Consider the following 884604-nt stretch of genomic DNA (forward strand, 5'->3'; position numbering starts at 1 on the left):
GAGGACAGCGTCCCGGCTGGGGAGCCGGAGTCGGTGACACCTGCCTGGACCCGGCAGTTGCCCCTTGGGACGATGTCACGCATCGCCGGTGCGGTGGTGGCCGCCCTGGTGATCGCTCTTGTGGTTCAGGCCCTGATGCGACAGCGAACCAGCAGTCCCAGGTCGGAACCCACGCCCATTCCTGTGATGCCGGCGGAACCTCAGGCTGAGCCCTCCGCACCGCAGGCGACCCTGAAGCCTGAGAAGGGAACCGTCTCCGCACTTCAGCCGCTGACGGCTGATCAACCGACGGACGATCAACTTCAGGCCCTGGTGCAGGCCTGGCTGGATGGCAAGGCCAGCGCCCTTGCCGGCAGCGGAGATCCTGCTCGCGATCTGGCGTCCATCGCTCGCGAACGTCTGGTGGAGCGGGTGCGGGCTGAACAGGCGGCTGATGCCGCGGCCGGCCGCAGCAAGCTGATCGAGGCCTCCGTGACCGCTGTGGGTCCGGTGAACCGTGCACCTCAGCGGATCGCCGTTGGGGCCCAGGTTGCCTACGCCGACAAGACCCTGGGTGGAGACGGGCAGGTGCTGGAGCAGACGGAGCCCAGAACTCTCTCCCTCACCTATGTCTTCGGAAGGGACGGCAAGGAGTGGAAACTGCACGATTACATCCCCGGTCGCTGAACCGGGGAGCATCGCTTTTTACGATCACTGCACTGAGCCTGATGGCTGCCCACGATGTTTGACGAGCTATCGGCCCGTTTTGAGGATGCGGTCAAGGGGCTGAAAGGCCAGGACAAGATCAGCGAAACCAACGTCGAGGGGGCGTTGAAGGACGTGCGTCGCGCCCTGCTCGAGGCGGATGTGAGCCTGCCGGTGGTGAAGGATTTCGTCGCTGAGGTGCGTGAGAGGGCTGTCGGCGCCGAGGTGGTGCGCGGCGTCAGCCCGGATCAGAAGTTCATCCAGGTGGTGCACGAACAGCTGGTGGAGGTGATGGGCGGCGATAACGCTCCGCTGGCGAAGGCGACTGAGGCACCGACGGTCGTGCTGATGGCAGGCCTGCAGGGGGCCGGCAAGACGACCGCCACCGCGAAGTTGGGCCTTCATCTCAAGGATCAGGGCCGTCGGGCCTTGATGGTGGGGGCTGATGTCTATCGACCTGCTGCCATCGACCAGCTGAAGACGCTGGGCGCACAGATCGATGTCGAGGTGTTCAGCCTCGGTTCAGATGCCAAGCCGGAAGACATTGCTGCTGCCGGTCTGGAGAAAGCGAGGCAGGAGGGCTTCGACACGTTGCTGGTCGATACCGCAGGTCGCCTGCAGATCGACACCGACATGATGGAAGAGATGGTGCGGATCCGCACCGCGGTGCAGCCGGATGAGGTGCTGCTCGTGGTCGACTCGATGATCGGCCAGGAGGCGGCCGAACTCACCCGATCGTTCCACGAGCAGGTGGGCATCACGGGTGCCGTGCTCACCAAGCTCGATGGTGATTCCCGCGGTGGAGCGGCGCTGTCGATCCGCAAGGTGAGCGGTCAGCCGATCAAGTTCATTGGCACCGGCGAGAAGGTGGAGGCTCTTCAGCCGTTTCATCCGGAACGGATGGCCAGCCGCATCCTCGGCATGGGCGATGTGCTCACGCTGGTGGAGAAGGCCCAGAAGGAGGTTGAGCTCGCTGATGTCGAGCAGATGCAGAAGAAGCTGCAGGAGGCGACGTTTGACTTCTCGGATTTTGTGAAGCAGATGCGCTTGATCAAGCGCATGGGATCGCTGGGTGGCCTGATGAAAATGATCCCGGGCATGAACAAGATCGATGACGGCATGCTCAAGCAGGGTGAGCAGCAGCTGAAGCGGATCGAGTCGATGATCGGTTCGATGACCCAGCAGGAGCGGGAAAATCCCGATCTGTTGGCTAGTCAGCCCTCAAGACGACGACGGATCGCCAGCGGCAGCGGTCATCAGTCCGCTGATGTGGACAAGGTGCTGGCGGATTTTCAGAAGATGCGCGGCTTCATGCAGCAGATGAGCCAGGGCAACATGCCCGGCATGGGTGGAATGCCCGGAATGGGCGGCATGCCCGGTATGGGGGGGATGCCCGGCGGCAGGCGCGCTGCCTCTCCGAAGCGTCAGAAGCCCGCCAAGAAGAGAAAAGGCTTCGGGGCTCTCTGATCGGCCACCCGGTATGTTGGTTGTTTGGCAGGAATTGCAGCGCTGCCTGAATCCACACCACTCCTCAACACCAGGGCCACGATGATCAAGCTCCGCCTGAAGCGGTTCGGCAAGAAGCGGGAAGCGAGCTTCCGCCTCGTGGCCTGCAACAGCACGTCTCGCCGTGATGGCCGCCCGCTCGAGGAGCTCGGTTTCTACAACCCCCGCACCAAGGAAACACGCCTCGATACGGAAGCCATCCGTGAGCGTCTTGGCCAGGGAGCTCAGCCCACCGATGTGGTCCGCACCCTGCTGGAGCGCGGTGGTCTGATTGAGAAGTCCATTCGTCCGGCCGAGACCGTCGGCAAGGCCAAGCAGGCAGCTGCACGGGATGCAGCTGTGAAGCAGGCCGCCAAGGAGGCTGCCGAGGCCAAGGCTGCTGCTGAGGCAGAGGCTGCCGCCGCTGCGTCCTCCGAGGGTGAATCCAGCGAAGGCGAGCCCACCGAAAGCTGATTCTCCGGTGACCGTCAGCGGCGAGCGCAGCCGTTTCATTCTGGATCTTCCCGATCCTGAAGCAGCCCTTGCCCTGGCGGGGGAGGCGGAATCAACCCTGCATCGCCTGGAGTCCCTCACTGGCGCATCCCTCGTTCTGCGTGGGTTGCAGCTGGTGATCACAGGACGCTCTGCGCAACTGGAGCGTGCCGCTGCCGTTGTCGAGCTGGTGCGGCCGATCTGGCAGCAAGGCCAGGCGGTTTCCTCGGTGGACCTGCAGGCGGCGCTCGGGGCCCTGGAGGCCGGCCGCGGCGATGACCATGCCGCCATGGGTGAGCAGGTACTGGCCCGCAGTCAGACCGGTGGACTGCTGAGGCCTCGCACGCTTCGCCAGAAGCAGTACGTGGATGCGATGGAGCGCCACGATCTCACCTTTGCCCTTGGGCCCGCCGGCACCGGCAAGACCTTTCTGGCCGCGGTGCTCGCGGTGCGGATGCTCACGGAGCGCAGGGTGGAGCGCTTGGTGCTGACACGCCCAGCGGTGGAGGCGGGGGAACGCCTGGGATTTCTGCCAGGTGACCTGCAGCAGAAGGTGGATCCTTACCTGCGCCCGCTGTACGACGCTCTGCATTCCCTGCTTGGCCCCGAAAAGACAGCCACGCTTCTGGAGAAGGGAGTGATCGAGGTGGCCCCTCTGGCCTACATGCGAGGACGCACCCTCAGCGATGCCTTCGTCATTCTCGATGAGGCCCAGAACACGACACCGGCCCAGATGCGCATGGTGCTCACCCGGCTCGGTGAACGGTCCCGCATGGTGGTGACCGGGGACATCACCCAGGTCGATCTGCCGTCCGGTCAGCTCAGCGGATTGCTGGAGGCCTCCGAGGTTCTGGAAGGCGTCGATGGGGTTGCCGTCTGCCGGCTCACGTCATCGGATGTGGTGCGCCACCCCCTGGTGCAGCGGGTTGTGGAGGCTTATGCCCGTCGTGATGTCGCCCCTGCGTCACGGCACGTGCATCGATAGGGGGATCCGCACCTCAGACCATTGCCAGCACTGTCAAAGTGATGGGAGTGATTGGTGTCCGGTCGACATGCCAGCCAGCAGCAATTTCCAGCAGGCCATCCGCGAGGCGCAGTCCAGCGCCCTGGTCGGCCCCAATGTCGTGAACAAGGCCCTCCCCTACGTCGGCGGCGGCATGGTGCTGACCTCCGTCGGAGTGATCGGCGGGTTATCGATGATGTCTTCGCCGATGTTCATGCCCCTCTTCTGGGTGGCGATCATCGGCAATCTGATCCTGTTCTTCGTCGCCCAGAACGTGGCGATGAAGGGCAACAACGCCACAGCGTTACCGCTGCTATCGGTTTACAGCCTGATCACCGGTTTCACCCTCAGTGGACTGGTGGCGCTTGCGGGAGCCGTCGCTGGTGTCGGTGCCGTCGGAACTGCGGCACTGGCCACCGGTATCACGTTCGTGATCGCGTCGATCGTTGGACGTCGCATGAGTGACAGCGTCGGTCAGGCGCTCTCCGGGGTGGTCGGCCTTGGATTGATCGGTCTGATCCTGGCGATGGTGGTGCAGTTCATCGGAGGGATTTTTGCCCCTGAGATGTTCCATGGCACCAGCTTCGAACTGATGATCGCCGGCTTCGGCACGGTGCTGTTCGTCGGAGCCGCTTTCGTCGACTTCTACACGATGCCGCGCACCTACCGGGATGACCAATATCTGGCCGGTGCCCTCAGCATGTATCTGACTTACATCAATCTGTTCATCTTCATCCTGCGCCTGATCATCGTTCTCAACGGCGGCAGCCGTCGCGACTGACCATCCCCCGAAGCACAGGTTGTGAATCTCAGAAACCCCGGTTGATCCGGGGTTTTTCATGGGTCGGCGACGTCGTACACGCTGGTGCTGATCGCGTGCCTCTGTTCGGCGTCGTAGCCCCACCTCTCCAGGAAGCTGACGTCATCGCCCCGGTTGTCGAGCGCGGCCTCAAGCAGCTGTTCGAGCCGTTCCTTCACGTCTGCCGGCTCCAGCTGCCGTAGCAGTTCGGTGCAGCGAGCTGTCACCCGCTCAGAACCCGCCTGCTGCGCTGCATCTCCCTGGCGTCGGTGATGCAGTGCCATGGCGCTGCTCATCGCCAGGTTGCGAACGGTCAGATCCACCACGCCGGCACCGCCGGCCCGCAGCTGCCCCACCACCGGATCGGGCAGCCGATCCATCAGGGCGCTGTCGCCGGCCAGGCTCACCACGAAAAATCCCCTGGCACCATCGCGGCTCGCGATGATCTCGCCGACGCGGTCCGCCAGCACTTCATCGCTGATTTCCTCGTTCTCCCACTGCTGCAGCCAGGTGGCGGTGATCTCCATCGCCTGCTGGAAGGTGGGTGCGCTGCTTGCCATGACCAGGTGACACTCCAGGGAGCAGGCTATGGGGTTCATCCCCGGCACCCGACCGCATGACCCTCGCCACCCCGGAGGATTTCCGTTCAGGGTTCGTTGCACTCATCGGACGCCCCAACGTGGGCAAATCCACCTTGGTGAACAGGATGGTGGGGGAGAAGGTGGCGATCACCTCCCCCGTGGCGCAGACCACACGCAACCGCCTGCGGGCGATCGTCACCACGGATGCCGCGCAGTTGGTGCTGGTGGACACCCCGGGCATTCACAAGCCGCATCATCTGCTCGGGGAGCGGCTGGTGCAGAGCGCCCGCAGTGCCATCGGTGAGGTGGACCTTGTGCTGCTGTTGCTGGAGGGGTGCGAACGGCCCGGCCGCGGCGACGCGTTCATCGTCAATCTGCTGCGTGAGCAGCGCTTGCCGGTGCTGGTGGCCCTCAACAAATGGGATCGGGTTCCCGATGGTCAGGAGGACTCAGCCGAGCAGACGTACCGGGATCTGCTCACGGGCACCGACTGGCCGCTGCATCGCTGCAGCGCACTGGAGGGTGATGGCTGCGGGGATCTCGCGACGGCGATGGCGGGTTGTTTGCCGAAGGGTCCGCTGCTGTACCCGCCTGAGATGGTCTGTGATCAGCCGGAGCGGGTGCTGCTGGCGGAACTGATCCGCGAGCAGGTGTTGCTGCAGACCCGAGAGGAGGTGCCCCACAGTGTCGCCGTCATGATCGATCGGGTCGAGGAGATGCCTGCTCAGGCCAAGGGGCAGGGCCGAACGGCGGTGCTGGCCACGGTCCTGGTGGAGCGCAAGAGTCAGAAAGGCATCCTCATCGGTAAGGGGGGCTCCATGCTGAAGACCATCGGTCAGGGAGCCCGTCTGCAGATGCAGACGCTCATCGATGGTCCGGTGTATCTGGAGCTGTTCGTGAAGGTGGTGCCTGATTGGCGCAGCAAACCGCAACGGCTCAATGAGCTTGGCTACGGCGATCAGGGCAGCTGATCAGTCCTGGCGTCGACCTAGTCTCCGGCCATGCTCACCTTGCTGACACGCACCAAGAGCTTTCGGGATCCTTGGGTGGGCAGTCCGGCTCTGAACAGGCACTGGCAGCTGCATCGCCGCCGGGTTCAGCTGGCGGAGTCCCTGTGCCGCTGGAGACGACTGTTGCGACCGGTTGAGGTCAGCGACCTGCAGCGCGATGGTGTGATCGCGATCCGGAACTGGCTGCCCGTCGACCGTTTCGAGGCACTTCGTGAGGAGGTGGAGCAGGCGGTCGCCGATGCGGAACGGCGGCACCCCATCACTCCTGGAGAGCAGGTCGGCTTCCAGCCCAAGCAGCCCTTCCCCGGAGGATTTGATCGGTTTGACGGCGGCACCCTCAACCGCTTTCTGCATATCGATGCCGCAGCGCTGCCGCATGCAGCGGACTTCTCCGGCGATCCCCGCCTCTCGCGTTGCTCACGTCAGGTGATCGGTCTGCCGCAGCAGGCCCGCAAGCTCGATGTCTATCTCACGGTTCATGGTGAGGAGTCACGCACTCCGGATCTGCAGAAGGAGCTGCATCGCGACACCTTTTTTCGTGCTTTGAAGTTCTGGTATTTCCTCTGGCCGGTTGAGCAGCAGGACGGCCCCTTTGAATATGTCCCCGGCAGTCACCGTCTTGGCGCTCGGCGGCTGCAGTGGGAGCAGCGCACAGCGGATGCTGCCATCCGTCATCAGCGTCAGCCGGATGTGTCCGGCTCCTTCCGGATTCACGAGGACGCTCTGGCCGAATTGGATCTGCCGGCGCCGAAGGCCTTCACCTGTCCGGCCAACACTCTGGTGCTGGCTGATGTCTTCGGTTTTCATCGCCGTGGATCGGCGCTGCCGGGGCGGCGACGCCTGTCTCTCTACGGCTGGAACCGGCCCTACCCCTTCCTGCCGATCACCTGGTGAGACCGACTGAGAAGATGGCGTGATGAGCGATCAAGCCTTCCCTCCCGCAGATCCTGCGTCGTTTCTGGCCCTCTGCGCTGGCGAGTGGATGAGTCTGCGCAGCAGCTTCGCCCTCTCCAACGGGGATGACGACTGGCACACCAGCGAACGCGGAGAGCTGACGGTTCGCTTCGAATCCGGCAGTGGAGAGCTGCTGGGTCGATTGCTGGTGGAGCCTCCCGGTGGAAGCGGGCGCTCGCTCGGCTTCGTGGATGGTGGTGAGCTCACGGTCGATGAGGAGAGCCGCGGTGAATGGCGCTTCTGGCCGGATGGAAGTGTCGAACTCGATCTCCCGCAGCCCGATGGTTCGCTGGTGCAGGAACGCATCTGGTTCACCCGAGCCAACCTGCGACTGCGCAGCACCACCGCGGTGGATGCCGGGGGAAGTCCGCTTGAGGGAAGTTTCTGCACCGACATCCGTCGGGTCTCCAAACCAGCCGCCTGAGTGGCGATGTCGCCCTATCGCCTCGATGTGGTGAGCCTGGCGCCCCAGGCCTTCGCAACGCTGCTGGAGCTTGGGGTGATCGGTCGCGCCTTTGCCGCCGGCATCGCGGCAATGCATCTGCATAATCCGCGCGACTTCGCCACCGATCGCTACCGGAAGGTGGACGATGAGCCCTACGGCGGCGGTGCCGGCATGGTGCTCAAGCCGGAACCGGTGCACGCGGCGATGGAGTCCATTCCCCGTGCCAGCCGCTCTCGTGTGCTGCTGATGACGCCCCAGGGCCGGCCGCTGCAGCAGGCCGATCTGCAGCGCTGGTCCAGCGCGTACGACCAGCTGGTGCTGCTCTGCGGCCACTACGAAGGATTTGATGAGCGCATCCGGTCCCTGGCGGATGAGGAGGTGTCCGTCGGGGATTTCGTGCTCACTGGAGGGGAGTTGCCTGCGATGACCGTGATCAACGGTGTTGTGCGCCTGCTTCCCGGCACCGTCGGAACGGCGGCTTCCCTGGTGGAGGAGAGTCACAGTGCCGTGCTGCTGGAGCATCCCCACTACACCCGTCCGGCGGAGTTTCGTGGTCAGCGGGTTCCGGATGTGCTGCGCAGCGGTGATCACGCTGCCATCGAGGCCTGGCGACAGCAGCAGCGAGAGCAGCGCACGCGGGAGCGCCGCCCCGATCTCCACGCCCGTTGGCTGGCCGAGAGAATGGATCCCGCCTGTGAGGACGCGATGCAGCTGCGGATCGGCAACGGTTACGACATCCACCGTCTCGTGCCGGGACGGGCGCTGATTCTCGGGGGAATCAGCCTGGAGCATCCGGAGGGGCTGGGGCTGGATGGTCACAGTGACGCCGATGTCCTGGTGCACGCTGTGATGGATGCTCTGCTGGGAGCCCTTTCACTCGGTGATATCGGCAAGTATTTCCCTCCCACGGATCCCCGCTGGAAGGGGGCTGACAGCCTGCAGCTGCTCGAGCAGGTGGTGGCCCTGGTGAGCGAGCGGGGCTGGCAGGTGGTGAACGTGGATGCGGTGGTGATCGCCGAGCGCCCCAAGCTCAAACCCCATATCGAGGCGATGCGCTGCAACATCGCCGATCGCATCGGACTCGCCCCCGAGGCTGTGGGCGTCAAGGCCACCACCAATGAAAAGCTGGGCCCCGAGGGACGCGAGGAAGGCATCAGCTGTCAGGCGGTGACCCTGCTGCAAAAGCTGTGAGGCGCATCACGGCGCTGATGCTGGCGATGCTGGTGACACTGTTTACCCCTGCCGCTGACGCCATGACCGCAGACCCTGCCGTCGAGCTGCTCCGACTTGCGGTGCCGGCGCCGCAGCGGCAGCTGTGGCTGGAGGCGGAAGCCCGCACCTGGCAGCCCTGGCTGGAGCAGCAGACGGGGTTCCTCGGCCGTGATCTCTACTGGGACCCGGTCGGTGAACAGGGGGTGCTGTTGATCCGCTGGGCGAGCCGTGATCAGTGGAAAGCGATCCCTGCTGAGTCGGTCGAACGGGTGCAGGCTGACTTCGAGGCTTTCACCAACACGGCCCTGGGACGACCGCCCACGGCGACAGCAGTCTTTCCTCTCGTGGAGGAGCGCGAACTGCGACAACAGACCCTGCCGACCCCATGACCGATGCCCGTCTCGACCTGCAGCGGCGCGACCGTCTCGGCATGGTCGAAGCCGTCTGGGGGGAGCACAAGACCGTTGATCAGATCGCAGCGATCCTGCCCCGCTTCGCGGCGGCTGGGGAGCTTGCCCTGGTCACGCGTGTGAGCCCCGACAAGGCCGCGGCGGTGCTGGAGAGGATTCCTGAGGTCACGGTGCACGAGCAGGCCGCCGCGCTCACCCTCGGAACTCTTCCGTCCACGCCACAGGGCGCGGCCGAGGTGGCGGTGCTCAGTGGCGGCAGCAGCGACCGTCGGGTCGTGGCGGAAGCCTGCCTGGCTCTGCGTTGCCATGGCGTCGGGGTGGACCCGGTCATGGACGTGGGGGTGGCCGGCCTGCATCGATTGCTGAACGCGCTGCCACGCCTGAACAGTGCCCGTGTGTTGATCGCGTGTGCCGGCATGGAAGGGGCCCTGCCGACCGTCCTGGCAGGACTGGTTCCCCAGCCGGTCATCGCTGTTCCTGTGTCCGTCGGCTACGGCGTCAGTGCCGGAGGTCGCGCCGCTCTCGACGGCATGCTCGCCAGCTGTGCCCCCGGGCTTGTTGTCGTCAACATCGACAACGGCTACGGAGCCGCCATGGCGGCTTTGAGAATGCTTCGATCCGCTCAGGCCGTGAGGCCACGGTCCAGCTGACCGAGCCGCCCCAGTTCTTCGCTGGCATGGTCACCTTCCACCTGCTGGAGGGCGTTCACCAAGGCATGCAGATCGGTTCTGGCCAGTTCCCCATCCTCTTGCCATTCCATTGCGCGGGGATCAGGAGCCAAGGACCGAACCGAAGATGTAAGTGATTCAAAACTAGGTGTTGATCCTGGTAAAAAATGCCTAGATGAACGGCGTCAGGCGGAAGACTTTCTGAAGAAGGTCAGAGATGCTGGAGGTTCGGGTAAGCGGTGATCAGTTCCTCGGCGCTGAGAACGTCACCGCGACCTTCCGGTTGCCAGATCACCTCCAGCGCCAGCAGTTCGCTGGAGGCCGTTGAACCCAGAATCCGCAGGGTCTGGCGGAGGTCCTCACCGGTGTTGGCACCCTGCAACCTTGCGTTGGCCGTGGACGCCACCAGCAGGGTGACCACGATGAATTCGTTGGTCGCATCGGCTTCGCCGACGGCTGAGTCATCAAGACGACGACCACCGACGTTGCTGGTCAGCTCGGCGTCCAGCTTGCTGCGCTCGCTCATCGAGAGGCGATTGAAGGTGGATTCGGCTGAGCTGAAGGGGACCGTTCCTGTCTCGGCATTGGCGTAGACCCAGAGATCGGGCTGACGCAGCAGCGCAAGGGTTGTTTCCTGCAGCAGTCTCTGCAGGCCGCTGGAGCTGGAGGTGTCCGATGAGGTAGCCAGGGAGCGCAGATCGTCTTGAAGGGCCTTGGCACTCGCCAGCAGCCCCACCTGCACCTGGATCATGTTCACCTTGCTCGGCACGACCGGTGCCATGGCGCCGCCGCCACCGCCACCGATCGCCGGGGCGCCGCCCCCGAGACCGCGCAGGGCATTGACCAGAACGCCAGCCACGGCCATCAGGATCAGCAGGCCGAACAGACCACCACCTCCAAAGCCGAAGATTGGGATCAGGAAGGGAAATCCGATTCCGCCGCCGCGATATCCACCGCGGTATCCACCGCCGTAGCCACCACCGCCGTAGGAACGACCGCTGGAGCGGGGCATGGATGGGGCGCGGAAACTGCCACCCCCCATGCGTCCGCCGCGGGCCGCGTCAGCCGGTTGAACCTGGATCAGAGCCATCCCCATCAGCACCACGGGGAGCAGCAATCCAGCCAGCAGGCGACGTGTCCAGTTGGACGGAGGAAGGGCCACGTTGAAGCGAGCGTCGAATCGATCGAACGACTCTAGGAACCCCCTCCCACGATGGTGACAATCTCCAGATTGTCGCCGTTGAGAATGGTGCTGTCGGGCCATCGACGACGCGGAACGATCGTTCCGTTGTGCTCGACCACCACGAGGGCCGGGTTGTGCCCCAGGGCCTCGATCACCTGTAGGAGTCCGGGAGGGTCCGGTTGCGGATCAAGAGTGCGGGTTTCGCCGTTCACGGTGAGTTGCAGCGCCATCGCTTCAGGCCACGGGTTGGGAGAGGCTGTCGAGCAGGTCCCGGACGGCCTGCCCCGGATCGGCTGCCTCCATGATCGCTCCGATCACGGCCACATGCCGGCAGCCGCTCGCCGTCAGCGGGCCCAGATTGGAGACGTGGATGCCTCCGATGGCGAACACCGGTTTTGAACTGAGCGTCAACGCCTCCTCAACCAACTCGATGCCGATCGGTGAACGCTCCGGTTTCACGGCGGTGTCGTGCACCGGTCCAAGACCCAGATAGTCGCAGTCTTCGCTGTTGGCTGCGCGAACTTGCTCGAGGCTGTGGGTGCTGCGGCCCAGCAGCCGCTCAGGCCCGAGCAGACGCCTGGCGATCGTGGTTGGGAGATCGTCCTGTCCCAGGTGCACGCCGTCGGCGTCCACCGCGAGGGCCAGATCGATCCTGTCGTTGACGATGAACAGGGCGCCGTGCTGGTTGCAGAGCTGCCGCAGGGCCGTGGCCTGGGTCAGTCGGTCGTGATCGCTTCCGTCCTTGTGGCGGAACTGCACCATGGCGACGCCGTGGCGCAGAGCAATGGCAACGCGATCGAGCAGGTCCTCGCAGGGCGTGGTGATCAGGCACAGACGGCAGTCCTTGAGGCGACTGCGTCGCTGGCCTCCTTGCGTGGCCTCCAGGCAGCTCACTTCCAGGTCGTAGAGCCCGTAGCGGATCGTCGCTGCTTCGCCTGCCAACTCCGGGTCGACACTGCGCCCGAATTCCTCCAGCACCCGCAACGCCTCCTGCACCCGGGCGCAGTTCGCGGCCACCACCTGCCGGGGGCTGTGCCGATCCAGCTGTGCCGGATGCTCCAGGCCGGCTCCGCTGTCGGTGGCGGTGGAGCGGCTCTGTTTGTAGAGGTCGTGATGACGCCGCCCCAGGCGCTGGCGCCAGTCCTTGAGGGTCACCACCAGGTCCTCCCGCTCCAGCCCGAAGCGACACCAGTCCTCCACGACCCGCAGTCCCTCTCGGGCGCGGTCGAGGTTGGCATCGATCAGCCGCGCCACACGCGGATCTGAACACGACGGGCAGTCCATCATTTTCGTGGCACCCTGTGAAGGCTCGCATTCCCACCGACCATGGAGAACGCAGGATCCGAGAGCACCATGCACGTGCTGGTCTGGGGCATCGTGCTCCTGGGCGGAATCGGAGTGTTCATCGTCTGGGGGCTCGCCAATGCCTATCCCACGGTCGCCTGAGACGAGGCGTACAGCAGGGTGCGGGCACGATCGGCATCGCGGCCGATCTGGGCACTGAGGGCATCGAGCCCATCAAATTTCACCTGTCCCCGCAGCCGCTCCACGGGCTCCACGAGCAGCTGCCGCCCCTCCAGTTCGATGCTGCGATCGAGCAGATGTACTTCCACCGCGGAGGGTGAGGTGGGATCCACTGTGGGCTGCGGCCCGAGGTTCATCACAGCCGCCAGGCGCTCCCCCTCACCGTTTAGCTGGGCCCACGCTGCGTAGACCCCCAGGCCAGGCAGGAACTTGCGGCCATCCACCTGCAGATTGGCGGTCGGCCAGCCCAGCTCGCGGCCGAGACCGCGCCCCCGCACCACCCGACCCTGGAACCGGTAGGGACGCCCCAGCAGGCCCCTGGCGCTGTCGAGATCGCCGCTGTCGAGCGCTGCCCGGATCCTGCTGCTGCTCATCCGGCCGTTGCCGTCTTCCACGATCTCCACCACTTGCACGTGCACGCCGCGGGCGCCGGCCACCTTGTGCAGCAGGGCGGCGTCACCGGCCCGCTTGTGACCGAAGCGGAAATTGGCTCCAACGGCGATCCGTTTGGCCTGCAGGGTGTCCAGCAGGACGGATTCCACAAAGGCTTCCGGACTGAGAGCTGCCAGCTCCGTCGTGAAGGGCACCAGCACCAGCTGCCGGATGCCGAGCGGCTCCAGCAGGCTGAGTTTTTCGTTGGGCAGATCCAGTCGCAGCCTTGGTTCTCCGTAGAGAACCTCGCGTGGGTGCGGCCAGAAGCTCACCACGCTGGGCACAGCCCGGGTGTCGGCGATGGCCTGGCGGATCACCTGGCGATGGCCGACGTGAAGGCCGTCGAAGCTGCCCAGTGCCAGGGCGGTTGGCCGTTGTGCCTCCTGGGGTGAGCAGAGCGGAATCAACGCGGGATGCAGGAGGAGGGCTTTGGTGGCAAGTTTGGACGACTGACGGACTTGGCATGGCGGATCGCCTCGACTTCCAGCAGTTGTCCTTCGGACTGCGCCGTATGGGCTGGATCCGCTTCTGGATCCAGACGGTGCTCGGCATTGTGGTGGTCGGGGTGCTGCTGTTCAACAACGTGGGCAGCAGCCTGGCGCGCAATTCCGAGCGCGCTCTCGGGCTCGGGCCTGGTCTTTCGCTCACCAGTCTGGCGTTCCTGGTGCTGTTGTTCAGTCTCTGGCAGGGCTGGCTGATCGTGCGTACCGGTCGCGCCATCGACAGTGCGGCCCGACCCAGTCGCGGTGAAACGGCTCGACTGCTCAAGCGAGGGCTGCTGGCGGACCTGCTCGGTCTCACCTTCGCGGCCATCGGTTATCAGGCTCTGGCGGGCAGTCTGTTCGTACAAGCTTCAATGCAGACCCCTGGCATCGCCATCGGTGGTCGGGGGATGTCAGACAACCTGGCGATCACGTCGCTGGAGATGCTCTCCGTGCTCAGCAACACCCAGGTGCTGTTTGCACATCTGATCGGGCTGCTGTTCTCACTCTGGCTGTTGCAACGGATCTATCGCACCAGCTGACCGGCCAGACGCAGCTCCGGCAGACCGGACAGGGGGCCACGCCAGAACAGATCCGGTTGTATCGGGGTGAGGGACGGACTGTTGGCGTGGATCTGGGCCACATCGCTGGGCCAGTCCCGTGGACCTTCCCCTGCTGATTCGAGATCGTTCACCACCTCTCCGGCCAGCCAGTAATAGGCACGGCCGCGGGGGTCGACGCGCGGGCTGAACTGTTCGTCGTAACGGCGGATCGACAGACGGGTCCAGCGCAGGGGACCCATGGCCTCTCGCTCACAGGGGGGAATGTTGAGGTTGAGCAACAGGTTCTCCGGCCACTGGTCAGCCAGAGCGTTTTCGGCCACGTCCACCGCCAGCTCCGCAGCGGCCTGAAACTGGCGCCACTGGAAGCAGGCGCTGCTGACAGCCAGGGAGGGAATTCCTTCGAGCGTGCCTTCCATGGCCGCGGCGACGGTTCCGGAGCAGAAGACGTCAGTACCCAGATTGGGACCGTGGTTGATGCCGGACAGCACGAGATCCGGCTTCTCCTTCACCAACTCGAACAGGGCCAGTTTCATGCAGTCCGCAGGCGTGCCGCTGCAAGCCCAGGCGGTCACCCCCGGCACGAACAGCTCATCAGCCCGCTCGGCCCGGATGGGGGTCTGCAGGGTGAGACCGTGACCCGTGGCTGAGCGTTCCTGGTCAGGACAGACCACGGTCACCGCGTGGCCGCGGGCCACGGCTGCCGAGGCGAGAGTGCGGATGCCGTCTGCAAACACCCCGTCGTCGTTGCTGATCAGGATCCGCAGCGGGGTCATGGGAGCAGGATTCGGTGGGGGGAACCTAAGCGGCTTGGCTGCTTACAGTCAGCTGCCTTTTGATGCAGGCCGGTGAGCGCCCCCGTCACACTGCAGGACCTCACGGATCAGCTGGACGCTCTGGAGCAGCAGGCGGCCGCTGAGATCGCTGAGGCGCCGGATGCCGCTGCGCTCGAACAGCTGCGCGTGGGCCTGCTTGGCAAGAAGGGACGTCTTTCGGGTGTGCTGGGGGCGATGGGCAAGCTTCCCGGCAAGGAACGCCCTGTGGTGGGTCAGCGGGCGAATGTGCTCAAGACTCAGCTGCAGGCACTGCTGAGCGAGCGTCTTCAGGCGGTGAAGCAGGCGGCGATGGCGGAGCGGATCTCCAGGGAAAGCCTTGATGTCACCGCACCGCCCTCGGGAACGCCGATGGGTCATCGCCATCCGTTGATCAGCACCACCGAGGAGATCGTCGATCTGTTTCTCGGTCTCGGATACAACGTCACCGAAGGCCCTGAGGTGGAGCAGGACCACTACAACTTCACGGCCCTGAACATCCCCGAGGATCATCCGGCCCGGGACATGCAGGACACGTATTACCTGCAGAATGATCTGCTGCTGCGCACCCACACCTCACCGGTTCAGATCCGTTTTCTGGAGCAGACGCCGCCTCCGGTGCGCATCATTGCTCCGGGGCGTGTCTACCGCCGTGATGCTGCGGATGCCACCCATTCGGCGGTGTTTCATCAGGTGGAGGTGCTGGCCATCGACGAAGGCCTCGATTTCAGTCACCTGCGCGGCACGGTGATGGCTTTCCTCAAGGCTTTCTTCGGGGATGTTCCGGTGCGCTTCAGAGCCAGCTATTTCCCCTTCACCGAGCCGTCGGCTGAAGTGGATGTGCAGTGGCGTGGTCGCTGGCTTGAGGTGATGGGCTGCGGGATGGTGGATCCAGCCGTTCTGGAGGGTCTGGGGCTCGACCCGGAACGCTGGAGTGGTTTTGCGGCCGGTTTGGGAGTGGAGCGGTTCTGTATGGTTCGGCACGGCATCGACGACATTCGTCGTCTATACACGAGTGACCTTCGTTTCTTGGAACAGTTCTGACGCCAATCAGCTCGTCAAGCTTGCGTGTTGTTTCTTTGGGTTGCGAACTGTTGTAACTGCGTTCTTCGAGGTTTGACTCGCTAAATCAGGGGTTGAGCAGGTCTCTCTCCGTTTTCATGAAGCTGCGTCAAATCGCAATCAGTAGTGGTGTTGTCATCCTTGCTGCGATGACCACGTCGTGTTCGAGTTCAATTAAGAGCCAGTCGTCGAAGGCTGAATTCGATCGGACGGTACTTCCGATCGCGGAGCCGAAGCCTGAAAAGGTCACCAAGGTTCTTCCCTCAGAAGTGCCGTTGCCGCCACAGTGGGAAGTGAAAGCACCCGCTGATGCACCCAATGTGGTGATCATCCTGCTGGACGATGTGGGCTATGCGGCACCATCTGCCTTTGGCGGTGCGGTGAACATGCCGACGGCTGAGAAACTAGCCAAAAACGGACTTCGCTACAACAAATTCCACACCACAGCCCTCTGTGCGCCGACGCGGGCGGCTCTGAAATCCGGCCGCAATCACCACAAGGTGAATATGGGCTCGATTCCGGAGATCGCCACGGGTTATGCGGGCAACTCCACTGTGGTTCCTGACTATGCACAGCCGGTTGCAGAAATTCTGCGTCTGAATGGTTACAACACGGCGGCCTTTGGTAAATGGCATGAAACGCCGGGTCGTGAGACCACGGCAGCCGGCCCTCAGACCCGTTGGCCAACGCGTCAGGGATTTGAGAAGTTCTACGGCTTCGTCGGCGCCGAAGACAACATGTGGGAACCCACCATCCACGATGGTGTGACCGTTGTGGATGCTCCGAAGAAAGAGGGATATCACTTCACCGAAGACATGACCGATCAGGCGATCGGTTGGATGCGGCAGCAAAAAGCGATCAAACCCGATAAGCCGTTTTTCATCTATTATTCATCCGCCGGTTCCCACTCCCCTCACCATGTGAGCAAGGAATGGATTGCCAAATACAAAGGCAAGTTTGATGAGGGCTGGGATGTTCTCAGGGAACGAAATCTTCAGAACCAGATCAAGGCGGGAATTGTTCCTGAAGGTACTCAGATGGCCAAGGCGCCAGACAGTATCCCCAAATGGGACGGCCTCACGCCACAACAGCAGAAAATCTATGCGCGTCAGGCAGAAGTTTTTGCTGCCTTCACGGAGTATTCAGATTATGAAGCCGGTCGTTTGATCCAGGCGATCGAAGATCTCGGTGAGCTCGATAATACTTTGGTGATCTACATCACTGGTGATAATGGCGCCAGTGTTGAGGGGGATAGGACTGGTCAGTGGAATTGGAACCACTATCTCAATGGCGTTGAAGAAACGCCTGATGAGCAGGAGGCCAAGCTTGATGAGTGGGGAGGGCCTACCACCTATCCCATGTATCATATGGGCTGGGCGATCGCTTTCAATTCACCCTTTGCTCTCTCCAAGCAAGTGGCTGGTGATTTCGGTGGAACACGGAATGGCACCGTGGTTCATTGGCCGAAGCGCATCACAAAAGGTGGTGGTGTGCGGACTCAGTTCTCGCACGTGAATGATGTGGCTCCCACAATCCTTGAGGCGGCCAATCTACCGATGCCAAATACCATTCACGGCATTGATCAGATCCCGATGCAGGGAATCAGCCTGCTGTATACCTTTGACAATCCAGAAGCCAAAGAGAAGCACAATACTCAGTATTTTGAGATCATTGGCAACCGGGGCATCTATCACGATGGCTGGATGGCGCGGACGACAGTGATGTATCCCTGGATGGCGCCGGAACGAATGAATCCGGTTGCGGACGATACTGGTTGGCAGCTGTACGACACCACCAAGGATTTCAGTCTCTCGACTGATCTCGCCGAGCAGGAGCCGGAACGCCTGAAGAAGATGAAGGAGAAGTTCCTGGAACAGGCGATTGAAAATCAGGTGTTGCCACTGGATGATCGACTTCTCGAGCGTCTGGTGCCGTCCGTTGCTGGACGTCCGACCCTGTTGGGTGATCGCACGTCCATGGATCTCTATCCCTATGCCTGGAACTTGGTCGAAGACTCGATCCTCAATGTGAAGAACACGTCAAACAGCGTGACGGCCTTTGTTGATAAGAAAGGCGATGATGAGGACGGCGTGATCTTCTCCCAGGGCGGTCGATTTGGAGGTTGGTCGCTGTACGTCCAAAACAACAAGCCCTCCTACACCTACAACTACATGGGAGAGCTGTTCACGTTCACGAGCAACAAGCCATTACCGACTGGTAAGTCCGAGATTCGTTTCGAGCTCGACTACGACGGCGGTGGTGTTGGAAAAGGCGCAGATGTCCGGATGAAACTCAACGGCGAGGTGGTCGCTGAGGGTCGCCTGGAGAAGACGATTGCATCGCGCTTCTCTATCGACGAAGGTGCGGACGTCGGACTTGATCGTGGCTCAGCGGTCACGATCAAGACGATTGGTCCCCGCCGTTACAGCGCCTATGGCGGCCAGATTGACAAGGTGACGCTTCAGATCTATCCCAAGGACTCAGATCAGAAAAAAGGTTGAGCGTGTCGCCATCGATTAGCTGGGATGACATGGCCGTCATCCCGGCCGGCCAATATCAACTTGGCTCGACAGATTTCTATCCTGAGGAATCTCCGATCCGAAAGGTGACGTTGCCGTCCTTCCGGATCGACGTTGCTCCTGTGACCAACGCGCAATTTGAGCGGTTCGTCAACGCCACGGGATATGTCACGGTGTCGGAGCAACCTCCCGACCCCGAGCTTTATCCAGATCTGGCTCCTGAGCAGCAGATCCCCGAGTCAGCTGTGTTTCTGCCTCCTCCGGCCAGTGTGGATCGCAGCCAGCCTCTGGCTTGGTGGGCGTTGATCGCTGGTGCTGACTGGAGGCATCCCCAGGGGCCTGAGACGAACATCGAGGGATTGATGGAGCATCCGGTCGTTCACGTTGCGTATGACGATGCGATCGCCTACGCGCATTGGGCCGGCAAACGGCTCCCGACCGCAGACGAGTGGGAGGTGGCCGCGCGAGGTGGACTGGAGGCGGAGGACTATGCCTGGGGTGCAGAGATGACGCCGGAGGGCCGTTGGCTGGCGAATGTCTGGCAGGGCCCGTTCCCCTGGATCAACGAGCAGACGGACGGCTGGTTCTGGACATCTCCAGTGGGTCACTTCCCCGCGAATGGCTACGGGCTGGTCGACGTCTGCGGCAATGTCTGGGAGTGGACGTCAACGGTGTACCCCGTTCCTGCTGAAGAGCAGAAACGGCGCGTGATCAAAGGAGGATCGTTCCTCTGCGCAGAGAATTACTGCCATCGTTTCCGGCCTGCGGCCCTGATGGGGCAAACGCTGGACACAGCAACCTGTCACATGGGCTTTCGCTGTGCTGCCGACCTGGACTGATCCAGCAACATCAACAGCCCCAGGACGAGATGCAGCATGCCAGCAGGGCCAGCCATCAGGCCTTGCGCTGCGCCAGTGACGGCAAAGCCGATCAGAAACAGAGCGGCTGTGAGGTTGTAAAGCATCAATCCCAGCCGTGCGCTGGATGGCCGGGCATCCGGGGCACTGGCTGACCAGCAGGAGATGCCCAGGCCGATGAGCGCCGCTCCGAACAGCTGAGCCAGCTGGTCACCACCATCAGGCAGTGGTGATCCGAACAGAAGAGTCATCACGACGCCAGGAACCAGCACCAAGGGGACACCGGTGCTGAGTTCAACCAGGCAGGAAATCCGTGTGGAATGGCGCGTGAGGTTCGTCATGTTGTAAATCAATCAAAGAACAGTCTCAGTCCAAGATTGACACCGTGCTGAGTCACGTCGTAGTGATCATCAGATCCGTAACCGGCAAAATCAAGGCTCCAATATTTGTATCCAAGTGACAACTGGGTTGAATTCCCGATCGTGTAGGAAATGCCTGCCTGTGCTGTCCCCGAGAGATCACGGCGACCGCTGACACCGAAACCAGCAGCATCGAGGTAAAGGAAGGCCTGCCACTGATCATTGAAGGCATAGGTGGTCTGCATCCCGATCAGCGGACTCACCCAGGTGTTGGACCAGGACTCATCCCAGTCGCTTTCGAGCTTTTCCTTGGCCTCTTTGGGAATCAGCTCACCAGGGCGGTTGCTGGTGGATTTGTATTCGATGTCGCTCTCAAGCTCCACATCGACATCCATGGTCGCGTCCACGATGCGGGCACCGACCAGTCCGACGAATGTGACGTCGCCTGCTTCCATTCGAGGTTTGGCGATGGCCCCTGCGCGGAAACGCGCCGCCAGATCGACGATCGTCTGGTTGAAGGTGAAATCAAGATCAATTTTGCCTTTTGCTGTGATCCGTCGGTCCTTGACGATCCCGGGAAGGCCATTGTCGGCTTGATCACGCAGAGCGTTATCTCCGCTCCAGCTGCCAACGGTCTCGGACATCCAGGAGGAACCGTGATTCACATGAGCCTGGAATCCGTAACGCCCGTATTCCACTCCAACACGCCCGGTGAAAGCGCCTGTGACCGGTGTGAGAACTTCCTCAAGGTTTTGGCTCAAGCTGTTGGTGTTCTCCATCACCCTGATCTCGGTTGTTGTCTCCAGGGGGAGGAAACCATAAAGATCGATGTACGTCCGCCAGTTCTTTTCGTCATCCTCTGTTTTTTCCGCAGGTTCATCCTCCACTGCCTGCGCGACCAGTACCGTTTGACTCCCTTCAGCTGCAGATTCACTCAGTTCGGCCAGTGCTGCTGATGGCAGGCCAAAGGTTGCCATCAGTGAAAACGGAATGACCAAGGAGCGGAACATGAACATGCGTTCTAACGACTCATAAGCACTCGGTTCGAACCCTACGGGATTTTTCGATTGCGGGACAGTCCAGAAGACAATTGATTGGAAGGTAGCCGAGTCTCTAGAGGACTTGTCAGAATTGGTCCAGTAAGACACGTGCAATCTGTACCTTTTGCCCACGGTTTTTCGGCATGCTGGGCCAAACAAATCCCGAACTCTGTGAAGCTTCACGCAGCCGCCTCACTCTTGGCGCTTTCCCTGGCTCCTTTCACTTCCGGGCAGGCGTGTGCACAAGATGTTGATCGTTCAGCAGGAGAGGACTTCGATTATTCCGCGCTGACGTTTGATCAGGACTTAGCTCAAGCGTTGGAGCCATCGCCTGAGACAACGCTGGCACAGGCTTCGGATGCCTCTCAAGCTCCCGGTGTTGCCGCTGCTGAGGCTGCAGGCCCGAGCCAGGAAGCTCTGGCCAAAGCCGCCCAGAACCCGATCGCGAGCATGATCAGCATTCCGTTCCAGTGGAATGCGACTCCAAATACCCAATGGGCTCCCAACGCCATTGATCCCGACGCCCACCACGACAAGGTTCTGAACGTTGTCAATGTCCAGCCGGTCTTGCCCTTCCAACTGAGTGATGACTGGACGGTCGTCACCCGCACCATCGTTCCATTTTTGGCTGTTCCCTGGGCTGATCCGAAAATTGGTGTGACGGAGGCTGGTGATCCTTACCTCAAGCGTTGGGATCAGGAGCAGCGTGTTGGCATCGGTGATATCAATCCATCGGCCTTCTTTGTGCCCACCATGGAAGGAGATTTCACGTTTGGTTTCGGTCCAACCGTCGGCATTCCCGTTTCGGATGGCCCTCTCGGGTCTGGCAAGTGGACAGCCGGTCCTGCCGTTGTCGGTGTGTATACCAAGGGGCCTTGGGTTGTCGGTGGATTGGTGAACAACATGTGGTCGTTCGCTGGTGATGAAGACCGGGCCGATGTGAACAAGATGTTGGTACAGCCTTTCGTGAACTACAACCTGCCGAAAGGCTGGTACATCTCGTTTTCACCGATCATCACGGCGGATTGGGAAAATGAAGACAATGGTTGGACGGTGCCTGTTGGAGCAGGTGTTGGACGTGTTTTCAAGGTTGGGAAGCAGCCGATCAACATGTCACTCCATGGTTATTACAACGTCGTCAAGCCTGAGATTGGTGGCGAAGAACTTCTTGGCGACTGGACCATCCGCACACAGATTCAGTTCCTGATTCCGGCTGGCTGATCGATCTCTGTTTGTTTCTGAGGGATGTTTGATTGGCCTGATTCAGTCCCTCAGAGATTGCTTTGTGCTTCAAATTTGACTTGACGCTGTACTGACCATTCTTTGTGTTTGTACAAATTGAGCATTCATTTCGGCCAAGGTCGCAATTGTGGCATTTATATGTATGGTGTGCGAGTGTATCAATGGGTGTTTTTTGTGAAATTGCAGGGTGTTCGCCGTTCTTTGTTCGCAACGCTTCCCTTCGCTGCAACCCTGGGTCTTTTGACCGCAACCTTCGGATCATCATTCAATCCATCGGCTGCAAAAACCCTCCCGCAGGCAGCTGGTCTCACTGCGTCCGGTTCCAAGGATTGCCCGTCTCCAGCTGTGGTCATGAAAAACAACGAGGTAATACCGGTCACCAAGGCCAACTATGCCGTGGCGGAAACGGAAGTGATTCTCGCGGTCTATGTGCGCAAAATCGCCAAAGGCACCTGCGCAAATGGCATGGGTATGTTCCTGCATCAGAAGGGTGCAATGGATCCGAAGGAACGCACCATTTTGCGACCGAATTTCGATACCCTCTATTCCTTTGCTGTTCTTGATCTCAATAGCCCCGCCACGGTTGTGCTTCCTGAGACCGATCGTTATCAGATCCTCGAAGTGGTGAATGAGGAGCATTGGATTCCGTTGGAGACTTCTAAGCCCGGTGGATATCAACTCACCAAAGAGTCGATGGGTAGTCGTTATGTTTTAGCTCTTGTGCGCACTCGGGTAAACATGCAGGATCCTGAAGATCTCAAAAAAGCCGGTGCAGTCCAAGATCGGATTGACTTGGAGCAATCAGCGAAGGGTGAATTTGTCTCGACCAATAAATACGACATGGATGAGATCCTTGCCATGCGTGCTGATTACAACAAACGGTTGGCGCCTGAGGGTGTGACCTCGGAGATGGCTTTTGGCAAGAAAGGCGAGATCAGCGAGGAGATGCGTAATTTTGGTGTTGGCGTTGGCTGGGGTGGGCTTACCAAGAAGGGAGCGGTGTATCCCATCCCCAAAGTTGTGGATTCCACTGACCCTCAAACCCTTACGTTGAAAGATGTTCCCAGCGACCCACGAGCTTTCTGGTCGGTCACTGTCTATGACAAGCAAGGTTTTTCAGTGGGTGAAAAGTACAATGTGAATAGCGTTTTCGCGAAGAAAAATGAAAAAGGTGAGTATGTAATTCACTTTGGAGGTGATAAGAGCAAAGACAACTATCTCGATATCTACCCTGGCTGGAATGTTGTGCTGCGAATTTACTCCCCGACTGAGGCTTATTTCAACGGTGGCTGGACGCTTCCGCAGTTTGTTCCTGCTAAATGAGTTGAATCATTTTTCGCCTTCTCTTTTTTAGTTTTGTCCAAGTATTGCTTTCAATTATGTTTTTTCAAAAGAAAGCCATCACTGCTGCTTTCGCTCTTGTCTTAGGTGTTTTAACCGTTGCATGTGGCCAGCCCAAAAATGCTTCAGCTCAGGCCTCGTCTACTGCTAATACTGAGCAGGCTGCTGCTTCAGTAGACACAGCCAATGAGGATTGCCCTAAGCCTGCTGTTTTGGTTCAGAGCAGCACGGTGGTTCCCGTCACCAAGGCCAACTATTCCGAGGCCGAAACGCAGACGGTCTTTGCTAAGTACATCACCGACGTTGCAACTGCTACCTGTACCGGAGGTTTGGGAACGATCTTAAATCTCCAGAAGGCTGCGGACCCTAAGGATCGCACGGTGATTCGGATTAACTTCGACACCTTGTATTCCTGGTTGATTCTTGATCTGACCACTCCGGCGACTTTTACGCTCCCGCAAACCAATGGCCGCTACCAGAGCGCCATGGTGGTGAATGGACAGGGGTATGTGTATGTGGAAAAAGAGCCTGGTGACTACACCCTTACAGAGGACAAGGTGGGGAGCCGCTATGCCTTGGTGGCATTCCGCACCGGTGTAAACATTCAGGATCCTGAGGATGTTTCGCAGGCCCAGGCTCTGCAGGCCAAGTTGTCGGTAACTCAGTCTAAAACAGGCGAGTATGTACTACCCAACCAATGGGATCTTGAGCAGATGATGGCTCTCCGTGCCGCTTACAACGAAGAGCGGAACGAGAAAGGCGTGAAGTCGGAATCGCTCTTTGGTCGTCCCGGCGAAGTCACCCCGGAGCAGAACAACATGGGTGTAGCTGTGGGGATTGGCGGATTACCCAAGGAAGGTGCTGTTTATCTTTTCTACACGCCATCATCAGCTGAGCCTCAAATGCTGACGCTCAAAGATGTTCCGAATGGCGACAATGCTTTTTGGTCTCTTACGGTGTACGACAAGGATGGATTTCCGGTTGGTGAGAATTTCAATGTGAACAGTGCATTTGCCAAGTCAGATGCCCAGGGTGAAGTGACGCTTAATTTTGGTAGTGATAAGACGCAACCCAACTATTTGGAGATTTATCCGGGCTGGAATGCAACCTTCAGGATTTACAACCCGAAGCCTGCCTATTTTGATGGCAGCTGGGTGCGCCCCGAGTTGCAACCTGCGAAGGATTGAATCATCTCTGATGTGCTGGGTGCTCTTTGAACGCCACTACGCCTCTGCCCCCAGCACAACGCAGATCAACGGATTGTTTTAATTTTTTGGAATGCGTACAAATTGGACCATCCGCGTTGCCTTCTTGACGCTCAACTCGCGGCGGTATCTCTAATTTGCAATGGAATGAATCCTGTCTTCGGATGACCAAGACGCGTCGGTTCGGTCCGGTCTTCAAAGGGCTCTCCACTGTCACGCTTGCCGCGATGCTTGCCGTTGGCTGCTCGAGCAAGCCTGATGCCGGAACGCAGGCCATGAACAAGGGCAGCGGTGATGTGCCTGAGGGGTACACCACGGCAATTCCGGACGAGCTGATGACGCCGGATTCGGTGGAGACCAGTGCGGGCACGTTCAACTTCTTTGACGGCATGCCTGATGCGGCCACCGCCGAGGCCAGCTTCGACAACCTCAAGTTCATCCGTGGCTACGAGACCTTCCTGACACTGATGCCGGCAGCCAGCATTGAGATGCTGCGCCACGGTCATGCCGAGATGGGTGTGGATGGGCACACCAAGCTCATGTTGATGTCGCCGCTGAACTCCAAGCCGCTGTTTCTCACGGGGAACACCGACACGGTTTACGGCTCCACCTTCTTCAATCTGGAAGAGACCGGTCCGCTGGTGATCGAAGTGCCGGCTGGTCTAGGACCAGGAACGATCAACGATGCCTACTTCCGCTTTGTGGCCGATACCGGAGCTCCCGGGCCGGACAAGGGCAAAGGCGGCAAGTATCTGATCCTCGGCCCTGACGATAAGGAGCCCGAGAACACCGATGGCTATTTCGTTTTCCGCTCTCCTACCTATTCCAACTGGCTGATTATGCGGGCCTTCCTCGATGAAGAGGGCAAGCCGGATAAGGCTGTGGCGAACTACAAACAAGGCGTCCGCCTCTACCCCCTGGCTCAGAAGGACAATCCTCCCGAGATGACTTTCGTCGAGGGCGGTGATGCAGTTTACAACACCGTTCATGCCAACAATTTCGAGTTCTTCAATGAGCTCAACCGCGTGATACAGCGCGAACCGATTGATTTTCTTGACCCAGAGATCCGCGGTCTGGCGTCTGCCATCGGCATGGAAAAGGGTAAGCCGTTCAACCCCTCAGAGGCCGACAAGAAGCTCCTCGAGGAAGCGGTTCAGGTGGGTGTTGCCTACGTTCGCTCCGACATGGTGACGCCTCGGGGCGAAGACGCACTGATCTACGAAGGCAACCCGCAGTGGTTCTCAGCTTTTGCCGGTGGCAGTTACGAATGGCTGAAGGATGAAGGCAAAGGTGGGCGCAACCTTGATGCGCGCAACAACTTCTTCTGGGCCTATACGGTGAACACCCCGGCCATGGTGCTGGAGATGGTGGGAGTCGGTTCTCAGTACGCCATCGCCGGCACTGACAGTGAGGGCAACTACCTCGACGGCAGCAAAACCTACAAGCTGACCATCGATAAGAATCCACCGGCGAAGGATTTCTGGTCGATCGTTGTCTACGACCCTCAGACCCGCTCTCAGCTGCAGACTGGCCAGCCGTTCCCAGCCAAGAACAGCCAGCGCAACAAAGACATGGTTGCGAATGACGATGGATCCGTCGACGTCTACTTCGGTCCGAAGGCTCCGGCCGGTCAGGAGGCCAATTGGATCGAGACGGTTCCTGGCAAGGGCTGGTTCATGGCCTTCCGCCTGTATGGCCCTCTGAAGCCCTGGTTCGACCAGAGCTGGAAGCTCAACAACATCGAGCAGGTCAAGTGAGTCCTGTCATGCCTGAAGTCTCTCCTACCTTTCGCTCTCTTATGAAACGCTTCACCCGCCTTCAGCTTGTTTTCGCGTCAGCTCTGCTCGTGGCCGGAAGTGGGCTTGTCCTCAGAGCCGACAACCACATTCCCAAGGGCTACAACACGCCGATTCCTGAGGATGTTCTCACTGAAGACACCGTCGTCACGCGTATCGGTACCTTCAATTATTTCGATGGCCTTCCGGACGATCAAACGAAGGTCTTGGCCCGCCGTCAGGTGGATCTCGGTCGCGGCGTTCAGACCTTCCTGAATTTCATGCCTGCTGCATCGTTGGAGATGCTCTATGTGGGCCATCGCGATGGTTACGGCATGCAGCCGAATCGCGACATTGGCTTGTTTGAGGAGCTGATGAGCTCCACGTCGCTCTGGCTCACCGGTAACACCGATACGGTGTATGCCTCCGCATTTTTGGATCTCAGCAATGGCCCCGTCGTGGTGGAAGTTCCTCCGGGCACGGGGCCTGGCACTGTCAACGATGCCTTTTTCCGCTTTGTGGTCGACATGGGTGGCCCCGGCCCAGATAAAGGCAAAGGCGGTAAGTATCTGATTTTGGGTCCGGGTCAGACAGCGCCTGCCAATACGGATGGCTACTTCGTTGCATCAACGCCTAGCAAGATCAACTGGCTGATCCTGCGAGGCTTCCTCGACGACCAAGGCAAGCCCGATACGGCCAAGGCAGCATTCAAAACTGGTCTCAAGGTGTATCCCCTTTCTGAAAAAGACAATCCACCTGCCAACAGGTTCACCAACCTCACAGGTTCAGATGTGAACACCATCCATGCCAACGACTTCAAGTTCTACGAGGAACTGGATGAGGTGATCCAGCGCGAGCCCTCCGAGATGTTTTCGCCTGAGCTCTTGGGGATGGCCTCGGCGATCGGCATTCAAAAGGGCAAGGCTTTCAATCCGTCGCCCGAACAAAAAGCCCTGCTCACCGATGCGGTTGCTATTGGCAATGCTACGGCGCGTTCGATTCTGTTTGCCCCGCAAGATCCCAAGGCCTACATCTACCCCGGTAAGGCCGGTTATTGGCAAACCGGTTTCCCTGGAGGTAATCATGAGTATGTCGTCAATGGCGGCAAGGGTGGGCGTGACATGGACGGTCGCACCCTGTTCTTCTACCTCGCCACGGTGAACACACCGGCGATGGTGCTGGAACTTCCTGGCGTGGGTTCGCAGTACACCTTCAGCTCTAGGGACAGTAGTGGTGCCTACTTGGATGGCTCCAAAACCTACAAGGTCAATATCCCTGCCAATCCCCCGGCTCAGCGCTTCTGGTCGTTCGTGGTCTATGACCCGCAAACCCGCTCGATGTTGCAGAGCAAGCAAATGCCTTACCCCAGTAAAAACAACAAGCGCAACCCTGAGATGGCAAAAAATGCTGACGGCAGCATTGATCTCTACTTCGGCCCTGAAGCTCCTGCCGGCAAAGAAGCCAATTGGGTGAAGACGGTTCCAGGCAAGGGTTGGTTCGGCATCTTCCGTCTCTACGGACCAGGGCAGGAATGGTTTGACCGCACCTGGAAACTCGGCGCGATCGAACAGCTCTGATCGTTGATTTCTGAGTCCCGTCAGTGGGTGGGGAGCACCCACTGATGGGACTCTTTTGGTTTTTTGTCATCGTTTACTCCTCTCTCCATGTCTCGCACTGTTGATGTTGTTGTGGTCGGCGGAGGATTCGCCGGCATCACGGCTGCTCGGGATCTTCAAAAGCGTGGACTCACCACCCTTGTTCTGGAAGCTCGCGATCGCCTGGGCGGTCGGACCTGGCACAAGGAGGTGAACGGTTTTGCGGTGGAACTCGGTGGAACCTGGATTCATTGGACCCAGCCATTCGTCTGGGCGGAAAAAGAACGCTATGGCCTTGAGATTCAGGAAACACCCGGCTGTTCTGCAGAGCGGATTGCGATCAAGATCGGCGAGCAGGTGCATGACCTGCGCGAAGACCAGCTGGCTGAATTTGTTGATGGATTTCATCAGTTTTTTGCAGCATCCAAGGCGGTGTGGGAGCTCCCTTACGACTCCCGTCACACGCGTGAGGCGATTGTCGAATGTGATGCTCTGACGGTGGCTGATCGGATGAATGCTCTGGAGCTCACTCCCCTTCAGCGGACTGCTGTCGGTGGCATGCTCGAGATCCTTTCGATGAACCAACCTGCGAATGCCTCCTATGTGGAGATGATGCGTTGCTGGTCGCTGACTGGCTGGAATTATGAGCTGTTCAATGACACCGCCGCCCGTTACAAGTTCACAGACGGGACAGGAGCTCTTGTCTCTGCGATCGCAGAGGATGGTGCTTTTGAAGTTGCACTGAGCACGTCTGTGTCGTCTGTTCAGCACTCAGCGACCGGTGTGTCAGTGACCACCGCTGATGGTGAGATTGTGAACGCCAAGCGTGCTGTGGTGACTGTGCCGCTCAATGTGTTGAACAGCGTTTCGTTTGATCCGCCGCTGTCGACGGTGAAGCAGGAGGCTTCGCAGCTGAAGCATGTCGGGGGTGGATACAAGGTGTTTTTCGAAGTGGAGGGTGATGCTGGCGCGGTGATGACCCTTTCCCGTTCCAGCGATTCACCGCTGATCGGCAGCTTCACCTACAAACGCGGTGAACAGCATTCGGTGCTGGCCGGATTCAGTCTCGAGCCCGGTGCTCTGGAGAAACCTGTCTCTGAGTGGCAGACCGTTCTCGAAGAATTCATGCCTGGTGTCCGTCTGCTGTCCACGTTCGGTCACGACTGGGGTGATGACGCGCTCTCTAACGGCAGCTGGTGCACCTACCGCCCCGGATGCTTCGGACGCTTCGCCGACGAGCTTCCGCGTCATGAAGGTCATCTGTATTTCGCTTCCGGAGATACCACCGAGGGGTGGCGGGGTTTCATTGAAGGTGCGATCTCCAGTGGATCCAAGGCCGCTGTGGCCGTGGCTCACAGCTTGGCGTCCTGATCAGATCATTCGAACAGGATGCGCAGTCCGACGTTCACACCATGCTGTTTCGCGTCGTATCCGTTGTCGCTGCCGCCGGCGAGGTAATTGAGCCCGAAATATTTGTAGGAGAGAGATAGCTGGGTTGAATTCCCGATTGTGTAGGCGACACCGGCTTGGGCGATTCCGCTGAGGTCCTCTCGACCGGAGAGACCAAATCCAGCCGCGTCCAGGTAGAGGAAAGCTTGCCAGTCGTCACTCAACGTGTAGTTGGCATGCATGCCGATCAACGGCTGCACCCAGGTGTGCGACCAGGCTGAATCGAAGTTCTGTGTTTTGGACCGTTCGGAGTCGAGAATTGGCCCCTCATAGCTGGAGGCAAGCTTCACATCCACATCACCGCTGATGGTTCCTCCCACAATCCGTGCACCCGCAAAACCGACAAACGTTGCGTCTCCAGGTTCCATGCGGGGCCTTTGCACAGCTCCGGCTCTGTAACGAAGGGCGACGTCGACCATCGCCTGCTCCAGTTGAAAGTCGCCGTCGACATCCCCTCGCAGGGTGAGCTCTCGGCTCACCTCATTTCCGGTGAGCTGACGGTTGCGTGAGCGATCCAAGGATCTCCAGGAGGAACCACCGAAATCACCCGCAAAACTGCTGTAATTCAGAGCCGTCTGCAGTCCCCAGCGTCCCTTCTCGAGTCCCGCCCGAACGGTCATCAGACCGGTCAGATGATCGAGAACATTGCCCAGGTCCCAGGAGAGGGTGTCGCTGTTTCCGTTCAGCGTCACATCGGTGTCAGACGACAGCGGTGCGAAGCCGTAAAGATCGAGGTTCAGTCGCCAGTTGTTGTCTTCTTCTGGATCGGTCGTTTCTGTCGGAACTGCACTTTGCTGAGCAATACTCAGAGGTGGAGCAGGGGCTGCGAAACTTGCCGGACTGACAAAACTCGCAAGCCCGATGATCATTGGAGCGATGAAATGATGTCGAATCATCTGATCAACAGCGGTGGCTTCTGGTTGATGTTGAGACAGCGTCAACTTTGCTTGCGCACAGGACCCATCAGGGGGTTTTGGACCGGGCCGGCAACGCCATAGGTCACAACAAATCCCTGGCCCCCTCCAAATGTGGAGGTGCGGCCCCTGTAGGTGGGGTTGATGACGACTTCACCATCGAACCAGTTGTTGGCGCTCCAGAGGTTTCCAGCGTCATCAACGATCACATCGGTGGTCATTTGAATGACGCCGCTTTGGTAGTTGTGAATCACATCCCCAGTGGTTTTTCCTGCGGGGCAATTGGCGGGATTGACGCCGCAGATGTGAGTCAAGCTTTGACCATATAAATTGCCAACCCAGACGTTGTCATTGCCGTCGATTGACACACCCCAGGGAATATAAGCGGTGCCTTTGGCGATGTCTGTCTTGACGACTTCCATGTCGGGCGAGATCAAGCCAACCATGCCAGTCTGTGTGATGGTGGGGTTGGTCAAAAGGTATTCGGCACCGGCCTCAAACTCCTCCATGATGGTTTTGGGTTGTGGCGCATTGGCGGGGATGTTGGGCGGCATTTTCGCGCCTGGAGGTAGTGCTCCCTGAGGGGAATTGGATTGCTGGGCAATCCATATGTGCCCTGTTGAGTCAACAGCAACTCCACGTCCACCAAGGTTCACTTCGATCGTTTTGGCTTGATCAGGAGCATCTCCTGGAAATACGGTGAGTTTGTTGTTGTAACTGCTGCTCACCCACACTCTGTTCCGCGCGTCAACAGCGACGCCGAAGGGGGCTTGGAGACCATCAATGGTGTGGCGCTTCCCCTTGGTGTAATCACCACCGGGGAAATGAATCATGTGGTTTGCAGTGTTATCAGCAATCCATACATCTCCGTTGGCGGCAGTGGCGACGCCCTGAAGCTGACCAACTTCCCCATCAATCGTGGCTGGCCCGAGGGCTTCCCCGTCTTTGAGGTCTAACACCCCGACCATATTGTTGAATGCACCAACCCAGGCATATTTTTCTGAGACGCCGGTCCCCCAGCCCACACCATTAATGCCTTGGCCGTTGTAACCGCTAATCGCTGGTGAGAGGGGTATGCCACCTGGGCCAAAGTGGGTGACGCCTCCGCCGATGTTGTTGACCACGCCGGATTGAGAGCCCGGCATCCAGTTGGTTCCACTCCACATGCTTCCTTTTCCGTCAAACATCAATTTCCCGAGCCCTAAAGCACCGCCACCGTTGAAAACCAGGGAAAGTGAAAAGCTTTTGGGTTCGAACAGCAGGTAGGGCAGGGTTGCCGTGGAGCGCAGCTCAGTGGTCTTGTCAATCGGATAGCTCTGATCGAAGAGCTTGTAGAGCTGACTGACGTTCTTCCAGGGCTGACGTGCAATGGAGGTGAGCGCTGAGAGGGTGTTCTCGCTGCCCGTCAGGCTGAGCAGTTCATCGCAGGCCTGCGTGTTCTCGGCACCTGCACAGAGGCCCAGCAGGTTGGAGAGCACGTTCATGCGAACCGTGGTCTCGGAATTGAGCAGGTTCGAACTGCGCAGCAGCGTCTCGCCGTAGCTGCCGCTGCCGGGATTCACCAGATTGCGAACCTGGCCTGAACCGATCGCCAGGGCGCTGGCACTGCCTCTGAGTGCGTCGTCTTCAAGCAGTTGGGCATTCGGCCAGATCGATCCCACCGTGGTCAGTTCGTTCACCACGACCGATTCCGCCACCTTGTCGTCCAGCACGCTGAGCATCGACAGCCGTTTCGCCTCCTCACCGTCCACACGGCCGCCTGTCACCACCAGGTAATGGACGGCGCCCTCCTTCGGGCTCAAGGAGATCGAGAAGGCACCGTCCTTGCCGGAGCTGAGCGTCTTCAGTTGCTTCGGCTCCTTGCCGCCACTGACCTGCCAGAGGGTGATGGCGGCACCGTTCACGGGCTTGCCCATCAGCGAGACGCTGCCTTTGAGGCTCGAGGCGTGAACACCAGCTGAATTGGCAACTCCAGTGCAGTCGGCGATCCCCAAAGAAAGCGCCGAGAGCAACAGCGATTTGACAACCACGCGTGAACGGTTCATCAGAGCCCAAAAAACCTTCTGGCGTCCTAGCTGTGCCGCGGTCTTTAGGCAGGGGCTTCTCTCCGATCCCGTACGCACCGGCTCCGGAGGGGTCTCATAAACTGATCAGGTTGTCTGCTGTCGCGATCGGTGCCCCGCATCGGACTGATCGTCAATGATGGCAAGGCCCTGGCGGTCGAAACCGCTGACACGGTTCAGACCAGGCTGGAGCGCGCTGGTCATTCTGTCCTCCGGGCCAGCAGCTCCGGTGGGATGGTTGGATTTGCCAATCCCGATCAGCATCTGAGGCTGCTGGGTTACAGCGCTTGTGTGCCTGAGGGATTCGACAGCGGCATGGCGTTGGCGATTGTGCTGGGGGGCGATGGAACGGTGTTGTCGGCGGCGCGCCAGACGGCCCCTGTCGGGGTTCCGATCCTCACCATCAACACCGGTCACCTCGGTTTTCTGGCCGAGGCATACCTCAGCGACCTCGACCGGGCTCTGGAGGTGGTGTTCACGCAGCAATGGACGATTGAAGAGCGCAGCAATCTGGTGGTGAGCGTGATGCGCGGTGATCAGCGGCGCTGGGAGGCCTTGTCTCTCAATGAGATGGCCTTGCACCGGGAACCGCTCACCAGCATGTGCCATTTCGAGATCGCCATCGGACGTCATGCCCCGGTGGACATCGCTGCGGACGGCGTGATCCTGTCGACTCCCACCGGATCGACGGCCTACGCCCTCAGTGCCGGTGGCCCGGTGATTTCGCCGGACTGCCCGGTGCTGCAGCTCACGCCGATCGCCCCCCATTCACTCGCGTCGCGGGCTCTTGTGTTCAGTGACCGGGAACCGGTGACTGTGTTCCCGGCCACACCGGAACGTTTGATGATGGTGGTGGACGGCAGTGCCGGTTGCTATGTCTGGCCGGAGGATCGCGTGCTGATCCGGCGCAGTGATCATCCGGTGCGTTTCGTTCGGCTCGTGGACCATGAATTTTTCCAGGTGCTGCGTAACAAACTCGGTTGGGGGTTGCCCCACATCGCCAAGCCTGACAAGGCATGAGCGCTGATCCATTGCTGCTGCTGGCAGGACAGGCAGCGGTGGACCTGGCCCCGCGGCTCACGGCATCCGGTTACACGACGGTGGATTGGCTGAGTGCCGGGGTGGCCTCCAGTCGCGCCCAGGCAGGACAGGAGCCTGTGGCTGCAGTGCTGGCGGCCGATCAGCGACCGCTGATCTCCGATCTGCGTTTGCGCTTCGGGGGCATGCCGATTCTGCTTGACCTGGAGCAGGAAAGTGTCGAGGCTCGTGCTGCCTGTCTCTGTTCCGGGGCGGACGACTTCTGGCTGTCCAGTGTCGGTCCCAGCGACCTGCTGCTGCGACTGCGTCTGCATCGCACGATCCAGTCCCGTGACGAGCAGCGACCGTCGTTGCTGCAGGTGGGCGATCTCAGTGTCGACACCAGCCAGAGGCAGGTGCGGCGCGGTGGGCGACCGGTGGCGTTGACCGCCAGGGAGTATGCGCTGCTGCTGGCTCTGTTGAGGCATCCCGGTCGCGCCTTCAGTCGCGAGGAACTTCTGGAGCAGGTGTGGCAGGACGAGCGGGCCGGCAGCAGCAACGTCGTTGAGGTGTACATCCGCTACCTGCGACAGAAACTGGAGGAAAAGGGAGAGCCCAGGCTGGTGCACACCGTGCGCGGCCGTGGGTACCGTGTTGGCCCTTCCGCCGACGGTGCCTGAACCGCGTGGATCATCCGTCCCCGCCGCAGCAGTTACCGATCGCAGCCCGATGGTGCCTGACGTCGCAGCGCTGCATCGATCTGGAGGTGGCGCGCACTCCCGAACAGCAGCGCATCGGCCTGATGCAGCGGTCCCGGCTGCCGACCCTGCGTGGGATGTGGTTTCCCTTTGACCAGCCCAGGCCTCTCAGTTTCTGGATGTTCAACACCATCGCCCCCCTTGACATGCTGTTTCTGCGGGGCGGCACAGTGATCGCCATCGCCAAGGACGTACCGGTCTGTCCAGCGTTGCCCTGCCCCAGCTACGGGCCGGATCAGCCGTCGGATGGGGTGGTGGAACTGGCGGCGGGAGAAGCCGACCGACTGGGCATCAAGCCCGGCGATTCGGCGAAGATTGAGACGATAAAGTAACGATATCGTGTATTTATTGATGTGATTTCGTGCCTTTAAGGATCAGTGTCGGGTTCATCGGCGCCAGCCGGGTGCCGTCTCCGAGCGGCAGGCCTCTCCAGGCCTGAAGCTGGCTGATCCTGGTGATCAGTCCGGCCTTGTCCAGGACTGGCCGCAGGTCTGAGAGTGCCTCCAGCGTGGCGAGCGGGATCACCACGATCCCCCCGTCATTCAGTCGTGGAAGCAGCATTTGCAGCAGAGCGACCCGGTCGCGGCCTCCTCCCCCGAGCAGAACCCGGTCGGGGCAGGCCAGTGCCGGCGGCAGATCTGTGCTCAGTGCCGTCAGGGCATCCGTCTCCAGGACCGCAGCCGGTTGCACCCCCAGCCGCTCGGCGTTGGCTTCAATCAGGGCGGCTCCGCCTCCGCGGCGTTCGATGGCCAGCAGCTGCAGCCTGGGCCTCAGCCTCAGCGCCTCCAGTCCGACACTCCCGGTGCCGGCTCCGAGATCCCAGAGCACCCCGTCGGCGGGCAGCTCCAGGTCTGCCAGCAATTGCAGGCGCACCTCCCGCTTGGTCATCAGTCCAGGACGGTCTGGGTGCTGCAGAAACACGCCATCCTCGAGGCCGAACAGGGGCAGTCGCTCCGGCAGCGGCGGATCCTCGGCGATCAGCAGCACCAGAAGCAGGGGCTGCAGATCCGGCGGCAGCGGGGCATTGCTCGCGAGCCGCATCACCCGTTCATCGCGGTGGCCGAGGTTTTCGCACACCCACACGGCATAGGACGCTTCCAGTCCGCTGCTGCGCAGGATCTCCCGCACCGGTGCGGCACCACCCTGTCCGGGGTCGGTGAGCACAGCCACAGCTGCCGGTCTGTTCTGCAGGGCGCTGGCCAGTGCTTCCGGGCTGCGTCCATGCAGGCTCACCCAGGTGGCGTCCTGCCAGGGACGGCCGATCCGTGCGAACGCCAGCTGCATCGAGCATGGCGCCGGGTGAAAGTGCAGCGTCTCCGCCGGAAAGGCCTGCAGCAGGCGGCGGCCGATGCCGAACCAGAGCGGATCGCCGCTGGCCAGGATCACCACCGGTGCGTTCTTAGAGCGCAGCCAGCTGATCAGTGCATCCGGGCGGTCACTGGCTTGCAGCTGCGGCAGGGGGCGATCGCCCTGCTGCTGGTCGCTCCACCACTGAGGCAGGCTGTCCAGCAGGCGCTGTGGCGCTGCGACCGCTTCCGCGTTGCACAGCAGTCGCACTGCCGCAGGGGGCAGGCTCGCCAGGCCGCCGGCATCGGTTCCGATGACCTGAAAAGGGTGGGGAAGACCGGGCATGACTGTGATCATGGCCGCATGGGTGGTTAAAACGGTTTTGTCCGCTTGTGCACTGCTTGCTGCCCCGCTCGTTCGCGACCGTCTCTGATTTCATCGTTGCCGGGGCGTTTCCCAGGCCATCGGTGCTGATTAGTGGTCTTCAGCACGGTCGTCCCTCGCTGTCGCAGCTGCACAAGCTCCTGGCGCTCACATGCACCGGCCTGGCCGCCGAACCGCTGAGCTGGCTTCAGCAGCTGATCTACAGCCAACGGCTGCAGCAGCAGCAGCTTCCTGATGATCCGGTGGTAGTGATCGGTCACTGGCGCAGCGGCACCACGTATCTGCACCAGCTCATGGGATGCGACCCCTGCGCAGCCACGGCATCCAACAGCCTCACCGTGGCTCCCCAGGTGGCCCTGCTGCTCAAGCCCCTGCTGCAGCCCCTGCTGCACAGGACGATGACGCCGATCCGTCCGATCGATGCCGTGCCCTGGGGCGCGGATGATCCGCAGGAGGACGAAGTGGGCCTCTCCCGTCTGACCATGGACAGCCACATGGCGGGAATCGCCTTTCCCCGCGACTATCTCCATCACCTGAGGCGCACGGTTCTGCGCGCAACTCCCGCCTACGAACGAGCTCTGGTGATGTTCAGCCGTCTCACCTGGCTGCATGCGGGCCCCGGCAAGCATCACCTGTTGATCAAGAATCCAGCCCATTCGGCTCGGGTGCCGCTGCTGCTTCGCTTGTTTCCCCGCTGCCGCTTCATTCTTCTCAAGCGCCGACCGATCGATGCGGTGCGTTCTCTGGTGCTGGTCAAGCAACGACTGGCCTCCCTGCTGGGTCTGCAGGACCCCCCCGACCAGATCACCCAGGTGGAGGAGACGGTGGAAGCCCATCGCCTGCTGATGGCGGCTTTTGAGTCATCCCGTCAGCTGATCCCGGCCGGCCAGCTCAAGGAGGTGGCGTTTGACGATCTGCGGGACGCCCCCGTGGCAACGGTTGAGCGCATCTACACCGATCTCGCCATCGACAGCTGGGCTCAGGCTCAGGCGCCGATCGCGCGTCGTGCCGCACAGTCCAGCCGCTACCGGCCGTTGCCGGTGACGCTGGAGCCGGCGGCTGAGCAACGTCTGATCACCTTGCTCGGTCACGGATGAACTCTGAGCGGCGCCAACGCCTGCATGACCTGCTGCTGGCCCTGATCGCCCGGGAGGAGGGGTTGCCGTTGATGGATCAGACCTTGCCGGAGGAGGGAAGCGCGGCGGAACCGGCTCGTTGGTTGGATCAGAACCGGCGCACGCTGCAGCGCTACCAGGCGTTGGTGCGCACGGCCGTCACGCTCGACGCCCTGATGGATGCCGAGGAGAACGCTGGCTGAACCGTTCAGGTCTGGCAGTCTGGGGCGACTGTCAGCCGACCCATGGCTCCTCTGGGACTGTCCGCTCTGAGCAGCATGCTGCGCCGCAGACCCCGCCCCGAGTCCTGGTCGACTCCGCAGGCGAGCTGGAGCCGTGCCTTCGGTCTGGGCTGGCGGGACCCCTACAGCGTCCGCTACGCCAGCAACCTCGACGATGGTCCCTGGCATGGCATGCCCCTCGGTGGGTTCGGTGCGGGCTGCATCGGTCGCAGCTCTCGTGGAGACTTCAATCTCTGGCATCTCGATGGCGGCGAGCACTGGTACGGCACGATCCCCGATTGCCAGTTCGCCATGTGGGAGAGCGACGGCGACAGCACCAGGGCCCATGCCCTGGCAACGGCTCCGGATCGAGACGACAGCCGAGTGGATGGCGAGGATCCCCTCGCGGCCTGGCAGTGGTATCCAGCCAGCACCAACGACAGCACCACTGGAACCTATGCCGCCCGCTACCCCCTGAGCTGGACCCGCTACAGCGGAGTGTTCGCGGCCGAGGTGAGCTGTGAGGCCTTCAGTCCGATTCTCCCCGGCGACTATCAGCGCAGCAGCTACCCCGTGGCTGTCTTCCGCTGGACCCTGCGCAATCCCACCAACCGGCCGCTGCAGCTCTCCCTGCTGCTGAGCTGGCGCAACACCGTCGGGTGGTTCACCAACACCGATCCATCCGCCGAAGTGCATTTCCGCGACGACGGCAGCCCTGAGCACAACTACGCCCCTGCGATCGGTGCCGGGGAGGGCCAGAGCAACCGCTGGGTGGATCAGCCGGGCCTCAAGGGTGTGCTGCTGGATGGGCGTCGGTCCCAGCCGCTTGCGGAGGGCGAGGGGCAGTGGTGTCTGGCATTGCCGGACAACCTCGAGGATGTGGAGGTGATGCGCTGCAGTCGCTGGGATCCCACCGGCGATGGGGCGGAACTGTGGCAGTCCTTCGCCGCTGAAGGACGCATTCCCAACAGCAACAACGACCGGGCCAGTCGCGCCGGGGAACAGGCCAGCGCTGCGCTGGCGGTGAAGGTCAGCCTCGATCCAGGGCAATGCCTCGAGATTCCGGTCGTGATCAGCTGGGATCTGCCGGTGACCGCCTTCGCCACCGGAGTCAGCGACTGGCGCCGCTACACGGACTTCCATGGCCGGCAGGGCACGGCGGCGGCGGCGATCGCTGCCGAGGCGCTGAGGGATTGGCGCAGCTGGCGTGACCAGATCGATCGCTGGCAGGAGCCTGTTCTGGCTCGAACCGAGCTGCCGGAGCCGTTGCGCATGGCCCTGTTCAACGAGCTCTACGACCTCGCCAGCGGTGGAAGCCTCTGGACGGCCGCCAGAGCTGGCGATCCCGTGGGCCGCTTCGGCGTTCTGGAGTGCCTCGACTACGCCTGGTACGAAAGTCTTGATGTGAGGCTGTACGGGTCCCTGGCGCTGGTTCAGCTGTGGCCTGAGCTGGACAAGGCTGTGTTGCGCAGCTTCGCCCGGGCCATCCCGGCGATGGATGCCAGCCAGCGGCCGATCGGCTGGTATTTCACCCAGGGCAGGGGACGGGTGGAAGCCGACCGCAAGGTGGAGGGAGCGACCCCCCACGATCTGGGTGCTCCCAACGAGGCGCCGTTCGATGCCACCAATTACACGGCGTATCAGGACTGCAATCTCTGGAAGGATCTGGCCAGCGACTTCGTGCTGCAGGTCTGGCGCACATTCCGGTTCGCACCGACCGGCGAAGACCTGACCTTCCTCGCCGAGTGCTGGCCTGCAGCGGTTCAGGCACTTCGTTATCTCAAACGCTTCGACGTCAATGAGGACGGCTTGCCGGACAACGGCGGAGCACCGGACCAGACCTTTGATGACTGGCCGTTGCAGGGAGTGAGCGCCTATTGCGGTGCTCTATGGATCGCAGCCCTCGAGGCGGCTCTGGCCATGGCCCAGCGGCTTCAGCTGGATCTGGGCCTGGAGACGAGCTCGGAGCAGCGGGAATTCGGGGAGTGGTTGGAGCAATCACGCGCCAACTTCGACCGACTGTTGTGGAACGGCGAGTTCTATCGCATCGACGCCGAGAGCGGTACGCCGGTGGTGATGGCGGATCAGCTCTGCGGTGATTTCTACGCGCGGCTGCTGGGCCTGCCGCCGGTGGTGAGCGATGCCAACAGCCACAGCACGCTCAAGGCCGTGCGCGAGGCCTGTTTTGAGCGGTTTGACGGCGGACGTCTCGGCGTGGCGAATGGTCTGCGGCGGGATGGCACCCCTCTCGACCCGGATGGCACCCATCCGCTGGAGGTCTGGACAGGGATCAATTTCGGTCTGGCCTCCTACTACCGGCTCATGGGAGACAAGACGACAGCCGAAGCGATTTGCACGGCGGTGGTCGACCAGGTGTACCGGGGAGGTCTTCAGTTCCGAACGCCGGAAGCGATCACCGCCGTGAACACCTTTCGGGCTTGCCATTACCTGAGGGCCATGGCGATCTGGGGGCTTTGGGCCACCGAGACCGACTGGGCGCTGATTCCTGGCGCTGACCGCTCCTAGGCCGCGCTGCGGGCCAGCGTCTGTCGGGGAGCTTCTCCGAACAGATTGCGGTAATCACGGGCGAAATGATTACGGCTGTGAAACCCGAAGTGGTTGGCAACCTCCTGGACGGTGTCGCAGGCCAGGAGTTGCCGTTTCTCCCGATGACGCAGAGCGTGGTGCACCTGTTGCAGACGGATCTGCTTGAGCAAGGCCATCGGTCCGATCCCGACCTGTTCACGACAGCTCTGACTGATGCTTGATCGGGAGGAGAAGATCGTCCGACCAAGATCATCCAATGAAATGGGTTGGCGGTTATTTTCGGCGCCCCAACGCACCAGATCTCTCACGATCCCGCAGCGATTGGTCAATGACGGAAGAGCCGAGATGTGTTCGAGGCCAGTGGGCTCGAACACTCTCCAGCAGCAAGGCATTCATTTGATCCGTATCGATGCCGCCGGAGCTGTGATCGTTGAGCACTCCATCCACCAGCTGGATCCAGCTCTGGAACATCTCTGGACTGAGTTGGATGTTGTTGGTGATGTTGATGGATTCCATCAGAACTCCGTTCGGATCGAGCGCTCCAAGCTGTTGGATGCGGTTTCGCGGAATCAGAATGATGCTGAAATTAGCTCCGGCTTCGGTCTGAAAGAAGACATCACTGAGATTGAGGTGAAATCCATAGAGGCCGAAGGGAATGACGGGTTCTCCTCGAACGCGATGCTGGAAAACAGCATTCATCTCCAGACAGAATGGAACGTAGTCGGAGTTGCGTCCTCCATGAAACAACATGCAGCGATTGCACTGAACGGAGAGACAAACAATGTCAATCGATCGTCTGATCTTCAGTACCCCGTCCAGAGCCCCCGCCGACAGCTGGATGATCTCCCAGGTGAACCCAAGTGTGCGGAATAATTCAGCCGCTTCAATGGCGCTGTGAAACCGGTGGGTCTTGAGTTGAGACGAGTATGGCCCCATTTTGGACCGTTCAGGCGTTCAGAGAGTCTTAGATGAGAAGACAGGTGGATCGTTCGTAATTGGCGTGTTTTGTTGCATACCCTGAGTTCTGAAGTCCTCGGATCCGGCACATGCGTCGCTTGCTCTGCAGTGTTTTGGCTGCACTGCTGCTTGTTCTGCTCACTCCTGGGCTCGCCTGGGCGCAGGTGCATCAGCACGAGAACGAAAACGGCGTCGCCATGGTTCGCAGTCTGGAAAGTCTGCGGGACCTTGATTACGTCAGCTGGCAGGCCGTGGCCTACAGGGAAGGAGCCGCCGGCGGGCCGGTGGTGTTGCGCATCGTCGGCTACCCCGGAAAACTCAGGCTTGACCATCCCATCGATCTGCAGGTGTTCGCAGGCCGGCGTGAGTGGTCTCTGTCGGACATCACTCTGAAGAATCCAGCCCTCGCTCAGGACGGACGGGATGCTGCTGCTGAATTCGCGCTGGATCCCCTGCTGGCTGATCTGAGCAACAATCGCCCTTTGCGGCTCGTGCTGCCGGGAGTGTTCACGGAGTTGCCGGTGCCCCCTTACGTGGTGGGTGAGTGGCGATCGCTGCAGGCGTTGCCCCTGAGCTGATGTGGGAACCGTTGATGCATCGGGCTCTCGCCCTGGCGGCTTTGGCACAGGGGTGTACCAGTCCGAATCCCCTGGTTGGGGCGCTGGTTCTTGATGCCCGTGGCCGATTGATCGGAGAGGGGTACCACGCTCGTGCCGGACGTCCTCATGCCGAGGTGGGTGCCCTGGCCCAGGCCGGGGAGGCCGCACGAGGCGGCACCCTGATCGTCACCCTTGAGCCCTGCTGCCATCAGGGCCGCACGCCCCCTTGCACGGATGCGGTGATCGCAGCGGGAATTAGGCGGGTGGTGGTGGCCCTTGAGGATCCCGATCCCAGGGTTGCTGGCGGGGGGATCCGCCGCCTGAGATCGGCCGGCCTGGAGGTGATCACCGGGGTGCTGAGGGAGCAGGCGGCGCATCAGAACAGGGCTTTTGTGCATCGGGTGCGCACCGGACGTCCCTGGGGAGTGCTCAAGTGGGCCATGAGTCTCGATGGCCGAACCGCCCTGCCCAATGGCGAGAGCCAGTGGATCAGCGGTTCGCAGGCTCGGAGCTGGGTGCATCAGTTGCGGGCGTGCTGCGATGCGGTGATCGTTGGTGGAGGCACGTTGCGCGCGGATGATCCTTTGCTCACCAGCCGTGGCCGGCGCGACCCCGAACCGCTGCGGGTGGTGCTCAGTCGCAGCATGCAGATTCCTGCTCGGGCACAGCTCTGGAACACTGACGTGGCTCCAACCCTGCTGGCTCACGGCCCGCAGGTCCGTGATGTTCCGGTTCCCAGCGGACCTGAGCTGCTGTCCTTGCCGGTCTGTGATCCTGAGCATTTGATGCGTGCGCTTGCATCTCGCGGCTGCAATCAGGTGCTCTGGGAATGTGGTCCTGAGCTCGCTGCTGCCGCGGTTCAGCAGCACTGCGTTCAGGAGCTAGCGGTGGTGGTGGCACCCAAGCTTTTGGGTGGTGATGCATCGCGAACACCGCTGGGTGATCTGGGTCTGATCAACCTGGATCAGGCCAAGCAGCTGTCAAGGGAGCAGACCATCAGCCTTGGCGATGATCTGCTCCTGGTCAGCTTGTTGAATTGATCGGGAGGATCAGAGGAAGTCGAATCCGTTGCTGGCAATGACGCTTGTGATGTCAGAACTGTCGTCGTCATTGCTGGATCCATTCGTGGTTGCATCCAGGAAACGGACACGAATCTTGCCGATGCGTTGATCTTCTTCTTCGATGGCGGTCTTGTTGTAGGTTTCACCGTCGATCACCAGCTTGTCTTTTTGACCAAAGCTCTTGATCACAAGTTTTTTGGTGATCAGATCAAGTGAATCGACAAAAACTTTGTCTTTCTGATTGTCATCGCCTAGATCAATCTGTGCTTTCTTGACCTGGCCTTCAATGGTCAGCTTGTCCTTGCCGCTTCCAAGATCCACCATGGTCTTGTTGGTCAGCGTCGCATCCTCACCAATCAAGATGTCATCTTTGCCGCCTCCGGCTTCGATGGTTGATTTCTTGATCACGCCGGAGTTGAACGTGGCCTTGTCTTTGCCCTCAGTCATCAGGAAAGAGGTTTTTTCGACCAACTCAGCTGTGCTGACCAAGTCGGCTGTCAAACCTTCCTCAAAACGCACTGTGGAGGATTTGAGTTTACGTCCTCCAAAAACAACATTGGAGGAGCGCGATGTGAGGTCGAGGTCAATGAGAGTATCGGTCAGCTCAATTTCAATTCCATCATCAGCTGATTCGAGAACCTTCAGTTTTTCTGTTTGGGAGGAGGGGATGGAGACGTCTCCACGCGGGGCCTTCGCGAGGATCCTGTCCCCACTTTGTGACTTCTCGAAGCCAGCAGATGTCTCGAGAGTGATGGCTTCAAACGAAGGTGCTGACTCGTTAGCAGCACCACCTGAGGAAGGGCTTGAGGCAGGTTGCGAAGGTGTGGCTGCAAAAGTAGGTGTTTGATCAGTGCTCTGTGGAGCAGATTGGCCCAGATCATCTCTGGTCAGTGCAATCAGCTGCTCATCTGCATTGCCGGCGGCGTCGGTTGCCACGACCGTGACGGCATAGTCAGTCTTAACTTCGATCGCTTGTTGGGAATTCTGACGGATGTCGCCAGAGTCGGGATTGATCGTGAAGGCGGCAGCATCGTCGTCGTTGTCAGGTTTCAAGCTGAACTTCAACGGCAACGGCGATGCGTCGTTAGCGACTGTTTTGTAGATGATCGATTGGCTACCGGGGGTGTCATCGCCTCCTGTTGGAGTCGCTCCTGATGTGATCACCGGAGACGTTGTGTCCACCGTGATGGTGAGAGGATCCGAAGTGGCAGTTTCACCATCGATCGTGGATGTTGCCGTGACGGTGTAGGTTCCATCCGTGAGGGCGACGTCATCGCCGAGGGTCAGATTCCAGACGCCAAGAGAATTGGCAACCCCTACCAGACTGAAGGTGCTTGTCGAGGTGTTCGGATTGCCGCTGGTGGTGATCCGGACTTCGACATCCGCACCTGAATCAGCAGATCCGCTGAAACTGGGGTTGGTGGCATTGGTGATGTTGTCTGTTGATGAACGTCCGCTGTCGTTTGTGAGATCTGGAGTGGAGACGGGGTCTATCACCCCTCCAATTGTGATGGAGATGTCCTGATCCGTCGTGCCTCCTTGGTCATCGGTGACGCTGACGGTGAAGGAATCTGTGCCACTGAAGTCGGCCTTGGGGCTGTAGCTCCAGGTTCCAGTTGAAGCATCGATGGACGCATCCCCGTTGCTGGCCGCACGGCTGATCGAGTAGATGTTGTCGCTCGTCAGACCTTCGACATCCAGGGCAGTCAGTGTTCCTGTGATCGGGGTTGTGGAGTCCTCCTCACCTTGTCCACTGATATCACCTCCGATCGCAGCAGACTCGTTCGTCGCAGGGTCATCAACACTGATCAGAATTGTCTGCTCAGTTGTGCTTCCGGTTGCATCCGTGATCTGGACAGCGAAAGTATCCGGGCCTCGATAGTCTTTTTGAGGGAAATAACTCCAGTAACCCGTCTCCTCGCTAATGGCTGCAGCCCCGCCGGTCGAGGTCGGTGAGCTTCCCTCTACGAGCTTAAAGCTGGACGAAGTCCCGATCCGATTATCAGGATCCGTGACTTCGATTGTGCCTCGGATCGGCTGATCTTTTTCTGGATCGCCGATGAAGGGGAGACCAGTACCAGACAGGTCACCGCTGATTACTGGAGCATCGGGTGTGGGATTAATGCTGATGGAGATCAGTTGTGATGTCGTGCCTCCGCCATCATCGGTGACTGTTACTGTGAAATCGTCCGAACCGTGAAAGTTGGCTGAGGGTGAATAAACCCAAGCACCACTTTCACGATTGATGGATGCTGTTCCGTTATCAGGAGAATTATTTGTTGCAATGGAGAAGTAGCTGCCGTCACTGAGTCCTTCTGGATCTGTTGCTGAAATCTTCCCTGTGACGGAGGTATCTTCATCGGTGGAGGCGGTGAGATTGCCAGTGATGGCTGCAGCCTCATCAACGTTATTGATCGTGAGGGCAACTGCCTGTTCGCTGTTGCCCTCCTCTCCATTCAGCGTAACAGTGAAGTTGTAGGAATTTTTGGTTTCATAATCAGGAAACTCAGTTGGCTTAAGGGAAACGATGCCAGTGGATACGTCAATCGTGAATCTCTCGCTGTCATTAACATCCTTCAATCCGTACATCATTGGATATGGATAATCTTCTATTTGTGTGGTGTAAATTGGCTGAGGGGCTCCTGTATTCTCATTGATGCTCACTCGGCTTGGAGATGTTGCGATAGGAGCCAATTGAATATCTTGAACTTCCAGCGAAACTTGCTTTTCTGCTGTGTTGCCCGCTGGATCAGTCGCAACGACAATGAATCCGTAGATGTTATCTGCAATATCTGGATTGCTGCCTGCATCTCTCGGGTTTTCGAAGTCTGGATCAAAAGGCAGCGTGACGTCACCCGTTAGTTCATCAATGCTGAATAGCTCGCTGTCATTTTGGGAATTAAAATTCTCTTCTTTCAGGGAAAATGTTACGTTTGCCGACGAAGGAGTCAAGATCTGGTCGGTTGTATCTGTCGCTGTCGCGCTGTAGATAATCTCGTTGTGATGAGAATTCTCTTGGATGAAGCCGTCTGCGCCAGCTTTGTCCCCTGAAGTGATCACGGGGGCAATGGTATCTGGATCATCTGTTGTCAGGGTGACATCGATGCTGGATTGCTCTGCTGGAATTTCAGAAGTCGAACCGTTTGTTGTTGATGCTTCTGACAGCGTCAAGCGAAAGATCTCGTTGGCTTCATATATTTTGTCCTGGGAAATATTAACGGTGATCGTCTGATCTGTTTGGTTTTCTGCGAAGTTAACAACTCCTCCGGGAAGTTGTGTTGCTTCAGGTGAGAAGTCCGACGCATCCGCCAGAGCCACTGTTGTTGAAACGCTGTTATCTGCAATGACATTCCAGTTAACGGAGCCGGCTGCTCTGGTATCGCCTGATCGGCTGACCTTGAATGTAATTGGCTTCGCAGAATCTTCAGTTCCTTCTGCCAGAGTTATGGCGTCAGATGTCCCTTCGGAATTGCTCAGGGAGTAGATTGTTTTTGTGATAACACTAACCGGAGATAATGCATCCCTGTTTTCCCATCCTACACCTGAAACTGTTCTGACAGAGTTGAAAGCAATGTAGACATTGCCGCTTGCAATTAGGTTTTCGGTTGGAGTGAATTTCGCAGTGTATATGGTTGGATCGGTTTCGTTCTGCTGAAGGTCGGAGAAGTTACCTAAGCTGATGCCATCCTCAGTTTTTGCCGAAATGTCTGAGCTTGTAAACGCACTTGTTTCGTTTAATACAAGTTCCTCGCTGAAGTTAAAGGTGAAGGTCGCGGTTTCACCGTTCAGCAATTCGCTAGCGCTGCTTGTGATTTCGAGGGTGAGGGCCATGACCTGATGGGCACTAATTTGGAAGCTAGCCGCGAGGCTGGGCGATTGCTTCCATGACAATAAAATCTTAGAGTTTGGTGAGCTTCAGTCAACACAGGAAGCAGTCTTTGCATAAAAGTTTGCTGCGTTTGTCATTCCTCACACAGCCATCGGCCCAAGCTTCTGACAGCCGCTTTGAGTGTGCCGGCCTGTCGATTGTCACAGGCTTTGCTCTGTTTGGGCCGGATCGACCTCAATAGAGATGTCTATGACAGCTTTTTCCCTAGACTGATCAAAGATTCATTGACCAAATGGGCCGCCCTGGCATTGCCAAAGGCTTTGGTAGGTCTGAAAAACAGGACTTTCTCGCGCACGCAGGTAACCCTAATGGCATCGATGCCGATAAAGCGTCTGCTTCCCGTTCGCATCAGTCTCTTTATCTGCAGCATGTTCTTCCTTGTATTGCTCGAGGAAATCTGAGTCAGGCAGAGCCCATCCTCAAGCTCCTGGCTCAATCGAAAACTGATGTAGCCGAGGTCTATCGAGATCTGGCCAATCTCTATGAGTCTCAGCAGAGATTGGAAGAGGCCCTCGTCTACCGCGAGCTCTGGCTCGACCACCCATCGGAAGACGAAACAGAACTGCTCAGGCAGGCAGAGACAGCCGATCAGCTTGGGCGTAAGCAGACGGCAGCATCACTGCTTGAGATGTTGCTCAAGCGTGGGCCGAAGTCGCAGTCTTCCCGCATCGCTGTCCTCCGACATCTGATGCTTCAGGAGTGCTTTCTGGAAGCTCGTTCACGCATTGAATCCTGGTTCGGCCAGACCTGTGATTCGGTAGTCCTTGAGTTGCTGTCCACCTGTGCCGTCGAGCTGAAGGAGTCTGAGCTCGCCTGCTGCTTGGCTCAATCCTGTCTTCAGGAGCGCTCTTCAGCCATTGCCCACGCCGTTCTTGCTGCTGCTATGCAACGCCAGTTTCGGGAACGTGAGGCCTATGACCATCTGAAAACCTCGATCGCACTCAGCTCTGATCCGCAGGCCTTGCCTTGGCCTGTGGCCCGATTGCTGGCAGGAGTCTGCCTCGATCAGAATCGTCTTGACATGGCTGACGAGCTGCTGCAGAAGGCTCGATTGGATCAGCCCGCATCGCGCCAACTTCTCGCGCAGTGGGGTGAGCTGCAGTTGTTGTGCGGGAACTGGACCAGTGGGTTTCGGTTCTGCTCAGCGAGCCGCAGGGCAGATCTGTCGCTGCCATCCGCGGATGCTTATGAGCTCCGTGGGGTCTCTGATACTGCCTCAGAGGTGCCTCCACTGATCTTGGCGTCGGATGGAACTCTGGGCGACTCACTGTTGTTCAGCCGTTATGCACCTTGGATTGCGACGGCACTCAGTCGACCTGTGCATTTGTATGTTCAGCCTCCGGTGCTGCGCCTTCTCAGAGATAGCTTCCAGGCACCGATCGAAGTTCATCCGATCGGGGAGCTCACCTCTCAGCCTTCCGAGTGGATTCTTCCGATGCAGGATGCCCCTGCTGTTTTTGGCGCCTGTGACCAACAGCCTGTTCTTGCTTCCCCCTGTTTAAAGGCTGATCCTGCTCTGGTTGAGGCCTGGCGGCAGAAGCTTGATCTCGGGAGTGGTGAACGCTTGATCGCTATCAACTGGAATGGTTCCGCGTTACAAGCCTCTCGCGAAAGAGTTTCGTCAGACATTCCACTCAATGCGTTTGCCGCCATTGCACATCGACCTGGTGTGCGTCTCCTATCCCTGCAAAAGGGATTCGGTGCTGAACAACTTCGTCACTGCCGTTTTGCTGACCGCTTTGTCTCGTGCCAAAACGAGGTGTCCCATGAAGTGCGTCTGGAGCACATGGCAGCCTTGATCACCCTCTGTGACTGGGTGATCTGCGATGACAGTGGCCCAGCACATCTGGCTGGAAGCTTGAGCAGTCCAACTATTCTTTTGCTTCCCGAACGTGCTGGCTGGAGATGGGGAGGTTTTTGCAGTCGATCTCCCTGGTACCCAACGCTTCATCTGCTCAGGAGATCCGAGTCAAAGGGTTGGAATGACCTGATGTCTGAAGCGTGTGAGCTACTGAATTGATCAGACCAAGGCGGCCTAAAAGCGAAGAAAACCTTGAGATTCAATGTCAATAAAGCTTGATCTGCGTACGCATTCACGATGTTCCGGTTAGCGTGCGGCTGATCTTCCGGAGAGCATCGATGGCGATCTTTAGCAGCCGCTTTTGCAGTGGTGCATCCCTGATTTGCGCTGCTTCTGCATTCCTTGCGAACCCATCCCCTGTCGGTGCACAGTGCGGTCCAACTGGATGTACAACTGCTGCGCCACAGGTTGGCTTGCCTGCCATCACTCGTCCAACCGCTGCACAATCTGTGGCAATGGCATCGCGGATTGCAGCACTCGAAGCCCGAATGAATCAAATGACTGCTGTCAGTTCTCCGAGTGGCAGTCCATCATCTCGCGACGATTCTTTAACTAAGTCTGCTTCGAAGGCGTTTCTTGCGGCAATGAATACAAGAACCTGGATAAATGGTGAAGGTCTCTGGCAGATGTCACCCAGCGGTGCCACATGCCAACTATCCTCCGGTGTGTCGAAGCTGAATAGCTCTCCCTGCTCTAGTTCCTTTTGAACTGGTTATAGGTAATGAGAGCTTTCGAATCTCTCCAATCGCATTTGAGACTTAGGACGATGTTTGCAATCTCAGGCCTCAAAATTTCTGGTGTGGTTGCAACTTCTGTTGCCTCAGCACTCTTCGCTTCAGCTCTCTCGCCTGCTCAGGCTCAGATCACCCAGGCAGGCATCACAGTGACTGCTCCCGAGAAGGGCACGACACAAAATCTTTCCGTTACGAACGGAAGTAGAACATCACTGGCAGTCGGCAACACAACCAGTTTTGGTGCTGCTTCCAATCTCACTCTTTCGAAGGGACTGACGGGCGTCAGTCGCACAGTGTTAATCCCATCGTCTGTCGGGATCAATAGCGACATTGGCGATAATGCTCTTGGTCAAACCACCATCAACATCAGTAATCTGGCCGCCAATGGTGATGATGGAAGCATTACACCTGATGGCGATTCTGGTGTCAGTGGCGGTACCATCGAGTTGCAGGAAGGAACTCAGTACGCTTCAGGCAACGCCGATATCATTGGTATGGGCGCAGCGGTGCTCTTGAACATTGATCCAGGCAGCGCAACTGCCCCTGGGGAAGCCAGCTTCTTTGCCACAGTCTTCCCGAACATCAATGGTCTTGAAGCTTGTGCGCCGACTCATGACAAGGCTTGTCCTTACGTGACCAATGATGATCTGGTGAGTGGTAACACAGGTGCTAACGCAAGCCTTTCTACCACCACCAACATTGATATCAACGCGAATTCCTTCGTTAACACGTTTGCTCAAAGCTTCTGAGTTTTCATGTTGGTTAGAAGAATCATGCTTCGCCTCACTTTTGTCCTAGCTGTTTCTATTTTAGGAGCTACGGCGTCACAAGCTCAGATTCTTGAGAGGACGTCGACTAATTCAGGTACAAATCGCGTTTTTCAGTATGCGATTCAATCCACATACGGAACTCAGACATCTGCTGATGCAACCTCGAACTTAAGGGTTGAGACAGAAGCAGTTCTGAATCTGAAGGAAGACAGCTTCTTAACCAACACAGCTGGTGATGTAGGTGGTAACACAAGTGCTGTGTTCACCACGACGCCTACAGGCTCCAATGTCGCTCTGAGTGGAATTACTGCCAACAACCAGTTTCTTCTGGATACTGGCACAAGTTTCCGTTCTGCACTGACTACAACCGAGCCCGACGGTCAACCAAGTATTGGTACAGCGTCTGCGACAGCGACCCATACCATGACCATCACGGTGAGTGACGGTACCAGTTCTTTCCTCAACACCCTGCGGGAAAATTTCGAATCTCCAGAACCTGAGTGATTCAATCTGACTGATTCAAGAATCTCATTGCGAGCTAGCACGAGAACTGCTGTATTGTAATGCTCTCATCGTCTGTCATTGGTGACGGTGATACATTCCATGAACTCTTTGCCATGCAAGAACTGTTTTCCCTTCTATAATAAAAACTATTGGACACCCTGTCTGTCATGACCAGCGACCGGCGAGTCGGCAAACTAACAGCAGTCTCTGCCACACTGGCTATTCTGGCACCACTATTTTTTCAACCAGTTTTTGCCCAGCAGACCAACAACAGTTCATCGCTGACCAACTCTGCGGCACCTTCAGCATCGTCAACAACGACTGGTGGTACTAATATCAATTATCAAACTAATAACGCTTACCAGAATGAGGTAGGTTTCGGTCCTGGTATTTTTTGCCGAACCCCCGACTCTTTTCCTAGGTGGAAATTATGGCGAAAATGAGCTTGATTCCTTTGATGCCATCACAACCAGTGGTAATGAAGCCAATAACTACTCAGTCAATGCTGGCTTGGTCTTTCCGTTCGGTTCGCCTGCCCAACGCTCTTGCAATCGCTTGGCATCCTTGATTGTCCAAGATCGCGAGATTTCTACCCAGCTTTCCATGATTCGTGCTTGTGCTTCCTTGCAGCGTGATGGAATTAAAGTAGACCCTGATTTGTATCCACTTCTTGAAAAGTGTGCCACCAATGTGCTGGGTCCCAAGCCTCCTTCCTCTAGAGCGGCAGCACTACCACCACGTCGTGTGGCTCCACAGCGTCCACAGCAGCAGAGTCTTCCTCCAAAGGTTCCACAAACTACACGTAGCTGAGGACGATGACAATTCATCAAACTATTCCACTGTCAGGATTGCTCTGCTTGGCAGTCATTTTTGATTTCAGTGGTCCTGTGGCTCGTTCACAGTCACTCTTTGATGGATTTAACGCTTATTGCACAAGCAACAAAGATTACACTGGTTCGTGCACAAATGTTGAGACAAGTAAAGACTATTCCTGCACTCTCATTCCTGGCAGCTTGATCGATTGTTTGAGTGATTCTGGATATGAATTCCAATGTTTATTTGCAAGTCAGCATACCCAAGGCCAAGCTACATTTTATTGCGATGCACAAACCGAAGAGTTGCTTTACCAAGAAGAACAGGCAGGTGCCACATTCAAAAATGTACTGCAGAATTCTCTTTAATGAAACATCTTAATTCTCTCGGCCTTTTTTCTATAGTCCTCTTGTTCCCTCTTCTTTGCTGTCAGGTTCAAGCCAGACCCTGTAAGTTAACTGATCCTGAGGGGAATAATCCAGATAATCTTTGTCCACAATATACGTTCTCTCCTGGTGTTCACTCGAATGCCTTTCGACCTGGAGAAGGACGACCAGTCCGTGGCTTGTCAACAGCTTCCAGCCCGCTTGGTCCCATCCAGATTGATCCAGGAAAGGAATTCTGGACTGAAATCAAGACTCAGGGAGGTACACGTCAGCTGAAGACAAGCGGAAACAAATCGTACAGCGTCTCTAAATAAATTCTTAAGAAATGGCTTGATGATTTTTTAATCCCCGATGTATACCAGCGTTGTGTCGGGTTTTGTTTCTCTGGCTAGATTTTCTCTGGGTCAGTACATCTGTCCCTGCATGTTCAATCCCTGAATCATGAAATCACCTCTTCTTCTTGCAGCTCTGCTGCTCGTGGCTCCGGCCGCGGCCAACGCAAACAGCGTCGCTGGATCAGATGACCCCAACATGTCTGGTACCACCCAGCGCATGTTCATCATCAACGCCACCACGCCTGGTGGACTGACCTTCTCCGGCGCCGGTACTGCCACCTTCAACAACGCAGTCGGCACCTCCAACCAGTTCAACGTCGGCTCCAACACCAGCATCGGTGTGAACGCCAGCGTGTCTGCGACTCAGGAATTTGACGGTCTGTCCCTGGGTGTGATGCAGATGGGTGCAGGCAGCAGCATGATGCAAACCAACGGCACCTCCTCCTCCGCCGCTGCGACCCAGGCTGCTTCTGCTGCCGCCAACTCGGTTGCAACGGAGACTGCACAGCGTGAGTCCCATTCCACTGGTTGGGAAGAAGCCACGACGGCAACGAGCCTGTCCTCTACCGAAACCGGTAACTACGGCAGCTACGACCGGAATGGTGATTGGCAGTGGTCTGCTGATTACGACAGCGCTTGGACCGATCTGGATGCCACCGCTCAGGCTTCCTACGGCGAGGGTGGTCAGACTGCTTATGAGACCGAGCAGAGCAACTTCAAGCAGTTCAAAAACGCTTATACACAATCTTATAACCAGAATTATAACGCCAGCTATAGTTCTGCTTACAACAACGTCATCACCAACAGTTCCTCCACGGCTACCGAGTCGTCAGCGACCGGAATCATCAGAGGTGACTTCCAGTCCACTGAGGATTCTGTGACCGCCATCGGTCAGGAAGGTCAGTTGGGTGCCATCGTGAATTCCGCTTTGGAAGCCGCGAACAGCACCAACGACACCACGGGTGGTGCATCCTGGACCGCTGCTTTCAACGCAGCGTATGAGGCTGGCTATCAGCAGTCCGTCGGTCAGACCAGCACTGTCAGTGACAGTCAGGTTGCCATCGAAGGCCTGGGTGCAATCGCCAGCGTGAACGCCGATGAGGCCTCCAGTTTCACCGTGAACCTGGATCGTCTGGAAGCGTTCAAGTCCACTGGCACGCAGGATAATTCTTCTGCGACCGCCAACGGTTCTGCCACAGCGACGTTGTCCACCAACTCCTTCGCGACTCAGAACAACCAGCGCACCGCATCCGCCTTCATGCAGGCCTTCGCAGCTGCTGACTGATCTGATCGCTTGATCTGATCAGGAGGGGAGGGGCTTCGGCTCCTCCCTTTTTTAATGTTTGCTTCCGGTTTTCGCCGCGTTTGATTGCATTTCAGGCAAGTCTTGAGCCTTTTCGGTGTTTTTCGTCGAACACAATTTTGATGGCTAGCTTTCGCTGGGGAGGTCTTGTACTTCCCTCCATGTTCAATCCCTGAACGATGAAATCACCTCTTCTTCTTGCAGCTCTGCTGCTCGTGGCTCCGGCCGCGGCCAATGCAAACAGCGTCGCTGGATCAGATGACCCCAACATGTCTGGTACCACCCAGCGCATGTTCATCATCAACGCCACCACTCCTGGTGGACTGACCTTCTCCGGCGCTGGTACTGCCACCTTCAACAACGCAGTTGGCACCTCCAACCAGTTCAACGTTGGCTCCAACACCAGCATCGGTGTGAACGCAAGCGTTTCTGCGACTCAGGAATTTGACGGTCTGTCCCTGGGTGTGATGCAGATGGGTGCAGGCAGCAGCATGATGCAAACCAACGGCACCTCCTCCTCCGCCGCTGCGACCCAGGCTGCTTCTGCTGCCGCCAACTCGGTTGCAACGGAGACTGCACAGCGTGAGTCCCATTCCACTGGTTGGGAAGAAGCCACGACGGCAACGAGCCTGTCCTCTACCGAAACCGGTAACTACGGCAGCTACGACCGGAATGGTGATTGGCAGTGGTCTGCTGATTACGACAGCGCTTGGGGCGATCTGGATGCCTCCGCTCAGGCTTCCTATGGTGCTGAAGGCCAGACTGCTTATGAGACCGAGCAGAGCAACTTCAAGCAGTTCAAAAACGCTTATACACAATCTTATAACCAGAACTATAACTCCAGCTATAGTTCTGCGTACAACAACGTCATCACCAACAGTTCCTCCACGGCGAACGAGTCTTCAGCAACCGGAATCATCAAAGGTGACTTCCAGTCCACTGAGGATTCTGTAACCGCCATCGGTCAGGAAGGTCAGTTGGGTGCCATCGTATCTTCCGCTCTGGCAGCCGCGAACAGCACCAACGACACCACTGGTGGTGCTTCCTGGACCGCTGCTTTCAACGCAGCGTATGAGGCTGGCTATCAGCAGTCCGTCGGTCAGACCAGCACTGTCAGTGACAGTTCTGTCGCCATCGAAGGCCTGGGTGCAATCGCCAGCGTGAACGCCGATGAGGCCTCCAGCTTCACCGTGAACCTGGATCGTCTGGAAGCGTTCAAGTCCACTGGCACGCAGGATAATTCTTCTGCGACCGCCAACGGTTCTGCCACAGCGACGTTGTCCACCAACTCGTTCGCGACTCAGAACAACCAGCGCACCGCGTCCGCCTTCATGCAGGCCTTCGCAGCTGCTGACTGATCTGATCGCTTGATCTGATCAGGAGGGGAGGGGCTTCGGCTCCTCCCTTTTTTTATGCAGATTTTTAATAGCACAATTTAATCTTTGCCCAAGAAATTTCCAGTAAAATTCGTTGGTGCTGGGTTAAGTTTCGGGCCCCATGAGCGTTGCGTCATCCGGACAAAACCAGAGTGGAAATGCGGGAAGTTCGGATACGCAGAATCAGCCTGCTTTGCAATCTAATATTGCTTCCAATTTACAAGTTGTTGCTGATCGTTCAAGTCCTCTTTCCGGTCAGCTCACGGAGCTGACGGCTTATGTTTGGTCTTGGTTGCGTCAGCGCTCGGCAGAAAGTGATTTTGAGCGGCTGATTGGCAAGATTTTCTTTTCTTTGGATGCTGATCAGTCATTCACTGTTGATCAGCAAGCCTCAGTTGATCAGCTCAAGCTTGATCTTGCCACTGGCACTGGGCTGAGCCCCCTGGATTTCGTGCTGATCCCCCGGGCTTCGATGCCGGGTCTTGTTGGTGCCTATGCCAGTCAGCATCCTTCAGGAACCTCCACAGTTCTGATTAATGAAACCTGGTTTGATCAGGCTACGGATCAAGAACGTGTGATCACGTTGCTTCAGGAAATTGGTCATGCTGTTGATGATCAGCTTCATCCCAGCAGTTGGGATACGGTTGGCGACGAAGGTGCTTACTTCGCGCGTGTTATCTTGGCTTCTCAGTCAGAGGATGTAGTTAAAGAGTGGTTTAACTATGACGATCATTACATCCTTAATATAGATGGTCAAGCTGTTGCTGTTGAGGCGTCAAATTCAAATAATGCGCCCACTGCAACTTATACAACCAATCACACAGTCGACGAAGGTGGCTCCGTTCTGGTTGGCGTTTTAACCGCGATCGACCCTGATCTTGGTGCTTCCATAACATATTCGTTGGTGGGAGAGGCTGTTCCAGGGTTTGAAATCACTAATGGCAGCGGCAACAGTAGCAGTGTTTCTAATGCCCGGTTGCCATTGAGGTCAACACTTCAGAGCGGCGAGCTATTTCTTGGCGGTGACTTTATTGAACTTGGCATTAGCAATGTCGGCTCCTTTGGTACCAGTGGATCGAAGCCTTCCGACTTTTATGGGACCATCGATTCCAGAGACCGGATTGGACTCAGCAATGATGCCGATGGTTTCGGTACTGGTGATGACTTGCGTATCGACTTTTTCTTGCCAGGAACTCCAGAAGAGCGCTGGAGTATTGGATGGGGCGGCAACGCCAAAGGTAGCTTTAGCGCCTTAGTTGATAACTATAATATTGGAAATCTGTCCAATACAAGTCTAGTTAATACCAGCACTTCTGCCCAGCTTTCTGGCTCCTTTACTGGTACTGTTGACAATACTGCAGCGGTCAGTCAGACCCATAGCTTTGATCCAACAAAGCAATTTTTCAAAACATCAGTCACAATCACAAATGTCGCTTCTGGCGCTCTCACTGATGTTCTTTTTATGCGTTCGTTTGATCCTGACAATACTGTTTATAAAGGCGGCGAGTATATTACTACAAATAAGATTGAAAAAACATTCGCTGCTGGTGATGGTGCGGCGATGGTTTCCGCGACGTCTAGTGATGATAGTTATTCAGATGCGAATGGGTCGAACTCAACTGTCTTTTTCTTCTCCAGCGATTCCAGGGCAAGGGTTTATACGGGTGGATTCTCAAATAGCAATCCCTACGATTATCGCTCTGGCGATGACAAGAATAAGACGGAAACGGCTGATAAGGCGATTGGCATCGTTTTTGATATTGGCGGCTTAGATGCAGGTGAGTCCAAAACTTTTGATTACTTTACGAGCCTTACAACAATCGATGAAAGTTCATCGATATTGAATGAGATTAGTAACGGTAGCTGGAGCTTTGATCCTGCGCATTCGGCCTATGACTATTTGTCCGATGATAATGATAAGATTGTTCCGATCACTTATAGGGTGACTGATGAGCACGGTCTATACGATGACGAAACGTTTAATATAACTGTTTCTGGCGTTAATGATGCCCCTACAACCAGCGGTGTAATAACTAATACTCAGGCAAATGAAGCAGGAATCAACAGTGATGGCTCTGCTCAAGCCGGAGTTAATGCCAGCGGCTCTGCGGCCGCACTGATGGCGACTATCACGGATGTTGACGGCAACTCTCTCACCATCAGTCAGGGGAAAAAAGCAACATCCGGTAGTTATGCGAATGTGCCGACTTCTTCGACATCGACAAACGGGTTAGCCATCGCTGGTACCTATGGATCGTTGAACGTTGGTGCTGATGGTTCCTACCTCTATACCGTTGATCAAGGCAATGCGGCTGTTGATGCTCTGCGAGAAGATCAGTCATTGACTGATTCTTTTACGCTGCTTGTCTCTGATGGGGCAGGTGGTTCCGTTGAGCAAAGTTTAGCTTTGACGATTGACGGTACAAATGATGCTCCATATTTCAAATCTGGTGAATCTGGCTTGTCTCCAACGCCCATCGAATATGGAACAATCTCAGATCTACTTCATGATTGGAAGACCATTACGTTGTCCTCTTCCTTCGTTGATCCAGTCGTCATCGCTGGTGATATGTCACTTAGAGGTGGAGATGAAGCTGTCACCAGGGTACGTGCTCATCCAGATGATGCTGGCAAGATTACCAATCGTTTCCAGATTAAACTTGTCGAATCAAGCGACCACGATGGTCCACACACAACTGAAATTATCAGTTATCTGGTTGTCGAGTCGGGCTCCTGGGAGCTTGAGGATGGAACTAAATTCTCAGCTGGCAAAACACCTTTATCAGCCTACGAGAGTTTTGTCTCGGTTCCCATTCCTGATGGACAGCAGAGTCCAACCGTCTTGACGCAGCTGCAGACGAACGCCAATGAGCAATATCTTCTGACCAGAACTGACTTGATTACTGGATCATCTTTCTCCGTGATGATGGAAGCAGAGGAAGGTGGTATGTCATCCACTCCTGCTAGTGAACTTGTTGGTTGGCTTGCGATTGAATCGGGCACATCGTCTTTCGGTGAGTCCAACAAATTAGATGCCAATATTTCAAGCTCTAATGTTTCCAGTACCGGTACGGATATTGCTTATAGTTCCAATTTCTCTACTCCTAATGCTTTGTTTGCCAAAATTGCCACTCATAATGATCCCGATACAGGAGCTGCGCGTATTGTTTCCCAAAGCGATACAGGTTTTCGTGTCCTAGTTGATGAGGAGCAGGCTGGCGATTCTGAGACGACACATGGAAACGAAAATGTTGCGTATATCGTGATTGATGAATCAAGTGGACAGATCCCTGTTTATCAAGATGTTTCTGAGCTCGTCATTACAACTGCGAATGAGCAGGGATTTAATAATGATGGATCTGTGCAGTCAGGAGTGAACCCGAGCGGTGTGTCCTTGTCTTTGATGGAGAATATTTCAGATGTTGAGGATGACAACCTAACCATTCTGCGAGCAAAGGAGGCAACAGCTGGCAACTTCAAGTCGATGAATTCAGATTCCATAGCCAAGTCTGTCAAGCCATCTTCCTATGACATGATCAATGGATCGTCTGGCTCATACAATTATTGGGACGAAAGTTATGACGGTAGTGGTAATCCACTTCAAGATAGTTCTTCTTTGTCGGGCGGATTGGGTGATTTAACAGATGGCGTTGTTCCTACTGATAATTGGCAGGTTGTAGAGCAATCTACTGGCGCAGGCCCCTACGTTGGCTGGCAATCGAATCCATCTATTGAATTTAATTTTGATCGTGCGATTCATCTCGATGCGTTCAAAATCTATGTTGATGATTCCAATGGTCATGGTGGAGTTAGTGTGCCAGCATCTATTACCTTAACAACGTCATCTGGCTCGTTCTCATCTGGCACCTTGTCGGATCCGAGTTCTAGTCAGCCAACGTCGTATCTTTTTTCAGGCCTGGATCTGCAGGGAAGTAAATTTACTTTGAACATCAATAGATCATCTCAGTGGGTCTTCGTGAGCGAAGTCGAATTTTTTGAGGCGACATTACCGGTTGACGGTCTCTATGGAGACTTGGTGGTTGGAGAAGATGGCTCCTACGATTATGTTGTTGATAATGATAATTCAACGGTTAATGCGTTGTCTGAGAGTGATTCGCTTGACGATATTTTTCTCGTTCAGATTACAGATGGCAATGGTGGAATCATTGATCAAGCAGTTGAATTTTCTATTGATGGTACTGACGATAAGCCAATACTTTCACTCAGTTCCACAACTAGTTTTACGGAAGATGCATCTTCCAATCAGGTCGGTTCTTTAGTGGCTTCATTTACTGCATCGGATCCGGAAGGTGCTTCACTGACGATTGCTTTATCCGATACGAGCAACTATGCACTCTCCACCAACTCAAATCGTGTCCTCTTGTCGTCTGAAGGACTTTCAAAAGTCAACAAAGGTGCACCTTTGCCCGCCTTTACTCTTCAGGCATCAGACGGATCGCTCACAAGCTCTGCAGTCACCGTCTCACCATCGGTCACTGCTGTGGATGATCCTGCCATCATTACAGGTGACAACTCTGGCTCTGGAGCAGAAGACACCACGATCACGGGCACTCTTACCGCTACTGACGAAGAAGGTCTCACTGATAACACCTACTTCTCGATTGCATCAAACCACGCTCCAGCGAAGGGAACGGCGTCGATTAATCCCAAATCAGGTGCTTGGTCCTACGAGCCCGCTGCCAATTATTACGGCACTGATTCCTTCATGGTGACAGTGACAGATGATCTGGGTGGTACGACGACCCAGTCTGTCTCCCTTACCATCACCGCCGTTGATGACCCTGCTGTTATCTCTGGCGACACGAGTGCAGCAGGTGAAGAAGATACGACGATTACTGGAACTCTTTCAGCTACCGATGTTGAGGGGCTTACCGACAACACCTACTACTCGATTGCATCCGACGATGCTCCAGCGCATGGGACGGCGTCCATCAACGCTCAATCAGGCGCTTGGTCTTATGAGCCCGCTGCTAACTATTACGGCACTGATTCCTTCACGGTGACAGTGACAGATGATCTTGGTGGTACTACCACTCAGGACGTTTCACTGTCGATTACACCTGTCCAGGATGCACCGCTTGGTCTGAATGGCTCGATTTCCCTTGATGAGGATACTATTTATTCGTTTTCCCTTAGTGATTTCCCTCTTAATGATCCTGATCAGGGCGATACCTTGAGCAGTATTAAGCTCACCGGTTTACCAGAACGTGGTCAGTTGACTCTGAATGATCAGCCTTTGGAATCTATCTCGATTATTGATTTTGAGACTGCTTCTCTCAGTGGGTGGGAAACCTTAGGGAATGTTTCTATCGCTCCTACTGGATCAGACTTTACTATTCCTGATGTCAGCCTTGATCAGTCTACTGCTGGCGATTATTATGCTTTACTATCGACAGATATTCTTTCTGGTAAGAAGGCGTCTACAACCCCTGGCAATGTTGAATGGTGTGTGATTTACGATTATGACAACTCCAGGCAAGGCTATCGAATTGGTATAGATAAGAGACAGTTCCCTGTCGATTATGATTATTCTGGCTTGACCCATCTTTCATTGCTTGATTTATGGGATGGACAGATTAATTATTATTCTGACGATTTATATTGGGCAGAGTATTGGATTCTTACCGATACACCTCTAGATTTTTCTGGTTCACAATATTCAGACAAAATCAGATCTTCTAGTGGCTCTTATGGTATTCAAGTTGAGTTTTCATTTGTCGATAGCACAAGTTCTGCCAGCGACCTTGAATCCTTTCTCGGCTTATCACCTGGCCTTCTCAGTTCCCTTTCCTCTGATCAAGATTCATCGTCACTGTTCCTGGATTCTTCTGGATTGAAGCGTACGGTTACAGTCGAAGCTGGTCAACAATTGGAGTTTGATTGGAAATTTACAGCTAATGATGAGCTGCCTTACAATGATACCTTTATTACTGTTGCTGGCGCTGATATTTATTCCGTCGCAAGTGTTTACTCGGTTGGCGACTATGAGCAGGAGGAAGGGACCTTTACCTATGTATTTTCTGAGGCTGGTCAATATGTTGTTGGCGTTGCAGTCATGGATGAGCAAGACTCCAATCGTGATAGTTATCTTGCTGTTGATAATTTTAGATTGAGTAGTGTTGGCCAGACATCTGAGATTGATCAGTCTGGATTTAGCTTAACTTCGCTTGAAGTGGATGCTTCACAACTGTCTGCACTTAAGTTTCATCCTGGTCTCAACGCCTCCGACGATCCCTTTGCGGAGATCCAGTATCAAGTTCAAGACCAAGTTGGAGCCTACTCTCAACCTGTTACTTTGAACATTGATGTTCAACCTGTCAATGATTTCCCTGTTGCTTCACCCGACTACTTTGAAGCTATAATTGATGAGCAGAATGGTGTGATTTCGACATCAGCATCTATCGTTGTAAGTGATGTTGATGTTGTTGACGATCTTTCAATTGCTGTGGCAAGTGTTGATGTTATTGGAAACGATCTTTCTTTCCAGATACCGGCGTCTTTGACGGATGATAATAATAAAGCATTGTTTGAGATGATGAGCCTTTCAGCGAATCTTCCTTCCCATAATCTTGATTCACTTCCCTCTGAGGGTGCATTAGTCCACTGGACATTCGAGTCTGGTTCCAGTGGTGACGAAGCGTTTGAATTCCTAGCTAAGGGCGAATCTCTTCAGCTGAATTATGTCCTTGATATTCTTGATAACGGCGTCCCCCCCCTCTCTACTTCTCCTGAGATTGATATTATTATTATTGGTACTAATGATACTCCTTATGTTGTTTCCGGTGATTTTCGTGTCGACCTTTTTGAGGATGATATTGCTCCCACTGATCACGCTGATTCGTATTACCAGGGCGTTGTAAGTTCATCTGATGCTGAGGGTCACCATGGTTCTCCTGATAGCGTTTATCCGAATGATTCCATTCAGGAGTTGGATCCTTCTGAATATGTGATTACTGATCTTTATGCAACTGGGGAGATTGAATTTTCCGACTTTGACATCACTGACGATCATACCGTGGGTATTGTTTCTGTAGATATCGATAGTAATTCGACACAGTCTCCATCCTTGACTCTGATGGATACTTTGCGTGACTTTGATAATACCTTTTCGGTTGATGACACACTACAAGATGGTCAAATCAACTGGTCATTTACACTTCCCAATCTATTGATTGATTATCTGGGTGATGACGAGAGCCTTGATGCAGTTTATACCATTGCCATTACTGATAGCAGTCTAATCACCAAGGTGGCTGGTTCATCAGAGGTTGATACTACGTTCTTTGATGTTTCAATTTCTATTTATGGGCATGATGATCAGCTTCAACTTGCACAGATTTCACCTGTTGTCATCTCTGAGGTTGACCAATCCTCTGAGAGGGTTGAGCAGGGTCTCACTGGCTTATTGGATGTCATTGATCCTGATAGCAATCCTTTGATTTTTGGTATCTACGGCTTCGACCAGGTTGATGATGAACTGTTGGTCCAGACAGGTCTCTATGGAGACCTCCATCTGGAGACTGATACCGGCGCTTATCGTTATGAATATAACTTTGATTCTGTTGAGTCTCTAGACACTGACGATCACTTGTATGAGGAGTTCCATCTGACTGTCTCGAACGGTAATAACCAAGTCCAAACTGAATTACTGACCATTGATATCTTTGGTGCTGACGATGCTCCTGAGCTTGGTGTGATTGAGAGTGGTTTGATTGCAGAAATGATTGAGTCCTCGGAAGTGACAGAAAGTGCTTTGTCTGGACAGTTACATGCTTCTGATATTGATGATGACGACAACTTGATTTTTGGAATTCTTGATGGTGTTATTGATCATTCGTCCTCTGTCTCTACCAAGCACGGTGACTATGGTTTGATGTCTGTTGATATATCCACTGGCGAGTATTCGTATTCTGGTGATTCACTTTTGATAGAAGCTTTAGGTGCGAATGAGATTGTATCGGATGAATTCACAATCCTAGTTAATGATGGTGATGGCGTTGATGTTACCGAAACTTTCTTTGTGCATCTTGTAGGCGCTGCCGATGCTCCTACGATTTCAGCTCCTGACCATCTTGTTACTGATGAGGATATTTCGATGTTGTTCTCTAATGAGTACAATCTTTTTGTTGATGATGTAGATGAAAATCTTTCTTCTGTCTCTCTTGAGGTTTCTTTTGGTCGTTTCCTTCTTGAGACCACTGCTGACATTGATGCCCAGCTTTCAGACGATGGGTCCTTCATTCAGCTGTCTGGTGATCAATCCCAATTGAACTCGGCCCTTAGCGATCTTGAATATAAACCTGATCAAGATTTTAACGGTGACGATGACTTAATAGTGACTGCGTATGATGCCAGCCCATCACCTTTGTCAACCGCATTAACAGTTCCATTGACGGTGAACCCTGTTAATGATTCGCCTTTCAGCCTGTCTGCTTCAGTTTCACTGAATGAAGATCAACCCTATGGTTTTGACCTCTTTGATTTTTATTTTGAGGACATTGATGTCGGTGATTACCTCAACGGTATTGAGATTACTTCACTTCCTCATACGGGTACCTTGCTTTTAGACAATGTACCGCTGACATCTGCCGATGCTCCTGATCCTTTGATCATTTCGGCTGCTGATATTGCTAGTTTGTCCTTTATGCCTCAGCCTGATGAGGCTTATATGAATTATGATTCTCTATCTTTTAAGGTTCTTGATCAGGGGAATTTGGCTTCACCAGAAGAGTCCATCACTCTGAATGTTAACCCTGTTGCCGATCTTATTGATATTGTTGCCACCGATAATGTTATTAATCAATCAGAGAAAGCAGTCGGCATCACACTCTCGGGCACCGCTGAAGGTGCAGATTTTGTTTTTGTTGAGTGGGGCGGTGTTGAAAAGGTTGCAACGGTTCAGGATGGTGTTTGGTCTGTTTTATACCCAACGATTGTAAATGTGGTCTTTGATCTTGGTGATTTTCAAACCGCAGCCTTCTCTGAGGTTTCTCTTGCCGATGTCTTTGCACAAATACCTCAATTAACCTTTGAGGATGTAATGAGTTTCAACGTTATATCTACAGAAGTACCAGATGATGAAATTGATTCTGTTATCTCAACCGTTGCCATGTCTTCTGATGGTGAGTTTATTGGCAGTCAAGACCGTTCCGTTACTGTCGATACCACCCCACCTCCTACGCCAAAGGTTGCATCTTTTGCTGGTAATAGTGAAATTAACTATATTGAATCCCGTGATCGAATCTTTGTTGAGGGTTACTCCGAACCGCTCAATACTGTGCAATTGAAGTGGGATCGTACTAAACATACGACGACTAGTGACGAGGATGGATATTGGTCTGCAAGTATTCGTTCGAGACTATTTGAAGAAGGTTTGCACCAGATTATGTTTACGACTTCGACTGATCCTGCCGGTAACGAATCAGGACCGTCTGTTGATCTCTATGGTGTTGATACTGTAAGACCTACTTGGCCTACGATTAATGACATAACCTCCGATGATGTTATCAATATCTCTGAAGTTGATTCGGGGGTCTATTTGAATGGCGAAGCTGAGGGCGATAGCCGAATAGTTCTTGATTGGAATGGTACTAGCTTTACTACTTATGCTGACGTGCTTGACCGCTGGGAAATATTTATTCCCTCGGATGATTTTTATCCACCATATGATGATTCTGGTTTTTCACCAATCTTAGCCACATATAACACCCAGAACACAACTCAGGCTCTCGCCCTTTCGGCCGATGGAAACACCCTCTTCTTGGCTGAAGACGCCATCGGCCTTCAAATGATTGATATTAGTAATCCTGCCAGCCCTTCTTCCCTTGGCACCATCCACTCCTCTGGTGATGCAGTGGATATTGTTCTCTCACCGGATGGAAATACCGCCTTCCTGGCAGATCTCAACAGTGGCTTGCAGATTATTGATATCAGCAATCTTTCAAGTCCTGATCTTATATCTACCCTTAGTACTTCTGGCGAAGCTTGGGGTGTTACTTTGTCTGCTGATGGAAATACTGCCTTCGTTGCTGATAGTGAAAGTGGAATACAAATCGTTGATGTTACCAACCTTTCTAGTCCGTCTCTTATTGCTACATTCAATACACCAGGTATTGCGTCAGACGTTCGTCTTTCTGCTGATGCAAATACTGCTTATGTCGCTGACGGAGATAGCGGGGTGCAGATTATTGATATTTCTGAACTCTCTAGTCCGTCTCTAATCTCTAGCCTAGATACTGAGGGATTTGCCAATCGTGTAGTCCTTTCAGCTGATGGGAATACTGCATTTGTCGCTGATTGGGATAACGGTCTTCAGATCATTGATGTTACCGAGTACTCTAGGCCAGCTCTCCTTTCTACCATTGATACTTCGGGGTTCGCTTACGACGTCACCCTTTCGGACGATAGCAATACTGCTTACGTTGCCGATGATGATAATGGTTTACAGATTATTGATGTTAGTAATCTTACTAGGCCAAGTCTTATGCACTCCTTGAATACTCAAGGTTATGCGGTGGATGTGACACTCTCTCCAGACAGCGATATCGCTTATGTGGCTGACAACACTAGCGGTTTGCAAATAATTAGTTTGCCAGATAGGAACGTACAGCTTATCGGTGACCTTTCCATCACTTCCATCGACCTCTTTGACAACATATCCAGTACGCGAACGATCACGCCAGTTTTTGATCTTTCAACTCCTGATACACCTGTCTTGTCTACAGAGTATTCTGATTTGATTATACTCAATCAGACCTCTAGATCTTCCGGTTTTTCACTAGACGGTACTGCCGAACCACTTGGTACCGTCTTTATTCGCCTTGGTTTTAGTACATGGACCGTTGATGTTGATCAGGATGGTTCCTGGTATTTTGATTTGCCGACCTCCTCGATACCTCTAGATTCAAGTGATTACCAGTTTGAATTCACGGCTATTGACTCAACAGGTAATCGTTCTAATACATTGACAGTGCCTGTCATTGTCGATTCAAAGTCTCCAAGATTCCTGTCTATTGATGGAATACTTTTTGATGACAATGCTATTTCGCCTGTAGACCTTGTTGATCCCCTTGTTATTAACGGTAGCTCTGATTTAGATGCCAGTCTTATCGAGTTGACTTTCTTCGACGATGTTTACTCTACGGTGCCTGACGATGATGGGTTCTGGAGTTTTGTCTTGGATCCATCTATGGTTCCCTTCGAAAGTTTGGACGCTTCGCTAATCATCTCAGCTACTGATGAATACCAAAATACCTTATCTCAATCCTTCGACTTTGTTGTTGCCCTTGATCAACCTGAACCTCCTGTTGTCAACCCTATTTCCGAAGACGGTTATCTGAATGATTCTGATAGTCGTTCTGATGTAACAGTAGATGGTACTGCTCCACTTAATCACCATGTCAGGGTTGATTATCGTGATCGTACATATGATATTGATGTCGACGATAAGGGCCATTGGACACTGTCCTTGCCATTCCCTAGTAATGATACTTATCCAGTATCTGCCACGACTTACTTTCATCCTTCACATGAATCTCAATCTGTTTTGACTGATTTCGTTGTAGATACTAAGCCACCGCGTGCTACAGCTGGTGAGCTTTTCCTCCTTGATGATGCATTTATACAGCTTCGGTTTGATGAGGAATTGGCCTCCGGGAATATCACTCATAGTAGTTTAAAGGTATTGGTAGATCAAAAGGCTGTTGATGTTAATTCGGCTTTTATTTCATCTGATGATCCTGAGCTTCTCAATATTTATTTGAAAGAGCTTTCCACTTCAGCTCAGGAGATTTCCATTACTTACAGGCCTCGTTCATCTGATTCATTTGTCGTCCAGGATATTTCAGGTAATACCGCCGAACATTTCTTCAATTTCTCTGTCAATCATCTTGTCACCCAGAGTGATGTGCCTTCCCTGGCTAGTGATTTTAAATCAGTTCTTTTTCATGGAGATAACCCTATAAATGTAACTGCTAATCACTCCAACAACGTTATTGTAGCTAATTCTGCAGACAATATTATTGAAGGTCTTCCAGGTGCCGATGTTTTGACTGGTGGAAGTGGTTCTGATCGTTTTGTTTATCGTAAAGCCTTAGATTCTTTCCTAGGCGATTCAAGGCCTTATTATGACCACATCACCGACTTCAATCCTTCTGTTGATGTTCTCCAATTGCCATTCGGTTCTTCAGCGCATATTGGGGAATTGACCTCCATCTCTGAACTTACCTCAAGTTCTCTTTCTGATGCTTTTGTCTCTTCAGATGTCCAAGCCTTTGATATCCTTGTTTTCGACGTTGACGGCCGTTCGTTTATTCTTGCTAATGATCAAGATCCAGCCTATTCACCGTATGATGATATTCTTATCGAGGTCACTGGTATGACTTCTGCTAATTACGATGTAACTAGTATAGAAGTATTGGGTTGATATGAAGGTGTGTTGTTTTGAAATTAATATTATATCCTTGTGATTTTGGGTTAGTTACACTGAGCTGCTATCCATTGTCTTGCATCTTGCTGGCCTAGGATTGCTGCTGATCTCCAATCCATACATGCACCACGAAGATCTCCTATGGTTTCTTTGACGATTCCACGATTTCTCCAAGCTGCTGAGTAGCTGGGGCTGATCTGGATTGCTTTATCAAAGTCTTTGATCGCACCTTTCCAGTCCTGCATCGCACCCTTCGTTACACCACGATTGACATATGCGTTCTCAAAGTTTGGATTTAACGAAATTGCTGTGTCGAAATCTTTGAGTGCAAGTTTTATCTTTTGAAGGCTCCCGTAGATTAAACCTCTATTTGAATAAGCTTTGGCGTTTTTCGGGTCTAATTCGATTGATTTTGTATAGCTCTCAAGAGATTCTTCATTCTCTCCCAATTCTTGGAGAGTGCGAGCTCTTCCATAGTGAACTTCAGCCGTGTTTACACCTTGCTCAAGCAGAGCATCGTATATCTCGAAGGCTTTATTGTAATCGCCTTGTTCAATTATGCTGGCAGCGCTTTCTGTCGATATTTCCTCGTTTGCTTTGGCAAAGGATTTGAGTTCAATGGCACTTACCATCAATGAAATACCTAATATGGCGAGAAGTCTCTTGCCAGTTGCTTTCATGTTGGTATTGCTCAGTTTGTGCACTGTTGATTGTGCCATTGCTTGGCATAGTCTATCCCAAGCTCTCCTGCTTTTCTCCAGTCAGAACATGCATTCAACATGTTGCCACTGTACTCATAAGCAATTCCTCTATTTGCATATGCAGTTCCGTAATTTGGATTTGTTTTAATGGCCGTGATGAAATCTTGGATTGCTTCATCGTATTGTTTTTGTTGAATGTAAAGACTGCCTCTGTTGTTGTACGCTTCTGACATTTTTGGGAGTAATCGAATGGCTTCGTTGTAGTCACTCACTGCAGCCTTTGTGTTCCCTAGTGAGGCAAGTAGCAAGCCTCGGTTGTTGTAGATATTTGCTTGTTTGTTATTGATTTTCAGCGATGTCGTGTAGTCTTCTAGCGCTCCTGATTTGTTTCCGAGATCTTCTCTTATTTTTCCTCGATTGGCGTGTGCAGTTGCATGTTCAGGGTTGCGTTTGATGATCTGCGTGTAATCACCTTCTGCTTGAGTTTTTAGTCCAGACTCCTCATTTAATTTTGCTCGGCTGTAAAGAGTTGCCGTGTTGGAAGGATTGATTTTCAGAGCAATTGTAAGGTCGGTAATTGCTTTTTGATTGTCGCCGATTTCGGTGAAAAGGTCTGCCCGCTTAATCCTGCTCCATTCGTTTTTGGGGTCTATTTTGATTGCTTTGTTGAAGTCGTACATCGCCATCTCTTTGTTGCCTTTATTGGCTAGTGCGATTCCTCGAGCGATGTAGGCCCTGTGATCCTTTGGATTCAATTCAATGGCTTTATTATAGTCAAGAACGGCGCTATTGATGTCTCCTGATTTTTCTTTGGCAAACCCACGATTGATGTAGATGCCTGAATCTTTCGGGGTTGTGGATAATGCAATCGTGTAGGAGTTGATTGCTTTGTTGAACTCTCCTCGATTGCTCAGTGTTTCGCCTTTGAGGATTAAATCATTGGTTTGTGTCTTGAATTTGATGGGCTGTGTGCCTGTCTGAGCTCCGATGATTAAGGAGGATGATGTTGCACTCAGAGCGATGGCGTTCGGTCCAAGTTCCACCGTTCTCTGTCCAGCGCTGGCATCGGCTGCGTCTTTCTGAGCGGAGGCGTTCGCAGCGGCCAGTTCCGCGGCTTCCCGCTCAAGTCGCTCGGCCTCTTGTTGTGCAGCGGCCAGTTCCGCGGCTTCCCGCTCAAGTCGCTCGGCCTCTTGTTGTGCAGCGGCCAGTTCCGCGGCTTCCCGCTCAAGTCGCTCGGCCTCTTGTTGTGCAGCGGCCAGTTCCGCGGCTTCCCGCTCAAGTCGCTCGGCCTCTTGTTGTGCAGCGGCCAGTTCCGCGGTTTCCCGCTCAAGTCGCTCGGCCTCTTGTTGTGCAGCGGCCAGTTCCGCGGCTTCCCGCTCCAGGCGCTCCGCCTCCTGTTGTGCAGTGGCCAGTTCCGCGGCTTCCTGCTCCAGGCGCTCAGTCTCTTGTTGTGCAGCGGCCAGTTCCGCGGCTTCCCGCTCCAGGCGCTCAGCCTCTTGTTGTGCAGCGGCCAGCTCAGCGGCTTGCTGCTGGCGGAGTTCCACTTCCTGTTGTGCAGTGGCTAGCTCAGCGGCTTGCTGCTCGCGGCGTTCTGCTTCCTGTTGTGCAGCAGCCAGTTCCGCGGCTTGCTGCTCCAGGCGCTCGGCCTCTTGTTGTGCAGCGGCCAGTTCCGCGGCTTCCCGCTCCAGGTGCTCGGCCTCTTGTTGTGCAGCGGCCAGTTCAGCGGCTTGCTGCTCGCGGCGCTCGGCGTCCTGTTGTGCAGCAGCCAGTTCAGCGGCTTCCTGCTCCAGGCGTTCTGCCTCTTGTTGTGAAGCGGTCAGCTCAGCGGCTTCTCTCTCAACGCGCTCAGCCTCCTGTTGTGCGGCGGCCAGTTCAGTGGCTTCCTGCTCAAGTCGATCGGCCTCTTGTTGTGCAGCGGCCAGTTCAGCAGCTTCCCGCTCAAGGCGATCGGCTTCCTGTTGTGCGGCGGCCAGTTCCGCGGCTTCCTGCTGCAGGCGCTCAGCCTCCTGTTGTGCGGCGGCCAGTTCCGCGGCTTCCCGCTGCAGGCGCTCAGCCTCTTGTTGTGCGGCGGCCAGTTCGGCGGCTTCCTGCTCGCGGCGCTCAGCCTCCTGTTGTGCGGCGGCCAGTTCGGCGGCTTGCTGCTCGCGGCGCTCAGCCTCCTGTTGTGCAGTGGCCAGCTCAGCGGCTTCCCGCTCCAGGCGCTCGGCCTCCTGTTGTGCAGCGGCCAGTTCAGCGGCTTGCTGCTCGCGGCGCTCGGCGTCCTGTTGTGCGGCAGCCAGTTCAGCGGCTTCGCGCTCCAGGCGCTCAGCCTCCTGTTGTGCGGCAGCCAGTTCAGCGGCTTCCCGCTCCAGGCGCTCAGTCTCCTGTTGTGCAGCGGCCAGTTCGGCGGCTTCCCGCTCCAGGCGCTCGGCCTCTTGTTGTGCAGCGGCCAGTTCAGCGGCTTCCCGCTTCAGGCGCTCAGCCTCCTGTTGTGCAGCGGCCAGTTCTGCGGCTTCGCGTTCGGGGCGTTCGTCTTCCTGTTGCGTAGCAGCGACTTTTAATTCGTCGTTCTCAGGGATGGTTGCGGAAACAGCTGCTGCTTCACGGCCGCGATCTTCGGAAGCGAGGACCTGAAGGGATGAACCCTGTCTTGATGGGATATCAGCAACGAACCCGTCGGATTGACGATCTTTTTCTGCCGCGATTGGTCGTTTAGCTACGTCTTGATGACGTTCGGATAGGGCTGTGTCTTCGTTCAATCTCTGAATCTGAGATTGCGAAGTTGAAGAAATCTGTTGATTTGCTTCTTTCTTGCTGATTACGCCGCTATCTGTGCTGCAGCCGGCAAGAAGCGCAAAGCTGAGTGCTGCAAGAATTTGCGATTTGAGCAGGCGAATTCCCATCAGATTTACCTCCGATAGACGAAGGTGCTGAGACAGAGAGCCGACTAACGCTAGGGAGTCTGAACAGGTCTGTCCCTGTCAATCACCCAGTTACTGCTTTGTCACCTTGCTGCCCTAAGCAGGCTTGTCTCCTTTCGGAGACTTTGTTTGGAGTTGTTCGTCTTGAAACTTGTTTGGACGATCGTTGCTAAATTTTGATTGTAATTGGGTTGAACTTCCTGAGGAAAGTTGTCACGACCCGTTGGTGACTCGTCGTCGATCCGGCTCTCTCGTTCCATGCCATGAGTTCCGTGTCATCACTCCGCGTGGTCGGGCATGTGCTCGAAGCCAGGCTTGATGCGTCGCTGGCGCTTCCTTCCCTGAGCCCTGCACCCCTTCTCTCGGGATTCAATCTTCAACGTCTCACCAATCGCGCCGACGACCTCGCCGGCTCGCCAGCCCTTGACTCTCCAGGCCTTGAGAACCTCGATCGCCTTTACGACACAGCCCTTGAGCTGTTGAGCGCTGGTTCTGCACCGTCGGATATCAATGAGGACTCCTGGGTGCTGGAGCTGCGCTTCCGCGGCAGCCGTTCGTCTCTCTTTGATGCCGACGGATCCTGGCTGGGTGATCTCCGTCTGATCGGCTCGGATCAAACGGATCTCTCAGGCTTGATGGTGGCCGCTCTTGCCGAGCCGCAGTCGTTCCTGGATCCGTCGCTCGAGGAGGAGGTCCTGATCCTCCTGCTCAGTCAGTCGATTTCGGATGGGTCCCGTCTGAGTCTGGATTTTGAGGGCGATGGTGAGTTCGATGAGTGGATTGAACCGTTGCGTCTTTCCGAGGCGTTTCAGCCGCTTGACGAACGAAGGGTTGTGCTGGATCCAGCTGTCCTGAACGATTGCGTCGTTGAGGTTCGTGATCCAGATGCCACAGGAGCAGAGCTTTGGAGCGACTGGACGTCTGTGGAACTCACTCAGGCGACAGCCGGCCCCAGCTCTGTGGAGTGGCGCCTTGATTCATCTGAAAACCACGGTCTTTCCGTCATCCCTGCGGACTGGCTCGTTCGTCTGTCCTACGACGACCTTCTCAGCGAGACCATTCGTTCTGCCGATCTTCGCAGCGAAGCCGGTGTTCTTCTCCAGCTCGACATCGTTCTGATCCGTCAGCTTCAAGACGCCCTCCTCAGGGGCGATCTGCAGGCGGCCACGCTGACGCTCGGTCCGGCAGACCGTGTTGATCAGATCTACAGCTTCGATCTGGATGACTATCCCAGCAGTGATGCGCTTGTGACGGCGGTCGGCAGTGCCGACTGGGTCGGAGGACTGGTGGATCGAGAGCTCGGTGTGCTGGCCCTGCAGGACGGAGAGGCGCGTCAGGGTCTTGAGAATTTCCAGGTGGAGCTCCAGTTGCTTCACCCTGGCTCCACCCGAGCTGAGCCCGTCTACAACGTGGCTCGCCTCATGAAGGAGGTGGACGGAATCTGGGAATCCCTGGATGCCGACGGACGCAGTCTGTGGAATGACTGGAGCGGTGGTGCGCTTGAACTCGACCGCTTCGGAGATCAGCGCGACAGGCTCGGATTCTCCGTTGTCGATTCGATTGCGCCGGCCTGGCGCGACTTCCATCCCTGGTTCGGCATTCATGTGCCGATGGACCAGCCCTGGCATGAGCAGCGCACCTCAGAGCGCACTATCGAGATTGACGGCCTTGGCTTTGATGCAGGCGATGACCTGATCGTTCATCTCGTTCTGGACCGTCCGGACGATCCGTTCACGCCGCAGTGGGAGGGCAGCAGTGAAACCTATGTGCTTCTGTTTGACCTCCACACCCTCGATGCTGATGACAACCCGGTCGGGTTGTTGACGACGGATCAGCGGGAGGGTCTGTTTGCGGAGGAACTTGGATCAGGGGCTGATTTGGTTTCCCCTGATCCACGCTTCACCGTGCCGGTGCTGATTCCCTCCGGCGATGCCCTCAACCCGGAACAACTGCTCGCCGAGTTCGCCATCGGCTTGAGCGATTTCATGGCAGCAAAGAATCTGGCGGATTTCGCAACCCCAGGCTTCACACTTTCTCGGGCAACGACCACAACCCGGAACGGCCGCGAGGTCCTCCAGTCCACTCTTGACTTTCCAGCGCCCATTGGCGGTCTCAAACCGTCGGTCAGCCTGCGCACCAGGGTGCTGCCGGACCCCACCAACACAACGGCCTACGAGGCTGCGCGCTCAGGTCATGAGGAGCAGACGTCAGCGGCTCTCCAGGAGCGGGTCAGCAACTACGGCCCGCGCCAGCCCAGATTCCGTATGGCCTGGATCGATCCGGCGTCCGATCTTGAGGCGGCTGACCGCACCATCTCGTTGGTGTTAACGGGACCGGATCCGCTGGCTGCGATCGGCTCCGGTGGAAGCCGCTACCAGGCCGGCGATCTTCTGGTGTTGTTGGATCACCAGGTTGTTGGTCCTGACCACTACGACGTTGTTGTGCGCGATGGCGGTGAGCTCTCCATTGTTCTCAGAGCAGACCAGCCGCAGCGGTTTGCCTCGGGCAGTGTTGTTCAGGTGAGCCTGAGGGATGGCCATGGTTTCATCGACAGCGCTGGCCATCCGGTTCAGGTCGTCGACCGATTGGCGGTGGACAACTGGGGGGCCTGGCAGGGCTATGGCGTCAACCCGACCACGCAGTTGTTCCTGGATCCAGCGGCGAGTCATGTGGATGACGACACCATCCGGCTGTCTTTTCTCTCAGCGGAGCAGCTGAGCCTGGATCCCTCTCGGGCGGTGGTGCCTGAACTGGATGATTTCCGTTTCCAGGCCAGCCGGCCTGGCCGTGACCAGCCCTGGGAGCTTGCGGTCGATCCGACCGCAGGTCTGCGGCTGGAAGGCTCGGATCTGATCTTCTCCCTGGTGGATCCCCTTGCTTCCGATGTCTCCGTAGTGGTCAGCTATGACCCGTTGCTCTCTCGCGACGATGGGGATGATCCGTTCACCAGCACCGCCGGAGTGCCGGTTCAGCCATTCCAGGGCCAGCCGATAGCGAATCGTTCACCGGATCGAGAGGGGCCCTCCCTTCTCCGTGGCGTGGCTTCCGCCAATCGCCTCAGCCTCACGTTCGATGACCCCTCAGGGGTCCAGGTCGGTGATGCACCGCTCGGTGACGACAACCTCCCGTATCCAGGTGATGTGCTGATCGAGGCTCAGCGCTCAGACGGTTCGATGCGGGTGTTGTCGGTCGCATCAATCGCGCTGTCCCACGCGCGTCCGAATCAGCTGGATCTGCAGCTGGAGGAGCGCGTGGAGCCCGGTGATCGGCTGATGCTCAGTTACGAGGGCCGGGATCTCCAGGACGGCGCTGGTCATGTCGCCGTCCTCCGTGACATCCCCATCGTTAACACCACCGTCGATTATCAGAGCGACAACCGTGAAAGCTGGTTTCAGAGCATTGACCTGACTCCCGTCGTCTTCGATGAGATCCCTGGCTCCGGAGGCATGTATCTGCAGGAGAGCGGCAGCCTTTCCACACTGCCCGGAGATGTTCAGATTCAGGACGACTATCTCTTCTCCCTTGATGAGCTGTCGCTGTTGAGGGTGGACCTCACGGATCAGGGCGGTTCAAGCCTGGATGACCCAGGGGACTTCAATCTGGATTTCAGCCTGCAGGACCTGACAACGCAACGGTTGATCGGTGGTGCCTGGAGTGCGGTGGATCATGCCTGGGTGGCGCAGCCCAGCAATGACGAACGACAGGTTGCGTTTGCTCTGCCGGCTGGCGATTACCGGCTGAGCGTTCATCACGCCGAGCTGCAGCGTCAGGGCGAGCAGCCCTATCAACTGGAGCTCACCCACGCCCCCACCAGTCTCAATGCCACTCAGCTAGACACCACCGCTGATGAGCTGACGGTGGCCACAACGGCACCGATGGAGCAGGGGGTGGGCCGGCAGACCGTGTTTGTGGAACTGATGGATTCCGGGCGGTTCACAGCGACGGCTCCGGGTGGTTCGGATGACCTGTTGCTGGAGCTCCATGACCTCAGAGGGTCCTGGCTGACGACGACCTCGGCAGCCCCACTGCAACGTGATCTGCTGCCCGGTTTGTATCGGCTCGAGATCAGCGGCATGGATCCCGCCATGTCGGGCGAGGGACTCAGCCTGACGCTGGATAGCTCATCGCCGATGGTGCTGGATGGCGACAGCCGGGCGCTGCCGAGCGGCTCGATCGCCGTCGACGGCCTGCCGGTGAGCGGAGAGCTGAATCCGCTGGATGCCGACGACTTCTGGACCGTCAACGTGACGGGTGGGGAGATCTACAGCCTGCGGGCCAGCGGCTTTCAGAACGATGTGAATCTGATTGTTGAGGATGCGGAGGGTCACTGGCTGGCCCAGAGCTGGAACTGGGGAGAGCTGCTGGCGGACGGCAGCTTCAGGCCATCCGATGAAACCCTGGTGCTGGATCTGCGCGGCGATGCATTAACCCCCGGTCTCGCCACCCAGCTCACGGTGCGGCCCCAGTTCTGGGGTGACTCCTCCTCCAGTTACAGCCTGCATCTGATCTCTCACGCCACCCTGGAGGAGGCTCAGGCAGAAGCGGCCCGAGGCGTGCGGAAGGATGCCCGCCTGATCGCTGATGCCCAGCTTGATCAGCTGCAGCTGCAACAGCTGACAGCCCTGCAGACGGTGCATTCCGACACCCTGGAGCAGTTGCGGGCTGAATGGAACAGGCAAGGACTGGATCCTTCCGGCAGTGTTCTGGCTGCGGCGACCACCCTGCATCCGCTGTCGGATCCCCAGCCGCTGATGATCAGCACCGCGCTGCCTGAGAGCTTGCCCGAGGAGTTGCGTGCCGAACTGCGACGCAGTGATCCGGCGGTGCTGCGCGAGCAGCAGTCGCAGTGGCAGTTCAACGTCAACCAGGTGGCAGAGCTGATGGTTCAGACCGCTGATCAGGTGGTGGATCTGGTGCCGATCAGCAAACCGCTGGGGGTGAAGGTGGCCTCGCCACAACCTGTCGTGGAGGAGGGGGCAGCGCTCCTCTCGTCATCCAACCGGCTGATGGCTGCAGATGCCGATCTTCCGGCCCTCGAGCAGGCGGATCTCGGCCTGCAGCGCATCGTGATGCCTCTCGATGAAACCAGTCGTCGGGCCTTGCTCGACAATGCTGAGCGATATCGCTCCCTTGTCTGGTACAAAACGCCGGCTCAGGGCGATGCCTGGATCTTCAGCTACGACGATGCCACCGGCACCGGCGCGCGCCTCGAGGACACCGATCCCAACCAGGACGGACCGGATGTGATGGCGATCTACGTGCGTGATGGCGGCCGCGGGGACGACGATGGCCTGGTGAACGGCTCGATCCTCGTTCCTGGGGGACTTGCCTTTGCGCAGCTGGTGGGGGCGGTGCAGGAGCCATTCGATCCGCTGCGTGATGGCCTGGCACTGGCTCGGAACTGGAGCGGAATCAACAGCGGTATGGATCCTGTGATCAGCCCTGCGGCGGCTGAGCTGGATCTGGATGGAAGCGGCGGGATGGAGCCTGTGGATCTTGCCCTGGCTCTGCGGCACGGGTTCGGTACATTCCCAGGCGCCGCATTGACGGAGGACCTTTCCCTCCAGGCCGACATCAGCCTTGAGCAGATCCAGGCTCAGCTGCTGGAGCTGCGGACGGTGGAGTCGATTTAGAAACTCTGCAACTCCAGCAGTTGCTGCCAGATCACGGCCTCCGGACGCTCCACCGGCAGGTCCTGGGTCAGGGCCGAATTCGGGAAGGTGCCGAAACTGAAGCGCAGCAGGATCTCCGCATCCACCTCTCCCACAACGGCATCGCCATCCAGATCGAGGCGTTGCGTATCGATTCCCCCGCCGATCAAGGGATCCGGTGCCGGCCGTTGATCGAGGGCAGCGGCAAGCACCAGATGGTCTGACAAGGGGTTCACAACGGTGTCGCCATCGAAATCCAGGACGCCAGGATCAGGCAGCAGTTGGAGCACGTCGTCATGGAAGGGATCGGCGAATCCGACAACGTCCGCTTGCAGCTGATCGACCACTGAGGAGCTGTCACCACCGGCAACGGCATCGCCCCAGCTGATCACGGAGCCATCGGCGAGCCGGGCAGCGAAGGCTCGATCGTTGGCGATCACCTCGTTCACAGGGGCAGCCAGCGGCTCCATCAGGGTCGGGGAGACACCACCGGATTCGGCGTCTCCCCAGCTCACCACTGAGCCGTCGGTCTTCAGGGCTGTAAAGGCGGCATCAGACGCAGCAAGACTCAGAACATCGCTCTGCAGCTGGCCGCTGACAGTGGAGCTGTCACCCCCGCCGGAGGCATTTCCCCAGCTCACCACCGAGCCATCACGCTTGAGGGCCGCAAAGGCTGTCTCGTTCGCCGTGAGGCTCACCACATCCGCCGCGAGCTGCTCGGTCACGGCATTGCTGTTGCCTCCGGTGTCGGGATGGCCCCAGGTGGCGACGGAACCGTCGTTGCCCAGGGCTGCAAAAGCCTGCGAGCTTGCGGTGATCGTGCTGGCACCAGTCGTGAGGGCCTCGTTGAGCGAAGAGGGCAGGCGTCCTCCGGAGAAGCGATTTCCCCAACTGGTGATGCTGCCGTCCTGCAGCAGAGCGGCGAAGGCGCTGTTGTTGGCGGTGATGGAGGCAACACCGGACGAGAGCTGCTCGGCCACAGGGTTGCTGTTGCCGCCGGCGGCCGGGTTCCCCCAGCTCACCACGGAGCCATCGTCTTTCAGGGCAGCGAAGGCACTGTCGGTGGAGACGATCTCCACCACACCGCTGCTGAGCTCATCGCTGACGGCGCTGCTGTCTCCGCCGGCGCTGTCCCGCCCCCAGGTCACCACGGAACCGTCCTGCTTCAAGGCGGCGAAAGCCGACTGGCTGGCAAAGACCTCGACCACGCCACGCGACAACTGATCTTCGAAGGCGCGGCTGTAGCCGCCGTTGCTGGCATCGCCCCAGCTGACGACGGCACCTGTTTCGGTCACGGCAGCGAAGGCGAAGTCGTTGGAGGCCAGACGCACGACGGCTTCATCCAGATCCGCCAGCAGACTCGGCGGAATCAAGCCACCGCTGCCGCTGTCTCCCCAGCTCACGATGCTGCCATCGGCCTTCAAGGCCGTGAAGGCGCCAGCGCTGGAGAAGATCTGCGCCACATCGCCATGGAGGCGTTCCGCCACCCTGCTGATGTCTCCGCCGCTGTCCGGATCTCCCCAGGCCACCACGGAACCATCCGATTTCAGAGCCGCGAAGGCGGCGCGGTTGCGCTGCTCCTGATCCGTTCTGCCGGGTGAGGCCACCGGCAGAGGCTGTCGCTGAACCAGGGAAGCCTGCTCCACCGGCACCATCTGATCGTCAGCCCACCACAAGCCTTGATCTCGCACGCGGGAGATGGGAACGCTCGATTCATCGACGGCATGCAGAGCTGTCGCGAAACGGATCCCTTCATCACCGGGGGAGTCGTCCGGCTGCAACAGGGCGTCGAGATGATGGCCGAGCTCATGGCTGAGATGCTCCTGCACATCCTCTGCGGAGGCCTGGTTCAACCAGTCGGCACGGAGCAGGATCTGACCCGAGGGATGCTCGCTGTCTGCTGCTGATGCGTAGGCGGCGACAGCCCCGGGCAGGGAGCTGGGGCGGACAACGGAAATGGATGGCAGTGAGGACCACCGTCCCTGGCTCAACGCATCCAGCAGGTGTTGCAGGGAAACCTGATGATCCAACGCCTCCCATGTGCCATCGACGACCTGCAGCAGCCAAGGCTGCGAGTGACTTTGGCTGGCAGAAGCCCAACCTTGAAGCTGCTCCATCCAGCTGGCCAGCATAAGCCGAAACCATTGGCGGCGTTCTGCCGTCAGCAGGGTGTCGTTTAGTTTCACCCAGTCAATCTAATTGCTTTGACTCAAATGAGCATGACGAGGGCAAATCTTTGCGATTGATTGATCCGCTGTCTGTGTGATGGTTTCCAGACTGGTTGCAAACCGGCCGCAGATTGCACGCGTTACAGAATCAATAAAAAGCATGCTTCCAAATATGAGCAAAATATGACCTCCTCCTTTTTATTTTCTTCAGAAGTGTTGAGCATTTCGGTATGAGAGGCTGCTGGCCTGGATCGTTCTGATATCAGGGAGAATGCCTGCGCTGCAGCGGTTCTGGAAGTTGCAATATTCCTGGCAAAATTGCACAGGAAAACTATGCTGAGGTGAGATTCGGGTTACCGACCTTCGGCCTTTGTCGGGGGTCCATGCCTGTCATGCCTCGGTTGTCATGAGTCGCGACTCCCACATCAAGCCATGGCTTCTGGGCTGGACGCAGCAGTTGCGTGGCTGGGCAGAGGATGGCTCGCTGCTGGCGGCGGCACAGCAGGCGCTGCTACTGGAAGAGGAGCCCCAGCAGCTGGTTGAGCTGCTGGATCAGTGGGGTGCGTCTGATTTTTCAGCGCTTCCGGCAGTCGAGACGTTGTCCAGCAAGGACATCGCTGGGGCGCGTGGTGCCTATGTGGAAGACCTGTCTCAGATCTTCCTGAACCAGGAGTGGTTGGCGGAAGCGTCTGATCAGGAGATTTCTGCGGTTCTGACCGAAGAACTTGGTCATCATCTTGATGCCGTTCTCAATGATTTCGATACACCGGGTGATGAAGGTGAGCTGTTCTCTGCAATTCTTCGCAGCACTGATGAAAGTCGGCCTCAGCAGTGGACTAACGATGATCAGTTCATCATCAATATCGATGGTCTTGAGTTTGAGGCTGAAGCGTCTTCACCAGCTTCTTTATCGAATCCAATAATTATAGCATCACTGACGGATAATCAGGGTGGATTTGATTATTTGAAATATCCTAGAGATATGACTACAGCATTCATTGACAATATTCCTTACGCAATTATTGCAACGCCAGGTGATATGTCGATCCAGGTTTTGAGTCTGGAAGATCCCAGTCAACCTGCAAATACTTCTGTAATTTATGAAAATATGGGTGACTTCACAGCCTTTGCTAATCCGCATGGTGTGAGAACGATTGAAATTGGCGGTGTGACCTATGCCGTTGTGACCGCCTGGGGAGAAGATGCTGTTTCAATTGTCAATTTATCAGACCCCTCTAGTCCTACCCTTGCAAGTTTTGTAAGGGATGGCCAAGGCGGTTTTAATGAGCTTGATGGGGCCCATGGAGTTGCCGTTGCAAAAATTGGGGTTAAATATTATGCAATGATTGCTTCCATTGATGACGATGGCGTACAGATAATCGACATTACTGATCCGACGTCACCGACTGCTGCAGCATCAATCAGTCATGGTGGAAGCAGTTCTGGTGGCAATTATGTCCTGGATGGAGCGAGAAGGCTCACTGTCGCTGATGTTGGTGAAAAGACACTGATGTTGGTGGCATCCGGTTCCGGTTCCGAAGCCATACAAATTATTGATGTTACTGATCCAACAAGTCCATCTGTTTTGTCGACGATCACTTCAATTGATAAACCATCGGAAATCAGTACCGCTGAAATTGGCGGTCGACACTATGCATTTTCTGTCTCAAGTCCAAATAATTCTGTACAAATCATTGAATTTACTGATTATTCGAACCCTGTAAAGGGCTATAAATTTGTAGACGGTCAAGATGGTTTTAATCAGCTGCAAGGAGTTATTAGCGTCGAGTTGGTCAAGCAGGGAGATTCGACGTTTGCATTGTTTGCTTCTCAAGCTGATGATGCCGTTGTAATCGCGGATGTGACAAATACATCTTCTCCTGTTTATGTCTCGTCCGAAGGGCTGAATAATTCTCGTCATATTGATAGCATTGAAATTAATAATAACCTTTATGGTGTTGTCGCGTGGAATGATCCTGGTGGTTTTTACGTTCTTGACTTGGGTTATACGCCTTCTGCTCCTTCGTCGCCTGATCTGCATAGCGATTCAGACACTGGTAGTTCCAATACTGACAATGTCACTGCTGATACTACTCCAACCTTAACGGGAACATCAGAAGCGAACGCAATAGTTGAGTTGTTTGATGATGGCAACTTGTTAGGACAAATAACGGCAGATTCCAGTGGAGTCTGGAGTTTCACTGTTGATTCGAGTGGTGCATTTTCGGATGGCAGTCATGCAATTACAGCCAAAGCCAAAACAAGTTCTGCTGGCAATCTGTCCAGTGCGTCCGGCGCTCTAACGATCACCATTGATGCCTCGGTTCCAACGGCCCCATCAACACCTGATCTTGATTCCAGTTCTGATACAGGAAGCTCCAACACTGATAATGTCACCAGTGATTCGACGCCTACTTTTACGGGAACAGCAGAGGCGAGCAGCACAGTTGAGCTGTTTGCTGGAGTTAGTTCATTAGGGACAACGTCAACAAATGGCTCGGGTAATTGGTCATTGACTTCTACTAGCAATGAACTTATCGATAATGAACCCCTTTCGCTATTTGATAGTGGCCACTCTACATATAACAATCAGAATACTGGTGGATCTAATGCGTGGGATGATAATGAAGGCACATTTGTTGACTTTGTTGGTTCAGGCCCGTATTACACCGGGGCTGATCTTGGTTCAGAGATATTGATCAAGAGAATTGCTTACTATCCACGAGGGGGCCATTCTTCTCGGATGGTAGGTGGAAAGTTCCAGGCTAGTAATAATCAAGAAGATTGGACAGATTTGCATGTAATTAGCTCATCTCCTCAGCAAAGTCAGTACACAAACGTTGATCTTGAGCATAGCTCTACTTATAGGTATTACCGTTACTTTATAAATGGAGGTAATGCCAACATTGCCGAGGTACAGCTTTATTCGGGCTGGGGGGGGGCATCGGATGGAGGCTATTCCATCACCGCGAAGGCGACCGATGCCGCTGGAAACGTGTCCGATGCCTCCAGTGCTCTGTCGATCACCATTGTGGCCATCCCAACGCTGAGTTCAGCAACTTATGATGTTTCAAGCGGTGAGTTGACGGTAACGGGTACGAACTTTATCAAAAAGAATGGATCGAGTAACGATATTGATGTGTCGAAGTTGTCGATCACTGGTGAGGGTGGGAGCAGCTATATGTTGACATCAAGTGATGTAGAGGTGAGCTCCAGTACGCAATTTACTGTGACATTGAATTCGCCTGACCAGCTGAATGTGGGCGGATTGTTGAATAAGAATGGAACCAGCTCTGATGGCGGGACGACGTACAACTTAGCTGCGGCGGACAATTGGGTGGCAGGTGCAGCAGCATTGACTGACATCAGTGATACGAGCGGTAATGGGATTACAGTGTCAAACGTTGCCAACCCAACGCTGAGTTCAGCAACTTATGATGTTTCCAGCGGTGAGTTAACGGTAACGGGCACAAATTTCGTGAGCAAGAATGGTTCAAGTAACGATATTGATGCGTCCAAATTGTCAATTACTGGCGATGGCGGCAGTAGTTATACGTTGACTACTGCGGATGAGGATATAATTTCAGGGACGCAATTCATTTTGACACTAAATGCTACAGATAGGCTGAATCTAGGTGGATTATTGAATAAGAATGGAACCAGCTCTGATAGTGGTGCAACGTATAATTTAGCGGCGTCAGATAATTGGCTGTCTGGTGCTGCGGCATCGGTTGATATCAGTGATGCGAGCAGCAATGGGATCACGGTGTCGAATGTGGCCAATCCAACGCTGAGTTCAGCGGCTTACAACGCAGCGAGCGGTGTGTTGACGGTAACGGGTACGAATTTTGTGAAGGAGAATGGTTCGAATAATGATATTGATATATCGAAGCTGTCGATCACTGGTGAGGGCGGCAGCAGCTATACGTTGACATCAACTGATGTGGAGGTGAGTTCAAGCACGTCATTTAGTGTGACCTTGAATGCAGCCGATCAGCTGAATGTAGGTGGGTTGTTGAATAAGAATGGAACCAGCTCTGATAGTGGGGCGACGTACAACTTAGCTGCCGCGGACAATTGGGTGGCAGGTGCAGCAGCATCGGTTGACATCAGTGATGCGAGCAGTAATGGGATCACGGTGTCGAATGTGGCCAATCCAACGCTGAGTTCAGCGGTTTATGACGCCGCAAGCGGTGAGTTAACGGTAACGGGTACGAATTTTGTGAAGGAGAATGGATCGAATAATGATATTGATATATCGAAGCTGTCGATCACTGGTGAGGGCGGCAGCAGCTATGCATTGACATCAACTGATGTGGAGGTGAGTTCAAGCACGTCATTTAGTGTGACCTTGAATGCAGCCGATCAGCTGAATGTAGGTGGGTTGTTGAATAAGAATGGAACCAGCTCTGATAGTGGGGCGACGTACAACTTAGCTGCGGCGGACAATTGGGTTGCAGGTGCAGCAGCATCGGTTGATATCAGTGATGCGAGCAGCAATGGGATCACGGTGTCGAATGTGGCCAATCCAACGCTGAGTTCAGCGGCTTTTAACGCGTCGAGCGGGGTGTTGACGGTAACGGGTACGAATTTTGTGAAGGAGAATGGATCGAATAATGACGTTGAAGTATCCAAGTTGTCGATCATTGGGGAGGGTGGAACGAGTTACACTCTGACTTCAACTGATGTGGAGATAACGTCTGATGTGCAATTTATCGTGAAACTCAATCTGGCTGATTGGGTCAATGTAAATAGCATCGCTACCAAGAACGGAACTAGCTCAGATGGCGGCACTAACTATAATCTGTCAGCTGTAGATAATTGGATGCCAGGGGCGGCAGCATCGGCTGATATCAGTGACACGAGTGGAAATAGTATTACAATCTCACACGCCAACACAGTCGTTACTTGGAAACAAGTCGGTGCAGATATTGATGGTGAAGCTGCTGACGATCACTCTGGTAATGTTTCGATTTCAGCAGACGGATTAACACTCGCGATTGGTGCCGGAGGCAATGATGGAAATGGTAATAACTCTGGTCATGTTCGTATTTATGAATGGAATAGTAGTAATAATCAATGGGATCAAAAAGGGCTAGATATTAATGGAGAGGCTGCTGACGATTACTCTGGTAATGTTTCGATTTCAGCAGACGGATTAACACTCGCGATTGGTGCCGCACACAATGATGGAAATGGTGATAGATCTGGTCACGTTCGTATTTACGAATGGGATAGTAGTGGTAATCAATGGGACCAAAAGGGTCAAGATATTAATGGTGAAAATAGCAATGACAATTGGGGCGGACATGCCGTTCAATTGTCGGCTGACGGTAAGATCATGGCAGCAGGTGCCAATAGTAATTCCGGCAATGGATATGCGTCTGGACATGTACGTATTTATGAATGGAATAGTAGTAATAATCAATGGGATCAAAAAGGGCAGGATATTGACAGCGAAAATGCTGCCGACCGAGCGGCTTATGTTCGACTCTCTGATGATGGTCTAATCGCAGCGATTGGCGCTCCTTATAATAGTGGTAGTGGACATCGAGCTGGTCATGTTCGTGTTTATGAATGGAATGGTAGTGATAATCGATGGGATCAAAAAGGGCAAGATCTTGATGGCGAGGCTGCCGGCGACTTATCTGGACAAGGTACTTTAAGTCTTTCAGGGGATGGACGAACGCTGGCTATAGGTGGCATAAATAATGATGGTAATGGTGAGGACGCGGGTCATGTACGTATTTACGAGTGGAATCAGACTGATACGAAGTGGGATCAAATCGGCTCTGATATAGATGGTGAAGCTGCAGGAGATCTATCAGGTGGGGACACGGCTCTTTCTTCAGATGCCAGTACAGTTGCAATTGGTGCCTTTTTTAATGATGGCAATGGTGATGATTCCGGCCATGTGAGGATCTTTCAGAGAAATGGGAGTGATCAATGGCTTCAGGTTGGCTCAGACATTGATGGAGAAGCTGCCGGTGACCTGTCTGGTCGAAGTTTGTCAATTTCGACTGATGGACGAACAGTTGCTATTGGCGCTCCAGTTGCGGACGGGACTAGTGGTACTAATAGTGGTCATGTTCGCGTTTATGAGGCCACTGGTGTAAGTGTACAACTTCAATCTGCTACTTACGATGCAGCGAACGGAACGCTAACGGTATCAGGTCAGAATTTTTTAACAAAAGATGGTGCCTCTAATGATATTGATGTTTCAAAACTGTCGATCACTGGTGAGGGTGGCAGCAGCTATACGTTGACATCAAGTGATGTGGAGGTGGCTTCCCAAACAACATTTAGTGTGACTTTGAATGAAGCCGATCAACTGAATGTAGGCGGGTTGTTGAATAAGAATGGAACCAGCTCTGATGGTGGGTCGACGTACAACTTGGCTGCCGCGGATAACTGGTTAGCTGGTGCAGCAGCATCGGTTAATATCAGTGATGTGAGCGGGAATTTGATTAGCGTGTTTAATACTCCTCCAGCTACTCCTGATCTTGAGCAAAACTCTGATACGGGTATCTCGAATACAGATAACATTACCAACGATGCAACGCCGACCTTTACTGGAGAAGTTGAATCAAGCAGTACGATTCAACTCTTTGCCGGTGAAAGTTCATTGGGTACAGCTACCCCAGCTGGTAGTGGTGAGTGGAGTTTTACGGTTGCTTCTGCACTGGCTGATGGTATTTATTCCATAACGGCGAAGGCGACCGATGCCGCTGACAATCTGTCCGGTGCGTCCAGTGCTCTGACGATCACCGTCGACACAGGTATTACAACACCATCAACACCTGATCTTGATTCCAGTTCTGATACAGGAAGCTCCAACACTGATAATGTCACTAGTGATTCGACGCCTACTTTTACGGGAACAGCAGAGGCGAGCAGCACAGTTGAGTTGTTCGATAGTGGAAGTTCATTAGGGACTACTACTGCCGATAACAGTGGGAACTGGAGTTTCACGGTTGGCTCGAGCAGTGCTCTTCCGAATGGCAGTCATGCCATCACAGCGAAGGCGACCGATGCCGCTGGCAATCTGTCCAGTGCGTCCAGTGCTCTAACGATCACCGTCGATACGGCATCTCCAGCAATCACCAGCGGAACAACTGCAACAGCGATCAATGAGAACACTGGTAGTGCCCAGGTTGTTTATACAGCAACAGCAACAGATGCTTCCAATGTGAGTTTTGGGCTGCTGCAGGGCAATGGTTTAAAAGTTGAGCTTTATGAGGGTAAAACTTTCAATACACTCAGGGCGACTAATTATGAGTCGACCATCAACATCAATGATCAGTATGACAAGGATAAGGGAGGTGATGAAAATACATTCTCAGTTCGTGCTACGGGACAGATCCAAGCCTATGCCCAGGGAAGCAATACCTGGAAAGTGAGGAGTGATGATGGCGTGCGCATCTGGATTGATGATGTTCAAGTGTTGAATCGATGGAATGATCATCCCCCGACTTGGGATACCTTCACAGTCAGCGGTCTTGAGAAAGATTCCTGGCACGATATTAAAATTGAATTTTATGAAAATGGCGGCGGAGCGGTTCTTGATCTCTATCACTCCGATCAGTCAACATTGGTGAGTGAACTCCGGAGTGATCAGGTCGGTACATCAGCGGGTTCATTCACGATCAACAGCTCTACCGGGGCGGTTACGCTGACTAATGATCCTGATTATGAAACGAAGAGCAGTTATACATTCACATTGGTTGCGACCGATGCTGTGAATTATTCGTCCCGTAAGGATGTTTCCCTTGCCATTAATGATGTCGCTGCGGCATCGACTCCAGATCTGAGTGCAGCGTCAGACTCTGGAATTTCGAATTCCGACAACATCACATCTGACAATACCCCCACTATCACAGGGACTGCATCTGCCAACGACAGTATTGTTGTTTCATCCGGTGGAACGTCACTTGGTAACACTGTTGCTGATGGCAGCGGTGCCTGGTCTTTCACTGTTTCCAACTCTTCGCCTTTGGCCGATGGCTCTTATGCCATCAACGTCACAACGACTTCGTCGGGCGGATCGCCGGTGACCAGCGATCCATCACCGGCCCTCAATCTCTCTGTTGACACGGTGATCACAACACCGTCAACACCTGATCTGGATTCAAGTTCTGATACTGGAAAATCCAGCAGCGACAACATCACGAGTGACTCAACGCCAACGCTGATCGGCACTGCAGAAGCCGGTAGCACGGTTGAATTGTTCGACAGTGGCAATTCACTAGGAACAACGACTGCTGACGGAAGTGGTAACTGGAGTTTAACTGTTGATGCTTTTTCGGATGGGATCCATTCTATTACTGCGACATCATCGGATGCTGCTGGAAATCAGTCGTCTGAATCGGGCGAGTTAAGCATCACGGTTGATACATCTGCGCCTTCTCCGCCAACAACTCCAGATCTTGCTGCAGCTTCAGACACGGGGCCATCGAACAGTGACAACATCACGAGCGACACCACTCCGACCCTCACAGGTACAGCAGAAGCCAACAGCAAGGTTGAGTTGTTTGCAGGAAATACCTCCGTAGGAACGACTCAAGCTGACAGCAGTGGGAATTGGACCTTCACATTTGGTTCCGAAGCTTCTGATGGCACTTATTCGGTAACGGCGAAAGCGTTTGATGCCGCAGGGAACGCCGATGCGGCATCCCCCAATATGTCGATCACCATTGATACATCTGCACCGGCGGCACCATCGGTACCTGATCTAGCCGAAAATTCTGATACAGGAACATCCAATAGTGACAATCTGACAAACGATACAACTCCTACGTTTACAGGTACATCAGAAGCGAGTAGCACTGTTGAGTTGTTTCTCGGAAGTAGTTCGTTAGGGACCACCACTGCAGACAGCAGCGGGAATTGGAGTTTTACGGTTGATTCAAGTGATGCTTTCAGCGATGGTAGTCATGCCGTCACAGCGAAGGCGACGGATGCTGCTGGAAATGAGTCCGATGCGTCAGCTGCCCTGACGATCACCACCGATACGTCGGCACCACCAGCACCATCGGTACCTGATCTAGCCGAAAATTCTGATACAGGAACATCCAAGAGTGACAATCTGACAAACGATACAACTCCTACGTTTACAGGAACAGCAGAAGCGAGTAGCACTGTTGAGCTGTTTCTCGGAAGTAGTTCGTTAGGGACCACCACTGCAGACAGCAGCGGGAACTGGAGTTTCACGGTTGGCTCGAGCAGTGCTCTTCCTAATGGCAGTCATGCCATCACAGCGAAGGCGACCGATGTCGCTGGCAATCTGTCCAGTACGTCCTCTGTTTTACGACTCGACGGAAGTGGTGATTTTGCACAAACAGCAAATGATATTTCGGCACTTGATATCAGGGGGAGCATTACACTAGAGGCCACCGTTCGCATTGACCAATATAGTAATGACTGGGTCCGATTGGTTGGCAGAAATGCACCCGGAAAAGTCGAAATCAATCGATCCTATGGTCTCTGGCTTGCTAATGATGGCAGATTATTTTTCCAGCAATATGGATATGATGCATCGGATGTCAGGCGAACGGTCGGTCTGACCACGAGTTACAAGGTTCCTGTTGATCAATATGTTCATATTAGTGTTACTCGTAATTCGTCGACTGGATTGACGCGAATCTACGCTGACGGTGTGCTTCAAGCTGAGCAAACGATATTTCCTGATTTTGTAGCCGATTCAAGCAATGGCCCTCTGATGATTGGCTATGGAGATAAACATGATTACTTGGATGGCGACATCTCTAATGTCAGGGTCTGGAATATTCCTCGTAGTCAATCGGATATTCAGGCCAAACATATTTCCGGCAATGAAAGCGGTCTTGTTGCTTTTTACCCTGGGTTGTCGACCAATGGAAATACTCTTGTAAATGCATCATCCATTTCTGGGTTGGATGCTGCACTGACTGGAGATGCTAAAAAGGTTTTGGCATCCGATGCTCTAACGATAACCATCGACAAGACGGCACCATCAAAGCCGGCTTTTTTGCTTGTTTCTGACACCGGCAGATCCAACACGGACAACATCACGAATGACACAACTCCTACCTTTACGGGTACAGCAGAAGCCGGCAGCACAATTGAGCTGCTTGCAGGATCAAGTTCGTTAGTGACTACTACTGCCGATAATAGTGGGAACTGGAGTTTCACGGTTGATACAAGTGATGCTTTTTCTGATGGCAGTCATGACATCACAGCGACAGCTACAGATGTCGCTGGGAATGAGTCGGATGTTTCCCTTCTGAAGCTGAGCGTTGATAGCACCGTTCCATCACTAACAATCAATCTTGATCCCAGTTCTGATACGGGTGTCTCGAATCGTGATCAGATCACCAGTGACACCACACCAATGCTTACAGGTACTACAGAACCTGATGCCTTGGTAGAGCTTTCCACAGAGACTCTTTCGCTTGGAAGCGCTACGGCAGATGCCAGTGGCAATTGGATCTTTGTCGTTGATTCTCCTCTTGGAGAAGGTTCTCACCATATCAATGTATCGGCTACGGATGTAGCTGGAAATATCTCTGCAGCGGCTGCTGACAATGTTTTTGTCCCAACAAGCATTTCAACCACAACAGACAACTGGTCAAAAGTTTATTTGAATGGTGATTCCTTGGGAAGCACCAATTCATGGGGAACGAAGTATGTCTTTGATAATTTCACTCTTCTTGATGGTGATAATGTTCTGGCAATTGAATCCTATGATTCCGGTGGTGTTGCTGCGATGACAGCTCAACTTGCAGATGCCTCCGGTAATACTGTTGGCACATCGCAAGTTGATGATTGGAAAGTCTTCATCGCCGATAACAATCCAAATGCTGGTGGTTACAACAGTAATTCTCTGATATTCCCTGATGGTTGGAACACAGCTGAATATGATTCCTCAGATTCTGATTTGTGGAAGGTGCCACAGAACGTGAGTAGTTATACCAATCCCTGGGGTAACCGTAGTGGTGATCCCGTGTGGATTTGGTCTGGCGATGATGACTCGGATGCGAATAATCACGATGCCGTTCTTTTCCGTTATGAATTTTCAACGTCATCCAACAGTCTCAACCTCACCATCGATCTACTTCCATTGATTACAGGTCTATCGGGTCTTGCAGGTGCTGCAGCTTCCCAGACGTCGATCAATGAAAAGAACACCCTATTGGTTCATGGCATGGCTGCGAATGAGCCTGTTGTTTGGTCTTTGACGGGCGGTGAGGATCAAAGCCTATTTTCTATCGACTCCTCAACAGGTGAGCTTATGTTTATAAGTGCACCTGATTTCGAAGATCCTGAAGATCAGAATGGTGACAATGTTTACGATGTTATTGTTGCCGCCACAGATTCAAATAGTAATCTGGCTTCGCAGCAATTAAGCATTCGTGTGTTGGATATCCCGGATGAAATATCCCCCAGATTCTTGTCAGGTTCTAGAGGCATACCTGTTCGTGCTAACAGTGCATCTGGTTTTAGCATCTATACCTCTAATGTTGATGATCAATCACCTGTTACCTATCAACTCCTTCAGAGTTCTGCCGATGACAGTTCCGAGTTCACGATTGACACTGATACAGGAAATGTTGTTTTAGCCGGCACTCCAGATTTTCATTCAGCAAATACTTATTCGTTCACAATTCTTGCCACTGATGTCTATGGTAACAGCTCTGAAAATCAGATTCACGGCTATCAGGTTGGCGAGAATAAGCTTCTCACCAATGCTGATCTCAGCGGGTTTGATCTCTCTGATGTTGATTTCTCCCATTCGCAACTGTCAGGTGCTGATCTTTCAGGCTCTAATTTAAACCGTGCTGAGTTTATAGATATAGATCTGACTGGCGTCGATTTTTCGCAGGCTGATCTTGCTGATGCAAGCTTTCAGGATTCTGATCTCACAAATTCACCTTTAATCGCAGCGGCAGATAATTTAAACAAAGCCCTCTTTGATGATGTCAATTTAAGTGGCTTAGTCTTTTCTGGGCTTGATTTGTCGACGATTACTTTTGAGTCTTCAGATCTCTCAAATGTTGATTTTACAGGCGCTGACCTTTCGTCAGCAGTTTTCACAAATTCTGATCTTACTAATGTCGAATTTACAAGTTCTGATCTCACTACAGCAAGTTTCTCTGGCAACACATTAAGGAATGTCGACTTTGCAAATGCAGATCTTACGGACACAGACTTTACAGGCTCTGATCTATCGGCTGCGCCAACGATTACCTCGGCACTCAATTTAAACCTTGCCATATTGGATGGTGCTGATTTAAGTGGTCTTGATTTCTCCAATCTTGATCTAGCCGGCTTGGTTATTGATTCTGCTGATCTATCCAGGGGCGATTTTACGAATGTGGATCTTGCAGATGCTGTTTTTGCACACACTGATCTTTCAGTCACACCTTCAATTACAGCGGCACGTAATTTAGATCAAGTTTCGTTCCAGGGTGCTGATTTAAGCGGGCTTGATTTTTCTGGTCTCAATCTGGCAAATATTATTTTCAACGACGTCGACCTTTCTCATGTCGATTTCACGAATTCTGACCTTACAGCTGCAGATTTGACTGATGCGCTTAAGTCTGATACTGGATCTAGAACATATTCCATTTTGGGTGATCTCACCTTCGGTAATCAGCTGCAGCTGATTCAAAATACGTTTGATCCTGATGGCTACACCACACGTGATGAATCCATCTATATTCAATGGCAATCTCGCCTTGATCAGACGCTCGATTGGGAGTCTTTGGCAACTGCCACTGGTGAAACATTTACGATTTCACATGATGTGGCTGCTCATCAGCTTCGTGCTTTGATCACCTATGCAGATGGATTGTTATTCGAGCAGACGGTTGTCTCCACTGTTGTAACAGCACCATCTGACATCACGCCCCCGAATGCTCCCTCTACACCTCAATTAAATGGTGGATCTGATACCGGTCGCTCCGATTCAGATCATGTCTCCAGTGACCGTACACCAGTGTTGGAAGGGTTTGCTGAGATTGGTTCTACTGTAGAAATCTTTGCAGATGGCTTATCGGTTGGTTCTGTTCTTTCGGATTCCAGTGGTGAATGGAGCTTTGAGCTTCCTGCCACCCACGCATTGAATTCTGGTACCACTGCCATCACTGTTCAGGCAACAGATCAGGCCGGTAATTCCTCTGAGACATCACTCGAACTTGAGCTGACTATCGATAATCAAGCCCCCAAAATTATCCGCAGTACGAATACTTATTTTATCGATGAAAATAGTGGTGCTAACCAGTTGATTTACACCGCTGATTCGATTGATGATACCAGCACCCTTTATAGTATTCAGCAGGATTCCTTCGATGATGCAGGCGTTTTCTCGATTGATGCTGATAATGGGGAGCTTCGACTCAATCTCAATCCCGACTTTGAAGATCAGCCTTCTTTTTCTGTAACCGTTCTTGCAACAGATCTGGCTGGTAATAGTTCGGAAAAAACAATTAGTCTGATCGTTAACGATTTAGATGATCAGGCATCATCTGCCCCGGATGCTCTGGACCTTACCAATCTATTTGATTCGGGATTTTCTAATTTTGATAATTTAACCTCGATTACTTCGCCGCGAATTACTGGACATGCTGAGCCCCTCTCATCCGTCGAAATCTTGGTTGATGGCCTCACAGTAGGCTCTACATCAGCCAATACCACTGGTGCTTGGTCATTTGTAATTCCTTCATCAGCTTCACTCTCAGATGGTGAACGTATCATCTCTGCGGTCGCAACAGACGACAGTGGAAACCGATCGGAGCTGTCTGAAGACCTGACCATGATCATCGACACCACATCGCCCGTTTTCACGTCGACCAGTCACTTAGATGTCATCGAAAATGTCGGGTCCGACCAAATTATTGCCACTGCTTCGGCGACCGACCAGTCAGATATTTTCTACTACCTCAAGCAGAGTCTAAATGATGATGCCGGCGAATTCTTAATTGATCCAATCCTTGGTGATATTCGTTTGATACATAATCCTGATTTTGAAAGTCAAAATATGTATGAATTCACTGTTGTTGCGATTGATAATGCTGGTAATAGTGCTGATCTTGAGATTCAGCTCGATGTTCTCGATGTTGACGATACCCCTCCTCCAGTTCCGTCTGTCCCAGATTTGCTTGCTATCAGTGATACCGGTCCATCTGACGAAGATGATTTAACGTCGCTGACCACACCTACATTTACAGGTACGTCTGAAGAAGAAACTTTTGTAGAACTGTTTGCTGACGGTATTAGCCTCGGGCACACCATTGCCGATTCTGATGGTCATTGGACATTTCGAGTCCCTTCCTCGTCAGCCCTCTCCGATGGTCTTCACTCCATCACCGCCAGATCATCGTACGCAGCAGCTTATCCTTCCGACCATTCGGAGGAACTCCTTGTTGTTATTGATGCCTCGGCCCCATCATTCATCTCAGGTTCGGTTGCTAATTCCATTGCTGAACATACTGGTGCCAATCAACGTGTATACAATGCAATCACACCTGACGATTCGAACGTTAGTTATGCATTGAAATCAAATAATAATAATGATGATGCTGCCCTCTTTTCTCTGAATCAAATGTCTGGTCAGGTTAGGTTGATATCTGATCCTGATTTTGATCTTCAATCAACTTATCAATTTACTGTTGTAGCAACTGACTTCTCAGGCAACAGTAGTGAGCAACCTGTCACGCTTGAGATTATCGATCCGGATGCTCCGGTTTTCATCCCTGCTTATGCCTGGACTGATCTTTTTGGAAGTCAGTCCTACGAAGCCGGACATGCCATTCATCTCGATAATGCTGGTTCTGCTTTGATCGCAGGTAACACTTACGTTGTTGACGCGGAAACACAAGAACGGTCTTTTGATTACTTCATTGTTAAATATCTACCTGATGGTACCCAGGATTGGTTTATAAGAGGCGGTGATGTTGGCAATGAGCTGGCCTACGGTATTACATCAGGTATTGTTAATGAAGTTTATATTACTGGTGTAACCGCTTCTGCTGAGCTTCACGGTGAGGTCAATGCTGGCTATAAGGACTTCTTTTTATCGAAATATACGTCTGACGGTATTCGCCTATGGACTCGCCTCGGTGGATCCTTTGGCGAAGAGATTGCCTATGCCACAACAACAAGTTCAGATGGATTTGTGTATGTAGCAGGATCGACGACGAGTGATGGTGACGAACAATTGAATCAAGGTGGAAAGGATATTTTCATCGCTAAATACAGTTCAGCTGGTGAACTGGTTTGGGTCAATCTCTTTGGTACTGATCAAGATGATGTGGCTCTTGATATTGTTTCAGGTCAAAATTCTGATCTCTATCTTGCTGGTTTTACAAATGGCGATCTCAATGGTGAGCGCAATTTGGGTTCTTCGGATGGATTTGTTGCCCGTATAGACAGTGATGGACACCTCGACTGGGTCCGTATGATTGGTAGTCGTGGTGATGATCGTGCGACAACACTTGTGCCTGACGGAATAGGAAATGTTTTCGTTGCGGGTAATATTGGCCCAGAGTTTGTTGATTCAGAGCAGGATTCTGACGAATCAGGCTCAGATCTATTTATAAGTTCTTTCACAATTGATGGTGATCAGTCTTGGATACGTACGTTTGGATCAACCCAAGACGATTCCGCTTCTTCTCTTACCTTGGCTGATCATGGCGATCTTTACCTTGCTGCAACCACTCAAGGTGAGCTCAGTGGTGAGTCGAACAACGGCTATACCGATTTCACAATTCATGCTTTGTCCAATGACGGCGGCAGCTTATGGAACTTCCAGACGGGAACTGCTCAAGCAGATTTTGTTGCAGATCTCGTTGCAACATCCAATGGACGTCTGATCCTCACTGGTTCGACGAACGGTGACTTTAATAACCAACCGAACCATGGTGTGCGTGACCTGCTTGTCCACAGTGTTTCGGTTGTAGATGCTCATCGTATTATTTCTCTGTCTGACGACACAATTACGGAAAATTTCAACGTCAGCTCTACGCCATCTGTCGTTAATTCTGTAGACCCGTTTGCTTCAGATAGTCACTTTAGCGAAGTCAACCTAATCACATATTCCTTTGTTTCTGGCCCCGGTGACGAAGATAATGAGGCTTTTAGCCTCGACGGTAACCAGCTTAAATTCTTGAATTCACCCGATTATGAGCTTCAATCTCAGTATAACTTGCGAGTTCGCGTTGAGGAATCCTCGGGTGTTTATAGTGAACAATCACTGGTTCTGAATATTGTTGACCAGAATGAAGCGCCTACAGGCATATCGCTTTCCACGACTAACTTTGATGAAGACACGAGGCTCCTGAGGAAAATTGCCTTTCTTACTGCCGTTGATCAAGATTTCGTTGATGAGCATTCTTTTGCTTTGGTTAGCGGTGACGGAGACGATGATAATGATGCGTTCGAAGTCTTTGGCAGCCAGTTGCGCTTAAAGGCCTCTGTTGATTATGAAGAGCAGGACTCCTATTCGATCCGTATATCCGTGACCGATTTGGATGGCCTCTCCTTTGAACGCTCCATCACCCTTTCGGTGAATGATGTTAATGAGACTCCAACAGATATTCAGCTGTCTGAATCGATATTTGATGATACAACTCCCTTAAGCTCTGTAATTGCCGAGCTTTCGACGATTGACCAGGATGAGGATGATCGCTTCCGTTATCAACTTACTTCTGGTGCAGGCTCCGATGATAATCTGGTATTCAGAATTTCTGGCAATAAATTAAGACTCAAGAAATCACTTCGTGAGAAACAGGACTCCTATCATATTCGTGTTCGCAGTACTGACAAGTATGGTGAGTCTGTTGAAAAAACTTTTGAGCTTGCCCTTAGTCAATCACCTGAGGAGATTTTACTCTCGTCTGTTTCTTTTGATGAGAATTTAGTCGAGTACACTTCAGTAGCGACACTTTCGACACACGATGGCAATCAGGATGACTCGCATTCATATCAACTTGTCACTGGTGTTGGTGATGTCGACAATCATTCTTTCGAGATTTCTGATAATCGTTTGCTCATCAACCATCTTGCTGATTATGAGATCAAGGATTCTTACACGATTCGCCTTCAAACCACTGATCTTCGCGGATTAATTCACCAGCAGGTGGTTACCCTCTCAGTCAATGACCTGGAGGAGCCTACGGTCATTCAGTCAACCACCACTTCAATTTCTGAAAATGTAGAGGACGGAGCTGTCGTTTCATTTCTCTCCGCAAGCAACCCAGATCCAGAGCTTAAGTACTCCATTACGCTTGCGAATGGAACTGGTGATAACGACAATGATAAATTTAAGATCAGCAATGGTCTTTTGCGGGTTCTTACATCGCCTAATTATGAAGAGCAGTCAGAATATTCGCTCCGCTTTCGTTCCGCTGATCAAAACGGCCTACTTTCTGAGCAAGTATTGATTTTCCCAGTTATTGATGTTAACGAGCCGCCCACAAATATTTTAACTTCGTCTACAAGTGTCAATTCAAGTTCTCTTGTCGGTGATTCCATCGCTTCCTTCTCATCTGTCGACCCTGATATCACTGACTCTTTCGCATACAGTTTTGTTGCTGGAGCAGGTTCTACCCATAATGCTTTCTTTTCTATTGAAGATGATCAGCTGATCCTTGTACAATCTCTCGCTTCTTATGACGACATACCTGAATATTCAATACGTCTGCAATCCATTGATGCAGCCGGTGGCTTCGTCTACAAAACCTTTGCTTTCTCTGTCAATCATTTCCCTACCGATATTCTTTTGTCAGATGATGTCTTTAGTGAGTCTATTCCCGGCCAAACTCCCATTGGGTCTTTGGTTGCTCTAGATCCTGATGACTGGGATTCGCATGTATTCACCCTTGTTGAAGGCGATGGTGATTCCGATAACGACCACTTCGAAATTGTTGATGATCAGATTGTCATCAACCACTCCCCTGATTTCGAAGAGCAATCCCAATATACCGTCCGTATTTCTGCGACAGACTCCAACGGCCTGTCCGTGGATAAGACTTTTGCTTTGAATGTGATGAACGAGTTGGAGGACTCTGTGTTGCTGTCCTCAACAGACATTTTTAATCTTCCAGAGGACGTTGATGATTCTCTTCTAGAGTTCTCCATTAGTGATCTCTTGGTTGATCAACCACAGACTTTTGAATTGGTTGAAGGGGAAGGCGACGATGATAATGCTCTCTTCATTCTTGATGGCTCCTATCTGAAATTTGTACCTTTAAACCTTCCTGATTCTTCCAGTGATGATATCAGCAATTACAATGCCTATGCTCACTCATTAACCCCACTGGGAGTTGGTTTCGAGGCTAGTGATATCGAAACGATTGTCCGCGATGATGATCATATCTTTTATATTGTATCCGACGATCCGCAGCCTGAGTCTCTGCTGCGCCTTGATTCCTCTGGTAATCGAACCTACATTCCACTTCCCTCTGATATTGAGGCAGAAGGTGTTTTCTTTAATCCATTAACACAATCACTTTTTATCCTTGATGAGGGTCGTTTCGCCTCAAGCGTACCTTCCAAGTTATTTGAATTTGCTGTTAATGAAGAAGGTGATGTTATTCTGGTTGATGATCAGGCTCAGCTTCTGAGCGTGCAGGATTTACCCTTCGGACTGGAGATTCTATCTGAGCATGGTTATGAGTCTGTTGTACTTGCTCGTGATTATCAATCTATTTATTTAGCAGAGGAAGACTCTGGTTTTATTCATCAGTACGACTTTAGTGACGGCTCGCTTGGGGAACTGATCAGAGTCATTGATAGTGGTGTTAATGACCTTTCCGGTCTCCTATCGATTGACTTACCTGATGGCTCTCCAGCTCTCATTGCTTTGCATGGTAAGGATTCCGAGCCTGACGGTTTCAGACTCGGTGGTGGGCAAGCTTTTCTTCAGTTAATTGATGTTCAATCCGGCCTTCGGATCACTGATCAGATCGTGGTTGGTGATTTCAATAATCTTGAAGGTCTAACCCCTAACCCTAGGTCTACAGCCAGTAGTCCCTTTGATCTTTTCTTGGTGAACGATGAAGGTTCTGATGATGATGGTTGGCTTATGGGATTACGTTTACCAGGCTTAAATGGGCTTCAAGACCATCAATTCCAGGCTCGCCCAGGCGGATCTATTGGTAACTCATTCACGATTAATCCTAATGATATTCAGCTGGATGCCCATACATCTTTAAATCTTGGTTCTGGCTTTGAGGCTAGCGATATCGTTTCTGTCCCCACTGAGTATGGAGATTACCTCTACGTGATCTCTGATGATCCTCAGCCTGAATATCTCTTACAAATATCCCCAACTTTCGAACTTGAATACTTTTCATTGACTGATGAGCTTCACGATCCTCAAGCTCTTATTTATCATCCCAGCCGGCAGTCACTCTTTGTTCTTGATGAGGGAAACTTCAATGCTGATGAACACCCCCATTTGTTTGAATTTGCTCTCGATCGTCTTGGCAATCCAATCAATGATGACGGTGAGGTTTTGCTTCTCAGCACGCAATCTTTACCATTTATCAACTCGCTAGATTCTGATAACGGCTACGAGTCACTTTCTTTGTCTCCCGACCTTTCACGTCTTTACGTTGGAGAAGAAGATAGTGGTGAGATACATGTTTTTGACTTTTTCAATGGTGTGGCAGGTTCGTTGATTTATACGATTGAAACTGGTGTCAATGACCTCCGCGGACTTGCTTCACTGACCTATGAGGATAACGACTTTGTGCTTGCCTCTCTCCATGGTAGGAGTGCATATGTCGATGGTGTGCGTAATGGCGATGGGTGGTCGTATCTTCAAATTTTAGATCCGTTCTCCGGTCATAGGATTGCGGAGCAATTTGTTGAAGGTGATTTCCATACATTAGAGGGTCTCGTTATCAATGAAGACCGTTCTGATCTCAAGTCTTTTGATCTTTATTTTGTACAGGATGGTGGTTCCTCTGATGACGGCTTACTGATTGGTGCTGATGGTCATGATCCTTATGTTTCCTTGTTTGATCCTTTCTCGACTGAGCGAGACTCTTTCTCGGTTCGTTTGAAAGGTGCTATTGATGGCAATGAAATCACGAAGAAGTTTGACTTCACGTTGAATCAACCGCCTACGGATATCTTTGTTAGTCATGCTGCTTTCTCCGATGTCACATCCCCCAACACGCCTGTTGCATCCTTCACGTTTTTGGATCCTAATCGTAATGATGAGATCGATTTCGAACTTGTTTCCGATTCGTCGACTACTGGAAACGATTATTCTTTTGCCGAAGTTGATTTGCTGCATAATCATCTCTTCAGTCTTGATGGTAATGAGTTAACTCTGTTAGAAAGTCCGTCGACGTTTGGTCTGGATGAGTATGTCGTTCGCGTTAAGGCAACCGACCAAGGTGGTCTCTCGATCATCCGAGACTTTACGTTTGACGTTATTCCCTCGCCTGGTAACCTTTTCATTTCCAATGACACGATTCGTGAAAGTGATTTAGATCAAACCTTTGTAGCAATCATTTTGACCGATTCAGTTCGAACTGGTAATACTGTTGACTATTCCTTGGTCGCTGGAGTTGGATCCGAGGACAACGGTTTATTTGTGATTAATGGCAACCAGTTAATTCTGAATTCACCGGTTGATTTTGAAAGTCAGTCTTCCTATAACGTTCGAATCCAATCTGCCTTTTCCGATGGTGTAGTTCTTGAGCAATTCTTTGATGTTGTTGTTCAAGATATTAATGAGAAGCCTGGATCCATTGTTTCTTCTGTTCTTTCAATGGATGAGGCTATAGACCCAGGCACTGTTGTGGCTCAACTCATTTCCACCGATCCTGATGCTGATGACAAAGTTCATTTAAGTCTTCCATTCTTCCGCTCGCGTTCTAATGATAATTCCCTGTTTTCTATTGTAGAGAATCAGTTGATCATCAATACTGTTCCTGACTTTGAGGCTCAACCACAATATGAGCTTCTCGTCAGGGCTACCGATCGTTCTGGATTATTTGTTGATCAGCCTGTTGTACTGACAGTGAATGATCTAAATGAGCCACCCACAGATATTATTGTTACGTCATTTGATTTTGAAGAGGGGTTGCCTTCTGGTTCCACAGTGGCACATCTTTCCAGTGACGACCCTGATCTCTCAGACTCCATCACTTTCAGCCTGATCTCTGACTCAGATCAGGACCAGATGAACTTCAATATTGATGATGATCGTCTAAATATTTTATTCTCCCCCGATTTCGAGACTCAGTCTGCTTATCAGGTTCTTCTGCGAGCTACTGATCAACAGGGTTTATTTGTCGACTCTATGATTAATCTTCAGGTTAATGATATTAACGAGCCCCCATCTTCCCTTATCAGTTCTTCGACTGAGATTGTTTATGATGCTGAATCACAGTCAACAGTAGCTGTGCTTTCTACTGTTGATCCTGACCAACACAGTATTTTTAAGTATCGTTTTTCTCCCGACCCCAGCTCTTCAGATGTTGATTACTTCCGTTTACAAGGTGATAAATTAATTCTGACTGCTGATGCTGCTTCTCTCTCTCAATCAGAGTTTGTTCTCCCTATACAGGTCAGTGACCAAGACGGCTTGGTTTATAACCAAGATCTTGTTTTTACTCTTCAATCAGCCCCTACTTATTTACAAATCTCAAACAATACTATTTCAGAGGCTGCCCAAGTCAATGCCACCATTGCTTCTCTTTCCCTCGTTGGGCCTGAGTCTTATCGTGATGTGACTTTCAGTCTGGTGGGCTCTGATGATCAGGCCGATACGCCTGTGTTTGCAATCGATGGTTCTTCCCTTCTGTTGCTTGAGTCTTTGGACTTTGAGACGTCAGCGATCCAATCGGTCACAATCTTAGCTGAAGATAGTGATGGCTTTTCCTTGGAGACTACATTTAATGTTGATGTTCTGAATAGTAATGAGGCACCTACTGATTTCATTGCTTCTACATCTGTTTTCCCCGAGGATCTTCCTAGTCGTTCTATTGTCGCTACCTTCTCTTCGTCAGATCCCGATCACGATGATAATCTCTCTTATTCATTGTTATATGGAGCTCAGGGCACTGATAATGACCACTTCTATTTTGTTGGTAACCAATTGAGATCTCGCCGCTCATTTGATTTTGAGCAGCAGTCTACTTATGTGATTCGCGCACAAGTAACTGATCGTGGTGGTCTTTCCTTGGTTGAGGATTTTACATTCACTGTTTCGGATATGAATGATGCCCCATATGCTATATCAATTTCTCCTACCGAATTTTCTGAATCTCACCCCGCATCTACTCCGGTTGCATTGATTGGAGCAAAGGATCATGATGTTGACGACCAATTTAGCTTTTCTTTTGCACAGGGTTTTGGTGATAAGGATAATGACTTGTTCTCGATTGACGACAATCAACTGATTGTTGATGTTGATGCTGACTTTGAGTTGAAGGATAGCTATCGCCTTCGTTTGCAGGTTGCCGATTCTGGAGGCCTTACATTTGAGGATCATTTTACACTTTCAGTAATTGATTCAAATGATCCTCCTTATGCGATTCAAGCTTCTTCTTCTGTTATTTCTAGGGATACGAATTCAGGAGACTCCATTGCCTGGTTACATGTCTTGGATCCCGATAATTTGGACCAGTTTACTTTTTCGTTGGCAGTTGGTGATGGTGACATAGATAATGACAAATTTGAAATATTTGACAACCAGTTGGTTCTGGCAACTAACCCAGCCTTTGCTGATCAAACACAATACTCAGTGCGTCTTCGTGTTACTGACCTTGCTGGTTCGTTCCATGAGGAGAATGTTGTCTTTACTTTGCCGAACTCTATTCTTAGTACATCAGTTGGATTCAATGAGTCTACGCCGGTTGGATCAACAGTGGCGGAGCTTTCCATTACCGGCTTAGATGATTCTACGGGAGTCGAGTTCTCCTTACTAAATCCATCAAATAGTATTTTCTCCATCAGTGGCAATCGATTGATTCTTGACACTGAGGTTGATTTTGAAGATTTTGCTATCCATCGCGTAACCGTTATCGCCAAATTGGATACCGGTGAGGTTGTGCAGAAGCAGTTCTCTTACGATGTATTCGATCAGAATGATGCCCCCTATCATCTTGAGGCTTCCACAACAGTTGTTGAAGAGAATGCTAAACGAGGTTCTTTTGTTGCATCTCTGATTGGCTTTGATCAGGATACTGCTGATATCCTCAATTTCGCCTTGAACTCTGTTGAGTCGGATGGAGTTTTGTATGAGGGTTTATTTGTACTTAATGGTAATCAGATCCTTCTAGCTTCCGACGCTGTTAATTTTGAGCATGATGTTTACAACCTTAGTTTTCAGGTTACCGATCAATTCGGCCTGGCTTATGAGCGTGAATTGGCTTTCTCCTTGGTTCCCACGATTACGTTGAGCAATGATCTTCTGTCGGAAGGTTTGACGCCATTCAGCAGTGTTGCAACGATTTCATCCAGCTCCGATGATCTTGTACTGAGTGAGCTTTCACTTACTTCCGGTGCTGGCTCCTCTGACAATCATCGATTCACCATTGATCAGGATCAGCTCCGGATTAATTTCTTTCCTGATCATGAGCTCAAATCCACTTATAACATCCGCCTCCAGGGATTTGGTTCTAATGGTCAGATGCTTGAACGTGCATTTGAGCTGTCTGTTCCCAATCTTAACGAAGCACCATTCGACTTGTCTATAGAACCATTTGCTTTAATTGAGAACAATGCACCAATGTCTTTGGTTGCATTGTTAAATGCCGATGATTTTGACATTGACGATTCTCTTGTCTTCTCCCTAGTTGCTGGTGATGGAGATGATGATAATCATTTGTTTATTGTTGAAGACGATCAACTGCTGATGATTGGTAGCTCTGATTTTGAAAGTCAATCCAGTTTCAGCGTTCGATTGCAGGCTGAAGATCGCGATGGTTTATATGTTGTTGATTCTTTCGAACTTAACGTTGAGGATACTAATGATTCTCCGTCTTCGATCATTGCCTCAACCTTATTCATTAATGCAAATGCCCCTGCACGTTCATCCGTTGCCGACATTACTACGAATGACCAGGATGCCAATGATCGACATGTTCTAACTCTTATTGATGGTTCTATGGATAACCATCTTTTCTCTTTGTCGGGTCGTCGTTTGAAACTAATGCCTAATGTTAATATTTCAGATCAGGATTCTTATTCAGTTCACCTTCGGTCTTTTGATCGTTCTGGGGCAACAGTAGATCAGATTCTTGATTTTGTTGTGAATCATGCCCCTACAGATATTCTTGCTTCCCAACTTGAGCTTCTTGAGAATCTTGAAGTCGGTAATCGCGTGCTGTCATTTTCAACTCTTGATTCTGATCTTGATGATCAGTTTGTTTATTCATTCGCTCCGGGGCTTGGTGCGAGAGATAATGACATGTTCACCATTGAAGGCAACGATCTGCTGACGCGAGTTCCGGCTGATTTTGAGGAAGACGATATTCTTCAGATTAGAGTTCGCGCTACTGATCAGAACGGCCTTTCCGTTGTTAGCCGCTTTGAACTTTCCGTGCAAGATGTTGTGGAGGCACCGGTTGTTATCAATGATCCTCCTTATCAGATCAGCTCTTCCGGCTCAGTCATTCCCAGATCAAAGAATGCTGGTGATTTTGTTGCCTGGTTGCATGTCCTGGACCCCGACCATGATGACTCCGTAAGTATCGAATTGGTCAATGGCCTGGGTGATTCCGATAACAATCTCTTCACTGTGTCTGGTTCTAAGCTCCTGCTTTCGGCTCCTGTTGACTCTCTTGATCGTTCTTCTTTATCAATTCGTCTGAAGGCTACAGACTCCTATAGCGAGACCTTTGAGCAGACTCTTACTTTTCAGTTGCCCACAACGATTCTTTCTTCATCAGAGCAATTTTCTGAAGCCCTTCCGATTGGAGCCTCTGTTGCTGAGTTATCGATCTCTGGTGGCGAATCGACATCAGATATTACCTTCGACATTACATCATCCTCCAGTTCTGCTTTTGAGGTTGATGGCAATCGTCTGGTTTTACGTGAGTTGCTTGACTTTGAGCAGCAGCAACTTCACAGAGTTCAACTTTCAGCAGAGGATTCAACAGGTTCCCTCGTTGACCGTGAATTTGAGTTTTCTGTTTCGGATAGCAATGATCCGCCGACTGCTATTTTTGCTTCAACATCTGATATCCCGCAGGATGCTCTTGCCGATCAGCTTGTTGCCTCTTTGACAGGCATTGATCAAGACACAAATGATTCTCTTTCGTTCTCTCTGCTGTCAGTGACAGCCGCTGGCGAACCTATTGATGGCGTTTTCACTTTGGTTGAGGATCGTCTTTTCCTCGATACGGATGCACGTACTCTGATTGATTCTCCGTATATTTTCTCCCTAGAGGCGATTGATTCCCTCGGAGTTAGTTTTGTCCAAGATATTTCCCTTTCGATCGTTCCAACGGTATCTCTCTCTTCGACCCATATTCCAGAAGGATTGTATCCCCTAAGCTCTATCGCTACTCTCTCTACAACCAATGACGTCGCTGGCGACGTTTCCTATTCATTGGTTTCTGGCGATGGATCGAATGACAATCAATTGTTCTTGGTATCCGATGATCAATTGTTGATTAATTTTTACTCCAACCATGAGCAGAGGAATGACTATACAGTACGTCTCCAGTCTCTTGACTCCTACGGCACTAAGCTTGAACGTTCATTCGATCTTTTTGTTCCTGATCTCAATGAAGCTCCCTTTGATTTGTCCGTTTCAGTTGAAACTATAGATGAAAATGTTCCTGCCAAGGTAAGTGTTGCGACCATCGATGCTTTTGATCCAGATTTCAGTGATTCCCTTTCCTTCTCCTTGATTTCTGGTGAAGGTGATGATGACAACCACTTGTTCAATGTTACAGGCGATCAACTTCTTATACAACAGAGTCCTGACTTTGAATCTCAATCACTCTTTAATATTCGCTTGCGTGCTGCTGACCGTCGTCTCTCAAGTGTTGAGAAATCGTTTGAAATTTCCGTTGTTGATCTCAACGACGCTCCGTATCTGATCACTTCTTCCACGCAATTCCTCAGCAGTACTGCTGAATCCAGATCCACTGTGGCTGAATTTTCGACCTTCGATGATGATATTCGTGATTTCCATCGCTATTCTCTGCCTGATGGTGCTCACGACAATGATTCCTTCTTCCTTCTGGGCAATAAGCTTAAGCTTCAGCCTTCGGTTGATCTTGCTGAACAGTCCTCTTATACAGTCAGTGTGATATCGTCTGATTTCGATGGGGCATCTGTACAGCAGGATATTGAATTTACTTTGAATCATCCCCCGGAGTCTATTTCCTTAAGTGCTTCTGAGCTCAAGGAGAATCTTCCTGCTGGCACTCCTGTATTAACCTTCTCAACTTCAGATCCCGACGTTGATGACCAGTTTACTTATACTTTGGATGATGGCTTTGGTGCACAGGATAATGATCTGTTTGCAATTTCCGGGGATTCCTTGATCACCAGTGCCCCTATTGATTTTGAAACTGATTCTAGTTTGAATCTCAGGATTCGTTCTACCGACCAGTATGGCCATTCAATTATTGAACGATTTGAGCTTGGAGTCATCGATATCAATGAGCCTCCATCATTACCTGTGCTCACATCCTCTTCAGTCGATGAGAATGTTCCCCCTGGCTCATTCGTGGGCACCATACGTTCTTCCGATCCAGAAAATCTTGCTGATGTTTCTTTTGAAATATTGATGCCTCGGGTTGTTGTTGCCGATGTCGGCGGTGTCGTTGATGCAGATGCAGATGCAGATGCAGATGCAGATGCAGATGCAGATTCCGATAATGTTGTTGATGCTTCTCTATTCTCCCTGTCTGATGATCAGCTTCTGCTTGATATCTCGCCCGATTTCGAATCGCAACCTTCTTATTCCTTTTTGGTTCGAGCTACTGATGCCAGCGGTTTGATCTCTGAAAGTGAGATTGTGGTTCATGTCAACGATCTGCTTGAGCCGATTACATCCTCGCAATCGATCGTTCTGCCTGATTCGCTTGATACACTTTATCTTTCGGGCATTGAGCCCGTGAATGGTTTTGGTAATGCTGCTGATAATCACTTGTATGGAACCAGCTCTGACAACGTACTTGCTGGTAGAGGAGGCTCTGATGTTTTAACAGGTCTTCCTGGCATTGATACCTTCCTTTATGAACGTTACGTCGATTCACGTCTTTCTGCCTATGATACGATTACAGATTTTGATATGTCAGTTGACCGCATTGATGCTCCTTATCCTGTAGCTCCCGATCAAATCTTTGTCACTGGCATTGCTCCTGGCCTTGATTCTGCTTCCTTGCGTCAGCATCTTGATTCAGCTCGCTTCCCATCTGGCAGTGCTGCTTTCTTCACAGTCATCGATGGCTATGTCGGCATGCGAACCTTCCTCGCCTTGAACAACAGCGTTTCTGGCTTCTCCTCAGATACCGATGCGATCATTGATGTCACTGGTTATGTCGGAGAGTTGTCTGATCTTCTTGTCATTTAGGTGTCTAGGAGTTGTCTTCCTCTCTGAGGCAATTTGAATAGCGCCCAATTAATATTCCCATGACGGCTGCTATGTACAAGGGGCCAACGACACTCGTCGCCACACTTAGCATTCTTGAGAGTGGCAGGGCCGGGCTGATGTCTCCGAAGCCAACGGTTGTCAGACATGAGAACGCAAAGTAGTTCACCTCTGAGAATGAACTGGCTGCGTTCTGAACACTCTCGGGTGTGATGGCGAGATGTTCGGATGTTGTGAAGCTCCCTGGTTGGATTGTTTCCACGGCGCTCATTACCAGCGCAGCCGTCAGGCCAATGTGCAGATATCCAGCTGTTGCTCCCATCAACACGTTTCCATCCACGTGTGGCTCTCTGGCCAGCCGACGGATGAGCCGGACGGTGCTCCATCCAACCACCACGCTCCAGCTCATGGCGATCGGTACACCGCTGTAGATCCTTGTCGCTGGTGTGAGCAACCAGATCCAGAGGCTGATCACGGCTAGCCCTCCCAGCACTCTGTAGATCAGCTCCGTCAATCGGGGTGCCTGCTCATTCCTCAGCATCACCTGCGTGAGCAGAACCGCGACCACTGAATAGCTGATGTGTGTCATGTCGATCGGCTCCGGCACTGCCATGCCAGTCATCACCATGATTGTGCTCAGCAGCAGCCACTTGTACTGATGCCTCCCCTGACTGCTTCTCAGGTCTCTGCTGTTCACCTGGTCCTTCAATCTCTTCTGACATGCTGCGTATTGCACTGACTCAGAACAAGGGCAGCTGCCTCTCGCCATCCCTTTTCCAGTTCGTTCCGTCCCAGGGTGTCAACATTGGTTCAAGGGCCTTCCGGTGATTCTGATCACCGGCTTCAAGCCAAACCTCTTCCAATCCATCAGGGATCACCACCGGCATCCTGTCGTGGAGTGTCTTCAGCAACTGATTTGGTTGTGTGGTGATCACGCAGCAGCTGTCCAGTTCACTCCCATCAGGCCCCATCCAGCGATCCCAGAGGCCTGCCAGCCAGAACGAACGACCGTCGTTGCGCTCCACTCGTTCGCCCTTCTCCAGAAATGCACTGGCTGGCAGCAGACAACGGTGGTGACGCCATGGACCGCGGAAGGAGGCCTTCTCTGACAGCGTTTCAGCCCGGGCGTTGAAGGGTCGCGGACCCTGTGAGGGATCCTTTACCCAGCTGGGAAGCAGCCCCCACAACATGTGCCCCAGCCGCTCCTGGCCATGCTCCTGATACAGCACGAGCACTGGTTCCCCGGGCTGAATCTGCGCGCGTGGTGAGTAGCGCCCCAACCAGCCGTCGTCGCGCGGAGTGAGCCATGGCTCCAGGCGATGGCTCAGCTCTTCAAGCTGTGTATTGAGACTGAATCGCCCGCACATCAGCTCACGTTACGCATCGTTCGGTCTTCCCCCCCGTAAGGCGCCGCTTACCCCTCGTAGCGTGTCAGGAGTCTGGGCTTGCGCCATGCCGATCCGACAGGACGACAACCGACCGAACCGTCGATTCGGCATCATCAATCTGGTGCTCATCGGTTTCGGGATCCTGCTGTTGTTCAGCAGCTTCATCCCCAGCAACGGCATTCAGCAGGTTCCACGGGTGCCCTATTCCCTGTTCATTGACCAGGTGAATGACGGGGCTGTGAAACGTGCCTACATCACCCAGGACCAGATCCGCTACGAATTGTCCGACCCTGAGGAAGGCGCGCCCCCCGTGCTGGCGACAACGCCGATCTTCGATATGGATCTGCCCCAGCGTCTGGAGTCGAAAGGGGTTGAATTTGCGGCTGCGCCGCCCAAGAAACCCAATATCTTCACCACGATTCTCAGCTGGGTGGTGCCTCCGCTGATTTTCATCCTTGTGCTTCAGTTCTTCGCGCGCCGTTCGATGGGAGGCGGTGCCCAGGGTGCTCTCAGTTTCACCAAAAGCAAGGCGAAGGTTTATGTTCCCGATGAGGAATCAAGGATCACGTTCGCGGACGTGGCCGGTGTTGACGAAGCCAAACAGGAGCTGACTGAGATCGTTGATTTTTTGAAAACTCCCGAGCGATATGCAGAGATTGGTGCTCGTATTCCTAAAGGTGTTCTGCTCGTCGGCCCCCCAGGCACTGGCAAGACGCTCCTCTCCAAGGCTGTAGCAGGCGAAGCTGGTGTGCCGTTCTTCATCATCTCCGGCTCTGAGTTTGTTGAATTGTTCGTTGGTGCGGGTGCCGCTCGTGTTCGCGATCTTTTCGAGGAAGCCAAGAAAAAAGCTCCCTGCATCATCTTCATCGATGAACTGGATGCCATCGGTAAAAGTCGATCTGGCTCCATGGGTGTGGTTGGAGGTAACGACGAGCGCGAGCAGACCCTCAATCAGCTGCTCACCGAAATGGATGGCTTCACCGCGCAGGACAAGCCGGTGATTGTGCTGGCGGCCACCAACCAGCCTGAAGTGCTGGATGCTGCGCTGTTGCGACCCGGTCGCTTTGACCGACAGGTGTTGGTGGATCGTCCCGATCTGTCTGGCCGCAAGACCATTCTCGAGATCTATGCCAAGAAGGTGAAGCTTGCGGATGCTGTCGACCTCGACAGCGTGGCTCAGGCCACCAGTGGCTTTGCCGGTGCCGATCTCGCCAATCTCGTGAACGAAGCTGCCCTTCTCGCCGCCCGCAACTACCGCACGAAGGTTGAACAACAGGATCTCGGAGAGGCGATCGAGCGCGTTGTGGCCGGTCTTGAAAAGAAGAGCCGTGTGCTGCAAGACGATGAGAAAAGGGTCGTGGCCTACCACGAAGTCGGGCATGCGATCGTTGGCCATCTGATGCCCGGTGGCAGCAAGGTCGCCAAGATCTCGATCGTGCCCCGCGGCATGAGTGCACTCGGATACACGCTGCAGTTGCCCACGGAGGAGCGCTTCCTCAATTCCAAGGAGGAACTTCAGGGACAGATCGCCACCCTCCTCGGCGGTCGATCCGCCGAGGAGATTGTTTTCGGCAAGATCACCACCGGTGCTGCCAACGACCTTCAGCGGGCGACCGACCTGGCCGAGCAGATGGTGGGTACTTACGGCATGAGCGACACGCTCGGCCCCCTGGCTTACGACAAGCAGGGTGGTGGCCGCTTCCTCGGTGGAAACAACAATCCGCGTCGTTCCGTCAGCGATGCCACGGCTCAGGCGATCGACAAGGAGGTGCGCGGCCTGGTCGACAAGGCTCACGACGATGCCCTGGCGATCCTGCGCCAGAACATGGCCCTGCTGGAGACCATTGCCCAGAAGATCCTTGAGAAAGAGGTCATTGAGGGCGACGATCTCAAGCAGATGCTTGAGGCCAGTGAGTTGCCCGAAGCTGTCCGTGCTTGACGGGCAGGCCGTTCATCTCCGATAAAACACCTTTGAAGCGCTCTTATGGCTTCCGGCGTCGCCGCTGTTCTCACATCGCTGACTCAGCGGGATTACCTCTCATCAGCGGACTGTTCCGCTGATGAGACCCAGGGTCTCCTAGATCTTTCTCGCCAGCTGAAGAGCGGTGCTCGCCGCATCGATCTGGGAAACAGGGTTCTCGGGTTGATCTTCAGCAAGGCTTCCACTCGCACCAGGGTGAGCTTCCAGGTGGCGATGGCGCGTCTCGGCGGTCAGACCGTTGATCTGAACTCGACTGTGACCCAGTTGGGGCGCGGGGAACCTCTGCAGGACACCGCAAGGGTGCTCAGCCGTTACTGCGATGTGCTGGCAGTGCGTACCTTCTCCCAGCAGGAGATTGTCGATTACGCGCACTGGGCCACGGTTCCGGTTCTCAATGCCCTCACCGACCTCGAACATCCCTGCCAGGCCCTTGCTGACTTCCTCACCATGCAAGAGGAGCACGGTGATCTCGTTGGTCAGACCCTCGCGTACATCGGCGATGGCAACAACGTGGCTCACTCTCTGATGCTCTGCGGTGCCCTGCTCGGGGTGAACGTCAGAATCGGTTGTCCTGATGGCTTCGAGCCGTTGCCTGGCGTGCTGGATCAGGCGCGTAATCTGGCTCAGCACGGCGCCAAGATCGATGTCTTGACCGATCCAGTCAAGGCCGTGTCTGGAGCTCAGGCCGTCTACACCGATGTGTGGGCCTCCATGGGGCAGGAACAGGAGCAGGCTGAGCGGGAGCAGGCTTTCTCCGGCTTCAGTGTTGATCAGGCTCTGATGGATCAGGCCGCCCCGGGGGCGATCGTTCTGCATTGCCTCCCTGCGCACCGTGGCGAAGAGATCAGTGGTGAGGTGATGGAAGGGGCCGCCAGCCGCATCTTTGATCAGGCTGAAAACCGTCTGCACGTTCAGCAGGCCCTGCTGGCCGCTGTGATGGGAGGTCTTTGACCAGCTGGATTGCAACCGACGGGGTTCACCGGTACAAATGTATTGACACGCCTCTTCCCTCTGGTGGCCAGCGCGACTCCCGAGCCTCTAACTTCTGCCCAGCAGGAGCTCTACGACTGGCTGGCGGACTACATCACCACCCATCGCCATAGTCCGTCCATCCGACAGATGATGCAGGCCATGGGGCTGCGTTCTCCGGCTCCTGTTCAGAGCAGGCTGCGCCATCTGCAGCAGAAGGGATGGATCACGTGGCAGGAGGGTCAGGCGCGCACCCTTCAGTTGCTCGGGGATCTGGCGACTCAGGCCGGCATCCCGGTGCTCGGTGCCGTTGCGGCCGGTGGGCTTGTCACCGCGTTCGATGACGTGCAGGACAGCCTGGACCTTGCTCCTGTGCTTGAGACTCGCGGCCTGTTTGCTCTGACGGTGAATGGTGATTCGATGGTGGATGCCCATATCGCCGACGGAGATGTGGTGCTGATGGAGCCCGTGGTCGATCCTTCGCGCCTGCGTAACGGAACCGTGGTGAGTGCTCTGGTGGCTGGCAGCGGTACCACGCTGAAGCATTTCCATCGGCAGGGCGGCACCGTGATGTTGGAGGCGGCCAATCCTGCCTACGAGCCGATCGAGCTGCCAGCCGATCAAGTCCAGGTGCAGGGGCGCCTGGTGGCCGTGTGGCGTCAGGTCTGAGGCTGGCTGCGGTGTAAGCTTGGCTACGTCAACCGGTTAAGCCCTCAGGCTCGGATGACATTCACGGGGCCATAGCTCAGCTGGTAGAGCACCTGCATGGCATGCAGGGGGTCAGGAGTTCGAGTCTCCTTGGCTCCATTCTTCAAAAAGCCAGTCCAGTACTGGCAACTGAGCGTTCCGCATGGGCCGCTTTTTGATGCCAAACGGCTAGATATCATTTTTCGTGCGCCAAGCGCTTACAAGGACCCAGGCAAGTGGGGTTTTCCGCAGTGTTTGGAGCTACAGCTCCTATCTCTCGGCAGTCAGGGTACGTGGAATGGAAAGCAAGTTTCGCCAGACCTACAGACCGCGTGGCCACAGATGGCTGGTGAATGTTGACCAGCACAAGGTCGTTGAGTTCAAGCCTGAAGAGCCAACAGCAGATGGTCAGTGGGTGACACTGCGTACTTTTCACTGGCGCCCGCCTGATTACCCGATTCCTGAGACGCGTCGACGGATGGCTAGACACAAGGCCATTGAGGCTTGGGAGACAATGGTCAGGACGGGATGGCGGCGATGTTCACCACCAGTGAGATGAGGCTGGTGTTGTTGCAATGACTGAGTTTCTGGGTCCCCGGCGCTGCAAGGTTGTTCGTACTGGCCGGTTTTGAAGTACTTTTTCGACGAGATCGACTGCAATGCAATCGATCTGAGCCTGCCGGTTGTAGTGGCAGGTGTTGCATGCAGGTTATGAGCTGCCTTTCGCTGAGAACGACTGCAGCACAAATGATTTGAGCCTGTCGGTCTTGCTTGCCGGTTTTCACTCCATTCAGGCTTGTAACGGCAGCTACAGATGCTGATTATTTGTCTTAGACCAAGGTTATAAGCAACGAGGAACAGATGTTCCACGAAATTATTCTCACCACCACCCTCTGCGTGGCCATTGTTGGGGCCATGAGCCTCTTCTATGGAGAGCTTCAGCTGATGCAACACGACCATTAGTTAGTCAGCTCCTGATCATTCACAGCAGCCCTGCGCCAGTGAAGGCTTCGATCACCTCTGCTTCAGCAGCAGGATTGAGGTCCATGTCAGCGACACCCGCATTACACTGTTGCTGCTGGGTGAACTGGTGGTAGCACTACGTGCCAATGACCCTGACACCCTCAAGCAGTGGCTGTATGGCGGCATCCAAGGCCTAGGAGAGCCAGCCGTGACGGAGCTGCTGCTGGATTGGATTGACCCCTTCCAGATGATGGATAAGATCAGTTTGGAAAATACTTCAGACGAGGGAGTCGATTCCCAGTTGGAACGGAGATGTTCGAGCAGTTCGACGTAAGAGGCTCCATCAGCATTGATCATTGGTCATGGACTCGATGGGAAAAAGGTAAATTTGTCGAAGATGAAAGCTATGAATGGAGCGAAGCAGAGAATGAGCGTAGGTTGGGGGTAAGAGTTCGCGAAACGAAATACTTCATCTTCTTCAGAGAGATTCGATACAAACAAAGAGAGCATAATTATTGGATTGAAAAGGCTGGTGGCTGGAGAATTAAAATACCTTTTTGCAAAACATACGAGCAGACAAGGACTGCCAACTGGATTGTGGTTGATTTTCCCTTTGTTATATTATATTTTTGGATTGTCTTTTCGCAGTCCTGATCCCTGAACCCCCTCTAACCAGATGGGGGATACGAAACCCTGAAATCGGTCCAGGCTGCTGTCGTCGGCATGTTGTCCATCTCAGGTGCCTGATCGCGCTGGATCAGAAGAACCCGCAGAACGTCGACTGGAATGACATCGAGGCCGCAGGCTGGCTGCTGTAAAGCCCTGAGCAGGCGAAAGGGCAGAAGCGAGCTTCCGTCACCCAAACGGGTGATAGGTGATAGCAGGCTTTGCATAAATCCCCCGAATGGGTGATGCGGTCACCTAATCGCTCAGGGGATGCTGAGTGCAGTTACAGAGAACTTATGGCCCGCTTAGCTCAAGGGCATTTCTCGATCCATCCGGATGATCTCGATGGGCGCGAGATGGTCACGACAGTCCGAACTGCCACCGACGGCGAACTCAACGTTGAGTTCAAGGCAACTATGCATATGGAGATGTCTGCGTTCCAGCGGCTGGCTGAAAAGAAATTCAAGGGCATTTACTGGCTGAGCGAGGAGCCATTGGATGTGATGGGCGGAAAGAACAAGATTCCCTTCACTGTCTATGTCTTGAACGATTTAGTGAACACGATGGGGCATGTCAGCAAGACGCTGGAAAAAGTCTGCTCTCTACCTGCTCCCGAAGCACAGGCAGCAATGCTTTCGGTTCCCCACCAAGGGAAGGGAATCGTCTTTGAGTCAAGAACTGAAGCCGACGCTGTGCAGGTTCAAAAGCAGCTTCAGCAGGCCGGTCTCACAACTGAACTCAAGTGCGTCGAGGTCTGACCGATGAGAGATTTTTTAAGGGTTTGGGCAGTGTTGTTCTCGGAGGTTTGGTTGGCTCTTGTTTGGGTGTAGCGACGTTTCTCACTGTCGAGGCCCTGATACCGAACCCTTCAACCGCGGATCCCGGGATTTGCCAACTTCTGGGTGGAGCTAATGGATGCTCGCCCGAAACTGAGCACCCACCAGCCGCAGCGGGAGATCTCCCGTAAGCACGGCTCAGTGAAAGCCCAGTCGCATCCGGTGTCATCGCGCCGGTTCGGTACATGCAGACGGCGGCAAGTGACACAACAAGCGCCACACAAGGCTGGCTACACCGGTCGTATTAGTAGCTATTCCATGCAAATCCACACCGCAAACGCTCAACCAATCGGATGCCTCATCTTTGATGGTGAGCACAAGCCGTTTCACGCTTTGGCATGTCCGTTGCGGCGAAGAGCAACCTCGGAGCCCAGCAGGAAAGATTGATTTCAGAACTTGGTGCTCACCACCACGGCCATGCAGCACCGGATGGAGTCTGGTGAGAGTGGAACTCTTCAGACAGGAAATAAATCCCTACCCGTAATACTGCCGTCACGGACCAACTGGGTAGATCATTTGTGCGGCAGTTGATCTCAGTAAAAAAGAAGCTCAGACCCAGCAGGCAGACGTAAGGGAATCTTTGCTTTTGCTTGAATAATCAAGCTGAGGTCGAAGCCTGAATGAGTCTTTTGGCGGATGGGCTGTTTCGCCTCGTTGGTTTAACAAGGGATGAGTCGCTTATGAGTCATGGACACAATGTTCTTCGTTGGCATCAACGCTGGACTTCTGGTGCTGCTTGCCTACGGCCTAATTACAGGCAGGGAAAAAATCAAGGCCGGGCGCAAAGAGATAATCTGATCAAACGTCGAACACGTCGGGCGTTACACCCTCAAGAGCAGTGATCTGAGCCTTGATCACTTTGAGTGGATCTCATCGTTGCTGATCCACCACACCCCGTCGCAAGGCGGGGTTTTTTATTGCTTGAGTAGAGCGGGGAACACTTCAGGCAGTCAGGTCTGACCAATGCAGCAAGACACCCGCATTGCCCTGCTCCTGCTGGGAGAACTGGTGGCAGCACAACGCGCTAACGACCCTGACATCTTTATACGCTAGCTGTATAGCTGGATGTAAGACCTGGCACGTCAGGCCGTTGAGGAGCTGCTGATGGATTGGCCTGAGCCGTTCCTGGTCGACGAAGAAAGAGACAGATTGCTGTGTCGATACCGTGCCCATGCTCCCAAATTGCTTGCATTAGCGATTAAAAAGTGTCTCATTGTGTTGCCAATAGAGGACGCGCTTGTTCACATGTGAATAGGAACCGAGGATTGAGATCAATGTCGACCGCTCGCAATCGTTCGCAATCTCAGGACACATTTCGCACACTGACGCTTGATCTGCAGGATGAAATGGATATGTTGATTGCCTTTGATGGGTTTGAGTCACAAGCCCCAGTTATTCAGCCATTGGTTCTCCAGCGACCGTCAGAGCGAAAGGGGCTGTCTTTGCTGGAGCGTTTGATTGTTCAGTTTCGTGGTTGGCTTAAAACTTTCCGTCGGCTGGCGAAGGGCTAAAAGAATCTGAAATGTGTCACCCCTTAAGCCATTGCAACAGCTTTTGGGGCTTATACAACCCCCAAAGCAAGGAATTTGATCGCACAGAAATGGATCAGGTTATGGGCAGTCGTCTTGTAGCATCGCATCCCTTTCGCTTGGTAGCCGTCTAGTGGAGAAGTGCCAAACCTTCGCATAGGGTCTTGCTAATAATCAGGCAATGACAGATTCGGAAGAATCATCCTGAATCAATGCCTGCATCTCTTCGATCAACTGAATCCCATCGGTAAGGGGAGATATCACTCCATCTGCATCAAGATCGAAATGGGAGTTTTGAAAATAACTAGTCATTTCTTGTTGAACCTGAACAAGACTCTTAGATGACTCATTGTTCAATACATTGCTGGTCAGGGCATCACCAGGGAAAGTCCCAAACATTGACCGGAGTCCAATGACAGCATCCTCTTCAATAGTCACGGAGTCGTCTCCGTTGAAGTCATAATCAATTTCATTGAGGTCACTTGATCTATTGTCTATGAACTTAATAATAAAGGCATCATCTTTTCCTCTATTAGTTTGCCCATCGAGATCTCCTCCGGTAAAACCTGTGATGTAAATAGATCCATCGTCAGCAGTGGTGATGGAACTTCCATAGTCATCCTCTGATGAACCTAGGAGTTGTGTCCATTGCTTGGATCCATCACTGTTGAATTTACTAATAAGCAAATCATCTTCTCCGCTATTAGTTTGCCCATCGAGATCTCCTCTGGCAGAACCCGTGATGTAGATGGATCCATCATCGGTAGTGCTGATGGAATTTCCAATTTCATAGTCTGATGAACCTAGGAGTTGGGTCCATTGCTTGGATCCATCACTGTTGAATTTACTAATAAAGACATCACCGTTTCCACTATTGGTTTGCCCATCGAGATCTCCTAGGGCTTCACCCGTGATGTAAATAGATCCATCATCAGCAGTGGTGATGGAATTTCCTCTTTCCCAATCCGATGAACCAAGGAGTTGTGTCCATTGCTTGGATCCATCACTGTTGAACTTACTAATAAAGATATCACTACCTCCACTATTGGTTTGCCCATCGAGATCTCCGGAGGTATCACCCATGATGTAGATGGATCCATCATCGGCAATGCTGATGGATTTTCCAGTTTCATAGTCTGATGAACCTAGGAGTTGAGTCCATTGCTTGGATCCATCACTGTTGAACTTACTAATAAAGACATCACCTCTTCCACCATTGGTTTGCCCATCGAGATCTCCTCTGGTAACACCCGTGATGTAGATGGATCCATCATCAGCAGTGCTGATGGAATTTCCACTGTCATAGTCTGCTGTACCTAGGAGTTGTGTCCATTGCTTGGATCCATCACTGTTGAATTTACTAATAAAGATATCACTACTTCCACTATTGGTTTGCCCATCGAGATCTCCGTAGGTATCACCCATGATGTAAATAGATCCATCGTCAGCAGTGGTGATGGAATTTCCATATTCATCCTCTAATGAACCTAGGAGTTGTGTCCATTGCTTGGATCCATCACTGTTGAACTTACTAATCAAGACATCATACCATCCACCATTGGTTTGCCCATCGAGATCTCCCATGGTTTCACCCGTGATGTAAATAGATCCATCATCAGCAGTGGTGATGGAATATCCATTATCCCAATCCGATGAACCTAGGAGTTGAGTCCACTCTCTAGTTAGATGTTCCATATTGATTTCTTGCAGATCATTCACGGTCAATGTGAACGACTTCTCAAAGGTCAGACCACCAGAATCCTTTTCTTGCACTCGGATTGAGTAAGAGGACTTCGTTTCAAAGTCTGGTGAGTCAACAATCTTGAGTTGATCACCATCGATTGTGAAAGCACTATTATCGGCGTCTCCATCACCAGTTACGAGTGAGTAGGCATGGGTATCTCCAGAGTCTGGATCAGTAGTTATCAGGGTTGCGACTGCTGAACCTGGTGTAAGATTTTCATCAAAAGTAGATACTGAAAGGACTACAAAAGAATCATTTAATCCAAACTTACTAATAAAGACATCACTGTTTCCACTGTTGGTTTGCCCATCGAGATCTCCTGCGGTAAAACCCGTGATGTAAATAGATCCATCGTCAGCAGTGCTGATGGAATATCCAATGTCATCCTCTGATGAACCTACGAGTTGTGTCCATTGCTTGGATCCATCACTGTTGAACTTACTAATAAAGACATCATCTTCTCCGCTATTAGTTTGCCCATCGAGATCGCCGAAGGTAAAACCCGTGATGTAAATAGATCCATCGTCAGCAGTGGTGATGGAATTTCCATATTCATCCTCTGATGAACCTAGGAGTTGTGTCCATTGCTTGGATCCATCACTGTTGAACTTACTAATAAAGACATCATACGATCCACCATTGGTTTGCCCATCGAGATCGCCGAAGGTAAAACCCGTGATGTAGATGGATCCATCATCAGCAGTGCTGATGGAATTTCCAGATTCATAGACTGCTGAACCTAGGAGTTGTGTCCATTGCTTGGATCCGTCACTGTTGAACTTACTAATAAAGACATCATATACTCCACTATTGGTTTGCCCATCGAGATCTCCGGAGGTATTACCCATGATGTAGATGGATCCATCATCGGCAATGCTGATGGATTTTCCAGTTTCAAAGTCTGATGAACCTAGGACTTGTGTCCATTGCTTGGATCCATCACTGTTGAACTTACTAATAAAGACATCACCGCTTCCACCATTGGTTTGCCCATCGAAATCTCCATAGGTAGTACCCGTGATGTAGATGGATCCATCATCAGCAGTGGTGATGGAATATCCACTATCCCAATCCGATGAACCTAGGAGTTGAGTCCATTGCTTGGATCCATCACTGTTGAATTTACTAATAAAGACATCATCTTCTCCGCTATTAGTTTGCCCATCGAGATCTCCTCTGACAGAACCCGTGATGTAGATGGATCCATCATCAGCAGTGCTGATGGAATATCCACGGTCATAGTCTGATGAACCTAAGAGTTGAGTCCACTCTCTAGTTAAAAGTTCCATAATATATAGACTTCAGTGCTTTCCCTGGAAAGAGAATATTCTTCTACCTTCGGAAAAGATGCAATTATCCGCTGTATCAACTACTACCGAATGCCCCTGTTAAGGCGACTTGCGTATCAGGAACAAGTGTTCGAAATTTCTCTAGCAAGAGAGCTCATTTTTCGTATAAAATCGCAGATCTTGCGCCTCTGATTTCAATGCACCTATGACTCGATATTACCTCGAACTGCCATTGTGGTTGCCGCACTTCAAAAATCTTCTGCATTTGATGAGCCCCCCCCCCTTTCATCTCATCAATGTGAGCAGTCGTCTCCATCCTGCCTCACGCAGGGTGCAAAGCACGGCAAAGCGACACCGACTCCTTCGTTCTGAGTGAGGTTTGCTGGACCTTGTAGAACCATAGAGGTGCAAAAAACACACCGTCTATTGGAAAGACACCCAACATTTGCAAAGGGGTATTGCTGCTGGTGCTTCGCCTTATTGCAGGGATGATGCAACTCCTGACCTACCCAATTAAGAGGCGCCCTACTACCGGTTCTACACCGACTCAGGAGGCAGCCAGGAACTCAGTGACCTGAGCCTCGACACCAGCAAGAGCTATACCTTCCGGCGCCTGAACGAGGCGACCTCACACCCCTTCTACCTCTCGGACACCGCTTACAAGAAAAACTCCTCTGATGCACTGCTGATCACGGGCTACGGAAGTCCATCGCAAGGCATCACGGGCAACGAATCCTTCGAGGTTGAGTTTGGGGACTCAGCAGAAGGCTGGTGTCGCCGGCCTGACCCGCGAGAAGCTCTGGGCCAAGCGTGATGCATACCTTGCGCGCCTAGAGGCTGGTGAAGAGCCTCATATCAGCCCCTACAGGACTGAGTGGATCTCCGCTAACTGAGGTCGTGGCATGAAAACTGAACCCTGGCTGGCCTCCAAGCCAGCGTAGGAACATCTTTCTATCTCGACAGACACTCTCAAGCGAAGGCGTCAGGTTTGCGGAGGGTTTTTGGAGGTTGGGGTGCATCACTTTACCGGCTCCACGTTGAACTCACCCATCCCCTGGCGCGTTGATCGTTTTGTTATCGGGGGCTACCTGCTTGCCTCTTACTGAGATCAGGGAGATTGCCTGCGCTGAACTAGTTCTGAAATCTGCAATATTAAATACAAAAAAATTGAGCAGAAGAAGTCATGGCCGAGGAGAAACCCGGTGGCGAGGGTTGGCTGGTGAGCGATCAGCAGCAGCTGGATTATCCGTTTAAGCCAGACCCATGCAGTCCTTAGTCGCCGATCAAAACGCTTTTGCTTTCTTGCTATTGGCGACTACGTGGTTTGCCTCGTCTTTCACGATGGCCTCCACGACGTCACGCATTGAGCCAGGCATATTGTCTCCTCTCACTCGCCACATGCTGTTGGGCTTCTCCCAGTAGTGAGTTGCCGTTGGTGTTGCTGGTTGAGCCAACCATTCCTCTGGTTGTTCCTTGAGCATCCGTCGATAGGTTTTCACTGCCTCAACCTCAACTGCCTCACCCAGCAAAGCAGCCATCTCATGGTCAATCAGGGTTGTGATGGCGAACACCCAATAGATGATCACGGCGATGTGTCGGGCTAAGAAGCGGTCACCCCAGTTTTTCAACCCATCTAGATCCCTAGCGAAGATGTCCTCGTGAGTCTGTTCATTGGTGTCCTGATAACGAGCTAGTTCCAATGTCTCCCTGATCGTGCCTTCTCGATCAAGGCCAATCGTTTCTAGGTAGTGGCAGGCACTCTCCTCTGCTGTGTAAGCCGTGCGAGCAATGATCTCAAGTGAAGCTGCTCTCCTTGCATCGGCTTTACCCCAGACCAAATTCAGGACACCTTCTCCGGTCTCGATGATCTTGTGAGCTGTGGTTGCTTTGCGGCTCTTGGTTTCCATGGTTGTTGATCCTCATTGTTGGTTTGAGCATCCTTTCTTTTCAGGCTTGCCCTGATGACGGCCTCGACCCTTCTCATCTCTGGCTGCTGGCTGGTCCTCGATCCTCTAGAGCAGCTCCCTTGACCTCTCATCTACCTATAGCTTTGTCGCTAGTTCGAAGTTGTCCACCACACAGTTGCCAACTGTTGGAATTTCAAGTTGGTAGCTGCGTCTGTCGTCAGGAACGGAGCTGGTGGCGGTTAACCAGGTGCAAGCAACCCAAACTTGGGCGGTCTAACTCCGTGGGTGCCACCCAGGCCACCGGAACCGATGACCCGTAGGCGGATGCTGCGGCACAACGCCATCGAGGCATGGGAGACGATTCTCAGGCGGGCTGGGGGCGATACATCCCACCGGTGCGGTGAAAACGGCCCTGGCTCCTCTGGAATGAAGAAGAACCAGATAGATGCGCCGATGCCCAATGGCCCGCATGGCAGAGGTCATTTGATGGAGGTGTCAACTCCAAGGACACCATCCACGGCTTCCTCAAAGACGCCGTCTATCTGTCCGGCTCCGATCAGCACAGCAATCAACGATTAGCTGCCGCATTGGAGCTAGCCCACCCAGACAGTCGATCAGGTCCGTGACGACCTCCGGTTTGAGGCAGGGGAGAACGACTGATGCACCTGCTGCTGAGGCCAGGACGATTTGTCATCGCTTTAGCAACACCGTGCTCAGCAAAAAAATGCGATTGATCAACAAGGCCACCACCAATATTCGTCGAGCTGTTGCCTTCGTAGCTCCGATTGCAAGCACAGCCTGCCTGATCAAGCTTGGTCGAGATTCTTGAATCAATTGAGTGCTCATTCTGACGCAGCAGACCTCTCTTCCCGGAGCAATTGATACAAGAACGCCGTGGCTGACGATCAAAATATCTTAGGTGCTAACAATCATGGTTGACGCTAAAGCTACTTTCTTTCAGCGTAGTATTGGGCAAGTGCTAATCGCTCAGATTTCCTCCAAGCTGCTACTCAATCTGATTTTTCTCCTCACGTGGACCTGGGGAGTTTTCTGGCTCCTCAATGCTGGGCAATCCGATTCGAGTGTGTTCTTGGCGGGTCTGCCAACGATGCTTGTTGCTGTTGGCGCTTGGTTGGTGTTTATAAACAGGGGGTTTAACCAAAAATGAACATCTCACAGCAAGCCCCGTTTGAGTTGCCCAGATTCTTTCGTGTCTATGGTTTTTTGTTCTTTTTGGCAGGCGCTTTCTTTCACTGCATGGATTTTCTAGGTATTGAATACACCGTGATATGGGGGATGGGGCTGACCTTTCTAGGTGCCCTTTTGGTTTCGTTGCTTTTATGGACTCGCTATGCCATTAACAGAAAAATCTGGAAGTATCTGGTCTAGTTACGTCCAGTACTGGGCTTGGTTGCAGCGTTCAACTCACAGACAGGCGGCAACAACCTGGACCAAGCTTCCGTCATCCGGCACAGCGGGGAACACTCAAGGCAGTTACGCCTGTCCCATGACCTCCTTCTCCGCCAGCAGGTGGACAATCCTCTGAAATGCCTGCTGTGACTACGGTTGCTGTGGGCCTTTCTGCTTTTTAGAGCAATCCTTAGAGCGTCAGATTCGGCAGTTCCCATGTCGGATGCCGTAGCCCTGTCTGCTTCGGTTGCCATGCATCATGTCCAGCTCTCTTCTCAGTACCGCTGGTAGATCAGATTCATCCCGGCAACAGCAGCAACGTACGCACCAGCTGCTTCTGCTTTCTGAACGATGGTCTGAGTTCTATGGCAGAACCATGTCAACAGCTCTTTAACTTCTGCCGAACTCAGTTCTCCTACCAGTCTGTTTCGCGCCCAAGTCAAGTCCCGTTGAGCAGTTCTTTCAAATACCCCGTACTTTCCCGACACAAGCGCCGCAACCGTTCTGAAGCTGTTGCCATCAGCTAGCAATGCCAACGCATGTTCCCTACGGGCTAGACGTTCTTTCGCGGTGGTCCTTGCCATGTTGATCAGCGGCGATTTACTGGATCAGCTGCCTTGCTGAGATGACACGCGTTCTTCGTGACCAGTGGTTGTCGATAGCGATTGGAGGAGCATCACTGGTGTCGTTGGTGTGGCTTGAGGCTTTTGTTTGGTGATGGCCTTGGGCGCTGAGAAAAATCCCTCAGTTGGGGGACGCGTTGATTGGTGCGTTCCAGTGACGGTTGGTGGAGTCACTGCAAACCCATGGCTCGATGTGCTCCAGGACATTTCTCCATGTGCTGGCCCGACGAGATCGTCAAAACCACCACCTTGGTGGTTTTGCTCTAAAAACTGCTCTAAAAATCTAATACTTTTGCGCTAATCTTGTTGTAAGAGTTTGAGGCATAGTGCACCTGCATGGCATGCAGGGGGGGGCAAGAGTTTGAGTCTCCGTGGCTCTACTGGGTTTTCACCCAGTGGGTTCCTTCGAATAGTGGACCAAGTGCAAATGCCACCAGGTCAGGCGATTTGCGCTACTTCTTTCACTAACTCCAGCCGTCCGGACTCTTGGATCCGTCGCCAGAATTGGCGCCATTCCAAGCAAGCACCTCGCCAACCATGAATCCCTGGAGGAACCAGGCGGCGAATGCCGGCTCTTGAGCCTCTCAACCTGCTTGGAGCTCTGAGGTTTAGCCTTAAAAAGCCACAGCAGACTGGACCACAGCTGTCCATAAGGAGCCAATCGCAGTGTTGCCTCCAACGCAAATCGCTGCCATCATCATCCCTAAATAAAGGAGCTTGATGTACTCGAGACGTGTCTCGGGTACCAAAACATCGATTTCCTCCTTGGGCATCAGGCGATTCCGATCTGTGAAAGGATTCCTTGACCTGTGAGTAGCTCAGTGCCCAGCCCAATGATGAATCCCATCATTGCGAGGCGGCCATTCCAGGTTTCAGCGAAAGACGAGAAGCCGAACTTTTGGTCCATGGGTTTATTAAGAATCTTTACAACCATACCGATGTCCCGTTGCCGCTGATGTGCCTAATGTTACGTGCGGTCTGGTCTTCCCCGTCCTTGAGCTGCTTTCGCTTTGGCGACGATGAAGCCCTGTGTTGGCTTGGGGCGCTGATGAAGGCAATCACTTTCGTAACGACAGACGGATGCAGTCGTAGCTGGCATGTCGGTGCTGTCTCGTAGGCAAAGAAACGCTCCAGTGCGGCGACATCGGATCTGGCTCCTGCTCCATGGAAAGGAGCCAGACGTGTCTCCGATGCCCAATGACCCTCACGGCAGAGGCCACTGGATGGAGCCTGAACTCCACGGATATCATCAACGTTGGCAAGGGTGCAGTGCTGTTCCGATGAGGTGTTGGCAGTGGCCAATTGATTCGTAGCGATGTTGCGGTGCAGTTGCTAAACACAACGCCTCTGAAACATCGGATGAAGTCTGGAGAACGGGGAACAGTCAAGGCAGTCGCACTTAATCCATGCCTCAAGACACGTGCTGTCACACGATGAGGTGTCACTTCAGGAATATGCCGCTCCAGCACGGGCAGCACCTGAAGAAGCGGTGCAAGCTCTCAGCGCCGACGTGGTGAAGCAGATGGGCTGGGCAGCTGAAGCTTGGTAACAGCGCTGCGTGACGACTGACAAAATCAACGGCATCCTTCACACCGTGTTGCTCGGATGACGATGAGGGTTGTGTTTGGTTCCCTGCTTGCGGCCACTGCTTTTTTGGGGAGTGCGCCTGTTATGGCACTTCCGTCTCTTGATGACCTTGAGATCAAACTACAAGGAGAGGCTCAGGGGTGGCTGAACGCGACCTGCACGTATTACGACATTGGTTGGTTGAGTGAAGAGCAGGCCAGCCGGGCAATACGGCGACTGGTGGTGCGCATCAAGGGTGACTATCTGGGCGAAGACCTCACGAGACAGGCAAAGAAAATCGCCTTAGAGCGAAGCCCTAGTTGCCAAACCATTTGGCCTGGGTCTGGAAATTGATGTGTGAGGCTTTCGCCCCGTGAACGCACCATCGCCGTTCTCACTTAGAACCACATCACCCATCCGGGGGATTTATGCAAAGCCTGCTATCCCCCGTTTAGGGGTATCAGCGCGTCCACGGGCACTGGCTGGCATGACGCCAGAAGATCTCGGCGTGGCCGCTGGCGACCATTGCCTGCTGGACGTTCGCCCCGTTGATGAACAGCTCGGCCACGGTCCTGCCGTATCGGTCAGTCGTAATGCGTCGAATGCCCACCTTCTGGCTCATGAGCATCCCGTTGAGGTGATATTTCGCCGCCATGGCTGGAGCTGGCCTGGCGCTCTTCCCCTGCAGCTCGGGGGTGTCGATGCAGGCCAGACGAACTTTTTCGCCCATGGTCGTGGTGCAGGTGCCGCCGTCATAGCAGCTCTTGATGGTGACGGTGGGCAGTGCCGCAGCGTGGGCTGAAGCCCCCAGCAGCATCACGGCTGTAAGTCCGATCGCAGTGGATCGAAGGCGCATCAGAACAGCTCCCTGCCGTTCTCGAACAGAGCCATGCTGGCCCGATCCTTGGTCGGAATTGGATCGTATCGATCAGGAAGGATCAGCCATCAACTCGGAGATGTTTGGCATTGGATCCGGTTTCCCATCGGCAATTGCACGAGCGCGAAGGTAAAACCAGCTCTCGGTTTGCCCTTTGGACTCCATACTTTCAGCGATGGATTTCCAGTTATCGTGTTCGATTTGATCCATGGGACTAACCAGATACTTGAATTCTGGCTGACAGCCGAAGCTTCTGTGACTCGCCTGGGTCGTGATCACCGCCAATCGGGTACGACCTGACGAGAACACAATCGGCACAACGATATGGAGGGGGCTGCAACCAGCGCTCCGATCAGCAGCAGGGCAATATGGGTTTTTCAGGGAGGGTCAGGCGTGACTGCCTTGACTGTTCCCCGCTCGCCAGACTCCATTTGATGTTGCAAGGCCGTTGTGGTGAGTCGGCAACGCGGCAACGTTTTGCGGTCCTGGTGGACCAACACTGCCGATGGAGTTGGAGGGGGTTGTGCGTTGACCCATCAGCAGTGTCAGTCCTCTAGACGACTCTTGCGTCGATACCGATCAGGGCTGATGAATCAAAGGATTAGCCGCGTGGAGAGCCAGGCAAGCAGGACGCCCAGAGTTATCGAGACAAGTGCCTACACAACAGATCTTCGAAGAACATCAGCCGAAGCTGGATGTCCTCAACAGGCCGTGCTGATCAAGGGCTGAAGAGCGACCGTCAACGATCAGTCGCGTGCTGGCTTGTCCTTGTCGATGGGTGCTTCGACGTGTGCCTGAGGCTTGGCTTCTGGCTTTGAAGCCAGGGAAGCCTCAAGACGCTGCAGCTGCGCTTCACGCAGTGCGGCTGAAATATCCAGAGTGCGTTCAGTCATCGATTGGCGTTTCCAACTGCGGGAGGCGCTTGGCCTGGCGCTGTCGGAAGGGGGCCTACTGATCTGAGGACTGTCGAAACATAAGGAGCTGTAGGCGGCAGGTCAGTGAGCAGAAATACTCAGAGTCAGGAGCAGCGCATCGCTGCGAATCATTTGGTCTTTGCCATGGGGGGCATTGGGCAGCGGCTTCTCTAATCGCGCCACGTCACGGGACTGCACTGCAGGACGTCCAAGTGCTGGCCCATCAGATGCTGTCGAGGTTGCGATAATGCTTTCAGCCTGCGTCACATCCGACGCCAAACGCGTGACCTTCTTCACTCCTTACTTGCTATCTGGACTTGTCCTGCTGATGAACAGTGGACCTGCGTTAGCACAGATATTTTTCCGCAGACCACCAACAAAGGTGAGTATCCATAATCCCTCCTCAACAGAAGGTCAAAGAAATCGAACCACCATCAGTGTTCTGGTTCCCAAGGATGCCGGGGCAGAACTGGAGCGTGTGGTTCTCTCACAACTGACCAATATTGACAGCTGGGATTGGGGTCGTAGAGATCCCGAGATCTATCTCGGTGATTACGGCCTTCGACGTCGAGGCGAGCCTGGCCTTGCCGAGGCCACAATCTCCGAGAGCGGGGATGAGCTAAGCATTCACTTTGATCCAGTAATTGAGCCCGGTCAACGGGTCAATGTTGCGTTCCGCAGTTTTAATCCCGCCGCAAACATTTACCAATGGACCACGACTTTTATTCCTGCCGGGAGTGATCCAATATGCAGCGATGGACCAACATTGAGACTGCCTATTTATCTCAACGAACAGTATCGATAAAACAATGCAGTGATTGTCACTGTCATCTCACTGCCGCCCATCACCGCACCGGCGGATGGCAACGCCGCCACCCCGTCTGCCGTCGTGTCATCGGTTCCGGTGGCCTGGGCGGCACCCATCTGTAGGTGCGCACCGCGAGCCATTGGGCGTGAACCGTTGCAGAGTCGTGCTTGAACTGAACGATCTTCTGGCTGATCAAGATTCGCCAGCCAACCCTCGCCGCCGGGTTTCTCCTGGGATTCGTACGTGGTGCTGTCGTTGCTGTGGATCAGTTGATCCAGGAATCAGGCGAGGAGTTGGAGGCATGACGACAAGCCACGGTTGTGGAGAGTGATCGAATGCTGCAGCAATTGCTGAATCGCAATCAGCGACTTGAAAGTCGCTGCCACAGGGCGTGTTGGTGACGTCAGTTGCTGAAGGGCTGCGACAGGCACTGGTTCATCCATCGAGAACGTCCCTGGGATGCACCTACGCAGCAGGTTTCGGGACCTACAGACGAAACAGACCGCGAACATTGATGGGTATTATTACTTAGTGATGAATACAACGCCAATTGCGATTGTTTATCACTTTCAACAAGAGACGCTTGGGCGATGATTGCAATGTCGTCCTTGGACGGGATCGACGGGTCAAATGCACTCCCCTCTCTCGCCCGACGAGCGATTGAGGGGATGACCCTTCATGTCACTTCATCAAGTATCTTATGTTCTCAGCGTTCGCATTAACGCTCTGAGCAGATCTAAAATCAATTGACCGTCCAAGGTCAGCAAAGACCCCGGCATTGCCGGGGTCTTTGTTTGTTCAGCAGTTTTTTTATATCTTGCACAAATCATCTGTTCAACGCTGCTGAGCTTGGGATGGGTGTACGTGAAGGGTCGTGATCAGAAGCCTGCATCGCTGTGGTGACGCTGTCATGGGGGCTGACCTTTGACGTACTGGTCGCAATCATCCCGACCGACTGTGTACTGAGCAGCTGGTGCTTATCAGACAGCGGCCTGCCCGGTTGTGTCCTGAAGCGCTTTCTCCTGAGCTGTCGACCTGCCGGAGGGCCGTGGTGGCGAGCACTACACCGCAACAATGATGCGACTCATTTGGTCACTGTCATCGCCTCATCGGAACGGCACTGCCCCCATGACAAGGCTGATGGTGTAGATGGAGCTTCATCTCCCTCCTTTCAATGGCTTCCAGCATGGCCATTGGGCGCTGTATTTAAGGCTGGCTGCTCTTTTGAACGGGGGAGTCAGTTCAGCGTGACCCACGGAACGACCCGAACTCTCTATTTCGGGGTAAGTGACAGTTCAGCGTAAAGACCCTCTACAAAGACTCTTTTTGATGATGACAACTCCACAAGAACTACAGCGCTTTCAGCTCTTGAATTACACGAAAGCCAATGGTGAGGAGCTCGTTGGACTAGCCGTTGAATTAACTGAAGACCCCAATAGTGGCATTCAAGTACAGATACTGATGGATTCAAATGTAATCAGCAGCATTACAGTTGTCCCCTTGCAACAAGGTGGCTGCTGCGAATAATCAGCAGCAGTCGCAGCTAGAGCAGCATTGTTCATCCCCAGCATGACCATCAGCACAGGGTTGAGAGCAGTAAGTCTTTCCGTCTTTCTCGACGGATCGCTCTTGAGCAACACTGCAGCCACAGGGCTCACATGCACATTCCTGGTTTGCGATTGGCATTGATACTCCGGTCGACTCCGGTTGTTCTAGATCGAAAAAGCAATCAGCGCATCCCCCATCGCAGGGATAGACTTACTAAGACCGAAAAGTATGCTAGCTATTAGAGCGGAAGGAAGATGAGTTCTGAAGCAAAAACCTGAAGGACAGGCTCCTAGGCCACTTGATTGAATTTAGCGCAAGGACGGTATGCTTTGCCGGCCATGCAGGCGACTTAAGCGGCAGACACAAAGAGCACAAATCGGGCAATCATGCGTTACCGCCACGCATGGTCTCACTGGCCAATATGCCAAAAGGAATTGGCGTTTTACATGGTGCAGAATTCTGTCTCCTTGCGATCTGTCTGGCACCGGTACGGTCCCAATAGTAGTGAATGGACGCTGAAAGGAATTGATTTAGACATCGCTCATGGAGAACTTCTGGGGTTGCTTGGTCCATCCGGTTGTGGCAAGACAACTCTGCTGCGATTGATTGCTGGATTCGAGCGGCCCAATCAAGGCGCTCTCGAATTGCAGGGACGACAGGTTGCTGGCAATGGTTGTTGGATTCCTCCCGAAAGAAGAGGCGTTGGAATGGTTTTTCAGGACTATGCACTGTTTCCACATCTGACCGCTTGGCAGAACGCTTGTTTTGGCCTGCATCGCAGGGAAAAGTCGAGCAAGGTGACATGGCTGTTTAATCTCCTTGGTCTGGAGGGTCTTGAACAGCGTTTCCCTCACCAGCTCTCTGGCGGACAGCGACAACGATTGGCTCTCGCTCGTGCATTGGCACCATCGCCAAAGTTGGTGTTATTGGATGAGCCTTTTTCCAGTCTCGACGTCGAGGTTCGTCTGCGTCTTCGTGCCGAGTTGGCAGGCGTGCTTGAGGCGTGTGATGCAAGCGGTGTGATCGTGACTCATGACCCCGGAGAGGCTCTCGCCGTGTGCGATCGCGTGGCAGTCATGAGGGATGGAGCTTTGCATCAATGCGCAACCCCACAAGAGATTGTTAGCAATCCTGCAACCCCATTTGTCGGTTCATTCGTACTGCAGAACAATGTGATTCCGGTATGGCCGTCCAGCGAGGGGGAACTTTCATGCCCTCTGGGGAGATTCAAAAATCGTATTGGTTCCAGTGCACATGAACAGAGTTGGCCCAGTGAGGCATGTGTTCTGGTTGAGCCTGATGCCATTGGTATTGTCTCCGACCCTAGAGCAGAGGCTAGTGTGCTCGGTCGCGAATTTTTAGGTGATCTCTGGGAGTATAGGATTGAGTTTTCAGGCATGATTTTGCGAGTGAGGTGTCCGATTGAACAAGATTTGATGGCCAATGAGCGATGTCGCATTGCTTTGAAAAGGGGGGCATCAGTGACACTCCTTCCCCAACGCATCAACCTGATTCACTCGTTTGTATGACATCCTAATCATTGAAAAAACTGTACATTTAAAGTAACTGCACTCCCAATGAAAGACCTTACGCGTGCGATTAACGACCACCTAGCCTCGGAATTTCAGGCGAGTCACACTTATTTGGCAATGTCAATCTGGCTCAGAGAGAATGATCTTGTCGGCTTCTCAACATATATGTTGAACAAAAGCAATGAGGAACGAGGTCATGCTTATCGCATGATTGCTTATCTTGTCGATAGCGAACAACAGGTAGAATTGCCAACTGTTAATGCGCCTGAAAGAAGTTGGCCATCGGTCAAGGAACTCTTCGATATCGTGGCCAAGATGGAAAAGGGTGTAACGGCATCAATTGATCATCTGTACACACTTGCCGAGCAACTCAATGAGAGAAGTGCCACTGCCATGCTCGATTGGTTTGTCGAAGAACAAGTCCAAGAAGAGGCTGAGGCAAGATTTGTTTGTAAGCGACTCCGCTTGGCAGGCGAAAATTCGGCAGCATTGCTGCTGATCGATCAACAATTTCTGGATGGTACGGCTCTAGCCTCAGTGAAGGGAGGTTCGGGATTTGCTTCCGTCGCTGCGAATTAAATTGATAACCATGGTGTCACAGAAATTATTCGATCATTGACCCACTCGCAGAGCCAAGTCACCCAACTACCGGTAAAAATCTTCTCTTTTCAGTGGAGTCTTTCGATCATTGTTCCTTACATAAAAAAAGGTTGTCGCAGCAACTGCTGCCAGTGGCACCGCAGTGAGCAAAAGAAGAGCAATTGCAGTGAAATCTTGATACATGAGATTTGCTTTTCAGAAATCTTACACCGAAGGATGATAAACTTGTTTCAAATTTAACCACATAAGCGAAAAAGTTTTCCCCGGGCAAGCAACAATGTAGCCCACGAGTTGTTCGGATTGATATGCCTTAGCAAGGAAGCTGTCAATATAATGACACTTATATCTTGGAAGTTACAAGAAGATGATTCAACAGCTTTTGTTTTGGTTAAATGTATATTCTTTTGTGATCTGTGCTGGGCTCGCAACAGGTGCAATTATGGCATGGTTCATAAATTCAGATGTTGGCATATGATTTGCATCATAGATTTTCCCTCTTTTGCCTAATTCGCTGGCCTTCTTGAAATGCCTCAATATCGTTACGTGCTTGCCACCACTTAATTAAACGTTCACGGCTTTGACATTCCATCCAGTTGGCTTCAGATGCCACAACCTTGGCATGGAGTGCCCTTTCAGTCTTTGTTTTAAAGCGTATTACGCCTTGGTCTAAGGGCGCGTGAATGAAGTAATCCCAATTTGGTTCAATCATGTTGCTCTTTAGGCCATTTGCAAAATAAGTCTTAGCTTTTTAGAGCGCCAATCAGATTTAACACTATCAAGCAAGTAAGAGCATTAAATCCAGTCAAATAAGCACATAAGAAATGATGGCGGCGATGGAAAATTTTCACAGCCCAGGTTGGCTTATGATCCATTAGAGGTGTACATAAATAGACGTAAGTCAAGTCAAACCATCTAAATTATACATTTGATGGTTCCAAGTGGATTTACGAGTCGTTGTTGTCATCATCCCAATACTTCTAGCACTCTCATGGGCTGGCTACAATATTGGACGTGCTGCTTTGGGACAGTTTCAGTTGGCCCTGCGTAACTTTAAGCAAAACACCCAAAGCCTATGAATATCACCCTCAAGTCCATACTTTTTATAATCAGTTACCTCCTTATTTGCTTCGGAGTTTTAGTGCTAGTAGAGCACCAATCGACGGAACAACCAATAGGCTTGCTTTTGGTTGCAATGGTGACGTGTCCACTTATTATATCAATATGTGGCGGCTTACCAATTGATTGCCTTCGATTTGAAAGATTAGCAAATCAGAATAACGACTTTTTCGAATGAATGTCGTTATTCATTGTCGCTCCTTTTGTGATGGCTAAATCATATCCCCTCTAATCCTTACAAAGATCTCGAACCGCCCCATTTGAATCCTTCATCCCAGCGATCATCTGCGCTATCTGCATTCAAATAGTGATTTTATAATCAACTAATTGCCATTCGTGCGTAGCATTGAAAAGGATTTTGTCTAGGTTTTTGATCTAAAATATAGTTGATTAATAGTAAAATGAAGGAAGCAACCTTGTCGTAGATGCTGCATCTATTCCCCATCAGATTTGGAGCATACGCTTTCTTCCTTTAGTCCAAGAATCCAGTCCAGAAAGGCACTATATCCGTTCATTTGACTACCGAAACCACTCAAAGCAAGTGCAAAATTAAAATGGTCTCTTCTGGTGTTTGCAGCGGGACCTTCTTCGTTAACTAGTAGACAATTCCGATGTCAACGCATCGGCAGTTGTCTCGCTACCAGCTTGTCTTGAACATCATCTCCCAGGGCTCGATCGTTTTGCGCCTGAGTATCGGCCGCCTGATTGGTGGATTGGGTCGTCGGATCAATGCCACTCTGGTAAAGGGTGCCAGTCGGAGGCGAAGGCAATCAACCAAGTTACTGAGTGCTATATCCATCTTTTGAATTGCCGTTTTGTGGCGTGCATGTAGCCAAGGGTCACTTACGATTGCAATTTCAGCTTCTAGTCATCCTCAAACTTTTCGATCGCAGAATCGATTATTCCTTGCGTATCAGTATTGATAGACGCCACGATGAAAAATCCGATCGATACCAATCCTGTTGCCACAATTCCTGCGGCAGTTAAATTGCTCATCTCAAGATTTCCATAGCTGAACGCGAGGGAAACCATTTGCTTCATAGTCAAAACAACAATCATACATTAACAACCCTTTTCATTTGTTCTTGCGGCAAATGAGACTTCATGTTGTGACGCGACTTCATTTCTCTACTTCTAACAACGATTTCGGGCTGACGTTATATTGATTCATATGAGATGCGCTGCTGATTCATTGGCACTGCGCAAGTCGAGTCGTATGACCATGATGTTTATAGAGGGGTCCATATGGGCGTGCTCCCTCTATTCGATGGTTGTAGGCCCATCGAGCATCGGCACGACAACTCTGGCTCCTCCATCCCACATTCCCGGAGGAGCCAGATCCGATGTCAACGCTCCGGAGCTTGTCTCGCAGTCTGCCCGTCATTGGCGGAGCATTTGCTTGTGCGTTTGCGGCACTGGTGAACGATGCTGAAACCAGCGGTAGCTGCGGATGGCCACCTACTGTGAATGAGCTGTCGCGTTATCGGGCTTGGACTGACAAAGCAGTTGCTTTTCAGGATTCACAATCCAACCCACACCGCCAGATTTCTCCGGCGGCGGATAGTGGCGCGGTCCTTATTCGGTATTGCGCTGAGTCTGGCCAGCACGGCTACCAGTGGTGGGCCTCAGACGGCGGTGTCTTCCACATCGGCGCCTGAGCCAACACCATCCGCCTGCGGCGCCATCCCTGGCCGCCAGCCACTGGCCCAGATCTCTCGGGTCTTGTCGTTCAGTTCATCCCGGCTCAGCTTCCAAAGCGTCAGGCACTTCTGTAGATCGTCCTTGATGTCCTCCGCTCCTGGAAAGTCGGCATATCTGGAAAACAAGGCGGCGATGGTGGTCAGTTGCTGCGGCCCCGGCTCGCCATGATGCCCCAGGCAGGCGTCGACCTGATCACGATCGATCGCGTGCAGGGGGTGGCTCTGTTTGTTGTCGCTCATTCGGTGATCTTGCCCGAAACAACCTGGAAAGTCGTTCCTTCCTGCGAAGCAACTCCTGCTCCTGCACTGACAATACCGGCCATCGCTGCAGCAAAAGATCTTTTCGGCCCAGGCTCAGTGCTCACCCATCAACTCGGCGTCGTTTTGAATTCGACGTTGAGTTCTCCGTCAGCGGCAGTGTGGACTGTCGTGACCCTCTCGCGCCCATCGAGATCATCCGGCTTGATCATGAAATGTCCTGGAGTGCATCGGGCCATCGGTTTGTAGTGACTCCACTCACGGTCACCGGAACACCCCAATCAACGCATCTGCCAACTGAGAGATTTTTCTCAGAGATCATGCCTCAAGCAAGATGAGCGGCTAGTTGGATGAAACTCAGTTATTGCAGTGCTTTGCAGGCGACAAATATTCCAATATTGTCGTTGCGGTCAGATGTGAAGCCTGAATTGATCAACATGGCCTTCACCAGGCAGACGCCTCAAGCCACACCACCGTCACCATCGAGGCTTTCTTACTTGGCCTTCTTCGGATTGAGATTAGTGACGTGAAGCTTGTAAACCTTGCCGTTGCAAAATGCGACTTGGTTTGATCGTGTCCACGGGCGCTGTACTTGCTCATCATCTTTCTTGGTCCAATATGTAATTCGTTCCTCAACGCAGTAATTGAAACTGCGAGCCGACTCGGCAATTGGTCGTAATGACAAAGCAATCGAACCCAGTGCGATGGCGCACATGCCCGTGGAGAGAGCTACGAGGCTGCCCATAAACGTGAGCCGATTCTATGAAGTCAAACTACTATGCTCCGTGACCGGAGTAAGTGTAAATAGCTTGATTGGTTTTGAACACATTTTCGTAAAGATGCTATGTTTGTTGCATGTTTATTTGATACGAATTATTTTGCTCGCTTCGTGGCCTTCGTTATCAGTATTGCTTTGATCATGCGTATGCATATGTTGCAAGCCACACCAACGACACCAATTATGCTTTTCTAATCGCTATCGACAGCCACTGGTCACGAAGTACTCGTGTCATTTGCGCAATGCAGCTGATCCAATAAATCGCCGCTGATCACCATGGCAAGGTTCGCTTAGGCAGCTAGCTTCATCGGTAAGCTGTCGTCACACTGTGATGACGAATAGCTTTAAGCTGTAATATTAATATTCAAAACTAATGTTCTATGACAATCCTCATCTCTTAGTTTGGCTCGGTACTGAAAAAGCCGTAAAATAAAAATAATCATTTTTATCCGGGTGTTATTCCCTGGCCCAAAGGTTGGTCTCCTATTGTAACGGCCTACAAGCTTCTCTTGGGTCATGGGCATCTTGAATAATCTATTTTCAATTTTTCAAGACCAGCGTGAGACACTTGATCTCACAAGTTTTGGCGATGAACTCGCTCTGAGAATATCATGGGAACCACTAGTGGGCGGTGGTACTAATTTTTGCACACACAGATTGCGGGCAAAACCGGTAGTGAGTAATGATCTGATTGAGTTTGAAATAACTTTAGCTGCTATCTTGTTTAGTGTCGCGTTTCTAGCCGCAGGTTTGGTGGGCTTGATTGGTGCAGCTTCATCAGGATCTAACCTATCGATCTTAGCTGCTATTGCCATGATGGGATTCGGTATATGGAACGCATATCAACTGGCGGGGCAGAAAACAATATTTGACCGTTCATTATGCATTTTTGTTAGAAAAGGAAGAACCGCTAGCCTGGAAAATATTCGCGCGATTCAGTTGGTCCGTGAATATATTCGAGGCAATAGAAACAGCTATTACAGCTATGAGCTTAATCTTGTATGCTCTAGTGGTGATCGAATAAACATTGTTGATCATGGTTCACTGCGTGCAATACGTGAAGACGCTGAGATGCTTGCAAATTTTTTGTCTATTCCTGTTTGGGATGCTATCGACTATCGTGTTCCCGAGCAGGCGGCTGACTGGAATAGTAAGTTCGAGATCTTGAGGAATAATATTGGCTAACTAACTTGTAAGAGCAGTGAATGTCGATGAATGATAAATTATTGATTGCAATCGGAGTTCGTGCGCATTGTCAAGGGAAGCGCAGCGAGTCCCTGAGGCTGATTTCTGATGGTGTTCCACCAACTGATTCTGCGTCTCAGCTGACTGTGTAGTGGGAGTGCAGCAGGAGAGCGAGTTTGAGCGACAAATAAATCGCTCAGAGTGAGCTGGCGAAGGCGCTGGATTCATCAAAGATCGAGCAGATGACGACAAGAGCTAGAGGGCAATGTCGATCAGCAGCTTCGTCAACGCAGGCTTTCCAAGGTCTTGGATGCCACTCAACAGCTACCACTTCAAGCAGAAGCAAGTTGTCCAGGCGCCAGAAGCCGGTTAATTCACAAAAGTGTTGGCCTTGTTACGACTTGGCTCCGACGACCAGACCCATGATTTGTGAGCTTTCTCAATATGCTTCATGGTTTCAGATGGCCTGGTAACTCAGACACCGCGAGGCTTAACCATCCAAAGGATCGAAGACGGCAAATTCGTGGTGTGCGACGAGAACGTGTGCTTCAGCGCTGATAGTCTTTACCTGGCTGAAGAGCAATTGGAGTTGATGGAGCATGGATACTGCTTTCCTTACTCAACTAGCTTTCGCAAAGTCCAAGCCTGACTAGCTCAGCGACGTGGGCTGTCGTCAAACGACTAGTAGTCAACTAACCGAGGTACGGCAGGCTCGCCTCCAAATGAAAATCCACCAGCCTCTCCTTCTCTGTTTCATTCAGGAATGGGCAAACAATTTCGATATCGGCTTAATGGTGCGTTCGATTCTTCTGCGCTCTTCTCGGTCGTATGTCGCAGCTTTGACATGGCCGGTGCCGATGCGACTGGCCTCATAGCGCTTGTCGACCTTCCCAGTCGGTTCCCCTGAGCCGCGTCTAGGCTCAGCCCCAGGCCAGCCATTCGGCGACTCAGCTCACCGATCACAAGCAGCAGCTCAGTGCTGCTGCTTGAAGCAAATCAGATTTTTGTGCGGATGGTGGGTCGTTTCTTCAGGACCGAGCTAGGTCCGTTGGTGCGTTTAACCATGCCATGCCCCGTAGGCGCTTGAGCTAGCGAGCAGCTCTATGGAGCTTTCGTTGATAGGTAGGAATCACTACAACAGCCGCTGTTACGACTTTTTACAATTCGCATAGTTGCCAGTCTCTTGGATGGAAATTCCTCTCCACCAGCAGTTCGAGAAGCAGCGTCTTCAGGGAGTCGTGCACAGGGCCACTGATCTGGCCGAGTTGAAAGGTCTCACTCAGCAGTTGATCGATCTCTATTTCAAGCAGAAGGCAGCTACCGCCTGGATTATCGCCGATAAATCCTGATTATTAGATGACATGGATGACACGACTGACTTTGCGGCAACGATCCACATGGATCTCCACGGTCTCCGGCTTGCCTACAAAACCACTTCAGATGCTTTGACCAACTGGAGTGGTGGCGATCCAGAGGAACAGGAGTTTCTCTTTCACATGAAGGATCAGTTGTTTCGTTGCCTTCTGGAAAATTCGTTCTGCATCGATTGATTGAGCAAGCTCCGGGGGCTTTCCTGGTTCCGATCCAAGGCTCCCCTCAACAGTTCTGAGCGCGTCGATGACGACGATTGAGATGCCAGCATCACCCCAGCTGCTGCGGCTGCTCCGACAGCAGCAGCCATGGCGACCCTTCCAAAGTCCCCGAGCAAACTGTTGATGACCATCATCAGGGCTGAGCGTCTTCTTTCACCATCCCTGAATCGTTGGCCCGAAATCATCCCCCGAATGGGTGATTGTGTTCTTCAATCGTGCTTGCCCCGAAGCACGCCTTCCGTGCCCGTTTCAGTTGGCGGCTGCTTTTTCCAGGTCCCGGCGGATCAAGGCAAGCAGATAGGACGGGGACTTGTAACGGGTCGGCAGACAACGGTTCAGGGTCTCGAGATGCCCCCAGCAGACCGTTCTTTCAATGTCCTTCGGTGATTTCCCCTGCTGCAGCAGCCTTCTGAGTGCCTTGCAATACATCGGATATCCCGCCTCAAGCTCCCCGATCGTCAGCTTCGCCTGAGGCATGGGATCCGAATCGGCTGTCTTATCAACCTATGTGGTCACGGGTCAGCTGTTCGATCTGATCAATCGGCCCCTGCAGGCAGCGGGCCACCTGCAGCATTTTGCTGAGCCTGAAGGACTCCGCTGTTCCTCAAGCCACTGACGAAGCGGCACGCTCAGTTGCCGGTTGCAGGCTTCGATCCACAGATCCCAGTCCTCAACGTCGTCGGTGAGCGGGATCTGAAGGCTGATCTGCAAGTTTTCACTGGGGTCCAGCTGCGTGACGCTGGCACGCAGTGGCGTCAGCCCCGTGTAGAGCAGACGCCAGTCGTTCCATCGAACGGCTGGCCAGATTCTCCGGAGCTGCAAAGGCGGGGGTTGAGAGGGTGACCACATCTGCCTCAATTGCCGCCGGTTCTCTTAAGGGATTTCGCCGCGGAAACCGGTCAGCTCGATCACAGGGGCTGTGAATCCCCACCAAGCCAGGCGATGCAGTCGATTTCAACCCGGGCTCCCTTCGGGAGCGCCGCCACCTGCACGCAGGCTCTGGCCGGGCTGATCCCTTCGCCGAATACATCTGCGTAAAGGGCGTTGACAGTCTGGAAATCAGCCAGATCCGCGAGAAACACGGTGGTGCGCACCACCTGGGCCGGTGTGGCTCCGGCTGCCGCCAGCACAGCATTCAGGTTGCGAAGCACCTGACGGGTTTCAGCCGCCACATCCCCATCCCCCACCATGGCCCCCGTGTCGGGATCGAGAGGGATCTGTCCGGAGCAGTAGAGCCATCCTCCGGCCAGGACGGCCTGGTTGTAGGGCCCGACCGGAGCAGGGGCCGCTGCGGTGGTGATGGCTTGGGCGGTCATGGCCGGATCGCAGAATGAAGGCTGATCATCGCGTTCTGCTGTTGTCGCCTGCTTCGAGTCCCGTTGAATTGCGCGGTCTCTGGCATCGCTACGGCGATTCGGAGGAGTCCTGGACGTTGAGAGGGGTGGATCTGCAGCTCGCCGAAGGAGAGCTGATCGGCCTGCTGGGCCCCTCTGGATGTGGCAAGACCACCCTGCTGCGGCTGATCGCCGGTTTCGAGACACCGTCCAGAGGCAGCGTGCATCTGCAGAATCGGCCCGTTTCCGCAGAGGGGCGCTGGCTTCCCCCCGAGCGCAGGGGTGTGGGCATGGTCTTTCAGGACTACGCCCTCTTCCCCCATCTCACCGCCTGGCAGAACGCCTGTTTCGGTCTTCGCCCCGGTCAGGACGACAGCAGGGCCAGCTGGCTTCTGGATCTTCTCGGTCTGGAGGGTCTGCAGCAGCGTTACCCCCATCAGTTGTCCGGAGGACAGCGTCAGCGCCTTGCCCTGGCGAGGGCCCTGGCCCCGGCTCCGCAGGTGGTGCTTCTCGACGAACCGTTCTCCAATCTCGATGTGGAGGTGCGTCTGCGGCTTCGCAGTGAGCTCTCCACCGTGCTGCGCCTCTGCGGTGCCAGCGGCCTGCTGGTCACCCACGATCCCGGCGAAGCGCTGGCGATCTGCGACCGGGTCGCCGTGATGCGGGATGGCGTTCTGCATCAGTGCGCCAGTCCACGATCCCTGGTGCAGGACCCGGCGACGCCTTTTGTTGGTCGCTTCGTGCTGCAGGGCAATCTGCTGCCGGTGGCTCAGGAGACGGATGGCCGGCTTCGCTGCGATCTCGGCCTGCTCGAGCCGGTCGACGACATGCCGATCGACCCTCTTCCGGACCGCTCAACGGTGCTGGTGGATCCTGGTGCGATCGCGCTGGAGGTGGACCCGGAGGCCGAACCCTGTGTGATGGGGCGTGAGTTTCTGGGTCAGGCCTGGCAGTACCGCATTCAGGCCGGTGACCTGCATCTGCGGCTGAGTGTTCCCCTGGATCAGGATGTTCCCCGTGGAACCCGATGCCGACTGACGTTCCTGCCGGAGGCCACAGCCATCCTCTTTCCCCATCGGATCAGGGTGCGCGCCAGTGATCCTTGTGATGACGCAACTCTGCGAGCTGTTCCGCGGACTCGGCCTGCAGAAAAAGGTTGATTCGCAGCTCGGCCCCGATCGAGCTGGGCAGGCTCAGTTCTCCCCTCCGGCGCAGCGCCACCACGTCCCGATAGCGGCTGGCGATCGCTTCATTGTCGGGCCGTTGGTGCACAGCCCAGCGCAGATTCGATTCCGTGTATTCATGGGCGCAGCAGACCTGGGTGCGCTCCGGCAGGCCAGCCAGCCGCTGCATCGCCCGGTGCATGTCCGCCGGCGTTCCTTCAAACAGGCGTCCGCAACCTGCTGAGAACAGGGTGTCCCCGCAGAACAGGACGGGGCCGAGATCCGGGTCCTCCTCTTCAGGCAGCAGGAAGGCGATGTGATTGGCGGTGTGGGCCGCTACATCGAGCACCTGCAGCTGGCGCCCGAGCAATGGCACCGCATCCCCGTCCGCAACGGAGATGGTCTGGAAGGGGATCCGTGTTCTGTCAGACGCTGCGGCGATCACCGCTGCCGTCGGCCACCGCTCCAGCAGCGCAGGAGTTCCGCCGATGTGGTCGGCATGGTGATGGGTCTGCAACACCGCCACCAGCGTCAGATTCCTCTGCTCCAGCCAGACCTGAACGGGTTCGGCCACCGCTGGATCCACCACCACGGCGTTCCCGTCGCGCTCCCAGATCCAGATGATGTTGTCCTGCAGTACCGGCAGGGCATGAAGCGCGGAACGCATCGTTAAAGTCCAACCTTGTATCCCGGCCCCCATGATCACCGTCGCACTGGCCAAGGGGGCGCTGCTCAAGGATTCGGTGACCCGATTTGCGGCGGCCGGGCTCGATTTCTCCGCTGTTCTCGATAAGAACAATCGCCAGTTGATGTTGCCCACCCCCTGCGGTCGGGCCCGCGCCCTGCTGGTGCGCAATGGAGACGTTCCCACCTACGTGGCCTATGGCCAGGCCCAGCTCGGCGTGGTGGGGTACGACGTTCTTCGGGAGCACCAGCTCCCTGTTGCCCAGCTGGTGGATCTCGGTTTCGGCGGCTGTCGCATGGCAGTGGCGGTCAAGGCCAGCAGTGGTTACACCCGTGCTGCCGACCTGCCCCCCCACTGCCGTGTCGCCAGCAAGTTCACCCACTGTGCCCGGGCGTTCTTTGATGCTCTCGACCTGCCTGTGGAGCTGGTGCATCTGAACGGTTCCGTCGAACTCGGCCCGATCACCGGCATGTCGGAGGCGATCGTTGATCTGGTGGCCACCGGCCGCACCCTGCGGGACAACGGGCTTGTGGCGATCGAGGATCTGTTCCAGTCCACCGCCCGCCTGGTGGGCCATCCCCTGTCCCTGCGCCTCGACACAGGGGAACTGGGAGCCATTGTTGACGCCATGCGCCTTGCGCAACCGGTCGGAGCCATGGCCTGATGAATGTCATCGGGGACTGGCAGCGGGTTCGCCGCCTCGGGCGATACCTGGCCCATGACCGGCGCCGACTGGTGCTCACCGTGCTGCTGCTGCTGCCCGTCGCACTGGCGGGGTCGATCCAGCCTCTGCTGGTCGGTCAGGCGATCAGTGTGCTTCGCGGCGAGGCGAGCCTGCCGTGGCTCGCGGATCGCTCCACCCAGGAGGCGATGCGGATCATCGTCGGGCTGCTGCTCTGTGCTGTGCTGCTGCGTCTGGGGCTGCTGGGTCTGCAGACCTTCAACATCCAGGCGGTTGGGCAGCGTCTCACCGCCCGCATCCGAGACGATCTGTTCAAGCACGCGCTGTCGCTGTCGCTGCGGTTTCACGACACCATGCAGGTGGGCAAGTTGCTCACCCGACTCACCAGTGATGTGGATGCCCTCGCCGAGGTGTTCGGCAGCGGTGCCGTCGGCGTGCTCGGCGATCTGGTCAGTCTTGTGGTCATCGCCGTCTCGATGCTGCTGATCGAATGGCGCATCGGTCTGCTGTTGCTGGTCACCCAGATTCCTGTGACCATGGTGGTTCTCTGGCTGCAGGGCCGCTACCGCGTGGCCAACTACAGCGAGAGGGAAGAGCTTTCCAAACTCAATGCCGACTTCCAGGAGAACCTGCAGGGTCTGGAGGTGGTGCAGATGTTCCGCCGCGAGGATGTCAACAGCCGGCGCTTCCTGAAAACGGGTCTTGCCTACCGCCGGGCCGTCAACGGCACCATCTTCTTCGACAGCAGCATCTCCGCCTTCCTGGAATGGGTGGCGCTCGGAGCGGTGGCCCTCGTCCTGGCGCTCGGCGGCTGGATGGTCACCGACGGAGCGATGGGTCTGGGCATCCTCACCACCTTCATCCTCTACTCCCAGCGACTGTTCGATCCCCTGCGGCAGCTGGCGGAACGATTCACGCAGATCCAGCGCGGCCTGACGGCCGTGGAGCGCATCGGTGAACTGATGGAGGAGCCCCTCGAGATCCTGGAGGCCAGAGACGCGCGCCCGCTCAACGGCAGCGGCATCGGAGAGGTGATCTTCGAGGACGTCTGCTTCGGTTACAGGCCGGATGAGCCGATCCTTCACCATCTCTCCTTTCGGATCGCTCCAGGCGAACACGTGGCCCTGGTGGGCCCCACCGGCTCCGGCAAGACCACCGTGATCCGTCTGCTCTGCCGTCTCTATGAGCCGCAGCGGGGACGCATCCTTCTCGATGGTCGCGACATCCGCAGCATCCCGATCGCCGATCTGCGGCGGCAGCTGGGGGTGGTGCTGCAGGACACCTTTCTGTTCAGCGGCAACGTCGCCGACAATCTGAGGCTCAATGCCGACATCAGCGACGGGGAGCTGCAGGGGATCTGCCGCGACCTCGGGCTAGATCCCCTCTTCGCCCGTCTGCCTCAGGGTCTGCAGACTCCGCTGCGGGAACGGGGCGGCAATCTCTCCTCCGGAGAGCGCCAGCTGCTGGCGGTCGCCCGGGTGGCGATCCGCAACCCCACCGTGCTGGTGATGGATGAAGCCACCGCTTTCATGGATCCAGCGACGGAAGCCACGTTGCAGCGGGATCTCGACCGCCTGCTGCAGAGACGCACCGCCGTTGTGATCGCTCACCGGCTGGCGACAGTGGAGGCTTCCGACCGCATCCTGGTGTTGCGCCGGGGTGAGCTGATCGAGCAGGGCACCCACCTTGAGCTGCGCGCTCGCGGGGGCCTCTACGCCCAGCTGGCGGAACTGCAGGAGCGGGGGCTGGCCAGACTGTGATGATGCAGTCCCTACCGATGCCGACGGAAGAGCTGCTGCAGCAGTACGGCGCCGATGCCCGCCTCTGCCCGTGCGCCAACGACCAGCTCACCCTGGTGTTCAGTCAGACGCATTCCTTCGACCTGGTCGAACTGGAGCAGCTGCTCGAGGCGGTCGGCTGGAGTCGCCGTCCGGTGCGGCGGGTCCGCAAGGCACTGGCCAACAGCCTCCTGAAGGTGGGGCTCTGGCGTCATGACCCGCGCATTCCACGCCTGGTGGGTTTTGCCCGCTGCACCGGCGATGGTGTGTTCGAAGCCACCGTCTGGGACGTGGCCGTGCATCCGCTGTATCAGGGAAGCGGCCTTGGCCGTCAGATGATGGCCTATGTGCTGGAGGCGCTTGAGCAGATGGGCACCGAGCGGGTCAGTCTGTTCGCGGATCCCGGTGTGGTGTCCTTCTATCAGCGTCAGGGCTGGGAACTGGAACCCCAGCAGCATCGCTGTGCCTTCTGGTACGCCAGCTGAGACAGGCTCAGCGTCTGTAATCCCGAGCCAGTCCGTCTGCTGATGCGCCCCGGGCCCAGCGACGCCTCAGCAGGGCGTTTCGCCAGGCCAGGTGCAGAACCCCCTGTCGTTGCCAGCGACGGCCGCTCGTGATCAGGGGGTGACCGATCCGCCGGAGCCGGGTTTGAGCGCCGAGGCGCTGGACAAGGTCAAGATCCTCCATCAGAGGAATCGGCCGATATCCCCCCACAGCGGAGTAGAGCCTGCGGTGGATCAGGAGCCCCTGATCGCCGTAGGGGCGTTGCCGCCAGCGACTGCGCCAGGCCACGGCCGCCTCCAGCAGACGCAGCATCGGGCGCTGTTCCGAGATCCTGAAATCGAAGTACCAGGCCTGTCTCTCCGCGTCAGGACGTTCCAGCACCGCTGTGACGGCGTCAACCCAGCCCATTGGCAGACGGCTGTCGGCGTGCAGCACCAGCAGCCAGGGCCCGTGCGCCTGGGCGGCCCCCCAGCGCAGCTGCTGCCCGCGGCCAGCGACAGGGCTTCGCAGCAGGCCGGCCCCGCCGATGCGGGTCACCGCAGCCGTGGCATCGCCACTGCCCCCATCCACCACAAGAATCTCCAGATCCCCCGGCCATGTGGCCAGATCCGCCAGCAGCAGTGGGAGGGTGCCGGCTTCGTTGAGGGCCGGAATCACCACGCTCAGCCCAGCCAAGGCCGCAGATCCGCCAGCTGATCGAGGTCGTTGCGTTCCCTCAGCAGCATCGTGCTGACTCCGCGATCGGCCGCCTGCGCCAGCGTGCTGGCGAGCACCCGTTCCCCGCCCCAGGGGATGCCGCTCAGCGGCCAGAGCGCCGGTTGCCTCAGCAGCTCCCGGGACAGCCCGATCAGCCAGTAACCGCCGTCCTCCGCCGGCCCCAGCACCAGGTCGCTGCGTTGGAGCATCTCGATGGCCGCCAGCAGGTCACGGCGGTTCAGCCAGGGCAGATCCGTTCCGATCACGAGGGTCGGACCGTCGGTTCGGCGGGACAGCAGCAGCTGCCGTCGCAGCCGCGTGCCCAGCCCTCCGCCTCCCTGAAGCCGGACGGAGCCGACGCCGAGGCTGCCAGCCCAACGCCTTGCTGCGCCGGGCCCTGTTCCACTCACCGCCAGCACAACATCCAGTTGCCCGTCCTGTTGCAGCCGTTTCGCCACGGTCAGGGTGTGTCCGGTCAGCCGTCGCTGAATGTGCGCTGCCCGTTCGGCGGCAACGGGGTGCTGCAGCACCCGGCTGAGATCGTGCGCCAGGCGACGTTTGCAGCGTCCTGCCGCGGGCCAACGGGCCATCACCACAAGTGCGGCTCCTGGCGGCATCTCAGCTCTTGCGCGGCAGTTCCTTGGGACGCACCTCAACGGTGAGTGGCTGCCCCTTCCGCTCCAGCATCAGCTGCATCGGCTCGCCGACCTGACCGCGATCCACGGCCAGCTGCACCTCCGAGGGGTTGCTGACCTCGGCACCGTCAACCTTCTGAATCAGGTCGCACTGCTGGATGCCGGCTTCGGCCGCCGGGGTGCCGGGCACCACTTCCACCACCAGAACACCGTTGACCTCCGGAACTTCGCAGGTGTTGCCCGTGGCGTTGATCTCGCGGGCCAGCTGCGGGGTGAGGCTGCGCAGCTGCACGCCGATGAAAGGATGGGAGGCCTGTCCGGTGCTGACGATCTGCTGGGCGATGCGCTTGGCCAGGTTGATCGGCACTGCGAAGCTGAGGCCGGCACCCGGGGCCTGCCGGATCGCCGTGTTCATTCCGATCACCTGACCGGAGGCATTGATCAGCGGGCCGCCGCTGTTGCCGGGATTCACGGCTGCATCCGTCTGGATGTAAGGGACCCTCTGGCCGGCTCCGATGGCGTTGGTGCGGCCCACGGCACTGATGATGCCGGCGGTGACGGTGTTGTTGAGGCCGAAGGGATTGCCGATGGCGATCGCCCATTCCCCCGGTCGCAGCGTGTTGGAGTCCCCGAGGCTGGCCACGGGCAGGTTTTCGGCCACCACCTTCACCACCGCCACGTCGGTGAGTGGATCGCCACCGAGCACCTTCCCATTGAAGCTGCGGCCATCCGGAAGGGTCACGGCCACGGTGTCCGCTCCCCGCACCACATGTTCGTTGGTGAAGATCAGACCGTTGGTGCGGGTGATGAACCCGGAGCCCTGCCCCTGCTGGCGCTGGGTCGACGGCCCAAATCCGAACATGCTGCCCAGCGGGTTGTTCACCTCCTTGACCGTGTCGATCCGGACCACCGCAGGGCCCACGCGATCGACCGCTTTGACGATCACGTTCTCGCCCGGTTGAAGCGGTGCCGTCCGGGGTTCGTCGTTCACCACCGGCGGCAGTGTCACGGGTGTCTCCTGCTCCAGCCCCAGCTGCTGCCGCAACTGGGCGCAGGAGCTGAGGCTGGTGCCGATCAGGGCGATCCCGATCCAGGCGATTGATCGCTGCATCCCGACTTGGTGTCTCCTGCTTCATTTAAGGCGGGTTTGCCGGGGCATCCTGCGTAGATTCGGCGCTGAGGGAGATGGCAGTGGCGGTGCTGACGGGCGAGGAGCTCTGGAACCAGGTGCAGCAGGGGCTGCAGACCAAGCTCAGCAAGCCCACCTTCGAAACATTCATCCGGCCCACGGGCTGCAGCAGCTTCGCCAACGGAGAACTGAAGCTGCTCGCTCCCAACCCGTTCGCCAGCATCCGGCTGAGGGAGCAGCTGCTCCCCACCATCGCCGAGCTGGCCAGCTCAGTGTGCGGTCAGGCGGTGCAGGTCACGGTTCTGGCGGACACCGCTCTGGCGCCACCCGACAACGCCCCGTCCGACCCGGTGGAAGCGCCTGCACCTGCTCCCTCAGGAGGATCCGGGCCTCCACCACGGCGCTATCTGCCAGGACTGAACCCCCGCTACGTGTTCAGTCGCTTCGTGGTGGGTCCCAACAGCCGCATGGCCCATGCCGCTGCCCTGGCCGTGGCGGAAGCTCCCGGTCGTGAGTTCAATCCACTGTTTCTCTGCGGCGGCGTCGGTCTGGGCAAGACCCATCTCATGCAGGCCATCGGTCACTACCGGCTTGAGATCGACCCCGATGCCCATGTGGCCTACGTCTCCACCGAGACCTTCACCAATGACCTGATCGACAGCATCAGCAAGAAGAGCACCAAGGCCTTCCGCGACCGCTATCGCGCCGCAGATCTGCTGCTGGTGGATGACATCCAGTTCATCGAAGGCAAGGAGTACACCCAGGAGGAGTTCTTTCACACCTTCAATGCCCTGCATGAGGCGGGAAAGCAGGTGGTGATCGCCAGCGATAGGCCCCCCAGTCAGATTCCCCGACTGCAGCAGCGTCTGATCTCACGGTTCCAGATGGGGCTGATCGCCGACATCCAGGCCCCGGATCTGGAGACCCGCATGGCGATTCTTCAGAAGAAGGCGGAGCAGGAGCGCATGGCGTTGCCCCGCGATCTGATTCATTACATCGCCGGACGCTTCACCTCCAACATCCGCGAGCTGGAGGGGGCTTTCACAAGGGCTGTGGCCTTCGCCTCGATTACGGGCCTGCCGATGACGGTGGAGTCGGTGGCACCGATGCTCGATCCCACGGGGCAGGGGGTGAAGGTGACGCCGCAGCAGGTGATCGAGAAGGTGTCGGAGGTCTTCGATGTCACGGCCGATGAGATGCGCAGCAGCACCCGTCGCCGTGCGGTCAGTCAGGCCAGGCAGGTGGGCATGTACCTGATGCGCCAGGGAACGGATCTCAGTCTTCCCCGCATCGGCGACACCTTCGGCGGCAAGGATCACACCACCGTGATGTATGCGATCGAGCAGGTGGAGAAGAAGCTTTCTGCGGACCCTCAGCTGGCCGGTCAGGTGCAGAAGGTGCGGGATCTGCTCCAGATCGATTCACGTCGGCGCCGCTGATCAGCGGCAGGCCTTTTTGTCTCCGCGCCAACCGGCCATGTCGGAAGCGGCAGGGGAGCAGACCAGGCGACGGGCTGGTGCCAGGGCTGGTTCCAGGCTCCGCGAACTGAAAGGAGGCAGAGGCCGGCGCCGCAACCAGGCCCCCCAGCGGAATTCGTGATACGGGATCTGGGGCTGCGGTTTGATGAATCCCTCCTTCTTCAGCTTCCAGACCAGGCTGCGGTAAGGATCATCGTCAAGATCCAGCAGCGAACCCGGCAGTTCCGCTGCCATCCGGGGTCCGTTGCCCCGTCCATCCACCAGGTACAGCCAACCCTTCGCTTCCAGAAAGGCCAGCACCTCCTGCGGATCGCTCACGGCTGGTTCTGCAATCACGTAACCCCATGCCGAGGCGTGGGGATCCAGTCCGAGCAGGCCGCGCAGCCGGTGATGTCGATCCACCATCCAGAGATCACCGGCCGCGCTGCGCACCAGAGGAACCGGCTTCTGCCGGAGAGCGCTGAGGCGTTCCTCCCGGCTTTCCTGGGCGAAGTCATGCTGCCGGGCCCAGACCTCTGCCAGACCGACGCACCACTGGGTCGGGCGAAGCCTGGCGACGGGAACCTCCAGCAGCTGTGTGCCTTTGCCCGCTTCTGGAATCGGTTCGAAGGCCGGGAGCTGCAGGGGCACGCGTCTGTGCAGGCGCACCGTCACTATGGCGGAGCAGGCCTGGGTCAGGGCTATCTCAGAAAGGCCTGGGGATCCTGGTCGTATCGATCCCGGACCGGCAGCGGTCGGGGAGCGGCCGGGCCATCCAGTGCTGCCGTCGCCTCGAGACACTGCCGCAGCAGCCGCGCCGCCGGCAGCGGCATGTCTCTCGGAACGGAGATTCGATCCCGGAGATACCGCAGTCCGGCTGCACTTCCGGAGGTCGGTCGGCAGGGGCGTCCGGTGATCAGCTGGGTCAGTGCGGCGCGCAGGGGCTGATCGAACCGCTCGCTCCCGAGGGGGTTCAGCGCCAGCAGCTGGTCGCGGTGTCGCATCACCCGTCCAAGGGCAAGAGCTGTTGTCCGTTTCGGATCGTCGTCGGTCCAGCTGGTTTCGTCCTGTCCGAGCCCGTCGCCGCGATCAATGGCTTCCGCCAGTGACTGCTGGCTCTCGGAAACGTCCGGCCAGCAGCCGCCCATCTGCGGCGGAAGATCATGGGCATGGGTGTGCATGTCGCTCTGGGTGCCCCGGTAGGTCTCCAGCTGTTCAAGAGCCGTAAACCAGCGATCGATCGCCGGATGTTCGCGACGGAGGCGATAGCCCTTGTAGAAAGCCAGGGAGGCGTTCATCCGCTCCACGTAGGGCACGAACACCAGGTCCACGCCGCCCGGTCCCTGGTCATCCAGCCACGGACCAGGGGTCTGCTCCAGGGCCTGTTCCATCCGTTGCGCCGTGCGCTGGAACTGGTCGCGGGCCTGCTGCTGCTGTCTCGGCCTCAGGCCCGGGGAGCAGAGCCAGAGACACCAGGCCCGGAAGAGCAGACGTTCCAGCTGCCGCAGCTCCAGAGCCCGTGGATCCATCAGCGGCAGGCCGAGCGGTCCGAAGGCCTGTTCCAGGCTCAGAAGGATCACGTCGCTTTCGGTGATCAGCTGCCCGTCCAGCTCAAGGGCGGGCAGCATTCCCGATGGCACCAGCTGCAGAAACCAGGGTTCCTTGCTGCCGTAGCAGCGCATCGTCACCTTGCGGATGCGGTACGGGATGCGCTGGAACTCAAGCCATAGCCACACTTTCTGGCAGTAAGGGCACCAGGCGTGATGGTCGCGGTAGAGGGTGACCCTGACGTCGGATTCGGAGTGCCCGAACAGACGCAGAACGGCCTGGGAGCTGGTGGGACCGTTGATGCGGTCCGGTTCCTGGCTGATGTGTTGACTTAACTGCTCCCAGCTCTGAGCTTCAGGAGTTGCCGGTGTAGGGGGCATGCAGGATCGGCGCGACGTTCCCTCTGCCATAGGACTGCCAGTCGCCGAGTTCCTTCATCAGGGCCAGACAGTCCTGCTGGCGGCCTTCACGTGCCAGCTGGTTGAGACGATGTTGTAGATCGTCCATGGTCAGCAACATCACAATTTCGCGGTGCTGAGAGCTGGGGGCGTGAGGCAGGTCAGAGGACGGCTGAGGGGGAGGTTTGGATTGTTTCATCGGTGAGGAAGTCCAAACAGTTGAGGGACGGTGGTTGATCTGTCCATCAGGACATCGTTCCTGGACCATAACTCTGCCTTTACCTGAAGGCCGGTGTTCCCGCGCAACCCGCTCTGCTGCCCGGGGGTCAAGACAATGGGATCACCTGAGGTGTTGCGGATGGATTCCGAGTTTGATCTGATCGTTCTGGGAGCGGGTTCCGGTGGCCTGGCTGCCGCCAAGCGGGCGGCCCGCCATGGGGCTCGGGTGGCGATCGCGGAGGGAGATCGGGTCGGAGGAACCTGCGTGATCCGTGGCTGTGTTCCGAAAAAGCTGTTGGTCTACGGCGCCCAGGCTCGGCATCAGCTGCAGGACGCTCCTGCCTATGGCCTGCACATCCAGTCCGTTTGTTCCGATGTGCCCGACCTCTTGCGTCGAGTGCGCGCCGAGGTGGATCGGCTCAATGCACTCCACCTTGGATTTCTTGACAAGGCCGGCGTTCAGTTGATTTCTGGCTGGGGTCGCTTCACAGCAGCAGACCGCATCGGCATTTCCGATCAACGCGGCGGGAGCGTTCAAATGGAGCTTTCAGCTCCGCGGTTTCTGGTGGCCGTGGGTGGTCGTCCGGCTCGGCCGGAGATCCCAGGCTTAGAAAAAACCTGGGTCAGTGACGACATGTTCCTGCTGGAGGATGTCCCTGACGCGGTGGTGGTGGTGGGGGCAGGCTTTATTGCCTGTGAGTTCGCCTGCATCCTGCGAGGCCTCGGTGTTGCGGTCACTCAGGTGGTGCGTGGTCCTCGGCTGCTGCGCGGCTTTGATGCCGAGTTGGCCGATGCCGTGCTGGATGGCATGCGTGAGCAGGGCATCGAGGTGTTGCTGGAGCAGACGGTGGTGGCCGTGGAGGGGGATCCCGGAGCGCTGACCGCTTGGCTGGGGAATGGTCAGTCCCTGGCCTGCGGGGGTGTGCTGATGGCTACCGGACGACAGCCCTGGCTGGCGGATCTGGGTCTGGAGGCGGCCGGTGTCGCGGTCGACAACGGCCGCATCAGGGTCGACGCCAACTCCTGCACTTCAGTTCCCCACATTCATGCCGTTGGTGATGTCACCGACCGGGTCAATCTCACGCCTGTAGCCATTGATGAAGGCCGTGCATACGCCGACAGTGTGTTCGGATCACGTCAGCGGCAGGTGAACCACGACCTGGTGTCCAGTGCCGTGTTCAGCGATCCAGAGCTGGCGACCGTTGGCTTATCGGAGGAGCAGGCTGTTGAACGCCATGGTGCGGAAGGCATCGTTGTTCACCGCGCCCGCTTCCGTTCGATGGCACGGGCGTTGCCAGCCTCCGGCCACCGCTGTCTGCTCAAGTTGGTGGTGGAGAAGCCAACCGATCGAGTGCTCGGATGCCACATGGTGGGAGAGCACGCCGCCGAGATCATTCAAATGGCGGCCATTGCCGTCGGTATGGGAGCCACCAAGGCTGATTTCGATCGCACCATGGCGCTGCATCCCTCTGTGTCGGAGGAGTTCGTGACGATGTAGGCCACCGTTGCCTCGGTCAAGCCAGGTGATCGGCAAGTGGAAAGACAACTGGCCTGGTTGTCTGACTCACCTGAGGGAGTGATCGGCGCTACGGCGACTCGTGCGCCAGTAGATGACCGCCTGCGTGATGATCAGAATCATCACGATCGGCATCACCAGACAGAGAATCGTCAGTCGGTATTCATCAGACCATTCCGACAAATGGGTTCTGGGAAGAACGTTGTCGGTGATGTACAGCACATAGAGGCCGAGCAGCAGCCCCCCCTCCAGTCGGCTGATCCGACCGCGGGTCCAGAAGATCGGCAGGCAGGCCAGGCTGGTGAGCAGCATCACCGGAAGGTCTTCGCTGATCAGCTCCGGGCTCACGTCCAGGCCGCGGCCTGCGGCCATCAGGGCTCCGCCGCCCAGCACCATCATCAGATTGAGCAGGCAGCTGCCCACCACGTTGCCGATCGCCAGATCGGTGCGCCCCCGCAATGCCGCCACCAGGGAGGTGATCAGCTCCGGCATCGAGGTGCCCGCCGAGACAATCGTGAGTCCGATCACGGCTTCACTGACGCCGAGCAGTGTGGCCGCTGTGGTGGCTCCGCCCACCAGCACCTTCGATCCAATCGTCAGCACGACGATGCCGGCGAGCAGCTTGAGAACCGCCACCTGCCAGCCACCACTGGCCGCATCCGCATCGATCTCCGGTTCCGCCCCTTCGGTGGCAGCCGGTTCCTCCCTGGCCGTGCGGATCTCCCAGATGGTGTTGATCACAAGGCCCAGCAGCAGGGCGATGCCGGCCTGCCAGGTCAACCGTCCTGCAGAGGCCATGCCCCAGACCGCTGCAGAGATGGCGATCATCAGCGGAACATCCCGACGCACCAGTCGGCTTTCAACGTGCAGCGGCAACACCACGGCGCTGCTGCCCAGCACCACCATCACGTTGAAGATGTTGCTGCCCACCGCGTTGCTCACCGCCAGGGCATCAGCGCCCTGCAGCACTGAATTGATGCTCACGAACAGCTCGGGGGCGCTGGTGCCCAGGGCCACCACGGTCAGGCCGATCACCAGCTGTGGGATGCCGAAGATCACCGCCAGGGCGACGGCCCCCTGCACGAACAGTTCGCCGCCACCGAACAGCAGGGCGATACCGATCAGCACTTCCAGTGACGCCTGCAGGAATTCCGGCATAGAACCGTCAATCGTGGGGGGATTGTGCTCTGCCGGGAACCGGCTTAGGGTTCGGCCTCTCTAGACACAGCTCAGGGTGTGCTGAATCGCTTCAACACCAACAATCTCCGTGGAGATGCTTTCGGAGGTCTCACGGCGGCTGTGATCGCACTGCCGATGGCCCTGGCCTTCGGTATCGCGGTCGGCAATGCGTCCGGGGTTCCGGAGGTTGGTGCTGCCGCCGGTCTGTGGGGCGCCGTGATCATCGGCCTGGTGGCGTCCCTGTTCGGAGGGACGCCCACGCTGATCTCGGAACCCACGGGTCCGATGACGGTGGTGTTCACCTCGGTGGTGATCAGCTTCGCCAGTACAGCGGAGAGTCCCGAGAAGGCCCTGGCGATGGCCTTCACGGTCGGTGTGCTGGCCGGCGTCTTTCAGATTCTGTTCGGCCTGTTCCGGCTGGGCAGATACATCACGATGATGCCCTACACGGTGATCTCGGGCTTCATGTCCGGTATCGGCATCATTCTGGTGCTGCTGCAGCTGGCGCCTTTCCTCGGCCAGGATCCGAAGGGTGGCGTGATGGGAACCCTCAGTCAGCTGCCTGCCCTGATCCAGGGAACGCAGCCGATGGAGCTTTCGCTGGCCGTGATCACTCTGGCCATCCTCTGGTTCACCCCATCGGCTCTGAAGAAGGTCTGCCCGCCACAGCTGCTGGCACTGGTGGTCGGCACCTTGCTGGCGGTTTCCGTGTTCAGCGGGGCAGGTCTGCGGACGATTCCGTCGTTCTCAGCCGAATTCCCCTCCCTCAGCATGCCGGACTTCTCCGGAGGTCAGATCCGGATGATGGTGGTGAATGCCGCCGTGCTGGGGATGCTCGGCTGCATCGATGCTCTGCTCACGTCGGTGGTGGCCGACAGCCTCACCCGCACCGAGCACGATTCCAACAAGGAACTGATCGGCCAGGGCCTGGCCAACGTCGCGTCCGGTCTGTTCGGGGCTCTGCCGGGTGCGGGAGCCACGATGGGCACCGTGGTCAATATTCAGGCCGGTGGCCGCACGGCACTCTCCGGTGTGATCCGAGCCGTTGTGCTGATGCTCGTGGTGCTGCTGGCAGCCCCCCTGGCATCGATGATCCCTCTGGCGGTGCTGGCCGGCATCGCTCTGAAGGTCGGCATCGACATCATTGACTGGGAATTTCTGAAGCGGGCGCATCACCTTTCTCCCAAGGCGGCTGTGATCACCTACGGCGTGATAGTGCTCACCGTTCTGGTGGATCTGATCACAGCGGTCGGCATCGGGGTGTTCGTGGCCAACGTGCTCACCATTGATCGGATGAGTGCGCTGCAGTCAAAGAAGGTGAAGACGATCAGCACAACGGACGACGACGTCGAGCTCAGCGAGGAGGAGCAGTCCCTGCTGGATCAGGCAGCTGGCAAGGTGCTTCTGTTCCAGTTGGCCGGTCCGATGATCTTCGGTGTCGCGAAGGCCATCTCGAGAGAACACAACGCCATCGGAAATTGTCAGGCCGTTGTGTTTGATCTTTCGGAGGTCTCCCATCTCGGCGTGACCGCCGCGATCGCGCTGGAGAATGCGGTGAAGGAGGCCATGGAAGTGGGGCGTCAGGTGTTCATGGTGGGAGCGACCGGCAGTACAGCGAACCGCCTCCGCAAGCTGAAGCTTCTCGAGCGTCTGCCGGAGCGCCACATCACCAGTGACCGTCTGCAGGCTCTCCAGCTTGCCGTGGCGGAACTGACGCCCAATGCCTGATCAGATCACACTCGCCGCACCCGATGACTGGCATGTCCATCTTCGGGATGGCGAGATGCTGGAACGGGTGGTGGGCCACACGGCCAGGGCCTTCCAGCGCGCCATCGTGATGCCGAATCTGCGGCCGCCGGTGACGACCGTGGCTGCTGCTGCTGCCTACCGCGACAGAATTCTGGCGGCCTGTCCTGACAGCGCAGGGTTCAGGCCACTGATGACGGCTTATCTCACCGATGATTGCGACCCTGTGGAGCTGGAGCGGGGGTTTGCATCCGGGGTGTTCACCGCTGTGAAGCTCTATCCCGCCAATGCGACCACCAATTCCGCCGCCGGTGTGACCGATCTGGAACGCATTGCGGCTGTGTTGAGCTGCATGCAGCGCATCGGCATGCCCCTGCTCATTCATGGGGAAGTCACCGATTCGGATGTGGATGTCTTTGATCGCGAGGCGGTGTTCATCGAACGCCATCTGAAGCCGCTGCGGCAGCGCTATCCGGAGCTGCGCATTGTGCTGGAGCACATCACGACCGAGCAGGCCGTTGATTTCGTCGGATCAGCCGACCGTCACCTCGCGGCAACGATCACCCCTCACCACCTGCACATCAACCGCAACGCGATGTTCGCCGGTGGCCTGCGCAGCGATTTCTTCTGTCTTCCCGTCGCCAAGCGTGAACCCCATCGTCTGGCGCTGAGACAGGCCGCTGTCAGCGGAGATCCCCGCTTCTTCCTCGGCACGGATTCAGCTCCGCACCCACGCTCCGGGAAGGAGACCGCCTGTGGATGCGCCGGCATCTTCAATGCCCCCCATGCCCTGGAGAGTTACGCCGAGGTGTTTGATCAGGAGCAGGCGATGGATCGCCTGGAGGGGTTCGCCAGCCTGTATGGGCCTGCCTTCTACGGACTTCCCGTTAACCAGCAGCGGGTGACGCTGGTGCGGCGTGATCAGCTGGTGCCTTCCAGCGTGGATGGGCTTGTGCCGTTTCACGCCGGAGATGTGTTGTCCTGGCGCCTGGCCGGACCTGCCTCTGCAGAACAGGCAGAAGCGTCTGGCTAGCGTCGGTCCATCTGGGAGTGATGTCATGCATCTGCTCAAGTTCAGCTCCGAGGACTGCGGCACCTGTCATCGGATGAGTCATTACGACGCCAAGGTGAGCGAGGAGCTCGGCTGCAGCTTCGTCACGGTGATGCTCCAGGACACAGAGACTTACCGGAAATATCGCAAGGTTCTGCTGGCTCAGTACCCCAACAAGGAGGGCATGGGCTGGCCGACCTATCTGCTGGTCTCCGATCCGGAGGGTGCGTTCACCATCCACGGTGAAATCAAAGGCGGCATGCAGAAGGGTGAGTTCCGCGAGAAGCTCACGGCTCTGTTGCCGAATCCTTAGCGGCTGCGATCCAGTCGGTGCGACGGTCTGAATCCTGAAGACCCCAGCACTGGACAGTCACTGGATGGGGGCAGGGGGACTTGAACCCCCACAGGCCTTACGGCCCAAGCGATTTTAAGTCGCGTGCGTCTACCGATTCCGCCATGCCCCCATGCAGAACATCCTAGATTTCGGTGAACTAACGGATGGCCTTGGACCTCCTGTCGCTGCCTGGCAGCCTCTCTCAGGACACGCTGCTCGTGCTCGGAGCCTACGGAGCTCTGGCCGGGCTCTACCTTCTGGTGGTCCCGCTTGCTCTGTTCTTCTGGATGAACAAGCGCTGGCACCAGATGGGAAAGATCGAACGATTGGTCGTCTACGGGATGGTGTTTCTCTTCTTCCCGGGAATGATTGTCTTTGCTCCATTCCTGAATCTGCGCATGAGCGGACAGGGAGAGGTCTGAGGTGACCAGAGGCAGGGTTCTGCTGATCGGCCTGGCCGTGCTGGCTCTCGGTGGGGTGGGATTACTTGGATTCCGCGCCGCTGGGTTGGAAGGTTTTTCCGCAGGCATCGCGGCTCAGGCTCTGCTCGTGATGATCGTGATCATCTGGACAGGCTCCTATCTGTTCCGAGTGGTGACAGGAAACATGACATTCATGGAGCAGCGTCGTCGTTATCGGGCGGTGTACGACGAGCAGACGACCCAGGATCTGGAAGCCCGTTTTGATGCGCTGCCTGAGGCGGAACAGCAGGAGCTGCTCCGCAGGATCGGGGCGGATGAGGACAAGTCGACGGCCGACTCATAGGCTCGTTGGGTTTCATCCCGGTCGTCCAGATGGAGAGTCTCAGCCAGCAGACATCCCGCATCGCTCAGCGTTTCGCGCAGCTTCAGAGCGAGGGACGCATGGCTGTGATGCCTTTTCTGATGGCAGGCGATCCTGATCTGGCGACCACCAGCTCGGTGCTCATGCAGCTGCAGAGGGAGGGGGCCGACATCGTTGAACTGGGCATCCCCTACAGCGATCCACTTGCCGATGGCCCGGTGATTCAGGCGGCTGCAGCCCGTGCACTCTCCGGTGGCACATCACCGGCCGGTGTTCTTGAAATGTTGAGCTCCCTGAAGGGGGAACTCACCATCCCTGTGATTCTGTTCACCTACAGCAATCCACTCCTGAACATGGGCATGGAGCGCTTCTGTGAGCAGTCGGCGCAGGCAGGAGCTGCGGGTCTTGTGGTTCCGGATCTCCCTCTCGAGGAGGCCGAGAAGCTGTCACCGTTGGCAGCCGGTTTCGGTCTGGATCTTGTGCTGCTCGTGGCACCGACGACGCCGGAGGAGCGCATGATGCGCATCGCTCAGCGCAGTCGCGGTTTCACTTACCTCGTCAGTGTCACAGGTGTCACCGGCGAGCGCAGCCGGATGGAAACCAGAGTCGAGGGGCTCGTCAAGAAGCTGAAGGAATCCTCCCCTGTTCCTGTCGCTGTGGGATTCGGGATCTCAGGGGCTGCACAGGTTCGACAGGTGCGTAGTTGGGGTGCTGATGGTGCCATCGTCGGCAGTGCACTTGTGAAGCGTATGGCAGCTGCTGCTGAGACCGAGGTGGCTCAGCAGGCTGGAGAATTCTGCCGGGAGTTGAGGCAGGCAGCCGATTGATCGAGCACCCACCACCTTCCTTCGCTTCTCTCGGAGAAAAGAAAAAGCCCCGGTTTTCACCGGGGCAGTTGGGGTCTGGCCTTTTCCCCTGAGGAGCTTTGGATCACTCTTCCTCTTCGTCACCGCCACCGACTGGGACGAGTCGGATCTGCTTGCGACCAAGCTTGATTTCAAATTCGTCGCCGGGCTTGAGTTCGAGCAGAGCGGTGTAGGCCTTGCCGATCAGCAGGTTGCCGTTGCCCTGAACTGTGGCGACGTAGCTCAGTTTGCGGCCACCTTTGCCGATACCACCGATGCCGGTGGTTCCAAGGCTGACTCCCTTTGCTTCAAGAAGTGCTTCGTAGAAGGCTGTGAAGTTCAGACGGTCGCCACCATCCTTTTTGTTGGTGACATAGCCACAGGCGCGAACCAGATCTGACTTGCTGACATCACCCAGCTCCTTGACTTTGTTGAGAAGGTCGCTTCCGGTGAGCATTGGTTTCTGTAGGTATCAACATTCTCAACATAGCGTTTGGTGACGCCGCCGTGCCATCCTTTTCGAGGGAAAGTTCTTTCCGATCCTTATTTCGTCATGGCGCGTTTTGTTCTGTGGGGTACTTACTGCTCTGATGCTCTCGAAAAGCGCACTCCATTTCGGGAAGAGCATCTCTCGAGACTGCAGTCTCTCAAGCAGCAAGGCACTCTGATCACTCTCGGACCCACAGAAGGCAGCACCCATGTGTTCGGAATCTTCGAGGCAGAGAACCTTGCCACCGTGCAAGAGCTCGTGACGCAGGACATCTATTGGACGCAGGGAATCTGGACGTCTGTCGAGGTCTATCCCTGGATCCAGGCGTTCTGAGCCTGCTCCCAGATCCAGTCCGCCACGGCAACATCTCCGCCTGTTCCGAGCACCTGCTCATATCCACTCATCTGCCCGATCCCCTCGCGTGCAATCGCGGCGATCGCTTCCGGTGAGGCGATCCCTCGTTTCTCCAGAGCGTTCATCCGCAGAGTTTTGCCCCGCCGGATGATGTTGCCTCCATGGATGTGGCAGGCGGCGCAGTGCTGCTCAAACAGAACAGCGCCCCTGCCGCTGATGTCTTCGGCAAGGGCGCTGTTGGGGCTGAGGCTGATGACCAGGATCGCCACCAGCAGACAGGTAAGGGTCCTTCTCAGGCTGCTGGCGATGGGATGAATCCTGGGTTGAATGTTCAACCGTCGATCAGCTGTTCGATCGTTCAGTTTGCAGCAGGGCTGATCTGAGAGCGTCTGTAGCGCTGAACCAGCTCTTCGGGAGAGCGGTAGCTCTGAGGCAGGGATGTGTGCAGTCGCTGCAGATAGTCCCAGCAGATGGTGCGACGGATGGAGTTCAGTTCGCGTCCGTCGGCGACAAGCCGTCTCAGGGCCTGGCAGTAGGTGGAGAATCCTGCTTCCAGATCTCCGATGGTGAGCACCTTGGTGGCTGTCGGCATGAGCAGGAAGATCAGCAGGTCCTGACTTTCGGACTCTGCCTGTCCTTCCGTCTGTTGCCAGGATCACTGATGCAAAGGGGAAGGTCCTTGGTCATGGCCGAACAGGATCTGCTTCTTTTCCTTGACAAAGTCGCCCAGCTTCAGAAGCTAGTTAATTGTTTGGAAACGGATCAGGAGCGTCGTCAGTCCCTGGCCGGGTGCTCTGATCACAATCAGGTGGTGGCCTTGGCCAGCTCCTGGGGATTCGAGATCGGACGGCGCTGGGGAGAACCCTCCACAGCCGGCGACACGCTCTGTGCGGACAACATCTTGCGCGGGCCTCTGCCGGCTCCCGGCCATGACCATGCGGACACGCTGGCTGAAGGGGCTGCCTGGCGGCTGATGCTGATCAGATCAAACGCCAGCTGTGCTTCTGAGGGTGAGTGGATCGATTCAACCGAAAGCCTCTGGATGCTTCTGTTGCGGGGTAGCGCCCGTTTGCAGCTGAGGGATCCGGAGGATGTGGCTGATCTCAGCGCCGGAGATCATCTGATGATTCCAACCCGTCGTCGCTACCGTCTACTGCGGACGGATCCACCGCCCGGAACGCTCCGGCTTGAGTTGCATTGGCGCGCTTGATCAGCCAGTAAGCCGCCGACAACGACACCACGGCGATCCCGAGACCGACCAGCAGCTGCGGTTTGTTCTCGGCTCCGGAAGGAAGCACGATCACCTTGCGGGCCACGGCAGTCAGCGCGGTGACCAGCACCAGTTCAATCTGGACCACGTGCCGGCGCAGGTAGCTGGTGATGTTCTGCAGAACCTCCAGGGCGATCAGCACGGTGAGCAGGTCACCGAGCACCTTGATCAGGTCGTTGCCCAGCCAGGTGGCCTGGGCTCCCATCAGCAGCTTGGCGCCGAGCGAGAGAATCAGCTGGACGATGGCCGCCAGAATGACGACGGCTGTGATCACCGCGAGAATCCTGGCGACCCGGCGCTCGCCGGCGTCGACCAGTGCCAGAAAGTTCAGTCCCTTGGGAAGGGAGGGTTTCACAGGGCTGCTCAGTCGTTGAAGGGGGTGTAATACGGACGGGCCGGCGTGTTGCTGGCTGGGTTGACGATCTCCGTGTCACAGGTGATCGAGCCGTCCGGGTCGGTGACACAGTTCTTGGGCACCACGGTGCTCTGCTTGCCAGCCTTGCTGCCTGGGCTCAGCACCCAGCCTTCGCTCTGGGCATGGGCACTCATCGGAAGCATCAGCAGGAGACCGATGCCGGCCATCCGTTTCAGCAGAGTCATCACTCCATGGTTCAGAGCCACCACTCTGCCGCCCATGGCGTCAGCTGGGGCAGTCCTGTCGGATTTCCTGCAGAAGCAGATCCAGCTGTCCGAATGGATCAGTCTCCGTTGCAGGGTCAGCATCGGCGCTCACCTCACCGTGCCATTCGGCTTCCACCCGGCAGAGACGGGAAGCCAGACCGGCCAGTCCGTTCAGTCGATGTTCCCGCTCGAGCACCTCCAGGATGGACGGCATGCGGGTCGACAGAGCGCGAAGACTGCGGCGCAGATCGGCCTGGGTTCTGCCCTGCTGCTTGAGCCAGTCCTTGAGCAGTTGGGTCAGCTCTGTTTCGAAGGAAGGTGTCCAGGCAGACATCGGGCGGCGGATCAGCGTGTGAGGGGGAACCAGCGATCCAGTCTGCGCTGAGCTCGACGGCTGATGTCCGGTGTGATGTGATTCCGCCAGATTCCCACCATCGCGGTCAGGGCGACGAGATCGTCACTGAATCCGGCCACCGGCAGCAGGTCGGGAATCAGATCTGCCGGCATCAGGAGATAACTGAGGGCCGCCAGCATCGTGAAACGCACCGGTGAGGGGGTGGCGTCATCCAGGAGAAGTTCAAGAGCTTCCAGGGCCGGTGTCGCGACGGTTCGACCTGTTCGTCGCAGCAGAGAGCGCAGCAGGCCTTCATCGATCACCTCGCTGTCGACAACATCCGCTTCCACCGTCGCGTCTGCCGCCTTGTCCACGAACCCTCCTTCCTGTCAATAACACCGTTGCGCGCCGCGACGTCTTTGGCGATGGGGTCGCCCTCACCCTCAGAGTGCGGATTCCACGAGACCGCTCTGAATGCCTGTCTTGCGGAGCTTGCGCAGGGCGCGCTGCACGACCTGCCGGCAGTACTCCCGAGAGCAGTTCATGTGACGGGCCACCTCGGCCAGGGTGCGCCACTCGTTGGAGCCGTCGAGGCCGAAACGCAGGGTCACCACCGTCCGTTCCTTTGGAGTGAGGTTGGCTTTGTTCAGCAGAGTCCAGACCGATGCGGAGCGTTCGGCGATTTCCGCGCGTTCCATCGGGGGAAGTTCATCGCTGGGCAACACGTCGACCAGCTCCGAGGGGTCTGATTTCGACTTGACCACTCCCTGCAGGCTCACGGTGACGCTGCGCAGTTCGCAGGCGAGCAGATCCTCGACTTCGGCCACAGGGATCGCCATGAATTCAGACAGTTGTTCGGTCGTTGGGGTGAGACCGTTGCGCTGCATCAGGCGTGCTTTGGCGGCACGCAGTTTGGTCAGTTTTTCGTTGACGTTGACCGGGATCCTGATCGTTCTGCTCTGCGTCGACAGCGCTCGGTTCAGGCCCTGGCGAATCCACCAGTAGGCATAGGTGGAGAAGCGATGTCCCCGGGTTGGATCGTATTTCTCAACGGCGCGGGTGAGCCCGAGGGTGCCTTCCTGGATCAGATCAAGTAGATCAAGGCCCTTGCCCTGGTAGCGCTTGGCCAGATTGACAACAAGGCGCAGATTGGAGGTGATCATTTGATTTTTCGCACGCTCGCCGCGGCGAATCACCACTTTTTCTTCATCGTTGTAGTCGCATGCTGGCCCGGATCCGCCTGCAAGATGACAGCGTTCAGTGATGGCAACCATCGCCTGAACTTTTCTCCCCATCATCAGTTCCTGTTCCGGGGTCAGCAGCTGGTGGCGGCCGATTTCTCCAAGAAAAGCACTTAGTGAGCTCACCATCATGACGCGATCACTCAATTGAACTTAGAACCAAAGTGTTTTCATTTGGTGGGTGTAATAAAGACTGCGGAATTCACTTTTTATCCATGATTAAAGTGTTTCTTCTTCTTGCTGAAGATAATCAGCAGTTGTGAGGCTGTATGCCCGCTAGGGTCGCGCCGTTGTCGTCCCTGTTTTCATGACACTGGCGGTCGCGCTCACAACGGATGTCGCCAAAAATGCTGGCGTCGCCTACGTCCATTACCTCAGCTTCATGATCTGCTTCGGCGCTCTCGTGCTGGAGAGGCGTCTGATCAAGGCGAATCCCGACCGTGGCGAGGCCACGGCCATGGTGATCACAGACATCGTCTACGGCATTGCAGCGCTGGCTCTCCTGGTGAGCGGCATCCTGCGGGTGATCCACTTCGGACAGGGTTCAGCCTTCTACACGGAGAATCCGCTGTTCTGGTGGAAGGTGGGCATCTACCTCTCCGTCGGTGCGCTGTCGCTGTATCCGACCATCACCTACATCCTCTGGGCGATCCCACTGCGTAAGGGTGAACTTCCCAAGGTGAGCGAGGCCCTGGCCGGACGCCTGAGCTGGATCATCAACATTGAGTTGCTCGGCTTCGCCTCGATTCCGATGCTGGCCACGCTGATGGCCCGAGGGGTTGGCCTGCCGGTGTCCTGATGCATGCTGAGCCCTGTCCTCCCGCTGCTGAGATCCGCTTTCTGAAGCAGCCTCTGCAGGCTCAGTCACTGGAGGGTGAGGCGCCTGGTTACGCCAAGCGCCTTGCCACCACGGTCTTTGGCCTGCCGAGTCTCTCCCGCTGGTGCCTCTGGATCGAACCGGTCCCTGACCCCGCGGACCGCTGGAGTGTGCGCTGGCGTCACGCTGTCGACACCGCACTCTCCCGTTGGCGTGAGCAGGTTCCTGTGGTGCTGGTGGATCAGCCGGAGCGTGCCCAGATCCGCATCCTTCGCAAGCGCCCTCCACGGCGTCGCACCGACACCGGATGGAGAGCCAGCAACGGACGCAGTGTGCTGCGGTTGGCGGAACTCAACCGTGCCGGCCAGCGCCGCCGGGAACCGCTGGTTGAGCTGCTCATTTCCCCGGAGCTTCGTGCCAAGGCGCTGGAGGCCACGGCTCTGCATGAGCTCGGCCATGCCTTCGGGCTCTGGGGCCACAGCGATGATTCCCGTGATGCCCTGGCTGTGCATCAAGGAGCCGATCCGGTGCTCACGCCCAGCGATCGCGATCGTCAGACCCTGTCTTGGGTGCGGACTCAGCCCAACCGCTTCGGCCCGGTCACCGGCCAGTGATCAAGGGCGGCGGGGAGCTCCACGCCTCGCCGCCAGCACCTCCTGCACCTCCCGCCAGCTGACGCCGTGGTGAGCCAGGGCCACCTGGATATGAAAGATCAGATCAGCGGCCTCACCAGCGATCTCCTCCCGCACATCGTCCTTGCAGGCCATGACGAACTCAGCGCTTTCCTCGCCGATCTTCTTGAGGATCCGGTTGTCACCGCCACTCAGAAGCTTGTTCGTGTAGCTGCCCTCCTCCGGTTGGCTCTGCCGGCCACGGATCACCCGGTACAGCTCCGTGCAGGCATCCGCTGGAGGCGGCAGGGCGTCGCTGCCACCGTCGCTGCGGGTGTCGCCGGCCTCGTAGAAACAGCTTCGGGCCCCGGTGTGACAGGCCACATCTCCAGTCTGTTCAATGCTCAGCAGCAGGACGTCGGCATCGCAGTCGTACCGAAGGCTCCGCAGGATCTGGGTGTGGCCGCTGGTGGCTCCCTTATGCCAGAGCTCGGCGCGGGACCGGCTCCAGTAGTGCACCTCTCCGCTGCGCAGGGTGTGCTCGATCGACTCCCGGTTCATCCAGGCCACCATGAGAACGGCTCCGTCAAGCCAGTCCTGCGCAACAGCTGGCAGCAGGCCGGCGTCGTTAAAACGGAGTTGGTTAATGAAGGCGGGGCTGGAGGGCTGCATCAGGCCTCATGCTTCATGCACTGTTCCGATCTTCCTGCAGCGTCCTCCCTCATTTGATTTGTGCTGACCCCTCCCTCCCGTCACGTCTGCAGCAAACGGTTCGAGGGGTACCCCTGCTGCCATCGGCAATGGCGTCATCAGGGCCATTGCCGCTTCGTTCACGGTTACAGCCGCAGTTTCACGCTCTGGTTCGCGGCCCTTCAGCTCGATGTCTGCGGTTTTGTGGTGGATTTCTCGGGCCTGAAAGGTTTTGAGCAGCGCCTGCGTGATCACTTTGACCACACCTTCCTCGTCAACGAAGACGATCCGCTGCTGGAGGAATGGCAGCGACTGCACGAGCTCGGCGCTCTTGATCTGCGTGTGATGACGAACGTTGGGATGGAAACCACGGCGGAACTGGTCTGGAGCTGGGCCAATCAGCTGCTTCAGGAGCGTGATCTGGGCCGCACCTGCTGCTGGGCGGTGGAGGCGCGTGAGAACGAACGCAATGCCGCCACCTACAGCTCTGTTCCGGAATGGTTTGTGAATGAATCCACTCAGCTATAAAGAAGTGCTCGGTTCCAGCAGAGATCAGCTGTTGGAGGAAACGGGGAAAGACCGGTGAAAATCCGTCGCTGTCCCGCAGCTGTGAAGCGACTCCATCGGTCAGTCCGGCCGATCCGTCGTCAGTCAGAACGCCCGCCGACTTCTTCATCGACGAGGATCGAACACGATGCATTCCAACCAGATGATCCGCACGGCATGGCCCTGTCTGGGGCTGTCGCTGCTGTCTCTGCTCGCCGCGACTCCCGCCCTCGCCCATCACCCCTTCGGCATGCCGGAGGGATCCGGAATCACCGCCTGGCAGGGCGTGATCAGCGGGATCGGTCACCCTCTGCTGGGGCCAGACCATCTGTTGTTTCTGTTGGCCATCGCTCTTGTGGGTCTGCGTCAGCCCCGTCGCTGGGTGCTCCCGCTGCTGGCTCTGGGCCTGGGCGGCAGTCTCGTCTCCCAGTTGGTTCCTCTGCCGTCAACGCTTGAGACCGCCGCGGAGGCCTGCGTCTCCCTCACTCTCGTGCTCGAGGGTCTGGTGATCCTCGGGCGCCTGCCGGTGTGGCTTCTGCTGCCGGCCATCAGCCTGCACGGATACCTGCTGGGTGGAGCTGTGATCGGCGCTGAGCCGGCTCCCCTGCTCGCCTATGGCCTCGGGCTGCTGATCGGTCAGGGTGTGCTGCTGCTGGCCGTCACCAGTGTCTCCAGCCGCCTGCTGGAGGGGTTCGGCAGCAACGGGCGCCAGATCGCCGCCGGCATCTGGATCGGCATCGGCGCCGCCTTCACCTGGTCGCTGCTCGTTCCCTGAGCGCAGATCAGCTGAGCACCAATCGCTCGGCTTCGACCCCGGCCGCCTCGACCTCCACGGAGATCCGTTGGCCTTCGCTGAAGCGTCCCCCGAGGATGGCTTTGGCGATCGGGGTCTCCAGTTCCCGCTGAATCGCCCGCTTCAGGGGTCTCGCCCCGTACACCGGGTCGTAACCGACATTGGCGAGCCAGTCCGAGGCGCTTTCGCTTAGCTGCAGTTCCAGCTTGCGCTCCTCCAGGCGCTGTCGCAGCCGTTCCACCTGGAGGCTCACGATCTGGCGGAGTTCCTGCCGGTCGAGGCTGCGGAAGATGATCTGATCGTCCAGACGGTTGAGGAACTCAGGCCGGAAGTGGCCGCGCAGGGCCTCATTCACCCGTCGTTCCATCTCTCCGTGCTGATCCGGGTTCCCGGCCAGCTCCAGGATCGACTGGCTGCCGATGTTGCTGGTGAGGATCAGCACCGTGTTGGTGAAGTCCACCGTGCGTCCCTGCCCGTCGGTGACCCGCCCGTCATCGAGGATCTGCAGCATCACGTTGAACACGTCGGGGTGGGCCTTCTCCACCTCGTCGAAGAGGATCACCGCGTAGGGCCTGCGGCGAACCGCTTCCGTGAGCTGACCACCCGCCTCGTAGCCCACGTAGCCCGGAGGTGCGCCGATCAGACGGCTCACGGTGTGCTTCTCCATGTACTCCGACATGTCGATGCGCACCATCGCGTCGTCACTGTCGAAGAGACGGTTGGCCAGGGCTTTCGACAGTTCCGTCTTGCCGACTCCGGTGGGACCGAGGAACAGGAAGCTGGCGATCGGACGGTTGGGGTCGCTGAGGCCTGCCCGGGACCGCTGGATCGCATCAGCGACGGCGGTCACAGCCTCGTCCTGCCCGATGACGCGCTGATGCAGGTCGTCCTCGAGCTGGAGCAGCTTCTCCATCTCGCTCTGCACCAGGCGTGCCACGGGAATGCCGGTCCACTTGGCGATCACTTCAGCGATGTCGTCCTCGCTCACCTCTTCACGCAGCAGGGTCTTCTCACCCGCCTCGTCTCCGGAGAGCTGAAGTTCCTTCTCCTGCAGCTGTTTCTGGAGACCGGCCAGGGTGCCGTACTCGAGTTCCGCGGCCTTGTTGAGGTCGTAGCTGCGTTTGGCCTGCTCCACCTGCAGTTGCACCCGTTCGATCTCCTCCTTCAGGGCAGAGAGGTCGTCGATGGCGCCTTTCTCCTGCTGCCATTGCGCATTGAGCGTGCTCTGCTGCTCGCTCAGTTCCGCCAGCTCACGCTCGAGGCGCTGCAGACGTTCCTGGCTGGCACTGTCGGATTCCCGACCGAGGGAGAGCTTCTCCATCTCCAGCTGCAGGATCTTCCGGTCGATTTCATCGATCTCCTCCGGTTTGGAGGTGATCTCCATCTTGAGGCGGGCGGCGGACTCGTCCACCAGATCAATGGCCTTGTCCGGTAGGAAGCGGTCCGCGATGTAGCGGCTGCTCAGCACTGCGGCGGCCACCAGGGCGCTGTCGGCGATGCGCACGCCATGGTGCACCTCGTAGCGCTCCTTGAGTCCCCTGAGGATCGAGATGGTGTCCTCCACCGTGGGCTGATCCACGAGCACCTGCTGGAAGCGACGCTCGAGGGCTGGATCCTTCTCGATGTGCTGGCGGTGTTCATCGAGGGTCGTCGCTCCGATGCAGCGCAGTTCTCCGCGGGCCAGCATCGGCTTCAGCAGGTTGCTGGCATCCATGGCACCGCCGCTGGCTCCGGCTCCCACCACGGTGTGGATCTCATCGATGAACAGCACGATCTGGCCCTCGGAGGCGGTGACCTCCTTGAGCACAGCCTTGAGCCGCTCCTCGAATTCACCGCGGTATTTCGCACCGGCGATCAGGGATCCCATGTCGAGGGCGATGAGCTGCCGGTTCTGCAGGGCTGAGGGCACATCGCCGTTGACGATGCGCTGGGCCAGTCCCTCGACGATCGCCGTCTTGCCGACACCGGGTTCCCCGATCAGCACGGGGTTGTTCTTGGTGCGTCGGCTGAGGATCTGAATGGTGCGCCGGATTTCGTCATCACGACCGATCACCGGGTCGAGCTTGCCGTCTCGGGCCGCTGCCGTGAGGTCACGGCCGTATTTCTCGAGGGATTCGTAGGTCCCCTCCGGATTCTGGTCGGTCACCGACTGATTGCCCCGCACGGCTGTGATGGCTTCTTTCAGCTTGGCTGCGTCCACCCCCGCCTGGTTGAGCAGCTGGCGGCCGCAGCGCTCGTCCTCGGTGAGAGCGAGCAGCAGATGCTCGATCGAGATGTAGCTGTCACCGAAGCTGTTGCGCTGCGATTCCGCCCGATCCAGCACTCCGTTCACCCCGCGGCCGAGAAAGACCGACTCCGGTCGGGAGTTCATGCTCGGCTGCCGCTTGAGGTAGGCCTGCACGGATGTTTCGAAGCCGCTGGGGTCGACACCGGCTTTTTGAAGGATGCGACCGGCCAGGCCGTTCTGCTGCAGCAGGGCCAGCAGCAGGTGCTCGCTCTCCAGCTGTTGATGGCGAGCGGACTGGGCCAGTTGCTGGGCAGCGACAACGGCGGCCCAGGCTTTTTCCGTGAACTGTTCCGCCGTGGGTTGCATAGGGGAGTGATCCCGAACTGAGCAAACCGTATGGCGATCCCGCTGTGATCTGGGGCGGCAAACCGAAGGCTCCGGTGGGGCCCTTTCGCCAGCGGGCGGTGAACCGGAATCGGTTTTTAGAGTTCGCCGAACCTTTCAGCGTCGGAATGGTCGATCAGCAGCTTGTGGAGACCCTCGTGCAGAGGGGGCTGGAGCTCGCCGCCAGTGCCGGCGGCGAGCTGGAACGCAGCTGCTGGATGGTGGTCCATGAACACCATCACGGCGTCAAGCCGACGGAATACGACATCCGCGAGATCGATGAGCAGCTGTATCTGGAGGTGCTGAAGGGAGCCAGGCAGGCCTGAGCCGTTCAGGGGCGGGTGCGCTGGGCCAGTGCCGCCGCTTCGGCGGCACAGTCACGGCTGGGGGGCAGACCCTTGGCTTTGGCGGCATTCACTTCGGCCTTCGCAGCGATGAAATCAGACTCGAATTCAGCATTGGTATGCAGAAGGGCCACAGCGGCGGCGCCCATCACCTGCCCGTTCATCACATCACTGGCCCAGTGCACGTTGCAGAGGTGGCGACTCTCCCCGTAAGCCAGGCCTCGAGCCAGGATTTCATTGCGGCGCTCCGGCACCATCTCGCTGAGGATCAGGGCCCAGGCCCAGCCGACAGCGGTGTGACCGGATGGATAGGACGGATCCGTCGTCAGCACGACCTGGTCTTGAGGAGAACAGATCGGTTTCCCGTTCACAAGGAATGGGCGCTTCCTGCCGTAGTGGTTTTTGGCTTTGTAGGTGGAGAGACCTGCATCGGTGAGCGTTCGGCGCAGCAGCATCACCAGCGTTGGTGTGGCCTCTTCGCTGATGGGGGCGCCGATGGCACAGGAGAAGGTGCTGGCAGCCTGAGGGAATCCAAGGTCTGCATCGGCAGCTGCGAGGTTCCATCGCGGTGTGCCAGGCAGAGGGAAGCTTCTGAGGGAGACCGTGTCATCAAGGGCATGCTCCGGCTGGCCGAGTTGCGGCGGAGGCGGAAGCAGCTGCAGGCTGTCCGGCACAGCGTTATCCGGCAGGTATCCCTTGAGGAGTCCCTTGTGGATTTCGGGGACATCTGCACTGGCGATCAGGCAGTCAGAGCCGGAGGGGGCGGCCAGAGCACTCCGGGATGGCTGCCCCACGACCACCAGAAGAAGGGAGACCGGAAAACCAGCCAGGAGGTTGAGCTTGTGCATGCTGAACGAGACTTCCACGTGCCTTAGCAACGGAAGCACGATCCGGATCAGCTGGGGATGTGGAAACGCCGTTTCACGGCACTGCGATCGAACCAGTCGCTGATTCGGGTGTCCTCGGCATCGTGCAGGAGATCGAGCTTCCGCACCTGAAAGCCGTTGCTGGTGGCCAGCGCGATCAGGTCTTCATCGCTGCCACAGGATTGAACGGCTTGGCGCAGTCGCGGGCTGCGTTCAACCGCATGCAGAAAGTCCTTCAGGGCTTCGCGACTCACCAGCCCAGCTCGGCCTGCTGCTCCACATAGGTGGCAACAGCAATGATGTCGTCCTCGCTCAACTCGCCGGCGTAGGCCGGCATCGCGTTCTTCCCGTCTTCGATGGAGTGTTCGATCGCTTCCAGTGGATCCTGTTGGTAGGCCTCGAGATGGGAATTGAGATCGCGCATCTTGAGAGTGCGACTGGCGCGGATCACATTGCCCCCGCCCATGTGACATGCAGCGCAGTTGCTGGAGAAGATCTGCTCACCGCGTTCGAGGTCTGTGCCGATCGCGAAGGCCGGCCCGTGAGGGGCCATGACCACGATCAGAGCGAGCAGCAAGGTGAGCGGGCCTGCGATGCGAGCCATTCAATCTCAATGGTTCATCCCAAACTATCCAGCGGAGCGATCAAATGAAAGAACCCCGACCCCTCCGTTCTGGAGAGATTCGGGGTTTTCGAGTTGGTTTGGTGTCAGCGAGTTGTGATCGCTGGATCGATCACTCGACGATCACCTTGCCGACCATGCCGGCTCCGCGGTGGGGCTCGCAGTAGTAGTTGAAGGTGCCGGCCTCGCTGAAGGTCTCTTCCCAGGATTCACCGGGTGCGAAAGCCAGGTCGGAGTGGCTGTACTCGTCGTGGCCATCGAAGACGGCGTTGTGAGGAGCCAGTTTGTTGTTGATGAACTTGACGGTGTCACCGGACTTGATGGTCACGGTGGCGGGCTCAAAGGCGAGCATGCCGGCATCGGTACCCAGCTTGACCTCGACGGTGGAGGCCTGGGCGCTGCCGACGTTCAGGCCGATCAGCATCAGGAAGGCACAGCAAGCAGCTGCGAAGGTGCGAATGACAGACCGCATTGGCTGAAGAAGCAATATTCAGACTTTACGCGTGGCTCTCGGTTTGCCGCGGTTTGGGAGGCCTGAATCGCTAAGAACTGTTTCCAGGGTGACGGCATGACTGGTCCTGCCGAAGCGCTCGGGAGCGCTCACGGGGTCGTGAATGAAATGGCGCTGACGAATGCTGAAGCGATCCCAGGCATTCACTTCGATCGGCAGCACACGGATGAGCGCTTCGATCAGCCATGGCCAGAGCGGAATGCCCGGCGTCCGGCCCACCCCACGCCAGCGGCACATCGTGGCCACAGCATCGTCCACGGAGATGGCCCGCTGCCCCATCACAATCCGGCGCAGAGCGCCCTGTCCGGGCTCACGGTTCGCTTCATGGGCTCGTGTGGCGAACTGGCCGCAGATCCGGGCAATGTCCTCGGCATGGATGAAGTGGAAGCTGGCGTCAGCCCGCAACCAGCGGGCCAGCCAGAGCCAGCGACTGGCCTCCGCCAGTCCTTCGGTGAGGTAGCTGGTGGGGAAGGGGCTGGTGCCATCCACCCGTCCACCGAAGACCAGGGTGGGAAAGACGGCGATGATCCGTGACGCCAGGGGGTGCTCCTCGAGGTCCTGGAGACAGCGGGCTTTGGTCTGGATGTATTCGGTGCCGTAGGCAAGAGCTTCAGGCAGCGGTCGCAGATGGCGATCGAGGATGCTGGCGGTGGAGAAGTAGATGACCTGCTCGAGCACCGTCGGGTCGAGCAGCTGCAGCATCCGCTTCACAGCCACGACATTCACTTGTTCGGCCCGCTCCGGATCGCCCCAGGCGGTGGCGGTGTGAATCACCCGGTTCACCGTCGACAACTCCGCCGCGAAGCGATCGGTCTCACGCAGATCTCCCACCAGCAGACGGATCCTTGGATGATCGGCCGCAACAGCAGTGAGCTTGGAAGGATCCCTCAGCCAGAGGAGCAGCTCCGCTTCGGAGTGCTCCAGAAGCCAGCGCGAGACGTATTGACCAACGCAGCCGCTGGCTCCGGTGACCAGGATCCGGGTCAAGCGGCTGCCCCGATGCGCTCCATCACGGATTTGCCGGCCTCGAAGAAGGCACGGCCGTTCTCCTCAGGCGTCCCCGGCAGGATGCCGTGGCCAAGGTTGAGGATGTGGCGGCGACCGCGGGCCTTGCTCACGCAGTCATCGATGCGGGCCTGGATCGCCTCCGGTGTCCCGAACAGCAGGCCGGGATCGACGTTGCCCTGAACCCCGATGTGCTCCGGCAAACGCGCAAGGGCTTCGCCCATGTCCACCGTCCAGTCGAGGGAAATGATGTCCACACCGGTGGTGGCCATCCGCTCGATCACGCCGGCACTGCCGGAGATGTAGAGGATGAACGGTGTATCGGGGTGGGTCTGCTTGACCAGATCCACAACTTTCTTCTGGTACGGCGCGGCGAACGTGTCGTAATCGGCGGGGCTGAGCTGACCGGCCCAGGAGTCGAACATCTGCACCACCTGGGCGCCGGAATCGATCTGATAGCGGAGATAGTTGGCGATCGACTCGGCGAAGTGGTCCAGCAGTCTGTGGAGCAGCGCGGGTTCCTGGAACGCCATCGCCTTGATCACGGCGTAGTTCTTGCTGCTCTTGCCTTCCACCACGTAGGCGGCCAGGGTCCAGGGGGCGCCCACGAAGCCGAGCACGGCAGCCCGGTTGCCGACGCTCTCCCGCAGCCGACCGAGCACCTCTCCCACGAAGGGCATGCTCTCGCCGGGGATCAGGGGCTTCAGGGCCTCCACCTGGGACAGGTTGCGGATCGGGTCGTTGATCTGCGGCCCCTTGCTCTCCACGATGTCGAAGTCGATCCCCATGCCCGGCAGCGGCGTGAGGATGTCGGAGAACAGAATCACGCCATCGGGCTGGAAGGCCTCGAATGGCTGCATGGAGATCTCGTAGGAGAGATCGGGGTTCTCCGAGCGTTCCCGGAAGCTGGGATGACGGTCGCGAAGGTCCCTGTAGACCTTCATGTAGCGGCCTGCCTGACGCATCATCCAGACCGGAGGACGCTCCACTGATTCACCGCGCGCGGCACGCAGCAGCAGGGGCAGGGAGTCACTCATCCGGGTCTGGGGATCAAGCCGGCAACCTACCTGAGCTGGTGCGTCAACTTCACATGGCGTTGTTCTTCTCAGCGAGCAGGCTGCGTTTGGGGTCATGGCGGAAGACCATGACGCTCAGCGGCGGCAGGCAGAGATCCAGAGCATTCTCATAGCTGTGAATGTTGCATGCCTCGGTGAATTTGCCGCCCATGTTCCCGAGATTGCTGCCTCCGTAACGCGCCGCATCACTGTTGAAGATCTCTTCGTAGAAGCCATCCACCGGCACACCGACGCGGTAGTTGGAGTGACTCGACGGCGTGAAGTTCGCCACCACCACGACCCAGCTTCCGCCCGTGCTTTCGCGTCGCATGAAACTGATCACGGAGTGGCGGTTGTCGTTGCAGTCGATCCACTGGAATCCGTACTGGTCGAAGTCGTCTCTCCAGAGAGAAGGTTCTGATTTGTAGAGGACATTCAGATCTTCGACGAGACGCTGGATGCCCTGGTGGGCGTCGTAGTTGAGCAGGTCCCACTGCAGATCCCCCCAGACATTCCATTCAGCGCGCTGGCCGAATTCCATCCCCATGAAGATGGTTTTCTTGCCTGGGTGCGTCCACATGTACGCGAGAAGAGCTCTGGTGTTGGCATATTTCTGCCAGTCATCTCCAGGCATCTTGTGCAGGAGATGGCTCTTTCCATGCACCACTTCATCATGGCTGAGCGCCAGCATGAAGTTCTCCGTGTAGGTGTACCAGATGGAGAAGGTGATGTTGTTCTGGTGGAACTGGCGGAACCAGGGATCCAGCTCGAAGTAATCGAGCATGTCGTGCATCCAGCCCATGTTCCACTTCAGGTTGAATCCCAGCCCGCCGATGTCGGTGGGTTGCGTCACCATCGGCCAGGTGGTGGATTCCTCGGCGATGGAGAGTGCCCCGGGGAAATGCTGGAACAGGACATGGTTGGCCTGTTGCAGGAAGCGCACGGCTTCGGTGTTCTCACGGCCGCCATGTTCGTTGGCAAGCCATTCACCGTCTGGACGCAGATAGTCGCGATAGAGCATCGAGGCGACAGCGTCGACGCGGATGCCGTCGATATGGAACTGCTCGAACCAGAACACCAGGTTGGCAACCAGGAAGTTGCGCACCTCGTTGCGGCTGTAGTTGAAGATCAGCGTTCCCCATTCCTTGTGTTCGCCGATGCGCGGATCGCCGTGTTCATAGAGATGGGTGCCATCGAAGAAAGCCAGTCCATGGCTGTCCTTGGGGAAATGCCCCGGTACCCAGTCGATGATCACGCCGATGCCTTCCGCGTGACAGCGATCCACGAAGGCCCGGAACTCGTCCGGGGTGCCGTAGCGGCTGGTGGGTGCATACCAGCCGGTCACCTGGTAACCCCAGGAACCATCGAAGGGATGCTCGGTGATCGGCATCAGTTCGATATGGGTGAAACCGCGGGCCTTGACGTACGGAATCAGGCGATCGGCGAGTTCGGCGTAGGTGAGCAGGCGTGCGCCTGGCTTCATGTCGGCGGCAGGCACCGGAGCGCGCGGTGTGCCGTCCGGCTGGATCCAGGGCTCGTCGGCTGAAGCGTGGATCCAGCTGCCGAGATGCATCTCGTAGACGGAGATCGGCTGGTCCAGGGCATTGCTGCTGTCGCGCTGGCGCATCCATTCGCCATCCGCCCAGCTGTAGCCGCTCAGGTGGGCCACAACGGAACTGTTCTCCGGGCGGACCTGGTGCTGGAAGCCGTAGGGATCGGCCTTCTGGTAGCAGTGCCCCTCCTGCGTCCGGATCTCGTATTTGTAGAGGGAGCCCTCGGGCAGCCCGGGGATGAACAGTTCCCAGATGCCGCCGAGGCGTTGCTGCATGGGATGGTGACGCCCGTCCCAGGAGTTGAGATCCCCGAGGATCGACACGCTCATGGCGTGAGGAGCCCAGAGGCAGAACATCACGCCGCTGACGCCATCCCGTTCGGTGACATGAGCACCCATCCGTTCCCAGATGTGGTGATGGTTGCCCTGGGCAAAGAGATGGCGGTCCATCTCACCCATCCATTCACCCCGGAAGGCCCAGGGGTCGTGCTGTTCATGGGTGATGCCGCCGCGAAGCACCCGAACCCTGTAGGCGCTGCCGGGGTTCTCGCTCAGCTTGGCCTCGAACACCCAGGGGTGATGGGGCGACTGCATCGGAAGCTGCTGATCGCCTAGCAGCAGGGTCACGGTCTCGGCTTCCGGCATCCAGACCCGGACGATCCAGTCACCCTCCAGGGGTTGGGGGCCGAGCACCGCGAGGGGATGATCGTGGCGGCAGTTCGCCAGTCGTTCGCCGTCCTGAACCATCCAGTCGAGGACTGCCGCGCCACCCATGAGAGACCTGAGAAGTGGGCGCGATGTTAAGCGGATTTCATCAGCAGGGATCGCGGTCGGATCAGACGAATTCCTCGGAGATGTCGACGTTGATGATCCGTCCACTGCCATCAAAGATGACGAACAGATTGGACGTTGTGTTCACGAACTCGACCGCCACGAGCACGAGCTGCTGCTCTCCACCCTGATTGGCGATCACCGCGTCCTTCACCTGGCGGAATCCGCCGGACACTTTTTGGAGTTTTGTCCACTTGCGCTCCAGGTCACCCGGTGCCAGCTCGCTCTGCATGTCGAGCGAGAGCTTCGAGCGGGCAACGACCCAGCGACCGGCTGCCAGGTCCTTCACGAAATCCAGAGCCGTCGCTTCGAGACCCTCGATCTGGCCTGCCCATTTCCAGGCCAGCAGTTTGCCGTCGTCATCCAGCATTAGCAGGATGGGTTTTTCACCGTCAGCCGTGCTTACAACGGCATCCACCGTGGTGGTGCGGTAACCGGGGGTCACCCCGATCACCTTGGTCGAGAGGATCGCCCTGCGACTGTCCAGTCGCTTCTGGATGGTCGCCACGTCGATGCTGCTGCGGACGCTCTCGGCCAAGTTGCTGTGAATCACGGCAGCCTGACGCTCTTTCAGGGCCTGGAGAAGCAGTTCTGTTGCGGCCGTCGACTGAGCAGGCGTCAAGTCCGTCTTATTGGTCTGCTGGGCGGCAACGGGAGCAGCGGCGACGATCGTGGCCAGCAGGCCGGCTAGCAGGTTCACATCGTTGATATCAGTCGGTGTTCACTTTGCCGGAGTCGAACGGAATCAGCGACAGGTGTGAGCCGGCAAGCTCGAGTGTCATGGTCACGACCCGATGTCGGCTGCCGGGGGGGCCACTGGCGACCTCGGGTGTTCCCGGATTGACCCCCACGGCTGGCCAGGCTGCGCCGGCGATCGAGAGCCGCAGTCGGTCGCCGGGATGCAGGGTCGCCAGCATCGGTTGCAGCGAAATCCGGCGCTGTGAGCAGAGCCGGGCCGGTTCGCCGGACACCCTCAGAACTCCGGTGCTGAGCTGTTGCACCTGGGAGCTCCCCCGGGGAAGCCTGGACAGGGCGACACAGAGATCAAACCCGGGTTGATCCGCAGAAGCATCCAGCGTCAGAACCGGTTGCCCCTGCAGCTGAACAGGCTGCCCGACCTCGCCGCCGGTGAAGGTGGCCACATCCGCGCGTTGATCAATCGCACTTCGCTCGGCCGGACCTGGATCCGGACTCAGGTGCCCTCCGATGGCCGGCACGGGCCGCCACGGGTCATGAACGATGGTCACGGTGCCCTGGCCTGGTTCCTGTGCTTTCAGAGTGCCGCTCTCCGGATCGATGCTGGTCAGTCCATCTCCCTGCAACCGCCAGGAGTGCTGTGTGGCACAGAGGGACTCCTGCCATTCGTGACGGGTCAGATCCCAGAACCGTGGCGAGGCCGCTGACGTCGGGGTGTCGGTTGAGAGCTTGAGGTGGCGATCGAAGAAGTGCAGCATCAGCCTCTGAGACTGAGGCCACCACTGCAGGTGACTGGCGGGACCGATGTGCAGCTCGGGAGCGCCGCCAGCAGCCGTGCTGCGCTGCCAGAGATCGAGGATTCCCAGAAGATGCGGGTCCCACCAGCCCCCCAGCAGCAGCATCGGTCGCTGCAGCCAAGTCAGCGGGGCGGTGTGAACCGTCCAGGCGTCGGGACGGAGCGGATCCTGCTGGAACCAGCGGCAGGCCATCCCGGCCGGATCGTGACGCTCGAGCAGGATGCGGCCCTCCCGCAGGTAGCTGCCCTCCTCAAGGCTGCGTCGGAGTGTCAGCCACGCCTCTTCATCGCCCTTCCGGCGTGCCTGAAGGGCGGCCAGCTGCAGGCCCCAACCCAGCCCGAGATGCCACCAGTGGGCGCCACCCTCGCTGCACCAGTGCTGCCGTTCATCCAGACCGGCCATGGCAGGTGCCAGGCACTCCGGCGGCGGCGCATCGTCCGGTGCCAGCAGCTGGGTCACTCCCTGATACGAGAAGCCGTAGCAGCCGAGGAGCCCGTTGCACTCGGGCAGCGCGCGCACCCAGGCGTGGGTTTCGGCCGTGTCTGAGGCCTCTTGCCCGAATCCTCCGAAACGTCCCTCGGAATCCCCCTGGCCGCGCACGTCCTGAACGACCACCAGATAGCCCTGCTCAGCCCACCAGCGGGGGTGGGCGTAGGTCACGGTCGAGGCGATCGCTCGTCCGTAGGGCTGGCGCATCAACAGTGCCGGCCAGGGTCCGCCATGGCGGGGATACCAGAGGTGTGCGCGCAGTCGCACCCTGTCGCTGAGCGTCAGCTCGGCCTCACGTTCGCCGACGGGGATCAGCTCAGCGCCCTCAGCGGACATCCGGACAGGTCATCCCCACGACATAGGTGATCAGCACTTCGGCATCCGTCGTGGAAAGGTTTCTCTGGCTCGCGATCAGCCGGGTGGTTTCACTGGAGTAGGCGGATTGGCCGTTGCCGTTCAGTCCGCGGAAGGAACTGCAGAGTGCACTGGCTTCTGAGGGGTTGCGCTTGACGCTGTTGAGCAGTTCCGATTCGGCGGCAACAGGAGAAGCTCCCACCACGGCCAGGACGATCCAGCGCATCAAACCGCTCATCAGCAGGTTCGTGTTTGATCCTTCATACGCATTGGATCGATGGGCCGGGTGAGCGGAGCGGTCAGTTCCTGAGTTGCCTGGCCTGCTGAATCCACGCTTTTGCCATCGGGAGATCCACCGATCCCGGCCGGGCGATGCCAAGGCTGCGCTGCAGTCGACCTGTCTGACGCACGAGCTGTTCCGGCGTGCAGTCGGCGAGTGCTCTGCGGCTGGCGATGCCGGCGTGCATCAGCAGGGCCGCATCCTGGGGCGCCAGATCCATTTCGCAGACCAGGGTCGCGATGCCCCGCAGCCGGTTCAGGTTGCGGGGGGAGGAGCGGCCGTTGCGCACAAGCCGGCTCAGTTGCAGGTCATCGAGGTCCCGCAGGGCTTCCCAGCTGCGGATTCCCGCTTTTTCCAGATCGGTGCGCTCCTGCCGGAAGGACTGAGGCAGATCGTTCCATTCCCGTGGATGGCTTTGATCACCGCCGCTCATCGGGGCGGGGCCTGACGGAAATCACGAACGATCTCTCCCAGGATCACCGGCCGGCTGCGTCCGTCCCCATCCGGTTGCACCGCTCGAAGCCGCACCTGGACCGTGCGGCTGCTGCGGCCTGCGCCGCGCAGGTTGCCCGCCAGCTGCTCGAGCGTCGGCGTCACTGCGGACATCGGCATCTCCGCTGGTGCCTGGGCGACCACCAGGGCTTCACCGTTGTCGAACACAATCGGCACCCGCACCGCTCCTTCGATCCGGACCGGTGGGGAGTAGCTCACCGCGAAGGCCCAGCAGCTCACCGACAGCAGCAGCGTGAAGCTGCTCACGCCCACCAGGCGAAAGCGCAGTCCCCAGCCGGCAACGAAGGCCACCACCGTCAGCAGCCCCAGAGCCAGGCCTGACCAGCCCAGCCAGGGCGCTGCGGTGAGCAAGAGCTGATCGATGGCCATGGGATCTGGTCTACCGCAGGGGACCTCCTTATATTGCGCGGGCTTCGGGGGACGACGTCGCGGTCGATGGGTGAAACGCGGCGGATCCCATGGTCAGGACGACGACTCTCCGCTGGTCTGTTGATCACCGGAGGCGTGGTGGCGGGCTGCTGGGGCCTCGATCGGGTTGCTGCGGATCTGGTGGCCCGGCTGATCCCGTCACTGGAAACTTCGATCAGTCGCCCTCTCGGGCACCCGATCGACCTTGGTGAGTACCGAGGGCTGCTGCCCTGGGGAGTGGCCATCGGTCGTTCGCGGATTCTCCCGGCGGAGCAGGACCGCTCCCAGGTGTCCGTCAGCGGCCTCACCATCCGCTTCGACCCGATCGCCAGTCTGCGTCACTGGAAGCCTGTGCTGAGGCTGCACCTGCAGGGGGCGGTGGCACGCCTGTCGCGCAATGCGGCAGGTGGGTACTGGATTCCGGGTCGCGGTCTGCCCGGATCGCAACCGCCACGTCTCGACCTGCGTTACAGCCTCGGTCCAGCGGCAAGGATCGAACTGGCTCCATCGGGGCAGACGCTGCTCGTGGGCGGTCGCTTCTCCCAGAACCTCGATGCGCGGACGTTCAGTACGGCGTTACGACTGGGCTGGAGCGATCAGAAGGGCGGCCTCCGGCTCGAAGGGCGCGGCCGCTGGGATCGTTCTCGGCTCGATCTGCATGGCCGGATGGACGGGTTGGCTCTGGACCGACTGGCGGCGTTGGTGTCCCCACGGGACGATCTCCGCATCAGCGGTCGTCTGGACGGCGATCTGCGCCTTCAATGGCGTCAGGGGCGTCCGGCGTGTCGCGGCAGCCTGTGGATGCGTGGGCTGGAGGTGCGCAGCGCATCCCTTCCCGACCCCCTCACCACCCCCCAGTTGGCACTGGGCTGCAGGGATCGCACCGTGTCCATCGCGCGGAGTCGCATCAGCTCCGGGGACTGGACCCTGGATGCCGTCGGGGATGTGATCCTGCAGCGCTCCCTGGATCTGCGTCTGCGGGCGCAGCGGAAGGGGCACGACGATGACCTCGCCATTCGGATGGATGGTCCCTGGGCCGCCCCGCGCTGGCGCTTGGCGGGGCAGCTGGACCTCCCTGAACAGATGGATCTCGAGGGGCCTCTGCAGATCAAGGCGCAGCTGCGCATGCCCTGGACGGATCCTGCCGCTCCACGGGTCGAGGTGGAGGACCTGCAGCTGCAGGCGCCCGGTGCTCGGTTGCGCCTGGCGGGTTCCGCTTATCCCAGGCTGGATCTGACCAGTCGAGAGCTGGCGCTGACTCCCGAGCTCTGGAAGGACAATGCTTCGCTCGTGAAGACTCTGGGGCCCGAGAGTGCTGTCAACGGAGGGTTCCGGCTCTCAGGCACCCTGCAGAAGCCAGAGCTCGCCGTCGATCTGCGGATGCGGGCCGGTGCCTCCAGGCTCCATCTCGTGGGCGATGCCTACCCCCGTCTGAACCTGATCAGCCAGGACCTGAGCCTGGCTCCGCCGCTGTGGAGCGCTGTCCCGGCGCTGCGGACGTCCCTCGGGCAAACAGGGACGATCTCGGGGAAGCTGATGGCGACCGGTCCACTGGCTGCCCCAGCTTTCACGCTGGAGCTGCAGCAAGGCGGCAATCCGTTCCTGGAGCGCTGGAATCTGAAGGCGGGCTGGTCTGCGGCCTCGTCGCTGCTGGTGCTCGACCGCTTCAACAGCCCGCTGCTTGATGGTTCCGGCCAACTGCCCCTTGCGCTGGGGGCCAACGGGCTGGAGACCGGCGCGCTTCAGGCCGCTCTGAACCTGAAGCCTCTGGCTCTGGATCGGTTCAGCGACCTGGCACGTGTGTCCCTGGGAGGGACGATCGCCGCCAGGGGGCGGCTTCAGGGGCCGCTGGACGCGCTGCGGCCTGATCTGGCGCTGGAACTGACGAACCCGCGGGTCGGTGCTCTGCAGCTGGCGGAGCGCTGGAAGGGTCGGATGCAAGGCGCCCTGGGCAAGGACCTGACTCTGGCCCTGGAGTCCCGTGATCATTCCGGCAGCCTCCGCGCCACCCTCGGCTCCGATGGCTGGCCCCGACGCGTCCAGGTGCAACGGGAGAACGGTGCCCTTGAACTCCAGGCTCAGGGCGGAGAGCGTCGCTATCGCTGGAATGCCGAGGGGTTCCCCCTCGATGGTCTGCAGGTGATCCTGGCGGCCCAGTCCCGGTCCGAGGGCGTCTCCGGCCGCCTTGACGGCAGTGGGGAACTGAGGGTCAGTCCGTTTCTCATCAGCGGCAGCCTCAGCCTCGATCAGCCCACGGCCTTCGGCGTCAACTTCATCGCTGCCAACTTGAGCGGACGACTATCAGAAGGGGCATTCCAGCTTCAGGGTGACCTGCAGCCTCCGGAAGGTCAGGTCGGCTTCACTGCAACCGGACGACTGGGTGGAGCCCTCAGCAGCCGGGCCGACGCGGAGGGATTGAGCGTGCCGTGGCTCGTCAATCTGGCCCGTCAGCTCCGCAACAAGGACCCCCTCGATGAGCTCGAGCGTGGCCGGGCCGAGGATCTCGGTCGCCTGGTGATCAACACCTTCGGCGGCAGCCTGGACGGTCAGCTGAAGGCACTGGCCCTCTCGCGGCAGGCGCTGCTGGACTACGAGCGGGATCATCCGCAGAAGGGCATCGATCCCTCTGACCTGCGTGGGCGTGTGGATGGCACCGCCATCCTCAACGGCCCGGATCTGGCCGGCCTGAACCTGGATCTCCAGGCCCGTGGTCACCTCTGGCTCGACTCTGCGGACCGGGATCTGGCCTTGCAGCTCGAACCGTTCGTGGCATCAATCCAGGGGCCTCTGCGTGCAGGAGAAGGACGCTTTCAGCTGCTGCATCTGCCCTTTTCACTGCTGGCCCTGTTCGGTCCACTGCCCTCGACGCTGCGGGGTGGACTGGGTGTTACGGGCCGCTATCGCCTGGATGAGCGCGGCGGTCCGCTTATCGATGCCGAGCTGGCACTCGAGCAGGCAGCGCTCGGGGACAGTGCGTTGCGGTTGGAGCGCCGCAGCATCGTTCTCAACGGCGACGCTCTCAACCTGGATCTGGCCTTGCGCGCCAGCAAGGCTGGGGAGTCGATCACGATCGTGGGTGCGTTGCCGCTGCAGCCCTCTTCGCCGCTCGATGTGCAGATCGAGAGCCATGGGGATGCCCTGAATTTTCTCACCGCCCTGTCCGGCGACTCCGTGGAGTTGAAGCGTGGCGCCATGGATCTGCGGCTGATGCTGCGCGGAACCCTTGAGCAGCCCCAGGCCAACGGCTTCCTGGTGATGGACAACCTGGATCTGAGGATCCGCGATCAGCAGCTGCGTCGCCTGCGGGCTTCGGTCCTGTTTGATTTCAACCGGCTCGAGATTCAGTCCCTGGAGGCGCAGCTGGCCTCGGGAGGTGAGCTGAGCGGCAGTGGTTCGATCGGTCTGTTCGCCCCGGTGGACGAACCGGATCCGCTCATGCTGGAACTCGTCAAGGCACGCATCGAGCAGGAGTCTCTGCAGGTGGTGGCCGACGCCAAGGTGACGCTCAGCGGTGTGATCAGCCGACCGGTGATCAGCGGCGAGATCAGCCTGGATCAGGGAGGGATCCGTCCCCGTGGAGGTCTGCTGTCGCGGCTGCGCCCGAGCAGGGCTCTCCCATCCACGCTTTCACCGGGAATTCAGGATGCCAACAGTGCTGTGGCGCCTGTTCAGCTCAACACGCTGATGCAGGAGAAGTGGGATTTCCAGGAGCCGCTTGTGTTGTTCGGCCCCGGCGTGCCCGTGGCGGCCCCTGATCAACTCAACGCTCTGCTGCCGAATCTGCCGGCGATTCAGTTCCGCAATCTGCGGCTGCGTCTGGGACCGAATCTGTCCGTGGACATGCCTCCCCTGGTCAGCTTCCGCGGCGGCGGACAGCTGCTGCTGAACGGTCCACTCGATCCCTCTCTGAAGCTGCGTGGTCTGATCCGCCTCAACAGCGGGCGCATCAGCCTCTTCTCCTCCACCTTCCGGCTGGATCACCGTGCCTCGAACGTCGCGGTGTTCACCCCGGCCCTGGGACTGGTTCCCTTCGTGGACATCGCCATGAAGTCGCGCATTTCTGAGTCGGTTGGTCTGAGCACCATCGGGAGTACTGGGTCGGGCAGCATCTTTGATGAACCTCAGCTCGGGGCTTTAGATGCCGTCAGCAGCGTCAGCGGAGGCAATTTCCAGCTGATACGGGTCACGGTCGAGGCCATCGGACCGGCGAATCGCCTCAGGGAAAATCTCGTCCTGCGCAGTTCGCCACGCCTGTCTCAGTCTCAGCTGCTGGCGCTGATCGGCGGCAACTCCCTGACCATGCTCTCCGGTGGGGGCGCCAGTGCTGCCCTGGCCACCGTGCTCGGCCAGTCCCTGCTGTCTCCGGTGCTGGGCACCCTCACCGACGCCATGGGACAGCGGTTGCAGGTGGCGCTTTACCCCACGTACGTCACGCCGGAGGTGAAAACGGAGGACGACCGCACCTCCGGTCGCGTTCCTCCCACCTTCGCGCTGATGACGGAGTTCGGCGTCGACATCACGGATCGCTTCGATGTCTCCGTGCTGGCGGCTCCCAACAACACCGATGTGCCACCGAAGGCCAGCGTCAGCTACCAGATCTCACCGAGCACCAGCATCTCCGGCGCGGTGGATGTCAACGGCACCTGGCAGAGCCAGCTGCAGGTGTTCTTCCGGTTCTGAACGATGAGCAGCGACGCTTCCGGACACAACAGCTCCCAGGTGATCGGCATCGATCTCGGTGGGACGGCGATCAAGTTGGCCCGCTTCAGCCGCAGCGGCGATCTGCTGGCGGAAGCCCAGTTGCCCACACCCCAGCCAGCGATGCCGGGGGCCGTCACCATGGCCTTGTGCGAGGCGGTGGAGGAGCTCGATCCACAGCGGCTCGCCGCTGTGGTGGGCATCGGTCTGCCGGGGCCGATGGATGCCACGGCCCGGGTGGCCCGGGTGTGCATCAATCTCCCCGGCTGGGAGGAGGTGCCTCTGTCGGACTGGCTGGAGCCGCGACTGGAGCGCCGGGTGACCCTTGCCAACGACGGCAATTGCGCCGTGGTGGGGGAGGCCTGGCTCGGTGCGGCGCAAGGCTATGCAGATGTCGTTCTCCTCACGCTGGGGACGGGGGTTGGGGGCGGAGTTCTGCTCAATGGATCCCTGTTCACCGGTCACAACGGTGCGGCTGCCGAGCCGGGCTTGATCGGGGTGGATCCGGAGGGTCCCGCCTGCAACAGCGGCAACCGCGGATCCCTCGAGCAGTTCGCCAGCATCGGGGCTCTGCGACGGCTTAGTGAACGGGAGCCCCGCGAACTGGGTCGTGCGGCGGCGGCGGGGGATCCGGAAGCCCTCGCGGTCTGGGACCGCTACGGCTCCAGCCTCGGTGTCGGGATCACATCACTGGTGTACATGTTCACGCCTCAGCTGGTGCTCCTGGGGGGCGGTCTGGCCGGAGCCGCACCGCATTTCCTGCCCGCGCTGAGACGCGAGGTGGAATCCAGGGTTCAGGCCGTGTCCCGCGAGGGGCTGAGGATCGAGGCCTGTGCCCTCGGCAATGGTGCCGGACGCCTCGGTGCGGCACGACTCGCCCTGCAGCGGCTGGGCGGGATGATGAGCGACAGCTGACTCTGATCCGCCATGACCACCGTCCCCGAGCCTTCTGCGGAGTTGTTGCAGCGGGCGGCTGCCGTGCGTCTGGCGGCCGTGGACCTGGGACAGACCGATGACGGTCAGCGGGCCGCGGCACTCCAGGCCATGGCGGATGCCCTGGACGAGCGGGCCGCGGCGATCGTGGCGGCCAACCGCGAGGATCTGGAGCGCTCGGCCGCTGAGGGACTGGCGCCGGCCCTGATGGCGCGCCTCAAGCTCGATGCCACCAAGCTGGCCGGGGCGATCGAAGGAGTGCGCAAGGTGGCGGCCCTGGAGGACCCGCTCGGCCGCAGGCAGCTTCATCGCGAGTTGGATCAGGGTCTTGTGCTGGAGCGGATCACCGTTCCGCTGGGGGTGGTGGGCGTCATCTTCGAGGCCAGGCCGGATGCCGTCATGCAGATCGCCTCACTGGCGATCCGCTCGGGAAACGGTGCCATCCTCAAAGGCGGCAGCGAGGCGCGCTGCACCAACGAGGCCGTGATGGAGGCCCTGAAGCACGGGCTGAGCAGCAGTGCCGTGTCGGCTGATGCCCTGACGCTGCTCACCACCCGCCAGGAGAGCCTGGCGCTGCTGCGCCTCGATGGATTGGTGGATCTGATCATTCCGCGCGGCAGCAATGAGCTGGTCCGTTTCATCCAGGACAACACCCGGATTCCAGTGCTGGGTCATGCCGATGGCATCTGCCATCTCTACGTCGATGCAGCGGCCGATGTGGCCCAGGCGCTGCGGGTGGCCATCGACAGCAAGACGCAGTATCCGGCCGCCTGCAACGCCATCGAGACCCTGCTGGTTCACGAGGCGATCGCGCCGGCGTTTCTGGCCGAAGCGGTTCCGGCCTTTCGGGATGCCGGTGTGACCCTGCGTGGAGATGCTGCCAGTCAGGCTCTCGGCGTGGAGGCGGCCGCCAGTGAGGAGGACTGGCGCACGGAATATCTCGATCTGGTGCTCGCGGTGCGGGTGGTTCCCGACATGGACTCCGCCATGGAGCACATCCGTCGCTTCGGCTCGCGCCACACCGAGGCGATCGTCACCGGTGATGCGGCGGTCGCCGACCGGTTCCTGGCGGCAGTGGACAGTTCCGGTGTGTATCACAACTGCTCCACGCGCTTCGCCGATGGTTTCCGTTACGGCTTCGGAGCCGAGGTGGGCATCAGCACCCAGACGCTTCCTCCTCGCGGCCCCGTCGGTCTTGAGGGTCTGGTGACCTATCGCTACCGCCTGCGGGGAGACGGTCACATCGCCGCGGACTTCTCCTCCGGTGCCCGTCAGTTCAGCCACAGCGACCTGCCGCTTTGACTGATCTCGATGCCCTTCACATCCGTGAGCTGAGGCTCTGGGCCCACGTCGGGGTGCTGGAGCACGAGCGTCGCGATGGGCAGTGGTTCCGCCTCGACATCACGCTGTCTCTCGATCTGAGTCGCCCCGCAGCCGATGACGATCTCAGCGGCAGCGTGGATTACAGCCGCACGATCGCTGCACTGCAGGAGCTGGCCGCAGGTCTGCGCTGCCTGACGATCGAGCACTTCAGTGAGCAGGTGCTGGATCGGCTGGAGAGCCTTCACGGCCCGCTGCCCGTCTGGCTGCGGCTCTGCAAGTGCGCTCCTCCCGTCTCCGGTTTCGATGGCTGGGTTGCCGTGGAGCGCGTCCGTCACGGGGCATCCCGACCGACGGCATGAGTGCGTCTCCGCCGCTGGTGCTGATGCATGGTCTCTGGGACACCCCGCGGTTGTTCCGGCGGTTGATTCAGGCCCTCGATCAACCGGAGCGGCCGCTGCTGGCCCCCCATCTTCCCCACGGTCTGGGTCACGTCCCGTTGCGCGCGCTGGCTGGCCGTCTGGACCGGCAGATCCGGGAACGGTTCGGGGATGACACGCCGATCGATCTGCTCGGTTTCTCGATGGGGGGCGTGATCAGTCGCATCTGGCTGCAGGAACTCGCCGGCGCCCAGCGAACGCGCCGCTTCTTCAGTGTCGGCAGCCCCCAGAACGGCACCCTGGCAGCGATGGCGGTGCCGCGGCCGCTGCTGGCGGGTGCGGCAGACATGAAGATCGGCAGTGACCTGCTGCGGGATCTGAACCGTGATCCCCAGGCCCTGGCGGCGGTTTCCTGTCGCAGCTACACCTGCCGCTGGGATCTGATGGTGTGTCCCGGATGGTGGGCCGTGCTTCCGCAGGGGAGCAGTTGTGAACTGCCGGTCTGGACCCACCAGCAGATGATCTCCCATCCCGATGCCCTGCGCATCCTGCGGAGGGATCTGCGCCTGCCCTGAGGTTCAGGCGGCCTGGAGGCCGGAGTGACGGATCAGGGCGGCGGTGCTGGCGGAACGCCCCCGGAAGGCTTGGAACACCTCGGCAGGTGCACGGCTGCCACCGAGGCTCAGCACGGTGTCGCGGAAGCGAGCACCTGTGGCCCGCACCTGCTGCTCCTGATCGAGACCGACTTCCTCGAAGGCGGCGAAGGCATCAGCGCTGAGCACCTCGGCCCACTTGTAGGAGTAGTACCCGGCGGCGTAGCCACCGGCGAAGATGTGGCCGAAGGCACAGAGGAACTGATCCTCCGGAATCGGCGCGATCACGGAGGTGGTCTCGGCGATCGAACGGCGCAGCTGGTCGGGGCTTGTGCCCGAGGCTGGGGTCCAGCTGCTGTGCAGGCGCAGATCGGTTAGGGCGAAATGCACCTGGCGCAGGGTTGCGAGCCCGGCGTTGAACGTGCGGCTGAGCAGCAGTTTTCTGTATTCCTCTTCAGGCAGTGGTTCGCCGGTCTGCCAGTGCCGGGCCATGCCCATCAGGGTGGCGTGATCCAGGCACCAGTTCTCCATGAACTGGCTTGGAAGTTCAACGGCATCCCACTCGACGTTGTTGATGCCCGCTGCCTCCGGCTCCTCCACGGTGGTGAGCATGTGCTGGAGTCCGTGGCCGAATTCGTGGAAGAGGGTCTCGACCTCCTCGAAACTCATCAGGCTTGGGGCATCACCCACCGGGGGGGTCTGGTTGCAGATGAGGTAAGCCACCGGCAGCACCGGTTCGCCGCTCGCTGACCGGCTGCGTCCGAGACACTCATCCATCCAGGCTCCGCCGCGTTTGCTGGCGGGACGGCTGAAGGGGTCGAGATAGAAGGCCGCAACCGGTTCTCCGTCACGACCGTGCACGCGGAAGTAGCGCACGTCCGGATGCCAGATGGGTGCGTCTCCATCGGCGGCCCGGATCTCCACATCGAACAGGCGGTTGCAGAGTCCGAACAGACCCTCGAGCACCTGAGGCAGGGGGAACCAGGGGCGAAGCGCCTCCTGGTCGAGATCGAAGCGTTCACGACGCATTTGTTCGGACCAGTAGGGCACGTCCCAGGCGGCGAGCGTGTCAGCTTCGGCAGCTCCCTGGCGTGCTGCGCAGGCCTTCAGTTCCGCCAGCTCCCGTTCCGCTGCAGGGAAGGCTGCCGCGCGTAGCTCTTCCAGCAGCGCTTCCACGGCGTCGACGTCGTCCGCCATCTTCGCGGCCAGGCTGACGTCGGCCCAGTGGCGATAGCCGAGGCGCCCAGCCTGTTCCGTCCGGAGGCTGAGGATCTCCTCGATCAGAGCGCGGTTGTCGAGTTCTCCATCGCTGGCCCGGCTGACGTGGGCGCGATAGACGGTTTCGCGCAGATCACGGTTCTCAGCGTGGGTCAGAAACGGCAGATAGCGGGGCATGTCAAGTCCCAGCAACCAGGGGCCGGAGGAGGCCGTGGCGTCGGTTTCCCCAGCGTCCCTGGCCGCGGCCGCCAGGGCCTCCAGGGCCCGTGGCGGCAAGCCGGCCACCTGCTCGGGATCCCTGAGCATCAGGGTCCACTGCTGGGTTGCATCCAGCACGTGATTGCTGAACTGAGTGGATAACGCTGCCAGGCGCTCACTGGACGTGTTGAAGGCGGACTGCACATCCGGCGCAAGGCCGACACCGCGGTGGCGCATCGAGAGCAGTTCCGCCGCGAGGATCCGTTGCCTTGTCTCGCTCAGGGGCTCCGCCGGTAGGTCGCGAAGCCGTTGCAGCGCTCGATGCAGCACCTGACTCTGGCCGAGTCGGTTGCCGAGACGAACGACTTCGGGCTGTTGAGCAGCGTGAGCTTCCCGCAGATCCTTGGAATTGCAGACCCCGTTGAGGTGGGACACAACGCCCCAGCTCCAGCGCAGCCGTTCACCGATCCGTTGCATCGGGATCATGACGGCATCCCAGGGCAGGGGGGCATCGCTGCTCAGGGCTTGATCCAGCGACTGTTCCAGGGCGCTGAACTCGTCGTTGAGCGCTTTCAGCAGAGCCGGAACATCGCGGCTCACCGTCTCAGGGTTGATGGCGCTGTACTGAGGAAGGCCTTCCCCGCGCAGCAGAGGAGAGAGTGTCGCGGTCATATCAGCCGAGGGGGAGACGGTTAATCAGGGCCATCAGGCTGAGACTGCTCAGCTGGTTGGCCAGAGCATCGGTGGAGGCTTCGTAGAGATCCATGGCCACCCGTGGCCAGATGCCGATCACAAGTGTGGGCACCAGCAGGCTGAGACCGATCACCAGCTCGCGGGGATGCATATCCTCCACACTCGCCAGTGCCGGGATCCTCGGACCGAAGAAGACCCGCCGGCACATCGAGAGCAGGTAGATGGGCGTCAGCACCAGCCCGATGGCCGCCATCAGCACGGTGATGGCTCGGAACAGGGACGTGAAGTTCTCCTGGCTGGTGATGCCGAGAAACACGGTGATTTCGCTGATGAACCCGCTCATGCCTGGCAGGGCGAGCGACGCCAGCGAGCTGGCCAGGAAGAAGGCGAAGGTGATCGGCAGTGCCTTGGCAAGGCCTCCCATGTTGGGAATGGACAGCGTCTTGGTTCGTTCGTAGAAGACGCCGGTCACGAAGAACATCGCTGCGGCGATCAGACCGTGACTCACCATCTGGAGCATCGCTCCGCTGACACCGAGAGCATTGACGGCCCCGATGCCGAGGAGAACAAAGCCCATGTGGCTCACCGAGCTGCAGGCGATCCGCCGTTTGACGTTGTCCTGGGCGAAGGCGTTCAGGGCTCCGTAAATGATGTTGACGATGCCGATGATCACCAGCGCGGGGGCGAGGGTGAGGTGGGCGTCTGGAAGCATCTGGACGTTGAAACGCAGCAGCGCGTAGCCACCCATCTTCAACAGCACTCCTGCCAGCAGCATCGAAACCGGTGCATTCGCCTCGCCATGGGCATCGGGTAGCCAGGTGTGCAGAGGGAACATCGGCAGTTTCACGCCGAAACCGACCAGGAAGCCGATGTAGCAGAGCAATCCGAAGCTGCCGCCGGGGGAGCGGGCCGCCAGCTCGGTGAGATTCAGAGTGAACTCGTCTCCGGAGAGGGCTAGTGCCAGGCCGCTGATCAGGATCAGCAGCGATGCAAGCGCTGTGTAGAGGATGAATTTCGTGGCCGCGTACTGCCGGTTCTGCCCTCCCCAGATGGCGATCAGGAGGTAAACCGGGACCAGCTCGAGTTCCCAGGCCAGGAAGAACAGCAGGAAATCCTGGGACAGAAAGACAATGCCCTGGGCTGATGCCTGCACCAGCAGCAGGGCGAAATACAGGCGCGATTTCTGCTCCACAGACCAGCTGGCCGCTACTGACAGCAGGGTGACGAGACCGCTGAGCACCACGAGGGGGGCTGACAGACCATCGGCACCGAGGGACCATTCCAGGCCGATCACGGGCAACCAGTTGACCCTCTCCACCAGTTGAAGGCCGTCGATGGAGGGATCGAAACGGGTGGCGAAAACCACCAGCATCAGCAGCAGATCCACCAGAAGCACCGCCAGGGCCAGGTTTCGCGGCCATGGAGACGGTTGATCGTCATCCCCGGGAAGCAGGGGCATGAACAGGGCACCGGCGGCCGGTAACAGGACGATCAGGGAGAGCCAGGGAAACGTCGCTTCGGATGTGGCGGCTTGCACTAGCCCAACGTCCATCCCGTGTCCGCAATCTTTAACAAACCTAACAGGGCTGGATCAGTGATTTGGGTACAACTACCCATCTTCTGCCGGCTGCCAGTGGCTGCCGGCGGTCTGGAGGTTCAGCACCGGAGCGCGGCTGGCAACGCCTGCCGCCTCCCAGGCTTTCACCATGGCCCGGCTGACGGCGTTGCCGCAGTCCTCGGAGCAGAGCGCCAGAACGCTGGGGCCGGCGCCGCTGATGGCGCACCCCCAGGCGCCTGCCTCGAGCGCCGCGGCCTTCACCTGGTCGCCACCCTTGATCAGCCGCCAGCGGTAGGGCTCGTGCAGCCGGTCGTGCATGCCATCGGCGATCAGATCGCCGTTGCCGGTGCGCAGTCCCTGCAGCAACAGGGTGAGTGCCCCCAGGTTCACAACGGCATCGCTCACGGGGATCGCTTTCGGCATGGCGCGTCGCGCCTCGCTGGTGCTCAGGCGGATCGAGGGGATCGCGACCACCGCTTTCACCGTGCTGATCCATTCGCAGCGCACCACCCGCCAACGCTGAGAGGCCGCTTTCGCGGTCATGCAGAGCCCCCCCAGCAGGGAAGGAACCACATTGTCCGGATGTCCCTCGATGTCGATGGCCAGCTCCAGCAGTTTCTCCTTGCTCAGCGGTTCACCCACCAGGGCATTCGCGCCCATCAGCCCGGCCACGATCGCCGTGGCACTGCTTCCCAGCCCCCGTGCCGGCGGCACCGCGAGACGCACCCGGGCTTCCAGGGCGACCGGTTCCATGTCAGCGGCCTTCCAGACGCGCTGGGCGGCTCGGTACACGAGGTTGTCGGGCCCACCGCGCAGATGGCTGCCCTCCGTGCCCTCGATGATCAGCTCGAAGCGTTCCCCATTGCCCTCGATGCGTCGCATCGCGAAGCGGTTGTTCAGATCAAGGGCCGCGCCGAGGCAGTCGAATCCCGGACCGAGGTTGGCGGTGGTCGCCGGGACGTCCACCACCACTTTCTGACCGATGCGCGGCTGCGCCATCCCAGCTGAACTGCTCAGGACAGTGTCCCACTCGACTCAGCGAGCATCCGGGCCCGACAGGCAGAGCTGAACAATCCGGCATCCGGATCGACCACGGCGGTCACCTGCAGACCGTCGATGAACTCCCGGAAGCGGCCCTTGTCCCGCATCGCCTCGAGGAAGGTGGCTGACCTCAGACCCGCCAGCTGCTTCGCTGCGGTGCCGCCTCCCACCCAAAGGCCTCCGGTGCAGAGCTCCTGCAGAGCAAGGTCGCCGGCGGCGGCGCCATAGGCGGAGAGCCAAAGCTGCTCGGCATGGATCATCAGCGGATCCCCGGCGGCTGCAGCATGGCTGGCCTGTGCTGGAAGATCGCTGGCCATGTTGCGGCGCCAGGCCTCACCGATCGCTCGCAGCGGATGGTTGGCAGCCTCCGGTTTCTGCAGCAACCAGTGGGCGATATGTCCAAGGCCGGTGCCGCTGACGATCCGCTCCACCGACAGCCGATCCAGGTTGAGGTCCTGCTTGAGCCAGCAGGCGAGCTGCCATTCCTCATCCGTGCGGGGAGCGAACTCGCGATGGCCTCCCTCACTGGCCAGAGCCATCAGCCCATGGCTCCCGTGCACCCCCCTGGCCATGCCGAGGCCTGTTCCCGCTCCGAGAATCGCCACCGGTCCGGAGTCGCGGGTGCCCTCCTGCAGCACCACCTGCTGCTCGGCATCGAAATGGGGCAGGCCGTAGATCAGAACGGCGAAATCGTTCACCAGTTCCAGCTGGTTCATGGCCGCGGCCTTGGACAGGGCCCTCTCCTCCAGTTGCCAGGGGAGGTTGGTGATCCTGGCGCTGTGGTTGCGCACAGGCCCTGCGACGGCGATGCAGCCATGCGTGGGTGCTGCGATGTCCTCCGGCCGGTTGTTGAGGAAGGCCTGGAGCATCGGTTCCAGCGATGGCCATTCGCTGGATGCGAAACGGTGCTGATGCAGAACCTGGAGGCCTGAGCCATCGAGGCCGTACAGGGCAAGAAGGGTCTTCGTTCCTCCCATGTCCCCCGCCAGAAGAGTGGTGGCGGCCATGTGACGCTCCGACGCTGTCTGCCTCAGGCTGCATGTGATGTCGTCAGCCGTAAAGGCCGGAGACCGGCGGGGTTCAGAAAAAGTCGAGCGGCAGTGGTCCCCAGGTGGTGCTGGGCTGAGTCTCATCGTCGCCGTGGCCACTGATCAGGACCCCTTCCCCGAGGCCGTGTTCGATGCGGATCCGGATCGTGCCCACTTTCTGGTTGGCCTTCAGATAAGCCGGCCCGCTCTCCTCGGTTGTTTCGACAAGGTCGAGAGGATCCCAGCCCTGGCTGCTCTCCAGGGTGCGCAGCGTCTTGAGCGCCATTTCGGCGGAGGGCGCCATCACGCCAACGGTGAACCAGCTGGACTGACTAAGGGCGTTGGCGAGTTCGGCCCGGAGCCGATCGGCTGACGCGGGGCTCAGCTCCGGTGCCCCCCGCAACCGGGCCAGGTCACTCAGCTGGGTGATGCCGCGATCGCTCATGGCTTCAGCTCCAGGCCTGCCAGCCGCTGGGCATTCGCCACCTGTGCAGCGGTGAGCAGATCGGCCACTGGCTTCTCACCGAGATCCCCGTCGCGGCGACTTCGAAGGCTGACGGCACTCCGTTCGGCCTCTTTGGCACCAATCACGGCCAGAACAGGGATCTTCATCTGTTCGCCGCTGCGGATCAGCTTGCCGAGGCGGTCGCCGCTGCGATCGACAGTGGCGCGCACTCCGGCCTGGGTCAGCTGCTCCAGCAGCTGTTCGGCATAGGGCTGCACCTCGTCGGTGACCGGCAACAGCCGCACCTGCTCGGGAGCCAGCCAGAAGGGGTAATCACCGGCGTAGTTCTCGGTCATGATCCCGAAGAACCGTTCCAGCGAGCCGAAGATGGCGCGGTGGATCATGATCGGGCGCTTCTTGCTGCCATCCGCAGCGATGTAGTCGAGCTTGAACCGTTCCGGCAGGTTGAAATCCAGCTGGATGGTGGAGCACTGCCACATCCGGCCGATGGCGTCTTCGATCTTCAGGTCGATCTTGGGGCCGTAGAAGGCGCCGCCCCCTTCATCGATCTTGTAAGCCCAGCCCTTGCGTTCGAGGGCTTCGATCAAGCCCTTGGTGGCCAGATCCCAGACGGCTTCATCGCCGATCGATTTCTCCGGACGGGTGGAGAGATTGATCTCGTAATTGCTGAAGTCGAAGGTGGAGAGGATCCGTTCGGTGAGGTCCAGGATGCGCAGGATTTCATCGCTGATCTGCTCTGGCAGGCAGAACACGTGGGCGTCGTCCTGGGTGAAGCCCCGCACACGCATCAGGCCGTGCATCACCCCAGGCCGTTCGTAGCGGTACACGGTTCCCAGCTCGGCCCAGCGGATCGGCAGTTCCCGGTAGCTGCGCAGTTTGCTGGCGTAGGTGAGCACGTGGAAGGGGCAGTTCATCGGCTTGAGCTGGTACTCCCGCTCATCCACCTGCATCGGGCCGAACATGCTTTCGGCGTAGAAGTCGAGGTGGCCGGAGGTCTTCCAGAGGCTGATGTCGGCCACATGGGGCGTGTAGAGCAGCTCGTAGCCGCCTTCGAAATGAGCCTGGCGCCAGAATTCCTCGATCAGCAGACGCATGCGGGCGCCGCGGGGGTGCCAGAACACCAGACCGGCTCCGGCTTCATCCTCGATCGAGAACAGATCGAGATCCTTGCCGATGCGCCGGTGGTCGCGGCGCAGGGCTTCTTCCTTGCGACGTTTGTGTTCCGTCAGCTGCTCAGGTGTTTCCCAGGCGGTTCCGTAGATCCGCTGCAGCTGGGCTCTGGTTTCGTCGCCTCGCCAGTAGGCGCCGGCAACACTTTCGAGCTCGAAGGCCTTGGGGTTGAGCTGTCCTGTGTGCTCCACATGGGGCCCTGCGCAGAGATCCCACCACTCCTCCCCGAGGGTGTAGAGGGTGATCGGCTCCTGCAGCCCTTCGAGGATTTCGAGCTTGTAAGGCTCGTTCTGAGTCTTGATCTTGGCTTCAGCGTCTGACCTGCTCACCTCGAGGCGCTCAAGGGGGAGCTTCTTGTTGATGATCTTGATCATCCCTTTCTTGATCGCCTTCAGATCGGCCTCCGTGAAGGGATCCGGGTTGTCGAAGTCGTAGTAGAAGCCTGTTTCGGTCCAGGGGCCGATGGTCACGCGGGCCTGGGGAAAGAGCTGCTGCACCGCCATGGCCATCACATGGCTCATCGAGTGGCGGATCTTCAGCAGCTGCACGTTCTCGCTGGTCTTGGGCAGAACCACCGGAGCTGAGGGGGCTGGGGTGGTTGCTGCAGCGCTGCTCACCGGTTCCTGGTCAGGGCCCGCCATCCTATGAGCGAGTTGCGGTTCAGTTTGTGATCGACAGCGATGCATCCGGCCAACCATCGGAGGCCGGAACCCTGATGACATCGCTGCTGGAGTCCTTGCTGGCGGACTTCGATCACTGGTTCAGCCGCGGAGATGAGCTGCTCAGCCGATGTCCGGATTTGGTGATGTCGGCCGCTGAGCGGCAGCAGCTGGCGGAGCGACTGGAGGACGGCAGACGCCGTCTTGTCGCCACCCGGGCTCTGATGACCGCCACCGATCAACCGGTGGCGGTTTCTCTGGACGCCATGACCTCCTGGCACGGACTCGTCACCGAGGTCTGGAGTCTTTCGGCCCGGATCAGGCGCCGAGGTGACGTTTCAGGTCCCTGAGGTTGCTGCTGTAGAAGCGGGCCAGTTCCTGATGGCTCTTCACAGGTTGTCCGTAGGCGCTGCGGCCGGCCCTGGTGGGGAACGAGGCCCACTCCGGTGCGAGCTGCTCCATGGCCTTGGGGGTCAGACCGCTTCGATCGATCTCCTGGAGAGCGCCGCGGCGTTTGACCAGGTGAAGTGCTGCCTGATCCTGATGCTTCGGTTCAAAGCTGTTCAACTTCAGCTCCTTGGCCACCCCTTTCCATGTGGTCGGCAGGAACTGGTAGGCACCGGCGGCTGCGCTGGAGTAGCGCTTCTTCACCACCGTCTCGGGATGACGGGAGAGATCCTTGAACTTCCCACCGCCGTACATGATCTGGTAGCCCTGGTCTTCACCGTCCTTCCAGGTGCCCTCGGCGAAGCGGATCGTGTTCAGCAGGGCCCGGCGCTGCGGAGTGAGTTCGTAGGGACCGCTTTCCCTCACGTTGGCCAGGAGCGATCGGTTGGATGCGGCAGATGCGGATGATGGCTGCAGGGAAGCTGGCGAGAACGAGACCTTGGAGAGGGGTGCTCCGGAGCAGACCAGAAGAGACAGGCAGGCGACACTTGCCAGCAACGGACGACTGTTCTGTTGCAGATCTTCGAAGCGAAAAGTCCGCTGCACGCAGTGAAATCAAGTGGACAAACACCTTGTTGGACACGAGGCGGTTGCGCGAGATCGGCACTGGAGGGGTTGACGCTGACCTTGAAATATGTGTAGGCGAGTGGACGACGGCTCCGGGACTCGCGAGACTCGCCTGAGGGCGGCAGGTCCGGGGCTGTTGCGGGCGATATTCCGCGCAGTGTCGTCTTGGGCAGCTCTGATCAGGCCGGCTTATCAATGCTGCGGATCCCGATCAGCCCGGAGTCGCGAAGCCAAGGGCATCGCGCACCCTGGAGAGGGTTGCGTTGGCCACGCTTTCAGCCTTGTGCCGACCGTTCTTGAGCACCTGCTCAAGCTCCTTCCGGTCCTCCATCAGCAGGTGATAACGCGCTTGGATCGGCTCCAGCGCAGCCACGGTGGCCTCCGCCAGGAGTGGTTTGAACTGACCCCATCCCATGTCGGCGCATTCCGCCGCGGCCTGCTCCCGACCCTTGCCGCTGAGGATGGCGTAGAGGCTGAGGAGATTGTCTGTTTCCGGTCTCTCCGGGTTGCCGAATTCCAGGCCTCTCTCCGGGTCGGTCTTCGCCCGCTTGATCTTCTTGGTGATCAGCTCCGGTGAATCCAGCAGGGTGATGCGGCTGCCCTCGTTGGGGTCGCTCTTGCTCATCTTGCTGCGCCCGTCGGTAAGGCTCATCACCCGGGCCCCCTCCTTGAGGATCATCGGCTGGGGAACCTTGAGGACCGGATGGTCCTCACTGCCGAAGCGGGCATTGATGCGTTGCTGGGCGATGTCACGGGCCAGTTCCAGATGCTGCTTCTGGTCTTCACCAACCGGCACCAGATCGGCGTCGTAGAGAAGGATGTCCGCTGCCATCAGCACCGGATAGTCGAGCAGGCCGACGGAGACGTTGTCGCCCTGTTTTACCGCCTTCTCCTTGAACTGGATCATCCGTTCCAGCCAGTTCAGAGGGGTGACGCAATTGAGCAGCCAGCAGAGCTCGCTGTGGGCCGCCACCTGGCTCTGGATGAAGATGGCGCAGCGCTCCGGATCCATCCCGCAGGCCAGATACAGGGCAGCGGTGCCGAGGGAGTGCTCCGCGAGCTTCGCCGGGTCATGGGGGACGGTGATCGCGTGCAGATCAACCACACACACATAGGTGTCGTGGGTGTTCTGCAGATCGACCCAGTTACGGATCGCCCCCAGCCAGTTGCCCAGATGCAGGGCACCGGTTGGCTGGACACCGGAGAGAACCCGGGGGCGTGGCATCGATCAGGCCTCGGCTTCGGCGGTCTTGCTGGTCTCCTGGTCAGTGGACTCCTGGTCAGTGGACTCCTGGTCGGAGGACTCAACGGCCACCTCGCTCCCAGTCTCGGCCAGGGGCTCAGCCTCGGCATCCTGTGCGGTCTCCGTCTCCGTCTCTGGCTCCGGTGCAGGCTCCGGTTCCGGCTCTGGAGGCTGGGGCTTGGAGGGGCGGGCGAAGGGATCGGGACGGGACCCACGTCCACCGCCGCCGGAGCGCTCATCGTCGAAGCGACGACCGCGACCGCCGCCATCCTTCCCGCCGCCATCGCGCCGGCCACCCCGTGCTCCCTGGGAGCGTTGCTGCTCCACCAGTTCACCGAGCTGGCCGTCCTCGAGCATCTGGCCGAGGGTGCGCACTGCGAAGCCGAGCACCGCAACGGTGGAGCGCAGATTGAAGGCTTCCTGGAGCGCCCGCGCGGAGCGCATCTCGTTGTCGCTCAGGCGGATGCGGAAACCACCACCTTCGCGGTTCCCGCCGGATGGGCGGCCGCCCCGGTTGCCTCCACGGCCGCCTTCACCCCGGAAGACCTCACGGCCTCCGTCACCCTGACCTCCCTGCTGCTGGGGATCGCTGCCGTACGAATCGCTCATGGCCTGCGGCCTGGAATCAGGCGCAAGTGTGCCGCATCGTCGGTGTGCTGTCAGAAACCCAGCACAGCTTGTGTCGCTCGCGACTGCCTGCGCGCGCCAGCACCAGCATCGGCACCGCGGTGTCCCCGGCTTCGAACATCTCCCTGTAGCGACTCAGCAGATCCAGGTATCGCGTGGTGGTCCAGCCATGTCGGCAGGTGTCCTGACTGACCCAGAAGCCCTTGAGGGCGCGCTGGCAGTCTTCCGTCCCGAATTCGAGCCAGCAGCGCTGCTGGGCCTCAAGCGGGGAATCTCCCGTGCTCAGGAGCTCCCTGTACCGGATCAGTTCCGGGGCGTCGCCGCCGCCATCGGGTGGGAGCCAGCGTTGCAGCTGATCCAGTCGGATGCGCGACAGCCGCAGCCAGCAGCGGTCGTGCAGCAGAACCGGCAGTCTCCAGCTCCAGGAGCGCGCCTGGCGCACTTCCTCCAGCACCCCGGAGAGGGCCAGACGCTGGCGTGCGGTGAGGCTGCCCAGGCGATCGACGCTGATCGGCCCGTCAGCCATGGGTGCCGGTGTAGGTGATGCCCTCTTCCACGTAGTCCTTCGGTTCGAGATGAATCGTGCACCGCACAGGGCCGAAGCTCCGATCGAGGCGTTCCTCCACCCGCTCGGTGATGCTGTGCGCCGTGGCCAGGTCATCGGCCTCAACCACCATGTGCATGTCGATGAACACCTGCTGCCCAAGCACGCCGCGGCTGGCGATGTCGTGGCAGTTGATCACACCGGGCACCCCCATCGCCTCGGCGTGGATCGCCTCCGGGGCGATGGCGATGTGATCCACAAGCCAGGGCAGGGTGCGGCGCAGGACCTGCCAGCAGACCCGGATCAGTAGCAGCGCCATCGGGATCGCCAGTGCGATGTCCAGCCAGCTCACCTTCAGCCAGAGGGTTCCGGCCATGCCCACCAGCACGACCACGGTGGTCCACACGTCACTGGCGGCGTGCTGGGCATCCGCTTTGAGAAGGGCGCTGTCGAGCCGCCGCCCTTCGTTGTGCTCGTAACCGGCCAGAAGCAGATTGAGTCCGAGCACCAGCAGCAGCAGCAGCAGCTCCTGGCCCGTCACGCGGATGGCGGGCAGACCCTCCAGAACCCGTTCGCCAGACCTCAGCAGGATCTCCAGGGCCGTGAACAGGATGAATCCCGCGATGCCGAGGGCGCCGATCGCTTCGTACTTGTGATGTCCGTACGGGTGATCACGGTCGGGTCTGGGGTCGGAGAGGTTGTTCGTGATCAGACCGGTCAGGCTCGAGAGAGCGTCGGTGGCGCTGTGCATGGCATCGGCGATCACGGCGAGGGAGCCGCTGACCAGGCCGATGGTCAGCTTCAGCAGCGACATCGAGATGTTGAGGGCCAGGGCAACGGTGAGCACGCGCCGGACACTGTTGCGACGGTCGCCTCCGCGTCCCGTCACGATCCGTCCGTTACTGGTGGCCATGCATCAGCGCGTTCCGTCCCTTCACGGTATGGAGAACTCAGCGGTCTGACCGGTGTTCCTGGTCGCATGCTGGAGGTTGAGCTAAGACGACGATTGCCCCTGAGGTCTGCTGCGTGAATCCCCCGGTCCCGCTGGCGAAGCTTCTCCCGGTGCCCAAGGACCTCACCGGCAGGCTCGCTCTTGCTGGCGGTGGACTGTTTCTGGGGCAGTGGCTGCTCGGTGATCTGCTGCACGTCCCCGGTGGTGGCCTCGGCGTGTTGCTCACCGGCGCCGGGGTCTGGTGGCTCAGCCGCGGGTCGACGCCTCCCCGCTTTCAGGAACCTGCATCCCTTCAGGGCTGGATCGCCCGCTGCAGGGAGGTTCTGGATCAGTTCGAAACGCTGGAGCCCGACGGTGATGTCCGACGCCAGCAGCTCGATGCGGTGGTCCAGCGTTCGGGTCCGCAACGGCTGGCGCTGGTGTGCGTCGATCCGGCGACCTGCCCGCAGCAGGGGGAGCTCGAGCAGGCCCTGGCCGGTGCGGCCCCGCTGACGTTGTCCGTGGCGCGTCCCCTGGCCAGTGCGGAGGGGTCCAGAACCTGGCCGACGGTGCTTCAAGAACAGGAGCTGATCCTGTTCAGCCTTGCGGCACCGCTGCTTGCGGAGGACCTTCTCTGGATCCAGCAGTTGCCGGAGGATCAGCCGACGTGGCTGCTGGTGCGGAGCACGGCCGGGGAGAGTGATCGGCGCTGCAGCGAGTCCCTGCTGGCTCAGCTTCCCGCCCGCTGGGTGGATCGCGTGCTGGTCCAGCGGCCGGATGGCTTGCTACGGGATGTGCTTCAGCCCTTGCGCCGTCAGCTGGGAGCACCGATCCGCAACCTTCAGGACACCCGTCAGCGCCTGCTGAGGGACCTGCATCAGCAGTGGCAGGCTGACCTTGAGCGGGTCCGTCGCCGTCGCTTCCAGGCGCTGCAGCAGCGGACCCAGTGGATCGTGGCGGCTTCCGTGCTGGCATCCCCTCTGCCCAGCCTTGATCTGCTGGCGGTGGCGGTGGCCAACGGTCTGATGCTGCGTGAGATGGGCACGTTGTGGGGCACGGATCTGCAGCCTGATGTGTTGCGGGAGGCTGCCGGTCAGCTCGCCCGAGCCGCCCTTGCTCAGGGGGTGGTGGAGTGGAGCAGCCAGATGCTGCTGGGGCTGGCGAAGCTGGATGGCGGCAGCTGGCTGGTGGCGGGCACGATGCAGGCGATCAGCGCTGCCTACCTCACCCGCGTCGTGGGGCGTTCCATGGCGGACTGGCTGGCGTTGAATGCAGGGGTGGATGAACTGGATCTGGAGCGGCTCAAGCGGGAGGCGCCGGTTCTTGTGGCGAAGGCTGCCGAACAGGAACGATTGGACTGGGGAGGCTTCATGAAGCAATCCCAGCAGTGGCTGCTTCATACAACTTAATGACGTCTTCATAAAGTGCTTCATGAAGTTGAATTGAGACCTGCGTCGGAATATTTAATCGACGTGTAATAAGTGCGGTACTCCATAGGCTTTTCACAACCTTCCCTTCTTTCAGGGGGGTTGTTTCCGTCTTCATTTCTCTCTCATGTCCACCGCCATCCGCAGCGGACGCCAGAGCAACTGGGAAGCCTTCTGTCAGTGGGTGACCGACACCAACAACCGCGTTTACGTGGGTTGGTTCGGCGTGCTGATGATTCCCTGTCTTCTGGCAGCCACCATCTGCTTCATCATCGCCTTCATCGCCGCTCCCCCGGTTGATATCGACGGCATCCGCGAGCCTGTCGCCGGCTCCTTCCTCTATGGCAACAACATCATCTCCGGTGCTGTTGTTCCCTCTTCCAACGCCATCGGCCTGCACTTCTATCCCATCTGGGAAGCTGCATCCCTCGACGAGTGGCTGTACAACGGCGGCCCTTATCAGCTGGTCTGTTTCCACTTCCTGATCGGCATCTCCGCCTACATGGGTCGCCAGTGGGAACTTTCCTACCGCCTGGGCATGCGCCCCTGGATCTGCGTCGCCTACAGCGCTCCGCTGTCAGCTGCCTTCGCTGTGTTCCTGGTCTACCCCTTCGGTCAGGGTTCCTTCTCCGACGGCATGCCCCTGGGCATCTCCGGCACCTTCAACTTCATGCTGGTGTTCCAGGCCGAGCACAACATCCTGATGCACCCCTTCCACATGCTGGGCGTCGCAGGTGTGTTCGGTGGATCCCTGTTCTCCGCCATGCACGGCTCCCTGGTGACCTCCTCCCTGGTGCGTGAAACCACCGAGACCGAGTCCCAGAACTACGGCTACAAGTTCGGCCAAGAGGAAGAGACCTACAACATCGTGGCTGCCCACGGTTACTTCGGTCGCCTGATCTTCCAATACGCCTCCTTCAACAACAGCCGTAGCCTTCACTTCTTCCTGGCTGCCTGGCCTGTTGTCGGCATCTGGTTCACGTCCATGGGCGTGTCAACCATGGCCTTCAACCTGAACGGCTTCAACTTCAACCAGTCCATCCTTGATGGGCAGGGCCGCGTTGTGAACACCTGGGCCGACATGATCAACCGTGCCGGTCTCGGCATGGAAGTGATGCACGAGCGCAACGCTCATAACTTCCCCCTCGACCTGGCTGCTGTTGAGTCCACTCCTGTGGCTCTGCAGGCACCTGCCATCGGTTGATCTGGAATCAACCTGTTCCTTCTGGAACAGCCAAAACGATTCAGATCAACTGAATCGGAAAGCCCTCACCGCAAGGTGGGGGCTTTTTGTGTGCTGAAGCGCTTCTCCGTGGACCTCGATCTGGTGAGGGCATTTCTGGTTCCCGCCCTCATCAGACAGCTCTGAATCGGTCGATCCCCCCTCCTCTGGTGTCCCTGTTCAGGCGGCTTCGGGGCACCAGCCGATCTTCAGTTCCAGACGGGGCAGCCACTGATGGCAGCGGTGGTTGAGATGGTGGCCCTGAGGAATCGTGGAGGCGTGCAGCTCGCAGGCGGGGTGTGTGGTGCCGTCATCGTCTGTCTGATGCCGGAAGCACTGGCAGGTGATGCAGGTCATCAGTGACCGGCTGGGTCGCAGAACAGACCTCTCCATGGGGGGCGCCATGCTCGGCTCGAGTCAGTACATCTGTACTATAACGAGTCCGGTGCAGGTGTCGAGCTGCTGTTCAGCCTGTGATCGGTTCGGCCATGTCAGGGCCGACGAGTTCCGGGTCGAACAGTGTGGCGACGGTGATGTCCTGATCTCCGAAGAGCTGGGTGGATTGCCCCGGCACGAAGCCGATGTCGGTCCACGAGCAGGTGCTGCACTGGATGTCGCTGGCGCCGTTGTATCCCGGGATGCCGCTGTCGGGTTTTGTGGTGAACTCCGGCAGCTGGTTGGTCGAAGTAATCTCCGCTTCGGTGGACATCGCTTCGCCGGGGAAGTCTTCTGGCCTGCACTCGGTGAATGCATCACTCCAGAAGCCTTTCTTCTTGTCCATGGCGCGTTGCTGGAGCCTTTCCAGCTTCTTGAGTCTGGATGGGCTGATGTCTTCAAGGCGAGCCAGGTTCACCTGTGCATAGCCTCGCTTGATCAATTTCCTGGCGATATCTCCCTGGAAGATGACCTCCGATGTCGCATTGCCCTGATCATCCAGATCCTTGAGGTTGAGTTCAACGTCTGAGCCCTTCGGCAGCAGGCCGGTGAGGATGTCGCGAAAGCGCTCATCGCAGTTCCCGTTGGCACTGATGGCCGACGTGATGCCGGCGATCTGCACCTTTACCTTTCCGATAGTCTTGTCTTTGATGACGAATGTGTCACCGCTGATCACTCGTCTGACGGTGAATGTGTCCATGCTTATTGATGATTAATCGGAAGTGATGTCATCTCTTTGCTGACTGTAAACGATCAATTCTTGCCCTGACCAGCAGTTGAGTCGCAGCTGAGTAAGGCAGGAGACTTCAGGATGGGGGTCGGAGAATCGACCGATGACCGACCAGCCCCCCACGCTTCAGTTCGATCTGGATATCGCGGCCATTCGCCTGCTTCACCGCTCGGTGGAGTTCTATCTGCAGAAATGGCCTGGCGGACCCGATCCCGTGGAGCAGCAGGATCTGCAGCGTCTGCGGACCCTGTTGTATGCCGCATTGCTGGAGTTCTCCCTGGATCAGGAGGGTGAGCGCTGATCGGCGGCATGCCGTTTCTCAAGGCTTGTGACTGGTGGATGCTCTCCTGTCGCCGGAGGGCTTACAACGGTTTCAAGGCGCTGGGTTGTGATGGCGAACGAACAGGACGGCCCCGGAACAACCAGGACCTGGGATGCCGTGGATGCCTGGTTTGAGTGCATCACCCAATGTCCTGTGGATGGAGACGATGACTGCATCAGCAGCTGCATGCGCCACCATCTGGGGGATGAGCAGGAGCTGTGGCGCAGCAGTCTCTGCCTGTGACCGTCGGGCTGCTGCTGGTTGTGCTGGTTGTGCTGGTCTCCCTTCTGGGCTGGCGCTGGAATCAGCTGGAGGTGGCTCGGTCCAGCCGTGCCGGTCGCCGGATGGTGAAACGGATGCGCGGCAGGTCCGGCGGCCGGCGTCGGTTGCATCAGCGGGCGCTCTGAGCTGATCTCTTCTGTTGAAGATGCTGCAGCTCAGCGGGCGTTGAGCTGCGCTTCAGGGCTGTGTTTCTGTGCGGGAACCGCCCGAAGCTTCGGATGATTTCCCTGTGCCGCAAGGCCACGGCATGGGTTCGTGGATCTGTCCATCGTTCGAACAGGCTCAGCGCCTGGGTCTGCACCTCGAGGTCCTCGCTGTGAAGCCTCGGCATCAACCAGAACTGACGTCGGGCTCGCTGCTCTTCCTGCTGAAGCCAGCCATGCCTTTCGGCAAGCAGGCTGAGTTGGAGAGCCTGGCTGTCTCCGGCATAGGCCGCCGCCTTGCCGCGCCAGATGTGCCTTGGGAACTGATCGAGCAGGAGCACGAGGGCCAGGGCTGTCTTTGGTCCCCGATGCCAGTCCTGGCAGTCTCCGTCGATCGCCTGCTGCACCGCGGTACCGAACCGGCTGCGGATGACGCTGTCCATCCCCGGATCTGCTTGGAACCACTGGATCGGACGACACTCCTGAAACCAGAAGTTCAGGATCGCGTCGGCCTGAACCGGGGCGTCGGAGGCCAATCCGAGCTCAGGCGGAGGGCAGCCGGCACCCCAGCTGAATGCTGCCCTCGTCCATCAGTCGCCCGAGCCGCTGGGCCACCGCCTCCTCCGTGCGGTTGAAGTCATCCTGATGACACGTCACCCAGGCCACCTCCCCTTTGGTGATCACGCCGGAGGCCATGGCTTCCAGGAACAGTTCGCCGAGGCTCATCAACCTGTTGCAGGTGCATGCAGGTTCGACATGGCGGTGCATGACTGCAGCGTCTGCTCACCTTTCTTCATGCCTGGGGCCAGTAGCCCCAGGCCAGTTTCCTGGAACAGACAATTCCGAAGAATTCCGTTGGGTAGGCATCAATGATTTCCCTGCAATCCTCGCGTCGGAAAATCATCAGACTTTCCAGGTTGTTGTGTGCTCCCCAGGAGCAGTTGTAGGTGCCAACGATCAGGCTCAGTTCCCCGTTCTGGTTGTGACGGAAGGGACGACCGCGACCGATGAAGAATTTGTGGTGCAACAGCCCCAGATCGCTTCCTGACTGCTTGCAGTCGCGGAACTCCAGTTCGATGTCCCGCGCCCTTGTGATGCCCCGGTTGATGATGCGGCTCTCCTCCAGGGTCCGTGACGAGGTCACTTCCCCGTCCTTTGTGCTTTCCACCTCCCGGATGTCGATCCGCACGGTGGTCTCGATCTCGGTGTTCTTCCCTTTGCCCTCGAACTTCCGTGGTCGTCCCATGGAGGCTTCGCGTTCTGTTCCGGTTCTATTTCTGAGAACGGGAACGGGTGGTGCTGACGCATTCTTCAGCGGGTTCCAAGACAACGCTCAGCTGCTGTGAGCCGGTTCTGGAGAGAGTGAGTCGGTTCCCTGTGGATGGGGCGTGAGCCGCCGCCAGCCCAGAGCCGAATCCCTGCTTCGCCTGCGCGATGCCGGCATCTGGATTCTCTATCCGTGGCTGCTGTTGAGAGTTCTGATCTATCTGCCCTGCTGGTTGATCGGACTCTGGCTGGCCTTTGCGCTGATGCTTCTGTGTTGGTCTCTGTTTCTCATCAAGCTTCAGTCGTCGCGTCATCTGTTCCAGTTCGTGATCACGCCTTGGCTGTTCCCTGATTGAGAGCTGTTCCCTGATTGAGAGCTGTTCCCTGATTGAGAGCTGTTCCCTTGATGGCCTGGCGGATCTGATCCTGCAGGCCCCCGCGGCTGGGATCCAGTGGATGCAGGGCTTCAAAGCCTTCCGACAGCGTCGGACAGGCCTGCGGGTCTGAAAGTGGGGCGGCGAACCGACGGATAACCTCCTCCGGCACCTGGCGGGTTCGGCGTCGATTCCAGACCAGACAGATGCTGAGCGGCGTCTGCATCCACCAACCCACCCAGCGCACCTCGGCAGGCAGGCCGGATGCGTGGATCAACCGCCGCCTCCAGCGGCGGCGGGCGTGGGTGGCATCGATCAAAACGGGTCGCCCGGCTTCGACGGACTCCCGGATCCTGCAGTGCAGCACGCGTTCGAGGACGGGCCAGGGACCCTGAATCGACGCATCTCCCCACAGCTCCTCACGCAGCACATCCGTTGACAGAACCAGGGCCTGCAGCTGTGCTGCCAGCTCTTGAGCGGTGGTGGATTTGCCGCTGGCCGGAGGGCCGATCAGCATGTGGCAATGCAGGGGCTTCAGTCCGGAAGAAGGTCGGATGAAAGAACAGCTGCGAGGTAGGCAGCCATTTCGGATTCCGGTTTCAGATTGAAGCGTTCAGCAGCCTGTTCATTGAGCCACTGCTCGGCTTCAGCATCGCGATCGTCGATCCATGCGATGACTTTGTCGAGTTCGTGGTCCATCAGAACAAGCGGAGTTAAATCATCATGCCTTGATTTTCACTTTGATGCGGTCACTGTCAAGACACGAATCGTTTGTAGATCCAGCGCACGAATGGCCCCAGAACAGGGACAGGGCCGAAGGTCGGACCCACGAAATCGAAGTAATCCCTGTGATTGGTGATGCGTCCATCGCTCCCGAAAACGAGCCTTGTTGCACCCGGGTAGATGAATTCGATCCCTTTGATCTTCAGGCCCATGCGCCATTCCACGAAAGCCACTTCATCGTTGAGAGCCACGCTTTCTGTTTCCAGGAACACATCGTCGCACCGCTTCATCAGACCATCCTGGGCGCGGATGTATGCATCGATACCTTTTTGTTCCTGAGTTGGGTCGATGAACAGAACGTCTTCGGCGTAGACCGCTTTCCATTGCTCCGGGGTGGGGCCGGGAGTTCCGTAAGGCTTGCTGAACAGTCGACGCAGGTCGTCACTGTTGAGGGGAGGCATCAGCATGATTCAGAACTCGATTCCGACTTGACCGTTGACGGTGTTGTCGATCTCCGGCTTGGCGATGCTGTTGTAAGTGGAGAGGAATTGCAAGGAAGTGAACATGCCGCTGGTGATGGACGGGAAATATTTGATGGTGGCGCCGAAGCTGTTGGTGGGTTTCAACTCTGAGGCTGCAAGGGCTGAGAAGTTGTTGTCGAGACTGATGCGGAAGGATGGATTCGGTGTCCAGTCCAGCTCTGTGGTGAAGCTGGCTCCGGGGTAGGTCCGGCCACAGGCTGAGTCGGTGTCACAGTCGCTCCCTCCGTTACCCCATTGAAAGGAGGGGCCGAGAGAAAGCGTCAGCTGGGTGGATGGGGTGTTGATCAGTGGAACTCCGAGCCCGATGGCCCCTTTCACCGTGTTGACGCTGGCCTCGTTCGTGCCGTTGTAGACGTAGTCGGCCAATGTGACCAGCGAGAGGCCTCGGCTGAGTCTTCGGTCGTAGCGAACGGTCGCGGAGCCCTTGTTCGTCTGCACCTTGAAGGGCTCATTCCCGTCCCGGGTGGTGTTGTAGTTGTATCCCCCTTTCAGGCTGAGTTTGTCGCCGTCTTTTTTGTAAGTCGATGTTGCTGCGAATGTGGCCGTGACGTCGTCATCCCCATCCTTTTTGTTCCCGATGACTCCTGCGGAGATCGAGGATTTCCAGGCAGGGGGTGTCGGCTCGGGTCGGATGGCATCCCGGCTCACTTCCAGTCGGCCGAGCTGAGGATGTATCACCACCTTCCGCTCTTCCGAGCTCTCATCCGGCACCAATTCAGCGTTGATGGTGTCGCCGTTCTTCAGGGTGAGTCGAATGGTTTCAGCCTTGACGGCCCCTCCTTCGGGCAGCGTCAGAAACAGCGCCAGAAACAGTGGGGCTGCAAGGGCGTGATGAATGGCCATCAACTGAAGAATCCCTTGGACTGGAGCCATAGCCCGATGGCGATCACTGGTCCAAAACCAGCGACCAAAAGGGTGATCTTCAGTCGTAGCGGAGAGACTTGATTCTTGTTCTGCCGCAACGGCATGGCGACCGATCGAATGAGTCGGTCGATTATCTCCCCGGCGGGCCGAAAACCTGAGCTGGCGTGTGCGGGCGGAGAGGTGAAACCTGTGCTCTCTTGAACATCACACGCGTTGGCCATTGCTCTATAACGGTTCTGTAGCAACCGCTACACAACGTTCACTCCGCTACACAGCGGAGCGCAGTTCGACCGGCGCCATGGAACGGGGACGCCGGCCAATCTCGGACGCGACCCATGACCACGCTTCTTTATCGCGGCCAGGCTTACGAGCAGGCCGTATCAGTTCAATCCCAGCAGCTCCGTTACGACCGCGGCGTGTACGGCGCCCGTCAGGACGAGGCTCGCTCCTCCCTCACGCTCACCTACCGAGGGTGTGGATACAGCGCCAGCAACGGCCCTGCCGATCAGAAGTCAGGCAACTTCCGCTACCGCGGGGTCTCCTACAGCCTCTGATCTCGGTCTCAGAGCTCGAACTCCTCTTCAAATTCCACAATCAGGCCCTTGTAAAGCGCGAGGAGGCCTTCGGTCTCCTCGCAGAACCCGTCTGTGGTGTATTTGGCCACGAGGTTCACAACGGCTGAACGAATCTGCCCGAAGGCTTCCAGATATTCACCCTGGATGTCGTCGTCCCGGATGTCATGGATCAGAGCCATGATCAGTTCGATCTTGCGCTTAGCGGCGGCCATCTCGGCCTCCATCTCCTTGCTGAGCTTGCGGCGCTTCCTCGGCATCCCCACTCCCTGTCCGGGCTGAGACTACGGGAGGCACTGCGTTTCAGGGGGCATCGTCGCCAAGGAGGTAATCGAACTTTCCGATCGGCACGCCGTTGTGGCGAAGGATGGCGAAGGCGGTGGTCACATGGAAATAGGCATTGGGAAGCACGAAGGAGCGCAGGAAGTCCTCCCCCTCGAACACCCGCTCGCCTCCCCCCATGCTTCCTGGGATGGGCAGTCGGATCTCGCGTTCTTCGGCCCCATCCAATTCCGCCGGTGTGATGCTCTCCATGAAGTCGATGCTTCGTGCGATCCGTTCCAGCAATTGGCTCAGCTCCGTCTCGTTGTCGTCCATCACGGGAGCCTCCCGTCTGGAGAGACGGGCCACGCCCCGGCGGGAGATGTCCGTGCTGATCTGCACCTGACGGGTGAGATCGAACATGTCGGGGTAAAGCCGGCTGGAGAGAAGCACGGCCATCGGGAACCCCGAGGCCTCCGCGTGACGTCCGGCCCTCCTCAGCAGGTGGCTCAGATTGTTCAGATTGCGCACCAGCGGAGGAACCAGAGCGGAGTGAAAGGAGCGAGACACGGATGTCTGGAGCTGGTGCTGCTTCTTTAGCCTTTCGCCAGTCGCTTCGGCCAGCGTGAACCCCACCTTTCGCGGTATTGCCTATGTCTCGGTCTGGGTGGTGATCTGGGGCACGGTTGCGTCACTGATGGACTGGATGCTGCTCACAGGCGAGGTCTACGAAACCGGTACGGCCGGTCAGGCCACCACCTTCATCGCCTACGGGGCAGCCACCGTGGTGCTGGCGACCCGTTTTGCCGGACGTTTTCTGGCGACAGACGACCCCTCAGAGACTCCGGATCAAAAGTGAAACGCCCATCAGCAGGGCCAGCAGCTCGAAGGCACGTTTCACCATGCTGCTGCCCCGCTTCAGGGACAGGTGCGCTCCGAGGTATCCACCGGTCAACGACCCCGCGATCAGTGCCGGCAGCCAGTCCCAGCGGATCTCCCCGCTGATTCCCAGCACGAGGGCTCCGGTGCCGTTCCAGCCAAGGCCCACCAGGATCAGCGTGTGGGCCACCGCCCGGGTGTAACTCAGTCCGAACCAGCGCACCAGCCAGATGGTCACGAACAGTCCGGTGCCGGAGGTCAGTGATCCATTCAGGATTCCGATTCCGAAGAGCACCGCGGCCCCGACGGCGATCGTTGAACAGGTCCAAGTCGTCGGTCGGTCCTCACGGCCCAGCTCAGGTCGGCGGGCCGAATAGAACCCCAGTCCCAGGGTGAGAAGTGCGAGGGCAGCCGAGGCCAAACGATCCGGCAAGGCCAGGACGGTACTGGCCCCGATCCACACCCCGGGAAGTCCTGCCAGCAACACGAGGCCTGACAGCTGCGGATCGAGACTGCTGGCCCGCCAGTGACGCCCGGCGGCACCGATTCCCAAGGCCACGCTGGCCAGTTTGTGTGTCGCCAGGGCTGTGGCGAAAGGCAGGCCGAGCAAGATCAGGGCCGGCAGCTGCACCAGTCCGGCTCCGCCGCCGGCAAACGCCGACATCGCGTTGGCGATCACGGCGATCAGGCCGAGCCCCAGGAACAGCAGCAGGGATTCCAGGCTCATCGGGATGCGGCGGTGGTCATCCGCTCGTGAGGAAGGCGATCGGTACCGAGAAGGTGACGATGGCGTGAGGTTCTCCGGGAAGAATTGCCACACAGGCCACTTCTCGATCGCTGAGCGCCTCCCGCGAGGTCATCACGAAATCTGTGGCGTCTTCGATGCTCCACATCGGTGCTTCGCCGCGGCGGCGTTCGTCCTTGTAGGCCTGCCAGACCTCTCCGAAGGCTTCGGATTCCGGCCCTGAGTTGGATTCGTTCAGGGCCTGATCCACACCGACGGCCTCCATGCGCTCGAAGAAGCGCCGCATCAGCGGATGGCCGATGGTGGCGGATGCCCGCACCACCGAGTTGATCGTTCCGATGGCGGTGACGGTCAGTTTCGGGGTGCTTCGCCGGGCATCGATCACACCCACCGGCACGTTGAGATCCCAGCTGGTGAGGGCACTGACATGGCAGGCCAGGTCGAAGAGACCGAGGCCGCACTCCTTGATGAGGCTCTGAATCCGCTGGGGGTGCATACCGCTTCCGTCCGTGTCGAAGGACGCCTCCGTTTCCCAACCACTGTTGCCAGGATTGTGCCCTGTTGACGTCGGAACGATGTCCTTGGTTCAGATCTATCTGGATGCCGTCACCCATCAGGTGATCACCAGTGAGGAGCTGGCCTACGTCGCCGGAAACCATGACGGCTTCGATCGCACGGAGCAGAAGCTCACCGCCAGGCTCGAACAGCTGATCAGTGCCGGCAACATCAGTGTCGGTTCACGCTGACGATCCCCATGGATCCGATGACTGATGTGATCAAGCCGATCCGACCGCAGGACTCCCGTTTCTCGGCGTGTGGAACCCTGCTTCTGCCTCAGGACGACCCAGCCAGATTCGGTCCGGAGGATGCCGATCTTCATTTCGCCTCCGACGGCCAACCGCGCTTCTATTTGATGCGTCTGAGGCGTCGCCCTCCCGTGGTGGCGGCGATGACCTGCCATTTCCGCGTCAGTCAGTGCCTCGGATCCGCTGATGCCGAGCCCTGGTGGCTCGCGGTCGCTCCGCATGAAGCCGGCTCTGCCGGGCTCTGCTCCGACTCTGTTCTGCTGCTGAAACTGCTCCCTGGTGAGGGCATCAAGCTGCATCCGGGAACCTGGCATGCGGGGCCTTATGTGTCGAAGCCGTCGGCCCTGTTCTTCAACCTTGAATTAAGGACCACCAACGACGACGACCACAACTGCCTATCCCTGGAGCATCCCCTTCCGCTTGCCTTGATCTGAAGGCTGTTCTCACCTGCTGAACGGCGGCTCAGCAGGTGGGGGAGCTGAAGATCCTCACGATGCGGTTGGGGTGGTCCTTGATGTAGTTGTTGAATTCGATGGCGAGCAACCGAGCCTGAAAGGCATCAGAGGCGTAGAAACAGTTTTCGAGGGTGCTGTTGTCAGACGTCCTGTAAAGGACGGTGTAAGGCCTGCGATCGGTCACGGACGCGACGCGAAGGACACGCCCAACATGGCCCACCACAGGCTCGCGGCGCCGCATCATTTGCTGAAGCACTGACCTCAGCTGTGCATCAGCCGAAAATCAATTGGCGCATGCTGGCGAGAAAGCGATGCAATCCTGATTTCCGTCTGCGAAAGATGATGCGCTCCGCGTTGCTGTTCATGATCTTGAAGCCGCCTTGGGAGTGTTGATAGGCGGTTCAGGATCGTTCGTCAATATCAGGGCAGTGCCACCACACCTGACCAGCTCTGCAGCACGTCAGGAGCCCCCTGGGTGAGTGCCGATACGGCGGTCGCCGAGCCGATGGCGATACCGACGATGAGCCCGATCCCGAACAGGATCGTGCCGGTCAGCAGCGATCGTTCCGTGAAATGCATGAACGCTTTTCTTTGTCAATCAGACGATCGCCCCTGATGCCTCTTCTGACCACCAATGCGTCACATGACTTTGATCAGAGAGGGTTGCGAATGCTGATGTGTTGTTTTTCCAATAAAGGTAGAAATACCCGCTGATCCGGTCGGCCTTCGCTCGCTAACAAGCGGAGGAGAGGTTTCGACCGGAAGCATGAAAACCATCGACGACCACATCCAGAAGGATCAGGAGGAATTCCTGAAGGCCCTCGCCGATCACAACGACGGCAAGGTGCGCCACCTGACCGAAGAGCTGCAGTGGCTGCTCGATCACAAGCGTGCTTTCCCCGAGGACAAGCACGATCCTTCTCCGCTCGAGCTGTTCTGCGAGCAGAACCCTGACGAGCCCGAATGCCTCGTGTATGACGACTGACCTGATTGACAGGTTCGGCCGTCTGGCCTTGGCGGCGATGTTCATCAACGCCGTTCCAGGGAAACTGACTGACTTCGGCGGCACGGTGAGCCGCATCGCCGCCAAGGGAATCCCCGCTCCAGTGGCGGGTGCCCTGCTGGCAGCGGCGATCGTACTCCTGATCCTCGGTTCGTTCTTTCTGGGGCTGGGGAGGACACCCGTTTCGGTGCCTCACTTCTGCTGATTTTTCTGGTGCCGACCACGCTGATCTTCCATGCGGCACCGATCGATGCTGGATTCATCCGCAATCTCTCCCTGATCGGAGCCCTGCTGCTGGCGATCACCCGACCTGTACCCAAGGCGGGCCGTCGTTAGGGTCTGACGAGCAACAGCAGCAGCATGCTCGGCACGGTGGCCGTGAGTGGAGCTTCCGGGCGGACTGGTTTCCGCGTGGCCGAAGAGGTGGTGCGTGCCGGAGGCCAGGCCAGGCTGCTGCTGCGACCAGCATCGACGCTGCCTGAATCCCTGGAGGCCTGTGAGCAGTACCGCCTCGATCTGACGGATGACGCGTCACTTGATCAGGCCCTGCGGGATGTGGATTCCCTGGTGATCGCCACAGGTGCTCGCCCCTCGATCGATCTGAGTGGTCCGATGCGTGTGGATGCCTGGGGCGTGAAGCGCCAGGTGGAGAGTTGCCGTCGTGTCGGAGTCTCCCGTGTGGTGCTGGTCAGTTCCCTCTGTGCCGGCCGCTGGCGGCATCCCCTCAACCTGTTCGGTCTGATCCTGGTCTGGAAGCGTGTCGGCGAAGGTTCGCTCGAAACCAGTGGTCTGGACTGGACTGTGATCCGACCCGGCGGTCTCTCGGAGCGTGAGCAGGATCTGGAGCGCGAGGCCATTCGCTGGAGCGGGCCGGATCAGCAGGAGAGTGATTCCATCCCCCGGCGGCTGGTGGCCCGTTGCTGTGTGGAGGCTCTCCAGACTCCGGCGTCGATCGGTCGCATCGTCGAGATCACCAGCAGTGAGGAACTCGACCCGGTGGCCATGGCCGATGCTCTCGCCTGATCGTGTCTCAGGGGGCACCGCCCTTCGGATGAGGTTGCCACTAGAAGAACAGCGTCCTCAGGAGCTCCCGTGCAGTTTTTCGTTTGCGAAGCGCAGATTCCCTCTGAAACCCAGGACGAGGCCTACACCGCCTTCATCGAATACATGGAAGGTGGTGCTTCCGAAGACAGATTCGACGGCTTCGAGCTCGTGGCCAGGCTCCACATGCCGGAATCAGGTCGTGTGTGCATCATCTGCAAGGCGGCTGACGCCAAAACGCTGTTCCGGCATTTCATGTTCTGGAGATCGATGTTCGGCATCGACATCGAGTACACACCGGCGCTGAGCTGTGGCGAGATGGTGGAGATGCAGAAAGAGCACAACGCCAAGCTTGACGAGGTCGACTGACCACGCCCCCAGTCACCGGCAGGGCTGAGTAGAAATGCTCAATTAAGGAGTTGAGCCACACTGCTTCACATAGGTTTTTTAACCTATGTGAAGTACAAGCAGTCCCATGATCCGCGCCGTCCTTACGCGCCCTTTCCTTGCAGATCTGGGTCTGCTTCTTCTGCGGGTGTTCACAGGCTCCCTTCTGATTCATCACGGCTACGAGAAGCTCGCCAATATCGAGAATTTCGCCGACGCCTTCGTGCGTCCCCTGCATCTCCCCTTCCCGATCCTGCTGTCGTACGTGGCTGCATTTTCCGAAGTGATCGGCAGCTGGCTGCTGATCACGGGACTGCTCACCCGCTTCGGGGCTCTGGCCGTCGCCGGAACGATCAGCGTTGCCATCTACCACGCCATCATCACGGCGGGATTCAATATCTACTTGCTCGAGCTTCTCGGTCTGTATTTGGCAGCCGCCGTCGCCGTTCTTGCCTGTGGGCCGGGAATGCTTTCTATCGATGAGCTGATCGCCCGCCGGCTGGAGCCTGATTACACCGCCACTGCTGAATCCCTGGATGACCTGGTCTCCCGTACGCCCGGCCTGAGCGAAGTTCCCGTCAATCGTTGAAACAGGCTTCACGTCCTGTAACATTGCTTCACGCGAAGGGCCTGTCATGTCCAACTCAGTCACCCAGTCCAGCGATGCCTGGTATCAGGACGCTGCCAAGGCACAGATCGAGTCGGAGCGCATGGGACGAGCCGAATTGCTCAATGGCCGTGTCGCCATGCTGGGTTTCCTGATCGGTCTGACCACGGAATTTCTTACCGGCCATGGCATTGCCAGCCAGATCACGTTCGGCTTGTTTGGCCAGAGCTGAATCCACCGAACTGTCACTGTGACAGTCGGCGTTCTTTCACCTGCGTTCTTCCGGTCGGACTTCCTGTCAGCCACCTTGCGACTGTGAGGAGTTGATCAGGGTGGAAACAAGGTCACACGCCTGATCGGCAAAGACCCTGCCTTCGGCGGGGTCTTTTTTTTTTGGATCACTGCCGGTTCATCGCGCTGAGCACCCACCAGATGATCAGCGCCAGGATCATCCAGGGAAGCAGAGTGCGCAGCAGCACCAGTCCGAAAAGCACCACCGCGGCGGATATGCCGAACCTGCGGGTGAGAGCTTTCGCTTCCGGGGTCATGTAGCGCCAGCGAGGCAGGAGCGGCATGGGATTCAGCGTGGACGCTTGAAGGTGTAGCAACCACCGTGGTAGCCGGTGAAGGGCTGGGCATAGGACACCAGCTCCCAGCCTTGCTCCCCCAGCTCATTCATCAGCCCCACCAGTGTGATCTCCCTCTGGGGATGGCTTCGGGAGATGAGTTGCTGTTCATCAAGCCACAGCTCCTCGATCTCCCCGGTCCAGCTCTTGCCGCGCGGCACGAACCTCAACTGGGTGTATTCCCACTTCATCGGTGTGCCCAGCAGCCGAGATCATAGGGGCCCTGCCGCAGCCAGAATCGGTGCATCACCACGATGTTCCGATGAAAGAGGTCAGCCTTCTGGAGATGATCGGCCGCTCGCTGGCCAAGGTGGCGGCTGGGGCGGGTGTGGCAGCGCTGCTGCTGTGGCTGACCTACGTGATGCTCGACGTCGGGCACATGCAGTCAGGGTTCACCCTTCCGGAGTCCAGCTACTGATGCTGGCGTTGCTGCTCACAGGGGGGCTGTTCGCCGCGCTTCAACTGTGGTGGATCGGGTCGCTTCTGCAGCGCAACAGGCGCCGGCGCGGTGGAGAACCACTGAGCAGTCAGTCCTTCCGCCGGGAGTTGGAGCGGATCTTCCACGAGAGCGCCTGAACGCTGTGATGGTCCAGAAGCCCTCAGCGCGGCTCTGAACTCACCAGAAGTCCGTCCTTCGGCGAAGGGCTGGGGATCAGCTGAAGATCGAGATCCTGTCCGGGAACAAGGCTGAAGCGGACCCGCTTGAGCAGACCCACCGTCATCAGACGGAGCTCCAGCTCCGCCAGGGCCTTGCCCAGGCACACCCGTTCACCACCACCGAAGGGAAGCAGCATCTGCTGAGAGGACCCATCCAGGTGACGCTGCGGCCGGAACGCCTCCAGGTCTCCGGCACCCTCACGGTTGGAGGCGGCCAGGGCGACCTGAATCACCCGTCCAGCAGGAATCTCCACATCCGCCAGGCCGATCGGTTCGACGGTCTGCCGGAAGAAACCACCCACCGGAGGGGTCATCCGCATCACTTCACTGCTGAGGGCCTGCAGCCGTGGCGCCCGGTTGGGATCGAAGGCTGAGGTGGGATCGCCCTGCGGTGGCCAGGTGAGTTGATCGAGTTCCTCATCCAGCCAGGGCATCAGCTCCTGATCCAGCAGCAGGGCCCGCATCAGGCAGCTCAGCGATGAGGCGGTGGTTTCATATCCTGCAAACAGCAGCAGCAGCAGCTGTTCAACGAGGTCCTCATCCGTGAGTGGCAGACCGGCTTCATCCAGGCCTCCGCTCAGCAGATCCAGGCCTCCCCTCCCGCCATTCGCCTCCTGAAGCACCGTCTGCAGGCGTTTCAGCAACCTGCTGCGTGCCGCCAGAGCCCTGGCGAAAGGACTGCCGGGTACGGCCAGTGGAACGGAGAACAGCGCTTTCGTCCAGATCTCGAAGTCCGCGAACAGAGCATCGCGGTCGTCTTCGTCGAGACCGAGCACCGTGGTGGCGATCACCGCAAAGGCGAAGCGGCGCATGCGTTCAGCCAGAGGAACGGGCGTTTCCGACTGCAGCAGTTCGTCGGCCAGCCCGTCGACCATCGTCACGATCGATGGGCTGTAGCGCCGCAGGGCGGCGGTGGCGAACAGCTGACCCACCACGCGACGGCGCGCTTTGTGGGCGGCACCGTTGCGGTTGGCCAGGGAACGGCTCCCAAGCAGCGTCTGGACGCTCTTCGGCCACCAGCCCTGCACGGAGTCGGATTGATCGAACAGATCGCGGATCGCCTGCTCTCCCCGGATGAAAACCAGTCGCTGACCGATCAGTGTCGTCTCAAAGACATCGCCGTATTCATGGAATCGTCGCGATGCGAAGTCCGGATCCCGGAAGAAGCCAAGCGCTTCATGGATGCCGGTGACGGCGCCGGTTGTCGGGAGCGGACGAAGGGTTCCGGTCACAGAGCCATCAGGTTCGGAACAGCTCTTCCACCATGCCTCGGTAGCCTTTGAGGGAGGCACCGGGGCGGCGTTTCCGTCTGACCAGCGTCTGACCGGGGAGCAGATGGTCCGGAGCGAAGGTGACCAGATCGGGTGTTGAGGCACTCTCCTGTTCCTCAGCCAGTGACCGGGCGATCTCCTCGGCGGTGGTCGGCGTGACATCACGCTCCTCGACCATCGCCACCGCAGCGGGTTCAGGTTCGCGGATCGGGCTGGGAGCCATCGGACGTGCCACTGTTCGCCCTGCTGACGGCCAGAGGAAAAGCACACTGAAGGCGAGGGCCGCCAGAGACGTGATGGTGCCGGTCAGTCCAAGCGCCAGACCCTGAAAGTTCCAGAGCAGGCCTGATGCTGCGAGCCCCAGCGTGCCGAACGTCGCCAGCAGGGATCCGAGCAGGGATGCTTCAGGGCGCTTCAGGCGGATCGGTTCAGACAGGGGTGGCTGGGTCTGCGGTTCGATCACCAGCACCGGCTCCGGGGGCAGGGGGCGCAGCAGCACAAGACCGATGGCGACGAGCACCAGGGAGGCGACGGTGCCGCCCAGTCCGTAGAAACGGCCCAGAAAATTCCAGACGATGCCGGATCCGGCGATGCCAAGAACTCCGGCGGCGGAAAGAGCGATGCCCGCAAGCAGGCCGAGACGGGTCTTCACGGGTTCAGTTGCTGTTGGATCGGGTAGCGGCGTAAGCCACGGCACCTCCGGCGATCACCGTGAGCAACCCGCTGGTCAGCAGGAATCCCACGAGCATGGCGAATCCGAGCACGCTTCCCAGCAGCGACATCTTGAGGCGAAGCAGTTTCGACTTCATCAGAAGCACGAGCAACATCACCACCGTGGCCTTGAGACCGGCGATCTTGGCGGCACTGATCGGGCAGAAGGGATTGGGAAGCAGCATCGATGGATCCCGGAGGGCCGTGAGTCTGGCGAAGGGGGACCATCAGCTGTGATGTTGAAGACGATCAGCTGCGTCCTGATCTGGAACAGTGAGTGCGATCTCCAGCAACGAAGCCGTGACCAGCTACCTGAACAGCGTTCGTGTGATCGTCAAGCAGGGCTGCGAAGAGCAGTACCTCGACAAGGTGCGTGCGTGGGTGCGTCCCGAGGGGATGACCTCAAACCACATGGCACGGATCGGTGAACGGCGGTATTGCTTCGTCGGCCTCTGGGACAGCGAGGACGCTCTGATGGCCGGTCGTTCGAACATGATTGAACATCTGAACAGCGTCCGGGATTTCCTCGAGGAGATTTCCCCGGAGCTGGGGGTGACAGACCCGGTCTCAGGTCCTGTCGTGATCAGCATGGGCTGAGTCTCAGCTCTGCAGACCCGCCACGGTGTTCTTCAGGTCAGAGATGTCCAGCAGACCGTTGACATCGAACCAGGGTGCCGTGGCCCAGTCGAATCCCTCCCCGAAGGTGCTGTCCGGAGCTGTCACATACCAGTGGCAATCGACGTCCGGTACGTCAACGGCGCACTGGGACCAGTCGTCCTGCCACTGAGGCACCTGAACCCAGAGAAGGGCGACGGCGACGATCGAGAGCAGGCTGCGAATCATGGGTCCCAGTCATGTGCGCAGAACCTATCAGTGTTCTGCGCATCTCCGCGAGGCGGGATGGCGGTGGTATGAGCGGGTGTCCTTTTTCAAGAACCGATGACCTTCTTGATGCATTGGCAATTCAAGACCGGCTACCACGAACAGGCAGCCCGTCGTTTCATGAGCACCGGCGCTCCGATGCCGGAAGGGTGCAGCTCCTGGACGCGCTACCACGCCCCCGGATCCGTCGAAGGCTGATTCAGCGTTGATGCTGAGCTCTCCTGCAGGGCTCAGCGCCGGCGGTTGCGGGAGCGCTGCTTCAGCTTGCGCTTGTACTTCTCAACCGGAGTCTCGTGGTGCCGGATGCGGCGCAGATCGGAGAAGATTCCAGCCTTAGCGACCGACCGCTTGAAGCGGCGCAATGCTGATTCGATGCCTTCGTTCTCGCCGACAGTGACCTGACTCATCCGTTCTCCGAGGAAGAGGAGCAAAAAACGACTTTACCAGCAGCACCATTGCCAAGGCTCTGAGGCTGACCGAGCATCCGGGCAACGCTTCTTCGATGGTCATGGCCAAACTCGGTCAGGTGTCCCTGAAACGGGTTCATCAGTTCAGCACCGAGGGTGATCCTGCACTGATCCGATGGCACAAGAACGCACTCAACGCCCTGATGCGCCGGTTTCAGCTGGGCACTTATCCATTGTTATGGATCTCCTTCGCGAAGGGGGTGGCGGTGACTCTCGCCGTTCAGCGTCTTCTGGGTTGAGGCCAGGCCTCCGATCATCAAGAATTCCGTCGTTCGGTTCCCATCCCTCAGCGCAGACGAGATGCTGCAGCAATGGGATTGACTCACTGCCCCCTCTGCATCGGTCTGGCGTTGCTCTGTGCCGTCCGGTTCACGGCTCACGGCCTGATGGCTTTTCAGTTCAGCAGCCTGCGATCCAGCCCTGCGCTCGACTGAATCTGGGTTGAGTATTTGCACTCATACCGCCGAAACGGTCGCGACGGCCACGGAATGTGAACTAATATTAAATACTGTTAGGGCATTGAGTGCCGAAGTAATGGAACTTCTAATAGCAGCTGCTGTGTTCATTCCTTTCTCAGCATTGGTGATGAATGCATTTGCCGGTGATTCCGAAGACGATTACGACTTTCTGTGATGGAAACCAAACTTCTCGCTCTGCTCACGTTCGGTGCTTCCGTGATGACCCTCTGGGCCTGGATGACGGCGAATGTCGGTCGATCCGAGCGTTGATCACAGGCTTCCATCACAAGCGCCTTTTCATTCCGCTGACGGAATCTGACCAGCACATGCCATGCATCCACCGTTGATTCTGTAGGGCGCAAGATGTCCTCGAAGACAACGAGTTCCGCGGAAGAATTTCACCGCTCCCAGTTCACGGGCGTGAGCATCTGTCAGCGGCAGTTTGAGCCAGGCGTCCGGAATACTTCCCTTCAGATCCAGACGGTTCTGCTGTGCTGCACGGCGTCGTTCCAGTTCTTCTCGATCATTCTTGGCGCATACTCCTTCCACCTGCCTCTCGCGGGAACAGCTCTCGCAGGCTGTGACGGTGGCTTTGCGGCGGGTTGTGTTGTGGGACAACTTGTCGCTCGGTACCTCCCGTTCACAGCCGCAGCTGCAGCGACACCACCAGTAGGCGTTTCCTCCGCGGGAGCGGCGTTCGGATGGGCGGACGACCGTGAGCTGTCCGTAGACCTCACCGATGCGATTGCGTGGGCGCGATGGCATATGGCGTGAACCCTATGGATTCAAGGAATCACCCAGATCATGCCGAATCCCTGTCGTCTCGGTTACAGGAACCATGCGGTTGACTGACCGAGAATCGCCTATCCCCGATGGCCTCGACCTTCTTTCATGTGCAGCACGAATTTCGTGCCGGTAAAGCTCAGCAGTGGTGGGAAACCGCCCAGAAAGCACAGGCTCCCGGTGGTGGCTGGGATGAGGCTGTGACGACCAACCTTGAGGCCGGCTTCTACAACCACAGCTTCAATCCGATCGCTCCGGAGGGTCCCTGTTTCTGCATCTGGGAAGTTCGCGAGGGGATCTCTTCAGAACAGTTCCAGGCGTTCATCGATGGCCCCAACGGTCCGGACTTCGGTCTCGGCGCGATGATGAACATCTGCCGTGAAATCAATCTCGAGCTCGCCGGCGACACGCCCTACCCGCGTAAGTTCGCCTGATCAACCCTCTTCCGTTGATCCGCGGAGCTCGGCGAATTTGGCTGCCATGGTCGGGTTGCGCCGGGTCAGCTTCTTGATCGATACATCCTGCGCTTTGTCATTGGCAAGGCGCAGATTGTTGTCGGCGCCGATCAGCGCGTCCTTGGTTTTCTGCAGGTGGAGAATTGATTTGTCGATCTCGTCGATTGCGGTCTGGAACCGTCGGCGTGCCAGATCCGTGTTGCGTGAGAAGTTGTTCCGGAACGAGTCCAGTTCATTTTCGAAGTTGGTGATGTCGATGTTCTGCGCTTTCACCAGTGCCAGCTCGGCCTTCACCTCCAGAGACTTCATGGCGGCATTGCGCAGCAGGGTGATGAACGGGATGAAGAACTGGGGCCGGATCACATAGGTCTTGCCGTACCGGTGTGAGACATCGACGATGCCGGAGTTGTACAACTCACTCTCCGGCTCCAGCAGTGAGACCAGCACGGCGTACTCGCAGTTCTTCTCGGTGCGGTCTTTGTCGAGTTCCTTGAGGAAGTCTTCGTTCTTCTTCTTGGTGGCTGTGGTGTCGGCTTCGTTCTTCATCTCGAACATGATCGAGATGATCTCATTGTTGGCCTCATCCTGATCGCGGAAGATGTAATCCCCCTTGCTGCCGCTGCGGGCATCGTTGTCTTTCTCGAAATACGCCCTGGGGAAGGCGGCAGCGCGGATGCGATTGAATTCCGTTTCGCAATGCTGCTCGAGCGTTTCGCCGACCATCTTGGTGGACAGCCGCGCTTTCATATCGCGCAGGCGTTCAATCGCCTGATCGCGATCCTTGATCTGCCGTTCGTAACTGTCCTTGAGAGATTGTTCTTCCAGCTGATGTTTCAGCTGGGTCTGGTCGAGAACGTTCCGCAGGGCATCACGCTCCTTCTCAACGCCGCTTACCGCTTCGTTGATTGCCAGCTTCCGGGCGACCCCACTGGAATCAAGCTGTGCCCTGAGGTCTCGCAGCTCACCCTCCTTCTGGAGTGTGATCGCCTGAAGGTCCTTGGCAAACTTCGTCTCCGCCAGTCGTGCTGCGGTGGCATGACTGTCCTTGAGTTGCTGCAGTTCCCCTGCAATCATGTCCCGCTGCCTCTCCGATGTGGTGACGGCTTCTGAGATCGCCAGTTGTTGAGCGAGATCTCTGGTATCCAGGGACGCTTTCAGGTTCTGGATTTGAGCATCCTTTGATGCGGCGATCTTCTGCATCTCTGTGGTTACTTTCTGGGCTGTGATCTCCACAGCAGCCTGTTTCTCACGCTCCGCCAGCGTGAGCCGCTCCTGCAGCTGTTGTTCGAAATCCCGATCTCTAACTTGCTTGAGGATGTCGGCATACCCTGCCTCGTCGATCTTGAATGCCGTTCGGCAATGGGGGCAGATGATTTCATGCATTTGTGTATTTTCCTGTAATCAGGTTTCTGTCTGTGAAGGCATTTTATCGAGGCTTTGCTAGCTGTTCATCAATCGCCCTTTCCTGCCGTGTGTGTGCTCACCTCCTCCTGGTCCGCACTGATGGCCGATCCCAGAGCGCTGATGGAAACGCTGATCATCGTTGGCTTCGTGGCTTTCGCGACGGTGGGCTTTCTGGCTGGCCTCCGGGAGATGGCCAGCGATCTGCGTCGTTTTCGGCGGGCCAAGGTCTGAGTCCGCAGGGGTGCTCAACCCTCGAGCGCAGCGTCCAGCTCCATCAGCCGGCGGGCGTTGACGCCCAGGTCGGAATCCCCGAGTCGTGAGATCGAACGGGCCTGCACTCCCTGCCCCTCCTTGAGGCGCAGGAGTTCCAGATCGTCGACAAAACCGAACAGGGCACTGCTCACCTGAGCATGCAGGTAACCGTCATCCCTCTCCACCACGACGCTGCGGGGCAGGTCTGCGACAGCCTCCGCCAGTGTCTCGAAGCCGGCCTGAGGGTCCGCTGGGTTCCATGAACGGCTGGCGCAGTGGGCGGGACTGGGGCATGGGCTGAGCTGGCCGTTGTGGACACCCAGATCTCCGGGCACCGGACCCACGAGATGGAACAGCATCAGGAGCGGCAGAAACATGCCTGCGATCAGCTGCATGGACTCGTTCCGCTGTCAGGGCGTCCATCATGGAGCTGAATCTGGTGGTTGATCTTGAGCCCTGCCTGGATCCTGGTGGCCTGGACGGTTGTGGCGACAGCCTCGTTCTGGAAGTTCTGGCGCATCACAGGTGCTTACCGCCGCAAGCTGGGTGCGGCGGCTCCGCCATCGGTTTCCGACCGGGAACGGTTGGAGCGCAGCTGGCGCAGGAGCGAGCCCTGACCCCGATCGGAACATTCTGTGAGCTCGAAACGGGCTTGGAATGTGCGCTTCTAAAATGAATTTTTGAAATTTTAATTCTTGCGTTCGACAGAGAATCAGCGGGCTCCATTCCCATCGTGTGCATCGTGAAGGGGGGGCAACATTTCTTCGACGAGTCCGATGAAACCCCTCATCGTTGTCGCTGCATTTCATCGCTTGTTTGTTCTGCCGGGGGCTTCAGCTCGTTCAGCTCCTCTCACCCCGTAGCAGGTCGCCATGGATCGCCAGTGCCGCTCTGCGAACACGCAACGGCCGGAGGAGTTCGCTCACCGATTGTGTGGATGCGCCGTGCAGGCCGATGAAGCCGGACTGGACGGCCCAGTGGCGATGAAGCAGTGCACCGCGTTCGCATCTGGCAACTGACATCAGGGGGTGATGTGCCTGAATGGAACGATGGGAGCTTTCATCGATGCCAGAGCATCGGTTCCGGGGTGTTGATCTGAATTCCGAGGGACACGTCCGTCTCTGCGAGGCACTCGCCGCTGCTGAAGTTCTGTTCTGCTTCGAGGTGCGAACTTGCATTCCCGGTGGCGATCCCACCATCTGTCGTCGGCTGGATCTGCTGGTGATCGGCCCGCATTCGCTTCTGAATGTGGAGGTGGATGGAGCCCGTCACAACCGCAGCAAGAAACGGGAATCCGATTACGAGCGTGATCGTCTGCTCAGTCGGCACATGCGCACGCTCCGGTTCACCCATGAAGCGGTTCTTGCGTCTCCGGAGCAGGTGGTGGACTTCATCCAGCGGGAACTGGAGCAGGATGCCCGATCGCTGACTCTGCAGCTCAGCAGGCTCCAGGACACGCAAGGCGGCTGACTCAGCGATCCATCGAACGCGTTGCCTGGTGCGTGGAATCGGTCAACTGCGCTTCACCGCGTTGATGAATGGTCCGGGCGTAGTCGGTCCAGGTGCCCTGGCCCCAGTAACGGAAGCAGCTGGTCTCGAGCAGCAGAAGGTGCAGCAAGGCCTCCTGGTAGGCCGGCGTGCCGGTGACGGCCGGGTCTGTGGACACCTGTTGATCGAATGTCTGATGGAACCGCGCGCTCAGCTGGTTCATTGGCTCCAGAACATTGTCGTAGCCCTGCACCCAGCTGAGGTTGTTGGTCCAGGACGCACCTTCCATCGAAAAACCATCGCCGGCTGCCTGGAGTGAGGCGATGGCGGTTTGGACGGCTTCCGGTGTGGGGGTCTCACCGACCGCTGCCCAGAGACGCTGCTGCTGCACCGCCTGGATCATCGGAAACCGGTCGCTGCCGACACCGGCGGCGTCGAGCAGTTCCAGGTATTCGCTGCCGTTGATGGCCACGCAGTCGTTGCCGTCGTCCCGGATCCGTTGATTGGCCTGCTGGAAGGCGGAGGGGAACTCATTCATCATCACGCCGCCGTTCTCGCCGTCAGCGATCTGGCTCACCAGCGATGGGATGGAGATGTCTCCCAGCTGTTGGCGTTGCAGTCCCAGTGCCTCGTAGCAGGGCTGCATCTGGCCGACGAGCTTGGTGTCGGAGCCCTGGGTTTTGATTAGGGCCGTGATGCTCACGGTGTCGCCGCTGCTGTTGCGGGCGGTCAGCTGATTCGGCAGATACTTCTGGCTTTTGCTGAGAGGTTCGCCGCTGAGGGTCTCCACGCTGTGTTCCTGCACCAGCAGCCAGCGGTAACCGCAGTCCTTCAGGGCGCTGATGAATTCGTAGAGGGTGTCCGGGTGATTGGGCAGATGCATCTCCGGTGGCGAGAAGCCCCTCACCCGTTGCAGCGCCTCGGTGCCGAACAGAGCCGCGAACTGATGCTGCCAGGCGCTGATCTGCAGCTTCAGATCAGGGATCGGCGTGGAGGGCGCGACGGCATGGCTCCAGAACGTGCCCAGCCACTCCACATGGCGCTGCATCCCCGGATCGCAGGCCAGGTGGCGTAGGGCGGCTGTGATGTCGTCCCGGCCCATCTGCTCCACTCCCCAGAGCAGATTTCCGGAGTAATCGAGCATGATCCGCGGGTTGCAGCCGTCGCTGATCAGCTGAGGAATCAGATCGGCGAGCCGTCTGTAGCACTGGGCGAAGGGCTCGGCGTTGTGGTTATCCCCCTCCCCCTGGTGCTCGAACATGTACTGAAGGTGGGAGATCAGCGCTCCGTTTCCGCCGGCTGGAATGGTGGGCTGATGCATGTGCAGCGCACAGGCGAAGCCGGATCGGATCCGATCGAGCGCCAGGTTGCTGTTGGCTCGCCAGATCGGGGCGTCCTGCCGCATCAGGGTCTGCAGTTCAGCCTCACGACCGGCGATGGGAGGCCGGGCCGTCATGAGCGCACCCGCTTCACGGCAAGACCGGCTTCCGCTGCCGTGATCCCTGCGAGCACCAGCAGGCCGAGCAGGCCGACGAGCTGGTTCATCGCCTCCGCATCGGCATCGGCACCGCGACCCAGCAGGGCACCGGCCACAAACCAGGCGGTGGCTGCCAGCGAGGTGATCCAGTACTCGCGCCAGCGGCGCTGATACAGATAGCCGGCTCCAAGGCCTGGCACCACATTCAGCAACACCGCCACCCATCCGGCTGATGCGGCGAGAACCTGTTCGCGGCTGGCCTGGTTCATCGGTGCTCGCATCGGTTCCTGCACTCTGTCGGATCGTCTGGTTCTGCGTGGTTGTCTGGAGGCTGCTGTCGTGCACGCCCCCTGGACCCTGTTCTGATCTGTGGTGTGCTTCTGCTTCTGATGGCCGCCGCGGCGTGCATCGGCCTGCTGATCCTGCAGCTGGGTCTGCAGCAGGTGTTCGCTGTGGCGCCCAAGCTGCAGACGCCGCCAGACGCCGCGCTGCCATCCACCTCCCTGAGTGTGGTGATTCCGGCCTACAACGAAGCCGCCAACATCGGCGCCTGCCTGTCGGCTGTGCTGAGCAGTGAGAGTCCCTGCAGCAGCTGGGAGGTGCTGGTGGTGGACGACGATTCCAGCGATGCCACAACGGAGCTGGCGCTGCGCACGGCCGATGAGCAGGGCGCGAGCGCAGCCGAGGTTCATCTGGTGCAGGCCGGACCGCGACCGGACGGGGAGCGCTGGGTGGGCAAGAACTGGGCCTGCACCCGGGCCATGGAGCAGGTGAGCAGCAGCTGGGTGCTGTTCATCGATGCCGATGTGCGCCTGAAGCCGGATGCCCTGAGACGGGCCCTCGCCCAGGCGATCGATGAGGAGGCGGATCTGCTCAGCCTCGCGCCGAGGCTGGTCTGCGGCTGCCTGGCGGAGTGGATGGTGCAGCCGATCATGGCCAGCCTGCTGGGCCTCGGCTTTCCGATCGTTGCCGCCAATGATCCGGCGTCGTCGGTCGCTTTCGCGGCGGGGCCGTTCATGTTGTTCCGGCGCCGCACCTATGTCGCGATCGGCGGACACCGCGCTCTGGCCGCCGAGGTGGTGGAGGACCTGGCCCTGGCGCGACGGATCAAAGCGGAGGGCTACCGGTTGCGGTATCTGCTCGGTGTTGATGCCGTGGACCTGCGCATGTATGCCGACCTGCCCTCGCTCTGGGAGGGCTGGACCAAGAACTGGTTCCTCGGTCTCGACCGCGATCCACTCCGGGCTCTCGGTGCGGCGGCGGTTGTTGTGCTGATGTTCAGCACCCCCTGGCTGCTCGCACCGGCTGCCGTGGTGCTGCGGTTGGTGCTGCCTGAGCCGGCAGGGCTCTGGTCTGCCCTGCTGGCGCTGGCTCTGCTGGCCATCGTTCAGCAGCTGGTTCTGCGTCTGTGGAACCGCCACCGTTTCGCTGTGCCACTCACCCACTGGTGGCTGATGGGGGCAGGAGGGCTGCTGGTGGGTGCCATCGGTCCGGTATCGGTATGGCGGACCCTCACCGGACGCGGCTGGACCTGGAAGGGGCGTCAGCTTGCCTGAACAGCCTCGCGCTCACGCGAAAAGCCATGAAAAAGGGAGGGTTCCCAGGCCCTCCCGGTAGTCGACGCATACCCCTCACCGGGGTGCATTCATGATTCCGCTCAAAGCCGGGAGAGGGTGTAGGTATCGCTACTCATTGCTGTGCCGGTTCGCTGACGGTGTCGCTGGGGGGCTGCTTGGCGGTAGGACGGAATCGGACTGAGGGATGCGTACGGATGGCGACTTATCTGGTGACCGGTGCGAACCGTGGCATCGGGCTCGAGTACTGCCGCCAGCTACAGGCCCGCGGCAACCAGGTGATTGCCGTCTGCCGCCAGAGCTCTCCTGAGCTGGGGGATCTGAAGGTGCGCATCGAAGACGGCATTGAACTGAGCAGCGAGCCTGCGATCGCTGATCTGGTGCAGCGTCTCGATGAGCAGCCGCTGGATGGAGTGATCCTCAATGCCGGGATCCTCCAGTCCATGGGACTGGCTGATCTCGATGCGGAGGGCATCCGCCGCCAGTTCGAGGTGAATGCCCTGGCGCCGCTGCTGCTGGCAAGGGAGCTTGTGCCGCAGATGCCCCGCGGCTCCAGGCTGGCGCTGATGACCAGCCGCATGGGCTCGATCGACGACAACAGCTCCGGAGGGTCCTATGGATATCGGATGTCGAAGGTGGCACTCAACATCGCGGGCAAATCGCTGGCGATCGATCTGGAGCCGCGCGGCATTGCCGTGGCGATCCTGCACCCCGGGCTGGTGCGCACGCGGATGATTCAGTTCCATCCCAGCGGCATCAGCCCGGAGGAGTCTGTGGCGGGATTGCTGGCACGGATTGATGCGCTGACCATGGAGACCAGCGGCAGCTTCTGGCATGCCAACGGCCAACGGCTGCCGTGGTGATTGATCCCGTGATGATCGGAACCTGCCGTGGGCTTTGATCCACGCGACTGGTCGCGCGCGTCACGGCCTCGTCAGGAGCGGGTCACCAGCAACGTGGAGGCGTTGCTGGCGGAGAACGACGCGCTGCGGCGCGAGGTGATGCGGCTCACCCGTGAGCTGGACCTGCTGCGTCGGCCCCAACACCAACCGCCGGTCGCTGATCCCGCGCGGATCAGTCGTGAGCAGGCGTTGCAGTGGGGTGAGGCTCTGGCCGGTCAACCGGGTTGGAGCAGCCTGCGTCAAGGTGCGCTCGAGGCGTTGATCGTGCGCCTCAACCGCCTCGGTTTTCCTGGGCATCTGACGCTGCAGCAACGGCTCGATCGGTTGGTGAGCGGTCTGGGCACGGATCTGCTGTCGGCGGTCGGCGGGAAGGCGACCAAGAAGTCGACGGCTGTTCTGGCGGCCTTTGCTCTGTACGGCGTGCGTGCCAGTGAATGGCTGGATGAGGATCCGAAGCGGGTGGTGCTGGATCTGCAGCAGCAACTGCAGCAGAGCGAGGCCCGCCGTCGTGGGCGCCGTACGCGCACGGATCAGCGCAAGACGGATCAGCGCAAGACGGATCAGCGCACGCCTGATGAACCGTGGGGGAGCAGGGTGGCTGCCCTGGCGGTGCTCGGCCTGGAGGCGGGGGCCTCTGCCGAAGCGATCAAGCAGGCCCATCGTCGCCTGGTGAAACGGCATCATCCGGACATGGGGGGATCTGCGGAGGCGTTCCGACGTGTGAACGAGGCCTATCAGCGGTTGATGGCCTGAGCCTTGATCGGGCAGGTGAAGGATGATCAGGGCAACGGATGGTTCGAGATGCCGATCGAATTCGGATTTGTGTTCATCGGGGCCGGCATCGCCGTCGGTATCTCTTTTGCGGTTGCGGTTTGGTTTGAGCGCTCGAAGCAGAAGCAGCCTGATCCTTGAGGCCCCAGCTCAGGTGGATTCATAATTGCCAGAGATCCTGATCCGTTTTTGACCCCTGCAGACCGACCTGATGCCAGGCGCAGGACACTGATCTCATCGCTGCAGCTGCGCTACAGCGAGGCACAGAAACGCGGAGATGCCAAAGCCAAGCTGGTGCTGTTCCGAGAAGCTGTCTACCTCGGCATACAACCCCAGCTGTTTACCGACGACCACTGAATCGGTGCAACTGTTCCAATCACTCTGGGGCTGGGATGATTCTCTGGAAGCCGCCTTGGATCGTGCCGCGAGCCAGGGATTCGATGGCCTGGAATGCAACATCGACCATGCCTGCATGGAACCACTGCCGCCTGATGAGGTGCGGCAGCTGTTCATCGCTTGTGGGAACCCGCTGATCCTGGAAATCACCACCGGGGGCGGGTACACACCCGATCTCGCGGATGGCCCCCAGCAGCACCTTGATCAGCTTGTGCGGGCCTTGGATCGTGCCAGGAGGATGGACCCACTCAAGATCAATCTGATCACGGGCAGCGACAGTTGGCCTGAGCCCGAGCAGCATCGGTTCCTGGAAGCAGTTCTTGATCTCACCGAGGCTGAGCCCTGTCCGGTGATGGTGGAGACCCATCGCAGCCGCAGTCTGTTCAACCCCTGGCAGATGCCGGTCTGGCTCGAGCGTCATCCGCGGTTGCGGCTCACGGCAGACCTGAGCCATTGGTGTTGCGTCGCCGAACGATTGATGACGCCCGATCTGATTCCGATCCAGGTGATGGCTGAACGGGTCGATCACATCCATGCCCGGATCGGCCATGCCCAAGGGCCTTCGGTGAGCCATCCCTTCGCGCCGGAGTGGGCCGATGCGTTGGAGGCCCATCGTCGTTGCTGGCAGCTGTTCGTGGATGCCGTCGGCACATCGGCTCAACCCATCACGATCACCCCCGAGTTCGGACCGGACGGCTACATGCCCTTGCAGCCCTTCAGCGCAGAACCGGTGGCTGATATCGCGGCGATCAATTCGGCGATGGCGGATTGGCTTCGCACCGCCCTCCATACGCCCAGCAGCTGAGGGATTGGGTCAGCTCATCCGGCAGGTCCCGGCGGTAGACCTCCTGCCAATGCAGGATCCGCTGTTCGAGGGCATGCACCGGACCGGGCACGAGTCCACTGCGGTAGCCCCGCTGGGCGGATTCCACCAGGGCCTGGTCCTCGTCGAGGAACGCCAGTAGCTCCTTCAACCAGACGGTGTTGGCCGCATCCGCTGGCAGTCCAAGTCCGTCGCTGTCTGCCCCTGGAGCGAACAGCCGCAACTGCATGCAGCAGCTGTCGAGGCTGAGGGGAAGAAACTCCAGCAGCGCCAGCCGGCCGTCCGGCCAGGTGATCAGGTGCAGCCACGGGGGCAGGCCGAAGGTGTGAAAGCAACCGCCATCGGCGTGGGGCGTCACCAGCAGGTTCACCAGGGCCGTGGTGTGGTGGACGTAATCGCGCACCGGCCCCTGTTCGCGATGCAGCGTCGTCGGATGGGCCACGGCGACGTGGTAGTCGTCGAGGGTGTTGTCGTGGGCGATCTTCCAGTTGCAGCGCAGGGTGCGCTGCAAGATCCGCACCTGATGGAGGGGCTGTCTCCAGTGGTCAGCCACCCGTTGATGCACCAGGTCGAGCTGCTGCTCCAGGGGCGTCACCGCCGGGGTGAGTGCGACCCAGATCAAGGGTCCATCCTCTCGGCAGGGCAGGGATGGGAGCGGCCAGTCCTGGCGTTGGAAGGGGGGATCGAAGCCCTGTTCGCGGGCAGCGGCCAGCAGCTCCCCCTGCAGGGAGTAGGTCCAGCCGTGGTACGGGCAGATCAGGCGACGGCAGGCGGTTGCTCCGTCGCGTTCGTGCTGGAGGGCCACGCCGCGGTGGGGGCAGCGGTTGTGAAAGGCGCGGGGGGTTCCGTCATCGGCTCGGGTGAGCAGAAGCGGCTGATTCAGCAGGGTGAGCGCCAGGCTGTGGCCGGCCGGCAGGGCCGATCCAGCGGTCAGTGGATGCCAGTAGCGCTGGGCGTAACCGCTGCAGTCCCAGTGATGCACCTGCGGATCGGTGTAGGCCTGGGCCGGCAGAAACCGCTGCGGGGACGCCATCACCCGATGGTTGGCTCCAGCTGACGCAGGCTTGTGGCCAGGCTGCGGCGTAGCTGCAGGAAATCACTGCTGAGGCGCAGCTGATCCAGATCGCTTTTATCCAGGATCACGTCGAGCGAGCGGATGATCCGGCCGGGGTTCGGTGCCAGCACATGCACGCGCTGGGCCAGCACCAGAGCTTCCTCCACGTCGTGGGTGATCAGCAGCACGGTCAGTCCGGTGCGTTGCCAGAGTTTGAGCAGGAAGTCCTGCATCGTTTCACGGATTTGCAGATCCAGAGCCCCGAAGGGTTCATCGAGCAGCAGCACGCTGGGATTGGTGGCCAGGGCGCGGGCGATGGCCACCCGTTGCTGCATGCCACCGGAGAGTTCCCGCGGCAGTTTGGTGGCGGCATCCTGCAGACCCACCACCTCGAGGAAATAGGCGGTGCGATCGCGCACGTCGTGAGACGTCATGCCTTGCAGCCGCATGCCGAAGGAGACGTTGTCGGCTGCATTCAGCCAGGGGTAGAGGCTGTATTTCTGAAACACCATGCCCCGGTCGGGGCCGGGCCCTTGAACGGTGGATCCATCCACGTGGACCGTGCCGCTGCTGGGGTGATCCAGGCCGGCGATCAGCCGCAGCAAGGTGCTTTTGCCGCAGCCGGAACTGCCGACGAAGGTGACGAACTCACCGGATTGCATCGAGAAGTTGATGTCCTCGAGGACTGTTTTGTCGCCGAACTGTTTGGAGAGGTTCTTGACCAGCAGTTCCATGGCTCAGATCGCCCAGCGGCAGCTGAGGCGCAGCAGCAGTCGGAAGCCCATGTCGATGGCGAAGCCGATCAACCCCAGCACGACCAGTTCGGCGAAGATCTGATCGGTGCGGAAGAAGCGCTGGGCCAGCTGGATGCGTTTGCCCAGCCCCACTTCCGCCGCCACTAGCTCGGCCACCACCACCAAATTCCAGGAGGTGGCGATGTTGATGCGCAGGGTGTCGATGATGCTGGGCAGGCTGTAACGAGCCACCACTTGCACCAGAACTTGGCGGCTGCGGCCGCCGAGGGTGAGGGTTGTTTCGATCAGTTCCTTGGGAACGAACTTCACCGCATCCATCACCATCAGGATGTTGAAATAGATCGTGCCGAGGAAGATCAGGGCGATCTTGGGTTCCTCGCCGATGCCGAGGTAGATGATCAGCAGGGGGATGAACGCTGCTGCCGGCATGTAGCGGAGCATGGCGATCAGGGGTTCGCACAGGGCGCAGACCGCCGGATACACCCCCATGCAGATGCCGATCGGAACCGCCAGAACGGTCGCGAGGAGGAATCCAGCGAACACCCGCCCGGTGCTGGCGACGATGTCCTGAAACAGGATGCCGCTCTCGGCCATGGAGGCCAGGGAGCGGAACACTGCCCCCGGTGATGGCAGGAACTTCTCGTCCACCATGCCCAGAGAGGCGATGGCCGCCCAGACCAGCAGTGGGATGAGCAGGGAGGCGACCTGCAGGCCGCCGCGCACTGGCCCCGACGGGGTGGCCCCCAGGGTGAACATGGAGAGGAGCCCTGAGCCCCTCCCCTTGGTTGAAGTGGCGGCCGTGGCAGTCATCAGGAGTCTGCGACCTTCTTCACGAAGCTGGAATCAAACAGGTTGCTCATGTCCGGCTTCTCGGGAATGAAGCCGACGGAGACCATGAAGTCCGCCATGGATTCCGAGGCGAAAGGCATGTACTGCATGCCTTCGCCCTCGCTGAAGGCTTCCAGGTTCTCTTCGATCGAGAAGAAACGGGTGCCGTCCTTGTACTGCTCGTATTCCTCGGTGGGAATGCCGGCCCGCTTGGCCATGATCTCCTCGGACTTCTCGGGGTTCTTCTCCATGAAGTCGCGCACGTCCCACCAGGTCTTGACGATCTTCTGAACGTCGTCGGGCCGTTCCTTGATCAGGTTGGCGCTGACGGTGAGCAGATCGGGGATGGCGCCGGGGTACTCCTTGGAGCTGGCGATCACCCGAGCACCTTCGCGCTGCATGGCGGTGCCGGTGTAAGGCGGGAAGGCGCCGACGGCATCCACCTGCCCGGCGGCGAAGGCGGTGGCGGCCTGGTCGGTGGGCATGCCTTTGATCACCACATCCTCACGGCTGAGGCCCACATCCTTGAGGGCCAGGCTGAGCAGGTAATCGTCCACGACGCCTTCTTCCACCGCCACCGTCTTGCCCTTGAGCTCGGCGACGGAGGTGATCGAGGCGTCAGCAATGATCTGGTCGTTCCCTGAGGAGTTGTCGTTCACCAGCACCACCACTTCACCACCGTTCTCACCCGGCAGGAAGGAGATGGTGTCGTTCAGGGTCTGGGAATTGCCGTCGATCTTGCCGGCGGCGAAGGTTTCCATCGACTGCACGTAGCCGTCGAACCACTTCATCTCAACATTCACGCCGTTCTTTTCGAACAGCTTCTCCTCCACGGCGATGGCCCAGGGCCACCAGCCGGCCCAGTTGCTGTAGCCGAGCACGATCGGCGTACCGCTGACGGCGGTGGGTGTGGGGGACTTGGCGCAGGCGACAGCCAGAACGATCGCCAGGCCGGCGATCAGGAGATTGCGGAGTTGCTTGGTCATGGCATCGGCGTGATGGGTTGGACGACGGAATCTGGGCTCAGGCGGTGGCCAGAGCAGGGGACTGGTCTGGCGCGTTGGCTGTGGAGGCTCCGGCGGTGCGATCGGCAAGGGCCTGCCGCACCCACTGGTGCCATGCATCGAGGCCTTCGCCGCTGAGGGCGGAGACCTCGATCACCGTGGCGTTGGGATTGATGCTGTGGATGTTGCGGCGGATCGTCGCCAGCTCCACCGGCAGGTGGGGCAGCAGATCCACCTTGGTGATCAGCACCACATCCGCCTGGCGGAACATCAGCGGATACTTCAGCGGTTTGTCGTCGCCTTCGGTGACGCTGAGCAGGGCCACCTTGTGGTGTTCCCCCACCTCGAATTCCGCAGGGCAGACGAGGTTGCCCACGTTCTCCACCAGCAGCAGATCGAGCTGGGCTGGATCCAGACGTTGCTTCAGCAGCTGGAGGCCACCGCTCACCATGGCGGCATCGAGATGGCAAGCCCGACCGGTGGTGATCGGCACCACGGGAATTCCGACGGCTTCCAGGCGCTCGGCATCGAGCTGGGTGGTCATGTCGCCCTCCAGTACGGCCATGCCCCAATCGGCGGCCAGTGCTGGCAGGGAGCGTTCGAGCAGAGCGGTCTTGCCGGCACCGGGGCTGCTCATCAGGTTGAGGCAGAGCACGTTCCAGGCCTGGAAATGCTCGTGGTTGTGTTCCGCCTGGTGCTGGTTGGCGGCGAGGAGGTTGAGACCGAGGGTGTCCTCGAGGGGCATGTGCATGGCTAAAGGGGGGTAGGTGTCAGCGCATGCGCTGGATGGAGCTGGACTCAAGGGCAGCGCCGGCCGCACTGCGGTAATCGATGCTGCGGATCCGCAGTTCGCGGCCGCTGACGATCTCCTCCAGTGGGTGATCGCAGCAGGGGGAGCGGTAGGCGCTCTCCGGCACCGGGTCGTAGGTGCTGTTGCAGACCAGGCAGCGACCGACGAACGGAATGTCGGTGATGGTGAGCCGGGAACCATCCAGCCAGCTGCCCTGCACCACGGCGTTGTAGGTGGTCACCAGCTGATCGGGCTCAACGCAGGTGAAGCGGCCCACATCGAGGTGGACGGTCTCCACCATCGCGCTGGGGTCGTCCCGACGCTGCCGCCATTCATTGAGGGAGATCAGCAGGCACTTGGTCATGTCGACTTCGTGCATGGCTTACCTCCACTTCTGATCGACGTTCATGTTGCAGACATCGCTGATCCAGGCCGGCTTGCCCTTGCGGGGCAGCTGGCCGCTGACCACCAGGTGGGCCATGGCATCGCAGATCACGCGGGTGGCCATCAGCGAGGTCATGTCGCTGATGTCGTACGGCGGCGACACCTCCACGATCTCGAGACCGCACACCGGCACGTTGCGCACGATCAGCTCGAGCAGCTTGAGAGCCTCGCGCGGAAGCAGACCGCCGGGTTCGGGCCAGCCGGTGCCGGGTACGAAGCCAGCATCGATGCAGTCGATGTCAAAGGAGATGTAAACGCAGTCGGTGCCGTCGGTGGCCCGTTCGATCGCGTACTGGGCTGCCGCCTCCAGACCCATCTCGGTGATGTCCGTGACGGTGAGCACGTTGGTGCTGCGTTCGCGGCAGACCTTCACGCCCTCGCGCGGCACCTGCCAGCCGCCGATGCCGAGCTGCACCAGGTTCTCGGCCGGAGCATTGGCCATGTTGGTGGCATGGAACCAGGGGCAGGTGTGCATCCGCTCGTCCAGGTCGATCTCCTGGGTGTCGACGTGGCGGTCGAAGTGGATGATGCCGACTTTCTTATCGCCGAGGTGGCGGCAGACGCCGCGCACGGTGGGGAATCCGATCGAGTGGTCGCCGCCGAGAATGATCGGGAAGGCGCCGCTGGCGAACACGTGGGCGATGCCCTTGGAGATCTGATCGAAGCTCTTTTCGTTGTTGGCCGGAATCGTGAAGATGTCGCCGACATCGCAGAGGGTGATCTGTTCGCGCAGATCCACCCCCATTTCGTAGTTGTAAGGGGTGTACAACGCTGAAATACGGCGGATGCCCTGAGGCCCGAAACGGGTGCCGGGGCGGTAGGTGGTTCCGCAGTCGTGGGGGACCCCGACGATGGCCACGTCGTAGTTGCCAACCTGGTTCACATCCTCCAGGTAGGGCGCCTTCATGAAGGTGTTGATGCCGGCGAAGTGGGGCAGCTCGCCGCGGGAGAACGTGGAGATGTTGCGGTCCACGATGCTTTCGGCCGCTTCAAGACCCAGGCGCTTGGCCTGATCAACTTCCTGTTGCCAGCCTGTGAGAGGCAGCTTGCGTTCCTTCTCGAGCGCCTGCATGCCTTCGCTGGGATGCGAACGCTGAAAGGCCCCGCTGGGGTCCGTTGGGGATGACATCGGAGGGGGAGTTGGGGTTGGGGCGGTCTCCCGGGCTTTTGTCCCTCCGTGCAGCCGGCTGTGCCGACCGAAACCTCTCGGACCAGACATCCCAAATGGGATCGGAACCCTAGATTTCTCCGCCTTTCCACTCTCTGCGGCGCTGGCGGCACGCGTGGTGTGATCAGCTACGGAACTGATGCTTCAAACCGATACAGCTCTTGTCTGAAAGCCCTGCTCTTCTCGATTTTTAGATCCTTAGGTCGAATCAGGCTTGATCCGTTTGTTGGTTTCTTCATCTGGTGATGAGAACGCGAAGCTTCCCCGGCGACGCGCTTGATTGGTTCAACAGTCGAACCGGTCAGAGGATCACGATCTCAACAAGGGTGATCCCGAACAGGGTCTGTTGTTTTCTGGGGGATCTACTGGCTATGGCTTTGATGTGACCATCCAAGTTGAGTGAGATGTACTGCATCGAGCGTCTTGAGTCTGGTGGTGAGTGGGTTCGGGAGCTCTGCTTCAAGACCGAGTTCAAGGCTTTTGTGCATGCGCGCACGAAGTCGCGGATCATGCCCTGCACCTATCGGGTGATTCAGCCCACCTGGAATGACGTGCTGGTGGTTCTGGAGGGCAAGTCGGCCTCTCAGGATGCCTCCAACTGAGTGTTGAGCGGAATCTGAGCGCCATGATTCACACGCGCTACCTCAGCAGTGAAGGCTGGGTGGAGGAGTGTTCGCATCGCTCCGTTTTTGATGCCTACATGGATGCGCGCCGCCGCTGCGTGCTGAGGGGCTGTCCCTATGTCCTCTTCGATGGGGAGAGCGGTGCAACCCTCTCGGTGCTCACGGTGAAGCAGTGTCTGAGGCAGTACGGCATCGATGGCGAATTCTCACGGGCCGGATGAGCAACGGCGACTGTTTGCGTGTCCGCTGATGCTTACTGAATGTGACGCTGCTTGCGCATCACTGAGCCCTCCTTACGTTGAAGACGATTGGTTGCATGGTGAAATGAATTCCGCTCAGAACAAAGACGATTTGGTCCGCTCGCTTGAGCGCAGGGCCTACAAGCCGATCGCGGTGGACAGCCTGATCTGGCTGAGAAAGCGTCTGCTTCAGCTGGAAACAGAGATGCGCTGGGAGGATCGTCTCAGCCTGTTCGAAGAGTTTTTCCCGAACGACGCCATGGTGGGCAGGACATGACGCCATCGCTCGCGTTCATGCTGGGCGAACTGGAGATCGGAAACCTCACGGCAGGCTTCCTGGTTGTGGTGGCCCTGGTGTTCGTCGGCAGCTTCGCGGTGGTGTCGTTGCAGACCGGTGAGCTGATCAAACCGGAGAAAAAGGACTAACGGCGACCGGCTGCATCAGGGTCGGGTCAGAAGGCGGCGAGCAGCTGGGTCATGGCGGCGGCTGAACCGATGCCACCGAAGAACAGAACCAGGGGCAGCAGCACGGGCCAGCTGGATGTGGAATCGGAGTTCATCAGGCGTCTGTGCTGGTGGTCTGCTGCTGACTGCGAGGACAGGTGTTGGTTTCCGCTGCGGCCATGTTGGCGAAGGCGGCGAGCACCATCACGGCGATGACAACGGTGCCGCCTGCAAAGGCGATGAGTGGACTTCGGTTCACTGGCCTGAGCTGGTGGGATGGTGAAACTAACCAGCTGAACCGATGTGTGGCGGTTGCCACCAAGGGCTCATGACGAACAGCTGTAGTGGGAAATCCCTCCGGCGCTGAAGAACTGACGTGGTCTGAGCTGGTCGTATCCGGCGGCCAGATCGGCGGTTGGGGTGTCGTACGGGGTTCTGAACAGGGTCTGCAGTTCCTGGATCAGGCCGTTGTCACCCTGTTCTGCCTGTTGATAGGCGGGGGCGATCAGCCATTCCCGCCAGGTGATGGCGGGGTTGACCCGTTGCATGGCTGCCGATGTCGCCTCGAACGTGCCGTTGGTTGTGATCAGGGCACGCCAGCGTTGCAGCCAGAGCAACCACTGGGCGTCCAGCTCCTCGGAACAGGGCAGATAGAAGCCTGCGTGAAGATCCGACGGATGCTCGGGGATGGCGCAGAGCAGGCGGAAGACCCGGGTGTAATCAGCTCTGGAGGCCACCAGCAGCTGCAGCAGTTCGCTGATCAGGGCTTCGTCGTAGGCGGCCAGCCCGAGCTTGCGGGCCCACATGTCCTCGAGCTGCTTCTGCATTGCCGCGGCGAAGCCTCCCTGCAGTTGATCCAACTGCTCCTGGGCGTCGCTGTCGTCCTCCATCAGGGTGCGCAGGGATTTCCAGAACATGCGGTAGTTGGCTTCCGCCGCCATCGGCTGGTTGAAGAAGGAGAAGTGGGCTCCTCCGCCTGTCCATGGCTGGAAGCGGGGATCGAACAGTTCGCAGAAGCCGAAGGGGCCGTAGTCGAGGGTGTAGCCGCCGGCGGCACAGTTATCGCTGTTGAAATTTCCCTGGCAGTAACCGACACGCATCCAGTCGGCGACGAGTGCCGTCAGCCGGCCGCGGAACAGGCGGGCCAGCTCCAGCACCTGCTCACGGAAGGACAGGTCGGGGTCGATCTCCGGACGGTAGTTGCGGTCGATCAGGTGCTGCACGATCAGCTGCAGCTCATGGCGCGCTTCAGGGTGGGCGTTCTCGCGGGCGCGGCGGGCGAACAGTTCGATCTGCCCGACGCGCAGGAAGGAGGGGGCGACGCGGGTGCTGATCGCCGCCGGGTTGTCCACCATCACGTCCGGATCAAGGGAGCGTGAGTGCTCTGAATACCAGGGCCGCCGCACTGTCTCATCGCGTGACATGTACAGCGTCAGCGAGCGGGAGCTGGGAATGCCGAGGGCATGCATGAACTCCTGGGCGAGGAATTCGCGCACGCTGGAACGCAGCACGGCGCGGCCATCAGCCCCGCGGCAGTAGGGGGTCGGACCGCCGCCCTTGAGCTGCATCTCCCAGCGTCTGCCTTCAAAGACGCCTTCGACGATCGACATCGCCCGTCCATCGCCGTAGCCGTTGCCGGTGCCGAAAGGGCACTGCTGGATGTATTCGGTGCCGTAGATCGACAGGGCATAGCCGGTGGCCCAGCCCCAGGGATGCATCGGGGGGGTGGCCACCGATGCATCACCGGAGAAGAGGCGGGTGAAATCGGGGTCGTGGGCGAGCGCATCGTCCAGGCCCAGCTCGGCGAACAGGGTGCTGCTGTGGGCGACGTAGTCCGGATTGGGAATCGGTGTGGGCGTCACCGGCACGTAATGGCCGGACATCACCGGCCGTGGCCGGTGATCGTTGCCATCAACCGTGGCGTCCGGATCCGGCCGGAGAGCCTCCAGCAGCGAATAGTCGACCCGCGCGGCGAACTCCTGGAAGCTGTTCGCTGTGGTGGGCATGGGGTCGGATCAGGTCTCTGCCGATGCTATGGAGCCGCTCCTGCGCGGATCAGAGATCCGGCACCGAGGTTTCCGCCCGCAACGTGCACCAGGGTTCCAGATCCGTCGCCTTCCTACAGCGGGGGCAACTCCGTCCCCTGGCCTGCACCTTGGCGAAGGGGATCCAACGGGAGTTGTCGCGGCCCTCGTAACCGCAGTGCCTGCAGTGGATTCGATATTCAGCCATCGTTCAGTCCGATGAGCCTTCCAGGCGCTTCACGGCCTCATGGGCCCGTCGCCATCCCTTCACCTTGAAACAGCTGGAGTCATGGCAGACCAGGTACTGACCGTTGCCGACGGCATCGATGGTGGAACCGCGCGAGTTGGCAAAGATGCGGCTTCTGAAGTCCATGGGGTCTCCCCTGCCCTGGATTCACTGTTGTGGGGCGGCTTCCCATCGGCAACCCGTGTAAAGGCGCATTGCCCAGAAGACGACAGACAACGAAGATGGAAACGGCGTGCTCAGTCTGATCTCAGCTATCGCTGCACATGAGGTGCAAACTGAGTATTTAAGCCTGAGAATTTCCTCCTAAGTAATTTACTCTGCGCAATAGTTTTCTTGACCTGAACTGAATGCTGCTTGTAAGTGTGTTGAACTTGCGAGGGTCACATGTATTCGCTCAGACGAGAACACAACCATGAATCCATCACTGAACGATGGCAAGCCCTGGATGAGTACTTCGTTTGCATCACTGAATGCGACATCAATGATCAGGTCTGTGTCACCACCTGCCTGACAAAGCATCTCAAGATCGACGACGGGTCCGATCTCTCGATGGCCACCTGAGCCGATTCACTCCGATGCACCGGCGATGCAGGCGATCTTCAGCGGCACCGTGATGGCTGAAAGCGACGACATCGTGATGGTTGATGGCCATCCCTGCTTCCCGCTTGCCTCGATGCGGAATGATTTTTACAGTGCATCGGCTCACACCAGCGTCTGCGGCTGGAAGGGCACGGCCCGTTACTGGGGTGTGGTGGTGAGCTGAGCGGTCGATCCAGCCCCTAGAGCTGGTCTCCGTTGTTGCGCAGAGCGCACTGCGGCTGCTTGCTGCCGTACTGCCATGGTCGGCGCATGGCCCAGTACTCATCCACCAGGCCGAGCAGGTAGGTGCCGATGCGCTGGAGCCAGGAGTGTTGCTTCATCCCTTCAACATGCCAAGGGATCGTCTCAACGGCCATGGTTCTCCAGCGGCCTGACCTTGTTCAGGAGCCCAGCAGAGCGGTGCATTCCAGCCGTTCCTGGCTGGCGTCCCGCCGTTTCAGCCTCAGGCTGATCAGCCGTGCGAGATACAGAGCATCGTCTTTCACGCCGCAGAACCGTCCGGACCCCCAGGTGTGCAGCCAAGGCAGGCCGAGGAAATACAGGCCGTTGCTCTGGGTGACGCCACGATCGTGGGCGGGTTGTCCGGAACCATCGAACACCGGTACATCGATCCAGCTGAAATCACTGCGGTAGCCCGTGCACCAGATCACTGCCGCCAGCGGTTCACCGGTGAGATCAAGACCCGGATCCTGCCCATCCGGTGGCTGCCAGCAGGGTGAGTAAGGAGCCTCCGAGGGGGCCTCGATGGCCTGCTTCTCGATCCAGCTGTCGATGCTGCTGCGGATCCGGCAGTACACCGCATCGGCCTGATCAAGATTGCGGCTGAGGTCGTCGGCGAACCGGATCCGGTCGCTGCTGATCATCGCGAGGCGACCGTGCAGATGCAGTCCTTCGATCGCACGCCTCCGCAGATCGATTTCCCTGCCGCCATCCCGGCCCGTGAGGTAGTGGTTGGTTTTGGCACGCACGCTGCGTGGATCGTCGTGCTCGCTGATCGGCATGGCGTAGTAACCCATGCGATCCAGCCAGTCCACCACGTCCCGTCCCCGGTACATCCGTGGCGAGCGGGGGGCGCTGCCCACGCTCAGGTGCACCGTCCGACCGGATAGAAACAGGTCTTCGGCAATCTGACTGCCGGACTGGCCGCTGCCGACCACCAGCACAGGGCCTTCCGGCAGGGATCCGGCATTGCGGTAATCGCGGGCATCGAGCTGCAGCACGGAGGTCGGTAGCCGTTCCGCCAGTGGATGCCTGCGTGGTGTGTGATAGCCACCGGTGGCCACCACCACCTGCTGCGCTCTCACCTCGCCTTCGCTGGTGAGCAGGCGGTAGCCGCTGCCGGTCTGCGAAAGCCGCTGCACGGCCACACCCTCGTGCACATCAGCCCCGACGTGCTGGGCGAAACGGCGCAGGAAGGTCACGATCTCCGCCTTGGCCATGAATCCCTGAGGCTGATCGCCGTCGTAGGGGAAATCAGGCAGCTGGCACTGCCAGTTGGGAGTCACCAGGCAGAAGGAATCCCAGCGTTGTTGATCCCAGGCGTGTCCGATCCGGTTCTTCTCAAGCACCAGAGGACGGATTCCGTGCTGCTGAAGTGCCTGGCTCACGGAAAGGCCGGCCTGTCCGGCCCCGATCACCACAACCTGATGGTTGTCGGAGTGATGCGCGCTGTTGAGCATGCTTCAGCACACAACTTGGCATTGCAATGATTCAGGAAAATCATTTTCATTTGTGTATTGAAAGACACAATTAGTTGAAGCGATTTCTCGCGCATTGGTGCTGTATTTGGTTGCAAATGGAACACTTTTCGTTGATGCCAGGGTGCAGGCTTCTGTTCGTCAACGTTTCTTCACATGCCTGCAGTCGACCGCCCCGCCAATCAGCCGGGGGATTTTCTCGTTGACTACGAGGAAAAAGTTTTTCCTGACGTCAAGGCTGAGCCGGGTGAAAAGGCTCTGGTCACATTCCATACCGTTGCCTTCGAAGGATCCATCGGTCTGGTGAACCTTCTGCAGGCCAGTCGTCTGATCAACAAAGGCTTCGAAACCTCAGTGCTGCTCTACGGTCCTGGCGTCACTCTCGGGGTGATGCGGGGTTTCCCGAAGCTTGGTGATGCCGCCTTTGACGGCCATCTCAACTTCAATGCACGCCTTCAGAAATTCATGGATCAGGGCGGAAAGGTCTACGCCTGCCGCTTCGCACTTCAGGCGCTTTACGGCCATGGTGAGAAGGCCCTGATGCCAGGGATCACGCCGGTCAATCCTCTCGATGTGCTCGACATCGTGCTGATGCACCGCAAGGAAGGCGCCTTCATCCTCGACACCTGGACGCTCTGAGCCGGAGCTGATTCCTGTCATGGTGACCACTGTCAAAGTTGCCGCCGCTCAGATCCGTCCAGTGCTGTTCAGCCTCGACGGATCTCTGCAGAACGTGCTCAAGGCCATGGCCGATGCGGCGGCCGAGGGTGTGGAGCTGATCGTCTTTCCGGAGACATTTCTTCCCTACTACCCCTATTTCTCCTTCGTCGAACCACCGGTTCGCATGGGTCGCCCCCACCTGGCTCTGTACGACCAGGCGGTCGTCGTGCCGGGTCCTGTCACCGATGCAGTCGCGGCCGCTGCCCGTCAGCACGGCATGCAGGTGCTTCTCGGAGTGAACGAACGCGATGGAGGCACGCTCTACAACACGCAGCTGCTGTTCAACAGCTGCGGCGAGATCGTTCTCAAGCGACGCAAGATCACACCCACGTATCACGAACGGATGGTCTGGGGGCAGGGCGACGGTGCCGGGTTGAAGGTGGTGCCCACCCCCCTCGGCCGCATCGGTGCGCTGGCCTGCTGGGAGCACTACAACCCCCTGGCCCGTTACGCCCTGATGGCTCAGGGCGAGGAGATTCACTGCGCCCAGTTCCCCGGTTCACTCGTCGGTCCGATCTTCACCGAACAGACCGCGGTGACGATGCGACACCACGCCCTGGAGGCCGGCTGCTTCGTGATCTGCTCCACCGGGTGGCTGGACCCTGAGGATTTCGCGTCGATCACGCCGGATACGTCGCTGCACAAGGCCTTTCAGGGGGGCTGTCATACCGCGGTGATCAGTCCGGAGGGCCGTTACCTGGCCGGACCACTGCCCGATGGCGAGGGCCTTGCCATCGCAGAGCTGGATCTGGCTCTGATCACCAAGCGCAAACGGATGATGGACAGCGTCGGCCACTACAGCCGGCCGGAACTGCTCTCGCTGCGCATCAACCGCACTCCGGCCCTGACCATGGACGACATGCCGGTCGAGCCGACCGCCTTCAGCGAGGAGCTCGACCATGTCTGATCTGGGTCGCCTCGTCACGGAACTGCAGGTGAAGGGTCTGCGGGCAGAGCCGTTGAACGGCAATCAGGGCCGTCGGGGTGGAGCCGGCCCCTCTGATCACCGCGCTCTCGAGATCGGTGGCCGCACGGTGATGGTGCCTGTGTACAACAACGCCTCCGAGGCGTCGCCGTATCATCTCGACGTTTCCCCGGACGGCGTCGCCCTCAGCGGTCCGGGCGATGCCTCCCTGGCCCAGGTCGCCGCCACCGATGAACCGGCGTTCTACGGGCTCAGCACCGCGGATGGCATCCCCTACCGCTCGATCGCCCTGCTGCACAGCCGGGATGTGCTCGCCACAACGCTGCTGCAGACCTGCATCCGCTTCCGCGATCGCTCGCAGTCCTGCCAGTTCTGCGCGATTGAGCAGTCGTTGGAGGACGACGCGACGCTGGTCCGCAAGACCCCCGAGCAGGTGGCCGAAGTGGCCGAGGCGGCGGTGCGTCTCGATGGCGTCAGTCAGCTGGTGATGACCACCGGCACGCCCAACGCCGATGACCGTGGTGCCCGGCTGATGGCGGAGACGGCGGCCGCGGTGAAGCGCCGGGTCGATCTGCCCATTCAGGGTCAGTGCGAGCCCCCCGATGATCCGATCTGGTATCAACGGATGAAGCAGGCCGGCATCGACAGCCTCGGCATGCATCTGGAGGTTGTGGAGGCGGACGTGCGTCGCCGCATCCTGCCCGGCAAGTCCGAGATCAGCCTGGAGCGTTACTACAAGGCGTTCGCCGATGCCGTTGCCGTCTTCGGTCGCGGTCAGGTGTCCACGTACCTGCTGGCGGGTCTCGGTGACAGCCGGGACGCCTTGATCGACTGCAGCCGTCGCTTGATCGAACTGGGGGTGTACCCCTTCGTGGTGCCCTTCGTGCCGATCAGCGGAACACCCCTGGAGCATCACCCTTCGCCAGACACCAGCTTCATGGTGGATGTCTACCGAGACGTCGCAGACCTTCTGCGGCAGGGCGACCTGCGTTCCGAGCAGATGGCTGCTGGATGCGCTAAGTGCGGCGCCTGCTCGGCCCTGTCGATGTTCGAGCAGGAGGGCTGAGCGGCATGTTCTGTCTTGATCCCAGCAGTGGTGGCATCGGCAGGAGCGTGAGCTCGGCCCCGCGACTGTTCACGCCATCGGTGCGTGCCGGAATCGGCGTTGATGCCGACGATTTCCAGTTGTCTCCGACGGCTTGCTCGGATCGGTTCTCGTTCCATCTGCTGCGGCCCGACTCCAACCTGATACGGGGCTACTGGCGTCTGCGGCGCAGTATTTTCTGCCGTGAGCAGAACGTGTTCGAACGCTCCGATCGCGATGAACTCGATGCTGTGGCCTGGCCGATCGCGGCCCTGCAGCACGGTCCTCCCTCCCCGGATGCGGATGACGATGTTGATGTGGTGGGTGTGGTCCGGATCGTCGAGACCGAACCGCGCCTCTGGTACGGCGGCAGGCTTGGTGTGCACAGTTCCTTCCGCCGCCACAATCAGATCGGCAAGGGCCTGATCTGGAAAGCGGTCACCACGGCGAACGGCTGGGGATGCGACCGGTTTCTGGCCACGGTGCAGCTGCAGAACGTGCGCTTCTTCAAGCGATTGCACTGGACGTCGATCGAGGAGCTGGAGATCCGTGGCATCCGCCATCACCTGATGCAGGCGGACCTCAGCTACTACGTTCCGGCCAAACAGCAGCGACCGTCCCTGCAGCTGGCCGCATGAGCCTGCTGTCGCTGGCGGAAGAGCTGCGCCGTCAGAGCGGTCTGCTCGCCAAGCGGGACATCCGCCCGGCGGCTTCGATGTTCAATCACGTGCCGTTTCCCCATCTCGGCAAGCCGGGCCGGTTGGGCGACGATGCCGCCCTGTTGCCTGCTCAGAGCGGGCAGCTGTTGATGGCCTGCGAGGGCATGCATCCCGCTCTGGTGGTCGAGGATCCCTGGTTCGCGGGCTGGAGCGGCGTGCTGGTGAACCTCAGCGACATCGCTGCGATGGGAGGGCGACCGCTGGCTGTGGTGAACAGCGTCTGGACCGAGGGGCCCGATTCGCTGCAGCGTCTGCTGGAGGGGATGAGCAGCGCCTGTGACCGCTTCGCGGTGCCGATGGTCGGTGGCCATTCCAATCAGCAGAGCCCCTACGAAGCGCTGTCGGTCGCGGTGCTCGGTGTGGCGGAGGGGCCTGTGCTGTCGGCCCGGTCGGCGTCAGCCGGGGATGAACTCTGGCTGCTGGTGAACCGGAGCGGTCGCTTCTATCGGCACTACCCCTTCTGGGATGCCGCCACGGCGGCGAGCCCCGGTCTGTTGCGCTCTCATCTCAGCCTGCTTCCGGCGCTCGCGGCCGATGGCATCGTTCATGCCGCCAAGGACATCAGCATGGGCGGACTCTGCGGCACGGCGGTGATGTTCGCGGAATCCTGCGGTTCTCCCATCACCCTGGAGCTCGATGCGATCGAGCGACCTGATCAGGTGGATGAACAGGCCTGGCTCCGCTGCTTTCCCAGTTTCGGATATCTGCTGGCGGTGCGTCCGTCGATGACCGGCAGGTTGCAACGGATGCTGCAGGGGGATCCGCACCTGATCTGCTGCCGGATCGGATCCTTCGGCAGCGGCCCCTGTGGGGTTGCGTTACAGCGTGAAGGTGATCAGGAACTTCTGTGGGATGGCAGCGAAGGGCTGACTGGCTTCGGCTGTGACTGATGAGACAGCAGCGGCGGATTTGCGTGATGCAGGATCCTTCCGGTCAGGCCTGATGAATGCCCGAAGTCCGTTTTGAGCTGGAATGGCCTGATGGTCAATCCAGCACGTTGTATTCACCTTCCACGGTGATCCTGCAGTACCTGAAAGCCGGTGATTCCTTCCGGGTTTCTGAATTCGAATCGCTGGGCGTCAAGGCCCTGCGGGCCGCATCCGAGCGGGTTCGAGCCCGTTATGGATTCGCCTGTACACGAACGGATGAGGAGGAATCTCAGCTGCTTCAGTGGGTTGCCCGCTACAGCCCTGATGCCAGCGTGCGTGTGATCAGCCAGCTGCCCTGACTTTTATTTAATCCCATGACTGGAAAACCACCGTTTCCACCTTTCACGCTGGAAACCGCTCAGCAGAAAGCCAGGATGGCGGAAAATGCCTGGAACACCAAAGATCCAGAGAAAGTTTCGCTGGCCTACACCGAAGACAGTTTCTGGCGCAATCGCAGCGAATTCATCCACGGCCGGGATCAGATCCTTGCTTTTCTGAAGCGCAAATGGTCTCAGGAACTTGATTACAAGTTGATCAAGGAGGTGTGGGCCTACGCCGGCAACAGAATCGCTGTTCGATTCCAATACGAATGGCATGACGATTCCGGACATTTCTTCCGGTCCCATGGCAACGAAAACTGGGAGTTTTCGGAGACCGGTCTGATGCGTCGCCGTGAGGCAAGCATCAATGATGTGTCGATCAAACCGGAGGATCGCCGATTCACCTGGGGTGATGGACCCCGGCCGGATGACTTCCCCGGTCTGACCGAACTGGGCCTCTGAGTGTGAATTTTCAGCGTCACCCGCTGCCCCAGGCGATTGATTCCATCGCTCACCTGCGGCTGTTCGTTGAACATCACGTTTTCGCGGTGTGGGATTTCATGCTGCTGCTCAAGGCTCTGCAGCAGCATCTCGCTCCATCCGGTGCGCCTTGGGCTCCTCCGCCGCACCCCAGGATTGCCGGGCTGATCAACAGCCTCGTGGCCGAGGAGGAGTGCGATTGCCTGCCGGATCATCTCGGTGGCCCTCTGCATCTCAGCCACTTCGCCATCTACCGGCGGGCGATGGAGGAAATCGACGCCGACACCAGCGTGATCGATGCCGTTCTCGTTCAGGCGATGGCCGGAGATCTGCACGGTTCCGTGTGTCACCCCTCGATTCCGGATGCGGCACGCCGATTTCTGCGCACCACCCAGGACCTGATCCGTGCGGGCGAGGTGGATGCCCTTGCTGCGGCCTTCACCTACGGCCGGGAGCTGATCGTGCCTGATCTGTTCCTTTCGCTGCTGGCGCGTCTGCGTCTGATCAATCTGCCCTGCCCAACCCTGTGCTGGTACCTCGAGCGCCACATCGAGCTGGATGGCGACATCCATGGCCCCCTGGCCGAGCAGATGGTTGAGGTACTCATCGGTTGCGATCCCATGGCACGCGATCGGGTGGAGCGGGTGCGATCACGGGTGATCGGCGATCGGCACTGTTTCTGGGACGCTGTGCAGGCTCAGCTGGCGAATCCCGTCGCCGTCTGATCTGATTCAGGCCCGGCCACCGCGGGGCGTCTGGCGCAGCATCCTTTCCCAGTGGCGTTGCCAGCTCTGTTCATCACCGATGCCGGCGAGCAGCTCCACCTCACCGGGGGAGTGCTGCAGGCGGAGTTTCCACGCACTGATGTCGTCGGCCTGATTGATCCAGAGCCGCAGCACATCCTGATGAATTCTGTCTGCATCCCATTGGTGCTGGAGTGCCACCTCCTGTGACCAGATCACCAGATCATCCAGATTGAGTGGTCGGAAGCCCATCAGATTGAGCCCGGTGAGCTGCTCAAGCTCAAACCGGCGCAGAACATCTCCCAGCCCGAAGAAGTGAAGCAGGATCATGCATCTTGTCACTCGTTGCGATCGAACGTACGGGTTTTTTCTCTGGGAAAAGGTTCGTGTTGATGATCTTTACTCACTCTTGATTGCGTCCTCTCGTCATCACTTCCAACTAGCACTCTCATCCTCAGAGTGCTAACTGATCTCTGCTTGTTCCGGTCAGGGGATGGCCAGGGCGGTTCCCTCGCGGCGTGGGTCGGCAGCCCCCTGCCAGCGGCCGTCGATCCACTGCAGCAGGGCGGTGCCGCTGCCGAGGCGTTGCCGTCGCATCGGTTGATCGTTCAGCACCAGTTGATCGGTGGCGACCGGCCAGGGCAGGGGCGGATCCTTCTCCACCGCCAACCCCGAGCTGCGCATCGAGAGATGCGGCAGTCCCACGGCCCGCGCCGGTGGCTCCTGCCACACCAGTGAGGCCAGCAGCACCCGGCTGAGCACGTGGGGGATGCTGCGTCCTCCCGGGCTGCCGACCGACAGCACCGGTTTGCCGTGGCGGAACACGATTATCGGGGCCATCGACGACACCGGTCGGCGACCGGGCCGGCGGCGGTTCGCCACCGGGCGGCCGTTGATCGCGGGTTGAAAGGAGAAGTCGGTGAGCTGGTTGTTCAGCACCATCCCCGCCACCAGATGGCGGCTGCCGAACACGGTCTCCACCGAGCTGGTGTAGGAGGCGAGGTTTCCCCGGGCATCCACGATCGCCAGGTGGGTGGTTCCCTGTTCGCGGCCCTGATCCGGCAGTGCGAAGGGATAACGCGCCATGCCCGGCGGCAGTCCCGGGGCCGGACGCTGGGCTGGGGAGGCCTGCATCGCTGCGCTGCGGGACTGGATGTAGCGCCGATCCAGCAGCGCCCCGGTGGGGATGGCGCCATCGATCGGATCGTGCACCCAGTAGAGGCGATCGGCATCGGCCCAGGCCTGCGCTCGCGCCAGCTGCCGCCAGGTGTGGGGATCGGATGCATCGGTCAGCCCTTTGCCCAGCTCCAGCAGCGCCAGGGTCTGCAGCACCGCCAGCCCACCACTGCTGGGTGGCGGCATCGTGCACAGCCGGTGGTTCCACTGCTGCCTGCAGAGGGGTTGGCGGCGGACCACCGCATAGGAGCTGAGGTCGGCAGCAGTCCAGACGCGGAAGCCGGGCTGCAGGGTCTGCAGGGCAGCCATCCCCGCCAGGATCCGCTCCGCCAGAGCCCCGTCGTAAAACGAGGGGCCACCGTCGTTGGCCAGCAGCTCCAGGCTGCGCGCCAGGGCCGGGTTGCGGAACAGCTGGTCGGAGGGAGGGGGCTGGCCGCCGGGCAGGTAGAGCGCCTGGAAGGCGGGGCTGTGGTCCACGCCGATGCGTTGGGCGATGCCGAGCGAGCGGCGCAGGCGCGGGCTGGGGCGGAAGCCATCGCGGGCCAGGCGGATGGCCGGTTTCAGCGTGGTGGCCCAGGGCAGGCGGCCGTGCTGCTGATGGGCCTCCCAGAGCAGAGCCACGGTGCCGGGCACGCCGATGGCCTCAAAACGGCTGGTGGCTTGCCGCCAGGGCAGCGGTTCGCCGGAGGGCTGCAGCAGATCGCCCGGTCGGCTGCGCTGCGGGGCGATCTCGCGGCCATCGAGCACTTCCAGCTGCTGCTGCCGGGCATCCCAGTGCAGCAGAAAACCACCGCCCGCCAGACCGGAGCTCTGGGGTTCCACCACCGCCAGCACCGCCTGGGCGGTGACCAGGGCATCCACCGCGGAACCGCCGGCATTGAGAATTGCCAGGGCGGCCCGGCTGGCGAGGGGATTGGCGGTGACCACCACGGCCGAGCCGACGGCGGTGGAGATGGCGGCACCACCGGGATCGGATGATTCCGGATCGTCGCGGCTCACCGGTGCTGCGCCAACGGCGGTGCTGCCGATGCAGAGGCTGAGGATCAGCAGCAGGGCGCGGAGCATCGGGGTGGTGCCGGATCAACCCTGCCTAGCTTGTGCGCCTCGACCGGCGGCAGGGCTGAATGATGGCGGTGCAACACCGATCAACGGCCGGCCCTTCGCATGTGGTGGTGATCGGAGCCGGCTGGGGTGGCTGGGGTGCGGCCAAGGCCCTCTGCCAGGCCGGTGTGCGGGTCACGCTCGTGGATGGGCTGGCGGATCCCACCGGCAGCACGCCGCTGACCACCACCAGCGGCAAACCGTTTGAAGCCGGCACCCGCGGCTTCTGGCGGGATTACCCCAACATCAATGCGCTCACCGATGAACTCGGACTGAGCAACGTGTTCACCGACTTCACCAGCAGTGCCTTCTGGTCGCCCCAGGGGCTGGAGGCCACAGCACCGGTGTTCGGTGCTGGGCTGCAGCTGCCCAGTCCGCTGGGGCAGGCGTTCGCCACGATCAGCAACTTCAAGCGGCTGCCGGTTGCCGATCGGCTCAGCATCGCCGGGCTGCTGGTGGCGATGCTCGATCTGAACCGCAGCGCCGCGGTGTTCGAGCGCTACGACGCTCTCGATGCGCTCAGCCTGTTCCGGCAGCTGCAGATCAGCGAGCGGATGATCGATGAGTTCCTGCGGCCGATCCTGCTGGTGGGGCTGTTCAAGCCACCGGAGGAGCTGTCGGCGGCGGTGACGATGGAGCTCCTCTACTACTACGCGCTGGCGCACCAGGATTCCTTTGATGTGCGCTGGATCAGGAGCCGGAGCATCGGCGAGCAACTGCTCGCGCCGTTGAGCCAGCGGCTGGGCCGCGAGCATCAGCTGCAGGTGCTGGGGGGAACCCTGGCGGCTCGCCTGAACGTGTCGGCAGGCAACGGGGCGATCGAATCGGTGCAGACGCGATCGCTGGCCACGGGCGAGACGGGGTTGATCGACGGCGTGGATGCGGTGGTGCTGGCGGTGGGGGCCAGAGGGCTGGGATCGCTGATGGCGGCATCACCGCAGTGCGCCGCTCTGGCACCGGAACTGCTGCGGGCCGGCGAGCTCGGCGCGATCGATGTGGTGTCGGTGCGCTTGTGGCTGGATCGCACGGTTGCCGTCGCCGATCCCGCCAATGTGTTCTCGCGGTTCGAGGCTCTGCGCGGCGCCGGGGGCACCTTCTTCATGCTGGATCAGCTGCAGGGCGAAACGCTGCAGGAGCTCTGGGGCGATCAACCGGTGCAGGGGTCGGTGATCGCCAGCGACTTCTACAACGCCAGCGCCATTGCGGAGTTGAGCGATCAGGCAATCGTCGACTGCCTGATGCAGGAACTGCTGCCCCTGGCGCAGCCGGCCTTCCGGGAGGCGCAGGTTGTGGATCAGGAGGTGCGGCGTTATCCGGGATCGGTGTCGTTGTTTTCGCCGGGCAGCTTTCAGCAACGCCCGCCGCTGGAGACCTCCATGGCGACGGTGGTGTGCGCCGGCGACTGGGTGCGCATGGGGCAGCGGGAGCACGGCGCTAAGGGCCTCTGCCAGGAACGGGCCTATGTGTGCGGCCTGGAGGCGGCCAATTCGCTGCTGCGGCGTGAGGTTGTGCGCGGAATGGACTCCGGCGAACACCGGGTGATTCCAATCCGCCCTGATGAACCCCAGGTGGTGCTCGGCCGGGCCCTCAACAAGCTGGTGATGGATCCTCTCGAGGCGGCGGGTCTGCGCTGGCCCTGGCTGGCGGGGTCCGGATGAGCCGGCGAGTACCGGTTGTCGGTTTCAGGCGTTTTTGCTGAGTGCCATTCATGCATCTTTCGCTAGTGTCCATTCAGTGAAGGGTTGTGAATGATGCAGATATTGGAGATGGTCACGCTTGTTCTGGTGGACCTCGCGCTGATGGTTTATCTGGTTGAAAAGGGATCGGGTTTTGTGCGGGAGCGCCGCAAGATCACGCGTCTTGTCAATCGCCATCCCGAGATGAGAGGTGTCCATCCGGAACAAGACGATCTGTTCGTGTTTGAAAGCGACGATTGCCTGAAGGATTTTGTTCTGCAGAACAATGAGCCTGGAATGGATGAACCGTTCTACGTTCCAGACGACGAGCTGGATCAAGACTGAGTTAGCGTTCGCCCCCAAGTGCCACGGCAGTACCCCCAGCCGATGAGTCGCCAACGTTTCAGAGGTTTGTACCTTCAGAACACGGGCCATCCTCTGTGCTTTTCGTTCGTCACGTATACGCCGCAGACCAGAGATCAGATGGTGTCCTGCGGTGATCTGAGGGCGGACGATGAGTATTTCAGCCCGGTGCTGTTTGATTTTCTGCTGTTCGTTTCCGAGGGCATTCTTGGTTGCCCGCCTGATGCGTCTTTCCCGTTTGGTTACGACGATGTGGCCATTGCCGCGTCACGAATCCGGGGAACCGGCGTGCAGCATGAGTATCTGATCGCTGTGAATCAGGTTGCGTGGAATGACGACAAGCAATCCGTGCTTGATCGGCTGAGAGAGATCCTGTCGAGAGCGTCGTGGGATGGGGCTCGCCTGAGCCGGCGTGATGATCATCAATGACATCGTGGATTCACCCCTGCGTGATCCCCTTGGCCAGCCCAGCTGATCCTGATGCCAACCTCAAGCGTGCTCTGCAGAAGTTGGGCCAGAACGAAGCGGCGGTGGCTGAGGCGATCAACGAAGCCCGGGCTGAACACTCCCGCACCGAGCCGCCGGTCACAGGAGCTGAGTTGCTCGAACGCATCGACGCGCTGGCTGCGCAGCACTCACTCGACAGCCAGGACGCCGCACTCCTGTGCCATTGGCCCGATGCCGCATCGATCGGCCAGGCCTGGTTCGCGCTCAAGCACCCCGGCCAGAGCGTGCCCAGCCCGATGCTGGTGCTCGATGCCTATCTGGTGGGGGCGCCGCCGTTTCTGAGCAAGGCCCAGCGTGATCAGGTGAGCGACTGGTACCGCAGCAAGGTGTCGGCCAATGCCGAGTACACCGATGCGGTGACCGGTGCGGCCAAGGCCTTTGTGCTGATCGGTGATCTCAACGCCAGTGCCGCCGGCATGGCCTGGCAGACGATCATTCCCGATCTGCTCGCGCAGGGCCACGATCTGGGGTTCAACGTCACCAAGGAACAGGTGACGGCGGCGGCAGCCCGTTGGATCGTGGCGGTGGCTGACACCTTCACGCCGCCATCGCTGGACTGAGGATGCCGAGTCGATGCTTCACGACGCGCCTGCTCTGGCCCAGGGGTTGATCAGCGGCAGGCCAATGGCTTCGAAATCAGTGGTGTTGCGTGTGGCCAGCTGTCCGTCATGGGCGAGAGCTGTGGCGGCGATCACGGCGTCGGCGGAGCTGATCGGGCGTGCCATGCGTTCGCGATGGCTCACCAAGGCTGCATACCAGTGCGCTGCTGCGCTGTTGAACGGAAGCACTGGGTGCATGAGTACGTCAGCAACAAGGGTGCTCCAGCTCTGCTGGAGTTGCTGCTTGCGCTGGGAGTCGGGCAGGCGGGCGATGCCGTGCAGGATTTCGGCTTCATTCATGGCTGTGATGGCGACGGCTCCGGCACTGAGCTGATCGGCCCAAGCCATCACGGCGGTTGCCGGCTGTGGCTTCATCAGTTCCGAAAGCACGTTGGTGTCGAGAACGATCACAGCTGAAGGCTCGGCGCTGATGGGCTGTCGTTTCGTGAGGGCAGATCCAGCTCGAGGCTCCCAAGGCCTGCGAAGTGGTTGTGGATGCGTGAACCCAACCCCTCAGTGGTTGCAGCTGGTTTCGCGGGTTCGACCGCCTGGCGAAGAATCTGGCGCACCTCTTCCTCCATTGAGTGGCCGTGCTCGGCGGCGCGGCGCCGGAGTTGATCGCGCACGGCGTCGTCGAGGTTGCGGATCGTCAGGGTGGCCATGGGGCGAGGATTGCCTGCAGTGCTGTCATTGCTGTCAATGCTAGCGATGGCCATGGGGTTTGATCGGTTGCTGCCTGCCATGCCTTCATGCCCTGGCTGTCTCACTCCACCTGGTTTGCCGGCACCCAGATGGCAGCGGTGGCATCACCAAGGCCAGCGGTTCGGCCTTCGAGGTGTTCGATGCCGATCCAGGCGCAGATCAGGGCATCAAGCATGTCTTCCACTGGCTTGAGTGATGCCAGTGTTGTCACCGCGGATGGCTGGGGGATGAGCTCGGGGATGCCGCTGATGTGGGCCTCTAGCCCGGCTTTGATCGCCTGGAATTGATCGAGTAGCCGTTCGATCCGATCGGCGCGTGTCAGCTGCTCCGCTTTCCAGTACTGAGCCGATCGACTCACCTTGTAGGGAACGCGATAGTCGCGATTGAGCAGCGCCAGCAGGGCCACATGGGGGTAGCACTCGATCAGGGCCGGCCCTTGGCGATGGAGCGTAGTGGTGTGCAGGGCAACGCCGAGCTCGGCGAAGCGTTCGCGCAGTTGATCGGCGATGGCACCGGGGCGTTCGGCTGATGGGCTGTGCACAGCGCAACCTCTGGGTCCGAAGCGGCTGGCGATGGCGGTGTCGGCGGCCCTGCGGCTGGTGATCGGTGTCGTGGCCAGGGGCATGTCGACCGACACGCAGTCCACGGTGTGTTCTGCCAGCTGACGGCAGGCCTTCAGCAGAGCGGCGGGATCGGGTTCACTGCCCTGCGCTTTCCGGCTCCCATCCAGGGGTTGGCCGGCGGAGAGGGCGAGAAAGGCGTCGTAACTCGGGGCCAGCGCCAGGCATTGCCAACCTTCAGCGGCCCGTTGCACCAGGGCCACACCGCTGGGATTGTGCGCTGTCCAGGCGGCGTCGATGCCGAGAACGCAGTGGACGATGTCTGGATCAGGTTGGTTGGCCATCCAGGACCCAGGGATTGATCAGTGGTCAGTCGATGGCCTCTGCTTCAACAGTTTGCAGCGCCCGAGGTGGCCAGGCGTTATCACGCCTTCCTCCATGTGAAGGAATGCATGAAGTACCTATTGATTTTCGAGCACAGAGGAGTAGAGATAAATCAGCGATACGGAGAGAGATGGTCACGATCTGTTCAGGTTTTTTCGATCTATGCGTCCCACTCAATGCATTTGACAAGGCTCAGCCCAATCAGGCTGATGAACCCAGGCAAGCCATGAAGCCTCAGCACGATCTGTACTGGGAGGAGCGTTGCGACAAATCTCCTACTGCACCTGGATGCAAGATCTACGACGACTGAGCGCAGGACTGATATCCGCGTTGAGTCGATCGGGGTCATGCAACGAATTGCCCTCACGCAACACAACAACTCCAGGCTGATCTGCCTGGGGTTGTTGTTGGGATGCCGTCGAGAATCTGTTTCCTGACTGGCTCGTAACCGAGCTGGAAGCCTGGAAGCTCGCCTTTGCCAGGGCGAAGCAAAATGGTGCAAGGATTTTTTCTTATCAGCGCATTGATTGGCGTCGTAACGCGTTAAGTCTTCAAGCCTAAAATCCCATGAAAAACAAAATTGTCGTCCTCGACACGAATGTGCTGCTCCATGACCCTGAGGCCCCACATCGCTTTGGAGATCTGAGGGTTGTGATCCCCATGCAGGTGGTGGAAGAAATCGATCGCTTCAAAAAAGATCACTCTGAAAAAGGCAGGAATGCCCGGCGGATTTCAAGGCTCCTGGATTCCTATCGAGCCCGCGGAAGCCTTGCTGATGGTGTTCCAATCCAGGGATCGGATCAAGGAATGCTGCAAGTGATTTTCTGCCAGACCCAAGCCCTCAATGAATTACCGGCAGAGTTGCAGGGTGGTGGGGGTGACAACAACATTCTCGCGGTGGCCCTGGAGCAGATGCGATGCAGCGGCCTGAAACAGGCGCCTGAGGTCGTCTTGATCAGCAAAGACATCAATCTGAGAATCAAGGCCGATGCGGTGGGTCTGCAAGCCGAGGACTACATCAATGACAATGTCTCGATTGATGATTTGTACACCGGATTCCGTGAACTCAGCGTCGATGCGGAGACGATCAAGACGCTGCATGATGAGGATCAACTTTCACTGCCAGCAGTCACAGCTGCCGAGGGGCAGCATCTGCAGGCCAATGAAGGCGTCGTGATGGTGGATCAGCACAACGACAGCCACAGCTTGCTTGCCCGGCATCAAGGCAACAGCAACACCATCAAACCGCTGCACTGGCTGAATCGCGCCCATTTGGGCCGCATCAAGGCGAGAAACCGGGAACAGAGCTTCGCGCTTGATCTGCTGCTGGATCCATCCATCGCCCTGGTGACTCTGGTGGGCAAGGCAGGAACAGGCAAAACGCTGCTTGCCCTGGCTGCCGGCTTGCACCAGGTGGCTGATACCCATCAATACGCCCGCTTACTGGTGACGCGTCCGCCGATCTCCCTCGGAAAAGACATTGGTTATCTGCCCGGCACGCTTGAGGAGAAGCTTGGTCCCTGGATGAAGCCGATCATCGACAACATCGACTTCATCACCGGTGCTTCCCCTGGTGAGGATGCTGACCAGACGAAAAAACAGCGGCACCGGGAACCACGCAACGCCTGGGCTGATCTCCAAGGCATGGGCTTGTTGGAGGTTGAAGCGATCAACACCATTCGTGGTCGATCGATTCCCAATCAGTTTCTGGTGGTGGATGAGGCACAGAATCTGACGCCCCTGGAAGTGAAGACGATCGTCACGCGGGTGGGTGAAGGGACAAAGGTTGTCTTCACCGGTGATCCCTATCAAATCGACAACCCCTATGTGGATGCAGAAAGCAATGGGCTCACCTGGCTGGTGGAAAAGCTCAAGGGTCAGCCTCTGGTGGGACACATGACCCTCACAAAGGGAGAGCGGAGTGAACTGGCTGAACTGGCTGCCAACATCCTCTGATTGAAGACGAACAATTGATTTTTTCAACACATGCCTGGATTCAATGATCAATCCAATGGCGAGCAAGCCAATCTGGATGCCATTCTGAAATCATCGACCTACCGAATTGCCCATGAAGATCCTGATTTGTTGAACAACAATGCCATGCGCGGTGTGCGCATGCTGCTTGAAATCACCAAGCCGGATCTGGATCTGGAAACAGCCGGTGTTGAATCAACCATCATTGTTTTTGGCGGCGCCAGAATTGTCGATCGAGAGACTGCACTCAAGGGATTGGAGGAAGCAGAGCGATGCCTGAGCGAAAACCCAGGCTCATCAACGTTGAAGCGACAAGTCGCCCACGCTGAACACCGCGTCGTGTTGTCTCGTTTTTATGATTCTGCCCGAGAATTTGCCCGCCTGGCCTCCCAGCATGGTCAGGCGAATCACAAACAATGCCATGGATGCGCATCGCATGTGATCGTGACCGGCGGTGGGCCGGGAATCATGGAAGCAGCCAACCGTGGCGCCTTTGAAGCCGGTTGCCGTTCCATCGGGCTCAATATCACTCTCCCGTTTGAACAGCACCCCAATCCCTACATCACGCCTGATCTTTGTTTCAGGTTCAATTACTTTTCACTTCGCAAATTTCACTTTGTGATGCGTTCCATCGCGGCCATCCTGTTTCCAGGGGGCTTTGGCACGCTTGATGAGCTCTTTGAACTCCTCACCTTGCGGCAGGTCGGTACCAAGGGGAGCATGCCAATCGTGCTTTTCGGCACAGAGTTCTGGACCAAACTTGTGAATTTTGACTACCTCGCTGAGATGGGGTTGATTTCAGATGATGATCTCGATCTGATTCATTTTTCAGACACTGCAGAGGAGGCCTGGAATTTCATTCGCAGCCAGACACTGGCAGAGCCTGAGGAAAGCTGAACAAGACTCAGATGGAACCCGATTCGAGCAGGTGGTCCATCAAGGCTGTATAGAGCTGGGTCTTCATGTTCCACAAACAGGCCTGTTCGTTGGCGTCACCGCCGGGCCAGTTGATGTAGGCCTCCGCGACAACCCTGTGCAGAACGCGCAGAGCGTCCGTTTCCATCGAGATGGTGGTGATTATTTGATTGTCTTCCATGGGGCACTCGGGTGGAGAGGAACTGAATTCAGAGGCCCTGGGACTGGCGGATGATCCAGGCTGATGCGGCTTGCTGTTGTTTCCATGCCACCAACAGTTCTTTGGCGATGCTGCGCAGGGCTGGCACATCATCCGAGTTTTCGATCTCGCGTGAGAATTTCTCGATTTCAAATTTCTGGCCCAGAGTCAACGCGATCGGTTCCATTGGCTTGTGGCGTCGTGAGCGGAACGTACCCCAGAACTTCTGCTGCAACAAATCAAAAACGTAGTGCTTGCAACCGATTGGAAGGAAGAATGATCAGCCCAATACATTGCATCCATTACAGAACATTTCTGAATGCCGCTGATCGCTCGGATCGCCAAGGCTTATGGCTTTAGAAAACCTTTGTAGGCCTGGCTCTGATGCATTTCTCCTGGGAAAAACATCGAGAATTATCTCGGAATGTAGCTGTTGCGTCAGACAGCAATCAGGGGATGGCCCTCGCTCTTATGGGTATTGCATTGACCATGCTGGCCACGGATCTTCTGGTCCACGAGCTGCAAACCTCAGCCTTGCCGACCTCGAGATCCTGATGCTTCTGCAGGTCTGAGCTCAGATTGATCTGTTCGATCTTGGTCCGTGATTGTGTCGATCAGCCCAGGCTGATCAAGGTGAAACCTGCAACAAACAGCAGGACGGACAGCACAAACAAACCTCCAGTCATCGGTCGCTGCTCCTTTTGATTGATTGCATCCCCTGGCGTGCAGCCCGGCGCCCAAGATCCCAGGCTGTCTGGGCGGTGTTTTTGATCACATCCTTGGCGGAGCGGCGTACCCGGCGTGGGCTGCGCTGCATGGCATCGGGCCAGGATCCTTCAGGCCAGCGCGGCATCCGGCCAGTGACTCGGTCACCAAGTTGAATCAGGGATCGTCGCAGCCGGCTGGCCACAGCTCTCAAGCAACGGAATCAATGTGGTTGCCCGATTGTCACTGTGTTGTGCCAAATGACACGAAGGAGGTCTGACGCCTTCATCGCGCTCAATGGTTTTGTACGTCAACTTGCTGCGGCACCCAGATCGCGGCGGTGTCATCCCCATGTCCGGCTTTGATGGCACGGAGTGGCTTCATCACTCTTTGGTTGCTGGTTTCAGCGTTCCCCATTCAGGGGAAGGGTGTCTGAGTGGTCGATCCGTTCAAAGTTCAGACAGTGCTGCATCCAGGCCCTCAATCACAGAGGCAAAGAATTCCAGATCCAGGGTTTCGACTGTGTCGCTCATCTGGTGGTAGTGCGGGTTCCGCATGAAGGAGGTGTCGGTCACCATCAGGGCGTCGTAGCCGTGATCCCAGAACGGGCTGTGGTCGCTACGCCGCACCGCGGGAACGTCATGGCCGGCACGCAGAACCGGAAGCGGCTTGGTGGTCACGTGTTGACCCATGGCATGGGTGAGACGAGGGAGCATCAATCCCGCGCCTGCGTTGGCCACCAGTGCAATGAAATCCCCTCGATCGCCGTAGATGTGCCGCATCGCGGGATGGGGGTAATCCTGCTTGTCGCTGGTGAACGCCAACATCTCCAGGCTCACCATCAGCTTCAGGGGCTGTTGGTCTGTGCTGAGTTTCTCGGCCAGTGCTGCACTGCCGAGCATCCCCCATTCCTCCAGATCGAAGGCGACCAGCCAGACAGGCCGCCGCGGTGGATTGGACGACCAGCGGCGTGCGAGTTCAAGCAAAGCGGCCACAGCGCTGGCGTTGTCGTCGGCACCGATGGAATGCAGTGGCCCGTCGTAGTGCGCTCCAACCAGCAGAGGCTTCAGCGTCGGCTGTCGACCGGGCAGCTTGAGGATGAAATTGACACCGTCCTCGCTGTTGGTGATGAATCGATGCTCCTCAACAGGCCCGATGGAGGCAAGCGATTCACGAACATGGCTGCGCACCGTCATCAGACCCAGCGGATCCCAGCGCGCGTGACGCGGGATCGCGATTGCTTTGAGGTCTTTAAGGCTGGTTGGTGTCAGCGCTGCCATGCCTTCAGTCTGCGAGCCGATTCTCCTCTTGCCTAGGAGCCGGCAACTCCCCCTCGCGCACTCGCCTCAGCACCTCGCGCGCTACCGCGAGGTTGATGGGGGCGGTGGCAACCCCCTTGGTTTCTGCTGCCAAGCGCTTGCGAATCGGAGGAGTGTTGTCAGCAGGCATGGCTCCACTGTCTTGAGGAGAGCGGAATTGCACATCCCTCAGTTGAGGGTGTTGGTGGAATAAATCCCTCCATCGTTGGCCAAACCTCCTGTTGCGTCTTCCCCCAAAAGGGGGAGCAACGGCTGAGGGTTGGCTGAGTGCACCACGCTCCCCTCGCGGCAGATCCATCACCGATCAGGCAGCCCTGAACCGTTCCAGTCGCTTCCGCTGAGTTGTTCGTTTGAGCTCCGCTCCGTTGGATTGTTCTTCCCAACCCGCGCCTCGATTGGAGTGAATCAGCGGTGTGTCTTTGCTGATATCAACCGGACCGTTTGCACCGTTGTTTCTACCTTTCGCAAAAAACAATGTTCCTCACCGTTTTCGGGCAGAAAGGGGGCGTTGCCAAAACCTGCACCAGCATTCACCTGGCCAGCGTGTGGGCCCACCAGGGCTTCGCGGTGTGTGTGGTGGATGCCGATCGCAACCGCTCAGCCACTGCCTATGCCGCCCGCGGCATGCTCCCCTTTGATGTGGTGCCGGTGGAGGCCGCCGCCAAAGCCACCCGTACCGCGCAGGTGATCATCACCGACGGTCAGGCCAGCAGCAACGACGATGAATTGCGCAACCTCTCCGCCGGTGCCGATCTGGTGTTGCTGCCCACCACACCCCAGGCCCGTTCGGTGGAGCTCACGATTGAACTCTCCGCCACCCTGCGCAGCGCCGGCATCGCCCATGCCGCCCTGCTGGTGAAGGTCGACAGCCGCAAGCAGCGCCTCGCTCTGGACGCCCGCCAGACGATGGAGGGTTTCGATGTTGCCGTGCTCGCTGCGGAGATCCCCTTGCTGGCGGCCTTTGACAAGGCGGAAGTGGAGGGCGTCTGCGTGTCGGATGCTGTGGACCATCGCGGCCGCGCTGATCTGCGCCGCATGGCCGGATGGACCGCCTACTGCACTGCTGCGCAACAGATCAGTGCCCTTCTGGCAGCTGCACCACCGGACGCCCTCAGTGCCTGAGATACCCGCTAAAGAACGGGCACTGACCTCCAGGCCATGGAGCTCCGGCTCGAATCCCGCTCGATCCAGGACGTGCTGGCGCAGGCCAGCCAGTTGCTGAAGGATCGCCGTCTGGTTGTCGTCTTCGGGGATCGTCTCTCCCTCACGTCGTTTGCTCTGGCGGAACCGATTCGCTCCTCCCTGGTGGGGGCGGCCACCACGGAGGATGAAGGCGTTGAGCTGGTGCTGCGCACCAGGCCGGATCTGCTGATCTGCAGCTCGGATCTGGAGATCGGCTACGGCGTCAACCTGCTCAGGCGTGTGAAGGAGGAGTTGCCCACCTGTCAGCTGCTGATCGTGCTGGTGCGCGAAACCAGGGAGGTGGTGCAGGAGGCGATGCTGGCTTCCGCTGATGGTGTGATCTTCAAATCAAGCCTCGGCACCGGTCATGGTGATCTGATCGGTGCCCTGCAGACCATCGCCACGGGCGGTGTGTATTACCCCGCCGAGATCCGCAGCATCGCTGCAGCCGCTCCACGGCCGCAACTGCCGCCGCTGGTGGAGGAGCTCACACCACGCGAGCTGGAAGTGGCTGCCGCAGTGGCCCGCGGCTTCACCAACAACGCCGTCGGGGATCTGCTGGGCGTCTCCGTGGAAACGGTGAAAACCCATGTGGGCAATGCCATGGACAAGCTCGGTGCCCGCGATCGCACCCAGATGGCCGTCACGGCGATGCTCTACGGCCTGATTGATCCGTTGCCCTGATCGGCTCAGGTCACGGACTGTCCCCGGATTGGGGTGGTCGACGCGCCAGGGGCGAGGCATGGTGAGTGTGTTGCAGGCACTGGATCCTGCGGCACGTCAATCCAATGAAAATTGAACTCGCCCACGCCTACCCGATCGGCACGATGATCCTGGAAGGCAATCATCAGCCGTTTCACGCCCTGGCTTGTCCGCTGAGGCCTGTGATCATCAAACGCGGTCGTCGTTGAGTTCGGCCGATCAACGGGGCCTAAACGGCGACCTTTTTCGTGAGATCCGTCTGAATCATCAACATCAGCCGCTCCGGCGATTTGTACTGCCGCGGCAGTGAACGGTGAAGCAAGCGCAGCCGGTCCCAGCAGACGGTGCGTTGAAGTTCCCTGCCTGTTTTGCCTTGCCGGATCAGGATCTTCATTGCCTTGCAGTACAGCGGGTAGCTGGCCTCGAGCTCACCGATGCTCAGGCTTGATGTTGTCATGCAGCACCTTCATTTTTGATTCGTCATTGTGCGCTGCCATGCAGGTTCGCATCGCCTCCCATGTGGGGACATTCGTTCTGTCCCCACATGGGGGTAGTGAGCACAGCCCGCATCGAGGTTGTATGACATCGAGTTGCAGAACCACGGGTGGACACGATCGAAACCCATATCGCCAAGGACCGTGAGGAACTGGCCAGAGCCCAGGCCAGCGGTGACGAGGCCAAGGCACGGCATTACGCCACGGAGCTGGAGGGGCTTGAGACCTACCGCAGCCATCACCCCGATGATCACAAGGATCCCACCTCGCTTGAGGTGCATTGCGATCTCAACCCAGACGCCCCTGAATGTCGCGTCTATGACGACTGACAACGTCGATTCCGGAATGATTCCTCTGCCTGGCAAGGATGGGCAGAGGGAGCAGCCCTTGGATGGATCTGACGCCGTATCTCCAGCACCAGCCGAGGTCGGTTGACGATGAGCCGCTGTTGTCTGTGGCGATCACAGGCAGGATTGCGCTGGCGATGAAGGGGCGGTTTTTCCTGCGTTGCTTCTGTGAAAGTCTCACGGAACGGGCCCAGATCGGCTGCGCGGTGACCGATGAAGAGTCCTGCTTGACGTATCTCGATCAGGATCAGTTTGAATTGCTTCTGTGCACGGATCTGCTGGAACGTGGCAATGGTTTTGAGTTGGTTCGCAAAGCACGGGACAAGCAGCCGGATCTGAGGGTTGTTGTTCTGGCTCTGAGCGATGCCATTCCGGTGGAGTACGACGCTGCCCCCTGGCTTGAGGCTGTTGTCGCTGAAGCTGACATCATCGAAGATCGCAAACCCCTGGAAGCTGCCGTGCTGGCCGTGATGGGACATCACTCCTATCGCAGCCCTTCGCTGCGCTCCGACGAGCTTCCTTACCTGAGCTGCCCGAGGCTGACCCCCCGGGAATATGAAGTGCTGGATCGTCTTGCCCGCGGCATGTCCGATCGGGAGATCGCTGAGGATCTTGTGGTTACCGAAGAAACCGCGCGCACCTACACCAAGCGCCTGCTGCGGACGCTTGAGGTGAATAACAGAGTGCAGGCAGTGCTGAAGGGAATGCGTTGCGGAATGGTTCAGATCTGAGCCATTGATTCACCCCAGATGGGAGTAGATCCCGTTGGAACGGAGACGCGTTGATGCATCACCGGCGGCGTCAGGCTGTTCAACCCAGCTCCAGGCATGCCAGACCGTAGATGTTCTGATCATGGCCGTTGTCCAGGCTGCCCTTGTACATACGATGGGTTGCTCCCATCCGCCGGAACCCTTTGGCGCCCGCCATGGTTCGAGCGGATCGGTTGTGGCCTGGGGTGTCGATGAGGATGATTCCCTTGTGCCGGTCCATGGCATTGCTCAACAGCAGGGATGCGATGCCCGGTTCTTCCGCCAGCAGTGGGCCGATGCGCCAGCCCTGCCCGATGGGCAGCAGGCATGGGCGGATGCGCACATAGCCATGGCATTGCTGCGTTTCATCCATGGCCACGAACACATCCCCTGCCCGGTGATTCAGCCACTGTTCCAGGAAGTGAGGTCTCGGGCTGATCTCATGGCGTTCGTCATAGGCCTGAACGGCATCGATCGAGATGTTCCCGAGTGGAACAACCGTGATGTCGTTGCGATGCAGCAACCGGCTGCTCGGATGGGTCGATGACTCCTCCAGGCACAGGTGTTGCCACCGCGTGGTGATTGAATCGTTTCGGAACCCTTCACGTTGGTAGAACTCCACCATCGCCGGTGCGGCTTCCAGCCCGATGCACGTCACATCAGCGAGAGACGTCAGTGCGTGTTCCCACAATCTCTTGCCGACACCACGGCCGCGATGGTCCGGTTGAACCACGAAGAGACCGATGAAGCCGTAATCAGGGTTGTATTTCACGGCGGCGATGCAGCCCACAGGTTCGTCGTTCTGCCATGCCAGCCACACACCCTGGTTTCCCGTGTTGGCGTAGATCGCGATGTCGCCAACACCGGGCGCGAAATCTTCCTGACGCGCCAGTTGGGTGATGAAGTTCAGGTCCGTGTCCTGAAAGGCTCGGATCTCCAGGGACGACTTCACGGCAGCACTCACACCAAGCGTTGGCCGTTGTAGTTCACTTCTCGCTTCTCGGCCGTGCGATCCGGATCGTGCTTGGCCGCAGTGCACAGGCCAGAGCATGGAAGGGGCGGTGGGTTCCCTCAACAATCAGGCTTCCCATCGGTTGTGCCTGGGCCAAGTCGAGTTTCATGGCGTTACCTCGCACTGGTTCTGTCTACTCCGGCTGAGTCCTGAGGCCCAATCCCCATCTGGGGACAACCTTGCTTGCTGGATGTTTGTTGGCTTACACAGGCAAGTTGTGTCGCTTCCGCTTCTGATGTTCTGACGGATTGATGACAGACAGGCCCTCAATGACTTAGCAATCAAAAAGGAGTAACAGGATCGACATGGTCATGACACCGATGTCTGTCAAGCCGACCGAGGAAACCCTGATTGATGCACTGCGGGGTTGCCAGGGGTGGCAGGAACTGAAGCAGCTCGAACAACGACTCGCCGCGGTGGAGGATGCACCTCCCCTGTTCGACTGGATCTGCGACCTGCTGGTCAAGCGACGTCTTTCCAGAATTCTGGCGGCGAAGCTGCTCTTGCAGCTCCATAAGACCTGATTCGCGTTCGGCTCGATCTGTTATTTGATGCCGTATGTCTCGATGGGATTTTCTTCCCCCATGGCCTGACGCCGTCTCAGCTCGAACTCCAGCTGCCGGAGTTTTTCGGCGTTTTTGATGTTTTCTCCTTCCGTCCAGTGATGCGGGTGAGCTAACCGCGACTGCAGCTCTGCGATGTGACTGATGAGTTGTCTCGCGGGGGCCTCGGAGCCTTGGGATAACATCACTATGGTCGGCCCGCCGCAAAGGTCACTCAGCGGATCTACTCATGCGGCCCGAACGACGTCGCTCATCCTGGAATCGCCGTTTCAGTGCCGCATGGCGGAACGCCGTTTCCAGCCGGGTGAGTCTCGGTTGTTTGTCCTTCACGGCCGCTTCCCCGCGGGCGCGGGCGGCGTTGATGAAATCGTCAGCCTTGGTTCCACTCAATCCGCTCATGTTTCGTGTTCATCTCTCTTCACGATGCCCGCAAGGTCGTGTGAACAGTTGCAATCAACAGCCCTTCTTTCGAATTGAAGTCTGAAGTGCACAAAAAAACCGGGCCGATGTCGGCCCGGTTTGCAAGGTCTGGGTCTGGGCAATCAGCACCAGTTGGCAGCCATCTCCTCGTAGGACACTCCACGGACGTAGGTGTTGCCGCGGTAGGTGAGAGGGGTGGCTGGGTTGCCAGCGGCAGCTCTGTTGCTCAGATAGCTGCTGCGGCGATAGGTGAGTTGAACCGGTGCGGAGGCACCAGCAGAAACCTGCTGGTTGTACTCGGCACCGCGATAAAGCAGAGCGGACATGATGAGTTCCTCGAAGCAAGCTCAGGTCCCCGTTCCATGGCCTGAGTCGAACTGCGCTTCGCAGCGATTGCGAAGTGAACGTGTGTAGCTGTCGCTACGTCCCTTTTATAAGACTTTGGGCGGTTGAATGGTCGTTCAGGTTGATACCGACTTTCAAGATCGTTCCCAAGGGGAAGGCCGCCCCTCCCGGATGGGAAGGACGGCCTATCTCGCTCGTTTGTGCATAGCAATCGACCTAATCAGTGATGCTTCAAGGGTGTTGGAACCTCAAGCAAATGGACTGAAGAAACGGTCGAAGCGTCTGGCTTGATGGCGCCTGGGGCCAGGGAGTCCAGAGGTTGGGCCGGCATCCTTCAGGGCACCTTGGTCTTGGGCGGTGCAGAGGATGGTCGACTGGTCGGACGCACAGCTGTGTCGTCGCAGACGAAAGGCCCACGCATGGGTGGAAACTGTTGGAGCAGGGGCCGGAAAGTCAGGCTGCTTCTCGGATGTGCTCAGGTGGAGTGTCGGCCGTCATGGCTCCTCCGATCTCGATGCACACAGTGTTGGTGTTCCAGGCGACAAAGACAATCGGTGTTAAGGCGCATTGCCTCGAGGCAGCGGAACGCCGAAGTTGGAGACGGCGTGCCTCGAGCGACTGGGATCAGCCGCTCAGAACATGGACATCGCCTTGATTTTGCTCACCTTCTTCTGATCCAGTCCTTGGAGATCGTCCATGGCGATCAACTTCTGTTTGATCATGTCGGCCAGCACGAACAGCACGTTGCTTTCTTCAAATTCAGAACGTCCTTCGTATTGATAACGTTCAGTGCTGAGATAGTCGTGTAGTTTCCAGACAGATTCTGCTGAATCGAGCTGACTTGATTGCTCCTGCAATGTGTTGATCAAGGCAGTGATCGAACGATGCTTGCCGAGCTCAAAGGCATGTCGGGCAACGGTTTGTTCTTCGAGTGTCCAGTCTGTTGCCGACATGAAAGAGATAGTAGTGAGGGGGAATCAGGTGTGATCAGGGTCGATCAAGAGCGATGATGATCCCGAAGCAGTGGCAGCTGAAACCAGGGTGTGGATGGCGAATCATGATGTTCACGATGATAGCCAAAGTGGTAACAGGCTGCGAAAGACAAGAAAGGATTGAGCGCCAGGCTGCGAGAGGTGATGCCCGGTTGTGACGTCACTCCTCTCCGGTGTGGCATCCAGGTTCCCACCAGAAACAGTTGACATGAACTGATGATTAGTGGCAGAACGCAGAACAGCAGTAACGGCAGTCCATGATCGGTCTGATGGTGGCGCGTCAGGTTGAAGAGAACGAACCAGAAGCCACCCAGGTTCAGCAATTGTTTCCAGCTCAGATAGTTGCCCATGAAGTGGACATACCAACTGAAGATGCCGTCATTGGTGGAGCGTTGATAGTCAGGATCCCGATCGGATTCAGGTGCCTGATGATGGCGTCGGTGGTTCCGGCAGCAGAGCCTGTAGGACAGGCCGGCGTACAGAAACAGGCAGACCCTGCCGATCAGGCGGTTCAGCCCAGGCTGTTTTGGGACGAGGCTGTTGTGCATGGCGTCGTGGGCCACGATGAACAGTCCCGTGTGCAGAAACGCCCTGACCAGGACAACCGAGCCAAGCAGCAGCGGTGGGATCTGATCCAGTGACAGGTTCAGGCTGAAGGCCAGCGTCAGCAGCCAGGCTGATCCGATCAGGCCAGCCAGGGCGAGGCCCTGCTGGCCCTGACGGTTCAACTCACTTGCCACCCAGTTTGAGCAATTCAGCCGGGGAGGCGAGCAGGTCGATGGCCACGAAGTAGATCTTGTCGTTTTCATCCAGCAGGAAGCGCCAGGCCACGTTCATGCCCACCTCGCGTCCGAACCAGGGCGTCTGCACCTTGCCGGTGACCTTGATCTGGTTGAAGCCGCCCTCGGTCGGCTCTCCGTATCCGCCCTGAGGCATCAGCTTCAGGTTCTGGCAATCCCGCTTGAAGAACTTGAGGATGGCGTCGCGTCCGACGATCGGACGCTGGAACGGGGGCTGCAGCGCGCCGTCATCCAGGAAGAGATTGATCAGCTGATCGAAGTCGTTGGCATTGAGCAGCTGCATGTAACTCAGGATGCTCTGGTTCAGCACCCCGGGAATGAAGATCTCCTCGCGCTGATCCTCCGGGGTGGGAGCCACGATCGGCTCGGTCACCACATCGCTGTCGTTCACGTCAGGGTCGTAGCCCATGTCGACCACGAAGTTGCGAAGCAACGTGATCTGCTGGCCCTGCTCCACTTTCTTGACGGCTTCCAGCACGGAATTGGCGTTGGCGGACAGGCTGTATCCCTGAGGAATGGGCGCCACCTTGCCCTGACGCATGAATTCTCCCAGTTCGTACCAGAAGCAGAGCTTCACGTTCACCGACCAGTAGGCGTAGCGAGCCGAAATCGGGCTGTTGATTTTGGCGGCCAGGTCACACATCACCTTTGTCTGCTCGTCGAAGCTCATCGCCAAGATTTCGTCCAGCGTCGGTCGAGCCAGAGCCATGCGGGCTGCGCCGGGGGCCGCCACCGTGATGGTCTGACCCATCTCCAGATAGGCAAACCAGATCAGAGCCAGCTGGTCTTCCGCGCTCAGCAGCTTGAAGCGCGCCGTGATCGCCGGAACAGCATCCGCGGTCAACGTGTCCGGGAAGATCTGGCGAGCTTTGTCGAGCGTGAACATCCGCGGAAGGCACAGAGCGTCAAAACCGTAACACTATGTGTCGGGTTGACGCGTACCTGGCGCTTCTTTGCGTTGTTGCGACCGTGATCTTGTATATGGCAGTCTGATTTGTATGTCGGGTCGCTGCCGGTCTGCGCTCGTCAGGCAGCGAAACGTCCGCTCCGCCTGGTGCTCTGCGGATCTGATCGGGCCCGTCTCAAAGGGGAAGGCCGCCCCTCCCGGATGGGAAGGACGGCCTATCTCGCTCGTTTGTGCATAGCAATCGACCTAATCAGTGATGCTTCAAGGGTGTTGGAACCTCAAGCAAATGGACTGAAGAAACGGTCGAAGCGTCTGGCTTGATGGCGCCTGGGGCCAGGGAGTCCAGAGGTTGGGCCGGCATCCTTCAGGGCACCTTGGTCTTGGGCGGTGCAGAGGATGGTCGACTGGTCGGACGCACAGCTGTGTCGTCGCAGACGAAAGGCCCACGCATGGGTGGAAACTGTTGGAGCAGGGGCCGGAAAGTCAGGCTGCTTCTCGGATGTGCTCAGGTGGAGTGTCGGCCGTCATGGCTCCTCCGATCTCGATGCACACAGTGTTGGTGTTCCAGGCGACAAAGACAATCGGTGTTAAGGCGCATTGCCTCGAGGCAGCGGAACGCCGAAGTTGGAGATGGCCTGCCTGCCTCCGTGACCACGGTTGGACCCCATCATGTGAGAAGGTGGTGTCGACCGCCTTTCTGGCCAAATTTTTTGACGATCTTCATTGGAAATCTCTCCTGGGACGCTGAGAGAGAGGACCTCATCCATCTGTTCACCCAGTACGGCGAAGTGAGCAAGTGCTCCATGCCCCTGGATCGTGAGACCGGCCGCAAGCGTGGCTTCGCCTTCGTCGACCTGGCGAATGAGGCGGATGAAACCTCCGCGATCGACGATCTGCAGAACGTTGAATGGATGGGACGCGGCATCACCGTGCGCAAGGCTGAGCCGAAGCGCTGACGCCATTCGTTCGAACAGGTGCAGGCAACATCCCCCGATCGGGGGATGTTTTTTCATGGGCATCAGCTGAAGCTGATCCCACCCGGGGGAGTTCCCCTCTCCACAAGTGATGAGGTCGGCACGACCCACGCACACGTCTGCTGTTGCCTGAGCGCACAGGCCTGCCGATGAAATGTGAATACTCTGAAGTCATGTCCGAGACCACCACGCCTCAGCAACTGGAGCGCGACCTTCATGTCGCACGCCATCACGGCCGTTGGCTCAGTGATGAGGAACGTCTCGAGCTGGAGCGAGAGGAGAGTGAGCGACTGCAGAGCGACGAGCAGCAGAAGCAGCTGCGCACCAAGCTCACCATTCTGGCTGGTGTGTGTGTACTGCTGCCCCCCATGTGGCCGCTGGCCCTGGGGCTCACGCTTTACCTCCTGTTCCCGCGCACCATGACCCGCGTCGGCTTCGCTGCCGGCGCTTTCATCGTCACCGGCGCCATCGTCGGAGCAGGTCTGCTGATCGCGCTGATCGTCTGGATCTTCACGGTTCTGCTTTGAGCCGTTGGTCCTGACGGCGTTGATACACCATTCGACAGGTTGGCTCGTTACGTTGTGTGAAAGATGTTTGACCAGGGCATGTTGGGACGTTTCGGAATCATCGGTTGTGGGTATGTAGGCAGTGCTGTCGCTCTGCACATGCGTAACAACGGCATCGAGGTCACCGGCACAACCACAAGCCCAGATCGCCTGGGTGAACTCTGCGCCGTGGTCGACCATCCCCGCATCTTCAAGGCCGGGGATCCATCCGCCGACACCAGCTTCCTCGACCAGCTGGATGGCCTGTTGATTGCCATGGCACCCACAACGTCGACCTACGAAGAAGATCAGTACAAGGCGGTCTACGGCGAGGCGATTCCCGCCCTGGTTCAATCGATCCAGCAGCGTTCCAGCAAGCAGTCACTGCATGTGACCTACCTCAGCAGTGCCGGTGTGTATGGCGACAAAGCGGGACAGGTGGTCAACGAGCTCACACCCCCCGATCTCAGCAACCCCACCAACGCCATGCTGGCGGATGCGGAGTCCACGGTGCTCACGTTGAACTCTTCTTCGGTGCAGGCAAGCGTTCTGCGTCTCGGCGGGATCTACGGCCCGGGCAAGAACATCGCGGATTACATCCGTCGTGCCTCCGGACAGCAGGTTCCCAAGAACGGCAATCACATCAACGCCTGGGTGCATCTGATGGACATCATCCGTGGTGTGGACTTCGCCTTCCAGCGTCGTCTGCAGGGGCTCTACAACCTTGTCGACGACATGCAGATGACCCGACGCGAACTCTCCAATGCCCTCTGCGATGAGGATGGCCTCCCCCCGGTGATCTGGGATAACCACGATCGTCCGGACACCCGTGTCTTCAATGCCCGTGTCAGCAATGCCCGGCTCCGGGCGATGGGATTCACACCCCGGGTCGCCTCGATGCTTGAGCAGGTTCCTGCTCTGTAGTTCGTTGTTGGTCCTTTGAGCAGACCCCTGATCGGCCTGGCGGTGATCCTGACCCTTGCGCTTCTGGTCACCTGCGGTTCCAGGGTCAGGGTTCGCATCCGTTACCGGGTCGTGCCCCAGCAGCAACCTGAACAGCCAGGACTTCGAGGGCCGGTTGCTCCGTCCGGTGGACTGCTCATCTGATCAGACGTCAAAGTCCTTGCAGCCTTTTCTCCAGGGGTGGGTGGCACAGTCCATCGCCCAGTAGTCCAGGGGTGGTTGGTTCACCGGTGCGCTGGTCCGTGGATCGGCCACCGGCGCTGTGCGGCGCCGACCGATGCGGGGCAGATGGTCAGTGATCAGGCTCAGGTTGAAACGCGCCATCACGGATTTCTTCACTGATCAAGGTGTAACGCGCAGCACAGGGAATGTCCTTGGACGGATCTGAGTTTTTTCTGTGAAGGTGCGATCGGCTCACCAGAGCTGTGTTTTCGGCGCCAGTCGGCAGGGCCGGGACACGAAAAAGGTTTTTTGTAGCAACTCGAACAGTTGACAGCTCGACCCTGAGTTCTCATGGTTTCAGTCTCAACTCAATCCGTTTTGGATCTGATCACCACACCCTGTGATGTCGCCGGTCTCCACCGTCTCAGCATCGGAAGTGTGGTCGGTGCCCTCTGGCTGCAGACCCATTTCCCCAGTGCTGACTGGGACACCCTGCTGGCTGGTCAGGCAAGTTTCTCGTCTGACTGCGTCGACAGCCTGATGGCCGACGCTCGCTCAGCCGGCCTGAATGTTCAGCAACTTGTTGTTGTCGAATCCTGAAATTCTGACCGTGTCAGGAGAGCCGAACTCTCGCATGGTTCAGTGTTGTCGTTGCCCTCTTTTCTGTTCAACATCCATCAGAACAGTCATCAACAGCGTCAGAACGAATGGTCCTTTTTTACGACGATGAGGATCAGATCCTTCCACTTCTTTTTCACCGTGTGGATGCTGGTATGCCACCCTGCCGCTGCAGGGACTGTGATGGCATCCTGCGTCGCATGAACGAGCTGGGGCTTAATGACCACGAAGAGGCTGCTCCTCTTGTGGCTTGAAGCCACGGGCGGCGATCCGGGTTTGTGAACACCGATTGCGAGCATCCACAGATCGCACCTGCCAACTTTTAGAAATCTTGTGTGGTCTGAATGGCTTCAGTGTCAGAGACGTTCTGTTGTGACTTCGGTGTGTCTCTCGCAGTTCTGTTGCTCGAGATGAAGGCAACACTCGAGGATTTTGAAGACCAGCTCATGAGTTCTGGACAAGCTGAGCCGGAGTTGGAAGGTGTGAGCTGATGATCGAGCAGATCCGCGCTGTTTTTGCTGATCCGCAGGTGTCCGGTTTGGATCGCCTCTACGCCGCCATCAATGCAGCCCGGGATCTCGCTCCCGATTCCGATTTCCAGGCCTGCTACGACATCGTCATGGCCGGCGGCGGACCGGAGGCAGAGGCCTGGATCAGTTTCACGGTGAACACGGCGATGCGCTTCTCGATCGATCAGCAACCCGAGCCGGAGCAGTTCCTGGCTGTTCTGGAAGAGGTCTGTGACCGCCATCGCGGTCTCTGAGTCTCAGCTTTCGGAATATCTGAGAGCCTTCAAGCTCATCACCATGTGGGTGCGCACGCTGCCCAGTGCCATCACTTGCTTCGTTGTGCGCGTTTTACCCACCGCATCGCCCTGTAGCTCCAGCCACTGCAGCAGTTCCCTGGTCTGGTCAGCCCAGGCCGACAGGGCAGCCCTCAGCAGATCATCCTCATCAACCCCCATCTCACGCTCCTGAGCACCCCTTTCAGCTGCCTTGAGCAGGGCGCTGAGCTGCAGATGGCTCAGGGCATCAGGAACAGAGGGATCGAAGTCGATGCTTAAGGAAATCTGAAGTGATGGCCCAACCGTAGGCCCGGATGCCCCTCGCGTGCCAGTGCTTGGTCTCAGATGTCATCCATGAGGATGCTGATCCGGGTCCACGGGCAGTCCTCGCAGGCCGAGAGCGAGTCGGCGTGCCAGCAGCAGTCCTGGATACAGCGCTTCGGCGCGGCTGCGATCGCGGAACAGATCGCGCAGCACCACCAGCAGCGGATCGCTCGGCTGCATCCGTCCGCTCAGTTCGGCGATGGCAGCGCTTCCGTGCCAGGCCTGTTCCCCCTCCATCAGCACGGCGCCATCCGCCAGGCGCATCCCTCTGGCTTCGAGCGACCGCCGCAGGGCATCATCGGCCCGGCCATCAAGAATCTTCAGGTCCGGCAGGCCGCCGAGCAGCTCACTGCGGAGGGCGAAGCTGCGGCAGAAGAGGCAGCCGCCGTCGTAGACGAGGGTGAGTGGCATAACCGGAGTCTGTCGTGCTTCACCTGCTCGTTGCGGCCCTGCTGCTGATTCTGTGGGCCCTGCCGGTCTCCGCCGACTGGCTCTGTGACGGGGATCGGCTCCAGCTCGAGCGTGTCGCGGGGGCGGTCGATGTGCGCGGTCTTGCCGGCGGCATTCCCAATTCCAGTGATGGCACCCTGCCGGGGGATGGGATCCTGCTGAGCTGGCGCGGAACGACCCTCCAGCTTCCTCGCACCAACAATGCGGGGCCGCCCAGTTACACGGATGGCCGCTGGTGGTGGCGCGAACCGCTCGGCGAACGTCCGGAGTTCCTGGAACGGCGTGGTGACGTGATCGAGCATGCCTGCGAGCCCCTCGTTGACGCACCAGTACAAACGCACTAGAACAGGTGTATTAGTCCAGTGCTCCCCATGGCTCCCAGCTCCCCCTACGCCACATTCCGTGCCGAGGAATGGATGCGTGCATCCCAGATCCGCCCCCGCAAGGTTCTCGCAGAGCTCTCTCCTGTGGCGGTGCATCCCCCACGTCGTCGGCAGACGCATCGGCCAACCTGTGGTGTGATTCAGGGCGAGCTGTTTCTCTATCCCGTCGTGGCCTGCTGAGGTCGTCGCTGTCTCCGGCGTCCGCTCCGCTTGCGGGTTCCTCCGTAGCGATATCCCTCCTCAAGGCTCGTCGTTGGCCAGCAGCCAGGGCAGACGAAATGCCACTCCGGTCTCGCTGTTGTCGACACCCGGTAGTGAAGGCTGCCGTTGCTGCTGCAACGCTCGCAACAAGCCATGGGCAGCAGGTGCAGAAGCATCAGATATCAGTCGTAACAGTTTTTCCACATGACTGTGTGCTGTGATCGCTTCATTTGTCGCATTGATCTCGGAAAGTTATCGTCAATCCGCCTCTAACGGTCTGTTGTGAAGACCGGATCCTGCCCGGATGATTCTGGCTTTTCGCTGGTCGGTACCATTCGCTGAAAACCCCTTCCAGAATTAGCCTCTCGAGGTTTCGTCGTTGTTCGGATCCGGTCTGATTCCCGAGTTTTTCGGCTTGGTTTCGACACACATGGTTGCCTTGCGCCTGTCCTGTGTCAATTCCCATTCAGCCCGCGACAGTGGCCTGTGGAAAACCTGTGTAAAGCTTCATTGATCAGGCTGCCGTCGCCGCTTTCAGGGCGGCCATTTCATGGGCGTCGCGACCGCTTTCGATCTCGTCAGGGTGCGCTTCGAAATGGCGCAACCACTGTTGATAAGCCTGCTTTCGGGCCTCCGATGCGTCCCGGTGACCGGCTGCCGCAACCTCACCGATCTGCAGCTGGCTCTGCAGCAGTGCCAGCTGCGCTTCCACGCAGCGCAGCCGTGCCTCCACCGCGATGGGCGGCGTGGTCTCGAGATGTTGCTTCAGTGCTTCCAGCACCACCTCGCCCCGGCTGGTACCGGTCTGCTCAGCCCTCTGTCTCAGGGCTCGCCGCAGCTGCCTCGGCAGTTTCAGCTTCAAGAGAGCCAGATGCCACCACGCATCAGGGTCTCCCAGAGTTCCTGCCGGGTCTGATCCTGTTCAGCCACGGCAGCCGGTGCTGAAGACCTCAGGATGCGCTCCGGTGGTGTCCACCAGTCGTGCAGGCGATCCAGCCAGCCGGTTCGTCTGGGCCAGGGGCAGGAAGTCATGGCGCCTGCGGAAGCAATCTGGCTTCAGTGGAGCGCGCGCATCGCAAGACGGCATGCGTGCTTACACCTAATCGGTTCCGTGATGTCTCGGGGCCTGCCATCGTGCAGTCCGTTGCTTGTCGCCCGGGCATGAACGCTGAGGATCCAGTGACGCCGATGACGGCCCTGGTCGTCGACGGGGATGGCCGGCTCACCTACATGGGTGAGGACGGGCGCCGCCGCGTCATCGTCGGTGATCAGGAGCTGTTCGACCGGCTGCAGAGCCTGCTGAGTGAATCCGACGACAACACCTTCGAGGGGGGGTGCGGGATCTGAACCCGGACTTCAGGCCCTACGTCAGCGGGCGGTTGTGCACCTCGGCTTCCCGGATCATCGTCTGTGCTTCCCACAGTCCTTCAACGCGACAGCAGTGGTGGTCGGCATCGCAGGCCCAGTACCAGCCTTCCCCGAGTGATTCGATCGTGCTTCCACGCACCGTATGGATGATCAGTTGGTCCACGGATGGCTTGGTGACGTCTTTCAGTCTTGTCACAGGTTGAGTCCAGAATGCAACCGAATTGGACCAGCGGTGGCTGGGTCGATGGATTCAGTGGCTGCGGCCGAGAGCCAGCACGGCATCCATGCGTTTGACCTCGGAATTCAGGAAGAAATCCGCCCACATGCTCATCAGAAAGGTGAGTGTGCCGATGGCGCGCACCTGCTCGGGAGATCCGGCCGGTGTGTACTTGAAATCCATGAACATGCGATCTGCCACCTTCTGTTGCTCGCGGCAGCGGGCGTCGATCGACATCTCAGTTCTCCTTGCGCAAGCTGGGAAGGTCCGAGGGTTGCCTCAGCACGTAAACGACCAACCCTGTCAGCACGAGGCTGACGGCGATCAGAGCTTCGATGGCAATGGAATAATCCGTCATTGGAAGCCTGCATGTGAAGAAAAGTTAACAAGGGTCGGCAGCGCTCTGTGGCGATGCTGTTCCTCAGTGCGCAGATCCATTGCGGCGCAGTCCTGATTCCCGGGATGTCTGGCAATCTGATCGGTGATCTGCGTTGTTCGGCTCATGCTGTTGTTCGCCTCCCAGACGGCTCCCGGCGGTCCTGCCGTGATCCTTCCGGCCCTGTTGATCACCGGTCTTCTGGTGGCTGCCTCGCAGGCCTTCGTTCCCAAAGGCGGCAGCGACGACTGATCGCGAACCGGTTCAGCGGTCTGCCAGGTACGTCTCAGCCTGGCTTCAGAACCGGATGCCGACCTCTCCATACGTTGAGGAGCCGTCGTTGTCGAAGCCGTGAAGCGTTTCCTGTTCTTCACCCAGCTGGTTCTGTTTTCCTCGTTTCTTCAGTTGCTCGATCCGGCGCTGGCTCTCTCCTGTCATCCCCTGTTTGGGGGATGTGCATCCTCTGAAGCTGAATTAATCAGGGATGGAGAGCCTCACCTGCCTCCATGCCCCCTGTCTACGACCTGATTCTGGAGGTGAATGGCGATCTGCTCATTCGCCGGATCCTGGCGAATGGCCAGCGGGATGCCTGGGCCATGGCCAGGCGGCTGCACAGTGGCCGGGTGAAGGGAATCGTGTGTCGCGATGGCGAGGAAGCGGATGCTCCGCTCGACTCCCACCGCTAGAACGTCAATGACCATCGGGCTCTCCCGTGGATCTACGTGTCGGATCGCCGGAGATGCAGAGGGTCACCGCGGAATGCCGCGACCTGCTTCGCGGCCAGAGGGTGCTGCTCTGCTTCGGCGACCACCTGGCTCTCTGTGCCGTCGCGGATGCCGAGGTCTTCAGCGGGGGCGTCCAAGCGGCGGTCACCACAGAGGAGGAAGGGGTGCAGCACGCGCTGCGGCATCGCCCTGATCTGGTTCTGGCCAGCGAGGATCTCGAGCGCGGCTATGGCATCCGCCTGTTGCAGCGTCTCAAGCAGGCTCTGCCTCAGACCCGTCTGCTGATCTTTCTGCGCCGGGAGACGCAGGCGGTGGTGCAGGAGGCGATGCTGGCCGGTGCCGATGGCGTTCTGTTCATATCGGCCCTCGGCGGCGGCAGCGGCAATTTCGTCAAGGCCCTGCAGGTGACAGCCCGAGGCGGGTTGTTCTATCCGGGAGCCGTGCGTGCCGCTCTAAGGCCGGTCGGCGATCCTCCCTCGCGCCTGGAGGCCAGGGACACCCTCTCGGAGCGGGAGCTCGAGGTGGTGTCCTGCATTGCCGGTGGCTCCCGCAACAGCGAGATCGCCGAGCAGCTGCAGATTTCAACGGAGACCGTCAAATCCCACATCAGTGCGGCGATCCAGAAGCTGGGCGTGCGTGATCGCACTCAGCTGGCCGTGCAGGCTCTTCTGCACGGATGGATCTCGGCTCAGTAAACCCCGTAACGGATGCCGCGGTAACGCAGCTCCAGCCCGGCGGTTGCTTGCTGTTGATCGCGATTCGGCTCGTAGGACACGCCCCTGTAGCAGAGCGTCCTGCGGCTGTCCCGGCGCACGGTGGTGTGTTGTGCATCGGTGTGTTCGGCGTTGTCGTAGTCCCTCGTCATCTGCAGACGAGCCCGCTCGACGGCCTGACGGCGCATGGTGCGGGTTTTGATCAGTTGAAGCGTGTTCATCACAGGCTCCTTGTACAGCGCCCACGTCCCCGTTGCCTGACGCGGGTCTGACTGCAGCCCCGGTGGAAGGGGCTCAACGTGCTCCGATCATAGAACATTTCTGTAGCAACGGCTACTTTTTTGCCGTCCGGATCCGGCTGCCAGCATGGCGCCATGGAGCCCGCGATTCCTGTTCTCTGCATCTGCGGCCCCTCCGCCGCCGGGAAAACCACCTTTGCCGCTGCACTGGTTGACCATTTCCGTGGTCGCGGCCGGTCTCCGCTCACCGTCGCCTGCGACGACTACTACCGCAGCGACTGGACCCCGCATCCGCTGTTCGGTTACGACACGGTCGAGGCCATCGATACGGATGCCCTGCGCTCGGACCTTGAAGCGGCGCGATCCGGCCGGGCCGCCAGCCTTCGCCTCTACGACATGCGTTCCCGCACGGTCGGGCGTCGCGTCATCGACGGTGCCTACGACCTTGTGGTGCTGGAAGGGTCCTACGGCCCCCAGGATCTGATCCAGGGTTTTCCCTTCGATGGACTGATCTATCTCGAGGAATCGCTGCCCGTCCGACTGGTCCGCCGTCTGAGCCGTGATGTGCGCCACCGCCACCGCTCACCCCGTTACGTGATTCGTCAGATGCTGCGGGAGATGCTGCCAGGTGAGCTCCGTTTCATCCGCCCGCTGCGGGAGCATGCCGATCTTGTGGTCCGGGATCCGCAGCACGGCATCACGGCCGTCGGTCGTCTGATCGGCGACAGCTGATCCCCCGAGGTCTGGCTAACAACCAGGCAGATTTCCCCGTTCCATGGCCACATACAAAATCAGCATCGAAGGCGCTGCCAGCTTCGACTGTGCTGACGACGTTTACATCCTCGATGCGGCCGAGGAGGCCGGTGTGGATCTTCCTTATTCATGCCGAGCCGGAGCCTGTTCCACCTGCACCGGAAAGCTGATCAGCGGATCCGTGGATCAGACCGACCAGAGCTTCCTGGATGAAGATCAGATCGGCGAGGGGTTCGCACTGCTCTGCGTCAGCTATCCCACAGCGGACTGCGCCATCAAGGCCAACGCTGAAGACGACCTGAACTGATCAGGCCTTTTGCGTGATCACCGGTTTGCGACGGTCGGGATACAGCTCCCTGCAGAGGGGGCAGACCCGTCCGTCGCATCCGCGTGCCGTGCAGAATTCGCGCCCGTAGAAAATGATCTGGAGGTGGAGCCTGTTCCAGGCCCTCTCTGGAAACAGGGCCTTGAGGTCACGCTCAGTGCGCGCCACGTTCTCCCCGTTGCTCAACCCCCATCGCTGAGCCAGGCGATGGATATGGGTGTCCACCGGGAAAGCGGGCACACCGAAGGCCTGGGACATGACGACGCTGGCGGTCTTGTGCCCCACCCCGGGCAGAGCCTCCAGCTCCTCGAAACTCTCTGGCACGGCGCCGTCATGGCGCTCCAGCAGCAGCTGGGCCAGCCTGCGCACGTTCTTCGCCTTGGTCTTCGCCAGTCCGAGCTGGCGGATGAAGCCGAGGATTTGCTCCTCATCAAGCTCTGCCATCGCAGCAGGAGTCGGTCCTGCGGCGAACAGCGCCGGTGTCACCTCGTTCACCTTCTTGTCCGTGCACTGGGCGCTGAGCAGCACGGCGATCAGAAGCGTGAACGGATCGCTGTGGTCCAGGGGAATCGGTGTTTCGGGGTAGTGCTCCTCGAGGCGTTGCATCACCCGTTCGGCTCGCTCCTTCTTGCGCACGATCGATCAGTCCTCTCGCCCACCGCCGAAGCGGCGGAACAGTCCCTTCACCCGGTCCTTGGCGCGTCGCACCGCCCCCGCCTGGGCTGCCGGCGTTTCGCTGGAGGGCTCCGGCTCCGGCTCCGGCGATGGCTCCGGCGATGGTGTGGGTGTGCTGGCCTCTGCCTGGCTGGGCAGCCCTGCCAGTCCGGCGCCCAGTCGCCGTTGAAGATCGGTGCGTGCCGTTCTGAGCACCAGCACATCCCGGCGCCAGTGCGCGAGCACGGCGTCAGCCCGTTGCAGCTGCAGAACCAGATCCTGCACGTCCCTGGGCAGACTGTCGCGGCTGTAGCGGTTGCCGTCGATCTGAAGCAGCGGGGGCAGCGGAGAGGGGCCTGAACGCGTCATGTCTGGTGCCGCTGATCCTCCATCTCATTCTTCCATCGATTTCTGCACGTGGGATATTGCTTGGATATATAGTTAATATCGTAACGATATCGTGCAAGGCGGCATCTTCCGCAACAGTGAGTCAGATCCTGTTCGTTCTTGATGGTGCGCCTGCGGCGGCGGATTCGGTCTGCCTCCTGTCTTCTCGTCTCGCTAACCATGCTGACCCTCGGTTGCGGCCGGGAGCCGGTGCAACAGGCCGCGGATCGGCGTCCGACGGTGCTCACCACCTTCACCGTGCTGGCGGATCTGGCCGCCAATGTGGCCGGCGAGCGTCTTCAGGTGCGCTCGATCGTCAAGCCCGGTGCGGAGATCCACGGCTATCAGCCCACCCCCAGCGACATCGAGCGGGCCGCGGGAGCGTCCCTGATCATCGAGAACGGATTTGGTCTGGAGCTCTGGGCCCGGCGCTTCACCGCTGCGGCCGGCGACATTCCCACGCTCACACTGACGGAGGGAATGCAGCCGCTCCTGATCGGAGAGGACGCCTACGCCGGCAAGCCCAATCCCCATGCCTGGATGTCGCCGAAACGGACCATGGCCTATGTGGATCGTCTGGTGCAGGCCTTCACGCGTCTGGATCCCGCTGGAGCGGATGTCTTCGCCGCCAACGGCCGCCTCTACAAGAATCGTCTCCAGACTCTCGACGAAGAGCTGCGCCGCACGCTGGCGGGGATTCCTGAGCAGCGGCGCGTCCTGGTGAGCTGCGAGGGTGCCTTCTCATACCTCGCGGATGATTACGGCCTTCGCGAGGCCTATCTGTGGCCGGTCAACGCCGAAAGTGAGATCACCCCGAGGCGGATGGCCCGGTTAATTGATCTGGTGCGGGAACGGCAGGTGCCGGCGGTGTTCTGTGAGAGCACCGTGAGCGACGCGGCTCAGCGTCAGGTGGCGGAAGCCACCGGCGCCCGCTTCGGGGGAACCTTCTACGTCGATTCCCTTTCTTCAGCGGATGGCCCGGCATCCACCCTGCTGGACCTGCAGCGGCACAATGTGAAGCTGATCCGCGACGGTCTGGCCGGAGGCAAGGGGTGATGCGCATCGAGGCGGAGCAGCTCTGCGTCGACTACAACGGCACTGTTGCGTTGTACGACGCCAGCCTGCATCTGCCTGAGGGTTGCATCTGCGGGCTCGTGGGCATGAACGGTGCCGGCAAGTCCACCCTGTTCAAGGCGCTGACGGGCTTCGTGCGGCCATCCCGCGGCCACATCCGCATCAACGGCCGCAGTGTGCGGGAGGCCCAGCGGCAGCAGGCGGTGGCCTACGTCCCTCAGAGCGAGGGCGTCGATTGTCAGTTCCCCGTCTCGGTCTGGGATGTGGTGATGATGGGCCGCTACGGCTCCATGAATCCCCTGCGGATTCCCCGCAGCAGCGATCGTGTCGCCGTGGGCGATGCACTGCAGCGGGTCGACCTGCTCGAGCTGCGCAACCGGCCGATCGCTGCGCTCTCAGGCGGCCAGCGCAAGCGCACCTTCCTTGCCCGGGCCATCGCTCAGCGGGCTGATGTGCTGCTCCTCGATGAGCCGTTCAATGGCGTGGACGTGCGCACCGAACAGCTCATGGCTCAGCTGTTTCTGCAGTTCCGCGAGGAAGGTCGCACGATCCTGATCTCCACCCACGACCTCAGTCATGTGCGCGACTTCTGCGATCTGGTGGTGCTGATCAACAAGACCGTGCTCGCCTACGGAGAGACCTCCGAAGTGTTCACTCCTGAGAATCTGGCGATGACCTTCGGGGGGCTGCCGCCGGATCTGCTCACCGGCAACAGCACCCCTGAAGCCCCGCACTGATCACTCCTGGTCAGCCGTTGTCGAACCGCGTTCCATCACCCGGTTCAGCACGGCCTGTTTGATGCGGGCCCGGTCCCGCTCCACATAGATCTCGGCCCAGTACTCGGGTTTGGATTTCTGCAGAACCGCCTCCAGCTCGCGTTCGAGTTCGTCGAACACGGCATCGACGAACCCATCCGGGTTGTCACCGAAGCTGTCATGGCGGTTCAGAACCTTGTCGAGACGACGGATCAGTCGGGTGACGCGGGACATGGCGGGGAGGGTGGAGATCGTGGAAGGGGATCAGGAGCCGTTGGAGGGCTCGGAGTCGTTTTGCAGCAGCCGGATTCCCGTGCTGTCCTGCAGCTGCTTGAGCAGGGTGGCCAGGGACAGGTTGACCTGCCCCTCGCGTTCTCCGATCAGGGTCACTTCTTCGACCTCGACCGGCTGAACTGTGTCGCTCAGCATGGTGAGCAACGGCTCCAGCTTTTGCAACAGGAACAACCGTTTGGCGTCGTCGCCGGAGCGTCGGAGCGACTCCACCAGTTCCCGGAGACCCTCGGCCTGGGAACGACCCTGTTCCACGATCGTGGCGGCCTCACCCTTGGCATCGGCGATCATCGTCAGCGATTCGGATTCCGCCGGTGCGATCACATCGGCTTCGAGCTGTTGCATCACCTGCTTGATGCGTTCCTCCTGCACAGGCACTTCGGCCTGGGCCCGGGCCAGCTCGGCTCCGACCATCGCTTCCACCTCCGCCACAAACGCATCACGGCCGGTGAGCGCATCCTGCATACGTTTCTCCGCCTCCGCCGTCGCCACGGCCAGCTCCTTGTCCAGTCGCCGCAGCGCGGTGATCCGCTCGTTCTCCGCCTTCTTCACCTCCGACTGGGAGCTGGCCTCCGCTTCGGCGATGCGCGAGTCCCGTTTCAGCTCCACCAGCTGCTTGCGACCGATCGAATCGAGATAGCGAACGTCATCGGAGATGTTCTGGATCTGCAGGGTGTCCAGCACCAGGCCGAGTTTCTGCAGATCGTCCTCTGCCTCCTCCAGCAGGGTGCGGGCGAAGGTCACCTTGTCCTCGTTGAGCTGCTCGGGGGTGAGGCTGGCCATCACACCGCGCAGATTGCCCTCCAGCGTCTCCTTGGCGATGTGACGGATCTCGTCCTGTGATTTGCCGATCAGGCGTTCGATCGCGTTGTGGATGCCCGGCTCATCACCGGAGATCTTGATGTTCGCGACGCCGGAGACGTTCAGGGGAATCCCGCCCCGGGAGTAGGCGTTCTCCACCCTCAGGTCGATGATCATGTTGCTGAGGTCAAGGCGCATCACCTCTTCAAGCAGAGGGATGCGCAGGGCGCTGCCGCCTCGCCTGGTGCGATACCCCACCGGCTTACCGCTGCCGGTGGTCCGCCGCAGGCCGGCGAAGATCAGCACTTCACTGGGCTGGCAGATGTAGTAGAGCTGACGCAGCAGCACGACGAACGCCCAGACGCCGGCGGCGCCGGTCAGACCGAGTGCGATGAACATCAGTGTTTCTCCTGGGAGTTGGTCAGGGTGCCGAGCAGATCGATGCCGAGAATCTCGTTCACCTGCTCGAAGAACTGGCGCACCACCACGTGGTTAAGGGCCACAAGACTGGCGAGGGACTGGGCGCCGTTGCCGTCCAGCGCCGTGACCCGCTGAAGTTTCAGGCGGGCCGGCAGACGCGTGGCCTGGGAGAGCACCATCTCGATCTGCTGCAGCAGAAACACCAGCTCCGCGGTGCTGCCCGCTTCCTCCCACACCTGGGTGAGCAGGTCATTGACCAGAGCGCTGGCCTTGACGTCCTCCGCCGTGGCCGCCGCCTGGCCCCGGGCCCGCAGTTCCTTGGCCTTCTGACTGGCCTGGGCCGGCAGCACCTCCTCCGCCTTCAGCCGCAGGCGCTCCAGCTCCGCACGCACCTTCTGCAGCTGCTGCTCGGCGCGGGCCCTGGCCTCCTGCTCAGCCGCCTTCGTGCGCTCCTCCTCGGAGCGGGCCTGCTTGTCCATCTGCGCCACCTTGGTGCGCACCTCATTGGTTTTCTGCAGCACAACGGTGTCCGCCTCGGTGCGCATCACCTCGGCCACCTCCTCCATCTGCGCTTCCACCCGCTCGGCCTGACCGATCGCCTCCGCTTCGGCGATCTCCGCATCGCGGACGATCTGGGCGACGCGGCGTCGGCTGATCGAATTCAGGTAGTCCACGTCATCGAAGACGCTCTGGATCTTGAGCGTGTCCAGCTGCAGCCCCAGTCGACGCATGTCCTGACCGACATCCTCGGCGATCTGCTCGGCGAAGCGGAGCCGGTCTTCGTTGACCTGTTCGGGGGTGAGCTGGGCCAGCACACTGCGCAGATTGCCTTCGAGGTTCTCCTTGGCCACCTGCACGATCTCCGAGGGGTCATGACCGAGGAAGCGCTCGATGGCGTTGTTGCGCACCTCCGGATCGGTGCTCACCTTGACGTTGGCAATGGCCTGGATGTTCAGCGGGGTTCCGCCGTGGGAATAGGCGTTGCGCACCTCCACCACCACCGGCAGCAGCGTGACGTCGACACGGCGGGCGGTTTCGAGAATCGGCTTGACGAAGGTCCAGCCACCGTTGGCCACCACCCGGTATCCCTTCATGCCCTGGCTGCCATGGTCCGAGCGGGAACCGGTCACCACGAGCATCTCGTTGGGTCGGCAGATGCGGATCATCCAGCGGCTGATCAGGGTCAGGGCGATCAGCCCGATGAAGACACCGCCGACAGCGCCCAGCACAACAGAGTTGTCACTGCGCTCGTTGGTCCACATCGGCGGGGATGCCGGTTGCACCTGCAGCAGGGGCTGCTTCTGAAGTGGTGGCCCTTTCATTCGATTCGGCAGGAGATGCCTTCCCTAGCGCCGATCCTGTCGAACCGCCATCAAATGCGATCCACCCGCAGGGTGTTCCCTTCACTGGCCACCACCACCACCGTGGTGCCCTGAGGCAAGCTTCCCCCGTTGCTGACGGCCGGTCGGCGGATCAGGCTGCCGCGTGCCGTCAGCTCCACGAAGCCGCGGCTCTCCGCTTCGATCGCCAGGGTGACGATGCCCTCCCGCCCGATCAGATCAGCGCTGCGCACCAGGCTGTCGACGTCCCGCCGGCCCATCAGGCCCAGCAGCCTTGCCGCGGCCAGTCCCATGGCCACGCCCATCCCAAGAGCCAGGACCACCGTCGGCAGAACGGTGCCGCTGCGGGTCAGCAGGCTGAGCAGCAGACCGCACAGACCGAACCCGCACAGGCCGAAGGACCAGAACGGGGTGCTGAACAGCAGGCTGAGATTGCCGCCCGCTCCATCGGCCCCGCTGTCACCCTCCAGAGACAGGGCGATGAGCACACCCCCGGCAAGCAGGGAGAACAGGTAAGTGAGCAGCATGGTTGGCGGTGATCACTCCAGTCTGGCTCGCATCAGCTCCGTGAGTGCCTGCTCCAGATCGTTGGTGAGCTGCTGCACGGCCTGTCGGCGGTTGCTGCGGTAGTCGGCCACCCGTGGTTGCACGGCGAGCGCCTCACCGAGACTCAGTTCGACCCGCTGCGGACCGAGGCAAGGCTTGCCATTCCAGGGACTGGCCTCGATCCATCCGATCGCCTCCTCCACCAGCAGCACCATCTCCGCGAAGCGGTCGAAGTCTGGTTGATCGCTCACGTAGTGACCGCTGACGCTGGTGAAGTGCTCCACCAGGCGCATGCGGGTCAGCTGCTGATCCGCATGCGCCTCCCAGTCCGCCAGGCTGCGCTCGAGCGGTGGCAGCTGATCGAGGTTCTCGCGGTAAATGCGGTCCCAGGCGGCCTGTTCGATGCGGCGGCAGCGCTCCTGCAATGTGCCGCTGGCCCGCAGTCCGAAATGGCTTTCAGCCTTGCGAAGTCCATGCAATCGGTAGGCCTCGATCCGCTGGGTCAACGGTTGATCCGGCTCCGGTCGCAGCCGTTCCAGCTGTTCGAGGGCCTCGATCAGCTCTGCGCCGATGCGCAGAAGCCGTTCCCGGCGGTTCCCCTGATCCTCCGGGCTCAGCCCGAGGTGCTGCTCGAGTGCGGTCAGCCGCGCTTCCAGAGCCGCCCAGTCCGGTCGACGCCAGCTGTAGCGGATGCCGACAGGAATCACATGAAGCGGGCGGGGATCGTCCGCTTCATCCATGTCTTCCGCTGCCCAGAAGGCCAGCTGGGCCACCCCCGGTTCGAGGGGAGCCATTTCTCCGGAGAGGTTGTTGGTCGCTCCTTCAGGGGCCACCACCAGGGCGTGGCGACCCTGGGCCAGAGCATCGCGAGCCTGTTTCAGTGCAGGTCGGTCGAGCCGTCCCCGGTGGATCGCGATGCCGCCGCACCGCTGCAGTAGCCAACCGATCAATGGTCCGGCCCAGAGCGGGATGCCGCGGTCGTAGAGGAACCGCAGTTCGATCGGGCGCGGCAGTGTCAGGCCAAGCCGGCGCGCAGCCTCAGGCACCCCCGTCCAGAACAGATCCGCCAGCACCAGCGGATCCCGCGGGCTGGGATGCCGGAAGGCGAGCAGAAGGGTTCGCTCCCCCTGCTGCTGGGCGGCGAATTCCCGCGCCAGCCCCTCGTCGGCATTGCCATGGTCCAGTTGCAGCCGCTGACTGGTGAACACCCAAGGCAGCAGTCGACGCAACACGGCCTGCACCGTGCGGCTTGCCCGGGTCGGCAGACGCCTCAGGGCTGGTCTGGCGGACTGGATCGAAGCGTGCGGCACGCGTCAGAGGCAGACCACCCGAGCCTGATCGGCTGCTGGGGAATCAGTTCCCTCCCCGGGACGGACCCGCACCTGGACCTGCCCGGTCGATCGACTGAAAGACTGAGGTCTGCGGTCCGATGCGCCGGTGATGTCGTTCCTGCTGGACCCCCTCAGTCATGCCTTCATGGTGCGGGCGCTGCTGGTCAGTGCCCTCGTGGGAGGAGTCTGCGGTCTGCTCTCCTGCTACATGACGCTCAAGGGCTGGGCGCTGATGGGCGACGCCGTTTCCCATGCGGTGCTTCCCGGCGTGGTGGTGGCCTATGCCCTCGGCCTGCCGTTCTCCCTCGGTGCCTTCGTCTTCGGCGTCGGCTCGGTGGCTGCCATCGGCTTCGTCAAGCAGAAATCGCGCGTGAAGGAGGACACGGTGATCGGTCTGGTGTTCACCGGTTTCTTCGCTCTCGGGCTGGTGCTGGTGTCGAAGACCCGCAGCAACATCGATCTCACCCACATCCTGTTCGGCAACGTCCTGGGCATCTCCTCGGCCGACCTGCAGCAGACCCTGCTCATCTCCGCTCTGGTGGTGTCGCTGCTGCTGCTGTTCCGGCGCGATCTGATGCTGTTCTGCTTCGATCCCACCCACGCCCGCTCGATCGGCATCAACACCGGACTGCTCCACTACATGCTGCTGGGGCTGCTGTCGCTGGCAGCCGTCGCCGGTCTGCAGACCGTCGGCATCATCCTGGTGGTGGCGATGCTGGTGACCCCCGGGGCCACGGCTTACCTGCTCACGGATCGCTTCGATCGGATGACCCTGCTGGCGGTGCTCAGCAGCGTGCTCTCCAGTGTGCTGGGGGTGTTCATCAGCTACTGGAGCGACAGCTCCACAGCCGGTTGCATCGTGCTGGTGCAGACCGCCCAGTTTCTGCTGGTCTTTCTGCTGGCTCCCCGCCATGGTGTGCTGAGGAGTCACTCCAACCTCAGTCCCTGATCCGCGGTTCGCATCCATGACCGAGACCACTGTTCTGGATTTCAGGCTCAGCAACAGCTTCGAGGAGTACCGCGATCACATGAACGCCCCGGAGCAGCAGGCGATGTTCGCTCAGATGGGCGTCAGCACCTTCTACATCGGTGTCTGCAAGGACGATCCGAAGCGGGCCACCGTGATGTTCCAGGGGCCCGAGAACGTCCTCCACGACGTGTTCATGAACCCTGAAACCAAACCTGTGGTGGAAGCCTCCGGACACGTCTACGACGGCACCGTGATCACCCGCTGGCTGGCCTGAAGGCCGGCAGCACCTGCCGGTAGCCGTTGGCCTCAACCACGCTGAGATCGGTGTCGAAAAGAGCGCTCAGCCGCTCGGCGGTGAGCATCTGTGCCGGTGATCCATCCCCCACCACAGTCCCACCATCCAGAAACAGCACCCGCTGCATTTCAGGAACGATGGTGTCGATGCGATGCGTCACCTGCACCACCGTCGTGCCGTTGCGGCACAGCTGCCGCAGGGTCTGCAGCAGCTGATGGGCGGCCTTCAGATCAAGGGCACGGCTCGGTTCATCGAGCACCAGAACCTCAGGCGAGTGCACGAGGGCGCGGGCGATCATCAGCCGTCGTCGCTGGCCATCGGACAGCTGCCCGAAGCGCTGCTCTGCGATGGTCTCCAGACCCAGCTGGTGCAGCAGGGCATCCCCATGGCGGCGTTGGTTGGGGGTGGGCGTCTGATCCCGGCCGAGACGCATCGAGCCGAACAGGCCGCTGAGCACCACATCACGGGCTTCGACCCCTGGGGGAAAACGCGTTTCCAGCTCCGTGGTCACCACCCCGAGCCGGCTTCGCAGCTGCCAGAGATTCACCGTCTCGCTGCCGAACAGCTTCAGGTGGGCGTCAGCCTGCACGATCGGATGGAGGCTGCGCTCGATCAGTTTCACCAACGTGCTTTTGCCGGCCCCGTTGGGTCCGAGCACCGTTGTCGACTGCCCCAGTTCAAGGGTCAGGTTGAGCTGATGGATCACGGGCCTGCCGCTCAGCCAGGCCTCCACCTGCCGTGCTTCGAACCACACCTCAGCCATCGGCTTCCGCCAGCAGCCGTTCGATCACCACCCGGAGGCCAGGAGCGATCGGCCGCGTCTCGCCGCAATGATCGCTCCAGAGGTGGCCGCTGCTCAGTTCCTCCATCGATGTCAGCTTCAGGTCCTGCCCCTCCTGCAGATGCAGACGTTCGATCGGATCGGTCAGTTCTCCTCGGAACACGTGGGCGATGCGGTTGCCGTTGTCGTGGCTGAACCAGAGCGGCAGGGCCGTCTCCGGTCTCCAGCCGATCTCCTCCTCCAGTTCGCGCAGCACCGCCTGCTCCGGGGCCTCTCCCGCTTCGACGTGTCCGCCGAACAGACCCCAGTGGCCCGGGTAGATGATCGTGTCGATGTCATCGCGCAGCTGCAGCAGCCAGCAGCCGTCGCGTTGCAGCATCGCCAGGGCGACGGAGTAGGTCATCGAACGGTCTGCCGAATCATTTGATGGGCAACAGCTTCGGGTGAACGTCGGCGCCGACCTTGCCCTCCACTTTCACCGACCCCCCGATGCGGACCGTGTCGTCCACCTTCACCGTTCCGGTCACGCTGATGGGTTGTTCGATGGCATCCACCCGGGCTGTCACCGCACCACCGACTTTCACCGGGGCCTCGATGCTCCGAACGGTGATCGGGCCCTTGATCGCCAGAGGTGCCTGGCCGCTGATCTCGACCTGATCCTTCACGCCGACCGTGCCTGTCACCGGCAGCGGGCCTTCGGTGCGGATCGTGATGGCCGCGGGCATCACCAGACGTTCCACATCCAGTCCGCCCTCGATGCGCACCGGGATCGGATTCTTCAGCAGACGGACCGCGGTCCAGGCGAGCACCACCGCTGCCGCCGCGAGCACGATGCTGGAGACCACGATGGCTGCGGGCCAGCGGTAGGCCAGCAGCAGCTCATCGCGACGGTTGGATGTCGTCATGGGGAACAGGCGCTGAGGTCATCACATCCCCTCGTCGGATCGGGTGCAAGTCCCTGGTCCCGTCTGTCTCGCCTAGCGCATCCAGAGGGCCAGTCCGCCGCCGCGTCCTCTGGCGCTCAGCCGACCCTGTTCCCGATCCAAACCGATCAGCGCGAAATACGGCATGCGTCGGGCATCGGGCTGCGGCAGGCTCCGCTCGAACAGCGTCAGCTTGCCAAGGCTGAGGCGAACGCTCCTGAAGCTGAACATCAGCAGCGGCCGTCGACCTGTGAGTTCGGCCTCTCCATCGAAGCGAAGACGCAGCGAACCAAGATTCACCTGATTGACGATCTGCAGGGCTCCGTCCGTCTCCTCTCCGCTGAGGATCAGGCAGGCGCCGAGTCCTCTGAGCAGAGCCGCGGAGGCTGCCGGAGCCGGGGTTCCATCACGGCTCCATGTGGCCCTGAGCCGCCAGGTCCCGATCAGGGAGGCCACGGTGATGCCGCTGCCGCTGCGGCGGCACTGCCGCTCGAGAGCCAGCAGATCCTCGCCGCTGGGAAGGCTGTCGCTGGGAAGGCTGTCGGTTGGGATCATGGGCAGACGCAGCCCTGCCATCTTTGACGACATTTCTCCTGCGTGGCCTCCGCATCGGATCCAGCACGATTGCGATCGTTGAACTGCTGCGCAGCGACTGGGTCGGCGGTGGTCTGGCCAGCCTCGCCTGGCTCGTGTTCGTTCAGGTGGAACGCCGTCGTTCCGCAGATGAAGAGGACGGACCCAATGACGACGCGTGAACGGACTGAGCCTCAGCTTTTCTGACCAACCGCAAATTCCAGGTCAGCCCAGCTCAACTCCACCCATTTCAACCCCTCTTCGATTTCCAGCCTGAGAGCGGCAGCGTCTTCCGCAGCACCTGCGTCGACCAAGTCCAGATACTTCTGGTACTCGGCCATCCAAGCGACGAGATTCGGGGTGCTGTTGGTCATGAAGCCATTGAACACCGAGGGAAGCGGAGCTTGTTGGCTCAGATCCAACCGATAGCAATGGCACCTGTTTGGTGGTATCGACAGCATCACTCCCAGGGGTTCACTGCGATCACCGAGGTCTCAACAGGGAGAAGATCTTGGTTGCGTCGCGGTCTGGAGGTGATGCCACCTCCAGAATTCCTCGGGTCGTGCCCGTGGTGATTGGTCTGAGCCAGACGTTGCACGACTGGCCTCCTCAAGCTTCAACCTTCAATCTCTGGTGATCCGTGCTGTTCATAGTTGAAATCCTGCAGTCCGTACTGAGCCAAGCGTTTTCCGGAGCGACGATCACTCAAGGCCACCACCAAATCGCTCTCGCTCCAGTTCCGTCGGTTGATCAGCTCATTGAAGGCTTCCATCGCTTCGTCGAGATCGTCGTAGTCGCCCACCTGGCGGTACTGCCGCGAGTCTTCGCCGACTGAAATTGCGAACGTCATTCCTCAGGCAGCTCCCGATGAAAGGAGTCTGGCCAATTCGCCTCATCACCGATCGATGTCAACCTGCCGTTGACGCCACCCCTTCATGACCCCACCTCAGCCCCTGCTGGATCGTCTCGCTGAAATCCCCGGAATGCAGCGGGGTTGCCGGCGACTGGTGCTGCTGTTCAGTCAGCTCGGGGATTTCGACTCCCTGGAGTACGCCCAGGCGTTGGTGCCGGCACTTCCCTCTCTGGATCGGGCCGGCATCCGCCTGCTGGCCATCGGCATCGGGGATTCAGCTGGAGCCGAGCGTTTTGCGACCTTCACCGGCTTTCCCCGCGATCGGCTGCAGGTGGAGAGCGATGCGCAGCTGCACCGCGCCTGTGGTCTGTACGAAGGACTCGGCACCGGAGCAGGTGCCTGGCCTGATCTGCTGCTGATGTGCGCCGGGTTCGGCTCCCCTGGAACCCTCGCCGAGGTGTTCCGTGGTTACAGCGGCGATCGCACGGCAGCGCAGCGGTTTGACAGCCCCCTGTTCCGCCTTGCTGGGGGCGACGGGTTCCAGAGACCGTTCGAGCTGGCCACGGTGCGCTTGAACAACATGATCGAGGTGCTGGGTCGCTGGCGCCGGTATGTGCCGGACGATCGCTGGATGTGTCAGCGCGGCGGCACTTTTCTGCTCGAAGAGGACGATTCGCTCCTCTACGAGCATCGCGATCGCGGCATCCTCGGGTTCTCCGAAACGATGAATCGTCCTCTCCTGTTTCTGGATCCCTATCTGGCGGTCTGAACGATCCTCACCGTCAGGTGTCGAACAGGTCGTCCAGGGACAGATCGTCTCGACGCAGCAGGGCGAACGTGGTGCCGGCATTGCCGCGGCAGATGCGCAGCTGCTGATCCAGCACGGTGATGTCGAGCCAGGCCGGGAAGCTCTGCTGCACATCCCGCAGCAGTTGCAGGCGTCCTCCACCGGGCAGCTGCGGTCCCACCCAGCCTCCGCGGCGGAAGCGCACCTCCACACGACATCCCTCCAGCTGTTTCAGATCGGCCTGAACGCTGATGCCGGCGAGAACCCCCAGAGCGCCTCTCAGCCGCAGCAGGTTGCAGCCGCGCCCATTCTCAGGATCCAGGGCCTGCAGGTTGTCCAGCCAGGGGGCCTGTTTCAGCCAGGGTTGCGTCGAGCTGCTCCAGCGCAGCTCCCAGACCCCGCTCAGCAGATCAGAGTCAAGGGGCAGGTCCGCCGGCTGCTCCTGTTCCAACCGCTCCACCAGCTGGGGCAGATCCTTGGCGGAAGGGTCGTGGCGCAGCCGCTCCAGCAGTGTGTTCCGCGTCTGTGTCACCGTCCCTGCAGTTCAGGTGCCGCCATGCTGTCCGGTCCGCGTCGTATCCGCCGTCGTCTGTGTGGCCTTCTGCTGGCCCTGCTGACGGCTCCTTTGATGGCCCCTCATCCGTCGCTGGCATCGGAGGCCTGGGCGCCGGCTGCGGAGCCGGAGGCCTGGAGGGTCCTCCGTGACCGTCTGCTCGCCTCCGGACGCCTTGCTGCTGCGGACTGGGTGTACATGGACTCGATGGGCACGGATCGCCTCGAGGCCGGGGAATATCTGAGCAATCCCAGCCGCTCCGGAGATGTGGTCACCTTCGAGGCGGCTGTGATGCTGCGGCGGGCCGGAGAGCGAGCCTGGACCGTGCGATCGATACCGATGCGCGCCCGCTGTGATCTGGGCGTGATGGAACGCCGGAATGAATCCGGCGAGTGGGGCCCCTACCCCGGTCGACCCGACACGGCCGTTAAGGTCCGCTGGATCTGCAGGCAGTCATGACCCGCCCGGCCTTTCTGTACGAACAACCGGAGCGATTCGGGGAATCCCTCACCACCGCCCGCCCGTGGAACACAACGGCCCTGGCTTCCGTCGAACGTCTCAACGGCAGAGCCGCGATGATCGGTTTCACGGCCGCCGTGGTCGGGGAACTGATCAGCGGACACGGCATCGTCGGTCAGCTGACGGCGGTGGTGCGCTGGTACCTGGAGCTGGGCTGAGCGATGCCCGCCGTCCGCGTTCTTGAAGAGTCCCAGCGCTACAAGCTGGATGGCAGTGACGATGCTCTCTTCTACAGCGAGCCCCGCTTCGTGCATCACCTGGATGCCGGCTTCCGGGCGACCCTGACGCAGCTCTACCGGGAGCGGATCCCCCCCTGCGCCGTGGTGCTGGATCTGATGAGCAGCTGGGTCAGCCACCTGCCTGAGGAGATCGTCTACGACGAGGTGATCGGTCACGGTCTCAATGACGAGGAGCTGGCGGCGAATCCACGGCTCGACCGCCACTGGGTCCAGAACCTCAACCGCGATCAGGTGCTGCCGCTTGAGGCTGCCAGTGTTGACGTCACCCTGATCGTGGCGGGCTGGCAGTATCTGCAGCAGCCGGAGGCCATCGCCGCGGAGCTGCTGCGAGTGACCCGGCCGAACGGGAGGCTGATCTGCGCCTTCAGCAATCGGATGTTCTTCAGCAAGGCACCCCAGATCTGGACCGATGGTGACGACCGCGATCACCTCTCCTACGTCGCCACCGTGCTGATGGCCCAGGGATGGCCGAAGCCGGAGATCATCGCCGAACAGACCCGTGGGCAGGGCGTGATGGGTCTGCTCGGAGGCAAGGGCGATCCGTTCTTTGCGGTGGTGGCCAACAAGGCTCTGGGCTGATCAGATCAGCTCAGGGTGGTTCGGATCTCCTTTGAAGGGTCCCTCCACCCGGGAGGTGATCCAGCCTCCGTAGAACCCCCCTTGTTGCGGGACGACCCGTTCTCCCTCAACCCAGCACCCATCCATCATCTGTGGGTAGAGGGCGAACCAGCCGGCCAGCTCGCGGAATCGCTCCGATGGACTCGGATAGGTCCAGACCGCTCGGGCCAGACGTCGGTCTGCAACGACGACATCGAAGTAGCTGGCGACCCCCTTCCATTCGCAGAACGATGGTCGTCCGCCCACCGGTTGGATCAGATCCGATCGCATCGCCTCCGGCGGCAGGTAGTAGGTCGGTGGATGAAAGGTCTCGAGCACCCGCAGGCTGCGGGTCGTTTCCACAAGGGTCTGCCCCAGAGCCTTCACCAGGATGTGCTCATGGCTGGGCTCGAGGCGAGGAGGTCTTGGGTAGCTGCTGACCCGTTCCACGGTCATGATTTCGTGATAAAGACGCGATGAAATTGATGCTGGTGAGCAATTCTCTGCCGCAGAGGTTTTTATTCTGAAAGGATTATTAAGACTCTCCCCGGCTTAACCGAATCGTCCCCATTTCAAGGCTGGACATGTGCCAATAGTGGGGCATCTTTCGGATACCGACAGGTCCGGCATGACATTCACCCTTCCCGGCCTGCTCCCCTGGACGTTCCGGATCGTTCTCATCGGTCAGCAGATCGTTCTGGAAGCCACTTCAGAAGGCCAGCGTCTGAGTACCGTTCTTGACCCCCGTGCGAGTCGCATCCGCAGCGGCTACGACCTGATCAGCACTCCGCAGTGTGCATTGATCAATCCCCCTTCTTTCGCCTGAGCCACTGCGATTAGGTGGGCTCACACGTCTCCCTTGACCAGCCCGTTGTTGTGCTCGGGGGCTTTCTGATCACCGCCGAGGCATACGCCCCCCTTGCTGAATGGATTGCATCGCGCACCGGTGCAACGGTCCGGGTCGTGCCGGTCTCGCGTCTCGACTGGCTTGCCACCAGCTGGGGCTTCGGCTGGGCCCGACTGCTTGATCGCGTTGATGCGGCAGTGCGGGAGCTTCAGGCCCGCTCGGCCAGCTCCAGGGTCACGCTGATCGGTCACAGCTCCGGTGGGGTGATGCTGCGCCCCTATCTGAGCGATGAAAGCTTCTGCGGTCGTCGCTACGGCGGCGCCACCCGCTGCAACCGCCTGATCACCCTGGGCAGTCCCCATCAGGCGGTTCGGGCCACCCCCCTTCGGGCCCTGGTCGATCGTCGCTTTCCCGGTTGTCCCCATGCGGACAGCGTTGATTACGTTGCCGTCGCTGGACGGCTGGATCTGCAGGGGGCCATGGCGAGCGGCTTCAGTCGCCGCAGTGCCGCCCGCTCCTACCGCCAGATCAGCGGCGATCCAAGCGTCGATGGCGATGGTCTCGTGCCGGTCAGCTCGGCGCTGTTGCGGGAAGCCCGTCCGGTGGTTCTGGAGAACACGGCCCACGGTGGTCTGTTCGGCCGTTCCTGGTACGGAAGTGTGGAGCGGATCCCGGCCTGGTGGACGGTTCTGGAGACCTGAGCGTCACCCAGATCACTTGAGACCGAGCCCGCGATCAGTCATTGTGACGCCCTTGTACTGGCGTTCACGGTGGCGAAGACGACGGGGTTCGGTGGCAGTGACGGCGGCGGCGGCAAGCGTGGCAGCGGCGGCAAGCGAAAACCCGGCAAGTCGAATCATCGGCGTGAGCAGTGCCCGATGGGCCGCGATCCCGACATTGATGCGATCAAGGCCCGTCAAAGCCTCGGTCTGCCGCTCACCGGTCGTCTCACCGAGCAGCAGGTGAAGCGTGCTCACAAGCTGCTCGCCGTGCAGCACCACCCCGACAAGGGCGGAGATCCGGAGATGATGACCCGATTCAACAACGCTCGCGACGTTCTGCTCGAACCTGAGATGGAAGCGATCCCGGGCTGAGGATCAGCTGTTGCTGCGCCCGATCACCAGCCAGCAGATCAGCAGTAGTCCGCTGAGGCTCACCACCGTGTAGATCCAGTCGGCATACGGGGTCCAGAACAGCGCGACGACGGTCGGCGTCACTTCTCCCAGATCAGAACCAGAACCACGAACAAGGCACCGAAGACGAGGAACGGCGTGCCGATGGTGATGATCTGCTGGGTGTCCATTTCCAGTTGTGTCCGGATCGAACGTACCACCGAAAAGCCAGGCGCCTCAGCGGATCAGGTTGATCTTGAAAAAGCCCTGGCCGAGCCCGAAGCTGGATGGTCGATCCCTGTGAAGCGTGATCGAGACGTCGAAGTCGAGCAGCCCCTGCGCTTCGATCTGGTCCCGTGACAGACGACCGCGGCTCTGCTCCTGGTAGCGACCGATGATCTCCTCCTTGTGCTCTCCCAGATACGTGACCACTTCCTGGAGCAGGAAGTCTCTCCACTCCTCCCGATCGTGATCCGGCAACGGTGGTGTCGGCGTGCTCATCTGTCGGACTCGGCCTCACGGGAGAGAACGAGGTCATGAACCTGTTTCACCAGGGCGGCATTGGCCCGCTTGCCCCGCGACAGGCTGCGGTTGCCGGCGGCCTGCTCGATCAGTTCCTTCATGCCCTGCAGCTCCTGCGCGCGGGCCGCGGGCTCCAGGCGCAGAACCGTGAACGCAGAGGCGCTGACCAGAAAATCGATGCGGCGACGCAGATGTCTGTTCTGACGGGAGCCGATCACGGCCGCGACGGCAGCACCGCCGGCTGCGGCGAGGACGGGCACGAGCCAGGTCAGCATGTCGCCGCGAGCGTGAATGTCGAGGCAACCGTAGGGGTGATGCGGCGCTAAAGCACCCGATAGCCATACCAGTCCGGTGTCTCCGGAGGGTTCTCGCCGTGATCCAGCGGGGTCAGCTGCAGCCGCCAGCGTCCGTTCCCTTCGATCGGCAGCAGATCATCCAGCTCCTCCGGTGGTGCCAGACCGTGCAGATCATCCTTGTGCACCTGCTCGTAGTCCTTCAGCCACAGCCGTTTCGCCCTGGCCTTGGCGGCCTGGGATGAGCTGGCCACCAGCAGGCCGAAGCGATGGCGTTCCGCCATGTCGTTCGGGTCATAGGCGCCCAGGTTCACGAACCAGAGTTGCGGTGTTCCGCTCCTGCGGGTCTCCGTCTCCGGCTCTTCCAGCACCTCCACACGGTGGCCATCCACACGGGTGATGCGCCGGTAGCTGTCCACATGCATCCCCCGGCGCTGACCGATCCACTGCCGGCGCAGATCCGGGATGGTGTCGTCAAAGCAGTCGCCGACCACCCAGCGCACGTCGTGAAGTTCCACATGACATCCCTTGATTCGGCCGCCGAGAACGACGAGGAACAGATCCATCTCAGACCAGCGCTTCGATCAGCACGCCGATCATCAGGGCGATGGCGATCAGTGGCAGTGGTTTCATCCGCCCGCTGACGCTCAGCCAGAGGCTCACGACAAACAACGGCAGCTGAATCCAGGGCAGTCCCAACTGCAGCGCTGTTGCGCTGATCGACACCGCCGCCCCGGCCACCGCTCCCGGAACGCCTGCCAGCAACCCCGCCAGCACCATCCGCACCCGTGGCTGTCGGCGCAGCCGCTGCAGCAGCGGCGTCGCCAGCAGGATGAAGCCGAAGCTGGGCAGGAAGATTCCGATCGTGGCAGCCGCCGCGCCAGCCAGGCCCGCTCCGAATCCCCCGGCATTCCAGCCCGCCTGGTAGCCAACGAAGGTGCTGGTCAGCACCACAGGCCCGGGGGAGATCTGTCCGATCGCCACACCGTCGAGAAACTCGCCGGGGCTGAGCCAGCCCAGCTCCACCACCTGCTGCTGCAGGAGCGGAATGATCACCAGCCCCCCGCCGAACACCAGCAGACCGGTCTTGAAGAACACGCTGAACAGCCCTGTCATCAGACCGGTTCCGGCGCTGCCGGCTCCAGCGGTCAGACCCAGGGGCAGAGGCAGCAGCAGTGCCGCTCCCTTCGGCCGGTCCAGCGGGGCGCTGAACAACCGGGCCAGACCCGCCAGCAGCAGCAGCAGACCGGCGGGAAGCGGCAGGTCGCCCAGGGTGTTGAGCAGAACCCCCAGCATCACCAGGGCGGCGGTGAGGATCTGCCACCGCTCGGTGCGGCGTCGGATCAGTTTCCAGGCGAAGGCCCAGATGATCGCGGCCACCACCGGCTGGATGGTCTGCAGCGCGGTTGTGAAGCTGGGAAGTGCCTGCCCGTTGCGCCAGAGCTCACTGAGCAGCAGCACGATCAGCAGCCCGGGCAGCAGGAAGCAGCTGCCGCTCACCAGTCCGCCGATCCAGCCGCGGCGAAGCCATCCCAGGTAGATCGCCATCTGACTGGAGGCCGGCCCCGGCAAGGCTTCACAGAGGCCGAGGCCTTCCTCGAAGCGCTCAGGATCCACCCACTGGCGGATCTCCACGATCTCGTTGCGCAGCATCGCGATGTGGGCCTGGGGGCCTCCGAAACCCAGCACCCCGATGCGCAGGAACAGTCCGGCGAACTGAGGCCAGGGCACGTTCTGTTTCTCCGGCACAGCTGATGGCGTCGTGCTCATCCGCCCGGTCTGACGTTCCGCCCGAAACTTAGATCTCTCCTGAGATCAGCAGCGTGATCTCACGCACCTGATCGCTCCCGTCGGAGCGCCTCCTCCTGCATCCTCTGGATGCGTTCCAGAACGGTTTCGTTGCTCATGCGGTTGTTGAGCCGCTCCACCAGCAGCGGGAAGGCCAGGGGGCCAGGCCGCGGCGTTGCCACATGCAGCCATTCCTGCTGTGCAGCCCGCTGCAGAGCCGCCTCCAGGCGGGACAGCTCCAACTGCTCATCGAGCACCTCCCGGCGAGCCTGAAGCAGCAGACGATTCTCCGGTTCATGGCGTTCGAACACGTCGAACAGCAGCGAGGCACTGATCTGAAGCTGTCCGGTGCTCTTGCCGGCTCCGGGGAAGCCGCGATGCATCAGGCCGGCCACCTGAGCGATGGCACGGAAGCGTCGCCGTTGCAGTTCCGAAAGGTTCAGGGCCGCTTCCAGATCGTCTTCCAGATGGTCCGTGTTCAGCAGCAGATCGCTGTGGTCCGCCAGCAGTTCCGCCATCGGATAGGTCTTGGGTGCCAGCAGCTCGAAGCCGTAGTCGTTCACCGAGACGGTGATCGTGCCCCGCTCCAGCCGGGTGAGTCGGGAGGCCCACAGAAAGCCGATGCCTTCATGCACGAAGCGACCCTCGAAGGGATAGGCGTAGAGATGGGTTCCCTCCCGTGTGCGGCAGGTTTCGATCAGCAGCTGGCCGATGCGGGGCAGCACCGAGAGATCCTGCTGTCGCTCGAACAGCGGACTGAGGGCCTGGAGTTCCGGGGTGTCCAGCTCTCCGCGGCTCGCCCGATCCACCTCGAGACGCAGGTGGTGGGTCAGCAGATCCGAGAGCGCCATCTGACCGCCGGCCCAGGCTGGAACGGTGCGGCTCTTGCGGTTGCTCACCTTCACGTAGGCGGTCATGTCTCGCAGCCGCACGAACTCCAGCTGGCGGCCTGAGAAGAAGAACACATCCCTCGGCTTCAGCTGGCTGATGAAGGATTCCTCCACGTGGCCGAGCACGGCACCCCGCACGAAGCGCACCGTGATCGCCGGTGCGGCGGTGATCGTGCCGATGTTCAGCCGGTGCAGACGGCCAATGGCGCTGTCCCGCACCCTGAAGCGCTGCGCCTTTTCATCCCACTCCAGTTTCCGGTAGCGGGGATAGGCCGCCAGGCAGTCACCGCCGTGTTCCAGAAACCGCAGGCACCAGTCCCAGTCCTGCTGTGGCAGGTCGGAGAAGGCGGCACTGCTGCGCACCGCCCGCAGCGACTCATCCGGGTTGAATCCGGCTCCGCAGGCGAGGCTCGTGAGGTGCTGCAGCAGAACATCCAACGGTGCATTCGGTGGTTTGCGCTGTTCCACGAGCCCTTCCTCCAGCCCGCGGCGAACCGCACTGAGTTCGAGCAGTTCCAGAGCATTCGTGGGCATGAACAGCACCTGGGAGGTTCCGCCCGGCAGGTGTGCGGAGCGTCCCGCCCGTTGCAGCAGCCGGGCCAGGTTCTTCGGGCTGCCGATCTGAACCACTTGCTCCACGGGCTGGAAGTCCACCCCCAGATCCAGGGAGCTGGTGCAGACCACCCAGCGAATCGTGCCGGCTTTCACCGACGCTTCGATCGCCTCCCGCTCGCTGCGATCGATGGCGCTGTGGTGCAGAGCCAGGGCCCCCTCCATCTCCGGGCAGGCGAATCTCAGGCACTGGAACCAGCGTTCCGACTGGTTGCGTGTGTTGGTGAACAGCAGTGTGCTGATGCCTGGGTTCATGGCTGCCACCAGGTCCTCGTACATGCGCAACCCGAGGTGTCCGGCCCAGGGGAAGCCATCGATCGTCTCCGGCAGCAGGCTGCGGATCTCCGTGACCCGTGCCGGAGCCCCCCCGATGATCACCGGATCGTCGTCCGTGCCGAGAGCGTGGCGGGCGGCCTGAGCGAGGTTGCCGATGGTGGCGCTGATCGCCCAGGTCTGCAACGACGGCCGCTGCTGACGTAGCCAGCTGAGGCAGAGCTCGGTCTGCGTGCCGCGCTTGCTGCCCATCAGTTCGTGCCATTCATCGAGCACCACGGTGTCGAGATGGCGGAACAGCTCCTCCGCTTTGCTGTTGCTGAGCAGCAGGGTCAGCGATTCCGGTGTGGTGACCAGGATCTGGGGAGGTGACTTGAGCTGTTTCGAACGTTCGCTGCTGCTGCTGTCGCCGTTGCGGATGCCCACGCGCAACGGCCAGCGCATCTCGGAGATCGGCTCCCGGATCGCCAGGGCGAGATCACGGCTGAGAGCGCGCAGGGGGGTGATGTACAGCAGTCGGATGCCCGGATGGTCCCCCGTTTCAGCCAGCATTGCGGCGATCGGTCCCATCACGGCGGCGAAGGTCTTGCCGGAGCCGGTCGGCACCTGAATCAGACCGCTGTGGCCCTCGAGATAGGCCGCCCAGCTGCGCTGCTGAAAGGGAAGCGGGGTCCAGCCCCGGCGTTCGAACCAGGACTGGATCGGCACCAGGATCGGGTCAGGGCTCACGGCGCGATTCCGTTCTGCAGCTGTCTTAACCATCCGCATCGAGTGTTCGGGACGTGACTCCCTCCACACCAGGCCGCCTGTGACTCAACCTGAACTGGAGCCGTCTCTGATCAGGTTCAGCGCAGCATCAAGCCGGTCGGCTTCCCCGGCCGGTTTGTCACGTCGCCAGCGCAGGATCCGCGGAAAACGAACCGCCAGCCCTGACTTGTGGCGTCTGGAGGGATGGATGCCTTCAAAGCCGATCTCGAAGACCAGTTCGCAGTTCACGGAACGGGCGGGCCCGAACCGCTGCAGGGTGTTGCGGCGGATCCAGCGGTCCAGCTCGAGGATCTCCGCATCATCAAGGCCGGAGTAGGCCTTGGCGAAGCTCACCAGCTGCGGTGGATCCTCGTCATTCCAGAGCCCGAAGGTGTAGTCGGTGAACAGGTTGGCTCTCCGACCGCTGCCGGCCTGGGCGTACAGCAGCACGGCGTCGAGGGTCATCGGCTCGAGTTTGTGCTTCCACCAGTGGCCGCGGCGGCGGCCGGCGAGATAAGGGGAGTCCAGCTGTTTCAGCATCAGCCCCTCGGCCCGCTGAGCGACGGCCCGCTGACGTTCGGTATCCAGCTCGACCCAGCTCTCCAGGGACCAGCCGACGCTGGCGGTCAGACGCCAGCGCTCGGGATGGCTGACCTGCTCGAGAACGGCCGAGAGCTGCTGGCGGCGTTGCCTCAGCGGCTGATCGCGGATGTCCGCACCGTTCAGCTCCAGCAGGTCGTAGGCGATGAAGCGCATCGGGCACTCCCGCTTCAGGGTGGTGCCCACCGTTTTGCGACCCAGCCGCCGTTGCAGTGTGTCGAACCCCAGCGGAGCGGCGGCAGCCTCCTGCCAGCAGATGATCTCACCATCCAGTGCGGTTCCATCCGGCAGGGCATCACCCACCGCCACCAGCTCCGGGAAGCTGTCGTTGACCAGCTCTTCACCCCGGCTCCAGAGGTACACCCCTGAGCCGCGATGAATCAGCTGACCGCGGATGCCATCCCATTTCCACTCCAGCAACCAGTGCTCTGGAGGGTCTGCGCTCAGCCGCTCAGGATCCAGCGGGCTGGCCAGGAAGAACGGGTAGGGGGCGGCACTGCTGCGACTCTCCTCCGAGCCGGCCGGTGCGGTGAGCCGGGAGAAGGCCTGTGCCGATGGTTCGAACCCTCCCATCAGGCGCTGCAACACCAGGCTTTCATCGAGCGAGAAGGCCTCGGCCACCGCACGGCTGATCAGACCTGTTGACACGCCGACCCGGAAGCCACCGGTGAGCAGTTTGTTGACGATGAAATGCAGGCGCTCCGGCACCTGACACCAGAGCTTCAGAACGGCTTCCGCCTGTTGCTCATCCTGCTGGCGGCTGAGCTCAGGCAGCAGGGATTCCATCCACCAGTGCAGCGGACGGGTCTCGAGCGATTCGCCTCGGAATGCCTGCTCGTCCCCGAGGGTCTGCCGCACCGCTGGCCACAACAGGCTGATGGTTTCGGCCGAGTCGCCCACCTGGCCGTGGCAGTCATCGATCAGCCACTGGGGCATCCCGCTCTGCTCCTGCAGGATCTCTCTCAGGCGTCGTCCGGTGATCATCCGGCGTCGGCGTTTTCCCAGCAGCAGGCTGAGCGCCCAGGCGGCATCCGCTGGCGGCACGGTCCGGAAATGGTTCACCAGGGCCGTCACCTTGGCTCTGGTGCCGGTGACCTGATCCAGCCAGTCGAACAGAACCTGGAACGCCTGCATGCCAATCGGGCGGTCACCGCCATCCTGACGGGGCCGCTCTGCCTCCGTTGCCGTGGTGTTTCTGCTTTCGAAGCTGCTGCCCCTGCTGGTGCTGCCGCTGGGTCTGAGTCTCGGGCTGTTGCTTCTGGCAGGGTTCACCCGGTGGCGATGGCCGCTGATCTCGGCGATCACGGTGCTCTGGGTCTTCAGCACTGGCCTGGTGTCCCAGTGGTTGTGGCGAGGCGTGGAACGGCCCTGGCAACGCCTCTCAGCTCCATCGGTCCCGACGGCTGACGCGATCGTCGTGCTCAGCGGAGGACGTCACGCCGCACCCGGCCCCTCCCGCGTTGTGGAGTGGCATGACCCCGACCGCTTTCTTGCTGGTGTGGAGCTGTTCCGCACCGGCAGGGCTCCAAGGCTGCTGTTCACCGGGGGGCAGAACCCGTTCCGCAAGGGCCTCGCTCCCGAGGGGAGTCTTTACCTCAGCGAGGCCAGAGCTCTCGGGATTCCGGCTGATGCCATGACCTCCACAGGACCTGTGCTGAACACGGCAGAGGAGGCCAGGGAGATCCGGGCGCTGCTGCCCTCCGGTCGCCGACGGGTGCTGCTCGTCACGAGTGCTTTCCACATGCGCAGGGCTCAGCGCCTGTTCGAGCGCCAGGGCATCGCTGTGGTGCCGTTCCCGGTGGATTTTCAAGCCCGTGGTTCCTGGGCTGGGTCGCCATGGGCGGATCCACTGCAGTGGCTGCCAACCGCGAGGTATCTCGATGACAGCTCGCGGGCCTTGAGGGAACTTCTCGGAAGGATCGTCTACCGCACCTGGTGATCCCGCTTTTCCGCGATCAGACCACCTGTTCCTGCTGAGCTGCGACGTCTGGGAAATGCTCTTCCATGCACGACTCACAGATGCCGTGACTGAAGTTCAGAGTGCTGTGACGCATCATGAACTCCTCGAGCGGACGCCATGCACCCTGATTGTCACGAACCTTGCGGCAATAACTGCATGAACATAATATTCCCTGCTGTTGATGCAGCCTGCAGAATTCATCGAGCAACGACAGGGAACGTTTGCGTAGTTCCAGAAGAGTGACGACCTGGGCTGCCAGTCGCTCCATGATTTTATATTGCGTTGATGTTAGCGATTTCGGCATTCTGTCGATCACACACAACGTGCCGATCCGGTGATGTCTGTCTGTGTGCAGGGGAAATCCCGCGTAGAGCCTGATGTGGGGATCTTTCTTCACCAGGGGATTGTCCTTGAAGCGATCATCGAAGAGTGCGTCCTCAACGATCATCGGCTTCGGAGAGAGGATGGCGTGGGCGCAGAATGACCAGTCTCTCGGTGTTTCCTCCGTCTCCAGACCGACCTTGGATTTGAACCACTGACGGTCGTGATCAACGATGGAGATCAGAGCAATCGGAGCATGGCAAATAAGGGCCGCCATGCTGGTGATGTTGTCGAAACTTTCCTCCGGTTTGCTGCCAAGAATGCGGTATTCACTCAGCGCGCGCAGCCTCGCCACCTCGTTATCCGGTTTTGGCGCAGGACCGGTCATTGAGCGTGGCGCTTCTCAACCTTCTTGCTAAAGCAAACCCCAGCTCAATAGCCATAAAGATCCGTAAAGATTAAGAGAACCTTTGTAAGGATTGTCCGTTGCAGCCCAGCTGGGTCTCCGAGATCGACAGCTGATCGCGTGGCACGAGCCTCAGTCGCTTTCTCCCTCGAACAGGGTCTCCAGCGGTTCGGCATCAATTCCTTCCACCTCCCTCAGGTAACGGGCCAGAACATCGCTCTGACCGTGGGTCACGTAGACCCTCCTGGCACCTGATTCGCGCACCGTCCGGATCAGGCCAGGCCAGTCCGCGTGGTCGCTGAGCACGAATCCGCGTTCGTAACCCCTCCTGCGGCGAGCGCCGCGCACCGCCATCCAGCCTGAGGCGAAGCCGGTTTGTGGCGTGCGGAACCGCCTCATCCAGCTGGATCGGTGGGCTGACGGCGGGGCGAGCACGAGACGACCGGCCAGAACCTCGTTCCTGGGGATCTCGCTGACAGGACGGCTCGGTGTCATCGGAACTGCCGCCTCGCGGTAGTGACGGGTCACCGTCTCCACGGCACCGTGCAGCAGGACCTCCTCCTCGACACCGATCGCCTTCAGTTCCGCCAGCAGCCGCTGGGCCTTCCCGAACGCGTAGCAGAACAGCAAGGACGGACGGCTGCGGTCCCCCTGCCACCAGTCACGGATCTCCGCGGCCAGCTCTGATCCGGGCTTCCAGCGGTAGATCGGCATGCCGAAGGTCGCTTCGGTGATCAGCACGTCGCAGGCCACTGGCTCGAACGGTGCGCAGCTCGGATCGTCGTCACGCTTGTAATCCCCGCTCACCACCCAGACCTCCCCCTCAGACTCCAGACGGATCTGAGCGGATCCGAGCACATGCCCGGCACTGTGGAAGGACACCCGGCACTGACCGAGCCAGATCGGCTCTCCATAGCGGACGGGATGCAGGCAGATCTCCTGTCCGAGTCGCTGACGCAGCACGCCCTCGCTGACATCCACCGCCCAGTACTCACCGCATCCCGCCCGGGCATGGTCGGCATGGGCGTGGGTGATCAGAGCACGGGGCACCGGTCGCCAGGGATCCACCCAGGCGTCTGCCGCCCGGCAGTAGAGCCCTTCCGCGGTGCGCTCGATCAAGGTGTCGCTTCTTGACTGCAGAAGTCTGTAGTTCCCTTACCTTGAGCGCGACCTCAGCACCGTGATCGATGAACAGACGCCTCTTCGTCGGGATGATGCTGCTGTCGCTGATGCTGCCCGGCGCCGCTCTCGCACAGAAGAAGATCCCCAAGGCCGAGGGGCATAACCAGTGCCCGCTCGGCTATGTCAACACCCTGGGCACCACCTGCGTCTCCCCGATCGCCTACGAGGTGCAGCCTTCGGATGGGGACGCCTGCCCTTCCGGTTGGATGAACATCGGAGCCGGGTACTGCCGCAGGAAGTGAGCCTTCGGGCTCAGCGGCTCATCTCCAGCATTCTTTGAATCGGCTGAAGGGCTCTCAGACGCAGCTCCTCCTCCAGTTCGATCGCCGGTTCCAGGCTCTCAAGACAGTCGTGCAGCTTCTGCAGGGTGTTGAGCCGCATGTACGGGCAGGCGTTGCAGCTGCAACCGTCGACACCGGGCACATCGAGCAGCGTCTTGCCGGGGACCCGCTGCTTCATCTGATGCAGGATGCCGGGCTCGGTGAGCACGATGAAGGTCTGCGCTGCACTGCTCTGAGTGCGGTTCAGCAGTTTGGTGGTGGATCCGATGAAATCCGCCAGATCGAGGAGATGCTCCTGGCACTCGGGGTGGGCGATCACCTCCGCATCGGAATGTTCGAGCTTCAGCTCCAGGAGTGCTTCCTCGCTGAAGGTCTCATGAACGATGCAGCGTCCCGGCCAGAGCGTCAGCTCACGGCCGCTCTGCCGTTGTACCCAGCGTCCGAGGTTCTGGTCCGGAGCGAAGAGCACGGGGCGATCCGCGGGCAGCTGTTGAACGAGATCCACGGCATTGCTGCTGGTGCAGATCAGGTCGCTCTGGGCCTTCACCGCCGCTGTGCAATTGATGTAGCTGACCACCACATGGTCGGGATGCTTCGCGCGGAAGTCGGCGAATGCATCGGCCGGACAGTCATCGGCCAGGGAGCAGCCTGCATCGAGATCCGGCAGCACCACCGTTTTCTCGGGACTCAGGATCTTGGCGGTCTCCGCCATGAAATGGACGCCGCAGAACACGATCACATCGGCGTCGGTGCTGGCGGCCTTGCGGGACAGTTCCAGGGAATCCCCGATGAAGTCGGCGATGTCCTGGATCTCGGGTTCCTGGTAGTAGTGCGCCAGCACAATGGCGTTGCGATCACTTTTCAGTCGTTCGATCGCCGCCACCAGGGCGTCGTCAGCGCTCATCGGAACCGGGCCGGGGCAGGATGGCTCCAGCCTAGGCATCGGTTCTGTCGGATCTTCGCGTTGCGATCGCCGGTGATCTCCATGGAGCCTGGGGCACTTTGGATGAGGAGGTACTGGCGCGACTCCAGCCTGACGCCGTGCTGTTCGTCGGAGATCTGAGCGATGGAGATCTGCGGCTGACCCGGAGGATCGCGTCGCTGCCCTACCCACTGGCGGTGATTCTCGGCAATCACGACCTGGGTCGCGATCGCAGCGGAGGGATCCTGAGACAGCAGCTGGCTCTTCTGGGGGAGAGCCATTGCGGCTGGACCCAACGTGGTTGGAGCCAGCCTGCTATCGGACTGGTGGGAGGGCGGCCCGGCAGTGCCGGCGGAGGCTTTCATCTGTCCCATGCAGTGCAGGCGGTTTATGGCCCGATCACCCTCGAGCAATCAGCGGATCGCATTGTGGCCGCTGCTGCTGCCGTTCCTGCGGATCAACCACTGATCGTGATGGCCCACTGCGGCCCCAGCGGCCTCGGTTCCGAGGCCGACAGCCCCTGCGGTCGCGACTGGAAACCGCCGGCGGTGGACTGGGGCGATCAGGATCTCGCCCTCGCTCTGGATCGGATGGGTCGGCAGCGTCCCCCGGATCTTGTGGTCTTCGGTCACATGCATCATCAGTTGAAGCGTTCGAACGCCCTCCGCCGCACCCTGCTGCGCGATCGCCGCGGAACCGCCTTCCTCAATGCCGCCTGCGTCCCCCGCAGTGGGCGTGATGCCAGCGGTCGTGAGCTGCTGCATTTCTCCTGGGCGGAATTCCGGGGTGCGTCCCTGACCCATCTCAGTCACCGCTGGTACTCGCCGGACGCCCAGCTGATGCATGAGGAGGAGCTGCCACGGCAGGAGGCGATGGCGTGCTGATCTATGTCTGCAGCAGCAGTCATGGGTTCGGTCATGCGGCCCGTGATGCGGCTGTGCTGCAGCAGCTCCGTCGTCTGCGTCCGGATTGGCAACTGGTGCTCAGCTCACAGGTGCCCGCCTGGTTCCTGCGGCTGCTGCTCGGTTCGGCAACGACCGATGTCCGCCACTGCCGCTGGGATGTGGGAACGGTTCAGGCGGATGCCCTGGGGGTGGATGCAGCAGCAACACTCATCGCTCTCGAGGAGCTGCAGCAGCAGCTGCCTGAACTGATCAAGCAGGAGGCGGCCTGGATTGCATCCCAGGGCAGGCCGGTGCTGATTCTCGGAGACATCCCACCTGCCGCCGCCGATCTGGCAGATCGGCTCAGAGCACCACTGGTGTGGATGAGCAACTTCGGCTGGGATGAGATTTACCGGCCGTACGGCGAAGCTTTCCAGAGCCATGCGGAGGCGGCCCATCAGGCCTACCGCCGTGGTCAGCTCCTGCTTCGCTGCCCATTCGATCTGGCCATGACCTGGGACCTGCCGGAGCAACGGCTTGGGCTGGTCTGCGGAGAGCCCCGGCCACTCGAGCCTGCGCTGCGGGATCGACTCACGGCTGCCGGACCTCTGGTGCAGGTGGGTTTTGGCGGACTCGGGCTGAAGCTCAATCCTCATCTCTTCGCCGAATGGCCTGAGCAGAACTTCGTGATGGCTTCCCCCGCTGACAGCAGCGAGCGGGAGGCGCTCAGGGCGCTGCCCAACCTGACGTTGCTTCCGGACGGTGTGCGTCCGCTGGATGTGTTTCCGTTCTGCGGGCGTCATCTCGGCAAGCCAGGCTTCAGCACCTTCTGTGAGGCGCTCTCCTTCTCCGTGGGTCTGCACGTGGTGGAGCGCCGGGATTTCGCAGAGGCCAAGGCTCTGATGCGGGGTCTCGCGTGCCATGGTTCATCCCGCCTGCTCAGCCGGGATCAGTTGCTGACTGGTGACTGGCAGCTGGATCAGCCTCTGGTGCCCCCCAAGCAGGCTGCGACTGCCGCCCATGGTGCGGAACAGGCGGCCCGGGCTCTGATCGCCTACGCCGACCAATGAACAGATATCCGTTCAAGAAAAAATATTGTGTATCAACGCCTTCAATTTGCGTCTGAATGTCACTGAGCGCCTGAAATATCGCCGTTCCGACGATAGCGAGACGATTCGTGGACTGGCATATATACCTATTGATCCAATCGAATTGTTCGACAAAGTCGCTGCGGAGGAAAAATGCTTTCTTCGGCTCAACCAACCATCCGCTTCTGGTTCATCGAGTCTTCATTCCCTCTTGGGATCTGTACTTCGAACGCTTTTTATGGCTATCCACGAACTGATCGGTCGTCAGGCACTAGCAACGGCCGTCGTCGTCGGATCTTTTTCAGCCTCCCTTGTTTCGGCTCCTGCTGCGGCCAGTCTGCTGCCTCCATCCTCCCGGGCTCAACTGCTCAGCTCTCCAAGTGCGGTGCCCACCCGTTCCATTCCTTATGTGATCACCCCCGAGCGTCGGGCGATGCTCAACACGATTCGCTATGCCGAGGGCACCTGGAAGGGTGGGATGGATGTCGGCTACCGCGTCATGTTCGGTGGTGGTCTGATGTCCAGCCTGGATCGTCACCCTGACCGGGTCATCTACAGCACCCGCTACGCCAGCGCGGCAGCGGGTGCCTACCAGTTCATGCCCTTCACCTGGAACCTGGTGCAGCGCAGCATCGGTGTGGTCGGTTTCGGCCCGGAAGCCCAGGATCAGGGCGCTCTGTTCCTGATCCAGCGCCGCAAGGCCCTGGGACTGACCGATGCCGGCACGCTCACCCCAGTGCTCACGGCGATGCTGGCTCCGGAGTGGGCGTCATTCCCGACCCTTGCCGGCCGCAGCTTCTACGGTCAGCCCGTCAAGAAGTACGCCCGTCTCCGTTCCTTCTACAACCTCAATCTCGAGGAGCTGCGCCGACTGCGTGATCAGAGACGTGAGGAGCTGTCTCAGGCATCGAGCTCTTCAGATGTCTGTCTCGGCTCCCGGATCTTCTGCGCCACAAGTTTCTGAGCAGGCTGAGGGGTCATCCCTCCGCATCGTTCTGCAGGCGACGTCCCACTGTCACCTGTGCGATCAGATAAGCGCCAACGGCACTGCCGAGAAAGCCCATGCTGTTGCGCAGGATCGGCAGCAGATCAGACGTCCGGGTGATCACCGGAGCGATTCCGAACACGCCAAACAGCATCACCCACAGGGGTGAGAGCAGCAGCAGCCAGGACCAGGCAATCGTCTCTTCGTCCTTTCGGGGGTAAGCGGCGAAGCCGGCGACCAGTCCGCCCAGCACCGATGTGCTCAGGGTCAGCAACCACTGCTCCAGTGGCAGGCCGGGAACCACCTGGCAGCCGCCACGTTCCAGACAGATTTCGACCGCGTTCAGGGCGTCGAGGACGGCGCCGTCCTCACCGTTGTCCTTCACGTAGTACTGGTTGCCGAAGCGGGTCTGCAGCTCCACCCAGTACGTGCGCGGCATCAGAGCGAAGAAGGCATCCCCAACGTTGAAATTCAGCAGGTTGCCGCCACGGGGGTCCGCCACCAGAAGCAGGCTGCTTTCGTCGAGTCCCCAGAAGTCGCGGATGGCCAGACCCGGTGTCCGTTCGTATTGCGTGAGAACCCTCAGTTTCCAGCCGGTTTCCTCCTCGATCCGCTCCAGATTCCGCTCCAGCTGTGTTCGTTGCGGTTCACTGAAGACCTTGGCCAGATCGATCACGGGTGTGGCGTGATCCGGTAGCAGCTCAGGGTTGTCGTAGGCCTGAGCCGGTGATGCCACCGTCCAGCTCACCACCAGTACCAGCAACGCCGCCCACAGCCGGCTGATGTGATGTGCTCCCATGGGTCTGCTGCAGCGATGGGCATTCTCTCCAATGAATTCCTCCGATGCGGCCTGTCCTGCCTGGCTGGCGCATCATCTGCAACAGGCCGGTGGTGTGGTGCCCTTCTCCTGCTTCATGGATTGGGCCCTGAATGACCCTGGCCACGGCTACTACGGTTCCGGCCAGGCCCGGATCGGTGTGGAGGGTGACTTCGTCACGTCACCCTCCCTTGGACCCGACTTCGCTTCATTGCTGGCCGTGCAGCTGGGCCAGTGGTTGAGCCGCTTGATGGCGGAAAGCCCGCCGGGTGCTCCGCTGAGCCTTGTGGAGTGCGGCCCCGGGAGTGGGCAGCTTGCGCTGGATCTGGTGAGGGAGCTGCTGGTGTTGCATCCCGATCTGGCCGGTCGTCTGGATCTGCGGCTCATCGAGCTGAATCCAGGCATGCGTGAACGGCAGCAGTCACTGCTGGAGGGGGCTTTGCCCATCCCTGTGCAGTGGTGCTCGCTGGATGACCTGAAGCGTGCACCGGTGCGCGGCATCGTGCTGGCCCATGAGCTGCTGGATGCGCTGCCGGTGGAGCGGCTGATCTGGTCCGGTGAGGGGTTGTTCCGGCAGGGAGTGAAGCTGCTGGATTCAGGGGATGGCACGCCCGCTCTGACCGGCGTGTCGATGCCGCTGCCAGACGATCTGCGCGCTGAGGCACAGGGCATGGCCGAAGCCTGCGGTTTCAGCCTGCCTCCGTTGGGTGCCGCTGCCGGCTGGACGACGGAATGGCATGGCGACGCCTTTCGTTGCATCGATCAGATAGCCAGCGGCCTGAGCCATGGGCTGGTGCTGGTGATCGATTACGCCCTGGAAGCGCGCCGCTACTACACCGCCCGCCGTGATCAGGGCACGTTGATGGCCTACCGGCACCAGCAGTGCGGAGAAGATCCCCTGGCGAAGGCCGGTCAACAGGACCTCACCGCCCATCTCTGCATCGACACCCTGCAGGTTGCGGCCCGGCGTTCCGGTCTGAGTCCCGGCCAGGTGATGCGTCAGGGCGAGGCGCTGCTCGCGCTGGGTCTGGCTGAGCGCCTGCATGGGCTGCAACAGCTGGCACCGGGTGATCTGCCGCAAGCGCTTCAGCGCCGTGAAGCACTTCTGCGCCTTGTGGATCCGGTTTGTCTTGGTGAGTTCCGCTGGCTCACCTTTCTGCATACCGATGCGGATGAAACAACGGACGGGTGGGTGATCGGTGTTGCATGTTGAGGATGTAATCCCGCATTTCAACCAAAGAGCATTCGGCAACAACACATCAATTCGACATGATTTTTGGAGGGAGTTGCTTGAGTTACTGGTTGAATGCCGCGCTTATTGCGAATGCAATTCGTCGTGCAGGCTACTGATTCTTTGTGACCCTGGACATGCCTGAATGTTACCCTTTAGCACTCCTTAAAAGGATGAGCTGATTATCGGTGGAGAAAGCTTTGGTTACACTAATCTTCAGTCGACTGATTTTGACCGGATCAGTGTGAGTTTCCGCGGTGAAACCTCGGCGATTGTTCCGGAAGAGTCCAGCGACTCCAATGCCTCGACGGGGTTTGATTTCCTCTGATCAGCCCTCGAGGCATCGCAGGATCTCCTCCCGGCTGATGTCATCCCGCACTTCCACGGTCCCGATTGATGTCGGCATCACGAAGCGAAGCTGTCCGTCGCGCACTTTCTTGTCACCCTGAAGCGTCCTGAGTACCGACTCGGGATCCAGATCAGGCCAGCTGGTGGGCAGACCTGCTCGATCGATCAACCTGCGCTGACGATCGGCCTCCTCCCGGCTCCAGCTGCTGCGCTGCACCGCCAGCTCTCCCACGGCAACCATTCCGATGGCCACGGCTTCGCCGTGCAGCCAGGCCCCGTAACCACACAACGTCTCCACGACATGCCCGAAGGTGTGGCCGTAATTGAGGATCGCCCTCAGCCCTCCCTCCTTTTCATCGGCGGCCACCACCCGGGCCTTGGCGGCGGCTGATCGCTCCAGCAGCTTGATCAGTGCGTCGCCGCCCAACCCTTCAGCGCAACTCGGGTCGGTGATCGCTTCAAGGTCTTCGAACAGGTCCGGATCGCCGAGGATTCCATACTTGATCACCTCAGCCATCCCGGCGCGGAATTCGCGAACCGGCAGGGTGGCCAGGGTTTCCGGGTCCATCAGCACGAGTGTCGGCTGGTGAAAGGCTCCGATCAGGTTCTTGCCGCCGGGATGGTTCACTCCCGTCTTGCCTCCGATCGAGGCATCCACCATCGCCAACAGCGTGGTCGGAACCTGAACCACAGCGATTCCTCGCAGCCAGGTGGCCGCTGCGAACCCGGTCATATCGCCGACCACCCCTCCACCGAGGGCGAGCATCAGTGAGCTGCGTTCCAGCTTCATCGCGAAGGCAGCGTCATGAATGCGTGCCACGGTCGCGGGCGTTTTCTGCTCTTCACCGGCCTCGATCACCAGGAGTTCCACCTGGAAACCGCTGCTCCTGAGACTGTTCAGGCAACGATCGCCGTAGGGGCCGGCCACATCCGCGTTGCTGACCACGAGAATCTTGCGGCCGGGACGGACCCCGGCCGCAATCAGCTCGGTTCCGACGCTGCTCAGGGCTCCATCACCGATCACCACCTGGTAGGGCGTCGTCTCCAGTTCCACAGCAATGCGACGGAACGGCGCGGACTGGGTGATGGACATGGGAGCTGAACCAACCTGCCCACTCTGCCGCTCAGCGACGGTCACCCGCGCCTACCCTCACGCCAGCACCCCGGGGCTCATGCGCAACAGCCTCACTGCCTGGGCCTTCCTGCTGCCAGCGGTTGTTCTGATCAGCCTTTCCGTTCTGATCCCGGCCGTCATGGCGCTCGTCATGAGCTTCACGACCACGGGTCTCGATGTGAGTGAGCCCCTGCAGTTCGTGGGCTTGGCCAATCTCCGCCGGCTGATCAGCGACCCCATGGCCCTGCGGGTGATGACCACCACCCTTCTCTATCTGATCGGTGTTGTTCCGCCGATCGTGCTGGGTTCCCTGGCGCTGGCCGTGCTGGTGAACCGCAGCCTGCCCGGCATCCATGTGCTGCGTGGGGCCTTCTACACGCCTGTGTTGGTGTCGATCGTCGTGGCAGCGATCGCGTTCCGCTGGCTCTACGCGGAAAACGGTCTGGTCAACGGCTGGCTTGTGGCCTGGTTCGGTGACACCTTTTCGCCGATCGGTTTTCTCACCACGCCTCAGCTGGCCCTTCCGGCCGTGATGCTGGTCACCCTCTGGAAAGGACTCGGCTACTACATGGTCATCTTTCTGGCCGGTCTGCAGGGGATCCCCAAGGAGTTGTACGAGGCTGCCGAGCTCGACGGCAGCGAGGGCTGGCGTCAGCATCTCGACATCACGCTTCCGTTGCTGCGTCCCTACGTCGCGCTGGTTGCCGTGGTCTCATCCATCGCCGCAACCAAGGTGTTCGAGGAGGTGTACCTGATGACCCAGGGAGGCCCGGCCGACTCCACCAGAACCATCGTCTACTACGTCTACGACCAGGCTTTCGCAGAACTCGAAATCAGTTATGCCTGCACGCTCGGACTGGCGCTGTTCCTGCTGGTGATGCTCTTCACCCTGATCCGCCTGGCCTTCAGTGGCGATCGCGCCTTGATCTGAGCAGCCGATCGCGGAACCCGGTGGCAAGCTGCGGGAGTCTGCTCAACCTGGATGATCGGCGTTGTGGGAGGAGGCCAGCTGGCCCGCATGCTGGTTCAGGCGGCGTCTTCACGTCAGATTCCCGTCGCTGTTCAGACGGGCTCCGATGACGACCCTGCCGTGGAGGGGGCCTCCCGGCTTGTGACGGCGGATCCCAGGGATGTCGCCGGTACGCGCCAGCTGGTGGAGGGATGCAGCGGCATCACCTTTGAGAACGAATGGGTGAATATCGATGCTCTGATCCCCCTTGAGCAGCAAGGAGTTCGCTTCCGGCCTTCCCTGGCTGCGCTCTCTCCCCTGGTCGACAAGCTCTCCCAGCGCCAGCTGCTTTCCGATCTTCTGATTCCGAGCCCGCCCTGGTGCCCGCTGAGCCTGGTGTCCCCTGCTCAGCCGGCCCTTCCTCAAGGCTGGAGTTTTCCTGTGATGGCCAAGGCCGCCAGGGGTGGATACGACGGCAAGGGCACCCTGATCCTCAAGGACATCGATGCGCTGGCACAGTTGATCCGCTCGGTCACCGCCGAGGAGTGGATGCTCGAGGCCTGGGTGGACTACGAGCGCGAACTGGCGTTGGTGGTCAGCCGCGACACCAGCGGATGCGTCCGGGCATTCCCCCTGGTGGAAACCCATCAGAGCCAGCAGGTCTGCGACTGGGTCCTCGCTCCTGCCGCGGTGCCCCAGGCCGTGGAAGCGCTTGCTTTCAACGCAGCCTCGTCGCTGCTGACGAAGCTCAACTACGTCGGGGTTCTCGCTCTGGAATTCTTCTTCGGCCCTGATGGTCTGCAGGTGAACGAGATCGCACCCCGGACCCACAACTCCGGCCATTTCTCGATCGAGGCCTGCACCAGCAGCCAGTTCGATCAGCAGCTCTGCATTGCAGCCGGGCTGCCGTTACCAGCTCCTCAGCTCACCTGCCAGGGAGCCGTGATGGTGAATCTCCTCGGTCTGTCAGACGGAATCGCCGCCCCCCTCGATCATCGGCTGGCCTCACTGCGTCAACTGCCCGATGCCACGCTCCACTGGTACGGGAAGAGCCCGGAATCGCCGGGGCGGAAACTCGGCCACATCACCGTGCTGCTGCATGGGGCGACCGCGGATGAGCGCTCCGATGAAGCGCACAGGATCACCACCAGGATCAGAGACATCTGGCCGTTGCCTTCCTTCGGCTCCGACTAACGTGGCATCGAACTGCTGTGTTGGTGACGGCCTTTTCTAGTGCTCTGATCTGACTCTCTTTCGACTTGGGGAGACTGTCGTGAAGGTGCCGTAAACCGGCCTTGCAGCCGGAAACGAAGCCTCATTTTGACTCCCCTTCTGGTTCTTCCAGGTCGACCACTGGGGCTCGCACGGCATGGCGGTTCACCCTCTTTTTTCAGGTGTTATCGAGGAGATCACGTGAATCTCTCGTTTCCGACCATCGTCCTGATGCTCCTCGCCTGTTCCGCACCCATCAAGGCCGACGGGATCAGCTTTCGTCCAGACGATGCCATGGTGGCCTGCCGCGCCATCCTTCCCCAATGCTTCACGCGGGCGGACTGGGCTGCGCTCTGCCGAACCGATCCCTCGTTGTTGGAGGCACATCCGGAGGCCTGCCGACTGGCCATGCAGGCCGATCCCGAGAATCCCTAAGCCACTCCATCGCGCCGCTCAGGGGCGATGTCGCTCCATCGCCTGCTGGAGATCCGGTTTCGGCAGGTCCGTGATGATGAACACCTCCTGCACTGTCGTTCCACGACGGGCCACAAGCTTGTAGCCGCCCCGGATTGGCGTAGACACCCGCAGCTCAAGGGTCGGGCAGCGACCCTTGACCCGGTTGATCACGGCCGGGGTGATCGTCTGGATGCCCTGTTCGGACGCCAGGGATCTCAGCCAGGGGATCAGCCCCTCGACGTAGGTGCTGTGTGTGATCACAACCCGGCCCAAAACCGAACACTTTCCCAGGAACTGGTCGAAGTTAGCGGCCATGGCTATGCCGGAGAGAGGGTGCTGTGTCGCCATGCTGAGATCCGTGGATGCCTTGCGCCGAGCAGTCTCCGGTCCACTCACCGACAGCTGCGGTCCCCAGGCCCGCATGCTCACCGCGGAAGTGCATGGCAGTGAAGTGCGCGGTCTCGCCATCTGCCCGGGACGGGTTGTGCGCTACGTGCTCGATGCACAGAAGTCCAACCTGGACACGGTTGACCTGTTGCGGTTGACCAGGGCCAGCCGCAAACCAGCGGCCTGAATCAGCAGCGTTCGAGTGGTGCCATGGTCAGACCCTCGGATCCCAGTTGCTGGTGGTACAGCTCGGCCTGCTCGAGCGGGCCGCACCACACTTCAGCAGCCCCCTGACTGTCGATGCGATTCGCCAGGGTCCAGGCCTTTTCCTCACTCATCCCAGGGATGATCTGCCGCAGGCAGTCCACCACATGCTGGAAGGTGTTCACGTCATCGTCGAGGACGATGACCCTGGCCTCTGGATAGCGCTGGGTTGTCCTCTGACGCTCCAGCAGCGTTGTGGATCCCGGGCTGGAGCTGCTCATGACAGATGCTGGCGCTTGGGTTGCGAGGACGGGAACCTAGGTAGGATCACACGAGCGAAGCGGTCCTGCACATGCTGTTCACCCTGGCCTGGGCATCTCTAGCCGCCATGTTCAGCTTCTCCATTGCGATGGTCGTCTGGGGTCGCAACGGTGACGGAACTCTGAAGTTCTGAGGCCGTTGCCGTCCCCTGATGGTTCCCTGATCAGTCAGTCACTGGCGGTCTCGGCAGCCGTTCTGCTGGTGTTCGTGAGTGTATCGGTGATCTACCTGTCGCTGATCGAGTGGAAAGACCGACGCCGACGCCGCTGATGAAGGTCGTGGCAGGTCTGTTTCGCCGCTTGGCGCCCTTCCCGATCACCGCCCCGGCACTGCTGTTGCTGCTGCTGCTGTCCACGGCTTGGCTGACCCATGTCGCCAGGCGGGAGCACACGGCCAGAGATTCTCTAACGCAGCAGCTGGATCTGCTCAGCGCATCGCTGGTGATGTTGCAGAGCTTTCAAGTGGATTCTGGGCAATCCGTTCCGGAGATCTGGTCTGAACGGCTCGGTCCGGATCAGGCCTCCCGGCGCTGGCGTGCCTCCAGGGAGCAGATCTGGTGGAAAGGATGGGTCTCCTCAGGCAGCAGTGTGCTTGTGCTGCCACGCCAACAGGCCTCCACGGCGGGCATCAGTCCTCTGGATCGGCTCCTGCCCGGATTTGACCTTGTCTTTTCCGATCCCGCTGAACGCAGCAGCTTCACGGAGTCGTTGCGTCCCCAGCCAGGGGACCCATCACCTCTGGAACGGTTCTGTCTGAGGGCCCTCGAGGTCTCAACGGCTGTGCGATGGACGCCGGAGGCCCTGCTTCCGATGGCCGGACCACTCGCTTCGATGCTCAATTCGGCCTCCCATGGCTGTCTTGTCCTGAATGTCGACGCCAAGGATCTGCGTTGGAGCGGGGTGTTTGCCAGTCGACCGCTTCGCGATTCCCCACGACGACTCAAGCCTCCAAGAGGGATAACGCCTCTGGCACCGGGCAGGCTTCGGGTTCCCATGGCTTCAGATCCTTCGCTGCTGCCGATGTTGCAGCTGGACAGTTCAACAGCGGAGCCCGTGCTCAGTGGAATTCTGAATCGCCCTCTGATCCGGGACGGTCTTGAGAACGACTACGGGTTGACGCTCGCCATGCGTCGCCAGCTTCTTGAGGTGCCGATGCGCTTGAGTGTCGAACCTCAGGCGAAAGGTCCTTTCCAGGCCCGTGTGCAGCTCGATCTGCAACTCCCCTATCGGGATCCTGACGTGAGACGAGCACTTGAGTTGACGGCGACCCGTCTCGAGAAGCAGGGATTCCGGCGACGTCGCGTCGATCTGGTTCACCCGGATGGCCAGACCGTCATCCGGGCGACTCTCTGGCTCGATGATGAAGAGGACCCTGGACGGGTGCTTGGGGGATGGACCTGGCTGCCCAGGAATGCAGGCCAGAGGCACCCCGCTCTGCTTCGCATGGTGCTTGCCGGTGCGCCCACGCTGAAACGATCGGCAACGGCCGAGCTCGGCTCCGAGAGCAGCATGAATCTCATGCTGTCTCCAAGGGATCTGGTCACCCACGGTCTGCTGCCAGTCAGCTGGCCGACGGTGGTGCGATCAGCGGAAAGGCTGATGCTGCGCACGATGCCGCTGCGCGGGCAGACAGCCCGGGACGACTCCTGGCGATGGGTGCGTGGTCAGCTCGATGTTCCCTGAGCGGCTTCATCCTGACGTTTTTCCCGCTTCCTTCGGTCGGAGGCCAGGGTTTCCTCCATCAGTTCCACGGCCTGTTCCATCCGTTCACTGTTGGAGGCGAACAGGTTCAGGTCCTTTTCCACCCGTTCAGAAGGGAAGTTGAGGTCATTGCAGAGATCGACCGCCTGTTGGGCCAGAGCCTTGCTGTCTGGACTGTCCTGGTTACCGCGAGCGGTCTCCAGAACGGTCAGCAGGCCGATCGCCATCATCCGCGAGTAGTGCGATCCCTCGGGCAACCGCTGCTCAGACAGCATTGTCGTGATGCCTTCCATCGCTGCGGCGGCAGCTGCGTCGCGGGTTTGAGAAGCCTCCCGTTTCAGGGCGTCGGCATCAAAGCCGTTGCTGCTGCAGATCGCTTCGAAGAGACGATCGGGATGGCTTTCCGGTCGATACCCTCGCGTGAAGGTTGTGAAGACCTTTTCGAGGCCTACCGCAAACAGTGGCGTGCTGCTGAACTGTGTCTGATGGCTGAGTAGATGCAGTTCCACCAGCAGCTCATCGCTCACCCGCCGGTAGAGGGGGGCGATGACATGGGGGAACGCCTGATGAAACGCCCGCTTGCTGTCAGCAATGGTCTGACGATCGCCCAAGTCGGAACCCTGGAATGTCGGCAATGACCATAGCGCCGAGGACGACGCCGTTAGGATTGACGCAATCACGCAGAAGCAGATGATCCCGATCGTGATCGAGGAGTCCGGCCGGGGCGAAAGGGCCTTTGATATCTACTCCCGTCTTCTCAGAGAAAGAATCATTTTTCTGGGTGAAGCTGTGACCAGCGATTCAGCCAATCGCATCGTTGCTCAGATGCTTTTCCTGGAAGCGGAAGACCCGGAAAAGGACATCTACCTGTACATCAACTCACCTGGCGGTTCCGTTTACGACGGGCTTGGAATCTTTGACACGATGCAGCACATCCGACCGGATGTTCATACCGTCTGTGTGGGTCTCGCCGCAAGTATGGGAGCCTTCCTCCTCTGTGCCGGTACGAAGGGCAAGCGCAGCAGCCTTCAGCATTCGCGCATCATGATTCATCAGCCACTCGGCGGGGCTCGCGGTCAGGCCAGTGATATCCGCATTCAGGCTGATGAAATCCTTTTCCTCAAGGACCGCCTGAATCATGAACTGGCTTCGAGAACCGGCCAGCCCCTCGACCGCATCCAACAGGACACCGATCGTGATTTCTTCATGTCACCCACGGAAGCTGTCAGCTACGGGCTGATTGACTCAGTGATCGACAAGCGCCCGGTGCATTCCGTCGCTTGAAATCCGGACGTCCAACCAAGATCTGTCCGGTCTGCGACAGACAGTTTCAGTGGAGGAAGGCGTGGAGAAATTGCTGGGACGAAGTTATCTATTGCTCTGACCGATGTCGGCGAAGGAAGTCAACGATTTCGTTAAAAAATAATGTTTAATGTAGTAAGTCATTGCGGCTGGCCTTTAGTGACTTCCACATGTCTTTGATTTGTTCAACAGCTTTTTCCTGGCCGACTTTTCCGTTTGATTGCAATCCGAGAATCAGGCCGACGCGATCGGCAAATTCCTTGAGATTCTGTTGAAAGGCAACCCGGTGAGGGGTCCAGTCGGGGCCATGGAACTGGCTGTGACCCCGCATCGTTGAAGGGGTGTCATCACGGGTCATGAGTGATGCTCAGAAATGCAAAAAAAGACCCTGACACCTTAGAGATGCTCAGGGTCTTGCGATGTGATCTCCGAATCAGTTGAGAATCGGTGTTGAGCGGTCCTTGTCGGGAACTGTCGCGAACTCTCCGACCATGGAACGGAACTCATCGCCGTCCATCGTCTCCTTCTCGATGAGAGTTTCGACCAGGGAATCCATTGCCTGGCGATGCGCAGAGACAATGGACAGGGTCTCCTCGTAGCAGTGTTTCACCATGGCGCGCACCTGTTCGTCAATCTGACGGGAGATGGAATCGGAGACGTCGCTGCGGGTCATCAGGTCACGACCCAGAAACACTTCCTGATTGCCGCCCTCAAGAGCAACAGGTCCGAGATCGCTCATGCCGAATCGGGTGACCATCTGACGGGCCATCGAGGCCACTTGCTGAATGTCGCCACCCGCACCGGTGGTCACTTCCTGATGGCCGAAAACCACATCTTCCGCCGCGCGTCCACCGAGAGCTCCCATGATGCGTGCCTTGAGTTGAGCTCGCGTCACAAGTGACTGCTCCTCGTCGGGAGAGAACCATGTGAGGCCCTGTGCCTGCCCCCGGGGGATCAGCGTGACCTTCTGAACCGGATCGTGATCTTTGACGAGGGTTCCGATCAGGGCGTGACCGACTTCGTGGTACGCGATCAGACGCTTGCTGCGTCCATCGGTGAGAGGACGACCTTCCATGCCGGCAATGATCCGATCCACGGCATCATCGATTTCGCTGAGGCCGATCGCTTCCTTGCGGCGACGAGCCGTGAGAATCGCTGCTTCATTCATCAGGTTGGCCAGATCAGCCCCTGTGAAGCCGGGGGTGCGACGCGCAATGCTCTCAAGGGACAGCTCCTCCTTGAGCTTCTTGTTCCGGCAGTGCACTTCGAGGATCGAAAGCCGGCCCTTGATGTCCGGTGCATCGACGGTCACCTGGCGATCGAAGCGGCCAGGACGCATCAGAGCGGAATCCAGAACATCCGGGCGGTTGGTGGCCGCGATGATGATGATGCCGCTGTTGCCCTCGAAACCGTCCATTTCGGTGAGCAGCTGATTGAGGGTCTGCTCGCGCTCATCGTTGCCGCCGCCGATGCCGGCACCACGCTGACGGCCGACGGCATCGATCTCATCGATGAAGATCAGGCAGGGGCTGTTTTCCTTGGCTTTTTTGAACAGATCCCTGACACGACTGGCACCGACACCGACGAACATCTCGACGAATTCGGAACCTGACAACGAGAAGAACGGAACGCCTGCCTCACCTGCGATCGCTTTAGCCAGAAGCGTCTTGCCGGTTCCCGGAGGTCCGACCAGCAGCATGCCGCGGGGAATCTGTGCACCGACGGACGTGAAACGTTCTGGCTGCTTGAGGAAGGTGACGACCTCTTCAAGCTCCTGCTTTGCCTCATTCACACCGGCGACGTCGTCGAACATCACTCCGGTTTCTGCCTCCATCATGAAGCGGGCCTTGCTTTTGCCGAACTGCATCGCCTGACCGGGGCCACCGGGCATGCCGCTGTTGCGTCTGGCCAGGAAGATGAGAGAGCCGATCAGGAGCAGTGGGAACAGCAGGTTGCCCAGCAGACCGAGAGCCGGAGGTGTGGTGCGGGCTGGATGAATGTCGAAGCTGATGCCCTCGCTCTTAAGGGTGTTGATCAGTTCTGGGGCCAGCCCGGGAAGATCCACTCTCAGCCGTTGGACGCGATTGTCGAGATCGGGATCGACAGCTTCGACCACGGCATTGCGACCTCCGTCGTAGATGTCGACGGCTGTGACGCGGCCTGCCTCGACGTAATCAAGGAAGCGTCCGTAGCTCATCCTCGCGACGGCGGCATTCCGGGGTGCCACGGTCGGGCCGCTGGGGCCCACTCCGTTGACGCCGCCGTTGCTCACGACCTGCCAGCCGATCAGCAGGACCACGGCGATCGGCAGGAGCCAGAGAACAAGGACGCGCCAGCGCTGATTCATGATCCCGAGAAATGATTAAACATTGTAAAGCAGTTGGACCGCTCACTGAGGCGTCGTTCAGAGACTTCTGAGGGCCACGATCGGATCCAGCCTTGCAGCTCGGCGGGCCGGAACGACGCCGAAGAACAGCCCGATCGAACCGGACAGCCCCACTGTGATCAGCACCATGCCGGTGCCGATGGTCGCCGGCAGGGGCGTCGCGGCCGCCACAAGAGCAACGGTGCCGAGGCCTGCCGCAGTGCCGATTGCGCCGCCGAGACTGGACAGCACAAGGGATTCGACCAGGAACTGCTGGAGAACGTCGCTGCTGCGAGCCCCCAGAGCCTTGCGGAGTCCGATTTCCTCGGTTCGCTCGCTGACGGAGACGAGCATGATGTTCATGATTCCTATGCCTCCCACCAGCAGGGAGATGCCGCCGATGGCAGCAAGCATCAGCGTCAGCCCTCCGGTGATGGTTCCCACGATGCTGAGGGCATCCTTCTGGGATCGGACGGCGAAGTCGTCATCGCGCAGGATCCGATGCCGCTGCCGCAGCAGATTGGTGATCTGGAACTTGGCAGCACCGGTGCTCGCCTCATCCCGTGCTTCCACGCTGATGAAACTGAGACTGATGCCGTAAGTGGGATCCCGACCCGTCAGCCTTGTCACCATCGTGCTGAGCGGGATGTAGGCATTCTCATCCTGGTTGCTGCCGAACACGGCTCCCTTCGGTGCCATCACACCGACCACCTCGAACGCCTGGCTCCCGATCCGGATCTGCTGCCCCAGAGCGTTGCCGGTGGGGAAGAGTTTCAGACGCAGATCCGGGCCGATCGCCACGACGTTGCGGGCAGCCTTGTTGTCCTCGGCGGTGATGAACCGCCCCCGAGCAACCTCGAAGCTACGCACGGGGAGAAACTCGGGAGTGACGCCGGAGATCGAGCTGGTGGCGCTGCGGGCTCCCGTCTGGACCACCTGGCTGCTGGTGATCTGTGGAGCCACACGACTGACGCTTGGCACCTGCTCGGCGATCGCTTCGGCATCCTCCAGAACCAGTGTTCTCGGGAAGGCGACTCCCCGGCGACGGGTGTCGTTGTTCCCTGGAACCACAAACAGAACGTTGGCTCCGAGGTTGCTCAGCTGTTCCTCGGCCAGGCCCTGCGCACCGCGCCCGACTCCGACAAGGGTGATCACCGAGGCATTGCCGATGACAATGCCCACCATCGTGAGCAGGCTGCGAAGCCGGTTGCTCCGCAGGGTGGTGAGGGCCATCCTCACCGTCTCCGTAGGGGGCATCCTCCGGGTCATGGCTGCTCAGGCAGGTGGGTGCTTCAGATCATGTTGACCGCTGATTCCTCGGAACTGACGATTCCCACCTTGAGCAGATCGGTGGAACCGGAGACGCCTGTGTGCGTGCCCGCGGTCTGCACCACCAGATCCCCCTCATTGAGCAGTCCCAGCGACTTCGCCTTGTTCATGGCCGCCAGGAAGGTGTGGGTGGTCCGTTCGTGCTGCGGAATCACCAGAGGCTTCACGCCCCACACAAGCTGCAGCCGGCAGGCGACGGTGGGATCCGGGGTGATGGCCAGAATTGGCGCAGCTGGACGGAATTTGCTCACGTTCTTGGCGGTGGCACCGCTTTTGGTGAGCGGAAGAATCGCCGACGCATTCAGCTGACTGGCGATGGAACTCACCGCCAGGCTGAGGGCGTTGGGAATCGTGCTGGGCAGATGGCTGTCAATGGCCCGCCGGGGATAATCCTTCTCGATGCGGCAAGCGATGGTCGCCATCGTCTGAACCGCCTCTACGGGAAAATCGCCGACAGCAGTTTCATTGGACAGCATCACGGCATCGGTGCCGTCGAGGATGGCATTGGCGACATCGCTCACCTCCGCGCGGGTCGGCCGCGGGCTGGAGGCCATGGAATCGAGCATCTGGGTGGCCGTGATGATCGGGATGCCGAGGCTGTTCGCCTTGCTGATCAGTTCCTTCTGAAGCAAAGGCACCTCCTCTGCCGGCATCTCAACGCCCAGGTCTCCCCTGGCCACCATCACTCCGTCACAGAGCGGCAGGATCGCGTCGATCTGATCGATGGCCTCGAATTTCTCGATCTTGGCCACCACGGGTGTGGAATGGCCGTGCTGGCGGATCAGGTCACGGATCTCCTCCATGTCGGAGGGATTTCGGACGAAGCTGAGCGCCACCCAGTCCACCTGCTGGGATAGCCCGAATTCCAGGTCCACCTTGTCCTTATCGGTCAACGCCCGGACGGACAGCTGCACATCGGGAAAGTTCACTCCCTTGTTATTGGACAGAACCCCGCCGACGGTGACGCTGCAGTGCAGGGTCTGCTCGGCCTGATCAACCTGTTCGACCTTCATCTCGACGCGTCCGTCGTCGAGAAGGATGCGGCTGCCAGCGGTCACTTCATCCGCCAGCTTGTCGTAGGTGACGGTGGCGATGGTGTGGTCGCAGCTCACCGGTCTGGAGGTGAGGGAGAACCGGTCGCCGTTGGCCAGAGTGATCGGGCCAGCAGCAAAGCGACCCAGACGAATTTTCGGTCCCTGCAGGTCCTGAAGGATGCCGATGTTGATGCCCAGTTCGTTGGAAACCTCCCGAATGGTTGCGATCCGTGCCGCATGCTCGCTGTGATCGCCGTGCGAGAAGTTCAGACGGAAGGTGGTTGCTCCAGCCTGAACAAGTTCCTTGATCCGCTCGGCGCTTTCCGTGGCGGGGCCGATGGTGGCCACGATCTTGGTCCGACGGTTCTGATCGAACTGGCCCATACCGAGGCTAAAAACCTTGCGGAAACTACCATCCAGTCGTTGGGAAGCCGGCGTCCGCCGGTGGGAGGCAGCCATCGACATCAATGCTTATCAGGCCGCTGCCCGCCGCACTGCCGCTTATCCCGACGTGGGCGGCAACCCCGTCTATCCGACGCTGGGTCTCAGCGGCGAGGCCGGAGAGGTGGCGGACAAGGTTAAGAAGGTGCTTCGGGACCGCGGGGGTGTCTTCGACGACCCAACCCGGGAGGCGATCAAGCTCGAGCTGGGCGATGTGCTCTGGTACGTGGCGCAGCTCGCGTCAGAGCTCGGTTATGACCTCGAGGAGGTTGCCACCGCCAACCTCGACAAGCTCGCCAGCCGTGCCGCCCGTGGTCGCATCGGCGGCAGCGGTGACCATCGCTGATCGCTGCCATGTCCCGTCGTCTGCTTGCGCTTCTCACCAGCCTTCTGATCCTGCTCGGATCCGCAGCTTCAGCCAGCGCTGCGGATCTGAAGCTCTCCGCCATCCAGTTGCTTCCCTGCAATGAGGAGGATCCGGGAAATCAACCGGATGTCGGACGCCCGATGGGAGCCAGCTGCTTCGTGCTCAGCGGCGAGGTCGACAACCCCGGTCGTCGCCCGGTCGTGGACACGGATGTCTATGCCCGCATCCTGGATGCCAGCGGAGAACCTGCTCTGCAGAACCGCACCCGAGTGGGATCTATCGGTGATGTAGCTCCAGGCACACATCCGTTCGCCCTGCGGATCGCCGTTCCGGCTGGAACACCAGGTCCCTTTGATGTCCGGAACGCCAAAGCCAGGGGGTTTTCAGCTCCGGTGCGCAGCCGCGCCGAAGATGGTGATGATCTTCTGCCTCTGGAGCAGGAGATTCATTAGCTCAGACCGCCTGCATAGAAATAGAAGCTGGCGTTGAGCAGCAGTTGCTGAAGCAGGTTCAGCGCCACGAAGGCCAGGATGGCGGAGAGGTCGATGCCACCCAGGGGAGGAATCAATCCGCGGAAGGCATTCAGGTATGGATCGGTGATCGAACTCACCGTGCTCAGCACAGGATTGCCCCAGTCCAGATTGGGGAACCAGCTCAGCAGCACCCGAACGATCAACACCAGGGAATAGATCTGAAGGGTCTGGGCCAGAACCTGAAGGATGGTGACGGAGAGACTCGCCATGGCTGGGGCTGTTGTACTTCGACTCTATTCAGGCTCCGTTGTTTCGGACGTTCCAAGATCCGGGAGCACTGAAAAGGTGCGATGGAACTTCTCCGAAAGCGTGAGCCAGTAGGAACGGCCTTCACTCTGCCGCCGGCGTTCGATGAAGTCCTGGGCGAGCAGTTCCTTGATGTGGTCGTAGGCACCGGAGCCACGCAGATCAACCAGCTCCGACTGAAGGATCCGCTTCTTCAGCGCGATGGTGGCCAGGGTGCGCAGGGTGGCTGTGGACAGGTTCACCGGAAGAAGATCGCGGACCAGATCTCCGAGTCCGGCTCGCAGTTGCAGCCCGTAGCGTCCGTTCTGGCTGACGATTTCCAGGGCTGTTTCGCGCTGCGAGTAGCTCGTGCTCAGTTCAAGGAGCGCCTGCTCCACCTCCGGTCGCGGAACACCGGCCAGTTCCGACAGTTCACCCACCGCAATCGGTCGCCCCTTGAGATAGAGAATCGCCTCCAGTCGGGTGGCCAGTGACGGCTCCGTCATCTCTAGCCCGCAGGATGAGTCAAGGTACCGCCTGATCCCTTACAGGAACAGGGCATAGGCGGGATTCGTCGTTTCCTCCCAGCATCGGTACCCGAGGTCGTCCAGGAAGGCCCTCCAGCCATCCATGCCATCGACGGGCACAAGAACACCCACCACGATGCGCCCGACGTCGGCACCGTGATTCCTGTAGTGAAAAATGCTGATGCTCCAGCCGGGGTGAAGGGCATTCACGAAGTTCATCAGGGCGCCGGGGCGCTCCGGGAACTCGAAGCGGTACAGCAGTTCGCGGCAATCACCGGCGCAGGCCTGTCGGGCTGAGGAGGGCAGTCGCCCGCCCACCATGTGGCGAAGGTGATTCTTGGCGAATTCGTTGTCGCTGAGGTCATGGCAGGGGAATCCGGCGGCGCCGAGTGCGCTCACCAGAGCGCTGCGGTCCCGCTCGTCCTGCACCTGCACACCGATGAAGATCTGTGCCCGGGAGCCTTCCGTCATCCGGTAGCTGAATTCCGTGAGGCTCCGGCGTTTGAGCTGCTCGCAGAGATCGCGCAGGCTTCCAGGTCGCTCCGGGATCTCCACAGCGAGCATCGCTTCACGTTCTTCCCCGAGTTCAGCCCGTTCGGAGATGAAGCGAAGGCGATCGAAATTCATGTTGGCGCCGCAGGCCACTGCGATCAGACGGCGACCGGTCAGCTGCCGATCGATCACATCCCGCTTCATCCCCGCCACGGCGAGGGCGCCGGCGGGTTCCAGGATCGACCGGGTGTCCTCGAACACATCCTTGATGGCTGCACAGATGGCATCCGTGTCGACCGTGACCATGCGGTCCACGTGCCGTTTCGCCAGATCAAACGTGTGTTCCCCGACCCGGCGCACGGCGACACCATCAGCGAACAGCCCCACCTGGTCGAGCTCAATGCGCTCGCCAGCCTCCAGAGAGCGGGTCATCGCTGCGGCATCCTGCGGTTCGACGCCGATGATCTCGATCTCGGGCCAGAGCGATTTCACATAGGCAGCAATCCCACCGATCAGGCCACCTCCGCCGACGGCGACATAGATCGCCTGGGGTGGTTCCTCGCTCTGCCGCATGATTTCCAGCGCGATCGTGCCCTGGCCGGCGATCACCTCCGGATCATCGAAGGGGTGGATGTAGGTGAGCCCTTCGGCACTGCAGCGGCGTCGCGCTTCCGCGGAACATTCGTCGTAGGTCTCCCCGTGCAGGACCACCTCTCCACCGAGCGACCGCACCGCCCGCACCTTCACTTCGGGCGTCGTGCTGGGCATCACGATCACCGCACGGCAATTCAGGCGACGGGCACTGAGAGCGACACCCTGAGCGTGATTGCCGGCGCTGGAGGCGATCACGCCACGCTTCAGCTCATCCGTGGTCAGCTGCGACATCCGGTTGTAGGCGCCCCGCAACTTGAACGAGAACACCGGCTGAAGGTCCTCACGCTTGAGCCAAACGCGGTTCTGCAGACGGCGACTGAGATTCGGGGCGGGTTCGAGCGGAGTCTCGTGGGCGACGTCATAGACGCGGGCCCGCAGTATCCGCTGCAGATAGTCGGTCATCACACCATTCTCTCCAGAGCCCGCAGCCTCTGGTCAACGGAAGGGACCCCGTAGATTGCATGGATTGCAGTGGGCTGTGCATGCATCTCGGAGATCTGAAGCATCCGAATGAGCTGCACGGACTCAGCGTTGCTGAGCTTGAGGATGTCGGTCGTCAGATCCGTGAACGCCATCTCGAGGTGGTGTCCACCAGTGGTGGCCATCTCGGCCCGGGCCTCGGTGTTGTTGAGCTCACGCTTGCTCTGTATCAGACCCTCGATCTCGACCACGACCGTGTGATCTGGGATGTGGGCCATCAGGCCTATCCCCACAAGCTGATCACCGGCCGGTACAACGACTTCGGAACGCTCCGTCAGCAGCACGGAGTGGCCGGCTATCTCAAGCGGTCGGAGAGTCGTTTCGATCATTTTGGTGCCGGTCATGCCAGCACCTCCATCTCCGCGGCCCTCGGGATGGCTCTGGCGAGGGACAACCGCGGTGAAAGCTTCAAATGCGTTGCCGTGATCGGCGACGGGGCCATGACCGGTGGCATGGCTCTCGAAGCGATCAACCACGCCGGTCACCTGCCGGAGACCCCCTTGCTGGTGGTGCTGAACGACAACGACATGTCGATCTCACCGCCGGTCGGGGCTCTCTCCAATGCACTCAACCGGGCACGACTGAGCCCGCCGATGCAGTTCCTTTCCGGCAGCGTCGAGGAAAGCGTCCGTCATCTGCCCTTCATGGGCGGCGAACTGCCGGCGGAGCTGAACCGTCTCAAGGGAAGCATGCGCCGACTGGCGGTGCCGAAGGTGGGGGCGGTGTTCGAGGAACTCGGTTTCACCTACATGGGGCCGATCGACGGCCACGACATCGGTGAGATGATCCGAACCTTCCAGGCGGCCCATCGTTCCCACGGTCCGGTTCTGGTGCATGTGGTCACCACGAAGGGCAAGGGCTACCCCTATGCCGAGGCTGATCAGGTCGGCTACCACGCCCAGTCCGCCTTCGACCTGAGCACCGGCAAGGCGATTCCCTCCAAGAAGCCGAAGCCTCCCAGTTACAGCAAGGTGTTCGGGCAGACCCTGGTGAAGCTGTGCGAACAGAACAGCCGCGTGATCGGTATCACCGCTGCCATGGCGACAGGAACTGGTCTGGATCTGCTGCAGAAGGCTGTTCCCAAGCAGTACGTCGATGTCGGAATCGCCGAACAGCATGCGGTGACGTTGGCCGCCGGGATGGCCTGCGAGGGGCTGCGACCGGTGGTGGCGATCTACAGCACCTTCCTTCAGCGGGCTTACGACCAGCTCATCCACGACGTGGGCATCCAGAAACTGCCGGTCACGTTTGTGCTCGATCGTGCCGGCATCGTCGGAGCCGATGGCCCGACGCATCAGGGGCAGTACGACATCAGCTACCTGAGATCGGTGCCCAACTTCACCGTGATGGCTCCCAAGGATGAAGCCGAGCTTCAGAGGATGCTGGTCACCTGCCTTGCACACCCTGGCCCCACGGCGCTTCGGATCCCACGGGGCTCCGGTGTGGGCGTCACGCTGATGGAGGAGGGATGGGAGCCGCTGCCGGTCGGCTGCGGTGAGGTTCTGCGAGAGGGGGAGGATCTGCTGATCGTTGCCTACGGCGCCATGGTCAAGCCGGCGCTTGACACAGCAACACTCCTGGAAGAAGCCGGGTTCTCAGCCACTGTGGTGAACGCGCGATTCCTGCGGCCGCTCGATGAAGAGCTGATCCACCCCCTGGCCCGACGCATCGGCATGGTGGTGACCATGGAGGAAGGGGCTCTTCCCGGTGGTTTCGGTGCCGCCGTTCTCGAGTCTCTCAACGATCGCGACATCAACCCCTCCCTGCTGCGTATCGGTATCCCCGATCAGCTGGTGGATCACGCCACACCCCAGCAGAGCAAGGAATCCCTGCAGCTGACCCCCCCACAGATGGCCAAGCGCATCCTCGACAGGTTCCCTCTGTCATCCCGTGCCGACTTCATCGAAACCTCACCCGTCGGCGCGGTCCAGTCCTGAGCTCTACAGGGCACTGAAGCGATGACGGTTCTCGTCGCCGGCGCCGGACCTGCTGGAGCGCGGCTGGCGATCCATCTCGCCCAGGCCGGGGAGCAGGTGATGTTGGTGGATCCCCTGAGCGACCCCTACCGCAACGCCTATTCCAGTGCGGCCGTGCCGATGCGGGACGCTCTCCAGCTCGGGATTCCGAACGATTGCTGGGGCAGTCGCTGGAACGGTTGGCAGCTGCACGATCCAGAGGGTGCGACTCACCAGTGGTGGGCTGTCGATGATCTTGGTGTCGTGCTCGATTTCGGACGCCTTCGGGCCGCACTGTGGGAGCAGGCCTGCCGTGCGGGGGTCCATTTGATCACCGGCAGCAGGGTTGCGCTGCAACAGCTGCAGGACGATTGCGCCACGGTGGAGCTGCGCTCCGGTCGCAGCGCCTCAGATCGCCGGACCGTCCGATGGCTGGTGGATGCCACGGGCTCTCAGCGGATTCTGTTGCGTCAGGCGGGGGTGCCCGTGGAGACCCGGGAGGATCCCCTGCTGAAGGGTGAGGGCGTCGAATGGCTGCTTCAGGCGGATGACCGCCGTTCGGCTCCGTGGCGGGATCGGCTCAGTTTCTTTCTCGGCTCACGCTGGGTTTCTCACGGCTACGGATGGGTGTTCCCCATGGATCAGCATCGTCTGAAGGTGGGAATCTGCCGGTTGCCACCTCCCTTGTCACGCCGTGGCCATGCCCTCGGTTCCAGTCTCCGGCGCCTGATTCAGCACTGTGACCTCGACAGCCTGCCGGTGCTGGATCGCCACGGCGGTTTGGTCTCCAGCACAGTCCGTCGGGACCACAGCATGGGACGTGGTGCTCTGATCGCGGTCGGTGATGCGGCAGGAACCTGCAACCTTCTCGGTGGAGAGGGACTTCGTCACGCTCTTCGGAGTTCCGATCTGCTGGCGGCCGTCATGAGCGATGAGAGGGCTCATCCTCAGAAGCGGGATGCCTTGATCTCCCACTACTCCTCTCGGTTGCGCCGCCGTCTGGGCTGGCGTTGGGGCATCAGTGGACGTCTGGCTCGACGCACCTGGTGGGGTTTGAATACTCCCCGTGCGGATCGGCGGATGCTTCGTCTGATCGAGGGGCTCTCCAGACAGGCAGACGCAGAAGACCTGTCGCAGCTTCTGTTCGACTACAGGTTCGAACGCTACGGGCCGCGTCTGCTTCCTTATCTGATCTGAGGGAGTGCCGGTGGGGGCAGCTCCCTCAGGACGGACTGTTCTGAATCAGAGAACGCCGCGGGCAGCAAGACCCTGGATGGCGCCGATGCCCATCACGTGGCCAAGGCTGGTGGTGGCCAGCATGGCAGCGCGGCCCATGCCGCCGAAGAAGGCGGGATTGGGGAGTTGAGCACCTTCGTTCGGGTGCTTGATTGTTGCCTTGCCGATTGCGATGGCAATCACGTTGCAGGCAATCATCACCAGGGCAACCTTTGGAGACCAGGAGACGGTTGCAGGGGCGATAGCGAGGAGAGGGGTCAGCATGCAAGGCGTGGAGCGACGATCCATCATCCGAGGTCATCACTGTTGTGAACTGCACTCTTAAGAGTTATTCACCCTTGATGCCGCTGGATCAGCCCGATCACCAGAACGGCGTTTCCGAGTGTGAGAAAAGCTTCCGCGCCCCCGTGGAGGGCATCGATCTCCACGAGTTCCGCGTTGCAGCAGCGCAGCGCCACAATCGCCGCGCCGATCGTCACCAGCACGAAGAGCAGGGTGAGCCGGAAGCCCCAGAGCGCCAGAGGAGGCAGTGCGTCGCTTTGTCGCAGCCAGTGCAGAAACAGCAGGTAGGGCGGCAGAGACAGGGCGAAAAGGGGAGCGGGATCGAGGTCCATGGGCATCAGGTCGCCGCGCGACGCTTCAGCTGCAGAGCGGCCAGTGCCAGAACAACGTTGCCCAGCAATGTCAGGCTGGCCTGAAGCAGCACGAGTCCGCGCAGAGCTTCGCTGTTATCAAACAGGTGCCAGGTGCAGGCGGCCATGGCGCTCACCAGGGCGGGAAGCATGGCCAGGGCCAGTCCGTTCAGGCCCCGCCGCTGGATCAGAACGATCGCCAGGATCCACTCGATCACTGAAGCGATGTGAATCCACCAGGTTCCGAAGGAAAGCTCATGCATGGCGACACCCTAATGATGGGAACTGCCGGATAATGAGCCTGTTTGCAGGGCGATGACCGTGGCTGGGACCGGCACGCGCACCCTGCTTCTGTGCGGTTACTACGGGGAGAACAACCTCGGGGATGATGCCCTGCTGCTGGTGCTGCTTCAGCAGATCCCTGCCAGCTTCAGCCTGCTGATCACTGCGAACGATCAGCAGGCGTTGCGGGCACTGGCGCCGATGGCGGACTGTGTGGCCCGTCGATCGCTGGGCTCCGTGCTCGCGGCCGTGGGCCAGGCCGATGCCCTGATTCTCGGCGGCGGAAGCCTGCTGCAGGACAGCACCAGCCTGCGGAGCCTGATCTATTACCTGCTGCTGATCGTGACGGCAAGGATTCAGAGCCGACCGATTCTTCTCTGGGGACAGGGGCTAGGCCCCTTGAACAGACCGACCAGTCGGTGGCTGGTGCGGAAGGTGCTGCCTCTGTGCACAGCCGCCAGTTGGCGTGATCGCATTTCCCTGGAGCGTTCCAGGCGCTGGGCTCCCCGACTGCCAGCGCAGATGGCCCCTGATCCGGTCTGGCAGATGCCGCCGCAGTCCTGGTCTGGAGGCGTTTCGATCGTCGTCTGCTGGAGACCGACCTCCCTGCTGGATGACTCCGGTTGGTCCGTGCTCCTCTCGGCTCTCGATGATCTGGCGGAACAGCTGCAGGCCCCTGTTCGCTGGCTCGCATTTCACCAACATCAGGATGCCGTGCTGTTTGATGCGCTGAAGGAGCGTGGTCTGATCCCTGCGTCTCTCGCGGCCCGCAGCTCAACGATCGTGCCGCGCAGCGTCGAAACTGTTTTCGCGACCGTGCGCAAGGCGAGGCTGGTGGTGCCCATGCGCCTGCATGCGCTGATTCTCGCCAGGCTGACCGGTTGCCCCATGGCGGCCCTGAGTTACGACCCGAAAGTGGAAGCTGCTGCGGAGATGGCCGATGTGCCCTGGCTGAAACTGGACAAGCTGCCGACGGCAGCAAGCATCCTCAGCCAGTGGCTGGCCGCAGCTGACTCACCCGCCGATCCTCAGACCATCGAGCAGATCCGAACCCAGGCTTCAGCCCATGGCCGCATGCTGGAGCACTTTCTTCAACGGTGAGCGGATGTTTTGTGTTGATCGAAACTGCGATCGATGGCCTGGCCGATGGTCAGCCCCACTGGCAGATCACCACCGAAGCTTGTGCCGAGAATGTGGCGATACAACTTTGCGTCCACGAGCCGGTACGTGGAATCCGGGAGGGGGATGTAGTTGCTGCTGTTCACCAGTGAGCTGATGTTGCGCAGGTAGTCGCTCACGAACTGACGGAATTTTTTGTTCTTTCTCAAGGCCTGATCGTTGACGTACAGAAACAGTGGCCTTGCCAGTGGTTGATACTTTTCGTTCTGGACTGTCTGCTTGGAAGGCGAAATGGCCTGTCCTTCAGGATTGATGATTTCAACAGACTTTAGGCTCTTGAAATTGTTCTTGAAGTAGGCATAGACGGAATAAGCCAGAGCATCTTTGTTCTCCATCACGAACCTGACAAGAACGTTGTCGTCTTCACTGGAGGTGTAATCAGTTCGGGAGTTTGTCTTCGAGCCATTCACTGCCTTGTTGAAGACGTCAAGCGTTCCTGAATCCATGCCAGGGCCGCACAGCTTGATGCCAACATCAGGAAAATCAAGATTCACTTGATTCCATTTGCTGATCTTCCCCAGAGCCTGCTTGCTCGAGAGCCTTGAGAGTTCATTGATGGTGAGGCTGTTCGCCCAGCTGTTGGCAGGATTGATGACAACTGTGATGGCATCAAAGGCAATCGGTAATTCGATGAAACTGATGTTATTGGTCGTGCAAGACCTCAATTCTTTGGCGGAAATCGGACGCGAAGCGTTGGCAAGAACGATGCTCCCCCTGCTGCACTGACGCCCGCAAGAAGAATTGCTGGGCGGATGGCTGCCGATGAACCCATCGTCGAACAGGGATGCTTCTCAATGATGGGGACGGAAGATGACCGCCGGTTTAAGCAACGGTTATTGCTCCTGACAGATGCTCACCATGCATGGATTGGGATGGGTGCCAAAGGATAGAAATCAACAGAAATGGTCAATATTGATGATTTTCCTTCTCTGTTTCTATTACAAATTTTGCTCGGAACGAATCAGCTTGTTGGTCGTTGTTGTTGAGATTGTGGAGGGTTGAAACTGTTGGTTGTGCCTGTGGTGTCTTGCTTCCATGTTTGAGCTGCAGGCCCTGAAGGCTCTGACCGATGACAATCAGCAAGGTCTGGATCAGAAGGCAGATCAGAACGTCACTGCGTTGTCTCCAGAGTGCGGACGTCATCACCGGACTGCATCGACATTTATTTCAGCGACTTCTGCTGATCCAGGACATGTCGCAGCGCACCGCTGGATCAGGCTATTCGAGTTCCGCTGCCGTCCAGAAACCTGTGCTCATCGGAACTGTTCCATGACACCCTGAGATCGTCGCCAGGCTCAACCGTGCCGTCGCAGAGCATGCGCAGAGTTCCTGCGCTGCACTCCAGAAGCAGCTGCTGCCCGGCCCCCAGCCATTCCCGGCCGATCAGACGGCAGGGGAGGCCTTCGCGATCGAGTCGCAGATGCTCAGGTCTGATCCCCACGATCAATCCCGTCTCCCGATGCAGCAGGTTCATCTGTGGTCGTCCGATGAACTGTGCGACAAACAGGGTTGCCGGGCGTTCGTACAACTCCCTGGGCGTTCCGATCTGTTCGATCCTGCCGTTGCGAAGCACGGCGATGCGGTCAGCCAGCGCCATCGCCTCTTGCTGATCGTGGGTCACGTACACCACCGGCTGTGGACCCTGCAGAACGAGTCGCTTGAGCTCAGGCCTCAGCTCCTCCCTGAGCTGGGCGTCGAGATTGCTCATCGGTTCATCCAGCAGATACACCAGCGGATCCCGCAGCAACGCCCGTGCCAGGGCAACCCTCTGCCGTTGCCCTCCGGACAGCTCCGAAGGCCGTCGTTCCGCCAGCGATCCCAGCTGCATCACCTCGAGGATCGACGCCACCCTGCGGCGCTGATCATCGGGGGACACCCCACGGATGCGAAGTCCGAGATTCAGATTCTCCCGGATGCAGAGATGGGGGAAGAGGGCATAGCTCTGGAAGACCATGGCCACCCGTCGTCGATCCGGCGGTACGCCGTTCATGACCTCGCCATTGATCCGGATGCTGCCTTCATCGGGCGTCTCAAGGCCGGCGATCAGACGCAGGGCTGTGCTCTTGCCACAACCGCTCGGGCCGAGCAGCGCGAGGCATTCCCCTGAACCGACCTCGAGGTGAAGGTTCTGAAGGATCCATGTGTCGCCGTAACGGCGGCCGACCGATTGCAGAGTCAGGCTCATCCCTTCACCGCGCCGTTGGTGAGGCCGGAGACGATCTGGCGCTGAAACAGCAACACGAGCAAGAGCAGAGGCAAAGCTCCGAGCACTGTGGCAGCCGCGTAAGCGCCGTAGGGCACGGAATAAACCGAGGAACCGGCGATGCGGGCCATCGCCACCGGCAAGGTGAGCTGTTCACTACGGCTCAGCCAGGTGAGGGCGATCGGATATTCATTCCAGGCGAACAGGAAGACGAGAATCGCCGTGCTGGCCGTCGCCGGTGCGATCAGGGGAATCAGAACCCATCGCAGCCGCTGCACCAGGCTCATTCCTTCCAGTTTTGCCGCGTCATCGAGATCCCTGGGAAGGCCTTCGAAGGCTGCTGTCAGCAGCAGCAGGGCCAGTGGGAGGGAAAGGGCTGAATACGGAATGGCCAGGGCGAGAAGACTGTTGCCCAGATTCAGGCTGCGGGCCAGTTCCAGCAGGGCCAGAAACAGGAGCACATAGGGAAAGAGGGCGGCACCGGCGATCAAGGCTCGACTGACGCGCAACCACCGTTGGGGCAGTCGCACCAGTCCGTAGGCGGCGGGGATCGCCAGGGCGATGGTGAGCACGGTGGACGCCGAGGCCAGCACGGTGCTGTTCAGCAGAAATCTCCAGAAGGGTGGATCGCTGCTCAGCAACTGGCGGTAGTGGATCAGGGTCCAGCGTTGAAGGAACGGAACCCCACCATCCACCAGTGCCGCCGTGGTGGTGAAGGAGCTGATCAGCTGCCAGAGCATCGGAGCCAGTGACCAGAGCAACAGCAGGCTGATCCAGAGTTGTCGTCGGTTCATGGCTGCAACGGTCGCAGCGCGCCGGAGAACCGCAGCGCCAGGGCACCGAGCAGGATCGAGAGGCTCAGCAGCAGGAACCCACCCAGCATGACCGTGGCGCTGTAACCGAAATCGAGGAACCGCATGGCGTTGAAATAGGCATACAGCGCGAGGCTCTCCGTGCTCCCGGCCGGTCCGCCTCCCGTGAGGACCTGAATCAGGTCGAACACCCCGAAGGCCTGGGCCAGACGGAACAGCAGGCTCAGCAGGATGTACGGCAGCAGCAGCGGCAGGGTGATGTCCCGCAGTGCCTGGATGGAGCGGCCTCCTTCCAGACGGAAGGCTGCGTAGAGATCGGCCGGAATCGTCTGCAGGCCAGCCAGAAGGATCAACGTGATGAAGGGAGTTGTCTTCCAGACATCGGCCACCACCGTGGCCAGCCAGGTCCACTGCGGTGAAGCCATCAGATTCAGCGGACCCAGCCCGACGAACCCGGCGACTGCTTCCAGGGGGCCGTAGGGGGTGTTGAAGATCCAACGCCAGCCCAGAGCCATCATCGTGGTCGGCAGAGCCCAGGGCAGAAGCGTGAGAGCTCTCACGGCACCGCGCCCCCTCCAACGCTGATCGAGCAGCAGGGCGATCAGAAGGGCGAGGAACAGCTCGGCTGTCACGGACACCAGAGCGAAGCGGCTCGTCTGCAGCACGTCCTGCCAGAAACGGTCGTCGGCCAGCAGCCGCATCCAGTTGGCACCGCCGTTGGCCACCGGCACCAGGCCGGTCAGTACCGAGTTGGCGTGGAAGCTGAGCCAGGCATATCGCAGCATCGGCCATCCGAAGATGAGAGCCATCAGCAGCAGCGCCGGCGTCAGCAGCAACCAGGTCACGAGGCGCCTCCCGCGGCTTCGACGATCGTCATGCTGTTGATCTGTGCCTTGTTCATCGCCTGATCAACCGGCAGATCATCTGTGAGCACGCCACTCAGCTGACGCTGCAGCACATCACTGAGCTGGGCGTAGAGCGGCGTGGGAGGTCGCGGAACAGCGTGGCTGAGGGCCTGCTCCAGGTCCGGCAGGATCGGTGAGAGTTCCAGCATCTCGGGATCCCGGAACAGGGATCGGTCGGTCGGGGTGTAGCCCTGATTGCGGAATCGCTCCCTCTGTGCGTCGGGAGATGTGAGGAATCGAATCGCCTCGATCACGGCCTGTGGATGATCCGAGCCCTTCAGCAGGCTCAGCCCCCAGCTCCCGAGCGTGGCAGCGGGCTGATGGCCCTCGTTGTGGACCATCAGCGTCACCCCGACCTGTCCCCGCACAGCACTGTCAGGCTTCTGAAGCTCCGCCCAGGCGTACGGCCAGTTCCGCATCAGGGCGGCATCTCCTGCCTTGAAGGCCTGCAGCGACTCGGATTCGGAATAGTTGGTCACAGCCTTCGGACTGATGCCATCACGGATCAGGCTCCGCATCCATCCGACGGCCTCAATCGCCTCGGATGAGTTGAGCGAGGGTTCACCGGTCTGTGGGTTCAGCCAGTTGCCACCGAAGGCACTGAGCATCTCAACGAAATCACAGCTCAATCCCTCGTACTGACGCCCCTGCCAGACGAATCCACTGTTCACCGCACCGTCATCCATCAGCCGGCGGCCGACACTGCTCAGCTGGTCCGGAGTGCGCGGTGGTGCCTCCATCAGGTCTTTGCGCCAGTAGAGCAGACCCACGTCGGCGATCAGAGGCCAGCGGTAAAGAACTCCGTCGTAGTGATTGCCAAGCCGGGCTCCCGCGACGAGTGCATCAATTTCCTGAGATTCAAAGTAGGAATCAAGCGGTTCAAGCCAGCCGGCGGCGGCGTACTTGGCCAGCCAGGTGACATCCATCAGCAGGGCATCGAAGGGGGGACTGCCCAGCAGAAGACTGCTGATGGCCAGGTCGGAGATCGACTCGGTGTCGCGGGGGCCGCGGGTCACTCTGAGGGCGATGCTGCCGCGATGGTCACGATTGAACCGCTGCACCAGCTCTGCCGTGGCATCCGCGAATGGCGCCGGCATCAGGATGTTGACCCGCTGAATCTGTCGTTGTCCGGACCAGGCCAGCCCGAAGCTGAACAGCAGGGTGAGGCCGAGCAGAGCGGCCAGCGTGCGCCGGCCGATGGTCATGCAACGACAGCCTGAGGGAAACCGGCCAACTGCTCTTCGGCCCAGTCTTTGACGGTGTAGTTCTCGACTGCCTCAGTCATCCGACTCATCCGATCCCGCTGCTCCTCTTCCGGCATGACCAGTGCCGTCTCGATGGCTTCATCCATGCGTCGGTTGGAGTACGGGTTGGTCAGCACCGCTCCATCAAGCACCACAGAGGCGCCTGTGAATTCCGACAGAACCAGGACTCCCCCACGGTTCCGGCGGGCTGCAGCGTATTCCTTGGCGACAAGATTCAGCCCGTCCCGAAGTGGCGTGATCCAGCAGACATCGGCGTGGCAGAACCAGGCGATCATCTCCTCGTAAGGGATCCTTCGGGTGGAGAACCGCACCGGAACCCAGTCAATCTGGCTGAAGCGACCATTGATGCGACCGGCCATTTCTTCGATCGACCGCTGGGTGTCCTCGTAGATCTTCATGCCGCTCGCAGCTGCAACACAGGCCAGCATCAGCACAACGTCCCCGTGAAGATCAGGACGTCGCTCCAGCAGCCGTTCGTAAGCAAGCAGCAGTTCTTCGTTTCCCTTGGTGTAATCAACCCGGCTTGCGGAAAGAATCAGCTTGCGTCCCTTCTTAGTGTCCTGAACGATCAGTTCACCGTGATTTTCGACAGCAGCACTCCATGAGAGCTCCTGAATCACATCCGGCGATGTTCCCACCGGTGAACTCAGCAACTGAACACAACGTCCATTGTGCTCCAGCTGACTGGTGACGGTGCCTTCTGACAGGGCTGTCCCGACCGTGATGAATTTCTTGTCAACCGGCACCTTCGGTCCGCGGTTGGCTCCAACAAGAGTGCTGGCAGCTCTGGCGAAGTTTTCCGTGTAGCGGGGGATGTGAAAACCCACAACATCACAGCAGAGCAAACTCTCGAGGATTTGTTCACGCCACGGAAGAATCGCGAAAACATCATTCCCCGGGAAAGGAGTGTGGTGAAAAAACGCGATTTTCAGATCTGGACGTCGTTCCCGGATGTATCCGGGTGCGAGCCAGAGGTTGTAGTCGTGCACCCAGACCGTGGCGCCCTCAGCAGCTTCCTCACAGGCTGCCTCGGCAAATTTGAGATTCACTTCCTCAAAGATGGACCAGTCGGCGTTATTGACGTTGAAGTGAGTAGGAAATGTATGCAGAATCGGCCAGAATGACTCCTTGGATGTGATGTGGTAGAAACTGGTTATCTGAGTGTCATGGAGCGGAATCCTGCAGAGCGTGAATGGTGATGGCTCCTGCATTTCGATCCGCTCGATCTCATCGGTTTCGGGATGTTCGACCCTTCTCCAGGCAATCCAGGTTCCGTCATCACAGTCTCTGAATATATTTCTCAGCGTAGGAATTATCCCATTCGGGCTTTTCTGATCCACCCATATTCGATTTCCCTGCTCGTCAGTTCCTTCGTCAAAAGGTGTGCGGTGGTAGAGAATGATGAAACTACTGCTGCCCATGTTCACTACATCGCGCATGAATTTGATAACCACCTTTCATCAAGGTGGCGAATTTGTCAAACAGACGTGTTGTTCTGAAGATTCAGAAGAGAATCCAGCACTTCCTTCGCGTGACCGTTCGGCCGAACGGCGACCCACCGCTCGCGCAGAACGCCGTTGGGGTCGATCAGGAAGGTGTGACGCAGCGAGTAGGGAGCCATCCACGAACCGTAGGCCTTGCTCACGGTTCCGTCGGGGTCGGAGAGAAGTGGAAAGCTCAGCTCCTCGCTGTCACAGAAGGATGTGTGGTCATCCACGCTGTCGGCACTGATGCCCACCACCTGAGCCCCCGCGTCCCGGAAGCTCTGGTGCATGGTCTGGAAGCCGCGGGCCTCGAGCGTGCAGCCACCGGTGAAATCCCGGGGATAGAAGTACAAGGCCAGCCACTCGCCCTGGAAATCGGAGAGAGACCACAGGGAACGATCTTTGTCGGAGCGACTGGATCCAGGCAGCTGGAAGGTCGGCACGGCCTCGCCTATGGAGAGCTGAGTGCCTCCCAGAGCGCCAACAGATCTCGGGCCAAGATTCACCGCCGCCATCAGCAGACCAGTGCGTATCAGCAGTTCCCTGCGCTGCATCGGAGCGGCTTCAGAGCTTGGCGAGATTGATGCCAAGGGACTTGGCATAGGCACCAAGACCCTTCTTCTGGATGGTCTTCAGGGCGCGAGTCGTGATGCGCAGGTTCACCCAGCGCTTTCCCTCAGCCCACCAGAGACGACGTTGCTGCAGATTGGCCTGCTGCAACTTCTTGGTGCGGATGTGGGAATGGCTCACGGCCATGCCGTTGTTGGCGCGAGTACCCGTGAGCTGACACACCCGTGACATGACGACGTCCTTCTGACTTGAGGTTGCTCGATCCCGATCGGACGGAACCAAACAACAACCTTATCAAAGACTGACTGCTAGAGGCCTCTCTGCATCAGGTCACCCATCAGGGTTGCGCTGCGGGTCTGGAATCCGGCCAGTTCGTTGGGTTCCAGCCCGCCGACCCCGAGTCGTGCCATGTCGTAAAGGTGAACCGCCAGATCGCGGGATAGCCGCTCAGTGGGGGACGACTCCGCCGAACCCACGAGAACGGAGCCGGATTTGAGTTTCAGAAGCCCCTCCACGAGGGGATGGCGGCGATTCACCAGCAGAACATGGTGATCAGGCAGTCCTGGAAGTCTCTGCTCCATCAGGGCTCCCATGTCATTCAGCCGCCGCATCTGCTCCGGCAGAAGAATCATGGCCGGGGGTGCGCCCTCACTCTTGAGCGCCTGCACCTGAACGGTGACCTTGTCGTTGGCCAGAGCTTCCTTGATCAGACTGCGAAGGGTTTCAGACTGGGTGTTGCCATCCTGATCCGCCAGCTCGGAGTCGTCGTCCTTGAGGCTTTCATCCAGCTCGGAATCAACCCGCTGGAACTTCAGATCGTCATGACGCTGCTCCATCCAGGGGATGAACTGCGTGTCGATCACCGTTTCGAGTTTCAGGACCTCGGCTCCCTGAGCGGTCCACAGATTCAGAGCGCCCGCCTGAGCCACATCATCCGTGCTGTAGAGAATGCGGGTGCTGTTGTCGGATGGAAGTCTGCTGCGGTATCCGGCGAGCGTTGTGTAGTAGCTGCCGTTCGCGCCCACAGGATCAGCCTCGTCGCCTGTCCCTGCCGGAGCTGATGTTCCGAACAGGATCAGTTCGGACACCTGATCAGCGAACTTTTCATCCTCCATCGCGCCGATCTTCACGAAGGGGGCGAGTGATTCCCAGGCTTCTGCGTAGGCAGAGGGATCGTCCTGTTTGAGGCTGCGAAGTCGATCGGCCACTTTCTTGGCGACGAAACTGCCGATGGAGCGGACTCTCCGATCTGTCTGCAGGGCACTGCGGCTCACATTCAGGGGAATATCCGGTGAATCGATCACCCCTCGCAACGGCAACAGATAGCGCGGAACAACTTCCTTGATCGAGTCGCTGACGAAAACCTGATTGCAGTACAACTTGATTTCCCCCTTCTCCCAGTCGGCACGACCAGTCTGTTTCGGGAAGAAAAGAATTCCCTGAAGGTTGTAGGGATAATCCGTATTGAGATGAACCCACAGCAGGGGATCACCCTGGAAGGGATAGAGATAGTTGTAGAGATCGATGTAATCCTGATCTGTAAGGTCACGAGCACTCTTTCTCCAGGGTGCCTCCCTCTTGTTGATGGTCTCGCCTTCGAGTTGCACCGGTACTGCCATGAAATCGCAGTAGGTATTGATCAAGGTCCGGATTCTTGCCGGCTCAAGGTATTCAAGTTCCTCCTCCATCAGATGGAGAATCACATCGGTCCCGGCCGACTCACGTTCAGCCGCGACGATGCTGAAATTCGGAGATCCATCGCAGCTCCATCGAACCGGTTCACTGTCAGGTCGGGCTGATCGCGTCACCAGCTCGACGCGCTGAGCCACCATGAAGCTCGAGTAGAAGCCAAGGCCGAAGTGGCCGATGATTGCGTCGTCCTCCTGTTTGTATTTCTGGAGGAAATCCTCAGCGCTTGAGAAGGCGACCTGGTTGATGTAGCGCTTCACCTCATCAGCCGTCATTCCGATCCCGTTGTCGGAAATGGTGACGGTTTTGGCTTCACTGTCGACGCAGATCCGGATGGCGCCCTCATCGCCCTCGCTGCAGTCGCCTGCCATGGCGGCCATCCGCCTCTTGCTGATGGCGTCGACCCCATTGCTCACCAGTTCTCTGAGGAACACCTCGTGGCCTGAATAAACGGCCTTCTTGATGATCGGAAAGATGTTCTCGGTGTGGATCTGAATCTGACCCTGTTCTTCCATCACCGACATGAGGATCTGAGAGAAAAACCGACCTTACAAATCGACCCAGACCTCCCTCAAGAGCCACCCTTGGTGGTTCTCCGTACTGATGGGCTCATCCGGGGCAGAACGCAGCTTCAGAATTCGGTTTTGAGCACCGTGCCATGAAGGTTGACGGCCCGAGAATCACTGTTTGGGTCTGCGTTCTGATCCTTCTCTCACTGGCGGTCTTCCTGATGCAGGCCGGGTGGAGTGCGGCCTCCATCAAGACAGGCATCGATGCCACCGGTCGCAGCTCCCTGCTTCTGTTCTCGATCGCCTTCACCGCCTCCAGTCTCCAGAGTCTCTGGAGAACACCCCTCACCATCTGGATCCTGCGCAACAGGCGTTGGATCGGTCTGAGCTTTGCAGCGTCCCACTTCGTTCATCTGGCTCTGATCCTGGCGATCTCCCTCTGCTTTCCGGAACCATTCCTCAGTGATCAGTCAAAGGCGCAGTGGGTGTTCGGAGGGCTCGGCTACCTGTTCGTCGCCCTGATGGCTTTGACGTCCACGGATCAGGCCCAGAAATGGATGGGCCTGCAGAACTGGAAGCGGCTTCACTTCATCGGCAGTCACTGGTTATGGGCTGTGTTCGCTCTCACCTATGTCGAGCACACGAAGAAGGGGCCGCTGTGGCTTTACGCCCCGCTGCTTGTGTTCACTCTGGCTCTGATACCGGTTCGCATGGCGAAGCACCAGCCACCCGGAGCTCTTCACGGAATCACGAACTGAGCGACAGTGATTCAACTCACCTTCTGCAGGTCCGGTCGTTCCTCCGCCAGGATCGCCCCCTCCACAGGGCAGACCTGCAGACAGATCCCGCAGTCGATGCAGGTGTCGAAGTTGATCCAGTAGAAGTCAGTTCCCTTGCTGTTCTTGCCGCCTCCCTGATCGATGCAGGCGACGGGACAAGCATCGACGCAGTCGGCGACGCCTTCGCACACATCGCTCACGATGGTGTGGGGCATAACGGGAATCAAATGAGACCCGGACTTTAGGGAGTGATCCAGTCAAGCTGCAGCCCGCCTCGCTCCCTGGCCATCGCCTCCGCCTGGCTTCGATCAGCCACCGGTTTCAACTCCACCACCGCGCGTGTTCCCTGTTGATGCCAGGACAGCTGTCTTTGCAGTGCATCCTCCAGGCCGGTTCCGGCTGAATAAGCCACCAGAACAGCCGGTTCAGCGGCTTGCCCCGCGCTGGATTCGCTGAGCAATTCTCGGATCGGATCGATCGCCAGGCTGAACCCGACACCGGCCGCATCCGTTCCCGTCGCCCCGCAGCGTCGAACCAGATCGTCATAACGGCCTCCACGGGCAATCACGACAGGTGCTGCCTTCCCCTGGCACACCAACTGGAACACAAGACCTGTGTAGAGCTCGAAGATCGGCTGGAAGGTGGCATCCAGCTGAACTGAGACACCCTGGGCGTCAGCCGCCGGCGTGAGCAGGTCAGTGAGACGCTTCAGATCAGCGAACACCGGCTGCTGGCCGAACCGTTCCTCCAGCTCCTGCAACTGCAGGTCAGGTCTGCCTCGGCTGTCGAGATGCCGAAGCAGCCGGTCACGATCGACCTGCAGCAGATCCATCGCTTCAATGGCCAGGCGGTCGTATCGCGTGAGAGCTGTGCGGATGGCGTCCTTTTGGACTCCGTCATACGGAGAGAGCACCAGATCCATCAGGGCGGTGTGACCGATCAACAGCTGCGGTTGATGCCCTGCCCCCAGATCGAGGGTTGACACCGAAGCGATCAGCAGTGCCAGCAGTTCCATCTCCGCTTCCACTCCCTGGACGCCGAACAGCTCCACTCCGCTCTGGAGGTTCTCCTCAATGCACATGCCGCCTTCATCGGCAGAACGGCTCTGGAAGACCGTGCCTGAGGCCCAGAGGCGCAGAGGTCGAGGCCGACTCGCCAGCCGCGTGCTGGCTGCGCGAGCGATCGAAGCGGTCATCTCGGGGCGAAGGCCGAGTGGGTCGTCCGAAACAAGTCTGACGACATCACCGCTGGCGATGGCACCCCCTGCCACCAGGGTGTCCAGCCGCTCGACCCGGGGAGGCGACACCTCGTCGTATCCCCAGAGCCTGTAGACGGCGGCAAGCCGTTCACTGAGCAGGCGATTGCTCTCCACCTGCCGCGGGTTGAGATCCCGGGCGCCAGCTGCGGGTTGCAGCGCCATGTCCGAAGTCGTCGGCGACGCTTCAGGATCCCACGGCCGTGATCCCCGGCGCACCGAAACAGGCACCGCTGAGTGGCTCGACCTTGTTCAGTTCGTTCACCATGGGCTGATGCAGCCCCGGGGCACAGGCCAGGACGCGTCCACTGCCGATGTCGAAACCCTCTCCCCTGTAATCGCTGACCTGTCCGCCAGCGATCTCCACCAGAGCAACGCCGGCCGCGAGATCCCAGGGTGCGAGTCCCCGTTCCCAGTAACCGTCGAGACGCCCCGCTGCGACAAAGGCCAGATCGACCGCAGCAGCTCCGCCACGCCGCACGCCGCGGGTGCGATGGGTGAACCAGCAGAACTCCGCGTAGTTGTTGTCGAGCCGTGTGTGGCGGTCATAGGCGAAGCCCGTCACCAGAAGCGCGTCCGCCAGGTCGTTGCAAGAGCTCACCTGCATCGGTGATGTGTTTAGAAAGCTGCCAAGGCCCGGCGCTCCCCAGAAGGTCTCGTTCAGAAACGGCACTGCGATCGCCCCGAGCACGGGCTGTTGTCGCCACGTCAATCCGATCGATGTGGCGAAGAAGGGATACCCGTGAGCGAAGTTGGTGGTCCCGTCGAGCGGATCGACACACCAGCGCAGGCCGTCCTGTTCACCTCTGGCCCCGCTCTCCTCAGCCAGAACGGCGATTTTGGGCGTTCGTTCCGTCAGAGCCTCCAGCACTCTGGCTTCCGCGGCGAGATCTGCGTTGGTGACCAGATCCCCGATGCGACCTTTGTTCTCGATGCTTGAGAGACGTCCGTAGTGACGCATCAGCTCAGCACCGCCGAGTTCGGCCACCTCCCTCGCCACGTCTGCCAGGTGTCGCAGAGCCGCCTGATTCAGACCAGCCTGCTCAGCGGCTTGCACACACAGGTTTGATGTCATCGTTCAGTCCTCCTCCAGAGGGAGTCCGGCCCGTACGGAACCGCGACCGAAGTGGCGACCGAACTGGAGCTCATAGACCTCGTCCTCATCCTGGGTCTCCGCTTCAAGGGGGCCCGTCGCCCTGGCGACACACAACAGTCCATAGCCCCTGGCACGCAATTCCTTCGACAGTCCCATCGCCTCGCGTTGATCGAGTTCACCTTCCAGCACCCGGACGGCGCAGCTCGTGCAGCATCCGTTCCGACAGGAAAAGGGCAGTGGATCGCCCTGCAGCTCGAAGCTGCGCAGGATGTAATCACCCTCAGCCACCTCATGGGTGATGGTGCGGTTCTGCTGGCGCCAGTGCACCGTGATCCTGTGCTGCGGCCGCATGCAGCCCTCTGGAAAAGGCCCTGCTACATTGGCATCTGCCCCACATAAGCCGGTGGAGAGCTGGCCGAGTGGTCGAAGGCGCAGCACTGGAAATGCTGTATAGGGGCAACTCTATCGAGGGTTCGAATCCCTCGCTCTCCGCTTCTCCGGTCCGTCAGGACCGGATTTTTTTTGCCTAGCTTCAACATCAGCAGCACGCACAAAAACAGGGTGGCTGTGACACCACACTGTTCCGCTGATTGATTGCACCGCCTAGGACTGATCAGCCGAAACGACCCGACACGTAGTCCTGAGTGGCCTGTTGCTGGGGGGAGTTGAAGATCTTCTCGGTGTCACTGAATTCCACCAGATACCCCACCTTGCCGGTTCCACCCTCAACGGCCTCGGCGTTGTAGAAGGCGGTCATGTCACTGACGCGAACGGCCTGCTGCATGTTGTGCGTCACGATCACGATGGTGAAGCTCTTCTTGAGCTCATGCATGGTTTCCTCGATCTTCAGGGTGGAGATCGGGTCGAGCGCTGAACAGGGTTCGTCCATCAGGATCACCTCCGGCTGAATGGCGATGGTCCGTGCGATGCAGAGACGCTGCTGCTGACCACCTGAGAGGGAATATCCGCTTTCCTTGAGCTTGTCTTTGCACTCGTCCCAGACCGCTGCCTGCCTTAAGGAGCGTTCGACAAGCTCGTCCATGTCACCGGTGAAGCCGTTGATGCGAGCACCGAAGGCGATGTTCTCGTAGATACTTTTGGGGAAGGGATTCGGCTGCTGGAACACCATTCCGATGCGCCGCCGAACCTCAACAGGGTCCACCTGCGCACCGTAGAGATCAACACCATCGAAGAGAACACGACCTTTCAGAGAGCAACCTTCGATCAGATCGTTCATGCGGTTGAGGGAACGCAGAACGGTTGATTTTCCGCAGCCAGAGGGTCCGATGAACGCCGTCACCTTGCCACGGGGAACATCGCAATAGACGTTCTTCACGGCTTCGTAGGAGCCGTAGCTGATGGTGACGTTCTGAATCGAGATGGCGGTATCTTCCGACACCTGCTGCTGTTCAGTGTGGAGCTGGGAGGTGGTCATGGCTCTGTGGGGGAGCGATGGGGAAGAGGAACGGTGGAAGAAGTCAGTCAGACGATCACTTGGAAGCGAAACGACCGAGCCAGCGGGAGAAGAGATTGAGCATCAGGATCAGTGCCACGAGAATGAACGAAGCGGCCCAGGCCAGTTCGTTCTGAATCTCGTAGGGCATGATCGCGAAGTTGTAGATCAGCACCGACAGCGTTGCGATTGGTGCAAAGATCCCGTCGGACCAGAAGGGTGAGAACAGGGCCGTGAAGATCAAGGGAGCAGTTTCACCCGCTGCTCGGGCGATGGCCAGAACGACACCTGTGGCGATCGGGGTGAACGCGGTCGGAAGAGTGATCCGCACGATCGTGACGAAGCGGGAGGCACCAACACCCAGGGCGCCGCGTCTCAGATCATCAGAGACGAGTTTGAGGCCCTCGTCGGTGGTCTTGATCACCGTGGGCAGCATCAGGATCGAAAGGGCGATGCCACCGGCTAGAGCGCTGTAGGCATTGCCGAAAACGATGCGGCTGGTAACGATCGTTCCGTAGATGAAGACGCCGGCAATGATCGAGGGAACTCCCGCCAACACGTTGGTGCCGAAGCGGATGAACTGAGAGAAGGAACCAGACCGGGAATATTCAGCCAGGTAGATCCCGCCCCCGACGCCAACCGGAATCGCCACAAGCCCGGCGATGATCGTTACCACGATTGTCCCGATGATCGCGTTGCCGATGCCGCCACCCTCAAGACCGGGAGGAGGGGGCAGCTCGGTCAGCAGACTGATGCTGATCTTCGAAGCTCCCCGGATCAGCACGTAGCCAAGAACCAGAATCAGCGGAAGAACAGCAATGCCCGCAAACAGTCCGGCGATGATCGTGAGAATGCGGCTGCCGATGTTGCGGCCCAGTGCAGGCTTGTAGGAAAGATCGGGAAGCCCGTCAGCAGTTTTGATTGAAGTGGAATAAGTCATCTCAATACTTGAGGCTGAGTCGTTTAACGATCCACTGAGCGAAGATATTCACCGCAAGGGTCATGATGATCAGGACGAAGGCCGCATACATCAAAGAGGAGACCTGAGAACCATCAGCTTCGCCGAACTGATTGGCGAGCATCGAGGCAATCGTGTTACCTGGTGCCAGCAGTGAGAAGCTGAAGTTGTTTGAGTTACCAATGATCATCGTCACGGCCATCGTCTCTCCCATGGCACGGCCGAGTGCGAGCATCACACCTCCCACGATTCCGGAAACTGCTGCTGGAAGCATCACGTTCATGATCGCTCCCCAGCGGGTTGTTCCAACTCCATATGCAGCCTGACGGAGTTTCATCGGCACCTGATTCAGAGAATCACGCGCGATGGCCGTGATGATCGGAAGAATCATCACCACCAGGATCAGCACCGCAGGCAGAGTGCCTGGACCCATCGGAGGTGAGCTGAAGAAGGGCAACCAGCTGAACAGCGTGTAGAGCAACTCCAGCAACGGACGGATGAATGGCTCCATTACGAATATGGCCCAGAGGCCCAGCACAACAGAAGGAATGGCTGCCAATAACTCGACCATCAACCCGATTACATTTCTGATATTGCGGGGGATGATGTTTTCCGTGATGAAGATTGCTGTGCCCACGCCAAGTGGAACTGCAATCAGAAGAGAAAGCAGAGACGTGACAAGTGTTCCGTAAATGGCTGCTCCGGCTCCGTACTCGTCGTCGACCGGATTCCAGTTGGATGTAACCAGGAACGTCCAGCCGTATCGACCCATGGATTCGAGACCTCCCCAGAACACCACCACAAGAATGGAGAGGAGAACGATCGCCACCATCGAAGCCAGAACGACTGCGAGATTCCTAAAGCCGACATCAACAAGTTTTTCTTGTGGAGGACGCCTGCGGAGAAGATATTGAGTGTCTGTTTGGGGGGACATTCTCCTGTAAATCTCACCTCGATAAGTTATCTGTGACTTCTCTGCACGTCACTAAGAACCTCTTAACGGGACGTTGGCTTTTGGTCGAGGCCTCGCGACCTCGCTCTGGATGCGGTCGGTAGCGTAGGGATCGAACGCGTGGGGTTATGGGCCGGATCGTCGGAATCGACCTTGGGACAACCAACTCGGTCGTTGCCGTCCTCGAAGCCGGCAGGCCTCTCGTGATCGCGAATGCCGAGGGGAGTCGAACCACGCCATCGGTGGTGGGCTACAGCAAGGATCGGGAGCTGTTGGTCGGTCAGATGGCCCGGCGACAGCTGGTCCTCAGCCCACGCAACACCTTTTCGAATCTGAAGCGATTCGTCGGTCGTGACTGGGAGGAGCTTGAGGATGGCAGCCTCTCTGTCCCTTACACGGTCCGGGCCAATGACGTCGGCCAGGTCCGTGTGCCCTGTCCGGTGACGGAGCGGGAATACGCACCGGAGGAACTCGTGGCCAGCATCATCCGCAAGCTTGTGGATGACGCGGCCGTTTATCTCGGTGAGAGCGTCGAGGCCGCGGTCGTCACCGTGCCGGCCTACTTCAACGATGCTCAGCGCCAGGCAACCCGGGATGCCGGCCGTCTGGCCGGTATCTCCGTCGAGAGAATTCTGAACGAACCCACCGCTGCCGCTCTTGCTTACGGCTTTGATCGCAGCGCCGTCCGGCGTGTTCTGGTCTTCGATCTGGGTGGTGGAACCTTTGACGTGTCACTGCTTCGCATCGCCAACGGTGTTTTCGATGTGAAAGCGACCAACGGCGACACGCAGCTGGGGGGAAATGATTTCGATCAGCGCATCGTCGACTGGCTCGCCGATGCCTTCCAATCCGAACACGGCATCGATCTCCGCCGTGACCGCCAGGCACTGCAACGACTGATCGAAGCCTCCGAGAAGGCCAAGCAGGAGCTCTCCGGCGTGCTGACCACGCCGATTTCCCTACCTTTCATCGCCACCGGAGCCGAGGGACCTCTGCACATCGAGACCTCTCTCGACCGATCCACCTTCGAATCCCTCTGCCCCGATCTGCTCGACCGTCTGTTGAATCCCGTTCAGTGTTCCCTGCGGGATTCCGGCTGGGCGGCTGAGGACATCGATGACGTGGTGCTGGTCGGCGGAGCCACGCGCATGCCGATGGTTCAGCAGCTGGTGCGCACCCTCGTGCCCATCGATCCCTGTCAGTCGGTGAACCCTGATGAGGTGGTGGCGATCGGCGCAGCCGTGCAGGCTGGCATCCTCACCGGCGAGCTCCGGGACCTCCTGCTGAACGACGTCACGCCTTTATCGCTCGGACTGGAGACGGTTGGAGGCCTGATGAAGGTGCTTATTCCCAGGAACACGCCAATTCCCGTGCGTCAGTCCGACGTGTTCAGCACCTCGGAGGCGAATCAGTCCTCGGTCGAGATTCATGTTTGGCAGGGGGAGCGTCAGATGGCCGCTGATAACAAGTCACTGGGTCGATTCCGACTCTCGGGGATCCCACCCGCCCCTCGCGGGGTCCCTCAGGTGCAGGTGGCCTTCGACATCGATGCCAACGGTCTTCTGCAGGTCAGTGCCACCGATCGCACCACCGGACGCAAGCAGTCCGTTTCGATTCAGGGAGGTTCCAATCTCAATGAAGACGAACTTCAGGCACTCCTGGCTGAGGCGGAAGAGCGCGCGGATGATGACCGGCGTCGTCGCAGTCAGGTGGAGCGCCGCAACCGTGCCCAGACCCTTGTGGCTCAGGCCGAACGTCGCCTGCGGGATGCTGCGCTCGAACTTGGGCCGTACGGAGCGGATCGCCAGCAGAGGGCGGTCGAGATGGCCATCCGTGATGTCCAGGATTGTCTGGCTCAGGATGATCTTCAGGAACTCGATCTCACCGTGAGCGGCTTGGAGGAGGCCCTGTTCGGCCTCAACAGGCGCCTTTCCATGGAGCGCCAAGGGGATGGCAATCCCCTCCAGGGTCTCCGCAACACGCTTGGATCCCTGAAGGATGAACTGTTCTCAGATGACTGGGAGGATGACCCCTGGGGCTCCCCCAGCCGTCCTCCCTCGCGAAGCCGTGGACTAGGCCAGCGCGGTTCCGATCCCTGGGACGATGACTTCTATCGCTGATCCTGATTACTGGTCGCTGCTCGGACTCGAACCGGGCAGCAACCAGGCCCAGCTCAAGCGTGCCTTCCGCCAGGAAGCCCGCCGATGGCACCCCGATCTCAACGGCAATGACCCTGTAGCGGAAGAGCGCTTCAAGCTGGTCAATGAGGCTTATGCGGTGCTCAGCGACCCACGTCGCCGTCAGAGCTGGGAAGCCGGTGATCGCGCATCGGAGACCAGCCACGATCCCTTCGCCAGCGGATTTCCCCATTTCGAGGATTACCTCGAAGTGGTTCTCGGTATTCCGACGACGGCCGTGCAGGACGAGCCTGCGAGAGTTCGCGTGGATTCACCGGTCTCCGCACCGCCGCCGCCACCGCCGGTTCAGGTCAGGGAAGACCTGGAATCCACCATCGAGCTCACCCCTGATCAGGCGCTGTTAGGCACCCGCGTGGAGCTTGCCCTGGAGGATGGAACGCTGGTGGAGCTCGACACCCCTCCCTTTGCCGGAGACGGCTGGAGACTGAGGCTGGAAGGGGTTGCCGCCGGTGGGCGTGATCATTTTCTGCAGCTGCGTGTGGTGACACCGGAAGGACTTCGCATCGATGGGCTGAGGGTTCTGTACAGGCTGGAGCTCTTCCCCCCCGATGCCGCTCTCGGATGCGCGGTGGATGTTCCCACCCTCGACGGACCCGTGACACTGCAGGTCCCTCCTGGTTCCTCCAGCGGCCGCCTGCTTCGTCTTCGTGGTCGTGGGCTGACCATCGATGACCGTCGAGGTGATCAGCTCGTTGAGATCGTGATCGTCATTCCCGCCGATCTCGGAGATGCGGAACGGGCGCTGTACCGCCGCCTGCAGGAGTTGGCTCTCGATCCGGATGCCAGCTGAGCGAGGATCGATGAGAGACTCCTGCCCTCCTCCGGTGATGTGAACGACGCAATGCGCGTGCACGTGCTCCTTTTCGATGCAGGCACTGACAGCGAGGGAATCCATTCCCTTGAGATCGGCGGCCGGACGGTGGTTCTCCTGTTCGAGAATCCCGATGACGCTGAGCGGTACGCCGGTTTGCTCGAAGCACAGGACTTTCCTGTGCCGAGCATCGAAGCCCTGGATCGCGTGGAAGTGGAGGCGTTCTGCAGCGAGGCGGGATATGAACCGCGCTTCATCGAGACCGGTTTCCTGCCGGGCAGTGACGAAGAGAGACTGTTCATCTCACCTCCGGAATCCAATCGCGATGTCTCCCGCTGGAAAGAGGAGATCGATACCGATGCTGAAAGTGCCAGTGATGCAGCCGGTGAGAGTGAGGGTGAGAGTGACAGTGCGGTGAAGTCCTCCCCGGAGCTGGATGAACTGCGTCAGCGGCTGGAGGGTCTCCTCTGATCCATGGCTGAATTTCAGCGTGACCGGCAGCCCTCGGATGACCGCGGGCATCTGCTCACGGAGCAGAGCAACAGCCTCAGCCGTGACCTCGATCAGTTGCCGACCCAGGAGCTGGTGGGCCTGTTCGTGGCCGAGGACCGTCGCCCTCAACAGGCGGTCGAGGCTGCCGCCACAGAAATCAGTCATGCCGTTGACCGCATTGCTGAACGACTGAGGAAGGGAGGCCGGCTCTTCTATCTAGGAGCGGGGACCTCCGGACGGCTGGGTGTTCTCGACGCTGCCGAATGTCCCCCCACCTTCTGCAGTGATCCCGAGATGGTGCAGGGTGTGCTCGCGGGTGGGGCACCGGCACTGCTGCGCAGCTCCGAAGGTCTGGAGGATCTTGAGCAGGCCGGCCGCTCCGATCTGGAGCAGCGGGGCTTCTGTTCCAGAGATTGTCTGATCGGCATCGCTGCAGGTGGCACCACCCCCTATGTCATCGGTGGTCTCCGCCATGCACTCGAGCTGGGGGCTCTGGCGATCGCCATGGCCTGCGTGCCCGCTGAGCAGGCACCACTCCCCTGTGATCTCGACATCCGTCTGCTCACCGGCCCGGAACTGCTCACCGGTTCAACCCGTCTGAAGGCGGGCACCGCCACGAAGATGGCGCTCAACATCCTCTCGACAGGAGTGATGGTGCGTCTCGGCAAGGTGTACGGCAACCGCATGGTTGATGTGGCTGCCAGCAACAGCAAACTGGTGGACCGGTCCCTGCGCATCCTGCGCGATCTGGCCGGACTCGATCGGGAGAGTGGCCTTGCGCTTCTCGAACAGACAGGCGGATCGGTGAAGCTTGCGCTGATGATGGCGGCCACAGGTCTGGATCGTTCCGCGGCAACCGAGCGACTGCAGGAGCACAGACAGCATTTGCGTGCGGCGCTCGAGGCCAGTGGTGTCAGCCTGCTTCAGGCCTGATCAAAGGATCCCCAGTAGGGAGCTGTGAACAGATCAAGCCGTCGCCTGGTCTCCGTTGGGACCCTCTCCTTCCGGGTGAACAGGGCATCCGCGAGTGCGGTGTGGGCTGCGGACACAGGCCGGGTCGCTTGCAGTTGATCCATCACCCGGCTCAGGATCGGTGCGGTGGCCTCCGCATTGGCCTTCAGATTGCCCAGCACCAGCTCGACGCTGACAGCCTCCTGGTCCCGTTGCCAGCAGTCGAAGTCGGTCACCATGCTGAGGGAGCTGTAAGCGATCTCAGCCTCGCGGGCCAGCCGTGCTTCGGTGTGATTCGTCATTCCGATCACCGCACATCCCCAGCTGCGGTAGAGCTCGCTCTCGGCACGGGTGGAGAAGGCAGGACCTTCCATACACAGGTAAATTCCGCCCCGATGTAAATGGTGACCGGCGGGGATTGCCTGCTCGGCAGCATCAGCCAGCAGGTCACTGAGGATCGGGCAGGTCGGATCGGCCAGGCTCACATGAGCAACACAGCCGTCACCGAAGAACGACTGAGGGCGTTGATGGGTGCGATCGATGAACTGATCGGGAACCACCATGTCGCGCGGGCGGAGATGTTCCTTCAGGGATCCGACGGCGGACACCGAGATCAGCCAACGCACGCCGAGACTCCGCATCGCCCAGATGTTCGCCGTGTATGGAACTTCCATCGGCATCAGATGATGGTCACGGCCGTGACGGGCCAGAAAGACGACCTCCATTCCTCCCAGCCGTCCGAGACGCATCACATCCGACGGACTTCCGAACGGGGTCTCCACGGAGTGTTCCTCCAGCTCCTCGAGTCCGGGCATGGCATAGAGACCGCTGCCGCCGATCACACCGACACGGGCGTGGCTCAGATCCATGGGCTCAGTCATCCCTGCACAGCTCCCTACACTCCAGTTTTGCTCGCGGCACCATGACCAAGGCTCTGATGGAGACGGAGGCGGGCCCGATCGAGCTCGAGCTGTTCGAGGCGGACGCGCCCAACACCGTGGCCAACTTCGTCAAGCTGGCGAAGGATGGCTTCTACGACGGTCTGGCTTTCCACAGGGTCATTCCAGGTTTCATGGCCCAGGGAGGCTGTCCGAACTCGCGTGAAGGATCCAAGGGCATGCCCGGCACCGGTGGCCCTGGCTACCAGATCGACTGTGAGATCAATTCCAAGAAACACCAGGCAGGCACGCTGGCTATGGCCCACGCCGGCAAGAACACCGGTGGCTCGCAGTTCTACATCTGCCATGAGGCTCAGCCTCATCTCGATGGCGTGCACACCGTGTTCGGTCTCACCGGGAACATGGACACCGTGCTGAAGCTGGGTAACGGATCCCGTATCACCAAGGTCACCATCCAGGACTGATCAGTCCGTGGTCCAGTGCAGCAGGGACGGTTCGGCAGGCAGCGGTCCGTCCCCCTGCCCATCAAGCAGGTCGTTCAGATCGAGCTCGGTCCGCTCCAGCGTGTGGGGCGGATGCAGTGCCATCCGGTCGGTTGCGGCCTTCAACAGACCGAGTCGACGTGTCTCCGGCCATTGCGCCATCAGACGCAGCAGGGGGAGAGCATCCTCCTGACCCGGACGAAGCGTCCAGACGAACTGGGGGCGCTCCCAAAGGGCCAGCAGGCGGGGGGTCTGGACGGCTTCCAGCTGGAAGCCCTGGTCCGAGGCCGCCGACTCGGCTCGTCGACGGATCTGAGGCCACTGGTCCGTGGCGGCGTCGACGGCCAGCGCCAGCACGGTGCAGGGTCCCTGTTCCGCCATCAGGTGACCGAGCTTGTCGCGTTTCGTGGCCAGATACTCGGCGTTGTGATCCCCGGCATCCATCACAAGCGGAACGCGTTCCTCCACCTTCAGTCCATAGCCACCGAGGCCGGCGATCTTGCGCGGGTTGTTGGTCAGCAGCCGCAGATGGTGGATGCCGAGGTCGGAGAGAATTTGCGCTCCAACCCCGTAATTGCGCAGATCGGCCGGAAAACCGAGGCGCTCGTTGGCTTCCACCGTGTCCAGCCCTCCATCCTGGAGGCTGTAGGCCTTGAGCTTGTTGATCAGTCCAATCCCCCGGCCTTCCTGCCGCAGATAAACGACGACGCCTTCCCCCTCCTGTTCGATCCTTCGCAGCGCTGTCTCCAGCTGGGAACGGCAATCGCAGCGAAGCGAACCGAAGGCATCGCCGGTGAGGCATTCCGAATGCATGCGCACGAGCACCGGTTCCTTCAGGGCTGCAGGATCTCCCTTGATCAGGGCGACGTGCTCGGAACCGTCGAGTTCATTGCGATATCCGATCGCCTGAAAGTCGCCGAACTGGCTGGGCATGCTCGCCTGGGCCTGTCGTCTGACGAACCGCTCGTTTTCGAGTCGGTATCGGATCAGATCCGCGATGTTGATCAGCTTCAACCCCCAGCGGGTGGCGTACTCCCGCAGCTGCGCCAGCCGAGCCATCGAGCCATCGGTGTTCTGGATCTCGCAGATCACACCGGCTGGCGCCAGTCCGGACAGCTGGGCGAGGTCAACCGCGGCTTCGGTATGCCCTGCCCTCTTCAGAACCCCACCCGGACGGGCCCGCAGGGGGAAGATGTGGCCGGGGCGCCGCAGATCGGCCGGTCGCGTGGACGGGTTGAGGGCCACCTGGATCGTTCGGGCCCTGTCCTCAGCGGAAATCCCCGTGCTGACGCCATGTTCACGGCCGGCATCGATGCTGACGGTGAAGGCGGTCTCATTGACGTCGGTGTTGCGATCCACCATCAGGGGCAGATCGAGGGCATCCAGACGACTCCCCTCCATCGCCAGGCAGATCAGTCCACGGGCCTCGGTGGCCATGAAATTGATCGCTTCAGGGGTGGCGAACTGCGCGGCGCAGATGAGATCCCCTTCATTTTCACGCTGTTCGTCGTCGACCACCACGATGCAGGCCCCGTTACGGATGGCCGCCAGGGCATCGGGAATGCTGTCGAATTCGATCTGATCTTCCAGGGTCCTGGAAACGATGGAATGAGTTGTCATTATCGATACCTGTACGATCAGCCGCGGTTTGATACCGCCCATGGACAGCAGTATCCCGTCGCCCCTGGCCGCGATGACGTCATCTGAGCCGTCCAGGGTCGCGGTGATCGGTGCCTCGGGTTACGGCGGGCTTCAGACGTTGAGGCTTCTGCTCGGACATCCTCGCTTCGATGTCACCTTTCTGGGGGGAGAGCGCAGTGCCGGACAGCGCTGGAGTTCGATCTGTCCATTCCTCCCCCTTCCCGACGATCCACAGGTCCAGCCGGCTGATCCCAACCGTGTAGCGGAGGCCGCTGACTACGCGGTGCTGAGCCTCCCGAACGGACTGGCCTGTCAGCTCGCACCCCGTCTTCTGGAACGGGGTGTTCGCGTCATCGATTTGTCTGCCGATTTCCGTTACCGGTCCCTTGAGCAGTGGAATCAGGTCTACGCCCAGGAAGCTGCTCGTCTCATCAGGACCGATGCCGATCTCTGCCGAGATGCCGTCTATGGGCTGCCGGAATGGCGTGGTCCGGCGATCGCCGAGGCCTCGCTGGTGGCGGCTCCAGGTTGTTTTCCCACCGCCAGCCTGTTGCCGCTGCTGCCCTTCCTGAAGCAGGGGCTGATCGACACCGACGGGATCATCATCGACGCGAAGACCGGCACCTCAGGGGGAGGACGCGTTCCCAAGGAGGCCATGCTGCTGGCTGAAGCCTCCGAATCGATCGCGCCCTACGGAGTCGTCGGCCATCGACACACCTCCGAGATCGAACAGCTCGCACAGGAGGTTGCGGGGCAGTCCGTGCAACTGCAGTTCACCCCCCATCTGGTGCCGATGGTGCGCGGATTGCTGTCCACCGTCTACGCGCGGCTTCGTGATCCGGGCTTGACAGCTGAGGACTGCACGACGGTGCTGGAGGCGGTCTATCGCCACCATCCCTGCGTGCAGGTGATGCCGGTGGGCACCTATCCGGCCACCAAGTGGGTGCGCCACACCAATCGCGCCATGCTCTCGGTGCAGGTCGATACCCGAACAGGGCGGCTGATCCTGATGAGTGCCATCGACAATCTGATCAAGGGACAGGCCGGTCAGGGCATTCAATGTCTGAATCTGATGGCTGGTCTCGAGCCGGAAACCGGACTTCCTCTGCAGGCCTTCTATCCCTGACGCCAGCGCAGTCCGGCCCTGAGAACGGCTTGAGGCAGCACACGATGCTCCTGGCGCCGGATGCGAGCCGACAGGCTGACGTGATCATCCGTTTCCAGCACTGGAACCGCCGACTGGGCAAGGATCGGGCCGGCATCGAGCTCCTCGGTGACCAGGTGAACGGTGCAACCGCTGATGGTCACACCAGAGGCCAGGGCCTGCCCGACAGCATCCAGACCCCGGAAGCTGGGGAGCAGTGAGGGATGAACGTTCAGCAACCGACCCGTAAACGCCTGAATCAGCACCGGTGTGACGATGCGCATCCAGCCGGCCATCACAACGCCTTCCACGCCCGCTTCCCGGAAGCGGCGCACCAGTTCACGATCGAGTTCAACGCGATCGCGCAGGATCCGGTGATCCAGCACGCTGCACGGCACGCCGAGACGCAGCGCCCTCTGTTGCGCCCCGCATCCTGGGTTGTTGACCACCAGCAGAGGGATCTCTGCACACAGCTCCCCCGCCGCGATCGATTCCACCAGTGCTTCGAAATTGGTCCCGTTTCCGGATGCCATCACGCCGAGTCGCAGCGGTGCACGCAGAGCGGCGCCCCGATCTGCGTGAGGATGCATCAGGGCCTGGTCAGCCGGTTCACGCTGGCTAGGGTCTGAAAAAGCGGGCATCCGGATTCATGTCCCATCTCTCCATCCTGCCGACCGTCTTCACCCGTCTCGACCTGCTTGAGACCGCACTGGGGCTCGAAGGGTTCGACGTGATCCGTCACGGGGTCCTGCCTGATTTCGGTCGCGCCCCCCGATCCGTGGATCTGCTGGCGCTCCGCGACGGCTCCCGTCCCATGGGCTGGTGCATCGATGACCAGGGCGTGATCCGACTGCACGGAGATCTTCAGCGGATTCAGGGGTTGTCGTCCCGTCTGCAGCGTCTCTCGCGTCGCTACGCCTTGTTGTCGGCGATCGACTCACTGCAGACCTTCGACCTGCCGACCGCTGAGTTCAGCATCGGCCCGTGCTGAGGTGAGTTCCGCTGTCCGGATCCATCTCGACCTTCGCGAGCCTGAACGGCAGACGGTTCGGGTCAGCCTGAGCTGGTCTCCGGAGACTGTTCACCAGTCCTGGCAGATGCCGGTCTGGACACCCGGGTCCTACACGGTTCGGGATCACGTGCAGCACCTTCACAGCCTGCGGCTCGAGTCTGAGGGCGGACCCGTCCCGTTCCGACGTGTCACACCATCGCGCTGGCAGGCCGATCTGCCCCATCTGGCTCCGCTCACGCTTAGTTACGCCGTGGAGGCGCGCAACCTGACCGTGCGCACCTGCCACCTGGATCCGGACCTCGCCTCCCTCTGCCTGGCGGGCCTGGCCATGGAAGTGGAGGGATGTCGCTGGAGCCCCCACCAACTGACCGTCAGCGCACCGAAGGGCTGGTCCGTTCACGTTCCCCTTGATCACTGCGGCGAAGGCTGGATCGCCGCTGACTTCGATGCACTCGTCGACAGTCCGGTGCATGCCGGTTCCCTGGACGTCCGTCACTTCCGCGTGCTGGATCATCAGCATCAGCTGCTTCTGATCGGAACGCCCCCCGGAGGATGGCCCCCCAGATTCTTTGACGATGTCATCGCCGTCTGCGAGGCCACCTGCCGCCTGATGGGAACACCACCGCCGGCGGCAGACCGCTACCAGCTGGTGCTGATTCTTCTGGAGAACGGTTACGGCGGGCTTGAGCATGATCACGGTGCAGTTCTGCACTACAGCTGGGCTGCACTGGAGAAACCGGAGGGATACCGGCAGCTGCTGCAGCTGATCGGTCATGAATACCTGCACCAGTGGAACGTCCGTCGTCTGCGCCCTGCGGAGTTGCGTCCCTACAACTACGGCTCCGCGGTGATCAGTGAGGGGCTTTGGTTTGCCGAGGGCATCACCAGTTATTTCGATCTGGCCCTGACGTTGCTCGCGGGCCGCAGTGACCGGCCGACCTTTCTTGCCGATCTCGGTGATGAGCTTTCAAGGGTGCAGCTCACGCCGGGACGTCGGGTTCAGAGCCTGTCCGACAGCGCCAGGGAGGCGTGGGTGAAGCTCTACAAGGCGACGGCGACCTCCCGCGACACGCAGGTGAGCTACTACCGCCTTGGAGCTGCAACGGCCTTCTGCCTGGATGTGCGATTGCGCCAGCGCAACTCATCCCTGTCGTCTCTGTTGCGCCGGCTCTGGGGCAGCCACGGCAGAAGCGCCCGCGGGTTCCACCGTGGCGACATCCAGGCCCTGCTGGCGGAATCCGATCCGACCCTTTCCGATGATCTCGCAACCTGGCTCGATCAGCCGGATTCCCTGCCGCTGGAAGCCTGCACGCAGGAGCTCGGCCTGCGCCTGGATCCGTTGATGCGTTCATCCCCCGATCCCGGCATGACTCTGCGGGACGAGGGTGGCGCGGTGCTCGTCAGCCGCGTCCGTCCTGGCGGCCCCGCTGCCACAGCGGCCCTGGTTCCAGATGATGAACTCATCGCCGTTCGGGGTCGGCGGCTGCGGCGGATGACCGACATCCCCGGGTTACTCAAGGGTTCGGCGCCTGTTCCGATCGTCTATGCGCGCCGCGGTTGCCTCGCTGAAACGCATCTGATTCCTGACGAAGCGGTAGACCGCTGGCTGCTCTCCTGGGACCCTGGGTCAAACGCATCTCAGCGGGCCCTGCGGGATCAATGGTTCCAGATCCTCTGAATCGTCGCCTGTCCGTTGTTCTGAAGATGATCGGCAGGCATCCAGGTGCTCTCTTGAGTGCCCTGGCTGCGGGGGGCCTGACCCTGGTGCTGGTGACCTGGCTTGGAGGTGAACAGGGGGAACGCTCCCACGCCGGTGATCGTCCCTCTCTGCTTGAGCTGCTGGATCAGGTCAGCAAGGAGCGGGGCCGTCAGTTGGAGGATGCTCCCCTCGACACCGCGCCGCAGGCCCCCCGAGCTCGTTCCTGGACCTCACCCCTGGCCCGCCAGTGTTCAGGCATCGATCCCGCGGTGAAGCAGCGCCTGGAATCGCTGATGAGCCAGGAAGCATCCTGGCGGTCCGATCTCGCCATCGACGCCACGAACTTCGGTCGGCGGCACGAACGCGATGCCTTCGGACGCCGCCTGGACATCACCCCCCGGGTGGTGGTGATGCACGAGACGGTCTATTCGATGACCTCTGCGGTGAACACCTTCCTGACACCCCATCCCCGGGATGAGGATCAGGTCAGTTATCACACCCTCATCGGCAGGGACGGGCGTGTGCTCGACCTGGTGGACCCGTCCCTGCGTGCCTATGGCGCCGGCTACTCCGCCTTCCTGGGGGAGTGGGCTATCACCAACAAGCGCTTCAAGGGTTCGGTCAACAACTTCGCCCTGCACGTCAGCCTGGAGACTCCAAGCGAAGGGGCCAACAACAACCCACGCCACAGCGGCTACAGCTCATCTCAGTACGACGCCCTCGCCCTTGTTCTGTCGGGCTGGATCCGCGATTTCAACTTGCCGCCGGCTGCGATCACCACCCATCGGCATGTGGATATCGGAGGCGAACGCAGTGACCCACGCAGTTTCGACTGGGCAGCTCTTCAGAGCCGGCTCGCTTCGCTCCGAGATCTGTGTGTCGCCAGGGCCCTGACCCCCTGATTCAGATCAGCCAGTCCGCGCCGCCGTGCTGTTTGCTGTAGATCAATCCGTGCAGCTCGGCGTCCTGCATGTAACGCAGAACCCGAGCCGGGTAATCGAGTTTGCCGTTGTGGAGATAGGTGAGTGTGGCGATCGCCTTGGCGTCGAGATAGGAGCGGCTGGCCTGAAGCATCGACTCAGCCGGCAGTCCAAGAGCACGTTTCAGCCGCTGCAGCTTGCCGGCGAGCAGTTCAACGTTGAAGGCAGGATCCAGAAGCTGTTCCCGCGCCCAGGCGATGTCGGTATCGGTGGGATCCTCTGGTAGCCAGTTCTGATGAATCAGCTCAGAAATGCCGATCTGGGCGGGACCGTGGGTGCGGACCAGACCGGAGTGGGCAATGAAGGGAAGCGATTCCCCCGGTTTGGAATGCTGGATCTCATCGAACAGGATTGCCGTGAGCAGCATCGGGTTGACGCGATATCGAGCCGACTGGCGGTGGATATCGCTCTTCAACGAACGCAGCTGATCCAGGGTGCGGGTCCGCAGCGGTTGAAGCTGGTCGACTCCGTTGGTAAACAGCTGGGCGAGGGGCGTCTGAGGGCCGTGCACCCCGAAGCGGCGCTGCAGCATCCGCAGTTCCTCCGCGGAGAAATCCGTCGGGTCCCCCTGCTGGGTGATGGTTTGTTGCGCGATCTCGTCCGCAACGGTCTTTCGATGGTCCTTCCCAGACAGAAGCACAGCCGAACTGGTGAGAAGTCCCAGGCATGCCAGCAGTGGCAGAGCGGATTGACGCAGGAACTCACCCATGAAGTGCAGAGCTGGACGGGGACAACACGGCAAAGAAGTTAGCCCTGGTGTCGCAGGCGATGGGCAGTCCGTTCGAAGATGGATAACTTCATCGTGAGTGCATCCTCAGGCCCTGATGAGTTTTCCGGATTTCAACGGTACCGATGCACAAATCCAGTGGCAGAGATTCTGTGATCTGATCTGGTACCACGACGATCTCGGACTCTGGCTTGATGTGAGCCGGATGCATCTCAATACTTCCCATCTCGATCAGCTGCAGCCTGGCTTCGACAAGGCCTTTGCGGCGATGCAGGAGCTGGAGGCCGGTGCGATCTCGAATGCCGATGAGCAGCGCCAGGTCGGTCATTACTGGTTGCGCAATCCCCAGCTGGCCCCCTCCGAGGAGGTGCGCGTTCATGTGTCCCGCGAGATCGATCAGATCGAATCGTTCGGCAAGGACGTGCTCAGCGGCACCATCAAGGCCCCTAACGGGGAAGCGTTCACAGATGTGCTCTGGATCGGCATCGGCGGCAGCGGCCTCGGCCCACTTCTGATGATCAGGGCACTCCAGCGCCATGGGGAGGGTCTGCCGTTTCACTTCTTCGACAACGTCGATCCCAACGGCATGAGTGCCGTGCTGGAAGCCCTCGGAGAGAAGCTCACGACAACGCTGGTGGTGACGGTGAGCAAATCCGGTGGCACGCCGGAACCTCACCTGGGCATGGAACAGGCCCGTCACCGGGTCGAGGCCAACGGCGGCCAGTGGGCGGGTCAGGCCGTCGCGATCACCATGCTGGACAGCAAGCTCGATGTCGAGGCCCGTCAGCAGGGCTGGCTGCAGCGGTTCGACATGTTCGACTGGGTCGGGGGACGGACCAGCATCACCAGCGCCGTCGGCCTGCTCCCAGGAGCACTGATCGGATGCGATATCCGCGAGTTTCTGGGTGGTGCCTCCCAGATGGATGAAGCCACGCGGGTGGCCGATCTTCGTCGCAATCCTGCTGCGCTGATGGCAGCGTCCTGGTTCGTTGCCGGCGACGGCAAGGGCAAGCGCGACATGGTGGTGCTTCCGTACCGCGATCGTCTCGAGGTGTTCAGCCGCTATCTGCAGCAGCTGGTGATGGAGTCCCTCGGCAAGCGTCTCGACCGCGACGGCAACGTGGTGCATCAGGGCATCGCGGTTTACGGCAACAAGGGATCCACCGACCAGCACGCTTACGTGCAGCAGCTGAGAGACGGAGTCGACAACTTCTTCGCCACCTTCATCGAGTGTCTTGAGGATGTTGAGGACATTCCCGAGATCAAGGAGGAGCGTCCAGGGGATTTCCTCGATGGGTTCCTGCAGGGCACCCGATCGGCACTGACGGAAGGAGGTCGTCAGAACTTGAGCATCACCATGCGCCGTTTCGATGCTCGCCGTCTCGGCGCGCTGATCGGCCTGTTTGAACGGGCGGTCGGCTTCTACGGAGAGCTGGTGAACATCAATGCCTACCACCAGCCTGGGGTGGAAGCCGGCAAGAAAGCAGCTGCCGCGGTGCTGGATCTTCAGAGCCGTGTGGAGGGCGTGCTCAAGGACGGTGCATCCCGCTCCGTCACGGAGATCCGTCAGGCCCTCGGTGAGGGTTCCGACGAATCAGTCTTCTGGATCATGCGGCACCTCACCGGCAACAAGCGCGGTTACACCGCTGAAGGCGACTGGTCCAGTCCCGCCAGCATGCGATTCAGCAAGGTCTGAAACCACTGATTTGCGGCTGAGTGACTCAGGGCACCAGGTTCACCAGCTTGCCCGGCACGACGATCACCCGGCGCGGCGCTGCTCCCTCGAGCCACTTCTGAGCCACCTCACTGCTGAGGGCGAGTTTCTCGAGGGTCTCCTTGTCCGCATCGGCGGGAACGCTGATGGTTCCCCGCACCTTCCCCTTCACCTGAATCACCAGATCAACGCTGTCCTGCACCAGCGCTGAGGCATCCAGCTCCGGCCAGCTCTGCTGATGCACGCTCTCGCTCCCTCCGAGTTTCTGCCAGAACTCCTCGGCGAGATGAGGAGCGAACGGGGCCAGCAGACGCACGAGCACCGAAAGGGCTTCACGCAGCACGGCGACACGCAGGCCTGGGAGATCTGTGGCATTGATGGCATTGGACAGCTTCATCAGCTCGGAAATGGCCGTGTTGAGCTGGATGTCATCGCTGAGGTCCTCCGTGACGGCCTCGATGGCGCTGTGAACGGCTCGTCGCAGATCCGCTTCCTCCAGCGTGAGCTCAGCGGGACGACCCTCACCGCCGTCCTGCTGATCCAGCAGGGGAAGTGAGCTGTCGATCAGGCGCCAGAGCCGTTGCAGGAAGCGGTACTGGCCCTCAACGTCTGCGTCATCCCATTCGAGATCCTTCTCTGGAGGAGCTTTGAACAGGATGAACATTCGGGCGGTGTCGGCGCCGTAACGGTCGATGACAGCCGCAGGATCGACCCCGTTGTACTTCGATTTCGACATCTTCTCGAACAGCACCTCAAGGGCATCACCCGTCACGGGATCCCTGGGATCTGCGGGATCGACGACGTCGGCCGGTGCCACGTATTTGCCCGTGACCGGATTGCGGTAGGTGGTGCCCTGCACCATGCCCTGGGTCAGCAGACGCTGAAACGGCTCACCGACATCGATCAGGCCTCGATCCCTGAGGGCCTTGGTGAAGAACCGGGAATAGAGCAGGTGAAGAATCGCGTGCTCGATGCCGCCCACGTACTGCTGAACGGGCAACCAGCGGTTCACCGCTTCCCTGCTGAAGGGTGTTTCGGTGTTGTGCGGGTCCGCAAAGCGCAGGAAATACCAGGAGGAGCACATGAAGGTGTCCATCGTGTCTGTCTCACGTCTGGCCGGTTCACCGCAGGATGGGCAGGGGACGTTCACCCAGTCCTCCTGCTGGGCCAGAGGCGAACCGCCCTTCCCGGAGAGGTCGATCCCCCTTGGGAGCTCGACCGGCAGATCCTCTCGAGGCACAGCCACCGCACCACAGCTCGGACAGTGGATGACCGGAATCGGACACCCCCAGTAACGCTGGCGGGAGATCAGCCAATCCCGCAGGCGATAGGTCACCTTGGCCTGGGCCCAACCCTCTGCGCTGCCATGGCTGGTGATCGCCGTCTTGGCAGCGCTGGAATCCAGACCATCGAAACGGCCGGAATTGATCAACTGCCCCGGCTCCGTCCATGCCTGCCCTGCCGCGATCGCCTCGGCTGTGCCGTCGGCCTCGATCACCTGGCGGACAGCCAGTCCATTGCTGGTTGCGAAGGCCATATCCCGCTGATCGTGTGCGGGCACGCCCATGACAGCGCCGGTGCCGTAGTCGGCCAGCACATAGTCAGCGATCCAGACCGGCAGCTCCTCTCCCGTGAGTGGATTGATCACACCGGCGCCGATGGCGACACCCCGCTTGGGTCCGTCGTCGCTGGTGCGTTCCAGGTTGCTGAGTCGTGCGACCTCCTTCTGAAAGCGACGCACGGAATCCTTGTGATCAGCATCGAGGAGCTGATCCACCAGCGGATGTTCCGGCGCCAGCACCACGTAACTGGCTCCGGCCAACGTGTCCGGCCGGGTGGTGAACACTGTGAGGGTCGTGGCTGGATCAGCGGTGACCGCAAAGGTGATCTCGGCCCCCTCCGATCGGCCGATCCAGTTGGCCTGCATGGTGCGGACACGCTCGGGCCAGCCGTCGAGCAGATCCAGGTCCTTGAGCAGTGCCTCGGCGTAGTCGGTGATGCGCAGAAACCACTGATTCAGCTGCCGCTGCTCCACCAGTGCCCCGGAACGCCAGGATCGGCCGTCGGCATCCACCTGTTCGTTCGCCAGCACCGTCTGGTCGACGGGATCCCAGTTGACCGTCGCGTTCTTGCGGTACGCCAGCCCACCGTCAAAGAGTTCAAGGAACAACCACTGGGTCCAGCGGTAGTAATCGCTGTGGCACGTTGCCTGTTCGCGCTCCCAGTCAATGGACAGTCCGAGACGGTCGAGCTGGCCGCGCATCTGTTCGATGTTTCGGTCCGTCCATTCGCCGGGGTCGACATTCCGTTCGATCGCTGCGTTCTCTGCAGGAAGGCCGAAGGCATCCCATCCCATCGGATGAAGAACGGCATGGCCGCGCATCCGTTGCACCCTCGCGATCACATCCGTGATCACGTAATTCCGCACGTGACCCATATGCAGAGTTCCCGAGGGATACGGGAACATCGAGAGCGCATAGAAAACCGGTCTTGTCGGATCCTCGGGGGTTCTGTCCGTCCCAAGGTCACGCCAACTCGACTGCCAGCGCTGCTCCAGTTCGGAGGGCTCGTAGCGGCTGTTCACGGGCGACCGGTCGACGGCAAGGCTGCGATCGTGCCACAGCCTGCTGTTTCAGCCGAGTGGACGGATCACGCAGATCTGGCGGCGCCCGATCAGCACCGGGCGTTGCGCTCCCGGCCGTTCGATCGCCAGAAATTCCGGGTCCTGCCAGACCAGCCGCCCTTCCAGTCGCTCCGCGCCGAGCACTTCGATGGAGAGCGGACAGCGTTCCCGGATCCAGGACTGCAGCAATCGGACGCCGGGAAGGCTCGAGTCCAGTGGGGTGGTCTCCATAGGATTCGGACAGTTCCCCAGCGGTCATGCTGCACTTCAGCAAATATCAGGGACTTGGCAACGACTTCCTGATCCTCGAGGGACGCAGAGGTCAGCTCCCTGCTGAAATCGTTGACCCCTCTGAGGAATGGGTGAGGCGGGTCTGCGACCGACGCTTCGGAGTGGGCGGTGATGGAGTGATCCTGGCCCTGCCTCCGGAGGGAGCGGCGGATCTGCGCATGCGCATCTTTAATGCCGACGGCACGGAGGCGGAGATGTGCGGCAACGGCATCCGTTGCCTGGCGCGCTTTCTGGCCGACAGTGACGGCTCCCCTGTCGGCATCCGCTGGTCGATCGAAACCCCGGCAGGTCTGATCTGCCCGGAGCTTCAGGGGGACGGTCAGCTGAAGGTCGATATGGGAGCACCCTTCCTGCTGTCCGATCAGGTGCCCACGGGCCTGGCCGTATCGGACCGTGGTCTTCCGGAAGGCGTCATCGATCTGGATGGTGTGGAGATGGCGGTGGCTGCCGTCGGCATGGGCAATCCCCATGTGGTCGTGCCGGTCGAGGATCTCGAGGCCATCCCCTTCGAGTCCTGGGGCGCTGCTCTGGAACGGCATCCGATGTTCCCCGCACGCACGAACGTCCACTTTCTGCGGGTGCACGACCGCCGCTCCCTGGAAATCCGCGTCTGGGAGCGCGGGGCCGGACCGACCCTTGCCTGTGGCACCGGTGCCTGCGCGACGCTCGTCGCCGCCAGTCTGCTCGGACTCAGTGATGACCAGGCGGAGGTGCTGCTGCCTGGCGGACCGCTGCAGATCGCCTGGAGCGGACGTCAGGGATCCGTTCTGATGACCGGGCCAGCCGAAGCCGTCTTCGATGGGGTGCTGTCACCGGATCTGATTCCGAGCATGGCTCCGGCCATGCAGGCCAGCATCGGGACGGTCGAGCCGGACCCTGACCTGTTGGACTGTGCGAATGACTGTTCGGAAGCCTGTCACCAGCCAGACCACTGCCTGCGTGACGAAGCGCAGCAGAGAGTCCAGGCCTTCCTGAACAACACCTCGCTGGATTCCATGCTCAATCTTGCGAGTGAGTCTCTCGAACAACGGATCCGTAGTCGGTATGAGCGAAGCGAAGGCTGACATCTACCTGGATGCGGCGGCGACGACCCCTCCGTCGGCCGACGTGATCGAACGGATCCGCGTTGTCCAGGCAGACACCTGGGCCAACCCCAGCAGCCTTCATGGTCCGGGTATCCGGGCTGCCGACTGCCTGGAACGGTCCCGTCAGTCGATTGCCAGCGCCCTCGGGGCGGAACGCGACCAGCTCACCTTCACCTCCGGCGCCACGGAATCGGTGCATCTTGCCCTGCTGGGCACCGCGCTCAAAAGGGAACCTGGCCGTCTGGTGATCTCCGCCGTTGAGCACCCCGCCGTGGTGGCAGCGGCACGGCGGCTGGCGCTGCAGGGCTGGCAGCTCCAGCAGTGGCCTGTTGACGGCGATGGACTGATCCGGCTTGATCTTCTCGAGACGATGCTTGCCCCACCGACACAGCTTGTGTCGATGATCTGGGGGCAGAGCGAGGTTGGTGGTCTGCAACCGGTTCTGAAGGTCGCTCAGGCCTGCCGGGAGCGCGGAATCACCTTCCACACCGACGCCACTCAGGTGATCCCCCAGGGTTTGATCCGCTGGCGCGACCATCCCATCGATCTGCTGAGTCTCTCCGCCCACAAGTTGCGGGGGCCCCGTGGTGTCGGCTTGCTGCTGCACCGAAGCGATTCGGTCCCCGATCCGCTCCTCGGCGGAGGTGGACAGGAAGGGGGCATCCGTTCCGGCACCGAGCCTGTGGCGTTGATCGCTGGCATGGCGGAAGCCATGCGGGGTCTGCCCCGCTTCGATCCAACCGAGCATCCTGTGCCGCCGGGTGATCCGTCGGTTCGGATCCAGAGGGACCGTCTTCTGGAGAGGTTGTTGCGCATGGACGGTGTCCATCTGCTGGGTCCTGAGCTCCAGGCGCGGCTGCCTCACCACATCTCCCTCCTGATCGGCGACCGCCAAGGCAGACCCCTGTCCGCTCGTGCCGTCGTCCGGGCGATGGCACGGGATGGACTCGCCTGCAGCAGCGGCAGTGCCTGCCATGCAGGCCGGACGGAGGACAGTCCTGTGCTCGCCGCGATGGGGACGGCTCCGTGCTGGCGCCGTTCGGGATTGCGGCTCACCCTGGGCACGTGGCTGAGCGATGCGGATCTGGCCACGGTCCCGGAACGCCTGGATGCAGCACGCCAGTCGTGCACCTGAGATGCTGGTTCAATGAGCACACCCACTCCCCTTCCGGACCATCTCCCTGCTGATCTGGCCACCGCGGAGCTTGATCTTCAGAGGGCTGTGCTCGACGCGATCGGTGCTGTTCCCAGTCGCCGTCTGGCCGCATCTCTGCTCTTTGAGGGTCTACGGCTGCTTCCCATCGCCCTGCGGCTGGGGAGTGCTCTGAAGGAAGCAGGGCTTCAACCGACATTGCTCTGGCCGGATGCGGGTGCTGCCGCCTTGGCCCGCCGGGAAGCACCGGAGCTGCAGACATCGATCAAGGACTTCAACCAGTGGTCGGCAGGAACCGAGGCGGGTGACCGAACGGATCTGATCCTGGCCATCTCCCCTCAACCCTCCGACTACGAGGATTTCCAGGAGATCTGCGAAGCCCATGCCGGCATGGTGGTCATGCTCAACGGCCGGCTCGAAGACGCTGCCGTCGGCATCGGCAGTGTCGCCCGGGAACGACGGCGCGGATTCGTTGCATCCTGGACCGCCTGCTACTGGTTGCAGCCACTCGATGCCGGAGCCCTGATGCGGATCCATCCGGATGACTGGCGGGTCTTCAGACAGGACCCGGACGGTTACCGGTTGGCCGGAACTCTCAGCTCCCGGCCTGATTCCGAAGGTCTTGCCGAGCTGCTGTCAACGGAGGGAACCCAGAGCATCGCAGCGCAGCTGAACACCGTCGACCGATTCCTCGACGGACTTCGGAACTGATCCGAATCGCTTGATCCATCAGCGAACAATCCGTATGGTTCGGGTCCAATCGTGCGATCGATGCAGCGTCCTTCGTGGTTGCGCCAGCTCACTCCGTTGGACGGACTGGCTGCTCTGATCGCTCTGTCGGCCCTGGCTGGTGCCGTGTGGTCACCGAAGCTGACCAATGCCGTCGCTCAGGCGACGGGGGCGATCCAACCCATCCGCGTGAGCGTCGATGTCCGCCATCTGGTGGCCGCCGATCCGGAAGGTCTGATGAATGCGATCCGGGAGGAAGGAGAGGTGAGCCTGGTCATCCGCAACCAACCGGCTGGTCGTCTGAAGCTGATCGGGGTCGAACAGATCACGAGTCGCCTGTTCTCGGTTCTTCCTGATGGGGATGTCGTCCAGGCGGACAATCCCAATCCCGCCCTTCCCGTCCATGCCCGCTTTCTGCTGGAAGCCAGAGGGGAAGCGAAGTCGTCCGGTGTTGTGGTCGGCGGAACCAAGCTCAAGATCGGTATACCGATCGAGCTGGAGGGCCGTCTTTACCGGGTGAACGGCACCGTCAGTGGAGTGCAGCTCCTGTGATGGGCGTGATGGGTCGCGGCGCGATGGTCAGCATCAGTTTGCTGACGGCGTCTCTTCCGGCTCTGGCGCAGACCGGTGAAATCCCGTCCGCCCTGCTCTCGCCCCCGGCACCGCAACATCAGCAGGGACGTCCATCGCTGCAACTGCAACCGGGACGCCTCTGTCAGGCCCTGCAGCAGACGATCCGTTCGGTGCTCGGACCTCAGATCGGTGCCTGGAGCATCACCGTGCTCGATGAGAACGGCGCCTTGCTGGCCGATGTGAACGGCACGGTGCCCCGGGTTCCGGCCTCCAACCAGAAGCTGATCAGCACTGCTTTTGCGCTGGATCGTCTGGGAACAGATTTCCGCCTTCGCACCAGGCTGCTGCGTCACCCCGATGGCTCTCTGGAAATCGTGGGGGAGGGAGATCCAGACCTGAGCATCGCTGAAATCCAGCGGTTCGCGATGGTGGCCCTTGGCGAGGGGGGCTCCCGAAGCACCAGCACTCCGTCAACACCGATCCGGCTGTTGGTTCGAGAAGAGCCGAAACGCCACTGGTGGCCCAGCGACTGGCAGCAGGCGGATCGAACCTATGCCTACGGGGCACCGATCACGCGACTGGCGCTCACCAGCAATGCACTGAGCAGTGCGGTGATGAATCCCGCTGCCAGGTTGCAGCGCATTCTCGACAGCACGGCACGCCAGCAGGGGGGCCGACTGAGCATGGTGATGGTCGACCACGAACAGCGTGAGAGAGGGGCTTCGATCGCCGGTGACGACACGGTGGTGCTGCACAGCGAGGACTCGGCACCGATGCATGCCTTGCTGAGTCTGGCCAACACCGAAAGCCACAATTTCACAGCTGAGGTGCTGCTGCGTGAAGCCGCGGACGACTGGGACGTGAACCGAGCCGCTCTGGCCAACAGCCGCTGGTTGCAGGCACAGGGGATCTCGACTGCCGGGCTTCGAATTCGTGATGGAAGCGGGCTCTCCCGAGGCAATCGCGTCACCAGCCGGACGCTGGCTGAATTGCTGCTCCGTATGGGGCAGCATCCGATGGCCTCGTACTACCAGGCCTCGATGGCGATCGCCGCACAGCGAGGCACATTGAGACGTCTTTATCGCGGTACGCCCCTCGAGGGACGCTTCTGGGGCAAAACCGGAACACTGCGCGGGGTGCGGACTCTTTCAGGAATCCTGGAAACAGCCGATGGACCGCGCTACGTCAGCATGATCTCCAACGGAGGATCGACCCCCAACACCGTGATGGGCAAGGTGCTGAGGGCCAGCCAACGCCTCAGCCGGTGCGCTTGACGGAACGAGCCCGTCCTGAACCACGCCGGGCCCGCGTGATCGGCACGGTGTTGGGCTCCGAAGAACCATTCACCTCCTCATGGGTGCGGATGGTCTGGATCTTCACCAGTTCCTGGCGTCCAGCCATCACCACCTGGGCCATCTCCTTGAGGCGGACCTCCAGTTCTCCAAGGGTCTGCTCCGCATAGCGATTGGCACCGTCCTGAACACTCGCAGCCTCCTGACGACTGCGTTGAATCAGGGATTCACACTGCTGCTGCGTCTGCTGACGGAACTGGAGGGCATCGTTGTGAACCCTTTCCGCTTCGTCACGGCTTTCCTTCTGGAGACGCAACCCCTCACGGCGGATCGTCTCGAGATCCTGCAGAGCCTGCTGACGGTTGGCTTCGTGCTGCTCGGCGTACTGGCGCTTGATCTCCGAAGCCTCCTGCTCGAGCTGCTGACGACGCTCCAGCCCCTCCTGTTCCAGCTGCTGCCTGCGGGCTGCGAACTGCTGCTCCTGCTGAGCAGTCTTCGCCTGCATCTCCTGCTCAAGCTTGGCGTTCTGCTGGCGTGTGTTCTGAAGAACCTGCTCACACTGCTGGCGGGTCTGTTCACGCAGTTCGTTCACCTGGCGCTCCGCCTCCTGTCGGATCGCGGCATTGTTCACCAGCTGTTCACGCTGGCGCTGAGCCTGCTGAACGATCTCCTCCGCCTGCTGACGGGCCGTGTTGATGAACTCATCGCGGCGGTCGAGCAGTTGTCCGGCCCGCTCCACCTCCTTGGGCAACGCCTCGCGGATGGCATCGAGCACCTCGACCGCGTCCCCTTCATTGACAAGCCGGCCACCGGTGAAGGGAAGGCGACTTCCCTCCAACACGATTTCTTCCAGTTGATCGAGTTGATCGAGGACGGTGAACCGGGCGTCACTCATGTCACCGGAGGTGTTAAAGCCGAATTGAAATGCCTGTTCAAGTCGGACGCAACCTCGCAGGGGACCATGTGCTCCACCGGCCCACCGAAACGGGCCACCTCCTTGACCACAGAGCTGCTCAGAAAGCTGTGTCGGGCTGATGTGGCGAGGAAAACGGTCTCCAGATCCTCCGCCAGAGAACGGTTTGTGTGGGCGATCTGAAGCTCGTATTCGAAATCACTCATCGCCCGCAGTCCCCGCAGGATCAGATCGGCACGATGGGCCTCCGCGCAATGCACGGTCAGTCCGTCGAAGCTGATCACTTCAATGCGCTCCAGGTGCGCCGTTGAGACCCGGATCTGAGCAATCCGCTCCTCGACGGTGAACAGCGGTTTCTTGCTGGGGTTCGACAGCACAGCCACGATCACCTCGCCGAACAGCGCAGACGCCCGTTCGATCAGATCCATGTGACCGTTCGTGAGCGGATCGAAGCTGCCGGGATAGAGCGCCCTCATGGCTGTGCAGACCGTGATCGGATCCTATGCAGAAGGGCTCTGCCTAGATTTCAGGGAACGACTCCCATCTCGATGCCCCTCGACGCTGACGCGAAGAAGGTTCTTCTGCGCAAGATCCCTCACGGCCTTTTTGTCTGCGGTGTGCGGGAAGGGGATGAGGTCAACGGTTTCACAGCCAGCTGGGTGACCCAGGGCTCCTTTGAACCGCCTCTGGTGGTGATGGGTGTTCGTGCCGACAGCACCAGCCACGGCATCATCGAGCGCACCGGGCGCTTCTCCCTCAACGTGATGCGCGCTGATCAGAAGGATCTGGTCGCGGTGTTCTTCAAACCGCAGAAGGCCATGGGAGGTCGATTCGAAGCTGCTCCCTTCCGTGAGGGTGAGCTCGGACTGCCACTGCTGGAGGAGGCGATCGGCGGGGTGGAATGCGAACTGGTGGGCCAGGTCAAGCATGGCGATCACACCGTGTTCGTCGGCGAAGTGAAGTCCGCCCAGCTGCTCGCTGACGGCGAGGCACTCACCCTGGCAAGCACCGGCTGGAATTACGGCGGCTGAAACGGTTTGAACGAGTCCACGTCGGTGGCACCTCTGCTCACCCGGCCTCAGGTGCTGGAGAGCCGGCTCAGGGACATACCCGCTGAGCCGGGTTGCTACCTGATGCGAGACGGGGACGACCGGATCCTCTACGTCGGCAAGTCCAAGAGCCTGCGCAGCCGGGTCCGCAGCTATTTCCGCAGCCGTCATGACCTGTCGCCGCGCATCCGTCTGATGACGCGACAGGTCTGCGAGATCGAATTCATCGTCACCGACAGCGAAGCCGAGGCCCTTGCGCTTGAGTCGAATCTGATCAAAAACCATCAGCCGCACTTCAATGTGCTGCTGAAGGACGACAAGAAATATCCCTATCTGTGCATCACCTGGAGCGAGTCCTATCCACGGATCTTCATCACCCGTCGACGACGGTTCCGAAGCCCGCTCGATCGCTTCTACGGCCCCTATGTGGATGTCGGGCTGCTGCGACGCACATTGTTTCTCGTGAAACGGGTGTTCCCGCTTCGGCAGCGTCCACGCCCGCTGCATCCGGATCGCACCTGTCTCAACTTCAGCATCGGACGCTGCCCCGGTGTCTGCCAGGAAATGATCACCTCGCAGGACTATCACCGCACCCTGCGCAAGGTGGCGATGGTGTTCCAGGGCCGCAGCGATGAGCTTCAGAAGCTGCTCGAGCAGCAGATGGAGCGGTATGCCGAACGTCTCGATTTCGAATCGGCTGCACGGGTTCGCGATCAGCTTCAAGGGCTGGATCAGTTGACGGCGGATCAGAAGATGAGCCTCCCGGACTCCTCGGTGAGTCGGGATGTGCTGGCCCTCGCCAGTGATGAGCGTGTCGCGGCCGTTCAGCTGTTTCAGATGCGGGCGGGAAAGCTTGTCGGACGGCTCGGGTACACGGCGGATGCTTCAGGACTGGAGCCGGGGGTGATTCTCCAGCGCGTGATCGAGGAGCATTACAGCCAGGTGGATTCGGTCGAGATTCCTCCGGAACTTCTTGTGCAGCACTCCTTGCCTCAACAAGATCTGCTGGAGGAATGGCTGACGGAGCAGCGAGAACGCAAAGTCCAGATTCACTGGCCCCAGCGACGGCAGAAGGCTGATCTGATCGAGCTGGTGCAACGCAATGCCGAGTTCGAGCTGCTCCGCGCCAAGCAGGGCCAGGAACAGCAGGCACTGGCCATGGAGGATCTTGCGCAGCTGCTGGAACTGTCGGGTTCACCGCGGCGCATCGAGGGCTACGACATCAGCCACATCCAGGGGAGTGATGCGGTCGCATCCCAGGTGGTGTTCATCGATGGTCTTCCGGCAAAGCAGCATTACCGGAAATACAAAATTCGCAGCAGCAGCATCCGTTCCGGCCACAGCGACGATTTCATGGCCATGGCCGAGGTGATCCGGCGTCGCTTCCGCCGCTGGGCGAGGGCCAAGGCGGAGGGTGCGGATCTGGCGGCACTCCGCAGGCGGGGCGGCAGCGCGCTGCAGACCGACGGGCTGAATGACTGGCCGGATGTGGTGATGATCGACGGGGGGAAAGGCCAGCTCTCTGCCGTAATGGAGGCTCTGCGCGAACTGGACCTGCAGGAGGAGCTGCAGGTTTGCTCCCTGGCCAAGCAACGCGAAGAGGTCTTTCTGCCCGGTGAGAGCCAGCCTCTCGACAGTGAACCGGATCAGCTGGGTGTGGCTCTGCTGCGCCGTCTCCGGGATGAAGCCCATCGATTCGCGGTCAGCTTCCATCGTCAGCAACGTGGGGAACGGATGAAGCGGTCACGCCTCTCCGATATTCCTGGTCTCGGTCCCAAACGCGTGAAAGAGCTCCTGGCCCATTTCCATTCGATCGACGCGATCCAGCTGGCAAGCATCGAAAGGCTCTCCCAGGCTCCAGGGGTCGGATCGTCCCTGGCCCGGGAGATTCACGGTTTCTTTCATCCAGATGTGTCCGACCAGAGCGATGAAACCCGGGAGCAAAGCGCATGATCCGTCGGCTGTTCCCATTCAAGGCACTGTTGATCCTGATCAGCGTGCTGTGGTTCACCATCGCGGGCGTCGTCGAGGCCGCGCCGGGGCTCTGCACGGGCCCTGTGTGTGCGGATGGCATCACCCGCAGCGCGAAGAACCACTGGCAACTGGTTTTACGCCTCAATGACCAGCAGGGCCATCGCGAAAAGGTGGTGATGGACTGCAGAGCCGGTGTTCTCAGTCCGCGTGTCGGACAGGTGGATCGGGGCTTCGCCACGGCCCTCGGTCGGCGCGCCTGCCGGCTTGCCGGTGAGCCTGTCTGAGATGGAGATCACCATCGTTTTTCCACATCAGCTGTTCGCTGACCATCCGGCGATCACGGCCGGGCGACCTGTGGCACTGATCGAGGATCCGCTGTTCTTCGGCACGGATCCCCGTTGGCCGATGCGTGTCCATCGTCAGCGTCTGTTGCTGCACCGCGCAGCGCTGAAGGCCTATGGCGACGACCTTCGTGGCAGGGGACTGACCGTTCTGCACCAGCGCCATGATCAGGCTGTCGACACCGCTGGGCATCTCGGGCTGCTGCATGCAGCCGGCTACCGGAGCTTCCATTTGGTCGACCCCGTCGATGACCTGCTGCACCGGCGCCTGCGAGGGTTCGTCCGGCGAGCCGGATGTGAGCTCACCATCAGCCACACACCGTTGCTGCTGACGCCCACCGACCTGCTGGATGAGCATTTCAGCGGCGGACGGAAACCGCTGATGGCACGCTTCTATGAGATGCAGCGTCGCAGGCTCGATCTGCTGATCGATGCCGATGGCGGGCCCCTTGGAGGGCGCTGGAGCTACGACGCCGACAACCGCAAGAAGCTGCCCAAAACGGTTCTTGTTCCCCCGGAGCCGCGTCAGGTTGGCGGTCGGCATGTGGACCTGGCGCGTCGGGAGCTGATCCAGGAGTCATTGCCGGGGATCGGGGCCTGGGAGGACTTCGCCTATCCCATCAATCATGCCGATGCGAGCCGATGGCTGGATGACTTTCTGGAGCATCGCCTGCAGCAGTTCGGGACCTACGAAGACGCGATCAGCACCCGGCATCGGGTGATGTGGCACGGGGTGCTGACACCGATGCTGAACTGCGGCCTGCTCACGCCGCAGCAGGTGATCAACCGGACGATGGACAGAGCCGGGGAGGGGGATATCCCGATCAATTCCCTCGAAGGATTCCTGCGTCAGATCATCGGCTGGAGAGAGTTCATGTCAGCCATGTACCGACTCCATGGCGTGACGATGCGCAACGGCAACTTCTGGGACTTCGAGGACCGGCCGATCCCATCAGCGTTCTATGAGGGCACCACGGGCCTTCCCCCCATCGATGACGCCATCCACCATGCCCTGAGTACCGGTTACTGCCATCACATCGAACGACTGATGCTGCTGGGCAACGTGATGCTGCTCTGCGGTTTTCACCCGACCCGCATCTACACCTGGTTCATGGAGCTGTTTGTGGATGCTTACGACTGGGTGATGGTCCCCAATGTCTACGGCATGAGCCAGTTCGCGGACGGAGGCATCTTCACCACCAAGCCCTACCTCTCCGGATCCAACTACGTGCGGAAGATGTCGGACTACCGCAAGGGTGACTGGTGCGAGATCTGGGACGGTCTGTTCTGGTCATTCATCAAACGCCACGAGGCCTTTTTCCGCAGTCAGTACCGGCTGGCGATGATGGCCCGGAATCTGGATCGCATGGCACCGGACGTGTTGATCGCCCATCAGCGTCGGGCCGGCGACTTTCTTGACGGCCTCACCTGAGCACTGCGTATGGTCCTTCCAGTGCGGTTGCGGTGATGTCGCTTCCTCCTGAGGCTTACCTCTGGTTCAAGACTCTCCACATCGTCGGTGTGGTGGTCTGGTTCGCCGGCCTCTTCTACCTCGTTCGGCTGTTCATCTATCACGTTGAGGCTGATGAGCTGGCTCCCGAGCTGCAGCAACCGTTCCGGGCGCAATACGAACTGATGGAGAGGCGTCTGGCCAACATCATCACCACCCCGGGAATGGTCGTCGCGGTGTCGATGGCGATCGGTCTGCTGCTGCTTCAACCCGGCTGGCTTCATGAGAGCTGGATGCACGCAAAGCTGGGCTTCGTCGTTGCACTGCTCGCCTATCACCTGCTCTGTTACAGGCTGATGGGACAGTTGAAGACGGGCGGCTGTCAGTGGAGCGGGCGTCAGTTGCGCGCTTTCAACGAACTGCCCACCCTGCTGCTGGTGCTGGTTGTGATGCTGGTGGTCTTCAAGAACCAGTTCCCGACCAGCGCCGCGACCTGGTTCATCGTCGGACTCGTGGTGTTCATGGCGGCGTCAATCCAGTTTTACGCGCGCTGGCGGCGTCTGCGCGCCGAAGCAGCAGCTGAGGCCTGAGATGCCAACGCGCACTGATCACCCTCTGAGCACGGTGCTGGAGCAGGTCGGTTCCTCCAGTTGCCCCGGGACGCTGAACTTCCACTGCCACACCATCTGCAGCGATGGAAGTCTCACCCCTGAGGACCTGATCACCCAGGCAACGGAGCGGGGCCTGACGCACCTGGCGGTGACCGATCACCACAGCTCCCATGCGCATCACGCCATGCGTGACTGGTTGTCACGGCAACGGGAATCGGGCCGGACCGTGCCCACCCTGTGGAGCGGCATGGAGATCAGCGCCCTGCTGAAGGGTTGTCTGGTCCACGTGCTGGCGCTCGGCTTCGAACTGAATCACCGGGATCTGCAGCGCTACAACCGCGGTGATGCCGTGGTCGGTGAAGCATTGCGTGCCGAGAGCGTGGTCCGGGCGATTCACGCGGCGGGCGGGCTTGCCGTGCTGGCCCATCCGGCCCGCTACCGACTCGGCCATGACGTGCTCATCGAGGAGGCCGCCCGACTCGGATTCGATGGAGCTGAAGCCTGGTACGACTATGAGATGCAGCCCCACTGGCGACCAAGCCCTTTGATCTGCGAAACGATCGACCGGCAGCTCCGTGAACTTGGCCTTTTGCGTACGTGTGGCACCGACAGTCACGGAATCGACCTGAGCGGCCGCTAAGTTCGACGCAAGTCAGATCCACTCGGCATGGGTTTATTTGATCGAGTCAAGAGTTTCGTCAACAGTGGCTCCGAAGACTCCAAGCCGATTAAGTCGCGACCTGAGAAGGCTGAAAAGGCGGAAGCCTTCTTCCTCGATTCCGACTCCTCCTCCTCCCTGGGGGACCGCGACTACATGCGCGAATCAAAGACGATCCGCCGCACCTTCCCTGGTACGGCCGATTCCCCCGGCACGAAGGAACGGGTGAGTGTGGTGGCAGCGGAGACCGAACAGGTGACCCGCCGCAGTGACGGCCTCGGTGGTGTCGTGAAGAAGGAGGAGGTACCGGTCAGTCCTGTCGGCGGTGTCCCGAAGCCTGTCAAGAAGACCTTTGCCGAACAGGTCAGCACCGCCGAGATGAAGCAGCGTCTCAAGGGTGCTGCCGTAACTGGAGTCAACGTGCCGTCGAGCGCGGACGCCGCTCCTGTCGGTCGCAAGGAATCTCTGAAGTCAGAGCCGGAGGTGACCAAGCCCGGCAACGCCGGAGGTCAGAACCCCGCTGGCTCGATCGATCCATTCCGTCAGATGGTCAGGGATCTCAACAAGTAGGTCCGCCCTGTTCGATGCAGGCCTCACTGCGGTGCACCAGGTGGCTCAGCCGCTGCAGCTGCTTGGCCTGAGCTGATTGCCACAGACCGCGGTTGGACGCCTCGAGCAGACGTTCCGCCATGTCACGCAGCACCCAGGGATTGCTCGACATCAGGAACTCAATGGTTCGATCATCCGCGAGCCATTGATCGCTGAGGGCTCCATAGCACCAGTCAGGAACACGATCCGTGGCGGCGTCGTAGGCGAACAGGTAGTCAAGACTCGCCCCCATCTCGAAGGCCCCCTTGTATCCGTGCTGCTGCATTCCCGTGATCCAGCGGGGGTTGAGCAGACGGCTGCGCATCACCTTGTCGATTTCTTTCTCCAGCCGGTGCAGGCGGGGTCTCTCCCGGCGGGAGTGGTCGCCGAACCACATCTGAGCGGGTTGCCCACGCTGGTGTTCCACCGCAGCAGCCAGCCCCCCGTGGAACTGGTAGTAATCATCGGAATCGAGCAGATCGTGTTCGCGGTTGTCCTGGTTGTGCAGCACCACCTGCACGCGACTCAGGGCTGATTCCAGTCCGGTGCGGTCTTTCACGCCCTGACCACCTTCGTCGTACCGCCACTGACTCCAGCTCAGAAAGGCCTCGGCCAGATCTCCCCGGTCCTCCCAGGCACCGCTGTCGATCACTGCCTGCAATCCGGCTCCGTAGGCTCCCGGGGCCGATCCGAAGATCCGACCCTGGGGACCCTCTCGCCGCGAGAGCTCCGCCAGGGGATTGGCCTCCTCCGGTTCGTCCTGTGCCGCCACAAGGCGCTGAGCGCGATCAACCCAGGCCACCAACTGGGGGAAGGCATCACGGAACAACCCTGAGATGCGCAGCAGCACATCGACCCTCGGCCTTCCCAGCAGAGACAACGGGATCAGCTCCAGATCGACCATCCGACGGGTCGGTCCATCCCAGACGGGACGGACCCCGATCAGAGCCAGCAACTGGGCGATGTCCTCGCCGCCGTTGCGCATGGTGGCCGTCCCCCACACAGACAGTGCCAGATGCCGCAGCGGCTCTCCTTCCTCCAGCAGGTGCAGATCCAGCAGCTGTTCAGCCGAGCGGCGACCCAGATCCCAGGCCGCCTCGGTGGGCAGGCCCCTCAGATCAACGGAGTAGAAATTGCGGCCGGTGGGAAGCACATCGGGCCGTCCTCGGGTCGGCGCTCCCGACGGTCCAGCCGGAACACGGCCTCCGGCGGCACCGCTGATCAAGGCGTGTCGCTCCTGATCCGCACAACGGATGAGATCCGGCCACAGCCTGATGAGCAATCGCTCCAGTACCGGATCCCGGGGGGTCCGTTCCGACCAGTCGTGGATCGGAGCGGACAGGTCGCTTCCGGATCCCTGGCCGACCAGCAGGCTCACCAGAACCATGGCCTGGTTCTCGAGCCAGGCCGTGCCATCCCCCACGCGGCGCGCACGCGTGCAACCGAGCTCTCCCAGAAGCTGCTGGTCCTCCGCTGACAGCGGTTCACCGTCTTCATCAGACCAGGGATCGAACGCGAGACCGACCACCCGAGCCAGCGCCTGGGTCAGGCCTGGACCCTGCCGACTCGGCGGCCGCGCCAGGGCGATCAGCAGTTCCAGTTCTGCCCCCGCAGACGGGCGGGTTCCGAGACGATGCAGACCTGTCCTGATCTGGGCTTCCTTCAGCTCGCAGAGATAGGTCTCGGCTGCATCCAGAGCGAGATCCAGAGCCGCTGAATCGGAATCGTCTTGCTCTGGATCCGGCAGACCGGGCCAGTCCAGATGCCGCAGTGTCTTCAGCACCTGCTGCTCCAAGTCGGCGCTTCGTGCGGCCCCCATCTGGCGAGCCTCCACCAGTTCATCCAGCAGCCCCTCAAGCCTCTGCAGAGGACCGTGCAGGCCGGCCCGGCCCAGGGGAGGGGTCAGGTGATCCACGATCACGGCGTGGCCACGCCGTTTGGCCTGCGATCCCTCCCCCGGGTCATTGACGATGAAGGGGTAGAGATGCGGAATGGCCCCGAGCGCCAGCTGAGGCGCACAGCCAGCGCTCAGTCCAACGGATTTGCCCGGCAGCCATTCAGCGCTGCCATGTTTGCCCACGTGCAGCATCAGGTGCGTCCCATGCCGCTCCCTCAACCACAGGTACTGCGCGAGATAGCGATGGGGTGGTGGCAGATCCGGTGAGTGCAGATCCGCGATCTGATCCGCGTCATAGCCGCGGTCTGGCTGAATCAGCACCACCACATGACCGAATCGGAGTCCGTGCACGGGAAAGCCGAGCCCGGGCTCCAGGTCACAGGCCCTGTCCGGCGGCCCCCAGCGCTCCTCGATGCGTTGACGGGCCTCGGGGGGGACGGAGTCCCACCACCGCTGGTAGTCGGAGAGGCTCAGATGATCTAGTGGCTGACGATTCAGGCTCTCCGGAGCATTGGTGCGACCAGCGAGCAGGCTCTGCATCAGTGCTTGGCCATCACAGGGGAGCGGTTCCCGACCCAGCGCCATTCCCTCCTGCTGAAGCCACTGCAGGATGGACAGACAGCTGGCGGGGGTGTCGAGTCCCACCCCGTTGGCCAGCCGACCGTCACGCACCGGATAGTTCGCCAGCACCAAGGCCACCCGCCGTTGATTGGCGTCGGTCTCTCTCAGCAACACCCAACGCCGGGCATGATCCACGAGCCAGCGGATGCCGTCGTCATCGGGAACCACTCCCGGAATCGCGGTGGCGAGTCGGGGATCATCCGTGCGCAGATCACGGAAACCGCAGGGCCGCGTGCAGAGACGGGCATCCAGCTCCGGCATGACCACCTGGAGCGTGAGGTCCAGCGGTGTCAGTCCGCGGCTGCCCGCGAGCCATTCCTCCCGGCTTCGTCCGCTGATCAGCAGCTGAAGCACCGGCAGATCCAGGTCATCCCAGAGCGGACTGCCGAACCCGGCATCAGCACTGCGCACGGATGCGAAGGCCGTGCCACAGATCACGACCTCAACCTGTTCGCGGCGCAGCAGGTCCTTCACTCCGCGCTGGACGGCGGCATCACGCAGGCTGCTCACCCACAGAAGACGTGGACAGAGGCCCTGACATCGCAGCGCCGCAGTCAGGGCTTCCGCAAGACGCAGGTCACCGCTCTGAAACAACGCGCGGTAGAGGACGACTCCGATGCGCGGCCCAGCGTCGGACTGCCAGTCCCAGGGCGATGGGTCGGGCATCGGATGCACGCTGCCGGCATCCTCCGGCTGTGATTCGCCGTCCAGCAGACGCTGCAGAACCGCCAGCAGCTGCAGCATGTTCCGCTCGCCTCCCTCGCGCAGACAAGCGGCCAGACGACCGGCCAGATCGGCATCGATCGAGCCCAGTTCGTGAAGATGAATGTCCTGATCAGCGGTACCGGCCAGGATCACCAGCTCGCGATCGGATGCGGCCGAGCACCAGCCCTGCAGCTGTTCAAGTCCGTAGCTCCAGTGACCCCGGCCACCGAGGAGGCGCACCACGATTGCCCTGGCCTTCGCGGCAGTGGTGCTCAGGTAGTGATCGAGCTGGGCCGGGTGGCCTAGACAGTCCAGAGCGAGCCCGCGAATCGTGGTTCGGAACACCGCTTCAGCGGCTGGACGTGCCAACGCCCGGGACAGACAGGTGAGATCGGTTCCGGCACTCGTCAGGAAGAGCACATCCGCCGGCGGCTGCTCCACCAGCACAACGTCCTCCGGTGGATCGACCCCGGGACAGGTGGCGAGACGATGCATGCGGACATTCTCCTGCCCGGTGGGTGAGAAGATTCAGCCATCGGGCTCCACAGCGATGCATCAGTTCCTGCCCTACGCCTGGTTCCAGGGCCAGTGCGTGCCCTTCGAGGACGCCAGGATCTCCATCGCGACCCACGCCCTGCACTACGGCACTGGAGCGTTCGGGGGCATGCGGGCCATCCCCGACCCCACTCAGGCCGGCACGATGTTGCTGTTCCGGGCCGATCGCCATGCACGCCGGCTCAGTCAGAGTGCCCGACTGCTGCTCACAGAGCTCAGCGAGGAGACAATCCTCTCCGCACTGACCGCCATGCTGCAGGCGAACAAACCTCAGCAGCCGATCTATCTGCGGCCCTTCGTCTACACCAGCGATCTCGGCATCGCGCCCCGGCTGCATCAGATCGAGACAGACTTTCTCATCTATGGCCTGCCGCTCGGCGACTACCTCTCACCGGAGGGAGTCAGCTGTCGCATCAGCAGCTGGACACGCCAGGAGGATCGCTCCCTGCCCCTGCGGGGCAAGATCAGCGGCGCTTACATCACCAGCTCTCTGGCCAAGACCGAAGCAGTGCAGAGCGGGTTCGACGAAGCGCTGCTGCTCAACAGTCGCGGCAAGGTCAGCGAGGCCAGCGGCATGAACCTCTTCCTCGTGCGCGATGGCGAGCTGATCACGCCTGGCGTCGAACAGGACATCCTGGAGGGCATCACCCGTGCCAGCGTCATCGAATTGGCGGAAACCATGGGCATCCGGGTGATCCAGAGGCCTGTCGACAAGACGGAGCTGTTCATCGCCGACGAAGTCTTCCTCACCGGTACAGCCGCCAAGATCACTCCGATCCGCCAGATCGAATCCACCACACTGGGCACCGACAGGCCCGTGATGGAGTCGCTCCGCACCAGACTGATCGCGATCACAGAAGGACGGGATCCGGCCTTCGAGCACTGGGTGACCCGGATCAGCATCTGAGTTCAGGGGATGCTCGCCACGGACTTTTCTTAGAGTCGGCGACTACTGGAAAGGTTCCATGGCAGCGACGGTGACCACCACATCCGTGGCGAATTCCCGTTTTCTCAGCCACCTGAACGGTCCCCGACGTCCCGTGCTCGTCTTCGATGGGGCCACCGGAACCAGCCTGCAGCAGATGGATCTGACGGCTGATGACTTCGGCGGTCTTGAACTGGAGGGTTGCAACGAGAACCTGGTGGTCACCCGGCCGGATGCCGTTCAGGCGGTGCATCGCCAGTTTCTGGAGGCGGGATGCGATGTGATCGAGACCGACACCTTCGGTGCCGCCTCGATCGTTCTGGCCGAATACGGCCTGGAGGATCACGCCCATGCCCTGAACAAGAAGGCGGCGGAACTCGCCCGGGAGATGGCGGATCAGTACAGCACCGCTGAGAAACCACGCTTCGTGGCTGGTTCCATGGGACCCACCACCAAACTGCCCACCCTCGGCCACATCGATTTCGACACGATGCGCGCTTCCTTCCGGGAACAGGCGGAGGGCCTGATCGCCGGCGATGTCGATCTGTTCATCGTCGAGACCTGTCAGGACGTTCTCCAGATCAAGGCGGCACTGCAGGGAATCGAGGAGGCTTTCGAAGCCGCCGGTGAACGCCGTGCCCTGATGGTGTCGGTGACCATGGAGACCACCGGCACGATGCTGGTGGGATCCGACATCGCCGCTGTGGTGTCGATCCTTAAGCCATTTCCCATCGACATTCTCGGGCTGAACTGCGCGACGGGACCGGAGCAGATGAAAGAGCACATCCGCTACCTCTCGGAGCATTCACCCTTCACCGTGAGCTGCATTCCCAATGCCGGTCTTCCAGAGAACATCGGCGGTGTGGCTCATTACCGTCTGACGCCGACGGAACTGAAAATGCAGCTGATGCACTTCGTGGAGGACCTGGGAGTGCAGGTGATCGGCGGTTGCTGCGGCACCACACCTGCCCACATCAGCGCACTCTCGGAGCTATCCGCGGAACTGAACCCGGCGGAACGGAGCCGTCGCAGCAGTGAGCCGTCCGCGGCCTCGATCTACGGAATCACGCCGTATCACCAGGACAATTCGTTCCTGATCATCGGAGAGCGACTCAATGCCAGCGGCAGCCGCAAAGTGCGAGAGCTGCTGGCGGAGGAGGACTGGGACGGACTGGTCTCCGTGGCCCGCGGTCAGGTGAAGGAGAACGCCCACGTCCTGGACGTCAACGTCGACTACGTCGGACGAGACGGCGAGCGGGACATGCACGAACTGGTGAGCCGTCTCGTCACCAACGTCAACCTGCCACTGATGCTTGACTCCACCGAGTGGCAGAAGATGGAAGCCGGCCTCAAGGTGGCCGGCGGCAAGTGCATCCTCAACTCCACCAACTACGAAGACGGGGATGAGCGCTTTTTCAAGGTGCTTGACCTTGCACGCCGCTATGGCGCCGGTGTCGTTGTCGGCACGATCGATGAAGACGGCATGGCCCGGACAGCTGAGCAGAAGTTCGCCATCGCCCAGCGCGCGTATCGCGATGCCCTGGAGTTCGGCATCCCTGCTGAGGAGATTTTCTATGACCCTCTGGCCCTGCCCATCTCCACCGGGATTGAGGAGGACCGACTCAACGGCAAGGCGACCGTGGACGCGATCCGGCTGATCCGCGAGAACCTCCCCGGCGTGCATGTGGTGCTGGGGGTGAGCAACGTCAGTTTCGGGCTCTCACCTGCCGCACGGATCACACTCAACTCCGTTTTCCTTCACGACTGCTGCCAGGCCGGCATGGATGCCGCGATCGTCAGCCCCGCCAAGATCTTGCCGCTGATCAAGATCAGCGAAGACCATCAGACGGTGTGCCGTGATCTGATCAACGACAAACGTCGCTTCGACGACGGCATCTGCGTTTACGACCCCCTCACCGAGCTCACCAAGCTGTTCGAGGGTGTGAGCACCAAGGAAGCGCGGGCATCCGGACCATCCCTGGCCGACCTTCCTGTGGAAGAACGTCTGAAGCAGCACATCATCGATGGTGAGCGGATCGGTCTGGAAACGGCCCTGAAGGAAGGCCTGACCAGCTACAAGCCGCTGCACATCGTCAACACCTTCCTGCTGGATGGCATGAAGGTGGTGGGTGAGTTGTTCGGCAGCGGTCAGATGCAGCTGCCTTTCGTGCTCCAGAGCGCCGAGACGATGAAATCAGCGGTGGCCTTCCTGGAGCCGCACATGGAGAAGAGCGAGGGAGAGAGCAGCAGCAAAGGCAAGTTCCTCATCGCCACTGTCAAAGGCGATGTCCACGACATCGGCAAGAACCTGGTGGACATCATCCTCACCAATAACGGCTACGAGGTCGTCAATCTCGGCATCAAACAGAGCTGTGAAGCGATCATCGAGGCCCAGCACGAACACAAGGCCGACTGCATCGCGATGAGCGGCCTTCTGGTGAAGTCGACCGCCTTCATGAAGGACAACCTCAGCGCCTTCAATGAGGCGGGCATCGACGTTCCCGTGATTCTCGGAGGCGCTGCACTGACGCCTCGGTTCGTTCAGAAGGACTGCCGCGAGGTCTACAACGGAAAGGTGGTGTACGGACGGGATGCCTTCGCCGATCTGCGTTTCATGGATGCGCTCATGGAGGCGAAGGGGCAGGACGACTGCTGGAGCAACACCACCGGATTCCTGAAGGGAGCACCGCAGGGTGTCGGGCTGGACGAGCCGGAAGCCGAGGAGACCAGCAGCAGCAACGGCAGTTCAGCCCCGAAGGACACTCCCAAACAGCCTCAGACCCCGGTGAGCACCGAACGCTCGGAGGCGGTGCCTGCCGAGCCGGCTGCGACGCCTCCCTTCCTGGGTTCGGCTCTGCTGGACGAGGCTCAGATCGGCCTTGAAGAGGTGTTCCCGTACCTGGATCGCAATGCTCTGTTCGCCGGGCAGTGGCAGATCCGCAAAACCCAGAAGCAGAGCCGTGAGGAGTACGACGCGATGCTGGCTGAGAACGCGGAGCCGGTCCTGAAGCAGTGGATGGCCCGTTGTCTGGATGAGAAGCTGCTCACCCCGCGGGTTGCCTACGGCTATTTCCCCGTCGGAAGAGACGGCAACAGCCTGCGTGTCTTCGACGTGAACGGTGCCGAGGAGCTGGGGCGCTTCGATCTACCGCGTCAACGTTCCGGGAACCGTTACTGCATCGCTGACTTCTTCCAGGACCTCGGATCTGATGGCCGTCCGGCCGATGTTCTTCCGATGCAGGCGGTCACCATGGGGGAACGTGCCAGTGAAGTGGCCCAGGATCTGTTTCAAGGCGATCGCTACAGCGACTACCTCTATTTCCACGGTCTCGCCGTGCAGATGGCGGAAGCTCTGGCCGAGTGGGTGCATGCGCGGATCCGGACGGAACTCGGTTTTGCCGATCCCTCCGACATGCCTCTGCGGGATGTTCTGGCGCAGCGGTACCGCGGCAGTCGCTACTCCTTCGGATATCCCGCCTGTCCGAATGTGGCCGATTCAAGGCAGCAACTGGCCTGGCTCGACGCGGAGAGAATCGGTCTGACCATGGATGCCAGCGATCAGCTGGCACCGGAACAGAGCACGACCGCTCTCGTGACGATCCACAGCCAGGCGCGCTATTTCAGCGCATAACCTGAATCGCCTCTTTTTGAAGACCATGGCGATTGCCGGACCCGACGGCGTGGATGCCGCCATCCAGGCGGGCGTTGATCTCGATGGCAGCCCCATCCCCCAGGAGATGCTCAGTCTCTACAACGAGGTGATGGATCTGGAGAGACAGCGTGCCCGCAGCGGTGTGCTCAAGTCCATGCGGAACCGCGTGGTCAAGACCGGCGCCAAGCATTTCGATCAGGCTGCTCTCAATCAGCGACTGGTCGAGGCCGGCTGGGACGGCCTCAAGGCCAAGGAGATCGCCTTCTACTTCAGCTGAAGGCTCCCTTCGAGCTCGGTCGAATCAGTCCTGGCAGAGCTTCTCCATGGTGTCGATCACTTCCTGCTGAAACTCGTCGAGGGCATTCGATTCGCTCAGATCAATGCCTTCGCCGGCAGCATTCTGAGCCAGATCCTGAAAATGAAACGCTCCCTCCCCGTTGGCCAGGAACTCGATCGCCGAGCTCTCACCGCTCTCGCGAAAGGCGTCGCAAAGCGCAAGAAAGGCGGCGTCTTCGGTGAACTCCCAATCCATCGAGTGGACATGACTGAACGACCTTTAACGCCTTCCCCCAGGGGTCCGTCAACCGTCTGACGTCGAAATGTGCCACTCCTTCGGCAGACTCCTTGCATCTGGACTGTTCGGATGACCAGCAGCAGCCCTGCAACTTCAACCGCCAGAAACGTTCTCGGAGAGGCCCTGGTGCCATGCGGCTGTCAGCCGATGACCGGCTGGTATCGCAACGGTTTCTGCGAAACCGATCCCACGGATCTCGGCCAGCACAGCATCTGCTGTGTGATGAGCGAATCCTTCCTGACGTACAGCAAGGCGCAGGGAAATGACCTGTCCACCCCGGTGCCGGCCTTCCGATTCCCCGGCCTGAAGCCCGGAGATCACTGGTGCGTCTGCGCGCCGCGCTGGAAACAGGCTTACGACGACGGCATGGCCCCTCCGGTGCGGCTTGAGGCGACGGAGGAGTCGGCATTGGCGGTGGTGAGCCTGGAGCAGCTCCGGGAACATGCTCACCAGGGGATGACCTGACCGTCCCAGGCAAGAAACTGCCCGGACTGCTCAGGGGTCTGCTGCAGCAGCAGGTCCACCAGATGGTCCGCTGACCGCTGAGGAGGGAACAGCTGCTCCGGCGGGACGAAACCATGAAAGGGCCGCGACAGGTCCGTGTCGGTGGTTCCGGGGTGGAACAGGCTGACGGTGGCCCGTGGCCAGCGCCTCGACCATTCGATGCTGAGGCAGCGCAGCAGCTGATTCTGTGCTGCCTTTGCCGCCCTGTATCCATACCAGCCGCCACTGCGGTTGTCAGTGATGCTTCCGACCCGGGCACTGAGACTGGCGAAGTGAAAGGGCTGATCGCGCCGGAGTAAGGGTTCCACGGCCTTGGCCAGCAGAACCGGAGCGATCGCATTGATGCCGAACTGTTCACTGAGTTGTCGGCGTTCAACCTGGCGGAGCCTCTTCTCCGGGGCCAGATCAGGGCCATGCAGACGTCCGCTGCAGTTGAACACCAGCCGCAGCGGCAGTTCGGTCCCCGCCAGCTGTGAAGCCAGAACATCCAGGGAATCGTCATCCTCCAGATCCAGTCGCAGATCCTGAAGCGGGGGGCCACTGCGACCGGCGGTCAGCAGCGTGAGATCCGGACATCTGCGGCGGAGCGTTGAGGCCATCGCTGTTCCGATCCCCCCGGTCCCGACGACCAGGGCAAGGCCACGCCAAGAGGCAGGATCCGCTGTTGACACGATCGGTGCTCTGAATGCCCGTGTCGTCTAAGTGATTTCGGCGATGATTCGGGAGTCCAGCCTGGCTGCAACGTGCCGGTCTCTCCACAGCGCACCCTCATGCTCGCAGGGATCACTGGGGCGGTCCTAGCCGGGGCGTGGTCGATGGGCCGCTCGCACAGTCCCTTCTTCAAGCCCCGTGCATCCACCGCAACGTCCGCACGGCTTCTGGACCTGCTTCAGGCCCCCCCGCGCCCAACTGAACAACCCAACGCGGCAGGGGACTCCTCCGTGACGGCAACGCGACCACGCATCATTCCGGAGATCCCGGAGCCGCAAGGCCCTGTGACGCTGCCCATCCGAGTGGCACTCCTCAGTCAGGCACCGATCCGATCCCTGACACCCATCGCAGGTTGCCGCTGCAGCCTTTCTGACGGACGCGTCCTCGACAGTCAGCAGCTCGAGATCGTCATCAGCACGGGGCAGACGGGCCAGTTCCACTGCCGGGGAGGGCGCCTGAGGATCAACAACAGGACGTACGGAGACGCCCTGCACCTGATCAATCGTGGGGAGGGCTGGTTGGGGGTGAACGAACTGGATCTGGAGGACTACATCGCCTCTGTGGTCGGTGGGGAAATGCCGGCCTACTGGGAGATGGAAGCACTCAAGGCCCAGGCTGTGGCGGCCCGCTCCTACGCGATGGCCCATCTCGCCCGCCCCGCCTCCTCTGATTACCACCTGGGTGACACGACACGGTGGCAGGTCTTTTCAGGAGATCAGGGCGTCAGCGAGCGCACGCTGAGGGCAGCCAGAGACACGCAGGGCATCATCCTCAGCTACGACGGAGGAATCGTGGAGAGCCTCTACGCCGCCAACAGCACCATCAGTGCCGAGGCCCACGGGCATCTCGGAGCCAGCATGAGCCAGACGGGAGCGCAGGAGCTGGCCTCCAGGGGACTGAAGTACAACGAGATCCTCGGCAGCTACTACCAGGGCGCTTCTCTGGCCCGCTTACGGATCGATGGGAACTGAGCAGATCTGGAAGCAGGCTCTGGCCTGCAGCGAGACGGCTCTGGCGGCATCAGCGCTGGTGCCGCTGCCCACCAGCGTCCACGCCCTGGCCGGGGCGGATGGCTTGGACTTTGAGCTGCGGCATCTCACTGGAACCACACCGAAGCACCTGCGGGCAGCGGGTCCGCGTCCGAATCCATTTCGACCGTGGGATCAACGGCTGGCGGTCCGTTCGGTCGGAGAACACCACACCCTGATTCTCAACAAGTTTCCGGTCCAGATCGGTCACATGCTTCTGATCACATCCGAGTGGGCTCCTCAGTCGGGATGGCTGATGGAGCGGGACTGGCAGGCTCTTGCCTCCGTGGACAGCGACACGACAGGGCTCTGGTTCTTCAACAGTGGCCCGGATGCAGGGGCCAGTCAGCCGCATCGACATCTGCAGCTGCTGCCAAGGCATGTCGGCCAGGCCGTGTGTCCTCGGGACCGTTGGTACCGGATGCGCTCGTCACGACCCTGCAGGTCGGATGGTGATCTGCTGGAGCAGAGCTGCGCCGTGGCAGCGATGGACGCGGCCGCCTGCAGCGGCGAACGACTCTCCGCCACGTACCGGAACCTCTGCCGAAGCCTGGGAATCGGCAGTCCCGAAGAGATGGACAGGCCCCGGCATCCCTACAACATCCTTCTCTGCAGGGACTGGATGGCTCTGGTGCGACGGTCGAGAGACGGTGTGCACGGCTTCAGCGTCAACGCTCTCGGCTTCGCTGGATATCTGCTGGCCACGGAGAGCTCTGATCGAGACTGGCTGACCGCGGTGGGCCCGGAGGAGTTGTTGCGACAGGTGGCACGGAACCATCCGTGATTTCAGAAACGTCCGTGGAATCACGGATGCGGCCTGACTGTCATTGAGGCATCGCTGGAGGTAGGGAGTCGCCTACGACGTCCCGGATCCTTCGAAACAACCCACCATCAAGACATCAACAGCAATTCACAGGCGCAACCGGAGAGTGGAGGAGCATCTCCAGCTGGTCAGACCGATCGCTCTAAGCTTCGCCAGGCGCAGCGGCCAATGCGGCGAGGATCTCACCCAGGTGGGGATGCTCGGGCTGATCAAGGCCTCGTCGGCCTATCAGGTCGGCGGCCCGGTTCCCTTCCAGGCCTTCGCGCGACCGCATATCCGCGGTGCGATCCTTCATTACCTGCGGGATCGATCAGCGCTGATACGGCTTCCGCGTCGTGTCGAGGAGCAGGCTCAGCGGCTCTGCCGGCAACCGATCGATCAGCTGGATGCCAAGGAGCAGCTGATGGTGGCGCGGTATCGGAACAAATCCCGATGGTGTGACCTTTACGATGTTGCCGCAGATTCAGGTCAGGACCATCTGATTGATCTGGTTGCAGAGGATCGACGCAACCAGGTGCACAAAGCCCTGAACGATCTTCCCGGACATGAACGGGACGCGATTGTGCGGGTGGTCCTGCAGGGGGCCTCTCTGCGTGCAGTCGCCAGAGACAGCGGTGTTTCGGCGATGACGATTCAGCGTCGCGTCAAACGCGGGCTCGGCAGCCTGTCGGCAGCTCTGAAGCAGAGTCAGCTATCAGACTGAGCATCCCGATCGATCTGCCGCTGCAGAGTGTCCATCGCAGCGGTGACAGCAGCGAGCTGACGCTCCAGACCATCACGCCAGAAGCTCAGCATGGCCATCTTGCGGGATTGGTGATGGCGACGGCGGCTGGCCTGATCAACACCGGAATCGCAGCAGAGGGGCGGGAACATCTCAGAAGGAATCACCGTGACGATCCTGGCGGAAATGATCTGTGGATGCGTTCCGGACGCATGTGCTTGGCGAGGGATGTCAGGCGCATTACCTTTAGCCACTGTCGAGTGGGTTTCAAAGGAGGCCGGCATCGATCGGCAAGCCTCTGAGCACCTTGGTTCATGGCGATCAGGCGAGATTTACTGCTGGTTCTGATCCTGGCCACTGGTGCCGGCACGCTCCTGGAAGTGAGCCTGCCGACGCCCGCACGGTCCTACGTCGCCCTGATGGCCGGTCAGAGGGCGAGAGCCCTCAACGGTCGGTTCAACAACGTGCCGGTTCTCCACTCCAATCAGCCTGAGATCGTGACGGGGCCGGGGATTCTTGTTGACACTGCGCAGGGGGCGGCCATCGCCGCGGAAACCAACCAACCGCTGCGCAATGCCGAATACACCTTCGACGGTGAATTCGGCGTTCACATGCACCACAAGTATTACCCGGACGACAAGAACAAGCTGGGCGGCCGTCGAAAGCGCGGACTGCTCACATTGGCCCTGATCGCCTCCAATCCCGGCGAACGTCCCGTCACCCTCAGTTTTGATCGGGGATCCGTCAAGAACAGCTTCGAGGCGCCATATCACCCCAACAACCTGATGGGGGTCAAGCCATTGGGCAAACGTCCATGGAACACAGGCCCCGGTGACGCCACGGCGGTCCAGATGCTTCGCAATGAACTGGATCGACGTCTTGAACGCAGCATCACGATTCCTTCCCGCGGTCGGGCAGTGGTGGTGAGCACGGTGCTGCCGGCACGGGGCATTGCCAATGGGTTGCTGCGTGGACGGAGCGACGGGCCGTTCACGATGGCGGTCATCGCTGCTGAGGAAACCAAGCTGGACGCTGAACTGATCGCGGTGCTCGATGCAGGTCGCCTCGCACCCGGACGGGTGTATCTCGATCGGGTCCGAGAGATTCAGCAGCGGAAGATCTTCTCGCGCGTCGCCGGAGTCGCGCTCGGGGATTCCTATCAGGCATCGATCAAGCACGATCTGCGACGCGGATCTCTGCATGTGCCGCTCACCAGCACGGAGCGTCACAACTTCGGAACCCGAGATGTGCAGGTCAACCAGTTGACGACACGCATGCTCGATTCCGCTCTCGACAACGTCGGGACCTACGGCGTCCGCTACGACGTCTCCCTGAACCTGTCCGGATCAGGACAACATCAACTGGTGATGAGCCATCCAGTGATCTCTGGCAAGAAGCCCTTCACGGCCTTCAGAGGGTCCATTCGCATTGAATCGGATCAGGGTGCCAAGGAGGTGCATGTCGGCCTGAAATCAGGGGAAAGTCTCGCTCTCACTGACCTGCGCCTGAAAGAGGGGCAGATCAATCCGGTGAAAGTGAGCCTGGTCTACCCCGCCGATGCGACACCGGGTCACCTGCTCAGCGTGGTTCCTGTGCAGCAACTGGCGATGCTGCACAGACGGCAGGAACAGCAGCGTGCCGCACAGAAGAAGCTTGCGGAGCAGAAAGCACGCAAGGTGAACCCGAAGGCACCCCCCCCGAATCTGACGACACCGACCAAGACGGCCAACCAATCAAAACCGAAACCCACGACCAAGACGACTCAGCCGTTGCCACCGCCACCACCACCACCGATCCCGGCGATCGTGCCTTCGGTTGATGCGATGCAGTCGGATGCGATCCGCACACAGCAGCAATGGCTGCGGACCCTTCAGGGTCGATAACCTTCCGGCAGCAGTGACGTCTGATTGGCTGACGAGGAGTCCGCGAAACGACAGATCACACTGATGCTGGCTGGACGGTATGTCGACGTCCTCGACCGGTTGAAGAAGGAGTTCGGGGTGCGTTCCCGCGGCAAGGTGCTGGAAACTCTGCTGGAGGATCTCGTCTGCAGCGCGGACGCCGAAGACGCCGATCCGGTTCCGCAGCCGAGCGAACCATCAACAAGCGACGATCCTCAGGATTCATCCGATGCCAGCAGCCTGGTTCTCATCGGCCGAACGGCTGATGAGAACGAAACGTCGGAGCCCTCGCTGCCATCGTCGGTGTCTCCAGGGGCCAGTGCGTCAGTCGGTATTGATCTGCCCGGTTTCGTGCGTCGCCGCACGACACAGCTGAAGGAGTCCCTGTCCGATCCCAGACCGTCTGGACGTTCTCAGGCGGACCCTCTGCTCTCGCCGGTCAGCCATGACGATCTGATCGCGGCCGGTGGGGCGGCTGAGGAACATTGGCGATCTCTGTACGGCCAGGATCCCGGCGAGACCGTCGTGGAAGCGGCGATGCTCTGGCTGGGCCGAGACCTCTGGCCAAGCGTTGATGCCAGCGACGGACGACCGTTCACCTGGACAGCGGCCAACGCGGCGATTCAGGAGCTTTGCCCCGAATGGAACCTTGCGGAACCGTCCCTCGCTCGTGTGATGGTCGTCGCCGGTGCCCTGGAGGATCCCTTTGCAACGGCATTCCTGGCGGAGCGCATGCCAACGCTGGTTCGGCGTTTCGTGAATCGCTTCCGGCGCAGTCGACAGGTGACCTCCTTCGAGACTCTGGAGTCGACCATGACCGTGCATGGAGCTTTGAAACTCCTTGGCCTGTCAACGCAGGCTGGAGCATCGGTGACGCTGAACTCGATCCGAGAGGCTTACAAGACCCGCGCCCTCGATGAGCATCCGGACGCCGGTGGCTCAACCGAATCGATGCGCCGACTCAATGAGGCCTACCGCCTGCTCCGGGAGCTGTACCGTCAGAGCTAGATCATGCGTCTCACCTGCGACGCATGACAGGTCTTGACCAGCGTCTTTTGTGAGATGAACGAGACTGGTTTGATTCCGTCTCCGAATGGCTGCGAACGATCAACCAGGCGCTGAGAGCGAGCATCGCGACGCAGCCGCAGAGCGCCAGGAGCTCCAGAGAGTTATTGACTTCGAAGTCGATCATCTTCTTGAAAGCGGAAACAATCAGAGCCACAACAATGACGTTGGTGAGATTGTGCTTCAGGCTTTCCAGGCTGCTGACCGAGAGCAGATTGGCGTGCTGCTCATCATCACCTTCATGACGGGGGTCCAGGTCTGAAATCACGAGCTCATAGATGCCATATCCAAAAATCAGCAAAGCAATACCGATCACGAAGTAATCCACACCTCCAACCATCTGAGCAATCGATTTGGCCTGCAACGACGAACTGCCGATCGGGTGACTCAACAAACGCCAGAACGCAGAGAGCACCTCGATGGCACCAATCGCAAAGCAACCAATGCTTCCAAGCAGACTCAGCAGCACTGGCACGATGCTGATCAGCCGGAACCGCCAGATCATGCGCTCAAAACGTCGCTCAAGGAGTGTGGTCGGCACGAACCGGATCAAGGCTCGTCGAAGACTAGTGAAGCGCCAGGGCAATGCCATCGCAGCATTCTTGACATAGTCCTGCAGCAAGACCAGGCTCGGGTCTCACATGAGATTGCCGAGTAGATATTAACAATTGATTTTGCATGATTTCACCTGCAGCAACCTGCCAGTCCTCGTCAACGACAGTCTTCCGCAGAAAACTCTGATTGTGATCCTGAAGAACGACGTCCACCTCCAGTCCAGAGATTGAACGGCCGCTCTAGAACCCAGTGAAAACGAGGTTCAAACGGCATGCGTACCTGCTGTAGACACAGATACGCAAGCTTGAGAAAGTCAAAATGCGATGAATCTCGTCCATCATGCGTCGCATTCAAGACAAGGCATGAGTCTGTTTTTGAGTCTCGTTGGCGAATCGCAAGATGATCTGTCGATCTCATAAAAAAATCCCTGGACCCGTTATGGGACCAGGGATGTGTCTCGACTGAGACTATGGCGACGGGATCAGGTGGAGGTCTGCATCCCCTGGATCAGAAAATCGAAGTACGGACCAGCCACCATGCTCTGCTGCTCAGAGAGGAGTGACAGGGCTGCGGCCTTCATCGTTTTCATCGCTTGCACCATTCCGGGCATGGGTACCCCGAGGCTGTTGTACATCTCACGGGCACCGACCAGACCGATGTCCTGGATCATTTCAGTGCTGCCGGCGAGGACGCCGTAGGTCACCAGCCGCAGGTACCAGCTGTAATCGCGCAGACACTGCGCACGCTGACGCTGACCGTAGGCGTTACCGCCGGGTGCCACGTACTCAGGCTTGCGCAGAAAGAGCTGTTTGGCGGCTTCATCCACGATCTTCTTCTCGTTGTCGGTCAGCACCCTGACCACAGAGATGCGCATGGCACCCTGGCCGAGAAAGTCGACCATCGAGCGGAGTTCTCCGCTGGTCGGATACCGCAGATCCTCATCTGCCTGAAGGATGAGATCCCGGACGACGCTCATGGAACAGAACAGGCTCAGTGGAGTTTAGTGGTCTCACGTGGGTCCTCCGCTGATGCAGAGCCCGGTGTTACGCCATTGCAATGCCTGACTGCGACGGACACGATCAGGACCCGCAGGTTCCCCGTCCCGGTCTGATCATCGATCTCGAGGCAATCGACCTTGACCGTGAAGGCCGTGGATTGGCCCGTTGGAACACCTGGGTCGTGGTGGTCCCGGATCTGCTTCCCGGAGAGCGGGCCAGGGTTCAGCTGCAACAGCGTCAGAAGGCTCAGTGGCTCAGTCGGCGACTGGAGTTGCAGCACCATTCCCCCGAACGGCGATCCAGTCCATGCATCCTGGCGAAGGACTGCGGAGGCTGCACTCTCCAGCACTGGCAGGACGGCGCTCAGACGCAGTGGAAACAACGATCACTCGAGCAGACCCTTCAGCGCGTCGGGTCGCTCTCCCACGAGCCCGAAGCCGTCCTGGTGAATCGTGACCGTTGTCTCGGCTATCGCAACCGGGCACTGATTCCGCTGCGACGGGAACCGGATGGACGTCTGCGCATGGGGTATTTCCGGCGCGGAAGCCATCGGATTGTCAATCTGAATCGCTGTCCGGTGCTTGATTCACGGCTGGACCCCCTGCTGGAGCCGCTGAAACGGGATCTGGAGCGCAGCGCTCTTCCCGCTGATCATGATCTTCAGGGCCGTGATGGCCTGCGTCATCTGGGTCTGCGCATCGGTCATCACACCGGAGAGGTGCTGATCAGCCTGATCAGCAGCCGCGAGGATCTGCCCGGACTCCGGGAACTGGCAACCCGCTGGATGAGCCGCTGGACGAGCGTGCGTGGGGTGACCCTGAACCTGCAACCGAAACGCAGCAACCTGATCCTCGGAGCGGAGACACGGTTGCTCGGCGGTAGCCCCTGCATCGAAGAACGCTTCTGCGGCCTCAGCCTCTCCCTGGGCACCACCACCTTCTTTCAGATCAACACGCCCCAGGCCGAGCGAATCGTCGGCCTCATCCGCGATTGGTTCTCCGCTGAACTGGACTCGGGCTGTCTTGTTGATGCCTACTGCGGCATCGGAACCATCAGCCTCCCTCTCGCTGCAGCCGGATTTGATCTGGTGGGGGTGGAACTGAATCCGGATTCAATCGAACAGGCCTGCAGCAACGCGCGGATGAACGGGCTGCACGACCGGTGTCGGTTCGTCGCCGGGGATGTCGCTGACCATCTCGGCCAGGCACTGGCCGGCTGTGATGGCCTCGTGCTGGACCCACCGCGACGTGGGCTGGACGATCGAGTGATCGAAGCGATCCTCGGATCTCCACCACCGCTGCTGGCCTATCTCAGTTGTGATGCCGCAACGCAGGCCAGGGATCTGCGCCGGCTGGTGGGGCCGTCCGGTTGCTACCGGCTGGAACGCCTCCAACCCATTGACTTCTTCCCGCAGACCAGCCATCTGGAAAGCCTGGCGCTGCTGAAACGCATCAGCTCCTGAGCTCAGCCCCGAACTGCTTCTCCAGAGCCTTCCGGATCTTTTCGTGCACCGGCTGCACCTCCTCGTCCTTAAGCGTTGACTTGCCGCGGTAGCGCAGACGGAACGCCTGGCTCGCCTTACCGGCTCCCAGTTGATCGCCTTCAAAGCGGTCGATGAGCTCCACCTGTTCAAGCAAAGGCTTTCCGGCTTTGCGGATGGCCTGCATCAGATCGGACGACGGACACTGTTGATCCACCACCAACGCCAGATCCCGTTCGCTGAAGGGCACCGTTGGGAATGGACGGAACCCTGTCACCCAACGGTTGCTGCGGGTCGCAGCCTCGAGAACGCGGCTGAGATCCAGTTCGAACAGGTAGGTGGCCTCCGGCAGATCATGGGCTTCGGCCAGAGCGGGATGCAGCTGCCCGAAGCATCCGAACGGTCGACCTTCAAGGATCAGCGTCGCCGCACGGCCGGGGTGCAGACGGGCGTCGCTGTCGAGTCGTCGGTCACTGACCTCCAGCTTCAGCGCCTGCATCACCTCGCCCAGGACGCCACGTGCCTGGAAATAATCGAGGTGCACGGGTTTACCGCTGCTGGACCAGCGTTCCAGTCGACGTTCGCCGCAGATCATGCCGCTGAGAGAAGCGGACTGGTCGACGGCATCGGCTTGGCCGCTGAAGGTGTGACCGAGCTCGAAGATCCAGCAGCCCGTCTGGGACGCCTTCAGATTGCGCACGCAGACCTGAAGGTGTTCTTCCCAGAGGTTGGTGCGCAGGTGGCTGGTTTCCGCCAGCAGAGGATTCGTGAGCGGGATCCGGTTTTCCGTTTCACTGGGACCGACCAGCGACAGCGTGGTGATCTCCTGAAGACCACAGCCACTGAACAGGCGACGCAGACGGCGTTCGGCCTGCTGGATCGGTGTGAGGCGTCCCGGGACGATCGGATCAGGCAGATGGGATCCGAAGCGATCGAAGCCCACGAGACGGGCCACCTCCTCGATCAGATCGACTTCGCGGCAGAGATCCTGTCGGCGTGAGGGTGGTGCGATCACCTGCCAGCCCTCATCCTTCGCCGTTAGCTCACAACCGAGGGCCGTCAGGCAGCGTTCGATCTCCGCATCCTGCAGAGGCCGGACCTCCTCCTGCGACTCCAGTGATCCGAGCAGACGCTGCAGGGCTTCACGTCGCAGCAGAACAGGCTTCGAGTCGGGCGACACATCGCCGCACACCCAGCGCCCCGTGACCCGGCAGCGGAACAGATCCTCAAGCAGTTCAACGGCACGGACGCTGCAGGCCAGGGTGAGATCCTTCGGCAGTCCCTTCTCGAAACGGGCGCTGGCATCTGTGCGGAGGCCGACGGACCGGGCCGTTTCACGAACGGAGGAGGGCGTGAACATCGCGGATTCCAGCCAGATGCGCCGAGTCGCCTCGGTGACGCCGCTCTCGCGACTGCCGATGACCCCGGCCAGAGCCACCGGACGGTCGTGGCAGGTCACCACCTGTGCCCTCGGGTCAAGGACGAGCTCTCGGTCATCCAGTCCGGTGAACGCTTCGCCCTCACGGGCCTGTCGCAGTCCGAAGCTGGCGGCATCCACCGGCTGGCCGGTCAGCTGTTCCAGGGCATCAGCGTCAAAGGCATGCAGGGGCTGGCCCTGCTCGAGCATCACCACGTTGGTGACGTCGACCACGGCATTGACGCGATTGATGCCGGCGCGTTCCAGGCGATCCTTCACCCATGCGGGTGAACTGATGGAACCGTCGATGGCCTCGATCGAGGTCAGGCCATAGAGGCCACCCCGCCGCATGGCCGCGTCACTGGCCTCGGAGGTGTTCAGCGACTGGTGATCCGGATTCAACGTGAGGGCCGGCAGGTTGAGCGGAGCGCCCGTGAGGGCGGCGACCTCACGGGCGATGCCCACCATGGAAAGACCGTCGGGCCGGTTCGCTGTGATCGCGAGATCGAGCACGGTGTCATCCAGACCCAGCACAGAGGCCGCCGCAGCACCAGGCTGGAGCGTTCCCTCCACCAGATCATCCAGAACGGCGATGCCGTCCGAGTCGTTCTCCAGCCCCAGTTCCGACAGGGAGCAGATCATTCCGTTGCTGGCGACGCCACGCAGCTCACCGGCCTTGATGGTGAGCTTGACCGCCGGCAGTTCGGCTCCGACCCTGGCCACCGGGACATGGATCCCGGCCCGGACGTTGGCGGCACCGCAGACGATCTGGAGCGGCTCCGCTGCTCCGACATCAACACGGCAGACACTGAGTTTGTCGGCATCGGGATGTTTCTCCCGTTCGATCACCTTCCCGACCACGACTCCCCGGGCCCGGGCGCTCAGATCATCGATCTCGTCCACCTCGAACCCTGCCATGGAGAGACGATCCGCCAGTGCATCGACGGAATCGTTCACCTGGACCAGTTGTTGTAACCAGGAGAGGGAGACCCGCATGGGGGAAGGCAGGAAGCACGCGTGATCCTAAGAAGCGTCGGTGGAAGGTCCCAGCCGCGTCAGCGGGTAAGATCTTTGTTTGTCAATCCGCTTCGCACCTGCGGCGCTACGTCCTTTATGGCCAAGAACAAGGGCGTCCGGATCGTTGTCACTCTCGAGTGCACCGAATGCCGGTCCGTTCCCGCTTCCGAAAAGCGCTCCCCTGGCGTGTCCCGTTACACGACCGAGAAGAACCGCCGGAACACCACTGAAAGGCTTGAGCTGATGAAGTTCTGCCCTCAACTCAACAAGATGACGCTCCATAAGGAGATCAAGTGAGCCTTTTGCTCACCCTGCTTTTCAACTGTTCCTGACTCATGTCCAGCTCCTTCTTCAAGAAGCGTCTTTCTCCGATCAAGCCCGGCGATCCCATCGATTACAAGGATGTGGATCTGCTCAAGAAATTCATCACGGAGCGGGGCAAGATCCTCCCTCGCCGTCTCACCGGTCTGACAGCCAAACAGCAGCGTGATCTCACCAATGCTGTGAAGCGTGCGCGGATCGTCGCGCTGCTGCCGTTCGTGAATCCTGAAGGCTGATCGGCCACCGTTGAAGCCAGCCATTCAGACAGATGCGATTGTCGGGCTCGTCCTCAGGGGACAGCCCCTGATCGGTCGTGTTCTGTCTTCCAGGGGCAGTCGAGCGAGCATCGGCTTCGGCGGTCAGCGTCGCGATCAGGAACTGCCTCAGAGGGATCTGACGGTGATCGCAGGGCTTGAGCCGGCTGCATCGCGTCAGCCACTGCCGACGCCTGAAGCCATTCAGGACTGTGGCGTCAGTGCGCGAGCCGTGGCAGAAACCTGGTGGTTGCTGATCAGCGATCACAAAGGTTCTGACGGCGATCTGCCCTGCCTGTCCATGGTGGAACTCGCCGATCTGGTGATGGCCTCCGTCACCCTGGCTTCCATCGCGGCGGTCTGGGACTGGTTGCATGGGCCGCAGCTGTGGTTCCGGCTGCGACGGGATCGTTCACTGCAGGTGCGCCCACTCACGGAGATCCAGCGCCAGCGCGGCAGAAACAAGCAGCAGAGATTGCTGCTTCAACGCCAGAAGCGGCAACTGGATCTGCTGCGTTCACCGCGACCGCTGAGCGCCGATCTGCGCGAACAGCTTGATCCGGAGTGGCGCAGAACCCTTGAACGACTGCAGGAGCTGGCGCTTGGAGATGAACGCCTGTTGCTCGCCGATGCGAATGCCTGCGAACAGATGCAGCAACTCTCGATCGAGGCATCGCGTCGCAGCCTGAGGCAGTGGCTGATGCAACGGGACCTGCTCGATCCCGATCAACCGGCAGGTCTGCGGGGGAGTGTCTGGTCGGCAACGTTCGAACCGGAGCTGCTGGAAGCGGCAGAAGACCTCAAACTGTGTTCGGAACGCCCTCAACCGGGTGATCCCATGCGTCTGGATCTCGCCGATCATCGGGTGTACACGTTGGATGACAGCGGCACACGCGAGATCGACGACGGCCTCTCCCTGATGCGCGATCCCCAGGGAGATTGGATCTGGATCCACATCGCTGATCCTGCTCGGCTGATCGAAGCGGACAGCCCACTGGATCTGGAGGCAAGGCGCAGGGCCACAAGTCTCTATCTGGCGGAAGGGGTGCGACCGATGCTCCCTTTCAGCCTCGCCGCCGACGTGTTGAGCCTGCGGGCCGGTCAGAGATGCGCTGCCCTGAGTGCCGGCGTTCGGCTCGACGCAGAGGGTGCGGTGCAGGAGAGCAAGATCTGCCGAAGCTGGGTTCAACCTCGCTACGGCCTCAGCTACGACGATGGTGATGAACTGATCGAACTGGCCCCGCCTGGGGATGAGGATCTTGCCGATCTCTCGCTGCTGTTGCTTCGTCGCCAGCAGTGGCGCGAACGTCAGGGGGCGATCGGATTCGATCGACCGGAAGGGAGGTTCCGACGTCTGGAGGATGGTCCGGCACTCCAGGTGATCGAACCATCGGCCGCCAGACGGATGGTCAGCGAAGCGATGCTGCTGATGGGGGCCGTGGTGGCTGATTTCGGGGTGCGACACGATCTGGCACTGCCCTTCCGCAGTCAACCTCCGGCAGATCTGCCATCACCGGCCGAGCTGCAGGCACTTCCCGAAGGGCCGGCCCGTGATGCTGCGATCAAGCGCTGTCTCAGCCGTGGCGTTCAGGGCACCACCCCAATGCCCCATTTCAGTCTCGGCCTGGCCAGTTACGTCCAGGCCACCTCCCCGATCCGGCGCTACGCAGATCTGCTCAGCCACAGACAGCTCATCGCCAGCCTTGAAGGCCAGACACCGCTCGACAAGGACCGGATCGGGGAGCTGATCGGGGATCTGGACTCACCGTTGCGACAGGGGATTCAGATCAGTCGGGAGGACCAGCGTCACTGGCAGCAGGTCTGGCTGAGCATGCATCGCGAGCAGACCTGGACAGCGCTCTTCCTGCGCTGGCTGCGGCCCCAGGATCGATTGGCGCTGGTGCATGTCGCGGACCTGGCGATGGATCTGGTGGGTGTGGCGGAAGGGGTCGATCCCAAACCGGGTCAGTCCCTGCAGATGAGCATCCAGCATGTGGATGCGGATCAGGGCGAGCTGCGGATTCAGCTGGAGGCATCGAGCACCTGAATCACCCGCAGCCAGGGCCCCCATGGATTCACGGCGGCGATCAGTTCCACCGGTTCAGCGTCGCGCATGGCCATCAACCGCTGATTCACGGCCGGTTCCAGGGTGATCAAGGTCTGATCCCCCTGGCCGCAACTGAGTCGAAGAGCGCCATCCGGGCCGTGAAACAACCTGCCCTGGAAACGTCTGGCAGGACCGGGGCATGGGGCGCCGTCAGGCTGCGGACGCAACAGGTCGCAGGCCTGTGCCGGGTGCAGGTTTCCCTGCTCATCGACGGCATCCGGATGGCAGAGGCCACGGCGCTGGGCCTGAGCCCAGTCCGGATGCCAGCTCGGCCACTCCCATAGCGGAAGGACCGCCGCCGGAGCGACCGGATCCTCCAGAAGGGCGTGTTGAACGGTCTCCACCGGCAGTTCAGCCGGCAGCGTGGCGCTGCGGATGGAAAGGGCTGCCGCCAGTCCGGCCGCCTGCCCGAGATTGAGCATCAGAGGTTGCAGGCGTGTGGCTCCGTTGGCCATGTGACTGACGCTGAAGGCCTTGTCCGCCATCAGCAGGTTCGGCGCCGACGTGGACACCAGGGCAGCCAGCGGGACACAGAAGGGGGTTCCGGTCCAGCGGCCGCCCCAGCGGCAGCTCTTGGGAGCCAATGGCCAGTCCTCTCCTGGGTAGTGATGATCATTGGCATAGGTGCCCACGGCGATGCTGGTGCAACGCCCTGAGGAATCCAGAGGCAGGGGACCGCGCCGACCAGCCGCCACAGGCAACAGGTCGCATTCGGTGACCACCGCATCGCCGACGAGGCGACGTCCCTCCCGCCAGTAGGGCATCAGCGCCAACTCGGGGAACGGACCAGGGAATGCGGACCCTGCCTCCAGCGCTCCGCCGGAGCAGGCCCGCAATGTGTCCAGGAAGGCGCGGCTATGACGCCGCATCGCGACGGCAAGGTCGTCTGTTTCTGACGGATCTGGACTGATGCACCTGCCCAGGTCGATGTGCCAGTCATTGCCCTGCTTCGGCCAGTTCAGCATCACCAGTCCCCCGGGCAGCCGCCCGTAGGTGAGGGTGCGTTCTAGTCCGAAGGTCTCGAGGCAGCCCCGGAACGGCTCCTGGGGTTCAACCAACGGCTGCACGGGCAAATGAGCCTGCGTGAGCTGCCCCATCGCGACCCAGGTGGGTGACTGCACCGGTTGACGCCGGAAGAACGGATCGCTGGACAGCTGTTGCCGCGGTGGTGCACTCGGTTCGTTCCAACACTCCCTGGGCTCCCATCCCCAGCGGAACGGCACCTCCGCCCGTGCCATCAGATCACCGAGATCACTGCCATCGACAACGATCTCCGGTGTGAGTCTGATGCTCTCGTCTGAATACCGCACCGTCAGAACATCGATACGATCCGCGCGGCGGCCCACATCCAGCAGAGTGGTTCCAGGCCACCAGGTCAGCAGCTCCTCGGCTGCAACCCACTCCTGAAGAACCGCTTCCGCCTGATCAGGCCGGAATCCGAAGCAACTCACCCAGTTCTGATCGAGACCCTCCGGCACCCTTTGCTGCAGGTCACGGATCAGAGCGCCCCACAGGCCGGTCTGCCAGCAACTGAGTTCATGGCCATCGGGTGCACTCACGCCGGCGGCGCTCAGCATTCCACCCAACCAGTGACCTGGGGTCAGCAGCAAGGTGGAGGCCCCGGTTCGGGCACTCTGAACAGCGGCTGCGCAACCACCGGTTCCCCCTCCCCAGACGACGACATCCCAGGACATCACGCGTCGCCGCCTGGGTGGAGAGCAGCGAGCCCGGCCAGCAGGGTCCTGTCATCCAGTTCTGAGAAGCGCGACATCAGGTGCTGCAGAGGATGGTCGTTAGGATCCGGCGTCGCTGCGGTGCAGCGGAGTTACCGCTTTCAAGATGCCCTACACCCTCACAACTCCGCTTTATTACGTCAACGACAAGCCCCATCTCGGCAGTACCTACACGACCATCGCCTGCGACGCCCTGGCCCGCTACCAGCGTTTGCGCAACGGTTCCGTGGTGTTCATCACCGGTGTTGATGAACACGGCCAGAAGATCCAGCGCACAGCGGAACGACAGGGGGTTTCACCCCAGGAACACTGCGATCGCATCAGTTCCACATACCGCGACCTCTGGGCCCGGTGGGGAATCAGCCAGGACCGCTTCATCCGCACCACCGATCCGCGACACCTTGACCTGGTCCAGCAGTTCTTTGCACGGGTCGAGGCCTCGGGCGATGTGGTGACAGGACGCCAGACGGGCTGGTACTGCGTTGACTGCGAGGAATTCAAGGACGATCCGGCCGAAGCGGTTGCCCCCGACTGCCCCATCCACCGCAAGCCGTTGGAGTGGCGCGATGAGGAGAATCTCTTCTTCCGGTTGTCCCGTTACCAGAGCGCCATCGAGGAGCTCGTGAACCGGGACGATTTCATCTCCCCGGCCAGCCGTCGCCAGGAGGTGCGCAATTTCGTCGCCCAGGGGCTGCGGGACTTCTCGATCTCCAGGGTCAATGTGTCCTGGGGACTGCCGGTGCCCGGCCATGACGGACACACCTTCTACGTCTGGTTTGATGCCTTGCTCGGTTATCTCACGGCCCTTCTCGATGACGGTGGCGATGTCGACCTCGACAGGCTTGAGCAGTCGGGCTGGCCCGCATCAGTCCACGTGATCGGCAAGGACATCCTCCGTTTCCATGCCGTGTTCTGGCCGGCCATGCTCATGTCGGCCGGATTGCCGTTGCCGCATCGGGTGTTCGGCCATGGATTCCTGACCCGTGAAGGGCAGAAGATGGGCAAATCCCTCGGGAACGTCCTTGATCCGGAGGTGCTGCTCGACCGCTGTGGGACGGACGCTGTGCGCTGGTATCTGTTGCGGGACATCCAATTCGGAGACGACGGCGATTTCCAGCAGCAGCGGTTCGTCGATCTGATCAACAACGACCTGGCGAACACGATCGGCAATCTGCTGAACCGAACGTCTTCCATGGCACGCAAGTGGTTCGAGGAATCCGTTCCCCCCGGTCGCGATGGTGCCGGCGCGGATCACCCGCTTGCCGTGCAGGCTGCCGGGGCGGTGAGCACCTGTCTCGAGGGACTCGATCGGCTGGCGTTCAAGACGTCTTCAGAAGCGCTGTTGCAACTGGCGATCGCAGCGAACGGTCACCTGAATGACACCGCGCCCTGGAGCCGTATGAAGCAACCGGGTCAGGAGTCAGTTGTGGCGATCGACCTCTATGCGGTCCTGGAAGCGGCCCGGATCGTCGGTGTGCTTCTGTCCCCGCTCCTGCCGGATCTGAGCGCAAGGATCCTCGAACAGCTGGGGAATCCCCAGGCAGCCGACCGCTGGGAGGATCAACTGGTCTGGGGGGGACTGACCCCGGGAACGCCGCTGCCTCAGCCCAGTCCTGTGATGCAGCGACTGGAGCTGGACGAACCGCTCTGATGGCGATGCTGCTTGGTCCCCTCGGTCGGCGCCTGATCCCGCTGCTTGCCGGCCTTGCCGTGATGACAGGCTGCCAGGAGAAGCCAGCGAGCGACCAGCAGGCACCTCCCTTCGTGCTGCGCTCCCTCAGCCTCAATCAGCTCAAGCCCGACGGCTCCCGGGACTGGGATCTCAGCAGTCCGGAGGCCCGCTACGACCTCGACAGCCGAACCGTGCGTGCCAAACTCCCCTCCGGCGTGCTGTACAAGGCTGATCGCCCGGGGTTCCGGATCAGTGCTGATCTCGCCACTGTTCTCAATGACGGGGAACTGGTGGTTCTGGAAGGAAACGTGCGTCTGCAGCAGCTGAATCAGCGACGCATCTTGATCCAGGGCCAGCGTCTGGTGTGGACGCCGGACAGGTCGCTGATGGTTCTCGAGCAGCGACCGGTCGCGGTGGATGCGGAATCAAGACTCACCTCCCCGCGCCTGAACTACCGGACAGACACCGACAACCTGGTCTTCGAGGGGCCTGCCCGCCTGCAGCGCTGGGACAAGGCTAGAACGACGGACAAGCCTCCCGACACGCTCATCCAGGTTGAACGTGGCATCTGGAATCTCGCCACCGGCCGCCTGGATGCCTCCGGTCCTGTGCTGGGCGAACGCCAGCCTGATCGTTCGCTCACAGCCAGCCGGCTGGAGGGCAACACCAAAGAGGGATATCTGGACCTGGTGGAACCGGTGCGCGTTCGTCTCGGCGATTCCGAGGATGAGATCAAGGCCGGACGGACACGCTGGAACTACCAGCGACGGGAACTCCGTTCCGACAGACCATTCACGGCCACATTCGAGGCAGGTGAGGCCAGTGGCACTGGATTCATCATCGATGAGGAGGCCACCACGGTCACCGTTGCACGGGACTGCCGTCTGAACCAGCCGGGAGAACAGCTGCGTGCCCAACGCTGTCGCTGGAACTGGAGCAACGAACGCGTCAGGGCAGAAGGGGACGTGGAAGTCCGTCGTGAGGCGCTTGAACAGATCACCAGGGCTGCTGTTCTAGAGGGGGTGGTCGGTGAAGACGGCAACCTGCGATTCAGTGGTGGCGGTGAGCGGGTACGGTCCCGAATCAGACTGGGGGAACCGGCCCGTCAGCAACGGAATGCATCCCCTGCAGAGCTGTTCTGAGCCGGACGGCCCATCCTTCAGCCCAGCGTTCGTCCGATCGACTGAAGCAGCGTTCTGACCAGCCACCGATCACGACCACCCCATCCCCTCCGAGGGGACAGATCAACACGGAGGGAAGGGCGTCCAGCACGGGGTCAAATTCCCCACGACCTGGAAACAGCGCGGTGCTCACCAGGGAGACACTGTTGTTCTTCTGCATCACTCGCCGGCAGATGGTTCCGGGGTGGAAGTCTCCATCGCTGATCAGCCCCCGACGCAGCAGGACAGTCCCCTCCCAGTAGACCAGCACGGTCGACGCAGCCGTCGCCGTCAGCAACATGTGGCTTCCCCAGCCCAGCTCATCGCGGACCGAATCGGAGAGATCGGATGCCAGCACGAGACCCTGTTCGCCACCAAGCTCCTGACGAGCAGCGCTGCGAGGGTCGGCCCGGGTCCAGAGCGCAGCCACCAGCAGGAGACTTACCGCAGCGACGGCCGAGAGCACTTCGGCCCGCTGCAGTTCTGGGGTGACGGACTGCGCCATCACGGTGTTCAGCACGGCCATCACAAGGATCAGCAGACCCCAGACGAGGACGATGCGGGCCTGGGCGGGCATGCGTTACCGGGCACTGTCAGAACCAGGACATCCTGCTCAAATGTGGACAGACCGTCCCGTCCGAATGACCAGCGCCGAAGCCTTCGCCGCCGTAGCCCTTGCTGCAGTTGCCTGTGACGGGACTCTTGGTCGCGATGAGGCCCATGCCCTGCGACGTCAGCTGGAGAACCGCAGCCTGTACACCAGCTGTTCGGAAGCCACGATGGGTGAGCTGTTCGATCGGCTGCTCACACGGCTCCGGGAGAACGGTGTCGCGGGACTGATCGATTCGGCTGTGCCCGCCCTCAATCAGAGTCAGCAGGAGTCGGCCCTGGCCGTGGCCGCCCATCTCGTTCACGCCGATCGCAAAGTGACGCGTGAGGAGTCCGAATTTCTCCAGAGGTTGACGGAACAGCTCAACCTGCCATCCGGGGAAGCCCAGATGATCATCCGCTCGATCGAAGCACTCAACCGCGACAGCCTCGACAGCTGACGGCAGACTGTGGCCATGAATCGCCTGTGGAAGGAACCGCGTGATGCCGCACTGGAAGCAGATCGTCACCGCACTGAGCGGCCTGGCTCTGGCTCTGATCCTGATGGTTCCAGCGGCGATGGCGGTCGCCCCGGCAGCTTTCAGCCCCGAACGGCCGGTTGATCACGTGATCGACGATGCCGACGTCTTCAGCCGTGCCAGCCGCGGGGAGCTGGAAACACGTCTGCAGGACTTTGAACAGGACCGCCTTGACGCCAGGCTGATCACGCTGCGGCGCCTGGACTATGGATACACCCTCAACAGCTTCGGGACCGAGCTGCTGGAGCAGTGGAGTCAGCCCGGTGAGGCCCCTCTGATGCTGCTTCTGATCGAAAGTCAGGGGAAACGGGCCGCGATCATCGCGGACGACTCCCTACAGTCACGCCTTCCTGAAGCCCTGCTGAAAAGCACAGCTCGCACCACGATGGCGATCCCACTGCGGGCTGGAGATCGCTACCGCCAGGCCTCGATGGACGGCCTCGGGCGGATCTCGGTGGTCCTGAACGGTGGTGAGGATCCAGGCCCCCCTGAGGAGACGGTGCGCACGACTCTGCCCACCAACATCCCCACCCAGGAAGAGACCCAGAGCAGCAATGCCACCACCTGGATCATCGTGCTGATGGTGCTCGGAACCATCATCCCGATGGCGACCTGGTGGGTGTTCTCACGCTGACCACCGCAGCTGATGACGCGTCGAAACTGGATCCAGCTCTTTTCCCACGACCAGTCATTCGACCTCTCCAATGAACTGGAGAGGGGGTATGAGGCTGCACTGCTGATCCAGAGCCTCGAGCTTGAGTACTACGCAGACCGTCCCGTTCGTCCGGACCTTGAGCTGTCGGTTCCCCGTCAGGTTCAGCTGACGATTCTTCGACGCTTCCGGACAGCTCTGAACATCTGCCGCTCGAGCAAGGCGGCCATCGAACCGAAACGCGGCCAGTTGGATGTTCAGGAACTGCGACAGCTGCAACTGATCGAAACCGTCGTGGCCCGCTATGCACCGGGTCGCTCCTCACAACGCGGAAAAATCAGCAGGGACCCGGAACCTCTTCCCCGATCGCTGCTCAGCCTCTTCGACTCGATGCGTCGTCAGCTGGACCCCTCTTCAGAGGAAACCCTTGTTGCAGGTTTTCGGCGGCGCCGCGATTCCACACTCATTTCCCTGCGTCTGGTCCTGCTGCTGATCCTTGTACCGCTCATGGTGCAGCAGATTTCGCGCACGTATCTGATCTCCCCGGTGGTCGACCGTCTGGCACCTGATCTCGGCTTTCTGAGCTATCCGAAGGACGGCCTCGAAGCAAGGTCTGTGGAGAAGCTGCGGATTTACAAGGAAGAAATCGAGTTTGAAGCTCTGCTCAGCGGCGTCGAGACTCCGACAGGTGATGCCATGCGAGAGAAACTGAGAGTCAAGGCGGAAGAACTGAACCGTGAGATCACATTCGAAAGCCTGCAGGCGATCAAGAATGTTCTTTCCGATCTTGCCGCTCTGCTGGCCTTCGTTGTGGTCTGCTTTTCGAGCCGAGATGAACTTCGGGTTCTACGAGGTTTCATCGATGAAGCTGTTTACGGTCTGAGTGATTCAGCCAAGGCTTTCGGCATCATTCTGTTCACAGATATCTTCGTGGGCTATCACAGTCCAGAGGGATGGACTGTTCTGCTTGCCGGTGTTGCCGACCATTTCGGATTACCGGCTCAGGAGAACTTCATCATGTTGTTCATCGCCACTTTCCCGGTGATCCTGGCAACGATTTTCAAATACTGGATCTTCCGTTATCTCAACCGGGTCTCACCCTCGTCCGTGGCGACACTGAAGGGAATGAACGGTGGTGGCTGAAGCCCCAGCGCGGGCAGGATCCCTCGTTCTTGTCCACGGACCGGCCCGCGGCGGCAAGAGTCGCTGGGCAGAAGCACTGTTGAAGGACATCACCCCGGTCACCTACGTCGCGACAGCACCGGGCCGACCTCAGGATGCGAGCTGGCAGGAGCGATTGCGTCTGCACCGCTTGCGGCGACCGGATCACTGGGCGTTGCTGGAAGCGGGTCCGGACCTTCCGCAGGATCTGAAGCGCGTTCCTGGGAACCATGCCGTTCTGATCGATGCTCTCGGCGGATACGTGGCCCAGCATCTCGACTCGGAAAGCAACATCTGGGATCGGCAAACCGAACGCCTGCTCAGCCAACTTTCGACGATGGGACAGACCTGTGTTCTGGTGATCGAGGAAACGGGGTGGGGCGTGGTTCCGCCCACCGCCATCGGCGGTCTGTTCCGTGACCGACTCGGAGCTCTTGCCCAGCGCCTTGATCGTCAGGCGGTGGCCAGTTGGCTGGTGGTGCAGGGTCGGGCACTGGATCTTCACGCTCTGGGAGTACCGGTTCCATGAAGCTTCCGGATCCCTCAGCAGCGCTGCGCATCGCCTTGTTCGAACCGCAGATTCCTCCCAACACCGGGAATATCGCCCGAACCTGTGCGGCGTTCCAGCTGCCACTGGCTTTGATCGAACCCCTCGGGTTCCGGATTGACGACCGCAGCCTCCGGAGGGCCGGTCTCGACTACTGGCCGCATGTGACGGTCTCCACCCATGAGGATCTCAACGATCTGACAGGACAGCTACCGAGGGAGAGCCGTCTGATCGGCTGTAGCCGCTACGGCGGTGTGGCCTTGACGTCGATGGTCTTCCAGCACGGTGATGTGCTGTTGTTTGGACGGGAGGACACGGGGCTGCCGCCATCGGTGCGTGAACGCTGTGACGGCATGGTCACGATTCCCATGCCAGGCGCGGCCGACAGCTCGGGCCAAGGAGGCGTGCGCAGTCTCAACCTTTCGGTGGCCTCTGCTCTGGTGGCATTCCACGCAGGAACTCAACTGTGTTTGTGGTGATCGACGGAGTGATCCAGTCCCCCTTGCACCCAAATGTTTGGCTCGTTACCTTCGGCCCACTCAGACGGTCGTATGCCGTCCAAGATTTCCTCCGGGCTGCATGCGTTTCGTCCAGGTCTTACTGACTGTCTCTGCGCCGATGCTGACCCTTGGCATCTGGCAGGGTCAGCCTGGACAAGCCAACAACCGCCCACTGTTCGCTGAACTCCCTCCGCTTCCATCTCTGACGGAGGAGGAGATCGCCAGCGACAAGATGATCTGGGTGCAGCTTCAGGAGAGGATCGGCCTCGGAAGCCTGGCTGAACTGCTTGGGCTGCAGGGTGAGGAGCTCTCCAGACTGAACGAGAAATCGGAAGCTCACCTCTACCTTTCTGGCTCGTGGGTCAAGCTGCCAGTCGAGGCCGTTGATGAACTCGAGTTCATTTCAGCGGTTGATGTTCAGTCCCGCCGCACATCGCCTCCCGTTCTGGCACCCCCTCCGGTCGGCAACACGGCGCATGTTCAGTCGGGTGACTCTCTCAACACGTTCCTGTCCCGCAACGGACTCACCTGGGATGAGTTGCGCACCCTGAATCCTGGCCTCGAATTGAGTTCGATGGCCGCCGGAAGCGAACTGACGGTCGCCAAAGCCAGCAGCTCAAGACATCTTCTGGCCATCCGACCCACCATCAGCGGTGGTGCCAGCTGGCCTCGGCGGCCTCAGTTCGAGACCCCGGTAAAGCAGGCTCCCAAGCTTCTCAACAATTCCTACTCCTGGCCCACCAAAGGCATCTTCACGTCCGGCTACGGCTGGCGTTGGGGTCGGATGCACAAGGGCATCGACATCGCCAACAACACGGGAACCCCGATCCATGCTGCTCGGGATGGAATCATCACCTACTCGGGTTGGAGCAGCGGTTACGGCTATCTGGTGGAGATGTCCCACGCCGATGGTGACTCCACGCGATATGCCCACAACAGCCGGCTGCTGGTCAAGAAAGGCCAGCTGGTCCCTCAGGGAGCCCGCATTTCCCTGATGGGAAGCACCGGACGCAGCACCGGCCCCCATCTGCACTTTGAGATCCGTCGTTCCGGTGGAGCTGCTGTCAATCCCCTCTCCAAGCTTCCAACCCGTCAGGCCTGAGCGTCTGGTGATCCTCTAAAATCTGTCACACAAGGCTCGGTAGCTCAGCTGGTTAGAGCGTGGGATTCATAACCCCAAGGTCGGGAGTTCAAGTCTCCCCCGAGCCATTCGTCTGTTCTGAACATCAACCTCTCAACGCATGTCGATGGCGTTTAGCCGGTCGCGAAACGTGCGGTTGTTGTCCTTCTCCTGCATGGAGGTGGTTGATGCCGTTGGAGTCGACCTGGACTGCGGCGGCGCCTGACGCCTCTGGCGCTCGGAGCGACCGGATGTGCCGGGCATCCTGAGAGCTCCCGTCGAGCCGTCACGATCCAGAGGTCGCTTTTTCAGGTCACCGCGAAGCTGATTCAGAAGCCGGAAGTGCCCGGTGGAACTGAATTTGCGCAGCAATGAGGGATCCCAGCTCATCAAGACCGAAAGGTTGTTGCAAAAGTGTATGGTCTAGAGCGGCGGGACCCGTGATAGGTTGCGCGCGCAATTGGAAGTCGATCCGACTACGACTTAGTCGCCGTCGACGACCGGTTCATCACCACCGCATCCCGAACATGCCCGAAAACGGTTGCCTGCGTGTGGGCCAGATGGCCCCGGATTTCACCGCCACCGCTGTGGTGGATCAGGAGTTCAAGGAAATCAGCCTGTCCCAGTACCGGGGCAAGTACGTCGTGCTGTTCTTCTACCCCCTGGACTTCACCTTCGTCTGTCCGACTGAGATCACGGCCTTCAGCGATCGCATCGCTGATTTCACCAGCAAGAACACCGAAGTTCTCGCTGTCTCGGTCGACAGCAAGAACTGCCACCTGGCCTGGATCCAGACCCCTCGTAACCAGGGTGGCGTGGGCGATATCAGCTATCCGCTCGTCTCCGACCTGAAGCGTGAGATCTGCACTGCCTACAACGTGCTCAACGACGACGGCGAGGCCGATCGCGGACTGTTCATCATCAACCCGGAAGGGATGGTCATGCACATGACCATCAACAAGGCGCCGGTCGGTCGCAATGTTGATGAGACCCTTCGCGTGCTTCAGGGCTACCAGTACGTGGCGGCAAACCCCGACGAGGTCTGCCCCGCCAACTGGACTCCTGGCGAAAAGACGATGAAGGAGGATCCCGTCGGCAGCAAGGAGTACTTCTCTGCCATCGGCTGATCAACCGAGAACATCCTCGTTGTCCGGCTCCGGCGGTCTCTGACCTGCCGGAGCCTTTTTCATGAGCTGATCGATCGCGCCCGAGAGCGTATCCGCCATCGCGATCCCGCGTCCGTCACTGACCACGATCCTGACAAGCGTGGGAAGCCCCCCCTGGCTGGCCCGCAGATAGACCGGCTCGACGTAGAGAAGGCTGCTGCCAACGGGGACCACCAGCAGATTGCCCTGAACCACTTCAGATCCTCCGCGATCCCAGAGTCCGAACATCTTGCTGATATCGGGATCCTGGTTGATCCTGGCCTGCACCTGCTGTGGCCCGGGGATGGGCTTGTCCTGAGGGAAATCAATCAGCACCAGTTCCCCGTAGTGATCGCCGTCATTGCGTGCGGCAAGCCAGGCGGTGAGATTCGGTCGGGCCTGGGGGGTGAAGGGCTGAAGCAACAGGAATTCCGAACTGCTGTTGGCTTCCAGTTGTGCCGTGATGTGATACGGCTCAACAGGCACTTCCCTGTCGCCGTACGTCTCAACGGGCAATTGCCACACGTCGTCACCGCTGTAGAGCACCCTCGGATCGATCACGTGGTAGGTCTGAAGCTGCTGGACCTGCACCTTGAACAGGGCTTCCGGTACACGCAGGTGCCGGCGAAGGCTCTCAGGCATGGCGCTGAGGGGTTCGAACAGATCCGGGAACAAGGCTGACCATCCACGAATCAGCGGGTCTTCCGGTTCACTCACATAGAAATGGACGCTGCCGTTGAAGGCATCGACAACGGCCTTAACCGAATTGCGCAGATAGCGATCACTCAGGGCGTCGCCGACAGCTGCGCTGTAGGGGTAGGTGGCCGAACGGGTGAAACCCTCGACGATCCAGTACTGGTTCTGATCCTGCTCATAGCCGGCCCGTCCGTCCTCGATCGGGACGGAGACCAGATAGGGATCGCCGCGGAATTCCAGGAACGGGGCAATCGCTTTGACCCGCTGGTGGACATCACGCCTGAGCAGCAGACGGGTGTCGGATGTCATCGAAGCGGTTGTCAGCAACCTCGGCTCCATCAGATAGGCAGCAGCAGCAAGCCTCTGGGGGAGGAAACCGATGGGAACACCAGCTGCCCCCGAGTAATTGGTGTAGACGTTGACATCGCCCTCCGGGTAATCGAACTCGTCCACGAGGGTCGGAGCCACCGCATAGGGCGAGGGCAGCATGCCGAAATACAGCGCCGCCCTGTTCACGGGGACAACCCGCTCAACATCCCCGCGGGAGATGCCAAGCCTTGCATTGCCTTCGATGCGGGTGGCGGAGCCCAGATCGCTGATGAAATAGGGCGGAAGGCCATCCGGACGGGCCGCATTCACCGGGCTCAGCGTGAATCCGTAGCCATGGGTGAACACGAAATGACGGTTCAACCACGTCCGTGACCGTCTGGGCAGTTCGGACTGCTCCAGCTCCCGGGCCGCGAGGATCACCTGCTGAGCCGTGTCGCGATCTGGGAGGAGCGGATAGCGATCAACGGCGGCGTTGGAGAAGCGGTAATAGACACGAAGCTGCTGCAGCTGTCGATTGGTCTCCAGCAGAGGCCTGCTGTCCCACAGACGGATGTTGTCGACGGTGCTGGCTGCCGTCTCCAGATCGTCGCTGGTGAGGTTGGAACTCAGATCATCCGAGCGGAAGCTGATGCGATCCAGCTGGAAGGCGCGTCGGGTCGATGTGATGGCCTGCTCCAGGTAAGGCATCTGCAGCGTCAGTTCCTGGGGTCGCAGCAACAGCCAACGGGTCAGAGGGGTGACCAACTGCTCGATCAGCACGGTGGTCACCAGCAGCACCAGCAGCAGACGCGGCGCGCGACGGTGGAAACGATCGTCTCCGCCAGCGATGACAGCAATGGCCAGGAGCAGCAGCAACAGCGCGATCAGGCTGCGGAACGGCAGGGTCAGATGAACCTGCAACCAGCCGGCACCGGCGACCATGCCGGACTGCGTCCAGAGGAGCTGATGGCGTGACAGCCAGCACCAGCAGGCAGCAGTGGTCAGGATCAGGCCGCTCCAGCGGCGCAGCCCGTTCAGAGCGTGAGGGGCAAATCCGGGACATTCCCAGTCACTGAGACAAGGAGGACGGATCAACCGCCCCCACAGCGTGCCCGACAGGGTGAACAGCTGAGCCAGCAACCCCAGCTCCAGCAGCAACTTGATGGCGGCGAAACGGGCGAGGGAGAAGCTGATGTCGCCGCCGAGCAGAGGTTCGATCAAGCCCGTATCGGGAATGTCCACAGCCAGCGCCCAGACACTCCAGGCCCTGGCGGCGATCACCACAAGGCCGATCCAGCCGAGACGCATCAGCCAGACCATCCAGGGGAGTCGGAGAGCCAGCAGGCCCACGGCCAGACTCAGAAGCACCAGAACTTGGCGAGAGCCGGAGAGATCGAAGGACCACTGCCCCAGCGTGGTCGGATGACGGAGCGCCTCGACCACCAGCAGGCCGATCAGCACCCCGCTGACCAGAAGCACGGCACCACTCACGGCCAGAAGCAGGCTGTAGCGCCAACCCCGCAGCACGGGGGCGAGGCTGACCGACCGGTCCACCGGAGACGCCATGACGGTTCGGGCCCAGCGGGATGCGGCCAGCAGCAGGATCGCGGCGCACCCCCCTGACAGAAGCTGAAGGCCCCAACGCTGCAGCAACACCCCCTGCCAGTCGAACTGAGCAAACCAGAGCCACTCCACCAGCATCCGGGCTGCCAGCCACGACAGCGGGAGCAGGAGAAGCAGACGGATCACGTCAGGCCGGCAAGCTGCATGAAGCGGTCCCCCGGCAGGGTCTCCTCGTCGATCAGGGCCTCGACCAGACGGTCCATCACCTGCCGTCTCGGCTGCAGCAGAGCCACTGCCTGCTCAAGGGAGCGGCGGGCAAGGGCACGGACCTGGGAATCAATCTCCCGTCCTGTCGTCTCGGCGTAGTCGGGACGCTGGTTGAACCAGTCCTTGCCGAGGAAGACCTCGGAACCTGCCGACTCAAGGGCGACCGGTCCGAGGCTGGAGAAGCCGAAGCGGGTGACCATCTCCCTGGCCAGACGGGCCACTGTCTGGAGGTCACCGCTGGCTCCCTGCGTCACTTCCTGAGCTCCGAACACCACGAGTTCAGCGGCGCGTCCCCCCAGCATCACCACAAGATCCGCCTGCAGATAGGCGCGTGTGTAAAGGCCCGAGTCGAGGCGTTCCTCATCAGGCAGCAAACGGGAGTAGCCGGCAGCGCCACCGCGGGGAAGGATCGTGACCTTGTCGACGGGATCAGCTGCCGGCAGCAGCGCCGCGACGAGAGCGTGGCCGATTTCGTGATACGCGATCAGACGTTTCTTGGCACTGTCCTGGAGGGGTCTGGCGCTCAACCCCATCGTGATCCGATCCAGGGCGCCTTCCAGTTGGGTGTCCGTGATCGCCTGCTCCTGCTGACGAGCGGTGAGAATCGCCGCCTCATTGAGCAGATTGGCAAGGTCGGCTCCGGAGAATCCCGGTGTCCGCCGTGCCCAGTGCTCCAGATTCACGGTGGGATCCAGGGGCCTGGTTCTGGCATGGACCGCGAGGATGTCAGCGCGGCCACGGCGATCGGGCAGCGAGACATCGATGCGGCGATCGAAACGGCCCGGACGCGTCAGAGCGGCATCAAGCACATCGGCCCGATTGGTGGCCGCCAGGAGAATCACACCGGAGTTCTCCGCGAAACCATCCATTTCGGTGAGCAACTGATTCAGGGTCTGCTCCCGTTCATCATTTCCGCCACCGATGCCTGCCCCGCGCTGGCGACCGACGGCGTCGATCTCATCGATGAAAACGATGCAGGGAGCTTTCTCCTTGGCCTTTCGGAACAGGTCCCTGACTCTGCTGGCTCCGACACCGACGAACAGCTCAACGAATTCGGAGGCGGCCATCGAAAAGAAGGGAACGCCGGCCTCCCCGGCGATCGCCCTAGCCAGAAGAGTCTTGCCGGTTCCTGGTGGTCCCACCAGCAGAACGCCTCTGGGGATCCTGGCCCCGAGCCGGATAAAAGACTCCGGTTGCTTCAGGAAGGTGACCACCTCCTGGAGTTCCTGTTTCGCCTGGTTGATGCCGGCGACGTCCTCGAAGCGGACCTGAAGATCCTCCTGAGCCTTGACCCGAGGCTGACTGCGTCCGAAACCCAGCGCTTTGTTGGCCACCTGGGCTGAGCGCCTCAACAACAGCGAAAGCCCCACAACGATCAGCACGATCAGTGCAAGGTTTCCGGCCATGCCGGCCAGGGCCTGATCCTGGCGGACATCCCGCACCGTCAGTGGAGTGCCGGACGCTTCGGCAGCCCGCAGAATCTGCTGATCGTTGGCGAAGACAGGAACGGTGGCGCGCCGGCCATCGCGATAGGTCACCTGCACTTCCCGGCGCCCGGGGATCAGCTCGAGGTTGCTGACGTCCTTCTTCTCAATCTGACGCAGCAGCGTGGAATAGCTCGTCGGGGGCTGTCGCCGACCCAGAGCGGGCATCAGGGACGGCTGAGGACGGCTGGTCTGTTCCGGAGCGCTCGAACCTGAACTCACGACATCTCTGCTCTGTCATGAGACTAGCGATTTGACGCCGGGCATCTCCAGGCGGGACAATCCCCGTTTGGAGATAAAGAAGCCGCAATGGCCGTCCCGAAGAAGAAGACATCCAAGGCCAAGCGCAACCAGCGCCATGCCACCTGGAAAGCCAAAGCGGCGGTCGCTGCCCAGCGAGCCATGTCGATCGGCAAATCGGTGCTGAGCGGTCGGGCCCAGGGATTCGTCTACCCCGTCCGCGATACCGACGACGAGGAGAGCTGATCCGGTCTGATGCGGATGCGGCGGAGCCGCCTCTCAACATCGATTTCGAAAACCACATCAGCGGATGGAAGCTGGAAGCTCACGGCGGGAATGGCGGCCATGATCATCCGGGTGAAGCCTTCCAGCTCCCTGCGATCCAGGGAGACACCGCTCGTCTGCTTCATCGTGGCCTCCTGATCCTGCTTCCAGAGCCTGGAGGATGTGAAGTCCAGGGCCTGAAGCTGCCAGAGCGCATCAAGGCTCGACCAGACCGGGGCGTAGGTGCGCAGCTGGTCCTGCACGATGTGGCGGTACCGGAGTTCCTCCGCACTGAGGGGAGGAAGCAGATGCTCTGAACCCGCCGATATCGGTTGCCCGGCGGCCAGGGGTTCACAGCCCACGAACCAACCTTCCAGCAGCAGAATCCGCGCCGGGCACGGACGCCAGCCGCAGCGGTCCCCGCGCCCCTTTCGGAGTGCCTTGTCGAACATCGGAAGGTTGGGCTGTTCCCCCTGCCTCCAGGCACTGAGGCGATCCAGCAGCAGAGGCAGATCATGGCTTCCAGGCAAGGCCCGGGGCACTCCCCAGGGGTTGCCCTGCATCGCCAGATCGAGACCGGCCGCATCGAGATAGAAATCGTCGATGGACACCACCTGCAACGACAGCCCCAGCTGAGATGCGGCTCCCTCCAACCAGCGTCCGAGACTGGATTTGCCACAACCCGGCAGGGCGCTGAGGCCGATGAGATGGCGTGTTCCACGGTTCTCAAGCTGTTCAGCCAGGGTCAGCAGAGGCAGCCCGAGCGCCCACAACCAGTCGGCCGATGCACCGCGGGCCCAGGCATCCGATGCGAGATCGGTTGCGGAGCGATTACGCCAGCGCTTCTCCCAGCCTTGAGGGTCAACATCCCCGAGATGTTCAAGCAGTGCGATCAGATCCGCCTGCGGCAGATCCCTCGGTGCTTCAGGATCCAACCTTGAACGCCTCCAGCACGATTCCGTAGACCAGTCCCATCCGGCCATTGTCCAGAAGCGTCCAGGAGAGTGGCAGCGGCTCCTGGCGGACACGGCGGCGGAAGAACACAAGGGCTTCACACATAGCCAGCACGAGAAGCCCAGCGAACGTTCGCATCGATACGGCGTTCACCAGATGAACAGTGGCCACGGATCCTGAAAGGAATCCGAGCAACAAAGCGATCAGTGAGAGGCTGCGCCGCCACCAGGGCCCAGCGAAAGACTGGCTGAGACGCGCCCCGAAACGACCCTGAACCCCGGCGAGACGCGTGGTCTGGTAAGAACGCATCACTCCGGTGGATCCAGAAGAAACTTCAGGTACTCCAGCGTCACCAGCCCCTGCGGGCAAGGGGGCCCCCAGCATTGGTGAGCAGGCCGCTCCCGTTCACCGAGATGGTCGAGAACGGCAACGGCCAGCCCATGCAGCTGGTGAAGGTCCCGGTCCCATGGAGAGGGCGTCAGCAGGCAGGGGAGGCCCGAGGCTCTGGCCGCCTGGAGTCCAGCCGCCGAATCCTCCAGGGCCAGCCCTTCCTGGGCACTGAGGCCACTGGCCTGCAAAGCGTGGAGATAACCGGCAGGCGATGGTTTGCCCTCAGGCACGTCATCAGCCGTGATGATGCCCTGGAACGGCCATGGTCCGTCGCCACCACCGGACAGCAACGCGCTGACCGACCCACGGCCGCTGGAGGTGACGATCCACTGCTGCACACCGGCGCAGTCCAACTCCCGGAGCAGTCGCAGCACGCCCGGCCGCCAGCGCACATGGCCGGAACGGCAGCGTTCCAGGTAACGATCCCGCTTGCGGGCACGAAGTGTCTGAAGCAGGTCATCATCAAGGCTGACGCCCTGCTGCCGGGCAGAGAACCTGACACGGGCCATCCCTCCTGGAACGGAGAGCAGATCGGCGTAGTGCTCCGGAGTCCAGTGAAGGGGGAGACCGAGGTCCTCGAACGCTTGGTTGAAGGCGGGGCGATGGCCATCCATCTCGGTGTCCGCCAGGGTTCCGTCCACATCCCAGAACACGCCGCGCAACTCAGCCATCGCCGGTGCCGACGTGCCGTCGGACGCACAATGCACGAGCATCTCAGCACACGATCGCGGCCGACGTTGACGCACCATTCACCTCTGTGGAGCTGGTCCCTGCCGGAGGTGATCACACCGTCCCCGCTGGCGGAGGTGGATCTGCCCTTGCCATTGCGGAGCCTGCTGCAACGTCGGGGCATCCAAACGGTGGAAGCAGCGGAACACCTGCTCGATCCGCCGGATCTTCCGGATCCGGAACAGGAGTTCCCGGATCTAGCAACAGCGGCAGCACGCTTGGCGCGGGCCTGCAGAGGCGGTGAATCACTGGCGATCTGCGGGGATTACGACGCCGATGGGATGACGAGCACAGCCCTGCTGATTCGCGCCCTCCGCCCCCTTGGAGCGGACGCTGTGGCAGCGATCCCTTCGCGGATGGATGACGGTTACGGGCTCAACACCGGCATGGTCGAACGCCTGCAGGCCAAGGGGATCCGACTGCTGGTGACCGTTGACAACGGAGTTGCAGCGGTTGCGGCACTGGAAAAGGCGATCGAACTCGATGTGGAGGTGATCGTCACCGATCACCACACGATTCCCGAGCAGCGACCGCCGATGGCAGCGCTGATTCATCCGGCCACAACCCCCGAAAGCTCGCCCTACCGAGGACTGGCAGGCGTCGGACTGGCCTACGTTCTGGCGGAGGCGGTGGCATCGCGACTGAAGCGTCCGGAAGCGGTTGCGACGGCCCGGGATCTGTTCTGCATCGGCACCGTGGCCGACATGGCTCCCCTCACCGGAGCGAACCGTCGCTGGCTGCGGGACGGGCTGAGACAACTGCACCGCAGTCGATGTGAAGGGATTCAGGCGCTTCAACGCCTTTCAGGGCTTGGTGACCGACCGCTGCGCAGCGATGACATCGGGTTTCAGATCGCTCCGAGAATCAACGCCGTGGGGCGCCTCGGGGAACCGAGCCTTGTGGTGGACCTGCTGACGGTTGAGGACCCTGAAGCGGCCATGGCTCTGGCACGCCGTTGTGACGATTACAACCGGCAGCGCCGGGATCTGTGCAATGCCATCGAAGCCGAAGCCGTGGCACTTGTGGAAGCAGACCGGGGATCAGTGCCGCCGTTCCTGTTGCTGGCGCAGGGTCACTGGCATCACGGCGTCATCGGCATTGTGGCGGCGCGCCTGGTTGAGCGATATCACCGGCCGGCCGCCCTGCTCGCGGGAGAGGGGGATGGCCGCCTGCGGGCCTCCGTGCGGGCACCATCCGGATTTGCCGTGGATGCCGCCCTGAACAGCTGCAGTGACTTGCTGGAACGTTTCGGAGGTCATCCGGCAGCCGGTGGCTTCACCGTGGCGGCGGAGCAGGTGCATCCGCTCCAGGAACGGCTCAACTCCCTGGCGGAGGATTGGCTGAGCCGTCAGGGACAGGGCATTCCCATCCGCCCCGATGCCCTGCTGAGCCTTGAACAGGTGAACTGGGATCTCTGGAGTGCGCTGCAGCGCCTGGAGCCCTTCGGCATCGGCCATGAGACGCCCCTCTTCTGGTCAAGGGACTGTCGGGTGACGGAATCACGCACCATGAACGGTGGTCATCTGGCTCTGAAGCTGAGCCAGGGACCCGCCGAACGAAGGGCTGTCGCCTGGCGCTGGTCAGACCAGCGTTCCGTTCCCAGCCGCTGTGATGTGGCCTTCCGGATCAACCTCAATCGGTGGCAGGGGGAGCAACGGCTTCAACTCGATGTGAAAGCACTCAGACCGCACAGCGACTGCATCACGCTCTGCCGAGGAACCAACCGGTACATCGCCGCCAGGAACGGGGAAGGTCTGACCCTCAGCAACGACCAGGGACGCTCGATCGAGGCACGCGTGCCCGCGGAGGAACCGCTGAACTGCCAGGACCCTCTCGCTCAGAACGGACAGGTTCTGCACCTTCTCGAGGAGGCGAGCCTGGCCCTTGGACTGAGGCCCTGAGCAGGGCTCAGAGGGCGCCGCGGCGATAGAAGAGGATGAAGATCACAGCTGGGCCGGCGAGAGTGATCAGCGCAAGGGCGGCGAAATTGGCGATCAGATGGATGTCGATGCCCATGGTTCGGAAGCGCTGTCAGACGACGATTGGCAACCCAGGCTACGGGGCCTGCGGACCTGCGGGTCCACGAGGGGTGAAGCTCTGTGATTGCTTGTCACAGCGAGCCCGATGAACGGGGTGCTCGGGAGCTGGACCTGCATCAGCCAGTGCGGAGCGTGCTGCCGGCTCTGCCCGGAGGAACGGGGCGAGGCGCTGGAGGCCCTCAGTGAGGATCAACGCCGTGAATATCTGTCGATGGTGGGGCCAGATGGCTGGTGCATCAACTACGACAGCGGCGGCCGCCGTTGTCGCATCTATGAGACGCGACCGGATTTCTGCCGGGTCCAGCAGCTCGGAGGCCTGTTCCACGTGAGCGACTCCGACCTCGAGGAGTTCGCTGTGAGCTGCTGCCGCCAGCAGATCCGATCCGTCTATGGAGGACGTAGCCGTGTCCTGCGTAGGTTTGACCGAGCCCTGCGCAGGTCCACCCCCGGCGATGACTGAGTCCGCTCGGCCCCCGTTTCTGACGGTTCTGATCAGCAGTTTCACCACGGTTTTCCTGGCGGAGCTCGGGGACAAGACGCAGCTGGCGACCCTGCTCCTCGCCGCTCAGTCAGGCTCGCCCTGGCTGGTCTTCCTCGGTGCTGCCCTGGCGCTCATCGCATCCAGCCTCGTTGGGGTGCTCGTGGGCCAGTGGTTGTCCAAGGTGCTGCCTCCGGAACGGCTGCAACTGATGGCCGGCGTGCTGATGGTGAGCCTCGGCCTCTGGCTCGGTCTGCAGGCGGCACGCGCGCTGCTGATCACCCACCCCATGTTCTGAGCCATGGACCTCGCGCTGCTTCTGTCCACCTTCGTGACGGTCTTCCTGGCGGAGCTGGGGGACAAGACCCAGTTGGCCACCGTGGCGCTCAGTGGAACCTCCGACCGTCCGTTCGCTGTCTTCCTGGGATCGTCGTCCGCCCTTGTGCTGGCCAGTCTTCTCGGAGCTCTGGCAGGAGGGTCGATGGCCACCATGATCCCCGCTGATCTGCTTCAGCTGGCTGCCTCCATCGGATTCCTGGTGATCGGAACCCGTCTGCTCTGGCCAGCACTTCGCGGCGCAAACCTGCTGGAGGAGAAGGAGGGACCCGCCGACTCCTAAAGTCGCAATGGCCTGGAGTTCGCTGCATGGTCCACCCCACCGGTGGCCCGCTCCGCGTCACCTTCCCCCGGTCCTGACGGCCGGTCTTTTCCCGATTCCCGATGAAGTTCACGGTCGCCGACCTGCTCGATCAGCTGTCCATCGATGCAGCTGTCGAGCCACCGAAGCTGGCCAAGAGCCTCAAGCTCACCAAGCAGAGCGAAAAGCAGTGCCTGGATCTCGCCCTCGACGCCCTCGGAAGGATCGGGGTGGTCGCGATCCTGGACGACGGTGGTGTCATCCGTTGTGAAAACGATCAGCTGATCGATGCCCGGCTTCGCTGCAGCAGCAAAGGCTTCTGCTTCGCCATCCGTCATGACGGCGGGGATGACATCTACATCCGCGACCATCAGCTCAATCACGCCTGGAACGGTGATCGCGTGCTTGTGCGAATCACCCGAGAAGGCGGGCGACGACGATCACCGGAGGGAGGTGTTCAGTGCATCCTCGAACGCAGCACCACCTCGCTGCTGGCGCAGGTGGAACGTCAGGACGACCAGCTGGTGGCCGTTCCCCTCGACGACCGGCTGCTGGCCAGCATTCAGTTGCCGAAAGAAGCTGGAGAGCATCTCCAGGAAGACAAACCAACCTCTGTTGTGGAGGTTCAGGTCGATCGCTACCCGGTGGCTCAGCATGCGGCTGTCGGTCATGTGGCGCGTCCGCTTCCCCTGAACGGGGGCCCTGCGGCCGATCGGGAACTGCTGCTCACCAAGGCGGGACTGCATCACCGGCAGGCCGCGCCGCGTGGATCCGCCAAGGCTCCAGCCACGAAGGGACGCACCGATCTCAGTGATCAGCCCTGTCTGCTGCTGCGCAGCTGGTCCGTCGAGGACGCCCCCGGGCTGCCCGCCGTTCACGTCGAAGCCCATGAGGGCGGGAGCCGGCTCTGGGTGCATGCGCCCACGGTCGCCGAACGGATCGGCAGCGGAAACAGTCTGGATCTGTGGTTGCGCGATCAGGTGGAAGCTCTCTGCCTCGGGAACGCCTGGCAACCGCTGCTCACACCAGCTCTCAGCAAGGCCGGAAGCTTCGTTTCAGGGGAAACGGCCGAGGCGATCACGGTGCGCCTCGATGTCTCCGCGACGGGAGAGGTCACGGACTGGACCTTCATGCTCAGCACCATCCGTCCGGCGGCGACGGTGTCCACGGAGCAGATGAAGGCGCTGGCGGAGCGCAAGCCCAGAAGCCGCAGTCTCCCTACCGCGCTCAAGTCGATCAAGGACCACCTCGGACAGCTGGAGACACTGCAGTTCTGTGCCCGCTGTCTGATGGATCGCGAGCGTCAGTCCGGCGTGGTGCAACTGGATCTGCAGCTGCCGGAGATGGAAGCGCTCGGAGACCTGATCTGGGCCGATCCCACAGGGCTGCGGCATCGCTGGGTCGATGCCATGGCTCCACAGGACCCACAGTCGCTGCTGCAGCCGCTGCTGCGTGCCGCCAACCGGGCCTGGGCACAGCATCGTGAGTCGCTTCAGCTGCCGGGCATCGTTCTGCAGAGCGGGGAACCGGATCCCGCTGTTCTGACGGATGTAGCGAAGACCGCGATCGCCCTCGATCTGCCGCTGGAACTCGATGAAGAGGGCAGCCCATCCGCTCAGGAACTGCTCGCAGGCTTCACCGAGTCAGCCCATCGACGTGTGCTGGAGCAACAGCTCAGCCATGCCCTGCCGCAACCGGTGTTCGCCGTTGCCGGCCTGGCCCCGGTGCCGGCGGAAGCCGAGGAATCCACCGCATCGGCCGCCAGTGGCGAGAAAGCGACAGATCCTCTGGTCGCCGAGGTCCCATGGTGCTGCGCAGGCCTCAGCTATGCCCACCTCGCCAACCAGCAGGTGCTGGTCTGCCTGCTCCAGGACGGCAAGGATCGGCCGACCGTGCGCCACAAGACCCGTCTCACCCTCGGGGAACGCGGATGCGGCGAAGCGCTGAGCTGGCCACTGTTCACGGCGTCCCAGGAGGAGAAACTGCAGGGGATCTGCACGGAACGCTTCGTTCAGAGACTGAACAGCCGCCGTCGTCAGATTCATGAGCTTGAACGGGATCTGGTGAACATGGTTCAGGCACGATCCGCCGAGCCGCTGGTGGACAGCGAAACCGAAGGCCGAATCAGTGGTGTGCAGAGCTACGGATTCTTTGTCGAGGTGGGGCCGACACGGGTTGAAGGGCTCGTGCACGTCAGCTCCCTGAACGATGATTGGTATGAATACCGATCGCGCCAGAACCGTCTTGTCGGACGCAAGACTCGCCGCGTGTATCAACTCGGTGACAGCGTTCGGGTGCGCGTGATCAAAGTCGACGTGTTGCGCAATCAGATCGATCTGGACGTGATCGCCGAACCCTTGCCGGCGCCGGAAGCGGAGGACACCGGCATCACACCGATTCCGGTCACCCTCAGCAACGCCTGACCATGCATCCCTACGTCCTTGCGGTGACCGGCGCATCCGCGCAGCCGCTGGCGGAGCGGGCTCTGCAGCTGCTGTTGCGACGCGGCCGCGATGTTCATCTGGTGCTGAGCCGCGGAGCCCACGAGGTGTTCCGCGCCGAGCAGGGACTGAGGATCCCAGTGGCACCCGATGAGCAGGAACGCTTCTGGCGCGAGCATCTCAAGGAATCAGCGGGTGGGCTGGTGTGCCATCGCTGGAACGATCAGAGCGCCTCGATCGCCAGCGGCAGTTTCCGCACACGGGCCATGCTGATCCTTCCCTGCAGCATGGGCACGGTTGGTCGCATCCGTGCCGGTGTGGCGATGGATCTCATCGAACGCTGCGCCGATGTGCATCTCAAGGAAGGACGCCCGCTGGTGATCGCTCCTCGCGAAATGCCGTTCAACCTGATTCATCTGCGCAATCTCACGGCCCTTGCGGAAGCCGGGGCACGCATTGCAGCTCCGATTCCTGCCTGGTACACACGGCCGGAAAGCCTGGATGACATGGTCGATTTCCTCGTGATCCGCCTGCTGGATGGTCTTGAGGAGGATCTCGGTCCGCTCGATCGCTGGCAGGGCCCTGTCGCATGACCGCGTTGCAGAGACTGCTGCTGCTGCCCTGCCTGGCACCGTTCGTGATCGTGATCGTGCTGTCTGCGCTGACGCGCGGAACACCGGTTCGGCTGCAACTGCTCATCTGGCGCACGCCACCCCTGCCGATCGGAGCCTGGACGGCTCTGGCCGCCTCCACGGGCGCCGCTCTGGCGGCGGGCACGACCATGCTGCTGAGGCCGTCCCGCCAGCCCCTGCGCCGTCAGGTCCATCGTGCCGTCGAGAACCTCGAGCGGGAACCGCAACCTCCACAGCCGAGCCCGTCGATGCCCGAACGGGACATCCGGGAGCCGGCACCCACCGTTGCTGTCGCCTACCGGGTGATTCAGCAACCCGAGCGCGTCAGGTCGCGACCGAGCGACAGCGATACGTCGGACTGGGATCAGGATCCCGACCGCGATTGGTGAGGCACCTCCGGGGCTGCCTAAAGTTCCCGCAGAGATTTGGATCCGGTGAGCGACACCCCTGCTGAAGCCGAAGCGCAGGCGAAACCGAAGCCGAAGGCCAAACCTCCCAAACCGGAGGACAAACCATTCGAGCTGTTCATGCGCGAGGAGTTTCTGCCCGCGGTCAGCAGCCAGCTCAAGGATCACGCCATCGACCCGGACCGGCTTGAGCTGGTCACAGGCGAACGACCGGTGGTCGGAGGCACCTGCCCGATGGTGGTCGGGGAACTGCCTGGTGACCGTCGCTTCTGGCTGTGTTTCAACAGCGAGGACATTGCCAGCGGAAAGACCATCACCCTGGCGGACCCGGGCAGCGACCCGACCCTGCTGGAGTCCTTCCTGATCGATGAGAAGCGGATGTCACTTGCTCTGCTCGTGTCCAGGCTTCTGCAGCGTCTGAACGGTCAGAAATGGCTGGGCGGGAACTGAAGCGCGACGGAGATCACGGTGTCACCCCTACATTGGATGACACCTTGTACCGGAGCTGATGGTCCCTCCCACCGCCATGGCCGAGCAGACAGCCGAGAGTGCTGTCGCCGTCAAGGAGCCCGTCAAGGACACAATCCTCACTCCGCGGTTTTACACCACCGATTTCGAGGCCATGGCCGCCATGGACCTGCGCCCGAACGAGGCGGAACTCGAAGCGATCTGTGAAGAATTCCGCAAGGATTACAACCGTCACCATTTCGTCCGCAACGACGAGTTCGACGGGGCCGCCGAGAAACTCGACCCTGAAACACGACAGGTCTTCGTTGAATTTCTCGAGCAGAGCTGCACGTCTGAATTCTCCGGCTTCCTCCTCTACAAGGAGCTGAGCCGTCGGATCAAGCAGAAGAACCCTCTTCTCGCCGAGTGCTTTGCCCACATGGCCCGCGATGAGGCCCGCCACGCCGGCTTCCTCAACAAGGCGATGAGTGATTTCGGGGTTCAGCTCGACCTCGGGTTCCTGACGGCCAGCAAGAAGTACACCTTCTTCAAACCCAAGTTCATCTTCTACGCCACCTACCTGTCAGAGAAGATCGGCTACTGGCGTTACATCGCCATCTACCGGCACCTGGAGAAGAACCCGGACAGCAAGATCTTCCCGATCTTCAACTTCTTCGAGAACTGGTGTCAGGACGAGAACCGCCATGGTGATTTCTTCGACGCCCTGATGAAGGCTCAGCCCGACACCGTGCGTGGCCCCATCGCCAGGCTGTGGTGCCGGTTCTTCCTGCTGGCTGTGTTCGCCACCATGTATGTGCGTGATGTGGCCCGCAAGGAGTTCTACGAGTCACTCGGCCTGGACGCCCGCACCTACGACCGCATGGTGATCGACAAGACGAACGAGACCTCGGCCCGCGTTTTCCCGGTCGTGCTCGATGTGCGCAATGACAAGTTCTGGGAGCGCCTCGAGCAGTTGGTCAGTAACAACGCAGCTCTTCAGGCTGCGGATGCCGGCACGTCCCCTGCGCCTGTGCGTCTGATCCGCAAGCTCCCCCACTGGATCGGCAACGTCTCCGTGATGGCGAAATTGTTCCTGATGTCCCCGATCCCCAGTGATCGTTTCCAGCCCGCCGTCCGCTGACGGGCTTCTTCTCACGACAACGCACTTGACCGCCGCTCTTTTCACGACCAACGGAGCCGCACTGCTGGAGGACCTTCTCCAGCGGGGCGTTTCGGCCGGGGCCTCGCTCGTCGAGGTGTTTGCTGAACGAACCGATCATCTCGGTCTGCTCGCCGAACAGGACAACATCACCAGTGTCAACCCGTCCTTCGCCTGCGGCGCTGGAATCAGGGTGTTCCGCGGCGAGCGGGATGGATTCGTGAGCACCAACGACCTCTCGAGGGATGGCCTGACCAGGGCTCTCGATCAGGCCCTGGCGATGCTTGGGCTGGAGATCGGAACCCGGGATTCCGCTGCGGGCTTCCAGGGTCTGCGTGCACTCATCAACCATGCCGCGACCAAAGAAGACTGGTTGCAGCGCTGCCCCTCCATGGCGGCAGCCGGCGACAGGCTGAAGCAGGGAACCGCTCATCTGGAGCGCCTCGGCCAGCATCTGCAGGTGCGTCGTGGCAGCTATTCCCGCGATTGGCAGGAGGTGCTGGTGGCCGCGTCGGACGGCACCTTCGCGCGGGACATTCGTCTCCACCAGTCCACCGGACTCTCGGTGCTGGCTGCCGATGGCGACTACCGCGCCAGCATCGGTCGGCGCTACGGCAGCACGGACCGACCTGAGGATCTCGTCAACTGGAACAGCGAGACGAGTGCCACGGAGGTCTGCGAGAGCGCCGGCAAGATGCTTCGGGCTGAATACGTCGAAGCCGGCCAGATGCCGGTGGTGCTCGCCAACCGCTTCGGCGGCGTGATCTTCCACGAAGCCTGCGGTCACCTGCTGGAGACAACGCAGATCGAACGGGGCACCACCCCCTTCGCGGACAGCGTCGGTTCCCTGATCGCCCATCCAGCAGTCACGGCCGTTGATGAAGGCCTCAGTGACGGGGCCTTCGGAACCCTCTCCATGGACGACGAAGGCATGGCGCCGGAACGCACGGTGTTGATCGAGAACGGCATCCTGCAGCGGTTCATCAGTGACCGCGCCGGGGAACTCCGGACAGGCCACCGTCGAACCGGCAGTGGTCGGCGCCAGAGCCACGCCTTCGCTGCCGCCAGTCGCATGAGAAACACCTACATCGATGCCGGTCCCCACAAGCCGGAGGATCTGATCGCGTCGGTGGATCACGGTCTTTACTGCAAGGCCATGGGTGGTGGCAGCGTCGGACCCACTGGTCAGTTCAACTTCGCCGTGGAGGAGGGGTATCTGATCGAGAACGGACAACTGGGACAACCGGTGAAGGGCGCCACGCTGATCGGGGATGCCAAGGAGGTGATGCCGCGAATCTCCATGTGCGCGGATGATCTCGATCTGGCAGCCGGCTTCTGTGGCTCGGTGAGCGGCAGCATCTTCGTCACCGTGGGGCAACCGCACATCAAGGTCGATTCCATCACCGTCGGAGGCCGCTGAAGATGACGAAAACGAACGGTCTCAACGCCTCCGCCCTGCGTGATCGGTTGCAGGAACTCGCCAAACGCGAAGGGATCCATCAGTGGGACCTTGGCGCCGCCTGCAGTGATGACTGCTCTGTTCAGGTCGATCGGGGAGAAGCGAAACAGCTGAAGGCGGCTCAGCGCAGCTCAATCACCGTGCGTGTCTGGAACGGCGATGGGCTGGTGGGGATCACCAGCACCACGGATCTCTCCGAGGCCGGCCTGGAGAAGGCTCTCACCGGAGCCCACGAAGCCAGCCGCTTCGGCAATCCAGACGATGTGCCCGGATTTTCCCCGCTGGCGACGGCTCCGCTACCCGAGCTGGATCGCCCACTGAAACAGCGCCGGGGAATCCTGCCGTTGCTGTCGACCCTGCGCGAGGCCGAAGCCGACCTGCTCGCCCGCCACCCCGCGATCAACAGCGTGCCGTACAACGGACTTGCTGAGTCGCTTTCGCAGAGCCTCTATCTCAACAGCGACGGAGCCCTGCGCGAAATGCAGCGCACCCAGGCCTCGCTTTATCTCTACGCGAAGGCTGAGGAAACCGGTCGTAAACCGCGCAGCTCCGGTGCCGTTCGCCTCGCTCTGGGCAGCGGCGACCTCGATGTGAGCGGGTGCATCGAGGAGGCCGTCGAACGCACCGTCAGTCACCTCGCCTATCGACCGATCGACACCGGCAGCTATCGGATCTGCTTCACACCGGAGGCGTTTCTGTCTCTGCTCGGGGCCTTCAGCAGCATGCTCAATGCACGCTCGGTTCTTGATGGCGTCAGCCTCAGCCGGCGGGAGTCGCTCGGTACCTCCGTCGCTGTTCCGTTCCTGTCTCTTCACGACGACGGACTGCACAGCGGCAACATCGGCGCAGCGGCGTTCGATGGAGAAGGAACACCGACGCGACGGATCAGCCTGATCGAGGGTGGCGTGCTGAGCAATTTCCTGCACTCAGAGGCCACAGCCAGGGCCTTCGGCGTGGCACCCACCGGCCATGCCGGCCTGGGCGCGAAAGTCTCGGTCGGTCCGGACTGGTTTGTGGTGAGCACCACAGAAGGCGTCAGCAGCGGTCACGATCTGGATCACAAGACCCATCAGGATCCGTTTGTGCTGATTGAAGATCTCAGCGCCCTGCATGCCGGCGTCAAAGCGAGCCAGGGCTCGTTCTCCCTCCCCTTTGATGGCTGGTTGGTGAAGGGCGGTGAACGCATTTCGGTGGAAGCCGCCACCGTGGCCGGTGATATCCGCACAGTGCTCAACAGCCTTCTGCATCTTGAAACGGAATCGGAAGTCACCCCGAGGGGGGTCAGTCCCCATGTCTGGGTGGACGGACTCTCGATCACCGGCGAGGCATGAGAGTGCTGTTCTGGGGCACTCCCCAGTACGCCGTCCCAACTCTGAAGGCACTGCATGCCGCCGGCCACGAGGTGGTCGGTGTCGTCACCCAACCGGACCGGCGGCGGGGGCGTGGGAAGCAGCTGATGCCATCACCCGTCAAACAGGTGGCGCTGGAGCTCGAACGTCCGGTGTTCACTCCGGAACGGATCCGTCGGGATCTGGAGTGCCAGCAAGCACTGGCAAGGCTGAATGCGGATCTGTCCGTTGTGGTGGCTTTCGGCCAGATCCTGCCGAGATCCGTGCTGGAGCAGCCACCGTTGGGATGCTGGAACGGCCATGGATCCTTGCTGCCGCGTTGGCGCGGAGCAGGACCGATCCAGTGGAGCCTGCTGGAAGGTGACCCGGAGACCGGTGTCGGCGTGATGGCGATGGAGGAGGGCCTGGACACAGGGCCGGTGCTGCTGGAACGGCGCTGCAGGATCGGTCTGCTGGAGACCGCCGAAGAGCTGGCCTTACGCCTGAGTTCTGTGACGGCCGAGCTGATGCTGGATGCGCTGCCCCGCATCGCATCAGCTGGACAGGGCCCTCAGGAGCTTCGCTGGCAGCGTCTGGGGGTAACCGCTCAGCAGGAGCGGAACGGGGAGGTGACCTATGCACGCATGCTGACCAAGGACGACCTGCGGCTGGACTGGAGTGAGTCGGCCCTGGCACTGCACCGGCGTGTGATGGCGCTGCATCCGAACGCTTTCACACGATGGCGGGGACAACGCCTCAAGGTGCTGCGCTGCGAACCGCTGATCGAGCGTTTGCGAGGGGAACTTTCAGAGGACGCCAGAGATCTGGTCGGTCGCTGGCCAACCGGCGAGGGCTCACCCGGGACTGTTCTGAGCACCGAGGCGGGCCTCGGACTGGTGGTCAGCACACGGGGATGCCCCCTGTTGATCCGTGCAGCGCAGCTGGAAGGAAAGTCGCGCAGCGAAGCAGACACACTTCTCCAGCAACTCCGCGCCCAGCCCGGCGACCGACTCGAAAACGTGATCATACATTAACGATATTGTAACGATATCGTTCAGTCCTCAGTCGTCGACATAGAGCATCCTGGCCTGCGACCAGACCGCCTCCAGGTCGCCATCGTCCAGGGCGAGAGCTTCAGGCCAGACCTGCCGAAGCCAGACACGCCGTTGCTCCCCTTCCGTGGAGACAAAGAAGCTCTGCTGAGCAGCCAGCACCCTGAACTTCAGACATTCCAGGAGACGGGACCTCAACCGCACCCCATCCACCAAGCCGATCCGGGATCGGTGATCGACGATCTCCATGCGGGAGTTCGGTTTCACCCCGTTGAGGCGCGGAGCCAGCAATTCAAGGGTGCTGGAGGATTGCCAATGACGTTGCTTCGTTTCGGGGTGAGGGCGGTAAACCCAGCCACAGGCCTGTTGCCCGTTCTCGGCGACCAGATCGACCCGCCAGAACGAAAACGTTTCGGGTGGATGCAGATCGGTCCAGCGAAGGTGCGGAAAGCAATGGTCCGGATCCTTCAGACGCAGTTCCAACGGCGCAAAACTGAGGTTGATCGTGCCTGGCCAGCAGTCGCTGAGGTCCAGACCGGCCTGACGGAACACTGGCGTCTGCATCGCGATGGTCCCTGCGGGGTACGGGGAGCCGTCGCTGCGGCCTGAGGCCACGCCATGACCACTCACGATGCGTCCGATCAGGCGACTGGTCTCGACACGGCTCATCGCGACTCGCGGTGCTGGCACTCATGACAGGGGCCATCCGGCCAGACCGCACAACGCAGCAATGGACTGTGCGCGTTGAATCGACAATCTGGATTTCCGATGACCCAGCCATGGCGCCAGGCCTTGGCGTCAACTGGTCTCATCTGAGGCTTCACGACAAGGGCGACTGAACCGATCTCATAACGACCGTTGCGCAGCTGGTATCGATGCCGACGCTGCATCACCAGGTAAGACCTCCCGTTCAGTTCAACCCAGCGGCCGGGGTGGGGGGGAACATCCAGCTGCAAGCGATCCAGCAGCACATCACTTCCCGACTGGCGCAGCTCAACCAGCATGATGCGCGTCAACAACGGGATTCCGCAGTGAAAACCCCCAGGTGAACAGGACCATGACAACGAGGAACATCAACCAGTCGGGTTGCTGGACCGCCGGAAGTGCCACATGCACGAACAGACGAACCGCCACGAAGGCCACCGCGAGAAAACCGGCGGTTTCGAGGCGAGGGTGGATCTCCAGCCAGCGGATGAACAGCCCTGAGGTGAATCGCAGGGCAATGATCCCGATCACCGCGCCGGTTCCGATCAGCAGGGTCTGATCACTGATGGCCACAGCCGCCGCGACACTGTCGATCGAGAAAGCAAGATCGGTGAAGGCCAGCAGAACCACCGTGCGTGCGAGTGAGCCGGACAGACCACCCTCCTCGGGCACATTCTCGGATGCCGGGTTCGATCGGCTACGCAAATGGTCGATGAACAACCAGAGCAGGTAGGTCGCCGCCAGGATCTGCACCGGTGGATGGCGCAGCACCCACTGAGCCATCACTATCAACGCGATCCGGAGCACCAACGCCAGAGCGATACCGATGTTCAGAGCAAGCCGCTCCTGATCCTGCTGACGACAACGACGCGCGATGGCCGCCAGAGCCACGGCATTGTCAGCCGACAACACCAGCTCGAGGGCCACGAGCACCGGCAGAACGGAGAGGACCTCTTTCCATTGGTCGACGCCCTCGAACGCATCGCTGATCGAGGGAAGTGCTGTGGCATCCATGGCGGCAGCCTAGAAAGTACGCAGTCGTTGCATGACCGTGCAGTTCCGGGCTGAGCTGTGTCACGTCGATACGCTCCGATGCGTGGTGCGCGTTGAGGCCTGGGAGAACGGTCAGCTGCTGGCCAGCACACTGGGAGAGGCCGAGAGCTGTGAGGCAGCGGAGGACCGGGCCTGCCAGCGTCTCACCAGCCGGATCGGTGGAGACGAACGGAGCTCCAGCACGACGCCTGCTCCAGCGAGGAAGGCTCCTCTGGGTCCGCAGACCACCCCGACACGATCAACTGATGCCAAACCGGACACCGATCCGGACCTGAGACCAGCAGCGGCAGCGGTTCCATCACCAGAGCCGACTCCCGAGCCAACCCCAGAGCCCCCCTCGGAAGCTCCCACCGACCCCGAGGACTGGAGTGAGGAGCTGACTGCCATCGATCTGGAGTTGCGTCGCATCGGCTGGGATCGTGACCTGGAGAGCACCTATCTGGAGAGAGCATTCGGGCATGCCAGTCGCCATCGGCTGACCCGTTATGCCGATCTGGTGTCATTTCTGCGGCAGCTGCGCGGTCTCCAACCAGGCGATCGTCCGGAGTCAGCCCCTGTACCCATCCGCCGTAATGATCTGATCAACCAGGGAGACCTGATGCTGCAACAGCTCAGCTGGGGAGCAGATCAGGCACGCCTTTTCCTGCAACAGCATCTCGGCGCAACAAGCCGGCAGCAGCTCAGCGACGAACAGTTGCTGCAATTCAACATGCTCCTGGAGGAGCAGACGCTGAAAAACTCATAAGTCGCCTGAGAATCCTCGTAAACACAGGCCCAGCCTTTGATTTGCGCTGCACTGGCCGTTGAGGTTGCGCACAAATGTGATCACTTGTGGTTGCTTGTATCCACGTTTTTGCGCACACTAATGCGCACAGGGCAGCACCAGGAGATGCCAAAGCTTCGGTCTGGTGAGGAGTGGGCCAAGAGCCTGCGGCAAGACATCAAGACTGAAATCGGTCTTGGCTGGAACGTCTGCGGCCATAAGCGCAGCGACGGCACCTTGCCTGGCTCCTGCAAACTGACTCACAGGACTGAAGACGGTCGTCGCAGCAGCGTGATGCTGCCGTTCCCCTGGGAGGCATCCAGCAAGCGGCAGATTCTCAACAGGGTCATCGCCATAGGCAAGGCTCTCCAGGCAGATCCTCAGAAGGAGCTGAACGAGGTTGCCAAGATCAACAGCGACACCGTTGATGAGCAAGCGGAAGCTCAGTCCGGCCCGCGCCGGTCTAAGAGCAAGGGCTGGGATGCCGTCTTGGAGAGATTTCTACAGTCCAAATCCAGCTGCAGGTGGAAGACCCTTCGGGACTATCAGTACAGGCTGGGGCGGGCTCTAGAGCTGCTGAATCACCACAACCCGAAGCCCAGAACAGGGTTGGGATTGATGAAGGCATACAAGGAAGTCCATTTCCTTGGTCCCAACGGCGAAGAGAACAAGCCAGGTGCTCAGCTTGAGGCAGGTGCTTCGGGCCGGAAAAAGAGCCTGGATGACATTGCCAGATTCCTGAATTTCGCCGTTGAAGTTTGCGGGATGCCGGAAAGGTATCTGCCGCCGGATCCAAAGCAGATTGAAGAACTAGTCGGTTTCAAGACGGTTTCAGCGACACATGCACTCACACCGGCAATCAAGCCGGACATGTTGGTTGAACTACTGGATGACCTGCTGGAAGAGGGCAAGGTCCGTGAATATGTTGCCGTGGCGATTGTTGGATATTGCGGGCTCCGGCCAAGCGAGCTTGCAACCCTGCACCAGGTTGATGGTCAAGCGAGGGTTGTCAGCACCAAGCGGAACATGAAACAGATGAAGCATCCGCCTGAAGCCAGGGACATCTTTCCCCTGGAAATCAAAGGCCGCAATCATGAAGGTGCCAGGGTCCTGCAGCAGTTTTTTGAAGGCAAGATGAAACTGCCAACAGCACTGCAGGTTCAAATTGAAAGGATGAACCCCGACCATCCAAACCACATCAATTCATACAGTTACGTCGGGATGGAGTTCCGTCAGATGCTCTGCGTTAGATGCAAAGCATGGAAGAACTTGAAATCCAACCCTGGAACGGAAGACATCACGCCGTACAGTCTGCGGCACGGATTCGCATGGCGAGCGACGTACGGAGATACACAGATGTCACATCGTGCTGCAGCAAGACTGATGGGCCACGATCTTGTGACGCACATGAGATGGTACGGCCGATGGATTGACCGGGCCAGCGTGAAGGCTGAAGTCGATCGACTCAATGATAAGTGTTACTGACACCACATCTAGTGTCTTTGCTCTCAGAATGTTGCCCAATCCGGCCAGTTGTGGTTACATTGGAGTTGTCGATGGAGGTTGTTACCCGATCGCCGACTCTCCGGAGCGGGCTTCACTGAGTCTTTCCTTTTCTGTTTGGTTAGGAAAGATATTTTCACTCAGTGTGACCAGGGGCAACCATTAAAGGGGGGCTGGATTCACACCCAGCTTCCGTCAGCAGGAAACAGGCAGCGCAATCTGATCGCACCTGTTTCTGTAGCTGCCGGACGTAAGCCAACGCCTGAAGACGCGTGTAACGCAACACCGTTTTCGTGGACTTACTGTGCGAGAAATTATTCCGCAGTTGTACAAGACATCTACAGCTGCCCCCATGCTCTGCCTGTCGCAGGGCCATCTTCAAAGACTCAAGGACTCTCAGGGTGGCCCTCTAATCGAAGGTGAGCACTGGTTTTCAGGACCAACTCCTAACAGCCCAATTCGCTGGGATGTCCCAGCAATTCAGGAGCTGCTGAGCCGTCGCGGTCAGCTTCGTCGTGAAGCAGAACAGCTGCTGAAGGAGCTGGCATAAAAAATGACTGCCCAAAAATTGAGCAGCCATGAGGCCCGTGATACCTCAAGGCTAAGCCCCGAACTGCTTAATCAGGAGCAGGTTGCTAGATACAGATGCACTGTCACTACTGAAGTTGATCCCCCCGAATGGGGGAGATGTGCGCAAGGTGGTGCGCATTTGACTTCTGAAGATTTTGAATGGAGGTGTCATGCGAGTTGATCACCCCCGAGTTCTTGATGGGCCAGACGTTACCGCAATGCTGGTTCGAGGGAATCAGTGTGGATGGTCTGCTGATTTTCAGATGGAACTTGCCGAACAACACGCTAGAGCAGGTCACATTAACGGCTATTGGATTTGGCGCAAAAGCGCACACTGGAGGTGGAGACAAGAACGATGAACTACTTTGATTCCAAAGAAGAAGAGGATGTCTATTATGCCTCGTTAAAAAAAACGAAGGTGAAGGCATCAGTGCTGCCGACTTCACCAAGCCCTGTTGTGTATCACAACGAACATCCTACTTACCCCCATGTAGGAAAAGTCCGCTCACTGAAGGACGTCCAAGCGCAGCAAAAGCCTAAAGAGTGGATTATTGATGAATTTGGCGTGTCAGGTGCATGTGTTCTGCTGGCCGCTGACAAGGGATCCGGAAAAACTTCGTTGATGTATGGAATGGCAGCAGCTATTCAGAATGGTGAAACATTCATGGGTCAGCTGACCACAAAGAAGCGTAATGTTCTGATCTGGCAGGCTGATGAATCAAGGGATAACTTGATTGACAAGTTCAACACGATGGGAATTGACGCTGATATTCAGCTGCTGATGGCAGACGAAGGCTTCAGTAACTTAGATCTATCTGTGCTTTCGCAAGCTGTTGAAGAACATCAGATTGGTGTTGTGTTTCTAGATAGTGTTACTACCTTGCTTCGTGGCAATGGGATCCGCATGCGTGATCCTGAATTCGCTGATGCGTTGTATGAACTCAATCATTGGAGTGCAAAGCATAGTGTTCTGACAATCATCTCCTGTCATCTGCGTAAGCCAGATGAATCCAAAAAGGAAAGAGAAGTTAGCTCCGACAGTATCGTTGGCAGTGGTTTGCAGTCTGCTGCAGTTAGTGATATTTGGGGAATGTGGAAACCAACAACCCCTGATTTTGATCAGCACTTCATTCTGAAGTGCCTTGGTAAGCGTAATTGCGCAGAAGGTACGGTCTGGAACTTACAAGGTTCAGATGAAGACTTTAGTTGGACACTGCACTCTGTTGGTGATGAGAATATTCTTCCACAACGTAAGCAGGTTTTAGCTTCTGCCTTTATGCAGACCCTTGCTGAAGGCGAAAAGAAGTGGCACGCCGATGAGTTGGCTGTGAAGCATGGCTGCAACAAAGAGCATGCTCGGCGTATTTGCCGTGATCTATTCAACCAACATGAGATTGAACGCTATCAGCTTGCTTCGACTGGTGGCCGCAAACGCTGGGTCTATGCACACAGGAGTTTTCCTACACCGGAGTAAGTAGGGTGTTCAGCAGGATACAAAACCAGTTTTCCACTTAATTTACTAAAGGCATTCGTTGCGTCAAGATTGATATAGTAATCTGGGACCTCCATGTTTGCTTAAAATTGGTTTAGCAGGGAAGCTTCTTTCAGCCAAATCAACTTAATACGCTAATGGAATGTGTTTACTTAATTAGAGATAACGATACCAATCTTCTGAAGATTGGCATGACTACAAATTGGACAAGAAGAGCAACTCAACTACAAGTAGGGAGAACAACAACAAAGATCATGACCGTGCCCTGCAAAGACTCAGGGAAATGGGAAAGAGTATTGCATGCAATGTTTAAGCATAAGCGGCTACCTCAATCTGAATGGTTCAAGATTTCTGAGGAAGATGCCATATCAAAAATGAATTGGCTGGCGAGCAAGACAAATCAAAAAATAATTGTAGGAAAATGGAAGCGTGCAGCAGCCGGTAATTACTACCGCAGAAGACAAAGTACATCAGGTAAATGGTATACCGAACAAAAGTCAGCATATGAGATTAAGTGTATGCATGACGATGCTGTCGAGTCTGCAGTGGAATCGGCAGAGAGATTGCAGCTAATAGAAGCTCGAAAAGAGCCAGGATTCTGGCCTACAAAAGAAAATCCAAACGTCGTAGAATGGCAAATGAAGGATCCCACTTACAGGAACTGGGACAGGCTTATAAACGGATTCCTAATCGTATTTATGGGGTTCCCTGCGGCACTTGGCGTAGCCATGGCGATTTTCATGATGGGATATATCTTATGGCCCTTTCTTGTTATTCTGTGTATCGCTTTTATTGTTCTGAAAATTACTGGTAAACTAGATTAATTAGCAAAACGGTTATTGGTAATTTTTCGGCATAATCCAGAATTTGACCTTGAATCACGTATGTATCAGCTTGTCTTGAATTTTCGCCTACCATGTGCTTAGATTAAGATGCTGGATGCCTATTGATGTCTCGTCTTCCTTACAGCATCAATTTTTCGCTTCACGTAAATGCGGATCTTTATGAAGCCTGGTTCAAGGAAAAGTCTGCCCTAAAGATTAATGAAATAGTTACGCTATTTCGCTGGGATACTAATGATGGGAAAATCGAGAACACGGAAGAAGGGTTCAATAATTACCTTTTAGATTTATTCAAGAGCGATTTGACGAAAGGCTGGTCACTATCCAGCGAAGTTGATCCTTTTAAGCTTTTACCGTTAGAGATTCAAGGTTGGTATCACGGTCTTTATTATCATAACCAGGAACTCTTATTAGACTCGTATTCTTGGGATGATCGTACCCCAGATCTTAATTTAGCTGATTACGTGAAAGAGATTTATGAAGATGAAGAGAAAAGGGCTGAATGGTCGATCTCCATGCCAGACACTTCAAACGATGAGACAACATATACTTGGTCAGTAATTGAATGGTTACTTGAAGATTGTGGGAATCATGAATCACGACAGGAATACCTTGACGAATGCAAGGATTGGCGGCAGAAGCCATTCAAGGAGTTCAAAAAAGAACTGATCAATCTCATGCTAGAAAATCAACATTTTGAGGAACAATTCATTGAGGAGTACGGCGAATACGATGGCAATGAAGAGGATTTCATCCGCAATATTGACTTCAAAGAATTGTATGATTTTCTTAAGACTGACTACAATGGCTGGCCTCAAGACATGACCTAATAGCTACTCTTCTGTGACTTTATTGAACAATAGTGCCTAAATTAATTAAAACAGCCATGGAAGTTACTTATGTGCATGCTGACTAAAGCTCGAAAATACACTTAGTATTCCAAAACAGAAGAATAACCCCAAATTATATGTATTAACGGCAAAATCGCAAGCAACAAAATGCTTAACAACTTTCAAGTCAGAATTAGTTTTCTCCAACAGCAGGAGCATGTCTTCAGCTCCAACTAATTGCAAGGACTAGGCCGTCAAGAATAACTCATGAGATTGTGCGCAAAAAGTGCGCAACAAATCACCCTCTGTTGTCACCTTCGGTGCGCCTGGTGCGAATGGCGACCACGGAAATGAGCCTCAAACTGCGCATCTAGCTGTGGCTGCACCAACATCACGCGCAGGCTGTTCAGGACTTCTTATAAATATGTCTTCCATCCTTCCGACCAACATACGAAAGGCGGAGAAGTACTTTACCTTCATTGGTGTTGATAAAAGCCATTCGACCAATCCTGACATCAGAAGCTTCCAGTGAAGCAGACATTCTCTCTTTCTCAGTCAACTGCTGAAATACTACTGCCAAGATTTGCTGCCTATCATCAACACCTTCATCTATATATATGTAGCTTGGCTCCAGCCTAGAAGACACTGGAGTCGGAATACTTACTGGCATTGTTTCTATCTGCGTTGATTCTTGCTCCTCAATCGCTTCAAGCTTAATGGCAATTGATCTCATATATGAACGAAGTCTTATATCAGGCATGCCAGCAACACCAATCAATCCAATAGGGCCAAGGAGAAAGGTGGTAATCGCCCAGGTTGAGGCGTTTAATCCTTTTGCTTTGGCGAGATCGCTGGCAATAATCGCAGAGCCAACCCAAACGACGACTAATACGAAAAAGTAGAAACCCAAGAAAAACACTGGAACCATTGGTAAAGACTTACGTCATTCTGATCGTCGCCGATGTTTGTTTGGCGATCCACTCAAACCTCTTAATGTCCTCCGTAAGCAGAGTTACGGCAAGTTACTGAATGGGCTGGGGTTTTGCCTCCAGCCCGTTTTTTTACTCCACAACTTTGACGGACGGGCCAACAGCCCGCAGAGGTTCACCACTCCAGGCTTCTATATCACTCTTGAATATCAAAGAAGACTGAAGATTCTCAAACCTGAAAGTCGCCCAAGAGTCATCCATTTTGCCCAAGGTTGGTGAATATTTGATTTCAATATGAACATGGCAATGCCGAGCACCTAAAAAGCCTCCAACACAAAGCGCTCCCTTTTTGGCAAAGCCATAATCGCGAAACAGTTTTTGCGAGAAATAGATCTCCTTCACCTGATATGGCTCGATACCTCTGCTCCCATCAACCTTTAACCTACCACTCTCGAATGTGATCTTGCACTTGATATTCTCGTTTGCACCGCAATAAGCCTCATGAGTTGTGCCTGAAAGCTGCCTTGTCTTACCTACATCAGCAGCCCCTAGATCCGCCCTAGCTGGAACACAAGCAGCAATCGACGCACCAACTAGAGCCGCAGCTAAGAGGCGCATCGCAAGAAATACATCCTCAGTCATGATGGCAAGCCCGAGCAATGGTTCCAATCTTATGCCGACGTAATTGCTGTTACGACGATCCGAGCGATACTGGCGGCATGAAACGAATCCTCCTGCTCCTGCCGCTATTAATGGCAACTGCTCAAGCTGGGAATCTGGGCGCAGCGGACGAGGTCATGTCTGGGGTCAATGCCAAAAAACCTGATTATTCTCAGACCTCTTTCACATTCAGTGTCGGAGGAGGAGGTTGGGGAACTGACAAATCTATTGGCTCTTTTTCTGAGGGCAAATTCAGGATCGTTACTGACCCGGAGTGGGTGGAGAGGCTACGGAAGAAGGGTCGTATTGATGCCGATGCGGAGTTGGACGAATCTGGGATCACTCCTAGCCAGGTGATCTCATTCGATTATCACATCCAAACTCCCAACATCATCTACTCGTTGCTTTATCGAGATTCAGAAGGGATGATTCAACTGGCTACGTGGAATTTCATTTGGGCCGAAGACAAGGTGAAAGCCTTTAAGAAGGCGTTCTTGAACTGGATGTCTACCGATCCTGCGGATCAGCGCCGGAAGTAGTGAGCGTTGTGTCGATGACCGCGGAATCCTGCCTGATCAGCACCCAGAGCCATCATCTTGTTCAGCTGAGCGACACAGCCGACAACAACTGCGAACTGACCAGCCTCCTCCGCCTTACGAGCAGTGCGCTCTAAGCGAGCGACGCTCTGGAACAGCAGGTCACGTTGGTCAATCTCCTCAGCACCGAAGGCAATCTCCATCCACTCTTTGTGGGCCTCGCTCACGACACGACGGGCATTTCTGCGAGAGCACCCCCATGTTTCGGCCACAAGGGAAGCAAGCTCGCTGAAGCCGACGCCTTTGTCGATCTGCTTCATCGCCCACTCATGGCGCTGCCGCTTCTCCTCGTTGGTGACTCGTTTACGGGTCATGGCTACCTAGCTGGCAGTGAGTGACTTGTGATGAGAGGAGCCATCGGCCTTGTTCAGGCCTGTGGACTGAGCACTGGAACTGCTGTTGAGGCAGCATTAGTTGGCGGACCACCATCAGCAATCAGCTTCAGTGCCTCGTTGCGACGTTGAATGCGTTGTGCTCGTGTGGTGATTGCCATTATTCAGTGTAAATCAATTTTAATTAAGATTTAACAGAAAACTGATCTTTTCTGTAATCAAATCGATTCCTATACTTGCGCTTCCCAAAGTAATTGTAAAACCACTCCCGCTCACCCTCCCTTTTTTTGGGATCAGCTATATCTAGCTTGTGCCATGCAGATTCAATCAAAGGTGGAATTTTCTGGTTGCAATACCTTAAAAATGCTTTGACATGCCTCGGTGAAAGCCCCACCCATAACTTATTGTTATTTTGCCATTCGCCATATATACTTGAAGGTTTCTCTCCAAAGAATTCATTTATCATATCTCCATTGAAGTATTTTTGAGCAGTCAATTCCGCTGAAGCATATTCGTTGTCATAAATCGCTCTTACTAGTTGCGTCAAAAATTTTTTTTCAAGAAGTATTGAGATTGGTGTATGCTTTTCTAGATGGGATGTAATTTCATTGAAATGATGATCAAAAATATCTTCAACGAAGGCATCTGTTGTATGGACAATCTCGAGTTTTCCAGCAAATCTTTCAAAAATATCGGGATCATACTTGTCTTCTTTTTCGTACCTCGCCTCTCGGCATCTCCAAAGTATGTACTTCTCGTAAATGTATGGAATATGGGAACCCCTAGCAGGAATTTTCTTGCATCTTACGATTTCTTTGTATACCTTGGAATCTCTATGCTTAGGATTTTTTAGAAGTGTGAGCCCGATCTTGTAGAAATCCCTACCTTTTAGGCTTGCTCGAGCAAGATATAGATTTACAAAATCCTTCTCACTGTAATCATGCCAGCCCCCAAGATTGCACATGGGTTTTGCGCCACTAGAGATGCAGTAATCATATATATCTTTGCCAAAAAAAATAAATGGATTATCTCTTTTGAGGAATTTCGCAAAGCATTTTGAGGGAGTAGAAAATGCTTGCTCCGCTTTTTTGGGGTAACCAGGCCAAAGCCAATATTCATTGCCGTACTTATCAAAGTTGTAGGGTGGGAAGTCCATCAAAATTCAGCCAATGTAGTCATCAACTTATGAACCTTATCTATTTGGTGCTCGGTTAGACGGAAATATTCCGTTTGAGGGACGCGCTCCTGCTTGAAAAGGTTGTGAAGGTCTTTTTCTAGATCTTGAAAATTTGAACATCGCACGACATTGAGCACTTCATCTGGTTGAAGCTGCGCCAATCTGCGAAGAAGATTTCCAGTAATTCCAATTTTCACCAGGTCGCCATTTCGGATCATATAGACAAACCCGTAATCTAGGTACTCAGAGCTGTTTTCCTCCTCGAACTCTTCATGGAGTTCTTCTTCTCCTCGCGAGATTCCGATATCAATAAAAGAATTGCACATCGTGATCACCCATTCGGCTCTGCGCTGACGAGCCTCAAAGAATTGCCTGCTCCAAGCATCCCACTTTGTAGTTGCTTCGGCACTGAGGCCATGCATCCAGTGGCCAAAAATGTTGCTTGAATAGTAATTAAAAACCTCTTCTATTGGAGTATCTAGTCCAAAGCGTTCAAAGTAGCCACTCATGAATGCCCGCTTGCACTGTATATATTCATATGCACATTCACTGGCCATGGGAAGCTCTAATTCGCGAGCTTTGGATAAGACTTTGATAAATTCGCGGGCCGGAATATATTGCTGAAGGGCTTGCTCCAAAGACTCTATTCTGATTTGCTCGTCTAGCTCATCTGGCTGAAGGTGCTCCATGTGTTCACCTGCTACAAGCCAGTCAGTACTATCGTGACCGAAGGTTGGTTTAGTAATATCAAAAAAATACATTAATGAGTATTCTTCTATTATTGACTCGAAGAAATTACGATGGTCTTCGCTAATGTATTCATCAAGTACGGGCTTTGCCTTTATTTGAATTTCTCTAAGCTTTAGGTCGAGCTTCCTGAAGTCATCTGAAGTTGTTGGGCTTGAAAGAATAGGAATAGCTAGAAACTCCCTTTCAGCTTCTTTAAATTCCTCCCACTCCTTTTTGGCCTTTTCGTAGTATGGGTGATTAGGGCCGATTTTAGTGTGTCCGTATGGAACAAGATCATTATTTTCTAGTTTTTCCTGTAATTGATTTGGATTTTTGTTGTATGCATCAACGTCAAGTTTTCCAGCCGCCCAGGCAGCACGTTGTTCCGGTGTGAGTTCAGCCATCAAAGAAAACCATGACCTTTAACAATTGATACGACAGCCTCAAGCTGTTCGTCATCCTAGTGTGGCAAAGGATTGCTGATGCAGCTGCTTGCCTGAGTGGACCTTGCCATGTTGATCAGCGGCGATTTATTGGGTCAGCTGCCTTGCTGAGATGACACGCGTTCTTCGTGATCAGTGGTTGTCGATTGCGATTGGAGGAGCATCACTCATGGCGTTGGTGTGGCTTGAGGCGTTTGTCTGGTACGTGTCATAGTTCAAAGCCTTTATTCAACGAAGTTCTTCACATGCTTCACCATCATTATCACGATCTAAATATTCATAACCTTCTTGAAGCAGTGTTTGCGCAATATTCCAAGAGGAAATTTCACTACAACGCAATCTCGGCATATATCCCCCGCCTGTATCTTGTGCAATACTGCTTCCATAAATTGCTAACCCCTGAAGAATAGCCCCAAATACATCTTTTAACGTAATGCCATTTCTTTTTTTCTCCGACTCAGAGGTTGTTGCAGTGGTGCAGTCACTGACGTAAAGTCCCTCACTGCCAGTTACTATTTTACTTACGCCCTCATCCGTTAATCTCTTCATTTTTTCGTAAAACAACCTGTGCTCATTTGTTAAATCTAATAATGCAATGTTCTTAAACTGATCTTTGAAAAGTCGAGCATTCTCGGTGAGCGAAAGAAGGGCCGAACAATACGATTTGGCCTCTTCTTTTGTAATGCTTGGATAATCGTCGATGTATTTTTTCGTCGTTGAAGCGGCGGGCAACATCACCTCTTTGAAAATATACTGTAATCTGAAGAACAGATTTGAATCATATTTAGTTAGCCAGTCACGAAGACGGGGGATGGAGGTCTCCTTGTAAGATCCAATGGATGAAGTGGCAGTTGAAGATTTAATATTACTTGCGCTAAAATTAGCTTCTGAGCCAGATATTTTTTTGGCTACGTCGGACCATATGCTAAGTGAATTTATGTACCCCTTTACCCTAATGGCGCAAGTAGTTGAAGTAATCTCACCTTCATTAAATGCTGCTTGGAACGCTTGGGATGGACTTGCGCCGCCACGGATCATTTGAACTATAAAATTTGCTCCACGGCTTGGATAACAACTTTCCTGAGCTTTCGCCGAGCCAAATGAGCTTACGACGGTAGCTAAAGTTATGATTCCCGCGATAAGATTCGCCCTCATTTTTAAAATTAAGCTTTATTCTGAATTTTACACTGGTCCGCGAAATCTTCCAATACTTGTTATGGCGTGATTAATGCGTTGCCGAACTTGGTGTTTGGTGGTCATGGTGTCTCCCCTCAAAGCAGACCTGCACTTGTGAAGGCATCGATCACTTCTGCCTCAGCAGCAGGCTCAAGGTCCATGTCAGCAATGGTGTTGGCGACCAGCTCACGAGTGATGCGGAACCATTCCTTGCGCGTTGCTGACCGAGGCCAGTCATCAAGGCCATCAAGGACTGGTGAGGGGGAGACGTGATCAAGGATGTTGCTCATGAGGCCAGCTCCCTTGCTTCAAGCTCTCGCTGAGGCGATCACGCAGATCGCCAGCAGCATCACGGTCATCAATAGTGCTGAGACAAAATCGCGTGTGTTCCGGTGAAGCAAAGATTCTGGATGCGACACCAAGGCTTGCTGAGGAATAGAACGCGCTAGCAATGGACAGCCGAAACAAGCCATACAGCCGCGTTAACGCGATTGCTTTGGCGTTCCAGACTGTGGCAACACACTTGATTGACCAATGGCAGCAGGAACAGCTTGCTGAGTTGAAGCTCCAATTGGACTAGTTGGAGAATGGAGGACCAGTCCTTGACGTTTGAGGAGTGTGATGAGCGCCTGCGAGCTGGCTGGTGTGTTTATGTAGGTCGTATTTTCTGCGGTTCTCCACAGTCAATCCACAGCTATTTAGTACTTTACGGAACTTCACCTGCTCAAAACCCCCTTCAACAGGTCGCGGACACTTCGAATTCCTCACGGCTTCCAAAGGGATAATACGGCGGGCATAGTTGAGGCCCATCTGATTTCCTAAGATGTACTTTGATGATGACTTTGAAGACTTCTCGTTTGAAGACGTCAATATCAATGAAGTGTTTGATGAGATGGGAAGGCAGCTCATGGAACTATGGCTTGATCAGCGGCATATAAAGGAACGTATTCTTGAGCTTGAGATGAGATATGGAATGCACAATGACAAAGACTGCAGGCAAATGGATCTCTTTTAGGATAGTTTTCCATGCCATATGTGCTCTCTGCACTCACCATCTATCCCCATCAAAATGTGGCATATTTCCCTACTATCTATTCTGTATCTTTGTGAGCGTCTAAATACTTTTTACGGACCTGGCTATTGCGCCATTGTTCTGCCTTAGCGGCGAGTGTTAATTCCATTGAAGCAGTCAATCCGAGTTCATCTTTCTGTTGCAACAAAACCTGCTGTATCTCAGCAAGAGAAACGTAAAAGAATTCCTTTCTTGAGTTTTCTAAATTTACTCGCCTCTTATCGAAATGTTTATGCAAAGCCTTCTCAAGGACCGGTGCATTGCGCGTGCTTATAAGGGCGTGGACGTCGAATGGAAACGGCACTGAAGCATCGCCAAGCTCATCTACTCTTTCCATTGGATTAAGCCTTCTTGTCATTCCAATCTTGTACATTCCCTCACCAAAACTTCCTATATTAGAAATAATATAGACATGGCCTGCCTTTGTACGCATTGCCTGGGATATGTACTCTTTCCGTTCGATCATATTCTCCAGCTTCCTTTGTAGATCTGCTAGTTTTTCTTCAAGTTTTAATCGCTCCTCCTCTGAAGCTTCTCGTAGATTTTCTTCGGCCTGCATGATGGCATCTGCATACATTACCTCCTGTTCTTGAGCTTCTTTTTCCTGCTTTTCTAAGCGATCTTGAGCAACTTGTTCTTCCCTTATCTGTTGGTTTATCCTTCTCTGCTCTTCCTTGACCTTCTCTTTATACTCGAGCCATTCATATCTCAGGATTAATTCATCCAGCCTATTCGTTAAGTACCTTGAGCTGATTGTGACTTTATAGTCAAGACCGAGCTTATTAATTGCTGCATATGTCTTGTCAATACGTTGCTTTCTGATTTCAAAGTTCCTAAACGTACATGCATTGATTTGTAATTGTACATCAATGTTAAACGCCCTAAGCATAAGATTGACAAGTTTTTGCTGATATTTTCTTCCTTGCTTCAACGCATCACGGTCACCATAGTAATCAGGTTTTTGTAGATTGATGCGTCCCGTTGAGTATGCTGCAGTAAGGGCTTTTTCGCTGTTCATGCCCTTTTTTGTCTCTAATCTCAAGAGGAAATATCTATCATCCTGCCAATTCTTAAGCATTCTTTTTTGATCTCTAATTATCATTCCCAGTCTTTGTTCCCATTGGGAGTCTTTGGAATACGTGTAAGTTCTTTTATAGACTCCAGAGTTTACAAATAGAGCATCATCCTCGAAGACTTTTGCAGAATCCTTAAGATCTTTGATCTCCGTGATCAACGATTTTTTCATTTTCTCGAATTTATCAATTTCTTCTTGACCTGAAATTTTTTTCGCCTTAATAAGTTCCTCGAGTTCACCGATGGACTTAGTCTTAAATAACTCAAATTTTCTCATTTCCTCCTTGTAGTAATCGTCTGTTTTGAGTTTTGATTTATCTTCAATGTCTTTTATCTCGGAAAGCAATATGCCTTTTCTTTTTTCGTATTTATCAACCTCTTTTTGTCCAGTAACCCTCATTTCTTGAACACGGTCCTCTACTTCTTTCATTGATTGAGCCTTGTATAACTCAAGTTCATCAATCTTGCTTGTTATCTCATGATTAATTTTCCGATTTAGCATCTCAGCATTTCTCTTCGCTTCTTGAATTATTTCTTCCGCAGCCTCCCTGCGACTGTCACAATATTGTTCAACGTCATTAATTTTTTTGATCTGAACATCAAGAACGCTTCTCTTCCTTCTATACTTTCCCCCCAAGAAAAGAGTTAAAATCAATGCAGAAAAGCCTGCAATCAATAGTCCTTCCATTTCATTTAGTAATTTATATTTTTATTATATGACGCGCCATGAGTATTTCTTGGATATTAATCACTATTAACTTTTAGACGCCAGTAAAATATCAAGATACCATCACCAAAAGCCTTAGCGTGTAAACGGTGATCGCTTTACTGGATGGTGGCCGTCTACGGCGTCTACACATAACTGGTGATCTGTTGTCCCGAGGGGTGATGGTGATTATTACTCCTTAGGACTTTTCTGATTTACCCCTTGACCCCCTAGACAGTCATAAAAAACTTGCCCGTCGTAATAACGGATTTACGCCAGGCAAACGGTCGCAAGCTGTTTTACGTCAATCCTTCAAGTTGACATCAACGTCGACTTGAGTTGAATCACGATCCTTGCATTGTCTACAAGCTCGCTTCAAGTCCCGCCAAAACCGGTTCGCAGCTCGGGATTCAGCAAAAATAAATTCAGCAAACTCAGGCTCATCCATTCCCTTCTCGAGATATTCAACACCGAAAATAAATTTGAAGTACCACGTGTTTTCGACATTCTGAGTGATGTAGGTGATGTCATCAAAATCCACAGAATGCTTGTCATTTACAGTTATCTTTCCTTTACTGAATGAGACTTTGCAATCATTCCCCTTCTCTCCGCACCATGCGTCATAAGTAGAGCTTTGACTTTTAGTGGTGGCTTCTCCTAGTCCGGCTTTGACGGGCAATCCGGAGATACTGAGAGACGTTGCTGCCATTGCCAAAATCGCGAATTTTTTCATTCATCAACCTTTACTGAAGCCATTATCTTCCACGCCTTTGGCATACGCAGCAACAGTCGCAACACACTTTACGGAAAGTCAGCGCCGCCAGCCGAAACGACCACGTTGTGAGCTGTTGACGCCTAACCCGAGCAGCGCATCAAGCTCGCGACAAGCGCCAACAGTGACAGACGGCTGCTTGTTTTTGACGCCTTCACCAGCAGCGGCCATCAACTGGTGAATGGTCCAGCAGAGCATTTCCTGACGATCAACACCAGTGGCGTGCACGTCTTCGCGGACTTCAGCCCATGCCCGTTTCAGCAGGCGATACGACTGACGACGCGATAACCCCCACTGTTGTGCCGCATGCTCGACACAGGTGCTGTTGGAGCTACCGCTAAGGATCAGACCCTTCAGGGCAGCAACGCGCGTTTTTATTGTCTCGTTGGTTGCTTTGCCCATGGCCAATCGGGTTCAACGAGCAGCAGGTGGTTGGTGATGATTTCGCGCTGGAGAAAGTGCAGCAACGTCATCTGCAACGGGACCAGTTCACACGCTGCGTTGGCGAAGCTGCCGTCATCAAGCATTGCCGCTGTGGTTTCTGCCAATGATGTAGACAGCAGCCGTAGCTCCGAACTGATCATTCACCTAGCAAAGCTGGATGTAGTCATCGATTTCAAATGACGTTCAACACAGGCTTCCATACGGAGGCGGTTGATGATCAGGTCAGCCTGCATCGGGAGCTGACGTTTAGGCACTAAAACGCGTATTTGGAATACATACAGCTTAGCTGTTTTGAGTATTATGAAAACAACCAGTTTCACGGTGGACTGGTGGCTCAGTGCAGCAGATAGGGACCGCCTCGGTGGTCCTTATTTGATAATCAAGCTTACCCGGGCAAGCTTGAAAAAAGCAGACATCGCTGTGCTGGCCTTAGTAGAGCCCCCTTCGGCAGGACTCAGCCTTTGCGCACCTTTATGCGCACACTAATTACCATTTAGCATCAGACCCACTGCAACAACAGGGTTATAAGCAAAAGATATGCTCCTGGAGGAGCAAACGTTGCTAGCAGGTGGTGCAACCTGAATCAGAAGCGTTTCGTCTCAACCCTGCGGGAATGCAACCAGGAGGCTCGGAGCATCATTCAAGGTTTGTTCGGCTGCTTATGACCAACAGGCGCCACATCAACACCAGTGGCGGCTGATCGAGAATCGGAACTCAGAGCATTGCCCCTGTCGTCGGATCTCAGAGGCGAGAATAAAAACAGATTTCCGGCAACCAAACCAGCCGTAACAATGATCGCAGCAGCAACCTCAAGAGCTTGAATCACGCAAAATCAGTTGATTCGTTTCATCCAATCAGTCTACCCGACATTGAAGAGAGTTCAGACGTGTGAAGAAGCGACAGTTTCACAGGACCGAAACCTGCAAGACACAAGCTGAACCTTATGGATCAAGATGCGATGAACGTCCGGAATTGAACCAGCCACATCCGCAGGAATGGCGGACCTTTTGTTGTATCAAAAGAGTGAACATCATGGTCATAATGACATCCGTGCAGTTGCTCGCAACATTCTCAACCAAATCACAAGATCTGCGCGAACAAGCCGATCAATCAAGATCAAGAAAGATCATGAAATTCCTGATCTGTGGGCAACAATCAATCCATCTCACGGCACAAAATATCAAGCTTCGTTCATTTCAACCCACTGGGAATTTGCTTGACCACCATGGCATTCGGCATGTTCATCAGTGATGGCGTGGATCAAGCATTGGCAAGCATGCCTGGGCAGACAGACGCAAGCAATACCATCAGGAGCCAGCCAGCAACAACGCCTTGCACCGAGTGCAAACCCTCAACACTTGGAATCGACTTCAATTGATTTTTACTAGATTAGGCAATCCTTCCACGGAGGCGAACGTAACCATCAAAACAGCGGGAATGGAACCTTTGTTGACCACATAGTGCGGCTCATCGGGAGACCCTTCAAGAAAACCCTGCCCGGCCACAATCAGATCAACAACTTCAGCACCATCAACAAGGCGAATATTATGTAGTGCGCCTTCCTGTACAAAGGCAACAACAGGGGACGGATGCGTATGAAGAGGAATGGTTGAACCGGGAGCGAGAGTCACTTTGTAAACCCTCATCTCCGGCGTTCCTTCTGGATAGACGACGGATCTACCGCCCAGCGTCTGATTCGATTTGAACAATTCTTCGATGACGGGCTTTGGTGATGCCAAAGCTGCAGCATTAAAAAAAAGAAACACCGACGCTGCAGCGAGACCGATTGATTTGGCGACCATAGCAATTCCGTAGCTGGGGTAATTACTGATGATGGTACTCCAAAAATCTTGAAGATGTTCAGACCTGCCGACACATCAGCGACGTCGACCTGAACGGCATCAATCCAAGCGATTAACCACCCGGGACAATATGCGTCACCAGATCTGCACAGACCCATCTCAGCGTTCCGCTATCGACATCAACAACATGGAACAGACTTGGAACATCAGGCTCCCGAGCTGAACAGGACACATGAAGCACATCTGCCATCCACCAATCGTCGCCTTCCGGATCACCACAGATCACCGTCATCCCGGCGGTGACACTGAGAAAGACGGGTGGCAGACCAGCGGACCTGCAGGCAACAGGGACAACCATCACTCGACCCTTAAGTACGCCTGTACTAGCCGCGCGAGGTGGTTGTGTCAAGCAGTGCCCTCCGGTTCAGACAGAGATCAGACAACGGCAGCGGCAGCTTCCACCGCCGGCCACATGCTTGCGAATTCCCGATCGGTCACCACGGCATTGACCTCGAACTGAATGCCATAGCCCTTGATCCAGGGACCGAGATGCGCCCAGACCTTGCCGATGTCAGTGGCCTGCGCAATGGCCACACCGCTTCCACTGATCGGCTCACAGACGCGGTACTGCAGAGCGAAACCGTCGAACTGATCACCGGGACATCCCCCATTGATGTAGTCAGCGAACCCAGGGCATGACTGCCAGGATCCCTCAACTGTCGGGAAGCTCCAGACAATCAGGTAATGCTGCATGATTTTTTTGATTCTTACTGCTGGTTAGCAAGAGCTGGAACCAGCGGAAGCTTCTTGAAGCAATCAACACCGAAGCGACAGGACAAATCGGCAGCATGATCAAAGGGATCAGACAACCATCGCTCTCATGCGTTAATCGAAGACTGGCCCCTCGCTCGGATCAAGCGTGTTGGTGATGGTCTTGCTGCACAGGAAACTGTCGGACAGCGGCTGTCCGCAGTCTTCGTTGCCCGGCTCGCGAACGTTCACCATCAGCACATAAAGCGATCCCCGGAAACGGCGATCAACCGAGAAATCGACCGCACTGCTGGTCGTCGGGGTTGACACACTGGTCGTGTGGCTGGGGCTGACGAAGGTCCGTCGCGTGATCGCCGTCTGTGTCTGGGATCTGGCAGCGGGACCCGCAGCCAGGATCAACAAAGCAGAAACAGCGAGAGAAGCTGGGAGAATGGCCATATTTCAAGTTATCCCAACTCGGTTGCAAAAATCCAGTGACAGTCGTTACCGGCCCTGAAGGAACATCACCGGATGGCTGCCTGAAGCTCTCAGCTGGTACGCCGATGGCTGCCGAGCTCCGACAAAGCCAGATCAGACTGGGCAAGAACGCGCATCAGCAGGTCCTCCAACCTGCCGAGCCGGCTCCAGCTCGGGGTGCCGAGGGCGGAATCGGGAAGGTCCGCCTTCATCTCAGAAAGTATCGCCATCGTTTCAGCGGCCGTTCTTGAGAGATCCTGCATCATCAAAACCCCATATGCCGCAGTCAAGCCAATGCGCTAAGGCTGTCAATCAGCAGAATCGCTCTCTGCAGGGAAGCCAGCCGGCAGGTTCAGCGATGGCACGCCGCTCGGAAACGTTGAGATCCGGATGTGAAACCATGCTTCGTCTTCCGCCCTGTCACACGCTTGCGCCACATCCGGAATGATGATGGTTTTAGTTCCGTTCTCATCAACGCAATCACCTCTGGCTCAGTCACTCCGTACTGGGCGTGTATCGCATCAAAAGTTGTGCGGTCCTCCCAGGCCATTTCGATGATCCTGTCAATCTCATCAGGCTGAAAACCGCGCATCGAACCTGCAGCTGGTGTGAAGATGGTATCCAGATCCAGCGAGAACCCGAGGATCCGGACCATCACAACATCACCGAAATGATCCTTGAGGCTGATGTTCAGAGAAAATCAAACTCCTCTTCGACTTCATCATCCTCGAGGGATTGCAGCCAAAGCGCCGAGATGGGAAAAACGAGACAGCCAGCCAGAATCAATTCCATGGATGCCGGAGCGGTTGACATCACCATGCAGGCACAGACTGCGCGCTTCTGTATCTGTGATTTCCAGAACTTCAGAAAAGCGTCGCAATGGATGCTTCCCAAATGATTTAGGCATTTGAACTCAAGCGAGACATTTCGCCTCAACGACTACATCTCCGTTCCGCCGGATGCCGGAGGTTGATTGGGTTACAACCTTTTCCGATGGAAGTTCTCGCCGTTGTCGTCATCGTTGCCATCTCCGGTGGATTCGCTGCTGCACTGACGCCGGGTCAATCCTGATCATGTACACGTTGACTGTGATCATCATCACAATCGGATTCCTTGGCCTGTTCAGACCGATTATTTCGATGCTCTGATCAGGTTCTGTCACCAGTACTCCTGGCTGAAGAACGTTGAGTGGCTGAGATCGCCCGGCGGCTTCAGACTTCCGGTTCACTCAGGCATCAGCCATGAACCCCGGTTCAGACGACACAAAGCAGGCTCTTCGTCTGCTGCTCACCACGATTGCGGGGCCGAACTATGCCGGTGCCCTTGAAGATGGAAATCTCACTCAGCAGATCGATCGCTGCATTGGGTGGGTCAGAGCAGAAGCGTCAGAAGCTGTTTCGCTAATCGAATCCTGTGTGCCCCATGGAAAACCGATGCTGGCTCAGGCCCAGAAGCGACTTGAGAACCTGGAAGCCATCAGAACATTGGAACAAGTAACAACCGCCCATTTCAGAGCAACTGAGTCTGGTTCAACAACCTCAGCTGCAGACCCATCCGGGAACAATGGCCAATAAAAATCCGGCTTCAGCAGATTGCCAAGGCCGGATGATCTTCCCTGAAAGCTGAAAAGCACCTCTGCCTTTCACAATCAGTGTCGTCAAGGCTGTCTGCGGCGATATGAGAGCTCGATGAAGACTGTCCACAACAAGGGTGAGTGTCTGACCCCCAGGGTTAACTAAACCCCCAAACGCAACAGCATCAGGCTGCCGCTGAGGACCTTGGCTTCACACCAAGCGGTCCTTGTGTTCCGGTTGCACCGGAGCGGAAGGATTGAACAACATCGGCACTGACGACAACACCAGAACGCTGCCGACTGACAACAGGATCAGCAGGGGAAGCGGTCGCACAAGCGGTTGGCGCTCAAGCGGAGTGCGGCAACGGGTGCAGATCGGTGTGGCTCCCTTCGGCGGATGAAGCACGAGGGCCGGACCGCAGCAGCAGGAGGGACAGCGGTAGCGCGGCATCGACCGTCGGTCGCAGCTGGGCGCACCATATTGCGAAGATCGTCTGTTGCTGCACTCAGCCACCCATGCCCCTCAGTTCTCTGGTGCGTCAGCTGCAGGAGGCAGCGCTCACCGGGGAACTGCTGGAGCGCAGCCGGCGTCCTGATCGTCTGCTCATGCGCGGTGCCGGGCGTGGTTGCCGGGCACTGGTGGCCAGCGCCATGGCCCAGCGCGACAAACGACCGCTGCTGGTGCTGGTGCCAACTCTGGAGGAGGCGGGCCGCTGGACTGCGCTGCTGGAGTTGATGGGATGGAGCACAACCCATCTGTATCCAACCAGCGAGGGCTCCCCTTACGAACCCTTCGATCCCACCAGTGAGATCGTGTGGGGACAGCTTCAGGTTCTCAGCGATCTGATCGCAGCGCCAAGCCAGGCCAACCGGGCGATCGTGGCGACGGAACGCTGCCTACAGCCGCATCTGCCACCTGCGAAGGCCCTCTCAGAGCGTTGCCGGATCCTGCGGAGGGGAGATCAGGTGAATCTCGAGGACCTGGGGGAGACCCTCGCCAGGCTTGGCTACGAACGCGTCTCCTCGATCGACCAGGAAGGGACCTGGAGCCGAAGGGGCGACATCGTTGATGTGTTTCCCGTCAGCAGCGAGCTGCCTGTGCGCCTGGAGTTCTTCGGGGAGGAGCTCGACAAGCTCAGAGAGTTCGACCCCGCCAGCCAGCGCTCCCTTGATCCGATCGATCAGCTGCAGCTGACACCCACCGGTTTCAGCCCTCTGATCGCCGACGCTCTGCGCGAACGGATGCCCGAGGGTCTGGATCGTCTGCTTCAGGAGCAGGAGGTTGACCTGTTGCTGGATGGGGGCACACCGGAGGGGATGCGACGCCTGATGGGGCTCGCCTGGCAGGAACCGGCATCGCTGCTCGACTATCTCGGCGAGGACTGCTTTGTCGTCATCGACGAACGCCGTCACGGTCTCGCCCACGGACAGCAATGGCTCGACCATGCCCGTGAACATCACGACGAGATGGCCGCGGAACGGGGCCTGAACGATGGGGATCGGGACCGTTTCTGGCCGGGTCTGCTGCACCGGGATATCGAAGAGGCTTTCGGCGCGGCGGAGGGCTTCAAAGGCTTCGATCTGGCGGAACTGCTGGAGGAGGACGCCCATGCGAACAGCTTCGATCTCGCCAGCCGCCCCGTCCCGGCCTATCCGAACCAGTTCGGCAAGCTCGGAGAACTGATCAAGGGATTTCAGAAGGAGCGGATCGCCACCTGGCTGGTCTCCGCCCAGCCCAGTCGGGCCGTGGCCCTGCTCGAGGAACACGACTGCATCAGCCGGTTCGTCTCCAACAGTGCCGATGCCGCGGCAATCATGCGCCTGATCGAGCAGAACACTCCGGTGGCTCTGAAGGCACGCGGCAATGCCGAGCTGGAGGGCCTGCAACTGCCGGCTTGGCGGATTGCGCTGGTCACCGACCGGGAGTTTTTCGGGCAGCAGACGCTCACCTCCAGCGGCTATGTACGGCGGCGGCGCAAAGCCGCCAGTCGCACGGTGGATCCGAACAAGATGCGGCCGGGAGATTTCGTGGTGCACCGCAACCACGGGGTCGGACGCTTCAAGGCGATGGAGAAGCTCGCCATCAGCGGGGATGTCCGCGACTACCTCGTGGTGCAGTACGCCGATGGTCTGCTGCGGGTGGCCGCCGATCAGCTGGGCAGCCTCGGCCGGTATCGGGCCACCAATGAAAAAGCTCCGGAGCTGAACCGCATGGGAGGCACCGCCTGGACCAAGGCGAAGGAGCGGGCCAGGAAGGCCGTGCGCAAGGTGGCGATGGACCTGGTGAAGCTCTACGCCGAGCGGCACAAGGCGAACGGCTTCGCCTACCCCACGGATGGGCCATGGCAGAGCGAGCTCGAGGAATCCTTCCCCTACGAACCCACCCCGGACCAGCTGAAGGCAACCGCCGATGTGAAACGCGACATGGAAAAACCGGAGCCGATGGATCGACTCGTGTGCGGTGATGTTGGATTCGGCAAGACGGAGGTGGCGATCCGGGCGATCTTCAAGGCGATCACCGCAGGACGCCAGGTGGCGATGCTCGCCCCCACAACCGTTCTGGCCCAGCAGCACTGGCGCACCCTTTCGGAACGGTTCGCTCCGTATCCGATCAAGGTCTCACTGCTGAACAGATTCCGCACGGCCTCGGAGCGGAAGACCATTCTTGAAGGCCTCAAGCAGGGCACGATCGATGCAGTGGTCGGGACTCACCAGCTGCTCAACAAGGGGGCGGCATTCGACAAGCTCGGGCTGCTGGTGGTGGACGAAGAACAGCGCTTCGGCGTCAATCAGAAGGAGAAGATCAAGGTTCTGCGCAAGGACGTCGACGTTCTGACCCTGTCGGCAACACCGATTCCGCGAACGCTCTACATGAGCCTGTCGGGAGTGCGCGAAATGAGTCTGATCACCACACCGCCGCCGCTGCGCCGACCGATCAAGACGCATCTGGCCGCCCTCGATCCCGAAGCGGTGCGCAGCGCCATCCGCCAGGAGCTCGATCGCGGCGGCCAGGTCTTCTACGTGGTGCCGCGGGTGGAAGGAATCGAGGACGTGGCCGCAGGCTTAAGGACCATGCTTCCAGGCCTGAAGCTGCTGGTGGCCCACGGTCAGATGGCGGAGGGCGAACTGGAAAGCGCCATGGTGGCCTTCAACGCCGGTGAAGCAGATGTGATGCTCTGCACCACGATCGTGGAGAGCGGTCTGGACATCCCCCGGGTCAACACGATCCTGATCGAGGACGCCCAACGCTTCGGACTGTCGCAGCTCTACCAACTGCGAGGGCGGGTGGGACGCAGCGGTATCCAGGCCCACGCCTGGCTGTTCTATCCCGGCAATGCCTCCCTGAGTGACACCGCCCGGCAGCGGCTCAGGGCGATTCAGGAGTTCGCGCAGCTGGGGAGCGGCTATCAGCTGGCGATGCGGGATATGGAGATCCGCGGCGTGGGCAATCTGCTCGGCGTGGAGCAGAGCGGCCAGATGGAGACGATCGGCTTTGACCTCTATATGGAGATGCTGCAGGAGTCCCTCGCCGAAATCCAGGGGCAGGACATTCCTTCGGTGGACGACACCCAGGTGGATCTGCCCGTGACCGCATTCGTACCAGCGGAATGGATCACCGATGCGGACGAGAAAATCGCGGCCTACCGCGCTGCCGCTGACTGCGAAAGCTCAGAGGCTCTGGTGGAGCTCGCAGCCGGTTGGGCCGATCGGTACGGAGCACTTCCCGCCGCCGTGCAGTCCCTGCTGCAGTTGATGGAGATGAAGCTTCTGGCCAAGCGTTGCGGCTTCTCCAGGATCAAACCGGAGAAACCGAACATCGTTCTGGAAACACCCATGGAGGAACCCGCCTTCCGTCTGCTGCGCCAGGGACTTCCCCAGCACCTGCATGGCCGGCTGGTGTACCAGGCCGGCAAGGGCATCCTCCACAAGGTGATGGCAAGGGGCCTCGGGGTTCTGCCGATGGAGAAACAGCTGGAGCAGCTGATGGAGTGGCTGAGACTGATGGCCGCTCAGATTCCGGATGCAGAGGGGGTCAGCAGCGCTGAGCGGGAGGCAGCTGAGCGCGAACGCAACGCGTCAGTGCTGCGCGTGTGACGGCGTAGTCGCATTTCTGAGAAAAACTCCACAGACCCGCAATTCTTCGTTACATTGCTCGAAACGCTGGATCTCCGATGGGTGAAGTGATCGAACTCAGTTCAGCGGGCGGTTCCATCGGAGCGGTCAGCGGCGTTTTCTGTGTTGCGGCGCTTGGCTTGTTTGCTTTGTTTCAGACCGGCCCGAGTGACGATGACGACTCCAATGGCGGTGGCGGTGGCGGCCTGATGCAGCCGATTTCCTGAGCTCCGCTGAATCCGGGTCGTATCTGGTCGCACCTTGTCAACACTTCTGAGATGAATGGGACGGTGTCCTCCTCCAGCGTGAGGACGTCCCTTTCGGATCTTGATGAGCAACGTTCCGGTCCGATGTCTGCTCAGTTTCAGCCTGTTCTGTGTTGCAGCAGCAGTCCCTGTCCAGGCCAGATCCTGGGCTGACGTTGATGCGCTGCGCTGGCGTCTAGAGCGCAATGGCGTCCGTGTGTCCCAGACGGATTGCCAGCGTGGATTGCAGGGGGCGTACGACTCCAGGCGCAACAGGCTTGTGGTCTGCCGTGCCCATCGGAGCCCTGGACAGGTCTGGAACACGCTGGCGCACGAGGCGGCCCATCGCATGCAGGACTGCGCCGGTGGTCCCATCTCCAAACCGGAATACACCCAAACCATGCTGAGCACGCTCCGGCGCTATTCACCGGAGGATGTCGCCGCACTGCGCGCCTACCCAAGGCGGAAACAGCGCAGCGAAATCGAGGCTCGCTACACGGCGCAACTTGCTCCGCAACAGGTGATGAGGCTGTTCGACCGCTACTGCGGCGCTCGTTCGGCATGAATCAGATCTGACGACTCTCCGTCCCTCACACCCACATCCTCACGACCAATGGAATCCCTCTTCATGCAGCTCGCGATGGCTGCCATGAGCCAATTCGGTGGCGGTCGATCCGTCCCGGTGTCAGGTGGAATGCCCATGCCGATGCCAATGAGGCCCTTGGCTCCCTACAGCAGCCCAGCACCTGTCTCCAATGGCTGGCAGCCGTCGATGCAGGCCAGCGTGCTGGCCTGCACGACGTGCCTGTTGCGCAGCGGCCGGATCAGCCGTGATCAGTCCATCAACCTGCTGGATCGGCAGGGTGCGACTTGGGGCTGGACCAGGGGCTGGGGTCGGTCGGTACCGATCTATGTGGTGGATCGCACCATCGATTCAGCCGGAGGTTGCCGGGCATTGCTCAATGGCAACTCACCCGGGAGAGATTGGCAGGGGGCTCCGATCCAGGTGGCAGATGGTGATCCAGGCCGAAGTCAGAGGGAAGGTTTCGGCCTCTATCCCTACCGCTGAGGTGCAACGTTGCTCACGTAAGCACAAAAAAAATGAAAGATGACGCAGCGCGGAAGATGGAATCGTTTCAATGCCCTCACATCAAGTCGAGATCCCAAATGGCGGCAATCAACGTGCCGATCAGTGTCACAACCCAGACCTCCCGTGAAAGCCTGTAAGGCGAATCAGGTCTTCTTCGCTTGTTGCCAGCTGTATAAGCGAAGATAAAACAAGTGTTGTAGATGCTTAGAAAAAAGAAGAAATATAGGATCCGATCTGGCAAAGGATCAACTTCACATTAACCGCACCTTAATGGGTACTTTAGCTTCGTCTGAAGCGGTTTATACAGTTATCTCCTCAGCTCAGGCGGCACACCCATGGCCGCCGAAGGTCAAGATAAGAATCCAGCTAATACACGACTCGCAAGCTGAATCCCAACGAAGTCCGTAGCAACAGCTACAAAAGGGTGGAAATAGGCATAACAATCATCATGAAGAAAACTTCACGAATCCGAATGATTTACATAACTTTGCTGGAGTTCGCAGCAAGAAATGTTTTACTTCGGTTTTCTTGCTCACTCCAGCGGATCAGCCACGCAGCTGTTTTCAAGCGAGACGTTTGAAGAAGCGATTGCATTGTTTTTTACCCATTGCATCAAAAACACCTACACATCGAATGACGCCCATCTCAGACTGATCAAATGGACATCAAGACGTTTTCCTGAAATGAACTGCTTTGACCGAGAGCTGGTCATTTGTGGATTCAATCTGCAGGAAGAGAACTATGGCTGACTCCGTACGGCGGTTCACCTCGATGACGAGGAATGGATTCAGTATGGCCTGACTGGACGTCCTGACCGGTTTTGGAAGGAATCCGATGGGATTGCCTGATTCGGAATGTGGTTGCTCATAATCCCACTGGAAGGTCTTCGTGAAGGTGGACTTCCGAACGGGGCTCTGTGAGGTCGTCGGTGCTGGACACACCGTCGGCTGAGAGCCCTCATGCAGGAGCCTATGCAAACAGAGATTTCAGTGAGCGTGAACGTCATGCCTCACGTCGTTGCATGTGTGATTGGCTCCTCTTCATGACATGAGAGAGCTTGGAGTACAGATGCAACCATGGTTCAGAGCATGTCACGAACGATCAGCTCATCACCAACTCAAGTTCTTGCTCGCTGAAATTGTTGGTGGTATTACCACCGTCAACGCCCTGAAGGCCGTAATAATTGCATTTATCAAATCGAACAGTGATTGGGTAGCGTGATTGTGTAGGCTCTTTTTCTCGCGAAGCGACAACTCCTACCTCGTTATACCAGTAGGAATACTTACGTTTGATGCGAACTTTTGAGCCTTTTACAATGGCTGCCATTTTGCTAATCAATTTTCCCGATTCTGAACAATGCCTTGAGGCAACTCAGTCAGAAATGATAAAAATGCCAGTATCAGATGAGTGCCGAACCTACGGACAGTCGAGGCAGGGAAGAAGCTTGTCAGGGCTCAGGCTGCGATGCAGGACAGAAAACCTGATCCGGATCACTTTTTGCAACGGCGCTACCAGGAACAAATTCCGTCAACGTGCACAGCCATAACGATCAACGAAGCCAATACCTCTAGGTATTCGGTATTCATTACATGCATACCATGTGCATGCGAGAATTCAATAACTAATCAGTACAATGAGTTGCTAATAGATGAAGCTGATGAAGCGTGAAGGGGATCAAAGCGACTTAAATGCACGGCACGCAAGTGGAGGCCAACACAACAGCCGATGCAGCGTCAGGCACGGACCCAGCCATAGAAGCCTTGGAGACGAAGCTCAAGACATTCCTGCAGCGGTGATTCACCAGTGTGCTGACCCAGGACTTGCTGCGTAGGGAGAACGGATAAAACAAGAAATCCTGCAGGCATCTTTGCGCCAATCGTGAACAGAATGGCCATTCAACTCAAACGATCCAACAAGAATCGAAAGAAATGAAACACATAGGGGGCAGTACCGTCTGACGGTACCTTGAAGCTGACGCGAAAAGAGGGGGCGATAGAAGTAAGCAATTGCGTTGCAGGGAAATCCGCTTAGTCGACTCAGACCAATCCATCGCGCAGGTTACTCATACAATAAGAATGACTGCAAAAACGTATATCGTGTAGACGGAATAAAGCAACAAATTAGCAGAATAATGACAGAAGCTAGTTGCAGAAAATGATGACAACGGTGGGGACTGCAATCCCAAGAAAAAGACCAAGCAAGTTATATGGAAGTCACAATGATTGCAACGATCGAGACAAGGCCAAATCTTGCGCTAAACCTATCTGTCATTACGTTGACTGAAGCACGATATGGGATATGGCGAAGAGCCCTACGCCTGAAGGTTCCAAAACATTGATCACAGTCAGTTCAAGCCAATATAGGGCTGGCTGATTTTGACAAAGCTGGAATGGCAATATCACATCTGTGCGTATCACTACGGATACACAAAAGTGCAATCGCTGTCAGATTAATCAACAGATTCAAGAATAATAGAAATACAAAACGGCCTAGGCTCCTGAAGATATATCATCAAAATATTGCAAGAGCTTGTCGATCTTATTGACAGTCAATTTCAAGACAACGAAATACAGCCAACAGTTCAATCGACACAAAACACCGCCTTGAAGGGATCAAACTATACATTAATGGATGAAGAAAGACAGACAGCTTGACAGCAAACCTGTACAAAACGAGCAGTAACATGATCTACAGTTTATGCAATGACTTTTGTGACTATGCACCAAGAAGATAGCAATAAGACTGGCTCAGGAGATAGCTTTCAGTTCAAAGACAAAAGCATGCCTGTAGCAGTTGAAATTAAGAGATGGGTATTATCAAGAATGTTTCTATTGGATCAACAGGATAGAACAGAAGACTCTGTGGCATTAAAAAATGAGTTTCAGATCTAATCATATGGTAGGTATGCATTCGCATTGTCGAACTAATATTGGGCTACCGATACGGATGCCATGAGTGCTGAAAGCGATAATAAGCCAGACCATTCGCCTAACTTAATGGCTAAGTTCCTTTCTCACGCGAAAGGTGATTTGAATCAATGGTGGAGATGGCGGATTAAGTTCCTATTGGACGATAATCTTGTGGCTGAAGCAAGGAGCCTGCTGAAAGAGTTTGAGAATACATCCAACTAATAATATCAGCCATGAGAGAAATACCCCAAACCAATGTTCATCCATCGCATTTCAAAAGGTATGCAAAAGAAAAACGTTGTTCCCCACCACCCAAGGAGACTTTACGCAACAACTATCAGCGCTATGGAAAAATCTGTTTATATTCTTCAATGGTCATATCATTCAGCAAAATAGTCATAGGTCCATGAAAAGACGAAGTCATTGACAAGCAAATATCTAAGCGATAATCACTGAGAATGTGAAACTGTTATGTGCAACGACGACAAGTTTGGTCACATCATTGTCAGAACAAACTTTATGCCGATAGAAGCCAATACTCAGAAAGACGACTATTGGTGACGTCGCTCTGGCTCATCCAAAAAGGGACGAGCCAGTGTCGTTTCGACGTACGACGCCCGATGGTCCTAGAAACCATCGGATAGAAGGTTCAAAAGGAAAGCCCCTCCAAACCCAAAGTGGCCGAGCACCGGAAGCGAAACCGCTTCAATGATCGTGAAACACTACTCAGATATTACGTAAACAGAGTCGCAATCGTTCGTAGCACCATTAATCCAAGCAAATCTACGATTGGAGAAAGTGACCAAAACTGCTGCAGATACGGAAAATGCATAAATAGTCTGACAACTCATGCAAGGAATCAATCAGTGACCACAGAGATAGAATACAATCTTATGCTGACTGCAGTAAAAATAAAGTACAAGTAGATGCCATCATCGCAAGAGAAACGTAAGTTTGGGTCAACAGTAGCTACACTTGTGAATGCTGACACTAGAAAACAACAGCCGACTAACTGATCTAAAAGCCATTACATCTAATATGCAAACGTAGCTGAACATCATTTAAAAACATAACAGTGCAAAGCCAAATTCAATGCATGTGTCGAATATCACAAAAAACAGGCATAGATTACAAGCAATATCTAAGCATATAATAGGTTGATAACGAGAATATGATACGAGAGCAACGTGCAAGGCTTATTAGGCTAATAATTTAATGCCTCATATGGAGATTTTATTTGCAACTGTTGGCATCACAGCCATTATTTGGATATCAATCGGCATCATGGTTCATGCAGCCTGGGTTCTAAAGATATTTAGAAGCGAATCCACGTTGATTACCAGTCAACAATTAATGGCGGAAAAACATCGCTCTTTAGCTTTTCCAATCCCGGAGAGTCTATCTTCAAAGAATTTGTTTGTCTTTGGATATTGGGGAGATAGAGATTATGACGATCAGGTTGAAGTATTATCGCCAGCCGCTAAAAGTCCAGTGATTTTTAGATATGCCAATTTAGCCCTAGTAGTCTGTACCTCGACTTTTGTCCTCATTATCTTTGGCAGAGCACTATTTAGTAGTCTCAAGCTGATATAATCCTTCAGCTTGAAAGCGATCAGTCAGTCCCTGGTCGATAGTGTGGGCAAGATGCCATTATCCAGGTTGAACGGTATGAACTTATCAACAAGCTGTGCATTTGATGTGGAATAGGAATGTTATATCAATACGTTGAAGGTGAAGGGGATGGCATTACTGGTATGCACTAGGGTCAACTTAAACCACACTTACAATGAACAATATTTACACCAGGCTATTTATTCAACAACAAACCGCTTCACCAAGAATATATTACCATTTAGTAAATCAGAATTATTGACAGGGGAGTCACCAGTCTGCCCGACGTGTCATTACTTTGCCTTTGAAAATTGTTTTTTTGAAATTCAATCAGACTCATCAGAAAGTTTGTTAGTCTTGGCTGAGCCACCCAATTCCTTAACCCCAGATTTTTTGACGTTGGTATCTTTATCGCCAACAACCTCTGATTCTGACTTCTGTTTAACTTCTTTCTTTTTCGGAGGGGATTTTGGTTGCTTAGCTTTTAGCTTTGAGGCATCTAGATTACGTTCCCCCCATGCTTTATATGATAGAAACACTAATCCACCTAGCGTTGGTATTGAGCCAATTCCACCAACAGCGATTTCAAAATTACTTAATGCCATAGCACTTGCGAAACCAATGTACTTAAAAACATGCGCCCCAAAAGCATGAAGCATTTGATACTGATAGAGTTACATTCTTATACCCTACCATTGTATCTATTGTTGTTCTTTTTTATTCATGCTATTCGCCTGAAACGCAATCGGCAAGAGGTTGCTAATTTTTCTCATATTCAAGTAGAGATATTATTTATTGGGCCTGAGAAAAGAGCAATAGATCTAATTATACGCCCGCAAATGCCAAAGTTACCCGTCTGATTGTCTTTATAGATACAGCCATGTAGCGTCCCATGCGAGTGTAGAGATTGACAATAGCCTATTAGATGTCAAGCATACAATCGATGAATCAGTTGTACATAAAGTATTCAACTCAGAATTCTCGTGTAAGACGTGTGCAAGTAAATCTGTCTCGATTTGAACAGGAACGTCCAGAAATTGATAAAGAAGAAGCAATTGAGCGATGCTATCGACAAATTTTTTTCCATGCAATGGAATGTGATCGGGAAATTTTTCTTGAATCACAATTAAAGACGGGTAGCATAACAGTAAGGGACTTTGTCAGAGGATTATTGTTGTCGGAACGTTTTTATAGGGGTTATGTTGCATGCAATAGCAATCAGAGACTGGTCGAACAGGTGATTGGACGTGTCTTCGGGCGACCTGTATACGACAAGAGTGAAACTATCTCGTGGTCAATACTTATTGCAGAAAAAGGTTTTGGTGTATTTGTAGACACTATTTTGGATAGCGCTGAATACATGGAAAAATTTAGCTATTGGGCGGTTCCAGAGCAGATCAACCGTCAACTGCCTGGTCGTGATCGAGGTGAAATGCCAATTTACCAAAGCCTTCCAAGATATGGACATGCCTGGAGAGACTGTCTAATTGAAAGAAAGATGATGATCTCACCCTCCGAATTCAGATTGAGAATGCTCCCGAGATCATCAGTTGACCGACTAATATATGAAAGGCCTACAGGACGTAGTCGGCAACTGTGGGTATCATTCTTGCTTATAACAGCATTATCATCAATCACTATAATCTTGTTCATCTTCAATGCTATGTTTGAAGTCCGCTAGGTGAATGACATATTGCCAAGAATAACTCACTGATAATGACAGAGGTCAACACGATTCTTCTGCAAGACGTAAGTCATAGGCCACAGAAAATATGAAGTGGTTTTAGGATGCATTGCCTCCACCAGTTTGATTGGATGAATGACTATTACACTGATAATTAGTGCTTTTTTAAGCCAATAATATTCTATTGCTGTATAGAGTTACCAGTCTGATTGGAAATTCTGGGCATTAATGATCAGGCTATATGGGGCTGTTTTTTGTCAATCACAGTATCTGCTATTGCAGAGACATCAACACTGATACCTCAAGGGCGAGATTAAAAACCGCATGAACACATGCTTTGAAGCCGCCCTTTTGCTCTTGTATTCATTTAAGTACAAGACTGAAAACTATTGCCCATTTGGTTTCCTACAGCATATGAATTCAAACCTCTCAGCTATTTCATGAGTGTGGCTCTGACTATGTAGAGAGTTAATAGTCACGGGAGCTGACTCCTCAGGGGTAAAGGAGGAGCCAGTTATGTCCCGTAGCCGATGGCATTCACCCCATCGGGCGGAGGTGCAGAAAGTGCAAATCCAAGACAACAATCGCGTACATGATCAAATCCCATGCTCCTGAATGAAACAAGATCAGCGCTCAAATGATCTGAAGACGCGTCAAACCGCTCGCCAGCGGAGCTGACGTCGATCCTGACTCCTCTGGGATAGAAGAGAAGCCAGAACCTGGTCCGACGCCCGATGGACCTTGACAACCATCGGATGGAAGGAGATCTCAGCATCCCTCCAAGGACACTATGGGCATGCAAATCAAGACGTGACGAGCCTATGAGCGTTCACCAGCATCTAAATGAGCATAACTATCGTACCGACGGGCTGGCCCCTCCGGGCTAGAGAGGAGCCAGATGCATCCCGACGACCGATGGCGCTCACTCCACCGGTTAGAAGGGATCCATGCTGATTCACCCCTCCAATGTCATCATCACAAGGCGATTTCGTTCATGCTGTTCCAATGATTCACCTAACTTGATCAAATGAATTGTCAAGCTGATTGCGATGTATACGAGCGGAATTGTGGTCACATCGGGGCCATTCTGATTACACCTCGATCAGCCCCTACGGCCTATACCAAGTAGCAATGCTATAAACGTCAAGTTTTTCTTGAATCATCAACATCAAAGCCAGGGTGATGACGAATATGATATTCAAGTGGGTGAAGTCATCGATGAGAATAAAAGTGCGCACGGCGAGTGCAATCCTTGTTAATGGCTATGAAATAGTAACGGCAACATTTATCAGCCAGATGCCTGATTGGCGTATGAACTTCGTTGAATTTAATTTCAGTTTTAATCACTTAATACAGGAGTATGAACAGTGCAACGATCTAAATACCATCAGCTATGCGGAATACAGGCAAACAAAGCATGTTGTGACATGGAAGCTGGCATCTATAGGCAGAAAAACAACTGATTCGCTGCTGCGTCGACTGCAAGTGCGCTGATCGATTGAAAGTGCATTTTGAGAACTGAACATGCATGATCAAGATCAACTGACCAGACAAGCTCTCTCATTTCAATGAATGAGTAGGAAAATCGAATGATCTGAGCCAATGTAAGCCGAGCCCAGTGTGTTGACGTCAAGCCTGGCTCTCCTTGGCAGAGAAGAGCCAGCACTTCCCTCGACGCCCGACGGGAACGACTCCATCGGAGGAAGGATCACGAATCTTGAGTGAACCCTCCTCAAACATGATCGCCATATGCATTGATAGGTGTCGTGCCAATGAGTCGACGACAACATTCAAATGAATGGCGGACTGGTAACGCCGGACTGGCTCTCTTGGTCATCAGAAAGCCAGCGTTCATTCCGACGCCGATAGGGAACTGTCCCCATCGAGTGGACGAGCAGCTCTGCCCAACTGCACGACCAGTCTCAGCATCGCTGGGTTCAACGTGGCGTTGACGCCCCAAATGACTCAGCCATGCTGGTCAAATGTGGCTGGTTCCATTGGGATAGCCAGGAGTCCGTCGTGTGATCGGGCCGAGGCCTTCCTTACATCAACATCATCTCCATGCGATTGGAGCTGTGTTGTACCGACTGGCTGGCAACATGTTTGTTCTGATATTCGCTCCCTTATCCATACCGATGCCGATGAGGCCAGTTGCGACGACAGGGAAGAAGCTGTGTCCAATGGCTGGAGGCGATCGATCCCGACTCAGTAGTGGATCACAGCATCATTCAGCGGCCGTCTGTTGGGATACTCGATACCTCCCCTGGGAACGATTGCCGGATGGCCAAGCAAGTATCCGTAGGTCATCAGCTCCTAAGTCAAAGGGCGCGCTTCACCCTGCATACCCAAGGCGGTTGCAAAGAAATTCACTTGAGCTATGGAAGTTATCGAGTCCTCATCAGGACGATGTTCGCTTGTGACGTGTGAAGATCCTTGAGAATTAATTCCACAGCTAAATTGGCATCATGCCTGCAGCCCCAGGCTGTTACACAGGTAGCATAAGCAATGCAGAACACAGTTCTACAACGTACCTATCAACCAAATAATCTGTCACGAATCATACGAACGAATTCCAACAGCGATTAGAGAATTCCGTAAAAGTACGCAATCTGCACCTCCAAAAAATAAAATCCACACTGTCTAACAGCACTTGCTAAGACCTATTCCAGATATTAGGATAAAGAATTGATCTATTATAACTGCGTTCACAATACGATGTTGTTGCCTCAAGATCACGCGGAGCAGTGGCGAAAGACTGTTGATAGCTGTCAACAAGATCAAGCATAAGGCAGTCAACAAAGCGAGAAGTGAAAAAGAGCACCTGCATGCGTCCTAATAGCAGTTGTCATTCATCAATCATGAGAAGCATTAATCCTTGCATCGCCCCATAACCTATTAAAAATGAATGGACAGCGTAAACACCTCCTACATCAACGGTTCAAATGAGGTTTAATAATGAATCTTTATTGCGTAGAAGACCATAACAAAGTGATGATTCGTGCAAGTCAACTATAAGCTGATTGGACAAGAAGTAAACACAACATCCTTGTTGTGGCTTAATGGAACCGACAAATACATTGATCAGCAGTAGTGCTCACACGCCAAGTAACTCCACAGCCATATCTACAGATAATGGGCAATCTATTCTGAACCTATGGGCATACGATCATGTTCGGAGAATGTAGATAGAGTTTCAAAATGGAGCCAATGAATACAATCAGTAGGGCAAGTATCAATTGCTTCTTGGATCCGATCTTCGGAATCACCATCTTGCCTGAAAGCACGGCAGCGACCTGTTTCTTGAATTACAACAAACGTATTGGTTGCAACATTTGCACAGTATCGACATCCAATACAAGACTTTTGGTCGACCCAAACAGCTTTGGCTCTTAATTCGCCACCAAGAAGTGGTTCCAAACCAGATCTTTGAGCAGGTGGACTTGATGGCGCCTGAAAAGCAACACTCGCAAGGGCATCTGACAACAGAATTCCATATCAATTCATTGATATAATGGCAATATCAACCAAGCACTGGTAATATTTAATTACAATATGCTGTGCTTCATTTTAACTAGGCGAGCACCATTAGACGCCAAAAGACGTTTAACCTGTGACAGTCGCAACCTGATCGTAACATAAAACACTGTATGATTAATGCAAATATAATTATTTCGAGATTATTCAGATCCCAAGGTGTGACCGCCATGTCACGTACTAACCAATCCACTGAAGAAAAGCAGTCCCAAAATACTTACCACGATTAATATAGTTACACTAAATGTAGCGAGTCATCAATCAAATCCACACAAAAAAGTTATTAGAATTTGCATCCACATCGACGTATAAATACAGAGAAGAGCTACTGGATTTGCAATGAATATGGAACACAATTTCACCTGTATTTATAACATCTGGGGATCAATCAAAGATCACTTTGGAAACAAGACTTGTCGGCGCATACGATGCAGATAACAGCAGGCAACCAGGTCATCAATGAGCATTCAGGAAGTCAAGCAACAGGCTCTGAATCATCTAGCAAAAAGCAACTCAACGTATACCATAGAACGTTGAAAGAATTTGGTAATTTCACTTTGATGATTAGAATTTTTGAAGTAGCGTACACGCCCTAGCAATACTATCCAAACTACCCGGATTGATCAAACCGTAATAATCCATGGCAATTATATCCTCTTTGTCGATGCCTGGGAAATACTTGTGCAATGATTTGCGTAGGCTTGGCGATTCATCCGATGGCTTAATAATAATGATTTTATCTGCATTAATAGACATCAGTCGTTCATTTGACATTGTAATATATCCATTGAAGGGGCTTTTCCCCGATAAATGCTTTGTTGCATTTGTGAAGCTGTTATGACTCAATAATGAGCCTGCCCAACTATTTTCTGTTGGTGATAACATTGGAGAATTACCAGCTAAAATTAAAACACGATTTTTATTATTGGGCGAATGACTTATGGAATGTGTCGGTGTCGGACAAATATTTTTCAACTTTCTATCTTGTTTCGATGCACTTGGCAAGTACCTATTGAGAATTTGGTCAGCATCATAGAGTGCTTCTAAGCGGTCCATCTTTAAAGCAAGTGTCTGAATGCCAAGTTTTTTAAGTTTAAGCAATATACGAGAATGAAAACCATCAGCACCAATAACAAAATCCGGTTTAAGTGCAATGATTGATTCAATATTGGGCATGTTGCGTCCTGACGAAACTCTTTTGATATCAACATATCTTGAGTCATTATTTGTCAGAGAAGTTCCAGGAATACCGACTAAGACTTGTTTATTTAGATTTACAACCAAATCAGAAGACAATGAAGTCAGCGTAACAACTCGACGAATATCTCTCTTACTTTGTTTAGCGTCTTCGCTCATAGCCTCGACAGCCATAGTAGAGAGTAAGGAGCATATCGACAGCAGATAAATAATTATTGACCGCATTGATTTTACTTCTATTACAACTAATATAACGAATAGAAGCCAGCAAGCTGGTGAGGAATTTGACATGTCTTAAATTCATATGATCCTTAAAGCGATTGAATAGTGTTTAATGACATAGGATCTACCATTCGTCAAAAATGAACTCAATTGGAATATATGTTTTACTAGATTTGTCGACAAAGTTGAAGAGTCGTCGATCTAATAGACTGCAGATCTAAATTGATTGAATTCAATAACTTCTATATCAAGGTCAAATGTTTTGCTTAGATTTAATGAGGTATAAACGGAGTCTAGAGAGCCAAATTTGAACAAATTACCCTCACGAAGCAAGGCAAGTTTGGTAGCGTACCTCGCCATATGATTCAGGTCATGCAATACAGTAACAATTATCTTACCTTCTATTGCAAGTTTACCTAGGAGATTAAGGACTTGTCTCTGTGCAACGATATCAAGATGATTTGTTGGTTCATCCAAAAAAAGAACTGATCCATTTTTAGCTAGTGCTAAGGCTAGAAATGCGCGTTGACGCTCTCCACCAGAAAGCGTATCGACAGCACGATAACTATATTGATTTAGTCCGACGAAGTCGATGGCATACTCAACAGCCTCATGATCCTCTATAGAAAGGCCAAATTTCCAGGCAGGAATGTGTGGATAACGACCCAATCGTACCAATTCAATAACTGTTAAATTGGAAATCAATTCATTTTTCTGAGACATCACTGATAGCTCTTTATTCAAATTGGGGCTATGGCAATATTTTTTAGCGTTTAGAAGAATTTCACCAGATGTTGGTTGCAACAAACCTGCCATCAAGCGAAGAAGTGTAGATTTGCCTGAACCATTACGGCCAGCAATAACAAACCAATCACCGGATGTCAATGTAAGAGAGACATTGCTAATCAGTGCAGATTTATCAATCTGATAACAAACTCTTGAAAGATTAAGATCTACCATTACTACTTCGCATATAATGTGACCTTTGTAAAAGATAGATGAAGAAAGGACTTCCCAGAAGTGAGGTTACAATACCTACTGGTAACTCCCATAAATATGATCTTGCAATAACATCTGCTATGAGAACAAACATGCCGCCGGCAAATCCGGAGATGGGAATTACATGGATATAATTGTTTCCACAAAGTAATCGAACAATATGCGGAATAACCAAGCCAACAAAGCCAACGAGACCAGCAATACATACAGCACATGCTGTCATCATTGTTGCTATTAATCCAACAAAAATTCGCATTCTAAAGATTGATAACCCCAATGATTTGCTGGTGTCACTATCCAGAAAAGCTAAATTGAGCTGCTTTCCAAACAGTAGCGATATACATCCGCAACTCACAATAGGAATCCACGTATATTTTATGTCATCCCAATCCCTTCCCGCTAATGTGCCAGAAAGCCAAGTTAGTGAATTCTGAATACGGGTATCATCAAACGTCAATAAAAATATTGACTGTATAGAGCTCAGAACACTACTGATAGCCACTCCAGAGAGAATTAGTCGCTGTACGGAAATATTATTTTTTTCGTAAGCGATTAAAAATACGATTACAGCAGCCAGGATTGAGCCTGCCCATGCACCAAACGGAATAAACGAAGATAGTACATTTAAAGATAACATGATGACAACGCATATTCCTGCACCTGACGAAATCCCCAATAAAAATGGACTGGCCAGTGGATTACGCAGCATGCCTTGAAGCATTGCTCCCGACAGACCTAGCGCGCAACCAGTAAGTAGCGCGGCGATTGCTCGAGGCAAGCGAATATCATGAATAATTACTTGAGCGGTAGAAGTATTTGAATCTCCGAAGATATAGTTCAAGACTTCATTAATGCCAATTTCTGTTTCACCTGTTGATAGCGACCATAAAAAAACGATTGGAAACAAAATTGAAATTACAAAATATGCAATATTCCTCGGATTATTCCTAAATTGCGCAGTGTTGTACATTTATCAAGAAATAAGGATTACTCCAATTTTGCCAAGAAGATACTTTTTGAGTTTAGTCATGCTTACATAAGTAAATCCACTGATTTACGTGCCATTTAATACAAGAAGATATTGTCTTTGGTCTGCTTCGTTGTTTCAAGTTATACTACGTATCGCTTGAGTGTCTGGCCGGCCTGTAAGTGAATTGCTCATCAGCAACAGAGTCGAACAAATATCTCGATGACTGCTATCCATTACCTGAAAGGAAGTGACTGCAGTGTTGGGGTTTGGTGAGCTCCACAAAACATTGAGCGAATCAATTGATACATCAATTCAGGAAATTAAATTAAGCATATGGGCAATTTGTTCTCCGGCTCAATAATTAAGATTCATTCATTTTTGATTCATGGCAGCCTACAACGTCACGATTACAACTAGCGCAGGCGAGTTCTCATTTGAGTGTGCCGATGACCAGTACATTCTTGATGCAGGTGAAGAGGCGGGAATTGACATGCCTTATTCATGCCGTGCCGGAGCGTGTTCTACATGTGCTGGCAAACTATTGAGTGGTTCTTTGGATCAATCAGATCAAAGCTTCCTAGATGACGACCAACTGGAAGCAGGCTTTGCACTTTTATGTGTTGCTTATCCCACAAGTGACTGCAAAGTAATTGGCGAGGCCGAAGAGATGCTCTATTGATGTAATCAATTTAATGATTGCTGCTGATGTCGCACGCAAGGAGCGATTTCAATAGAGTTCTCCGTAAGAACCCCCTGTTCGATTTGTTCTAAACCACCTTTTAGTTGTCAAGATTAAAGCTGCTCAAATCAGAACCGGATGGGCTTTCAGATAGTTTCAGATCTTTTTAGTATTTCGGTGTAATTGTTTCGGGTGATGCACAGGCCGTTGTTGACGCCTACTTTGTCTTGGCCTGACTCTTTGACTGTAAACTGGGCAAAGCATGACCTACAGAAGTCATGGATATAGACACATCGAGATGACTGCCGATTAAAGAAATCTACAAGTGAAGCGAATGCATTCACTCGTCGGAATCGAAATTCTTCGCTGCCAGGAGATTACTGTTTAGGCGTCTGGATCGCGGATTGAAGATTGGCGCCAGTTGGGCTGTAGGTCTGACCAGCGTCTGCCTTGGTAAGCGCTTTCACGAGGGCGGACTCAGCGACTTTGTACTGACCGTCCTTCGCCGTTCCGAGATCATCCGGGGTGAGTCCCTTGATCTCCTTCTCAGTGAGATCGGCTTCCAAGTCGGGTTTGATGCCGTTCTGATGGATGTCCGTGCCGCGAGGGGTCAGATATTTGGCGATGGTCACCGTCATTCCGGAACCATCGGCCAAACCACGAACGGCCTGCACAAGCCCCTTTCCGAAGGTCTTCATGCCGACGAGTTCGGCACGGCCGTTCTCCTGCAGTGCCCCGGAGAGGATCTCGCTGGCACTGGCTGAACCCTCGTTGATCAGCACCACCACAGGCTTATCAGTGAGAGCGCTGCCGGTTGCACGACGCACATCACGGATGCCCTCGCGGGTTCGTGTGCTGACGATCGTTCCTTCGTTCAGCCACTGGCGTGCGATGTCGACACTGGCTTCGAGTAGACCCCCGGGATTGCTGCGCAGATCCAGCACATAGCCATCCGCCTCCTGCTCCTCGAGTTCGCGGATCGCCTCACGCATCTCGCGGGAGGCATTGGCATTGAAGGTCTTGAGACGGATGTATCCGACCTTGCTGCCATCCTGGGCTGTGTTGAGGCTGGACTTCACCGCATTGAGTTCGATGCGGGCCCGGATCAGAGGCACATTCAGAACCCTGCCGTCGCGGCGGAGGCCGAGCACCACCTCGGAGCCCTCAGGTCCGCGGATCAGCTTGACGGCGTCGGAGGTGCTCATGCCCTCGGTGGAGGCACCATCGATGGTGATGATCACATCCTTGGACTGAACACCGGCCCTTGAGGCCGGTGTTCCATCGATCGGCGAAATCACAACCAGTTCCTTGGTCTCCTTGTCGAGACCGAGCTGAATCCCGACACCCATCAGCTCCCCGGTGGTGTCGATCTGCATCTCCTTGAACTCCTTCGGGTCCAGGAAGCGCGTGTAGGGGTCGTTCAGGCTCGCAAGCATGCCGCGGATCGCCTCATAGGAGGCATCGCTGTCGGCGTAGGACTTCCTGAGTAGTTCGCCCCGCAGGTGACGCCAGCGCGATTCGGTGTAGGCACCACTGGAATCAAGGTAATCGCGATACACGATCTGCCAGACCTGATCGATCACCTCTTTCGGGCTGTCGGTGATCGAACCACCGACGGAACTGGGAAGACTCAACCCCGGCCTTGACACCACAACAGCAGCGGCGATTCCACCCAGACCCAGGATCAGCAGGGAGCCCGACCGCACCAGCTTCCGCAGGGGTGAAACGCTGGGCATGAGGCGTGAAAAATGATGATTCACCCTAACGACATCAGGCTGGTTCAACCCAGCGGCCGTCCTCCTTGATCAACTGGATCAGAGCGCTGACACCTTGATCCTCAGGCACCTTGCGGATCTCCTCGCGACCGCGGTAAAGGGCGATGATTCCCGGCCCTTTACCGACATAACCGTAATCAGCATCTGCCATCTCGCCAGGACCGTTGACAATGCAACCCATCACGGCGATGTCGAGGCCGGTGAGGTGAGATGTGGCCTCCCGCACTTTGTGCAACACCTCCTCAAGGTTGAACAGTGTGCGTCCGCAGCTTGGGCAAGACACGTACTCGACCATGGTCTTGCGCAGTCCAAGGGACTGAAGGATCGAATAGCAAACCGGAATCTCCTTTTCAGGTGCTTCGGTGAGCGACACACGAACGGTGTCACCGAGACCATCGGCCAGCAGGGTGGCGATCCCAGCCGTGCTCTTGATGCGGCCGTAATCACCATCTCCGGCCTCCGTCACCCCTAGATGCAACGGGTAATGGAATCCTTCCCGGTCCAAGGTGTCCGCCATCAAGCGGTACGCCGCCAGCATCACCGGCGCCCTCGACGCCTTCATCGAGATCACGATGTTGTGAAAGTCGAGGTGATCACAGATCCGAACGAATTCCATCGCCGACTCGACCATTCCCTTGGGGGTATCGCCGTAGGTGAACAACATCCGTTCGGCGAGCGAACCGTGGTTGACGCCGATGCGCAGGGCCTTGTTCTGATCGCGCAACAGGGTGACGAGTGGTTCGAAGGTCTCGCGGATGCGGGCACCGATGGCGGCAAATTCCTGCTCTGTGAACTCCTGCCGATCGGGATCGGGCTTGTCAAACACGAACAGGCCTGGGTTGATCCGTACCTTGTCGACATGCTTGGCAACCTCCAGTGCGATCCGGATGCCGTTGTGGTGGACATCCGCGACCAACGGCACCTTGCACCCAAGTGCCCTTAGTTCCGCCCGGATTTTGCCCATGGCCTTGGCATGGCCGATCGATGGGGTTGTCACCCTCACGATTTCACAGCCCGCCTCGACCAGCCGGATGATGCCCGCCACCGCCGCCTCGATGTCGAGGGTGTCCTCGTTGATCATCGACTGCACCACCACCGGATGCTCACTGCCGATGGGCACGTCCCCCACCATCACGGTGCGGGTGACACGCCGGTGGATCTGGGTGTCGTAACGACGGTCCACAACAGCTGGCGTGGTTGGCAGTGTGGCGGTCATGACAGGATTCGCCGCGAGCGGTTCAACGTTCGCACAGGTGCTGTCGCACTGAGGAGAGATCCCGGCGCGTTAGATCGATGGGAGCACCTTCATCAGGCGAAGGATTCCTCAGCAGATAGGAGGGATGGAAGATCGGCATCACAGCACGGTCCTGCCATCGCTGCCAGCGCCCCCGCAGTTGCGTCATGCCGCCCTTGATCCCCAGGATCGCTTCCACCGACGTCGCACCAGCCAGAACGACCGCTGCGGGGTTCACCTGTTGCAGCTGAAGATCGAGCCAGGGCCGGCAGGCGGCGAGTTCCACCCGCTTCGGGCGTCGGTTGCCCGGCGGTCGGCATTTCACGGCATTGCAGATGTAGACATCCGTCTCGAGGTCGAATCCGGCTTCCACCAAGAGACGATCAAGCGCCTGGCCGGATCGTCCGACAAATGGCTGCCCGGTGGCATCTTCTCGGGCTCCGGGGGCCTCACCGATCAGCATCAGAGGCGCCGAAGCGGAACCTCGGCTCACCACCACCCTGGTGCGGGTCTCCGAGAGGGAACAGGCGGTGCAGCTGCCACAGAGGTCCAGTTCCGTGAGCGGGGTCTCGGCCATGACGGATCAGATGGACGGGGCAACCACAAGCAGCGGATTCTGCTCGGGGTCCTCTAGCCAGGCTTCAGCCCCGAACGGTTCCACGCGCGGGGGCTGCTGCACTCTGGCGCCAGAGGCGATCAACTCGGGGAGACTCGCCTCGAGCAGGTCCAGGGGATGCTCACAGGCGGAGAGCCTGAGACAGGGCGCCAGGGTGCGTCCACGCTCTGGGAAAGGACGGGATCGAGAGGGGCGGTAGATCTCCAGACATCCCCCATCCGCCAGCGGCACGCGCCAGTGTTGCCGAGAGAAACCCTGTTCGGCGACGGTCCCGAAGGCAAGGGCATAGAAACGGGCCAGGGGTTCGGGGGCGTGGGCCGCCAGCACCCAGGTGATCGAGATCGGTTTCATGGCGATGAGCTGGCAACTGGTTGTCTGGGACACCACATGAGGCAGGATTGGCTCTTTCAAACGCATCCGGGGGAGGTGCGTTGCTGATGCCCACCCCGACCGTTCTGTCCCAACGGGCTGAAGCCCTGAAGCCGTCCCTGACCCTTGAAATCGGGGCCAGAGCGAAAGCGCTGAGGAACGAGGGCCGCGACATCTGCAGTCTGAGCGCCGGAGAGCCGGATTTCGACACCCCCGCATTCATCGTCGACGCCGCCCGCAAGGCCCTCGACGATGGAATCACCCGCTACGGGCCGGCGGCCGGTGATCCCGAACTGAGAGCGGCGGTGGCTGAGAAGCTGAGCACCGAGAACGGCATTCCCACCAGGCCGAGCCAGGTGCTGATCACCAACGGTGGAAAGCAGGCGATCTTCAACCTGTTCCAGGTGCTGCTCAACCCCGGCGACGAAGTGCTGATCCCTGCGCCGTTCTGGCTCAGTTACCCGGACATGGCCGCTCTGGCGGGAGCCAGGAGTGTTGTGATTGCGTCGAACCCTGAGGAGGGCTTCCGGCTCGATCTCGCCGAACTGGAATCACGCATCACGGAACGTACGCGCCTGCTGGTGCTCAACACCCCCGGGAATCCGACCGGACGGGTGATGAGCCGTGCGGAGCTGGAAGCTCTGGCCGAGCTGGTGCGCCGGCATCCTCGTCTGTTGGTGATGAGCGATGAGATCTACGAATTCCTCCTGGCGGAAGGGCAGGAGCACCACAGCTTTGCGGCCCTCGCACCGGATCTGGCGGAACGCTGCTTCACGGTCAATGGGTTCGCCAAAGGCTGGGCGATGACCGGATGGCGTATCGGGTACCTGGCCGGAGACGAGACCGTGATCAAGGCGGCGTCGGCGCTTCAGAGCCAGAGCACCAGCAACGTCTGCAGCTTCGCCCAGCGCGGTGCGCTGGCGGCACTGCTGGGCAAGCGGGACTGTGTGATTGAGATGGCGGAGAGTTACAACCGCCGCCGCACTCTGCTCACGGAGGGTCTGCAGGCGATTGATGAGATCACGCTGCTGCCACCTCAGGGCGCGTTCTATGCCTTCCCGCAGCTGCCGCCACGCATCAACGATTCCATGAAGTTCTGCCGCCGTGCGCTGGACGACGCTGGACTGGCCGTGGTTCCCGGCGTTGCCTTCGGGGCGGACCGTTGCATCCGACTGTCTTGCGCAGTGTCTGATGAGACAATCATGGATGGTCTGGGGCGTCTCGAGCGACTGCTCAGAACGCCCTGAACCAACCCTGAAATATCACATCCACTGATGTCTGTTCGACAACATCGGGCCGTGGTGGCCGCTGGCTTGATCGCCGGTCTTGCCATAACGGCCAGCGTGACCAGCTGCAGTGCACCGAAGCAAAACGCTGAGCAAGCAGTGCTTCAGGTCGGTGCCATACCTGACCAGAATCCCGAAAAATTAAATCGCTTATATGACTCGCTATCGCAGGAACTGAGCGAACGTCTGGACGTTCCCGTTCGTTATGTACCGGTGAGCAATTACGCAGCGGCCGTCAGTGCCTTTCGCACCGGCAGTCTCGACCTGGTCTGGTTTGGAGGTCTGACTGGAGTCCAGGCAAGGCTTCAAACACCAGGGGCTCGTGTTCTGGCTCAACGGGATATTGACGCCAAATTCACCAGTGTTTTCATCGCCAATGGCGCCAGCGGCCTGCGCCCCTTCACCAGTGCTGATCAGCTTGTTGAGCTGAAGGGGCGTCGGATGGCCTTCGGATCGGAGAACTCCACATCGGGCCGACTGATGCCGCAATACTTCATGGGGCAAAACGGCGTACAGCCTGAGGATCTCGCGGGTGGCGGCCCGGGATTCAGCGGCAGCCACGACGCCACGATTGCGGTGGTTCAGAGCGGTGCCTATGAGGTCGGCGCCCTGAATGAACAGGTCTGGACCAGCAACGTCGAAACGGGTCGTGTTGATCCTGAGCAGGTGCTCGTGATCTGGAGAACACCGCCTTACGTCGATTACCACTGGGTAGCGCGTCCTGATCTGGATGATCGTTTCGGAGCCAACTTCACCGACAAGGTGCAATCCGCACTTCTGGATCTGTCGCCGGACACGGCAAGAGTCAGCACGATCCTGGATCTGTTCGGTGCCGAACGTTTCATCCCGGCTGAAAATGATGACTACGTCAAGATTGAAACGGTGGGTCGCGAACTCGGCAAAATCCGTTGACCGCTGAACTGGCGTTGCAGCAGGTCGGCGTTCGGGGTCGCCTTGAACCGCTCGACCTGCGCATTGCCGTCGGAGAACGCGTCGCGCTGCTCGGAGCCAGTGGAGCCGGCAAGACGACGCTGCTGAGCCTCGCCAATGGCAGCCTGCAGCCCGATCAGGGCTTGGTGCAGTGGCGAGGCCAGGCGATTAGAACATTGCCGCGTCGGCGGCGGATGGAGATCGGAACCCTCTGGCAGGATCTGCGCCTGATCGAGGAACTCACGGTCGGCCGCAATGTCAATGCCGGTGCCCTTGGGCGACACTCCCTGCTCTGGGCCCTGCGCAACCTGCTTCAGCCGCTCGAACGACGGGAGTGTCTGGCCGCGGTGACCACAGCGGGGCTGGAGCCAGAGCTGATGGACACCGCGGTGAGCCGCTTGTCCGGTGGCCAGCGACAGCGGGTGGCTCTGGCCCGCCTGTTGCGGCAGCAGCCGCTGCTGGTGCTGGCGGATGAACCGCTTTCCGCCCTTGATCCCGTGCTTGCCGAGGAGGTGATGGTCGCTCTGCTGGATCAGGCCGGCTGCCTGGTGAGCCTGCACCGTCCCGACCTGGTGCATCATTTCGACCGCGTCATCGGCTTGCGACAGGGGCGCCTCGTGCTCGACGCGTCCAGCGGCGATGTCAGGTCAGACGCGATCGCATGCCTCTACCAATCCCTCTGAAACCGGCTCTGCCCCTGTGGCCTCTGCTGCCTGGCCTTGTCTTTCCAGCGATGCTGCTGGTGCTGGCACTGGATCTGCATGGCGGCGGGCTGAACCTGCTCGGCCGTTTCGCACTGGCTGCCGTGCAGCCCAGCCTGGATCCTCCGCTGATCGCAAGCCTGCTGCAGGGTCTCCAGGTGACGTTGATCACGGCCCTGCTCGCCTGGGGTGTGAGTTGCCTGGCGGGATGTGTCCTGGGGCTGCTCAGTTCACGTCATGTCTGGCTGCTGGTGAACGGCTCCACCACAGGCGCCGTGCTGGTCCGACGGCTGCTTGCTCCGATCCGTTCCCTGCATGAACTCATCTGGGGACTGCTGCTGCTGCAGTTGTTCGGTCTGAATGGATGGGTGGCGGTTCTGGCGATCGCCGTCCCCTACGCCGCTCTGCTGGCCAGGGTCGTGAGTGATCAGATCGACAGTCGTAATCCGCCGGCGTCCCTGGCGCTGCAGAGAGGTGGAGCCGGTCCGGGAGCCGCCTTCGTCACCGCCGTGCTGCCAACGGTGGGACCGTCGCTGATCAGTCAGATGGCTCAGCGTCTGGACTGTGCCCTGCGTTCGGCTGTGCTGCTGGGGGTCTTCGGTCTCGGAGGTCTGGGAACCGATCTGGTCCTCAGTCTTCAGTCGCTGCAGTTCCGTGAGCTTTGGAGCGGTCTCTGGATCCTGGCGCTCGCCATGGTTCTCCTCGAAGTGCTGCTGAACCGCTTTCCCACCGGAATGATCCTGCTGCTGCTGACGGCAGCACTGCCGGCAGGTCTGTTATGGGGATCCATGCTCCAGCTGGATCTCACAGCACCGCAGCTGGCGGATCTGTCGTTGTTCCAGGCGGTGGATGGCGCTGCGCTGATGGAGGCCCTGACCACGACACCCTGGCCAAGCCTGATTCTTTCCACACTCGGATTGACACTGCTGGCCAGCGCTGTCGCCATCAGCGGGCCGGTGCTGGGGTTGATGGCCTGGCCGGGGCGGTCAGCGGCGCATCTGCAGCGGTGGGGATGGGGACTGCTGCGTCTGTTCCCACCACCGCTCACAGCCCTGCTGCTGCTGATGATGGTGAAGCCGAGTCTGTGGCTCGCCGGTCTGGCCCTCGGACTGCATCATCTCGGCGTGATGGGCCGGATTCTTGTGGAGGATCTTGATCACAACGATCCCGGGCTCTCCCAGGCTCTGCGCTGCATGGGAGCCGGACAGCGCCAGGCGTGGCTGATGGGGGAGCTTGCTCCATGCAGTCGCAGCTATCTGATCTATGCCGCCAGTCGCTGCGATGTGATCCTCCGTGACACCGCTGTGGTTGGACTGGTCGGTGGAGCCGGACTGGGCTGGCAGCTGATCGAAGCGCTCGGTTCCTTCCACTGGGCCCAGGTGTTCTGGCTGGTGCTGGCCTACGCCACGCTCACCAGCCTCGGGGAACTGCTGATGGACCGGCTGCAGAGACAGTGGGCCTGTCAGGCTGGCTCGCTCTGAGTTGTCCATGCTGATGGCAATGGCACCGCGGCAGCTGGTGGTTCTGGGTGACAGCGGCGTTCATGGCTGGGGGGATCGGCTGGGCGGTGGATGGTGCGAGCGGCTCAGGCTGGAATGGATGGGACTGCCCCAGGCGCCGGTGATCTACCCGCTCGGCGTGCGTGGTGACGGACTGGAGGCCGTCTCGGCCCGATGGCGGAGGGAATGGAGCTGCCGGGGCGAACTGCGCCGGCAGCAACCGGATGGTGTGCTGCTGAGCGTCGGTCTGAACGACACCGCTCGCATCGGCAGGCCCAACGGTCGACCACAGCTCAGCGAGGAGGCTTACGCCTTCGGCATGGGTCAGCTGCTGGAAGCCATCAGCCGCGAGAGCAGCGTGCTGGTGATCGGCATGACGCCGGTGGACGACCACGTGATGCCCTTTGCGGACTGTCTCTGGTACGCCAACCCAGTGATCGAGCAATACGAAGCGGTGCTGGCGGAAACCTGCCGGGAACACGATGTGCCCTTCCTCGCGATGCACAAACAAGTGCAGGCTGAAAAAGACTGGCTGAGCTGGCTGGAGCCCGATGGACTTCACCTGAACGCCGATGGCCATGCCTGGATGCATCAGAGGCTGCGGCACTGGCCCGCTCTGCTCGCCTGGGCCGGGTTACAACCCTTGAAGACACTGACTCCGAACACGGCATGAGACCTAATTTGCGTGTTCCCTGACACAACTGATGCACGTGGGGCTCGACCGCAATCTCGACCCGACCACCGGACGCACCTCCGCGCAGCGGAAGACAACCCTGAAATGGGATGTGAACGGGGAGCTCACCGCCGTGGACATGGTTCGGGTGATCGATCGGCTGACCCAGCCTGAGCTCGCCCGATGTGATCTCGACCCTTCCTGAATCGAGCCGCGACTCAGGCACCCGAGTGCCCCACAACGGCACCTGGGTGGGCGTGCGCTCGGCCTGAAGCTCGGAACTCTGAGGAGGACGATGCGTTCTCCTTTTGATCAACCAACAACACTGGCGCCAAGAACAGCGCCGACCACTTCCAGATGCCGTGCGGCATCGCAACCAACGGATTCTTCAACACCTAGGGCTGGCCCACCTGGTCGCCAAACGTCAGCGGCAACAGGGGCCGGAGGAGTACGACGATCTGCTCCAGGAGGCCTGCCTTGGTCTGATCGCCGGGGTGGATCGCTTCGATGCAAGTCGGGGACTGAAGCCCAGCTCCTATCTGCTCAGCCGTGCAAACGGCCAGGTGATGCACTATCGACGGGATCGTGCGGCAACGCTGCGCATCCCCTGGCGACTGAGGGATCTGGCCGTGCAAGCCGGGCGTCTCCGCGATGGTCTCTCGCAGGAGAGTCAGCCGCCTCTCTCCCGACAGGCTCTGGCCAGACGTCTCGGCGTCACGGACACACGGCTGAAGGACGCCTTCGTAGCCCTCCAATGCGCACGGAGCCAGAGTCTCGACGCCGTGCCATGCGAACTGGCCGAAGAGCCGACCGTTGATCGCCAGCGGGACTGGCTGGTCCAGGCCATGCTCGAACTGGATCCGGAACAACGCCGGGTGCTTCAGGCCCATCTGATCGACAGGCAGAGCCTGCGAGAGGTGGCGCAACGTCAGAACGTGCGTGCCGGCGGACTCCGATCTGTGATCCAGGCGGGGATCGCGCGTCTTCAGGACCTGGCGGAGAGAGACGGTGAGCTGTCGCTCAGATCTGCATCGCTGTGATGGCCAGGACTGCCGCCAGGGAAGTCTGCAAAGCATTCACCAGTTCGTTGCTCATCCAGTCGTAACGGTCCTGCACCAGCGCACCGAACAGACTCTCGGCCAGGGTCGCCACCAGACCGATCAGCACCACCAGACCGGTCAACGGCCAGGACGGAATCAGCTGCAGCGCAAGCATCAGAACACCCATCAGCAGGCTGCCGAAGGCACTGGCCAGGGTTCCCTCCAGGCTGATTGCCCCTTCCGTACCGGGTGGAACGCGACGGAAGCTGGTGATCAGAACGGTTGTGCGTCCCCAGCGCTTGCCGATCTCACTGCCGAAGGTATCCGCCAGCTTGGCGGCGAAACTGGCGGCGAAACCCACCAGCAGGACTGACCTGGGCTCCAAGCCGGCGCCGATCAGCAGTGCCAGCGCAGCGCCGGTGGCAGCCGAACCCCAGACATTTTCCGGGCCACGGCTGCCTCCTCGGGCTTCGGCCAGACCACGGCGCTGCTTGTCGCGGAACCCGAGTTTGGTGACGGCACTGCCGAGCGCCAGATAAAGCACCACGGCCAGCCAACCCTGCCAACCCAGGGAACCCAGCAGAATCGTTCCAAGGGCTCCGGCATGGATCCAGCCCGCACGTGTGAGCAGCGGCAGTCGCTGCGCCAGGGCGATCAGCACCCCATGAATCAACAGGGCTGAGAGCCAGGGCATACCGACTGTGTTGCACTGCCCTAAGCATCCCTCGTCATGCCAGGCCGACGGGGGAGAATCACCCGTGATCGTGCAGCGACCAGGGCATGGTGTTCAACAAGCAGAACAAAGGATTTTTCCTCACCCTCGATGACGAGGCAGCCCCTGCCGATCTGAGCATTCCGAGCCAGGCGACGGACAGCCCCGAACCCACGGCCACTCCGGTTGTGGTTACTGAACCGTCTGAGATCGCTCCGGAACCGGTGGTCACCCCAATGGCGGTGACGGCGTCCGCCCCTGACTCCGATAACCCCACGCAGACCACGGCCGAGGCGATTGCCGCCGAACTGGCCGAGGCGGAACAATCCCGTCCGGCCGTCACCATGGTGACCTTCGCTCCCGAGAACCTGCTTCCCGGCACAGGCTTGAGGGCACGACGCAGGCAGCCAGGGGCCTCCATACGCGGTTTCCGTGCCATCGCCAGCGATCTGTTCAAGGTCTGATCTGGCGCCACGACGACAACTTGACCGCCGCACAAACGCCGGCGGTGGAGGAGCGCAGGATCGTGGGAGCCAATCCCACCGGCTGCCATTGGCGTTGCCCGAAGAGGATCTGCTCCTCCGCTGTCCAACCGCCCTCCGGCCCGATCACCAGCCACAGATCCTGATCCGGAGCCGCTGCCTGCTCAAGCCAGAGGCTCAGCTCCTGAACCTGATCACAGCGCGTGACAGCGACCGCCAGCTGAGACGGGGGAGAAGGAGACCAGTCCTGTAGCGAGCGCAAGGGATGCAGCGTCGGTTGCCAGAGGCGTTCGCACTGCTCAGCCGCTTCGCGCAGGATGCTGGCCCAGCGGTCCGGACGGTGCTCCGCCTGGGGGGTGCATCGCGCCGTCTGCAGTGGCTGAAATCGGTCCACCCCCAGTTCACAGGCCATGCGCAGCAGATCGTCCATGCCGCGGCGGACCAGGGCCACCGCAAGACCCAGCTGCTGACGCGGTCGCGGCTCGCTTTCGGCGGGTGAGGAGGGGGCGGTGTCCAGGATCAGGGCAGCGTCGGCATCCAGACGGGAACTCCAGAGGTGACCGCAGCCATCGATGACGGCCACCGGATCACCGACCTTCAGGCGCAGCACCCGACGCAGGTAATGACGTTCGTGCTGCCTGAGGGACAGAGCCCGGTTCCGGCTGGAGAGAGCCCCCAGACGTTCCGGCTCGATCAGCAGCCGGCGCAGTTCAGCCACCCGCTGGGAACAGGCTGTCTGGATGGTCCTCCACGGGCCAGTCCTCATTCACTCCGCCGACGACCAGTTCCTCGATCTGAACCACGTCGGAATCCAGCTGTCGCAGCGCATTGATGAGCACATCAAGGCCGACGGCATCACTGGTGCCGAGATCAACCCAGCATCGGCCCCACGCGTCCCGGTATTCCATCTGCCCCATGTTGTGCATGAGGGCGGGCATCACCGATTCGGCCTCCTCGTTGTCGTAGGCCATCCAACTCAGGTCAGCACTTTCCTCATGCACCTGCAGGTTCTCGGCATTGAATCCTCCGAGACGGCCGATCACATACCAGCTGTCGAAGATGCCATCGACGTAATTCCGCTCCCCCTGGCTTGGAACCTCCGCAAAACGCAGCCAGAGCCAGCAATTGAAGGGGTCGACCTCCCGAAACCGGATGTCCATGGGTCCATCGATTTCACCTCATCATCATTCAAGCTGGACGACATGCTTGATCTGGATGCGCTGCACTACAGCCCGGCGACAGCCGCGGATCCAGTGCTGCGTGGGGTGACCCTGACGGCCAGGAACGGGCAACCCGTGCTGATCGCCGGAGCCAGCGGCAGCGGCAAGACCAGCCTGCTGGAGGTGATCAGCGGCCTTGCCGGCAACCAGCACGGCGAGATCCGCTGGCAGGGTCAGGCCGTCAACCGTCGGCAGCGACGCTGGCTCTGCGGCATCGTGTTTCAGTTCCCGGAACGGCATTTTCTGGGGCTGAGCATCCAGCAGGAGCTGAAGCTGGGTCAGAGGCGACTTGGATGGGAGCAGCAGCAACATGTGCTGAAACGGGTCGGTCTGGCGGATGTGGACCTCAGCACCCCGCCGGAGCGACTGAGCGGCGGCCAGCAGAGAAGGCTTGCCCTCGCGGTGCAGTTGCTTCGCGGTGCAGAGGTGCTGCTGCTGGATGAACCCACCGCCGGGCTGGACTGGTCGGTGCGCCGCGAGGTGCTGCAGCTGATGTCGGACCTGGCCGATGAGCGGATCCTGATCGTTGTCACCCATGAACCGGAACTGTTCGAAGGCTGGCTTTGCGATCGCCATGCCCTCCTGGACGGACAGCTGAAGCCACTGATTACATTGCCCTGACTTGGAGCGGGAGCATGGCCGACCGTCTGGTTCGGGCAACGGCGGCAGGTGGCGGCATCCGGCTGGTGGCGGTGGCGACGACGGAGACCCTGCGGGAAGCCCGGGAGCGTCATGACCTCTCGTACCTGACCACCGTGATGCTCGGCAGAGGAATGAGTGCCGCACTGATGCTGGCCAGCTCGATGAAGGTGCGGCACGGCCGGGTGAATCTGCGGATCAGCTCCGACGGACCGCTGAAGGGAATGAGCGTGGATGCCGGGCGTGACGGAACGGTGCGTGGATACGTGGGCACCCCGCAGCTGGAACTGGATCCGATCGGTGATGGCCAGGGGGGCTACGGCTTCGACTTCAAGGGGGCAACCGGCACCGGTTACCTGCATGTGGTGCGGGATGACGGCAAGGGAGAACCGTTCAGCAGCACCGTCGAACTGGTCAGTGGGGCCGTCGGTGAGGACGTGGCGTCCTTTCTGCTGCATTCCGAGCAGACACCCTCTGCGGTCTTCGTCGGCGAACGCATCGACCGATCAGGGGTGAAAAGCAGTGGAGGATTGCTGGTGCAGGTGTTGCCGAAGGCGGCGGAGGAGCCCGCCCTCGTGGAGCTGCTGGAACAGCGCTGCCGTGAGATCACCGACTTCAGCGGCCGACTGGAGGAGCACGGGGATGCGCTCGAGGATCTCCTTCGAGATGTCTTCCCAGACCTCGACCCCCACCCCCTGGAGGATGCCGCAGCCAACCAGGACGTTCGCTTCCACTGCCCCTGCAGCCGTCAGCGAAGCGTTGGCGCGCTGATGTTGCTGGGGCGGGAGGAACTGACCAACATGCTCGAGACCGATGGCATGGCTGAACTCATCTGTCATTTCTGCAATGCCCGCTATGAGATCAGCGGCGACGAACTGCGCGGCTTGATCGCCGACCAGACACCGGTGGCTTAAGCCAGCAGCAACGATGCGATCAGCAGCAGCAGAGCAGCTGGAATCGCCTGAATCTGATCACTGGCGAGCTGAAGCTGGGACAGGGCCGAAGGAGACAACGCCGAGACCAGCACAACACCGGTGACCAGGCCAGCGACGAGCAGAAGGAGCGTCCAGCCCAGCGAGGCCAGGGGACGTCGACCACGACGGATCTGGCTGAGGAAACAGCCGATGACGGCAAGCGCCAGGATCAGCTGAACGCTTCCTGGTGACAACAGCAGCAGAACGAGACCGAGGCCACCGGCGACCAGTCGCACGATCAGGCCACGCCCCTCAACCAGAGACCATTGCGGTGCCAGGCCGGAAAGAGCCGGGCCTGGATCGGGGAGACCGCTGCGGATCCGCTGCAGAACTCCGACAGCGGCAGGAGCGGAAGCTGCTGCAGCAGCAGTGCCGTCCTCGCGCTGCGATGCCGTGGCAGCAGCCGGGCTGAGCTGGCCCTGCTGACGATCCCGCAGTCGTGCCATCAAGACCGCGTCGTAAGCCGCTTCGATCTTCGCCCTGGCCTGGGGATCATCGTCGGCATCAGTGAGGCAGCGCTGCTTGGCGCTCTGAACCTGCTCGAAGCTGGCACCCGCAGACAGCCCGAGCCGGGCATAGGGGTCATCGGAATCGGGTTGTGGACCGGATTCACCCACGGCTGCCATGACGGCGATCAACCAACTGCAATTGAGCGTATCGACAGCAGCTCAGAACAGGGGGGCCGCGTGTCGGAACCCTTCACTGGCCTCCAGGCGCTCACGGCAATGGAGAGCTTCGCTGCGGTTCAACCACTGGCGTCGCTTGATCAGCGGCATCTGGGGTGGAAGGTGAAAACCCTCCACCATCTCCACTGGTTCGCTGGCCCCGCGGAAGCAGACGTATTCGGTCCCGCCGTCCGACGTGCTTCGCACAAGCCAGAGACTGTCCAACTGATCGTTGTGGTGAGTCGGTGCAGTCTGGCGATGAAGTCAGAGGCCCGCGAGGAGATCCGCGGTTGCTCACCCGCCCCCCGCTTGATTCATCAGCGCTGAAACGAGCGCGAAGAACGCCTGCCCGCGCCTGACAAAGGTTAAAGGTGGGTTAGCAGTGGGTTAACTGAACAATATGAATGAACACTCTTCAGGAACTCCTTGCGTTGATGAGGATCGAGGAAAAAGCCAGAACCTGTCGCAACCGCACCGAGGCGCAGCAATGGATTCGTCGCGCTGAACTGGCGCGGGAACATCTTTGGGGAACCACCGAAGCGATGCACTTCAGTTCCCACTGATCCGGACGGAGGCGATCAGAGGCTGATCGGCTCCACCCCGCTGACCACCGGAGCGACATTGCTGAGAGCGAGATCGGGATGATCCTCCTTGAGCTGATTGAGGTTCCACTCGTTCTTAAACAGCAGCACCGGCCGATTCCAGGCGTCACGCACGGTTTTGCAATTGAAGATGCGGCCCACCTTGTCGAGTTCGGACCATCCCCCCGACACCCATCGCGCCACCTGGAAGCCAAGGGGCTCTAAGCGGGACTCGACCCCGTACTCATGCTCAAGCCGGTGTTGAACCACCTCGAGCTGCAGCTGACCGACGGCCGCCAGGATCGGGTCACGCTTGCTTTCATCGGTGTCGTAAAGGATCTGAACAGCACCCTCTTCCCGCAATTCATTCACCCCTTTGCGGAAATTCTTGAATGCTGAGGGATTGGGATTCCGCAGCCAGCTGAAGATCTCCGGGCTGAAGCAGGGAATTCCTTCGTATTCCACCTTCGGCCCCACATACAGGGTGTCGCCGATCGAGAACATGCCGGGGTTGTTCAGACCGATCACATCACCTGGGTAGGCGTCTTCCACCACCGCTCGATCCTGTCCGAACAGCTTCTGGGGCCGTGACAGACGGATCGCCTTGCCAGTCCGGGCGTGCTTCACGGTCATATCCTTCTCGAAGCGGCCGCTGCAGACCCGAACAAAGGCGACTCGGTCGCGATGGCGGGGATCCATGTTCGCCTGCAGTTTGAACACGAATCCGCTGAACCCTTCACGCAGGGGGTCCACAAGGCCGTCACTGCTGGATCGCGCCATCGGCCGCTGAGCCATCTCCAGAAAAGCGTCCAAGAAAGGCCTCACACCGAAATTGGTCATCGCGGACCCGAAGAACACGGGGGTGAGGTCTCCGGAATGCACCGCCTCGAGATCCAGTTCGGCGCCGGCCACATCGAGCAGCTCCATCTCCTCCACCGCAAGGTCAAGCAGCTCAGCCTCCACCAGCTCGCGCAGAGCGGGGTCATCCAGGGTCAGGCGCCGCTCGCTGGCCTGTCGGCCGCGTTCCGCACGGCTGAACAGCACCACTTCACGACTGCGACGGTCGATCACGCCGCGGAACTGCTCGCCACTGCCGATCGGCCAGTTCACAGCCCAGGGGATCAGCTCCAGTTCCGATTCGATCTCATCGAGCAGCGACAACGGCTCCCGACCGGGACGGTCCATCTTGTTGATGAAGGTGAAGATCGGGATCTGGCGCATGCGGCAGACCTCGAACAACTTTCGGGTCTGCGGCTCAAGTCCCTTGGCGGCGTCCTCCAGCATCACGGCGTTGTCAGCGGCCGCCAGGGTCCTGTAGGTGTCCTCCGAAAAATCCTGGTGGCCCGGAGTATCCAGAAGATTGATGGTGGTGGCGTCGTAGTCGAACTGGAGAACGGTGGAAGTAATCGAGATGCCTCTCTGCTTCTCAAGTTCCATCCAGTCGGATGTGACCTTGCGTTGCTCTCCCCGAGCCTTCACAGCACCGGCCTGCTGAATCGCACCGCCGTAGAGCAGCAACTTCTCGGTGAGAGTCGTCTTGCCGGCATCCGGATGCGAAATGATCGCGAAGTTGCGGCGCCGATCCACCGCCTCAGCGACCGCAGCGCCGGGATCAGACTCCGCAGCAGAGGTGCTCAAGCTCATCGTGTTGCGTCAATCCACCAAGCCTGACACCACCAGATAGCGGTCGTCCTCCGCGCGGACATTCAGGCCATTCAGATCAGCAGCCGTGAGCTGAGCCTCGACTTCGGAAACCTCGAAAGCGGCCTGAAGAGACGCCAGGAAATCCCTTACCAGCAGTTGCGGCCCGTCCGGGAGATGACGCTCCTGGAGCTGCCGGGCCTCCATCAGAGTTGCGGGACGGCGCAGATCCCGGTGCAGAACCCGGCAACCTGGAGCGGCGAGAACGCGGGTGAGCGACCAGAGAAGTCCGGGCTGATGCAGATGGTGCAGCAGGCTGTTGCTGACAATCAGATCGGCACGTCCGAGCAGCTCAGGCAGATCACCCCTCTGCAGATCCTGAAGCGAGGCTTGCTGCCAGCACACCGTGAGGCCCGCGGCGGCAGCGCGCTGAGCCGCAACAGACAGCATGGATCCGGCGCCGTCCACCCCAACAAGCTCAGCAAGGGGATGCGACGCCGCCAGCGGCAGGGTGATGTTGCCGGGCCCGCAACCGAGGTCGATGAACAGAGGGGCTTGCGGCAATGCCGGGGAACCCGCCAGCAGGGACTCGATCAGAACGAGGGTGCGGCGATCTCCGTCGCTGAAATCCGCCTGCGCATAAGCCTGCACCTGCTGCGGATCGTCCATGAGTTCCGGCTCGCAAACACGCTGCATGGAAACGAAGCTGAGAGCACCAGTCTGAGCAGGACACTGCTGATGGTGGAAAACGGGCCTTGCTGACCCCATCGGTGGCGTTAGGGTTCCGACAACACCAGTGCTCATCTGCACGTGACCCTGACTCCGAATCGCGTGGCGCTTCATGCGGGAGAGAGCGCCAGCTTCGGCGATTTCCCCGCTACAGCCCCCGCCGCCAATCCTGTCTTCTACCGCACCTACAGCCGCCGTATTCCTGAAGGGCGTGAAAGCTGGGCACAGGTTGGCCAACGGAATCTCGAAGGCCTGCGCAAACTCGGCAATCTCAATCAGCTGGAACTGGATCTGCTGGCACGCATGCAGGCAGAGAAGAAGGCTCTTCCCTCGGGCCGCTGGCTGTGGATCGGTGGCACGGGCTGGATTGAGCAACCGGTGAATTTCTCGGGTTCCTACAACTGCACTTCCACCAACCTGGTGGACTGGCAGGCCTTTGGTCTGATGATGGACCTCGCCATGATGGGCTGCGGCACCGGGGCCATCATCGAGCCGCACCTGATCGATCGCCTTCCGGTCGTGCGCAACAGACTCAAAGTGGTGTCGGTGTCCGATATCGGAGTCACCCCGGCAGGACAGCGCCAGGACGAGTGCACCCATTGCATCGAGGGCAACCGGGTCACCATCAAGGTGGGCGATACCCGTCGGGGCTGGGTGGACAGCTACCAGCTGATGCTGGAACTCTGCAGCGATGAACGGTTTGATGGCGGACTGATCGAGATCGAGGTTGATCTCAACGACGTGCGCCCGGTCGGCGAAACCCTCAAGGGCTTCGGTGGCATGGCCAACCCGGTGAAGCTGAAGGATCTGTACGGACGGGTTGAACGGCTGCTCAACAAGGCGATCGGCCGACGCCTCACCTCCGTGGAGTGCTGCCTGCTGATCGACGAAGCGGCCGTCACCATCGTGGCCGGCAACATCCGTCGCAGTGCGGGGATGCGTCAGTTCGCCGCCGATGACGATGCGGCGTCCTCAGCCAAGGACAATCTCTGGCAACAGGATGATCAGGGCAACTGGCGGATCGACCCTGAGCGCGACGCCCTGCGCATGGCGAATCACACGCGGGTTTATCACACGCGGCCAAGCCGCGATGTGGTGCTGGCGGCTGTCACCAAGCAGTTCCACTCCGGCGAGGGCGCCATTCAGTTCGCCCCCGAAGCGATCGCCCGCTCCAATTCCGATCTTCTGAGCACTGCTGAACTCCGCCAGGAATTCATCGAGATCTACTGCGATCAGGGTCGTGATGAGGCCGGCCGCTGGTTGCGCCTGCACAACACCGAAATGAGCGAGGCAGAACTGGAGCATCGCCTCGGCCGCTACGGACTCAACCCCTGCGGAGAAATCCTCGGTGCCGATTTCCACTGCAATCTGGCGGAGATCCATCTGAATCAGATCGATCCGAGCGATGAGGAGGGGCAGGCTGATGCCTTCCGTGCAGCGGCCCTTTCCGTGGCCTGTCTGTTGAACCACCGCTTCGAGGTGGAGCGTTATCGCCAGAGCCGCGAATGGGACCCGATCGTGGGCGTCAGCTTCACGGGCCTGTTCGATTTCTTCGTGCATGCCTTCGGCACCCCCTGGTTGCAGTGGTGGGAGGCCGGACGTCCGGACACCGAGGAAGGCCTGGCGTTCAAGGCACAGGAGGCGGCCTACCTGAGCCGTTGGAAGCAGGTGGTTAACGACACCGTCTGGGACTACTGCGATCGCCACGGCCTGCGCCGCCCGAACCGCTGCACCACCGTTCAACCGGCAGGAACCAAGAGCCTGCTCACCGGTGCCGCCCCTGGCTGGCATCCCCCCAAGGCCCAACGCTTCATTCGCCGGATCACCTTCCGCAAGAACGACCCGGTGGCGATGGCCTGTATGGACTTCGGCTACACCGTGGTTCCCTCCCAGTCGGACAAGGACGACCAGGGCCGGCTGCTGGATGATCCGTTTGATTCCCGCTGCACCGAATGGCTGGTGGAAATCCCAACGGAAGTGAGCTGGGCCAATCTCCCCGGGGCTGATGCGGTGGACATCAACGGCTTCTCGGCCATGGCCCAGTTCGATTTCTACATGCAGGTGCAAACGCACTACACCGCCCACAACACTTCAGCAACGATCGAGTTCCGCGAGCACGAAATCGAGCCGCTGGCCGACGCACTCCATGGGGCGATGCTCCATGGAGAGGGCTACATCTCGGCAGCCCTGCTGGCCCGGTTCGACGCCAACGCCACCTTCCCGCGTCTGCCGTTCGAGCCGATCGATGCCGCCACTTACGAGAGAATGCAGTCTGAGGTGGTGCAGAGACGCGTCAGCAGCGACTTCTTTGCTGCCTTGAAGCGTTACGACATGGGTGAGATCGCCGAGGCGGGTCCTGCCGGCTGCGACTCAGACAAGTGCTTACTGCCCTTAGCTAAACCCAGCTGACGATCAACGTCGCTGACAAATCAACCGGCAAGGAGGCATTTTTTGCCTCCTTTTTTATGGCAACCAGTCAGGCACATCCCGATCATCAGGAAGAGAGACTGACCCACAGTCCAATCACCACATTGCGAGAGCGAGAGACCATAGATCTTGCTTGATTGACTCAGCCAGGAGATCACCTTCATCACGTAGAGATATAAGAATCTCGTGAGGCGAAATCCCCCTGTTGATCATCAAATATCCCGCTTTTCACTAGCAGAAACCATTCTTCGATCAAGTATGGCGACATATCGAACGCAAGACTCATGAACAGCCGCAAAAGCCTTGCTAATATTCTGCAGTGATCTTGGTCACATCAAGGAGAGGTGGTCGAGTGGTTGATGGCTCTGGTCTTGAAAACCAGCGAGGTGCAAGCCTCCGCGGGTTCGAATCCCGCCCTCTCCGTTTTCTTATTTAAATGGTGCTCCTCAGGGCTCAATGACCTGCGGGAGGCCGAAAACTTCAGCGCAGCCTGAAAGGTCTTGCGCCAGCACAGTCTCGATATAAGGATCCCCGAGCAGATACTCCTCGCACTGCTCGAAAGGCGTCATTCCCGTGTACCAGTCCCAGGCGTCATCACCACCGGCGGCTCGCACCGGAGAGGAGCTGAAAAGCGCTGCTGCCAGAAGGAGCCAGAGCCGCATGTCCACCTTGCGTCAGCAGCAATTCTTGCGCAGACACCCTGAATGCGCCCCGAAGCTACCTCCAAGATGCTTATGAGTTGCTTGCTGGCGACTGCTGAGCTACTTTTGGGTTGCTCAGAAGAGCCGCTGATGATCAAAACCGCCACCCGCGAGAATCAGGTGAAGCTCACGGTTTCCGTGCCGCCCAGCCTGCATGTGCTGCTGCGGAGCTGGGCCCTGTGTGAGGGCCGCGAGCTCACCAGCGTTGTGCTTCAGTGCGTCGAACTCTCCATCCGGCAGCTCAAGAGCAACGGCTCCATCCCCAGCGCCGCCATCCGCAATTACGAAACGGCCTGCGACGAACGCCTTGCCATCGGAGGTCTCTGACCATGGAATTCGCACTGATTGAACAGGCTTTGCAGGCACCGGTGATGGACGCCGTCATTGCGCTGACAGAACGATTCCAGGATCTGGAAGCGAAACCGGATGCCGTTATCTTCACCTTTCTGCGCGGCATCGATCAGACGATTGCCATCGGCTACAGCGAAGACATCGGCTCGGTTCAGAGCGATTTCGAGGCCCGTGGGTTTCAGTTGGTCGATGCACGCCGGGGAACGCGCCGTGAAGAACGGCTCCTGCTGCTGACCCTCAAGGAAATCGGACTGAAGACCACCTACGGCAGCAATTATTTCGAAGCTGATGCACCGGTGATCCGGCACCTGCATCAACTTGGCTGGCCGATGGGCGACCTGCACGCGGATCTCCCTCGCAAGCGAAAAGGCAAGCGGAAGGATCACTTGGTGGAAGACAACTGACACTTCATCAAGCTGTTTTGCGCAATACGTCGCATCCGATACAAATCCGTTAGCAACGGGGAGTTCAACCGATCAGACGGATGAAGATCCTTCCTGCCGCTTTGGCTGTTGGAATGCTGGGCCTTGCGGCCTGCAGCTCCCAGACCAAAGACACCACGACATCAGCCACCGGCGGTGCCGTGGGGTTGAAAGCCGTCGTCATCAACGATGCCCTGCCTTACAGCAAAAAGAACGGCGACGCATGGACAGGCCTGGCTGTTGACGTGCTCAAGGCCATTCAGAAAGAACAGTCGAAGGAGAATGCAACAACGGAACTGAGCTATGTGGAGGTCGGCAGCGTTTCAGAGGCCAAGAACGCCCTCACCAGCGGAACAGCCAACATCGTCTGTGGCGTTGGCTTCTCATGGAAACGCTCCAGGCAGATCAACTACACGATTCCTTTCGCCGTGGGCGGAATGCGACTGCTCACCACCGAAGGCGTGGACGGAACTCCTGAATCCATGAAGGGAAAGCAGATCGGAGTGATCACCGGCAGCATTCCGGCCAACCTTGTTGAAAGCCAGCTCCCCGAAGCCGACGCGAAGGGATTCGATTCCCCCGATGCAGCTCTGAAAGCCCTGAAGGACGGTGAAATCGCCACCATTGCCGGAGGTGCACTCTGGAGCAAGGCCAACATGGCCGAAGTCCCCGGCAGCAACATGGTTCCGGACCGTCCCTACGGCCGAGCAGGTGTCGGCTGTGCGGTGACCCACGGCAACGATGCACTGCTGGCGTCAGGCAACCTCGCCATCGGCCAGCTGTTGCAGGGCTATGTCGACGGAGATGAGGAGAGCACCCGAATCATCAACTCCTCGATCGGTCCCGACAGCCCCGTCGGCCTCGAGGCCGACAAAATCGCGGCTTACTACAACAGTGTGCTCGGCACGGTGGCCGGCATCGGCAAGGACGAGTGAGTCCTGCTCCTGAATCCATCCATTTCCCTTACATCCCATGAAAACCACCACCTTGCTTGGAGTTCTGGCTCTGCTCAGCTCCTGGAGCACCTTCAGTGCCCTCGCCGAGACCGGCACCTACACAGACCAAAAAGCGGACAACAGCATCGAAGCCCGGATCGCCAGCGCCCGTGATCAAGCCAGTGGCTGGCAGGAGTTCCTCGACAGCCATAGCAATGGAGACCTGCAGATCGCCGCTTGGGGCAACGGTCGTGGCCGGGGCTGGGCCAACGGCGGCGGCGGTGGCGGCGGCTTCGGCAATGCCCGCGGCGGCGGCTGGGGCAATGGCGGCGGTGGCTTCGCCAATGCGCGCTACGGCGGCGGATTCGTCAACTGGTAACCGTCCTGGCACGTCGGACCAGCTGCTGAACCGCGGCTGGTCCGGCGGCCTGGCGATCCCCACCCGCCACAGCCCGGTAGTGATCTGCCACGGACCATGCGGCCGTGGCGGGTTCGTTCAGGAAACGGGGAATCAGATGTAGATGCAGATGCTGTGCGCCCTCGCCGAAGGCAATGGCATACACCCGATCACAGCCTGTGAGGTCCTGAACAAGAACACTGGCATCACGAACGGCCCGCCCCCAGTCGGCGGCTTCCTCCGCGTTGAACGCGAGCGGGCCTGAGCAATGGCGCAGGCTGTCCAGGAGCAACCAACCGACCAGTGGCGCCGGATCGGGGTGATGGCGGAGAATCCAGAGCCCGGACCGTTCAATCTCGTAGCTCCCCACCATGGCCGGCTCGACATGCAGGGCGCAGATGGGGCAGTCGGAGTTCATCATCTGGGAGATTCAAGCGTGTGGATGGATCACGCCGACAGCCGCTGAGATGAAGTGATGATGATCGGAGCTCGTACCGGCATGGTGCTGCGCTTTCTGCTCAGTGTCTGCATCGGCTGGTTCGGTTCGGTGATCCCAGTGCTGATGTCGGGGATTGTCCGCAACGTGAGCTGGGGAGCCCGGCTGTTGCTGCCGGACTGGATCGTTCATGGCAGCTTTGCCGTACTGCTCTTGCTGTGGATCGCACTGATGCTGAGCCTGCTGAAGCGGATCTGGACGCCGTCGCGAGCGAAGGTGACCATCGGCCACAGGGATCAGCCTCAGACGAGGGGATGGCCGGGCTTGTGAACGGAGAGACAACCCTGGAGAGATTCCATGGGCCTAGTGCGTCATGGGCGCAGAAGCCCTAACAGGTTGTGCAGTGGCAAAGGTCGATGCTGACCACACAGACTCGTCTCCGCCTGCAGGCAATCCTGCGACGCATGGCCTCCGGCTGCCAGGTGACCCTTGCCGAGCGGATCGAACTGCACACGTTCGCTGACCATGATTCGACCGTGGCCGCCTGGTTGCGACGGGCCCGTCGCCGCCAGCGACAGCGACAGCGTCCGCTCCAGGAGGACGTTCTGCTTCAGGATCTGGATCTCGGGTGCAGCGAGCCGGATGGCAACTTTCATGCCGATCGGGATGATCTCGAGGATTGGTTCGGAGGAGCACCCTCATGGCTGCGACGAAGCTGAAACAGCCGTAGGGATCACGTTTCCAGATTGCAGTTCACCGCCACCTCGAAGGGAACACTGGCAGCCGGCAACCGAAGCAGAAGCGCTGAGATCGCCGCGAGATCGTCAGGCTGCGTCATGTCATCCGAGCTCACCTGGCTGATTCCAGCGGCCATCGTGGTGTTGACCCAACTGGGACAGAAAGCGGTTACGCGGATTCCATGGGGCCAGCCTTCATTCCGCATGGACTGGCAAAGCCCCATCAAGGCGAACTTGCTGACCGGATAGGCCGCCATGCCTCCACGCACGCGTCGTCCACTCATCGAGACCAGCACCTGGATCCGTCCTCGCCGGCTGCGCACCAGATGGGGCCAGGCAGCACGAGTCAGCCACCAGGGGCCCATCACATTCACTCGCCAGAGTGCCTCGATGTCCTGCTGCTCCCCTTCAGAGAAAAGAAGCGGGGTCCGCCGCAGGATGCCGGCACAATGCACCAGAGCATCCACGTGTCCCGCCCAGGCAGCCGTCGCCTCAACCCACGACTCGGCCGATGCCGGATCCTCCGCGTCATACCTCTGAAGCAACACACGCCCTGAATCCGCCAGATCGCCGATGTCTGCTGATTCAACGTCGCGCAGACCGAGGCTGAGGAGATGCCCCTCCTTCAGCAGAGCCTGAGCGATGGCACGACCGATGCCACGGCTGGCTCCGCTCAGCATGACGACGCGCATCTCCTCAGCCATCAGAGGGTTTTCAGCAGGACATCCAGGAGCTGGGCCGGAGAAGACTCCACCGACACAAGCCGGCGGTTCTCAGCGGAGATGAACCCCTCCTCTAGAGCCCTATCGAGGAAGGTCAACAGCGGATCGAAATAGCCCCGCACATTCAGCAGCCCGCAGGGTTTGCTGTGGAATCGGAGCTGTGCCCAGGTGAGCGCCTCGAACAACTCCTCGAGCGTGCCGAGGCCACCGGGCAGCGCGACCATCGCATCAGCCAGTTCCATCATCCGCGCCTTGCGGATATGCATCGACTCGACCACCTCAAGACGGCTGAGGCCCGCATGGGCGACCTCCGAATCCATCAGTGCGCGCGGGATCACACCGATCACGTCCCCTCCTCCAGCAAGCATCGCGTCCGCCAGCACGCCCATCAGGCCGATTCGCCCAGCGCCATAGATCAGCCCGAGTCGATGGCGCAGCAGAACCGCAGCGAGTTCCTCTGCCGCCTGCCGGTGAGACGGGTCATGGCCAACCCTGGATCCGCAGTACACGCAGATGCTTGGCATCGATCAGCGGCATGAATTCCGATCATCGTTCAGGGTGATCTGGGCACTTTCCCGTCCCCACGACAGCTGAAATGCTTTGAGCACCTTCAACCATCCGTCCATGGCCGGGCCTGAGGAACTGACGCTGAGCCTGATCGGCGAACATCGCATTCTCGACAAAGGAGCCGGCCTCAACGAACCGTCAGGACTCACCCTCAACACTGAAGGCACCGCGCTCTACACCGTCAGTGACGACACCAAGGCGATCTTCAAGCTCGACCTCAAGGGACGGCTGAGGATCAGCGAATCTTTCTTCATCGGTGTCGACGATCTCGAGGGCATCGCGATCAGCGCTGATGGCAGCCGCCTGCTGGCTGTCCAGGAGGACACCAATTCGATCATCACGGTCGACATCGCAAGCCGGAAAGAGATCAGCCGCCGACCGCTGGCCGCCATGGAGAACTACGGGTTGGTGGCCCATCACTTTCCTGATCCGCCGGACAACAAGGGACTGGAAGGCATCACGGTGAACAGCAGGAACAACCACGTGTTCGTCGTGAAGGAAGGTCGCCCGGGGGTGCTCATCGAGATCAGCCCGGACCTCGGAGCAATCATCGCCGCACGTCTTCTCACAGCCACGAACGGTTTCGAACATCCACGCGTCAACCCGGACAAGCTCGACTTCTCCGGGTTGAGCCACGACAGCACCCGTGACACGCTCTGGATCACCAGCGACAAAGGCCAGTGCCTGTTTCATTACGACTGGTCCACCGATCAGGTTCTGCAACGTCTGGATCTGAACCTGGAGAGCGATCAGAAACCAGCGAAGATCCGCAAATCCGAAGGCGTTGCCTTCGATCCGGTGAAACGCAGGCTTTACGTGGTGAGCGAACGGGACGCTCAGCTCTACGTGTTCCGGGTGCACGACCATGAATGACGCCAGGCACCTGCTGATCACCGGAGCCAGCTCTGGAATCGGAGCCGAAGCGGCACGACGTCTTCAAACCATGGGGCATCGACTGACGCTGCTGTGCCGATCGGAGCAGGCGGAAGCACGGACCCGCTTGCAACTGGGTCCGTCACCGCGAATCCTGGTCGCTGACCTCGCTGACCTGGAAGCTGTGGATCGGATCAGTCGCCAGCTGATCGATGAAGCAGACGTCATTGACACCCTGGTTCTGAATGCGGGTCTGCAGCTGGCAGGAACCCTGGCGCCGCAGTGGAGTCGGCAAGGCATCGAGCTGACCTTCGCCGTGAACCAGCTGGCACACCAGCGACTGCTTGAGAATCTGCTGCCGTTGCTCAAGCGTGGCCACCAGCCGAGGGCTGTGATCACTGCCTCGGATGTCCATAATCCGCTCAGCGGTGGTGGTCGGGTGGGTCGACCGGCCGATCTGGGGAGCCTCGATGGTCTGCGCAGCGGTACCGGTTTCGCCATGGTGGACGGGGGCAAGTTCGACGCCGACAAGGCGTACAAGGACAGCAAGCTCTGCAACGTTCTGCTCGGGCGGGAACTGAGCCGTCGGCTCGAGGCTCAGGGCACCCCGTTTCCTGTGCTCAGCTGGAGTCCTGGGCTCGTGATTCCTCGTGGACCTGAGGGATTCTTCCGCACCAGTCGCGCCTGCAATCCTCTGGGGATGACCCTCTTCGCCCTTCTGGCCAGGGACGTGCTGCGTCTGACGGAGACCCCGGCTCAGGCCGGAGAACTTCTGGCAAATCTCTGCGTCGACAACCGCTGGTCGGATCCTGGCTTCCACTACTTCAGCAACCACCTAACCCGACCGGGACAACATCGGTTCGAGGCGGTGGACACCAGTGCGGAGGCCCGCGATCAAGCCAAGGCAACGGCGTTGTGGAGGCTCAGTTCAGAGCTGATTCAGACCGTGATACCCGGCGTTCAGCCCTCCGACCCCCTGGAGCTGTAACTCAGACTGAGGTTGGGAATCACGTTCACATTCACAACGGTGTCATCCAGTCCGTAGTCCTTCGAGCGTTCCACCAGACTGGTCATGATGCGATCGAACGCCTGGTCATTCTTCGCCAGGGCTTGGGGAACGTTAATCACCAGATCCACCACCGCCTTGTTGTTGACCACCCTGACGTTGCTGTACATCACGCGGACCCGTCGCCATAACCCCGGGTTCTTCTGAATCACAGGCAGACGCTCAACCTTACCCGCCTTGAATCGGCTGAACTGAGCATTCATTTCCTGGGTGAGGCTGAAATCATGCAAAGACGATGACAATGGAATGCACAGCAGTCCAAGCAATCCAAGCCAGATCAGAAGATTGCGCCAGCATCGGGTGATCGTTCCGTATTGCTGAATCAGGAACACCATCAAACTGGCAACAACGATGCCGATCAGGTTGGCCAGAAAAAGCAGAAACGAGCCTTCCGCAACCTGATTGGAGAGTCCTGTCACGCTGCCGCGTCCGAACACGGCGGTGATCTCATGACCGAGATTCAGCCCGATCCCGCTGACACATAGCGGTGGAACCAGGGCAACCGCGATTGCAACTCCGGCAATGGAACTCGACAGTCTCTCCCTGGTCATCGAGAACGAACCCGCCACAGCCGCCGCCACTGCAATTCCCAGATCGATGAGATTCGGTGTGGTGCGACCGAGGATCTCCGATTGAACGTGAGTGATATCGAGAAGAGAAGAAATCAAGGCCGCCGTGACAACGACCGTGCTCACCCCGAGCAGCACGGTCACAAAGGAACGCCGGATCAACTTGTCATCAGAGACCGCAAGGCCGAAGGAAAGGCTGAGAATCGGATCCATCAATGGAGCAACGATCATGGCTCCGATCACCACGGGCGTGCTGTTGGAGATCAGTCCGAGCGTGGCGATCACCGCCGAACTGATCAGCAGCACGAAGAATCCGAGGGACGGCCTCGAGGATGCGATCCGCTTCTCATACAGCTCTGTCCGCGACACGCGAGTCTCAAGATTCACCTGCCACTGACCCGAGAGTCGGTTGAGAGCATCCAGCAGCATTCAGTGACCAACAGAGACTGAACGTCATTGTCTCCCGGCCCCAGACCGGTGGCGCCAGACTTTGGCGGTCTCCAAGACATGACGACATGGCCGGACTGCTCGCAGCCTTGGGAGCGGCCATGGTCTGGACCACAGCCAGCAGCCTTTGGCGATCTGTCTCGAGCAGCGGCTCCGCACTGCAGCTCAACACGGTCAAGAACGGATTGGCGACCCTGCTGTTCCTCCCCGTGCTGGTGAGCCTTCCCTGGGGTGACAACGAACGGGGTGTTGCACTCCTGCTGCTCAGCGGGGTGATCGGCATCGCCATCGGCGACAGCTTCTATCTGGCCGCGCTGCGACGGTTGGGCACCCGTCGCACGCTCACGGTGGAAGCGGTCGGGCCCGTGCTCGGAAGTGTCGGGTCCGTGCTGCTGATGCAGGACACTCTTCCTTGGAAAGCATGGATTGGCGCCGTGCTCGTCAGCTCAGCCGTGTTGCTGGTGGCGCTTCAGAGTTCGGAGTCCAACCGGTCGGACTCCGGCGACACTCCGGTGATCCATGGGTTGATGTTGTCGCTGATGGCGGTGATCAGCGGACTCACTGGAGCCTTCCTCGCCCGCCATGTGCTGCTGGAGACCAGCCTGTCGCCGCTGCAGTCGGCAGCCATCCGACTGCTGGGCGGCTGGCTGGTGCTGATGCCTGTTCTGAGAAAGACTCCATGGAACCGGCTGGGCACCCGGCGGGGTCCATGGTTCAGGATCGTGATGGCGACCGTGCTCGGCACGAACGTCGGTATTGCTTTGCAGCAACTGGTGTTCCGTGAATTACCGGTGGGGCCAGGGGTGACCCTGATGGCAACGGCACCGGTGATGGCCCTTCTGATCGCTCCCCTGGAAGGCGATGCGATTCAACCGCTGGGAATGCTGGCGGCAGTGCTTGCCCTTGCCGGTGTCGCGGTGACCACGCTCTGAAGAGCCGTCTGGATCGCGGCGGCCGCGGTCTCCTCGAAGGAGAGCACCACCAGATCCAGTCCAACCGATTGGGGCGGATGCCAGGCCGTGGCCGGCGCAGCTTCAAACCAACTGTTGAGACGCGGGCCCACCATCTGGATCTGAAGCGGGAGGGTTTTCCCTGCCAACCAGACGCGGCCCTTGAGTCGAACGACGCCATGACCTCTCACTAGGTCGGGCAGCAGGCGCTCCAGCTGAGCGCGGTCGATGGCACCGGCAAAGCGCACCAGACCACCAACGATCTCCACATGGCTGTGATCGAGGTGGTCATGGTCATGGTCATGGTCATGGTCGTGATCGTGATCAGCCTGATGCTCATCGCGATGAACAAGGCCGAGCACCACAGCTGGATCGATCGTCCCCTGACGAACGGGCAGCAGCGGCGTGCCATCGCGAACCTGAGACGCGAGCGAAGAGCGCACACTCTCCATGCTGTCGTCCGTCACCAGATCCGCCCGGCTGATCAGCACCAGATCAGCTGCACCCAGTTGATCGGCAAACAACTCATCGATGGCAGTGATGTGATCCAGGCTCGGGTCATTAAGCCGCTGCTTCTCCAGAGCCTCCCGATCCGCAACCGGATGTCCTCCGGCCATGGCTTCACCGTCCACCACGGTGACCACACCGTTGACGTGGACGCGACTGCGGATCGCAGGCCACTCCAGGGCCTGAAGCAGCGGGCGCGGCAGTGCCAGACCACTGGTCTCCACAACGATGCCGTCGAGGTGATCCGCCCGCTCCAGCAAACGCTCCATCGTCGGCAGGAAGTCGTCCTGAACCGTGCAACAGAGACAACCGTTGTTGAGCTCCACGAGACGCCCCTCGAGCTCATCCTCCGGACAGAAACCGCAGCTGCGGATCAGATCACCATCCAGCCCGACACTGCCGAATTCGTTGACCATCACCGCAAGTCTCTGACCACTGGTGGTCAGCAGATGGCGCAGAAGCGTGGTTTTCCCTGCACCGAGGAAACCGGTGATGACGGTCACCGGCAGACGGGTTGGCATGGTGGCTGGGTTCAGGGACGACACCCGAGGCTCTCACGGGTGGAGACACCGGTGACTGGGTTGGAGCCGTCGGCCCGTGAGCAGAGGGATTTCTGCTGGGGCAGATCGAGCACGGCATTGGTGAAATCCGCTCCGTCGATGCGGGCATCGGCGAACCGGCTCTGCATCAGCATGGCGTTGGTGAAATTCGCACCGCGCAGATCAGCACCGTCGAACCGGCTGGCGAAGCCGACGAGGTCGGACAGGTCGGCATTGCGCAGATCCGCTCCCTGCAGCTGAGAGGTGTTGATCACGGCACCGCGAAGATCCGTGCCACTGAGATCGATCTCACGCAGATCCGCCTTCAGGAACTCCTTCTCCTTGAGATCAAGGCCGTGCATGTCGGCGGTGATCTCCTGCACGGCACGCTGCCCGCGCAGCTCCGGAGCGGTGATGGCATCGGCACTGCCGGACCACAGCAGGGACGTGAGAGCGACCAGCAGCGCCGCCAGCAGGGGAGCCGGGCGAAGGAGGGCTTGCATTAGGGCCGGTAGCTTGTCAGCTCACGTTATGGCAGCTGCCTGAGAAGCGACGTTCATGGCCATGACCCTGCGGGTGGTGGTACCGCCCCACCCACTGATCGGCCACTGGCTGACGGTGCTCCGGTTCCGTGAGACCCCTCCGGCGCTCTACGCCACAGCTCTGCAGGAACTCGGACGCTGGCTCAGCTACGAGGCCCTGCGCGATTGGTTGCCGCACCGCAGGGAAGCCGTGCTCACCGATCAGGGCGAAACCGAGGGAACCGTCGTGGAACGGGACGTGCCGCTGCTCGCCATGCCTGTTCTGCCGGCAGGCCTGGAACTCTGGCAGGGAGCACGCTCAGTTCTCCCCGATGCCGCCCTCTGCCTGGAGGGCGTTCCCGCTGCGATCGAAAGCCGCGCCGGTGTGATCGTCTTCAAGGACACGATCAGCGATGGCTTCAGCACGCTGGCGTTGCTCCAGCAACTGGCCGACCGCGGCATCGACGGACGCCGCCTGCGGCTGGTCACCGCCGTCTGTGCCAGCCCAGGACTGAAGCGCATCGGCGAGGCCATTCCGGATCTCACCCTGCACACCGCCTGCATCGACCCCGATCTGAACGACGCGGGAGAGATTGTTCCGGGCATCGGTGACCCTTCACGACGCCTGAATCTCAGAACAGCAGGCCGTGACTAGTTTGTGATCACCTGACGACCTGTGATGGTGCAGCAGCACGACTCCGCTCCAGGAACCATCGCCACCCTTGCGACCGGAGCGGTGATCGGAGCCGCAGGCCTGGCCTGGTGGCTTCTCAACGAAGCGGATCGCCGCCGGCGGATCGGCCATCAGAAGGCAATGCTCTACGCCCCGCGCATGCAGGACGGATCCGAGGTCCTCGACCCCAGCGGCAATGGACACCATCACAACCAGCATCTCGAGGAACGGGTGGAGAAACTGAATGCCGCCATCGCCGATGTGAGGCGTCAGCTGGAGAGCTTGGGGGGTGGCGACTGAACGATCGGTAGGTTGGCCAAATCGCCACAGGCTCAGCCCTCAGGCCCATGCTTCGATCCGATGCCGTCACCAAGGGAATCCAGCGCTCCCCCAACCGCGCCATGTTGCGGGCTGTCGGATTCGGTGATGAGGATTTCGGCAAGCCGATCCTCGGCATCGCCAACGGCTACAGCACAATCACGCCCTGCAACATCGGGCTGAACGATCTGGCGCGGCGTGCTGAGGAAGCGGCCCGGCAGGCCGGCGGCATGCCCCAGATGTTCGGGACCATCACCGTCAGCGACGGCATCTCGATGGGCACCGAAGGCATGAAGTACTCCCTGGTGAGCCGGGAAGTGATCGCCGATGCCATCGAAACCGCCTGCAACGGCCAGAGCATGGATGGGGTGCTTGCTGTCGGCGGCTGCGACAAGAACATGCCCGGCGCCATGCTGGCGATGGCTCGGATGAACATCCCCTCGGTGTTCGTCTACGGCGGCACGATCAAGCCCGGAAAGCTCGGAGGTTGCGATCTGACGGTGGTCAGTGCCTTCGAAGCGGTGGGTCAGCTGACCAGCGGCAGGATCGACGAGGAGCAACTCACGGCAGTTGAGAAGAATGCCTGCCCCGGAGCCGGCAGCTGTGGCGGCATGTTCACCGCCAACACGATGAGCGCAGCCATCGAGACGATGGGACTCAGCCTGCCCTACAGCTCCACCATGGCGGCGGAGGATGAGGAGAAGGCGGACAGTGCGGCCCGTTCCGCCGAGGTGCTGCTGAAAGCGGTGAAGGCCGACATCCGGCCGCTGGATCTCCTGACACGGGAGGCATTTGAGAACGCCATCAGCGTGATCATGGCCGTGGGTGGATCCACCAATGCGGTGCTGCACCTTCTGGCCATCGCCCGCACCGCGGGCGTGCAACTCGGCATCGATGACTTCGAAGTGATCCGTCAGAGGGTGCCGGTGATCTGCGACCTCAAACCCAGCGGTCGCTTCGTGACCGTGGACCTGCACAGGGCAGGTGGAATCCCCCAGGTGATGAAGCTGCTCCTGGATGCCGGCCTGCTTCATGCCGACTGCCGCACCGTGGAGGGCAAGAGCCTCAGGGAGTTGCTCACCGACGTGCCGTCGGAACCTCCTGCCGGTCAGGACGTGATCCGTCCGCTGAACAATCCTCTCTATGGCAAGGGGCACCTGGCGATCCTCAAGGGCAACCTGGCCAGAGAGGGAAGTGTGGCCAAGATCAGCGGTGTGAAAACTCCGGTGCTGACGGGTCCGGCACGCGTGTTCGAGAGCGAGGAGGACTGCCTCGCGGCCATCCTCGACAAGCAGATCCAGGCCGGTGATGTGTTGGTGGTGCGAAACGAAGGCCCTGTGGGCGGCCCCGGCATGCGTGAAATGCTCGCCCCCACCTCCGCCATCGTCGGCCAGGGACTTGGGGACAAGGTGGCTCTGATCACCGATGGCCGCTTCAGCGGTGGCACCTACGGGCTCGTGGTGGGGCACGTGGCACCGGAAGCTGCCGTCGGGGGCACCATCGGGCTGGTTGAGGAGGGCGACAGCATCACGGTGAATGCCGATCAGCTGCTGCTGCAGCTGAACGTGGACGACGCTGAACTGGAGCGGCGGCGCGCGGCCTGGATCCGTCCGGAACCGCGTTACCGCACGGGAATCCTCGGCAAGTACGCCCGCCTGGTGTCGAGTTCGAGCAAAGGCGCCGTCACCGATCAGCCGGACTGATCAGTCCGGCTGCAGCAGGGAGCGCAGTCGCCGGCCGAGGGCCTCGAGCGAAGCCGCATCCTCAGGTCCCTGGCAGCGCACACCGGTGTCACCGTTCATCCAAACCGGATGACGCCCCTGCCAGAGCATCGGCCGTTCCGGCTGATCCCTCCAGGCCAACATCAGGTTGATCTCGTCACCGCTGCGATAGATCTCAAGGTCCAGATCGCGATCGGAATGGCGTGCCCCCTCGGCGTCACGGCACTCGATCCGAACCGTCAGGTCCTCCAGGTCCCCAGGCGCGGAGGGATCGGCGGGCACCACGGCATGGCTGTAGGGCTTGAGGCAGACATCCGCAGCCTTGGCGATCAGCACCAGAAGATCCATCCGTTCAGGGCAGGGCCCAGATGGATCGGATCAGCAGGCGGATCGGTCCGGAGCGGAATCCTGGGTTGAGCTCTCCGGATTCCCCGAACTTCGAATGCAGCACCTGGATCCGTGTGACTCCACTGGCGTCGAATCGCAGCGGCAGGCCCACTGGCTTGGCCCGGACGGTGGGATGCAGATCACGGAAGGGAACGGTCAACCGGGTGATGCCATCGGTCTGGGTTGGAACATCGATCACCCAGCGCAAACCACCGGGAATCAGCTCTGTGAGCCCAAGAGCACCATCTCGGCAGCCGAGAGCGATCTTGAGGGTGCGACCTTCCGCTTCGACATCCAGCTGCAGAGCCGAGAAGGCTGAGAGATCCAATGGAGGCTGCAGCCGGGGCGAGCGACAGCTGACGAAGCCACCGCCGGCCTCGACGAGCTCTCCCTCCAGCAGAAGTCCATCGGGGGTGACGCGACAGCCCGCCCGGCTGCGCCCCCCCATGATCGTGTCATTGAGACTGGCCCATTCGGCGAAACCGCCTCCCTGGACAAGAACCTGTTCAGAGGCCGGCGGATGCATCCTGATCAGCAAGGATCAGGACACCATTAGCAGGCTGAACCAGGCGGGCGGGGGTGCGCTCCGCCGATTCGAGCGGATCCATCAGTCGCCGGAGGGCCTCCTGCTTGGCGGAACCTCCGACCAGAAAGATCACCTGGCGAGCGGCGCTGAGCACCGGAGCCGTGAGAGTGATCCGGTCCAGTCCCTTGCCTCGCCCCACGGTGGCCCATCGATCCGTGACACCCGGTGCTTCGGTACCGGGAAACAACGACGCCGTGTGACCGTCGTCCCCGAGGCCGAGCAGCATCAGATCGAAGACCGGCGGCTCGCCTGGACAGATGCGGCTGACCAGGTCCGCGAAGGCAGCGGCGCTGGCATCGGCATCGGGAAGTTCCACGGTCGGAACCGCATGGAAGCTGGCCGATGACGCAGGCCCTCCGTCGAACAGGGTGTTTCTCAGCATGCGGGCATTGCTGGATTCATCGTCGGCGGCCACCCAACGCTCATCGCCGAGGACGACATCAACCCGCTCCCAGGGGAGATGTTCCTGACCGAGCAGGGCATACGCCTTGGCCGGCGTGCTGCCTCCGGAGAGAGCGATCCTGCAGCGATCCCGCTGATCGAGCACCAGGCTGATCTGGGTCGCGATGGTTTCGGAGACCCGGCGGGCGAGGGAGGCGGGATCGCCCGCCCGTTCGATGCGGTAAGTGGTCATCACCGTTCAGCTCAGCTGAGCCATTCGGTGTGGAAGCTGCCGTCCTTGTCCACCCGCTGGTAGGTGTGGGAGCCGAAGCAGTCGCGCATGGCCTGCACCAGGTTCTGGGGCAGACGGCCACTGCGGTAGCTGTTGATGTAATCGAGGGTGCTGCTGAAGCAGGGAACGGGGATACCGGACTCGGCGGCGCCGGCCACCACCTTGGCCAGACCGGGGAGACGACGGTTGATCTGGTCCGCGAACCAGGGATCGATCATCAGGTTGGACAGCTCGGGATCCGCATCGAAGGCGTCCTGAATGCGCTTCAGCAGTCGCGCCCGGATGATGCAGCCACCCTTCCAGATCTGGGCGATGGACGGCATGTGCAGCTTGTAATCCAGATCATGGGAGGCGATGCGCAGCAGCTCCATGCCCTGCGCATAGCTGGCGATGCAGCTGAGAACCGTGGCGTCCATCAACGGAGCCATGGCGTCAGCTGGAGTCCCGAGATCAAAATCCTTGATGGAGGGACCCTTGAGGATCGATTCAGCGGCAACACGCTGAGGCTTCAGGGAGCTCATCACGCGACCGTTGAGAGACGCATAGATCGTGGGGACAGGCGCACCCATCTGCAGCGCTGTGACCACAGTCCAGAGACCGGTGCCTTTCTGACCGGCCTGGTCCATGATCTTCTCCACCAGATCCGCGCCATCCTCTGGATCCTTGGTGCGCAGGCAGACCTCGGTGATCTCGACCAGGTAGGAGGACAGCTCCTCGGTGGCATTCCACTGACCGAGAACATCGGCCATCTGCACACCGCTCATGCCCTTGACCCGCTTCATCAGGTCGTAACCCTCAGCAAGGATCTGCTCGATCCCGTACTCGATGCCGTTGTGAACGGTCTTCACCAGGTGGCCGGAACCACCGGGGCCGATGTAGGTGACGCAGGGGCCGTCTTCCACCTGAGCCGCCATCTTGTTCACCAGGCTCTCGATGGCGTCGTAGGACGCCTTCGTGCCACCAGGCATCATGCTCGGTCCTTCCAGAGCACCCTTGGCACCACCGGACACACCCATGCCGATGAAGCCGAAGCTCTTGCTCTCCAGCTCCTGCACCCTGCGCTCGGTGTCGTGGTAGTCGGAGTTGCCACCATCAATCAGCAGGTCACCCTCTTGAAGAAACGGGGAGATCTGATCCACAACTGCATCCACAGCAGGCCCGGCCTTGACCATCATCAGGATGCGGCGGGGACGCTCCAGCTTGCTGACGAAGTCCTGGAGATCGGTGGCTCCCTGGATGTTCTTGCCCTGTCCGCGACCGTTCAGGAATTCCTCTGTCTTGGCGTAAGTGCGGTTGTAAACAACACTGGAAAATCCGTTCCGCTCGGCGTTGAGGACGAGGTTCTCCCCCATCACGCCGAGACCGATCAGACCGAAGTGAGACTGGGACATGGTCTTAGGGACCACTGACAACTGACGCCAGTGTGAGCGTCAGATCGGGATCCGGCCGCACATTCGATGCCTTGTGTCAGGAATAAGGGATTGACCAGGTCGCTGTAGTCGGCAATACCGAAAAAAGAACCGAAATCAGATGACTGAGCCGTCCTGAATCGTGGCGTTCTTAACCACAACGACAATGCCGTTGCGGATGTAAAAACCAAGGTCAGATCGGTCCGCTTCCTCAACATGATCCTTATTGACAATCGTGACGTTGGAACCGATGCGAGCGTTCTTATCAAGAATCGCCCGCTTCACCGTGGTGCCCTGACCGACGCCCACAGGGATCCCTCCACGTTCACGCAGCAGAGCGCGCTCGTCACTGGATTCAAAGAAATCAGATCCCATGACAAGGGTGTCCTGCAGGACAACATCAGTTTCCACACGACTTCTCACTCCAAGCACACAATGATGAATGCTGCATGACTTCAGAATGGACCCTTCGCCAACAATCGAGTTGGTGATCTGAGCATCGACCAGTTTGCTCGGCGGCAGATAGCGGGGACGGGTATAGATCGGAAACTTCTCGTCGTAGAAGCTGAAGGGAGGAGTGGGTTGCTGGGTAAGCGCAAGATTGGCTTCGTAGAACGCACCGATGGTTCCGATGTCTTCCCAGTAATCGTTGAACACATAGCTCTGGAGTTTGTCACCCCTGTTCAGAGCCTCAGGGATCAACTCCTTGCCGAAATCCTTGTGACCCGGATGCTTGTCCAGCAGGTCAAACAGCGTTTCGCGGCTGAACACGTAGATCCCCATGGAAGCCAGATAGGGGCGCTCCTTCGAGGCATCAGCAGTCAAGCCGAAACGGCTTGTGTCCACGGCCATCTCCAGCAGTGAATCACCTTTGGGCTTCTCACGGAATTCCTTGATGATGCCGTTCTCATCGGTGCGCATCAGACCGAAGGCTTCGGCCTGCTTGGGATCAACCGGAAGAGCCGCCACCGTGAGATCCGCTCCGGTGCTGCGATGGTGCTCGATGAACAGGCTGTAATCCATCCTGTAGAGCTGATCACCGGAGAGGATCAGGTACTCATCCACATCCCATTCCTGGAACAGCCACTGGTACTTGCGCACAGCATCAGCGGTGCCCTCGAACCAGGAGGGACTGTCAGGGGTCTGCTGCGCAGCCAGAACCTCCACGAAGCCCTGGCCGAAGGAGGCGCTCAGATTGAAGGACTGGCTGAGATGACGGTTCAGTGAGGCGCTGTTGAACTGCGTCATCACGTACATCTTGTTGATGTTCGAGTTGATGCAGTTGCTGATGGGGATATCGATCAGTCGGTACTTGCCTGCCAGAGGCACCGCAGGCTTTGCACGCATCTTGGTAAGCGGGTAAAGACGGGTGCCGGCACCGCCGCCGAGAATGATCGCCAGTACCCGCTTCATGCCTTGATCACTCGGTTGAGCGGGATGAACTTACCGGAGTTTCAGGGAATCGGAGCTGATCACCGGTCAGATCCGACGAGATTGGTGCGAATCAGGTCGGGACTGAGGCGGACTGGGATCATTCCAGCCCGGACTCCTCCAGCGAGAACAGGCGCTCGACGGTGCGAAGAGACTGCTGACGGTCCTGACGGGACTGAGGAGCCCGCAGCTGGGTCACTGGGACGTGGAGGATTTTGTTGATGATCCCCTTGGAGAGAGCCTCCACGACCTTGCGTTCGCGAGCGGAGAAATCCGGCCCCATCCGACTAAGGGCTTTCTGCAGCTCCTCAGTTCGGACCGCTTCCATGGCCGAGCGAAGTCGGTTGATGGTCGGCACGGCCTCGAGGCTGTCCCACCAGTCCAGGAACTGCTGAGCCTCCTGATTCAGAAGCTGCTCGGCTTCGCGTGCCATGGCCTGGCGCGCCTCCTGGTTGCGGGCCACAACCTCCTGAAGATCGTCCACGTCATGGGACTCCACGCCGGGCACCTCAGCCGCATCGGCGGCGATATTGCGGGGCACACCGATATCGATCAGACGCAGCCTGCTGCGACGGTTCAACGGCTTCAGACGTGCTGCATCAATGATCGGATCGTCGGCCGCCGTGCTGGTGAAGACCAGGGAACAGGTGCTCAGGTATTGATCAAGATCTGTGAGTGGCCGGCATTGAACCGGCAGCTCGGGAAAATCCTTGGCCAGCAGTTCAGCCCGCTCCACGGTGCGATTCAGCAGCACCACCCCAGCGGCACCCTTGGATTGGAGGTGCTGCAATAACAGGCGGCTCATGCGACCGGCACCCACCACGGCGATCTGCTCGCTCTCGAGGGTGACCAGCTGATCGAGGCCACGGGATTGACCGAGCTTCAGCTGTGCCAGCTCAACAGCAGCGGAGCTGATGGACACGGCCCCTGTGCCGAGGTTGGTCTCGCTGCGCACCCGTTTGCCGGTGCTGACGGCCTGGGTGAGCAGCCGGTTGAGAATCGGGCCAAGGGATTTGTGCTCCTGTCCCAGGCGCATCATCTTCTTCACCTGGGACAGAATCTGGCCCTCTCCCAGGACCAGGCTGTCCAGACCGGCGGCCACCCGCATCAGGTGGTCGACCGCATCGGCGTGGTGGTAACTAAAAAGATGTGGAGACAGTTCACTTGTCCCCAGACCGGAGTGTCCGCTGAGGAAATCGCTGACGGCGGAAACACCCAGGTCCGGATGCCGCACCAGCGTGTAGATCTCCAGGCGGTTGCAGGTGCTGAGAATCGAAGCCTCGATCACCTGATCGTTGCCCTTCAACGATTGGAGGGACGTCTCCATGGTCTGCTCAGGGATGCTGAGCCGTTCCCGGATCTCCACCGGTGCCGTGCGATGACTGAGGCCGACGACGGAGATATGCATGAAGACGTTCCTCTCAACCAATGAATGACGATCAGCTCAGAGCAATGCTCTGGGCGCCGTCTTTGATGTGCACGGTGTTGGTGAAGCGGCAGGTGTTGTCCAGGTTGCTGATCACCAGGCTGCTTGTGCGGGTGCAGTCCTTTTCGAACTTAACGCCATCGAAGAGCAGACCATCCGTGATGCCGCTGCCGGCGAAACAAACATGCTCGCCGCAGGCCAGCTCCTCTGCTTCGTAGACCTTGTCGGGATCGGTGATGCCCATCTCAGCGAGACGCGCCAGGTTGCCCTCTTTGGTCATATCAGCCCATTCAGAGGTCTGAGCCACAGCAGGGTCGTACACCAGCTGGCCCTGGAAATGACCACCAAGAGCGCGCATGGCAGCGGCGGAAATCACACCTTCAGGAGCCGCGCCGATGCCCATGAGGCAGTGGGTTCCGGTGCCGGCGAAACCGCAGGCGATGGCGGCCTGAACGTCTCCGTCGGAGATTGGCTGGATGCGAGCGCCGGTGGCACGGATCTCAGCGATCAGATCTTTGTGACGGGCACGATCCATCACCACGATGTTCAGCTCGTCGGGGGCGAGACCCAGGCATTCGCTGAGGATCTTGATGTTTTCGGTGGCCGATTTGCGGATGTCCACCTTGCCCTTGGCGGCCGGGGGCGCGGCCAGCTTCTTCATGTAGAAGTCGGGGGCGTTGAACAGACCGCCACGGTCGGACGCTGCGAGAACCGCCATGGAGCCGCGCTGGTTGAAAGCGCAGAGGTTGGTGCCTTCGCAAGGGTCAACGGCGAAATCCACGCCAGGGCCAGTACCGGTGCCGACCTCTTCCCCGATGTAGAGCATCGGGGCTTCATCACGCTCGCCCTCACCGATGACGATGCGGCCCTGCATCTGGATTTGATTCATGCGCTTGCGCATGGCATCGACGGCCAGTGCATCCGCTTCATCCTTCAGGCCTTTGCCGGAGAGCGAGGCTGAAGCGATGGCGGCCTGCTCGACGATCTCGAGAATTTCCTGAATGAGGGTCTGATCCACGGGAGTCCAGATGTGGGGTGAAGGGGTTAGCAAGACCATCGGGGCGGGCAGTTTGCCCTTGCCGCAGTGGATCTCGGCGTCTGAGCGCGGCTCACTGTATCAGTGAGCTCCGATGGGTCCTGCCGTGCCGGGAGTTCTATAAAGTTCCACCAGTTAATAGGTAGTCAGTTCATGGCGCCGACCCATCGCTCCATTCAGATCATTCCGTCAGTCCTGCCAGCGAACTGGGCTGAGATGGGTCAGTGCGTGAAGGATCTCGAGGATGCCGGTGTTGATCGTATTCAGTTCGACGTGATGGACGGGAATTTCGTTCCCAATTTGACCTTCGGCCCCGAACTGATCAAAGCGTGTCGCAAGTACTGCGATGTTCCGTTTGAAACCCAGCTGATGGTGAGTCAATACAACTGCGAAACGATGCTCGATGCATATGTGGAGGCAACCAAGGGGCCGAAGGGAGAACCCGGCGTTGTGATCGCCCACGTCGAAGCCAACACACACCTGCATCGTGTTCTGGGACGCATTCGTCAACTGGGTGGAAGTCCGTCCGTAGCGATGAACCCGCACACACCCATGGAGATGGTCAAGAATGTTCTTGACATGGTTGATCATGTGTTGGTAATGACCGTGAATCCGGGCTTCGGCGGACAGGCCTACATCCCAACGATGCTGGACAAGATTTCTGAACTGAGAAAAGCAATCGTCGAACGCGATCTCAACGTGGATATTGAAGTGGACGGAGGCATCAAAGCCAATTGGACCATCTCACAATGCTGTGCTGCAGGAGCAAACTGCTTCATCGCTGGGAGTGGGATGTTCGCCTATCCAACACTCAAAGAGGGTTGCGATGACCTTCGCCGAGTTGCAGCTGAAGCGCAGGCCGGGAAGGTTCTACCCCAGCCCTCCTGACGTTGAGACTCATACATCGCGAAGCCTCCAGTCAACGCCAAGCAAGAAATCCAGAGGTGATCTGATTATATTTTAATGGAATCCAAGAAGTACTACGCCATCGATCAAAGCCGATTATCCAATAACAAGTAAACAGAAAAATCCTTCTCTATACATACAAATCAACCCTTGGGAACGAAGGCCCCGCTTGCAAGTCGAATGGGAGCTATCCAGCAGACCAGTATCGACCCAGCTCGAGTAATTCATGAAGATCTTGTGGAATACGTTTCGCTCGAACGAACCGTTCTCATCGTCATAACAACGATGCACCGAGTGGCCACTGGCCAGACTCAAATCGCTTTTTAGCTGTTTCTCCTCAGCCTAAAAACCAGCCATAGCTGTGCAATCCGATGCCAAGCAGATTCACGCCGATGTAACAGACGCCGATCACGACAAGACCGGCCACCGCCACCAGTGCAGGACGGCGCCCCTGCCAACCCCGGCTGAATCGGGTATGGAGATAGGCGGCATAGACCAGCCAGCAGATCAGGGCCCAGGTCTCCTTGGGATCCCAGCTCCAGTAACTTCCCCAGGCTTCATTCGCCCAGACGGCACCGCTGATGATGCCCACCGTCAGCATCAGGAACCCGACGGTGATGGTGCGGTAGCTGAGGCTGTCGAGCTGCTCACTGGTGGAGAGCTGAACCGACTGCAGCTGCAGAACACCGACATCAGAGGCGGCAACGGACTGACGGAAGCCACCACTGCCGATGGAACTGCTGCGCAGCTCCAGGTCGTCCCCTCGATCGGTGAAGAGCACCGCAAGGGACAGCAGCGATCCCACCAGCAGAGCCGCGTAACTGACCATGATCACGCTCACGTGCATCACCAGCCAGCTGGAGCGCAAGGCCGGAACAAGGGGAGCTGCCTCCTGCAGCTGATCCGGCAACGCGAAGCTGGCGAAGGCGATGCAGCCGAGCCCCATCGGTGTTGCCGCGGCGGCCACGAGCGGAGACGGCCAGCTGCGTTCCACCAGAAGCTGCGTGAGCGTGCAGGCCCAGGCCAGAAAGCACAGGGATTCGTAGAGGTTGCTGATGGGGAAATGACCCGACTGCCACCAGCGCAGAACCAGCTGGGTTGTGAGCAGAAGGTTCGCAACCGCCACCAGGAGCCTGACCTGCGATTGCAGGGATCGACCGGAGACCGCCCAGAACGCCAGAGGAAGAGCCAGCAGCAGCAGCGAGAAAGCGATGAATCCCAGCAGGGTCACCACGTCAGTCGGAGGGGTCGGCAACGGTGTCGTGCGATCAACCAGATATCAATTCTGACGGCTCACCTCAACGACTGGCCTGACGAAGCAACGATCCGCCGCAGCCCAGGGAGATCAGCACCGGTAACCAGGCGGCTGTCACAGCCGGGAGCGTGCCCTTCACGCCCAGGGAGCTGAAGCTGAAACTGAGCACGTAATAGCCGAGAATCAACAGAACGCTGATGCCGAAGCCCTGGCTGCGGCTGGTACGTGACCCTGGCCTGGAGCCGAGACTGCTGCCGATCAGAGCGAACACCAGGCAGGAGACCGGGAAGGTGAACTTCTCCTGGATACGAACGGCAAGCCGGCGAGCTTCCTTGGCGTTGCCTGCTTCCACGTAGAGCTGCCTGGCCTTGATCGCCTCCCCGATGGTCATGTTGTTGGCATCCCGCGGAAGACGGGCCACCTTCAGAGGACCGGCACTGAGGGGATAGAGGTAGCGATCGAAATCCACACGGGTGGTGCTGCCATTGGTATTGAGCGTGAGGATCTGACCGTCCAGGAACTCCCATTTCGCCTCCTGTTCCCGCCAGAGCGCCTTTTCGGCAACAAGCATCTGGCGGAAACCGACCCGGGAGAAATCCAGCACGGTCACGTCGAGCATTTCCCCCTTCTCGAATCGGCGGGCATAGAACAGTTGGTTGAGCCCTCGTCCGCGTTGTTCATCGTCCCTGCCCTGCAACCGCCCGAAACGTGAATAGATGATGTCCTTGCCCTTCTCCGTGGCCAGGGAGCGGCCGAGAGCACGCTGCAGAGTGGATTCAGCGCTTCGGTTCGCCTGCGGAACGATCACATCGTTGAACACCAGGGTGAGCCCGGTGAGCAGGATCGCCAGAACCAGGGCCGGTGCCACCAGTCGCACCGTGCTGACTCCAACGCTGCGCAGCGCCGTGAGCTCACTGTTGGCCGATAGCCGGCTGTAGGCCAGAAGTGTCGCCATCAGCGTGGCCATCGGGAAGGAGATGACCAGAAAACTGGGGAGCTTGAGAGCCATCACCTGCACGGCCACCGTCACCGGTAATCCCGATTCGACGATGCGACGCACCAGATCGAACATCACACCGACGGAGAGGGAAACGACGGTGAAGGCCGCGATGGCGAACAGCAGCGGCCCCGTCAGTTCCCCGAACAGCCAGCGATCGAGAAGCGGTACTTTGCGCGGCAGCGGGGGAAGGCTGATCAAAGCTGGAATGCCTCCCCGAGGTAATGACGACGGACCAGGGGATCGGAGGCCACTGTTTCGGAAAGTCCCGACGCCAGAATCGATCCATCGTTGAGGATGTAAGCGCGATCGGTGATGGCGAGAATCTCCCGAACGTTGTGATCGGTGATCAGGATCCCCATGCCGAGGCTGCGCAGAGACTGAATCAGCAGCTGAAGATCGGCGACAGCAAGCGGGTCGACCCCGGCGAACGGTTCATCCAGCAGCAGATAACGGGGACCATCGCGGCCGACCGCCAGAGCCCTGGCCACCTCGCAACGGCGGCGTTCGCCTCCGGACAGCTGGAACCCGCGGCGATCCATGAAGGGAGTGAGATGGAACTGCTCGATCAGCTGATCGCGGCGGTCCCGACGCTCCTGGTTGCTCAGATCGGTCTGGGCAAGTGCGATCTCAAGATTCTCCCGGACGCTCAGCTGCCGGAAGACGCTGGGTTCCTGCGGCAGGTAACCGATGCCCAGCCGGGCGCGCTGAGGCATGGAGAGTCCGGCAACGGCAAGGCCGTCGAGATTCACCGCTCCCCGGTCGGGCCTCAGCAGCCCGACCACGAGATTGAAGGTGGTCGTCTTTCCCGCACCGTTGGGACCCAGCAGCCCCACCACTTCGCCCGGAGAGAGATCGAGGCTCACGTCACGAACAAGCTGACGGCCACCCAGGCTGATGGAGACAGTCTCCAGCGTCAGGCTCATGGAACCATCGGAGTCGGACTGCTGGACTTCGTCTCGAGGGACCACTGGCTGAACACCTGCCCACCATCGGTTGGCAGGGCAAGAGCACGCTCCTCGTCGAGCAGGTAGGTCACCTGTCCGGCCCTCAGAAGATTGCCATCCTTCTGAACCACGTCGACATCCCCGCTGAGCACGATGCGCTCCTCCTTGGTGAAGTACTGGGCCTGCAGGCTGGTAGCGACGACACCGCGGTTGGCATGAACCAGCCGCACGTTGCCGGAGGCGGTGATCACGCCGGTGACGTTGTTCGCCGACTGCTGATCAGATTCGATGGTGATCAGACCCTCCACCTGCGGATCAGCGGCTTGGAGCGGAAGAGCTCCAAACAGAAGTGCTGACAGCAGGATCAGAGGGGGTGACCAGCCGGTGGACCTGAACATCTCGGAAGGCGCTTTCGCAGACTGATGCTGCTGGATGTTGCGTGGACACTACAGCCTGCTCATGGGCTGTTCCGTAGCACGGGGACAGTGCACGACTCGGGATCGCCGTCCAGCTGCAGCAGCTCCAGACGCCCCTGGATCACAGCGCAGAGGCCGTCGAGATCGAGACCGAGATCGGGTGTTCCCGGCCGGCGAAGCCTTCCGAGCGCTTCGCCGAACAGGATGGTGGCGCCACGACGGTTGCCCCTCTGCAGATGCAGCTGGGCCACCGCTACCTGCAGGATGCCCTGGAGGCTGCGTCGTTCGGGCTCGCCGGTTTCATGCCAGAGCTCCTCGAACACGTCATGGGCGTCGTACCACTGCTGACTGTTGAAGAGCTCGATCGCCTGCTGAAAGCGGGGATCCGCCTCGGGCATCAGCGCTTGGCCATCTTCTTGGCCGGCAGCTTGCGGAGACGGATGGATTCCGGGGTCACCTCCAGCATCTCGCCGGGTCCGATGTACTCAAGAGCTCGCTCGAGGGTCATCTGGATGGGGGACTGGAGGGTATCGAGTTCATCGGCACCAGCCGAGCGCATGTTGGTGAGCTGCTTCGTCTTGCAGACGTTGATCTCCAGATCCTGGGGCCGGTTGTATTCACCGATGATCATCCCCTTGTAGACCTTGGTGCCGGGCGAGATGAAGAACTGACCGCGGTCTTCGGCATTCTTGAGGGCATAGAACGTGGCGGTGCCTTCCTCGAAGGCGATCAGAACACCGTTGCGTCGGGTATCGAAATCCCCAACCATCGGCCGGTACTCGAAGAAGGAATGGCTCATGATTCCTTCGCCGCGGGTGGCACGAATGAATTCACCGCGGAAGCCGATCAGGCCACGGGAGGGAACGATGAACTCCAGCTGGGTGCGGCCGTCCTGACCGGTCTCCATGTTCTGCATCTCACCCTTCCGGGTGCCCAGCTTCTCGATGCAAGCGCCGACAGCCTCTTCGGGCACATCCATCACCAGCGTCTCAACAGGCTCGCAGGGGGTGCCATCGATGGTGCGGTAGATCACCTGCGGCTGCGACACCTGGAATTCATACCCCTCACGCCGCATTGTCTCGATCAGGATGCCCAGGTGCAGCTCGCCGCGACCGCTGACGGCGAAGCGGTCCGGCGAATCGGTGTCCTCGACCCGCAGCGCCACGTTGGTGAGCAGTTCCCGCTGAAGACGGTCGCGCACCTGACGGCTGGTCACGAACTTGCCCTCTTTGCCAGCGAAGGGGGAGTCGTTGACCACGAACGTCATCTGCAGCGTGGGCTCATCCACCTTGATCAGCGGCAGTGCTGTGGGCTCATCGGGACAGGCGATGGTTTCGCCGATGTTCACGTCATCGAAGCCGGCCACAGCCACCAGATCTCCGGCGGACGCCTCTTCGATTTCAACGCGTTGCAGCCCCTCGAAGCCCAGCAGCTTGCTGATGCGGCCCTTCTTGACGGAGCCATCGTCTTTGATCAGAGAAGCGCTCTGGCCCTGCTTGATTTTTCCGTTGTGAACGCGGCCGATGATGATGCGACCCAGGAAATCGGAGTAATCCAGAGTGGTGATCTGGAGCTGAAGCGGTTTCTCCGAGTCACCCACCGGGGGTGGAACATGGCGCAGGATCGCGTCGAACAGCGGCCTCATGTTCTCGCTGTCGGTCTTCATGTCGGGCTTGGCAAAGCCGCCCAGACCACTGCCGAACAGATAGGGAAAATCGCACTGGTCGTCATCAGCACCCAGTTCGATGAACAGATCGAGCACTTTGTCGACAGCGGTCTCGGGGTCAACCCGGGCCCGATCGATCTTGTTGACGAACACGACCGGACGCAGTCCCTGCTCGAGTGCTTTCTTCAGAACGAAACGGGTCTGGGGCATGGGCCCTTCGTTGGCATCAACGATCAACAGACACCCATCCACCATGCCGAGCACCCGCTCCACTTCTCCGCCGAAATCGGCGTGACCTGGGGTATCAACAATGTTGATGCGCGTGTCGTTGTACGTAACGGCGGTGTTCTTCGACAGGATCGTGATGCCGCGCTCGCGCTCCAGGTCGTTGGAGTCCAAAACGCAGGTCGGAACCGCTTCGTTGTCGCGGAAAATGCCCGACTGAGCCAGCAGTGAGTCGACCAAGGTCGTTTTGCCGTGGTCAACGTGGGCGATGATCGCGATGTTGCGAATCGCCTTTTGCTGGGCGCTCATGCAGGTTGACCGTTAGAAATTGTGAAGAACGCCCATAGGCGCAGTGCGACAGGATATCTCAACGTGAGATTTGGCTGGTCCGTTCTGGACCTTGCACGCGCAGGCTGCCTCGAGTGACACCGAGTTGATGATCGATGCGCTCCCGCTTCCAGACGTCACGTGATGCCATGCGTCCGGACAAGGCATCCGCATACAGGAGCACACGCCTTCGGGTGGCCTCGGCACCCTCGTCGAGCAGTTCCAGACGGACGTGACGCACGCCGGCCTGATACAGGGCCGGCAGCCCCTCGACCCCGGTCTGTGCCGTGCCGTTGAACAGGGTGTTGCGACAGCCCAGATCAGCGCGCAAAGGATGTTCGACACCGCTGCGGTCCCGGAGGGTCACTGAGTGCTGCTCGCAGGGGCGACCACAGTCGGTGTGATCGTGCCCCTCGGAGAGGAAAGCGCAGAACAGACAGTGCTCCATGTGAAACAGGGGCATGTGCTGATGCAGGGTCACCTCAAGGCGCGAGGACTCCACCCCGGCGGACAGATCCAGCAACTGCTGAAGATTGAGGTCGTAACTGGCGGTGATCCGCTCAAGCCCCCAGTGACGTCGATACCAGTCGAAGCTGAGGGGATTGGCGGCATTGAGGGAGAAATCACCGACGCAGGGTGCCAGGGGAGTGAGGATCTCCAGTTGATCGGCATTGCGCACCAGATAGCCATCCGGTCGAGCTCGGATCAGCGGCTCCAGGGTCCAGCGCTCATCAGGCCGTGTGATCCGGCTGCCGGCAAGCCAGATGCCCTCGGGCCAGACGCCCCGGCCCATGGCCACAGCCTCCCGGAGCTGCCGCGGCTGATCGAGGTCGGCCACCACCGAGCGGATCGGCGCTGCCCCGTCAGGAAGCTCCATCAGCGCTCGAAGCTGGTTCAGGCTTCTCACGAGCACTACCAGACCCATCGGCTCGTCTTGGCAGCCGTCTGCTGTCGCCGGGACAAACTCCGAGAGGACGGCTGCAGGATCGAGAGACACAGAAGCAAGCTGCTGCTCAGCGACCGGTGATCCAAGAGCCTCCAGAAGGGCCCGGCGCATGCGGTTCAGTTCTGCCACCGGTAGGAACAGATCGCCTTCGAGCTCGACCGTGAGATCACGCAACCGCCAGCCACTGCCGCCGAGACGCCCGAGCTGCTGCTCAAGACGCTCCCGGTCCAGGGGGCGCTGATCCGCGAACTGCAGGGGCATGGCACTGCTGATGACCACGCCCCTCTCCGGCTGCTCAAGCCTCAGGACGTCACCATGGCGTCCAACCACCCGCAGCGACAGATCACGGGGCCGGACCTCGGTGGGTCGACGCGCCATCCGCTGCCAATGGCTCTGCCATTCCGGATCGCTGGTCAGCCAGACCGATGCTCCGGCGCGCAGGGCGCGGGTTTCGATCCTTCCAGGACCCAGACGCAGTTTCAGGCGTTCCTGCCCGAGCTGTTCACAGGCCATGACACGGCCTCCGACCTCGTCGGGTGGTCGCAGCGGGTCATCCGACAGAGCCTCCAGGACGATTCCCTGACCAGGTCGCAGGCGCTCCCGGCTGCGGATCTGCAGCCAGCCTCCGCGATCAACCTGCAGCAGGCGACCGATCAGCGGTCCACGCTTCTTGCTCCAGCGGCCATGGACCAGCCGGCGATGGTTCACTCCCTCAAGCCAGCCTGTTGAAAGCCCTCGGGAGAATGCCAGCTCCAGCTGCCTCTGGACGGGTTCGGGCGCAGGACGGTCGAGGCGCTGCCGATAGGCATCGGTCACCGCTGCCACGTAACTGGCGTCCTTCAAACGTCCTTCGATCTTGAGGCTGGCAATGCCGATGCGCTGCAGCTCAGGCAGCAGCTCCCAGGCCGCCAAGTCCTGGGGTGAAAGCAGATAGCGCTGATCTTCGAGCGCGCGGGGAACGCCGTCAACAACCAGTTCATAGGGCAGGCGACAGGCCTGGGCGCATTCCCCGCGATTGGCACTGCGCTGGCCCAGGGATTCACTCGTCAGGCACTGGCCGGAGTAGGCCACGCAGAGCGCTCCGTGCACGAAGACCTCGAGAGGCATGGCCAGGTGGCGATCCCGCAGCTGACGCTGCAGGCGTTCGAGGTCTCTCAGCGCCAGTTCCCGGGCCAGCACCACCCGTTCACAGCCCAGGGATGCGGCCTGAGCCACGCCGGCGGCACTGGTGATCGACATCTGAGTGGAGGCGTGCAGCGTCAGCTCGGGCACGAGTCTCCGGGCCAGCCGGCAGAGGCCGACGTCCTGCACGATCACGGCATCCACGCCGGCCTCCGCTGCGGCGATCAGCAGCTGAGCTGCCCGCTCGAGCTCATCGCTGAACACCAGCACGTTGAAGGTGAGACATCCCTTCACCTGTCGCTCGTGCAGCCAGTGCATCACCGACGGAAGATCGTCGATGCGGAAATTCTCGGCCCGCTGGCGGGCGTTGAAGGCGTCCACACCGAAGTAGACGGCATCGGCTCCAGATGCCACCGCTGCCCGCAGAGCCGGCCAGTCGCCGGCTGGCGCCAGCAGCTCAGGAATACTCAAAACGGACGACGGGCGAGACGCCGGGCTGCCTCGAAGCGTCGGAGTGCATCGGCCGTGCCCTCGAAGCGCCAGTGCCAGGGCTCGTAGCTCACACCCTGGGAATTACCGTCCGGAAACGACATCACGAAGTGATAGCGGGCGGCATTGTCCTGCAGCCAGCGGAAGGTGCGCGTCTGCTCGAAATCAGTCGAGAGGTGGGTCTCAGGAGCTTGCCCATCTCCCAGATCCACAGCGAAACCGGTGCTGTGCTCGGAATAACCCGGCGGTGCCGATACCTGAGCCCGCTCCTCGGCGGTCTGATTCCGCTCCGAGGCCACATCAAAGAAGATCGATTCCTGCAGGTCATGGGATCGATAACCGCTGAGCAACCGCAGATCAATGCCTTCGGCGGCGGCAGCCCGGAGCATGCCGTCGAGAGCCTCGGCCGCATCGACATGAAGCTGAATACCCGGCTCGACGACGATCAGCTCGTCCGGTCTGACCTGTTCATAGGGAAAGTGTCCCAGCAACCGACCATCAGCTGCTGGCGGCTCGGGGATACCCGGCACAACAGGCGCTGGCGGCGTGCGATTCAGCCTCGCCATCAGCTGCGGCCCCATCAGCACGACGGCTCCACTGACACCGCACACAACCAGGCAGGCGAGCAGCAGCCCGAGACCACGGCCCCGCGAGCGACGCGGAGCCGGGCGGGAGCGACGCGCGACCGGAATGTCGTCCCTCTGTTGCCGACGAGCAGAGGCAGCCCGACTCACAGCGCTGATGCGTGTTGTTTCGATCGTAAGGGCGATGGCCAGGAAGCCCCACGGTCATTGATGACGCAGTGGTAGCTTCAAAAAACAATCCAGCGGAGTATGGCTGAGATGTTGCGTGTTGCGGTTGTCGGCGGTGGTCCGAGCGGATCCTGTGCTGCCGAGGTGCTCGCCAAAGCTGGAATCGAGACCTGGCTGTTCGAACGAAAGCTGGATAACGCCAAGCCTTGCGGTGGAGCGATACCCCTCTGCATGGTCGAGGAATTCGACCTGCCTGACGACATTATCGACCGCAAGGTCCGCAACATGAAGATGATCTCCCCTTCCAACCGGGAAGTGGACATCCGACTCGATCCGCTCGGTTACGACGACAACGCCTACATCGGCATGTGCCGCCGGGAGGTGTTCGACGCCTTCCTCCGCAACCGTGCCGCCGATCTCGGCACCACCCTGGTGAACGCTCTGGTGCAGAAGATCGACACCGGCACCAACCGACAGGGCCCGTACACCATCCATTACGCCGACTACAGCGCAGGCGGCCCCACCGGTGACCCCAAGACCCTGGAGGTGGATCTGATCATTGGAGCCGATGGTGCCAATTCCCGGGTGGCCAAGGCCATGGACGCTGGCGATTACAACGTCGCGATCGCCTTCCAGGAGCGGATCAAGCTTCCTGCCGAGGAGATGACCTACTACGAGGATCTGGCGGAGATGTACGTCGGTACGGACGTCTCCCCCGACTTCTACGCCTGGGTGTTTCCCAAATACGACCACGTGGCCGTGGGAACAGGCACGATGCAGCAGAACCAGAGCCTGATCAAGGGTCTTCAGAAGGGAATCCGCGAGCGTGCCACCAAGCGCCTGTTCAAGGGCGAAGTGATCAAGGTGGAAGCGCATCCCATCCCGGAACATCCCCGACCCCGTCGTGTGGTGGGGCGTATGGCCCTCGTCGGTGACGCTGCCGGTTATGTCACCAAAAGCTCCGGTGAAGGGATCTACTTCGCAGCCAAGAGTGGCCGGATGTGCGCCGAAGCGATCGTGGAAATCTCCAAAAACGGCAGCGTCATCCCCACCGAGAAACAGATCAAATCCAGCTATCTCAAGTGCTGGGATCGCAAGTACGGCGCGACTTACGCCGTGCTCGACATTCTTCAGCGCATCTTCTACAGAAACGACGCCGCGCGAGAAGCCTTCGTCGAGATGTGCGACGACAAGGACGTTCAGAAGCTCACCTTCGACAGTTACCTCTACAAGCGGGTGGTGATGATGAACCCCTGGCAGCAGATCAAGCTGACGCTGCGCACTCTGGGCAGCCTGATCAGAGGAGAGGCCCTGGCTCCCTCGAGCTACAACCCCGTGCCCTCGGCGGTCGGACGTTCCGATGGAGATTTCCTTGCTGAGGAAGCTGCTCAGGCGGTGAAGGCTCAGTCCAAGGAGAACAAGTTGGAAAACGAGAAGGAGAAAGCCGGGATCAGCTGACTCCGGCTTCCGGGGCCTGACTCACTCTTGCTGTTCGATCGCCTTGCCGACGCCTTCCTTGATGCGTTCGATCCCCTGCTGCAGGTTCTTGCCTGGAGCGGTTTCTTTCTTGGTGGTCGACCAGACGTTGATGGCATAGACGACGGCACCTGCCACGATCAGGGCCGCAAGGACAAGGCCGATGCCGTTGCCTCCCTGTTTGACCACGACAGGCGGTTGCTGATTGCTCGACTCGTCAGCCATGAATGTGATGGTTGATGCAATCTCTCGATAGCCGAGTCATCGCCGGCTGCCAACAAAAGACACGGCTGCGCAGGGGAACAGTCGCGACTCAGGACTGAATCAACTCGAATCGCGCCAGCACAGAGGCCTGGTTGCGCAACACACCCAGGAGGTTGAGACGGTTCCTGCGCAGGTCTTCATCCTCAGCCATCACCATCACGCTGTCCTCTCCGTCGAAGAAGGCTTCCAGGACCGGCGTGGCCTTCACAAGACCGTCTGAAAGAGCCTGGTATCGCCGTTCCGCGGCGAGAGGTTCAAGCTGCTTCAACACAGCGAACATGCCCTGTTCGCTGACGGATTCGAAACGATCAGGATCCACCACACCTGGCAGAGCCAGGGTGTCCTCGGGGAGGTTCCCCTTCTCCGCCAGGCGAGCGGCGCGCTGGACAACGGCCTGAACGGCCGCCAGTCCGCCTTGCTGACGCAGCGCACGCAGCAGCTGAATTCTTTCCTGCACATCCATCGGGTCGCCAAGGAGACGAGCGTCCGTGACCCCTTCCCCGGCCACCGCCTGAACCAGATCCGGTTCATAGCCGTCCTCTTCAAGCTGCGAGACGATGCGTTGCCTGAGCAGTTGCAGAAGATCCGCCAGCAGCTGGCCCGGTTCGATGGCGAAATGCGGGAACAGCATCACCCAGTCCGCGACGGCAGCCTTCAGGAAGGTCGGCAGATCGAGGCGCCAGCCTCTGTCCCAGAGGATCAGGAGAATTCCATTGCCGGCTCGTCGCAACGCGTAGGGATCGGAGGAGCCGCTTGGACGCTCTCCCTTGGCGAAGATGCTCAGCAGCAATTCAAGCCGTTCCGCCAATGCCACGACCGCTCCGGCATCGCTGCCGGGCAGGGCATCGCCGGCTCCCCGCGGCAGGTAATGCTCCACCACCGCAAGAGCCACCTCCCTCGGTTCCCCCTCCTCGAGCAGATACTTGCCGCCCATGAGCCCCTGAAGCTCCGGGAACTCCCCCACCATCTGACTAACGAGATCGTGCTTGCAGAGGTGGGCGGCGCGACTCGCATGACCTGCGATCTCCTCCGGTAACTCAAGAGCCTGCAGGAGACGTTCCGCCAGACGTTCGATCCGTTCGCAGCGTTGGCGGAGACTCCCGAGCCCCTCGGCGAACGTGACTCGGTGGAGTGACTCCCGGCGATTGACGCTGGAGTCGCGGCGGTCGACGGCCAGAAAGAATTCCGCATCCGCGAGACGGGCCCCGAGCACACGTTCATTGCCTCGGACGATCTGTTCCGAGGCCTGAGCCCGACCGTTGCTGACCAGCAGAAACTCTGGACGCAACACCGACTTCGCCTGCAGCCGCAGGGGATCACTCTCCACATCCGGGACATCCAGGGGGATGTAGCGCTGATGAGCCTGCATCACGGTGCTGATCACCTCTGGAGGGAGATCCAGAAAGCGGTCAGCGATCGATCCGCGCAGCACGCGCGGATCCTCCACCAGATCGACAAGCTCCTCGAAAAGAGTTGCGGGGCAGTTCGGAACCCCTCCAACCGCCTCTGCAGCGCTGTCGATGGCGGATTGGATCAGCTCGGCCCGAGCGTCGCGATCCACCAGCACACCCAGAGCAGCAAGGGTGTCCGCATAGCTCTCGGCATCGGAGATCTCCACCGGGGCATCGCCATGCAGCCGGTGACCACGACTGAAACGATCGCTGCACACCCGGGGATCGGCACCCTCCAGCTCGACGGGGATCAGATCCGCTCCCAGAAGAGCCACGAGCCAGCGGATCGGGCGACTGAAGCGCTGGTTACCGGTCCCCCAGCGCATGAATCGCCTCCCCTGCAGGGCATCGATCCAGGCTGGAATCAGGCTTTGGAGAAGATCACAACTGGGCTGACCGGGCGTTCGCACCGTGGCGAAGACGCAGGGGCCTTTCGGGGTCTCCCGCACCTCGAGTTCGCTTGGTTCAACGCCGCAGCGTCGGGCGAATCCAATCGCCGCCGCACCGGGCTCTCCCTCCACGAAGGCCTGGGCCACGGGGGGACCTTTGCGATCCTCTGTCAGATCGTCCTGACGAACTTGCAGATCGGCCACTCGGACAGCCAGACGCCGTGGCGTGCCACTGACGCTGATGCCCTGATGGCTGAGGCGGCACTCACCCAGATCTCTGGTGACGCGCTGCACAAGCTGCTGCAGGGCCAGCCGGGCGAAATCAGCGGGCAGCTCCTCGGTGCCGATCTCGAGAAGAAAGGTTGAAGTCACACCGTGTACACCGCCGTTGGCGACTGTATTGGAAGCCGCTTCGCTAGTTTCAAAAGAAACACCGAGAGATCCCATGGGCATCGGTCAGATTGAAGTCACTGCTATCGGCAAGGCTTCCTCTGGAATGGACCTCGATGGCCCGTCCCCGCCGACCGAATCAATCGAGACCTCGCTGTCGAAAGCTGAACGTCGCAAGCTGTTCAGCGGGCACCTGAGAGAGCCCCTGCTTACCGAACTCAATAACGATGAGATCCGTTTCAGCGAGGATGCCGTTCAACTGCTGAAGTTTCACGGCAGTTACCAGCAGAACCATCGTGAACTGCGCAAGACCGACAAAGTGCGCTGTTGGCAGATGATGTTGCGGCTGCGCAATCCAGGCGGTCGCGTTCCAGCTCAGCTTTTCATCGCTTTGGATGATCTTTCTAATGAGATCGGGGATGGAACCCTACGGACGACAACACGCCAGGCCTTTCAAATGCACGGCATTCCGAAGGCCAATTTAAAACAAGTCATTGGAACAATCGTCGAAAACCTTGGGTCTACCCTCGCTGCATGTGGAGACATAAACCGCAATGTGATGGCACCCCCCGCGCCTTTTGAAAAGGGCGGGTACCCAATGGCACGTCAATTGGCTGACGAAATTGCCGACTTGCTAAGTCCTGAAGCAGCGGAAGGTTCATATCTAGATCTATGGGTCGATGGAGATCTCAGCTACCGCTTCAAACCGTCGCGGCCTGTCCGAAGAGCCCGCCTGAGACAGAGCGAGAAGGGCGTGTTTTCCAACAGTTCTGCCGAACCGCTTTATGGAGACACGTACTTACCACGCAAATTCAAGGTGGCCGTGACAGTGCCTGGAGACAACTCCGTCGACCTGTTGACTCAGGACATCGGGCTTGTTGTTTTCACAGATAGCTCTGGCAATTTACGCGGATGCAATGTCTACGTGGGCGGCGGCATGGGTCGAACCCATAACCAGGAAGACACCTTCGCGCGGCTGGCCGAACCCCTGGGCTACGTCGAAGCACCAGAACTGTTCGAACTACTCCAATCGATCATGGCCGTGCAGCGCGACTTCGGTGATCGAGAAGTCCGCAAACACGCCAGGCTCAAATACCTGATGCACAAAAGGGGGATGGCCTGGTTCAAGGACACACTTAAATCGCACTATTTCAAAGGAACACTCAAAGGTCTACGCAACGAGCCAAAGTCCAAGCTCATGGATTACCTCGGTTGGCACCGCCAAAGGGCCGGGCTCTGGTTCGTCGGTATCCCTCTGACCTGCGGACGTCTTCAAGGCGAGCTGAAAGCGGGACTTCGTCGCATTGTTGAAACCTATCAACTGGAAATTCGCCTTACAGCCAATCAGGATTTATTGCTCTGCAATATCGGCACAGCGCAGCGCGCCGGCATCCGTGAGGAGCTTGCCAAAATCGGCTTCGAGGTTCCCGAAGCACCGGCTCCGCTTGCTCGGCATGCCATTGCCTGTCCAGCTTTGCCGACTTGCGGCTTAGCGATTACAGAAGCGGAACGCATCCTTCCAAATGTGCTGAACCGTCTCGAGCAGCAGCTTGAACGGTTAGAGATCGAAAAACCACTCCTGATCAGGATGACCGGCTGCCCCAATGGTTGCGCTCGTCCATACATGGCGGAGCTCGGACTGGTGGGGAGCGGTGTGAATCAATATCAGCTCTGGCTCGGTGGAACGCCAAATCTGCAGCGCCTTGCACGCCCGTTTCTCCAACGAATGCCGCTCGACGACCTTGAGACGACGATCGAGCCCCTCCTGAAGAGTTGGAAGGATGCCGGCGGACGGCGCAGCTTCGGCGACCACATCCAACGGCTGGGGGATCAGACCGTCGCCGAACTGCTCGGAACCAGCGCTCCGGCGTAGATCGCCTGCGGAGCACCGCAGCGCCACGCCCACAGCTGATCACCGTGGCTGAAATGCCACCACTCATTGGGGTGCTGTTCAAATCCAGCGACGGCCATCACCTCCTTCAGCAGGTCTCGCCGTCGCTGCCAGACGCCAGCCTGCGACTGCGGCTGTGAACGAGCCGCCGCGCTGTAGTGGTCCGGCTCGGAGACCGCACCGATGGCGTCGATCGCCCCGCCCATGTCGAGCACCGAACCCGACTCGGCGAGGGTCAGATCCACGGCCGCGCCTGTGCTGTGAGGGGGAGGCGTGGCGGGATTGTCACTCGGAGGAGCCCAGAAACGCCCAACCTCGGCTATCACGCCCCTGAAGGCATCACGCTGGCGCGCATCGGAGGGATCAACGCCCTGCCTCCGGCATTCCTCAGCGATGGCGTGATCCACCATGAAGGCCTGCACAGCCACCGGGCGCCAGGCATCGAAGATGGCCAGCTGCAACGTGGGTTCCCGCTGCTGCAACTGGCCCTGGGCCTCAAGCAACCGTGCCACGACCCCTGACCTGAGCCGGAACGGATCCGCACCGCGGCCATAGGGAGCCCCGATCGCCTGATAGGGATGGGGGGTCAGCCGCAGAAGGGATGGCGGCAGGGGTTCAAGGGGCTCGTGGCACTCCACGATCGGACGATCACTCCAGGGCCTCACCTGCTCAGGTGCGAAAACGAAATCCTTCCACAGCCCGTGGAGATGGTCAGTTCAGCGGGTTTCCGCCGCTGAGGCGTCTCTGCTGGTCGTGCAACAGCTCACGAAGCCTGGGGTGATCCTCCAGGTGAGGATCCGCGGCCAGCAATCCCTCAGCGAAGCTGCGGGCATCATCGAGAACGGCACCATCGTCGGCGAGGCTGGCGAGGGCGAGATCCGGAAGACCGGACTGACGCGTACCGAGCACCTGTCCTGGACCCCGCAAGCGCAGATCCATCTCGGCGATCTCGAATCCATCGCTGGAGCGCACCAGCACATCGAGGCGCTGCCGGGCCAGCGCATTGGAGCTGCCGTTGATCAGCACACAGTGAGACGCAGCGGCCCCCCGGCCCACGCGGCCACGCAGCTGATGCAGCTGCGCCAGCCCAAAGCGCTCTGCGTGTTCGATCACCATCACCGACGCCTCCGGGACATCGACGCCCACCTCAACCACGGTGGTGGCCACCAGAATCTGGCTTCGCCCGCCTGCAAAATCCGCCAACACCGACTGCTTCTCAGGGCTGCTGAGACGACCATGCAGCAGGCCCACGGTCAGATCAGGAAACACCTCGGACGCCAGTTCCGCATGCACATCCACAGCCGAACGCAGGGCGAGCTTCTCCGACTCCTCCACCAGGGGAAGCACCACATAAGCCCGCTGACCGCGTTCCACCTCCGAGCGGATCAGCTCATGCGCTTTCTCCCGCTGGGAGCTGTTCAGCAGCGTGGTGCGGATCGGCGTGCGGCCGGGCGGAAGCTCGTCGATCTGACTGACGTCCAGATCACCGTGCAGTGACAGGGCAAGGGTGCGCGGGATCGGTGTCGCCGTCATCGTGAGCAGATGGGGCTGCAGACCCTTGCTGAGCAGGCGATCCCGCTGATGCACACCGAAGCGGTGCTGCTCATCCACCACTACGAGACCGAGGCGCGAGAACACCACCGGATCCTCCAGCAGCGCATGGGTGCCCACAAGCAGCTTGAGAGAGCCGTTGGCAAGGTCATCGAGCAGTTGCCGCCGCCGTGGTCTCGGCGTGGATCCGGTGAGCAGCTCGACTGTGACGTGCAACGGCGGCATCCAGCGACAGAGGTTGCGGTAGTGCTGTTCCGCCAGCACCTCGGTGGGGGCCATCAGGGCACCCTGCCAGCCGGCGTCGATGGTGCTGAGCAAGGCGGCGATGGCCACCACGGTCTTGCCGGAACCCACATCACCCTGCACGAGGCGGGCCATCGGCTCGGAGCACTGCAGGTCCGCCTCGATCTCAGCGAAGACACGTTGCTGAGCCCGTGTGAAGTCGAACGGGAGCAGCTCCTGGAAACGCTGCAGCAGCCCTCCTTCAGCAACGCGTGTCAGCAGTTCGGGAGCCGGCCTGGAACGGAGCTCACTGCGGCGTTGCAGCAGTCCGAGCTGAAGCAGCAGAAATTCATCGAACACAAGGCGACGACGGGCCTGATCCAGCTCCTCACGGCAACGGGGCGCATGGATGCAGCGCAGCGCCTCAGCGATGCTCAGCAACCCGCAGCTCTCACGTTCCCCACTGCCGAGCGGCTCACTCCACAGGCGAGCCGAGGGCAGAGCCTGTTCGATGAGAGCGCGGAAACGATCCGAGGCCACCCCCTCGGTCAGGGGATAGACGGGCAACAACCTGCCGATGGTCTGGGATCGCACCGTGGAATCGGCACCATCGAGCACCTCGATCAACGGATCATGCACCGTGATCCCGTACCCCCCCTCCTTGACCAGCCCGCTGACGGCAACCCTGGACCCGACGGGATAAAGCCGCTGCTGAGCTTTCAGCGCAGCCGGAGAACTGAACCGTTTGCCTGCCAGGAACCGGGTGATGCGCAGGCGACCGGTGGGATCCTGAAGCTGAAGTTCCAGGATCGCGAGATTGGGATTCCGAGGGCTGACGAAACCGTTGCAACGACGGACGGTCGCCACGATCGTGGCCGTTTCACCGGTCACCAGAGCCTCGATGCGGCGCATCGCTGAGTAGTCGACGTGGTCCCGCGGGTAATGGCGCAACAGGTCGCGCACCAGAAGCAGTCCAAGGGAGGCAAGACGGGCCGCCAGCTTCGGTCCCACTCCCCGCAGCGCGGAGAGCGGACTGTCGAGCGGCAGCGGTCCGGAGCGATCTCCAGCAGCGGAGCTGGCTGTGGCGGTCTCCAGTCGCAGACGTGGTGGAGCCATCGGTGCCGACGGTTCGACGCGATGACGCAGTTCATGCAGCCACTGACGGGTGTCCGTCACCAGACGGCGGCGGGCGGCGTCCGTCATCCCCGGATAACGGCCATATCCCTCTGCAAGGCCACGGACGCGGTCCCCAGCACCACGGGGAAGGGGAACGGCCGGAAGCGTTACCAGCTGCTCTGCAAGGAAGGCATGAAAGCGTTGCCGACGGCCTTCGAGATCGGAGAAGCCGCGGTCAGCCTCCAGTGCCAGGGCCTGCTGCAGAGGGGAGATCCAATCGAGGATCAGCCGGAGCTGACCGGCGGTCAGTCCCCGTTCTCCGGGGGCAGCTTCGGCTCGGATGGGCTCTGCCAATGGGAAAGGGCCTCACGATCCAGACAGCGGCGCTCCCAGTGGCGCTGCTGTCGCACCATTGTGTGCACCTCCCGCTGATGCTCGCGCAGACGACGACGAACCCGTCGCAGGCGGTGACTGTCGAATTCCAGTTCGCTGGTTCGCAGAAGCAGACACAGCACATCCATTCCCTGCTCCATCTCACCCACTGCGATCGGCAGGTGCAAGCGCAACAGATTGGAAGCGGCCGGTTGCGTCTCCATCTGACCGCGCAGCACCGCCTCCAGCAAGGTCACGGGAAGCAGAGTGCTGGCCAGGCCGCTGCGCAGCAACTGCACGTTCACGGCATGGGAGAGGTTGCGAAGACGACGGTCCATCGCCTGATCGAATCCCTCCATCCAGAGGCCAAGAGCATCCGGCTGGGAGGGCAGCAGGCCAGAGTCCCTGTCCTCCCTTGGATGCACTGGATACGTGCTGAGCGTGGGATCTGGGGATGGATGATCCAGTGCCTCACCAGCCAGCTGGAACAGCGAGCGGAGCACATCGAGATCCGCGGGATCGGCGCCGGAGTCAGCGTCCGCGGTCTCCGATCTCTCTGGCTCCTGCGGACCGGTGATCGGCCGGAACGGCTGATCGTTGTCGAGGGGAGACGCCAGGCTGAGCTCGATGGAGCCGGAAGCCTCCTGTCGCGGCGAAGTGTCCGCCGCTTCCTCACTGACTTCGCTCTGCTTCGCCAGTTGTTCGAGCATGCCCCGGCTGGCACGGGCCTGCCGGCGTCGGTTCTCCTGACGCATCTGGTCGACCAGAAGCCTCAGCTGCTCGACGGTGAGCAGCACGGAACATCGCTGCACCAGTCTGTCGACAGCTGCATGAAATCCCTGCCGTGCCGTCTCACCGAGTTCGCGGAAACGCAGTGGATCAACGTCACTGATCAGCCTGTACAGCGCCTGACGGGTCGCTGACAGCAGTTCATCCCGAAGGATTTGGAGATAGAGCGCCTGATCCCTGTAGACGGAGACCGAACGCTGCCGGCACACCCTGCGCAGGCGCGCCAGCTGCTCGGATGGATCGTGGCAGGGCGGATGGTCCCTTCCAGGCACCGGGGTCAGCCGGCCTTCATGGAAGCCACTTCAGCGGCGAAGTCGCTTTCCTCCACCTCGATTCCTTCCCCGAGGGTGTATCGGGTGAATCGCCGGACCTTCACGTTCTCGCCGATCTTGCCGGCGGTCTGCTTGACCAGTTCGGCAACGGTGATCGCACTGTCTTTGATGAACGGCTGCTCCAGAAGCGCCAGTTCCTTCAGGCGCTTGCCGATCCGACCTTCGACGATCTTCTCCTTCATCTTGTCGGGCTTGCCTTCGAGATCATCACGGCCCATTTCGATGGCTTTCTCCCGCTCGCGGATCTCCCCGGGGATGTCATCGGTGGACACGTATTCCACGTTCGGGCAGGCCGCCACCTGCATGGCCACATCTCGGACCAGCTCCTGAAAGATCTCACCTCTGGCGACGAAATCGGTCTCGCAGTTCACTTCGAGAAGCACCCCGACGCGGGCGCCGGTGTGGATGTAACTGCCGACGGATCCCTCGGCAGCCGTGCGGCCCGACTTCTTCTCGGCGCTGGCAATGCCCTTCTGACGCAGCCACTCAACTGCCTTGGCGGCATCACCGTCGGTGGCTTTGAGAGCCTTCTTGCAATCCATCATTCCCGCGCCGGTCTTGTCGCGCAGGTCTTTGACAAGCTTGGCGGATACGTCAGCCATCAGAACTCGAAGAGATGAGGGGGAATGAAATGCCGCCGCCCCAGGGTGATGGAGCGGCGGCGCGAACTTAGCGCTTCAGCGGGACTCAGGCCTCGCCGTCGTCACCACCGCGCTGATCGTTGTTGCCGTGGCGTCCTTCGTTGATGGCATCCGCCAGGCGCCCCAGCACAAGCTGCACCGAGCGCACTGCGTCGTCGTTGCAGGGAATCGGGACCTCGCAGAGATCAGGATCGCAGTTCGTGTCGAGCATCGACACGAGCGGAATGTCGAGCTTGCGGGCTTCAAGCACAGCGTTCGATTCGCGGCGCTGATCCACGAGAACCACGACGTCCGGAAGACGCCGCATGCTCTTGAGACCACCCAGGTACTTCTGCAGACGTTCCAGTTCACGGCGAAGCACGGCGCCCTCCTTTTTGGGGCGCATCGCGATGGCGCCGCTGGACTCCATCCGCTCGAGATCCTTGAGGCGATCGATGCGCGCCTTCATGGTCGTCCAGTTGGTGAGCATGCCGCCAAGCCAGCGCTGGTTCACAAAGGCGGCACCGCAACGGGCAGCCTCCTGGGCCACCACTTCGGAAGCCTGCTTCTTGGTGCCCACGAACAGGAACCGCTTGCCGCTGCGGGCGGCAGAGCGGGTCCATTTGTACGCGTTGTTCATGCAGACCGCGGTCTGCACGAGATCGATGATGTGGACTCCGTTGCGCGCGCAGTAGATGTAGCGCGACATCTTGGGATTCCAGCGGCGGGTCTGGTGCCCGAAGTGGGCACCCGCCTCCATCATCTCGGCGAGGGTTACAACAGCCATGGTTCGAGGGTTTCGGGTTCGCCTCCACCTGCTAGGGACGGATCACGGCACTGCCTGAGGGCATTCTCCGCGATCGCATTCACCCGAAACGAGCAGGTGTGCGGTTTGAAAGGACGTTCCGACGTTATCAAAGCAAGGGGCAGGGAATGCCGGCAGCACTGGCTTCCCGGAACAGAGCCCGCACGCCGATGCGGTTCAGGGGAAGCCGCAGCAGCTCCATGGCCGTACCCGCATGGCCCCGACGGATGAGCCAGCGCAGCAGGGGGCGCAGGCTGTGCTCATTCAGCAGACCTCCGAGCGTCAGAAGCTCCCAGAGCACTCGGTGCAGCCAGGTGAACTGGATGATGAAGCGCACACGCCGGGTCGGGTGCTTCCGATAGAAGACCAGACCCATGCGGGCCCGTTCCCCTTCCACCTCAATCAGACGGGGGATCTGATCCAGGCTCAGGGCTGGATGCCAGTGGTACCCCACAGCCTCCGGGCACTGGATCAGTTGAACCCCCATGCGTCGGAGTCTTTCCCCGAGTTCGAGATCTTCCCAGCCGTAGAGACGGAATCCTGTGTCGAACAGACCGGAGTCCTCCAGTACATCGCGATCGATCGCCACATTCCCAGTGGCGAAATACGCCCAGGACAGATCACGAAGCTTGTGCCGTTCCGAGGTTGGGTTGTCGAAGTCGGCCGTGTTGACAACGGCTCCGTAGGTGAAGGCCAGCCTGTCCCCGTGGGACTGCCAGTGCTGGCTGAGCGCCCGTGCATGGCAGGCAAGAAACGTGTCGGTCACCACAAGATCGCTGTCAATGAAAACGATCACGTCTCCATCGGCCTGCTGCACGCCGCGGTTGCGGCCCGCGGCAGGGCCGCCATGTTCCTGTTCAATCAAGCGGACGTGGGGGAAGCGGGCAGCGTGCTCGCGCAGCCAGTCGAGCGTCCCGTCGGTGGATCCATCGTCCACCACCACCACCTCATAACGATCAAGTGCTCCACCGAGCTGCTGCTGCTCGAGAGCGAGCAGACACTTCTCCAGGATCGGCTTCCGGTTGTAGGTCGGGATGACGACGCTGGCGAACATCGCGGAACCCTCGTGGCAGAGATCAGAAAGCCTAGAGACCAAAAAAAGGGGCCTTCAGGCCCCTTTGCGATGGAATGACTCGGCGGATCAGTCCGCCGCTCCGCCGTTGTTTGCGGTTCCGGTCACACCGTTGCCGGCTCCCTCACCGCGGCCGTCGTTGCGCAGCTTGCGCTTCTTGAACTTGCGCGCGTAGGCGCGATTGCGCTCCTGCTTCTCCTTCTTCAAGTTCCTGCGCTTGGCCATGGAATGTTGTCTGCGTGACACAGACCATCACCTTACTGAACAGGCGGCAGCAGGCAGCCATCTTCCATTCTCAGCAGCCGATCGGCCACGTCGAGGATCCTGGGGTCGTGCGTGACCATCAGCACGGCGCAGGACTGTTCGAGCGCGAGGGTGCGCAGCAGCTCAACGACACCGCGGCCCGTGGCGCTGTCCAGGGCTGCGGTGGGTTCATCCGCCAGCAGCAGACGTGGATGGGCAGCCAGAGCCCTGGCGATGGCGACCCGTTGCTTCTGCCCTCCGGACAGGTCGTGGGGCATCTGAGCCATCTGGTCCTCGAGGCCGACAGCCCGCAGCCAGCGGCGGGCTTCATCCCGACGGGCCCTGTAGCCAAGACCGGAAAGAAGATCCGACCCCATCTGAACGTTCTGCTCAGCGGTGAGGCAACGGAGCAGGTTGTGACCCTGAAAGATCATCCCGATCCTGCGTCTGAGCTGCTGACGTCGACGACGGCCGGCTCCATCCAGACGTTCACCGAGAACCGTCACATCCCCTGCCTGCACCGAACGCAGGGCACCGATCAGGGTGAGCAGCGTCGTCTTGCCGCAGCCCGATGGTCCGGTCAGCAGCACAACCTCCCCCGGATCGATCCGCAGGCTGATGTTCTGCAGCACCTGTCGGCGCATGGCACCGCGGCCATAGGCGTGACTCAGACCGCTCAGTTCAACGGCGGCCATCAGAAGATCTCCGCAGGATCGGCATCCACAAGCCTGCGCATCGCCAGGAGGGAGGACGCCACACACATCACCAGGATCATCACCAGAACCGTCAGAGCTCTCGTGGCGTTCATGCCCACCGGCAACCGGGTGGCATCCCTGACGAACCAGTACAGACCCTGACCGGCGAGATAGGCCGGCACATAGCCCATCACCGCGAGGTAGACCCCCTCCCGCAGCACCACCCCAAGCAGATGGCTCAGCCGGTAGCCCATCGCCATCAACGTGGCGTACTCGGGCAGGTGGTCGCTCACATCCGTGTAAAGGACCTGATAAACGATGACGCAACCGACCACGAAGCCCATGGCGGCACCGAGCGTGAAGATGAATCCGATCGAGGTGCTGCTGCGCCAGTAGTTCTGCTCGAAATCGATGAACCCCTGCTTGCTGAGGACGATCACGTCATCAGGCAGCCGTTGCTTCAATCGAGCCAGCACCCGATCAGGATCACTGCCTGCTCGAAGACGGATCAGACCGACCTCGATCGCCCCGGGCGGTTTCTGAGGCAGCAGATCGAGAAAGGTCTCGGTACTGGTCAGCAGGTTGCCATCGGCACCGAAACTGGTGCCAAGGCTTACCAGACCGGCAACACGGACGCGATTGCCCGCAATCTCGGTCTCGACGGTCCGCCCCTCGCGATGCCATTGCGCGATCGGACCGAACTCAGGGCGGGACAACTGATCGAACAGGATGCGCCCTTTCTGCTTGAGAACCCCCGTCTTCTGCGCCAGACCGGGATCCATGAAGAAGGGATCATCGGGATTGAACCCCAGAGCCAGAATCGCCCGGTTGCGACGGGTCTCCGGGTTGCGCCAGAGCATCAATCCCCAGTGGACCGGCGTGACACCTTCGACCTCCGGATCAGCCAGGGTCTGCACCAGACGGCGACGCGGAAACCCCGCCATGCGCACCGAACTGGCGGATCGGGGACTGATCAGCACCAGATCGGCATCGAACAGCCGGTGCACCGTGACGCTGGCGTCGAACAGCCCGTCGCGAAAGCCGAGCTGCATGAACATCAGAATGCCGGCGAAGCTGATGCCGGCGAGGGCAACGAGCAGCCGGATCGGCTGGCGCGTCAGCAGCAGCCAGGACAAAGGAATGCGACGGCCCTGCCAGGGCCTCTTCACGACGTCACTCCGAAACGGGCGATCACCTTCAGTCCGGACAACCGGCTGACCCTGGCTGCGTCCTGCGGGTCAAGCGCCACATTCACCTCGACCACACGGGCATCCGCGTCGCCGGTGGGATCGGTCGACAGCACCTGACGCTGCTGAACCTGAGGTGTGATGGACGCCACGCGACCCTGCAACTCACCCTTGAACCCGCCGTTCTCGCTGGTGAGCGTCACAGGTTGGCCGATGGTGATTCTTGAGATGTCGGATTCGTACACCTCGATCCGTGCCTGCATGCGCTGGCTGGCACCGACCTCCATCACCCCTTCCGATCCCGGACGCTCGCCGACCTGGGCGTGCACCCTGAGCACAAGGCCATCGATCGGAGACCTGAGTTCACTGTTCAGCAGATCAACCTGGAGAACCCCGCGCTCGGCCCTGGCCTGAAGCAGCTGTCCCTCGAGACGCCCCAGCTCAGCCTGCTTCGTTTCAAGCAGCACCAGCGAAGCGGCCCCTCCACGGGCTGCTCTGGAGTAGCGCTCGACCTCGATGCGCTGGAATCCGATCTCGCTCTCAAGGCTCTTCAGCAGAGCCGCATTGGCCGCCAGGCGCGCCTGAACCTTGTAACGGCTGTCGAATCGCGCCAGGGGCTGGCCCTCCCGGACCGTCTCACCCTCCGCCACCAAAAGCTCCGCCATCCGCGCACTGCCGGCCAGCCCTGATGAGGGAGCCGCCAGTCGCCGAACCTCACCGGAGGGTTCCAGCTGCCCGAGCGCCGCCACCGCTTCGGGTGCCCGCGTCAGCGGGGCGGGATCTGCCACCTGCTGTGACGTTGACGGCAGGTTCTTGACCACGGCCCAGACGCCGGCGGCGAGCGCGAGAGTTCCGCCAGTCAGCAGCCCCCAGCGGCGCAGCCGACTCATCTCAGAGGAGGCGGATCGTCGAACAGGAGCTGCTCGATGTAGCGATCCGCCCAGGTCGGATCGAAGGCCTTCTCCAGCACCCGGCGGGTCTTGTCGTTGCGCTTCTGCTGGAGGCAATAGTTCAGCTGACCCTCATGTCTGCGGATCGTAGAAGTCGCTTCAGGGGAATCGACTGAGGCACCGGCCACCGCCTCCCGCATCACGGCCAGGTAATCCATCACCAGCTGACGGAACAGCTCTTCCTCGTCAGTACCGTCCGGACGGATGAAACGCACGTAGCTGGAGAAGATCGTCCCCCAGCCAGGCAGTTGGCGAACCTGCCGGAATCCCGGCACAGGAACGGTCTGCAGAGCCGACACCACAGGCGCAGGAAGGTTCTCCCCTGCCGGGGAGAGATCAACGATGGCCGCCGAGATGCCGGCCGGACCCGCCACGACATCCGCTCCGAAGATCGGCAGGTCAAAGCGGGGGTCCGGGAACCAGACGCAGTGCAGGATCTGCAGACCGTTGCCGAGGCGGGCGACCTCGAGGTGAAGCTTGCGCAGCCCACGGCACTGGTGAACCTCATTGGCGATGAACAGGCGTTCACCATCCAGCCGCCCCTGGACTTGCTCGAGATCGGCCGCCAGCGGCAGGAGCCGCAGCTCGGGCAGCTCACCCCGGGCACTGCGGATTTCCTCCGACAACGCCTTCACCAGGGGGTGCAGTCCCTCACAGGAGTCCGACACGGAGGACTGCATCAGGGGCAGCAGGCACAGAATGGAACTTTGCCACGTAGTTCTGAGCACTTCGCTGGTCGGACCTGACCTCACCCCTTGGACACTCCCCAACGGCGTCCGCTGCGTGACAGCGGCGATGCCGGAGGCTGCGCTGACATGCCTTGATCTCTGGTGTCGCGCTGGAAGCGCCAGCGAAGAGAGGGGAGAAGAGGGGATGGCGCACTTCCTTGAACATCTCGTGTTCAAAGGCAGCGATCAGTTGCCAGCAGGTGCGTTCGATCGCGAGATCGAAGCTCTCGGAGGCAGTTCCAATGCGGCCACCGGATTCGACGATGTGCATTTCCATGTGCTGATTCCCGCCGAGCAGACCACCCGTGCCCTGGATCTGTTGCTTGACCTGGTGCTGCATCCGGCGGTTTTGGAGCGCGACTTCAGCACCGAGCGGGAAGTTGTGCTTGAGGAGATCGCCCAGTGTGCCGATCAACCCGACGAACTGGTTCTGCAGTTGCTGCTGAGCCGAGGCTGTCCGGACCATGCCTACGGCCGGCCGATCCTCGGCGCACGTTCCAGCCTGATGGCCATGACACCGGACATGGTTCGTCGCTTTCATCAGCGTCGGTACCGGGGCTCGAACTGCAGTCTCGCCATCGCCGGCGCTCCGGATGAATTCCTGGAAGCACACATCCGTTCCTCAGCGCTGATGGATCTGGAGCCGGCACCGCTCGATGCCAACCCGACGCCGGCTGCGGCCGTGCGCAGCGGCCGCCATGCGATCCGGGTCGATCGCCTCGAGTCCGCCCGGCTGTTGATGCTGTGGTCAACAGCGGGAGCAGCCGATCAGGACACGGTGATGGGGGCGGATCTGGCCACCACGCTTCTTGCCGAGGGACGACGCAGTCGTCTGGTCGGGCGGTTGCGGGAGACACTGCGCATCGCGGAGACCGTGGACATGGATCTCACGGTGCTGGAGCAGGGGAGCCTGGTCACCCTCGAGATCTGCTGCAGAGAGGAGGATCTGGCGAATGTGGAACGGGAGCTCGAGACAGAACTGGCCAGGAGCCTCCATGAGCCACCAGCCGAGTGGGAGCTGAATCGAGCCCGACAGCTCGTTGGCAACGGACTGCGCTACTCACTTGAATCCACGGCGCAGGTGGCTGGCACAGCGGGGAATCAACAGCTCTGGGAGCGTCAGCAGGACCTGTTGCAACCCCTGCAGGTTCTGAACGACTGGAGTGCTGACCGCCTCCTGCAGGAGCTGATGCCGACGCTCAGCAGCGACAGAGCCTGCACCCTGATCGCCACCCCCGGAGCGGCAGCGTGATGGGACGGCCTCAACTGCTGCTCGAGCCACGCTCCACGCCTGGAGTGATGGCAGCCAAGCTGCTGCTGCCCAGGGGAAGCGCATGTGATCCCTCCGGACAGCGTGGTGCCCATCAGCTTCTGGCGGCCCTGCTCACCAGAGGATGCGGTCCGCACAACCACCAGCAACTGGCTGAACTGATCGAAGGCCGGGGAGCAGGACTACGCAGCGAGGCTCACGAGGATGGCCTGCTGATCAGCCTGCGCTGCACCAGCGAGGATGGTCCGGAGCTGCTCCCCAGCCTGGCCTGGATGGTCACGGCCCCGCACCTGGAGCCTGATCAGCTGGAGCTGGAGCGGCAGCTGTCGGTTCAGGCCCTGGTGCGCCAGCGCGAGGACCCGGTGCAGATCGCCTTTGACGGCTGGCGAAACCTGACCTACGGCGAGGGCGGCTATGGCCACGATCCGCTGGGAATCGAAGCGGATCTGATCAGCCTCGAGCGATCCGCACTCGAACCCCTCGCCTCTGATCTGCAACGGCAACCGGCTGTTCTGGCGCTCTGTGGCCAGTGGCCTGACCAGTTGACCCAGCAGTTCGGAACGCTGCCCGGGTTCGCCTCCTGGCCGCCCGGGACTGGCGATGCCGGCAGGCTGCCGGACACCGGTGCGGAGCATTCGAACAACCGGTTGCACGGTTCGGTGATGGCCACGGAACAGGTGGTCGTGATGCTGGGGCAGGCGACCATCCCGCACGGACATCCGGATGATCTCGCCCTGCGATTGCTGGCCTGTCATCTCGGGGCCGGAATGTCGGGCCTCCTGTTCCAGCGGCTGAGGGAGGAGAACGGTGTCGCCTATGAAACCGGCGTGCATCATCCGGTCCGCGCCGGCGCAGCTCCGTTTCTTCTGCATGCCTCGACCAGTGCCGATCGGGCTGATCTCACCCTGCGCCTGCTGATGCAGATCTGGTGGGAGCTCCGGGAGGGGCTCCTCGACCAGGCTGAGCTGGCCCTGGCCCGAGCCAAATTCACCGGCCAGATGGCCCATGCCGGCCAGACCTGTTCCCAACGGGCCGAGCGCAACGTGCAGCTGTGCGGCCTCGGACTGCCGCAGAATTTCGATCAGCAGTGTCAGAGCAGTCTGCAATCGCTGGATGCAGAGGCACTCCGGCAGGTGGCGGATCGCTGGTTGCACAGACCGAACCTGAGTCTCTGCGGACCCCGGCAGTCTCTGGAGACCCTCAGCCGGCTCTGGTGCAGTCAGTCGTCGCGGTCCTGAGCGACGGCCTCGAGACGATCCACGGGGATCAGAAACGTGCCGCGCCTGAAGCGCACAGCCAGGGTGTCAAGCGGGCGCAGGGCCACCACCTCACCGATCTCTCCGGGTTCGACCAGGTCCGGAGGTCGCAGCATGGGCATGGGATCCGCCGTCTTCAGGTACGGCAGGGGTTCTTTCAGGCGCAAGCGGTCGCCGATCGACGCATCCATGGAGTCTGGGCAGGTCTTGCATTGTCAAGCAGGATGGGCCGAGTCGAAGCCAAGCCGTGCGGGCCCTGGCCACATGGAGCGGCGCCCTCGCCGGTCTGCTGCTGATCCTGATCGGCAGTCTGCTGCCGGCAGCCCTGCTGGTGCCGTTGCCGTTGTCGGTGGTGGAGCTGCCGGCGACCTGGCAGGTCCCGGCCCTGCTGCTCTGCGCACTGGTCTGTGGTCCCAGGGCAGGGGTGATCGCTGCCGTCGCCTATCTGAGCATCGGCCTCACTGACCTGCCCGTGTTCCAGAGCGGTGGCGGAATCACTTATGTGCTCGAGCCCGGGTTCGGCTATCTGGCCGGATTCATTCCGGCCGCCTGGCTCACAGGACGGCTGTCCCAGCAGAACGAGATGGGGGATCTGACCGCGCAGACCGGCTCCGCCATCGCGGGGCTGATGGTTCTGCAGCTCTGCGGACTTCTGAACCTTGGCCTTGGTGCTCTGTTGAGCCGCTGGAGCGTCTCCCTGCCGCAGCTGATCGTTCAGTACTCACTGGGTCCCCTGCCGGCGCAGCTCCTGCTGTGCTGCGGAGTGGGCCTGATCGCCGTCGTGCTGCGCCGTCTGCTGATGGTGCCGGGATGAACCATCGCGTGCTGGGACGGAGTGGCGTGATTCTGATCGCCGTCGCCGTTGTGCTCTGTGATCAGCTGAGCAAGGCCTGGATCACGGCCCTGCTGAGCGATGGCCGCTCGATCAAGGTTGTTCCCGGTCTGCTGGATCTGCGCCTGGTGCACAACACCGGAGCAGCGTTCAGCCTGCTGCGGGGAGCGACACCGCTCCTTGGACTGCTGAGTCTGGTGGTGGTCATCGTCGTTCTGATTTGGCTCTGGCGCCAGCAGAGGCTTCCGATCTGGCAGGGGCTCGCTGTCGGCTTCCTGCTGGGGGGCAGTCTCGGCAATGGACTGGACCGCTGGCGGCTCGGCTATGTGGTCGATTTTCTGGCCCTTGTACCGATCGACTTCCCGATCTTCAATCCGGCTGATGTCGCCATCAATCTCGCCGTGATCTGCTTCGCTGTGGACCTCTGGTCGAACCGCAGCGGGATTCGCCGTGGCTGAACGCATTGCTGAATCCGGAGTGTCCAGCCTGGTTGTTCACCAGCTGGATCAGCCGGACCGAAGCATCCCCCTGCATGGAGACGGCTATCGACTCGGGCGTGAGGACAGTCTCGAGGTTCCGCTCAATCACCCGGCCATCAGCCGCCTGCATGCTCTTCTGCAACGTCGTGGACGGCACTGGCTGCTGATCGATCAGGACTCCACCAACGGGATCTGGTGGAAGGGCCGCCGTGTCAGAGAACTGGAACTGCGTGACGGTGACCGGATTGCCCTGGCACCCGCTTCCGAGGCGGGATCACCGACTCTTCGATTCATCAACCCCAGTGAACACAACGGTCGGCGTCTTGCCTGGCTGACCGGGGCCCTGGTGGTGGCGGGTCTCAGCACCACCGGTGCCTTGCTGCTTCTCGCCAATCTCAGTGTCCCGGTCCGCGGGCGGCTGGCCACGGTTCAGGGTCCGATCGCCATCTACGACCGGAACAACCAGCCGATCCGATCTGCTGATTCCCAGCGCCACCGTGAACTCGGCAGCATCCAGGAGTTTTCTCCATCCATCGTCGATGCTCTGCTGGCCAGCGAGGACAACCGCTTCTGGTGGCATCCCGGCATCGATGCCATCGGCACTCTGCGGGCACTGATGACCAATGTCGTTGGTGGCGAGGTGCTTGAAGGTGGCAGCAGTCTCACCCAGCAGCTGGCCCGCAGCCTGTATCCCGATCAGGTCGGGAAGGGCGACACGATCGAACGCAAATGGAGGGAGCTGCTGGTGGCTCTGCAGCTGGAGAGCCGCTTCAGCAAGGCAGAGCTGCTGCTGAGTTATCTGAACAGGGTGTATCTCGGTGTCGGCTTCGGATTCGAGGACGCCGCCCGGGCCTACTTAAACACCTCGGCCAGCAAGCTCAACCTGGAGCAGGCGTCCCTGCTGGTGGGCCTGCTGCCGTCTCCGAATGGACACGATCCCTGCCGTTACCCCCAGCGGGCACTGGAGGCGCGCAATCTTGTGCTCAACAAGATGGCCGATGAGGGGCGCTTGTCCCTGGGAGCCGCCCGCGAAGCCCGTCGTCGACCGATCCAGCTGTCGCCGAAGGCCTGCAGCCTGGTCAATGCCGGTACAGCACCCTTCTACAGCGACCAGGTGCGCCGAGATCTGACTGCCCTGGTGGGACCGGAGGTGGCAGCGGAAGGGAATTTTCTGATCGAGACCCATCTCGACCCTGTGCTCCAGTCCGTGGTGGTCCGACAGCTACAGAATCTGCTCGAGAGCAGCGCGGGCCTCGGCGTCGGGCAGGGGGCAGCGGTGGTGCTTGACAGCCGCAACGGTGGTGTTCTCGCCATCGCCGGTGGCCGGGACTACCGATTCAGCCAGTTCAACCGGGCCACGATGGCGCTGAGGCAGCCCGGCAGCACCTTCAAGCTGATGACCTACCTCGCGGCGCTGGAGCGCGGTATCAGCCCGGGAACCAAGCTGAACTGCGAGGGGCTGGAATGGGGAGGTCAGACTTTTGAGAGCACCTGCAAGGGCGAACTGACGCTGCTGAGCGCCTTTGCGTCCAGCAACAACACCGCAGCCCTGCGACTGTCCCGTCGGATCGGATTGGAGCAGGTCGTGCGTCAGGCCAGGGCTCTCGGTATCACCACAGCGCTCGACCCCGTACCGGGTCTTGCCCTCGGTCAGAGCGAAGTCCGACTGATCGAACTCACCAGTGCCTATGCCGCGGTGGCCAACGACGGACTGTGGCATCCACCGACCACCATCCGCAGGCTTGTGGACGCGGAAACCTGCACAGCCGAGCAGGCCAGGTCCTGCCGCAGTCTCACAGCCACCGGCAGCGGAAGTCTCAACGCCGAGCGTCAGGCCGTCCGGCCCGAGACTGCCAAGCGGATGCAGACGCTGCTGCAGGCGGTGGTGCGCAACGGCACCGGTCGAGGGGCCTATCTCGGCGGAAAGGAGGGAGGCAAGACGGGCACCACGAACGACGGTCGTGATCTGCTGTTCATCGGCTACGAACCCTCGCGTCAATGGGTGCTCGGCATCTGGCTGGGGAACGACGACAACAGTCCGACCGCCAGCTCCAGCGCCCTTGCCGCGGTCCTCTGGGGCGACATCATCCGGGCAGCGGGTCGCGGCAGCGTCACGCAATGATTCCGCCGCGCAGCCGGTTGCTGATCGGCCTTGCTGCAGGGCTCCTGGCCCTTGTGGTGATCGGAGCCATCCTCCAGGCGGTCCGCAGCCTGCTCTGGGATCTCAGCTATCTGCTGCCGGGCTGGTTGCTCACTCCGGTGTTGTTGCTGGCCGTCGGCCTGATCCTCGCTCTCGGGATCCAGATCGGCTGGCCATGGTGGCAGAGCTGGCAGCGACGGAAGCGGCGGCCAGATCAAACCACGGAACCGCAGATTCAGGTCCCGAGCGATCGGCGCGAGGCCGCGACCCGCAGTCTGGACAGCATCGACCGCGTACTGGAACAGCTTCAGGACGACATCACCCGCGAGGGACTGCGACGGGAGCGGCAGCGGGTCGCGGAGGATCTGACGCGCGGCGACCTCGTGGTGGCCGTGTTCGGCAGCGGCTCAAGCGGGAAGACCTCTCTGATCCGTGCACTGCTTCAGGAGATGGTGGGGGAGGTCGCTGCGGCGATGGGCTCCACCCAGCACAGCCGCACCTATCGCCTGAAACTGCGGGGATTGCAGCGTGGCCTGCAGCTGGTGGACACCCCCGGCATCCTCGAGGCCGGGGACGCCGGGTTTACCCGTGAGGAAACGGCACGGAGGGTGGCCGTGCGTTCCGATCTGCTCCTTGTGGTGGTGGATGGAGATCTGAGGGCCTCCGAGTTCGGCGTTCTGCAGTCGATCGCCGACCTTGGAAAACGTCTGCTCCTGGTGCTGAACAAGCGTGATCTGCGGGGTGTTGAGGAGGAGCGACGGTTGCTGGAGGTGCTGCGTCACCGCTGCAGAGGTCTGGTGGAGGAGCTGGATGTGATCGCCTGCAGTGCCTCACCCCAGTCGATTCCCAGACCGGGGGGCCAGCCGCTTCAACCGGCACCGGATGTGGTGGACCTGCTGCAGCGGCTCGCAGCCGTGCTCCACGCTGATGGCGAGGAACTGATCGCCGACAACATCCTTCTGCAGTGCCGCAGGCTGGATGAGCAGGGTCGCCAGCTGCTGAACCGTCAGCGACGACGGGAGGCTCAACGCTGCGTGGACCGCTACAGCTGGATCAGTGGCGGGGTCGTGGCAGCCACGCCGCTGCCCGGCGTTGACCTGCTGGGAACCGCTGCCGTGAATGCCCAGATGGTGATGGAGATGGCCGGCGTCTATGGAGTCGAACTCTCCAGAGATCGGGCTCGTGAGCTGGCGCTGTCCGTGGGACGGACGCTGGCGACCCTGGGACTGGTCAAGGGAGCGATGAGCCTGATCGGAACCGCTCTCAGCCTCAGTCTGCCGACCCTGCTGGCCGGACGGGCGATTCAGGGCGTTGCTGCGGCCTGGCTGACCCGCATCGCCGGCTTCAGCTTCATCCGCTATTTCGAGCAGGATCAGGACTGGGGGGACGGAGGTGTTCAGGATGCCGTGCGGCAGGCCTTTGAACTGAACCGTCGAGAGGCCTCTCTCAGGAGCTTTCTTGAGATGGCTGTGCGGCAGGTGGTGGAACCGTTGCAGCGCCGCCCAGATCGGAAGCTCCCACCCCGGCCAGAGCCTCGGGAGGAGGGGGGAGCATCGGACCGCGGGCGTCCAGGACCGTGATCATCCCGAGATAGAGAACGCCGATGGCGACGGAGATCGCACCGGTGATGATGGCGATCCAGCGGGAACGGCCTCGTTCCTCCTTCATCACAGACTGCGCAGTGGGGCGATTCTGAGGGATGACGCTCAGAGGAGCGAGTCATTGATCAGCTCAGCCAGCCGGTCCAGGTGCTGGGGTCCGGTGTGGGGGTTGCCGAAGACGGCCTTCAGGCAATAGCGGTCGCCGTAGCGCGGTCTCGACAGCATGAACCCCTGACCCAAAAGCCATTGGCGGGTGGTCTGCGACCAGGAGTCGCAATGGTCCGCATCAGCGGCGTGGGGATGCAGGGACAGCAGATGCAGTGAGCCGTCCAGCAGCGTCAACCGGTCCAAGTCCAACCGACGACGGACATGGTCCCGCCGCTCGAGGGCCGATCGCAACACCATCGCGATTCCCTGCTCACCGAGCTGTCTCAGTCCCAGCCAGAGCTTCAGCACTTCGGCAGGACGTGTGCCTTGCAATCCGAGCTCACCGCCATGGGGCTCACCGCTGGCGCCGTCCATGTACGGCAGGCCGGTGGAGAAACTCTGATGCAGATGACCGATATCCCGGACCAGCAGGAGGGAGGACGCTTTGGCGATCCCCAGAAGCTTCTGCGGATTGAGCGTGATCGAATCCGCCTGCTCAAGCCCATGAAACAGGGGAAACCAGTCCTCCGAGAGAGCGAAGACGCCCCCGATCGCAGCATCCACGTGAAGCCAGACCTCATAGCGACGGCAGACGGTGGCTATCTCAGCAAGAGGATCGATGGCACCGCGGATCGTCGTGCCCGCTGTCGCCACCACCGCAAGACAGGGTCGACCACGGCGGTGAAGATCCTGCAGCGCCTGCTCGAGAGCGGTGGAGCAGAGGCGACCCTCGCTGTCCACGGGAAGCTGCTGCAGACCGTCTCCGGCCAGACCCATCACCCGTGTCGCCTTCTGAAGGGAAACATGAGCATCCCGACTGCAGAGGACGACGCCATCACCGGGGCCTTGCAGGCTGCGGGCAGTCACCAGGGCCATCAGGTTGCTGAGTGTTCCACCTGTGGCCAGCACACCTCCGGCGTTCTCAGGCAGCCCGAGTCGCTGACAGAACCAGCGGCAGAGCTGGCGCTCCAGGCTGGACAGGCCTGGGGAGAGTTCCTCGGCCAGCAGGTTGTTGTTCAGGCCTGCACAGATCAGATCCGCCGCAATCGAGGCGGTGAGCGGAGGGGGATCAAGGTGGGCCAGCGCCCCGGGGTGGGACGGCTGATAGGCCCCGTCCATGACAATCTGCAGGTCGTTCAACAGCGCCGGTACGTCGCATCCCTGATCCCCGGGCACCAGCTCCGGCTCGGGACGGACCATGGGCAGCGGTGGGCGGTCCGCGGCCGTGCCAATCCACTCGCAGAGCAGGTCGCTCGCCTGATGAAGAAAATGGCGCAGGACAGGGTCCGGGCTGTCAGGGGAGGCGAAGGGTGGAAGCCAGGTCACGGGCTGACGCAGATCGGAGCTGGCGTGCACCGGCAACGGTGGAGCTTCGCTGATCCTCGCCTTTCGTGGGAACGTGCTCACAGATCGTTCGATGTGCGTTGATGCGGGAAGCCACCGTGCAGCGCTGGATGACCGTGCTGCTTCAGCGGGCGGAGAGGGTCGGTGAGGCCGGGGAAGTGCCGGTGGCAGCCGTGGTTCTGGATGCAGAAGGTCGCTGCATCGGCCATGGCAGCAACCGACGCGAGACGGGGAGGGATCCTCTTGGTCACGCCGAACTGGTTGCGCTCAGGCAGGCCGCCTGGGTTCAGGGCGACTGGAGATTCAACGACTGCACCTTGATCGTCACGCTTGAACCGTGCCCGATGTGTGCCGGAGCCCTTGTGCAGGCGCGGATGGGCTGTGTGATCTTTGGAACACCCGATCCCAAGCGAGGGGGCCTGGGGGGAAGCCTCGATCTGTCCACCCATGCCAGTGCTCACCATCACATGACGGTGCAGGGAGGGGTTCTACGGATCGAAGCCCGAGATCAGCTGGAAGGCTGGTTCAGGCAGCGGCGGCGACGGTCCCCTTGAAGCTGGGGAGCTCGGTCTTGAACAGATCAAGCAGCCGGTCGACGTTTTCGGGGGTTGAGTTGTAGCCCATCAGACCGATACGCCAGATCTTGCCGGCGAGGGAGCCGAGGCCACCACCCACCTCGATGCCGTGGGTGTTGAGCAGATGCTGGCTGAATGCCTTTCCATCAACCCCTTCAGGGATGCGAACGGTGGTGAGGGTGGGGAGCCGATGCTCCTCGGGAACGACCATTTCAAGACCAAGTGCCTCCAGGCCGCTCCAGAGCGCTTCCGCATTGCGACGATGCCGGGCCCAGGACTGGTCCAGTCCTTCCTCGGCAAGCAGACGCAGGGCCTCCCGCATGCCGAAGTTCATGTTCACAGGCGCTGTGTGGTGGTAGACCCTGTCGCTGCCCCAGTACTTGTTGAGGAGGGAGACGTCGAGATACCAGTTCGGCACCTTGTCCCGGCGAGCTTCCATCTTGGCCTCAGCGCGGGGGCCCATGGTGAAGGGACCAAGCCCAGGGGGGCAGCTGAGTCCCTTCTGACTACAGCTGTAAGCGAGATCGACCTGCCAGTCATCGATGTAGAGCGGAACACCGCCGAGAGACGTGACCGTATCCAGCAGCAGCAGGCAGTCATGCCGGCGGCACAGGTCGCCGACTCCCTCCATGGGCTGGCAGACCCCTGTGGAGGTTTCGGCATGCACCATCGCCAGGATCGCCGGGTTGTGCTCGAGGATCGCCGCCTCGAGCTCCTCGAGGGAGAACCACTCTCCCCAGGGCTTTTCGATGGTTCTGACGTCGGCGCGGTAGCGACCGGCCATGTCCACAAGCCGTAAACCGAAGTACCCCTTCACCGCGATGAGAACGGTGTCACCGGGTTCGACGGTGTTCGCCAGGGTTGCCTCCATGGCGGAGCTACCGGTACCGCTCATCGGAAGCGTGAGTCGGTTCTCGGTCTGCCAGGCGTAACGAAGCAGTTCCTGAACCTCGCTCATCAATTCCACGTAGAGCGGATCGAGATGGCCGATGGGCGTCCGTGACAGTGCCTTCAGCACCGTCGGGTGGGCATTGGACGGCCCCGGTCCGAGGAGCAATCTGTCCGGGGTGGCGATCGGATCGAAGCTCCTGCGGTGACTGTCGTCTACGGGAAGGAGTGAGTGGGTCGTCGCCAAGGCCCTGAGCAGGAGGTCTGGCCGCAGATGCTACGCACTCATCTCACCCAGCGGTCGAAATCCGTCAGTTTGCAACGCAGTCGTTGAAGCTTCTGATCAGCGTTGACGGACGTTGGTCTCAGCGAGGCCTCTGGCCATGTGATCAAAGGGCTCTCGGACGGTAGCCAGGCGCTCCAGGGGGACCCCATCGGACCGGAGACGTTCACAGACGACCTCACCGAGAAGCACGATGCTTCGAACCGTCGGACCGGTTGGTACCCCGAGGCTCTTGTAGGTGTCATCCAGACCGTTGAGCACCCGCTCGTTGAGGATTGTGCTGTCTCCAGCCACGAGGGCATAGCTGGCGTAGCGCAAGAAGTAATCCATATCCCGCAGACAGGCCGCGAGGCGCCTTGTGGTGTAGGCGTTGCCTCCAGGGAGCAGCAGTTCCGGCTCATCCAGGAACAGCGCCTGACTCGCCTCGCGGACGATCTCGGCGGCATCGCGGTTGATCAGCTCCACGGCGCGGATCCGAAGTTCGGACTCACCAAGGAACGACTCGATCCGGTCGATGGCCATGCGGTCGAAGTAACGACCCTGCTGGTCATATCGACCGATCAATCCGCTGATGGCGTCGCGCATGCTGTGGATTCGACAGACATTCCCGGCTGGAAGCTAACACCTGTCATCCGGCGAAAAGCCTCTGAGGGCCTGAGTTCCAGCGAAGTTGACAGAAACGGTTACGAGGAGCGTCAGCGGAACCGGCCGGGCAGAGATGTCGCCCCAGGTGATGGGTGGAGAATTTTGTACCCCTTGCTACACAATGGGGTATTCAGGATCTTTACGGTCTTGAAAGCACGCCTAGGGCCGAGACGTCTTTCCATGGCAAAAACTTCACAGGATGTCCTCCGTCAGATCAAAGACGAGGGCATTGAACTGATCGACCTCAAGTTCACTGACCTCCACGGCAAGTGGCAGCACCTCACGGTCTGCACCGATCTACTGGAGGAGGAGTCCTTCACCGAGGGCCTTGCCTTTGACGGTTCATCAATCCGCGGCTGGAAAGGCATCCAGGCCTCCGACATGGCCATGGTGCCCGACGCCAACACCGCCTGGGTGGACCCGTTCTACCGGCACAAAACCCTGAGCATGATCTGCTCGATTCAGGAGCCACGCACCGGTCTGCCCTACGAGCGCTGCCCTCGCGCCCTGGCCCAGCGGGCTCTCGATTACCTGAGCTCAACCGGCCTTGCTGACATGGCCTTCTTCGGTCCTGAGCCTGAGTTCTTCCTCTTTGACGACGTCCGCTACAACTCGTCCTCCGGTGGCGCCTTCTACAGCGTTGACACGATCGAGGCGGGCTGGAACACCGGTCGCCTCGAGGAAGGCGGCAACCTCGCCTACAAAATCCAGGAGAAGGAGGGGTACTTCCCCGTCGCTCCGAACGACACAGCCCAGGACATCCGTTCGGAGATGCTTCTGCTCATGGGCCAGCTCGGGATTCCCATCGAGAAGCACCACCATGAAGTGGCCGGCGCTGGCCAGCACGAGCTGGGCATGAAATTCGCTGAGCTGATCCAGGCGGCCGACAACGTCATGACGTACAAGTACGTCGTCCGCAATGTCGCGAAGAAGTACGGCAAGACGGCCACGTTCATGCCGAAACCTGTCTTCAACGACAACGGAACCGGAATGCACGTGCACCAGAGCCTCTGGAAGGGCGGCCAGCCCCTGTTCTTCGGAGAAGGCACCTACGCCAACCTCTCCCAGACGGCTCGCTGGTATATCGGTGGAATCCTGAAGCACGCTCCGGCATTCCTCGCCTTCACGAACCCCACCACCAACAGTTACAAGCGACTGGTGCCCGGATTTGAAGCTCCTGTGAACCTGGTGTACTCCGAAGGGAACCGGTCCGCCGCCGTCCGCATCCCTCTCACAGGCCCAAGCCCCAAGGCCAAGCGTCTGGAATTCCGCTCGGGTGATGCCCTGGCCAATCCTTATCTGGCCTTCAGCGCCATGATGATGGCCGGCATCGACGGCATCAAGAATCAGATCGATCCCGGTGACGGCTTCGACAAGGATCTGTTCGAACTGCCTGCCGAGGAACTCGCCAGCATCTCCACGGTTCCGCCATCTCTCAATGGCGCCCTCGAAGCTCTGGATGCCGATAGGGGATTCCTGACCGAGGGAGGCGTCTTCTCTGATGACTTCATCCAGAACTGGATTGACATCAAATACGAGGAGGTTCAGCAACTCCGGCAGCGTCCTCACCCCCACGAGTTCGCGATGTACTACGACGCCTGATCCAGGGATCCGGTCGGTGTGTTCAGGGGCCCGTCTTCTCAGGAGACGGGCCTTTTTGATGACCGTCAGGTTCCGTCTGATGAGCAGAGTCCCCATTTCAGTAATGGATTCGCTGGAATGGTCGTCTTCAACGCACTCCGATGGCGACCACGCCCTTCAGCAAGCTCGCTTACCAGACCCTGCAGCAGGGGAAAGGTCTGGCCGGTCTGGTTCACAAAGACCTCAGCACGCGGCTGATGTCGCTTGTGGCTCCGGAAGCCGTCCCCAGCACGGAATCGGTTCCGCCCGAGATGCTGAACACTCTCCGAGCTGCCATGGCGAAGCTTGAGGAACGGGACTGGGCTGACGCTGAGCAGGGTGTGTATCCGCAGGAACTGCTCTTCGATGCGCCCTGGCTGGAGTGGGCCAGAACGTATCCGATGGTCTGGCTCGATCTGCCCTCAACCTGGTCCCGCCGCAAGCAGCGCAATGTGAGAGACCTGCCGGAAGGAACCGACCCCAGCCTCTATCCCGACTATTACCTCCAGAATTTCCACCACCAGACGGATGGGTATCTGAGCGATCACTCGGCAGGCCTCTACGACCTCCAGGTTGAGATTCTGTTCAACGGCACCGCCGATGCCATGCGTCGCCGCGTTCTGGCACCTCTCAAACGCGGGCTCCGCCACTTCTCCGACCGATCGCCGGCCTCGCTGAGGATTCTTGATGTGGCGACCGGCACCGGTCGAACCCTGCATCAGATCCGCGGAGCCTTTGCCCACGCGGAACTGATTGGAATCGATCTCTCGGAGGCCTACCTCAGGCAGGCGAATCGCTGGCTGAACGGTGGGACGTCACCACTGGTGGAGCTGCTGCGGGCGAATGGAGAGCGTCTCCCTCTGGCTGATGACGGCCTGCAGGCCGTGACCTGTGTGTTTCTGCTCCATGAGCTCCCGGGGGAAGCGCGCCAGAACGTGCTGAACGAAGCCTGGCGGGTGCTGGAGCCCGGCGGAACCTTCGTTCTCGCGGATTCGGTCCAGATCAACGACTCGCCCGAGTTCGGCGTCGCGATGGAGAACTTCAGAAGGGTCTTTCACGAGCCCTACTACCGCGACTACATCAGTGATGACATCCCCGCACGCCTGGCCAGCGCGGGATTCGAGGCCATCAAAGGCGAATCCCATTTCATGACGAGGGTGTGGACCGCGCGGAAACCTGTGGTTTCAGCACTCTGAACGGGTTCGCTGACAGCCCACCTTGCAGATCCGTTCAGGATCCATAGGGTGTGTTCGACCGTTGGGATGATCCATGACCAATCCTTTCCGGTTGCGTTGGCTTCAGGGATGGATCTTCCAGGTCGTTCTGATGGAAGGCCATGTTCAGGTGGAAGCCCACGGTTTTGGCATCTGCCTGCGAACCGCTGTGCTCCCCGGGGAAAGTCCTCAGAGCGCAGCTGATCGTCTGGTGCTTGCTGAGGACCGCCGTCGCCGTGCCCTCCACAGTGCCTGGCTTCGGGGTAATGATCTGCCCAGACCTTCGGAACGTCCCTTTCCGCCCCTCAGGGAAGCTCAGTCAGAGCGACCCGTCTCCCTCGTGGTTGTTCAGCAGAATTCCTAGAAGGTGGGCTGAGGGTTCTCCTCAGCCTCCCCTCAGCCACCAGGCGACCACGAATCCTGCTCCCCCCCAACGCAGGGCCCGCCAGAACCTTGCACCTCTCTGCCTCGGCAGCGTCCAACCTTCTGCTGGGCTTTCCAGAAGTTTCTGAGCCAGGTTCTGACGCTGCTTCCAGCGACGCTGGGAACTCCCTCTCCCGCTCTGCAGGCTGACAGCCTGACGCCGCCCCTGAAGCATCAACAGGGAGGCGGTGTGAAGCCAGCGGAGCTGCCGACGGTCAGCACGGTGCTGATGCATCAACCACTGCACTGTTTCCATGAAACTAGACCGATCTCATCTCCTCCAGCTCGATGCCGCCCGCTGAATGGCCTAATGGAACCCGCAAGCTGACCCAGGAGCTGCATGATCTGATGAAGATCAGCGATCGGGACTGGCATCGTCTGAAAACCAGTTCCGACCGTCGAGCCGCTGAACTGCTCATGGCGGCACTGGCTCAGCTGACCGCCAATGGCCGTCGCGAGGATGTGGCCAGTCTCACCGAACAGGCTCTCGGCTGGATCAGAGGTGAGCTGAAGGATCCTGGGTGCCCCCATCGCTGACGGGCCTGCGGCAGGCGAGCTGCAGACGGTTGCCCCGTTGGCTCCAGCGGACATCGTCGAAGCACTGATGAATCAGGAAAAGACCTCGACCGCTGGCGGCATCAAGCTGATCAGGTAGAGAGGGCTGACGCGCCCCCCTCGGCATCCCCTGACCTTCATCCTGGATCTGCCAGATCAACCAGTTGGGCGTGAGGATGCGACGCACCCTGAGCCGCTTGGCGGGGTTTTCCGAGTTGCCGTGACGAACGGCATTGACCAGTGCCTCGTGCAGACCAAGTTCAATGCGCTGGCATGTCACCAGGCATCCGACCGGTTCGATCAGAAGCTCCATCAGCGGTGCCAGCTGAAGCGTGGAGGGCAGAACGAAATCGGCCCACCGGAACGACGGAATCGACGCGATCGGATCGCTCGACGGAGGAACGAGGGACAAGGACCGCTGAGGTGGCACGATCCGGATCACTGCTGGGCTTTTTCGAACCTAACGGTTCTTTGCGGTCTGCACAGATCGATTGGTTACCGCCGTTGCTGCAGAGCTGGGTGATTCAGCAAGGCATCCATCAGACGGACACCACGCAATTGATTGACCAGGGGCATGTGCCCTTCCGGCGCCTCCAGACTCCAGGTGAAGGCCCCGGGATAGCGGGTCCAGACACCATCAAGTTTCCAGCCGATACGAGGCCAGAGAAGGTCATAACGCCCACCCAGTGCCTGAAGAAGCCGTGCCTGGGTCGTGAAACCGAATCGTCCCTGGGAATACGCGGTCCAGAGACGGTCGATCACGGTCAGGTCAACCCCCGGCATTGCCGGCACCTCGCTGAAGTACACGTAACCCCGCCTCTCAGCGTCCGGACCTGCCAACTGCCTGAGTGCGGCACTCGTGAAGCGGTCGGCTGCCTGGAAATCCTCCTGCAGCAGATCCTGCTGCAGGCCGCGGTAGTCGATGCCGACCGCTGATTCAACCTTGAACCATCCATCTGGGCAGCTGCCGAGCAATGCGCTGACCCGTTCGGGGCGTTGGCGATGCAGCAGCTGCAGGATCCAGCCGGCCGCCCAGTCATCACCAGTAGGGTCAAATGGCTCCAGCAAGCCATCTCCTAGGGCCTCAAGATCACCGATCCGAGCCACGACGGTCTTGATCAGACTGCGGCGCTGACGTGGGTTGCCGGTCGCGAACCGCTCGAGCAGTTGGTCGGGACTGAGGCTGGTGGCGGGTGAGGAACCAGAAAGCATGGATTGCAACCGGCCCTGACTGGCGCGGCGTTGGCCCACTATGTCAGGCATGGGAATCGCCCGTTCCGTCACCGTCGAGGAACTGCGGGAGCAGAGCGGTCCGCTGATCGATGTGCGCAGTCCATCGGAATTCGTCCGCGGGCATTGGCCTGAGGCTCGGAACCTTCCTCTCTTCGAGGATGACGAGCGCGCTGCTGTCGGGACGGCTTACAAGCAAGAGGGGCGCCGCCGGGCGGTGCAGCTCGGGCTTGAGATCACCGGCCCGAAGCTGGCCGATCTCGCCGCCAGGCTGGACTCTCTCGCCGGGGGAGTCCCCCCGAGGATCTACTGCTGGCGAGGAGGCATGCGATCAGCCAGCATCGCCTGGCTGGCGGAACAGATCGACCTCAAACCGCTGCTTCTGAAGGGTGGCTACAAGCAGTACAGGCACTGGGTGCTGGAGCAGTTCAGCAGACCCTGGCCCCTGCGCCTGCTCGGAGGCCGCACCGGGACGGGCAAGACTGATTTGCTGCTGGCTCTGGAACAGCGGGGCGTGGCCATGGTCGATCTCGAGGGACTGGCCCATCACCGGGGCAGCAGCTTCGGAGGGCTGGGATTGCCGCAGCAGCCGTCCACAGAGCACTACGAGAACAAACTGGCCGAGTGTCTCGACCGGCATCGGCGGTCGCAGGCCCGAAGCATCTGGCTGGAAGCCGAGAGTGTGCAGGTTGGACGCTGCCGGATTCCTGCAGGTCTGTTCCAGCAGATGCAACAGGCCCCGGTGCTGGAGATTCAGCGAACACTTGAGGAACGGGTCAACCAGTTGGTGGGGGTCTACGGATCACAGGGGAAGGAAGCCCTGAGCGAGGCCACGCAACGCATCAGCCGGCGGCTGGGACCGCAGCGCACGGCCATGGCTCTGAAGGCGATTGCGGCTGAGGACTGGGGAACCGCCTGTCGAGCCACCCTCGATTACTACGACCGCTGCTACGACCACGAGCTGGAACGGACACCACAACGCCAGAGCATCGACATCAGCGGTCTGTCACCCTCGGCGGCAGCAGATCACCTGATCCAGCTCAGTTGCATGGAGAGATCCGACTAAGATCCGCCCTCAGATCAGTGGGCCAATGAGCGAAGCATCCGGGGCGGCAGCCATCCAATTTTTCAGGGGAGTCAACGAACCTGTGGTTCCAGATATCCGCCTGACCCGCAGTCGTGATGGACGCACCGGTCAAGCAACGTTCCGTTTCGAGCAGCCGGCTGCGATTGCGCCGGAGACGATGGGTGACATCACGGGGATGTGGATGATTGATGAAGAAGGAGAGATGGTCACCAGGGAAATCAACGGCAAGTTCGTGAACGGCAAAGCGAGTGCCCTTGAAGCTGTGTACTCATGGAAATCCGAGGAGGATTTCGAACGCTTCATGCGCTTTGCCCAGCGCTATGCCGCTGCTAACGGACTGGGATATGCCCAGAACCAGAACGACGACGACACGAACCAGGATTCCGACTCGAACGCGTGAACCTGGCGCGATGGCTGTCCCTGGCGGCCCTGATCGCTGCCGGTGTACTGATCTGGAGCCTTCGTCACGTGCTTGTGCTGATGTTCACAGGCATTGTTCTGGCGATGGCTCTGTGCACGTTGGTCGGCCAGCTTCAGGCCCTGCGACCGATGCCGCGGACCATCGCCCTGCTCTCCTGCATCGGAGGGGTGATCGGCGGGTTGGCCATCGCATCGGCCGTCGTCGTTCCACCCTTCGTGAAGGAATTCGCGGTTCTGCTGGAACAACTTCCGGAGGCCGCACGGATCCTGATCAGCAGCACCCTGAGTTCTCTTGATCGCGTCAGTGATGCGATTTACGGCGTTGACACGCTGCCTGATCTGCAGGAGCTGGGACGTTCGGAACTGCGGCTGATCCCCGATGGTTCGTCTCTCCTGTCAGGGGTGGGCACAGGCCTGGTGAGCCTTGTCGGTGTTGCCGGCAATCTCGGCAATGGACTGCTCCGGGTGCTGTTCGTGCTCGCCATCGGGCTGATGATCAGCATCCAACCCCAGGCCTACCGCGACGTCAGCATTCAGCTGGTTCCATCCTTTTACAGACGACGCGCACGTCGCATCCTGACCCTTTGCGGGGAGGCTCTCAGCAGCTGGATGGTCGGTGTGCTGATCAGCTCGCTCGCTGTGGCGATGCTCTGCGGCATCGCTCTCTCCCTGCTCGGTGTGAAGCTGGTTCTGGCCAACGCCCTGCTGGCGGGATTGCTCAACGTCATCCCCAATGTGGGGCCGACGATCAGCACCGTGTTTCCGATGGCTGTGGCCATTCTTGACGCCCCCTGGAAAGCCGTGGCCGTGCTCGGGGCCTATGTGCTGATCCAGAACCTGGAGAGCTATCTGATCACCCCCTCGGTGATGCATCACCAGGTGAAACTTCTGCCGGGATTGACCCTGATGGCGCAGTTCATCTTCACACTGCTCTTCGGTCCTCTCGGACTGCTGATGGCCCTGCCGCTGGCCGTGGTGATCCAGGTGCTGGTCCGTGAAATCCTCATTCACGACGTTCTGGATCACTGGAAGCGCACAAGACTTCAGACATGAACTCACGTTCGCTGCTGATTGCGCTGACATCGATCGGCCTTGCCCTGATGGCCTGGCACCTCCGTTGGGTTTTGCTGGTTCTGTTCGGGGCCGTTGTGGTCGCTGTCGCCCTTGATGTGCTGATCACGCAGCTGATGACACGCACGCGACTCAACCGTCCGCAGGCTCTCAGCATCGTGTTGGTGCTGCTGCTGCTGGCCGCCGTGATCGTGGCCCAGCTGCTGCTGCCGGAGCTGATCACTCAGATCCAGCAACTGGGTCGGGATCTGCCGGAGCTCCTCAGCAAACTGAACACCATCCTCGCGACCAATCCACGCTTTGTGGAACTGGACAAGGCGATCGGCGGTGACGTCAGCCTCGACCAGCTTCAACCGCTTGGATCACGGCTGCTGGGCATGGCAGGCAATGCCGCCAACAGCGTGGTGCAGCTCGGGCTGATGACGCTCCTTGCCGTGCTCCTCGCCCTCGACCCGGCATCACACCGCCAGATGGTCGTTGCGGTGACTCCCCGCCCGGCCCGGGTTCAGATGGTTCAACTGCTCGATGCATGCCGGACCGCACTGGGGGGATGGCTGAGCGGCATGACCATCTCCGCCACAACAGTCTTCCTGTTGAGCTGGGCAGGACTGAGCCTGCTCAAGGCACCACTGGCACTGCTGAGCGCCCTGGTCTGCGGTCTGCTCACGTTCGTCCCCACCATCGGACCCACCACAGCCACACTGCTGCCGGCAGGACTGGCGCTGCTGCAGTCACCGGAGCTGATGATCTCGGTGCTGGTGTTCCGTCTTGTCCTGCAGAACCTGGAAGCATTCGTCCTCACGCCGTTACTGCTTCGTCAGACCGTCAACCTGCTCCCCACGGTTGCACTGACAGCGCAGCTCAGCCTTGGTGCCCTGCTCGGACTTCCCGGCGTGCTCCTGGCTCTGCCGCTGGTGGTCGTGATGCAAGTGGGCATGCAGCGCGTGGTGGTGCAGCAGGTGATGGATCAGTGGCCATGAGGACCATCGCTGACATACGGTGGATTCCAGTCAACGGCGTCAGCGAGCGTGGATGTCATTTTCAACTTCTCCCGCTACGACGATCTGAAACAGGCCGTTATTCAGCTTGTAAGGGATAATATCGACCCCGATTCCCTCTACGAAGAAGCTCAGGATCTGTTCGAATCCTGGTGGGAATCGAATCAATCAGCTGGGCTCTGGAATGAGGACGTCAAGCGCAGAACGTGGGACTCACTCTGGCAGGAATTTGGAACCTGACATTAAAAACAAGATGATGCCGTTCTAAGCACTGGAAGCTACGGTATTAACAACTCAATTCCGGGCTGTTAATGGCTGCGCCCAAATCAGTCAGCCGCGATCTGAGCGGCAGAACAATAGAAGACCATGTATTTCGTACAGCCAACGATTTGGCATGGACGATCGATCAGCAAGATCATATTGATCGATGGGTTGCAAACTGCCAGTGTTGCAGCTGCGAGATTACAAGGCAATTAACCAGCATCGTATCCGACCTAGAGGCCAAATCATGGGTGGAGAACACGACATCTGCACCGACTGCACCAAGCATTCGAACGCTTGTTTATCCAACTGCGCCTAGTTCACCATTTGGCTTTCAAAGCATTGCAAGAGAGGACGACTTTTCAGACAACACTGAGACAACGGGAATCGCTCAAGTCAACGATAGTGTCACCGGGGAACTCGAAGAGGGTGGCGATATCGACTGGTTCTCCATCACATTGCAAGCAGATCAAGAATATCTCATAGAACTACATGGCGAACCTACAGGCAATGGGACACTCCGCGACACGGTGCTCAGTGGCATACTCACATCCAACGGAAGTTTAATCGCAAACACGCAAGATGATGATTCAGGTACAGGAACAAACAGCCTGCTGTATTTCGAGCCAGAAACCACAGCAACTTATTTCATCCCCGTCAAGGCTTACAGCACAAATGACATTGGCACCTATGAAGTAAAAGTCACTGAGGCACCAACTACTATTATTTCACCCGAGGACGATTACGTCGATAGCATCACCACGACAGCCGAAGTCAACGTGGGAGGTGAACTGTCAGGCGAAATCGAACAACAAGGAGATTCCGACTGGATCAAAGTCAACCTCAACTCAAACAGTATCTATCAGATCGACCTGGCGACAGCAGACCAGTCAGACCTTCCTCTGAACGATCCATATCTAAGTGGTATTCACGATAAGAATGGGCGCTATCTACGAGGCACGAGCAATAATGATCGAACAGAAGACTCTAAAGATAGTCAGCTGATCTACAAGCCTAGCTACACGGGCGACCATTTCATCGAAGTGATGTCGTCATCCACTGTAGAAACAGGTTTCTACAATCTGGCCTTGACCCGCATCACGAATGTCGATGAAAGCAAGATTGTCGCAGGAGGCACACCGAAGCCATTCATTGCAGATGACTATCGAGCAAGCACGGAAACAACCGGCGCACTCAACATCGGCGTCACGACGACTGGGGCTATTGAAACCCGGGGGGACCAGGATTGGTTCAAAATAGTTCTCGAGGCGAATAAAAGCTATCAAGTTTCAATCTATGGTCATGCCGATGGAAATAATGACATCCTCGCAACAACACTGCACGGGATTTATGACGATGCAGGACAACTCATCGCCAACACATCATTTTACAAATTTGATGCGGAAGGACGGGCTGTCCCTGGCGCTACCAACTCGAGACGTAACAGCCTACAAGCCAACACCCTGAACTTCACTCCAGAAAGATCCGGAGAATACTATGTACCAGCCCAGGCAACACTTAGCGAAGATGTTGGGACCTATTCTATCTATCTTAGTGAAAGAGATTCTTCCCTCGAAGGAAGCGAAATCCTGATCACAAATGGAGATTGGATTCCCTACAGCTTACTGCGGGCCTGGTATCTCTACAGCGACGATGGAGTTATCTATGTATCGATCGACGAATCAATGGATGAGACATATAAGCAATGGTGGATGGATGTACTTGCTTACACCGACCAACTGATTGAGCCCGAATTTTCAATCGTTCCCAAAGATCATTACAAGTCTCAACTCTACATTTGGCAGAACCCTGAAACGGAAACATCGGTTGGGGCAGCCGGGACGTTTTACAGTCGTGGATTTTATGGCGACTATTGGGGATCAGAACGTCATGCTGTTATTGAAATGGCTGAAAGCGCCTTCGGTTTTAAATATATGTTTGCGAATTCAAGAGAAGGCGGCTTCAAACATGTTGCCTTCCACGAGCTTGGGCATGCTCTGGGTCTGGAACATCCACATGAGGGTCGTGACAATGATATTGATGAAGAGATCGATATCAATGGAACAGTCATGTCTTATATCGGCGCAATGAGTAGTGATGGCGATCCTGGATTCACGCTTCTAGACCAACAGGCATTGAAGGAAATACATTACGGCGAAACAGGCCATCGATCGACACCGGTTGCAGAGACAACACTCCTACTGGATAACATCAATCTAGAGGACGTACAAGACGTCTTTCTTCAGCCAACTCTCAACATGACCTGGGAAGGTGGAAACACCGTAAAAGAACCAGAGAACGGCACAATCGTCAAAACACTCGTTATTGAGAGACGTGATGGTATTTTAGAAGAACAAACCCTTCACTTAGAGTGGGATTTCGGCCCCAGTGTGTATTGGCAGTGGAGTCTAGAAAACTACGACTCTTCATACCACGATGTGTTATTGGATAGTCCTTTCGAATTCACATTTTCAAAAGATCAAGCTGAGATTCGTGTTGACATTCTTATTGTCGGTTCAGCAAGCTATGACTCTCCAGAAGAGTGGATTACCGTTGCACCATGGTATCCAGAATATTCCTTTTCCGCTTACCCAACAACTCCTGTTCGTCTCACAATCATCGATAGCAGCGTCGAAGATACAGAGACACCGCAGGATGAATCGATCATTACAGCGTCAGAAGACCACAGATCAGTTCGGGAAGGGGAAACATCAACGGACATTCTGGTTTTATCCAATGATTCGGATTCTGACGGAGATACACTTCTTGTTGATTCGGTGAATGGAATTAACTATTCAGACTTGAATATATCGGAGAGCACACTATATACTGCAGACGACGGTTATAGAGAAGTTGAAGGAACAAACGGCAAGTTATTCATAACACAACAAGGATCAGCTTTTTACAAGCACAATGGGTCAGACACAACAGAAGATCAGTTTGAGTACAGAGCCTCTGATGACAGTGGCAATCTATCCACCACAACAGATATTAAAATCGAAATTTTAGCCGTTGATGATTCTACAGTCACATCCGTAGCTGATAACATAATTCTGACGAGCGGCACAGCATCAAGTGCCATCAATTTACTTGCTAACGACCATGATAATGACGGCGATTCGCTGAGGATTCACTCCATTGACGGAACAGTGTTCAGTTACCTGCAGAGATCGGACGACAGTGAATTGAGCAGCGCTGCTGGTTATAAACAAGTGACAGGCACACATGGGACTTTATACATCAAACCAGATGGTACAGTGATTTATAAGTATGATGGGATAAATTCAGCTTCAGAGCAATTCCTCTACAGAGCGACGGACGACAATGGAAACGCTTCTGATCTGACAACGATCACAATTACAGCCTCCGATAATTCAACCATTTCACTCCAAGCAGACTCGATCCAGGTTTATGAGGGCAACCTATCTGAACGCATTAACCTGCTTGACAATGACAGTGACTCAGACCTAGACGAGCTCGCATTGATCTCCATCAACGGCGAAAGATTTAATACACTGACAAATTCCTCACACAGCATCTATACAGCCGTGGGTGGCTACAAACAAATCACTGGCAATTACGGTGTTCTGTATGTCAAGCGTGACGGCACTGCTTATTATAAACATGAGGATGAAGATCACGTATCTGACCAGAACATTCAGGACATTTTTCAATACAACGCAGAAGATAATGCCGGAAATCAATCTGATAGCTCGAGTACACTGACTGTATCCATTCAAGCATTGAATACCACGACCATCAGTTCTGATGATGACCCACTCATCATCCAAAACTCACTAGGTGATATCCAGGATTTTGATCAGAACTTCACCATTACAGGATCAGTGAAAACGAGTGAATCTGATTATTTTCTAATTTCAAATCCTGGACCTGATCAGCATATCATTACGTTGACAGGGCTATCTGAAAATGAAGACCTAGACCTCTATCTTTATCAAAGGAACGGATCCACAAGTGAGCCTACGCTGAACAACCTGACTGAGATTGACGGTTCGTTCAGCGTCACCGCAGACGAAGCGATCACACTCCCATCCTCCCAATCGACAGACCTTATTCTAGAAGTGTATGGGTTTGATGCGATTACCGGGAACTATGAGCTCTCATTCCAGAAAGCAAATTCAGATCAAGCTACGGCATCGCGTCAACTTCAGGTGATCAATCCAGAGGACCTAGAGCAAAACATTTATTTAAGTCATCCTGGCAGGATCGAAACGTATCAAAGACATGATTTCTTACTCGCAAGTACTGTTGGTCAAACATGGTGGTTTGAACTGGAGGGTCTTGAAGCGAACAGTGACCTGGATTTGTACTTGTACCAATATTCTGGCGAGTTGTTGGACGATGTGATCAATGATAGCAAACTTACCGAGATAAATTCCTCCACATCATGCACTTCTAGAGAGTCATTGTCAATCGAAAACGATAGCAATGGCATCTATGTTCTTTCTGTTGTTGGCTATCAGGATCACTCAGGAGCATATGAACTGTCAATGACAGGGATAAGTGATGACAGTGAAGATAATAACAGTAACCAGACCACTGTTCTTGCCAACAATGTTATCGATCTTGGAGAGTCACAATCAGGCAGCGTTAGTGGCGAACTCTTTGATGATGAGAGTCATCAATACAAGTTCAACCTTGCGAACAACTCAGAACCATCGTCAGGCATCATCACGTTGGCAGCTGAGCGCAACGACAGCGACCTTGATCTGATGCTCTATCGAGACACACAGAGTGGTCTCACCTACATCAGCAGCTCCGAAGGTGAAGATTCAAACGAAGAGATTCTGTTTGAAAATTTAGACGGTGGTGACTACGTCATTGAGGTTTTTCGATTTGATGAGCGACAAACAGAGTATTCAATATCTTTGACACTGCAAGGTGATGTCAGCAATCAAACAGCAGATCGATTTGATGATAACGTATCCAATAACAGACCAGATCAAGCGACACAGCTTGGTCTGTTAACAGAGGTCACTGAAATTTCAGATTTGTCGATTCACGATGAAACTGATCAGGATTTCTTTCAGTTCTTGCTCAATGAGTCACCATTAGCATCCTCGTTCATAAGTATCGAAATGGACAATAACAGTGGCGACTTGGATTTGGAACTTCAAGATGCCACTGGGAATATCATTGAACGGTCTGAAAGCGCTGACCAAGTCGAGCGTATTCCCATTGGCGGATTGGAAGAAGGAGAATACTTTTTAAGAGTTTATGGCTTTGACGGCGAGTCTGGTAGTTATGATTTGAGCCTCAATACTGCATCAGTACTATCGACACAACGTGATCGATTTGAATTTAACGATAGTCTTGATGATGCACATGAGTTTGGCACACTTCAAAGCAGAGGTGTTATTCAAGACCTTAGCACTCATTACCTTGGTGACGTTGACTATTACTCTTTTCAATTAGCAGATGATGCCTCCCCTCTCCATTGGTTAAAACTGAAAGACGAACGTGCTAATGATGGACAAACCTCATCAGGAGAATTCAATCTCAGCCTCCTAGATCAATCAGGTAACCCCATCAGCGATCAATCAACATTTTATGGATTTGATGCCCATCTGAGCTTGGAGGGGATCGAGGCTGGCCAATACCACTTGATGATTAGTCAAGGATCAGAGGCTACCCCAGGTCAATACAGTCTTGCTTACGAGGTTCCCGAGCTGACGACTTATCATCATAAGGAAGATCGATTCGAATCAAACAACACAACATCAACGGCGACCGTTCTGAATGATATTTCTTCCATCGACACTCTTGATGATCTGACATTGACCAACCAGAGTGATGTGGACTGGTATCAGTTCACGTTGGTGGGTGATCCAGCTGAATCAAGTTTTATTCAAATCAACAACGAATTGGTTGATGATCGGCGGCTGATCGAGCTTTACGATTCAACCGGCACAACTCTGATTGATTCCACCCTTCCCAGCTCACAGGATGGGAAGCTTATGATTGGTAATCTGATCGGCGGTGATTATTTGCTCAAAATCACAGGTGATGCGGGTTCGTATCGTCTCACTTTTGACATCGAATGCGAAAATACGTCAACTCAATCAGTGTTGAGTGCGGATTCATATGAATCCAACGAAACAATCAACGACGCAACTGAGTTGCGGACAGTCAATAGTCAACTAGCCATCGAGCAACTCACAATTCACACAACAGATGATCTGGATTACTTTAAATTCGCAATCGCTCAACAGGGAGGGGAAGGACATCAAGCCAGAATTGATTTTCGACATGAACTCAGTGATCTTGATCTGGCTCTCTATAATTCAGCAGGCGACCTTATCAGCGAGTCGACCAGTGTTGACGACTATGAGTCCGTGAGCCTGGATGATCTAGATGAAGGTGACTATTACCTCCATGTGTATGGTTATGAGGGAAACACAGGTACCTACTCACTCAGGATCACCGCACCCTCATCTTCAATTGCTGCCGACCAATTTGAAAGCAACAATGAACATTCAGCGGCTTCCACACTCGGTCAATTAACTGGAAGAACAAAACTCTCGGATTTATCCCTGCACAATAATACTGATGTTGACTTCTACTCTTTCTCAATCACAGATGACTCCACCAGCTCTCATTCTGTCTCAACAATTGGAGGAGGAGACGTTCATCTAACCTTGAGGGATAGCAATGGAACATTCATACGCTCAACCGAGAATCGCTCATTATCTCTCCATGGACTGACAGAGGGTGCTGATTATATTCTTGAAGTCAAAAGTGCGATCGGTCAGACAGGCAACTACTCGCTCGATTTTGTCCTGCCACAAGTGGGGAATACAAATACAGATGGCAATGGTATTACTTTGAATGACTGGACAGTCATGATCTATATCACGGCTGATGATCTGGACCAATACGCATTTGAAGATATTAATGAAATCGAGGCGGCTGTCGCCGCTTCAAATCACGACAGTTCCATTGCAGTGCTTTGGGATCAAAGCGCGAATGGATCTGTAGCACCTTATGAAACACCTGTGATTCAAGCTGATGGCACAATCAGCCCTGAAACTTGGACAACTGCCGGCCGAGCATTTATCAGTCCTGACTTAGATCAACAAACTGTCAATAGTAATTTTGTTGTTGATGCGAATGAAGTGAACACCGGTGATTCAACTAATCTCTACAACTTTATTCGATGGGCTGCAGAAGAATCACCTTCTGAAAACTATGCTCTTGTGATGTGGAACCATGGCGGCGGTGTATCCGGATCAAACTTTGACTATTCCGACACCAATCAACCTTCCGATCACATCGAGAACCTTGAGCTCGTTCATGCCCTGAAAGAAGCCCAAAAAGATGCGATTAATATTGATATTGTTGCCTTTGATGCCTGCTTGATGGGCATGACAGAAATTGCATATGAAATCAAAGACTATACTGATTATTTTATTAGTTCCCAGGAAATCATCTGGGGGCCCGGCTATGATTACACCACAGCATTTTTGCCCTTTCAGGAAAATCTTAGTTCTGTTACTGCGGAACAGCTCTCCCAGGCAATGGTTGAAAGTTTTGGGAATCAATACGCTGGTAGTTATGCCAACACTCTGTCAGCAATTAACACCAGTGGCATGGATCGACTCGCTGAGACCATAAAATCGTTTACAGATTCTGTTCTAACTCATGCGTCGACTAACTCACAGATCAGTTCCATTCAAAATGATATCTACAGCAGCACATCATATGAGTATCAAGAATGTGTGGATCTCGGTGACCTGCTGAGCAGAATTTCTAGAAATGAGTCATTGCCAAGTCAGATCCGGGTATCAGCAACTACTGCTCAAGCTGAACTGGACAAAGTGATTTTTGCAAAGACCTCAGATGTTCGCCAAAGCTCTGGATTATCTATCTATGTGCCAGGATTTGGCAACAACTTAGATCTTCACAACTACGAGCAAAATTTTGGAACGTTTATCAGTTCTACAGGTTGGGTGGACTTGCTCAAAGGTTTGGCACTCAATCGAACAAGTCAGTCATCTCAGTTTCAAAATTTAAGTATTGAACCAACTCGATCTGGACGGAGTTGGAGCATCAACAACACCATCCTTCAACGCCCATTTGATCTTGGTGTCATTTCCGGCGACAACAATATTCTCCCAGAGAATCGGCTGACAATACAGTCACTAGAGCAATTTTTCAAATTCGAGCTCGCATCATCTGGATCAGAAAATCATCAGATCATGGTGCAGACTCCATCAAGTGAACCCATCCATCTTTCTCTGTACAGCAGTACGGATCAGTCCACGATCATTGGCGAATCCCAAGAAGGATCTATTTCACTCGATGGGGTTTCTCAAGGTTCATACATCCTGAAAATTTCGAGTCCAGTTGAGATCGACTCCTACACGACAAAAATCGATGCTCCCACCATTCAGGGTACAAGTGAAGCGACAAACACCGAACTTTCGAAACCGCGTGATCTCGGGGAAGTCAATGCTTCAACTCTTGCCATGGGTGATGTGATGTCAAGCAATGAAACAAGATATTATCAATTCACAACTCCACGGCTTTCAACACCTCAACCATACAAGCTTGATTTCGGGATTGGTGGACACAAAACTCTGAAAACGCTCCTACGTCGTAGTAGTGACAATGTAATCGTCAGCAGCTCCCAAGGTCAAAGTGAAAGCTCTTTGTATTTCAATGTCGCAGGCTCTGCTGAATCATACATCCTTGAAGTTACAACTCTGGAAAATTCTCCATCTCTACTTGATTCTGCAGCACTAGCAACTGAAGAAGAAATCAGCAATGAGGGATCTTCCTTCAACATGATGTTCGATTCAATTCAGGACGACGAAGGCTCTCTGGCCCTTCGTGGAGATGCTAACAATAGTGGACAATTTGAAGTTTCAGATGCCATTACTGTTCTGCGCCATATCGTTGGTTTGGAGTCAGGTTTATCCGCTTTCCCTGAGCAGGATCCGGTGACAATGCTGGACGTGAATGGTGACAGCTCTGTCGGGGTGACTGATGCCATCTCAATTCTCCGAAGCATCGTTGGATTAACCAGTGACGAACCATCCATGCTTCTGGTCCCACCATCCAGTGATTCGATCTCCGGTGAAGCGTTGCAGATGGATCAATCTTCCGTTTTCAGAGTCTCCAGCGTTGTTCCTGAAACCTACGGGGTTGATGATCCGCTCTTCAATCCAGTCGACCCGACGGAGACAGGTCTACCAAATGTCATCTGAAAATTATCGATAGCGACGCCAAAGAGAAGGGAATGCCACAAGCACGACAACAGCCAGCATGTGATGCCGCAGGGCGTAATTCAATCCGGTGAAGGTGAACTGATCGGCAAGAAGGATGATTTCAGTTTTCAGATCCCAAAGCGACAGAACCAGCAACAGCAAGGGAAACCACTTGTAGGTGCGAACGCCCACAGGGGTCGACGGCATCCCTCTACGCACGGGAGGAGCGGTCCCAGAGCGTGAGAAGAGACGGAGCCAGGGCAATGCTCGACCAGCTGCCGACCACCACACCCACGGCCAGAGCCGTGGCGAACCACACCAGCGTTGACCCTCCGAAGAAGATCAAGGCAAGCAACGGCATCAGGGTGGTGCCGCTGGTGTAAAGCGTGCGAGTCAGGGTTGCCGACACAGCCTGATCAACCTGCTGGGAGAGGCTGAGCTCCTCCATCTCGCGACGCCGTTCTCGGATGCGATCGAACACCACCACCGTGTCGTTGACCGAATATCCGGCGATCGTCAGCAACGACACCGCGAACAGACTGTCCACCTCCAGCTGCAGAAGCAGACCGAGCCAGGCGAACAGGCCGCAGACGATGGTGACATCGTGAGCCAGCGCCACCAGCGCCAGCAGGGCGTATCGACGGTCGTAGCGAAAGGAGATGTAAACAGCGATGCCACTGAAGGCCACCAGCAGCGAAATGAGGCTGCTGCGCAACAGCTGACCGCCCAGGCTCGGGCCGATCGTGTCGACGGCCTGCCCTCCTTCGATCAAGGGACCGGCGAGCGGCTCCACGCCACGAATCACCACCTGCCCCTGACCGGCCGTCAGGGTTGGAAGTCGAAGCGACAGCGACTGACCACCGTCCAGCAGTTGCACACGGGGAGCACTGAGATTGGGTGGAGTCGTGTCTGGCTCTTCAGGAAGCTCGAGCGAACGGATCAGCTCCTGAACCTCAACCGTCTTCAGTTCGCTGCAGGACGATCCGCAGTTCCGCTCAAGCTGAATCTGTGTTCCTCCCGTGAAGTCGAGTCCGGGACGCAGAGGGAAGCCAACGGCAGGATCCAGCCAGCAGAGCACCAGTCCGGTCACGCTCACAAGAACGACGGCGGCGGACACCAGCCAGATGCGGCGGCGCATGCTGCTCAGGGACCAGCGCAGCTGATGCAGTGAGGCAGAGAGCTCAGGAGATGAAGCGACCATCGTTCAGGCAGACGGGGGGGAGAGCTGCCGCAGCGGCAGGAAGTTGCTGGGAGTGCGCAGGCCGGGATACCCCATCAGGAAACGCAGCAGCGTTCGCGTGCAGGTCAGGGCGGTGAACAGGCTCAGCAGCACCCCGATGCCGAGGGTGGCGGCGAATCCCTTGACCAGTCCTGTGCCCAGGAAGAACAGGGCCGCACAGCTGATCAAGGTGGTGAGGTGTCCATCAACAATCGAGGAGAACGCCTGAGCGAAGCCCGTCTCAATCGAACGGATCAACGTGTTGCCCTGCCGCAGTTCATCCTTGATGCGCTCGAAGATCAGCACATTGGCGTCCACCGCCATGCCGATGCTGAGGATGAACCCTGCGATTCCAGGAAGTGTCAGCGTGACAGGCAGCAGCGTGTAGATGGCGAGGTTGAACAGGGCGTAGAGGCTGAGAGCCGCGACGGCCACCCCTCCCGGCAGTCGATAGACAAACACCATGAACACCGCCACCAGGGCGAGGCCGGATAGAGCGGCCACCAGGCTGCGACGGATGTTCTCAGCCCCAAGGGTCGGACCGATCGTGCGCACCTCGATCACCTCGACCGGCAGAGGCAGCGAGCCACCTCGCAATTTCACCTCCAGCTCCCGTGCCGTCTCGGCGCTGAAGTTGCCGCTGATGGTGGCGGCACCTCCGGAAATGCCGGCTGTCTTGAACTGGGGGCCAACGGTGGCGGCGCTGATCAGCTGATCATCCAGAACGATCGACAGCAACTGGTCGGTGCCGGCGATCGACTTGGTCAGCTCGGCGAAGGCCTCGGCACCTTCACCATTGAAATTGAGGGTCACCTCCCAGCTGTTCGGATTGTTCTGCAACGGCTGACGACCTGCGGAGACCAGCTGTTTGCCCGTGAGGGCTGCCGGCTCGAGGAGCTTCAGGATCTCGGCATCCACCTTGACCAGAAGTGCCCTGAGCTGGTCCTCTTCGCTGCCGATGTCGCCATCCAGGCCAAGAACCGACTGTGCTTCGCCGAGCCGCTCAAGATCCAGCGGGTCGGTCTCCTCCCCGCGACGGATCTGCTCTTCCCTCAGGTTGAGAATCGCTTCGGCCTGGCTGCTCAGCTGACGCAGAGCCCGGAAGTCCGCCTCGGTTCCAGGCTTCTGAGCTCTGAACTCCAGCAGAGCCGTGTCGCCGAGGATCCTGGCCGCTGCCGTCGGATCCTGCTCACCGGGCAGCTGAAGCACAAGCTGGTTTTCTCCGACGGTCTGGAGGGTCGATTCCGCCACGCCCAGACCGTTGACGCGGCGGTCGAGCACGACCTTCACCGCCTCCATCTGCTCGGCACCCACCCGCTTGATGTCACCGGCAGGCTGCACCTCCACGGTGATCTGGCTGCCACCGCGGAGATCCAGCCCCAGCTGGAGGGGGGTGGTGAACAGCAACGCCGCAGCCGAGATGGCCAGCGCGAGGACAAGGGCGAACCAGCCCTGCTGACGAGCCATCGATCAGATCCCCTGACGCACGATCTGCTCAGCCGCCTCGACGATCTGATGCGGCTGGATAATCGTCAGATTCTCCAGCGAGCCGTTGTAGGGCGTGGGGATGTCCTGGCTGGACAGCCGCACCGGGCGGGCATCCAGGTCGTCGAAACACTGCTCGGTGATCAGAGCGATCAGTTCGGCTCCGATGCCGCCTGTCTTCATGCATTCCTCCACCACGATCACGCGGTGGGTCTTGCGGATGGAGCGCGCGATCGTCTCCATGTCGAAGGGCTTGAGGCTGATCAGATCGATCAGTTCCACACTGATGCCATCCGCCTCCAGTTGCTCCACGGCCTTGAGGCAGTGGTGGCGCATGCGCGAGTAGGTGAGGATCGTGACGTCGCGTCCTTCCTGCACCAGATCTGCCTGGTCCAGCGCACAGGTGTACTCACCCTCCGGCAGCTCTTCGGTGAGGTTGTAGAGCAGGACATGCTCGAAGAACAGCACCGGGTTGTTGTCGCGGATGGCGGCCTTCATCAGACCCTTGGCATTGGTGGGCGTGCTGCAGGCCACGATCTTGATGCCCGGCACCGCATGGAAGTACGCCTCCAGACGCTGGCTGTGCTCCGCCCCCAGCTGACGGCCCACACCACCGGGACCGCGCACCACGGTGGGGATGGTGAAGTTGCCGCCGCTCGTGTAGCGGAGCATCCCCATGTTGTTCGAGATCTGATTGAACGCCAGGAGCAGGAACCCCATGTTCATGCCCTCAACGATCGGCCTGAGACCGGTCATCGCTGCACCGACCGCCATGCCGGTGAAAGCGTTCTCCGCGATCGGGGTATCCAGAACCCTCAGTTCGCCGTACTTCTCGCAGAGATCCTTGGTGACCTTGTAGCTGCCGCCGTAGTGACCGACGTCCTCTCCCATGACACAAACATGAGGATCGCGGGCCATCTCCTCGTCGATGGCTTCCCGCAGGGCGTTGAAGAGAAGGGTTCCTGCCACGGCGTCGCTGCAATCCCGGCCTTCCCGGGGTGAGCGGCCAAGCTATCTCAGCCGCTGCGGACTCAACCGCCGGCGGCGAAGGTGAACAGCAGCAGCACCGACAGCAGCATCGCCGGCGAGAGCAGCAGAGCCAGCTGTCCCAGATCGTGGGGGGTCATGCACGTCGTCCGAGCTCAGCCAGACGCTAGGCAGGGTCTGAGTCCTGACCCGTGAAGAGACTGCGAAGAAACACCAGGGTCAGCCCGAAGGCAACGAATCCGGTGCTGAACGTGGCCAGGAAGGACAGACCAACCAGCAGCGTCTTGAGCGTGACGGCGATGTTCTGGGCGATCGGGGAGCTGTAGTGCGGCGGATGCATCGCGAAGTAGACGACCATGCGCCGGCTGAACCCCAGGGCCAGCCAGGCGAGCAGTCCAGCCGTCACGGCCCCGGAGAAGAAACTGAGGGGCCCCTTTCGGGTTCTGGTCTCAGCGGATTCGCTGGCCGGAAGTTTGGTGTCGTCGGAACTCATGCTTCGATCCTCGCCCCCCCGGAGCGCAGGGAACAGCACCAGGCCCGCAGCCCTTCGGACTCCAGATCCTTCCGGAGCCTTTCATATCCCTGCCGGGAGCTGGTGAGATCGGGGAACAGGGCAAAACAGCTGGGACCGGAGCCGCTCATGGCGACAGAAAGACTGTCGGGAAGGGAGCGCAGCAGCTGAAGCGCGGTCTGCACCGCTGGCGTCTCGGGCTCCACCACAGACTGGAGATCGTTCCGCAGAGGCGGGGGCTGCGCAGCACGGATCGGCCGGATCCAGCCGGCCTGTCGCAGGGCCCGGCGTCTCTGCTCGAAGGCGGGCTCGCCGACCAGATAGTCGCCGCCATGCCGTTGCCGGCAACGTCCATAGGCCCACGGGGTGGAGACACTCACCCGTGGATCCTTCACCAGCAGAACCGCCAGCGGTTCGCTCCCGTCCGACAGAGGCTCCAGCAGCTCTCCACGTCCGAAACAAAGCTGACTGCCCCCCTGAACGCAGAAAGGCATGTCGGACCCGAGCTCAGCCGCCAGCCGTTCCAGATCGGCGCAGCTGTGCCCCAGTCCCCAGAGCGCGTTCAGCCCCACGAGCGTCGCGGCACCATCACTGGAGCCTCCGGCCAGTCCGGCACCGATGGGGATGCACTTCTCGAGTGTGATGGCGGCACCGAGCTCCTGGAAGCCGGAACGCTCCCGCAGCAGACGAGCGGCCCGCAGCACCAGATTGTCCTCGCCGATGCTGAGTGCGGGGTCATCACAGCTGAGGCTGAGGCGCCCATCGGCGGTGTTGCTGAACGTGAGGCGATCGGCGAGGTCGATGCTCTGCATCACCATCGCCAACTCGTGGAAGCCGTCCGCACGCAGGCCGAGCACCTCGAGATGCAGATTCACCTTGGCCGGAGCCGTCACCGTGATCGTGCTCATGCCGAGGCGCTGATCATTCGCTCCGATTCAAGCCCTTCGCCAGTGCCACCCAGGCCTGAGGGGCCACCTCCTGGGGCCGTTGCTGCAGGGTGATCCCGGCGGCTGCGGCCAGTGCCTCCAGCTCGGACGGTTCCGCAAGCGAGGCCAGGGTGTTGCGGAGCATCTTGCGGCGACTCTGGAAGGCCTGCCTGAGCAGCCCCTCCACCCGCCGTGCCAGCCCAGGTTCCAGCCGTTGATGCGCAGGAATCGGATCAAGGGCGATCACTTCCGACTGAACCTTGGGAGGTGGCTGAAAGCAACGGGGTGGGACCGGACAGACGCTGCGACATCGGGCGAGCAACTGCATGCGCACACTCAGGGCGCTGAAGCTGCTGTGTCCGGGCCGCGCCCGGATCCTCTGGGCGACCTCCTGCTGCACCAGCAGCACCAGGCGTTGATAGGGCGGGTCGACCGGTTGATCAAGCCGTCCGATCAATCGGTCCAGCAAAGGGCCAGTGATGTTGTACGGAATATTCGCAACCACCTTCCCTGCGGGACAGGCATCCGGAAGCAGCAGAGGCACCTCCAGCACATCCCCCTGGGTCAGGGAGAAACGCGGTTGATTCTCGAAACGCTGCTGCAGGCCGGCCACCAGATCCCGGTCCAGCTCCACGGCATGCACCGCAGCAGCGGACGACGCCAGCAGACGATCCGTGAGGGCACCGCGTCCGGGTCCCACCTCGAGCACGCGATCCTGCGGCTGCAGGTCCGCCGCCTCCAGGATGCGATCAAGCACCGCCGCATCGCGCAGCCAGTGCTGCCCAAAGCGTTTTCGAGCGGTGTGGCCATGGAAGCTCATGGATTCACTGTGCACCAGCTGCCGAGTTCAGCCGAGTTGATGCACGGGAAGCCAGCGCACGCCCCTGCTGCGGCCGGACAGTGGCACCAGGGCCAGCACCACCTGCAACTGCTGCCGTTCCGCCTCGGGGTGGACGGCACGCCAGCAACTGATCGCTCTGGCAAGACAGCGTCGTTTCCGCTGATCGAAGGCGGCCGCCCCGCTGTCAGCACGCAGGCGTGAACTGCGACCCTTCACTTCCACCACCAACAGTCGCCGATCCTTCTCGAGCACAAGATCCAGCTCGCCCCAGCGGCAATGCCAGTTGCGATCGAGCAACCGCCATCCCGTCGAGCGCAGCAGCTCAAGGGCTGTCGCTTCCGCGCGACGGCCGAGAGTCAGGGGGTCCGCCATGGACAGGACACGCAGAGGAGCGTTCAGAGCATTCCCCGTTCCGCCAGGCCTAGGGTCCTGTTGTGGAACACGACTCCATGCATCGACGATTACTGGCGGTTCTGGCCACCGCGCTGCTGCTGGTGCCCCTCCTGATCAGCGGAGCAGCACCATCCTTCGCCGCGATGGATGTCGCCAAACAGGTGCTGATCGGAGCGGATTACTCGGACAAGGATCTCCGGGGCGCCACCTTCAACCTGAGCAACCTGCGGGAAGCGAATCTCTCCGGCTCAGACCTGCGTGGGGCGAGTCTTTACGGAGCGAAGCTGCAGGACGCCGATCTCAGCGGTACAGACCTTCGCGAAGCCACCCTGGACGCGGCGGTGCTCACCGGAACAGATCTCTCCGACGCCGTTCTGGAGGGTGCCTTTGCCTTCAACACCCGCTTCCAGGACGTCACCATCACCGGAGCGGACTTCACCGATGTACCGATGCGCGGTGACCAGCTGAAAAGCCTCTGCGCGATGGCCGATGGAATCAATCCGATCACCGGCCGCGAGACCCGCACCACCCTGGGTTGCGGCTGAGCGGAGGATCCGATGAGCTTTGACCCTCGCAGCCTTGAGCGTCTCCGGGAACTGGGACGGCAGTTGCCTCAGAAGCTTCCCGATCCAGCAGGGAACGCCAACGCGACGACAACGCCGAAGACCGGCCCGAAACGTCACAGGGTGGAGACGGAACAGGATCCCGATGCGCTGTTCCGGGAACTAATGACGGTCAGCGAAGACGGCACTGTTCCTGAGCATCTGATGGCCCGCCTCAAGCAGCTGGAAGCCAGGCGCCAGCCACCGGCAACCAACCCATTGGAGTCGCCGATCCGCAGCTCCGAACTGCCTCCACCACCCAGCGGCAGCAGCGGCAAGGGCAAGACCACCCGCCCCCGGCGTCCTTCCGTGACTCCCGGCAGTGAAGAGGAAAGCCTTTATGTGGCCTTCGGGCAGCTGCTGCTGGAGGACGACGAGGACGCCGGTTGAATCCCTCACGCCTCCGCATCCTGGCCGTGGGCAAGGTGCGCCGCGGCTGGATCCAGGACGGTATCGATCTCTATCGCAAACGACTGCCGGGCCTGAGCATCGTGGAATTGCGAGACAGCACTCCTGAGAAGGAATCGGAAGCGATCCGCGCCGCGCGGCGGCCTGATGAGCGACTGGTGGTGCTGATGGAGCAGGGAGAGACGCTTGCCTCGATTCCCTTCGCCCGCAAGCTGGAGCAGATCAGCAGTGAACGGATCGCCTTCGTGATCGGTGGAGCCGATGGCCTCACCGATGACCTCAAGTCAGAAGCCCACTGGCGACTGAGCCTGTCGCCGATGACCTTCCCCCATGAGCTGGCCCGTCTGATGCTGGTCGAGCAGTTGTTCCGTGCCCAGGCGATCCTGCAAGGAAGCCCGTATCACCGAGCCTGAACCGATGCTGCACGTGGTCGACAACCTGATCCCGAACGAGGAGATTCCGGCACTGCGCCACCTCTGCGACCTTCACGGCGATCTGAAACAAGCCAGTGAAGGTCGGAACCTGTTCAGCTGGATTCCGGCCGACGCGTCAGACCGGTCGGGACGCTCGCTCCACACGCCCGATCAGCAGTCCCTGGTGGAGCATTACATCCGGCAGAGACTGGGGCCGCTGCTCGACCGTTTCACGCCACAGGCCGCCGGTTACGAATGGTGGTGCAACACCAACAACGACCTGGACTGGCACATCGACAAGCACGAAGCAACGGCCGGGCGAGACGGGCTCTATGACCTGCCGTTGCTGTCAACGGTCTTCTATCCCCACGTCAGCTGTGCAGGCGGCGAATTGCTCATCGCCGACAACGCGCCTGTGCAGCAGAACAGCCCCATCGCCTCCCCCGACTTCCGCTCGATGATCTCCGTGCCACCTGTGGTGAATCGCGTTGTGCTGTTCTCAGCCGGCGTGCTGCATCGGATCAACCCATTCGAAGGGGAGCGCTACTCCGTTGCCGTGAATGTCTGGAGTCACCCGCTGATGGAGTGATGCGCATCAGATGATGCCGAAAGCATCAGGCACTTCTCGCCATCAGATGGGTCTGATGAATCAACTGACGGGCATACAAGCGACCGGCACGATGAGCATCCGCCAGAGACCGATAGTTACCGACAAAGTCATAATCAGAGCCGTTACTTGTTGCGGCAACCGCATAAAGACCGGTTGAAATCCTCCTGACCGTCCAGCTCAGGTGACAGGCTGGAGCTTGTGCACGTGACTTCACGACCACCCTCGACATCGAATCCCAGCAAGCTAGGGGCAATCACGAATCACGACTGCAACCCTTATTAGTTCGCAAATAAGTATTTACAGACAGGCGCAATAAGTGACTCAACGGAATCTCGCTCCTGGCAACGCTAGGCAATCTCTCCTAGGTACTTCGCCAGACTTCACAGATGACTTTTGAAATTTCATTACCGGTGATAAATCACATCATCACGGCAAATCAACAGCATCATGGCTGAACCCAATGGCAGCTCCAGCACCGCACCACTCAGCGAACGCTGGGCAGCGGTCGACGACTACTTCGCCTGCATCACCGAGTGCAGCCTGGATGACGGCACCTGCGTCACGCACTGCATGGAAACCCACCTGAAGCAGGACGGAGCCAGCGGCGCCTCTTAACGACGCTAATGAGAATCACTTGCAATTTTCCCCGGACTCGGATTGAATTGCGAAATATTCTCAGCAAGCGCCCATGATCCGCGTCTTCGGGCATCGCGACACCCTGCTCGCCTCGCTCGTCGCCCACTGGGCGAACGAGCGCCTTGGTATCACCAGAGCTGCGTCAGGCTCACCGGCTGGAATTTCTCCACGGCCATGGTCCAGGCCCGCGGGCTCATCCCCTGCAGGCCCTTCCTGAACACCTCCGCGTCGCCACTGTTCAGCCAGGCCGCCTTGAGCACCGGCAGATCTTCCGGCAGCCGCTCCATCGGCAGCTCCACCAGCAGCAGACTCTCTGCCGCCGCCGCCCGCTTCAGCAGCCCCGCGTCGCTGCGCTGCCAGACCCGCAGCAGCAGCTCAAGCACCAGGGCCCGCCCCAGCTCATCCGGCGCCTCCCCCTCCGCCGCCACCTCTTTCTGAGATCGGCCGGCCAGCGGCAACGCTCGCCGGCCTTCCTGCTCGATCAGGGCCAGTGCCACGAGATAAGGAGTGTCGGCCACGGATCATGCGCGAAACCACACCATCCTCCCCGCGAGCCAATTCAGTACACTTGTACTATCAAGTAGGTCGCGTCGTCCGCTGTGGAGTTCCATCAACCTCCGCTTCCCCTGCAGCCCAGGCGGGCGCGACTGAGTCTGCCGCTGGCCGGCGAGCGGGTGGCAGCCGGCTTCCCCTCCCCGGCCGACGACTACGTGGAGGTGGGAATTGACCTCAATGAGCAGCTGATCCGCCACCCCACCAGCACCTTTTTCCTGCGGGTCAGCGGCGAGTCAATGACGGGCGCCGGCATTCACGACGGTGATCTGCTGGTGGTGGATCGCAGCCTCGACCCTCGCCCGGGCCGGGTGGTCGTCGCCGTGCTGGACGGTGCATTCACCCTCAAACGACTGGTGCGCCACCGCGGTCGCCTGCGACTCGAGGCAGCCCATCCGAACTATCCGCCCCTGGAACTGCACCGCTGCGGCGAGGTGCAGATCTGGGGTGTGGCGGTTCACGTGATCCATCCGCTCTGAGCCACGCCATGCCCTCGGCCACCGCCCTGATCGACGGCAACAACTTCTATGCCTCCTGCGAGCAGAGCCTTGATCCCGCCCTGATCGGTCGACCGGTGGTGGTGCTCTCCAACAATGACGGCTGCATCGTGGCCCGCAGCGCCGAGGCCCGCGCCCTCGGCATCGCCATGGGCACGCCGTACTTCAAGGCGCGCACGGAGCTGGCACGCCAGAACGTGGTGGTGCGCAGCTCCAACTACGCCCTCTACGCCGATATGAGCCAGCGGATGATGAGCCTGCTGGAAACCCATTGCGAAGAGCTGGAGATCTACTCGATCGATGAGGCCTTCGCACGGCTGAGTCGTCCCCGCAGCGGCGATCTGCAGCACTGGGCCCGCCGGCTTCGCGCCCGTGTTCGACAGGATCTGGGACTACCGATCGCCATCGGTGTGGGAGCCAGCAAAGGGCAGGCGAAGCTGGCCAACCGTCTGGCCAAGCAGGTGCCGGCCCATGCCGGCGTCTTCGATCTGGGTCGCTGCGATGACGCCGACAACTGGCTGGAAACGGTTGCGATCGAGGATGTCTGGGGCATCGGTCGCAAGCTGGCCCGTTGGTGCCGGCTGCGGGGCATCACCAATGCCCGGCAGCTGCGAGACATGCCCAGTGGAGAACTGCGGGCGAAATGCGGTGTTGTGGGGCTGCGACTGCAACGGGAGCTGCGTGGCCATGCCTGTCTGCCTCTGGATCTGGCACCCGCACCGAAACAGGAAACCTGCGTCAGCCGCAGCTTCAGCCGCCCGATCACCAGCCTCGAAGAACTCCGCCAGGCCGTGGCCACCTACGTGGTGCGCGCAGCGGAGAAACTGCGCAGGCAACGCCAGCGGGCCGCCACCCTCACGGTCTATACCCGCACCAGCCCCTTCATCCCGGCGTTCTACAGCCAGGCCGCCAGCACCCGCCTGGATCTGCCCAGCAACGACACCGCGGTGCTGCTCGAGGCGACATTGCCGCTGGTGGATCGCATCTTCCGGCCGCACCGCCAACTGGCCAAGGCCGGTGTGCTGATGCAGCACCTGCAGGGCACCGACACGCTGCAGTCCCATCTGATGGTGCCGATGAGCGCGGAGCAGCAACGGAAGCGGGAGTGCCTGATGCAGACGATCGATCGGCTCAATCAGCGCTACGGCCGTGGCACGGTGCACTGGGCGGTCTGTGGCCTGCAGCCGGGCTGGATGATGCGCCGGGAACGCCTCAGCCGCGCCGCCACCACCCGGTTGAGCGATCTACCGACCATTCATGCCCGTTGACGACGCATGAAGAGGAGCCTCACCGATCCGCCGGCGCACATCCTCTAGGTCTGCTGCAGCAGCTGTACCGCCTGCTCACGCCTGCTGAGCAGCAGCACCATGCGCTCGCCATGAGTATTCAGACCGATCTGCTCGCGGACGAGGTCCGTGCTGGCCAGAGCCAGCCCGCAGGTCTCGATGAACAGAACCGGCAAGGTGCCGTGATGGCCGCGCATGCCCTGCAGATCCAGAGCCTGGCGAACCGCCCGCTGAGCCCGATCGGTGCCGAGCCGCTCCACCAGGGAAGGCCAGAGGTGGTTGACGGGCTGCAGGGCCGCAAAATCCAGCTGAGCATCAGGCATCAGGACGGCAGCAGGGCGATCGCCTCCATGATCATCTGCGGTGTCACGGCGATCCTCTCCAGCGGATCAGCGTTGTCCAGATAGGCGTCGAAGGAGGCGAAACGCTCGATCACGGGGTCGGCCCCCTCGGCTGCACAGGCCTCGACCCAGTCGCCGTCCTCCGGTTTCACAACCGCATAGGCCTGCAGGGTCTCCTCCAGATCACCGCCGTCACCGACCCCCTCGCCGTGCCAGATCGCTTCGAAGAATTCAGACATCTCAGGCGGGGAAGAGCTGTTGGTTCCGGTTGGCGATCGCCACCAGCGACAGCATCACCGGCACCTCCACCAGCACGCCCACCACGGTGGCGAGAGCGGCGCCGGAATTCAACCCGAACAAGCTGATGGCGACCGCCACCGCCAGCTCGAAGAAATTGGAGGCGCCGATCATGGCGCCAGGGGCAGCAATGGTGCGCGGCTGGCCCCAGACCCGCATCCACTGAGCCGCGATCCAGAAGATCAGATAGGTCTGGAGAATCAGTGGAATGGCAATCAGCACGATCGCCAGCGGATTGGAGAGGATCGCCTGGGCCTGCACCATGAACAGCAGCAGCACCGTGGCGATCAGAGACGTGATCGCCAGCGGCTTGAGCTGTGCCTCCAGCCGCTCGATCCGGCCGGGAGAGTGGAGGAACACCCGCGTCAGCCAGCCTGCCGCGAGGGGCACGACCACGAACAGACCGACCGCGGTGATCATCGTGTCCCACGGCACCAGCACATCGCTCACCCCAAGCAGAAGCGCCGCGATCGGGGCGAAGGCGAACACCATGATCAGGTCGTTCACCGCCACCTGCACCAGGGTGTAATTGGGGTCGCCATCACTGAGGCGGCTCCACACGAACACCATGGCCGTGCAGGGAGCCACCCCCAGCAGAATCATCCCGGCCACGTACTCCTGGCCCATCGCTTCCGGGATCCAGGCGGAGAACAGGCCGCGGATGAACAACCAGGCCAAAGCCGTCATTGTGAGCGGCTTGATCAACCAGTTCACCGCCACGGTGATCAGCAGTCCGCGCGGTTGCTGGCGGATGCCGCCGATGGCGGAGAAATCAACCGCCAGCATCATCGGGAAAATCATCCCCCAGATGAGAATGGCGATGGGAAGGTTGATCCGAGCCACTTCCAGCGAGGCGATCCAGGCCGCCAGATCGGGCAGCAAGCCGCCGAGGACGACTCCCGCCACGATCGCCAGACCGATCCAGAGGGAGAGATAACGCTCGAAGATTCCCATCAGGTGATCACCGGAGTGGTGCTGAGATCGACATCACTCACGGCATCCAAGCTCCTGCAGTGGAACAGAACAAAGGCGAAGGTATCAAGACGCTCGATCACCGACTGAACCCAGAGGTGTCCCCATGCAGCTTGCGGGTCAGGCGGAGAGAGGCTCCTGATCGCCGTAGCCGCTGCATCGCTGCTGATCGAGATGAAGGATGTGCTTCCGTTCGCTGTAGTACAGCTCCTGATAACGGAGAGCATCGCGATTGAGCTCGTCGAAGAGATCCTGAATGCACTGCTCCATATCCACCGGCTCCTCCGCTGGCTGGTGCTCGATCAGCGTGGCGATGCAGGCCTCGAGCGTCTGCAGTCGCTGCCCGCCCCAGGCCTCGAGAAGATGCCGGCAGCGTTTGAGACTTTTCTGCCGTTCCAGCAGCGCGGTCGTCCCCCTCAGCTGGACCAGAGGCTCCGCAAGGGAGACCCGATCCAGTTCTCCAGGCTCCAGCAGGGGCGTCAGCCGTGAGACCAGAGCACTGTTCTCGAGCAGAAGCTGATCGGTGAGCAGCCGGGGAAGATCCAGGTCTGCCAGTTGATCCCCGGTGTCCTCGGCACGGCTGATCAACTCGAGCCTGCCGACGCCGAGATTGGTTTCCTCCAGTTCCGTGATCGCAGCCCAGAGCAGCCGGTGCGGCTGCAAGGCGAAGTCCTCCAGTTCACGCTGACGAAGCTGCTGACGAACCTCAGCGCGATGGCGCGGGCAGTGGAGATACAGCCGCAGAAGGTCGGCCTCGCAGCGTTCCCGCTGACTGGCCTCCCCAGGCTGTTCGTGACGACTGGCACGTCCGTGCCAGCGCTGTCCCTTCACCTGCTGACGCAGATCCTCCTCCAGCTGCAGCGCGAGGCGCCCCTGCCCGCCGCTGAGCCGCTCGGCCACCCGTTGCAGGTAGTGGGTCCGCACAGCCGACTGCGGCAATTTGCCGAGCAGAGCCACCAACTCGCTGACGGACTGCTGGAACTGATCGGAGCGACTGAGATCGCGCTCCTCCAGGACCTGCTCGATCTGCCAGTCCAGCCACAGGGGGGCCTGATCCAGCAGAGCTCGGTAATCCCCGGCGCCGTGATCCTTCAGGAACTCGTCGGGGTCCTTGCCGGACGGGAGATGAAGGACCCGCAATTCCAGCTGACCCTGCATGGCCAGCTGCTCGACCTCGCCGATCGCACGATTCGCCGCCCGGATTCCGGCCCGATCGGCATCGAAATTCAGCACGATCCGCTTGCTGTCGCTGACGCGGCAGAGCTGCGTGATCTGCTGGCTGCTCAGGGCCGTTCCCAGAGCGGCCACCGCGTTGTTGACCCCGGCGGAATGCAGGGCGATCACATCGAAATAGCCCTCCACCACCACAGCGCGGTCATCCCTGCGGATGGCGTTGGCCGCCTTGTCCAGACCGAACAGGTGCTTGCCTTTCTCGAACAGCTCCGTCTCCGGAGAGTTCAGATACTTCGGTTCACTGCCGTCCAGGCTGCGACCACCGAATCCGATCACCCGACCCTGACGGTCATGGATCGGCACCATCACGCGATGGCGGAACCGGTCGTAGAACCCGTTGCCACCCTTGCGGGGCACCACGAGACCGGCCGCCTCCAGCACCTCTGGTGCCAGCCCCTCCACCTGCTGCAGATGGCTGAGCAGGCCATCCCATTGATCCGGGGCGTAGCCGAGTTGAAACGCGTCCTGCGTCGCCGCGGACAATCCCCGCTTGGTCGTGAGATACGCCAGGGCCTCCTTGCCGGCAGGGCTCTGGAGTTGCGATCGAAACCAACCAGAGGCCAGGGAAACAGCCCGCTGAAGCTTCTCGCGACGGGACAACTGCTGACGCAGACGTTCCTGCTGAGGACCATCAACGGTCTCCACCGGCAGCTGATATTTGCGAGCCAGCTCCAGCACCACGTCACTGAAGCTCTGGCGCTGGAACTCCATCAGGAACTTGATGGAGTTCCCACCCGCACCGCAGGAGAAGCAGTAATAGAACTGCTTCTGCGGCGACACGGTCATCGACGGCTTGCTGTCGTCGTGGAACGGGCAGATCCCGACGAACTCACGCCCCTTCTTCTTGAGAACAACGTGCTCTCCCACCACATCGACGATGTCAGCGCGCTCCTTGACGGCATCGATCGTGCGGGGGTGCAGGCGTGCGTTCACCATGGGGCCATTCTGCGAAGTCACGCCCTGCCGTCTAGTGACGGATCCTGCAACCGCACGACAGGACAGGCGACCGGCAGGCACGTTAGGAGAAGGTTCGGCTTGATCTCTCCTCCGGAGGAGAACCATCAGAGGACTGAACCATCAGAGTGAGCCGACCGCCATGTCCAGACGATTGGAGCGATCGGAACGGATGAAGGCTGCCGCTGATCAACTCCGAGCCGGCTTTGAGCTGTGCAGGCCCTGTGTTCTCAGCTCTCTGGCTTTCAGCCTGATGACCGTCTGCGTGAAACAGCTGGGGGGACGGCTGCCCGTGGCGGAAGTGGTGCTGTGTCGCGCCCTGATCAGCGTGGTGCTCACCGCGGTGGGGCTGAAACTGGCAAACGTCTCGCCCTGGGGAGAGCGACGAGGCCTGCTGCTGCTGCGGGGACTGTGCGGAAGCCTGGCCCTGCTCTGTTTCTTTGAGGCGATCACCGTGCTGCCGCTCGCCTCGGCCACCGTTCTTCAGTACACCTATCCAACCTTCACGGCACTGGCAGCAGCCGTGTTCCTGGGGGAGCAGCTGCGCCGGAGCATCGTGCTGGCGGTGCTGCTGGGCTGGGGCGGCATCATGCTCGTCGCGCAGCCGGATTGGCTCAGCCGTGGGATGACCACACTGCCGATGACGGCGATCGTGATCGCTCTTGGTGGTGCCGTGTTCACAGCGCTGGCCTACGTCTGTGTGCGCCGGCTCTCCAGCACGGAACACCCCCTGGTGATCATCCTCTACTTCCCGATGCTGTCTGTGCCGCTCACCCTGCCGCTGGTGGCTCGTGAAGGCGTGATGCCCCTGGGAGCGGAGTGGATCTGGTTGCTTGGGGTTGGCGTGTTCACCCAGCTGGGACAGATCTGGGTGACGGAAGGGTTGAGCCGGATGCCTGCCGCGCGGGCGACATCGATCAACTATGTGCAGGTCGTGTTCGCTGCACTCTGGGGTTGGCTGGTCTTTTCGGAGTCTCTGAATGCTTGGGTGATCACCGGAAGCATCCTCGTCCTGATTTCAACCCTGGTGAGCCTCGCCGCCAGACGCTGACTCTTTCCGGCGGATGGCCTCCTCAGGCATGCTCCAGGCCGAGAGGAAACAGCTGCCACTGCTGCTGTCCAGGGGATGAGGCCAGTGGCCTGGCGAGAGACCAGCTGTCGCCCTGCTCCCCCCGTTCAAGAAACAGCTCGAAGACGCTGTCGACCCGCATGCTGTCTCCCGGGAGCTGCCAGTCGAAAGAGCCGAGCAGATGCACGAGACGCGCCCCATCAAGCTTGATCTGCTCCTGCTGCTCGATCCGAACCCGCGAAACGCTGGGCACTTCGGTGGAAACGGGAAGATTCAGGCTGGAAGCAATCGCTGACTGCGTGATCACGATCTGCTGAGCCAATGCCTCGTTGATGATCGACCTCGGCGGTTCATTGCCCAGGGAACAGGCCGTGAGCATGACGGTCATCAGGCACCAGAGACAGACCTGGCGAAGCTGACGCAGCATCCATCGAGAGCATGTGAGGACCATGATTCCGGCCTGTCGCCGATGCACCTCCCTATCCAAGCAAGCCAAAGACACGGAGGAGAGCAAGCCCGGACCGGAGCGAGCGATGCTCTCGGCAACGACAACATCAACAACGGGCCAAAAACGACAACTTGACTTGATCAATCAAAACCGAAATAGGCCACTGAAAGTTAACCAAATCCCGGAATCCTCCAGCGTGATCGGATCAATCCGAACGTTCTGAATCAACGTTCAGGAAGGGCGCCCAGCAATCTGTGTCAAGCATCCGGGCCGATGCTCATCCAGCTTGATAAGAACGGGTCCTGGATTAGGGTGTCAGAAAGGGCAGATCAGGATGCTCGGCTGGTTGAGCGGAACGATTCTTGCGACTTATCAGCGAGGCAACCGTCATCTCATTGTTTTGAGATGTGGACCTGTCGGCTACGAAGTCAATGTTATCCAGCGTGATTGGAACGACATCACACAACACGAAGAGCGTTCATACTGGATTCACCAGGTTTGCCAGAACGACGACACAATCCTGTATGGATTCCAGTCTCTGAACACGCGCGAACTGTTCCGCACCCTGATCAGTGTGAACGGGGTTGGGCCCCAGGTGGGACTGGCCCTGCTTCAGGAATGCAGTGTTGAAGATCTTGTCGATGCCATCATCGATGCCGATCTCAGCCTGTTGAGCCAAGCCCAGGGGGTGGGCCGGCGCACCGCGGAGCGGATCACGGTCGAGCTGCGCTCGACTCTGGAAAACCAGCGTGCATCCTTCCAGGAATCGGAGTCCGTGAAAGGCCAGGAGTCCAAGGGAGAGAGAGCAGTTCAGGACAGCGTCCCGGGGGATCTGGTCAACACCCTCAACGTGCTGGGTTACGAGAATTCCGAGATCCGTGCGGCGATCCGCGCCGTGAAGGACACGCTGCCCCCCGGGACAGGGGAGGACGCCTGGTTGCGGGCATGCCTGAAGCAGTTGAGCCTTCCATGAGGTCGACCCGGTAAGATGGTTGTTTGCAGCACAAGGGCTTTTACCCCCGCATGTCGCTCGATACCACCGAAAAGCAGCAGCTGATCAACACGCATCAGACCCATGGCACCGACACCGGCTCAGCCGAGGTTCAGGTGGCGATGCTCAGCGAGCGGATCAACCGTCTCAGCGGCCATCTGCAGCAGAACAAGCACGACTTCTCGTCCCGTCAGGGCCTGCTGAAGATGATCGGACGTCGGAAGCGGCTGCTCAGCTATGTGCGCAACAAGAGTGAACAGCGTTATTCCGACATCATCGGCAAGCTCGGCATCCGCGGCTGAAGTCTGATGTCGGACCGGCGCAACCCGTTGCCCTTTGAGCCCAAAGGCGCAAAGGGGGAACGAAGCGAGAAGGCACAGGCAGCGCCGGCCGCACGCCAGGAAGCGATTCCACGCCCGATCGCCAACCGCATGGCGCGACGGGTTGCCGTGTTCACCGGTCTGCCATCACTGGCTGGCATGGGAGTGTTCGTCCTCAGCTACGTGCTGGTGACCCGGGGAATCGCAGACATTCCACCGGGGGTGACCCTGACAGGATCAGGCGCTCTGTTTCTTCTCGGTCTTGCAGGTCTGAGCTTCGGAGTGCTGACGACAAGCTGGGAGCCACAGCCCGGATCTCTTCTGGGTCTTGAGAATCTGCGGCCCAACCTGCAGCGGATGCGTCAATCGATCCGAGCGCAGAAAGAAAAGGACTGACGCAACTCAGGCCGCCACCAACCGACCGCTGCATCGTGCGGAGAAGGCCATGGCCTGCAGCGATTCGGCTGCTGAAACAGCATCTCGTACACAGAACTGAGGGCCAAGACGGACGTAACGGACCGATGGCCCCTGGCGCACCTCCGCCACCACCGGAACACGCACGCCCAGCTCTTCGCGGTCGGGCCGGTGCTGCTGAAGGCACTCCCGTAACTTGTGCTGCACGGCGATGTCGCTGGCCTGATCCACCGGCAACTCCACCACCAGCAGCGTGAGATCGTCGACAGCGCGGCAGTCGTCCACAATCAACTGAACTCGCTCATCTCGGCGGTCGACACCGGCCCAGATCAGCAATCGGGCCTCGGCCATCAGATGGTCCGACAGACGCGCGTAACTCTTCGGGAACACAACCGCTTCACAACTGCCGGTGAGATCCTCCAGCTGAAGAATCGCCATCCGGTCACCCTTGCGTGTGGTGACCTGGCGGAACTCACTGATCATGGCGATCGCGCTCACCTTGGCCTTGTCGGCCTGTTCTTCCAGGGATCCCAGACCGATCGGAGCCAGGAGGCTGGCCGACGGTGACAGCTGTTTGAGGGGATGGTCCGAAAGATAGAAGCCGACGAGATCCTTTTCGAGCCGCAGTTTCTCGGTCGGCGGATAGTCCGCCACCGGTGCGGCCTTGGGAGCAAGGCTGAGATCAGCGGGTGCATCAGCAGCATCCGCTGGGGCTGCCATCAGATCGAACAGGTTGCCTTGACCGCTGTCCCGATCCTTTGCCCGGGAGGAGGCCCAGTCGAGAAGCAGATCCAGATCAGCCATCAGCTGGGCCCGGTTGCCGTCGGGTTGAAGAGCATCCATGGCCCCGCAGTGAATCAGAGACTCAAGACCACGACGATTCAGCACCGACGATGGAATCCGGTCACACAGATCAGCGAGGCACTGGAACGGACCATCCGACTCGCGAGAGGCGATCAACTTCCGGATCGCACCATCGCCGAGATTGCGGACCGCCGACAGACCGAACAGGATCCGCTCGCCCGTGGGTGTGAAATCAATGCGGGACGCGTTCACATCCGGTGGAAGCACTTCGATGCCCATCGCATTGCAATTGGAGATGTAGCGCTGAACCTTGTCGGAGGCGCCGGCATTCACCGTCAGCAGAGCAGCCATGTAGGCCACCGGGTAATGCGCCTTCAGATAAGCGGTCTGATAAGTGACGGCCCCATAGGCGGTGGAATGGCTCTTGTTGAAGCAGTACTCGGCGAACAAAACCATCTGGTCGAACAGCTCATCGGACACCTTCTCGTCAACGCCGCGTTCCGCTGCCCCCTTCACGAAGATGCCGCGATGCTTCTGCATCTCAGACACCTTCTTCTTACCCATGGCCCGACGGAGCAGATCGGCCTGCCCCAGGGAGTAGCCGGCCAGATCCTGAGCGATGCGCATGATCTGCTCCTGATACACCATGATTCCGTAGGTCTCGCTGAGAATCGGCTCAAGGATCTTGTGAGCGAAATCAATCGCCTCACGTCCATGCTTGCGGTTGATGAATTTGGGAATCAATCCAGCGTCAAGAGGACCCGGTCGGTAGAGAGCAAGGATCGAGGAGATGTCTTCCAGCGATGACGGTTTGAGATCACGCACGATCTGCCGCATTCCGCTGGATTCCAACTGAAAGATCCCCTCAAGATCGCCTCGCGCGAGGAGAGCAAAGGTCTCTTCATCCTGAGGCGGCAGTTTGTCTGGATCGACGCGGGTGCCACTGCTCACCTCGACGAGCTCAAGGGTCTTGTCGATCATCGTGAGGTTCTTTAACCCCAGGAAATCCATCTTCAATAGACCCATGGATTCCACGTCTTCCATGAAGTACTGGGTGATCACCTGACCATCGTTGTTGCGCTGCAGAGGCACCAGTTCATCCAACGGATCAGCAGCGATGACGACACCGGCAGCGTGAACGCCGAATGTCTTGTTCGTTCCCTCGATTCGCATCGCCATGTCGACCCAGCGCTTCACCACCGGATCTCCCTCGTACTTGTCGCGGAATTCGGGATTCGGGGATTCAGCGCCGATCATCGCCTTCAGCTTCGCGGGCTTGCCGCGAACCACCGGGATCAGCTTCGCCAGACGGTCGGCATCGCCGTAGGGAATATCGAGCACCCTGGCCACATCCTTGAGAACCGCCTTGGAGGTCATCCGGTTGAAGGTGATGATCTGGGCCACCTTGTCGTCGCCGTAGCGCTCGGTGACGTAGTCGATCACCTCACCACGACGCTCGATGCAGAAATCCGTGTCGATATCAGGCATCGACTTGCGTTCAGGATTCAGGAAGCGCTCAAACAGCAGCCCGTTGCTGACCGGATCGATGTTGGTGATCCCCAGGGCGTAAGCCACCAGTGAACCGGCCGCGGAACCGCGACCCGGTCCCACGGGGATGCTCTGTTCCCGGGCAAAGCGGATGTAGTCCCACACCACCAGGAAGTAGGTGGGAAATCCCATCTGCTCCATGATCTGAAGCTCGGTGTTCATCCGATCGGCATAGGCGGGATCGATCGGGGCCTCTGACGCCAGCGCCAGACGCTCCCGCAATCCCTGCTCCGTCACCTCGCGCAGGTAGGTGACGGACGTATGCCCCTCTGGAATCGGGAAACGGGGCATCTGGTATTTGCCGAGGATGTCGTAGTCCTCCACCTTCTCGGCAACACGCACGGTGTTGCGGATCGCCTCCTCCACCACCTCGGGCTCAAGATGATCGCCGAAGAGGCGACGCATCTCTTCCTCGGTCTTGATGTATTCGGTGCCGGTGTAGCGCAGCCGTTTCTCATCACTGATCAGCTTGCCGGTGAGCACGCAGAGCAGCGCGTCATGGGCTTCGACGTCCTGCTTGCTCAGATAATGCGCATCGTTGGTGGCCACCAGCTGGATGCCCAGCTCCTTGGCGATCTGCACGATCTCAACATTGACGATGCGGTCTTCGGGGGAACCGTGATCCTGAATCTCCAGGTAGTAGTCGTCTCCGAAGACCTCCTGGTACCAGCGGGCCACATCGCGGGCGACCTCAGGACGCCCACGCAGGATCGCCTGGGCGATTTCACCGCCGAGACAGGCGGTGGAGATGATCAGCCCCTCGCTGTGCTGCTTGAGCAGCTGCTTGTCGATGCAGGCGCGGGAGAAGATCCCGCGGCCGCGCATCCCCCGCAGGTGACTGATGCTGGTGAGCTTCACCAGGTTGCGATAGCCGGTGGCGTTCTTGGCGAGAACCACCAGGTGATAGCGCTTCTCCTTTTTCTGCTGAGGATCGTCGATCGAGCCGTTGATCACATACATCTCGTTGCCGATGATCGGCTTGAGATCCGTGCCCTTGCAGAGCTTGAGCAGCTCGATGGCTCCGTACATCACCCCGTGATCCGTCAGCGCGATGGCCGGCATGCCGAGCTCTTGAGCTCGCTCGACCATCAATGGCAGCTGTGAAGCGCCATCCAGAAGGCTGTAATCGCTGTGGTTGTGGAGTGGAACGAATGCCATGGGCCCAGCCTAGGACCCAACGCAAGATCAAGCGTGAGGACTGTTCAGCTGGCACCAGATGTGGTGGCCGTCAGGGAACCAGGCTGGCTTCGGGGCGCCGGGCAAACACCTCAGCGGCCTGCTCGTACTGGGAGGCCACCTGCAGAAGACGCGCCTCATCCAGCACATTGCCGATCAGCTGAACTCCGATGGGAAGACCGGCCTGGCTGAATCCGCAGGGAACACTGATGGCGGGCAGGCCGGCCAGGTTCACCGGAATCGTGAGCAGATCAGCCAGGTACATCGCTAGCGGATCATCGGCGTGGGCTCCACTCCGGAAAGCGGTGGTCGGTGCCGTCGGCGTGAGCAGCACATCCACGGACTGGAAGGCTGCATCAAAGTCGCGGCGAATCAAGGTGCGCACCTGCTGTGCCTTCCGGTAATACGCGTCGACGTAACCGGCGGAGAGCGCATAGGTTCCGATCAGGATGCGGCGCTGCACCTCGGCGCCGAATCCTTCGGCACGACTGCGGGCCGTCATCGCGGCCAAACTTTCGGCGTCTTCTGCTCGGAAGCCGTATTTCACGCCGTCGTACCGGGCCAGGTTGGCGGAGGCCTCGGACGGTGCGATCACGTAGTAAGTGGCGATTCCGTCGGTGAACCGCGGACAACTCACCTCCACCAGCTCAGCCCCCAGAGCCTCCAGCTGCGCAGCAGCAGCCTGGGTGGAGGCCTTCACTTCGGCATCCAGGCCTTCGGCGTCGAAGCACTCCCGGATCACGCCCACCTTCAAGCCCTTGATCGACCGGTTGAGACCATTGCTGAAATCCGGAACCTCGGCGTTCAAACAGGTGGAATCGCGCGGATCATGGCCAGCGATCACCTGCAGCAACTCCGCGGCATCGGCAACGCTGGTGGCGAAGGGACCCACCTGATCGAGAGAGCTGGCGAACGCCACGAGCCCCCAGCGACTGACCCTGCCGTAGGTGGGCTTGAGACCCACCACGCCGCAGAACGAAGCCGGCTGACGGATCGAGCCACCCGTGTCCGAGCCGAGGGAAGCGACGCAGGCCCCCGTGGCGACAGCCGCCGCACTGCCACCCGATGATCCACCGGGGACGTGATCGGTGTTCCACGGATTGCTTGTGGCACCGAACGCGGAGGTTTCCGTGGAGCCCCCCATGGCGAACTCGTCCAGGTTGGTCTTTCCAACCAGAACACCACCGGCGCGCCACAACCGTTCCGTGACAGCGGACTCGTAGGGCGGCACGAAACTCTCCAGCATCCGGCTGGCGCAGGTGGTGGTCACGCCGCGGGTGCAGAGGTTGTCCTTGATGGCGAGAGGGATTCCCGCCAGAGGTCCAAGCTCCTCTCCAGCGGATCGCGCGAGATCGATGCGATCAGCATCGGCACGGGCTCGATCTGCTGTGACGTCCACGAAGGCGTGGACCTCGTTCTCGGTCTTTGCCGCCCGCTGGAGATGCTCTTCCACAAGCTCACGAGCAGAGATCTCCCCGCTCTGCAGCTGCTGACGCCACGCGCTGATCGTCATCGTCCCGGCTTCATGTCAGGGCGACGCTATCAGTCGTGTGATCAGCCCTCAGCCGCAATGGTGAGCGGTTCGCCACGGCGGGTGCGCAGCAGGCTGTGACGGATGGACTGAGGCTGCTCCGAGCCGATGTCCTCGAGGAAGACACCCAGCTGATCCTCCAGACCCTTTCGGGAAAGAAAGGGGCCGAACCAGTAGGTGACGTCAGGGCCGCTCGTTTCGACTCGGGCCCACCAGGCCATTCCAAGTCCATTGGCAAGGCTGCGCAGCGGCCGGATCAAAGGACTCATGGACCTTGAATTTCTCTTCGCATTTTGCACCGACCAGACCGAAAAAGATGTGATCTCAGGGAGATAGCTGGATGCTCTGATCAAAGTGAAGGTCCGCCTCCTCTGTTGGAGCTGACAGCGTCAGATCGATCCGTTCCTCCGGAGCAGCCTGGCTTGCATCCTTGGACTTGCGTCCCGGAGCTGTGTGTGGACGGACCACCGGCGGCGACGGAGCCTGTCCGTGGATGTCCTTCATCCAACTGCGGCGTGCCACTTCGTAAACGCAGAGCGCCGTTGCCACCGAGGCATTGAGGCTGGGCGTCACACCCCTCAGGGGAATGCGGACCAGCTGATCGCAATGGCGACGCGTCAGCAGAGAGAGCCCCTGGTCCTCCGAGCCGGTCACCAGAACGATCGGTCCGTCGAGGTCAGCATCCGTGAGAGTCACATCCCCCTCCGCCGCCAGACCGATCACGCGATAGCCGGAATCCTTGAGCTTCTCCAGGGACCTGTTGAGATTGACGACCCGGGCGACCGGCAGGTGCTCCAGGGCTCCGGCAGCCACCTTCGCCACCGAACCGGTGAGTCCGGCGCTGCGCCGCTGAGGGAGAACCAGACCATGGGCTCCCATCGCCTCAGCGGAGCGCACCACGGCTCCGAGATTGTGAGGATCGGTCACCCCATCCAATGCCAGCAGCAGTGCGGGTTCACCAAGATCGGAACAGCCCTTGATCAGGCCATCGAGATCAAGGGTCTCCGCAGCAGCCGTCTGCAGAGCGATTCCCTGATGCACCGACCCACTGGTGATCTGGCCCAGGCGGGCCCAGGTCACCTCCTCGACAAGGACACCGGATGCCTTCGCTTCTCGCAGCAATTGCAGGAACTTGGCGGAGCTGCGCATCTCGGGCGTGCACCAGATGCGATGGATGGGGCGACCGGATTCCAGGGCAGCCTGGCTGGCATGGCGCCCCCAGACCAGATCATCCGGCGGCGGAGAGGCTGCCGCTGCATCCGGGATCTCATCCCGCTGACTGCGGACCGCCGCGCCCGGGCCGGAACCATGGCGGGAGCGGATCGGGGGCTGGCGCCGCTCATCCACTGAGCGTCGACGCCCTTCCGGGCGCCTGCGATCCGCTGACCACTGGCCGTCGTCAGGGCGAAACTCCCTTCGCTGCGGGTCTCTGTCTCTGGTGCGTGGATTGACCACGCGGTTCTGATTGTCCGAGAAACGACGCTGCGGTCGTTCACCGGATCGCGAAGCTCCAGGGCGACCGACACGGCCCTGCTCCCCCCGACGCTCACCATCCCTTGGCCAGTCGCCGCGGTCGCGGAACTCGTTGCCGTTGACCGGACGCCGACGTTCTCCCCGTCCCTGGCGACCATCGCGAGGGGGGCCACCGGAGCGACGTTCAAAGCGAGGTGTCATGGGCGACAGAGGTGTGGGCGGACGGAGGACTCGGATCCGACCCGTCTGACTCCAGCGAATCCAGGAGCTGAGCGAGACGGGCTGGGTTGTTCAGAAACAGCCAGCCCACCATTGTCTCAAATCCTGTCGCCATTCCATAAACAGCTGCATCGCCACGCCGGGGGCCACGACCGGCGCGGTTCCTACCACGGCGCACCAGGTCGAGCTCACGGTCATCCAGCAGCGGCTCAAGCTGCTTGAGAGCACGGGCCTGTGCATCAGCACAGACCTGTTCCACAACCGCACGGTGCAGAACATCGGCACGACCGGGGCTTCGGCAGTGGCGCAGGCGCTGATGCAGCTCCCAGACCGCATCCCCCAACCAGGCGAGCTGGAGAGGACCGAGTTCATCACCGCCGCCGGTGCCGGTCCACCCGTGGATCCAGTCGCTCAAGCCGCCAGCTGGCTGAGGGCGGTGGGCAGGTCGTCGACGAGATGCAGGAACCCCTCAAGGCGCACCAGCTTCACGGTCTGGGTGACACGGGTGTTGCCGACCAGCTGAAAGGAGCGCTTCGAATCGGTGCACTGTTTGGCCAGTTGCACCAGAGCGCCGAGACCGGATGAATCGAGGAAATCGATCTTGCTGAGATCGATCACCGCCGGAAGGCTGCTGGCCTGAAGAACGTCTGCGACGTAGGCCGTGAACTGCTTCTCCGAATAGGCATCAAGTTGCCCGGTGAAGTGGAACACCAGACATCCGTCCCTCTGCTCGAAGCCGCCTCGAAGGGAGACGGTCAGTCGCTGCAATTCGCTGATGGGTTCAGCTCCCGGGAGACCTCTGGGCGAGATTTTAGTGAGGCTGGACGGCGTCAACCACCACTGGACCGCCGATCCGCCATCAAGGTCACGAACCTGGCGAAATGGTGGTCCGCGTCATGGGGGCCTGGACTTGCTTCCGGGTGGTACTGAACACCGAAGACGGGTTGGTTGCGATGCGCGAGAGCCGCCACGGTGCGGTCGTTCAGATTCAGATGGGTGATCGCGATGCGGCTGCTGTCCAGGGACGCCGCATCAAGGGCAAATCCATGGTTCTGGCTGGTGATCTCCACCTGGCCATGCGTGCCGCAGGGATGATTGAGTCCTCGATGGCCGTAGGTGAGCTTGAAGGTGCTGCCGCCGAGGGCCAGACCGAGGATCTGATGGCCTAAACAGATCCCGAACAGGGGCAGATCCGGCTGATCCAGCAACTGGCGGGCCAGGCTGATTCCGCCGCACACCGCGGCCGGATCCCCCGGACCGTTGGAGAGGAACACCCCTTCCGGGCGATGGTCCAACACGGTCTCCAGATCGGTGCTGGCAGGAAGCACCGTGACGGCACAACCATGGGCAGCAAGCCGATCCAGGATCGCCCGCTTGATGCCGAAATCGATCGCGACCACCCGGTAGCGCTCCTCAGGATTCGTCCTCAGCCGCTGATCGAAGCTCGCAGCGCAGGGTGACTGCCAGGCGTAGGGAGTCCGCGTGCTGACAGCGTCGGCGAGGTTCAGCCCTTCCATCGAAGGAGCCTGCTTCAGCTGCTGCATCAGTTCAGCCGGAGTACGACCGTCGCTCCCGATCACGCCGTTCATCGCACCGGCCTCGCGCAGATGACGCACGAGTGCCCGGGTGTCCACACCGCAGATCCCGACCAGCCCATGGCCAACCATCCAGGTCTGGAGATCTCCCGTGCTGCGCCAGTTGCTGGGACACGGCGACAGCTGTCGGGCGATCACTCCGCGTGCATGGGGCGTCTCCGCCTCCAGATCCTCACCATTCACTCCTGTATTGCCCAGCTCGGGATAGGTGAAACTCACCAACTGCCCGGCATAGCTGGGATCCGTCAGCACCTCCTGGTAGCCGGTCATCCCGGTGTTGAACACCACCTCCCCGACAACCGATCCCCGCTTGCCGAAGGCATGGCCCGTGAGCACCGTGCCGTCCGCCAGCACGAGATGGGCCTGCGCGGACGGAGAAACGGAGATCAAGGCAGCCAGCCGCAGCTCATCACCTTCTTATTGTCCATCTCCATCGGCAAGGGCCCGCCGAAGGGCCTCCAGTCGCTGCCAGGGATGCCCCTGATCCAGGCTCTGACGGGCCATGGCGGCACCGACACTGAACTCCTGCTCCACACCGGCAACCCAGAGCACCAGTGCTGTGTTGAGAGCGACAACGTCACGCTGGGCAGCATTTCCCTGGCCGCGCAGCACCTGTTCAAGGATGGTGCTGTTCATGGACAGATCCCCACCGCGGAGGGCCTCCAGAGGGGCCGATTCCAGTCCCAGCTGCTCGGCAGTGAGCGAGAGAGAGCGCACCTCACCCTTCTCGATCAGTCGCAACTGGTTGCTGCCGGCCAGCGAGGCTTCATCGAGACCGCCGGCGCCATGGACAACGATGGCCCGCTGAAGGCCGAGCCGCTGCAGGGCACCCGCCATCGGATCGAGCAGGGTGTCCCGAGCCACCCCAAGCACCTGTGCCTGGGGGCGCAGGGGGTTCACCAGGGGACCCAGGAGATTGAACACCGTGCGGACGCCGAGACTGCGACGCAGAGGCGCGAGGTTCACGAGGGCCGGATGCCAGGCAGGGGCGAACAGAAAGGTGATCCCCGTGCTGCAGAGCGCGTCAACGACCCGGGGCAGAGGGGCCTTCAACTGCAGACCGAGCCCTTCGAGCACGTCCGCTGATCCGACCTTGCCGCTGGCGCTGCGGTTGCCGTGCTTCGCCACCGAGACACCACACGCCGCTGCGGTGAAGGCCACGGCGGTGGAGATGTTGAAGGTATCGGCACCATCACCACCGGTGCCGCAGGTGTCCACCATGGCCAGATCCGGCCGTTCACAGGGCAGCGGGCAGGCCTCGCGCAGAACGGATGCCATCGCCGCGAGCTCCTCCGCCACCATTCCCTTGGCCCGCAACCCGGCCAGGAAGGCACCGGTCTGCACGGGTGAAAGCTCTTCCGCCAGCCAGGCCCGCATCAGGGCTGTCGCCTCCGCGCTGCTCAGATCTCCTCCTTGCAGCAGGCCATCCAGCAATGCGGACCAGGAAGGTGAGTGAGGCGACATCGTGGGCAACCGGTGACAAAAAAACCCGGGGTGCAGAGCACGCCGGGCCAGGTGATGGGGACTCCACCACTATCACTCAAACGTCCAGAACCTGACCAGACCGGCTGCGCGGGTCATCAGCCGGCATCGTTCTCGGTGGTGTCGAAGCCTGAACCGACGGCATCGTCCACAGCCTGGCCTGGCCGGAAGCCACTCGCCCAGAGGCTGCGCACGCGGCTGTTCAGGTCGTCTCGCGTCAGCGACCACAGCGTCAGCAGCCGATCCAGGTCCCGTTGCAGATCTTCGGCTCCAGGAAAGCCGTCGTAGCGGATCAGCAAGCGAGCCAGATCGGTGAGGTCCCCGTCGCCTGGAGCGGATGGCTCGGGGTGGGCTCGGACATCGACTCGGTTCCCGATCGCACCAGCCTGACGCAATCGGCCACTGCCTAGGTTGTCGGCCTGCACTGGAGACGGCATGGCCGCCATGCGCCTCGATCTGATCGGCCGCTATCTGCGACCTCACCGGCGCAGCGTGCTTCTGGGAGCTCTGGCGCTGGTGGTGGTCAACATCCTCAGCGTCACGATCCCCATGGAGGTGCGTCGCGTCATCGATGAGCTCCAGGACGGCTTCTCCTACGACCGTGTGCTGCGTCAGGCGGGCTGGATCGTGGTGCTCGCCACCACGATGGGAGGGGTGCGTCTGCTGTCGCGTCAGCTGGTGTTCGGCATCGGACGACAGGTGGAGGTGGAGCTGCGGCAGCGACTGTTCGACAACATGCTGAGGCAGGAGCCGGCCTGGGTTCAATCCACCGGCAGCGGTGAAGTGATCAGCCGTGCCACCAGCGATGTCGAGAACATCCGGAGGCTGCTGGGATTTGCGATTCTCAGCCTCACCAACACCGTTCTTGCCTACAGCTTCACCCTGCCGTTCATGCTTGCGATCGACCCCTGGTTGACGCTGGCAGCGGTTGGTCTCTATCCGCTGATGCTGGGCACAGTGCGGCTGTTCGGCGGGCGCATGATGCGGCAGCAGAGGCGTCAGCAGGAGACCCTCTCCAGGCTGAGCGAGCTGATCCAGGAGGATCTCTCGGGCATCGGTGCCATCAAGATCTACGGGCAGGAGGTCTCCGAACAGGAGGCCTTCGGTTCACTCAACCGGCACTACCGGGACAGCGCCATCCGACTGGCCCGCACCCGGAGCACGCTGTTCCCACTCCTCGAGGGCATCGCCTCGATCTCTCTGCTGCTGCTGCTCGCCCTGGGCAGTGGCCAGCTGGAGGCCGGCACCCTCAGCATCGGAGGTCTGGTGGCCCTGATCCTGTATGTGGAACGGCTGGTGTTCCCCACCGCCCTGCTCGGCTTCACTCTGAACACCTTCCAGACAGGCCAGGTCAGCCTTGAGCGGGTCGAGGAACTGCTCCAGCGACAGCCCCTCATCCAGGACAGGGGGAATCATCAAGAGGCCGGTCAGACGTCTGCGAGTGGACGGCTGGAAGCCCGCGGACTCTCTGTGCGCTACGAGGGCGCGGAGCGGGACACGCTCATCGACCTGAGCTTCAGCATCGAGCCCGGGGAGCTCGTCGCCATTGTCGGGCCGGTGGGCTGCGGCAAGACCACCCTCGCCCGTGCCTTCGGTCGCATGGTGCCGGTGCAGGACGGCCAGCTCTTCCTGGATGGCATCGACGTCACCATGCTGCCCCTGGGACGACTGCGGCGCGATGTGGCGATGGTTCCTCAGGAGGGGTTCCTGTTCACCAGCACCCTTGCGGACAATCTGCGTTACGGGGAGCCCGACGCCCCCGATGAACGGGTGGAGAAAGCCGCTGATCAGGCACGCCTGATCCAGGATGTGCGCGGCTTCCCGGATGGATTCAGCACGATCGTCGGGGAACGCGGCATCACCCTCAGCGGGGGGCAGAGACAACGAACGGCACTCGGGCGAGCGCTGCTGGTTCCGGCTCCGGTGCTGGTGCTCGACGATGCCCTCGCCAGCGTCGACAACAACACGGCTGCCGCCATTCTGGCTTCGATCAGAGCCCAGGCTGATCGCACGATCGTGATGATCAGTCATCAGCTGTCCGCCGCTGCAGCCTGCGATCGCATCCTGGTGATGGACAACGGACGGATCGTGCAGGTGGGGCACCACAACGATCTGATTCACGTCCCGGGGGTCTACCGAAGGCTGTGGGAGCGCGAGCAGGCCGCCGAGCAACTCGATGCCATGGCTTTCTGAAGAAGTTGGAAGCTTGGGCCTCACACCATGGTCAAGGGGCTTAGCTGAGGAAACGCCAGAGCAGTTCATGACCAGCAGCACTCCTTTCTCCTTGCGCTGCACCCTCACCTTCGGTGATATCTACGGCCAGGTGCTCGCCTGGATGGCTGTGATCTTCGTGAGCCTGGCTGCGGGCCTCGCCCTGATGGGCTCATCCCGTCCTCTGTTCGCGCTGGTCGGAGTTGGGCTGATCCTGGTGCTGAGCCTGCCGTTCCTTCTGTTCGCCTTTGTGACCACGCTGCTGAATCACATCCAGCTGGACCCGTCCGAACAGAGCCAGACGACCTGAACAGCTCCGTCTGCCTAGGGTGACTTCTCTGAATGATCCCTCCGATGCTTCCCTCCTGGCTCTCCCCGAGCGGCGGTTCACCCGACGTCGCCGAACCGGAGCGTCACGCTGTTCTGGGGACGCCTCTGCGCGCGCCCCTGCTCAGTGACCAGGAGGAGGCGATCTTCGCCTGCGGATGTTTCTGGGGAGCGGAGAAGGGCTTCTGGCGCCTCCCGGGAGTCGTGAGCACGGCCGTCGGCTACGCGGGAGGTCAGGTGGAGTCTCCGACCTACCAACAGGTCTGCGGCGGTCGAACCGGTCACACCGAAGTGGTTCGGGTGGTGTGGAGCACCCCCGCGATTGACTTCAGCGATCTGCTCAAACTCTTCTGGGAATGCCACGACCCGACCCAGGGGGATCGCCAGGGCAACGACACCGGAAGCCAGTACCGCTCCGCGATCTACACAACGACGGATCGGCAGATGAGCCTGGCGCTGGCCAGCCGGGACGCCTACCAGCAGGCCCTGCAGGAACGTGGCTTCGGAGCGATCACCACCGAGATCCAGGCGGATCGCACCTTCCATTACGCCGAGCCTTACCACCAGCAGTACCTGGCCAAGCCAGGCAGCCGTCCTTACTGCTCAGCGATGCCGACCGGGGCTGTGCTGAGCGCGTTCGACAAGGCGGATTATCGGTTGCCGCCAAGGGTCTGGGAGTCGTACGACTGGTCCATCAGCCACTGCGTGCTGCGGAGCGACAACAGCCCGATCAGGATGAACTGATGCCCGAGAGGCTCTCCGACCGTCAGGTGCTGCTGGCCCTGCTGCTGACCCTGATGCTGGTGTTCGGGCTGATCGTTCAGACCCGAACCCTTCACGCCGACCCCGCATCACCACTGCTCTGGCGTGAGCAGCCGGCCACCGATCCCGGAACATTGCGGATCTGAGCACGCCTCGGAGATCCGGTTGCGGTCAATGGCATCGTGTGGGGAATCCGCGCGTCGGACTGACCTCACGTGACCGCTCCGCACGAGAGACACCAGCGCCGACAGCTGCATCCCCTGCCAAGGGGTCTGGTGGAGCTGTATGGACTGATCGCCGTTCTGGTGGTGCTGATTCCTGAATGGCTGGCCGATGGAACCCTCAACATCGGCCAGGCCACCGCACCGGTGGAAACGCTGCCGATGCGGGCAAGGGCCTGGAGAATTCTTCCGGAACTTCGCCTTGCCGCGATGTCCCTGCGGGAATTGCGGCGGCTGGCGCAGCAGCAGCGACTGGGCCATTACGCAAGTCTGTCCAGGGATCAGCTGACCTTGCATCTGCTGAAGCGGCTTCGCAGAGGGGAGAAACAGAGAGCTGCCCGGCTGGGGGCAGGACGCCGGAATGCCCTGTGATAACTTGCTTCTGACGGGGCGTAGCGCAGCTTGGTAGCGCACCACTTTGGGGTAGTGGGGGTCGTGGGTTCAAATCCCGCCGCTCCGATTCTTCCGTCCAGTCCCATGACCTGATTCCTCGATTCAGGCCAGAAGCCGGTGATCCCCGCCGGCTCTTTTTCATGGGTGATCCCGACGCTCAGCGTCGGGGCAGGTGAGCGATCACGAGATGCCGCTGGGCATCAATCTTCAGCCAGCCTTCATCGCGAAGCAGTCCGATGACCCGGGTCACAGTGACGCGAGTGGTGCTGAGGGCGCTGGCCATTTCCTGATGGGTCAGGCGCAGGTTGAGCCTCAGGCCGTCATCACAGGGCTGGCCGTAATCCTGGGCCAGGTGCTCCAGGAATCCACGCACCCTCTCCTCCACGCGACGCAGTCCAAGCAGAGCCAACAGGTACTCCGCCTGGCGGTAGCGGGCGGCAATGGCATCCATCATCGCAATCGCCAGCTGCGGGGACTGTTCCACCTCATTGGTGGACATGCACAGCAGGTCGCAGTCCGTCAGCGCGACCGCCTCATAGGCCTCGACGGTGCTGAGGGGTTCTCCAAAGGGCTCATTGGGACCGGCCAGGCCCAGCAGTAGCTCATCGCCGTGGACAGACACGGCTCCGAGCTTGACCATGCCGCGCACCACCAGCCAGATGCTGTTCTTCAGGAGTGGAACAACACTTCCAGCGGTGAGATGCACCAGGTTGCGCTTCTGATAATTACTTTCAAGGAGTTCCCTAAAGCCATTGCGCCGTGGTGAAAGCTCACGGGAAGGAATCGCAACCATGGGTGTTCCGCGGATACACAGCAAGTGTATGGAGCACAACATCTGATCCAGGCAAAGGGCTGGGGGCCATTCGGTTAAGGGCTGTCTAACGCTTGTCCAAGAATGAGAAAAGGATGTTGATCCACGGCCATCAGGCCCAAAAAAAGAGGGCCCGAAGGCCCTCTTGGTGATCAACAAGAACCCTCCCGAAGGAGAGAGTTCAGATCAGAATCACTGACCGATTTTGCTCACAGCGGCCTTGGCCTTGGCCAGGATGTCGCCTTTCAGGGGAACAAAGCCCAGGGAAGGAGCCACGTTCTGAGCCTTGCTGCTCAGCATGTAGTTGAAGGCGTTTTGGACCACCTTGGCCTTGCCGCCGTTGCCGGTTTTGTAGGCCAGCACCCAGGTGAGGGTGGCGATGGGATAAGCGCCCTTGGCGGTGGGGTTGGGGTTCTTGCCGGCCAGATCCTTGTCGAGGGTGATGCCGTTCAGAGCACGGGCACCTGCAGCCACGGAGGGCTTCAGGAACTCACCGGACTTGTTCTGCAGAGCGGCGGCAACGACGTTGCCCTTGATGTAGGACTGGTTGACGTAACCGATGGCGCCCAGGCGGTTCTGGATCACACCGGCGACACCGGAGTTGCCCTTGGCGCCGACGCCGGCAGGCCACTTGACGGATTTACCGGTACCCAGGGTCCAGGTGCTGGAGAAGGCCTGCATGGAGTTGGTGAAGGCCTTGGTGGTTCCGGATCCATCGGAACGGTGCACCCAGGTGATGGTGCCGGGCTGACAGCCGAGCTCTTGCCAGTTCCTGATTTTGCCCATGGCGACCTTGACGGCCTTCTCCTGGGTCAGCTTCAGATCGCAACCGGGCTTGTTGTACCCGAAGGCGATGGTGCCACCGACCATGGGGATCTGGACGACGCCGCGCTTGACCTTGGCCATGTCCTTCTTCTTCATCGGGTCATCCGATGCACCGAAGTTCACGGTCTGGTCGATGAAAGCCTTGCGGCCGGAACCGGAACCAACAGCCTGGTAGTTGACCTGAGGACCACCTTCCTTGGCCAGAGTGGCGAACCAACGCTGATAGATCTTGGCGGGGAACGATGCACCGGCACCGTTCAGCTTTTCAGCAGCGGATGCAGACATGCCAGCTCCAAGAGCGAGCACGGAAGAGAAGAGAAGAGCCTTCTTAGCGAAGCTCATGAGAGGCCTAGGGAGAAACTGGCGACCTAGGAGTAGCTAATCAGCGATAGATCCGTCGTTAGGGAACGGTTAAGGGTCTACGAATTCCCAGGAGCGGTGGAGGTGCTTGCTGATTCCAACGTTGACTCAGCAAGCACTATTGGTGTGATTCGAAGTCTTTGCTGTCTGTAATCGGGTGGACACTGAATAGCAATTAAGCCAACGGTTAACACGCTGTCGATGAGTCGGGGGGACCTCTTCGATCAGTTGCGATAACTCCTGGGCACCCATCCGCCGCAAGGCGCGAACGTCAACATGCCAAAGGGCTTCCGCTTCCCTGATCAGGCGAGCCCAAGTGCGTACCTGCTGCCATTGACGCAGGCGACAACGCAGGGGTCGACTCTGATGGTGAATGAAGGCGGCCATGCCAACACCCTGATCCAGCCAACGGCCCCGGCCTGAAAACACACCAGTGGCTTCGGAGTGCTGAAGCAAAAGCGTTGAGTTGTCAGGCAGACAGGCGGTCTGGAACGACCTCCACCGGGACGACAGCGAAAGGAAGCTCGGCCTCTTCGCGACGGGTGAGCCTGCGGGTCCAGGCACCCTTCACCGGTTCATTCCAGCGGAAACCTGCCTCGCGGGCGAGATGACGATCATCGAACGACACCCTGGCGCGGACCAGGCGACGCGGCTCCAGGCCTTGCTTGATCAACTCCTCCAGATCGTCGCAGCGCTGAAACACCTCAGCCAGGTAGATGCAGTCCGTCAGGGCACGGTGTGCCGCCCACACAGGAATGCCGTAAGCGAGGGCGAGATCACGCACCGACGGACGCGCACGGAGCTGACGCTCGGCAGGCCAGCGCACGTCGTCCATCGTGCAGAGCCAAGGCTGGGACACGGCGGGAAGAAGCCCCTGACCAAACCACTGTCGATCGAAGGCGGCGTTGTGCGCCACGAGCAGATCGGCTGCCTCGAGAAGGCTCTGGAAGTAGCGCATCGCCTGCTTCCACGGCTGGGGGAGGCGCGTCACATCCGCGGGAATACGATTGATGGGCTCGGCGGCGTTGCTCTCCACGGGCAGCAGAAAGGACTGCTGGGCGAGAACGGCCCGGGATGGAACCGAGAACAGAATCACTCCCAGCTCGAGACACTGATCCTGCTGCGGATCCAGTCCGGTGGTCTCGGTGTCGATGATCAGCAGCGTGGCTGGCCCTCCGGGCACCGGATCAGGGTCGGAGAACCCCCCGAGCAGATCCAGCTGACCAGAGGCGAGATCTCCCATTCCGACAAGCCTTGCAGAACGATCTGATTGTCACTCCCGGGGCAAGAGCCCGATTCCTAGGCTCATCGCTGCAGAAACTTCTGAATGGCCCTCGGTGTCGGCGACCGGATCCCATCCTTCGAACTGACGGATCAGAACGGCGATCGTCACTCCAGTGCGTCACTGGGGGGTCGGAGTCTGGTGCTGTTCTTCTATCCGAAGGACGACACCCCGGGATGCACCATTCAGGCCTGCAGCTTCCGAGACAGTCACTCCGAGCTTCGTGACCTGGGTGCTCTGGTCTGGGGGGTCAGCGGCGATGACACCATCAGCCACCGTCGATTCGCCAACCGCCACAACCTGCCTTTCCCACTGCTCAGTGATCCCGGCAACACCCTGCGCCGACGCTTCGGAGTGCCCCGCAGCATGGGTCTGTTCCCAGGCCGGGTGACTTACGTGATCGATGGAGACGGACTCATCCGGCATCGGTTCGACAACCTGCTGGATGGTCCAGCTCACGTGCGCGAAGCCCGTCGCATCCTCAGCGGCCTGGCCGGCTCACGGGCATGAGTGACACCTGGCGTCAGCTGGGTTCGATCTGGCAGCTCAGGCCCCCCCGTCCACGGACGCTGGTGGAGTTCATCGGTGGCAGCTATCTGGCGGCCACACCCCAGGTGAGTTACCGGCGTCTTCTGGAAGGTCTGGTCAGCCGAGGCATTGCGGTTCATGCCTGGTCGTACGTCCCGGGCTTCGACCATCAGAGCCAGGCTCGACAGGCCTGGAGTGATCTGCGCACAGCCCGTCGTCAGCTCGAGGAGCGCAGCGGCCGGCTGCCACCACCGCTGCGCCTCGGCCACAGCCTGGGTTGCAAGCTGCACCTGCTGGCTCCCGATGGCGGCCGCGGCAGCTGCGGACTGGTCGCCCTCAGCTTCAACAACTTCAAAGCGGATCGCTCCATTCCCCTGCTCGGAGACATCGCCCCACGCCTGGGAGTGGAGACGGAATTCAGCCCGGGACCGGCGGAGACCCTGCGGCTGATCAGCCGCCACTATCTGCAGCCGCGCAATCTGGTGGTGCGCTTCGGCAGCGATGGGCTCGACCAGAGTGAAGAGCTGATTCCGGCACTGAATCAGCGCAGCGACGATGCCACGGTGTTCCAGCAGCTTCCTGGGGACCACCTGACCCCAGCCAGCGCCGGACTTCGGCGCAGCCTGCTGGGGGCCTGGGCCGATGATCCGAAGCGGGCCGCCGTGATCAGCAGGCTGACGACCACTGTCGCCGAATGGACGATGCCCGACTGATCAGGCGCGCAGACGGTCCAGCACGGAGCGGTCCTCCAGGGTGCTGGTGTCGCCACTGACCTCCTGACCTGCCGCCAGGGCACGCAGAATCCGGCGCATGATCTTGCCGCTGCGGGTCTTCGGCAAAGCATCGCTGCAGCGAATCTCATCCGGCCGGGCGATCGGGCCGATCTCCGTTCCCACATGTGCTCTGAGCTGCTTGATCAGATCATCCGACGACTCGCGCCCCGCCTCCAGGGTGACGAAAGCAACGATGCCCTCACCCTTGAGGTCATCGGGACGACCCACGACAGCGGCTTCCGCCACCGCGGGATGGCTCACCAGAGCTGACTCGATTTCCATCGTGCCGAGGCGGTGACCGGAGACGTTGATCACGTCATCCACCCGGCCCATCACCCAGAAATAACCGTCGGCATCGCGGCGAGCACCATCGCCAGCGAAATAGAGGTACGACCCATCCGCTGGGCGGATGTGCTCCCAGTAGCTCTCGCGAAAGCGCTGGGGGTTGCCATGCACCGTGCGCATCATTCCGGGCCAGGGGGCCCGCACCGCCAGATACCCACCTTCATCAGGCCCGCAACTGTTGCCTTCGGCATCGACGATGTCGGCCTGAATGCCAGGCAGCGGCAGGGTGGCGGATCCCGGCTTGGTGGGGGTGGCGCCCGGGAGGGGGCTGATCATCACGCCACCGGTTTCCGTCTGCCACCAGGTGTCGACAATCGGGCAGCGGTTGCCGCCGATCACGTCTCGGTACCACATCCAGGCCTCGGGATTGATCGGCTCTCCCACCGTTCCCAGCAGACGCAGGCTGCTCATGTCGAATTGATCCGGCACGTCCCTGCCGTTCTTCATGAAGGCTCGGATCGCCGTGGGGGCGGTGTAAAAGATCGTGATCCCATGCTTCTGGATCAGCTCCCAGAAGGCCCCGGGCTTGGAGGGGCGCGGCGCTCCCTCGTACATCACCGTGGTGGCGCCGTTGGACAGCGGGCCGTAGACGATGTAGCTGTGGCCGGTGATCCAACCCACATCAGCCGTACACCAGAAGACATCCTCATCCCGGATGTCGAAGATCCACTGGAAGGTGAGGTGAGCCCAGAGGTTGTAGCCGGCAGTGGTGTGCACCACCCCCTTCGGCTTGCCGGTGGAACCGGAGGTGTAGAGCACGAACAGCCGGTCTTCACTGGCCATCGGTTCAGCTGGGCAGACGTTGCTCTGCCCAGCCACCAGCTCATGCCACCACAGGTCACGGCCTTCCACCATCTCGACCGGTTGCTTGGTGCGCTGCACCACCAGAACTCCGCTCACCGACGGACAGGCACCACCGGCGAGGGCGGCATCCACAGCCGGTTTCAGGGAGACGGGCTTGTCCTTGCGGAATCCGCCATCTGCCGTGATCACCGCCTTGACCTCTCCGTCGATCAGCCGATCCCGCAGAGCCTCGGCAGAGAAGCCACCGAAGACCACGGAATGCGGGGCACCGATGCGAGCGCAGGCAAGCATGGCGATGGCCGCTTCTGGAACCATCGGCATGTAGAGGGCCACCAGATCGCCCTTGCCGATTCCCATCGCCAGCAGAGCGTTCGCGGCCTTGCACACCTCAGCGTGCAGTTCGCTGTAAGTGAAACGCCGGACATCGCCGGGCTCTCCCTCCCAGATCAATGCCGTCTTGGCCGCGGTGGGACCCTCGAGGTGTCGGTCCAGACAATTGAAGGAAAGATTGGTGGTGCCGCCCTCGAACCAGCGGGCGAACGGGGCATCGCTCCAATCGAGAACGGTGTGAAAGGGCTCGAACCAGTGCAGCTCGCGACGCGCCGCATCTCCCCAGAAGCTGTCGGGATCTTGCTTGGCCGCCTCCGCCATCGACCGGTAGGCCTCGAGGCTGCCGATCCGCGCACCGGAAGCCAGCTCCGCCGGTGGGTCGAAGACTCTCTGCTCCTGAAGCACGCTTTCGATGGTTGTCTTGGAGTCGGTCACAGCAGGCGAGGACAGCGCAGCTCGCCCCGCAGGCTAAAGAGGTCATCGCCTCACGATCCGGCTCCCGTATCAAACCGTCGGCAAGTTCCCCTGCCCTGAATGAATGATGGTGATGCCATCCCGTCCCCTGGCCTGTCTGTTCGATCTGGATGGTCTGCTGCTCGACACCGAGCCACTGCACAGCAGGGGCTGGTCCGATGCAGCGGCTCATTTCGGCGGGAACCTGAACAGAGAACAGCTGCAGCAGCTCAAGGGACGGCGGCGGCATGACTGCGCTCGGCAGGTGAGTGCATGGCTGCCCGAACCGGTGGATCCGGACTCTCTTCTCGCGGTTCAGCAACCGATCGTGCGGCAGCTGCTGCCCGAGGCCAGGGCCATGCCAGGAGCGAAAGCATTGGTGCAGTACTGCCATCAAGTTGGAATCGCCACGGCTCTGGTCACCAGCAGCGCTGAGGAGTCGGTGCTGTTCAAGTCAGCTCCCCATCCCTGGCTGACGCAGATCGGGATGCGGGTCTACGGAGATGATCCGGAGCTGAGCGCAGGGAAGCCTGATCCAGCGCCGTTCCAACTCGGCGCCGCAAGGCTGGGCATTCCCGTTGACCGTTGCTGGGCCCTGGAGGATTCCCAGGCAGGAACGGCATCGGCACTGGCGGCGGGGTGCCAGGTCTGGACGCTGAACGAATCACTGGGTACGTCGGAGATTGACGGAAACCCCGCTCGGATCAACAGTCTTGAGGTTGTGCTCGAAACCTTGATCAGTACAGGCGACTGAGCACGAAATCAGGCAACTCCAGCAGTGCGCGTTTGCAATCCGATTCCGGCAGCCAGGCGAGAGACTCCCGGGATTCGCGGGCGAAGGTCTCAGCCAGTTCGCGGCTGCGTTCGATCGCACGGGAGGAGCGCACCATGGCGAGAGCGTCCTGAAGATCCGATTCGCCGCTGAATTCGCGTTGGATGAGTGTTTTCAGACCCGGCTGTTCCTCCATGGCATAGAAGGTGGGAGCCGTGAGATACCCACTTGCCAGATCACTGGCAGCGGGCTTTCCGAGCTGCTGGTCGCTGCCGGTGAAATCAAGGATGTCGTCAACCACCTGAAAGGCGAGCCCGAGCTGACGACCGAACTGGTAGAGGCTGTCGAGCTGGATTTCATTGCAGCCGCTCAACACCCCCGCGGCACGGGAACTGTTGGCAATCAGCGACGCGGTTTTGCAGTAGCTCTTCTCGAGATAGGTCTCGAAACCCTGAGCCGTGTCGTACCGGAACAGACCTTGCTTCACCTCACCGTCCGCCAGATCCATGATCACGCGGCTCAGCAGTTTCACGACGTCGAGATCGTCGAGATTGGCCAGATGCCAGCTGGCCTGTGCAAAAAGAAAGTCTCCGGCGAGAACAGCGACCCTGGCATCGAAGCGGCTGTGGACGGTGGCCACACCACGCCGCGTTGACGCCTCATCCACGACATCGTCATGCACCAGTGACGCGGTGTGGATCATCTCGGTGATCTCAGCCAGTCGGCGATGGCGGGGGGACAACTCGCCGCCGGCCGCCAGAGAACGCGAGATCAGCAACACGATCCCAGGCCGGAGTCGCTTGCCTCCCGCACTGAAGAGATGTTCCGCAGCAGCCTGAAGGATTGGATGACCGGCTCCGATCAGACTGCGCAGGTCTCCGAGCAGGGTCTCGAGATCCTTCTCGACCGGTTCCAGCAGCTCGGTGACGGTGATCATGAAACCCCTCGGCGCCGAGATCCTAATGGCCCTTCTCTCGGGACCGCAGCACGACCTCATGGACCAGAGGCCGCTCCCCGAGCCAGGGAGCGGCACGATCCGCGAAACCCTCGCCATCCGCCGTGACGCAGAAGCGGCAGCGTTCCAAAGCCGATTGGCCTGAGCTCAGCGGTTGCGCCGTCCCGAGGACGGCATCGAGTTCCCGGGCCACCCCCACCGCAGGATCAATCAGCTCGACGGTCTCCGGCAGCAGCTCCGTCAGCAGCGGTGCCAGCAGGGGGTAGTGGGTGCAGCCCAGCACGATCGATTCAACGGAGGCCTTCAGAAGCGGAGCGAGATAGGTCTCGGCGGCCTCTCTGAGCTCAGTGCAGGCAAAGTCCCCCCGTTCGATCAATGGCACGAAGGAGGGGCAGGCCTGCTCCACCACCAGCGTTCCCGGACGCGACGCCTCGATGCAGCTGCGGTAGACGCCGGAGGCCGCCGTTGCAGCGGTTGCCAGCACGCCCACCCGGGAGGTCCGCACCATGGAGGACGCCGCTTCAATCAACCCGATCACCGGTCCCGCCGCGACCGCTTCCGCCACATCCTTCGCCAGGGCATTGGTGGTGTTGCAGGCCATCACCACCGTTGAGACCTGTTGATCCCGCAGCCATCCCACCACTTCAGCGGCGATCTGGCGGAGCTCCTGGACGTCACGACCGCCGTAGGGAACACGGGCCGTATCTCCCAGGTAGATGCAGCTGACGGCACCGTGGCGTTCAAGCACCCGCCTCAGCACCGTGAGACCTCCAAGGCCACTGTCGAACAGACCGAGCAGCGGCTTCATCGCACCTCACGGTTGAGGTAGTTGAGGATCCCCGCCGCCAGAGCCAGAGACAGGCGTCGTCGATGGGCCGCCTGGGCGAGCCGCGGAGCATCGATCTCACCGGTGACGAAACCCATCTCCACCAGGGCGGAGGGCATCGTGGAACGCCGGATCACGAAGAAACGTCCCCGACGCACGCCCCGGTCGGGAGTGCCTGGAGAGACATCCATCATCTGCTGCTGCAGATAGCCGGCCAGACGTCCGGAACGGGGATCGGAAAAGAAAAACGTCTCGATACCGTTCACTTCGGGACGATTCATGCTGAGGGCATTCGCATGAATGCTGACCAGCACGTTCGCGGCGGAGCGATTGGCGAGGTGAACCCGGGGCGGGAGATCCACATCCACTTCGGAACTGCGGGTCAGCCGAACATCGACACCTCTTGCCCGCAGCAGAGCTGCCACCTGCAACGAGACATCCAGCACCACATCCGTCTCCCGCAGACCGCCAATGCCGACGGCACCGGGATCAGGCCCCCCGTGACCTGGATCAATCACCACCCGGTAGCGGTTGAGGGGAACCATGGGCAGACCAGAGGGATCAACCGGCGTCCTGCTGGGCGCGAAGCGTCCGGTGGGTCTCCAGGCCGTGGCCCGACCACTGAGATCTCCCTCCCCCAGATCAGCCAGACCCTGGGTGGGCAATCCGGTGAAGGCCAGCTCCCAGCGATCCGGAGCGGTACCTCGCAACTGAAGCTGAGCTGGATCGAGCTCCACACCGGGGCGGAATTCGATCACCAGCCGCGTTGCACCGGACCGTGGTTTTCCAAGGCGGATCTCCTTGACGGCGCCACGACCGAGCAGCTTGCGCGGGAAGCGAAGCTCACCGGGAAAGTCGATCCAGACCCGGGTGCCGCGGCCGTCACTCGGTTCCTGATAGAAGGCCTCCAGGCGTGCATTGCGAGCTGTGCGCAGCTGCAGCGTGCCTCGCTCGGTGAATGCCCAGGCGGACAAGGCGCTGGCGGCCCTGGCCGGCAGCGACGGCAGCAGCAACGCCAACTGGAGCGCCGCTGCCACCAGGCAGGAGATTCGGCGGGATGACGCCGCTGCCATCGGACTCAGAACAGAGCTGGCTGACGATGACGCAGGCTCGGCATCTGCGCACGGATGTGTCCGACGTGGGCGGAGTTGACCGGAGCGACTGCGGCTCCAGGCTGGACACCGGCATCAGCAAGCACCGTTCCCCAGGGGTCAATGACCATGGCGTGACCATGGCTCTGACGCCGCCCGTAGTGAAGTCCGGTCTGAGCCGGAGCCAGCACATAGGCCGTGTTTTCGATCGCACGGGCCTGGAGCAGTACCTGCCAGTGGTCCTTGCCGGTGAAGGCCGTGAAGGCGGCGGGGATCATCAGCAGGTCGGCGCCGGCATCGGCGAGATGGCGATAGAGCTCAGGGAAGCGCACGTCGTAACAGATGGACACCCCCAGCCGACAGAGACCGGGCACGTCCACCACTGGAGGGAGTTCCCCTCCGGCATCAACCGTCGCCGACTCCCGGTAGGTGTTGCCGTCCGGAAGATCGACGTCAAACAGATGGATCTTGTCGTACCTCGCCAGAAGCTGGCCGTCACGATCCACCAGCTCAGCCCGGTTCAGGGTGCGCTGTCCATCGCCGACCGGGACGGGGAAGCCCCCTCCCAGCAGCGTCACCTGATAGCGACGCGCCATGGTCACCAGAAATCGGCTGCACTGCTCCGCCAGGGTCGGTGCCAACTCGAGACGGCGGGCATCGTCCCCCATGAACGCGAAGTTCTCTGGAAGACCCACCAGCTCGGCACCGCGTCGTGCTGCCAGATCGATCTGCTCCTCGGCCGCCGTGAAATTGGCCTCCGGGTCCTGACTGCTCGTGAGCTGCACGGCAGCCACCAGGAAATCGTTCACGATTCCACTTCTGTGAGCGCGACTTTAGAGCCGCTCATGCGGCCTTCAGAACGCCTGGTTCGATCTGAGTCGGAACGACGCTGATCTGGTCGAGACCCGCGCAGCAGCGGAAATCGGCATCGTGGTCGCCGAGACCGATCAGGCGCTGACCATGGCTCGCGCTGCGCAGGCAGGCTTCCGGGTCTTGCCTCCAGTGCTGCCAGAGGGCGATGGCAGCGGAGAGCTCATCGTTGGCGATCACGGTGGCTGCCGGGTCCCGTTCCGTCAGAAGGGCGCCGAGGGCCCCTGCCGCCAGGGAATCCTCCAGGGAATACGTGCCTTCCCAACCGCTGCCCACAATCGCAACCGATGCGGGCCGCTTCTCCAGCAGCCGCTCTGCCACCGCTTCGCGGTTCGGCAGAGCAGCGGTAACCAGCAAGGGAACATCGCGGACGCGATCCAACGCCCGCGTGCCGTTGGTGGTGCTCATGAACAGACGCTTGCCAGCCACCGTTTCGGGCAGCACGGCCACAGGCGAATTGCCGAGATCGAAACCCGGCAGCGTCTTGCCTCCGCGCTCTCCCACCCGCAGTCGGGAGGATTCCGGCCAGAGATCGGCCGCCTGGCGGAGATCCTCGAGGTCCGCGAAGGCCTGCACCGCTTCAGCACCGTTCTGAAGAGCCCAGGCGATGGTGGTCGTCGCCCGGAGCACATCGATCACGACCGCCGCTTCGGGCCGGACGTCCGCTGGCATCTCAGCAGGCACATGGAAGTAGGAGATCTGCATGGCCACGCTTGGATTCGGCGTGCGACACAGTACCGAGACCGACAGCGCCGCACCGTCGCCTTCATGCCTCTGTTTCAGACCGGCCCGGCAACCCGTGACCTGCGCGGCTTCCTGGAACTGCTGGACCAACGCGGGCAGCTGCGTCGCATCACCGCTCCGGTGGATCCGGATCTGGAACTGGCTGCGATCGCGGATCGGGTCCTGGCCCAGGGAGGTCCGGCGCTGCTGTTCGAAAACGTGATCGGTTCCCCAATGCCCGTGGCGGTGAACACGCTCGGGACCGTCGAACGGGTGGTGTGGAGCATGGGTCTGGAGCGGGCCGAGCAGCTCGAGGAACTCGGGGAACGGCTCGCTCTGCTGCAGCAACCCAGACCACCCAAGGGCCTTGGGGAAACCAAACGCTTCGCCCGGGTGTTCTGGGATCTGGTGAAGGCCCGTCCGGATCGGGATCTGATGCCGCCCTGCCGGCAGCAGGTCTTCCAGGGCGACGCGGTGAACCTCGACAGCATCCCGCTGATCCGACCCTGGCCCGGAGATGCCGGTGGGGTGATCACCCTCGGGCTGGTGATTACCAAGGACCCTGAGACAGGTGTGCCGAATGTCGGCGTCTACCGCCTTCAGAAGCAGTCGGTGAACACCATGACGGTGCACTGGCTGAGCGTGCGCGGTGGGGCTCGCCATCTGCGCAAGGCCGCCGCGATGGGCAGGAAGCTTGACGTGGCTGTGGCCATCGGCGTCCACCCCCTGCTGGTGATGGCAGCGGCCACACCGATCCCCGTGCAGCTGAGCGAATGGCTGTTCGCGGGGATCTATGCCGGTGAAGGCGTCCGGCTGACACCCTGCAAGACGATCGACCTTCAGGTGCCCAGCCACAGCGAGGTGGTGCTGGAGGGAACGATCACCCCCGGGGAGGTGCTGCCGGACGGCCCTTTCGGCGATCACATGGGGTTCTACGGGGGCGTGGAGGACTCCCCTTTGGTGCGCTTCCACTGCATGACGCAGCGACGGGATCCCGTCTTCCTCACCACCTTCAGCGGCCGTCCCCCCAAGGAGGAAGCGATGCTCGCCATCGCCCTGAACCGGATCTACACACCGATCCTGCGCCAGCAGATCCCGGAGATCACCGATTTCTTCCTGCCGATGGAGGCGCTGAGCTACAAGCTGGCGGTGCTCTCCATCGACAAGGCCTATCCAGGCCAGGCCAAACGCGCGGCCATGGCCTTCTGGAGCGCATTGCCTCAGTTCACCTACACGAAGTTCGTGGTGGTGGTGGATCGTCACATCAATGTGCGCGACCCGCGCCAGGTGGTCTGGGCGATCGCAGCTCAGGTCGACCCTCAGCGTGATCTGTTCACCCTTGAGGACACCCCCTTCGACAGCCTGGATTTCGCCAGCGAACAGCTGGGGCTCGGGGGACGTCTGGCCATCGATGCCACCACCAAGGTCGGACCGGAGAAGAATCACGACTGGGGGGAACCGCTCAGCCGTCCGGCGTCGCTGGAGCAGCGGGTCTCGGAGCGATGGCACGAGCTGGGACTCGATGACCTGGGGCAGTCCGAACCGGATCCGAGCCTGTTCGGCTATGCCCTGGATCGATTGATGCAGCGGCTCAGCATCGCCCCATAGGATCAACGGTCGCTGTTTCCCCGAAGTCTTGAGCGCGACCGGCAGCCCGTTCATCCCCCGTGTGCTGCCGGCTGGAGGCAGCCTCTCCGGCCGGGTGACGGTGCCCGGGGACAAGTCCATCTCCCACCGCTCACTCCTGTTCGGGGCCATTGCCGAAGGCACGACAACCATCGAAGGGCTGCTGCCGGCCGAGGACCCGCTGAGCACCGCAGCCTGCCTGCGGGCCATGGGAGTCGCCATCAGTCCGATCACCCCTGGCGCCACGGTCACGGTGCAGGGAGTCGGCCTCGAAGGCCTTCAAGAGCCCTCGGTGATCCTCGACTGCGGCAACTCCGGCACCAGCATGCGGCTGATGCTCGGTCTGCTGGCCGGTCGGAGCGATCGGCACTTCATCCTGGATGGCGATGCCTCACTGCGACGTCGCCCGATGCGACGGGTAGGCCAGCCTCTCTCGGCCATGGGAGCTGAGGTGCGCGGACGTGACAGCGGCAATCTCGCTCCCCTGGCCGTGCAGGGACGACAGCTGAAAGGCACGGTGATCGGCACGCCAGTCGCCAGCGCTCAGGTGAAATCCGCTCTGCTGCTGGCCGCTCTGACCGCGGACGGTACGACCACGGTGATCGAACCGGCCCAGTCGAGAGATCACAGCGAACGCATGCTGCGGGCCTTCGGTGCCGATCTCGAGGTGGATGGGGAAATGGGACGGCACATCACGGTCAGGCCCGGTGCCGATCTGCGGGGCCAGTCGGTGGTGGTGCCGGGAGACATCAGCTCGGCCGCGTTCTGGCTGGTGGCTGGGTCGCTTGTGCCCGGAGCCGATCTCACCATCGAGAATGTCGGGCTCAATCCGACACGCACCGGCATCCTCGAGGTTCTGGAACAGATGCAGGCCCGCATCGAGGTGCTCAACCGCCGGGATGTGGCGGGTGAACCGGTCGGCGACCTCAGAGTGCGTCAGGCGCCGCTCCAGCCCTTTGAGTTCGGGGAATCGATCATGCCGCGACTCGTCGACGAGGTGCCGATCCTCAGCGTCGCCGCCTGCTTCTGCGCCGGCGAAAGCCGTATCAGCGGAGCCTCGGAACTGCGGGTGAAGGAGACCGACCGGCTGGCGGTGATGGCCAGACAACTCAGAGCGATGGGAGCGGACATCGACGAACATGAGGACGGCATGACCATCCGCGGAGGTCGTCCTCTGCAGGGCACCGCTCTCGACAGTGAGACCGACCACAGAGTGGCGATGAGCCTGGCGGTGGCCGCCATGCTGGCGAGCGGAGACTCAACCCTGGCCCGAAGTGAAGCCGCGGCCGTGTCCTACCCGACCTTCTGGGACGACCTTGCCCGACTGCGCAGCTGACCTCGGAGAACTGCACGCCTATCCCACCGCGGACGGCAGCTTCAGCCTGCAAAGCGATCGTTTCGGCGAGGCGTTTCACAACTCCGCAGGAGCCCGCAACGAAGCCGAGGCGAAATTCGCCGTTCCGGCTCAGCTCGAGCGATTCCAGGAAGGAACACCGCTCCGGGTGCTCGATGTCTGCGTCGGTCTCGGCTACAACAGCGCCGTGGTTCTGGAAGCGCTGCCGACACCAGCTCCTGAACTGAATTGGTGGGGGCTGGAACTGGACCACCGTCCTCTGGAGCTGGCCCTGGCACGGCAGGACTTCCGCAGCAGCTGGTCGGCATCCGTTCTTCAAGTGCTGGAGCAGATTCGCGATCACGGCCATTGGGATCACGAACGTTGCCGCGGCAGGCTGCTCTGGGGAGACGCCCGCAGCATGCTGAGGCAGATCCCAGACAGGCAGAGCTTCGATCTGATCCTTCAGGACGCCTTCTCACCCCAGCGCTGTCCGGAGCTGTGGAGTGAGGAGTTTCTGGCGGCCCTGGCCGGGCGTCTGGCTGCCGGCGGACGTCTGCTCACCTACAGCAGATCGGCTGCGGTGCGGGCCAGCCTGCAACGGAACGGTCTGATGCTGTTCTCGCTGCTGCCGGCCCCGGGCGAACGGCCGGGCTGGAGCAGCGGCACGATGGCCGTGCGCCCGGGAGCGCCGATTCCTGATGGAGGGCCGGGCTGGAGAGCACTGTCTCTGATGGAGGAAGAGCATCTCCACACCCGCGCCGCCGTGCCCTTCCGGGATCCCAGCGGCACCGACGACTGCGCTGCCATCCTGCGGCGCCGGAACATGGAACAGGACGGATGCAGCCTCGAGCCGACCAACGCCTGGCAGCGGCGCTGGCGGCACAACTCCACCGGCTGATCCCGGTAGATTCCGGCCGTTTCGATCACGCCCGCCGCCATGCTTGCCGTTGCTGTTCTGGCCGCTGGAAAGGGCACTCGCATGAAGAGCGCTCTGCCGAAGGTTCTGCAGCCTCTGGCGGGAGCCACCCTGGTGGAGCGGGTTCTGGCCAGTGCCCGCACGCTGCAGCCCGAACGACGCCTGTTGATCGTGGGTCACGAGGCTGAACGAGTGGAAGAGAAGCTGAGCCCGATCGGCGGTCTGGAGTTCGTTCTGCAGCAACCCCAGAACGGCACAGGTCACGCCGTGCAGCAGCTGCTGCCGGTGCTGCAGGGATTTGCAGGGGAACTGCTGGTGCTCAACGGCGATGTTCCGCTACTACGCCCGGAAACGATCGAGTCCCTGGTGACCTGTCACCGGGAGAGCGGCGCCGACGTCACGCTTCTGACGGCTCGGCTTTCGGATCCCACCGGCTACGGCCGCGTCTTCGCTGATGAAACGGGACAGGTCAGCGGCATCATCGAGCATCGCGACTGCAGTGAGGAGCAGCGCCGCAACACCCTCACCAACGCAGGCATCTACTGCTTCAACTGGCCTGCGCTGGAGAAGGTTCTGCCGCAGCTGAGCACCGATAACGACCAGGGAGAGCTGTACCTGACCGACACCGTGGCGATGCTGCCACGGGCCATGCATGTGGAAGTGGCGGATCCCGATGAAGTGAATGGCATCAACAACCGCAGACAGCTGGCGCAGTGCGAAGCGGTGCTTCAGCAGCGGCTCAGGGAGCACTGGATGGCGGAGGGGGTCACCTTCGTCGATCCGGACAGCTGCACCCTGAGTGAGGACTGCCGGTTCGGGAGAGATGTGGTGATCGAACCCCAGACCCATCTGAGGGGATCCTGCCGAATCGGAGACAACTGCCGTCTGGGTCCAGGTTCGCTGCTGGAGAATGCCGATCTCGGAGACGCCGTGACCGTTCTGCATTCGGTGGTGCGAGAGGCGACCGTGGCGGACGACGTCAGCATCGGCCCGTTCGCCCATCTCCGACCGGCGGCTGAGATCGGCAAGGGCTGCCGCATCGGCAACTTCGTTGAGGTGAAGAAGAGTCAGATCGGAGCTGGCAGCAAGGTGAATCACCTCAGCTACATCGGCGACGCGAGCCTTGGCGACAACGTCAATGTGGGGGCCGGCACGATCACCGCCAACTACGACGGCGTTCGGAAGCACCACACGGTGATCGGCGACGGCAGCAAGACCGGGGCCAATTCCGTGCTGGTGGCTCCGTTGTCTCTGGGGAAGGAGGTGACGGTCGCAGCCGGTTCGACTATCACCAAGGATGTGTCGGATGGTGCCCTCGCCATCGGACGCTCCCGCCAGATGAACAAGGAGGGCTGGAGCCGCAGCTCCGGCGACTGACTCCACACCATCCACATGCCTTCGACCCTGGTTCTGAACGCCGATTCCAGCGTCTGTCCCGCGCTCGGGACCTGGATCGGCAACAACGCTGAGCTCCTCAGGGGATTCTCGCTGTTGATCGCCGAAGACGTGCTGGCGGAACTGTCCAAGCGCGACACTCTGGACCAGCTGTCGATCACCACCTGCCGAGGCATCCGCAGCGGCGGTGACATCGAGATGGCCGCCACGATCCTCAAGGGAGAGATCAGCGGCCTGATCCACTTCCCCTCTCCCACGGGCGAACGGGCCGGAGATGTGCTGTCGGAACCCCTGGTGCGTGCAGCACTTCTCAATGATCTGCCGATCGCCCTGAATCCCGCCTCCGCTTCCGCACTGGTGCGGGGCATCAAGGGCAGCAGGCGGGGCTATCTGATCTTCAATCCCGTGGCCGGCCAGGGGGACCCCGTCAACGAACTGGCCGAGATCCGCAGTTATCTCGAACCCCAGATCATGCTTCAGATCTGGATGACGCAACCCAATCTCGACCCCGCCCAGCAGGCCAGGGAACTGATCCAGGAGATCAAGGCCTTCGAGCAGCAGGGGGAAGGCGAATCGCTGATCATCGCTTCCGGAGGTGACGGCACCGTCGGAGCCGTTGCCAGTGCTCTGGCGGACAGTGACATCCCTCTCGGCATCATTCCCCGTGGAACGGCGAACGCCTTCTCGGTCGCCCTCGGCATCCCAACGGGAGTGAAGGCCGCCTGCACCAATCTGCTGCTGGGCAACACACGCCTGGTGGACGTCGCCATGTGCAACGACCAGCCGATGATCCTGCTCTCCGGCCTTGGATTCGAGGCCGGAATGGTGAACAAGGCAAGCCGTGAACTGAAGAACATCCTCGGGCCGATGGCCTACATCTTCTCGGGAGCGCGTCAGCTGGTGGACCAGCAGCCGTTCAAGGCGACCTTACGAATCGACGGCGAGGAATATCACCTCGAAGCCAGTGCCATCACCGTGGCCAACGCCGCACCCGCCACCTCCGTGATGGCCCAGGGCTTCGGCCAGGTGATCCCCGACGACGGTCTTCTCGAGGTGATCGTCGCCTCCCCGAAGGACCGCATCAGTGGTTTTTCGGTGCTGTCGAGCCTGGCCTGGTCGGCGATCGTCAGCAACACCGCCCACCACGACAACATCGCCTGTTTCCGGACCCGCCAGATCGAGGTTGAGCTGGAGGAGTCTCAGAAGCTGGTGGTGGATGGAGAGATTCTTGACGCGGACAAGATGACGGTGTCCGTCAAACCGGGAGCCCTGCAGGTGGTGGCTCCGATCCGCCTGAAACCTTGAACCTCGCCAGCGACCCCACCATCCAGCGCAAGATCACCCGGATGGCGGAGCGGGTGCGCTGGAAACAACCGGCACTGACCAACCGGGGCATCGACCAGACCCGTCTGGTGCTCGATCCGGATGGGGATCAGCCCGGACAGGACGACGCTTTCCACTTTCTGGTGCTCGGGGACAGCGGCACCGGCCGTCACCGCTTCCACAGCCCTCCGAGGCGGATCGCCGAACGGCTGTTACCCCACAAGCCGGATGCGGCCTTTCTGCTTCACACAGGTGATGTGGTCTATCTGGTGGGAGCAGCGGATCAGTACCGCGACAATTTTCTGCGCCCTTATCGGGAATGGCTCCGGGACGGAGAGCAGTGGTCCAGCCTGAGCCATGAGGGGATGGTGTTCAACCAGCCGTTCCTCCCGGTTCCCGGTAATCACGACTACTACGACCTCTCCTTCCCTGTGGCGCTGATGGCAGGTCTGACCCTGCCCCTGCGTCGTCATCTGCAGCGGTTCCACGACGTCGATGCCGGCTGGCGCGGCTCAGGCCAGGGAGAGGTCTATGCCCAGGCATTCATGGATGTGCTCCACCAGCTGCCTCCCTCCCGACTCGAGCAGCATCTCGAGACCCACTACGACGCCGTGTGGGACGGGCATCGCTGCCTCCACTACCGGCCGGGACGGCTCACCCGCCTGCCAAACCGTTATTACCGATTCCGCCATGCAGGGGTCGACGTCTTCGCGATCGACTCCAACACGCTGATCTCGCCTGTGGCGCCATCGAAGGATCGCCGCAGCCTGCAACAGGAGCTGCAGGCCTGCGAACAGCAACAGAATCACGTCTACCAGTCTTTGGCCAGTGGTGGTGTTGATGAGGAGAGCCGCGATGCCCTGCTCGATGAACTGGAGACACTGCAGGAGTCGATTCTTGATCTGCGCCGCCGGATCGGGCAGGGGGCAACCGTGGACAAAGCCCAGCTGCAGTGGTTGCAGGACGGCTTGATCGCCTCGCATCGGGACCCGACGGTGCGGGGGCGAATCCTGACCATGCATCACCCCCCGTACGTCACCGAAGCGACCAAGTGGACCCAGGCCGACACCATGGCGATCCGCCTGCGGCTTCGGCAGATGCTGGATGGCGTCGCCGCATCGCTGGGCGACACCATGGCCGCAGCGGCTCCTGTGGACCTGGTGCTCAGCGGTCACGCCCACTGCCTTGAGGTGCTGCGCACCCACGACACCGGCCACGCGGACAGTGGGATCCACTGGGTCATCTGCGGCGGCAGCGGCTATGGCCTGCGCAGTCAGCGCCGCGAGGGAGCACGACTGATGGAAATGAATGACGACGGCAGCGAGAAGCACGTAGCCAGCAGCGATCTCTACATCGGGAAGGATTGGCCGCCGGCGGAAGGACGCCATGCCTACAGCGGTCTGCGGGTGGACATCGCGGCAGGACGTCCGCTGACGATCCGACTGACCCCGCTGGTGTCCTGCCGGGCTGATCGAGGCTGGAGCGATCAGGACCTCGAGACGATCACCCTTTCAGGCCCGTCACACCGAAGGCAGTAACGGCAGCAGACGTTCCAGGGCGACACCGCGGCTGGCCTTCAGCAGCACCACATCACCGGATTGGAGCCAATGGCGCAACGGCTCGGCGGCAGCGTCCGGCTTCGACACCACCGCTAAGCGATCAAGCGATGCTGCGGCCGCTGCCATGGCGGCGGCTTCGGGATCTGCCGCGACAACCACGAGTCCGTCCAGTTTCAGCTCCGCAGCCCGGGCTGCCACAGCGGCATGAAGCTCAACACTGCGGTCACCGAGTTCAAGCATCGTTCCCAGCACGGCGAAGCGACGGCCGGGCTGAACAGCCAGCAACTCAAGGGAGGCCAAGACAGCCTCAGGCGAGGCGTTGTAGGACTCATCGAGAACCGTGAGCCCGCCTTGATGCAGACGCCGATTGCGGCCGCCGGGAACGCTCACCTGCAGATCCTCCAGAGCCTCATCGGCAACACCCAGCTCCCGGGCAACAGCGACGGCGAGCAGCAGGTTGCGGGCGTTGTGGCGCCCCTGCAGCGGCAGAGACAGAAAATGGCCGTCAAACATCAGGTGCTCAGCGGAGACCGCACCGATCAGATCAGCTGCCGCCGTGGCATCCCCCTCCAGGCGGACCCGCAGCACACGGCCTGTCCAGACCTCAGCCAGCGCCGTTTCCAGAAGAGGATCCCCAGCGGGAATCACGACGACGCCATCGGGATGGAGGGCGGCCGTGATCTCGCATTTGGCGGCAGCAATGGCCTCACGACTGCCGAGACGTCCGATGTGGGCCGTGCCGATGTTCGTGATCACCGCGATATCAGGCTCGGCACATTGCGACAGACGTGCGATCTCCCCAGGCCCCCGCATGCCCATCTCCACCACGACAGCGCCGTGGGCTGCCGTGGTCTCCAGCAGCGTCAGCGGTACGCCGATGTCGTTGTTGTTGTTGCCTTCACTGGCTATCACCGGCCCCAGGGACGACAGCGTCGCCCGGATCAGTTCGCGGGTGGTGGTCTTGCCCGCGGAACCCGTCACCGCCACCACCGGCAGGTCCAGGGCTAGACGATGTTGACGGGCCAGCTGCTGGTAGGCATCGAGAGTGTCGTCGACACGCCAGTGCAGCAGTCCCTCAGGCAGGGGCTGATTCCAGCTTCTGGACACCACGGCGGCCTGAGCTCCGCTGGCACTGATCTGCTCCAGAAACGCATGGCCATCGAAACGTTCTCCCACCAGGGGAACGAAGAACCCGCCGGTCTGCATCCGGCGGCTGTCCGTGACGATCGAGCCAACCGTCTGCTGCGGGTCCAGGGATGCCCCCCGAGGCTGTCCCCAGAGATCGATCAACTGCTGAATCCGCAGAGTCATGCCGAGGCGGGGATGTCGTAGAGGATCATGCCGACGCCAACCCGGGCTGAGCGCCCGAGGAGACGGTCTTCCTCATCGACCAGACGCAGCTGCTCGTAGCCCAGCTCATTGCTGCGTTGCTGCCAGTCCTCCGCCAGCTGCTTTCGCATGGCCTGAGGCACGGCAGACCAGCGATCTGACAGCTCCAGCACCAGCTGGAGCGCCTGCCCATCCGGTCGGGCCGAGACCAGCAGCTGGCTGGGGGCGTCTGGTCCCAGCAGAAGCTCAAGCAGTGGATCCAGAGACGGCACAACAGGAGGCTTTTCAGCAACGCTCTCCGCCGGCGGCGGCGGCGGCAGCTCGGCGGGAGACGCCGGAGACGTGGAGGCTGCCGTTGAGAGTGACGCTGAGGGAAGCTCGCTGGACGGAACCGCGCTCAGATCAGGCGGGGGGGTGCCAGCGCGGCTGCGCGAGAAACGGCCAGGCAGCAGAAGCACCAACCCCAACAGCAGCACCAGAAGGAGCGGCCAGAACCAGGGGGCCAACCCCTGAGGCCAGAAGCCGGGAACGGACAGATCACCCTCTCGATTACGACGCCAGACCTCCTGAAGCCGCAACCTCAGATCAGCCGCCATCGACCGCAGGTTGCGGGCGAACTCACGCCATGGACTGACGTAGGGGGCCGGCAGATTGGGCAAGATCAGCTGCGACGGCCGAACAGCCGGTTGAGCGGGTTACGCGGCTGCTCCGATGGAGACTCTGCTACGGGTGTCAGTTCCGCTGGCGCCGGATCCTTCTGAGGTGCGCTCTTGTCTGCGGCGTTCCGGGACGGATCGGCATCCTGTCCCAGGGACAATTGCTCCACCATCGCCGCATCCGGAGTGGGGGTCTTGATACCGCACACATCGCGGTACATCGCGTCGTACTGCACAGCGGAACGATCCCAGCTGTAGTCCTGAGTCATGCCGCGGATCTGCAGCTGGTTCCAGCTGCTGCGATGGCGGTAGGCCTCCCAGGTCCGCACCAGTGCCGTGTAGAAGTCGACCGGTTCGAAACGATCGAAACAGAAGCCGGTGCCGGCGTCAGCTGATGGGTCATGGGGGGGAACCGTATCCACCAGACCACCCACATTGCGCACCACCGGAACGGAGCCATAGCGCATGGCATAGAGCTGACTGATGCCGCAGGGCTCGAAGCGGCTCGGCATCAGGAAGGAATCGCTGCCGGCGTAGATGAGTCGCGAGAGATCATCGTCGTAAGTGAGGAAGACAGCGCAGCGGCCGGGATGACGGGAGGCCAGCTGCCACAGGCCTGATTCCAGCCCCCGGTCGCCGGTGCCGAGCACCACGATCTGGGAATCGGTGTAAGCCAGCAGGCGATCGGCGACCTGAAGCAGCAGATCGACACCCTTCTGATCGACCAGGCGACTCACCATGCCGAGCACAAAGGCGTTGTCACGCACTTCCAGCCCCATGCGCTCCTGAAGAACGCGCTTGCATTCCGCCTTGCCGGAGAGATCCTCGGCGCTGTAGTTGGCGGGAAGAGCCCTGTCCGTGGCGGGATCCCAGGCCTTGAGATCGATTCCGTTGAGGATGCCGCGCAGTTTGCCGGACACGAAATTCAGCAGTCCGTCGAGTCTCTCGCCGTATTCGGCCGTGCGGATCTCCTGGGCATAGGTCGGAGAGACCGCATTCACACGATCGGCATAGAGCAGCGCCGCTGCCATCGTGTGATCTCCCTGCATGTACCAGGGGCACCAGGTGATGCGATCCAGCTTCCAGCGCCAGGGGCCCTGGTACTTGAGGTTGTGGATCGTGAAGACCGTGCTGATCTCAGGGTCTTGATGCATCCACACCGGAATCATGCCGGTGTGCCAGTCATGGCAGTGCAGCACCTGAGGCTTCCAGACATTCCAGGCGAACTCGGCGGCAGCGCTGGCGAAGAAGGTGAATCGCCAGTCTTCATCCTCACCGCCGTAAATCCGCTCGGGATCGAACACGGGATGCCCCACCAGATAGATGGTCAGGCCGTTGGAGGGATGGCGGGTTTCGTAGACAGCGAACTCGGTGCCCATCGTCTGGGCGCGCCAGATCGGCTCATCCGGGATCGCGAGGTTGCTCCAGAGCTTCCCGTAGCCCGGAATGATCAGCCGCACATCGTGCCCGAGACGGGTCAGGGCGGGGGGCAGCGACCCGACGACATCCCCCATGCCGCCCACCTTGATCATCGGGGCGCATTCGGCGGCGGCGAACAGGATGCGCATCGATGGACTTCCGACTTGGCGCGGCGACTTTAAGGGCAACCCTCACCAGTTCTGCACGTTCTGACCGTCACGGCAGCACCATCACCGGTGTTCCGAGATTCACCTGCCGGTAGAGGGATCGCACATCTTCGTTGTACAGACGCACGCAGCCATGGGAGATCGCCCGACCGACGGTCCAGCGATGCGGGGTGCCGTGGAACCCAGTGGTGGTGCAACCCTCGATCGTGATCCAGGTTTCACCGTCGTGGGCATCACGCCCGAGGCAATCGCGATGGAAGGCGATCCAGTGGCTGCCGAGGGGATTGTCAGGGCCTTGCTCCTCCACGCGCTCTCCGGTGACCGGATGAACCCAGATCGGTTGGTCGATCTTCTCCATCACCCGGAAGCGACCGGTGGGGGTCTCCCAGCCGGGCATACCGACAGCCACGGGGAAGGCGCTGCGCAAACCGCCGTTCTCGAGCAGCAGCAGCCGACGGCGACCGCGCAGCATCACGATGTGACGCTCCTTTTTCTGCAGCAGATCCGAAGGCAGTGATGCCAGTGCCGCCATGACCGAATCCATCGACGCTGACCGCAGCAGCGGAACCGGATCCGGGGGCGTCAGAGGAAGCATCGGCGTCAGGGTAACCAGCCTGTGCCGGAGAAATCAGGGGGGCGTTTGCCGAGGAACGCATCACGCCCCTCCTGCGCTTCATCGGTCCGGTAGAAGAGGTGGGTGGCCTGTCCGGCCAGCTCCTGGATACCGGCCAGCCCATCGGTTTCGGCGTTGAAGGCGGCCTTGAGACAACGAATTGCCGTGGGACTGTGCTGCAGCACCTCCCGGGCCCAGCGCACCCCCTCCGCTTCCAGTTGCTCGAGGGGAACCACCGCATTCACCAGCCCCATCCTCAGGGCGTCTTCGGCGCCGTAGCGACGACAGAGGAACCAGATCTCGCGGGCCTTGCGCTGGCCGACCACCCGGGCCAGAAAGCCAGCGCCGTAACCGCCGTCGAAGCTGCCGACCCTGGGACCGGTCTGGCCGAAAACAGCGTTGTCTGCGGCCAGGCTGAGATCACACAGCAGATGCAGCACCTGACCGCCCCCCATGGCATACCCGGCCACCAGGGCGATCACCACCTTCGGCAGGCTGCGGATGATCCGCTGCAGATCGAGCACATTGAGGCGCGGCAAGCCGTCGTCGCCGACATAACCGCCGTCGCCGCGCACGCTCTGGTCACCGCCGGCGCAGAAGGCGTGGACCCCGTCCTGGGACGGCCCCGCCCCTGTGAACAGCACCACGCCGATCTCCCGCTCATCGCGGACACGACTGAAGGCATCGCAGAGCTCCACCACCGTCTGCGGCCGGAAGGCATTGCGTTTGGCCGGCCGGTTGATCGCGATGCGGGCGATGCCTTCATCGCAGCGGTCGACAAGGATGTCGCTGTAGGTGCCCCAGGGCTGCCACGCGACGATCGATTCACCGGGAAGAACCCGCCGCGCCAGGGACATCGGCTTCAGAGCGTCATCACTTCATTCTGAGCAGCGGTGTGCAGCCGTTTGCGCAGCACCGCATCGCCGCGTCGATCCGTGCAGGCCCGCAGCAGCGCGGGGCCCTGTTGCGCCAGGCCCCAATCCAAGGCGTCATGCAGATCCTCCAGGCAGCTGAGAGCCCGCCCGGGAACGCCGTGGGCCGCAGCCAACGCCAGCGGATCGACCCGCTGAGGCATGGCGAACAACTGATCGAATCGCTCCTCGCCCTGCTGCTGGATATCCAGCTGCTGGAAGATTCCACCGCCGCCGTTGTCGATGAGGATCACCAGCAGTGGGGGGCCGTCGGGGCCGCCATGAAGCCAGCCGTTGGCATCGTGCAGCAGGGCCAGATCACCGGTGAGCAGCACCGTTGGTCCCAGCGACCAGGCCAGTCCCATGGCCAGCGACAGGGTGCCGTCGATGCCGGAGGCACCGCGGAAGCTGAAACATCGGCGATCGGCCCCACCCTTACCGCTCCACAGCATCCAGTCCCGGACGGGGGAACTGGCCGCCAGCATCACAGGCAGACCGCTGGGGAGCAGCTGACCCAGGGCGCGGGCGAGCGCGGGCTCAGTCACCGCACCCCTGCAGGGAAGCAGCTCATCCAGCAGGGCGCCGAGACGATGGTCCGGCTCCGCCCAGGCGGTGCTCAGACCAGCCCGTCCGGGGGACTGCTGAGCCAGCCAGGCCTCCATCCCCCCGCTCCACTGCGCGGCTCGGCCGAGCGGGTCGAGTGGACGGGCATCGCCTTCACTGATCAGCACCTGAGGTCCCCTGGCGGCGGCAAGCCAGCGTTCCAGTGACCGACTGGCGGGCATGCTTCCCAAACGCAGCACCTGCAGATCACTGCCGCCGTGGAACTGATCGAGCAGCAGCGGCCAGTGATGCACCCGACCGGGCCACTCCACCGGCAGGGCGGCCAGCGGATCGGCCAGAAGAGGCCAGCCGCTGCGCTCCAACCAGTCCGCGAGCGCACCGCGATACCCCGCCAGATCGGTGCTCAGTCCCCGCCATGGTCCTGCCACCACAACGCCCGCCTGCGCGGGATCCAGGGCCGGAGCTGAGGCATCCGGCGGATCAACGGTTGTGGAGCTATCGGCGACGCCCACTCCAGGAGCAGGAGGATTTCGCAACCCGGACAGCTGCTGCTGCTGATCGAGGAGGGCGGCGTGGAGCGGCTCCTCGAACGGGATGTTCAGATGAACCGGACCGGGGGGTTGACCGGCCTGCCCCTGGGCATGAAGCCATCCCCGTAAAGCCAGAAGATTGATGTCGGCAGCTGAAGCAGCGTGCAGACCGGTCGTGGCGATGCTGCCGACCCAGCGGCAGGCAGGATTCAGAAACTGCTCCTGGTTAACGGTCTGATTCGCTCCGCAGGTCTTGAGCCGTTCCGGTCGATCGGCCGTGAGCAGCAGCAGCGGCTGACAGCTGCGATCGGCCTCGACGGCGGCAGGCAGCAGATTGGCGACCGCCGTGCCGGACGTGGTCACCACCGCCACGGACCGGCCGGACGCCGTTGCCATCCCGAGAGCGAGGAAGGCCGCCGAGCGCTCATCAATCGCCGTGAACAGCTGCAGCATTCCCTGAGACGCCATCAGCCCCGACGCCGTCGCCAGAGGGCCGGACCGGCTGCCTGGACAGAGCACCAGCAGGCTCAACCCCTGACGATGCAGGGCGCGAAGCAGGCCAAGAGCCGCCTCGAGGTTGGCGCGGGCAACCGACAGTGCAGGAGAGCACCACTGCAGGAATCCTGCTGCAGCATCCGCTCGTCCGTGCCTGAGCGAAGCACTGCCGATGCGAGGGTGCGGCCATGACTCCCACACCGTCCCCACCGGATCGCCCCCGCGAGGCCGGTTTCTGGCGCAGCCTGATCCTCTGGGCCCTCCTGGCCCTGCTGATCCGTTGGCTGGTGATCGAGCCGCGCTGGATCCCCTCCGGCTCGATGCTTCCGACGTTGCAGCTTCAGGATCGGATCCTGGTGGAGAAGATCCGACCACCGCTCGAACAGCAGCGGGGACGGCAACTGCCGTTGAACAGCATCGTGGTGTTCTCGCCACCTGCTCAGCTGGTGGACGCGGGGTACGACGCCTCCGCCGCCCTGATCAAACGACTGGTGGGGCAGCCAGGCGACCAGCTGGAAGTACGCGACGGCCTCCTGATTCGCAACGGTGAGCCCGTTCCAGAGCCCTGGCTGGATGAGCCGATCACGTATGCCATGGCACCGGTGACCGTGCCGGATCATCAGCTCTGGGTGATGGGTGATAACCGCAACGCAAGCCTGGATTCCCATCTGTGGGGTCCGTTGCCGGAAGCGAACGTGATCGGCACTGCGATCTGGCGGTACTGGCCCCTGAATCGCTTCGGACAGATTCGGTTCTCCACCACCGACGGAAACGAAGTGAACTCTGAGGCTGGGGTAGGGTCAGGACCGTGATGCAGATAACACGGGATGTTTAACCCCGAGTTCCTGACCACCGATAACAACGACGGTCAAGCGGGGAACAGCCTGATCCAGTATCTGCAGGAACAGTCTCCAGACACCCTTCAGAGGGTTGCCAAATCGGCAAGCGGTGAGATCCAGGACATCATCCGCCACAACGTTCAGGGACTGCTGGGGATGCTCCCCGGCGAGCACTTCGAGGTGAAAGTCACCTCCAACAGGGAGAACCTGGCCAACATGCTGGCCTCGGCGATGATGACCGGTTATTTCCTGCGCCAGATGGAGCAACGCAAGGAACTGGAGGAAACGCTGTTCGCCGATGATCAGATGGCGATCGAGCCCGACGACGAACTCAACCTCTGAGCTGGGGATCCGTCGGAACCACACCGAGCTTCAGCAGACGCTGATCAATCGAACTGAGAAACGCCCAGTTCGATTCATCCGGTGCCCAGGTCTCCGCGTTGAGCTGTGAGAAAAGCTCATAGGAACGTTGACGGGTGAAGGCGATCGGAGCGCTGTAGTGCGCTGGGACAAGACACCGCATTCCATCGAGTCTCCCGATCTGCTCGAGCCATTGCAGGAAGGTCTCCAAAGCGCGCGGCAAAACGAGTCGTTCCACCACAGGCGCCACCTGAAGGAGAGGTTCATGGTCTCCGATCAGCCCCCTGGCCGCGTCATGCCATCCCTGCCGCCATCGGAATGGATAGAGGCCGAAGTGGGCACGGGAGGTGCGCAAGCCTGGCCGGAAGGCATGGCGGAGCAGCTCGGGAATCGGGGGAACCTCGAGCGGCTCCGGCCGCAGGTAGGAGGCGAACAACACAAGACGAGCCCACCCCCGCCGCCGCGCCTCGGGCGTATCGAGGAGCGGCTCGTCACCCCGTTCCCTGGCGTGGAACAGCAACGGCGTTGGATCGAGATCAAACAGAGCAGGCGGCTCAGCCGAAATGCCAACCAACGCATCGGTCACCATCAAGGCACCGGAAGGGCGGTGAAAACAGCTGATCTCTTGAAAGCGACCAGCACCAAGATCGAGCGGTCCAAGCGTGATCCACTCACACACGTCGCCATGGGGGACGCCATCGTCGAGCAACACCTTGGTGCGGTGTGCTGGAACGCCCAACCAGGACAAGGGCAACTGCACCGGGAAACTCCACTGACCGGGGCATACCCACACCTGCGCATCAGGGAACGCGCGGGACAGGGGGCCGAGGGGCAGCTTGTGCTCCAAGCCGGAGGCGGTGGGGAGCACGATCGTGCGCACCGGACCGTGCTGCTGTTCAAGGCCAGCAATGGCCTGACGAAGCTCACCTGTGGGCGGCAGGGGATTCACCAACATCAGCCCGCCTGGCACCTTGACCACCGTGAGTCGAATCGGCACGGCGACGTAATACACCCCCTGCAGCTGCTCAAGGCTCCAGAGCTGGCCAGGGATCAGCTCACTGAACACCGTGCGGCGGCGGCCATAGGGATAGAGCGGCAACAGCGGCCACCAGGGCCAGCGTTGGCCGTCTGCTTGAAAACCGCTTGCAGCCAACCCACCAACGCAGGTCCAAAGATTCTGCACAGGAGTGGCGCGATGCGGAGAACGCAGATGCCGACAGAATGACGTCATCTGTTCCGGACGCTTGACCCTGAGGCAGCTGCGCAATCTTGTCATCCAACTGCTGGCTTGCCTTTCCATCGTGGGCCTTGGGGCATCACACGTGTCCGCCTGTATCGAAGGACTTGAGTGGGGCATGACGCTGGATCAAGTCACAGCACACCTCGGCGAAACCCGTCAGGCAGACCCCGATCGACCGCAGAAGTATCAGGCGCTGAACGCACACCTGGATGAAATCCCAGTGGTTCAGTCAACCTTTGAACTGAGTCCCGGTACCGGCTTGAGGTCGTTGGCCTACGAGTTTGAGGTGAGCGATATGACCGAAGTGCTGGCAGGCCTTCGCCATCGCTATGGGCAGCCGTTGAGCATGAGCATCGACGATCGCCATGTGAACCAACAGTTGTGGGTCTGGAATACGGGTGACGATCTGATCACAGCCGTGAACAGCACCTCCATGGGACGCCAACAATTCCTCATCTCCTACCGGCCCAGTCGACTCCGACCCAACAATCTCTGAATCTCGTGCGCGCAACAACGCCAAGGGTTGAGAGACGTCCACACGCGACTCCATAGCCCGAACCTTGACCATGCGCCCGGTGACGTTCTGAGCATCGAAGTGGACAGGCAGCCATCCCAGCCAACAGAATGAGAATGATTCCCACGAGCAGGGCTGTCGTTCCCCCCGCGCGTGGATGCTGGAGACCATGAGCACAACCTGGTTGATCTCAGGTCCGCCTGGGTGCGGGAAAACCACGTGGATCCTCAACACACTGCGCGACCATCCGGGACCCTGCGGATACCTGCGGCTGAAGGGCACGAGCCAAGATGGTCTCGAGCAGGGCTGCGATGCCGGCATCGACCGGACCTGGCTGCAGGACCAGATCCCAGCGCTTCAGGACCTGTCCACTTCTCAGCACAGAACCGCTGCAGCTGATCGGATCAACCTGATTGAGCTGCAGCAATTCCAGGCCCCGCCGGAAGAAGCCCCCGAGGCCATCGACCCAGCCATCCAATCGCAACTGGACACCCTCCAGCTGCGACCGGACCGATGCCTCCATTTCGGCCGTGATCCGGAGTTACCCGGCCAGGACACGCTGGCGTTCAACAGGCTGGAGGCCTGGAGCCTCAGCCTCCACAACAGTGTCTGGGACCCCAACAGCCTCAGCAGCTTCTGGTTCGAACTGGTGAATGGTGCCTATGGCGACGTCTACCGCGCCAAGGCATTGATGAATCTCCCTGATGGCCGTGCCTTCTTCTGCAACTGGATAGTGAGTCAACAGGGCTCTCAGTTTCTGCCCCTGGAGCGGGTGGAGCCACCCCATGGCCGCCCCAAACGCTCGTCGGAGCTGGTGGTGCAGGGCAACGCTCTCAATGGCATCGGCATCCAGACCACCATCGACGATTGCCTGATCAGTGATGACGTGCTGGACATGCATCAGGCCCCGATGCGCGACCAGCAACCCGAGTCCACCCTCACCCGATGACGCCCATGGCCCACGCCGTGATCTCCTGCCTCCACGCCAACCTGACAGCCGTTGAGGCTGTGCTGGAGGACATCGATCGGCAGGGGATTGAAACGATCACCTGCCTCGGTGATCTGGTGGGTTACGGCCCCCAACCGAATGAAGTGGTGCAGCTGGTGAGAGAACGCGCCATCCCCACCTGCCAGGGCTGCTGGGATGAAGACATCATCGATGGTCTCAATGCCTGCGAATGCAGCTACCCCTCGCAACTGGCGGAACGGCGAGGCCACCGAGCGCACCATTGGACCGCTGAACGGATGACGGACGAGAACAAAGCCTTCCTGGCCAGCCTTCCGATGACCCTGAGGCGCGACCGCCTGCTGTTCGTTCACGGCAGCCCCAACAGTCAGCACGAATATCTTCTGCCAGACATGAGTGCTTTTGCGGCGCTGGAGCGGGTCGAGACCGCCAAAGCGGACACCCTGTTCTGCGGCCACACCCACCAGCCCTATGTGCGCGAACTGAGCGGTGGATCGATCCGGGTGACCGTGGAACAGGCCGGCAGCGAGGGGACCACGAAACAGGAACTGACCCTGCCGATGCGCCGCATCGTCAACGCGGGATCAGTGGGTGAGCCCCGCCATGGCGACACCAAGGCGACGTATGTGATCCACAACGACACCACAGGTGAGGTGACGATCCGTGAGGTGGAGTACGACGTGGCGAAAACCTGTCAGGCCATCGTCGATGCCGGGCTGCCTGAGGTGTTCGCCTGGCGGCTGCGCCATGGTTTCGAATATGCCGAGCGGGCCGACGACGCCAGCCACGTGTGTGAGCGCTGATGGAACGCTGGGCCCTGGTCAGTGGACTGCGCGGTGATCTGGAGCTCTATGAGCGGATTCAACGCGACCTCTCAACGCAACGGGGCGTGGAAAGTCTCTTCGTGCTGGGGGATCTGATCGGTCCTGAGCGCAACTGCGATGCCTTGCTGGAGCGATTGCGCCAGCCCAAACGCGGTGATCTCAAGCCCGACTGCATCTATGGCTGGTGGGAGGAGCAGCTGCTTGCCGAACGGGGATACCGCGGTGATCAGAACGCACAGGTGCTGCGCCGGGAGCATGGCGACGATGCCGTCGACGCACTGCTCAAAGCTGTGGACGAACGCCATCTCCCGTGGCTTGCCTCCCTGCAGTTCGGCTTCATCGAACTTGATTGCGCCCTGATCCATGGAAGCTCCGCCGACATCGGCGATCGGCTGACAAATGAAACGTCGCCGCTCATCCTTCTGGATCGCCTCACCCGGCTGGATGTGAACCGCCTGTTCACCGCCCGCAGCGGTCAACAGTTCCGCCTGGAACTGACCGGTGGTGCCATTCAATCGCATGTGAAAGACACGGCTGGAGAACAGCAGCAGGAACAGGCCGTTCCCAAACGCAGCGTGATCGGCATCGGCCAGGGAGCAAACTTCTCGCTGTACGACCCCGCCACGGATCGACTCGACTTCATAACGGTGGGAGACCATGCCGCGACGCCACGCCGCCCTCGACTCGGCTTCGCGTAGGCAGGATTGAGAGCCAATGAACTGGATTCGCAGATGAAAATCCCCGCAGCCTTCAACCCCCAGGTGCTTGCCCCGACCCGCAAGGATCATTCCAATGCCGGTCTGACGGTGCAGACAGTTTTTTCTCTCCTGGTCATCGCGCTGATGCTGAACATCAGCCCGGCTCACGCCCACCGCAAGGGGATATACGAAAGCCGGAGCGAGGCTGAGAAGCGCGCTGAAGAGATCGGCTGCTCCACGGTGCATCAGAACAACGGCCGCTGGATGCCCTGCGCCGATGAGCAGGAACTACACCGGCAGTTGCGAAAGCACTGACTGATTGAACTTATAACTGGGAGGTGAGGCGGACAACCCGCTTCATACCAACCCTATTCACACTTTCTAATGACGACAACCACCATCGCCTTACTGGTGGTGTGTGCCTTGTTTCCTGTCCTCCTGTTGTGGAACCTGACGGAGAGCAGACACACGAAAACGCAGTCATCACAAAGAACACTCTTGTCTTTGGCGATGTGAGAAGACACTGGGTTAGCTATTGTCGCCATCACTTCTGTGAAACCTGGATTGATATAAGAGAAGAGTTGAAGGACAAACTAACAGGACATAGGTTTAGTCCTCATCCTTATACCCTTTACTCTCTGCGTTCTACATTTATTGAAGACCAACTACTAAAAGGAACACCTGTGATGGAAGTCGCAGAGATGGCGGGACACGATGTAAGAGAAACACAAAAGACATACGCACGCCTGAACCTACGAAGGAAGGGTAGCGAACTTACTATGCCGGAACTTGGTAAGCGACGGATTGAAAGAACCAAAGTAGATTTATTTGATGATGAAACAACTAACGCAACCACAACTTGAAACAGCGAAACAAATGAATAACACAGGCATAAACCGGAAGGTTGTCGTTCAATACTACAAACTATCAACTACACAACTAAGAAAACAAATCAAAGATTACGAAGCAACTAACAAATGAATATGTCCTACTGATGAAGAAGGCAGAAGGAACGAACAACCGGAAGGATGCGATAAAACCAATCAATCAGGCAACTGTGGTAAAGGAAGTAATGAATGCCTGCTATCGTTATGAGTATTCAGGACTGAACTGACTTGAACTAATGAAACAACCTTTACTCCTACTCCTTGCATCTGTGATGTTGGTGTCTTGTTCCAGTAAATACGGTTCAAAGCTTGAGGCAACGGAGGCGAAGGATAAATGGATAAAGGAAGGTGGTTCAATAACAACATTAGAAACAGACGCAGTATGTGATGGAGGTGTTTTGATTTATGGTGCAAATGATAATGTTGATTGCTCTAAACCTACGGAGATTACGAAAATGAATAGAAAGTGTATCAACGAAAAGGAAACGCACCAGTTCCTGTGCATGGAGATGAAACAGGATGGTCTTGATTACACCTACTTCAAATATTGATTTACATATCTGGTTTGGATATAAGATGGTATGACTTCTGCGTATGGAATGATGATTAGGAGCTTATCATTTATAGTTCTTCCGCTGTTACTGGTTTCTTGTTCCACCAGATATGGTTCAAGGATGGAGGCACAAGGGTCGGCAAATAAGTGGATTACAGAAGGTGGTTATTACAAGGTTGAGAATCCACCTCCACCTGAATGCGAGGATAACGATAATGATTATTTAGGCAACCTTGCCGAACAAAAAGGAGTAGATTGTTCTATAACTTATTCGTCTGAACCGAGTAGGATATGTAAGGATGATATGATAACAAGGCAGTTTGCGTGTTTTAGTTTAGATGAAAAGACGAAACCTGAATGGACGTTTTTCAAATACTGATTGCCTTATTCAGAATAGGAAAGTTGATTTATTCTCAATAGCACTATATCTGGCGTCTATCTAACAATCACGCTACATCTATTATATAATAACTATCAAAACTTGTTCCGTTACGACATTTCCATAAGTCCTCTCAAAATCGTCTGCAACGTGTCTGAAATAGTGAAGATGACTATCATCATAGAAGGCCTTTCCGTTCGCTGTAGAACCTTGTAGAGGTGTTAGAGAGCGTTATAGGTTATGAGTTTCACCTGCGGATTACACAAACTGATTATAAATCATAGTCAAAATCTCTTAAAAAACCCATACATAAGGACTGGGAAGGGAGGAGCCATCTCAAGGAGGTGGGTAGGGAAAACATCCAAAAGACAACCAATAACTAAACCTTCACTAACTTTCTGAAACTCATCTCCGTAGCGAAGCGGAGGAGATGGTTTCCACCTCCTCTAACCTGTCTCTAACTGACTTTTTCCTACCTTTCTATCGTCACTAACAGACGCAAAGGTAGGTTAGATAAATGAAAGAACACAAAGTAAGCGGTAGTAAGGGTGGTTGAGCGGTCCGACAAGTAGAGAGAAGGAAACAACAACATCATCATCAGGTGCGTCTATAAAAACGAATGATAAGAACATTCTCATTAGACACTAAATGCGGTGATAAGTAGTTCTCAATAAGGATTTATTTTATTAGGGTAGTAAGGTTGTATTTTGGTGTCGTTGAAACTGACTGCGGTAGAACAGGTTTCACGATGCGTTATGTATAAGCAAGATAAGCAAGTAGGTGTTTAGTTTTGCTATCCTTCAAACTCGCTGCGCTGGAACGGATTTTCAAATGCATCGCGTATAAGACGATTACGCAAAGTGTTGTCTGATTTTATTGTCCTTGAAACTTAGTGCGCTGGAATGACTTTCGATGTCAGTCACCTATACAGATGATATGCGAATGTAGGACAACCTCTTATCTCCGCACCTTCTAACTTGTCTGGCGGCAAAGTCGCAGGTAGGAAGATTACCGCTCCTACGGGAATGGTTCGGAGGTCTTTCTAATGCCGATACATCCTATTGATAAGAAATCGTTTCTCAAGGTAGAAACTAATGTTGGTGGTGAGTGGGTTGATTTAGAGAGTAGCGACTACCGCGAAAAAGAATACAAGCGCAACCAAGAGACGGAACCACGCCGTAAGTTTGTAATGGAACCACTACCTGGAACTGGACCAGAAACAGACGCACCTACATCTACGGAACCTGCATGTGCGCCTGTTGAAATGACTGATGAGATGGAGAAGGTAATCAACGAAGACCCGCGTAAGCGTGGTGCATGTAACAAACCTTCTACTATCAAAATCCGTAAACCGAAATGAAAGAGATCACAGAACCTCTAACATACTCTGAATAAGTCCTTTATTAAACTTTTCATACCACATCAAAATCCTGTATATCTCTTACAACTATAAACTCTTCAAACTCTTTCTCTATCGCCTCCGCATCTTGATACTTATGCTCGTCTATCAGCATAAATATTCTATCCATCATATCTTCGTATGTGAAGCGACTTGGACTTTCGAATGAATAGTAGAGGTGTTGATAGGGATTTTCCATAAGGCAAAACGCTGGTCTTTTATATGATATTCCGACTGATAGAGAAAAGTGAAGTGCCTACCTTTACCTTCCCAGAACTAATAAAACTATTATGACTGACTATGACTTACTCAAACAAATGGGTTGATAACCCGCTACCTATCCTTCTGTCCGCTCGCATCCGCATCACCAACGAACAGCGCAAGGCAGTGAAAGATGCCTACTACGCTCGTAAAAACTCCCTACACCCGCAGAGAGCGTGGTTAGAGGAGGACTTGCCGTCTCTACTTCATATGATGGGATGAATGAACTGGATGTGAAACTCGGTTTCTCTAACCTTGTGTTTAGTGACCTTATCAATTCCCGCGATAGTATAAACCTCAACATCGTTCTCAAACTCCAAAATGTGTTGGGTGTAGAACTCATCACCAAAGAGGAGATTGTAGAAGCGTGTTCCCACTACTGCGATTATTCTTGGAATAAAGCAGTTGAGGATATTCAGTAAGATGACCTATTCATCACCTTACAAACAACAGAAACCACTCTCCTCTCGTCTCAAGGTAGAACAACCGCTTGAACCGCCAACTGGTGTGAAACAGCGCAAGAAGATGAATAAACCAGAACCACCTCCTGCCTATATGAAACCAGTTAGAACATCAGGTAAATCACAAGGTATTGAAGAAGGTTCATCTGGTGAAGTCAAGGATTACCTTGCGTCTGTTGGTGAAGATAGTCCTCTGACTGGTTGGGAAGCACACGCCTTACAGATGTTGGCGAATGGTAGTGAAGACGCGCTGGATTGTTTTTGATTGATTGTCGTTCTATTGCGACACTAATCAAATAAAGGATTTCCAACTGGAAAGTTCATTACAGGCGCAGTCAATCCTTTGCGCTTGTTCTTGCGATGGTGAAGACACTCCTAACTAAAATGGTAAGGGTGGAACCTTTTTATATGGAGACAGGAGCATTACCTGTCCTTCGCATTTATTACCCGTTCAATCAATCAAATGCTGTATTACTACCAACTATATTCCTTGCTTAGTTTCGTTCTTTTTCCGCTACTGGATGACTACGAACACCTACTTGATTTACTATATGACTGATTTGGAGAAGTATAACCAACTATTCAAAGAACTATCACTCCTGCCGTCTTCAAAGACAGATGAACTCTTTCAGTTCTCACAACAAATCCATATCCAACTAATCAAAGAACTAAAACTACCTACTGATAATGAATAGACCTAATCTCCGTATTCCTACAACTCAAACAAACGCACCTGCCTCTGCGCCTGTGTCGGTGTCTAACGACACCTCTGTAACTCAAAAGAACACGCCCATAGTAAGACAACCCTTTACTCCTAAACCTGTTGTCTCTGGTGGTTCTGCTCGCCTTACCTTCTGACTGATAGAGACAACACATCCACACTCGCTTACTCGCGTGTCTGTGTTGTCCTTTATACTGAAACATATAACTTCTATTTCTATATTTGAGTTACCATTTGGACGGCGCGGTGAAACCAAAGAAGGTGTTTTCTAACTTTGTTCTGTTCCCTATCTTCTTTGCGGGTAGTGTCGCTCTATCTATTTATCTAACCATCAACTTGTATTTGAAGTTTGGATGGGTGCTCGCTTTTGCCTTTATTTTCTTTCTTTGTGTAATCACGCTGATTGAGAGGATTTATAACGCAGAAACTTGAAACCGAAAGTCCGATAAAAAATGACGCAAAAATGGTGAGGTCTATCATAGTTCCCACAAGGACGAAAGATCCTCCCATAGGGTGGGTGCGTTTCTGCCTACGCGCGTTCATTACTATGCGCGTTTATGTAAAGAACTCGCCGGGAGTTTGTGTCATTTATCCTCTCGCACCCATCTGCGCGTTTTTCGCCACATGGGCGCAGGAGATGAAGTGATTAGATTATCTATCTAACTATTTCTACTGACTTGTCCGTCAGGTGCGTTTGTAATCGCCTGTATTGAGCGATAGGTTCTGTTGGGGAATGTGTGGTGAGGTGTTCTTTCGTCTCTCACAGCGTCATCTGGTGGGAGTAGAGGAGGACATACCAACTTTCTGCTGAACTCATACCAACTATGCAGAAGAAGTTCTGCTGTGACTGATTGCTTTCAGTTGTCGTTGAACTTCTGGTATTGATAGTTGTAGGTCAACCTCCTTAGCTCCATTATCTCAAGCCTTTTTCTGTTCGCCTCCATCTCTACTTCTCTCGCTAAATGTTCAAGATGAGCATTTCGTCGCTTTTGTTGCTGCCTGGATACAGAAGTCATTGGTGTTTGGAATAACTTTCATAGAACCTATGAAGCTCAACTGGATGAAGTTGAAAAGCGTTACCTATCTTCAATGATGTTTATTCGCTTGGCGTCGGTTATTTAGTGAGAAAGCCTGCTACTTGCGCTCAGTCAGCTGTGTAGGGATATTTAGCTGTTAATGTTTTTTATTCTTTACCTGCTTTGGGAGATTGGGAAGAGGAAAGCGGCAGACCAATGCCTGTAGGAATGCCGACACAATAATGATAACCATTCTCATTCACTTTTCGCACACATCTGTTGCTCTCAACAGGCAGGATGACAAGACAGTTAAGAGTTGGAATGACCTTTTCCCATTCAAACCAACTACCAACTACTCCTGTTGGTAGTTCGGTTCAGTCCCTGACTGGGATGTGGTACACATTACAAAGTGTTTCCCAGTCGCGAAAGCACTGATGGATCACAGCAACAACTCCCGCCAGCGTCAGGCCCGCCGATTGCACCGCTGGGTCGTGCCGATCGCCGCAGCCCCACTGCTTCTGACAGCGGCGACCGGTTCGCTGTACAGCCTTCTGCTGGAGGTGAACATCGATGCCTTCTGGTTGCTCAGGATTCACACCGGAGACTTCGGCTCCTTGAATCTGCAACCGGTCTACCCGGTGCTGCTCGGTGCCCTGACCATCGTCGTGACCGGATCAGGTCTGATGATGCTGCTCAGGCCTGCACGCTGAAATCCAGCACCAGATCGCCCACATCATCCCGGCTGATCACATAACGGAAGCCGTCAACACGGCCGCTCCACTCACCAGTGTCCCCATCTCCCTCCAGTCCTGTCGGCTGTTCCACGGAATGGCCAAAAAGGGCGGCAAAACAATGGGCCGCCACCTGGGCCGCCTGGTCGGCATCCATGTCGTCGAGTTCATGGGCTTCCACCGGGCACCCCTCCAGAAGCTCCGCGTCGATCACATTGCCTCTGCCCAGATCGGCCACCAGAGCCTGAAGCCCGTCTGGAGCCGTGATGTCACCCATGGGTCGTCGTCATCAACACCTTCATCATCCCCAACCCAGGGCCAGAACCGCCGCCAGAGCCGTGTCCACACTGAGCAGCCTCTCCCCCAGGTGCACCGGCCGGGCGATCACCGCCTGAGCCAGATCCAGTTCAAACGGCAGGAAACCTCCTTCAGGGCCGATCATCACGACTGCCGATCCGGCGGCCGTGGTGCTCAGAGCCTGGGCGGATCCCATCTCGGCAATCCAGCAGGGTCGACCGGAGCAGATGTCCACCAGTCGGTCCTCAACGAAGGGACGGAACAACCTGTGCTGGTGAACCCGGGGCGCGACGGTGTCGCGGGAGCGCTCCATCCCCGCCAGCAGAGCCTCCTCGACCTTGTCGCCTGCCAGCAGGGGTGACTGCCAGAAGCTTTTCTCCACCCGGGCACTGTTGATCAGATGCAGATCCGACACCCCGAACTCGGCCACCGTGCGCAGAATCCGGCGCAGCATCTTCGGCCTTGGCAGGGCCAGAACGATCTCGAATCGATGGCGCCTCGGTGGTGGTTCGCGCGTCTGGACCACAAGCTTGACCGTGGATCCCTCCATGGCCACGACCCGGCCGGTTCCCAGAGCGCCGTCGCGGATGCCGACCCTGAGCGTGTCGCCGATGTTCGGTTTGAGGACCTCAAGAATGTGAACCGCCCGCCGATCACTCAGCAGCACGGTGGTGTCATCCAGCCAGCAATCCTGAGGACCGAGAAGAATGACGTTCACCGCCTCAGCGTCCGGCGCAGTGACAGCCGCTCAGCAGTGCTCGAAGATGCCGACCTGAGATGGCTGCATTCCACCTGAGGCCCGTTCGGTGCTGTAAGCCGCATCCGCCTCCTGCATGGCCGCCCGATCCTCCTGGAACCAGCAGCCGTACATCAGATTCAGGATGCGATCCACATCGAGCTCCCGCTCAGCCACGTCCTGCCACAACCGACGGCTGAGTTCCTCATCCGCCAACTGGAACTGGGCTCGAGCCAGATTGCGTGCACAGGAGAAATAAACATCCTGCTGCTGATCCCTTGCGCTCTGATAGCGCAGGAGCGTGGTCTGGATGGCCTGGAGAAATGCCACGGACGAAGGTGCCTATTTGTTCAGCATGAGTAGCGATCGATACAACAGCAATCGGTATTAACGCTGGTTGAAGAGGAGGTCGCCATCTCCAAAGCCCAGACATCATCTGTTGGTTCAAGTTGACGTCATTGGGAGTCCACCCACGGTGAGATGGACGATTCAGCCCTGAAAACGCAGCGACATCAAAAAGCAGCATCCCCCTCAACCTCCCATGCCACCTCCCCCGGGGGTGAGCATGCGGATGGCCTCACCCGCCTCAAGCTCCAGCTGCACAGCACCAGGCAGGGCATGTTCCACACCGTCACGGTCCAACCGCACATTCACACCACAGGCACCGCTGGCCCCACCGTTGAGACCGAACGGGGGCTCCCGCCGCGATCCACTGATCAAAGACACGCTCATCGGCTCGAGGAAACGGATCGTGCGCTCCAAACCATCACCCCCGGGCCAACGACCTTGCCCGCCACTGCCAGAGCGCACGGCAAAGGATTCCAACCGCACGGGATAACGGCTCTCCAGCACCTCGGGATCCGTGAGCCTTGAGTTGGTCATGTGCGATTGCAGGCCCACGGATCCGGCAAAGCCCTCCCCGGCACCACCACCACCGGCCACCGTTTCGTAGTACTGGCAGCGCCCATTACCGAAGCTGAAGTTGTTCATCGTTCCCTGGCCGGCCGCCTGGGCACCAAAGGCAGCAAGCAAAAGGTTGCAGAGCGCCTGAGACACCTCCACATTGCCGGCCACCACAGCAGCGGGGGACCGTGGATTCAACAGAGAGCCCGCAGGCACCACCAGATCGAGCGGCGCAAAACAGCCCTCGTTCAACGGGATGTCGTTGTCGAGGAGACAACGGATCACGTAAAGCACAGCCGCCCGCGTCACCGCCAGGGGGGCATTGAAATTTCCCGGCCTTTGGGGGGATGTACCGCTGAAATCCAAGCGCAGCCGTTGGCGTTGCGGGTCAAAACTGACCTGCACCACCAGGCAGGAGCCGTCATCCAGCTCCAGCTGATGACGGGCGTCCACCAGGCGCGACAGCAGACACTGGACACTGCTGGTTGCCTCCTTCTGCAGCAGGGTCATCTGCCGTTGCACCAGGCTCTCCCCCTCCCGCTCCACGAGGGATTGCAGCGCCACAATCCCGGCCTGATTGGCCGCCACCTGGGCCTGCAGGTCGGCCAGCAATTCCGAAGGGTTGCGGGGCGGCGTCGCCATGCCGCTCCACACCGCTTCCAAATCAGCGGCAAGAACCCGGCCCCGGCGCACGAACAGCTGGTTGCGCAGCAGCAGCCCCTCATCGCCAATGGTGCGACTGAAGGACGGCATCGAGCCGGGAGCCATGCCTCCCACATCGGCGTGATGGCCCCGGCTGGCCACAAAGAAACTGGGCTGATCCCCTTTGCAGAACACCGGTGAGATGGCGGTGATGTCGGGCAGGTGGGTGCCGCCATGGAAGGGGTCGTTGCTGAGCAGCGTGTCGCCGGGCTGCAGCGGTGCAACATCACCGGCAGCCACCTGGGACAGCAGGTCGCGCACGCTGTCTCCCATTGATCCGAGATGCACCGGGATGTGGGGGGCATTGGCCACCAGAGCACCCGTGCCGTCGAATAGCGCACAGGAGAAATCCAGGCGCTCGCGAATGTTCACCGAACGACTGCTCTGCCGCAGTTGTTCCCCCATCTGTTCAGCGATCGCCATGAAGCGGTGGCGAAACAGTTCGGCCTGCAATGGGTTGTCGTCATCGTCCTGCATTAGCGCAAGCGAGCCGACCGCGGGTTGCCGGCGCTCCAGCAACAGCGTGCCCCCTGGCGCCACCCGTGCCTGCCAGCCCGCCTCCAGCACTGTGCATCCCGTGGCTTCAGCGATCAGGGCTGGGCCTGCAATCCGCTGATCCGGCGTCAGGGCACTGCGGTCCAGCAAAGGAACCTGGGTCCAGCCGATCGACTCTAGGTACATCGACGCCTCCTGAGATGTCTCCACCACTGGCTTTCGTTGGGCCATCCCCGCCGTTGCTGTGGCATCGAACTGTTGGGGTGCTGTGACCTCAATATTCAGCTGTTCGACGATCAGGGCCTCATCGGTGTCGATGCAGTAGCCGAAGCGTTGTTGATGACTTGCCTGGAAGGCCGAGACCACGGCATCAACGCCTTGATCGGCCGACCAGGTCAGCACCAGAGTCTGCTCAGCAGTGGGATAACGCAGGTCCAGGCTGACCCAGACCTCCGGCGCTCCTGCATCGGCGTCAGCGCCATCACCCTGGCGACGCAAGGTCTCCTGCGCCCCACGACTCAGCCGCTCCACTTGATCCGGCAAGGCCGCCAGCAGATCGGGCGACAGGACTGCGCCAAAATGCACTTGACGCCGGCAGCGCTGGCGGGCCTGGCCCATGCCAAAAGCGGAGAGAACTCCGGCCATGGGATGCAACAGAACCGTGATGAGCCCCAGTTCATCCGCCAGGCGACAGGCGTGCTGACCACCAGCCCCGCCATACGCCACCAACACCCCGCCACGTATGTCCTGACCGCGATGCAGCGACACCCTTCGAATCGCGGCCGCCATGGTTTCCACCGCCAGTTGCAACGCCCCCGCTGCCACCCGCTCCGGGGTCTGCCCCAGCGCTGCAGCGAGGTCGGCGAAGCCCTGCCGCACCACCGCAACATCCGGTGGCAGATCACCGGAGGCGCCGAAAACCGCCGGAAAACAGTTTCCCTGCAGACGCCCCAGCAGCAGGTTGGCATCGGTAATGGTGAGTGGTCCGCCCGCGCGGTAACAGGCCGGTCCCGGTTGTGCTCCTGCTGAGCGGGGCCCCACCCGCAGCCGCTCCCCCTGCAGCTCCAGCACCGATCCTCCGCCGGCCGCCACCGTTTCAATCGGCAAGCGGGGGGCCAGCAACTGCAAGCCGGCGATCTCGGTCTGCTCCTTGACCTGACGCAGCGCCTGCGCATCGGCGGAGGCCACGCAGAACACATCCGTCGACGTGCCCCCCATGTCGAAGCCCAGCACCGGCCCCCCTTCAAAGCCAGCCATGCGCGCCGCCGCGATCGCCCCGACCATCCCGGCCGCCGGCCCCGACAAGATGGTGTCTTTGGCCTGCAGCCCGCCTAGAGCCTGCAACGCTCCGCTGGAGGTCATTACCCGCAAGGGCTTGGCAGAGCCCAGTGCGCCTTGCACCTGCTGCAGATAGCCATCCAGCACCGGATGCACGGCCCCCTCCACCAACGCCGTCTGCCCCCGCGGCACCAGGCGGGGCATCACGCTCACCTGGTGGGAGCAGACCACGGTGCGAAAGCCGACCTCCCGCAACAATGCTGCGCAGCGCTGCTCATGGGCTGGATTGCGCTGGCCATGCAGCAACGCCACCACGGCGACGTCGATGCCCGAACGGCGCAGCTGCTCGAGACGCCGCAGCAGCGGCTGGTCCAGCACGAGGGGCTCCAGTTCCTCACCCCGGGCATCGAGCCGACCAACCACCTCCAACACCGTTCGCGCCAGGAAGGGGCGCCTGGGCTGCTGAAGCGCAAACAGATCGTCGCGATGCTGATCGCCAATCCACAGCTGATCCCTTAGGCCTGAATTGGTGAGCAACAGCAGCGGCGCACCACGGCCCTCCAGCAGTGCATTGGTGGCCACAGTGGTGCCGAGGCGCACCTCATCGACGTCCCGCAGATCGACAGCCGGAGAGGCCGAAGCCAACATCGCCCCCATCGCCGACACCGCAGGATCTCCGGAACCGGACTGCTCCGAGAGCACCTTGCGCACATGCAGACGCCCCTCTGGATCCCGACCGATCAAATCGGTGAAGGTGCCGCCACGATCCACCCAGAAGCACCAACCCATCACGCCCCTGGCCAACATGGCTCCAGCCTGCCGCGCAGGCCGATCAACAAACCATGTCAACGCCACCCCGATTGGCGACATGACCTGTGAACGTTGGTGGACCCTCGCCGCTCGCCCCCTTGGACAAGCTCGCCACCGCCTGGGCGATCTTTCAAGGGTTGCTGTTGGAAGCGATTCCGTTTCTGCTTTTGGGGGTGGTCATCGCTGGGTTAGCGCGTTGGCTGGTGCCCCAGTCGGCATGGGTCAGCCGGTTGCCGAGCAATCCCGTGCTGGCTCCAATCACAGGCGCCCTGATGGGATTTGCCCTGCCAGCTTGCGAATGCGGCAATGTGCCTGTCGCCCGCCGCCTGCTCGCCAGTGGTGCACCACTGGGCACCGGCTTCGGCTTCCTGTTCGCTGCACCGGTGCTGAATCCGATTGTTCTGGCCAGCACCTGGGCCGCCTTTCCCAATCAACCCTGGCTGCTGATCGCCAGACCTGTCGGTGCGTTTCTGCTGGCGATCCTGCTGAGCCTGCTGCTGGCACAACTCCCCGAGTCGCAGCTTCTGGAAACGGCGTTGTTGAGTGAACGGCGTCTCAGTCAGCCGCTGCGCAACCTGGACCTGCTGCAGCGAGGCAGCGGCCTGATTGGTGCCCCGCTGCCAGCCACCGCGGCACCGAGAGCGCAGCGTCCATCGCCGCGGGACGTGCTGGATCAAAGCAGTCGCGAGTTCCTGGATCTCCTCGCCCTGCTGGTGCTGGGATGCGTCATCGCCGCCGCCGTCCAGACCTGGTTGCCCCGCAGCTGGTTGCTGGAGATCGGTGGCGCCCCGACGGCCTCGATCCTTGCCCTGATGGTGCTGGCGGTGGTGGTGTCGGTGTGCTCAAGCGTGGATGCCTTCCTCGCCCTCGGTTTCGCCGCCCAGGTGACCCCGGGTGCGCTGCTGGCCTTCCTGCTGTTGGGACCGGTGGTTGACCTCAAACTGGCTGGATTGTTCACGGTGCTGATGCGGCCCCGCGCCATCGCGATCACGGCCGTCGCTGCCAGCCTTGGAGTGTTGCTGATCGGTCAGTGGGTCAACCTGTGGCAGCTGTGATCCGGAGGTTGAGATGACGCGCGGCCTGCTGTTGATCCTCTGGGGGTGGATGGTGCTGTGGAGCGTGCTCAGCGGCCGTCTGGATCTGCTCCTACGCGGCATGTTTCATGCCCTGGTCGGTGCTTCCGGGCTGGCCTTGCTTCTCGCCGGCGTGATGGTGATGATCCGCAACCGCCGTCAGCGAGATGTGCACCGCTGGCCCTGGCTGGTGAGCGGTGTCGTCGCTGGGCTGGTGCTGCTGATGCCGCCGAACCCATCCTTCAGTGATCTCGCGAACAACCGTCCCCAGGGGCTGCCTGAACCACCGGAGCTGGCCTTCGTGCTGCCACCGGAACAGCGCAGCCTCACCGAATGGGTGCGCCTGCTGCGCAGCCAGCCCGATCCCGATCTTGTCGCCGGCAATCCGCTGAACATCAGCGGTTTCGTCTGGAGTCAACCCGACGGTCCACCGTTGATCGCCAGGCTCACTGTGCGCTGCTGCCTGGCCGACGCGACCCCTTCAGGTCTGCCGGTGGCCTGGCCGGCCGACGCCGAACCGAAAGCCAACCAGTGGTTGGCGATCCAGGGGACCATGGCGGTGGAAACCCGCCATGGCGAACGCATTGCCGTTGTGGTGCCGACAACCATCACAACCATCCCCCGCCCCAAGCGGCCATTGGAGCCTTGACCGGTCGTCTCCCATTTCTGTTGGTCCTCGCGGCCGCACTGGTGCTGATTCAGCAGCAGGTGCTGCTGCGTCGATCACCACGGTTGGTGACCCTGAGCCAACAGCAGATTCATTCCGGCAGCGCGGCCCTCGATCTGCGCTTTAGCCGGCCGATGCACCGCAACAACGTCAGCTCCGAAAGCCGGCTGGTCCCCGCCCTGAACCACCGCTGGCTCGGAACCAACAACCCTCTGCGATTGGTGATCGACGCCGACCAGGTGATTGCTGGCCCGCTGAAGCTCGAGCTGGCTGGACGCGACCAGCGTCTGAATCCGATGGCGACCCAGACCTGGTGGTGGGAACCCCGTCCGTGGTTGCTGGTGACGCGGCAGGTGGACGACGGGGAGCAGCTTCAGCTTCTGGATCATGACGGGAGCTGGAAACCACTCAGCCCGGTGTGGAAGCGCATCACCAAGCTGACGCCGATCGGAAACGGACAGGGCGTCGCCATGGTGAGCAGTGATGGCGAAGGCGGGGAGCGAATCTGGCTGCGACATCTCACCCAGCAGAGCCTGGCCCGACGGCGCGAGGAGTTGAAACCACCTGAGCCTGAGCAACTTGAGTTGCTGGCGGAGAAAGAAGTGCTCTTCGGTCATCTGAGCAGCAACCTCAATGGCGATCTGCTGATGCAGACCGGTGGATTCTTCCCTGGCAGTGAACGGGTCGAGCTGATCAAAACCGATGGGAAGCGGCAGAAGCTGAGTCAGATCTCCTCGGGTCCGATGGAGCTGATTCCAGCCGGAGGCGGTCTCGTTGTGCCCTCGTATGACAACCTCAGCCTTCGCCCTCTGGTCGACAACGGCCGTCCTCCGCAATCCCTCCCCGGCAGTCGCGAACTGGGAGCCTTCTGTGCCGCCTCCGGACGGGCCGTGCTCATCCGCCACTGGCCCGATTACCGCCGCTCGATCGAGCTCGTGATTCCAGGCCTCGCTCCGCGGCAGCTGTGGTTAGGGGAGAAGGCGGTGCTGGGGGTTGCCTGCGACGGCAGCGGCGAACGCATCTGGGCAGTGCTGGGGGAGTGGACTGGTGATCGCGGGGTTCACACAATCCTGCTGATCGATGGAGCAGGAACACAACTGAAACAGCAGCCGCTGGAACCGTGGTCGATGAAAGGAGGCACTCCGGTGCAATTCGATCCCGTCAGCCGGCAGCTGCTGCTGACGGTGTTGCAACCAGACCGACGCGAGACCCATCCCGCCCTGATGGATGCCGACACCCTTCAGTGGCGGAAGATCCTGCCGGTCGATGTGGGGGAAGCCCAGTGGCTGTCCCCCTGACACGGATCAGAAGGTGAAACTCATGCCGGTGCCGATGTGGTGCTGCCAGCCTTCACCCCAACCGGGAGCATCCGTGCCGCTGTAGGTCGGCTGCCAGTGAGCGAACAGATTGGCATCGCCAACAGGCACTAAAAGCTCGATTTCACCGGCGAAGTCGGTGCGCTGATCGAGTCCTGAGTAACTGCCGGGGGTGTAGAAGCGAGGCCCGGCTTCGATCGAGACATTGATTTGATCCGACCCGATCGTGAAGCCGACGCCGACGCGCGGATCGGTGTAATTACCGATCCAGACGCCATCAGATTCCCATCCCTGTCGGTGCTCAACAGACAGGAACACTCCATTGACGAGATCTTCCAGTCCGTCACCCAGGCCGAAGTTCACATCTCCGTCACCCAGAGCCCAGAGCACTTTGGCTCCGATCTCGTTCTTCAGTCCCTGAACATCATGTCCCTGATCCTGGGTGACGAAATAAGGGTTCCAGTTAACAGCGAAACTCAGGCGGTCGTTCGGGGCATAGCGGACCTGTAAGTAGCCGCGCACATCCGTCCGCTGGAATTCTGTACTTCCATGCCCATCGTCATGACCTTCGTGGGCATGACCTTCGTGGTCGTGGTCGTCATGGTCGTCGTCGTGATCGGCATGCTCCTCGTGGTCATGGTCGTCATGCTCCTCGTGGTCGTCATGCGCATGGACCTTGCCGTAGAAGTGCTCGGCCTCTCCCCAGACGAGCGTCGGTCCCACAGCGGCCTCGATGGACAGACTGCCGCCATTGCCAAGCCCCCACTCGAAAACGCCTCCGAACAGAGCATCGACGGCGTAGTGCTTTGGGCTGCCTTCGAGGTTGGTGTCGAAGCCGCCATGACCTTCGACGGTGATCAATGGCGTGAAATCGAATTCACCGGCTTCGAGCGATTCTTCACCACCTCCGCCATGAGAACCGTGGGCAAGAGCCGAAGGTGCCGGCACCAAAGGGAGCAGCAGCAGGGCCAGCAGCAGGGAGCGAGAACGGAACATGAGACGTGGAGTCAAAAGGAGCAGACTTGGAAGAGTGAACGTCGATTAACTAGGGGATGGCTGCCCATCGCTGAGCAAGTTGCTTGGCAGTGCCCTGGTCACAACTGCCGCCCTGACCCTTCGTCATCGTGCAGATGTTGAGCGTTGCCGTTGAAACAGCGGTTTCTCCGGCAGCCACACCTTCTCCATAAAGCGGTGTCTTTGCAATAGGTAATCCAGTGCTGCGGCTGATGCGACGCAGTGTTTTATTGGGAGGAATGCTCGGCGTGAAAATCACCATGGCTCCTGAAGCCTTCACCGCAGCGGTGATCGTTTGAAAACTGGACGGCCGGAGAACACCTCCTGTGGTGTAGGAGTCCAACATCGCAATCTCGTTGAGACCGTATCGATTGGCGAGATGGCTATAGGTCTGGTGGTCGGTCACCAGAACACGTCTGCTAGACGGCAGCGCTGAGAACTGAGCCCCTGCCCATCCGCCAAGGGCAGCGAAAACAGCCTTAGCCTTGGCGGCACGGCCATCCAGCGCTGCACGCTCGGGCTGTGAAAGCAATGGAGCCATGCTGTTAGCCACGACGGTGACCATCGCCGCAGAATTGGCAGGGTCATGCCAGACGTGAGGGTCGTTGCCCTTGTAGGCGGGAAGAGCCACTTCTCCAACTGCCACCACCCTTCCTGAGCTGTTGATCTTCTTGGCCGAAGGAGTCAAGTTGAATCCGATGTGAAGAACGAGATCAGCACTGGACAGGGCCTGTCGATCACTGGGCTTCAACCGGTAACCGTGAGGATCTCCACCGGGAGGGATCAAACAGGTGACAGCGGCCGCCGATGACGCCAAGGTGCGTGTGATGTCACACAACGTTCCATCAACGGCAACGATCGTTGGTTGCGCGGCCTTCGCTTGGTGGAAAGCGGTGAAAATCGTCAGGATTCCGCCGACAAGGGCAGCGCGGTGCCAGATCCGAGCAGACAAGAGAGAAAGACGTTGAGAATGATTATCATCTTGGAGAGTCCCCAGCCATATGCAACCCCTGGACCACCGCCTCCGTAAGTGAACCACCACCACTCTTGACACCTCACGACTTGTCCGCTGATAACCGCCTCCAGGCCAGCGATGTCTGCTTCAGCTACGGCGGCCGTCAGGTCGTCAATCATGTCGATCTGGACCTCAGCCCAGGCACACTCACAGCTCTGGTCGGGCCGAACGGAGCTGGAAAGTCCACCCTGCTCCACCTGCTTCAGGGACGCCTGGTGGCCAGCGGTGGACACGTGGTCTGTGGATGCAGCGTTGCGCTGATGCCTCAGCGGGCCGCGATCGACTGGACCTTCCCAATCACGGTCAGCGACATGGTGAACCTGGGTCGCAACGGTGCACGTCGCACGGGCGGACCAAGCTGCCACGACCTGCTCGAACGAGTTGGCATGCGAGAGATGGCGTCCCGGCGCCTGAGCCAACTGTCCGGTGGCCAACAGCAACGGGTGTTGCTCGCTCGAGCTCTGATGCAGAATTCAGGAATCTTGCTTCTCGATGAGCCCTGCAGCGCCATCGATCCCCCCACCCGTGAACATCTCCTCGGCGTGATGCGTCAACAGGCCGAGTCCGGCCAAACCCTTCTGGTGAGCAGCCATGACTGGGGAAGTGCTCTCGACAGCTACGACCGCGTAGTCGTACTCGATGGAACGGTGCTCGCCAGCGGAAGCCCGGCAGATGTACGCGCAAAGCTCTCCGACTTGACCTGCATGATGGGAAGCCACTGCTGTGAATGAGTTTGACCTCTGGTGGCTGACGCCACTGCTGCTCGCACTGCTGATCGGGCTGATCTGCCCGGCCACCGGATCACTGCTGCTCACGCAAAGACGCATCCTGCTGGCCAATCTGTTGGCCCATTCGATGCTGCCGGGGCTGGTGCTGGCCTTGGCCTTCGAGCTGGACCCCACCATCGGTGGCTTGATCAGCGGTCTGATCGGAGCCTTGCTCGCCGAACGTCTCAGTCAGCGATTCAAGGGACGGGAAGAGGGAGCGATGAACACCGTTCTGGCGGGATTCACAGCCCTCGGTGTGCTGCTGGTGCCCCTGCTGCAGACACGCGTCGATCTGGAAACCGTGCTGTTCGGAGATCTCCTGGCAGCGGGAAGCAACGACCTGATCCGCACCGGCATCGCCGCTCTGGCACTGCTGATGCTGCTGTTCATCCACTACCGGGATCTTGTTTTTCTCGGGGTGGATCCTGAGGGAGCGGTCGCGGCCCGACGGCCGGTCACTCAGATTCGTTTTCTCGCCATCGTGATCACCGCACTGGTGGTGATCAGTGCCATCACCGCCGTCGGCATCGTGCTGGTGATCGGTCTGCTCTGCGCTCCTGTGCTGGTGCATGTGGAGCGCAGCCGCAGCCTCAGCGATCTGATGCTGCGCTCCGCCGGTACCGGCCTGCTTCTCTGTGGGGGCGGAATGATGCTTGCGGTTGCTGGAGACTTACCGCCAGGCCCTCTGATCGGCGTGCTGTGCGTGACGCTGCTGTTGATCAGGCGGTGATCAGGGATTCAGGCCGGGCAGGATTTTCAGAAGAACCCAGACACTGATCACGATGACCAGCAGCACATAAGCCTCTTCCATGGGGCATTCATCACTGATCAAATTTCAGTTTGACGGTTTCGCTGGCAACGGAAACGATTGTTATCAGCTCACCATGGCAAACCATCCACCAAGCATCGCTGCGGCAAAACCGCAGACCAGGGCCTGCAGAATGAATTGAGACGAGTCAGGCTTTTCCCAGCGATCGATGGTTTTGCAGGCAACTCTGTAGCTTTCACCGTTGTCCTGAAGTTTCTGGATGTAGCGAGCGATGAATTCGTTTGAGAGATCGAGTCGATGAAGCTTTGCCCTCAGTTGATTCACCTCGACCTGTTTCACAACATGGAGCAAAGAGTCAACCTAAACTAGTTGGATATGACCTGAGGCTGTGGCACAGACGAGCGGATCAGCCCTGCGAAGAGCCGCAGGCTCTCAGTCTCCTGTGCCGAGTTTCTGAAAAGCTCTGTAGCGCTCCGTCCGGATCCGTTCCGGCACATGAACTCCCCACAATCCCTCCCAGTAGAAGAAGATCACACCAAGGCCGCGTTCACGCGACAACCGCACTTTCTGCTGCAGATCCGACATCAGCGTCGTGCGCTTTCCGAAGCCGGCGAGAATTCCGATCTGTGAGGGAATCCTCCACTCACGCGCCTTGCGCAGGGCTGGCTGATCGAGATCTCGGGCAAAACCCTTCACGGAGTACGCATAGTTCTGAACGACCAATTCATCGATCAGCTCACCCATGGCCCAGAGCTCCCAGTCCTGCAACCAGAGGTTGTAAGCCTGGCGAAAAGGGCCTGGCGACAGGCTGATGCGTGAGGGCAGATCCGCTGTATCCAGACTGCTGCGCAGCTCCCGCAGAAGACCGGTGAGCTGATGGCGACGCCAGGTCATCCAGCGACGATTGGTGTGATCCTGCGGAGGCGGAGCACCCGTGCTTTTTTCATAAAGATCGGCTGTGTAAGCGTCGTAGCCGAATTCCACTGGCCAGGCGAAGTGATCGTCGAGCTGAAGCCCGTGCATCGGACAGCGCTTCAGGGTCTCCACCACAAGTCCGATGAAGCGGCGACGCACCTCCGGATGGGCCGGATTCAGCCAGGCCATGCGATGACTGCCGTGCATGGTCATCCAGGTCTGGCCATCAGCCCGCGCCAGCACCCACTCCGGATTCCGCCGCACCACATCGGAATCGGCCGGCTCCATCAGCCCGTACTCGAACCAGGGCATCACCTGGATCCCGTTCCTGCGCCCTTCCTCGGCGATCGTGCAGATCGGATCGAGCTCGACACCCACGGACGCCAGCGGTGGCTCCACCGGTGCGAAGTCACTGGTGTGAAAGGTGGTTCCCCGACTCCAGACGTTGGGAACCACCCGGGTGAAGCCGGCCTGCCTCAGTTCGGCGATGGCGTCGCGGATCCGCGTTTTGTCGTAGTAGAGGTCGCTGGGGCTGTTGGTCAGCCAGACCCCCATCACCGGGCGGGGCTGCAGCAGTCGATCCAGGCGAGACTGGGCCCGTACCCCCGGATTCAGCGAGCAGAGAAGCGCAAAACCGAGGAGAACGACGACCGGAGGGAGTGGTCGCTTCAAAGTCGGATCAGCGGAACATGGAACTGACGGAGCTTTCCTCGTGAATCCGCCAGATCGCCTCGCCCAGCATGTTGGCAACGGACAGCACATGAAGCTGGGGGAAGGTTCGATCCGGCTCGATCGGAATGCTGTTGGTGACGACAACCTGTTCGAACAATCCCTCGGCAGACAGACGCTCGCTCGCCGGAGGAGAGAACACCGCATGGGTGGCGCAGGCGATGACCCGCTTGGCCCCCTGCTGACGCAGCAGTCGGGCTCCGGCGCAGATCGTGCCGCCGGTGTCGATCATGTCGTCGATCAGCACAGCGGTCCGTCCTGAGACGTCTCCGATCACCGTGAGGCTTTCCGCCATGTTGTGGCCGGTGCGCCGTTTGTCGATGATCGCCAGGGGGGCATCATTCATCTGTTTGGCGAAGGCGCGTGCCCTGGCCACGCCGCCGACGTCCGGTGATACGACGACGATGTCGCCGAGGTTCTGGGTGGAGAGGTAATCCACCAGCACCGGGGAGCCGTAGATGTGATCGCAGGGAATGTCGAAATATCCCTGAATCTGCGCCGAGTGAAGGTCCATCGCGAGGACCCGGTTGACACCGGATTTGACCAGCAGGTTGGCGGTGAGCTTCGCGGTGATCGACTCACGACCGGCTGTCTTGCGGTCGGCTCTGGCGTAGCCGTAGTAAGGCACAACGGCGGTGATCTGTCGGGCAGATGCCCGTCGGCAGGCATCCACCATGATCAGCAGCTCCATCAGATGGTCATTGACCGGAGCGCAGGTGGGCTGGATCAGAAACACATCGCAGCCACGGATCGACTCCTGGATCTGCACGTAGAGCTCACCGTCGGCGAAGCGTTTGCAGACCCTCGGGCCATCCGGCACACCCAGATAAGCCGCGATTTCCCTGGCCAGTCCAGGGTTGGAGGTACCGCTGAACAGGCGTAGACGCCGGCTCTCCTGCTGCAGTCTTTCCTGCTCGGCGCGGGCTGCTGTCAGGAAGCTTGTCACGGCGCCCGCGGGACTGGTTCTGTTGTAATCCGATGGTAGTGGTGAGCTGGTGCTTCATGTCCACAGGTCATCCGGTACTCGTGAGTGCCGGCCCCCTGCCGGAATTGACCATGCGCGCAGCCGCCGAAGGGCTGGCCCGTGTCTGCGACATGCCGCTGCTCTGTCATGGCATCGGTGAGCCGCCCCAGCTGGTTCTCTCCAGAGCGGAAAGGAGCGCACAGCTGATCCGCATCAGCGGCGATCCAGGGCGGCTGCATCCTGAAGGGGGCAGTTGGCTGGAAGCCCTTGCTGACTGGCATCGGCCGGTGTTGCTCCTGGTGGGGGCAGACCCGGATGGCGGTGTCCCCGGTGCGGCGGCGGCCTACACCGCGCTGTGCCGGCAGCTGGGCGTCTCCCTGATCGGCCTGGTGCAGGTGCAGGGAAGCTGGAATGCCACTCAGCGGAAGCGGGACGGACTGCCCTGGGTGAGCTGGATCGCGCCGGAAGGGCACCCGGAACGCGAACAGGGGCTCGCCCTGCTCGCGGAGCGGATCCGCCCCAGCCGTGATCAGGAGGATGGCCAGAGCGGTTGAGACAGTCCTGGCTTGAGCTGAGGCAGGCTCTGCTTGCCAGCACGCGTTGCCAGGGGCAGCTGGGTGATCGTCGCCGGAGAGGGACTGGCGATCACGGCAGCCGCCAGACCGAGCATCTCCGCCTCGCTGAGGTTCGTGTCCATCTGCCCGGCGATGTCCTCGAGCAGGCCTCGGATGATGCCGATGCCGCTGGCTGACTGCACCTGGGAGATCATGGCCCGCAGCAGGATCTGCTGACGGATGCGGCGGTTGGGATGGTCCTGACTGTCCTTGCGATAGCGCACCAGCTGCTCCGCCTGTGCTCCATTGAGGCTCTGGCGGCCCGCCTGCAGATTCACGGTGTAGCCCTGAGCCTTGTCTGTGCGTTGGTACGTCTGATTGAGGGTTACCTCCACCTCCCCGAGGGCCTCAACCACGGCGCGTAGCCCGTTTCTCGGCATCACGACGTAGCGCTGCGGCACCCCCTCAGGCAGGCCGATGATCTCCTGCAGAGCATCCACGGTGAGCGCGACGCCGCCCTGTTGCCACACACCGCCAAGAGCCATCGGCTGTTGACTGCCGGGGAGCTGCACCGCCAGCTCAACGGGGACCTGGAGGAGCTGCAGCGGCTCAGCGGAGGAGATCCTCAGCAGAAGCAGGGCATCGGCATTGGCAGGCCCCTGCGGAGCCGCCTGGTTGCTGGCAGCGCTCAGAGTGTCCGAGTCAACGCCCACCAGCAGCACGGTGACGGGCTCAAGGGGATAAGGGGCCAGGCTGGCCGGATTGTCGACGGATGGGGGAGCCCCCCTGGCCACCCGATCCTGTTCCGGCCAGACGGTGCTCAGGGCCCAGCCGGTGGCCCCGACGCCTGCCAGGGTGACCAGGATGCGAAGGATCGCTCGTAGCGGACGGCGGCCCAGCCAGTTCGTCGGGGTGTCCTGCGCGGACGGCTCCATCACTCGGAACTCAGCGTCGCGGATCAGTTTCGCCCAATTGTCCGATCCTTAGCGTTATTGACCGCCCACCAGTTCGCCATGTCTCTGCGCCACGATTTCCGAAACCGCCCTCCGGAGCAGGTTCGGGTGGTGGTGTTCGGAGCCACCGGATACATCGGTCGTTTCGTGGTTCGGGAGCTGGTCCGACGGGGCTATGACGTCGTGGCGTTCGCGCGCGAACGCAGCGGCATCGGAGGCCGCCAGACGCGCGATCAGGTGATCGCTGACTGTCCTGGAGCCGAAGTGCGCTTCGGCGATGTGCTCGATCCCGCCTCGCTGAAGACCCAGGCTTTTGATCAGCCCGCCGATGTGGTGGTGTCCTGCCTCGCCTCCCGCAGCGGTGGCCGCCAGGATTCCTGGGCCATCGACCATCAGGCGACCCTGAACACCTACCGGGAAGGTCGCCGCAACGGAGTCGCTCACTACGTGCTGCTGTCGGCGATCTGCGTGCAGAAACCTCTGCTGGAGTTTCAGAAAGCGAAGCTCACCTTCGAAGCCGTGCTCCGCGCCGACAAGGAGATGACCCATTCCATCGTGCGTCCCACCGCCTTCTTCAAGAGCCTTGGGGGGCAAGTCGAGAGCTGCCGCCGCGGCGGGCCGTACGTGATGTTCGGCGGCGGGGAGCTGGCCAGCTGCAAGCCGATCAGCGAAGCCGACCTGGCCCGCTTCATGGCCGACTGCGTTCACGATCAGGACCGCATTAACCAGGTGCTGCCCATCGGAGGGCCCGGACCGGCTCTCAGCGCACGGGAGCAGGGCGAGATGCTCTTCCGAGCCCTCGGCCGCACACCCCGGATGCTGTCCTTGCCGATCGCCCTGATGGACGCGCCGATCGCCGTTCTCCAGGGTCTCGCCAAGCTGGTCCCAAGCCTGCAGGACACCGCGGAATTCGGCCGGATCGGGCGCTACTACGCCAGTGAATCGATGCTCGTGTGGGACGAGGAAACCCAGCGATACGACGCGGAGGCCACTCCGTCCTACGGAGAGGACACTCTCGAGCAGTTCTTCGAGCGGGTGGTGCGCGAGGGAATGGCGGGTCAGGACCTCGGGGATGCGGCGCTGTTCTGATCAGGCCATCCTTGTGCTGTGAAGAGGCTCCGATGAATCAGGCCACCCCGTCGCGGGCGCGTACCACCGGGGTGCTGCTGCATCCAACAGCCCTGCCTGGAAGTCCCGTCTGCGGAAGCTTCGGAGAGCCATCCCGTCGCTGGGTGGGGCAGCTCGCCGACAACGGCATCGGTGTCTGGCAGATGCTGCCTCTTGCTCCTCCGGATCCGACCGGATCCCCCTACAGCTCCCCCTCCTGCTTCGCCCTCAACGCCTGGTTCCTGGATGCGGCGGATCTCTGCCGTGAGGGCTTCATCACCCAGGACGCCGAAGCGTCCCTGCCAGGCGCTGACAGACCTTGTGACGGGGTGGGCCCACTGGATTTCCAGCTGGCGGACCGGCGCAGTGACGCTCTTGGAGGCGCCCTGTTGCAGCACTGGTCGCAGCAGGACGCCGAGCGACAGCGTCAGTTCTCCGCATGGTGCGATGACCAGAGCTGGCTCGAGGACCATGTCCTGTTCACCGTGCTCCACCAGCAGCAGCAGGGCCCCTGGTGGTCCTGGCCGGATGCGCTGGCCCGTCATGACGCGAGGGCGCTGCGCACCTGGGCGGCAGACCATGGGGATGAGCTGCTCAAGGAACGGCTGATGCAATGGCATCTGGACCGTCAGTGGCAGGAGATCCGTGACTTGTCCAGGCAGCGGGGGGTGCTGCTTTTCGGCGATATCCCCTTTTATGTCAGCTCAGACAGCGCCGATGTCTGGAGCCATCGCCCGCTCTTCACCGTGAAGGAGAACGGCGAACTGACCACCCAGAGCGGAGTGCCTCCCGACTACTTCTCGGAGACCGGCCAGCTGTGGGGATCTCCCGTGTATCGCTGGAACCGTCATCGCCTGAGCCGCTTCCGCTGGTGGCGGCGGCGCATCGCCCGCCAGCGTCAGCTGGCCGACCTGCTGCGGCTCGATCACTTCCGGGCACTGGCGGCCTACTGGGCGGTGCCGGGACAGGACACCACCGCACAGAACGGCTGCTGGCAACCGTCCCCGGGTCGGGCACTGCTGGGAAGGCTGCAGGCGGACGGCGGGGGCGCCCTGCCCCTGATCGCCGAGGATCTGGGGGTGATCACCCCGGATGTGGAGGCCCTGCGGGACGGCTTTCAGCTGCCGGGAATGAAGGTGCTGCAGTTCGCCTTCGACGGTGAAACGCACAATCCCTATCTGCCCGAAAACATCGAGGGGAACCGCTGGGTCGTGTACACCGGAACTCACGACAACCCCACCACCCTGGGTTGGTGGCAGCGGCTTGATGAGGACAGCCGCAACCGCGTGGCCCGCAGGGTGAACGGCGAGTTGCAGGCACCGGCCTGGCATCTCTTCGACATGGCCTTCTCCACGACCGCGGCTCTGGTGATGGCGCCCCTTCAGGATCTGCTGCACCTGGATGACAGGGCTCGCTTCAACACACCAGGCACCTGCGAGGGCAATTGGAGCTGGCGTCTTGCCAGCTTCGATGCCGCCCTCGACGGCGCCCTGAGGGGTTACGGCGAGCGCGGAGCTGTCTGGGGCCGCTCCCTCGCCGGCGCTTCCGGCCTGCTCGACTCCACCCGGTAGACCCCCTGCCGGTTCGGCACAGCCAGCAAGGGCTTGCCATCCCAGAGCACACGGTCGTCATCGCTCGGAGGTGGAGTGATCACCAGCTCGAGGGGAGCCTGCAGCTGCAGGGTCATCGCTCCGGCTTTCACGTCCATCTGCAACCGGTCCCCCCCTCCGCTGAACAGTCGCAGCCGGCGGTTTTGCTTCAGGCGCAGCTGCAGCACACCGATGCCGGAGGGGCGAAGGCCGCCGCCGGCTTTCAACCACTCTTCGGGCCGACGCTGGGTTGCCTGCTCGAGCGGCCGCAGCGCCCGCACGACTGGATCGGTGGGGGATGACGCGGACTCCAGGCGGTTGAGGCCACGCAGATCGGCCTGCACCGGTTCCAGCGTCTGACTGTTGCGCAGGGCAAGATCCTGCTGCTGACGGTTGAGGGCCATCAGACTCAGACCGATGACCAGGGCATAGACGACCGATCCCTGCCAGGTGGTGAGGACGTCGATCGTGCCTGGAGTGAACCGCCGCAGCCCGCGTCCGCTCGCATCCAAGCGCAGGACTGGCGCCCGTGGAGGCAGTGCTGGATCAAGACTGCCGGTCGGCAGCTCCAGTCGCTCTTCCAGCTGCGGCAGCATCGAGGCGAGATAGGTGCGTTCCGGCAAGCGATCCCTCCAGCCACGCTCCAGGGCCTCGATTACCGACGTGGTGATCCGGGTCTCGATCGCAAGGTCGCGCAGGCTGAGTCCGAGATCCTCACGGCGGCGACGAACCAACGCCCCGATCTCCTGCAGGCTCTCCGGAGATCCGGCGATCGACTCTCCCTCCGCGGCGCCCGATCGCCTGGACCGACGCCACCAGGGACGGGGCAACTTCAGGCGCATGGGCCGGAACGCGGGGGCGCGTCCCCGTCAAGCAACGGTGTCCATTCTCCCCTCTGAAGCAGCCGCCAGCCGCCTTCCTTCAGATCTCCGAGAGCCAATCCGGCGATGGCAACCCGCTGCAGGTCGAGCACCGGATGGCCCAGATCGTCGGCGATCCTCCTGATCTGGCGGTTGCGGCCCTCCTGCAGTTCCACCTCCAGCAGAGCATTGCCGGCTCGACATCGCAGCGAACGCACGTGGGCGGGACGGGTGATGCGGCCATCGAGGATCAAGCCCTGCCGCCAGCGGTCAAGAGCTCCGGCATCGGGTTGCCCTTGCACCCAGACGCGATAGGTCTTGCGGTGGTCGTAACGGGGATGGGTGAGTTTCAAGGTCAGCTCTCCCTGGTCGGTCAGCAGCAGTGCCCCGCGGCTGTCGGCATCCAGGCGGCCCACGGGGTGCAGTCCACGCCGCATCCCAGGTGGCAGCAGATCAAGAACGGTGCGGCGCCCCTGAGGGTCGCGGCAGCTGCAGATCACTCCGATCGGCTTGTTCAGCAGCAGCACGCGTGCCTCTTGCCTTGCGGCCAGAGGACGGCCGTCGACCCGGATCATCTGCTGAGCCGGATCCGCTTGATCGCCCAGAGCAGCCACCCGGTCATCAACGGTGACGCGTCCCTGCAGCAGCCAGTCCTCGGCCCGACGACGGGAGCAGAGGCCGGCAGCGGCGATCAGCTTCTGCAGGCGCTGCCGGTTCACGTCAGAAAGCTTTTGGGCAGAAGCAATTCCATGCAGGTGCCGCCGTTGGGATGGTTGCGCGCCTCGACACGGCCGCCGTGGTTGACGGCGATCTGCTGCACGATCGCAAGACCCAGCCCACTGCCGCTGCGGGCTGAACGAGCGCGGGAGGGATCGCCGCGGTAAAAGCGCTGGAACATGTTGCCCAGATCGGATTCACTCAGTCCCGGTCCGTGGTCACGGATGCTGAGCAGCCACCAGCCGCCGCTGGGCATCACCGTCACCTCCACCGTGGAGCCTTCGGGGGAGTAGCGCAGGGCATTGTCCAGCAGATTGAGCACAGCCCTGTGCAGCCGCCGCTGATCGCCCATCATCGGACCGGGTTCCGAACGATCGAGATCGAGCTGCACCTCGCGCTCCTCAGCGAGGGGGCGGATGCTGCTCCAGGCACTGTCCACCAGATCCTCGAGGCTGATCGCGGTGTAGCTGCCGCTCTCCTGCGGAAGGCTGTTCTCGAGCCTGGATAGCTCCAGCAGATCCTCCACCATCAACTGCAGGCGGCGCAGCTCCCGTTGAAGACGCTGGACCAGAACGGTGTCCTTACCCTCCACCGCCGTTTCCAGACGATCACTCACCAGCATCAGAGCGGTCAGCGGTGTCTTCAGTTCATGGGCCACATCGCTCACCCATCGCTCCTGCTGCTGTTGCTGCGCCTCAAGCGACTGTCGGCTCTGGATCAGCACCAGCAGCCATTCATCCGACCCCGGCAGAACGAACGCCTCGAGCGGCTCTCCCAGCTGCTCCCATTCCGAGCGCTGGGGACGCTGCTGATGACGCGTGCTGATGATCGCTTCCTCGAGTTGCGGAATCGACAGCACCTCCTCCAGCGGCATACCGCGCACGAGCAGGTTGCGGGAGATGTGCAGCAGCCGTTCTGCGCGGGCGTTGATGTAAGCGATGGACAGATCCGGCGCAAGGATCAGCCATCCCTGGGTGGCGGCATCGATCCAGGCAAGCAACTGGGGAGTGTTGACGGCTCCGGGAGGAAATCCCGGACAGTCTTCGTCCTTCCTGCTCCTCGACCGGGAACGGATCCGACGCTGCAGAACAAGGGTCAGCGTCGCTCCGGCGACGAACGCGAGGACGGCAGGAATCTCCACGGAGTTTCAGCCGAAGCGGTATCCGAAACCCCGCACCGTGCGAATCAGCTGCGGGGATGAGGGTTCCTCCTCGATCTTCTCCCTCAGCCAGCGGATATGAACATCAACTGTTTTGGTATCTCCGACGAAATCGAGTCCCCAGATCTTCTCGAGAAGCTGGTCCCTGCTCCAGACGCGCTTGGGATGCTGGATGAACAGCTCGAGAATCTTGTATTCCTTCGGAGAGAGATTCAGGTCATGACCGTCCCGGGTGACGCGGCACTCGTTGATGTACAGCGTCAGATTCGCGTGGGTGTAGATCTCAGGCAGAAGGGTCGGCGCTTGGCGGGCCCGACGCAGCAGGGCACGGCAGCGGGCCACCAGCTCGCGGAGGCCGAAGGGTTTGACCAGGTAGTCATCCGCCCCTACTTCAAGACCCAGCACCCGATCGGTTTCACTGTCCCGGGCACTGATCACCAGGATCGGCGTGTTGTTGTTGAACCGGCGCAGTTCCCGGCAGAGGTCCAGTCCCCCCAGACCCGGAAGCATCAGATCGAGCACGAGCAGATCCACATGCTGGGACGGCTCTTCTATGAAAAGGCTGAGGGCCTCCGAACCGTCGGCACAGGTGGTCACTTCATACCCCTCAGCCCGCAGAGCCTCTCCCACCGTCTCGCGAATGCTTTCGTCGTCCTCGACAACCAGCAGACGGCTGGTGGCGACTGCCGCAGGGAGGGTTGTCACACCGTTGTGATCAAGACCACATCAGTCTGACCTCAGATCGCGGATCAGTCGACAAACCCTTGTCCTTGATCAGAAGAATTCGTCGAAGTTGTCGAAGTCCACGGCCTTGAAATTGCCTTGCTCGACCTGCTGCATCAATCGCTCCAACTGAGCCCAGAGGGCTCCTCCGGTGAGCAGGGAGAGAACCAGAGCCACCAGCAGAGAGGCGCCAGCCGCGAATCCAAAGATCTGAAGACAGCAGCCGATGAACAGCGTGATCCCGATCACCGTGCCCGTGTAACTGAGGGTCGTCTCGACGTTGCCGAGAGGCAACAACGGAAGACGGTCCTGCTTCCAGCGGTCGAGCTTGTTCTGGATCTGACGGCCGAAGGTGAGGCCGCAGAGGATTCCCATCGCCATTCCGACACCCGCGAGCAAATAGGGCGGCTGAGGCGGAACCGCCATCTGCAGAAGCATTTCGAACTGCTCAGCAGTCATCTCCTCATACATCGAGGTCATCGGCGGGAGCAGCGACCTTAGCGACGTCGTGGTGGGGTCAGGCCGCCGCCATGGGATTGAGACGCTGCAGCAGTCCGCCGGCGATACGGACGGGCCCGAAGGTGCGACCGAGCAGTCCGGCGAGCGCCCTCACATCCTCGGTATGAAGACGATCGTCACGGATCAGCGTGAGCAGCAAACGCCTGCGCAGATCGGCACCGTCACGGCTCAGCAGGAGCCGCAGACCCGCTCCGGCCACTGGCAGAAGCTCCCGTCCGGGGGCGGGGGCGTCCTGACCCACCACCGCCAACAGACTCTCGAGCCGATCAAGACGCAGGCGACCGTTCTCATCAAAGATCACCTCCAGCAACTTCTCCCGCATCTCGGTGGTGTCACCCGCAAGCAGACGGCGGGCCACGTAGGGGTAGGCCACAGCGATGATCCGGAACTGGGGATCCAGGCGCAACGCCAGGCCCTCCTGACTGACGACGGCGCGGATGATCAGGGCGAACCGGGCCGGGACCCTGAACGGGTAGTCGAACATCAGCTCCGAGAAGCGGTCTGTGATCGCCTTGAAATTGAACGACCCCACCGAATCTCCGAGACTTCCTCCCAGAACCTCCTCCAGGGCAGGAATGATCGGGGTGAGATCCGCCGTGGGGCTGAGGAAACCGAGGCTCTGGAAATCCCTGGCCAGGGATGCGAAATCGCGGTTGATCAGGTGCACCACAGCTCCCGTGAGGGTGAGGCGGTCGGAATCGCTGATCGAATCCATCATCCCGAAGTCCACGTAACCCACATGCCCGAGATCACCGCTGCGCCCGGGCAGAGCGAAGAGGTTGCCGGGGTGTGGATCGGCATGGAAGTAGCCGAACTCGAGAAGCTGCTGCAGCCCGCTGATCACGCCGGTGCGGATCAGGGCTGAAGGATCGAGTCGAAGCGCCTCGAGCTCGGCGCTGTCGCGCATCTTGGCTCCATCGATCCAGGTGGTGGTCAGCACCCGGGTGGAGCTGAGCATCCGCTCCACCTGCGGCACGTACACCGCATCGTTGTCGGCGAACAGAGCCGCGAAGCGCTCGGCGTTGGCCGCCTCCTGGACATAGTCGATCTCCTCGAACAGGCTGCGGCCGAACTCGTCGATGATGTCGCCGAGTCCGAAGCCGAGATTGAGGGGAAGCAGCGGTGCAGCGGTGATCCCGAGAGCACGGATGAGCACAAGATCCCGTCTCAGGATGAATGTGAGGTTGGGGCGTTGCACCTTCACCGCCACCCAGGCCTTGCCCTGCAGCCGGGCTTTGTAGACCTGGCCCAGGCTGGCGGCGGCAACGGGGTGGTCGGGAAACTCCTCGAACAGCTCGTGAGCCGGAGCACCGAGTTCCTGCTCGATGCGCTTCAGCGCGATGGCATGGGGAAAGGCGGGCAGGTCGTCCTGCAGGCGGGTCAGCTCCTCGAGCCAGTCCCGCCGAACCAGATCAGGGCGGGTGGACAGGGCCTGACCCACCTTGATGAAGCAGGGGCCGAGACCTGTGAGCGTGTTGAGGATCCTGCGGGCCAGTCGCTGCTGAACCGCGGGATCTGAGCTGCCTCCCTGAATCAGAACCACCACCACCAGTCCTGTGAAGGACCAGACCAGCTGCAGCAGGCGCGGGATGGCCACCCATGGCCTCAGCAGCAACCAGACCAGATCCCGTCCGGGGTCGTATCGCATCGGAACCCGCCTTCACAGCATCAGACTTTAAGGAGAAAAGCCGGATTCGATGACTCTGGTCTCGCTGCTGCGACGGGGACGGGGCCGCAACCTGTTCCTGCCCGCCCACGGCCGCGGAGCAGCACTTCCAGAGGCACTGCGACAACTGCTGCGCAGCAGGGCCGGGATCTGGGATCTGCCTGAACTGCCAACGGTCGGGGGGCCGCTGGAGCCGGAGGGGGCCGTCGCGGACAGTCAGGCCGACGCGGCGGCGGCCATGGGCGTGAAGCGCTGCTGGTTCGGAGTGAACGGGGCCACCGGTCTGCTGCAGGCCGCACTGCTGGCCATCGGCCGCCCGGGGGAAGCGGTGCTGCTGCCGCGCAATGTCCACCGCAGCCTGATCCAGGCCTGCCTGCTGGGGGATCTCACCCCCGTGCTCTACGACATCCCGTTCCACACCGACCGAGGGCAGCCGGCACCGATGGATGCCTCATGGCTGCAAAGGGTTCTGAGGGATCTGGACACCCCGGTGGCCGCCGCCGTTCTGGTGCATCCGACCTACCAGGGCTACGCAAGAGATCCGGAACCACTGATCCGGTTGCTGCAGGGCAGAGGCTGGCCGGTGCTGGTGGATGAAGCCCATGGCAGCCACTTCGCGGCGGGAGTCGATCCGCTGCTGCCCAGCTCCGCGGTGACCGCTGGAGCTGATCTGGTGGTGCATTCCCTGCAGAAATCCGCCGCGGGTCTGGCTCAGACGGGGGTTCTCTGGCTGCAGGGGGGACGGGTCGATCCGGCTGCTCTGGAACGCAGCCTCGGCTGGTTGCAGACCAGCAGCCCCAGCGCCCTGCTGCTGGCCTCCTGCGAGACGGCACTGGCCGAATGGGGAACTCCACGGGGACGCCGACGGCTCCAGGACCGGCTGAACGAAGCCCGGGGACTGAAGGAACAGCTGTGCCGACAGGGGCTGCCACTCCTGGACACCCAGGATCCGCTTCGGCTGGTCCTGCACAGCGGCAGCGCCGGCATCAGCGGGGTGGAAGCGGATGCCTGGCTGCTGCCCAGGGGGCTGGTGGCAGAACTGCCCGAGCCGGCCACCCTCACCTTCTGTCTTGGTCTGGCGCGGCACCGAGGACTTGCCGCTGCCCTGCACAGCAGCTGGCGACGGCTGATTCAGGCACACCCCGGGCGAGTGCCCCAGCCGGCTTTCGAGCCGCCTCCACTCCCCCTGGTGGCATCACCGCTGCTGCCCATCGGTCAGGCCTGGCGTGCTGCGAGCCGCTGCGTCCCCCTCGCTGAGGCGGAGGGAGGCATCGCCGCGGAACTGCTCTGCCCTTACCCACCCGGAATCCCGCTGCTGATCCCCGGAGAACGATTGGATCGCGACCGCATCCAGTGGCTGCTGCGCCAGCGCAGGCTCTGGGGCGAACAGCTGCCGGCGAGCGTGCGCATCACCGACAACAGCGGTTCAATGACGCAGACGCCCTCGTCACGAGGATGATCCGCCTGCTGCTGCTGCCCCTGCTGTTGTCAGCCCCCGTCGTGGCGGAATCGAGACTGCTGCGCGTGGTCGATGGAGCCGCCAGCTGGTACGGCCCGGGTTTCTACGGGAGACGCACCGCCAGTGGTGAGACCCTCCGCCAGGGAACCATGACCGCGGCCCACAGGACCCTTCCGTTCGGCACGCGGGTGCGGGTGACCAATCTCACGAATGGAAAGACCGTCGTGGTGCGCATCAACGACCGGGGGCCGCATCGGCAGCACCGTGTGATCGACCTTGCCCAGGGTGCTGCGACTGAACTGAAGATGATCTCGGACGGTGAGGTGCCGGTGCGGCTTGAGGTGCTGCCTTGAGGCGATTGTTACGCTGAATTTTCGGTCGCTGAACGACCTGTCGCCGGAAGTCCGTGATCAGCGAGGCCATCCCAGCCACGACCTCGATACAGCTGAAACGCGGTGCGCTGCGTCAACGCGTGCTGAGCGGCACCGCCGTGGGCTGTTTTGGTGCCCTGGTGGTGGTGCTGGGGGGATGGTGGTTCACCGCAGCAGTGGGCGTGATCGTGCATCTGGCGCTGCTGGAGTTCTTCCGGATGGCCCAGTTCAAGGGCATCCGTCCCGCCACCAAGACCACGCTGGTGGCCTGCCAGCTGCTGCTGTTCAGCAGCCAGTGGGCGGTGCAGGGCGGCATGCCGGAAGCGCTGGCGGCCGCTGTGCTGCCACTGGCGGGAGCGGCGATCTGCGGATGGCTGCTGCTTCAGCCGGTGACCGGTTCAATCGCTGACATCGCCGCTTCGATCTTCGGACTCTTTTATCTCGGCTTTCTGCCCAGCCACTGGCTGGCACTGCGCAATCTCTCCGCCCCAGGGCTGGCACCGGCCACGGCGGACCTCTGCAGCAGCGGGTTGGCGATCACCTTTTCGGCCTGCCTGATGATCGTCGGGAGCGACATCGGATCGTGGGCTTTCGGCAAGCGCTTCGGTCGACGCCCTCTATCGCCCATATCACCGGCCAAAACGGTGGAGGGAGCCATTGGTGGATTCGTCTGCGCCATGGTCATCGGCCTGATCTGCGCACGGGTGATGGGGTGGCCATGGCAGGGGCTGCCTGGACTGCTGCTGGGAGCCCTGGTGGCACTGATCGCCCTGGTGGGTGATCTGACCGAATCGATGATGAAGCGGGATGCAGGCCTGAAGGACTCCGGGGATGTGCTCCCGGGTCACGGGGGCATCCTCGATCGGATCGACAGCTATCTGTTCACCCCCGCGGTGATCTACTACCTGGTGACGCTGAGCGACCAGTTGCTCACCTGAGCGCACGAAATCTCCTCAGGGATTCACGCGCGCCTCGCCCTGGAGGGTGAGCTGACCACCCTGCAGGGACGCTTCCAGGATGTGGATCTCAGGGTCCATCGGCAACAGCGTTGCGCCTTGCTCTTCCGTGAGCGGCTTGATCATCACGGTGTTCTGAGCGGCCTTGAGTCGGAACCGGCGGCGTGCCGGGTCCTTCTGGGCGGCCACGGGGGACTGCAGCTCGAGCACATCGTTGTCGATCCGCAGGCCGCCCAAGGGCGTCAACCCCATCAGCTGCTCCGACAGCCAGTCTCCAAGCCAGCGCCAGGGCTCATCGAGAAGCGCGTCATTCAGGTCACGGCCGGTGATCGTCACATCCCCTTCAAGCCTGAAGGGATGTTGCAGAGCCAGCATCCGACCGGGCTGAAGCAGCTGCAGATCCACCTGTATCGGACCGCTGCTCAGAACCGCATGCTGCAGAGGCAGACCCTGAAAACGCACCTCCCTTGCCTCCAGCCGCGCCCCCTGCAGATGACCTCGCAGCAACCCGAGACTGGATCCCTGCAGCGAAAGTTCAAGGGTTCCGACGCTGTCGCAGCGGCTGCGGACCCAGAGCTTCAGACCGGTGGAGATGAGGCTGAGAAGCGGATCAGACACCGGCCAGATACTCCCGGCAACGCTCGGCCACCCGTTCAGGCTGATCGAGATGGGGCAGGTGGCCGCAGGACTCGAAGGTCTCCACCGGACGCTTGAGCAGATCGAGCACCGCCTGTTTCAGACGCGGGCGCAGGATACGATCCTGCGCTCCCCAGATCACATGCAGCGGTTGATCCGGCAGGGGTTCGCCACAACCGGCGAACCCACCGCTGCGCGCGAAGGCCGCCAGCGCATCCGCCCAGCCCGGGACCTGCAGATGCAGTGAGGCGATCTGTTCCTCCGGTGCGCCGACCGAAGCCGCTGGATCAGCAAAGGCCTGAGAGCAGAGACCTCGGCGCACGCCGGGACGGGAGAGAAACCAGACTCCGAGCCGATCCAGAACTGGGGGAAGCGGCATGGGCCGGCCGCTGAGACCGGCGGGGGCCAGCAGCAGCAGCTGTCGGATTCGCTCCGGGTGGCGTCGGGCCAGCTCGACGGCGACAGCTCCACCCATCGATGCTCCGATCAACCCCACGGACGATGGCGGCAGACGTTCGAGCAGCGCATCAAGATGACGCAGCACCGGCTCCGGGCCATAGCTGGCCCCGGAAGGCCGGGGGGAGAAGCCGAAGCCGAACAGATCGGGGATGAACAGCTGAAACCGATCACTCAGCTGCGGTGCCAGGCGACGGAATTCCAGGAAACTGCTGTCGAACCCATGCAGCAGCAGCAGGGGTGGCCCCTCTCCGAGCACCGCCACCGGGAAGGGTTGATCACCCTCGAGGCCAGGCAGAAGCCACCACTGGACCGTCCCCGCCAGATCGCGCGCACGCGGATCGAGCAAGGTCGGTCGGAGCTGGTCCAGCAGCTGGTTCAAGAGGAAAGAAGGCTGGGTTCGGCCGCACCCACCAGTGCTTCCAGCAGGGCGCCGGGACTCACAGTGAAGGGGAGATGGTGCAGGTCTGATCCCTCGCGGCAGGCGAACTGACATACCCGCTGAAGGTCACTGAGGCTGGCACCCGCGAGTCCGAGGTCATCGAGAGTGACAGGAAGACCCAATTCCCGCAGCAGCGGGAGCAGCTGACGGTGGGCCTGGCCAGCGAGCCGATTCCCGCCCAGCCGCTCCTCAAGACGAAGCTGAACAAGGATGCCGAAACCCACTTTCTCGCCGTGGAGCACGCCGTGGCAACCGGGCAGCAGAGTGAGGCCATTGTGAACAGCGTGGGCGGCGACGGTCCGGCAGCGAGCACCCCCCAGTCCACCGATCACTCCGGCCGTGAGAGCACAGGCTTCTGCCGTTCGCACCCACGCTGAACCGGTCGTGTCCTGCAAGGCCTTCGCGCCATCGATCATCAGCTGATCTCTGAGCACTCTCGCCATCTGAACGGCCTGCTGCACGAGTCCGTCGCTGCTGTCACCACTGCTGACAGAGGCTTCGTACCACTTCGCCAGCGCATCGGCGATCCCGCTGGCCAGGGTGCGGGGGGGAGCCTGACGAACCAGGTCGTGATCGAACACAAGAAGATCTGGACAGCGCTCCAGAGCCACATCGCCCTGAAAAGCACCCTCCGGTGAATAGAGGTTGGCCAGAGCGGTCCAGCCGGCACAGGTGGCAGCACTCAGAGGGACGGTGATGCAGGGAAGGCCGAGCCGGGAAGCCAGCAGCTTGCCGGCATCCAGCACCTTGCCGCCCCCCGCGGCGATGACGGCATCACAACCTGCGGATTCAACCGCAAGCCGCTCAAGGTCGGCTTCACAGCAATCGAATTCCAGTTGAACGGAGCGGGTCGGCAGGCCGGCAGCCTCAAGATCCGTGCAGAAACGATCTCTAAGCCTGGCGGTTGCCCCGCTGCGTCCGAGCAACAGGGGAGTTGAGCTCAGAGCGGCTATGCGAGGCAGAGCATCCGACCAGGCACCATCCCCCCGCAGCACCGCAGCTGGGGCGATGGCGTGGGTTGAGATGGAACGGACCATCAGACGCCGGCGCCGGCGAGCTGAGGTGTCGCTTCGGCACGTCCCATGTGACGCACCACCACCTTCTTGTTCTCATCCACATCCACCTCAGCGTGATCGCCGTCCTTGATCCGTCCGGTGAGCACCTCTTCGGCGAGGGAATCCTCGAGCAGACGCATCACAGCGCGACGCAGGGGCCGGGCGCCGTAGGCCGGGTTGTAACCCTCTTCCACAAGACGCTCCTTGAAGGCATTGGAGACGGTGAGCGTGATGCCCTTCTCGCCCATGCGACCGAACACCTCCTTGAGCATGATCTCTGCGATCTCCTTGACTTCGTCGCGGCTGAGCTGACGGAAGACGATGATTTCGTCGAGACGGTTGAGGAATTCAGGGCGGAAGTACTGCTTGAGCTCTTCGTTCACCAGGGAGCGGATCCGGGTGTACTGAGACTCCTCGGCGCTCTCGCCGGAGAACTCGAAACCGAGGCCACCGCCACCTTTCTCAATCACCTTCGAACCGATGTTCGAGGTCATGATGATCAGCGTGTTCTTGAAATCGACGGTGCGACCTTTGGAATCGGTCAGCCGGCCGTCTTCCAGCAGCTGAAGCAGCAGGTTGAACACATCGGGGTGAGCCTTCTCGATCTCGTCAAAGAGAACGACGGTGTACGGACGGCGACGCACAGCTTCGGTGAGCTGTCCGCCCTCATTGAATCCCACGTAGCCAGGAGGGGAGCCGATCAGCTTGCTGACCGTGTGGCGCTCCATGAACTCGGACATGTCGAGGCGGATCATCGCCTCTTCGCTGCCGAAGAAATAGGTGGCCAGAGCCTTGGTCAGTTCCGTCTTTCCGACCCCGGTGGGGCCGGAGAAGATGAAGCTGGCAATCGGTCTGTTGGGATTCTTGAGGCCGACGCGGGCTCTGCGGATCGCCTTGGAAACAGCCTTGACCGCTTCGTCCTGGCCGATGAGGCGCTGGTGGAGGGTCTCCTCCATGTTCAGCAGCTTCACGGACTCGCTCTCAGTGAGCTTCTGAACGGGAACACCGGTCCAGGAAGCAACGATGTGGGCGATGTCCTCCTCATTGACCATGGGTGACGACTCAGATGCCTCAGGAACCTGACGTTCAGAGGAGGCCTCTGGATCAGGGCTGGCTTCGACACGGTTGTTCTGAAGCAGGGTACGGATCTGTTCGCGCAGTTCCACTTCCTTTTCACGCAACTCTCCGGCCTTGGTGAAATCCTGATCGCGAACGGCTTCCTCCTTCTGTTTCTGGACGGAACGCAGTTCCTTGTCGACTTCTTTCGCTTCAGGCGGAAGCTTCGAATTGAGCAGTCGCACCCGTGATCCAGCTTCGTCGATCAGATCGATGGCCTTGTCCGGAAGAAAACGATCGGAGATGTAGCGGTCGCCGAGTGTGGCGGCGGCGACGAGAGCGTCATCGGTAATCTTGAGGCGGTGATGCTGCTCGTAACGCTCACGCAGCCCACGAAGGATCTCGATCGTGTCGACGATGGAGGGCTCTCCCACCGTGACCGGCTGGAAGCGACGCTCGAGAGCTGCATCCCGTTCGATGTGCTTCCGGTACTCGTCAAGGGTGGTGGCGCCGATGCACTGGAGCTCTCCGCGGGCCAGAGCCGGCTTGAGGATGTTGGCGGCATCGATGGCTCCCTCGGCGGCTCCGGCCCCGATCAGGGTGTGCACCTCATCGATCACCAGGATCACGTTCCCGGCGGACTTGATCTCTTCCATGATCTTCTTGAGGCGTTCCTCGAACTCACCCCGGTACTTGGTCCCTGCCACCAGCAGACCGATATCGAGGGTGAGAACGCGCTTGTCTTCGAGGATGTCAGGGATCTCACCCTGCTGGATCCGCTGGGCGAGCCCCTCAGCGATGGCGGTCTTGCCCACGCCGGGCTCACCGATCAACACCGGATTGTTCTTGGTGCGGCGACCGAGGATCTGAATCACACGGTCGATCTCGTTGTGGCGGCCGACCACAGGATCCAGCTTCGCCTCCCCTGCGAGTTGAGTGAGATTGCTGCCGAATTCATCGAGGGTCGGAGTCTTTGTGGAACCCTTGGCGCCGCCGCCACCGCCACCGGCAGAGACTTCTGCCGTCTCACCCAGCATGCGGATGACCTGCGTGCGGACCTTGGCCAGATCGACACCAAGGTTCTCCAGGACCCGTGCAGCGACGCCCTCGCCTTCACGGATGAGTCCGAGCAGCAGATGTTCCGTGCCGATGTAGTTGTGACCCAACTGACGGGCCTCCTCCAGGGAGAGCTCCAGCACTCGCTTGGCACGGGGCGTGAACGGGATTTCAACGGCGACGAAGCCCGAACCCCGTCCGATGATCTTCTCCACCTCGACGCGGGCATCCTTGAGGTTGACGCCCATCGACTTGAGAACCTTGGCTGCGACTCCGGTGCCTTCACCGATCAGACCCAGAAGGATCTGCTCGGTTCCCACGAAGTTGTGACCCAGGCGACGGGCCTCCTCTTGGGCCAGCATGATCACCTTGATGGCCTTCTCAGTAAATCGTTCGAACATCGTCGAGGCCGATGCGTAAGTCTTCCCAAGCTATCAGGGTTGAGGGACCTCTGCGAGCGATTGATTGATTCAGTGACTTACCAGTCTCTGACTGGGCTTGTACAGCCAGAAATTAATAATGAATCCGCCAAGATGTGCGGCTTTTTTGTCTTCCGAGGACGGGAAACCGAACATCATCTAGATCGGTCACCTGGCTATTCCGTTGGCATGAGCCGACACCACTGGATCAGCGCATCTCGGCCATCTCGGTAGTAGTTGGGGCGGCGGCCGGCGATCTGGAATCCATGGGAGTCGTAGAGACCGACAGCGGCTGTGTTGTCACTGGCTACCTCCAGGGTGGCTTGCCGGGCCCCTTCCATCCGTGCCCGTTGCAACAGGGCGTCCAGCAGCGAGCGGCCAAGACCGCAGCGGCGTCGATCCGGATCCACCGCCACCGCTGTGATGTGCAGCTCATCGACCACCAGCCAGCCGCAGGCCAGACCCAGCAGGCGCTCCGCCTCGATCAGCCCAAGACACAGCCGTTGCGGCTCCTCCAGTTCACGGCGCCACTGCTCCTCGTTCCACAGTCCCCTCAGGCAGCGTTGATCCAGGTCGAGACAGGCGGACAACCAGGAAGTGTCGAGTTCGATGACGGTGATGGCTGAACCGTTCCGGGGAGGTCTGATTCCTACATTGCCCATCTACGCCGGTCCGTTTTGACTCAGACCATCGCCAGCACAAGGCCCTACGAAGCGGCCCGGGATCCGAGCAGCCCCAACCGCAATCTCGCGCCCCTCACCACGGAGCTGGATGAACAGGACAGGCTTCTCGTTGGTAGCTGCCAGCTGAGCGAACTGGCGAAGCGTTACGGGACACCGCTGTATGTCCTCGATGAGGTGACTCTGCGCAGCACCTGCCGCGCCTACCGGGACGCCCTTCTACGGCACTACCCGGGAGAGTCGCTGCCGGTCTACGCCTCAAAGGCCAACAGCTCTCTGCTGATGAGCAGCATCGCTGCCGCCGAGGGGCTGGGACTGGACGCCGTCTCCGCCGGTGAGCTGCTCACGGCACTTCAGGGGGGCATGCCCGGTCGGCGGATGGTGCTGCATGGCAACAACAAGAGCGATGAGGAACTGCTGCTCGCGTACGACAACGACGTGACGATCGTGGTGGACAACCAGCACGACCTCGAGCGGCTGGAGCAGCTGGTGCCAGCAGGCGGCGAACCGGCACGCCTGATGCTGCGCTTCACCCCGGGCATCGAGTGCCACACGCACGAATACATCCGCACCGGACATCTGGACAGCAAATTCGGCTTCGATCCAGACCTGCTGGAGTCGGTGCTGAAGCAACTGGTCGGTCAGCCCTGGGCGCGACTGACCGGTCTGCATGCCCACATCGGATCTCAGATCTTCGAGCTTGAGCCCCATCGCGACCTGGCCGCGGTGATGGCGGATGCCCTCGGCCTGGCCCGGCGGCTCGGCCACCCGGTGACGGATCTCAACGTGGGGGGTGGCCTTGGAATCCGCTATGTGGAAACCGATGACCCGCCGAGCATCGACCACTGGGTGAAGGTGGTGGCGGAGGGCGTTACCGCGGCATGCCGAGAAAGGGATCTGGAGCTTCCCCGTCTGATGTGCGAACCGGGGCGGTCTCTGGTCGCCACAGCAGGCATCACGCTTTACAGCGTGGGGTCTCGCAAGACGATCCCGGGAGTGCGCACTTACGTCGCCATCGACGGTGGCATGAGCGACAACCCACGGCCGATCACCTACCAGTCTCTCTACACCTGCTGCCTGGCGGACCGGCCCCTGGCGGAAGCCACTGAAACGGTGAACCTGGTGGGCAAGCACTGTGAGTCGGGCGACGTGCTGCTCAAGGACCTCAATCTGCCGACCACCAGCAGTGGCGACATCGTCGCGGTGTTCGCCACCGGTGCCTACAACGCATCGATGAGCTCCAACTACAACCGCATCCCCCGCCCGGCTGCGGTGGTGGTGAATGACGGCGCGGCTGAGCTGGTTCAGAAGCGCGAGCAGCCGGATGACCTGCTGCGCTACGACGTGCTGCCGGAGCGCTTCCGAGAGGTACGTTGATGGCAGCAGGGAGATGGGCGGGGTGAACGTGCTGGCGGTGGTGGATCCGCGCCTTGTTCTCGACGTCCTGTTTGCCTCCGCAATCGGTTTTCTGCTGTTCTCGCGGGTCAACGAGGCCAGGACCCTCTGGTTGCTGCGCGGCTATCTGTTCCTCGTGGCCACCGCCTGGTTCGTGCAGCGGTTCGCCAACCTGCCGCTCACCTCGAAGCTGGTGGATGCCCTCGTCCTCGCCTGTTCCCTGTCACTGGCGATTCTCTGGCAAGGGGAACTGCGTCGGCTGATGGAGCTTCTGGGTACCGGCCGGCTTGCGGTGCTGCTGGGCAATCCCCAGAAGGAGTTCCGTGCCACAGCCGGCACCGTGGCCCACATCACCGACGCCGCAGGAAAACTCTCCCAGCAACGCCGCGGAGCCCTGATCGTTGTCGATCTGGGCAGCGATCTGCGTCCGGAGGATTTCCTCAATCCAGGGGTGACCATCGGAGCCCAGCTCAGCCGGGAGCTGCTGCTCAACCTGTTCGCCGCCGATACACCGCTCCATGACGGAGCAGTGCTGGTGCGAGGCAATCGCATCGAGTCAGCCGGCGTCATTCTTCCTCTGTCCCGTCACAGCGTGAGCCGCTACGGCACACGCCACCTCGCGGCGCTCGGGATCACCGAACGCTTTGACCGCTGCATCTGCATCGTCGTCTCCGAGGAGACCGGCACACTCTCCCTTGCCAATCAGGGACGTCTGGAACGTCCGATCACCAGCAGTCGTCTGCAGGAGCTGCTGCGAGAACTGTTCAGCACAGCGGAGGCCCTGCCACCTGCACGACGTACGGTGGGGAGCTCCCCGTCAGAATCGCTGTCTTGAGCCGACCACCGGCTGCCAGCACCGACGCCGCTCCCCGTTCCGTCTGCCCGCCGGAGCTTGAGATCGCTCGGCTTCCATCCCATGTGGCGGTGATCATGGACGGGAACGGCCGTTGGGCCGAGTCCCGCGGCCTGCCACGGGTGATGGGTCACCGCGCTGGGGTGGAGGCCCTGAAATCGACGCTTCGCCTCTGCAGCGACTGGGGCATCAAGGCTCTCACCGCCTATGCCTTCTCCACGGAGAACTGGGCGAGGCCCGGCGATGAGGTGAATTTCCTGATGACTCTGTTTGAACGCGTTCTCCAGAAGGAGCTTCGGTCGCTGGAGCAGGAACAGGTGCGCATCCGTTTCCTGGGCGATCTGGAAGGACTGCCGGAAAAACTGCAGGAGCTGATCGCCGATGCCACCGAACGGACGGCCGGCAACGATGGCATTCACTTCAACGTCTGCACCAATTACGGCGGACGACGCGAGCTCGTGCGCGCTGCCCAGCGGCTCGCCCAGCGGGCGGCAGATGGCGATCTCGACCCCCTGGAAATCGATGAGAACAGCGTTGCGGCTGAGTTGTTCACCGCCGGCGAGCAGGATCCCGACCTGCTGATCCGCACCAGTGGTGAACACCGGATCAGCAACTTCCTGCTGTGGCAACTGGCCTACGCGGAGATCCATGTCACCGACGTCTTCTGGCCTGATTTCGGCCCTGAAGCCCTGACCAGAGCCCTGCTGGACTATCAGAGCCGTCAACGCCGCTTCGGGGGCCTGGATCCGATTTCGCCATGACGCTGACCCTGCGCCACGACTGGACCACCGAGGAAATCCTGGCCCTCCTCCGGCAGCCCCTGATGGAGCTGCTGTGGCAGGCCCAGGCCGTGCACCGGGAAGCGAACCCCGGTTACAGGGTGCAGTTGGCCTCGCTGCTGAGCGTCAAGACCGGGGGATGCGAAGAGGACTGCGCCTATTGCTCTCAGTCGATCCACAACAGCAGCGACGTCACAGCCTTCGATGCTCAGATGCAGGTGGATCCCGTGCTTCAGAGGGCACGGGCCGCGAAGCAGGCCGGTGCCGACCGCTTCTGCATGGGCTGGGCCTGGCGTGAGATCCGTGACGGCACCCCCTTCGAGGCGATGCTGGAGATGGTGAGGGGCGTGCGCGAGCTGGGCCTGGAAGCCTGCGTGACCGCAGGCATGCTCACCGACCGACAGGCGGAACGGCTCGCCGAGGCCGGGCTCACCGCCTACAACCACAACCTCGACACCAGCCCCGAGCACTACGACCGGATCATCTCGACCCGCACGTACCAGGAACGGCTGGAGACCCTGCAACGGGTCAGGAAAGCCGGGGTGACCCTCTGCTGCGGAGGCATCATCGGCATGGGCGAATCGCTGAGGGACCGCGCCTCAATGCTTCAGGTGCTGGCCGGCATGGATCCCCATCCTGAGAGTGTTCCGGTGAACGGTCTGGTGGCTGTGGAAGGAACGCCCCTTCAGGAGCAGGCTCCGTTCGAGCCACTGGACCTGGTTCGGATGGTGGCGACAGCGCGGATCCTGATGCCCCGCGCACGCGTGAGGCTCAGCGCCGGGCGTGAATCGATGAGCCGGGAAGCCCAGATCCTCTGCCTGCAGGCCGGAGCTGATTCGATCTTTTACGGCGATACCCTCCTCACCACCGGCAATCCGGATGTGGAGGCCGACCGGCAGCTGCTCAGGGATGCGGGGGTGCAGGCCAACTGGCAGGAGAACGCGGAATCCCCCGTCAGCTGCGCTCCATGACAGGCAGCGAATTCGTGAGCTTGGCTTGCGCCCTGAGCTAAGACAGAGCTGCATTCGCTTCCCTGTCATGCGTCCGTTCCTTCTGGCATTGCTGCCGATTCTGCTGGCTCCTGCAGCGGCTCTCGCTCAGAAGGAGATTCCCAAGGCTGCCGGTCATGACCAATGCCCCATGGGCTATGTGAACACCCTGGGCACCACGTGTGTCTCGCCCGTCTACTACGAGGTGGCTCCCACCAACGGCGAGGCATGTCTGGAGGGGTGGGTGAACATCGGCGCCGGCTACTGCAAGAAGAAGAAGGGGCCCCTCGGAATCCTCTGAATCACGCCATCACCCCGCGGAGTTCCGCCATGCCGCGAGAGATTCCAGCCCAGGAGCAGTCACGCAAATGGTTTCGCAGCCATCTGCTCGGCCGTGAGGTGGAACTGCAGGATCTCTACGAACTTCCCCAGGGGGAGCTTGATCTGCTGATGGCCGAAACCGCCGAGATTCGGTCCGACCCCGAAAACCGCGCTCGCAGCCACGGACGCTGGTGCACGGCGGGATATGTGCTCGAGCTGGCCCGGATTATCGATACCCGACGGGACAACTGATGTTGATGCAAGCCGCATCCGGCCTCCCGCCGGTGAAGCTGGCAGTGATCGGCCATCAGGAATGGGTGACTTTCCTTCAAGTCGATACCCTGCCCCGACCGGGATTGATCAGCCGGGCCGCCCGCAGTCTTGAGGAACCGGCTGGAGCCGGTGCCGTTGTGGCGGTTCAGCTGGCACGGCTGACCGGAACCACGGTGCCTTTTTTCACGGCCCTCGGTCGCGATGCGATCGGACGACGGAGTGTGGAGCGATTACGGGAACTTGGAGTGGATCCTCACGTGGCCTGGCGTGATCAGCCCAGCCGACGCGGCCTCAGCCTCGTTGACCACACCGGTGATCGGGCGATCACAGTGATCGGCGAACGACTGACGCCGACGTCAGAGGATTCCCTGCCCTGGGAGCTGCTGCAGGATTGTGATGGCGTGTTCGTCTCCGCGACGGATGCCGATGGCCTTCGCCTTGCCCGGGCTGCCAGGGTGCTGACGGCAACACCACGGCTGCGCCTGCCCGTCCTGCAGGGAGCCGCCGTCCAGCTGGACGCCCTGATCGGCAGTGCCCTCGATCCGGGAGAACAGCTTCCTGAGGATGCTCTGGACCCCGCGCCAGCTCTGGTCATCGCAACGGAAGGAGCCGATGGAGGCTGGTTGCGACCGGGCGGCCGCTATGCAGCCTCTACACCCGATGCTCCTCTGGTGGAGTCCTATGGCTGCGGCGACAGCTTCGCGGCCGGAGTCACGGCAGGACTCGCCGCGGGTTGGAGCGCCACGCGGGCCGTGAAGCTGGGAGCCAGCTGCGGGGCTGCGTGCGCCACACGATTCGGGCCCTACGGAACCACCAGCGTCATCAGCGCCGAAATCATCCGAAACCCATGAACGGAACGATTGATCATGGAGCGCCGGACTGCGGCATGAATCGGCTGATGGTGGCGGCGTTCTACGCCTTCACACCCTTGAGCGACGAACGGCGTGAGGCGATTCTTGCTGAGCTGCCGCCGTTGGCGCATCGGGGGGATGTGCTCGGCTCTGTTCTGGTTGCAGATGAAGGGGTGAACGGCACGATCAGCGGGCCTGCGCAGGGCGTTGAAGCCTTGCTGACCCGACTGCGCGACCGACTTGCGCTGGGGGCTCAGCCGTTCGAGCGGCTCGAGGTCAAGTGCAGCTGGAGTGACAGGCCTGTGTTCCGACGTTTCAGGGCGAGACGCAAGAAGGAGATCGTGACCATGGGTGTGGCCGCAGCGGATCCACGGTCCAGCGTGGGCCTCTATGTGGATCCACAGGACTGGAACGGCATGGTTGATGACCCCGACACGCTGGTGATCGACACCAGGAATAGCTATGAGACCGCGATCGGCAGCTTCGAAGGAGCCCTCGATCCAGGCACGGAAAGCTTCCGCGACTTCCCGGACTGGGCGGAGCGGACTCTGCGCCCCCTGATCGCGCAGCGACAGCCGCAGCGGATCGCCATGTTCTGCACCGGTGGCATCCGCTGCGAGAAGGCGAGCAGCTACCTGCAACAGAGTGGCTTCGGCCCGGTGCACCATCTGCGGGGCGGCATCCTCAAGTACCTGGAACAGGTGCCGGAAGAGGAAAGCCGTTGGCAGGGTGAATGCTTCGTGTTCGATCAGCGGGTGGCGCTCAACCATCAGCTGAAACCTGGAGTCCACAGCCTCTGCCACGCCTGCGGGCTGCCCCTGTCACCGGAGCAACGGGATCTGGCCAGTTATGTGAAGGGAGTGCAGTGCCTGCATTGCATCGATCGCTTCAGCGACAGCGACCGAGCCCGGTTCACGATGCGCCAGAAACAGATCGATCAGCTGTCGTCCTCATCGAGGGCATCCTCCGCCTTCTGCTCATAGATCGAGGTCCACTCCGCGTCGCTCTTGCAGTATTTGGAGTGCTGCACCAGGTGGAAGGTCTGCACGGAACAGGCAAGCACCACGATCACCATCGGGATCAGCCAGACCGGGTCTCGGAATGAGATGCGTTTTCGGGCCATCACTCCACCTCCAGTTCGCGGTCGTAGACCTCATCGTTCTGCGACGCCCACCGGGCTTCCGTCATGCAGCCACCGGCATGGATCGCATGATGCGCAACAAACAGCCCTGCCATCCAGGCGATGATTCCGATCGGGACAAGCCATCGCATGGGCGTGGAGCACACTCCAGGGGCAGCATTGCGCATCTGCCCGAAGCACGCACGACCATGACCGCGATCCTCTACAGCTTCCGGCGCTGCCCGTTTGCTATGCGGGCGCGCTGGGCCCTGCTGCAGTCTGGGCTTCTGGTGCGTTGGCGCGAGATCGAACTCAAGGCCAAGCCCAGGGAAATGCTGACGGTTTCACCCAAAGGGACCGTTCCGGTACTGGTGCTCGAGGGTGGGCAGGTGATCGATGAGAGCCTGCAGGTGATGCGCTGGGCGCTTGAGCAGGCGGATCCGCGCGGTCTGCTGCAGACGGGCGAAGGCAGCGCGGATCTGATCCGTGAGAACGATGGCCCGTTCAAGCACCACCTGGATCGTTTCAAGTACACCGACCGCTACCCAGGAGAGCGGCGCGAGCACCACCGCCATGCGGGGATCTCCATTCTGAAGCGCTGGAGTGAACGGATTGCGGCGCGGGGTTGGCTGAGCGGACCCTGCATGGGCGTCACAGACGGCGCCCTTTGGCCTTTTGTTCGCCAATGGCGAATCGCTGATCCGGAGGACTTCGACGCGGATGCCGAGCTGGCCCCTCTGCGCATCTGGCTTCGGAGATTTCTCGAGGATCCCATGTTCGAGCGCCTGATGCAGCGGGCTGATCCCTGGAGTCCCGGGGGGCTTCAACCGCTGTTCCCTGCCGATGCTGTGCCGGTCCCGAGAGATCAACCCCTGTTCCATCTGGCCCTCGCCGAAGACTGGCGGATGGCCAGGGCAGAGGGCTCCTACCGGATCTCCACCAGGGGCATGCGCCTTGACGAAGTGGGATTCATTCACTGCTCGTGGGAACAGCAGGTGAAGGCGACCTTTGATCGCTTCTACGTCGATGCAGAAGACGTGCTGCTGCTGCGTATCGACCCTGCCCAGCTGACCGCCCCACTGCGGGCTGACGCGGTTCCGACCGGCGAGCTTTTCCCACACCTCTACGGAGAACTGTCCCTGGAAGCTGTGATCTCAGCGGATCGCTACGACCAAGAAGCAGCATGAGGCCAGCAAGTGGCACTGTGACAGTCCAGGGGTTGCACAACGACGAAGGGGCTCTATGACCGGTTGGTCGATGGCATCTGATGCATCCCCAGACGCAGACCTCCCAGCAGACGGCTCTGCTTTGGACCGGCAGGGAACTGAAGAGACTGCTGGAGCACTGCTCCCTACGACGATGGGCGTCAACCTCGGCCCTGATGGAGGCCCATGACATCCGGATGTGCCGACGTTCCTCAACTCGCTGACCTGGAATCGGACGCCAGCGACAGAGGACTGCTGCTACGCATCAGGCTGAATCGGCCGCTCGGGCTTTGGGCCCTGAGGCTCGTGGTGGCATCACGCCACTCGGATGGTCCGCCACGACTGCTCGGGGAACTGAAAGGCTGGGCCTATCCCGCCATCAGCGGATTGCAACTGGACACGATGCGGGTGTTGCCCTCAGCTCCGAGCGGAGTCGGAGATCTGATCTGGGCCGCAACCATGGCCTGGGCTCTGGAGAGCACCCCCTGCCGCCGGGCCAGGCTTCTGGCCATTCGTGACGACGACCGCCAGCACAGACGGCTGGTGCGTTACTTCCGGCAGCGCGGTTTCACAGCGGTGCGGGAGGTGGCAGCAGCGCCGGTGGATCTCCCTCTGCGTCTGGTGTGGGGCGGTGCCGGACTTCTGATGTGCGCGGACTGCTGCTCGGTTCTGACCCTGAGCGAGCAGCGCTGGCGTCAGTCCGCCGCGTGATAGCTGCTCCGCACCAGAGGACCGCTGCTGACCTTGTCAAACCCCAGCTCCCGGGCGACCTCCCCCAGCTCCGCGAATTCCTCGGGCGTCCAGTAGCGGGCCACAGGGATATGGGCCAAAGAGGGTCTCAGGTACTGACCCAGTGTGAGGCGCTGACAGTCGACACGACGCAAATCCTGCATCGCACGGATCACCTCATCCCTGGTCTCGCCGAGTCCGAGCATCAGTCCGGACTTGCTTGGAATCCGCGGCGCAAGCGTCCTGGCCGTCTCCAACAGTCCAAGCGAACGGCGATACGTGGCTCCGCGCCGCACCTCACCCTGCAGACGCTCAACAGTCTCCAGATTGTGGTTGAAGCACACCGGTTCGGCGGCCAGCACCTTGGCAAGCCGCTGTCGCTGCGCAGCCAGGGCCTGCTCCTGATCCTTAACCCCCCCCCAGAAATCCGGGGTGAGCACCTCAATGGCCACAAGCGGATTGCGCTGCCGGATCGCGGCCATCGTCGACGTGAACAACCCGGCGCCATGGTCGTCGAGGTCATCGCGGGCCACGGCGGTGAGCACGACGTAACGCAACCCCATCGCCTCCACGGCCTCGGCCACTCGCACGGCCTCGCCGGCATCGACCGGCATCGGCGCCTGCCCCTTCTCGACCTGACAGAAGGCACAGCTACGGGTGCAGATCGATCCCCCCAGAAGGAAGGTGGCCGTGCCGGATGCATAGCACTCGCCGCGGTTGGGACAGCGCCCCTCCTCGCAGATCGTGTGCAACCTGTTCTGCTTCACCAGGCCTTGAACCCGCTCCAGGTCAGAAGCATTCCCGATCGGGCGGCGAAGCCATTCGGGAAGCCTTTCGGCAGGGGGAATGGCGCTGTACTTGCTCATGCAGTGAGCTGACCAGCCCTGATTCTGACCGCGACAGCAGCGGGTGGTGGGAGCCGGTGGCCAGGAGGGTGAACCCACCCGGAGCGATGCCACCAGCGACTTCAATTTTGCCCTGATTTCAGGGAAGTGTGATTTTTGCTACAAAACTCATTGCTGTTGCCCGTCAGGACACCAGTCGCCGCCGGATTCCTTCCACCGCGCACGAGGTGCGGTTGCGGGTGTTCATCTTGTGAATCACTGATTGAACGTAGTCCCGGGCTGTGGTCTCCGCGATATGAAGTTCCCGCCCGATCTCTCGGTTCGAACATCCCTCGCAGAGCAGCTGGAGTACAGCGCTTTCTCGAGAGGTCAGCGTCGTCGTCGTCACGGTTCAGTGGTGTGATTGGGAGGGTTCTCACCCTTCGCTCCACTGTCCTCACGGCATCCAGCACGTACTTGAGGGGCCGGAAAGGATTCCCTGAGAGCTCGCTGAACCAACGACCGACCCAAGCTCCACGGGATCAGACCAGAGCGATCTGATCGGTTGTGATCTCACCGGCATTCTTCATGGTGCAAAGAAGGCCCCCGTCTCCAAAGCCGCTCTCCTCTCCATTCTCATTGAAGAACAGGCGTCCCTTCGGCTCGAAGTAGAGGAGATCGAAATCCGAAACATTGATCATCTGCTTCAACTGTCGACGTGATTCCGCAACCCCCAGGGAAGCCTCCTCACCGAAGACGGCATCATCCAGAAGCAGTCGATCGCCCTCAGCGTCATCAAAGACGAAATCATCAGCACCGCCGAGCCCGCACAGCATGCCCTACCCACGCCATCACCGATCAAATCGTCCCCCTGCGTACCCCGCACCGCCTCGCTTCCCGAGTCACGATCCCCGGTGATCAAACCATCCAGAGAGCGCTGCTCACGGGTCAGGCTGAAACTGACAGGCTCATTGAAACTGGCATTGTTATTGAAATTGTTGATCTTCCCCATCGATTGCTCCAGCAGATCCCGAATCCGATCCAGTATCAAGGGGGCCGGGATCCCGGCCGACTCGGAGCCAGCGAACACATCAACGGAATCAGAAATTTCCGTTATCGACTCGATGAACTCTGAAGGTGTAACAGAATCAAATTCAGCGATCAGATCATCGGACAACTCTTCATCAACTTCTGAGCTGACAATATTTTCGAAACGATCAAGCAACCGGGATAGATTCCAGTCAAAAGCGGAACCCTGTCTGCCGGAGCGATTGCCCCTGCGACTGTTGAATCCGGTGATGGAAGCCATGACGCAGAAGGGGTGATGCGGACGCGATTCCGCTGGACGTCATCAGCTTCACTGCTGGATGCACCCAACCACATCCTTCAACTGACGAGATTGTTCGGACAACACGACATCCGCAGGGGGGACCAACGGCGAGTCAGATCAGTTGAGAGGTTTCACCGAAACCTGAAAACAAGGATTCCGTCTGACCCCAGACCGTTTCCGCCACCTGCTGACCCATGGCACGGCCTCGGAGATCGCCGTCCTGAATATGAATCCCACCGTACAGACGCGAGCGTCCAGCCTCCGCCGCCGCATCCCAGAGCGTGTTCCAGCTCAGACGGATCGTGTCTCCGTCGTACTCCTCAAAGGACAACTCATCCGTCGACCAGGCACCAATCAGATCCCGCTCTCCATCACCATCCAGATCCTGCACCCCGCGGCTGTGTCCATCAAACAGCACATCTGAACCGGTGTAAGCCTCGAGCACCGTTGCGGCAGCGAATGAAAAGCCGGAATGGCCCGATGTGTATTCAGGGAAGGCAGGCGTGACGAAGGTCACATCCTGATAGGGCTGCCAGTCTTGACCGAGAATGGTCTGCGATCCCTTGTTTGGTCCCGCCCAGGCGATGATCTCCTGATCTTCGAAAAGATGACGGATCGCTGTCTGAGGGCGAACATAATCGTGGGCATATTTGGCATCCCATACGGCGATACCGGTATCAAACAACGCATTGTTCAGGGCGAAGAACATTTTCACGTCATCTGCCAGGTCGTACTCCTCGCGGGCTGAAAGATCATGAGCAAATTCATTCCAGTGCCCCGGAGGTGTGGAACTGAGAGGCCCATCCGCCCAGTACTCAGCGATCGCTTTCTGCTCGGCGGTCAGCGTGGCACTGATGGCGGCGACCTCAGTGAACTGGCGCCTGTAGGCCTCATCGTTGGTGGACGTGAAGCCTGTCGCATCGGTGTACACCGAAAAATCACCCAGCTGAGGGGGGGCCACCGGACGAAAAGCGGCGCCATCGCTGATTGCAAAGGGAGTGACATCGCCCCAATGCGGGGTCAGCGGACTCTGCAGGGTGTAGGTCGAGGGATCATCCGTGGCGATGGGAATCCCGTTCTCATCCACGGCCGAGCCGTTGGGAATTCGCAGCGGAGTCCAGCGGTTGGGATCGAACTCCCCACTCCCCTCCTGATTGATGGAGGCATAGCCCGACGGATCGTCGTATCCGTTGCCTGCATTGGAGCCGTCTTCAGCCCTCGCTGACAGCACCGACTCGGCAACCTGCCGGCCGAAACGCGCCATCGGATGTCGAACGGAATCGAAGCCAAGCTGCTCCAGCAGGTCATCAAATCGATCGCTGTGGTGGGGAAACACATCCGAGAGAACGGAATGCGCCGCATGACTGATCGCCCGTTCAATCGTCCGCTGAGGAGTCAGGCTGCTGCGGCGCAGATCGGTGTAGGCCCCCTTGGCGATGGGATCAAACGCCGCCCAGGTGTCGTACATCGCAGCGTGGGCCAGATGCAGGGCGCGCGTGATCACGGTTGGCACGGGCTTATCCGCCCGGATCGCCTGCAGAGCCAGCTCGTTCCATCGGGCCACCACCGTCGGCTGTGGGTCGGGGTTGAGGGCCCCGAAGTCAGCACCGTTCAGCGCAACAGCGCCCAACGCGGGAGCAGCAAGCTCAGGCCTGTCAAACGGAGGAACGTCCAACGGAGGGATCTCCAATGCAGGCCCTGGCAGCTCCGGAGGTGCCAGGGCCTGGGCCATCTGATCCAGCTCTTCCTGCACCGCGCTCAACGGCTCGGGAATGTCAGGGACCGCGACGATTTCCGGAGCGAATGGATCGATCGGCGCAGGCAGCTCCATCGCAACCAGAGGTGGCAGCGGCTGTGGCAACAGCTCGACAGCACGGGCCGCCCTTTCATGGTGGCGCTCGAAGCGGATCTCCCGGGAGCTGAGGGAACGCCGGCGGGGAAGCCAGAAGAGCGGAAACGTCATCGGGAAGGACCTGACCCATCAAGTCTTAAGGCAGTCCTTCAAGGTTCACACCGTCATCTGTCGTGTTTCTCAGTGGGTTCTCAGGCTCCTTTCAGATTGAGGGATTCGGTTCATTCGACCGGTCGACGCCCCTCCAGAGCCCGGCTCAGCGTGACTTCATCGGCGAACTCGAGCTCGCTGCCCATCGGCAACCCATAGGCAATCCTGCTCACCTGACAGAACGGCTTGATCAGTCGCGCCAAATACAGACTGGTGGTGTCGCCTTCGACGCTGGGGGTCAGCGCCAGGATCACCTCGGTGACATCCTCCCTGCCGAGACGTTCCACCAGTGATGTCACCTGAAGCAGCTCAGGGCCGATCCCGTCCATCGGCGAGATCAGGCCACCGAGAACGTGATACCTCCCACGGAATTCCCGGGTGCGCTCCATCGCAAGCAGGTCTCTGGAATCCGCCACCACACAGAGAAGACCGTTGGTCCGCTCCGGGTTGCGACAGATCTCGCACTGGGGTTCCGCCGAGAGATGAAAACAGGTCTGGCACTGGCCCACCTGAGTGCGCGCCGCCAGCAGAGCATCAGCGAATTGATGAATCTGCTCCTCCGGCTGATTGAGCAGATGCAGGGCAAGACGCTGGGCCGTGCGGGGTCCGATGCCGGGCAGCCGTTCGAACTGATCGATCAGTCGGGCCAACGGTCGGGTGAAGCCGCTCAGGGGTCTGCCGCCGCATAATCAGACTCTAGGCAGAATGCCCCGATCCGTTCAGGCCACGATGCAGCTGTTCCGATCCCTCACCCGACTGCTGGCCTGTGCAGCCCTGGCATTCACCCTGGGAGCCTGCGCAGCCGGTCCGACCGCCGGACTGCAGTCGTACCAGAGCCCCGACGGTCGCTTCGCTTTCCTCTACCCAACAGGTTGGACCCAGGTGCAGGTGAGCAACGGCCCCAGGGTTGTGTTTCACGACCTCATCCACAGCGACGAGACCGTGAGCCTGATGGTGAACAAAGTGGACGAAAGCAACGACCTCAGCGAGCTGGGCAGCGCGGTGGCGGTGGGAGAGAGGCTGCGCCGTGAGGTGATCGCCACCGCAGGTAGCGGCCGTACAGCCGAGCTGATCGAAGCCGGGGAGCGTGAAACCAACGGACACACGTTTTATGACCTGGAGTACGCCGTGCACCTGGAGGATCGTGACCGCCACGAGCTGGCAACGGTGGTGGTGGACCGCGGGCGTCTCTACACCCTGGCCACCAGCACCAACGAAGAGCGCTGGCCGAAAGTCAGCGATCTCTGCGGACGGGTAGTGCGCTCACTGAATCTGCTGGTGTAAGCCCGTTGGCGAGATTCAGAACAGAAATCGAAAGCGGCGGCTGCTTGCCTCGCTGGCCTCGGCACCGCTGGGGTCCCTCGCCGGCCATTCCGTGTCCAGATAGCTGATGCCCCCGCGATAGAACGGCCTGGCCCGCAATCGATTGGTCTCCAGATCGGTGGTCCCCATCGCGGCGATCAAACCGCCCATCTGCACCGGACCGAGGTCCGTCTGGAGCTGACCTCCCGCGGCGGCGATCAAAGCCGGAAGGCGAATCAGATTCTGAGGTTGCCGCATCCGCTCGAACAGTCCCTTCAACGCGAGTTGCTGGCGCTCAAGCCTGCCGACATCCCCCCGCCCATCCTGACGCCAGCGCAGGAACCCCTCCAGGTCCCCGCCTCTGAGAATCTGTCGACCCGGCTGGAGATCGATCACCAGACCCTGGCTGCGGTCGACGTAGTAGAGCCGCTTCGGCACGTCGACCTCGATGCCGCCGACCATGTCGGAAAGCGTCTCGATCGCATCCAACCGGACCACGATGTGATGACGGATCGGACGGTTCATCAATCGCGTGAGCTCTCGCTCCACCGCCTCCGCACCTCCTCTCGCCAGCAGACCGTTGATCTTCATGGCTCCGAAGCCATCGCTGTCGATGTAGCTGTCACGGGGAATCTGAGTGATCGTCGTGCGACCTCCCTGGACCCTGACGGTGAAGATCACATCGGTGTTGCTGCCGCTCGCATCCCGGCCCAGCACGACAACCTCCTTCGGCCCAAAACCAGCCCAGCTGCCGAAGGGATTTCCGAGCGGCAAAGGCATCGACGCGACGGACTGATCACCGCTCAAGCGGCTGAGCGGCACCGAAAGCAACAACCCTCCAGACAGGCCGATGAAAGCCGCAACCCAGAGGGGTCGACGCGGCTTCGGCGAAGACTGGAACGTCATTTCTACACCATAACCAGAACTTGACCTTGTCTTAACCTTTTGTTCTGGATGGTCAGACCAGCGGATCGCTGATCACTATCGCCGCGCAGGGGAGCTGACTGATCAACTTGCTCGTGCGGTCGCTGCCGGGGATCGGCAAGCCGGCCACCCGTCTGCGCTGTGTGCGAAGGATCACGAGGTCATGCTCACGGCTGAGGCGATGGATCGCCACATCGATGCCTGGCCCGCGCACGATCACGATGTGAAAGCGCTCTGCGGGGATCCCCTGAGGCCTCCAGCGGATCAGCTGCTCCTCCATCCAGCGCCGGTCCTGCCCACTGAAGCGGGGATCATGCACATGCAGCAACGTGATGCGGGTGCGCTCCTCCAGCGCCGCTGTGTTGATCACCCTCAGGGCCAGCTCGAACTGCTCGCGTGCGCTGGCGGAGAGATCCTTGATGGGTACCAGGATGCGGCTGAGGGCGGTGACGCGCTGACGCCCGAGGTTCACCACCACGACGGGGCAATGGGCGGTGCGGCAGACCCCATCGACGATGTCTCCGAGGAACCAGGCCCGTAGCTGGTCAGCCCGTCCGGCTCCGATCAGCAGCAGGTCCGCCGACTGTTCAAGGGCGGTGCGGCTCATGCCCCCGGCGATGTCCTCGTCGAGTCGCAACAGGGTTCGGGTTGGAACCTGCAGGGAACTGCCGATCGCCGCTGCGGCAGCCAGTCGACCACGGGCCGCGACGACAGCGCGGTTGAGGCCGCCGCGCACCTCCTCGAGACTGGGATTGACCATGGCGAGAGGCAGCAGCAATCCCTCCCCACCAGCTGATCCACGCAGCAGCCGCGACGCAATGTTGAGCAGTCCCCCTTCATTGCCGGGGTTCGCGATGGGCACCACGATCCGCAACGGTCGCTGCACGACCTCACTGACTCCGTCAGCGGTGGCAGCCTGCTCCCCGAAGCTGGTCGGCACCATGCCCTGCAGATCCTCCGTCAAGCGCGTCACCGACCGCTCCGTGAGGATCGGGCCGAGGGTGGCGGTCACCACCATCACGGCGAGGACGGCATTGAGCACCATCTGATTCAGCAATCCCGCCTGAAAACCGATGAATGCCGTGGCGAGGGTGGCGGCCACCTTGGGCATGGTGAGCGACCACATCATCAGGATCTGCGACCGGCGATAACCGAACAGAGCTCCGCTGATCCAGGAGGCCAGTCCCTTGCCGCCAATCGCTCCCACCAGCATCAGGCCCGTGAACTGATAGTTGGACAGGCTCTCCCCGAGGCTTCCCACATCCAGCAGCAGGCCGAGGTCGATGAAAAAGATCGGGATGAACAGAACACTCCCGATGAAGATCACCTGCTCCTTGACCCTCCCCTCCGGGAGAACCGAATTCACCGCCAGTCCAGCAAGGAAGGCGCCGACGATCTTCTCCACCCCCGCCAGCTCCGCCCCAAGGGACGCCAGGAACAGGGCGACCAGCACGGCCAGAACCATCCTGTTTTCATCGTTGATCCCGCGGATCACCAGCCGTTGTCCCAGCCAGCGGATCCCCAGCACCACCATCAGGGCGAACAGGCCGATCTTCACCAGCAACCAGGTGAGGCCCGCCCCACTGAGATCCCCCTTGCCCAGACCAAGGCCAACCGCCAGCAACAACAGCGCGACGATGTCGGTGAAGATCGTGCTTCCGACACTCACCACCACCGCCTCATCCTTTTGAGCTCCGTAGCTGCGGACGATCGGGTAGCCCAGCGGCGTGTGAGTGGCCATCAACGCCCCGAGCAAGAGGCAGGACACCCCCGCGAAGCCCGCCATCCATCCGATGGAAACCCCAGTGGCCACTCCGATCAGAAGGATCAGCAAGCCGTAGATGAAGGAGCGGCGCTTGACCCGGTTGAACTCCTCCAGGTCGATCTCCAGCCCCATCGTGAACAGCAGATAGACAGCACCCAGATCAGAGAGCAGCCGCACCGTCTCGCTGTCGGTGTCCACCCACTGCAGGGCATGGGGGCCAATCAGCACGCCCGCCAGCAACAGACCGACCAGATCAGGCAAACCGAGGCGTCGGATCAGGGGCGGCACGGCCGCACTGATCGCCACCAACAGAGCGAACACCCCAAGGGGGTGGTGCATTACGTGGCTGACCGAGGCATCCATCGCCATGGACTGATGGCAGAGCCAGGTAAGTCACGCTCAAGCATGCTCAACGGTCCGACCGCAGGCAACGGGCTCTTCAGGAAGCGCAAGCCCGTTCCCCGGCCTGCACCTGCCACAAGTTCGTGTAAACGCCACCGAGGGCGAGCAGATCATCGTGGAGGCCCTGCTCGACGATGCGTCCCCGCTCCATCACCACGATGCGATCGGCATGCCGGATCGTGCTCAGGCGATGGGCGATCACAAGGGTCGTGCGATCACGGGTGATCCGTTCCAGAGAACGCTGGATCGCTGCCTCGGTGTCGTTGTCCACAGCTGCTGTGGCTTCATCGAGCACCAGAATCGGAGCATCCTTGAGAATCGCCCTGGCCAGAGCGATGCGTTGACGCTGGCCACCGGATAGACGTTGACCCCGCTCACCCACCAGGGTCTCGTAGCGATGGGGCAACTCCTCGATGAAGCTCGCCGCCTCGGCCAGTCGGGCCGCACGTGCGATCGCTGCAGGATCGGCCGCATCGCTGCCGTAAGCGATGTTTTCCGCCACCGTTCCATGGAAGAGATAGACGTCCTGGCTGACCAGGGCGATCGCCCGGCGAAGATCCTCGAGACGCAGTGTCTCGATCGGGCGGCTGTCCAGAAGAATGCGACCGCCGGAATGTTCGTGGAGGCGCAGCAGCAGCTTGACCAGCGTGCTCTTGCCGGAGCCGGTGGAACCGACGATGCCGATCGTGCTGCCTGCGGGCAGCACCAGATTGAAGTCCTGCAGGAGCGGAGGTCGCTGGTCATAGGCGAAGTCCACCGCCTCGAAACGCAGCTCCCCACGCACCAGCCGCCGGTCCAGAACCATTGGACCGCTCCGGATGCCAATCGGGGTGTCGATCAGGTCCAGCACCCGACGGGTGGAGGCCATGGAACGTTGGTAGTCGTCCAACGTGCGGCCCAGGGTGGTGAGCGGCCAAAGCAGTCGCTGGGTGATGAAAACCAGCACGCTGTAGGTGCCGACCTCCAACTCGCCGGCGACCGCCTTGAAGCCCCCGACCAGCAGGATCGCCAGAAAAGCGAACAGGATCGCGAAACGAATCAGCGGAATGAAGGCGGCTGACAGACGGATCGCTCTGGCATTGCTCTGTCGGTAGGCCTCACTTTCTCCTCGCAGCCGTTCCAGCTCAAGCGCCTCGGCAGTGAAGCTCTTGATCGTGAGCATGCCGCCGATGTTGTTGGACAGCCGCGCCGCCAGATCACCAGCTCGGGCCCGCACGTCCCGGTAACGGGGCTGCAGGCGCTTCTGAAAGCGCAGCGACCCGACAAGGATCACAGGAATCGGCAGGTAGGCGAACACCGCCACACCAGGTGCGATCACCGCCATGCCGATCCCAACCACCAGAACCGTGGTGAGAAGCTGCAGGATCTCGTTGGCACCACGGTCAAGGAACCGCTCCAGCTGGTTGATGTCGTCATTGAGCACCGACAGCAGCCGTCCGCTGCTGTCCTGCTCGAAGAAGGCCAATTCCAACCTCTGGAGATGGGCGTAGGCCTCGAGGCGCAGGCTGTGCTGCGTGGTCTGAGCAAGGTTGCGCCAGAGGATTCCGTACAGGTATTCGAACAGTGATTCGGCACTCCAGATCACCATGGTGAGCAGAGCCAGAACGCCGAGTTGGTTCGTAGCGCCGCTGATACCGAAGCCGGCCAGCAATGACTGCTGGCCCCGCACGACCACATCGACCGCCAGACCGATCAGTGCTGGAGGCGCCAGGTCGAACAGTTTGTTCAGAAGGGAACAACTGACAGCCGTGATCACCAGCCGTCTCTGGGGCGCCAGATGGCCAAGCAAACGCCTCAGAGGGGGCCTGTCTGCAATCGTCCTCAGGGTTGGATCCGTCACTGTTTCAACATCGTCAGCAGCGGACCTCTCCTGGACAAAGAACCAGGAGATCGCGCTGGAACTTCAGGACGGTGCCGCCTGGGGCCTCCAGGTCAGTTGCGATAACCGCCGCCACCGCCACCGCCACCGCGGGGGCCACCTGAGCGCTCGCGTGGAGTGGCTTTGCTCACTCGGATCATCCGACCCATCCACTCGACGTCTTGGAGGTCGTCGATCGCTTTCTGCTCGTCTTCGTCATTCACCATCTCAACGAAGGCGAAACCGCGCTTGCGGCCGGTCTCACGGTCGAGAGGGAGGCTGCAGTTCTTGACCTCGCCGTACTCGCTGAACAGGTCAAACAGGTGCTCCTGTTCGGCCTGGAACGAGAGATTGCCGATGTAGATGGTCATGAACGTGGAACCTTTGGATGTGCTCAACCGCGAGAGCCGGCTCCGAAAAGGTCGGAGTTCCGGTGCTCAGGCGTCAGCTCTCTGACGTTACAGGGCCCTCGCACGATTCAACACGAAAAAGAGAAGCAAATAAAAAGACCATGACATGGGAGCGATGTTTGCCCCCATTGTCAGAAGACCCTGACAGTGGATCAGCGTATGTCGTCGTTTTCACTTCAAGCCCTGCACTGGACGACTGACGGAGAGTTGATCCCGTGCGATCGACTGGTGCTTCTGAACACCCTGATCAGAGAGAGCCTTCCGGACGTGCAGCTGGAGCTGATCCGTGTGGTGGAGGAACTTGCTCTGGCGGAACGACGCGTGACCCCCCAGGTCAGCTCTTAGACGCCTTGATGGCCTCAGCCGTGCAGGTCTGCTTGGCGGCATCGAGTCCTGCCCCCTGATTCACCTGCTGGATGAAGCAATCGCAGGTGGATTCCCCCATACCGGCAGGAGGCGTTTTGCCTGCTTGCTTCATGGCCGCATCGAATGCGGCAAGACAGAAACGTTTAATCATCGTTTCGTCCTCCTGAGCGGAAGCTGGCAGGGCCACGAGCAGAAGGCCCAGAACAGCTGCTGTCAGCGACGTTGTCATTTGGCCTGAGTGATATGCAGCTGCTTGTTCATCACTTTCAACCTCTGCAGATTGCTGAAGATATCCTCTGGCATCCCCTTCGGAAGATCGACGAAACTGTGATCTTCAAAGATCTGAATGCGACCGATCATGCGGCCCTGAAGTCCTGTCTCGCCGGCGATGGCGCCCACAAGATTGCCCGGTTTGACCCGGTCCCGATGGCCGACTTCAACCCGGTAACGCTGCATCGACTCCTCTGCAGGCCGGCTCGACCGCTCTCCGCGACGATCACCGTTCTTGCGGTCACGATCACGATCACGCTCGCGACGGCTGTTGTTCTGAATCCACTCGTCATCCCCCTGCTGGCGCAGAAGCGGTTCCGGACCGATCGCCAGATTGAGGGCCGCGTAGGCCAGCTGCTCAGGGGTGATGTCGCGCTCGGTTCCGATGCGCTGGATCAGCTCCTTAAGCAGAGCGGATTCCTCCTCTGAAGGTCGTTCCCTCTGCACGGCATCACTGAGACGTTGGTGAAGCCGATCGAGACGCCCCTGATTGATCGCCGCATTCCCCGGCACCTCCATGGGCTCGATCGGCTGGCCCGTGGCGCGCTCGAGATTGCTGATGAATCGACGCTCACGGGGGGTCACGAAAAGCTCCGCCTCTCCGGACCGGCCGGCGCGACCGGTTCGGCCGATCCGGTGCACGTAAGCCTCGCTGTCGAAGGGCATGTCGTAATTGATCACCAGTCCGATGCGATCCACATCCAGGCCGCGGGCCGCCACATCGGTGGCGACCAGGATGTCGATGGATCCACTGCGAAGGCGTTCCACCGTTCGCTCACGCTGGTTCTGAGGTACATCGCCATTGAGCACGGCCACCTGATGTCCGTTGCCGTCAAGCGTCTCGGCGACGGTGAGCGTGATCGCCTTGGTCCTGGCGAAAATGATGACTCCCTGCCCACCCCAGGCATCGAGAACCCGCTGCAGGGCCTCCAGCTTGTGGCTCATCGGCACCGTGATCGAGTGTTGGCGGATCCGACGCCCCTCCTGATCCTTTGTCCGGATCGTCACCTCGGCCGGATCCTTCAGATAACGCTTTGAAAGCCTTCGGATCTCGGGCGGCATGGTGGCCGAGAAGAGCACCACCTGCCGCTGCTCAGGCAACTGCTCGAGAATCCATTCGACATCGTCGATGAAGCCCATGCGCAGCATTTCATCGGCCTCATCCAGCACCAGGCTGCGCAGGCCACTGGTGTCCAGGGTTCCCTGGCGCATGTGGTCCATCACCCGTCCAGGGGTCCCCACCACCACATCAACCCCGCGGCGCAGGGTCTGGATCTGGGAGCGGAAATCCGAGCCGCCGTAGACCGCCAGCACCTTCAGATGGGGATGACCGGCGGCGTAGGCCTTGAACGAGTCGGCCACCTGCATGGCCAGCTCACGGGTCGGAGCCAGCACAAGCGCCTGGGGTCTGGAGCTGCCGGACTCCAGACGCTCCAGCAGGGGCAGTGCGAAGGCAGCGGTCTTGCCGGTGCCGGTCTGAGCCTGACCAACCAGATCGCGGCCGAGCATCAGTTCAGGGAAGGCCGCCCGCTGAATCGGAGAGGGTTCGCTGTAGCCCTTGTCAGTCAGCGTGCGGAGCAGCGCTTCACTGAACCCGAACCCCGCAAATCCGGAAGGATCCTCAGCTGAGGCATCGATTGTCGTGGTGAAAACTTCGTCCGGGCTCTTCGCCGGAAGTTCGGATGCGGAAAGATCCACGGCGCACAGGGTCTCCCCGTGCTGCTGCTGCTGTTCTGTCATGAAAAGTGGCCCTAGCCTGATTGATCTCTGAAATCAGGCTCACAACCTCCCGGTGATCAACGATCACACTCCGGTTGTGTTGCCCACGCTTCAAAGGTTCTTCTTTAACTTATCACCCTGCCGTAATCATCCTGCAGCCGCTCGATGTCGTCCTCACGCAAAACGGCCCCGTGCTGCACTTCAAGAATGATCAGATCACTCTGTCCGCCCCGCGCGCGATGCACCGTGCCGCAGGGGATGGTGAGCATCACACCGATGCTTGCGTCCTGCCACGTCTCACCGCAGAGAAGAGCGCCATCCCCGGCCACCACGGTCCAGCTTTCGCTGCGATGGTGATGACGTTGCAGTGAGAGCTGCCGACCGCTGCGGACCAGCAGACGCTTCACCTTGTACCCGTCTCCGGAGAGGAGGTCTTCGTACCAGCCCCAGGGACGTTCGACCCGCATTCAGTCCGGAGTGATCAACTCAAGGGTGTCACGCGCGCGCGTGATGGCCGTGTAAAGCAGCCGGCTGGCGTGACGGTCCAGGGGATCGGACTGCAGCGACTGCGGCCAAAGCACCGTGACGCAATCCGCCTCACTGCCCTGTGCTCGGTGAATGGTGAGCGCCACCGCCGGCTCCAATCGCTGCAGCCGGGCCGGATGCAGCCGCCTCACCACGACGCTGCCGTCTGCGCCCAGCACACGGAACAGCAGACAGGAGCCCTCTCCAAGCCCGAGCTTGACGCCGAGATCGCCATTGGCGAGCCCAAGTTCCGGCTGATTGCTGCCGCAGATCACCGGTAGACCGACCGGCCAACTCCAGGGGTCCTGGACGCCGGCCGCTCCCAGCAGGGTGCGATGAACATCCTCAAGGCTCCAGCGCCCCTGGCGTCTGGGACAGAGCACCAGATCATGCTCGAGCTGCCTGAGCAATGGCTGGGACGCCTCCTCCAGACCGGCCTCCTGCATCATCTCGAGGCCCGATGCCAGCTGAGCCAGACGCTCCAAACGCACGGGCCAGCTCTTCCGCAGCGCCAACGGCAGTCGCTGCAGAGGTTCCCGTCGATGCAGCACGTTCGCTGCCGGCGGCAATCCATCCAGTTCCTGCGCGAATCCCTCCAGACCGTCCTCGCGAAGCCTGCTGGCCAGCTGAGCAAGGGCGCCGCGATTGCGGTAAACGTGCATCAGATGTACGGCAGCAGGCCCGAAGCGGTCCCGCACGTCAGGGTCCTGAAGCCGATGCCAGACCGCACCGCTGCCCACTGGCGGCAGCTGTGCCGGATCTCCCACCAGAATCAGGCGGCAGCCGGAGGGAAGAGCCTCCAACAGAGCCTGCATCAACGCCAGATCCAGCATCGACATCTCGTCGATCACGAGGAGATCGAGCTCCAGAGGCCGGCTCCGGTTGCGGCGGAACCCAGCACTGGAAGCCTCGAGCCAACGATGAAGCGTGCTGCATGGGAGATCAGGACATCGGGGGCGAACGGCATCCGCCAGACGTCGCGAGGCCTTTCCGGTGGGCGCAGCCAGGCCGATGCGCAGATCCGGATGGCGGGCCCGCGCCCGTTGCAGCATCTCCACCACGGTGCTGGTCTTGCCGGTGCCGGGTCCACCACTGAGCAGCACCACAGACAGGTGATCCGGTGCCAGCACCGCCTGGCGCTGCTCATGATTCAGGCCCCGCGGCAGATCCGGGACCGCACCGGAGCGGGAGACGGGCACAGGCCTGGAAGCCCGCTCCAACAGCTGATCCACCACAGCCTGCATCGCTGTGAGCCAGCGGCGCCAGCCGATCCGCTCCCCCTCCACCATCAGCGGCGCCGCCTCGCCAGTCAGCCAGCCGCTGGATCGCGCCACTGCCCGGCGCTCCGCCGTCAGCGGCAGGGAAAGCTCGCCTTGCTCAAGAGCCGCCACGAGCTCGGTACTCAGCTTTTCGAGAGCGGCATCCGTCTCGGACGGCGGTCGATGCCGCACCAGCACCGCATGCACTGCTGCGGCGAAACCGGCGGGCCAGTTGCTTCCGGTCACCGTCCCCCCTCCTGCAGCAACCGGTCGAGAGCCAGCACCCGCCTCAGTGGAGCCGGCTCGATGATCCGCCCCGGAGTTGTACGCGAGCCGGGCTGACGGGAACCGGGCATCCCGCGCAGGAAGGCGTAGACGTAACCACCCAGATGACGTTCAGGCAAATATCCGGGGAGGCGCCAGCGCAGATGGCGATGCAGAGCCACCAGATACAGATGAGCCTGCAGCGGGTAGTGGTGATGGATCATCTGCAGGCCCATGGCCGCATCGGTGTAATGACGCGGACCGCAGCGGTCGTCTGAGCCATCACCGGAACGTTCGCCGATCCAGTTGCTTTTCCAGTCCAAGACCCACCAGCGCTGGTTGGAATCCACAAACACCAGATCGATCGATCCAGTCAGGAACCCGCGGCTGTTCACCGAGAGGCTCGCCAGCCGTTCGAGATAGCCCTCACCGAAGCGGGCCTCAGGCTCGGCCTGGAAGGCCTTGACCAGATCGGCCGTGCGCACCTGCTCAACCGGCAGGTCGAAGCCGAGTTCGGGGTGTCGCTGCTCCGGGGCGAGCTGATCGAGGCTCAGATCGCCGAGGGGACCACCGAGCGGGGTCTCGACCACCAGGCGGAGACCCTGCTGCACCGACGGGACCCAGCTGATGTCGAGCCCCGCGCGGCGGAGTTCCGCCTCGACCAACTCCGGATCCGGTGTGGATGGCTGATACGACACCTGCTCAAGAATGCGATGCAGGCAGTCCCCGGCAGAGGCACCCCTCGGGAAATCACGGAGCGGGCCATCCTCCGGCCAGTGGTCGTCGACCTCATCCAGGATCTCCTCACCCTCAGGATCGGCATCGCGACCCTGCTCATGACGGGCCGGATCCTCCGACGTGGCCGTCCAGGCGGAGTAGCTGGAGCGGCCCCAGCGGCGGTCGATTCGCTGCGGAACCGCACCGATGCAGAGACGATCTGTTGGCGCTGGGCTGCGCCAGCGACGGGGTGCCGGATCCGGCGGTTCCAGGCTGGTCAGCTCGATCGCCAGGTCTCGCTCAGCCAGTTCCGCACTGAGGCGCTCATCCGTCAACTGATCGATCGGCTGACCCACGGCATCCGCACCGAACAGCCAGCTCACGAGCGGAGAGCCTTCCTGACGCGTGACCCTGGCCCAGACGAGCACCAACTGGGAGCGCGCACGGGTGAGCGCCACATAGGCCAGGCGTTCCGCCTCAGCCATCGCCGCCGTCTCCTCCTGCTGCGCCAGGTCCAGCCCCCGTCCCCAGCGGGAATCGAGCAGCAACCGCCAGGCACCCTCCCCGCCGTCCCGCCAGAGCGGACCACCCCCGACCCGCGGTCCTTCCCAGAGCGTCGGGCAGATCACCACCGGATATTCCAGCCCCTTGCTGCGGTGCACGGTCACCACGGCGATCGCACTTTCAACGAGATCGCTGTGGGGCTGACGCGGTTCAGGAACGGGATCAGCAGGGTGCAGACGCTCACGCCTCAGCCAGGTCGCGGCACTGGCGATGTCGAGTCCCTGACGGTGCATCACCTCCTGCACCAGCCGGGCCGCCTGCTGCAGATCACCGAGCATCCGGCCGCGATCGGAAAGCTCCGCCATCCGCTCACCATCCAGAAGGTCCGAAAGGCATCCCAGAAGACCGATCGTCGTCAGCTGGACCGCCCATGCACGCAGCCGCAGGGCGAGCTGGTCCAGGCGACCGTCGATGCTCAGATCATCAGGCGGCCATCCGATCAGCGGCGAGCAGGCCAGCAACCGCAGACGCCGCTCATCCCCGGGTTGGGCGAGAGCATCGAGCAGGCGCTGAAGCACCACGGCCGCTTCCGTCTCGAACACATCCCCCTGGCTCACGAGACGGGTCGGCAAGCCGCGGCTCGACAGAGCCCGACGCAACTCGGTGGCCTGACGGTGGGTGCTCACCAGCAGGCAGAGCTGCGCAGGTGTCAGGCCGTCCCGTTCCCGCAGCAGGCGCAGCACCGCATCGGCCAGGCGCAATGGCAGCTCCTCGGCCAGGGCCGTCTTGGTGAGCGGAGTCTCTCCGCACCAATGAAGCAGCTGCAGCGGACAACCCCGCGGAGGAGCCTGCGCACCGCTGCGGGGCTCCACGGCAGGCACCGGCAGCTCGGAACGCACCAGACCAGGCCGCATCAGATCATTCAGGGCATTCATCAGAGTCGGTGTGGTGCGGAAGTTCTCCTGAAGGGCATCAATCCGGTCCGCCTGACGGCGTGCCTGGAGATAGGTGTCCAGGTCGCCGCCTCGGAATCGGTAGATGGCCTGCTTGGGATCACCGACCAGCAACAGCAGATGATCCCCCCGCTCCGCAAAGGTCCGGCGCAGCAAGCGCCACTGCAAGGGATCGGTGTCCTGGAATTCGTCCACCATCACGGCCCGGTAACGACACCGCAACGGCTCCAGCCATGGAGCGTCCTCCTCTCCTGGATCCAGGGCGGCCAGCAGCCCGGGGAACGAGATCACACCGCGGCGCATCCGCCTCGCGGCAAGCTCCCGGAGCGCGCGGTTCAGAACAAAGCGCCAGACCCGCTCAGGTGGTCCGTCCCAGAGTGCGGCCATCACCTGCTGCAGCTCCGCTGCCGCCAGCGAGGGATCGCTCTCGCCGCAACGTCTGGCGGTACTGCACCAGCATCCGGGGTGGAAGTAGTCGCGCAGAAGGGACTTCTGAGCGCGAATCGCGGTCATCGACGGAATGCCGTTCTGATCGGCGATCCAGCGATTCAGCACGGCGCAACGATCCGTGCGGGGCTTGCCGCTGTAGGGCTTTGTGTCCCTGCAGCCCTGGGCCTTCCACTGAACGGCACTGCTGCGGAAGCGTGTTTCGAGCGATTCGCCATCCCGCTTCCAGAGAAGGAGAAAACGCTCCCAGCAGCGCCCCATCCAGAGCTGCAGCTGACCGGCAAGGGGTTCGTCGGGGTCGAAGTCATCCCGTTCTGCGAGAACGCAGGGATGTGGCTCCCCGTCCAGAACCCGCAGGGCCTGCACCATCGCCTCCGGAGACAGCCCGCTTTGGCGCAGACCAATCAGCTGATCCGCAGGCAACGTCAGCAGCTGGTCACGCCAGATGTCCTGCACCACCTGCTGCAGCAGGTCGGTGGAGTCGGTCTCCAGCTCAGGATCCATGGCAGCCCCGCTGCTGAGGGCCATCCGCCGCAGCGTGCGGCGGCAGAAGCCATGAATCGTGGTGATATCGGCCCGATCGAGCTGTTCCAGCGCAAGAAGCAGGCAGCTGATCCACTGCCTGCGAAGCGTGGTGTCCGCCGCATGCTCCAACCAGTTCTCAAGAACCGGATCGGCTGCTGGAGGAACAGCCTCAGTCTCGAGCGCTTCCAGGCCCTCGAGGGCAGCCAGGAAGCGCTGGCCGATGCGTGAACGCAGCTCGTCCGCCGCAGCTTCGGTATAGGTGACCACCAGCAGCCGCTCCAGCGGATGCTGCGCTTCGGTGATCAGCCGCAGGCAGAGATGGGCGAGCGCAAAGGTCTTGCCGGTACCGGCGCTGGCCTCGAGCAGGCACAGGCCTGGATCCAGGGGGTAGGTGTTGGCCTCAAACCGCTGCACCATGCCGGGAAGCGACATCAGAAGTCTGATGGCGTTCCCTCACCATTGCTCCTCACTGATTGACACGATTTAGGTGCTGAGCCACAACAGGCGTGCCGACATCTTTCCAATGGCACGCCAATTGACATCCATCGGGCTGTTCGGACTGGCCATCGCCGGGCTTTACATCTTCGCCCTCGTCAACACTTTTGATTTCTGAGATTCAGCGCTCAGAGACCAAGGAACATCGCAGGAATCCGATCGAGCCCGTTGTAACCGAGCATCTGGGCCATTATATTCACCAGCATTCCAGCCAGGTGAGCGGCTCCAACGATGGCGAGACCACGCCACAGCTTTTCATAGTTCGCCGGAGGGTTGTTGCCGGACCAGGACATCGAAGTTTTCATGTAAAGAGGGGACTGCGGGACGTTGATTTTAAGAACCGAACCTGATGCCAGGTTGCTTTGAAGGATACTGTCAGAACCTCTGGAACGATCACTGCTTGCAAAGTTTTGTTCCATCGCCGCGATCCTGACAAAGTTCATCATCGACATGCCACCGGCTGATGTGAAGGCACGCACGTAAGGAACAGTATCCGCCCCGAAGACTTCGGTGTACTCAGGTGAATCCACAAGACTGTCAATCATGGCCTCAAATCCCTCATGGGCCCGCTGTTCGATGCAGCCGGAGACCTCGTTCTGACTGAGTGGCGGACGACCAAGGACATGCTTGAAGGCAAGCTCGATCCCACGACTCGGCGAAACAGCCTCATAAAAACGAGAACGATAGAAATCACTCTTGACCAGACCACGCACAAAGTCACGCACGCAGAGACGACCGTCCTTCAACTGGGCTTCCAGAACAGAAGCGCGCTCCTGCTCCATCACATGGCAGTTGCCGAAGACCTGGCGGTAAGCAGCATCAATCACCTGCTCAAGACTGTCTGAGTCCGTGCCTGCCAACACCCTTGAGGTGACACGGTGGGGGCATTCACTGTGATCGCGAGGACCGAAGGGGAGCGACATTCCGCTGCAGGAATTTCGCAGAAAGTCAGCATTGGTCAAGGTCGACATGGCACTTTTTGTCTGCGATGCCGCAAAGCTGACCGGTCCATTCTTGGACTCAGCACCGAAACGGAACTTGGGAGACAAAGAAGCGTTCATCGAATCAGTGATTCAGATCGTTGAAGACCAAGCCACAGAGATGGCGCTCAAAGAACACTCGAGCAGCCGAGATGGCATTGGCGTTTGCATGAAACTAGTCGCAGATGAACTGGCATTCCCTTTGGTCAAACAAAATTCACACCTTCGGAGATTTCTGATGTTTAATTTCCTTAAATTCAGGTCCATGACCCACAACAGCCTGGTATCAAGGTGTTGAACAACACTGTCCGGCAGCACCTGTCTTGCCAGAGCAAGAAGACAGGTGCTCCAACGTGGCCGTGACCAACATCCTGTTGCTCTGCACAGGCAATGACTTCCGCAGTCGCTTCTCCGAAGCCCTGCTGCGCCATCTCTGCCGGGGCAAGCCTGAGCTGACGGTGCGCTCCGCCGGTTTGCAGGTGGATCCCGCCAGCGGGAACGTCGGTCCGATGGCGAAGGAAGCTCTGGAGGCGCTGCGGGAACGGGGCATCGAGCTTGATCCAGGCATTCAGCCGATGCCTCGCCAGGTGGAGGAAAGGGATCTGGAGCAGGCAGATCTGATCATCGCGGTGGATGCCGCTGCTCATCGGCCGATGGTGCATTCAGGCTTTCCGGCCTGGGAGGACAGGATCAGCTTCTGGGGCGTGAAGGATCTCGGTGACCATCCGCTGACTGGGTGTCGAAAGCGGGTCGGAACCGCAGCACGACCAGGAGGTTCTGAATAAGTTTCGTCGGCAGGGCAGACCACTGGCTCGTGAAGCAGTGGATCTGCCTCATGTTCAAGTCCTGCGGGCGCGGAGAATCGGCTCGTAGAGCCGGCGGGATGCGTTCTCAAATCCGGGAGCCTGCAGCAGCAGAGCCGGGTCCGACTCAACACCGAAGCAGAGTTGCATCGCCGGTGAATCCCGTTCGTCCAGCCAGGTCTGACGGAATGCCTGTTCACCACTGCCGCACCTGCGCTGCTCCTGCCAGACCATCTGCCAGCCGCTTTTCGGCGGCACGGGCCAGCATTGCGACAAGCCATCCTGCGCCAGACGCTGCAGGTCGCTGAGGATCGTCAGAGCCTCCTCCACCGGCAGAGGATCCCAGAGCAGCAGCAATTCAGCACCTGCCTTCGTGGTGCTTCGACCCACCACTCCAGTGCCCATCGGAGGGTCATCGGCAGCACACAGCAGCAGATGCTGGAGCCATGCCCGCATCACCCCGCGGGCGCCGGGCCGTCCCACCTGCACCACGAACTGGGTGTCCCCCGCGTACAGAAGCGGGACAGCAGCACCGGCGAGCAGCCGCTGTTCACGACGGCATGGGCCGAAGGGTTGAATCTGAGCAGCCAGTGCTGCCCAGCGATCCAGGAGCTCCTGCTGCTCCAGCGCGGCTCCTGCCGCCGCCGGAAGGACGCCGCGGCCCTCCAGATCGCGACACCAATCGGGACGGTCCCTGCCGAGAAGATGCAGATCCAGGGATTCTTCCAGCAGGCCATGACGCTGCAGGGCGTCCAGCTCCAGATCATCCAGATCACGCACCGGCTCGACCCCCTCTCCGGGATGAAGCCGGCGGTGCCGCAACCAGGCCGCCTGCGGCTGGATCATCCAGCGCAGCAGCTCCTCCACCGGCAACGCAGACGGCTCGGGCGGATCGGGGGGCTCGGGGGGATCCCAGACCAGAGGCAAGGCCAGTCCCTCCGGGGCGGGAGGGCGCGGCTGATCCAGGCAGAGGCGTGCCGCGAGCTGACGGCGATCACAGCTGAGTGGCGCCTTGATCTGAAAATTGGCGCGATCAAGGGGACTGGGAGGCGGCGTCAGCAGCAGTCCTTCTGCCTGCTCCGGGGAGAGCTGGCTCCTCAGCGATCGCAACCACTGGTCAACGGGTGCAGCCGGTGGCAGCTCCTCACCCGTGCGCTCGCTGCGTCCGCACCAGCTGATCAGGAGATGCTGTCGGGCCGACATCAGAGCCTCAAGCAGCACGTAGCGATCCTGATCCCCTCCGCGGGGATCGCCGAGCTGGCGCTGCTGTTCCAGCAGATGAAAGCCCGGTCGGTTGCTCTGACGCGGGAAATCCCGCCCATCCAGACCCATCAGCACGATCACCTTGTGGGGAATGGCCCGCATCGGCTCCAGGGCACTGACCGTGAGGGCGCCGCTGCGATGACCGAAGCGACCGCTGTCGACCGAGAGAGCCTCAGATAACACTTCAAACACCACCGATGCCTCCAGGTCGAGCTCGCAGGTCTCGGCACGTCGGCGCCACTCCTCAAGAGCGGCCAACCAGCTCTGACCTTCCCGCTCCCAGGCGCCACCATTCCCGAAGAGGTCCTTGAGCAGACGTTGCAGCTGCTCCACCCACCCCGCACAGGGCTGCGGACGGCGCAACTGAGCGATCCACCCCCCCAGCCGATCCAGCAGGGACCACCAGCGTGCCAGCCGATCCGGATCCAGATCCTGATGAAACGGTGCAACACCTCCGGGCGCCAGACCTCTCTGATCGGGAAGCACCAGACCGAGCAGCCAGCGATCCAGACACCAGCGAAGGCTGTGGGTTGGATCGCCTCCCCGCTCATCAGCATCGAGGCCCCAACGGAATCCACTGCGCTGCAGGGTGGCTGTGAGCAGAGCGCTCTCCTCAGCCGACAGCCCCTGCTGCCGCTGAACCGCCGGGTTGGCCAGGAGCCGCTCGAGGCCGCTGGCCGTCAGACGTCCGCCGGCAAGCTGCAGCAGATCAAGCATGGCCATCGACAGGCCCGGACTGCTTTGCTGACTGCGATCGGTGAGGCGCCAGGGGAGGTCCACTCCCGTCGCGCCGCGGTCATTGAACACGGATGCCAGCAGCGGTGCTGCCCGATCGATCTGGGGGGTCATCACCAGCACATCCCTGGGCTCAAGTTCCGGATCCGATGCCAGCCATTGCAGGATGCGATCACGGACGAGCTGCACTTCCCGCCAGGGACCGGGGGCTGACTGAAACAGCAGCGACTGATCGTTCGGGCTGCGGGTCAACGTGGTGGCCTGATCCGCGGCATCCGTCGTTTCGGCCTCTGCAAGCTGGGTCTGCAGCTGCTCGAGAAGTGTCGGCGGCCGGTTGCAGGCAGCGGCGATGCTGACGCCATCGGCGAACAGATCCCCCGTGCGCACCTCCCCGAGCTGGGTCTCTCCGGATCCCTCCAGCAACTGCTGAAACTCCGCCCCCATACGGCCCAGGGTGGCCTCCATCCGGGGAGCCTTCTCAAGCCAGGTTCCGTCCGGGGGCTCCAGCCAGTCCGCACCCAGCTCGAGACGCCTGCTGCCGCAGCGTTGCCAGAGATCGCGACAGGGGGTGAGCAAGTAGATCTCCACATCCACCAAGCCCGACAGTGCCTGGATCAACTCCACCTGCACAGGGGCCAGAGCGCTGATGCCGAAAAGGCGGAGACGGTGTGGCAGATCCTCCCGGCGCACCGTTCCCTCCCGCAACCGCTGCACCGCCTCACGCACCTGCAGACCGAAGGGCTCCCGGGGGAGCACCTCAGCCAAGCGGCGCCAGAGGAGCGGTTGCCAGTCCGCCTGCGCCCTGAGATCACCGTGGCGCCAGGCCGTGAGGGTGTCCGGTCGATAGAGGGCATAGTCATCGAGGGCATCGGCGATCGAGCGGGCCAGCTGCCAGCGGTCGCGGCTCAGGGTTTCAACGGAGGCTTCCCGTCTCTCCAGCCAGCGCTGCAGAGGAGCCGCCTGCGGCTCCCGGAGCAGTTCCGGCAACTGATCCAATACGACCCAGACCAGTCGTCCGGCCCGCCAGGGGTCGTCCTCCTCCGCAGGCAGCTGCAGCACCAGACGCACCAGCTGGCGCAACCGGCTGCCTGGGAAGGGGAAGCGCACCAGCGAGCTGATGCCGTTGGCGGCAGCGAGCTGTTCCCCCAGCCAGCGGCTGGTGGGCCAGGTGTTGACCATCACCTCGACCGTTTCCATCGGCCCGGGACACTCCTCCTTGAGCTGACGGGCCAGAAGCGCAGCGAGAAACTCAGCGCGGTTGCTGCGATAGAGCGTCAGCAACTGGTGGCATCCCCGGCAAGAACGTTCGGAACGCGATGCAGATCATCAGGCCGTGGGAAGAGGCATCCGTCTCCGGATCCCTGCACCTGCACCACGGCATCGGTCTCCGGGCAGTAAGCCGAGAGGAGGCCTCCGTAAACGGCACCGGTGTCGACCAGGACGATGCGCCGATGACGCTCCACCGTTGGCCGTGGAGTGTGGCCGATCACCACCCGCCCGTAGCGGCTGTCATAGGACTCCCAGAAGGGGTCCCGGATCGACAGATCGGGCTGCCCGTCGCTGTTGAAACCGGCATGCGTGGCACTCCAGCCTTCAGCGCGGAAAATCAACGGCAACTGTTGAAGGCGATCGAGCCAGGAGCGTGTGCGTCGCTCCCCGAGCTGGCGGACGGTGTCCTGGCTGAACAGGGCTTCATCGGAGCCGTCGCCGCTCGACTCCAGCGCATCGATCAGGTCCTGCTCATGGTTGCCGCGCAGCCAGGTGGCACGCCCCAGCCTCACCAGGGTCCACACCAGATCCATCGCGGCTTCGATCCCCTCACCTCGATTGATCACATCCCCGCAGAACACCAGATGATCGTCAGAGGGCAACACCGCCAGCAAGGACACCAGGGATCGATCGCAGCCGTGAACATCACCGATGACCCAGTGGTGCTGACGCAGGGCTGGCAAGGGATCGACCGGGGAGAGTTGTGATTCTGATCAGCAACCGCACACCTGTCAGGCTCAGAAGAGCCCGAGGAAGCGACGGCGGGGAGCATCAGGCTCCGGCTTCGTGGGCTGCTCCCGGCGATACCGCGGTTTGGCATCCCCCACGGTGATCAGTGGATCATTGTTCTTGAACCAGATCCAGTCGCGGATCGGTGGAGTTTCGGTGAGATCACGACGGGTCAGCCCGAGACCGAGCTTGGCTGAAGCCCCGAGCAGGATCTCCACCATGGCGTCGGCGTCAGCGCAGGTGGCGAGCGCACGGTTGGTCTTCTCCGCACCGTCGAGAGCCTTCACCAGCAGAGCGATCCGTTGCGAAACGGGTAAGGAACTGAGATTCATCAGGCGTTGCTGGCCAGAGCGTCAGGGATCTCGGTGGAGGGGGCCTCGAAGCTGCCCACCAGCACGTACTCCAGACGCAGCTTCAGAAATGTGATGAAGGTCGAATCCGTGGAGACCACCGCCGCAGAAGGCTGTGGCAGCTGCGCAGTGAGCGAGGCGAACTCGGGTGCCGCCAGGAAAGCGGGTTGGCGCACGAGCCAGAAATCGACGGATTTATCGGTCTCGGCGTAATTGCGGAGCCGTTCCCTGAGCACCTCCTCAAGGGGCTCTTCCTCGGTGAGGAACCGTTGACTGGCGGCGACGAAGTGGTATTTGCTCATCCGGGAGCTTGTCCGAACAGGGGATCCTGTCGTGGATTCTGAATCAGAGCTTTCATCTCGCGTACCGCCTGTTGCAGTCCGACGGCCACGGAACGGGCCACGATCGTATGGCCGATGTTGAGCTCCTCCATGCCGGCGATCGCAGCAACAGGCTCAACGTTCTGATAGTTGAGGCCGTGACCGGCATTCACCCGCAGCCCGAGCTGACGGGCGATGGTGCTGCCCTCCTGGATGCGGGCCAGCTCGATGGGCTGGCGATTCCAGTCCGCCTCGGCATAGGCCCCGGTGTGCAGTTCCACCCATCGGGCTCCGCAGGTCTGGCAGGCCTCCAGCTGCTCCGCGTCAGGATCAACGAACAGGCTCACGGGGATGCCCTCGTCCTGAAGCCGCGCCACCAGCCACTTCAGATCGGGGGTCTGTCCGACGATGTTCAGCCCCCCTTCCGTGGTCACCTCCTCACGCCGTTCCGGAACGAGCGTGACCATGTCCGGCCGGATGCGCAGAGCGATCGTCTGCATCTCAGCGGTGGCCGCCATCTCGAGGTTCAGCCGGCTGCGCACCGTGTGACGCAGCAACTCCACATCCCTGTCCTGAATGTGCCGACGGTCCTCCCTCAGATGCACGGTGATGCCATCGGCGCCACCCAGTTCCGCGAGCAGAGCCATGGGAACAGGATCCGGCTCCACCGTGCGCCGGGCCTGGCGGATGTTGGCGATGTGATCAATATTGACCCCGAGGCTGGCCATCCGAGCAACACATTGAGGCTGGATCCTATGCAGAGCGGAGGGTCCGATTAAGTTCGCTGACCGTTGCGCTCCGCCAGCCCGTTGCCCGCGGCCTCAGCTCTTCGCGAATCCGTCCTGAAGGTGGGGATCGATCCGTTCTGGGCCCCGCTGGCGATGCTTGTGACGCAGGATCTCGCCCTGCCGCTGCAATTCCGGGAACGCATCGTGCTCAACCCGGAGCATCTGCCGATATCAGGCCCGGTGCTGCTGGCACCGACACACCGCGCCCGATGGGATGCCCTGATGCTGCCGATGGCCGCTGGGCGAAGGGTCACCGGACGGGATTGCCGCTTCATGGTCACGACAACGGAGATGAAGGGGGTGCAGGGCTGGTTCCTCCAGCGACTGGGCTGTTTTCCGGTGGATCAGGGTCGTCCGTCGATGACGACGTTGCGCTTCGCCATCGATCTGCTGGCAGCCGGTCAGCAGCTGGTGGTGTTTCCGGAAGGCCAGATCAAGCGCCAGGATCAACCCATCAAGCTTCACCAGGGTCTGGTGAGGCTCGCCCAGCTGGCCCAGCGCCGCGGCGTCACGGTCCCGGTCATTCCAATCGGACTCGGATACAGCCAGGCGCCACCTCGTCCACTCAGCCGGGCCGCTCTGTGCTTCGGCGCACCCCTGAGCGTGCCTGACACCACCGACCGCGGTGCAAGCCGCCACTTCAACGAACAGCTGGCCGAGCGGATGCATGCGGCTGAACAAGCGGCCCGTGCAGCAGTGGGGCGGCCCTTGCAATCCTTTTAAAGTCCGCCAACTCCGCTTCGCCGCCCCGATGGGTTGTCGTGCACTTCTGACGGCCACCGCCCTGCTGGCAAGCCTAGGGCTGACCGTATCTCCGGCTCTTGCCCAGTCGCCTGAGGCCAGCACTCGCGTTCTTGCGCAGAGTGAAAGCGGCTTCAATCCGAATGCTGTGCGGGCCATGATCGCCCGCGGCGACGCCGCAGCATCACGGGGTGATCTCGCCACTGCCCGGAGCGAATACGACAACGCCCGCAAGGCCTCCAAGCAGCTTCTGGGCTTCTACCGCGACCTCAGCGGTGCGTTCCGCGGCCTTGATGCCCGCATTCCGCGTGAAATGGACAGCAAGGGTCGTGAAGCTCTCGGACTGCTAGCCGAATCCAACCTGCGCCTGGCGGCCCTGTTCCGGCGTCAGAACCAACCCGAAGTGGCGGTTCCTGTTCTGGTGGAAGTCGTCAAGCTGATGACCCCCTCCCAAAGCCAGGGGCAGAAGGCCTACCAGAGTCTGGTCGAACTTGGATTCGCCACCACGGAGTTCAAGGGAGCCTCCCCCGCAGGCGTCAACTGATCTGTCAGCATCGTCTTCAGGTCTTTCTCCCCCCATGGTTCAGCCGGCCGCCGTCGAAGCAGCCATTCAGCGGGCCATCCCCGATGCTTTGGTGACCGTGGAGGACCTCACTGGGGGGGGTGATCACCTTCAGGTGAGTGTGACCTCATCGGCTTTCTCAGGCCTGTCCAGAATCCGCCAGCACCAGATGGTGTACGGCGCTCTGCAGCAGGAGCTGGCCAGCGAGGCGATTCATGCCCTGGCACTGAACACCACAGTGCCTGCAGACCAACCCACCGACTGACACGCTCTCTCCATGGACGACTCCACCCGCTCCCGCATCGAAACACTGATTGCATCAAGCCCGGTCTTCGTGTTCATGAAGGGCTCAAAACTGATGCCCCAGTGCGGCTTCTCCAACAATGTCGTCCAGATCCTCCACTCCCTCGGAGTGAGTTTCGAGACCTTCGACGTTCTCTCTGATATGGAGATCCGTCAGGGAATCAAAGAATTCTCCAGCTGGCCGACGATTCCTCAGGTGTACGTGAAGGGTGAATTCATGGGTGGTTCGGACATCCTGATCGAGATGTACAACGCCGGAGAACTCAAGGAAAAACTCGAGGTGGCGCTTGCCAGCTGATCAGTAGCCCTGGGGATGCCGCATGTACAGCGTGCTCACATCCCCGTCGGGTCCGATGAAACTTGAGGGATCCATAATCCAACGCTCGATCAGCTGCTCCAGACGGTGTTGCTGACGCGAATCCAATGCACCAGTGCGACGCAGGGCATGGAGGTAGCCGTCGGCATAGAGACGCAGCTCGGAAGGCCCGTGATAACGGTGTGTCAGCTCCTGGCAGGCATCGCACAGGGACTGGAAATGCCGGATGGAATTGGGATCCTCAAGTGCCGTCATCGGAAGAGACCGCTGCCTCTGCTACCAGCGTGCCAGGAATTTCGGCCTAGCGTAAGCGCGCTTACGTCAGACCCGTGACTTCAACACCCCGCGACATCACGGCTGACGCCAGCGATGCCTCTCTGGCATCCATGGCGATGCAGACCTCAGGGACCGGCCAGGAGCCATCCCGAGTCCTCGTGGTGGAGCCGCACCCGACTTTGCGCACCGTGCTGGTGCAGCGTCTGCGCCAGGACGGTCACCTGACAGCAGCGGTCGGCAAGGCGGCCGAGGCTCTCGAGGTCTGCCAGGACCAGTCGCCTGATTTGCTGGTGAGCGCGGAACTGCTGGAGCAGAGCTCAGCGCTGCGGCTGTCAGAACAGCTGCGCTGCCCGGTGATCGTGCTGACGGCCCGCAGTGGGGCCGAACCTGTGGTCGGCCTGCTGGACGACGGAGCCGACGACGTGCTGCGCAAGCCCTTCGGCCTGGAGGAACTCGCCGCTCGTTGCCGCACCCTGCTGAAGCGTGGCCACAGCGGCCTGCAGGAACGTGTCACTGTCGGCCCGCTGGAGGTGCACCTGCTGCTGCGTCAGGTGACCCTGCGGGATCAGCCGGTTGAGCTGAGCCCCCGGGAATTCGCCCTGCTCTGCGCTCTTCTGATGCCCCCCGGGCTTGTCCGCAGCCGCCAGGAACTGCTGCGCATGGCCTGGCCTCCCTTCAGCGGAGGTCCTCGATCGGTGGACACCCAGGTTCTGACCCTGCGCCGCAAGCTGGAGCAGGCTGGGCTTGGCGAAGGCGGCGGCATCACCACCGTTCGTCAACGCGGATACCGTTTCAGCCTGGATAGCCTTCCGGGAGGCTGATCCAGCCGTTGCTGATGGCGAAAGCAGCCGTTGCCTCCATCAGCACCATCCCTGCCGAGATCACAGCAAGAACCTGATAGGTCCAGGGAGGGGTCAACCGGCCGATGCCGGCCGTCTTCACGATCGTTCGTTCGCTCACCAGCTGCAGAAAACGATCGAAACGTTCGATGCGCTGCGGCAGCAACTGATGACGTAGATCCGTCGCCTTGAGGTAGTACACCGTTCCCCCCTGACTTGTTCCCACCGGAACCAGAGCCCGGATGTCCTGCCAGCGCATCACCCAACCCCGACGCAACAGCCAGCGGATCCAGGCCGGGTAACGAACCCGGATGCAGTCGTCATCGGTTTCCACCTGCTCACTGAGCAACCCGAGCACCAGCACCAGTCCCGCCAGCAGCCCCACCACCATCCACAAGCGCAGCTCGGCTGGAGCCAGCAGCGGCAGAGGCAGCACCAGGGCCGCATACAGGCTGAGCAGCGTGAATCGGATCAGTGGAGAGAGTCGGAAGCGTTCCATCGGCCTTAACGATCGTCGGCAGAGCCTGGACGCGGTTCCATCACGTCGGGGGGGGGATCGGTCCCGTCGAACAGCTCCGCTTCCCGGCCCTTCCAGACCTGACCCAGTCGCATCAGATCACCATGGGCCTCCTGAATCCGCTCGATGTAGTCCTGAGGATCCATCTCCCCCTTGGTCTCTTTGAGCTTCTGCATCCGCAGCATCTGCAGATACCAGGGCTTGCTGAGATCACCGCGTTGCTCGAGGTGTAGGGCGAGATCGGCAGCGGAGGGCGAGGAGTCGAACGGCATCACAGGAGCCCGATGGAGGCCAAGCTAGGCAGCTGGGCGACTCCTGAGGCCCTGTTCCTTCAATCCGGCAGTGCCCAGGGGTTCAGTCCCAGATCGGCGCCGACACGATGGGCGCAGGCGAAGCCACTGAATGCCACGGCGTTCAGCCCCTGGCCTGGGAAACAGGAATCTCCCACGCAATAGAGGTTCTTCACTCCGGTGCGGTTGAACGGCATCGGCAGCAGACCAGGCAGCTGCATCGCCGGAATCGGGCCGTAACTGCCCTGGAACCGACCGAGGAACCGACGATGGCTGCGGGGGGTGCCGATCTCCTGATGGGTGATGGCATCGGCCAGTCCTGGAAGGATCGCCTCCAACCGCTGGATCAGCCGCGCTGCATCCGCTTCCTTTTTCTTGCTGTACTCGGATGGCGACAACCCTTTCCAGGCCTCCATCGACGAGGGGGTGAACGTGTGCACGATGTGGTGCCCCTGCGGGGCGAGGTCAGGATCCAGCAGCGAGGGCATCGACACGAAGATCACTCCCTGCTCCTCCTCCATCCGTTCCCAGTCCTCCAGCAGCAGGTGATGACAATGGCTGCCCGCCGGGATCAGATCAGCCCGAACCCCGAGATGCAAGGACAGGAAGGAGGGGGAGGGCACATAACGCCGACGCCAGACCTGTTCCTTCCGAGGGGTGTGGTGCTCGTCCACCAGAGCCTGACCGGCCCGGGCGGAGCTGTCGGCCGATCCTGAGAAGGTGTCCCAGCGGGTGGCGTTGGAGATCACCCGCTTCGCGCGGATGATCTCGCCATTGGCAAGCTTCACACCCACAGCGTTGCCGTTCTCGAGCAGCACCTCGCTCACGCGAGCCTTATAGCGGATGGCCCCGCCATGGCGCTCCAGACCGTTCGCCAGCTTCTCGGCGATCACGCCGACGCCGCCCTTGGGATAGTTGATTCCACCGGCATGGCGATCGGAGAACACCATGCCGGCATTGATCATCGGGGTGCGATCCGCCGGCATCACCGACCAGCAGAAGCATTCGATGTCGATGAACTTCAGCAGCTGTTCGTCCTTGATGTGCTGGCGTGCCACCGCCCCGACGTTGAAGGGCAGCCAGCGGGCCAGGCCAAGACAGGCAAGCGGAGCCTTGAAGAAGACCTTGGTGAGGTAAGCCGGGTCCTCCAGCGACAGCAGCGGCATCGCATCGAGGCAGTTGAACACCTGCCAGCAGGCGTCATAGAACTTGCGGATGCCCTCCGCTTCGTGCGGGAAACGGCTGGAGAGATCGGCGATGAACTGCTCGTAATCACGATCCACGGCGATCTGCAGCCCACCGGGCATGTGGTATTCCAGCTGGGCGGGGTCCGGGATGGTGTCGCAACGCTCCCCCACATCCGCCAGAGCCCTGGTGAGCAGGTTGGTGTAACCCTTCTCACCGAAGCCGAAGATCATCGAAGCCCCCACATCAAAGGTGTAACCCTTGCGTCGGAAGGCACCACCACTGCCACCGGGGATCAGGTAACGCTCCAGCACAAGCACCTTCGCCCCCTTGGCCGCCAATTGACTGGCAGTCACCAGACCACCGATGCCGGCGCCGATCACCACGGCATCCCAGTGCTGCTGCTCGCTCATGACACCGCTTCGACCGCCTGACGCTAGGGGGCGGGCTGCTGCTCAGGGTCGCTCCGGTGGATCGGAGGCATCACCGTGAGAATCACCTCAGCGCGCACCGGCCGTCCCAGTTCGTTGCTGCAGCGCGCATCGATGTGATGGCGGAGCCCGTCCACCGTGGCACTGTCCAGTGGCTCCAGCGGGTTGATGTACACCACCACGAAAGCGGTGCGGCCCAGCTGCTGCACGGTGAAATCCATCATCTGCAGCGAAAGCCCGGAGAGTTCCTGCATCAGCACCTGTCGGGTGCGCTGCAGCACCCCAGGATCGGCTGCCTTACCGGCGGCCTGGCTCAGAGCATCCCGCAGCGCCTGCAGCGGCTCCCTCAGCAGCACCCCACTCACCGCCAGCACCAGTAACGCATCGGTGATCGGAGCCAGCGGAGCCAGAAGCTTGGTCTGGAGCAACGGCGTCGCCAGCAGTGCAAGACCTGTGGAGGCTGTGATCAGCGCATCGATGCGGGCATTGCGCGCTTCCGTGAGAAGCAGCAGCGAGATGCGACCGGTGCGCCGCCAGTCACGGAAATGCCGCCAGGACAGCAGCCAGCAGAGGCCCGTCACCGCGACGGTGTAAGCGGCCACCGGCTCCAGAGTGAGTGAAGGAATCTCGGCACCCCGCCACCAGTCGATGAGGGTGCCGCAGGAGCTGCTGAGCCCGAAGCCGATCACCCCCAGCAACACCAGGGAGCGGAACAGCACATACAGAGCCTCCTGACCTTCATAGCCATAGGGCCAGGCGCGATCCGGCGGCCGCACCACGTTGCGGCTGATGCGGCTGGCGATCAGCGAGGAGCCCACCAACACCGCCGAATAGAGGCCATCCAGCAGCAGGGCTGAGGATCCGGTGAGCACGTGAGCCACAAAACCGGCCAGGGTCATCACCGCGTTGGCGCCGATGCCGAAGCGCAGGGAGCGCTGTTCGATGCGGCGGGCCAGCGCGTCGTCGCTCATGCCAGCAGGGGAGGCAGCAACTGGGACTGAACCCGTTCCAGATCCGCGAGAGCCCGATCGCGATACGCGCCGTAACGGGCCCGCTTGTCACGGATCCGTTCCGGCAGATCCGGCAGCAGACCGAAATTGGGGGGCATCGGCTGAAACTTCGCCGTCGGCGCTTCGCTCACGAAGTGGGTGAGCGCACCGCCCATGGTGGTGGGCGGCAGGTCGATCGTCTCCAGACCGCGGGCCAGACGGGCGGCATTGGTGCCCGCCAGCCAACCGCCGGCAACGGCGGCGGCATAGCCCTCTGTGCCGGTGATCTGGCCTGCCGCGAGCAACGATGGCCTGCTGCGGAACTGCAGGGTGGGCGTCAGCAGCTGCGGAGATTCCAGAAAGGTGTTGCGGTGCATCACCCCGAAGCGAACGAATTCGGCCTGTTCAAGCCCCGGGATCATCTGCAACACCCGTTTCTGTTCCCCCCACTTGAGGTTGGTCTGGAAGCCCACCAGATTCCACAAGCGTCCGTCCTTGTCCTCCTGACGCAGCTGAACCACGCCGTAGGCCCGCTTGGCTCGCCGCACATCCCGATCGTTCACATCGCCCCAGCGGGGATCCCACAACCCGATCGGCTTGAGGGGGCCGTAGCGCATCGTGTCTTCACCGCGACGGGCCAGCTCCTCAATCGGCAGACATCCCTCGAAGAAGGTGGCCTCCTCCTTGTCGAAATCCTTGAGCTCAGCCTGTTCCGCCCCCAGCAGCGCCTCGCGGAAGGCGAGGTACTGCTCCTTGTCCATGGGGCAGTTGATGTAGTCGGCATCGCCCTTGTCGTAGCGACTGGCGCGGAAGGCGACGGTGAGATCGATGCTGTCGCCGTGGACGATCGGGCTGGCGGCATCAAAGAAATGACAGTCGGCGCGGCCGGTGAACGACCTCAGATCCTGCGCCAGCGGTTCACTGGTGAGCGGACCGGTGGCAATCACCGTGATCTCGCCATCGGCTGGGAGTGCCTGCTGCTCCCTCCGTTCGATGGTCACCAGCGGATGCTGATCCAGGGCCTCCGTGAGCGCCGCGCTGTACCGGCCGCGATCCACCGCAAGAGCCCCTCCGGCGGGAACCGCATGGGCATCGGCTGTGCCGATCACGAGCGAGCCCAGACGCCTGAGCTCTTCCTGCAGCAGGCCTGCTGCACGATCGCTGCTGAGCGCACCGAAGCTGTTGCTGCAGACCAGCTCAGCGAAATCGCTGCTGTGATGGGCCGGTGATCGTCGGATCGGCCGCATTTCGACCAATCGCACAGGAAGACCTGCAGTGGCGACCTGCCAGGCCGCTTCGGTGCCGGCCAGACCAGCCCCGAGGACGGTGATCACGGCTGGCTGATCAGACAAGCAGCTGAATTCTTTCAGCCTTCACCCTAAGGATCAGGCGCGGCTGCGCTTCAGCAACAGCTGCACCTGACCGACGGCGGCACGGCCGATGTTGAAGGCCGCCCAGCCCACGGCGGCGAGAACCGGTGCCACCACCAGGAACAGACGCGCGTCGATGCCTAGCACCTGACCGGTGGTGATCACGCTGAAGGCGGAGTAGCCGACGATCGCGAGGATCAGGACCAGGCCGATGGCGACTCGGACGAAGCTCATGAGTGGGGCTAGATGCCCGGAGATCTTACGGACCGTGAACGGATTGCGGGCGTTCCCGGAAGGAAGCTGATCGATTTCGCAGCAATCAGCCCCGAAGCGCGGCATGGCGGCCGGCCAGCTCGGCGTAGCGGCGCGCATGGGCCCGCTGCTCCGCCACAGCCTCATCCGCCAGTTCCCGCTTGGCCTGAGCCGGGATACCCACCACCATCGTGCGGGCCGGAACATCCTTGGTCACCACGGAACCGGCTGCCACCAGGGCGCCGGCGCCGACGGTCACACCGTTGAGCACCACAGCACCGATGCCCACCAGACATCCATCCTCGAGAGTGGCGCCGTGAATCACCGCCCGATGGCCCACGGTCACCTCCGCTCCAATGACCACGGGTTGACCTGGATCGCCATGCAGCACGGCACCGTCCTGCACATTGCTGTACGCACCGATGCGGATGACCTCCAGGTCACCGCGTGCGACGGCTGTCGGCCAGAGGCTGCTGCCGGCTGCCATCTCCACATCGCCGATCACCACAGCTGACGCCGCCACCCAGGCCCCTGGGTCGATCCTCGGTGCCGGCCAGGGAGAGGAGACGGTCATGAACGCTCAAGGGACAAGCCCCAGTCTCCCGGTAGCCACGGTGATAATGTCCATTGGTGCCTGAAATGGCATTCCCCAGAGGGCGGGTCGCTAGCTCAGCGGTAGAGCATCCGGCTTTTAATCGGCTGGTCCTGAGTTCGAATCTCAGGCGACCCATGCATTTCCGCATGATCGAGCAGAAGGCTTCAGTCCGCCTGACGGAACGGCGTTTCGCGATCATTTCCTGGATGGATCCGGCTTGCCCGGGATGGTCTGCACCAACTGATGCGAGATCAATAAGCGTGAATCACCGGTGGCGGGCCTGTTGATCGCTATCGATAACGACCCGGAAGCCACTGGCTCGGTTCACGAACGTGCGCTGGGAAAGGTTTTCGGTGATCGTGCCGGTGATGATGACGACGGTGACGATGGACGAATGCGTCTCCGGCGGTGATCGCCGCCAGCTCATCCGACCTTGCAGGCCAACGATCCGCTGTTATGACACACGAGCATTTGTACCCATCGCAGGGTCTGCCGGATGGCTTATTTCATCTTCTTTGGACTGACTCTGCTGCTGGCCCTGTTGGGAGGTCTGTTTTCCCGCGTAGCGGCCGAGAAGTACTGGATGTGACCTGATGCCTGACAGGTCGAAGGTTGATCTGGCCGTCATCGGTGCGGGGCTGGCGGGATCTGCCTGTCTGGCAAGGCTGCATCAGCAGGGATTTGAAGGGACAACCGCCGTTGTGGAGGCCGGGCGAGGACCCGGCGGTCGGATGGCCACCCGTCGACGTAGAGAGAAACCCTCCTGGCGACTCGACCATGGCGCTCCCGGGCTGCAGCTGCCGGAGCAGCTGCCCGATGGGGTGGAACAGCTGTTGCGGCCATTGCGGGAGCAAGGCACGCTGCGCCGCGAATGGGGATGGATCACAGGACTGGATGCCACCGGCCACTTGGTGGATGCTCCCGAGGAGCACAGCGACAAAGGCGCCTGGCATCGGGGGCAGCCCACGATGGCCCACCTCTGTGAGGGGCTGCTGGATCAGGCAAGTCCAAGCCTCGAGCGCAACTTCGGGTTTCGGGTGCGCTGGCTGCAGCACACCGGCGGCCACTGGCTGCTGATGGACGAAACACGACAGACAGCTGTGGAGGCGCGCATCCTGGTGATGAGCGGAACGCTGCTGGCCCACCCCCGTTCTCTTGCGATGCTCGCCTGGCCGGATGTGCCGCTGCGTTCCGCCATCCCGACCCATCAGGATCCAGATCTGGATCGGGTGCTTCAACAGCTGGCAGGCAGCCGCGCGGCCGTGCGCTGGAACCTGATGCTGGAACTTCCGGGAGAGGACGATCGCAACGTCCCCCTGCCCCGCCAGATCCTGCTGACACCGGAGGCACAACGCCGCTGGCAGGTGGAACGCGTTGTGGTGCATCAGCAGAGCGATGGAGGTCTCGGCGTCGTGGTGCACGGCCTGGATTCCGGCGAGCCGATCACGCCGTCCAGTCAGCCGGCACTGCTGAAACGAGAGGAACAACGGCTGATGGAGCTGCTGCCAGAACTCCTGAAAGCCTTTCCTGCGCTGATGCGTCAGTGGCCTCAGGCCAGAAGCCTGGGCGTGATGCGCTGGGGTGCGTCACAGCCCTTGAACCATCCGCTGCCGACATCGCTGCAGTGGTGCATGGCAAGCAACATTGGATTCTGTGGTGACTGGATTGAAGGCGCCGGATTTGGCCGGGCGGAGGGGGCTCTCCGCAGCGGCGTGGCACTAGCGGAACTCCTGCAGCCGGGAGCCTGATCGCCACTGACACCTACAATGGGAAAGCGCCGGGGAGTGGCGCAGTTTGGTAGCGCGCTTGCTTTGGGAGCAAGATGCCGCAGGTTCGAATCCTGTCTCCCCGATTGCCATCTGAGCGGTGCCCCAAACCGCTTACGCCAACCCGGTGCCGTCGGCATCGGGTTTTTTATCGTCAGGGTGAGATCATCACGATGCGCGGATCGTCCTGCCGTGAGCTCAACCTCTCTCGCCCTGCGAGTGATTGAGGAGATGTCCTATCTGCGCTTCTGCCATGGCACGAAACCAACACGGCTCCGACAGATCCCTCCAATCTCAAATCACGGTGAATGGTCAGATCATCAGGCTGAGCGTTCCCAGTGATCAGGCCGTTGTCGAGCGTGTTGCCGCCTTGATCGACCGCAGGGTGGCGGAAGATGATTGGCGCCCGCACAGCTCCAGGGAAGCGGCACTGAACTGCTGGGCAAAGCTCGGCGGCATCCGGGTCGCAGTGCTGAAAGCGAAAGGACTGCTCTGACCTCGATGGATGGAATGCGCCCAGCGGCAATGACTTTCGACGTCAGCCCGCTTCGGCTGCCCAGCCGGCTTCACCCTGCTCTGAAAAACGAACAGCCCAAAGCTCTTCACTGGTGACTCGTCCGTTTTGGTCCAGCAATTCCGGGTGAACAGTTTGCAACCCTGTTCTGTCCGATGGCGCCGATGAGGTTGAGTTGGCAGACACTCTCATCATTTGAAAGGCCTGCAGGAGCAAACAGATGAACACAACGGCGTAGGCCAACGGAAAAAGAATTCCGAGCATCTGCATCGCAAAATAATATGAAGAAACATTAACAGCTGTGGCCGCCCAGCGCGTTCAGGCCGTTTTGGCGGACGGTCACGGGCTGAACACCTCGCTCACAGTCACCGGAGAGGCCGATCATCGTGGATTGATGAAAGATGAAATCAAGCTGGTCACAATCTTCCTGCTGCTGAATTTCTCTGTCGTGGCTCTGGCTGTCGCCGGGTATCAGAAGGCAGGCATGAACCTCAGTGCCGTGGTGAGCCACCTCTGGGGCTGATGGCAATTGCTTGGCAAGCCATCCCGCTTCCGGCACCACCCCGACATGACCCTGACATGTCCTGCTCGCCCGCAAAGCTGCCTTCATTGACACAAGGCGGAGAAAGCTGCCGCGTTAGAAGGCCTGCGTTGCCCGCGAACGATGCCTCTGTTCCGATGCCATGGCTGCGACATGCGCATTGAACGATCCATGGCGACCTACTGGCGCCACAAAGGCAAGTTGCTGTGTTCCTCCTGCCTGGACAGCCAGGACACGATCGGGGCAACGCCCCAGCCACCACGTCCTCTCGATCCAATCCTGGACAAACAGGAGAACGACGAACACCATTCCTGCTGACACCCACAACCTCCCACGGCTGACGTGCTGCCGTGGACAGCGAAGGCCAGCTGGACTACAACGGTTTTGTAGCAACAGCTACCCATCGTTCACTCCACCACCCGGGGAGCGCAGCTCGATCCAAGCCTGGGAACGGGGGTTTGGGCATCGATGTTGAGTGATCATGACGTCACTGTTCTGGAACGGCTCAGCATTCGTTCCACGCAATCGAACATCGGCGAAGCGCGAGGCCTTTGTCCTGCGACTCGAGGCATCTCTGGCAGCCCCGGATGCCAACTCCACGCCCAGGCGCAGAGCTGCCGCTTATCTTCGGCGAAATGGGTTTCATTCGGCCCATTGATCCATCGAGCAGATAGGGGCCACAAGCAACAACGCCCATCACAGAGTCATGACCGACCACAGCAACAGCCCGCTGTCTGTCCGAAACATGGTCCGCGACCATGCCTATCCCGTCCTTTCTGCTCTCTGCACCTTGAGCCTGATCAGCATCGGAGTGCTGCTCGTGCCACAGGCGGTCAGGCACCATCGCTTCAATCGTTGCGTCGATGCGCAGATCCAGATGCGCAACGCCATCAATCCCGAGAGCCAGCAAGGCCCCGGCAAGGTCAATTATTTAAAAGCTGTCGAGCATTGTGAAGGCCGTTAGGCAACGACCACTCAGAAAGAGCAATTCCTTCCTGTCAGCACGTTGGAAAAAACAGGTTCATCCGTCGTAGCGAGAGAAGCCGAACAGAGAGCAATTGAGCTGAACACAACCATTGCGATGGCGTTAGAACCAGGAGAGTAGCAAAACATCAATGTCAAAAACACGCGACCTTCTCAATGCACACTTGCTGCCACTCCTGGCGACAGTCTCAACAGGAACGCTGGTCGGCATCCTGCTCATCATCGATGCCGGCCTGTCCAACCTTGCACAGAATTCTCAACAAGCCAAAAATCACAACGCATGCGTCTACACAATCATGAACATTCCAGCCAACCAAAGGCCGGGATCCATTGAACTGAATGGAATGGCCGGTGCCGTTCGATATTGCAATGGAGGCTAACAAGCCCCGTCTCGCAAGAGGAGACACCTGCCTGAATGAGGATCCTACCGAAGGGGAGATGTCATTGAGAACATACAAAGCAGATTGCCAGCCAGATCCGATCAAAAAAGTGGCGCTCTCCCACGGTAAGGATTTTTTCGCCCCAACTTTCTAAAGTGTTTGCAGTTCATGCAACCACAAACGCCTGATGACTGCGCTATCGCACTCCTCGATTGTAAGCACCACACCATACGTCTGGTCACTTGTCCTTTCACTTGGCACGCTGCTGATCAGCATCATTCTGATCTATATCGCTCGCTTTCAAGCAAAGCTTGAAATCAAGGATCTGGCTGCGCTTCGCACGATGTTTGATCGTTACCCTGCCTGGGGCAAACGTGCCAGCTGGGCACAGCAAAATAGTTTTGAATCGTTCACGATCCACGCACCAGCAGCACTGCTGGCCGTGATTGCAAGCTTCAACGGTCAGACGCTTCCCGCGATCACCGTGTATGCCGCTTTGGCACACCCATTGTTTCGAGTGGCCTATATCAGCGCCTATGTGTTCAACGTGCCATTCGCCAGATCAGTGTCATGGATGCTCGGCCTGCTTTGCAGTGGAATTCTGTACTTCGCAGGATTCAGTGCGCTGATGTGATGGTGCCAGGCGATCCAGCGTGATGAACGATCGGAAAGCAAAAAAAAGCCGCCCCAGGAGGAGCGGCTGCAGTGTCACTTTTTAAGTGACGTCCTGGCCATCAGCTTCTGAGCGGCAGCAAGGCGTTGCGCACGCAGAAGACGTGCCTGGATCAGAGGGAGAGGAGACATGACGTCGCTCCACAGCGCCCAAGCCCCCGTTGCATGGCTTGAGACGGACTGCACCCGGGAATCCCAGGCCAACGATCTAAAGATTCTACAAGGAATCTGTATCGGTTGTGACTGCCGGACCGATGGAGCAGTGAAGTGGGCCCGATCAAGCGGATTAGGCTCCTGGCTGATTCCATTGCATCGCATCAGCCATTGCTTTCCATCCTTGCCCTTAGTTTGATGTTGCCCTCAGCGGCTCAGGCTGGCACATGCATGAGCTATGAAGCTGCTTACCAGCTTGAGAGCTTGCTGGCAGAGGGAATGCGCTGGAGAACTGCACTCCAAAGAGTCATTCACGAAGGGTATTCCGACGGATCACAAGCATGCTTGAAAGCAATCAAGCAGCAGGTCAATCAGTCTCCCTACGCATTTCCAGAGATTGAACAGGCTGTGTACAGACGAAGCGTCCGGTAGGTGACAAGCTCTCCGCACTGCCCCATGGACGACCAACAAACACACTGTTCTTCATGGGAATGCATGCAGGCTTGCTGAGGTTGGTGCGAACACCTTGTCCGGAGCTCAGGAGGCATCTTCCGCTTCAGAACGGAGAAAGCGTTTGCGCTGAGCCGATTCGTAACCGGTCAGTTCAACTTGTTTTTTGCTCTTGTTCTTACGAATGGTCTTGGCCAAACCCATCAAAAATGGTTGGAATCCTTTCTTGCTCACTTGGTCTGCTCCGTTATCTGGATCGCGCGTTGTGGTCTCTTGGCCATTCGCGTCAATCTATTCTCTCACAGACGCCCAAAGATAAGGATTTGTGTTGCGGAATGCAAATTCACACAACCCTCGACCACCTCGGCCATGAGCCAAGGCATCGGTTGGTGGCATCTGGCACATCTCCTGCTGCGGGTCAGGAGTCATGGTTTGTGCATCCAGGACATCTCTCATGGACTCCCAAAACAGCCAATGCCAGGACTTGAGCAATCAGCTCGCCGTCTATCGAGCATTCAACAACCGCAGCGCCACGGCAGCCGTTCTGCGACAAATGGCCAGTGCCCAATGCCCGATCGGAGCCTCCAAGCTCCATTGACAGGCTCCATCAGGAGTCGGAGGCTTGAGAGGCAGACGGCTTCAGCGAACACTAACCCTGAGCAATCAAGGCGCTGGAGCCCGTTGCATGCTTCAGCGCATTGCCAAGGCCGTCGCCAAAGCCTTCCACTGAGACCAGCTCGCCACCCATATTGCAGAGCTGGAACGTGAGATCGGCAATCTCAGCCGGTGAAGTGATCGGTAGACCGGCAGCTTGCTCGATCAATGAGATGCAGCTGTGGATCTCAGACAATGATTCATGAACCTGCTGGAGCCCTCATAACTCTGCTGAACCTGATTGTTCAAGGCTCAGCTGCTACCAAATTCACAACCGCCTTGCTCATATCAAGAACCTTCACCACCCCAGGGGTGACGCGAATGGATGACACAAGGCTTGTTGAACAAAACCAAGGCGCTCATCAAGTGCAAAAGTGCTAAGCCGCATCAATATCAGCCTCGTCGTACAGGGCTTTGAGTTGATCCAACTCAGAAATCAGGTATTGGATCTCGAGCCAGTCCTTCGACAGGTCAATGGCGATTTCCAGGCGTTCAATCTGACGCTTCAGGAGCTCGGGCATCACGCGGGATATCTGTATTTCAATCATGAAACCGCGTTCCGATAAGAATGCAATCGGCCGGGTGCTGATCAGGATTGATCGAAGATTCTCTGCAGCACATTCCGTTCACCCTGGAATGAGTTCGCTCTCATTGGCTTGCCGAGCGGTCTGGGCTGCCTTGGACGAGCCAGAAAAACCCTGCTGAGCCACCAAGCCTGAAGACCGAGGAACGCGATACCGAGGAGCACCAGCTCATTAGCTCCCTGCATCAGTGGTACTCGCCTGGGTGATCCGGCTTCACCACAGTGACCTTTCCCACTTTCTGCCCGTTGAACCGCAGCAGCTCATCGCCACTGAACTCAAAACCCAGCCCGCCGGCGATTTTAGCGACATCATCAGCTGTCGATGCCGACAAAACGGCTTGCTTGAGGGCGTCGTCAGCCTGCATTTTCAGGATGAACGCCTTGAGCTGATCCAGGGCCATGGCACACCCACACAAGGTGGCCAGTGTGGCACTGCAAGAACCTGCGGGAACGACGGCTCTTCCGGGGCCAATGAAATCGTGCCAATCAACAGTAGTCTGATAGTAAATCGATAATTCAACATGACCACGACGAGTCAGTGTGCCTGCCTGAAGTGCACATGCCAAGTCGAAGAAGCAAAGGCTGTCGTTGTTGGAGGCAAAGTCTTTTGCTCAGAAGCCTGTTCAACAGGACACCTGAATCATGAACCTTGCCATGGGGCAGGATCGTGCGGATGTTCTTGCGGTGACTGAAGCCCCACGTTCAATCTCAATAGTTTGATGCCCCACGGCAATGCCTCAAGGCAGACCCGTTAGGGCCCGGAGATATCGATGTTTCTACCCTGGGGGGAGGAACACCATGGAACCTCTCCAAGACTGTCAGAAGTGTCACCCCCTACCCAGTTCGTTAAACGCCAATACAAAAGAGAATGATTCGTAATCGCACTCGCACGCTGAGCCTGATAAACCGTCAAGGCCTTTCAGCGCTGCGCCGTGAGCGAATCAAGCCGAATGCAAGACGAAGCTGTCGCACGATCTGTCATGTATCTGGTCGCAGCAGTGCTTGTGATCGTCATGTTTTCGCTGGTTGGCATCTTTCTCCAAGCGGAGCTGAACGAGCAGGCGAAACTCAAAGCGCAGAACGAGGGACCAGTCATGGTTCACTCCACTCCCACACCCCAATCACCACGTGGTTTCTGGGGTCGTTCTGATAAGTCATGACCCACACCCGTCACGCCTGGGAGACCATTATGAACACCAGCCAGAGAAGACTTCAACTCACCTCATCACAGACGAAAGGACAGATTATCCGATTGATCTGACTGAATTGAGATTGATCACACGTTGATCATAAACTTTCCCTTTATTCATCGACACAATCATCAAAATCACTTGCCGACTCAGTAATAGGCTGAAAGAAAGAGGTGATTGGCTCTGACAACAGTTCCGAACGGTCTACTTCACTGCTGATGAGACCTTCATCACAGCGAGGCAGTCCAGCACACTCCTATTGCCCATCCCATAGACGAACGTGGTGAATGACTCCTTGATGAACTGGTCACTGGCCTGCTGATGCAAGGGTCTGCACATCAACCTGATGAGTTCATCACGTTTAGCCTTCAATTTCAGTTGTGGGAGAACAACCACGGCACCTCACAGTCGTGAGCTCAATTTTTGTTCAAAAAAGCGGATCGGACATCCCCCAATTGGGGGATGTGATTTCAGATGCAACAGATGAAGCCAAGCCAAGGTCCGGATTGAATAAACAAGTCCAGTCATTGAACTCATTGAAGATCTTTTATTCCTTTGATGCGGATCCAGCGACTGGAGATTTAGCCGAAATGAGGAATCAACCTTGTCGATTGGCTCATCCCTTGATGAACTGAGTACGGCAAACCGTCCTGAAGATCTGTGAAATTTTCGATAGACCATCGGCATTCAAAGATTTTCGATGACTCTTCATTTATCCAACGGATCCGCGGTCGGAACCATCATCGATGATGGCACCCATCGCCCATTTCGTGCTTTGGCCTGTCGGCTGAGCATCTTTGCTGGTGCTGCTGGATCCTCGCTGGATTCCGCTCAACGTCGGCGTGCTCACAAAGAAGAGCTTCTGGATCTGTTCTCTTGAATGGACTGCAGCTGCCCGGTCACGGGCTGGTCCTGCCTTCCCCTGATCAGATGTTTCCGATTGCAGGCCACCACCCATCGTTCTCGAGGCTGACCTGGCGTCTTCACACCAAAAAACACCACAGCTGGTGTCCGACCAATAAAAAGCCTGCCTCAGGGGCAGGCCGGGTGATGGGGATACCTAATTTAGCCCTCTTAAGCCACCAGATCTAGTGCTCCAGTGATACACGACACAGAACAAACCAAACTCAACAAATTCCTTGAGGAAATCTTGACGCCCCATATCCGTAGTGCATCTCGTACTACAATCGTCCTGACACCTCAAGATGTGGTGGTGTGCCGGGTGATGGGGATTACTACGGCCAAGACTCCCGCTCCATTTCTGGAGCGGTTTTTTTGTGCTCACCACACCATTCGCACCAACCGGCAAGCATTGGAACTGTTGACTTGCGCGAACCGGCCCGAGAGGCTTGGATGACGTTGTCGACACCCGGGAGTCCCCGCCGTGATCGGTTTAATCAGACTGTATTGCTACAAGGGCGAGCTGTTTCGCCTCGTGGACGTTTGCTCTCGCGATGCGTCTGAAGCAGCCGATGCGCTGACCAAGGAAGGATGGACCATCGAAGCGGAGATCCCTGTGTGATCCAGGTGAAATCCCGTCAGTCAGATGGAGCTAAGCCAGTGCGTGAAGAGCTTCCTTGCCGTGACCTCATCCGTCAGTTCACCGTCAATCGAAGCTAATAAAGCGCCTGGGTGCCTGCGTTCCATCTCCCGACAGGCCTCATAGGCATCCGAAGCGATGACGGGCTCAAACCCCGCGTTTCCGTCGGGCTGCTCGCAGTAGAAAACCTGATAACGATGCATGGACATGAAGGACTTTCAGAACAACAACGTCGGCAATCGTGGCCAGTGGCTGATACAGAAAATCAGCATGATCAGCACTGAAATCGAGAGCTGATCATGCTGATAAAATAAAACAATCCCTGAACAGTTTTAAACCAGGAGGGGCCGAAGCCCCTCCCGCATCAAGCGAACTTGCGATTTGATCAATTGGCAGCGAAGGCCTGCATGAAGGCGGACGCGGTGCGCTGGTTGTTCTGAGTCGCGAAGGAGTTGGTGGACAACGTCGCTGTGGCAGAACCGTTGGCAGTCGCCGACGAATTGGTCTGCGTGCCTGTGCTCTTGAACGCTTCCAGACGATCCAGATCAACGGTGAAACTGGAATTTTCGTCGGAATTCACACTGGCGATGGCACCCAGGCCTTCGATGGAAACCTGACTGTCACTGACAGTGCTGGTCGAACCAACGGACTGCTGATAGCCAGCCTCATACGCTGCGTTGAAGGCAGCGGTCCAGGATGTTCCGCCAACGCTATCTCCGGTGCTGGTTGCTGCTGCCAATGCAGAGGTCACGATGGCACCCAACTGCCCTTCCTGACCGATGGCGGTGATGGAGTCTTCCGTGGTGAGAAATTCACCCTTGATGATGCCAGTCGCTGACGACTCGCTCGCGGAAGAGGAACTGTTGGTGATGACGTTGTTGTAAGCAGAGCTGTAGCTGGAGTTGTAGTTCTGGTTGTAGGTCGTGGTGTAAGCGTTCTTGAACTCGTTGAAGTTGCTCTGCTCGGTCTCGTAAGCGGTCTGGCCTGAAGTCCCATAGGAAGCCTGCTGCGCAGCAGTCAGATCCCCCCAAGAGCTGTCGTAATCAGCAGTCCACTCCCATCCGCCCTCACGGTTGTAGCTGCCGTAGCTACCGGTCTCCGTGGAGGACAGGTTCGTTGCCGTCGTGGCTGATTCCCAGCCCGTGCTGTGAGATTCACGCATGGCCGTTTCCGTTGCAACCGTGTTGGCAGCAGAAGAAGCAGCCTGGGTGGCAGCAGCGGAGGAGGAGGTGCCGTTGGTCTGCATCATGCTGCTGCCTGCCCCCATCTGCATCACACCCAGGGACAGACCGTCAAATTCCTGGGTGGCCGACACGCTTCCGTTCACACCGATGCTGGTGTTGGAGCCGACGTTGAACTGGTTGGAGGTGCCGACGGAATTGTTGAAGGTGGCTGTGCCGGCACCGGAGAAGGTCAGTCCACCAGGCGTGGTGGCGTTGATGATGAACATGCGCTGGGTGGTGCCATCCATGTTCGGGTCATCCGAACCGGCGACGCTTGCATGAACAGCCGCTGGGGCCGCCAGGAGAAGCGCAGTTAGGAGCAGAGGTGTTTTCATTTTTCCTAAATAAGAAAAACTTTGTGAAGGTGGACTCCCACACCGTGGCTCCTGCTAATGAGCGACCCGAGCCGTTTATAAGGTTTTCTTCCGTTTTTATTTTTTCTACTGATTCATGACACGGAGGTCTTTGGATTTGAGGTAACAACTCTTTAAATAACCTCTCTTGACGGAAAATAAAATCTGGCTATTAGAGGCTTGCATCAAGGAAGGCTGCAGACCTCCTCGATCGAATACTCCACACGGTCATCCGAACAACAGAGACCGGCATAAAAGCGCTCCAGTTCGTCGTAGGCCTCGTCGTAACTGCCGAAGCGCAGGCGCGTGATGGTGTCCTCCTCGCTGTCATCGCGCACGATGCGGAAGTGCGTCAAGGCCAGGGTTCATGAGCGTCAAAGTCTGGCCTGAAGCGGCAACGTCTGATCGGACAGATCAACCGATCGACGTCCAATCCATCACGATCGTGGAGTTCATCCGCTCACAGCATCTCTGTGACATGGAAACCGGCCTTGGCGTGGACCAGCCGCCACCCCCGCGAGGGGCGACGCCATTTCAGGTTGGTGCTGCAGGGGGGGCGTGGCTCAGGGCGCTGGGTGGAACTGGTTTCAGTGCTCACCCCAGAAGTACGGCTGAGACAGAGTTTTCAGGAACTGCAGGACCGAACGCAGTGGCAGAGCGGCTGGCAGACGATTCCAGCGGACGAACCTGAAAACGCCTGACAGCCCACGAAACAGGGCGGCCGGGATGGGGAGAGGGAAAGACCTCCGACGTGGTCGCCAGGAGCTGATGATCGACGCGGGCGATCCCCATCACCCGGCATCGGCTGTCAGTAATCAGGAGAAACCCCGGCGCCAGCAGACGCTTCACCAATAGGTCTGGTGTCACTCATTTGGCAATCACCAGATATGGCGTTGACCCGACGATGCAAAATAAAGGTGTCCCCATCACCCGGCCCCGTGCGACGCATGGGGCTTTTTTGTGCCCCATATGTGGCGTAGGCAGATGTCTGATTGTCATAGCGGTGCAGGGGTGTGACGCTTGACGCTCGGAAACTCACTCCCTAGCGTTCGCCCTCTTTCAGGCGCACGATGCGTTCGATTCTGGCCGCAACACTGACTCTGGCAGCTGTTGCACAGCCTGCAGCGGCGGGGATCTTCACTGTGAAATCGGGAACGATCTTCTACTCCCAGCCGGAGAAATCAGCTCGGTTCAAGCTGGATCTTCCAGAAGTACGGGTTCATGTCCCGCCTCTGAAAGACACACAGGGCTTCTGCCAGTTCGAGCTGATGTACAAGATCGCCGATCGCGACAACCCGAAGCTGCCCAAAACAGCCTGGACGCGCTGCGTGGCCACGGACACCGTGATCCTCAACTGATGGGCCGTTCCAGACGACTGACGCTCGCTGGCTGGATCAGCCTGATGATCACAACGCTTCCCGCCGCAGCCGAACCATCCAGGGAGGCACGGACCACCCGATGCGTCATCAACGCAGTGGCTCAAGCCTGTGAGGTCCTGCAGACCCCGGACACTCTGGAGCTGAGCCTGGAGGACGGAAGGACCATCGCCGCCCGTCGCCTCGGACGCTGGCGAAGCAGCGGCAAGGGAGCGACAGCCGTGGACAGCTGCAATGTGAAGATCACCCTGCAGAACGACACGGCCTATGGGCTGCTGGTGCGCAGCGCAGAGCAGGGGACCACGCTCACCTGGCCGCAGCTGCAGATCGGGATGCCGGAGTTGCGGCCCTGAACCTCAATCCGAGTTTTTGGTCGCACCTGGACACAGTCCCGCCATTCTCTTTCACATCTGAGCCGATCAGTGGAGGTCAGAATGGCCGCAGGGGCTTGAGACACCCCTCACACGGACGTGAGGCTCCCGGCATTCGCCTGGAGCCTTTTTCTTTGGAAGGTGCTGCGGGGAGCGTGCCAGAGTTAAAAGAGGCTTAAGGAACGGCCGATGCGGCGTTTCATCACATCCCTAAGCGAACAGCAGATCCGGCACGGCTATTCCCTGCTCGCATTGATGGAACATCTCGACCGCGAGCTGGAAACCAGCGGCTTCAATACCTGGCTGATGGAGCGCCGCTCGGCTTAAGACGCATCGGCCTTCAACCGGCCTCGATCGAAGGCTCCGCCATCCAGCATCAACAGGCATTCACGGCCAGAAGGTCCGTACCTGTGCCCATCCCCGTCGTTTATCACCCGCTCTATTCGGCGCCGCTGCCATCCACCCATCGGTTTCCGATGGCCAAGTTCCGGATGCTGCACGACCTTCTGCTGGCGCAGGGTGTGATCAGCCACTCACAACTTCACCGACCGGTGAGTGTGGCGCGGCGGGATCTCGAACGGGTTCATTCGCGCCGCTACCACGAAGCCTTCAGCGGCGACCGGCTGACACGTCCAGAGCAGCGACGCATCGGACTCCCGCCCACACGGCCGCTGGTGCAGCGCACCTGGCTGGCCGTTGGAGGCACGCTGCTCTGCGCCCGGCTGGCCCTGCGCCATGGCCTGGCCTGCCATCTCGCAGGCGGAACACACCATGCCCATCCGGACTTCGGCAGTGGCTTCTGCATCTTCAACGACTGCGCCGTCACAGCCAGGGTCCTGCTGGAGAGGAACGAGCTCCAGAGCGTGCTGGTGCTGGATCTGGACGTGCATCAGGGGGATGGCACCGCCGCCTGTTTCGCCGATGACCCCCGGGTCGTGACCGTGTCGGTTCACGCGGCAAGCAATTTCCCACTGCGCAAGGTGGCCAGTGATCATGACCTGCCCCTTGCCGATGCCACCGGCGATCAGGAATACCTAGCCGTGATCGGTGACAGGCTGCCCGGGCTGCTGGATGAGATCCGCCCCCAGCTGGTGCTCTACAACGCCGGTGTCGATGCCCACCGGGATGATCGGCTGGGTCGACTCGACCTCAGCGATGAGGGTCTGATGCAGCGCGACAGACTGGTGCTGGATGCCTGCCTGAGGCGCCGCCTTCCGGTCGCGACGGTGATCGGCGGGGGGTATGACACGCTTCAGCCACTGGTGAGGCGACACGCCATCGTCGTGCGTGCCGCCGTCGAACAGGCGCGGCTTTACGGACTCTGAGCGGCGCTCAGACCTGGCAGGTGAGGTTGAGACAGGCGCTGAGCTGCTGATTGCGGTGATCCATGAGCGTGGCCAGCCATCGGGCGGCTTCCACAGGAGCCACCGTGCGCTCCCGCAAAGCGTCACAGATCACCAGATGGAGCGGACTGTCCAGATGATCCATCGCCATCCGCTCGTCCAATGCCACCAGCTCATCGGAACTGCGACAGGCACGCAGATCGTCAATCACACGGTCTTTGAGATCGACCGCCATAGGGGAAAGTGACGTCTACACATCCACTGTGCCAAAGCGCTCGAACGGATCACCATCGCGATCTCCGCCGCTGAATCGTCATGACACTGCCCCCCTGGCGGCCTCTGCTGCGCAGCGCCCTTCAGCGCGAAGGCCGCACACCAGCAGCACGCTGGCTGCAACTGGCCACCGTGGCAGCGGATGGAACGCCACGGGTTCGCACCCTGGTGTTCCGCGGCTGGGATGCGCACAGCCGGATGCTGCTCTACACCGACGGGCGCAGCAGCAAGACCGCCGAACTCACCCATCAACCGGCCGTGGAGACCTGCTGGCTGCTGCCGAAGGCCAAACAGCAATACCGGTTCCGCGGAGCCATCGAACTGTGTTCCATCGCGCAGGACGCCGACCATTGCCGCAACCACTGGGAACAGCTCTCTCCTGGCGGTCGGGCGCTGTGGGCCTGGCCGGAGCCGGGTCAGCCCTTCAGCGCCGGGGCGGAGTGGCCGGTCGAGATCGAGGAAACGACTCCACCACCTCAGCATTTTTTGGTGCTGACGCTCACCATTGAGCGTGTGGAGCTGCTGGATCTCAGCCATCACCCACACCGAAGGCTGACCTGGTCCCTGGCGCAGCGATGGGCCGAACAACGGCTCAACCCCTGATCACCACCAGCGCTCCACACGCCCGACCGACGACCTGCCGGGACTGGACGGCACCGTGACCACTGACAGCCGCTGAGAATCCCGCACGTAGTCGAAACGGCAGAAACCGGCACCGGTTCCGGAGCAGGTGCTGAGACTCTTCAACGGCACCTTGGACCACTCCCGCTCCGCCGCGGACGGCTTCTGCTGCGGTGATGGTCGCCAGCCCGCTGCCACCAGAGAGCGATCGGCATCCAGGATGGACTGACGCGCGATGAGCTCCTGTACTGGAGCAGCTTGAACCACAGACCCCAGCAGTGAGACGAGGAAGAGAGGAAGAAGCGAGCGTCCCATGACGGGTCTGGACTTCCCTCTCCCTAGCTATGCACTCTGGCCAGGGAGTGATTCAACAGATTTTTCTCGACTCGCGCGCCGACCGGAGCAGATCCTCCGCGTAACGGATGGTGAGACCCATCTGCCCATCCCAGGCAACGGCATAGCTCCAGTGACCGGCGCGCAGATCTCCACCGGGGAGCCGAATCGCATCGGTCCACTGCTTGGGTTGCGGTGCGATCACCCCGAAACGCCCACAGCTGTTGTTGCTCACCCGATCGCCCACCCGGAACCGGGCTGCCGGCCGCGGCTGCAGTCGCAGATGCTCAAGCTCAGGATCGGATGCAGGATCACCAGCACACCCCTCCTCCAGGACATCAATCCCCCCCGTGACCGCCGAATCCATTTCGCCATGCCCCGGCAAGGCGAGATCATGGGGAACCCAGCTGGGATCGGGAAGGGCACCCTTGAGGAGATGGCCGATGGCCTTGCCCCGGCCGATGCCGTACATCGCGCAGTAAGCGTCAAGCCTCTGGAGAACATCGGGCTTGAGCCACACCTGAACGGCCTTCGCTTTGGGAGCACCGCTGGATCGGAATCGGCCGCTGTGATCGCGCGGGTGGGAGTGTGAGCTCGTCAGTGCAGTGATGAATGAATTGACGCTATTTCGCCGCAATGGGCAGCAACGGTAAAGCTTCTGCCCATTCAATTGTTATTTGAACTTTAACGCATGGTCGAGCAGCACGGTGGCCGTAGCGAGCAGCTCTTCTGGATCAACCGACACTCAGGAGGGGCTGAATGCCGAGAGCGATCACCAGGCTGACCACCACACCGATAAAGGCCTTCCAAAGATCGCTTCCGATGATCTTGCCAAGGTTGCCGCTCTCTCGATTGGTGAAGGTGTACTCGAATTCCTGCTCCTTGATGCGCAGAGCGATTTCACGGCCACCCAGCAATCCGAGGAACACCCAGGTGGTGCTGAGCGGGAAGGTGGAGAGAAAGGCCTTGTAAAGAAGGCAGAGACCGAAGAAGAAGTCAATCACCGTTGCCGAGCGGAGGTCGGAGGTGTTGGTCTTCGATCGCAAGACCGCCTGAATCGGGCCACCACCACTGGCGACCAGGAAGCAGAGACCCACGCAAAGAAAGGTCGTGCAGATGGCCATCGGGAAGACATCCAGCTTGCGGGGCAGAAACACAAAAATGTTGGCCAGGTCCTGCACCAGCCACATGCTCCAGAGGAAGCCGGTGGAGACCCACTGCAGGCCGTACCAGACCCTGTTGCAATCCTTTCCCTCCTGGCTGCGGCGGAACACCCAGCGCTCCAGCAGCCACATGCCGAGGCCATAGCCGGCCAGTCCCAACGCAAAGGCGAGGAAGTAACCACTCAGGGAGCTGCCCAGCAGCTTGCCAATGTTGGTCGGTTTGAAGGAGGAGAGCACCAGGAAGGAGGTGCTCACCGGAGCTCCCCACTGCGTCAGGGCCAGAACCGCAATGGGTGGAATCAGATAAACCCAGCCGAACGGCTCAGGCAGCTCGAACTTCTCAAGCCGGCCCCAGGCCGGATCACCATCATTGAGAAAAAAGCCCAGCATCAGCACGATGACGGTGACGGAGCAGATGAAGCCCATCTGCACCACCTTCGGGGTGCGGGTCTTGTTCGAGGAGATATAGGTACCCAGCGTCTGCAGAGAGTCGTTGGCCACCACGGAATACGCCGCCAGCAGGAAGCCGACGATCATCCAGATGTTCACGTCACCCATGAATCCGTTCCGAAGAGTGGCTTCACAATGTGTTTAGAGATGAAATCCCTCAGATGGCGTGCTGCAGTTGACCTCAGGCTGTGATCTGTCTGGTTCAGTTGATCACGATCAGCGTGCGGATTTCGCCGCGTCTGACCCAGGCCGCAAGGGCATTGATATCGGCACGGCTTGGGATGCAGATGCAACCGGTGCCGGGATAACAGTGATGGATGCCCAGGGCGCTGCGTGTGGTGTTGAAACGCGGCTGCAGATCGAACCAGAGATCCGCGCCCCATGGCTCAGGCGGTCCGAGGCGGTAGCGGCCGGCTGGCAGAGGTGCCGCATTGCCTGGGCTCCAGAGCCGGTCGGCATCCTGGCGATGAGCGCTGCCGCTGACCGCATCCCAGCTGGCCAGCAGCAGCCCATCGCGCCGCAGGTCCAGCTTCCAGATCCGGTTGCCATCGGGGAAACGCGCACGCGTGCGTCGTGTGGTGAGCGTCAGGGACCCTCCCTGCAACAGCTCGGCGGTCGGGCCACGCTGGCCGGGCGGTGAGGTGTCAACCTGCAGGGGTTGAGCCGTTCGCCCAGCCTGCAGAGAGCTGCTGAGCAGCACGACCAGGGTCAGCAGCACGGCAGCAGCCATGGGGATCGTGGTGGACAGAGCCTTCACTCTGGCGCTGTCAGGATGACCTGCAGCTGCGGGCGCATGCGTGGAAGTTCTTGACCTCTTCCCTCGCTCGATTCTCAAGGGAACACTGCCGGGTCCTCTGCAATCAGCACTAATGCAGCTGAGCGAGTCGGTTCTGAGCAATCCGCAGGCCAGTCCGGATGCCTCGCCGAAACTCGCCGGTCAGCTCAGCCAGCAACGCCAGTTGATGCCGAACCAGCCCGGTGTCCAGGAGCTGGCTGATCAGCATCTGCTGCCGGCCTGCGACCGCTGGATCCGTCACGTCGTGGACCGTGAACCACCCCAGGGGCGTGGTCCCTGGGTTCAGGGTGGCTACGGACTGCAGATGATCGATCTCTGGCTGAACTGCCAGCGGGCAGGTGATTACAACCCAATGCATACCCATGGAGGCAGCTTCTCGGGTGTGATCTTCCTGAAGGTGCCGAATCAGATCAGTGGAGACAGCTTCGATGGACAGCTCTGTTTTCACGGCCCGGAGGAATGGCATCTCCAGTCATTCCGCACAGGCATGGCTCACTATGTGCTGCCCGTTCCCGGCGAGTTCTATGTGTTTCCCGCCTGGCAGCCGCACTCGGTGATGCCCTTCCGCGGAGACGGAGAACGCTGGTCACTTGCCTTCAACGTCGTCGCCGTTCCCGGCCAGAGACGTCCGCCTGCGATCCGCTTCTGACCAACGACTGGCAGAGTTCGTTGGACAAGCTCCGGGGGATCCGATGGAGTCGACCAGTCCGCTCGATCAGGCCCGGGCTCTCACCGAGGCGATCGAACGAATCGCCGCTGAACTGAAGCCCGACGTGATCCGGGCAGCCCGTGAGACCCAGGAGGGGCGCAGAGACCTGGATCGGATGGAATATGCCCTCGGAACGATCGGCAAGGCCCTGGTGCTGACCGACTACTCGATCGACCACGAGAAGGACATGGACAAACTCAAGGCGTTCCGGGCTGCGCAAGGCCAGGGGAGCTGAGATCAGAGCGTCGGCCAGCGCAGCACACAATGGCTGAGCCGACCGCTGGCATCGATCTCTAGCAGCCGCCCACCAGGATCTTCAGCCCGGTTGAGAGGGCAGGGCTGAACGTTCTGAAAACTCTTCAGCGTTGAAGGGGCACCGAGGAGAGGCACGTCCACGCGATCAGGCCAGCATCCCTCCCAGTGCTGATGGATGTGACCGAAGACCACCGCCCGCAGAGCCTCAAGCGGCAGGAGCAAGCGGCGAAGCGCCCCGTGATCGATCAGGTTCATCGTGTCCATCACCGGATGACCGATGGCCATTGGTGGATGGTGCAGCGCCACCACCAGGGGCATCGGATCACCAGCGATCTGCTGAAGGCGTTCGGACAGCCACTGCAACTGACCAGCCCCCAGGCGACCGGCGGAATGACCGCTCCAATGGCTGTTGAGCACAAGCAGACGCACACCGCTCACGACCAACTCAGCCGGCGCGGTGGTGCAGAACCGACCCAGGACCGCATCGAGGAGCAACGGATGGTCGTGGTTACCGGGAACCAGGGCGACAGGACAGTTCACACGCAGCTGCAGCGCATCCCTCAGCCGGGCGTAGCCACCCCAGCTCTCGTCCTGGCAGAGGTCACCGGTCACCACCAGACAATCCGGCTGCAGCAGCTCCACCTGGTCGAGAGCGCGATGCCACAGCGGCAGGGCAGGGCGATCGCGCACCCGGGCGGCATCTGCGGCCACCAGATGAGGATCGGTGAGCTGCAGGATGCGCATCTCGCTCAGGCGGATGGGGTCAGGCGTGATCGAGGAACACCTGGGCGGTCGTGCTCTCCAGCACGTGGCCGGAGGAAGCGATCAGCTCAGCGTTGTCGGCAATGAACCGCTCCATCACGCCGGCTTCCGCCTGCATCACGGCGCAGCATCGGCTCGGGTCGTCCTTGCTGACACCGCGGTACAGAGAGGTGATGCCTGCGGCTTTCTGCAGATCGGTGGAGCCGTCGTAAGTCTTCGCCCATTCATCGAAGGGTGTGGTGATCCTGAAGGTGAGCACGTGTGTTTCCACCAGCAGACGAGGAAAAGGTCGCCCGGAAAGTATCACCACCGTCCGCTGAATTCCGTGTTGACGCCAGGAGCATCCGACACGCCTGGTATCTACTCTCATTAGTGGTTACTGTTGAGAACAGCCGCCCGGCAGCGTTGTCCATACCCCCGCCGTCGATCTCTGACAGTGGTGCTCTGCAGCAGGGGCTGCATCAGGGCGGTCGTCGGTTGACGCCTCAGCGGAGGCGTGTGCTTGATCTGTTCGAACGGCTGGGAACCGGATGCCACCTCAGCGCGGAGGACGTCCATCAGCAACTGGCCCATCAGGAGCTGAAAGTCTCCCTGGCGACCGTTTACCGGACCCTGCGACTGCTCGCGGACATGGGCTTTCTTCAGGAGCTGGAGCTGAGTGAGGGAGGACGTCGCTTCGAGCTCACCGGAGCCGACCATCGCGACCACCACCATGTGGTGTGCATCCGTTGCGGACGAACCGAGGAGTTCGAAAGCGAACCTGTGCTCGCGGCCGGAGCATCGGCGGCCAAGGGGTTTGGATTTCAACTGATCGAGGCCAGCCTCAAGGTCCGCGCCATCTGCCCGGACTGTCAGTCCTGAGCATCAGTCCTGAAAACCAGCAGGCCTCCGCTTACTGAGGATGCTCGTCACAGGGCATCCAGTAGTGATCCCCCATGCGATGAACACCAAGGCAGCCCAGCTTCTTGGCCTGCTCCTCCGCCTGCTCACGGCTTGGGTAGGCCAAATAGCGCGGATTGGTGGTGGAGCGGATCTGGATGAGCCCCATGCTCATCGGGCCGGCCGTGATCACACCCATGGTGTTGACGCCCACAGCGACAAGACCCATGCCGACAACGGCGGCATTGATCACTCCCATCGCGACCACACCGATGGAGACCACTCCCATCGGCACCACGCCAATGCAGATGACACCCATCGGCACGATGCCGATGGAGATGGTTCCGAGCGGGGCGACACCAACCGCGATCCGTTTCGGCTTGCTGCCGCAGTGACCTGATTCAGCACTCATCCGTCAGTGGGCCTTCGAGTGTCCGGCCTCGGAATGCTCGGCGCACACCATCCACATCGTTCCCATCTGATGCGCTCCCTCACAGCCGAATCCTGGTGCCGCCGCTTCCGCCTCCGCCTTGGTCTTGAACATGGCTTGTTTGGGCTGACCTTCGTGATGGCCTGCGAGCACTCCAGGGCAGCTGAGCCCGAGCAACACCATCAGGGTGCTGCCAGCAATCCACGACTTTTCCATCAGCAGGTGATTCCAATCCCACCATCATGGACGCATGTCCTTTCACCATTCCGACGGCTGGCACGACGTGGTCGTGATGACGCCTCAGCGGTTTGAGGACGGTCTGGACGCGCTCCTTGCCGTGCGGGACCAGCGCACCGTGCTGCTGAACCTGTCGCGGATGGATCCTGAGCTGGCCCAGCGCACCGCCGACTTCGTCAGCGGAGGTGTTCATGCCCTGGACGGTCACCAGCAGCGGGTGGGCGAGAGCGTGCTCCTGTTTGCCCCCGCCTCGATCCGGCTGGACTGGCTTTCAAGCGCGGACCAGAGCCCCGATCCCGACCCCAGTCATCCCTGAAGGGCTCCACCGCAGCTGGAGCCGGCGCCGGCGGTGCAGCCGAAACAGTGGCGATCGGTGTGAATCACCTGGCCAGTGACCACCGTGTCGTCCAGCACCAGATCCTCCAGACGACGGATCCGACCCGGCAGCGGCATCTCCAGCTGCTGGTTGAAATCACAGTCATAGAGATTGCCCTGCCAGTCGACACTCAGCAGCTCACGGCACATGACGGCCGACGCATTGGCAGGGTTGTGAGCCCCCTCGAGCAGGCGCTGATAACGCTCGAGTTCCCCGCGCAGGGCAAGATCTCGCGCAAACCTCTTGATCGGCATGTTGGCCAGGGTGAGCAGGCGATCGAAGCGGATCCCAAGAACGGCCAGCTCTTTTTTGTAAGCCTCCTCCAGCGGAGCCTGAGCCGGGGGCAGTGATGGTCCCTGCGGGTTGTAGACGAGATAAAGCGCCAGGCGGCCATCTCCGTTGCCGTAGCCAAGAGCATTGAGCTGGCGAAGCCCGCTGATGCTGCGTTCGAAGACTCCGTCTCCCCGCTGCTGATCAACATTGGACTCGCTGTAGCAGGGCAGAGAGGCGATCACCCGCACCTGTTGATCCGCCAGAAAAAGAGCGAGATCCTCCTGTCCCGGCTCGGACAGAATCGTGAGATTGCAGCGGTCGATCACGTCGACGCCATTGGCCCGCACCTGCCGGACGAGCTTTCGAAAACCCGGATGCAGCTCCGGCGCTCCACCGGTGAGATCAAGGCAGGAGATGCGCTGAGTCCGAACCGCCTGGGGAATCAACTGCATCAGAGCGTCCGCCATCATTTCCGTGCGCCAGGGTCCGGCGTCCACATGGCAGTGGCGACAGCTCTGATTGCAGCGGTAGCCGAGGTTCACCTGCAGGGTGCTCAACCTGCCGCGCTGCAGGGACGGGAACGGCACGGAACCGGCAGTCAACGTCAACAGCATCCACAACAAGGTCCAATCTTTTCAGATCGGACCTCGCGATCCGATGGTCATTGACATCCAGATCGTTGTGATCAAGACAATCAGGCCGGCTGATTGCGAAAAAAGAAATTCAGTTTTCAGACGGAGTACCTGCCAAGGGCCCTGGGGCCATGACGTCCAAGCATGAAGTCGGATTGCCCGGGGGCACCTGAGACGATGCATCGGGGAACAGGACGGATCCAAGACCTTGAAACGGTCTTAGACATCCTGATGACTTCTCTGGTGAATTGAGACTGCTGGAGCAGGGACCTGTAGGTCAGCACACTCCGTGTTGCTGGCGGGGTGGAGTGTCTTCCATCTGGGAGCCTCCGAATCCATGCTGTCACTGTCGTGATTCATCACTCATCTGGCAATGTTCTCGAAGAAACATTGATGCATTCGTGATGTTGCTTCAACTCTCTTAACTGCTCAGACTGACGACATTTCCCTGTTCTGCTCCTCCCGGTCCTGCCGTGAGAACTCTGCGCCTTGCCACGTGGTGCCTTGTTTCGGCAATGGTGGGGATGGGTTGTGCCCTGTGGTGGCACGGATGGGAGCACCAACAGGCAGAGCTGCCGGCGGTGATCGGCGAGATGCTCGCGGAGCCCGAGCCTCCGCCACCTCCACCTCCGCCTCGCGAAGACCTGGTGCGGTTCCACCCGGACCGGAGCCTGGAATTGCTGCGGCCGGACGGCACCAGCGTGAGCATCGGCTACCACAGCGCTGTCGTAGATCCCCGCTGGATCGACGTTGAATTCTTCGGGGGCTGGAACCGGGAGATGGACGCCAACGACGACACCGATGCCCTGCTGTTCACATCGGGGCCGACCTTTGCCCGCGGACGGGGCAACGGCGAGCTGGGGATGCGTCTTCACGGTGACCTGATGCTGGCCAACGGCACCTGGCGGGCTGGGAATCTCACAGCAGCTCGGGAACGGGCCTGGATGGGCATCACCCGGGACGGCGCGCTGGAATTCGGGTACGGCCCGCTGACCCCCGAGCTGGAACAGGACCTTCGGATGTTCATCGGAGGGCTCCACGCCTTCACCAACACCACCCGGGTCGCTCCCGAGACCTATGAAGGGGTCTATGGCGAGATGCATCTCGCTGATGTCCGGATCGTCTACGGGCTGCGGGTGGACGGGAAGCTGGAACTGGTGGAAACCGCCGATGGAGTCCACTTCCGGGACCTGAAACACTTCGTGGAGCAGAAGGGTTTTCTGGCGGCCTATCTGCCGGATCACGCCTCCAAGTCCCGTCTGATCATTCCCGGGACTCGGCCGTGGAGCCAGGAACAGGCGGTCTGGGTCAGCGGGGGCAAGCCCTCGATCACCCAGATGCCCTTCCTGCTGCGGGTCACGCCGACCCGGGAGTGGGTCGATCATCAGCGGCCGACGAGCAGCGAGCCTGAGCCAGCCGCCCAAACCAACTGACATAGGCCGACGGTCCCTCAGACATCAGCAGATCCAGCCGCAACGGATCCTGCGGATCACTGATCCCGACCAGTTGTCCATCGGCCAGGCTCGGACGGTCCACCTCACCATGACTGCTGTCCACCAGAATCACCCGGTTGTCCTGGCCGCTCCAGCCCCCCAGCTCCTGCAGCAGAGTCAGAAAGCCGCGGTCGCTGCCACCCCGCAACCAGCCTGATCCGTCGGGAGACGCCGTGGACGTCACCGTGTCCCCCACTCCCACCAGGAGAGGCATCCGCTCAGGCGGGATCCGGGTCCGTGCCAGCTCGAGCAGTCCTTCATGGTCGCGAGGCGCAGTCCGCACATGGAAGTCATCCCCCAGGGGTGCCTCCCCCCAACGCGCCGCGATGTGTCGGTTCAGCAGCACCAGCAGCCCCGCTTCCTTCAGTGAACCGGTGAGCATGAACTGGATGTCGGTGGTTCCGACATCACCACGCTCCGCCGGTTTCAACCGTTCGCGACCAGCCGCATCACGGCCCAGGTTCGGCGCCGCATGCAAAAAGAAGGACCCCGCCAATCCGGCGTCGACCGCCTCGTTCAGCAGCTGTTCCATCAACGCCTCAAGCAGGCTCTGCAACTGCCGTTGCCGTGGCACGTCGTTCGGGATCAGACCGAACAACGCATTGAGGTTGACGGTCGGAGACACCTGGGTGTCCAGCACCGCCACATGGGCAAACCTGTCGAGATCGCCTGAGCCCACCTCGGGCAGAACCGCCGGGAGCCGTTCCTGCAGCAGCGCTTCCATCCGTGCCGGTGCCGCGGCCAGAAAAGCCATCTCGGCATCGCTCACACCTGGATGGCTGACGTTGCCGTGGCGATCCTGCAGCTGAACCCCACCCGCTGCCAGCCCTGGCAGATACAACCCTTCACGCGCTGGTCGCGTCTGATCCTCAAGGGCCTGTTCAACCAGGCGGTTCACACCACGGCGCCGCTCGTGTTCGCCGTTGGTGAGCACCACGAAGGCCCCCTCGAGGAGAGCCGCCGCCTCCACATAGTTGCGATCCATCCGGCGGGTGAGTGGATCCTTCACCAACTGCATGCACACACCATCGAGGTCCTGCACGATCAGCAGGTCATCAACGGCGGCCAGTTCCTGCAGCAGCTGATCGGGAGTGAGGCGCGGCATGGCGACGCGGCGGGCCGAAAACCTGGCGATCATGGCCCCCGTCCCAAGGCACGTCATGCATCCCACCTGGACCGAGCAGTGGTGGCCCGTCGCCTACCTGCAGGACCTCGATCCGGCGAAGCCCAGTCGGTTCACCCTGCTGGAACGCGACCTGGTGATCTGGTGGGACAGCTCCGGAGATCGCTGGCGTGTCTTTCCCGACGTCTGCCCGCATCGGCTCGTGCCGCTCAGCGAGGGCAGGATCAATGCGGATGGGCAGTTGGAATGCCCGTACCACGGCTGGAGTTTTGACGGAGATGGACAGTGCCGCCACATCCCGCAGGCTGAGGAGAGCACCCGCCCGGAAGGGCGACGCTCAAGCTGCGCCAGCTTGCCCACGGCCACGGGCCAGGGATTGCTGTTCGTCTGGACGGGTGCGCCCGAATCCGCAGACCAGGAACATCTGCCATTGGTGCCGGTTCTGGAGGAGAACCCGGACAGCTGGACCGTTCAGGACACCTTTCGCGACCTGCCGATGGATGCGGTGACGCTGCTGGAGAACGTTCTGGATGTGAGCCATGTGCCCTTCACCCACCACAAGACAGTGGGAAAAAGGGACAATGCTTCCCCGGTTCAGGCGCTGATCACCCGCGAAGGCGAGGACGGGTTCGAGGCCTTCTGGGAGGAGGGGCCACGCAAGGGATCGCTCGGTTCCCAGGCCACCAGGTTCGATGCTCCACAACTGATGTGGCACGACCTGACCGCGAAGGGATTCGCACGCATCCTCACGGTGGTCTACGCCGTGCCGATCCGCCGGGGGGAATGCCGCCTGTTCGCCCGCTTCCCCTTTCAGTTCCAGTCAGCGGTCCCGCGGCTGCTGATCGGATTGCGTCCTCGCTGGCTGCAGCACATCGGCAACCACAAGGTTCTCGAAGACGACCAGATCTTTCTGCACTGGCAGGAGCGCGTACTGGAGCAGGCCGGCGGCAGCGCGGGAGCGGAACGGGCCTTCTTCCTGCCGACCAGCGCCGATGTTTACGTCACGGCGCTGCATCGCTGGCTGAACGGCAATGGCGGCGGACCCTTCATCGGGCAACCTCTGCCGCCGCGTCTTGAGGCCGCAGCGCTGATGGATCGCTATCAGAGCCATACGGTGAATTGCCGCAGCTGCTCAACGGCGCTTCGCCGCATCCGGGCCCTGCGTCCTTGGCTCTGGGGAGTTCTGTGGAGTTCAGCGGCCGTGATCGGCATCAGCCAGTTCAGCTCGATTGGCTTGCTCATGGCACTGATCTCAGCCGTGCTGCTCCGGCAGACCGCGCGCTGGCAGCAAGGACTGCTGGCCGGAGACGGACTGGCGCCTCGGAACAGCACGAGGTGATCCAGCACGCGGACAGATCGATCTGCGGTGAACAGCCTTGGCGCGTGAGCACGCGCAAGTCATGGCAGCGTCCAGCCGTTCATCCTGGAGCCGCTGAGCAGCGGCCAGCTGGTGCGACGCAGCCGAATGCTGCCCTTCACCGACTACAACCACAACGACATCGCTCCGCTCTTCCGACACTGGTGCGCTGAAGCCGGGCTGACGGATGCACAGACGATCCCCCGCGCTCTTTCCCGGACGAGCGAGATCTAGTCGAGCCCCATCACCCGTCGATAGGCCGGTCGATGCTGCGTCGCTGTGATCAGCTCCTGAACAGCCGGATACGGCGTCAGATCCTCCTGAGGGAAGAAAATCGGCAGATAGGCCAGGTAAGCGGACACCGCACAGTCCGCTGCCCCCCATCGGTTCCCCACCAGAGGCCCGCCGGAACCCAGCTGACGGTTCAGTTCCTCCATCAGGCGAGGGAACTCCCGCTCCCGGTTGCTGGGCACGAAAAGGGCGATCGCCAGCGTGGCGTTGGCGAACAGCAGCCACTGGCTGGTCAGGCTGCGTTCAGCAGCGGTGCGATCCTCGCCGCTGTGGTGATCCTCCAGATGCTGCAGGATCGCCCCCGACTCAAACAGCTTCAAAGGCCCACCGTCGGGCGCCTGGAAGCCGTCGTCCACCAGAGCAGGCAGCTTGCCGAAGGGATTGATCGCCCGGTAGGAGGGCTGACGATGGTCCTGGGCCGCAAGATCCAGCATCACCAGCTCATGGGCAATGCCCTTTTCCTCCAGATACCAGCGCGGCATCGAAACGCGTGTGCGGGGAGCGCCGTAGAGGGTCAGGGACATGGATGGGAAGCAGCACAACGACAGTCTCAGCAGAGGTGGGCTCCGTAGGCTCTCCCCATGCAGAACTCGTTCTTCGATTGCAGTGTCGACGCGGCGTCGATCCGGCGGCGGGTGCTGGAGCTCGATTCAGCCAAGGTGGGCTTCTACAGCGTCGGCCTGTACCCAGCCTCGCTGGCTTACAACTGCGCGATGCAGAACGAGGCCGGGCGGCTGATGCTGGCAGCCCGCCCGGGACGGGACCTGCTCGGGGCCTTCAGCCAGGACGCCATCGACAGCATGGACACCGGTCACGTGGAAACGGTGATCGGCATGGGCACCAGCTCACAGGGTGGCGATCAGGTGCCGAACACCCTCCGGGATCTGATTCAACGCTGCGAACTGGTGGTGCTCAGTGCCAACAGCAACCACGTTGAAGAGGACCTGCAGGAAGCCTGCCGGCTGCGGGATGAGCTGGGGCGCGACCAGGTGGTGCTGGCCTGTCTGGCGGGATCCTTCAACCACGACCCGATTTCCAACACAGCCTATGTGCTGTGTGAGAAGCAGCCGAACCTTGCCTTTTTCTCAGGCTTCCACCGCCATGGAGCCCTGCGCAACCCCTTCGACAGCTTCACCGCCAACTTCTGCCATCCCAATGCGCTGACGGCGATGCTGGGGGCGCAACTGCTGGATCGCCTCTCCCCGAACATCCAGGTTGCGGCGGGCGTTCACAACGTGGAAGGCCAGTACATCAAGGCCGCCAAGAACATGGCTTCGGTGTTCGCCGGTTTCGGCTACGCCTACCACCAGGACAACCCCGGCGTGTTGCCGACTCTGCTGACCCTGCTCCTTGATCAGTGTCTGGATCAGGCCGCCACGGTCTCCATGGCCCGCACCGATCGACAGAAGCTCTACCACCGTCAGCCGATTCCGCTCACGGAACTCGGCTACGCCGTTCCCCGCATTGAAGCCACCCTGGTGCGCGACGGTGACTTCGAGAAGGTGCGCGATCACACCTTCTCCCAGCTGACCGCGATGGTGGCTGATGTCCGCGGCAGCATGATGCTGCCGGTTTCCGGCAGCCCCACCCGCAACTTCCAGGCTGGTCAGGTCCTGGCGGACAAAATGCGGGAATCGGGGCGCTGCCCCGCCTCCATGGAGGAGCTGGAGGCCTGGTGCGAGCAGGCCGGGCTTCGAAAGGGCGCCCTGGAAGGTCTGAAATCTCTCCGCTACTGGCCCCTGATCGCTCGGCAGTACGCCATCCCCATCCATGACGCGTCGATGGTGAACCTGCTTTACATGGCCGTCTACGGCCGTCCGGCCGTCAAGGAGACCGCTTACCGGGTGATGACAGAAAGCCGCGAACTGTCGAACTACTGCCAGGAGTCGGTCCGTCCCACCCACGCCCGTCGCTACGCCGAGGCGCTCCAGAACCTCGAGGTTCCCGAAGCCATGGATCTGGTCGTCAACGCCGTGATCGCAGATAACGCGCGACGCGCCATGCGCGGCGAGGTCACCCTGGAGGAGGCGAACGCCGGCCTCCCCGCCTATCTGCAGCTCATGGACGTGATCGAGAGCCAGCTCGAAATCTGAGTCGGCTGCTTTTCTGCACACCACAGACCGGACTCGCCCAGGAACAGCGCGATGGTTCGGATCTGAGTGTGCTGCGATCGCTGATGACCGAGGCTGTGGAAGCCATCGCCGATCGCTTCCATCCCCGCGAGCGGATCACCGCGATCAGGGCCCTTGGCTCCGGCAATGTCAACGAGACCTTTCTGGTGACCCACGACGGGAATGCCCAGGGAGGAGCCTTCGTCCTGCAACGCCTCAACACCACGGTGTTCGAACGGCCCGATCTGGTGATGCGGAACCTGGTGGCCCTGGGCGATCACGTGCAGCGTCGGCTGGCCTCCCCTCCTCCGGAGCTGAGCGGACGCCGCTGGGAGGTTCCCACTGTCGTTCGCTGCCGGGAGGACGCCCACTGGGTGGAGCAGGACGGCCAGTTCTGGAGGTCGATCACCTACATCGGAGCCGCCACGACCTCTGACGTGATCCGCGATCGCAGTCAGGCAAGAGAGGTGGGCTACGGCCTGGGGATGTTTCACAGCCTGATCAGCGACCTGCCGGCCGAACACCTCGCCGACACCCTTGAGAATTTTCACGTCACACCGGCGTATTTGAAGCACTTCGACTCCGTGGCCAGGCCGGCCTGCCCCGAAGGATCCCTGCTTGCTCAGGCCATCGCCTTCGTGGACGGACGCCGCGGGGGCATCGACGTACTCGAGGCCGCACTGGAGCGGGGAGAACTCCGGCACCGTCCGATTCACGGGGACCCGAAGATCAACAACGTGATGATGGATGAGGCCAGTGGCAAGGCTGTCGGCCTGATCGATCTCGACACCGTCAAACCGGGCCTCGTCCATTACGACATCGGCGACTGCCTGCGGTCCTGCTGCAATCCCGTCGGCGAGGAGGAAACCAACCTCGACGCCGTGCATTTCGATCTCGGACTCTGCGAGGCGATCCTCGACGGCTACCTGACTGTCGCCAGAGGCTTCCTGAGCAGATGGGATCTTCACTACCTTCCGGATTGCATTCGTCTGATCCCCCTCGAACTGGGACTGCGATTTCTGACGGACCATCTGGAGGGGGATGTCTACTTCCGCACCAACCGGGCCGATCACAACCTGCACCGAGCCGCCGTGCAGTTCCGTCTGACGGCCAGCATCGAAGCCCAGATGGACGCAATCCGGGCCCTGGTGCGGAAGCTGGGAGCCGACATCGGGAACGGACACTGAGATGCCTCGCCCTGCCGTGATGCTGCGCCAGGCCTCGCGCCTGGTTCCCTTCGAGGGGGGGCTTCCCTCCGGACTGAAGGTGAGTGCAGAGATGATCTGGAGCCGGGATGGATGGCTTGAGCTCAGCTATGGCGTGCTCACGAGCTCCTCCTCCGGTCTGGCGGATCTCGTGACTCCGGATGGGCTGATCGACGGACTGCAGACGAATGGTGAACGCCGTGATGGTCTCTGGACCACCACCTGTTTCGAAGCCTTCTTGGCTCTCCCGGGATGCCCGGACTACTGGGAGATCAATCTCTCGGCGAGCGGCGACTGGGCCCTTTACCGCTTCGATGCCTACCGGCAGGGACAGCACCCCCAGGACCTGGCGGAAGCCCCTCTGATCCGCCTGCGCCGCTGGCACCATCAGTTGCGTCTGGACGCAAGATTTCCACTGACTCCCTGGTGGCCTGAGCAGATCTGTCCTGACCTGGCCCTGAGCTGCGTGCTCGACCGAGGCGAGGCCGGGCTCAGTCACTGGGCTCTGCGCCATCCGCAGCACCAGGCCGATTTTCACGACCGCAGCACATTCCTTCAGGCCTGATCTTCGCCGTAAGGTCCAGTCGTCACGCACAAGCGGTCATGCGACTCCGCCAAGCCCTGCTGCTCCCAGTGGTGCTAGCCAGTCTCGGCCTGACCATCACCGCTCTGGGCAACCAGAACAGAGCCGGCGACTCCTCTGCCTCCACACCGGCACCGGCCACAGAACCGATCGTGGCGTCGGCCCCCACCACCCCCGAGCGTCGTTACCCGCGGGTGCCTGCGGATGATCAAGCTGCGGCCGAGCTGCTCCTGAGCGTGGAGTCGGCTCTGCGGGATCCGGCCACGCCTGCCGATGCCCTGCCCGACCTCGGCCACCAGCAACAGGTCATCTATCGGGTGCTGTCCAAGGACCGTCCGCGCTCGCAGAGGGTTGTGGCGGCTCTGCCCGCACGCTGGCGGAGCATCGCCGAACGGCATCTGGCGGCACGGCGGGAATTCCTGAGCATGAGCAGAGGCAGAGGGCCCTCCTCGCTTCCGGCCTGGCGGATCATCCAGCCCGAACCAGCCGAACAGCTGATCTCGTATTACCGCAAAGCGGAGGCGGCCACCGGCATCGAGTGGGAGGTGCTCGCGGCCGTGAACCTCGTGGAAACGGGCATGGGACGCATTGACGGCATTTCGGTGGCGAACGCCCGTGGACCGATGCAGTTTCTTCCCACCACCTGGGCGGAACCCGGTATCGGCGCTGGGGACATCCGCGATCCCCATGATGCGATCCAGGCAGCCGCCCGCTATCTGGTGAGACGGGGAGGCCTCAAGGACATCCGTCGCGGCCTCTGGGGCTACAACAACAGCGACTATTACGGCAAAGCGGTCCTGCTCTACGCCTCTCTGATCCGCGAGGATCCGCGTGCATACACAGGCCTGTATCACTGGGAAATCCACTTCAATGCCGACGCCGGAGATCTGTGGTTGCCGGTGGGTTACAACGAATCGCGCCGCGTGCCGGTGCAGGACTACCTGCGCCGACATCCGCAGAGTGCACTACCGGCCGATTGAGCATCGCCACCTACGCTGGCAACGAGCTTGAAGAGCAGCGCGTGCCCAAGGAAACCTCTCATCGGGGCGATGAACTCAAGGCCCTGGGCTGGACTGCCCAGGATGTCTCCCGCTATGTCGAGCTCTGGGAGTACCGGCAGCGCTGGGGCGCGATGAATCTGGAGCGGGAGGATCGCCTGTTCCTGAGAAAGGCGGAAAATGCCCTGCCCGCCATCCTCTCAGGCAGGGCCGCCGCCAAGAAACCCACCCAGGACAAGACCTATTACAAGTGGCTGAGTTTCCACCGCGATGCGATGCGCTCCGCTGAAGCGGAGATGAGCATCGCCGAGGAGGAACAGGGGGCCTGGCCGCTGTTGCTGGAGACCGAACTGCGCCTGCTCGATCACTACGCCCCCGTGCTCGGTCTGCCGGACACCCTCAAGGCCAAGGGGCTGGGCCCGCTGCGCGAGACCCTGGCCGGGCAGGCAGCGGAACTGGGAACCATCAAGGACTATGACTTCGAGGCAGCTCTCAACACCCTGAAGGAGAAGGAACCGAACCGCTGGCGTCACCTGCGCGATGGCGAAGGCGCGGACCGCCGCTACCCGGTTCTCTCCGCCGACACGGCGGTGCAGTTCCGCAGCACCGCCCTCAGCGAAATCCAGGCTTTTCTGCGCGGAACCTTCCCATCTCTGGCCGAGACCGACAAACCCGAGCTACAGGACAACTAGATCGGAGCGACGAAGCTCCCTCCCACGCACGATGTCCCCTCACTTCGAAACCCTCCAGCTGCATGCCGGCCAATCCCCGGATCCGGCGACCAACGCCCGAGCGGTGCCGATTTACCAGACCAGCTCCTATGTGTTCAATGACGCGGAGCACGGCGCCAATCTGTTTGGCCTGAAGGAATTCGGGAACATCTACACCCGTCTGATGAATCCCACCACAGACGTGTTCGAGAAGCGGGTGGCTGCACTGGAGGGCGGCATGGCAGCCGTGGCCACCGCGTCGGGGCAGTCGGCCCAGTTCCTGGCGATCACCAACTGCATGCAGGCAGGAGACAACTTCGTCTCCACCTCGTTCCTCTACGGGGGCACCTACAACCAGTTCAAGGTGCAGTTTCCCCGCCTGGGCATCGACGTGCGGTTCGCCGATGGCGATGACGTGGAGAGCTTCGCCGCACAGATCGACGACAAGACCAAAGGGATCTATGTCGAGGCGATGGGCAATCCCCGCTTCAACATCCCCGACTTCAAGGGCCTCTCCGCTCTCGCCAAGGAGCGAGGCATTCCGCTGATTGTCGACAACACCCTCGGGGCCTGCGGAGCCCTGCTGCGCCCGATCGAGCATGGCGCCGATGTTGTGGTGGAAAGCGCCACGAAATGGATCGGAGGCCATGGCACCAGCCTTGGTGGCGTGATCGTCGATGCCGGCACCTTCGACTGGGGCAACGGCAAGTTTCCACTGATGAGCCAGCCCAGCCCGGCCTATCACGGCCTGGTGCACTGGGATGCCTTCGGCTTCGGCAGCGACATCTGCAAGATGCTCGGCGTTCCCGATAACCGCAATGTGGCCTTCGCCCTGCGTGCCCGCGTGGAAAGCCTGCGGGACTGGGGTCCGGCCCTGAGCCCCTTCAACAGCTTCCTACTGCTGCAGGGACTGGAGACCCTGAGCCTGCGGGTGGAACGCCACACGCAGAACGCCATGGCCCTGGCCAGCTGGTTGCAGCAGCATCCGAAGGTGGCACAGGTCAGCTATCCCGGCCTGCCCGCGGACCCATACCACGAACGCGCCAAGGAATATCTCACCGGGCGGGGCATGGGCTGCATGCTGATGTTCTCCCTGAACGGCGGCTATGAGGATGCCGTTCGCTTCATCGACAGCCTCAAGTTGGCGAGCCATCTGGCCAACGTCGGCGATGCCAAGACCCTGGTGATCCATCCGGCCTCCACCACCCATCAGCAGCTGAGTGAAGCCGAACAGGCCTCCGCAGGCGTGACTCCAACCATGGTGCGGGTCTCCGTCGGACTGGAACACATCGACGACATCAGGGACGACTTCGATCAGGCGCTCGCCGTTCTCAGCTAGATGCCGATGACAGCCCCATGGCACTGATTCTTCCCCGCAGTTATCACAAGATCGGTGCGGTGGAACGCAACCGGATCTCCTGGATCGAGCCCGAGCAGGCGGAGCGCCAGGACATCCGGGCTTTGCGGATCGGAATCCTGAACATCATGCCCCTGGGCAAGCAGTACGAATTCAACCTGCTGCATCCCCTGGGGCTTTCCGTGCTCCAGATCGAACCGATCTGGATCCGTCTGCGTTCACACGCCTACCGCAGCTGGGACCAGGAACACCTGGATCAGCTTTACGTCACATGGGAGGAAGCCCTGGCGCAGGGTCCTCTGGATGGTCTGATCATCACCGGGGCACCGGTAGAGCATCTGCCCTTCGAGCAGGTGACCTACTGGAGCGAGCTGGTGGAGCTGGTGGGAGAGGCCCACAGCAGCTGTGCCAGCACCCTGGGACTCTGCTGGGCGGGATTCGCTCTCGCTTATCTCGCAGGGGTCGACAAGATTCCCTTCGAGCGCAAGCTGTTCGGGATCTACCCGATGCGAAGCCTGGTTCCGGGCCATCCGCTGATGGGGACGCAGGATGATCGCTTCTTCTGTCCGCAGAGTCGCCATGCCGGCCTCTCCGATGCAGCGATGGAATCAGCCCAGCGTCAGGGACGCCTTCGCCTGCTCTCCCATGGAGAGCGGGTTGGATACACGATCTTTGAAACCCCGGATCAGCGACAGCTGATGCATCTCGGCCACCCGGAATACAACGTGGGGCGCATTCTTGGAGAGATGGAACGAGACCGGGCTCGGGGCGATGTGCCGCCTCCGGAGAACTTCGATGCGGATCATCCCCAGACGCTCTGGCGGTCGCATCGCAATCTGCTGTTTCAGCAGTGGCTCTGGTTCTGTTATCAGCGGGTGAGTCTGACCGCCTGAGGCTGAAGGGCTAGGGTCTCGGAACGCTCCGGAGCAGCCTTGCGGTTCAGTTCCCGCTCAAGCGTGGCGATGCGACGTTCCCTCAGGCAATGTCGACAGCCCCCCAGTGTCTGGAGGTGCTTTTCCGGGGTGATGCAGATCAGCTGAACCGGATGGCGTCGGCAGCGGATCTTGACCGGACTCTTGTAGCTGCGCCAGCGCATTTCGCTGTAGTCGAACTGATCGCCGAAGCGCTGCTTTGCCCGCTTGAGGAATTCGGTTTCGGTGATGCGTGCCGCCATCACGGAACTGTATGGGCTGGTTGCCGCAGACCAACCAGGCCTGTCATCCCCCTTCACGGAGCCGGCAACCCCGGAAGCAGGGCGATGAGGGGCTGTGCCTGCAACACGAGACGGTCCTGAATCGTTCAGGCTGGCGCCATCGACAACCAGGGTGGATGTCATGAGCAGTCCGGGCATGACGCCGCCTGTGTGCCCGAGCCGGCAGCCCTGGACGCTGCACCAAGGCTGGTTGCCGCCAGAGCGGAGCAACGTTTGGCAGCGCACCATCACGCAGGAGATGGCATGGCAGCAGCCGGTGGTCCAGGTGTACGGCCGCCAACACGCCGTGCCTCGCCTGACGGGGTTCCTGGCCAGCGAAGGACTGCGTTACCGGTACAGCGGCACGACCCACTGCGGTGAGGGCTGGCCCACCTGGTTCGAGCTGCTGCGGCAGCAGGTGAACGAAGCCTGCGGAACAAGCTTCAACGGATGTCTGCTCAACCTCTACAGAAACGGTGAGGACCGCATGGGGTGGCATGCCGATGACGAACAGGAGATTGACCAGACCCGGCCGATCGCCTCACTGTCGCTGGGGGCAACCCGCGATTTCTGCCTGCGCCATCGACAGGACCCCATGCGGAGGGAGACCCTTGTCCTGGCGGACGGCGACCTGCTGGTCATGCATCCCGGATGCCAGCAGCAATGGATGCATGGGGTCCCGAGCCGGCGTCGAATCAGGACATCACGCGTGAACCTGACCTTTCGCTGTTTTCTTCCCTGAACGTTCCGGGAAGTCAGCAATGTCGCAACAGTTTCTGCCAGTGGATTGACCTGCCTTGTGCACCTGAGGAGCTGAGCACAGGATGAGCCCAACGGCAACGATCAGCGCAGGCTTGCAGCAAGACAGCACTCCTCAATCACTTGTATCTGACAACACATCAAATGACAGAAAATCCTGCAACAACCGAGGATCCAGAGGGCCTAGGCAGAAGTACAGGACTTCACACCACCTGGTTGATGCGGTAGCCGATCACGGTCAGGGCTGTGATCAAGAACACCAGAATAACGGACCCAACGAGATCAACCTCTCCCATCGACACCTCCGACAAACCCACAACTCCAATGTAACGACGATCCATCAACCGTCACAAGGTGGAATCCCGCCCCGCGGACGCGCTCTTAACAAAACGCAGGAAGAAAGATAAATATTTTTGAGCGGCACTTTGTTGATCACTGCCGCACGTCAAATCATCACGCCTGATTGAACAGAATGGTGACCAGAACACCCCAGATCGGGGCTGTCAGCGCAGCACAGACCGTGCTCCACAGCACAAGCCCGGCCGCAAGGTCCTGATCCCGTCCTGCGGACTCTGCGATCAACAGCAGGGAGATGGCCGCCGGAGCAGCACCCTGAAGGGTCAGGGCCTGAATCATCAATGGATCAAGCCGCAGCAGCAGACCGATGCTCAGCAGCAGCAGCGGGTAACCGATCAGCTTGGCCAGCAGCACCGGAGCCACGGAAGCCGCCAGAGGCCCCGGCGCCCGACGATCACGGGCGATGCTGCCAAGACGCAGACCCACCACCGCCAGAGCAAGAAGAATGACCACCTGCGAGGGGATCCACATCGCCTCGGCGACCCCTGCACGCCACGGGGTCCATTGAACGAGCAGAGCTCCGGCTAGCCCCCTCACCGCCGGGCTGGCGGTGAGGCTCATGAGCAGCCTGATCGCCCTGCCGCCCTCTCGGGGAGAAGGCGCCGCGATCAGCATTGGACCGACACTCCAGGTGAGCAGCGTCGCTCCGAGGTCGTAGCCGATGCTGATCGGCAGAGCCGAGGCAGGCAGAAACGCCAGCGCCAGCGGGATGCCGACATAGGCCGTATTGCCGACGCAACTTCCGAGCCTGCTGCAGGGACCGGGCAGCAGGCGACGCAGCGGCGGGACCCTGACGCCGACCACGAGCACCACCCCGATCGCCGCGGCCGCCAGCAGCGCCGCCTGCAGCATCTGGCCGCTCAAGCCGCCCTTGAGCAACAGGCCCATCACGCTGAGCGGCACACCGAAACGCACCAGAGGCAACGCCAGGCGACCCGAGAGATCGGGATGACGTCCTCCGATCCAGAACCCGAGCAGAAGACAGGGGATCAGGCTCAGCAGCATGGCGCGAAGGTTTCAAAGGGCCACGGACACGACCGCACCACCCCTGTGCCAGGGTGGCAATCGTCCATCGACTGACCGCCATGCTCCGTCGAACTCTGCAGCGGCGTTTTGAACAACTCAGACTGCGCCTGTCTGAACAGGTGCAGACCCTGCCCCTCGGCAACGACAGCTGGCTGGACACCGAGCGGGAACTGATGGCCGTTGAACGAGCGCTGGCACGGATGCCGCTCTGCGAGAGCTGAAGAAAGCGGCGGCCAGAGGCGCATCGCGTACGTCACATCATCTGTCGCAGAAACCGGCGGCTGCGCTCTTCCTTTGCATTGCTGAAGAAGGTCTCCGGGTCGGAGGTCTCCACCACCTTGCCCTGATCCATGAACATCACCCGGTCCGCCACCTCCCGGGCGAAACCGAGTTCATGGGTGACCACCACCATCGTCATGCCGCCAGCCGCCAGCTGACGCATGGCATCCAGCACCTCCTTCACACGCTCGGGGTCCAGAGCGCTGGTGGGTTCATCGAAGAGCATCACCTCCGGATCGAGGGCCAGGGCACGGGCGATCGCCACACGCTGCTGCTGACCGCCGCTCAGCTGGGCCGGATATTTCCTGGCCTGCTCGGCGATCCCCATCTGCTCGAGAAGATCAACCGCCCGCTGCTCCGCTAGCGACGGAGACATCTTCTTGACCTTGATCGGAGCCAGGGTGATGTTGTCGAGAATCGAGAGATGCGGGAAGAGATTGAACTGTTGGAACACCATTCCCACCCGCTGCCGGATCGCCCGCACCTCCCGTTGGTCGTGGCTCGCATCCAGGCGCATCCCCAGCACATCCAGCCTGCCCGAATCGAGCGTCTCCAGACCGTTGAAGGTTCGGATGAGGGTGCTTTTGCCGGATCCGGAGGGACCCATCACCACCAGAACCTCTCCGCTGATCACCTCGAGGCCCACCCCATCGAGAGCCCGCTGGCCTGGGGTGTAGCTCTTCACCAGATCGATGGCTCGGATGGCGACGGTCATCAGGAGGAACGGAGGGGGTCGAGCTGGATCTCCAGATGGCGGGCCAGCAGCGCCATGGCGGTGCAGGCCAGCCAGTAAACAGCAGCCAGCCACACATACACCTCGAGGTAGCGGCCGATGAACGCCGGATTGGCCAGCAGGCTGCGGCTGATCCCCAGCAGTTCGACGAGGCCGAGAATCGCCATCAGGCTGGTGTTCTGAAGCAATCCCACCGCCTGATTGGTCAGGGCAGGCAGAGCGATGCGCAGCGCCTGGGGCAGCACCACCAGTCGCAGGCTCTGGAACGGCGAGAGTCCCAGGACCGCGGCCGCTTCCGTCTGCGTGGGTGGGATCGCCTGCAACCCACCGCGCACGTCCTCAGCGATGTACGCCGCAGCGAACAGAGCGAAGGCGATCACGGCTCTCAACACCCGGTTCAGTTCCAGCCCCGGAGGCAGAAACAAGGGAATGAGCAGCTGTCCGAAGAACAGCACAGCGATCAATGGCACCGCCCGCATCACTTCGATGTAAGCGGTGCTGGCCACACGCAGCACCGGCAGTTCGCTGCGCCGTCCAAGCGCTAGCAGAACCCCCGCCGGAAGACTCAGCAGGGCGCTGCAGACGGTGAGCAGCAGCGTGAGGCTGAAGCCACCCCACTCACGGGTGGGCACTGACGGAAGACCCAGCCCACCGGCGAGAAGCACCACTCCCAGCGGAACCATCAGGCTCCAGAGCGCCGGAAGCCCCCGACGCAGCCAGCCGCGTCGGGGGCCCATCAGCGTGACTGCGGTCATCAGGATCAGCAGAGCGATCCACACAAGGGGCCGCCAGCGCTGATCCGGTGGATACCCTCCCACCGCGTACAAGGGCAGATTGGCCGTGACCACCGTCCAGTCGGTGGCGAACAGCAGCCAATGCACCCCGCTGAACCCGGCCCATCCGAGCAGGGCCAGCATCAGGAGCGTCAGCAGTCGATCGATGACGCGGTTCATCAACGGCTCCCCTTCAGACGTCCAAGCACCAGACCGTTGAGCACTGCCATGCCGCTGCTGATCAGCAGATTGAGCAGCAGAAAGCTGAGCAGCAGCAGCAGAAAGCCCTCGATCGCCCGGCCCGTCTGAGTGATCGTCGTGTCGCTGACGGCGTAGAGGTCAGCGAAACCGACGGCGATCGCCAGGGTGCTGTTCTTGGCCAGGTTCAGGTACTGGCTGGTGAGGGCCGGAAGAATCGCCGGAAGCGCCTGAGGCAGAACGATCCGTCGCATCCCCAGCCCCTCAGCGAGGCCGAGACTGCGGAAGGCCTCCCACTGCCCTCTCGGCACGGAATTGATCCCACCCCGCACGATCTCGGCGATGGAGGCACCGGTGAACACCGCCAGACCGGTGAGCACGGCGCAGAACTCGACACTCAGATCCAGCCCCAGAAGACGGATGCCCTGGTTGGACAACCCGATCAACCCGCCGACAGGGGTCTCCGGAAGCCCCAGAAACCCAACGAAGTACCAGAACATCAGCTGAAGCAGCAGCGGCACCTGACGGATCAGGGCCACATAAGCCGCCGCCAACCGGCGGAGAAGGCTGTTGCCACTGCTGCGGGCAGCCCCTGCTGCAACACCCAGGAGTGTGGCCAGCACGAGGCCGCTGAGGATGACCTTGAGGCTGTTCAGCCAGCCGATCGTGAGAGCCCAGGCGTAGCTGTCCGAGGGGCTGTACGGCAGAGCCGTCTCTGCGAGAGCGAAACCGGCAGGACGCGCAAGCCAGCCGAAGCTCAGACCCAGTCCGGTGCGGATCAGGTTCACGGCGAGATTGTTGATCAGGACCGCGGCCAGACCGAGGAGCAGTGCCGCGGCAGCGATCTGAATCCAGAATCGGCGATGCATTGCGGCAGGTCCGTCAGGAGAAGGGAGGGGAAACCATCAGGCCGCCGTCGCCAGCCAGACGGTTCACACTCCGGGGAATCGTCACCGCACTGTCGCGACCGAGATGACGGTCGTAGATCTCGCCGTAATGACCGGTCGCTCTGATCACTTGAACCACGAAATCATCGGGCAGTCCAAGCTTGCTGCCGAGCCCACCGTCCACCCCGAGGAAGCGACGAAGGGCCGCCTGGCTCGGATCCGCCTGCGCCGTCTTCAACACCTCATCGACATTGGCCTGGGTGATGCCGCGTTCCTCCGCCTCGATCAGAGCGAAGACCACCCAGCGCATCGCATCGGCCATGCGCTGGTCGCCTCCCACCACCGCAGGCGCCATCGGCTCCTTGCTCAGCCGCTCCTCGAGGATCGTGTGCTGCTCGGGATCCGGAAACCCTGAGCGAGCGGCGGCCAGCTGCGTGAGATCCGAGGTCATTCCGGCGCAGCGCCCCTGCAGATAGCCGCCCACCACCTGATTCAGATCCTGGTACTTGATCGGGGTGTACGGCAGCTGACGCGTCTCGAAGACGTCGTTGAGGTTCTGCTCGGTGGTGGTGCCTGAGCCCACACAGATGGCCTTGCCTGACAGCTGCTCGAGAGACGTGACGCCACTACCGGTCTTGACCATCAACCCCTGACCGTCATGGAAGACGATCGGCCCGAAGCTGAGTCCGTTGCCTCCGGAGGCATCCCGGCTCAGGTTGAAGGTGGTGTTGCGGGAGAGCAGATCGATCTCCCCGGAGCGCAGGGCTGTGAAGCGTTCCGGGGCCGTCAGCGGCCTGTACTGGATGCTGTCCGGAGCTCCGAGGAACGCCGCAGCCATGGCTCGGCAGATATCGATATCGAAGCCTTCGTAGCCGCCGTCCGGCCGCAGAAAACTCATGCCCGGAATCTTGCCGCTGACTCCGCAGATCAGCTCACCGCGCTGCTTCACGAGATCCAGACGCGTGCTGTCGGCACTGCCCAGTGAGGCACAGGAACTGAGCAGCGTCGCCAGGCCCCCGAGGGCGCCGATCACAACGCGGATTCCGGATCGGGTCATGGCCATGGGACAGATCGGGTGGGATTGTCCCAGATCCGGGCTGAACCCCCATTGAAGCCTCTAGTTTCAGCTGATCTTCAGCGCCTTCTCCATGCCCGCCATCCCCTGGCTGGTGGCACCCTTGATCAGCCTGCTCTTGCAGATGCCTGCGATGGCCTGGGAGGAAGGCGACCGACAGGCTTACAACAACAAGATGGCTCTGCTGAAGGTGCTGGTGGATGGTGCCAAGGATCGCGCCACCAGCAGCGGCGACCTGGAAACCCTCTGCATCCTGATGAGCATCGGCAATGACGTGACGCTGCGTTATGTGCAGCTCAACCCCGCGGATCAGGTGATTCAGACGCGATTGTCAGGGATGCGCACCGATCTGACGAGCTGCCTGGCCGTTCTCTACAACCCTCTGGCCTCTCGCTGAGCCGCCATGATGCGGTCATCCGAGAACGCCTGATGGACACCGACCTTCTGCTTCCGTTGATCGGTGGTGGCGTGCTGATCCTGTTGATCGTGGGAGGCACGATCGTCATCGTCCTGCGCCCGAGTGACACCCCCCAACGCTGATCAGGCGTGAGCACTCTCCTGACCACCGATCCGCTCGAACAGATCGAGGCTTTCCTCGTTCAGACCGACCACCGAGACCGCTGAACCGCCGACGCGGAACTTGCGGATCACCTGGTCGAGAGCCGCCACGCCACTCTGATCCCAGATGTGAGCGGATGACATGTCGATGCTGATCCTGGCCGGGTGATCGTGCAGATCGAATCCCTGCACGAAATAGATCTTGCTGACGAAGAACAGCTGTCCCTTGACGCGGTAAAGCCGCTCTTCGTCGCTGAGATCGACCGTTTCCACCTGAATCACCTTGGCCACCTTGCGGCTGAACAGGATCCCCGCCAGAGCGACGCCGGCCAGCACACCAAGGGCCAGGTTGTGGGGGGTGGTGAGCATCGTCACCGCAAACGTCATCAGCATCACGGAGGTATCGCTCTTCGGGATCCGGCGGATGTTGCGCAGTCCGTTGAGATCCGCCGTGCTGACGGCGATGCTGATCATCACGGCCACGAGAGCCGCCATCGGGATCTGCTTCAGCCAGGGGCCGGCCAGCAGGATCATCGCCAGAAGGCTCACACCGGAGAAGAGCGTGGAGAGCCGCGTGCGCCCGCCGTTGTCGACATTCATCACCGACTGACCCACCAGCGCGCAGCCCGCCATGCCTCCGAACAGGGAGGAGACGATGTTGGCGATGCCCTGCCCGCGGGCCTCGACGTTTTTGTCCGTGGTGGTGTCGGTCTTGTCGTCGAGGATGTCCTGGGTCAGGAAGGTTTCCATCAGACCCACGAGGGAGATCGCCAGCGCCGTGGGAAGCACTATCCCAAGCGTGTCGAGATTGAAGGGGACGCCCCCCTCCCCGAACGGCAGGCTGAAGGAGGGAAGTCCGGAAGGCAGCGCCCCGAGGCTGCTGACGGTGGGAATCTCGAAGCCGAACCCGATGCTGATGGCGGTCAGCACGATGATCGCCACGAGCTGAGAGGGCACCACCCGCGTCAGTCGCGGCAGGCCATAGATGATCACCAGTCCGATCAGCACGAGCACGAGCACGATCGGGATCTGCCCCCCGTGGGGAAGTCCGGCAGTGGCGTCACCGTGATGAACATCCAGCCCAAGCTGCGGGAGCTGCGCCTGGAAGATCAGCAGCGCGAGCGCATTCACGAAACCGCTGAGAACACCCTGAGGAACGAAGCGCATCTGATAAGCCAGACGCAGATAGGCCCATAGGAACTGCAGGACTCCGGTCAGCAACCCAGCCACCATCAGGTACTGCACACCCAGACCGGCCCCTCTGGCCTCCCCGGTGGCCACCAGACCGGTCATCAGCAGCGCGGTGGAGCCGGTGGCGGAGGTGATCATCGCCATGCGCCCCCCCACCACCGCGATGGTGAGCGAGAGACAGAACGCACCGAACAATCCGACGGCGGGATCCACGCCGGCGATGCCGGAGAAAGCGATCGCCTCCGGAATCATCGCGAACGCCACCACAAGACCGGAAAGGACATCCCTGCTCGGATTGGCGAACCACTGATTCACCAACGAAGGACTGGAGCGTTGGGCCATGCTCTGTGACGCCGCGGGCAGCGGCGACCGTAGATCACAGCTGAGGCAGGTTGCCGGCGGGATCCAGACGTGCCTTCAGCAGCCGTAACTCCGACAGCCAGGGACCGAAGGCCAGCTCCAGCTCCCGTTGGTGAAAGGGCAGATGGTCATGCAGCTGGGCCAGGTGAACACCGGGACAGACTGTCTGGAGCAGCGCCCAGACCTCCTCGAGCCAGGCCAGGCTTCGCTCACGCGCCTCGGAATCGCCGGCCGACCAGACCGCCGTGATCCAGGGTTTCCAGACGGCATCGCGGTGCCGGAACGCCGAGGCATCGACCGGCACTCTCGCGGTGGCTCCACCGAGCTGCTGGGCTGACAGGCTGCAGAAACCGTCCGGGCTCCGGCGCATCAGCCTGGTCAGATCCGGAACCAGACGCCCCCAGCCCGCAGCAGCTGCCGGACCCAGCAGACCGACGACCTCACCATGGCGACGGTTTCCATCAACTGGAGACGATGCCAGAGAGGGAAGCTGATGCTGGCCGGCGATGGGCACTCCCCCCTCAAACGGCTCCAGGCTCACCTGCAGCCCCTGCACCTCGGATCCGCGCCAGCACCACTGAAGCGATTGCACATCGGGCCAGGACTCCGCCTCGGCGATCCACTCCCCAAGCTGTTCCGGCGGACCGGAACGCCGTGCCACCCACAGCGGAGTCAGCGGCAGGCAGGCCAGCGTGACGTCGGTGACGATCGCCAGAAACGGTGCTGCACCGCACAGGGCCCGCCACTCAGGTTGATCTGAAGGCTGCAGCGCGAAGCAGCGGCCGTTGCCCCAGACGCCGCGGACCTCGCTGAGCTGGTCGATGGCAAGTCCCCGGCGACGACTCAGAGGTCCCATGCCTCCGGTCAGCACATACCCCATGCCGGGATGTCCCGACAGGCCGGCCGTGATCGTGAGCCCCTCAGCCGCCAGCACCTCCAGCAGCGAGCCCATGGTCCGCCCCGCGCCGACCCGCACCGTCGTGCGATCAGGGGACAGCGTGAGGTCCTGGAATCCAGGACGCAGATCGAGACTCCAGCAGCCGTCGACAGCACAGCGGGAACTGGTGCCACCACTACAGACCCTCAGAGGACGGGGGCCACTCCAGGCCTGCAGCAGGGACGGCAAGTCCTCTGCCTTCGGAGAGATCACACCGGCGATGGCCGCATCAGCCGACTGGAGATTGAACAGATCCGACATGCACAGCTGGCCCCGCTTCGGCGAATAGGGTCATCCCATTCGATCAGTGGACCCGACGTCTTGACGGATCTCAGCACCGCAGGCTCCGAGGACAAGCTCGGGGTGCTGATCTGCGGCCATGGCAGCCGCAACCGTGTGGCGGTGGAGGAATTCGCCGGGATGGTCGAACTGCTGCGGCCTCGGCTGGCCCCGATGCCTGTCGAACACGGCTATCTCGAATTCGCCCGCCCGATCCTGCGCGATGGCCTTGAGGCGCTCAGGCAGCAAGGGGTGAACCGCATCCTGGCGATCCCGGCGATGCTCTTCGCGGCAGGGCATGCCAAGAACGACATCCCTTCGGTGCTCAACACCTACAAGGCGGAAACCGGCCTTCCGATCGATTACGGACGAGAGCTCGGTGTCGATCGCCTGATGGTGGCGGCAGCGGGAGCCAGGGTCCGTGAAGCGATCGAGCGTCAGAGCGATGCCGTACCGCTCTCGGAAACGCTTCTGGTGGTTGTCGGGCGGGGATCCTCCGATCCCGATGCCAACTCCAACGTGGCCAAGGTGACGCGGATGCTTGTTGAGGGCTTCGGGTTCGGATGGGGGGAAACGGTGTATTCGGGGGTGACCTTTCCGCTCGTGGAGCCCGGACTGCGCCACGTCGTCAGGCTCGGCTTCCGCCGCATCGTGGTCGTGCCGTACTTCCTGTTCTCCGGTGTCCTGGTGAGCCGCATCCGTCAGCACACCGAACGGGTGGCCCAGGACCACCCGGGGATCAACTTCATCTCCGCCGGGTATCTGGGTGACCACCCCCTGGTGCTGGAAACCTTCCGCGAGCGGGTGGACGATGTTCTCCGAGGTGACACCGCCATGAACTGCTCGCTCTGCAAGTACAGAGCACAGGTGCTGGGCTTTGAACAGGACGTCGGTCGGGTTCAGGAGAGTCACCATCACCATGTGGAGGGACTGGCGGAGAGCTGCACACTCTGCGAACGGGAATGCACCGGGGCCTGCCAGCCGGATGGAACCCCGATCGCTCACACCAATGAGCACGGTCATGACCATGCGCACGGACACGACCATGCGCATCACCCTCCTTATCCCCACAGCGACCACCCCCTCGGCCCGGCGAGCCTCGAACGTTCCGATTCTTCACAGAAGTCTTAAGAGAAAAGCATGGTCCGCCCATAGCGATTGCTCGGTTCTCGCAAGGGACGGATTGGACTTTTTTGATCATGAGATTTTCTGATCAATCCCCGGCGACGGGCGTTGTCCCCGGCTTTTCCACAGGCTGCTGATCAGCAGCCATCCCAAGGTCCAGTGGTGTCCGCCATCTCTGCCGATCCTGTGGGGAAGCCTCTTAACCCTCCGGAAAGGTTGACAAGTGCGGTGATGGTGCTCAACCGCGGATCAGCAGCGGCCCCCAGGCACCAAGCCCCCATCAATCACTGCTGTCTCATGCAGTCTCACGTGAATTTCCCAATTCGCTCATCCTTTTGACGCAGCACGGCCCGATGTGGCTTTCTTATTCGCAGTACGGGTTGAGCGACCTGCCTTGATGGATAGAAATCACCTTGAGCGATGCCATGACATGGGATTGGCCGCGACGACGACAGAGACAGTTCCGGCGTACGTGAGTCTCGAAACGGAGATCCCGGAGGTTCTCTACCGGGGGATGAAGGAGTTCATCGGAGGTCACCCCCACTGGGATCAGTACCGCGTGATGAGTTCCGCACTCGCCCATTTTCTGTTTCAGAACGGCTGCGAGGACCATGCCGTGATGGAGCGCTACCTGGACGACCTGTTCACTCGCCCCGAGAGCTGAGAGCTCTGCTGCAGGCGCGCCGGGCGATGGCCATCATCGTCAGGGTCGGGCTCTGCCAGGCCGAGGTCGGCCAGCAGGCTCCATCCACCACCAGCACATTCCGACATCCCCAGAGCCGGTTGTCCGGGTTCACGACACTTTCTGAGGACTGCTTCCCCATGGCGGCTCCACCCACTTCGTGGATGTAGTAACCCGGAGGAGCTGCCTGCTTCGACAGGGCGACAGCGCCGCCGAGAAACGGTTCCACGAACGGAAGGTGAAACAGTTCCCGGATCTCCAGCGCCTGCCCTTCGGCGGCTTCGATGCACTCCGCCATCGTGCGCTGCATGTGAGTCACCATCGCCCGTTCCGACTCGCCCCAGCGACAGTCGATGTGGGGCACCGTCACCCCCCAGCGATCGGTTGTGTCGCTCAACGTCACACGGTTCTCAGGCCGTGGTTCCACTTCACCGTGGCCGATCAGGAAGCCGGTGACCGTGCCGGGACGCCGCTGCAACCACGTCGGCGGATCGAAACGGCCGATGCCTCCCCAGAGTCCGTAACCGCCCTGGAACGACGCTTGGGAGAGATGACGCCCGAACGGCAGAAAGAAGCTTCCAGCTCCGCTGAGAGGCGGTTGCGGCCGCTCCCCGGAACCCGGCATGGCGAAGAACTGACTGGTGGAGACATGGTCCATCAGACGGGTCCCGAGCCGCCCAGAGGGATCCACCACAGCACCTCCTGATGAGAACTGACGTGTCCGCAACAGGATGGACAGGGTCTGAATCGTCGAGGCGCACAGGATGACGAGATCAGCACTCAGCGTTCTGCGCTCGCCGTTGGTCTGGTCAACGGCGACCACCGCGGTCGCCGTTGACGCATCCGCACTCAGACAGAGCCGCTCGACCATCTGATCGGCCATGACTTCGACGCGTCCGGTGGCGATCGCCCGCTGCAGCGTGCTGCCTCGGCTGCTGGAAGCTGGCCAGTCATCCGTCCGCTGCGGAGCATGAGGCGCGAATCCCCGCGACTGAATCACGGCATGGCCAAGACGTTCGCGGACCGCCTCAGCGAAGCGCTGCTCGGCGTCGGTGCTCGGCAGCGCGTCTGACATGGCACCGTCCGGAAGCTGAGCCAACCCATCCCTGGCACCGAAGACCCCGAGCTGCCGCTCCAGATCGCTGTAGTGCTGCTCCAGATCAGCAAAGCCGATCGGCCAGCGGATCACGCCTTCCTTGCCGCGGATCCCAGCAAAATCCTCGTCCGAGAGCCGCAGAGTGATGCCCCCCCAGGTGAGGCTGCGGCCTCCCACCTGCCAACCCCGGGTCCACAGGAACGGGCGCTCGACAGGGTGCTCATAGGGATGACGGCGTTCATCCGCATACAGCTCCGGGTTGGCCTTCCAGTAGCCGGGATGCTGTGCCTGACGTCGATGCCGGCCGCTGCTGATCCCCGCGAGCCGACGCAGCATGTTTCCGACCGGGGTTCCGAAGGCCACCGCACGGCTCAGATCCGGACCTGCCTCCAGCACGAGCACCCTGGCGCCCCCCTCGGCGAGGGTCATGGCAGCGACACCACCGCTCGCTCCGGAGCCGACGACGATCGCATCCCAGCTGGCGTTGACGTGCTCAGAAGAAGAGCTCACAGGCAACGGATCCGGTACAAAAAAAGATCCCCGGAGGGATCTTCAATCCAAACAGAAGTGGTGGCGGGGGGGAGATTTGAACTCCCGACCTTCGGGTTATGAGCCCGACGAGCTACCAGACTGCTCTACCCCGCGTTGCCCTCCGAAATCATACACATCGGTGTCGCCGGACACAGAATCCTTTCAGCTTTGCTGGAACTGCAGAGAACCGTTCACCTCGAGGTGCACGCCGGGATTCAGGATCAGAACCTGCTCTTCGAGCTCCTGAAGGCTCATGGGTGTGAGCCATTCCAACTGACGCAGCAGATGCAGCGCCACAGCCTGTTTGGCACGTCTAGAGCCGTCTTCCACCTTGATGGCGACCCCAAGGCCCTCACCGATGCGGCTGAGGCACTGAATGCCCTCGGCGCCTCCCTTGGAGAGCACCTGACCATGACTTCGTCCCATCAACTCGGTGTCGAAGCGGCCGGCACCGGCCACAAGATCAGGATGCGCCAGCATCGCCCGGCTGATCTGCTCCAGTTCCGCATGGCGCGAAGCCCCGAGATGGGCATAGAGAAGCGCCATCTGCGCCAGCTGCAGTCGCAGGGTCGGAGCACCGCAGTCATCCCGTGCCGCCACCAGCTCCGCTGCCGGCAGCCCCAGCAGTTCCGCCACCCTCCGGTTCACCTCCTTCTGCAGCGGATGGTCGCTCTGCAAATAGCTGTCGAGGGGCCAGGCCATTTTTCGACTCGTGGCCAGGAAGGCGGCGTGTTTGCCGGAGCAGTTGTGCTGCAACGGGCTGTCGGACCCTTCAGGAACGGGGCACTGCAGATGGGAGGCCTCCAGCTCAGCATTCCAGAGCAGCCTGAACGCCTCACGGGCATGCTCATTGCTGCCGGAGTGGGAAGCGCAGCTGATGGCGATGCCCCGATCACCGGCCTCCATCTGGGCAGCGGCCCCACTGCTCAGAAACGGCATGGCCTGGAACGGTTTCAGCGCGGAGCGGATGAAAGTCTCGTAACCGGGATCACCGGCAGACATCAGAACCCGTCCGCGCCCGTCACAGACAACAGCGTGCACCCTGTGCTTTGACTCGCCGATGCAGCCGCGGCAGAGAGTCACCTCCAATGGCGCAGTCCCGGAGCGCGATGCGCCGCTGAAACCGGAGGAGAGGGGCATCCTCGAACGAGCCTCGTTTCAGAGAGCCTGACAGAGGCTCGCCCCCCCCAGCATGAGTGCGGCGGCCAGGGCCATGGCACGTGCCAGCCGACCCAGGATCGGCCTCACCTCATGCCGGGCCACGAGCTGATCCTTCTCACGCCAGGACACGGGCTTCTCCCACGTCTGCCCGTCGTACCAGCCTGACTCCTCGTAATCCACCGATTCAGCCAGCAGGCGGCGCATCACGTAGGTCCAGCCAAGCCACTGGCGCATCAGCAGAAACAGAGGCAGAACGAGCGCTGCCACGCAAGCTGCCATCACCAGCCGCGGTGGGTCGCCACGCAACGTCCAGCTGCCGCTGGCGATCAGCGTGCAGACGGGAAGCATCAGCAACCATGCCGTTGCTAGACGCCAGCGCAAGCGTGGGTTATCCCCGGCAGGCCAGGAGAAGAACCAGGATTCCGTCAGCTGCTGGAACTCCTCCAGTGGACGCTGCTCAGGAGGAACCGGACAGGCGACGGACTCGGTCATGACCCCGCAGGAACATCCTGCGGCGAACCTAGAAACACCCGGGTCTCGCCGTGACTCCAGAAGGCCTCGAGGTCGTAATACCCCCGCTCGTCGGGCAGGAGCACATGAACGATGAGTTCGCCGTAATCGAGCAGCGCCCAGCGCCCCTCATTCAATCCTTCCTTTCGCAGCGGGAGTCGCTCCGCTTCGGTCTCCAGCCGGTCCTCGACCGAGCGAGCGATCGCCCGCACCTGCACATCCGACTGTCCTCCTGCGATCACCAGCCAGTCGGCCAGGCTTGAAACCTCGTCGACTCGGATCAGACGGATGTCCGTGGCCTTGCGGTCGTCACAGGCATCCGCAGCGAGCTCGGCAAGCTGTTCACTATCCATAGACGTTTTCGCTGGTGACGGAACTGCGGGATCCCTCCTGCTGTGCCATCTCGGCACGCGCCTTGCTGGCACTCTTACGCAGCGCCTCCAGGCGATCTTCATAGAAGCTGCGACGGCGCTTCTTGCGGGTCTGTTCCACCAGCTCCTTCAGCGCACCACCCAGACTGCGGTAGGCGTTCGGAACGCTGTATCCGAATCGGCAGGCCAGGTCGATGGCCCGCTCATCTGCGGTGATCGCATCCTGCAGACGCTTCTCGGAATTGTTCTTGAGGTAAAGGCGGTAACCAGCGAAACCCGAGAGCCCCAGGGCCATCAACAGGAGAAGGCCGTCCTGAACCCAGAGTTCGCCGATGGCACCACCCAAACCGATGGCGAGAGCAGCCATCTCCCAGCCATCCCTGGGGATCGTGTCGTTCTGAATGCGACCGACCTCATGCCAGAAGAGCAGGTTGCGGTGATCGAGAGCCATGCTGTCCCACTTTTCAAGATCCACCTGGATCTCGACTTCATCGCGGCCGATCTCTTCAAGGGTGATCAGCGGCGGGTCCACCGCGGCAGCGGACTCGACGAACACCCAGCTCTGCATTTCCGGTGGCAGCAGCCCCTTGAGGCGCTGGAGCTCACTCATCGCGTCTGGGTTCCCTTTGATCTTTCAAAGGTAGCGAGGCCCCGGTCCCTCACCGTTCATGCCGTGGGGGAACAGCTGCGTGAGAGGCTTTCAATGTCTGGCCCAGAACGACCTCCATGCCCCGGCGGACAGATCTGCAACGCATCCTTCTGCTGGGATCAGGCCCGATCGTGATCGGCCAGGCCTGCGAGTTCGATTACTCCGGAACCCAGGCCTGCAAAGCTCTCCGCGCCGAGGGATACCAGGTGATCCTGGTCAATTCCAACCCGGCATCGATCATGACCGATCCGGAAATGGCGGATCGGACCTACATCGAGCCGCTCACCCCGGATCTCGTGACGCAGGTGATCGAACGGGAACGTCCCGACGCCCTGCTGCCGACCATGGGCGGGCAGACCGCCCTGAATCTGGCGGTGACCCTGGCCGAGAACGGAACACTGGAGCGTTTCGGTGTCGAGCTGATCGGTGCCGATCTGCAGGCGATTCAGAAAGCCGAAGACCGCCTGCTGTTCAAGCAGGCGATGGAACGGATCGGCGTCAGGGTCTGTCCCTCCGGGATCGCCTCGTCCCTGGAGGAGGCTGAGGCCGTGGGTGCCGCCATCGGCAGTTTTCCCCGCATCATCCGTCCCGCCTTCACCCTTGGGGGCAGCGGCGGTGGGATCGCTTACAACCCGGAGGAATATGCGGCGATCTGCAAGAGCGGACTGGAGGCGAGCCCGGTTTCGCAGATCCTGATCGAGCAGTCCCTGCTGGGCTGGAAGGAATTCGAACTGGAGGTGATGCGCGATCAGGCCGACAACGTCGTGATCGTCTGCAGCATCGAAAACCTGGACCCGATGGGGGTTCACACCGGAGACTCGATCACGGTGGCCCCGGCCCAGACCCTGACGGATCGGGAATACCAGCGACTGCGCGACCAGTCGATCGCGATCATCCGCGAGATCGGAGTCGCCACCGGCGGCAGCAACATCCAGTTCGCCGTCAATCCCGTGAACGGCGATGTGGTGGTGATTGAAATGAACCCCAGGGTGAGCCGGTCCTCCGCCCTCGCCAGCAAGGCCACAGGCTTTCCGATCGCGAAGATCGCCGCTCGCCTCGCCGTTGGATACACCCTCGACGAGATCCTCAACGACATCACCGGCAAAACGCCGGCCTGCTTCGAGCCCACGATCGATTACGTGGTCACCAAGATCCCTCGCTTCGCCTTCGAGAAGTTCCGCGGAAGTCCGGCGATTCTCACCACGTCGATGAAATCGGTCGGGGAAGCGATGGCCATCGGACGCTGCTTCGAGGAGTCCTTCCAGAAGGCGATGCGATCTCTCGAGATCGGCCGGTCTGGCTGGGGCTGTGATCGACCGGAACCGGAGATCTCCGAGCGAGAGATCGACCGTCTGCTTCGGACCCCATCCCCGGAACGGATTCTCTGGGTTCGCACAGCGATGCTGCTCGGACGCAGTGATGACGACCTGCACAGGATCAGCGGGATCGACCCCTGGTTCCTGGCGAAGCTGCGACGGCTGATTGATGCGGAGCAGCAGCTGCTGAAGGGACGCGCCTTGGCGAGCCTGGATGCGGAGGAGCTTCTCCAGCTCAAACAGCTCGGCTTTTCCGACCGGCAGATCGCCTGGGCGACCGGTTCCACGGAGTTGGCGGTTCGGGATCGGCGTCAGACCCTCGGGGTGAACCCGATGTTCAAGACCGTCGACACCTGTGCCGCGGAATTCGCCTCGACGACGCCTTACCACTACTCCACCTACGAGAGGCCGCTGCAGAAACTCAATGACGCCGGTGAGCTGATCACGATGCCCCCTTCGAATGAGGTGCACAGCTCCGGATCGGGTCGTCGAATGATGATCCTCGGAGGTGGACCGAACAGGATCGGCCAGGGCATCGAGTTCGACTACTGCTGCTGCCACGCCTCCTTCGCGGCCCAGGAGAAAGGAATCAGCACCGTGATGGTGAACAGCAACCCAGAGACGGTCTCCACCGACTACGACACCAGCGACAGCCTCTACTTCGAGCCGCTCACCCTGGAGGATGTGCTGAACGTGATCGAGGCGGAGCACCCCGATGGCGTCGTGGTGCAGTTCGGCGGTCAGACCCCGCTCAAACTGGCGATCCCCCTGCTTGAGTGGCTGGACACGGACGCGGGACGTGCCACCGGGACACGCATCTGGGGCACCTCACCGGAATCGATCGATCACGCTGAAGACCGGGAACAGTTCGAGGCGATCCTCAGAACCCTGGAGATCCGCCAGCCGAGAAACGGCCTCGCCCGCAGCGAAGAGGAAGCCCGGAACGTCGCGACCAGGGTGGGGTACCCGGTGGTGGTCCGCCCCTCCTATGTGCTGGGAGGGCGCGCCATGGAAGTGGTGTTCGACGAAGAGGAACTGAACCGCTACATGCGTGAAGCGGTTCAGGTGGAGCCCGATCACCCGGTGCTGATCGATCAGTACCTGGAAAACGCCGTGGAAGTGGATGTCGACGCACTCTGTGACAAGGAAGGCAACGTGGTGATCGGCGGCTTGATGGAACACATCGAGCCAGCTGGTATCCACTCCGGGGATTCCGCCTGCTGCCTGCCCTCCGTTTCCCTTGGCGAAGAAGCCCTTGCGATCATTCGCGAGTGGAGCCGCGGGCTGGCCCTGGCACTCAAGGTGGAAGGACTGATCAACCTGCAGTTCGCCGTCCAGCGTGACAGCGAAGGACGGGAAATCGTCTACATCATCGAAGCCAACCCAAGAGCATCCCGCACGGTGCCGTTTGTCGCCAAGGCCACGGGGCAGCCACTGGCACGGATCGCCACACGCCTGATGGCGGGCGAAACCCTGGCCGAAGTCGGTTTGAATCATGAACCCAAGCCGCCCTTGCAGACCATCAAGGAGGCTGTGTTGCCGTTCCGACGCTTTCCTGGCGCGGACACGGTCCTGGGACCGGAGATGCGTTCCACCGGCGAAGTGATGGGTTCCGCCGACAGTTTCGGCATGGCGTACGCCAAGGCTGAGCTGGGGGCTGGTGAAGCCCTTCCAACCGCTGGAACCGTGTTTCTCTCAACCCATGACCGGGACAAACAGGCGCTGATCCCGGTCGCTGCCAGGTTGATCGAGCTCGGCTTCTCGGTGATCGCCACCTCCGGCACAACCAACGCCCTCGCGGAGGCCGGCCTGGCGGTGACATCCGTGCTCAAGGTGCACGAAGGGCGCCCGAACATCGAGGATCTGATTCGCTCCAAACAGGTGCAGCTCGTCATCAACACACCGATTGGCCGCCAAGCCGCGCACGATGACAAGTACCTACGACGTGCAGCCCTTGATTACGCCGTGCCGACCGTGACAACGCTGGCAGGTGCACGGGCCGCCGTGGAAGCGATCGCGGCCCTTCAGGGCCAGCCCACGCTGAGCATCCATGCCTTGCAGGATGTCCACAGCTGACCGGCCTGACGGGCAACCGGATCAGCAACAAGCATGACAAGCCGCACAGACGCAGACAGCGCGATCACGTCATCCAGTGCGTTTGTCACCGACGATGTGTTCAGTGGCCTGAATGAAAGCGTGTTGCTAATCTGATCAGGATGAGCCCGTAATGTCGTGAAAACAGGCTTAACCTCACGACAACACAATTGGGTTGACAACAACAGTGATATTTTATTACTTCAGTCATCCACCTCAGCCAGTGATCACCTGAACAGCAATCACGCACTGTCAGGTCAGGACGACGATCAAACAAGCCCTCTCGATCCGATCGTCCGAATCGGGAGCGTGGATGCGCCTTCTGCAACGAGCATTGAGAGGGTCATCACGATCCCCATCGACATCACAAAAATCGATGACGGGATCACATCGATCAACGGTTTCAATATCAAGGTTCATTATGATTCATCAGCTTTAAATCTCATTCAAAGCGAGGAAGAGTCGCTCGAGATCCTCGCCGACAACATCCCCCTGATGGATGCCATCTCACAGCTGAGTGGTTCGGCTGCCGGCTGGCTTGTGGATGCAGCGACGGAACAGAGCGGAGATGGTGCTTCCAAGCTCACCGCAGTGGCGGGAATGCTGACGGAAACAGCGACGGAGGGGGTGTTCCACATCGTCGGAGCCGGTCCTGTGGGACTGTCTGTGGACGATGCCGAGAGCATCAGTGAGTCCAACCCCCTCCATCTGGGCAGCCTCGTCTTCCGGGTACCGGCAGGAACCCTGGATCAGAGCATCGATCTGGATCTTCGGCTTGAAGAGGTCCTGATCACGGGATCGACGCAAGATCAGATCTCGGCAACTCTCACCACCACAGAGGTCATCGATGGTGTTCTCACATTGCAGAGCCAGGCCTCAACAACAGACACGACACCACCCAGCGTCAAGCTGACCCACTCCACGCTGACCACCTCGGCAACAGCCATCGTCACCGCCGTCCTTTCTGAAGGATCAGAGGATTTTTCTGCCACCGACCTGATCGCCACCGGGGGCGAAATCAGCAATTTCAATCCGATCAGCGCAACGGAATACACGGCCCTGTTCACACCGACCCCCCAGAGCACCGTCGATGGCACCGTGACCATCGGTGCCGGTGCGTTCTCCGATGCCGCGGGAAATCGGAACACAGAGAACGAGCTGGTCACGATCACGGTGAACACCTCGATCCCGTGGGTCTCGCTCACAACAACCGACGACAAGCTGACGGCAGGAGAGACCGCCCTGATCGGCGCCTCACTTTCGGAGGTCTCCGAGGATTTCGGCGAAGACGATCTCGATGTCAGCGGCGGGGTGCTCTCCGATTTCACTCAGGTGAACGAGCTTCGGTACACCGCGTTGTTCACACCGGCAGCAGACAGCACCAGCGATGGTGTGATTTCCGTTGCCATCGGGGCCTTCACCGATCTGGACGACAACAGCAACGCCACCGCCTCCGAGATCTCCATGGATGTGGAGACCACCGTTCCATCCGTCGTTTTGACGGCAAGTGGACTGGGATCCGATGCGATGCTCACCGTCGGGGAAAGCGCCACGATCTCCGCACAACTGTCGGAACGTTCACTCACCTTCACGGCAGACGACCTGATCGTGAGCGGCGGCGAGCTCAGCGACTTCCAGGCGATCAGCACCAGCCTCTACACCGCGACTTTCACCCCCTCCGTCAACAGCACGACCACGGGGATCGTGCAGGTGAACGCGGCAACGTTCTCCGACTTTGCAGGCAATGACAATGCCGACGACATAACCCTGTCCATCCCCGTTGAGACAACGGAACCTTTTCTGGTCTTCACCAGCTCAGACAACAACCTGAAAGCTGGCGAAACCGCAACGATCACCATCACACTCTCGGAGGAGTCTCCGGATTTTTCCCAGGACTCTCTGCTGATCCAGGGAGGAGAACTTTCCCAACTGCAAGCCAGCAGTGCCACGTCTTACTCCGGCATCTTCACACCATCCGCTGAAAGCACCACGGAAGGCCTTCTCTCCATTGCCATCGGGGAATTCTCAGATCTTGCCGGAAACACCAATAGCGCGGATGCCGTGATCAATCTCACGGTGGAAACCACCGTGCCGACCATCTCCTTCAGCAGCAGTGATGACATTCTGACGGCGGGAGAGAAAGCCACGATCCGAGCAACACTGTCAGAGCCGATCGCCACCTTTTCGGCAGACGACCTCCGCGTCAGCGGAGGTCAGATTTCAGATTTCGGCAAAGCCACGTCCAGCTTCAACAAGATCAGCGATTCGGAATACAGCTTCAACACCGTCAGTGACACGGAATACACCTTTGTCATGACGCCGACACCAGACAGCACGGACGATGCGTCGGTCTTTCTGGATGCCAACACCCTCACGGACGCTGCTGGAAATTCCAACACCACATCAGCCGACATTGTGATGACGGTGGAAACAACCATTCCAACCGTCGCGCTGAGCAGCAGCGATCCCACTCTGACGATCGGTGAATCAACGATCTTGGCGGTGGAACTCTCGGAACCTTCCTTTGATTTCACGTTGGATAACTTCAACGTTAGTGGCGGTGCACTCACGGATTTCACCGTTGTGAATGCCTCGCAATACACAGCACTGTTCACCCCTTTCTCCGACACCACAACCACAGCCAGCGCCGTGATTGAAGCCGGCAGCTTTTCGGATGCCGCCGGCAATCAGAACATCCAAGCTGAGTCGCTGATGCTCACGATTGACACGATCGCACCGGAACTCACCCTCAGCAGCTACCGCTCAACCCTCGGCATCGGTGAAAGCACACAGATCCGATTCACGCTGTCAGAATCCTCCAGTGATTTCGGACTCGACGATGTCTCTGTAAGCGGCGGAACCCTTTCAGCACTCTCCGGTGAGGGCACAACCTTTGAGGCCACCTTCACTCCCATGGTCAATGTCAAGACAACAGCAACATTGAAGGTGCTTGAAGAGAGATTCAGCGATACCTACGGCAATGGCAATCTCGCTTCAGACACGATTGCCATCGATGTGGACACCCTGATCGAGGCACCACCCATCCCCAACCGACCCCGACCCAGACAGTTGGGGCACCCGGAGCTGGACACTTCTGCCGCCATCAATCTGTCTGATCTCGTGACAGGTATGGCCCAGAGACAATCCGCCGAGGACATCCTCACTTACCTCGACAACACCGTCGCCGGTCTTTTTCAAGGGATCGCGCCATCTCTGGAGGAAGCCGACATTGATGGCGATGGGCAGCTCCATCCCTTCACCGATGGCATGGTCCTCTCGCTCTATGCGACATCAGCCGCTCTCGATGTTTCTGATTCTCAGCAGCTCATCTACGTCCCCGGTGCCTGGGAAGACAGCCACGAAACGGGTGTGCCCATCGTGAAGTCGCTGCTGGAGTCATCCTTCGGAACATTCCAGAACATGGCAGGCTGAACGCCACCGACGCTGGCTGGATAGGGTTGGTTGATCCGCAGAACCGTCGTGACCACATCCGCACCTGTGATGCCCGGAAGTGATCTGAAAACCGCCTTCCAACGCTGCTACGAGAATCGTTACACCTGGGAGCCAGGCTTCCAGGGTTACCGAGGCCGCTGCCTCTGGTTGCAGGGGGATCGCCAGGTTGAAGGAACATTCGAAGTCGGAGCCGACCTCAAGGCCCAGGTGCAGGGGATCGAGGATGCTGAGGTATTGAAAGCCGTGAATTCCCAACTCTGGGAAGTCGCCATCCATCGGGTGCGACGCAGCTTTGAGCAGACCCATGGTGAGAACACCTTCACCGCAGGCGAGACCGATACGGTGGGCACCGAGGTGATTGTGGGCGGCAAAAATGAAGGCGATCGTTATCGCATCAAGGACGACGTTGTGACGATGGTGCATCGACACATCCATGGAACGGTTGTGACGATCTTCACCACAGATGTCACAGACACTGGAGCCGGCTACCTCAGCCACACGTACACCAGTGCCTATGCCGACCCTGCCACCGGTGAGGCCCGGGGTGCGCGTAACAGGTTCACGGATACCTTCACCCAACTTCCCGAAGGAGGTCCCTGGGTGCTTCAGGAGCGCGTGATCGAGAACGACAACGATCCAGATGATGGCGGCCAGACCTTCCGCTTCGAAGATCTTCAAGCGCTTTGATTGGATTGCAGCAGCTGATCAGCTGTGACACCATCTCCAAACGTTTCGGCTTTGGTGGTGATGGAATTGAACGGTGCCATTGAGGCCATCAACAGCCCGATTAATTCATTCGTCTGGGGGCCACCAACAGTCACGCTGATCGCTCTCACCGGCATCGTGCTGATGGTGGGTCTGCAGTTCATGCCGCTGCAGCGGCTGTTCTACGGCATCCGCATGATGCTGCGACCAGCCGCCGGTCTCAAGGAAGGCGAGATCACGCCGTTCCAGGCCCTGATGACGTCGCTGTCGGCGACCATCGGCACCGGAAACATCGCGGGTGTTGCCGGTGCCATCGCTGTGGGTGGTCCCGGTGCGGTCTTCTGGATGTGGGTGATTGCCGTGTTCGGCATCGCCACGAAATACGCCGAAGCGGTTCTGGCGGTGCAGTTCCGTGAAACCGATGAGCGGGGAAATCATGTCGGCGGCCCGATGTATTACATCCGCAACGGCCTTGGTGAGCGATGGAGCTGGATGGCCGGTCTTTTCGCCCTGTTCGGCATGCTGGCCGGATTCGGAATCGGCAACGGGGTCCAGGCCTTTGAAGTCTCTTCAGCCCTGGAAAGCGCAGGTGTTCCGAGATTGCTCACCGGCATCGTCCTGGGCGTTCTGGTCTTCGCCGTTGTTATCGGAGGCATCCGCAGGATCGCCCAGGCCGCTTCAGCCATCGTGCCGCTGATGTCTGTTCTCTACGTGGCTGCCTGCCTGGTGGTGCTGGCCCTCAATGCCGGTGCGATTCCTGATGCCCTTGGCACGATCTTCACCAACGCCTTCAGCGGCGAAGCTGCCGCAGGCGGAGCCTTCGGGCAGGTGGTTCTGATGGGCTTCAAACGAGGCATCTTCTCCAATGAAGCCGGTCTGGGCAGTGCTCCGATCGCCCATGCCGCGGCCCGGACCGATGATCCTGTCCGTCAGGGAACGGTGGCCATGCTCGGCACCTTCATCGACACCCTTGTGATCTGCACCATGACAGCTCTGGTGATCATCACCACCAAGGCCTACACAATGATGGACAGTGCCGGTGAACGGCTGAGCGGAGCAACCCTTTCGATCGCGGCCTTCGACAGCGGCCTCCCCGGCAGCGGCCTCGTTGTCACCGTGGGACTGATCGTGTTCGCCTTCACCACGATCCTCGGCTGGAGCTTCTACGGAGAGCGCTGCACGAGTTATCTGTTCGGCGAAGCGGCTGTTCTGCCCTTCCGTCTGTTCTGGGTCGCCATGGTGGTGTTTGCATCCGTGGCTGGAACCGGGGGAGCTCTCTGGGGTGTCGCAGACACCCTCAACGGCCTGATGGCTCTCCCGAATCTTGTGGCACTGCTGCTGCTCAGCGGAACGGTGTTCCGCCTCTCCAAGTCCTACAACTTCAGGTCCTGAGGAGAGGCGGACGCCCAGAGGGTCAACCCTGACCCTCTGGCAGAGGCGTGACGTTCTGGAGCTTCTCATTCAGCTGCATCGCCAGGCTCTGTCGTCCCACCGCCAGCACCTTGAGGGTGTCCTCATGCATGCGCAGCTGGGCGTCAGCCACCTGCATGCCCCGCACCAGTTCCTTCAGATCATCCGGGAGGGTGTTGAGGTCGTATCGCTTGCCCTCGAAGGTGAGCACGGGGTTGGGATTGTTCGCTGCGGAGTCAGTCATCAGTCGCTGCCGGGAGTGATCGGGTCCGGCATGCGGACTTTAAGAGCGCTCAGCTGTTCTGCAGATCACGGATGAACTGTCGTTCGCACAGATCCCGGTAACGACCGCCGCGCTGCATCAGCGCATCGTGCGTGCCCCGATCGACGACGCGTCCCTGTTCCAGCACCACGATCTGGTCTGCTTCCTGCACCGTGGCGAGACGATGAGCGATCACCAGAACGGTGCGGCCGGCCATCGCCTGTTTCAAGCCAAGCTGCACCGCGGCTTCGGCTTCTGCATCCAGAGCGCTGGTGGCCTCATCCAGCAGCAGCAGGGATGGATTCCCGAGCACGGCTCTGGCAATCGCGATCCGCTGCAACTGACCGCCCGAAACATTGCTGCCGCGTTCCTCCAGCTGAGTGGCATAGCCGTGAGGCAATGCCCGGATGAAGTCATCGGCATTGGCCAGCCTGGCGGCCTGCTCCACGTCCTCATCCGAGGCCGGCCGGCCGAAACGGATCGCCTCGGCAACGCTTCCGGAGAACACAGTCGTGCGCTGGGGAACCAGCGCAACCTGACGGCGCAGATCCTGCGCCCGCAATCGGCTGAGGTCATGACCGTCGAGGAGGATCCGCCCCTGCTGCACGGTGTTGAACCGCAGCAGAAGCGAGAACAGGGTGCTCTTGCCGGCTCCGGAGGGGCCGACAAGAGCAAGCACCTCTCCGGCCTGCACACTCAGATCCACCGACCGCAGCACAGGCTGTGAGGGGTCATACCCAAAGGACACCTGCTCAAGCTTGAGATCTCCCTGTAGGCATCCGATGGGAACGGCGTTCACCGGATCCGGGGGCTCCTGTGGTTCCTGTTCGATCTGACGAAGACGCTTCAGTGAAGCCTGTCCCTGCTGAAATTCGTTGAAGTTGTTGGTGACATGGGCGATCGGGTCGATCAGCACGACGAGACCCGTCAGGTAACTGCTCAGACCGTTGATGTCCAGATCCCCGCTCTGAATACGGGCTGCTCCCATCGCCAGAACGGCGAACAGGCCCGCGACCTCGATACTGCCGACGACCGGATGTTGCAACGCCACCAGGCTGTAGGTGAGATGACGGGCCTGACGGTGCTGGTCGATCTCCCCTTCGAAGCGATCCTGAAGCCAGCTCTCGGCGGCGAAGGCCCGAACCAGCGGCAGACCTTCGATCGCCTCCCCCAGCAGACCCGCCAGCTCGCTCACCTTTTTCTGGCTGCGTTCTGTGGCCACCATCACCCGGGCCCCGAAGAGGCTGATCAGCCACACGATCACCGGTGCCAGCAGCAGGATCGCCGTGGTGAGCTTCCAGTCAAGCCAGAGCATGACGCCGAGAACAGCCAGAAGCTGCAGCAGGCTGGGAAGGGTGTCGTGAATGGTCTTGTAGAGAACCTCACTGACCCGATCAGCATCCTCCGTGAGCCGATAGGTGAGATCGCCCGCCGACAGTTTCTCCAACGCTCCGAGCTCCACCGTCTGCAACCGGCGGAACAGATCACTGCGCAGTCGCTGACTCACCTGAAGGGCAGGACCGGCCAGCAGTGAATCCTGACCGAACTGGGCCAGCTTCTGCACCGCGAAGATAACCAGCGCCAGTCCGATCAACCCCAGAACCCTGTTGAGATCGCCTGAGCCAAGCGCTGGGAACAACTGACCGGCCAGACGGATCAGCAGCGGGAAGCTTCCCACGTAGATGAGCATGCACAGCACACCCCAGCTGAGCTGTCGCAGGTGGGGACGCAGCAGCGGCAGCAGCCGACGGAATCCGGCCTGGGAGGGGGTGAACATCCCGGCAGAGTATCAATAATGTGACACACGCCCGTGGGCGATGAAGCTCGATCAGTACCTGAAATGGAAGGGCTGGGTCTCCACCGGTGGAGAGGCGAAACAGCGCATCCAGAACGGCGAGGTCAGCGTCAACGGCACGGTGGAGACCCGCCGTGGACGCCAGCTGGCGGAGGGAGACCGGGTCAGCCTGGCCGGAGAGGACGGTGTCGTCGGGGAGGCCACAACGATCGCGCCGTAAGTTGGCCCGCAGTTCTGCAGAGGATCTGGGCGTGCGCAGACGGGTGATCGCCGGCAACTGGAAGATGCACATGACCTGTGCCCAGGCCAGGGACTACATGGGTGAGTTCCTGCCGCTGATCGAAGCGACACCGGACGACCGCCACGTGGTGCTGGCTCCTCCCTTCACAGCCATCTCAACGATGGCAGGCCTGGCCGACGGCAGTCGGGTGCAGCTGGCCAGTCAGAATGTGCACTGGCAGTCCGAGGGTGCCTTCACAGCTGAGATCTCCGCCGAGATGCTGCTGGAGCACAAAGTGCGATACACGATCGTTGGCCACAGCGAGCCGCGCAAGTATTTCAGTGAGAGTGATGAGCAGATCAACCAAAGGGCCCGGTGCGCCCAGGCCAACGGACTGATCCCGATCGTCTGTGTCGGCGAGAGCGATCAGCAGCGGGAACGCGGGGAAGCTGAACGGGTGATCCGTCGCCAGATCGAACAGGGACTCGAGGGCCTGGACGCCAACAGGCTGGTGGTGGCCTATGAACCGATCTGGGCGATCGGCACCGGCAAGACCTGTGAGGCATCGGAAGCGAACCGCATCTGCGGGCTGATCCGCAGCTGGGTGGGCGCCATGGATCTGGTCATCCAGTACGGCGGTTCGGTGAAACCGGCCAACATCGATGAGCTGATGGCGATGAGTGACATCGACGGTGTGCTGGTCGGAGGTGCCTCGCTCAAGCCGGATGGATTCGCCCGCATTGCCAACTACCAGACGCCCTGACCGTCGCCCCTGGCCTGAGGGCTGGCGGAGGCGCACCACGCTGATGGGGGTGATCAACATCACCCCCGACTCCTTCAGCGACGGCGGTCGCTTTCTGCAGGTCGACCAGGCCGTGTCCCAGGCGGCCATTCAGCTTCGCCAGGGGGCCGACGTGCTCGACCTGGGTGCCCAGAGCACCCGCCCGGGAGCCAGCGAGGTCGGTGCTGATGAGGAACTGCGTCGTCTGCTGCCCCCGCTCCGTCGCATCCGCAAACGCTTCCCGGAGGCCCTGATCTCCGTGGACACCTTTCTCGCGCCGGTGGCGGAAGCGGCCCTGGAGGCAGGCGCCGACTGGGTGAATGACATCAGTGCAGGCCGTCGCGATCCCGCAATGCTTCCGCTGATCGCCGAAGCCGGCTGCCCGGTGGTGCTGATGCACAGCAGGGGGAACAGCCGCACGATGGATCAGCTCGCCGTCTACGACGATGTGATCCAGGAAGTTCGCGAGGGACTGGAGGAGCGGACCAACACAGCCCTCAAGGCCGGGATCCGCACGGATCAGATCATCTGGGATCCCGGCCTCGGATTTGCCAAAACAGCCGAGCAGAACCTGCAGCTGCTGAAGGGCCTGGAACAGCTCAGCCGCGGAAGCATCCCACTGCTGGTGGGCCCATCCCGCAAGCGGTTCATCGGAACGGTGCTCGATGAACCGAAACCGAAGGCCCGCATCTGGGGAACAGCCGCGGTGGCCTGCCGCTGCAGCCAGGCCGGCATCGCCGTGCTGCGCGTGCACGATGTGAGACCCATGCACCAGACCCTGCGCATGGCGGCCACACTCTGGTCCTGGCCTGAACCGCGTGACTGATCCGTCGCCCAGCATCTTTGTTCAGATCGCGGCTTACAGAGATCCGGATCTGCCGGCGACACTGCACAACCTCATCGAACGGGCCGCCCAACCCGAGCGGCTGCGATTCGGGATCTGCCTTCAGCTCTCGGACAGCGATCCTGAAGCCTGGAACGCCACAGCCTTCCCGCAGGATTGCAACCTGGCTCTGATTCCGTTCAGGGCGGAAGACAGCCGGGGGGCCTGCTGGGCGCGGCATCAGGCCCAGCAGCTCTACAGGGGAGAGGACTTTCTGCTGCAGATCGACAGCCACATGCGGGCTGTGCAGAACTGGGATGACGACCTGGTGAAGACATGGGAGGCCTGCCTGGATCCGAAGGCGGTGCTGAGCGTGTATCCGAACGGCTTCCAGCTGCCGTGCAGCCTCCAGCTCAACACCCTGCCCGTGATGGCGGCACACCGGTTTGATGACTTCGGCATCCTCAAGTTCCAGGGCATCAGCCGCTATCAACTGCCGGAGCAACAGCCGGCGACACCTCTGCCCAATGCCTTCATGGCCGGCGGCTTCCTGTTCGGTCCAGGCTGCATCGTGCCGGACGTGCCCTACGACCCCAGCCTGTACTTCTACGGCGAAGAGGTGTCCATGTCGGCACGGCTCTGGACCCATGGCTTCAACCTGTACAGCCCTCACCGGCTGCTGCTCTTTCACCTCTACAAATCCAGCAGCAACGGAAACGACGCATCAGCGACGCACTGGTCTGACCACAGCGACTGGTTTCTGCTGAACCGGCGCTCCCTGGTGCGTGTGCATGCCTTGCTCGGAACGCTTGAGACCGTTCCACAGGATCGTCTGAGACCGACCACTGACGACGTCAACGATCTTGATCGCTACGGGCTTGGAGCCAAGAGAAGCCTGGACGACTATCAACGCTGGGCCGGCGTGGATTTCGCCGGCCGGACCATCAGCGAGTCCGCATCAGAGGGTCGCTTCAGTCGGTGACAACGCCCTCGATCCTGTCCTCCACTTCCTGGTAGAGCTCCTGGAGCTGCTCGATGTTCTCGTCTGAAGTCTCCCAGTAGCCACGACCGTTCACCTCCAGAAGCGTTCCCACAATCCGGCGGAAGCTGTTGGGATTGAGCTCCATCAGACGCTTGCGCATCTCCGGATCATTGATGAAGGTCTCGTTGGCCTCCTCGTAGACGAAGTTGTCAACAGCGCCGCTGGTGGCACTCCAGCCGAGGGTGAAATTGAGACGCTTGGCCACCTCGCGCACCCCCTCGTAGCCGGAATCGAGCATGCCCTCGTACCACTTCGGGTTAAGCAGTTTGGTGCGGGAGTCAAGGCGGATCGTTTCGCTCAGGGAGCGCACCTGAGCATTGGCTGTCGTGGTGTCGGCGATGTAACTGGTGGGCTCCTTGCCGTCGTCTCGCAGCCCCTTGATCAGCTTGGTGGGATCCGAATCGAAGTAATGGCTCACGTCGGTGAGCGAAATCTCCGCTGAATCCAGGTTCTGGAACGTGACATCGGCGGTCTTCATGACACTCTCGAACACCTGACGCTTCTGATTCATCTCGCCGGGGTTGTCGGCATTGAAAGCGAAGGTCTTGCGGGAGAGGTACATCTCCTGCAGTTCGCCCTCCTCTTCCCAGGTGCTGTTCTCAACCGCCAGATTCACGTTGGAGCTGTAGCTGCCGCTGGCGTTCGAGAACACGCGGCAGGCGGCATCACGCAGGCTGGTGCCCTCTTTCTCAGCCTGCTCGAGTGCATGCTTGCGAACGAAGTTCTGCTCCAGCGGTTCATCGGCCTCAGCCGCCATTTTCACGGCCTGGTCGATCAACGCCATCTGGTTGATGAACAGATCGCGGAACACGCCGGAGCAGTTCACGACAACGTCGATCCGGGGGCGGCCGAGCTGTTCGAGGGGGATCAGCTCAAGCTTGTTGACGCGACCGACGGAATCGGGCATCGGTTTGACACCGACGAACCAGAGGATCTGTGCCAGCGACTCGCCGTAGGTCTTGATGTTGTCGGTTCCCCAGAGCACACAGGCGATGGTCTCGGGCCAGGCCCCCTGCTCCTCACGCTGGCGTTCGATCAGTTTGTCCACCACGCCCTTGGCTGCAGCCACGGCGGCACGGGTGGGAATGGCCTGCGGATCCAGGGCATGGATGTTCTTGCCGCTGGGCAGCACGCCTGGATTGCGGATCGGATCTCCACCCGGTCCGGGCAGCACATATTCGCCGTCGAGTGCCTTGAGCAGGCTCTGCATCTCCATGTCGGCGCAGATCTGATCGAGACAGAAACGCAGGTAGCCGAACAGTTTGTCGAGCTCCGTGGCATCGACCTGGACGAAGCCGGCTCCGCAGCAGGCTCGCAGCCAGGGAGAGGGCAGCTGGAAGCCGAACCTGGCGAGCAGGTCGTAGAACCAGCCGAAGCTGTTGCGCAGACTCACACGACCGTCACGACCGGTGAGGGATCGCACCATGGCTCCAACGGCGGCGCGGGACGTCTCGGTGATCGTGCGGTTGAGTTCAACATCGGCGAGAACGCCTTCGTCATTCCCCCTGTAGACCTCTTCAATACTCCGGCCCATCGCCTCGGCAAGCAGACCGGGCAGAGAGCGCAGGCCATCTTCCTCGCGTTCCAGGGCAGCGATGTTCACCAGCGTGGCAATCGCTTCCTCCGCCGTCGGCGGCTTGCCGATGGTGTGCAGGCCACAGGGCAGCAGGCGACTCTCGATCTCCATGAGCTGGCGGTACACCGCACCGACGAGGGCATCCCGTCCATCGAGATCCATGGACGCCGCATCGTCCTCAGGGAATTCGATGTCCTTATCGAGATTGCACTGACGGGCTGTCTCCACGATCGTGTTGACGATCTGGATGCCGCGCCCCCCCTCACGCAATTGCTGATAGGAGCCGACGAGCTCACCCAGCTCCTTCAGACCTTTGTAGAGCCCTGCGTTTTCAGCCGGAGGCGTGAGGTAGCTGATGGTGGAGGCGTAGCCCCGGCGCTTGGCGATCGTGGCCTCCGACGGGTTGTTGGCCGCGTAGTAGTAGAGGTTCGGTAGAGCGCCGATCAGGGAATCCGGATAGCAGGTTTCGCTCATGCCCATCTGCTTGCCGGGCATGAACTCCAGGGAACCGTGCGTGCCGAAATGGAGCACCGCATCGGCGCCCCAGATCTTCTCGAGATAGGTGTAGTAGGCCGCAAAGCCGTGGTGGGGACTGGCACTGCGGGAATACAGCAGACGCATCGGATCACCCTCGTAACCGAAGGTGGGCTGCACGCCGACGAACACGTTGCCGAAGTGGCGGCCGAACACCAGCAGGTTCTGCCCGTCGCTGTTGAGATTGCCCGGAGGCTTGCCCCAGTTCTCCTCCAATCGCTCCGAATACGGGGTGAGACGCTCGTATTCCTCGACGCTCATCCGATGGGCGATGGACAGCTCCGGAGCTCCCTGCATCGCCTCGGGGTCGTTGATCACCGCCTCCAGCAATGCCTTGGGTGTGGCCGGCAGATCCTTCACGTCGTACCCCTTGGCCTTCATCTCCTGCATCACACGGTGGATGGAACCGAAGACGTCGAGGTAGGCCGCCGTCCCGACATTGCCCTTGTCGGGGGGGAAACTGAAGACCGTGATCGCCAGCTTCTTGTCGGTGCGGGGCTTGATCCGCAGGGAGGACCAGCGGATGGCGCGCTCGGCGATGGCATCGACGCGGTCCTGCAGGGTGTGCGCCTTGCCGGTGGCGTCATCACGACCGGAGAGCACGATCGGCTCGATGGCACCGTCCAGCTCCGGTATGGCGATCTGAAGAGCCACCTGCACGGGATGCAGACCCAGGTCGCTGTCCTCCCATTCCTTGGTGGTCTGGAAGACGAGTGGCAACGCCACCATGTAGGGGCGATTGAGCTTTTTCAGTGATTCGATCGCCTTGGGGTGGTCCTGACGGGCGGGACCACCCACCAGAGCGAAGCCGGTCAGGGAGACGATTCCGTCCACCAGTGGCTGCTCGGGGTTGAGCGGGTCATAGAAGAAGGCGTTCACCGGCTTGGAGAAGTCCAGGCCCCCGCAGAAGATCGGAATCACACGGGCACCGCGGAACTCCAGCTCCTGAATGGTGGCCACGTAGTGGGCGTCATCGCCGGTGACGATGTGACTGCGCTGTAGCACCAGGCCGATCACCGGGCCCTTGCGTGCTTTGTCGCTGAGATCCGTGCGGCTGGAGGTCCAGTTGATGTACTCCTTGAGGTCCTCGAACATCGAGGGGGCCAGGGGGTGCCAGATGCCCAGATCAGGGAAGACCTCAGGCTCGGCCACCTCCATCGCAGGCCGCCCCTCACCCTCAGCGGCAGGGAAGACGTACTTATCCGCCAGCATCAGCAGGAAGTTGCGCAGGTTGTCCGGCGTTCCTCCCAGCCAGTACTGGAAGCTGAGCATGAAGCTGCGGGCGTCCTGAGCCTTCTCGACAGGCAGGTATTTGAGAACGGTGGGCAGCGTGTTCAGCAGTTTGAGCATGGCGTCCTGAAAGCCGGCGCCACCCGCTTCCTTCCGCTTTTTCATGAAACCGGCGATGGCGCTCTTGCTCTGACCCAGCTGGGCCATCGAGAAACTGCCGAGCTTGTTGAGGCGCATCACCTCCGGCATCGACGGGAAGACCACAGCCGCCTTAAGACGATCCCGATGAGGGGCGACGGCCTCCACGACTTTCTGGGCCAGATCCTCGATGAAGATCAGCGAGGCGATGAAGACATCGGCCTCAGCCACATCGGCGCAGAAACCGGCGTAATTGTTCTCGTCGCGCAGCTCCTCGATCAGATAGCCGTTCAGTTCGATCCCGAGGTCGCCCCCCGAGGCGTTCAGAGCCGTGGCGGCCTGGGTGAGCGCATTTTGATACTGAGGCTCCAGCACCACATACACCGCCTTCATCACGGACTTGTGGTTCTGACCCTCCACAGGAGCAACGCGACGATCGGCGGAGCGGACCTGCGTGAACATCTGCGCACTTTGAGCAATGTGAAGAACCCTACGTTCAGGCACGGTCCGTTGCGACGATTTCCAATGCGGCGTAACAACATCAGCCCCATAGGCTTTGGGGTGTTTGCAGCGCAGCGATGACCGCCCTGATTCCCGTTGTTGTGGCCGGTGCCCTCGGACGCATGGGGGCCGAGGTGATCAGAGCCGTGCAAGGGGCCGAGGACTGCACCCTGGTGGGGGCGATCGACAACACTCCAGGGAAGGAAGGGTGTGACGTGGGTCTGGAACTCGGCCTCGGTGAGCTGGAGGTGGCGGTCACCGCCGACTTCGAAGGATGCCTCTGCGCCGTGAGTCAGTCGGTGCGGGCGGCCGAGGCCGGTGCCGTGCTGGTGGATTTCACCCATCCCTCGGTGGTGTACGACCACACGCGTGCATCGATCGCCTACGGCGTTCACCCGGTGATCGGCACCACAGGGTTGTCCCCGCAGCAGCTGGATGATCTGACCCAGTTCTCCGAGAAGGCCTCGATCGGCGGGGCGGTGATCCCCAACTTCTCGGTGGGCATGGTGCTCCTGCAGCAGGCGGCCGCTGCAGCCGCACGCTTCTACGACCACGCGGAACTCACGGAACTGCACCACAACCGCAAGGCCGATGCCCCCAGCGGCACCTGCATCAAGACCGCTGAACTGATGGAGGAGCTGGGCAAAAGCTTCAATCCACCGGAGGTGGATGAGCACGAATCACTGGAGGGATCCCGCGGCGGTCGGCGCGACAGTGGCCTGCGGCTCCACTCGCTGCGTCTTCCCGGGCTCGTGGCCCATCAGGAGGTGATGTTCGGCGCACCGGGTGAGACTTACACCCTGCGTCACGACACCATCGATCGCTCCGCCTACATGCCGGGAGTGCTGCTGACGGTTCGCAGGGTGCGCTCTCTCGGGAGCCTGGTCTACGGCCTCGAACGACTGATCTGATCGCCCCATCCCATGCTGATCCCCCTACGCCCCGGTGAGCTGCAACGCCTGATTCCGGCGGTTGCCACCGGCAGTCAGTTCCGGGCCGCGCTGGGCTCGCCGCGCGAGATCCTGCAGCGGGTGATGGTGGCTGCCATCGGCGGCGTGATCACGCTGCTGATCAGCCAGAGCCAGATGGCCAGTCGCTGGGGACCGTTCTGGCTGGTGACGGGTGTGGTCTTCCTTCTCTATGTGCTCTGGGGGCCGATCGTGCAGGCAGGCCAGCGCAACGCCACGCTTCGCCGGTACCCCTCGGCAGCTCTGTTTGAAGGCGAAGTCGCCGAGGTGACCACCCGCGAGCGCATCGAAAACCGCCATGAGCAGGCCGACAGCCGCGGGAAACTGGAGCTGGTGGAGAACCGCCGCACCTGGATGCTGCTGGAGCTGGAGGACGAGGACGGCTACCTCGGACGCCTGGCCTTTCCGATGGACAAGAAACATCAGGTGATCCGCCAGGGCACGGTGGTCCGTTGCCTTGTTCTGAGTGATCGCAAGGATTTCTCACGGGTGAGCGCCCTGAGTGACGCCTGGATTCCAGGGCTGCGCCTCTGGGTGGGCGACTATCCCTTCCTGCTCAGACCGGCCTTCGAGGAGCTGTGCCAACTGCGCCTGGCCCGCCGCTGACCCCCATCGCAATACATTTCTTAAACCTGGTTTACACTTCGTTGCAATCACCCATCAGGCGACCATGGCTCAGACTCCTTCCGCTCCCGTCATCCGCGGCGCCACCGTCACCACCGAAGACGGCGGTCGCCTGAATGCCTTCGCCTCCGAGCCCCGCATGCAAGTGGTGGAAGAAGAGCGTGGCTGGGGTTTTCACGAGCGTGCCGAAAAGCTGAACGGCCGCATGGCCATGCTGGGCTTCATCGCCCTTCTCGCCACCGAGATCGCCCTGGGCGGAGAAGCTTTCACCCACGGTCTGCTGGGTCTGGGCTGAGGCTCACGCTGAAGGGGTGACCTCAGCCACACTCTGCTGATGGTCGCCTCACCCCCGGACGCATCACCGTCCATCCATGTTCGAGGAGCCGGTCCCACAGGATCTCTCCTCGCTCTGGCCCTGGCCCATCAAGGCCAGAGGGTCTTGCTTCAAGATCCCCTCACGGCCCCGGAGCTGCAGAGCCGCAGCCGGGCCTATGCCATCACCCACTCCAGTCGGCGCCTACTTCAGCGTCTGGAGCTCTGGACACCCCTGGGCGATGCACTCGTCCCCTTCACCCGGCTGGACCTGCGCGATGCAGGGAGTGGAGGTAGCGTTCTGTTCGGCCAGCAGGATCTTCGCCGCAAGAACCGTCGTCACCAGGCCATCGGCTGGATCCTCGACCACCGTTCGTTGATGCGGCTGCTTCTGTCCAGGCTGGAGCAGTCGCCCCACGTGACGCTGGGTCTGGGCCGAGATCAGGATCCAATGACCAGGGAGCCAGCTGCGTTCGTCGTCGCAGCGGATGGTCCGTCGTCCCCCACAAGACAGTCCTTGGGCATCGACGTGTTTCAGCACCCGTACCGGCAGGGCTGCCTGACGGCGAAGGTGATTCTGCGCGGTGTCGCACCCGGTGGGGCCTACGAGCTGTTCCGACCGGAAGGCCCCCTGGCGGTGCTTCCCATGGCAGATGGCTCCTATCAGGTGGTTTGGAGTGCTCCAATGCAGCACTGCCTCGACCGCGCCGACCTGGCCGATGGAGCGTTCCTCGATGCCCTGGCCACGGTTCTGCCGGAAGGAGTGGAACCGGATCTGCTCCTTGACCGACCGGCCGCCTTCCCCCAGACCTGGATGCTGGCCCGGAGCCTCCGTCAAGGCCCGGCCGTGCTCGTGGGAGAGGCTGGTCACCGCTGCCATCCGGTGGGGGGGCAGGGCCTGAATCTCTGCTGGCGCGATGTCGAGACGCTGACGGACCTTGTGGCCAGCCAAGGCATCGGCCCACGCACCGCCGCCCGTTACAGCCGTCGACGCTGGCCGGATCTGCTGATGGTGGGACTGGCCACGGATGCACTCGTACGGCTGTTCTCGAACCGTCACCCCCTGCTGGTCGCCTTCCGGCAGCTGCTTCTGCCCTGCCTGGCCCTCAGCTCCCCACTTCGGCGCCTCTGCCTCAGCGCCATGACCGATGGCCCGCTGCGGGTTGGACGCCCCCTGCCAGACTGAACTGAACCGGAGTCGGGTGATGGTTGTCTGCAGTCACCCTCAGCCGCTTCCATCGGAGGCGCTGCTCCACTTTCTGCAGCGCCGGCTCGGGCTGAGTGACAACGCCCTGAATCTCGGCCTGCGCCAGGCCGAACTGGAGCAGGCACCGTTGCCGATCGTGCTCTGGAGCTTCGGTCTGCTCAGCCTCGAGCAGTTTCAGCAGGTGCTCGACTGGGAGAACACTCAGGAATAGACGAGCAGGGCTTCCACAGGCAGCCCCTGCGGCAGGGCCGCGCGACCGCCGAGTCCATCGAGCTCGATCACGAAGGCGAAACCGCAGAGCGTGCCACCGGCCTTGTCCACCAGGGCACCTGCTGCCGATGCCGTGCCACCGGTGGCCAGCAGATCATCCACCACCAGTACCCTCGGCTTGCCGTTGAGGGCGTCCTCCTGAATCTCCAGGCGATCGCTGCCGTATTCGAGGCTGTAATCGATGCCGATCACCCCGCCCGGAAGTTTTCCCGGTTTGCGCACAGGCACGAACCCGAGGGACTGACGCTGAGCCAGCGGAGCACCGATGATGAAACCCCGGGCCTCGATTCCCACGATCAGGTCGGGACGCAGGGTGTCGCAGACCTCTCCGAGACGGCGGAGCATTTCAGCCGTGGCCTGGGGGGAGCGCAGCAGGGGATTGATGTCCCTGAACAGAATGCCTGGCTTGGGAAAATCAGGGATTGATCGAATGAAAGGCTGAAGATCCAAAGCCTGATGACGCAAAGGCATAACCCCTGGCATCATCGCAGCCATGACTGATGCCTCTGCCCCCCAGGGTGCCCGCCTCGGCCGACGTGGTGTGGAACGTCTGGATCTGCTGCTGCTCACCATCGAGGCTCTCGACCTCAATGCCGGCGAGTTCATGCTCTGGACCAGCCACCAGATGGGGCTGCAATCCCAGTTTCCCAACCGGGTTGAACTCTGGAAACGGCGTTGTCACAACCCTCTGCGACGCTCCACACGGCGCGAACAGCTGGCACCGCTGGATGCGGAGTCTTTGATCTGTCTGGTCTGCGCCATGGCGGAACGGATCTATCCGTTGCTGCATCAGCTGCTCTCCTCACGGGAGCCTGAGCAGCTCACCCGCCAGCGATGGCAGCTGCTCGAGACCCGCTTGGATGACTTGATCGAGGAACGCATGAACCCCCGGCGGGGAGCCGTTCTGCGGCTGCTCGACAAGCAATCGGGTGCGCCGATCCGCCGTCAGCTGATCAGCACACTGGCGCTGGTGGCCGGTCCCGGTGGCATCGATCGCCTGCGGGCCACCCTCCTCGACCCGACGCCCTGACTCACAGCAGCATGCAGAAGAACGCTTACCGCTACGAACAGACCGCTGCGCAACTGCTGGTGGAGGGCTACCCGGATCTGTCGTCAGGGCAACCCGTGGATGCCATCGGAATCCTCTCCGGATGGCGGATGCAGCTGGTGGCAGCCCCGGAACTGCAGGGGACCCGCGAACACCTGGAAGCCCTGATGGCCGTCGTGATGCCCTACGCCCGCCACCTGCTCTCCGGCGTGGAGCGGTCCTTCGCCTCCGATGGTGACGTCGTGACCATTGAACCGGCAGGAGCCCAGCATCAGCTGCTGCTGCGCAGCAGTCAGGACGGCATCGAGCCGCTGCGGCTGATGCTTGATGACGCCGAGCTCTCGGATCTCGTGCGCTGCCTGGACCGGCTTCGACTCGATCAGCGGGTCCAGCTGAGCTGGCAGCTGGCCGAGAACAGGCCTCTGCCGCGTCAGGAGCTGGTGGAGAAGATTCCTCTGCAGCGTCGTCTGGGTGCCCCGGTGCTCGGCGGTCTCGCCCTGGCCTCCAGCGTCGCGGCAGCGCTCGTGCTGCCTCTCCCACCGCTGCAGGAGAAGCCGGCCACAGCACCGGTGCAACCATCCGAGCAACCGGCCGCGGAAGCAGAGCGTTGACGAGCGCTGCACAGGCTTCAGAATCTTCAAATAGGCGAGCTGTTCGGTGCTCCGCGATGACGGTGAGCTGGTCTGAACTGAGAAGGCGGGTCGCCCGCATCGGCGCTTCCCTGGACGTGGTGGTGCGCAGCGATCCCGAGGTCTGCGGCCTCAGCGGCTCGGGATACCAGCTCACGCTCCACCACAGCGGATACGGAGACTGCACCGTCGGCAGCCTCACCCTGATCGACTGCCCGAATGAACTGGTGTTGATCGAATTCGAGCGCTGGATGCGCGGTACCGGACACTCGTTGGTTCTATGAGCAAGGTGGCCCGCCGACCCCAGCGTGGTCCCCAGCGAGGGGAGGGATCACGGCAGGTCTTCCGGCGCCGTCGCCGCATTCCAACCGGACTGGTCGTGCGTCAGCTGGTGGTGGTTCTGCTGATGCTCAGTGGAGGGATCGGCGTGGTCGTCCTGCTGCAACGCCTGCCGGAGCAGGTGGATGTGGTGCTGCTGGTGAGCGAGGCCATCGCTGATCTGATCCGCGGCATCCAGCAACTGCTGGAAGCTCTGCTGGGACTGGCGGCCGTGGTGCTGATCGGAGCCCTTGTGGTGCTCGCCGCTGTTCTGATCCTCGGCGGTGTGTGGCGATTGCTGCGACTGCTCCGCCTGATGCTGTCCCCACCCGATCAGGGTCGACGCTGACGGGGCGCCAGGGAGCGCTGCAGATTCCAGAGTTCCGCGAGCGTGACACCGCCGTCACGGTCACCGTCCAGTCGGTCGAAATGACGGCCGATCCAGGGAATCGCAGCGGCCTCCACTCGGCTGAGCGACTTGTCACCGTTGAGATCCGCCTTGTGGAAGCGACGCTTCAGACGCTGGCCGCTCGGCTGGGCAGCGGGAAAGCTCAGATCTTCGATCAACAGATAAATGCGACCTTTCTTACGACGCAGACGCCGCTCGAGAGCCCGACGGCCCTGAAGCTCCCCCGGATCAAGGCGCCCGTCGCGGTTCGCATCGAGCCTCACGAACAGAGCCTCCATCCGGGTGCTGTACACCTGCATCGGCTGTCCGTTGGACTGGGCCACGGCGGACGATGCCGTCGAAAGGATGGACAGAGCCAGTGCAAGGGCCCCGGAAATCAAGGGAGCAGGCATGAATCCAGCCTATGGAGACCATCAAGCCCTGGCGGTGTCTGAAACGTGACCGGGGTGGCGGCAGCTGTGACAGGGTTCACCTGAACGACGACAGTCCAGGCCCCTCTGCATACGATCGGCTCATCCGACGGAATCCGAACAGCTGACCATGACCCGTGCATCGATGGTGTGGGTGGTCGATGACGATCCCGAGCTGCGCAAGATGGTCGGGACCTATCTGATCGATCAGGGCTACGACGTGCGCTGCCTCTGCGATGTGAAGCAGATGGAGGCCCGCCTGGAGTTCCAGCGTCCGGATCTTGTGGTGCTGGATCTGATGCTCCCCGGCGACGATGGGCTGACGGCTCTGCGCCGTCTGCGCGATGCCGGAGATGACCTGCCTGTGGTGATGCTCACCGCCCGGGGAGAGGCCGTGGATCGGATCATCGGCCTGGAACAGGGAGCGGATGACTACCTCGGGAAGCCGTTTCTGCCGCGGGAGCTTTCCGCCCGCATCGAGGCGGTGCTGCGCCGCCGCAGCACCGTTCCGGCAGGAACGCCGGTGGCGGAAGGCGGCCAGGTCAGCTTCGGGGAAAACGTTCTCGATCTTTCGGCCCGCTCACTGCTCCAGAACGATCAACCCGTGGTGATCACCAGCGGCGAGTTCAGTCTTCTGGCCGCATTCGTTCAGCACCCCCACCGCCCTCTTTCCCGGGAACGGTTGATCGAGCTGGCCCGCGGCCCCGGCTGTGAGACCGACAGTCGCAGCATGGATGTGCAGGTGTCCAGGGTGCGCAAGCTGGTGGAGCCGGACCCGACACGACCTCGCTACCTGCAGACGGTGTGGGGTTACGGCTACGTCTTCGTGCCGGATGGCACGCCCCGCTCCCGCTGAGATGAAGCTGGCCGTCTCCTGGTGGCGGCTGATCCTGCGCGTGAGCTGCTGGAGCGGCCTCCTGGTGGGGGGCTGGGTGCTGGCTCTGCTGCTGCTGCAGGTGCTGTTCGGCCGACAGCTGGAACGGGTGCAGACCGTTCAGCTGGGACGGGAACTGGCGCTCAATGTGCGGCTGACGGAACTGACGCTGGAGCGCTACCCACCTGTGCTCATCAACGAACTGACGGGCCTGCGGCTTGCGGTGATGGAGCGTCCACCCCGCGCCGGTCCGGTGGATGCCGGACTGCACCGGCGCATGCAGGGACTGCAGAACGAACTCTGCACACGCCTCTCCCATTGCCCGACCCTGCTGCCGGCGCAGGGGAGCGCTCGCCAACAGGGCGTGTGGATCGAGCTGATCTCCCCACTGGAACCGGTCTGGCTGCGGGTGGAACTGCCGACGGCACGAGGCTGGCCACCGGAGCCGATGCTGCTGGTGGTTGCCCTGGTCGCAGCGGTGATCTTCACCGGGGTTCTCTATCTGCTGCTGGAGGTGGAACGGCCCCTGCGCGGACTGGAGCGGGCCCTCTCAAGGGTGGGGGAAGGCTCCGATCCGGCCACGATCCCCGTCAGCGGGGCACCCGAGGTGCAGCGGATCACCCGTCGCTTCAATGCCATGGTGCAGCGCCTGGCGACGAACCGCCGCGAGCGCGCCACCATGCTCGCCGGCATTGCCCATGACCTGCGCGCCCCGATCACACGGCTGCGCTTCCGCCTCTCGCTGCCGAGGCTCGGGGCGGACGAGCGACAACGCTGCACCAGTGATCTCGAGGCACTGGAACGGATCACCGGCCAGTTTCTTCTCTATGCCGGCGGGGGAGAACGCGAACGGATGGTGGCCTGTCCGCTGGATCAGTGGCTCGCGGAAGTGGCGGCGGGCCATCCCCAGGAGCAACTCCGGCTTGACCTGCTGCCGATCACGGCCGACGTGCGGCCGGTGGCGCTCGGACGCGCGGTCTCCAACCTGATCGACAACGCGCTCACCTATGGCCGACCACCGCTGGTGGTGCGGCTGCTGGATCAGCCTCCGGGATTCTGCATCGAGGTCTGGGACCAGGGCGACGGCATCCCCCCGGAACAATGGGATCGGGCCCAGCAACCGTTCCAACGGCTCGATGAGGCCCGTGGCGAGCAGGGACATTGCGGCCTTGGTCTGGCGATCGTCGGCCATGTGGTGCGCCAGCACGGCGGTCACATCCGTTTCCGGCAGGCCGACTCCGGTTCCGAACCCGGTCACTTCGCTGTCGTGCTTGAAATTCCGGCTCGGAGGGCGATCTGAAATCCGTTCTTAACGTGACGGTGGCATGAATAGTCCATCGAGTTCCGCGACTGATGAGCAAAAACCAGAAGCACGACGTGGCACCTGTGCTGGACGCTCTGAACCACAGTGACGGCGATATCGATCACCCCCAGGAAATGCTGATCGAACTCCAGGACGGCTTCTCCAGCGATCACAAGCGCCTTGAGAAGAAGACCTACGAGAAGGAACTGGAGAAGCTCCAGTCCGAACTGGTGAAGATGCAGTACTGGGTGAAGGCCACGGGCTTCAGGATGATCATCCTGTTCGAGGGACGGGATGCCGCCGGCAAGGGCGGTTCGATCAAACGTCTCACCGAACCGATGAATCCGCGCGGGTGCCGGGTCGTCGCCCTGGGCACGCCGTCCGATCAACAGAAGAGCCAGTGGTACTTCCAGCGCTATGTGGAGCATTTCCCCAGCGCCGGCGAGATCGTCGTCTTCGATCGCAGCTGGTACAACCGCGCCGGAGTGGAGCGGGTGATGGGATTTGCCACCCCGGAGCAGGTGGAGCAGTTCTACGTGGCCTGCCCTCAGTTCGAGCGGATGATCGTCCAGGACGGCATCCTGCTGTTGAAGTACTGGTTCTCGATCAACGACGAGGAGCAGGAAAAGCGCTTCCAGGACCGTATCGATTGCGAGGAGCGGCGCTGGAAGTTGAGCCCGATGGACATCGAATCCCGCAACCGCTGGGTCGAATATTCAAGAGCCAAGGACATCATGTTCTCCAAGACCCATATCCCCGAGGCTCCCTGGTTCACCGTTGAGGCGAATGACAAACGCCGTGCCCGCCTGAACTGCCTCAGCCACGTGCTCAGCAAAGTTCCCTATGAGGACATGACGCCGGACCCGATCGAGATGCCGAGCCGCCCGGAGCAGGGGGACTACAAACGTCCCCCCTTCAATGAGCAGTTCTTCGTTCCGAACAACTACCCATACCGGGACTGATCCTCAGCAGGCTCAAGCCACAGCGGCCACAGGCAGATGGCAGGCGAGGTTCACCGCGCCTTCGTCCATCAGGCGTCCGAGCCGGATGGCGGTGGCCACCTCCGCCCGGCTGAAATCATCCTGATGGTGGGCCAGCCAGTTCACATCACCTTCGGTGATGACACCGCTGTTCAGGGTCTCCAGGAAGAGCTCACCGATGGTCATGGGAGTCATGTAACAACTTCGTTACATCATGCCAACGTCAGGCCTTGAGCCGTGGCCCCATCACGCTTAAGGTGCTGAACCTTTCTTTCCTCACAGGAATTTGGGCGGGTCCTGGCAGGTGCTGATGCGATGCGTGGCCAGCGGGCTTTTCCTGTTGGCTCACGGCCTTCTGGTGCTGGAACATATCGCCATCGGCACGGCCCTTCACGGTGTTGCCGAACTGTTCCTCGCCCCCTGGGCCGTTCGCCATCGCGCCTGGGATCTGATCGTCATCGGACTGATCTTCTGCGTCTTCGATCTTTGGGGCACGATCCGGCTCACCGGAGCCGGAATGGCCTGACCCTGCCGCCTTCGGGATCAACCGTGAAATCGCTGAAACCAGAACGCTGATAATTGCCAGGAAGAATATAAAAATATCACCAAAAACAACCAGTTCAACCATGCCGGACGTCGGTCGTTTTCAAACATGGCATCGCAGCGACTGATGCGATCTTAGGCCTGGTAACCAAGTAAAATCAGGTTGAATGTCACAAGGCTGTGAGCTTCACTTATCAGCTGAATTTCGACCCGCAAGGGGCTCGCTACGGCACGGAACTTGTGATTCTGGAGGGTTCCACGCAGATCCCTGACTACACCCTCAGCAACCTGAGCGAGGAGATCGGCCGCCCAGCCAACCTGACCGCCGTAATCATCCCAAGCACGGTTACACGGATCGGCTCCTACGCCTTTCAGAGCGCCAGCCGGCTGACCTCCATCGTCATTCCTGAATCAGTCACCACGGTTGACATCGGCGCCTTCCGTGCGTCCGGCCTCACCAGCATCCGGCTGCCAGAGTCCGTGACACAACTTGGGGAAGGCGCATTCCGGGGATCCCGCATCACCGAAGCAAGCCTCTCGGATTCGATCACCATCATTCCGCCGGAGCTGTTCTCCGACACGCAGCTGCAAACGATTGAGCTGCCCGAATCCACACGCTCGATCGAATCGTCCGCTTTTACCAAACACAACTGACCGACATCACCATTCCCGATGGCGTCACGTCCATCGGTGACGATGCCTTCCACGGCTCACAGCTGACGCGAGTCTCGATCCCCAACACGGTGGAGTCGATCGGCGCGCGGGCCTTCGCCAACACCAACCTGTCAGACCTTGTGATTCCCGACTCCGTGACAGCCATCGGAGACGAAGCCTTTCAGGGATCCAGTGATCTGAGCGTGTATCTCCCAACGCGTTTCGACGCCGAGTCGTCCACAAGAAGCGTCTTTGACTCCGACGCAACCCTGAATCATCGCGATGGAATCACCGGACAGACGGAGGCTCTGATCGGAGACATTGATAACAGCGGAGACCTTGGGGTCAGCGATGCCATTTCAATCCTCAGAACCGTGGTCGGCCTGGAGGAATCGATGACCAAATTCCCAGGTGTGAACCCCAGCTCCCTGATGGATGTCGATCAAAGCGGGGCCATCGGTGTCGGCGATGCGATCGCTGTTCTGCGATCCATCGTGGGCCTGAACCCGATCACCACCACTGTTGGGCTTCCTCTCATCAACGGATGACCACCCGTACGGATGAAGAGCGGCTGCTTGCTTACTTGGCAGAGCACCAGTCGGAGGAACGGAAGGAAACATCCGCACCACCGGCCCGTTTCAGATCGTGCATCCCTTCCAATTGGTTATAAACCGACAGCAGCTGTCGACGGATGTGATCGGTGTGGGGCATCCCATCGAGAACCCGAAGCACATCCTCAAGGGAACGCTTGGCATCGATCACAAGGCGACAATCCGGACTTCCTGGTTCGTGAGACATCACATTCAGAGCGACAGATCCATTCATGCTCTGCCCTTCATTTAGAGCTGTATGAATGCCTACCGCTGAGATCTTTCTCAGATTGTCCTCAGGGTGACGACCGCAACGGTGGTGGCAACCGCAGGCTGCTGATCCAGGCGAGCAGCACCAGCAGAGACGAACACCAAAGACAGGCCTGCATGCCGCCGGCTGCGGTGCGTCCCAGCATGAACACGGCCCCGGAGAGCAGGGTTCCCACCAGACGTCCTGCGGCATTGGCCATGTAATAGAAGCCGACGTTGAGGCTGACGCTCTCCGCATCGGTGTAGGCCAGCACCATGTAGGAATGGATCGATGAATTCATCGCGAACACGACGCCGAAGGCCGCCAGACCTGCGGTGATGGCCACGCCCACATTCGCCTCTCTCCACAGCGCCACGCCAATCAGGGCCGGGATGGCCGTGAGCAGGGCGCTCCAGAACTGAACCGCCGACACCCCCGGTGTGGTGGTCTGCCCCCAGAGACGCCGCAGACCTGGAGCCGTCCCCTGAATGATGCCGTAACCGATCACCCAGGTGCCCATGAAGGCCCCGACCTGCTCGAAGTTCCAGCCGAGCGACGCCTCCAGAAACACCGGCAGCGCCACCACGAACCACACATCACGGGCACCGAACAGAAAGAACCGCGCCAGAGAGAGCACGTTGATCCCCTCGGATTTGGAGAACAGCGACGCAAAGGCAGGCTTGGCCTTCATCTTTCCGATCTCACCCGGCAGCACCAGGGTGATCAGGAAGGCCATGGCCAGGCCGGCCGCCATCCAGCCAACGGCCGCGTTGAACCCGAACATCGTGAGCAGCACCGCTCCGAGAAAGAATCCAACCCCCTTGAGGGCATTCTTTGAGCCCGTGAGGATCGCCACCCATTTGAACAGCTGCTTCTCCCCACGCTGCGCATCGTCAGGAGTCTCAGGCACCACCGTCTTGATGGCGCTCTTGGCACTCATCTTGTTGAGATCCTTGGCGATGCCGCTGATCGCCTGGGCAACCATCACGTAGCCGACGCTGAGCAGCTTTGGCCAGCTGGCTGCCACCGGGATCAACATCACCAGGGAGAGGATCTGCAGCAGGGTGCCGACCCAGAGGGTCAGGCGCAGGCCGTAGCGCGCACCGATCCAGCCGCCGTAGAGATTGGTGACCACCCCGAAGAACTCGTAGAAGAGGAACAGAAAGGCGATCTCAAGGGTGCTGTAGCCCAGCTGATGGAAATGGAAGACCACGAGCATCCGCAGGGCGCCGTCGGTGAGCGTGAAGGCCCAGTAGTTGACGGTGACGATGCCGTACTGCTGCAGGGGGGAGAGCTTCATGCCTCCAGCCCAGCCACATGGCAAGTGAGGTCGGCCATCCGGCAGCTGTAGCCCCATTCGTTGTCGTACCAGGCAAACACCTTCAGCTGGGTGCCATCCACCACCATCGTCGAGAGGGCATCGACAATCGAGCTGCGATTGTCGTTGGTGTAGTCGCACGACACCAACGGACGTTCCTCGTAACCCAGGATTCCCTGCAGCGGCCCCTCAGCAGCAGCTTTGAACGCAGCATTCACCTGCTCCACCGTGACGCTCTGCTTGAGCTCGAACACCGCATCGGTGAGCGATCCATTCAGCAGGGGGACGCGAACCGCATGACCGTTCAGCTTGCCCTTCAGCTCAGGGAAAATCATCGCGATCGCCTTGGCCGAACCGGTGGTGGTGGGGATCAATGAGGTGAGTCCGGAGCGAGCCCGACGCAGATCGCTTTTGAAGGCATCGATCGGCACCTGGGTGTTGGTGATGTCGTGAATGGTGGTGATCATTCCGTGCTCGATCCCGAAGGTCTCATGCACGACCTTCACTACCGGTGCAAGGCAGTTGGTGGTGCAGGACGCCGCGGTGATCAGGCGATGACGCTGCGGTTCGAAGAGGTGATGGTTGATGCCGTAGACGATGTTGAGCGCTTCCTCACTGGCGACCACACCCTTCACAGGACAGGCCACCACAACACGCTTGAGGCCCAGCTGATCGAAATAGGGGTTGAGAGTTTCCGGCGTCTTGATCTTGCCGCTGGCCTCGAGCACCATCTCCACCCCACGCTCCTTCCAGGGCACGACGGTGGGATCGCTTTCGCTGGACCAGGTGAGCTCGGATCCCTCCACGCTGAATCCATCAGCGCTGCTGGTGATCTCCCGATCCCAGCGACCATGAACGGAATCGAACTCCAGCAGGTGGGCCGCCGTTGCAGCATCGCCAGCGGGATCATTGAGGTGCACCAGTTCGATGCCGGGCCGGCCCCAGAGGGCCCGGAACACCAGGCGACCAATTCGTCCAAAGCCATTGATGCCAATCCGCATGCCAGCCCCTTTGATCAATCAAATTATGTTGATCCAAACAGAGCGGGGGACACTGCTCTTGTGATCCAGAACACCCTCAATGTCGAACAGTCGAGGCAGCTGCTCAAAGCACTGGCCGACCCCATCCGCCTCGACGTGATTCATGCACTGGCGCAGGGCGAACGCTGCGTCTGCGACCTCACCGGTGATCTCAACCTCTCTCAGTCGAAGCTCTCTTTTCATCTCAGGGTGCTTCGCGAAGCAGGGCTGCTCACGGACCGGCAGAGCGGCCGCTGGATCTACTACCGCCTGCAACCGGATGCCCTGTCAGCACTGGAGGCCTGGCTGGCCGAGCTGCGCCGCCACTGCAGCAAAAGCGCTGCCCCCTGCTCGAGCTGACGATGGACCAACGGCTTTTTTTCCCAGCCACGGAACGCAATCGTGGCCCCATTGGCGATCTGCTGAGCCAGCTGTTGCCCGCCTCAGGAGCCGTGCTGGAACTGGCCAGCGGCAGTGGTGAGCACGCCGTCTGCTTTCAGCAGCGCTTTCCCCAGCTGCGCTGGCAGGCCAGCGATCCGGATCCAGACCATCGCGCCAGCATCAACGCCTGGATCCAGCACCAGGGTCTGAGCCAGGTGATGCCGGCAGCCCTCAATCTGGATGTTGAGAAACGCCCCTGGCCCCTGCCCCCGACCGTCCACGAATCACTGAACGCAGTGGTTTGCATCAACCTGCTGCACATCAGTCCAGCCAGCTGCACGGATGCCGTACTTGAGGAATCTGCTCTGCTGCTCCCCAGTGGAGCCCCCTTGATCATTTACGGCCCGTTCATGCGCAATGGCGCTCACACGAGTGCAAGCAACGCTGCCTTTGACCAATCCCTCAGGGAACGGAACGATGAGTGGGGATTGAGAGAGCTGAACCAGGTGACAGCAATCGCCACCATCGCTGGCTTCAGGATCGATGACGTGGTCTCCATGCCCGCCAACAATCTGACCCTCGTTCTTCAGCGTGCTTAAGCCCGATATCGCTTGCCATCGTCAGGAAGGCCGTGGACAATCACGCGATAGCACCGGCTTGAGTGATGGATCTGACTGATTTTTTGGCGAAGGTGCTAATCGGTTCAGCCATCACCCTGAGCCTGTCGTTCCTGTTCAAGACGTGCTTCCCTCGATTCACCAAGCGGAGCAAAACCGATTTCGACGACTTCGTGCTCGGCGCCCTTGCCGCTTCGGTTGTGCCTTTTGGCTTGGTGGTCACCCTGATTCTGGCGCAGGATGATTTAGGCCTGCCCAACAACGTTGAGAGGGCCTACAACACATCACTCCGAATTGTTGGCACGATCATTCTGATTCGGTTGATCAACCGAATCGGATCTCGATTCGTTTTCGGATTGGTGCGCCGCTCAGGCGCGGAAGATCTTCAACATCTTCTTCAGAGCCTGCTGCCCCTTTTGAGAACCGTGGTGTGGGGCATCGGCACCTTGGTGCTGCTGCAGAGTCTGGGCGTAAAGATGACAGTGATCTGGGGTTTGCTCAGCGCCGGCGGCATCGGCATCGGCTTGGCCCTGAAAGAACCAGCCCAGGAATTGTTCGCCTACTTGATGATTCTTCTGGACAAGCCCTTCACCGTTGGGCAATTCATCTCGGTGGGGTCCACATCAGCAACAGTGGAACGCATCGGTGTTCGCTCCACCCATCTGCGCAGCCTGCGCGGCGAACAAGTGGTGATGAGCAATTCAACCCTCACAGGGTCCACCATCCTCAATTTCGCCGAAATGGAACAACGCCGAATGATCTATTCCATTGGCGTCACCTACAGCACATCAGCCGATCAGATGAAGGCGATCCCGACGATGATTCAAGCCGTTATCGATGCTCAAGAGCACAGCAGCTTCAATCGCTGCCACTTCACCGAATTCGCTGATTCAAGTTTGAATTTTGAACTGGTTTATTACATCGACACCCGCGATTTCACCGTCGCCATGAACGAACAGCAAGCGATCAACCTCGGAATCATGGAAGCCTTCGCCGCCGAAGGCATCACATTTGCCTTCCCCACTCAGACCCTCTATCTCGAGGGGGAGTCAAGACCGGTGACATCCTCCTGACCTCCTGCAGGGGGGGCCCATGCCCCGCGCTGCAACCACAGACCGACTGCGGTGATCAACACCAGCGACACAATCGTCATCGCAGGAATCAACCGCCGTCTTGCCGGTCGTACCGCAACATCACCGGCCGCATTGAGGCCGTCCTGACGAGCCTGCAGAAATCCCCCTCGCCGGCATCTGTTGCAGAGGGTTTCACTCAATCCGGCGTTCTTGAGTTTGAAGCCGTAACGGCCGGGGATGTCGACCGGTTCACCGCAGATTCGACAGGGGAGTGAAAACATAGCCATCACCACCACTGCAGGTGAAACCGGTCTACCACCATGTCAATCCAGAGGCAGATCACCCAGGGCTGCAGGCCGCGCAAAGCATCACCATCACAAGGGTCTGCAGCAGCGAAAGCCGAACCAGGGAGACGCTGAACACGGCTTGGGGAAAGGCACCCCCCTTCAACCTGCAGAGCCATGACCCTGCATCAGCGCAGGATCAACAGATGTCTTAAGGGATGAGTGTCTGGCAGGATTCAACCAACTCCTCGGGTGATCGTGCCGCGTTATCAAGCCCGCGTCCTGGTGCGCCTGCGTCCCTCCGTGCTCGATCCAGCCGGCGAAGCAGCACGCAGCGCGGCCAACAGGCTCGGCGTGGAAGGCATCAGCAAACTGCGCATCGGCAAATCGGTTGAGATGGAGGTGGAGGCGCCCGATGAAGCCGAGGCACGGCGACGCTTGGAACTGCTCAGCGATCGGCTGCTGGCCAATCCTGTAATCGAAGACTGGTCTCTGGAGCTGCAGAACCCATGAGCATCGGTGTCGTGGTGTTCCCCGGCTCCAATTGCGACCGGGATGTGCAATGGGCCACCGAAGGCTGCCTGGGCATGCCCACCCGTCGGCTCTGGCATGAAGACACCGACCTGAGCGGGCTGGAGGCAGTGGTGCTGCCCGGCGGCTTCAGCTACGGCGACTACCTGCGCTGTGGTGCGATCGCCCGCTTCGCACCGGTGCTGCAGTCGCTTCTGGATTTCGCCTCCCGCGGCGGCAGGGTGCTGGGCATCTGCAACGGCTTCCAGGTGCTCACGGAACTTGGACTGCTGCCCGGGGCCCTCACCCGCAACCGCGATCTGCACTTCATCTGCGAGGACGCGCAGCTGCAGGTGGCCAGTGCCCGCAGCCCCTGGCTGCGGGCCTACGGCCCCGCAGGCACGCTGACCCTCCCGATCGCCCACGGAGAAGGGCGTTATCAGTGCAGCGACGACACCCTGAGCCAACTGCAGGACGACGATGCCATTGCCCTGCGTTACGGCAGCAACCCCAACGGCTCAGTAGCCGACATCGCCGGCATCACCAACACCGCAGGCAACGTGCTGGGGCTGATGCCGCATCCGGAACGGGCCTGTGATCCAGCCATCGGGGGCGTCGATGGGCGAGCCATGCTCGAAGCGCTGCTGAGCTGATGTTGAACCGTCGATCGCTGCTGATTTCAGGAGCGACGGCGGCCATGGCGGCGCTGCTGCCACATCGATCGCAAGCCTCTCGTGCAGACGGCCTCAACAGGCCGGCGCCGCTGCGCCGAGGCTCCCGGCTGCGGGCGGTGAATCCAGGCACCTGGATGGATCCGGAGATGGATTTCGCCCCCCTGATCGAGCGCTGTGCCGCTGAAGGATGGCTGCTGGAGATCCCCGACACGGTGCGACGCCAATGGCGCTATTTCTCCGGAACGGATCAGCAGCGCGTCGCCGAGCTGAACGCAGCCTGGAACGATCCGACCCTGGACGGCGTGTTGTACGTGGGTGGCGGCTGGGGTGGCGCGCGGGTGCTGGAGGCCGGCTTCCGCTTCCCACAGCGAGCCCTGTGGTCGGTGGGCTTCTCCGATTCCAGCTCTCTGCTGCTGGCCCAGTGGGCAGCCGGGCTGCCGGGGGCCATCCATGGTTCCTGCGGTGGACCGGACGAACGCTGGCAACGGACGGTGGCTCTGCTGAGCGGACAACCTGTGGCTCCACTGCAAGGAGTCGGCAGACGTCCCGGCCAAGCCAAAGGTCCGCTGGTGGTGACCAATCTCACCGTGGCAACGCATCTGATCGGCACTCCCTGGATGCCGGATCTGCGCGGCGCGATCCTGGTGCTGGAAGACGTTGGCGAAGCTCCCTACCGGGTGGACCGGATGCTGACCCAGTGGCGCAGCGCCGGGTTGCTTCAACAACTCTCCGGCGTAGCTTGCGGGCGGTTCAGCTGGGAGAAGGACGACATCCTTCCCGGTGACTTCACGATGGAGGAGATCCTGGAGGAGCGACTGGGGGATCTGGGCGTGCCGCTGGTTGTCGATCTACCCCTGGGCCATGGGTTGCCCAACATGGCGCTGCCCCTGGGAGTGGAGGCCAAGATCAACGGGGGGGCGGGCCGCCTCAGCGTGATCACTTGACATCAAAAAAGGGGCCCGAAGGCCCCCTTTTTTAAATCCGTGGCAACTGGCGATCAGGCGGCGACGGCAGTCTTGGGGTCGAGAGCGCCTTTGGCGTAGAGACCTGCGTAGTAGTTGATGTCGCGCTGCTTGATCTTGCTGGCGTTGCCGGCAGCCCAGAACTGCTGGTAGCGATCCAGGCAGACCTGCTTCATGTACTTCCTTGCCGGCTTGTTGAAGTGGCGGGGGTCGAAGTTGGCAGGATCGGCCATGGCGGCTTCACGCACAGCGGCGGTGAAGGCGAGGCGGTTATCGGTGTCAATGTTCACCTTGCGCACACCGTTGCGGATGCCTTCCTGGATCTCTTCGACGGGAACGCCGTAGGTCTCGGGGATGGCACCGCCGTACTTGTTGATCATTTCCAGCCATTCCTGAGGAACGGAGGAGGAGCCGTGCATCACCAGGTGGGTGTTGGGGATGGCTTTGTGGATTTCAGCGATCCGACTGATGGCCAGCACTTCACCGGTGGGCTTGCGGGTGAACTTGTAGGCGCCGTGGCTGGTGCCGATGGCAATGGCCAGAGCATCAACCTTGGTCTTGGCCACGAAATCAGCAGCCTCGGCGGGGTCGGTCAGCAGCTGATCCTTGGACAGCTCACCCTCGAAACCGTGGCCGTCCTCCGCTTCACCCTTACCGGTTTCCAGGGAGCCCAGGCAGCCCAGCTCGCCTTCCACACTCACGCCGATGGCATGGGCCACGTCCACCACGTTCTTGGTGACGTTGACGTTGTACTCGTAGCTGGCAGGAGTCTTGGCGTCGGCCTCCAGGGAGCCGTCCATCATCACGGAGGTGAAACCGTTGGCAGCAGCACCGAAGCAGGTGGCAGGGCTGTTGCCGTGGTCCTGGTGCATCACCACAGGGATATCTGGGTAGGTCTCCACCGCAGCCAGGATCAGGTGACGCAGGAAGCTCTCGCCTGCATAGGTGCGGGCACCGCGGGAAGCCTGGAGAATGACGGGGCTGTCGGTCTCGTGGGCCGCTTCCATGATCGACTGAACCTGCTCCAGGTTGTTCACGTTGAAAGCAGGAATGCCGTAGCCATTTTCGGCGGCGTGGTCGAGCAGGAGCCGAAGCGGAACGAGCGCCATGGGTGAAAATCCGAGAAAGAACCTGAGCGGACATACGTCCGGGGGGCAGGACTTTACCCATGAAACGTTTCAATTGTCACGCAGGCCTGTTGCGCAATTCGCGACAGGCCATAGCGGGATGACGATCAGTACGTATAACCCGCAACAAACAGCTGTTCATCGGACGAGGGCTGTGACCCAGGCACGTATCGCCCAAGAGAAGCTTCCGAGTTGGCTTGCGCACGGGCCAGCAGTGCTGCCTGACCAGCTTCAACGTTTTGACCAGCCCATTTCTTCAGGCAGGAATGCTGCAGAGCGCGTCCATAGGAGAAACCAAGATTCCACTTAGAATTGCACTCGATCGTATTCATATGGTTCAGATAAACCGAGGCGGCCTCCTCACTCAGTCCTCCTGAGAGGAAGACAATGCCGGGCACACTGGCTGGAACGCTGCGTTCAAGAGTATGGACCGTCATTGCAGCAACAGTCGCAGGCTCGACCTTCTGAGAACAGTCAGCACCCTGAACTGTCATGGAAGGCTTCAAAAGCGTGCCCTCTAAAAGAACACCATTCGCCTGGCATGCCTGATACACCTCTTGAATCACGTGCTCTTGAATCCGAGCTGTGGTTTCGATCGTGTGATCTCCATCCATCAAGATCTCAGGCTCAACGATGGGGACAAGACCAGACTCCTGGACAGAGCGGGCATAACGGGCCAGTCCCCAAGCATTCTCCCTGACGGAAAGAGCCGTGGGACAGCCATCGGAGGTGATCTGAAGCACTGCTCTCCACTTGGCGAAGCGAGCACCTTGCGCGTAGTAATCAGCCGCTCGCTCAACCAGACCGTCGAGACCCGTACAGAGAGTTTCAACCGAGTTTGCACCAGGAAGTGGCCGCAATCCCTTATCAACCTTGATCCCAGGAACAATGCCTAACTGAGCGAGCTTGCTCACCATGGACTCACCATCGGCATGGTTCTGGAAGAGTGTTTCTTCATAGAGAATCGCTCCACTTATGAATTCTCCCAGACCAGCCGTCGTGAAAAGCATTCCGCGGTAAGCCTGACGATTAGCCTCCGTGTTCTCAACTCCAATTGTTCCCAGACGCTTACCAATTGTCTTTGTTGATTCATCAACAGCAAGAATTCCTTTGCCCGGTGAAGCCAGGTGCCGAGCTGTTGAAACGAGCTCCTCAGAAAAATCCAGCAATGACATTGAAAGTCGACGGGGATGAAGATGTTGAATCCCAACGTCAACCAATTGATGTCAAAAACTACGGACAGAGGTGAGATTTGCGCTCCCTCCTTGCGGTCATTTAAGCCAAATCAAGATCTCAAATATCACAAGAAGCCTGATCGCAAGCCCTGCGGCTGGCGACACCCTCGGCCAGGCCAGGAATCATCGGCCGACCGCTGCGGATGCTCTCCGCCCACCAGCCCTGAACCCTCGCCACCGGAGCAATCCGGCCATCGGCCCATGTGGTTTCGAACGCCAGATCGGCATCGGCCTCGATCGGTCTCAGCGCCTCACCGGCAGCGGCATGTTGCAGCGCGAAGCCATGCACGTAATCCTTCTGATTCGGGCTGCCGAGGATGAGACAGCCCTCCGAGCCGTACACCTCCAGCCAGCAACCGCGGCCGTTGCGTGCCACGGAGGCGAGATTGATCTGAGCGGGAACGGTGCTGTCGGCTTGTGCCTGCCACTGCAGGCGGGCCTGGATCAAGGAAACATCCTCGGAATCGACGGCCGCCATGCCCCCGTCACCAAGCGGACGCTCCTGGATCGAGGTGGCGTTGAGAGCCTGCACCCCGCTCAGCGGTCCGATCAGCCAGGCCAGGATGTCCATGGCGTGGGTGCCGAGCGCGCCGATCACCCCACCACCCTCCGACGCCTGGGAATACCAGTTCCAGCCGCGGCTGGCATCGGCCCGGCTGCTCATCAGCCAGTCGAGTTTCACCAGCCAGGGGGTGCCCACCGCACCGGCCCGCAGCAGCCGCTCCGCCTGCATGAACAGGGGCACGGCCCGGTACTCGTAATTCACGGCGACAGACAGCTGCCGCTCCATGGCCAGCCGCTGAAGATCCCTGGCCTGATCGGCCTGAAGTGCCACCGGTTTCTCCAGCAGCAGATGCTTGCCGGCCAAGAGAGCCTGACGCGCCAGCTCGTGGCGGGGCGCAGGCGGTGTGGCGATCACGATCGCCTCGACGGCCGGATCCGCCAGCAGAGCCCCCCAGTCCGAATGACCGGGAAGGCCATGGGTGGAGCAGGCCTGCTCGAGACGGGCAGGGCGCGGATGCCACAGCGCAACGGGAGTCAGATCCGCATTCGCCTGAAGAGCCGGCAGATGCACCTTCTCACCGAAACCGAGGCCGGCGATGGCGACACCGATGGGTCGATAGGTCATCTCAGCTGGCGAGGGGGACGTCACAGACGGCACCGATCACCGACACGATCAGCTCATCGCTGCCGGCGGCCTGCCACTGGGCACGGAAGCGGGGAATGCCGTTCACCTGCTGATCCCGGTACAGCTTCTGGGCACAGTCGATCTGCATCACGAACAGCTCGCCGTTGCGGGGCGCCTCCCCATCCACGGCAGCCGGTGTGAACCGGCTCAGCACGGTGCGCAGCCCCTCGCGGTTCTCCCGCACACTGCCGCTGTCCCACCACTGCTGACCGGCCTCAGTTGCCGGAACCTCAACCCATTCAACAGGCCCCGCCCAGGCCGGAGACGCCCCCAGCACCAGAACGGCCAGAAGCATGGCCAGAAGACGGACGATCATGCGCTGGCGAGCTCCAGGGCGGCACAGCCGTGCAGACGCAGCACCCTGGCCAGGGTGCTGCGCAGCTGGGTGCGGGGGACGATCACATCGACGAAACCGTGATCGCGGAGGTACTCAGCCGTCTGAAAATTGTCCGGCAGCTTTTCACGCAGGGTCTGCTCGATCACGCGGCGGCCGGCGAATCCGATCAGCGCCTTCGGCTCCGCCAGGATCAGATCGCCGAGCATCGCGAAGCTGGCGGTGACCCCACCGGTGGTGGGGTGGGTGAGCAGCGGCATGTAGAGCAGTTCCGCCTCGCGATGACGCTCGAGCGCCCCGGAGATCTTGGCCATCTGCATCAGGCTGAGCATCCCCTCCTGCATGCGGGCACCACCGGAGGCGCAGACGATCAGCAGCGGCAGCTTCTGGGCCGTGGCCCGCTCGATCAGACGGGTGATCCTCTCGCCCACCACCGAGCCCATCGAGCCACCCATGAAGCGGAAATCCATCACAGCCAATGCCAGACCGATGCCCTCCACCCGGCAGAAGCCGCTCACCACGCCATCCTTCAGACCGGTGGCCGCCTGACTCTCCCGCAGGCGATCGGCGTAGGCGCGTCGATCCTTGAACTCCAGGGGATCCATGGGGGCGAGATCCGCATCGAATTCCTGGAAGCTGCCGGAATCAGCGATCACCTCAATGCGTTCACCGCTGTCGATGCGGTGGTGGTAGCCGCAGCCGGCACAGACGCTGGCATTGGCCTTGAGATCCTTCAGGTAGACGACCTGGCCGCATTCGGGGCACTTGTTCCAGAGGCCATCACCTTCCTCCGGCTCCTGGCTCACCTTGCCGACGAACTGGCCTTTCCGGCGATCAGCGAACCAGTCGAACAGAGACACGGGAACCGCACGGTTCCGACCATTAAAGACCCAGCAGGTGGAGCCACTGCTGCCACCACCAGAGGGGGCCCGTGAGCCAGACCAGCCAGATGCCGAGTGCGATGAAGGGGCCGAAGGGAAAGGCCTGCCGTGGCTGCAGCCGACCGCTCAGCCTCCCGGCTGCACCGAACAGGGCTCCCGCGAAGATGGCCAGGGCCATCGCTGCCGCGATGCCGGCAGCACCGAGCCAGGCGCCACCCATGGCCGCCAGCTTGGCGTCCCCCAGACCGAGCGCCGGCTGACCGAGCAGCCGTTCCGCCAGGGCGCTGATGGACTCCATCAGCAGCAGAGCCAGACAGGCGGCGATCAGATGATCCGCCAGAACGGGGATGCCGGCAGCAGCCGACAGCACCAGGCCCAGCACCAGCCCCCAGCGACAGAGCGGCTCGGGCAACCAGAGATGGTCGAGATCGATCAGCACCAGAGGCAGCAGCAGCGCGATCAGCGGCAGCCCAGCCCACGGCAGCAACCACAGCGGCAGACCCCCGCCACCGCTCTCAGCAACCGCCAGAGCCGACAGCCAAAGAGCTGCGCTGAGTGTTTCCACAGCTGGATATCGCCAGCTGATCGAGGCCTGGCAGTCGCGGCAGCGCCCGGCCAGGAGCAGCCAGCCCAGCAACGGCAGATTGTCGTGCCAGCGGATGGCATGACCGCAGCGGGGGCAGTGACTGCCGGGGAACACCACCGATTCGCCCCGCGGCAGACGCCACACCACCACGTTGGTGAAACTTCCGACACAGGCTCCAAGCAGCGCTGCCCAGAGCAGGGGGATCACACCTTCCATCGCGGACGTTGCTTGAAAGGGCGGCGGCGGATCAGATCCAAGGCGATGAACTCCTCATCCGGCAGCAGCACCGGCAGGTCGAACACCACCCGCCCCTGGGAGAGCTCCGTGCTCAGCACAACACCACAGGGGTCTACCCCCACAGCGGCATTGCTGAGGAAGGAGAAGTAGACCTCCCGGGCACGGGCGATCAACGCACGGCTGTCGACACGATCCCAGCGGGGTGAGCGGGGGGCTCCGGAGGCTCCGCTGATCTCAAAGGAGGGCGTTGAAACGGAAATGGGCCCACCTGATCACTCAGACGAACCCACATTAGAGATGAATTGTGAACAGGAATCAGCTCAGCTGAGATTCTTCTGCTCTTCCACCATGCGGTGAATGATCGGAGTGAGGATCAGTTCCATCGCAAACCCCATCTTGCCGCCGTTCACCACGATGCTGGTGGGGCTGGACATGAAGGAATCGTGGATCATGTTCAGCAGGTAGCCGAAGTCGATCCCCCACTTCTCACGAGCTCCCTTGCGGAAGTGAATGATCACGAAACTTTCATCCGGGGTGGGGATGTTGCGGCAGATGAATGGGTTGGAGGTGTCCACTGTGGGAACCCGCTGGAAGTTGATGTCCGTCTCGCTGAACTGCGGGCAGACGTGGTTGATGTAATCCGGCATCCGGCGCAGGATCGTGTCGACGATCGCTTCCGCGGAATAACCGCGCTCGGCATTGTCGCGATGGATCTTCTGGATCCATTCCAGGTTGGTGATCGGCACCACACCCACCAGCAGATCGGCCAGTGCCGCCACGTTGTATCCCTCACCCCGCACGCCACCGTGCAGGCCTTCGTAAAACAGCAGGTCGGTGCCTGAGGGGATCTCCTCCCAGGGGGTGAACTGACCGGGACCAAGATCGACACCGAGTCGTGCGTTGTGCTCGGTGGCTTCCTCGGGGCTGTGCAGGTAGTAGCGCTTCTGCCCGGTACCGGTTTCGCCATAGACCCGGAAAAGCTCCTCGAGCTTGTCGAACAGGTTGGCTTCCGGACCGAAGTGGGAGAAGTTCTCACCACGGGCCAGGGCGTCAGCCATGGCCTGTTTCATCGGCATCCGCTCGTAGCGGTGATAGCTGTCGCCTTCCACCACCGCCGGCGTGATGCCTTCGCGAGCGAAGATGTGCTCGAAGGCGCGCTTGACGGTGCTGGTTCCAGCACCGGACGAACCGGTGACAGCGACTACCGGGTGACGCTTCGACATCGACGCAGGGACTACGGGCTCGGCGAGTTTGCCAGATCGAGGCCCATTTTCACCAATACAGACATCAGAGCGCTTCAATCAGCGCCCTGCCCATGGCGCTGCAGCCCACCGGCGTGCAGCCCTCGGCCATCAGATCACCCGTGCGCAGACCCGACGCCAGCACCGTGTCGACGGCCCGCTCGAGATCCGCCGCCGCGGCCGACTGCTTCAAGCCGATGCGCAGCATCATGGCGGCGGACAGCACCATCGCCATGGGGTTCGCCTTGTCCTGACCGGCGATGTCGGGGGCGGAGCCATGCACGGGCTCGAACAGTCCGGGACCATCACTGCCCAGCGACGCGGACGGCAGCATGCCGATGGAGCCGGTGAGCATCGCCGCCTCGTCACTGAGGATGTCGCCGAACAGATTGCCCGTGAGCAGCACATCGAACTGGCGCGGGTCCCGCACCAGCTGCATCGCGGCATTGTCCACATACATGTGGCTCACCTCCACATCGCCATAGCCGGGGGCCATCGTCTCGACGCGATCACGCCAGAGCTGACTCACATCCAGCACATTGGCCTTGTCCACCGAGCAGAGACGACCACGACGCTCGCGGGCCAGATCGAAGGCCACCCTGGCGATCCGATCCACCTCTGATGCGGAGTAAGTCATGGTGTTGAAGCCCCGCTCCTCGCCGTCGGCCTCGATCCGCCCCTTGGGCTGACCGAAGTAAATGCCGCCGGTGAGTTCACGCACCACCATCAGATCCACGCCCTCGATCACCTCGGGCCGCAGGCTGCTGGCCCCAATCAGTGCGGGCACGATCTTCACCGGCCGCAGGTTGGCGAACAGCTGCATGCCAGCCCGCAGACCGAGCAGACCGGTCTCCGGTCGCTTCTCCCGGGGCAGGCTGTCGAAGCGGGGGCTGCCGATCGCCGCCAGCAGCACAGCATCCGCCTGCCTGCACGCCTCCAGCGTTGAGGCGGGCAGCGGCTCACCGCTGGCGTCGATGGCGCTGCCACCGATGGGCTGCTCCTCGAAGCTGAGCTGGAACCCGTGCCGCTCGCTCACCATCTCCAGAAGCTGGCGGGCCACGGCGGTGATTTCCGGACCGATGCCGTCACCGGGAAGCAGAACGACGCGGTGCTGGGCCATGGAGGACCTGTGTGACAGGACAGCCGCTGAGATTACTGAGCTGAGTCCCGCTTGAGCTCCCGCAGCGTCCTGGCCATCTCCGGCAGCTTGCTGAAGGCCGCGGAACAGCGCAGCCACAACCGGTTGGGAATCGCCGGATACCCACTCACCACCTCACCGGCCGCCACCTCACCGTGCAGACCGCTCTTGGAGCTGGCGATGGCCCGATCGCCGATCACGGTGCGGTTGGCCACGCCCACCTGCCCCGCCAGGATCACGCCATGGCCGATGCGGGCACCACCAGCGATGCCCACCTGGGAGGCGAAGGCACAGCCCCGGCCGGTGGTCACCCCATGACCGACCTGAACCAGGTTGTCGATCTTGGTGCCAGCACCGATCCGCGTCTCTCCCACCGAGGGGCGGTCGATGGTGCTGCCGCAACCCACCTCCACACCGTCTTCCAGCACCACCTGTCCCGTCTGGGGCATCTTGCGCCACCCCTCGGCCGTGGGAACGAAACCGAACCCCTCGGAGCCGATCACGGCATTGGAATGCACCACGCAGCCCCGCCCGACCCGGCTGCCGGGATGGAGCACGGCATTGGCGTGCAGTTCACAGCCGTCGGCGACGACGACATCGTCGTAAACCACCACCCCGGGATGCACGATGCAGTTCGCACCGATCCGGCTGGCGGCACCGATGCAGACCCGTGGTCCGATGGCCGTGCCGGGTCCCACCTGAGCCCGGTCGTCGATCACGGCCGTGGGGTGAATCTCCGCCAGGGGGCGACGACGGGGATGCAACCGCTCCAGTGCCTCGGCGAAGGCCAGCCGGGGATCGGCGAAGACGGCGAAGGCGATACCGCGCTGGGTGGCCAGATCGATCAGGTCCTGCTGGTCCGGCAGCAGCACAGCCCCGGCATGGCTGTCGGCCAGTGCCGCCGTCAGGGCGTTGCCCTTCTCCAGAAAACTGAGCTGATCCGAAGCTGCCGCCTCAAGCGATGCGGCGCTGCGCAGCTCCGGATCCGTCGCTGTCGCACTGTGCCTCAGACCGGCCTGGCCCTGCTGCAGAGCCGTGATCAGAGTGCTGAAGCGCATGGTTGAGCGATGCCGCGGCCGGATCGTAGGCGCGAAGGACCGCTCAGGGCAGCAGCCGATCGCTCAGCACCAGGGCATCCCGATGCACCACCACGGCAGAGGGGCGATCGCCCGCTGCGGCAGCGAGACCGTGGCGCAGCGCGGCGCTGGACTGTGAGCAGAGTCCGCGTCCCAGCAACCGACCGTCAGGGTCGACCAGGTTCACCGCCTGGCTGGCCCCGAACTCCCCCTCCACCGCAGTGATTCCCACCTGCAGCAACGAGGCTCCCCGCTCCAGGAGCGCCTCGCAGGCCCCTGGATCCAGGCGCAGGGTGCCCTGCGCCTGCAGCGCATGGGCCAACCAGCTGCGCCGGTTGCCGAGCGGTTCCGGATGGGGATGAAACACGGTGCCGCCCCGGTCGCCCTGCAGCAGCAGATCGAGACGGCTGGGATCCCGACCATCGGCCAGATGCACGGTGATGCCGCTGGCCGTGGCGATCCGTGCTGCCGCCAGCTTGGTGGTCATGCCGCCGCGGCCCCAGCGACCACCATCGCCGGCACCCGCCTCCAGGGCCTGAAGCTCACGCGGGTGATGCACATCTGAGATGGGCCTGGCATCCACAACGGTGCGGGGATCGGCGGAATAAAGGCGATCCACATCCGTGAGCAGGATCAGCTGATCGGCATCGACAGCGGCCGCCACCAGGGCCGAAAGCGTGTCGTTGTCCCCGAAGCGCAGTTCTGTCGGAGAGATCGCATCGTTCTCGTTGATCACCGGCAGAACCCCCCAGCTGAGCAGCTGCCGCAGGGTGTTGGAGGCGTTCTGGTAGCGGCGGCGATCCGCCAGATCGGAGCGGGTCAGCAGCACCTGGGCCACCGACCGCCCATGGCGGGACAACGCCCGTTCGTAGAGGGCCATGAGATGTCCCTGGCCGATGGCAGCGGCCGCCTGCAGCCCCACAACGGTGTCGGGACGACGGGGCAGCTGCTGGCGCTGACACCCCAGACCGACCGCCCCGCTGGTGACCAGCACCACCTGATCACCGCGCTCCATGGCAGCGGCGATCGCGGCTCCGTAGCCCTCGATCACCGCAGCCGTGTCACCGCGCAGCAGGCTGGTGCCCAGCTTCACCACCCACAGCATCACGCGGCAGGGGCTCCCAGAACCCGTGCCAGACGCCGCTCGAGACGCTGAACCCGATCCCTGTCGCAGGGGGCGCCGTCCTCACGGATCGGCCGCACCAGCACGGTGTAGAGACCGAGCCGATTGCCGCAGAGCACATCGGTGAACAGCCGGTCACCGACCATGGCGATCGATTGCGGCGGCAGATCCAGATCCGCGATGACGCGGCGCAGGGCACCCCGTCGTGGCTTGCCGGCTCCGCAGGTGAAGCTGAGATCGAGCTGACTGGCCACCGCCGAGATCCGCGCCTTGGAGGGGTTGTTGCTGAACAGATGCAGCTGCAGGCGCCGCCCCGCGTCCTCGAGCCAAACCCTCACGCTGTCGGGAAGGCGCACCGCACGCCCGGGCAGGAGGGTGCGGTCCACATCGATGACCGCTGCCTGGATGTCGCGTCCGGTGAGGTGAGGCAGCGGCAGATGGGCAATGGTCAGGCCCGGATCCCAGTCGGGCAGCAACCAGTGGCTGGGACTCACTCCGGCCATTCACGCTCCTCGATCTCGGCTTCGATGCGGGGCTGGATCCGATCGAAATCCTCTCCCTCCACCAGTTCAGCCTGACCATCCACCATGCGGGCCACCACGAAGAACGGATCCAGGGGGATGTAGAGGCCGTACTCCTGCTGGTCGACCATGAAGCTCACCAGCAGCTCATAGGTTTCCATCTCTTCATCGTCCTCATCGTCCTCGTCGTCCTCGAGTTCGTCAGGATCCGGCTCGTCCAGTTCACCGCTGACGGTGAGCGTGACGGCGGAGCGCACCAGGGTGAGGTCATGTTCTTGGAGCACGACATCGGCAACCGAGAGGATCGGCTCGCTGCTGGCGACCGTCGTGATCGGCTCCGGCGAATCCCCATCGCTGAGGCGGAACAGGGACACCGGGGTGTCCACCGGGGTCAGAAGGGCGTAGTCCTCGCCATCCAGCGGGATCAGCTGCTCAAGGAAACAGAGCAGATCGCGGCCCTCGCGATCGCGAACGAGGACGGTGGGCACATCACCGCTGCTGCTGGGCCCGGGGTCACGCATGGTCCGTCGGTCGATGGGCCAAGGATCCATCATCGCCGCAGTTGATGCCCGGCATCACACCCCCCGGCTGGACCGGTTTGAGCTCCGGCCCCTCCTGGAGCCACTGTTCCAGCAGCAGCGCAGCGGCAGCACTGTCGAGACGGCCGCTTCGGTCGCCGTGCAGACCGTGGCGTTCGGCAGCTGCCCAGGTGCTGCACTGCTCATTCACCCAGGCCAGCGGCAGGTTGAGGGCCGATGCGAGGCGCAGGCCGTAGCGATGGCAGTGGTCCGCCTGCGGCGTCGGCGACCCCGCGGAATCCAGGGGCAGTCCCACCACGAGGCCCTGCACGGAGCGCCGGGCGCAATGGTCCCGCAGCACGGCGAGGTCGGCATCGAAGCGGGATCGGGCGAGGGCCGGCAACGCCGTCACGGTGATGCCCAGCGGATCGCAGCCCGCAAGTCCTATGCGCCGTCGCCCCACATCCAGACTCAACACCGAACAGACCAAGGGCACGATCAGCGGCGGCCGAGACTGGGGGTGGGCAGGGGTGTTCTCTGAGGCCGCAGGCTGCCCAGGACCTCATCGAGTGCCCGGGTATGCAGGGGAGAGCGCGGGGACACCTGCCGCCTCCACATGCTGCGGCCCATGAGCAGATGCTCGTCGCCCTGCCGCCAGCCATGCGCCAGCAGCAGATGCGCCAGAGGAGCGTCGTCCTGAGCCGTGATCAGAGCATCGGGGCGCCCATCGCGCAGCAGGCACTGCAGCAGGGCCGGCAGCGCCTCATCCAGCCGTGGATCCCAGGCCACATCGCGGATCAGTTCCAGCTGGCGGTCATCACTGCTCTCAAACAGCTGAACGCTGCCCGCGAGAACATGATCACCGTCCATGAGAACGCCGGATCCAGGGCCGTTGCGATCCAGCAGATCCAGCCAGTGGCGATCGGTGATCTGTCGCAGGTGGCTGAAATTGCCCCCCTGCTCGATCGGCCAGAGCAGCTGTGCGGTGCGCCGGTTGATCGGCTGCCAGCTCAGTCCCCTGGGCAAACTCTGGCTCGCCGGCTCTGGGACAGCCGCAGGAGGCAGCCAGGCCTGAAAGGGGCGCAGAGGCTGGAAACCCAGCTCACGCATCAGGGCGATGCCGTCGGCATCACCGGCCGGACAGCGCACCACCCAGCTGAGCACCTGGGGACTGCCGAGCTGCAGCGCCTGCTGCAGCAGGGTTCTGCGCACGCTGCTGCAGCTCCATTGGCTGCTTTCGCCGAGCTGTTGAGGCAGCTGCAGACTCCAGCAGCTGCCGCGACGGTTGTATGGCCTGGCGACGACAGCAGCCAGAGGACGGTCCGCTTCGATGGCCAGAAGGCAGCGGGGGGAACGGCTGGGCAGCAGATCCGGGAAGCGCTGCTCGAGGCGGGCCATCCAATCCCCGAGAAGTGCCGCCTGGAAGCGGGGCAGCTGGCTTGAATCGCTGATCGCCTGAAAGCGAGCCAGGTGAAAGGGATTGAGGGATTCCACCCTCAGAGGAGCTTGGGAGGTTTCCACCATGGACAACTCCTCCAGTAACCCTCTCCTCAATCTATCGCTCGCACGGTGTGAAATTCAGGCCGACGCGGTACCTGGCCTGACCAGCACCAGGGGCGTCCGCTGGTTGGCATTGCCGGCGGGATTGGGCTTGAGCGCACGCTGAAGCAACGCCTCATCGCATCCGGCACTGCCGGCGAGCACCTTGACCCGTCCCAGATCGTTGACATCCACGATCGCCACTTCGACACCGAGTTCAGCAGCCGCCTCACGGCAGAGTCGTTCCGGCTGATCGGGGCCCAGCACGATCGTCTGGTCATAGGGAGGGGTGGTGCCGGTGATGTCGTCGATCAGGCGGGCCTGATCCCCCGCCAGTCGGTAGAACCCGCCGGGAATGCCGATCAGCTTCATCAGCAACCCACCGATCCAGGCCACCACAACCCGGGTGGGCCCCACCAGATCGATCAGGGTCTGCATGCCGCAGGCGGTGGCGAGACTGCTGGTGGGATGGAAGACACGGCAGAGCTGACGCGCCACCATCCCCGGCTCCACTTCACTGGGATGGCGGTAGCGGTTCTGGATCACGGCGACGGGGGTCTCTCCGATGGTGAGCACGTCACCGGGTTGCACGAGATCTGCGGCATAGGTGCGCATCACATCGATGGGATCGTCGAGGGGACCGAGCAGATGGGTGCGTAACGGCAACACCCGGCAGCCGTCACCGGTCAGGAACTCAGCGGCCCCAGCATGGAGCGGCTGCGGACGCCGCAGCGGCACCAGCACACCCTGACGCCGCGGCAGACGACCGAAGGGGCCGTAATTGAGCCAGTGAACATCCACCCAGAGGCTGTCGACCAGATCAAGCGGGTTGCGTCCGTCGGCGGCACGCAGCCGGATCTTCACCCGTGCACGGGTGGTCTTGCGCCCCTTGACGATGTAAGCCGCCCAGTAGCCGTCCTCGCGGGTCTCTTCGTCCGGATGATCCGCCTCGATGCGGGTGCTGATCTCCAGAGCCGAAGGATCCGACTTGCCCAGCAGCACCGGGTCCACCCGCAGCTCCGGAACGAACACCTCCATGCGCGGATGGGGGTTGCTGATCTCCAGGAGACCGCTGATGCGCACCTCGACACCAGAGGGCTCGACATGCCATTCCAGAGCCCGCAACTGCAGCGGCGATGCCGGACGCAGACGATGGCGCAACTCAAGCCAGGCCACTCCAAGGCCGAGAGCAAGCGGGGCGATCAGCACGGACACGCGCAGGTTCCGGCCGCGAAACCGGGAAAACTCGGCGGCAGCGTAGGCGGATCAACGGCGAAGCACTCAGTTCGCCGTGACCTCGATGTTCACCTCGTTGAAACGTCCTTCCGGGTTGATGGACGGGAGTTCCGGTGCCGGCAGACCGGTGGCCTCAGCGATGGCGCCATTGATCACCGCCAGCGGCACCTGACCGTCCTGATCCAGCACCACCCGCCCGTCGGGGGCGATCACCACCACCTGAGGGATCCGCCCGTTCCAGTAGCGAGCCGGTTCATCAGCGGCGGCTCCGCTCTCGCGTCCCTGCAGCTCATCGGTGGTGAGGGGAAGCAGATCGATGCTGCGGGTCCATAGCCGCTGCAGCTCGGAGACCACCGGTGCGAAGCGTTTGCTCACGGCACTGTCATCCAGGTAAAAGATGAGAACCGAGGTACGCCCGTCCGCCCGTGATTCCTTCAGGGTGCTGGTCGGCGGCACCAGGGATCCATTGCCGGCATAGAGCGCATAGATGTTGCCGTCGTAACTGTCGTCGTTGAGCACGGCGTGGGCCGGACGCACGATCAGCAGCAGCGCGACGCTCAGGCTGAGCAGCAGGCGGAGCAGAGATGCCATGAGACGACGGAACCAGGCGTCATTGTGACGCTCGGCTCAGCCCCGTCCCAGGCTGCGGCCCATGCCCTGGGCGATGCCGCGGCCGATCAGTCCGATCGCCCGGCCCACCACCTGGGTGAGCAGAACCACCGCCAGATCACCGATGCGCTGCACCAGAGCCTGAACCTGCGGGGCCAGCGCATCACGGGTCTCCAGCAGCAGCGCCACCTGCCGCTGCCACCAGCCGAGCTGATTGAGCTCCCGATCACGCGGCTCGGTGAGCTGGAGCGGTTCGATCCGTCCCTGTCGCAACTGGAACAGCACCCGACGGCTCTCATACAGCTGCACGGGCCGCTCGATCCAGGCCTCCCAGCGCCACTGCGTGTTGAGCTGGTTGCGTAGACGCTCCAGTTCCCGAGTGGCCAGATAGCGCTCACCCAGCAGATAACGGCGCAGTTCCGGCCAGGCACCACAGGCATCCAGCAGTTCCGCGCTGATCAGTTCGGCGGTGCGCACCAACCAGTTGCTCACCAGCGACTCCAGCTGCAGCAGAGCGCGGGGATCATCCGCCGGCAGCAGCTGACCGTTCACAAGCACCGGCTGATCCACCAGCAGCGGGGTGAGCATGCGGGAGGGATCCGGCAACTCCTCATCAACGGCGGAGAGATCAGCCTCCCCCAGCAGCAACTGCGCCACCGGCAGAAGCGTGCCTTCCCTGGGGAGCCGGACGTAGCTGCCAGCCATTGCGGTGAGGGCCTGGCGGCGCAGTTCCGGTTGCAGTTCAGCCCAGGCTCCGCTCTGCACCGGATCGCCATCGCTGCCGCGCAACCTGGCGAGCACCAGATCCAGTTGCTGCAGAAGTGCAAGCAACAGCTGACGTCGACGCTCCGGATTCAGGCCCTCCAGCGCCAGCAGACTGCCGGTGGCATTGCTCAGGCCGGCTTGCACCGAACCATCCAGACGGCTGCGGATCGCACCCCAGACAGCGATGGCATTGCGTTCTCTCAGCGTGATCGCAACGGAGGCGGACGCCGCCGGAGCGCTGCGATCGTGTATGGACGTGAGAGGCACCGCATCCTGCAGACCGAGCTGCAGGGGGCCCCAGATCCAGAGCAGCAGCGAGCGGGCCGCCGCCAGTTCTCGCCGTCGTCCCTCCAGCAGAAACCGCAGCAATGGATCCGCCGGAGGCGGCATCAGCAGCGCCTCGATCATCTGCAGGTCCTGACTGATCTGCTGCAGGCCGCTCACCAGCAACCACTGCCCCAGTCCCATGGGAGCAGAGGCGGCTGTTGAGCTCCCAGCTTCGACCGGGTTCACATCCACCACCCGGCCACCACCCAGCACGGTGGCCACGGCTTGCTGCAGCGTCGCCAGGTCGGCGTTCTGCAGCAGCCCCGCCGCGGGCAGCGAGAGGATCTGGTCGCGATCGAGGGTGAGATCGGCAGGCAGCAGCAGCAACAGCGGCGCCGGTTGCCAGCGTTCCTGCAAACGACGTGCCTCGCGCTCGATGGCCGTGAGGCTGATGACGCGATCCAGCGACCAGATCACCAGGGCCGGGTGACCGGCCAGCTGCTCGGGACGCAGCATCACCTCCAGGGATTCGTCGGCTGCGGTCAGCTGCAGAGCGAGGCTTTCGGCAAGCAGATCCGGCGCCAGCAACAGAATCCGCACCGGAGAAGTGACAGCCAAGGTGCGGCGGACGACGAGCTGTCCGTCAACGTAACGAGCCCTGGCTCATTCCTCCAGGGTGCGGCGACCATTCAGCTGAAGCGTGTAGGACTCAATGCGGTAGCCGGTGCGCCGCTCGATCTGCTGAAGCAGGTCATCGGGCAGCTGCACATCGATGTCCTCGATCACTCCGGTCTCCAGACAGGTGAGATGGCTGTGAGGATCGCTGCGGTAGCCATATAAACAACCGTTGGCCCGATCCAGGCACTCGATCACGCCAGCGGACTGCAGTGCCTCGAGGTTCTGATACACGGAGGTATGACCGATGCTGCGGCCGCGGGCGTTCAAGCGCTCAAAGATGTCCCGGGCACTGAGATGACTGCGCTCAGACCAGAGCAGATCGAGGACCATGCGTCTCTGACGGCTGAGTCGCATGCCAAGGCCGCGGCAGCGCTCGAACACATCCTGCAGCCCCCCGGGGGGGGGATGAGGAGGACGCGTCTTGTAGGGAGCGCGTTAGCACAGAGCCGGTTTCTCTAACATCACCTTAAGGCGTGCTGGCCGGACTGGACGCCAGGACCTGGATCAGGCCAGATCGGCCATGTGCTCGACGGGATCCTGCAGACGACCTTCACCGATGGCGCTGATGGCCTCGGCCAGATCCACCCGGCCGTCATAGAGCGCTCGTCCCACCACCACGCCGCTCACTCCCAGCGGTTCCAGGGCCAGCAGCGACAGAAGATCCGCCATGCAACCGATGCCGCCGGAGGCGATCACCGGCACGCGGCTGGCCTCGGCCATGGCCCGCAGAGCCTGCAGATTCGGGCCGGCCAGGGTGCCATCGGTGGCGATGTCGGTGGAGATGATCGCAGCGATCGCGGCATCGCTCAACCGCTCCGCCAGCTCCGTGGCCAGAACGTCGCTCTGCTCGATCCAGCCGCGGGTGGCCACCCGGCCTTGCTTGGCATCGATGCCCACGATGATGCGGCCTGGATGACGCCCGGCCAGCTCCGTCACAAGCTGCGGCTGCTCGATGGCCACGGTGCCGAGGATGACCCGCTCCAGACCGCAGGCCAGCAGATCCTCGGCACGCTCCAGCGACCGCACACCGCCACCCAGCTGCACCGGGATATCAAGACTGGCGGTGATGGCCCGCACCACTGCATCGTTCACCGGCTCGCCTCGCCGGGCCCCATCGAGATCCACCAGATGCAGACGGGTGGCGCCCTGGGCCTGCCAGCTGCGGGCCTGGGCCACCGGATCATCACTGAAGCGGGTCACCTGGTCGTAATCCCCCTGATGCAGCCGCACGCAGGCACCGTCGAGCAGATCGATGGCGGGGATGATCTCCATGGCGAACAACCGGGGCGGCGTCCATCCTGCAGCTCCGCGCTTCAATGACTGCGCTTTTCGCTGGACGGCCGTGAAGATCCTGGTGATGGGGGGAACCCGTTTCGTCGGCAAGCCGCTCGTGGCCAGGCTGCAGGCCCAGGGCCATGCGCTGACCCTGTTCACCCGCGGCAAGAATCCGGTTCCCGACGGTGTCACCCACCTGCGCGGGGACCGCAGCACGGAGGAGGGGCTCAAGGCCCTGCAGGGGCTGCGCTTTGACGTGATCGTCGACAGCTCCGGCCGCAAGCTCGAGGACAGTCGCCGGGTGCTGACCATCACGGGCGCCCCCGAGCACCGCTTCGTCTACGTGAGCTCTGCCGGCGTCTATGCCGGCTCAGACCAGTGGCCGCTGGATGAGGACTGCCCCATCGATCCGCAGAGCCGCCATGCCGGCAAGGCGGACACCGAGACCTGGCTGCGCTCGGAAGGCATCCCCTTCACCAGCTTCCGGCCGACCTACATCTACGGCCCCGGCAACTACAACCCGATCGAACGCTGGTTCTTCGATCGGATCGTCAACAACCGACCGGTGCCCCTGCCCGGCGACGGCAGCACCATCACCCAGCTGGGTCATGTGGAGGACCTGGCCGAGGCGATGGCCCGCTGCATCGACGTGGAGGCTGCCGCCAATCGCATCTACAACTGCTCCGGCAAGCTGGGGATCACCTTCCGGGGACTGATCCGCTCGGCGGCACGGGCCTGCGGCAGGGATCCCGACACCGTGGAGCTGCGCAGCTTCGATCCCTCCGGTCTTGATCCGAAGGCCCGCAAGGCCTTCCCGCTGCGACTGAACCACTTCCTCACCGACATCAGCCGGGTGGAACGGGAGCTGGCCTGGCAGCCGAGCTTCGATCTGGCTGCGGGCCTGGCGGACAGCTACTCCAACGACTACGCCCTCTCACCCACCGCGGAGCCGGACTTCAGCTCCGATGCGACGCTGATCGGGGCCTGAGGTAACCGACAGCGGACGTCAACGCCAGCAGCAGGGACGGCCAGAACAGCCACCAGCCCAGGATCACCAGCGCCGCATGGCCACCCCAAGCGGGTGGCCAGAGCAGCAGCAGCAGGCTGAGGAACTGCAGGATCGTCTTCAGCTTGCCGCCCCTCGACGCGGGGGCACCGTCGGAGGTCTGCGAGCGCCAGCCGGAGATCAGCAGTTCGCGGGCCAGCAGCAACCAAACCGCCCAGAGCGGCAGGCCTCCGGTGGAGGCGAGCCACAGCAGCGGAGCGGAGATCAGCACCTTGTCCGTCAACGGGTCCAGACGGGCCCCCCAGCTGCTGCCCCCACCGGCCCGACGAGCCAACCAGCCATCGGCGGCGTCACTGAGACCCGCCAGCAGCAGCAACCACCAGGCGATCGGACGCTCTCCGAGCTGCAGCGCCAGGATCAGCGGCAGACCGGAGACGGCCCGTCCCACGGTGAGTCCATCGGCGAGCTGTCGGAAGGGGAAGGCCAACGGCGCAGAATGCGGGCAGATTCCTGCAAATCATGGTCCTGCAGCTGACGGTGGCGGATGTGATGACCCAGCCCGTGCTCAGCGTCTCTCCGGAGACGGTTCTGCAGGATGCTGTGCAGCTGATCAGCGACCATCACATCAGTGGCCTGCCGGTGGTGGATGGCGAGGGAGCCCTGGTCGGAGAACTCAGCGAGCAGGACCTGATGGTGCGGGAGAGCGGCGTGGACGCCGGTCCCTACGTGATGCTTCTGGACAGCGTCATCTACCTGCGCAACCCACTGAACTGGGACAAGCAGGTGCATCAGGTGCTGGGGACGACCGTGGGAGACCTGATGCGCAAGGGCACTCACTGCTGTGCCGCCGACCTGCCGCTGCCGAAGGCGGCGTCCCAGTTGCATGACCGCAGCACCCAGCGGCTGTTCGTGCTGGATGAGAAACGGGCCCCGATCGGAGTGCTCACCCGGGGAGACGTGGTGCGTGCACTCGCCTCCCACCGGGAGATCTGATCAGTTCAAAGCGCGCACGGCGATGGCGATCGGCTTGATCGCCCGGAATTCCACGTAATCCCCCACTTTGAGGGTCTGCACGGGATCGCCGTTGATGTCGCCACGCACATCCAGGTTGTGCACCCCGCCGAAGGGGCCGCGCAGGCTCAGCTCCTGATCCTGCTCGGACACTTTCACCACTTCCGCGGTGCCGGTGGCCATCGCCACCCGGGCCCCCTTGCGCACCTCGCCGAAATCACTGGAGAGGATCACGTCCTCCCGCTTGAAGGTGAGACGATTGATCGGGCTCCTGCGGAGGTCAACGACCAGACCATCGAGGATGTCGACAATCACCTCATCTCCCACCTTGAGGCCCTGGGCCTTGAACTGGCCGCCCAAGGTGATCAGCATGTCGTGGCCGTAGGGGCTGCGCAGCTCCATCACCCGTTCGGCCGGCATCAGCCGCTGGATCGTGCCCTGCAGCTTGGTGATCTCAAAGGAACGCAGCAATTCGGCCTTGAGGCTGGCGCTGTCGTTCACCACAGTGGCCAGCAGGGGCTGCTCCACCTTGGTGCCACGCGCGGCAGCGGCTGCAGCGAGCTTGTCGACATCCACCGCCACCGGCTGGATCAGACGGAAGCTCACCACATCACCCGCCCGCAGGTTCGGGAAGAGATCGTCACCAGGGTCGGCGAGCACATCCAGGTTGTGGATACCGCCGAGAGGCCCCATCAGGCTCAGCGTGCGGTCCCGTTCGGAGAGCTTGATCACCCTGGCTGTGCCAGAGGCCAGAGCCACCCGCATACCCTTCTTGAGGGGACCCATATCGGTGGGTAAATAGATGTCTTCGCGGTTGAAGCTCAGCTGCTTGTCGCGGCTGCGCTCCAGATCCACCACCAGCCCGTCAAGCACCGAGATATCGACACGGTCACCCGATCTGAGGCCCAGGGGCTTCAGGTCGATCCCGACGGTGACGATCTCCTTGTGCCCCTCGGGATCGATGATCTCGAGCACGTTCTGATCCGGCAGCACCGTGCTGACGGTGCCGCGCAGATGGGTGACTTCGAAACCAGCCAGCTGTTCGGGGGTGAACCCGGCCATCGCCGGAAGGGAGTTGAACACCACCGCCGCGGCAGCAGCCAGCAGGGCACGGCAGGGTCCGGAAAGACGGGGCATCGGCCGGGGACAGTCGTTTCGACGGAGCGACGCTAGCCCGTTTCGAATAGGTCAAAATGCTCTCGGTAGCCTCTTGGCCCCTATGACCATCCGTCCGATCCTGCTGGCCGCCCTGCTGGGGCTCGGCATTGTTTCGGTGGCGCCGGCTCAGGCAGAGACCTCAATCCGGATCAGCCTCAAGGATCGCTATCTCACCCTTCTCGATGACGGGAAGGAGATCGGCAAGTACCCGGTGGCTATCGGGGCACCTGAATCACCGACACGGGAGGGAAGCTATGCCGTCACGAAGATGGATCCTCAGCCGGTTTATCACAAGAAAGGCAAGGTAATCGCGCCGGGTCCTGAGAACCCGGTTGGGGTTCGTTACGTGGCTTATGTGCAGATCGGACGGGATGAATACGCCATCCACGGCACGGCCTGGCCCAGCTGGGTGAAACTTCGCGCTGCCGTGAGCCTGGGCTGCATCCGGATGCTCAACAATGATGTGATTCAGGTGTTCAACAGAATCAAAGTGGGCACCCCGGTGCTCGTCACCAAGAACTGACATCCACGATTTCCTGTCTTCAAGATGCGCTGCCTGCTGATTGCCTCCGCGATCCTGATGCTCCCCCTCGGAGCCCACGCAAATCCCACGACGGAGACCAAAGAGAACGATTTCCTGGACCTGGTGGACGTCAAGGGCAATGTGCTTGTGCAGGGAAAGGGCGTCAGTGACGTGAACGCCAAGGCCCGTGCTGAGGGGCTGAAGTTCCCGGCACTTGGCTACTGGTCTCCGGAGGGGCACTGCTTCATCACACCAGCCCCCGGAGATTGCAACGGCGTCTTTAAAAAGTAGAAGTCAAGTAGAATCAACTCCTTGAGGCAGAGAAGATGTTCAGCAAATTTCCAGCACTTCGACGCGTTTCCATTTACATGGTCTTGAGCTATCTAGCCCTGACCATCACAAACAACAGTGGACTGCAGCTGGACAACATGTGGTTGCTGTACACACCGATGTTTGTCGGTGTTTATATCTTTTCAAGGTGGATCGACAGCAAGCTCGGCAACCCGGCAACCCGGCAACAAACCGAAGAGAAGTCTGATGAGAAAGGGTTCGTCAAACGATGAACCGGCCGCCAGAGCATCCAATGCGACAATTTCCAAATCTCTTAAGTATCAATTGTGTTGTTGTGAGGCCGAGCTGTGTTGAGAGCTTGTAGCTTCTTGCCTGCATGGTTCCTCAGCAGTGTCTGGATCCGACCTCTCCAGCATCAAATGGGAAAACGACGGCGAAATGTCGGCCCAGGACACCTGGAATCTCGTGCGCCAACTCTCCAAGACTGAGGAGCACGACAGAGCATCCGCTCTGCTCCACCTGTCTTCCAAGCACAGGCATTCCAAGGTCAAGCCCCGTTATCGTGAAGCACCGCTGGAGACAGATGACGTTTCCATTCGGTGAGGCAGGCAGCTGGGATGATCCGTCGCCGGAACTGGCAACGACCCGTCTGCGCCACTGGCTGGATACGCGCTTGAAGCACCTGGCCCGTCAGCAAAGAATCCAGGACGCACGATCGCTGCTTAGTGAATTCTCCATCGAGGAGTCATCAAGGCGCTGACATTTGCGGGCGTAAGCTCTGCCGTATTGCCACGACTGTTACAGCCGAACGGAAGATTGATGTGTTCAATATCGTCAGCAGCTCACCTTCCATGTGGATGCTGATCTAAAAAATGAAATCGTCGCCGGCGCATTTATCATTGGCTGCTTCTTTGCAATCGTTGTGATGAACCTGATCGGCTACAACGCAGACAACTGCTTCATTCCCCGGTAAATCAGCACAGCGATTTGATTACCCTGCGACAGAAAAGACTCCAGCCACATCCCTGCGGCCGGAGTCAGAAATCCCTGGTTGTTGAAGCTGGTCCTCCTTGAACGCATCCCAGTCGAGTTCTGAAGAATCAGTCTCAACCGGGATCAAAGCCTGACTGAACCGATGAACATCGATCCAGTCAGACACGCAAACACTGCACTCAGGCAGCAGACTCATCACACCTCAAAAGACGAAGTATTTTAATATATAGGATTTCCACTTGCATCGTAATGGGTGCTCGACGATGTCGACGATGTGTCCGTCGCAGCGAAGGCCTGCATGAAGGCAGACGCCGTGCGTTGGTTGTTCTGAGTGGCGAAGGAGTTGGTCGACAGCGTTGCCAGGGCTGAACCGTTGGCAGTTGCAGACGAGTTATCCTGCGTATTCACAAGCTTGAACGCATCCAGACGATCCAGGCTCACAGTGAAACTGGAATTGTCGTCGGCATTCACGCTGGCGATGGCACCCAAGCCCTCAACTGTGACTTCACTATCACTCTGAGTGTTGGTGGTTCCGATGGATTGAGAGTAACCGGCTTCATAGGCTGCATTGAAAGCAGCCGTCCAGGATGCACCACCGGTCGTATCATTTGTTGAATCAGCCGCCGTCAGTGCGGACGCCACAATCGCTTCTAACTGAGCCTCTTGACCGATCGCGGTGACGGAATTTTCAGTTGTATTGAAGGTACCCTTGATAATTCCGGTCGCGGATGACTCGGTCGCAGTAGAAGAACTGTTTGTGATGACGTTGTTGTACGCAGAGCTGTAACTGGAGTTATAACTCTCATTATAAGAGGTCGTATAAGCATTCTTGAATTCTCTGAAGTTGCTCTGCTCAGACTCGTAAGATGATTGACCACTCGACCCGTAAGAGTCTCTGACAGAGGTACTCAGGCTTGCCCAAGGAGTGTCATAGGCGGTGGTGAATTTCCACTCTCCATCACGGTCATAGCTTCCGTAGTTACCAGTCTCCGTCGCCGACAGATTCGTGGCCTTGGTGGCTTCTTCCCAACCAGTGGAATGGGACTCACGCTGAGCCGTTTCGGTTGCCACTGAGTTGGCGGCAGCAGAAGCGGCCTGGGTTGCAGCGGCAGAGGAGGAGGTGCCATTGGTCTGCATCAGGTTGCTGCCTGCACCCATCTGCATCACACCCATCGACATCCCGTCGAATTCCTGGGTCGCGGACACGTTGGCGTCCACCCCAATGCTGGTCGTCGAGCCCACATTGAACTGATTGGAGGTGCCGACCGCGTTGTTGAATGTCGCCGTGCCCGCACCGGAGAAGGTCAGTCCGCCAGGAGTGGTGGCGTTAATGATGAACATACGCTGGGTGGTACCAGACATGTTCGGGTCATCGGAACCAGCGCGACTGGAGTTCTGGGCGTTTGCCGCGGCCGGAGCCACCAGCAGCAGCGCCGCTAGAAGTAGAGGTGTTTTCATTTTGGGTAAAAGGAATCCAGAATGTTTTAAGGATTCACCCGCACCCTGTCACTGGCCCTTGGCGGGGCGCCATAACCTTTTCTTAATTATCTTGGCTGTAGGAATAGGCGGGTGACGGGGGCGACCCAGGGCAGCGGGTCATCAGGGAGAGCAAGGTCTGCGTGGTGCATCAAGCAGCCCCGGGCGTTGCTCAGAAACTGTTTGACGACAACACCGAGATCAACGCTGACGCAGACCACTGATCAGGCCAAGCAAAACGGGATCTATCAAACCCCTGCGCAGAGTCGATGTTCGGTCGGCGGGCGGTTTCCGCGCTCACGACGGCAGGCGGTTCATGGCGAGATTCTCGATGTCCAAAGTCTTGACTTCCCATGACCACCGAACACCGCAACTGGGCTGTCGTTGCATCAGCAATGGAGCGAAAGGGAGCAACCAACAGCGAGATGTACCGCCGCGCCAGAGCCATGGCTGATGGTCAGACAGACCCGATGCCAACAAGCTTCCCAGCCGCACCCTTCAGCATCTCAGTCGTCTGAGACGCCATCATCCAGCCTCTGCCTCACCGAGCCTCGGTGGGGCCATTCCCCTTCTTTCCGCTATGACCAACCATCACTTGTCGATGGAGCAGAGATTCCATCTTGAAGCAGCCTTCCGGGAGATCGATACCTGCGAGGACATTGAGAAGCTGCGTGAACTCACCAAGCAGATCATCACGGCTCAGGAGAATGAGAAGGCGTTTGCTCGGGAGGCAGCCGCACAGATCCGATTGGAGTTGGATGCAGCAGCCGCAAAACGCTTCGGATTCGTCTGAAGTTGTGAGAAGCAGCATCTGAAAGGGTGAATACCCAGATCTCTTGAATCAGGCCCCGCCGTGGCGGCGGGAACAGACGCATCGTTCAGATCAGGCAAGACTCCAACAACAACCCTCCTCAGCCATGGCGACGTTCGATTCAGCAACTCCCTTTCTACTGCTGGCACGCATCCATGTGAAAACGGGTTGCGTGGACGACTACCTCGAGCTTGCCCGCGAGACTGATGCAGCCGTGGAGGCATCCGAGCCAGGCATGCTCCACCACACCTTTGATCAGGACCCGGAGGACCCGCAGACCTTTGTGTGGTCGGAGGTCTACGCCAACGATGCAGCCTTCGCAGCGCATGTGTCCAATCCACCGGTTCAGGCCTATCTCCAGAAACACGCCGAGCTGGGCGACAGCTTCAGCATCGAGGTGTACGGCACGGTGGGCGATGACTGCCGCACGCTGATGGAATCCTTCGGACTGCCCCTGAAGATCCACGAAACAAGGCTCGGCTACAGCAGGGTCTGAGCGGAGAACCGCCCTGGTTATTACTGCTGTTGCTGTTGGCGCAGCGCTGCCATCTTGTCGACGCTAGAGCCTACGGTTTCCACCACGAACGCCTCCGGCCCGTCGGGCTTCAACCTGAACAGATAGCCGTTCACCCAGCCGGTCTCCCGGTTGTTGATCTCATGGCCGAGATCCAGAAACCCTGGTTTCTGACGGAACAGATGCAGAAGGATATCCAACACATCCTGGGGAGATAGATTCTCAGGATCGACAGAAGGAAGATTTTCTCTCACATCCATGAAAGAAATGGACGCCGAGTAATGGAAATCGTTCTGCATCAAGCAACACTGCTCATCAGGCATCGTAGCCCTTGATACGGTTTAAAACGACTGAATGTTACCGAGGATTGACATCAAAGGCTCACTATCTAATCTGAAAACCACTGCAACAGGCCAGTGCGCGAACGCATTCTCGATGAGCTCATTCAGATGGAAACCTGGGACTGGTGGAAAGCACAAGTCTATTATTTGAGAGAAAAGAAGGAGTATGCCGAAGCCGAAGCCATTTTCAATGAATTCAAGATCAACAACCCTACATAACCATCTGCTGGGCTTGATCGCAGTAAGCCTGCTGCTGCTGGTCGCCAGCGCCGCGCCAGCCAATGCCATGAGCGAGTGCGAATTCATCATCCGAACAATGAACAAGCTGGGCTCGCGGATGTCGGTGTTGAGAATGACGATTGCGTCGACAGACGACAAGGGAGAACAGGATCTGGCCAGTCAGCAACTAGACCAGTACAACGCTGACTACCGCCTGGCCAAAAAGCAGTTCAGCAAAGCCAACTGCGGCGACACCTGGAGCAGAGACTGAGCCTCTCAAGCGATGAGAGCGGGGGAAGCCCGACGAACTGAGAAGGAATCGAATCCGATCTTCAAAGCCAGATCCAGAACCAACTCAGTCGATCTCCTACACCGGGTCGTCGCAGCTGGTTATCTCTGCCGTCTTCATTGACACAGACATGCTCATATTTTTTGTTGCAGAAAACTTTTTAAAGGCATCTAAAAGTTGTAGTAAAAATATTTTGGCTTGGTTGCCTCCCATTCCTCCTTGCTGATCTCATCTCCTTGAACCTGCCACTCCTTGCAGACAATCCGGCGTGTTGCTTCATAGAAGTCGCAAGATCGTGTTTGGACCAGTTCTCGTGTCGACAATTCATCTCGATCCACAGAAGACGTTGCTCTGGAGGAACAATTCTGATCGAGATACTCCTGTTGCTTGATCAAGGAAGAGCGTTCCAACGCAGCACCATTCGCATCTTTGCCTGTGCTGACCATCCTGGTCACGGTCTTGCAGACTGCCTCTAGAACGTTCTGCTTTTCTTGCATGAGCTCCTCAACCTCCTGATCGGTCGGGCTGGTCATAACAACAATTTCACCGCTTTCTTTCAAGAACTCCACTTGCGCCAGAAAGGCTTCCTCTTTACTGGCAAACTTGATTGTATTACTTGCCGAAGAACACGAGAGAACCAGCAGTGAGGCAGCAAATGCCGTGATGATTTTGAGTTGTTTTGTCATCTATCATTCGACACTTTTCCCACACTACTTGAGCTGTCTGCATCAACTCAATGCTGGCAGAAGGTGATCGAGCTGCTGAGCGCGCCAGGCACGCCGTCTCAACAATCGGTCGGCATCGCCCCAGAGGCAATGCGCCTTAATGCTGATGACTTTGTGCCCTGAAGGCACAAAACTGGATACATCGAGATCGGAGGCGCCATGACGGCCGACACTCCACCACAGCAAACAGCAGAAGCAACCTGACTTTTCTGGCCCCTGCTCCAACTTTTCAACCCAATCGTGAGCAATTCGTCTGTGACGACACTGATGGTCGTCTGATCAGTCGATTCTTCTCTGCACCGTCCGAGGTGCCCCGCAGAAGATCTGCATCACACCTGGTCCAAATGGCCCCAGGGTTGCCACAAGCCAGACGCTTCGACCGTTTCTCTCAGTTCACTGTCGTTCGAAGGGCACTTCACGCTTCGCGGATACAGCTTCACTGAACAGGTCGATTGCAATGCATCAACGAGCGAGATAGGCCGTCTTTCCACCGGGAAGGGCGGCCTTCCTCTTTGGGAGCACCGGCGGGACGCGGTGAGCCAGCCACTTCGATCTCGCAGGAGCAAAAAGAAACCCCCGCCGAAGGCAGGGGCTTCAAAACGCTTCTCGGGAGTGTGACCTTGTTTCCACCCCGTGAGACGTTTTTCCTCACAGATCAAATATGGCCCGCCATCTGCACCCCCGGCAAGTGCCTGGGTTCGGATTCGTGATTGGCCCGACACAGGCAGAACGCAAGCGTCAGCTTTCGTGCTCAGCCTGGCTGGCCTGGTGCTGAAACGACTGCTCGAGGTGCTCCACCCGTCGCTCCAGCGCCTCAACCCTCTGCTGAAGCTCATGCTCGCGGCGCTGCCCAGCTGCATCCAGCTGCTGGCGGCCACCATTCATCATCTCGGTGTAGGTCAGAGCCCTGGGCTTGATCGGTTCCGTCATCAGCTCTCGATAGCAAGAGCCTGATCAGCCTGGCCACGGCAACCAAACCGGGTGTCGGTTCCCTGAGCGCAGCGGCTTGACGATGGGGCGCCCGCGCTGCCAGGCGGGGTTGGATTGTCGAACTACAGGAGAAACAGCAAGAGCACGATCCAAGCACTCCCAATGAGGAAAACCTTGTCTGGGCCCTTTCCAATGTCGAATGGCTCGTAGGGCTCAGGAATCATTGTTGAACTGAATCGGCATCGAGCCTAGTGGCTTGGACCGCCACTCCGATGCTCACGCGGCTGATCCTGAACCGCAGCACAACTGCCATGACCTCAGCGGCACATGCTTCCGACATATTTGTTTTGAGCTAGGTGACGTTTTCTTGAAAATATCAATACCATTTCCTAATTTATCAATCCACAAAATCAATTCCCCCAGCAAATGCTCGAAACCATTGTCTGCACTTTGGACATCAGCAACTCCTTTGCCGAATTTGCCGACAAGTTCGATCACGACGAAGCTCCGGGCCGGGAAGCCAAAGGCATCAAAGTGCTTTATCGCGGGGTCGCGAACAACAACCCTTCCAAAGTTGTAATTGTCGTCCAAGCTGAAACGGGTGTGATTGCGCAGCACATGCAAGACAACGCTGCACGCTTTGTTGAGAATGGTGCTCTCATGCACACCGCTGTGGTGACCTCATACAAGCAGTGCTGACCAGTCGTGCACCCCGATCTGGCGTGATGCCGTCTGGACCAAGACCCTCGACACTCAGGTCCAGTTTCAGTCAGTTGGCCAGAGCTTCCACTGAGCACCATCAGGAATCTCAGGGGGTTGCGACACATCCTTGGGTTCCTCCCACAGGACTCGCCACTGCGGGACGCGACAGGGGACGTAGTCATGGTGCTCGATTCGCACCCCACCGAGAGGAGCCACAGATCCAATCCAGCCACCAACCCACTTGGCCTTGCTCTTGAGAGAGTCACCTTTGAACCAAATCCAGCACTTCTGTCCCAAGACCTGGATCCCAGTGATGACGATCAAATTCTGACACCAGAGTGGAACGGACGCACAGGAAGTCAAGCCCGCCTCCCCCGGTTGGGGGAGGCGGGCTTTGGATAAATCCCCCGATCGAGTGAACGTTCCAATGGTCTAGAACGACAAAATTTGAATGTCGTTGTAGACAATTGGGAGCCGAATCAATGAACCCAACCAAGCTCACGGAAAACCACGTGATCATGTGTCGGATAGCGGACGATCACTTTGAACTGATGATGAACGACTACCAAAAAGGAACGCCCCTTGATCGATTAATGGATTGCAATGCCTACCTAAATGAACTGCAAAAGAATGTCATCCTCGACAGATCAGACATTGAATTCTTTTCAGCAATCCACAGGCTGGCCTCACACAAATTCAAACTGCTTGTCCTTGGCCGCTAGGGGGAGCGCTCAAGCCAGACACATCCGCGCAAGCGGAAACGGATCACCACTTCTGCAGCTCTATAACTCAGCTCCAATCTTCCTTACTCCAACAACAGCCGAGCGTCCTGTTCTCGCAAGTCCGCTGGCGGAGCCGGCAGGTCGGGTACCACCGGCAACGGTGGTAATTCCGGAGGAGGTGGTGCTCCGATCAACGGATCCCGCGCCATCTCAGGCCTGTCCTCTATCACGGGGTCGCCGCCCTCCAACGGAGTCTCCAGCACCGGATCCTCCAGCAACATCGGCGGCGGCAGATCGGGGGGCAACGGCGTAATCGGGCCACGGATCAGAGTCGGATCCTCCAGGCCGTCCTCCACCGGTTCGATCTCCTGCAGGTTCGGCCGCTCCCGCAGCACCAGGGGATCGGCTGTGATCGGCGGCTCCCGCAGCGGCGATCGCTCCACGTTCTTGGGAGGCTCCTCAGGCGAACCGTCGAGACGTTCCGGTGGCGGGGCAGGCGCCCAGATCATCCGGGCCAGCGGCTCCACCCCCTGCTCCATCACCCGGTTCAGGCCGGCCAGAGCACGATCGGTGAGGTGCAGACCCACAGCCTGAACACACGCCACCGCCCCCTCGCACGACTGATCTCCCGGCAGCTTCGGGGTGAGCCCGGCGATCAGATTGCCGCGGAGCGGTGTCTGACGACGGCTCAGCCGCAGCATGTACGGCACGTGGACAAAACTGGTAGCGCCACCGCTGATCCAGTTGGCATCCTCTTCGGTGAATCCCTTGGTGCCGGGGATGATGAAGCGGCTCTTGGAGGCGTGATCGGGCATGTAGGCGGCGAGATATCCGCGGCGCCGCGCCAGCTCCTTGGTCTGCTCGAGGGTGAGGCCGTCGCGGCTCATCAGTACCTCCAGATGACCGTCGACCCGCAGGCCCATCACCATGCGGATGCGCGGCAGGTAATACCGGATCCGCTGCCCCATGCTGATGCTGTAGGCCCCCTTGTAGGTGTCGGGCGCCTCCTCCAGATCGTTGTAGAGGCTGTGCAATCCACCGATGAAGGTCTCGTAGGTGCGGCTGTGGTCATCGGTGAGTTCCCCGAAGCCGAAATCAACGCTGCCGTCGTGGCGGATGCCAATGAAGGCGCGCTGGCGCGAGGCGGTGCGATTGCGGCCGCGCCACACCCGCGGACCGAACTTCAGATCACCGAGGGGAACGGTGATCTCCTGCCCGCCGTGATCAATGTGGCGCTCATACATCGGCCCGGAGACGTAGGCCAGTGCGGCGATGTCTTCGTACGCGTCCTGCTCCCGATCCCAGCCCTCCAGCAACCCGAAGCGCACCTCGCGGGGATCGAGATCGAGGGCATAGACCTCGTCATCGGGGATGTAATGGAACGGCTCATCGTCGGCCGGGAGGCCCGGCAGCACCAGGTCGCCCTGCTGGTTGCTCTCCGCCACCCGCTCCGGGGCATTGGGAGCCAGGGCGATCAGGCCGGCGAACACCAGCGGTGGCAAGGCCAACGCCAGCAGCAGCCAGCGATTCCGCCACCGGCGTCGGGGAGTCTGGTCTTGGCGGGGAACGCGTGGCTTCACGCGGCGGGCCGTCGACCTTGGTTTTTGGGGAGTGGATCGAACCAAGGAACGATGACGCCGTCGGCCACCAGCCATGTGCGGTAACGGTCGCCGCAGTCATGCCCTCCCGTCAACTCTCCGAAGGCCGGGATCACCAGACGTGATCCGACCTCGTCGTAGGCGAAGCAGGGCAGACGCAGGTGATCGGAGCGGCTGCGCAGCCGACTGGTGGGATGCAGATGACCGCACACATTCAGCTGGTCAGGCTGCGGCGGGGATTCCGGAGCATGGCTCAGCCACAGGGCACCGAGGGCCTGAGACGGCAGCTGCGGCAGGCCTTCCATCCAGCTGTGGCGATCGTGATTGCCGCCGATCAGCAGCACCTCGCAACCGCAGAGATCTGGCAGAGCTCGCAGGTTGTCCCGCAGCCTCGGGGTGAGTCCGACCCGGGCATGGATCAGGTCTCCCAGAACGATCAGCTGCTGCGGACGCCACTGATGGCAGAGCTCAAGCAGGGGGTTGAACGTGCCGCCATCGGCATCGCTCGGCAACGGGATCCCCTGGGCCTGAAAGGCTTCCGCCTTGCCCAGATGCAGATCCGCCAGCATCAGCACCCGTCCCTCCGGCCGCCAGAGCGCCCGCTGCGGCAGAAACTGCAGCGACTCCGCTCCCCACTGCCAGAGCTGCGCGCTCATCCGCGCCGGGGTGGCTTGATCTGGCTGTTGTGTAGCCCTGACTGCATCGGGCCGGCACATCCGTGCATCAACCTTGCATCCCATCCAGGAATTAATTGTGGCGCGTCCCGTGCGTCCGAACCAGCTTCCGATCGAAACCCTTCGCTGGCTCGAGCGACGGCTGCTGTCGCTGGAACGTCAGGAGCGTTACGAATGCGCCTACGCCCTGCGCATGGAAGTGGCCGAATGGCTGCTGGGCGCTGTGGATGCCAACCTGACGGCACCTGCCCCGCTGTGACCCCCCGATGACCCTTGCCCTGCTGATCGCTCTGGCCGGCTCACTGGTGGCGATGACGGTGATCGTGCGTCGTCTGGAACAGCGCTGAACGGCAACCGCTCGATCACCTGATCCGCGTTGACCATCCGCACCACGCCGCTGTCGATGCAGGCGATCTGAAACAGGGAGGGCTCAGGGCCACGGGCACTGCCCACCACATGCAGCACATGGCCCATCCACCAGTCCCCCGGATCCTCGCCTTCCACCACGACCAGATCACCGCAGCGAGCACGGAGAAACAACGGCCCGGCCATCCCAACCTCACGGAAGTACGCCTGTACTAGCGACGGAAGGGCCGGAGCATGGCACGCTTCCAGATGTCATCCGATCCGGCGGCGATGCGCTACTCCGCCCTGGCTGCAGCCCTGCTGAGCGCCACCCAGCTGCTGATCATTCCCGCCGTGGCGGCGGCACCGGAGCCGCGCGGCACCCTGCGCGTGGGTATCACCGGATCGGCTCCGTTCGTACTCAGCGGTCATGGCTCGCGAGGGGGCATCAGCCTGGAGATCTGGCGGCGCGTGGCCGAGCAGAACGACCTCAGCTACGACCTGGTCGAGCAGCCGACCCCGAAGCAGGGACTGAGGGCGATCGAGATGGGAGAGATCGATCTGCTGGTGGGTCCGATCAGCATCACCGCCCGGCGGCTCGACATGCCCGACGTCGATTTCACACAGCCTTATTTCCTAGGCAAGTCCGGCGTGCTGCTGCCCCTCTCTCCCCCCAGCCTGGTCAGCCGCCTGAGCGTGTTCTTCGGGTGGGCGGTGGTGTCGTCGGTGCTGGTGCTGCTGGGGGTGCTGCTGGCGGTGGGCAGCCTGATCTGGCTTGCCGAACGGCGCCGCAATGCCGAGCAGTTCCCCCGGGCGCCGCTGGCGGGCATCGGCAGCGGCATGTGGTTCGCGCTAGTGACGCTCACCACGGTGGGCTACGGCGACAAGGCCCCGGTCACCCGAACCGGCCGCGGGCTCACCGCGGCCTGGATGACCATCTCCCTGATCGCCGTGTCCTCGCTCACGGCAAGCCTCGCGTCGGCCTTCACCCTGTTCCTCACCGGCGCAACCGAAACGGCGATCACCGATCCTGCGCAACTGCAATCGCGCCGGGTCGCCGTGGTGAGCGGCACCAGCGGCGTGGAACTGGCCCAGAGACGCAAGATGCGCGTGGTGTCGGCCGACTCGCTGGCCGGCGCCATCGATCTGATGCTGGAGGACCGGGCGGAGGCCGTGATCTTCGATCGACCGGCCATCCGTTATTACCTCAAGAAGAATCCGGATCTGGCCATTCGACTGGCGCCGTTCACGCTCACCGAGGAGACCTACGGCTTCGCCTTCCGATCCGGTGACCCCCTGCGCAATGCCTTGAACGTCTCGATCCTGCAGCTGCAGCGGCAGGGGCAGGTGGAAGCCATCACGAACGTTCTGCTCAACTGAATCCGCCAGAAGAACGCTGCCTCAGCTGAGGGGCCGGTGACGCCGCAGGGCGTCTTCGACCAGGAAGGCCGCAAGGTTGCCGCAGCTGCGCCCCTCCTCGAGGGCGTGCCGCTTGAGATCGTCCATCACGCCGCGGGGCAGGGTGACGTTGATCCGCTCGGAACTGGCGGCATCGGCGACGGCGGCCGTGCTGGGAGCCGGTTCGGTGGAGGCCAGCCGCTGCTGCAGCTCCTGCACGAGATCCTGAAGTATTGGCACGATTCGGTGAAGATTTATACACAATATAGATGCAATATCGTGCCTAAAACCAGGCTGGCTTGATCTCCGCCTGTGCGCGTATCGTGACCTCGTTTTTCAGGATGCCATGCGCCCACTGCCCCTGAAACTGACGCCCGGCAGCGATCTGCGCCTCAGCCTCGAGGAGCTGGCCCGTGCGCAGCAGCTCAACGGCTTCGTGCTGGGCGTGGTGGGCAACCTCAGCCGTGCCGCCTTTCAGTGCCCGGGCCAGGCACAGCCCACTGTGCTGGAGGGGGATCTCGAAGTGATCACCCTGAACGGCACCCTCAGCCCCGAAGGGGTGCACCTGCATCTCAGCCTCTCCGATGGCGCCTGCCAGGTGTGGGGAGGACATCTCGAACCCGGCACCCTGGTGCAGAAGGGCGTCGACCTGCTGGTGGGAGTCCTCGAGCAGTCCCAGCCGGCCGTCGACGGCAACACAGCCACGCCCACTGCACAGCCGCCCCGCATCGAGATCGCCGTGCTGCCGGGTTGTCCGTGGTGCGCAAGAGCTCTGCGGCTGCTGCGCACCCTGGATCTGCCCCACACCGTGGACACGATCAACGACGATGCCGCCTTCAGCCGCTGGCAGTCCCGCAGCGGCATGCGCACCTTCCCTCAGGTGTTCATCGATGGTGCGCTGCTCGGCGGCTACGACGACCTCGCCTCCCTGCACGGTTCAGGCAAGCTGGAGCAGCTGCGCTGAGCCTCGGCCATGGCCACACCGGAGGAGAGCCCTGAGCCGACGTCGTTCTGGTCCCACAAACCCTGGTGGTGCCAGCCCTGGACGATCCTGATGACCGGGTCCCTGGCGATCGGAGGGTCCTGGTGGTTGCTCCACTGGCTGTGGCTGACCCTGCCCATCGCCCTGCTGGTGCTGATCTGGTGGTGGCTGTTTCTGATCGTGGTGCCAGGCTCCGGCGCCCTGCCACCGACGCCACCGGCACCATGAGCGACAGCATCAGGCTGCAGGCCATCGACCAGAGCCTGTTCGACCGCGTCGCGGCCGTGGCACGCGGGAAACCGCGCCTGCGCATGAACCACAATCTCCACCAGGAGAGCGATCTGGTGCAGCGGTTTCTGAACGTGCTGCAACCCGGCACCTACGTGCGCCCGCATCGCCACGTGCGCGAGCGGGCGGGAACGGGCTTCGAGTGCTTTCTGGTGCTGCAGGGGGAGATCGGCCTGCTGATCTTCGATAGCGACGGACAGCTGATCGAACGGCATCGCCTGAGCGCCGCCGGACCGCTGCGCGGCATCGAACTGGCGGAGAACCAGTTCCATTCCCTGGTGGCCCTGGAGCCGGACACGGTGATGTTCGAACTCAAGCAGGGCCCCTATCAACCCACGCAAGACAAGGACTTCCTCAGCGCCTTCCCCGGCGAAGGCAGCGAACAGGCGGAGGATCAGGAACGCAGCTGGCGGCAGCTGTTCGCCACTGGCCACCGGCCCTGAGAGAACCGCTTCAGACCTCGGCGGTCCGCACCGCTTCCCGGAAACGCTGCTTCTCATCCAGCAGCTCCGTCTCCAGCTGCTCGATCAGCCTGCTGACCAGAGACTGGAACTCAGGCTGACATCCCCGGAACGCCGCCTTGTGGCGGATCGGCTCATTGCGCATGCGCAGATCGGTGAGCATGAGCTGGAGGGCGTCGATCCTGGCGTTGGTGTTCATGCCGGGCTGTCGGGTGGGGGGAGGTTATGACGAGGGCTCGCCATCATTGATACCGCTGCACCCACCGGATGCGTCAACGCTTTCTGCTGCCGCTGCTGCTGCTTGCTCTGGCCTGGAGCCAGGAACTGGTCGACCAGATCCTGTTCGCCGGGCAATGGAACCTGCCCATGGGTCCGGGCCTGCCCTGGTGGCGACTGCTCAGCGCCCCGTTCAGCCACTCCGGGTTCGCGCACCTGATCTCGAACAGCGCCGTGTTCCTGCCGCTGAGCTGGCTTGTGCTCAGCCGGGGGATGAGGGATTACATCGCGATCTGGATCGCCGTGCTGCTCATGGAGCTGCCGGTGGTGCTGCTCTGGCCCACAGCCAGCCACGGTCTTTCCGGCGTGATCTACGGACTGCTCGGGTATCTGCTGCTGATCGGCTGGCTGGAGCGTCGGCTGCTGCCCGTGCTGCTCAGCCTGATCGCCTTCTGGCTCTACGGATCCGCCCTGGTGGCCCTGATTCCTGGAGTTTCCCCCGCCGGTGTCAGCTGGATCGGCCATGCCTCCGGATTCGCAGGAGGACTGCTGGCGGCCCTGGCCGTGCATCGCGACAGCGCAGGGCAGACGTCGTGACACGGTCCGAGGCATGCTGAACGGATGCCAGAGATGACCCCATGCCATCAGCGGTCTGTCTGAACTGCGGCAGTCGGGAGTTCCGCGCTGATCGCGCCCTGGCCGGACGACTGATCTGCAAGCGCTGCGGTTACGCCCTCGGTACCCGACCGAGCGCCAAAGGCCAGCGGCAGAGCGGTCGCCGCCGCTGGGTCCTGATCACTGCTCTGGTCGTGACCGCCCTGCTGGTGGTTCTGCTCTCCAGACTCTGACCCCTCCGCTCAGGAGCGGAGCATCGCCACCACCTCCGAGGTGTTGGCAGACAGGGGAGCGCCATCGAGCAGCTCGATCGCCGCGCGCATGGCGCCCTGACGCTCCGGCCCGTAACTGCGCCAACGGCTGAACACCTTGGCCATGCGACTCGCCGTGATCGGGTTGCGGGCATCGACCGCGGCGATCTGCTCGGCCATGAACCGGTAGCCGCTGCCGTCGACGGCATGGAAGGCACTGATGTTGGCGGTGAAGCCCCCCAGCACAGCACGCAGGGAATTTGGAGCCAGCGGATCGAACCGTGGATGCAGCAGCAGGGCCCGCACCCGCTCCAGGCTGTCGGAGCGCGGCGTCGAGGCCTCCAGGGAGAACCAGCTGTCGAGAATCACCGGCTTGTCCTGCCAGCGGTCATGGAAGGCCGCCAGCGCCTGGTCGCGCTCGGGGCAGTCGATCGGCCGCAGAGCCCGAAGCGCGGCCCGGGCCAGGGTCATCGATGGACCGCTCACCGCCCTGAGAGCCTGCTCACGGGCCTCCGCATCGCCGACGGCCGCCAGCCAGCTCCAGGCCACGGCCGTCAGCTGGCGTGCTCCCTGCCCCTCCGGCCAGAGCTGGCTCCAGCCTGGACGGCATCGCTCGAGCAACTGACGCAGGGGCTCGTGCAAGGCGCCGCCGAGATCGGCTCTGAGACTGTGCATGGCCCGATCGAGGTTCAGCGGATCCGCCGTCGTCTGCAGCGCCTCCAGCTCCGCCAGGCCAGGCAGCGTCAGCAGAACAGCCAGCTCCGCCCCCTCATCCGAGCCGGCCAGGGTCTGCCCCAGAGCTGTTGTGAGGGCGGCCTCCACAGCCGGCTCCGGCGCATCCGCAGCCCGGGCCAGCAGGATCTGACGGAACAGCCGCTGGCCGGCATCCCAGCGGCAGAAAGGATCGTCATCCGCCGCGAACAGCTGCAGCGTCTCCGTCAGCGGCTGATCCATGCGCAGCACCACCGGTGCCGAAAAGCGGCGCAGGATCGAAAGCGCCGGAGGCTGTTCGGCGGGCGATGCCTTCAGAACCATGGTCCGATCGGCCTCGTCCATCACCACAAGCTGTTCCTCGCCGATGCGACCGTCGGCCGTCACCAGGGCGATGGCGAGCGGCAGCACCAGGGGCTGCTTCTGCGGTTGGCCTGGAGTCGGCTCGGTCCGCTGCTGAAGCTGAAGGGTCAGCTCACCGGTGGCGGCGTTCCAGCTGCGCTCCACGTTCAGCTGGGGGGTACCGGCCTGGTGGTACCAGCGCCGGAAGCGATCGGGATCAAACCCCAGGGGCCGACCATCGGAACCGGCCCCGTCGGTGATGGCCTGCACGAAATCCTCGGTGGTGGCGGCGGTGCCGTCGAAACGCTCCACGTAGGTCGCCATTCCCGCCATGAACCGCTCATGCCCCAGCAGGGTGTGCAGCATGCGGATCAGTTCCGAACCCTTTTCGTAGATGGTCGTCGTGTAGAAGTTATCGATCGCCTGATACTCCGCCGGCTTCACGGGGTGAGCCGTCGGCCCCGCATCCTCCCGAAACTGGGTGTTGCGCAGCATCGCCACATCCTCGATCCGCTTCACCGCAGAGGAATGCAGATCCGCGGTGAAGCTCTGATCACGGAAGACGGTGAGCCCTTCCTTGAGCGACAGCTGGAACCAGTCGCGGCAGGTGATGCGATTGCCGGTCCAGTTGTGGAAGTATTCATGGGCGATCACACTTTCAACCCGCTCCAACTCCCCGTCGGTGGCTGTTTCCGCATCGGCCAGCACCAGTTTGGAGTTGAAGATGTTGAGGCTCTTGTTCTCCATCGCCCCCATGTTGAAGTGACGCACGGCGACGATGTTGTACTCGTCGAGGTCGTATTCCAGGCCGTAGATCTGTTCATCCCAGCGCATCGACCGTTTCAGTGACGCCATCGCATGGGCGGTGTAAGGCTCATCGCCGGATTCCACATGCAGGCGCAGCGTCACCTCCCGCCCGGATGCGGTGCGGAGTTGATCGCGCACCTCTGTCAGATCACCGGCCACCAACGCGAAGAGATACGACGGCTTCGGGTGCGGGTCATCCCAGATCGCCTCATGGCGATCCGGTGCCGCCGCCAGCGGCCCGGCCGACACGGCGTTGCCGTTGCTGAGCAGCACCGGGAACAGCTGTCGCTCGGCTTCCAGTCGCACCCGCCAGCGGCTGAGCACATCGGGGCGGTCCGGATGGAAGCTGATGCGGCGGAAGCCTTCGGCTTCACACTGCGTGGTGAGCATGCCGCCACTGGCGTAAAGACCCTCCAGGGATGTGTTGCTGTAAGGGTCGATCCGACAGCGGGTCTCGAGCGTGAACGGCTGATCCGGCGGAGACAGCAGCGTGAGCATGCCGTCCTGCAGCTGCCAGGCCTGCGCCGACGGAACACAGCCATCGATCGCCAGGTGCTCGAGGGTCAGATCGACACCGTGCAGCACCAGGGGCACCCCGGACTGCAGCGGCGTGAGCTGCAGCCGGCTGGTCACCAGAACGTGATCGGCGTGGATGACAACATCCAGAGCGATCTGTTCCAGCCCGAAGGGCCATGGGGTGTAGTCCGCAAGGCGGACCGGAGCAACGGCTGCCATGGCGTCACCGGGCATTCAGCAGCCCTGATCCTGGCGGACCAGTCACCAGGGCAGAGGGCGGCGGCCGCTGCCGGCGTTGCAGCCCACCTGGGATCCCAGCAGCGCACCGAGGGGAACGGCCCAGCTGCGGCCGTCATCCCGCGAGGCGACGTAGCCGAGGCCACCTCCCACGATGCCCCCGATCAGTCGCCATCTGTTGCAGTCGCGTTCCAGCTGCGTTCGCATCCAGCCATCCCCCGCCAAGCTGTTGTAAGGAGACCGCTCGTAGGGATAGGGGGCCGGTTCATAGGGATAAGACTGCCCACTCGACCAGTGATGGGCCTGAGCCGGCAGGGCCATCGTCACCAGCGCTCCGGCGAGCACCAGGACGGAAAACGGAAAGAAGCGGATCATCCGTGATCTCGGGAAAGGACGACGTCAGGGAGTTGGTCTGACGCCCCTCCAGACAACCGCCAGATCCAGGTCGTTTGGCAACCGAAACTCCGACCAACTGCTTCCAGATGCAACTGGCCGGAGTCTGAGGCTCACTTGTCGGAGATCTTCTTGATGGCTTCCTTCACCTTGGCCTGTACATCGGCGGGAATCGCCTTCGGGCAGGCCTGCATGGCGCGCAGAAGCACCTGCTGCTCGGCGGCGGCGAACATTTCCTTCTCCGAAAGGGTCTTGTTGTCGAGCATCGACACCTTGCCGTCATGGCGGCCCTTCAGGGCCTGGGCATAGGTGCTGGCGGAGATGCCGAGCGCCTTCGGGAATTCCACGCCGTCGAGCGCAGCCATGCAGAAGAATGACGTGGCCATGGCCTGATAGATGGCGATGTCCTGCTTGGTGGCAGGAGCGGCAACAGCACCGGCACCAGCGCCGAACAGCTCACCTGTGGCGAGCAGGGCCGGCACCGCCAATGCTCCCAGGAGTTTGTGGCGAAGTTTCAACGGACTGAGACCGATTGATCCTCGGTATTTTTACGTAGATCAATCCTCCCGGCGTCCGGGGTGGACCGGTCAGTTCTCCTGGATCGGCGGCGGCGCCTCGGAGAGACGGATTTCGTGGTGGTGCTCGACGATCGACAGCTCCCCATTCTCCCAGCTGTAGATCGCCCGGTAGCGGTAGCGGTCCTGATCCACAAGCCGGATGTGTTCCAGGATGTCCCACTGCTGGTAGTGGGATTCGAGGATCGTCTCGTGCTCATCCACCTGCCGCAGGCGAGTGCGCACGGGGTCGCCGTTGAGATAGCCCCGGCTGCGCTGGAGCTGATGGCCCCAGAGGGTCGCCTCCATCACGCCGCTGCGCTCGTACCAGGGCTTGCGCGCGAAGAACTCGTCGGAGTGCTGATCCTCGGCCTCCGACCACCAGCTGAAGCGGTAACGGCTCTCACCGGCCGTCGGCTCGGCGAAGGTCTCCATCTTCAGGTTCATGTCCAGATGCAGCACCTGGTCATCGCTGAACATGTACTGACGACGCGAACGCCAGACACCCAGATTGCGGGCGAACCAGCGGCGCAGATTGCTGTCCACGGAGACCGATGGTGATCCGTCAGTGCGCGACGGCACCGTCAACGAAACACGGTTTTGCCCGGAAAAAAGCGACATGAGCCGTGGATACGGCGAAACGGACTGTTCATGAACGTCTTAGCCCGGATGGAGTCCCCGTCAAAAACCCATAAGGTGAGCATTCGTTTTCCGCGTCGGATGCCTTGTGAAGGGTGACGGTCCCAAAGGTCGTCAGCAGCTTCAGCTGCTACTGGTGGCTGCCCGTCATCACCTGTCCGGCCACGACCTCCGTTCTCTGGTGCAGTACCTGGAGCGGGAGGACGTCGGATTCGAGGTGACCCTCCAGCTCGCGGATCCGTCCCAGCAGCCGGAGCTGCTGGAGCTGCACCGGCTCGTGGTCACCCCCGCCCTGATCAAGCTGTCGCCCTCCCCCAAGCAGGTGTTCGCCGGCAGCAACATCCATCAGCAGCTGAAGGGGTGGGTGCCGCGCTGGCAGCAGGACGGCGTCGTCAGCGGACTGGGGCTCAGCCTGCGGCCGACCGAACTGGATGGCAGCCGCACCCAGAAGGAGCTGCAGCTGGAGGATCAGCTGCTGGTGCTGCGTCAGGAGAACGAGACCCTGATCGACCGCATCCATGCCCAGGAGAGATTGCTGCGCATGGTGGCCCACGAGCTGCGCACACCCCTCACCGCAGCGACCCTGGCCCTGCAGAGCCAGAGGCTCGGGCAGATCGACATGGATCGCTTCCAGGATGTGATCACCCGCCGTCTCGAGGAGATGGAGGCGCTCTCGAAGGATCTGCTGGAGGTGGGAACCACCCGCTGGGAGGCCCTGTTCAACCCTCAGCGGCTCGACCTGGCCAGCGTGTCAGCGGAGGTGATCCTGGAACTGGAGAAGCTCTGGCTCGGACGCAACGTCGAGATCCGCACCGACATCCCGATCGACCTGCCGAAGGTCTTCGCTGATCAGCGACGCATGCGTCAGGTGCTGCTCAACCTGCTGGAGAACGCCCTGAAGTACACAGGCAACGGCGGGCACATCACCTTGACCATGCTGCACCGCACCAGTCAGTGGGTTGAGGTGAGCGTCTGCGACAGCGGGCCGGGCATCCCCCCCGAAGAGCAGCAGCGGATCTTTCTGGACCGGGTCCGTCTGCCGCAGACATCGCATCGCACCACCGGATTCGGCGTCGGGCTGTCGGTCTGCCGTCGCATCGTGGAAGTGCACGGCGGCCGCATCTGGGTGGTGTCGGAACCCGACGAGGGGGCCTGCTTCACCTTCACCGTGCCGATCTGGCAGGGCCAGGGACAGGAATGGGGTCAGGCTGTCTTGACGGAGGGTCAGCCCGACCCGTAGTTTTGCCTGGTGACCGGGAGCACAGACAGCTCATCGCTCACGGCCTCGCCCCCATCGTCTAGAGGCCTAGGACACCTCCCTTTCACGGAGGCGACAGGGGTTCGAATCCCCTTGGGGGTATGTCAAATCAACGCGACTGGATGTCGTCAGTCGCCGCTCCAGCGCCGTCTGGCTTCCTGTTCAACCGCATGCAGATTGCTCGACAGATCGTCGCGGAGCCGCTCTTCGATCAGCCCGATCGGCATGCCGAGGCATCCCTGCACCGTCAGCTCATACAGAAGTGAGGACCCCTCGGGCAGCTCCCGCATCTGCCAGGACCCTTCAAACCGCCGGAAATCACCTTTCACCATCCGGAACCGCAGCAGACCATCCGGCAGCACTTCCTGCAGTTCCAGCAGCACCTGAGCGGAGAAGCGCAGACCGAGAAGCTGCTGACTGCCCACCTGAAGCACCCGCACCGTCTGACCGTCCCGAAGCACCAGCTCGCTGGTGCTGAGATTGGGAATGAAGCGGTCGAGATGGTCGTAGTCCGTGAGCACCTCCCAGAGAACCGAGACCGGTATCGCTGTTCTCAGCTGTACCGCCAGACGCCTGACGCCCTGCGGAAGGCGCTCCATCGTCTGCTCGATGGCAACACCCTCGTCGGCAGAGGCTTCACGGAGCCCACGTCCAAAAATTGACTGAGCTGGAACCAACGCCTGAAAGGTCTCCGATGAGAAAGAGAACGGTCTGATCTTAAGGAGATCCCACGGATCAGATCGCGATCTGTGTCAACGGTCAACCTCCGCTTGCGCGGATGAAGACCACACCTATAGTCGCGCAACCGAAATTGAGATCTCATGCGGGTGCCTGTCGCCACGGCCGGTGGAACCACGTCTCCTCTCTTCACGGTTGTTGCCAGCGGCATTAAGGCCGGGTCAGGGGCCTCCGTGATTCGCTCCTACCAGGTGGCGATGAGTGGACTCAACAACCTGTACAAGCGCCTGAGCGCCTCTGGAGCCAGAATCATCAGCGTGTCACCCGCCAGCGAGGACTCTCCCTCCGCTCCGGTGGCAGCCTCCAGCGCCCCCGAACCGAAAGCCGTGACAACTGCTCCCACCCCCAAGAAAAAGCCCCACGCCAACGTTCCGGTCAACACCTACAAACCGAAGACTCCATTTATGGGGACGGTGACCGAGAACTACTCGCTGGTGAAGGACGGGGGTATCGGTCGGGTCCAGCACATCACCTTCGATCTCTCCGGCGGCGAACCCCAGCTCGAGTACATCGAGGGGCAGAGCATCGGGATCATTCCGGAAGGCAACGACGCCAACGGCAAGCCCCACAAACTGCGCCTGTATTCGATCGCCAGCACCCGCCACGGCGACAACTATCAGGACAACACCGTCTCCCTGTGCGTGCGTCAGCTGGAGTACAAGAACGAGGCAGGAAAACAGATCTACGGCGTCTGCTCCACCTATCTCTGCGACATCGAGCCCGGCTCCAAGGTGAAGATCACCGGACCGGTGGGCAAGGAGATGCTGCTGCCCGACGACGAAGACGCCACCATCATCATGCTGGCGACCGGCACGGGCATCGCTCCGATGCGCACCTACATCCGCCGCATGTTCGAATCCCGCGAGCGCGATGCGAACGGCTGGACCTTCCGAGGCAAAGCCTGGCTGTTCATGGGCGCACCCAAGACCGGCAACCTCCTCTATGACGAGGATTTCCTGCATTACGAGAAGGAATTCCCCGAGAACTTCCGCTACACCAAGGCGATCAGCCGCGAACAGCAGAACGCCAAGGGCGGTCGGATGTACATCCAGGACCGTGTGCTGGAGCATGCCGAGGAGATCTTCTCGATGATCGAAAACCCCAAGACCCACGTCTACATGTGCGGTCTGCGCGGCATGGAGCCCGGCATCGACGAGGCCATGACCGCCGCCGCCGCCGCCAAGGGGCTGGACTGGTCCGAACTGCGTCCGCAACTCAAGAAGGCCGACCGCTGGCACGTGGAAACCTATTGATCCGGATCTCCGGTGCCCTGGCCCGCCGCTTCCCGCGGCGGGCTTTTTTTTTCGCTTGAAAACAATCCGAACGCATGCACCAGTCGGGATGTTCTGAAGCACTGTGCAATTCCGCTTCCGTGCCTAAACCAGCGGCAGACGCCTGTGCTTCATGGTCGCCACGATCACCAATCCCCTGAGGGTTGGACTTCGTCAGGAACGCGTCATCGCACCCCAGTGTCTGGTGATTTTCGGGGCGAGCGGTGATCTGACCCATCGCAAGCTGGTGCCGGCCCTGTTCGAGCTGTTCAAGCAGCGCCGTCTGCCCAGTGAGTTCGCGCTGCTCGGCTGTGCCCGACGCCCCTGGAGCGACGAGATGTTCCGCAGCAAGATGACCGAGGCACTGGCGGCGAAGATCGAGGAGGACCCCCAGGCCTGGGAGCAGTTCTCCGCCAAGCTCTTCTACGAGCCGGTGGATCTGCAGCAGCCGCAGGATGTGGTCCGTCTGGGGGGACGCCTCGAGCAGATCGATCAGCAGTGCGCCACCCGCGGCAACCGCACCTTCTACCTCTCGGTGTCACCGAAGTTCTACGGCAGCGGCTGTCGTGCCCTGGCGGATGCCGGCCTGCTGAAGGATCCCAAGCGCAGCCGCGTGGTGATCGAAAAGCCCTTCGGGCGCGATTACGGCAGCGCCCAGTCCCTCAACCGGGTGGTTCAGAGCTGCGGTCAGGAGAACCAGATTTTCCGCATCGACCACTACCTGGGCAAGGAGACGGTCCAGAACATCCTGGTGCTGCGCTTCGCCAACACGATCTTCGAGCCGATCTGGAACCGGAACTACATCTCCAGCGTTCAGATCACCGCCGCCGAGACCGTCGGCGTCGAGGAACGAGCCGGGTACTACGAAACCTCCGGAGCCCTGCGGGACATGGTGCAGAACCATCTGACCCAGATGCTGGCGATCACCGCCATGGAGGCACCCGGTCGCTTCGACCAGGAAGCGATCCGAACCGAGAAGGCCAAGGTGCTGCAGGCCGCCCGGCTCGCTGATGAACTGGAGCCCTGGAACTGCTGCATCCGCGGCCAGTACGGACCCGGTGGCAGCAAGAAGTCTCCCCTGGCTGGGTACCGCCAGGAACCGGGCGTCGACCCGAACAGCACCACGGAGACCTACGTCGCCCTGAAGCTGTTCATCGACAACTGGCGCTGGCAGGGCGTTCCCTTCTACGTGCGCACCGGCAAGCGTCTGGCCAAGCGCGTCAGTGAAGTGGTGCTCACCTTCCGCGAAGCGCCGGTGCACCTGTTCGATGCCGCAAACGGCGGCCCCACCTCCAACCAGCTGATCCTGCGCATCCAGCCGGATGAAGGGGCTGAATTCCGCTTCGAGGTGAAATCTCCCGGCTCCGGTATGCGCAGCCGGCCGATCGACATGGAGTTCTCCTACGACGAGTCCTTCGGTGAACCCTCCGATGAGGGTTATGTGCGCCTGCTGGCCGACGCCATGCTCAGCGACCCCACCCTGTTCACCCGCAGCGACGAGGTGGAGGCCGCCTGGCGCCTGTACACCCCGCTGCTGGAACTGATCGAGGACAGCCCCTGGCAGCTGCCGATCCATCCCTATGAATCCCGCACCTGGGGACCGGCGGCCGCCGATGCCCTGCTCGCCCGCGACGGACTGCTCTGGCGCCGTCCCTGACATCGCCTGATCCCTGTTCCACCCCTCTCCGTCCGAACCATGTCCCCTCAGCTCACGCTTCAGACCCCCCTGGAACTGGCGCCCTCAGAGGTGCCCACCTACCTCGAACAGCTCTGGTCCCCGGAGCAGCAGGGGAGCACCGGCACCGGCGCCAACACGTTCTCTCTGCTGATCTGGCAGCCGGCCTGGGCCGAACAGCAGCTGGTGCGCAGCGGTCGCCTGAAGGGGCCGATCACCGGCCAGCAATCCGACTCCCTGGTGGCCGCCGGCCGTCAGGTGGTCGCGGACGCCGATCTACCGCTCAGCACCCCCCCTCTCGATGGAGAGGTGATCGCCGCGGCCGCCGGTTTCGATGGCCAGATCCAGTCGGAGGATCTGCGCGGTCAGTACATCGACCCGGCCCTCAGCGCGCTTCAGCCCCGCCGACTGATCACCCTGGCCCCCACCATCGATTCCGGCAAGGGGCTGGAAACCCTTGTGGCGGCCTATTGCCCCCTGCCGGAGGAAGGCGGTGGAACCGCCGCCTGCGGTGACGTGGTGGTGCTGCGGGGCAGCCACAACGCCCTGCAGGACGGCATGAACATCCTGCAGCCACTGCTGCCGCCCTCGATGCCCTCCTGGGTCTGGTGGAACGGCTTCCTGGATGAGGCTCCGGCCCTGATGGAGCAGTTGGCCTGTGCCCCCCGTCGCCTGATCATCGACACGGCCATCGGCAGCCCGCGTCACTGCCTCGATCTGCTGCGTCACTGGGTGACCACCGGTCAACCCGTGAACGACCTCAACTGGCTGCGTCTGAGCAGCTGGCGCGAAACCCTGGCGATGGTGTTCGATCCGCCGCACCGCCGCGATGCACTTAGCCACATCGTGCGGCTCGACATCGATGTGGAAGGCCATCACCCCGCACAGGGCCTGCTTCTGGCGGCCTGGATCGCCGATCGACTGGGCTGGAGCCTCGACCACACCGAAGCGACGGAAGAGGGCACCGCCGCCCGCTTCCACCGTGCGGACGGCACCGAGGTGATCTTCCAGCTGATGTCCGTGCCGATGGGCCAGCCCAGCGTTCACGCCGGCCAGCTGGTGGGTCTCCGTCTGATCTGCCAGCCGGACGACGGCAAGGGCGTCTGCGTGATCCTCTGCGCCGAGTCGGGTGGCTGCATGCGACTCGAAGGCGGCGGCATGGCCAGCCTGGATCTGCATGAGGAAGTCGTACCCGCCCAGCATTCCACGCCCGAGATGGATGTGGCCCGTCTGCTCAGTGGCGGCCATGACAGCACCAACCCGCTTCTGGCCGCCGCCGCACCTCTGGCTGCCAGGCTGCTCGCCTGAGCTGATCGGATTTCATGGCCGTTGTCATCGCCGCTCCGGCCAGCGGCAGCGGCAAGACCCTGCTCAGCCTCGCCCTGCTGAGCTGGGTGCGGTCCCAGGGACGCTCGATCCAGGCCTTCAAGGTCGGGCCTGACTATCTCGATCCTCAGCTGCTGAGTGCGATCTCGCAGCGTCCCTGCCGCAATCTCGACAGCAATCTCTGTGGTGAGTCCTGGGTGCGCCGGGCCTTCCACGGCTACGGGAGCACGGCCGACCATGCCCTCGTGGAAGGGGTAATGGGGCTGTTCGACGGCATCGGCAGCAGTGAAACGGGCAGCAGCGCCGCCACCGCACGGCTGCTGGATCTGCCGGTGCTGCTGGTGGTCGATGCCGGTGGCCAGGCCGCCTCCCTCGGCGCCCTGGTGCGCGGCTTCCGCGACCACGACCCCAACCTGAACCTGGCGGGTGTGGTGCTCAATCGCGTCAGCAGCAGCCGCCACCGGGAGCTGCTGGCGGAGGTGCTGGAGAGGCTCGAGGTGCCCCTGCTCGGCTGCCTGCCCCGCAGCGAGGATCTGCAGCTGCCCAGCCGTCATCTCGGACTGGCCCCCGCCCATGAACTCAACGGCACCGCGGAGCGACGGGCTCGCTGGGCGGAGCTGGCTTCCAACCATCTGGATCTGCCGCGACTGCTGCCGCTGATGGCGGCGCCCACCAGCGGTGAGGACCCGCTGGCGGAGTGTCCGTCGGGGGAAGGCACCCCCATGCCGGTCGCGGTGGCGGCTGATGCCGCCTTCCACTTCCGCTACCCCGAAACCGGGGAACTGCTGGAGCGGATGGGCATGCCTCTGCTCCCCTGGAGCCCTCTGGCCGATGAGCCGCTGCCGGAGAACGCCAGAGGGCTGATCCTCCCCGGAGGCTTCCCGGAGCAGCACGCGGCTCAGCTGAGCAGCTGCCGGCGCAGCCTCGATGCGCTGCGGAGCTTCGCGCGCCGTCGACCGGTGTACGCCGAATGCGGCGGCATGTTGCTGCTGGGCCGCTCGCTCAGTGACCTCGACGGAGCCGTCCATTCCATGGCCGGATCCCTGCCGTTCCATGCCAGCCGCGGCCAGCTGGATGTCGGCTACCGCACGCTGACGGCAACCAGCGACGGACTGCTGGTGCGTCGGGGAGAGCGACTGCGGGGTCATGCCTTCCACCGCTGGAGCCTGGACCGCGACTCAGAGGGATCGGCGCTGTGGGAAATTGATGGGTGGCGAACCCAACGACGCTTGGAAGGATGGGGGGATCGGACGCTTCACGCGAGCTGGATTCACATGCACTGGGCCAGCTGTTCGACGATCTGCTGCCGATGGCGCGACGCGCTCGCAACCGAGCCGATACCATCAGCAAGCGCTTCGTCAGCCGGACGCGTCCGCAACGCATCCAACCCTTCATCGAACGCTGGCGCCTGATCATCCAGGGGAAGGTCCAGGGCGTCGGATTCCGGGCCAGCTGCAACCGTCGCGCCCTGGACCTTGGAGTGCGCGGCTGGGTGCGCAACCGCAGGGACGGATCCGTGGAGGTGCAGGCCGAAGGCGCTCCCATGGCCATCGCGGAGCTGCGGGCCTGGTGTGAGCAGGGCCCACCGGGTGCCCAGGTGCTGAGAGTTCAACCGAGCCAGCTGCCGGTCACCGGCGACGACTGGTTCGAGGTGCGTCAGTAAGCGGCCTGTCATCCGCCTCCGAAGAGATTGGGAACAGATCCCGCGGATGGCCGGGATCTGGCTAGGGCGGAAGGATCACTGAACACTCCCCCGGCGATCCGAAGCATGCTGCGGTTCTGCATCGTTCTGACCATCACGGCCATGCCGCTGATCGGGATGGATGTGGTCAGTGCCCGGCGCGATGAGCCTCAGCGCATGTACGGATCGCTGCTGGAGGCCATGCACGCCTGCCGCGCTTGGGCCGCGATGGAGGGCAGCTTCTCCACCGCCAGCAGCGGCGGGGGCGATCACAGGCTGCGTCCGGCGATCCGCAGCTGCACGCTGGACCTGGACGATCCGGTCATCCTCGCGGAGCGCTACGAGGTGGAGGAGAACAGCGTTCACGCGGCGTTGCCGGGTGCTCTGGAACGCAGCCTGCAGACCACCTTTCCCTTCCTTCCCGAGCGCAGCGAGACTTCTCCGCAGAGCTGAAGGCCAACATGCCCGATGACCTGCTGAATCCACGCAGCACGGCCTTCTGGAAAGCCCTCCTCGGAGTGGCGAGTCTGGCCGTCTGCATCGGACTGGCCGCCCTGATCCTCAGGCTGTGATCCAGCTTGCAGTCGGCCCTCTCAGCGATGGTCATCCTGAGCGGGACCGCCCCGCTGCGTCATGTCCACCGGGCAAGAGCAACGTCAACGGCAACTGTGGCTGCTGCGCCAGGGAGAGGAGGAGGCCAGGGCGCTCGCACCGATCCTCACGCGACAGAGCTTCGCCGCCGTGTTCAGCTCTCCGCTGCAACGGGCCCGCCGCACCTGCGATCTGGGGGGTCTGGGAGGGCAGATGCAGATCATGGAGGACCTCCTCGAGTGGAACTACGGCGAGAACGCCGATCAGGTGCAGGCCCGCTGCGAGAAGGCCATCGCCCGCTGGAATGCCCCGACCGAGCCTGGGGTCTGAATCGGCGCTGCCGCTCAACCGACGCCGGAGAAGCCCTCGAACTCACGCCGCCAGGCCGCCTGAACCGTTGCGGAGGCGTCCGCACCGATCAGCCAGACCCCCGTTCGGGCCCGCGACACCGCCACATAACAGAGCTGCTGACGGATGGAGGGATCAGCCCGGAACACATCGGGGGCCACGAAGACATCCCCGAAGCTGCTGCCCTGGCTGCGATGCACCGTGAGCACGGCCGCCGGCCCGAGAGACGCGAAGGCATCGCGGATCAGGAAGAAACGGCGCCAGATGGATCGGCCGTCCTTCTTGCCCGCGTCCCGTGCCTGCTGCCGCAACCGCTGCATCACCGCATCCAGCAGCTGCCGCGCCTCACTGCCCACCGGGGGCTGAAGCCTCAGGGTCAGCTCAAGCTCCCCGGCACTGACGCTGGCCGAAAGGGTCTCGATCACGGGCACGGGGCCATCCGCGGCCGACAGCCCGAAATCCACCAGATCACAGGACTCCGGCTTCACATCCCGCACGGTCACCTCGCGATTGGAGCCGAGCACCATGTCCGGCTCCTCCCCCGTCTCCTCCCCGTCGCGGGAGGCCGGAGCCATCACGGCTGTGCGGCTGATCAGCACCTCTCCCGGCAGCACCGGCATCTGATCGGCCATCTCCCCGTGAATGGCCCGTCGGGCATGGGGCACCAGACGGTCCAGGGTGCGGTTGGTGTAACAGAGGATGCGGGCCGCATCGGGATTGTCCTGGACGGAAGCCTCCCGGAGTGCGCGGCGAGCCTCCTGCAGCCAGTCCTTCTGCACAAGGCTGCGCACCTGGCCCTGCGGATCCCGGATCGGCGGCAGCAGCGGCGGCATCTGACAAGGCAGCCGACCTTCCCGCAGGCCTCCAGCCAGCTGCAGCACAGGCCCCTGATGGCGCACCACCTGGCGCAGAGCAGCCGAGCAGGCGCGCTGCATGGCGAACACCGGGCTGCTCTCCTCACCCACCGGAGGCAGCTGAGCCGGATCACCGACGAACACCAACCTGGTCTTGAAGGGGTGAGCGCACTGAAGGGCGATCCCGAGAAGCGTGCTGTCGACCATGGAGGCCTCATCCACCAGCACCAGTCCGAGATGCTCCAGGGCCATCGCCGTCTGCTCCGTCGGCTCGCACAGCTCGATGTCGCCCTGCCGCTTCAGCTTCAGCCGCAGCAGGCGATGAATCGTGGAGGGGTACCAGGCAGGGTTGAGGCCCTCCAGCTCAAGGGCCTGACGCAGCACTCCCACCGCTTTGTGGGTCGGAGCCACCACGGTCCAGCAGAGGCCACTGGCCTCCACCTGACGCAGCAGACGCATCGAGAGGAACGTCTTGCCGCTGCCGGCGAAACCGCTCAGCACGAACGGCGTTCCATCAGCCGGCGACGCCAGCCATGCCGCGAAGGCATCGGATGCGATCTGCTGATCACCGGTGAGTTCAGCCCCGGCGTTCACCCCAGCAGCACTCCGAACAGATGAAGTGGTGATCCCAGCAGTGCGAGTCCCGGCAGGGCGATGGCGGGACCGATCAGGCTGCCGACCAGCACCTGAAGCCGGCTGTGGCCCAGGCTTTCCTTGAGGGGTTTCTCGAAGCTCTCCTGCCAGAGTTCAGCGGGGAGGGCATTGACCCGTTCGGCGGTGAACCCGGCTGCCCGCCGGATGCCGCTGGCGTCGTACATCACCACAAAGGCGATCATCGCCGCCAGCGCGAACAGCGGGTGATCGAATCCCAGCGTCCAGCCCACGCAGGCCGCGGTACCCGTCACCAGAGCGGAGTGACTGGAAGGCATCCCCCCGGTTTCGATCAGCACAGCCGGGCGCCAGCGCCGGTGCTGGATCAGTTCGATGAACAGTTTCGAGAGCTGGGCGATGCCGCAGGCCGCCAGCCCCCAGGCCAGGGAAGCGTTGTCGAGCACCTCCAACAGAACGGCATGGGTTGGAACGGTCTCGATCATCGGTCGCGACTGGTGATGAAGTCCGCCAGGGCCAGCAGCGGCAGGGCCCTTTCCGCCCAGGGTTTGAGCACGTCCTTGGCTTCATTCACCAGCACATCAGCCCGCTTGCGGGACTCCTCCAAACCCAGCAGCTTCGGATAGGTGGTCTTGTCAGCGATCAGATCCTTGCCGGCGGTTTTGCCGAGAACCTCACTGCTGGCGGTGATATCCAGGATGTCGTCGATGATCTGGAACGCCAGGCCGATGCCGCGGGCGTAGGTGCGCAGAGCCACGATCAGGTCGTCTTCGGCGCCGCCGATCATGGCGCCGGTGATCACACAGGCACTGAGCAGCGCTCCTGTCTTGTGCAGATGGATGTACTCGAGCGTGTCGAGGTCCACCTGCTTGCCCTCGCTCTCCAGATCCACCACCTGACCGCCCACCAGTCCGGGGGCACCGGCCACCAGCGACAGCTCCCCCACCACCTTGAGCAGGCGCTCCGCCGGAACACCGGGACTGCGCAGCGCCACCATCTCGAAGGCGCGGGTGAGCAGGGCATCACCAGCCAAAATCGCCACCGCTTCGCCGTAGACCTTGTGGTTGGTGGGTCGGCCCCGCCGCAGATCGTCGTCATCCATCGCCGGCAGATCGTCGTGGATCAGCGACATGGTGTGGATCATCTCCAGAGCCACCGCGGTGGGAACGGCAAGCTCCGCCTCCCCACCGGCCAGTTCGCAGGCGGCCAGGCAGAGGATCGGCCGCAACCGCTTGCCGCCGGCCAGCAGCGAGTAGCGCATCGCCTCCCGCAGGGATTCCGGACGCTCCGGCAGCAGAGCGGCATCAAGAGCCTGCTCCACCGTGGCTTTCGCCTTGGTCAGGTAAGCCTTGAAATCAAAGCTGTCCGCCGGTGCCGGAACTCTGTCGGGGGAGGTCGCCGCAGCGGTCATGGAGAACCCGAAACTGGCGGGATTCTCTCAGGCCGGGCCCATACCGCTCAGGGGCACCCAGTCCATCGGGTGGGGCATGCGCATCTCCCGTCCCTCCCCGGGGGGCGTGGTGATGGCGAGGTCGTAGGAGACGGAGTACCGCGGGGAGCTCCCCTCATAAGGCGTCACCCGGTGGGTGAGATCCGATGGGAACAGCAGCAGACGATGCTGCTTCGGCGCGAAGACACCGCCTGAGGCGGCGGCATCCCTGTAAGGAATCGCCATCACGTGGCTGAAGTAATCCTCCGGTGCCTGGAACTCCAGTTCGCCGGTGGCGTTGTCCGCCTCCGTGCGGAGATAGAAGACGGCACTGAGCTGGGCGTTGCGATGGGTGTGGGGTTCGATCGTCCCCCCCTCCTGCGCACAGACCACCGGCCAGGCCTTCTGAATATGGACCTCCAGCCCATGGGCCGGCCCAAGCAGCTCCTGCAGGAACCCACTCACATGCAGGGCCAGCTGACGGTTCAGCCACTGAAAGGCCTCCAGTCGATGCACCTGGTCCAGACCGGCACGACCCAGCAGATCACCGGTGAGGTTGTTGCGGTCGCTGAACTCAGGATGGGCGAACACCTCACGGTCAAAGGTGACCAGCTCGGCATCCATCGCCGCGGCCACGCCGGCCTCGGGAGTCAGATCCACCTGCAGCACCGGTGTCGGAAAAAGCCAGTGGAACGCCATTGCAAATCTCAGACAATCAGATCATCGAGGCCATGGTCGATCCCATGGCGGCGGCACCAGGCCACCACCGTGTTCACCAGCAGCATCGTCACCGTCATCGGTCCGACGCCCCCCGGCACCGGGGAAAGCGCAGCAGCGATCGGCTCCACCTCGGCGGCCACCACATCACCGCACAGCCCTCCTTCGGGACGGCGATGGATGCCCACATCCACCACGGCAGCTCCGGCACGCACATGCTCCGCCCCAACCATCCCGGGGCGACCGGCCGCCACCACAAGGATGTCGGCTTCCAAAGTGTGCGCGGCAAGATCCACGGTGCGTGAATGGGCCACCGTCACCGTGGCATTGGCCGCCTGAAGCATCAGCGCCATCGGCTGTCCCACCAGGATGCTCCGACCGATCACGACCGCACGCTTGCCGGCCGGGTCGATGCCGTTGCTGCGCAGCATCGCCATCACGCCCGCGGGCGTGCAGCTGCGCGGGCCGGATTCCCCTTTGAGTAGACGGCCCAGATTCAGCGTGTGCAGTCCGTCGGCATCCTTCTCCGGATCAATCGCCTCCAGCAGCGGCCTCTCATCGAGTCCGTCGGGCAGCGGCAGCTGCAGCAGGATTCCATCCACCCTGGGATCCGCATTCAATTCACGGATGCTGCCGAGCACCGCGTCCGCCGCCGTCTCGGCCGCCAGGTGAGCTCCGAAACTGGCCACGCCGATGCGGGCACAGGCCTTCTCCTTGTTGGCGACGTACACGGCGCTGGCCGGGTCATCGCCGACGCGCAGCACCGCCAGTCCCGGCGGGCGACCGATGCCGGACTGATGCTCCTTGATCACAGCGGAGAGCCTGTGTTCAACGGCTTTTGCGAGCACCTTGCCATCCAGGCGCAGGGCCATGCCATCAGGTTCACACTGCGTCCAGCATGCCTGCAAGGGAGAGCTAGCGTTAAGGGGTCAGCGCCCACGATTTGGTAGGCCTTCCGCGTGTGAGCCGCCTCTGGCGACGCTGGCTGCGTGATGAAGCACCGGCCAGGAGGTTGCTGCGCTGGAGCCGACTTCAGCTGTCGGCGGTGCTGGTGCTCTGCCTCGCTGTTGCCATGGTGTCGAGCCTGCCCTGGCTGCTCAAGCCGGATCTGCAGCCGGGCTCTCTGGCGCCGTTCGATGCCGTCGCCCCCAAGGCTGCCCTGGTTCAGGACAGCACAGCTCTGGAGCAGCGACGCTCCAACCTCCTGGCCCGCTCGGTGGTTCAGGTGATCGACCGTCAGCAGACGCTCGAGCTCCGACAACGCCTGGAACGGCAGCTCGGGGAACTGCAACAGGTCAGCCTCACCGGCTCAGCCGCGCGGGTCGGGCCGGTCAATCTCGACGCGAACGAACAGCGCTGGCTGCAGAAACGCAGCGAAAACGAGCGTCTCGCCTGGGATGACGCCCTGCGCAGAGCGGCTGACCGCATGCTCAGCCAGGGGCTGGTGAGCGGTCTCGCCGAGGGGCAGCTCCGGGAAGCGGTGCGGCTGCAGGTGCGTGATCTCGTGGCCGAAGAACCGGCGGCACGGTCGCTTGCCGCCAAGCTACTCAGCGGCACGCTCCAGGGCAGCAGCAATCTGCGCACGGATCCCAACCTCAGCAAGCAGCTGATCGAAACGCAGCTCACCAAACAGGGAATTCCCACCATCGAGGTGCGGGCGGGAGACCTGATCACCCGCAAGGGGGAGCCGATCAGTCCTCAGGCCTACGACGTTCTCGACTACTTCGGCAAGGTCCGGCGGGAGCCGCAGCCCGCGATCTGGTTCCGCCATTTCATCGAGGCGCTGGCCTCCTGCGCCGTGATGCTGCTGGTGATGCGCCGCGAACGCCCCGGACTTGAAGTGCGCCATGCCCTGCTGGCGCTGGCCCTGCTGCTGCTGGTGCAGGGCGCCAAGCTCTGGTTCAAGGGCTCGATCAGCCCTCTGGCGGTGCTGGTGCCGCCGACCCTGGTGATCACCGAGGGGCTGGGCACGGGATGCGGCCTGGTCTGGATGTCGATCGCGGCGCTGCTCTGGCCGGAACCGGTAAACGGTCTCGGGGACGGACGCCTGTTGATGGCAGCGGTCGTCGCCGCTGCCGGAGCACTGATCGCCGGGCGGCAGCGCAGCCGCGGCCAGCTGCTTCAGCTGGCGGTGATGCTGCCGATCGGAGCACTGCTCGGCCAGTGGCTGATGCTCCAGCTGCAACCGCTCACGGGCTGGCGGATCTGGGGGGCCACCAATCCGAATCTCGATGAACTGGCGGCCGAGTCGCTGCTGCTGGGCATCCTGCTGATGCTGGCTCTGCTGCTGATCCCCGTGCTGGAGTCGTCCTTCGGACTGCTCACCCGGGCCCGGCTGCTGGAACTGGCCGATCAGGAGAGACCCCTGCTGCGGCGGCTGTCCTGCGAGGCGCCTGGCACCTTCGAGCACACCCTGATGATCTGCGGTCTCGCGGAGGAGGGAGCCCGGGCGATCGGCGCCGACGTCGATCTGATCCGCACAGGTTCGCTGTACCACGATGTCGGCAAACTCCACGCCCCCAACTGGTTCATCGAAAACCAGAAGGATGGCCCGAACCCCCACGACAGCCTCGATGATCCTCAAGCCAGCGCCGCGGTGCTTCAGGCGCATGTGGACGAGGGGCTGAAACTGGCCCGCAGGCACCGACTGCCACGGCCGATCGCCGATTTCATTCCGGAGCATCAGGGAACCCTGAAGATGGGGTACTTCCTGCACAAGGCCCGAGAACGGGATCCCGATGTCGATGAGAGCCGCTTCCGCTACCGCGGACCGGCACCCCGATCCCGGGAGACCGCCGTGCTGATGCTCGCCGACGGCTGCGAAGCGGCGCTGCGCTCCCTGCCTCCGGACACCTCCGATGACCAGGCCCGCGACACGGTGAGACGAATCGTCGAGTCGCGTCAGCAGGACGGGCAGCTGCGCAAGAGCACCCTGAGCCGGACCGAGGTGGAACTGGTGGTGCGTGCTTTCGTCCAGGTCTGGCGACGGATGCGGCATCGACGCATCCCCTATCCGATCCCGGCGCGTCGCGGTCTCTCGGTCTGAAGCACCGGCTCAACCGACCGGGAGTCTCAGCTGGTGAGCTTGCGCTGAAGCACGACCGCCGCCGGCAGCAGGGTGATCAGATTCGCCACCAGCACAGGACCATCAGCGGCGAGCAGCCCGTAGACGGACCACAGCGCCACGCCCGATGTGAACAGGGCATACATTCCGAGAGAGATGGCACGGGTGTCACCACTGCGCAAGGTCTTGATCGCCTGCGGGAAGAAGCTGGCTGTGGTCAGGGTGGCGGCGGTGTAGCCGATCAGATCCGGTGGGATGGCCATGGCAACGGACTGGGGGAGCGAAGACGGAGACGCGCACCTGAGAAGGGATGCCTGAAACCCAGCGCCAGGGCGTGCAGATGCAGCCGCCCTGCCGGGCTGCCGCCGTAGATCGGATCCCCAACAATCGGATGGCCGATGTCGGCCAGATGGGCACGAAGCTGGTGGGAGCGGCCGGTCAACGGCCTCAACCAGAGCTGAGTGCGACCGTTGACGGCACGTCGGACACGCCAGATCGTGCAGCTGCTGCGCCCGTCGGGATGACGTCCGTAGCGAGGCGGCTGGCGCTGCAGCCGGGCCAGTGGGGCATCAAGGCAGCCCTGCCCGGTGAGCGCACCATCAATTTCGGCAAGATAGAGCTTGTTCACCCGGCGTTGGGCGAAGAGGGCACTGCAGCGGCGCAGGCTCTCCAGCCCGCGTGCCAGTAGCAGAACTCCCGAGGTGTCCCGGTCGAGACGGTGAACCAGATGCAGATCGCCATCCCCCACCCGCAGCCGTGTGATCAGAGAGTCCTGCTGGTCTGCTCCCAGCCCGGGCTGACTAAGCAATCCAGCCGGCTTGTTCACCGCCAGCAGCCACGGATCCCGATGCAGAGGCTGCAACGGATCAGGGGTCAAGGCGATCGCCGCAATGCTTGATGAACAGGGCTTCCACGTGCTGAGCAGGCAGCGCCTGCACGACCCTGGCCTCAGCCTCCACATGGTGTCGGCCGCTTCGGTAGAGGGCCAGCTCGTGAAACGTGTCAGCACCCTTGTCAATCGTCGCCTCCATCTCCTCAGCCAGCAACTGCTCGGGCATCAGATTCCCCCCCTTGCAGACCTGCATGACATGGGCCGACTCATGGGCCAGCACCTCCCAGACGACAGCGGGGTCATCGGGAATGTTGTTGCCGCACATCAGCAACACATCACGACCGGCGTGATAGGCCCCGAACAACCCCAGCGGGCAGTCGTTCGCCACCATCGCCTCGATGCCGGCGCTTTGGATCAGACGCAGATAACCGCCGATCTGATCCCAGGTCGTGGCCTTCGCCGGTGACTGGTGCCCCAGTCCGACCGTGAACGCCAGCACCAGCACGGTGAGAACGGAGCTCCGCACGGAACATCAGCTTACTGGTCTCATTGGTCTCAGAATCAGACACCGAATTCGCTGATTCACCCGAACATCTCCAGATTTCAGGAGGTCTGCTCCCGCTTCACAGCCTCGACCTTCTCGCGGAATGACTGATGTCGGTCTGCGCGGGTGTTCAACTTGAGGGTGGTGTAGACCCGCGGGACTCCCAGCCGGTGCAGCTCGTCGTGACAGGCCCGCACGCAGGCCATCACCTCATCCCAGGGTCCTTCGATCGCCGTTCCGTTGGCTCCGAGTTCATGCTCCAGACCAGCAGCCTCAATCACCCTCTGACAGGCGGCGATGTACGGCGACAGGCTGACGCCCACTCCGATCGGCACCACACAGAGATCGATGCTGACCCAGTTCATGGAGCGGAAGACATCGGTCGTTTCAGGCAACTGACCGGATAGTCGATGGTGCGCCAGTTACCGCTGCCGGTTCTCACCTCCACGGCGATTCCGCGGCCGGCGAGGGCGCAAGCCGCACCCTGACCGGCACACCAGGAGCGCGCTTCGTCCAGAGCCGTCTCAAGCGTGTCGTAATGGGCATCAAGCACCGGATGCGGCAGACCATCCAGGCCTACCAGCCGGTAGCGGGAGCGATGCAGCGCCATCGCGGTCCAATCCCGAAATTGTCACCATCTTCCCACGTCAGCCACTCCTCCTGATCACGGACACTGGAACGGCTTCATTCATCCAGCCGTGAGCAGCACCCTGCAGGAGGCCTACACCGCCCTGATGTCCAGAGCTCCGGGAGCGGCCTTCCGGCGTGCTCGCAGCCTGTATCTGAACAAGTACCCCCTGCCGCAGCCGGATCAGAACGGCCCCCTGCGACTGTTCGTCTGCCAGGAGCGTTGCGAAGAACTCGAACAGCCGGCACCCGACGGCGTTGCTCATCACCGCCTGGTGACGCTCACCTGCCGACCGGGAGAACTGGCTCTGGTGCACTGGCAGCAGCCACAGGCGGCGGAACCATCGCTGATCGCCGTTTATCTGCGCGATACCTGGGGACTGGAAGCCGATGCCCTCCAGCTTCTGACCTGCGACGAACCGTGGTTCCGCGACGGAGGCCATCAGCTGCGGTTCAGTCCACCGGACACACTGATGGACCAACAAAGCAGCTTATTAACCCTCAGCGAGTGAAAATCAGTAGAGATTCCAAACATGGGATTTGCCGGGCTCGACGTCAGCTATCGCTCAAAGAGAGCCCTTTCACAGCTGATGCCCACCAAATACGCAGAACGTTTTGTGCTGAGGTCCTGTTCCCAGGGGCTCTACCTCGGCGTGAACGCATCGAGCAGTCAGATCGAAGTGCGCGATTCCGTGGAGGATGCCTGGGTGTTTCACACCCATGAGGGAGCCGTCACCCACGCCCGCTGGATCGGCGAAGTGCACGGTGAAACACCTGATGTGGTGAATCTGACCGTCTGACGCTTTAGCGCTCCCCGACCAGATCGTTCCAGCTCAGGAACTTGGAGGGATCACAGAGGTCCGTCGCACGTTCCTCTGTGGAGAGCAGCGGTTTGAGTTCCGCCGATTCGGTGAGGTGTTCGGCGACTGAGATCCATCTCGAGCTCGAGTCCGCTGCGTCCTGCCAGAACGACATGCTGATCTGATCCATCCCTTCAGTCTCCGGGACGGAGCTGGTCTCAGAGGTCAACGGCGACACGGCCGCCTGTGCTGCCGACAACGGCGGGCCGGCGTCAGCCGTGAATGAAATGCCGCAGACGACGGGCCTCCTCGCCCTGTTCCCGCTGCAGATCCTCGGAGCTGCGCTGGGCCAGCTCACGCTCCCGTGCCTGCAGCACATCATCCCCACTCACCTGAAAGCCTCTCTCGGCCGCCAGGGCCATCAGTTCGGGAAGCTCCATCGGTGAGGCCAGGCGGGCCGCCAGCTCCGCATCGGTATGGCGCAGCTCCAGCAGCCGGTCGAGATCCTCGAGAGACACCTTCGCTCTGCATCAGGCGCTGTTCTAGGCCAGCGACTGTTCTCAGAGAGCGAAGGCCGTGCCGCTCAACCTTTCACGGCATCTCCACTGGCACTCGGGAGGATGAAGCGCTGAAGAAGCACGAACAGCACAAGAACCGGAAGGATCGAAACCACCGACCCGGCAGCCACGATCCGCCAGTCGAGGGAAAAACTGCTCGAAAGCTGCTGCAGACCGAGCGGAAGCGTGTAGAGGCCTGGATCATCCAGGATCACGAGCGGCCAGAGGAAATCGCTCCAGGTGCCGATGAACACCAGCATGCCCAGCGTGATCAGATCAGCCCGCGCCGCCGGAATCATCACGTTCCACCATTCCCCCAGACGGCTGCAGCCATCGATCCTGGCGGCCTCCTCCAGTTCCACAGGCACCCCCAGAAAACTCTGACGCAGCAGGTAGAGCCCGAAGGCGGTCGCCGCCTGGGGGATCACCAGGGCCACCAGGGTGTTGCGGAGTCCGAGCTGAACCATCAGCAGGTAGAGGGGGATCATCACCACCTGGAACGGAATCAGAATCGTTGCCACCACCAGACCCAGCACCAGCCCGCGTCCGGCGAAGCGCATCCGCGCCAGGGGATAGGCCGCCATCGAGCAGAACAGCAGGTTGGCAACCACCGCCAGCACGCTCACCACGGTGCTGTTCAGCAGATAGGTCGTGAGCGGGTTGTCTTGGAACAGGCGCCAATAGGCCTCGAGGCTGGGTTCTGCCGGCAGCAGCGCCGGCGGACTGCTGAAGATGTCCTCGCTGGGGCCCTTCAGGGAGGTGCTGACCAGCCAGAGCAACGGAACCAGCACCAGCAGGGCCAGCAGGATCAGCAGCACCAGCTGCAGAGCGCGGGTGAACGTGCGGCGCATCGCCTCAGTCTCAGAGCGTCGGACGGGAAGGGGGACCCACCGCATCCTTCTGCGGGTGCAGCGATTGCTTGGCCTCCCCAGCCACCAGTCGGTTCAGGGCGTTGACGAACGCCATGGCCGCCGCCACCACCACATCGGTGTCAGCGGCATGGCCGGAGTAGAGACTTCCATCGCGCCGGAGTCGAATGGTCACTTCACCCATAGCGTCGATCCCTTCGGTCACGGATTTCACCGAGAACTCGATCAGGTCGTTGGGAATGCCGGCCAGCGTGTTCAGAGCGCTGCAGACCGCATCAACCGGACCGGTTCCCACGGCCGAAACCGTTCGCTCGCCAGCGTCATCGTCACTCAGGGTGACGGTGGCCGTTGGCCGCAGACTGCTGCCACAGCTCACCTGCACCAGCTTGAGCTGGAAGCGGGCTTCCGGCTGCTGCACCTGTTCGCTGACGATCGCCTCCAGATCACGGTCCGTGATCTCCCGTTTCCGATCGGCAAGATCCTTGAATCGGGCGAAGGCCTCATCGAGATCTTCTCGGGTGAGGTCATAGCCGAGTTCCTCGAGGCGGGCGCGCACGGCACTGCGGCCACTGAGCTTGCCGAGAGAGATGCGGTTGTCGCTCAGGCCGACGGTTCGGGCGTCGATGATCTCGTAGGTCAGCCGGTTCTTGAGCACGCCGTCCTGATGGATGCCCGACTCATGGGCAAAGGCATTGGCGCCGACGATCGCCTTGTTCGGTTGCACCACCATGCCGGTGAGATTGGAGACCAGTCGTGAGGTCTTGGTGATCTCCTCGGTGCGGACCGCCGTCAGCGGTGTCGGACTGTCAGCGTCGCGCCCGAGGAACGGGTTGTAGTGACGACGGCGCACATGCAGGGCCATCACCAGCTCCTCCAGCGAGGCATTGCCGGCCCGTTCTCCGATGCCGTTGATCGTGCACTCCAGCTGCCGGGCTCCGTTCTTGATGGCTTCGAGGAAGTTGGCCACCGCAAGGCCGAGGTCGTTGTGGCCATGGACCGAGATCACCGCCTCCCCGATGTTGGGGACGTTCTGGTTGATCCCTGCGATCAGAGTCCCGAATTCACTGGGGGTGGTGTAGCCCACAGTGTCCGGAATGTTGATGGTGGTGGCTCCGGCGTTGATCGCCGCCTCGATCACCTCGTAGAGAAAATCAGGATCGCTGCGTCCGGCGTCCTCACAGGAGAACTCCACATCCTCAACGAGCGACCGGGCGTAGCTCACCATGTCCGGGACGATCCCCAGAACCTCCTGACGACTCTTGCGGAGTTTGTGCTCGAGATGAATGTCGCTGGTGGCGATGAAGGTGTGGATGCGGCTGTGAAGAGCCGGTTTCACCGCATCAGCGCAGGCCTTGATGTCGGACTTCGATGCCCGGGCCAGACCGCAGATGATCGGACCGGATTCACCGCCGACCTGCTGAGCGATGCGTTGCACGGCAGCGAAATCACCGGCGCTGGCGAAGGGGAAGCCCGCTTCGATCACATCGACTCCCAGCCGTGCAAGCTGCTGAGCGATGGCCAGCTTCTCCTCGAGATTCAGGCTGGCACCAGGGGACTGCTCCCCGTCCCGCAGGGTGGTGTCAAAGATGAGGACGCGACCGGGGTCCTTGGCCATGGCGACACTGCAGCGGCGGGCGTTAGTCGGACTGACTATGAGTTGATCAATCCTAGGCGAGTCTCCGGATCGGCCTTCAGTCAGCAGAAATACGGTCTAAATTCAGCCACTTATTGGGTGGTTCCGTGACCGAAGGCGCAATCGCCCTGGTTCTTCACGCCCATCTTCCCTACGTCCGCTCAGCGGAACCTGGATCGCTTGAGGAGGACTGGTTCTTCCAGGCACTGATCGAGTGCTATCTCCCGCTGCTGGAGACCCTGGAACAGGCGGATGCGGATCCGGCCTGTCAGCCGAAGGTCACTATCGGGCTGTCACCGACCCTGCTCTCTCTGCTGGATGACCCCGATCTCAGGCAGCGGTTTCCCGGCTGGCTGGATCAGCGTCTTGACCTGCTTCTGGAGGTCGCGCCGGAGCTGCGCAGCGCCGCCGACCACCTCGCTGCCACCATCGAACGGCACCAGGGGGCCTGGAAAGCCTGCGCTGGTGACCTGATCGGCCGCTTCGCGGCTCTGCAGCGACGGGATGTCGTGGATCTGCTCACCTGCGGAGCCACCCACGGCTATCTGCCGCTGCTGCGACAGCATCCGGAAGCCGTCCGAGGTCAGCTGCGCACCGCGGTGCGTGAGCACCACCGCCTGATCGGCGAACGTCCTCTCGGCATCTGGTTGCCCGAATGCGCCTACTACGAAGGCCTCGATCACTGGATGCGCGACGCCGGGCTTCGCTATGCGGTGCTCGACGCCCACGGGCTGCTGCATGGCCGGCCGCGCCCGCGCTACGGGGTCTACGCACCGATCTGCAGCCGTAACGGCGTCGCTTTCTTCGGGCGGGACAGTGAAGCGACCCTGCCGGTCTGGTCCGCCAAGGATGGGTATCCCGGCGACCCGCACTACCGGGAATTCCATCGCGATCTGGGCTGGGATCTGCCCCTCGAGAGGCTGGCTCCACTGGGACTCTCCCAGCCGCGGCCGCTCAGCCTGAAGCTGCATCGCGTGACCGATCACAGTGCACCGTTGGAGGCGAAACAGCCCTATGAACCGGACATCGCCGCTGGGCGGGTCCGGGATCACGCACGTCACTACCTGCAAGGACGTCAACGCCAGCTCAGGCAGCTGGGGGGATCGATGGCGATGCCACCGCTTCTGGTCGCCCCCTTCGACGCCGAACTGTTCGGACACTGGTGGTTCGAAGGACCGGCCTTCCTGACGGAACTGTTCCGTCAGGGACCCGACCAGGGGGTGGGCTTCACACGGTTGCGGGATGTGCTGACCAGCGCCGGCCAGCTGCAGCTCTGCGATCCATGTCCCTCCAGCTGGGGACAGGGTGGCTACCACAACTACTGGCTGAACGACACCAACGCCTGGGTGGTGCCGCAATGGGAGCGGGCGGGTGAGGCCATGGTGCGGCGCTGCAGCCAGGGTGTCGCCCGCGAGAGCGACCTGGAGCTTCTGCGGCAGGCGGCCCGGGAGCTGCTGCTGTCTCAATCCTCCGACTGGAGTTTCATCCTCAGGGCCGGCACCACCACCGGACTGGCTCGCGAAAGGATCGAACGCCATCTCGAGCGCTTCTGGTGCCTGATCACCGCCATCGATGAGCGCCAGGATGTGCCTGCGGATTGGCTGGACAACGTCAGACGGGATGACCGCCTGTTCCCCCTGATTCAGCCACTGGACTGGGTGAAGACCGGAGCCTGATCCGCGGGAGCGCCAAGAACCAGCCCCCTGCGCAGCTCCCACGGCGATTTGGCGAACAGTCGCAGCATCACCGCCATCAGCCTGGGCAGAGGCAGGGTGTTGGTGAGAAAGCCGCTCCACTCCTCCTGAGGCAGGGAGAAGAAGGTCTCGAAATGGCGGCGCAGCAAGCTGTCCTGAAACCCCATCAGACGCCCCAGCCCGAATTGATAAAGCTGATGACGCAACACCAGCTCCGTGGGCCAGAGGGACTGCCAGCCCCGACGCGCCAGAGCGGCTGATCCCAGACCGGGCCGCTCCGACAGTGCCTCAGCGATCGCCCGAGCCAGATTCGGACCCCGACGCAGCAGCGCACCCACCATGTACCCCGAGGCCGGGTGCACCATGCTCGCGGCCCCACCGAAAGCCAGCACAGGTTGCGTTCGATCCGGCAGCGGCAGGTTCATCGGAAACAGGCAGAACTCCTCGTGGATCACCTCCGTGATCCGAACCCCACGCCGATCCAGACGCTGCTGAAGCCTTTGCTGCAGCACCGCATCAGGAACGGCTGGCGCCAGGGCGAGGGAGGTCTCCTCCACGAAGAAGACGCCATCACCCAGATCCATGGCGTACAGAAACGTGGGCGGTTCCGTTCTCTGGAGATCTGTGAGGTGATCAGAGCGGAAGTCCATCAGCACAAACCGCCCAGGCGCGATCGGATCGGAGGAGAAGCGTCCCACCACGCCGTAGGCCGCCTGGCCCGCCACTGGGCCATGGTCGGGACGCCTGATGTGAGGGGTGCGGGAACCGGAGGCATCGATCACTAGCCGTGCCTGGCGCTGCAGACCTGAGCGGCAGTGAACGGTGGTGTGGTCGAGGCCGGGATCCACCCGCTCAGCCGCGTCCTGATGCCAGCTCACACCCGCAGCGTTCTCCAGCCAGTGCCGTTGCAGCGCAGCCCTGTCGAACAGTCCGTAGTCGATGCCGTGGAGCGTGGCCCGATCGCGATCCGCCCCCCCCCCTTCTCCGAAGTAACTGACCGTGTCGCTCCAGCGATGGGCCAGCAGATGCTGCAGACCGAGGCATTCCAGTTCCGACGCCCAGATGCCGTAGGTGTTCGGCCAGGGAGCATGCACCGATTCCGGTGCGATGCCCTCCACGCAGACGCCGTGCCGGACAAGCTCCGACACGATGCAGAGGGCGGCCGGACCACCACCCAGCACCAGCACATCCGGATCGTGCGTCAACGTCAGTCGTCCACTGCGGTGGCGTCCTCGTCCTGGTCGTCCTCCTGCTCAGCTTCCGGGGGAACCAGCACAACCTCCGAGAGGCGATCACCCTTATCCAGGCGTTGCAGCCTCACGCCTGTGGCAGCACGCGACTGCTGTGGGATCGCATCTGCACTGGTGCGCACGATCACGCCTTTCTCGCTCACCAGCAGCAGCTCTTCACCGGCGCCAAGCACCCGCAGACCCACCAGCGCATCAACGTCGGTGCGGAACTTGATCGCCCGCAGCCCCATCCCAGCTCGCTTCTGCAGGCGGAACTGGGTCACCGGCACCCGTTTGCCGAGTCCTGAGGCGGAGGCCACCAGCACCCAAGGCCCCTCGACGGCAGCGGAATCGCCACCCTCGTCATCGTCAGCATCACTGGCGGCCACCTGATCCGCCAGCTCAGCCGGCAGCACATCCATGCTCACCAGGCTGTCCCCCTTCCGGAGGTTCATGGCGCGGACGCCGCGGGCGCTGCGCCCGAGAGGCCGCAGTTCGTCATCGCTGAGGCGGAAATGAATGGTCATCCCGGTTCTTGAAGCGATCAGCACACTGTCTCCCTGGATGGCCAGACGGACCCAGGAGAGCGCGTCGCCGTCCTCGAGCCCGATGGCGATCAGACCGTTGGAGCGGATGTTGCTGAAAGCCGAAAGACGGGTCCGCTTGATGAAACCGCCACGGGTGAGCATCAGCAGATCAGTGTCGTCGCTGAACTCCGATACCGGAATCAACGAGGTGATCGCCTCCTCCCGGGGAATCGGCAGCAGCTGAACCACTGGCATTCCCTTGGCCGCACGGCTGCACTGGGGCACGCGGTAAGCGGGCAGGGCATACGACACACCGCGGTCGCTGAACAGCACCAAGGTGTCGTGGTCGTTGCAGCTGATGAACAGCTTCACCGCATCTTCACCCTGGCTGCGGGTGCCGGCCTTGCCGCGGGTGCCGCGGCTGGTGGCCTCAAATTCGCTCACCGGCATCCGCTTGAGGTAACCGGTCTCGGTGAGCAGCACCACCGAACGCTCATTGGCGATCAGATCGATGTCAGACAGGCCACCGCCGAGATCGAGGATTTCGGTGCGGCGTGGTACTGGGTAGCGCTCCTGCAGCTGACCGAGCTCGTCCTGGATGATGCCGAACACCCGCTCACGCCGGCCAAGGATGTCCTTGTAGTCGGCGATCTTGGTGACCAGATCCTCGTGCTCAAGCCGGATCTTGTCGGCCTCCAGAGCCGTCAGACGACGCAGCTGCATCTGCAGGATGGCATCGGCCTGGACGTCGGAGAGGCCATGGCGCTCCTGCAGCTGTTGCCGAGCCGTGGCCGTATCGGGAGCAGCCCGGATCAAGGCAATAATCGGATCCAGCTGATCGAGCGCCAGCAGCAGGCCCAGCAGGATGTGGTCGCGCTCTTCGGCCTTGCGCAGCAAATAGCGGGTGCGGCGCTCGATCGTCTCGACCCGGAAGTCGAGGAACACCTCGAGCATCTTGCGCAGCGTGAGCAGGATTGGCTCGCCATTCACCAGCGCCAACATGTAGGCGCTGAAGTTGCTCTGCAGCGGGGTGAGCTTGAACAGGTTGTTCAGCACCACCTGCGGGTAGGCGTCACGGCGCAGTTCCACCACGATCCGCATGCCATCGCGGTCGCTCTCATCGCGGATGTCAGAGATGCCCTCGAGCTTTTTGTCGTTGACCAGCTCTGCGATGCGCTCGATCAGCGCCGCTTTGTTGGTCTGATACGGCAACTCCGTGATGATCACGGCATCGCGATCGGGGCGTCCCGGCACCTCGAGCGTTTCAATGTTGGCCACTCCGCGCATGGTCACCGAGCCGCGGCCGCCCAGGTAGGTCTCGCGGATGCCTTCACGCCCCAGGATTTGACCACCGGTGGGGAAATCCGGGCCAGGGATCAGTTGGATTAACTCCTGATCGGTGATCTCAGGGTTCGCGATCAACGCGAGTAAGCCATCAATCAGTTCATTGAGGTTGTGGGGCGGAATGTTCGTCGCCATCCCCACGGCGATGCCCGCCGAACCATTCAGCAGCAGCTGAGGGATCCGGGCCGGAAGCACGGTTGGCTCCTGCTGGGAGCCATCGAAGTTATCGGCGAAATCAACCGTCTCCGCCTCGATGTCTTCCAGGAGGCTGTCGGTGGTCAGCGCCCGCAATCGCGATTCGGTGTATCGCATGGCCGCCGGTGGATCGTTGTCCACCGAGCCGAAATTGCCGTGCCCATCAATCAGGGGCATCGACATGGAGAAGTCCTGGGCCATGCGCACCAGCGCGTCGTACACGGCGGTGTCGCCGTGGGGGTGATATTTGCCGAGCACTTCGCCCACCACACGGGCGCATTTGCGGTAGGGCCGATCGCTCGTCAGCCCCAGCTCGTACATCGCATAGAGGATTCGTCGATGCACAGGCTTCAACCCATCGCGGGCATCGGGCAGCGCCCGACCCACGATCACGCTCATCGCGTATTCCAGATAGGAACGCGACATTTCGTTGCGCAGATCCGTCTGGATGATTCGATCGTCGGAATCGCCGGGACCGCCGCCTCCGGGCCCCACTGAAACCGCCATACAAGGGATTGTCTGCCTCGCTTCAGTTTATCTCGGCCTGCGGAACATCTCAAAAACCTCAGATAGGCTGCCGTTTCCAGATTCGCCGGTGTCATGGGACCGACTGACGAACCCCTCTCCGAGGCTGCGGCGAGCGACGGTCCGACACCCACACCGGCCCCCACTCCCACTGTGACGCCGGAGCCGACACCAGCTCCAACGCCGGCCCCAACCCCTGCCGTGACCCCGGAGCCGACACCGGCTCCCACACCAGCGCCTTCCGCGGAACCGACCATCACGGCCAGCGTGACGATCCCCGCTCAGGAGAACGCCGAAAGCGAGGGCGGCGAATGGAACCTGCTGCTGGAGAAGCTGCGGGGCCTGATTGACGGAGATCAGCTCAAGGTCCTCTGGATCCAGCTGCGACTGCCGATCCGCCTGATCACCGCCCTTATCCTTCTGGTGGTGGGCGTGCAGATCTACAGCGGTCTCATCCGCACGATCAACAGCGTGCCCGTCGGTTCAGGACTGCTGGAACTGATCGGCCTGATCTGGCTGGTGCGGTTCAGCCTGACCAACCTGATCCGCAGAAGTGATCGTGCCGAGGTGATCAGCTCGCTTCGGGCCCGCTGGGACAAGGTGATCGGACGCTGAGTCCCCCTTGCCGAGCGGCACTGCGGTCAATCCCGGTTGGTAGCTTGAACCGACTCGACCAGACCGCGCGGTGGACATTCAGCTCGGACGCTTCAAGACCGTTCGCCGGGCCTACGGAATTGATGAAATCGCCCTGGTGCCCGGGGGAAGGACCGTCGATCCCGACGTCACTGACACCCATTGGAGCCTCGGGGGGATCGAGCGGGAGATTCCGATCATCGCCAGCGCCATGGACGGGGTTGTCGATGTCGCCATGGCTGCGAGGTTGTCGGAACTGGGAGCGCTGGGGGTTCTGAACCTCGAGGGCGTGCAGACCCGTTATGAAGATCCCAACCCGATCCTGGATCGGATTGCAGCGGTCGGGAAGGACGCCTTTGTGCCGCTCATGCAGGAGCTTTACAGCGCTCCTGTGCAGGAAGAACTGATCCGGCAGCGCATCAGGGAGATCAAAGAGAGGGGCGGCATCGCCGCGGTCAGCGGCACCCCTGTGGCCGCAATGCGCTTCGGGTCAGCGATCGCGGAAGCCGGTGCTGATCTGTTTTTTGTTCAGGCGACCGTGGTGTCGACGGAGCACATCGGACCTGAGGGACGGGCCAGCCTTGACCTGGAAGCCCTTTGCCGCGACATGGGGGTTCCCGTTGTGATCGGCAACTGCGTCACCTACGAAGTCGCCCTGCAGCTGATGCGGGCCGGTGCCGCCGGCGTTCTGGTGGGAATCGGTCCGGGGGCCGCCTGCACATCCCGTGGGGTTCTGGGAGTCGGCATTCCCCAGGCCACAGCGGTGGCCGACTGTGCAGCCGCCCGTCGCGACTACGAACAGGAGAGCGGGCGCCACGTGCCGATCGTGGCGGATGGTGGCATCGTCACCGGCGGAGATATCTGTAAGTGCATCGCCTGCGGAGCCGATGCGGTGATGATCGGCTCCCCGATCGCCCGTGCTGATGAGGCACCGGGTCGTGGGTTCCACTGGGGCATGGCGACCCCGAGCCCTGTTCTGCCACGCGGAACGCGCATCAACGTCGGCAGCACTGGAAGCATCGAGCGGATCCTGCGCGGTCCCGCACTGCTCGACGACGGCACCCACAACCTGCTCGGTGCTCTGAAGACCTCGATGGGCACCCTTGGAGCCAAGACGCTGCGGGACATGCAGGAGGTGGAGGTGGTGGTGGCCCCATCCCTGTTGACGGAAGGGAAGGTGTATCAGAAAGCACAACATCTGGGGATGGGCAAGTAATCCGCAACAACTCCGACCTGGAGCGGAGACGCAACCGGATCCCGGAGTTAGGGTCGAGGAGTGTGCGGGCCTAGGTCCACACACTCCTCACACACCCCGGCCCGACGAGCTCGGGCTTTCTCTCTTTTTGCGGAGCCACCGCTGATTCCAAGGGCGTCCACCGGATGTCTGAAAGGCCTGGATTTCGTTGCTACATTCCTCGCAATCCACTCCGGGTTTATGTCCAGCGCCGCTCCGGTCACTGACGCTTCCTTCGAGCAGGACGTTCTCCAGAGTGATGTGCCGGTTCTTGTCGATTTCTGGGCCCCATGGTGCGGACCCTGCCGCATGGTCGCTCCGATCGTTGACGAGATCGCCAAGGAATTTGAAGGTCAGATCAAGGTTTTCAAGCTCAACACCGACGAGAACCCCAACGTCGCCAGTCAGTACGGTATCCGCAGCATCCCCACGCTGATGGTGTTCAAGGGTGGGCAGAAGGTTGACACCGTCGTTGGTGCCGTTCCCAAGGCAACCCTTTCCGGCACCATCTCCAAGTACCTCTGATCGGGGACGCGTTCCCTCTTAGATTTGGAACTGGGACTGATCGATTACGGCATGGGCAATCTGCACTCCGTGCGGAAAGCCCTTGAACGACTCGGTCAGAGCCTGCGCCCTGTTTCAGCACCCCACCAGCTCCAAGGCTGCGATGCCCTCATCCTCCCGGGGGTCGGCGCTTTCGACCCCGCCATGGAGAACCTGGAGGCCACCGGGCTGGTTCCCCATCTGAAGCGCTGGGGGAACGAGCAGCGTCCGATCCTCGGGATCTGTCTCGGGCTTCAATTGCTGTTCGACTCCAGCGCCGAAGGGGAACGCGACGGGCTCGGATTGCTACAGGGTCGGATTGAACGACTTCCGGTTCAGCAGGGGGAGCGGATCCCCCACATGGGCTGGGCTCCACTCTCCTGGCGACAGAGTTGTCCGCTGTTCCCTCCTGAGGAGCCGGCGCCCTGGGTGTATTTCGTGCACTCCTTCGCCGCCGTTCCGTCCGATCCGAGAACAACCGCCGCGACGGCACCCTTCGGTGCCACCGATGTGACGGCGATCGTCTGGGAGGGCAGGACCGGGGCCTGTCAGTTCCATCCGGAGAAATCGTCCGACGCAGGGACCGGGCTGCTGCGTCGCTGGATCGAATGGCTCAGCGCAGGGGCCCCCCTGGTGCCATGAGCGGCCAACTGCGCCTCAGCGGGGGACGCAGACTCAAGAGTCCTCCGGGCCGAGGCACGCGCCCCACCACCGCCCGGGTGAGAGAAGCCGTGATGAACATGCTCGGCAGCCGTCTTGAGGGCTGTCGCTGGCTCGACCTCTGCAGTGGCAGCGGAATCATGGGCTGCGAGGCGCTGCTGCATGGAGCCGCCGCCGTTGTGGCGGTCGAACGGGACGCGAAGACGGCGGCCGTTTGCTCGGAGAACCTGAGCATCGCGGTTGAATCAGCGCCACAACCCTGCGGGTTCGAGGTGATCCGTCAGGACCTGGCCAGCTGTCTGCGTCGCGGCTGGACGCCGCAGGGATTCGATCTCGTCTACATCGATCCGCCCTATGCCTCGGGCCTCCTCACCAATGCCCTGACACTTCTGAGCGAAGGAACCTGGCTCAACCAGGATGCCCTGGTGATCTGCGAACACCCCGCTGATGCCAGCATCGAGCCGCCGCAAGGGTGGACCATCAAGGACCGGCGCCGCTACGGCATCAGCGGCCTGCTGCTGCTCAACCCTCCAGAGCGCCACCTCGGCGGTACTGGTTCCATGCCGCCACGAACAGACCCAGCAGCGTGACGGGAATCAGTCCCAGAACAATGCCGCAGAGAAGGGGTTCGATCATGACGACGCGTCGGCAGGGAGAATCGAACACAATTCTTCCATGACCTGTTCATCCGAGCATGGAGTCGACATCAACTGCTGCGGAAGAGGCTGCCGTCATCAAGGAGGGGGGCCGCGGACTGATCACCGCCCTGGTGGTGCTCGCCGCCAGCGCCTGCATCGTGCTGCTGCTCTGGGTTCTGGGGAATGCCCGCCAGGATCCCTACATCCGGGCCACCCTGGATCTCCAGGGCTCCACGGACCATGGCGGGCAGCTGTTCCGGATCAACTGCGCCGGCTGTCACGGTCTTGCCGGACAGGGATTGCTTGGGCCCACGCTCAAGGGCATCACCGAGCGAGTCGGTGATGCGCAGCTGATTCATCAGATCGTGAGCGGTGAGACCCCGCCGATGCCGAGTTTTCAGATGGAACCGAAGGCCATGGCTGATCTTCTGGCCCATCTGCACCAGCTGAGTTGAAGCGCCCGCAGACGGTGGTCGTCCTGGTGGAGCCGGCCGGGCCGATCAACGTGGGCAGCGTTGCGCGGCTTTGCGCCAATTTCGAGGTGCGGGAACTGCGTCTGGTCAGCCCCGTTTGCGACCCTCAGGATCCGGAGGCTTGCCGGATGGCCGTCCATGGTCTGGAGCTGCTGAAAACAGCACGGAGCTGCACATCGCTGCTGGAAGCCGTGGCCGACTGCCGGCGCGTGGTGGCGAGTTGCGGACGCCTGGATCACGGCTCGATCCCCCTGCATGCTCCGGAGGAAGCGCTGGGCTGGCTTCTCACCGGCAGGCAGGATCAGAGCGACGATCGGCCAGTCGCCGTGGTGTTCGGCCGGGAGGACCGGGGGCTCAGCAACGATGAGCTGCGGCTCTGCCAGCGCGTGCTGACCCTGCATAGCTCCGGCAGTTATCCCTCGCTCAACCTTTCGCATGCTGTCGCCGTGGTGCTGCACGAGCTGGCCCGACTGCAGACCCTGCCAGAGCACGACGGCGATGCCGAGCCGGACCCGGCCCCGCCGCGCCAGCTGGATCACTGCCTGGAGGATGCTTCAGACCTCCTGCTGGACGTGGGCTTTCTGCTGCCTCACACCGCCGCGGCACGGATGAACAAGGTGCGCGATCTGCTGCAACGGGCTTCGATCCAGGCCGGGGAAGTGGCTCTGATCCGGGGAATGGTGCGTCAGCTGCGCTGGGCGCTCACCACCCGACGCCCCTAACCTCTGCCGATGATCCGCGAGCAACAGGCGTGACGGGCCGACGTTCATCCCGTTCCAACCCTGGCTGGCAGCAGCCGCTTTGGCTGCTGCTTCGTCTGATCCTCTTCGGCGTCGGGCTCGGCGTGCTCAGCGGCACGGCCCTCAAGCTGCTGGCTCCGCAGGTGCGTCAGCAGACCCTGCCCGCACTCCCCTGGCTGAACGACCTGATCGCCCTCACCAGCGACCATCAGCCGGACGACACGAACACAACGGCGACCAGCGAGTCCGCTCCCTCCCAGGAGCAGCCGATCACTCCAGCTCTGCTGCCGGGACAGTTTCTTCCAACCCAGGAGATCACCGCCCTGAGTCAGCGATGGACACAGTTGGCCGCGGCCCAGGACGACCTCGAAGCCACTGCTTTTCTGCTGGTTCTCGATGACGGTCGCTACGCCCAGATGCAGGCTGACCGTGCGATGCCGGCCGCGAGTTCCATCAAGACACCGATCCTGCTGGTCAGCCTGGAGCAGATCGACCGTGGGGATCTGCGCTGGAACGAACCTCTGACGCTCACCAAGCCAGTGGTGGGAGGCGGTGCCGGCTGGATGGCTTTCAAGCCTCTGGGGACGCGTTTCCCGACCTACGAGGTGGCGACCGAGATGATCCGCATCAGCGACAACACCGCCACCAACCTGCTGATTCAGAGAGCCGGCGGCAAGGAACGTCTCAACAGCCGCTTCCAGGCCCTGGGACTGACCGCCACCAAGGTGAACAACTGGCTCCCGGATCTGGATGGCACCAACACCACGAGCGCCCGCGACCTGAGTCGTGCCATCGCCCTTGTCGACACTGGAGGAACGCTCTCCCTGCGGACCCGGGATCTGTTCCGCGATGTGATGGGCACATCGGTCACCAACACGCTTCTGCCCAAGGGACTGATGCAGGGCCTTGGGGGAGATCAGGGTCGGCCTGATCCAGCGCTGAGCCGCAAGGGCTACCGCGTTTACAACAAAACCGGCGACATCGGCATCGCCTACGCCGATGCAGGACTGATCGAACTGCCCGATGGACGTCGGGCCGTGGCAGGCTTTCTCGTGAAGGGACCGTTCAACGATCCGCGTTCCACCAACCTGATCCGAGCCATGGCTGCAGCGATGGCTCCCCATCTCAAGCCAGCGCCGAGCCCACCGCGAGCCGCCTCCGCCCAGCCTTCCCCATGAGCCTGAGAGCCCTGCTGACCGCTGCATTGATCGCCCTGCCGGCCGCCGCGATCGCCACGGGACCCGCCTGCCCGGCCGTGCGGGCCGACGCCTTCGCGCGCCAACAGGAGATCCGTCCGCTGCCAGGCGCGCTGGACGAGGTGCTGATGGTGAACGACAACAATCCCGAGTTGATCCGGGACGAGGGCATCCTGCTGTCGACCTTTCCGGAGGGAGGCGCCGACGCGTTGACGGTGCCGCTGAACGGTCGCTTCGATCTCTTCAGCCATCACGTCTACGCCGGCAACGACGACACGCTCGACTCGACCCTCTGGCTGGCGGTGATGGTCGCCCCTCTGGACGGCACCCCCGTGACCATGGAACTGCTGGAGGGCAGCACATCGCTGTCGCAGGCCACCCGCCCCGGCCAGTCCGCCGCCCCCTTCCTGCCCCTGCCAGCATTCATGCGCGAGACGACGGAGATCGTTGCCGCCGGGCCCGGCAGCCGGGTGGCCGGTGATCTGCTGGCAAAGCGTCGGGCTCCGGAACTGCACACGACGCGTTGGTCGCTGGAGCCGGGCGATGCGACGCCGATTGTGGTGCTGCCGATCCCCGTAGCCGGCCTCGACCCCCTGCTGAACGGACGCAATCTGCAGCTGCGACTGCGCAGTTCAGCCCCCGTGGCCCTCGCCACCCTGGCGGCCTACGGCAGTGCCGACACCCCGCCTCCCACCAGCCGCTGGCAGGAAATGCTCCACAGCGGGGAACTCAGCTCCAAGGAACACAGCCCAACACCGCGGGGCGCCAAGGGAAAGATGGTCTATTCCCGCGTCAGCGGTGTTCAGATCGGCAGCAGCTGGAGCGCACGGATCACCGATCCCAGCAGCGCTCATCTGGCCATTCCCTCCCAACCGCTGTCCTGGCCGATCAGCAGCCTGGAACGGGGATCCCTCGGCACCGGACAGGTGCAGACCGCGGAGCTGCAGGCGTTCCATCCGGACACCGCCTGGGCTGCCCATGGCAACTACGGGGTCACCTATGACCTCAGCTTTCCTCTCAGCAACGATGGCGACCATCCCGCCAGCGTTGAACTGGCTCTGGAATCGCCGCTCAAATCCGATCAGCCCAGCGACAGCCTCAGGTTCAGAACCTCGATGACCGGTCCGGTGATGTACCGCGGCCCGATCGAGGTCTCCGGCCTGGATGACCACGACGGACGTCCCCTCGGCCGCCAGACCATTCATCTGGTGCTGCGTCAGGGACAGCAGGGACCGGCCCTCGGGCAACTGACCCTTGCCCCCGGTGAGCAGCGCAACGTGCGGGTCCGTCTGGTTTATCCAGCCGATGCCACACCCCCGCAGGTGCTCACCCTCCGGCCTGTGAAACAATCCAGGACACCTGACACGTGAGTCTGTGAGTGCACCCCGGAAGCGCAGGGTCTTCCCCTTCACCGCCGTGATCGGTCAGGAGGAGATGAAACTGGCGCTTCTTCTCAATGTGATCGATCCGCGCATCGGCGGCGTGATGATCATGGGGGATCGGGGCACAGGGAAATCCACCACCATCCGTGCCCTGGCGGATCTGCTGCCGGACATCGACGTGGTGGCGGGTGATCCTTACAACAGCTCAGCCACGGATCCAGACCTGCAGAGCAGCGAGGTGCGTCAGCGGCAGGAGCAGGGTGAGGCGCTGACCACCGAACCGCGCCAGGTGCCGATGGTGGATCTGCCGCTTGGCGCCACGGAGGATCGTCTCTGCGGAACCATCGACATCGAGAAGGCCCTCAGCGAAGGGGTGCGTGCCTTTGAACCGGGCCTTCTGGCCAAGGCCAACCGCGGGCTGCTCTATGTGGATGAGGTGAATCTGCTGGATGACCACCTGGTTGATGTGCTGCTGGATTCAGCAGCCTCCGGATGGAACACCGTGGAACGGGAAGGGGTGTCCGTCCGCCATCCTGCGCGCTTCGTGCTGATCGGCTCCGGGAACCCGGAAGAGGGGGAACTGCGTCCGCAACTGCTGGATCGCTTCGGCATGAGTGTCGAGGTACGCACCGTGCGGGACCCGGAGCTGCGGGTGCAGGTGGTGGACCAGCGCACCGCGTTTGACAGTGATCCCGACCGGTTCAGCACAGCGATGGAGGACAACCAGAAAGCCCTGCAGCAGAGGGTGGTGGAGGCTCAGCAACGGCTGGAGCAGGTGGTGATCGATGAGGATCTGCGCCTGCGCATCTCCTCGGTCTGCGGCGAACTGGATGTGGATGGCCTGCGCGGCGACATTGTCACCAACCGGGCAGCCCGCGCGCTCGCCGCTTTTGAAGGCCGCATCGAGGTGAGTGAAGACGATGTGGCGAGGGTGGCCTCCTGCTGTCTGCGCCACCGCCTGCGCAAGGACCCCCTGGAGCAGGTGGATTCCGGCGAGCGGGTGGTGAAGGTGTTCTGCAAGGTGTTCGAGCGCAGCGAAAGCAGCGACCGCGCCGAGTTCGAACTAGCCCTGGCGGCCTAATCCGCCAGGAACTGCATGCGGATCCTCGGCATCGATCCGGGCCTGGCCCGGGTGGGCTATGGGGTGATCGACACCACAGGCGGGCAGCAGCGGATGCTCGACTGCGGGATCATCCGTACCGATCCAGGCCGACCCGATGGCGATCGGATGGTGGAGATCGCCGGGGATCTGCGCCAGCTGATCCGGCGCTGGCGACCGCAACTGGCTGCGGTGGAGAAGTTCTTCTTCTACCGCTCAAGCAACACCATCAGCGTGGTGCAGGCCCGCGGTGTGGTGATGATGACCCTGGCGCGGTTCAAGGTGCCGGTGGTGGAGTTCCCGCCGATGCAGATCAAGCTTGCCCTGGCCGGATTCGGCCATGCCGACAAGGACGAGGTGCTGGAAGCCGTGATGCGGGAACTGAATCTGTCAGATCCTCCACGCCCCGATGATGCCGCCGACGCTTTAGCGGTGGCCCTCACCGGCTGGTTCCAGCGATAAACAAGCCCTACCGCGTCAGACATCGATCCCTCGCAGGAAAAAACAGCGATTTCAGCCGCATGATGATGAACCAAACGCCCCAATCGCTCTGCCGATGCCGGCGAAATCAAGGGGATTGATTACGACGCTTTGCGGCGTCCTCTGCGACGGCTGGCTTTCTTCGCCACGCCGGCTTCGACCGACGCCACGTTATTGACTGGAGCAACAGTTCGAGATCTTGCCGACTCTCTGGCCTCTTGCTTCTGAGTGCCGGGACTGCTCGTTGCTGCTGAGGTCCGCGTGTCTCCGACAGCTTCGATAGGGATTCCACATTGCCTTGCCGCCTTCATCCACTGGCCCATGAATCGGGTGTCAAGGCTGATGGCGCGCGCAGTGGAAGGCCTGGAGCCATTCACGACTCCAGTGGTGATCCGGAGTTGTCGTCCAGAGAAGGGCCCCATGTTTCGCATGATCGCTAGCGCTCACATTGCGACTCCGGAGCAGCGATGAGAAGTGCAAATCAACAGTTCTTATTCAAGCAAAAGCTGCCTGGACTACCCCCCATCCACGGGTCAAGGCATGCCCCGATCTCCACTGACGCTCAAATCCTTGTCACCTGAATCCTCCAGTTGCAGAGATTGCTCTGGAACACTTGATTTTCAATCCGATTTGGATGATCTCTATCGCAGGACAAGCCACAGCCTCGCCATCCTGCTAAGCACAGCTAAGCAGATATGCTCAACCTTGACAAACGGTCTCATTCCTTACAAACACCCGGAAAATCAGCGGCCTAAATTTCAATCAAAATAGAAGAAATTTCGTGAATTCAGCACCAAGCTGCCCGATACGAATAGCTCTTGAGAGTATTGATGATCCAGATTCACTTCAGGATCAATGCCTGACAGCCCACGAAATCGAGTGGCGACGATGGTCCACATGGCAACAAGAGAGGACTGCCAGAAAGAGATTGAAAAAACTGTACAGCGTTGATTGAAGAACTACTTCTTCGCTTCAAAGCCTCTGCAGGACTTTCAAATTCAGTGCGGCAATCCGCGCATCAACCAGGATTCATACACAAAGAACAGAAGGAAGAAAATGACGATGCCAACGACGAGGAGCCTGCCGTTCATAACCCGAGCTCTCATTTGCACTTACGCTATACCTCATCAGCCATCGAGCCAAAGCCAAACCAAAGGTGATATTTGGATATGAAAACTCAATCTTGCGAAAGCGACCTCCGTTGGACGCGAGAACAGTCAGTTGTTAACATTCGCCAAGCCATGCGTCTGCGATGAAAGCGCTTGCCTCTGTCGCCACGACTCTTCTATTGATCGGGTTCGGCGCGACATCCGCACATTCACGCTGCCTTGCGTGGACTGCGATCAACGACGTTGAACAGAACATGGCAAAAGGAATGTCGATTTACTACGCACTATCCGACGCACAAGACAAAGGTCTGATTGACGGAAAAGGCGATTGCCTGACAAAAATGCGCCAAATCGCCGAGAAATCAAGGACGTTATATCCCAACGCCTACGGAGCGATCTGGTACTAAGAGCCATCGGTCGATGGTCCATCCAGAAGGAAAACAACGAACGCCCGAAGACTCAAAATATCAACTTGAGTTGTCAACACCTAACAAAAGTCGGTCACAGGGTGAGTGACAGAAATCAACACTCTTTGCACGCAGTCGGCATTGCACCAACGAAGAGCACCTGTATCCACATCTGCAACCTGGAAGAGCGAAGGAGACCGTGGATCACGGGCACTGCCTTCACAGAAGAGCACCTCCGCCAAGTACCAGCCGTTGGTATCGGTGTTGACCAGCTCGGGGTGCTCCCAGACAACGACGACATCACCTGGCTTGACGTCCAGAAATGCAGGCCGACGCGTTGATTGGAGCGGTTTGCTGTAGTCAACAGACATCTGGCCATTCCCTGATACATCTGTCCTAAGTCTGCTTAGAGGGAGAATCCATGAGCACTCCTACTCAGGTCATAAAGTTTGCTGGGATACACGATGAGCCTGTCGGGTCGTTGGGGGCCCAGGCACTGGGCGAGTGGGAGGGCTTGCCCTTTTTTCATGTCCAGCGATCAGCGTTCATGGCAGCTGCACCGCTGACACACGGGCCTGCGTTGAACTAGACCATGAATGAGACCTGGAAGTCCATAACCATGCAAGCGCTGCCAATGCTTGAGAAGCCAGCGGAAGAGACCCTGATCGATGCCTTACGTGGGTGCAAACAGGCCACACAGCTGAAGGAACTTGAGCAGCGACTGGCTTCAGTCGAGGATGCCCCACCACTGTTCGACTGGATCTGCGATCTGCTGGTGAAGCGTCGCCTGTCCAGGCAACGAGCAGCCACCTTGCTCTCGCAACTCCACAGCATCAACTGAGGCGGCTGGAACGCGTCCGATCTGAACCCTCGAAACGCTCTGCCGACCATCGGAGCCATGCCGAGAAACCTCTAGAACAGCTCTTAACAAAGCCGTTAGCCAATGGTCTAACCCGCTACAAAAAAGCAAAAAGAAGTAGCAACCAGCACAAATATTCTGGATTAATCCTTAAATAGCGGCGCTGGCGATACGGATTGCGTTGAAAGCTGAAAAAAAGTCTGCATAGTTGCGCGTGCAATACATTCGCTCACATGCCTGTCTGCACCTATCGCGGCGTTCGCTACGAAACCTCTGTTGATTCGCAGACTCATACTCAAATCAAATACGAACGCAAACATTACAAGAATGCTATCAACGAGGCATCGAGAATAGGCCGCATGTCCTATCGCTGGGTCAGGTATTGAGCCCACTCGTTTCAAAGATGCAACCGAATAGTTACGCCTTGCTCATCAACCGCTGATCATTCAAGCGCTGACTATGATCACTCGTTGAATATCTGTATAATTAAGGCGCACTATTCATCTATTCCGATGAAATCTTTGTATCTGCAGTGTTCAACAGATATGTTTTGGCCTTGATCAACCGGAAGACAACCAACATCCGGGGATGTCGAAGCTGAGCCGATCTCACCAACGCGATGCGATCTCTCCCTGCAAGAGCATTGGTGGAAACCCCTCCATCAAAGGAACGGATTCCAGATCGTTCCGCCGAAGATCACCGACTTATCCGCCTTGAAGACGTGAATGCAACAAGCCATTTGTTGTAGAATCACGATTGATCGATCAACTGCACCATGGAGTTCACAATTGTCATTCTTGATGAACATATTGCCTCCTATTCACAACTAAAATGGACAGACTGGAAAGATGACAACCGGAAGCAGATGATTAGCCAGGGTGACAACTGGTCCAAGACAACCTTGATCGGCAATGACATATGGGGATGCCTCGAAAGTAATAAAATTGATCCTCTACACCTTGTGCAATGGAAGCCTGCATCTGAGAAGCTCCACAGGGTCAGCCTGCCACCCCACCCCCATCCTTTTGATCAGTCCAGATAACGGAGTTCGGGCACTCCGTGCACCAGGAAGACCTCCGTGCATTGCCTAAAGAGATAACCATTCTCATGCGTGATACGAGACAATACAAAAAGAATGCTTTTGATTGACCCCTCGTCTTGATCATCATAAATTCCCAACGGATGAGTAGGGGTTTTGCAGAGCTGCATCCCTTCTCCATCCGCCTCTTCCTTGCCTCAAAGAGTGAGATCTTCAACTTCAGACACATCAGTTTAATAATCAATCAAGCTCCAGTGATTGAGCTTGAATCGCTACTTTCTATTCATCACATTACAAAACAAAAAAACAACGAAAACCGACAGATTCGTGCGATTTTTCTCCGTGCCATCAAGTGATTGGGACGAACACCTGATCAATCACCGCTCATGATGCGTTGCGGGAGTCCGAAGACCCACGCTGAGGGCCCCTGGATCGAGGAACAGCCCGATGCCTGACCCTCCGCTCGTCGCATCCCTCACCGCAACAATCTCCGAACAACACCAGAACTCTCACAAGCGTTAGGTCGATATGCGTGATGAAGGCCTGGTTCCCGCGATCACCACCAAGCAGAAGCTTCGCCGTCACTTCCGGCAGCTGCGAAGTGAGCAGTCCTGCCTCTTCCCCGCCATTCGCGCCGCCGTTGAAGCAGACACGGAGGCCGTCCATCGGCCGCTGTCCAGCGATCAGATGATCGGCATCTACTGGCCCCTGGCGGATGAAGTGGATCTGCGTGCGCTGCGACAGCAGGGGCCCGTCGCGCTGCCGGTGGCGGATGGTCAGGGGGGGCTCGTCTACCGCCACTGGGCCGTGGACAGTGCGAACGCTCAGATCCTGAAACCCGACGGCTGCGGCATCCCGGCTCCCGCGGAAGGCCGGACTCTGCGGCCGGAGGAACTGGCCTGCCTGCTGGTGCCGGCCCTTGCCATCGACCGCCAGGGAGTCCGCCTCGGCTACGGCGGCGGTTATTACGACCGGCTGCGGCAACAGACGCCCTGGCGGGCCGTGCGCGCCCTGGCGGTGCTGCCGTCGGCCTGCATCACCGACACGCCACTGCCGCGGGATCCCTGGGATATTCCCTTCGATGGCTGGATCAGCGAGCAGGGACCTGGTCGTCCCCCGGGGACGACCGCATCATGAGCGTCACCTGCTGCCCGGCTGCCATGCGCCCCCTGCTCGCCTTCCTGACTCTCTCAGCGGCGTGTCTCGCGGCAGGCATCGCCGCCCCAGGGCAGGCGCACCAGATCGAGTCGGCCCTGAAGTATCTCGATGGCGATCTGGAACTGAGCACGCGTTTTTCGAACGGTGAGCCGGCCAGCGGTGCTGTCGTGCGTCTGCTCAATCCAGATGGCACGCCTGGGGTCGAACTCGGTCGCACGGATGCCGATGGCCAGGTGAGGCTTGATCTGCAGGCCATTGAGGACGGTCGCTACGACCTTCAGGTGGACGGCGGGCCCGGGCACCGGGACTATCTGGACATTCCCGTCCAGCAGGGACGTGTCCGGCTGGATGAGGTGGTGCAGGCCCCCCTGACGCTGATGCTCGTCGGGTTGCTGGTTAGCGTGCGACGTCGATGTGACTGATCGCAAAGATGGCCGCCAGCACCGGCAGTGAGTCTCTTGACCGGATGGTGGAACGACTCGGGGGAACAGCGGATCCCCGACGTCGGTATGAGTACGTCCTCTGGCTGGCCAAGAAACTGACGCCTCTGCCTGTGGAGCAGCAGACTGACAACCTGCGGGTGCGGGGATGTGTGTCCCAGGTCTTCGTGCGGGGGGAACTGGATCAGGGTGTGATGCGCTGGCAGGGAGACTCCGACGCGCTGATCACCAAAGGACTGCTGGCGTTTCTGATCGAGGGTCTGAATGGACTGACCCCACCACAGGTCAGGGCCATCGACCCCGGCTTCATCGAAGCCACAGGACTGCAGGCGAGCCTGACCCCGTCCCGGGCCAACGGCTTCCTGAACATTCTTCGGATGATGCAGGCCCAGGCGGCTGCCCTGGACAGTTCCGGCGGCCCCGCTAATTCATAGAGTCAGGCTTGATCGTTCAGTGGGTGGATCGACGGGAATGGGTGCACGGATCGGCGTCGGCTTGCTAGGCCTCGGCACGGTGGGTGGCGGGGTCGCCTCAATCCTGCTGTCCCCGCAGGAACGTCATCCGCTGGTCGCTGATCTTGAGCTGATCCGTGTGGCCGTGCGTGATCTGCAGCGGCCCCGACCGGTCGATCTGTCGCCCGAACAGCTCACCACAGATCCTCAGACCGTGGTCGAGGATCCGCGCGTGGACGTCGTGGTCGAGGTGATCGGAGGGATCGAACCGGCCCGCTCCCTGATCCTGGCGGCGATCAAGGCGGGCAAATCGGTTGTGACCGCCAACAAAGCGGTGATCGCCCGTCACGGCGGAGAGATTGCACAGGCCGCCGCAGCCGCAGGTGTGTACGTGCTGATCGAAGCCGCCGTCGGCGGGGGGATCCCGATCATCGAACCGCTGAAGCAGTCCCTCGGTGGCAACCGGATCAATCGGGTCAGCGGAATCATCAACGGAACCACCAATTACATCCTCACCCGCATGGCCGATGAGGGCGCGGCCTATGAGGATGTTCTGGCGGAAGCCCAGCGACTCGGCTACGCCGAAGCCGACCCCGCAGCGGATGTGGATGGTCTCGATGCGGCGGACAAGATCGCCATCCTCTCGACCCTCGCCTTCGGCGGAGGCGTGGATCGCCAGAGCATCCCGACCGAGGGCATCAGCCGGCTTCAGGGAGAAGACGTGGATTACGCACGCCAGCTGGGGTACGGCGTGAAGCTGCTGGCGGTGGCCGAACGGATGGCGACATCCGAAGCCAGCGCAGAAGCGCTGGCACTGTCACTGAGGGTGCAGCCGACCCTGGTGCCCAGTCACCATCCACTGGCGGGCGTTCAGGGCGTCAACAACGCCATCCTGGTCGAGGGGGATCCCATCGGGCAGGTGATGTTCTACGGCCCGGGAGCCGGAGCAGGACCGACCGCATCGGCGGTGGTCGCCGACATTCTCAACATCGCCGGGATCCGGCAGGCCAGTGGTGGTGACGGCCGGCTGGATCCGCTGCTGGCGGCTGGCAGCTGGAGGTCTTGCAGCCTTGTTGACCCGGGGAATGTCCGCCAGCGGCACTACGTCCGTTTCAACACACAGGATGCTCCGGGTGTGATCGGACGCATCGGCGGCTGCTTCGGCGATCGCGACATCTCGATCCAGTCGATTGTGCAGTTCAACGCCAGCTCTGCCGGAGCTGAAATCGTCGTGATCACCCACGAAGTCGACCAGCGGCGCATGGACGAGGCCCTGGCGGCGATCCGCGCCCTGCCGGAAGTTTCGGGACTCGCCGCCCATCTCGGGTGTCTCTGAAGCCCTGACCGAGCCAAGGCGGACTGGCGGGAAAAGCGCTGGATGGTCCAGACTGTCAATAATCACGACAGCTCTGATTTGAAGTTGCTGATCTGTGTTGGGTGCCGTTCATGACGAACGCCACCATGACCGATGGTGTTTCAGGCTGCAGCCTCCTGGACCCCCCTCCGACGATGGATGTGCATCAGGGCGACTGTGTGAACCTTCGCAGTGATCAGGGCACCTTCCAGGTGATCGGTGTCGACGGAGAACACAATCGCTGCTGGGTGCGGCGCTGGCCGATCGAGGCGAAGGGTGGCTCCCCGGTGTT

978 protein-coding genes, 10 tRNA genes, 1 other RNA gene, 3 pseudogenes and 2 riboswitches (2 of these 994 running past the window's edge) are annotated in these 884604 nt (G+C 60.3%); of the genes and pseudogenes, 496 read left to right on the plus strand and 496 right to left on the minus strand.

Annotation, left to right across the window (positions count from 1 at the left end; translation table 11 throughout):
- From SynA15127_RS04525 to SynA15127_RS04545, 5 genes are all read left to right on the plus strand, one after another.
- On the plus strand, positions 1–666 hold the 3' portion of the coding sequence (locus tag SynA15127_RS04525) for an IMS domain-containing protein (protein ID WP_186485173.1). 1278 nt of this gene lie to the left of the window's left edge; only the last 666 of its 1944 coding nucleotides appear in the window; its start codon lies off the left edge, out of view; it ends in the stop codon at positions 664–666.
- Between the two features lie 54 nt (positions 667–720).
- Positions 721–2151 (plus strand): signal recognition particle protein, encoded by a 1431-nt coding sequence (ffh, locus tag SynA15127_RS04530; protein ID WP_186485174.1) that lies wholly within the window; start codon positions 721–723, stop codon positions 2149–2151.
- An 81-nt stretch (positions 2152–2232) separates the two neighbouring features.
- Positions 2233–2643 carry a 30S ribosomal protein S16 gene (rpsP, locus tag SynA15127_RS04535; RefSeq protein ID WP_043697562.1) on the plus strand — a complete coding sequence of 137 codons (411 nt, stop codon included), beginning with the start codon at positions 2233–2235 and terminating at the stop codon, positions 2641–2643.
- Positions 2644–2650: 7 nt separating this feature from the next.
- Positions 2651–3646, plus strand: a complete 996-nt coding sequence (locus tag SynA15127_RS04540; RefSeq protein WP_186485175.1) for a PhoH family protein — start codon at positions 2651–2653, stop codon at positions 3644–3646.
- Between the two features lie 67 nt (positions 3647–3713).
- Positions 3714–4445, plus strand: coding sequence for a Bax inhibitor-1 family protein (locus SynA15127_RS04545; RefSeq protein ID WP_043696182.1), 732 nt, complete (start codon positions 3714–3716; stop codon positions 4443–4445).
- A 56-nt stretch (positions 4446–4501) separates the two neighbouring features.
- On the opposite strand, the gene SynA15127_RS04550 is transcribed toward SynA15127_RS04545, so the two are convergent.
- Entirely contained in the window at positions 4502–5023 is a 522-nt protein-coding gene (locus SynA15127_RS04550) for a hypothetical protein (RefSeq protein ID WP_186485176.1), read from the minus strand.
- Between the two features lie 56 nt (positions 5024–5079).
- Between SynA15127_RS04550 and era the strand changes: the two genes are divergently transcribed.
- The 6 genes from era to larB are packed head-to-tail and all read left to right on the plus strand — an operon-like array spanning position 5080 to position 9725.
- Positions 5080–6015 carry a GTPase Era gene (gene era, locus SynA15127_RS04555; protein WP_186485177.1) on the plus strand — a complete coding sequence of 312 codons (936 nt, stop codon included), beginning with the start codon at positions 5080–5082 and terminating at the stop codon, positions 6013–6015.
- A gap of 30 nt (positions 6016–6045) precedes the next feature.
- Complete coding sequence (locus SynA15127_RS04560) at positions 6046–6948, plus strand: phytanoyl-CoA dioxygenase family protein (RefSeq protein WP_186485178.1); 903 nt, start codon at positions 6046–6048, stop codon at positions 6946–6948.
- A 22-nt stretch (positions 6949–6970) separates the two neighbouring features.
- Positions 6971–7432 carry a phycobiliprotein lyase gene (locus SynA15127_RS04565; RefSeq protein ID WP_186485179.1) on the plus strand — a complete coding sequence of 154 codons (462 nt, stop codon included), beginning with the start codon at positions 6971–6973 and terminating at the stop codon, positions 7430–7432.
- A 6-nt stretch (positions 7433–7438) separates the two neighbouring features.
- Positions 7439–8644: a tRNA (guanosine(37)-N1)-methyltransferase TrmD gene (trmD, locus tag SynA15127_RS04570; protein WP_186485180.1), complete on the plus strand. Its 1206-nt coding sequence runs from the start codon at positions 7439–7441 to the stop codon at positions 8642–8644.
- Positions 8641–9054 (plus strand): TIGR03792 family protein, encoded by a 414-nt coding sequence (locus SynA15127_RS04575; protein ID WP_255475578.1) that lies wholly within the window; start codon positions 8641–8643, stop codon positions 9052–9054. The genes trmD and SynA15127_RS04575 overlap by 4 nt, the downstream gene beginning before the upstream one ends.
- Positions 9051–9725: a nickel pincer cofactor biosynthesis protein LarB gene (gene larB, locus SynA15127_RS04580; RefSeq protein ID WP_186485181.1), complete on the plus strand. Its 675-nt coding sequence runs from the start codon at positions 9051–9053 to the stop codon at positions 9723–9725. Before SynA15127_RS04575 ends, larB begins: the two co-directional genes overlap by 4 nt.
- On the opposite strand, the gene SynA15127_RS04585 is transcribed toward larB, so the two are convergent.
- The 5 genes from SynA15127_RS04585 to SynA15127_RS04605 all read right to left on the minus strand — a co-directional run bounded on the left by SynA15127_RS04585 (position 9698) and on the right by SynA15127_RS04605 (position 13289).
- A complete protein-coding gene (locus SynA15127_RS04585; protein WP_156957222.1) occupies positions 9698–9856 on the minus strand; it encodes a hypothetical protein in 159 nt (52 codons plus the stop codon). The genes larB and SynA15127_RS04585 overlap by 28 nt on opposite strands.
- 98 nt (positions 9857–9954) lie before the next feature.
- Positions 9955–10839 carry a DUF1517 domain-containing protein gene (locus SynA15127_RS04590; protein ID WP_186485576.1) on the minus strand — a complete coding sequence of 295 codons (885 nt, stop codon included), beginning with the start codon at positions 10837–10839 and terminating at the stop codon, positions 9955–9957.
- A 98-nt stretch (positions 10840–10937) separates the two neighbouring features.
- Positions 10938–11156, minus strand: a complete 219-nt coding sequence (gene thiS, locus SynA15127_RS04595; RefSeq protein ID WP_186485182.1) for a sulfur carrier protein ThiS — start codon at positions 11154–11156, stop codon at positions 10938–10940.
- A gap of 4 nt (positions 11157–11160) precedes the next feature.
- On the minus strand, positions 11161–12210 hold the full coding sequence (locus SynA15127_RS04600; RefSeq protein ID WP_370594017.1) for a thiamine phosphate synthase: 1050 nt from the start codon (positions 12208–12210) through the stop codon (positions 11161–11163).
- Positions 12211–12353: 143 nt separating this feature from the next.
- Positions 12354–13289, minus strand: a complete 936-nt coding sequence (locus SynA15127_RS04605) for a bifunctional riboflavin kinase/FAD synthetase (RefSeq protein ID WP_186485184.1) — start codon at positions 13287–13289, stop codon at positions 12354–12356.
- A gap of 56 nt (positions 13290–13345) precedes the next feature.
- Between SynA15127_RS04605 and SynA15127_RS04610 the strand changes: the two genes are divergently transcribed.
- Positions 13346–13906: a DUF3611 family protein gene (locus SynA15127_RS04610; RefSeq protein ID WP_043696222.1), complete on the plus strand. Its 561-nt coding sequence runs from the start codon at positions 13346–13348 to the stop codon at positions 13904–13906.
- On the opposite strand, the gene surE is transcribed toward SynA15127_RS04610, so the two are convergent.
- The gene (surE, locus tag SynA15127_RS04615; protein ID WP_186485185.1) at positions 13891–14700 is read right to left on the minus strand and encodes a 5'/3'-nucleotidase SurE; all 810 of its coding nucleotides are present in this window, start codon (positions 14698–14700) and stop codon (positions 13891–13893) included. The two genes, SynA15127_RS04610 and surE, sit on opposite strands and share 16 nt — an antisense overlap.
- Positions 14701–14772: 72 nt before the next feature.
- On the opposite strand from surE, the gene pheS reads away from it, so the two are divergent.
- From pheS to SynA15127_RS04630, 3 genes are all read left to right on the plus strand, one after another.
- Complete coding sequence (pheS, locus tag SynA15127_RS04620) at positions 14773–15780, plus strand: phenylalanine--tRNA ligase subunit alpha (RefSeq protein WP_186485186.1); 1008 nt, start codon at positions 14773–14775, stop codon at positions 15778–15780.
- A gap of 116 nt (positions 15781–15896) precedes the next feature.
- Complete coding sequence (locus tag SynA15127_RS04625) at positions 15897–18299, plus strand: arylsulfatase (RefSeq protein WP_186485187.1); 2403 nt, start codon at positions 15897–15899, stop codon at positions 18297–18299.
- Positions 18300–18328: 29 nt separating this feature from the next.
- Positions 18329–19156 (plus strand): formylglycine-generating enzyme family protein, encoded by an 828-nt coding sequence (locus SynA15127_RS04630; RefSeq protein WP_186485577.1) that lies wholly within the window; start codon positions 18329–18331, stop codon positions 19154–19156.
- Here SynA15127_RS04630 and SynA15127_RS04635 read toward each other — a convergent pair.
- Positions 19120–19515: a hypothetical protein gene (locus SynA15127_RS04635; protein ID WP_186485188.1), complete on the minus strand. Its 396-nt coding sequence runs from the start codon at positions 19513–19515 to the stop codon at positions 19120–19122. The genes SynA15127_RS04630 and SynA15127_RS04635 overlap by 37 nt on opposite strands.
- An 8-nt stretch (positions 19516–19523) precedes the next feature.
- Complete coding sequence (locus tag SynA15127_RS04640; RefSeq protein WP_186485189.1) at positions 19524–20549, minus strand: hypothetical protein; 1026 nt, start codon at positions 20547–20549, stop codon at positions 19524–19526.
- A gap of 132 nt (positions 20550–20681) precedes the next feature.
- Between SynA15127_RS04640 and SynA15127_RS04645 the strand changes: the two genes are divergently transcribed.
- The 6 genes from SynA15127_RS04645 to SynA15127_RS04670 all read left to right on the plus strand — a co-directional run bounded on the left by SynA15127_RS04645 (position 20682) and on the right by SynA15127_RS04670 (position 29102).
- The gene (locus SynA15127_RS04645) at positions 20682–21794 is read left to right on the plus strand and encodes a neuromedin U (protein ID WP_370594018.1); all 1113 of its coding nucleotides are present in this window, start codon (positions 20682–20684) and stop codon (positions 21792–21794) included.
- A 117-nt stretch (positions 21795–21911) separates the two neighbouring features.
- Positions 21912–23138 (plus strand): DUF1254 domain-containing protein, encoded by a 1227-nt coding sequence (locus SynA15127_RS04650; protein ID WP_370594019.1) that lies wholly within the window; start codon positions 21912–21914, stop codon positions 23136–23138.
- 56 nt (positions 23139–23194) lie between these two features.
- Positions 23195–24343 (plus strand): DUF1254 domain-containing protein, encoded by a 1149-nt coding sequence (locus tag SynA15127_RS04655; protein ID WP_186485190.1) that lies wholly within the window; start codon positions 23195–23197, stop codon positions 24341–24343.
- A 182-nt stretch (positions 24344–24525) separates the two neighbouring features.
- Positions 24526–26118: a DUF1254 domain-containing protein gene (locus SynA15127_RS04660; RefSeq protein WP_186485191.1), complete on the plus strand. Its 1593-nt coding sequence runs from the start codon at positions 24526–24528 to the stop codon at positions 26116–26118.
- A gap of 41 nt (positions 26119–26159) precedes the next feature.
- Positions 26160–27713, plus strand: a complete 1554-nt coding sequence (locus SynA15127_RS04665; RefSeq protein ID WP_186485580.1) for a DUF1254 domain-containing protein — start codon at positions 26160–26162, stop codon at positions 27711–27713.
- Between the two features lie 87 nt (positions 27714–27800).
- Entirely contained in the window at positions 27801–29102 is a 1302-nt protein-coding gene (locus SynA15127_RS04670; RefSeq protein ID WP_186485192.1) for an NAD(P)/FAD-dependent oxidoreductase, read from the plus strand.
- 5 nt (positions 29103–29107) lie between these two features.
- Here SynA15127_RS04670 and SynA15127_RS04675 read toward each other — a convergent pair whose 3' ends face one another.
- Together SynA15127_RS04675 and SynA15127_RS04680 are read right to left on the minus strand one after the other, a co-directional pair.
- A complete protein-coding gene (locus SynA15127_RS04675) occupies positions 29108–30049 on the minus strand; it encodes a hypothetical protein (protein ID WP_186485193.1) in 942 nt (313 codons plus the stop codon).
- A gap of 68 nt (positions 30050–30117) precedes the next feature.
- Positions 30118–32139, minus strand: a complete 2022-nt coding sequence (locus tag SynA15127_RS04680; protein WP_186485194.1) for a hypothetical protein — start codon at positions 32137–32139, stop codon at positions 30118–30120.
- Positions 32140–32268: 129 nt separating this feature from the next.
- Between SynA15127_RS04680 and SynA15127_RS04685 the strand changes: the two genes are divergently transcribed.
- Genes SynA15127_RS04685 through SynA15127_RS04695 form a run of 3 tightly spaced genes read left to right on the plus strand, consistent with a single transcriptional unit; the run spans position 32269 to position 34264 of the window.
- Positions 32269–33177 carry an NAD(+) kinase gene (locus SynA15127_RS04685; RefSeq protein ID WP_186485195.1) on the plus strand — a complete coding sequence of 303 codons (909 nt, stop codon included), beginning with the start codon at positions 32269–32271 and terminating at the stop codon, positions 33175–33177.
- On the plus strand, positions 33174–33854 hold the full coding sequence (locus SynA15127_RS04690) for a winged helix-turn-helix domain-containing protein (RefSeq protein ID WP_186485196.1): 681 nt from the start codon (positions 33174–33176) through the stop codon (positions 33852–33854). The genes SynA15127_RS04685 and SynA15127_RS04690 overlap by 4 nt, the downstream gene beginning before the upstream one ends.
- Entirely contained in the window at positions 33851–34264 is a 414-nt protein-coding gene (locus SynA15127_RS04695) for a DUF192 domain-containing protein (RefSeq protein ID WP_370594040.1), read from the plus strand. The genes SynA15127_RS04690 and SynA15127_RS04695 overlap by 4 nt, the downstream gene beginning before the upstream one ends.
- 13 nt (positions 34265–34277) lie before the next feature.
- Here SynA15127_RS04695 and cbiE read toward each other — a convergent pair whose 3' ends face one another.
- Entirely contained in the window at positions 34278–35564 is a 1287-nt protein-coding gene (cbiE, locus tag SynA15127_RS04700; RefSeq protein WP_186485198.1) for a precorrin-6y C5,15-methyltransferase (decarboxylating) subunit CbiE, read from the minus strand.
- Positions 35565–35620: 56 nt separating this feature from the next.
- Here cbiE and SynA15127_RS04705 point away from each other — a divergent pair, with 56 nt between their 5' ends.
- The 3 genes from SynA15127_RS04705 to SynA15127_RS04715 are packed head-to-tail and all read left to right on the plus strand — an operon-like array spanning position 35621 to position 39465.
- Entirely contained in the window at positions 35621–36700 is a 1080-nt protein-coding gene (locus tag SynA15127_RS04705; protein WP_370594020.1) for a sulfotransferase, read from the plus strand.
- Positions 36697–36921: a hypothetical protein gene (locus SynA15127_RS04710; protein WP_186485199.1), complete on the plus strand. Its 225-nt coding sequence runs from the start codon at positions 36697–36699 to the stop codon at positions 36919–36921. The genes SynA15127_RS04705 and SynA15127_RS04710 overlap by 4 nt, the downstream gene beginning before the upstream one ends.
- Positions 36922–36963: 42 nt before the next feature.
- On the plus strand, positions 36964–39465 hold the full coding sequence (locus SynA15127_RS04715; RefSeq protein ID WP_186485200.1) for a GH116 family glycosyl hydrolase: 2502 nt from the start codon (positions 36964–36966) through the stop codon (positions 39463–39465).
- Here the strand turns inward: SynA15127_RS04715 and SynA15127_RS04720 are convergent.
- Positions 39462–39662 carry a helix-turn-helix domain-containing protein gene (locus SynA15127_RS04720; protein WP_255475579.1) on the minus strand — a complete coding sequence of 67 codons (201 nt, stop codon included), beginning with the start codon at positions 39660–39662 and terminating at the stop codon, positions 39462–39464. The two genes, SynA15127_RS04715 and SynA15127_RS04720, sit on opposite strands and share 4 nt — an antisense overlap.
- A 37-nt stretch (positions 39663–39699) precedes the next feature.
- On the opposite strand from SynA15127_RS04720, the gene SynA15127_RS04725 reads away from it, so the two are divergent.
- From SynA15127_RS04725 to ribD, 3 genes are all read left to right on the plus strand, one after another.
- Positions 39700–40359, plus strand: coding sequence for a hypothetical protein (locus SynA15127_RS04725; RefSeq protein WP_186485771.1), 660 nt, complete (start codon positions 39700–39702; stop codon positions 40357–40359).
- 173 nt (positions 40360–40532) lie between these two features.
- The gene (locus tag SynA15127_RS04730) at positions 40533–41021 is read left to right on the plus strand and encodes a DUF3122 domain-containing protein (RefSeq protein ID WP_186485202.1); all 489 of its coding nucleotides are present in this window, start codon (positions 40533–40535) and stop codon (positions 41019–41021) included.
- The gene (ribD, locus tag SynA15127_RS04735) at positions 41021–42082 is read left to right on the plus strand and encodes a bifunctional diaminohydroxyphosphoribosylaminopyrimidine deaminase/5-amino-6-(5-phosphoribosylamino)uracil reductase RibD (protein ID WP_255475640.1); all 1062 of its coding nucleotides are present in this window, start codon (positions 41021–41023) and stop codon (positions 42080–42082) included. The genes SynA15127_RS04730 and ribD overlap by 1 nt, the downstream gene beginning before the upstream one ends.
- Before the next feature lie 9 nt (positions 42083–42091).
- Here ribD and SynA15127_RS04740 read toward each other — a convergent pair whose 3' ends face one another.
- Entirely contained in the window at positions 42092–45934 is a 3843-nt protein-coding gene (locus SynA15127_RS04740) for a tandem-95 repeat protein (RefSeq protein WP_186485203.1), read from the minus strand.
- Between the two features lie 290 nt (positions 45935–46224).
- Between SynA15127_RS04740 and SynA15127_RS04745 the strand changes: the two genes are divergently transcribed.
- From SynA15127_RS04745 to SynA15127_RS04780, 8 genes are all read left to right on the plus strand, one after another.
- Positions 46225–48012, plus strand: a complete 1788-nt coding sequence (locus tag SynA15127_RS04745) for a glycosyltransferase family 9 protein (protein WP_186485204.1) — start codon at positions 46225–46227, stop codon at positions 48010–48012.
- Positions 48013–48619: 607 nt separating this feature from the next.
- The gene (locus SynA15127_RS04750) at positions 48620–49336 is read left to right on the plus strand and encodes a hypothetical protein (protein ID WP_186485205.1); all 717 of its coding nucleotides are present in this window, start codon (positions 48620–48622) and stop codon (positions 49334–49336) included.
- Positions 49337–49360: 24 nt separating this feature from the next.
- Entirely contained in the window at positions 49361–49861 is a 501-nt protein-coding gene (locus SynA15127_RS04755; protein ID WP_186485206.1) for a hypothetical protein, read from the plus strand.
- A 167-nt stretch (positions 49862–50028) separates the two neighbouring features.
- A complete protein-coding gene (locus SynA15127_RS04760) occupies positions 50029–50304 on the plus strand; it encodes a hypothetical protein (protein ID WP_186485207.1) in 276 nt (91 codons plus the stop codon).
- A gap of 372 nt (positions 50305–50676) precedes the next feature.
- Positions 50677–51042 (plus strand): hypothetical protein, encoded by a 366-nt coding sequence (locus SynA15127_RS04765; protein WP_186485208.1) that lies wholly within the window; start codon positions 50677–50679, stop codon positions 51040–51042.
- 459 nt (positions 51043–51501) lie between these two features.
- Complete coding sequence (locus SynA15127_RS04770) at positions 51502–52680, plus strand: hypothetical protein (protein WP_186485209.1); 1179 nt, start codon at positions 51502–51504, stop codon at positions 52678–52680.
- Between the two features lie 197 nt (positions 52681–52877).
- Positions 52878–54056, plus strand: coding sequence for a hypothetical protein (locus tag SynA15127_RS04775; protein ID WP_186485210.1), 1179 nt, complete (start codon positions 52878–52880; stop codon positions 54054–54056).
- Between the two features lie 139 nt (positions 54057–54195).
- Positions 54196–66519 carry a VCBS domain-containing protein gene (locus SynA15127_RS04780; protein WP_186485211.1) on the plus strand — a complete coding sequence of 4108 codons (12324 nt, stop codon included), beginning with the start codon at positions 54196–54198 and terminating at the stop codon, positions 66517–66519.
- Between the two features lie 50 nt (positions 66520–66569).
- On the opposite strand, the gene SynA15127_RS04785 is transcribed toward SynA15127_RS04780, so the two are convergent.
- A complete protein-coding gene (locus SynA15127_RS04785; RefSeq protein WP_186485212.1) occupies positions 66570–67202 on the minus strand; it encodes a tetratricopeptide repeat protein in 633 nt (210 codons plus the stop codon).
- Positions 67203–67213: 11 nt separating this feature from the next.
- Complete coding sequence (locus tag SynA15127_RS04790) at positions 67214–70105, minus strand: tetratricopeptide repeat protein (RefSeq protein ID WP_186485213.1); 2892 nt, start codon at positions 70103–70105, stop codon at positions 67214–67216.
- A gap of 281 nt (positions 70106–70386) precedes the next feature.
- On the opposite strand from SynA15127_RS04790, the gene SynA15127_RS04795 reads away from it, so the two are divergent.
- On the plus strand, positions 70387–75756 hold the full coding sequence (locus SynA15127_RS04795) for a hypothetical protein (RefSeq protein ID WP_186485214.1): 5370 nt from the start codon (positions 70387–70389) through the stop codon (positions 75754–75756).
- On the opposite strand, the gene SynA15127_RS04800 is transcribed toward SynA15127_RS04795, so the two are convergent.
- On the minus strand, positions 75753–77891 hold the full coding sequence (locus tag SynA15127_RS04800; protein ID WP_186485215.1) for a hypothetical protein: 2139 nt from the start codon (positions 77889–77891) through the stop codon (positions 75753–75755). The genes SynA15127_RS04795 and SynA15127_RS04800 overlap by 4 nt on opposite strands.
- Positions 77892–78348: 457 nt before the next feature.
- On the opposite strand from SynA15127_RS04800, the gene SynA15127_RS04805 reads away from it, so the two are divergent.
- Complete coding sequence (locus SynA15127_RS04805) at positions 78349–105477, plus strand: Ig-like domain-containing protein (RefSeq protein ID WP_186485216.1); 27129 nt, start codon at positions 78349–78351, stop codon at positions 105475–105477.
- Positions 105478–105481: 4 nt separating this feature from the next.
- Here the strand turns inward: SynA15127_RS04805 and SynA15127_RS04810 are convergent, their stop codons facing one another.
- Together SynA15127_RS04810 and SynA15127_RS04815 are read right to left on the minus strand one after the other, a co-directional pair.
- Positions 105482–106123 carry a potassium channel family protein gene (locus SynA15127_RS04810; RefSeq protein WP_255475580.1) on the minus strand — a complete coding sequence of 214 codons (642 nt, stop codon included), beginning with the start codon at positions 106121–106123 and terminating at the stop codon, positions 105482–105484.
- A gap of 112 nt (positions 106124–106235) precedes the next feature.
- Entirely contained in the window at positions 106236–106862 is a 627-nt protein-coding gene (locus tag SynA15127_RS04815; protein ID WP_186485218.1) for an SOS response-associated peptidase, read from the minus strand.
- An 85-nt stretch (positions 106863–106947) separates the two neighbouring features.
- On the opposite strand from SynA15127_RS04815, the gene ftsH (SynA15127_RS04820) reads away from it, so the two are divergent.
- The 8 genes from ftsH (SynA15127_RS04820) to SynA15127_RS04855 all read left to right on the plus strand — a co-directional run bounded on the left by ftsH (SynA15127_RS04820) (position 106948) and on the right by SynA15127_RS04855 (position 114496).
- Positions 106948–108822, plus strand: a complete 1875-nt coding sequence (gene ftsH / locus SynA15127_RS04820; RefSeq protein WP_186485219.1) for an ATP-dependent zinc metalloprotease FtsH — start codon at positions 106948–106950, stop codon at positions 108820–108822.
- A 45-nt stretch (positions 108823–108867) separates the two neighbouring features.
- Complete coding sequence (gene argF / locus SynA15127_RS04825; RefSeq protein WP_186485220.1) at positions 108868–109815, plus strand: ornithine carbamoyltransferase; 948 nt, start codon at positions 108868–108870, stop codon at positions 109813–109815.
- A gap of 42 nt (positions 109816–109857) precedes the next feature.
- Complete coding sequence (gene lexA / locus SynA15127_RS04830) at positions 109858–110502, plus strand: transcriptional repressor LexA (RefSeq protein ID WP_255475581.1); 645 nt, start codon at positions 109858–109860, stop codon at positions 110500–110502.
- 65 nt (positions 110503–110567) lie between these two features.
- Positions 110568–110640, plus strand: a tRNA-Ala gene (locus SynA15127_RS04835).
- Between the two features lie 178 nt (positions 110641–110818).
- Positions 110819–111079, plus strand: coding sequence for a DUF1651 domain-containing protein (locus SynA15127_RS04840; protein WP_186485221.1), 261 nt, complete (start codon positions 110819–110821; stop codon positions 111077–111079).
- A 716-nt stretch (positions 111080–111795) separates the two neighbouring features.
- Positions 111796–112137, plus strand: a complete 342-nt coding sequence (locus tag SynA15127_RS04845) for a hypothetical protein (RefSeq protein ID WP_186485222.1) — start codon at positions 111796–111798, stop codon at positions 112135–112137.
- Between the two features lie 308 nt (positions 112138–112445).
- Positions 112446–112907 (plus strand): ATP-dependent Clp protease adaptor ClpS, encoded by a 462-nt coding sequence (locus tag SynA15127_RS04850; RefSeq protein WP_186485223.1) that lies wholly within the window; start codon positions 112446–112448, stop codon positions 112905–112907.
- A 1352-nt stretch (positions 112908–114259) separates the two neighbouring features.
- A complete protein-coding gene (locus tag SynA15127_RS04855; RefSeq protein WP_186485224.1) occupies positions 114260–114496 on the plus strand; it encodes a hypothetical protein in 237 nt (78 codons plus the stop codon).
- Positions 114497–114688: 192 nt separating this feature from the next.
- Here the strand turns inward: SynA15127_RS04855 and SynA15127_RS04860 are convergent, their stop codons facing one another.
- Together SynA15127_RS04860 and SynA15127_RS04865 are read right to left on the minus strand one after the other, a co-directional pair.
- Positions 114689–117547, minus strand: coding sequence for a cadherin repeat domain-containing protein (locus tag SynA15127_RS04860; protein ID WP_186485225.1), 2859 nt, complete (start codon positions 117545–117547; stop codon positions 114689–114691).
- A 1283-nt stretch (positions 117548–118830) separates the two neighbouring features.
- Positions 118831–119454: an alternative oxidase gene (locus SynA15127_RS04865; protein ID WP_186485226.1), complete on the minus strand. Its 624-nt coding sequence runs from the start codon at positions 119452–119454 to the stop codon at positions 118831–118833.
- 622 nt (positions 119455–120076) lie between these two features.
- Between SynA15127_RS04865 and SynA15127_RS04870 the strand changes: the two genes are divergently transcribed.
- Positions 120077–120283: a hypothetical protein gene (locus SynA15127_RS04870; RefSeq protein WP_186485227.1), complete on the plus strand. Its 207-nt coding sequence runs from the start codon at positions 120077–120079 to the stop codon at positions 120281–120283.
- Between the two features lie 856 nt (positions 120284–121139).
- On the opposite strand, the gene SynA15127_RS04875 is transcribed toward SynA15127_RS04870, so the two are convergent.
- Positions 121140–121448 (minus strand): hypothetical protein, encoded by a 309-nt coding sequence (locus SynA15127_RS04875; RefSeq protein ID WP_255475582.1) that lies wholly within the window; start codon positions 121446–121448, stop codon positions 121140–121142.
- An 811-nt stretch (positions 121449–122259) separates the two neighbouring features.
- Complete coding sequence (locus SynA15127_RS13490; protein WP_255475583.1) at positions 122260–122394, minus strand: high light inducible protein; 135 nt, start codon at positions 122392–122394, stop codon at positions 122260–122262.
- A 698-nt stretch (positions 122395–123092) separates the two neighbouring features.
- Between SynA15127_RS13490 and SynA15127_RS04880 the strand changes: the two genes are divergently transcribed.
- Entirely contained in the window at positions 123093–123407 is a 315-nt protein-coding gene (locus tag SynA15127_RS04880; protein ID WP_186485228.1) for a hypothetical protein, read from the plus strand.
- A gap of 106 nt (positions 123408–123513) precedes the next feature.
- On the opposite strand, the gene SynA15127_RS04885 is transcribed toward SynA15127_RS04880, so the two are convergent.
- From SynA15127_RS04885 to SynA15127_RS04895, 3 genes are all read right to left on the minus strand, one after another.
- Entirely contained in the window at positions 123514–123909 is a 396-nt protein-coding gene (locus tag SynA15127_RS04885) for a thermonuclease family protein (protein WP_186485229.1), read from the minus strand.
- Between the two features lie 72 nt (positions 123910–123981).
- Complete coding sequence (locus SynA15127_RS04890) at positions 123982–124140, minus strand: hypothetical protein (RefSeq protein ID WP_186485230.1); 159 nt, start codon at positions 124138–124140, stop codon at positions 123982–123984.
- A gap of 536 nt (positions 124141–124676) precedes the next feature.
- Positions 124677–124823, minus strand: a complete 147-nt coding sequence (locus SynA15127_RS04895) for a hypothetical protein (RefSeq protein ID WP_186485231.1) — start codon at positions 124821–124823, stop codon at positions 124677–124679.
- A gap of 304 nt (positions 124824–125127) precedes the next feature.
- Between SynA15127_RS04895 and SynA15127_RS04900 the strand changes: the two genes are divergently transcribed.
- Complete coding sequence (locus tag SynA15127_RS04900; RefSeq protein ID WP_255475584.1) at positions 125128–125649, plus strand: DUF2808 domain-containing protein; 522 nt, start codon at positions 125128–125130, stop codon at positions 125647–125649.
- Positions 125650–125689: 40 nt separating this feature from the next.
- On the opposite strand, the gene SynA15127_RS04905 is transcribed toward SynA15127_RS04900, so the two are convergent.
- Both SynA15127_RS04905 and SynA15127_RS04910 read right to left on the minus strand, forming a co-directional pair.
- Positions 125690–125848: a hypothetical protein gene (locus SynA15127_RS04905; RefSeq protein WP_186485233.1), complete on the minus strand. Its 159-nt coding sequence runs from the start codon at positions 125846–125848 to the stop codon at positions 125690–125692.
- 1331 nt (positions 125849–127179) lie between these two features.
- On the minus strand, positions 127180–127338 hold the full coding sequence (locus SynA15127_RS04910) for a metallothionein (RefSeq protein ID WP_186485234.1): 159 nt from the start codon (positions 127336–127338) through the stop codon (positions 127180–127182).
- 308 nt (positions 127339–127646) lie between these two features.
- Here SynA15127_RS04910 and SynA15127_RS04915 point away from each other — a divergent pair, with 308 nt between their 5' ends.
- From SynA15127_RS04915 to SynA15127_RS04925, 3 genes are all read left to right on the plus strand, one after another.
- Positions 127647–128729, plus strand: coding sequence for an ABC transporter ATP-binding protein (locus SynA15127_RS04915; protein WP_186485235.1), 1083 nt, complete (start codon positions 127647–127649; stop codon positions 128727–128729).
- Between the two features lie 48 nt (positions 128730–128777).
- Positions 128778–129311 (plus strand): ferritin, encoded by a 534-nt coding sequence (locus SynA15127_RS04920; RefSeq protein WP_186485236.1) that lies wholly within the window; start codon positions 128778–128780, stop codon positions 129309–129311.
- A 959-nt stretch (positions 129312–130270) separates the two neighbouring features.
- A complete protein-coding gene (locus tag SynA15127_RS04925; protein ID WP_186485237.1) occupies positions 130271–130408 on the plus strand; it encodes a photosystem II protein Y in 138 nt (45 codons plus the stop codon).
- 1665 nt (positions 130409–132073) lie between these two features.
- On the opposite strand, the gene SynA15127_RS04930 is transcribed toward SynA15127_RS04925, so the two are convergent.
- Entirely contained in the window at positions 132074–132388 is a 315-nt protein-coding gene (locus SynA15127_RS04930) for a DUF3288 family protein (RefSeq protein ID WP_186485238.1), read from the minus strand.
- A gap of 1312 nt (positions 132389–133700) precedes the next feature.
- On the opposite strand from SynA15127_RS04930, the gene SynA15127_RS04935 reads away from it, so the two are divergent.
- The 3 genes from SynA15127_RS04935 (at position 133701) to SynA15127_RS04945 (ending at position 135919) form a co-directional block, all read left to right on the plus strand.
- Positions 133701–134369 (plus strand): hypothetical protein, encoded by a 669-nt coding sequence (locus SynA15127_RS04935; RefSeq protein ID WP_186485239.1) that lies wholly within the window; start codon positions 133701–133703, stop codon positions 134367–134369.
- A 1187-nt stretch (positions 134370–135556) separates the two neighbouring features.
- Entirely contained in the window at positions 135557–135718 is a 162-nt protein-coding gene (locus tag SynA15127_RS04940) for a hypothetical protein (RefSeq protein WP_186485240.1), read from the plus strand.
- Positions 135719–135730: 12 nt separating this feature from the next.
- A complete protein-coding gene (locus SynA15127_RS04945) occupies positions 135731–135919 on the plus strand; it encodes a hypothetical protein (RefSeq protein WP_186485241.1) in 189 nt (62 codons plus the stop codon).
- 291 nt (positions 135920–136210) lie between these two features.
- On the opposite strand, the gene SynA15127_RS04950 is transcribed toward SynA15127_RS04945, so the two are convergent.
- The gene (locus SynA15127_RS04950; protein WP_043690446.1) at positions 136211–136438 is read right to left on the minus strand and encodes a DUF3136 domain-containing protein; all 228 of its coding nucleotides are present in this window, start codon (positions 136436–136438) and stop codon (positions 136211–136213) included.
- A gap of 431 nt (positions 136439–136869) precedes the next feature.
- A complete protein-coding gene (locus SynA15127_RS04955; RefSeq protein ID WP_186485242.1) occupies positions 136870–137277 on the minus strand; it encodes a Rid family detoxifying hydrolase in 408 nt (135 codons plus the stop codon).
- A 14-nt stretch (positions 137278–137291) separates the two neighbouring features.
- Here SynA15127_RS04955 and SynA15127_RS04960 point away from each other — a divergent pair, with 14 nt between their 5' ends.
- Positions 137292–138455 (plus strand): ABC transporter ATP-binding protein, encoded by a 1164-nt coding sequence (locus SynA15127_RS04960; protein ID WP_186485243.1) that lies wholly within the window; start codon positions 137292–137294, stop codon positions 138453–138455.
- On the opposite strand, the gene gloB is transcribed toward SynA15127_RS04960, so the two are convergent.
- Positions 138376–139125 carry a hydroxyacylglutathione hydrolase gene (gloB, locus tag SynA15127_RS04965; RefSeq protein ID WP_186485244.1) on the minus strand — a complete coding sequence of 250 codons (750 nt, stop codon included), beginning with the start codon at positions 139123–139125 and terminating at the stop codon, positions 138376–138378. The genes SynA15127_RS04960 and gloB overlap by 80 nt on opposite strands.
- Positions 139126–139156: 31 nt before the next feature.
- Here gloB and hisG point away from each other — a divergent pair, with 31 nt between their 5' ends.
- Genes hisG through SynA15127_RS04980 form a run of 3 tightly spaced genes read left to right on the plus strand, consistent with a single transcriptional unit; the run spans position 139157 to position 142088 of the window.
- Positions 139157–139807 carry an ATP phosphoribosyltransferase gene (gene hisG, locus SynA15127_RS04970; protein ID WP_043690453.1) on the plus strand — a complete coding sequence of 217 codons (651 nt, stop codon included), beginning with the start codon at positions 139157–139159 and terminating at the stop codon, positions 139805–139807.
- Positions 139807–141585 carry an ABC transporter ATP-binding protein gene (locus SynA15127_RS04975; protein WP_186485245.1) on the plus strand — a complete coding sequence of 593 codons (1779 nt, stop codon included), beginning with the start codon at positions 139807–139809 and terminating at the stop codon, positions 141583–141585. The genes hisG and SynA15127_RS04975 overlap by 1 nt, the downstream gene beginning before the upstream one ends.
- Positions 141585–142088 carry a GNAT family N-acetyltransferase gene (locus tag SynA15127_RS04980; protein WP_043690459.1) on the plus strand — a complete coding sequence of 168 codons (504 nt, stop codon included), beginning with the start codon at positions 141585–141587 and terminating at the stop codon, positions 142086–142088. Before SynA15127_RS04975 ends, SynA15127_RS04980 begins: the two co-directional genes overlap by 1 nt.
- 7 nt (positions 142089–142095) lie before the next feature.
- Here the strand turns inward: SynA15127_RS04980 and SynA15127_RS04985 are convergent, their stop codons facing one another.
- Genes SynA15127_RS04985 through SynA15127_RS04995 form a run of 3 tightly spaced genes read right to left on the minus strand, consistent with a single transcriptional unit; the run spans position 142096 to position 144549 of the window.
- Entirely contained in the window at positions 142096–142782 is a 687-nt protein-coding gene (locus SynA15127_RS04985) for a TIGR04283 family arsenosugar biosynthesis glycosyltransferase (protein ID WP_186485246.1), read from the minus strand.
- Positions 142770–143420 carry a TIGR04282 family arsenosugar biosynthesis glycosyltransferase gene (locus SynA15127_RS04990; protein ID WP_186485247.1) on the minus strand — a complete coding sequence of 217 codons (651 nt, stop codon included), beginning with the start codon at positions 143418–143420 and terminating at the stop codon, positions 142770–142772. The genes SynA15127_RS04985 and SynA15127_RS04990 overlap by 13 nt, the downstream gene beginning before the upstream one ends.
- 1 nt (position 143421) lies before the next feature.
- Entirely contained in the window at positions 143422–144549 is a 1128-nt protein-coding gene (locus SynA15127_RS04995) for a trypsin-like peptidase domain-containing protein (protein ID WP_186485248.1), read from the minus strand.
- 74 nt (positions 144550–144623) lie between these two features.
- On the opposite strand from SynA15127_RS04995, the gene dnaA reads away from it, so the two are divergent.
- Complete coding sequence (dnaA, locus tag SynA15127_RS05000; protein ID WP_186485249.1) at positions 144624–146006, plus strand: chromosomal replication initiator protein DnaA; 1383 nt, start codon at positions 144624–144626, stop codon at positions 146004–146006.
- On the opposite strand, the gene SynA15127_RS05005 is transcribed toward dnaA, so the two are convergent.
- Genes SynA15127_RS05005 through SynA15127_RS13495 form a run of 3 tightly spaced genes read right to left on the minus strand, consistent with a single transcriptional unit; the run spans position 146007 to position 148079 of the window.
- The gene (locus SynA15127_RS05005) at positions 146007–146675 is read right to left on the minus strand and encodes a ParB-like protein (RefSeq protein ID WP_186485250.1); all 669 of its coding nucleotides are present in this window, start codon (positions 146673–146675) and stop codon (positions 146007–146009) included.
- 50 nt (positions 146676–146725) lie between these two features.
- Entirely contained in the window at positions 146726–147952 is a 1227-nt protein-coding gene (locus SynA15127_RS05010) for a glutathione S-transferase family protein (RefSeq protein WP_255475585.1), read from the minus strand.
- Positions 147927–148079, minus strand: coding sequence for a hypothetical protein (locus SynA15127_RS13495; RefSeq protein ID WP_255475586.1), 153 nt, complete (start codon positions 148077–148079; stop codon positions 147927–147929). The genes SynA15127_RS05010 and SynA15127_RS13495 overlap by 26 nt, the downstream gene beginning before the upstream one ends.
- A gap of 249 nt (positions 148080–148328) precedes the next feature.
- On the opposite strand from SynA15127_RS13495, the gene gorA reads away from it, so the two are divergent.
- Positions 148329–149687, plus strand: a complete 1359-nt coding sequence (gorA, locus tag SynA15127_RS05020; RefSeq protein ID WP_186485253.1) for a glutathione-disulfide reductase — start codon at positions 148329–148331, stop codon at positions 149685–149687.
- Between the two features lie 66 nt (positions 149688–149753).
- Here gorA and SynA15127_RS05025 read toward each other — a convergent pair whose 3' ends face one another.
- A complete protein-coding gene (locus SynA15127_RS05025; protein WP_186485254.1) occupies positions 149754–150863 on the minus strand; it encodes a calcium/sodium antiporter in 1110 nt (369 codons plus the stop codon).
- Positions 150864–150941: 78 nt separating this feature from the next.
- On the opposite strand from SynA15127_RS05025, the gene SynA15127_RS05030 reads away from it, so the two are divergent.
- The 3 genes from SynA15127_RS05030 to SynA15127_RS05040 are packed head-to-tail and all read left to right on the plus strand — an operon-like array spanning position 150942 to position 153994.
- On the plus strand, positions 150942–152612 hold the full coding sequence (locus SynA15127_RS05030) for a SulP family inorganic anion transporter (RefSeq protein WP_043690509.1): 1671 nt from the start codon (positions 150942–150944) through the stop codon (positions 152610–152612).
- Positions 152605–153663, plus strand: a complete 1059-nt coding sequence (pyrC, locus tag SynA15127_RS05035; RefSeq protein ID WP_186485255.1) for a dihydroorotase — start codon at positions 152605–152607, stop codon at positions 153661–153663. Before SynA15127_RS05030 ends, pyrC begins: the two co-directional genes overlap by 8 nt.
- A 25-nt stretch (positions 153664–153688) precedes the next feature.
- Complete coding sequence (locus tag SynA15127_RS05040; protein WP_186485256.1) at positions 153689–153994, plus strand: thioredoxin family protein; 306 nt, start codon at positions 153689–153691, stop codon at positions 153992–153994.
- A gap of 65 nt (positions 153995–154059) precedes the next feature.
- On the opposite strand, the gene SynA15127_RS05045 is transcribed toward SynA15127_RS05040, so the two are convergent.
- Positions 154060–154145 (minus strand) — tRNA-Leu (locus tag SynA15127_RS05045).
- A 34-nt stretch (positions 154146–154179) separates the two neighbouring features.
- On the opposite strand from SynA15127_RS05045, the gene SynA15127_RS05050 reads away from it, so the two are divergent.
- From SynA15127_RS05050 to trpA, 3 genes are read left to right on the plus strand one after another with little or no spacing between them, the layout of a single operon-like run.
- Positions 154180–154437 carry an NAD(P)H-quinone oxidoreductase subunit L gene (locus SynA15127_RS05050; protein ID WP_186485257.1) on the plus strand — a complete coding sequence of 86 codons (258 nt, stop codon included), beginning with the start codon at positions 154180–154182 and terminating at the stop codon, positions 154435–154437.
- Position 154438: 1 nt separating this feature from the next.
- Positions 154439–154780 carry a DUF3007 family protein gene (locus SynA15127_RS05055; RefSeq protein ID WP_043690515.1) on the plus strand — a complete coding sequence of 114 codons (342 nt, stop codon included), beginning with the start codon at positions 154439–154441 and terminating at the stop codon, positions 154778–154780.
- A gap of 29 nt (positions 154781–154809) precedes the next feature.
- A complete protein-coding gene (gene trpA / locus SynA15127_RS05060; RefSeq protein ID WP_186485258.1) occupies positions 154810–155625 on the plus strand; it encodes a tryptophan synthase subunit alpha in 816 nt (271 codons plus the stop codon).
- 103 nt (positions 155626–155728) lie between these two features.
- On the opposite strand, the gene SynA15127_RS05065 is transcribed toward trpA, so the two are convergent.
- Entirely contained in the window at positions 155729–156100 is a 372-nt protein-coding gene (locus SynA15127_RS05065) for an AbrB family transcriptional regulator (RefSeq protein ID WP_043690519.1), read from the minus strand.
- Positions 156101–156196: 96 nt separating this feature from the next.
- On the opposite strand from SynA15127_RS05065, the gene SynA15127_RS05070 reads away from it, so the two are divergent.
- Positions 156197–156466 carry a YciI family protein gene (locus tag SynA15127_RS05070; RefSeq protein ID WP_186485259.1) on the plus strand — a complete coding sequence of 90 codons (270 nt, stop codon included), beginning with the start codon at positions 156197–156199 and terminating at the stop codon, positions 156464–156466.
- Here the strand turns inward: SynA15127_RS05070 and SynA15127_RS05075 are convergent.
- Entirely contained in the window at positions 156442–156822 is a 381-nt protein-coding gene (locus SynA15127_RS05075; protein WP_255475587.1) for a c-type cytochrome, read from the minus strand. The genes SynA15127_RS05070 and SynA15127_RS05075 overlap by 25 nt on opposite strands.
- A gap of 23 nt (positions 156823–156845) precedes the next feature.
- On the minus strand, positions 156846–157079 hold the full coding sequence (locus SynA15127_RS05080; protein ID WP_186485260.1) for a DUF3136 domain-containing protein: 234 nt from the start codon (positions 157077–157079) through the stop codon (positions 156846–156848).
- A 93-nt stretch (positions 157080–157172) separates the two neighbouring features.
- Between SynA15127_RS05080 and SynA15127_RS05085 the strand changes: the two genes are divergently transcribed.
- Positions 157173–157697: a Nif11 domain/cupin domain-containing protein gene (locus SynA15127_RS05085; RefSeq protein ID WP_186485261.1), complete on the plus strand. Its 525-nt coding sequence runs from the start codon at positions 157173–157175 to the stop codon at positions 157695–157697.
- Here the strand turns inward: SynA15127_RS05085 and SynA15127_RS05090 are convergent.
- The 5 genes from SynA15127_RS05090 to SynA15127_RS05110 all read right to left on the minus strand — a co-directional run bounded on the left by SynA15127_RS05090 (position 157591) and on the right by SynA15127_RS05110 (position 160082).
- Positions 157591–158112, minus strand: a complete 522-nt coding sequence (locus SynA15127_RS05090; protein ID WP_255475588.1) for a phosphate-starvation-inducible PsiE family protein — start codon at positions 158110–158112, stop codon at positions 157591–157593. The two genes, SynA15127_RS05085 and SynA15127_RS05090, sit on opposite strands and share 107 nt — an antisense overlap.
- Positions 158113–158120: 8 nt before the next feature.
- Entirely contained in the window at positions 158121–158393 is a 273-nt protein-coding gene (locus SynA15127_RS05095) for a hypothetical protein (RefSeq protein WP_255475589.1), read from the minus strand.
- 4 nt (positions 158394–158397) lie between these two features.
- Positions 158398–158712 (minus strand): hypothetical protein, encoded by a 315-nt coding sequence (locus SynA15127_RS05100; protein WP_186485262.1) that lies wholly within the window; start codon positions 158710–158712, stop codon positions 158398–158400.
- A gap of 11 nt (positions 158713–158723) precedes the next feature.
- Entirely contained in the window at positions 158724–159086 is a 363-nt protein-coding gene (locus SynA15127_RS05105; protein ID WP_186485263.1) for a YkvA family protein, read from the minus strand.
- A 69-nt stretch (positions 159087–159155) separates the two neighbouring features.
- Positions 159156–160082: a sigma-70 family RNA polymerase sigma factor gene (locus tag SynA15127_RS05110; protein ID WP_186485264.1), complete on the minus strand. Its 927-nt coding sequence runs from the start codon at positions 160080–160082 to the stop codon at positions 159156–159158.
- A gap of 178 nt (positions 160083–160260) precedes the next feature.
- Between SynA15127_RS05110 and SynA15127_RS05115 the strand changes: the two genes are divergently transcribed.
- A complete protein-coding gene (locus SynA15127_RS05115) occupies positions 160261–160752 on the plus strand; it encodes a DUF2214 family protein (RefSeq protein WP_186485265.1) in 492 nt (163 codons plus the stop codon).
- Positions 160752–161384, plus strand: coding sequence for a peptidase (locus SynA15127_RS05120; RefSeq protein WP_186485266.1), 633 nt, complete (start codon positions 160752–160754; stop codon positions 161382–161384). The genes SynA15127_RS05115 and SynA15127_RS05120 overlap by 1 nt, the downstream gene beginning before the upstream one ends.
- On the opposite strand, the gene hisIE is transcribed toward SynA15127_RS05120, so the two are convergent.
- Positions 161385–162053: a bifunctional phosphoribosyl-AMP cyclohydrolase/phosphoribosyl-ATP diphosphatase HisIE gene (hisIE, locus tag SynA15127_RS05125; RefSeq protein ID WP_186485267.1), complete on the minus strand. Its 669-nt coding sequence runs from the start codon at positions 162051–162053 to the stop codon at positions 161385–161387. It abuts the gene before it with no gap.
- A 60-nt stretch (positions 162054–162113) separates the two neighbouring features.
- Between hisIE and SynA15127_RS05130 the strand changes: the two genes are divergently transcribed.
- Together SynA15127_RS05130 and SynA15127_RS05135 are read left to right on the plus strand one after the other, a co-directional pair.
- Complete coding sequence (locus SynA15127_RS05130) at positions 162114–162599, plus strand: 6-carboxytetrahydropterin synthase (RefSeq protein ID WP_186485268.1); 486 nt, start codon at positions 162114–162116, stop codon at positions 162597–162599.
- Positions 162592–162754: riboswitch (cobalamin riboswitch) on the plus strand. (Overlaps the previous gene by 8 nt.)
- An 11-nt stretch (positions 162755–162765) precedes the next feature.
- A complete protein-coding gene (locus tag SynA15127_RS05135) occupies positions 162766–163392 on the plus strand; it encodes a HupE/UreJ family protein (RefSeq protein ID WP_255475590.1) in 627 nt (208 codons plus the stop codon).
- Between the two features lie 7 nt (positions 163393–163399).
- Here the strand turns inward: SynA15127_RS05135 and clpB are convergent, their stop codons facing one another.
- Positions 163400–166003, minus strand: coding sequence for an ATP-dependent chaperone ClpB (clpB, locus tag SynA15127_RS05140; protein WP_186485269.1), 2604 nt, complete (start codon positions 166001–166003; stop codon positions 163400–163402).
- A gap of 146 nt (positions 166004–166149) precedes the next feature.
- Here clpB and SynA15127_RS05145 point away from each other — a divergent pair, with 146 nt between their 5' ends.
- Positions 166150–166347 carry a hypothetical protein gene (locus SynA15127_RS05145; RefSeq protein ID WP_186485270.1) on the plus strand — a complete coding sequence of 66 codons (198 nt, stop codon included), beginning with the start codon at positions 166150–166152 and terminating at the stop codon, positions 166345–166347.
- Between the two features lie 5 nt (positions 166348–166352).
- Here the strand turns inward: SynA15127_RS05145 and SynA15127_RS05150 are convergent, their stop codons facing one another.
- The 12 genes from SynA15127_RS05150 to SynA15127_RS05205 form a co-directional block, all read right to left on the minus strand.
- On the minus strand, positions 166353–167231 hold the full coding sequence (locus SynA15127_RS05150) for a phosphatase PAP2 family protein (protein WP_255475591.1): 879 nt from the start codon (positions 167229–167231) through the stop codon (positions 166353–166355).
- Positions 167232–167260: 29 nt separating this feature from the next.
- A complete protein-coding gene (locus tag SynA15127_RS05155; protein WP_186485271.1) occupies positions 167261–167485 on the minus strand; it encodes a Nif11-like leader peptide family natural product precursor in 225 nt (74 codons plus the stop codon).
- The gene (locus SynA15127_RS05160) at positions 167482–167835 is read right to left on the minus strand and encodes a c-type cytochrome (RefSeq protein ID WP_186485272.1); all 354 of its coding nucleotides are present in this window, start codon (positions 167833–167835) and stop codon (positions 167482–167484) included. The genes SynA15127_RS05155 and SynA15127_RS05160 overlap by 4 nt, the downstream gene beginning before the upstream one ends.
- 130 nt (positions 167836–167965) lie before the next feature.
- Positions 167966–168325, minus strand: coding sequence for a plastocyanin (petE, locus tag SynA15127_RS05165; RefSeq protein ID WP_186485273.1), 360 nt, complete (start codon positions 168323–168325; stop codon positions 167966–167968).
- 18 nt (positions 168326–168343) lie between these two features.
- The gene (locus SynA15127_RS05170) at positions 168344–169351 is read right to left on the minus strand and encodes an NAD(P)-dependent oxidoreductase (RefSeq protein WP_186485274.1); all 1008 of its coding nucleotides are present in this window, start codon (positions 169349–169351) and stop codon (positions 168344–168346) included.
- Positions 169348–170406: a uroporphyrinogen decarboxylase gene (gene hemE / locus SynA15127_RS05175; protein WP_186485275.1), complete on the minus strand. Its 1059-nt coding sequence runs from the start codon at positions 170404–170406 to the stop codon at positions 169348–169350. The genes SynA15127_RS05170 and hemE overlap by 4 nt, the downstream gene beginning before the upstream one ends.
- Positions 170407–170455: 49 nt before the next feature.
- A complete protein-coding gene (gene glgB, locus SynA15127_RS05180; protein WP_186485276.1) occupies positions 170456–172750 on the minus strand; it encodes a 1,4-alpha-glucan branching protein GlgB in 2295 nt (764 codons plus the stop codon).
- 61 nt (positions 172751–172811) lie between these two features.
- Positions 172812–173507 (minus strand): DUF3887 domain-containing protein, encoded by a 696-nt coding sequence (locus SynA15127_RS05185; RefSeq protein ID WP_186485277.1) that lies wholly within the window; start codon positions 173505–173507, stop codon positions 172812–172814.
- A 10-nt stretch (positions 173508–173517) separates the two neighbouring features.
- A complete protein-coding gene (locus SynA15127_RS05190) occupies positions 173518–175125 on the minus strand; it encodes a CocE/NonD family hydrolase (RefSeq protein ID WP_186485278.1) in 1608 nt (535 codons plus the stop codon).
- Complete coding sequence (locus tag SynA15127_RS05195) at positions 175115–175369, minus strand: hypothetical protein (RefSeq protein ID WP_186485279.1); 255 nt, start codon at positions 175367–175369, stop codon at positions 175115–175117. The genes SynA15127_RS05190 and SynA15127_RS05195 overlap by 11 nt, the downstream gene beginning before the upstream one ends.
- Positions 175370–175442: 73 nt before the next feature.
- The gene (locus SynA15127_RS05200) at positions 175443–175856 is read right to left on the minus strand and encodes a DUF4332 domain-containing protein (protein ID WP_186485280.1); all 414 of its coding nucleotides are present in this window, start codon (positions 175854–175856) and stop codon (positions 175443–175445) included.
- A complete protein-coding gene (locus SynA15127_RS05205; RefSeq protein WP_186485281.1) occupies positions 175853–176305 on the minus strand; it encodes a Ycf51 family protein in 453 nt (150 codons plus the stop codon). Before SynA15127_RS05205 ends, SynA15127_RS05200 begins: the two co-directional genes overlap by 4 nt.
- A gap of 66 nt (positions 176306–176371) precedes the next feature.
- On the opposite strand from SynA15127_RS05205, the gene SynA15127_RS05210 reads away from it, so the two are divergent.
- Genes SynA15127_RS05210 through SynA15127_RS05230 form a run of 5 tightly spaced genes read left to right on the plus strand, consistent with a single transcriptional unit; the run spans position 176372 to position 184250 of the window.
- On the plus strand, positions 176372–181024 hold the full coding sequence (locus SynA15127_RS05210) for a translocation/assembly module TamB domain-containing protein (RefSeq protein WP_186485282.1): 4653 nt from the start codon (positions 176372–176374) through the stop codon (positions 181022–181024).
- Positions 181025–181027: 3 nt separating this feature from the next.
- Positions 181028–181957 carry an ROK family protein gene (locus tag SynA15127_RS05215; protein WP_186485283.1) on the plus strand — a complete coding sequence of 310 codons (930 nt, stop codon included), beginning with the start codon at positions 181028–181030 and terminating at the stop codon, positions 181955–181957.
- Between the two features lie 12 nt (positions 181958–181969).
- Complete coding sequence (locus tag SynA15127_RS05220; RefSeq protein WP_186485284.1) at positions 181970–183277, plus strand: glutamate-5-semialdehyde dehydrogenase; 1308 nt, start codon at positions 181970–181972, stop codon at positions 183275–183277.
- Positions 183274–183657: a dihydroneopterin aldolase gene (locus tag SynA15127_RS05225; RefSeq protein WP_186485285.1), complete on the plus strand. Its 384-nt coding sequence runs from the start codon at positions 183274–183276 to the stop codon at positions 183655–183657. Before SynA15127_RS05220 ends, SynA15127_RS05225 begins: the two co-directional genes overlap by 4 nt.
- Complete coding sequence (locus SynA15127_RS05230; protein WP_186485286.1) at positions 183654–184250, plus strand: triacylglycerol lipase; 597 nt, start codon at positions 183654–183656, stop codon at positions 184248–184250. Before SynA15127_RS05225 ends, SynA15127_RS05230 begins: the two co-directional genes overlap by 4 nt.
- 3 nt (positions 184251–184253) lie before the next feature.
- Here the strand turns inward: SynA15127_RS05230 and SynA15127_RS05235 are convergent, their stop codons facing one another.
- The 6 genes from SynA15127_RS05235 to thrS form a co-directional block, all read right to left on the minus strand.
- Positions 184254–186356 carry a M3 family metallopeptidase gene (locus SynA15127_RS05235; protein WP_186485287.1) on the minus strand — a complete coding sequence of 701 codons (2103 nt, stop codon included), beginning with the start codon at positions 186354–186356 and terminating at the stop codon, positions 184254–184256.
- A gap of 1 nt (position 186357) precedes the next feature.
- Positions 186358–187929 carry an NAD(P)H-quinone oxidoreductase subunit 4 gene (locus SynA15127_RS05240; protein WP_186485288.1) on the minus strand — a complete coding sequence of 524 codons (1572 nt, stop codon included), beginning with the start codon at positions 187927–187929 and terminating at the stop codon, positions 186358–186360.
- Between the two features lie 57 nt (positions 187930–187986).
- Positions 187987–188934, minus strand: a complete 948-nt coding sequence (gene thrB, locus SynA15127_RS05245) for a homoserine kinase (RefSeq protein WP_043690604.1) — start codon at positions 188932–188934, stop codon at positions 187987–187989.
- A gap of 14 nt (positions 188935–188948) precedes the next feature.
- Positions 188949–189983 carry a glucokinase gene (gene glk, locus SynA15127_RS05250; RefSeq protein WP_186485289.1) on the minus strand — a complete coding sequence of 345 codons (1035 nt, stop codon included), beginning with the start codon at positions 189981–189983 and terminating at the stop codon, positions 188949–188951.
- Positions 189984–190056: 73 nt separating this feature from the next.
- The gene (locus SynA15127_RS05255; RefSeq protein WP_186485290.1) at positions 190057–190449 is read right to left on the minus strand and encodes a DUF1824 family protein; all 393 of its coding nucleotides are present in this window, start codon (positions 190447–190449) and stop codon (positions 190057–190059) included.
- The gene (gene thrS, locus SynA15127_RS05260; RefSeq protein WP_186485291.1) at positions 190446–192281 is read right to left on the minus strand and encodes a threonine--tRNA ligase; all 1836 of its coding nucleotides are present in this window, start codon (positions 192279–192281) and stop codon (positions 190446–190448) included. Before thrS ends, SynA15127_RS05255 begins: the two co-directional genes overlap by 4 nt.
- 74 nt (positions 192282–192355) lie before the next feature.
- On the opposite strand from thrS, the gene SynA15127_RS05265 reads away from it, so the two are divergent.
- Positions 192356–192649: a DUF2605 domain-containing protein gene (locus SynA15127_RS05265; protein WP_186485292.1), complete on the plus strand. Its 294-nt coding sequence runs from the start codon at positions 192356–192358 to the stop codon at positions 192647–192649.
- Here the strand turns inward: SynA15127_RS05265 and SynA15127_RS05270 are convergent.
- The 5 genes from SynA15127_RS05270 to SynA15127_RS05290 all read right to left on the minus strand — a co-directional run bounded on the left by SynA15127_RS05270 (position 192618) and on the right by SynA15127_RS05290 (position 196640).
- The gene (locus SynA15127_RS05270) at positions 192618–193292 is read right to left on the minus strand and encodes a glycoside hydrolase family 104 protein (protein WP_255475592.1); all 675 of its coding nucleotides are present in this window, start codon (positions 193290–193292) and stop codon (positions 192618–192620) included. The two genes, SynA15127_RS05265 and SynA15127_RS05270, sit on opposite strands and share 32 nt — an antisense overlap.
- 232 nt (positions 193293–193524) lie before the next feature.
- On the minus strand, positions 193525–194538 hold the full coding sequence (gene trpS, locus SynA15127_RS05275; RefSeq protein WP_186485293.1) for a tryptophan--tRNA ligase: 1014 nt from the start codon (positions 194536–194538) through the stop codon (positions 193525–193527).
- Between the two features lie 3 nt (positions 194539–194541).
- Entirely contained in the window at positions 194542–195165 is a 624-nt protein-coding gene (locus tag SynA15127_RS05280; RefSeq protein WP_186485294.1) for a hypothetical protein, read from the minus strand.
- A 16-nt stretch (positions 195166–195181) separates the two neighbouring features.
- On the minus strand, positions 195182–195709 hold the full coding sequence (locus tag SynA15127_RS05285; RefSeq protein WP_186485295.1) for a hypothetical protein: 528 nt from the start codon (positions 195707–195709) through the stop codon (positions 195182–195184).
- Entirely contained in the window at positions 195702–196640 is a 939-nt protein-coding gene (locus tag SynA15127_RS05290) for a cation diffusion facilitator family transporter (protein ID WP_186485296.1), read from the minus strand. Before SynA15127_RS05290 ends, SynA15127_RS05285 begins: the two co-directional genes overlap by 8 nt.
- A gap of 113 nt (positions 196641–196753) precedes the next feature.
- On the opposite strand from SynA15127_RS05290, the gene SynA15127_RS05295 reads away from it, so the two are divergent.
- Together SynA15127_RS05295 and psbA are read left to right on the plus strand one after the other, a co-directional pair.
- Positions 196754–198067: a YcjF family protein gene (locus SynA15127_RS05295; RefSeq protein ID WP_186485297.1), complete on the plus strand. Its 1314-nt coding sequence runs from the start codon at positions 196754–196756 to the stop codon at positions 198065–198067.
- Between the two features lie 145 nt (positions 198068–198212).
- Positions 198213–199289 (plus strand): photosystem II q(b) protein, encoded by a 1077-nt coding sequence (gene psbA, locus SynA15127_RS05300; protein WP_186485298.1) that lies wholly within the window; start codon positions 198213–198215, stop codon positions 199287–199289.
- A 198-nt stretch (positions 199290–199487) separates the two neighbouring features.
- Here the strand turns inward: psbA and SynA15127_RS05305 are convergent, their stop codons facing one another.
- Positions 199488–199712 carry a hypothetical protein gene (locus SynA15127_RS05305; protein WP_043690628.1) on the minus strand — a complete coding sequence of 75 codons (225 nt, stop codon included), beginning with the start codon at positions 199710–199712 and terminating at the stop codon, positions 199488–199490.
- Positions 199713–199773: 61 nt separating this feature from the next.
- On the minus strand, positions 199774–200364 hold the full coding sequence (locus tag SynA15127_RS05310; protein WP_186485299.1) for a thermonuclease family protein: 591 nt from the start codon (positions 200362–200364) through the stop codon (positions 199774–199776).
- 211 nt (positions 200365–200575) lie between these two features.
- On the opposite strand from SynA15127_RS05310, the gene SynA15127_RS05315 reads away from it, so the two are divergent.
- The 3 genes from SynA15127_RS05315 (at position 200576) to SynA15127_RS05325 (ending at position 201201) form a co-directional block, all read left to right on the plus strand.
- Positions 200576–200773 carry a hypothetical protein gene (locus SynA15127_RS05315; protein WP_186485300.1) on the plus strand — a complete coding sequence of 66 codons (198 nt, stop codon included), beginning with the start codon at positions 200576–200578 and terminating at the stop codon, positions 200771–200773.
- A gap of 90 nt (positions 200774–200863) precedes the next feature.
- Positions 200864–201037 (plus strand): hypothetical protein, encoded by a 174-nt coding sequence (locus SynA15127_RS05320; RefSeq protein WP_186485301.1) that lies wholly within the window; start codon positions 200864–200866, stop codon positions 201035–201037.
- Positions 201013–201201: a hypothetical protein gene (locus tag SynA15127_RS05325; protein ID WP_186485302.1), complete on the plus strand. Its 189-nt coding sequence runs from the start codon at positions 201013–201015 to the stop codon at positions 201199–201201. Before SynA15127_RS05320 ends, SynA15127_RS05325 begins: the two co-directional genes overlap by 25 nt.
- Here SynA15127_RS05325 and SynA15127_RS05330 read toward each other — a convergent pair.
- From SynA15127_RS05330 to SynA15127_RS05340, 3 genes are read right to left on the minus strand one after another with little or no spacing between them, the layout of a single operon-like run.
- Complete coding sequence (locus tag SynA15127_RS05330) at positions 201186–201755, minus strand: DUF924 family protein (RefSeq protein ID WP_186485303.1); 570 nt, start codon at positions 201753–201755, stop codon at positions 201186–201188. The genes SynA15127_RS05325 and SynA15127_RS05330 overlap by 16 nt on opposite strands.
- Before the next feature lie 7 nt (positions 201756–201762).
- On the minus strand, positions 201763–201987 hold the full coding sequence (locus SynA15127_RS05335) for a hypothetical protein (RefSeq protein ID WP_255475593.1): 225 nt from the start codon (positions 201985–201987) through the stop codon (positions 201763–201765).
- 25 nt (positions 201988–202012) lie between these two features.
- Positions 202013–202465, minus strand: coding sequence for a hypothetical protein (locus tag SynA15127_RS05340; protein WP_186485304.1), 453 nt, complete (start codon positions 202463–202465; stop codon positions 202013–202015).
- Between the two features lie 142 nt (positions 202466–202607).
- Between SynA15127_RS05340 and SynA15127_RS05345 the strand changes: the two genes are divergently transcribed.
- A complete protein-coding gene (locus SynA15127_RS05345; protein WP_186485305.1) occupies positions 202608–202841 on the plus strand; it encodes a hypothetical protein in 234 nt (77 codons plus the stop codon).
- Here SynA15127_RS05345 and SynA15127_RS05350 read toward each other — a convergent pair.
- From SynA15127_RS05350 to SynA15127_RS05365, 4 genes are read right to left on the minus strand one after another with little or no spacing between them, the layout of a single operon-like run.
- Positions 202816–203376, minus strand: coding sequence for an ATP-binding protein (locus SynA15127_RS05350; RefSeq protein WP_186485306.1), 561 nt, complete (start codon positions 203374–203376; stop codon positions 202816–202818). The two genes, SynA15127_RS05345 and SynA15127_RS05350, sit on opposite strands and share 26 nt — an antisense overlap.
- 17 nt (positions 203377–203393) lie before the next feature.
- Positions 203394–203558 carry a hypothetical protein gene (locus SynA15127_RS05355; protein ID WP_156957051.1) on the minus strand — a complete coding sequence of 55 codons (165 nt, stop codon included), beginning with the start codon at positions 203556–203558 and terminating at the stop codon, positions 203394–203396.
- A 56-nt stretch (positions 203559–203614) separates the two neighbouring features.
- Positions 203615–204049: a nuclear transport factor 2 family protein gene (locus SynA15127_RS05360; protein WP_186485307.1), complete on the minus strand. Its 435-nt coding sequence runs from the start codon at positions 204047–204049 to the stop codon at positions 203615–203617.
- A 3-nt stretch (positions 204050–204052) separates the two neighbouring features.
- Positions 204053–204997 carry a DUF481 domain-containing protein gene (locus SynA15127_RS05365; RefSeq protein WP_186485308.1) on the minus strand — a complete coding sequence of 315 codons (945 nt, stop codon included), beginning with the start codon at positions 204995–204997 and terminating at the stop codon, positions 204053–204055.
- Positions 204998–205323: 326 nt separating this feature from the next.
- Here SynA15127_RS05365 and SynA15127_RS13500 point away from each other — a divergent pair, with 326 nt between their 5' ends.
- Complete coding sequence (locus SynA15127_RS13500) at positions 205324–205542, plus strand: DUF4278 domain-containing protein (protein ID WP_186485309.1); 219 nt, start codon at positions 205324–205326, stop codon at positions 205540–205542.
- Between the two features lie 8 nt (positions 205543–205550).
- Here SynA15127_RS13500 and SynA15127_RS05375 read toward each other — a convergent pair whose 3' ends face one another.
- A complete protein-coding gene (locus SynA15127_RS05375) occupies positions 205551–205820 on the minus strand; it encodes a hypothetical protein (protein ID WP_043690650.1) in 270 nt (89 codons plus the stop codon).
- Between the two features lie 43 nt (positions 205821–205863).
- Positions 205864–206391: a DUF1993 family protein gene (locus tag SynA15127_RS05380; protein ID WP_186485310.1), complete on the minus strand. Its 528-nt coding sequence runs from the start codon at positions 206389–206391 to the stop codon at positions 205864–205866.
- Positions 206392–206446: 55 nt separating this feature from the next.
- On the opposite strand from SynA15127_RS05380, the gene SynA15127_RS05385 reads away from it, so the two are divergent.
- Positions 206447–206680 (plus strand): hypothetical protein, encoded by a 234-nt coding sequence (locus tag SynA15127_RS05385; RefSeq protein ID WP_186485311.1) that lies wholly within the window; start codon positions 206447–206449, stop codon positions 206678–206680.
- On the opposite strand, the gene SynA15127_RS05390 is transcribed toward SynA15127_RS05385, so the two are convergent.
- Together SynA15127_RS05390 and SynA15127_RS05395 are read right to left on the minus strand one after the other, a co-directional pair.
- Complete coding sequence (locus SynA15127_RS05390; protein ID WP_186485312.1) at positions 206657–207427, minus strand: sulfite exporter TauE/SafE family protein; 771 nt, start codon at positions 207425–207427, stop codon at positions 206657–206659. The two genes, SynA15127_RS05385 and SynA15127_RS05390, sit on opposite strands and share 24 nt — an antisense overlap.
- Before the next feature lie 16 nt (positions 207428–207443).
- Complete coding sequence (locus SynA15127_RS05395; RefSeq protein WP_186485313.1) at positions 207444–207941, minus strand: hypothetical protein; 498 nt, start codon at positions 207939–207941, stop codon at positions 207444–207446.
- Positions 207942–208020: 79 nt separating this feature from the next.
- Between SynA15127_RS05395 and SynA15127_RS05400 the strand changes: the two genes are divergently transcribed.
- Both SynA15127_RS05400 and SynA15127_RS05405 read left to right on the plus strand, forming a co-directional pair.
- A complete protein-coding gene (locus SynA15127_RS05400; protein WP_186485314.1) occupies positions 208021–208191 on the plus strand; it encodes a hypothetical protein in 171 nt (56 codons plus the stop codon).
- An 8-nt stretch (positions 208192–208199) separates the two neighbouring features.
- Positions 208200–208685 (plus strand): hypothetical protein, encoded by a 486-nt coding sequence (locus tag SynA15127_RS05405; RefSeq protein WP_255475594.1) that lies wholly within the window; start codon positions 208200–208202, stop codon positions 208683–208685.
- Positions 208686–208713: 28 nt separating this feature from the next.
- Here the strand turns inward: SynA15127_RS05405 and SynA15127_RS05410 are convergent, their stop codons facing one another.
- Positions 208714–208962, minus strand: coding sequence for a hypothetical protein (locus SynA15127_RS05410; protein WP_156957053.1), 249 nt, complete (start codon positions 208960–208962; stop codon positions 208714–208716).
- 164 nt (positions 208963–209126) lie between these two features.
- Entirely contained in the window at positions 209127–209285 is a 159-nt protein-coding gene (locus SynA15127_RS05415; RefSeq protein ID WP_156957054.1) for a hypothetical protein, read from the minus strand.
- Positions 209286–209472: 187 nt separating this feature from the next.
- Between SynA15127_RS05415 and SynA15127_RS05420 the strand changes: the two genes are divergently transcribed.
- From SynA15127_RS05420 to SynA15127_RS05445, 7 genes are all read left to right on the plus strand, one after another.
- Positions 209473–209691 (plus strand): CP12 domain-containing protein, encoded by a 219-nt coding sequence (locus tag SynA15127_RS05420; RefSeq protein WP_043690663.1) that lies wholly within the window; start codon positions 209473–209475, stop codon positions 209689–209691.
- A complete protein-coding gene (locus tag SynA15127_RS13665) occupies positions 209681–209914 on the plus strand; it encodes a DoxX family membrane protein (protein WP_370594025.1) in 234 nt (77 codons plus the stop codon). The genes SynA15127_RS05420 and SynA15127_RS13665 overlap by 11 nt, the downstream gene beginning before the upstream one ends.
- Positions 209915–209922: 8 nt before the next feature.
- Positions 209923–210045: a hypothetical protein gene (locus SynA15127_RS13670; RefSeq protein WP_370594026.1), complete on the plus strand. Its 123-nt coding sequence runs from the start codon at positions 209923–209925 to the stop codon at positions 210043–210045.
- A gap of 24 nt (positions 210046–210069) precedes the next feature.
- Positions 210070–210732, plus strand: a complete 663-nt coding sequence (locus SynA15127_RS05430; protein ID WP_186485315.1) for an SDR family oxidoreductase — start codon at positions 210070–210072, stop codon at positions 210730–210732.
- Between the two features lie 69 nt (positions 210733–210801).
- A complete protein-coding gene (locus SynA15127_RS05435) occupies positions 210802–211119 on the plus strand; it encodes a DUF3303 domain-containing protein (protein ID WP_186485316.1) in 318 nt (105 codons plus the stop codon).
- 106 nt (positions 211120–211225) lie between these two features.
- The gene (locus SynA15127_RS05440) at positions 211226–211726 is read left to right on the plus strand and encodes a DoxX family protein (protein ID WP_186485317.1); all 501 of its coding nucleotides are present in this window, start codon (positions 211226–211228) and stop codon (positions 211724–211726) included.
- 46 nt (positions 211727–211772) lie between these two features.
- Positions 211773–211976, plus strand: coding sequence for a chlorophyll a/b-binding protein (locus SynA15127_RS05445; RefSeq protein WP_186485318.1), 204 nt, complete (start codon positions 211773–211775; stop codon positions 211974–211976).
- A gap of 166 nt (positions 211977–212142) precedes the next feature.
- Here the strand turns inward: SynA15127_RS05445 and SynA15127_RS05450 are convergent, their stop codons facing one another.
- On the minus strand, positions 212143–212319 hold the full coding sequence (locus tag SynA15127_RS05450) for a hypothetical protein (protein WP_186485319.1): 177 nt from the start codon (positions 212317–212319) through the stop codon (positions 212143–212145).
- A gap of 5 nt (positions 212320–212324) precedes the next feature.
- On the minus strand, positions 212325–212561 hold the full coding sequence (locus tag SynA15127_RS05455) for a hypothetical protein (protein WP_043696366.1): 237 nt from the start codon (positions 212559–212561) through the stop codon (positions 212325–212327).
- Between the two features lie 71 nt (positions 212562–212632).
- On the opposite strand from SynA15127_RS05455, the gene SynA15127_RS05460 reads away from it, so the two are divergent.
- Together SynA15127_RS05460 and SynA15127_RS05465 are read left to right on the plus strand one after the other, a co-directional pair.
- Positions 212633–212788 (plus strand): hypothetical protein, encoded by a 156-nt coding sequence (locus SynA15127_RS05460; protein ID WP_173402104.1) that lies wholly within the window; start codon positions 212633–212635, stop codon positions 212786–212788.
- Entirely contained in the window at positions 212788–212946 is a 159-nt protein-coding gene (locus tag SynA15127_RS05465) for a hypothetical protein (RefSeq protein ID WP_186485320.1), read from the plus strand. Before SynA15127_RS05460 ends, SynA15127_RS05465 begins: the two co-directional genes overlap by 1 nt.
- A gap of 23 nt (positions 212947–212969) precedes the next feature.
- Here SynA15127_RS05465 and SynA15127_RS05470 read toward each other — a convergent pair whose 3' ends face one another.
- From SynA15127_RS05470 to SynA15127_RS05480, 3 genes are read right to left on the minus strand one after another with little or no spacing between them, the layout of a single operon-like run.
- Positions 212970–214259, minus strand: a complete 1290-nt coding sequence (locus SynA15127_RS05470; RefSeq protein WP_186485321.1) for a cytochrome P450 — start codon at positions 214257–214259, stop codon at positions 212970–212972.
- A 7-nt stretch (positions 214260–214266) separates the two neighbouring features.
- Positions 214267–214950: a hypothetical protein gene (locus SynA15127_RS05475; protein WP_186485322.1), complete on the minus strand. Its 684-nt coding sequence runs from the start codon at positions 214948–214950 to the stop codon at positions 214267–214269.
- 4 nt (positions 214951–214954) lie between these two features.
- On the minus strand, positions 214955–215194 hold the full coding sequence (locus tag SynA15127_RS05480; protein ID WP_186485323.1) for a hypothetical protein: 240 nt from the start codon (positions 215192–215194) through the stop codon (positions 214955–214957).
- Between the two features lie 88 nt (positions 215195–215282).
- Between SynA15127_RS05480 and SynA15127_RS05485 the strand changes: the two genes are divergently transcribed.
- Entirely contained in the window at positions 215283–215606 is a 324-nt protein-coding gene (locus SynA15127_RS05485) for a hypothetical protein (RefSeq protein WP_255475595.1), read from the plus strand.
- 3 nt (positions 215607–215609) lie between these two features.
- On the opposite strand, the gene SynA15127_RS05490 is transcribed toward SynA15127_RS05485, so the two are convergent.
- The gene (locus SynA15127_RS05490; RefSeq protein WP_186485324.1) at positions 215610–215852 is read right to left on the minus strand and encodes a hypothetical protein; all 243 of its coding nucleotides are present in this window, start codon (positions 215850–215852) and stop codon (positions 215610–215612) included.
- 96 nt (positions 215853–215948) lie between these two features.
- Between SynA15127_RS05490 and SynA15127_RS05495 the strand changes: the two are divergent.
- Positions 215949–216086: pseudogene (locus SynA15127_RS05495) on the plus strand (DUF3303 domain-containing protein); the annotation flags it as partial.
- Between the two features lie 35 nt (positions 216087–216121).
- On the opposite strand, the gene rpsU reads toward SynA15127_RS05495, so the two are convergent.
- Positions 216122–216298, minus strand: coding sequence for a 30S ribosomal protein S21 (gene rpsU, locus SynA15127_RS05500; RefSeq protein WP_009790002.1), 177 nt, complete (start codon positions 216296–216298; stop codon positions 216122–216124).
- Between the two features lie 101 nt (positions 216299–216399).
- Here rpsU and SynA15127_RS05505 point away from each other — a divergent pair, with 101 nt between their 5' ends.
- Both SynA15127_RS05505 and SynA15127_RS13505 read left to right on the plus strand, forming a co-directional pair.
- Entirely contained in the window at positions 216400–216597 is a 198-nt protein-coding gene (locus tag SynA15127_RS05505; RefSeq protein ID WP_186485326.1) for a hypothetical protein, read from the plus strand.
- Between the two features lie 72 nt (positions 216598–216669).
- Positions 216670–216792: a hypothetical protein gene (locus SynA15127_RS13505; RefSeq protein ID WP_255475596.1), complete on the plus strand. Its 123-nt coding sequence runs from the start codon at positions 216670–216672 to the stop codon at positions 216790–216792.
- A 321-nt stretch (positions 216793–217113) separates the two neighbouring features.
- Here SynA15127_RS13505 and SynA15127_RS05510 read toward each other — a convergent pair whose 3' ends face one another.
- Positions 217114–217581 carry an early protein (E6) gene (locus tag SynA15127_RS05510; protein WP_186485327.1) on the minus strand — a complete coding sequence of 156 codons (468 nt, stop codon included), beginning with the start codon at positions 217579–217581 and terminating at the stop codon, positions 217114–217116.
- 107 nt (positions 217582–217688) lie between these two features.
- Between SynA15127_RS05510 and SynA15127_RS05515 the strand changes: the two genes are divergently transcribed.
- A complete protein-coding gene (locus tag SynA15127_RS05515) occupies positions 217689–218033 on the plus strand; it encodes a hypothetical protein (RefSeq protein WP_186485328.1) in 345 nt (114 codons plus the stop codon).
- On the opposite strand, the gene SynA15127_RS05520 is transcribed toward SynA15127_RS05515, so the two are convergent.
- Positions 218034–219437, minus strand: a complete 1404-nt coding sequence (locus tag SynA15127_RS05520) for a DUF2130 domain-containing protein (RefSeq protein ID WP_186485329.1) — start codon at positions 219435–219437, stop codon at positions 218034–218036.
- Positions 219438–219557: 120 nt separating this feature from the next.
- Here SynA15127_RS05520 and SynA15127_RS13510 point away from each other — a divergent pair, with 120 nt between their 5' ends.
- Positions 219558–219689 (plus strand): hypothetical protein, encoded by a 132-nt coding sequence (locus SynA15127_RS13510; RefSeq protein WP_255475597.1) that lies wholly within the window; start codon positions 219558–219560, stop codon positions 219687–219689.
- Positions 219690–219703: 14 nt separating this feature from the next.
- On the opposite strand, the gene SynA15127_RS05525 is transcribed toward SynA15127_RS13510, so the two are convergent.
- Positions 219704–220087 (minus strand): DUF1499 domain-containing protein, encoded by a 384-nt coding sequence (locus SynA15127_RS05525; RefSeq protein WP_255475598.1) that lies wholly within the window; start codon positions 220085–220087, stop codon positions 219704–219706.
- A gap of 72 nt (positions 220088–220159) precedes the next feature.
- On the opposite strand from SynA15127_RS05525, the gene SynA15127_RS05530 reads away from it, so the two are divergent.
- Positions 220160–220327, plus strand: coding sequence for a hypothetical protein (locus tag SynA15127_RS05530; protein WP_186485772.1), 168 nt, complete (start codon positions 220160–220162; stop codon positions 220325–220327).
- A 225-nt stretch (positions 220328–220552) separates the two neighbouring features.
- On the opposite strand, the gene SynA15127_RS05535 is transcribed toward SynA15127_RS05530, so the two are convergent.
- On the minus strand, positions 220553–220732 hold the full coding sequence (locus tag SynA15127_RS05535) for a hypothetical protein (protein ID WP_186485331.1): 180 nt from the start codon (positions 220730–220732) through the stop codon (positions 220553–220555).
- A 43-nt stretch (positions 220733–220775) separates the two neighbouring features.
- On the opposite strand from SynA15127_RS05535, the gene SynA15127_RS05540 reads away from it, so the two are divergent.
- Positions 220776–221180 carry a DUF559 domain-containing protein gene (locus tag SynA15127_RS05540; protein ID WP_186485332.1) on the plus strand — a complete coding sequence of 135 codons (405 nt, stop codon included), beginning with the start codon at positions 220776–220778 and terminating at the stop codon, positions 221178–221180.
- A 1-nt stretch (position 221181) separates the two neighbouring features.
- On the opposite strand, the gene SynA15127_RS05545 is transcribed toward SynA15127_RS05540, so the two are convergent.
- On the minus strand, positions 221182–222654 hold the full coding sequence (locus SynA15127_RS05545; protein WP_186485333.1) for a glycosyl hydrolase family 57: 1473 nt from the start codon (positions 222652–222654) through the stop codon (positions 221182–221184).
- Complete coding sequence (locus SynA15127_RS05550; protein ID WP_186485334.1) at positions 222651–222944, minus strand: hypothetical protein; 294 nt, start codon at positions 222942–222944, stop codon at positions 222651–222653. The genes SynA15127_RS05545 and SynA15127_RS05550 overlap by 4 nt, the downstream gene beginning before the upstream one ends.
- A 120-nt stretch (positions 222945–223064) precedes the next feature.
- On the opposite strand from SynA15127_RS05550, the gene SynA15127_RS05555 reads away from it, so the two are divergent.
- The 5 genes from SynA15127_RS05555 to SynA15127_RS05575 all read left to right on the plus strand — a co-directional run bounded on the left by SynA15127_RS05555 (position 223065) and on the right by SynA15127_RS05575 (position 227123).
- Positions 223065–224231: a glycosyltransferase family 2 protein gene (locus SynA15127_RS05555; RefSeq protein ID WP_186485591.1), complete on the plus strand. Its 1167-nt coding sequence runs from the start codon at positions 223065–223067 to the stop codon at positions 224229–224231.
- Between the two features lie 215 nt (positions 224232–224446).
- Positions 224447–225112 carry an SDR family oxidoreductase gene (locus SynA15127_RS05560; protein WP_186485335.1) on the plus strand — a complete coding sequence of 222 codons (666 nt, stop codon included), beginning with the start codon at positions 224447–224449 and terminating at the stop codon, positions 225110–225112.
- A gap of 27 nt (positions 225113–225139) precedes the next feature.
- Positions 225140–225904, plus strand: a complete 765-nt coding sequence (locus SynA15127_RS05565) for a J domain-containing protein (protein ID WP_186485336.1) — start codon at positions 225140–225142, stop codon at positions 225902–225904.
- A gap of 207 nt (positions 225905–226111) precedes the next feature.
- Positions 226112–226279 (plus strand): hypothetical protein, encoded by a 168-nt coding sequence (locus tag SynA15127_RS05570; protein ID WP_186485337.1) that lies wholly within the window; start codon positions 226112–226114, stop codon positions 226277–226279.
- Between the two features lie 4 nt (positions 226280–226283).
- Positions 226284–227123: a sugar phosphate isomerase/epimerase gene (locus SynA15127_RS05575; protein WP_186485338.1), complete on the plus strand. Its 840-nt coding sequence runs from the start codon at positions 226284–226286 to the stop codon at positions 227121–227123.
- Here the strand turns inward: SynA15127_RS05575 and SynA15127_RS05580 are convergent.
- The 7 genes from SynA15127_RS05580 to speB are packed head-to-tail and all read right to left on the minus strand — an operon-like array spanning position 227068 to position 233145.
- Complete coding sequence (locus tag SynA15127_RS05580) at positions 227068–228174, minus strand: aromatic ring-hydroxylating dioxygenase subunit alpha (RefSeq protein ID WP_255475599.1); 1107 nt, start codon at positions 228172–228174, stop codon at positions 227068–227070. The two genes, SynA15127_RS05575 and SynA15127_RS05580, sit on opposite strands and share 56 nt — an antisense overlap.
- On the minus strand, positions 228174–228929 hold the full coding sequence (locus SynA15127_RS05585) for an ABC transporter ATP-binding protein (RefSeq protein ID WP_186485340.1): 756 nt from the start codon (positions 228927–228929) through the stop codon (positions 228174–228176). The genes SynA15127_RS05580 and SynA15127_RS05585 overlap by 1 nt, the downstream gene beginning before the upstream one ends.
- A gap of 3 nt (positions 228930–228932) precedes the next feature.
- Complete coding sequence (locus tag SynA15127_RS05590; RefSeq protein ID WP_186485341.1) at positions 228933–229760, minus strand: ABC transporter permease; 828 nt, start codon at positions 229758–229760, stop codon at positions 228933–228935.
- A complete protein-coding gene (locus tag SynA15127_RS05595) occupies positions 229760–230764 on the minus strand; it encodes an ABC transporter substrate-binding protein (RefSeq protein ID WP_186485342.1) in 1005 nt (334 codons plus the stop codon). Before SynA15127_RS05595 ends, SynA15127_RS05590 begins: the two co-directional genes overlap by 1 nt.
- Positions 230765–230801: 37 nt before the next feature.
- Complete coding sequence (hypB, locus tag SynA15127_RS05600; RefSeq protein ID WP_186485343.1) at positions 230802–231533, minus strand: hydrogenase nickel incorporation protein HypB; 732 nt, start codon at positions 231531–231533, stop codon at positions 230802–230804.
- A 19-nt stretch (positions 231534–231552) separates the two neighbouring features.
- Positions 231553–231951 (minus strand): hydrogenase maturation nickel metallochaperone HypA, encoded by a 399-nt coding sequence (locus tag SynA15127_RS05605; protein WP_186485344.1) that lies wholly within the window; start codon positions 231949–231951, stop codon positions 231553–231555.
- Positions 231952–231954: 3 nt separating this feature from the next.
- Positions 231955–233145 (minus strand): agmatinase, encoded by a 1191-nt coding sequence (gene speB / locus SynA15127_RS05610; RefSeq protein ID WP_186485345.1) that lies wholly within the window; start codon positions 233143–233145, stop codon positions 231955–231957.
- A gap of 25 nt (positions 233146–233170) precedes the next feature.
- Positions 233171–233269: riboswitch (guanidine-I (ykkC/yxkD leader) on the minus strand.
- A 310-nt stretch (positions 233270–233579) separates the two neighbouring features.
- Here speB and SynA15127_RS05615 point away from each other — a divergent pair.
- The 4 genes from SynA15127_RS05615 (at position 233580) to SynA15127_RS05630 (ending at position 234472) form a co-directional block, all read left to right on the plus strand.
- The gene (locus SynA15127_RS05615; RefSeq protein ID WP_156957057.1) at positions 233580–233786 is read left to right on the plus strand and encodes a hypothetical protein; all 207 of its coding nucleotides are present in this window, start codon (positions 233580–233582) and stop codon (positions 233784–233786) included.
- Positions 233787–233809: 23 nt separating this feature from the next.
- Complete coding sequence (locus SynA15127_RS05620; protein ID WP_043690737.1) at positions 233810–234028, plus strand: hypothetical protein; 219 nt, start codon at positions 233810–233812, stop codon at positions 234026–234028.
- 103 nt (positions 234029–234131) lie between these two features.
- Positions 234132–234323: a hypothetical protein gene (locus tag SynA15127_RS05625; RefSeq protein ID WP_084187906.1), complete on the plus strand. Its 192-nt coding sequence runs from the start codon at positions 234132–234134 to the stop codon at positions 234321–234323.
- Complete coding sequence (locus tag SynA15127_RS05630; protein ID WP_186485346.1) at positions 234320–234472, plus strand: hypothetical protein; 153 nt, start codon at positions 234320–234322, stop codon at positions 234470–234472. Before SynA15127_RS05625 ends, SynA15127_RS05630 begins: the two co-directional genes overlap by 4 nt.
- Positions 234473–234605: 133 nt before the next feature.
- On the opposite strand, the gene SynA15127_RS05635 is transcribed toward SynA15127_RS05630, so the two are convergent.
- The 4 genes from SynA15127_RS05635 to SynA15127_RS05650 all read right to left on the minus strand — a co-directional run bounded on the left by SynA15127_RS05635 (position 234606) and on the right by SynA15127_RS05650 (position 236887).
- Complete coding sequence (locus SynA15127_RS05635) at positions 234606–234749, minus strand: hypothetical protein (protein WP_186485347.1); 144 nt, start codon at positions 234747–234749, stop codon at positions 234606–234608.
- 67 nt (positions 234750–234816) lie between these two features.
- Positions 234817–236496 carry a protein adenylyltransferase SelO family protein gene (locus tag SynA15127_RS05640; protein ID WP_186485348.1) on the minus strand — a complete coding sequence of 560 codons (1680 nt, stop codon included), beginning with the start codon at positions 236494–236496 and terminating at the stop codon, positions 234817–234819.
- Between the two features lie 49 nt (positions 236497–236545).
- On the minus strand, positions 236546–236722 hold the full coding sequence (locus tag SynA15127_RS05645) for a hypothetical protein (protein ID WP_186485349.1): 177 nt from the start codon (positions 236720–236722) through the stop codon (positions 236546–236548).
- Positions 236723–236725: 3 nt separating this feature from the next.
- Positions 236726–236887 (minus strand): hypothetical protein, encoded by a 162-nt coding sequence (locus SynA15127_RS05650; RefSeq protein WP_186485350.1) that lies wholly within the window; start codon positions 236885–236887, stop codon positions 236726–236728.
- A 460-nt stretch (positions 236888–237347) separates the two neighbouring features.
- On the opposite strand from SynA15127_RS05650, the gene SynA15127_RS05655 reads away from it, so the two are divergent.
- Positions 237348–237524, plus strand: a complete 177-nt coding sequence (locus SynA15127_RS05655; protein ID WP_186485351.1) for a DUF427 domain-containing protein — start codon at positions 237348–237350, stop codon at positions 237522–237524.
- Positions 237525–237540: 16 nt separating this feature from the next.
- Here the strand turns inward: SynA15127_RS05655 and SynA15127_RS05660 are convergent, their stop codons facing one another.
- Both SynA15127_RS05660 and SynA15127_RS05665 read right to left on the minus strand, forming a co-directional pair.
- Complete coding sequence (locus tag SynA15127_RS05660) at positions 237541–237717, minus strand: hypothetical protein (protein ID WP_156957059.1); 177 nt, start codon at positions 237715–237717, stop codon at positions 237541–237543.
- Positions 237718–237741: 24 nt separating this feature from the next.
- Complete coding sequence (locus SynA15127_RS05665; protein ID WP_186485352.1) at positions 237742–239040, minus strand: MSMEG_0569 family flavin-dependent oxidoreductase; 1299 nt, start codon at positions 239038–239040, stop codon at positions 237742–237744.
- A 174-nt stretch (positions 239041–239214) separates the two neighbouring features.
- On the opposite strand from SynA15127_RS05665, the gene SynA15127_RS05670 reads away from it, so the two are divergent.
- From SynA15127_RS05670 to SynA15127_RS05705, 8 genes are read left to right on the plus strand one after another with little or no spacing between them, the layout of a single operon-like run.
- Complete coding sequence (locus SynA15127_RS05670) at positions 239215–239697, plus strand: MSMEG_0572/Sll0783 family nitrogen starvation response protein (protein WP_006041142.1); 483 nt, start codon at positions 239215–239217, stop codon at positions 239695–239697.
- Positions 239698–239716: 19 nt separating this feature from the next.
- A complete protein-coding gene (locus SynA15127_RS05675) occupies positions 239717–240685 on the plus strand; it encodes a Nit6803 family nitrilase (RefSeq protein WP_186485353.1) in 969 nt (322 codons plus the stop codon).
- Entirely contained in the window at positions 240678–241769 is a 1092-nt protein-coding gene (locus SynA15127_RS05680) for an MSMEG_0568 family radical SAM protein (protein ID WP_186485354.1), read from the plus strand. The genes SynA15127_RS05675 and SynA15127_RS05680 overlap by 8 nt, the downstream gene beginning before the upstream one ends.
- A 5-nt stretch (positions 241770–241774) precedes the next feature.
- Entirely contained in the window at positions 241775–242425 is a 651-nt protein-coding gene (locus SynA15127_RS05685; RefSeq protein WP_186485592.1) for an MSMEG_0567/Sll0786 family nitrogen starvation N-acetyltransferase, read from the plus strand.
- Positions 242422–243396 carry a sll0787 family AIR synthase-like protein gene (locus SynA15127_RS05690; RefSeq protein ID WP_186485355.1) on the plus strand — a complete coding sequence of 325 codons (975 nt, stop codon included), beginning with the start codon at positions 242422–242424 and terminating at the stop codon, positions 243394–243396. Before SynA15127_RS05685 ends, SynA15127_RS05690 begins: the two co-directional genes overlap by 4 nt.
- A gap of 56 nt (positions 243397–243452) precedes the next feature.
- Complete coding sequence (locus SynA15127_RS05695; protein WP_043690753.1) at positions 243453–243734, plus strand: MSMEG_0570 family nitrogen starvation response protein; 282 nt, start codon at positions 243453–243455, stop codon at positions 243732–243734.
- A gap of 15 nt (positions 243735–243749) precedes the next feature.
- Complete coding sequence (locus SynA15127_RS05700; protein WP_043690754.1) at positions 243750–244217, plus strand: nuclear transport factor 2 family protein; 468 nt, start codon at positions 243750–243752, stop codon at positions 244215–244217.
- Positions 244218–244219: 2 nt separating this feature from the next.
- A complete protein-coding gene (locus tag SynA15127_RS05705; protein WP_186485356.1) occupies positions 244220–244960 on the plus strand; it encodes a DUF3050 domain-containing protein in 741 nt (246 codons plus the stop codon).
- A 6-nt stretch (positions 244961–244966) separates the two neighbouring features.
- Here the strand turns inward: SynA15127_RS05705 and SynA15127_RS05710 are convergent, their stop codons facing one another.
- On the minus strand, positions 244967–245308 hold the full coding sequence (locus SynA15127_RS05710; RefSeq protein ID WP_186485357.1) for a hypothetical protein: 342 nt from the start codon (positions 245306–245308) through the stop codon (positions 244967–244969).
- Between the two features lie 156 nt (positions 245309–245464).
- Positions 245465–247219 carry a gamma-glutamyltransferase family protein gene (locus SynA15127_RS05715; RefSeq protein WP_186485358.1) on the minus strand — a complete coding sequence of 585 codons (1755 nt, stop codon included), beginning with the start codon at positions 247217–247219 and terminating at the stop codon, positions 245465–245467.
- A gap of 62 nt (positions 247220–247281) precedes the next feature.
- On the opposite strand from SynA15127_RS05715, the gene SynA15127_RS05720 reads away from it, so the two are divergent.
- The 4 genes from SynA15127_RS05720 to SynA15127_RS05735 all read left to right on the plus strand — a co-directional run bounded on the left by SynA15127_RS05720 (position 247282) and on the right by SynA15127_RS05735 (position 250361).
- The gene (locus SynA15127_RS05720) at positions 247282–248913 is read left to right on the plus strand and encodes an FAD-dependent oxidoreductase (RefSeq protein ID WP_186485359.1); all 1632 of its coding nucleotides are present in this window, start codon (positions 247282–247284) and stop codon (positions 248911–248913) included.
- Between the two features lie 126 nt (positions 248914–249039).
- Positions 249040–249276 carry a hypothetical protein gene (locus tag SynA15127_RS05725; protein ID WP_253912780.1) on the plus strand — a complete coding sequence of 79 codons (237 nt, stop codon included), beginning with the start codon at positions 249040–249042 and terminating at the stop codon, positions 249274–249276.
- Between the two features lie 42 nt (positions 249277–249318).
- On the plus strand, positions 249319–249723 hold the full coding sequence (locus SynA15127_RS05730) for a hypothetical protein (RefSeq protein ID WP_186485360.1): 405 nt from the start codon (positions 249319–249321) through the stop codon (positions 249721–249723).
- 20 nt (positions 249724–249743) lie between these two features.
- The gene (locus SynA15127_RS05735; RefSeq protein WP_255475641.1) at positions 249744–250361 is read left to right on the plus strand and encodes a hypothetical protein; all 618 of its coding nucleotides are present in this window, start codon (positions 249744–249746) and stop codon (positions 250359–250361) included.
- An 18-nt stretch (positions 250362–250379) separates the two neighbouring features.
- Here SynA15127_RS05735 and SynA15127_RS05740 read toward each other — a convergent pair whose 3' ends face one another.
- Genes SynA15127_RS05740 through SynA15127_RS05750 form a run of 3 tightly spaced genes read right to left on the minus strand, consistent with a single transcriptional unit; the run spans position 250380 to position 252006 of the window.
- Positions 250380–250811, minus strand: a complete 432-nt coding sequence (locus tag SynA15127_RS05740; protein ID WP_186485362.1) for a type II toxin-antitoxin system VapC family toxin — start codon at positions 250809–250811, stop codon at positions 250380–250382.
- Positions 250808–251116, minus strand: coding sequence for an Arc family DNA-binding protein (locus SynA15127_RS05745; RefSeq protein WP_222930461.1), 309 nt, complete (start codon positions 251114–251116; stop codon positions 250808–250810). Before SynA15127_RS05745 ends, SynA15127_RS05740 begins: the two co-directional genes overlap by 4 nt.
- Before the next feature lie 47 nt (positions 251117–251163).
- Positions 251164–252006 (minus strand): DUF429 domain-containing protein, encoded by an 843-nt coding sequence (locus SynA15127_RS05750; protein ID WP_186485363.1) that lies wholly within the window; start codon positions 252004–252006, stop codon positions 251164–251166.
- Positions 252007–252613: 607 nt separating this feature from the next.
- Here SynA15127_RS05750 and SynA15127_RS05755 point away from each other — a divergent pair.
- Positions 252614–254002 (plus strand): PhoH family protein, encoded by a 1389-nt coding sequence (locus SynA15127_RS05755; RefSeq protein ID WP_186485364.1) that lies wholly within the window; start codon positions 252614–252616, stop codon positions 254000–254002.
- A 30-nt stretch (positions 254003–254032) separates the two neighbouring features.
- Entirely contained in the window at positions 254033–254917 is an 885-nt protein-coding gene (locus tag SynA15127_RS05760) for an LOG family protein (RefSeq protein WP_186485365.1), read from the plus strand.
- A 7-nt stretch (positions 254918–254924) separates the two neighbouring features.
- Here SynA15127_RS05760 and SynA15127_RS05765 read toward each other — a convergent pair whose 3' ends face one another.
- The 4 genes from SynA15127_RS05765 to SynA15127_RS05780 all read right to left on the minus strand — a co-directional run bounded on the left by SynA15127_RS05765 (position 254925) and on the right by SynA15127_RS05780 (position 257119).
- The gene (locus tag SynA15127_RS05765; protein WP_186485773.1) at positions 254925–255083 is read right to left on the minus strand and encodes a hypothetical protein; all 159 of its coding nucleotides are present in this window, start codon (positions 255081–255083) and stop codon (positions 254925–254927) included.
- Between the two features lie 61 nt (positions 255084–255144).
- Complete coding sequence (locus tag SynA15127_RS05770) at positions 255145–255321, minus strand: hypothetical protein (protein ID WP_186485366.1); 177 nt, start codon at positions 255319–255321, stop codon at positions 255145–255147.
- A gap of 495 nt (positions 255322–255816) precedes the next feature.
- Positions 255817–255987, minus strand: coding sequence for a hypothetical protein (locus SynA15127_RS05775; RefSeq protein WP_255475600.1), 171 nt, complete (start codon positions 255985–255987; stop codon positions 255817–255819).
- Between the two features lie 301 nt (positions 255988–256288).
- A complete protein-coding gene (locus tag SynA15127_RS05780; protein WP_186485368.1) occupies positions 256289–257119 on the minus strand; it encodes a M20/M25/M40 family metallo-hydrolase in 831 nt (276 codons plus the stop codon).
- A gap of 513 nt (positions 257120–257632) precedes the next feature.
- Here SynA15127_RS05780 and SynA15127_RS05785 point away from each other — a divergent pair.
- The 3 genes from SynA15127_RS05785 to SynA15127_RS13515 all read left to right on the plus strand — a co-directional run bounded on the left by SynA15127_RS05785 (position 257633) and on the right by SynA15127_RS13515 (position 259251).
- Positions 257633–258280, plus strand: a complete 648-nt coding sequence (locus SynA15127_RS05785) for a ParA family protein (RefSeq protein ID WP_186485369.1) — start codon at positions 257633–257635, stop codon at positions 258278–258280.
- Between the two features lie 36 nt (positions 258281–258316).
- A complete protein-coding gene (locus SynA15127_RS05790; protein ID WP_186485370.1) occupies positions 258317–259024 on the plus strand; it encodes a response regulator transcription factor in 708 nt (235 codons plus the stop codon).
- A gap of 104 nt (positions 259025–259128) precedes the next feature.
- Positions 259129–259251 carry a hypothetical protein gene (locus SynA15127_RS13515; RefSeq protein ID WP_255475601.1) on the plus strand — a complete coding sequence of 41 codons (123 nt, stop codon included), beginning with the start codon at positions 259129–259131 and terminating at the stop codon, positions 259249–259251.
- Positions 259252–259271: 20 nt separating this feature from the next.
- Here SynA15127_RS13515 and SynA15127_RS05795 read toward each other — a convergent pair whose 3' ends face one another.
- Positions 259272–259499 (minus strand): DUF3136 domain-containing protein, encoded by a 228-nt coding sequence (locus SynA15127_RS05795; RefSeq protein ID WP_186485371.1) that lies wholly within the window; start codon positions 259497–259499, stop codon positions 259272–259274.
- Positions 259500–259646: 147 nt separating this feature from the next.
- On the opposite strand from SynA15127_RS05795, the gene SynA15127_RS05800 reads away from it, so the two are divergent.
- Together SynA15127_RS05800 and SynA15127_RS05805 are read left to right on the plus strand one after the other, a co-directional pair.
- On the plus strand, positions 259647–259865 hold the full coding sequence (locus tag SynA15127_RS05800; protein ID WP_043690834.1) for a CP12 domain-containing protein: 219 nt from the start codon (positions 259647–259649) through the stop codon (positions 259863–259865).
- Positions 259866–259927: 62 nt separating this feature from the next.
- Entirely contained in the window at positions 259928–260614 is a 687-nt protein-coding gene (locus SynA15127_RS05805; RefSeq protein WP_186485372.1) for a response regulator transcription factor, read from the plus strand.
- Positions 260615–260693: 79 nt separating this feature from the next.
- Here the strand turns inward: SynA15127_RS05805 and SynA15127_RS05810 are convergent, their stop codons facing one another.
- Entirely contained in the window at positions 260694–261584 is an 891-nt protein-coding gene (locus tag SynA15127_RS05810) for a GNAT family N-acetyltransferase (RefSeq protein WP_255475602.1), read from the minus strand.
- Positions 261585–261618: 34 nt separating this feature from the next.
- A complete protein-coding gene (locus SynA15127_RS13520; protein WP_255475603.1) occupies positions 261619–261753 on the minus strand; it encodes a hypothetical protein in 135 nt (44 codons plus the stop codon).
- Between the two features lie 196 nt (positions 261754–261949).
- Here SynA15127_RS13520 and SynA15127_RS05815 point away from each other — a divergent pair, with 196 nt between their 5' ends.
- Complete coding sequence (locus tag SynA15127_RS05815; protein ID WP_186485374.1) at positions 261950–262168, plus strand: hypothetical protein; 219 nt, start codon at positions 261950–261952, stop codon at positions 262166–262168.
- Positions 262169–262417: 249 nt separating this feature from the next.
- Here SynA15127_RS05815 and SynA15127_RS05820 read toward each other — a convergent pair whose 3' ends face one another.
- From SynA15127_RS05820 to SynA15127_RS05840, 5 genes are all read right to left on the minus strand, one after another.
- Entirely contained in the window at positions 262418–262606 is a 189-nt protein-coding gene (locus tag SynA15127_RS05820; RefSeq protein ID WP_186485375.1) for a hypothetical protein, read from the minus strand.
- Positions 262607–262749: 143 nt separating this feature from the next.
- Positions 262750–262953 (minus strand): DUF4278 domain-containing protein, encoded by a 204-nt coding sequence (locus SynA15127_RS05825; protein WP_186485376.1) that lies wholly within the window; start codon positions 262951–262953, stop codon positions 262750–262752.
- Between the two features lie 651 nt (positions 262954–263604).
- Positions 263605–263925, minus strand: a complete 321-nt coding sequence (locus SynA15127_RS05830) for a hypothetical protein (RefSeq protein ID WP_186485377.1) — start codon at positions 263923–263925, stop codon at positions 263605–263607.
- A 44-nt stretch (positions 263926–263969) separates the two neighbouring features.
- A complete protein-coding gene (locus SynA15127_RS05835) occupies positions 263970–264692 on the minus strand; it encodes a fatty acid desaturase (protein ID WP_255475604.1) in 723 nt (240 codons plus the stop codon).
- Between the two features lies 1 nt (position 264693).
- Positions 264694–265650 (minus strand): orange carotenoid-binding protein, encoded by a 957-nt coding sequence (locus SynA15127_RS05840; RefSeq protein WP_186485379.1) that lies wholly within the window; start codon positions 265648–265650, stop codon positions 264694–264696.
- Between the two features lie 731 nt (positions 265651–266381).
- On the opposite strand from SynA15127_RS05840, the gene SynA15127_RS05845 reads away from it, so the two are divergent.
- From SynA15127_RS05845 to SynA15127_RS05860, 4 genes are all read left to right on the plus strand, one after another.
- A complete protein-coding gene (locus SynA15127_RS05845; RefSeq protein ID WP_043690867.1) occupies positions 266382–266627 on the plus strand; it encodes an RNA-binding protein in 246 nt (81 codons plus the stop codon).
- Positions 266628–266818: 191 nt separating this feature from the next.
- Positions 266819–267172 carry a hypothetical protein gene (locus SynA15127_RS05850; RefSeq protein WP_255475605.1) on the plus strand — a complete coding sequence of 118 codons (354 nt, stop codon included), beginning with the start codon at positions 266819–266821 and terminating at the stop codon, positions 267170–267172.
- 63 nt (positions 267173–267235) lie between these two features.
- On the plus strand, positions 267236–268114 hold the full coding sequence (locus SynA15127_RS05855; RefSeq protein ID WP_255475606.1) for an SDR family oxidoreductase: 879 nt from the start codon (positions 267236–267238) through the stop codon (positions 268112–268114).
- A 15-nt stretch (positions 268115–268129) separates the two neighbouring features.
- Entirely contained in the window at positions 268130–268297 is a 168-nt protein-coding gene (locus tag SynA15127_RS05860) for a hypothetical protein (protein WP_173402111.1), read from the plus strand.
- Here SynA15127_RS05860 and SynA15127_RS05865 read toward each other — a convergent pair whose 3' ends face one another.
- Positions 268298–268477 carry a hypothetical protein gene (locus tag SynA15127_RS05865; protein ID WP_186485381.1) on the minus strand — a complete coding sequence of 60 codons (180 nt, stop codon included), beginning with the start codon at positions 268475–268477 and terminating at the stop codon, positions 268298–268300. It abuts the gene before it with no gap.
- Between the two features lie 189 nt (positions 268478–268666).
- On the opposite strand from SynA15127_RS05865, the gene SynA15127_RS05870 reads away from it, so the two are divergent.
- On the plus strand, positions 268667–268915 hold the full coding sequence (locus SynA15127_RS05870) for a hypothetical protein (protein WP_255475607.1): 249 nt from the start codon (positions 268667–268669) through the stop codon (positions 268913–268915).
- Between the two features lie 39 nt (positions 268916–268954).
- Here the strand turns inward: SynA15127_RS05870 and SynA15127_RS05875 are convergent, their stop codons facing one another.
- Positions 268955–269095 carry a hypothetical protein gene (locus tag SynA15127_RS05875; protein ID WP_186485382.1) on the minus strand — a complete coding sequence of 47 codons (141 nt, stop codon included), beginning with the start codon at positions 269093–269095 and terminating at the stop codon, positions 268955–268957.
- Positions 269096–269423: 328 nt separating this feature from the next.
- Here SynA15127_RS05875 and SynA15127_RS05880 point away from each other — a divergent pair, with 328 nt between their 5' ends.
- Positions 269424–269696, plus strand: a complete 273-nt coding sequence (locus SynA15127_RS05880; RefSeq protein WP_186485383.1) for a hypothetical protein — start codon at positions 269424–269426, stop codon at positions 269694–269696.
- A 3-nt stretch (positions 269697–269699) separates the two neighbouring features.
- Here SynA15127_RS05880 and SynA15127_RS05885 read toward each other — a convergent pair whose 3' ends face one another.
- Together SynA15127_RS05885 and SynA15127_RS05890 are read right to left on the minus strand one after the other, a co-directional pair.
- A complete protein-coding gene (locus SynA15127_RS05885; protein WP_186485384.1) occupies positions 269700–269897 on the minus strand; it encodes a hypothetical protein in 198 nt (65 codons plus the stop codon).
- Positions 269898–270065: 168 nt separating this feature from the next.
- Positions 270066–270452, minus strand: a complete 387-nt coding sequence (locus SynA15127_RS05890; protein ID WP_186485385.1) for a DCC1-like thiol-disulfide oxidoreductase family protein — start codon at positions 270450–270452, stop codon at positions 270066–270068.
- A 14-nt stretch (positions 270453–270466) separates the two neighbouring features.
- Here SynA15127_RS05890 and SynA15127_RS05895 point away from each other — a divergent pair, with 14 nt between their 5' ends.
- Both SynA15127_RS05895 and SynA15127_RS05900 read left to right on the plus strand, forming a co-directional pair.
- On the plus strand, positions 270467–270835 hold the full coding sequence (locus SynA15127_RS05895) for a hypothetical protein (protein ID WP_370594027.1): 369 nt from the start codon (positions 270467–270469) through the stop codon (positions 270833–270835).
- 27 nt (positions 270836–270862) lie between these two features.
- On the plus strand, positions 270863–271054 hold the full coding sequence (locus tag SynA15127_RS05900) for a hypothetical protein (protein ID WP_186485386.1): 192 nt from the start codon (positions 270863–270865) through the stop codon (positions 271052–271054).
- Here the strand turns inward: SynA15127_RS05900 and SynA15127_RS05905 are convergent.
- The 3 genes from SynA15127_RS05905 to SynA15127_RS05915 all read right to left on the minus strand — a co-directional run bounded on the left by SynA15127_RS05905 (position 271033) and on the right by SynA15127_RS05915 (position 272107).
- Complete coding sequence (locus SynA15127_RS05905; protein WP_255475608.1) at positions 271033–271251, minus strand: hypothetical protein; 219 nt, start codon at positions 271249–271251, stop codon at positions 271033–271035. The two genes, SynA15127_RS05900 and SynA15127_RS05905, sit on opposite strands and share 22 nt — an antisense overlap.
- 338 nt (positions 271252–271589) lie before the next feature.
- A complete protein-coding gene (locus SynA15127_RS05910; RefSeq protein ID WP_186485387.1) occupies positions 271590–271937 on the minus strand; it encodes a ribbon-helix-helix protein, CopG family in 348 nt (115 codons plus the stop codon).
- Positions 271934–272107: a hypothetical protein gene (locus SynA15127_RS05915; RefSeq protein ID WP_186485388.1), complete on the minus strand. Its 174-nt coding sequence runs from the start codon at positions 272105–272107 to the stop codon at positions 271934–271936. Before SynA15127_RS05915 ends, SynA15127_RS05910 begins: the two co-directional genes overlap by 4 nt.
- Before the next feature lie 102 nt (positions 272108–272209).
- On the opposite strand from SynA15127_RS05915, the gene SynA15127_RS05920 reads away from it, so the two are divergent.
- The gene (locus SynA15127_RS05920; protein WP_255475609.1) at positions 272210–272422 is read left to right on the plus strand and encodes a hypothetical protein; all 213 of its coding nucleotides are present in this window, start codon (positions 272210–272212) and stop codon (positions 272420–272422) included.
- Positions 272423–272438: 16 nt separating this feature from the next.
- Here the strand turns inward: SynA15127_RS05920 and SynA15127_RS05925 are convergent, their stop codons facing one another.
- Together SynA15127_RS05925 and SynA15127_RS05930 are read right to left on the minus strand one after the other, a co-directional pair.
- Complete coding sequence (locus tag SynA15127_RS05925) at positions 272439–272606, minus strand: hypothetical protein (RefSeq protein WP_186485389.1); 168 nt, start codon at positions 272604–272606, stop codon at positions 272439–272441.
- Positions 272607–272693: 87 nt separating this feature from the next.
- Positions 272694–272897, minus strand: a complete 204-nt coding sequence (locus SynA15127_RS05930; protein WP_186485390.1) for a hypothetical protein — start codon at positions 272895–272897, stop codon at positions 272694–272696.
- Positions 272898–273141: 244 nt separating this feature from the next.
- On the opposite strand from SynA15127_RS05930, the gene SynA15127_RS05935 reads away from it, so the two are divergent.
- Positions 273142–273288, plus strand: coding sequence for a hypothetical protein (locus SynA15127_RS05935; protein WP_156957069.1), 147 nt, complete (start codon positions 273142–273144; stop codon positions 273286–273288).
- 45 nt (positions 273289–273333) lie between these two features.
- On the opposite strand, the gene SynA15127_RS05940 is transcribed toward SynA15127_RS05935, so the two are convergent.
- Positions 273334–273474, minus strand: a complete 141-nt coding sequence (locus SynA15127_RS05940; protein ID WP_186485391.1) for a hypothetical protein — start codon at positions 273472–273474, stop codon at positions 273334–273336.
- A gap of 68 nt (positions 273475–273542) precedes the next feature.
- On the opposite strand from SynA15127_RS05940, the gene SynA15127_RS05945 reads away from it, so the two are divergent.
- Together SynA15127_RS05945 and SynA15127_RS05950 are read left to right on the plus strand one after the other, a co-directional pair.
- Entirely contained in the window at positions 273543–273722 is a 180-nt protein-coding gene (locus SynA15127_RS05945; RefSeq protein WP_043690899.1) for a hypothetical protein, read from the plus strand.
- 26 nt (positions 273723–273748) lie between these two features.
- Positions 273749–274456, plus strand: a complete 708-nt coding sequence (locus tag SynA15127_RS05950) for a response regulator transcription factor (RefSeq protein WP_186485392.1) — start codon at positions 273749–273751, stop codon at positions 274454–274456.
- Here SynA15127_RS05950 and SynA15127_RS05955 read toward each other — a convergent pair.
- A complete protein-coding gene (locus SynA15127_RS05955; RefSeq protein WP_255475610.1) occupies positions 274450–274695 on the minus strand; it encodes a DUF4278 domain-containing protein in 246 nt (81 codons plus the stop codon). The genes SynA15127_RS05950 and SynA15127_RS05955 overlap by 7 nt on opposite strands.
- A gap of 153 nt (positions 274696–274848) precedes the next feature.
- Here SynA15127_RS05955 and SynA15127_RS05960 point away from each other — a divergent pair, with 153 nt between their 5' ends.
- Together SynA15127_RS05960 and SynA15127_RS05965 are read left to right on the plus strand one after the other, a co-directional pair.
- Positions 274849–275445, plus strand: a complete 597-nt coding sequence (locus tag SynA15127_RS05960; RefSeq protein ID WP_186485393.1) for a nucleoside kinase — start codon at positions 274849–274851, stop codon at positions 275443–275445.
- A gap of 43 nt (positions 275446–275488) precedes the next feature.
- Positions 275489–275773, plus strand: a complete 285-nt coding sequence (locus SynA15127_RS05965; protein ID WP_186485394.1) for a 2Fe-2S iron-sulfur cluster-binding protein — start codon at positions 275489–275491, stop codon at positions 275771–275773.
- Here SynA15127_RS05965 and nth read toward each other — a convergent pair whose 3' ends face one another.
- Positions 275774–276427 (minus strand): endonuclease III, encoded by a 654-nt coding sequence (nth, locus tag SynA15127_RS05970; RefSeq protein ID WP_186485395.1) that lies wholly within the window; start codon positions 276425–276427, stop codon positions 275774–275776.
- 6 nt (positions 276428–276433) lie between these two features.
- A complete protein-coding gene (locus SynA15127_RS05975) occupies positions 276434–276814 on the minus strand; it encodes a DUF6447 family protein (protein ID WP_186485396.1) in 381 nt (126 codons plus the stop codon).
- A 198-nt stretch (positions 276815–277012) separates the two neighbouring features.
- Between SynA15127_RS05975 and SynA15127_RS05980 the strand changes: the two genes are divergently transcribed.
- Together SynA15127_RS05980 and SynA15127_RS05985 are read left to right on the plus strand one after the other, a co-directional pair.
- Positions 277013–277888: a metal ABC transporter substrate-binding protein gene (locus SynA15127_RS05980; RefSeq protein WP_255475611.1), complete on the plus strand. Its 876-nt coding sequence runs from the start codon at positions 277013–277015 to the stop codon at positions 277886–277888.
- The gene (locus SynA15127_RS05985) at positions 277888–278643 is read left to right on the plus strand and encodes a metal ABC transporter ATP-binding protein (RefSeq protein WP_043690918.1); all 756 of its coding nucleotides are present in this window, start codon (positions 277888–277890) and stop codon (positions 278641–278643) included. The genes SynA15127_RS05980 and SynA15127_RS05985 overlap by 1 nt, the downstream gene beginning before the upstream one ends.
- Here SynA15127_RS05985 and SynA15127_RS05990 read toward each other — a convergent pair whose 3' ends face one another.
- The 5 genes from SynA15127_RS05990 to SynA15127_RS06010 are packed head-to-tail and all read right to left on the minus strand — an operon-like array spanning position 278644 to position 283369.
- A complete protein-coding gene (locus SynA15127_RS05990; protein ID WP_186485398.1) occupies positions 278644–278895 on the minus strand; it encodes a hypothetical protein in 252 nt (83 codons plus the stop codon).
- Between the two features lie 30 nt (positions 278896–278925).
- Positions 278926–280152, minus strand: a complete 1227-nt coding sequence (locus SynA15127_RS05995) for a flotillin family protein (RefSeq protein ID WP_186485399.1) — start codon at positions 280150–280152, stop codon at positions 278926–278928.
- A complete protein-coding gene (locus tag SynA15127_RS06000; protein WP_370594028.1) occupies positions 280152–281495 on the minus strand; it encodes a flotillin family protein in 1344 nt (447 codons plus the stop codon). Before SynA15127_RS06000 ends, SynA15127_RS05995 begins: the two co-directional genes overlap by 1 nt.
- 50 nt (positions 281496–281545) lie before the next feature.
- Positions 281546–282040, minus strand: coding sequence for an NfeD family protein (locus tag SynA15127_RS06005; protein ID WP_186485400.1), 495 nt, complete (start codon positions 282038–282040; stop codon positions 281546–281548).
- A 12-nt stretch (positions 282041–282052) separates the two neighbouring features.
- A complete protein-coding gene (locus tag SynA15127_RS06010) occupies positions 282053–283369 on the minus strand; it encodes a 1-acyl-sn-glycerol-3-phosphate acyltransferase (protein ID WP_186485401.1) in 1317 nt (438 codons plus the stop codon).
- A 130-nt stretch (positions 283370–283499) separates the two neighbouring features.
- Here SynA15127_RS06010 and SynA15127_RS06015 point away from each other — a divergent pair, with 130 nt between their 5' ends.
- Both SynA15127_RS06015 and SynA15127_RS06020 read left to right on the plus strand, forming a co-directional pair.
- Positions 283500–284339 carry a metal ABC transporter permease gene (locus tag SynA15127_RS06015; protein ID WP_186485402.1) on the plus strand — a complete coding sequence of 280 codons (840 nt, stop codon included), beginning with the start codon at positions 283500–283502 and terminating at the stop codon, positions 284337–284339.
- 16 nt (positions 284340–284355) lie between these two features.
- Positions 284356–284634, plus strand: a complete 279-nt coding sequence (locus SynA15127_RS06020; RefSeq protein ID WP_186485403.1) for a DUF3764 family protein — start codon at positions 284356–284358, stop codon at positions 284632–284634.
- Here SynA15127_RS06020 and SynA15127_RS06025 read toward each other — a convergent pair.
- The 4 genes from SynA15127_RS06025 to SynA15127_RS06040 form a co-directional block, all read right to left on the minus strand.
- On the minus strand, positions 284615–285418 hold the full coding sequence (locus SynA15127_RS06025; protein WP_186485404.1) for an ABC transporter ATP-binding protein: 804 nt from the start codon (positions 285416–285418) through the stop codon (positions 284615–284617). The two genes, SynA15127_RS06020 and SynA15127_RS06025, sit on opposite strands and share 20 nt — an antisense overlap.
- The gene (locus SynA15127_RS06030; RefSeq protein ID WP_186485405.1) at positions 285411–285839 is read right to left on the minus strand and encodes an NUDIX hydrolase; all 429 of its coding nucleotides are present in this window, start codon (positions 285837–285839) and stop codon (positions 285411–285413) included. Before SynA15127_RS06030 ends, SynA15127_RS06025 begins: the two co-directional genes overlap by 8 nt.
- Positions 285840–285855: 16 nt before the next feature.
- Entirely contained in the window at positions 285856–286341 is a 486-nt protein-coding gene (locus SynA15127_RS06035; protein ID WP_186485406.1) for a hypothetical protein, read from the minus strand.
- A gap of 72 nt (positions 286342–286413) precedes the next feature.
- Positions 286414–286935 (minus strand): hypothetical protein, encoded by a 522-nt coding sequence (locus SynA15127_RS06040; protein ID WP_255475612.1) that lies wholly within the window; start codon positions 286933–286935, stop codon positions 286414–286416.
- A gap of 2 nt (positions 286936–286937) precedes the next feature.
- On the opposite strand from SynA15127_RS06040, the gene SynA15127_RS06045 reads away from it, so the two are divergent.
- Complete coding sequence (locus SynA15127_RS06045) at positions 286938–287114, plus strand: hypothetical protein (RefSeq protein ID WP_370594029.1); 177 nt, start codon at positions 286938–286940, stop codon at positions 287112–287114.
- 12 nt (positions 287115–287126) lie between these two features.
- Here SynA15127_RS06045 and SynA15127_RS06050 read toward each other — a convergent pair whose 3' ends face one another.
- Complete coding sequence (locus SynA15127_RS06050; protein WP_186485408.1) at positions 287127–287306, minus strand: hypothetical protein; 180 nt, start codon at positions 287304–287306, stop codon at positions 287127–287129.
- A 242-nt stretch (positions 287307–287548) separates the two neighbouring features.
- On the minus strand, positions 287549–287782 hold the full coding sequence (locus SynA15127_RS06055; RefSeq protein WP_186485409.1) for a hypothetical protein: 234 nt from the start codon (positions 287780–287782) through the stop codon (positions 287549–287551).
- 85 nt (positions 287783–287867) lie between these two features.
- On the opposite strand from SynA15127_RS06055, the gene SynA15127_RS06060 reads away from it, so the two are divergent.
- Entirely contained in the window at positions 287868–288554 is a 687-nt protein-coding gene (locus SynA15127_RS06060; protein WP_186485410.1) for a peroxiredoxin-like family protein, read from the plus strand.
- Between the two features lie 13 nt (positions 288555–288567).
- On the opposite strand, the gene SynA15127_RS06065 is transcribed toward SynA15127_RS06060, so the two are convergent.
- Positions 288568–289104: a PAP/fibrillin family protein gene (locus tag SynA15127_RS06065; protein WP_186485411.1), complete on the minus strand. Its 537-nt coding sequence runs from the start codon at positions 289102–289104 to the stop codon at positions 288568–288570.
- Between the two features lie 24 nt (positions 289105–289128).
- On the opposite strand from SynA15127_RS06065, the gene SynA15127_RS06070 reads away from it, so the two are divergent.
- From SynA15127_RS06070 to SynA15127_RS06080, 3 genes are read left to right on the plus strand one after another with little or no spacing between them, the layout of a single operon-like run.
- Entirely contained in the window at positions 289129–289584 is a 456-nt protein-coding gene (locus SynA15127_RS06070; RefSeq protein ID WP_186485412.1) for a hypothetical protein, read from the plus strand.
- Complete coding sequence (locus SynA15127_RS06075) at positions 289581–289802, plus strand: chlorophyll a/b-binding protein (RefSeq protein WP_186485413.1); 222 nt, start codon at positions 289581–289583, stop codon at positions 289800–289802. Before SynA15127_RS06070 ends, SynA15127_RS06075 begins: the two co-directional genes overlap by 4 nt.
- Before the next feature lie 3 nt (positions 289803–289805).
- On the plus strand, positions 289806–290462 hold the full coding sequence (locus SynA15127_RS06080) for a class I SAM-dependent methyltransferase (protein ID WP_186485414.1): 657 nt from the start codon (positions 289806–289808) through the stop codon (positions 290460–290462).
- Here SynA15127_RS06080 and SynA15127_RS06085 read toward each other — a convergent pair whose 3' ends face one another.
- Positions 290463–290936, minus strand: a complete 474-nt coding sequence (locus SynA15127_RS06085) for a DUF427 domain-containing protein (protein ID WP_186485415.1) — start codon at positions 290934–290936, stop codon at positions 290463–290465. It lies immediately after the preceding gene.
- Between the two features lie 172 nt (positions 290937–291108).
- Here SynA15127_RS06085 and SynA15127_RS06090 point away from each other — a divergent pair, with 172 nt between their 5' ends.
- From SynA15127_RS06090 to SynA15127_RS06100, 3 genes are all read left to right on the plus strand, one after another.
- Positions 291109–291306, plus strand: coding sequence for a hypothetical protein (locus SynA15127_RS06090; protein WP_043690962.1), 198 nt, complete (start codon positions 291109–291111; stop codon positions 291304–291306).
- A 14-nt stretch (positions 291307–291320) separates the two neighbouring features.
- Positions 291321–292028, plus strand: coding sequence for a triacylglycerol lipase (locus SynA15127_RS06095; protein ID WP_186485416.1), 708 nt, complete (start codon positions 291321–291323; stop codon positions 292026–292028).
- A 69-nt stretch (positions 292029–292097) separates the two neighbouring features.
- Positions 292098–292421 (plus strand): molecular chaperone DnaJ, encoded by a 324-nt coding sequence (locus SynA15127_RS06100; protein ID WP_255475613.1) that lies wholly within the window; start codon positions 292098–292100, stop codon positions 292419–292421.
- A 3-nt stretch (positions 292422–292424) separates the two neighbouring features.
- On the opposite strand, the gene SynA15127_RS06105 is transcribed toward SynA15127_RS06100, so the two are convergent.
- The 7 genes from SynA15127_RS06105 to SynA15127_RS06135 form a co-directional block, all read right to left on the minus strand.
- Positions 292425–292523: an adenylosuccinate lyase gene (locus SynA15127_RS06105; protein ID WP_186485603.1), complete on the minus strand. Its 99-nt coding sequence runs from the start codon at positions 292521–292523 to the stop codon at positions 292425–292427.
- A gap of 153 nt (positions 292524–292676) precedes the next feature.
- Complete coding sequence (locus SynA15127_RS06110) at positions 292677–292940, minus strand: hypothetical protein (RefSeq protein WP_186485417.1); 264 nt, start codon at positions 292938–292940, stop codon at positions 292677–292679.
- Positions 292937–293236, minus strand: a complete 300-nt coding sequence (locus tag SynA15127_RS06115) for a hypothetical protein (protein ID WP_186485418.1) — start codon at positions 293234–293236, stop codon at positions 292937–292939. The genes SynA15127_RS06110 and SynA15127_RS06115 overlap by 4 nt, the downstream gene beginning before the upstream one ends.
- A gap of 47 nt (positions 293237–293283) precedes the next feature.
- Positions 293284–293820, minus strand: a complete 537-nt coding sequence (locus SynA15127_RS06120) for a DUF1543 domain-containing protein (protein WP_186485419.1) — start codon at positions 293818–293820, stop codon at positions 293284–293286.
- Position 293821: 1 nt separating this feature from the next.
- Complete coding sequence (chrA, locus tag SynA15127_RS06125; protein ID WP_186485420.1) at positions 293822–295024, minus strand: chromate efflux transporter; 1203 nt, start codon at positions 295022–295024, stop codon at positions 293822–293824.
- 59 nt (positions 295025–295083) lie between these two features.
- Positions 295084–297546, minus strand: coding sequence for a ligase-associated DNA damage response DEXH box helicase (locus SynA15127_RS06130; protein WP_255475614.1), 2463 nt, complete (start codon positions 297544–297546; stop codon positions 295084–295086).
- A gap of 84 nt (positions 297547–297630) precedes the next feature.
- Complete coding sequence (locus tag SynA15127_RS06135) at positions 297631–299298, minus strand: ATP-dependent DNA ligase (RefSeq protein ID WP_186485422.1); 1668 nt, start codon at positions 299296–299298, stop codon at positions 297631–297633.
- A 52-nt stretch (positions 299299–299350) separates the two neighbouring features.
- Here SynA15127_RS06135 and SynA15127_RS06140 point away from each other — a divergent pair, with 52 nt between their 5' ends.
- Positions 299351–300103: a YdcF family protein gene (locus SynA15127_RS06140; RefSeq protein ID WP_186485423.1), complete on the plus strand. Its 753-nt coding sequence runs from the start codon at positions 299351–299353 to the stop codon at positions 300101–300103.
- A 16-nt stretch (positions 300104–300119) separates the two neighbouring features.
- Here the strand turns inward: SynA15127_RS06140 and SynA15127_RS06145 are convergent, their stop codons facing one another.
- Positions 300120–300833, minus strand: a complete 714-nt coding sequence (locus tag SynA15127_RS06145) for a GAF domain-containing protein (protein WP_186485424.1) — start codon at positions 300831–300833, stop codon at positions 300120–300122.
- A 150-nt stretch (positions 300834–300983) separates the two neighbouring features.
- The gene (locus tag SynA15127_RS06150; RefSeq protein ID WP_186485425.1) at positions 300984–301970 is read right to left on the minus strand and encodes a ligase-associated DNA damage response exonuclease; all 987 of its coding nucleotides are present in this window, start codon (positions 301968–301970) and stop codon (positions 300984–300986) included.
- 68 nt (positions 301971–302038) lie between these two features.
- Between SynA15127_RS06150 and SynA15127_RS06155 the strand changes: the two genes are divergently transcribed.
- Positions 302039–302275 carry a hypothetical protein gene (locus SynA15127_RS06155; RefSeq protein ID WP_186485426.1) on the plus strand — a complete coding sequence of 79 codons (237 nt, stop codon included), beginning with the start codon at positions 302039–302041 and terminating at the stop codon, positions 302273–302275.
- A 10-nt stretch (positions 302276–302285) separates the two neighbouring features.
- Here the strand turns inward: SynA15127_RS06155 and nadA are convergent, their stop codons facing one another.
- Positions 302286–303218: a quinolinate synthase NadA gene (gene nadA, locus SynA15127_RS06160; RefSeq protein WP_186485427.1), complete on the minus strand. Its 933-nt coding sequence runs from the start codon at positions 303216–303218 to the stop codon at positions 302286–302288.
- Between the two features lie 113 nt (positions 303219–303331).
- On the opposite strand from nadA, the gene SynA15127_RS06165 reads away from it, so the two are divergent.
- The 3 genes from SynA15127_RS06165 (at position 303332) to SynA15127_RS06175 (ending at position 306172) form a co-directional block, all read left to right on the plus strand.
- Positions 303332–304120 (plus strand): TIGR04168 family protein, encoded by a 789-nt coding sequence (locus SynA15127_RS06165; protein WP_255475643.1) that lies wholly within the window; start codon positions 303332–303334, stop codon positions 304118–304120.
- The gene (locus tag SynA15127_RS06170) at positions 304114–305190 is read left to right on the plus strand and encodes a hypothetical protein (protein WP_186485428.1); all 1077 of its coding nucleotides are present in this window, start codon (positions 304114–304116) and stop codon (positions 305188–305190) included. Before SynA15127_RS06165 ends, SynA15127_RS06170 begins: the two co-directional genes overlap by 7 nt.
- 256 nt (positions 305191–305446) lie before the next feature.
- A complete protein-coding gene (locus SynA15127_RS06175) occupies positions 305447–306172 on the plus strand; it encodes a glycoside hydrolase family 104 protein (protein ID WP_186485429.1) in 726 nt (241 codons plus the stop codon).
- Between the two features lie 13 nt (positions 306173–306185).
- Here the strand turns inward: SynA15127_RS06175 and SynA15127_RS06180 are convergent, their stop codons facing one another.
- A complete protein-coding gene (locus SynA15127_RS06180) occupies positions 306186–306992 on the minus strand; it encodes a TPM domain-containing protein (RefSeq protein WP_186485430.1) in 807 nt (268 codons plus the stop codon).
- Between SynA15127_RS06180 and SynA15127_RS06185 the strand changes: the two genes are divergently transcribed.
- On the plus strand, positions 306991–308223 hold the full coding sequence (locus SynA15127_RS06185) for a class I SAM-dependent methyltransferase (protein WP_186485431.1): 1233 nt from the start codon (positions 306991–306993) through the stop codon (positions 308221–308223). The two genes, SynA15127_RS06180 and SynA15127_RS06185, sit on opposite strands and share 2 nt — an antisense overlap.
- Positions 308224–308569: 346 nt before the next feature.
- On the opposite strand, the gene aroB is transcribed toward SynA15127_RS06185, so the two are convergent.
- On the minus strand, positions 308570–309682 hold the full coding sequence (gene aroB / locus SynA15127_RS06190) for a 3-dehydroquinate synthase (protein WP_186485432.1): 1113 nt from the start codon (positions 309680–309682) through the stop codon (positions 308570–308572).
- A gap of 79 nt (positions 309683–309761) precedes the next feature.
- Between aroB and SynA15127_RS06195 the strand changes: the two genes are divergently transcribed.
- The 4 genes from SynA15127_RS06195 to SynA15127_RS06210 all read left to right on the plus strand — a co-directional run bounded on the left by SynA15127_RS06195 (position 309762) and on the right by SynA15127_RS06210 (position 312299).
- Positions 309762–310634, plus strand: coding sequence for a carbohydrate ABC transporter permease (locus SynA15127_RS06195; protein WP_186485605.1), 873 nt, complete (start codon positions 309762–309764; stop codon positions 310632–310634).
- 51 nt (positions 310635–310685) lie between these two features.
- On the plus strand, positions 310686–311846 hold the full coding sequence (locus SynA15127_RS06200; RefSeq protein ID WP_186485433.1) for a 5-(carboxyamino)imidazole ribonucleotide synthase: 1161 nt from the start codon (positions 310686–310688) through the stop codon (positions 311844–311846).
- 6 nt (positions 311847–311852) lie between these two features.
- Positions 311853–312035, plus strand: a non-coding RNA gene (gene ssrS, locus SynA15127_RS06205) — 6S RNA.
- 60 nt (positions 312036–312095) lie between these two features.
- The gene (locus tag SynA15127_RS06210; RefSeq protein ID WP_186485434.1) at positions 312096–312299 is read left to right on the plus strand and encodes a hypothetical protein; all 204 of its coding nucleotides are present in this window, start codon (positions 312096–312098) and stop codon (positions 312297–312299) included.
- Positions 312300–312317: 18 nt separating this feature from the next.
- Here the strand turns inward: SynA15127_RS06210 and SynA15127_RS06215 are convergent, their stop codons facing one another.
- Positions 312318–312593, minus strand: a complete 276-nt coding sequence (locus tag SynA15127_RS06215; RefSeq protein WP_043696445.1) for a DUF2103 domain-containing protein — start codon at positions 312591–312593, stop codon at positions 312318–312320.
- A gap of 73 nt (positions 312594–312666) precedes the next feature.
- Between SynA15127_RS06215 and SynA15127_RS06220 the strand changes: the two genes are divergently transcribed.
- Complete coding sequence (locus SynA15127_RS06220; protein WP_186485435.1) at positions 312667–312894, plus strand: hypothetical protein; 228 nt, start codon at positions 312667–312669, stop codon at positions 312892–312894.
- A gap of 1 nt (position 312895) precedes the next feature.
- On the opposite strand, the gene clpS is transcribed toward SynA15127_RS06220, so the two are convergent.
- The gene (clpS, locus tag SynA15127_RS06225) at positions 312896–313192 is read right to left on the minus strand and encodes an ATP-dependent Clp protease adapter ClpS (RefSeq protein WP_186485436.1); all 297 of its coding nucleotides are present in this window, start codon (positions 313190–313192) and stop codon (positions 312896–312898) included.
- 71 nt (positions 313193–313263) lie between these two features.
- Here clpS and petN point away from each other — a divergent pair, with 71 nt between their 5' ends.
- From petN to SynA15127_RS06235, 3 genes are read left to right on the plus strand one after another with little or no spacing between them, the layout of a single operon-like run.
- A complete protein-coding gene (petN, locus tag SynA15127_RS06230; protein ID WP_186485437.1) occupies positions 313264–313365 on the plus strand; it encodes a cytochrome b6-f complex subunit PetN in 102 nt (33 codons plus the stop codon).
- Positions 313366–313370: 5 nt separating this feature from the next.
- Positions 313371–313502, plus strand: coding sequence for a hypothetical protein (locus SynA15127_RS13525; RefSeq protein WP_255475615.1), 132 nt, complete (start codon positions 313371–313373; stop codon positions 313500–313502).
- 8 nt (positions 313503–313510) lie between these two features.
- On the plus strand, positions 313511–314914 hold the full coding sequence (locus tag SynA15127_RS06235) for a hypothetical protein (RefSeq protein WP_186485438.1): 1404 nt from the start codon (positions 313511–313513) through the stop codon (positions 314912–314914).
- On the opposite strand, the gene psb29 is transcribed toward SynA15127_RS06235, so the two are convergent.
- Entirely contained in the window at positions 314896–315543 is a 648-nt protein-coding gene (psb29, locus tag SynA15127_RS06240) for a photosystem II biogenesis protein Psp29 (RefSeq protein ID WP_186485439.1), read from the minus strand. The two genes, SynA15127_RS06235 and psb29, sit on opposite strands and share 19 nt — an antisense overlap.
- A gap of 79 nt (positions 315544–315622) precedes the next feature.
- On the opposite strand from psb29, the gene clpP reads away from it, so the two are divergent.
- On the plus strand, positions 315623–316216 hold the full coding sequence (clpP, locus tag SynA15127_RS06245) for an ATP-dependent Clp endopeptidase proteolytic subunit ClpP (protein ID WP_186485440.1): 594 nt from the start codon (positions 315623–315625) through the stop codon (positions 316214–316216).
- Positions 316213–316365, plus strand: a complete 153-nt coding sequence (locus SynA15127_RS06250) for a DUF2256 domain-containing protein (protein WP_186485441.1) — start codon at positions 316213–316215, stop codon at positions 316363–316365. Before clpP ends, SynA15127_RS06250 begins: the two co-directional genes overlap by 4 nt.
- Here SynA15127_RS06250 and SynA15127_RS06255 read toward each other — a convergent pair.
- The 4 genes from SynA15127_RS06255 to pyk all read right to left on the minus strand — a co-directional run bounded on the left by SynA15127_RS06255 (position 316362) and on the right by pyk (position 321346).
- Positions 316362–316592 carry a hypothetical protein gene (locus SynA15127_RS06255; protein WP_255475616.1) on the minus strand — a complete coding sequence of 77 codons (231 nt, stop codon included), beginning with the start codon at positions 316590–316592 and terminating at the stop codon, positions 316362–316364. The genes SynA15127_RS06250 and SynA15127_RS06255 overlap by 4 nt on opposite strands.
- A gap of 75 nt (positions 316593–316667) precedes the next feature.
- Positions 316668–318581, minus strand: coding sequence for an ATP-dependent zinc metalloprotease FtsH (ftsH, locus tag SynA15127_RS06260; RefSeq protein WP_186485442.1), 1914 nt, complete (start codon positions 318579–318581; stop codon positions 316668–316670).
- 57 nt (positions 318582–318638) lie between these two features.
- Positions 318639–319868 carry an ABC transporter permease gene (locus SynA15127_RS06265; protein WP_043691020.1) on the minus strand — a complete coding sequence of 410 codons (1230 nt, stop codon included), beginning with the start codon at positions 319866–319868 and terminating at the stop codon, positions 318639–318641.
- Between the two features lie 23 nt (positions 319869–319891).
- Positions 319892–321346: a pyruvate kinase gene (pyk, locus tag SynA15127_RS06270; RefSeq protein ID WP_186485443.1), complete on the minus strand. Its 1455-nt coding sequence runs from the start codon at positions 321344–321346 to the stop codon at positions 319892–319894.
- 73 nt (positions 321347–321419) lie between these two features.
- On the opposite strand from pyk, the gene SynA15127_RS06275 reads away from it, so the two are divergent.
- Entirely contained in the window at positions 321420–321749 is a 330-nt protein-coding gene (locus SynA15127_RS06275) for a nucleoside triphosphate pyrophosphohydrolase family protein (RefSeq protein WP_186485607.1), read from the plus strand.
- A gap of 8 nt (positions 321750–321757) precedes the next feature.
- Positions 321758–322222, plus strand: a complete 465-nt coding sequence (locus SynA15127_RS06280; protein WP_186485444.1) for a hypothetical protein — start codon at positions 321758–321760, stop codon at positions 322220–322222.
- On the opposite strand, the gene SynA15127_RS06285 is transcribed toward SynA15127_RS06280, so the two are convergent.
- Genes SynA15127_RS06285 through ilvA form a run of 3 tightly spaced genes read right to left on the minus strand, consistent with a single transcriptional unit; the run spans position 322219 to position 324603 of the window.
- On the minus strand, positions 322219–322512 hold the full coding sequence (locus SynA15127_RS06285) for a YggT family protein (protein ID WP_186485445.1): 294 nt from the start codon (positions 322510–322512) through the stop codon (positions 322219–322221). The two genes, SynA15127_RS06280 and SynA15127_RS06285, sit on opposite strands and share 4 nt — an antisense overlap.
- Positions 322513–322536: 24 nt before the next feature.
- Positions 322537–323034 (minus strand): SMC-Scp complex subunit ScpB, encoded by a 498-nt coding sequence (gene scpB, locus SynA15127_RS06290; RefSeq protein ID WP_186485446.1) that lies wholly within the window; start codon positions 323032–323034, stop codon positions 322537–322539.
- A gap of 39 nt (positions 323035–323073) precedes the next feature.
- Positions 323074–324603, minus strand: a complete 1530-nt coding sequence (gene ilvA, locus SynA15127_RS06295; protein WP_186485447.1) for a threonine ammonia-lyase, biosynthetic — start codon at positions 324601–324603, stop codon at positions 323074–323076.
- 80 nt (positions 324604–324683) lie between these two features.
- On the opposite strand from ilvA, the gene dxs reads away from it, so the two are divergent.
- Positions 324684–326618, plus strand: coding sequence for a 1-deoxy-D-xylulose-5-phosphate synthase (gene dxs / locus SynA15127_RS06300; RefSeq protein WP_186485448.1), 1935 nt, complete (start codon positions 324684–324686; stop codon positions 326616–326618).
- 21 nt (positions 326619–326639) lie between these two features.
- Positions 326640–327833: an NAD(P)/FAD-dependent oxidoreductase gene (locus SynA15127_RS06305; RefSeq protein WP_186485449.1), complete on the plus strand. Its 1194-nt coding sequence runs from the start codon at positions 326640–326642 to the stop codon at positions 327831–327833.
- A gap of 45 nt (positions 327834–327878) precedes the next feature.
- Here SynA15127_RS06305 and psaK read toward each other — a convergent pair whose 3' ends face one another.
- The 3 genes from psaK to SynA15127_RS06320 form a co-directional block, all read right to left on the minus strand.
- A complete protein-coding gene (gene psaK / locus SynA15127_RS06310; RefSeq protein ID WP_186485450.1) occupies positions 327879–328136 on the minus strand; it encodes a photosystem I reaction center subunit PsaK in 258 nt (85 codons plus the stop codon).
- 68 nt (positions 328137–328204) lie between these two features.
- Positions 328205–328486, minus strand: a complete 282-nt coding sequence (locus tag SynA15127_RS06315) for a DUF3593 domain-containing protein (RefSeq protein ID WP_052378285.1) — start codon at positions 328484–328486, stop codon at positions 328205–328207.
- Between the two features lie 5 nt (positions 328487–328491).
- Positions 328492–328767, minus strand: a complete 276-nt coding sequence (locus tag SynA15127_RS06320; protein WP_043691035.1) for a DUF2499 domain-containing protein — start codon at positions 328765–328767, stop codon at positions 328492–328494.
- Positions 328768–328819: 52 nt separating this feature from the next.
- Here SynA15127_RS06320 and csaB point away from each other — a divergent pair, with 52 nt between their 5' ends.
- A complete protein-coding gene (gene csaB, locus SynA15127_RS06325; RefSeq protein ID WP_186485451.1) occupies positions 328820–329887 on the plus strand; it encodes a polysaccharide pyruvyl transferase CsaB in 1068 nt (355 codons plus the stop codon).
- On the opposite strand, the gene SynA15127_RS06330 is transcribed toward csaB, so the two are convergent.
- The 10 genes from SynA15127_RS06330 to htpG form a co-directional block, all read right to left on the minus strand.
- Positions 329878–330747 (minus strand): substrate-binding domain-containing protein, encoded by an 870-nt coding sequence (locus SynA15127_RS06330; RefSeq protein ID WP_186485608.1) that lies wholly within the window; start codon positions 330745–330747, stop codon positions 329878–329880. The two genes, csaB and SynA15127_RS06330, sit on opposite strands and share 10 nt — an antisense overlap.
- 124 nt (positions 330748–330871) lie before the next feature.
- Entirely contained in the window at positions 330872–331108 is a 237-nt protein-coding gene (locus tag SynA15127_RS06335) for a hypothetical protein (protein ID WP_186485452.1), read from the minus strand.
- Between the two features lie 70 nt (positions 331109–331178).
- The gene (locus tag SynA15127_RS06340; RefSeq protein WP_186485453.1) at positions 331179–332150 is read right to left on the minus strand and encodes an ABC transporter ATP-binding protein; all 972 of its coding nucleotides are present in this window, start codon (positions 332148–332150) and stop codon (positions 331179–331181) included.
- On the minus strand, positions 332147–332962 hold the full coding sequence (locus tag SynA15127_RS06345; protein WP_186485454.1) for a carbohydrate ABC transporter permease: 816 nt from the start codon (positions 332960–332962) through the stop codon (positions 332147–332149). The genes SynA15127_RS06340 and SynA15127_RS06345 overlap by 4 nt, the downstream gene beginning before the upstream one ends.
- Complete coding sequence (locus SynA15127_RS06350) at positions 332959–333825, minus strand: carbohydrate ABC transporter permease (protein WP_186485455.1); 867 nt, start codon at positions 333823–333825, stop codon at positions 332959–332961. Before SynA15127_RS06350 ends, SynA15127_RS06345 begins: the two co-directional genes overlap by 4 nt.
- Entirely contained in the window at positions 333822–335090 is a 1269-nt protein-coding gene (locus tag SynA15127_RS06355) for an ABC transporter substrate-binding protein (RefSeq protein ID WP_186485456.1), read from the minus strand. The genes SynA15127_RS06350 and SynA15127_RS06355 overlap by 4 nt, the downstream gene beginning before the upstream one ends.
- Complete coding sequence (gene ggpS / locus SynA15127_RS06360; RefSeq protein ID WP_186485609.1) at positions 335087–336571, minus strand: glucosylglycerol-phosphate synthase; 1485 nt, start codon at positions 336569–336571, stop codon at positions 335087–335089. The genes SynA15127_RS06355 and ggpS overlap by 4 nt, the downstream gene beginning before the upstream one ends.
- Positions 336572–336627: 56 nt before the next feature.
- A complete protein-coding gene (locus tag SynA15127_RS06365; protein ID WP_186485457.1) occupies positions 336628–337188 on the minus strand; it encodes a peroxiredoxin in 561 nt (186 codons plus the stop codon).
- Between the two features lie 10 nt (positions 337189–337198).
- Complete coding sequence (rpmB, locus tag SynA15127_RS06370; protein WP_043691050.1) at positions 337199–337435, minus strand: 50S ribosomal protein L28; 237 nt, start codon at positions 337433–337435, stop codon at positions 337199–337201.
- Between the two features lie 77 nt (positions 337436–337512).
- The gene (gene htpG / locus SynA15127_RS06375) at positions 337513–339417 is read right to left on the minus strand and encodes a molecular chaperone HtpG (RefSeq protein WP_186485458.1); all 1905 of its coding nucleotides are present in this window, start codon (positions 339415–339417) and stop codon (positions 337513–337515) included.
- 134 nt (positions 339418–339551) lie between these two features.
- On the opposite strand from htpG, the gene SynA15127_RS06380 reads away from it, so the two are divergent.
- Positions 339552–340160 (plus strand): ferric reductase-like transmembrane domain-containing protein, encoded by a 609-nt coding sequence (locus SynA15127_RS06380; protein ID WP_186485459.1) that lies wholly within the window; start codon positions 339552–339554, stop codon positions 340158–340160.
- A gap of 11 nt (positions 340161–340171) precedes the next feature.
- Here SynA15127_RS06380 and SynA15127_RS06385 read toward each other — a convergent pair whose 3' ends face one another.
- From SynA15127_RS06385 to SynA15127_RS06400, 4 genes are read right to left on the minus strand one after another with little or no spacing between them, the layout of a single operon-like run.
- The gene (locus SynA15127_RS06385; RefSeq protein ID WP_043691056.1) at positions 340172–340396 is read right to left on the minus strand and encodes a ferredoxin family protein; all 225 of its coding nucleotides are present in this window, start codon (positions 340394–340396) and stop codon (positions 340172–340174) included.
- Positions 340397–340422: 26 nt separating this feature from the next.
- Complete coding sequence (locus tag SynA15127_RS06390) at positions 340423–341601, minus strand: ATP phosphoribosyltransferase regulatory subunit (RefSeq protein ID WP_186485460.1); 1179 nt, start codon at positions 341599–341601, stop codon at positions 340423–340425.
- A 22-nt stretch (positions 341602–341623) separates the two neighbouring features.
- Complete coding sequence (locus tag SynA15127_RS06395; protein ID WP_186485461.1) at positions 341624–342511, minus strand: inositol monophosphatase family protein; 888 nt, start codon at positions 342509–342511, stop codon at positions 341624–341626.
- Positions 342512–342514: 3 nt separating this feature from the next.
- Positions 342515–342883, minus strand: a complete 369-nt coding sequence (locus SynA15127_RS06400; RefSeq protein WP_043691059.1) for a 2Fe-2S iron-sulfur cluster-binding protein — start codon at positions 342881–342883, stop codon at positions 342515–342517.
- A gap of 54 nt (positions 342884–342937) precedes the next feature.
- On the opposite strand from SynA15127_RS06400, the gene SynA15127_RS06405 reads away from it, so the two are divergent.
- Positions 342938–343024, plus strand: a tRNA-Ser gene (locus SynA15127_RS06405).
- Positions 343025–343145: 121 nt separating this feature from the next.
- Here the strand turns inward: SynA15127_RS06405 and pstB are convergent.
- The 3 genes from pstB to pstC are packed head-to-tail and all read right to left on the minus strand — an operon-like array spanning position 343146 to position 345877.
- Positions 343146–343967 (minus strand): phosphate ABC transporter ATP-binding protein PstB, encoded by an 822-nt coding sequence (pstB, locus tag SynA15127_RS06410; RefSeq protein WP_186485462.1) that lies wholly within the window; start codon positions 343965–343967, stop codon positions 343146–343148.
- Between the two features lie 55 nt (positions 343968–344022).
- Entirely contained in the window at positions 344023–344925 is a 903-nt protein-coding gene (gene pstA / locus SynA15127_RS06415) for a phosphate ABC transporter permease PstA (protein WP_186485463.1), read from the minus strand.
- 1 nt (position 344926) lies between these two features.
- Positions 344927–345877 carry a phosphate ABC transporter permease subunit PstC gene (gene pstC / locus SynA15127_RS06420; RefSeq protein ID WP_186485464.1) on the minus strand — a complete coding sequence of 317 codons (951 nt, stop codon included), beginning with the start codon at positions 345875–345877 and terminating at the stop codon, positions 344927–344929.
- A gap of 146 nt (positions 345878–346023) precedes the next feature.
- Here pstC and dnaK point away from each other — a divergent pair, with 146 nt between their 5' ends.
- Genes dnaK through murQ form a run of 4 tightly spaced genes read left to right on the plus strand, consistent with a single transcriptional unit; the run spans position 346024 to position 350329 of the window.
- On the plus strand, positions 346024–348015 hold the full coding sequence (gene dnaK / locus SynA15127_RS06425; protein WP_186485465.1) for a molecular chaperone DnaK: 1992 nt from the start codon (positions 346024–346026) through the stop codon (positions 348013–348015).
- Positions 347999–348883, plus strand: a complete 885-nt coding sequence (locus SynA15127_RS06430; RefSeq protein ID WP_186485466.1) for a DnaJ C-terminal domain-containing protein — start codon at positions 347999–348001, stop codon at positions 348881–348883. The genes dnaK and SynA15127_RS06430 overlap by 17 nt, the downstream gene beginning before the upstream one ends.
- 51 nt (positions 348884–348934) lie before the next feature.
- Positions 348935–349375: a DUF3110 domain-containing protein gene (locus SynA15127_RS06435; RefSeq protein WP_186485467.1), complete on the plus strand. Its 441-nt coding sequence runs from the start codon at positions 348935–348937 to the stop codon at positions 349373–349375.
- A gap of 3 nt (positions 349376–349378) precedes the next feature.
- The gene (gene murQ, locus SynA15127_RS06440) at positions 349379–350329 is read left to right on the plus strand and encodes an N-acetylmuramic acid 6-phosphate etherase (RefSeq protein WP_186485468.1); all 951 of its coding nucleotides are present in this window, start codon (positions 349379–349381) and stop codon (positions 350327–350329) included.
- Here murQ and mtnP read toward each other — a convergent pair.
- Entirely contained in the window at positions 350320–351216 is an 897-nt protein-coding gene (mtnP, locus tag SynA15127_RS06445; protein WP_255475618.1) for an S-methyl-5'-thioadenosine phosphorylase, read from the minus strand. The two genes, murQ and mtnP, sit on opposite strands and share 10 nt — an antisense overlap.
- 53 nt (positions 351217–351269) lie before the next feature.
- On the opposite strand from mtnP, the gene SynA15127_RS06450 reads away from it, so the two are divergent.
- Positions 351270–351710 (plus strand): peptidylprolyl isomerase, encoded by a 441-nt coding sequence (locus tag SynA15127_RS06450; RefSeq protein WP_043691074.1) that lies wholly within the window; start codon positions 351270–351272, stop codon positions 351708–351710.
- Here the strand turns inward: SynA15127_RS06450 and ribBA are convergent, their stop codons facing one another.
- On the minus strand, positions 351711–353348 hold the full coding sequence (gene ribBA, locus SynA15127_RS06455) for a bifunctional 3,4-dihydroxy-2-butanone-4-phosphate synthase/GTP cyclohydrolase II (protein WP_186485470.1): 1638 nt from the start codon (positions 353346–353348) through the stop codon (positions 351711–351713).
- Positions 353349–353388: 40 nt separating this feature from the next.
- Here ribBA and argC point away from each other — a divergent pair, with 40 nt between their 5' ends.
- Complete coding sequence (gene argC / locus SynA15127_RS06460; RefSeq protein ID WP_255475619.1) at positions 353389–354495, plus strand: N-acetyl-gamma-glutamyl-phosphate reductase; 1107 nt, start codon at positions 353389–353391, stop codon at positions 354493–354495.
- Here the strand turns inward: argC and purN are convergent.
- Positions 354486–355103: a phosphoribosylglycinamide formyltransferase gene (gene purN, locus SynA15127_RS06465; protein ID WP_255475620.1), complete on the minus strand. Its 618-nt coding sequence runs from the start codon at positions 355101–355103 to the stop codon at positions 354486–354488. The two genes, argC and purN, sit on opposite strands and share 10 nt — an antisense overlap.
- A 59-nt stretch (positions 355104–355162) precedes the next feature.
- On the opposite strand from purN, the gene SynA15127_RS06470 reads away from it, so the two are divergent.
- From SynA15127_RS06470 to SynA15127_RS06480, 3 genes are read left to right on the plus strand one after another with little or no spacing between them, the layout of a single operon-like run.
- Positions 355163–355504, plus strand: coding sequence for a DUF1257 domain-containing protein (locus SynA15127_RS06470; protein ID WP_186485472.1), 342 nt, complete (start codon positions 355163–355165; stop codon positions 355502–355504).
- A 1-nt stretch (position 355505) separates the two neighbouring features.
- On the plus strand, positions 355506–357203 hold the full coding sequence (locus SynA15127_RS06475; protein ID WP_186485473.1) for a M61 family metallopeptidase: 1698 nt from the start codon (positions 355506–355508) through the stop codon (positions 357201–357203).
- Positions 357185–358126 (plus strand): N-acetylmuramoyl-L-alanine amidase, encoded by a 942-nt coding sequence (locus SynA15127_RS06480; RefSeq protein WP_186485474.1) that lies wholly within the window; start codon positions 357185–357187, stop codon positions 358124–358126. Before SynA15127_RS06475 ends, SynA15127_RS06480 begins: the two co-directional genes overlap by 19 nt.
- Position 358127: 1 nt before the next feature.
- Here SynA15127_RS06480 and SynA15127_RS06485 read toward each other — a convergent pair whose 3' ends face one another.
- Positions 358128–358913 carry a helicase DnaB gene (locus SynA15127_RS06485; protein ID WP_255475622.1) on the minus strand — a complete coding sequence of 262 codons (786 nt, stop codon included), beginning with the start codon at positions 358911–358913 and terminating at the stop codon, positions 358128–358130.
- A 115-nt stretch (positions 358914–359028) separates the two neighbouring features.
- Here SynA15127_RS06485 and SynA15127_RS06490 point away from each other — a divergent pair, with 115 nt between their 5' ends.
- Positions 359029–360627, plus strand: a complete 1599-nt coding sequence (locus tag SynA15127_RS06490; RefSeq protein ID WP_186485475.1) for a glucose-6-phosphate isomerase — start codon at positions 359029–359031, stop codon at positions 360625–360627.
- 25 nt (positions 360628–360652) lie between these two features.
- Here SynA15127_RS06490 and leuS read toward each other — a convergent pair whose 3' ends face one another.
- Both leuS and SynA15127_RS06500 read right to left on the minus strand, forming a co-directional pair.
- Positions 360653–363268: a leucine--tRNA ligase gene (gene leuS, locus SynA15127_RS06495; RefSeq protein WP_255475645.1), complete on the minus strand. Its 2616-nt coding sequence runs from the start codon at positions 363266–363268 to the stop codon at positions 360653–360655.
- A gap of 9 nt (positions 363269–363277) precedes the next feature.
- Entirely contained in the window at positions 363278–363499 is a 222-nt protein-coding gene (locus tag SynA15127_RS06500; protein ID WP_043691083.1) for a hypothetical protein, read from the minus strand.
- Between the two features lie 26 nt (positions 363500–363525).
- Here SynA15127_RS06500 and dapF point away from each other — a divergent pair, with 26 nt between their 5' ends.
- The 5 genes from dapF to dacB are packed head-to-tail and all read left to right on the plus strand — an operon-like array spanning position 363526 to position 368373.
- A complete protein-coding gene (gene dapF, locus SynA15127_RS06505) occupies positions 363526–364623 on the plus strand; it encodes a diaminopimelate epimerase (RefSeq protein WP_186485477.1) in 1098 nt (365 codons plus the stop codon).
- A complete protein-coding gene (locus SynA15127_RS06510) occupies positions 364604–365779 on the plus strand; it encodes a cysteine desulfurase family protein (protein WP_186485478.1) in 1176 nt (391 codons plus the stop codon). Before dapF ends, SynA15127_RS06510 begins: the two co-directional genes overlap by 20 nt.
- Before the next feature lie 12 nt (positions 365780–365791).
- Positions 365792–366508, plus strand: a complete 717-nt coding sequence (locus SynA15127_RS06515) for a DUF1995 family protein (protein WP_186485479.1) — start codon at positions 365792–365794, stop codon at positions 366506–366508.
- A gap of 60 nt (positions 366509–366568) precedes the next feature.
- On the plus strand, positions 366569–367078 hold the full coding sequence (locus tag SynA15127_RS06520; RefSeq protein WP_186485480.1) for a DUF4330 domain-containing protein: 510 nt from the start codon (positions 366569–366571) through the stop codon (positions 367076–367078).
- 8 nt (positions 367079–367086) lie between these two features.
- Positions 367087–368373, plus strand: coding sequence for a D-alanyl-D-alanine carboxypeptidase/D-alanyl-D-alanine-endopeptidase (gene dacB, locus SynA15127_RS06525; protein WP_186485481.1), 1287 nt, complete (start codon positions 367087–367089; stop codon positions 368371–368373).
- On the opposite strand, the gene SynA15127_RS06530 is transcribed toward dacB, so the two are convergent.
- A complete protein-coding gene (locus SynA15127_RS06530; RefSeq protein ID WP_186485482.1) occupies positions 368357–369286 on the minus strand; it encodes a hypothetical protein in 930 nt (309 codons plus the stop codon). The two genes, dacB and SynA15127_RS06530, sit on opposite strands and share 17 nt — an antisense overlap.
- The gene (gene coaD / locus SynA15127_RS06535; RefSeq protein ID WP_186485483.1) at positions 369283–369780 is read right to left on the minus strand and encodes a pantetheine-phosphate adenylyltransferase; all 498 of its coding nucleotides are present in this window, start codon (positions 369778–369780) and stop codon (positions 369283–369285) included. The genes SynA15127_RS06530 and coaD overlap by 4 nt, the downstream gene beginning before the upstream one ends.
- Positions 369781–369852: 72 nt before the next feature.
- Here coaD and SynA15127_RS06540 point away from each other — a divergent pair, with 72 nt between their 5' ends.
- Genes SynA15127_RS06540 through SynA15127_RS06570 form a run of 7 tightly spaced genes read left to right on the plus strand, consistent with a single transcriptional unit; the run spans position 369853 to position 375957 of the window.
- Entirely contained in the window at positions 369853–370335 is a 483-nt protein-coding gene (locus SynA15127_RS06540) for a flavin reductase family protein (protein ID WP_043691094.1), read from the plus strand.
- A 24-nt stretch (positions 370336–370359) separates the two neighbouring features.
- Positions 370360–372306 (plus strand): excinuclease ABC subunit UvrC, encoded by a 1947-nt coding sequence (gene uvrC, locus SynA15127_RS06545; RefSeq protein WP_186485611.1) that lies wholly within the window; start codon positions 370360–370362, stop codon positions 372304–372306.
- Positions 372303–372611 carry a hypothetical protein gene (locus SynA15127_RS06550; protein ID WP_255475623.1) on the plus strand — a complete coding sequence of 103 codons (309 nt, stop codon included), beginning with the start codon at positions 372303–372305 and terminating at the stop codon, positions 372609–372611. The genes uvrC and SynA15127_RS06550 overlap by 4 nt, the downstream gene beginning before the upstream one ends.
- 1 nt (position 372612) lies before the next feature.
- Positions 372613–374100 (plus strand): cryptochrome/photolyase family protein, encoded by a 1488-nt coding sequence (locus tag SynA15127_RS06555; protein ID WP_186485613.1) that lies wholly within the window; start codon positions 372613–372615, stop codon positions 374098–374100.
- A gap of 35 nt (positions 374101–374135) precedes the next feature.
- Entirely contained in the window at positions 374136–374708 is a 573-nt protein-coding gene (hemJ, locus tag SynA15127_RS06560) for a protoporphyrinogen oxidase HemJ (RefSeq protein WP_186485484.1), read from the plus strand.
- A 1-nt stretch (position 374709) separates the two neighbouring features.
- Positions 374710–375369 (plus strand): PHP domain-containing protein, encoded by a 660-nt coding sequence (locus SynA15127_RS06565; RefSeq protein ID WP_186485485.1) that lies wholly within the window; start codon positions 374710–374712, stop codon positions 375367–375369.
- 27 nt (positions 375370–375396) lie between these two features.
- A complete protein-coding gene (locus SynA15127_RS06570; protein ID WP_186485486.1) occupies positions 375397–375957 on the plus strand; it encodes a hypothetical protein in 561 nt (186 codons plus the stop codon).
- On the opposite strand, the gene cobN is transcribed toward SynA15127_RS06570, so the two are convergent.
- Positions 375947–379693: a cobaltochelatase subunit CobN gene (gene cobN, locus SynA15127_RS06575; protein ID WP_186485487.1), complete on the minus strand. Its 3747-nt coding sequence runs from the start codon at positions 379691–379693 to the stop codon at positions 375947–375949. The genes SynA15127_RS06570 and cobN overlap by 11 nt on opposite strands.
- Before the next feature lie 55 nt (positions 379694–379748).
- Between cobN and SynA15127_RS06580 the strand changes: the two genes are divergently transcribed.
- Genes SynA15127_RS06580 through SynA15127_RS06590 form a run of 3 tightly spaced genes read left to right on the plus strand, consistent with a single transcriptional unit; the run spans position 379749 to position 384607 of the window.
- Positions 379749–380660, plus strand: coding sequence for a branched-chain amino acid transaminase (locus SynA15127_RS06580; RefSeq protein WP_186485614.1), 912 nt, complete (start codon positions 379749–379751; stop codon positions 380658–380660).
- A gap of 58 nt (positions 380661–380718) precedes the next feature.
- On the plus strand, positions 380719–384309 hold the full coding sequence (gene metH, locus SynA15127_RS06585) for a methionine synthase (protein WP_186485488.1): 3591 nt from the start codon (positions 380719–380721) through the stop codon (positions 384307–384309).
- A 25-nt stretch (positions 384310–384334) separates the two neighbouring features.
- Entirely contained in the window at positions 384335–384607 is a 273-nt protein-coding gene (locus SynA15127_RS06590; protein ID WP_186485489.1) for a DUF4090 family protein, read from the plus strand.
- A gap of 24 nt (positions 384608–384631) precedes the next feature.
- Here the strand turns inward: SynA15127_RS06590 and SynA15127_RS06595 are convergent, their stop codons facing one another.
- A complete protein-coding gene (locus SynA15127_RS06595; protein WP_043691123.1) occupies positions 384632–384862 on the minus strand; it encodes a hypothetical protein in 231 nt (76 codons plus the stop codon).
- Positions 384863–384973: 111 nt separating this feature from the next.
- Here SynA15127_RS06595 and SynA15127_RS06600 point away from each other — a divergent pair, with 111 nt between their 5' ends.
- Positions 384974–385369, plus strand: coding sequence for a DUF2237 family protein (locus tag SynA15127_RS06600; RefSeq protein ID WP_186485490.1), 396 nt, complete (start codon positions 384974–384976; stop codon positions 385367–385369).
- On the opposite strand, the gene SynA15127_RS06605 is transcribed toward SynA15127_RS06600, so the two are convergent.
- On the minus strand, positions 385351–386079 hold the full coding sequence (locus SynA15127_RS06605; protein ID WP_370593967.1) for an SDR family NAD(P)-dependent oxidoreductase: 729 nt from the start codon (positions 386077–386079) through the stop codon (positions 385351–385353). The genes SynA15127_RS06600 and SynA15127_RS06605 overlap by 19 nt on opposite strands.
- 72 nt (positions 386080–386151) lie before the next feature.
- Between SynA15127_RS06605 and SynA15127_RS06610 the strand changes: the two genes are divergently transcribed.
- The 3 genes from SynA15127_RS06610 (at position 386152) to SynA15127_RS06620 (ending at position 388673) form a co-directional block, all read left to right on the plus strand.
- Positions 386152–387090: a SpoIID/LytB domain-containing protein gene (locus SynA15127_RS06610; protein ID WP_255475418.1), complete on the plus strand. Its 939-nt coding sequence runs from the start codon at positions 386152–386154 to the stop codon at positions 387088–387090.
- Positions 387080–387931: a DUF4922 domain-containing protein gene (locus SynA15127_RS06615; RefSeq protein ID WP_186483397.1), complete on the plus strand. Its 852-nt coding sequence runs from the start codon at positions 387080–387082 to the stop codon at positions 387929–387931. The genes SynA15127_RS06610 and SynA15127_RS06615 overlap by 11 nt, the downstream gene beginning before the upstream one ends.
- A 145-nt stretch (positions 387932–388076) precedes the next feature.
- Positions 388077–388673, plus strand: coding sequence for a sigma-70 family RNA polymerase sigma factor (locus SynA15127_RS06620; RefSeq protein WP_255475419.1), 597 nt, complete (start codon positions 388077–388079; stop codon positions 388671–388673).
- On the opposite strand, the gene SynA15127_RS06625 is transcribed toward SynA15127_RS06620, so the two are convergent.
- Entirely contained in the window at positions 388658–388843 is a 186-nt protein-coding gene (locus tag SynA15127_RS06625; protein ID WP_186483398.1) for a sigma factor SigF, read from the minus strand. The two genes, SynA15127_RS06620 and SynA15127_RS06625, sit on opposite strands and share 16 nt — an antisense overlap.
- Positions 388844–389005: 162 nt before the next feature.
- On the opposite strand from SynA15127_RS06625, the gene SynA15127_RS06630 reads away from it, so the two are divergent.
- Both SynA15127_RS06630 and SynA15127_RS06635 read left to right on the plus strand, forming a co-directional pair.
- On the plus strand, positions 389006–390574 hold the full coding sequence (locus SynA15127_RS06630) for a DUF3370 family protein (RefSeq protein WP_186483399.1): 1569 nt from the start codon (positions 389006–389008) through the stop codon (positions 390572–390574).
- 63 nt (positions 390575–390637) lie between these two features.
- Positions 390638–391600, plus strand: a complete 963-nt coding sequence (locus tag SynA15127_RS06635) for a molecular chaperone DnaJ (protein WP_186483400.1) — start codon at positions 390638–390640, stop codon at positions 391598–391600.
- A gap of 10 nt (positions 391601–391610) precedes the next feature.
- Here the strand turns inward: SynA15127_RS06635 and SynA15127_RS06640 are convergent, their stop codons facing one another.
- Both SynA15127_RS06640 and apcD read right to left on the minus strand, forming a co-directional pair.
- Positions 391611–392279, minus strand: coding sequence for a YqhA family protein (locus SynA15127_RS06640; RefSeq protein WP_370593968.1), 669 nt, complete (start codon positions 392277–392279; stop codon positions 391611–391613).
- Positions 392280–392693: 414 nt separating this feature from the next.
- Entirely contained in the window at positions 392694–393188 is a 495-nt protein-coding gene (gene apcD / locus SynA15127_RS06645) for an allophycocyanin subunit alpha-B (RefSeq protein WP_186483401.1), read from the minus strand.
- Positions 393189–393268: 80 nt separating this feature from the next.
- Between apcD and rlmD the strand changes: the two genes are divergently transcribed.
- Positions 393269–394672 carry a 23S rRNA (uracil(1939)-C(5))-methyltransferase RlmD gene (gene rlmD / locus SynA15127_RS06650; RefSeq protein ID WP_186483402.1) on the plus strand — a complete coding sequence of 468 codons (1404 nt, stop codon included), beginning with the start codon at positions 393269–393271 and terminating at the stop codon, positions 394670–394672.
- Here the strand turns inward: rlmD and pheT are convergent.
- Positions 394662–397103, minus strand: coding sequence for a phenylalanine--tRNA ligase subunit beta (gene pheT, locus SynA15127_RS06655; RefSeq protein ID WP_186483403.1), 2442 nt, complete (start codon positions 397101–397103; stop codon positions 394662–394664). The genes rlmD and pheT overlap by 11 nt on opposite strands.
- A gap of 117 nt (positions 397104–397220) precedes the next feature.
- Here pheT and rpmG point away from each other — a divergent pair, with 117 nt between their 5' ends.
- From rpmG to SynA15127_RS06670, 3 genes are read left to right on the plus strand one after another with little or no spacing between them, the layout of a single operon-like run.
- Positions 397221–397421, plus strand: a complete 201-nt coding sequence (gene rpmG, locus SynA15127_RS06660; RefSeq protein ID WP_028952014.1) for a 50S ribosomal protein L33 — start codon at positions 397221–397223, stop codon at positions 397419–397421.
- A 38-nt stretch (positions 397422–397459) separates the two neighbouring features.
- Complete coding sequence (rpsR, locus tag SynA15127_RS06665; RefSeq protein WP_006041316.1) at positions 397460–397681, plus strand: 30S ribosomal protein S18; 222 nt, start codon at positions 397460–397462, stop codon at positions 397679–397681.
- Between the two features lie 10 nt (positions 397682–397691).
- Positions 397692–399746: a ribonuclease catalytic domain-containing protein gene (locus SynA15127_RS06670; protein WP_186483404.1), complete on the plus strand. Its 2055-nt coding sequence runs from the start codon at positions 397692–397694 to the stop codon at positions 399744–399746.
- Here SynA15127_RS06670 and SynA15127_RS06675 read toward each other — a convergent pair.
- Complete coding sequence (locus SynA15127_RS06675) at positions 399722–401500, minus strand: FAD-dependent oxidoreductase (RefSeq protein WP_186483405.1); 1779 nt, start codon at positions 401498–401500, stop codon at positions 399722–399724. The genes SynA15127_RS06670 and SynA15127_RS06675 overlap by 25 nt on opposite strands.
- A gap of 145 nt (positions 401501–401645) precedes the next feature.
- On the opposite strand from SynA15127_RS06675, the gene metG reads away from it, so the two are divergent.
- Entirely contained in the window at positions 401646–403190 is a 1545-nt protein-coding gene (metG, locus tag SynA15127_RS06680; protein ID WP_186483406.1) for a methionine--tRNA ligase, read from the plus strand.
- Positions 403190–404353, plus strand: a complete 1164-nt coding sequence (gene lptC, locus SynA15127_RS06685; RefSeq protein ID WP_186483407.1) for an LPS export ABC transporter periplasmic protein LptC — start codon at positions 403190–403192, stop codon at positions 404351–404353. Before metG ends, lptC begins: the two co-directional genes overlap by 1 nt.
- Here the strand turns inward: lptC and SynA15127_RS06690 are convergent.
- Positions 404295–404948 (minus strand): cofactor assembly of complex C subunit B, encoded by a 654-nt coding sequence (locus SynA15127_RS06690; RefSeq protein ID WP_186483408.1) that lies wholly within the window; start codon positions 404946–404948, stop codon positions 404295–404297. The two genes, lptC and SynA15127_RS06690, sit on opposite strands and share 59 nt — an antisense overlap.
- A 64-nt stretch (positions 404949–405012) precedes the next feature.
- On the opposite strand from SynA15127_RS06690, the gene SynA15127_RS06695 reads away from it, so the two are divergent.
- From SynA15127_RS06695 to SynA15127_RS06725, 7 genes are all read left to right on the plus strand, one after another.
- A complete protein-coding gene (locus SynA15127_RS06695; protein WP_186483409.1) occupies positions 405013–405420 on the plus strand; it encodes a tellurite resistance TerB family protein in 408 nt (135 codons plus the stop codon).
- Between the two features lie 43 nt (positions 405421–405463).
- Positions 405464–406132, plus strand: coding sequence for a photosystem II repair protein Psb32 (gene psb32 / locus SynA15127_RS06700; RefSeq protein WP_186483410.1), 669 nt, complete (start codon positions 405464–405466; stop codon positions 406130–406132).
- Between the two features lie 12 nt (positions 406133–406144).
- A complete protein-coding gene (gene pxcA / locus SynA15127_RS06705; RefSeq protein ID WP_186483411.1) occupies positions 406145–407293 on the plus strand; it encodes a proton extrusion protein PcxA in 1149 nt (382 codons plus the stop codon).
- Positions 407286–407840: a bifunctional adenosylcobinamide kinase/adenosylcobinamide-phosphate guanylyltransferase gene (locus tag SynA15127_RS06710; protein ID WP_255475420.1), complete on the plus strand. Its 555-nt coding sequence runs from the start codon at positions 407286–407288 to the stop codon at positions 407838–407840. The genes pxcA and SynA15127_RS06710 overlap by 8 nt, the downstream gene beginning before the upstream one ends.
- Complete coding sequence (locus SynA15127_RS06715) at positions 407837–408337, plus strand: tRNA (cytidine(34)-2'-O)-methyltransferase (RefSeq protein ID WP_186483413.1); 501 nt, start codon at positions 407837–407839, stop codon at positions 408335–408337. The genes SynA15127_RS06710 and SynA15127_RS06715 overlap by 4 nt, the downstream gene beginning before the upstream one ends.
- A 139-nt stretch (positions 408338–408476) precedes the next feature.
- Positions 408477–409460 carry a M23 family metallopeptidase gene (locus tag SynA15127_RS13630; RefSeq protein ID WP_304623138.1) on the plus strand — a complete coding sequence of 328 codons (984 nt, stop codon included), beginning with the start codon at positions 408477–408479 and terminating at the stop codon, positions 409458–409460.
- A 33-nt stretch (positions 409461–409493) separates the two neighbouring features.
- A tRNA-Met gene (locus tag SynA15127_RS06725) sits at positions 409494–409567 on the plus strand.
- A gap of 25 nt (positions 409568–409592) precedes the next feature.
- On the opposite strand, the gene SynA15127_RS06730 is transcribed toward SynA15127_RS06725, so the two are convergent.
- Positions 409593–409868, minus strand: coding sequence for a hypothetical protein (locus SynA15127_RS06730; protein WP_186483415.1), 276 nt, complete (start codon positions 409866–409868; stop codon positions 409593–409595).
- Between the two features lie 137 nt (positions 409869–410005).
- Here SynA15127_RS06730 and SynA15127_RS06735 point away from each other — a divergent pair, with 137 nt between their 5' ends.
- The gene (locus SynA15127_RS06735; protein WP_043691161.1) at positions 410006–410605 is read left to right on the plus strand and encodes a peroxiredoxin; all 600 of its coding nucleotides are present in this window, start codon (positions 410006–410008) and stop codon (positions 410603–410605) included.
- Here the strand turns inward: SynA15127_RS06735 and SynA15127_RS06740 are convergent, their stop codons facing one another.
- Together SynA15127_RS06740 and ftsH (SynA15127_RS06745) are read right to left on the minus strand one after the other, a co-directional pair.
- Positions 410606–413377, minus strand: a complete 2772-nt coding sequence (locus tag SynA15127_RS06740) for a UPF0182 family protein (RefSeq protein ID WP_186483416.1) — start codon at positions 413375–413377, stop codon at positions 410606–410608.
- On the minus strand, positions 413374–415110 hold the full coding sequence (ftsH, locus tag SynA15127_RS06745; RefSeq protein WP_186485619.1) for an ATP-dependent zinc metalloprotease FtsH: 1737 nt from the start codon (positions 415108–415110) through the stop codon (positions 413374–413376). Before ftsH (SynA15127_RS06745) ends, SynA15127_RS06740 begins: the two co-directional genes overlap by 4 nt.
- 141 nt (positions 415111–415251) lie before the next feature.
- Here ftsH (SynA15127_RS06745) and rpmF point away from each other — a divergent pair, with 141 nt between their 5' ends.
- Complete coding sequence (rpmF, locus tag SynA15127_RS06750) at positions 415252–415428, plus strand: 50S ribosomal protein L32 (protein WP_043691166.1); 177 nt, start codon at positions 415252–415254, stop codon at positions 415426–415428.
- Here rpmF and SynA15127_RS06755 read toward each other — a convergent pair.
- The 3 genes from SynA15127_RS06755 to SynA15127_RS06765 are packed head-to-tail and all read right to left on the minus strand — an operon-like array spanning position 415392 to position 417461.
- A complete protein-coding gene (locus SynA15127_RS06755; protein ID WP_186483417.1) occupies positions 415392–416381 on the minus strand; it encodes a phosphoribulokinase in 990 nt (329 codons plus the stop codon). The two genes, rpmF and SynA15127_RS06755, sit on opposite strands and share 37 nt — an antisense overlap.
- Complete coding sequence (locus SynA15127_RS06760; protein ID WP_186483418.1) at positions 416371–416709, minus strand: DUF565 domain-containing protein; 339 nt, start codon at positions 416707–416709, stop codon at positions 416371–416373. Before SynA15127_RS06760 ends, SynA15127_RS06755 begins: the two co-directional genes overlap by 11 nt.
- A complete protein-coding gene (locus tag SynA15127_RS06765; RefSeq protein WP_186485620.1) occupies positions 416709–417461 on the minus strand; it encodes an HAD-IA family hydrolase in 753 nt (250 codons plus the stop codon). Before SynA15127_RS06765 ends, SynA15127_RS06760 begins: the two co-directional genes overlap by 1 nt.
- Before the next feature lie 30 nt (positions 417462–417491).
- On the opposite strand from SynA15127_RS06765, the gene recJ reads away from it, so the two are divergent.
- Complete coding sequence (recJ, locus tag SynA15127_RS06770) at positions 417492–419420, plus strand: single-stranded-DNA-specific exonuclease RecJ (RefSeq protein ID WP_186483419.1); 1929 nt, start codon at positions 417492–417494, stop codon at positions 419418–419420.
- 7 nt (positions 419421–419427) lie between these two features.
- Here recJ and psb30 read toward each other — a convergent pair whose 3' ends face one another.
- Positions 419428–419535 (minus strand): photosystem II reaction center protein Ycf12/Psb30, encoded by a 108-nt coding sequence (gene psb30, locus SynA15127_RS06775; protein WP_043691176.1) that lies wholly within the window; start codon positions 419533–419535, stop codon positions 419428–419430.
- 108 nt (positions 419536–419643) lie between these two features.
- On the opposite strand from psb30, the gene SynA15127_RS06780 reads away from it, so the two are divergent.
- The 11 genes from SynA15127_RS06780 (at position 419644) to fmt (ending at position 429580) form a co-directional block, all read left to right on the plus strand.
- Entirely contained in the window at positions 419644–420018 is a 375-nt protein-coding gene (locus SynA15127_RS06780; protein ID WP_186485621.1) for a YkgJ family cysteine cluster protein, read from the plus strand.
- A complete protein-coding gene (locus tag SynA15127_RS06785; protein ID WP_186483420.1) occupies positions 420011–420334 on the plus strand; it encodes a TMEM165/GDT1 family protein in 324 nt (107 codons plus the stop codon). The genes SynA15127_RS06780 and SynA15127_RS06785 overlap by 8 nt, the downstream gene beginning before the upstream one ends.
- 3 nt (positions 420335–420337) lie before the next feature.
- Positions 420338–420655: a TMEM165/GDT1 family protein gene (locus tag SynA15127_RS06790; RefSeq protein WP_186483421.1), complete on the plus strand. Its 318-nt coding sequence runs from the start codon at positions 420338–420340 to the stop codon at positions 420653–420655.
- Positions 420656–420756: 101 nt separating this feature from the next.
- Positions 420757–423096, plus strand: coding sequence for an RNB domain-containing ribonuclease (locus SynA15127_RS06795; RefSeq protein ID WP_186483422.1), 2340 nt, complete (start codon positions 420757–420759; stop codon positions 423094–423096).
- A 2-nt stretch (positions 423097–423098) separates the two neighbouring features.
- Positions 423099–423707 carry a flavin prenyltransferase UbiX gene (locus tag SynA15127_RS06800; protein WP_043691185.1) on the plus strand — a complete coding sequence of 203 codons (609 nt, stop codon included), beginning with the start codon at positions 423099–423101 and terminating at the stop codon, positions 423705–423707.
- A complete protein-coding gene (locus SynA15127_RS06805; RefSeq protein ID WP_186483423.1) occupies positions 423704–424135 on the plus strand; it encodes a hypothetical protein in 432 nt (143 codons plus the stop codon). Before SynA15127_RS06800 ends, SynA15127_RS06805 begins: the two co-directional genes overlap by 4 nt.
- A gap of 45 nt (positions 424136–424180) precedes the next feature.
- Positions 424181–424603, plus strand: coding sequence for a DUF2996 domain-containing protein (locus SynA15127_RS06810; protein ID WP_186483424.1), 423 nt, complete (start codon positions 424181–424183; stop codon positions 424601–424603).
- 58 nt (positions 424604–424661) lie between these two features.
- On the plus strand, positions 424662–425741 hold the full coding sequence (gene acsF, locus SynA15127_RS06815; protein WP_186483425.1) for a magnesium-protoporphyrin IX monomethyl ester (oxidative) cyclase: 1080 nt from the start codon (positions 424662–424664) through the stop codon (positions 425739–425741).
- Positions 425742–425766: 25 nt separating this feature from the next.
- Positions 425767–427179, plus strand: a complete 1413-nt coding sequence (locus SynA15127_RS06820) for a TldD/PmbA family protein (RefSeq protein WP_186483426.1) — start codon at positions 425767–425769, stop codon at positions 427177–427179.
- A gap of 2 nt (positions 427180–427181) precedes the next feature.
- The gene (locus SynA15127_RS06825) at positions 427182–428549 is read left to right on the plus strand and encodes a TldD/PmbA family protein (protein ID WP_186483427.1); all 1368 of its coding nucleotides are present in this window, start codon (positions 427182–427184) and stop codon (positions 428547–428549) included.
- Positions 428546–429580: a methionyl-tRNA formyltransferase gene (fmt, locus tag SynA15127_RS06830; RefSeq protein WP_186483428.1), complete on the plus strand. Its 1035-nt coding sequence runs from the start codon at positions 428546–428548 to the stop codon at positions 429578–429580. Before SynA15127_RS06825 ends, fmt begins: the two co-directional genes overlap by 4 nt.
- 27 nt (positions 429581–429607) lie before the next feature.
- Here fmt and SynA15127_RS06835 read toward each other — a convergent pair whose 3' ends face one another.
- Genes SynA15127_RS06835 through SynA15127_RS06845 form a run of 3 tightly spaced genes read right to left on the minus strand, consistent with a single transcriptional unit; the run spans position 429608 to position 431317 of the window.
- Positions 429608–430267, minus strand: a complete 660-nt coding sequence (locus SynA15127_RS06835) for a hypothetical protein (protein WP_186483429.1) — start codon at positions 430265–430267, stop codon at positions 429608–429610.
- A complete protein-coding gene (locus SynA15127_RS06840) occupies positions 430264–430602 on the minus strand; it encodes a DUF6464 family protein (RefSeq protein WP_186483430.1) in 339 nt (112 codons plus the stop codon). Before SynA15127_RS06840 ends, SynA15127_RS06835 begins: the two co-directional genes overlap by 4 nt.
- The gene (locus SynA15127_RS06845) at positions 430592–431317 is read right to left on the minus strand and encodes a DUF475 domain-containing protein (protein ID WP_186483431.1); all 726 of its coding nucleotides are present in this window, start codon (positions 431315–431317) and stop codon (positions 430592–430594) included. Before SynA15127_RS06845 ends, SynA15127_RS06840 begins: the two co-directional genes overlap by 11 nt.
- A gap of 31 nt (positions 431318–431348) precedes the next feature.
- Here SynA15127_RS06845 and SynA15127_RS06850 point away from each other — a divergent pair, with 31 nt between their 5' ends.
- From SynA15127_RS06850 to SynA15127_RS06875, 6 genes are all read left to right on the plus strand, one after another.
- Positions 431349–432101, plus strand: a complete 753-nt coding sequence (locus SynA15127_RS06850) for a hypothetical protein (protein ID WP_186483432.1) — start codon at positions 431349–431351, stop codon at positions 432099–432101.
- Between the two features lie 144 nt (positions 432102–432245).
- On the plus strand, positions 432246–433604 hold the full coding sequence (locus SynA15127_RS06855; RefSeq protein WP_186483433.1) for a site-specific integrase: 1359 nt from the start codon (positions 432246–432248) through the stop codon (positions 433602–433604).
- A 765-nt stretch (positions 433605–434369) separates the two neighbouring features.
- Entirely contained in the window at positions 434370–434561 is a 192-nt protein-coding gene (locus tag SynA15127_RS06860) for a hypothetical protein (protein ID WP_186483434.1), read from the plus strand.
- Complete coding sequence (locus SynA15127_RS06865; RefSeq protein ID WP_186483435.1) at positions 434548–435666, plus strand: AAA family ATPase; 1119 nt, start codon at positions 434548–434550, stop codon at positions 435664–435666. The genes SynA15127_RS06860 and SynA15127_RS06865 overlap by 14 nt, the downstream gene beginning before the upstream one ends.
- Positions 435667–435821: 155 nt before the next feature.
- On the plus strand, positions 435822–436508 hold the full coding sequence (locus SynA15127_RS06870; protein WP_186483436.1) for a GIY-YIG nuclease family protein: 687 nt from the start codon (positions 435822–435824) through the stop codon (positions 436506–436508).
- Between the two features lie 125 nt (positions 436509–436633).
- Complete coding sequence (locus SynA15127_RS06875) at positions 436634–437356, plus strand: hypothetical protein (RefSeq protein ID WP_186483437.1); 723 nt, start codon at positions 436634–436636, stop codon at positions 437354–437356.
- A 406-nt stretch (positions 437357–437762) separates the two neighbouring features.
- Here the strand turns inward: SynA15127_RS06875 and SynA15127_RS06880 are convergent, their stop codons facing one another.
- Both SynA15127_RS06880 and SynA15127_RS06885 read right to left on the minus strand, forming a co-directional pair.
- Positions 437763–438284: a hypothetical protein gene (locus SynA15127_RS06880; RefSeq protein ID WP_186483438.1), complete on the minus strand. Its 522-nt coding sequence runs from the start codon at positions 438282–438284 to the stop codon at positions 437763–437765.
- A gap of 133 nt (positions 438285–438417) precedes the next feature.
- Entirely contained in the window at positions 438418–438927 is a 510-nt protein-coding gene (locus SynA15127_RS06885) for a hypothetical protein (RefSeq protein WP_186483439.1), read from the minus strand.
- A gap of 77 nt (positions 438928–439004) precedes the next feature.
- Here SynA15127_RS06885 and SynA15127_RS06890 point away from each other — a divergent pair, with 77 nt between their 5' ends.
- Entirely contained in the window at positions 439005–439484 is a 480-nt protein-coding gene (locus tag SynA15127_RS06890; protein WP_186483440.1) for a hypothetical protein, read from the plus strand.
- Here the strand turns inward: SynA15127_RS06890 and SynA15127_RS06895 are convergent.
- The 5 genes from SynA15127_RS06895 to SynA15127_RS06915 all read right to left on the minus strand — a co-directional run bounded on the left by SynA15127_RS06895 (position 439469) and on the right by SynA15127_RS06915 (position 443688).
- Positions 439469–439855: a hypothetical protein gene (locus tag SynA15127_RS06895; protein WP_186483441.1), complete on the minus strand. Its 387-nt coding sequence runs from the start codon at positions 439853–439855 to the stop codon at positions 439469–439471. The genes SynA15127_RS06890 and SynA15127_RS06895 overlap by 16 nt on opposite strands.
- A 202-nt stretch (positions 439856–440057) precedes the next feature.
- Positions 440058–441029, minus strand: coding sequence for a hypothetical protein (locus SynA15127_RS06900; protein WP_186483442.1), 972 nt, complete (start codon positions 441027–441029; stop codon positions 440058–440060).
- The gene (locus SynA15127_RS06905) at positions 441029–442183 is read right to left on the minus strand and encodes a GIY-YIG nuclease family protein (protein ID WP_186483443.1); all 1155 of its coding nucleotides are present in this window, start codon (positions 442181–442183) and stop codon (positions 441029–441031) included. Before SynA15127_RS06905 ends, SynA15127_RS06900 begins: the two co-directional genes overlap by 1 nt.
- 267 nt (positions 442184–442450) lie before the next feature.
- On the minus strand, positions 442451–443377 hold the full coding sequence (locus SynA15127_RS13535) for an excalibur calcium-binding domain-containing protein (protein WP_255475421.1): 927 nt from the start codon (positions 443375–443377) through the stop codon (positions 442451–442453).
- 116 nt (positions 443378–443493) lie between these two features.
- On the minus strand, positions 443494–443688 hold the full coding sequence (locus SynA15127_RS06915) for a hypothetical protein (protein WP_186483444.1): 195 nt from the start codon (positions 443686–443688) through the stop codon (positions 443494–443496).
- A 533-nt stretch (positions 443689–444221) separates the two neighbouring features.
- Here SynA15127_RS06915 and SynA15127_RS06920 point away from each other — a divergent pair.
- Entirely contained in the window at positions 444222–444413 is a 192-nt protein-coding gene (locus SynA15127_RS06920; protein ID WP_186483445.1) for a hypothetical protein, read from the plus strand.
- Between the two features lie 76 nt (positions 444414–444489).
- On the opposite strand, the gene SynA15127_RS06925 is transcribed toward SynA15127_RS06920, so the two are convergent.
- The 4 genes from SynA15127_RS06925 to SynA15127_RS06940 all read right to left on the minus strand — a co-directional run bounded on the left by SynA15127_RS06925 (position 444490) and on the right by SynA15127_RS06940 (position 447606).
- A complete protein-coding gene (locus tag SynA15127_RS06925) occupies positions 444490–446232 on the minus strand; it encodes a DUF4041 domain-containing protein (RefSeq protein ID WP_186483446.1) in 1743 nt (580 codons plus the stop codon).
- Between the two features lie 322 nt (positions 446233–446554).
- A complete protein-coding gene (locus SynA15127_RS06930) occupies positions 446555–446983 on the minus strand; it encodes a hypothetical protein (protein WP_186483447.1) in 429 nt (142 codons plus the stop codon).
- 78 nt (positions 446984–447061) lie between these two features.
- Positions 447062–447424 (minus strand): hypothetical protein, encoded by a 363-nt coding sequence (locus SynA15127_RS06935; protein WP_186483448.1) that lies wholly within the window; start codon positions 447422–447424, stop codon positions 447062–447064.
- A complete protein-coding gene (locus SynA15127_RS06940) occupies positions 447397–447606 on the minus strand; it encodes a hypothetical protein (protein WP_186483449.1) in 210 nt (69 codons plus the stop codon). The genes SynA15127_RS06935 and SynA15127_RS06940 overlap by 28 nt, the downstream gene beginning before the upstream one ends.
- Positions 447607–448507: 901 nt before the next feature.
- Between SynA15127_RS06940 and SynA15127_RS06945 the strand changes: the two genes are divergently transcribed.
- On the plus strand, positions 448508–448717 hold the full coding sequence (locus SynA15127_RS06945; RefSeq protein WP_186483450.1) for a hypothetical protein: 210 nt from the start codon (positions 448508–448510) through the stop codon (positions 448715–448717).
- 119 nt (positions 448718–448836) lie between these two features.
- Here the strand turns inward: SynA15127_RS06945 and SynA15127_RS06950 are convergent, their stop codons facing one another.
- The 7 genes from SynA15127_RS06950 to SynA15127_RS13540 form a co-directional block, all read right to left on the minus strand.
- Positions 448837–449268, minus strand: coding sequence for a cupin domain-containing protein (locus tag SynA15127_RS06950; protein ID WP_186483451.1), 432 nt, complete (start codon positions 449266–449268; stop codon positions 448837–448839).
- Positions 449269–449380: 112 nt separating this feature from the next.
- Positions 449381–449626: a DUF3104 domain-containing protein gene (locus SynA15127_RS06955; protein WP_186485623.1), complete on the minus strand. Its 246-nt coding sequence runs from the start codon at positions 449624–449626 to the stop codon at positions 449381–449383.
- A 77-nt stretch (positions 449627–449703) separates the two neighbouring features.
- On the minus strand, positions 449704–450021 hold the full coding sequence (locus SynA15127_RS06960) for a DUF3303 domain-containing protein (protein WP_186483452.1): 318 nt from the start codon (positions 450019–450021) through the stop codon (positions 449704–449706).
- Positions 450022–450153: 132 nt separating this feature from the next.
- Complete coding sequence (locus SynA15127_RS06965; RefSeq protein WP_186483453.1) at positions 450154–450438, minus strand: hypothetical protein; 285 nt, start codon at positions 450436–450438, stop codon at positions 450154–450156.
- Between the two features lie 128 nt (positions 450439–450566).
- Complete coding sequence (locus SynA15127_RS06970) at positions 450567–450725, minus strand: hypothetical protein (protein WP_156957075.1); 159 nt, start codon at positions 450723–450725, stop codon at positions 450567–450569.
- A gap of 122 nt (positions 450726–450847) precedes the next feature.
- Positions 450848–451150 carry a TIGR03643 family protein gene (locus tag SynA15127_RS06975; protein ID WP_370593969.1) on the minus strand — a complete coding sequence of 101 codons (303 nt, stop codon included), beginning with the start codon at positions 451148–451150 and terminating at the stop codon, positions 450848–450850.
- A gap of 35 nt (positions 451151–451185) precedes the next feature.
- Positions 451186–451308: a hypothetical protein gene (locus SynA15127_RS13540; protein ID WP_255475422.1), complete on the minus strand. Its 123-nt coding sequence runs from the start codon at positions 451306–451308 to the stop codon at positions 451186–451188.
- A 428-nt stretch (positions 451309–451736) separates the two neighbouring features.
- On the opposite strand from SynA15127_RS13540, the gene SynA15127_RS06980 reads away from it, so the two are divergent.
- Positions 451737–452069 (plus strand): hypothetical protein, encoded by a 333-nt coding sequence (locus SynA15127_RS06980; protein WP_186483454.1) that lies wholly within the window; start codon positions 451737–451739, stop codon positions 452067–452069.
- Positions 452070–452279: 210 nt separating this feature from the next.
- On the opposite strand, the gene SynA15127_RS06985 is transcribed toward SynA15127_RS06980, so the two are convergent.
- A complete protein-coding gene (locus SynA15127_RS06985) occupies positions 452280–452519 on the minus strand; it encodes a hypothetical protein (protein WP_186483455.1) in 240 nt (79 codons plus the stop codon).
- 65 nt (positions 452520–452584) lie between these two features.
- Between SynA15127_RS06985 and mfd the strand changes: the two genes are divergently transcribed.
- The 5 genes from mfd (at position 452585) to SynA15127_RS07010 (ending at position 458265) form a co-directional block, all read left to right on the plus strand.
- Positions 452585–456163, plus strand: a complete 3579-nt coding sequence (gene mfd / locus SynA15127_RS06990; protein WP_186483456.1) for a transcription-repair coupling factor — start codon at positions 452585–452587, stop codon at positions 456161–456163.
- Positions 456164–456240: 77 nt separating this feature from the next.
- Positions 456241–456408, plus strand: a complete 168-nt coding sequence (locus SynA15127_RS06995; RefSeq protein ID WP_173402116.1) for a hypothetical protein — start codon at positions 456241–456243, stop codon at positions 456406–456408.
- Positions 456409–456511: 103 nt separating this feature from the next.
- Positions 456512–456991, plus strand: a complete 480-nt coding sequence (locus SynA15127_RS07000; protein WP_186483457.1) for a hypothetical protein — start codon at positions 456512–456514, stop codon at positions 456989–456991.
- Positions 456992–457039: 48 nt separating this feature from the next.
- Complete coding sequence (locus SynA15127_RS07005; protein WP_186483458.1) at positions 457040–457495, plus strand: hypothetical protein; 456 nt, start codon at positions 457040–457042, stop codon at positions 457493–457495.
- 530 nt (positions 457496–458025) lie between these two features.
- Entirely contained in the window at positions 458026–458265 is a 240-nt protein-coding gene (locus tag SynA15127_RS07010; RefSeq protein ID WP_186483459.1) for a hypothetical protein, read from the plus strand.
- 352 nt (positions 458266–458617) lie between these two features.
- On the opposite strand, the gene SynA15127_RS07015 is transcribed toward SynA15127_RS07010, so the two are convergent.
- Positions 458618–458842: a photosystem I reaction center subunit IV gene (locus SynA15127_RS07015; protein WP_186483460.1), complete on the minus strand. Its 225-nt coding sequence runs from the start codon at positions 458840–458842 to the stop codon at positions 458618–458620.
- A gap of 407 nt (positions 458843–459249) precedes the next feature.
- Positions 459250–459411 (minus strand): hypothetical protein, encoded by a 162-nt coding sequence (locus SynA15127_RS07020; protein WP_186483461.1) that lies wholly within the window; start codon positions 459409–459411, stop codon positions 459250–459252.
- A gap of 2238 nt (positions 459412–461649) precedes the next feature.
- Here SynA15127_RS07020 and SynA15127_RS07025 point away from each other — a divergent pair.
- Positions 461650–462018, plus strand: a complete 369-nt coding sequence (locus SynA15127_RS07025; protein WP_186483462.1) for a hypothetical protein — start codon at positions 461650–461652, stop codon at positions 462016–462018.
- Between the two features lie 344 nt (positions 462019–462362).
- On the opposite strand, the gene SynA15127_RS07030 is transcribed toward SynA15127_RS07025, so the two are convergent.
- Positions 462363–462695 carry a hypothetical protein gene (locus SynA15127_RS07030; protein WP_186483463.1) on the minus strand — a complete coding sequence of 111 codons (333 nt, stop codon included), beginning with the start codon at positions 462693–462695 and terminating at the stop codon, positions 462363–462365.
- Positions 462696–462979: 284 nt separating this feature from the next.
- Here SynA15127_RS07030 and SynA15127_RS07035 point away from each other — a divergent pair, with 284 nt between their 5' ends.
- Positions 462980–463717, plus strand: coding sequence for a phycobilisome rod-core linker polypeptide (locus SynA15127_RS07035; protein WP_255475423.1), 738 nt, complete (start codon positions 462980–462982; stop codon positions 463715–463717).
- A gap of 1233 nt (positions 463718–464950) precedes the next feature.
- A complete protein-coding gene (locus SynA15127_RS07040) occupies positions 464951–465214 on the plus strand; it encodes a hypothetical protein (protein ID WP_186483465.1) in 264 nt (87 codons plus the stop codon).
- Positions 465215–466861: 1647 nt separating this feature from the next.
- Here SynA15127_RS07040 and SynA15127_RS07045 read toward each other — a convergent pair.
- The 4 genes from SynA15127_RS07045 to SynA15127_RS07060 all read right to left on the minus strand — a co-directional run bounded on the left by SynA15127_RS07045 (position 466862) and on the right by SynA15127_RS07060 (position 470642).
- Positions 466862–467203, minus strand: coding sequence for a ferredoxin (locus SynA15127_RS07045; protein WP_255475424.1), 342 nt, complete (start codon positions 467201–467203; stop codon positions 466862–466864).
- Positions 467204–467818: 615 nt separating this feature from the next.
- Entirely contained in the window at positions 467819–468610 is a 792-nt protein-coding gene (locus SynA15127_RS07050; protein WP_186483467.1) for an ABC transporter substrate-binding protein, read from the minus strand.
- A 264-nt stretch (positions 468611–468874) separates the two neighbouring features.
- A complete protein-coding gene (locus SynA15127_RS07055; RefSeq protein WP_186483468.1) occupies positions 468875–469633 on the minus strand; it encodes an ABC transporter ATP-binding protein in 759 nt (252 codons plus the stop codon).
- Positions 469620–470642 carry an iron ABC transporter permease gene (locus SynA15127_RS07060; RefSeq protein ID WP_186483469.1) on the minus strand — a complete coding sequence of 341 codons (1023 nt, stop codon included), beginning with the start codon at positions 470640–470642 and terminating at the stop codon, positions 469620–469622. The genes SynA15127_RS07055 and SynA15127_RS07060 overlap by 14 nt, the downstream gene beginning before the upstream one ends.
- Before the next feature lie 385 nt (positions 470643–471027).
- Here SynA15127_RS07060 and SynA15127_RS07065 point away from each other — a divergent pair, with 385 nt between their 5' ends.
- On the plus strand, positions 471028–471321 hold the full coding sequence (locus SynA15127_RS07065) for a 2Fe-2S iron-sulfur cluster-binding protein (RefSeq protein WP_186483470.1): 294 nt from the start codon (positions 471028–471030) through the stop codon (positions 471319–471321).
- Positions 471322–471698: 377 nt separating this feature from the next.
- Here the strand turns inward: SynA15127_RS07065 and SynA15127_RS07070 are convergent, their stop codons facing one another.
- Genes SynA15127_RS07070 through SynA15127_RS07085 form a run of 4 tightly spaced genes read right to left on the minus strand, consistent with a single transcriptional unit; the run spans position 471699 to position 475330 of the window.
- Positions 471699–473057, minus strand: coding sequence for a S41 family peptidase (locus SynA15127_RS07070; RefSeq protein ID WP_186483471.1), 1359 nt, complete (start codon positions 473055–473057; stop codon positions 471699–471701).
- Positions 473058–473091: 34 nt separating this feature from the next.
- Entirely contained in the window at positions 473092–474312 is a 1221-nt protein-coding gene (gene ispG / locus SynA15127_RS07075) for a (E)-4-hydroxy-3-methylbut-2-enyl-diphosphate synthase (protein WP_186483472.1), read from the minus strand.
- 22 nt (positions 474313–474334) lie between these two features.
- Positions 474335–474907: a uracil-DNA glycosylase gene (locus SynA15127_RS07080; RefSeq protein ID WP_186483473.1), complete on the minus strand. Its 573-nt coding sequence runs from the start codon at positions 474905–474907 to the stop codon at positions 474335–474337.
- A 6-nt stretch (positions 474908–474913) separates the two neighbouring features.
- Positions 474914–475330 carry a VOC family protein gene (locus SynA15127_RS07085; protein ID WP_255475425.1) on the minus strand — a complete coding sequence of 139 codons (417 nt, stop codon included), beginning with the start codon at positions 475328–475330 and terminating at the stop codon, positions 474914–474916.
- Positions 475331–475383: 53 nt separating this feature from the next.
- Between SynA15127_RS07085 and SynA15127_RS07090 the strand changes: the two genes are divergently transcribed.
- From SynA15127_RS07090 to SynA15127_RS07120, 7 genes are all read left to right on the plus strand, one after another.
- Entirely contained in the window at positions 475384–476562 is a 1179-nt protein-coding gene (locus SynA15127_RS07090; protein ID WP_186483474.1) for a pyridoxal phosphate-dependent aminotransferase, read from the plus strand.
- A 27-nt stretch (positions 476563–476589) separates the two neighbouring features.
- Positions 476590–477513, plus strand: a complete 924-nt coding sequence (locus tag SynA15127_RS07095) for a putative selenate ABC transporter substrate-binding protein (RefSeq protein ID WP_186483475.1) — start codon at positions 476590–476592, stop codon at positions 477511–477513.
- Positions 477510–478214, plus strand: a complete 705-nt coding sequence (locus SynA15127_RS07100) for a phosphonate ABC transporter ATP-binding protein (protein WP_186483476.1) — start codon at positions 477510–477512, stop codon at positions 478212–478214. Before SynA15127_RS07095 ends, SynA15127_RS07100 begins: the two co-directional genes overlap by 4 nt.
- Positions 478193–479713 (plus strand): ABC transporter permease, encoded by a 1521-nt coding sequence (locus SynA15127_RS07105; protein ID WP_186483477.1) that lies wholly within the window; start codon positions 478193–478195, stop codon positions 479711–479713. The genes SynA15127_RS07100 and SynA15127_RS07105 overlap by 22 nt, the downstream gene beginning before the upstream one ends.
- Before the next feature lie 13 nt (positions 479714–479726).
- The gene (locus SynA15127_RS07110; protein WP_186483478.1) at positions 479727–480404 is read left to right on the plus strand and encodes a GDSL-type esterase/lipase family protein; all 678 of its coding nucleotides are present in this window, start codon (positions 479727–479729) and stop codon (positions 480402–480404) included.
- A 37-nt stretch (positions 480405–480441) separates the two neighbouring features.
- Positions 480442–480609 (plus strand): hypothetical protein, encoded by a 168-nt coding sequence (locus tag SynA15127_RS07115; protein ID WP_186485759.1) that lies wholly within the window; start codon positions 480442–480444, stop codon positions 480607–480609.
- A 157-nt stretch (positions 480610–480766) separates the two neighbouring features.
- A complete protein-coding gene (locus SynA15127_RS07120; protein ID WP_186483479.1) occupies positions 480767–481444 on the plus strand; it encodes a sigma-70 family RNA polymerase sigma factor in 678 nt (225 codons plus the stop codon).
- Here the strand turns inward: SynA15127_RS07120 and SynA15127_RS07125 are convergent.
- On the minus strand, positions 481425–482138 hold the full coding sequence (locus SynA15127_RS07125) for a DUF92 domain-containing protein (RefSeq protein WP_186483480.1): 714 nt from the start codon (positions 482136–482138) through the stop codon (positions 481425–481427). The two genes, SynA15127_RS07120 and SynA15127_RS07125, sit on opposite strands and share 20 nt — an antisense overlap.
- Positions 482139–482224: 86 nt before the next feature.
- Between SynA15127_RS07125 and SynA15127_RS07130 the strand changes: the two genes are divergently transcribed.
- Entirely contained in the window at positions 482225–482620 is a 396-nt protein-coding gene (locus SynA15127_RS07130; protein WP_186483481.1) for a hypothetical protein, read from the plus strand.
- Here the strand turns inward: SynA15127_RS07130 and SynA15127_RS07135 are convergent.
- Positions 482610–483356, minus strand: a complete 747-nt coding sequence (locus SynA15127_RS07135) for a 16S rRNA (uracil(1498)-N(3))-methyltransferase (RefSeq protein ID WP_186483482.1) — start codon at positions 483354–483356, stop codon at positions 482610–482612. The two genes, SynA15127_RS07130 and SynA15127_RS07135, sit on opposite strands and share 11 nt — an antisense overlap.
- Positions 483349–483798, minus strand: coding sequence for a DUF3531 family protein (locus SynA15127_RS07140; protein WP_043691225.1), 450 nt, complete (start codon positions 483796–483798; stop codon positions 483349–483351). The genes SynA15127_RS07135 and SynA15127_RS07140 overlap by 8 nt, the downstream gene beginning before the upstream one ends.
- Positions 483799–483840: 42 nt before the next feature.
- Between SynA15127_RS07140 and SynA15127_RS07145 the strand changes: the two genes are divergently transcribed.
- Together SynA15127_RS07145 and hslO are read left to right on the plus strand one after the other, a co-directional pair.
- A complete protein-coding gene (locus SynA15127_RS07145) occupies positions 483841–484479 on the plus strand; it encodes an ABC transporter ATP-binding protein (protein ID WP_186483483.1) in 639 nt (212 codons plus the stop codon).
- A gap of 14 nt (positions 484480–484493) precedes the next feature.
- On the plus strand, positions 484494–485411 hold the full coding sequence (hslO, locus tag SynA15127_RS07150; protein WP_186483484.1) for an Hsp33 family molecular chaperone HslO: 918 nt from the start codon (positions 484494–484496) through the stop codon (positions 485409–485411).
- Here hslO and SynA15127_RS07155 read toward each other — a convergent pair.
- Both SynA15127_RS07155 and SynA15127_RS07160 read right to left on the minus strand, forming a co-directional pair.
- Positions 485408–486097 (minus strand): CPP1-like family protein, encoded by a 690-nt coding sequence (locus SynA15127_RS07155; RefSeq protein ID WP_186483485.1) that lies wholly within the window; start codon positions 486095–486097, stop codon positions 485408–485410. The two genes, hslO and SynA15127_RS07155, sit on opposite strands and share 4 nt — an antisense overlap.
- A gap of 42 nt (positions 486098–486139) precedes the next feature.
- Positions 486140–486361 (minus strand): hypothetical protein, encoded by a 222-nt coding sequence (locus tag SynA15127_RS07160; protein WP_186483486.1) that lies wholly within the window; start codon positions 486359–486361, stop codon positions 486140–486142.
- A 179-nt stretch (positions 486362–486540) separates the two neighbouring features.
- Between SynA15127_RS07160 and SynA15127_RS07165 the strand changes: the two genes are divergently transcribed.
- Entirely contained in the window at positions 486541–486699 is a 159-nt protein-coding gene (locus SynA15127_RS07165) for a hypothetical protein (RefSeq protein ID WP_186483487.1), read from the plus strand.
- A 15-nt stretch (positions 486700–486714) separates the two neighbouring features.
- On the opposite strand, the gene SynA15127_RS07170 is transcribed toward SynA15127_RS07165, so the two are convergent.
- Both SynA15127_RS07170 and SynA15127_RS07175 read right to left on the minus strand, forming a co-directional pair.
- Entirely contained in the window at positions 486715–488355 is a 1641-nt protein-coding gene (locus tag SynA15127_RS07170; protein WP_255475426.1) for a peptide chain release factor 3, read from the minus strand.
- 15 nt (positions 488356–488370) lie between these two features.
- Positions 488371–489054 (minus strand): class I SAM-dependent methyltransferase, encoded by a 684-nt coding sequence (locus SynA15127_RS07175; RefSeq protein ID WP_186483489.1) that lies wholly within the window; start codon positions 489052–489054, stop codon positions 488371–488373.
- A gap of 114 nt (positions 489055–489168) precedes the next feature.
- Here SynA15127_RS07175 and nrdJ point away from each other — a divergent pair, with 114 nt between their 5' ends.
- Positions 489169–491496, plus strand: coding sequence for a ribonucleoside-triphosphate reductase, adenosylcobalamin-dependent (nrdJ, locus tag SynA15127_RS07180; RefSeq protein WP_186483490.1), 2328 nt, complete (start codon positions 489169–489171; stop codon positions 491494–491496).
- 356 nt (positions 491497–491852) lie between these two features.
- A tRNA-Ser gene (locus SynA15127_RS07185) sits at positions 491853–491937 on the plus strand.
- A 23-nt stretch (positions 491938–491960) separates the two neighbouring features.
- Here SynA15127_RS07185 and SynA15127_RS07190 read toward each other — a convergent pair.
- Positions 491961–492176: a hypothetical protein gene (locus SynA15127_RS07190; protein ID WP_186483491.1), complete on the minus strand. Its 216-nt coding sequence runs from the start codon at positions 492174–492176 to the stop codon at positions 491961–491963.
- A 129-nt stretch (positions 492177–492305) separates the two neighbouring features.
- Here SynA15127_RS07190 and SynA15127_RS07195 point away from each other — a divergent pair, with 129 nt between their 5' ends.
- The 4 genes from SynA15127_RS07195 (at position 492306) to grrA (ending at position 494302) form a co-directional block, all read left to right on the plus strand.
- Positions 492306–492542, plus strand: a complete 237-nt coding sequence (locus SynA15127_RS07195; RefSeq protein ID WP_043691242.1) for a hypothetical protein — start codon at positions 492306–492308, stop codon at positions 492540–492542.
- A 2-nt stretch (positions 492543–492544) separates the two neighbouring features.
- Complete coding sequence (locus SynA15127_RS07200; RefSeq protein WP_186483492.1) at positions 492545–492970, plus strand: hypothetical protein; 426 nt, start codon at positions 492545–492547, stop codon at positions 492968–492970.
- Between the two features lie 80 nt (positions 492971–493050).
- A complete protein-coding gene (gene grrP, locus SynA15127_RS07205; RefSeq protein WP_186483493.1) occupies positions 493051–493923 on the plus strand; it encodes an extracellular substrate binding-like orphan protein GrrP in 873 nt (290 codons plus the stop codon).
- Positions 493924–493960: 37 nt separating this feature from the next.
- Positions 493961–494302, plus strand: coding sequence for a GrrA/OscA1 family cyclophane-containing rSAM-modified RiPP (gene grrA, locus SynA15127_RS07210; RefSeq protein WP_186483494.1), 342 nt, complete (start codon positions 493961–493963; stop codon positions 494300–494302).
- Here the strand turns inward: grrA and SynA15127_RS07215 are convergent.
- The gene (locus tag SynA15127_RS07215) at positions 494292–494738 is read right to left on the minus strand and encodes a diadenosine tetraphosphate hydrolase (RefSeq protein ID WP_186483495.1); all 447 of its coding nucleotides are present in this window, start codon (positions 494736–494738) and stop codon (positions 494292–494294) included. The genes grrA and SynA15127_RS07215 overlap by 11 nt on opposite strands.
- A 60-nt stretch (positions 494739–494798) precedes the next feature.
- Between SynA15127_RS07215 and SynA15127_RS07220 the strand changes: the two genes are divergently transcribed.
- Positions 494799–495086 carry a hypothetical protein gene (locus SynA15127_RS07220; protein ID WP_186483496.1) on the plus strand — a complete coding sequence of 96 codons (288 nt, stop codon included), beginning with the start codon at positions 494799–494801 and terminating at the stop codon, positions 495084–495086.
- Positions 495087–495172: 86 nt separating this feature from the next.
- Entirely contained in the window at positions 495173–495475 is a 303-nt protein-coding gene (locus SynA15127_RS07225) for a hypothetical protein (protein WP_186483497.1), read from the plus strand.
- Positions 495476–495489: 14 nt separating this feature from the next.
- Here the strand turns inward: SynA15127_RS07225 and SynA15127_RS07230 are convergent, their stop codons facing one another.
- Together SynA15127_RS07230 and SynA15127_RS07235 are read right to left on the minus strand one after the other, a co-directional pair.
- Positions 495490–496197 (minus strand): SDR family NAD(P)-dependent oxidoreductase, encoded by a 708-nt coding sequence (locus SynA15127_RS07230; protein ID WP_255475427.1) that lies wholly within the window; start codon positions 496195–496197, stop codon positions 495490–495492.
- The gene (locus SynA15127_RS07235) at positions 496197–496739 is read right to left on the minus strand and encodes a TIGR00730 family Rossman fold protein (RefSeq protein ID WP_186483498.1); all 543 of its coding nucleotides are present in this window, start codon (positions 496737–496739) and stop codon (positions 496197–496199) included. The genes SynA15127_RS07230 and SynA15127_RS07235 overlap by 1 nt, the downstream gene beginning before the upstream one ends.
- A gap of 76 nt (positions 496740–496815) precedes the next feature.
- Between SynA15127_RS07235 and SynA15127_RS07240 the strand changes: the two genes are divergently transcribed.
- A complete protein-coding gene (locus tag SynA15127_RS07240; RefSeq protein WP_255475428.1) occupies positions 496816–497655 on the plus strand; it encodes an SdiA-regulated domain-containing protein in 840 nt (279 codons plus the stop codon).
- Positions 497648–498643, plus strand: coding sequence for an SDR family NAD(P)-dependent oxidoreductase (locus tag SynA15127_RS07245; protein WP_186483499.1), 996 nt, complete (start codon positions 497648–497650; stop codon positions 498641–498643). Before SynA15127_RS07240 ends, SynA15127_RS07245 begins: the two co-directional genes overlap by 8 nt.
- Here SynA15127_RS07245 and SynA15127_RS07250 read toward each other — a convergent pair.
- Positions 498616–499719, minus strand: coding sequence for a TIGR00341 family protein (locus SynA15127_RS07250; RefSeq protein WP_186483500.1), 1104 nt, complete (start codon positions 499717–499719; stop codon positions 498616–498618). The genes SynA15127_RS07245 and SynA15127_RS07250 overlap by 28 nt on opposite strands.
- 86 nt (positions 499720–499805) lie before the next feature.
- Between SynA15127_RS07250 and SynA15127_RS07255 the strand changes: the two genes are divergently transcribed.
- Positions 499806–500669 carry a DMT family transporter gene (locus SynA15127_RS07255; protein WP_186483501.1) on the plus strand — a complete coding sequence of 288 codons (864 nt, stop codon included), beginning with the start codon at positions 499806–499808 and terminating at the stop codon, positions 500667–500669.
- Here SynA15127_RS07255 and cobW read toward each other — a convergent pair.
- Together cobW and SynA15127_RS07265 are read right to left on the minus strand one after the other, a co-directional pair.
- A complete protein-coding gene (cobW, locus tag SynA15127_RS07260) occupies positions 500606–501715 on the minus strand; it encodes a cobalamin biosynthesis protein CobW (protein WP_186483502.1) in 1110 nt (369 codons plus the stop codon). The two genes, SynA15127_RS07255 and cobW, sit on opposite strands and share 64 nt — an antisense overlap.
- A gap of 11 nt (positions 501716–501726) precedes the next feature.
- On the minus strand, positions 501727–502236 hold the full coding sequence (locus tag SynA15127_RS07265; protein WP_186483503.1) for a pentapeptide repeat-containing protein: 510 nt from the start codon (positions 502234–502236) through the stop codon (positions 501727–501729).
- A 55-nt stretch (positions 502237–502291) separates the two neighbouring features.
- Here SynA15127_RS07265 and SynA15127_RS07270 point away from each other — a divergent pair, with 55 nt between their 5' ends.
- From SynA15127_RS07270 to ilvD, 3 genes are read left to right on the plus strand one after another with little or no spacing between them, the layout of a single operon-like run.
- The gene (locus tag SynA15127_RS07270; protein WP_186483504.1) at positions 502292–502909 is read left to right on the plus strand and encodes a uracil phosphoribosyltransferase; all 618 of its coding nucleotides are present in this window, start codon (positions 502292–502294) and stop codon (positions 502907–502909) included.
- Between the two features lie 24 nt (positions 502910–502933).
- Positions 502934–503227, plus strand: a complete 294-nt coding sequence (locus tag SynA15127_RS07275) for a hypothetical protein (RefSeq protein WP_186483505.1) — start codon at positions 502934–502936, stop codon at positions 503225–503227.
- Positions 503228–503274: 47 nt separating this feature from the next.
- Positions 503275–504948, plus strand: coding sequence for a dihydroxy-acid dehydratase (gene ilvD / locus SynA15127_RS07280; protein ID WP_186483506.1), 1674 nt, complete (start codon positions 503275–503277; stop codon positions 504946–504948).
- On the opposite strand, the gene SynA15127_RS07285 is transcribed toward ilvD, so the two are convergent.
- The 7 genes from SynA15127_RS07285 to glpX form a co-directional block, all read right to left on the minus strand.
- The gene (locus SynA15127_RS07285; protein WP_186483507.1) at positions 504949–505314 is read right to left on the minus strand and encodes a hypothetical protein; all 366 of its coding nucleotides are present in this window, start codon (positions 505312–505314) and stop codon (positions 504949–504951) included.
- 4 nt (positions 505315–505318) lie between these two features.
- Positions 505319–505879, minus strand: a complete 561-nt coding sequence (locus SynA15127_RS07290; protein WP_186483508.1) for a CIA30 family protein — start codon at positions 505877–505879, stop codon at positions 505319–505321.
- Positions 505860–506573, minus strand: coding sequence for a 6-phosphogluconolactonase (gene pgl, locus SynA15127_RS07295; RefSeq protein ID WP_186483509.1), 714 nt, complete (start codon positions 506571–506573; stop codon positions 505860–505862). The genes SynA15127_RS07290 and pgl overlap by 20 nt, the downstream gene beginning before the upstream one ends.
- Positions 506574–506584: 11 nt before the next feature.
- The gene (gene gndA, locus SynA15127_RS07300) at positions 506585–508003 is read right to left on the minus strand and encodes an NADP-dependent phosphogluconate dehydrogenase (protein WP_186483510.1); all 1419 of its coding nucleotides are present in this window, start codon (positions 508001–508003) and stop codon (positions 506585–506587) included.
- Positions 508004–508138: 135 nt separating this feature from the next.
- Positions 508139–509434, minus strand: a complete 1296-nt coding sequence (locus SynA15127_RS07305; protein WP_186483511.1) for a glucose-1-phosphate adenylyltransferase — start codon at positions 509432–509434, stop codon at positions 508139–508141.
- Positions 509435–509552: 118 nt separating this feature from the next.
- A complete protein-coding gene (locus SynA15127_RS07310) occupies positions 509553–510860 on the minus strand; it encodes a glutamyl-tRNA reductase (protein WP_186483512.1) in 1308 nt (435 codons plus the stop codon).
- Between the two features lie 31 nt (positions 510861–510891).
- Complete coding sequence (glpX, locus tag SynA15127_RS07315; protein ID WP_186483513.1) at positions 510892–511896, minus strand: class II fructose-bisphosphatase; 1005 nt, start codon at positions 511894–511896, stop codon at positions 510892–510894.
- A 171-nt stretch (positions 511897–512067) separates the two neighbouring features.
- Here glpX and rpe point away from each other — a divergent pair, with 171 nt between their 5' ends.
- Positions 512068–512802 (plus strand): ribulose-phosphate 3-epimerase, encoded by a 735-nt coding sequence (gene rpe / locus SynA15127_RS07320; protein ID WP_186483514.1) that lies wholly within the window; start codon positions 512068–512070, stop codon positions 512800–512802.
- Positions 512803–513157: 355 nt separating this feature from the next.
- On the opposite strand, the gene ccsB is transcribed toward rpe, so the two are convergent.
- The 8 genes from ccsB to SynA15127_RS07360 are packed head-to-tail and all read right to left on the minus strand — an operon-like array spanning position 513158 to position 521944.
- Positions 513158–514075, minus strand: a complete 918-nt coding sequence (gene ccsB, locus SynA15127_RS07325; RefSeq protein WP_043691283.1) for a c-type cytochrome biogenesis protein CcsB — start codon at positions 514073–514075, stop codon at positions 513158–513160.
- A gap of 43 nt (positions 514076–514118) precedes the next feature.
- Positions 514119–515273, minus strand: coding sequence for an LptF/LptG family permease (locus SynA15127_RS07330; RefSeq protein ID WP_186483515.1), 1155 nt, complete (start codon positions 515271–515273; stop codon positions 514119–514121).
- Entirely contained in the window at positions 515270–515998 is a 729-nt protein-coding gene (gene lptB, locus SynA15127_RS07335) for an LPS export ABC transporter ATP-binding protein (protein WP_186483516.1), read from the minus strand. The genes SynA15127_RS07330 and lptB overlap by 4 nt, the downstream gene beginning before the upstream one ends.
- A complete protein-coding gene (locus SynA15127_RS07340; protein WP_255475429.1) occupies positions 515995–516417 on the minus strand; it encodes an LptA/OstA family protein in 423 nt (140 codons plus the stop codon). Before SynA15127_RS07340 ends, lptB begins: the two co-directional genes overlap by 4 nt.
- A gap of 59 nt (positions 516418–516476) precedes the next feature.
- Positions 516477–516833: a DUF309 domain-containing protein gene (locus SynA15127_RS07345; RefSeq protein ID WP_043691289.1), complete on the minus strand. Its 357-nt coding sequence runs from the start codon at positions 516831–516833 to the stop codon at positions 516477–516479.
- A complete protein-coding gene (typA, locus tag SynA15127_RS07350) occupies positions 516833–518635 on the minus strand; it encodes a translational GTPase TypA (RefSeq protein WP_186483517.1) in 1803 nt (600 codons plus the stop codon). The genes SynA15127_RS07345 and typA overlap by 1 nt, the downstream gene beginning before the upstream one ends.
- A gap of 58 nt (positions 518636–518693) precedes the next feature.
- On the minus strand, positions 518694–521192 hold the full coding sequence (locus SynA15127_RS07355) for a U32 family peptidase (protein WP_186483518.1): 2499 nt from the start codon (positions 521190–521192) through the stop codon (positions 518694–518696).
- The gene (locus tag SynA15127_RS07360) at positions 521189–521944 is read right to left on the minus strand and encodes a M15 family metallopeptidase (protein WP_186483519.1); all 756 of its coding nucleotides are present in this window, start codon (positions 521942–521944) and stop codon (positions 521189–521191) included. The genes SynA15127_RS07355 and SynA15127_RS07360 overlap by 4 nt, the downstream gene beginning before the upstream one ends.
- A gap of 108 nt (positions 521945–522052) precedes the next feature.
- Between SynA15127_RS07360 and chlP the strand changes: the two genes are divergently transcribed.
- Complete coding sequence (chlP, locus tag SynA15127_RS07365; protein WP_186485628.1) at positions 522053–523420, plus strand: geranylgeranyl reductase; 1368 nt, start codon at positions 522053–522055, stop codon at positions 523418–523420.
- A gap of 21 nt (positions 523421–523441) precedes the next feature.
- Here the strand turns inward: chlP and SynA15127_RS07370 are convergent, their stop codons facing one another.
- The gene (locus tag SynA15127_RS07370; RefSeq protein ID WP_186483520.1) at positions 523442–523663 is read right to left on the minus strand and encodes a hypothetical protein; all 222 of its coding nucleotides are present in this window, start codon (positions 523661–523663) and stop codon (positions 523442–523444) included.
- 88 nt (positions 523664–523751) lie between these two features.
- A complete protein-coding gene (gene glyS / locus SynA15127_RS07375) occupies positions 523752–525914 on the minus strand; it encodes a glycine--tRNA ligase subunit beta (protein WP_186483521.1) in 2163 nt (720 codons plus the stop codon).
- A 124-nt stretch (positions 525915–526038) separates the two neighbouring features.
- Between glyS and SynA15127_RS07380 the strand changes: the two genes are divergently transcribed.
- A complete protein-coding gene (locus SynA15127_RS07380; protein ID WP_186485629.1) occupies positions 526039–527805 on the plus strand; it encodes an NADPH-dependent assimilatory sulfite reductase hemoprotein subunit in 1767 nt (588 codons plus the stop codon).
- Here SynA15127_RS07380 and SynA15127_RS07385 read toward each other — a convergent pair.
- From SynA15127_RS07385 to SynA15127_RS07435, 11 genes are all read right to left on the minus strand, one after another.
- Positions 527763–528488, minus strand: a complete 726-nt coding sequence (locus SynA15127_RS07385) for a M15 family metallopeptidase (protein WP_186483522.1) — start codon at positions 528486–528488, stop codon at positions 527763–527765. The genes SynA15127_RS07380 and SynA15127_RS07385 overlap by 43 nt on opposite strands.
- A gap of 46 nt (positions 528489–528534) precedes the next feature.
- Positions 528535–531066: an ATP-dependent DNA helicase RecG gene (gene recG / locus SynA15127_RS07390; protein WP_186483523.1), complete on the minus strand. Its 2532-nt coding sequence runs from the start codon at positions 531064–531066 to the stop codon at positions 528535–528537.
- On the minus strand, positions 531018–532145 hold the full coding sequence (locus SynA15127_RS07395; protein ID WP_255475430.1) for a hypothetical protein: 1128 nt from the start codon (positions 532143–532145) through the stop codon (positions 531018–531020). Before SynA15127_RS07395 ends, recG begins: the two co-directional genes overlap by 49 nt.
- Positions 532146–532150: 5 nt before the next feature.
- Positions 532151–532807 carry a translation elongation factor Ts gene (gene tsf, locus SynA15127_RS07400; protein ID WP_043691306.1) on the minus strand — a complete coding sequence of 219 codons (657 nt, stop codon included), beginning with the start codon at positions 532805–532807 and terminating at the stop codon, positions 532151–532153.
- 85 nt (positions 532808–532892) lie between these two features.
- Entirely contained in the window at positions 532893–533612 is a 720-nt protein-coding gene (gene rpsB / locus SynA15127_RS07405) for a 30S ribosomal protein S2 (RefSeq protein ID WP_043691308.1), read from the minus strand.
- Between the two features lie 127 nt (positions 533613–533739).
- Positions 533740–534684: a glycosyltransferase family 2 protein gene (locus SynA15127_RS07410; protein ID WP_186483524.1), complete on the minus strand. Its 945-nt coding sequence runs from the start codon at positions 534682–534684 to the stop codon at positions 533740–533742.
- An 87-nt stretch (positions 534685–534771) separates the two neighbouring features.
- Positions 534772–534927, minus strand: coding sequence for a hypothetical protein (locus SynA15127_RS07415; protein WP_006171625.1), 156 nt, complete (start codon positions 534925–534927; stop codon positions 534772–534774).
- A 32-nt stretch (positions 534928–534959) separates the two neighbouring features.
- On the minus strand, positions 534960–535640 hold the full coding sequence (locus SynA15127_RS07420; RefSeq protein ID WP_186483525.1) for an ATP-binding cassette domain-containing protein: 681 nt from the start codon (positions 535638–535640) through the stop codon (positions 534960–534962).
- Positions 535640–536809 (minus strand): ABC transporter permease DevC, encoded by a 1170-nt coding sequence (gene devC, locus SynA15127_RS07425; RefSeq protein WP_186483526.1) that lies wholly within the window; start codon positions 536807–536809, stop codon positions 535640–535642. Before devC ends, SynA15127_RS07420 begins: the two co-directional genes overlap by 1 nt.
- Positions 536806–537717 (minus strand): HlyD family efflux transporter periplasmic adaptor subunit, encoded by a 912-nt coding sequence (locus SynA15127_RS07430; protein ID WP_186483527.1) that lies wholly within the window; start codon positions 537715–537717, stop codon positions 536806–536808. Before SynA15127_RS07430 ends, devC begins: the two co-directional genes overlap by 4 nt.
- A complete protein-coding gene (locus tag SynA15127_RS07435) occupies positions 537714–538457 on the minus strand; it encodes a phycocyanobilin:ferredoxin oxidoreductase (RefSeq protein ID WP_186483528.1) in 744 nt (247 codons plus the stop codon). Before SynA15127_RS07435 ends, SynA15127_RS07430 begins: the two co-directional genes overlap by 4 nt.
- Before the next feature lie 19 nt (positions 538458–538476).
- On the opposite strand from SynA15127_RS07435, the gene SynA15127_RS07440 reads away from it, so the two are divergent.
- Together SynA15127_RS07440 and SynA15127_RS07445 are read left to right on the plus strand one after the other, a co-directional pair.
- Positions 538477–539757, plus strand: coding sequence for a pitrilysin family protein (locus SynA15127_RS07440; RefSeq protein ID WP_186483529.1), 1281 nt, complete (start codon positions 538477–538479; stop codon positions 539755–539757).
- Entirely contained in the window at positions 539757–541013 is a 1257-nt protein-coding gene (locus tag SynA15127_RS07445; protein ID WP_186483530.1) for a pitrilysin family protein, read from the plus strand. The genes SynA15127_RS07440 and SynA15127_RS07445 overlap by 1 nt, the downstream gene beginning before the upstream one ends.
- Here the strand turns inward: SynA15127_RS07445 and SynA15127_RS07450 are convergent.
- Complete coding sequence (locus SynA15127_RS07450; RefSeq protein ID WP_186483531.1) at positions 540995–541222, minus strand: DUF3148 domain-containing protein; 228 nt, start codon at positions 541220–541222, stop codon at positions 540995–540997. The genes SynA15127_RS07445 and SynA15127_RS07450 overlap by 19 nt on opposite strands.
- A gap of 56 nt (positions 541223–541278) precedes the next feature.
- Here SynA15127_RS07450 and SynA15127_RS07455 point away from each other — a divergent pair, with 56 nt between their 5' ends.
- From SynA15127_RS07455 to SynA15127_RS07470, 4 genes are read left to right on the plus strand one after another with little or no spacing between them, the layout of a single operon-like run.
- Positions 541279–541845 carry a biotin transporter BioY gene (locus SynA15127_RS07455; protein WP_043691320.1) on the plus strand — a complete coding sequence of 189 codons (567 nt, stop codon included), beginning with the start codon at positions 541279–541281 and terminating at the stop codon, positions 541843–541845.
- Positions 541842–542321 (plus strand): signal peptidase II, encoded by a 480-nt coding sequence (lspA, locus tag SynA15127_RS07460; protein ID WP_186483532.1) that lies wholly within the window; start codon positions 541842–541844, stop codon positions 542319–542321. Before SynA15127_RS07455 ends, lspA begins: the two co-directional genes overlap by 4 nt.
- Positions 542314–544464 carry a transglycosylase domain-containing protein gene (locus SynA15127_RS07465; RefSeq protein WP_255475431.1) on the plus strand — a complete coding sequence of 717 codons (2151 nt, stop codon included), beginning with the start codon at positions 542314–542316 and terminating at the stop codon, positions 544462–544464. Before lspA ends, SynA15127_RS07465 begins: the two co-directional genes overlap by 8 nt.
- Complete coding sequence (locus SynA15127_RS07470) at positions 544461–546062, plus strand: YcjF family protein (RefSeq protein ID WP_370593970.1); 1602 nt, start codon at positions 544461–544463, stop codon at positions 546060–546062. The genes SynA15127_RS07465 and SynA15127_RS07470 overlap by 4 nt, the downstream gene beginning before the upstream one ends.
- 126 nt (positions 546063–546188) lie before the next feature.
- Here SynA15127_RS07470 and SynA15127_RS07475 read toward each other — a convergent pair whose 3' ends face one another.
- Positions 546189–547586, minus strand: a complete 1398-nt coding sequence (locus SynA15127_RS07475; protein WP_186483533.1) for an aminotransferase class V-fold PLP-dependent enzyme — start codon at positions 547584–547586, stop codon at positions 546189–546191.
- Positions 547587–547657: 71 nt separating this feature from the next.
- Here SynA15127_RS07475 and SynA15127_RS07480 point away from each other — a divergent pair, with 71 nt between their 5' ends.
- Entirely contained in the window at positions 547658–548128 is a 471-nt protein-coding gene (locus SynA15127_RS07480) for a nucleoside deaminase (RefSeq protein WP_255475649.1), read from the plus strand.
- Here the strand turns inward: SynA15127_RS07480 and SynA15127_RS07485 are convergent.
- Positions 548100–549284, minus strand: coding sequence for an alanine--glyoxylate aminotransferase family protein (locus tag SynA15127_RS07485; RefSeq protein WP_186483534.1), 1185 nt, complete (start codon positions 549282–549284; stop codon positions 548100–548102). The genes SynA15127_RS07480 and SynA15127_RS07485 overlap by 29 nt on opposite strands.
- 96 nt (positions 549285–549380) lie before the next feature.
- Positions 549381–549905, minus strand: a complete 525-nt coding sequence (locus SynA15127_RS07490) for an allophycocyanin subunit beta (RefSeq protein WP_186483535.1) — start codon at positions 549903–549905, stop codon at positions 549381–549383.
- A 240-nt stretch (positions 549906–550145) separates the two neighbouring features.
- Between SynA15127_RS07490 and glnA the strand changes: the two genes are divergently transcribed.
- From glnA to SynA15127_RS07505, 3 genes are all read left to right on the plus strand, one after another.
- Positions 550146–551567, plus strand: a complete 1422-nt coding sequence (glnA, locus tag SynA15127_RS07495) for a type I glutamate--ammonia ligase (RefSeq protein ID WP_186483536.1) — start codon at positions 550146–550148, stop codon at positions 551565–551567.
- A gap of 140 nt (positions 551568–551707) precedes the next feature.
- Positions 551708–552781, plus strand: a complete 1074-nt coding sequence (locus tag SynA15127_RS07500) for a class I SAM-dependent methyltransferase (RefSeq protein ID WP_186483537.1) — start codon at positions 551708–551710, stop codon at positions 552779–552781.
- A gap of 73 nt (positions 552782–552854) precedes the next feature.
- Positions 552855–553163 carry a hypothetical protein gene (locus tag SynA15127_RS07505; protein WP_043691334.1) on the plus strand — a complete coding sequence of 103 codons (309 nt, stop codon included), beginning with the start codon at positions 552855–552857 and terminating at the stop codon, positions 553161–553163.
- A 21-nt stretch (positions 553164–553184) separates the two neighbouring features.
- On the opposite strand, the gene SynA15127_RS07510 is transcribed toward SynA15127_RS07505, so the two are convergent.
- Positions 553185–553478 (minus strand): hypothetical protein, encoded by a 294-nt coding sequence (locus tag SynA15127_RS07510; RefSeq protein ID WP_255475432.1) that lies wholly within the window; start codon positions 553476–553478, stop codon positions 553185–553187.
- Positions 553479–553510: 32 nt separating this feature from the next.
- On the opposite strand from SynA15127_RS07510, the gene SynA15127_RS07515 reads away from it, so the two are divergent.
- Positions 553511–553759: a DUF6439 family protein gene (locus SynA15127_RS07515; protein ID WP_186483538.1), complete on the plus strand. Its 249-nt coding sequence runs from the start codon at positions 553511–553513 to the stop codon at positions 553757–553759.
- Here the strand turns inward: SynA15127_RS07515 and SynA15127_RS07520 are convergent.
- Entirely contained in the window at positions 553719–554090 is a 372-nt protein-coding gene (locus SynA15127_RS07520; protein ID WP_186485635.1) for an ATP-binding protein, read from the minus strand. The two genes, SynA15127_RS07515 and SynA15127_RS07520, sit on opposite strands and share 41 nt — an antisense overlap.
- 182 nt (positions 554091–554272) lie before the next feature.
- The gene (locus SynA15127_RS07525; protein WP_186485636.1) at positions 554273–554989 is read right to left on the minus strand and encodes a GUN4 domain-containing protein; all 717 of its coding nucleotides are present in this window, start codon (positions 554987–554989) and stop codon (positions 554273–554275) included.
- Between the two features lie 40 nt (positions 554990–555029).
- Between SynA15127_RS07525 and mnmH the strand changes: the two genes are divergently transcribed.
- The 6 genes from mnmH (at position 555030) to SynA15127_RS07555 (ending at position 568074) form a co-directional block, all read left to right on the plus strand.
- On the plus strand, positions 555030–556073 hold the full coding sequence (gene mnmH, locus SynA15127_RS07530; protein WP_186483539.1) for a tRNA 2-selenouridine(34) synthase MnmH: 1044 nt from the start codon (positions 555030–555032) through the stop codon (positions 556071–556073).
- A 25-nt stretch (positions 556074–556098) separates the two neighbouring features.
- Positions 556099–556494, plus strand: coding sequence for a photosystem II reaction center protein Psb28 (gene psb28 / locus SynA15127_RS07535; protein WP_186483540.1), 396 nt, complete (start codon positions 556099–556101; stop codon positions 556492–556494).
- Positions 556491–557567 (plus strand): AI-2E family transporter, encoded by a 1077-nt coding sequence (locus tag SynA15127_RS07540; RefSeq protein ID WP_186483541.1) that lies wholly within the window; start codon positions 556491–556493, stop codon positions 557565–557567. Before psb28 ends, SynA15127_RS07540 begins: the two co-directional genes overlap by 4 nt.
- Positions 557564–558565 carry an AI-2E family transporter gene (locus tag SynA15127_RS07545; protein ID WP_186483542.1) on the plus strand — a complete coding sequence of 334 codons (1002 nt, stop codon included), beginning with the start codon at positions 557564–557566 and terminating at the stop codon, positions 558563–558565. The genes SynA15127_RS07540 and SynA15127_RS07545 overlap by 4 nt, the downstream gene beginning before the upstream one ends.
- A gap of 48 nt (positions 558566–558613) precedes the next feature.
- Complete coding sequence (locus SynA15127_RS07550; RefSeq protein WP_186483543.1) at positions 558614–558823, plus strand: hypothetical protein; 210 nt, start codon at positions 558614–558616, stop codon at positions 558821–558823.
- Between the two features lie 71 nt (positions 558824–558894).
- The gene (locus SynA15127_RS07555) at positions 558895–568074 is read left to right on the plus strand and encodes a clostripain-related cysteine peptidase (protein WP_186483544.1); all 9180 of its coding nucleotides are present in this window, start codon (positions 558895–558897) and stop codon (positions 568072–568074) included.
- A 3-nt stretch (positions 568075–568077) separates the two neighbouring features.
- On the opposite strand, the gene SynA15127_RS07560 is transcribed toward SynA15127_RS07555, so the two are convergent.
- From SynA15127_RS07560 to SynA15127_RS07595, 8 genes are all read right to left on the minus strand, one after another.
- Entirely contained in the window at positions 568078–568281 is a 204-nt protein-coding gene (locus tag SynA15127_RS07560; protein ID WP_186483545.1) for a hypothetical protein, read from the minus strand.
- 4 nt (positions 568282–568285) lie between these two features.
- Positions 568286–569275, minus strand: a complete 990-nt coding sequence (secF, locus tag SynA15127_RS07565) for a protein translocase subunit SecF (protein ID WP_186483546.1) — start codon at positions 569273–569275, stop codon at positions 568286–568288.
- A gap of 3 nt (positions 569276–569278) precedes the next feature.
- On the minus strand, positions 569279–570760 hold the full coding sequence (gene secD, locus SynA15127_RS07570; RefSeq protein WP_186483547.1) for a protein translocase subunit SecD: 1482 nt from the start codon (positions 570758–570760) through the stop codon (positions 569279–569281).
- A gap of 3 nt (positions 570761–570763) precedes the next feature.
- The gene (locus tag SynA15127_RS07575) at positions 570764–571747 is read right to left on the minus strand and encodes a pyruvate dehydrogenase complex E1 component subunit beta (protein ID WP_186483548.1); all 984 of its coding nucleotides are present in this window, start codon (positions 571745–571747) and stop codon (positions 570764–570766) included.
- 184 nt (positions 571748–571931) lie between these two features.
- A complete protein-coding gene (locus SynA15127_RS07580; protein WP_186483549.1) occupies positions 571932–572258 on the minus strand; it encodes a DUF3082 domain-containing protein in 327 nt (108 codons plus the stop codon).
- The gene (gene ispE / locus SynA15127_RS07585) at positions 572255–573184 is read right to left on the minus strand and encodes a 4-(cytidine 5'-diphospho)-2-C-methyl-D-erythritol kinase (protein ID WP_186483550.1); all 930 of its coding nucleotides are present in this window, start codon (positions 573182–573184) and stop codon (positions 572255–572257) included. The genes SynA15127_RS07580 and ispE overlap by 4 nt, the downstream gene beginning before the upstream one ends.
- A gap of 13 nt (positions 573185–573197) precedes the next feature.
- Entirely contained in the window at positions 573198–574022 is an 825-nt protein-coding gene (rsmA, locus tag SynA15127_RS07590) for a 16S rRNA (adenine(1518)-N(6)/adenine(1519)-N(6))-dimethyltransferase RsmA (RefSeq protein WP_186485637.1), read from the minus strand.
- Between the two features lie 27 nt (positions 574023–574049).
- Complete coding sequence (locus tag SynA15127_RS07595; protein WP_186483551.1) at positions 574050–574415, minus strand: YraN family protein; 366 nt, start codon at positions 574413–574415, stop codon at positions 574050–574052.
- Positions 574416–574492: 77 nt separating this feature from the next.
- Here SynA15127_RS07595 and SynA15127_RS07600 point away from each other — a divergent pair, with 77 nt between their 5' ends.
- The 5 genes from SynA15127_RS07600 to SynA15127_RS07620 all read left to right on the plus strand — a co-directional run bounded on the left by SynA15127_RS07600 (position 574493) and on the right by SynA15127_RS07620 (position 577084).
- Entirely contained in the window at positions 574493–574981 is a 489-nt protein-coding gene (locus SynA15127_RS07600) for a pentapeptide repeat-containing protein (RefSeq protein ID WP_186483552.1), read from the plus strand.
- A 12-nt stretch (positions 574982–574993) separates the two neighbouring features.
- Positions 574994–575428: a hypothetical protein gene (locus SynA15127_RS07605; RefSeq protein WP_186483553.1), complete on the plus strand. Its 435-nt coding sequence runs from the start codon at positions 574994–574996 to the stop codon at positions 575426–575428.
- Positions 575425–575859: a 23S rRNA (pseudouridine(1915)-N(3))-methyltransferase RlmH gene (locus tag SynA15127_RS07610; RefSeq protein ID WP_043691366.1), complete on the plus strand. Its 435-nt coding sequence runs from the start codon at positions 575425–575427 to the stop codon at positions 575857–575859. The genes SynA15127_RS07605 and SynA15127_RS07610 overlap by 4 nt, the downstream gene beginning before the upstream one ends.
- Positions 575860–575863: 4 nt before the next feature.
- Positions 575864–576448 (plus strand): 2OG-Fe(II) oxygenase, encoded by a 585-nt coding sequence (locus SynA15127_RS07615; protein WP_186483554.1) that lies wholly within the window; start codon positions 575864–575866, stop codon positions 576446–576448.
- A 468-nt stretch (positions 576449–576916) separates the two neighbouring features.
- Positions 576917–577084: a hypothetical protein gene (locus SynA15127_RS07620; RefSeq protein ID WP_186483555.1), complete on the plus strand. Its 168-nt coding sequence runs from the start codon at positions 576917–576919 to the stop codon at positions 577082–577084.
- 149 nt (positions 577085–577233) lie between these two features.
- On the opposite strand, the gene SynA15127_RS07625 is transcribed toward SynA15127_RS07620, so the two are convergent.
- A complete protein-coding gene (locus SynA15127_RS07625) occupies positions 577234–577623 on the minus strand; it encodes a hypothetical protein (RefSeq protein WP_186483556.1) in 390 nt (129 codons plus the stop codon).
- Between the two features lie 81 nt (positions 577624–577704).
- On the opposite strand from SynA15127_RS07625, the gene SynA15127_RS07630 reads away from it, so the two are divergent.
- The gene (locus SynA15127_RS07630; protein WP_043691374.1) at positions 577705–578136 is read left to right on the plus strand and encodes a LexA family transcriptional regulator; all 432 of its coding nucleotides are present in this window, start codon (positions 577705–577707) and stop codon (positions 578134–578136) included.
- Positions 578137–578144: 8 nt separating this feature from the next.
- Positions 578145–579422 (plus strand): Y-family DNA polymerase, encoded by a 1278-nt coding sequence (locus SynA15127_RS07635; RefSeq protein ID WP_186483557.1) that lies wholly within the window; start codon positions 578145–578147, stop codon positions 579420–579422.
- A 44-nt stretch (positions 579423–579466) separates the two neighbouring features.
- Here SynA15127_RS07635 and SynA15127_RS07640 read toward each other — a convergent pair whose 3' ends face one another.
- From SynA15127_RS07640 to dnaG, 4 genes are all read right to left on the minus strand, one after another.
- Positions 579467–579763: a hypothetical protein gene (locus SynA15127_RS07640; protein ID WP_186483558.1), complete on the minus strand. Its 297-nt coding sequence runs from the start codon at positions 579761–579763 to the stop codon at positions 579467–579469.
- A complete protein-coding gene (locus SynA15127_RS07645) occupies positions 579763–580020 on the minus strand; it encodes a hypothetical protein (protein ID WP_043691380.1) in 258 nt (85 codons plus the stop codon). Before SynA15127_RS07645 ends, SynA15127_RS07640 begins: the two co-directional genes overlap by 1 nt.
- A gap of 1 nt (position 580021) precedes the next feature.
- A complete protein-coding gene (gene arsB / locus SynA15127_RS07650) occupies positions 580022–581032 on the minus strand; it encodes an ACR3 family arsenite efflux transporter (protein ID WP_186483559.1) in 1011 nt (336 codons plus the stop codon).
- Between the two features lie 138 nt (positions 581033–581170).
- Complete coding sequence (gene dnaG / locus SynA15127_RS07655) at positions 581171–583219, minus strand: DNA primase (protein WP_043696564.1); 2049 nt, start codon at positions 583217–583219, stop codon at positions 581171–581173.
- A gap of 190 nt (positions 583220–583409) precedes the next feature.
- On the opposite strand from dnaG, the gene SynA15127_RS07660 reads away from it, so the two are divergent.
- A complete protein-coding gene (locus tag SynA15127_RS07660) occupies positions 583410–584288 on the plus strand; it encodes a DMT family transporter (RefSeq protein WP_186485638.1) in 879 nt (292 codons plus the stop codon).
- Positions 584289–584310: 22 nt separating this feature from the next.
- Here the strand turns inward: SynA15127_RS07660 and SynA15127_RS07665 are convergent, their stop codons facing one another.
- On the minus strand, positions 584311–584733 hold the full coding sequence (locus SynA15127_RS07665) for a hypothetical protein (protein WP_255475433.1): 423 nt from the start codon (positions 584731–584733) through the stop codon (positions 584311–584313).
- A gap of 355 nt (positions 584734–585088) precedes the next feature.
- Here SynA15127_RS07665 and ruvA point away from each other — a divergent pair, with 355 nt between their 5' ends.
- The 3 genes from ruvA to SynA15127_RS07680 are packed head-to-tail and all read left to right on the plus strand — an operon-like array spanning position 585089 to position 586461.
- Positions 585089–585727, plus strand: a complete 639-nt coding sequence (ruvA, locus tag SynA15127_RS07670) for a Holliday junction branch migration protein RuvA (RefSeq protein WP_186483561.1) — start codon at positions 585089–585091, stop codon at positions 585725–585727.
- Between the two features lie 50 nt (positions 585728–585777).
- Positions 585778–586047 carry a 30S ribosomal protein S15 gene (rpsO, locus tag SynA15127_RS07675; protein WP_043691388.1) on the plus strand — a complete coding sequence of 90 codons (270 nt, stop codon included), beginning with the start codon at positions 585778–585780 and terminating at the stop codon, positions 586045–586047.
- Positions 586048–586053: 6 nt separating this feature from the next.
- On the plus strand, positions 586054–586461 hold the full coding sequence (locus tag SynA15127_RS07680) for a PAM68 family protein (protein ID WP_043691390.1): 408 nt from the start codon (positions 586054–586056) through the stop codon (positions 586459–586461).
- Positions 586462–586467: 6 nt separating this feature from the next.
- On the opposite strand, the gene SynA15127_RS07685 is transcribed toward SynA15127_RS07680, so the two are convergent.
- The 9 genes from SynA15127_RS07685 to SynA15127_RS07725 all read right to left on the minus strand — a co-directional run bounded on the left by SynA15127_RS07685 (position 586468) and on the right by SynA15127_RS07725 (position 596753).
- Positions 586468–589989, minus strand: coding sequence for a DNA polymerase III subunit alpha (locus SynA15127_RS07685; protein ID WP_186483562.1), 3522 nt, complete (start codon positions 589987–589989; stop codon positions 586468–586470).
- Between the two features lie 70 nt (positions 589990–590059).
- Entirely contained in the window at positions 590060–591520 is a 1461-nt protein-coding gene (gene gatA / locus SynA15127_RS07690; RefSeq protein ID WP_186483563.1) for an Asp-tRNA(Asn)/Glu-tRNA(Gln) amidotransferase subunit GatA, read from the minus strand.
- Positions 591521–591561: 41 nt separating this feature from the next.
- On the minus strand, positions 591562–591807 hold the full coding sequence (locus tag SynA15127_RS07695; protein WP_043691397.1) for a DUF1816 domain-containing protein: 246 nt from the start codon (positions 591805–591807) through the stop codon (positions 591562–591564).
- Positions 591808–591862: 55 nt separating this feature from the next.
- On the minus strand, positions 591863–593212 hold the full coding sequence (gene rlmB, locus SynA15127_RS07700) for a 23S rRNA (guanosine(2251)-2'-O)-methyltransferase RlmB (protein ID WP_186483564.1): 1350 nt from the start codon (positions 593210–593212) through the stop codon (positions 591863–591865).
- Positions 593196–593645, minus strand: coding sequence for a ribonuclease III domain-containing protein (locus tag SynA15127_RS07705; protein ID WP_186483565.1), 450 nt, complete (start codon positions 593643–593645; stop codon positions 593196–593198). The genes rlmB and SynA15127_RS07705 overlap by 17 nt, the downstream gene beginning before the upstream one ends.
- Positions 593642–593989: an STAS domain-containing protein gene (locus SynA15127_RS07710; protein WP_186485639.1), complete on the minus strand. Its 348-nt coding sequence runs from the start codon at positions 593987–593989 to the stop codon at positions 593642–593644. Before SynA15127_RS07710 ends, SynA15127_RS07705 begins: the two co-directional genes overlap by 4 nt.
- 71 nt (positions 593990–594060) lie before the next feature.
- The gene (gene carA / locus SynA15127_RS07715) at positions 594061–595212 is read right to left on the minus strand and encodes a glutamine-hydrolyzing carbamoyl-phosphate synthase small subunit (RefSeq protein ID WP_370594042.1); all 1152 of its coding nucleotides are present in this window, start codon (positions 595210–595212) and stop codon (positions 594061–594063) included.
- A 30-nt stretch (positions 595213–595242) separates the two neighbouring features.
- Positions 595243–596289 carry an anthranilate phosphoribosyltransferase gene (gene trpD / locus SynA15127_RS07720; protein WP_186483567.1) on the minus strand — a complete coding sequence of 349 codons (1047 nt, stop codon included), beginning with the start codon at positions 596287–596289 and terminating at the stop codon, positions 595243–595245.
- 116 nt (positions 596290–596405) lie between these two features.
- A complete protein-coding gene (locus SynA15127_RS07725) occupies positions 596406–596753 on the minus strand; it encodes a DUF3288 family protein (protein ID WP_255475434.1) in 348 nt (115 codons plus the stop codon).
- Between SynA15127_RS07725 and SynA15127_RS07730 the strand changes: the two genes are divergently transcribed.
- From SynA15127_RS07730 to SynA15127_RS07755, 6 genes are all read left to right on the plus strand, one after another.
- The gene (locus tag SynA15127_RS07730; protein ID WP_186483568.1) at positions 596743–598500 is read left to right on the plus strand and encodes an ABC transporter ATP-binding protein; all 1758 of its coding nucleotides are present in this window, start codon (positions 596743–596745) and stop codon (positions 598498–598500) included. The genes SynA15127_RS07725 and SynA15127_RS07730 overlap by 11 nt on opposite strands.
- A 67-nt stretch (positions 598501–598567) precedes the next feature.
- Entirely contained in the window at positions 598568–598828 is a 261-nt protein-coding gene (locus SynA15127_RS07735; protein WP_186483569.1) for a hypothetical protein, read from the plus strand.
- Between the two features lie 44 nt (positions 598829–598872).
- Positions 598873–599589, plus strand: a complete 717-nt coding sequence (gene msrA / locus SynA15127_RS07740; protein WP_186483570.1) for a peptide-methionine (S)-S-oxide reductase MsrA — start codon at positions 598873–598875, stop codon at positions 599587–599589.
- The gene (locus tag SynA15127_RS07745; RefSeq protein ID WP_186483571.1) at positions 599589–599753 is read left to right on the plus strand and encodes a hypothetical protein; all 165 of its coding nucleotides are present in this window, start codon (positions 599589–599591) and stop codon (positions 599751–599753) included. The genes msrA and SynA15127_RS07745 overlap by 1 nt, the downstream gene beginning before the upstream one ends.
- Positions 599754–599822: 69 nt before the next feature.
- The gene (locus SynA15127_RS07750) at positions 599823–600200 is read left to right on the plus strand and encodes a hypothetical protein (protein ID WP_186483572.1); all 378 of its coding nucleotides are present in this window, start codon (positions 599823–599825) and stop codon (positions 600198–600200) included.
- Between the two features lie 14 nt (positions 600201–600214).
- A tRNA-Pro gene (locus SynA15127_RS07755) sits at positions 600215–600288 on the plus strand.
- Positions 600289–600378: 90 nt separating this feature from the next.
- On the opposite strand, the gene SynA15127_RS07760 is transcribed toward SynA15127_RS07755, so the two are convergent.
- From SynA15127_RS07760 to SynA15127_RS13545, 3 genes are all read right to left on the minus strand, one after another.
- Positions 600379–601014 carry a Crp/Fnr family transcriptional regulator gene (locus SynA15127_RS07760; protein ID WP_186483573.1) on the minus strand — a complete coding sequence of 212 codons (636 nt, stop codon included), beginning with the start codon at positions 601012–601014 and terminating at the stop codon, positions 600379–600381.
- 210 nt (positions 601015–601224) lie between these two features.
- Entirely contained in the window at positions 601225–602199 is a 975-nt protein-coding gene (pstS, locus tag SynA15127_RS07765; RefSeq protein ID WP_186483574.1) for a phosphate ABC transporter substrate-binding protein PstS, read from the minus strand.
- Between the two features lie 126 nt (positions 602200–602325).
- Positions 602326–602559, minus strand: a complete 234-nt coding sequence (locus SynA15127_RS13545) for a hypothetical protein (RefSeq protein WP_255475650.1) — start codon at positions 602557–602559, stop codon at positions 602326–602328.
- On the opposite strand from SynA15127_RS13545, the gene SynA15127_RS07770 reads away from it, so the two are divergent.
- The gene (locus tag SynA15127_RS07770) at positions 602494–602640 is read left to right on the plus strand and encodes a hypothetical protein (protein ID WP_186483575.1); all 147 of its coding nucleotides are present in this window, start codon (positions 602494–602496) and stop codon (positions 602638–602640) included. The two genes, SynA15127_RS13545 and SynA15127_RS07770, sit on opposite strands and share 66 nt — an antisense overlap.
- A 46-nt stretch (positions 602641–602686) precedes the next feature.
- Here SynA15127_RS07770 and SynA15127_RS07775 read toward each other — a convergent pair whose 3' ends face one another.
- Complete coding sequence (locus SynA15127_RS07775) at positions 602687–603460, minus strand: 3'-5' exonuclease (RefSeq protein ID WP_186483576.1); 774 nt, start codon at positions 603458–603460, stop codon at positions 602687–602689.
- An 84-nt stretch (positions 603461–603544) separates the two neighbouring features.
- Here SynA15127_RS07775 and SynA15127_RS07780 point away from each other — a divergent pair, with 84 nt between their 5' ends.
- Together SynA15127_RS07780 and SynA15127_RS07785 are read left to right on the plus strand one after the other, a co-directional pair.
- Positions 603545–604009 (plus strand): peroxiredoxin, encoded by a 465-nt coding sequence (locus tag SynA15127_RS07780; RefSeq protein ID WP_186483577.1) that lies wholly within the window; start codon positions 603545–603547, stop codon positions 604007–604009.
- Positions 604006–604740 (plus strand): DUF1350 family protein, encoded by a 735-nt coding sequence (locus tag SynA15127_RS07785; RefSeq protein ID WP_186483578.1) that lies wholly within the window; start codon positions 604006–604008, stop codon positions 604738–604740. The genes SynA15127_RS07780 and SynA15127_RS07785 overlap by 4 nt, the downstream gene beginning before the upstream one ends.
- On the opposite strand, the gene acs is transcribed toward SynA15127_RS07785, so the two are convergent.
- The gene (acs, locus tag SynA15127_RS07790; protein ID WP_186483579.1) at positions 604741–606714 is read right to left on the minus strand and encodes an acetate--CoA ligase; all 1974 of its coding nucleotides are present in this window, start codon (positions 606712–606714) and stop codon (positions 604741–604743) included. It abuts the gene before it with no gap.
- A gap of 112 nt (positions 606715–606826) precedes the next feature.
- Between acs and SynA15127_RS07795 the strand changes: the two genes are divergently transcribed.
- Positions 606827–607486 carry an HAD family phosphatase gene (locus SynA15127_RS07795; protein ID WP_186483580.1) on the plus strand — a complete coding sequence of 220 codons (660 nt, stop codon included), beginning with the start codon at positions 606827–606829 and terminating at the stop codon, positions 607484–607486.
- Here the strand turns inward: SynA15127_RS07795 and sds are convergent.
- From sds to SynA15127_RS07820, 5 genes are read right to left on the minus strand one after another with little or no spacing between them, the layout of a single operon-like run.
- The gene (gene sds / locus SynA15127_RS07800) at positions 607470–608441 is read right to left on the minus strand and encodes a solanesyl diphosphate synthase (protein WP_186483581.1); all 972 of its coding nucleotides are present in this window, start codon (positions 608439–608441) and stop codon (positions 607470–607472) included. The two genes, SynA15127_RS07795 and sds, sit on opposite strands and share 17 nt — an antisense overlap.
- A 22-nt stretch (positions 608442–608463) precedes the next feature.
- On the minus strand, positions 608464–609267 hold the full coding sequence (gene murI, locus SynA15127_RS07805; protein WP_186483582.1) for a glutamate racemase: 804 nt from the start codon (positions 609265–609267) through the stop codon (positions 608464–608466).
- Positions 609264–610358: an N-acetylmuramoyl-L-alanine amidase gene (locus SynA15127_RS07810; protein WP_186483583.1), complete on the minus strand. Its 1095-nt coding sequence runs from the start codon at positions 610356–610358 to the stop codon at positions 609264–609266. The genes murI and SynA15127_RS07810 overlap by 4 nt, the downstream gene beginning before the upstream one ends.
- 5 nt (positions 610359–610363) lie before the next feature.
- A complete protein-coding gene (locus tag SynA15127_RS07815; RefSeq protein WP_186483584.1) occupies positions 610364–611185 on the minus strand; it encodes a carbon-nitrogen hydrolase family protein in 822 nt (273 codons plus the stop codon).
- Positions 611186–611219: 34 nt separating this feature from the next.
- Positions 611220–611951, minus strand: coding sequence for a 2-phosphosulfolactate phosphatase family protein (locus tag SynA15127_RS07820; protein ID WP_186483585.1), 732 nt, complete (start codon positions 611949–611951; stop codon positions 611220–611222).
- Positions 611952–612014: 63 nt separating this feature from the next.
- Between SynA15127_RS07820 and SynA15127_RS07825 the strand changes: the two genes are divergently transcribed.
- From SynA15127_RS07825 to SynA15127_RS07850, 6 genes are read left to right on the plus strand one after another with little or no spacing between them, the layout of a single operon-like run.
- Entirely contained in the window at positions 612015–613577 is a 1563-nt protein-coding gene (locus SynA15127_RS07825; RefSeq protein WP_186483586.1) for a UbiD family decarboxylase, read from the plus strand.
- A gap of 28 nt (positions 613578–613605) precedes the next feature.
- Positions 613606–614931, plus strand: coding sequence for a 3-phosphoshikimate 1-carboxyvinyltransferase (gene aroA, locus SynA15127_RS07830; RefSeq protein WP_186483587.1), 1326 nt, complete (start codon positions 613606–613608; stop codon positions 614929–614931).
- A complete protein-coding gene (locus SynA15127_RS07835; protein ID WP_186483588.1) occupies positions 614912–615829 on the plus strand; it encodes an MnmC family methyltransferase in 918 nt (305 codons plus the stop codon). Before aroA ends, SynA15127_RS07835 begins: the two co-directional genes overlap by 20 nt.
- A 39-nt stretch (positions 615830–615868) precedes the next feature.
- On the plus strand, positions 615869–617224 hold the full coding sequence (gene glmU / locus SynA15127_RS07840; RefSeq protein WP_186483589.1) for a bifunctional UDP-N-acetylglucosamine diphosphorylase/glucosamine-1-phosphate N-acetyltransferase GlmU: 1356 nt from the start codon (positions 615869–615871) through the stop codon (positions 617222–617224).
- Positions 617225–617239: 15 nt separating this feature from the next.
- Positions 617240–618547 (plus strand): YegS/Rv2252/BmrU family lipid kinase, encoded by a 1308-nt coding sequence (locus SynA15127_RS07845; protein ID WP_186483590.1) that lies wholly within the window; start codon positions 617240–617242, stop codon positions 618545–618547.
- Complete coding sequence (locus SynA15127_RS07850; protein ID WP_186483591.1) at positions 618544–620103, plus strand: metallophosphoesterase; 1560 nt, start codon at positions 618544–618546, stop codon at positions 620101–620103. The genes SynA15127_RS07845 and SynA15127_RS07850 overlap by 4 nt, the downstream gene beginning before the upstream one ends.
- Here SynA15127_RS07850 and murF read toward each other — a convergent pair.
- The 6 genes from murF to menD form a co-directional block, all read right to left on the minus strand.
- A complete protein-coding gene (gene murF / locus SynA15127_RS07855; RefSeq protein WP_186483592.1) occupies positions 620086–621435 on the minus strand; it encodes a UDP-N-acetylmuramoyl-tripeptide--D-alanyl-D-alanine ligase in 1350 nt (449 codons plus the stop codon). The genes SynA15127_RS07850 and murF overlap by 18 nt on opposite strands.
- On the minus strand, positions 621432–622112 hold the full coding sequence (locus SynA15127_RS07860; RefSeq protein ID WP_255475435.1) for a hypothetical protein: 681 nt from the start codon (positions 622110–622112) through the stop codon (positions 621432–621434). Before SynA15127_RS07860 ends, murF begins: the two co-directional genes overlap by 4 nt.
- A gap of 2 nt (positions 622113–622114) precedes the next feature.
- Entirely contained in the window at positions 622115–623677 is a 1563-nt protein-coding gene (gene glgA / locus SynA15127_RS07865) for a glycogen synthase GlgA (RefSeq protein WP_186483593.1), read from the minus strand.
- A gap of 67 nt (positions 623678–623744) precedes the next feature.
- Positions 623745–624290 carry a L,D-transpeptidase gene (locus tag SynA15127_RS07870; protein ID WP_186483594.1) on the minus strand — a complete coding sequence of 182 codons (546 nt, stop codon included), beginning with the start codon at positions 624288–624290 and terminating at the stop codon, positions 623745–623747.
- Between the two features lie 5 nt (positions 624291–624295).
- Entirely contained in the window at positions 624296–625165 is an 870-nt protein-coding gene (menB, locus tag SynA15127_RS07875; RefSeq protein WP_186483595.1) for a 1,4-dihydroxy-2-naphthoyl-CoA synthase, read from the minus strand.
- A 5-nt stretch (positions 625166–625170) separates the two neighbouring features.
- Positions 625171–626871, minus strand: coding sequence for a 2-succinyl-5-enolpyruvyl-6-hydroxy-3-cyclohexene-1-carboxylic-acid synthase (gene menD / locus SynA15127_RS07880; protein ID WP_186485642.1), 1701 nt, complete (start codon positions 626869–626871; stop codon positions 625171–625173).
- 125 nt (positions 626872–626996) lie between these two features.
- On the opposite strand from menD, the gene lepB reads away from it, so the two are divergent.
- Both lepB and SynA15127_RS07890 read left to right on the plus strand, forming a co-directional pair.
- Entirely contained in the window at positions 626997–627620 is a 624-nt protein-coding gene (gene lepB / locus SynA15127_RS07885; RefSeq protein ID WP_186483596.1) for a signal peptidase I, read from the plus strand.
- 15 nt (positions 627621–627635) lie between these two features.
- Positions 627636–627989: a DUF760 domain-containing protein gene (locus SynA15127_RS07890; RefSeq protein ID WP_186483597.1), complete on the plus strand. Its 354-nt coding sequence runs from the start codon at positions 627636–627638 to the stop codon at positions 627987–627989.
- Here the strand turns inward: SynA15127_RS07890 and SynA15127_RS07895 are convergent.
- Positions 627979–629160: a DUF4336 domain-containing protein gene (locus SynA15127_RS07895; protein ID WP_255475436.1), complete on the minus strand. Its 1182-nt coding sequence runs from the start codon at positions 629158–629160 to the stop codon at positions 627979–627981. The two genes, SynA15127_RS07890 and SynA15127_RS07895, sit on opposite strands and share 11 nt — an antisense overlap.
- 91 nt (positions 629161–629251) lie before the next feature.
- On the opposite strand from SynA15127_RS07895, the gene SynA15127_RS07900 reads away from it, so the two are divergent.
- The 11 genes from SynA15127_RS07900 to SynA15127_RS07950 all read left to right on the plus strand — a co-directional run bounded on the left by SynA15127_RS07900 (position 629252) and on the right by SynA15127_RS07950 (position 638637).
- Positions 629252–629743 (plus strand): hypothetical protein, encoded by a 492-nt coding sequence (locus SynA15127_RS07900; protein WP_255475437.1) that lies wholly within the window; start codon positions 629252–629254, stop codon positions 629741–629743.
- Between the two features lie 187 nt (positions 629744–629930).
- Positions 629931–630710 (plus strand): ATPase, encoded by a 780-nt coding sequence (locus SynA15127_RS07905; RefSeq protein WP_186483599.1) that lies wholly within the window; start codon positions 629931–629933, stop codon positions 630708–630710.
- A gap of 5 nt (positions 630711–630715) precedes the next feature.
- Positions 630716–631531, plus strand: coding sequence for a metallophosphoesterase (locus SynA15127_RS07910; protein WP_186483600.1), 816 nt, complete (start codon positions 630716–630718; stop codon positions 631529–631531).
- Positions 631531–632250 carry a phosphoesterase gene (locus SynA15127_RS07915; RefSeq protein WP_186483601.1) on the plus strand — a complete coding sequence of 240 codons (720 nt, stop codon included), beginning with the start codon at positions 631531–631533 and terminating at the stop codon, positions 632248–632250. The genes SynA15127_RS07910 and SynA15127_RS07915 overlap by 1 nt, the downstream gene beginning before the upstream one ends.
- Before the next feature lie 33 nt (positions 632251–632283).
- Positions 632284–632565, plus strand: coding sequence for a DUF3721 domain-containing protein (locus tag SynA15127_RS13675; protein WP_370593971.1), 282 nt, complete (start codon positions 632284–632286; stop codon positions 632563–632565).
- A 128-nt stretch (positions 632566–632693) separates the two neighbouring features.
- Entirely contained in the window at positions 632694–633113 is a 420-nt protein-coding gene (locus SynA15127_RS07925; RefSeq protein ID WP_186483602.1) for a site-specific integrase, read from the plus strand.
- Positions 633114–633373: 260 nt separating this feature from the next.
- Positions 633374–633688, plus strand: a complete 315-nt coding sequence (locus SynA15127_RS07930) for a hypothetical protein (RefSeq protein ID WP_186483603.1) — start codon at positions 633374–633376, stop codon at positions 633686–633688.
- Positions 633689–635114: 1426 nt separating this feature from the next.
- Complete coding sequence (locus tag SynA15127_RS07935) at positions 635115–635429, plus strand: hypothetical protein (RefSeq protein WP_186483604.1); 315 nt, start codon at positions 635115–635117, stop codon at positions 635427–635429.
- Positions 635430–635947: 518 nt separating this feature from the next.
- Positions 635948–636151, plus strand: coding sequence for a hypothetical protein (locus SynA15127_RS07940; RefSeq protein WP_186483605.1), 204 nt, complete (start codon positions 635948–635950; stop codon positions 636149–636151).
- 1 nt (position 636152) lies between these two features.
- Positions 636153–636455, plus strand: a complete 303-nt coding sequence (locus SynA15127_RS07945) for a hypothetical protein (protein WP_186483606.1) — start codon at positions 636153–636155, stop codon at positions 636453–636455.
- 1906 nt (positions 636456–638361) lie between these two features.
- The gene (locus tag SynA15127_RS07950) at positions 638362–638637 is read left to right on the plus strand and encodes a hypothetical protein (RefSeq protein ID WP_186483607.1); all 276 of its coding nucleotides are present in this window, start codon (positions 638362–638364) and stop codon (positions 638635–638637) included.
- Here the strand turns inward: SynA15127_RS07950 and SynA15127_RS07955 are convergent.
- The 4 genes from SynA15127_RS07955 to SynA15127_RS07970 form a co-directional block, all read right to left on the minus strand.
- Positions 638621–638935 (minus strand): hypothetical protein, encoded by a 315-nt coding sequence (locus tag SynA15127_RS07955; RefSeq protein WP_186483608.1) that lies wholly within the window; start codon positions 638933–638935, stop codon positions 638621–638623. The two genes, SynA15127_RS07950 and SynA15127_RS07955, sit on opposite strands and share 17 nt — an antisense overlap.
- 24 nt (positions 638936–638959) lie before the next feature.
- Positions 638960–639673 carry a 16S rRNA (uracil(1498)-N(3))-methyltransferase gene (locus SynA15127_RS07960; protein WP_186483609.1) on the minus strand — a complete coding sequence of 238 codons (714 nt, stop codon included), beginning with the start codon at positions 639671–639673 and terminating at the stop codon, positions 638960–638962.
- 30 nt (positions 639674–639703) lie between these two features.
- Positions 639704–640021 carry a hypothetical protein gene (locus SynA15127_RS07965; protein WP_186483610.1) on the minus strand — a complete coding sequence of 106 codons (318 nt, stop codon included), beginning with the start codon at positions 640019–640021 and terminating at the stop codon, positions 639704–639706.
- Positions 640022–640222: 201 nt separating this feature from the next.
- Positions 640223–643858 (minus strand): hydantoinase B/oxoprolinase family protein, encoded by a 3636-nt coding sequence (locus SynA15127_RS07970; protein ID WP_186485645.1) that lies wholly within the window; start codon positions 643856–643858, stop codon positions 640223–640225.
- Between the two features lie 119 nt (positions 643859–643977).
- On the opposite strand from SynA15127_RS07970, the gene SynA15127_RS07975 reads away from it, so the two are divergent.
- Genes SynA15127_RS07975 through SynA15127_RS07985 form a run of 3 tightly spaced genes read left to right on the plus strand, consistent with a single transcriptional unit; the run spans position 643978 to position 646917 of the window.
- Complete coding sequence (locus tag SynA15127_RS07975) at positions 643978–644934, plus strand: permease (RefSeq protein WP_186483611.1); 957 nt, start codon at positions 643978–643980, stop codon at positions 644932–644934.
- Positions 644935–644947: 13 nt separating this feature from the next.
- Positions 644948–645601, plus strand: coding sequence for a TIGR03943 family protein (locus SynA15127_RS07980; RefSeq protein WP_186483612.1), 654 nt, complete (start codon positions 644948–644950; stop codon positions 645599–645601).
- Positions 645598–646917 (plus strand): hypothetical protein, encoded by a 1320-nt coding sequence (locus SynA15127_RS07985; RefSeq protein ID WP_186483613.1) that lies wholly within the window; start codon positions 645598–645600, stop codon positions 646915–646917. The genes SynA15127_RS07980 and SynA15127_RS07985 overlap by 4 nt, the downstream gene beginning before the upstream one ends.
- A gap of 6 nt (positions 646918–646923) precedes the next feature.
- Here SynA15127_RS07985 and SynA15127_RS07990 read toward each other — a convergent pair whose 3' ends face one another.
- Positions 646924–647931, minus strand: a complete 1008-nt coding sequence (locus SynA15127_RS07990; RefSeq protein WP_186483614.1) for a hypothetical protein — start codon at positions 647929–647931, stop codon at positions 646924–646926.
- A 49-nt stretch (positions 647932–647980) separates the two neighbouring features.
- Positions 647981–648901 (minus strand): metal ABC transporter solute-binding protein, Zn/Mn family, encoded by a 921-nt coding sequence (locus SynA15127_RS07995; protein ID WP_186485646.1) that lies wholly within the window; start codon positions 648899–648901, stop codon positions 647981–647983.
- A 110-nt stretch (positions 648902–649011) separates the two neighbouring features.
- On the opposite strand from SynA15127_RS07995, the gene SynA15127_RS08000 reads away from it, so the two are divergent.
- Both SynA15127_RS08000 and SynA15127_RS08005 read left to right on the plus strand, forming a co-directional pair.
- Positions 649012–649695, plus strand: a complete 684-nt coding sequence (locus SynA15127_RS08000; protein ID WP_186483615.1) for a metal ABC transporter ATP-binding protein — start codon at positions 649012–649014, stop codon at positions 649693–649695.
- A complete protein-coding gene (locus SynA15127_RS08005; protein WP_186483616.1) occupies positions 649688–650461 on the plus strand; it encodes a metal ABC transporter permease in 774 nt (257 codons plus the stop codon). Before SynA15127_RS08000 ends, SynA15127_RS08005 begins: the two co-directional genes overlap by 8 nt.
- Positions 650462–650932: 471 nt before the next feature.
- Here the strand turns inward: SynA15127_RS08005 and SynA15127_RS08010 are convergent, their stop codons facing one another.
- Together SynA15127_RS08010 and SynA15127_RS08015 are read right to left on the minus strand one after the other, a co-directional pair.
- A complete protein-coding gene (locus SynA15127_RS08010) occupies positions 650933–651970 on the minus strand; it encodes a glycoside hydrolase family 10 protein (protein WP_255475652.1) in 1038 nt (345 codons plus the stop codon).
- 124 nt (positions 651971–652094) lie between these two features.
- Positions 652095–653090 (minus strand): ribose-phosphate pyrophosphokinase, encoded by a 996-nt coding sequence (locus SynA15127_RS08015; protein ID WP_043691486.1) that lies wholly within the window; start codon positions 653088–653090, stop codon positions 652095–652097.
- Between the two features lie 56 nt (positions 653091–653146).
- Between SynA15127_RS08015 and SynA15127_RS08020 the strand changes: the two genes are divergently transcribed.
- Complete coding sequence (locus tag SynA15127_RS08020; RefSeq protein ID WP_186483618.1) at positions 653147–653662, plus strand: hypothetical protein; 516 nt, start codon at positions 653147–653149, stop codon at positions 653660–653662.
- On the opposite strand, the gene SynA15127_RS08025 is transcribed toward SynA15127_RS08020, so the two are convergent.
- The gene (locus SynA15127_RS08025; RefSeq protein ID WP_186483619.1) at positions 653638–654597 is read right to left on the minus strand and encodes an LCP family protein; all 960 of its coding nucleotides are present in this window, start codon (positions 654595–654597) and stop codon (positions 653638–653640) included. The genes SynA15127_RS08020 and SynA15127_RS08025 overlap by 25 nt on opposite strands.
- 78 nt (positions 654598–654675) lie before the next feature.
- Between SynA15127_RS08025 and SynA15127_RS08030 the strand changes: the two genes are divergently transcribed.
- Positions 654676–655704, plus strand: a complete 1029-nt coding sequence (locus SynA15127_RS08030) for an NAD(P)-dependent oxidoreductase (RefSeq protein ID WP_186483620.1) — start codon at positions 654676–654678, stop codon at positions 655702–655704.
- 32 nt (positions 655705–655736) lie between these two features.
- Positions 655737–657293, plus strand: a complete 1557-nt coding sequence (gene malQ, locus SynA15127_RS08035; protein ID WP_186483621.1) for a 4-alpha-glucanotransferase — start codon at positions 655737–655739, stop codon at positions 657291–657293.
- Here malQ and SynA15127_RS08040 read toward each other — a convergent pair.
- From SynA15127_RS08040 to SynA15127_RS08065, 6 genes are all read right to left on the minus strand, one after another.
- Positions 657221–658141: a RodZ family helix-turn-helix domain-containing protein gene (locus SynA15127_RS08040; protein ID WP_255475438.1), complete on the minus strand. Its 921-nt coding sequence runs from the start codon at positions 658139–658141 to the stop codon at positions 657221–657223. The genes malQ and SynA15127_RS08040 overlap by 73 nt on opposite strands.
- A 2-nt stretch (positions 658142–658143) precedes the next feature.
- Positions 658144–658890 (minus strand): pseudouridine synthase, encoded by a 747-nt coding sequence (locus SynA15127_RS08045; RefSeq protein ID WP_186483623.1) that lies wholly within the window; start codon positions 658888–658890, stop codon positions 658144–658146.
- The gene (locus SynA15127_RS08050) at positions 658887–660029 is read right to left on the minus strand and encodes a cell wall metabolism sensor histidine kinase WalK (protein WP_186483624.1); all 1143 of its coding nucleotides are present in this window, start codon (positions 660027–660029) and stop codon (positions 658887–658889) included. Before SynA15127_RS08050 ends, SynA15127_RS08045 begins: the two co-directional genes overlap by 4 nt.
- Before the next feature lie 6 nt (positions 660030–660035).
- Positions 660036–660752, minus strand: coding sequence for a response regulator transcription factor (locus tag SynA15127_RS08055; protein ID WP_186483625.1), 717 nt, complete (start codon positions 660750–660752; stop codon positions 660036–660038).
- Positions 660753–660821: 69 nt separating this feature from the next.
- Positions 660822–661241 (minus strand): hypothetical protein, encoded by a 420-nt coding sequence (locus SynA15127_RS08060; RefSeq protein ID WP_043696613.1) that lies wholly within the window; start codon positions 661239–661241, stop codon positions 660822–660824.
- 46 nt (positions 661242–661287) lie between these two features.
- Positions 661288–662937: an AarF/ABC1/UbiB kinase family protein gene (locus SynA15127_RS08065; RefSeq protein WP_186483626.1), complete on the minus strand. Its 1650-nt coding sequence runs from the start codon at positions 662935–662937 to the stop codon at positions 661288–661290.
- A 49-nt stretch (positions 662938–662986) separates the two neighbouring features.
- Here SynA15127_RS08065 and SynA15127_RS13635 point away from each other — a divergent pair, with 49 nt between their 5' ends.
- The 3 genes and pseudogenes from SynA15127_RS13635 to SynA15127_RS08080 all read left to right on the plus strand — a co-directional run bounded on the left by SynA15127_RS13635 (position 662987) and on the right by SynA15127_RS08080 (position 665723).
- A complete protein-coding gene (locus tag SynA15127_RS13635; RefSeq protein WP_186483627.1) occupies positions 662987–664414 on the plus strand; it encodes a lysine decarboxylase in 1428 nt (475 codons plus the stop codon).
- A gap of 56 nt (positions 664415–664470) precedes the next feature.
- Positions 664471–664767, plus strand: a pseudogene (locus tag SynA15127_RS08075) (septal ring lytic transglycosylase RlpA family protein); the annotation flags it as partial.
- A gap of 53 nt (positions 664768–664820) precedes the next feature.
- Entirely contained in the window at positions 664821–665723 is a 903-nt protein-coding gene (locus tag SynA15127_RS08080) for a phosphatidate cytidylyltransferase (protein ID WP_052378148.1), read from the plus strand.
- Positions 665724–665738: 15 nt separating this feature from the next.
- On the opposite strand, the gene SynA15127_RS08085 is transcribed toward SynA15127_RS08080, so the two are convergent.
- The 5 genes from SynA15127_RS08085 to rimI all read right to left on the minus strand — a co-directional run bounded on the left by SynA15127_RS08085 (position 665739) and on the right by rimI (position 671523).
- Complete coding sequence (locus SynA15127_RS08085; RefSeq protein ID WP_186483629.1) at positions 665739–666359, minus strand: DUF2993 domain-containing protein; 621 nt, start codon at positions 666357–666359, stop codon at positions 665739–665741.
- On the minus strand, positions 666352–667215 hold the full coding sequence (locus SynA15127_RS08090) for an alpha/beta fold hydrolase (protein ID WP_186483630.1): 864 nt from the start codon (positions 667213–667215) through the stop codon (positions 666352–666354). The genes SynA15127_RS08085 and SynA15127_RS08090 overlap by 8 nt, the downstream gene beginning before the upstream one ends.
- Positions 667212–668312: an iron-containing alcohol dehydrogenase family protein gene (locus SynA15127_RS08095; protein WP_186483631.1), complete on the minus strand. Its 1101-nt coding sequence runs from the start codon at positions 668310–668312 to the stop codon at positions 667212–667214. Before SynA15127_RS08095 ends, SynA15127_RS08090 begins: the two co-directional genes overlap by 4 nt.
- Positions 668312–670843: an ATP-dependent Clp protease ATP-binding subunit gene (locus SynA15127_RS08100; protein WP_186483632.1), complete on the minus strand. Its 2532-nt coding sequence runs from the start codon at positions 670841–670843 to the stop codon at positions 668312–668314. Before SynA15127_RS08100 ends, SynA15127_RS08095 begins: the two co-directional genes overlap by 1 nt.
- A 194-nt stretch (positions 670844–671037) precedes the next feature.
- Positions 671038–671523, minus strand: coding sequence for a ribosomal protein S18-alanine N-acetyltransferase (gene rimI, locus SynA15127_RS08105; protein ID WP_186483633.1), 486 nt, complete (start codon positions 671521–671523; stop codon positions 671038–671040).
- A 15-nt stretch (positions 671524–671538) separates the two neighbouring features.
- Here rimI and lysA point away from each other — a divergent pair, with 15 nt between their 5' ends.
- The 8 genes from lysA to SynA15127_RS08145 all read left to right on the plus strand — a co-directional run bounded on the left by lysA (position 671539) and on the right by SynA15127_RS08145 (position 677985).
- A complete protein-coding gene (gene lysA, locus SynA15127_RS08110; protein WP_186483634.1) occupies positions 671539–672918 on the plus strand; it encodes a diaminopimelate decarboxylase in 1380 nt (459 codons plus the stop codon).
- A 13-nt stretch (positions 672919–672931) separates the two neighbouring features.
- Positions 672932–673771, plus strand: coding sequence for a diadenylate cyclase CdaA (gene cdaA, locus SynA15127_RS08115; RefSeq protein WP_370593972.1), 840 nt, complete (start codon positions 672932–672934; stop codon positions 673769–673771).
- Complete coding sequence (locus tag SynA15127_RS08120) at positions 673768–674550, plus strand: isoprenyl transferase (RefSeq protein WP_186483635.1); 783 nt, start codon at positions 673768–673770, stop codon at positions 674548–674550. The genes cdaA and SynA15127_RS08120 overlap by 4 nt, the downstream gene beginning before the upstream one ends.
- Positions 674547–675539, plus strand: coding sequence for a biotin synthase BioB (gene bioB / locus SynA15127_RS08125; protein ID WP_186483636.1), 993 nt, complete (start codon positions 674547–674549; stop codon positions 675537–675539). Before SynA15127_RS08120 ends, bioB begins: the two co-directional genes overlap by 4 nt.
- A 67-nt stretch (positions 675540–675606) precedes the next feature.
- The gene (locus SynA15127_RS08130; RefSeq protein WP_043691525.1) at positions 675607–675858 is read left to right on the plus strand and encodes a hypothetical protein; all 252 of its coding nucleotides are present in this window, start codon (positions 675607–675609) and stop codon (positions 675856–675858) included.
- Positions 675859–675887: 29 nt separating this feature from the next.
- Positions 675888–676130: a hypothetical protein gene (locus SynA15127_RS08135; RefSeq protein WP_043691529.1), complete on the plus strand. Its 243-nt coding sequence runs from the start codon at positions 675888–675890 to the stop codon at positions 676128–676130.
- Positions 676131–676135: 5 nt separating this feature from the next.
- Positions 676136–677002 carry a PfkB family carbohydrate kinase gene (locus SynA15127_RS08140; RefSeq protein WP_186483637.1) on the plus strand — a complete coding sequence of 289 codons (867 nt, stop codon included), beginning with the start codon at positions 676136–676138 and terminating at the stop codon, positions 677000–677002.
- Positions 676999–677985 (plus strand): rhodanese-related sulfurtransferase, encoded by a 987-nt coding sequence (locus tag SynA15127_RS08145; protein WP_255475439.1) that lies wholly within the window; start codon positions 676999–677001, stop codon positions 677983–677985. The genes SynA15127_RS08140 and SynA15127_RS08145 overlap by 4 nt, the downstream gene beginning before the upstream one ends.
- Here the strand turns inward: SynA15127_RS08145 and SynA15127_RS08150 are convergent.
- Positions 677940–678125, minus strand: a complete 186-nt coding sequence (locus SynA15127_RS08150) for a hypothetical protein (RefSeq protein ID WP_186483638.1) — start codon at positions 678123–678125, stop codon at positions 677940–677942. The two genes, SynA15127_RS08145 and SynA15127_RS08150, sit on opposite strands and share 46 nt — an antisense overlap.
- The gene (locus SynA15127_RS08155) at positions 678125–678274 is read right to left on the minus strand and encodes a hypothetical protein (RefSeq protein WP_186483639.1); all 150 of its coding nucleotides are present in this window, start codon (positions 678272–678274) and stop codon (positions 678125–678127) included. The genes SynA15127_RS08150 and SynA15127_RS08155 overlap by 1 nt, the downstream gene beginning before the upstream one ends.
- Before the next feature lie 57 nt (positions 678275–678331).
- Here SynA15127_RS08155 and SynA15127_RS08160 point away from each other — a divergent pair, with 57 nt between their 5' ends.
- Both SynA15127_RS08160 and SynA15127_RS08165 read left to right on the plus strand, forming a co-directional pair.
- Positions 678332–679309: a DUF952 domain-containing protein gene (locus SynA15127_RS08160; RefSeq protein ID WP_186483640.1), complete on the plus strand. Its 978-nt coding sequence runs from the start codon at positions 678332–678334 to the stop codon at positions 679307–679309.
- Positions 679310–679513: 204 nt separating this feature from the next.
- Positions 679514–680038 carry a hypothetical protein gene (locus tag SynA15127_RS08165; protein WP_186483641.1) on the plus strand — a complete coding sequence of 175 codons (525 nt, stop codon included), beginning with the start codon at positions 679514–679516 and terminating at the stop codon, positions 680036–680038.
- Here SynA15127_RS08165 and lipA read toward each other — a convergent pair.
- The 6 genes from lipA to recR all read right to left on the minus strand — a co-directional run bounded on the left by lipA (position 680023) and on the right by recR (position 684862).
- Positions 680023–680922, minus strand: coding sequence for a lipoyl synthase (gene lipA, locus SynA15127_RS08170; RefSeq protein ID WP_186485648.1), 900 nt, complete (start codon positions 680920–680922; stop codon positions 680023–680025). The two genes, SynA15127_RS08165 and lipA, sit on opposite strands and share 16 nt — an antisense overlap.
- A 163-nt stretch (positions 680923–681085) precedes the next feature.
- A complete protein-coding gene (locus tag SynA15127_RS08175; RefSeq protein ID WP_043691542.1) occupies positions 681086–681289 on the minus strand; it encodes a response regulator transcription factor in 204 nt (67 codons plus the stop codon).
- A gap of 133 nt (positions 681290–681422) precedes the next feature.
- Positions 681423–681581, minus strand: coding sequence for a hypothetical protein (locus SynA15127_RS08180; RefSeq protein WP_186483642.1), 159 nt, complete (start codon positions 681579–681581; stop codon positions 681423–681425).
- Between the two features lie 5 nt (positions 681582–681586).
- Positions 681587–682189: a hypothetical protein gene (locus SynA15127_RS08185; protein WP_186483643.1), complete on the minus strand. Its 603-nt coding sequence runs from the start codon at positions 682187–682189 to the stop codon at positions 681587–681589.
- 133 nt (positions 682190–682322) lie between these two features.
- The gene (locus SynA15127_RS08190; RefSeq protein WP_186483644.1) at positions 682323–684173 is read right to left on the minus strand and encodes a vanadium-dependent haloperoxidase; all 1851 of its coding nucleotides are present in this window, start codon (positions 684171–684173) and stop codon (positions 682323–682325) included.
- Positions 684174–684283: 110 nt separating this feature from the next.
- The gene (gene recR / locus SynA15127_RS08195) at positions 684284–684862 is read right to left on the minus strand and encodes a recombination mediator RecR (protein WP_186483645.1); all 579 of its coding nucleotides are present in this window, start codon (positions 684860–684862) and stop codon (positions 684284–684286) included.
- A gap of 55 nt (positions 684863–684917) precedes the next feature.
- Here recR and psbP point away from each other — a divergent pair, with 55 nt between their 5' ends.
- Positions 684918–685496 (plus strand): photosystem II reaction center PsbP, encoded by a 579-nt coding sequence (psbP, locus tag SynA15127_RS08200; RefSeq protein ID WP_043691545.1) that lies wholly within the window; start codon positions 684918–684920, stop codon positions 685494–685496.
- A 15-nt stretch (positions 685497–685511) separates the two neighbouring features.
- On the opposite strand, the gene SynA15127_RS08205 is transcribed toward psbP, so the two are convergent.
- The 4 genes from SynA15127_RS08205 to SynA15127_RS08220 form a co-directional block, all read right to left on the minus strand.
- Positions 685512–686420: an LCP family protein gene (locus tag SynA15127_RS08205; protein WP_186483646.1), complete on the minus strand. Its 909-nt coding sequence runs from the start codon at positions 686418–686420 to the stop codon at positions 685512–685514.
- Between the two features lie 52 nt (positions 686421–686472).
- Positions 686473–688572 (minus strand): cation:proton antiporter, encoded by a 2100-nt coding sequence (locus SynA15127_RS08210; RefSeq protein WP_186483647.1) that lies wholly within the window; start codon positions 688570–688572, stop codon positions 686473–686475.
- Positions 688573–688642: 70 nt separating this feature from the next.
- Positions 688643–690445, minus strand: a complete 1803-nt coding sequence (locus SynA15127_RS08215; protein ID WP_186483648.1) for an ABC transporter ATP-binding protein — start codon at positions 690443–690445, stop codon at positions 688643–688645.
- A 92-nt stretch (positions 690446–690537) separates the two neighbouring features.
- On the minus strand, positions 690538–690834 hold the full coding sequence (locus SynA15127_RS08220) for an RNA-binding protein (protein ID WP_186483649.1): 297 nt from the start codon (positions 690832–690834) through the stop codon (positions 690538–690540).
- A 246-nt stretch (positions 690835–691080) separates the two neighbouring features.
- Here SynA15127_RS08220 and SynA15127_RS08225 point away from each other — a divergent pair, with 246 nt between their 5' ends.
- The gene (locus SynA15127_RS08225; protein WP_255475440.1) at positions 691081–691218 is read left to right on the plus strand and encodes a hypothetical protein; all 138 of its coding nucleotides are present in this window, start codon (positions 691081–691083) and stop codon (positions 691216–691218) included.
- Here the strand turns inward: SynA15127_RS08225 and SynA15127_RS08230 are convergent.
- From SynA15127_RS08230 to SynA15127_RS08250, 5 genes are all read right to left on the minus strand, one after another.
- Complete coding sequence (locus SynA15127_RS08230) at positions 691208–691468, minus strand: hypothetical protein (protein ID WP_255475441.1); 261 nt, start codon at positions 691466–691468, stop codon at positions 691208–691210. The two genes, SynA15127_RS08225 and SynA15127_RS08230, sit on opposite strands and share 11 nt — an antisense overlap.
- Positions 691465–693249 (minus strand): DEAD/DEAH box helicase, encoded by a 1785-nt coding sequence (locus tag SynA15127_RS08235; RefSeq protein ID WP_186483651.1) that lies wholly within the window; start codon positions 693247–693249, stop codon positions 691465–691467. Before SynA15127_RS08235 ends, SynA15127_RS08230 begins: the two co-directional genes overlap by 4 nt.
- 104 nt (positions 693250–693353) lie before the next feature.
- A complete protein-coding gene (locus SynA15127_RS08240) occupies positions 693354–693695 on the minus strand; it encodes a phosphomannose isomerase type II C-terminal cupin domain (RefSeq protein ID WP_186483652.1) in 342 nt (113 codons plus the stop codon).
- A complete protein-coding gene (locus tag SynA15127_RS08245; RefSeq protein WP_186483653.1) occupies positions 693696–695258 on the minus strand; it encodes an ATP-dependent RecD-like DNA helicase in 1563 nt (520 codons plus the stop codon).
- Entirely contained in the window at positions 695255–698839 is a 3585-nt protein-coding gene (locus SynA15127_RS08250; protein ID WP_186483654.1) for a UvrD-helicase domain-containing protein, read from the minus strand. The genes SynA15127_RS08245 and SynA15127_RS08250 overlap by 4 nt, the downstream gene beginning before the upstream one ends.
- 70 nt (positions 698840–698909) lie before the next feature.
- Between SynA15127_RS08250 and SynA15127_RS13560 the strand changes: the two genes are divergently transcribed.
- Positions 698910–699035: a hypothetical protein gene (locus tag SynA15127_RS13560; RefSeq protein WP_255475442.1), complete on the plus strand. Its 126-nt coding sequence runs from the start codon at positions 698910–698912 to the stop codon at positions 699033–699035.
- Positions 699036–699045: 10 nt separating this feature from the next.
- Here SynA15127_RS13560 and SynA15127_RS08255 read toward each other — a convergent pair whose 3' ends face one another.
- Entirely contained in the window at positions 699046–699978 is a 933-nt protein-coding gene (locus tag SynA15127_RS08255; RefSeq protein WP_186483655.1) for a phycobilisome rod-core linker polypeptide, read from the minus strand.
- Between the two features lie 272 nt (positions 699979–700250).
- Here SynA15127_RS08255 and SynA15127_RS08260 point away from each other — a divergent pair, with 272 nt between their 5' ends.
- Positions 700251–700682 carry a low molecular weight phosphatase family protein gene (locus SynA15127_RS08260; protein ID WP_255475443.1) on the plus strand — a complete coding sequence of 144 codons (432 nt, stop codon included), beginning with the start codon at positions 700251–700253 and terminating at the stop codon, positions 700680–700682.
- Between the two features lie 54 nt (positions 700683–700736).
- Here the strand turns inward: SynA15127_RS08260 and SynA15127_RS08265 are convergent, their stop codons facing one another.
- Genes SynA15127_RS08265 through SynA15127_RS08285 form a run of 5 tightly spaced genes read right to left on the minus strand, consistent with a single transcriptional unit; the run spans position 700737 to position 706094 of the window.
- Positions 700737–703979, minus strand: a complete 3243-nt coding sequence (locus SynA15127_RS08265; RefSeq protein ID WP_186483656.1) for an exodeoxyribonuclease V subunit gamma — start codon at positions 703977–703979, stop codon at positions 700737–700739.
- Positions 703973–704650, minus strand: a complete 678-nt coding sequence (locus SynA15127_RS08270; protein WP_186483657.1) for a metallophosphoesterase — start codon at positions 704648–704650, stop codon at positions 703973–703975. The genes SynA15127_RS08265 and SynA15127_RS08270 overlap by 7 nt, the downstream gene beginning before the upstream one ends.
- A 54-nt stretch (positions 704651–704704) precedes the next feature.
- Complete coding sequence (locus SynA15127_RS08275; protein ID WP_186483658.1) at positions 704705–705028, minus strand: hypothetical protein; 324 nt, start codon at positions 705026–705028, stop codon at positions 704705–704707.
- Positions 705028–705348, minus strand: a complete 321-nt coding sequence (locus tag SynA15127_RS08280; RefSeq protein ID WP_186483659.1) for an MgPME-cyclase complex family protein — start codon at positions 705346–705348, stop codon at positions 705028–705030. The genes SynA15127_RS08275 and SynA15127_RS08280 overlap by 1 nt, the downstream gene beginning before the upstream one ends.
- The gene (locus SynA15127_RS08285) at positions 705345–706094 is read right to left on the minus strand and encodes a pyridoxine 5'-phosphate synthase (protein ID WP_186483660.1); all 750 of its coding nucleotides are present in this window, start codon (positions 706092–706094) and stop codon (positions 705345–705347) included. Before SynA15127_RS08285 ends, SynA15127_RS08280 begins: the two co-directional genes overlap by 4 nt.
- Before the next feature lie 81 nt (positions 706095–706175).
- On the opposite strand from SynA15127_RS08285, the gene SynA15127_RS08290 reads away from it, so the two are divergent.
- Genes SynA15127_RS08290 through grxD form a run of 4 tightly spaced genes read left to right on the plus strand, consistent with a single transcriptional unit; the run spans position 706176 to position 708058 of the window.
- On the plus strand, positions 706176–706877 hold the full coding sequence (locus tag SynA15127_RS08290; protein ID WP_186485651.1) for a 1-acyl-sn-glycerol-3-phosphate acyltransferase: 702 nt from the start codon (positions 706176–706178) through the stop codon (positions 706875–706877).
- A 28-nt stretch (positions 706878–706905) separates the two neighbouring features.
- A complete protein-coding gene (locus tag SynA15127_RS08295) occupies positions 706906–707439 on the plus strand; it encodes a hypothetical protein (protein WP_186485652.1) in 534 nt (177 codons plus the stop codon).
- 34 nt (positions 707440–707473) lie between these two features.
- Positions 707474–707722 carry a BolA/IbaG family iron-sulfur metabolism protein gene (locus SynA15127_RS08300; RefSeq protein WP_186483661.1) on the plus strand — a complete coding sequence of 83 codons (249 nt, stop codon included), beginning with the start codon at positions 707474–707476 and terminating at the stop codon, positions 707720–707722.
- A 12-nt stretch (positions 707723–707734) separates the two neighbouring features.
- Complete coding sequence (gene grxD, locus SynA15127_RS08305) at positions 707735–708058, plus strand: Grx4 family monothiol glutaredoxin (protein WP_043691600.1); 324 nt, start codon at positions 707735–707737, stop codon at positions 708056–708058.
- On the opposite strand, the gene SynA15127_RS08310 is transcribed toward grxD, so the two are convergent.
- Positions 708059–708331 (minus strand): DUF6761 family protein, encoded by a 273-nt coding sequence (locus SynA15127_RS08310; RefSeq protein WP_186483662.1) that lies wholly within the window; start codon positions 708329–708331, stop codon positions 708059–708061.
- Positions 708332–708462: 131 nt separating this feature from the next.
- Between SynA15127_RS08310 and SynA15127_RS08315 the strand changes: the two genes are divergently transcribed.
- Positions 708463–709173 (plus strand): response regulator transcription factor, encoded by a 711-nt coding sequence (locus tag SynA15127_RS08315; RefSeq protein WP_370594043.1) that lies wholly within the window; start codon positions 708463–708465, stop codon positions 709171–709173.
- On the opposite strand, the gene SynA15127_RS08320 is transcribed toward SynA15127_RS08315, so the two are convergent.
- The 7 genes from SynA15127_RS08320 to SynA15127_RS08350 all read right to left on the minus strand — a co-directional run bounded on the left by SynA15127_RS08320 (position 709145) and on the right by SynA15127_RS08350 (position 714799).
- Positions 709145–709690, minus strand: a complete 546-nt coding sequence (locus SynA15127_RS08320) for a hypothetical protein (protein WP_186483663.1) — start codon at positions 709688–709690, stop codon at positions 709145–709147. The genes SynA15127_RS08315 and SynA15127_RS08320 overlap by 29 nt on opposite strands.
- A 5-nt stretch (positions 709691–709695) precedes the next feature.
- Positions 709696–709980: a hypothetical protein gene (locus tag SynA15127_RS08325; RefSeq protein WP_186483664.1), complete on the minus strand. Its 285-nt coding sequence runs from the start codon at positions 709978–709980 to the stop codon at positions 709696–709698.
- 59 nt (positions 709981–710039) lie between these two features.
- A complete protein-coding gene (crtH, locus tag SynA15127_RS08330; protein ID WP_186483665.1) occupies positions 710040–711596 on the minus strand; it encodes a carotenoid isomerase in 1557 nt (518 codons plus the stop codon).
- A gap of 23 nt (positions 711597–711619) precedes the next feature.
- Positions 711620–712585: a cation transporter gene (locus tag SynA15127_RS08335; protein ID WP_186483666.1), complete on the minus strand. Its 966-nt coding sequence runs from the start codon at positions 712583–712585 to the stop codon at positions 711620–711622.
- Complete coding sequence (gene trmFO / locus SynA15127_RS08340; protein ID WP_186483667.1) at positions 712582–713955, minus strand: FADH(2)-oxidizing methylenetetrahydrofolate--tRNA-(uracil(54)-C(5))-methyltransferase TrmFO; 1374 nt, start codon at positions 713953–713955, stop codon at positions 712582–712584. The genes SynA15127_RS08335 and trmFO overlap by 4 nt, the downstream gene beginning before the upstream one ends.
- Before the next feature lie 33 nt (positions 713956–713988).
- On the minus strand, positions 713989–714111 hold the full coding sequence (locus SynA15127_RS08345; RefSeq protein WP_186485653.1) for a photosystem II protein Y: 123 nt from the start codon (positions 714109–714111) through the stop codon (positions 713989–713991).
- A 181-nt stretch (positions 714112–714292) separates the two neighbouring features.
- Positions 714293–714799 (minus strand): gamma carbonic anhydrase family protein, encoded by a 507-nt coding sequence (locus SynA15127_RS08350; protein WP_186483668.1) that lies wholly within the window; start codon positions 714797–714799, stop codon positions 714293–714295.
- An 84-nt stretch (positions 714800–714883) separates the two neighbouring features.
- Between SynA15127_RS08350 and SynA15127_RS08355 the strand changes: the two genes are divergently transcribed.
- Positions 714884–714955 (plus strand) — tRNA-Lys (locus SynA15127_RS08355).
- A 130-nt stretch (positions 714956–715085) separates the two neighbouring features.
- On the opposite strand, the gene SynA15127_RS08360 is transcribed toward SynA15127_RS08355, so the two are convergent.
- Complete coding sequence (locus SynA15127_RS08360; protein WP_186483669.1) at positions 715086–715247, minus strand: hypothetical protein; 162 nt, start codon at positions 715245–715247, stop codon at positions 715086–715088.
- A gap of 166 nt (positions 715248–715413) precedes the next feature.
- Between SynA15127_RS08360 and SynA15127_RS08365 the strand changes: the two genes are divergently transcribed.
- The 3 genes from SynA15127_RS08365 (at position 715414) to SynA15127_RS08375 (ending at position 717082) form a co-directional block, all read left to right on the plus strand.
- Positions 715414–716568, plus strand: a complete 1155-nt coding sequence (locus SynA15127_RS08365; RefSeq protein WP_186483670.1) for an NAD(P)-binding protein — start codon at positions 715414–715416, stop codon at positions 716566–716568.
- 30 nt (positions 716569–716598) lie between these two features.
- Positions 716599–716672, plus strand: a tRNA-Pro gene (locus SynA15127_RS08370).
- A 167-nt stretch (positions 716673–716839) separates the two neighbouring features.
- Positions 716840–717082: a hypothetical protein gene (locus SynA15127_RS08375; RefSeq protein WP_186483671.1), complete on the plus strand. Its 243-nt coding sequence runs from the start codon at positions 716840–716842 to the stop codon at positions 717080–717082.
- 42 nt (positions 717083–717124) lie between these two features.
- On the opposite strand, the gene SynA15127_RS08380 is transcribed toward SynA15127_RS08375, so the two are convergent.
- Positions 717125–717370 (minus strand): DUF2973 domain-containing protein, encoded by a 246-nt coding sequence (locus SynA15127_RS08380; RefSeq protein WP_370593973.1) that lies wholly within the window; start codon positions 717368–717370, stop codon positions 717125–717127.
- A gap of 31 nt (positions 717371–717401) precedes the next feature.
- Between SynA15127_RS08380 and SynA15127_RS08385 the strand changes: the two genes are divergently transcribed.
- The 5 genes from SynA15127_RS08385 (at position 717402) to SynA15127_RS08405 (ending at position 719639) form a co-directional block, all read left to right on the plus strand.
- The gene (locus SynA15127_RS08385) at positions 717402–717623 is read left to right on the plus strand and encodes a hypothetical protein (RefSeq protein ID WP_186485760.1); all 222 of its coding nucleotides are present in this window, start codon (positions 717402–717404) and stop codon (positions 717621–717623) included.
- 171 nt (positions 717624–717794) lie between these two features.
- On the plus strand, positions 717795–717959 hold the full coding sequence (locus SynA15127_RS08390) for a hypothetical protein (RefSeq protein ID WP_186485761.1): 165 nt from the start codon (positions 717795–717797) through the stop codon (positions 717957–717959).
- A 388-nt stretch (positions 717960–718347) separates the two neighbouring features.
- Positions 718348–718605 carry a hypothetical protein gene (locus SynA15127_RS08395; protein ID WP_186483672.1) on the plus strand — a complete coding sequence of 86 codons (258 nt, stop codon included), beginning with the start codon at positions 718348–718350 and terminating at the stop codon, positions 718603–718605.
- 184 nt (positions 718606–718789) lie between these two features.
- Positions 718790–719005 (plus strand): hypothetical protein, encoded by a 216-nt coding sequence (locus tag SynA15127_RS08400; protein ID WP_186483673.1) that lies wholly within the window; start codon positions 718790–718792, stop codon positions 719003–719005.
- Positions 719006–719192: 187 nt separating this feature from the next.
- The gene (locus SynA15127_RS08405) at positions 719193–719639 is read left to right on the plus strand and encodes an MAPEG family protein (RefSeq protein WP_186483674.1); all 447 of its coding nucleotides are present in this window, start codon (positions 719193–719195) and stop codon (positions 719637–719639) included.
- Positions 719640–720929: 1290 nt separating this feature from the next.
- On the opposite strand, the gene SynA15127_RS08410 is transcribed toward SynA15127_RS08405, so the two are convergent.
- From SynA15127_RS08410 to SynA15127_RS08420, 3 genes are all read right to left on the minus strand, one after another.
- A complete protein-coding gene (locus tag SynA15127_RS08410; RefSeq protein ID WP_186483675.1) occupies positions 720930–721103 on the minus strand; it encodes a hypothetical protein in 174 nt (57 codons plus the stop codon).
- A gap of 208 nt (positions 721104–721311) precedes the next feature.
- Positions 721312–721455 (minus strand): hypothetical protein, encoded by a 144-nt coding sequence (locus SynA15127_RS08415; RefSeq protein ID WP_186483676.1) that lies wholly within the window; start codon positions 721453–721455, stop codon positions 721312–721314.
- A 247-nt stretch (positions 721456–721702) separates the two neighbouring features.
- A complete protein-coding gene (locus tag SynA15127_RS08420) occupies positions 721703–721918 on the minus strand; it encodes a Nif11-like leader peptide family RiPP precursor (RefSeq protein WP_186483677.1) in 216 nt (71 codons plus the stop codon).
- Positions 721919–722038: 120 nt separating this feature from the next.
- On the opposite strand from SynA15127_RS08420, the gene SynA15127_RS08425 reads away from it, so the two are divergent.
- The gene (locus SynA15127_RS08425) at positions 722039–722209 is read left to right on the plus strand and encodes a conjugal transfer protein TrbI (protein ID WP_186483678.1); all 171 of its coding nucleotides are present in this window, start codon (positions 722039–722041) and stop codon (positions 722207–722209) included.
- Between the two features lie 240 nt (positions 722210–722449).
- The gene (locus SynA15127_RS08430; RefSeq protein ID WP_186483679.1) at positions 722450–722677 is read left to right on the plus strand and encodes a hypothetical protein; all 228 of its coding nucleotides are present in this window, start codon (positions 722450–722452) and stop codon (positions 722675–722677) included.
- Positions 722678–724249: 1572 nt separating this feature from the next.
- On the opposite strand, the gene SynA15127_RS08435 is transcribed toward SynA15127_RS08430, so the two are convergent.
- Positions 724250–724450, minus strand: a complete 201-nt coding sequence (locus tag SynA15127_RS08435) for a hypothetical protein (RefSeq protein ID WP_186483680.1) — start codon at positions 724448–724450, stop codon at positions 724250–724252.
- Between the two features lie 182 nt (positions 724451–724632).
- Complete coding sequence (locus SynA15127_RS08440; RefSeq protein WP_186483681.1) at positions 724633–725718, minus strand: hypothetical protein; 1086 nt, start codon at positions 725716–725718, stop codon at positions 724633–724635.
- Between the two features lie 26 nt (positions 725719–725744).
- Here SynA15127_RS08440 and SynA15127_RS08445 point away from each other — a divergent pair, with 26 nt between their 5' ends.
- Positions 725745–725924, plus strand: coding sequence for a hypothetical protein (locus SynA15127_RS08445; protein WP_186483682.1), 180 nt, complete (start codon positions 725745–725747; stop codon positions 725922–725924).
- A gap of 84 nt (positions 725925–726008) precedes the next feature.
- Here SynA15127_RS08445 and SynA15127_RS08450 read toward each other — a convergent pair whose 3' ends face one another.
- Positions 726009–726179, minus strand: coding sequence for a hypothetical protein (locus tag SynA15127_RS08450; protein WP_186483683.1), 171 nt, complete (start codon positions 726177–726179; stop codon positions 726009–726011).
- 135 nt (positions 726180–726314) lie between these two features.
- On the opposite strand from SynA15127_RS08450, the gene SynA15127_RS08455 reads away from it, so the two are divergent.
- From SynA15127_RS08455 to SynA15127_RS08475, 5 genes are all read left to right on the plus strand, one after another.
- On the plus strand, positions 726315–726524 hold the full coding sequence (locus tag SynA15127_RS08455; RefSeq protein WP_370593974.1) for a TIGR02450 family Trp-rich protein: 210 nt from the start codon (positions 726315–726317) through the stop codon (positions 726522–726524).
- Positions 726525–726893: 369 nt separating this feature from the next.
- Positions 726894–727181, plus strand: coding sequence for a hypothetical protein (locus tag SynA15127_RS08460; protein ID WP_186483685.1), 288 nt, complete (start codon positions 726894–726896; stop codon positions 727179–727181).
- Positions 727181–727552: a hypothetical protein gene (locus SynA15127_RS08465; protein WP_186483686.1), complete on the plus strand. Its 372-nt coding sequence runs from the start codon at positions 727181–727183 to the stop codon at positions 727550–727552. The genes SynA15127_RS08460 and SynA15127_RS08465 overlap by 1 nt, the downstream gene beginning before the upstream one ends.
- 207 nt (positions 727553–727759) lie before the next feature.
- Positions 727760–727897, plus strand: a complete 138-nt coding sequence (locus SynA15127_RS08470) for a hypothetical protein (RefSeq protein ID WP_186483687.1) — start codon at positions 727760–727762, stop codon at positions 727895–727897.
- 83 nt (positions 727898–727980) lie between these two features.
- A complete protein-coding gene (locus SynA15127_RS08475) occupies positions 727981–728895 on the plus strand; it encodes a histone deacetylase (RefSeq protein ID WP_043691670.1) in 915 nt (304 codons plus the stop codon).
- A 7-nt stretch (positions 728896–728902) separates the two neighbouring features.
- Here SynA15127_RS08475 and SynA15127_RS08480 read toward each other — a convergent pair whose 3' ends face one another.
- On the minus strand, positions 728903–729148 hold the full coding sequence (locus SynA15127_RS08480) for a hypothetical protein (protein ID WP_186483688.1): 246 nt from the start codon (positions 729146–729148) through the stop codon (positions 728903–728905).
- 80 nt (positions 729149–729228) lie between these two features.
- Between SynA15127_RS08480 and SynA15127_RS08485 the strand changes: the two genes are divergently transcribed.
- Positions 729229–729789, plus strand: a complete 561-nt coding sequence (locus tag SynA15127_RS08485) for a pyridoxamine 5'-phosphate oxidase family protein (protein WP_186483689.1) — start codon at positions 729229–729231, stop codon at positions 729787–729789.
- On the opposite strand, the gene SynA15127_RS08490 is transcribed toward SynA15127_RS08485, so the two are convergent.
- The 4 genes from SynA15127_RS08490 to SynA15127_RS08505 form a co-directional block, all read right to left on the minus strand.
- The gene (locus SynA15127_RS08490) at positions 729790–730122 is read right to left on the minus strand and encodes a hypothetical protein (protein WP_186483690.1); all 333 of its coding nucleotides are present in this window, start codon (positions 730120–730122) and stop codon (positions 729790–729792) included.
- A gap of 52 nt (positions 730123–730174) precedes the next feature.
- Positions 730175–730660: a hypothetical protein gene (locus SynA15127_RS08495; protein ID WP_186483691.1), complete on the minus strand. Its 486-nt coding sequence runs from the start codon at positions 730658–730660 to the stop codon at positions 730175–730177.
- Positions 730661–730874: 214 nt separating this feature from the next.
- The gene (locus SynA15127_RS08500) at positions 730875–731861 is read right to left on the minus strand and encodes a hypothetical protein (protein ID WP_255475444.1); all 987 of its coding nucleotides are present in this window, start codon (positions 731859–731861) and stop codon (positions 730875–730877) included.
- A gap of 94 nt (positions 731862–731955) precedes the next feature.
- Positions 731956–732510: a hypothetical protein gene (locus SynA15127_RS08505; RefSeq protein ID WP_255475445.1), complete on the minus strand. Its 555-nt coding sequence runs from the start codon at positions 732508–732510 to the stop codon at positions 731956–731958.
- 40 nt (positions 732511–732550) lie between these two features.
- Between SynA15127_RS08505 and SynA15127_RS08510 the strand changes: the two genes are divergently transcribed.
- Entirely contained in the window at positions 732551–733198 is a 648-nt protein-coding gene (locus SynA15127_RS08510; protein ID WP_186483692.1) for a putative 2OG-Fe(II) oxygenase, read from the plus strand.
- A gap of 43 nt (positions 733199–733241) precedes the next feature.
- On the plus strand, positions 733242–733493 hold the full coding sequence (locus tag SynA15127_RS08515) for a hypothetical protein (RefSeq protein ID WP_186483693.1): 252 nt from the start codon (positions 733242–733244) through the stop codon (positions 733491–733493).
- Positions 733494–733495: 2 nt separating this feature from the next.
- On the opposite strand, the gene SynA15127_RS08520 is transcribed toward SynA15127_RS08515, so the two are convergent.
- Together SynA15127_RS08520 and SynA15127_RS08525 are read right to left on the minus strand one after the other, a co-directional pair.
- Entirely contained in the window at positions 733496–734257 is a 762-nt protein-coding gene (locus SynA15127_RS08520) for a metallophosphoesterase (protein ID WP_186483694.1), read from the minus strand.
- Between the two features lie 19 nt (positions 734258–734276).
- Positions 734277–734546, minus strand: a complete 270-nt coding sequence (locus SynA15127_RS08525) for a DUF3764 family protein (RefSeq protein WP_186483695.1) — start codon at positions 734544–734546, stop codon at positions 734277–734279.
- A 134-nt stretch (positions 734547–734680) separates the two neighbouring features.
- Here SynA15127_RS08525 and SynA15127_RS08530 point away from each other — a divergent pair, with 134 nt between their 5' ends.
- A complete protein-coding gene (locus SynA15127_RS08530; protein WP_186483696.1) occupies positions 734681–735136 on the plus strand; it encodes a Fur family transcriptional regulator in 456 nt (151 codons plus the stop codon).
- Between the two features lie 31 nt (positions 735137–735167).
- On the opposite strand, the gene SynA15127_RS08535 is transcribed toward SynA15127_RS08530, so the two are convergent.
- A complete protein-coding gene (locus SynA15127_RS08535) occupies positions 735168–735566 on the minus strand; it encodes a hypothetical protein (RefSeq protein ID WP_186483697.1) in 399 nt (132 codons plus the stop codon).
- A gap of 3 nt (positions 735567–735569) precedes the next feature.
- Positions 735570–735800, minus strand: coding sequence for a DUF3721 domain-containing protein (locus SynA15127_RS08540; protein WP_255475446.1), 231 nt, complete (start codon positions 735798–735800; stop codon positions 735570–735572).
- 34 nt (positions 735801–735834) lie between these two features.
- Between SynA15127_RS08540 and SynA15127_RS08545 the strand changes: the two genes are divergently transcribed.
- Positions 735835–736137, plus strand: coding sequence for a cell division protein SepF (locus SynA15127_RS08545; RefSeq protein ID WP_186483698.1), 303 nt, complete (start codon positions 735835–735837; stop codon positions 736135–736137).
- Here SynA15127_RS08545 and arsS read toward each other — a convergent pair.
- Positions 736128–737078 (minus strand): arsenosugar biosynthesis radical SAM (seleno)protein ArsS, encoded by a 951-nt coding sequence (gene arsS / locus SynA15127_RS08550; RefSeq protein ID WP_370593975.1) that lies wholly within the window; start codon positions 737076–737078, stop codon positions 736128–736130. The genes SynA15127_RS08545 and arsS overlap by 10 nt on opposite strands.
- Positions 737079–737575: 497 nt before the next feature.
- Here arsS and SynA15127_RS08555 point away from each other — a divergent pair, with 497 nt between their 5' ends.
- On the plus strand, positions 737576–738535 hold the full coding sequence (locus SynA15127_RS08555; RefSeq protein ID WP_255475447.1) for a hypothetical protein: 960 nt from the start codon (positions 737576–737578) through the stop codon (positions 738533–738535).
- Here SynA15127_RS08555 and stpA read toward each other — a convergent pair.
- Positions 738459–739700 carry a glucosylglycerol 3-phosphatase gene (gene stpA / locus SynA15127_RS08560; protein ID WP_186485659.1) on the minus strand — a complete coding sequence of 414 codons (1242 nt, stop codon included), beginning with the start codon at positions 739698–739700 and terminating at the stop codon, positions 738459–738461. The two genes, SynA15127_RS08555 and stpA, sit on opposite strands and share 77 nt — an antisense overlap.
- Before the next feature lie 55 nt (positions 739701–739755).
- Between stpA and SynA15127_RS08565 the strand changes: the two genes are divergently transcribed.
- Both SynA15127_RS08565 and SynA15127_RS08570 read left to right on the plus strand, forming a co-directional pair.
- Positions 739756–741057, plus strand: a complete 1302-nt coding sequence (locus tag SynA15127_RS08565) for a Rieske 2Fe-2S domain-containing protein (RefSeq protein WP_186483700.1) — start codon at positions 739756–739758, stop codon at positions 741055–741057.
- Between the two features lie 111 nt (positions 741058–741168).
- Entirely contained in the window at positions 741169–741309 is a 141-nt protein-coding gene (locus SynA15127_RS08570) for a hypothetical protein (protein WP_186483701.1), read from the plus strand.
- Here the strand turns inward: SynA15127_RS08570 and SynA15127_RS08575 are convergent.
- Positions 741306–741890: a glutathione S-transferase family protein gene (locus SynA15127_RS08575; protein WP_186483702.1), complete on the minus strand. Its 585-nt coding sequence runs from the start codon at positions 741888–741890 to the stop codon at positions 741306–741308. The two genes, SynA15127_RS08570 and SynA15127_RS08575, sit on opposite strands and share 4 nt — an antisense overlap.
- Positions 741891–741947: 57 nt before the next feature.
- On the opposite strand from SynA15127_RS08575, the gene SynA15127_RS08580 reads away from it, so the two are divergent.
- The 7 genes from SynA15127_RS08580 to SynA15127_RS08610 all read left to right on the plus strand — a co-directional run bounded on the left by SynA15127_RS08580 (position 741948) and on the right by SynA15127_RS08610 (position 749223).
- Entirely contained in the window at positions 741948–743459 is a 1512-nt protein-coding gene (locus tag SynA15127_RS08580; protein WP_186483703.1) for a hypothetical protein, read from the plus strand.
- A gap of 83 nt (positions 743460–743542) precedes the next feature.
- Positions 743543–744664 (plus strand): phosphotransferase enzyme family protein, encoded by a 1122-nt coding sequence (locus SynA15127_RS08585; RefSeq protein WP_186483704.1) that lies wholly within the window; start codon positions 743543–743545, stop codon positions 744662–744664.
- Between the two features lies 1 nt (position 744665).
- Positions 744666–745247 (plus strand): DOMON-like domain-containing protein, encoded by a 582-nt coding sequence (locus tag SynA15127_RS08590; protein WP_186483705.1) that lies wholly within the window; start codon positions 744666–744668, stop codon positions 745245–745247.
- 38 nt (positions 745248–745285) lie between these two features.
- Positions 745286–746245, plus strand: coding sequence for a transglycosylase SLT domain-containing protein (locus tag SynA15127_RS08595; RefSeq protein ID WP_186483706.1), 960 nt, complete (start codon positions 745286–745288; stop codon positions 746243–746245).
- Positions 746246–746286: 41 nt separating this feature from the next.
- On the plus strand, positions 746287–746955 hold the full coding sequence (locus SynA15127_RS08600) for a hypothetical protein (protein ID WP_186485660.1): 669 nt from the start codon (positions 746287–746289) through the stop codon (positions 746953–746955).
- 31 nt (positions 746956–746986) lie between these two features.
- Positions 746987–748312, plus strand: coding sequence for an O-acetylhomoserine aminocarboxypropyltransferase/cysteine synthase family protein (locus SynA15127_RS08605; protein ID WP_186483707.1), 1326 nt, complete (start codon positions 746987–746989; stop codon positions 748310–748312).
- 17 nt (positions 748313–748329) lie between these two features.
- Entirely contained in the window at positions 748330–749223 is an 894-nt protein-coding gene (locus tag SynA15127_RS08610) for a homoserine O-succinyltransferase (RefSeq protein ID WP_186483708.1), read from the plus strand.
- Here the strand turns inward: SynA15127_RS08610 and SynA15127_RS08615 are convergent.
- Positions 749199–749504: a hypothetical protein gene (locus SynA15127_RS08615; protein ID WP_186485661.1), complete on the minus strand. Its 306-nt coding sequence runs from the start codon at positions 749502–749504 to the stop codon at positions 749199–749201. The genes SynA15127_RS08610 and SynA15127_RS08615 overlap by 25 nt on opposite strands.
- 175 nt (positions 749505–749679) lie before the next feature.
- On the opposite strand from SynA15127_RS08615, the gene SynA15127_RS08620 reads away from it, so the two are divergent.
- Positions 749680–750264 carry an alpha-ketoglutarate-dependent dioxygenase AlkB gene (locus SynA15127_RS08620; protein ID WP_186483709.1) on the plus strand — a complete coding sequence of 195 codons (585 nt, stop codon included), beginning with the start codon at positions 749680–749682 and terminating at the stop codon, positions 750262–750264.
- Between the two features lie 220 nt (positions 750265–750484).
- Here SynA15127_RS08620 and SynA15127_RS08625 read toward each other — a convergent pair whose 3' ends face one another.
- Both SynA15127_RS08625 and SynA15127_RS08630 read right to left on the minus strand, forming a co-directional pair.
- On the minus strand, positions 750485–750622 hold the full coding sequence (locus SynA15127_RS08625; RefSeq protein WP_186483710.1) for a hypothetical protein: 138 nt from the start codon (positions 750620–750622) through the stop codon (positions 750485–750487).
- 112 nt (positions 750623–750734) lie between these two features.
- The gene (locus SynA15127_RS08630) at positions 750735–751643 is read right to left on the minus strand and encodes an AEC family transporter (protein WP_186483711.1); all 909 of its coding nucleotides are present in this window, start codon (positions 751641–751643) and stop codon (positions 750735–750737) included.
- 80 nt (positions 751644–751723) lie between these two features.
- Between SynA15127_RS08630 and SynA15127_RS08635 the strand changes: the two genes are divergently transcribed.
- On the plus strand, positions 751724–751885 hold the full coding sequence (locus tag SynA15127_RS08635) for a hypothetical protein (protein ID WP_173402123.1): 162 nt from the start codon (positions 751724–751726) through the stop codon (positions 751883–751885).
- Positions 751886–751917: 32 nt separating this feature from the next.
- Here SynA15127_RS08635 and SynA15127_RS08640 read toward each other — a convergent pair whose 3' ends face one another.
- Genes SynA15127_RS08640 through SynA15127_RS08655 form a run of 4 tightly spaced genes read right to left on the minus strand, consistent with a single transcriptional unit; the run spans position 751918 to position 755591 of the window.
- Complete coding sequence (locus SynA15127_RS08640; RefSeq protein ID WP_186483712.1) at positions 751918–752658, minus strand: amino acid ABC transporter ATP-binding protein; 741 nt, start codon at positions 752656–752658, stop codon at positions 751918–751920.
- Positions 752658–753629, minus strand: a complete 972-nt coding sequence (locus SynA15127_RS08645; RefSeq protein WP_186483713.1) for an amino acid ABC transporter permease — start codon at positions 753627–753629, stop codon at positions 752658–752660. The genes SynA15127_RS08640 and SynA15127_RS08645 overlap by 1 nt, the downstream gene beginning before the upstream one ends.
- Positions 753629–754516, minus strand: a complete 888-nt coding sequence (locus SynA15127_RS08650) for an ABC transporter permease subunit (RefSeq protein ID WP_186483714.1) — start codon at positions 754514–754516, stop codon at positions 753629–753631. The genes SynA15127_RS08645 and SynA15127_RS08650 overlap by 1 nt, the downstream gene beginning before the upstream one ends.
- Before the next feature lie 13 nt (positions 754517–754529).
- The gene (locus SynA15127_RS08655) at positions 754530–755591 is read right to left on the minus strand and encodes an amino acid ABC transporter substrate-binding protein (RefSeq protein WP_186483715.1); all 1062 of its coding nucleotides are present in this window, start codon (positions 755589–755591) and stop codon (positions 754530–754532) included.
- A gap of 91 nt (positions 755592–755682) precedes the next feature.
- Here SynA15127_RS08655 and SynA15127_RS08660 point away from each other — a divergent pair, with 91 nt between their 5' ends.
- Positions 755683–756006, plus strand: a complete 324-nt coding sequence (locus tag SynA15127_RS08660; protein ID WP_186483716.1) for a hypothetical protein — start codon at positions 755683–755685, stop codon at positions 756004–756006.
- A 143-nt stretch (positions 756007–756149) separates the two neighbouring features.
- On the opposite strand, the gene SynA15127_RS08665 is transcribed toward SynA15127_RS08660, so the two are convergent.
- Positions 756150–757700 carry a SulP family inorganic anion transporter gene (locus SynA15127_RS08665; protein ID WP_186483717.1) on the minus strand — a complete coding sequence of 517 codons (1551 nt, stop codon included), beginning with the start codon at positions 757698–757700 and terminating at the stop codon, positions 756150–756152.
- A gap of 34 nt (positions 757701–757734) precedes the next feature.
- Entirely contained in the window at positions 757735–758916 is a 1182-nt protein-coding gene (locus tag SynA15127_RS08670) for an FAD-binding oxidoreductase (RefSeq protein WP_186483718.1), read from the minus strand.
- A 60-nt stretch (positions 758917–758976) separates the two neighbouring features.
- On the opposite strand from SynA15127_RS08670, the gene SynA15127_RS08675 reads away from it, so the two are divergent.
- Together SynA15127_RS08675 and SynA15127_RS08680 are read left to right on the plus strand one after the other, a co-directional pair.
- Positions 758977–760065, plus strand: a complete 1089-nt coding sequence (locus SynA15127_RS08675) for a sirohydrochlorin chelatase (RefSeq protein ID WP_186483719.1) — start codon at positions 758977–758979, stop codon at positions 760063–760065.
- A gap of 391 nt (positions 760066–760456) precedes the next feature.
- On the plus strand, positions 760457–760723 hold the full coding sequence (locus SynA15127_RS08680; RefSeq protein WP_186483720.1) for a DUF2811 domain-containing protein: 267 nt from the start codon (positions 760457–760459) through the stop codon (positions 760721–760723).
- On the opposite strand, the gene SynA15127_RS08685 is transcribed toward SynA15127_RS08680, so the two are convergent.
- From SynA15127_RS08685 to SynA15127_RS08710, 6 genes are all read right to left on the minus strand, one after another.
- On the minus strand, positions 760704–762347 hold the full coding sequence (locus SynA15127_RS08685) for a GMC oxidoreductase (protein ID WP_186483721.1): 1644 nt from the start codon (positions 762345–762347) through the stop codon (positions 760704–760706). The genes SynA15127_RS08680 and SynA15127_RS08685 overlap by 20 nt on opposite strands.
- A gap of 58 nt (positions 762348–762405) precedes the next feature.
- A tRNA-Met gene (locus tag SynA15127_RS08690) sits at positions 762406–762482 on the minus strand.
- Between the two features lie 48 nt (positions 762483–762530).
- Positions 762531–763508, minus strand: coding sequence for an asparaginase (locus SynA15127_RS08695; RefSeq protein WP_186483722.1), 978 nt, complete (start codon positions 763506–763508; stop codon positions 762531–762533).
- A gap of 18 nt (positions 763509–763526) precedes the next feature.
- Complete coding sequence (locus SynA15127_RS08700) at positions 763527–764021, minus strand: CGLD27 family protein (protein WP_186483723.1); 495 nt, start codon at positions 764019–764021, stop codon at positions 763527–763529.
- A complete protein-coding gene (gene rsfS / locus SynA15127_RS08705; protein WP_186483724.1) occupies positions 764018–764392 on the minus strand; it encodes a ribosome silencing factor in 375 nt (124 codons plus the stop codon). Before rsfS ends, SynA15127_RS08700 begins: the two co-directional genes overlap by 4 nt.
- Positions 764385–765020 carry a DUF3318 domain-containing protein gene (locus SynA15127_RS08710; protein ID WP_043691773.1) on the minus strand — a complete coding sequence of 212 codons (636 nt, stop codon included), beginning with the start codon at positions 765018–765020 and terminating at the stop codon, positions 764385–764387. Before SynA15127_RS08710 ends, rsfS begins: the two co-directional genes overlap by 8 nt.
- 116 nt (positions 765021–765136) lie before the next feature.
- On the opposite strand from SynA15127_RS08710, the gene carB reads away from it, so the two are divergent.
- The 4 genes from carB (at position 765137) to SynA15127_RS08730 (ending at position 774019) form a co-directional block, all read left to right on the plus strand.
- Positions 765137–768451 carry a carbamoyl-phosphate synthase large subunit gene (gene carB / locus SynA15127_RS08715; RefSeq protein WP_186483725.1) on the plus strand — a complete coding sequence of 1105 codons (3315 nt, stop codon included), beginning with the start codon at positions 765137–765139 and terminating at the stop codon, positions 768449–768451.
- A gap of 513 nt (positions 768452–768964) precedes the next feature.
- Positions 768965–771901, plus strand: coding sequence for an Ig-like domain-containing protein (locus SynA15127_RS08720; protein WP_186483726.1), 2937 nt, complete (start codon positions 768965–768967; stop codon positions 771899–771901).
- A 69-nt stretch (positions 771902–771970) separates the two neighbouring features.
- The gene (locus tag SynA15127_RS08725; protein WP_186485662.1) at positions 771971–772609 is read left to right on the plus strand and encodes a DUF3386 domain-containing protein; all 639 of its coding nucleotides are present in this window, start codon (positions 771971–771973) and stop codon (positions 772607–772609) included.
- 60 nt (positions 772610–772669) lie between these two features.
- Positions 772670–774019: a sodium:alanine symporter family protein gene (locus SynA15127_RS08730; RefSeq protein ID WP_186485663.1), complete on the plus strand. Its 1350-nt coding sequence runs from the start codon at positions 772670–772672 to the stop codon at positions 774017–774019.
- Between the two features lie 22 nt (positions 774020–774041).
- On the opposite strand, the gene SynA15127_RS08735 is transcribed toward SynA15127_RS08730, so the two are convergent.
- Together SynA15127_RS08735 and SynA15127_RS08740 are read right to left on the minus strand one after the other, a co-directional pair.
- Positions 774042–774281, minus strand: a complete 240-nt coding sequence (locus tag SynA15127_RS08735) for a DUF6447 family protein (protein WP_043691783.1) — start codon at positions 774279–774281, stop codon at positions 774042–774044.
- A 49-nt stretch (positions 774282–774330) separates the two neighbouring features.
- Positions 774331–776076 carry an ABC transporter ATP-binding protein gene (locus tag SynA15127_RS08740; RefSeq protein WP_186483727.1) on the minus strand — a complete coding sequence of 582 codons (1746 nt, stop codon included), beginning with the start codon at positions 776074–776076 and terminating at the stop codon, positions 774331–774333.
- 40 nt (positions 776077–776116) lie between these two features.
- Between SynA15127_RS08740 and SynA15127_RS08745 the strand changes: the two genes are divergently transcribed.
- Genes SynA15127_RS08745 through SynA15127_RS08760 form a run of 4 tightly spaced genes read left to right on the plus strand, consistent with a single transcriptional unit; the run spans position 776117 to position 778900 of the window.
- Positions 776117–776314, plus strand: a complete 198-nt coding sequence (locus tag SynA15127_RS08745) for an RNA-binding S4 domain-containing protein (protein ID WP_043691788.1) — start codon at positions 776117–776119, stop codon at positions 776312–776314.
- A gap of 31 nt (positions 776315–776345) precedes the next feature.
- Positions 776346–777077, plus strand: coding sequence for a triose-phosphate isomerase (gene tpiA / locus SynA15127_RS08750; protein WP_186485664.1), 732 nt, complete (start codon positions 776346–776348; stop codon positions 777075–777077).
- Positions 777040–777921 (plus strand): dihydropteroate synthase, encoded by an 882-nt coding sequence (folP, locus tag SynA15127_RS08755; RefSeq protein WP_186483728.1) that lies wholly within the window; start codon positions 777040–777042, stop codon positions 777919–777921. Before tpiA ends, folP begins: the two co-directional genes overlap by 38 nt.
- Entirely contained in the window at positions 777914–778900 is a 987-nt protein-coding gene (locus SynA15127_RS08760; protein ID WP_186483729.1) for a GlcNAc-transferase family protein, read from the plus strand. Before folP ends, SynA15127_RS08760 begins: the two co-directional genes overlap by 8 nt.
- On the opposite strand, the gene SynA15127_RS08765 is transcribed toward SynA15127_RS08760, so the two are convergent.
- A complete protein-coding gene (locus SynA15127_RS08765; protein WP_186483730.1) occupies positions 778890–782900 on the minus strand; it encodes a magnesium chelatase subunit H in 4011 nt (1336 codons plus the stop codon). The two genes, SynA15127_RS08760 and SynA15127_RS08765, sit on opposite strands and share 11 nt — an antisense overlap.
- Positions 782901–783016: 116 nt before the next feature.
- On the opposite strand from SynA15127_RS08765, the gene dapB reads away from it, so the two are divergent.
- The 5 genes from dapB to SynA15127_RS08790 all read left to right on the plus strand — a co-directional run bounded on the left by dapB (position 783017) and on the right by SynA15127_RS08790 (position 786261).
- Positions 783017–783850, plus strand: coding sequence for a 4-hydroxy-tetrahydrodipicolinate reductase (gene dapB, locus SynA15127_RS08770; RefSeq protein ID WP_186483731.1), 834 nt, complete (start codon positions 783017–783019; stop codon positions 783848–783850).
- Between the two features lie 12 nt (positions 783851–783862).
- Positions 783863–784513 (plus strand): hypothetical protein, encoded by a 651-nt coding sequence (locus SynA15127_RS08775; protein WP_186483732.1) that lies wholly within the window; start codon positions 783863–783865, stop codon positions 784511–784513.
- A 64-nt stretch (positions 784514–784577) separates the two neighbouring features.
- Positions 784578–784826, plus strand: coding sequence for a high light inducible protein (locus SynA15127_RS08780; protein ID WP_186483733.1), 249 nt, complete (start codon positions 784578–784580; stop codon positions 784824–784826).
- Between the two features lie 39 nt (positions 784827–784865).
- On the plus strand, positions 784866–786029 hold the full coding sequence (locus tag SynA15127_RS08785; protein ID WP_186483734.1) for an FAD-dependent monooxygenase: 1164 nt from the start codon (positions 784866–784868) through the stop codon (positions 786027–786029).
- A 19-nt stretch (positions 786030–786048) separates the two neighbouring features.
- Positions 786049–786261, plus strand: coding sequence for a DUF2949 domain-containing protein (locus SynA15127_RS08790; RefSeq protein ID WP_043691812.1), 213 nt, complete (start codon positions 786049–786051; stop codon positions 786259–786261).
- On the opposite strand, the gene SynA15127_RS08795 is transcribed toward SynA15127_RS08790, so the two are convergent.
- On the minus strand, positions 786252–786791 hold the full coding sequence (locus SynA15127_RS08795; protein WP_255475448.1) for an adenine phosphoribosyltransferase: 540 nt from the start codon (positions 786789–786791) through the stop codon (positions 786252–786254). The two genes, SynA15127_RS08790 and SynA15127_RS08795, sit on opposite strands and share 10 nt — an antisense overlap.
- Positions 786792–786813: 22 nt before the next feature.
- Here SynA15127_RS08795 and SynA15127_RS08800 point away from each other — a divergent pair, with 22 nt between their 5' ends.
- The 4 genes from SynA15127_RS08800 to SynA15127_RS08815 are packed head-to-tail and all read left to right on the plus strand — an operon-like array spanning position 786814 to position 788664.
- Positions 786814–787350 carry a DUF3038 domain-containing protein gene (locus SynA15127_RS08800; RefSeq protein ID WP_186483736.1) on the plus strand — a complete coding sequence of 179 codons (537 nt, stop codon included), beginning with the start codon at positions 786814–786816 and terminating at the stop codon, positions 787348–787350.
- A gap of 11 nt (positions 787351–787361) precedes the next feature.
- On the plus strand, positions 787362–787979 hold the full coding sequence (locus SynA15127_RS08805; RefSeq protein WP_186483737.1) for a DUF4335 domain-containing protein: 618 nt from the start codon (positions 787362–787364) through the stop codon (positions 787977–787979).
- Between the two features lie 56 nt (positions 787980–788035).
- Positions 788036–788281, plus strand: coding sequence for a hypothetical protein (locus SynA15127_RS08810; protein ID WP_186483738.1), 246 nt, complete (start codon positions 788036–788038; stop codon positions 788279–788281).
- Positions 788278–788664, plus strand: coding sequence for a hypothetical protein (locus SynA15127_RS08815; RefSeq protein WP_186483739.1), 387 nt, complete (start codon positions 788278–788280; stop codon positions 788662–788664). Before SynA15127_RS08810 ends, SynA15127_RS08815 begins: the two co-directional genes overlap by 4 nt.
- On the opposite strand, the gene SynA15127_RS08820 is transcribed toward SynA15127_RS08815, so the two are convergent.
- Positions 788649–789116 carry an EF-hand domain-containing protein gene (locus SynA15127_RS08820; protein WP_186483740.1) on the minus strand — a complete coding sequence of 156 codons (468 nt, stop codon included), beginning with the start codon at positions 789114–789116 and terminating at the stop codon, positions 788649–788651. The two genes, SynA15127_RS08815 and SynA15127_RS08820, sit on opposite strands and share 16 nt — an antisense overlap.
- Before the next feature lie 148 nt (positions 789117–789264).
- Between SynA15127_RS08820 and SynA15127_RS08825 the strand changes: the two genes are divergently transcribed.
- From SynA15127_RS08825 to ppk2, 3 genes are read left to right on the plus strand one after another with little or no spacing between them, the layout of a single operon-like run.
- Complete coding sequence (locus tag SynA15127_RS08825; protein ID WP_186483741.1) at positions 789265–789990, plus strand: response regulator; 726 nt, start codon at positions 789265–789267, stop codon at positions 789988–789990.
- Complete coding sequence (locus tag SynA15127_RS08830; protein ID WP_370593976.1) at positions 789968–791308, plus strand: ATP-binding protein; 1341 nt, start codon at positions 789968–789970, stop codon at positions 791306–791308. Before SynA15127_RS08825 ends, SynA15127_RS08830 begins: the two co-directional genes overlap by 23 nt.
- Positions 791309–791361: 53 nt before the next feature.
- On the plus strand, positions 791362–792273 hold the full coding sequence (gene ppk2, locus SynA15127_RS08835; RefSeq protein ID WP_186483742.1) for a polyphosphate kinase 2: 912 nt from the start codon (positions 791362–791364) through the stop codon (positions 792271–792273).
- 12 nt (positions 792274–792285) lie between these two features.
- Here the strand turns inward: ppk2 and SynA15127_RS08840 are convergent, their stop codons facing one another.
- Positions 792286–792486, minus strand: coding sequence for a hypothetical protein (locus SynA15127_RS08840; protein WP_255475449.1), 201 nt, complete (start codon positions 792484–792486; stop codon positions 792286–792288).
- A 115-nt stretch (positions 792487–792601) separates the two neighbouring features.
- On the opposite strand from SynA15127_RS08840, the gene SynA15127_RS08845 reads away from it, so the two are divergent.
- The 3 genes from SynA15127_RS08845 (at position 792602) to SynA15127_RS08855 (ending at position 794036) form a co-directional block, all read left to right on the plus strand.
- Positions 792602–792817, plus strand: coding sequence for a hypothetical protein (locus SynA15127_RS08845; protein WP_043696712.1), 216 nt, complete (start codon positions 792602–792604; stop codon positions 792815–792817).
- A gap of 197 nt (positions 792818–793014) precedes the next feature.
- The gene (locus tag SynA15127_RS08850) at positions 793015–793488 is read left to right on the plus strand and encodes a leucine-rich repeat domain-containing protein (protein ID WP_186483743.1); all 474 of its coding nucleotides are present in this window, start codon (positions 793015–793017) and stop codon (positions 793486–793488) included.
- 32 nt (positions 793489–793520) lie between these two features.
- Positions 793521–794036 (plus strand): leucine-rich repeat domain-containing protein, encoded by a 516-nt coding sequence (locus SynA15127_RS08855; RefSeq protein WP_255475655.1) that lies wholly within the window; start codon positions 793521–793523, stop codon positions 794034–794036.
- A 31-nt stretch (positions 794037–794067) separates the two neighbouring features.
- Here SynA15127_RS08855 and SynA15127_RS08860 read toward each other — a convergent pair whose 3' ends face one another.
- From SynA15127_RS08860 to SynA15127_RS08870, 3 genes are all read right to left on the minus strand, one after another.
- Complete coding sequence (locus tag SynA15127_RS08860) at positions 794068–794286, minus strand: hypothetical protein (RefSeq protein ID WP_186483744.1); 219 nt, start codon at positions 794284–794286, stop codon at positions 794068–794070.
- Between the two features lie 88 nt (positions 794287–794374).
- Positions 794375–795628 carry an organoarsenical effux MFS transporter ArsJ gene (gene arsJ, locus SynA15127_RS08865; protein ID WP_186483745.1) on the minus strand — a complete coding sequence of 418 codons (1254 nt, stop codon included), beginning with the start codon at positions 795626–795628 and terminating at the stop codon, positions 794375–794377.
- Positions 795625–796647: an ArsJ-associated glyceraldehyde-3-phosphate dehydrogenase gene (locus SynA15127_RS08870; protein ID WP_186483746.1), complete on the minus strand. Its 1023-nt coding sequence runs from the start codon at positions 796645–796647 to the stop codon at positions 795625–795627. Before SynA15127_RS08870 ends, arsJ begins: the two co-directional genes overlap by 4 nt.
- Before the next feature lie 60 nt (positions 796648–796707).
- Here SynA15127_RS08870 and SynA15127_RS08875 point away from each other — a divergent pair, with 60 nt between their 5' ends.
- The 3 genes from SynA15127_RS08875 (at position 796708) to SynA15127_RS08885 (ending at position 798736) form a co-directional block, all read left to right on the plus strand.
- Positions 796708–797025 carry a helix-turn-helix transcriptional regulator gene (locus SynA15127_RS08875; protein WP_186483747.1) on the plus strand — a complete coding sequence of 106 codons (318 nt, stop codon included), beginning with the start codon at positions 796708–796710 and terminating at the stop codon, positions 797023–797025.
- Positions 797026–797027: 2 nt separating this feature from the next.
- A complete protein-coding gene (locus tag SynA15127_RS08880) occupies positions 797028–797645 on the plus strand; it encodes a DUF938 domain-containing protein (RefSeq protein WP_186483748.1) in 618 nt (205 codons plus the stop codon).
- Positions 797646–797710: 65 nt separating this feature from the next.
- Positions 797711–798736, plus strand: a complete 1026-nt coding sequence (locus SynA15127_RS08885) for a mechanosensitive ion channel family protein (RefSeq protein WP_186483749.1) — start codon at positions 797711–797713, stop codon at positions 798734–798736.
- Here SynA15127_RS08885 and SynA15127_RS08890 read toward each other — a convergent pair.
- On the minus strand, positions 798697–799023 hold the full coding sequence (locus tag SynA15127_RS08890) for a Tat pathway signal protein (RefSeq protein WP_186483750.1): 327 nt from the start codon (positions 799021–799023) through the stop codon (positions 798697–798699). The genes SynA15127_RS08885 and SynA15127_RS08890 overlap by 40 nt on opposite strands.
- A complete protein-coding gene (locus SynA15127_RS08895; RefSeq protein WP_186483751.1) occupies positions 799023–799199 on the minus strand; it encodes a hypothetical protein in 177 nt (58 codons plus the stop codon). The genes SynA15127_RS08890 and SynA15127_RS08895 overlap by 1 nt, the downstream gene beginning before the upstream one ends.
- Before the next feature lie 79 nt (positions 799200–799278).
- Here SynA15127_RS08895 and purS point away from each other — a divergent pair, with 79 nt between their 5' ends.
- From purS to SynA15127_RS08910, 3 genes are read left to right on the plus strand one after another with little or no spacing between them, the layout of a single operon-like run.
- Positions 799279–799533 (plus strand): phosphoribosylformylglycinamidine synthase subunit PurS, encoded by a 255-nt coding sequence (gene purS / locus SynA15127_RS08900; protein ID WP_186483752.1) that lies wholly within the window; start codon positions 799279–799281, stop codon positions 799531–799533.
- A complete protein-coding gene (gene purQ / locus SynA15127_RS08905) occupies positions 799530–800183 on the plus strand; it encodes a phosphoribosylformylglycinamidine synthase subunit PurQ (RefSeq protein WP_186483753.1) in 654 nt (217 codons plus the stop codon). Before purS ends, purQ begins: the two co-directional genes overlap by 4 nt.
- A complete protein-coding gene (locus tag SynA15127_RS08910; protein WP_186483754.1) occupies positions 800183–801148 on the plus strand; it encodes an LD-carboxypeptidase in 966 nt (321 codons plus the stop codon). Before purQ ends, SynA15127_RS08910 begins: the two co-directional genes overlap by 1 nt.
- A 53-nt stretch (positions 801149–801201) precedes the next feature.
- Here the strand turns inward: SynA15127_RS08910 and fba are convergent, their stop codons facing one another.
- The 20 genes from fba to hisA all read right to left on the minus strand — a co-directional run bounded on the left by fba (position 801202) and on the right by hisA (position 818738).
- Positions 801202–802275 (minus strand): class II fructose-bisphosphate aldolase, encoded by a 1074-nt coding sequence (gene fba, locus SynA15127_RS08915; RefSeq protein WP_186483755.1) that lies wholly within the window; start codon positions 802273–802275, stop codon positions 801202–801204.
- 125 nt (positions 802276–802400) lie between these two features.
- Positions 802401–803468 (minus strand): class I fructose-bisphosphate aldolase, encoded by a 1068-nt coding sequence (locus tag SynA15127_RS08920; protein ID WP_186483756.1) that lies wholly within the window; start codon positions 803466–803468, stop codon positions 802401–802403.
- Positions 803469–803586: 118 nt separating this feature from the next.
- Positions 803587–804657, minus strand: coding sequence for a Gfo/Idh/MocA family protein (locus SynA15127_RS08925; RefSeq protein WP_186483757.1), 1071 nt, complete (start codon positions 804655–804657; stop codon positions 803587–803589).
- Between the two features lies 1 nt (position 804658).
- Complete coding sequence (locus SynA15127_RS08930; protein ID WP_186483758.1) at positions 804659–805033, minus strand: hypothetical protein; 375 nt, start codon at positions 805031–805033, stop codon at positions 804659–804661.
- Positions 805030–805911 (minus strand): acetyl-CoA carboxylase, carboxyltransferase subunit beta, encoded by an 882-nt coding sequence (gene accD / locus SynA15127_RS08935; RefSeq protein ID WP_043691868.1) that lies wholly within the window; start codon positions 805909–805911, stop codon positions 805030–805032. The genes SynA15127_RS08930 and accD overlap by 4 nt, the downstream gene beginning before the upstream one ends.
- Positions 805912–805933: 22 nt before the next feature.
- A complete protein-coding gene (locus tag SynA15127_RS08940) occupies positions 805934–806734 on the minus strand; it encodes an A24 family peptidase (RefSeq protein WP_186483759.1) in 801 nt (266 codons plus the stop codon).
- Positions 806722–806928 (minus strand): hypothetical protein, encoded by a 207-nt coding sequence (locus tag SynA15127_RS08945; RefSeq protein WP_255475450.1) that lies wholly within the window; start codon positions 806926–806928, stop codon positions 806722–806724. Before SynA15127_RS08945 ends, SynA15127_RS08940 begins: the two co-directional genes overlap by 13 nt.
- 147 nt (positions 806929–807075) lie before the next feature.
- Complete coding sequence (locus SynA15127_RS08950) at positions 807076–807978, minus strand: phosphoribulokinase (protein ID WP_186483760.1); 903 nt, start codon at positions 807976–807978, stop codon at positions 807076–807078.
- Between the two features lie 64 nt (positions 807979–808042).
- Positions 808043–809116 carry a 3-isopropylmalate dehydrogenase gene (gene leuB / locus SynA15127_RS08955; RefSeq protein ID WP_186483761.1) on the minus strand — a complete coding sequence of 358 codons (1074 nt, stop codon included), beginning with the start codon at positions 809114–809116 and terminating at the stop codon, positions 808043–808045.
- A 32-nt stretch (positions 809117–809148) separates the two neighbouring features.
- Positions 809149–810192: a UDP-3-O-(3-hydroxymyristoyl)glucosamine N-acyltransferase gene (gene lpxD, locus SynA15127_RS08960; protein ID WP_186483762.1), complete on the minus strand. Its 1044-nt coding sequence runs from the start codon at positions 810190–810192 to the stop codon at positions 809149–809151.
- 43 nt (positions 810193–810235) lie between these two features.
- Positions 810236–811318: a glutamate 5-kinase gene (proB, locus tag SynA15127_RS08965; RefSeq protein WP_186483763.1), complete on the minus strand. Its 1083-nt coding sequence runs from the start codon at positions 811316–811318 to the stop codon at positions 810236–810238.
- Entirely contained in the window at positions 811315–811836 is a 522-nt protein-coding gene (locus SynA15127_RS08970) for a YqeG family HAD IIIA-type phosphatase (protein ID WP_186483764.1), read from the minus strand. Before SynA15127_RS08970 ends, proB begins: the two co-directional genes overlap by 4 nt.
- Positions 811824–812375, minus strand: a complete 552-nt coding sequence (locus SynA15127_RS08975; RefSeq protein ID WP_186485669.1) for a DUF3727 domain-containing protein — start codon at positions 812373–812375, stop codon at positions 811824–811826. The genes SynA15127_RS08970 and SynA15127_RS08975 overlap by 13 nt, the downstream gene beginning before the upstream one ends.
- A complete protein-coding gene (gene ruvX / locus SynA15127_RS08980; protein ID WP_186485670.1) occupies positions 812368–812871 on the minus strand; it encodes a Holliday junction resolvase RuvX in 504 nt (167 codons plus the stop codon). Before ruvX ends, SynA15127_RS08975 begins: the two co-directional genes overlap by 8 nt.
- A complete protein-coding gene (locus SynA15127_RS08985; RefSeq protein ID WP_186483765.1) occupies positions 812871–813896 on the minus strand; it encodes a hypothetical protein in 1026 nt (341 codons plus the stop codon). The genes ruvX and SynA15127_RS08985 overlap by 1 nt, the downstream gene beginning before the upstream one ends.
- A gap of 54 nt (positions 813897–813950) precedes the next feature.
- A complete protein-coding gene (locus SynA15127_RS08990; protein WP_186483766.1) occupies positions 813951–815126 on the minus strand; it encodes a F420-0:Gamma-glutamyl ligase in 1176 nt (391 codons plus the stop codon).
- Between the two features lie 66 nt (positions 815127–815192).
- Positions 815193–815738: a thylakoid membrane photosystem I accumulation factor gene (locus tag SynA15127_RS08995; RefSeq protein ID WP_186483767.1), complete on the minus strand. Its 546-nt coding sequence runs from the start codon at positions 815736–815738 to the stop codon at positions 815193–815195.
- A 36-nt stretch (positions 815739–815774) separates the two neighbouring features.
- The gene (locus tag SynA15127_RS09000) at positions 815775–817406 is read right to left on the minus strand and encodes a DUF3685 domain-containing protein (protein ID WP_186483768.1); all 1632 of its coding nucleotides are present in this window, start codon (positions 817404–817406) and stop codon (positions 815775–815777) included.
- Positions 817407–817451: 45 nt separating this feature from the next.
- Positions 817452–817820: a Fur family transcriptional regulator gene (locus tag SynA15127_RS09005; RefSeq protein WP_255475656.1), complete on the minus strand. Its 369-nt coding sequence runs from the start codon at positions 817818–817820 to the stop codon at positions 817452–817454.
- A 150-nt stretch (positions 817821–817970) separates the two neighbouring features.
- Positions 817971–818738, minus strand: a complete 768-nt coding sequence (gene hisA / locus SynA15127_RS09010) for a 1-(5-phosphoribosyl)-5-[(5-phosphoribosylamino)methylideneamino]imidazole-4-carboxamide isomerase (protein ID WP_186483769.1) — start codon at positions 818736–818738, stop codon at positions 817971–817973.
- 70 nt (positions 818739–818808) lie between these two features.
- Here hisA and SynA15127_RS09015 point away from each other — a divergent pair, with 70 nt between their 5' ends.
- A complete protein-coding gene (locus tag SynA15127_RS09015; RefSeq protein ID WP_255475657.1) occupies positions 818809–819729 on the plus strand; it encodes an NAD-dependent epimerase/dehydratase family protein in 921 nt (306 codons plus the stop codon).
- On the opposite strand, the gene SynA15127_RS09020 is transcribed toward SynA15127_RS09015, so the two are convergent.
- A complete protein-coding gene (locus SynA15127_RS09020) occupies positions 819698–820234 on the minus strand; it encodes a CDP-alcohol phosphatidyltransferase family protein (protein ID WP_186483770.1) in 537 nt (178 codons plus the stop codon). The genes SynA15127_RS09015 and SynA15127_RS09020 overlap by 32 nt on opposite strands.
- A gap of 32 nt (positions 820235–820266) precedes the next feature.
- On the opposite strand from SynA15127_RS09020, the gene SynA15127_RS09025 reads away from it, so the two are divergent.
- A complete protein-coding gene (locus SynA15127_RS09025; protein ID WP_186483771.1) occupies positions 820267–820740 on the plus strand; it encodes a CBS domain-containing protein in 474 nt (157 codons plus the stop codon).
- On the opposite strand, the gene SynA15127_RS09030 is transcribed toward SynA15127_RS09025, so the two are convergent.
- Positions 820741–821895, minus strand: coding sequence for a hypothetical protein (locus SynA15127_RS09030; protein ID WP_186483772.1), 1155 nt, complete (start codon positions 821893–821895; stop codon positions 820741–820743).
- 82 nt (positions 821896–821977) lie between these two features.
- On the opposite strand from SynA15127_RS09030, the gene SynA15127_RS09035 reads away from it, so the two are divergent.
- The 4 genes from SynA15127_RS09035 (at position 821978) to SynA15127_RS09050 (ending at position 823490) form a co-directional block, all read left to right on the plus strand.
- Positions 821978–822439 (plus strand): L,D-transpeptidase, encoded by a 462-nt coding sequence (locus tag SynA15127_RS09035; RefSeq protein WP_043691918.1) that lies wholly within the window; start codon positions 821978–821980, stop codon positions 822437–822439.
- Between the two features lie 24 nt (positions 822440–822463).
- On the plus strand, positions 822464–822730 hold the full coding sequence (locus SynA15127_RS09040; RefSeq protein WP_255475451.1) for a hypothetical protein: 267 nt from the start codon (positions 822464–822466) through the stop codon (positions 822728–822730).
- 35 nt (positions 822731–822765) lie between these two features.
- Positions 822766–823002, plus strand: a complete 237-nt coding sequence (locus tag SynA15127_RS09045; protein WP_186483773.1) for a hypothetical protein — start codon at positions 822766–822768, stop codon at positions 823000–823002.
- A gap of 311 nt (positions 823003–823313) precedes the next feature.
- A complete protein-coding gene (locus SynA15127_RS09050; RefSeq protein ID WP_186483774.1) occupies positions 823314–823490 on the plus strand; it encodes a hypothetical protein in 177 nt (58 codons plus the stop codon).
- Positions 823491–823942: 452 nt separating this feature from the next.
- On the opposite strand, the gene SynA15127_RS09055 is transcribed toward SynA15127_RS09050, so the two are convergent.
- Positions 823943–825181, minus strand: coding sequence for a hypothetical protein (locus SynA15127_RS09055; protein ID WP_186483775.1), 1239 nt, complete (start codon positions 825179–825181; stop codon positions 823943–823945).
- 371 nt (positions 825182–825552) lie between these two features.
- On the opposite strand from SynA15127_RS09055, the gene SynA15127_RS09060 reads away from it, so the two are divergent.
- The 3 genes from SynA15127_RS09060 (at position 825553) to SynA15127_RS09070 (ending at position 826506) form a co-directional block, all read left to right on the plus strand.
- Positions 825553–825717, plus strand: a complete 165-nt coding sequence (locus SynA15127_RS09060) for a hypothetical protein (protein ID WP_186483776.1) — start codon at positions 825553–825555, stop codon at positions 825715–825717.
- An 83-nt stretch (positions 825718–825800) separates the two neighbouring features.
- Entirely contained in the window at positions 825801–825992 is a 192-nt protein-coding gene (locus tag SynA15127_RS09065) for a hypothetical protein (RefSeq protein WP_255475658.1), read from the plus strand.
- A gap of 124 nt (positions 825993–826116) precedes the next feature.
- Positions 826117–826506: a putative quinol monooxygenase gene (locus SynA15127_RS09070; RefSeq protein WP_186483778.1), complete on the plus strand. Its 390-nt coding sequence runs from the start codon at positions 826117–826119 to the stop codon at positions 826504–826506.
- A 20-nt stretch (positions 826507–826526) separates the two neighbouring features.
- On the opposite strand, the gene SynA15127_RS09075 is transcribed toward SynA15127_RS09070, so the two are convergent.
- Positions 826527–826823: a hypothetical protein gene (locus tag SynA15127_RS09075; RefSeq protein ID WP_186483779.1), complete on the minus strand. Its 297-nt coding sequence runs from the start codon at positions 826821–826823 to the stop codon at positions 826527–826529.
- Positions 826824–827031: 208 nt separating this feature from the next.
- Between SynA15127_RS09075 and SynA15127_RS09080 the strand changes: the two genes are divergently transcribed.
- Positions 827032–827355 (plus strand): hypothetical protein, encoded by a 324-nt coding sequence (locus SynA15127_RS09080; RefSeq protein WP_186483780.1) that lies wholly within the window; start codon positions 827032–827034, stop codon positions 827353–827355.
- A gap of 188 nt (positions 827356–827543) precedes the next feature.
- Here SynA15127_RS09080 and SynA15127_RS09085 read toward each other — a convergent pair whose 3' ends face one another.
- Entirely contained in the window at positions 827544–828059 is a 516-nt protein-coding gene (locus SynA15127_RS09085) for a hypothetical protein (protein ID WP_186483781.1), read from the minus strand.
- A gap of 777 nt (positions 828060–828836) precedes the next feature.
- On the minus strand, positions 828837–829028 hold the full coding sequence (locus SynA15127_RS09090) for a hypothetical protein (protein WP_186483782.1): 192 nt from the start codon (positions 829026–829028) through the stop codon (positions 828837–828839).
- Positions 829029–829454: 426 nt separating this feature from the next.
- On the opposite strand from SynA15127_RS09090, the gene SynA15127_RS09095 reads away from it, so the two are divergent.
- The gene (locus SynA15127_RS09095; RefSeq protein ID WP_052378160.1) at positions 829455–829727 is read left to right on the plus strand and encodes a DUF3764 family protein; all 273 of its coding nucleotides are present in this window, start codon (positions 829455–829457) and stop codon (positions 829725–829727) included.
- An 808-nt stretch (positions 829728–830535) separates the two neighbouring features.
- Here the strand turns inward: SynA15127_RS09095 and SynA15127_RS09100 are convergent.
- Both SynA15127_RS09100 and pdeM read right to left on the minus strand, forming a co-directional pair.
- Positions 830536–832107: a hypothetical protein gene (locus SynA15127_RS09100; protein ID WP_370593977.1), complete on the minus strand. Its 1572-nt coding sequence runs from the start codon at positions 832105–832107 to the stop codon at positions 830536–830538.
- Positions 832029–832706 carry a ligase-associated DNA damage response endonuclease PdeM gene (gene pdeM / locus SynA15127_RS09105; protein ID WP_186483784.1) on the minus strand — a complete coding sequence of 226 codons (678 nt, stop codon included), beginning with the start codon at positions 832704–832706 and terminating at the stop codon, positions 832029–832031. Before pdeM ends, SynA15127_RS09100 begins: the two co-directional genes overlap by 79 nt.
- Positions 832707–832779: 73 nt before the next feature.
- On the opposite strand from pdeM, the gene SynA15127_RS09110 reads away from it, so the two are divergent.
- Positions 832780–832983, plus strand: coding sequence for a hypothetical protein (locus tag SynA15127_RS09110; RefSeq protein ID WP_255475452.1), 204 nt, complete (start codon positions 832780–832782; stop codon positions 832981–832983).
- Here the strand turns inward: SynA15127_RS09110 and SynA15127_RS13680 are convergent.
- Positions 832905–833231 (minus strand): DUF3104 domain-containing protein, encoded by a 327-nt coding sequence (locus SynA15127_RS13680; protein WP_370594046.1) that lies wholly within the window; start codon positions 833229–833231, stop codon positions 832905–832907. The two genes, SynA15127_RS09110 and SynA15127_RS13680, sit on opposite strands and share 79 nt — an antisense overlap.
- Before the next feature lie 93 nt (positions 833232–833324).
- Here SynA15127_RS13680 and SynA15127_RS09120 point away from each other — a divergent pair, with 93 nt between their 5' ends.
- Positions 833325–834449 (plus strand): transporter substrate-binding domain-containing protein, encoded by a 1125-nt coding sequence (locus tag SynA15127_RS09120; protein WP_255475453.1) that lies wholly within the window; start codon positions 833325–833327, stop codon positions 834447–834449.
- A gap of 21 nt (positions 834450–834470) precedes the next feature.
- Here the strand turns inward: SynA15127_RS09120 and SynA15127_RS09125 are convergent, their stop codons facing one another.
- The gene (locus tag SynA15127_RS09125) at positions 834471–834707 is read right to left on the minus strand and encodes a CopG family transcriptional regulator (protein ID WP_186483786.1); all 237 of its coding nucleotides are present in this window, start codon (positions 834705–834707) and stop codon (positions 834471–834473) included.
- A gap of 106 nt (positions 834708–834813) precedes the next feature.
- Between SynA15127_RS09125 and SynA15127_RS09130 the strand changes: the two genes are divergently transcribed.
- The 3 genes from SynA15127_RS09130 to SynA15127_RS09140 are packed head-to-tail and all read left to right on the plus strand — an operon-like array spanning position 834814 to position 836180.
- Complete coding sequence (locus SynA15127_RS09130) at positions 834814–835431, plus strand: PCC domain-containing protein (RefSeq protein WP_186483787.1); 618 nt, start codon at positions 834814–834816, stop codon at positions 835429–835431.
- Positions 835432–835440: 9 nt separating this feature from the next.
- A complete protein-coding gene (locus tag SynA15127_RS09135) occupies positions 835441–835677 on the plus strand; it encodes a DUF6737 family protein (RefSeq protein WP_186483788.1) in 237 nt (78 codons plus the stop codon).
- On the plus strand, positions 835674–836180 hold the full coding sequence (locus SynA15127_RS09140; protein WP_186483789.1) for a WbuC family cupin fold metalloprotein: 507 nt from the start codon (positions 835674–835676) through the stop codon (positions 836178–836180). The genes SynA15127_RS09135 and SynA15127_RS09140 overlap by 4 nt, the downstream gene beginning before the upstream one ends.
- Positions 836181–836190: 10 nt before the next feature.
- Here SynA15127_RS09140 and SynA15127_RS09145 read toward each other — a convergent pair whose 3' ends face one another.
- On the minus strand, positions 836191–836397 hold the full coding sequence (locus SynA15127_RS09145; RefSeq protein WP_043691966.1) for a hypothetical protein: 207 nt from the start codon (positions 836395–836397) through the stop codon (positions 836191–836193).
- 68 nt (positions 836398–836465) lie between these two features.
- On the opposite strand from SynA15127_RS09145, the gene SynA15127_RS09150 reads away from it, so the two are divergent.
- Positions 836466–837011, plus strand: coding sequence for a rhomboid family intramembrane serine protease (locus SynA15127_RS09150; protein WP_186483790.1), 546 nt, complete (start codon positions 836466–836468; stop codon positions 837009–837011).
- 41 nt (positions 837012–837052) lie between these two features.
- On the plus strand, positions 837053–837262 hold the full coding sequence (locus tag SynA15127_RS09155) for a transcriptional regulator (protein WP_186483791.1): 210 nt from the start codon (positions 837053–837055) through the stop codon (positions 837260–837262).
- A gap of 9 nt (positions 837263–837271) precedes the next feature.
- Here SynA15127_RS09155 and pepN read toward each other — a convergent pair whose 3' ends face one another.
- The 4 genes from pepN to SynA15127_RS09175 form a co-directional block, all read right to left on the minus strand.
- Positions 837272–839875: an aminopeptidase N gene (gene pepN, locus SynA15127_RS09160; RefSeq protein ID WP_186483792.1), complete on the minus strand. Its 2604-nt coding sequence runs from the start codon at positions 839873–839875 to the stop codon at positions 837272–837274.
- Positions 839876–839917: 42 nt separating this feature from the next.
- Positions 839918–840268 (minus strand): glycine zipper 2TM domain-containing protein, encoded by a 351-nt coding sequence (locus tag SynA15127_RS09165; protein ID WP_186483793.1) that lies wholly within the window; start codon positions 840266–840268, stop codon positions 839918–839920.
- A gap of 131 nt (positions 840269–840399) precedes the next feature.
- Positions 840400–840804, minus strand: a complete 405-nt coding sequence (locus SynA15127_RS09170; RefSeq protein ID WP_186483794.1) for a cAMP phosphodiesterase — start codon at positions 840802–840804, stop codon at positions 840400–840402.
- Positions 840805–840873: 69 nt separating this feature from the next.
- The gene (locus SynA15127_RS09175; RefSeq protein ID WP_186483795.1) at positions 840874–841461 is read right to left on the minus strand and encodes a hypothetical protein; all 588 of its coding nucleotides are present in this window, start codon (positions 841459–841461) and stop codon (positions 840874–840876) included.
- 106 nt (positions 841462–841567) lie between these two features.
- Here SynA15127_RS09175 and SynA15127_RS09180 point away from each other — a divergent pair, with 106 nt between their 5' ends.
- Together SynA15127_RS09180 and SynA15127_RS09185 are read left to right on the plus strand one after the other, a co-directional pair.
- Positions 841568–842719, plus strand: coding sequence for a histidine kinase (locus SynA15127_RS09180; RefSeq protein WP_186483796.1), 1152 nt, complete (start codon positions 841568–841570; stop codon positions 842717–842719).
- 47 nt (positions 842720–842766) lie between these two features.
- Positions 842767–842839: transfer RNA gene (locus SynA15127_RS09185), tRNA-Glu, on the plus strand.
- 26 nt (positions 842840–842865) lie between these two features.
- On the opposite strand, the gene SynA15127_RS09190 is transcribed toward SynA15127_RS09185, so the two are convergent.
- Positions 842866–843336, minus strand: a complete 471-nt coding sequence (locus SynA15127_RS09190; RefSeq protein WP_186483797.1) for an SRPBCC family protein — start codon at positions 843334–843336, stop codon at positions 842866–842868.
- Positions 843337–843558: 222 nt separating this feature from the next.
- On the opposite strand from SynA15127_RS09190, the gene SynA15127_RS09195 reads away from it, so the two are divergent.
- The 7 genes from SynA15127_RS09195 to SynA15127_RS09225 all read left to right on the plus strand — a co-directional run bounded on the left by SynA15127_RS09195 (position 843559) and on the right by SynA15127_RS09225 (position 850349).
- The gene (locus SynA15127_RS09195) at positions 843559–844728 is read left to right on the plus strand and encodes an FAD-binding oxidoreductase (RefSeq protein WP_186483798.1); all 1170 of its coding nucleotides are present in this window, start codon (positions 843559–843561) and stop codon (positions 844726–844728) included.
- A gap of 151 nt (positions 844729–844879) precedes the next feature.
- Positions 844880–846403 carry a glucose-6-phosphate dehydrogenase gene (gene zwf, locus SynA15127_RS09200; protein ID WP_186483799.1) on the plus strand — a complete coding sequence of 508 codons (1524 nt, stop codon included), beginning with the start codon at positions 844880–844882 and terminating at the stop codon, positions 846401–846403.
- A 39-nt stretch (positions 846404–846442) separates the two neighbouring features.
- Positions 846443–847729 carry a glucose-6-phosphate dehydrogenase assembly protein OpcA gene (locus SynA15127_RS09205; protein ID WP_186483800.1) on the plus strand — a complete coding sequence of 429 codons (1287 nt, stop codon included), beginning with the start codon at positions 846443–846445 and terminating at the stop codon, positions 847727–847729.
- A 14-nt stretch (positions 847730–847743) separates the two neighbouring features.
- Positions 847744–849159, plus strand: a complete 1416-nt coding sequence (locus tag SynA15127_RS09210; protein ID WP_186483801.1) for a cobyrinate a,c-diamide synthase — start codon at positions 847744–847746, stop codon at positions 849157–849159.
- Positions 849057–849410, plus strand: a complete 354-nt coding sequence (locus SynA15127_RS09215) for an acylphosphatase (RefSeq protein ID WP_186483802.1) — start codon at positions 849057–849059, stop codon at positions 849408–849410. Before SynA15127_RS09210 ends, SynA15127_RS09215 begins: the two co-directional genes overlap by 103 nt.
- Before the next feature lie 27 nt (positions 849411–849437).
- Positions 849438–849881, plus strand: a complete 444-nt coding sequence (locus SynA15127_RS09220; RefSeq protein WP_186483803.1) for a hypothetical protein — start codon at positions 849438–849440, stop codon at positions 849879–849881.
- A 180-nt stretch (positions 849882–850061) separates the two neighbouring features.
- Positions 850062–850349, plus strand: a complete 288-nt coding sequence (locus SynA15127_RS09225; protein ID WP_186483804.1) for a histidine phosphatase family protein — start codon at positions 850062–850064, stop codon at positions 850347–850349.
- Positions 850350–850363: 14 nt separating this feature from the next.
- Here the strand turns inward: SynA15127_RS09225 and SynA15127_RS09230 are convergent, their stop codons facing one another.
- Genes SynA15127_RS09230 through folD form a run of 5 tightly spaced genes read right to left on the minus strand, consistent with a single transcriptional unit; the run spans position 850364 to position 854848 of the window.
- On the minus strand, positions 850364–851815 hold the full coding sequence (locus SynA15127_RS09230; protein WP_186483805.1) for an ATP-dependent RecD-like DNA helicase: 1452 nt from the start codon (positions 851813–851815) through the stop codon (positions 850364–850366).
- Complete coding sequence (locus tag SynA15127_RS09235) at positions 851812–852315, minus strand: divergent PAP2 family protein (protein ID WP_186483806.1); 504 nt, start codon at positions 852313–852315, stop codon at positions 851812–851814. Before SynA15127_RS09235 ends, SynA15127_RS09230 begins: the two co-directional genes overlap by 4 nt.
- Positions 852312–853241: a geranylgeranyl diphosphate synthase CrtE gene (gene crtE, locus SynA15127_RS09240; RefSeq protein WP_186483807.1), complete on the minus strand. Its 930-nt coding sequence runs from the start codon at positions 853239–853241 to the stop codon at positions 852312–852314. Before crtE ends, SynA15127_RS09235 begins: the two co-directional genes overlap by 4 nt.
- Positions 853242–853268: 27 nt before the next feature.
- Positions 853269–853958: a TIGR02466 family protein gene (locus tag SynA15127_RS09245; RefSeq protein WP_186483808.1), complete on the minus strand. Its 690-nt coding sequence runs from the start codon at positions 853956–853958 to the stop codon at positions 853269–853271.
- Between the two features lie 8 nt (positions 853959–853966).
- A complete protein-coding gene (gene folD, locus SynA15127_RS09250; RefSeq protein WP_186483809.1) occupies positions 853967–854848 on the minus strand; it encodes a bifunctional methylenetetrahydrofolate dehydrogenase/methenyltetrahydrofolate cyclohydrolase FolD in 882 nt (293 codons plus the stop codon).
- 200 nt (positions 854849–855048) lie between these two features.
- Here folD and SynA15127_RS09255 point away from each other — a divergent pair, with 200 nt between their 5' ends.
- A complete protein-coding gene (locus SynA15127_RS09255) occupies positions 855049–857022 on the plus strand; it encodes an HDIG domain-containing metalloprotein (RefSeq protein ID WP_370594047.1) in 1974 nt (657 codons plus the stop codon).
- 26 nt (positions 857023–857048) lie between these two features.
- Here SynA15127_RS09255 and SynA15127_RS09260 read toward each other — a convergent pair whose 3' ends face one another.
- The 5 genes from SynA15127_RS09260 to SynA15127_RS09280 form a co-directional block, all read right to left on the minus strand.
- The gene (locus SynA15127_RS09260; RefSeq protein WP_043692008.1) at positions 857049–857303 is read right to left on the minus strand and encodes a SemiSWEET family sugar transporter; all 255 of its coding nucleotides are present in this window, start codon (positions 857301–857303) and stop codon (positions 857049–857051) included.
- On the minus strand, positions 857282–857902 hold the full coding sequence (locus SynA15127_RS09265) for an RluA family pseudouridine synthase (protein ID WP_255475454.1): 621 nt from the start codon (positions 857900–857902) through the stop codon (positions 857282–857284). Before SynA15127_RS09265 ends, SynA15127_RS09260 begins: the two co-directional genes overlap by 22 nt.
- Positions 857903–857906: 4 nt before the next feature.
- Complete coding sequence (locus SynA15127_RS09270; RefSeq protein ID WP_186483812.1) at positions 857907–858398, minus strand: hypothetical protein; 492 nt, start codon at positions 858396–858398, stop codon at positions 857907–857909.
- Positions 858399–858475: 77 nt separating this feature from the next.
- Positions 858476–858781: an MTH1187 family thiamine-binding protein gene (locus SynA15127_RS09275; protein WP_186483813.1), complete on the minus strand. Its 306-nt coding sequence runs from the start codon at positions 858779–858781 to the stop codon at positions 858476–858478.
- The gene (locus SynA15127_RS09280) at positions 858778–859026 is read right to left on the minus strand and encodes a hypothetical protein (RefSeq protein WP_186483814.1); all 249 of its coding nucleotides are present in this window, start codon (positions 859024–859026) and stop codon (positions 858778–858780) included. Before SynA15127_RS09280 ends, SynA15127_RS09275 begins: the two co-directional genes overlap by 4 nt.
- Positions 859027–859114: 88 nt before the next feature.
- Between SynA15127_RS09280 and SynA15127_RS09285 the strand changes: the two genes are divergently transcribed.
- Both SynA15127_RS09285 and SynA15127_RS09290 read left to right on the plus strand, forming a co-directional pair.
- Positions 859115–859555: a hypothetical protein gene (locus SynA15127_RS09285; protein WP_186483815.1), complete on the plus strand. Its 441-nt coding sequence runs from the start codon at positions 859115–859117 to the stop codon at positions 859553–859555.
- Positions 859556–859633: 78 nt separating this feature from the next.
- Positions 859634–859843, plus strand: coding sequence for a hypothetical protein (locus tag SynA15127_RS09290; protein ID WP_186483816.1), 210 nt, complete (start codon positions 859634–859636; stop codon positions 859841–859843).
- A 4-nt stretch (positions 859844–859847) separates the two neighbouring features.
- Here SynA15127_RS09290 and SynA15127_RS09295 read toward each other — a convergent pair whose 3' ends face one another.
- The 4 genes from SynA15127_RS09295 to SynA15127_RS09310 all read right to left on the minus strand — a co-directional run bounded on the left by SynA15127_RS09295 (position 859848) and on the right by SynA15127_RS09310 (position 862884).
- The gene (locus SynA15127_RS09295) at positions 859848–860033 is read right to left on the minus strand and encodes a hypothetical protein (protein WP_186483817.1); all 186 of its coding nucleotides are present in this window, start codon (positions 860031–860033) and stop codon (positions 859848–859850) included.
- An 82-nt stretch (positions 860034–860115) separates the two neighbouring features.
- A complete protein-coding gene (locus tag SynA15127_RS09300; RefSeq protein ID WP_186483818.1) occupies positions 860116–860361 on the minus strand; it encodes a Nif11-like leader peptide family RiPP precursor in 246 nt (81 codons plus the stop codon).
- A gap of 65 nt (positions 860362–860426) precedes the next feature.
- Entirely contained in the window at positions 860427–861251 is an 825-nt protein-coding gene (locus SynA15127_RS09305) for a carbohydrate ABC transporter permease (RefSeq protein ID WP_043696774.1), read from the minus strand.
- A gap of 10 nt (positions 861252–861261) precedes the next feature.
- Complete coding sequence (locus SynA15127_RS09310; protein WP_186483819.1) at positions 861262–862884, minus strand: 2-isopropylmalate synthase; 1623 nt, start codon at positions 862882–862884, stop codon at positions 861262–861264.
- Positions 862885–863009: 125 nt separating this feature from the next.
- Here SynA15127_RS09310 and SynA15127_RS09315 point away from each other — a divergent pair, with 125 nt between their 5' ends.
- Complete coding sequence (locus tag SynA15127_RS09315) at positions 863010–864578, plus strand: glycoside hydrolase family 57 protein (RefSeq protein ID WP_186483820.1); 1569 nt, start codon at positions 863010–863012, stop codon at positions 864576–864578.
- Here the strand turns inward: SynA15127_RS09315 and crtL are convergent.
- Together crtL and gyrA are read right to left on the minus strand one after the other, a co-directional pair.
- Positions 864545–865801 (minus strand): lycopene beta cyclase, encoded by a 1257-nt coding sequence (gene crtL, locus SynA15127_RS09320; RefSeq protein ID WP_186483821.1) that lies wholly within the window; start codon positions 865799–865801, stop codon positions 864545–864547. The genes SynA15127_RS09315 and crtL overlap by 34 nt on opposite strands.
- Before the next feature lie 2 nt (positions 865802–865803).
- Positions 865804–868398, minus strand: a complete 2595-nt coding sequence (gyrA, locus tag SynA15127_RS09325) for a DNA gyrase subunit A (protein WP_186483822.1) — start codon at positions 868396–868398, stop codon at positions 865804–865806.
- Between the two features lie 93 nt (positions 868399–868491).
- On the opposite strand from gyrA, the gene SynA15127_RS09330 reads away from it, so the two are divergent.
- From SynA15127_RS09330 to rsmD, 5 genes and pseudogenes are all read left to right on the plus strand, one after another.
- Positions 868492–869031 (plus strand): CAAD domain-containing protein, encoded by a 540-nt coding sequence (locus tag SynA15127_RS09330; protein ID WP_186483823.1) that lies wholly within the window; start codon positions 868492–868494, stop codon positions 869029–869031.
- Between the two features lie 70 nt (positions 869032–869101).
- Positions 869102–870265 (plus strand): GuaB3 family IMP dehydrogenase-related protein, encoded by a 1164-nt coding sequence (locus tag SynA15127_RS09335; RefSeq protein WP_186483824.1) that lies wholly within the window; start codon positions 869102–869104, stop codon positions 870263–870265.
- Between the two features lie 219 nt (positions 870266–870484).
- Positions 870485–870808: a thioredoxin gene (gene trxA / locus SynA15127_RS09340; RefSeq protein WP_043692066.1), complete on the plus strand. Its 324-nt coding sequence runs from the start codon at positions 870485–870487 to the stop codon at positions 870806–870808.
- A 24-nt stretch (positions 870809–870832) separates the two neighbouring features.
- Complete coding sequence (gene hisH, locus SynA15127_RS09345; RefSeq protein WP_255475455.1) at positions 870833–871468, plus strand: imidazole glycerol phosphate synthase subunit HisH; 636 nt, start codon at positions 870833–870835, stop codon at positions 871466–871468.
- Positions 871465–871998: pseudogene (gene rsmD, locus SynA15127_RS09350) on the plus strand (16S rRNA (guanine(966)-N(2))-methyltransferase RsmD); the annotation flags it as partial. The gene hisH and the pseudogene rsmD, both read left to right, overlap by 4 nt.
- A gap of 10 nt (positions 871999–872008) precedes the next feature.
- Here the strand turns inward: rsmD and petG are convergent.
- The gene (gene petG, locus SynA15127_RS13570) at positions 872009–872122 is read right to left on the minus strand and encodes a cytochrome b6-f complex subunit V (protein WP_071839763.1); all 114 of its coding nucleotides are present in this window, start codon (positions 872120–872122) and stop codon (positions 872009–872011) included.
- Positions 872123–872180: 58 nt separating this feature from the next.
- On the opposite strand from petG, the gene SynA15127_RS09355 reads away from it, so the two are divergent.
- The 7 genes from SynA15127_RS09355 to SynA15127_RS09385 all read left to right on the plus strand — a co-directional run bounded on the left by SynA15127_RS09355 (position 872181) and on the right by SynA15127_RS09385 (position 879010).
- Positions 872181–872579, plus strand: coding sequence for a cytochrome c (locus SynA15127_RS09355; RefSeq protein WP_043692074.1), 399 nt, complete (start codon positions 872181–872183; stop codon positions 872577–872579).
- Entirely contained in the window at positions 872576–873319 is a 744-nt protein-coding gene (locus SynA15127_RS09360; RefSeq protein WP_255475456.1) for an RNA methyltransferase, read from the plus strand. The genes SynA15127_RS09355 and SynA15127_RS09360 overlap by 4 nt, the downstream gene beginning before the upstream one ends.
- 29 nt (positions 873320–873348) lie before the next feature.
- Entirely contained in the window at positions 873349–874515 is a 1167-nt protein-coding gene (locus SynA15127_RS09365; RefSeq protein WP_186483827.1) for a serine hydrolase, read from the plus strand.
- Positions 874512–875903: a DUF3370 domain-containing protein gene (locus SynA15127_RS09370; RefSeq protein ID WP_186483828.1), complete on the plus strand. Its 1392-nt coding sequence runs from the start codon at positions 874512–874514 to the stop codon at positions 875901–875903. Before SynA15127_RS09365 ends, SynA15127_RS09370 begins: the two co-directional genes overlap by 4 nt.
- 4 nt (positions 875904–875907) lie before the next feature.
- The gene (gene bchI / locus SynA15127_RS09375; protein WP_186483829.1) at positions 875908–876996 is read left to right on the plus strand and encodes a magnesium chelatase ATPase subunit I; all 1089 of its coding nucleotides are present in this window, start codon (positions 875908–875910) and stop codon (positions 876994–876996) included.
- 15 nt (positions 876997–877011) lie between these two features.
- Positions 877012–877476 carry a crossover junction endodeoxyribonuclease RuvC gene (gene ruvC / locus SynA15127_RS09380; protein WP_186483830.1) on the plus strand — a complete coding sequence of 155 codons (465 nt, stop codon included), beginning with the start codon at positions 877012–877014 and terminating at the stop codon, positions 877474–877476.
- A gap of 1270 nt (positions 877477–878746) precedes the next feature.
- On the plus strand, positions 878747–879010 hold the full coding sequence (locus tag SynA15127_RS09385) for a hypothetical protein (RefSeq protein WP_043692091.1): 264 nt from the start codon (positions 878747–878749) through the stop codon (positions 879008–879010).
- Between the two features lie 80 nt (positions 879011–879090).
- Here SynA15127_RS09385 and SynA15127_RS09390 read toward each other — a convergent pair whose 3' ends face one another.
- On the minus strand, positions 879091–879381 hold the full coding sequence (locus SynA15127_RS09390; RefSeq protein ID WP_186483831.1) for a DUF3104 domain-containing protein: 291 nt from the start codon (positions 879379–879381) through the stop codon (positions 879091–879093).
- Between the two features lie 248 nt (positions 879382–879629).
- Between SynA15127_RS09390 and SynA15127_RS09395 the strand changes: the two genes are divergently transcribed.
- From SynA15127_RS09395 to SynA15127_RS09425, 7 genes are all read left to right on the plus strand, one after another.
- A complete protein-coding gene (locus tag SynA15127_RS09395) occupies positions 879630–879851 on the plus strand; it encodes a hypothetical protein (protein WP_052378165.1) in 222 nt (73 codons plus the stop codon).
- Between the two features lie 793 nt (positions 879852–880644).
- Positions 880645–880911 carry a hypothetical protein gene (locus tag SynA15127_RS09400; protein ID WP_186483832.1) on the plus strand — a complete coding sequence of 89 codons (267 nt, stop codon included), beginning with the start codon at positions 880645–880647 and terminating at the stop codon, positions 880909–880911.
- Between the two features lie 525 nt (positions 880912–881436).
- On the plus strand, positions 881437–882045 hold the full coding sequence (locus SynA15127_RS09405) for a 5-formyltetrahydrofolate cyclo-ligase (RefSeq protein ID WP_186483833.1): 609 nt from the start codon (positions 881437–881439) through the stop codon (positions 882043–882045).
- Positions 882042–882488, plus strand: a complete 447-nt coding sequence (locus SynA15127_RS09410) for a carboxypeptidase regulatory-like domain-containing protein (protein WP_186483834.1) — start codon at positions 882042–882044, stop codon at positions 882486–882488. Before SynA15127_RS09405 ends, SynA15127_RS09410 begins: the two co-directional genes overlap by 4 nt.
- A gap of 8 nt (positions 882489–882496) precedes the next feature.
- Entirely contained in the window at positions 882497–882940 is a 444-nt protein-coding gene (locus SynA15127_RS09415; RefSeq protein WP_186483835.1) for a SufE family protein, read from the plus strand.
- Between the two features lie 37 nt (positions 882941–882977).
- The gene (locus SynA15127_RS09420) at positions 882978–884294 is read left to right on the plus strand and encodes a homoserine dehydrogenase (RefSeq protein WP_186483836.1); all 1317 of its coding nucleotides are present in this window, start codon (positions 882978–882980) and stop codon (positions 884292–884294) included.
- A gap of 110 nt (positions 884295–884404) precedes the next feature.
- On the plus strand, positions 884405–884604 hold the 5' portion of the coding sequence (locus SynA15127_RS09425) for a hypothetical protein (protein ID WP_370593978.1). 40 nt of this gene lie beyond the right edge of the window; 200 of the gene's 240 nt are visible here — the first part of the coding sequence; the start codon lies at positions 884405–884407; its stop codon lies beyond the right edge, outside the window.

The organism is Synechococcus sp. A15-127, from assembly GCF_014280215.1.
GTDB lineage: Bacteria > Cyanobacteriota > Cyanobacteriia > PCC-6307 > Cyanobiaceae > Parasynechococcus.

Coding starts and splice junctions, on each gene's coding strand:
- grrP (WP_186483493.1), top strand. CDS start 493,051: ATGAAGATCCTTCCTGCCGCTTTGGCTGTTGGAATGCTGGGCCTTGCG.
- SynA15127_RS09045 (WP_186483773.1), top strand. CDS start 822,766: ATGTTCAGCAAATTTCCAGCACTTCGACGCGTTTCCATTTACATGGTC.
- SynA15127_RS08870 (WP_186483746.1), bottom strand. CDS start 796,647: ATGCGGATTGGCATCAATGGCTTTGGACGAATTGGTCGCCTGGTGTTC.
- SynA15127_RS07245 (WP_186483499.1), top strand. CDS start 497,648: ATGAATGACGCCAGGCACCTGCTGATCACCGGAGCCAGCTCTGGAATC.
- SynA15127_RS06630 (WP_186483399.1), top strand. CDS start 389,006: ATGGCGATCAGGCGAGATTTACTGCTGGTTCTGATCCTGGCCACTGGT.
- SynA15127_RS13495 (WP_255475586.1), bottom strand. CDS start 148,079: ATGGACGATCTACAACATCGTCTCAACCAGCTGGCACGTGAAGGCCGC.
- SynA15127_RS06115 (WP_186485418.1), bottom strand. CDS start 293,236: ATGCTGACCTGGCTCGTGCCCGTCCTCGCCGCAGCCGGCGGTGCTGCC.
- SynA15127_RS08180 (WP_186483642.1), bottom strand. CDS start 681,581: ATGATCAATGTTTCGGATTTCGATCTCCTCTACTTCGAGCCGAAGGGA.
- SynA15127_RS06950 (WP_186483451.1), bottom strand. CDS start 449,268: ATGGTCGCCAAATCAATCGGTCTCGCTGCAGCGTCGGTGTTTCTTTTT.
- SynA15127_RS05830 (WP_186485377.1), bottom strand. CDS start 263,925: ATGTCGGCAACAGACTGGACACTCGAAGAACAAACCGTTGCCCGACAT.
- SynA15127_RS06540 (WP_043691094.1), top strand. CDS start 369,853: ATGCCCCTCGACGCTGACGCGAAGAAGGTTCTTCTGCGCAAGATCCCT.
- SynA15127_RS05585 (WP_186485340.1), bottom strand. CDS start 228,929: ATGGAACTGCTGGTCAAGAACCTCTCCAAACAGTTCGGCGACAAAACA.
- SynA15127_RS07955 (WP_186483608.1), bottom strand. CDS start 638,935: ATGGGTGACATCACGGCTCCAGACGGGCTTCAGGCTCTGGTGGCCGAT.
- SynA15127_RS05700 (WP_043690754.1), top strand. CDS start 243,750: ATGACTGGAAAACCACCGTTTCCACCTTTCACGCTGGAAACCGCTCAG.
- SynA15127_RS05350 (WP_186485306.1), bottom strand. CDS start 203,376: ATGCTGATCGGCCCTCCGGCCAGCGGCAAATCCACCACCGCTCAAGAG.
- SynA15127_RS08020 (WP_186483618.1), top strand. CDS start 653,147: ATGTCCACAGGTCATCCGGTACTCGTGAGTGCCGGCCCCCTGCCGGAA.
- SynA15127_RS08735 (WP_043691783.1), bottom strand. CDS start 774,281: ATGACTGACTCCGCAGCGAACAATCCCAACCCCGTGCTCACCTTCGAG.
- SynA15127_RS06960 (WP_186483452.1), bottom strand. CDS start 450,021: ATGCAGCATTACCTGATTGTCTGGAGCTTCCCGACAGTTGAGGGATCC.
- SynA15127_RS08575 (WP_186483702.1), bottom strand. CDS start 741,890: ATGTCCCTGACCCTCTACGGCGCTCCCCGCACACGCGTTTCGATGCCG.
- SynA15127_RS09035 (WP_043691918.1), top strand. CDS start 821,978: ATGACCATCCGTCCGATCCTGCTGGCCGCCCTGCTGGGGCTCGGCATT.
- SynA15127_RS08840 (WP_255475449.1), bottom strand. CDS start 792,486: ATGACTCCCATGACCATCGGTGAGCTCTTCCTGGAGACCCTGAACAGC.
- stpA (WP_186485659.1), bottom strand. CDS start 739,700: ATGCCGCGCCTCACTCCCGATCAGCTGCTGCAGGAACTGGCCGCCGTT.
- pyk (WP_186485443.1), bottom strand. CDS start 321,346: ATGGGCCAGTTCGATCAGAACCGTCGGACCAAGATCGTGGCCACCATC.
- SynA15127_RS09195 (WP_186483798.1), top strand. CDS start 843,559: ATGCGGGTGCCTGTCGCCACGGCCGGTGGAACCACGTCTCCTCTCTTC.
- fba (WP_186483755.1), bottom strand. CDS start 802,275: ATGGCGCTCGTTCCGCTTCGGCTCCTGCTCGACCACGCCGCCGAAAAT.
- SynA15127_RS08235 (WP_186483651.1), bottom strand. CDS start 693,249: ATGACAGAACAGCAGCAGCAGCACGGGGAGACCCTGTGCGCCGTGGAT.
- SynA15127_RS07560 (WP_186483545.1), bottom strand. CDS start 568,281: ATGCCGTCGACCCCTGTGGGCGTTCGCACCTACAAGTGGTTTCCCTTG.
- SynA15127_RS04875 (WP_255475582.1), bottom strand. CDS start 121,448: ATGGCAAGGACCACCGCGAAAGAACGTCTAGCCCGTAGGGAACATGCG.
- SynA15127_RS04675 (WP_186485193.1), bottom strand. CDS start 30,049: ATGATCATCGGGCTTGCGAGTTTTGTCAGTCCGGCAAGTTTCGCAGCC.
- SynA15127_RS04935 (WP_186485239.1), top strand. CDS start 133,701: ATGGGCATCTTGAATAATCTATTTTCAATTTTTCAAGACCAGCGTGAG.
- SynA15127_RS04660 (WP_186485191.1), top strand. CDS start 24,526: ATGACCAAGACGCGTCGGTTCGGTCCGGTCTTCAAAGGGCTCTCCACT.
- SynA15127_RS05315 (WP_186485300.1), top strand. CDS start 200,576: ATGACCGACCAGCCCCCCACGCTTCAGTTCGATCTGGATATCGCGGCC.
- SynA15127_RS07090 (WP_186483474.1), top strand. CDS start 475,384: ATGCCCACCCCGACCGTTCTGTCCCAACGGGCTGAAGCCCTGAAGCCG.
- SynA15127_RS06500 (WP_043691083.1), bottom strand. CDS start 363,499: ATGGAGACCACCCCACTGGACTCGAGCCTTCCCGGCGTCCGATTGCTG.
- SynA15127_RS09100 (WP_370593977.1), bottom strand. CDS start 832,107: ATGGCTGGTGGCCGACGGCGTCATCGTTCCTTGGTTCGATCCACTCCC.
- cobW (WP_186483502.1), bottom strand. CDS start 501,715: ATGCCAACCCGTCTGCCGGTGACCGTCATCACCGGTTTCCTCGGTGCA.
- SynA15127_RS04640 (WP_186485189.1), bottom strand. CDS start 20,549: ATGTTCATGTTCCGCTCCTTGGTCATTCCGTTTTCACTGATGGCAACC.
- SynA15127_RS09205 (WP_186483800.1), top strand. CDS start 846,443: ATGTCCCCTCAGCTCACGCTTCAGACCCCCCTGGAACTGGCGCCCTCA.
- pxcA (WP_186483411.1), top strand. CDS start 406,145: ATGACGCGTCGAAACTGGATCCAGCTCTTTTCCCACGACCAGTCATTC.
- SynA15127_RS06030 (WP_186485405.1), bottom strand. CDS start 285,839: ATGACCTACTCCGTCGCCCTGGCGATGCTGCAACGCGACGGCTGCTGG.
- SynA15127_RS04960 (WP_186485243.1), top strand. CDS start 137,292: ATGAAGGCTGATCATCGCGTTCTGCTGTTGTCGCCTGCTTCGAGTCCC.
- SynA15127_RS06000 (WP_370594028.1), bottom strand. CDS start 281,495: ATGAAAGGGCCACCACTTCAGAAGCAGCCCCTGCTGCAGGTGCAACCG.
- SynA15127_RS06195 (WP_186485605.1), top strand. CDS start 309,762: ATGCGCAACAGCCTCACTGCCTGGGCCTTCCTGCTGCCAGCGGTTGTT.
- SynA15127_RS07080 (WP_186483473.1), bottom strand. CDS start 474,907: ATGGCCGAGACCCCGCTCACGGAACTGGACCTCTGTGGCAGCTGCACC.
- SynA15127_RS06515 (WP_186485479.1), top strand. CDS start 365,792: ATGAGCACACCCACTCCCCTTCCGGACCATCTCCCTGCTGATCTGGCC.
- SynA15127_RS04725 (WP_186485771.1), top strand. CDS start 39,700: ATGCTTGATCGGGAGGAGAAGATCGTCCGACCAAGATCATCCAATGAA.
- speB (WP_186485345.1), bottom strand. CDS start 233,145: ATGTCATCCCCAACGGACCCCAGCGGGGCCTTTCAGCGTTCGCATCCC.
- petE (WP_186485273.1), bottom strand. CDS start 168,325: ATGCGGTCTGTCATTCGCACCTTCGCAGCTGCTTGCTGTGCCTTCCTG.
- SynA15127_RS08895 (WP_186483751.1), bottom strand. CDS start 799,199: ATGGCTCTGCAGGTTGAAGGGGGGTGCCTTTCCCCAAGCCGTGTTCAG.
- hisG (WP_043690453.1), top strand. CDS start 139,157: ATGATCACCGTCGCACTGGCCAAGGGGGCGCTGCTCAAGGATTCGGTG.
- recJ (WP_186483419.1), top strand. CDS start 417,492: ATGCACGAGCATCTCAGCACACGATCGCGGCCGACGTTGACGCACCAT.
- SynA15127_RS07525 (WP_186485636.1), bottom strand. CDS start 554,989: ATGCTTTCTGGTTCCTCACCCGCCACCAGCCTCAGTCCCGACCAACTG.
- SynA15127_RS08890 (WP_186483750.1), bottom strand. CDS start 799,023: ATGGCTATGTTTTCACTCCCCTGTCGAATCTGCGGTGAACCGGTCGAC.
- purQ (WP_186483753.1), top strand. CDS start 799,530: ATGAGCATCGGTGTCGTGGTGTTCCCCGGCTCCAATTGCGACCGGGAT.
- SynA15127_RS07645 (WP_043691380.1), bottom strand. CDS start 580,020: ATGTCTGAATTCTTCGAAGCGATCTGGCACGGCGAGGGGGTCGGTGAC.
- SynA15127_RS05440 (WP_186485317.1), top strand. CDS start 211,226: ATGATCCGCGCCGTCCTTACGCGCCCTTTCCTTGCAGATCTGGGTCTG.
- SynA15127_RS07545 (WP_186483542.1), top strand. CDS start 557,564: ATGAACTCACGTTCGCTGCTGATTGCGCTGACATCGATCGGCCTTGCC.
- SynA15127_RS08415 (WP_186483676.1), bottom strand. CDS start 721,455: ATGCCCGAGCTCCTGAAGCGTCAGATTGAACGCCTGGAAATCGCCATT.
- ribD (WP_255475640.1), top strand. CDS start 41,021: ATGTGGGAACCGTTGATGCATCGGGCTCTCGCCCTGGCGGCTTTGGCA.
- SynA15127_RS04945 (WP_186485241.1), top strand. CDS start 135,731: ATGGATGACACGACTGACTTTGCGGCAACGATCCACATGGATCTCCAC.
- SynA15127_RS08910 (WP_186483754.1), top strand. CDS start 800,183: ATGTTGAACCGTCGATCGCTGCTGATTTCAGGAGCGACGGCGGCCATG.
- SynA15127_RS09120 (WP_255475453.1), top strand. CDS start 833,325: ATGGCACGCTTCCAGATGTCATCCGATCCGGCGGCGATGCGCTACTCC.
- SynA15127_RS04765 (WP_186485208.1), top strand. CDS start 50,677: ATGACAATTCATCAAACTATTCCACTGTCAGGATTGCTCTGCTTGGCA.
- SynA15127_RS09400 (WP_186483832.1), top strand. CDS start 880,645: ATGGAGTTCACAATTGTCATTCTTGATGAACATATTGCCTCCTATTCA.
- SynA15127_RS08615 (WP_186485661.1), bottom strand. CDS start 749,504: ATGGCGGCACGCATCACCGAAACCGAATTCCTCAAGCGGGCAAAGCAG.
- SynA15127_RS06120 (WP_186485419.1), bottom strand. CDS start 293,820: ATGGATCTGTTCCTCGTCGTTCTCGGCGGCCGAATCAAGGGATGTCAT.
- SynA15127_RS04625 (WP_186485187.1), top strand. CDS start 15,897: ATGAAGCTGCGTCAAATCGCAATCAGTAGTGGTGTTGTCATCCTTGCT.
- dnaG (WP_043696564.1), bottom strand. CDS start 583,219: ATGGTGAACGCACGCCTGCACCCCCGCACGATCGATGCCGTCAAGGAG.
- SynA15127_RS08210 (WP_186483647.1), bottom strand. CDS start 688,572: ATGGCGATGGATGCCTCGGTCAGCCACGTAATGCACCACCCCCTTGGG.
- petG (WP_071839763.1), bottom strand. CDS start 872,122: ATGATCGAACCCCTTCTCTGCGGCATTGTTCTGGGACTGATTCCCGTC.
- SynA15127_RS07595 (WP_186483551.1), bottom strand. CDS start 574,415: ATGGCGGACCCCCTGACTCTCGGCCGTCGCGCGGAAGCGACAGCCCTT.
- SynA15127_RS08060 (WP_043696613.1), bottom strand. CDS start 661,241: ATGTATGAGGAGATGACTGCTGAGCAGTTCGAAATGCTTCTGCAGATG.
- SynA15127_RS05480 (WP_186485323.1), bottom strand. CDS start 215,194: ATGCTGCTTCCCAATCCCTTCTGCCCGATCAGTGCCGCCAAGATCGCC.
- thrS (WP_186485291.1), bottom strand. CDS start 192,281: ATGGCGGGCCCTGACCAGGAACCGGTGAGCAGCGCTGCAGCAACCACC.
- SynA15127_RS06390 (WP_186485460.1), bottom strand. CDS start 341,601: ATGGCGCTGCAACCCGCAGCTGGCGCCCGGGATCTCAACCCGCGGCAG.
- SynA15127_RS06635 (WP_186483400.1), top strand. CDS start 390,638: ATGCTGGCTGGACGGTATGTCGACGTCCTCGACCGGTTGAAGAAGGAG.
- SynA15127_RS05720 (WP_186485359.1), top strand. CDS start 247,282: ATGGCGGTGCAACACCGATCAACGGCCGGCCCTTCGCATGTGGTGGTG.
- SynA15127_RS07510 (WP_255475432.1), bottom strand. CDS start 553,478: ATGGAAACAGTGCAGTGGTTGATGCATCAGCACCGTGCTGACCGTCGG.
- SynA15127_RS05545 (WP_186485333.1), bottom strand. CDS start 222,654: ATGACGGCCCGGCCTCCCATCGCCGGTCGTGAGGCTGAACTGCAGACC.
- SynA15127_RS05680 (WP_186485354.1), top strand. CDS start 240,678: ATGTCTGATCTGGGTCGCCTCGTCACGGAACTGCAGGTGAAGGGTCTG.
- SynA15127_RS05630 (WP_186485346.1), top strand. CDS start 234,320: ATGACGCCATCGCTCGCGTTCATGCTGGGCGAACTGGAGATCGGAAAC.
- malQ (WP_186483621.1), top strand. CDS start 655,737: ATGAATCAGGCCACCCCGTCGCGGGCGCGTACCACCGGGGTGCTGCTG.
- SynA15127_RS07940 (WP_186483605.1), top strand. CDS start 635,948: ATGAATGAACTGGATGTGAAACTCGGTTTCTCTAACCTTGTGTTTAGT.
- dapF (WP_186485477.1), top strand. CDS start 363,526: ATGCTGCACTTCAGCAAATATCAGGGACTTGGCAACGACTTCCTGATC.
- rpe (WP_186483514.1), top strand. CDS start 512,068: ATGGCGCCGACCCATCGCTCCATTCAGATCATTCCGTCAGTCCTGCCA.
- SynA15127_RS05505 (WP_186485326.1), top strand. CDS start 216,400: ATGGCCAAACTCGGTCAGGTGTCCCTGAAACGGGTTCATCAGTTCAGC.
- SynA15127_RS06900 (WP_186483442.1), bottom strand. CDS start 441,029: ATGGACTTCCCACCCTACAACTTTGATAAGTACGGCAATGAATATTGG.
- SynA15127_RS09070 (WP_186483778.1), top strand. CDS start 826,117: ATGGCGACGTTCGATTCAGCAACTCCCTTTCTACTGCTGGCACGCATC.
- SynA15127_RS05110 (WP_186485264.1), bottom strand. CDS start 160,082: ATGGTGAGCTCACTAAGTGCTTTTCTTGGAGAAATCGGCCGCCACCAG.
- SynA15127_RS08325 (WP_186483664.1), bottom strand. CDS start 709,980: ATGCCGTTCGACTCCTCGCCCTCCGCTGCCGATCTCGCCCTACACCTC.
- SynA15127_RS08185 (WP_186483643.1), bottom strand. CDS start 682,189: ATGGCTTCCATCACCGGATTCAACAGTCGCAGGGGCAATCGCTCCGGC.
- SynA15127_RS09175 (WP_186483795.1), bottom strand. CDS start 841,461: ATGTCGCTTTTTTCCGGGCAAAACCGTGTTTCGTTGACGGTGCCGTCG.
- SynA15127_RS06145 (WP_186485424.1), bottom strand. CDS start 300,833: ATGACCGGTCCTGCGCCAAAACCGGATAACGAGGTGGCGAGGCTGCGC.
- SynA15127_RS08205 (WP_186483646.1), bottom strand. CDS start 686,420: ATGACGTTCCAGTCTTCGCCGAAGCCGCGTCGACCCCTCTGGGTTGCG.
- SynA15127_RS07695 (WP_043691397.1), bottom strand. CDS start 591,807: ATGAGTCCTTTGATCCGGCCGCTGCGCAGCCTTGCCAATGGACTTGGA.
- SynA15127_RS04975 (WP_186485245.1), top strand. CDS start 139,807: ATGAATGTCATCGGGGACTGGCAGCGGGTTCGCCGCCTCGGGCGATAC.
- SynA15127_RS07340 (WP_255475429.1), bottom strand. CDS start 516,417: ATGTTCAGGTCCACCGGCTGGTCACCCCCTCTGATCCTGCTGTCAGCA.
- SynA15127_RS08825 (WP_186483741.1), top strand. CDS start 789,265: ATGACCCGTGCATCGATGGTGTGGGTGGTCGATGACGATCCCGAGCTG.
- mtnP (WP_255475618.1), bottom strand. CDS start 351,216: ATGGATCTGAGCCACGCCCGTGTCGGTGTGATCGGCGGCAGCGGTCTC.
- SynA15127_RS07785 (WP_186483578.1), top strand. CDS start 604,006: ATGAGTGACACCTGGCGTCAGCTGGGTTCGATCTGGCAGCTCAGGCCC.
- SynA15127_RS05820 (WP_186485375.1), bottom strand. CDS start 262,606: ATGAGCGGATTGAGTGGAACCAAGGCTGACGATTTCATCAACGCCGCC.
- SynA15127_RS06110 (WP_186485417.1), bottom strand. CDS start 292,940: ATGAGCACGCCGACACCACCGTTGCCGGATCACGATCGGGAGGAGTGG.
- rsfS (WP_186483724.1), bottom strand. CDS start 764,392: ATGGATAGTGAACAGCTTGCCGAGCTCGCTGCGGATGCCTGTGACGAC.
- SynA15127_RS06315 (WP_052378285.1), bottom strand. CDS start 328,486: ATGGACCTCGATCCCGCTCCCCTTTTCGCCCTGTCTCTGCCGCCCTAC.
- rpmG (WP_028952014.1), top strand. CDS start 397,221: ATGGCCAAGAACAAGGGCGTCCGGATCGTTGTCACTCTCGAGTGCACC.
- SynA15127_RS06845 (WP_186483431.1), bottom strand. CDS start 431,317: ATGGATGCCACAGCACTTCCCTCGATCAGCGATGCGTTCGAGGGCGTC.
- SynA15127_RS13540 (WP_255475422.1), bottom strand. CDS start 451,308: ATGTCAACCGCTCCGGCATCCATGGAATTGATTCTGGCTGGCTGTCTC.
- ftsH (WP_186485219.1), top strand. CDS start 106,948: ATGCCGATCCGACAGGACGACAACCGACCGAACCGTCGATTCGGCATC.
- SynA15127_RS04815 (WP_186485218.1), bottom strand. CDS start 106,862: ATGTGCGGGCGATTCAGTCTCAATACACAGCTTGAAGAGCTGAGCCAT.
- SynA15127_RS07255 (WP_186483501.1), top strand. CDS start 499,806: ATGGCCGGACTGCTCGCAGCCTTGGGAGCGGCCATGGTCTGGACCACA.
- SynA15127_RS05520 (WP_186485329.1), bottom strand. CDS start 219,437: ATGCATGAAATCATCTGCCCCCATTGCCGAACGGCATTCAAGATCGAC.
- SynA15127_RS04745 (WP_186485204.1), top strand. CDS start 46,225: ATGGGCCGCCCTGGCATTGCCAAAGGCTTTGGTAGGTCTGAAAAACAG.
- SynA15127_RS06435 (WP_186485467.1), top strand. CDS start 348,935: ATGCGCGTGCACGTGCTCCTTTTCGATGCAGGCACTGACAGCGAGGGA.
- SynA15127_RS07290 (WP_186483508.1), bottom strand. CDS start 505,879: ATGCATCCGCCGGCCTCTGAACAGGTTCTTGTCCAGGGAGGCGGTTTC.
- SynA15127_RS08520 (WP_186483694.1), bottom strand. CDS start 734,257: ATGCGCATCCTGCAGCTCACCGATCCTCATCTGGTGGCCGCAGATGCC.
- SynA15127_RS07235 (WP_186483498.1), bottom strand. CDS start 496,739: ATGCCAAGCATCTGCGTGTACTGCGGATCCAGGGTTGGCCATGACCCG.
- SynA15127_RS08500 (WP_255475444.1), bottom strand. CDS start 731,861: ATGGGTGACGTGAACATCTGGATGATCGTCGGCTTCCTGCTGGCGGCG.
- SynA15127_RS07440 (WP_186483529.1), top strand. CDS start 538,477: ATGGAACTTTGCCACGTAGTTCTGAGCACTTCGCTGGTCGGACCTGAC.
- larB (WP_186485181.1), top strand. CDS start 9,051: ATGACCGATGCCCGTCTCGACCTGCAGCGGCGCGACCGTCTCGGCATG.
- SynA15127_RS08255 (WP_186483655.1), bottom strand. CDS start 699,978: ATGAACGCTTCTTTGTCTCCCAAGTTCCGTTTCGGTGCTGAGTCCAAG.
- SynA15127_RS04805 (WP_186485216.1), top strand. CDS start 78,349: ATGAGTCGCGACTCCCACATCAAGCCATGGCTTCTGGGCTGGACGCAG.
- SynA15127_RS07435 (WP_186483528.1), bottom strand. CDS start 538,457: ATGCAGTCCTCCGTGTCGGACTCCTGTGAGGGACTGCACCCCCTGGTG.
- SynA15127_RS09405 (WP_186483833.1), top strand. CDS start 881,437: ATGCGTGATGAAGGCCTGGTTCCCGCGATCACCACCAAGCAGAAGCTT.
- SynA15127_RS05855 (WP_255475606.1), top strand. CDS start 267,236: ATGTTTGACCAGGGCATGTTGGGACGTTTCGGAATCATCGGTTGTGGG.
- SynA15127_RS05120 (WP_186485266.1), top strand. CDS start 160,752: ATGCATGCTGAGCCCTGTCCTCCCGCTGCTGAGATCCGCTTTCTGAAG.
- SynA15127_RS08695 (WP_186483722.1), bottom strand. CDS start 763,508: ATGCCCCTCTCCTCCGGTTTCAGCGGCGCATCGCGCTCCGGGACTGCG.
- SynA15127_RS09385 (WP_043692091.1), top strand. CDS start 878,747: ATGAAAGCGCTTGCCTCTGTCGCCACGACTCTTCTATTGATCGGGTTC.
- SynA15127_RS04665 (WP_186485580.1), top strand. CDS start 26,160: ATGAAACGCTTCACCCGCCTTCAGCTTGTTTTCGCGTCAGCTCTGCTC.
- SynA15127_RS08420 (WP_186483677.1), bottom strand. CDS start 721,918: ATGGCCCTGGATCAGCTCAAGGCGTTCATCCTGAAAATGCAGGCTGAC.
- SynA15127_RS08285 (WP_186483660.1), bottom strand. CDS start 706,094: ATGGCCAGCCTCGGGGTCAATATTGATCACATCGCCAACATCCGCCAG.
- SynA15127_RS07870 (WP_186483594.1), bottom strand. CDS start 624,290: ATGCTTCCTCTGACGCCCCCGGATCCGGTTCCGCTGCTGCGGTCAGCG.
- murF (WP_186483592.1), bottom strand. CDS start 621,435: ATGACTCTGCGGATTCAGCAGTTGATCGATCTCTGGGGACAGCCTCGG.
- SynA15127_RS05405 (WP_255475594.1), top strand. CDS start 208,200: ATGGATCCGATGACTGATGTGATCAAGCCGATCCGACCGCAGGACTCC.
- SynA15127_RS06400 (WP_043691059.1), bottom strand. CDS start 342,883: ATGCGGCCGCAGCACAGGATCACGGTGCACTGGCGCCAGCAGAACCGC.
- SynA15127_RS07025 (WP_186483462.1), top strand. CDS start 461,650: ATGGAGATTTTATTTGCAACTGTTGGCATCACAGCCATTATTTGGATA.
- SynA15127_RS05995 (WP_186485399.1), bottom strand. CDS start 280,152: ATGTTCATCGCACTCGGTCTGACCGGCGCCGCCGGCGTCTGGGCGTTC.
- pepN (WP_186483792.1), bottom strand. CDS start 839,875: ATGGCAGCCGTTGCTCCGGTCCGCCTTGCGGACTACACCCCATGGCCC.
- SynA15127_RS05750 (WP_186485363.1), bottom strand. CDS start 252,006: ATGGCCAACCAACCTGATCCAGACATCGTCCACTGCGTTCTCGGCATC.
- SynA15127_RS07730 (WP_186483568.1), top strand. CDS start 596,743: ATGGCCGCCATGCGCCTCGATCTGATCGGCCGCTATCTGCGACCTCAC.
- SynA15127_RS04560 (WP_186485178.1), top strand. CDS start 6,046: ATGCTCACCTTGCTGACACGCACCAAGAGCTTTCGGGATCCTTGGGTG.
- SynA15127_RS08725 (WP_186485662.1), top strand. CDS start 771,971: ATGCCCGGAAGTGATCTGAAAACCGCCTTCCAACGCTGCTACGAGAAT.
- SynA15127_RS06480 (WP_186485474.1), top strand. CDS start 357,185: ATGGTTCCAGATCCTCTGAATCGTCGCCTGTCCGTTGTTCTGAAGATG.
- SynA15127_RS08830 (WP_370593976.1), top strand. CDS start 789,968: ATGGCACGCCCCGCTCCCGCTGAGATGAAGCTGGCCGTCTCCTGGTGG.
- SynA15127_RS09135 (WP_186483788.1), top strand. CDS start 835,441: ATGGCCACACCGGAGGAGAGCCCTGAGCCGACGTCGTTCTGGTCCCAC.
- SynA15127_RS07305 (WP_186483511.1), bottom strand. CDS start 509,434: ATGAAGCGGGTACTGGCGATCATTCTCGGCGGCGGTGCCGGCACCCGT.
- SynA15127_RS08645 (WP_186483713.1), bottom strand. CDS start 753,629: ATGAACCGCGTCATCGATCGACTGCTGACGCTCCTGATGCTGGCCCTG.
- mfd (WP_186483456.1), top strand. CDS start 452,585: ATGCCCCTCAGTTCTCTGGTGCGTCAGCTGCAGGAGGCAGCGCTCACC.
- SynA15127_RS06320 (WP_043691035.1), bottom strand. CDS start 328,767: ATGCATGAGCTTTCCTTCGGAACCTGGTGGATTCACATCGCTTCAGTG.
- hisA (WP_186483769.1), bottom strand. CDS start 818,738: ATGGAGATCATCCCCGCCATCGATCTGCTCGACGGTGCCTGCGTGCGG.
- SynA15127_RS04775 (WP_186485210.1), top strand. CDS start 52,878: ATGAAATCACCTCTTCTTCTTGCAGCTCTGCTGCTCGTGGCTCCGGCC.
- SynA15127_RS05985 (WP_043690918.1), top strand. CDS start 277,888: ATGCGCATCGAGGCGGAGCAGCTCTGCGTCGACTACAACGGCACTGTT.
- SynA15127_RS05640 (WP_186485348.1), bottom strand. CDS start 236,496: ATGCCCACCACAGCGAACAGCTTCCAGGAGTTCGCCGCGCGGGTCGAC.
- SynA15127_RS08800 (WP_186483736.1), top strand. CDS start 786,814: ATGACTGATGCCTCTGCCCCCCAGGGTGCCCGCCTCGGCCGACGTGGT.
- SynA15127_RS07685 (WP_186483562.1), bottom strand. CDS start 589,989: ATGGCATTCGTTCCACTCCACAACCACAGCGATTACAGCCTTCTGGAT.
- SynA15127_RS05805 (WP_186485372.1), top strand. CDS start 259,928: ATGGATCTGACGCCGTATCTCCAGCACCAGCCGAGGTCGGTTGACGAT.
- SynA15127_RS04590 (WP_186485576.1), bottom strand. CDS start 10,839: ATGGGGATGGCTCTGATCCAGGTTCAACCGGCTGACGCGGCCCGCGGC.
- SynA15127_RS07165 (WP_186483487.1), top strand. CDS start 486,541: ATGAACACTCTTCAGGAACTCCTTGCGTTGATGAGGATCGAGGAAAAA.
- SynA15127_RS07265 (WP_186483503.1), bottom strand. CDS start 502,236: ATGCAAGCCCTCCTTCGCCCGGCTCCCCTGCTGGCGGCGCTGCTGGTC.
- SynA15127_RS07555 (WP_186483544.1), top strand. CDS start 558,895: ATGGCTGCGCCCAAATCAGTCAGCCGCGATCTGAGCGGCAGAACAATA.
- SynA15127_RS08970 (WP_186483764.1), bottom strand. CDS start 811,836: ATGGCCGGAGTGAGTCCCAGCCACTGGTTGCTGCCCGACTGGGATCCG.
- thiS (WP_186485182.1), bottom strand. CDS start 11,156: ATGGCGCTGCAACTCACCGTGAACGGCGAAACCCGCACTCTTGATCCG.
- glnA (WP_186483536.1), top strand. CDS start 550,146: ATGGCAAAAACTTCACAGGATGTCCTCCGTCAGATCAAAGACGAGGGC.
- SynA15127_RS05040 (WP_186485256.1), top strand. CDS start 153,689: ATGCATCTGCTCAAGTTCAGCTCCGAGGACTGCGGCACCTGTCATCGG.
- SynA15127_RS05965 (WP_186485394.1), top strand. CDS start 275,489: ATGGCCACATACAAAATCAGCATCGAAGGCGCTGCCAGCTTCGACTGT.
- SynA15127_RS07635 (WP_186483557.1), top strand. CDS start 578,145: ATGCCCTCGGCCACCGCCCTGATCGACGGCAACAACTTCTATGCCTCC.
- trxA (WP_043692066.1), top strand. CDS start 870,485: ATGTCCAGCGCCGCTCCGGTCACTGACGCTTCCTTCGAGCAGGACGTT.
- SynA15127_RS04930 (WP_186485238.1), bottom strand. CDS start 132,388: ATGAGCGACAACAAACAGAGCCACCCCCTGCACGCGATCGATCGTGAT.
- SynA15127_RS05905 (WP_255475608.1), bottom strand. CDS start 271,251: ATGCTTCTGCACCTGCTGCCCATGGCTTGTTGCGAGCGTTGCAGCAGC.
- SynA15127_RS08300 (WP_186483661.1), top strand. CDS start 707,474: ATGGTTCAGCCGGCCGCCGTCGAAGCAGCCATTCAGCGGGCCATCCCC.
- chlP (WP_186485628.1), top strand. CDS start 522,053: ATGTTGCGTGTTGCGGTTGTCGGCGGTGGTCCGAGCGGATCCTGTGCT.
- SynA15127_RS05200 (WP_186485280.1), bottom strand. CDS start 175,856: ATGAGCGGCGGTGATCAAAGCCATCCACGGGAATGGAACGATCTGCCT.
- SynA15127_RS06570 (WP_186485486.1), top strand. CDS start 375,397: ATGGGTTTATTTGATCGAGTCAAGAGTTTCGTCAACAGTGGCTCCGAA.
- SynA15127_RS09130 (WP_186483787.1), top strand. CDS start 834,814: ATGCGCCCACTGCCCCTGAAACTGACGCCCGGCAGCGATCTGCGCCTC.
- SynA15127_RS08295 (WP_186485652.1), top strand. CDS start 706,906: ATGGGTTGTCGTGCACTTCTGACGGCCACCGCCCTGCTGGCAAGCCTA.
- SynA15127_RS06200 (WP_186485433.1), top strand. CDS start 310,686: ATGATCGGCGTTGTGGGAGGAGGCCAGCTGGCCCGCATGCTGGTTCAG.
- SynA15127_RS04545 (WP_043696182.1), top strand. CDS start 3,714: ATGCCAGCCAGCAGCAATTTCCAGCAGGCCATCCGCGAGGCGCAGTCC.
- psbP (WP_043691545.1), top strand. CDS start 684,918: ATGCCCCGATCCGTTCAGGCCACGATGCAGCTGTTCCGATCCCTCACC.
- SynA15127_RS06180 (WP_186485430.1), bottom strand. CDS start 306,992: ATGGGAGCACATCACATCAGCCGGCTGTGGGCGGCGTTGCTGGTACTG.
- SynA15127_RS07195 (WP_043691242.1), top strand. CDS start 492,306: ATGATCAAAACCGCCACCCGCGAGAATCAGGTGAAGCTCACGGTTTCC.
- SynA15127_RS05975 (WP_186485396.1), bottom strand. CDS start 276,814: ATGACGCGTTCAGGCCCCTCTCCGCTGCCCCCGCTGCTTCAGATCGAC.
- dxs (WP_186485448.1), top strand. CDS start 324,684: ATGCATCTCGGAGATCTGAAGCATCCGAATGAGCTGCACGGACTCAGC.
- SynA15127_RS07990 (WP_186483614.1), bottom strand. CDS start 647,931: ATGTTCCGTTCTCGCTCCCTGCTGCTGGCCCTGCTGCTGCTCCCTTTG.
- SynA15127_RS07415 (WP_006171625.1), bottom strand. CDS start 534,927: ATGGCCAAGCGCAGGAACTTGAAGAAGGAGAAGCAGGAGCGCAATCGC.
- SynA15127_RS09415 (WP_186483835.1), top strand. CDS start 882,497: ATGGCCGCCAGCACCGGCAGTGAGTCTCTTGACCGGATGGTGGAACGA.
- SynA15127_RS06935 (WP_186483448.1), bottom strand. CDS start 447,424: ATGGGCAAAGCAACCAACGAGACAATAAAAACGCGCGTTGCTGCCCTG.
- petN (WP_186485437.1), top strand. CDS start 313,264: ATGCTGTTCACCCTGGCCTGGGCATCTCTAGCCGCCATGTTCAGCTTC.
- SynA15127_RS08470 (WP_186483687.1), top strand. CDS start 727,760: ATGCGGCGTTTCATCACATCCCTAAGCGAACAGCAGATCCGGCACGGC.
- SynA15127_RS08595 (WP_186483706.1), top strand. CDS start 745,286: ATGCGACTCCGCCAAGCCCTGCTGCTCCCAGTGGTGCTAGCCAGTCTC.
- SynA15127_RS06615 (WP_186483397.1), top strand. CDS start 387,080: ATGGGAACTGAGCAGATCTGGAAGCAGGCTCTGGCCTGCAGCGAGACG.
- SynA15127_RS09165 (WP_186483793.1), bottom strand. CDS start 840,268: ATGATCCGCTTCTTTCCGTTTTCCGTCCTGGTGCTCGCCGGAGCGCTG.
- SynA15127_RS08790 (WP_043691812.1), top strand. CDS start 786,049: ATGGTTGTCTGCAGTCACCCTCAGCCGCTTCCATCGGAGGCGCTGCTC.
- lspA (WP_186483532.1), top strand. CDS start 541,842: ATGAACCATCGCGTGCTGGGACGGAGTGGCGTGATTCTGATCGCCGTC.
- SynA15127_RS08310 (WP_186483662.1), bottom strand. CDS start 708,331: ATGACGGCACTTGAGGATCCCAATTCCATCCGGCATTTCCAGTCCCTG.
- SynA15127_RS05355 (WP_156957051.1), bottom strand. CDS start 203,558: ATGGACCACGAACTCGACAAAGTCATCGCATGGATCGACGATCGCGAT.
- SynA15127_RS06015 (WP_186485402.1), top strand. CDS start 283,500: ATGTCGTTCCTGCTGGACCCCCTCAGTCATGCCTTCATGGTGCGGGCG.
- SynA15127_RS06765 (WP_186485620.1), bottom strand. CDS start 417,461: ATGGCTGAGTTGCGCGGCGTGTTCTGGGATGTGGACGGAACCCTGGCG.
- SynA15127_RS06040 (WP_255475612.1), bottom strand. CDS start 286,935: ATGGCAGGGCTGCGTCTGCCCATGATCCCAACCGACAGCCTTCCCAGC.
- surE (WP_186485185.1), bottom strand. CDS start 14,700: ATGACCCCGCTGCGGATCCTGATCAGCAACGACGACGGGGTGTTTGCA.
- rpmB (WP_043691050.1), bottom strand. CDS start 337,435: ATGTCACGGGTGTGTCAGCTCACGGGTACTCGCGCCAACAACGGCATG.
- SynA15127_RS07935 (WP_186483604.1), top strand. CDS start 635,115: ATGCCGATACATCCTATTGATAAGAAATCGTTTCTCAAGGTAGAAACT.
- crtH (WP_186483665.1), bottom strand. CDS start 711,596: ATGAGCGAGCAGCAGCACTGGGATGCCGTGGTGATCGGCGCCGGCATC.
- SynA15127_RS08155 (WP_186483639.1), bottom strand. CDS start 678,274: ATGCGATGGCTTGTCCCGATCGGAATCATCGCCTGGATGGCAGGGCTG.
- SynA15127_RS06870 (WP_186483436.1), top strand. CDS start 435,822: ATGGAATGTGTTTACTTAATTAGAGATAACGATACCAATCTTCTGAAG.
- SynA15127_RS07380 (WP_186485629.1), top strand. CDS start 526,039: ATGGACCTCGATGGCCCGTCCCCGCCGACCGAATCAATCGAGACCTCG.
- SynA15127_RS07005 (WP_186483458.1), top strand. CDS start 457,040: ATGGAATCCCTCTTCATGCAGCTCGCGATGGCTGCCATGAGCCAATTC.
- SynA15127_RS08805 (WP_186483737.1), top strand. CDS start 787,362: ATGCAGAAGAACGCTTACCGCTACGAACAGACCGCTGCGCAACTGCTG.
- SynA15127_RS05605 (WP_186485344.1), bottom strand. CDS start 231,951: ATGCACGAAGTCGACATGACCAAGTGCCTGCTGATCTCCCTCAATGAA.
- SynA15127_RS09390 (WP_186483831.1), bottom strand. CDS start 879,381: ATGTCTGTTGACTACAGCAAACCGCTCCAATCAACGCGTCGGCCTGCA.
- SynA15127_RS07725 (WP_255475434.1), bottom strand. CDS start 596,753: ATGGCGGCCATGCCGTCTCCAGTGCAGGCCGACAACCTAGGCAGTGGC.
- glk (WP_186485289.1), bottom strand. CDS start 189,983: ATGGCCGCCACCACTCTTCTGGCGGGGGACATGGGAGGAACGAAGACC.
- SynA15127_RS09140 (WP_186483789.1), top strand. CDS start 835,674: ATGAGCGACAGCATCAGGCTGCAGGCCATCGACCAGAGCCTGTTCGAC.
- SynA15127_RS09085 (WP_186483781.1), bottom strand. CDS start 828,059: ATGACAAAACAACTCAAAATCATCACGGCATTTGCTGCCTCACTGCTG.
- SynA15127_RS07095 (WP_186483475.1), top strand. CDS start 476,590: ATGTCTGTTCGACAACATCGGGCCGTGGTGGCCGCTGGCTTGATCGCC.
- SynA15127_RS08880 (WP_186483748.1), top strand. CDS start 797,028: ATGGACCAACGGCTTTTTTTCCCAGCCACGGAACGCAATCGTGGCCCC.
- SynA15127_RS06355 (WP_186485456.1), bottom strand. CDS start 335,090: ATGACCATCGGCCGGCGCACGCTGGCCGCTCTGCTCGGCCTCACCCTG.
- SynA15127_RS05100 (WP_186485262.1), bottom strand. CDS start 158,712: ATGTCTGCCTGGACACCTTCCTTCGAAACAGAGCTGACCCAACTGCTC.
- pyrC (WP_186485255.1), top strand. CDS start 152,605: ATGCCTGATCAGATCACACTCGCCGCACCCGATGACTGGCATGTCCAT.
- SynA15127_RS05840 (WP_186485379.1), bottom strand. CDS start 265,650: ATGTTCACGCTCGACAAAGCTCGCCAGATCTTCCCGGACACGTTGACC.
- SynA15127_RS08280 (WP_186483659.1), bottom strand. CDS start 705,348: ATGAGCAAATACCACTTCGTCGCCGCCAGTCAACGGTTCCTCACCGAG.
- SynA15127_RS13675 (WP_370593971.1), top strand. CDS start 632,284: ATGAAAATCCCCGCAGCCTTCAACCCCCAGGTGCTTGCCCCGACCCGC.
- SynA15127_RS06925 (WP_186483446.1), bottom strand. CDS start 446,232: ATGGAAGGACTATTGATTGCAGGCTTTTCTGCATTGATTTTAACTCTT.
- SynA15127_RS08655 (WP_186483715.1), bottom strand. CDS start 755,591: ATGACCCGATCCGGAATCCGCGTTGTGATCGGCGCCCTCGGGGGCCTG.
- SynA15127_RS06590 (WP_186485489.1), top strand. CDS start 384,335: ATGGCGATTGCCGGACCCGACGGCGTGGATGCCGCCATCCAGGCGGGC.
- ftsH (WP_186485442.1), bottom strand. CDS start 318,581: ATGAATCAGCGCTGGCGCGTCCTTGTTCTCTGGCTCCTGCCGATCGCC.
- SynA15127_RS05790 (WP_186485370.1), top strand. CDS start 258,317: ATGGAGCTCCGGCTCGAATCCCGCTCGATCCAGGACGTGCTGGCGCAG.
- SynA15127_RS08660 (WP_186483716.1), top strand. CDS start 755,683: ATGCCCGCCATCCCCTGGCTGGTGGCACCCTTGATCAGCCTGCTCTTG.
- SynA15127_RS05420 (WP_043690663.1), top strand. CDS start 209,473: ATGAAAACCATCGACGACCACATCCAGAAGGATCAGGAGGAATTCCTG.
- SynA15127_RS06945 (WP_186483450.1), top strand. CDS start 448,508: ATGACATCCGTGCAGTTGCTCGCAACATTCTCAACCAAATCACAAGAT.
- SynA15127_RS06955 (WP_186485623.1), bottom strand. CDS start 449,626: ATGGTTGTCCCTGTTGCCTGCAGGTCCGCTGGTCTGCCACCCGTCTTT.
- SynA15127_RS05065 (WP_043690519.1), bottom strand. CDS start 156,100: ATGCTCACCGGAAGCGACCTTCTCAACAAAGTCAAGGAGCTGGGTGAT.
- SynA15127_RS05535 (WP_186485331.1), bottom strand. CDS start 220,732: ATGTCAGTTGCCAGATGCGAACGCGGTGCACTGCTTCATCGCCACTGG.
- SynA15127_RS07665 (WP_255475433.1), bottom strand. CDS start 584,733: ATGCTGCGTCAGCTTCGCCAGGTCTGTCTCTGGTGCCTGATGACCGTC.
- SynA15127_RS06800 (WP_043691185.1), top strand. CDS start 423,099: ATGCATCCCTACGTCCTTGCGGTGACCGGCGCATCCGCGCAGCCGCTG.
- ispE (WP_186483550.1), bottom strand. CDS start 573,184: ATGAGCACGATCACGGTGACGGCTCCGGCCAAGGTGAATCTGCATCTC.
- SynA15127_RS05280 (WP_186485294.1), bottom strand. CDS start 195,165: ATGAGCGATTCGTACGGCAGCGATCCCCAGCAGCAGGGAGGTCAGGGT.
- SynA15127_RS07500 (WP_186483537.1), top strand. CDS start 551,708: ATGGCGACCACGCCCTTCAGCAAGCTCGCTTACCAGACCCTGCAGCAG.
- SynA15127_RS08885 (WP_186483749.1), top strand. CDS start 797,711: ATGGATCTGACTGATTTTTTGGCGAAGGTGCTAATCGGTTCAGCCATC.
- SynA15127_RS08765 (WP_186483730.1), bottom strand. CDS start 782,900: ATGTTCACGCAGGTCCGCTCCGCCGATCGTCGCGTTGCTCCTGTGGAG.
- SynA15127_RS05450 (WP_186485319.1), bottom strand. CDS start 212,319: ATGCCGCTCCTGCCTCGCTGGCGCTACATGACCCCGGAAGCGAAAGCT.
- tsf (WP_043691306.1), bottom strand. CDS start 532,807: ATGGCTGACGTATCCGCCAAGCTTGTCAAAGACCTGCGCGACAAGACC.
- SynA15127_RS05490 (WP_186485324.1), bottom strand. CDS start 215,852: ATGATTCGCAGCCTGCTCTCGATCGTCGCCGTCGCCCTTCTCTGGGTT.
- SynA15127_RS05540 (WP_186485332.1), top strand. CDS start 220,776: ATGCCAGAGCATCGGTTCCGGGGTGTTGATCTGAATTCCGAGGGACAC.
- SynA15127_RS08605 (WP_186483707.1), top strand. CDS start 746,987: ATGTCCCCTCACTTCGAAACCCTCCAGCTGCATGCCGGCCAATCCCCG.
- SynA15127_RS09410 (WP_186483834.1), top strand. CDS start 882,042: ATGAGCGTCACCTGCTGCCCGGCTGCCATGCGCCCCCTGCTCGCCTTC.
- SynA15127_RS09330 (WP_186483823.1), top strand. CDS start 868,492: ATGGGACCGACTGACGAACCCCTCTCCGAGGCTGCGGCGAGCGACGGT.
- SynA15127_RS07890 (WP_186483597.1), top strand. CDS start 627,636: ATGTTTAACCCCGAGTTCCTGACCACCGATAACAACGACGGTCAAGCG.
- SynA15127_RS04740 (WP_186485203.1), bottom strand. CDS start 45,934: ATGGCCCTCACCCTCGAAATCACAAGCAGCGCTAGCGAATTGCTGAAC.
- SynA15127_RS05430 (WP_186485315.1), top strand. CDS start 210,070: ATGCTCGGCACGGTGGCCGTGAGTGGAGCTTCCGGGCGGACTGGTTTC.
- SynA15127_RS06135 (WP_186485422.1), bottom strand. CDS start 299,298: ATGCAGGCGTTCCAGGTTCTGTTCGACTGGCTGGATCAGGTCACCGGC.
- SynA15127_RS07845 (WP_186483590.1), top strand. CDS start 617,240: ATGCCTTCGACCCTGGTTCTGAACGCCGATTCCAGCGTCTGTCCCGCG.
- SynA15127_RS09095 (WP_052378160.1), top strand. CDS start 829,455: ATGCTCGAAACCATTGTCTGCACTTTGGACATCAGCAACTCCTTTGCC.
- SynA15127_RS08465 (WP_186483686.1), top strand. CDS start 727,181: ATGGGCCGTTCCAGACGACTGACGCTCGCTGGCTGGATCAGCCTGATG.
- SynA15127_RS07065 (WP_186483470.1), top strand. CDS start 471,028: ATGGCAGCCTACAACGTCACGATTACAACTAGCGCAGGCGAGTTCTCA.
- SynA15127_RS06510 (WP_186485478.1), top strand. CDS start 364,604: ATGAGCGAAGCGAAGGCTGACATCTACCTGGATGCGGCGGCGACGACC.
- SynA15127_RS04790 (WP_186485213.1), bottom strand. CDS start 70,105: ATGGGAATTCGCCTGCTCAAATCGCAAATTCTTGCAGCACTCAGCTTT.
- SynA15127_RS09005 (WP_255475656.1), bottom strand. CDS start 817,820: ATGCGACTCAGCCGTCAGAGACGCATGGTCCTCGATCTGCTCTGGTCT.
- SynA15127_RS05775 (WP_255475600.1), bottom strand. CDS start 255,987: ATGCCGCGCTGGCCTGAAGGATCCTGGCCCGATGCCATGCAGCGCAGC.
- ilvA (WP_186485447.1), bottom strand. CDS start 324,603: ATGACCGACTATCTGCAGCGGATACTGCGGGCCCGCGTCTATGACGTC.
- SynA15127_RS05880 (WP_186485383.1), top strand. CDS start 269,424: ATGATCGAGCAGATCCGCGCTGTTTTTGCTGATCCGCAGGTGTCCGGT.
- SynA15127_RS04795 (WP_186485214.1), top strand. CDS start 70,387: ATGAGTTCCGTGTCATCACTCCGCGTGGTCGGGCATGTGCTCGAAGCC.
- SynA15127_RS13500 (WP_186485309.1), top strand. CDS start 205,324: ATGACCACGCTTCTTTATCGCGGCCAGGCTTACGAGCAGGCCGTATCA.
- SynA15127_RS08350 (WP_186483668.1), bottom strand. CDS start 714,799: ATGACCGTCTCCTCTCCCTGGCCGGCACCGAGGATCGACCCAGGGGCC.
- rlmD (WP_186483402.1), top strand. CDS start 393,269: ATGCCTGACTGCGACGGACACGATCAGGACCCGCAGGTTCCCCGTCCC.
- SynA15127_RS09040 (WP_255475451.1), top strand. CDS start 822,464: ATGCGCTGCCTGCTGATTGCCTCCGCGATCCTGATGCTCCCCCTCGGA.
- SynA15127_RS13630 (WP_304623138.1), top strand. CDS start 408,477: ATGCTGACCCTTGGCATCTGGCAGGGTCAGCCTGGACAAGCCAACAAC.
- rpsR (WP_006041316.1), top strand. CDS start 397,460: ATGTCCAGCTCCTTCTTCAAGAAGCGTCTTTCTCCGATCAAGCCCGGC.
- SynA15127_RS06220 (WP_186485435.1), top strand. CDS start 312,667: ATGCTGAGATCCGTGGATGCCTTGCGCCGAGCAGTCTCCGGTCCACTC.
- arsJ (WP_186483745.1), bottom strand. CDS start 795,628: ATGAAGCTCTCCCCCCTGCAGCAGTACGGCATCGTCACCGTCAACTAC.
- SynA15127_RS06020 (WP_186485403.1), top strand. CDS start 284,356: ATGACCGAGACCACTGTTCTGGATTTCAGGCTCAGCAACAGCTTCGAG.
- SynA15127_RS06790 (WP_186483421.1), top strand. CDS start 420,338: ATGGACCTCGCGCTGCTTCTGTCCACCTTCGTGACGGTCTTCCTGGCG.
- SynA15127_RS06580 (WP_186485614.1), top strand. CDS start 379,749: ATGCATCAGTTCCTGCCCTACGCCTGGTTCCAGGGCCAGTGCGTGCCC.
- pdeM (WP_186483784.1), bottom strand. CDS start 832,706: ATGAGCGCGCAGCTCTGGCAGTGGGGAGCGGAGTCGCTGCAGTTTCTG.
- pgl (WP_186483509.1), bottom strand. CDS start 506,573: ATGACCACTTACCGCATCGAACGGGCGGGCGATCCCGCCTCCCTCGCC.
- SynA15127_RS08860 (WP_186483744.1), bottom strand. CDS start 794,286: ATGTCTCACGAACCAGGAAGTCCGGATTGTCGCCTTGTGATCGATGCC.
- gyrA (WP_186483822.1), bottom strand. CDS start 868,398: ATGGCGGTTTCAGTGGGGCCCGGAGGCGGCGGTCCCGGCGATTCCGAC.
- SynA15127_RS04840 (WP_186485221.1), top strand. CDS start 110,819: ATGGAAAGCAAGTTTCGCCAGACCTACAGACCGCGTGGCCACAGATGG.
- SynA15127_RS07735 (WP_186483569.1), top strand. CDS start 598,568: ATGACCAGCAGCACTCCTTTCTCCTTGCGCTGCACCCTCACCTTCGGT.
- SynA15127_RS04910 (WP_186485234.1), bottom strand. CDS start 127,338: ATGCCAATCGCAAACCAGGAATGTGCATGTGAGCCCTGTGGCTGCAGT.
- SynA15127_RS06395 (WP_186485461.1), bottom strand. CDS start 342,511: ATGACATCAAACCTGTGTGTGCAAGCCGCTGAGCAGGCTGGTCTGAAT.
- SynA15127_RS07410 (WP_186483524.1), bottom strand. CDS start 534,684: ATGTTCGCCAGCGTCGTCATCCCGACCTACAACCGGAAGCCGATCCTG.
- SynA15127_RS06385 (WP_043691056.1), bottom strand. CDS start 340,396: ATGCCCCACACCATCGTGAGCGATGTGTGCGAAGGCGTCGCCGACTGC.
- SynA15127_RS07030 (WP_186483463.1), bottom strand. CDS start 462,695: ATGCTTCATGCTTTTGGGGCGCATGTTTTTAAGTACATTGGTTTCGCA.
- bioB (WP_186483636.1), top strand. CDS start 674,547: ATGACGCTGACCCTGCGCCACGACTGGACCACCGAGGAAATCCTGGCC.
- SynA15127_RS08240 (WP_186483652.1), bottom strand. CDS start 693,695: ATGCGGGTCGAACGTCCCTGGGGCTGGTACGAAGACCTCCTCTCCGGA.
- SynA15127_RS07055 (WP_186483468.1), bottom strand. CDS start 469,633: ATGGTAGATCTTAATCTTTCAAGAGTTTGTTATCAGATTGATAAATCT.
- SynA15127_RS08620 (WP_186483709.1), top strand. CDS start 749,680: ATGACGCCGCCTGTGTGCCCGAGCCGGCAGCCCTGGACGCTGCACCAA.
- SynA15127_RS05980 (WP_255475611.1), top strand. CDS start 277,013: ATGCTGACCCTCGGTTGCGGCCGGGAGCCGGTGCAACAGGCCGCGGAT.
- SynA15127_RS05650 (WP_186485350.1), bottom strand. CDS start 236,887: ATGGACTTCAGAAGCCGCATCTTTGCCAACTCGCGCGGTTCCACCATC.
- SynA15127_RS05415 (WP_156957054.1), bottom strand. CDS start 209,285: ATGCATTTCACGGAACGATCGCTGCTGACCGGCACGATCCTGTTCGGG.
- argC (WP_255475619.1), top strand. CDS start 353,389: ATGGACAGCAGTATCCCGTCGCCCCTGGCCGCGATGACGTCATCTGAG.
- SynA15127_RS07970 (WP_186485645.1), bottom strand. CDS start 643,858: ATGGGTTGGTGCTTCTGGGTGGATCGTGGCGGCACCTTCACCGATTTG.
- SynA15127_RS05955 (WP_255475610.1), bottom strand. CDS start 274,695: ATGAACACGCTTCAACTGATCAAAACCCGCACCATGCGCCGTCAGGCC.
- SynA15127_RS05115 (WP_186485265.1), top strand. CDS start 160,261: ATGACACTGGCGGTCGCGCTCACAACGGATGTCGCCAAAAATGCTGGC.
- pstS (WP_186483574.1), bottom strand. CDS start 602,199: ATGAGCTTCGCTAAGAAGGCTCTTCTCTTCTCTTCCGTGCTCGCTCTT.
- SynA15127_RS06550 (WP_255475623.1), top strand. CDS start 372,303: ATGATCCGTCGGCTGTTCCCATTCAAGGCACTGTTGATCCTGATCAGC.
- dacB (WP_186485481.1), top strand. CDS start 367,087: ATGGGTCGCGGCGCGATGGTCAGCATCAGTTTGCTGACGGCGTCTCTT.
- SynA15127_RS05620 (WP_043690737.1), top strand. CDS start 233,810: ATGATTCACACGCGCTACCTCAGCAGTGAAGGCTGGGTGGAGGAGTGT.
- SynA15127_RS07505 (WP_043691334.1), top strand. CDS start 552,855: ATGACCAATCCTTTCCGGTTGCGTTGGCTTCAGGGATGGATCTTCCAG.
- SynA15127_RS09150 (WP_186483790.1), top strand. CDS start 836,466: ATGCGTCAACGCTTTCTGCTGCCGCTGCTGCTGCTTGCTCTGGCCTGG.
- SynA15127_RS07810 (WP_186483583.1), bottom strand. CDS start 610,358: ATGGCAGCGGCGTCATCCCGCCGAATCTCCTGCCTGGTGGCAGCGGCG.
- SynA15127_RS08435 (WP_186483680.1), bottom strand. CDS start 724,450: ATGCATCGTTATCAGGTTTTCTACTGCGAGCAGCCCGACGGAAACGCG.
- SynA15127_RS09060 (WP_186483776.1), top strand. CDS start 825,553: ATGACCACCGAACACCGCAACTGGGCTGTCGTTGCATCAGCAATGGAG.
- SynA15127_RS04855 (WP_186485224.1), top strand. CDS start 114,260: ATGTCGACCGCTCGCAATCGTTCGCAATCTCAGGACACATTTCGCACA.
- SynA15127_RS07430 (WP_186483527.1), bottom strand. CDS start 537,717: ATGAGTCGGCTGCGCCGCTGGGGGCTGCTGACTGGCGGAACTCTCGCG.
- SynA15127_RS09050 (WP_186483774.1), top strand. CDS start 823,314: ATGACGTTTCCATTCGGTGAGGCAGGCAGCTGGGATGATCCGTCGCCG.
- SynA15127_RS04940 (WP_186485240.1), top strand. CDS start 135,557: ATGGAAATTCCTCTCCACCAGCAGTTCGAGAAGCAGCGTCTTCAGGGA.
- SynA15127_RS07660 (WP_186485638.1), top strand. CDS start 583,410: ATGAAGGCTGCCGCTGATCAACTCCGAGCCGGCTTTGAGCTGTGCAGG.
- SynA15127_RS08365 (WP_186483670.1), top strand. CDS start 715,414: ATGCCTGACAGGTCGAAGGTTGATCTGGCCGTCATCGGTGCGGGGCTG.
- SynA15127_RS06530 (WP_186485482.1), bottom strand. CDS start 369,286: ATGAGTGACGCCCGGTTCACCGTCCTCGATCAACTCGATCAACTGGAA.
- SynA15127_RS08275 (WP_186483658.1), bottom strand. CDS start 705,028: ATGAATCTCAGTTCCTTACCCGTTTCGCAACGGATCGCTCTGCTGGTG.
- SynA15127_RS05395 (WP_186485313.1), bottom strand. CDS start 207,941: ATGCACCCCCAGCGGATTCAGAGCCTCATCAAGGAGTGCGGCCTCGGT.
- ruvA (WP_186483561.1), top strand. CDS start 585,089: ATGCTCGGCTGGTTGAGCGGAACGATTCTTGCGACTTATCAGCGAGGC.
- SynA15127_RS06345 (WP_186485454.1), bottom strand. CDS start 332,962: ATGAACCGACGACAACTCTGGATCAGCCTGCTGTTGCTCTGGTCACTG.
- SynA15127_RS06520 (WP_186485480.1), top strand. CDS start 366,569: ATGCAGCGTCCTTCGTGGTTGCGCCAGCTCACTCCGTTGGACGGACTG.
- SynA15127_RS09260 (WP_043692008.1), bottom strand. CDS start 857,303: ATGGCCATCCCACCGGATCTGATCGGCTACACCGCCGCCACCCTGACC.
- SynA15127_RS06035 (WP_186485406.1), bottom strand. CDS start 286,341: ATGACGACATCCAACCGTCGCGATGAGCTGCTGCTGGCCTACCGCTGG.
- SynA15127_RS05465 (WP_186485320.1), top strand. CDS start 212,788: ATGCTGGCGTTGCTGCTCACAGGGGGGCTGTTCGCCGCGCTTCAACTG.
- apcD (WP_186483401.1), bottom strand. CDS start 393,188: ATGAGCGTCGTCCGGGATCTCATCCTTCAGGCAGATGAGGATCTGCGG.
- SynA15127_RS05375 (WP_043690650.1), bottom strand. CDS start 205,820: ATGCCGAGGAAGCGCCGCAAGCTCAGCAAGGAGATGGAGGCCGAGATG.
- SynA15127_RS06985 (WP_186483455.1), bottom strand. CDS start 452,519: ATGCCGCGCTACCGCTGTCCCTCCTGCTGCTGCGGTCCGGCCCTCGTG.
- SynA15127_RS08375 (WP_186483671.1), top strand. CDS start 716,840: ATGGCACGAAACCAACACGGCTCCGACAGATCCCTCCAATCTCAAATC.
- SynA15127_RS07770 (WP_186483575.1), top strand. CDS start 602,494: ATGCCAAAGGGCTTCCGCTTCCCTGATCAGGCGAGCCCAAGTGCGTAC.
- pstA (WP_186485463.1), bottom strand. CDS start 344,925: ATGACTTATTCCACTTCAATCAAAACTGCTGACGGGCTTCCCGATCTT.
- lpxD (WP_186483762.1), bottom strand. CDS start 810,192: ATGCGCTTCAGCACTCTGATCACGGCTCTGCAGCAGGGCCAGGCCGGT.
- SynA15127_RS07980 (WP_186483612.1), top strand. CDS start 644,948: ATGACGCGCGGCCTGCTGTTGATCCTCTGGGGGTGGATGGTGCTGTGG.
- SynA15127_RS08565 (WP_186483700.1), top strand. CDS start 739,756: ATGCATCCCACCTGGACCGAGCAGTGGTGGCCCGTCGCCTACCTGCAG.
- SynA15127_RS05760 (WP_186485365.1), top strand. CDS start 254,033: ATGCCTGGATTCAATGATCAATCCAATGGCGAGCAAGCCAATCTGGAT.
- SynA15127_RS07780 (WP_186483577.1), top strand. CDS start 603,545: ATGGCCCTCGGTGTCGGCGACCGGATCCCATCCTTCGAACTGACGGAT.
- SynA15127_RS07445 (WP_186483530.1), top strand. CDS start 539,757: ATGGGACGGCCTCAACTGCTGCTCGAGCCACGCTCCACGCCTGGAGTG.
- era (WP_186485177.1), top strand. CDS start 5,080: ATGACCCTCGCCACCCCGGAGGATTTCCGTTCAGGGTTCGTTGCACTC.
- SynA15127_RS05595 (WP_186485342.1), bottom strand. CDS start 230,764: ATGACCAAGCAACTCCGCAATCTCCTGATCGCCGGCCTGGCGATCGTT.
- SynA15127_RS08780 (WP_186483733.1), top strand. CDS start 784,578: ATGGCTCAGACTCCTTCCGCTCCCGTCATCCGCGGCGCCACCGTCACC.
- SynA15127_RS06980 (WP_186483454.1), top strand. CDS start 451,737: ATGAACCCCGGTTCAGACGACACAAAGCAGGCTCTTCGTCTGCTGCTC.
- SynA15127_RS06730 (WP_186483415.1), bottom strand. CDS start 409,868: ATGAGCTGGGATCCCTCATTGCTGCGCAAATTCAGTTCCACCGGGCAC.
- SynA15127_RS06430 (WP_186485466.1), top strand. CDS start 347,999: ATGACTTCTATCGCTGATCCTGATTACTGGTCGCTGCTCGGACTCGAA.
- SynA15127_RS07520 (WP_186485635.1), bottom strand. CDS start 554,090: ATGGAGCTTCTGATCGAACCGGTCGGATGCCTGGTGACATGCCAGCGC.
- SynA15127_RS07605 (WP_186483553.1), top strand. CDS start 574,994: ATGAGCTTTGACCCTCGCAGCCTTGAGCGTCTCCGGGAACTGGGACGG.
- SynA15127_RS05360 (WP_186485307.1), bottom strand. CDS start 204,049: ATGCTGATGCCTCCCCTCAACAGTGACGACCTGCGTCGACTGTTCAGC.
- secD (WP_186483547.1), bottom strand. CDS start 570,760: ATGGCTCGTCAGCAGGGCTGGTTCGCCCTTGTCCTCGCGCTGGCCATC.
- hemE (WP_186485275.1), bottom strand. CDS start 170,406: ATGAGTGACTCCCTGCCCCTGCTGCTGCGTGCCGCGCGCGGTGAATCA.
- SynA15127_RS04690 (WP_186485196.1), top strand. CDS start 33,174: ATGAGCGCTGATCCATTGCTGCTGCTGGCAGGACAGGCAGCGGTGGAC.
- cobN (WP_186485487.1), bottom strand. CDS start 379,693: ATGCATCGTCTCGCCACCTGTCCCGGGGTCGATCCACCGGAGGACGTT.
- SynA15127_RS04850 (WP_186485223.1), top strand. CDS start 112,446: ATGGCCCGCTTAGCTCAAGGGCATTTCTCGATCCATCCGGATGATCTC.
- trmD (WP_186485180.1), top strand. CDS start 7,439: ATGTCGCCCTATCGCCTCGATGTGGTGAGCCTGGCGCCCCAGGCCTTC.
- SynA15127_RS07910 (WP_186483600.1), top strand. CDS start 630,716: ATGGCCCACGCCGTGATCTCCTGCCTCCACGCCAACCTGACAGCCGTT.
- SynA15127_RS09055 (WP_186483775.1), bottom strand. CDS start 825,181: ATGAAAACACCTCTACTTCTAGCGGCGCTGCTGCTGGTGGCTCCGGCC.
- SynA15127_RS04950 (WP_043690446.1), bottom strand. CDS start 136,438: ATGCCTCAGGCGAAGCTGACGATCGGGGAGCTTGAGGCGGGATATCCG.
- SynA15127_RS05215 (WP_186485283.1), top strand. CDS start 181,028: ATGAGCAGCGACGCTTCCGGACACAACAGCTCCCAGGTGATCGGCATC.
- SynA15127_RS08160 (WP_186483640.1), top strand. CDS start 678,332: ATGACCGCGATCCTCTACAGCTTCCGGCGCTGCCCGTTTGCTATGCGG.
- SynA15127_RS06085 (WP_186485415.1), bottom strand. CDS start 290,936: ATGACCGTGGAACGGGTCAGCAGCTACCCAAGACCTCCTCGCCTCGAG.
- SynA15127_RS04845 (WP_186485222.1), top strand. CDS start 111,796: ATGTTCGAGCAGTTCGACGTAAGAGGCTCCATCAGCATTGATCATTGG.
- SynA15127_RS04630 (WP_186485577.1), top strand. CDS start 18,329: ATGGCCGTCATCCCGGCCGGCCAATATCAACTTGGCTCGACAGATTTC.
- SynA15127_RS07775 (WP_186483576.1), bottom strand. CDS start 603,460: ATGGGAGATCTCGCCTCTGGTCAGCTGGATCTGCTCGGGGGGTTCTCC.
- SynA15127_RS13635 (WP_186483627.1), top strand. CDS start 662,987: ATGACTCTGGTCTCGCTGCTGCGACGGGGACGGGGCCGCAACCTGTTC.
- ruvC (WP_186483830.1), top strand. CDS start 877,012: ATGCGGATCCTCGGCATCGATCCGGGCCTGGCCCGGGTGGGCTATGGG.
- SynA15127_RS08545 (WP_186483698.1), top strand. CDS start 735,835: ATGTCCTTTCACCATTCCGACGGCTGGCACGACGTGGTCGTGATGACG.
- lipA (WP_186485648.1), bottom strand. CDS start 680,922: ATGAGCAAGTACAGCGCCATTCCCCCTGCCGAAAGGCTTCCCGAATGG.
- pheT (WP_186483403.1), bottom strand. CDS start 397,103: ATGCGGGTCTCCCTCTCCTGGTTACAACAACTGGTCCAGGTGAACGAT.
- glgB (WP_186485276.1), bottom strand. CDS start 172,750: ATGGGTGGCGCGGCAGTCCTCGACTGGATGGTTCAGGACGGCGAACGA.
- metH (WP_186485488.1), top strand. CDS start 380,719: ATGGCAGCGACGGTGACCACCACATCCGTGGCGAATTCCCGTTTTCTC.
- SynA15127_RS06565 (WP_186485485.1), top strand. CDS start 374,710: ATGCCAACGCGCACTGATCACCCTCTGAGCACGGTGCTGGAGCAGGTC.
- rpsU (WP_009790002.1), bottom strand. CDS start 216,298: ATGAGTCAGGTCACTGTCGGCGAGAACGAAGGCATCGAATCAGCATTG.
- murQ (WP_186485468.1), top strand. CDS start 349,379: ATGGCTGAATTTCAGCGTGACCGGCAGCCCTCGGATGACCGCGGGCAT.
- crtE (WP_186483807.1), bottom strand. CDS start 853,241: ATGACCGCTGCGGCGACCTCCCCCGACAGAGTTCCGGCACCGGCGGAC.
- glmU (WP_186483589.1), top strand. CDS start 615,869: ATGCTTGCCGTTGCTGTTCTGGCCGCTGGAAAGGGCACTCGCATGAAG.
- SynA15127_RS08650 (WP_186483714.1), bottom strand. CDS start 754,516: ATGCATCGCCGATTCTGGATTCAGATCGCTGCCGCGGCACTGCTCCTC.
- SynA15127_RS08390 (WP_186485761.1), top strand. CDS start 717,795: ATGCGCATTGAACGATCCATGGCGACCTACTGGCGCCACAAAGGCAAG.
- SynA15127_RS07470 (WP_370593970.1), top strand. CDS start 544,461: ATGATTCCGCCGCGCAGCCGGTTGCTGATCGGCCTTGCTGCAGGGCTC.
- SynA15127_RS06940 (WP_186483449.1), bottom strand. CDS start 447,606: ATGATCAGTTCGGAGCTACGGCTGCTGTCTACATCATTGGCAGAAACC.
- SynA15127_RS06070 (WP_186485412.1), top strand. CDS start 289,129: ATGCTGTCCGGTCCGCGTCGTATCCGCCGTCGTCTGTGTGGCCTTCTG.
- SynA15127_RS08380 (WP_370593973.1), bottom strand. CDS start 717,370: ATGCAGATGCTCGGAATTCTTTTTCCGTTGGCCTACGCCGTTGTGTTC.
- SynA15127_RS08480 (WP_186483688.1), bottom strand. CDS start 729,148: ATGGCGGTCGATCTCAAAGACCGTGTGATTGACGATCTGCGTGCCTGT.
- SynA15127_RS06780 (WP_186485621.1), top strand. CDS start 419,644: ATGAACGGGGTGCTCGGGAGCTGGACCTGCATCAGCCAGTGCGGAGCG.
- dnaA (WP_186485249.1), top strand. CDS start 144,624: ATGGCAGTGGCGGTGCTGACGGGCGAGGAGCTCTGGAACCAGGTGCAG.
- grxD (WP_043691600.1), top strand. CDS start 707,735: ATGGACGACTCCACCCGCTCCCGCATCGAAACACTGATTGCATCAAGC.
- SynA15127_RS06080 (WP_186485414.1), top strand. CDS start 289,806: ATGCCCGCCGTCCGCGTTCTTGAAGAGTCCCAGCGCTACAAGCTGGAT.
- SynA15127_RS06450 (WP_043691074.1), top strand. CDS start 351,270: ATGACCAAGGCTCTGATGGAGACGGAGGCGGGCCCGATCGAGCTCGAG.
- SynA15127_RS05730 (WP_186485360.1), top strand. CDS start 249,319: ATGAGTCGCCAACGTTTCAGAGGTTTGTACCTTCAGAACACGGGCCAT.
- murI (WP_186483582.1), bottom strand. CDS start 609,267: ATGAAGCCGCTGCTCGGTCTGTTCGACAGTGGCCTTGGAGGTCTCACG.
- SynA15127_RS05230 (WP_186485286.1), top strand. CDS start 183,654: ATGAGTGCGTCTCCGCCGCTGGTGCTGATGCATGGTCTCTGGGACACC.
- SynA15127_RS07020 (WP_186483461.1), bottom strand. CDS start 459,411: ATGGCCATTCTGTTCACGATTGGCGCAAAGATGCCTGCAGGATTTCTT.
- SynA15127_RS05290 (WP_186485296.1), bottom strand. CDS start 196,640: ATGGCCACCAGTAACGGACGGATCGTGACGGGACGCGGAGGCGACCGT.
- SynA15127_RS08710 (WP_043691773.1), bottom strand. CDS start 765,020: ATGAGTGAGCTCCAGCGCCTCAAGGGGCTGCTGCCACCGGAAATGCAG.
- SynA15127_RS08360 (WP_186483669.1), bottom strand. CDS start 715,247: ATGAGCTGGCGGCGATCACCGCCGGAGACGCATTCGTCCATCGTCACC.
- SynA15127_RS05515 (WP_186485328.1), top strand. CDS start 217,689: ATGGCCTCGACCTTCTTTCATGTGCAGCACGAATTTCGTGCCGGTAAA.
- SynA15127_RS07820 (WP_186483585.1), bottom strand. CDS start 611,951: ATGCAGATCTCCTACTTCCATGTGCCTGCTGAGATGCCAGCGGACGTC.
- SynA15127_RS06050 (WP_186485408.1), bottom strand. CDS start 287,306: ATGACCAACAGCACCCCGAATCTCGTCGCTTGGATGGCCGAGTACCAG.
- SynA15127_RS07105 (WP_186483477.1), top strand. CDS start 478,193: ATGCCTCTACCAATCCCTCTGAAACCGGCTCTGCCCCTGTGGCCTCTG.
- SynA15127_RS05885 (WP_186485384.1), bottom strand. CDS start 269,897: ATGGGGGTTGATGAGGATGATCTGCTGAGGGCTGCCCTGTCGGCCTGG.
- SynA15127_RS07915 (WP_186483601.1), top strand. CDS start 631,531: ATGGAACGCTGGGCCCTGGTCAGTGGACTGCGCGGTGATCTGGAGCTC.
- SynA15127_RS06625 (WP_186483398.1), bottom strand. CDS start 388,843: ATGTTCCCGCCCCTCTGCTGCGATTCCGGTGTTGATCAGGCCAGCCGC.
- SynA15127_RS08630 (WP_186483711.1), bottom strand. CDS start 751,643: ATGCTGCTGAGCCTGATCCCCTGTCTTCTGCTCGGGTTCTGGATCGGA.
- thrB (WP_043690604.1), bottom strand. CDS start 188,934: ATGGCGCAGCCGCGCATCGGTCAGAAAGTGGTGGTGGACGTCCCGGCG.
- SynA15127_RS05825 (WP_186485376.1), bottom strand. CDS start 262,953: ATGTCCGCTCTGCTTTATCGCGGTGCCGAGTACAACCAGCAGGTTTCT.
- SynA15127_RS05455 (WP_043696366.1), bottom strand. CDS start 212,561: ATGAAGTGGGAATACACCCAGTTGAGGTTCGTGCCGCGCGGCAAGAGC.
- SynA15127_RS06090 (WP_043690962.1), top strand. CDS start 291,109: ATGACATTCACCCTTCCCGGCCTGCTCCCCTGGACGTTCCGGATCGTT.
- SynA15127_RS08585 (WP_186483704.1), top strand. CDS start 743,543: ATGACCGAGGCTGTGGAAGCCATCGCCGATCGCTTCCATCCCCGCGAG.
- SynA15127_RS06850 (WP_186483432.1), top strand. CDS start 431,349: ATGACCGTGCAGTTCCGGGCTGAGCTGTGTCACGTCGATACGCTCCGA.
- SynA15127_RS07345 (WP_043691289.1), bottom strand. CDS start 516,833: ATGCCCGAGGCGGATCCCCGCTTTCAGCAGGCGATCGAGCTCTTCAAC.
- SynA15127_RS08140 (WP_186483637.1), top strand. CDS start 676,136: ATGCAAGCCGCATCCGGCCTCCCGCCGGTGAAGCTGGCAGTGATCGGC.
- SynA15127_RS07010 (WP_186483459.1), top strand. CDS start 458,026: ATGTTTTACTTCGGTTTTCTTGCTCACTCCAGCGGATCAGCCACGCAG.
- SynA15127_RS07515 (WP_186483538.1), top strand. CDS start 553,511: ATGCCGCCCGCTGAATGGCCTAATGGAACCCGCAAGCTGACCCAGGAG.
- SynA15127_RS06265 (WP_043691020.1), bottom strand. CDS start 319,868: ATGACCCGGAGGATGCCCCCTACGGAGACGGTGAGGATGGCCCTCACC.
- SynA15127_RS05135 (WP_255475590.1), top strand. CDS start 162,766: ATGCATTCCAACCAGATGATCCGCACGGCATGGCCCTGTCTGGGGCTG.
- SynA15127_RS07680 (WP_043691390.1), top strand. CDS start 586,054: ATGTCGGACCGGCGCAACCCGTTGCCCTTTGAGCCCAAAGGCGCAAAG.
- SynA15127_RS06735 (WP_043691161.1), top strand. CDS start 410,006: ATGCCCGAAAACGGTTGCCTGCGTGTGGGCCAGATGGCCCCGGATTTC.
- trpS (WP_186485293.1), bottom strand. CDS start 194,538: ATGCCACGCCCCCGGGTTCTCTCCGGTGTCCAGCCAACCGGTGCCCTG.
- SynA15127_RS05780 (WP_186485368.1), bottom strand. CDS start 257,119: ATGGCAGCGCTGACACCAACCAGCCTTAAAGACCTCAAAGCAATCGCG.
- gorA (WP_186485253.1), top strand. CDS start 148,329: ATGGATTCCGAGTTTGATCTGATCGTTCTGGGAGCGGGTTCCGGTGGC.
- SynA15127_RS06025 (WP_186485404.1), bottom strand. CDS start 285,418: ATGGCTGAGGTGTGGTTCGAAGCACGGCAGGTGGAGGCCTGGCTGAGC.
- SynA15127_RS04680 (WP_186485194.1), bottom strand. CDS start 32,139: ATGAACCGTTCACGCGTGGTTGTCAAATCGCTGTTGCTCTCGGCGCTT.
- SynA15127_RS05625 (WP_084187906.1), top strand. CDS start 234,132: ATGAATTCCGCTCAGAACAAAGACGATTTGGTCCGCTCGCTTGAGCGC.
- SynA15127_RS13505 (WP_255475596.1), top strand. CDS start 216,670: ATGGGATTGACTCACTGCCCCCTCTGCATCGGTCTGGCGTTGCTCTGT.
- SynA15127_RS07930 (WP_186483603.1), top strand. CDS start 633,374: ATGAAACAACCTTTACTCCTACTCCTTGCATCTGTGATGTTGGTGTCT.
- rlmB (WP_186483564.1), bottom strand. CDS start 593,212: ATGACACCTCGCTTTGAACGTCGCTCCGGTGGCCCCCCTCGCGATGGT.
- SynA15127_RS05510 (WP_186485327.1), bottom strand. CDS start 217,581: ATGCCATCGCGCCCACGCAATCGCATCGGTGAGGTCTACGGACAGCTC.
- SynA15127_RS08405 (WP_186483674.1), top strand. CDS start 719,193: ATGACTGCGCTATCGCACTCCTCGATTGTAAGCACCACACCATACGTC.
- SynA15127_RS04920 (WP_186485236.1), top strand. CDS start 128,778: ATGAAAGACCTTACGCGTGCGATTAACGACCACCTAGCCTCGGAATTT.
- lepB (WP_186483596.1), top strand. CDS start 626,997: ATGACTCCCACACCGTCCCCACCGGATCGCCCCCGCGAGGCCGGTTTC.
- SynA15127_RS06840 (WP_186483430.1), bottom strand. CDS start 430,602: ATGCTGGTTGAGCTGCGCCAGTCGGGAAGTGATGTGCTGCTGGATCGC.
- SynA15127_RS05990 (WP_186485398.1), bottom strand. CDS start 278,895: ATGTCCCGCGTCACCCGACTGATCCGTCGTCTCGACAAGGTTCTGAAC.
- SynA15127_RS07745 (WP_186483571.1), top strand. CDS start 599,589: ATGCCCGAGAGGCTCTCCGACCGTCAGGTGCTGCTGGCCCTGCTGCTG.
- msrA (WP_186483570.1), top strand. CDS start 598,873: ATGCTTCCCTCCTGGCTCTCCCCGAGCGGCGGTTCACCCGACGTCGCC.
- SynA15127_RS09030 (WP_186483772.1), bottom strand. CDS start 821,895: ATGCCCCGTCTTTCCGGACCCTGCCGTGCCCTGCTGGCTGCTGCCGCG.
- SynA15127_RS04610 (WP_043696222.1), top strand. CDS start 13,346: ATGGCGGATCGCCTCGACTTCCAGCAGTTGTCCTTCGGACTGCGCCGT.
- SynA15127_RS05580 (WP_255475599.1), bottom strand. CDS start 228,174: ATGGCGTCCCCGCAGCGGTTTCTGCCGGCCCAGGCCTACACCGATCCG.
- SynA15127_RS08845 (WP_043696712.1), top strand. CDS start 792,602: ATGCGATGCGTGGCCAGCGGGCTTTTCCTGTTGGCTCACGGCCTTCTG.
- SynA15127_RS04780 (WP_186485211.1), top strand. CDS start 54,196: ATGAGCGTTGCGTCATCCGGACAAAACCAGAGTGGAAATGCGGGAAGT.
- SynA15127_RS06285 (WP_186485445.1), bottom strand. CDS start 322,512: ATGGCGAGTCTCTCCGTCACCATCCTTCAGGTTCTGGCCCAGACCCTT.
- typA (WP_186483517.1), bottom strand. CDS start 518,635: ATGAGCGCCCAGCAAAAGGCGATTCGCAACATCGCGATCATCGCCCAC.
- psaK (WP_186485450.1), bottom strand. CDS start 328,136: ATGCTGACCCCTCTCCTCGCTATCGCCCCTGCAACCGTCTCCTGGTCT.
- SynA15127_RS08740 (WP_186483727.1), bottom strand. CDS start 776,076: ATGTTCACCCCCTCCCAGGCCGGATTCCGTCGGCTGCTGCCGCTGCTG.
- SynA15127_RS07110 (WP_186483478.1), top strand. CDS start 479,727: ATGGCAATGGCACCGCGGCAGCTGGTGGTTCTGGGTGACAGCGGCGTT.
- SynA15127_RS08150 (WP_186483638.1), bottom strand. CDS start 678,125: ATGGCCCGAAAACGCATCTCATTCCGAGACCCGGTCTGGCTGATCCCG.
- SynA15127_RS13515 (WP_255475601.1), top strand. CDS start 259,129: ATGAAAATTGAACTCGCCCACGCCTACCCGATCGGCACGATGATCCTG.
- aroB (WP_186485432.1), bottom strand. CDS start 309,682: ATGTCCATCACCCAGTCCGCGCCGTTCCGTCGCATTGCTGTGGAACTG.
- SynA15127_RS06600 (WP_186485490.1), top strand. CDS start 384,974: ATGACCAGCAGCAGCCCTGCAACTTCAACCGCCAGAAACGTTCTCGGA.
- SynA15127_RS06060 (WP_186485410.1), top strand. CDS start 287,868: ATGACCCCACCTCAGCCCCTGCTGGATCGTCTCGCTGAAATCCCCGGA.
- SynA15127_RS05755 (WP_186485364.1), top strand. CDS start 252,614: ATGAAAAACAAAATTGTCGTCCTCGACACGAATGTGCTGCTCCATGAC.
- SynA15127_RS09235 (WP_186483806.1), bottom strand. CDS start 852,315: ATGATCGAGACCGTTCCAACCCATGCCGTTCTGTTGGAGGTGCTCGAC.
- SynA15127_RS07480 (WP_255475649.1), top strand. CDS start 547,658: ATGCGGGAAGCCACCGTGCAGCGCTGGATGACCGTGCTGCTTCAGCGG.
- SynA15127_RS08535 (WP_186483697.1), bottom strand. CDS start 735,566: ATGAGTGCTGAATCAGGTCACTGCGGCAGCAAGCCGAAACGGATCGCG.
- ispG (WP_186483472.1), bottom strand. CDS start 474,312: ATGACCGCCACACTGCCAACCACGCCAGCTGTTGTGGACCGTCGTTAC.
- SynA15127_RS09245 (WP_186483808.1), bottom strand. CDS start 853,958: ATGGCGTTCCACTGGCTTTTTCCGACACCGGTGCTGCAGGTGGATCTG.
- SynA15127_RS09080 (WP_186483780.1), top strand. CDS start 827,032: ATGCCGAAGCCGAAGCCATTTTCAATGAATTCAAGATCAACAACCCTA.
- SynA15127_RS07190 (WP_186483491.1), bottom strand. CDS start 492,176: ATGCGGCTCTGGCTCCTTCTGGCAGCAGCGCTTTTCAGCTCCTCTCCG.
- SynA15127_RS08320 (WP_186483663.1), bottom strand. CDS start 709,690: ATGGAACGCTTCCGACTCTCTCCACTGATCCGATTCACGCTGCTCAGC.
- SynA15127_RS08785 (WP_186483734.1), top strand. CDS start 784,866: ATGGTCGCCTCACCCCCGGACGCATCACCGTCCATCCATGTTCGAGGA.
- SynA15127_RS08820 (WP_186483740.1), bottom strand. CDS start 789,116: ATGCCTGCTCCCTTGATTTCCGGGGCCCTTGCACTGGCTCTGTCCATC.
- SynA15127_RS05320 (WP_186485301.1), top strand. CDS start 200,864: ATGGCGAACGAACAGGACGGCCCCGGAACAACCAGGACCTGGGATGCC.
- SynA15127_RS08250 (WP_186483654.1), bottom strand. CDS start 698,839: ATGGTGCAGCGGTTTGAGGCCAACACCTACCCCCTGGATCCAGGCCTG.
- SynA15127_RS05710 (WP_186485357.1), bottom strand. CDS start 245,308: ATGATCCTGCTTCACTTCTTCGGGCTGGGAGATGTTCTGCGCCGGTTT.
- psb28 (WP_186483540.1), top strand. CDS start 556,099: ATGAGCGAAGCATCCGGGGCGGCAGCCATCCAATTTTTCAGGGGAGTC.
- SynA15127_RS04990 (WP_186485247.1), bottom strand. CDS start 143,420: ATGCCGCCAGGAGCCGCACTTGTGGTGATGGCCCGTTGGCCCGCGGCA.
- SynA15127_RS07060 (WP_186483469.1), bottom strand. CDS start 470,642: ATGTACAACACTGCGCAATTTAGGAATAATCCGAGGAATATTGCATAT.
- rpsB (WP_043691308.1), bottom strand. CDS start 533,612: ATGGCTGTTGTAACCCTCGCCGAGATGATGGAGGCGGGTGCCCACTTC.
- SynA15127_RS07270 (WP_186483504.1), top strand. CDS start 502,292: ATGGCCATGACCCTGCGGGTGGTGGTACCGCCCCACCCACTGATCGGC.
- SynA15127_RS05305 (WP_043690628.1), bottom strand. CDS start 199,712: ATGGCGCCCCCCATGGAGAGGTCTGTTCTGCGACCCAGCCGGTCACTG.
- SynA15127_RS06555 (WP_186485613.1), top strand. CDS start 372,613: ATGGAGATCACCATCGTTTTTCCACATCAGCTGTTCGCTGACCATCCG.
- SynA15127_RS05220 (WP_186485284.1), top strand. CDS start 181,970: ATGACCACCGTCCCCGAGCCTTCTGCGGAGTTGTTGCAGCGGGCGGCT.
- SynA15127_RS04655 (WP_186485190.1), top strand. CDS start 23,195: ATGTTTTTTCAAAAGAAAGCCATCACTGCTGCTTTCGCTCTTGTCTTA.
- SynA15127_RS06880 (WP_186483438.1), bottom strand. CDS start 438,284: ATGGTTCCAGTGTTTTTCTTGGGTTTCTACTTTTTCGTATTAGTCGTC.
- SynA15127_RS05050 (WP_186485257.1), top strand. CDS start 154,180: ATGGCCTTGGACCTCCTGTCGCTGCCTGGCAGCCTCTCTCAGGACACG.
- SynA15127_RS04720 (WP_255475579.1), bottom strand. CDS start 39,662: ATGGCCTTGCTCAAGCAGATCCGTCTGCAACAGGTGCACCACGCTCTG.
- SynA15127_RS05160 (WP_186485272.1), bottom strand. CDS start 167,835: ATGGCTCGCATCGCAGGCCCGCTCACCTTGCTGCTCGCTCTGATCGTG.
- SynA15127_RS05865 (WP_186485381.1), bottom strand. CDS start 268,477: ATGGCGCGTTTCAACCTGAGCCTGATCACTGACCATCTGCCCCGCATC.
- SynA15127_RS07140 (WP_043691225.1), bottom strand. CDS start 483,798: ATGGACATCCGGTTTCGGGAGGTCGACCCCTTCAATTGCTGGCTCTGG.
- psbA (WP_186485298.1), top strand. CDS start 198,213: ATGTCCACCGCCATCCGCAGCGGACGCCAGAGCAACTGGGAAGCCTTC.
- SynA15127_RS05815 (WP_186485374.1), top strand. CDS start 261,950: ATGGTCATGACACCGATGTCTGTCAAGCCGACCGAGGAAACCCTGATT.
- SynA15127_RS07905 (WP_186483599.1), top strand. CDS start 629,931: ATGAGCACAACCTGGTTGATCTCAGGTCCGCCTGGGTGCGGGAAAACC.
- SynA15127_RS08775 (WP_186483732.1), top strand. CDS start 783,863: ATGCTGATCCCCCTACGCCCCGGTGAGCTGCAACGCCTGATTCCGGCG.
- SynA15127_RS06805 (WP_186483423.1), top strand. CDS start 423,704: ATGACCGCGTTGCAGAGACTGCTGCTGCTGCCCTGCCTGGCACCGTTC.
- rpsP (WP_043697562.1), top strand. CDS start 2,233: ATGATCAAGCTCCGCCTGAAGCGGTTCGGCAAGAAGCGGGAAGCGAGC.
- SynA15127_RS13665 (WP_370594025.1), top strand. CDS start 209,681: ATGACGACTGACCTGATTGACAGGTTCGGCCGTCTGGCCTTGGCGGCG.
- SynA15127_RS09420 (WP_186483836.1), top strand. CDS start 882,978: ATGGGTGCACGGATCGGCGTCGGCTTGCTAGGCCTCGGCACGGTGGGT.
- SynA15127_RS08095 (WP_186483631.1), bottom strand. CDS start 668,312: ATGGTCCGTTCCATCTCAACCCACGCCATCGCCCCAGCTGCGGTGCTG.
- clpP (WP_186485440.1), top strand. CDS start 315,623: ATGATCCCGATCGTGATCGAGGAGTCCGGCCGGGGCGAAAGGGCCTTT.
- SynA15127_RS05365 (WP_186485308.1), bottom strand. CDS start 204,997: ATGGCTCCAGTCCAAGGGATTCTTCAGTTGATGGCCATTCATCACGCC.
- SynA15127_RS08065 (WP_186483626.1), bottom strand. CDS start 662,937: ATGCGATACGACCCCGGACGGGATCTGGTCTGGTTGCTGCTGAGGCCA.
- SynA15127_RS08925 (WP_186483757.1), bottom strand. CDS start 804,657: ATGACCTATCGACCCATCGGTGTCGCCATCGCCGGCCTCGGTTTCGGT.
- SynA15127_RS05675 (WP_186485353.1), top strand. CDS start 239,717: ATGGTGACCACTGTCAAAGTTGCCGCCGCTCAGATCCGTCCAGTGCTG.
- SynA15127_RS05940 (WP_186485391.1), bottom strand. CDS start 273,474: ATGACAGGAGAGAGCCAGCGCCGGATCGAGCAACTGAAGAAACGAGGA.
- SynA15127_RS09190 (WP_186483797.1), bottom strand. CDS start 843,336: ATGGAGCGCCTTCCGCAGGGCGTCAGGCGTCTGGCGGTACAGCTGAGA.
- SynA15127_RS07230 (WP_255475427.1), bottom strand. CDS start 496,197: ATGGCTGAGGAGATGCGCGTCGTCATGCTGAGCGGAGCCAGCCGTGGC.
- SynA15127_RS05210 (WP_186485282.1), top strand. CDS start 176,372: ATGGGTGAAACGCGGCGGATCCCATGGTCAGGACGACGACTCTCCGCT.
- SynA15127_RS08815 (WP_186483739.1), top strand. CDS start 788,278: ATGAGCAAGGTGGCCCGCCGACCCCAGCGTGGTCCCCAGCGAGGGGAG.
- SynA15127_RS07125 (WP_186483480.1), bottom strand. CDS start 482,138: ATGCCCTGGCTCTCAGCCCTGTTGATTCATGGGGTGCTGATCGCCCTG.
- SynA15127_RS04880 (WP_186485228.1), top strand. CDS start 123,093: ATGACGATGAGGGTTGTGTTTGGTTCCCTGCTTGCGGCCACTGCTTTT.
- ppk2 (WP_186483742.1), top strand. CDS start 791,362: ATGAGCAAAAACCAGAAGCACGACGTGGCACCTGTGCTGGACGCTCTG.
- SynA15127_RS04885 (WP_186485229.1), bottom strand. CDS start 123,909: ATGCGCCTTCGATCCACTGCGATCGGACTTACAGCCGTGATGCTGCTG.
- SynA15127_RS08940 (WP_186483759.1), bottom strand. CDS start 806,734: ATGGAAGGTGTGATCCCCCTGCTCTGGGCAGCGCTGCTTGGAGCCTGT.
- SynA15127_RS07760 (WP_186483573.1), bottom strand. CDS start 601,014: ATGGTTGCGATTCCTTCCCGTGAGCTTTCACCACGGCGCAATGGCTTT.
- SynA15127_RS06695 (WP_186483409.1), top strand. CDS start 405,013: ATGACCAGCGCCGAAGCCTTCGCCGCCGTAGCCCTTGCTGCAGTTGCC.
- leuB (WP_186483761.1), bottom strand. CDS start 809,116: ATGGCCCAGCACCGCGTCGTTCTGCTTCCCGGTGACGGCATCGGTCCG.
- SynA15127_RS08730 (WP_186485663.1), top strand. CDS start 772,670: ATGGAATTGAACGGTGCCATTGAGGCCATCAACAGCCCGATTAATTCA.
- SynA15127_RS04860 (WP_186485225.1), bottom strand. CDS start 117,547: ATGGAACTTTTAACTAGAGAGTGGACTCAACTCTTAGGTTCATCAGAC.
- SynA15127_RS05285 (WP_186485295.1), bottom strand. CDS start 195,709: ATGGCTGACGGGCCGATCAGCGTCGATCGCCTGGGCAGCCTCACCGCA.
- SynA15127_RS06715 (WP_186483413.1), top strand. CDS start 407,837: ATGAAGCTTCCGGATCCCTCAGCAGCGCTGCGCATCGCCTTGTTCGAA.
- SynA15127_RS08665 (WP_186483717.1), bottom strand. CDS start 757,700: ATGGCCCAACGCTCCAGTCCTTCGTTGGTGAATCAGTGGTTCGCCAAT.
- SynA15127_RS05560 (WP_186485335.1), top strand. CDS start 224,447: ATGGCGACTTATCTGGTGACCGGTGCGAACCGTGGCATCGGGCTCGAG.
- SynA15127_RS06490 (WP_186485475.1), top strand. CDS start 359,029: ATGAGTTTTCCGGATTTCAACGGTACCGATGCACAAATCCAGTGGCAG.
- SynA15127_RS08795 (WP_255475448.1), bottom strand. CDS start 786,791: ATGCCTTTGCGTCATCAGGCTTTGGATCTTCAGCCTTTCATTCGATCA.
- SynA15127_RS05660 (WP_156957059.1), bottom strand. CDS start 237,717: ATGGCCGTTGAGACGATCCCTTGGCATGTTGAAGGGATGAAGCAACAC.
- SynA15127_RS05770 (WP_186485366.1), bottom strand. CDS start 255,321: ATGGAACCGATCGCGTTGACTCTGGGCCAGAAATTTGAAATCGAGAAA.
- SynA15127_RS08995 (WP_186483767.1), bottom strand. CDS start 815,738: ATGGCATCTCTGCTCCGCCTGCTGCTCAGCCTGAGCGTCGCGCTGCTG.
- SynA15127_RS05555 (WP_186485591.1), top strand. CDS start 223,065: ATGGCCGCCGCGGCGTGCATCGGCCTGCTGATCCTGCAGCTGGGTCTG.
- SynA15127_RS04865 (WP_186485226.1), bottom strand. CDS start 119,454: ATGGAAACCAAGAGCCGCAAAGCAACCACAGCTCACAAGATCATCGAG.
- lptC (WP_186483407.1), top strand. CDS start 403,190: ATGGCGATGCTGCTTGGTCCCCTCGGTCGGCGCCTGATCCCGCTGCTT.
- SynA15127_RS08135 (WP_043691529.1), top strand. CDS start 675,888: ATGCCGCGAGAGATTCCAGCCCAGGAGCAGTCACGCAAATGGTTTCGC.
- SynA15127_RS13490 (WP_255475583.1), bottom strand. CDS start 122,394: ATGGACCAAAAGTTCGGCTTCTCGTCTTTCGCTGAAACCTGGAATGGC.
- glgA (WP_186483593.1), bottom strand. CDS start 623,677: ATGCGCATCCTGTTCGCCGCCGCCGAATGCGCCCCGATGATCAAGGTG.
- SynA15127_RS08425 (WP_186483678.1), top strand. CDS start 722,039: ATGACCACGACGAGTCAGTGTGCCTGCCTGAAGTGCACATGCCAAGTC.
- trpA (WP_186485258.1), top strand. CDS start 154,810: ATGGAGAGTCTCAGCCAGCAGACATCCCGCATCGCTCAGCGTTTCGCG.
- SynA15127_RS09075 (WP_186483779.1), bottom strand. CDS start 826,823: ATGCAGAACGATTTCCATTACTCGGCGTCCATTTCTTTCATGGATGTG.
- SynA15127_RS04895 (WP_186485231.1), bottom strand. CDS start 124,823: ATGACTGAACGCACTCTGGATATTTCAGCCGCACTGCGTGAAGCGCAG.
- SynA15127_RS07175 (WP_186483489.1), bottom strand. CDS start 489,054: ATGCAGCGTGTTTGCGAGCCGGAACTCATGGACGATCCGCAGCAGGTG.
- SynA15127_RS07795 (WP_186483580.1), top strand. CDS start 606,827: ATGCCATCCCGTCCCCTGGCCTGTCTGTTCGATCTGGATGGTCTGCTG.
- ffh (WP_186485174.1), top strand. CDS start 721: ATGTTTGACGAGCTATCGGCCCGTTTTGAGGATGCGGTCAAGGGGCTG.
- SynA15127_RS04800 (WP_186485215.1), bottom strand. CDS start 77,891: ATGGAGCAGCTTCAAGGTTGGGCTTCTGCCAGCCAAAGTCACTCGCAG.
- SynA15127_RS06970 (WP_156957075.1), bottom strand. CDS start 450,725: ATGGCGATACTTTCTGAGATGAAGGCGGACCTTCCCGATTCCGCCCTC.
- dapB (WP_186483731.1), top strand. CDS start 783,017: ATGACCGCCCTGATTCCCGTTGTTGTGGCCGGTGCCCTCGGACGCATG.
- SynA15127_RS07620 (WP_186483555.1), top strand. CDS start 576,917: ATGGCTGAACCCAATGGCAGCTCCAGCACCGCACCACTCAGCGAACGC.
- SynA15127_RS05870 (WP_255475607.1), top strand. CDS start 268,667: ATGGTTTCAGTCTCAACTCAATCCGTTTTGGATCTGATCACCACACCC.
- hemJ (WP_186485484.1), top strand. CDS start 374,136: ATGTCGCTTCCTCCTGAGGCTTACCTCTGGTTCAAGACTCTCCACATC.
- SynA15127_RS07580 (WP_186483549.1), bottom strand. CDS start 572,258: ATGAGTTCCGACGACACCAAACTTCCGGCCAGCGAATCCGCTGAGACC.
- SynA15127_RS08680 (WP_186483720.1), top strand. CDS start 760,457: ATGGATAGAAATCACCTTGAGCGATGCCATGACATGGGATTGGCCGCG.
- ribBA (WP_186485470.1), bottom strand. CDS start 353,348: ATGACAACTCATTCCATCGTTTCCAGGACCCTGGAAGATCAGATCGAA.
- csaB (WP_186485451.1), top strand. CDS start 328,820: ATGACCGTGGCTGGGACCGGCACGCGCACCCTGCTTCTGTGCGGTTAC.
- SynA15127_RS05070 (WP_186485259.1), top strand. CDS start 156,197: ATGGCGCGTTTTGTTCTGTGGGGTACTTACTGCTCTGATGCTCTCGAA.
- SynA15127_RS04915 (WP_186485235.1), top strand. CDS start 127,647: ATGGTGCAGAATTCTGTCTCCTTGCGATCTGTCTGGCACCGGTACGGT.
- SynA15127_RS06470 (WP_186485472.1), top strand. CDS start 355,163: ATGTCCCATCTCTCCATCCTGCCGACCGTCTTCACCCGTCTCGACCTG.
- SynA15127_RS08460 (WP_186483685.1), top strand. CDS start 726,894: ATGCGTTCGATTCTGGCCGCAACACTGACTCTGGCAGCTGTTGCACAG.
- SynA15127_RS08950 (WP_186483760.1), bottom strand. CDS start 807,978: ATGTCGAAGCGTCACCCGGTAGTCGCTGTCACCGGTTCGTCCGGTGCT.
- rimI (WP_186483633.1), bottom strand. CDS start 671,523: ATGGGCAATGTAGGAATCAGACCTCCCCGGAACGGTTCAGCCATCACC.
- SynA15127_RS08030 (WP_186483620.1), top strand. CDS start 654,676: ATGTCTCTGCGCCACGATTTCCGAAACCGCCCTCCGGAGCAGGTTCGG.
- SynA15127_RS08540 (WP_255475446.1), bottom strand. CDS start 735,800: ATGGAAAAGTCGTGGATTGCTGGCAGCACCCTGATGGTGTTGCTCGGG.
- SynA15127_RS05745 (WP_222930461.1), bottom strand. CDS start 251,116: ATGGCCATCGCTAGCATTGACAGCAATGACAGCACTGCAGGCAATCCT.
- SynA15127_RS08395 (WP_186483672.1), top strand. CDS start 718,348: ATGACCGACCACAGCAACAGCCCGCTGTCTGTCCGAAACATGGTCCGC.
- SynA15127_RS05390 (WP_186485312.1), bottom strand. CDS start 207,427: ATGAGCCTGGAATCCCTGCTGCTGTTCCTGGGGCTCGGCCTGATCGCC.
- SynA15127_RS06185 (WP_186485431.1), top strand. CDS start 306,991: ATGGGTCTGCTGCAGCGATGGGCATTCTCTCCAATGAATTCCTCCGAT.
- SynA15127_RS05665 (WP_186485352.1), bottom strand. CDS start 239,040: ATGCTCAACAGCGCGCATCACTCCGACAACCATCAGGTTGTGGTGATC.
- SynA15127_RS05195 (WP_186485279.1), bottom strand. CDS start 175,369: ATGCGCTGGATCGTCCTGGCCGTGGTGGGAGCTTCTCCTGTTGCCGCC.
- SynA15127_RS04770 (WP_186485209.1), top strand. CDS start 51,502: ATGAAATCACCTCTTCTTCTTGCAGCTCTGCTGCTCGTGGCTCCGGCC.
- SynA15127_RS07640 (WP_186483558.1), bottom strand. CDS start 579,763: ATGCCTGATGCTCAGCTGGATTTTGCGGCCCTGCAGCCCGTCAACCAC.
- SynA15127_RS04760 (WP_186485207.1), top strand. CDS start 50,029: ATGACCAGCGACCGGCGAGTCGGCAAACTAACAGCAGTCTCTGCCACA.
- SynA15127_RS07250 (WP_186483500.1), bottom strand. CDS start 499,719: ATGCTGCTGGATGCTCTCAACCGACTCTCGGGTCAGTGGCAGGTGAAT.
- SynA15127_RS05900 (WP_186485386.1), top strand. CDS start 270,863: ATGGCTCCCAGCTCCCCCTACGCCACATTCCGTGCCGAGGAATGGATG.
- SynA15127_RS07155 (WP_186483485.1), bottom strand. CDS start 486,097: ATGGCAGCCGTGGGTGAATCCGGTCCACAACCCGATTCCGATGACCCC.
- clpB (WP_186485269.1), bottom strand. CDS start 166,003: ATGCAACCCACGGCGGAACAGTTCACGGAAAAAGCCTGGGCCGCCGTT.
- SynA15127_RS08165 (WP_186483641.1), top strand. CDS start 679,514: ATGACATCCGGATGTGCCGACGTTCCTCAACTCGCTGACCTGGAATCG.
- nadA (WP_186485427.1), bottom strand. CDS start 303,218: ATGAGCGCTGACGACGCCCTGGTGGCGGCGATCGAACGACTGAAAAGT.
- SynA15127_RS09275 (WP_186483813.1), bottom strand. CDS start 858,781: ATGAACTGGGTCAGCATCGATCTCTGTGTGGTGCCGATCGGAGTGGGC.
- metG (WP_186483406.1), top strand. CDS start 401,646: ATGCCCTACACCCTCACAACTCCGCTTTATTACGTCAACGACAAGCCC.
- SynA15127_RS04755 (WP_186485206.1), top strand. CDS start 49,361: ATGCTTCGCCTCACTTTTGTCCTAGCTGTTTCTATTTTAGGAGCTACG.
- grrA (WP_186483494.1), top strand. CDS start 493,961: ATGAAAACCACCACCTTGCTTGGAGTTCTGGCTCTGCTCAGCTCCTGG.
- SynA15127_RS04550 (WP_186485176.1), bottom strand. CDS start 5,023: ATGGCAAGCAGCGCACCCACCTTCCAGCAGGCGATGGAGATCACCGCC.
- SynA15127_RS05265 (WP_186485292.1), top strand. CDS start 192,356: ATGACATCGCTGCTGGAGTCCTTGCTGGCGGACTTCGATCACTGGTTC.
- SynA15127_RS05145 (WP_186485270.1), top strand. CDS start 166,150: ATGGTCGATCAGCAGCTTGTGGAGACCCTCGTGCAGAGGGGGCTGGAG.
- SynA15127_RS13510 (WP_255475597.1), top strand. CDS start 219,558: ATGGCCGATCCCAGAGCGCTGATGGAAACGCTGATCATCGTTGGCTTC.
- SynA15127_RS08720 (WP_186483726.1), top strand. CDS start 768,965: ATGGATGCCATCTCACAGCTGAGTGGTTCGGCTGCCGGCTGGCTTGTG.
- SynA15127_RS09395 (WP_052378165.1), top strand. CDS start 879,630: ATGCAAGCGCTGCCAATGCTTGAGAAGCCAGCGGAAGAGACCCTGATC.
- SynA15127_RS04565 (WP_186485179.1), top strand. CDS start 6,971: ATGAGCGATCAAGCCTTCCCTCCCGCAGATCCTGCGTCGTTTCTGGCC.
- SynA15127_RS07825 (WP_186483586.1), top strand. CDS start 612,015: ATGCCTCTGTTTCAGACCGGCCCGGCAACCCGTGACCTGCGCGGCTTC.
- hslO (WP_186483484.1), top strand. CDS start 484,494: ATGGCCGACCGTCTGGTTCGGGCAACGGCGGCAGGTGGCGGCATCCGG.
- SynA15127_RS06675 (WP_186483405.1), bottom strand. CDS start 401,500: ATGTCCTGGGATGTCGTCGTCTGGGGAGGGGGAACCGGTGGTTGCGCA.
- SynA15127_RS04710 (WP_186485199.1), top strand. CDS start 36,697: ATGAACTCTGAGCGGCGCCAACGCCTGCATGACCTGCTGCTGGCCCTG.
- SynA15127_RS08975 (WP_186485669.1), bottom strand. CDS start 812,375: ATGCGTGACCCCGGGCCCAGCAGCAGCGGTGATGTGCCCACCGTCCTC.
- SynA15127_RS06855 (WP_186483433.1), top strand. CDS start 432,246: ATGCCAAAGCTTCGGTCTGGTGAGGAGTGGGCCAAGAGCCTGCGGCAA.
- SynA15127_RS07420 (WP_186483525.1), bottom strand. CDS start 535,640: ATGGCCGCCGTTGAACTGAGCGGTCTGAGTCACGCCTATGGCCGCGGT.
- SynA15127_RS08580 (WP_186483703.1), top strand. CDS start 741,948: ATGCAGAACTCGTTCTTCGATTGCAGTGTCGACGCGGCGTCGATCCGG.
- SynA15127_RS08985 (WP_186483765.1), bottom strand. CDS start 813,896: ATGGTGGAAACCTCCCAAGCTCCTCTGAGGGTGGAATCCCTCAATCCC.
- SynA15127_RS05690 (WP_186485355.1), top strand. CDS start 242,422: ATGAGCCTGCTGTCGCTGGCGGAAGAGCTGCGCCGTCAGAGCGGTCTG.
- SynA15127_RS06595 (WP_043691123.1), bottom strand. CDS start 384,862: ATGGATTGGGAGTTCACCGAAGACGCCGCCTTTCTTGCGCTTTGCGAC.
- SynA15127_RS06210 (WP_186485434.1), top strand. CDS start 312,096: ATGCTCCTCGCCTGTTCCGCACCCATCAAGGCCGACGGGATCAGCTTT.
- SynA15127_RS07275 (WP_186483505.1), top strand. CDS start 502,934: ATGGTGCAGCAGCACGACTCCGCTCCAGGAACCATCGCCACCCTTGCG.
- SynA15127_RS06865 (WP_186483435.1), top strand. CDS start 434,548: ATGAACTACTTTGATTCCAAAGAAGAAGAGGATGTCTATTATGCCTCG.
- SynA15127_RS05095 (WP_255475589.1), bottom strand. CDS start 158,393: ATGGGCGGCAGAGTGGTGGCTCTGAACCATGGAGTGATGACTCTGCTG.
- SynA15127_RS05525 (WP_255475598.1), bottom strand. CDS start 220,087: ATGTTTCTGCCGCTCCTGATGCTGTTCCATCTCGTGGGTCCGGTGCCC.
- SynA15127_RS05190 (WP_186485278.1), bottom strand. CDS start 175,125: ATGTCCGCTGAGGGCGCTGAGCTGATCCCCGTCGGCGAACGTGAGGCC.
- secF (WP_186483546.1), bottom strand. CDS start 569,275: ATGGTCGCTTCATCTCCTGAGCTCTCTGCCTCACTGCATCAGCTGCGC.
- SynA15127_RS07145 (WP_186483483.1), top strand. CDS start 483,841: ATGCTTGATCTGGATGCGCTGCACTACAGCCCGGCGACAGCCGCGGAT.
- SynA15127_RS09255 (WP_370594047.1), top strand. CDS start 855,049: ATGGTGTCGAGCCTGCCCTGGCTGCTCAAGCCGGATCTGCAGCCGGGC.
- SynA15127_RS09225 (WP_186483804.1), top strand. CDS start 850,062: ATGTCCACCGGGCAAGAGCAACGTCAACGGCAACTGTGGCTGCTGCGC.
- SynA15127_RS07000 (WP_186483457.1), top strand. CDS start 456,512: ATGAGCAACGTTCCGGTCCGATGTCTGCTCAGTTTCAGCCTGTTCTGT.
- SynA15127_RS09295 (WP_186483817.1), bottom strand. CDS start 860,033: ATGGATCAGATCAGCATGTCGTTCTGGCAGGACGCAGCGGACTCGAGC.
- SynA15127_RS07050 (WP_186483467.1), bottom strand. CDS start 468,610: ATGAGCGAAGACGCTAAACAAAGTAAGAGAGATATTCGTCGAGTTGTT.
- SynA15127_RS04750 (WP_186485205.1), top strand. CDS start 48,620: ATGTTTGCAATCTCAGGCCTCAAAATTTCTGGTGTGGTTGCAACTTCT.
- SynA15127_RS08700 (WP_186483723.1), bottom strand. CDS start 764,021: ATGACCGAGTCCGTCGCCTGTCCGGTTCCTCCTGAGCAGCGTCCACTG.
- psb32 (WP_186483410.1), top strand. CDS start 405,464: ATGCCGCACTGGAAGCAGATCGTCACCGCACTGAGCGGCCTGGCTCTG.
- SynA15127_RS05655 (WP_186485351.1), top strand. CDS start 237,348: ATGCAGGCGATCTTCAGCGGCACCGTGATGGCTGAAAGCGACGACATC.
- SynA15127_RS08635 (WP_173402123.1), top strand. CDS start 751,724: ATGCTCCGTCGAACTCTGCAGCGGCGTTTTGAACAACTCAGACTGCGC.
- SynA15127_RS05915 (WP_186485388.1), bottom strand. CDS start 272,107: ATGACTTCCTGCCCCTGGCCCAGACGAACCGGCTGGCTGGATCGCCTG.
- SynA15127_RS06255 (WP_255475616.1), bottom strand. CDS start 316,592: ATGACCCGTGATGACACCCCTTCAACGATGCGGGGTCACAGCCAGTTC.
- SynA15127_RS07490 (WP_186483535.1), bottom strand. CDS start 549,905: ATGCGCGACGCCATCAGCGGATTGATCGGTCGATATGACCAGCAGGGT.
- SynA15127_RS09210 (WP_186483801.1), top strand. CDS start 847,744: ATGGCCGTTGTCATCGCCGCTCCGGCCAGCGGCAGCGGCAAGACCCTG.
- SynA15127_RS05960 (WP_186485393.1), top strand. CDS start 274,849: ATGGAGCCCGCGATTCCTGTTCTCTGCATCTGCGGCCCCTCCGCCGCC.
- SynA15127_RS05715 (WP_186485358.1), bottom strand. CDS start 247,219: ATGCTCCGCGCCCTGCTGCTGATCCTCAGCCTCTGCATCGGCAGCACC.
- SynA15127_RS04955 (WP_186485242.1), bottom strand. CDS start 137,277: ATGACCGCCCAAGCCATCACCACCGCAGCGGCCCCTGCTCCGGTCGGG.
- SynA15127_RS13535 (WP_255475421.1), bottom strand. CDS start 443,377: ATGAGGGCGAATCTTATCGCGGGAATCATAACTTTAGCTACCGTCGTA.
- psb30 (WP_043691176.1), bottom strand. CDS start 419,535: ATGGGCATCGACATCCATCTGATCGCCAATTTCGCCGCCCTTGCGCTG.
- SynA15127_RS08485 (WP_186483689.1), top strand. CDS start 729,229: ATGACACTGCCCCCCTGGCGGCCTCTGCTGCGCAGCGCCCTTCAGCGC.
- SynA15127_RS06915 (WP_186483444.1), bottom strand. CDS start 443,688: ATGAGCAACATCCTTGATCACGTCTCCCCCTCACCAGTCCTTGATGGC.
- SynA15127_RS06795 (WP_186483422.1), top strand. CDS start 420,757: ATGAAGTTCACGGTCGCCGACCTGCTCGATCAGCTGTCCATCGATGCA.
- SynA15127_RS04995 (WP_186485248.1), bottom strand. CDS start 144,549: ATGCAGCGATCAATCGCCTGGATCGGGATCGCCCTGATCGGCACCAGC.
- SynA15127_RS07220 (WP_186483496.1), top strand. CDS start 494,799: ATGATCGGAGCTCGTACCGGCATGGTGCTGCGCTTTCTGCTCAGTGTC.
- SynA15127_RS05335 (WP_255475593.1), bottom strand. CDS start 201,987: ATGCACCGCCATGTCGAACCTGCATGCACCTGCAACAGGTTGATGAGC.
- arsB (WP_186483559.1), bottom strand. CDS start 581,032: ATGGGAATCTTCGAGCGTTATCTCTCCCTCTGGATCGGTCTGGCGATC.
- SynA15127_RS06890 (WP_186483440.1), top strand. CDS start 439,005: ATGAAACGAATCCTCCTGCTCCTGCCGCTATTAATGGCAACTGCTCAA.
- SynA15127_RS05080 (WP_186485260.1), bottom strand. CDS start 157,079: ATGCCGACAGCCACCAAGGTGCTCACCATCGGAGATCTGGAAGCAGGA.
- SynA15127_RS06155 (WP_186485426.1), top strand. CDS start 302,039: ATGAACAGACGCCTCTTCGTCGGGATGATGCTGCTGTCGCTGATGCTG.
- clpS (WP_186485436.1), bottom strand. CDS start 313,192: ATGAGCAGCTCCAGCCCGGGATCCACAACGCTGCTGGAGCGTCAGAGG.
- SynA15127_RS08490 (WP_186483690.1), bottom strand. CDS start 730,122: ATGGGACGCTCGCTTCTTCCTCTCTTCCTCGTCTCACTGCTGGGGTCT.
- SynA15127_RS06280 (WP_186485444.1), top strand. CDS start 321,758: ATGTCCCGTCGTCTGCTTGCGCTTCTCACCAGCCTTCTGATCCTGCTC.
- SynA15127_RS09280 (WP_186483814.1), bottom strand. CDS start 859,026: ATGGCGCTGCATCGCTCCCGCTACCGGCTGGTAGGCCTGGATGGTCTG.
- SynA15127_RS07285 (WP_186483507.1), bottom strand. CDS start 505,314: ATGGATCTTCTGGTGCTGATCGCCAAGGCTGCGGATGTCTGCCTCAAG.
- SynA15127_RS05785 (WP_186485369.1), top strand. CDS start 257,633: ATGTTCCTCACCGTTTTCGGGCAGAAAGGGGGCGTTGCCAAAACCTGC.
- zwf (WP_186483799.1), top strand. CDS start 844,880: ATGGTCGCCACGATCACCAATCCCCTGAGGGTTGGACTTCGTCAGGAA.
- SynA15127_RS08930 (WP_186483758.1), bottom strand. CDS start 805,033: ATGATCGTCCGTCTTCTGGCCATGCTTCTGGCCGTTCTGGTGCTGGGG.
- rpmF (WP_043691166.1), top strand. CDS start 415,252: ATGGCCGTCCCGAAGAAGAAGACATCCAAGGCCAAGCGCAACCAGCGC.
- SynA15127_RS09065 (WP_255475658.1), top strand. CDS start 825,801: ATGGAGCAGAGATTCCATCTTGAAGCAGCCTTCCGGGAGATCGATACC.
- SynA15127_RS08220 (WP_186483649.1), bottom strand. CDS start 690,834: ATGACCATCTACATCGGCAATCTCTCGTTCCAGGCCGAACAGGAGCAC.
- SynA15127_RS08625 (WP_186483710.1), bottom strand. CDS start 750,622: ATGGATCGTCGTTACATTGGAGTTGTGGGTTTGTCGGAGGTGTCGATG.
- SynA15127_RS08920 (WP_186483756.1), bottom strand. CDS start 803,468: ATGTCATTGCTGGATTTTTCTGAGGAGCTCGTTTCAACAGCTCGGCAC.
- SynA15127_RS06920 (WP_186483445.1), top strand. CDS start 444,222: ATGTACTTTGATGATGACTTTGAAGACTTCTCGTTTGAAGACGTCAAT.
- SynA15127_RS09290 (WP_186483816.1), top strand. CDS start 859,634: ATGCCCACCAAATACGCAGAACGTTTTGTGCTGAGGTCCTGTTCCCAG.
- SynA15127_RS04980 (WP_043690459.1), top strand. CDS start 141,585: ATGATGCAGTCCCTACCGATGCCGACGGAAGAGCTGCTGCAGCAGTAC.
- SynA15127_RS06975 (WP_370593969.1), bottom strand. CDS start 451,150: ATGGTCCGGATCCTCGGGTTCTCGCTGGATCTGGATACCATCTTCACA.
- SynA15127_RS06885 (WP_186483439.1), bottom strand. CDS start 438,927: ATGACTGAGGATGTATTTCTTGCGATGCGCCTCTTAGCTGCGGCTCTA.
- SynA15127_RS06995 (WP_173402116.1), top strand. CDS start 456,241: ATGGGTGAAGTGATCGAACTCAGTTCAGCGGGCGGTTCCATCGGAGCG.
- SynA15127_RS04670 (WP_186485192.1), top strand. CDS start 27,801: ATGTCTCGCACTGTTGATGTTGTTGTGGTCGGCGGAGGATTCGCCGGC.
- SynA15127_RS05945 (WP_043690899.1), top strand. CDS start 273,543: ATGCCCCCTGTCTACGACCTGATTCTGGAGGTGAATGGCGATCTGCTC.
- SynA15127_RS09310 (WP_186483819.1), bottom strand. CDS start 862,884: ATGGCCAAGGACCCCGGTCGCGTCCTCATCTTTGACACCACCCTGCGG.
- SynA15127_RS05010 (WP_255475585.1), bottom strand. CDS start 147,952: ATGCCCCCTACACCGGCAACTCCTGAAGCTCAGAGCTGGGAGCAGTTA.
- SynA15127_RS05765 (WP_186485773.1), bottom strand. CDS start 255,083: ATGGAAACGGACGCTCTGCGCGTTCTGCACAGGGTTGTCGCGGAGGCC.
- SynA15127_RS07070 (WP_186483471.1), bottom strand. CDS start 473,057: ATGCCCAGCGTTTCACCCCTGCGGAAGCTGGTGCGGTCGGGCTCCCTG.
- SynA15127_RS05085 (WP_186485261.1), top strand. CDS start 157,173: ATGGCCGAACAGGATCTGCTTCTTTTCCTTGACAAAGTCGCCCAGCTT.
- SynA15127_RS04600 (WP_370594017.1), bottom strand. CDS start 12,210: ATGGACTGCCCGTCGTGTTCAGATCCGCGTGTGGCGCGGCTGATCGAT.
- SynA15127_RS08025 (WP_186483619.1), bottom strand. CDS start 654,597: ATGGAGCCGTCCGCGCAGGACACCCCGACGAACTGGCTGGGCCGCCGT.
- SynA15127_RS06075 (WP_186485413.1), top strand. CDS start 289,581: ATGACCCGCCCGGCCTTTCTGTACGAACAACCGGAGCGATTCGGGGAA.
- SynA15127_RS05025 (WP_186485254.1), bottom strand. CDS start 150,863: ATGCCGGAATTCCTGCAGGCGTCACTGGAAGTGCTGATCGGTATCGCC.
- pstC (WP_186485464.1), bottom strand. CDS start 345,877: ATGTCCCCCCAAACAGACACTCAATATCTTCTCCGCAGGCGTCCTCCA.
- SynA15127_RS07130 (WP_186483481.1), top strand. CDS start 482,225: ATGGTGTTCAACAAGCAGAACAAAGGATTTTTCCTCACCCTCGATGAC.
- SynA15127_RS07370 (WP_186483520.1), bottom strand. CDS start 523,663: ATGGCTGACGAGTCGAGCAATCAGCAACCGCCTGTCGTGGTCAAACAG.
- SynA15127_RS08335 (WP_186483666.1), bottom strand. CDS start 712,585: ATGAGCGACGACGCGCTGGCCCGCCGCATCGAACAGCGCTCCCTGCGC.
- dnaK (WP_186485465.1), top strand. CDS start 346,024: ATGGGCCGGATCGTCGGAATCGACCTTGGGACAACCAACTCGGTCGTT.
- SynA15127_RS06895 (WP_186483441.1), bottom strand. CDS start 439,855: ATGACCCGTAAACGAGTCACCAACGAGGAGAAGCGGCAGCGCCATGAG.
- hisIE (WP_186485267.1), bottom strand. CDS start 162,053: ATGCAGCCCTCCAGCCCCGCCTTCATTAACCAACTCCGTTTTAACGAC.
- SynA15127_RS07035 (WP_255475423.1), top strand. CDS start 462,980: ATGAATCAGTTGTACATAAAGTATTCAACTCAGAATTCTCGTGTAAGA.
- SynA15127_RS06905 (WP_186483443.1), bottom strand. CDS start 442,183: ATGGCTGAACTCACACCGGAACAACGTGCTGCCTGGGCGGCTGGAAAA.
- SynA15127_RS08515 (WP_186483693.1), top strand. CDS start 733,242: ATGGAGTCGACCAGTCCGCTCGATCAGGCCCGGGCTCTCACCGAGGCG.
- SynA15127_RS05930 (WP_186485390.1), bottom strand. CDS start 272,897: ATGTCGATCGACGCCCGCTGCCGCGAGCAACAGAAGGTGGCAGATCGC.
- SynA15127_RS06785 (WP_186483420.1), top strand. CDS start 420,011: ATGACTGAGTCCGCTCGGCCCCCGTTTCTGACGGTTCTGATCAGCAGT.
- SynA15127_RS09215 (WP_186483802.1), top strand. CDS start 849,057: ATGGCGCGACGCGCTCGCAACCGAGCCGATACCATCAGCAAGCGCTTC.
- SynA15127_RS05890 (WP_186485385.1), bottom strand. CDS start 270,452: ATGCCACTCACCCTCGTCTACGACGGCGGCTGCCTCTTCTGCCGCAGC.
- SynA15127_RS08810 (WP_186483738.1), top strand. CDS start 788,036: ATGACGGTGAGCTGGTCTGAACTGAGAAGGCGGGTCGCCCGCATCGGC.
- SynA15127_RS06485 (WP_255475622.1), bottom strand. CDS start 358,913: ATGGGTGAGTTCCTGCGTCAATCCGCTCTGCCACTGCTGGCATGCCTG.
- SynA15127_RS07015 (WP_186483460.1), bottom strand. CDS start 458,842: ATGGCAGCCATTGTAAAAGGCTCAAAAGTTCGCATCAAACGTAAGTAT.
- carB (WP_186483725.1), top strand. CDS start 765,137: ATGCCCCGGCGGACAGATCTGCAACGCATCCTTCTGCTGGGATCAGGC.
- SynA15127_RS08230 (WP_255475441.1), bottom strand. CDS start 691,468: ATGACAACGTCGCTGACAGCAGCTGTTCTGGGCCTTCTGCTCGTGGCC.
- SynA15127_RS05645 (WP_186485349.1), bottom strand. CDS start 236,722: ATGGCTGAATATCGAATCCACTGCAGGCACTGCGGTTACGAGGGCCGC.
- gatA (WP_186483563.1), bottom strand. CDS start 591,520: ATGACGATCAGCGCGTGGCGTCAGCAGCTGCAGAGCGGGGAGATCTCT.
- SynA15127_RS09090 (WP_186483782.1), bottom strand. CDS start 829,028: ATGACGGAACCGATCAAGCCCAGGGCTCTGACCTACACCGAGATGATG.
- SynA15127_RS07450 (WP_186483531.1), bottom strand. CDS start 541,222: ATGGATGCGTCGATCGGCGACCGCTTGCGCCTGAAAGAACCCCTGCCG.
- SynA15127_RS07225 (WP_186483497.1), top strand. CDS start 495,173: ATGCTGACCACACAGACTCGTCTCCGCCTGCAGGCAATCCTGCGACGC.
- SynA15127_RS07945 (WP_186483606.1), top strand. CDS start 636,153: ATGACCTATTCATCACCTTACAAACAACAGAAACCACTCTCCTCTCGT.
- SynA15127_RS07615 (WP_186483554.1), top strand. CDS start 575,864: ATGCTGCACGTGGTCGACAACCTGATCCCGAACGAGGAGATTCCGGCA.
- rpsO (WP_043691388.1), top strand. CDS start 585,778: ATGTCGCTCGATACCACCGAAAAGCAGCAGCTGATCAACACGCATCAG.
- cbiE (WP_186485198.1), bottom strand. CDS start 35,564: ATGCCCGGTCTTCCCCACCCTTTTCAGGTCATCGGAACCGATGCCGGC.
- SynA15127_RS06835 (WP_186483429.1), bottom strand. CDS start 430,267: ATGAGCCGTGTCGAGACCAGTCGCCTGATCGGACGCATCGTGAGTGGT.
- SynA15127_RS05685 (WP_186485592.1), top strand. CDS start 241,775: ATGTTCTGTCTTGATCCCAGCAGTGGTGGCATCGGCAGGAGCGTGAGC.
- ggpS (WP_186485609.1), bottom strand. CDS start 336,571: ATGGGCAGCAGTAGTTTCATCATTCTCTACCACCGCACACCTTTTGAC.
- mnmH (WP_186483539.1), top strand. CDS start 555,030: ATGTCAGGCATGGGAATCGCCCGTTCCGTCACCGTCGAGGAACTGCGG.
- fmt (WP_186483428.1), top strand. CDS start 428,546: ATGAGAGTGCTGTTCTGGGGCACTCCCCAGTACGCCGTCCCAACTCTG.
- SynA15127_RS08010 (WP_255475652.1), bottom strand. CDS start 651,970: ATGGGGGTCTGGCTGACCAACAGCCCCAGCGACCTCTACTACGACAAA.
- SynA15127_RS09155 (WP_186483791.1), top strand. CDS start 837,053: ATGCCATCAGCGGTCTGTCTGAACTGCGGCAGTCGGGAGTTCCGCGCT.
- SynA15127_RS13520 (WP_255475603.1), bottom strand. CDS start 261,753: ATGAAACTCGACTTGGCCCAGGCACAACCGATGGGAAGCCTGATTGTT.
- SynA15127_RS05550 (WP_186485334.1), bottom strand. CDS start 222,944: ATGAACCAGGCCAGCCGCGAACAGGTTCTCGCCGCATCAGCCGGATGG.
- SynA15127_RS05235 (WP_186485287.1), bottom strand. CDS start 186,356: ATGACCGCGACACTCTCTCCTCTGCTGCGCGGGGAAGGCCTTCCTCAG.
- SynA15127_RS06055 (WP_186485409.1), bottom strand. CDS start 287,782: ATGACGTTCGCAATTTCAGTCGGCGAAGACTCGCGGCAGTACCGCCAG.
- SynA15127_RS06760 (WP_186483418.1), bottom strand. CDS start 416,709: ATGCGTTCTTACCAGACCACGCGTCTCGCCGGGGTTCAGGGTCGTTTC.
- scpB (WP_186485446.1), bottom strand. CDS start 323,034: ATGACGGAGCCGTCACTGGCCACCCGACTGGAGGCGATTCTCTATCTC.
- SynA15127_RS05850 (WP_255475605.1), top strand. CDS start 266,819: ATGTCCGAGACCACCACGCCTCAGCAACTGGAGCGCGACCTTCATGTC.
- SynA15127_RS05670 (WP_006041142.1), top strand. CDS start 239,215: ATGCCTGCAGTCGACCGCCCCGCCAATCAGCCGGGGGATTTTCTCGTT.
- SynA15127_RS06305 (WP_186485449.1), top strand. CDS start 326,640: ATGACGGTTCTCGTCGCCGGCGCCGGACCTGCTGGAGCGCGGCTGGCG.
- SynA15127_RS08640 (WP_186483712.1), bottom strand. CDS start 752,658: ATGACCGTCGCCATCCGAGCCATCGATCTGGTGAAGAGCTACACCCCA.
- SynA15127_RS06930 (WP_186483447.1), bottom strand. CDS start 446,983: ATGAAAAAATTCGCGATTTTGGCAATGGCAGCAACGTCTCTCAGTATC.
- SynA15127_RS07310 (WP_186483512.1), bottom strand. CDS start 510,860: ATGCATATCTCCGTCGTCGGCCTCAGTCATCGCACGGCACCGGTGGAG.
- SynA15127_RS05240 (WP_186485288.1), bottom strand. CDS start 187,929: ATGGACGTTGGGCTAGTGCAAGCCGCCACATCCGAAGCGACGTTTCCC.
- SynA15127_RS08190 (WP_186483644.1), bottom strand. CDS start 684,173: ATGACGTTTCCGCTCTTCTGGCTTCCCCGCCGGCGTTCCCTCAGCTCC.
- SynA15127_RS05795 (WP_186485371.1), bottom strand. CDS start 259,499: ATGACAACATCAAGCCTGAGCATCGGTGAGCTCGAGGCCAGCTACCCG.
- SynA15127_RS09355 (WP_043692074.1), top strand. CDS start 872,181: ATGGAGTCGACATCAACTGCTGCGGAAGAGGCTGCCGTCATCAAGGAG.
- folP (WP_186483728.1), top strand. CDS start 777,040: ATGGATTCGCCCGCATTGCCAACTACCAGACGCCCTGACCGTCGCCCC.
- SynA15127_RS05255 (WP_186485290.1), bottom strand. CDS start 190,449: ATGAGCGATCGCGGCATCACCCAGCTGAGTGACCTGGCCCGGTTGCGG.
- SynA15127_RS06380 (WP_186485459.1), top strand. CDS start 339,552: ATGAAGGTTGACGGCCCGAGAATCACTGTTTGGGTCTGCGTTCTGATC.
- lptB (WP_186483516.1), bottom strand. CDS start 515,998: ATGAGCCTGACGCTGGAGACTGTCTCCATCAGCCTGGGTGGCCGTCAG.
- SynA15127_RS08145 (WP_255475439.1), top strand. CDS start 676,999: ATGAACGGAACGATTGATCATGGAGCGCCGGACTGCGGCATGAATCGG.
- SynA15127_RS08315 (WP_370594043.1), top strand. CDS start 708,463: ATGGCGATGCAGACCTCAGGGACCGGCCAGGAGCCATCCCGAGTCCTC.
- SynA15127_RS04810 (WP_255475580.1), bottom strand. CDS start 106,123: ATGGTGATGACTGGCATGGCAGTGCCGGAGCCGATCGACATGACACAC.
- SynA15127_RS08130 (WP_043691525.1), top strand. CDS start 675,607: ATGCGTCCGTTCCTTCTGGCATTGCTGCCGATTCTGCTGGCTCCTGCA.
- cdaA (WP_370593972.1), top strand. CDS start 672,932: ATGGGCGGGGTGAACGTGCTGGCGGTGGTGGATCCGCGCCTTGTTCTC.
- SynA15127_RS04715 (WP_186485200.1), top strand. CDS start 36,964: ATGGCTCCTCTGGGACTGTCCGCTCTGAGCAGCATGCTGCGCCGCAGA.
- SynA15127_RS05400 (WP_186485314.1), top strand. CDS start 208,021: ATGTCCTTGGTTCAGATCTATCTGGATGCCGTCACCCATCAGGTGATC.
- ftsH (WP_186485619.1), bottom strand. CDS start 415,110: ATGCCCGCTCTGGGTCGGCGACAGCCCCCGACGAGCTATTCCACGCTG.
- acsF (WP_186483425.1), top strand. CDS start 424,662: ATGGTCCCTCCCACCGCCATGGCCGAGCAGACAGCCGAGAGTGCTGTC.
- SynA15127_RS06335 (WP_186485452.1), bottom strand. CDS start 331,108: ATGACGTCCGCACTCTGGAGACAACGCAGTGACGTTCTGATCTGCCTT.
- SynA15127_RS04785 (WP_186485212.1), bottom strand. CDS start 67,202: ATGAAAGCAACTGGCAAGAGACTTCTCGCCATATTAGGTATTTCATTG.
- ilvD (WP_186483506.1), top strand. CDS start 503,275: ATGCTTCGATCCGATGCCGTCACCAAGGGAATCCAGCGCTCCCCCAAC.
- folD (WP_186483809.1), bottom strand. CDS start 854,848: ATGGCCCTGCGCCTGGATGGCAAGGTGCTCGCAAAAGCCGTTGAACAC.
- SynA15127_RS06690 (WP_186483408.1), bottom strand. CDS start 404,948: ATGCCCGCCCAGGCCCGCATCGTCCTCGTCTGGGGTCTGCTGATCCTT.
- purN (WP_255475620.1), bottom strand. CDS start 355,103: ATGCATCCTCACGCAGATCGGGGCGCCGCTCTGCGTGCACCGCTGCGA.
- gloB (WP_186485244.1), bottom strand. CDS start 139,125: ATGCGTTCCGCGCTTCATGCCCTGCCGGTACTGCAGGACAACATCATC.
- htpG (WP_186485458.1), bottom strand. CDS start 339,417: ATGTCGGTGATGGAAGAACAGGGTCAGATTCAGATCCACACCGAGAAC.
- SynA15127_RS09025 (WP_186483771.1), top strand. CDS start 820,267: ATGGTCCTGCAGCTGACGGTGGCGGATGTGATGACCCAGCCCGTGCTC.
- argF (WP_186485220.1), top strand. CDS start 108,868: ATGGCTTCCGGCGTCGCCGCTGTTCTCACATCGCTGACTCAGCGGGAT.
- sds (WP_186483581.1), bottom strand. CDS start 608,441: ATGATCACCGTCACCGAGCTGCTGGAACCGGTCGAGAAGGATCTCGAG.
- SynA15127_RS09370 (WP_186483828.1), top strand. CDS start 874,512: ATGAGCCTGAGAGCCCTGCTGACCGCTGCATTGATCGCCCTGCCGGCC.
- SynA15127_RS06175 (WP_186485429.1), top strand. CDS start 305,447: ATGGCTATCCACGAACTGATCGGTCGTCAGGCACTAGCAACGGCCGTC.
- SynA15127_RS09145 (WP_043691966.1), bottom strand. CDS start 836,397: ATGAACACCAACGCCAGGATCGACGCCCTCCAGCTCATGCTCACCGAT.
- trpD (WP_186483567.1), bottom strand. CDS start 596,289: ATGTCGCCTCACTCACCTTCCTGGTCCGCATTGCTGGATGGCCTGCTG.
- SynA15127_RS05590 (WP_186485341.1), bottom strand. CDS start 229,760: ATGACTGCCACGGCCGCCACTTCAACCAAGGGGAGGGGCTCAGGGCTC.
- SynA15127_RS07215 (WP_186483495.1), bottom strand. CDS start 494,738: ATGAACTCCGACTGCCCCATCTGCGCCCTGCATGTCGAGCCGGCCATG.
- SynA15127_RS06005 (WP_186485400.1), bottom strand. CDS start 282,040: ATGCTGCTCACTTACCTGTTCTCCCTGCTTGCCGGGGGTGTGCTCATC.
- pstB (WP_186485462.1), bottom strand. CDS start 343,967: ATGACCACCTCCCAGCTCCACACTGAACAGCAGCAGGTGTCGGAAGAT.
- SynA15127_RS07600 (WP_186483552.1), top strand. CDS start 574,493: ATGCATCGACGATTACTGGCGGTTCTGGCCACCGCGCTGCTGCTGGTG.
- SynA15127_RS08745 (WP_043691788.1), top strand. CDS start 776,117: ATGAAGCTCGATCAGTACCTGAAATGGAAGGGCTGGGTCTCCACCGGT.
- SynA15127_RS09305 (WP_043696774.1), bottom strand. CDS start 861,251: ATGCGCCGCACGTTCACCCGCGCTCTGCAGCTGGTGCTGCTGATCCTG.
- coaD (WP_186485483.1), bottom strand. CDS start 369,780: ATGAGGGCGCTCTATCCCGGCAGCTTCGATCCGCTCACGAACGGTCAC.
- chrA (WP_186485420.1), bottom strand. CDS start 295,024: ATGAGCACGACGCCATCAGCTGTGCCGGAGAAACAGAACGTGCCCTGG.
- gndA (WP_186483510.1), bottom strand. CDS start 508,003: ATGTCCCAGTCTCACTTCGGTCTGATCGGTCTCGGCGTGATGGGGGAG.
- SynA15127_RS06875 (WP_186483437.1), top strand. CDS start 436,634: ATGTCTCGTCTTCCTTACAGCATCAATTTTTCGCTTCACGTAAATGCG.
- SynA15127_RS04890 (WP_186485230.1), bottom strand. CDS start 124,140: ATGGATCAAATCGAACACGATAACTGGAAATCCATCGCTGAAAGTATG.
- SynA15127_RS05445 (WP_186485318.1), top strand. CDS start 211,773: ATGTCCAACTCAGTCACCCAGTCCAGCGATGCCTGGTATCAGGACGCT.
- hypB (WP_186485343.1), bottom strand. CDS start 231,533: ATGCACATGCCCCTCGAGGACACCCTCGGTCTCAACCTCCTCGCCGCC.
- SynA15127_RS05205 (WP_186485281.1), bottom strand. CDS start 176,305: ATGGCCATCGATCAGCTCTTGCTCACCGCAGCGCCCTGGCTGGGCTGG.
- SynA15127_RS04730 (WP_186485202.1), top strand. CDS start 40,533: ATGCGTCGCTTGCTCTGCAGTGTTTTGGCTGCACTGCTGCTTGTTCTG.
- SynA15127_RS07950 (WP_186483607.1), top strand. CDS start 638,362: ATGGATCACAGCAACAACTCCCGCCAGCGTCAGGCCCGCCGATTGCAC.
- SynA15127_RS06340 (WP_186485453.1), bottom strand. CDS start 332,150: ATGAGCCTGACTCTGCAATCGGTCGGCCGCCGTTACGGCGACACATGG.
- SynA15127_RS08590 (WP_186483705.1), top strand. CDS start 744,666: ATGCCTCGCCCTGCCGTGATGCTGCGCCAGGCCTCGCGCCTGGTTCCC.
- SynA15127_RS06825 (WP_186483427.1), top strand. CDS start 427,182: ATGACGAAAACGAACGGTCTCAACGCCTCCGCCCTGCGTGATCGGTTG.
- SynA15127_RS08670 (WP_186483718.1), bottom strand. CDS start 758,916: ATGTCGGATCTGTTCAATCTCCAGTCGGCTGATGCGGCCATCGCCGGT.
- SynA15127_RS04635 (WP_186485188.1), bottom strand. CDS start 19,515: ATGACGAACCTCACGCGCCATTCCACACGGATTTCCTGCCTGGTTGAA.
- menB (WP_186483595.1), bottom strand. CDS start 625,165: ATGTCCCTGGCGCGGCGGGTTCTTCCCGGTGAATCGATCGTCGCGTGG.
- SynA15127_RS07200 (WP_186483492.1), top strand. CDS start 492,545: ATGGAATTCGCACTGATTGAACAGGCTTTGCAGGCACCGGTGATGGAC.
- SynA15127_RS05695 (WP_043690753.1), top strand. CDS start 243,453: ATGCCCGAAGTCCGTTTTGAGCTGGAATGGCCTGATGGTCAATCCAGC.
- SynA15127_RS08440 (WP_186483681.1), bottom strand. CDS start 725,718: ATGGATGGCACCACCCAGCGCATGTTCATCATCAACGCCACCACGCCT.
- SynA15127_RS05460 (WP_173402104.1), top strand. CDS start 212,633: ATGAAAGAGGTCAGCCTTCTGGAGATGATCGGCCGCTCGCTGGCCAAG.
- SynA15127_RS06365 (WP_186485457.1), bottom strand. CDS start 337,188: ATGCAGCGCAGGGAACTGCTGATACGCACTGGTCTGCTGATGGCGGCG.
- rsmA (WP_186485637.1), bottom strand. CDS start 574,022: ATGAGCTTCCATGGCCACACCGCTCGAAAACGCTTTGGGCAGCACTGG.
- SynA15127_RS08100 (WP_186483632.1), bottom strand. CDS start 670,843: ATGTTCGAACGATTTACTGAGAAGGCCATCAAGGTGATCATGCTGGCC.
- SynA15127_RS05340 (WP_186485304.1), bottom strand. CDS start 202,465: ATGGGACGACCACGGAAGTTCGAGGGCAAAGGGAAGAACACCGAGATC.
- SynA15127_RS08610 (WP_186483708.1), top strand. CDS start 748,330: ATGGCACTGATTCTTCCCCGCAGTTATCACAAGATCGGTGCGGTGGAA.